Here is a 687,774-nt window from a genome sequence, read left to right as displayed (position 1 = left end):
GTTGGAACTGTTTCTTATTCTTGGACAAACAGCTTGAATGCAGTGGTTGGAACAGCAGCAACGGTTTCAAACCTTCCTGCCGGAGCTTATACTTTAACTGTAACTGATTTCTGTTCTTCTCAATCCAATTCTGTTACAATCGGACAGCCTGCTGCGGCTTTAGCTTTAGGAGCATCTTCTAAAACTGATGCTTCCTGCTTCGGAAAAAGCACTGGTTCTGTAACAGCAGGAACTGTAACAAATGCGGTTGGAACCGTAAACTACTCTTGGAAAAACAACGGAGGAAATGAAGTTGGAACAGCAGCAACTGTTTCAAACCTTCCTGCGGGAACTTATACTTTAACTGTAACTGATTCCTGTTCTTCTCAATCCAATTCTGTTACAATCGGACAGCCAGCGGCAGCTTTAGCTTTAGGAACCTCTTCTAAAACAGATGTTTTCTGTTTTGGAGCAAGCACTGGTTCTGTAACGGCTGGAACCGTGACAAACGCAATTGGAACTGTAAACTATTCTTGGACAAACAGTTCTAATGCAGTGGTTGGAACAGCAGCAACTGTTTCAAACCTTCCTGCAGGAATATACACTTTAACAATCACTGATTCTTGTTCTTCTCAATCCAATTCAATAACTATAGAACAGCCAGCTATAGCTTTAAGTTGCTCAGTTATTCAAAACAAAGCTGTTACTTCAAATGGATTAAGTGATGGAGAAGCAACTGTAACACCAATTGGAGGTAATGTTGGATATACTTATTTATGGGATAATAACGAAACTACTCAAAAAGCACTTGCATTAAACTCTGGATTACATACTGTTACAGTTACCGATTCAAAAGGCTGTACAACAACTTGTACTGTCACTATAACTCAACCAAATGTACTTTCTTGCAGTATTTCTCAAGATAGCGCTGTAAAATGTTTTGGAGGTAATACTGGTAAAGCAACTGTAACTGCTGTAGGTGGTAACGGAGAGTATACATATTTATGGGACAATAGTGAAACAAGTGCGCAAGCAGTTGCTTTAACTGCCGGTTTACACACTGTTACTGTTACCGATAAATTAGGTTATACAACAAATTGTTCTGTAACAATTTCGCAACCTCAAAAAGCATTAAGTGCAATAAAAAGCCAAACAGATGTTACTTGTGGCGGAGGAAATAATGGTTCTGCGACAGTAACTGTTTCAGGTGGAACTGCACAATATAACTATTCTTGGAACTCAGTTCCTGTACAAATAACTGCAACTGCAAGTAATCTTGCTGCTGGAAATTACACTGTGCTTATTACTGATGCAAACGGATGTACACTTTCTGAATCGTTTACTATTTTGGATGGAGATTCAATTAAACCAATTGTAAATCCGCTGCCTGAGGTTACTACTATCAATTGTCCAGCAGTACCTGTTTTTGCACAAGCAACAGCAACTGACAATAATGGAACTATTTCTTCATTAACTTTCGAAGATACTATTATACAAGGGAATTGCGCCGGCTCTTATACTAAAACAAGAACTTGGACCGCAAAAGATGCTTGCGGAAATATTTCTCTTCCTGTAAGTCAAACTATAATAGTTCAAGATAATACTGCTCCAATCTGGGCAACTCAGACAGGATCTTTAGATAAAACTGTTGAGTGTAGCGATACACAAGCTCTAGCATCGGCTCAAGCCTTATTTCCTAGTGCTAGCGATGCCTGCGATACTGATGTAACAAACATCATAAAAGTAAGCGGAAAATTTACAGCTTCTGAAGGATGCGGAAATGCCGGAACTTACACCAATACTTGGACTGTAAAAGACGACTGTGGAAATACTTCTGAAACTTTCACGCAAGTGATTACAATTCAGGATACAGCCGCTCCGACGTGGACAACTGCTGCAGGAACTCTAAACGCAACTTTAGAGTGCAGCGATACTCAAGGACTTGCAGCAGCTCAGGCTCAGTTTCCTATAGCTTCTGACTCATGCGATGCTGATGTCTCTAACATCACTAAAGTAAGCGGACAGTTTGTAGCTTCTGAAAATTGTTCAAATGCAGGAACTTACACCAACACTTGGACTGTAAAAGACGACTGCGGCAATACTTCTGAAACTTTCACGCAAGTGATTACAATTCAGGATACTGCTGCTCCAACTTGGACAACTGCTGCGGGTTCTCTAAACGCAACTTTAGAGTGCAGCGATACTCAAGGACTTGCGACAGCTCAGGCTCAGTTTCCTATAGCTTCTGACTCATGCGATGCTGATGTCTCTAACATCACTAAAGTAAGCGGACAGTTTGTAGCTTCTGAAGGATGCGGAAATGCAGGAACTTACACCAACACTTGGACTGTAAAAGACGACTGCGGCAATACTTCTGAAACTTTCACGCAAGTGATTACAATTCAAGATACTGCTGCTCCGACTTGGACAACTGCTGCGGGTTCTCTAAACGCAACTTTAGAATGCAGCGATACTCAAGGACTTGCGACAGCTCAGACTCAGTTCCCAATAGCTTCTGACTCATGCGATGCTGATGTCTCTAATATCACTAAAGTAAGTGGACAGTTTGTAGCTTCTGAAGGATGCGGAAATGCCGGAACTTACACCAACACTTGGACTGTAAAAGATGATTGTGGAAATACTTCTGAAACTTTCACGCAAGTGATTACAATTCAAGACACTACTGCTCCGACTTGGACAACTGCTGCGGGTTCTCTAAACGCAACTTTAGAGTGCAGCGATACTCAAGGACTTGCGACAGCTCAGGCTCAGTTTCCTATAGCTTCTGACTCATGCGATGCTGATGTCTCTAACATCACTAAAGTAAGCGGACAGTTTGTAGCTTCTGAAGGATGCGGAAATGCAGGAACTTACACCAACACTTGGACTGTAAAAGACGACTGCGGCAATACTTCTGAAACTTTTACGCAAGTGATTACAATTCAAGATACTGCTGCTCCGACTTGGACAACTGCTGCGGGTTCTCTAAACGCAACTTTAGAATGCAGCGATACTCAAGGACTTGCGACAGCTCAGGCTCAGTTCCCAATAGCTTCTGACTCATGCGATGCTGATGTCTCTAATATCACTAAAGTAAGCGGACAGTTTGTAGCTTCTGAAAATTGTTCAAATGCAGGAACTTACACCAACACTTGGACTGTAAAAGACGACTGCGGCAATACTTCTGAAACTTTTACGCAAGTGATTACAATTCAAGATACTGCTGCTCCGACTTGGACAACTGCTGCGGGTTCTCTAAACGCAACTTTAGAATGCAGCGATACTCAAGGACTTGCGACAGCTCAGGCTCAGTTCCCAATAGCTTCTGACTCATGCGATGCTGATGTTTCAAACATCACTAAAGTAAGCGGACAGTTTGTAGCTTCTGAAAATTGTTCAAATGCAGGAACTTACACCAACACTTGGACTGTAAACGATGATTGTGGAAATACTTCTGAAACTTTCACGCAAGTGATTACAATTCAGGATACAGCTGCTCCAACTTGGACAACTGCTGCGGGTTCTCTAAACGCAACTTTAGAGTGCAGCGATACTCAAGGACTTGCAGCAGCTCAGGCTCAGTTTCCTATAGCTTCTGACTCATGCGATGCTGATGTTTCAAACATCACTAAAGTAAGCGGACAGTTTGTAGCTTCTGAAAATTGTTCAAATGCAGGAACTTACACCAACACTTGGACTGTAAAAGACGACTGCGGAAATACTTCTGAAACTTTCACGCAAGTGATTACAATTCAGGACACTACTGCTCCGACTTGGACAACTGCTGCAGGAACTCTAAACGCAACTTTAGAATGCAGCGATACTCAAGGACTTGCGACAGCTCAGGCTCAGTTCCCAATAGCTTCTGACTCATGCGATGCTGATGTCTCTAACATCACTAAAGTAAGCGGACAGTTTGTAACTTCTGAAGGATGCGGAAATGCCGGAACTTACACCAATACTTGGACTGTAAAAGACGACTGCGGAAATACTTCTGAAACTTTCACGCAAGTGATTACAATTCAAGATACTACTGCTCCAATGTTTACTGGCGATCTTCCTTTAGATATTGAAGTATCATGCGATGCAGTTCCTGAACCAGCAGAAATGCATGTTTCAGATAATTGCAATGATAATTTACCAATAGTATTTTCAGAGGTAAAATCTGGTATTGAGAATGAATGTTCATCTAATTATACCTTAACTCGCACTTGGAAAATTAGTGACTGCGGTGGAAATACAAGCACTCACGTTCAAATTATCACAGTAAGAGATAAAACTGCTCCAACTGGAACAGCTCCAGAAAGTATAACAAACTTAGCTAGCATTGATTTAATACCAGCAGGAAATCCGTCAGATATTAAAGACGCGGCTGATAATTGCAGTTCTACTGTAAATATCACTGTTTCGGACACTAACAATGAAGGAAACGGCTGCGACGGAACACCTTATATCTTAACAAGAACTTATACTTTAACAGACTGTGCTGGAAACAAAACCGAATTGGTCCAAACCTTTACAGTTGAAAGCAAAGTTACTGTTAGCGGAGTTGCAACAAACACAAGCTGTTTTGGCGGTAGTGATGGTAAAATCACGGTAACAAGCAGTCCTGGCTCTATTGTAGTAATTACAAATGAGAGAAATGAAATAGTTGGCAATACAAATTTACCAGCTGGAACTTATACTCTTACTGCAACGGCACCAGTCAACGGCGAAAATCAAACTTGTTCTGCTACAGCTACAGTAGTGATTTCTCAACCAGAATATACTGTGAAAGTTTCTGGACAAGTAATAAATGTAGATACCAATACGCCTCTTGCCAATGTACCTGTTACTTTAATTCCGCAAGGAACAACACCTGGAGCAATACAAATGCGTATTACAGGAACTGATGGAATGTACAGTTTCTCTGGAATGCCTGCTGGAAGTTACTTAGTACAAGTACAAGATGCAAACTTAAATAGTGCACATCAATTATATCCTGTAGATTCTAGTTTATTCTTTACAACTCTTGAAGATTGTAAAGTTCAGACTCATAATTTCGAATATGGAAAATCTACTCTTCCTGTACTTGGAGATTATGTTTGGTATGATCTTAATAATAATGGAATTCAAGATGAATGGTACGATGCCAATAATGATGGAGTGGTTACTAAAAATATTCCAGATTCAAATGGCTCTATCGATTATAGCCAATGGGAATGGATAGATCTTAACGGAGACGGAAGCTATACTGGTCCTGAAAATAATGGAGAGCTAAATGCAGCAGGTTTCGGTAATGCTCTTAGTTCTAATATAATTGTTGATGGTCCAAATGGCTACCATGCAGATGTAATTGTCGGAATTGAAGGATTCTGGAGAGAACGTCCAGAAACTGCAAATCCGTATGGAGATTATACAATAAAATTAGTAAGAGATGCTAATTTCGATGCTGTGGCTGCTGCTTTAGGCGCTACTGGTCTGGTAAAAGTTATTCCTTCTTCATCTGCTAAAAACATAAGTGGTAAAACGAGCAAAATGCAAATGCATACCGTTTGTCAAACCACAACAGATGCGGGTTATGTAGTAACTGTAACGCCAGAGGATTTAGTTCACTTAGACATTGACTTCGGCGTAAGCTGCAAAGAATACAAAGATATTGTTGCCAATGATGACAGTGCAGGTCCTATTGCTGGTGTAAATCATACCACAACTAACGTATTAAATGTATTAACAAATGATACTTTAGAAGGAGCAGCGATAACTGCCTCTGATGTAATTATAACGACTGTAACTCTAAACGAGTTTTTACAGCTAAATCCTGATGGTTCTGTTGATGTGTTACCAAATGCTCCAGTAGGAACATTGACAATGGTATATCAAATTTGCGAAGCCGATCAGACAGATAATTGTGACACTGCAACGGTTACAATTACAATTGAAGCACCAGTAATGACTGTTACAGCAACATCAATATGTGTGAACGACGTTCCTTACGTTGATTATGTGGTAACGCCAGTAAACTTCACTCCTGTAAATGGTGTGACAATTGCTTGGGCCGATAGCAACAACAATGTCGTAACAACAATGACCAATTTACCATTGAGCGGTCGTGTATTATGGCCTGGAGCTGTCGTAGATGGGCAAGGAAAAGGAATTGATTGGCCAGGCTGGATTTTTGAAAACAACAAATGGATTGAAGCCGCTGATGGATTTGAGAAATTACGTCCAACTGCTAACCTAACCGTTTCTGTAAATCCTAGTGAAACTATCACACTTAGTTATCCACCAGCAGATCCTTTCTGTACTGCGAGACCAACATTTGCCATTGTCGCAACTGATGATAATCCAGCACCAATAATAGGACCTGCAGGACAAATCAACATAGTGAATGTTTTAACTAATGACACATTAAATGGTTCGTCAGTAAATATAAACGATGTTACCTTAACAACTACTGTTCCTGACCCAACTGGTGCCTTGACATTAAATCCTGACGGATCTGTAAATGTTGCACCAAACACGCCAGGTGGCACTTACACGTTAACTTACCAAATTTGCGAAAAAGCCGATTTTGGAAACTGCGATACTGCAATTGTAACAGTAGTAGTTCTAGATCCGCCAGCGCCACCTACACCAGTAGTTGCAAATGACGATACGTACAGTAATATTGGATGTAACTCTTTCGGACTAGTTGGAAATGTATTGAGCAATGATACGAAAGGAATCACTCGCGCATCATTAGAATTAGTAAACTTTACACTTCTTACTGAAGCAACTGGCACTAAATCAAATCCAAATATCACTTTTGATGGTTCTGGAAATGTAACAGTATCAAGTTTAACACCTGCCGGCACTTATACGTACAGCTACAGAATCTGCGACAAATTAAGTTCTGAAAATTGTGATACTGCAACTGTTACGATTATAGTTGTTCCAAATGGTGTTACTCAAACTAGTGCAACAGCTTGTAACGATGATTCGACATTGGTAAATCTAAGCAGTCTGCTTCCTGAAGGAAGTCCTTCAACAGGAACTTGGATTGATAAAAATAATACTAATGCCCTTCAGGGAACAATTCTTAATCCGTTTGGTTTAGCATTAGGCAATTACGTTTTCGAATATGCAATAGCTGATGAAAAATGTCCAAGAAGCATAGTTTTAAACATGGAAATCAATGATGATTGTAAAGTCTTAGCTTGTGGTGACGTGTTAGTTCATAATGCTTTTTCTCCAAATGGCGATAACAAAAATGATTTCTTCAAAATTGACAATATCGATGACACCACTTGTTATCCAAGCAATTCTGTCGAAATATATAATCGCTGGGGAGTTTTAGTTTTTGAAACTACAAACTACAATAATACAACAAATGCTTTTGATGGTACTTCTAGAGGAAGAACAACTGTTAAGCAATCTGACGGACTACCAACTGGAACTTATTTTTACATTATTAATTATAAATCTCTAGATGGAAACAACAATGTTCAAGATCATAAACTAGACGGGTATTTATACCTATCAAAATAATTCTTTTCAGAATACGCTGTAAAAGCTCTTTTACAGCGTATTTAAAACTGAAAAAATGAATCAATCTTGAATAAGAGCACATTGAATTACAATGATTTAAAAGTCAATAGTATTAAAATAATATAATCTACTATGAGAACAAAGCTATTTTTCTTCGTCATTCTGTTAGTTACATGTTCAGGGTATGCACAGCAAGACGCGCAGTATACACAGTATATGTACAACACAATAAATATAAATCCTGCTTATGCAGGTTCTCGTGGGGTATTTAGTGTTTTTGGTCTTTACCGTACTCAATGGGTTGGTCTTGACGGAGCACCGGAAACAAGCAGTTTTTCAATTAATACACCGCTAAACAATAGCAGACTAGGTATAGGAGCTTCTTTGGTTAACGACAAAATTGGTCCAACAAACGAAAACAATATCTCAGTTGATCTATCGTATACTGTCCAGACATCTGCAGATTTTAAACTTTCGTTTGGTATTAAAGGAACTGCAAATATCTTCAATTTGGATGTAAACAAACTAAATCCAGCAGATCAGGGCGATCCGCAATTTCAGGATTTAAGCAATAAATTTTCTCCTAATGTTGGTGCTGGGGTTTACTGGCATTCAGACAAGGCTTACATTGGTTTATCTGTTCCAAATTTTATTGAAACAAATCGTTACGACGACAATGATGTAGCAATTTACAAAGACAAAATCAATTACTATTTAATGGCAGGTTATGTATTCGATCTAGACAAATATCAATATATTAAATTCAAACCAGCTATTTTAACCAAAATGGTCGAAGGTGCACCGCTACAAGTAGATGTTTCTGCCAATTTTATGTTCTACGACAAATTCATGGCTGGTGTAGCTTACAGATGGAGCGCTTCATTAAGTGCTATGGTCGGATTTCAGATTACAGACGGACTTTATTTAGGTTATGGTTATGACAGAGAAACCACTCATTTAAATAATTACAATTCAGGTTCACACGAAATTTTCCTTCGTTATGAATTCTTCTCCAACAAAGGTAAAATGACAACTCCTCGTTTCTTCTAAAAAATAAGGTATCATGAAAAACTATACACTACTTTTCCTTACAATTCTAGGTGCTTTTTCATTTAGCAGTTATGCACAGCAGTCTAAAATAAATGCTGCAGACAAAAAATATGACGGCTATGCTTATGTCGATGCTATAAAGACCTATGAAAAAGTTGCCGCTAAAGGCTACAAATCTGAAGACATGTTTAAAAAACTGGGAAATGCTTATTATTTCAATTCAGATTTCCAGAATGCGGCAAAATGGTACGGCGAATTATTTGCAATGAACACAAATGTTGAACCAGAATATTATTTTAGATATGCACAATCTCTAAAATCGACTGGAGACATTACCAAAGCAAATAAACTTCTGGATGAATTTAATGCTATCTCAAAAAATGACAGCAGAGGAAAACTTTACAAAGAAGACGTAAATTATCTGGATCAAATTAAAGCAAACTCTGGGAGGTACCAGATAGAAGATGCTGGAATTAACAGCAAATATTCAGATTACGGATCATTTGTGTATAACAATAAAATTTATTTTGCATCAGCGCGAGATACAGGAAATTTTACACAACGTAAACACAAATGGACAGGAGAATATTTTACAAATATTTATAATGCTGATTTGGATCCTGCAACTGGAACCACATCAAAAGTAAATAAATTTAAATCGGCTATTAATACCAAATTCCATGAAGCTTCTCCTGTCTTCACAAAAGATGGAAAAACAGTTTATTTTACCAGAAATAACTACATAGATGGAAAAAAAGGAAAAGACGAAAACAAAGTCACATTAATCAAGCTTTACAAAGCTGAATTGGGGAAAGATGGCAAATGGACCAACATTACAGAGCTTCCATTCAATAGCAATAACTACAGTACAGCTCACCCTGCTTTGAGTCCAGACGAAAAAACACTGTATTTTGCTTCTGACATGCCAGGAACTATTGGCGAGTCAGATTTGTATAAAGTCAGCATCAATTCAAACGGAGGTTATGGCTCTCCAGAAAATCTAGGAAGTAGTATTAATACGGAAGGAAAAGAAACCTATCCATATGTTACCAGCGAAAATGAAATTTATTTTTCATCTGACGGACACCCAGGCTTGGGAGGTTTAGATGTTTTTGTTGGAAATATTGACAATAACGGAAAAGTTAGCAATATTCAGAATGTTGGAGCAGATATCAATTCTCCAAAAGATGATTTTGCCTACATTATTGATCCCGAAACAAGAAGAGGTTTTTTTACTTCCAACAAAGATGGCGGACAGGGTTCTGATGATATTTATAAATTCTTAGAAACTAGAAGGCTTAAATGCATTCAGGTATTATATGGCACAATTACAGATGCAGAAACCGGCGTACCGCTTCCTGGAGCAAAAGTAACGTTGTATGACGCAGGAATGGCACTTAAAAATTCTGCCGTTGCAGATGGCTCTGGGCTATACTCTTTTGATGTAGAATGCGGAAAATCATATTATGTAAGAGCAGAAAAACCAGAATTTGCTACAAAAGAAGTTAGCATAACTGTAGACAAAACAAGCGGTAAAACAAACCTTCCTATTGCACTAGAAAAATCAACTTGCAAAGTTACTGTGGGTGATGATTTAGGAAAATGTTTTGGAATTAAAATGATTTATTTCGACCTCGATAAATCAAATATTAGAACCGAAGCAGCATTAGATTTAGAAAAAATATTGGCTGTTCTGAACGATAATCCTACTATGAAATTAGATATCCGTTCACATACAGACAGTAGGGCTTCTAATCAATACAACGAAGCCTTATCTGACCGAAGAGCAAAATCGACTATACAATGGCTGGTTAAAAACGGAATTTCTCCTAACCGCTTAACTGGAAAAGGCTACGGTGAAACAGAACTCGTAAACAAATGTTCCGATGGCGTACCATGTACTGAGGAAGAACATCAAGCCAATAGAAGAAGCGAATTTATTATAACCGCTTTATAAATTTCGTAATAGATAAAAAAAGCTGCCTACATGGCAGCTTTTTTTAATTTAAAAAGTCGTCACATTTCTAGGAATTGCAACGACTTCTAAAAAACCAACCTGTTCAATAAACTTTTAAATCTTAACAAAAATGTTAGTGTAATATTTTTTTCCTGTAGCTGGATCCGTTGTTACAGATAATCCAAAATGAGTATAATCTCCTTCTATATTTTCTTTGTGCCCTGGGCTATCTAGCCAAGCTCTTAAAGCGGCTTCAGGAGTTTTATAATTGTAGGCAACATTCTCGCCTACTTTTTTTGCTCCCAATACACTAGTAATATTATTAGATCTTGCCACAAAATCGTTATGATTTACCACATTATTTTCAATCATATATTTGTTATGCTCTTCGCATTTAAAAGATATATGATTAACTCTCTCCAAGGCATTCAAACCAATACTCACGCGGTATTCGTTTATTAACCTCATTGTTTCTATTTCGGTGTCATTATAAGTATAATTAGCAACAAGCACTTCTGTTGGAGTGGCAGTATCCGCGCTTGCTTCGGCGGTGTCGGCAGAACATGCGTTCATTGCGACTAAAATCGCAATGAACAACATGGTGCGCATTATCTTTTTCATAATCATCAGCATTTTAGCGGTTTAAAGTAAATGTTGGGGCAAATCCTTTAAATTTATCTTTGAATAAATTCGTTCGTATTATTGTATACCAAACGTATTCAATTTACCGTTAAAGTGCAAAAATAATCGATGAAATGCACTATTTTTTATATTTAATGTGTAAAATTCTTACGTAAAAGCAATTTTAGGAAGATAATCTTTCAATCTTCCAAGAAAAATCTGACTGGCTTGTATAACGAATTCTATCGTGAAGTCTATTTGGTCTTCCCTGCCAAAATTCCACTTGAAGTGGAGTCACTATATAACCACCCCAATTTTCAGGTCGTGGAATTGGCTTTCCTTCAAATTCGGTTTCTAGTTTTTTTAAGTTTTCTTCTAAAAATGTTCTTGACGGAATAACTTCGCTTTGATTAGAAACAATTGCTCCTAGCTTACTTCCATCAGGACGTGAATCAAAATAATTATCAGAAATAATCTCAGATGTTTTCTGCGCAATTCCTTTTATGATTACTTGACGTTCTGCTTCCTGCCAAAAAAAAGACAAACAAATATTTGGATTTGCTTCTATTGCTTTTCCTTTCTCCGAATTGTAATTGGTATAAAATATAAACCCTTCTTCAGAAAATTTCTTCAATAAAACCACACGCGATTTAGGAAAACCATCCAATCCAATTGTTGAAACCGTCATGGCATTCACCTCCCCGCTTCCCCCAAAATCTTCCACCTCATGAAACCATCGGTTAAAAAGATTAATTGGATCTTCTGGAATATTCGTTTCTAATAATTCGCTTTTCTCGTAAGATTTTCTATAATTACTTAAATCATTCATAGTTTTTGATTTTAGTTTATTTTGTTTCAGGTTTCAAGTTTCAGGTTTCAGGTTTGTCAGGCTTAGCGAAGTCGAACGTTCACAAAGCACGTTCTATTCAAAAAAAGCATTTCGACTTCGCTAAGTGTGATAATCATATACTACGATTCCATCAACTTAAACTTAAAATAACTACACCAAAACTTAGTCGCTTAGCAACTTAGCATCTCAGAACCTTAGATTAAAACTCAAAACTAACTCCATCATCTGCCAAAAGCACATTTGGAAAAATTTCTTCTGCTTCTTTTTTAAATGGCTCCAAACCATCATAACGTGTCGAATAATGACCTAAAATAAGCTGTTTTACATTTGCTTTTAAAGCAATGCTTGCTGCTTCTTTTGCAGTCGAATGCAGTGTTTTTTCAGCCAATCTTGCTTCTGATTCTAAAAATGTAGATTCGTGGTATAAAATGTCTGTATTCTGTATAATCGGAATGATCTCTTCATTGTAAACTGTATCAGAACAGAATGCATAACTTTTTGCTGGCGGCGGGTCAAAAGTAAGTTTTTCATTTTCAATTACTGTTCCGTCATCAAGTGTAATATCTCCGCCATTTTTTATTTTCTGATAATACGCTACATGAATATTATAGCGCTGAACAGCTTCTACGTTTAACTTTCTTTCATCTGGTTTTTCCTGAAAAAGATATCCATTTGTATAAACACGATGCTTTAACGGAATTGTTTTCACAATGACCTTTTTATCTTCAAAAACAACTTCACTTTCTTTCGATTCTAATTCATGAAAGAACAAAGAATATGTTGTCCAAGATTCAGTCAGTTTTAATTGAATAAGGATCAATTCTTTAATTCCTTTCGGACCATAAATATGTAAATCTGTGGTTCTTCCTAAAAGGGAAAAAGTTGAAATAGTGCCAATTAATCCAAACAAATGATCTCCATGAAGATGCGAGATAAAAATGTGATTAATTTTTGAGAATTTAATCTTGTTTTTGCGAAGCTGTACCTGAGTCCCTTCACCACAGTCAATTAAAAACAATCTATTTTTAATCTCCAAAACCTGCGCAGTCGGATTGGTAAGCGTTCTAGGAGTTGCGGCATAACAGCCAAGTATAGTTAACTTCATTTCTCAATTAAAAATTGATAATTGACAATTATTAATTTTTAATTATCAATTGTTAATTATTAGAAACCTAGGTCTCTTTCGATTTCTTCCATTTCGATAATATCGTGAGCTTCTAAGAGAGAAGGCACTACCAATAATTTATCTGAAATAGCATTAAAATCAAGATCGGTAGCTACAATTACAAACGATTTTTTTGCTTTTTTCTGAACTTTAGATAGCGGTAAAAAAGCTTTTAAATCATTTTCTGAAATATTAGAATCTGCTGATAAGTCGATTATAATATTTTGTTTCTCAAAGGTTTTAAATTGTTGCGTTACTTTTTCCAAGAAAGCATTTACATCTCCTTGAGTATCTTTAATCGTAACGGTATGTCCTTTTTGATCTACTTTCATTTTATAATTTGAGGGGGCTTATATTTTATGATGCTAATTTACTAAGTTTTTTTGTTGTTTCAAGTTTCAGGTTTCAAGTTTTATGCTTACTGTAACACTCATTTCAACACTGAAAATTGCGACTGTGACTGAAAACTAAAAAACTATTGAATCTTAGAAGCCAACAAATAAATAACCGCCATTCTAATCGCAACTCCATTCTCCACCTGATTCAAGATCACTGAATGATCAGAATCTGCCACTTCAGAAGTAATCTCTACTCCTCTATTGATTGGTCCTGGGTGCATGATTACTATTTCTTTTCCTAGCGAATCCAAAAGCGGTTTGTCTACTCCATATTGCTGTGCGTACTCACGCGTTGATGGGAAAAAATTCACATCCATACGTTCGTTTTGTACACGTAGCATATTCGCAACATCACACCATTCTAATGCTTTGCGTAAATTCGGTTCAACCGTAACACCAAGCGATTCAATATATCTCGGAATCAATGTTTTTGGTCCGCAAACTTTTACTTCAGCGCCTTGCATCTGCAAAGCATATATGTTTGAAAGCGCTACGCGTGAGTGTAGAATATCACCTACAATAACTACTTTTTTTCCAGCAACATCGCCCAGTTTTTCTCTGATCGAATAACTGTCCAATAAAGCCTGAGTTGGGTGTTCGTGCGCGCCGTCTCCAGCGTTTACGATACTTGCTTTTACATTTTTAGATAAAAAATAAGCCGCTCCAGGATTAGAGTGGCGCATTACAACCATATCCACTTTCATCGAAAGGATATTGTTTACAGTATCAATCAAGGTCTCTCCTTTTTTAACCGATGACTGAGCTGCAGAAAAACTGATTACATCAGCAGATAAACGTTTCTGTGCTAATTCAAAAGAGAGTTTGGTTCTGGTACTGTTTTCGAAGAAAATATTGGCAATGGTAATATCTCGTAATGAAGGAACTTTTTTAATCGGTCTATTAATGACTTCTTTAAAATGATCTGCCGTTTCAAAAATCAGGTTAATATCATTCTCATTGATATATTTTATTCCTAATAAATGATTTACGCTTAATTCTTTCATTGTGTGTGTGTATATGTTTAATCGTTGAATTGTTTAATCGTTTTTTTGTCAAATTTGTTAATCGGAATTACTACCGATTAAACAATTAACCGGTTAACCGATTAAACTTAATTCGTCACTAGGTGAACAACATCTTCACCATCATTTTCTTTCCAGCTTACAATTACTTTTTCACCATTAATAGCATCGACTTGACGCCCTCTGTAATCGGGCTGAATTGGTAAATGACGGCTGAAACGTCTGTCAATTAAAACCAATAATTCAATTTCTGAAGGTCTTCCGAAAGATTGAATGGCAGTTAAGGCAGAGCGAATGCTACGTCCAGTAAACAAAACGTCATCGATAAAAATGACTTTTTTGTCTTCGACTATAAAATTGATTTGGGTTTTATTGGCTTCAAGCGGTTTATCAGTACGACGGAAATCATCTCTGAAAAAAGTGATGTCCAGATATCCTAAAGTAATTTCAGGAACCTTGTATTCGTTTTCTAATAGTTGTTTTAAACGTTCAGCTAAAAAAACGCCTCTTGGCTGAATTCCCACCAAAATTGTATTAGAGAAATCAAGATGTTTTTCGATTAACTGACAAGCCAAACGATGGAGTATGATAGTAACTTCTTTCGAATTAAGTAATACTTTTTGACTCATAAGTGATTGTAATGTTTGGTTGCGCAAATATACGGAATCTGATTTTATTTGTTGGGGTGTTGAATAGAGAAATGTTTTTTGAAATACATGAAACTTTTTTTTCAAAATCCACATAAATAAAAAACTTACTTTTACTATTAAATTTTTTAATTAAAAATATTAATTAATGAATCCAGATTTTAATAAAACCACAATTGATACTTTAGCAAAAAGAGCTGGTTATAAATGTTCTAATCCAGATTGCAGAGTAAATACAATCGGTCCAAATTCAGACCCTGAAAAATCAATAAAAATTGGTGAAGCTGCTCATATTTTTGGAGCAAGAACTGGTTCTAAAAGATTTAACAGCAAAATGACTGATTACGCAAGGTCAGAAATTACCAATTCGATTTGGTTATGTAGAAATTGTCATAAACTTATTGATTCTGATGAATTGAGATATTCGGCTAATATTTTATTTGCATGGAGAGAAAAACATGAGGAATTTATTTCTTCCTCATTAGGAAATAATACTGACCAAATTCTACTAAAAGAACAAATTTTCATCCTTAAAGATTTTGACGAATACCCTCCTCTGGTAAAAAGAATTATTATTGACAAACCTTTGGGTTGGGAATACAGATTGACAGCTGAACTTATGAGGTTTTTAAACAAACCTCTTTTTAGAAAACTTGACGATTTAAAAGAAGGATTATATTTAAGGCAATTTGAAAGTATAAAATCAGATCAAGCATCCGAATGGATTGGGGAAAAAATTACAGAATTAAGAAAAATGTCAGCACCAGCTGTTGGCTTGTTAGATCGACTCACAAAAAGTTGGGGAAAACCAGGAGAGCCAGGCGATTTAGATGAAATTCATCATGTCACTAAGTTAATCAAAGACTACTTAGAATATATTGTCAATTTTGAAGAAAGAATCAGATTCGTACATGTTCCTTCAAAATACGAGGGAGCAGTTCATTTACTTCAAGACTTAATTGGTTCACAAATTGCAAAATTATCAAGAATTCCTGTTGACCTCGATGAAATTGTTTCATTTGCTGAAAATCTTCCTAATGAAAATATGAAACAGCACAAAATTACAAAAGTAATTACTTTCGAAGTACCAGAATACTGGGAAAAAGAATTTAGCAGAGAACTTTCTAAAATATATGGATATTAGTAAATATCTTAAAGTCATAGTCCAATGATGCTTAAAAACTTTCTGAAAAATCCTAAAAAAATATTTCTTGTAGATGGTTTTGGAGCTTTGCTTACAACTATTCTACTCTTTTTTGTTCTTAGAAATTTTAATGTTTTTTTCGGTTTATCTAAAGATATATTCGAATACCTTTCAATTATTGCATTCACTCTTTTCGTATATTCAATCACTTGCTACTTTTCAATAAAACAAAATTGGAAATCGTTTTTAAAAATAATTTGCGCTATCAATATGTTTTATTGTCTTTTGACGTTTGCAATAATATTATACCATTACGAAACCATTTCATTTTTTGGTATTATTTATTTCTTAGTCGAAATATTTGTAATTACTTTGATTGTATTCTTAGAAATAAAACTTATAAAACAGGAAAATGTCAAATCAGAAATTAATCAAAATCAAAAAACTAAATAAGGAATTAGAAAAAGGTGAAAAGTCTGGATTTTTAAAAAATTTTAACCGCAATACCTTTCTGCAGGATCTAAATGAGAAATATATAAAATCCAAATCCTAAAACATTTCCCAAAAATTCTATAACACATTTTGCCTATTCCTGAAGTAATTTTAAGTATCAATTTAAAACATCAGAAGTCATGCAAAATAAAATACTAAGATTGTTAATGGTATTTGTAATACTGTTTTCATTTACAAGCTGTGAAGTTATAGGAGACATTTTTAAAGCCGGAATGGGATTTGGGATTTTTATCGTAATTTTTATTATTGCGATTATTATCTGGATTTTCGCTAAAATGTTCGGAAGCAAATAGTAGTAAAATAAACAAATAAAAAAACCCAAATTCCAATTTAAAACTTGGCGTTTGGGATTTTTCTATTATTTATTTAATTGGAACTTTTAATACATAAACACATCTGACTTTTTTACCGTCTATCTTGGCAGGATTCCATTTAGGAGATAGTTTCAAAACCCGAATTGCTTCTGCTCCTGTAGCATATCCAATATCTTTAAAACAGCGAAAGGCAGATAAAGAACCGTCTTTTTCAACAACGAAATCCATATAAATTGTTCCTTGAACCCCTTCTTGATTGGGCTTCACAAAATTTTTGTAGAAAAATTTATAGAATGAATCTATTCCTGATGAATAGCTTGGTTTTACCTCAACTTCTTCTAATTTATATATTTTTTCATTATTAATTTTAGCACTTGCATTGACCGTTTTTGAATTAGATTTCTTTTTACTTTTTATCAAAACGCCAGCTTCTGTATATTCTTTCAATTCTCCTTCAATAGATTGACTGTCTATAAATCTAGAACTTTTCAACTTTCCATTTGGATAATATTTCTTTTCTATTTTATAGCTTGTATTTTTCGGATGAGTTAACTTGGCTTCTGTTATATCTCCATTTGGATTCCAAATCTTATATTCATCAAAAATGATAGTTTCAGAAACAAGTTTCTTATTTTCATAATTTGACGTTTTTATTTCTTTTTTATCCCAATTATAATCGATTTGTTCAACTAACGCCCCCAAAGAATCATACTTTTTTCTATTGAAAAATTGATGCCCACTTTTGGCATCCTTTCCAACATTTAAACTCTCGATAGTTTTTCCATTAGAATCAACCGCAGTCATACTTATCAACTTGCCATTACTTAGTAATGTTTGTATTGCCAAAACTCCATTTGAATTATATTCTTTAAAAGTCCCGTCTACATTTCCTTTTTCGTTAATATAAAACTGCATTTTCCTGCCCTCAAGATTCATTTCATAAAAACCATTTTTGAGTTTCGTTTTATTTACATTTTCTATACTTATAAAATTATCCGACAAGAAGCCATTGTTTACATATGAAATCGACGACGAATTAATTTTATTATACTCCTGCGCTATGCCTACATGGAATGTAGCCATCAACAATAGTACTTTTATACCTTTTTGAATGTTCTTCATGCTCACTTACTTTTTTTAAAATAAATATATTTTTCTTACAAATATAACACTTTATGATTGAATGAAAATTCACACGAAAAATTATTAAGCCAAAAAAAATCTCAAATTAAAAATGGATTCTGAGATTTTTTTACGGGTATGGAACAAAGGTCAATCTTTGTCGAGCTTCTCACGAAGATTTCTCCCTTCGGTCGAAATGACAAACTATGCGTAAAAGATATAGAATAAAAAATCCCAAATTCACAAAAATTGGAATTTGGGATTTTAATATTATTGCAATTTAAAAATTAAAGATTGTACATCTTCTTTCTTTGTTCTTGAATTTTTTCATCATCAAGATATTCGTCAAATGTCATGTAACGATCGATAACTCCGTTTGGTGTCAATTCTACGATTCTGTTACCAACTGTTTGCGCGAACTCGTGGTCATGCGTTGTGAAGATTACAGAACCTTTAAAGTTTTTCAATGAGTTGTTGAAAGCTGTAATAGACTCCAAATCTAAGTGATTCGTTGGCTCGTCTAGCATTAAAACGTTTGCACGCTCCATCATCATTCTAGACAACATACAACGTACTTTTTCTCCTCCAGACAAAACTCTAGAAGTTTTAAGAGCTTCTTCTCCAGAGAAAATCATTTTCCCTAAGAAACCTCTAATGAAAACCTCATCACGCTCTTCTTCTGTTTTAGCGTACTGACGTAACCAGTCAACTAAACTCAAATCGTTTTCGAAATATTTGTGGTTTTCAGCTGGTAAATACGCTTGGTTGGTTGTAATTCCCCAATCGAAAGTTCCAGCGTCTGCTTTTTGTTCGTTGTTTAAGATTTCGTAGAAAGCAGTTGTAGCACGTGAATCTTTAGAGAAAAGAACGATTTTATCGCCTTTTGCCATATTCAGGTTAATATCTTTGAATAAAACTTCTCCGTCTACAGAAGCCGCTAAGTTTTCTACATTTAAAATCTGATCTCCAGCTTCACGATCCTGATCGAAGATAATCGCAGGATAACGACGGCTAGAAGGTTTGATTTCAGAAATATTTAATTTCGAAATCATTTTTTTACGAGAAGTAGCTTGTTTCGATTTCGCAACGTTTGCACTAAAACGACGAATAAATTCTTCCAACTCTTGTTTCTTCTCTTCTGCTTTTTTGTTCTGCTGTGCACGCTGTTTCGCCGCTAATTGGCTAGACTCGTACCAGAACGTATAGTTTCCTGAGTAGTGGTTGATTTTTCCGAAATCAATATCAGAAATATGTGTACAAACCGCATCTAAAAAGTGACGGTCGTGAGATACAACGATTACAGTATTTTCGTAGTTTGCCAAGAAGTTTTCTAACCAAGCGATTGTCTCGAAATCCAAATCGTTGGTAGGCTCATCCATAATCAGCAAGTCAGGATTTCCAAAAAGTGCCTGTGCCAAAAGCACACGTACTTTCATTTTTCCCTCCATATCAGCCATTAACGTATAATGATCTGCTTCTGTGATTCCTAAGTTAGACAACATGGCTGCTGCATCAGAATCGGCGTTCCATCCGTTCATTTCTTCAAACTGAACTTGTAACTCCCCTATTCTGTCTGCATTAGCATCATTATAATCTAAATAAAGTTCATCCATTTCTTTTTTAACAGCATACAGAACTTTATTTCCCATTAAAACGGTTTCCAAAACAGTGTGTTCGTCGAACATGTTGTGGTTCTGGTTTAAAACCGACATACGTTTTCCTGGCTCTAAATGAATGTGCCCTGAAGTTGGATCAATATCGCCCGAAATCACTTTTAAGAAAGTAGATTTTCCTGCACCATTTGCTCCAATAACGCCGTAAATATTTCCGTGAGTAAACGTAGTATTTACTTCGTCGAATAAAATTCTTTTACCAAACTGAACTGATAAATTATTGACTGTTAACATGAATGTCTTTTTAATTAATTTGGTGCAAAAGTAGTGAAAAAGGTTCTAAGTTGCAAAGATGCTAAGGTGCTAAGGTTTTTTATACTTGTGTGGGTTTCTTGCAGTCCCGATAGCTATCGCTCGGGTCTCCTTCGTCGAAATGACAAAAATGGAATTACTTTGGGAGATTAATTAATACATTACAACAGACTTTCTTTAGCCAAAGCTACTTCAAGACTCTCAAAATTAGGAAGCACTTTAGCAATCATTCCTTCTTTGTTTAGAATAAAATGTGTTGGGAACGAATTTAATTGTAACGATTCATTCATATACACTTTCATGTCTGGAATTACAGAATATGAAAGAGGTTTTCTTGCTAAGAATGTTTTTAATTGTTCTGCTGAATCTTCGGCTAGACTCATAAAAACGATGTCTTTTCTGTCTTTATATTCTTCGACTAATTTATTGACTTGCGGAAATTCTCTAATGCATGGCGTGCAGTGAATGTACCAGCATTTAATCACAATAATTTTTCCCTTCATGGATTCGTTGGTTACCAGATTTCCGTTTAGATCTTTGAATGAGAATTGCGGAAAAGCGGTTCCTTCCATTTTATAGTTTTTATAAGCATCAAAACCAATTTGATTGATGGTTGCTTTTATACTTGTATCTGTTTTTGGCAAAATTTTAAAAAGCTTATAAACGAATACACTTTCTTCTGATTTTAATCGAACTGGAATAAAATTTCCGTTTGCCAACTGGTCTAGAAAAACTTCTTTAGTAATTTCTTTTGAATATGCATCTAAAGCGATAAAGTCTCTAGAAAGCATTATTTTTTTATTCTGATAAACGGACCATTCTGGGTAAGTTTTTTGAATTTGAGTGGGGTCTACTTCTGGATTTCCGAATTTGTTTTGAGCTTGGCTAAACGAAAAGATGAAAAAGAATAGTATAAGGGTGAAAAATTTCTGCATGAATTCTGAAAATGTATTTGATTCCAAAAGTAATCAAAATTTAATAAGCCTATTTTTCTTCATCCAATTTTAATTCAAAAAATCGCTATTGTTATTACTTTTTATTGAATAAACTCGAAAACAATAGCGAACTTGATTGCATCGGGAATTAAACTAATATTCCTAATTCTTAAGCCTTGGCAAAAAAGAAATATCCATAGTATATCTAGCTGGATTTTCAGGGTCTATAAAAACCCTTACATCGTTTGTTTTTACAAATTCTGTAGGATCAAACCAAATGTTATCACTTTTGAAAACATATAATTCATTTGTTTTCGGATCTTGCCACTGGCCGTAAATCTGAAAAGGATTTCTTCCATTTACTGCATAACCGGTATTTAATTGCACTTGAGTAAATTTTGCTGAAACTAGTTTTCCTGTTTCGTGTAAATTTTGTATTTTATTATTTTTAAGCCAACGAAATAAAATTCCCAAAGAACCTAACAAAAAGAAAACTACCCCTACAACTCCTAAAATCAATACACCAAGCCATAGCGATGCAAAGCCTTTTATTTCTGCTTTGTTAGGATTCGCCGGATCATAAAAAACTTCAACTTTCTCACCAACATCATAACTTGGTGGGCTGCTGCTTAATGATGAATGATGAGTAATTACTTGACCAGCTTTAGTCGAAAAAGAAACAACCGGACTATAAGTTGTTGATTCTTTAGATCGCTTCGGAACCAATTCTACAACAGTTCCCTGTACGATTTCTGCTTTCGCTAAAAAAGTTTGTTTATCTACATAAAGATAAATAGCTCCAGCGATTAAGCCAGCGCCAATAATGGAGAATACAAAATTAAAAATTGAAAATATTTTCATTAGTTATACAGTTAATTAGTTGTCGTAAAAATAATATTAAAACAATTTTTTCCTAATAATTTGAGTATTTTTTTTTAATAAAAAAAAAAACCTGACAACGAATTGTCAGGTTTAAAATGTCCTAATTCAGGCAAAAACCAAATAACAAATTACCTAAAGTTGGCACATTGTTTTGAAATAAAATTTAGATTAAAAAATAAATAACCAAACTCAATTTTAACCCAGTAAAAAATTTTACCTCACTTAATTTTCATGAACTTTGTTATTAACTCTTGAAAATATATCTGATTCTAGTCATTTATAATATGACCAGAAAAATGTCTTTTGTAAATATCTCTGCCAAAATATTTCAGGCAGAGATAAATCATTTCAAATTAATAAAGGCAATAAAATACTAAACACTAATTCAAAGTAATTTTACAATAGTTTCTTCAAGCTTGTATAAACAGCTAGTTCTACATCGGCATGATCCTTCGTATTACAATCTTCTACTAACTTTTTCAAATCATCAGCTTTTAAAGCCGATTTATTATCCAAAGCCAATAGCAATTCTTGTGAAGCATCATTTAGTTTTTTAGATAATGGTAATATTGGCTGTACCAATGGTGCATTATTGCTTAATTCTGTTAACCCTTTATGAACAGCAATCCATTTGGTAAAAAATGCTGCCACTTTAGTTTTATTATCTTCAGATTTATTGGTTAAATATTGATTTACAGCTGAATCAAATGCAAGGGCATCTTTTGCGTCTGGTCCACAAGCATCTGCAAATAAAGTAAACGGAGAATACATTTGATACTCTGTTCCGCCTTTATTACGAGTATATCCTTTTAACGGTTCGCTTACATTTGAAAACTCTTCCAATGATTTGATATCCTGATTATTTGCGATATTTCTTAAAATCACATCTTTGTTACGAATATGTGTAATGCCTAATTCTTCTAATCTAAAAGAAATTGTTTCTAAGCGTTTGCGCATATTTTCTACGTCAACGATATCTTCTGCAGACCATAATCTTTCTGCAATTGCGGCTGTTCTTGGCCAAATTCTTGAATCTATTGTTGTTGGCGTAGCCAATTCTGTCCACATAGTAGCTTCGCCACCTAGAATTCTTGCTTTTTCATCACTTGTTAAATTAGCTCCTTTTGGCATCGGATCGTTTAAGTAATGACTTGCAATTGGATACATTAGATCGATATAATATCCGTTAGACAAAACGGTTTTGTATCCCTTTTTTACTGCTTCTACCAAAGATTGACCGGCTGGCATACCTTCGTTTGGACCTCTCCAAGAATGTACAATTGCATCTTTTGATAAATCTTTAGTCAAAATTTCTTCCCAACCCATCAATTGTTTTCCGTGTTTCTTTAACATCGGAGCCAACTGCATTGTAAAATACGTTTGTAATTCGTGGTTGTTTTTTAAATTATGCTTCTTTTTAAATTCCTGAATTTTAGGATTCTCGTCCCAGTCTTTTCCTTCGTTTTCATCTCCTCCAATGTGGAAATATGCACCCGGAAACAAGGGACAAACCTCATCAAAAACTTCGCTTAAAAGCTGGTATGTTTTAGGATTTGAAGGATCTAATGTTGGAGAAAAAATTCCAGCATTTCTTTCAATTCCATAGGTAGCAATTGCTGTACCTTGAATATTTTTTTCGGATGTTCCTCCTGTCAGCGTAATCACTTTGCTTCCAATTTCTGGATAAGCTGTTAAGATTGCAGATCCGTGACCTGGAACATCTATTTCTGGAACTATTAAAATACCGCGCTCATCGGCATATTTTACGATATTTTTAATTTCCTCTTGTGTGTAATACATTCCATCTGAAGCTACTTGCGTAAACCTTGGATGTTTTTTCATTTCGATTCTCCAGCCTTGATCGTCAACCAAATGCCAGTGAAAAACATTCATTTTCATTGCAGCCAGTGCATCGATATTTCTTTTAACTACATCGATAGGCTGAAAATGTCTTGAAACATCCATCATTAAACCTCTCCATGTAAATCTTGGAAAATCTGAAATTTTTGAAACTGGAAAATAAAATGTTTTCGAATTGTTTTGAAGCATTTGAAGCAATGTCTCTAAACCATGCAAAGCTCCTAAATCGCTCGAAGCATTTAAAGTGATTTTGTTTGCTGCAATATCCAAATGATAGCTTTCATCTTCGTACAAACCAATTTTACCGCTTTTGGTACAATTAATTTGTAATTCTGCATTTGGAACTTCATTTAATTTGGTAATAAAACCTTGTTCAAAAAATATACCTGTTCTACCATCTAAACGGCGCAAAAAACGAGTTACTCCTCCAAAAATTCTAGCATTTGGATTACCAGTAATATTTACTTTAAAATTTTTACTTAAATTAAAATTACCTTCATTAATTACAACATTCTGAGGCCAAGGCATAAGATTCAGCTGCTCTTTCTGGACTTGAGCACCTGCCGATATACCTGCAAATAATAGTACAAATAAATATTTCATTTTTCTTTTTTTTGGTCGGATAGCTTTTAATGACTATCCTAAATTTATATTAAAAACAAAACTCAGAGTGATTTCAGCTTTACCTCACTTTTGCTATGAGATCATTCTGAATTTTGCTATTTGATTCATTAAAAAACGAATCGGATTTTTTTAGTAATCAAAACGCTTAAAGGCCTCTATTGCTTCATATTCAGCCAAACCTAGTTCGTCATATAAAATTGCTGTGTTTTTGTTTCGATCTTCTGCCCTAACCCAGAATTCACGAGAATCATTTCCTTGAAACATTACTCTATCTTTTTGAGACTGGTGATGTAAAATGGCATGACGTTTTAATAATACTTCTGAAGGACTTAACGGAACAGCCATGTCAATTTCATGAATATCCCATTCGTGCCAAGCTCCTCTGTAAAGCCACAACCAGCAATCATTCATGTACGGTTCTGGTTTAAGCTCTTTTAATGCTGCAAAAATGGCATTTAAACAAACCTCATGCGTTCCGTGCGGATCTGCAAGATCTCCAGCAGCAAAAACTTGATGTGGTTTAATTCTAGCAATAATGTTTTTTACGATAGCAATATCTTCTGGTCCTAACGGATTCTTTTTAACCTGTCCTGTTTCGTAAAAAGGAAGATCCAAAAAGTGTGTATTCTCATCTTTTAATCCGATGTATCTTGTTGCTCCGTAAGATTCTCTTCTTCTAATCAATCCTTTTAATTTTCTAACTTCCAAAGAATCGATTTGATTTTCAGATTTGTTATTTAAAAACTCGATAACCGATTTGAAATTGATATCAGCTTGACCTTCTCCGATAAAATCACTGGCAACTTCTGCAAATTTTAAAGCTTCATCGTCTGAAACTGCAATATTTCCTGAAGTTTGGTACACCACATGAACATCGTGTCCTTGCTTGATTAATTTTGAAAATGTTCCTCCCATAGAAATCACGTCATCGTCTGGGTGCGGACTAAAAAGAATAATTCTCTTTTTTGCCGGATTTGCCCTTTCTGGACGAAATGAATCATCTGTGTTTGGTTTTCCTCCTGGCCAACCAGTAATAGTATGCTGTAGAATATTAAACATATTAATGTTCATATCATAAGCAGAACCTTCCTGAGCCAAAAGATCAGACATTCCGTTATTATTATAATCACGGTCTGTCAGTTTTAAAATAGATTGTTTTGTTTTCTGACACAGCCAAACAATAGCTTTACTTTTTAATTCAGGAGTCCAAAGACATTCGCCAACTAACCAAGGCGTTTTGAAACGGGTTAATTCTGACGCTGCCGACTGATCTAAAACAAAAGTTGCATTTGGATGGTTCTGTAAAAATGTAGCCGGAACTTCTGAACTGATATCTCCTTGAATAGTTCTTTTGATGATATCTGCTTTGTTTTGTCCCCAAGCCATCAAAACAATACGTTTTGATCTCATAATAGTTGAAACTCCCATTGTTATGGCGCGTTTCGGTACATTATCTATACCATTAAAAGCAGATGAAGCATCGACTCTTGTGATATGATCTAAGGTAATAATTCTTGTTCCTGAATTGATGTGCGAACCAGGCTCGTTAAATCCAACGTGTCCTGTTCTACCAATTCCAAGCAATTGAAAATCAAGACCACCGGCATTTTTAATATTCATTTCATAATCAATACAGTATTGATTGATTTCCTCAATTGCTACAGTACCATCAGGAATATTAATATTTTCAGGTTTGATATCAATATGATTAAAAAGATGCTCATGCATGAAATAATGATAGCTTTGATTATTCTCCTTAGTCATTGGATAATATTCATCCAAATTAAAAGTGATTACATTGCTAAAACTAAGTCCTTCTTCTCTGTGCATTCTCACTAGTTCCTCATAAACTTTGATCGGAGAAGAACCTGTTGCCAGACCTAAAACACAAGGTTTATTTTTTTCTTGTTTAGATCTAATTAGCTGCGCAATTTCCTGTGCTACAATTACAGAAGCTTCAATAGAACTTTTAAAGATTTCGTTATGAATTTTCTCAAAACGAGTTTCTTCAAATTTTCCCGCGCTTTTATAACTGATATCAGGTTTTATTTCTAAAGCACTTTTCATTTCTTTTCTTTTTTGTAGTAATTACCATCATGGCTTTAAGATATGGTATAGACAGCTTACGCCATCTATACCACACTACTAACCAAACTTAATATTCTCTTTTTTAGAAATTTGGAGCATTAACATCCCACCAAGTTCTTGTTCCTCCGTTGTCAGGTCCGTTAAGTTTTGCAATACCTGTTTTAAGACCTTCTGGGTTTCCATCTTTTTCAGTAGAAACAAAGTTTATTCTTCTTACACCATATTCAGTAGTGATTGCACCAGCACTTTGGTTGTTAAGAATTGGCAATAATTTAGGATAACCAGTTCTGCGGTGTTCAGCCCAAGCTTCCATACCGTCAGGGAAATTAGCAATCCATTTTTGAGTAATGATTTTTTGCAGTTTCACTTCGTTACTTGCAGCATCATCCCAAGCAACAGTTACTTTATTTACAGCTAAACCACTATTGAATGGAGCAACTGGATCTACATAATCTTTAGCTGTTTTTACATTATTTGCAATATAGTCAGAAGCACCACCTACAGAAAGCTGTTCAAAAGAAGCCGTAATACCAGCTTTGTAGAATGTTGCAGCGTCACCACCCATATTCCAGCCTCTTAAAGCCCCTTCTGCTCTTAAGAAGTAAACCTCAGCTGCATTTAACCAAACAACTTGTTTGTCTTCGTCTATAATCTTACCAAAATTCGAAAAATTAATGTGTTTTGACTTATCACCAAGAATACCGCCAGTACGGATTCCTTTATATTCTCCAGGAAACTGTTCTGAAGTTTTAAAATAAACACTTATTCTAGGATCATTGTAACCTCCCATGATAGACTCCATATCTGCAGACATACGGCTATCATTATATTCGTAAGCAGCAACTCTAAGTGGGTGTTGTGAAACATCTTTATTCACAATAAAGCTGTCTGCATTTACTGTCATTACACCAAATTTTTGGCTAATTGCTTTTTCAGCTTCCGCTTTAGCTAATGTTGGATTAACTTTTACAATACGCATTGCTAATCTTAAACGCAAAGAGTTTGCATATCTAACCCATTTTGTATAGTCTCCTTTATAAGTCGAACGATCGATTTTTGTAAAAGAACTTGCTTCTCCTGCATCAATTCTTTTTGTTAATTCCGTAACAGCAAAATCTAAATCTTTAAACATTAAGCCATAAGCTTCTTCTTGAGAATCATATCCAATTGCTGCATCTGTAGTCCCTAATTTAGAATAAACTATTGGTCCCCATGAATCTGCAGCTTTATGTAAAGTCTGTACTTTTACTATTGTTGCCAAAGCATAAAACTCATCATATTTTCCTTTAGATGCAGCTTCAACTTTCAAGTAATTTGCCATTACTTGCGTGTAAATAGCTTCCCAACCCCAAAGGTTCCAGTTGTCAGCAAGCGCATAAGAAAGATTATTATTACCGTCAAAACCTGGTGCTGTAGTATATCCTCCCCAAGTGTTACCCGATAAATCAATAGCTACCTGATACTTCCACCCTGGCACATTTACCATCACGTTGTCAAACATCGTAGTAAAAGGCCCTTTAATATGATTAAAGTCTTGCGTTAGTTCCTCTTGTGTAAAACCATCAGGATTACTATTAATCTCGTCAAAATTATCTGTACAACCAACTAAAGCCAAAAGACCAAGACAGATTAGTGATTTTTTTATATTATTTGTTTTCATGATGTTTTAATTAGAAAGTTACATTTAAATTAAGACCAATACTTCTTGTTGATGGTAAACCATAAATATCAACTCCTTGTAAGCCCTGACCTGTACTTAAAGCAATGTTTGGATCGAATGGTGCATCTTTATAAAAGAAGAATAAGTTTCTTGCGATTAATGATAAAGTTGCTGTATTAACAAATGGAATTGCTTTTTTGTTGAAAGTATATCCAAGCGAAACCTCTCTTAAACTTACGTTTGTTGCATCATATACATACTCGGCAGTAGCACCGTTAAGACCACCTACAGCTTCATAGTATTTCTGAGGATCCATTTTAGTTACTTTTGTACCATCAGGCATAACTGCATTTACAGCAACACCACCAGCATTTCTAGCATCTCCAGATCTTTTTGACACTCCATAAAAATCATTCATAGATTCTGTAATACTCATTACATCTCCTCCAAAACGTCCATCGATTAAGAAGTTAGCTGTAAAAGCACCAAATTTGAATGTGTTTGACCAGCCTAACATAAAATCAGGGTTTGCATTACCAACTTCATGGAAATCAGCTTCAACTGCTAAGTTTCCTTTGTCGTCTAAAACAATTTCTCCTTTATCATTTCTAACTATACCTTTTCCTTCAATCACACCAAATGGTCTTCCTTCTGTTAAAGAGTATCTGTAATTAATATTATTTACAGGAGTTAATGGAATTTTACCTCCTAATTCTTCTGGAATTTCTTTTACTTTATTTTTATTGTGAGAATAATTTACCATAGTTTCCCATGAGAATTTTTGTCCCTCAATAATTTTACCGCTAACAACAAGCTCAAGTCCTTTATTTTCTATACTACCAGCATTTATCCCGTAGAAAGTATAACCGTAAGGGTTTGTTGCCGGAGCCGGAACTTGAATGTATTGATTTTTAGTTTCTGAGTTGTAGTAAGAAATTTCGAAACCTAATCTATTGTTGAACATTCTCCATTCAGTACCAAATTCAAATTCTGATTTCAATTCAGGTTTCAATCCTTCTCCTGGTCTTGGACCTACTACAGGAGGAATAATATTACCACCTTGAATAGTCGATTTTGGAGAAGTTACAAAAGCAGAAACGTCATTACCCACTTGAGCATAAGTTCCTCTTACTTTTCCGAAGTTAATCCATTCTGGCATTGTTGCCATTTCACTGATAAGAGCAGTAACCCCTACAGATGGATAAAAATAAGATGAAGTATCAGTATTTACTAAAGTAGAAGACCAATCATTACGTCCTGTAACATCTAAATACAACATGTTTTTATAACCAAAAGTTGCAGAAGCAAAAATTGACTGAACCTCTCTTGAAGAACCTGTAGCCTGAAGGCTTAAGTTATCTAAACCACTTGCACTTGCAAAATTCCCTAAAGTAAATAAGTTAGCATTTACAAGACCGCCAACAATACCAGAATCTAACGTAGTCTGTTGATTTGCCAATGTGTTATTGATACTTGCTCCTACGATAGCATTAAAGCTAAAATCTTCGCTGAAATTAGTATTAATTTTAGCAATCAAATCTCCGTAACGTTGTGTGCTTAAATTAGCAACGTTTATATATCTACCATTTATATTAGATAAAGAAGTATTTGTTGTAGCATAAATCTTTTTATCATAATCATTTTCAACTCTATTATAGCTATATCTTGCAGCAATGCTTAACCAATTGTTTGCTTTGTATTCTAAAGCTAAATTTCCGTTGAAGAAATTATCTTTATCAATAGATTTATTTCTGTTGATTAACCAATAAGGATTCTGAACATAGATATCAGCATTTGGTGCGCTGTAGAAGTTTTGACCGTATAGGTTTCTAGAAGGAATAAATGTTTCGAAATTATCTTTGTAATAATTAAAGTCATTTCCTCTTTGGAACAAATAAACTCCAGTTAATGGGTTTGAGTAAAGTCCGTTTACAGGTCTGTTATTAATTGTTTGCGATGTATATTTTGCATCAGCAGAAACAGTTAATTTATTGTTGAAAAATTTACCTGTCTGACGGATTCCAAAGTTGTTTTTCTTTAAGCCGTTACCTTCAATAACTCCTGAAGCTGTAGTATTAGCGTAAGATATACTAGTTGAAGAAACATCAGATCCAGTTGTAAAAGCTGCAGAAGTAATTTGAGTAACTCCTGTACCAAAGAAGTCTTTTACAAAATCATTTGAAGATACTTTTCCTCCCCAAGATTTTTGTGCCCCAGCTGTACCATATTCATACTGAAATTCTGGTAATGAATGAACAGATTCAAAAGTAGTAACAGAAGAAACAGCTAAATTTCCTGTGTTTTCTTTAACTTTTTTAGAAGACAATAAAATAACCCCATTTGCTCCTTGTGATCCGTATAATACAGAAGCCGCAGCACCTTTAAGCACAGTCATTCCTTCGTAATCGTCTGGATTAATCAAAGAAATAACATCTCCTCCGTCACGGTTACCTCCAGCAGTACTACCAAATGAATCATTTGAGGCATTTGTATTACCCTGCTGATTCGAAGTACCATTATACATAGGAATACCATCAATAACGTAAAGTGGCTGGCTATTCATGATAGAAGAGTTACCACGAATTACAACTTTTGTAGATCCACCAGTACCTCCAGCACTTTTTGTTACTGCAACACCGGCAATTTTACCTGCAATAGTATTAATAACGTTGGCATCTTTTACACGTGTTAACTCTTCACCTTTAAGTTCTTGAGCAGCGTATGTTAAAGATTTTCTTGTTTTCTTAACACCTAAAGAAGTTACAACAACCTCGTTCAAAGCATTTGATGCAGCTGCAACCATTTTCACATTAATTGTAGCAGCATCTCCTACAACTATTGTTTGAGTTTCTAGTCCTACATAAGTAAAAACCAAGCTCTGACCTTTTTGAACTTCAATAGTATACAATCCGTCAAAATCGGTAGTTGTTCCTTTTTGACCTCCTTGTACAGAAACAGAAGCTCCTGGTAATGGCATACCGTCAGAATCTGTAATCACACCCTTGACATTTTTTACTTGTGCAAGCGAAACTTGCGCCGTAAAAACAATCATAAAGATTAAGAAAATTTTTTTCATGTTTATTTTATTTTGTTAGTTATGAAGTAAAATTATTCTTAAGGCATTGTTAAAAAAAATAAATTAAACCAACGACAACAAAATTTAAACCAACGACATAAATCATTCAATAATACGCTTTACGAAAACGTTCTACTTGGAAAATTAAGCACTAATATCCTTTTTTTGCGAAATTTTATTCAAAAAAATTGCCTCTTTGCAGTTAATTGTTTAAAGTTGCACAATATTTCAATATTGTTAAGAAAAACTAAATTTATCTAATAAGCCAAACCAGTTGAAAGAAATAAGAAAAGTTAAATTTGATATTAAACTGCAAAATCATGTCTGGTTTTGGGGAGTTTATTTTACTTTAAACTTCTTAAGATGGGGTGCTTACTTTAATGATTACCCATATTCCTTTAAATCCAATTTAATTGAATTTTCTTTGGTGATTCCTTTAGTGTATCTCAATTTATTTGTTCTAGTCCCAAAATATGTATTGAAGCAAAAATATATTATGTATGCATTTTTATTGCTTCTCAGCCTATTTGCGATTTATTTGGCTAAAACTGCCCTCACCTATTATATAATATCCGAAAATATCTGGCCAGAAGCCAATAGAGAATATCATCCTTTTGAAATCAATCATATTGTGGCTGTTTGCATTGGAGAATTGTATGTTCTGGCAATGGCATCATCTGTTTATCTTACCTTGACATGGTTAAGAGAGCGAGAAAGAAATAGATCTTTAAGAGAAAACCAGTTTAAAATAAAACTTAAGTATCTCGAGAATCAGATTCAGCCACACTTTTTCTTTAACACATTAAACAATCTCTACGCTTTATCATTAGAGTCTTCAAAGAAAGTTCCAGATGTAATTATCAAACTTTCTAATTTGATGGAATATGTTCTATACGATGTAAAAGGCACCAAGTTTGTTCCTCTTATTAAAGAAATCGATTATATTCAGAATTATATTGAAATTGAAAAATTGCGTTTTGAAAATGTAGAAGTAACAATAAATCTAGAGTCAAATATTGATGATGTTGTCGTTCCTCCGCTTATTTTTATTTCATTAGTAGAAAATGCCTTCAAACATGGCGGATTAAACAATAAAAACCTAAAAATAAAGATCAATTGCAGAGTTATCGACAATAAAACGCTCGATTTTGAAATCTTAAATAATTTTGTAATTTCACAAAATCATAATCCAAAACGAGGAATCGGTTTAGTTAATACAAAAAAGAGGTTAAAATTAATTTACAGAAACAATTTCAGCCTTAAACATACCACTAAACTAAATTTCTACATAATCCGATTGCAAATACCTACCCAGAATGAAGATTAAATGCGTGTTAATTGATGATGAGCCTTTAGCTATCAAAGTCCTGCAAAATTATTTTACCAATTTTACAGATTTTGAAGTTGTCGCAACATTCAATAACTCTTTAGAGGCGCTCGATTTTATAAACAGTACTCCTGTCGATGCCGTCTTTTTAGATATAAACATGCCTATGATGACTGGCTTTGAACTTATTAGTCTTATCGAAAATAAAACCAAAGTTATTATTACTACTGCTTTTAGAGAATTTGCTGCCGAAAGTTATGATTTGGATGTACTGGATTATCTCGTTAAACCAATTCCGCTTCCAAGATTTATAAAATGTATCAATAAAATTACCACCGAATACAATCTTAAAAACAATATTAAGGTTGAAACCTCAAAAGGTGATTCTCATATTTTTATTAAAGTCGATAAAAAAATGATGAAAATTAATATTGAAGAAATTTTATTTGTTGAAGGAATGAAAGAATATATAAAAGTTGTCACGCCTGATAAAACCTATATTACTCATAAATCTCTTACATCATTATCTGAAGAATTACCAGCAGATCGATTCCTTAGAATCCACAAATCTTATGTAATTGCGCTAAATAAGGTAAAATCTATAGAAGGAAACCGCGTTCAAATTCAATCTTACAACATTCCGATAGGCAGAAACTACAGTAAAGAAGTTAAAAATAAGATATTGGAATAAATATAATTACGAATTACATTTTCTAAGTAGGTTAAAATTAACACTTTGTTGAAAAAACATAGTCGTTGGTTTAAATTTAACATTATTTATACCTTTTTATTTTTTTTTGATAATCCTAACAAATATATTTACGGTCTTCAAAAAACAATAAAATAAAAAATTAACCTTATTATTATGAGTTCAGAAAATGTGCAAACCAAATGGGGGCAATTTATCTCTTTGATAATCGTCTTCTTCTTTTGGGGTTTTGTTGGATCTGCCAATGACATCCTGATTCCAGTATTCAAAAAAGTATTTACGTTATCGCAAGTACAATCTCAATTAGTAGCATGGGCTTTCTATGCAGCTTATTTTGTTGGATCAATCATATTCTTTATCGTTTCGTTAAAAGTAGACGTTTTACAAAAATACGGCTACAAAAGAACCTTATCTGCAGGATTAGTTCTATCTGCTATTGGTTCATTTTTATTCGTTCCAGCAGCTACAACTCAAAGCTTCCCTTTCTTCTTAACAGCTTTATTTACAGTAGGACTAGGATTTTCAATCCAACAAATTGTAGCGAACCCTTTGGCTATTAAAATGGGAAGTCCAGAAACTGGAGCACACCGTTTAACTCTTGCCGGCGGAATCAACTCTTTCGGAACAACAATCGGAGCTATTTTACTAGGAATTGCTTTATTCGGAATGGGAGACAACAAAAAAACGGCTCTTTCATTAGAAGATATTAAATTACCTTTTATCATTTTAGGTCTTGCTTTTATTGCTGTTGCCGTATTTATGAATTTTTCTAAAATCGAAGATCCAGTAAAAGAGGAAGAAGCAATCATAAAAGACAAACACAGTAAATTCAACATTCTTGACTATCCGCAATTATACTTGGGTATGTTAGGAATTTTTATTTATGTTGGAACTGAGGTTACTATCATCAGTAATCTACCTGCATTATTACACACTCACGAATTCGGAAACGTTCTAGAAGATGCTGTTGCACCATTTATTGCGCTTTATTGGGGAAGTTTAATGATCGGTCGTTGGAATGGCGGAGCAAACGTATTTAACACTTCAAACTTAGTAAATACTGCGCTTAAATTTATTGTTCCTGCTGCTGCATTTGGAGTAATTATCGGAGCAAATATCTTTGCTGCACACGACGTTTCTTCATTCTATATCTACCCAATCTGGATTTTATTATTTATCGCCGTAAGTTTTGTTGGTGGTAAAAACGCTGGAAAAACATTAATGCTTTTCGGAATTTCAGGATTAACCATGATGGTATTAGGATTAGCTTGGCCAGATCCTTCAATAGCTAAATTCTTCTTTATTTCTGGTGGATTGTTCTTATCTATTATGTGGCCTTCAATCTTTGATTTAGCCATTGCTGGATTAGGAAAAAACACAGGAAAAGCATCATCTTTCTTAATCATGATGATTCTTGGTGGTGGAGTAATTCCATTATTGCAAGGAAGTATCTGTGATTTAGATGCAACAAATCCAAACGGAATTTTAGGCATCACTTACACACACTTCTCATACATTGTGCCACTTCTAGGCTTTGCTTATTTAGGATTCTATGGTTTCTATTGTCCTAAAATTTTAAAAAGACAAGGAATCAGCCACATCGAAAGTGCTGGTGGAGGACACTAAAAAATAAAAAACATCAATAAAAAAAATCCAAATTCCAATTTTAAAACGGAATTTGGATTTTTTTTTATTTCCAAAGAAGAGAAACCTCAGAACCTCAGTATCTCAGCCCATTAGCTCCTTTACTTCGCATTAATAATATTCTCAAGATTCTTCTTGAAAATTGCCTTATTTTGCGCCGTTAAAGAATAAACAACATCTTTATCAGCATGAACAATTACTTTGTCTATATTGGCATTTAAAAGCGCTTGGGGATCTTTAATTTTCAACGTGCAGGCTCCGTCAAAAAAACCATCATCTTCTATGGTTTTTCTCGCCTCAATAATTGTCCCATCACTTAAAACTGCCGAAATAGTCATTTGACTATTTAATGTTTTCGAATAAAAACCATCCATTACCAGCAAAAGACGATAAGAATTTTTTAATTCTGGCCCTTTAAATTCGTGCCTCGTAATATTATACCGAAGACCTTTTGCGAGAGTTTGAAATTTAACCGAACAATCTAATTCATAAGTAGCAACATCACCCGCTTCATTTACAGAAGTAATTACTTTAGCGGCTTGGGCGTTTATAGAAAAACTCGCTGCAAAAAAAGACAATATAAGCACTATAACTTTCATATCTAATGGTTTAAGATTCAATATAAAAGTAAAAAAAATCGTCTCTTCTCGTTAGAAAAAAGACGATTTTAATTTTATAAGTATCTAAGGACTATTTATTTCCTTTTTCGAAGTCAGCTACAAACTGAGCTAAACCGATATCTGTTAATGGGTGTTTCAATAAACCATAAATTGCAGAAAGTGGCCCTGTCATAACATCTGCACCAATTTTAGCACAGTTTACAATATGCATTGTATGACGTACAGAAGCCGCTAAAATTTGAGTTTCATAACCATAGTTATCATAAACTTCTCTAATTTCCTGAACCAAGTTCAATCCATCAGTAGAAACATCATCTAAACGGCCAACAAACGGAGAAACATATGTAGCTCCAGCTTTAGCAGCCAAAAGCGCCTGTCCTACAGAGAAAACAAGAGTTACGTTAGTTTTAATTCCTTTGTCAGAAAAATATTTAGCTGCCATAACACCTTCCTTAGTCATAGGAAGTTTTACAACGATTTGCTCATGTAATTCAGCAAGCTCCTCACCCTCTTTAACCATACCTTCAAAGTCAAGAGCATTAACTTCAGCACTTACATCACCTTCAACAAGATTGCAAATATCAACATAATGCTTAAGGATATTGTTTTTTCCAGTGATTCCTTCTTTTGCCATTAATGACGGATTAGTTGTTACACCATCCAAAACACCTAAAGCTTGTGCTTCTTTAATTTGAGCTAAATTAGCTGTGTCAATAAAAAATTTCATAATTTATATTATTTAAATTGTGTTGATTTATTCTGGGCGTGCCCCAAGGGTCGGGCTTTCGGCTAAATCTTTTGTTCCGTTTCTCTTCACAAAAGGATACCGCCTCTATCCCTCACGCGAACGCAGCTGCAAAATTACGAAATCAATACCAATAACAATTTCAAAAATCAAATCAATTTGTGATTTAAATCTAAAAACAAGCAATTAATTGCGATTTATAACTTATAATGATTCATAAGCATCTTCTCGTACATTTTATCTGGAAGCGCGCGTTTCAATACAATCGAAAACTTCTGCATAAAAGCACCAACTTTATAGTGCACATTTGGCTTTTTTGTCTGAATGATTTTGTAAACTGCCTCGGCCATTTCGTTCGGATTACTTCCTGCATCAACATGATCATTCATAGTTGCCAGAACATCTCCATACACCTTTTCATAAGCAGAATCTTTAATAACTGGCGCATGGTAACGACCAGCTGCAATATTGGTTGCAAAATCTCCAGGCGCAACATTTGTAATTTCAATTCCAAAAGACTTCACTTCCATTCTCAAAGCTTCAGTAATCAATTCTAAAGCTCCTTTTGAAGCCGAATAAACACTTCTATACGGCAATCCCATATAACCAGCAATAGAGGTAATATTGATGATAAGTCCCGAATTCTGTTTACGCATTTGCGGAAGCGCAGCTTTCATAACTTCAATCGGACCGAAAAAGTTCGTTTCAAAATTATTTCTAATTTCTTCAGTCGGAATTTCTTCTAGAGGTCCTGTAATTCCAACTCCAGCGTTATTAATTACAATATCTAATCTTCCAGAAGTTTCAATAATTTTGTTTACCGCATTTTTAATAGAATCAACATTTCGGACATCTAAAGCTACTAAAGGAAAAACTGAATTTAAAACTTTCTCAGGATTTCTGCTTGTTCCGTATACAACAAAACCTTTTTGATGTAAAAACTCACCAATAGATTTTCCAATTCCTGATGATCCTCCGGTAATTAAAACGACTTTGCTCATTTTGCAGTTAGATGTTAAATGTTATAAGTTAAATGCTATTTATCCCTAAAATAGAACTTTAATGCAATTAGAGAAAAACTTCTAACTTTTCACATATAACTTCTAACTTTGGATAGGGTCAAAAATAAAAAAATCCTCCTGAAAGGAAGATTGCAAACTAATTAAATTCTAAAAAAAGTGGCAAGCGACCTACATCGCACCGCTCAACCACGTACCCTTGCTATGTTCCCATCCTGGGGGAGTCTGCAGGAGCTGGTCGTGTAGGACTTGCCGGTGCAAATATACAATCTTTTTATATTTTTGCAAGAGCTTTGTTGCTATAAAAATAACATCGTATATTGGCTTATTGAAATTTTAAACTATGAAAAAATATAACTTCCTAGCTGTCATTTTATTAGGAATCACATTAATCGGATGTGGAGATACAAAAAAAGGTGAAAATTCTTTGTTTACTATCGATGATTCTGCTTTTCCGGCTCATTTTACGCAAAAAGAAGTGCTTAATATTGGAATTTTAAACCCAAATTCGAAAGAAATCGACAGCGTTGCCTACTTCATAAACGACCAAAGAGTTGGAGGCACAAAAGGCAAAGAAAATTTTAGATTTGAATTAATAGATCAAAAATTAGGTTATCAATACCTAAAAGCTACTGTTTATTTTGGTGGAGATTCTTCTGACGCTACTAAAAGAATTGAAGTGGTTTCTGATATCGAACCAAAATTATTAAAGTATAAAGTTGTAAATACCTATCCGCACGACAAAAAAGCTTTCACGGAAGGCTTTGAATTTTACAATGACACGTTATATGAAAGCACTGGACAAGAAGGCGCTTCGTTTATAAAAAAATATGATTATAAAACAGGTAAGGTTTTTAAACAAATTGATCTTGATACACAATATTTTGGAGAAGGAATTACTTTTATCAATGGCAAATTATTTCAGTTAACATATAAAAACAAAAAAGGATTCATCTACGATGCAAAAACCTTAAAACTGGAAAAGACTTTTGATTACGAAAAAGATATTGAAGGTTGGGGAATGACAAATGACGGAAAATATATCTACCAAACTGATGGAACAGAAAAGATTTGGAAAGTTGATCCAAATACTCAAAAAATGATTGATTACATCAATGTTTATTCTGGAACTTCAAAAATCAAAGCAGTTAACGAACTAGAATGGATTAATGGAAAAATCTATACAAATGTTTGGTTTAAAGATGCTATTGCAGTCGTAAATCCAGAAAATGGAGCTGTTGAAGGAATTTTAAATCTTTCTGATTTAAGAAAAACCATGAACGACATTACGACTGATGATGTCTTAAATGGTATTGCATACAATCCTAAAACTAAAACTATTTTTGTAACGGGGAAAAACTGGAGCAAAATGTTTGAAATAACTGTTTCGGAATAAATCTAAAACAAAACAATTTTACGAATTTCACAAGTTTTCACACATAAATCCGTGAAAATTTGTGAAATTTGTGTTTTATAACAATATCTGCAATGACAACATTAATCACAAACATACAAGAGTTACTGCAAGTTCGCGAAACTTCAATTGCCAAAGTTTCAGGTTCTGAAATGGCCAATCTTCCAACAATTAAAAATGCTTTTTTAGTTTTAAAAGACAATTTAATTGAAGATTTCGGCTCAATGGATAATCTTCCAAAAATAAATGCCGACAAAACAATTGATGCAGCTGGAAAAGTTGTGCTTCCGTCTTGGTGTGACAGCCATACACATATTGTATACGCAGGAAATCGCGAACAAGAATTTGTAGATAGAATCAACGGGCTTTCTTATGAAGAAATTGCTAATCGTGGAGGCGGAATTCTTAATTCGGCTAAAAAGTTAAACGAAACTTCTGAAGAAGAAATTTACGAGCAATCTAAAATTCGTTTAGAAGAAGTAATGCATTTAGGAACTGGTGCCGTAGAAATAAAATCTGGTTACGGATTGACTGTTGACGGGGAATTAAAAATGCTTCGAGTTATAAAAAAACTGGCAGAAAATTATCCAATTGCCATAAAAGCTACCTTTTTAGGCGCACATGCGTTTCCTACTCACTACAAAGACGACAAAGCAGGATATATTGATGAAATAATCGATGAAATGCTTCCTGAAATTTCAAAAAATAATCTTGCCGATTATGTAGATGCTTTTTGCGAAAGTGGCTACTTTTCTGTAGAGGAAACCGAAAAAATAATGAAAGCAGGTTTAGCATTTGGCTTAAAACCAAAAATTCATGTCAATCAATTTAATTCTATTGGAGGAATACAGGCTGGAATTAAATTTAACGCCCTTTCTGTAGATCATTTAGAAATAATGAACCCAGAAGATATTGAAGCACTAAAAGGGACTGAAACAATGCCTGTCGCATTACCTTCCTGTTCTTATTTTCTAAGCATTCCATATACTCCTGCCCGCGAAATGATAAAAGCTGGTTTACCGATAGCATTAGCAACAGATTTCAACCCTGGCTCTACTCCATCAGGAAATATGAATTTTGTAGTTGCGACAGCGTGTATTAAAATGAAAATGACGCCTGAAGAAGCAATTAATGCTGCCACAATAAACGGAGCATACGCAATGGGACTTTCAGAAACTCACGGAAGCATTACAAAAGGCAAAAAAGCCAATTTGATTCTAACAAAACCAATTTCTTCTTACTACCAAATTCCTTATGCTTTTGGAAGCAATCTTATTGAATCTGTTTTTGTAGAAGGAAAAATTTTAGAATAATCATTTCAACGATTTAAGTATAGCCCGTGGTTTCAACCACGGGAAACGTATTGTTTTCCAAACAAAAAACCATTCAATCTCATTCATAAAAAAAGGTCTGTGAAAATCACAGACCTTTAATATCTAAGTGGTATTTTATCCCTTTGGCAAATTATCTTAAACTGAAACTAGTTTTAGAAACTAATTCATCATTATCAAAAACATTAATGAAGTAAGTTCCTTTTGCGAAATCTTTTCCTGGAAGATCTTCACTAACTTGTACAGTTTTGTTTTCATATTTCACTGTAGTTTTGAAGCTGTAAGTTAATGTATTATCTCCAAAGCTTTCTGTTTTCTTTTCGCCTAAAACATTGTTTTTAGCATCGATAACTTGAACATAATACGTTTTGTCTCCAGATTTTGCAATTTGATTTTCAGCAATTGTAAAACTAACTTTCAAAATATCAGCGCGGCTTGCTTTATCTGTTTCGATTTGTTTACCAGAGCTTTTCAATTTGTAAGCTGAAGTTTTTGTATTTAATACAGATAATTTAGAACCTTTTTCTACAGTTTTAGCTAGTTCTTCGTTTTGACCAACTAATACTTCGTTATATTTCTTAGATTCTCCTAAAACTACAATAGTACTATCTCTTTGAGTAGTTAAAACACCATTTTGTTTTTTCAACTCATCGTTTTCAGCAACTAAAGTTTTCATTTTGCTCTGCATTGCCTGAACTTGAGATCTGTATTTAGAAACATCTCCTTTAGACTTGTTCAAATCATCCATTAAAGCCACTACTTTATCTCTTTCTTGGATTAATTCGTCAGACATAGAAGTGTTTTCAGCAATTGCAGCATCATAAGTCGCTTTTAACTCCTGTAAATCTTTCATTACAGATTCTTTCTCAGTCAAAGTTGTTGTAAGCTCTGTTTTAACTACCTCTGTATCAGAAGATAATTTAAAAATATACACTAAACTACCGATTAGTAGGACTGCTAAAACTGCGATTACCGCCTTTAGACTTGAATTGTTGTTCTTTGGGTTTTCCATATTTAAATAATTTTCTTTAATAACAAATTTAAGAATTAATATAAGGTAATAACGTAAGTTTCTACAATTATATTATTTTTGGAAAATAAATTTTTTTCATGGAAAAATTAATCCCTTTCACTATAAATGATTTGGCAAAAGTCACAAATCACAGAAGTGGTGAAATAAAGTTCGGAGAAAAGATGATTGTCATTCCGCCAGGAGTTGACAAAGTTAATTTTCTTAAAGAAAGCGAAGCTAAATATGTGCTTTTAGGAATTCCAGAAGATATTGGAGTACGCGCCAATTACGGAAGACCTGGAGCTGCTTCTGCATGGCAGTGCGCTATAAAAAGTATTGCCAATATTCAGCATAATAGATTTTGCAAAGGCAGCAACATTATTGTCTTAGGTCAAATTAATGTTTCTCAAGAAATGCGTGATGTCGAAAATCTTGATTTTAACGACATTGATGACCGCTCAAAATTAAGCCAGCTGGTTGAAAAAATAGACAAAGAAGTATCTCATATTATTTTTACAATAATTAAAGCGGGAAAAACACCCATAATTATTGGTGGCGGCCATAACAATGCCTACGGAAATATTAAAGGTGCCGCTCTTGCGAAAGGGAAACCTGTAAACGCCGTAAATTTTGACGCACATTCTGATTTCAGGATTTTAGAAGGCCGTCATAGCGGAAATGGCTTTTCTTATGCTTATGAAGAAGGTTTTTTAAAGAAATATTTCATTTTTGGACTTCACGAAAACTACACTTCAAAAAGCGTTTTAGATATTATAAAAAAACTGGAAGACCGTGTTCGCTATAATACATACGACAGCGTTAATATTAGAAAAGAAAAAGATTTTAATCGCGAAATGATTACAGCTTTGGATTTTATTAAAAATGATGCTTTTGGAATCGAAGTTGATCTTGATGCAATTCCGAATATTGCCAGCAGTGCCATGACGATAAGCGGATTTTCGGTTGAAGAGCTAAGACAGTTTGTTTCTTTCTTTGGTGAACATAAAAACGCAGCTTATTTGCATATTTGCGAAGGCGCGCCAGATTTAGACAATTCTCCGAACAATAACTTAATCGGCAAATTAATTGGTTATTTAGTAACCGATTTTGTCAAAGCAAACATCGAAAAAGACTGATTTAAAAAAGCCAATTGCGAGTATAACAAATTGTTTTTTGCCAAATAAAAGCCAATTCAAACAAACGATTGACTGAATAAACCTATCTTTGCACGGCATTTTAGACTTAAAACTAAAATAGTTAATCACCAAGATATGTTATTCGAAGATCTATCACTTTCAAAAAGTATACAAAAAGCCGTATTTGAAGAAGGCTATCTAAATCCGACCCCAATTCAAGAAAAAGCAATTCCGATTGTTTTAGAAGGTCGCGATTTAATTGGCTGTGCGCAAACAGGAACAGGAAAAACGGCAGCATTTGCTATTCCAATCATACACCAATTGCACCGAATTGTTGGCTCGTCAAAAAAAGCCAAAGTTATTCGTGCGCTTGTAGTTACACCTACTCGTGAATTGGCGGTACAAATTGGGCAAAGCTTTGACACTTACGCAAAATATACCAATTTAACACAGCTGACTATTTTTGGAGGAGTTTCTCAGAATCCCCAAGTAGATGCTTTAAAAAACGGAGTCGATGTTTTAATTGCCACTCCGGGACGTTTGCTTGACCTTCACAAACAAGGTTTTCTTGATCTAAACCATCTGCACACTTTAGTGCTTGATGAAGCCGATCAGATGTTGGATATGGGTTTTATAAACGACGTAAAAAAAATCGTAAAGCTTACCCCTAAAAATAGACAAACTTTACTTTTCTCTGCAACAATGCCAATCGCAATTCGCGAACTGGCAGAAATGTTCCTTCAAGATCCAGCGCAAGTAGAAGTTTCTCCCGTTTCATCTACTGCCGAAAATGTAGAGCAGCGTGTTTATTTTGTTGATAAAACAGAAAAAAGAAACTTGCTATATACTTTAATTAAAGAAGAAAATTTATCAAACGTGCTTGTTTTTTCTAGAACAAAACACGGTGCAGACAATGTTGTAAAAGCACTTCGCAAAAAAGATATTCCTGCAGAAGCAATTCACGGAGACAAATCACAAAATGCAAGACAAAGAGTTCTAGACGCTTTTAAAAATAAAGAAGTTGGTGTTCTAGTTGCAACTGATATTGCGGCAAGAGGAATTGACATCGAGCAATTACCTTATGTAATCAATTTTGATTTGCCGAATATTCCAGAAACTTATGTTCACCGCATTGGTCGTACAGGTCGTGCTGGAAACGGCGGAATTGCAATTTCTTTCTGCGGAAAAGACGAACTTCCATATTGGAAAGACATTCAGAAATTAATCAAGGTTGATGTAAAAACAATTGCAGATCATCCGTATCAATGGCATTCTGGAAGTCCGGAAGCTGGAGAAAAGCCTAAAAGCTCAAACAGAAGCGGCGGTGCTCATAAATCTAGAAAATCAACAAACGCTAAGAAAAACAAAAAACGCTGGTATTAAACAGCGTTTTTTTCTTTTATAAGGAAATTGATTATTTTAAATAATTTAACCGGCTCAAAAGGTTTAATAATTATATCATTCATTCCAGATGAAATCGCTTCATCTGTAATTTCATCTTTATCAAAAGCGGTCAAGGCTACAATTGGAGTCTCTATACCTTGAAGACGTATTCGTTTGGTAGTTTCAAATCCATTCATTAAAGGCATATTAATATCCATTAGAATCAGATCAAACGCTTCTTCTTCTAAAATTTTAAGTGCAGCAAAACCGTCATCTACAACCTTGCAAGAATAATTATTCTTTTCAATAATTTTCTTCGTCACAAGCTGATTGATAAGATTATCCTCGACAACTAAAATTTTATAAATTTCGCTTGAAGTCAGATCAACTTCTATTTCATTAATAATACTTTTAGTTTTCGCTAAATCATGTTCAAAAGCAATTGTAAACGAAAACGCAGTTCCTTTTCCGAGATCACTATCCAATGTAATGGTACTTCCAAAAAGCCCTAACAATCTTTTTACAATACTAAGCCCTAAACCTGTCCCTTGATAATCTTCGTCTCTTCTGCCAACTTGAACAAACTTCTCAAAAATTTTATTCTGATCTGCAATCGCAATCCCAATACCGTTATCTTTAATTAAGAAATCTAAATAATACAGCTTCCCTTCTACTTTATTCAGCTTTACATTAATTTCAACTTGTCCATCTTTAGTAAATTTTAATGCATTACTTACCAAGTTCATTAATATTTGGGCAAGACGCAGTTTATCTCCTATTAAATACTCAGGAATATCTGAGTCTATATTGGTAGAAATTCTATTATTATTTTTTTGGGAAAGAAAAGAAAGCGAGTTTTTAATTACTGTAATTTCATCAGAAATATTAAAAGTCAAGTTTTCGAGAACAATTTTATTTTCTTCAATTTTATTAATCTGCAGAATATCATTCACCAAGGATAACAAATATCTAGCAGAAAATTTAAGAGAACTTAAATGCTGACTTCTTGAAATTTCTTTATGCTCTTCGAGCAACATATTAGTTATTCCGACCACACCATAAAGCGGAGTACGCAATTCGTGGCTTATAGTCGATATAAACTGCGTTTTAAGTAAAGAGGCTTCTTCTGCAATTTCTTTCGCTTTAAGAAGCTCTAAATTGTGTTTTTTCTTGTATCGAATGTTCTTTATTAGCGTAATAATCAAAATTAAAAGAATCAGTGAAATCAAAACAAAGAGAATCACAATAATTTTTGATTTCCTTAAACTTTGAGATTGCTCTACTTTTTCTCCCTCAACTTTATCAATCTGTCTTTTATATTCGTCCAATTCTAGACTTAAACCAGCTTGAGATGCCTTTTTTATTTTCTTAACATCGTATAGATTATTTGAAATATCATAATGTTTAACAAGTGCATCATAAGCTTCTTTATGTCTGTTGGTTTTATTTAAAAAATGTGAATATTCTAAATAAGCACGTGACAGATCTATTTTTTCCTGACATTTTTTACCTGATTCAATAGCACTCAAAAAATAAGCATTGGCTTCCTTATTATCATTTTTATAGCTGGCGTAAATACCATTCAACATAGCAACAATAACCTCTGTCGATTCGTCATTGTACTTTATTTTAGTACTATTTACATACTTTAAAAATAGATATCCCTGATTGTAATTTCCAATATCAAAATAAGCCCATGCAATATTTACGTTTGTAAAATAAACCTCTTTTAAATCATTTATTTTCAAAGCGTAAGCTACTGCTTTTTTATAACTCCGAATTCCCTCATCAAATTGTTCTTTTCCAAAACAATACATGTTCCCTAAATTATTATAAAGGTTACATTTTAAAGAATCGTTAGTAGTTTTATTAGCATAATACAAACCTTTTTTATAGAAAAAAATGGCTTTATCATACTCTTCCAATTCGTTATAATTGGCAGCTATAATATTATACGAGCGAGCCGTAAGGCAATAATCTTTTATTGCTGTTGCAGCATTAAGGGCAACTCTGGAATAAATGAGTGATTTTTCGAAATTGGATTCTCTAAAATTTAAAAGCGCTTTCTTTACATTGTTCTCAATTTTAGGATCGAGGTTACAATTAGATTGCGCGATTGCTGAATTGGCAAGGCAATTCAGAACCAATAGAAAAAGTAAAAAAATCCGTTTGTGGGGCATTAATCGGCTAATTTGATCAAATATACACTTTAAAATAAAAAAAAGCTGCATTTCATAAAAAAATACAGCTTTTCAAATATTATTTCAATAACTAAGATAAAAAATTAAAATCTCAGTACTATTTTTATTCTTTACTTTCCTCCCATTGTCCTACAACAGAAGTCGCTAATGCATTTCCTAATACATTAGTAGCACTTCTAAACATATCGCAGAAGTGGTCAATTGGAAGAATTAACGCAATACCCTCAATCGGAATATCAAACATACCACAGGTTGCAGCCACTACAACCAAACTTGCTCTTGGCACGCCTGCAATACCTTTACTAGTAAGCATTAAAACTAAAAGCATTGCCATTTGCGTTCCTAAATCTAAATGTACATTGTAGAATTGAGCAATAAAAATACTCGCAAAAGTCATATACATCATACTTCCGTCAAGGTTAAATGAATATCCAAGTGGCAACATGAAAGAAACGATTTTATCTTTTACTCCAAAAGCTTCTAATTCTTCTGTCAATTTAGGAAATACGGCCTCGCTACTTGTTGTTCCAAAAGCAATAGCCAAAGGTCCAGTAATACGTCTTAACAATTCAGTCATTCTTCCTTTAAGGAAAATATATCCAATGGCAATTAAAATAACCCATAAAGTACTGATACCAATTAAAAACGAACCGAAAAATTTAAAGTAAGTAATTACCAATTCTTCTGCATCTCTTATCGCAAACACACCTGCAATTGCTCCAAAAACTCCAATTGGCGCAAATTTCATTACATAGTTTACCATTTTTAAAACGATGTGCGACAATTTATCGAAAGCACTAATTATTGGCTTTACAGTAGGCCCTAAAGAAGCCGCTGCCAATCCGAAGAAAATCGAGAAAACCACAATTTGCAGAATCTCATTCGTTGCCATTGCTTCAACGATACTTTTTGGTACGATATGTTCAACAAAATTATCAAAAGACAAGTTTTGTGTTTTACCAGTAACTTCAGAAGCTGCTGCCATATCAACGTGATCCAGTTTTAGACCAACACCTGGCTGTAAAACATTTACGTAAAACAATCCTATTAGAAGAGAAATAAATGAAGCTGTAAAAAACCACCCAATAGCTTTCCCTCCAATTCTTCCAACAGTTTTAATATCACCTAATTTCGCGATTCCAACCACTAAAGTTGTAAAAACCAATGGGGAAATAATCATTTGCACCAAACGAATAAAGATGGTGGCCAGCATTTTTATTTTACTGCTAAATGCCTGCGCCGCTTCGGGTGAAATGGTATTATGCAATATAATTCCTAAGATGGCTCCAAGAACCATTGCAATTATAATCTGCCCTGTTAATCCCGAAAAAAATGATTGTTTTTTAGTTTCTGTAACTTCTTGCATTAAATTATTTTTTAATTATTAAAATATAAGACCCTCACTGTCTTACCTTTTATTAATATGTTTTGTTGATTAAATAAAAATCTGCCAAAACAATTGCGGCCATCGCTTCTACGATTGGCACTGCGCGAGGCACTACACACGGATCATGACGTCCTTTTCCTGTCATTGGTGTAATATTTCCTTTATTATCTAAAGAATCTTGAGTCTGCATGATAGTTGCAACAGGTTTAAAAGCAACTCTGAAATAAATATCCATTCCGTTGCTAATACCACCTTGAATTCCGCCAGAAAGATTTGTTTTTGTAGTTCCGTCAGGATTGTATAAATCGTTATGTTCACTTCCTTTCATTTCAGAACCAGAGAAACCGCTTCCGTATTCAAAACCTTTTACTGCATTAATAGAAAGCATTGCTTTTCCTAATTCTGCATGAAGTTTATCAAACACCGGCTCTCCTAAGCCAACTGGAACATTCTGAATTACACAAGTTACAACACCGCCAACAGTATCTCCCTGTTTACGGATGTCACGAATATATTCTTCCATCATCACTGCAGATTTCTCATCTGGACAACGAACTGGATTGCTTTCAATTTTAGAAAAATCTAATTCCTGATAAGGTGTTTCTAAATGAATTGGACCAACTGAAGAAACATAAGCATTGATCTTAATTTCAGGCAGCATTTGCTTTGCAATTGCACCCGCTACTACTCTACTTGCTGTTTCTCTTGCAGAACTTCTTCCGCCACCGCGATAATCACGAAAACCGTATTTCTGATCGTAAACATAATCGGCGTGACTTGGTCTGTAGTTATCTTTTATATGAGAGTAATCGTCTGATTTTTGATTTGTATTTGGAATAATGAAACCAATTGGAGTTCCGGTAGTTTTACCTTCAAATATTCCCGATAAAAACTGAACGCTGTCTGGTTCTTTTCTTTGTGTAACAATTGCCGATTGACCAGGCTTTCTACGAGCCATATCTACTTCAATTGCTTCAAAATCTAATTGTATTCCTGGAGGGCATCCGTCAATAATTCCGCCTAAAGCTTCACCGTGAGATTCTCCAAATGTAGTTACTTTATATAGTGTGCCGAAGCTGTTTCCTGCCATTGTATTTTGTTTTGAGCAAATGTAAGTTTTATGAATTAAATTAAAAAATTTAAAACTGGTATTATTAACGAAACATTAAATGGGATAAAAATCACAATTTGGTAAAATTATCCTCTTTTTAATAACCTTTTAATAAACTCAAATTTCACAAACTTTCTTTCATTTGTAAAACTTCAAATCAAGAAAAATTGAAAAAAAGAAATGTCGAATTGGTCGTTCTTTCTGATGTTCATTTAGGAACTTACGGAAGCCACGCAAAAGAACTAAACAACTATCTTTCAAGCATTAAACCCAAAACTTTAGTTTTAAATGGCGACATAATTGATGCTTGGCAGTTTCGTAAATCTTATTTTCCAAAAGCACATTTACGAGTTATTCAACGTATTATCGGAATGGCTTCTAAAGGAACAAAGGTGTATTATATCACTGGAAATCATGACGAAATACTTCGAAAATTTAGTGATATGAATATGGGAAATTTTGCTCTTGTTGATAAATTGGTTTTAGAATTGGACGATAAAAAAGCTTGGATTTTTCACGGAGACGTTTTTGATGCCTCTGTTCAGCACTCAAAATGGATTGCAAAACTAGGTGGATTAGGTTACGATTATCTAATTCTAACCAATAGATTTGCTAACTGGTGTTTGGCTAAACTAGGACGTGAACCCTATTCTTTTTCTAAAAAAATAAAAGCAAGCGTTAAAAAAGCAGTAAAATTTATTTCTGATTTTGAAACTACTGCAACCGATCTAGCCATAGAAAAAAATTACGATTATGTTATTTGTGGGCACATTCATGAGCCCAAAATCGTCACAAAAGAAAACAAACACGGTTCTACTTTATACCTCAATTCTGGTGACTGGGTAGAAAACTTAACCGCGTTAGAATATCATAAAAAACGCTGGAAACTGTTTTCTTATAAAGCCAGCAATTTTGCCGAAGAAGAAAATCTATTAGAAATGGAAGATCTTCTCACTTCTCAGCTAATTTCTTCGATAATACTAAAATAGGACGCTCAGAAACAGTTTTTTAAGAATTTTAACGCTTCAAATTTCCAAAAATGTAAATTATATAACAATTTTCAAAAATATTATACGTTCTCTATCTGACTGTAATAATACATTTGAAAAAAATTAATTTACCACTTTTATGAAAAAGATACTTTTATCTGCCATTATGCTTCTTGGTTTAGCATTTACGGCTCAATCGCAAGAAATTTCGAAGCACGCTTTAGGATTACGTTTAGGGGACAACAACGGATTTGGAGGAGAAATATCATACCAATTAGGATTAAATCAAAAAAACAGACTTGAATTTGATTTAGGATGGAGAAACAGCAGTGATGTAGACGCAATAAAAGGAGTTGCTCTTTACCAATGGGTTTGGAATATCGACGGAGGTTTTAACTGGTATGCTGGTGTCGGAGGTGGACTAGCTGCTTGGGATCACGATTACTACAATAACAACTACAAATATAACGATAGCGGAACTTATGTTTTTGCAGCTGGAGATATCGGTATAGAATATAGATTTAAAGAAGTGCCACTTACTTTATCATTGGACGCAAGACCAGAAATTGGTTCAGGTTATTATGACGATGATAATTTCGGATTTGATGTTGGTTTAGGTGTCAAATTCAGATTCTAAATAAAAATAAAAAATAATTGTAAGAAGAAGCCTGTCGTTTAAGCGACAGGCTTTTTTTTATTACTTCAAAACACTTTAGCTCTTAATTAATGATAATCGGTTTTTTAGAATGGATTTTCACAACGGTATAAGGATATGAAATAACCTGCATAGTCATCGCGTCTTTTGCAGGGCTATTTTCTTTTACTGTTATAATGATATTTTTATCTGTTTCTTCGACTTTTTCTACATCAATAGTATAACCACTTGTATTTTTTTCGCCCATATTCAAAATTACATAATTATAATCGTGAACATCTGGATTTTTCATCTTATTAGCCAAAAGTGGATCATTTTCAAGCATTTTAATTTCGTTAGGCTCAGTTAAAATCTCGAAAAATTTAATATTTCCTCCACCGTCCGATTGCGTTGTTAAAACTTCGTACAATGCATTTGAATTTTCAACTTTCTTCACTCCGCACGAAACCAAAACAAAAATCGCTAAAACAGAAATTACTTTTTTCATTTTATCTTTTTTAATTAGTGCTTCTCCAATTTGTAATCGTCAACCGCTTTCTGGTATAAAGCTTCATATTTAGGCAATATGTTTTTAATATCAAATTTCCTTGCCACTTCCAGAGCATTTGCTTTAAATTGACTTAAAACTGCATCATCTTTTAGAATCTTTAATGCATTTTGTGCCATTTCCTCAACATTTCCAACATTGCTTAAGTATCCAGAAAAGCCATCAAAATTAACTTCAGGCAATCCACCAGAATTACTTGAAATTACCGGAACACCACATGCCATTGCTTCCAATGCTGCCAAACCAAAACTTTCTGTTTCTGAGGGCAACAAAAACAAATCGGTCATACATAAGATTTTGTCGATCTCGTGGCTATTTCCAAAGAAAATGACTTTATCTAAAATTCCTAATTCCTGACATAAAATTTCTGCTTTTTCTTTTTCAGGTCCGTCTCCTACCATCATCAGTTTAGCTGGAATTTCTTTCTGAACATTATAGAAAATCTTAATGATATCTGGAATTCGTTTTACTTTTCTAAAGTTACTAATATGCGTAATAATACGTTCGTTTTCATTAGCCATTACATAACGGTGACAAGGCGCGTTTGGATCTTTTTTGACTTTGTCCAATTCAATAAAATTCGGAATCACCTTAATTTTATTTTTGATTTTGAACAACTTCAAAGTATCATCTTTCAAACTCTGAGAAACTGACGTCACATAATCTGATTTATTAATGCTAAAAGTCACCGCAGGTTTATAAAACGGATGATTCCCAACAAGCGTAATATCAGTTCCGTGAAGTGTGGTAATCATCGGAAGATTAATTCCTTCGTTTTTAAGCATTTGTTTTGCCATATATCCCGCATAAGCATGAGGAATAGCATAGTGCACATGCAGAAGCTCAATTTTATACAATTTAACCATATCGACCAATTTGCTCGATAGCGCTAATTCGTACGGCTGATAATGAAACAAAGGATACTCCGGAACGTTTACTTCATGGTAATGAACATTCGGATTCAAAAGTGCCAATCTCACTGGCTGGCTATATGTAATAAAATGTATTTCGTGTCCTCTTCTGGCTAATTCGAGACCTAACTCTGTGGCTACTACACCACTACCTCCAAAAGTAGGATAACAAACGATTGCTATTTTCATGGATTAAATTTAATTCTACGAAAATACTCAAAAATAGCGTTTAATTAACTGTTTAAATTGTTAGATTTTTGACAAAATTAGATTAACTCTGGTTGATAAATAATTTTTAGAAGCAGAACAATATCGGTTAAAACAACTTGCAGTCCCGCTGTCCGCTAAATTCCCGATCAACAAAAACTACGGCTGAAAAAGCCTTGTTTTTCTAAATCGGGAGATACCGCTGCCATCGGGGCTAGATTAGACGTTTTTGTTTTTCAGAAAAACCTATCTTACCTACTTTGCCAAAGTTTAAAACCAAGGTTGTAAGAAACATTAGTATTACACAAAATAACCACAATCATTGTCATTTCGACGAAGGAGAAATCTCCTCAAGTAGCTCCACAACGAAGAACAAGTCTTTATCGAGCTTCTAACGGAGATTTCTCCTTCGTCGAAATGACAAAAATGCGCAAATCGACTTTATAATTCATCCCTTTCAAAAGTTCTTTAAGCAACGAAATCCGACACGTTTTAAAAACCTGTTAGGCTTCAAACTTGGAACCTGAAACCTAAAACTTGAAACCATAAAAAAAGCATAAAATCTACATTTTATGCCTTTTAAATATATCTTAAATACTATTAGAAAAATCTGCTGTGCCAGCTATCGGCAGCAGGAACTTCCCAAGATTCGTTGAATTCTTCGATATTGTTTACCAAATTATTAAAAACAATTGTATTCTCAGAAACTGACTTATCTTTTACCATTTTCTTGAAATCAATTAATGGTTTATGAGCAATATGTTCGCCTAGTTTAAAAGTAACATTCATTTTATCTAACAAATCAACATTATACTTTTTCTCTAAACTTTGAATAAATTCAACAGAACTATCAATAGAACATCCAGTTGCTGCTTGTACTTCTTGATTTACTGCCAATATTATAAATCGGTTGTATTTCAATAAAAACGAAGCTTCTAGACTTGTGCCGTGTGCAGCCCATTGTTCTATAAAAGCTTTTAAGTCCGTTTCTATTTCAGAAAACTCTTCCTCAGAAAATTTTCTGTTCGACTGGTAAATCCAGACTCTAGATTCACCTGGTAAATTTTCAAAAGGTATATACATTTTTTCTCTTTTTGTTTGTTTTTGTTTCAGGTTTCAAAACTTAGTAGCTTAGCATCTTAGAACCTTAGCACCTCTTTTACAAATCCTGTGCATTCGCAATTAACTCTGCAATATCCAGAACTTTAACCTGTCCTTCTTTTTCTTGATGTTTAATTCCGTCCGTCAACATCGTATTGCAGAATGGGCATCCCGCTGCAATGATATCTGGTTTCACTTCTAATGCATCTTCTGTACGAAGAACGTTCACCTCTTTATTTCCAGGTTCAGCATCTTTAAACATTTGCGCTCCTCCTGCTCCACAGCATAAACCGTTTGCTTTAGAACGTTTCATTTCGACTAATTCAACGTCTAATTTCTGAATTAAATCTCTAGGCGCTTCATACACTTTATTTGCTCTTCCTAAATAACAAGGGTCATGGAAAGTGATTTTCTTTCCTTTAAACTGTCCGCCTTCAACAGTCAATCTTCCATCATCAATTAATGATTTCAAAAATTCTGTATGATGAATAACTTCGTAGTGACCTCCTAACTCAGGATATTCATTTTTTAAAGTATTAAAACAGTGCGGACAAGCAGTAACGATCTTTTTAGCTTCATAAGCATTCAAAACCTCGATATTCATCATGGCCTGCATTTGAAACAAAAATTCATTTCCAGCTCTTTTTGCAGGATCTCCAGTACAACTCTCTTCTGTACCTAAAACTGCAAAAGAAACATTAGTACGATTTAAAATTCGCACAAACGCTTTAGTAATTTTTTTTGCTCTATCATCAAAACTTCCTGCGCAACCTACCCAAAACAAAACCTCTGGCTGTTTTCCTTCGGCAAGCATTTCTGCCATTGTTGGTACTACTAAATTTTCTGACATTTCTCTCACTTTTGTTTAATCGGTTAGTCGTGAAATTGTTTGATCGCTAAAAGCAAAATGACAATTCTATAAAAACCGAAATATTATTTTAAAATCGATTAAACGGTTAAACAACTAACCGATTAAACAATAAATCTTAATTCTCGTTTTTCCAATTTAAACGGTCTTGCTGGCTATACTGCCATGGAGCACCGTTATTTTCAATATTAGTCATCATCGCGTTTAATGACATTGGAGCGGCACTTTGTTCCATAACCAAATAACGACGCATATCCATAATAATAGATAATGGACTAATATTTACAGGACATTCTTCAACACAAGCATTACAAGACGTACAAGCCCATAACTCTTCTGGCGTGATGTAATCGTTTAATAATGTTTTGTTATCTGGAACAAAAACACCTTTATTGGCATCTATATTTTTACCTACTTCTGTCAAACGATCTCTTGTGTCCATCATAATTTTACGTGGAGACAATTTTTTACCAGTTTGATTTGCTGGACATGAAGAAGTACAGCGTCCGCATTCTGTACAAGTATAAGCATTTAACAACTGAACCCAGTTTAAATCCTGAACATCACTTGCACCAAATTTAGCCGGATGCGCATTTTCATCAGCTGGAGCTGCTGCAAAAGGATCAGCGTTTGGATCCATCATCAATTTTACCTCTTTTGTAACCGAAGCCAAATTATCAAATTGTCCTTCTGGGTTTAAATTGGCAAAATATGTATTTGGAAATGCTAAAAGAATATGTAAATGTTTTGAGAAGTATAAATAGTTCATAAAAACTAAAATGCCCGCAATATGCAACCACCAGAAAACTTCAAATAACAATCCAACAGTTTCATTAGATGTACCATTAAAAATTGGCGCGATAAACTGACTTATTGGGTAACTTCCTGCTTTATGGAAATGAGAATATCCTCCTGGAACATTTTGCAAATGAAAATCGGAAGCATTCATCAATAAAAACAAAATCATTAAAACAGTTTCAAAGTACAAAATGTAATTGGCATCACTTTTTGGAAAACCAGTTAAATCAGAATGTATAAAACGCTTTAATCGAATAAAGTTTCTTCTTAGCCAAAATACCGTAACAGCAAAAATTACAAGTATAGCTAATATTTCAAATGAAGCAATTAGAACATCATAAACTACACCTAAATAAGGCGCAAATATTCTATGAGTACCAAATAAACCATCAATGATGATTTCAAGTAATTCGATGTTAATAATTACGAAACCTACATACACAATGATATGAAGAATTCCTGCAACAGGACGTCTCACCATTTTTGATTGTCCTAGAGCAATCAATGCCATGTTTTTCCAACGAGCTTTAGGATTATCTTTTCGATCTACATCGACTCCCAAATTAATATTTCGGATGATCTTTTTTACGCTCGTTGCAAAAAAACCGAAACCTGCAATAAGAAGTACTGCGAATAAAATATTATCTAAATAACTCATTTATACTTATTTTTTATCAGTTGAGTTTGTTTCTTCTGTTGGTGCTATGTACGGTTTATTTTTCTTTCCAAAAAGAGAAACGTTTACGTAACGAGTTGGGTAAAGGCGAACATCTTGCAATAATAATTCAAGCTCTTTTGAAGTTTTTGCCAAGTTATTATACAATGCATCATCGTTTAACAACTTACCTGCTGTTCCTTTTCCAGAATTCAAATTAGCCATTAAAGCATCTACTTTAGCTAAAGTCTGATTCAAGTTACGAACTGTTTTGCCTAAATCTGCTTTATTTAACGAATCTGAAATTTTATTGAAATTACTAGACATTTTATTGAAGTTTGAAACCGCTCCATTAATCTGTCCTTTATTAGTATCCAAAATATTATTAATACTGCCTGAAGCTTTATGAAACTGCGACATTGTTTGGCTTAATTCAGCAATAGTCTTCTTTAGGTTTTCTTGAGTGTTTTTGTCTAAAGTATTATTTAATCCACTAACTAAAACATCAATATTCAAAAGCATTTTCTCAAGCTTTTGCTGAATTGGCTCAATTTTTCCTCCTAAAGATTCTGTTAATCCTAATTCAACTGTTGAAGTCAATTTCTGCCCGTCTTCAGCTAATTCTTTATCGGCAAAATTTGGAATAATTTTAATTTGTTTCCCACCAATTAAACTTGGAGAATAAATAGAAGCTGTACTGCTTTTAGTAATCGGAAAATCTGTTTTAAGCTGAAGCTCCACTAATAGTTTTCCTGTAACTTCATCAATTGTAATTTTATTTACTTTACCAATCGCAAGTCCGTTAAGTGTTACTGGTGCAGATGGTGATAAATCTTCAACATTATCATATTCAGCATATAATATTGTATAATTAGTAAAAAGGTCTCTTCCCTTTAAAAAACTATATCCCCAAATAAATAGTAGAATGGATCCGATGACTAATATAGCCGTTTTAATTTCTCTTGTTAGTTTCAAAATTCTAAGTGTTTGTACAAAATTAATATAAATATTCGAACTTGCGATTATTATTTAATCGCGTCCTGAATACTGATTTTCTCACCATCTTTAGTTGCTACTAAAAATGCTGCGCCATATCCTTTACTTTTAGCTTCTTGCAGATATTTCTGTGCTGTTTCGTAACTTGTAGTTTCTTCGTAGAAATATTTATAAATATTGTTTTCGTATACCATTGTTACATTTTTAAGTCCTTTAAAGTTTTTAGGTTCTAAAGGTGTTTTTTTGATACTTGCAATAAGCTGCACTTTAAAAAATGTTCCTTTTGGAGCATTCTTCGCAACAGCAACTGGAGTTGTTGCTTTAGATTTTGAAGGAGTAGTATCTCTTATGGGCCGACTATCCTCTGTTTCAGTTCCTGAACCAAAGTATTCTCTTTTATAACTTAAGATAGCTTCTGCAATTGCTTTTGCAATATCATCCTGACCTTCTTCTGAATTCAAGATATTTCCTTCTGTTGGATTCGAAACAAATCCTGTTTCAACCAATACTCTAGGCATATATGCTTTATGAAGTACCATAAAAGGCGCTTGTTTTACACCCCCATGACGAAGTTTTTTTCCTAATTTCTCAAAGTTTTCTTCGATTTTAGTTGCTAAAGTAATACTGTTATCTAAATATTCTTCTTGCATCAAAGTCATACCAATCATTGATTCTGGCGAATTTGGATCGTAACCTTCGTACTTACGTTTGTAGTCTTTCTCTAATGTAATTACTGAGTTCTCTTTTTTGGCAGCTTCAAGGTTTGATGCTACCTTACTTAGACCCATTACATAAGTTTCGGTTCCATCGGCTGCGGTATTTTTATTGGCATTGCAGTGAATTGAGACGAAAATATTCGAATTTGCTCTGTTTGCAATATTTGCTCTTTCGACCAAATCAACAAAAACATCTGTTTTACGAGTGTAAATTACATTAACATTTGGATTAAGCTCTAAAATCTTTCCTACTTTCAAAACAATAGCTAAAGCAATATTCTTTTCAATCCGTCCGCTGTAAACAGCTCCAAAGTCATGATCTCCATGTCCAGCATCAAGTGTCACTTTAAACACATTTGACTGACTATGAGCATAAAAAGACGATATCATTAGAAATAAAGCAAATATTACTTTAAATTTGTTAATTCCATTCATAAATCTAAAAGTTAATTTTAATAAAACGCAGCTGTTATAATTTTTAGAATTGATTATTTTTGCCAAAAAATTATATGTAAGTTTGACGTGTCAAAAAACAAGCCATAATTTTACAAAAATAGCATTTAAACCTTTGCATACAAACTTATTTAATATCGTTTTAATATCATTTTTCCTAACTATAGGTTGTGGTAATTTATATTCGCAAGAAATAAAAAACAAAAAAAAGCCTTTACCTGCTGTAAAACAAACAGATAAAGAAACTGCTGCGATTACAGACACCATAAAACTAGATACTGTTAAACCGAAAAAGACTTTTTTGGACGGAAAAGTTAGATATAAAGCAAAAGATTATGCTAAAATTGACCAGAAAAAAAAGCTGATTACTTTATATAATGAAGCTGAATTATACTACAAAGATGTCGAGCTAAAATCGGGTATCATTGTACTTAATTACGAAAAAGACGAAGTGTATGCGGGAAGAATTAAAGATTCTGCTGGCGTTTTAACTCAATACCCAAACTTCAAACAAGGACCAAGCGAGGTACAGCCAGACTCCATCCGATTTAATTTTAAAACAAAAAAAGCCTTAATCTACAATTCCAGAACAGAACAAGGTGAATTTAAAATTAAAGCCGCAGTTACTAAAAAAGAAAACGATTCTGTTTATTTTTTGAAAGGTGCCCGTTTTACTACTTCAACAGATGTAGACCATCCTGAATACTATTTCCAGACTAGTAAAGTTAAATTTATACCAGGAAAAAAAGTAATTACTGGTTTAACAAACATGGTAATTGCTGATGTACCTACTCCTCTAGCGCTGCCTTTTGCCTATTTCCCAATGAGTCAGGAAAAGAGCGTTTCGGGTATTATTATTCCGAGTTATAACGATTCTAATACTCGAGGTTTTTCATTGCAGAATGGAGGATATTACTTTGCATTAAGCGATAATTACGATTTGACCGTATTAGGAGATTATTATACCAACGGAAGTTACGCCATGCGATTTGAATCGGCATACGCGAAACGATACAAGTATAGAGGAAATGTGAATATTCGTTTTGAGAACTTAATCAATAGTGAACGTGGTTATCCTGATTATTCAAAACAAAGCATTTACAATATTCAGTGGTCGCATTCTAAAGACACAAAATCAAACCCCAACTCTACTTTCTCTGCTTCTGTCAACATGGGTAGTAGTAAGTACTTCAAACAATCTATTAACCAAGCCAATATTGGATCAAACTTAAACAACACTTTAAGTTCATCCATTTCATACAATAAAACATTTAATACCATTCCTGGTTCACGTATTTCGTTATCAGCCACTCATAGCCAGAATACGCAGACAGAAGACATTATTATGACACTTCCGTCTTTACAAGGAAGTATTGACCGTGTATATCCTTTTGTTGGAAAAAATGGCGTAAAGAAAGGATTAATCAAAAACATCAACTTACAATATAATGTAAGCGGTAAAAACTACTTCAAAACGAAAGATTCGCTGTTTTTTAAGCCTCAAATGTTTGACGATGCACAGCTAGGATTACAGCAGACTATTCCATTAAGCACTAACTTTAAGATTTTCAAATACTTTAGCGCTGGAGCTTCTACCACTTATCAAGAAACATGGGTAAATAAAACCATTCAAAAAGTTTACGATCCTACTTCTGCACAAACCATTAATAAAACCGTAAATGGTTTTGATGCTTTTAGAACTTATAATTTCAGCACCAATTTAGGTACCACTATTTACGGAACTTTCAATTTTGGAGCCGATAAAAAAATTCAATCTATTCGACACGTCATGCGTCCGAGTATAACATATGCTTATACGCCAAGTTTTGAAAAATACTACGACACTTATGCTGTTGATGCTTCTGGAAGAATTACTTCTGAGTATACAAGATTCGAAAACGGATTATACGGAGCTCCAGGAAAAGACAACTCTAACATTGTTGGTTTTGCTTTAAGCAATACTTTTGAAGCCAAAGTAAGAGATCGTGACAGCACAAAAACAGAACCTAAAAAAATAATGCTGTTAAACAACTTAAACTTCAGCACAAGCTATAATTTCAATGCTGACGGAAAATCTACATTTGGATGGCAGCCTGTATTAGTTAGCGGTGGAACGCAGTTTTTTGACAACAAAATGAATATGAATTTTGGTGCAACATTAGATCCATATGCGATTGACAATGGAGGTAACAAAATTGACAAATTCAACATTGACAATGGCGGAAGTTTATTTAGAATGACAAGTGCAAACGTAACTTTAAACTATTCATTCTCGAATAAAGGAACTGCAAAAGAAAAAGAAAAAAACACGCAAAGCCAACGGAATGGTGGACGAAGCGATGATTTATTCGGTACAAATACAGACTTAAATGACAGTCGTAATAGCCAGTTTGCCAATGAGTCTGAAAAAGATGATGTCATTACAGAATTCTTTAATTCTAAAGTCCCTTGGGATATGACACTTGCGTATTCGTTAACGTACTCAAACGTAAAGAGGGAAAGCACTATTTCTGGAAACTCAATCATGGTTTCTATTAATACCGATCTTACGCCTAAATGGAAAGCGGGAGTTTCAACAGGTTACGATTTTGTTCAAAAAGGAGTTACCTTTACACAATTCCGTTTTGAAAGAGATCTGTTAAGCTGGAGAATGGCTTTTAACTGGCAGCCTTTAGGAACAAATTCTAACTGGAACTTCTTTATTGGAATTAAATCTGGTATGCTTAGCGATATCAAATGGAACAAGCGTAGCGTTTCAAACAGATAAACTACTTTCGAATCAAAATAATTTCATTATGAAAAAAATCATTTTCACCGAAAAAGCTCCGGCGCCAATCGGACCTTATAATCAAGCTGTTTTATCTGGAAACACACTTTATGCTTCTGGACAAATTGCAATCAATCCTGAGTCAGGAGAATTGGTTACAGACAATATTAATGATGAAACCAATCAAGTTATGAAAAACATTGCTGCTATACTTGAAGCTGCAAACATGACTTTTGAGAACGTTGTAAAGTCAACTATTTTCATCATGGACATGAACAACTTTGGAGCAATAAACACTGTTTACGGTTCTTATTTTAACGAAAAAACCGCTCCAGCTCGTGAAACGGTTCAAGTGGCTTGTTTGCCAAAAAATGTTAACGTTGAGATTTCTATAATTGCAGTGCAATAGCATCTAATAATAATTGTGCCGTTGCTTCATTGGTTGCTAGCGGCACATTATGCACATCGCAAACACGAATTAGCATATTAATATCAGCTTCGTGCGGATGGCTTGATAATGGGTCTTTAAAAAAGAACACCATTTGCGTAATTCCTTCCGCTACTCTTCCTGCAATTTGCGCATCACCTCCAAGAGGACCAGATAGCATTCTTTGGGTTTTAAATCCAGCAGCTTCCGCTTTTCCTCCCGTAGTTCCTGTACCAATTAATCTTATTTTTTCATTGTGCAAAACAGCTTCATTTTTGATTAAGAAATCAATTAAATCCGCTTTTTTTCCATCATGAGCAATAATGGCAATTTCCATAAAACCAGAACTATTGATTAGCGACATGGTAAGCAATTAGTCCATCAATAGGTCTTCTCAAAACATTACCTAATTGAAGTTCATATTTATTAAATGTCTCTTGTAATTCATCTTTCAAATAGAATGCAATAGACCCAACAAAATGTACTGGAACTTCTTTGCAGTTATCAAATTGTTTGATGTAATTCTTAACGAAAGACTTCATTCCTTTGAAGATAATTTTTCTGCAGAACTCTGTATCTTTATGCTTAATCAAGAATTTAGCATAAGTAGCTAAATAAGCATTCGGATTTGGTTCTTTGTATAATTTGTTTTTAATAAAATCAGGATCAACGTCGTACTCTTTTTCAAGTTCAACAGCCAATTCTTTAGGCATTTTATTAAAATAGTATTTTCTAATTAATTCTTTTCCAAAAACATTACCGCTACAATCATCCATTACGATATAACCTAATGATTGAACTTTTTGATGCAATACTTTTCCATCAAAATAACTGCAGTTAGAACCTGTTCCTAAGATAGAAACAATTGCTTCTTCTCCTTTTGGAGTTGTTGCATAAACAGCAGCGTAAGTATCCTCCTGAACGTCTACAATTGCGTTAGAAAAATATTCTTGAAAAATTCTTTTCAGCCACTCTTTCATTCTGTCTGTACCACAACCGGCACCATAAAAGAATAAATGTGTAGCATTTTTTTTATTTTGTAAGATATCAAAACGGTCATTTAATCTTTCGATAATTTCTGGCTCGTCTAGAATTTCAGGATTTAATCCTAAAGTTTGTGTTGTGAATAATACTTTTCCATTATCATCTATCGCAATCCAATCGGCTTTAGTAGATCCACTGTCAACTATTAATTTCATTTGTTTAGTTTTTGGAATTAGGTTTTTCTATTTTTTAATTTAAAAGTGTGATATTTACATTAATCATAGAAGTAACAAAATAAGAAAATCCCGTTATTGTAAAGTAACGGGATTTTGCAAAAATATATATTATTATTTTAAACCTGCAATATGTACAGATAAATCGATTAATTTGCTTGAGTATCCGTACTCATTGTCATACCAAGATACTAATTTGAAGAAAGTAGAGTTTAATCCGATTCCTGCACCAGCATCAACGATAGAAGTTCTTTTGTCTGAGATAAAATCTTGAGATACAACAGCATCTTCAGTATATCCTAAAATACCTTTCATTTCGTTTTCTGAAGCTTTTTTCAATACAGCTAAGATTTCTTCGTAAGTAGTTTCTTTAGTTACTTTTACAGTTAAATCTACAACAGAAACGTCAGCAGTAGGTACACGGAAAGACATTCCAGTTAATTTTCCGTTTAAAGACGGGATTACTTTTCCAACCGCTTTAGCAGCACCTGTTGAAGAAGGAATGATATTGATTGCAGCAGCACGTCCACCTCTCCAGTCTTTTCTAGAAGGTCCGTCAGCTGTCATTTGAGTCGAAGTAGTTGCGTGAACAGTAGTCATTAAACCTTCAACGATTTCAAAATTATCATGGATAACTTTAGCTAAAGGAGCTAAACAGTTTGTAGTACAAGAAGCGTTAGAAACAACTAAATCAGAAGCTTTTGCAGTTTCGTGGTTTACTCCCATTACAAACATTGGAGCATCAGCAGAAGGAGCAGAAATGATAACTTTCTTAGCACCACCTTTTAAGTGCTCACTTGCAGTTTCGATAGTTGTGAAGATACCAGTACATTCAGCTACTACATCTACATCAACTTCGTTCCATTTTAAGTCAGCTGGATTTCTTTCTGCAGTGATACGGATATTTCTTCCGTTTACATATAATTTTCCTTCTTTAACTTCTACAGTTCCGTTGAAACGACCGTGAACTGAATCATATTTTAATAAATAAGCTAAGTGATCTACGTCTAACAAGTCGTTGATTGCAACAACTTCTACATTATCTCTATTGAAAGACTCTCTAAAAACGATTCTTCCGATACGTCCAAATCCGTTTATTCCTAATTTTACTTTTGACATTTTACTAAATTTTTTGCTTTTGTTTTTATTACACTATTTCAAAGTCTAATTTCCTCACAATAAACTTCTCTTCTTTTTAAACTTTTTATATTGATTATGTAGACATGATGTCTGACACTCTTAATAATTCTCTATCAATTTCTGATTTTCCTTTGATAGCCTGCTCCAATGGCGTTAAGATCACTTTATCTTCACGAAGCCCAACCATATAATTTGATTTTCCTTCAATTAAAGATTCAACTGCTTTAACTCCTAGACGGCTTGCCAAAACACGGTCAAAACAAGACGGAGAACCACCACGCTGCATGTGTCCTAAAACAGAAACTCTTACATCGTACTCAGGCAAGTTAGCTTCAACGTAATCTTTTAATTCGAATACATTTTTACCAATTTTATCTCCCTCTGCAATTACAACTATACTAGATGATTTTCCTGATGCTTTACTTTTTTGAAGTGAATCTAAAAGACGATCTAAACCTAAATCTTCTTCAGGAATAAGGATTTCTTCTGCTCCTGCACCAATACCTGCATTAAGAGCTATGTGACCAGCATCTCTACCCATAACCTCTACAAAGAAAAGACGATTATGAGAACTTGCTGTATCTCTAATTTTATCGATACAGTCAACAACAGTATTTAAAGCGGTATCATACCCTAAAGTAAAACTTGTACCAAAAATATCATTATCAATTGTACCTGGAATTCCCATTACAGGGAAACCAAATTCTGCATTAAAAATTAATCCTCCTGTGAAACTTCCGTCACCACCAATAACAACCAAAGCATCCACACCAGCCTTAACAAGATTCTCGTGTGCTTTTTTTCTACCTTCAGGGGTTCTAAACTCAACTGAACGAGCCGATTTTAAGATCGTTCCACCTTTGTTTACAATATTATTTACGCTTCGTGGTCCCATTTCTTTGAAGTCTCCTTCAATCATTCCTTGATACCCTCTATAAATTCCGATGCATTCTATATTATGGTATGCGCAAGTTCGAACAACTGATCGTATTGCAGCATTCATTCCAGGTGAATCTCCTCCTGAGGTAAGAACACCTACTTTTTTTATTGTTTTTGGCATTATTTAAGTATTAAAGTGTAAAATTAGCAAACATTCAGCACTTTTCGGGTTACGATTATCATAAATTAATAAAATCTGTTAAATTCAAACGTTTTCGTTAATAAGTTTTTTCTAGGAAAAAATTTCATTAAAAATAATAAAACGCTATTTTTTTAATTAAATCGTCAAAATTAACAATACCCTAATGAAGTGTTATAAAAATAGAATTTCCCGCTCACATGGAAAATTTTAAAAGAGTGCCTAAATTTAGCACAAAAAAAACCATTATGAGAATAATGGTTTTATAAAAGGCTATTTTTAACAAAGTGTTAATAATCGTTGTCTGGAATTAGTCCTTGATTATTGCTTGGTGTATGTTCCTGTTCTTTTTTCTTTTTTTCTTCTTCTTTTTTCTTTTTCTCCTCCTCTTCTTTGGCTTTCTTCTTGTTTTTATCTGAATCTTTCTTACTAGAGAAATTCATATAATCAGGAAGATAGGAATCCTGAAGTTCATCATGAGAAGAATTTTTTACCGCTTTTTCAATTTTATGGTTTTTAAACAGCTTGTTTACAAGCTCACTAAAGGTATCAAAATCTACTTCGTAAGAAATACCGACACCTTGCGTATAACCAATTCCCTGTCCTATATAATTAATATCATTTTCTTTATTAAACAAACGAAGGTTCATTGTACCATCTTCATTTACACGATATAGAATTTCGATATCTCCAACAATCGCAGATTCGTTAACACCTCCAACAGGAACTCCTAATTTTCCGTTGATCGTGATTCTTTCATTAATCTGAGAAGATATATTAGCCACAAACTGTCCATCTACTTCCTGCCCTGTTCTTCTGTCTGCAGCGATATAATTTAAATCGATATTTACTTTATCGTTATCCGACTTAATAATGCCCCCCAATAAACTCGAAGCTGTTTCTGTCAATGTTCCAGAAAAATCTCCTTGGCTAAATCCGTCGGTACTCATAAACGAACCAGTCGATAATAAATAAAGTGCTTGTGTCTGACGAATATCTTTATCGTCTAACTTATATTGTATCTCAGATTTTAAAACATTACTTACCGATGGGAATTGGATATCAAAATTAGGTTCTGGACTCGCCAAATCTCCTCTTAATCCAATTACAACTTCTACTGGAACTTTTTTATTGAATGAAGACGTATTATCTAAAAGAACAGCCGGATTGGCCTGAGTTTTATAAACTGCTTCTAAATTCAGCTGAGCACGCATCGGGTTTCCTTCCCAAATAATCGAACCTCCTTTTTTAACCGTAAACTTTTTATCGATAAGACCACCGTATTTAAAATTATAAGTTCCTTCGTATGCCTGGAAATCCCCCCACATATTAAATTTACCTAACGTATTGATTTTAAATAAAAGCGATCCATATCCTCTTCCTTTCATACCATGTCCCGAATTTCGATCTAATATAACTTCTACTTCCGCATCTGGCGTAATATCAAAATCAAATTCCAGCTCAAGTCCGTTATAATCTCTTGTTTTTTCGACAATTCCATTCTCTAGATTATATTTTTCTTTTGGCGTTACAAAATGAATCCAGCTGCTTTCACCAACACTTTGTGTATTATTAATTGGAATCTTAACTTCGGTACCTTTTTCAGATTTTGCATCTACCTTAATAAATAATCCCTCTACAGGACCTTTTATGCTGGCCGTTCCGTTTATAAATGCTGTTCCGAAATAAGCAGCATCATCACTATCTTTTGTGTCCAGTGCCACTAAACGTTTAGAAGTAATATTTAAATCTAATTTCCAATCGCCAAAATTATTATGTTCGATACTTCCATTCAACAGACCTTTTGTGCCATATTTAGTATCCGTTAACTGATTATTTCTAAAGAGGAATTTTTCATTAGTCAAATCAATAACTGTTCTATCACTTAATTCATAATCGGTATTAAGATACGGAATCGTCATTCCAGCCTTTTCAACATACAAACGCCCGTTGATTTCTGGTTTTTTCAAATTACCAACAACAGCAGCATTTCCAGAAACAGAACCGCGAACATTAGACAAAACATCGCCTCCTATAGTTCCTAAAGTAGCAAGATTGAAACCTTCTAGTTTTAGGCTCATATCCAAGATGGTTTCTTTATTCTCGACAGCAAAAGTTCCGTTTGCTCTAAAAGATTCTGTAAAACCATTTTGAATCGATGAATTAACGGTGAATTTCTTAAAAGATTCATCACCAGAAATATCAAAATTAAGCGTACCAAGTTCTGTCTTGTTCATCACAAGATGATCAATCTTTATGGATGCTGTGGGCTGATAAATATTTTTATTCTGCTTATAATTGACATTTCCATTCAAATTACCATTAAATACAAACTTAGAATTGACGGGGGTTATTTTATTAATATCAACATCTTCAAAAGTCAGTTCGAGATCTTTATAATCTGCTCCTTTTATAACTCCGTTTAAATCAATTTTCTGATTTTCATGAGATAAAACAATATTATCAAACGTGAAATTTTTAAAGAACTGATCAAAAATAATCTGATTGTCTTTTTCAGCATCTTCGTTTAAATACCAGATATAATCCTTAAACTTCATTTCCGATTTCTTGATTCCGACAATATTATTTTTACTCTTGTCTATCGTATGATATAAATCTAGATTAAAATAATCTTCGCCTTTATCTCCGCCTTTAAACTCAGAACGGACAAAAAGCGTGTCATTTGCTGTAACGTTAATCAAGTTAAAATCACGTATTTTATAATAAGGAGTTTTTATACTGTCTAACTCGACATAAGCATTATAAAGCGGATTCTTATTATCAATATTGATACGAATATTATCAAATGTATTTTTGTCTGCTGTAATTTTTTTCGATCTAAAACGGAACTTAAATTCTTGCAAGTCAGAATCTATTTTCCCTCGTACAACTGTAGATGAATCAATATTTATTTCTGGATAAAGCATTTCGACCACTTTGTCGTAAACGCGGAAATTAAAGGTTAAAAATTGCCCTTTTTTCAACTTATAGGGCTTATAATTGGTATATAAGCTTCCCACAGAATTCATAACCAATTTATCCAATTGGTCAAATCTAAATTTACCCACAATTTTCCCGTCAACAACATCATTCGAGCTAATAGTTATTGTTCTCAAACGATCTGCATCGAAACTGGAGTTCAAATTTACCTGATCAAAAACATAAGTCGCTTTTGGATTCTGATATTCTGCATCATTAATAAAAATGTCTCCTTGAAGATTTTCAATAGAATTCCCAGACAGCTGAACCACAACATCTCCTTTAAAATGTGAAATCGAATCGCCAACGAATTTAAGTTTTCGCAAATCAGAATTTTCCACATTAATATGAAAATCATAACGGTTTTCTCTTTTACTCAAATCAAGCAATCCATCAAAACTCAAATTTAAGTTCGGATCATTTATCGCAATCTGTCCTTTATAATATGGAAGTTTAAAATTTCCGTTGACTACAATATTATTATAAGTGTATTTATTGTAATCCAGTTTTGCAATATCTCCTTTAATAACCGTATTCAAATATTTTTCAGTAAAGCCAACTCCGTCAACATCAAGATTCAACGTTGTTTTACCAATATCTTTTCGATTTAAAACCGCACCTACATCAAAATTATTTAAAATAATATTTCCCGAATAAGAAGCTCGGTCAATAAAATCCATATTATTCATATGAAGATCCACTTGTCCATTTCCTAAATCAGTAGCAATTTTGAAATCAGTTTCCAATGCTGTGGTTGAAACTTTTGCTTTTCCGACAATATTAAACTTACCAATTCGCTTCATTTCTATAGGAAGTCTTTTCCCTAAAACTCCAGGAAGCAAAACCACCAAATCATCATAGCTGGAAAGTAGTTTGCTAAACTTTCCATCCATAGAAAACTTCTGCGTTTTACTACCCAAAAGATTTCTGAAATTGATTGTTCCATTAATTTTTGATCCATTTGTATCGCTTAGCCTCAATCCTGTAAGCGTCATATTGTTTAACGGACCATCTAATTTGGTTTTCAATTTAAAATGCTGATTTTTACCCAGACCATCATAAAAATGACGAATATCGTTGGTTGCAATAGAAGAAGAATCTATCAAAACATCAAATCGAACTTTATCTGTAAAGTCAAGAAAATCTGATGGTTTATAATTTAAGATTGCAACACCATAAATTGAAGATCTTTTGGTTTTAATAGCCAGATTTTCAACTTTAATCTGTTTTTTGGTATAACTAAATTTTCCAGCAAAATTAGAAACATACAAACCACGGTGATCCATGAATGAAAATCTGTGAATGTTTGTATTCACATCTGGTCCGTATAATTTGAACTCACTGATATAAGCATTTAGTTTTGTGAAATCTAGAAATTTAGGAATCGTTTTATTTTCATCAACAACAGAAAATCTACCTTTTTCTATGTACGCGTTTTTAGCCGTTAAAAGAAAATGTTTTGTTGATTTTTTCTTTGGCGTATTTTCTACCTCAAAAGCTTGAATGAACTTATTAATATTATTTTCATCTTCACCTTTGTAGGTTTTCAAATTAAAGATTAAACCTGTAAGGCGTAAATCTCCAAAAATTAAATCTCCGTCCAACAATCTACTGAAACTGGCAATATCAGTCGTAATGATATCCGAATAAATCATCGTTTTTTTATGATGATCTAAAATCGTCACATTCTTCAATTTTACACCGCCAAAAATATTAATCGCCGTTTTTTCAACATTAATATTAACCTTGTAATCTTCGTTTAATGAGTTGGTAACGTAATTAGCAATCTGTGTCTGAACGACAGGAAGAGATAGTATGATAGCGAGCGCTAACAAAAGTAAAATCAACCCCATTAGGATTCTTGATATTATTTTCTTTACTTTTTTGATAGCTTCTTTAATTTTAGTTTTTCTTTAATTTATTTTGAACAGACAAAGAGCGGCTGTTTTTGATAAAAATTCTTTAATTTTGGGGCACTGCTTAAATCAAAGAAATATAATCATTTGATTTGTCAAATATAATTCAAAATTTGTGCCTTTATATGCAAAATCCAGAGGTTTTTATTCTAGCCATCGAAAGTTCATGCGATGATACTGCTGCCGCGGTTTTACATAACGACAAAGTATTGTCAAATGTTGTTGCCAATCAATTAATTCATAATCAATACGGAGGTGTTGTTCCTGAATTGGCTTCCCGAGCACATCAGCAGAATATTGTCCCTGTGATCGATGCTGCACTTCGTAAAGCAAATGTACAAAAAGAACAGTTAAGCGCAATCGCATTTACACAAGGTCCAGGTCTAATGGGGTCATTATTGGTGGGAACTTCTTTCAGCAAATCATTATCATTAGCCTTAAATATTCCGTTAATTGCTGTAAATCACATGCATGCTCATATATTGGCTCATTTTATTGACGAAGAAGGTTATGACAAACCAGAATTTCCTTTTTTAGCTTTAACGATAAGTGGCGGACATACGCAAATTGTAAAAGTGAATAGTTTTTTTGATATGGAAATTATCGGAGAAACGACCGATGATGCTGTTGGTGAAGCTTTTGATAAAAGTGCTAAAATTCTTGGACTTCCTTATCCTGGCGGACCTTTGATTGATAAATATGCGAAAGAAGGAAATCCGAAAGCGTTTCCTTTTACCAAACCGAAAGTTCCAGGATTAGATTTTAGTTTCTCTGGACTAAAAACGGCTATTCTATATTTCATTCAAAAAAACAAACAGCAGAATCCGAATTTTATTGAAGAAAATCTCAATGATATTTGTGCTTCTATTCAGCATACCATTATCGAAATTTTGATGGATAAAATTAAATTGGCTGTAAAAGAAACTGGAATTACACAAATTGCAATTGGCGGAGGGGTTTCTGCAAATTCTGGAATTAGAAATACATTAAAAGAAACCGAAAGCAAATATGGCTGGAAAACTTTTATTCCGAAATTTGAATACACAACCGATAATGCTGCAATGATTGGAATTGTAGGTTACCAAAAATACTTATCTAATCGTTTTGAAACTTCTGCTGTGGTTTCTAAAGCAAGAATCCAATTTTAAATCATGCAGTTATTTTTTAATCCGAATATAGACGAAACAACCGAAAGTTTTTCTTTTGACAAAGAAGAAAGCCGTCATATTATAAAAGTCCTTAGAAAAAAAGATGCCGATATTCTGCATGTTACAAATGGTTCTGGATTATTGTTTGAAACTCAGATTACTTTGGCTTCAGATAATAAATGTATTGTTGAAGTTCTCAACATTACGAACGCTGAAAAACCAAAGTTTCATTTGCATTTGGCCGTTGCGCCAACTAAAATGAATGATCGTTTTGAATGGTTCTTGGAAAAAGCAACCGAAATCGGAATTCAGGAAATCACGCCAATTTTCTGCGATCGTTCTGAACGAAAAGTCATTAATCGTGATCGTTTTGAAAAAATCATTCTTTCGGCAATGAAACAATGCAACGAAACTTTTCTTCCAAAATTAAATGAAGCTATTTCGTTTAAAGAATTCATTAAGCAAAAGCAAAATGGCTTACAATTAATTGCCCATTGCGAAGAAACAGACAAAAAATCGTTAAAAGAAGTTTTAAAACCAAATCAAGATGTAACAATTCTAATCGGTCCAGAAGGCGATTTTTCTGAAAAAGAAATTGCATTGGCATTAGAAAATAATTACAAACCTGTAACTTTAGGAAATACCCGTTTAAGAACAGAAACAGCTGCTGTTGTAGCTTGTCATAGTGTTGTTTTTTTTAATGAATAAATAAATGTAAGGACAATTAAATTTATCATTTCAAGAGAACAAATCAACTCAATATTGTCATTTCGACGAAGGAGAAATCTCTGCGAGAAGCTCCGCAACGAAAAGCCAAACTTTGTAGAATTGCTTGTGGAGATTTCTCCTTCGGCGAAATGACAAATAAAGATCTAAAAGAATGAAAAAAATTTTCTATCTATTTTTACTAATTTCAATCTCTTCTTTTTCTCAAGAAATTGCTTTGTTAAAATACAGCGGTGGTGGCGATTGGTATGCTAATCCAACTTCTTTGCCTAATCTAATTAGTTTTTGTAATGCCAATATAAATACTCGTATTAAAAACAAACCTTCGACTGTAGAACCAAGTAATCCAGATTTGTTTTCGTATCCGTTTGTGCACATGACAGGTCACGGAAATGTTGTTTTTAGCGATGCAGACGTAAGCAACTTAAGAAATTATCTTACTGCTGGCGGTTTTCTGCATATTGATGACAATTACGGAATGGATCAATACATACGAAAAGAAATCAAGAAGATATTTCCAAATAATAATTTAGTAGAGCTTCCAGCGAATCATCCTATTTTTCAGAAACCGTTTCCCTTCCCAAACGGATTGCCAAAAATTCATGAACATGACGGAACGCGTCCGCAGGCATTTGGCATTTTTATAGACAATAAATTGGTTCTACTTTATACTTATGAATGTGATTTGGGCGATGGCTGGGAAGATCTCGAAGTTCATAACGATCCGGCAAACGTAAGAGACAAAGCCCTAAAAATGGGCGCAAACATTATCAATTATATTTTTACCAATTAAATTTTAGAAAGTGCAGCTTACTCACGAAGAAAATCAATTTGAAAGAAAAACATTTCCCATTACTTTGATATGTGATCATATTTATTTTCAGCAGAATATTGGTTCTTTATTCAGAATTTCTGAAGCTTTTGGAGTTGAAAATATTATTTTTTTCGGAAAAGATATTCCGCTTACACCTCGCAAAATCAACAAAACTTCTAGAAGCACACATCTTCATGTTTCGCATTCTGTAATAGAAGACTACAATGAGCTTCACTCCTTTTTAACCGCTAATGACTTTGAAATTATTGCTTTAGAAATAACTTCAAACAGTAAACCTTTGAAAGAAGTTACGATTCCTGAAAACAAAAAAATTGCGCTTTTGATTGGAAGTGAAATTAACGGAATATCCGAAGAACTTCTTAAACTTTCTAATCAAATCGTGCATATCAATATGTTTGGCAAAAACAGCAGTATGAATGTCGTACAGGCTGCGAGTATTGCGCTTTACGAGATTACTTCTTTATAAAAAATCATTCTTCAAGCATTTTGTTTCATTTTTGCATCAATTTAACCGTTTTAAATTATCGATAAAGCACAGATAATCAAGACGAAATACATTCAAAAAATAAAAAAGAAAGAAAAAACTTATTAATATTTTTATTTCGTTTTTTGTAGGAATCAGCACCTGTAAGGCTTTGTAAAATTTCTGACAAAATATTCTTTGTAATATTTTTCCACAATATTTTTTTGTTATAAAATTGCTGCAATGTTTAACTAATCAACATTTTTATAACAAAAACCCAAATTATTATGAAAAAAGTTATTATTACCACATTTGCAGTATTAATGCTGTTTGCATGTCAAAATGAACAATCTGATTCTGCCAACGCAGATGCAAGTGTTCCTGCAAGAAGAGGCTGTGCAACACAAGAAGTTTTAGAAGCTCAATTGAAAGCCGATCCTATGTTGGCAATTAGAATGAACGAAATCGAGACTTTTACCGCACAACACGCAGGTTCAAATTTTACTGGTCGTTTGGTAAATGGAAAAATTGAAATTCCAGTTGTAGTAAACGTTTTATACAAAACTGCTGCACAAAACATTTCAGATGCACAAATTCAATCACAAATCGATGTTTTAAACAAAGATTTTAATGCTTTAAACTCTGACTACAATAATGTACCAGCATTATTCTCAGGAGTTAAAGCTAACATCGGAATTACTTTTGTTTTAGATCAGGTTATCAGAAAATCGACAACTAAAACTTCTTGGGGAACAAATGACGCTATGAAGAAAACAGCTCAGGGCGGAATTGCTCCTACTTCTCCAACTACAAAATTAAACTTATGGTCATGTGTTATTGGGGGCGGAATTTTAGGTTATGCACAATTCCCTGGTGGCGCTTCTGCTACTGACGGAGTGGTAATTGATCCTAAATACTTCGGATTATCTGGTTCTGCAAATGCTCCATATAACTTAGGAAGAACAGCTACACACGAAGTTGGTCACTGGATGAACTTACGTCACATTTGGGGAGATGCAACTTGTGGAAGCGATCTTGTTTCTGATACTCCTACTCATAACACAGCAAACTACGGAGTTCCTGCTTACCCTCATTACAGCACTTGTACAGGTACTCCTGTAGAAATGACAATGAACTACATGGATTATGTTGATGATGCAGCAATGTACATGTTCTCAACAGGACAGAAAAATAGAATTTCGGCTATTTTTACAACTGGAGGAGCAAGAGCCGCTTTTGCACAATAAGCTGAAACTAAAAATATCAATAAAGCGAGATGATTCATCTCGCTTTTTTTGTTTATCCATAAATTTTAGAATGCTTTTTCCTATATTTATAGTCTAAATTTTAAGCATGATCACATCAAAAACTATTTCTAACGGAATATTAAGAGCCTTAGCTACAATTTTAATAATCGGCATCGTCTTATATTTTTTATATGAAATTCAAACTGTAATTGTCTATTTGTGCATTTCGCTAATATTGTGTTTGATTGCCAATCCGATGGTGTTGTTTTTAAAGAACAAATTAAAATTCAGCAATTCGATAGCCGCTACAACGACAATTATCTTTTTTATTTTTCTAATTGTGGGCTTTATTTTATTGTTTGTTCCTTTAATTATTTCTCAAGCAAATAATCTGGCACTTCTTGATACAGCGCATCTGCAGGCTCAATTTATAGAAACAGAAAACAGTCTTGAAAAATACTTTAATATTCCGCATATAGATTTGAATAAAGTTATAAAAGATTCTAAACTTATTTCTTTCTTAGATTTCAGCTATTTTACAGGATTCATCAATACTATAATCAACTTTATGGCCGATATGGGAATGGGATTGGTATCTGTATTTTTTATTACTTTCTTTTTCATAAAAGATCAGGATATCTTTAAAGATCAGGCTAGAAGAATATTGCCAGATTCAAATGAAGATAAAATTTTAAATTCAGTCACAAAAATAAACCATTTGCTAACTCGCTATTTCATTGGTCTATTACTACAATTAATTGTTGTATTCATTCTCTATCTAGTTGTATTGCTAATCTTCGGAAATAAAAATGCTTTTGTAATTGCTTTTTTATGTGCCATTCTAAACATAATTCCATATTTGGGGCCAATTATTGGAACAACTTTAGCTGCAATTCTGACTATGATAAGCATGATTGGAAAGGATTTTCAATCAGAAATTCTGCCAACAACAATCTATGTCGTTATTGGCTTTTTATTGGTACAGGCAATTGACAACAATATTAGCCAGCCAATAATTTCGTCAAAAAGTGTAAATTCGCACCCGTTAGAAATATTCTTGGTTATATTAATCAGCGGTATTACGTTTGGAATTGTCGGAATGATTATCGCAATTCCTGCATTTACAATGATTAAAGTAATTTTAAAAGAGTTTTTTCCTGACAACAAAATCGTCTCCGTATTAACCGAAAGAATTTAGCTTTGAACATTCCTATTTTGCATCCAGATATTCAAGAATTTATAATTCAAAATACTGGTGCAGATATAACAAAATTGGCGCTCCAAAAAAATCCATTCCCCGATGTAGACTGGATTTTAATATTAAATCAAATTGAAGCACGAACAAAAGCAAAGGAAAAACTTCCGACTTGGTTTGCAGCCGAAAACATCATTTATCCGAGTAAAATTTCTGTAGAACAAACCTCTTCAGAAAAAACAGCGGTCTACAAAGCTTCATTAATTTCAGGTGAAACTTTAATTGATTTAACTGGCGGTTTTGGCGTTGACGATTATTATTTTTCGAAGAAATTTAAAGCGATTACGCATTGCGAAATAAATGAAGAATTATCTGGAATTGTAACCCACAATTTTAATCAACTAAAAGTTGAAAATTGTACATTTTATACTGGAGATTCCATTCATTTATTAGAAGAATCAAACCAAAAATACGATTGGATCTACATTGACCCTTCTCGAAGAAATGACAGCAAAGGTAAAGTTTTCATGCTGAAAGACTGTCTACCAAATGTTCCTGAATTACTTGATTTTTATTTCGAAAAATCAAATTCCATTTTAATTAAGACTGCTCCCTTATTAGATATTTCAGCAGGATTATCAGAATTAAAAAATGTAAAGAACATTCACATCATTGCACTAGAAAACGAAGTAAAAGAACTGCTTTTCGAAATTCATAAAGGTTATTCAGGCGAAATAACTTTAAAAACGGCCAATATCTTAAAAGATAAAACTGAGACTTTTGAGTTTGTTTTAGACAGCGAAACTCCATCGCTTTCTTACGGTTTTCCATTACAATATCTTTACGAGCCAAATGTGGCAATCATGAAATCTGGCGGTTTTGATCAAGTAAGCAATGCTTTTCAAATTAATAAATTGCACAAACATTCGCATTTATATACTTCAGAAAATTTAATTGATTTTCCTGGAAGAAAATTTGAGGTTCAAAAAGTCCTTTCATACAATAAAAATGAAATGAAAAACGAACTAACCGGTAAGCAGGCCAATATCACTACACGTAATTTTCCAGAGACTGTAGAAAGCATTAGAAAAAAATGGAAAATAAAAAATGGAGGGAATTTATATTGTTTTTTTACGACAGATGTAAAAGATAACAAAATAGTATTAATTTGCACCAAAATAATCTAACGCAATGAAACAATTAATTACACTAACTCTATTTTTATTAACCTTTACCGCATTTGCCCAAAAACCTTGTGAATACAATGTAAATGTAACCGACTCAATCGGGTCTTATAAAGTAACAAATGAATACTTAGTGAGTGAAAAATATTTTGGAGGAAGCTTTAATTATATTTTCTTCTCTTTGGCTCAAACTGATGGTCTACCTACCTTAAACCTGCAATCTATTCAGAAAAGCAAAGACTTCATTAAAGCAAACTGTTTTGATAAAAACTCAAAAATATTTTTGCAATTAGAAAACGGAAAAATTGTGACGCTAATGCACATCGATCAAGAAAACTGCGGTACACTTATTCGTGATGACAAAGGTTTTGACAACCGTATCAATACAGGGATTTTTATGTTTATGAAAGACAATTATGAAGAACTGAAAAAATCTCCAATTTCTATAATGCGAATAAAATACCTTACCAATATAGAAGATTATATTGTAAAACGAGAACTTACTTCTGAATTAACTGGAAAGGTAACGAATCCAAATACCTATTTTATGGATAATATCAGGTGCGTTGAGTAATTAATCGCACTTCCATTTCTGGTTGGAAACTTTATCTTTTAAACCTGTTTTTAAATTATAATGCCACCATTCAGAATCAAAGGAGTTAAAGCCATTTTTAATCATAGTCTTTTTTAAATAAGCCCTATTAGAAAGAATTTCTTTTGAAAGCTGTTTAAAATTATGACTCGCCATAATTCCAAAAAAATCAAAAGAAGTTCCCATATCCACTTCTTTTCCGGTTATATCCACCAAAGAAATATCTACGGCTCCTCCTCTATTGTGGATGGAGCCTTTTTTTGGATCGGCAACGTAGATCGGATTCGACACAATCTCCCACATTTTCTTCTGAATATCCAAAGGCCTGTAACAATCGTAAATTTTAATTCTATATCCTTTTTTTAAAAAATCTTTATTGGCTTCCACTAGCGCTTTTACAGTTTTTAAACGAAGCATACATTCTGCACAATCGTAAACTTTTGTTTTTAAGAAATTATCCTCGGTCGCATATTTCATATCATAAACAAAATCGTTGCTGTAATCTCGTAGATTCACAAAGGTAGTATCCGAAATTTTCACTTCAGCTGATGGAGTATACGTTTCATTTTGAGCATGTAAACCTCTTATTCCAAAAAGAAAAAAAACTAAAATCTTGAGAGTATATTTCATGGTTAAACGATTTTAAAAATTGAAATTAAACAAAAAATTCTTAAAAACCGATTCTAAGATTTTCCTTTAAAACTAAAAACCTATTTTTTTGAATCCAGAATTCGTCATAAATTACTTTCAAACCAAAGTTTATTTTTAATATCTTTATGATAATTAGACCATTACGTCTTTGTAAATTAAATTATTAATTCTAAAAATCAATTATGTTATGAATTACAGAGCTAAATACATTTCAGCAGCAATCGTAAGCAGTTTAATTTTGTTTTCCTGCAAAAAAGAAATTATAAAAGAAGTTCCTAAAACAGATTCTACTTCTATAAAAACAGAAGCTTTAAAAGAAGACAGCATAGTGTTAAACCCGAATGATTCTTTATATGGTTTAGTAGATAAGAGTGTTATTGGAACGCAATTTCTAACCAAAAGCAGTATAGCCCCGAGATTAAAAAAATTATTAGGAGCAGATTATGATCAAATGGTAAAAAATTGGAACACAGAAACCCCTTTTGAAAAACAAGATAATATACTTCATGCATGGGGATGCAAACAGCATGACTGCAGCAATTATTCTTATGATTTGTACATCGATGTTAAAAACAATAAAATCAATGTCTACAAATTTTCCGAATCTAAACTAACCGTTTTAAAAGAAGATAATTTTGACATTGAAATTAATGGTAACTTTTTAAAAGATCTCGAAATTAAAAAGCAAAATATCCTAAATAAAAAATAACAACATGCCCGTTTGGGGCTTGTTAAAAAACAGAAGTCTGGTTCAATATTGAACCAGACTTCTGTTTTTTATAAAATTACTCTTAATAACTATATCTCTCCTGTAATCAAAATATTTTCCTTTACACCCTTATCTCTCAACATTCTAAAATGAGACCGAACAGCATGATAAAACGGATACGAGGTATATGGCAGATTATATTCTTCTGCGTAACGTTTTATAATTGGCGTAATATAAGGATAGTAAGTATGTCCAACAGCAGGAAAAAGATGATGTGCCACATGATGCGTAAATCCGCCATAAAGGAAATTAGCCAATTTACTTTCAGTACTAAAATCTTTAGTCACAATCATTTGATGCATTACCCAAGTGTCAGAAAGATTTCCATCTTCATCGGCATGCGGAAAATGAGCATTTTCATCAACATGTGTAGAAACTAAAGCTACAACTCCAATCGCGCTGCCACATAAATGCATAGAAAGCCAAGCAAACAAAACCATGTACCAAGGCTGGCTTAACAACATCATAGGAATAAAAAGCAAATAAATAAGATTAATAATCTTTGCCGCAAAAAGTCTATACACTTCTTGTCTCGGTATTTTATCTACCACTCTTTTTACGTAATTATCCTTTGTTCCAAAAAAATCTTTAAAGTCTCTAATATAAAGCCAATTAAGACTGTAAAGAGGATAAATAAACCACATGTAAATATGCTGGTACTTGTGGTAATTAAATAGCGGACTGTTTGGAAATATTCTAATAATATCGCTCTGCTTGATATCAATGTCCCAATCTGGCACATTTGGATAAGCATGATGCAGACTTATATGGCGTCGCATCCAAAGCCAGTGATTACTGCCAAATAATTCTAAAACATATAAAAACCATTCATTATGCTTAGGCTTTTTAAACAAAGCTCCATGTGCAGCATCATGAAAAGCATTTATAAATAAAACGATCATTGTAATGCCAGACAAAATGTAAAAAAGAAATAGTAAGGGCGTCTGGTTCCCGAAAATTAAAATACAGGCGTAGAACAAAAAAAATACTGTCAGAAGCCCTAAAGACTTCACAACGTTTAATACATACAAAGACGAGTTTTTTAAGACCGTTTCATTCACTTCTAAACGCATCTTTTTAAAAAAATCATCTGCTCCTGGTTTAACATAAACCGGTCGTTTTAATTTTTCCATATTGGTTACTGCTAGAAATTGTTAACCAAATTTAGTAAAAAAAAACTTAAATAGTAAGTGTAGAATTAAATAAAAATGGAGTATTTTAAACAAAAAAACCACTCTGTTAGAGTGGTTTAAATTAATTTGACATTTAAAATTGTTAGATATTTTTTGGAAAACTTTTTATTATTCCTCAAACTTTTTATCTGCCAATCGCAATCTAATATTATGAATACGACCTTCAATCTCTTGTAAATCATTCAGAATATTTTGTTTTTCATAAATTGCGCCGACTTCAGTAACCATATCTTGCTCATCAGGAGCAAAAAGATCATTCAAATCCACATCCGGAAAATTTTTACTCAAGCTAATAATAAATTCAGAACCTATACTAGCTGTCCCATGTAAATATCTTCCAATCATTGCAGGGCTAAATCCTAGAATTGCCCCGACTTCCTTCTGCTTTAATCCTTTATCCTTAAAGAATTTACTTAGTTTCTCGTGATACATCATTATTAAAATTCAAAGAAATATAGGTAAAATATATTTTTTAACATTAAAAAGAATAAATAGTATAATATTATTCTTACATTTACTCGTAATAAAATACATACAAATAATTATTAGCAAATATATGTCAAAATTAATCAATAATAGCAATTTTAAAGAAGATAATTCTCACAATAAAAAAGCTTATGAATTTATAGATAAGCATTTACCTGTTACCTATGTTGACCTTACTATTGCTTGTATCATAAAAAAAGGACAGCCAGCTCCAAGTAAAGCATTAATTAGAAATGTTAGAAACAAAACCGTACTTCGAAATGACATCTTACTCGCACTGGTAGAAGTAGCTAATGAAAACAAAGAGGCAATCGAAAAAATTAAACTTCTAACCTCATAATTTCAAAAACAAAGAAAACAATTTACAACCAAAGCTCATTTTATGACAACCCGAAATAATAATAAAAAAGAAAACCCTAAACAAAAGCCTATTCACAATCATTTTGAAATCTTATCTTCAGATAAAAATGATTTCAAAAACATTGCTTATTTGTACGGAATGAGTCCTGAACAATATAAAGAAGGACTTGAAATTCATTTAAAATGTTTTAGCCAAATTGAAAAAGTGAAAAGAATTATCAATTAGGAATATATCATCTATCAATAAAATTCTATCAAATACACATCATCTCTTTTTTTAATCACTTCATAAAACCAATAAAATTAATTCGTATTGTAATTTTGAAATTTTAGCATCAAAACATTATTTCAGCTAAATTTCAACTTTTTTGTAATTTGCCTTCTAACAAATTTGTCTTAGCAAATCTCTGATAAAAAATTTAATAGTATCCATTTTATTTCTTTTAAGCTGTTTCATTCAGCAGGACTGTCTGGCTCAAAAACATAAAAAATCACGTTTTAAAGCTTTGGTTTTATATGAAAATGGTGGACATCATCTCCCATTTACCCAAGCGGCTAAACCATGGTTAAATAAACTTGCCATTGACAACAGCTTTACAATTGATTATATCGAAGGTACTAAAACAATCAACGAGGCACTTTTAAAGCAATATCAAGTTTTTATTCAATTAGATTATCCTCCGTACACTTGGAGTGAAGAATCTATGCAGGCATTTCAGAAATATATGAACAGCGGAAAAGGCGGATGGGTTGGTTTGCATCATGCTACTCTGCTTGGAGAGTTTGATGGATATTCTATGTGGAACTGGTTTTCTGATTTTATGGGCGGAATCAGATTCGTTAATTACATTCCAGATTTTGCGAGCGGAAAAGTAAATATAGAAGATAAATCTCATCCTGTAACCAAAGGAATTCCATCTGATTTCATTATCCAAAAAGAGGAATGGTATATTTATGACAAAAGTCCGAGACCAAATGTGCATGTTTTGGCTTCAGTTGATGAGTCTACCTATCAGCCAGATTCAAAAATAAAAATGGGAGATCATCCAGTAGTGTGGACAAACGATAAATTTCCTTCGCGAAATGTTTACATTTTTATGGGACACGCACCAGAATTATTCCAAAACGAAGCATATACTACCCTACTTCGAAATTCAATTTTCTGGGTGGCAGGCAAAAAATAATTCAGTATTCCACCTAATTGCTATTTTTGCCAGTCATCAAAAAATAAAACAATCAAGACTGTGATTCAAAAAGTAAATAAAACAGAATATCCCGAACTGATTTCGGTTTGGGAATCTTCGGTAAAAGCAACACATGACTTCTTAAAACCTGAAGATTTTATATTTTACAAAGAACTTATTCCAATTTTTTTTGATAATGTTTCTTTACACTGTATAAAAAATGACCAACAACAAATTATTGGTTTTGTTGGAACTCATGATGAAAACTTAGAAATGTTGTTTGTAACAGCAGACCAAATTGGAAAAGGAATCGGAAAAAAGCTATTATTATATGCAATTGAAAAACTTAAAATCTCAAAAGTTGATGTAAATAAAGATAACCAAACAGCCACTGCATTTTACAAGCATTTTGGTTTTGAAATACAATCAACATCCGATTTAGATGGATGCGGCAAACCCTATCCGATTTTGCATTTAGAACTAACAAAAGAGCCACTTCATTAAAGTGGCTCTTTAAATTTTACAACAAACTGCTTTTATTTTTTCCAATATCTTAAAAACAGCTTAAATAATTCTTCCGCATTAATTTCAATTTCTGAAGCGGAGTACATTATATTCAATTTCGAATTTTGTTCATCATAAGCCATTTTCCACAGAAATTTAGAAACGTGAGCCTCATATTTGGCTATACTATCAATTGTGATGGCAACCAAAGTATCACCACCTACTTTCGTTAATTGCAAATCGGTAACATCTTGCCACTCTATTCTTCCAAAAGCTTTAGCCACTGGCGTTGTTCTTCCAGAAAAACCATTTGAATCTATTTGAATTAATGGAGATTTATCTTTTATTCCAGCAAGAACTTTAAATGTTAAAACAAGCATTATTAAAAGAATTGCACCCGAAACTATTGAAAGTTTTATTTTAAATACTCCATCAAAAGTTCCTATACCATATAAAAGCATAATTGCTAATAAAGTACTAATTGCGCCAGCATATAAAAGTAAGTTTCTCGTTTTCTTGGCATTTCGGTAAAATTTTATTTCTTCATTCATGGGGCGTAGTAAAAATTTTTATTTGTTATTAGAATTAAAAATGAAGAAGCAATTTACTGCAAAACATTTTAAGAACGTAAGAAACTCCTATAAACATTGATTTAACTAAAGAGACAAAAACAATTTCAATTAATGCATTTCAAGCAACTAAGCTTACAAAACATTGCAAATCAATTTTCTACCCAACTGGAAATTGTATAACTTCTATATGAAATTAAATACTTTCAAACGCAATCTCCATTTGTACCTTTATTATAAAACTAAATATTCATAATAAAAATACAGGTTATGGCAGAAATTAAAATTGAGAAAAAGAAGCCAATTTGGCCATGGATTGTAGCAATCCTATTAATCTCAGCACTTGTATACTATGTCTTTATAAAAGATGATCAAGTGCAAAATGAAAACAGAATGGAAATCGAAAACAATTCTAGTGTAGACAGCACAGCAAATTATTAAGAAACTATGGAAAATAAAGATAGAAATTTATACAGATTAGATGAGCTTTCCGATTATAAAGTTGCTTCAAACTATTCTGATGTAAGAGGTTGGAAAATTGTAGACTCAGACAACCGCACAATAGGAAAAATTGATAACCTATGGGTTAATAAAGACATGCAACGTGTTGTTTATCTAGACGTTAATCTTGATAAAGGATTAATAGAAGACAGTCGTAATGAAGTACATGATGCAATTGCGAATGAAAATGGAAAGGAATTTATCTATAAAGATGGAGACAGCCACATTATTATACCAATCGGCTCTGTGAGTATAAATAAAGACACTAAAATTGTCATGGCCAACAATATTGGATATGATACATTTAGAAAAACAAGCAGATATAACTGGCAAAATGATTTTGATCGGGAGTACGAAAGAAGAGTATTAAATTCTTATTATCCTACTGAGGAATCGCGCCTTGCTTCTGAAAGTAATGACGATACTTTTTACAAACGAAGAGAATTTGACAATTATTGATAAATGTAATTTGCATTAAAAACAAATGTTACAAACGAATAAAGACCAAGCGTTCAAGAATGTTTGGTCTTTGTTTATTTTATCTCTTTAATGTTCTATTTTATTTTGAATTTGATTTAATCTTTCAGATAAACTTCCTTTTACTTCAATTACTTCCAAATCAAAATCATCAATTAATTCTCTGATAATATCATTTACTTCATACCTCAGTTCGGGCAAATCAGAAGCTGAGCACAAAATTCGATCTGGCTTTTCAATAGGAACAAACACAAAAACGTCAATTTCTTTAATTGCATTTTGAATTTTATTAAATATTGACGAAAAATTTAATTTATCATCGACCGCTAAAGCATATGCTAAAAGATCAATTGGACAGCGATCAAAAATGGCGTTTTTGTTACTTCTTACAATTTGCTTTAAAGAATGTTCTAACTGAATCATATAATCATCTGCAGTAGGAATTTCAGAAAAATCAAAACCCATTTCTTGCAGTTCAAAATACGGTTCCGAATAAAACTCATAATCAGGAAGAGCTTCATGCAGTTTTTCTGCAAATGTGGTTTTACCAACCTTATGAGCTCCAAGTATTACTATTCTCATACCATACCTATTTTTTAACTATAAACAACTAAAAATAAACAAAATAGGCCCAAAACAAAAAAGGATGATCAAAAATGATCATCCTAATAAAGTGATCCCAGAAGGATTCGAACCTTCGACCTACGCATTAGAAGTGCGTTGCTCTATCCAGCTGAGCTATGGAACCAGTATTTCAAAATTTCTAAAAATAGAAATCAAAACTATATACATAAGAACAAAAAAGCCATTCAATTTGAATGGCTTTTTGTGAACGCAGAAGGATTCGAACCTTCGACCGCCTGCTTAGAAGGCAGGTGCTCTATCCAGCTGAGCTATGCGTCCATTATTTCAATTGTAGTCGGGGTGGCAGGATTCGAACCTGCGGCCTCCTGCTCCCAAAGCAGGCGCGATAACCGGGCTACGCTACACCCCGAGGCAAAATTTAAGCGGAGAGACAGGGACTCGAACCCTGGCGACGGTTACCCGTCGACAGATTAGCAATCTGCTCCATTACCGCTCTGGCACCTCTCCTTGCTTGCGGAATTGCTTCCGTTTTGCGAGTGCAAATGTATAACAACATTCCTTTTCTCACAAGCTTTTTTTTGAGTTTTTTTAGTTTTTTTTCATCTTTTTTCAAAACCACTTCACAATCAAACAAATAGAATTAACAAAAATTTCACCTTAAATTTAAAATTCGTCTATTCAATACAAAATTTGAATTTATTCAAATAAACATTAAATTTGCTTACTAACTATTATTAAACAGAAAATGAACAAAAGAGTTGTTATCGTTTCTGCCGTTAGAACACCTATCGGAAGTTTCATGGGCGGGTTATCTAGTGTACCTGCACCAAAATTAGGCGCTGCTGCCATAAAAGGAGCGCTTTCAAAAATTAATCTTGACCCAAAATTAGTCGATGAAGTTTTCATGGGAAATGTAATTCAGGCAGGCGTCGGACAAGCTCCAGCACGCCAAGCAGCACTTTTTGCTGGTCTGTCTGAAGAGGTTGCCGCTACAACAGTAAACAAAGTATGTGCTTCTGGAATGAAAGCTGTAATGTTTGCTACTCAAGCAATCGCATGCGGTGACGCTGAAATTGTGGTAGCGGGCGGAATGGAAAGCATGAGCTTAATTCCACATTATGTGCAAATGCGTGCTGGAAACAAATTTGGCCCTGCAACTATGTTGGACGGAATGCAGAAAGACGGTTTAACTGATGCTTACGACAATAACGCAATGGGAGTTTGCGCTGATTTATGTGCATCTGAATACAAAATAAGCCGTGAAGAACAAGATGCATTTGCAATTCAGTCTTACGAAAGAAGTGCAAAAGCTTGGGATGCTGGAAAATTCGACAATGAAGTTGTTCCTGTTGAAGTACCTCAGAGACGTGGCGAACCCATTATATTTTCAAAAGATGAAGAATATACTAACGTGAAATTAGATAAAATTCCATCTTTAGCACCAGTTTTCACAAAGGACGGAACTGTAACTGCTGCAAATGCTTCAACAATAAATGATGGAGCTGCTGCTTTGGTTTTAATGTCTGAAGAAAAAGCAAATGCATTAGGTTTAAAACCTTTAGCTTACATAAAAGGCTACGCAGATGCTGCACAAGAACCAAAATGGTTTACAACAAGTCCAGCAAAAGCATTACCAAAAGCTTTAGACAAAGCAGGAATCTCAATTTCAGATGTTGATTATTTCGAATTCAACGAAGCTTTCTCTGTAGTGGGATTAGCCAATTCAAAAATATTAAATCTAGACAATGATAAAGTAAACGTAAATGGTGGCGCTGTTTCTTTAGGACACCCTCTTGGAGCTTCTGGAGCACGAATTATCGTAACTTTACTTAATGTTTTAGAACAAAACAATGCAAAAACTGGAGCTGCTGCAATTTGCAACGGTGGAGGTGGCGCATCGGCAATTGTTATCGAAAGAGCTTAAAACAATATCTCAAAAAATCAGGAGTTATTAATATAACTCCTGATTTTCAACTTATAAATTTCCTTAAATGTTTGGAATTTGCAATTTAGCCATAGTACCTGTTCGAGCTGAAGCCAGCGACAGAAGTGAAATTGTTACACAGCTCTTGTTTGGCGAGCATATCGAAATTTTAGAACGCTATAATCAGTGGGCTAAAATAAGAATTCAGTATGACGATTATGTTGGTTGGGTAGATTCTAAACAATATCAGGAAATTACTAAAGAGCAATTTAATCAGTTAAGCAAAGAGGCAATCATCTTAAATGCTGATTTGATTGATTATATCACAGCTCCTAACAACCTACTGCTTCCTATTCCGCTTGGAGCTTCGTTATCTTTTTTAAACAACAGCGAAATCAATACATCAAATTTTGATTTTGAAGGAACAAAAACCAGCGGCATCAAACCAAAAAGTGCCTTAATAAATACTGCTTTCATGTATTTGAATGCACCTTATTTGTGGGGAGGAAAAACACCTTTCGGCATTGATTGTTCAGGCTTTACGCAAATGGTTTATAAACTAAACGGATATAAAATTCACCGCGACGCTTCACAACAAGCACTTGAAGGCGAGCCTTTAAGTTTTATTGAGGAAAGCGAAGTTGGCGATTTAGCCTTTTTTGACAATGATGAAGGAAACATCATCCATGTTGGAATCATTATGGAAAACAACTACATCATCCACGCAAGTGGAAAAGTACGTATTGACCGTTTAGACCACAGCGGAATTTATAATCCAGAAATAAACAAACACACTCATAAACTTCGTGTGATTAAAAAAATCATCTAACTTTTATTTCGTATCGAAAAATAGAATTAAAGTACGCGGATAAAACAGATTCGCTTTGCGAAAACGCGGATTTACACAGATTTTTTCTTTTCTCTCACAGATTGAGCAGATTTATTTAAAAAATCTATTTTAAATCTGCCTAAATCATTTAAAATCTGCGTGAAATAAAAAATCCTTTTAATCATTATAATCTGTGGCTAAAAAAATTAGCGCAAATTCAGGAAATTTGTAGCAAACAAAACCTTAAGCACTCAATCGAATCGTCTTTCTAAACTCAGACGGACTATACCCCTTTTGCTTTCTAAAAAACTTATTAAAATGGCTTTCATCTGTAAAACCAAATTCATAGGCTATTTCGTTAATACGTTTCTCGCTAAATTGCAAACGATGTTCAATCAGTTTCGTTTTATAATTACTGATATACTGTTGCATCGTTTCGCTCGCATGTTTTTTAAAATAACGTCCCAAATAAGTATTCGAAATTCCGAAATAATCACTAATTGATTCCGCTTTGATTTTTTCAGGATAGTAGATATTATTCTGAATATATTGCAGGATATCCATTGCTTTAGCCTCAGTATTTATGGTTACTTGTTCAGGCAAGTATTTCGCGATATTTCTCGCCACAATAATAATCAGCGTATTCACCAACTGCTGAATCAATTCCTGATTGTAAACATCTTTATCCTGATGTTCGCGACAAATAGCTTCAATCATCACTTTCACCAAACATTTATCAGGATCATTTTTTAGAATGCAACCCGGCTGATGATTGGCATTTTGAAGTATATATTCTAATCGCTGAATATTTTCATTCTGTAAACTCGAATTTTTCAAATAAATATCATTAAACCTTAAAAAGAAAAACTTCGTTTCGGTTTCAATTGTAAAATTATGGCAATCCTCAGGGGTTAATAAAAACAAATGCCCTGGATCATATTCAAAAATATTCTTATTGATACACTGCCTTCCGGTTCCTTCTAAAATATAAACCAATTCGAAAAAATTATGACGATCTCCAACATCTGGATATTCATTCAGCGTTTCAAAAGAAACCGTAAAAGGTTCATATAAGTTTTCTTTTTTCATAATTCCATTTTATTTGAAGATGCAAATATACCTAAAAAAGACAAATATATACCAAATAAGAATCATAAAAACAGTATAATTTTGCCTCATCAATTTTAAACATAAAAAATCACAATCATGGAATATAGAAAACTAGGCAACTCAGAACTTGAATTATCAGCAATTACATACGGTGCATTTGCTATTGGCGGAACGATGTGGGGAGGAACAGAAAAGAAAGATTCAATAGCATCTGTTCAGGCTTCAATTGACCACGGCGTTACTACAATCGATACTGCTCCTTTTTACGGATTTGGTTTAAGTGAAGAAATGATCGGCGAAGCTATAAAATCTTACGATCGTTCTAAAATTCAATTACTTACTAAATTTGGTTTAGTTTGGGACGGAAGTAATAATGGAAAAGGCGATTACTTCTTTGATGCTGACGACAATGGCAAAAATGTTCCGATTTACAAATATTCATCAAAAGCAAACATCATTAAAGAAGTTGAAGAAAGCTTAAAACGTCTTCAAACCGATTATATCGATTTATTGCAAATTCACTGGCCAGACTCAACAACACCAATTTCTGAAACTATGGAAGCTGTTGAAACTTTAATTCAGCAAGGAAAAATTAGAGCATTCGGAGTAAGTAATTATAATATTGCACAAATTCAGGAAGCACAAAAAACAGTTCAAATAGCTTCAAACCAAGTAGCTTACAGTATGCTGAATCGCGGAATCGAAGCAGATTTAATTCCGTTTACAGTGGCAGAAAACATCGGAATCATTGCTTATAGCCCAATGGAAAGAGGTTTATTGACTGGAAAATATTTCACAGACAGCAAATTAAAAGAAAACGACCACAGAAACGGCTATTTCGGAAAATTCGATTTACAGCAGGTAAAAACTTTAATAGAAGAATTAAGTTCCTTAGCGCATTCAAAACACATTTCAATTTCGCAATTGGTTTTACGCTGGACGACTTTGCAAAAAGGAATTTCAATTGTTTTAGCTGGAGCAAGAAACGCAGAACAAGCCATTTCAAACGCCAAAACAATGGATTTCGATTTATCAGCTTCAGAATTGGAATTTATCAATCAGGCAATTGCTAAAATAAAATAATTCTCTTTTTAAACACATAGAAACATAGTTTTTACTTTGTCTATAAAAGCGTTTCACTTACATACACACACATACCTATGTGTTAGAAACTAGTTTCTTTCCATTCTCTTTTTCAAGAAAGAAAAACCTATATTTCTATGTGTTTAAAAAAATCTCAAAACTTAAATAATTTAGAATTTGGGCGTGTCCCAATCCCGATAACTATCGGGAGGGCTATCCGCTAAATCTTTTACTTTTTAAAGAAAAAAGTAAAAGGATATCGCTACTATCCCTCACGCATCACGTATCCATAACAACATAAAGTAAAATGAAAAAGATATTTATAATTAACGGTGGACAAAAATTTGCTCATTCAGGCGGAAAATTCAACAAAACAGTGCAAGACTGGACAATTGATTTTCTTTCCAAAAACAACGAATACGAAATCAAAACAACCCACGTAGAGGACAATATTGATCTTGACCAAGAAGTAAAAAAATTTGTTTGGGCAGATGTAATTATTTATCATACACCAGTTTGGTGGTTTCAACTTCCAAACCTTTTCAAAAAATACATCGATGATGTTTTTACAGCTGGCCATAATAAAGGAATTTACAAAAGCGACGGAAGAAGCCGTGTAAATCCAGACATCAATTACGGAACTGGCGGACTTCTACACGGACGCAAATACATGCTTACCACAAGCTGGAATGCGCCTGCAACCGCTTTTACACTTCCAGGAGAATTCTTCGATCAAACTTCGGTTGATGATGGCGCTATGTTTGGTTTTCATAAAATGAACAAATTTACCGGAATGGAAAAAATAAACAGCTTCCATTTTCACGATGTCGAAAAAGGTGCAACACCAGAAAATATTGCTATCTTTAAAGAGAATTACACGAAACATTTAGAGCAAACTTTTAAAAACTTATAATTATGATTTCGATTACAGCAATTTTAAAAAGTAAACCAGAGCATTTAAATGAAGTTCAAAACCTGCTGACACATCTAGTAACCGAAACTAGAAAAGAAGTTGCATGTATTCGTTACGATTTACACACTTCCGAAAATGTTTTTATCCTTTGGGAAGAATGGAAAGACCAACCAGGATTAGACCTGCATAACAATCAATCCTACTTGCAAGAATTCATCAAAAAAACGGAAACGCTGGTTTCAAGCCCAATTCAGGTTTACAAAACCGTAAAGACTTTATAAGTTTTTTTTCAATAGCCACAAATTCACGAATTAATATAAAATCTATGCGTATAGATTTTAAAAAATAAATTCGTGACTTCGTGGCTATTAAATTATTCCGAAAAAAGCTAAATTGCCTAAAATTCAGAAATCTATATTTTATGAGCAATTATCATCTTGCCGAAATCAATATTGCAAAAATGAAAGGAGTCGACATCAATGACCCTATCATGAAAGAATTTGTAGACAATTTAGATCTTGTAAACACCTTAGCCGAAAACAGCGACGGATTTGTCTGGCGACTTAAAGACGACAGCTATAATGCGACAAACTTAAATCCGTATAACGACGAACAGATCATTGTAAACGTTTCGGTTTGGGAAAGCATTGAAACGCTGGAACATTATATGTACAAAACCTTTCACAGCGATTTTTTAAAACGTCGAAAAGAATGGTTTCAGAAATTCGGAAAAGCGCACACAGCAATGTGGTGGATTCCAAAAGGCCATATTCCTAATCTTGAAGAAGCTGTCGAAAAATTAGATTACCTTCAGCGAAACGGTCCATCCGACTTAGTTTTCGATCTTCGAAACAAATATCCAATGCCGGTTAATACATAGTTGTATAGCCACAAATTCACGAATTTATTTTTTAAAATCTATGCGCAAACATTTTTAAATTAATTCGTGAATTCGTGGCTAAAAAAAAACTACTTTATCCCTCCAAAAGCCCCAAAACACATATTTTTATGTAAAATTTCGACTTTTGAGAATCCTACTTTTTTCATTAAATCCAATTGGTAATTCATTGATCTTGGCGTATCTTCTTTGGCAATATAATCGAATACATTTTGTCGATATTCTGCCCCTCCTATTCCTTCTAAATACTCTCCGTAACGCTGCCAAGTGTATTCGTTTAATAATTCCGTGTCTTGTGTAATCAAATCCGAAATCATAAAACAACCGCCGGGTCTTAATAATTTGAATATTTTCTCGAAAGTTGTTTCCCAATCTTGGTCATCTCTCAAGTGGTGCAAAACCGCTCCAGCCAAAATAATATCAAACTGATTTTCTTGCAATTCAACTTCACGAATATCACCTTGTTTGATTTCAACTTTTCCGTTTGTTTCTGCTGAAACTCTTTCAAAAGCTTTATTCAACATCGGCAAACTCAAATCGACCAAAGTGCAGTTTAAATTTGGTAATTTCGAAAGCATCATCAAAGTATAATTTCCTGCGCCACAGCCAATATCCAAAACATGAGTGGCATTTGGAACAATTCGTTTTGAAGCTTCTGTAATTAATTCTAAAGAAATTTTAGCGTCAATAGTAGACAACTGTCCTGTTTCTAAATTCGAAAATCGTTCGACATCATTGTCAAATCGTTCTTTGATTTCTTCAATAGTTGATTTTTTCATAGTTCTTGTTTTTTATACTCTCACAGATCTAGCAGATTTAGGGGATCTTTTTGCTATTATTGATCGGAATATTGGTGATTAAGAATAAAATAATTTTAATTAATCTGTAATCTGCCCTATCTGCATAATCTGCGAGAGACTTGTTTTTATTTTAAGAATTAAAAGTTTTTGTTATCAATTATTCGTTACAATTCTCACTTTTAACGTTTCACTTCTAACATTTAACTCAAAATCAAAACTACATCTTTCATAAATACCTTAAAAATACTATTTTTATCAATTAATAATACTTTAAAAGTATCATGGAATTACGTCACTTAAAATATTTTTTGACTGTAGCCGAAGAACTGAACTTTACCAAAGCCTCAGAAAAACTATTTATTTCGCAACCACCCTTAAGTCGGCAAATTGCAGAACTAGAAGAAGAACTTCAGGCAAAGCTTTTTATCAGAAATAATAAAAAAGTAGAGCTAACAGAAGCTGGAAAATATTTTGAAAGAGAAGTCAAATCGCTTTTTCAAGATTTGGAACGCATTTCGCTAAAAACAAAAAAGATCGCAGAGAATGTGTCGGGAGAATTTAGGATTGCTTACATCAGTTCTATACATTCTGCAACAATTTCAGAATTGATAAAACATTTAAAATTACAATTTCCTTATGTCAATTTCAAACTTTTTGAGATTTCAACCACCAAACAAATTGACGCTTTAGAACAAGGAAAAATCGAAATGGGAATTATACGTTCACCCATAAAATCTCCCAAAATACAATCGCATTTATGGTTTCAGGACGGATTTTCAATTGTTTTTAATAAAACGAATATTCAGCTAAAATCTGAAAAAGAGATATTGAATTTAAAAGATGAAACTTTTGTATTTTTCAACAAAGATTATGCACCGCATTATCACGAAGTTTTACTGGAACTTTGTGCTTTTTATGGCTTTACGCCAAAGATTATTCACGAAGCCAACAACATCAATTCCATTGTACAATTAGTCAAAAACGGATTAGGAATTTCGATTGTTCCGTCAAATATTGCGAAAAACAATCAAGATTCTGAGATTAGTTTTATCGAATTGAAAAAAGTGAATTTACGCACGGATGTTTCGATTATAACTTCAAAAGAAGATGATTCTGAGATTATAAAATCTGCTGTTAATTTTTTATTGAATAAAAGTGGTTCCCGCTAAGTTTTGTGGTGAAATTAATCTCGCAAAGACGCGAAGTCGCAAAGTTTTTATTTAAAAGTTGCGTCCAGCATTAGCTGGATGGGGAAATAGTTAAGTTTAAAAGGCTTTAGCCAAACAACTACGAATTTGGCTAAAGCCTTTTCCAATTCAACTTTTATACCTCCAGCTAAAGCTGGAGGCAATTCAATAAATCCTTTTAATCCTTTAATCTGTGACAAAAAAACTTTTGCGTCTTAGCGTCTTTGTGGCCATAACAAAAATTCGTTACAATTTAGTACAGAAATCCACATCATAAAAAGAGAACTTTTAAATACCTTAGCAAATCATAATTCTACAAAATAAAACTACTATAAAAATGGCTGAACAATCTTCAATTCAGTGTCCAAACTGCGGAACTCCAATCGATGTCAATGATGTTTTGAAACATCAATTGGAGGACAGCATCCGTAAAGAATTTCAACAAAAAGCCACTATTCAAAATAAAGAATTGGAGCTTAAAAACGAACAATTGGACAAAGCCAAAGCCGAATTTGAAGCCAAAAAGAAACAAGAAAACGAACTTTTTGCAGAGCGTTTGGAACGAGAAAGAAAAATTGCGGAAAAAGAAATTTCTGAAAAACTGAAAACCAAACTCGAAGAAGAAAACAAAGACCGTTTGCTTTTAATGGAAAAAGAACTCTCTGAAAAATCGGAAAAAATCAGGGAATTAAATAAAATGGAAGGTGAAATCGCCAAATTACAGCGCGAAAAACTGGAAATGAAAGAAGCGATTCAAGCCGAAGCCGAAAAACAATTGAACGCACAATTGACCTTGGAACGTGAAAAAATCAGAAAACAGGAAGACGATAAAAACGAGTTAAAATTTAAAGAACTTCAAAAGCAATTAGAAGAACAGAAAAAATTAACCGAAGAAATGAAACGCAAGCAAGAACAAGGTTCAATGCAATTGCAAGGCGAAGTAATGGAATTGGCAATTGAAGAATGGTTAGCCAATAATTTCCCTCTTGACAGTATCGATGAAGTCAAAAAAGGTGCGAATGGTGCTGACTGTCTTCAAATCGTAAATACTCGCGAGCATCAAAATTGCGGTTCTATTTATTATGAAAGCAAGAGAACAAAAGCTTTTCAACCATCGTGGATTGAAAAATTCAAAAATGATATCAGAATCAAAAGAGCCAATATTGGTGTTTTGGTTACCGAAGTAATGCCAAACGGAATGGAACGAATGGGCATGCGCGACGGAATCTGGATTTGTACCTATGAAGAATTTAAAGGTTTAAGCGCCGTTTTACGTCAATCTTTAATTCAGATTAATCAAGCCGTTCAAGCGCAGGAAAACAAAGGCGATAAAATGTCGATGTTGTACGATTTCTTAACCAGCAATGAATTCCGTTTGCAGATTGAAGGAATTGTAGAAGGTTTTACGCAAATGCAAAGCGACTTAGATTCTGAAAAAAGAGCGATGCAGAGAATCTGGAAACAACGCGAAAAACAAATCGAAAAAGTGGTTCATAATACTTTAGGAATGTACGGTTCGATTCGCGGTATTGCCGGAAATGCGGTTCAAAGTGTAAAAGCTTTGGAATTAGATTTTATTGAAGGTGATGATACTGAAGAGGAAGAAACTAAAGAACTAGAATAAATCCTTCGACTTCGCTCAGGAAGACAAACGAAATGTCAAGCTGAGCGAAGTCGAAGCCCTTATAAAACCTAATCCAACTTCTTAAAAACCAAAAGTTTCCCAGAAGGATTCGAAAGCGTTAACCTATTATTTTCAATAGAATACGTAGTTGTACTTTGCAGTGCTTTTGTAAATTCACCTTCTTTATTTCCTTGTGGGCAAGCCATTAAAGTTGAAATTACCTTTGTAAATCGCAATACATCTTTTTCATAAAAAATTTGTCCGCTGATTCCGTTACAACCTCCGTAACCAGAAAATCTGTTTTCTGAAGAATTGATTTCGATTCGAGGAAATTCCTTTTGAAAATCGGTTGCAAAAACTTTATAGCCGTTCAGTTCTTCCAAAACCCAAATATCATGCAAGCGATAATCTGTATTATATTTACCGCAGCCTTCGAGTTTTTTCGTCTCTAAATCTACATTATTTTTGATTTCTACTTTCGCACTATATGGTGAAATTACGCCAGACATCGAATCCTGACAATCCAATTGCTGAATCGTAATTGTTGCCGACGAAGTTTCATTGCTTACTTTATACATTTTCACGTTCGCATCCATCGCTTTTATAGCTTCTACAGCAGGAAAAACAAGTTTTTCTTTCCCTGGAATTAAAGATGTAAAAACGATATTTTCCTTTCCCATTCTTACTGCCCAAAACGGCTCGTTTCCAGTTGCTTTAAAATAGTATTTCATCTCATCTTCTTGGGCCCCATATTCTGAAGTATTATGTGTATTCGAAGTCTTATCGGCTGAAGATTTACAGCCTATTACCAAAAAAAGTAAAAGCAAAAATGACAATATATTTTTCATAACGTTTTATTTTGAAGATCATTTTAACAAAATACAAGTAAAATTCTTATGAATTTACGACTTTTTTCTGAATTACTTATTTAGAATCTTTTCAAATTTATTTTTTTTTATCACATATAAAATCTCGTAAAAACCTTTACTACGTAACAGTTTACGAAGAAATACGTAACAAAATTCAATTACAAGATTTAAAAAATCTAAATACATACGTATTTTTATAAGTATAAATACTTATATTTGCGTAGTAATACTTAATTAAAGAAATCATGATTAAAGTAATAGTAGTTGGAAACGGGATGGTTGGTTATAAATTTTGCGAAAAATTCATTGCAAAATCAGGACAAGAAAAGTATCAGATTACGGTATTTGGCGAAGAGCCAAGACGAGCTTATGATCGCGTACATTTAAGCGAGTACTTTGGAGGAAAAACAGCTGATGATTTATCATTATCGACAACCGACTGGTACGCAGAAAACAATATTATTTTAAATACATCTGAATTAATTACAGATATTAATCGTGATGCAAAAACGATTCACACTCACTTAAACAAAACACATACGTACGACTACTTAGTTTTGGCAACAGGTTCTTCCGCTTTTGTGCCACCAATTGAAGGTGTCGAAAAAGAAGGTGTTTTTGTTTATAGAACCATCGAAGATCTGGACGCTATTATGGCCTACGCCAAAAAAATAAAAATAAAAGGTGCGACTGAAGCTGCCGTTTTAGGAGGCGGATTATTAGGTCTCGAAGCAGCAAAAGCAGTTAGAGATTTAGGCTTGAATCCGCATGTGGTGGAGTTTGCGCCACGCTTGATGCCTAGACAATTAGATCAAGGCGCAAGCGATATGTTGCAAGCTAAAATCGAAGAACTAAATATTGGAATTCATCTAAACAAAGCAACGCAATATATTGACGGAAAGGAAAGTATAACGGGAATGATGTTTGCTAATGAGGAATTGTTAAAAGTTGATATGTTGGTTATATCGGCCGGAATCAAACCTCGCGACGAACTGGCAAGAGTTTCAGGACTTGAAGTGGGCGTAAGAGGCGGTATTGTGGTAAACAATCAAATGCAGACATCAGATCCTTCAATTTATGCAATTGGCGAAGCGGCACTTTACAACCAAAACATTTACGGACTTGTTGCTCCAGGCTACGAAATGGCCGATGTTGCGGCCGAGCAAATCTTAAATGGCGATAAAACCATGAGAGAAACCATTGATATGTCGACACAATTAAAATTAATTGGTGTTGAAGTCGCGAGTTTTGGTGATCCTTTTATCGAAAATGAAAACGTAACTGCCATTATTTATGAGAATAAACTAAGCGGGATCTACAAAAGAATTAATGTTACCAAAGATTCTAAAACCCTTTTAGGCGGAATTTTAGTCGGCGATTCTAGCGATTACAATTCGCTTTTCCAGATTTACAATAACGGAATGGCTTTGCCAAAAAATCCAGAAGATTTGATTTTGGGTTCTCGTGATGGCTCTGAAGGTTCAAGTTTAGGAAGTGTAATGGATTTGCCAGACACAGCCGTAATTTGTTCTTGCGAAAATGTGACAAAAGGAGCGATCTGCTGTAAAATTTTAGACGAAAGCTGTTCTTCATTATCAGATATTGTGAAAGCAACTAAAGCAACTTCTGGCTGCGGAGGCTGCAAACCAATGGTTTCTGATTTGGTAAAAGCCACTCAAAAATCTTTAGGAAAAGAAGTAAAAGAAGTAATCTGCGAGCATTTCAACTACAATCGTCAGGAATTATTTGATTTGGTAAAAATCAATAAATACGAGAATTTCTACGATGTTCTAGATCATCACGGAAAAGGCGATGGCTGCGAAATCTGCAAACCGGTTGTTGCTTCTATTTTCTCTAGTATTTATAACGATACCGCAAATAAACACGTTACAACTCAAGATACAAACGATAGATTTTTGGCCAATATTCAGAGAAACGGAACCTATTCTGTTGTTCCAAGAGTTGCCGGAGGCGAAATCACTGCTGAAAAATTAATTGTAATAGGCGAAGTAGCAAAACAATTCGATTTGTACACTAAAATTACTGGAGCTCAGAGAGTTGATTTATTTGGAGCGCATTTAAGTGATTTGCCAAAAATTTGGAAAATCTTAATCGATAATGGTTTTGAAAGCGGTCATGCGTACGGAAAATCGCTTCGTGCTGTAAAAAGCTGTGTCGGAAATGCTTGGTGTCGTTACGGAATGGACGACAGCGCCGGATTTGCCATCGAACTGGAAAATAGATACAAAGGAATTCGTTCTCCGCATAAATTGAAAGGTGGTGTTTCGGCTTGCATTCGCGAATGCGCTGAAGCCCGCGGAAAAGATTTCGGATTAATCGCCGTTGAAGGCGGATGGAATTTATACATCGCAGGAAATGGCGGCGCAAATCCAAAACACGCTGTTTTATTAGCCGAAAAAATCGACAAAGAAACGGTAATTAAATACATGGACCGATTCTTAATGTATTACATCCGAACTGCTGGTCCGCTGATTCGAACTTCAACTTGGCTGGAAAAACTAGATGGAGGTTTAGAATATTTAAAAGAAGTCATCATTGAAGACAGTTTAGGGATCTGCGAAACCTTAGAAGCCGAAATGCAGACTCTAGTTAACACTTTTGAATGCGAATGGAAACAAGTTCTTGAAAAACCAAGATTATTAAAACGCTTCAATCACTTTATAAACTCAGACGAAAAAGACGATAACGCTGTTTTTGTTCCGCTAAGAGATCAAAAAATGCCAAAAGCTTGGTCGTAAATTTATTTAAACACATAGAAACATAGAATTACTAAACTTAAAAAGGCGTTTCACTTGCATTAACAAACATAGATAGCTATGTGTTAGAAACTAGTTTCTTTTAATTTTCTATTTCTCAAACAAAAAACAAAAAAAGCTATGTTTCTATGTGTTTAAAATTAAAGCCACAGATTATAAGGATTATAAGGATTAAAAAGATTAAAAAAATCAACTAAATCTGCAATCCCGATAACTATCGGGAGCGGGAGAAAAAAATAGCTCCAAAAAAAAAGAAAAAAAATCATTAAACGTTTGCTGTCCTCTTACCCTCTTTTTTACTGCGCCATCAAATCTCTCTTGATTGTAAAAAGAGGGCTAAGAAACAGGAAATCAAAACTTAATCAAAATGGAAGAAATCTTAAATCAATACGAAACGGTTCACGCAAGCGATGCAACAATTTGGTTCAAAGCAGGTAAAGTTGAAGATTTCCCAACCAACCGAGGTGGATGCATCAAATACAAAAACAAACAAATCGCTATTTTCAACTTCACTCGTCGCAACGAATGGTATGCTTGCCAAAACGCCTGCCCACATAAAATGGAAATGGTTTTATCCAGAGGAATGACAGGCTCTGCCGATGATATTCCGAAAATTGCCTGCCCGATGCATAAAAAAACTTTTTCACTTGTTGATGGTTCGAACTTAAACGGTGAAGACTATAACATTGCAACCTACCCGATTAAGATTGTTGATAACGAAGTTTTTGTTGGATTTGCAGATTAGACTTTTAAAGAGCCAAGAAGCAAGAGGTAAGATTTGAAAAACTTTTATCATCTTGCTTCTTGCTTCTTTCATCTCACTTTCGACTTTTGACTTTCGACTTTCAACTTTTCTACTTAATTCCGTATCTTTGAAATTCTATTATCAAACCAAAAAATGACTACACCTTTTCAAAAAGCAAGCGAATGGATTGATGCTGAAAATGCTCAAGACCCAAATATTGAAATCGACCAAAACCAAGAATATCCAAAAGAATTATTGTATTCAAACAGGATGTACGAAAGGCTGATGCAATTTGAACCAAACGCATCCGAGGAAATCCAGATCGCATCAAAAGCCCAACACATTTGCCGATGGAAAGTTGCCCGCGAATCCTACCCAATGGATCGTGTTGGTTATTTGAGATGGAGAGAAGAATTGAAAAAATTCCACGCAAAAACTACCGCCGAAATTCTGGAAAAAGCTGACTATGATCAGACTTTTATTGATCGAGTTTCATTTTTAATTGAAAAAAAACTGCTTAAAAAAGATCACGAAACACAATTATTGGAAGACGTAATTTGTTTAGTGTTTTTAGAATATTATTTAGACCCTTTCGTACATAAACACGATGAAGAAAAACTAAAAAACATCATCAAAAAAACTTGGGATAAAATGTCGGACAAAGGGCATCAAGAAGCTTTAAAAATCAATTATTCGCAAGAAAATCTTAATCTTATAAAAGCTTCTCTAGGACTGTAAAATAGTATGAAAAAAAGCAATCAGGAAGAAGACAAAATTACTTTCAAAAATTTACGCCGTCTGTATTTTTTTGCGCTTCTTACTATTGCGTTAACTATAATTATCAGTCAGTTTTTAGTACAATACAATCTTAATCAGCAGTTAAGCGATTCTAAAATCATCAATTTTTCGGGTAAACAAAGAATGTTGAGCCAGAAAATCGTCAAAGAAGTTCTGATCCTGCACTACGTTTCTGATACAGTTTCTGCAAAACAAATTTCACATTTAAATGAAGTTTTATCACTTTGGAAGAAAAACCAAAATGCGCTTGAAAACGGCAACGACAGTCTAGCTTTTCCAAAAGAAAAATCAGAAACGCTTTCGAAATTATATCTGGAAATCAATCCAATTTTCAATAAAATTGCACAAACAACCAATTCCTTTTTACTGAATTTAAAGCAGAAAAAAACAACTGCCGAAAACCAAAAATTCGTAAACATTATTTTAGAAAACGAAGGCATTTTCCTTTCTAAAATGAATCAGATTGTAACCCAATATGATCTCGAAGCACACGAAAAAGTAACCGAACAACGCCGAATAGAATACTGGATTTTCGGTTTCACACTTTTAATTCTGGTTTTAGAATTCTTCTTCATTTTCAGACCTACAAATAAGAAAATCGAGCGATTAATTACACGACTTTTATCTTCCGAAAAGAAAGCTTTAAAGCTCGCATACGACACTGAAATCCTTAGCGAAATCAAAGAAAATTCGGTTAAAGAATTAAAATCGCTCAATTACGCAATGGAAAATACACTACTCTATTGCCGAATTACGCCTGATGGTTCGATCATTCATATTGGCGAAAAATTTGCCAAATTGTTGAATTATACCAAGTTTTCATCCAATAAAAAATTCTCCGAAGTTTTAACTGTTGATGAAAAAGAACAGATCAATTTTGACCGCTTGATATTTGAAAAACAAAGAAGTGGCTGGCAAGGTGAAATCAGTATTTTAAACAAAGAAAACGAAACCATTTGGCTAGATTTATCAATGGTTCCGGTTATGATCAAAAAAGACGAACTAGAACTCTTAATTGTCTGCTTCAACATTACTGAACGCAAAAAAGCACAACGAGAAGTCGAACGTTTAAACCTTGAAAACACAACGGAAAAAATCAATCAGCAAAAGATTATTTCAAGTAAAATTGTTGAAAATCAAGAAAATGAGCAAAACCGAATCGCCAAAGAAATTCACGACGGAATTGGCCAGATGCTTACCGGTTTAAAATTCAGTTTAGAAAGCATCAATTTAGATGACAGAGAAAAATCAGAGCAAAAAATTGAATATTTAAAGAAGCTTTCTTTAGACATTATAAAAGGGGTTCGCACGGCAACTTTCAACCTAATGCCACCAGAATTAAGCGATCACGGCATCGTTTCTTCTTTAGCAAAACTAACACAAGAACTTTCAAAACTTACTGGAAAAGAAATCCTTTTTTATAACAAAACCGATTTTGATCAACGTCTTGATTCCTTAATCGAAATCAATATTTATCGATTAACTCAAGAAGCAATCAACAACGCCATAAAATACGCCGAATCGTCGCATATTATTGTACAACTTTCGCACAGTGAAACTTTACTAAGTATTATTGTTGACGATAACGGAAAAGGTTTCGACGTAAATTCAGTCGACAAAAAGCGCAACAGCGAATCTGGAATGGGACTTTTGTTTATGAAAGAAAGAATCCAATACATTAACGGACGCGTTTTCATGAACTCAATCCCAGGCGAAGGAACGAGAATTACTTTTAATATTCCGATTCTTAAATGAGAAAATTAGTCAATTAGATAATTTGATAATTACTTAAAGTAGCGTAAAAAATTATCTAATTCTTAAATTGACACATTCCCTAATTTTCTAATTGCCACATTAACTAATTATCTAATTAATTTGGGCGAGCCAGTATTAGAAAAAGTGGGCAATTTAACTTTGTCTATATACGCCCACTCTTCCTAATACTGTCGGGCTATCCGCGCTACTTCGGTAGCTTGCTCCTATCCCTCTCGCGGGCAATCGTTTTCAGAAGAACATTTCAGTACTGTTTGTCATCTCGACAAAGGAGAGATCACACAAGAAACTCCGCAATCTAAATCGCCAATCTTTGTCGAATCCCGCGTGTGATTCTTCGTTCCTCGGAATGACAAACTTTGCGCGTAGAAAACCTTGACAAAGTTGACCGCAATCTTGTCATTTCGACGGAGGAGAAATGACAAATTAGATGCAAAGACTTCATCAAAAAACCACACAAAAAAATAACCGATTAACAACCTTATTTTCACATTCCTCCATTATCTAATTGACAAATTTTCTAATTATCTAATTTTTCTATTGCCACATTTTCTAATTATCTAATTAAAAAATTCAAAAATTACGTATATTAGCATCTTCTTTTTAGATGAATATACGTAAAAGTCGAGAATCAAAATTAAGTAAACTATGAGCAATATCATTCGAGTAGTACTGGCAGATGACCATGTTTTTGTTAGGGACGGAATCAAATCCTTACTGGAAAATGAAGCAAACATCGAGGTTGTAGGCGAAGCAATCGATGGTGCAGACGCTCTGGAAGTAGTTGCAAAAACGCAGCCAGACTTACTTATAGTAGATATTCGTATGCCCAACTTAACTGGTATCGAGGTAGTAGAAAAACTTAGAAGCGAGAATAACAACGTAAAAATCATCATGCTTTCGATGCATGAATCAGAAGAATATGTATTGAAATCGATTAAAGCAGGCGCCGACGGTTATTTATTAAAAGGCTCAAGCAAAGAAGAATTCTTAAAGGCATTGCACAGTGTCGCTGCTGGCGGAAAATATTTCAGTGGAGATATTTCTTCTATATTAATTGGACAATTGACTAATTCTTCGGTATCATTAGAACCAAAACAAACCTTGGGAGAAGAAATGATGATTACGAAAAGAGAAAAAGAAATCCTAACACTTCTTTTGTCCGGAAAAGGAAATAAAGAAATCGCCGAAGCTCTTGATATTAGTAAAAGAACTGCCGAAGTGCATCGTTTTAACCTAATGAAAAAACTGAAAGTAAAAAACCTAATGGAACTTTCAAACAAAGCAGCTGAGTATTCTTTAATTTAAAAAAAATACGTATAAATACGTAATTATTTTTCAAAAACTGCGTTTTGGCAGGTTTTAACTAAGTTATAGTACTTATTTTTACATAAAAATATAAGTGCTATGAAAAATACAAACTCACTATCGCAATCACACAAAATTTTATTTTTGAACACATTGGCATTTACAGTGTGTTTTGCCTGCTGGACATTAAATGGGGTTCTGGTAACCTTTTTAGTCGATAACGGAATTTTCCATTGGGATGTTATTCAAGTTGGATGGCTTTTGGGTATTCCAATTTTAACTGGATCTATAATGCGTCTGCCAATTGGAATCTTGACAGATAAATTTGGAGGAAAATATGTTTTTTCACTTTTGCTGCTTCTAAGTTCGATTCCGCTGTTCCTTCTTCCCTACGCCGACAGTTTTTTTATGTTTGCCGTACTTAGTTTCTTCTTCGGAATGGTCGGAACCAGTTTTGCAGTCGGAATTGGATATACCTCAATTTGGTATCCAAAAGAATGGCAAGGACGCGCACTCGGAATCTTCGGAATGGGAAATGCTGGTGCAGCCATTACAACATTCTTAGCACCATCGTTATTAAACCATTTTTCAATTGATGATCCACAAAACGGTTGGAAAATTCTGCCTGTTATTTACGCTATTTCATTGGTTGCAATTGGTGTTGCGTTTTTAATTTTCGCTCAAAACAAAAAAATAGAAAGCAACGGTAAATCTATTTCGCAAATGCTTACGCCTTTAAAATCACAAAGAGTTTGGCGTTTCGGAGCCTATTATTTCTTGGTTTTCGGATGTTTTGTAGCTTATTCACAATGGTTATTGCCAAATTTTATGAACGTGTATCAAACAAGTTTGGTAATGGGAGGTTTATTTGCCACTATGTTTAGTTTGCCATCTGGAGTAATTAGAGCTTTTGGAGGTTATTTGTCCGATAAATTTGGAGCTCGAAAAGTGATGTATTGGGTTCTGGGTTCCTCGGTAATCTTAAGTGCTTTGCTATCAATTCCTAAAATGGAAATTACCACTTCTGGCCCAGGAATATTAGCGGCTAAAAAAGGCGTTGTAAACGAAATTAATGATAAAACCGTAAAAGTTGGTGATAAAGAATATCCTATTGCACAAAAGAAAGCTACGACAAATGAAAGCACTATTTTTCCAACCACTTCAAGCTGGCAAGATGTTGTAGTCGCACACAATCAAAGCGTGGCTAAAAAAGAGCTAATTGCAAAAGGTGTAACTGTGATTAAGTTTGACGCTAATATGTGGGTGTTTTTGATTCTAGTAATTCTAATCGGGATTTCTTGGGGAATTGGAAAAGCGGCAGTTTACAAACATATTCCAGAATATTTCCCAAAAGAAGTTGGCGTTGTTGGCGGAATGGTCGGAATGATTGGCGGTTTAGGCGGTTTCTTTGGCCCCATTATCTTCGGATATTTACTAACAGCAACCGGAATCTGGTCTAGTTCATGGATCTTTATTCTAATCTTTTCAACTGTCTGCCTGATTTGGATGCATTATACTATAACACAATTATCTAAAGAGAAACAAATTAAAGTAAGTAAAGCAAAATTAGAACCAGCATATTAGACTTAGATTAAAAAAAAATTAGAAATATGATTCCAGTCATAGCAAAACATGGCTTTTTCTTATAAATTTACCTTCGATAAAAACCTAACAATTTTATGAAAAAACTTAAACTAATTTTAATACTTATCGTCGGATTAAGTTTTGAAATCCAAGCTCAAGAATTAGATGTAAATCTGCAAATTAGGCCACGTTTTGAATATCGTAACGGTTACAAAACCCTTCTTCCTGAAGGACAAAAAGGAACCTCTCAAATTTCACAGCGTTCTCGTTTAGGAATCAATTTCAAACAAGACGATTTAATTCTAAAATTAACTTTCCAAAATACAAGAACATGGGGAGATGTCCCTCCTGCTACGGTTGCCGATAAAAATGGAGTGGCGGTCTTCGAAGCTTGGGCACAATATAATTTCACTGAAAAATGGAGTGCCAGAATAGGACGTCAAGTTCTTTCTTATGATAATCAGCGTATTTTGGGTGAAATGGATTGGGCACAGCAAGGCCAAAGCCACGATGCGTTAACGGTTTCTTTTCATGATGAAACTCAAAAATTAGATTTTGGAGGCGCTTACAATTCAACAGCAGAAAATGTTGTTCAAACTCCATATACCGTTGCCAATTATAAAGCAATGCAATATGCTTGGTACCATAACCAATTTAACGAAAAATTAGGCGCGAGCTTTTTACTGCTTAATACTGGCTACGAATATGCTCCCGATCCAGCTCCTTCTACAAAACTATTAGTAGATTACATGCAAACTTTTGGTCCCTATTTAACTTATAAAAAAGATAAAATTGATACCAGTTTTTGGCTGTATGGACAAACTGGAAAAAACACCGATCAGCAAGTTAGTGCCTGGAATGCTGCTGCCAACGTTACTTATAGCATAACTGATTCCTTTAAAGCTGGCTTAGGTTACGAATTTTTATCTGGAAAAGATTCAAATGACGGAAGCACGGTAATTAAGTCTTTTAACCCAATTTTTGGAACCAACCACGGATTTAACGGTTACATGGATTATTTTTATGTTGGAAATCATTTAAAAAACGTTGGTTTACAAGACGCTTTCTTAAAATTGAATTACAATGTAAACAAATGGCAATTTGCTTTGATTCCACACGTATTTTTATCTGCAGCCGATGTAGTGAATGTTAACGAAAAAATGGATTCTTACTTAGGAACTGAGATTGATGCCACTTTTGGATATAATTTCAAAAAAGATATTACTGTTACAGGAGGTTATTCTCAAATGTTCGGATCTAAAACTATGGAGTTTATCAAAAACGGAGACGCAAATCACACCAACAATTGGGCTTGGTTAATGGTTTCTGTGAACCCAAGAATTTTTAGCTGGAAAAAATAGTTTTTCTTTAAAATTAACTCAAATATTTTACCCTTTTCCTATTTCGGAAAAGGGTAATTTTTTTTTAACATTCTAAAGTACAATTATATATTTTAATACTTATATTTGAGGCGATTATGAACCCCCAATTCTATCCTAATGAAACCATTTCTAAAATTATCTTTGGTGACTTTTATTGTCACGCAAACAGGCATCGCGCAAAAGTACAATGACGCCTTAATTTCTAAAAACTCTGAAATAAATTTTGCTAAAACGCAAAAAAGAGGAATCAAGAAAAACAACATTGTTTATTATGTCGAGAATGACTTACAAACCATTTCTGCCTACAAGAGAAGCAAATTGAAATGGCAGACCAATGTAATTTCTGTTTGCGGAAAACCAAAAAAAGGTGAACCTGAAATTAGATATGTTGGTTATAATTCAGACAAACTCCTTATCGTTATCGGAAAACATAATTTTGCTGAAATCGACATTAACAGCGGTGAAACAAAATTTGTTGGTTAAGATTAAAGAAATCTAAATATATAAATTGCCCTTTCTCTATTTTGAGAAAGGGTATTTTTTTATTAATCGCATAAACATCTTTTTTTAATATATTTGATTGATCAAAATGATAATTTGAATCAATTATTTGAATTCCGGATATTGAAAAGAGATACAGAAATAATAACAATAAACTCAATTGATCAAATTCCTTCATTAGAAGCAATAAAACGCATACCTAGAAATATAACTTTGAAAATTATTTTCGGGAATTCTGTTCAAAATCAACGTGAAACTATTGGTCAAAATTTTAAAAAGGAACTACAAGGATTTCAAGTTGGAATTCATCTTTTAAATCCAGAAATTAACATTGCTAAACTAATTACAAATCAAGAAATTGAAGAACATCAAGATTTCTTCGAAAACTGTGCAAAGGATTATAGAGAATTAGGTAGGAAACTAATCTTTGAGTTAGCAAAACAATTTAAAATTACAATGTTTGAAAACTATCCCATATTAGCTTTTAATAAATTGAAAGGTGATAAAAGAGGACGTGGAAAAATGGGTGATTGGAAATATTTTTTTCACGGATTTCATTGTTGGTTTGAAAATCAAAAAACAGGACAAACAATTGAAGTTCCATTAACTTTTGGTCTTGAGTTTGGTGATTTAGATCCTTATTTTTTTTCAATTTTTATTAAATCCACACCAAATTATCAGCCGTTACCTGTTGAAATTTACGAAGATTATGCAGATGGTGTTAGAATAAATGAAAAGATGCTTTCTCTGGGAAAATTTGAACACATCAATTCAAATTTTAAAAATCATTTCGGAATTGTAGTTACAGATCGGGAAAAAATAGAAATCAAAGAATATATACCTGAAGAAAATATCACAAAAAGAAAATTTAGCTTTTGGAATATTATTAGACTCAAATTTTAAATTCTTACCAAATGAACCTAATCGCTTGGAACTGCAATATGGCATTCAGAAAAAAAGCTCAATATATTCAAGCTTTGAATCCTGATATTGCTGTAATTTCTGAGTGTGAAAGTCCTGAAAAACTCAAATTTCCAGATGGCATAAAATTACCTTCGGATATTCTTTGGTACGGCGAAAATCCTAATAAAGGAATTGGCGTTTTTTCGTTCGGAGATTATAAATTTGAATTGTTAGAATGTCATAATCCAACTTTCAAAAACATCCTTCCAATTGCCGTAACAGGCGAAAAAATTGACTTTACTTTATTTGCTATTTGGGCCAATAATCCTGCGGATAAAGATGGCGCTTATGTAACTCAGATCTGGAAAGCAATCAATTATTACGAAGATTTGATCAAAGAAACCAAAACCATTTTAATTGGCGATTTCAACAGCAATACGATTTGGGACAGACCACGTCGCGAAGGAAATCATACAACGGTTGTAAACACATTAGCCGAAAAGAATATTTTCAGTATATATCATAAATACTTCAATCAAATTCAAGGTAAAGAAGAACATCCAACTTTATACCTTCATAAAAAAGAAAACAAGCCTTATCATATTGATTATTGCTTTGCTTCAAATGATTTTATGGAAGTTTTAGAAAGCGTCGAAGTTGGCGCTTACAAAGATTGGACGTTGTATAGCGACCACAAACCCTTAATCATTAAATTCAATATATAAACCATGAACAACTGGACTCAACGTTGGGACGACCGTTACAAAAGCGAAGAATTTGCATACGGCGAAGAACCTAACAATTATTTAAAAGAAGAACTTGAAAAACTAAATCCCGAAACAATACTTTTTCCTGCCGAAGGCGAAGGACGAAATGCTGTTTTTGCAGCAAAATTGGGTTGGACTGTTTCAGCTTTTGATATCAGCGAAGAAGGAAGAAACAAAGCTTTAAAACTTGCTGAAGCTAATAACGTTTCAATTGACTATCAAGTTGGAGAATTAGAAACTTTAGATTTCGAGGAAAACCAATTTGATGCAATTGCCTTGATTTATGCGCATTTTCCTGCCGAAATCAAATCGGATATTCACAAACAGCTGAATAAATTATTGCGCAAAAACGGAATCATAATTTTTGAAGCTTTCAGTAAAAAGCATTTAGAATATGTAACCAAAAACGAAAAAGTTGGCGGACCAAAAGACATTGAATCTCTTTTTTCAATCGAAGAAATTAAAGCCGATTTTCCAAATTATGAAATCATCGAATTGGAAGAAAAAGAAATCGAATTAAACGAAGGTTTATTTCACAATGGAACTGGTTCTGTAATTCGATTTATTGGCAAAAAAAAATAAATCACACTCGACGTAGAGACGCGAAGAAGTGCGTCTCTACGATAAAGAAACCTTTGCAACTTTGAACCTTTGTAGCTTTGCCCCTTATTTAAAAATACTTATGCTCCATAATTTCAAAGCGTAATTCCTCAACATTCAAAATCCCAATTCGCTTGCCCTCCGTTTTAATCAAAGATTCTTTTTTGAGGCTTGATAGAATACGAATAGCCTGTTCTTCAGTCGTTCCTGCAAAATCGGCAATTTCTTTTCGCGAAAGTTCAATATCAATCAAGCCATTCGTTTGTCCGAATTTGCGATGAATATAAAGCAATAGATCAATGACACGTTCCCGAACATTCATGTGCGCAATCTTACGAATGTTATTTTCGCTTTTATTCAATTCTTCAGCATAAAACAACATTAAAGCATAGGTAAATTCAGGAACATGCTGTAAAATTTCCTGCATGGTTTCATTGCTGAAATTACACAAAACTGTATCTTCAAGCGCATAAGCGCCAATTAAGTATTTTTTTCCAGTTCCAAATCCGCGAAAGCCAATTATATCTCCGTTTTTGGTCAATCGAACAATTTGTTCACGGCCGTTAATTCCGGTTTTTACCGTTTTTGCCTTTCCTTTACAAATAAAATAAAGACCTTGCAACGGCGCACCTTCTGTAATAAATTGATCAGATTTTTTGCAGAGCGTATTTTGTTTTTTAGAAATATAACCTGCCATCTGTTCTAAATGCAGATGTTTCTTGATAAAACAATTTTCATTGACGCAGGAATAACAAACGGTTTGTTCTTCTTTCATGAGTCCTAAATTTTAGCAGATTAAAAACTAATTTGTTGTCCCTCATTTATTTTCATCAAAATTAAAAAAATAAATTCAAAAAATACGTATTAATACGTAAAAATACTTATTTTTGCGTAAGTACTTTTCTAAAGTCAGACCAATCACTATAAAGTAGTATCTCTAAATAGAACTCTAATGCAAACTACGAAGATCAAAACTACGTGTTCCTATTGCGGCGTTGGCTGTGGTATAATCGTGACCAATGATGCTAAAAACGGCGTGATGGTAGAAGGTGACAAAGATCATCCTGTAAACAAAGGAATGTTATGTTCAAAAGGAATGAATTTGCATTACGTAGTCAACGATACTTCTGACCGAATTTTATATCCCGAAATGCGCGGGAGCAAATCCTATCCGCTGGAACGCGTAAGTTGGGATACCGCTCTAGACCGTGCTGCTGCTGTTTTTTCCTCTATTATAAAAAAACACGGACCAGATAGTGTTGGATTTTATATTTCAGGACAATGTTTAACCGAGGAATATTACCTAGTCAATAAATTGGTAAAAGGATTTCTGAAAACGAATAATATTGATACCAATTCCAGACTTTGCATGAGTTCGGCAGTTGTGGGTTACAAAAAGACTTTTGGAGAAGATTCTGTTCCCATTGCCTATGATGATATTGAGTTGGCGGACACTTTTTTAATTACAGGCGCAAATCCGGCTTGGTGTCACCCTATTCTTTTCAGAAGATTGGAAAAACACAAAGAGAAAAATCCGAAAACTAAAATAATTTGTATCGATCCCAGAAGAACCGATACGGCCGCTTTTGCCGATTTACATTTGCAGATTATTCCTGGTTCAGATATTATTTTATATCATGCCATTGCGCGAAGAATTATCGAAAAAGGATATGTAGATCATGATTTCGTTAAAAATCACGCAGAAAATTTCAAACAATACAAAGATTTAGTTTTAGGAACTTCTCTTGAAAAAGCCTCTAAACTTTGCGGAATTTCGGCAAACGATATTAAACTTGCCGCCGATATTATTGGGAAAGCAAAAGGTTTTATTTCGCTTTGGGCAATGGGTTTAAACCAAAGTGCAGTTGGAGTAGATAAAAATACAGCATTGCTGAATTTATCTTTATTAACAGGGCAAGTCGGAAAACCAGGTTCTGGACCATTTTCATTAACAGGTCAGCCCAACGCAATGGGCGGACGCGAAGTTGGCGGAATGGCAACACTTTTAGCCGCGCACAAAGACATTGCGAATCCAACACATCGCAAAGAAGTGGCTGATTTTTGGGGTGTTGACGAGATTTCGGACAAACCAGGTTTAACAGCGACGGAAATGTTTGAAGCTTTAGAATCAGGAAAAATGAAAGCGGTTTGGATAATCTGCACAAATCCGCTAGTGAGTTTACCCGATTCTAGAAGAGCCGAAAAAGCACTTCAAAATGCTAAATTCGTAGTCGTTCAGGATATTTCTCACAATGCCGATACAGCCAAATTTGCTGATTTATTATTGCCTGCTGCGGGCTGGTTAGAAAAAGAAGGAACAATGACCAATTCGGAGCGTCGTATTTCCTATCTGCCTAAAGGGATCAATGCACCTGGAGAAGCACTTCCTGATATTGAAATCTTGATTCGTTTTGCTAAAAAAATGAATTTCAACGGATTCAATTTCAATAGCGCCGAAGAAGTCTACAAAGAACATTGTGCGCTTACTAAAAACACTAATATTGATATTTCATTCTTAAATTATAATCGTTTAAAAACTGAAGGCACTTTTCAATGGCCAGTTCCAGATTATAATCATCCCGGAACTCCAAGATTATTTACAGATAAAAAATTCTATACGCCTTCTGGAAAAGCAATTTTTAATCTGCCTGTTTCTATAGAAAATACATCGGTTCAGCCAAATGATGAATTCCCTTTTATTTTAACAACAGGAAGAATTCGTGATCAATGGCATACGATGACCAAAACTGGAAAAGTTTCTCGTTTGTTGACGCATATTCCAAGTCCAGTTTTAGAAATAAATCCGATTGATGCTTTTAAAAACGATATTAAAAATGGTGATATTGTTGTAGTTTCAAGCAAAAACGGAGAAGTTCGTGTAAAAGCAAAAGTTACCGATTCAATCAAAGAAAAAGTAGTTTTTCTACCGATGCATTGGGGAAAACAGCTCGAAAACGATTTGAATAGAACGAATAATTTAACGAATACGGTTGTCGATCCAATTTCAAAAGAACCTGATTTTAAGTTCACAACCGTTTCGATTAAAAAATATGTAAAACCATTCCAGAAAATTGCGATTGTTGGCGCTGGAGCGGCTTCTTTTCGATTTATTCAAAACTATCGTGAATTCAATTCTACCGATGAAATTATTGTTTTTTCCAATGAAATAAATCCGTTTTACAATCGTGTTTTGCTTCCTGAATATATGACGGGAGAATTCAGTTGGGAACAGCTTTTAAAGGTAAAAGATGGGGAAGCTTTCAGTAAGTTGAAAATCACAATGAAAGCTGGAGTGGCAATTGAAAAATTAGATCCAAAACAAAAAACAATTATAGATAGTCAAGGTGAAACTCACACTTTCGATTCTTTGATTATAGCAACTGGAAGCCGTCCTTTCGTTCCCGAAAATGCACAGCTTCATCTTCCTGGACGTTTTACCGTTAGAAGAAAAGAAGATGCTGATCGCTTGAAAAAACATTTAGACAGCACCAATCTTCCGCCAGAAGAACAGCACGTTGTCATTATCGGCGGCGGATTACTAGGATTAGAATTGGCCGCAGCTTTAAAACATAAAAAAGTAAAAACAACTATAATTCAAAGGGCTTCACGTTTGATGGAGCGTCAATTAGACCGAATTTCAAGCAAATTATTAGCCGAAGAAGTTCAGCTTCGTGACATTCAAATTTATTTTGATAATGAAGTCAGCACGGTTTTCGAAACAGATAATCCGAATGAGATTGAAATTGCTTTAAAAAGTGGCAAAATCATAACGGCAAATGCAATTGTATACACGATTGGAACAATTCCGAATATTGAAATTGCTCGTGAAAGCGGTTTAGCCTGCGGACGCGGTGTGAAGGTAAATCAGTATTTGCAGACTTCAAATCCAGATATTTTTGCAATTGGAGAAATAGCAGAATTTGATAATAAGTTATTCGGAATTACTTCTGCAGCTGAAGAACAAGCTGATATTCTAGCGAATTTCCTTGCTGGCGATATTAGCAGTTATTACAAAGGTTCGATTTTAATGAATATTTTAAAACTAGAAGACATCAACCTTTGCAGTATTGGCGATTTAACAATTCCTGAAAATGACGATTCGTACGAAGAAATTGTTTTTGCCGATTTAAAGAAACGTTATTACAAAAAGTGCATCGTAAAAGACGATCTTTTGGTTGGTGCGATTTTGATGGGCGATAAAAACGAGTTTGCTGAATTTAAAACCATGATTGAAAGCAAAATCGAATTATCAGATAAACGAAATACGCTTTTAAGAGGGAGCTCAAATGCAAAACCGGTTCTAGGAAAATTGGTTTGTTCGTGTAGTCAAGTTGGAGCTGGAAACATTGAAGAAACCATTAAAAGCGGTGTTAATGATTTCACTGAATTATGCAAAAATACAGGTGCAGGTTTAGGATGTGGAAGCTGTAAAACAGAAGTTAAGGAGATTCTCGCTAAATGTAAATAGTTTAATATATGTTTCAAGTTTTATTTGTTTCAGTTTCAAGTTGCGCATCATTTGTCATTTTGAGGAACGAGAAATCTTCGCAAGAAACTCCATAAAGTAATTAGTCAATCTTTGTCGAGCTACGTACGAAGATTTCTCGTTCCTCAAAATGACAAGATTGCGGTAAAACCTGAAACTTGAAACCTGAAACCTGAAACAAAAACTAAAAAAATGGAACTAACAAGATTAATAGTAAAAGGAGGCGTTATTTCGCCAGGAGAACTTAAAGAAGTTGTAAACATCGCTTTGAAAGAAGGTCTGGATTCGATTTCGTTTGGTTCTAGACAGGATATTATTTTCCCAAAAGGCTTTAAATCTTTAGATAAAACCACTTTAGGAAAACATCATTTTGTTTATCCGGATCAAAAAAGCGGCAACAATATTGTTTCATCTTATGTTTCGACAGATATTTTCAGAAATACCAATTGGCTTACTGGAAATAGATTTTTATATATTTTGGAAGAATTTAAAGAACAGCCAAAACTTAAAGTCAACATAACCGATCCGAAACAGCAATTAGTTCCTTTGTTTACAGGACATTTGAACTTTATCGCTTCGGAGCATGAAGATTATTGGTACTTATATATTCGTCTCCCAAAATGGGAGAAAATAGAAGTCTATCCTGTTTTGATTTACAGCTGGGATTTGGCTAAGATTTATTATGAAATCGAAAAGATTTCTGAAGAAGAAATAACGGATATCGAACTGCTTTTTACTTTGGTAAGCGAAGCTTTAGATACCAACAACCGAACAATCGACAAACCGTTGAATATTCCTTTTTATCCATTTCCGTATTATGAAGGAATGAATAGAATGGGAATTGATCAATATTGGTTGGGTTTGTATTGGAGAAATAATTTATACGATTTGGATTTCTTAAAAGAAATGTGCGATTTATGTTTTGAATGCAAAATCGGCAAAATCTGTATCACGCCTTGGAAATCTTTCATTATAAAAGGAATTCCGAAAGATCGAAAACTAGAATGGGAAAAATTCTTAGGGAAACGAGGCATCAACGTACGCCATTCTTTATTAGAATTGAATTGGCATTTACCCGTTGCGATGGAATGGGCTTTGAATCTTAAAACTTTTCTGGTTCGAACTTTAGATCAATTCGACATCAGCACCTATGGATTGAACTTTGGAATTTCAGAATACAATCGCGACGGACATTATTTTACTTCGATTGTCATCGAAAAAAATGAGCTCCCAAAAGACTTGGAATCTATTAAGATCAGAGATACCTATAATGTTTTGTTTGCGAAGAATTTCGACCCAAATACACGTGAATACATTGTACACTCTCAAGATATCGACAAACTGGAACTGCCAACCATTTTAATCGAGTTAAGCCGAAAATATTTTGACGAACTTGGAAACACAGCTGCAGAAACAACAGAAAATCTTCAGAAAAAAGAAAAACCACAGTTGGATATATACCAATGTCAGGAATGCTTAACTCTTTACAATTCTCAATACGGAGACGAAACCCAAGGAATTCCAAAAGGTCTTTTGTTTGAAAATCTACCAGAATCTTATTGCTGTTCTCTTTGTGAAGCACCAAAAAGTAATTTTAGAATTTTGGAAGCAGTTGAAAATTAGCGAGTTCTATTATTTCTGTATTCAAAAATTGCGTATATTTAACTTAACTAAGAGTTTATATTAAATAAATATACTTCAAAGGCTTTAAAATCACTTGGTTAAAATCTATTCATTCAATAAAAAATACAGTTATGATAAAAAGAACAACACAATCTTCTGCTGACAAAGCTACTGATGTTCCAGCGGAAACAGCTGTAGAAAGTACTACAGAAATACAACCAGAAACTAAGACAACAATTAAAAGAACTACTAGAACTGCAGTAAAACCAACAACTGCAAAAACAGCCACTACTAGAACGGCTGCTGCAAAAGCACCTGCTGCAACTGTCAAAACTGCAGCAAAAACTCCCATAAGAGCGGCTTCTAAAACAGCACCAGGAGCCACGGTGAAAAAACCTGCAACAACAGCTGCAAAAACAGAACCTATCGTTTCTGAAATTGTAGAAATTAAAACCAATGACGTTGCAGAAAACAAACCTGTTGTAACTGTTGAGAAAATTGGTAAAGAGAAAAACGACATAAAATCAAAGCTTAAAGCTAAACTTAAAGCCAAAAAAGACAAAGAAAAGAAAAGAGAAAAAGCGATTAAAGCTGTTATCAAAAAATTAGAAAAAGCAAAAAAAGCAAAACTAAAAGCAGCTGAAAAGAAAAAAGAAAAGGCTAAAAAAGCGAAAGAAAAAGCTAAAGCTAAGAAACTTGAAAAGAAAGCGAAAGCTCAGAAAAAGGCAAAAGCGAAAAAGAAAAAATAGCTTTGAGAAAGGTTTGACTTTGAAAAAAGTTAAACCTTTTTTTATCTTTTGAAAATACAGTTTTGCCATTTCGATGAAGGAGAAATCTCCGCGAAAAGTTCCGCATGCAAAATCGATAATCTGTGTAGAGTTACTTGCGAAGATTTCTCCTCCGTCGAAATGACAATATTGTGTAAATTCTAAAGAAACCTAACCCCCAATCGCAATCATGCTGCGATTATCAAAATGTTTTGTAGGATCGTCCATTTCATCCATCGTAACCATTCCTGCACGGACTTTCTTTTTGTTTTGAATCGATTCTGAAATCAAATTTTCAATAGATTCGCCATTTCTATAAGCCGTCAACAAATCGGTTTCGGAATTAGAGAAAAGGCAGTTTTTTATTTTCCCGTCTGCTGTCAAGCGGATGCGGTTGCAACTGTCACAAAACGGATTTGTTATGGAACTGATAATTCCGAAATCGCCTTGAAAACCTTTTATTTTATAATTTCTTGAAGTGAAGTTTTTTTCTTCTTCTAGTTTTTGAATTTCTTCCGAAGAAAATTGCGTTTCAACTAACGATAAAATTTCGTTCTGTGATACCATTTTGCTTCTGTCCCACTCGTTTCCAGCAAATGGCATGAATTCTATAAATCGAACCGAAATAGGCAGAAACTGAGTCAGTTTTACAAAATCTACAATTTCATTATCATTAAACCCTTTTATCAAAACCACATTTACTTTTACCTGAAAATCGTTATTCAAAAGTAAATGCAGATTATCAATCACTTTCTCAAACTGATTTCTAAGCGTTATTGAAGCGAATTTAGAAGAAACCAAAGTATCTAAGCTGAGATTGATTTTTTTGACATTAAACTGCTTTAAAACCTCAATTTGACGATCAATTAAAATTCCGTTTGTAGTCAAAGAAAGTGAAATATTTAAATGCGATAATTTAGAAACAATTTCTGGAAAATCTTTTCTTAACAAAGGTTCACCACCAGTTAACCTGATTTTGTCAACACCATTTTTTACGAAAGTCTGAGCAATTGCAAAAATCTCATCGGCCGTCATTAAACTAGCTTTTGGAGACAATGCGATTCCATCCGCTGGCATACAATATGTACAACGCAGGTTGCATTTTTCCAGCAGCGAAATGCGCAGATAATTATGCTTGCGCCCAAAACCATCCGTCAAAATAGTATTAGAGGCTGTCATGATTTTTTCCTTTTAAAATATGAAAAACATGCATTACATGCGGAAAAACAGCATCCATAGATTCTCTTACTCCGTTTGTTGAACCTGGCAAAGCCAAAACCAGACTTTTTCCTAAAGTTCCTGCAACACTTCTAGAAAGCATTGCATACGGCATTCTTTGCTGACCGTAACTGCGAATGGCTTCTTCAATTCCTGGAATTCTGCTTTCCAATAATGGTTCTAAAGCTTCTGGTGTAACATCTCTCGGAGATAAACCTGTTCCGCCTGTAAAAATGACCAACTGATTTTCTTTAGCGAAAGCTTTGGTTTTTTCCTGAATAATATCCAATTCATCTGGAATGATTTCGTAATGAGAAGTTTCAACTCCGTACGAATCTAGTTTTTCTACAATCGTTTTTCCTGAGCGATCTTCTTTATCGCCTGCAAAAATCGAATCGGAACAAACAAAAACTGCCGCTTTAATTACATTCGGAAACTTATTTTTGAAAGATGATTTTCCGCCTTCTTTATTGATTAATTTGATAGTCGAAATTTCGATTTCCTTGTCAATTGGTTTCAGCATATCGTACATCGTCAAGGCTACAATCGAAGCTCCATGCATGGCTTCAACCTCAACTCCGGTTTTATAAACGGTTTTTACACTGAAAATAATATGAATATCTAATCCTTCTATATTGTATTCAACAGCAGTATATTCAATTGGAAGCGGATGACAGTCTGGAATAGATAAATGGGTATTTTTTACTGCAAATAATCCGGCAGTTTTTGCCATTTCCAGTACATTTCCTTTTGGCACTAAATTATTCACAACAGCATCAATAGTTTCCTGTCTGCTGACTTTTACAATTGCTGTTGCTGTTGCTTTTCTTAATGTGCTTATTTTATGCGTAATATCTACCATTAACTATTTTGTTTCCAAGTGAATGTATCGTTTTCAAACATTTCTTTACCAAAAATTGGCACATCTGTTTTTATCCAATTTACTATGGCTTCTGTGGCTTCATAAACTTGTTTTCTGCGTGTTGCTGAAACAAAAACGAACAAACAGATTTCGCCCGCTTTTACAACGCCTAAGCTGTGATAAATATGCATGCAGGTTAAGTCAAACTTAGCGAAGGCCTTTTCGCGAATGGCATACAAAGCTTCATTTGCCATGTCTTTATAGGCCGAATAATCAATCGCTACGACTGTGTTATCATGAATAACATCGGCACGAACTTGTCCTAGAAAAATATTGTGTGCTCCAATTGTATGTTTCGACTGGTGTTTAGCGATCGATTCGGCTATAAATTCAGGAGCAATTGGTCCTTCTACAAATACATTTTTACTCATTTTTTATTTTTTTTTGCCACAGATTATATGGATTAAAATGATTTTTCTTTTGCCACGACTCGAGCGATAGCAAACAGGCGAAGCAATTACACGAATTTTCACAAATTAACACTCAATATTGTCATTTCGACGGAGGAGAAATCTTCGCAAGGAACTCCTCACAGTAATTCGCCAATCTTTGTCGAGTTTCTCGTGGAGATTTCTCCTCCGTCGAAATGACAAACTATAATGAATGACAAACTAAACAAAGTATTTCAAAATCATTTTAATCTGTGGCTATAATTTTATCTCAGTTGCTAATAATTGTTTCATTGCCAAAGCGCCTCCTGCAATGCTTTTTATATTTTTAAATTGATGTTTTTGAAGCAATTCAGCCGCAATTTTACTTCTGATTCCGGATTGACAGAAAACATAGATTTTTTGACTTTTATCCAGTTTTTCTATTTCCTTTTCTAAATGCATTAACGGAATCTGAATTTGATTCTGTAAACTGATTTTTGGCGATTCATCGATATTTCTAACATCAAGAAAAAGAACCTCATCATTGTTTATTTCGTCTAAAACGGATTCAAAATTTATTTCTTTAATTTCCGTTTTATTATATTTTTCTTCGAATGTTTCTCTGCTAATAGACTGAACATCACTTTTTTCAAAATCATACTTCTGCTGTTCATTATTCAAAATAGTATAAACCAAAATTTTTCCGCTCAAAACTTCTCCAACTCCAAGAATCATTTTTATGACTTCATTGGCTTGAAACATTCCGATAATTCCAACTGAAATGCCAATTACACCAGCGTCTTCACAATTTGCAGCATTCGAATTTTCATCTGGATACAAGCATCTGTATGTTGGTCCGTTTTGATAATTGAAAACTGAAACTTGCCCCTGAAATCTAAAAATAGACCCGTAAACCATTGGTTTATTCGTCACGATACAAGCATCATTAATCAGATATTTAATCGAAATATTGTCTGTTGCATCGACAATAATATCATATTTTTCAAATAACGAAATGGCATTTCTTCCAGATAATTTTTCAGAGAAAGCATTCACTTTTATTTCTGGATTTAATTCAGAAATCATCATTTTAGCTTCTTCCGCTTTGGATTTTCCAACAGCCGAAGTTTTATAAATAACCTGACGGTGAAGATTCGAAACATCGATTACATCATCATCAACAATTCCGATTTCACCAACTCCTGCACCAGCCAAATAAGGTAAAACCGCAGCACCTAAACCGCCCGCACCAATCACCAAGACTTTCGCTTTTGATAATTTATACTGTCCTTCTACTCCTATTTCGGGAAGAATTGCCTGTCGGTTATATCTTGTTGATTCTTTCATTATTTTTCAATTAACCGCCAGCAAATGGCGGCAACAAAGCTACGATATCGCTAGTCTGTAAAGTATAATCTGAAGTTTTAGAAACTATCTTCTGATTTACCGCAACGCTAAAAGTCAGTGATTTGAATTCATATTTCTCGTTCAAATCCTGCAACAATTTTTGCAATGACAATTCTTCAGAAAAAGATAACTTTTCGAATTCACATTTTGTCTTTTCAGCAACAGCTCCAAAATATTTAACCTCGATCATTTTTATAAATTTAAATTCTGGAAAATGAATTCGTCTTCAAAGTGTTCTTGAAAATACGAAATCCAGCTCGATGTATTTCTGACTACTTCGCCAATCACGATAATGGCTGGCGATGATATATTTTTTTCAACCACCAATTTAGTAATTGTATTGATAGTTCCTATTACTTTTTGCTCCGAATTTTTCGTTCCGTTTTGTATAATGGCAATTGGCAGATCATCATTTCTGTTTTGCTGATAGATTGAAATAATTTCATCCAGTTTATGCATCCCCATTAAAATCACAACAGTTGCTGCCGATTTTGAAGCCAAATGAACGTCTTTTGACAATTCATGAGATGAAGTTGTTCCTGTAATAACCCAAAAACTTTCGGCTACTTTGCGCTGTGTCAAACTGATTCCGACTGAAGCAGGAACTCCTAATGCTGACGAAATTCCAGGCACAATAGCCGTTTCGATTCCAAAATCTTCAGCAAATTCAATTTCTTCACTTCCTCTTCCAAAAACAAACGGATCACCGCCTTTTAAACGAACCACATGTCCGTGAGTTTTTGCCATGGAAACAATCAATTCGTTAATCTGATCTTGTGTGTAAGCATGACAGCCCAAACGTTTTCCGACAAAAACAATTTCTGCATTCGATGCATATTCTAGTAATTCTTCGTTTACCAAAGCATCATACAAAACCACATCGGCACTTTTTAAAGCTTTAATTGCTTTTAGCGTAATCAATTCAACATCGCCTGGACCTGCGCCGACAATGGTTAATTTTGGTGTTTTTAAAGTTTTCATAGTGCTTTAAATTGAATTGATATTTATTAAATCATCTAATTCGTCTGCCGAATTAATATTGCTTAAATGATAATTTTCACTTTCTTCTATATTGATAATCTGATGTGGCAATTTTGCTAGCAGATCCATCATTTTTAATTCATTAGAATCAATTGCTTCTTTTATTATCGGAACAATATTTTTTGAATAAATTCCGATTAAAGGGTGTGTCTTACTTTCTGATGCAAAAACTGTAATTCCTGCTTCTTGCGTATGTTTTGAAATTAATTCTTGTAATAATTCGGTTGAAATTAACGGAATATCACAGCTTAAAATCAGATTGAATTCGGTTTCAGAATATGACAGTGCGGTGTAAATTCCTCCCAACGGACCTTTGTCTACTATTAAATCTGGTATTTTTTGATAGGGCAAATAATCATATTCTTTTGATCCTGTAATCAGCTTAATCTGATCTGTTATGGGTAAAATAGCCTGAATAATATGTTCTATGAATGGCTTATCCTGAAACAAAACCAAACCTTTTTCTGATTGCATTCTAGTGCTTTTTCCTCCGCAAAGAATAAATACTGTTAGTGTTTCCATGGTCTTTTTTGTTTCAGGTTTTCTTTGTTTTAAGTTTCAAGTTTTAGATTCATTATCTAATTATCTAAATAGCTAATTATCTCATTTTTCTATTTTCAAGGAAAGATCAATTTAACGCTTGCCATTAAAATCACTGTCCCTAATACCATTTTTAATGTTCTGTTAGAGAAAGAGCCGCTTCCGTAAAAACCTCCTAACATTCCTCCTACTACAGCAATTGGAACGAGATAAAAACTTTCCATCGGTATCGTTTTTCCGCCTAAAAAGAATCCTAACATTCCCGCAAATGAATTCACAAAAATAAATAAACTTGAGATTGCCGCCGATTCTTTTACAGATGCCCATCCTAAAAACAATAGAATCGGACTTAATATAATTCCGCCGCCAATTCCTAGCATTCCAGACAATAATCCGATGGCAAAACCAATTGCCAAAGCAAACGGAAGATTTATTTTTACTTCCTCTTTTTCTCTAAAATTAAAGACTCCAAACAACCTCAACGCTGCAAAAACCAATACAAGTCCTAAAACAATTTTATAAATCGCATTATCTAAGGTTATAAAACCACCAATAAACGCTGCTGGAATCGATGCAATGGCAAACGGATAAAAGAGCTTTGGTTTGAAATAATTATTTTTATAATAAAACAAAAACGAAATACTAGAAACAAACAAATTCAACAGCAAAGCCGATGGTTTCATTACCGAAACTGGAAAAGCAAAAATGCTCATCAATGCTAAATATCCTGATGCTCCGCCGTGCCCGACACTTGAATATAAAAACGCTATTATAATTAAGGCGAAACTAAATAATAGTATATTTTCGGAAGTTAAGAGGCTCATGTTTTTTGTTTAATCGTTTATTTGGTTAACTGTTTAATCGTTTTTTATTTGCTATATGTTTTTATTTATACAGCGCTTTCCGTTTTTTATCTAAATATCTCTTTTCTATTTAATCTTTGTTCTTTGCTCTTTCTTCTTCCTTTCTAAAAACCTTTAATCAATGGGCAAGATTGTTACTGAAGCTCCTTTTTTAATGTTTTCAATATCATGAGGCACAATTACCAAACCATTTGCAATAGCAAAAGAATTTAGCATTGAAGAGGCTTGCCCTTCTAAAATCGTAACAATTGTTTCATTGTACAATGCCTTTAAAAAAAGTGTTTTCCCTGTGGTATTTACGACCTCGCTATCTAATTTTCGAACAATCTTTGGCAAATGTGTATTAGAAAATCCCATTTTATTTTTGACTGCTGGATATACATAAATGTAAAAATTAGTCAAAGATGAAGCAGGATTTCCAGGCAACGCAAATACCAAAGTATCTTTTTTAGAACCAAAAAACATAGGCTTTCCAGGTTTCTGATTGATCTTGTAAAAAAGTTCTTCTACTCCGTTTTTCAATAATGCTTCTTTTACAAAATCATAGTCTCCAACAGAAATTCCGCCAGATATAAGCACAATATCATTCTTTTTAAGAATGGATTCCAAGGCTTTTTTTGTTGCTTTTAAATTGTCTTTAACAGTATGAACTTTAATTTTATTAACGCCTATAGTCTGCAATGCAGCTTGAAGCATTATAGAGTTGCTTTCGTAGATTTTTCCTTTTGAAAGTTTTTTTCCAGGTTTTACCAATTCATTACCTGTAACTAAAATAGCCACTTTTGGCTTTTTATAAACCGTTATTTCTGTAATTCCTAAACACGCTAGAAAACCAATTGCAGCTGGTGTAATCAGGGTATTGGCATCAAAAACAACATCTTCTGCATTAATCTGTTCACCTTTACTTCTAACATTGGCAAAAGGTTCTGGCATTTTTGCAATCAGAATAGAATCTCCGTTTACCATTACATGTTCCTGCATAACAACGGTATCTGCATCATTAGGAACATAAGCACCAGTAAAAATACGAACGGCTTCAGTCTCTTTTAGTTTTATATTGGCATGATCTCCAGCTTGAGAAATTCCTACTACATCAAACTGATGTCTTCGTGAATGAATAAAAGCATAACCATCCATTGCTGACTGGCGAAAAGGAGGCATTGAAATTGGCGAATAAACTGTTTCTGCTAAAATATATCCCAACGCCTTATCCACAGAGATTTTCTGAGTGGTCAAAACAGAACTATTTGCTGCAACAATTTCTAAAGCTTCTTTTACTTCTATCATTTCTTCGGATTATAAAACTAAGTAAAAATACTTAATACAAATATAAGTATTTATCGTTAGGTTGATTAAAAAATTTGAATTTTCTTTTTGATACGTATAAAATTACTCTAATTTATTCAAAATCAACTTTAAATTCAAGTTTAGATTTTACAAAATAAAAAGCAAAATAGTTTTTTTCGTCATTTTTTTTCTTTTTTTATTACTCCTAAATCTTTCCAAAGTTGTTTTTTACTTGAAAATAAAGTGTAAAATACTACAATTTTACTTAGTTTATAAGATTTCTTTTAACATTTGCTTGAAACTTAAAAAACCTGTCAATACCTTTAAAATAAGACAATAACAGAAATAATTCTGTCAACAATGTCTCTGTAAATGTATATTTTTCAAAAAAAACTCAACAAATTTTTGGTTTTTATTATATAAAATTTAACTTTGTCTATAGGATTAGTAGAGTTTAAAATAATATTTCAAACCATAAAAACTATTATTGTGAAAACAACAGAAAGCATATCGCGTTACATTCTTCCTAAAAAATACACTTATAGCACTTTTTGTTATATGTGTTTCTGTTGTTAATAATCTCCTTTTATTTTGTTTGCCTCTAGATTCTATATCGAGGCAAATCAAAAAAAACACTACCAAAAATATTTACTAAATTTTATCCAAAAGTCTCTCTGATGCATTCACTTGTGTTGGGTAGATTCTTGAAACCATATCTATTATTCAACAAATTAAATGAACTAACAACTAAAAAGACTAAAATGAAAACAATGCAAACCTGTTGCTGTAAATAAAAAAAGCCATTTCTGCGGCAACAGAAATGGCAAGGCTTAAAGAACATTTATCACTAAATCAAGAACACCATTAGAGTGCTGTATAAACAGTGCTCAGGGCGTCTTGTTAATTACTTAAAACCAACACAAAGAAATGAAAAAAAAGTTAAACATACACATACTGCTGTTTCTACTCTTGATAACGGCAGGAATACAAGCCCAAAATACCACACCGCTTATTCAATCAAAACTAGACGGAACTGTTGTTGATGACATTACAAATCAGCCTATTATAGGTGCTTCCGTTACCATCAAAGGAACAACTCATGGTGTGGTGACCGATGCAGAAGGAAAGTTTTATTTTCAGACAGGACAGAAATTTCCGTACACTTTAATCGTAAGCTACATCGGATATAAAAAATTAGAAATAGTAGTTGAGAAAAATCCAGTAATCATAAACCTTAAAGAAGAACGCCAAGAACTAGACGAATTGGTAGTTGTGGGTTACGGAACTCAAAAACGAAAAGACATTACAGGTTCTGTAGCTTCCGTTCCAAAAGCCAATTTATCTCAGGTAACTTCATCGGCAGATAATCTTTTAAGAGGCGCTGTAGCTGGAGTTGTAGTCACACAAAGTTCTGGCCGTCCAGGTGCTTCTTCAAGTGTTCGCATTCGCGGAGGAAACTCAATTACTGCCGGTAACGAACCTCTATATGTTGTGGATGGAATTTTAATTTACAATGACAACAACAATAGTGGCGCGGGAGTAACTTATGCCGGAGCAAGTGTAAACGTTTTATCTACTATAAATCCTGCCGATATAGAATCGATAGAAGTGCTAAAAGATGCATCGGCAACAGCAATTTACGGTTCTCGTGGTGCAAATGGAGTTGTAATTATTACGACTAAAAAAGGAACAAAAGGACAAGATAATATTTCGTATCAAGGTTATTTCGGATTTCAGAATATTTCAAAAAAACTGAGATTAATGAATGCCAGCGAATGGGCAAGTTTACGAAATGACGTTCAGGCAAGTATTGGTCAGGCGCCTTCTTTCTCTCCTGAACAAATCGAGGCTTTAAAAACTTCAGGAAATTACGATTGGCAGTCTGCGGCATTTATTACTGCTGCCCCTGTTCAAAGTCATAATCTATCTTTTTCTGGTGGAGATGAAAAATCGAGATATGCCGTTTCTGCAGGTTACTTCGATCAAGATGGTATTGTTTTGGGTTCTGATTTTAAGCGTATTTCGCTTCGAGCAAATTATGAAAGAAATTATTCTCCGAAGTTTAAGTTTGGTGTAAATGCTAATTATACCAACTCAATTGCAAATGGTGTTGGTACAAATGGAGGTGCGGCGGCTGGAAGAAATCCGAACCCACTTGTTAGTGTGCTTTTAACAGCTCCTGTTGTACCTATTAAAAATGCAGACGGAAGCTATAATGTTACCAATAATCCTTATGCAACTTCTGTAAATGGTTATGTTCCAAATCCAATAAATGATCTCGATAATACAACTAACGAAACCAAATTAAACAGGATTCTAACCAGTTTATTTGGCGAGTATAAATTCAATAAAGAATTGACTGCAAAAGTCGCTGTAAGCGGTGATGTTTTAAATACCAAACAAAACTATTACGCGCCATCAAACACCACAACAGGAGCTGGAACAAAAGGTTTAGCTTCTATTGGAGAAAGATCAGTAGGTTCTGTTTTAAATGAAAACACACTGAATTATAATACCCATTTTGGCGAAAATCATAAATTTTCTGCTTTGGGAGGTTATACACTTCAATATACTAAAGGCGAAGTTGTGAATGCTGGCGCTCAGACTTTCGTTAATGATGCCAATACTTACAATGCCCTTCAAGATGGTGTGGCGGTAAAACCATACAGCGAAGCATACGAGAGTGTTTTAAAATCTTGGTTGGCAAGGGTTAATTATTCTTATAAAGGAAAATACAACTTTACGCTTTCAGGTCGCGCGGATGGTTCTTCTAGATTTGGTTCAGAATCACTTTGGGGCTATTTCCCTTCTGCTGGATTTTCTTGGAATATTACTGACGAAGAATTTGCCAACAACATTAAAGGTGTAACCGAAGCCAAACTGAGAATTACAGCAGGAACAACAGGAAACCAAGAAATTGGAAACTACCTGCCTCTGGCTTCAATGGGATCTGTTAACTATTCTTTTGGAGGAACATTATACACAGGTCTGGCTCCTACCCGATTGGCAAATCCAGATTTGAAATGGGAAAAAACAAATCAGTATAACGTTGGATTGGATTTATCATTATTAGACAGAAAAATCAATTTTGTTTTTGATGTGTATTATAAAAAAACAAAAGACCTTTTAATTAACGTTCCAGTGCCGTTGAGCTCTGGTTATGCAACAGTGCTTCAAAATATTGGTGGAGTTGAGAATAAAGGTTTTGAAGTCGGTTTAACAACTGAAAACATAAAAACCGAAAACTTTGCTTGGAACTCCAACATCGTGTTTTCTTTAAACAGAAATAAAGTTACTGAGATCGGAAATGGTGTAAACGAATTTTTTCCAGTTGTTCCAAATGGTTCTTTACTACAGCAGCAGCCAGTTATTGTAAAAGTAGGTTTGCCTTTGGGAACTTTCTGGGGATACAAAACCAACGGAATTTTTCAAACTCAAGAAGAAGTTAATACACAGCCAAAAATCAACAGTTTAGCAAACACCAAAGTAGGTGACAGAAAATATGTGGATACCAACGGAGATGGCGTAATTACAGCTCTTGACAAAGGAAACTTAGGAACTTCTCAGCCAAAATTTGTTGGAAGTTTCAGTAATACTATTTCATACAATGATTTTGATTTGAATTTCTCTTTTCAAGGAGCATACGGCGGAAAGATATTCAATGCTTTAAATCAGCAGTTAGAAATTTCAACTCTTGGAACCAATGCAGCAGCAACTTTAAATGATCGCTGGACACCAACAAATCCGAGTAACGAAATTCCGAGAGCTTCTAGTTCTCCGTTAGGAATTGTTTCTGAGCGCTATGTTGAAGACGCTTCTTTCTTACGATTAAAACTAATCACATTAGGATACACTTTACCAAAAAGCATTTCTAAAAAAATAGGAACAAAAAGCGTAAAAATTTACATCTCAGCAGAAAACCTAATCACATGGACCAAATACACTGGCTATGATCCAGAGGTAAGTTCATACGAACAAAACAACTTATATCCGGGAATTGATTTTGGCTCTTATCCAAACTCCAAAACATTCATCTCGGGCTTGAACGTAACTTTCTAAGTAAAAAGATATTAAAATGAAAAAGATAATTATAACATTCCTTTTAAGTGCCGGTCTATTGGTATCGTGCGCAGATCTTGAGGTAACACCTACCTCATTTGTAACCGAAGACAATTATTTTGTCACTCAAGATGATGCTACTGCAAGCGTAACCGCAGTTTATGCTTCTTTAAGCCTTGATCCAGGCGAGCAGAGTTTGTTTGGAAGAAACCTTTATTTCTTAACCGATATGGCTTCAGATTATGCGGCGGCGGGAGTTTCCGCAACCAATCCGCAAGTAAGGGCTTTAAGTAGTTTAACGCATGATGCTACTTCAGATCGTGTTCAAGTGGCTTGGAGACAAATTTATAACGGAATCAACAGAGCCAATGTTTCTATTGACAATATTCCGAAAGTTTCTGGTTCAGAGATTATCAAAACCAGATTGATTAATGAAGCTAAATTTATTAGAGGGCTCTTGTATTTTCAAGCAGTTCGTCTTTGGGGCGGCGTTCCAATTGTTTTGCATGAAGCGACTTCTATCAATTTGGGAGATTTAAAAACCAATCGCTCTACGGTTGATGAAGTTTATAATCAAATCATTAAAGATTTAACAGATGCAGAAGCTCTTCCAAAAACGTATACTGCTGCAGATGCTGGACGCGCTACATCGGGAGCTGCAAAAGCGATTTTAGCCAAAGTATATCTGACTAGAAGAGACTGGCCAAATGCTATAGCAAAATCTAGAGAAGTTATTAATGGAGGTTACGGATATGCTTTGTTTGAAGATTTTCAAGACATTTTCACTAAAACAAAAAAGAACGGAAAAGAGCATATTTTTTCAGTTCAATTTGAGCCAAATCAAGCAGGAAATGGTTCTAGCGGAAGTACTTTTCAAGCCACTTCTTTTACGGGATTCACCGCAACAGAACCAGCAGATATTATCTCAGACGTTGCTTTGTTTTATGATATTTATGCCCCTGGTGACAAAAGAAGAGACGTAAGTTATGCCAAACAATTGCTTAATCCGTCAACGGGAACTCTTTACACTTTTCCGAAACCAATCTTCAAAAAATACTTGGATTTGTCTAATCTGGCAACACCTTCAAACGTAGCGATCAACTTTCCTGTTATTCGTTATGCGGACATTCTTTTGTCTTTAGCGGAAGCGATAAATGAACAAGGCGGACCAACGGCAGAAGCATACGAATTAATCAATCAAGTTCGCAGAAGAGCTTTTGGAAAACCTATTACAACTCCGGATGCTTCTGTAGATTTAGTCGGATTAAATCAGACCTCTTTTAGAGCAGCAATTCAGGAAGAACGCAAAAAAGAATTTGTTCAGGAAGGACAACGCTGGTACGATTTGGTAAGATGGGGAACTCTGGTTACCGAAGTAAAAAAAGTAACGGCTAAAAATTCGGTTGCAGAACGAAATAATCTGTATCCGATTCCACAAAGCGAAAGAAACATCAACCCTGATGGTTTGCCTCAGAATCCTGGATATTAGAAATTTAAACACATAGAAATATAGCTTTTTTTTTAATAAAAGAATTAAAAGAGAAACATGTTTCTCACAGATAGTTGATATGCGCATTTAAACAAGTGAAACGCCTTTTTAGGACAAAGCAAATCTATACTTCTATATGTTTAAAAAACAAGACCATTATTTAAAACCATATAACTAAAAAACTATAAAAAATGAAAAATTTAAAAAATAGCATTTCAATCAAAGGCTCTAAGAAAGGGCTTTTGATTACTGCTGTCCTAATTGCACAATTAGGATTTGCACAGGAAAAACAAGAATTTAAGGGTACAATTGGAAAAACGCTGGCTGATTCCAAAGAATATTGGCCAGATCCTGTAACTGCACCAAAAGGCGCTCCAAATATTGTTTGGATTCTTTTGGATGATGTTGGTTTTGGAGCTTCAAGCACCTTTGGAGGTTTAATCAACACTCCTACTTTTGATAATCTGGCAAATAATGGGCTTCGTTATACAAACTTCCACACCACAGCAATTTGTGCTCCTACTCGCGCCGCCTTACTAACGGGAAGAAATTCTGGAAGAGTTCACGTAAGCGGATTTTCGCACACCATTCTATCAGCAGGTTTCCCAGGTTGGGACGGAAGAATTCCTTCTGATAAAGGAACTATTGCAGAGATTTTACGTGACAACGGATACAACACTTTTGCGGTTGGAAAATATGGCGTTACACCAGACGAAGAAGCTTCAGATGCTGGTCCGTTTGACAGATGGCCAACTGGAAAAGGTTTCGATCATTTCTACGGATTCTTAGGTTCGCAAACCGATCAATACAATCCTGATTTGGTGGAAGATCAAACTCATATTAAACCTGATGGACGCCACTTAAACGAATTGATTACAGACAAAGCCATTAGTTATATTCAAAAACAGCAAAAAGCGGCACCAGGAAAACCTTTCTTCTTGTACTATGCTCCAGGAGCGGTTCATGCACCTCATCAGGTTGCCGAAAAATGGGTTGAACCTTATAAAGGAAAATTTGACGAAGGTTGGGATGTTTACCGCGAAAAAGTACTGGCAAACCAAAAGAAATTGGGAATATTTCCTCAAAATGCAGGACTGCCAGATCGTAACGCTTTAATTACGGAATGGAAAAAATTAACTCCAGACCAAAAGAAAGTATATGCAAGATTCATGGAAGTTTATGCAGGATTCCTGACGTATACCGATTATGAAATCGGACGAGTTGTGGATTATTTAAAACAAAGCGGACAATTGGATAACACTTTAATTTTTGTTGCCATTGGTGATAACGGAGCTAGTAAAGAAGGAACTTTGCAAGGAACAATCAATCAGAGTTTGTTTGCTCAAGGAAAAACAGATGAAGAGAATTTCCAAAGCAATTTGAATAATATTGGAGAAATCGGAACAGCAAAAGGTTTAAATACCAATTATCCTTTAGGATGGGCACAAGCAACCAATGCTCCTTTCAAAAACTGGAAACAAGATGCACATTCAGAAGGAGGAACTCGTAATCCGTTGATTGTTTTTTATCCAAACGGAATTAAAGATAAAGGCGGTATCAGAAATCAATATAGCCACGTAACCGATTTGCTTCCTACAACTTTGGCTATAGCAGGAATTAAGGCTCCAGAATATATTAAAGGAATCAAACAAGATATTATTCAAGGTTCTTCGTTTCAAGCTTCTTTAGATAATCCGAAAGCCGAATCATTGCACAAAGTTCAATATTACTACATATTCGGAAATAGAGCCATTTACAAAGACGGATGGAAAGCTTCGGCTGCACATCTACCAGATTCTTTTGCAGTAAAAAAATCTTTGGGAAGCAACGAAAAACCTGCTCCAAGTAACTTCGATACCGATGTTTGGGAATTGTATAACCTAAACGAAGATTTCAACGAACGTAATAATCTGGCGAAAAAATATCCTGAAAAACTGGCTGAACTTCAAAAATTATTTGATGAACAAGCCAAAGAAAACAACGTCTACCCTTTGATCGATTGGCAAGATGTGTACAACAGAAGAATTCACAATACAGGTGCTGATAAAGGAAAAACAGTTTCTGACTTAATCAAACAGGCCACTAAACCTGGAGGAACCAATAACTAATTACCAAACCTGCAAGGTTTCTAAAACCTTGTAGGTTTAAATTAAAAGCTTAAAAAAACATACCTACAAGGTTTGAAAAACCTTGCAGGACATAAAAAAGAGTAATTATGAAACGAGTAGATTATGAAATTATAGGAAAAAAGATTGTCGTGGGGATAATCTTGTTTTTAGTTCCACTGGCGATTCTGGCTGGCGGATTAGCAGTAGTAAATCAATTTTTAAAATAAGAAATCATGGCTATAGTTCAAGAAGAAAAATTAACGAGAGACTTAACAATAAGTTTCTTCATTTATTCATTGCCGGTAGTGGCAATTTATCTGTATTTCAAATTAACAGGCGGAGCCATAAATGAATCGCACATTACACTGCCTTCATTTTTAGAATTTGCACAACCTGTTTTTGCTAATATCAGAACTTGGGGATTAACGGTATTTATGATCGTTTTAGGAATTATAGAATTTGCAGCTGGACTGTACGATGACGAATGGACAGGCGAAGAACGAAAAATTGACATAGTTTGTTTCTTAGCGCCAAAATTGCTTTTACCACCTGTAATTGCTTTTTTTAGTTTAACAGCTTTGCCTTATTTATTGCCAAATTTGGCAAATTCATTATCATGGGTTCCATTTTGGGGAGGCTTTTTCTTAATTGCCATTGCAGACGATTTAACGCAGTATTGGTACCATAGATTGCATCATCAGGTTCCGTTTTTATGGCGTTTTCATAGAACACATCACTCTGCTCCATATATGGGAATGGCGATGGCTTCTAGACAAAACTTTATTTACACGGTTTTCTTCTCTCAAATTTATTTGACAGCAACATTAACCTATTTAGGTTTAGGACTTCCTGCTTTATTTGTTTTAGTAATCAAAAGTTTTATCACTTTAGGTGCGCACTCCAGTATTCCTTGGGATAAACCTTTTTACAAATACAAAGTGCTGCATCCAATTGCATGGGTTTTAGAAAGACTGATTTCTACTCCTGCAACACATCAAGCGCATCATGCAGACACAAGCGGAGACGGCGTTGGTCACTTTAAAGGAAACTTTGGAAATATGTTTTTTATCTGGGATATCATTTTCGGAACAGGATTGATTACGCGTCAATATCCAAAATCATTTGGAACAAAATCGTACAAACAAGAAGAATGGTACGCTCAGTTTCTTTGGCCAATTTTTAAATCTAAAAAAGAAGGAAGTTCTCTTGCCGAAGGAGTATTATCATTTCCATTAAAACCAAAGGCAGTTAGTACTGAAGAAGCTCCTGAACCTGTTTTAGAACGAGTATAATCTTTCCAGCTATGAAAAATAAATTTTTTAAAACTAGTATAACAGCAATTGTCTTTTTATGGGCAATTGCTGCTTTTTCGCAAAATGAAATTCATAATTCATTATCTTTAGATTCATTTTATTCGAAAATAAAAAGTCAAAAAAATCCGCAGATTGTTGATGCGAGAACGCCCGAAGAATTTGCTTTGAACCCTATTGAAGGCGCTGTAAACTTTAATCTTCAATCTGAAAATTACGCGCAATCTGTTGCTAAACTAGATAAATCTAAACCTGTTTTTATTTATTCTATCGGAGCTGGCAGAAGTGTAGCCTTAGAAAAAGAATTATTAAAAAATGGTTTCTCAGAAGCCTATAGTTTAGAAGGCGGAATTGCAAATTGGATTGGAAACGGAAAACCTTTTTATTCCAATCTAAAAAGTAAATTGTCATTGGCTGAGTTCAATAAAATAATTGCCGATAACAAAACTGTTCTAGTGGATATTGGTTCCAAATACTGCGCGCCTTGTAAAAAAGTAAAACCCATTTTAGAATCCATCCGATCAGAATACGGAACCCATTTGAAAATCGTAGAAATTGAGCTGGAAGACAGTCCACAGGTTATTGCCGATTTAAAAACAGTGAAAGTTTTCCCGACTTTGATTTTATACGAAAATGGAAAAATTATTTTTAAGAAAGAAGGGATAAATGATTTGAAGAGTGAAGTTGATGTTGCTTTGGCTTCGAAATAATCTCGAAACTTTTTACACTTACGTAACCATAATATTGTCATTTCGACGAAGGAGAAACCTTCGCAAGAAGCTCTACAAAGATTGGATATTCGTTGCGGAGTTACTCGTGAAGATTTGCTTCGCCTGTTCGCTATCGCTCGAGTCTCCTTCGTCGAAATGACAAAAAAACGTAAAAACTTTTTCAAAGCTCTAGCATTCCAATCAATACAAACCAAAAACCATACTATGGCAACCTATAAAAAAATAACCAAAATTGCTATCCCCATTTTGATCGTGCTTCTGCTTATAGCAGTATTTTTATTCTGGCCGATTAATACAGATGGAACATTAGTCAAAGAAGATCTAAAATTGGCAGAAGGGAAAAAAGAATTTTTAGCTTCAAAAGCTCCGTCAGATTCAACAGTAAAAAAGCCAAATATCATTATTCTCCTTGCCGATGATTTAGGCAAATATGATATTTCGCTTTATGGAGGAAAGTCGACTCCTACTCCACAGATTGATTCTTTGGCTGCTTCTGGAGTTACTTTTACCGATGGTTATGCATCTGCAGCAATCTGTTCGCCTTCGCGTGCTGGATTAATCACAGGAAGATATCAGGAACGTTTTGGGCACGAATATCAGCCGGGAGATCGTTATCCGAAGAATAATTTAGAATATTATGGTTTTAAATATTTAATCAAGACAGACGGTTGGAGATTAAATGATAAAATCGAATACCCTAATGAAGCTGCAATTGCAACGCAAGGGCTTCCTAAATCTGAAATCACATTTGCCGATTTAGCAAAAAGACAAGGTTACAGCACAGGAATTATTGGTAAATGGCATTTAGGCCACAACAAAGGATTTTTTCCTTTAGACAGAGGTTTTGATTATCATTACGGATTTTATCAGGCATTTTCGCTTTATGCCCCTGAGGATAATAATCCAGACATTATCAATCATCATCATAAAGATTTTACAGACAAAACGATTTGGGGAAATGGTCGCGTTGGAATTGGACAAATTCGCCGAGATACTACCATTATTGACGAAAAAGCCTATTTAACCGAAAAGTTTGCTGATGAAGCAGAAGCTTTTATTGATAAAAATAAGAACAAACCTTTCTTGCTTTATATTCCGTTTAATGCGCCTCATACTCCGTTTCAGGTTCGCAAAAAATATTATAATCGTTTTCCGAACGTAAAAGATGAAAACAAACGTGTTTATTTTGCTATGATTAGCGCTTTAGACGATGCGATTGGAAGAATACGCGAAAAAATCAAAAAAGAAGGCCTTGAAGAAAATACTTTAATCTTTTTTGCCAGCGATAATGGCGGTGCCGATTATACATTTGCTACGACAAATGCACCTTTAAAAGGCGGTAAATTTTCTCATTTTGAGGGCGGAATCAATGTTCCTTTTGCACTTTCGTGGAAAGGAAAAATCAAACCGCACACCGTTTATAAAAATCCGGTAAGCACTCTAGATATTTTCACAACCATTGCATCAGCGATTGATTCTGATTTGCCAAAAGACAGAATTTATGACGGAGTTGATTTAGTAAAAACAGTAAATGAAAATAAAATTGCCCACAAAGATTTATACTGGCGTTCGGGCGATGCAAAAGCGATTAGAAGTGGCGACTGGAAACTAGTTATTAGTGGAAAAACATATGAAAAATGGCTGTACAATCTTGCTTCTGATAAATTTGAAAAAACAGACCTCTCACAAAAAAATCCTGAAAAGGTAAAAGAATTGCAAACTGCGCTGCAAAATTGGGAAAAGGGTTTAATAAAACCACTTTGGCCTAATCTAACTTATTACGAATTTGACTTTGGCAAACAGAAATACTTTGTCGATTTGTAATCTTTAGAGAAATCCATAAATCAATTACCTCTAGCTTTAGCTGGAGGTCTAAAATTCAAAATATAGAAGGCTTTAGCCAAACTTTTTATTAGGCTAAAGCCTATTACTTACTCACAAAACTTTTACCTCCAGCTAAAGCTGGAGGCAATTCAAATAATATTCTTAAAGAATTTAATTCAAGCCTTAATGTCAACCTCAACAAAACAATTTACTATCCACGAAGACTGGACCGTCGTTATTCTCGGCTTTCTAATTATCGGAATTTCTCTTTTTCTTTTTCTGCCAGAAGTTCCCGTTTTTAAATGGACAAATGGAACAGATTTAATAAATAATGTTTTCGAAATAAAAAACATTCAAACCATTGGTGTTCAATTTCTTTATTTTATTTCTATTGGGATAATCGGCACTTTCTTAGTTGGGAAATCAGTTAAAAATTTCGTTTTAGGATTTCCAATCATTTATCTGCTGACAGTAATTGCCTTGATACTTGCTGGAAATTCTGAGGTAAAAGCGCTAAATCTAGAAGCAGTCATTTTCAGTTTGGCCATCGGATTAATTATTGGAAATTTCTTCCGTCTTCCAGAGTGGTTTCGTTCGGCCTTATCAACCGAACTTTTTGTCAAAATCGGATTAGTATTATTAGGAACGAGTGTTATTTTTTCTGATATTTTAAAAGCGGGTTCATTAGGTTTAATACAGGCTTTGGTTGTGGTTTTATCGGTTTGGTATTTTGCTTTTTGGTTATGCAAAAAACTAAAAGTCGATGACGAATTAACCATGATGATTTCGAGTGCGGTTTCAATCTGCGGAGTATCAGCGGCGATTGCAACTTCTGGAGCGATAAAAGGAGATTCAAAAAAATTGTCCTATGTCATTTCGATGGTTTTGGTTACCGCAATTCCGATGATGATTTTTATGCCGATCATTGCCAGTCATTTTAATTTTCCCGAAGAAGTAACAGGTGCTTGGCTCGGCGGAAGTATTGATACCTCTGGAGCTGTTGTGGCGTCTGGAACTTTGGTTGGCGAAACGGCTTTAAAAATAAGTACAATTGTCAAATTCTCTCAAAACGTTTTATTGGGTATAGCCGCTTTTGCCATTTCTATTTATTGGACATATACTCACAATCAATCTTCTGAGATTCAAAAATCGAAACCAACTCTAGGCGTAATCTGGGAACGTTTTCCAAAATTTGTCATTGGTTTTATAGCAGCTTCTATTATTTTTTCTTTTTTCGTTGCACCAGAAACTCGCGATGAAGTAAAAGAAAGCTTAAAAAATCTGCAAGGACTTTGGTTTGCCTTAGCTTTTACAAGTATTGGTTTGGAAACCAATTTTAAAGATTTGCTTCAAAACAACAGCAGAAAACCTTTAGTTGCTTTTCTCGCTGCGCAATTCTTTAATATCATTATTACATTGATTATCGCTTTTTTGCTTTTCAAACCTTGAAATATTCCGTAGGAATATCTCGTTGGTAGAAAAAATCGTATTGTTTAGAATTGTGTCCTGTAAGAACACCTGATTTTACAGAAATAATATATAGCTCCATTAATTAAACGTTCCTACGGAACGTTTAAATGTATTTCTAATTTAATTCTACCAACGAAACATTCGTACGGAATGAATTATTTTTTAATTTTCAATTGCCTCCAGCTTTAGCTGGAGTTTTTTGATTTAACATTCCAGAGGCTTTAGCCAAAATTAAAAGTTTGGCTAAAGCCTTTTTTCTACTATACAACATAAACCTCCAGCTAAAGCTGGGGGCAATTCATTTAATTCATATCAAATTAAAAAATAGTCCAGTCAAAAGAAGAAAAGGTTTAAAACCATTCAGTTAATAATTAAAAAGCAAGTAAAAACTGTATAAACAAAATAGTTTAAATCAACTTTTGTTTTTTAAAACAAAAACATTAAACAATTAATTTACAGTCATTTAAAAACGCTTAAAATATATTTCGCAGTCTTTAAATATACTTTTCCTTAAAAAAATTAAATAATCTTTTGGTTTTCATTATAATAAAATTAACTTTGTCTATAGGATTAGTAGAGTTTAAACAATTAAAGAACTACATTTTGAAAACAACGGCTTACACATCGCATTACATTCTTCCTGAAAAATTCACTTATAACACTTTTAGTTATATGTGCATGTGCTGTTAAAAATCCAATCTAAATTTTCGTTTCTTATCGGAAATAAAATCACAAACTAAATTAGATCCTGACAATGCCCGATTAATACCTAAAGTATTGAACGATTAACTATGTCAAAACCATATTAACTAAAAAAAATAATAACTAAACAAGATTACAAAATGAAAATAATGCACTGCCCTTTCCTTTCAAAGTAAAAACCATTTCTGCGGCAACAGAAATGGCAGGACTCAAAGAACATTTATCACTAAAGAAAGCCTTCGGAAATTGAAAACCAATTTTTCCGTACCGCTTTATTATTTAAATCCAAAAAAGTAATGAACAAACAATTACATGCCTTTTTGTGGCTTTTTGTATTCTTAATTTCAACCGAAATTAAAGCGCAAAATACACAGCCCTTAATTAATTCGACCTTAAATGGTACCGTTGTAGATCAAGTTACCAATCAGCCAATTCCTGGCGTAACAATTCAAATCAAAGGAACAACTCATAGTTCTGTAACTGATTTAGACGGAAAATTCTATTTTCAAACGGGACAAAAATTTCCTTATACTTTAATCGTAAGCTATTTAGGCTACGTTACCGCAGAACATATTGCAACCAAAGATTTCATTCAGATCTCGCTAAAAGAAGATGTAAAAGAATTGAACGAAATAGTAATCATTGGTTATGGAAGTACTTCTAAAAAAGATTACACTGGAGCAGCCGAAACTGTAGCTCAAATGTCCTTAAAAGCAACTCAGAAAACATTAGAAAGTTCGCTTCAAGGTTCTGTTGCGGGTGTTAACGTAACACAAACTTCAGGTCAGCCAGGAGCAGGAATGAGCATTCGTATTCGTGGAGGAAGTTCGATTCAGGGCGGAAATGAGCCTTTATACGTAATCGACGGCTTTCCGTTATACAATTCAGAAGTCACTTCTGGTGTTTTAAGCGGTACGCCGACCAATCCGCTTTCAACAATAAATCCGTCAGACATAGAATCGATTACGGTTTTAAAAGATGCTTCTTCAACAGCCATTTACGGTTCTAGAGGAGCAAACGGAGTTGTTATTATCACGACCAAAAAAGGTTCAAACAATGCTACAACCGTAAGTTATGATTTTACAATCGGTCAGCAGTCGGTTCGTAAAAAAGTTGATGTGTTAGACGCACAAGGATTTTCTAGATTGAGAAATGCCGCTTTATACGATTCTAATCCGTCGGGAGGAACAAACCAATATTTGAGCGATTCGCAAATTGCCCAATTAGGAAAAGGAACCGATTGGCAAGATGCAGCTTTCCAAAAAGGATTGACACAAAATCATCAATTGAGTGTTTCTGGCGGAAATAATCAGACCAAATATGCGGTTTCTGGAAACTACTACAATCAGGAAGGAATTATAAAAAATACAGGTTTTGAACGTTTCAGCGGACGCGTTAATTTAAATTCAAAAATAAGCAGTAAAGCAAGATTTGGTTTGAATTTAACTATTGCCGAAACCAAATCTAAAGTGGCTCCGAGCGGTTTGGTTACCGCTTTATTGAGCATGCCTCCTACTGCAACGATTTATGAACCAGACGGAAGTTATACTTTGAGAAATCCGTTTGAGAATATTTTTGCCAACCCGATTGCGACTTTAAACGAGCGTAAAAATCAATCTATTACCGATCGTATTTTAGGAACTATTTATGGCGAATATGATATTTTAAAGAATCTGGTTTTGAAAATTTCTTTTGGAACTGATATGATTTTCAATAAAGAAAAAAGCTATTTGCCTTCTAGCATTTATGAAGGTTCTATTACCAACGGAGAAGGAAAAATTGGAACTGCCGATTCTAGAAGCTGGTTAAACGAAAACACCTTAACTTATACAACAGTATTTGGCGAAAAACACCATCTGAATGCGTTGGCGGGTTATACACAGCAAAGTTCAACAAGAGAGTTTAACACTTCTGGATCACAGCAATATGTAAACGATATTACAGGGTACTACAGTTTACAAAGTGGAAATGTGGCTTTAATGCCAACTTCTGGCGAAAGTACTTGGGCGTTAAATTCATTCTTATCAAGGGTAAATTACAATTACGATTCTAAATATTTCTTAACAGGAAGTATTAGAGCCGACGGTTCTTCGCGATTTGGAAAAGACAATAAATGGGGTTATTTCCCTTCTGTTGCCGCAGCTTGGCAGATTAGTAACGAATCGTTTTTTAATCCTGTAAAAGACGTTATCAATAGTTTAAAAATCAGAACAAGCTGGGGTGCTACAGGAAATCAGGAAATTGGAGAATATCAGTCTTTATCTACTTTAACAAGTGTAAAATATCTTTTTGGAGATCAAATTTATACTGGTTTTACGCCTACGCGAATTGCAAACAATAATTTAGGATGGGAATTAACCAATCAGTTTGATGCTGGAATTGATGTTGGTTTCTTTAATGACAAATTGAATTTAACGGTTGATGTGTATCGCAAAACAACCAAAGATTTATTGTTAGATGTTCAGCTTCCATATACGACAGGATTTACCTCTTCACTTCAAAATTTTGGATCTGTAAGAAATCAGGGAATTGAATTTGGCTTGAATGCTTCTCTTGGAAATACTGCTTTTTCTTGGACATCGAACTTTAATATTGCTTTTAACCAAAACAAAATTATTGCTTTAGGAAATGGTGCTGAATTTTACACTTTTGGAAACTATATTTTAAAAGTGGGCCAGTCTTTAGGAACTTTCTACGGAGCAGTAACTGACGGAATTTTACAGACAAATGAAGTAGCTACAAAAGGAGTTTACACTGGAAATGCAACGCCAAAAGCAGGAGATCGTCTGTATAAAGATATTAACGGAGACGGAGCATTTACAACCGCAGCAGACAGAACTAGTATTGGCGATGCACAGCCCGATTTTGTTTTCGGATTTTCTAATAATTTCACTTATAGAGGTTTTGAATTAGCCATTTTAGTAAACGGTTCTGTTGGAAATAAAATTCTTAACGGAAACCTACAAGCTCTGGAATTGTACAACGGACAGCAAAATGCATCGACATCTGCTTTAGACGCTTGGACACCAACCAATCCGAGTAATACAACGCCAAGAGCAAAATTAGATCCTGCACCAGTTTTCTCTAATCGTTTTGTAGAAGATGGTTCTTTCGTGAGATTAAAAAACATTGCTTTAAGTTATAATCTTCCTAAGAAATTATCAGAGAAATTAAGTTTGACCTCAGTAAAATTCCGCGTTATCGGAGAGAACTTATTAACGTGGACAAAATATACTGGCTACGATCCTGAAGTAACAAACGGAACGACAATTTCTCCTGGAACAGATACTGGAATTTATCCTGCTTCTAAAACAATCTCAGGAGGTTTAATCGTAACATTCTAAAACACTTATCATGAAAAAAAATATAATATTCAGTTTAGCGGTACTCTTTTTAGTGAGTGCCTGCAATACTTTAGACGAAGATCCAAAAGCTTTTATTTCGTCTACCAATTTTTATAAAACCACCGAAGATGCAGATGCAGCCGTAATTGCGATTCATAATGCTATAAACAGTTCAACACATACGTTGTACAATCGTTTAATTCAGATTGCAACCGAAATGGCAACAGACGACTACGAAGCGGGACCAAGAGCAAGAAATGCGCATGTTAGAGCTTTATCCAATTTAACGCACGATGCTTCAAACGACCGTATGATCGAATTATGGCGACAAAGTTATGACGGAATTAATAGAGCAAATGTAGCGATTGATAATATCGCGAAGAATCCTAATCTTAATTCTCAGAAAGACAAAGATTTAATTAATGAAGCAAAGTTTTTACGAGCGCTTTTATATTTTAATTTAGTACGATGGTTTGGAGATGTTCCGTTAGTTTTACACGAAACGACTGTTTTAACTCCAGAAGCCATCAATGTTAGCAATACACCAGAAGCAGATGTTTATACTCAAATTGAAAACGATTTAATTGATGCTGAAGCACTTCCGGTTGTACAGCAAAACAAAGGACGCGTCACGGCTGGTGCGGCAAAAAGCATTTTAGCAAAAGTATATTTAACTGAAAAAAAATGGCAGAAAGCAGCAGAAAAAAGCAAAGAAATCATTGACAGTAAAGTTTATGATTTGTTCGAAAATTATGCTGACGTTTTTAATGTGGCAACTAAAAACGGAAAAGAACATATTTTTTCTGCTCAATTTAAAGGATTAACCAACTGGAACGGAAACATGCTAGCTTCTACAGCTGCACCAACTTCGGTTCCTGGAATTGCAGGAGATCAAGCCGATGCTTTGCATAAAGAAGGCGGTCTTTTTGAAGCTTTCGCCGAAACAGACAAAAGAAAGTACATCACTTTTGCAGTCGAATTTGTAAGTCCGACCGATGGAAAAACGTATAAAGTTACGCCACATTTTAACAAATATTTTGATCCCGCGACACCGACTTCGCCAGGACAATCTTCTAAAAATACGCCAATTATACGTTTTGCAGAAGTATTGCTGATTTATGCAGAAGCTTTAAACGAACAAAATGGAGGTCCAACTCCAGAAGCGTATGCTGCAGTTGACCGAGTGAGAACTAGAGCAGGCGTTGAATTATTAGCAACAACATCTCCATTAAGTCAAGACGCGTTTAGAGAAGCGGTTTTTGAAGAAAGAAGAAAAGAATTGGTTTACGAATATCAGCGCTGGTTTGACTTGGCGAGAAGAGGCCCAGATTATTTTGTGGCAAAATTAAAAGCAGCAGGAAAAACCAACGCACAGCCAAAACATGTTCACTTTCCTATTCCGCAAAGAGAACTGGATTTGAATCCAAATTTGAAACAAGTTCCAGCTTGGAGATAAAAAATATACTAACAGTAAATTATAAATAAGATGAATAGAAGAATAAACATTTTATTTTCTGTTTTATTGACAGGAATAATAGGTTCTTATGAAGCCGAAGCCCAAACCGCATCCTCTAAACCCAATGTAATTTTAATTATGGTGGATGATATGGGATATTCTGATTTAGGGAATTATGGTTCAGAAATCAAAACGCCAAATCTAGACCGTTTAGCGAAAGAAGGAACACGTCTCCGCGAATTTTACAACAACTCAATCTGTGCGCCTACGAGAGCTTCCTTATTAACAGGACAATATCAGCACAAAGCGGGTGTTGGTTATTTTGATGTCAATCTTGGTTTGCCAGCTTATCAGGGTTATTTAAACAAAGAATCTTTGACTTTAGGTGAAGTTTTCCGATCTGGAGGTTATAGCACTTTAATGTCAGGAAAATGGCACGTAGGTTCTGAAGATCAAGCGCAATGGCCAAACCAGAGAGGTTTTGATAAGTTTTACGGAATCTTAAAAGGGGCTGCGAATTACTTTGATACAAAACCGCTTCCTTTCGGAAAAACGGCTTATCCTGTAAAAATGATCCGCAATAATGAAGAACTGCATCCAAAAGATGACTCGTACTATTTCACAGACGAAATCGGAAATAATGCGGTTACTTTCTTAGACGAACAAAACAAAGAAAATAAGCCTTTCTTTTTGTACTTAGCTTTTACAGCGCCTCACTGGCCATTGCAGGCAAAACCTGTTGATATTGCCAAATATCGAGGGAAATTTGATGAAGGCTGGGATGTTTTGAGAGAAAAAAGAATTCAAAAATTAAGAGAAAACGGCATTTTGCTTCCTAACCAAACTATTGCTCCTCGTGACCCAGAAGTTCCAGAATGGGACAAATTGACGTATGACGAAAAACAATTCTGGAAAGCTAAAATGGAAGTTTATGCCGCAATGGTCGACAACATGGATCAAAATGTTGGAAAGGTTTTAGATAAATTGAAAGCTTTGAAAAAAGACAAAAACACTTTAATCATTTTCATTGCCGATAATGGCGCTCAAGGCGGATTCAATACGTATAATCCTTTAAAAAGAGGTTTAGTTCGTAATGACGGGCCAATCGGAACTTCGGGTTCTTTTGATTATCAGGAACAAAACTGGGCATATTTATCTAATACACCTTTGCAGGATTACAAAAACAATATGCATGAAGGCGGATTCAGTTCTCCGTTCATCGCTTGGTATCCGTCAAAAATTAAAGCAGGAAGAATCGATAAAGGAACAGGACACATTATTGACCTTGCTCCTACTTTCTACGAATTGGCTGGAATTGAATATCCTAAAAATCTGAATGGTGTAAATTCTAATCCGCTTCCAGGAAAAAGTTTACTTCCGGTTTTATTTGACAACGCTTCTGAAGTAAACCGTGGCGCTCCCTTATTCTGGGAAAGAGCTGGAAACAGAGCCGTTAGAGAAGGAAAATGGAAATTGGTTTCAATTTATCCGTCTTACCAATGGGAACTTTATGATCTTGAAGCAGACCGTGGCGAAACAACAAACATTGCTTCACAAAATCCGGGCATTGTAAACGATCTTTCGGCAAAATATTTTGATTGGGCAGACAAAACAGGAGTTGTAGAATACAGCAAATTCAAACAAAAAGGAGAATTGATTCCAGGTGCAGCTCCAAAGAAATAATTACTTTTTTTGATATTTTTAGTAATTATGACAAAAAGCGATTGTGGTTACAACAGTCGCTTTTTAAAACAAAAAAAATGGTGTACAAAAAAAGCTGTCTCGTTATGAGACAGCTTTTTTATTTTATTTTAAAAAGAAATCAGATTAGTTTTTAAAATCATTCAAAGATTTCTCGATAATCTCAAGACACTCTTTAATTTGCTCTTCGGTCATTACCAAAGGCGGAGCCAATCTAATTTTGTTTCCGTGTGTTGGTTTTGCCAATAATCCGTTGTCTCTGAATTTAAGGCAGATTTCCCAAGCCAAATCAGATTCTTCATCAGTATTGATAACAATTGCGTTCAAAAGTCCTTTTCCGCGAACCAACGTAATCAAGTTATTTTTTTCAGCGATTTTATTTAATCCGTCTCTTAGAATAACTCCTAAACGTTCTGCATTTTCAGCTAGTTTTTCGTCTTTGATCACTTCCAAAGCTGCAATTGCTACGGCCGCTGCAACAGGATTTCCTCCAAAAGTAGATCCGTGCTGTCCTGGTTTAATCACATTCATGATTTCGTCATTACATAAAACTGCCGAAACTGGATAAACTCCGCCAGAAATTGCTTTCCCTAAAATTAAAACATCAGGCTGTACATTTTCGTGGTGAACGGCTAATAGTTTTCCTGTACGAGCAATTCCTGTCTGAACCTCATCTGCAATAAAAAGTACATTATGTTTTTCGCAAAGCGCTTTCGCTTTCGCTAAATATCCTTCAGAAGGAACATAAACTCCTGCTTCACCTTGAATTGGTTCAACCAAGAATCCTGCAATATTTTTAGATGAATTTAACGCGTTTTCAAGTGCTTCAAGATTATCATATTCAATTTTAATGAAACCATCTGTAAAAGGCCCAAAGTTTTTACGTGCTGTTTCATCATTCGAAAATGAAATGATAGTTGTAGTTCTTCCGTGAAAGTTATTCTCACACACAATAATCTGTGCTTGATTTTCTGCAATTCCTTTTACTTCATACGCCCATTTTCTTGAAATTTTCAAGGCTGTTTCAACTGCTTCAGCACCTGTATTCATTGGAAGAACTTTATCAAAACCAAAATAGTTTGTTACATATTCTTCATAGTTTCCTAATTTATCATTGTAAAAAGCACGCGAAGTCAAAGTCAGTTTTTGCGCCTGCTCTACCATTGCATTCACAATTTTAGGATGGCAATGCCCCTGATTTACCGCAGAATAAGCAGATAAAAAATCATAATATTTCTTTCCGTCAACGTCCCATACATATACACCTTCTCCTCGTTCTAAAACTACAGGAAGCGGGTGGTAATTATGAGCACCATATTTGTTTTCTTTTTCAATCAAAACCTCTGATTTTGACGAAAGTGTTTTTTCTGTACTTATCATAATATGCTTTTTATTTCCACAAAAATATTAAATTTAAACAAATAACAATCAAAAAAACAACATTTTGACTTAAATATAACAAAATTAAAGTCAAAACTTAAAATTTACTATCTCTAAAAAAGCATATTTATTTTTTCGAGAATAGGATTAGATGACCGTTTATTAAAAAAAAGAATTACTTTTATAAATCGCAAAAGACTCAATTTTAAAACGATTTTTACTGAATGGAATTATTAGACGAATTTGATATTAGTATTCTCAAAGAATTAGAAAAAGACGGAAGAATGGCCTTCTCTGCTATCGCCACCAATCTTAAAATATCAAATACAATGGTGCATCAGCGTATTAACAGAATGATTGAACAAGGTGTAATTGGCGGGATTAAACCCATTATTCAGGAAAAGAAAATTGGTTACGACTGGGCTTCTTTTACTGGACTTACATTAAACAAAGATTCAGATTCTGAACGAATTATTGAAGCGCTTAAAGAAATCCCTGAGATTACCGAATGTTATTATGTAACAGGTTCTTTTACGCTTTATATAAAAATCATTGCGAAAAATCACGAACACATGCGCCGTATTCTTTACGAAAAAATCGACGGAATTTCAGGTATTGATAAGACTGATTCTATTGTAGAATTGGGCTGTGCTTTTAAACGAAACATATCACTATAAGAGAAAAAACATTCTTTTAAAATATAGGTTACAAACCTCACAAGAATTTACTTGTGAGGTTTTTTTGTAACATAATATTTCTGATATTTGTTAAAAATTGAAGAAATCATGAAAAACACCATAATTATTTTATTCAGTGCAATCTTATTCTCAAATCTTATGAATGCGCAATTAAAACCCGTAAAATATACAGAAGGAAGCCAACAGCTAAACGGCTTATTTATAAAATCTGCTAAAAAAAGCAGTAACAATCCAGGAATCTTACTTTTACCAGCGTGGCTTGGAATTGATAATGCTTCAAAAGGAATCGCAGAAGAATTATCTAAATTAGGCTATCACGTTTTTATCGCTGACATCTATGGCGAAGGAAATTATCCAAAAAACACAGGTGAAGCAGGAAAACAGGCTGGTTTTTATAAAACAAATTTCGAAGCGTATCAAAAACGTATTGATGCTGCCTTAAAAGAATTAATCAAATCTGGCGCTAATGCGGACAATATTGTGGCTATTGGATATTGCTTTGGAGGAAGCGGTGTTCTTGAAGCTGCCCGCGGACATTTGAATGTAAAAGGTATTGCTTCTTTTCATGGCGGTTTAGGAAAAGATGCGAGCAGAAAAAACGAACCAATTTCTACAAAAGTTCTTATTTGCCATGGAGCTGATGATCCGTTTGTTTCTAAAGACGAAATTGCTGCTTTCCAACAAGAAATGCGTGATGGCAAAGCAGACTGGCAAATGATTTATTATGCAAATGCGGTTCACTCTTTTACTAATCCTGAAGCAGGAAGCGATAACTCTAAAGGCGCTGCATATAATGCTGTTGCTGCCAAAAGATCTTTTGAACATTTACAGCTTTTCTTAAACGAAGTCCTGAAAAAATAATATTAAAAACTACCAGAACAAATCAATTAACACAAACCAATGTCACATAATAAAATTAGAGAAGACAAAACTTGTCTAAACTGCAGGCATGTTGTTGAGCAAAAATACTGCCCAAACTGCGGACAAGAAAACAGTGATAGCCGAAAAACTTTTCATCATTTATTTATTCATTTTTTTGAAGATCTAACGCACTACGAAAATGCATTTTGGAAAACAATAAAAAATCTGCTGTTCAAGCCTTCAACGCTGACTAAAGAATATCTTTCAGGAAAACGCTTGTCTTATCTTGCTCCAGTTCGATTATACATTTTTATCAGTTTTATTACTTTTTTATTGATTGCAATGTTTCCGAATAATGTTGGTGAAAAAATTGATAAAAGTGAAGAAGCGCTTAACAAAGAACTCTCTAAAGCTACTGACAGCCTAAATATAAGCAGGAAAGACGACAAAAGATACTTTCATTTTAAAACAATGAAAGAACTTGATTCGATTCAAAAATATGGAAAACCAAATGAGAAGCTGAATGCTTCTTCGTATTGGTTTTCAGAAAAAGCAATACACGTTACGGAAAAATATACCAAAAAAGAGATTTATGAAAAATTCGTTGAATCGTTTTTTCATAACCTGCCTAAAATTCTCTTCATAATCATGCCGTTTTTTGCTTTTTTCTTGTGGCTTTTTCACAACAAAAAAAGATGGTATTATTTTGATCACGGAATTTTTACACTGCACTATTTCTCTTTCCTATTACTGATTTTTCTCATCATGTTTATCATCGACAGATTGATTGGTCTTTTTGGAGAAGATAGTCCGCTGTCTTTTATATCATCAATCACAACATTTGCAGGAACCGTTTGGATGTGCTATTATTTTTATCCTGCGCACCATCGCTTTTATGGCGAGTCTAGAATAGTCTCTTTTATAAAAAGCTTCTTCTTGTTTATAATAAATTCTCTTTTTATCCTATTTTTACTCACTTTATACGTTCTTTACACATTTATTAATTTACACTAACTACTAGAATGAAAAAAATACTCATTTTATTCTTAATTGTCTCTGCGTATTCTTGTAAAACTGCGCAGTCAACTACAGCTAAAGACAATTCGGATCCAACAAAATACGTAAAAGCGATCAGCGAAAAAGATCTTAAAAAAATGCTTTATACTGTTGCTTCTGACGAAATGGAAGGCCGCGAAACTGGTTCTAAAGGACAGAAAAAAGCAGGTCTATATATGATCGAGCAATACAAAAAAAGCGGAATTTCTTTTCCAAAAGGAGCTAAAGATTTCTACCAGCCTGTTCCTGCTGCATTTATGAACGCAAGACGTAATCAAAATCTTCCAGACTCTGAAAATATCTGGGCTTATATTGAAGGTTCAGAAAAACCAAATGAAGTTTTGGTAATTTCTGCACACTATGATCACGTGGGAATTAAAGATGGTGAAGTTTATAACGGTGCTGACGACGATGGTTCTGGAACTGTAGCTGTGATCGAAATGGCTAAAGCTTTTGCTAAAGCTAAAAAACAAGGCCATGGTCCAAAACGTTCTATCTTGTTTCTTCACGTAACTGGCGAAGAACACGGTTTACATGGATCTCGTTATTATTCTGAAAATCCATTATTTCCAATCGAAAACACCATTGCAGATATCAACATTGACATGATCGGACGCCGTGATGTTGAGCATTCAAATACAAATAACTACGTTTATGTTATTGGTGCCGACAGATTATCTTCTGATTTACACAATGCCGTTGTAGCTCAAAACGAAAAATACATCAAAATGGACTTAGATTTTAAATTTAATGATCCAAAAGATCCAAACCATTTCTATGAGCGTTCTGACCACTATAACTTTGCCAAACATGGTATTCCAGCTGTTTTCTTCTTCAACGGAGTTCACGAAGATTACCACGGAAAAGGTGATGAACCTCAAAAAATTGAGTACGATGCTTTAACCAAAAGAACTAAACTGGCTTTTGTTGTTGCATGGGATTTAGCTAATAGAGAGAATAGACCGGTAGTTGATAAAAAATAGTTCTTTTTAAGATTCTAAGGTTCTAAGTTGCTGAGATTCTAAGGTTTCTTTTAGGAACGGTCATAAAAAAAGGATGAGTTTAACTCATCCTTTTTTTTTGTTATTTATTATTGATTTACTTTTTCTTAATGCTAAAAACCTTAGAATCTTAGCAACTTAGAACCTTAGCAACTTTCCTAGTCATTCATCGAAATCAAAAACTCTTCGTTGTTTTTTGTTTTCTTGAAACGATCGTTTACAAAGTCCATAGATTCTACTGGGTTCATATCTGATAGATATTTACGCATAATCCACATTCTTTGCAATGTTTTCTCGTCTAATAATAAGTCATCACGACGTGTACTAGACGATGTAAGATCGATTGCAGGGAAAATACGTTTATTGGCTATCTTACGGTCTAATTGAAGCTCCATGTTACCAGTTCCTTTAAATTCTTCGAAGATAACTTCGTCCATTTTAGAACCCGTTTCAGTTAATGCAGTTGCGATGATACTTAAAGATCCTCCATTTTCTACATTTCTCGCTGCTCCAAAGAAACGTTTTGGTTTTTGCAAAGCATTGGCATCAACACCCCCACTTAATACTTTTCCAGATGCTGGCTGAACCGTGTTATAAGCTCTTGCAAGACGAGTGATTGAGTCTAATAAAATCACCACATCGTGTCCGCATTCCACTAAACGTTTAGATTTCTCTAATACAATATTAGCAATTTTCACGTGTTCTTGTGGCTCTCTATCGAAAGTTGAAGCAATAACTTCACCACGAACACTTCTTTGCATATCTGTAACCTCTTCAGGACGCTCGTCAATCAAAAGAACTATTAAATAAACTTCAGGATGGTTTGCTGCAATTGCATTTGCAATATCTTTAAGAAGCATTGTTTTACCAGTTTTGGGCTGCGCAACGATCATACCACGCTGACCTTTACCAATTGGTGAAAACAAATCTATAATTCTGGTTGAAATAGAACTGCCTTTTTCGGCTAGTTTAAATTTTTCTGAAGGAAAAACGGGTGTCAAGTGTTCGAAAGAAACTCTATCGCGAACTACTTGCGGATCGTGACCGTTAATTTTTAATACACGAACCAAAGGAAAAAACTTCTCACCTTCTTTAGGCGGGCGAACCACTCCTTTTACAGTATCTCCGGTTTTTAAACCAAATAATCTGATTTGTGAAGTTGATAAATAAATATCGTCTGGAGAAGCTAAATAATTATAATCTGATGAACGTAAGAATCCGTAACCGTCAGGCATCATTTCTAGAACACCTTCACTTTCAATAATTCCGTCAAATTCAAAATCAGAATCTCTAAAATTATTGTTATTCTTTTTATTCTTATGATTAGGATTTTGATTATTGTGATTTCCGTTTCCATTGCCATTCCCGTTCTGATTTTGGTTCTGATTCGGGTTTTGATTTTGGTTCTGGTTTTTATTCTGATTCGGATTGATCTTTTTTGCAGGAGCAATTTGTGGAGTTTTCTCGGCTGTTTCGGCTGTTGGCTCAGAAGCAATTGGTTCTGATGGAGCTGATTCTGATGAAACTGTTTCTACAGTCTCTTCTGCAGCAACTTCTTTTACAGCCTCTTTTTCTTTTTTAAGGGCAACTTTTTTCTCGTATGCCGATTTGCTGAATTTTACAACTTTAGACTCTTTTTTTGCTGCTGGTGTTTTATTTTCCTGTGCTTCTACTGCCGCCGTTTCTGCAATTGGCTCAGCTGTATCCGCAGTATCGTTTTTTTGAACAGTTTCCTCTACTTTATCAAATTCTAAAACGGGAGTATTTTTGGTATTTGCTGCTTTTGTTTTTGCTGGAGCAATTCTGGCGCGCTTTGGCTTATCGTCTTTTGCATCAGAAACTACTTCTGTTTGAGGAGCTTGAGCAGGCGCATTAGCACTCTCTTGGTGTGCTAAAATCTGACTAATTAAAGTCTCTTTTTTGACACCAGTAATCTTTATTGTTTTAGCTAACTTAGCTATTTCTTGAAGCTCAGAAAGCTTCATTTCTTTTAATGCAGAAATATCAAACATGAATGTTCTATGAATTTAATTATTTTAAGGAATACTGTAAAAAGAATAGGTAGATAATTAATTTGAATTGACCGCAGTATGAAGTGCTTACGGTATTATGATGCAATAATACGAATAAAATTTTATCATACAATAGTATTTTAAAAAAAGAAAATATATTTTTGTAAAACATTTTTAGACCATGATACAAAGAATTCAGACTGTATATTTATTTCTAGCTTTTGCTGCAACTGGCATTTTAATGCTTTTTGTTCCGCTTTGGACAACTAGTGCAGGAAAACCATTCTTTTTTATGCAGGATCAGCTTTATACTGTTTTATTAGGCTTAACAACTATGCTTAGTATTATCAGTATTATTTCATTTAAAAAGAGACAAAATCAGTTTGTATTAAACAGACTTAATATAATATTAAATTTAATTTTATTAGGATTATTTGTATATCGATCACTAAATTTATCTGGAGGGACTGAGGTCTCTGAGAAAGGTATTGGGATGTTCATGCCGATTGTTGCTATCGTGTTATTAGTTTTAGCTAATAAGGCCATCAAAAAGGACGAAGATCTTGTAAAATCTGTTGATCGTTTGAGGTAAACCTATAAACTTAGTTTATTTTGTGCGAAGAAGAACCCGAATTTTTATTCGGGTTTTTTTTTGCCCTATTATGGTATAAATCAAACCTAAAGAGCATCTTAAAAACGTGTTTTACATGATAAATTTGCATTTTCAAATTCAAATTATCATGATCCCAAAAATAAGGATTCATCTTGCAGACGATCACCAAGTCTTAATTGATGGACTATCCAACTTACTTCAAACCGTTTCAAACTTTGAAGTGGCAGGAACTTCACTAGACGGCACCACTGTCTATGATGATGTTGTGGAAGACAATGCCAATGTCTTGATTCTAGATATAAGCATGCCAAAAAAAGACGGAATTGAAACACTGAAAGAGTTTAATGAAAAACAGCTTCCTTGCAAAGTCATCATTTTATCTAGTTATGATGATTTAAAAATCATTAAAGAAGTCATGAAACTAGGCGCAAAAGGTTATCTCACAAAAAATTGCGCTGGCGAAAATATTATTGAAGCTGTTGAAGCTGTTTATCAAGGACAGGAATATTTTAGTGATGCTGTTAGAGAAAAAATCTTCAACTCTTTTATGGACAGCCCCAAACTAAATCACAATGCGATTACAGAAAACCCGATTTTAAGTCCGCGAGAGATTGAAATCATCATCTTGATTGCTTTAGAATACAGCGGAAAAGAAATAAGCGAAAAGCTTTTTATCAGTTCGCATACCGTCGAAACACATCGTAAGAACATTATGAAAAAACTGAATATTAAAAGTACAATTGGTTTAGTTAAATATGCTCTTAAAAACAATCTGATCAATCCTTAAAATTGCTTTTATGTTTGCTTTTCGTTTTTTTATCTCTTTAGTTTTATTCTTGGCTGTTCAAGGAACTAGCATTGCAATTCCAAAAGATACCGCAAATGTAAAGACGCCACAAACCCAAGTTGATAACAAAACCGCATTTAAGCCTACAAGCAAATCCGAACAATTACGAAATAAAAAAATTGTCAGCTTATCTATTATCCTCACTGTCATTATTTTTCTTTTGCTGTACTTTTTATACCAAAACAATAAACTAAAGCAAAAAATAAAACGAAAAGACACCAAACAGAAAATTCTGCTCAACATTATTAATTCTGGAATTGATTCGCAAGAAGCAGAACGCAAAAAAATCGCTTCTTTTCTGCATGATAATATCAATTCGCTATTATCTTCTGCAGGATTGCATTTAAATACATTCACTGCACAGCAGAATATAAAATCAGACGAAATACAGAAAGCAAAAAGTATTTTATCAGAAGCTCATGAACTTTTAAGAGATATGTCGCATGACCTTGTTCCCGCACTCTTGGTTCGTTTTGGATTAATTTATGCTTTGGAAGATTTATGTGAAAAAAACTCCAATTCTGCTATGGAGTTTGATTTTTCAAGTTCTATTCCGACCAGTAAAAGATATGCCGAGAAATTTGAAATGAAAATCTATTTCATTGTTAGTGAATTATGCAGCAATATCACTAAACATAGCAATGCCAAAAAAGCCATACTTTCTTTGTCCGAAAAAGAAAATCAATTAGTCCTGCGTATTCACGATGACGGAATTGGTTTTAAAACCCAAAAACTAAAAGATGTAGAAGGTTTTGGATTAAACAGAATTAGGGCTAGAATTAAAAAATACAAAGGCTCTTTGTCTATTATTTCAAAAGAAAATAAAGGAACTAAAATCAAAATCGAGATTCCGTTGCCACATTAATTACTTCGCTCCTATTTCGACAATTTCCAAATCTTTGATTTTATCATCGTCAATTACAAATCGTAACATGGTTCTTACTTTATGAAAACCACTTTTTCCAGCCGCACCTGGATTCATGTGCAATAAATTATTCTTTTTATCAAACATGACTTTCAAAATATGCGAATGCCCACAAATAAATAATTTCGGGGGATTCAAAGCCAATTCTTCTCTAACGTTTGGATTGTATTTTCCAGGATAACCACCAATATGCGTAATCCAAACCGAAACATTTTCGCATGAAAAACGATTATTTAACGGAAATTCCAATCTTGCCTTTGCATCGTCAATATTTCCGTAAACTGCTCTTAAAGGTTTTAGTTTTTTAATAGCATCTGTCACGCTCAAATCTCCAATATCACCAGCGTGCCATACTTCATCTGCCTGAGCAACATATTTTAAAATAGTATCATCTATGTGACTGTGAGTATCGGAAAGTAGCAGGATTTTGGTCATTTTCTAAAGTTCTAAGATTCTGAGGCGCTAAGGTACTAAGGTTTTTTCTTTTTTTAGTCCTGAGATATTAAGGTTCTTAAGATCCTAGTATTTGTTTTGCTAAGTAAGTTTTTAATGAAAAAATCCGATTCACTTTCGCAAATCGGATTCTTGAAATTATTTAAGATGTAGAACTTATTGTTTTTTAGGATTTTTTCCTTCTTTTAATTCTTTTGTGTCCATCATTTCCATCAATTTCAATCCTAATAAGCCACTAATTGAACCATCAGAACCTCCGTTTCCTGAAATTAATACATCTGGAATTACTTTGATATTTCCTTTACCAATTTCTTCAGTTACTTTGTAACGTGTAAAGTTATCTCCGCCCATAGCACTAACTTGCAATTGATATGCTTCTGCAGTAGATTTACCAATCGCCATAATTTTCTCCGCTTCAGCCAAACCAGTTTTCGAGATTTTTTCAGCTTCTGCGCTTGCGTTCAGTCTAGTTGCTTCTGCTTGTGCTCCTGCTCTTGCTTTTGTTGCTTCTGCTTCTGCACTTGCACGCATTTTTGTAGCTTCTGCTTCAGCATTTACATTGAGCTTTAAACTTGTTGCATCTCCTTCAGCTTTCTTAACAGTGGCATCTGCGGTACGTTGTGCAATTTCAACACTTTGTGAAGCTCGCACAATCTCTTTCTGCATATCTGCAATTGCTGTTTCCTTTTCCATTCCCTGACGTTGTTCTTGCGCCAATTTTTGGGTCTGATATGTTTTCTGCTCTTCTTCGGCCAGTTTTCTGTCTGTCAACGTTTTCATTAACGAATCTGGCGGAACAATATCTCCAATTAAGGTATCAACAGCATTCACGTTATATTCATCAAGAACTAACTTAATATGATTTTTAGCCGATTCTTGACGTTCTTTTCTTGTTGTCAAGAACGAAATCACGTCGCTGTCCTGCGCTGAGTTTCTAAAATAGTTACCAATTGTAGGTTCTAAAACCTGAGAAACTAAGTTGTTCATACTACCAAAACGTGCAATTACTTTTGGCGCTTCGGCTGCCGGAACGTGAATAATTTGTGCAACGTCAAGATTGAATGGGAAACCATCTTTTGAACGAACTGTAATTGTAGATAGGTTTTTATCCAAATCATGCGATTCACTTCTTGCATTGGCCCAGTTTAAAACCAAATTTGTTGTTGGTACAGGTTCTAACTTAGTTGTATATTTATTCAAGGCATATTTTCCTGGTCCGAAAGGCTCCATCCAAACACCACGCTGTCCTTTTGAAACGATATTTCCGTGTTTAAAAGTGTCGCCTGTTACATCTTGCCCATCTTCTCCAATATAAGAAATGACAACGCCAACGTAACCAATTGGCACATCTGTCATTGGATTTTGTTCAATTAAAATTCCCCAAGTATTGATGTAGTAAGAACCCGCTAACATAACCTGAGGCTGCAAACCACGGTTACCGCCATGTTCAAGGAATTTATCAAAATCCTGAAAATTGTTGTGACTATCTACAAATTTACCCGCAATCTGTCCTTGCGGAATTGGTTCACCATCAAGAGCTGTAACAATACCAATCATGTTTTCGTAAATCTTGATTTGATCTGTAATTACAATCTCAAACAAAAACGTATTGATACGATACGATCCTGTTGTAATAAAAGCAGTCTGACGTCCTTTTTGTCCGCCGTTGTCTAAAAATGCTGTTGCATCTTGAAAGTTATCACTTTCTACTCTTCTGGCTAAGATTCTTCCTGTCGGAATTTCTTTTCCATCTTTACTAAGAACTAGTCCAATTTTTCCTTCTGGAATTAATGTAAAACTAGTCATATCAATTGAATACTGCCAAATCCACATTCCCCAATATAATCCCGGAGCAAGTGTTTTGGCTTGATAGCCCGCTTCGCCTTTTGTTGCGATAATTCGACCGTCGGGTAATGATTTGTCTGCGCCAAACAAAACAAACTTTTTGGTTACTAAACCAATTTTATCCTCAGGAACGATCACCATTCCGAAGAAAACGCGCAAAATAAATTTGTAAAAAAGAATGGCAAATACAATTAAAAGTATCCACCAATAAGAGGTAATTTCATTCATAATTTTTGTTTTTTAGTGATACAAACATAGGAGAAATATGAAATGTTAAAATGAAAAATTTTAAAATTTAACATTTAGAATTTTCTGACTAAAAATGTTAAAAAATAATTTCAATTATATCGTTGGAATTGTCAATTTCTGACACGATTTTTAGCTGAACAAACTGTGATTTGCATTTTGGCTTTTAATGCATTTTAACAAAGCTCCTAAGATTCTGAGGCACTAAGTCAGTAAGTTTTTGTTTTTGGATTTTCCTGAAATGGATATTTATTAGTTAAAAAAGATATCGAAAATATTATACCTATATATAAGTGCAATTTTTCCAATCTGACGTTAGACGCACTACGTTGCGTCTCTACAGATATACACAAAGAAAAAACCTTAGAACCTTAGCATCTCCGAACCTTTGTTTCTAAAAAGCAATCTGACATGAGACGCACTGCAGTGCGTCTCTACAGATATACACAAAGAAAAAAACTTAGTCCCGATAGTTATCGGGATAGCATCTTAGAACCTTAGCAACTTTTTTTCATACCTTTGCACTTCAGAACCTCTGTCCCTTAAAATGAGATATTTTATTCAATTCGCTTACAACGGAACACATTATCATGGCTGGCAGATACAGCCAAACGCTTCTTCTGTTCAAGAAACTTTAAATAAGGCTTTTTCGGTTTTATTAAACGAAACGATCAGCATTATGGGTGCTGGGCGAACAGATACTGGTGTTCATGCAAGTGAGATGTACGGACATTTTGATACTGAAAAGGTTTTGGATATTCCGGTTTTGGTTTATAAACTGAATTCTTATTTGCCAAAAGATATTGCGATTTTTGATATTATTCCGGTTCGTGATGACGCTCATTGCCGATTTGACGCAACAAAACGAACTTACGAATATCATATCAATACAGTTAAAAATCCATTTTTACAGGAATTAAGCTGGTATGTTACGCAACAACTTGATGTAGATTTAATGAATGAAGCCGCTCAGATATTATTAAAGCATACCGATTTTCAGTGTTTCTCAAAAGTTAATACTGATGTCAACACATTTGATTGCACGATTTTTGAGGCATACTGGAAACAAGAAAACGGGAAACTGATTTTTACGATTTCGGCAAATCGTTTTTTGAGAAATATGGTTCGTGCAATTGTGGGCACTTTGATTAATATTGGTTTAAAGAAAATTACTTTAACCGATTTTGAAAATATCATTGCCAGCAAAAGCAGAGAAAAAGCTGGGTTTTCGGTTCCGGCGCATGGTTTATATTTGACCAATATTTATTACGATTACATTTAATAGCCCTGATTGAAGTGAAAAGCTTTTTTGAAAAAAATATAGTTTTTGTAATTTTTATGGAGCGACCAACGGAAGCTTTATAAAAATTAAACAAAAACATATTTTTGAGAAAAACTTGTAACGGAAAGCAGGAAACAGCTCCTAAAAATAAATGAAAGCAAAAGCATTCGACACAGGATTATTCAAACGAATTTTAAAATATACAAAGCCTTATAAATGGCGTTATTACGGCGTAATTATTTTTGCCGTTTCGCTATCTATTTTTGCTGCGCTCCGTCCTTATTTACTTAAAGAAACGGTTGACGGGTACATTAAAACTCATGATAAAATGGGTTTACTAATGTATATCGTTTTAATGGGCGTAGTTTTACTAATGGAGGTTTTTTCGCAGTTTTACTTTGTGTATTGGGCAAACTGGCTCGGTCAGGACATTGTAAAAGATATTAGAACGAAACTTTTTCAGCATATTCTTAGTTTTAGAATGAAGTATTTCGATTTGGTTCCGGTTGGACAGCTGGTTACACGTGCCGTTTCGGATATTGAATCGATTGCCCGTATTTTCAGTCAGGGTTTATTTATGATTATAAGTGACTTGATGAAAATGGTCGTGGTTCTTATTTTTATGTTTTACATGAACTGGAAACTAACTTGGATTGTGGTAATTGCCATGCCTATTCTGGTTTATATTACGAGAATTTTTCAGCGCAAAATGCAGGTTGCTTTTGAGGAAGTACGAACGCAGATTGCCAATATGAACTCTTTTGTTCAGGAACGCGTTACGGGAATGAAAATCGTACAGCTTTTTAACCGTGAAAAAATTGAAGCCGAAAACTTTAAAGAAATCAACAACAAACATAGAGTAGCTTGGATCAAGACGATTCTATACAACTCGATCTTCTTCCCGATTGCCGATATTATTTCGTCTATTACTTTAGGTTTGGTTGTGGTTTACGGTGGTTTCAGAATCTTGAACGGAGATCATTTTACAACTTTCGGAGATTTATTCTCGTATACTATGTTTATCGGAATGCTTTTTAATCCGTTGAGACAAATTGCAGATAAGTTTAATGAGATGCAATTAGGAATGATTGCTGCCAATCGTGTTTTTGATATTATCGATACACAAGATCATATTCAGGATACTGGAAAAATTGAAGCGCCAGTTTTTGATGGAAGTATAGAATTTAAAAATGTTCGTTTTAGTTATATTACGGAAGAAGAAGTAATAAAAGGTATAGATCTTTCAGTTTCTGCTGGACAGACTGTTGCAATTGTAGGTTCTACAGGCGCAGGAAAATCTACGATCATTAATTTATTGAATCGTTTTTACGAAATCAACAGCGGAACAATTTGTATTGATGGCGAAAACATAGAAAACTACACTTTGGCTTCTTTAAGAAAACAAATTGCTGTGGTTTTGCAAGATGTATTTTTGTTTGCCGATACGATTTATAATAATATTACACTGCACAATCCAGAAATTACAAGAGATAAAGTAATTGATGCAGCAAAGAAAATCGGTGTTCATGATTTTATTATGAACTTACCGGATAATTATGATTTTGACGTAAAAGAGCGAGGCGTTATGCTTTCGTCTGGACAAAGACAGCTTATTGCTTTTTTACGTTCTTATGTGAGTAATCCTAGTATTTTAATTTTGGATGAAGCAACTTCTTCAATCGATACGTATTCTGAAGAAATGATTCAGCGTGCAACAGAAACGATTACAAAAGGAAGAACTTCTATTATTATTGCGCATAGATTAGCAACAATTGTAAATGCAGATAAGATTGTGGTGATGGATAAGGGATTGATTGTTGAACAAGGTACACATCAGGAGTTATTGCAAAAGACTGATGGGTATTATAAAAATTTATATGACTCGCAATTTGCTGTGGCAAACTAAGTCATGATGTTACTTTTTGAAATTTAGATTAAAAAATATTACCTCTAGACGCGCATTTCTAATATATGTTATTGTTTCGATCCTGATTACGGTTTCGGCAGTCTATATTCTGAGCAATCTGATTACTGATTTAACTGAAAAATCGAATGACGATATAGCTACGCGCAATTTTTTTAAAAAGCAGGAATTCATGTCCGAAGAGCTTTCGAAGTTTTTGGAGCAGGAAAAAAAAATTGAGCATGTTTTAAAAATAAGCAATTCGCAAAACCTAGGTAATAATCTTCAGCTTTTATCTTCGCTTCAAACATATAATAAACTGATTGTAAACAATTGGTTTCAGATTAACGAAAATGCAATTCAATACGGGAATCCTTCTATTTCTAATGAAGTTAAAAATGACGTAAAAGCATTTCTTCTTCAAAATAAAAACAGTGATCATCTAAGCGTAATTCTTCCGCAAGGAAACGAATGGGTTTGGCGTATTTATTTCAAATTAACTTCAGAAAACAAAACCATTGTAAAATATGGCTATGATATCAATTTAAGATTGCTTCATAGTTATATTTCTAAAATAGACAAAACCAAAACGGCTACTAATTACGCTTTTGTTTTTGATAAAAACGGAACTTGCATTTACCATCCGGAAATTGCTTTTCTTGGAAAAAATATTTTTAAGATTTCATCTTTCAAACCGTCTGACACTATTTATAGCAAAAAACAAGATTTCGCCAAAAGCACAACTTTGTCTGAGTTCTTGCAATTGGATGTGATTCGTTTTACCAAAAAACTGGACATTAAAAACTCAAACTGGTTCATCTGTGTTAATGTTCCAAAAATGGTTGCAGACGAAAATGTAGCTTTAGTTAAAAAGTACTCAACTTCAATTTATTTGATTACAACTGTAATGTTGCTACTGATTTTCTCTCTTTTCTCTTATGCCAGCAGACGTGCCTATAAAGAAAAAGAAATTGTTACAGAAGAGAAAAACAGACTCTTAGTCGAAAACGAAAAAATCATCAAAGAAAAAGCTTTGATTCAGTTGCAACAATTAAAAGAGCAGATTAATCCGCACTTTTTATTCAATTCGCTTAATTCGCTTTATATGCTGATTGGAAGTGATATTAAAGTTGCGCAGAAATTTACTTTAAACCTATCTCGTATTTATCGTTATTTAATTGATCCGCCAGAAAAGAACATTGTTCGCTTGAAGGACGAATTATTATTTATCGAAAAATATATCTTTTTGCAGCAAACTCGTTTTAAGGAAGAATTATTCTTTTCTATCGAAATTGAAAGCGAAACTGCATTAAACAAACACATCCCCTATCTTGCTTTTCAGATTGTGGTCGAAAATGCTATTAAGCATAATAGAGCCACTCAGGAAAGTCCACTTACTACAAAAATCCTGATTAAAGAAGATCAGGTTATCATCAGCAATAATCTTCAAAAGAAATTGACTGCAGAATTGAGTACTAAATTTGGGCTAAATTACCTAAAGAGTATTTACAATTATTATTCAAAAACAGAATTTAAGACATCAGAAAAAGATGGCTATTTTGTTTGTATTCTTCCATTAATATCCATTCACTCCTAAAAAAAAGCCACTCACTCCTTTTTGTTTTTTTCATGAACTAAAATAAAATAGTTTCGGACCTAAAATTAACCTAAACTTAACATCTGATGAAGGAAAAATCATTCCTGCATAATTTGATAACAATTTGCATACTCCTATTATTATTATCGCCGCTTACCGTTCATTCTCAAAAGAAAAAGAAAGACAAAAAAGAGGACAAAACTGAAATTAAAAAAGATTCTACCGATTCTAAAAAAGGCAAAAAATACGACGACCTTGTAAAAAAAGGTTCTATAAAAAAGGGAATCTTCAATGTCATTCAAGTAAAAACCGATGTTTATTTTGAAATTCAGGACAGTTTATTCCAAAGAGAATTTTTAGTGGTAAACAAATTATCTCAAGTTCCTTTTCAAGTAAACGAAGCTGGCTTAAATAAAGGAATGAATTATGAAAACAAAGTCATTAGTTTTTATAAAGACACAATAGCAAAGAAAGTCTGGGTAAAATCTTATGTTCCTAAGGTTTCTTCACCAAAAGAAGATGCGATTACACAATCGGTTCAAAATAATTTTGCAGAATCTATTATTGAAGTTTTTGATATTGAAACCAAAAACAACGATTCGACTTCTGTCGTTATTAAAGTAAACAAGATTTTTGACGGAAAACAAAAAAGCTTCAATGATGTTTTGAGCAACATTGGTTTTGGAGGATCTGTAAAATCTGAGCTTTCTTATATTGAAGGTGTAAAATCGTTCCCTAAGAACATTGTCGTAAAATCACAACTGACGACTTCTGTAAGCGAAGGCGGACCGGCATTATCGGTAACGCTTGGCGTAACAAGTAATATTATTTTATTGGATAAAACTCCAATGAAACCACGTTTTTCTGATAACCGAATTGGTTTCTTTTCTGAAAAACATTGGTATTTTACCGATGCACAGCAGGCAATGGTTGAAAAAGAACTCATTACACGCTGGAGATTAGAACCTAAAAAAGAAGATGAAGAAAAATATTTGAAAGGTGAATTAGTAGAGCCGAAAAAACCAATCGTTTATTACATCGATCCGTCGACTCCAAAACAATGGAGAAAATATATTATTGATGGAGTACACGATTGGCAGGCAGCTTTTGAAAAAGCGGGTTTCAAAAACGCTATTATCGCAAAAGAACCTACTGATAAAGATTTAGATTTTGATATTGATGACGTTCGCTATTCGGTAATTACATACGCTGCGTCTCCAAAATCAAATGCTATGGGGCCATCTGTCGTTGACCCACGAAGCGGTGAAATTATTGAAGCCGATATTATCTGGTGGCATAATGTAATGACTTCGCTTCAAAGCTGGATGCGCATTCAGACAGGACCAATTGATCCTAAAGCTAGAGGAAATAAATTTAGTGATGAACATATGGGAGAAGCAATCCGTTTTGTTTCATCTCACGAAGTTGGACATACTTTTGGTCTAAAACATAATATGGGTTCTTCTTTTGCTTACGATGTAGAATCGTTGCGGTCTAAAGAATTCACAGCAAAAATGGGCGGAACTGCTCCATCAATTATGGATTATGCCCGTTACAATTATATAGCTCAGCCAGAAGACAACGTAACAGTTATTACTCCGAAAATTGGAGAATACGATAAATATGCTATTGAATGGGGTTACAGATGGTACTCGCCTAACGACAACGAAACAACAAAACTAAACGCCTTAATTACAAAACATCAAGATGACCCCATTTATTTTTATGGTGAGCAGCAAGGAAATGTAATTGATCCTCGTTCTCAGTCTGAAGATTTAGGAAATGATGCCATGAAAGCAAGCGAATACGGTTTGAAAAACTTAAAGCGTGTTGTAGATAATATTTTAAGCTGGACTTACGAAAAAGATCAGTCTTACTACGAAACAGGCAAACTGTATATTGGAGCTATTGGCCAGTGGCAAACATACAATGAGCATGTATTAGCTAATATTGGTGGTGTTTATTTAAATACAACGGTTCATGGCGATAACAAACAAAGTTATGTTCCAGTTCCTGCTGCAATGCAGAAAAGAGCTGCAGATTATTTAGTTAAAAATGTCCTTACAATTCCGCAGTGGTTGTTTTTCAATGATATTTTAGAAAAAACAAATCCGTTGAAAGATTCTCCTTTTGGACCTTACGAGTATACACCATACACAATGGCACGAGGATTACAATACGATGCTATGTACAGCTTGTTCAGAGACGACCGTTTACTTCGAATGACAGAGAATGAATTATATCAGCGAAATAAAACTAAAGACCCTGTTTTTACCGTAAATGATTTGTTTAAAAAAATGCATCAAAACGTTTTTGCTGGAACAATTGCGAATAAATCACTATCAATTCTGGAGCGTATGACTCAAAAGAATTATGTTGATGTTTTAATTATTTCGACAAATAAATTATTTGAAAAAACCGAAGCGAAGAAATCAATCGAAATTCAGCAGACTTTAAGCATGCCACATTTATGCAATTATTTAGATGATGCACATACAGCAAGAAATATTAATAATGCTTTTTTAAGTAGAGTTGCAGAAGTAACATCAGATAAAAAAGGCGAATTATTAAAAGTGCTTCAGTTATTAAAAACCAAAAAGAACACTGGAGACCAATCAACCCAAAACCATTACCGCGATTTAATACAGCGAATTGAAAAAAGTCTAAACACAACCTTTTAATACACAACCCAAAAACATGAAAAAAATTTTACAAGCCTTACTGCTGTTCCTGGCCATCGCAGGATACTCGCAGGAAACCCGAACCATTTCGGGGATCATTCAAGATGCAGCAGATTCATCGCCAATTCCAGGTGCATCAATCTTTGTTGAGAATAATTCGATATCAAATAAAACTGCTATGGCAGGTATTATTCATAGTGAAGCAATTGGAACTACATCAGATTTCGATGGTAAATTCACTTTGAAAATCGCAAAAAATGTTACCACTTTGAGAGTTACCTTCATGGGATACAAATCGTATACTATTGAATTAACGGCTCAAAAAGATTATACTATTGCATTAACTTCTGAAACCGCAAAACTTCAGGAAGTTGTAATAACAGGTTATCAGAAAATTGAAAAAAGAAAACTAACCTCTGCCATTACAAAGGTAGATATGGCTTCAATTCAGCAGACAGGTGTTGCTAGTATTGACCAATTATTGATTGGACAAGTTGCCGGAGTTGCTGTTACTACTCCGTCAGGAGCGCCAGGTGCAGCGGCAAAAATTAGAATTAGAGGTACAGCTTCTCTAAACGGAACACAAGATCCTTTATGGGTATTAGACGGACTTCCGTTAGAGAACAATGATGTTCCAAAAAATTACGATAAAGAGAATATCGATTTATTAAGCAACTACTCTATTGCTGGTTTAAATCCAGACGACATTAAAGATATTACCATTTTAAAAGATGCTGCCGCGACAGCTATTTACGGCGCACGTGCTGCAAACGGAGTAATCGTTGTTACAACTAAAAAAGGGAGAAGCGGTAAAATGACCGTTAGCTTCAACACCAATACTTTTATTACGCAAAGGCCAGAATTTTCAAAATTAAACTTAATGAACTCTAATCAGAAAGTTGATCTTGAACTTAATATGGCGAGCCGTGCAGATTTGACTTACAGAGACACCGGTGGTGATGTTGCTCGTATCCTAAATGGAGCGAATGAATTAGACGCATACAGAGCCGGTGGATTCTCTTCTTTGAGTCCGCAAACACAACAGTCAATCAATAATTTAAGAGGCATCAATACAAATTGGGGCAATTTATTATACCAAAATGCTATTAATACGCAACACGGATTAAGTTTGTCTGGAGGTAGCGAAAGATCTGACTACTATTTCTCTTTAGGATATTATGATGAAAAAGGAACAACTATTGGAACTGGTCTTAAACGTTATAATTTAACTTTAAAAAACAGCTACGACATTACTGATAAATTTAAAGTGGGTGTAGGTATTTTTGGTTCAGATACTAAAACTACTTCTTACGTAACAGATACTGATGGCTTTACAAATCCTGCAAACTATTCAAGAAACGTAAATCCGTACCTTACTCCTTACAATGAAGATGGAAGTTATAAATACGACCCAGACATTGCTTCTTATTCTGATATTAAATTGCCTTTTAATTTCTTAGAAGAAAGAAACAATACTTCTTACGATTTAAAAACAAGAGCTATAAAAGCGTTGCTTGACGCTGAGTATAAAATCACAAAAGATTTGAAAGTATCAAGTCAATTAGGTTTACAGTTGGATAATTCTTCTAGCGAAAAATTTGCTGGCAAGGAAACTTTTTACACTAGAAAACAAAAAGAAAAAACAAGCTATTATTCTGGCGGAGTTCAAAAGTATTTCCTTCCTGAAGGTGGAATTATTCAAAATACAAACACAGACTTTTTTCAGTACAACTTAAAAACAATGGTGAACTATTCTAAAACTTTAGGAGAAAAACACGAAATTGAAGTAATGGTTGGTAATGAATTAAGAAGAAATAAAAACACTTCTATCTTGACAAGAGGTTTTGGTTATGATGAAAAGAATTTGACAACACAGCAAATTATTTTCCCTAACTCGAATTCTGTTAATGATGCTATTTACAAAACATTCATAAAAACAGAAAAAGAAAATGCCTTTGCATCATTCTTTGCAACAGCTGCATATACTTACAACAGAAAATATAGTTTCTACGGAAGTGTTCGTTATGATGGATCAGATTTATTTGGTGTAGACCCTAAATACAAATACTTGCCACTTTGGTCAACATCTGGATCTTGGTTAGTATCTCAAGAAAATTTCTTAAAAGATAGTAAAACGATTTCTAACTTAAGACTTCGTGCTTCTTACGGTTTACAAGGTAATATTGATAAAAATACTTCACCTTATGTAGTTGGAGAAAATAAAACTACTACGATTTTACCAGGACAGACAGAACCTATAATTGAAGTAATGACTCCTCCAAACAGCAAATTGCGTTGGGAAAAAACAGAAAACACCAACTTAGGTTTTGATCTTGGCGTATTTAATAACCGTATTAGCATTGTAACTGATTTCTACGGAAGAAAAAGCACCGATTTAATTGGAATGAAAGCGCTTCCTTTAGAAAATGGTTTTGAATTTACCAATATGAACTGGGCGCAAGTAAGCAACAAAGGTTATGAAATCGCTTTGGCTACAAAAAACATAGATCATCCTAATTTTAAATGGAATACCACAATTAATTTTGCTCATAACAAAAGTAACATTGACCGTTTAGAAATAAGAGACAACAGTTATTTGCCAAACCAAGAAGGTCATGCTGTAAATGCTGTTTTCGGGTTTAAAACAAACGGAATCGACGAAAATGGCTATCCATTATTTGTAAACAAAAAAGGAGAAACTGTAAATGCACAGACTTTCTTTGGTTTATTTGACCCTTATGCTGAATTCTTGCCTGGAGAAATTACACAGTCAAGTTTAACGCCAGCAGAATTTAGAGATCTATTTGTTTACCTAGGAGACAAAGATCCTAAATTTACAGGAGGTCTTACAAACACATTTAAGATTCGTAATTTTGATCTTACGATTGCTGCATCATTCAATATCAAACAAACTGTTACCAAAACACCTCCTTACAACGGAACAATAGTAGACAGAGGACAGAATTATACAACTGATATTTTAAACGCTTGGTCACCAACCAATACTTCATCTAATTTACCTGGTATTACGAGTAAAGATTCTGGTACGGGCGATTCATGGATGGCATATAGCTGGTTTTCTGGTGCAAATCAAATCAATACTTATAACTACCTAGATACTTGGGTTAGCGAAATGAGTTATATGAGATTAAGCAGTGTTCGTTTTGGTTATACATTCCCAAAAACATTCACAGATCACATCAATATTCAAAGTATTCGTTTAAATCTTGAAGCAAGAAACTTATTTGTAATAAGTTCAGATTACAAAGGTTATTTTGATCCTGAAACTTACGGAAACATTTATGCACAGCCAGTTCCTAGATCATTTACTTTAGGACTTAATGTTACTTTCTAAAAATTAAAAAAGATGAAAAAATTCTCAAAATATATAACACTATTCGTTGCTGCTATTGCCCTTAGCAGCTGCGATGACTATCTGGACATTACTCCAGTAGGAAAAGTAATTCCAGAATCGCTAGAAGAATTTCGTGCAGTTCTAACCAAAGGATATGCTTCATATCCAGAGCACAAATCGTTGTCTACAGTTCGTACAGACGAATTAGTAATGAACGAGGACAACAGTGAAGTTTCTATCTACAAAGATATCTATTTATGGAAAGATGCAAATCCTGATAAAAGTACATTAGAGTTTCACTATCAAGATTTATACAATGTCATTTTTTACACCAATGTTGTTATAAATGAAGCTTCAAAAAAAGTAGAAGCATCTGAGGAAAAAGATCAATTATTAGGAGAAGCTTATGCTTTGAGAGCAATGGCAAACTTTGATTTGGTTAACCTTTTCGGAAAACCTTACAATCCTTCAACTGCAGCTACAGACAAAGGAGTTCCGTTAGCTTTAGAAATTGACTTAGAACAAGTTTTTGTGCCACACAGTGTTGAAGCAGTTTACAATCAAATTATTTCTGACACTAAAGAAGCAGAGAAATTAATTAACATAAACAAGCAGGCGACAGGATTAAACTATCGTTTCTCAAAAGTTGCTTTATTCAGTTTAGAAAGCCGTGTGTATTTGTATCAGCAGCAATGGCAAAAATCATTAGATGCTGCAAACAAAGCTTTAGAAATCAACAATACTTTAATTGACCTAAAAGCAACTCCAGTTCTGGCTACAAAATTTGACGGAAAAGAATCGATTTTAGCATTAGAAGATGGATATATAGTGGGTATTCAAAGAGCTTCATTTGCTTCTCCAGATTTAATTGCAGCGTATAACAAAACAACAGATTTACGTTTCTCGCTTTATTTTTCAGCAAGCGGAAGCCGTTTCAAAATTCTAAAAGGAGGAAATGATAATCAAAAATCATCTTTCAGAACTTCAGAATTGTTTTTAACAAAAGCCGAGACTTTATTGAAATTAAACAATATTAACGATGCAAAAGCAACAGTTTTAAATTTCATTAAAAACAGATATTCGGCAACTGGATATACGCAGCTAGAAGGTGAAGTTAACGCAATGAATACTGCAGATTTGACGAACTTCATTTACGAAGAAAGACATAGAGAATTTGCTGTAGAAGGTCACCGTTGGTTTGACTTAAGAAGAACAACTCAAAAACAAATCGTTCATAAATTCTTGAGCACCGAAAGCACTTTAATACAAAATGATCCGCGTTATACTATTATCTATCCAGCAAACGCAAGATTGAACAATCCCAATCTATAATTTTACCTAATTGTTTTTTTTAAAAGGTCTAGTTTTTACAGCTAGGCCTTTTTTTATAAAAAACTACCAACAAAAGAGCCTGTTTATTACGAATGGATTTATCTTTGCAAAAGATACTGATTATTTAAAGTCCGTAAAATGAAAATTGCTATTGTTGAAGACGAACATCTTGCTTCCAGCTATCTAAAATCTATTTTAGAACAGCAGGACGTTTTATCGATTGATGCAATCAACGTTTTAAAATCGGTTAAAGAAGCTGTAGCATTTTTTAGCGAAAACAAAGTAGATCTCGCTTTTATGGACATCCATTTGGGCGACGGAAAAAGTCTTGAAATTTTCGAAAAAGCAGATATCTCCTGCCCTGTTATTTTTGTAACCGCCTACGATTCTTATGCCATTTCTGTTTTCAAACATTTTACAATCGATTATCTTTTAAAGCCGTTTGAAGAAGAAGAATTACTAGAAGCGCTTCAAAAATTCAAAAAAATAAAAGATAGCTTTAACAGCAATGCTACACTTCAATCTTTAGTTGCAATTGAAAATCCTGAAAGCAGTAAAATTCAGCGTCATTTCCTAGTAAATCACGGTTATAAAATGATTTCTATTAATGAAAACGAAATCTCATATTTTCTAGCGACTGGAAAACATCTTTTTATTCATATAAAATCTGGAAACAGCTATTTGTACAATAGTACTTTGACTGATATTATAAATAGTCTCGACCCTTTCAATTTCTTCAAAATAAACCGAAAATATATCGTTAGCCGAGACACTATTAAAGAAGTGATAAAACATTCCAACCAGAAGGTCGAATTGATTTTGACGGTTCCTGCAGCTGAATCTGACGCGATTTTTATTAGTAAAAAGGAAATTAATAACTTCAAAAACTGGCTGGATCAATAATTTAATAATTCTTTAGCTATAAATTAATTCGAAATCAAAAAACAGGAAAACTGCATTTTTGATAATTTGTGATTTAAAATCCGATTAAAAACTATCAAAAACACTTTAAAACGTTAAATTAGCGTTATAGAAATCATAAAATTGCCCTTTCACAATCAATGAGATAGCTGAAATTTTTGGTTTATTTTTTATCTTTGAGAGTATAGAAATCAAATGTAAAAGACAATGCCACAAAATAGATTTTATCCTGATGAAAAATTCAAAGAAATAGAAATAAATGCCTCATTACAATTAAGATATGCCATTTCAAACAGGGGAAGATTAATAAGCTTTACCGACGATATTGAAAACGGACGCATCTTAAAAGGCGGTTTAAGCGACGGATATCCAACTTTCCGTTTTAAGGTTAAAAAAGATGATAAAATCGTAAATAAATATCTCTTCTTATACAAACTAGTTGCGCAATATTTTATTCCGAAAGAATCGGAAGAACAGACGTATGTACTGCATCTAGATTATAATAGAGCCAACGATGATGTAAGAAACTTGCGTTGGGCAACCAAACAAGAAATGATGGCGCACAGCCGTAAAAGTCCGCGCGTGATTCAGGCAAAGAAGAACTTAATAGAACACAACTTAAAAGCTGATGGGCGAAAATTAACTACTACAAAAGTGATGTTAATTAAAAAAATCCTCGCAAGACCAGAACAAAAAACACGTCTTAAAATGATTGCCAAACAATTCGGTGTAAGCGAAATGCAAATTAGAAGAATTGCCAGCGGAGAAAACTGGGGACACGTGAAAATTTAATGATGAATTGTTAATTGTGAATGGTAAATTATTAATTCAAAATTCATAACTCATAATTATATAAGCCACAGATTACACAGATTAACACAGATTTTTTGAAAATCATTTTAATCCTAATAATCTGTGGCTTAATTTTTTTTCGCCATCAACCACAAACCATCAACCATCAACAATTACTCACCAAATCACAAAAATCACTTCATAATTCACAATTTACAATTCACAATTACTTCGGTTTCTGTGAAAAGACCAAAATCTATGTCTTTAAAAACAAAATTTCAAGTGTTCATATAAAATAAATCCTTAAATTCGCAATCACAAATAACAAAAGAAGAAATCGAAAGATGAGTTTCGGAAATATAAACTTCACATTCGATTGTTAATACTAAAAGCAAAAAAAATGAAATACGACGTTATTGTTTTAGGAAGTGGTCCTGGAGGATATGTAACAGCGATTAGAGCTTCACAATTAGGCTTTAAAACTGCTGTAGTAGAAAAAGAAAATCTAGGTGGAGTTTGCCTTAACTGGGGATGTATCCCAACAAAAGCGCTTTTAAAATCTGCTCAGGTTTTTGATTACCTTAAACACGCTTCTGACTACGGATTGAAAGTTTCTGAATTTGATAAAGATTTCCCTGCTGTTATTCAACGCAGCCGTGGTGTTGCTGAAGGAATGAGCAAAGGTGTTCAATTCTTAATGAAAAAAAACAAAATTGACGTTATTGAAGGTTTTGGAAAACTAAAACCAGGAAAAAAACTTGACGTTACTGATAAAGACAATAAAGTTACAGAATATAGCGCTGATCATATTATCATCGCAACTGGTGCTCGTTCTCGTGAGTTGCCAAACTTACCTCAAGATGGTGTAAAAGTAATTGGATACCGTCAAGCAATGACATTGCCAACTCAGCCAAAATCTATGATCATTGTTGGTTCTGGAGCAATTGGAGTGGAGTTCGCTCACTTCTACAACTCAATGGGAACAGATGTTACTATCGTAGAATTTATGCCAAACGTAGTTCCTGTAGAAGACGAAGATATCTCAAAACAATTTGAGCGTTCTTTGAAAAAATCAGGAATTAAAGTAATGACTAACTCTTCTGTTGAGCGTATCGACACAACTGGAGCAGGAGTTAAAGCTTTCGTTAAAACTGCAAAAGGAGAAGAAGTTTTAGAAGCTGACATCGTACTTTCGGCAGTTGGAATTAAAACAAACATTGAAAACATCGGATTAGAAGAAGTTGGAATCGCTGTTGACAGAGATAAAATCTTAGTAAACGCTTACAACGAAACTAATATTCCAGGATACTACGCAATTGGAGATGTTACTCCAGGTCAAGCTTTAGCTCACGTAGCTTCTGCTGAAGGAATTAACTGTGTTGAGAAAATTAAAGGTTTACACGTAGACCCAATCGATTACGGAAACGTTCCTGGCTGTACTTACGCAACTCCAGAAATTGCTTCTGTAGGTTTAACAGAAAAACAAGCTAAAGAAAAAGGTTACGAATTAAAAATTGGTAAATTCCCATTCTCAGCTTCTGGAAAAGCAAAAGCTGCTGGAAATGCTGACGGATTCGTAAAAGTAATTTTCGATGCTAAATACGGAGAATGGTTAGGATGCCACATGATTGGTGCTGGTGTTACAGATATGATTGCTGAAGCAGTTGTAGCTCGTAAACTAGAAACTACAGGTCATGAAATCCTTAAATCTATCCACCCTCACCCAACAATGAGCGAGGCTGTTATGGAAGCTGTAGCTGATGCTTATGGCGAAGTAATTCACTTGTAAAAATATACAAAGTAGAGACTAAATGTCTTTACGGAGTTATATATAATTTTCAATTTATAAAATCCGATTTGCTTTTAGTAAATCGGATTTTTTTTGCTTTCTCCCATTCCAATCCTAGAAGTACAAATTTTACCATTTTAGAAATTAGCTTTGTAATATTTTAATACTATTTTCGTGCAAAAAAACTAACCTAACCCATTAAAAAAATTAGAAAATAGTATGAAAAAAATTTTCCTTTTTATTATTCTAGGAATATCAATTACTTTAAAAGCCCAAGATGCCAGCGTCGAAAAATCAATCTTCTCAGTTCAAACCGGATTTGCAGGATTATGGCTCAATAACGAATTAAAACTTTCAAATTCAATTGCGTTACGAAGCGAAATTGGTATAGAATATGATTTTGCTGTTGGAGACCATTATGATGAAGCTGGTTTTATCCTACAGCCTGTTATAGCTCTTGAACCAAGATTTTACTACAACTTGAAGAAAAGAAATGCAAATGGAAGAAAAATTTCTAACAATAGCGGAAACTATCTTTCTTTAAAAACAAGTTACCACCCAGATTGGTTTGTAATTAATCTAGACGACAATATCACTAAAACAGCAGATTTATCTATTATTCCAACTTGGGGAATAAAGCGTTCAATTGGCAATCATTTTACTTATGAAGCCGCGGTTGGATTAGGCTACAGACTTGTATTCCTAAAAGCAAATTCATACAATGGACACGCACAAAATGTAGATGGCTTTAATTCAACTGAAAGCCAATACACTCCTTATTTACATTTGAGAGTTGGATATGTTTTTTAAGAGAGTTTAAAAATTATTTTATAAAATCCGACTTGTGAAAACAGATCGGATTTTTTTATGCCTATAGCTTTGTCTTTTCGACCGAACAGAGAAATGACAATACTATGATTTCAAAAAAAAGGATTCAAACAAATCTCAAAATTCATTATGCAACACCGCTCTTAAAGTAATAAAAAGATTACTTTTACAGATCAATATAAATAAGCATTGTTATGGAAGAAACAAAAATATTCTACGCCGACGGAGAAAACCCTAAAATGATTGAAGCTTACAAAAGAGCTCAGGAAACCTTTAAATATTTCTGGAGAGAATTATCTTGGGAATACAGAAGAATAGTTCCAGGATTGGATGTTGCTTGTGTAAAACTAGCTTTTACTCAAGAAATAGACAACGAAACAATTGTAGAGCATATGTGGATTAACGACGTCAACTTTGATGGCGAAAATATATACGGAATTTTAGTAAATGATCCCGATGAGCTGACCAATGTAAATAATGGAGACGAAATTGCAATTCCAGTTAATCAAATAAGTGATTGGTTATTTGCTATTGGCGGCAAAACTTATGGAGCATTTACAATTCAGGCAATGCGTTCTGAAATGAGCGATGAAGAAAGAGAATCGCATGACGAAGCATGGGGATTGGATTTTGGCGATTTTAATGACATTCTGGTTGTAAATGAGCAAAAAGAAAAACCCGAAAATCTAATAGAACATCCAATGAGCAAAAACATGGGAGAAAGTCTTATTGAATTTGTAAAAAACAATCCTGAGGAAGTAACCAATCAAGACGAGTTAGGCTATACTTTTCTGCATCGAGAGGCCATTGCAGGAAATCAGACTTCTGTAGAGGTCTTACTGGAATCTGGAGCAGACAAAAATATAAAAACAGAAACTGGCAAAACTCCTTTAGATTTTGCCAAAGAATTAAAATGGGATCATTTACTTCCCCTATTACAATAAAAACTTCAAAATCCGATTTGCTTCTGTAAATCGGATTTTATTTTTATCTAAAGTCTTATATATTTTTTCAACTCAAGTCCAAAACTATTCTATTTTTCATCTGTTAAAATTAAAGAATGTACTACTTTTGCTGCTCCAAATCTAAAATGCCACAGAATGAAAAAAGTAATCTTTACGCTCGTACTGTTAACCTCAGTTCTTATATCTGCCCAGACAAAAAACGACACCGATTTTGCCTCTCAACTGAAAAACTCATTTTCAGGATCTACAGATTGTGTAAACGACTTCGAAAAAATACTGAAACCAGCCGAACTTCAATCATTGAATACCACACTAAACGGTTTTGAAAAAAAATATCTTTATAAAATTGTTGTGATCACGACTCCTTCTTATGCGCCATTTAAGTCATTGGAAGAATATACATTAGAACTCGATAAATTTCTATCAAAAGACCCTAGACTGGACCCTACTCTTTTAATAATAGTAAGCAAAACGTTAAGACAAATTCAGGTAATAAGTGTCGATTTTATAAGATACAAATTAAGTAATGAAGACACCCAAAACATAATTGCTACTTATTCTGTTCCAGAACTTAAAAAAGGAAACTATTATAAGGCTTTAGAGCTGGCATCAAATGAATTCATGAAAAAGCTTCAACTCTAATAAAAAATCAAAATCCGATTTGTGTAAACCAATCGGATTTTTTATTTATCTTGTTTACGCTTAATAAACAATAAATGTAAATTCGAAATGATAGTTGTAGAAGAATCTAGAAAGGTCGATTTACCACGTTTAAGAACCATTTTCTTAAATGAAAGACAGCGAACATTTACGGAGCAAGACACATCAGAATTTAAACTAGAAGATTTCGATAAGCAGACTCAAGGAGAATATATCCTAACTGCTCTCATAGATAATGTTCCTGTCGGATTTATTTCGATCTGGATGCCTAACAATTTTATTCATCATCTCTACGTTGATACTATATATCAAGGAAAAAACATTGGCACCCAATTATTACAAGCCGCCATACAAAAAACAGCATTTCCAATTACGTTAAAATGTCTTGTGAGCAACACAAAAGCAATTGAATTTTATCTTAAAAAAGGATTCAGAGAAAAATCTAAAGGACAGTCAAGCAACGGAACTTATATTTTATTTGAGCTGATAAAAGATGTAAAATAACCTAAATGTTTTAGCTATGAATCAGGTTCAAGAATACAACAATTCTCAGACAGCAGAAAACAAAGAAATCTGTAATCTACTTTATTCTATTATAAATAAAAACTTGATCGAAGCCGAAAACAAAATATGGCACGCTCATCCTGTTTGGTTTCTAGACGGAAATCCGATTGTGGGCTACAGCAAATTAAAAGATTCGGTTAGATTACTATTTTGGAGCGGACAATCTTTTGATGAAGAAAAACTGCAAAACGAAGGTTCGTTTAAAGCAGCTGAAATGCGTTACATAAACTCCAGTCAAATAAACGAAGAAGATTTAAAACGCTGGCTCAAAAAAAGCAGAGAAATTCAATGGGACTATAAAAACATTGTGAAACGAAAAGGCGAATTGCTTCGGTTAAAATAATCGTAAAAGAAAAGGCAAATGAATAACAGATGAAGTATGATGTGGGCGTGCCCCTCCGGGTCAGGCTGTCCGCTAAATTCCCGATTAACAAAAACTACGGCTAAAAAGCCTTGTTTTTCTAAATCGGGAGATACCGCTCCCATCCTTCACGCATCACGACTTTACAGCAGCATTTTGCTTTAAAATAATTTGTATTTTAGTAAGATTAGAATCCTAACCTAAAATCATCTAAATTATGCTAAAACATTTTTTTGTTGCCTTATTTTTTTGTTTCGGAATTCAGTTAAACGCTCAGGATCTCGGTTTTACCCAACCAGATTACAAAGCAATCGAAAAAGAAATCAGTGATAAAAACTCCAAATTCTTTTATCCGAAATTGATGGAAAGGCTAGTGAAAAATGATACGCTTTTAACCCACGACGAATACCTCCATTTATATCTAGGTTACTTTTTTCAGCCTAAATACAACGCCTTTTGGACTTCTCCCGATGACGAAAAACTTCGTACTTTTTATGCTAAAGAAAAACTGGAAGCTTCAGATTATGACGAAATTATAAAACTGGCCAATAATTCTTTAAAAGACTTTCCATTTGATTTACGACAGCTTAATTACCTAGCCTATATTTATCACTTAAAAGGCGACGAAACTGCCGCAAAAATTACTTCTTTCAAATTTCACAGCATCATGAATGTGATTCTTTCTTCTGGCGACGGCAAAAAATGCGAAACTGGTTTTCATGTTTTAATGGTCGATCACGAATACATATTGCTCAATCTTTTTGAAATTGAATCGAAAGGTCAATCACTCGTTGAAAATTGTGATTACCTAAGTTTCGAAAAGGGCGTTTATAATGTAGACGGAATTTATTTTAACATTGAAAAAATGCTCGAAAACGAAAAGAAAATGCTTCGATAAACAAAATCTCTAAACCTACAAAAATAGCTTCATCATTAAATTGATGAAGCTATTTTTTTTTGATAAAAACTATTTATTTATCGTTTATCAATAAATTTTTATTATTTTAGCAGCATAACTTCTAATCTTAAATAGCATGGAAATTAAAATCGGAACACCGCAGATTCTAAAAATCCTAAATATTTTATCATGGATTATTTTTATTGGCTTATGCGTAGAAGCTGGTATGTATCTTTTTAATGGAGTTTACACGATGACGATAAATTCCTACAATACCCGTTTTCTAAACTTACTTGCTCTATACCATTACAGTCCCAGCTTTTATATTCAAGAAATATGTTTTATCAGTATTGTGGCAATCTTAAAAGCGATTATGTTTTATCTGATTGTAAAAATGCTGCACGAGAAAAAATTAAATATAGAACAGCCTTTTACTGCTGAAATGGGGCGTTTTATATCCTATCTCTCCTATTTGGCTTTTGGGATCGGATTGTTTTCTTTTTGGGCTTTCAAATTCAACAATTGGCTAATTATTAAAGGAGTCCAACTTCCTTCTTTAGAATCACTTAATCTTGAAGGGCACAGCATTTGGATTTTTATGGCAATTGTAATGTTTGTTGTCGGGCAGATTTTTAAAAGAGGAATCGAAATCCAATCTGAAATTGACCTAACCATTTAAACGAAAAATTATGCCCATTATAGTAAATTTAGATGTCATGATGGCAAAAAGAAAAATGTCATTAAATGAACTTTCAGAAAAAGTAGATTTAACATTATCCAATCTTTCCATTCTAAAAACGGGCAAAGCAAAAGCAATCCGTTTCAGTACACTTGAAGCCATCTGCAAAGTTCTGGATTGTCAGCCTGGAGATATTTTAGAATTTTCTGAAGATTAATTTTGTTTTGCTTTAATTTGTATTTTCGTACAAAATCAAAGTAGTTTTTAAGAGCATTTCTAATCTAAAAAATCTAACAATGAACATTCTAATTGTTTACTCACATCCAAGCAAAAAATCATATACTTTTCAGGTTTTAGAAAGATTAAAATCAGTTTTAGGCAATGAAAATTGGAATATTGAAGTCTCCGATTTGTATGCTTCTAATTTTGTTAGTGATATGTCTGAAGCAGAATATGAGCGTGAAGGTTTTGCTAAGACACAGCTCCCAATTTCTCAAGATGTTTTAGCAGAACAGGAAAAAATAGAAAAAGCAGATTGTATTATTTTCCTGTATCCTGTTTGGTGGAGTGATTGTCCAGCAAAATTAAAAGGCTGGTTTGATCGTGTGTATTCAGTTGGATATGCCTACGGGCAAAATGAATCTTCAAGAAAGATGAAAACCATTCCATACGGACTTGTAATTTGCACTGCAGGGCATCCGAATGAATTTTTGCTTGAAATTGAAATGGCTCAAAGCATGGAAAAAATTATGCTCGAAGACCGTTTAGGAAAACGTTTTACACACAAAGAAATGATTATTCTAGGCGGAACATTAGAACTTGAAAATGTAATAGCAAAACATTTTGAACTGATAAATAAAATTCCAGAAAAAATTAAAACAATACAATAGATCACAAAATCTTACTTTATAAAAAATGCTAGAAGAAAATAATTTAGAAAAATCAGTTTTTGAAGAAATTCCAACCGAAAAAATATATTCAGAAAAAGCGATACGAATAGGAACATTTTTTGCTGGTCCGCTGGTTGCGGGGTATTGCATTGCAGAAAATTTTAAAGCGTTTAATGATTTTGAAAAAGCAAAAAACACATGGATTATTACCACACTATCAATGATAGCAATTATTGGGCTTATTTTTATCATTCCCGATAACTTCCCGAGCGTTCTTTTCCCTGTTCTTTATTCAGCTGTGGCTTCTTATTTCTTGAAAAAATTCCAGGAACAGAACATTCAAAAACATATTCAAAATGGCGGTGAAACTTTCGGCGGATGGCGAGTTACTTTGATTGGTTTATTGAGCATTCTTATATTTTTAGGAATTATTATGAGTGTAGTTCTCTTAACTGAAAACGCCTCATAATTTTTCTGTCCGAAACACCCCTTAAATTTGTCTCTAAAACACCTTAACCAATTGATTTTTAGATTGTAATTTTACTTTACTAATTTAAAAAATCAATTGATTATGAATACTCACGATTTTACCACAACAATACTTTTCAATCAATCACCAGAAGAAGTTTTTAAAGCCATACAAAACGTTAAAGGCTGGTGGTCAGAAGAAATTGAAGGCAAAACAGCAAACGAAGGTGATGAATTTAAATACCATTATGAAGATGTTCATCGCTGTAAAATAAAATTGATCGAAGTCATTCCGAATCAGAAAATCGTCTGGCTGATTGAAGAAAATTACTTCAGTTTTACCAAAGACGATAAGGAATGGACCAACACAACAGCCGTTTTTGATATTTCGAAAGAAGGCGATAAAACAAAACTTGTTTTCACCCATGTTGGACTTGTTCCAGAATACGAATGTTTTGAGGTCTGCAAAGCTGGTTGGAGCAACTATATCGAGAACAGTTTGAAAAAGCTAATAGAGACAGGAAAAGGACAGCCAAATGCAACTGGAAAACCTCAAATAGAAACCGAAAGAGCATTATCATCAAAAGAATAAATTTCATAAATTCGTTACAATAAAGAAACGAAAATTATGAATCCTATTTTAAGAAATACTTTGGCCGTAATTGCAGGTCTTGTTATCGGAAGTATTGTCAACATGAGTATCATTTTAATAAGCGGTTCTATAATTCCGCCTCCAAATGGTGCCGATGTTACCACTACAGAAGGTTTACAGGCATCCATGCACTTATTCGAGCCAAAGCATTTTTTATTTCCTTTTTTAGCCCACGCAATCGGAACTTTCGCTGGAGCATTTACAACTGCATTGGCAGCGGCCTCACACAAAACGAAACTAGCTTTTATTATTGGTGCTTTCTTTCTATTTGGTGGAATAACAATGGTATTTACACTCCCATCTCCACTCTGGTTCAGCATTGTCGATTTGGTTTTTGCTTATCTTCCAATGGCTTATCTCGCTTCTAAAATCGCTTCAAAAAAGAAAATCTAAAGAAAAATGGAAACCAAAAACGTTCTAAAACCAGCTAAAAAATGCTACAGCCACATTGGCGGTAAACTCGGCGAACTTCTTTTGGAAACATTTGCCAACAAAAAATGGATTGCAAAAAACGAGGCTTCAGATAAGCATTTTTACATCACCGAATTGGGCGAAAAAGAATTTGCCAAATTGGGTATCGATCTTACCAAAATCAAATCGGAAGCCATTTAATTTTATAAATTCACTGCTATTTTCTACAAAATTTATAGCGCTTAATTTCATAACTTAGTTTACTTTAAAAACCTGAATTATGACTAAGAAAGAAATCGCTATAAACTTCCTGAAACTAGCAGCAAAAGGACATCCTCACGAAGGTTTTCGATTATATGTCGGAAAGAATTTCAAACACCATAATGCTTACTTCAAAGGCGATGCAGACACTTTAATGCTTGCCATGGAAGAATCTGCCAGAACAAATCCAAATAAAGTTTTTAAAATTCATCATATTCTAGAAGACGATAACTTAGTTGCTGTTCATTCTCATCTCAAACAAACGCCATCAGATATAGGTTTTGCAGTAGTGCATATTCTAAAATTCAAAGACGATAAAATTGTAGAGCTTTGGGATTTAGGACAGCCTGTCCCTAAAGATTCTATTAACGAAAACGGAATGTTTTAATTTAATTATGAATTGTTAATGGTGCATTATTAATTATAAAATACTATAAAAAATCATTAACCATATTCAATCTAACAAGCATTAAATATTAACAATTAACAATTAACAATTTACAATTTACAATTTACAATTCACAATTATAAATGAACTTCATCACCAAAATCTCTTTATTATTAGTTTTAATCTTTGTTCCTTGCAATTCATCTGCACAAAAAAAAGAGGATTATAAAAAAAGTATTGATAGTATACTTCAAAACTCAAATCCGAAATTCAATGGTGTGGTTTTAATTTCAAAAAACAGAAAAACATTGTATTCTAAAACAGAAGGTTTTTCGAATTTCGAAACCAGAACACCTATGAAAATGGACACCCAATTTGAAATCATGTCCAATAGTAAATTAATTGCTGCCGTTTTACTGTTGTTGGAAGTAGAAAAAGGAAAAGTAGATTTGAATGATCCAATCAAAAAATACCTGCCAGAACTTACACAAACTTGGGCCGATTCAGTAACTGTTCATCAGCTTCTAAATCACTCACACGGAATTATCGATTTAGAAAAACCATTGGCTTTTAAACCAGGAACCGATTTTAAATACGGAAATCTAAGTTTTAATCTGGTTGCAAAAATTGTCGAATTCAGCTCTAAAAAAAGCTACACAGAAGTTGCTGAATCACTTTTTAAGAAATTAAAGATGGATCATACTTTTTGTTATTCGAAAAATAAAGAACAAAATCTGGCAAAAGGCTATTATAACATAAAAAATCAACTGGAAGCTGATACTTCAAGACAAATCACAGATGAAACTTTAGGTGCAGACGGCATTATTTCAACCGCTTCTGATCTTGCTATTTGGAACAATAATCTTCATAAAGGAAAAATATTAAAACCAGAATCGTATCAGTTATTAACTAAAAACACCATTTTATCTCAGCATAATTTCTTCGGAAAAAAAAAGCAACCTTATGGATACGGAATTCGAATTGTAGAAGAAGAGTCCGTTAAATATCTTGGACATACAGGTTTGGGAGACGGGTTTTCTGGCGTAAATTTGTATTTCCCACAAAGTGATGTAAGCTTAATTGTTTTAGAAAATCAGATGCCCGAAGATGCCGGTTTGTTTTATGCGACTGAGTTTAAAATCAAAAACATTCTTTTAAAAAGTAATTTATTAAAGAAAAAGTAAGCTAAAATGGCAAAAAATAAAACCACAGAAACTCAAAATAGCGTTACTGATTTTATTGACGCTGTCGAAAATGAAGTTAAAAGAAACGACGCTTTTGAACTTCTAAAAATAATTCAAGAAGCAACTGGTTTTGAACCCAAAATGTGGGGACCAAGCATTATTGGTTTTGGAAGCTATCATTACAAATACGACAGCGGTCACGAAGGCGATGCGCCGTTGGCTGGTTTTTCGCCAAGAAAAACAGCCATGACCGTTTATTTTTATCTGCCAGAAGAAAAAAGAGAAGAACTTTTATCTAAACTTGGAAAACATACTTCGTCTAAGGCATGCATTTACATTAAAAAACTCGAAGATATTGATATTGAAATCTTAAAAAAGATAATTTTACTTTCAATTGAATATACCCAAAATTTATATCCTCAAAATAAATGACAACATTCGTAATTCTATTATTTCTGATTGGTTTTGCAATTTATATGTTTCTGCAGCACCCAAAATTCGGAAAAGCGCCTTCGGGGGCGAGACTAGTTCAAATTCAAAATTCGCCACAATATAAAAACGGAAAATTCGAAAACCAGAGCTTTACGCCCGATCTCGCCGAAGGAGCAACTATGGCTGGAGTTTTGTTTGAATTTTTCTTCAAGAAAGTAGATCGAAAAATTCCAACCGATCTTATTCCGTCTGTAAAAACCAATTTATTGGAGCTTCCTCTAGATCAAGATATTTTGGTTTGGTTTGGGCATTCGTCTTATTTTATTCAGCTTGAAGGAAAACGCTTTTTAATTGATCCCGTTTTTAGCGGTAACGCCTCTCCTATTCCTGGCACAACAAAATCGTTTAAAGGAACAGATATTTACACGGTTGACGATCTTCCAGAAATTGATTATTTATTGATTACACATGATCATTATGATCATTTGGATTACGATACATTTCTAAAATTAAAACCTAAAACTAAAAAAATAATTACGGCGCTCGGTGTGGGTTCGCACTTAGAATTCTGGGGATTTCCTTCTGAAAATATCATTGAAAAAGATTGGTACAGCACTATCAAATTAGATGAAAATCTGACGATTCATACTGCACCATCAAGACATTTTTCGGGCAGAGGTTTTAAAAGATGCAATACGCTCTGGACTTCTTTTATTCTAGAAACTAAAGATTTTAAAATGTATTTGGGCGGAGATAGTGGCTATGATTCGCATTTTGCTGCAATTGGCGAAAAATACGGTCCTTTTGATATTGCTTTAATTGACAACGGCCAGTACAATGAAAAATGGAAATACATTCACAATATGCCTGAAGATGTTATAAAAGCCATGAAAGATCTAAAAGCAAAAAGAGTGTTTCCTGTACATTCTTCAAAATTTGCTTTATCACTACATTCTTGGGATGAACCTTTAAATAAAGTGACTGAATTGAATCGTTTATCTGAAAATCCGATTTCATTAATTACACCAATGATTGGCGAAGCTGTCGAACTAAAAAATGATAAACAAGAATTTAAACAATGGTGGAAAGGGGTTAATTAATTATGAATTGTTAATTGTTAATTCTAGACTTAATTTTAAATCAATGCAATGTCATTCAGAGCGAAATCGAAGGGCGCTCCAATTGGCACTAGGACTTCGACTTCACTCAGTCTGACAAAAGTGAACAAAACATGAAACCTGAATCTTGAAACTCTAAAACCAAAAACAAACTAAAAACCGTGAAACAAAAAATAATATTTCTATCCTTTTTCTTCCTTTTAATAACCAATGCCTTTTCTCAAAACACTTATGTCTTTTTAGGCTCATATAATCGTGATAAATCGGCAGAGGCTATTCAGGTTTATCAATTGGATACTTTGAGTGGGAAGCTAACCAAATTTACGTCGGTTAAAAATATTGTGAATCCGTCGTATTTGACGGTTTCTCCAAATGGGAAATATGTTTATGCGTGTACAGATACCAAAACACCTAATGCAGGAAGTGTAAGCAGTTTTGAATTTAACGCAACAGCAAAAACTTTGACTTTTTTAAACAGTCAAAGAAGCGGTGGCGAAAATCCTGTGTATGTCAGCGTTCATAAAAGCGGAAAATGGCTGGCAAATGCAAATTACACAGAAGGAAGCGTATCGGTTTATCCGCTTCTAGAAAATGGTAAAATTGATTCTATTGCGCAGAATTTTCAATATACAGATGGAAGCGTCAATAAAGAAAGACAAACCAAATCTCATGTGCATTCTGCCGTATTTTCTCCACAGTGCGATTATTTGTTTTTACCCGATTTAGGCGCCGACAAAATACGCTGTTATGCATTTGATGAAAATCAGAAAAAACCTTTAATAGAAACTCAAAATCCATTTACCAAAACCGATTTGGAAGCTGGACCAAGACATTTTACCTTTCACCCAAATCAAAAATGGGGATATTGCATAGAAGAAATGGCTGGACAAGTAAGTGTTTACAATTATGAAAATGGCATTTTAAACAAAATACAGCGCATTGCCACACATCCCGACAAAATTAAAGAAGGTTTTGAAAGCTCTGATATTCATATTTCTCCCGACGGAAAGTTTCTTTACGCCACAAACCGAGGCAAAGAAAACAATATCGCAATTTTCTCTATTGATGAAAACGGACTTTTGAAAAACATTGGCTATCAATCTACTTTAGGAAAACATCCTCGTATTTTTGCTATTGACGAAAGCGGAAAATTTCTAGTTGCTTCGAATGTTTTAACGGGTAATATTATAGTTTTTAAAAGAAATCTGAAAACGGGATTATTAAAGAAAGTAGGTAAAGAAGTAAAAATGGAGAGTGTTTCCTGTGCGCAGATTAAACAGATTTAATTTTCTTATAAGTATATTATAAATAATCTTGTCATTTCTCATTACTTGAAATGACAAACTTTGCGTTAAAAATTATTAAATAATTAAAAAAATATGACAATGAATAACTTCAATTTACAGCCAGATTTTTTAGAAAACGAAATTTCAAAATTAATTCCGCTAGAAGAAAAACATTTTGAAGCATTGTTTGAAGCAGCTTCCGATCCTTTAATTTGGGAACAGAATCCTGTAAAAGACCGATATACAAGAGAAGGTTTTAAAACTTATTTTGACATTATAATTACAAAAAGTTCATTCTTAATTCTCGATAAACAAACCAATGAAGTTATGGGAACAACAAGTTTTTATGACTACAATCCAGAAAAATCGAATGTTGGAATTGGTTATACTTTCATTACAAGAAAATATTGGGGCGGACCATATAATAGTTCAAATAAGAAATTAATGATGGATTATGCTTTCCAGCATGTTAATTCGGTACTTTTTCATATCGGAGCTGAAAATTACCGTTCTCAAAAAGCCGTTTTAAAGCTAGGAGCGGAAAAAATTAACGAACTGACATTTATTATTAACGGCACTGATTTTCCTTATTTCGAATATGAATTGAAAAAAAAGTAAAATGTTTCTAATTTACCATTTCACATCTAACATTTCACATCTAACATTTTACAAAAAAGAATGAAAAGAATAACTGTTTTCTGCGCCTCTAGTTTCGGCACTGAAAAAATTTTCGAAGAACAAGCCTTAGCTTTAGGGAAAACTTTGGCCGAACAAAATATAGAATTAGTTTATGGCGGTGCAAATGTAGGCTTGATGGGCGCAGTTGCAGATGGAGCTTTAAATGCAGGCGGAAAAGTAATTGGTGTGCTACCTAACTTTTTAAGATCTAAAGAAATTGCGCATTTAGGATTAACCGAATTAATTTTGGTAGAAAGCATGCATGAAAGAAAAACCAAAATGAATGATTTATGCGATGGCGTAATTGCTCTTCCTGGAGGTTTTGGAACACTTGAAGAGCTTTTCGAAATGCTAACTTGGGCACAATTAGGATTACATAAAAAACCAATCGCCATTTTAAACGTAAACGGTTTCTACGATTCGCTAATAAATTTATTGCAAACCATGACAGAAAAAGGATTACTCAAAGAAGTCAATCAAGAAATGCTTTTAGTTAGTGAAAATATTGACGATTTGCTGGAGCAAATGAAGAATTATGTTGCGCCAACTGTTGGAAAATGGATTGACAAGAAAAAGTTATAAATTGTGAATTATGAGTTAAGAGTTGCCTGTTCAGAATAAAAACTACAAAATTTAGAGTTATATTTACAAATCCATCTCGCTTCTAACAAACAACATCTAACTTCAAAAGAAATGAAAACAGAAAATAACAAATTCGCAAGAGCCGAAATGCTGATTCGAAAACCTGTTTCAGAAGTTTTTCAGGCTTTTATTGATCCGCAGATTACGAGTAAATTTTGGTTTACAAAAGGATCCGGAAAATTAGAAGAAAATCAAAAAACCGAATGGACTTGGGAAATGTATGGTTTTTCGCTTTCGGTTACCACACTTGTTTTACAGGAAAATAAAAAGATTGTCATTGAATGGGGAAATCCAGATGAAATCACTTTGGTAGAATGGGTTTTTAGTCCTTTAAACGAAAATGAAACTTTTGTGAGTATTACCAATTCTGGTTTTCATGGAGATTCAGACAAAATAATTGATCAGGTTCGTAATTCAACTGAAGGTTTTACTTTGGTTTTAGCGGGTGCAAAAGCTTATTTAGAGCATAGTTTACAATTGAATTTGGTTTTGGATCGTTTTCCGAAAGGTCTTGCTTAATGGTATAATTTAACGGCAAAGGGCGCAAAGTTTTTTGAGAGTCATTAAAATGAAAAGTTCACAAAGCATTTTCTACACAAAGCTTTGCGAACTTAAAATATAGATTTTGCTTAGTCTTCGTATTAAAAAAAACTTAGCGCACTTTGCGGTAAAAATTTAACTGTAAAGAAGGGGAACTTGAAACAATTAAAAAACAAAAGAAAATGGAAGTTAAAAAGCCAGAAAACATAGACGAATACATTGGCGGATTTCCTAATGACGTTCAGGAAGTTTTAGAAAATGTCAGAGCAACGATTCAGCAAGCAGCGCCCGATGCAAAGGAAAAAATTAGCTATTCCATGCCTGCTTTTGAGCAAAATGGTATTGTCGTTTATTTTGCTGCTTTCAAAAACCATATCGGACTTTACGCTTTGCCAAGCGGACATGAAGCTTTTGCCGCAAAACTTTCTAAATATAAATCAGGAAAAGGTTCTGTTCAATTTCCATTAAAAGATCCAATGCCTTATGATTTGATTACTGAAATTGTAAAGTTTAGAGTCAAAGAAAATCTTGAAAAAGCCAAAAAGAAATAATTCTAAAATCTATTTTCTTATCATTTACAAAGTCTTATTTAATGAAAAAAATAAATCTTCTTTTTTTACTTTTTACCTTTTTTGTAAGCTATTCTAGTTTTGCTCAAGACGAAACTACAATTGAAAAAGAAATTTTAGAACTTCATAAACCCACAAAAAAAGTTCGCGACTCAATTATAAAGTTGCAAAAAGAAGTTTATTTAAAAATTGAATTTGAAAAAGACTCCATAATTAAAAATCAATTAAAGCTTCGATTAGATGAATTAGAAAACGCAAAAGATCAAAATGATATTGAAGAATTAAAACTTGATTTTGTTTTTGCTAAAAACCATCCTAATTCATACCGTGCTTTACAACTAATACGAGTTCCTGTTAATCGTTTTATTGGAATGAATTTTTATGACACTTTTGTGGAAGTTTTTGAAAATTTTACGCCAGAAATAAAGAATTCAGAAAAAGGACAGGAAATGTCCGAGAAACTAAAATATTTCAAACAAAGTAAAATTGGAAGTCAAGCTCCCGATTTTAATCTGAAAGATATTAATAACAATGCCATTTCGCTTGCTGATTTTAAAAACAAACAATATATTTTAATAGATTTCTGGGCTAGCTGGTGTGCTCCTTGCCGCGAAGAATTACCTTATATTAAGGAGTTATACAAAAATTATAAATCACTTGGCTTTGAAATTATAAGCATTACTAGAGATGAAAACTTAGATGCTTGGAAAAAGGCTATTATTAAAGATAAAATCGGGTCTTGGAAACATATTTCAATTTTAGAGAATAATAGTTCTATTGATAAAGATTATTTTGTTAACGGAATTCCTCATAAAGTTCTTATCGATAAAAACGGCATTATTATTGGGAAATGGAAAGGCAGCGGAGAAAGCAACAAACATGATTTACAAAAGCTTTTAAAATCGATTTTTGAAGCAGAATAATATACATCAATGAATTTAACCGAACATTACAATCAGCTTTACAAAACATCTTCTGAAATCATTTCGGCAGGAAAATATTCAATCGATTCTGAACTTAAAAATGAATCAGATTCCCGTTTTGGAATAACACTGCTTATTCGCCCAAATGAGGAAACTAAAGCTAATATTCAGCAATTTATCAATGCACTAAAAAAAGCAGAACCTCAGCAGTATTTTTATCCCGATTCAGATATTCATATTACAGTAATGTCAATTATTTCTTGTTCGGATAAATTTACTTTAAATCAGATTTCACCAAACGAATATATTGAGGTAATTTGCAGAAGTCTTGTTGATGTTGAAAAAATTAAAATTCATTATAAAGGTATAACTGCTTCTCCATCGGCAATTATGATTCAGGGTTTTCCAAGTGATGAGACACTGCATAATTTACGAAACAGACTTCGTGAAAATTTCAAGAATTCAGGATTACAGCAATCTATAGACAGCCGATATGAAATTTCTACCGCACACTCTACCATAATGCGCTTTCAGGAAAAACTTCATGACCCTAAAAAACTGATGGAAATTGCAGAAAAATTTCGTGATTATGATTTCGGAGAATTTGAGGTTAAAAACTTAGAATTGGTTTATAACGACTGGTATCAGCGAAAAAGTACAACACGTGTGTTAGGCGATTTCGGATTGAGGTGATTTTTTGCTTGCCACTAATTTTATTGAAGTGAATAAAAAAATAATTCGTGAAAATTCGTGGCGAAAACCAGAATCCCAACTTTATTTAAATTTTCCAAAATGCCATAAAACTCCCGAAGGATCATGCAGGAAACATTCGCTTCCCCAATCTAAATGGCGAGTTGGGGTTAGTTTTACACCGTATTTTTCAGTTAAATTGAGTGCTTCTAATTCACTATAATAACGATCCACATCATCAACTTCTAGAAAAATCATAGTATTTTCGTTCCAGCTTTTATCGTAATAATCTTGAAGATAAAAAGCGATTTCTCCCGTTTTAAAAACTGAGAAATTAGATTCTAAAACTGTTTCCTCGAATCCTAAATCGCGATAAAAGCTTCTTGAGATTTCAAAATTTTTAGAACCAATAAAAGGACGTATTGACTTAGCATTGTGATTCATCTCAGTATTTATTTAAGATTTATGTTTTCAGTAAGTTAACAAAGAAATAAAACTCTTTATTTAACTTTCACAATATTATATTTTAAACCATCTCTCGTTTCTCTATCATTTACGACACCAAATTGATAAACAAAATCATTGTACTTTAATATTTTGTCTTTTCTATCATAAATCAGAATAGAGATAAAAGAATCATATTTTGACGAATTGTCCGTTTTCTTTTCATTGTAAAATTCGTTAAAAATTATGCCTTTAACTTTAAGCAAATTTTGATCATACTTTACGTCAAATTGTGTTTCTTGTGTAACTTGATTTCCATAATGCACAACTGCTTTGTAAGTACCTTCCACAAAATCGTCATACATTTCTTTTCTCACCAATGAATTATCTCTACAATCGACAGAAACAATTTTAGATTTATTATTAAATTTGACATCCTTTATTGCTTCATTTTCAACAAATCCAACAAAACAGTTTTTATCTTTAAACACAGAAATTTTCGAGTATTTACTTCCTTTAGATAGCAACTCGATTCGCTTTCCTGCAGGAATAACAAAATCAATATTTTTATAGTTATTGGTATCGAGAGTATCGCTCAGCAAATAATTTTGCCTCGTAGTTAAATTATCAATATCATTTTTATCAAACAAAATCTCCAGCACAACTTCCTTATCAAATGATCTAACTTGTGTTACTGAGAAAGATTCATCTTTATATTTCTTAAGCTTAATAATATTAAAATCACATCCTTTTTTACATTTCCCAATTAATTCTACACTATCATTTTTAGTAAGTGTAGCTATTTTACCATCTTTTAAGCTGGAAGGTGTTGTAAAGTCTGATGGCAAACGAACTTTATGAGTAAAGTTTCTTTGTGCAAAAGCACAACCTGACAAAAACAACAATGCAATTAATACTATTTTTTCTCTCATTTATTTTTTCTGATATACTATTGAAAAACTTATTCGCTTCTGAAAGATTACAAATTTATGTCGTTATAATAAATTAAAAACCATTTATTTTTGATCAGTTTAAATTGTCTTTCGACTTCAAAACCGCTGTTATCAATCCAAAATTTCTCCGTAATTAATGTATCCGTTTTTATTATTGAATGTTGATACTCTCCTATTTCAGTTTTTTCAGCAACCGGAATTACTTGAAACTGCCAGTTTTTTCGCGTCCAATTGCTCTGCTCAAAACCAGTGATATGCTTTCCTTCAATAGGGAAATCAACTCTAGAAACCTGAAAAATTGAATCTGAGTGGAATTTTTTATTGAACTCATCAAAATTCTCAGGAAGTTCTCTTTTTGCAAATCTTGCAACGCTATCAATATCAGGTATTTTAGAATTTAAATCTGATTCCTGTTTTGCTTTGTTAGTACAATTCAAAGAAAAGAGTGCAAAAGCAAAAATTAATAAAACGCTCGAGATTTTCATTAAAATGAAATTTAATTCTTTTTCAAAATACTTCCAATACCTCGACCAATCTGTTCTATTGCCTCAATTCCTTTTGCGAGAGGTGATGCCGTAAAATCTTCATAAGCATCCATTGCGCTTTCTTTGCGATCGTCTTGCGGGTACACAAGTATTACGTTGTTACTATCGAAGTATTTTTCGAATTTCTGTGGCAACTTATCAAAGATAGATTGATACGAAACCGAACCTTTTCTAGAAAGATTAAAGACTACCAAATCTGTTGGTTTTATTTCGTCTGAAATGCTTTCAAAATCTTCCCAGTCAGAAACATTTTTAAATCCTAATTTGGCGTTTAATTTCAAATTATTGGCAATCTGCTGAATGGATTCATGCGTTTTGTATTCAGCATAAACCACAATTGGAATACTCAATTCTTGTGATAAACGACATATTTTCTGAAGCAGTAAATGAAAACCAACGCCTCTTTCAGTAAATGGCGGGCAGACAAAAACCAATCTTTTTTCTTCTATAAAATTCTTTTGGAATCTACAGATAAACAAACTTTTATCAACATTATTAATTATTGAATCGACATTTTCTCCAAATATTTTATCAATAAAACCAGTTTTTCTTGGCCAGCCTACAATCACAATATCAGACATGATTTCTTTAGAAGTTCTCGCAATTCCACTTGCCGGATTGTGATCAATTCTGGCAATAGTATTGATCTTAACTTCTGAAGCTGAGCCTTGAATAACAAATTTATCGGCCGCTTTTCTGTATTTTAAAATGTTCTTTTCTGCCTGATTATTATTGGGAACAATGGTCAATAACGTAATCGGGTTAGATGATTTTTTATCTTTTATCAAAAGGGCAAAATCCAGTAAACTTGCCGCTGCAGAAGTTTTGGCCAGCGGAATCAGAATGTGTTCGTCTAAAATCTGATCTCTTCCAGTATCTTCATGCGAAAACTCTTCTTCGCAGATTGCAATTTTCTTAGCCGCTTTTTCAGTTGCAAATGAGGCCACAATACATGTAATCAGAATCAGGATAATGGTTCCGTTTAAGATATTTTCATCTAAAATTTTGGCTTTAAAACCTACCAAAATAACAGCTAAAGTAGCAGCAGCGTGTGCACTGCTCAATCCGAAAATAAGCTGTCTTTCGGTTTTGGTGTATTTAAAAACAATTTGAGTAAAAAATGCAGCGATCCATTTTCCAAATATCGCCACAACACTTAAAGTTCCTGCCACAATCAAAGCTGTAGGTCCGCTCAAAATAACGCTGACATCTACTAGCATTCCAACAGAAATCAAGAAAAACGGGATAAACAACGAATTTCCCATAAATTCAATTCTATTCATCAGAGCAGAAGAATGCGGAATTAACGGATTTAAAGCCAGACCCGCTACGAAAGCTCCAATAATTGGCTCTACTCCTGCCACTTCGGCCAAAAAGGCTGCGAAGAAAACAACTGAAAGCACAAATATATAATGGGCATGTTTCTCACTTTCTAATTTTTTAAAAAACCATTTTGCAATACGCGGAATAACCACAAACATAATAGCAGAGAAAATCGCTAAGGAAATTGTTAGTTTAATCCAAAATGCCTGATTTAGATTCCCCTGAGCGCTTCCCATAATGACGGCCAGAATAATCAAAACTGCTGTATCGGTCAGAATAGTACCGCCAACTGTTATGGCAACCGCCTGATTTTTGGCAATTCCCAATTTACTCACAATCGGATAAGCAACCAATGTGTGGGTTGCAAACATACTTGCTGTTAAGAAACTGGCATTAAAATCATATTGAAGCAAATAAAAACAAACTGGAAATCCGATGGAAAGTGGTAGAATAAACGTAAAAAAACCAAAGAGCAAACTCTTATTTCGATTGGCTTTAAACTCATTCATATCCAATTCTAGTCCAGCAATAAACATAATGTATAAAAGTCCAATAGTCGAAAAGAGATCAACCGCAGAGTTTTTTGCCAAGATATTTAAACCATGCGGACCGATAATAACCCCTGAGATAATAAGTCCGATAATTCCGGGAATGTTAATCTTTTTAAGTAAAATTGGACAAAGCAGAATTATAAAAAGTATTAACGAAAAAATCAATACAGGGTTGCTTAAAGGTAATTCGAATTCTTGTAATAGATGTCTGAAAAATTCTATCATATGGTAACTTTATCTTCTTGTGGTATTCATATTTGTAAAAAGACATTTTCAGAATTCAAACAAAATCCATGAAGTATTAATAATTAAAAGAGCGAAGCATAAATACAACTCGTTCTTTTACAAAAATACCGAAAAAACACTAACTTTTAACGGAAACCGCATATTAAGGTTTTAAATTTATTTCGTTGCCGAATTATTAAATTTTAATATAATTTTTAACAAATACGCAATATTAACATTAAAAAATAAATTATCGTTGCATTATTCGATTATCTTTGTCTTAACAAAAACTAAACAATGGAAGAATGTATCTCTGTTTTTGATATGCTTAAAATTGGCGTTGGCCCTTCAAGCTCACATACTTTAGGTCCTTGGCGTGCTGCCGAACGTTTTTTGGAAGAGCTCAAAGACGAAGCAATTTTAGACGATATTACAAGAGTAAAAGTCGACTTATATGGCTCACTTTCTTTAACTGGAAAAGGCCACGCAACAGATCTTGCCGTTATGCTCGGATTGAGCGGACAAGATCCTGAATATATTCCTGTTGAAGATATCGCAGGAATTATTAAAAAAATCGAAACCACAAACGAAATCAATTTGGGCAACCAAAAAGTGATTCCGTTCTTTTTTCTTCAAGACATTGTTTTCAACAAGGACTTTCTTCCGTTTCATGCAAACGGCTTAAAATTTACGGCTTACAAGTCTGATGATTCAGAATACGAATCTACTTTTTATTCTATTGGTGGCGGATTTGTCGTAAAAGAAGAACGTACAAATGCTAAAGAAAAAAAAGCAATAAAATGCACCTTTCCTTACCCAATTCAAAATGCAGCTGAATTATTGAATTATACGATTACGGAAAACAAATCGATTTCTGAAATTGTATATCAAAATGAAATTTCGATGCGTCCAGAAGCCGAAGTGCATTCAGAATTAATGCGTGTCTGGAACACCATGCTGGAGTGTATGTACATTGGCTGTCACTCTGAAGGTATTCTTCCTGGCGGACTTCATGTACGCAGAAGGGCTTTTGACATGCACCAAAATCTAATCGGATTATCCAATTATACTGACCCGCAAAGTTGGCTGGAAGAAATTAGAAAAACTGAAGTTAAATTTCGTCAGATTTTAAAATGGGTAAGCTGTTTTGCACTTGCCGTGAATGAAGTAAATGCGTCTTTAGGACGTGTAGTTACTGCTCCAACCAACGGAAGTTCTGGTGTAATTCCAGCCGTTTTAATGTATTATATGGTGATCGAAAACCATAATGCAGGCGAAAAAGAAATCAAACAATTTTTGATGGTGGCGGGCGAAATTGGAAGTATCTTCAAAAAAGGATCCACTATTTCTGCTGCAATGGGCGGATGTCAGGCCGAAATTGGCGTTTCATCTTCTATGGCGGCGGCGGCACTTTGCGAATTAATGGGTGGAACTCCTGCTCAGGTTTTAATGGCTGCTGAAATCGCAATGGAACATCATTTAGGTTTAACATGCGATCCAATTGGCGGTTTGGTGCAGATTCCTTGTATCGAAAGAAATACAATGGGTGCAATTAAAGCGATAAATGCTGCTGAATTAGCTTTAGAAACTGATTCTAAAAATGCTAAAGTTCCTTTAGACAAAGTGATCAACACAATGTGGGAAACGGCAAAAGATATGAATTCAAAATACAAAGAAACTTCTGAAGGAGGTCTTGCAATCGCTGTAAATATGGCTGATTGCTAAAATTTAAAGTTTGCCACGAATTCCTCGAATTAGCACTAATTTAAATACAAAAGTAATTCGTGAAAATTGGAGAAATTCGTGGCAAAAAATATTAAAATCACTACACAATTACTCTATTGTAATAGGAAACAGTCCATTTCTATTAGGATTTAAAGACCGAAAACCATTTTCTCTCGAAATATTCTATAATTGCTAATTCCCTTTTTACAATTATTCAATACTTTTACATTATCAAAAAAACAATAAAATGTCAGTAGCAAAAAAAGATTATAAAAGAATCACAACAAAGTCATTAATTGAAATGAAAAGCAATGGAGAAAAAATCTCTATGCTTACTGCGTACGATTATACAATGGCTAAAATTGTTGATACCGCTGGTGTCGATGTAATTTTAGTTGGTGATTCGGCATCAAACGTAATGGCTGGTCACGAAACAACCCTGCCAATTACTTTAGATCAAATGATTTATCATGCTTCTTCTGTAGTTCGTGCTGTCGAAAGAGGTTTGGTTGTAGTTGACTTGCCTTTTGGAAGTTATCAGTCAGATTCAAAAGAAGCTTTACGTTCTTCTATCAGGATCATGAAAGAAAGTGGTGCTCATGCTGTGAAACTTGAAGGTGGAAAAGAAATTAAAGAATCTATCAAAAAAATATTAAATGCTGGAATTCCAGTTATGGGACATTTAGGTCTAACTCCTCAATCTATCTATAAATTCGGTACCTATACTGTTCGTGCCAAAGAAGAAGAAGAAGCAGACAAGTTAATTGAAGATGCTCAAATGCTTGAAAAAGTAGGCTGTTTTGCTGTTGTTTTGGAAAAAATTCCAGCTGCTCTTGCTAAAAAAGTAGCAGAAAGCATTTCTATTCCTGTTATCGGAATTGGTGCCGGAGGCGGTGTTGACGGTCAAGTTTTAGTGATCCACGATATGTTAGGAATGAATAATGAGTTTAGTCCGCGTTTCTTACGCCGCTATTTAAATTTATACGAGCAAATGACACAAGCAATTGGTCAATATGCTGCAGATGTTAAGTCTAGCGATTTTCCGAACGCAAATGAACAATATTAATTTTTTTTTAAAGATACTAAGGTTCTGAGTTGCTATCCCGATATCTATCGGGACTAAGTTTTTAGGTTCAAAGAGGCAAAGGAACAAAGGTTCAAAGATTTTTGAATTGCCTCCAGCTTTAGCTGGAGGTTTATTTTTAACACATATAAAAGGCTTTAGCCAAACTTTTCAATTTAAAATTTCACTTCAAAATGAAAATTGTTTCAGATAAAAATAATCTCCAAGTTTTACACGAAGACAATCACATAATTGTGGTCAACAAACGCGTTGGCGATATTGTACAAGGCGATAAAACTGGTGACAAACCTTTGTCTGATGTTGTAAAAGAATACATTAAAGCCAAATACAATAAACCTGGAGATGTTTTTTTAGGTGTTATTCATCGTTTGGATCGACCAACAACTGGAATTGTAGTTTTTGCGAGAACCAGTAAGGCTTTATCGCGAATGAATGAATTGTTTAGTAATCGCGAAACAAAAAAAACATATTGGGCTGTTGTAAAGAATAAACCAATTGAAGCGTCTTCTAAACTGGTTCATTATTTAAAACGAAATGAAAAAAATAATACTTCAAAAGCACATTTAAAAGAAGTTCCTGATAGCAAACTAGCAAGTTTAGATTATACCATAATTAAAGAACTTCAAAATTATACTGCGCTCGAAATCAATTTACATACAGGGCGTCATCATCAAATTCGTGCACAGTTATCTGCAATTGGTTCGCCAATTAAAGGAGATCTTAAATATGGCGCAGATCGAAGCAATCCGGATGGAGGAATTCATCTTCACGCCAGAAAACTCACTTTTGTGCATCCTGTTTCTAAAGAAAACGTTACGATTATTGCTCCTACACCAGATGATCCAATTTGGAATGCTGTATGATTTTTATGATTTAATTGTTAAATTTTTAAATTTTATCGATTAACTTGCATGGAGTAAAAAACAAGCTAATCGGAAAATGGATTATAAAAGTAACATCGGATATCGAAAGGAAACTCTAAAAAAGTTATTGTACAATATTCAGAAAAGTGAAGATTTAATTGTAAAAGCTTTGTACGATGACTTTAAAAAACCAGAGTTCGAAGCTGTTTTGACCGAAACCAATTATGTCATTTCAGAGCTTAAAGATGTTATAAAAAACATCAATAAATGGGCAAGACCCAAACGTGTCTTTCCATCCATTCTCAATTTCCCTTCTAGCGATTATATTTACAAAGAACCTTACGGAGATGTATTGATTATTGCGCCTTGGAATTATCCTTTTCAGCTGGCTTTATGCCCTTTAGTTGCCGCAGTTGCCGCAGGAAACAGAGTTGTTCTGAAACCTTCTGAACTTACACCTCACACATCTGCAGTAATTGCAAAAATTATAGAAAAAACTTTTCATGTTAATCATGTAGAAGTTTTTGAAGGCGGAATTGAAGTTTCTAATAAACTGCTTGCACAGCGCTGGGATTATATCTTTTTTACTGGAAGCGTCGCTGTCGGTAAAATTGTTGCAAAAGCCGCAGCAGAAAATTTAACTCCAGTTACACTCGAATTAGGAGGGAAAAATCCATGTATAATTGACGAAACTGCCAATTTAAAGCTCGCCGCAAAACGAATTGTCTGGGGAAAATTTATCAATGCTGGCCAAACTTGCATTGCTCCTGATTATATTCTGATTCAGAAAAACATGAAGGTTAATTTCATTTCTTATCTAATTGAGGAAATCATAAAAGCGTATGGTAAAAAAATTGACAAATCTCCCGATTTCGCTAGAATTATAAATACAAAAAATTGGTACCGACTAACCAATATGATTCAGAATGAACATGTTTTATTTGGAGGAGAAAGCGATGCCAACAAACTTTATATTGCCCCAACACTTCTTGAAGAGCCAGATTTGGACAGTCCGGTTATGAAAGAAGAAATCTTCGGTCCGATTCTTCCAATTCTAGTTTACGAAAATGAAAATGACATCGAAAAGATTGTCAGCCGATATGAGAAACCTCTTTCATTTTATATTTTTAGCGAAAATAATTCATTCGTTCAACAATTACTTTCAAAATATTCCTTTGGAGGTGGTTGTATCAACGACACTGTGATTCATTTCTCTAATAACAGATTGCCTTTTGGCGGTGTTGGCCATAGCGGAATTGGCGCTTATCATGGCAAACGAAGCTTCGACACTTTTTCTCATCATAAAGCAATTGTAAAAAAAGGAAACTGGTTGGATTTACCTATGCGTTATGCGCCTTACAAAGACAAACTGGTTTCAATAAAACGAATTTTAGACTGGTTATAAATCAGTTAAAAACATTTCGGAATGTTTTATAGATTTTTATACTGAATTGATTAAAAATATTATATTTACGTCAAGATACCTTTCAAATAGTACAAGTCTATAAAACAATTTTACATACAAATGAAATCTACACTTAACCAAATTGAGGACATTAAAAAAAATGGCTATTCCCTTGATTTTGCTACAGTTTTTAATCACGCTTTCGAAAACTATAAAAAAATAGCACTGTATTCCGGGCTAATCATTTTAGTATTTTCAATTATTGCCGCTGTGGCTTTTATGGGAATTATGATTGCCTATTTTGGGGCTGAAGCCATGACAAAAGATTTCATTCAAAACATAGAAAACCAACAATTCACTGCTGTTCAGCTTGTAATACAAACCGTTGCTGTTTCCCTGCTTGCTGGAATTACAGCTCCATTTGGCGCAGGTTTTCTTAAAATGGCAGATTCTGCAGATAAAGATGTAGAATTTAATGTTTCAACTATTTTCAGTTATTACAAAGCGCCCTATTTTGGACAAATTTTTGTTGCTGCTTTTATTCCTGCTTTACTAGGAACAGCTCTTGCTACTTTAGTAGAAAGTTCAGGTATTTTATTTGTCGGAAATCTGATTTCATTTACTGTTTCTTTCTTTATGTATCTATCAATTCCATTAATTGTTTTTGGAAATCTTAATGCAATTGATGCCATAAAATCAAGCTTAATTGTCGTTACTAAAAATCCGCTTAACATATTTGCTTTTTTTATAATAGGTTTTCTTGGTTCGATGGTTGGTTTTATAGGCTGTTGTGTCGGAATCATTTTTACAGTTGTTTTTAACAGCTCTATGATTTATGCCACCTATTTTGCCATTTTTGGAACACCATCTGAAGAAGAAGATTCAATTGATTCAATCGGAAAATACAATGTAGATTAAAATAGAGATTTCTTAATTAAAGAGAACCTAACCACTTCTTTTAAGAATTTTCAAAACGCTATTTACTTAACCAACATACCCCAAATTCTATGGCCGCAAACTGTAGTTTTTTCAATTCGGTTATCTCAGGAATTTCCGCTATAGGGAGTGCCTTTGAATCAATTATGACCGGATGGTATGTGTTTAATTCTGACATCATCTATTACAATAACCATAAACTTATTGTTTTAGGGTTATCGCTTATTGCTTTTCTTTCGCTTTTAGTTTACCAGTTTTTTAGGATCAAAGCTAAAATTGGATATTTCATCGAAAAGAAGAAAGAACAAGACACTACAGGCAAAGAATACCAGCTTTACATTTTATTTTTTGGTATAGCCGTCATTGTCATTGAAATCATTAATGAAATTTTCAAGATTAGACCCAAAAGTCTATTAATTGTAAATGTTCTAATTGGTGTTTTTGTGCTTGTTATTTATATGATAACAAACAAAATCAGATGGGTTAGAGAACAAATTCAGCAGATTTTTATATCTTGTTTTTTCATTTACATAAGCTACGTAGCGTATAACATTATCACTTTAAAAAGTGATGTTGTACCAATCATTGTCTTTCTGATTTCTTTTTTCTTTTCGTACAGCATCCTTAAACCCATAAAAATTTACTGGGCTTTTGTTGCTTTAACTTTCACCTTTCTAATTGCTGCGTTAGCATTTCATCTCATACCGATAAAATCATCCATTTTACTGCTCAATTTCTGCATTCTTATTTTCATCATCAATCAAGTAAAATATGCCGTTTTATTAAACAATCGCGATAATTTTAGATTTGCTAACGAAATTGTTCATAAAGGAAATTCACTCACAATAGCATCCAATCAGAAAGGCGAAATACTATTTTGCAGCGAAACTATAACTTCTATTCTAGGACATCAGCCAGAAGAATTTATGGGATTAAAATTCTGGGAGCTACCTCACGATTCAGAGCCAGAGGAAAAATTAAACCTTGCTAATAATCCAGAAAACAGACTTTACATCAGGAAATTAAAAACTAAAAACGGCGAATACAAATACATTCAATGGAAAGATAAAAAGTTCTCAGATGATTTAATCATCAGTATTGGACAAGATGTTACGGAACAGGTTATCGTTCAAGATCAATACAAAAATTTAATCCAGACTGCAACCGATATTATTTTCGAAATTGATGCCGAAGGTCATTTTACTTTTATAAATGAATTTGGAATTTCAGTACTGGGCTACACTGAAAATGAGATTATAAACAAACACTATTCTAACTTTATTCACGAAAATTATATCAGCAGTGCAGTAGATTTTTATGAAAATTTAGTACTAAATGAAAGTAATTATCCGATTATTGAAATCCCTATTTTAAAGAAAAATGGCGAAGAAATATGGATTTCACAAAAAATCATTGTCCGCAAAAATGATTTAGGATTAACAACTGGTTTTTCTGGAATTGCAAGAGATATTACGGAGAAAAAAAATATTGAGAACGAGAAAAAAAAGCGTCTTAAAAAAATTGAAGCCTATAATAATTCGACCAAAAAATTATCTACTACAGACTTTAGCAAATACGACGAATTAAACACGATTATCGATTTAATATTAAAGGAAGCCGCTTCGATAAGTCATGCCAACCGCGTAAGCTTCTGGAAATACGATAGTGACTTAATTAGCTGCAAAAATCTTTTCAGCCTTGATAACCAAAGTTTAAGCGACAAAAACATTTTAAACAAAGAGTCCTATCCTATTTACTTTGAAACACTAAACAATAAAGCCATTATTAATGCTCCAGATGTTTTTAATAAATTGGAAACATCTGAATTTGAAAAACTTTACTTTACAAAAAACAATATAAAATCAATGCTGGACGTCCCGATTTTCTTAACAGGACAACTAGCAGGAGTTGTTTGTTTTGAAAATACGGAACAAAAACGAGAATGGGACAATGAAGACATTAATTATGCGAGAACTATTTCAGATGTAATTTCGCTTGCCATTTCTTCTCAAATGCGTTTAGAAGCAGAAAGAAAACTAGAACTTAAGAGCCAGCTTTTGTCTGCACTTTCTTTATGTACCGAAAAATTCCTGCTTAGCAAAACTACTCACCTGATGTTTCAGGAGACATACGATATCATTGGAAAAGCTGCCAAAGTAGATCATATGTATTACTATGAAAAAGATGCAATCTATAATACTGTCAGTCAAAAATATAAATGGTCACGCGAAGGAGTCATTCATCAGATCACACCACTTCGTCATATGACTGAAGAAAATCTAAAGGAAATTTACGAGGCTGCATCGCAGAGAAAAATCTTAAACACCTTAACTCAAAATCTTAATGAAGGATTTTTTAAAAAACTTCTCATCGATAATGAAATTAAATCGATTTTAATTTTACCGCTTTACATTAACGATATTTTCACTGGTTTTATTGGTTTCGACGATTGTACAATAGAAAAACAATGGTCTGAAGACGAAATCAACATCTTCCAAGTATTGGCAAACAATATTTCGTCTGCATTAGAAAGAAACCGAAATGAAACTAAAATTATCGAAAGTGAAGAAAAATTCAAACTGATTGCTAACAATATACCTGGAACGGTTTATTTATCCAAATTCGATGCTTTTTCGACCAAAATATTCCTAAACGATGAAGTCACAAGCCTAACCGGATATTCAAAATCCGAGTTTATTGAAAATAACTTATCCTTTCTTTCGTTAATACATCCAGATGATAAAGAAGAAGTAATTAACAATCAAATTGATAATTTACAAAACGGAATGCCTCTGCATAATGTATACCGCATTAAGCGCAAAAGTGGCGAGTTTATTTGGATAGAAGAGTTTGGAGACGTAATTAAACGAGATGACGAAATTGAATTTGTCGGCGGAATTTATTTTGACATTACAAGCAAAAAAGAAATCGAAGATGCTATAAAAGCCAAACAGCTGGCAGAAGCTGCTAGCAAATCAAAATCTGACTTTTTAGCCAATATGTCTCACGAAATCAGAACTCCACTAAACGGAATTATTGGTTTTACACACTTATTGATGAAAACAGATTTGGAGGAAATTCAAGAAAAATACATGACCACGATTAACCAATCTGCTCATTCGCTTCTTGAAATTATAAATGACATCTTAGATTTCTCTAAAATTGAAGCTGGGAAATTAGAATTGTTTATTGATTTATATGACATTAAAAAGGTTCTAGGACAAGTCTTTGATTTAATTGTTTTTGAATCCAACAAAAAAAATCTAGAACTTGAATTGAATATTGATCCAGACGTTCCAAAATACATCTGGACAGATATTGTTCGTATTAAACAGATTTTGATTAACCTGCTTTCTAACGCCGTCAAATTTACGATTGAAGGTTCGATCAAATTAAATGTTTCTGTTTTAGAAAAAAAGCAAACCAACAACTGTATTATCCGTTTTGCTGTAATAGATACTGGAATTGGTATTTTAGAAAAGAATCAAAAGAAAATTTTCAAAGCTTTTTCTCAGGAAGATAGTTCTACAACAAGAAAATTTGGAGGAACTGGCTTAGGTTTAACTATATCCAATCAGCTGCTTGCTTTAATGGAAAGCCGTTTGCAACTGGAAAGTAAAATTGATGAAGGAAGCACTTTTTTCTTCGACTTAAATTTAAAAACGAGCAACCAAAGTATCACTGATAAATACAACGTCGAACTTAAAAATCTAAATATTGATTTAGATTCTTATAAGACACAAACAAATGGCAATCATATTACTTTTCTAATTGTTGAAGATAATAAGGTAAATATGCTTCTTCTTAAAACAATTATAAAAAATTTATACAAGAACGCTTTTATCGTCGAGTGTGAAAACGGTTACGAAGCCATTCAGCAATTTGAAAAAATAGATCCAACCCTTATTTTCATGGATATTCAGATGCCAATTATGAATGGTTACGAAACCGCAAAAGCCATTAGAAATACTCCCAAAGGACGTGATGTTCCAATAATTGCAGTTACCGCCGGCGCAGAAAAAGATGAACGAAACAAATGTCTTTCTGCAGGAATGGATGATTATATCTCTAAACCAATTATGAAAGGAATTGTCGAAGAAGCTTTAATTAAATGGCTGGGATGATTTTTAGTTTTAAGTCGTGGCTCACTTTTAGCTGAGACTGAAAACTGCAACTAAAAACTAAACATAAACGATTCAATTTCAAAATTTATCATAAAAAATCTATAAATTCGTACAACCTTTCAATTAACAAATTAAAAAACAATTCAATATGAAATGGCAAGGCAGAAGACAAAGTGATAATGTCGAAGACAGAAGATCTATTTCCGGCGGAGGAAAAGCGATAATTGGCGGAGGAGTTATTGGGATCATTGTTTTGCTTCTGAATGTTTTTGGTGGTGAAACTGGCCAGCAAATAGCACCAATTCTTGAACAGATGCAAGGCGGACAAGGTCAGCAGACAGAAGCTGCAGCTCCATTAAGTAAAGAAGACGAAGAAATGGGAAATTTTGTGAGAGTTGTTTTGGCTGATAATGAGGATATCTGGAGTAAAATTTTTGCCGAAAATGGCATGACATACGAAAAACCAAAATTAGTGCTTTTTAAAGGCGCTGTACAAACAGCCTGCGGAGGCGCATCATCTGCTTCTGGGCCGTTTTACTGTCCTGGCGATCGAAAAGTGTATATGGATTTGGATTTCTTTGAAGAACTGAAAACTAAATTTGGCGCAAAAGGAGGCGATTTTGCCATTGCTTATGTAATTGCGCATGAAATTGGACATCACATTCAGACTTTGTTAGGAACCTCTTCTAAAATGCGTCAAATGCAACAAGGAAAAAGTGAAGCCGAAGCCAATAAACTATCAGTAGCATTAGAATTGCAAGCCGATTTTTATGCTGGTGTTTGGGCACACTATAATCAAGCCAATCTAGATACTGGAGATATTGAAGAAGCCTTAAGTGCCGCAAATGCTGTTGGAGATGATGCTATTCAAAGTAAAATGCAAGGACATGTTGTTCCCGATTCTTTTACACACGGAACTTCAGAACAAAGAATGTATTGGTTCAACAAAGGTTTTAAAAGTGGCGATATTAAACAAGGAACTACATTTGAAGAAATTCGATAATACATAAACCAAATATAATAACCACCAGAAAGCATGATTTAAACGTCATGCTTTTTTTATTTTTAAACCATATAAGTGATATAAGGTCATTTTAGACTTTGGTTATATTTCAATAAAAAATCAATTAGAGGTCATATTAGAAAACATAGCCAGCGGTTTCAACCGCTGGAGCGGAACACATATCACGATTTATTTCTATATCTATTTTATTAGCATCCCGTGGCTGAAACCACGGGCTATAGTTTGAATATTAGTTTCTTTATTTAAATCTTCTGTTTAAACCTTATTATTCAGCCTTAATCTAAACTGAACTTATATAACTTATATGGTTCAAAAAAATTAAACGTACAAAAAAAGCCTTGAATTTCTTCAAGGCTTTAAATCTGGGTGGCTGACCGGGTTCGAACCGGCGACCCGCGGCACCACAAACCGCTACTCTAACCAGCTGAGCTACAACCACCATTTTTCTGCTTAGCGAGTGCAAATATAGAACAAAGGTTGAGTTCTACAAAGAAAAAAATGAAAAATTTTCATAAAAATTACATCAAATTTTCTAAGCTATTGACTGCCAAACATCTTTCAACTGTAAAACCTTCTGCAAAATCTTTCCCAACTAGTCTTCCTAAGTCCTGCGCACGGTAATTTAGACTTTCAAAAAAGTTTTTACTTGTAATTGGCGTTGCAGGTTCACTTGAATTCGGATCGTAAAATTGTGTTTTATATGCCATAATTGCTTCTACTTTCTTTTCTTCGAATCCTGTAATATCTACAACAAAGTCTGGTTCTAGATTTTTCCACTGAATATAATGATACACCACTTTTGGTCTCCACGCTTCTTGTTGCACTCCGTCTATTGAAGTTTCTATTTTCATCAAACCAGATAAAAAGCAAGCATCAGAAACCAGTTTACTTCCTTTTCCGTGATCGATATGACGATCGTCAATTGCATTACATAAAACAATTTCAGGTTTGTATTTACGAATCATTTTTATGACTTCTAACTGATGTTTTTCGTCATTAACGAAAAAACCATCACGCATGGCTAAATTTTCTCTAACAAGAACTCCCAAAATCTTCGCAGCATCTTTTGCTTCTTGATCTCTCGTTTCAGCTGTTCCGCGCGTTCCTAATTCACCGCGAGTTAAATCAACAATACCTACTTTTTTACCGAGTGATACTTCTTTTAAAATGGTTCCCGCGCAACCCAATTCTACATCGTCTGGATGTGCACCAAAGGCTAATATGTCTAATTTCATTATTTTTTGTTTCAAGTTTCAAGTTTCAGGTTTCAAGTTGTCAACAGAACGTGAAACTTGAAACCTGAAACTTGAAACAATTTTATAAACTATTTTCTCAAAACTCTTTTCATCGTCATCGATTTATTGACGCTTTCTTCCCATTCTTTTTCAGGAATACTTTCTTTTGTGATTCCGCAACCCATGTATAAAATTGCTTTATCTTCCTGAATCTGCATGCAACGTAAATTTACAAATAAATCAGAACTTGCGTTGTTTCCTGCGAAAGTGCTGTTTAATTCACCCAGAAAACCTGTATAGAAAGTTCTATTGTACTTTTCATTTTCCAAAATAAAAGCTTTTGATTTCTTTTTTGGAAGTCCACAAACCGCCGGCGTTGGATGTAAAGTATCAATCACTTCTTCCAGCGTTGAATTCTCTTTTAAAACTCCCGAAATATCTGTTTTAATATGCCAGATCGATCCTGCTTTTAAACTATAAGGTTCAGAAACTACAACCGAAGCCGTAAATTCTCTCAGTCTTTTTACAATAAAATCGGTTACAAATTGCTGTTCGTCTTTTTCTTTTTGCTGCCAGACAATATCCGTTTCTTGATTGTCTTTTTGCGTTCCTGCCAAAGCCATGGTTTCGAAAACATTTCCGTTTGCCTTCAAAAGTTTTTCAGGAGTTGCTCCCATCCAAAGTCCTATTTTTGGATGAAAAAAACAATAACAAAAAGTAGCAGGATATAATTGAACCAAGTGCTGAAAAGTTTCGATAAAATCAAATTCTGCTAAAAGTACCTCTTCACTTCTTGACAAAACTACTTTTTTGAATTCTTCATTTTGAATCGCCTGAATTCCCTGCGCGACTAAATATTCATATTGAAATTTAGCTTCGGGATCAAAATTTAAATCGTCAATTTCGCTTGGTTCAAATGAAGTAGTTTCTTTTTCAGAAATAATAATTTCAGATTCGTTTTCTGGAATCAGAATCAATTGTTTTTCATCAAAAGAAGCAAAAACAAATCCTTTTTCGCTATAATCTGAAACGGTGAATAAAGTATTATTTTGTTGTAAAATCCCTACAAGATTTGGAGTATTGGGTTTTGAATAAAGAACAAAAGGCAAGTTCTGCTCTTTATGACTTTTAATTTTTAAGAAAAATGGATTCATAATTTATTCACTTTTCTTTCTGTCCAAAACCATGTTCGTCAATTTGCAAAGCGAAATCAAATTTCCAGCTTCATCAGTAATTTTGATTTCCCACAAATGAACTGTTCTTCCTTTGTGAATAATTCTGGCTGTTCCAAAAACATAGCCTTCGCGAATGCTTTTCAAGTGATTTGCAGAGATTTCAATTCCTCTTACTTCCTGCTCTTTCGGATTGATAAAAAAGAATGAAGCCGCACTTCCTACACTTTCTGCCAAAGCTACAGAAGCACCGCCATGAAGTAATCCCATTGGTTGGTGAACACTAGGATTTACTGGCATTTTTGCAGTTAAAAAGTCTTCTCCTGCATCGATATATTCAATTTTCAGCGTTTCCATCAATGTGTTTTTAGAAAACTCATTACAGCGCGCTAAAATCTGCTCTTTTGTATAATTCATTCAAATAAACTTTAAAATCGTAAAATTAAAGAAAGATAAGACATAAATCTAAAATCCGATTCTAAAATTAAAAATCATTTATGAACTTGTCAGTTTTTTGCTATTTTTACAAAAACAATCACATATTAATCTTTGGTTATTTTTTTGCCACAGATTACACAGATTAAAAGGATTTAAAAAAATATGTTGCCACGAATTACACAAATTTCCACGAATTTTATTTCAATTTAATTCGTGGAAATTTGTGTAATTACTTCGTCAGTCCCCTCGGTAGAGTCATGGCGGAAAAAAAATCATTTTAATCCTCTTAATCTGTGGCTAAAAAAAACTTCTTAAATGCGTCAATACTTTACAATCTTTGTTCTAGGTTTAATTTTAGCATTCAGTTCTTGCCGAACTGACTTTGATACTGTTGCCAGCACTGGAGATTTGAAGTTTTCAAAAGACACCGTTTATTTGGATACTGTTTTTAAAAATATCGGTTCAAGCACGTATCAATTGAAAGTTTACAACCGAAGCAAAAATGATATTTCGATTCCGATTGTGCAGTTCAAAAAAGGCCTGAATTCAAAATACCGCATGACAGTTGACGGAATGAGCGGCAACAACGGAAAAATCTTCAAAGATGTTACGCTTTTAGCAAAAGATAGTTTATACATCTTTATCGAAACTACGGCAGATATTACAGACGCAAATCCGAATGATTTTCTTTATACGGATGAAATCCAATTTGACAGTGGCGCGAATCTGCAAGAAGTCGCTTTAGTAACTTTGATTCAGGATGCCGTTTTTCTTTATCCAAATCAAAATCCTGACGGTACAAAGGAAAAAATAAAAATTGACGGCAAAGATGTTGACGGTTTTTATTTAAGCGAAAATGATTCACAAAACGGAAACGAATTGATATTTACCAAACAAAAACCATACGTAATTTACGGTTACGCGGGAGTTCCAGAAAATAAAACAGTAACTTTTGAAGCAGGTTCTAGAATACATTTTCACAATAATTCTGGATTGTATGTTGGCAAAAATGCTTCTTTACAAATTAATGGCGCAAAATCGACAACCGAAAAACTCGAAAATGAGGTGATTTTTGAAGGCGATCGTCTAGAATCTCTTTATTCTGATATTCCAGGACAATGGAAATCTGTTATTATTGAAAACGGAAGCAATAACCATTCGGTCAAAAATTTAACGCTGAAAAATGCTGTTGCGGGATTAGATATCAGAAATACAGCAAACACAATTCAAATTAAAAACACCCAAATTTACAATTGTTCCGAATATGGGATTTTGGCTCAAAACGCCTTAATAAACGGAGAAAACCTAGTTATTAATTATTGTGGATTATCCAGTTTATCTTGCGTTTATGGAGGGAATTATAGTTTTGCACATTGTACTTTCAATAACAATTGGCAAAGCAGTTCGCATTTTGCAATCAATTTGAGCAATAGTTTGGCCGGAAAAACACCTGAAACGAATCCGCTTACGCAGGCAACTTTTAATAACTGCATCATTTATGGTTCAAACACAAACGAATTTAATTTAAGCAAAAACGCAAATGCGCCGTTCGTTTACCAATTGAATAATTGCCTTTTAAAATTCAGCAGCTCTACAACAAATCCAGATTATCAGTTCAAAACTGACACGCAACATTATAACAACATTATTCTAAATGAAAATCCGAAGTTTTATAATGTCAATCAGAATAAATTGAATATTGACAAAACTTCTGCCGCTTTCGCGAAAGGGAATCAGGCCTATATAATTCCGTTGGATATTTTAGGAATTACAAGAACTTCTCCACCGGATTTGGGCGCTTATCAGAGTCAGGATTTCCCTAAATAATTTTTTAACATTTAAGTGATTTAAGAGAATTTAAGTTCTTTGCGAATTTTGCTCGCAAAGTCGCAAAGTCGCAAAGTTTTAGTCCGAAAACTTAAAAAAATCTTCGCGCCTTTGCGTCTTTGCGTGATTAAATTCCCACCATATTGCAAATTTCTCGGATTAAATTTAGAAAAATTTGTAAATAAATTTTAAGAATCTCACATTATTGGCAAAGTACTTTTTTGATTCAAAACCGAAAAATGATACACGTTTACAAGGAAAAATTAGGGATCAAAAAATGTTAAATCGTGGAAGCTAAAATCAGCAAAAAAATTGCATTTTCAGGGCAAAAAAGTGGAAAAATAAATAATTAAAAAGGCTCAGATTCTTGCTTTTTTTTTCGGTTTAGATTGACTAAATTTGCACCTCAATACAACAAACTACACAAATGATCCATTTCTTTGAAAACCAAAGCAAAACTGTTTTTGCAGTACAAACGCAAAACGAAATTTCAGCTCAAGACATTTCAAAATTAAACTGGCTTTTTGCCGACGCGAATAAGATCGAAAAATCTGCATTGACAGGTTTCTTTGTTGGTCCTCGCGCAACTATGATTACACCTTGGAGTACAAATGCTGTAGAAATTACTCAAAACATGGGAATTTCTGGCATTATCAGAATTGAAGAATTTCATCCTGCAACGGAAGATTTTACTGATTTTGACCCAATGCTTTCTCAAAAATTCAACGAATTAGATCAAGAAATCTTCACAATCAACATTCAGCCAGAACCAATTTTGGAGATTGATGATATTGCAACTTACAACAAAGTAGAAGGTTTAGCTTTAAGCGAAGAAGAAGTTGATTACTTAAACAATCTTTCGACTAAATTAGGAAGAAAATTAACTGATTCTGAAATTTTCGCTTTCTCTCAAGCGAATTCAGAGCACTGTCGACACAAAATTTTCAACGGAACATTTGTGATTGACGGAGAAGAAAAAGAAACTTCTCTTTTCAAATTAATCAAAAAAACATCTCAGGAAAACCCTAACGATATTGTATCTGCTTACAAAGACAACGTTGCTTTTGTAAAAGGACCAAAAGTGCAGCAATTTGCGCCAAAATCGGCAGACAAACCTGATTTTTACGAAATAAAAGAATTTGATTCGGTTATCTCATTAAAAGCCGAAACACACAATTTCCCAACAACAGTTGAGCCTTTCAACGGAGCTGCAACAGGTTCTGGAGGAGAGATTCGTGACCGTTTAGCAGGTGGACAAGGTTCTTTGCCATTAGCTGGAACTGCGGTTTACATGACTTCATATTCTCGTTTGAAAGAAGACAGAAAATGGGAAAATGCGGTTGAAGAAAGAAAATGGTTGTACCAAACTCCAATGGATATTTTGATCAAAGCTTCAAACGGAGCTTCTGATTTCGGAAATAAATTTGGTCAGCCGTTAATTACAGGTTCAGTTTTAACTTTCGAACATTCAGAAAACGACCGCAAAATTGGTTACGATAAAGTGATCATGCAGGCGGGAGGAATTGGATATGGAAAACTAGATCAATCCATTAAAAAGAAACCACAAGAAGGCGATAAAATCGTTATTCTTGGAGGAGAAAATTATAGAATTGGAATGGGTGGTGCTGCGGTTTCTTCTGCAGATACTGGAGCTTTCGGTTCAGGAATCGAATTAAATGCAATTCAGCGTTCAAACCCAGAAATGCAAAAACGTGCTGCAAACGCGATTCGTGGTTTAGTAGAAAGTGACAACAATCCAATTGTTTCTATTCACGATCACGGAGCTGGTGGACACTTAAACTGCCTTTCTGAATTGGTTGAAGAAACTGGAGGTTTGATCGATTTGGATAAATTACCAGTTGGAGATCCAACACTTTCTGCAAAAGAAATTATCGGTAACGAATCTCAGGAAAGAATGGGATTGGTTATTGGTCAAAAAGACATTGATACGTTGCAAAGAATTGCCGACAGAGAGCGTTCGCCAATGTATGAGGTTGGAGATGTAACGGGAGATCACCGTTTTACATTCGAATCAAAATCAAATGGTTCAAAACCGATGGATTATGCTTTAGAAGATTTCTTCGGAAGTTCTCCAAAAACGGTGATGACAGATAAAACTGTTGACAGAAAATATGCTGATGTTGCTTATTCAGCAAATGACTTCGAATCATATTTAAAAGACGTTTTACGTTTAGAGGCGGTTGCTTCAAAAGACTGGTTGACGAACAAAGTTGACCGTTGCGTTGGAGGAAAAGTGGCAAAACAACAAAATGCAGGTCCGTTACAATTGCCGTTGAATAATGTTGGAGTTATGGCTCTAGATTATTTAGGTAAAGAAGGAATTGCAACTTCTATTGGGCACGCTCCAATTGCTGCTTTGATTGATCCAGTTGCAGGAAGTAGAAATGCTATTGCTGAATCGTTATCAAACATTATCTGGGCTCCAATTAAAGATCAATTAAAAGGTATTTCATTATCTGCAAACTGGATGTGGGCTTGTAAAAACGAGGGCGAAGACGCTCGTTTATATGATGCTGTACAAGGTTGTTCAGATTTTGCAATTGAATTGGGTATCAATATTCCAACAGGAAAAGATTCACTTTCGATGAAACAAAAATATCCAAATGACGAAGTAATTGCACCGGGAACGGTTATTATTTCTGCTGCTGGAAACTGTACAGATATTAGAAAAGTTGTTGAACCTGTTTTACAGAAAAACGGAGATTCAATTTATTATATCAATTTGTCTCAAGATGATTTCAAATTAGGAGGTTCATCTTTTGCACAAATCAGAAACACAATCGGAAATGAAACTTCTACAATTAAAGACGCTTCTTTCTTCAAAAATGCTTTTAATACAATCCAGGATTTAATTGTAGAAAACCAAATTTTAGCGGGTCACGATATCGGAAGCGGTGGTTTAATTACTACTTTATTAGAATTGTGTTTTGCTGATGTGAATCTTGGAGCTAAAATTGATTTCTCTGCTTTCGCGGAAAAAGACTTATTGAAAATCCTTTTCGCAGAAAACATCGGAATTGTTTTCCAAGCTAAATCTGATGCAGCTGTTGAAGCTAAATTGAAAGCTAATAATATTGAATTCTTCAAAATTGGTTCTGTAACTTCTACAGCATCTTTAGAAGTTGGAAACTGGAAATTAGATATACCAACTTACAGAGATGTGTGGTTCGAAACTTCTTATTTATTAGATCAAAAACAATCTAAAAACGGAAGAGCTCAAGCGCGTTTTGAAAACTATAAAAATCAGGTTTTAAACTATACTTTCCCTGCACATTTTACAGGAAAGAAACCGGAAATCGACAATTCTAAACCAAGACCAAAAGCGGCTATTATTCGTGAAAAAGGAAGTAATTCTGAGCGTGAAATGGCAAATGCAATGTATTTAGCAGGTTTTGATGTAAAAGACGTTCACATGACAGATTTAATTTCGGGTCGTGAAACGCTAGAAGATATTCAGTTTATTGGAGCAGTTGGAGGATTCTCTAATTCTGACGTTTTAGGTTCTGCTAAAGGTTGGGCTGGGGCTTTCTTATACAATGAAAAAGCAAAAACAGCTTTAGATAAATTCTTCAAAAGAGAAGATACTTTATCTGTCGGAATCTGTAATGGCTGCCAGTTGTTTATGGAATTGGAAGTTATTAATCCAGAGCACGAAGTTCACGGAAAAATGCACCATAACGAGAGCCAGAAACACGAAAGTATCTTTACTTCTGTAACGGTTCAGGAAAACAACTCTGTTATGTTGTCAACATTAGCTGGAAGCACTTTAGGAGTTTGGGTTTCTCACGGAGAAGGTAAATTCAAATTGCCTTATGCAGAAGACCAATACAACATTGTTTCTAAATATGCGTACGAAGACTATCCTGCAAACCCTAACGGTTCTGATTACAACACCGCGATGATGTGTGACAAAACTGGAAGACATTTGGTTATGATGCCTCACATTGAGCGTTCGACTTTCCAATGGAACTGGGCACATTATCCAAAAGATAGAAATGACGAGGTTTCTCCTTGGCATGAAGCTTTTGTTAATGCCAGAAAATGGATTGAGAAAAACTAAGAAATATATTTTTACTAAAAGCGCCCGAATTTTATCGGGCGTTTTTTTTTGCCACTAATTACACAAATCTTCACTAATAAAATAGCCACAGATTAAATGGATTAAAATGATTCTTACACAGTAAAAATAATCTGTGGGAATCTGTGAAATCTGTGGCAAAAAAAATAATTCGTGAAAATTCGTGTAATTCGTGCCTATCAAAAACTATTTAAAACTATTCTAAGATTAATTTAATGGTATCTTAAGACAGCTTAAGCGAGCGTAAACCTTCGGATAAATATCTTTGTCTCATGAAAAATATGATCCAAAAAATATACCTTCCGATTTTCTTATTCATTATAAGCCAATTTTCATTTGCGCAAAAGACAACAGCCATAAAAGGAAATGTCACCGACGGGAAACTTCCTGTAGAGTTTGTTGATGTAGTTTTAAAAAATACCAGCGATTCTACTAAAGTAGCCAGTTATGCCGTAACCGATGTTATGGGAAATTTTGCTTTAGAAAATATTTCTTCAGGAGATTACCAGCTTCAATTTAAATTAATAGGTTTTAAAACTATTTCTCAAAAAGTAAAAGTTGCTGAAAGTCCAATTTCTATTGGAACTATCGTTTTACAAACTGACGCCAATTTACTCAATGACGTTGTTGTAAAATCTCAGAAAAAACAAATTCAGAAAACAAACGAAGGCTTTATTTTTAATGCCGTTTCGAATATTTCACAAACAGGCGGAACCGCCACTGATATGCTGAAAAGTATTCCGACAGTTGCTGTAGATGCTGAAGGTGGTATTACCTTAAGAGGAAAATCTCCAATGATTTTGATAAACGGTAAAAATTCTGCTATTACCAATATGGATCAGATTGCAGCGAGCAGTATTGAAAGTATCGAAGTAATTAGCAATCCGACGGCGAAATACGATGCTAATGCTGAAAGTGGTATCATTAATATTAAACTGAAAAAGAACAATCTTAGCGGTACAAATGGCGCTGTAGCTTTGGGTGCGGGTTTTGGCGCAAAAGGAAGAGTGAATAGTTCGGTACTTTTAAACCATAAAACTGAAAAATGGAACTTTGGTTTAGGATACGACAATCGTTTTGCCGGAAGAACAAAAAAAATAAATGCCGATAGAACCAATTATTTCATTGATGACGAACATTATATTCATCAAAATAGAAACGACGAACGAACTGAAGGTCTGCAGAATTTAAAATTAAATATTGACTTTTCTCCAAATGAAAAAAACAGCTTTTCTTTTGAGGCACTAGGAAATATTGAAACTCAAGACAACGATGAAACTTTATACACGCAGGTAAATACAAGTTCTAATGCATTTTTCTCTAGCAATAAAAGACATTCTTTGGAATTGGAACGTTCAAAAGTTGGCGAACTAGCCTTTACTTATGATCGTAAATTTGATGATGACCGAAAAAGTTTAAATACTTCAATTACTTCTTCTTTCGGAAAACACAGAGAAAATACCGATATTGACACTTATAATTACGATGAATATCAGCAGCAGATTGGTGACGCTTTGTTACAGAGAACACATAATTACGAAAATCAAAATATTTCGAATGCCATTGTTAATTATGCTTTTCCAATTTCTGAAAAATCAATTATAGAAACAGGCTACAAAGGAACCTTCAGATTTTTCAATTCAGATTTTGAAAGTGCCGATATGATTAATGGCGATTATGTTGTTAATCCGTTAGCTAGTAATAGTTTTGAATTCAATGAACAGATAAACGCTGTTTATGGTTTGATGAATTCTTACATTGGCGATAGCGAAAATCCAAAATGGAAATACAATTTAGGTTTGCGTGCCGAAAATGTTTCCAACACTGGAGCAACGCAAAATAATAGCGATCGATTCAGTAATAATTACTTGAAACTCTTTCCGTCAGCTTCCATACAATTGAATTTAAAACCTGATGAATTCATAAAGCTAGGATATAGCAAACGAATTAACCGTCCAGATCTAGATGATTTGAATCCGTTTATTGACATTACAGATGCACTGAATCCGCATGGTGGAAATCCGTACTTAAAGCCAGAGATCATTCATATTGCCGAAATGAGTTATAATAAAAACTGGAAAAATTATTCTTTCTCGACCAATGCTTTTTACAGAAATGCAACCGATGCCATTAGGCAATATGCGCAGCTTTTGGACAATGGTGTAATTTTACTTCAGCCACAAAACATTGGAAGTACTGTTACGTACGGTTTAGAAACAATTTTCAGTCTTAAACCATTTTCTTTTTATGATGCCAATATTAGTTTAACTGCTTTTCAGCAAAACATTAATGCAGACAATTTGCCACAGGCCGAAGATGTTGTAAGCAGTGCTTTTAGCTGGTACGGAAAAATCATTAATAATTTTGTTCCTTGGAAAGGCGGAAAACTTCAAATTATTGGCAACTATAATTCGGCTGTTGCAACTCCGCAAGGAAAAAGAATTCCGATTTACAATGTTGATATGGGATTTCAGCAAAAATTAGGAAAAGGAAATGCTCGACTAGGTTTGGTTGTTACAGATATGTTTAATACACTCGAAAGCGGTTATAAAAATAATACACTTTTGTTTAGCAATCATCGAACCAATAAATCTGATACACGTGCTTTAATGGTAACTTTTGCTTATACTTTCAGATCTGATTTTAAAGAAAAACTACTCGAAAACCAGTTTTCTACGGAATAAAAACTCATCTAAAATAAATAAAACATAAAAATTTCATTCTTGTATTTTTAAGCTTCCATTCTATAAAAAAAATGGATTATATTCGCCCAACAAAAAATCAGCCACTAGATTTTTTCGGCCCAAAAACACTTAAACCTACATAGAATGAAATTTTTAAAATTACTTTTTATTTTCAGCATCTTCTTTGCTGTTACACCATCACATTCACAAGTTCACGTAGATCAGATTATTCACAATTCTAAAGAACGCTATATCACCACAACTATCGGTTATCCAGTTCCTGGAACTTACGCACCTTTAAATCAAAAACAGCCTATAACGGTATTAAATCCAGACGGAACAGGTTTTATTCAGGCCGAAGATTTAAGCAAACAAAAAATCAATTGGGGAATAGAATGCAATGAAGAAGGTGTTCCTGTATTTAAAGAAGGATTCAATAGTGCCTCCTATACGTTTTGGTACAGACCAAACGATAGTGAAGAATGGTACTACTCTCAATTTTCTATTCATTTTGTCAAGAAAAAAATGTTTTTGATGGGCGAAAGAGTAAAAGAATATGTAGATTACAACGTACAATAAGCATTAAAAAAAGAATCCAAATTAAACTTTTCTTGATTTTTAGGAAATTTCACCGCAAAAAAGAAAACGTTTTCGTTGATTTTTAATAGTCTCTATAAATTTTCCCATAAAATTTCATTAAATAAAAAATCATACCTAAATTTTATTTAATTTGCGATAAAATTCAATATATTAAACATGGTTTCAATCACACGCCTTTTTGATTTTCCCTATTATCAACAAGAAACTTACAACCTTCCAGTTGCTCTTGCAACCAAAAAAAATGGAGTCTGGGAAAAAACATCCAGTGAAGAATATATTGCAAAAGCAAATGCTATTTCGAGAGCATTATTGCGTATGGGCGTTCAGAAAGATGATAAAATTGCTTTAATAAGCTCAAATAACCGTACCGAATGGAATATAATGGATATTGGTATTTTGCAGACTGGTGCTCAGAATGTTCCAATTTATCCAACTATTGCAGAAGAAGATTACGAATATATTTTAAACCACAGTGGCAGTATCTATTGCTTTGTTTCTGATGAAGAAGTTTTAGAGAAAGTAAATGCAATTAAGGCCAATGTACCTTCATTAAAAGAAGTTTATTCTTTTAATGAAATTGATGGCTGTAAACACTGGTCAGATTTATTGATTTTAGGCGAAGATGACAGCAATCAAAGCGAAGTTGAAGCTAGAAAAGACAGCATCCACACAGACGATTTAGCTACAATTATTTATACTTCTGGAACAACAGGAAGACCAAAAGGCGTTATGCTTTCGCACAAAAATATTGTGTCAAATGTTTTAGACAGTTCGCCAAGAATTCCGTTTGATCCAGGAAAAAGTACAGCATTAAGCTTCTTGCCTATCTGCCATATTTTTGAAAGAATGATTTTGTACATCTATCAATATTATGGCGTTTCAGTTTACTTTGGAGAATCTATTGATAAAATCAGTGATAACTTAAAAGAAGTACGTCCAACTGTAATTACTGCTGTACCAAGGCTTTTAGAAAAAGTATACGATAAAATTTATGCTAAAGGTGCAGAATTAACAGGAATTAAGAAAAAACTGTTTTTCTGGGCTATCGATTTAGGTTTAAAATATGAACCATACGGAGCAAATGGTGCTTGGTATGAATTTCAGTTAAAAATTGCCCGCAAGCTTATTTTCAGTAAATGGAAAGAAGGTTTGGGCGGAAATTTAGATTTAATGGTTTCTGGAAGTGCCGCTTTACAGCCACGTTTAACAAGAGTTTTTGCTGCTGCAGAAATTCCGGTTATGGAAGGTTACGGTTTAACTGAAACTTCTCCAGTAATTGCCGTAAACGATCAAAGAAACAAAGGATTTAAAATTGGAACTGTCGGAAAACCAATCCGTAATGTGGAAGTGAAAATTGCCGAAGACGGAGAGATTTTATTAAAAGGTCCGAACGTAATGTTAGGCTACTATAAAGACCCAGAAAAAACTGCTGAAGCTGTAATTGATGGTTATTTCCATACCGGAGATATTGGAGAAATTGACAGCGAAGGTTTCTTAAAAATTACAGATCGTAAAAAAGAAATGTTTAAAACTTCTGGCGGTAAATATATTGCTCCGCAAATGATCGAAAATGCAATGAAACAATCTCGTTTTATTGAGCAGATTATGGTTATTGGTGAAGGTGAAAAAATGCCAGGCGCTTTTATTCAGCCAAACTTCGAATTTGTAAAAGAATGGGCTAAAATCCATAAAATTACTTTAGGAAGTTCTGATGCAGAAATTAGTGCTAATCCAGATGTTATTAAACGTATTGACGAAGAAGTTGAAAGCATCAACAAAAAATTCGGACACTGGGAACAAGTAAAACGTTTTGAGCTTACACCAGATGTCTGGTCTATAGATGGCGGACAGCTTACTCCTACTCTAAAATTGAAACGTAAAATTATTAAAGAAATTTATAAAGATCTTTACGGAAAAATCTACGGAAACAATTAATAAATCAGAATAATATAACCAAACGAAAACGGCTGTCAATTGACAGCCGTTTTTAATTTATGAGTATATCCCTCAATGACTAATGTCATTATAATTATCAAAATACTTTCTATTTTTCTAGAAGAAAAAGTTTTTAAAATCTAGGAAGAAACTTCTTTTCTTAGCTTTCTTTTCAAGCTTTTCTTTTTTTTCGGTTCTTTTCTTTTTAAGAACCTCTTTAGCTTTCTCCATCCGTTTAACCGGCTTTATTTCCTCTGTTTTAGAATTTTCGTAAAACTTTTTGAAAGGACGCGGTTCAAAATCAACCAAAATTGCAGCCATATTTATAGCGTCAATGTTTGACGGATCCGTTTCACCTTTAAAGAAAGTCTCGATAGGTCTAAACTTATCTTTCTTCTCCTTAAATTTATTCTTTTTGCTGTGATCGAAATCTAAACCCAAAAGATTACTGAAGACATTCAAATCATCTTTGGTTGGGTTGTTTTCGAAAATCAACCAGCACAAATCACGAAGTTTACCACGAGAAGGCTGGTACAAATAATCAAAGTATTTACCTTCCTTTTCTATCTCATATTTTTTTCTAATTGCTTTTTTATATTGTTGTAATGTATTGTTTTGCATGGTATTTTGATTTTGTAGTTCTTGGGAATCTCAGGAAATCGAAGGTTTTTCTAAGAAATCCAATATCACACAAGTTCAAAAGCACCATTGCTTTACCAGAGAAATTTCTCTAAATGATATATATAATTTTCCTAAAATTCACCTTTCCTTTCCATAGGTTAATAAGTTCTAAATCCATCTCTCTACTCGAGGCAAATGGCAACTCACTAAATTCCACTTTATCTGTTTGACCACTATAGTCTGACCTAAGTCCTATTTTTTGATTCATCCTTAAATTTTTATTGTTTTTAATTAAGCTTCTGAGGTACTGAGATGCTGAGATACTAAGTTTTTTTTCCTTTGTCCCTCTGCCCCTTTGAACCTTTGTCCCTAGGACAAAAAAAAGCACCCAATTAAAGGTGCTTCTATAACAAATACGATATAACTATCCTATTGCCTATATTGATGCACCGACATGTAAAAGCATTCACGAAACGAAGTCGCGGCTACTAATCCTGGGTTGTGTATGTATAATTTAAAACTCATTTTATTTATTTTTTATAATTGTTGTTGTTGTTTTCTGAAACGCTTTGTTTCAATTTTGTTTGGCAAAGATATGATAGAAAAATTCATATTTCCAAATATTTTTTAAGCTTAATTTTCTGACTATCAATTAGTTATGTTAAAAATTTAGACAAAGAAATTCCTGTCCGCAAACTGGTGCAGATCTCATTTTTGTATCAAATGACTGTTACTCATTAGATTACTTTCCAAGACTATATCTTTCTATTTTTATTAATCATTAAACATTTTGGTCAATTATTTTTTTTAGTTTTTTTAGTTCTGGTTTGTTTTCTCTATCATTTTGTTGTCATGTTGAGCGAAGTCGAAACATCTTTTTTGTCACACTGAGCAAAGTCGAATTGCTTTTTAAGCGAAATCGAAAGGCTTTAAAACAAAAAAAGCGTCCTACAATGAGGACGCTTTTCTATTCTATGATGAGTTTGACTCTAAATACTAAATCATAATTTCATAAAAATACATACGCATCCTGAGCTATTAGCTGGAAAATCTCCTGCTAAAGGTTCAAAAAATTGGCTTGATGAATATTTCATATGTATTTTTTCTATTATTAATTACAGATACAAATGTACTATATTTTAGATTAATTTAACAAAATATAGTCAAAATATATTTTTTTGTAACAAAAAAATCCCGACAATTGGTTATTGTCGGGATTTGAGTTTTTATTGAAATAATTTACGGTTGCTACTACAAGCCTTATAAATCTGCTTCTCTGAAAATGGCGATAAGGTTTCTGCCAGATTTCGGCTGGTTCTTAAACAGCTCAGTATTTTTTGCCTTAAATTGATATCGTCGCCAAACTCTGTATGCATTAAGAGCTCGAAGATTTCCTGCAAATACAGGGGCTGTTCTTTGTAATCTCCCTCAAACAATTCGTCTGAAAGGAAATTAATTACGGATGGCACTACATCACGATGTGTTGGTTTTTGATTTTCTTTTTGCATAGTTCTGAAAATATTAAACACACGAAACCCACGATCGGTTGTGCAAAAACATTCCAAGGAATGAGATTAGGGCTATCACTAGCACCCTCAACGTAACGTGGGTTCGCTTATATTAAACTTAAAAATAATTTTTTAAGGATTTCTCCTTGGTGTAATGTTTTTGCTCTGCAAAGATATACCTTTATCTTAAAAAGAAAGTAAAAACTTACAATAATTACAGATTAATTTTTTTGATTTCAAATCCTTTAAAAAATTCTAACAATTGTTGCTCTTCTTCGTTATCTGCGACTAATCTAACACAGACTAAATTTTTAATTGCTCTCGAACAGGCTACATAGAAAAGCTTTTGATTTTTAGACTTTTTATTTAAATCTTCTTCATTTTTATCATAGATTGATTTAAAATTATATTTATTCCAAAAGTATTCATCCATTACGACCATTACATTTTCAATTCCTGAACCTTTAGTTTTATGCATCGTAATATAATTTGATTCAATGTTGCCTTCAATATAATTGTAATAATTCAATATTTCCACAAATTTCAATTCATTTGAAAACAATTTGATATAGAAATTTTTCTTTTTTCTATTTTTATCAAACTCTTCAAATTCTTCTTCCGATATACTCGAATCTATTTTTGCAATTTTTGCAAAAGTATTTTCTCCATTTTCAAATAAAGCTTCTAATTCTAAAAATCTATTATCTAATTCGATATTCTTTAGAAAAGAATCCTTACTTGAAATATAATTCAAATATGAATCTGATTTTTTTATCAGCTTATTATTAAATGCAAAACGTAAAACTCTATCTAAAGAACTTTTAGAATTTAATAATGAATCAAAAATTCTTTTTATTTTAATTTTATCTTTAACAGATTTTAATTCAAAACCACATTTCTTCAGTTTAGTAAGAACAAAATTATAGTTTTTATTTTTATAAGCTGAACAAAGATCATATAACTCAATCAATTGAATCCTTGCTAAAGTTTTTTCTATTTCTTCTTTAACTTCTGAATATCTGTCATTAAAAATTTGATAAAGGAAACTAAAACCCAATTCACTTGAAATGGACTTATTTGTCAACATTAGCTTTTTAATTTCTGGATTATCAATTGAACATTTAGCAATTAATTTGTTTAGAACGTCAAAGTAATTGTTTTTATCTTCAACATTACTATGAGTTGTTGGTTTCTTACCATAAATAGAGTAATAAATTGTAACTTCTCCTTTCCTATTATCAGAAACCTCTCCTTGCTTTAAAGCTAATTGTTGTTTTAAACCATCATTTCTAATTTTGTTTACAAAATCTATTACTTTATCAGAACATCTAAAATTATCTTCTTTTTCAATTTTAATTAATTTCAGTTCTGTTATTTCTTTTTCAACGTCGCCAATCCCGTCATCGTAAATTCCTTGCATTGAATCACCGAAAAATCCAATTGTTGTCTTATTATTTTTAGGTAATGTGCTTAAAAAAACGTCTACTATTTTTTCATTTGTATCCTGATATTCATCAATTAATATAAAGTCAAATTTATCACTAACAATTTTTCCTAGTAAATTATGTTTTTTAAAAAGTAAAGAAGCTACATATAATAATTCATCATGTCCAAAAGATAGTTCTTTAAAATTATTGTAACGTGTTTCATTATATCTTACTTTATTATAATCTATTGATCTGATCTCTGATAATATAATTTGATTTAATTTTTCTATTTCTTCATTTAGTGTATTATTAAAAACTATTGGAGTTTTATCATATTCCCTTTTACCGATAACTTTAGGTGTTTTATCTCCCGTAGTAGTAAATAGCATTCTAGAATATTTGCCATATGCTTTCTTAAACTTTTCATGCTCATTTAGATTATATCCTTTTTCATCTTCTTCAGGGACTAGAATTTCTCTATTCATTTGCTCAATTTTAAAAACTTCAAAAATTGTCTCATGAATATTTTTTTTGTAATTTTTAATTAAATCATTTAAAAAAGAATGTATTGTAGAAACTACAAAGTTGCTTCTTTCTCCAATCCTCGCTTTTATTTCTTCTACGGCAACGTTTGTAAGAGTAATACATACGCCTTTTTTATCAGGATAATTTTCAGTAATATATTCAAGAATTTGTTTTAAGGATTCTGTTTTTCCACTACCTGCACCGCCCTGCAAAACAAAATTTTGAAATTTCTCTTGAGGTTTTTGATTATTATCAATAACTTCTTTTATTTTTTCAATTGCTGTCATTTAGGCTATCCATTTTAATCCTTCAACAATATATAACGGTGTTTTCCATTCCACTTTACCAGTTAGTGCTAAATATAGAATTGAAGATGCAAAATCTGATTTCCCATCCGTTTTTAAAATTTTTTGAGTCAAATCATAAAAATCTGTTCTTAAATCGGTCAGTTCCGATTTATTTTGAATTCCTTTTATATCATCTTTAAATTTTACAATTTCTTTTAAATTCAAACTAATAAATGCATCTTCAAAACTTCTACCGTGATAACCGGAATCGTCTATCTGATGCGCAATCTTAATAAAATGTGATCCATCTTGCAATGAATTAGACTTAAGTTTTTTAAACCATTCTTCTATTTCTTCTTTTTTACCATTAGCTGGAATATTTAAAAATTCTTTAATAGAATAATTACTAGTATTATCTCCGTCAATTACTGCACAAGCTATATTACTTGAACTTTCCTTTTTATCCTCCGTTGCAGGAACAATAACTAATTTAGTAGTATCTATATCGGTAATTATTAAAGTTTTTATTTCTAAAAACTCTAAAAAATGCTTGAATGCCTTTGAATTAGCTCCGACTTCAATTATTGAAATATTCTGAGAAGATATTTTATTTCCTGAAGTAGTAATTAATTTATCATATTGACTAATAAAATACGGTAACAACATTTTTTCTGTAGTTCCTTCAATAAAAATAATTTTTTCAGCAAAGAACAACTCCGATGAATATAGAGTTAAATACTGTTTTAAAAATTTAAAATATTCTTCTTGCCCCTTATATTTAACTTCTAAATCTGAATAAAAGTTTTTAATTACGATGTTTCCATTTTGAAGTCTAAAATACCGCAAATCAGAAAAATTACATTGAGAAACAATATGTGACGAATGTGTCGTTATAAAAGTCTGTAAATTAACATCTTTATTAATCTCTTTTATTATTTCTTGAATTTTTTGACTAAATATATATTGCATTTGAGGATGCGTATGTGCCTCTGGTTCTTCAATAAATAAAAGATTTATATCTTTTTTCTCATCCACAAAATACTTTCTCTTTACTTCAATTTGAAGCAATAAATAAAGAATATTTAAATACCCCAAACCGTTTAAATGTTCTGGCAAATTGTTTGAACCATCACCATATACAATTTTAGAATAATTTGTAAAAATTTGTTTTGATTCCAAATCTGAAATAACTTTTAAATCCTTTATACCAAGAAATCCTTTAGCATTTTCTAAAAATGGACTAAAATGTTTTTCGTACTTTTCATCCAAAGTATTATCCATTTTAGATATTGCATCATTAATCTCAAAAAAATCTGAAGACGATTCCTTATGTTCTTTGTTAAAATATTGAGTAGTTAATTCCGATAGAGACCTTTTACCATTTCCAGTTGTTTCCGAACTTGAAACATTTCTTTTCGCATGAATGACTTGAAAATTGATTAAGTTTCTAATAGAAGAAATATCTTTCTTAACCATATTACCTCTATTAGCTATTTCTAAGTCAGTATCATTTTCGAAAACATAAATGTTTTTATTTATTAAATAATCCGATAAATTCTTTTCAATAAATTTTTCCCTATTAGTTGTTACTTTGGACAAATCTTTCACAAGCTTGTCTTTATCAATTGAACATTCAAATAAGATTTTCACAACATTTAAGGAAGGATCTAAATCTAAAATAAAATCAGAAATGTTTTCTAAAGAGTCTTTCGAATCATACTTTATTTCAAGAATCATTTGAATAGATAAATTCTCAACAATAGTAGAATCATTTATATTATAAATTTCATCTCGTAATGACGTAGAAAAATCATGAAAATTAAATTTAAAACTTTCGTTTCTATAAAACTTGTCAAATAGCATTATGAATGAAGTCTTACCGCTATTATTTCTTCCGATCAAAAGAGACAATTCTTGTTTTATATTTTCACTAAGTAAAAGTGTCGTTTCTTTTAATAATCTGAAATTTTTGATTTTAATTTTACTTATATACATATTTTCATTTTGTTTTTTATCAAATCTAACTACAAAAGAATTCTAAGCATTACGGTAATCCGTAATGCTTGGAATTTTATTACTCTTTACAATTGCTCTCAAATATATACAAACAAAAAGCCTTCAAACCAAGTACAAACCCCTGATTTAAAAGCCAACAAATAATCTTTATATTATAATCTAAATCCCAAAAAAGCTTTTAGAATTCCTCGTCGTTTCCTCCGCTACTTTAGCCAAAGTAATACCTTTAAACTGTGCAATTGTTCCAGCAACATACGGCAGAAAAGCAGGTTCGCAACGGCGTTCATGGTATTTCTTCAGGAGACTGTTCGGGACATTTTTAGGAAGCATAAACGGCGCATCGGTTTCAATCATCATTCGGTCGAGCGGTACGTACTGAATGACTTCTTTTAAATGGCTGAAACGTTTGGCATCTGAAATCGCTCCCGTAAAACCCAGATAAAATCCGTTATCGAGATAGGTTTTGGCTTCCTGCAACGTTCCCGTAAAACAATGTACAACGGCTTTTGGCAATTGCGGTAAATAGTCTTTGGTAATATTCATAAACGAATTAAAAGCGCTTCTTTCGTGCAAAAACAAAGGTTTCTGCACTTCGATCGCCAATTCGAGTTGGGCTTTATAACATTCTTCCTGTTTGTTTCGGGGCGAAAAGTCACGATCAAAATCGAGTCCGCATTCGCCAACGGAAACGACTTGTTTCTGCTTTAATAAATTCCGCAGTTTCGAAATGCTTTGTGCATCGAAACTCTTCGCATCATGCGGGTGAATTCCGGCTGTCGAATATAATATTCCCGTATATTGTTTTGCGATTTCTAATGACGCTTCGCTGTTTCGTACGCTTGTTCCCGTTAGGATCATTTGCGATACATCGGCGTCGAGCGCGTCTTGTACGACATCGTCTATGTCGTTTTGGAATTGTTTGTTGGTTAGGTTGATTCCTATGTCTATATAATTCATTTTTTTAAAGTTGCTAAGGTTCTGAGAGGCTAAGATTCTAAGTTTTTTTCCTCTCTGAACCTTTAATTATTTTTTATTTTTTAAACGTAATATTTGTCATTTCGACGAAGGAGAAATCTTCGCGAGAAACTCTACAAAGATTGGACTCACGTTGCGGAGCTACTTGTGGAGATTTCTCCTCCGTCGAAATGACATAAAATGAGGAAAAACCTTTGCGAACCTTGCGTAGATCTTAGCGAACTTTGCGGTTAAAATCACCACAAAGCGTTAGACGAACTGCAGTGCGTCTCTACACTGAAAACTGTGACCGAGACTGAACACTAAAAAACTGATCACTGACCACTAGTCTTCTCGGCTTCCATCATCAGCCATTCTAACCAATTTAGGTGTAAACTTCGCTACAACATCTACTAAATCCTGTTGCGCTTCCATCACCTGATTGATATCTTTATAAGCCATTGGGGCTTCGTCAAGACCTGCTCCAATAAGCGTAACACCATGATCTCTCAGGATCGATTTCATTTCGGTTTGTGTGATGTTTTTAATGGCTTGCGTTCTGCTCATTTGTCTTCCTGCTCCATGCGAAGCCGAATTGATGGCATTCTCCTCGCCTTTTCCTCTCACCAAAAATCCCGGTGCGGTCATACTTCCCGGAATGATTCCCATAACGCCTTTTCCGGCTGGAGTTGCTCCTTTTCTATGTACGATCACTTCTTCGCCGTTCCAGATTTCTTTCCAGGCAAAATTATGGTGGTTTTCGACTTTGGCTAAAATCGTCGCACCCAAAGCGCGTTCCATTTTGTTATGGATAATCTCGTGACAAGCCGAAGCGTAATCTCCCGCCAAATTCATCGCCAACCAATATTCCTGACCTAATTGCGAATTCATATCTAAATACGCCAAGTTTTTTGCCACTTCTGGAAGTTTACATTCGTCTTTGGCGATTTTAGTATAATGTCCGGCAATTGTGGCTCCCATTCCGCGTGAACCCGAATGTGTTAACAAAGCGACGTATTTTCCCTTTGGGATATTCAAAACCGCATCGTCTTGCGCAAATTCCATGATTCCGAATTCCACAAAGTGATTTCCACCACCCGAAGATCCTAATTGCGACCAGGCTTTATCTTTCAAGTTCTTCACAAACGGATTCATATTGAAAGTCTCGTTCTCCAAAACCGCATGATCTGATTTGTACTGACCGTGAAATCCGTGACCTGCTCCAAAAATAGAATTGGCAATTAATTCTTTTTTGAATTTGGCTTCGTTTTCAAAGTAAAAATCTTCTGGAATATCATAAACCGACAACGCCATTCTACATCCAATATCAACTCCAACACCATACGGAATAATGGCATTTTTTGTGGCTAGAACTCCGCCAATTGGTAATCCGTAACCTTGGTGCGCGTCTGGCATTAAAGCTCCGGCAACCGTAACAGGCAATTTCATAGCAATTTCCATTTGCTTTCTAGCTCCGTCTTCGATATGATCCAATCCGTAAGCCGAATACGCATTCGGATTCTGATTTAAAGCAATGAAATCTTCTGGTTTTTCATTCGATTTTTCGATTAAAGCCACAGCCAGTCTGCTGAAGATTTTATCGTCTATATAATTTTCCGGAGTTTCTAAGACGTTTTTGAAATTTGTGATCATTTCGTCTTTTGTGAACCCGTTTCTTTTGCTATCTATTTTTAAAGCAATCCCGATTATTTTTCCTTCTGGGAATCCTAATTCTAATATATCTGTACCGTTTATTTGTGTTTTCATTTTTTTGTTTTTTTAAGGGACAAAGGTTCAAAGTGACAATGGCGCAAAGGTTTTTTGCCAAGCGAAGGCATATTTCTCGCAAAGTCGCTAAGACGCAAAGTTTTTATTTAAAGTGATTAACACGCTGTTTGTCATTTCGACGTAAGGAGAAATCTTCGCAAGAAGCTCTACAAAGATTGGCTTTTCGTTGCGGAGTAACTTGCGAAGATTTCTCCTTACGTCGAAATGACAAATAATGCGTTTTTTTCTATTTTCTTTTTTAATTCATAATTTTTAAAAGAGGTAACACTTAGGAATGGTCTAATTTTCTTGGAACGAAGTAACCATTTCCTGACGACACTCTTTTTTTAAGAGCAATATTCTATAAGCGACTTTAGGATTCGAACCTAATATTATCAACCAACGAAGTAGCGCTTTATAGACGGCATCTTATTTTTTGAAAAAGTAATAATTTATAAGAGTTAATATTCAACCTAAACGAAGTAGCTCTCATATACGACATTTTTCAGTTTTAAAAAGAAGTAAAAAGCAATAAGAGAAACGGGGCTTGTCTTGCCAGAGTCGAACTGGATAACCTTGCTGATTTTACAACTTCGCTATTCCTCCCCAAATTTGAGACGAAGTAACTCTTATTTACGACATTCTTTTTTATTTTTAAAACAAGGCAACAAACGATAAGTGACATATCCTGCTCTAACCACTGAGCTACATTTCTGTCATTAAACAGAATTGGTGGGATTCGAACCCACGTCCCGGGCGTTATCAATGCGAAGTAACACTTATCTACGACACTTGTTTTTTATTCTTATTTTCAATGAACTTATTTCTTTTACAAATATTCAAATCATACTGCGCAATTATTTTGCGCAGTAGATTGAAAATTTACAATTCTATTCGATTAATGTAATTCAAAGCGCTGTTTTTATCCTCTAAAGCATTCAAAACATCAAACACTTTATCTGACCAACCGGCTATTAAATATACATCGTTTTTTTCCATGTTTATTGGCGACTGACCGTAACCAGCCAAATCAAACAAATATAATTTTGCATTTGGTGCGATACTTTTGTATCGATTCCATGAATTTGCAAATGAGTCTTTTGTGTACGCGTTATTCCACATTTGAACGTCTGTAAACAACATTACTTTATCTACAATTTCTTTTCGGGCGATTAAATCTTCCAAAACCAAATGACCATTTGTAGCGTAACCTACTTCACCTTCGCGTTTGTAATATTCGTTGACGTTGGCCAATATGCTTCGTTTTGGCATATTGATTATTTTCCATCGATCACCAAACATACCGCTTACCACATTTTTACAACGACTTTGCATTAACATACCCAACATCAATCCGATATCATAAAGCAATACTTTACTTTTTGGTGAAATTGGCTGTTGCATTGAACCCGAAACGTCACAAGCGATTACAATTGATGTGCTAACATCAAAACCTTTTATGTTTTGTGAACTGATTGTAACGGCATCTTCCAAAGCATCTAAAACCATTGAAGTGAATTTAAAATTCAAATCTTTCAGTTCACGATAAGCAGATAAAAATCGGAATGGCAATTGTTTTGAGTTTACGACTGCTTTTTCGTTAGAAAGATAATCGCATACTTTCAACATATGAAAACCAGAAACATTCGCTTCTAAGATATTTCGTAAGTTACGCAACAAAGCCATGTAACCTATTTTACCGCTATCAATCAATTCTTCCCATTTTTGAGTAAATGCTTTTTGTTTTTCAAATTCGTTATAAAACTTTATTTGACCTAATTGCGACAACTCAGTTTCCCAGGTATATGGCGTTTGCAAAGTGTTACTCGCAACTTTATTAAAGATCGCTTGCTGTGCTTCATCTTTTGCTTTTGGATGAACCAAAAACAATGCGTCTTTTAATTTCACCGCATCATCACGATTGTATTTTGCCAATTGGTATTCATCAAATTTATTGAATGAAACTGCCAAACCTTTTTGGATTTGTTTTGATAAACGGTTTAATTTCTTAACGCCATTTCGTTCATTTGCCATTTGGTAAAATGCTAATAATTCTGTTATCTCGTCTGCACGCTGAATCACGTGAGTTATCATTTTACTGATTAATGAATCGCCAGAATAAATCTTAGCCAATTCTACAACCAAAACTAATGGCACTGAACGCATGTGCATTTCGTTACGTGCATAAACTGCCAATTTTGCAACAAATACTGGATTACATTTTTTAATCAAGTTTTTGATTCTTTCTAAACGAGTTGTATCTTTTTCATAAAATGAAGCACTTAAGCTTGTTGTTACAACTGCTGCGTATAATTCGTCTTCTGATGTTAAAGAAAAAGGCGTTGCATTTTCGTGATTAACTATATTGTTTTTCTCTTTTGCTAAAAAATTGAATTTCATAATTTCTGGTTTTTAAAATTAGACAATGGTTATTGTTTTATTTCTTGAGCAAAGATTTCAAAACTACTACGCAATTATTTTGCGCAGTAAAAAAAGAATTTTAAATTTGAGTAAAAAACAAGATGATTTTAGAGAAAATCTATTCTGAATTACTTTCAAAAATTGGCTTTTCAGCAATTGAAGTTCAGGAAAACTGGCTGGATTTAAAAAAGGCATATTCCAAAAAATCAAGGCATTACCATAATCTCACGCATTTAGAAGAAATGATTGAAAGTTTTGAAGTCTATCGCGATAAACTTCAAAATCCAAACGAAATATTATTTTCAATCTTCTATCATGATTTTGTGTATTCGGCTTCAAAAAAAGATAATGAACTTAAAAGTGCTGAGTTTGCTGTATCTATTTTTACCAATATTAAACCCGACAGGTTTTTAAAACCTGTCGGGTTTGCGGAATTTGATCGTCAATTAGTTTTTGATACTATTTGCGCCACACAGCAACATCAGCAAAATGAAATTGAAGACATTAACTGGTTAATCGATTTTGATTTGAAAATCCTTGCTAAAGATTGGGAAGATTATAAAATCTACTTCGAACAAATCAGAAAAGAATATCGCATTTATCCTGATTTTCTCTACAAACCCGGACGTGCAAAAGCGTTGAAGCATTTTCTGGAAAATGAGTTTATTTTTCAGACTGATGAATTTAGGAGTTTGTATGAGGGAAAAGCTCGGGCTAATATTGAAAGAGAAATAAAGTTATTAAGCTAAAAAATTGAATCTCGCAATCCCGATAGCTATCGGGATTGCGAGCAAAAAACACAAAAAGCAATGTCACAAAACAAAAACGCCTTAATTCGCTACAAAACCATCGATAAATGTCTGCAAAATAAATACAGGCAATGGACACTCGAAGATTTAATCGAAGAATGTTCTGAAGCTTTATCTGAATATGAAGGACGACAAAACCCAATTAGCAAGCGAACGATCCAAATGGATATTCAATTGATGCGGAGCGAGAAATTGGGTTATAATGCGCCGATCGTCGTTTATGATAAAAAGTATTATAAATATGAAGACGAAGATTTTTCGATAACCGATATTCCACTGACGGAAACCGACATGAATGTTTTGACGGAAACGGTTTCAATGTTGAAACAGTTTAAAGATTTCTCATTATTTAATGATGTATCGGATATTTTGCAGCGATTGGAAGATAAAATCTATGCTGAGAAATCGCATACCAAACCTGTTATTTATTTGGATAAAAATGAGAAACTAAAAGGACTGCATTATCTGGACGAAATATATCAAGCGATTATCAAGAAAATGGTTCTGATTATTACTTATAAATCTTTTAAATCCAGAGAAGAAACAAAATTCCATTTTCATCCTTTTGTATTGAAGGAATTTAATAATCGTTGGTTTTTGATTGGAAAGAAAAAAGCCTCACAGCCGATTACCAATTTAGCATTGGATAGAATCATTTCGATTGATTACGATTTTAATCATCCTTATTTAGAAGAAGATTTTGATGCCGACATTTATTATAAAGATGTAATTGGTGTTACAGTAAATTCAGGATTAAACGCAAGGCGTATCGAATTATGGGTTGATGCTTCGAACGCGCCTTATGTACTTACAAAACCTTTGCACGAATCTCAGCGTTTAATTAAAGAAAACGAAGATGGGAGCGTCATTATACACATATATGTAATCCCAAATTACGAGATGGAGAGGCTTCTACTAGGTTTTGGAAGCTGTTTGGAGATTTTAAGACCAGAAGGTCTGAGAAATCGTATGAAAAAGATACTTCTAGAGGCCATTTCGCATTACGATTCTGAAAAACCAACTGAATTAAATGCATAATTTTTTACAGAATACAAAAATAAATGCGTTTTAAAAATTAAAAAAAGATTTTTACCGCATTAAAAATGTTAAAATCTAAAAAAAGAATAGTATATTTCACTTAAAATAAACCACCAAAACCCTCTAAATCAGGGATATTTTATAACTAACCAAAAAATTATTAAAAAATTATATGCATGCATAGTATTTTTTAATTATATTTGAAATCGATATAGTTACCTATGAAAGACAAAACGATAGATTATATTTTAAGAGCGACATGGCAAGCTGTTTCAAGAATGTATAATGAAGAAGCTGCTAAATACGATGCCACAATGGCGACAGGATTTGCTCTTTTAAGTATGGACAAAGAAGAAGGAACTCCATCAACGGCTCTTGGCCCAAGAATGGGAATGGAAGCCACCAGCTTAACAAGAACCTTAAAATCTATGGAAGAAAAAGGTTTGATTGTTCGCAAAAAAAACCCAAGCGATGGCCGAGGTGTTTTGATTTACCTGACCGATTTTGGAAAAGAAAAAAGAGATTTATCTAAAAATACAGTTCTAAAGTTTAATGAAACCGTTAGAAAACATGTCTCAGAAGAAAAGCTGAATCATTTTATCGAAGTTTCTGAAATCATCAATGAACTGATTCACGATAAAAACATATTTAATCAAACAGAAAACACAGAAGAAAAGTAATCAATTTTGATTGTCCTGATTCTGTAAAAAAACAAATAATAACAAATATGAAACGCACAATTAAAAAAGTTGCTGTAATTGGATCCGGAATTATGGGTTCAGGTATAGCTTGTCATTTTGCTAACATTGGTGTCGAAGTTTTACTTCTGGACATTGTACCGCGTGAACTGACCGAAGCTGAAGCTAAAAAAGGGTTAACACTTGAAAGTAAAGCCGTTCGTAACCGTGTGGTAAACGAACATTTGGCGAATTCATTAAAATCGAAACCATCTCCTATTTACAGTCAGAAATTCGCAAACAGAATTACGACTGGAAATACAACAGATGATATGGCAAAAATTGCTAATGTTGATTGGATTATTGAGGTTGTTGTAGAGCGTTTGGATATCAAAAAATTAGTTTTTGAACAAATCGAGAAATTCCGCAAGCCGGGAACTTTAGTTACTTCAAACACTTCTGGTATTCCAATTCACTTTATGAGTGAAGGAAGAAGCGAAGATTTCCAACAGCACTTCTGTGGTACTCACTTTTTTAACCCTGCGCGTTACTTAAAATTATTTGAAATTATTCCTGGTCCAAAAACTTCAACTGAAGTTTTGGATTTCTTAAACGAATACGGATCTAAATTCTTAGGAAAAACTTCGGTTGTTGCTAAAGACACTCCGGCGTTTATTGGAAACAGAATTGGGATTTACGGAATCCAGAGTTTATTCCACTTAGTGAAAGAAATGGGATTAACAATTGAAGAAGTTGATAAATTGACTGGCCCAGTAATTGGTCGTCCAAAATCGGCTACTTTCCGTACAGTTGACGTTGTTGGATTGGATACTTTGGTACACGTTGCCAATGGTATTTACGAAAACTGCCCGAACGACGAACAACACGAATTGTTCAAACTTCCAGATTTCATCAACAAAATGATGGAAAATAATTGGTTAGGAAGCAAAACAGGACAAGGTTTTTATAAAAAAGTAGATAAAGATATTCTTTCTTTAGACTTAAATACATTAGAATACCGCGCTGCAAAAAAAGCAAATTTTGCTACACTTGAACTAACAAAAACTATTGACAAACCAATCAATCGTTTTAAAGTTTTAGTAAAAGGAACAGATAAAGCGGGAGAATTCTACCGTAAGAGTTTCGCCGGAATGTTTGCTTATGTGTCAAACAGAGTTCCTGAAATCTCAGACGAATTATACAAAATTGATGATGCTATGAAAGCTGGTTTTGGATGGGAAAATGGCCCATTCGAAATCTGGGATGCTATTGGTGTTGCCAAAGGAATTGAAATCATGAAAGCGGAAGGTTTAGCGCCTGCTCCATGGGTTACTGAAATGTTGGCTTCTGGAAGTGACAGTTTCTATACTGTTAAAGAAGGGGCTACTTATTTCTACAATATTCCAACAAAATCACAAGAAAAAGTTCCTGGACAAGATTCATTCATTATTCTGAACAACATTCGCGAAAGCAAAAAAGTTTGGAGCAACAGTGGTGCAATCATTCAGGATTTAGGAGACGGAATTTTGAACTTAGAATTCCAATCTAAAATGAATACAATTGGTGGCGATGTTCTACAAGCTATCAATAAAGCAATCGACTTATCTGAAAAAGAATATCAAGGTTTAGTTATTGGAAACCAAGCAGCGAATTTCTCTGTTGGAGCTAATATCGGAATGATTTTCATGATGGCAGTTGAGCAAGAATACGACGAATTGAACATGGCAATCAAATTGTTCCAAGATACAATGATGCGTGTTCGTTACTCTTCTATTCCAGTTGTAGTAGCGCCTCACGGAATGACTTTTGGCGGTGGATGCGAAATGAGCTTACATGCTGATAAAGTGGTAGCTGCTGCAGAAACTTATATGGGATTAGTTGAATTTGGTGTTGGAGTTATCCCTGGTGGTGGTGGTTCTAAAGAAATGACTTTAAGAGCATCTGATTTATTCCGCAAAAACGATGTGGAGTTGAATGTTCTTCAAGAGTATTTCTTGACAATCGCAATGGCTAAAGTTTCGACTTCTGGTTATGAGGCCTTTGATACTGGACTTCTTCAACATGGAAAAGATATTATCGTAGTAAACAAAGATCGTCAGATTGCTGAAGCTAAAAAACATGCTTTGTTAATGGCAGAAGCGGGTTATACACAACCAATCAGAAGAAATGATATTAAAGTTCTAGGAAAACAAGCTTTAGGTATGTTCTTAGTTGGAACTGACCAAATGCAGGCTGGAAAATACATTTCTGAGCACGATAAGAAAATCGCTAACAAACTGGCTTATGTAATGGCTGGTGGTGATTTATCTGAAGCAACTTTAGTATCTGAACAATATTTATTAGATATCGAACGTGAAGCTTTCTTGAGTTTATGTACTGAGCGTAAGACTTTAGAGAGAATCCAATATATGTTAACTAAAGGAAAACCGCTTCGTAACTAGATAATAAGATGCAAGAAACAAGAAGCAAGACTTTAGAAATATCTTGCCCCTTGCCTCTTTCTTCTAATAAATCTTAAAAAAACAAAAACAAATGAAAACAGCATATATAGTAAAAGCATATAGAACAGCAGTTGGAAAAGCTCCAAAAGGTGTTTTTAGATTTAAAAGACCTGATGAATTAGCTGCAGAAACCATTCAGTTTATGATGGACGAACTGCCTAATTTCGACAAAAAACGTATCGACGACGTTATGGTAGGAAATGCCATGCCGGAGGCGGAACAAGGTCTTAACGTTGGGCGTTTGATCTCTTTAATGGGACTAAAAGTAGAAGACGTTCCTGGAGTTACGGTAAACCGTTACTGCGCATCTGGATTAGAAACTATCGGAATGGCTACTGCAAAAATCCAATCAGGAATGGCAGATTGTATCATTGCAGGTGGTGCAGAAAGTATGAGTTATATTCCGATGGGAGGTTACAAACCAACTCCAGATTATAAAGTTGCTGCTGCAGGTCACGAAGATTACTATTGGGGAATGGGTTTAACTGCTGAAGCGGTTGCCAATCAATATAAAATCTCAAGAGAAGACCAAGATGAGTTTGCTTACAACTCTCACATGAAAGCTTTGAAAGCTCAGGCTGAAGGAAAATTCGACAAACAAATCGTTCCGATTACTGTTGAGCAGACTTTCATTAACGAAAATGGTAAAAAAGAAACTAAATCATACGTTGTAAATAAAGACGAAGGACCAAGGGCAGGAACTTCTAAAGAAGCTTTAGCTGGTTTAAGACCAGTTTTTGCTGCTGACGGAAGTGTAACGGCTGGTAACTCTTCTCAAATGAGCGACGGTGCAGCATTCGTTTTAATCATGAGTGAGGACATGGTTAAAGAATTAAATCTTGAGCCAATTGCCAGATTAGTAAATTTTGCTTCTTCTGGTGTTGAGCCAAGAATTATGGGTATTGGTCCTGTAAAAGCAATTCCGAAAGCGTTGAAACAAGCGGGATTAACATTAAACGATATTGAGTTAATTGAATTAAACGAGGCTTTTGCTTCACAAGCTTTAGCAGTAACTCGCGAATTAAACATTAACCCAGAAATCGTAAACGTAAACGGTGGAGCAATCGCTTTAGGTCATCCTCTAGGATGTACAGGAGCTAAACTTTCTGTTCAGTTATTCGACGAGATGAAACGCAGAGGTAATAAATACGGAATCGTTTCGATGTGTGTGGGTACTGGACAAGGTTCTGCAGGGATTTACGAGGTGTTGTAGTTTTTTTTTTGAGAAGAAAGAAGCAAGAAGCAAGACTTACATTTGGAATGTAGAAATTCTAAAAGCGTATTTGTAAAAGTAGTAAAAAACTTACTTTTAAATTTTCTTCTTATCTTGCCTCAAAAAAACATGAGACACAATTTTAAGAATTTGAAAATTTGGATTTTAGCTATGGAAATTACAAATGATATCTATAAACTAACTTCCTCTTTTCCAAAGTCAGAAACATATAGTTTGACAAGTCAAATGAATCGATGTTCTGTTTCAATGCCTTCAAATATTGCTGAGGGCTCTAACAGAGGAAATAAACACTTTCAGCATTATTTGAATATTAGTTTAGGTTCGTCATTTGAATTGCAAACACAATTGTTAATAGCTTGTCAAAACGACTATCTAACAAAAGAAAAAACAGAAAAATTAGAAAACAAAATAATTGAATTTCAAAAGATGACTACAGGCTTCATCAATAAGTTAGGTTAAAATCTTTCTTCTTGCTTCTTGCCTCTTTTTCATCCTATCAATCTAAAAAACAAAAAGTCATGAGCGACAAAACAAGAGGAGGTCAATTCCTAGTTAAAGAAACAAAATGCGAGGATATCTTCACACCAGAAGATTTCTCTGAAGAGCAATTAATGATGCGTGACTCTGTAAAAGAGTTCGTTGACAAAGAATTATGGGCGCATAAAGATCGTTTTGAGAAAAAAGATTACGCTTATACAGAAGCTTCTATGCGTAAAGCTGGTGAACTAGGACTTTTAGGAGTTGCAGTTCCAGAAGAATACGGCGGATTAGGAATGGGATTTGTTTCTACAATGTTGGTTTGTGACTACATTTCTGGAGCAACAGGTTCGTTCTCAACTGCTTTTGGTGCGCATACAGGAATTGGAACTATGCCAATTACCCTTTACGGTACTGAAGAACAAAAGAAAAAATACGTTCCATTATTAGCTTCTGGAGAATGGTTTGGAGCTTATTGCTTAACTGAACCAGGCGCAGGATCTGATGCTAACTCAGGAAAAACGAAAGCAGTTTTATCTGAAGATGGAAAATACTACTCAATCACTGGTCAAAAAATGTGGATTTCGAATGCAGGTTTCTGTAGTGTTTTCATCGTTTTTGCTCGTATTGGAGATGATAAAAACATTACAGGTTTCATCGTAGAAAATGATCCGTCTAACGGAATTTCTATGAATGAAGAAGAACATAAATTAGGAATCCGTGCTTCTTCTACTCGTCAGGTTTTCTTCAACGAAACAAAAGTTCCGGTTGAAAACATGTTATCTGAAAGAGGAAACGGTTTCAAAATTGCTATGAACGCATTGAACGTTGGTCGTATTAAACTAGCAGCTGCTTGTCTTGATGCACAAAGAAGAGTTACTTCTGGAGCTGTAAAATATGCTAACGAAAGAATTCAGTTCAATACTTCTATTTCATCTTTTGGAGCTATCCGTTCTAAATTAGCTGAAATGGCAACTAACGCTTACGCTGGAGAAAGTGCTTCTTACCGTGCTGCAAAAGATATCGAAGACAGAATCGCTGCTCGTGAAGCAGAAGGAACTTCTCATCAAGAAGCTGAATTGAAAGGTGTTGAAGAATATGCTATCGAGTGTTCTATCTTGAAAGTAGCGGTTTCTGAGGACGTTCAATCTTGTTCTGATGAAGGAATTCAGATTTTTGGTGGAATGGGATTCTCTGAAGATACTCCAATGGAAAGTGCTTGGAGAGATGCTCGTATCGCTCGTATCTACGAAGGAACAAACGAAATCAACAGAATGCTTTCTGTTGGTATGTTGATCAAAAAAGCAATGAAAGGTCACGTTGATTTACTTGGACCAGCAATGAAAGTTCAAGAAGAATTAATGGGAATTCCATCTTTTGATACTCCAGATTTCTCTGAATTATTCTCTGAAGAAAAAGGAATTATTGCTAACCTTAAGAAAGTTTTCTTAATGGTTGCTGGAAGTGCTGTTCAAAAATATGGTCCAGAATTAGATGCTCACCAACAATTATTAATGGCAGCTTCTGATATCTTAATTGAAATCTATATGGCTGAAAGTACAATTTTGAGAACTGAAAAATTAGCAAAAGCTCAAGGCGAAGATAAAGTTCAAGAGCAAATTGCTATGGCAAAATTATACTTATACAAAGCGGTTGATATCGTAAACTTAAGAGGAAAAGAAGGAATTGCTTCTTTCGCTGAAGGTGACGAACAACGTATGATGTTAATGGGATTAAAACGTTTCACTAAATATACTAACCTGCCAAATGTTGTGGCACTTAGAGAAAAAATTGCAGCAAAATTAGTCGCAGAAGATACTTACTGCTTCTAATACAAAGATAGTTTTTAGCTTTTAATTTGTTATAAACCCGCACAAGTCCGAAACTGTGCGGGTTTATTTTTTTGATATTTTCAACGAAAGATATTTCTTATACGGCGCAATATTTTTGCAGCCATTTGCAAAATATTTGTTAAAATTAGCTTTCGAGCTCACATAGAATAGTTAAACATCAAATGTATTACAGTATATTTAACGTTCTAAAAACTATAAAAAACAAAATAATGAAACAAATTAACCTAATTGCATCATTTTTATTGTGCTTTTGCTTCACCGCTGCTTTTGCACAGAAAAATAAAAAAATGGACATTATTGCCTATTACACTGGCGATTCTCAAATTATTGATCAATACGAAGTTGGAAAATTGAACCAGATTATTTTTAGTTTTTGTCATTTAAAAGAAGGCAAACTAAGTGTCGATTCTGCAAAAGATTCTCTTACAATCAAACATTTAGTTTCGCTTAAAGCGAAAAATCCGCAACTTAAGATTGTTTTATCACTTGGTGGCTGGGGAGGCTGTGAACCTTGTTCTGAAGCATTCTCAACTGCAGAAGGGCGCTTAAAATTTGCAAAATCTGTTAAAGAAGTAAGTGACTATTTTAAAGTTGATGGTTTAGATTTAGATTGGGAATATCCATCAATTGAAGGACTTCCAGGTCATTTATATCAAGCTGCTGATAAACCTAATTTTACAGAACTTCTTAAAATTTTACGTTCAACATTAGGAAAAAAATATGAACTAAGTTTTGCCGCTGGAGGTTTTCAAAAATGTTTAGATGAGTCTATCGACTGGAAAGCTGTTGCTCCTTATGTAAACCGCATTAATATCATGAGTTACGATTTAGTAAACGGATATTCAAAAGTTACGGGACATCATACACCATTATATAGCACAAATCCGAAAGAAGAATCTACTGATAGAGCTGTTGAATTTTTATTAAAAGCTGGTGTTCCTGCTGAAAAACTAGTAATTGGAGGCGCATTTTATACTAGACAATGGAAAAACGTAGAAAACATCAATAACGGATTATATCAAGCTGGAGAACACTTTCAAGGTGTTGACTTTAAAAACTACGCTACAACATATACAGAAGCAAACGGCTGGAAATATTTTTATGATGAAAAAGCTCAAGCACCATATTGGTACAACGCTTCAACGAAAACTTTTGCAACGTCAGATGATTTAAAATCGATCAAAGCAAAAGCCGAATACGCAAAAGCAAAAAAATTAGGGGGAATTATGTTTTGGGAACTTACTTTAGATAGTTTCCGCGACGGAATGGTAAATGAAATTTACAAAGTTAAAACTGAAAAATAAAAAAAGCGGGAATCAAATTGATTCCCGCTTTTTTTATAGATGAATATTTTACATCGTTTTAGTCTTATTTTTATCCATTTCACCAATAAATGGAATAGCTTCTAAAATTTCGCTTCTAATTATAGTTTGAAGATAAACCTCAAGCTGAATAAACTTTGCTGCATTTATTGAACCAATTGCTTTTTTTGCCTGATTATAAGTTTTAGAGTAAAGCTTTTCATAATCAACATGGTTTTTCAAAGTAGCTTTTGCCAATTCATCAGCTTTAGCATCGGTTAAAGTTTCGTAATTAGCCGCATAATCATTTATCAATTGAAACTTTGTCTGCCCTAAAGCCTTTCGCGACGTTTCATAATTATCGTAAACTTTTGCAAAGGCTGCCGCTTGTGCGTCAGATAAATTCATGTACTGTTTTACCAGGTCAGCTTTAGATTTTCCATAAACACTTTGTACTACTTCTAAATCTTCTTTGTAAGAAGACTGCGCATAAGATGAAAATGAGGCTACTGCCATGATAAGAATAAGACTTAATTTTTTCATAGTTTCAATTTTAAATTTGTTTTTAAAAATATATGCATACTCAAATATACTGATTTTAAACACATTAAATCATAATCAATATTTTAAAAGAAAGAATATTGATAAACTGCTGATAAGGCATAATAATTTAGTCCGTTATTGGTATAAGCTCCAATATGATATTGAAATCTGACCGACTGTCCTTTCGCAATTGGAGTAGAAAAAGTTCCTCCTACTCTCCAGTTATCAATCTGGCTATCATCTGAAACTCCATCAGTAATAGTTCGACCTCCAAAGAACCAAGTCGTATTGAAGCCAACCCACATTTGGTTTTTAAAATAATAGCTTGCATGCGCCTGAACACTATAGGTTGGTTTTTGCTCTAATTTTTTTCCTAAATAATCATTATTATCTGTATAAAACCACATCCCACCATAGGCCTCGGCATAAACATGAGCAAATCGTTTCGACACCCCTATTTCGGGCTTAAAGGCCCAGCGGTTTGTTCCAATGTTTACTTGTTTATCGCCATAATATCTTCCGGTTGGAATTGAAGTAACCAAACTGACTCCAAGAATTGTTTTTTGCTCAAAACTTCTGAATTCAGATTTATCAAGTGCAGGAGAACCTAGCAAATTAATTCCGAAACGCACTTTCATATCTGCAAAACCAGTTCTTGAGCCAGTAATCAGCTGGTCACTAATTACAGCAGATCCATCCATAAACGTAAAAGGTAGCGCTACCTGTATACGAGCCAATTTATCAGCCATACCAAAAGTTCTGATATAATTTACAGCCATATTGTGGCTTTGAAGCGTAAAATCTTTTATAGGTAGAGAAGGATCTGTCAGCACATTTCCGTTCATAAAAACATAGCCTGCAGCAATTACATTTAAACCTTTAGGAACATTTGCATACACTCTGGGTTCCAAATCCTGACCAAATACGCTGAACACACCAAAAAAGAAAAATAAAATCGAAAACTGCCACTTTAATAACCAAAGAAAGATTCTTACCATATATTCAGACGAATTTGTGACAAGTTTAGTATTGAATTAAATCATTGTTTCTCTGCTGTTTTTGGAGCATATATCACTCCATCATAACTAATTGGACCTCTATTATTGCTACTCACAGAAAGTGTTGTACTACCATTATAGAATATAGAAAAGGTTAAATCGTAGACATCACTTTTACCTCTTACTGTTGCCTTTAGAATGGTATTATTCTTTTTACTTTCGACTCTAATATTCTCCGGCTTCCCTTCAAATTTTATACCACCATCGGTATTATAACCAACATTATAACCACGTCCAAAAAAGGGAAGATCGCAAGTTGTGCTATCAACTTTAAATTTTAAAAAATAAGTATTATAGTCTAGCTGAATTAATCTCCCGCCTTGAGGCGTTGTTTTTTGAGCTTCAAAAACAAAATTCCGATTATCTATAAGCGCTTTAATTTCATTTTGTTTCTTGAGTTCCCTTTCTTGCTTAAGTTCTTTTTTTGTTTTTTCCTGTCCAGAAACCGAAAAGTTAATTACAATCAAAAACAGTAAAACAGACATCGTAGTTTTCATAACACTATTTTTTAGTAAAACGCATCATGGCAATATCTCCAGAAATAAAATTCAAGGTCTTACCATCATCAGTTACATCGTAAGAAGTTATTTTTTGAAGCGTACTCAAATAAGTTTGTTCTCCTTGCAATCCATCCAAACACATCATTTTGGTTACTGCCATTGGCTGAGTAAAATCAATTTTGTTGCCATCAACAACCAATTTCCCTGTGTATGAATTACAGCTTGCGTTACCAGAAACCTGATTTGTTTTAGTATCAAATTGTATGGTTGGTTTTTTATTTGGGTATAATCCATCAAAAGCAATTCGTGGTCCAGAAATGTAATTCAATTCCCAAGTTCCATCAAGCTTAGAAACTGCATCCGTTTTTGCGCATTTGCAGGAAATTAAAAACGAACTAAAAAAAACGAGGGTAAAAATCTTTTTCATCATAACATTAAGGATTAAATGTGAGCGAATTAGACAAATGGTTTTCAGAAATTATTCGTTAAAAACCTATACGAATTTAAACAATATTTTCGGTTTTTAACTCAATCAATATCAAATTATAACGTATAGTTTGACTTTTTTTTAACTTTTAGAGTTAATCAATTCCGTTATTTTATGTTAAATTTACTTAATCTTTAACTAAAAATGCCCGTAGATATGAAAAAACTAATTGTTTCTTTCGCTATAATTACAGCCTTAATCATTGGTTGTAAAACAAATAACAAATCAAATGACGCTAAAACTCTGACTGTTGCATTAGAACCAAAAAGCAACAGCAAAGTAGCTGGAACTGCCACTTTTGTTGAGAAAAATGGCAAAGTAACTTTTACAGCAAAAATCACTGGATTAGAACCTGGAGTTCACGCAATTCACATTCATGAAAAAGCAGATTGTAGTTCTGCAGATGGAAGTTCTGCTGGAGGACACTGGAATCCAACTTTCAAAAAACATGGAAAATGGGGAGTTGGAGAATATCATAAAGGTGATATTGGAAACTTTACCGCTGATGCAAAAGGTAACGGATCTATCACTTTAACTACTGACGAATGGTGCGTTGGATGTGGAGATTCTAACAAAGATGTTCTTGGCAAAGGTTTAATTGTACACGCCGGAACAGACGATTTTACAACCCAGCCAACTGGAAATGCTGGAGGAAGAGTTGCCTGCGCAGGAATCATCAAATAAGAAAAATCATAATAACCGCTATTTTTAACAAAATCTAGCGGTTATTTCATTTTAAAATGAATCCTAAAACAAGAAAAAGGCATAGCTTTGCATCAGCAAAATAAAGTCCATGATTAACCCATCAGCACCAGGCTGGATCGATAAATTTTTTAGTGAACAGAAGTTTTCAGAAGCAATTCCTTTTGAAACTGTAGATTCGTTTTACTATAAAGTAAGAGAAACGGGATTTATTTACGGACATATTATTGCTATAGATTCGCAAGTTCCAATTCCGATAAAAGGTTGGTTTAAAACCGAAATTTCAAAAGTAGCCTTACTTAATACGCTCTATCATGTTTTTTGCTTAGAGAAAAGAAATTCGGAACCTAAAAATTTTATTTCTGAAGCTTTAAAGTTCTACAAGCAAATGAATCCAGAAGGATTTAATTTATTTAAAATTTTATTGCCAAAAGATACTCCTTCTCTATCTCTAGAAAATATTATTGACCAGAGAGTTCAGACTAATGATAGCATTATCAGCAAAAACTTCTCGCATTTGGTAACCAATGCGTTATTGTTTATTGATGTTTTGGCTTTCAGACAATATTTGGAACATGGCGAAATTCCTGAAAAATATTTAAAAAGAATTGAAGAAACGGTTCTCGGAATTGTAGGTTTGGCTTTAAAAACTAAAACTGTAAAATCACAGCATGATGATTTATTGATCAAACTTTTTGAAGCTTCTATACGCTATTCCAAATTTTCAAAAGTTACTGTTGAAACTTTAGAGACTTTACAGCTTGATTATTTTAAAAATGAATTAGAGCATTATTATCTAATTGACATGGCTGGAATGGCTTTATGGAGTGATGGTGTTGTAGAAAATGAAGAATCGTATTTTTTATATGCATTAGGGTCAACAATGGGGGTTTCTGATGATTTTGTAACGAAAAGCATGGATACAACCAATACTTTTATTACAACTCACAAAAAGAAGATTCCGTACTTTAATTATTCGAATCCTGTTAAACATTTTTATGATCAAATGACACATAGTGTAGTCAAACTAATCATACGAAACAAAAATCGATTGATTAAAGAAATCGTTCAGAGTAAAGAATTAATGGTGCTACTCGCCTATTCTACAACGAGAGATTTAGATGCAAAAGAAAAGAAAAAGGTGAAAAAACAGCTTTTGGATATTTGTAAAACCATTCCGTCACTGACAATATTCTTGCTTCCTGGAGGAAGTTTACTTTTGCCAATATTGATAAAGTTTATTCCAACAATGCTGCCATCGGCATTTAATGAGAATTTAGACGAAAACGAATAAAAAAAATCGCCCTTTTAAGGGCGATTTCTATTTCTATCTATTAAAGATCTAATTGGTACACTTCATCAAGCTCATCATTCGAAGCGATATTTACATCTAAATCGGTTACAAAACCTGAATTTAATCCATAAACCCATCCGTGAAGCATTAAATCTTGGCCATTTTTCCAAGCGTTCTGCACAATAGATGTTTTTGCTAAGTTGTAAACCTGTTCTTTCGTATTGATTTCAACAAAAGCATTAAAACGCTCTTCCTCGTTTTCAATAGAATTCAAGTATTTATCGTGCAAACGGTATTCATCTTTAATATGACGTAACCAGTTATCGATAATTCCAACAGACTGATGTCCCATCGCAGCTTTTACACCACCGCATCCATAATGTCCGCACACAATAATATGCTTAATTTTCAAAACATTTACAGCATAATCTAATACACTTAGCATGTTCATGTCAGAGTGCACAACCATATTGGCAATGTTACGGTGAACGAAAACTTCTCCTGGTTTTGCACCGACAATTTCGTTTGCAGGAACACGGCTATCAGAACATCCAATCCATAATAAAGGCGGTGATTGTCCTTTTGCTAAATCGGCAAAATAATTAGGATCTTTTGCTAATGAAGTTTCAACCCACTTTTTATTATTTTCTAATAACTGCTCATAAAATTTTCTCATTTTTTTTATTTTTTGTGTGGTGATTTCTAATTTATAATAGTCTCAAAAAAAGAACTTAAATGTAAAGTTACCTAAAATTTGAGATTTCTTCTGCCTTAAAAACACCTTATTTTAATTATTCGCTTTTAACAACCTCTCTTTGAACCAGTTCTCTTTTTGCCACATCATAATAATGTTCAATCGTAACATGATTACTATTTTCTGGCGTATTTTCCAATTCGTAAGCTTCTTTGAAACCTTTAAGCTTCACTTTAATATTTTCATCAACCGCTCTCGTCTCTTTAAATTCACGAATTAAATCTAAAACATCATGCGCAATGTACTCCGTATCATGAGCATTGATAATCACTTTAGAATTTTCAGGAATGTGATTCAATGTTTGTTTAATCGCCGCTTTATTTAAAAACGAAACTTCTTGCGCTAAATCGATATGAATAATATCACCATCTTCATATTCTTCTTTCTTGAAAACATAAGCTCTTTTCAAGTTTCCTCTCAGAACAAAAATGATACTGATGATAATTCCCAACGCAACACCTTTTAGCAAATCTGTCGCAACAACAAAGACCAAAGTTGCAATGAAAGGTACAAACTGGTATTTCCCCTTTTCCCAGAAATGCATAAAGGTTGCTGGTTTAGCTAATTTATATCCGACCAAAATTAAAACTGTTGCCAATGTTGCCAATGGTATCTTGTTTAGAATTGCTGGTATAGACAATACACTTATTAATAAAAGCACACCATGAATAATGGCAGACATTTTAGACTTTGCACCTGCATTATTGTTTGCAGACGATCTTACCACTACAGAAGTCATAGGCAAACCGCCCAATAAAGAACTTATCATATTACCAACACCTTGTGCTCTCAGCTCAACATTGGTATTGGTATAACGTTTTTGCACATCCATTCTATCAGAAGCCTCTATACACAAAAGAGTTTCAATAGAAGCAACAATGGCAATTGTAATAGCAACTACCCAAACTTGCGGATTTGTAACAGCGGTGAAGTCTGGGGTAATTATAATTGATTTAAAGTCTTCAAAAGATTTTGGAACTGGCAAAGAAACCAAATGTTCTTTTGCAATTGCCAAAGTGCTTCCTGTAGATACAAATATTTCGTTTAAAACAACTCCAGCAATTACTGCAACCAAAGCTCCTGGAACTAGTTTTATTCTTTTTAAGAAAGGAACTTTTTCCCAAGCCAGCAAGATTACCAATGAAACTGCAGAAACCACTACAGCCCCTAAGTGAATATGATTTAAGACCTCAAACAAAAATGAAAATGAATTACTCCCATCATTTTGAACAAAAGCCTGATCTCCTTCGAAATCTGCATCATAACCAAAAGCGTGCGGTATTTGTTTTAAAATGATAATAATTCCGATACCCGCTAACATTCCCTCGATTACGTTTGTCGGAAAATAGTTTGATATACTTCCTGCCTTTAAAAATCCTAATGCCAATTGAATTAATCCAGCAATAAAAACAGACATTAAAAATACATCGAAAGCTCCTAAATCGGTAATTGCGGTTAAAATGATAGCTGTTAACCCAGCAGCTGGACCTGATACACTAATATGCGACTGGCTTAAATATCCAACAACGATACCACCCACAACACCAGCAATAATTCCAGAAAATAATGGTGCTCCAGAAGCCATTGCAATACCTAAACACAACGGAAGAGCCACCAAGAAAACCACTAAACCTGAAGCAAAATCAGATTTAAGGTTGGCAAAAAGATTGATTTTTTTTGTCATAATATAATACTAAAAAAATTATTCATTAAAGATTTACCCCATCTCGATAGAAATGCGGCTAAAGTTCGAAATAATCGGAAGTATTATGCTACGTTAGGTGGTGGAGCAAAAATGCTCGGAGAGATGTTGTCTAATTTGACAATGTTTTCAGAAATGATTGTTTTTTTCTCGATGTAAACCGGAATCAAAACTTCATGCTCAAGAATAGTAGGGTGAACTACATTTTTAAGTTCTTTATGTACTTCTTCTTCAGTGATACTAAAAGATATAGCAGTATTATTTCCTTTCTTAATCGCCTGAACAATTGTCGGGGTCGATAAGAAGGCAATAAATATGAATAATAATATGCGAGCTATAAATTTCATTGAAGCAAAAATAGCGTTAAACAAATAAAATCAAAGAAATTTTTATAGAAATTTAACATAAACAAAAAAGCAGAATGCAATTTTCATTCCATTCTGCTTCTATTTTATTAAAAACCAATATTTTACAATGATTCTTCTAACCAAGCATTCATCATCCAAATTGTTTTTTCCTGCTCTGCAATGAAGTCACTCATCATAGAATTGGTTCCTTCGTCATTAATTTCGTCAGATTTGTTCAAGATTTCTCTTTCAATTTTTAATAAATCTGATAACGAGTGAACAATTAGCTGAACTGCCTTTTCATCGTTAGAAATATTTTTTCCAACCGTCAATTTATTGTTTTTAATATAATCTTCAAAAGTATGCAGAGGCGTTCCGCCAATTGTCAAAACTCTTTCTGCGATCATATCTATTTTCAATTGTGCATCAGTGTATAATTCTTCGAATTTCACATGTAAATCAAAAAAACGCTTTCCACGAATATTCCAGTGAATTCCTCTCAAGTTTTGATAATAGACTTGAAAATTTGATAATAACACATTCAGTTCTTTTACTAATAATTCTGACTCTTTTACTGGTAATCCTAAAATATTTGTCTTCATAATCTAATTTTTTACACTAATTTACTACAAATTTAGAGTAACTTTACTAAAATAAACATAAATAAAAATTATATTTTCTTATTTTTGCATCAAAAATTACTATCAACATGACTATAACTCAATTGCAATATGTGTTAGCGGTTGCTGAGCATAAAAATTTTACCCTTGCTGCAGAAAAATGCTTTGTTACTCAGCCAACTCTAAGTATGCAAATACAAAAAATTGAAGAAGAACTTAATATTTTAATTTTTGACCGAAGTAAAAAACCGATTCAGCTTACCGATATAGGACAAAAAATCGTAAATCAGGCAAAAAACATTGTAAACGAAGCTGATCGTATAAAAGATATAGTAGAGCAACAGAAAGGTTTTATTGGCGGAGAATTTCGTTTAGGAATTATTCCAACTATTATGCCTACGCTTCTGCCTATGTTTTTGAATAATTTCATTAAAAAATATCCAAAAGTAAAACTCTTAATCGAAGAGCTTAATACAGAAGAAATTATCCTGAAACTAAAAAACGGACATCTCGATGCGGCAATTGCGGCAACTCCGCTTGAAGACGAAAAAATAAAGGAAATTGTTTTATACTTTGAGCCATTTGTAGCTTATATTCCGGAACATCATGCTAGTTTCCAGAAAGAAGAGATTGAAGTTGCCGACTTAAACCTGAATGAAATCCTGCTTTTGCAAGACGGACATTGTTTTAGAGACGGTATTTTGAATTTGTGCAAAAATGTTTCAGACGCCGATCAAAGTAATTTCCAGATTCAAAGCGGAAGTTTTGAAACCTTAATTAAATTAGCAGACGAAGGCCTTGGCACAACGTTACTTCCGTACTTGCACACCTTAGACTTAAAAGAATCCGACAAACTGAAGCTCCGAAACTTTAAGGAGCCAAAACCAGCTCGAGAGGTAAGTTTGATTTACCCAAAGAGCGAATTAAAGATGCAAATCATCGATGCACTCAGATCTACAATTGCAGGCGTCGTAAAAGGTGCAATTGTTTTTCAGAATGTTCAAATCATTAGTCCATTACAAAAGAAAGCGTAATAAAAAAGGAGCCAATTTGGCTCCTTTCTTTTTATACTTTAATTAGTTGTAGACTTTGTTTTAATTCTGGTTTTCCGACAACGAAATTCAGTAACCACTCTTGCAATTGTTCCATTTCGTAAGGTAACAGTGTTTTGATAGCTTTTTCTAACTCTTTGCAGAAAAGTATCGGATCGAAACTAACTCTTTCAAGTATTGATTTCGTGTAATCAAACATCATTTTTGACATAATAAAATAAGATTTTCGGGGGTTATCTATTTTTTTAAACTCGAACCAAATTTAAACAAATAACTAACATAAACACTACATTTAACTTATTTTTTTAAAAAATTTAGCAACGAATACGTTTTCTTAAAACATATAAATCAATGTAGAATTATTCTAAATAACTCATTTAAACCTTCTTAAAAGCTCGAAACATTTCTCTTTTCCCTGGAGGTCCTGTTAATTTTTCTACGCTAAAACCAACTTCAATCATACTTCTTTTAACAACTCCTCGAGCAGCGTATGTAACCAAAACGCCATTTGGTTTTAAACTATTGTACATTTTCTGAAAAATCTCAGTACTCCAAAGCTCCGGCTGCACTCTATATCCAAAGGCATCAAAGTAAATCAAATCAAAAATTTCAAAATCGTTTATTTCGTGAAAAAATTGTTTCCTTTTGGTTAACGAGAACCGGTCGCAAATTTCTGTCTTTTCATTCCATTGCGATTTATGCATTTTTTCAAAAATGTTATAAAATTCAGATGCATCCAACTCATCAGCATAATTCATTTCCAAGATTTCGTCTGCATCAACCGGATAGCCTTCTACTCCAATATAATCTATTTTCTGATTTTTTCTAATGGCTTCCAAATAGGTGATAAAAGCATTTAACCCAGTCCCAAAACCTATTTCTAAAATACTTATCGGATTTTCAAATAAAGAAAGTCCGTTTTTAATAAAAACATGTTTTGCTTCCTGAATCGCTCCATGTTTAGAATGATAACATTCGTCCCATTCAGGCAAACGAATTGTAGTTGAACCATCTAGCGTTTTAATTATTTCTCTTTTCACTTTTTTCAGAATTTTACAATGGCTTTTTATTGGTTTTGAAGCCATTTTAATAATCAAATTTAATCAAAACTAATGCGTAAAGCCTCAAAAAACCATACTTTTTTCATAAAATCTTTATAAAAACCAATCAAATATTTGAGTTTATTATAGGATAAATAAATCTCAGTCAAAAGCTATAAATAATGAATTTTCACTAAGCATTTTACAGATTTTTACTTAATTTTGCATTCAATAAATTCTATTTTACATGATATCATCACTTTAGTTTTTTCGACAGTGAAAAATATCTCACAAAAAAACTTACATAACTATGAGTACAACTCAAACAAGCAAAATTGAAATCATCAAAGCTGCTTCTACAAAAATCAATGAAGTAGATTTTGACAACTTAAGTTTTGGTGCTGTATTTACAGACCATTTATTCGAATGCGATTTTAAAAACGGGCAATGGCAAAATCCTGTCATTAAGCCTTATGCTCCTATTTTAATGGATCCATCTTCAAAAGTCTTCCATTACGGACAAGCAATTTTTGAAGGAATGAAAGCTTATAAAGATGACAATAATGATGTTTGGTTGTTTAGACCAGATGAGAACTTTAACCGTTTCAACAAATCGGCTGTAAGAATGGCAATGCCAGAAGTTCCTGAAGCTATTTTTATGGATGGTTTAAATGAATTATTGAAATTAGACAAAGATTGGATTCAAAGAGGAAACGGAGCTAGTATGTACATTCGTCCATTTATGATTGCTACAGGTCCTGGAGTTATTGCAAATCCTTCTGATGAATATAAATTTATGATTTTACTTTCTCCTGCAAAAGCTTATTACGGAGGTGAAGTAAAAGTGATCATTGCTGAACATTTCAGTAGAGCTGCAAATGGTGGAATCGGTGCTGCAAAAGCTGCCGGAAACTACGCTGCTCAGTTTTACCCAACTAACTTGGCAAACAAAGATGGTTTCCAACAAGTTATCTGGACAGATGATGCAACACATACAAAACTAGAAGAGGCTGGAACAATGAATGTTTTCTTCAGAATTAACGATACTTTATTAACTGCTCCAACAAGCGAAAGGATTTTAGATGGTGTTACCAGAAAAAGTTTAATTGCAATGGCAGAAAAAGAAGGATTAAAAGTTGAAGTTCGTCCTGTAATTGTTTCAGAATTAGTTGAAGCTGCTAAAAACGGGTCTCTAAAAGAAATCTTTGGAGCAGGAACTGCTGCAGTTATTAGCGTTATCAAAGGATTCTCTTATAAAGATGAATACTTCGAAATGGCTCCAATCGAGAATTCTTATGCTTCTTTCTTAAAAGAAAAATTAACAAATCTTCAAAACAAACTTTCTGAAGACACTTACGGATGGACAGTTAAAGTTCAATAATCCAAAACCATTATAAAAAGAAACCCGATAAATTTAGTTTTATCGGGTTTTTCATTTTATTACTATTTGACAAAGTTTGTTTTAAACACATAGAATTATAGATTTTTATAGGAAGGCAAAGAGAATAATCAAAAGAAACATGTTTCTTAACACATAGCTATGTGTTTTAATGTAAGTGCAACGCCTTTATAGATTTCTAAAAGCTATAATTCTATGTGTTTAAAAATATTCTTTTACAACAATTTCGAAAAATCAGGTTTAAAATAATTTGGACCTTTCATTACTTTTCCATCTTCACGATAAATTGGTTTTCCATCTTCTCCTAATTTACTCATATTACTGCGCTGGATTTCATCAAAAACTGCTTCAATTTTATCTTGAAGTCCGTGTTCAATAATTGTTCCGCACAAAATATACATCATATCTCCAAGAGCGTCTGCAATTTCAACTAAATCATTATTCTGAACCGCTTCATAATATTCCTCATTTTCTTCCTTCATTAAATTATAACGAAGTAATTTCTTTTCTGCTCCTACATCAGCCTTTGGTGTTGTGCTGTGGCCAATTCTAAAAGCAGTGTGGAATTCTGTTACGGCATCAAGTTGTTTTTTCATATAGTAGTTTTCTTTTTTTTGCTAATTTAAGTCACTTTCTTATAAATCTGAAAATTTATTGAATGAAATGAAAAGGCAATTTAGCAGCAAATCGTTTACAAATCTCTAAATTTGCTAAAAATTTTTATAACTATGTTCAGTCAAGGTCAAATACTATTTGGAGTATGTTTTTTTATCGCTTTTGTAATCATCATGATATTTGCTTATCGAAAAGATTTGAAATTACATAAAGTCTTTTATAAAGGGAATTACAAAGTACTCCTAGCCTTTCTGCTTTTTATTGTCCTTTTGTTCGTAATTAAAATATTTTTAAAAAGATAAATTATTCTGGTTACCATAAAATAAACCTAATCATTATGGGTTATTAGTAAGACTCATGATAAATTTATAACTTTACCGAAACCAAACAATCTACCATGAAAATTCTAAAGTATTTATTTCTTTTTGCACTTTTAAGCTTTGTTGCTCTTACTGTTTTTGTTGCTACTCAGAAAGGAGATTTTTCTGTAGAAAGAAGTAAAGTTATCAATTCGCCTCGTGCAACGGTTTATAACTACTTAAACGACTTTAGAAATTACGAAGATTTTGAATCATGGTCAGTTGAAGACCCTTCTATCAAAATGACGTATGCTAATAAAACAAGCGGAAATGGCGCTACATTTTATTGGGATGGTGTTGATGGAAAAGGAAATTCTATTATCCTTAAAACAAAAGACGGCGAAAGCATTGACCAAAAAATGCAATTTGATGGTACAGAAGCTAATGTAAACTGGACCTTAAAAGATACTTTGAACGGAAAAACAAAAGTTACTTGGAAAGGAAAAGGAACAATGAGCTTTTTGTTTAAAATATATACCGCTTTACATGGAGGTTCAGATAGAGTTATTGGAACTATCTACGAAAAAAGTTTAGCTAATATTGACAAGAATTTAGACTACGAAACCAAAACTTTTGCTGTTACAGTAGACGGAGTGGTAAAGAAAACAGAAACTCCTTATATCAAGCAGACTTTTACTAGTGAAATTGCCAAAATAAGCAAAAATGCTAGAATTGTAATTCCGAAGCTTATCCACTTTAGTGAAACAAATGGTTTGTCTGCGGTAGGAAAGCCTTTTATCATTTATCATACGTACGACATCAAAACTGGTTTAGCAAAGATTTCAATCTGTCTGCCTATTAACAAAGAAATTTCAACTAGCTCGGGAAGCGATATTTTAGCTGGAAAATTAAATGGTTTTGACGCTGTAAAAACAACTCTTACTGGAGATTACTCTCATAGAAATGAAGCAATAGCTAAAACAACTGCTTACATTAACAACCAAAAAATTATTCCAGATTTAAGCTGGTCGCATCTTGAAATCTTGACTTTAAGTAAATTGGATGTAAAAGCTTCTTCAAAATTGGTAACTGAGATTTATTTCCCTATAAAACCTAAAGTAGTTCCTGCTGCAACTGTTACTGAGCCTGTTTATGCTCCAGAGAGTACTGGCGAGACTACAAGCGAGCCACGTACAGAACAGCCACGCACAGAACCTGTAAAACGCAAACCAGCCGCACCAGCTCCTGCTCCTGCTCAAACACCTGCACAAGAAGAAGACTCAGAATTTTAAATAATTTCAAAGGCTTATTAAACCTTTTGCTTTAAATTCTGTCTAACTTCTATTAAAAAAGTTTACAAAACAAAAAGTTTGATAGACGAGAAAGAATTTATAAAACAATTATTAACCCCTGAAACGCAAAATGTTGCGTTTCAAAAACTCCTGTCTGATTATCAGCGTCCTCTGTATTCTCATATTCGAAACATTGTTTTGAATCATGATGATGCTGATGATGTTTTACAGAACACTTTCGTAAAAGTCTTTCAAAATCTTAAAAACTTTAAAGGAGAAAGTAAACTTTTTTCCTGGATGTATCGCATTGCTACCAATGAAGCTTTGACTTTTTTATCTCAAAAAGCAAAATTAAGTGGCATTTCGTCTGAAGATCTGCAAAACAAAACTATTGATGGTTTAAAAGCCGATCTTTATTTTGATGGAGATGAAATTCAAATCAAACTTCAAAAAGCAATTGTAACACTTCCAGAAAAACAGCAATTAGTTTTCAAAATGAAATATTTTGAAGAATTAAAATATGAAGAAATCGCAGAAATCTTAGGAACATCTGTTGGAGCTTTAAAAGCATCTTATCATCACGCAGTAAAAAAAATTGAATTATATGTTACATCAAATTAAACCTTTTGTAACAAAAACTATCTTATAAGTATCATGAAAACATTTAAATTAGAAAACGAACCCAAAATAAAATCTGGTTTTAAAACCCCAGACAATTATTTTGATAATTTTCCAGAAAAGGTTTTACAACAATTAGACGAAAAAGAAGTTAAAGTAATTCCTTTTTACAAACGTAGCAAAACCATTTCGCTAGTGGCCGCAGCAGTAATTGGTTTCGCATTATTAATACCAATCGTAAATAATTATAAAGCCAGTTCAAACGAACTTGATGAGGCTACTTTAGAAACTTATTTATCTTATCACTCCAATATAAGCCAATACGATTTAATTCAAACCTTAGATGACAGTGATATTGAAAAATTAGGCAACGATGTTACTTTGGAAGACGAAACATTAGAAGATATCTTGGCAACAAGTCCAAACTTAGAACACTTAATTTCAGAACAAAATTAAATCAAACTTAACTCAACAACTTAGCTTAACAATGAAAATAAAAAACATTTTACCACTCCTGCTATTTCTGACAAATCTTTCAATTTTTGCCCAAAGCGGAAAAATTGATGAAAAGCGAGAAAAAATCAAAGCTTTTAAAGTGTCATTTTTGACAACAGAATTAGAATTAACTTCAACCGAAGCAGAAAAATTCTGGCCAATTTATAATGCTTACGACGATAAGCAATATGAATTAAAGTATTTAAAAATGAAAACGTATCTTAAAAAGCTTAAAGATGACAATCTAGCAAATCTTTCAGATAAAGATGCTGCAACATTATTATCTCAGATTGAAAGTACAGATAAGGAAATATATCAGCTTCGAGAAAAATACACGAATAGTCTAAAAAAAATACTTCCGGCAAAAAAAATATTACTGCTTAAAAAATCAGAAGACGACTTTAATAGAAAATTATTGCAACAATATCGAGACAAAGGCAATAAAGACTAAGCATAACAAAACAACAGCGATAAGAACCCTATATAATAATACTTACTTTATTATTTAGGGTTCTTATTTTTTTATTTAAAATTCAGTCGAACTACTTTATTATGTCCAGCTGCGATGGCAGTATTTCTGTTTACAAAACGAATGGTAAAAAATCTGTTATCTGTAGAAAGCTGCATCCAGTTTTCGCCACCATTTTGAGAATATTGTATTCCTTCTGAGCCTACGCAAACAATTTCTCTTCCATTACCTCCAGGAACATATTGGATACATGATGCATAACCAAATCCCATATTCTGACCAATTAATTGCCAAGTCTTACCACCATCTTTTGTAAAAGCTTTATTATTAGCTTTATTATTAGGAAGATCGTAATCTCCTCCTGCAATGAAACCTTGTTTAGAATCATAAAAATCGGCAGTAAAAATTCCTGTCATTTGCTTTCCTTGCACAATAGGAGTTTCTACAACTTTCCATGTTTTTGCTTTATCAGGAGAATAAAAAACACGTGCTTTTTTTCCACCTGAAACTAACCATGTATCATTTCCTTTTATAACAATGTTAGTGTTACTTGCAGCAAAAGCCGCTTCTCCAGTACTATTTGTTGGTAATTTATCCGATAGTAACTTTGTCCACGTTTCTCCACCGTCACGTGTTACAATAATCGAGAATGTATCTTCTGTCGGATCGCCAATTGCAATTCCTTCCTTATCGTTCCAAAACTGCATACTATCGTAAAAAACTTTCGGATTAACTTCTTTGTAAACCAATTTAACTTTGCGGTCTTTCTTTGAAACTGAATAAAGAAGTGCTGGATTTGCAACACTCAGCAAAAAAATATCTTTTGAAGTTTGCGCTATGCTTCTAAATTCCAATTTAAGCGTATCGCGGTAAATATGTTCTTCAAACTTTTCTTTTTTATCCAAGTCATAATAACCAAAACGAGAATTATCTGCTCCGTACCAAACTTTATTTTTATCAATTAAAATCGCTCTAATACTAATTCTGTCTTTAAACAATGTATCAATTGTCATTGATGTGAAGCCATTATTGTAAACAACGTCAGTTTTATAGTTAAATGTCTTAAAAGACATCAGCAAAATAAAAATAACACAAAATAAAGCGAGTTTTTTCATAGGAAATTTAAAATTTGGTTAACGCTAAAATACAATTAATTCCCACATAGAAAATTAATTTTCCCATTTTTTTTGGCGAGGCTATTTATTGTTTCATTTACAGAACTTTATGCAAAAAAACTCTTTACAAACATTTATTCAAAATTAAAAAGCTAACAATCAACCACTTATACACGCAACAATTACCTTCAAATTTTATGGCACAGTAATTGGATATCTCCTATCACAAATAATTTAATACAAATTAGCCATGAAAGCGAATTTACTTTTAATAGCGATATCAGCCTTAGTTTTTAGTTCTTGTGCTGTACAAGGCCAGACTACTGTATATGCAAAAAATTCAGATATAAGCGATAACTTAGATTTAAGAGCTGTTGCTTCGATGTTTGGAGAATCAGCTAACCTTCAAGATTTTGAAAGACGTTTAAATGATCCAAAATATCAAATATCAAATTTAGACCTTAACGCAGATGACGAAGTAGATTACTTGCGTGTAATCGAAAGCGTTGAAAACAGAACTCACGTCGTTATTATCCAAGCAGTTTTAGATCGTGATGTTTACCAAGACGTTGCTACTATTGATGTAGAAAGAGACAATTACAATAAAGTAAGCGTTCAAATTGTTGGTAACACGTATTTGTATGGAGCAAATTATATTTATGAACCAGTTTACAGTGTAGCTCCTGTTATTTACACCTCATTTTGGGTAACAAATTACAGACCTTATTATTCAACTTGGTATTGGGGCTATTACCCAACATACTATGCGGCATGGAGACCATATCCTGTTTATAGATACAGAAACAATATTAACGTTTGCATCAATGTACACAATACATACAACTATGTAAATGTAAGAAGAAGTTACAGAGCTCCAGCAATCTATGAAACAAGACGTACTTATGGTTATGAAAGAATGCGTCCGAACAACAGTTTTGCAGAAAGACATTCAAACACATCAAACAGATACGAATTAGACCAAAGACGTGTAGCAAGTAGAGAAGCTAACCGAAATACTTATAACACTAATAGAAACACTACAGGAAGAACAACATCTGATAATGGAATTTCCAATAGAACGTATGCTGAAAATAGAAGCGCAACTAATAGATCTTCTATTGATAGAAATAGCAATAATAACAGAGGTTACAACACTACAGGCAGAAGTTCTGAAAGCGTAAATACTGAGAGAAGCACAAATCGTGATTATTCAACTAGAGTAAATAACTCACAAAGAGCTGAGACTACTCCAAGAACACAAAATACCCAAAGAGTAGATTACGGAAGCAGTAATACCTCTAGCTCATCAAGAGGGTATTCTAATCGTGAGACATCTGCCCCAAGAGTTGAAAGAAGTTCAAGAAGTTACTCAGAAAACCAATCTAGCGGCAACAATAGAGATTATTCTGCTAGACCACAGCAAAGTCAGCGTTCAGAATCTCCAAGAATGAGCCAGGAATCTTCTAGAGTAAGCCAAGAATCAAGAGGAGGACAGAGCCAAAGAGATAACGGTTCTAGTTCTAGAGGGAACGGCAGAAGAGGTTAATTTTAGAATAAATAATATTTAAAAAGAGAAGCACAATTTTACGATTGTGCTTTTTTTTATCTTTTTAATTTTAAATGCCTCTAATTTGTTTTAAAACAGTAAATTTGCAACCGTCTTTTTATAAAATTAACATGAGCGCATCGCATAAAAACTTACATAGTAAGTTGTCTATTGGGGGTTTATTAATTACTTTAGGGATTATTTATGGAGATATTGGAACCTCTCCATTGTATGTAATGAAGGCTATATTAGGCGATCACACGATAAATGCTGATATTGTTTTAGGAGGTATCTCTTGTGTTTTCTGGACCTTAACATTACAAACTACAATTAAATATGTACTTATTACTTTAAGTGCAGACAACCACGGTGAAGGAGGAATTTTTGCCCTATATGCATTAGTCAAAAAAACAAAAATTCAATGGCTCATAGTACCCGCCATTATTGGAGGTAGTGCCCTTCTCGCTGACGGAATTATAACTCCGCCAATTTCGATTTCATCTGCTGTAGAAGGAATTAGAGCATTCTACCCTACGATGGAAACACAAACTATTGTGTATATTGTTATTACAATTCTATTTGTTTTATTCACCATTCAGCAGTTCGGAACTAAATTGGTTGGTAAATTCTTTGCTCCAATGATGTTAATCTGGTTTGCCATGCTGGGGACTTTAGGAGCAATTCAAGTATCGAATTATCCTGAAGTAATTAAAGCAATCAATCCATATTATGCTTATCATTTATTATCGATACACCCTGATGGTTTCTTCGTTCTAGGTTTCGTATTCTTATGTACAACTGGAGCAGAAGCATTGTATTCTGACATGGGACACTGTGGTAGAAAAAATATCAGAATTAGCTGGATGTTTGTAAAAACGACTTTAGTTTTAAACTATTTCGGACAAGCAGCTTATCTAATTCACCATGAAGGAAGCACATTACAGCAATTAGGTGGTGAAAACGGAAACCCGTTTTACTTAATTATGCCACATTGGTTTTTACCATTCGGAATTGTAGTTGCAACTCTTGCAGCTGTAATTGCATCTCAAGCGCTTATTTCTGGTTCGTTTACTTTGATCAACGAAGCAATGCGTCTGAACTTCTGGCCAAAAGTAAAAATCAAATACCCTACTGAAGTAAAAGGTCAATTATATATTCCGTCAATCAACTGGTTATTGTTTTTTGGTTGTGTTGGAATCGTTTTACATTTCGAGAAATCAGGAAACATGGAACACGCATATGGTCTTGCCATCATTTTGTGTATGATCATGACTACCATATTATTAAATTACTACTTAATCATGAAACGTGTAAAACTGTACTTCATGGTACCGTTGATTACTATTTATTTATTGATTGAGTTCAGTTTCCTTTTCGCTAATATTACCAAATTTGCAGAAGGCGGTTATGTAACATTAATCATTGCTAGTTTATTGATTTCTGTAATGACTATCTGGTATTTAGCTAAGAAAATCAACAAAAACTATACGAAAGTGGTTAAGGTTGACGACTACAAACAAGTTCTTGTTGAGCTAAGTCAAGATTTATCTATTCCGAAATACGCTACGCATTTGGTTTATATGACTAATGCCAATCGTGTTGACGAATTAGAGGAAAAAATCATCTATTCTATTCTTCAAAAACGACCAAAGAGAGCTGATATCTATTGGTTCGTTCACGTGAATATTTTAACTGAACCTTATAAAACGCAATATAAAGTGACAGAAATTGCGAAAGATGATATTTATAGAATTGACTTTAATTTAGGTTTTAGAGAACCAACCAAAATCAATTTGATGTTTAGAGAAGTTATCAAAGACATGGTAAAACGTGGCGAGGTAGATATTACGAGCCGTTACGAATCTTTAAACAAAAACAATATTATTGGAGACTTTAAATTTGTATTGTCTGAGAAATTCTTATCAAATGACAACGACTTAAGATGGCATGAAAACATTATCATGAATTCTTATTTCTTCATCAAAAAACTGAGTTTGTCTGAAGAAAGAGCTTTCGGTTTGGACAGTAGCTCTGTTAAGATAGAAAAATTCCCAATGGTGCTTCATGCTCCAGAAAATATTGGATTAACGCGAATTATTTCAAAAGAATAAAAAGCTTAACAATAATTTCAAAAAACACTCTAAATTAGAGTGTTTTTTTCATTTAGTGAAAGTCTAAAGCAAGATTCAGTATTAAAAATTTAACTTTCAATCAATTAATAGTACCTTTGCAACTCAAAATATAGAAATGAGATTACACAGAAATTTAGTTTATACTACCATTGACTCTTTAAATGCAATTTTCAACGAAGGAGAATATGCCGATAAAGTGGTAGCTAGAGCATTAAAAAAAGACAAACGTTGGGGAAGTTCTGACAGGAAGTTTGTTGCTGAAACCATATACGAAATTGTTCGCTGGAAACGATTATACGCAGAAATTGCCGAAGTAAAAGAACCTTATGACAGAGACAATCTATGGAGAATGTTTGCGGTTTGGGCTGTTTTACGCGGTTATCCAATTCCAGATTGGAGACAATTGGAAGGAACTCCTGAAAGAAAAATAAAAGGACGTTTTGATGAATTATCTAAGACTAGAGCTATCAAAGAATCTATTCCAGATTGGATGGATGAATTGGGAGTGAAAGAACTTGGAGAAAAAGTTTGGGCAAAAGAAATTGCGGCTCAAAATCAGCCAGCAAAAGTTATTCTTAGAACTAATACTTTAAAAGGTACCAAAGAAAGTCTTCGCAATACTTTAATGGACTTAAATATTGAAACTGAATATTTAAAAGACCAGCCAGAAGCTCTTGTTTTAAAAGAAAGAGCCAATGTATTTTTGACAGATGCATTTAAACAAGGTCTTTTTGAAGTTCAAGATGCCAACTCTCAATTAGTTGCAGGATTCTTGGATGTAAAACCAGGAATGCGTGTTGTAGATACTTGTGCTGGTGCAGGTGGAAAAACATTGCATATGGCTTCTTTAATGGAAAATAAAGGGCAGCTAATTGCAATGGACTTGTACGAAAGCAAATTGAAACAATTGAAATTAAGAGCAAAAAGAAATGGTGCTTTTAATATCGAATACAGAATTATCGACAGCACAAAAGTGATCAAAAAATTACACGAAAAAGCAGACCGTGTTTTAATTGATGCACCTTGTAGCGGATTAGGAGTTTTAAAAAGAAACCCTGATTCTAAGTGGAAATTACAGCCTGAATTTATTGATAATATTCGTAAAGTTCAGAGTGAAGTTTTGGAAAGCTATTCTAAAATTGTAAAACCAGGCGGAAAATTAGTTTATGCAACTTGTTCTGTTCTTCCATCAGAAAACCAAGAGCAAGTGGAGAAATTCTTAAAAACAGAAATCGGACAGCAATTTACTTTTATTGAAGACCGTAAAATGTTAGCTTCAGAATCTGGTTTTGATGGTTTCTATATGGCTTTGCTGGAACGCAAAAAATAAATTCCAAATTATTTCGGAATACTTAAAATAAAAAAATCCAAATTCCAATCTTAAAACTTGGAGTTTGATTTTTTTTTATTCCATATAGCTTTGTTATTTCTACATAAGGAGAAATCTTCGTTAGAAACTCCAAAAAGATTTGTCTATTGGAGCGGAGTTACTTGCAAAGATTTCTCCTTATGTCGAAATGACAAGATTACGAAAACTTGGGATTTAAAAGATTGGAATTTAATCTTGTAAAGTAGGCTTTCGCAACAACTTTCCGTTTTCGTTTTCTTTGAATTTTGAAACAAAAACTATTTCTTTTGGTTTTTCATATTTTCCTAAAACATCAAAAAAATCAGGAGCAAATTCTTGTTTTTCTCCTTCTACAACCAAAACTAATTTTTCTCCTAAAGTAGTATCTGGAAGTCCTGTAACAAAAAACCTGTTGTTTATTTTTCCGATCAATTTCGCTTCAATCTGCTCTGGAATCAACTTTACCCCTCCACTATTGATTACGTTGTCAATTCTGCCTAAAAACTTAAATTGCTGTTCGTTTAGCAATTCGACTAAATCATTAGTCACAATTGGCTCATCAGAAATAGAGGCAACATTAATCACCAAACATTGACGCTCGTCTTGAGATATTTTCACATTTGGAAGAATCGAAAAAACTGAATCGCCTAAACGTTTTGCAGCGATATGTGTGATCGTTTCGGTCATTCCATACGTTTCGTAGATTTCTGTTTTAAGTGGCAATAATTTTTCTTCGAGAGCCGAATCTAATTTTGCTCCTCCAATAATAAGTTTTCGCACTTTAGAAAGCCCTTCAATAGAATTCTGAACTTGAAGCGGCACCATTGCTACAAAATCGTATGTCGTTGTATTGAATTGCAATGGATGCAGACTTGGCGAAACCACATCTAATTCTAATCCTAAAATCAAACTGCGAACCAGCATCATTTTTCCAGCGATAAATTGGGTTGGAAGACACAATAAAGCCTTGTCTCCTGGTTTTAAATCAAAAAAATCGCCCGTAGCCAACGCTGACTGAATCATGGCTTGTTTTTGTAATCTAACCAACTTTGGAAGACCTGTTGTTCCAGAAGTCGTCATTTCGATATAATCCTTTTTATCAAACCAATCTAAAAAGAACTCTCCAATAGATTGTTCGTAGCTATCTCCTTCTTTGATAAAACTATAAGCGACACGGCACAAATCTTTTGCATTTAAATGATATCCATTTAATTTAAAATAATTGTGAACGTTATTATGAGTTAAGTTTTGCATATTCTTAAGCATTTATTTCGACATTATTAATTTTTCCTGTTAATCTTTCTTTCCAATTGGTCCAACCATATTTTTTACTGAAAATAAAAAGCAGAATTGGATAAATAACTACGACTGGCAAAAGTACGTCTATTCCCGCCGAAGGTTCTGAAAGATCTTTAAATATAGAATTGGTTTGAAAAACAGTCCAATCTGAAGTGACCAATAATGCTCCTACGAGATTGTTTGCGGCATGAAACCCTAGTGCCAGTTCCATCCCTTCATCCATTAAGGTAATAACACCTAGAAACAAACCAGTTCCTATATAATAAATCATGATAATATTTCCCATTTTTTCTACTTCAGGATTAGCCCAATGCATAGAGCCAAATATAATAGAAGTCATAAGAAGCGGAAACCATTTGTTTTGAGCTAAATTGGCAAACCCCTGCATTAAATACCCCCTAAAAACATATTCTTCAGTAGAAGTTTGAATGGGAATTAAAACGCATCCTAAAACCGCCAATATTAGAAAAGGAACTAATTTAAACTGCAATACAAACTGTTCTGGAGATTTTAAATACACTAACAAAAAACTAAGCAGCGAGAAAAAAGCCCATAAAAAGAAAGAAAACCAGATTCTCTTCCAATCTACTTTAGTTCGCGAAGTTGTTACCGACAATAAAGTTTGATGGTGAATATATTTTACAACAAAATAAATTCCTGCAAAAGCAAAAACAAAAGAAACCATTACCAGAAAAAGAGTTGTATTAGATTCAAACATTTTCATAATACCTTCATTTGTCGTCGGAAAAACTTTGTGTTCGGTAAATGTTTTATAAAATACAGCCGCAGTAATTGGAATTTGTCCTACAAAAGATGCTGAAATAATAAAGACAGATCCTAAAAGATATTTCCAAAATTTATTTTCGGGTTTAATCCCTTGCTCTAAAAACATAAATTTAAAATTTTAAAAAAATGAGAATTCAAATTCGATAAGTTAATCTTACTTTTGGTATTGCTAAAATACCCCTTTTTTATTGTAAGAATATTTGAAACGATTAAATATAACAAAATGATACAAATTTACCATAATCCGAGATGCGGAAAATCGAGAAACTGCCTTGCTTTTATCGAACAATCGAAGCAAGATTTTGAAATTATACCTTACTTAACCGAAACTCCAACTTTTGAACAGCTAAAAACATTGCTAGGACAATTAAATCTTGAACCAATTCAGTTAATCAGAACCAAAGAAAAAATCTGGATCGAAAATTTCAAAGGCAAGACCTTAAGCAATGATGAGATTATCAATGCAATGGTAGAAAACCCTATTTTAATTGAGCGCCCTATTGTTGTAAAAGATGGAAAAGCTATCATTGGTCGAGATCCAGAACTTGTTGTTTCTTTTTTAGATTGATTCTAAAATACCCTCTTAACATTTTTTTGTGATTTCTCTCTTTAAACCAAAAACTACATTTGCCGTCTAAAGAGAAAAAGAAAACCAGAAAATGAAAAAAATCAAATTTGCTGTATTACTTGTATTCTTGTTTACAAGTTTTTACAATTACTCTCAACAAGGTCCGGGCGGCAGACCCAAAGTAAAAGTCACTGGAAAAGTTTTCGAGAAAGTAAGCAAACAACCATTAGAATACGCTACAATTTCGCTTACCAAACCAAATGACACAAAAGTTGTTGCTGGCGGTATTACAAACCCGAAAGGAGAATTTGAAGTTGCAGTCGCGCCGGGAACTTACGATATAAAAGTGGAATTTATTTCATTCAAATCGACTGAAATTAAGCAAAAAAGCATTCAAGATGACACTAATTTAGGTGTCGTAAACCTATCTGAAGATGCTGCACAATTGAACGAAGTTGTAGTTCGTGCCGAAAAATCGACTGTCGAGATCAAACTGGACAAAAAAGTATACAACGTTGGTCAAGATATGATTGTAAAAGGCGGAAGCGTTAGTGACGTTTTAGACAACGTTCCATCTGTTTCGGTTGACACAGAAGGAAATGTAAGTTTAAGAGGAAGCGATAATATTCGTATTTTAATTGACGGAAGACCATCGCAAGCTATAAATATAGCAGAAGCTTTAAGACAGCTTCCTGCAGATGCTATTGATAAAGTAGAAGTAATTACAAATCCATCGGCACGTTATGATGCAGAAGGTGGATCTGGAATTATCAACATCATTCTTAAAAAAGGTAAAAACCAAGGTTTTAACGGAACTTTTATTGCCTCAACCGGTTTACCAGAAACGTATGGCGCAAGTGCCAACTTAAACTATAAAACTGAAAAGTTAAACTATTTTACTACTGCTGGTTACAACTATAGAACTACAGAAGGAGCTGGTAAAACAAATTCAGAATATTTTGATCAAAACAAAGTAACAAAAAGTTATTTAGACGAAGACCGTGATACAAAACGTGTCAGAAACGGATTTAATGGAAGAGCTGGTATTGAATGGACACTGACTCCTTCTACATTTTGGACAAATGCAATCAATTACCAAAAAAACACTGGTGACGATAGAGATTTGATCAATTATTACAACTACGATGCTGCACATAATTATACAGGAACATCGTATCGTTTAAATGACGCAGATACTGGAAGTGAAAACTTTGAGTATACTTCGAACTTTATTAAAAATTTCAATGATAAAGGACATAAACTTACTGCAGATCTTTCTATTTCGAGAAATACAGATGACAGTTATAGCACCATAACAGCTTCACCAAATTTCAATAATACACTAAACGATCAAATACAAAAACAAGTATTATTTCAAGCCGATTATGTTCTTCCATTGGGTAAAGGAGGGCAATTTGAAGCAGGTTACAAAGGAAGTTTTGGAGATTTGAATAATGAATATTATGTAACTACCATCGAAAATAATGTTCCAGTAAAGGATCCTAATTTATCAAACACATTAGAATACAAAGAAAACATCAATGCGCTTTACACTCAATATGGCTTTAAAGTAAATAAATTCTCTTATTTATTTGGCCTAAGATGGGAAGACACAGATATTCATGTTAACTTATTAGACAACAGCAATTTCAATACTAAAAAATACAACAACTTGTTTCCAAGTGCTTTTATTAGTTATGAAATCTCAGATCAAAGCAACTTTTCTGCAAGTTATAGCAAACGTTTGTCTAGACCAAGAGGGCGTTTCATGAACCCTGCTGTAAATTATGCGAGCAACATTAATATCTTTCAAGGAAATCCAGACTTAGACCCATCTTTAACAGATAAATATGATATTGGTTATATTAAAAAATGGGATAAAGTAACCTTCAATACATCTGCCTATTTTGAAGATACAAAAGACGTTTTCAGCTTTGTAAGATCTCCTACTGGTGATTATGTAACTGCTGATGGTGAAGTGGTAACTCCTGCGCCAGGTGAAGTAGTTGATGGTACTCCAGTAATCAAAAGTCAGCCTATTAACTTAGGAAAAGAACAAAAATTTGGTTTCGAATTCACATTCAATTACACTCCATACAAATGGTGGAAATTAAACAGTAACTTCAATTTCTTTAATGTAAAAACTACAGGAGAACACAGTTACGTAGATACACAAGGAAATACTATAGTTCAAAATTTAGACAATCAGGCTACATCTTGGTTTGCAAGAGTAAACTCAAAAGTTACTTTACCATATAAAATTGACTGGCAATTGACAGCAATGTACAACGGAGAGCAAAAAACAGCTCAAGGTAAAAACTTAGGGCAATTCGGAATGAATACTGCTTTAAGTAAAGATGTTATGAAAGATAAAGCTACTATTGCTTTCAACATTAGCGACGTTTTCAATTCCAGAAAAATGAGATCATACACTTATTTAGATGGAGTGACTTCGTATAGTGAATTCCAATTCCGTAAACGTCAATTCAATTTATCCTTCACTTACCGTTTCAATAAACCAAAAAGTGAAAGAGATAAAAATGCGCAGCCAAGAAATGACGGCGGTGGAGACGGCGGTGGAGATTTTCCAGGATAAAGCTTTTTAAATTTCAATATCAAAAATTCCAAATTCCAATTTTTACAATTGGGATTTGGAATTTTTCTTTTTAAGCCTATTTACTTAATTATCCAACTTTGTCAAAGTTTAAAACTTTAACAAAGTTCTAAACACAAAGGATTGGAATTTGGAATTTCAGTATTGGAATTTCTTTTTTTTAGCACAAAAAAAAGAACCCTAGTGGGTTCTTTTCTTATGACATCAATCTAAAATTAAATAGATTGTTCTTCTTGTCTTTTTCTGGCTCTTTTTTCTTTAATCATTTCCCAGCTAGCACCCGTAACCCAGTAAGATACGAAACCAACTAAGAAAAACATTAACCAAAACCCTATAGTTAGTATGGTTAAGAAAAGTAAAAAGCCTAAGTACTGTGAAAATTCAAACATGTTTTCCGGAATTTTTGAATGTTACGACAAATGTAGGGTATATATTTTTTCTCAGCAATAAAATCTAAATCAATTTTCGTTAAATAACATTTATCCGTATATTTATACTCATTTTAAATAAGGCCTTTTTTCCGAATATTATTCAACTGTCTAAATTAGAAGAATATGAGTATTTTAAGGAGCTATTTCCCGCTATCCGCTACAATCTTTTATGTTTTTAAAGAAAAAACATAAAAGGATTTCCACTCCTATCGGGGCTAGAACTCATATTCAAAAGAAATTTGAAAAAACACCAATATAAAAAATCCGTTTTAATCCGCGTTTTTACGAAGTAAATCAGCATTATCCGTGTTCCTTTTAATCTCAAAGATTACAAGCTAAATCCAACAACTCACATTTTACAGATAACATTTTACAAACAACATAATGAAATACAGAATAGAAAAAGACACCATGGGCGAAGTTCAAGTCCCAGCCGATAAATATTGGGGTGCACAAACAGAACGTTCGAGAAATAATTTCAAAATCGGACCAGCGGCATCTATGCCGAAAGAAATCATAGAAGGTTTTGCTTATCTAAAAAAAGCTGCCGCTTATGCCAATTATGATTTAGGCGTTCTGCCAATCGAAAAAAGAGATGCAATTGCAGCAGTTTGCGACGAAATACTTGAAGGGAAGCTAGACGATCAGTTTCCGCTTGTAATCTGGCAGACAGGTTCTGGAACACAAAGCAATATGAATGTAAATGAAGTAATTGCCAACCGAGCTCAAGTTCTTAAAGGTTTTGAAATCGGCGAAGGTGAACAATTCATAAAAGCCAATGACGATGTGAACAAATCGCAATCATCAAACGATACTTTCCCAACCGGAATGCATATTGCAGCTTATAAAATGGTGGTTGAAACTACAATTCCAGGTGTAGAAAAACTTCACGCGACATTAGCAAAAAAAGCCACTGAATTTAAAGACGTTGTCAAAATCGGAAGAACACATTTAATGGATGCTACACCATTAACACTTGGACAAGAAATTTCTGGTTACGCCGCTCAATTAGCCTTCGGATTAAAAGCTTTGAAAAATACTCTAACTCATTTATCTGAAATCGCTCTTGGAGGAACCGCTGTCGGAACTGGATTAAACACCCCAAAAGGATACGATGTAAAAGTTGCTGAATACATTGCAAAATTCACCAAACATCCTTTTGTAACAGCAGAAAACAAGTTTGAAGCACTCGCAGCACACGATGCCATTGTAGAAACACACGGAGCTTTAAAACAATTAGCGGTTTCTTTAAACAAAATCGCTAATGATGTAAGAATGTTGGCTTCTGGTCCGAGATCTGGAATTGGCGAAATCCATATCCCTGAAAATGAACCAGGATCTTCTATTATGCCCGGAAAAGTAAATCCGACACAATGTGAAGCTTTAACCATGGTTTGTGCTCAAGTTATCGGAAACGATATGGCAATTGCCGTTGGAGGTATGCAAGGACATTATGAACTAAATGTTTTCAAACCTGTAATGGCAGCTAACTTTTTACAATCGGCACAATTACTAGGCGATGCTTGTGTTTCTTTTGACGAACATTGCGCTCAAGGGATCGAACCAAATCACAAACGCATCAAAGAATTAGTAAGCAATTCGTTAATGCTCGTTACGGCTTTAAACACAAAAATTGGCTATTACAAAGCAGCAGAAATTGCTCAAACGGCTCATAAAAACGGAACTACTTTAAAAGAAGAAGCCGTTCGTCTAGGTTATGTAACATCAGAAGATTTTGATGCTTGGGTAAAACCTGAAAATATGGTTTGACTTAATTGTGAATTGTGAATTGTTAATTATCATCATTCAGAAAAAAAAAAAGAAGCCTGAAATATCAATTTCAGGCTTTTTAATTTATAATTCACAATTTACAATTCACCATTATCAACATAGTCTTGCAAATAGCTAAATCTTTCTGTCAGTTTTCCGTTTTCTGTGATTTTGGCGCGTTTTAGAATTCCGTCTTTATCTCCGTTAAAGAAAGCAGGAATTACGTGCTCCATAAATTGTTCACCAAAACCTTCGCTCGCGTCTTTTGGAATTTCGCAAGGTAGATTATCTACTGCCATGACCGCAACTGCTGCGGGGTGAAAGAAATCAACTTCACGATCTTCTAATGGAAAATATCCATACAACGGTTCTTCAATTGTTGAAGAACGAACTGTACAAGCAATTGGCCCATTTACATCGCAAGAAATATCGGCTACAACTTTCAATTTACAATCGCTTGCGTTCAGCATTTCTTTAGTTAAAATCATCGGAGCATTGCTCGCATAAAAATGTCCTGCAAAATAGATATCAGAAACTTTAGTGAATCTTTCAAAATCAGATTCATATTCTTCAGGATGATTCACAAAATCTGTAAAATCCAAAACCTGACCGTCTTTTCTTTTATTGTATTCCAAAACATCCAACTGTACATAAACAGCCTGAGCATATTTTTTTGTCAAGTAATTATCGATCGTAATTTCTTTTACTTTTATCGCATCCAAAATTTCTTTTGCTCCGCTCCCAACCTTTCCGGTTCCAGTAACTACAAATTTTAGAGCTGGCATTGTAATACGTTTTAAATGCTTTATTAAATCCTCTTTTCCTGAAAGAGATTCTGCTTTTGGAAGTTTAAACAATTCAAATTTAATTCCGAACGCACGAATTCCGTTGTACACACCAACCATTCCAGCATACTTTCCGAAACCAATTAAACGGTGGTCATGCTCGTTTACAATCGTTTCATGATCGTATAAATCGATATTTTTTTCTAAAATCGCCTGAAGCAGTTTTCTATTATGAGGCTGTTTTTTAATGGTATGAGAAAAAAAGAAATAAGCTTTATTTGGAATCAAATCGTCTACAGGAACTTCTTTTACACCAAACAAAACATCGCAGTCAGATACATCATCAGTAACGGTAATTCCCATATTTTTATAATCGTCATCAGAAAATATTCTGATATCTGAACTTTCAACTTTTACAGAAGCATCATGATAAAGCTGCTTTAGTCTTGTCAATTCATTTGGAGAAAAAACTACTCTCCTATCTGGTGGATTTTTTCTCTCTTTTATGATTCCAAATTTCATTTAATGTGTTTTTTTTAGTATTTAATAATATAACTTTTTTCAATGTATTTGTTTCAAATATAACAAATTTAGTTAAAATTTTGTTTCAAAAATTCTATTTAGAATGTTTTAAAACCGTTAAAAGCTGAAAAACAACCGACTAAAATTTACTTTTCTTAAAAAAAAGTTAAAAAACACAAATTAAAGCCCCAGAACCAAGAATACAACAAAATGGAATTCGATATATTTGTTTTTAAAGAACGATGCAAATGATTTTCCTTAAAAAGACAAAGATACCACAATTACTTTTTTCAATGCTTGTTTTAAGTTCATGTGGTCAAAACAAAACAACAGCAATAGATACTACTCAGACAGTCGAAGATACTTTACCTAAAATGAAACCGTTAGGTGCAGAACCGAAAGTTTCACAGGCTTATAAAAACTCTGTTGTTGGCAGAATAAATCACTTTTACAATAAAAACTGGCCTAATAATACCATGAACGGAAGCTTCTTGGTTGCCAAAAATGGACAGATTTTATTTGAAAGATATAATGGTTTTGCCAATAAAAATGAAGGAACCAAAATAACTCCTGAAACACCTGTACAAATTGCTTCAGTAAGTAAAGTACTAACTGCCACGGCGGTTTTAAAATTGGTCAATGCAGGCAAAATTGACTTAGACCAAAAGGTAAATACTATTCTAAAAACCTTTCCATACGAAGATTGTACCATTAGAATGTTATTAGATCATCGTACAGGAATGCGCAATTATGCTTATTTCACAGATCGTGACAAATCAATCTGGGATAGACACAATCAATTAACAAACAAGGATATCTTAAATATTCTGGCTACAAAAGATATTGGATTAGAATCAAGAACTGGAACACGTTTTAGCTATTGCAATACCAACTACGCAATGCTGGCACTTATTATTGAAAAAATTACAGGTTTGACTTATAAAGAGGCAATGTCTCAAATGATTTTCAAACCACTTGGAATGACCAATACGTATGTTTTTGATGATGATAAAGACAGAAAGAAAATCGTTCCTTCTTATAAAGGAAATGGTGTAGAAATTGGTTTTGATTATCTAGACAACGTTTACGGCGATAAAAATGTTTTTTCTACAGCAAGAGATCTTTTAAAATTTGATCGTGCGAGACAATCGCCAGATTTCTTAAAACCCGAATTATTGAAACAAGTTTATACGGGTTACAGCAACGAACGCAAAGGAACTAAAAATTATGGTCTTGGAATTAGAATGATTAATTGGGAAACAGGACAGAATTTTTATTTCCATAACGGCTGGTGGCACGGAAATACCTCATCTTATATTACTTTGATGAATGAAGGTGTAACCATTATCGCGTTATCTAATAAGATGACCAGAAATACTTATGCGGTTCGTAAACTAGCTCCAGTCTTTGGAGATTATCCTTTTAATTTTAAAGACGAAGAGTAAAATTATAGTCGTAAAGCCGAAAGTCAAAAGTCGTAAAGCCTTAAAAACATTTGCCAATGCTGACTTTGGACTTGGGACTTTCGACTTTAAGACATTTTTTTAAATTTTTAGTAGAAAGTAATTTCAAATACTCTAAATTTGCAGACTTATTTTTTGGGGTCGACTGGTTTTGACAGCAAGTCGAATTGAACAGTAAGCACGTCGAGCATTGAGACCTTGCTCGTAAATATAAGATCTCGAACTTTTACACGGCGAAAATAATTACGCTTTAGCTGCATAATCCGAATCATAGTACGATTGCGCCACGTCTCTACAAGGTAGAGAAGCTGGATTCTCCTGGAAAGCCTTGGTTTGTGGCGTTCCGTTCAGGGGAACCGTAAAAATAAACCTAGATTTCCATGAGCTTCGGGTGGATTTCGAAAATTAAGAAGATAAGTGTTGGGTGGTTGTTTCTGGCCTAGCTCAACATCGAAAATTCAATCAGGAAATAAACGTGTAGAAAGCTCTTTAGTTGCTTGTTTGGACCCGGGTTCGATTCCCGGCGACTCCACAAAAAAGCCTGTAAACTCTTTGTTTACAGGCTTTTTGTTTTTTGGTTGACAATTATCTGCATTATAAATAATTTAACGATGCTTAGCAAACTACCAGACAAAGCTCTAATCAAAATTGATTTCAATACCTAATTTGATTTTCAATTCATTAAAAGATTTCTCATCCAATGGTCCAAAAATTCTACCGCTAAATTTATCAATTATAAAATATCTTAGCACTTTCTCATTTTTAGGCAACTGCATTGCAATGATATAATTATCATCTGATTTAGCATTTTTGACAGTTTCTTTTATGATAATTTCGTCAAATTCGTTTTTAGCACTACTTTTATAAATGATAGCCCCATCGGGATAGCCAATATCTACTGCATCATATTCAGATAAATAATAATAGCCATAGCCAAGATCTGCTTGATCTGCACATCCAACTGTGACTAATAATACTAATAAGTACACAAATTTTCTCATTTTATTTTATGCAACAATTGCTTTTTTTGCATTCATTTTAAAATTCCTTATCGCTTTTGGGCTCTTTAAGATTGAAAATGTATTTTATTCAGTTGACAATAATTTTATAATTAATGATTAAAACTCATTATTAACAAATATAATAATTAGAGTAAAACATGGCGTTTTTATTGAAAAATCACTTATCAACAGTCAAAAAAATAAGAGCCATTAATTTAATACTAAACGCTAGTTATTTTTTATTTAAATTTGCTAATTCCTTTGTTAAGCCATTTTAGATACTCCTCCACATCTGGCGTATAGGCAACTGGATCTACGAGATTATTTTCTTTAGTGTCCATCAATACATAAAATGGTTGCGAATTAGTATTGTATCTAATGGTCTGCATCTCGCTCCATTTCTGCCCAATATATTTTAATTTTTTATCTGGTCGCAATATAGATTCTACCACTTCATTAGAACTAAGTTCACGTTTATCATCTACATAAAGGGAAATTAGAACGACCTTGTTTTTCAAAATCTCCAAAACTTCAGGTTTAGGCCAAACATTTTGTTCCATTTTTCTACAATTCACACATGCCCATCCTGTAAAATCAATCATTATCGGTTTGCCTTCTTTTTTTGCATAAGCCAATCCTTTATCATAATCATCAAACGCCATGATATTGTAAGGAGCAAGAAGATGTGCGCCATCAGGTAAATTCGAAGATGTTTCAGAATTCTCGACTTGCTTTGATCCCCCTACTCCGTAAGGAGATTCACTATACTGCTGCGGAGGAGGAAAAGCACTAATTAAATTTAAAGGAGCTCCCCATAACCCTGGTATCATATAAACTGTAAAAACCAGTACTGCCATTCCCAAAGACAATCTTCCTACAGAAATATTCGACATTAGACTATCATGCGGTAATGTAATTTTTCCAAATAAATATAAAGCCAGCGTAAAGAAGATTACAATCCAAATGGCTAAAAACACTTCTCTTTCCAATAAATGCATTTGGGACACAAGATCTGCCTGCGATAAGAATTTAAAAGCCAGAGCTAATTCTAAAAAACCTAAAACTACTTTCACAGTATTGAGCCATCCGCCTGATTTTGGCAATGAATTCAACCAACCCGGAAATGCTGCAAATAATGTAAAAGGAAGTGCAATAGCAAGCGAAAAACCAAGCATCCCTATTAAAGGTGCAATACCACCTTTAGAAGCTGCATCGACCAATAAAGTTCCGACAATAGGGCCAGTACAAGAAAATGATACAATTGCTAAGGCCAAAGCCATAAAGAAAATCCCAACTAATCCTCCTTTATCTGCCTGTGAGTCAACTTTATTTGCCCATGAACTTGGAAGAACAATTTCAAAAGCTCCCAAAAATGACATTGCAAAAAATACCAGAATCAGAAAGAAAATAATATTGAACCATACATTGGTTGCCAGTGCATTCAAGGCATCTGCTCCAAAAATTCCAGTAACTACTGTTCCAAGAGCGAGATAAATTACGATAATAGAAATTCCATAAATAACTGCATTCCGAATTCCTTGTGATTTGCTTTTACTTCGTTTGGTAAAAAAACTTACTGTCATTGGTATCATTGGAAAAACGCACGGTGTTAATAATGCAGCAAAACCAGAAAGGAAAGCAATAAAAAATACTGCCCATAAATCCTTAGTATCTTTTTGGCTTTTAGACCCGCCTTTTGCAAATTCTGATAACTTTACTACATCCTTTTTATCAGCACTAACCGCCTTAACTGAATCTTTATACGAGGTTTGAGCTGCTTCGGCTATTAGAGTATTTGATTCTTGCTTACCTTCTATTTCCGCCACAGCTTTTTTTTCTGCAGTAGCTGCTACTGGAATTTTAAAAACAAGTTCGGCTTCAGAAGGAGGCAAACAACGTGTATCATCACAAGCCATAAATTCTACAGTAGCTGTGATTGTTCCTATTCTTTGTTTTACTTCTACTTTTTGCTGAAAAACCGCCGTTTTTTCAAAGAATTTAATCGTCATTCCGAAAATTGGATCATTAATAGTCTTTCCGTTTCCTTCAATAACGTTTCCTAATGTTTTTATTTGGTTAAAAATAAAACTTGTTGCAATTGGTCCTCCATCGGGAACCGATTGTGAGTATAGATGCCAACCTGTATCAATAGTTGCGGTGGCAATTAAATTGTACTGATATTCTGACAACTTTTCTACTCTTGTTTTCCATTTTACAGGTTCCACAATTTGTGCTTGAATAATGCAACAGGTAAAAAATAGAAATGCAAATATTATTTTTTTCATTTTTTATTAGATTAAAAGGGCTGCCTGTCACATCAGCCCAATCGTCTTGTATTTTTGCTTACTAATTCAAAACATAAAAGACTATAATACCGTTAAATTTTTTCAATAGTTATGCTGTATTAAATCTATTCAATTTAATACGGACGCTAAAAAATGTAAAGAGGGATTAAATTGTTTAAATTGTTTTTCTTTCAAAGTGCCAGCCTTGATGAGAACCAGTTTATCTAAATCGCCATATTTTTGATAGGCTCATTAAGGTTTACTGCTTCAATATCAGTTACTGGAGTTGCTTCCAATTTTGCCATAAAAAGATAAAAAACTAAGACGATTTTGAAAAATAAGTTAATGCCTCATTGAAATGAATTGTGTTTATCGATTTTTATATCAATTTAAACTTTAGTTAACTCCCATTTCTTTAAGCCATTTACTTATCCCTTCGTCAGATGGTCGTGGCGCATCTGGATCGACAATACAGCCATTCGGATCAAGCAAAATGAATCTCGGAATACCGCTTACCTCATACGCTTTCTCAAAAGAGCTATCGCCATTGCTAAATAACTGCACACCTGTCAATTGAAGATCTGCTACCATTTTTTTCCATTTATCATGATCTTTCACACGATCGGTAGAAATACTTACGAAGCTTATATTTTTATCGTGAAACTCTTTCTCCAAAACTTTAAGAAAAGGTATTTCTTTTTTACAAGGTCCGCACCAAGTAGCCCATAAATCGATATAAACAAACTTCCCTTTTAGATCATCCAAGGATGTTGTGCCTCCATTGAAGTTTTCAAAATTGACAAATTTTGGAGAAACCATTCCTTTTGGCAGAATTTTATCCTGATGCTTTTTCAGTCCAGTAGTCCTATTATATCTATGTACACAGCTTTTTTTAAAATCTTCAAAATCCTTTTCTTCAAGAGCAATAAAAGATGCGTCTAGCCCCTTAGTTTCTTTAAGTATTTTTTGGTAACCAGCAACAATCTCATCTATTTTTTTGACAAATTCATCGTTTTCTAATTTAAATATAGATTTATCTGCAGTTGCTTTTTCAGAATATAAGGCTTTCCTAAACAGATATTTATTTGGTATTTCGCCCTTACCTTTAAAATCCATTGTTTCATCCCATTGTTTGGTATCAAAAGTAATTTTTAAATTGTAACCATTTTTGAGATAAAAAAATCCTTGTTCTTTACCATCAAACATTCCATAAAAACCTTCCTTTACTTTCAATGTGTCAGCAAATGAACCATCTTTATTAACATTGATTCTTTTTATTTTAGTTCTTCCTTTGAATACTAGCAGAGAATCAGAGTTTTTCTCAGTTATTTTTCCAAAAAGACGTACATAATCATTTGAAGCTTTTTGCGCAAAAGTATATAGATTAAAGACAAGGGTTACGATCCCTAAACAATACCATTTTTTCATTATATGTTATAATTTATTTCGTTAATAAGTTTTAGAACTATTTACTTTTTTTCAGTGTAAATAATCCCAGATTTAATGGTCATAAAACCATCTTGCAAGTTTTCGATCTGCTTTACAGGATCTGAATTTGTGATATAAAGATCTGCTCGTTTTCCAATAGCTATAACACCTCTATCCGCCACACCAATACTTTCTGCCCCTATTATTGTGGCACTTATTAGAGCATCTTTATTGGTAAAACCACAGTCGTCTGTGAGAATCTTTATTTCTTTGAATAATGGAACAACATGATCTTTTTCAAATAAATAAGGCCAATCTGTTCCAGCAGATACTTTAACTCCAAGTTCATGAGCTCTTTTGGTTACTGTTACACCCGCATAGAGTTTATTATTGTTTCCAATATAATTGGTAGCATCCAATATAACGTTGTTGTTTTTCATTAGCAGTAAGAGCTTATCGAGTTTTTTTTCATCAATAACTGGTCTTTTAGATCGATTCATTTCTTCAACAGCAGAATCATAAGGAATATCAAACGCATGAGACATGCTGTTTACTTTTGCGTTGGCAATATCAGTAGGCGTTGCAGGAAAAACTGCAGCATGGCTCCAACTTTGCAATCCCTGAAGTCTTGCCTCTTTTACAATTTTTCTAACAAGATCTGAGGTCAAGTCCGAATATATTTTAATTCCGGTAACCCCTGCTCCTTTCGCTTCTGCAACGGCAATTTTAATATCGGTTTTCTCCGTAATAGTTTGTTCCCAAGGGCTATCGTTTTTATCCTTATTATATTTTCTCACTACATCAAAATAGCCAGATCCTCCAAACTGAGCTGCATAAAAAATGGACGGAGCTGGGAGTTGATTAAGGCTGCTGGCACGTTTATAGTCTGCAAGAATAATTGCATTTCCAGTCATGTCTCTTACAGAGGTAATTCCCGCATAAATCATTTTAGAAAGCTGATCCTCCATATATTTACAATTTTTTGCCCTGTCTGGATCTGGTGCTGTAGCTAGATGAACGTGTGAATCAATTAGGCCAGGCATCACATATTTTCCACTAATATCAATTAGAGTAGCCTCTGGATATTTGGCAAGATCATCAGTGTATAAAATGTCTTTGATCTTATCCCCTTCTATTATAATATTCCCTTTCTTGTTATCAAATTTATTATCATAGATAAATCCGTTTTTAAGAATAGTAATTTTTAGGTTTACTTTAGTTTGCGAATACCCCATAAGTATTGTACAGACTAAACACCAACAAATAAGCAGTTGTTTTTTCTTCATTTTTTAAGATGTATATTTTTATGTAATTAAGAGCCCACTTTATTTAAATAGAAATGTGGGCTCTAAAATGTGTTTTAGTATCCAGGGTTTTGTGGAATTCCCGAACGATCAATTTCTGTTTGTGGAATTGGTAAAGCAAATCGATCTGCTTTTGGCGCTAAACCGCCGCCACCAACTCTAGTGAAACCTAAACCAAGTCTTTTTAAATCTGTGAATCTGAATCCTTCAAATGCCAGTTCCCTTCTGCGTTCGTTTAGGATTTCTTTATTTAAATCTGCTCCTGAAAAATCCCCCAAACCTCTGGCGCTTCTAAGTTTGTTCAGATTCGCCAATGCTGCAGCACTGTTATTTTCCTGCAAATAAGATTCTGCCAATATGAGGTACATTTCTGGTACTCTTATTAATTTAAGATCGATGTTTCCCGGATCAAATGTTGCTGCGTTTGTTGTTCTCGTTCCAGCCTGTTTCTTTGGAAAATAGCTTCCTTTGACTGTAGGATGTGTTTTAAAATATACTGAGAATCGGAGATCTTTATTCTGATCGTACAGACTTATCAAATCATTTGATACTGAATAAGGATAACTTGACATTACTGGAATAGCAAAAATTCCTGCAGTATATTGTACCTCATTATTTTCAAATCGAATTCTAAACATAATCTCGCCAGAATCATCCTTATCCCATTCTTTTTGAAGTGCAGCAAGAGTAGTATCTAATTTGTATCTGGTATCTGTCAGGGCTAAATTAGCATATACAATAGCATTTTTGTAATCGCCTGTTTCGTGATACACACGTGCCAGCAATGCATAAATAGCTGTTTTGGATATTCTATAAGAGTTAACCACATTGGTAGTAAGAGGTACGGCTTCATTTAAATCGGCCAGAATGTAGTTGATAACTTCAGCCGAAGTATTGCGGGGTTTAATATCTAAAAGCGCATCCGTTTCAAATCGGTACGGTACCGCCAATGCAGTTTTATTGATGTTGTAAGCCGGAGCATAAAAGCGATATAAATTATAATATAAAAGTGCTCTTATGCCTAATGCTTCGCCTAAAAAAGCATTTTTATTGGCAAGTGTACTTTTTCTGGCTTGTCTAATTATAGTATTTACATTGTTGAGAGCTTGATATGATATCTTCCAAAATCCTTCGATATTCCCTGTCGTACTGGTATAAGCGAGCGGATAAATATTTTCTAAACTGCCATCAAAAGAATAGTCCTTTGAATTGGATGATCCTACCACATCATCGCTGATGGCTTCCGGAATACTATAAATTCCGTGAGAATAACCGAAAAAATCTTGTTTCATCACCCCGTAAACGCCATCTAGAGCACTTCTAAAACCTCCATCTGTCTGAAAAAGGGTTTCAGGCGACAATTCATCTAAGGGTTCTTTATTTATAATATCATCAGTACAAGCACTTAAAAAAGTAACTAGTACTGTGGCAAAGAATAATTTTATATTTGTTTTCATCTATACTATTGTTTTTATCTGTCCTGTAGAATTTGATTTTCCACTTGTTTTATATGCCTTTTTATATAAATGTGCATGTAGACCTTTCGCTTTCTTAGAAATTAACATTCATCCCAAATGAATATCCTCTGACGATAGAAGAAGAAAGTCCAATACCGCCTGCTGCAGTAGCATATTCAGGATCAATATAACTGACAGCTGATTTAGTGAAAAGATTTTGTCCCTGAAGAAAAAATCGAAGACGCTCTACTCCAATTTTTTTTGCAACTTCTTTGTCAATAGAATATCCAATCATAATATTTTTCAATTTTATATAACTGGCATTTTCAAGAAATTGAGACGATGCTTTATAATCAGATACCATTGATGCTGTTGGTCTTACTAAGTACACTTGTCTTATTGCTAAATCGGACTGGTCGCCCGGATTTTTCCATGCGTTAGCTGCATTAACATGTTGATTGAATGCGGGATTATTGTATAAATTATACACTCCTTCATTTAACACATAATGTCCTGCGGCATACGAAATCAAAAAGGACATATCTAGATTTTTATACTTAAAAGTGTTCGTTACCCCCCCATAATACTTAGGAATCGAAGTTTTATTAATAATTTGTCTAAGATTATTAATTTCCGTAGTGTTCGAATTGGTTCTGTTAGTATTAAAATCTACCAATTTTCCATCTGCTGCTCGGTATTGATTGAAGCCTGTTGCTGGATTTACTCCTGCCCAATCCACAATATAAAAAGACCTTATAGCACTTCCTGCCTTAAAAACAGTAGATCCCGAGTTTGATAAAATATCTTTGTCGTCTGATAAGGATAAAACCGTTCCTTTATTATTAGCAAAATTAAAATCCGTAGTCCATGTAAAATTCTGATTTTTAACATTTACACTGTGCAGGCTAATTTCTATACCTTCATTTCTGAAATCACCAATATTAGAAACAAGTTCTGAGAAACCTGAAGCTAGCGATATTGGCTTATTGTTCAACAGGTCTTTTGTAGTTCTAACATAATAATCAACTGCTCCACTGATTCGATTATTAAAGAAACCGTAATCGATACCAACATTCACATTAAAATTTTTCTCCCAAGTTAAATCTTCATTTTCACCTCTGGTTAGATATGGAGCCGTACTTCCTGCATAGGTAACTTGACTTCTATAACCATACAATGATTGAGAAGCAAAATCGCCAATAAAGTCGTTGCCAGAAGTTCCAACACTAGCTCTCAATTTTAAGGAACTTACTGTTTTATTTCCATTAAGTAAATCTTTATGCACATCCCATGAAGACCCTACAGACCAGAAATTGGCATATTTATTATTGTTTCCAAAACGAGAAGAACCATCTCTCCTGAATGAAAGTGAAAAGTTGTAACTATTATTGAAGGTATAATTTAGTCGGGAAAAATAAGAGAGAGAACCAGCTTGAGATTTTCGCTCTGTGATTGTACCAACGGTTTTCGCAGCACTTATTGTCTGGACAGCATCAGAACTAAAATCCTTTGCTGTAACAGAAAAACTGTTGGTCTCACTCTCGTTTACTTCATACCCCATAACCATATCGAATGCATGTTTTTGAAATGTATGTGCTAAAGTAGCGGTCAGTGTTCCAGTGTAGTTGTTACTGTCACCCGTATTGTAAGTAAGTGCACCTCCATTAACGATTACATTTTCATAACTATTGCCTTTAGAAGTATTGAAATTAGCTCCCAAAATACCATTTAAAGTTAACCATTTTACTGGTAAATAGGTAAGATTTGCACTTCCGCCGATATTTTTTCGGTTGTTATTCGCATTCGTATTATCTCTTACAAATATTGGATTGTAAGGAACTCCAGTAGAATTACCAACATCCAATAATCGCAATGAATTTCCAGCATCATCTTTAATTGCCAACCAAGGATTTAAAAGAAATGCATTTGAAAAAGGTGATCCCACTATACGCTTATCTTCCTCATTTACGTTTCCAAAATTTCCTGAAAATCCCACTTTTAGTTTTCTATTTAAATCATAATCTACACGCATTGACACCGTATACCTTTTATAATGCCCACCAAAAATATTATCGACGTTGTTGTAGGTAAGCGAAGTGTAATAATTTGCCTTGTCTGAACCGCCTGAAAAAGAAATATCATTTTCACGGTTTATTTCGTTAGTCAGTAATAAACCTGCCCAATTTAAATCCTGACCAGAAGCTCTTCTTTTTTGAAGTAAAGCAGGGTTCGTTTTATAGAAGCCCAATGACTCTTCAAAATCAAGCTTTTGAGATGCATTCATTAAGTCATTGGTAAAAGACTGATCTGCATATTTGACTCCTAAACGGCTGTTAAAAGCAACCCTTAGTTTCGTGTTTCTGGTACCTCTTTTTGTAGTCACAATAAGAACTCCATTTGTTCCTTTAGATCCATAAATAGAAGTCGCAGCAGCATCTTTCAGAATACTAATATCCTGTATATCGGCTGCATTTAACATAAATGCATCTAAACCAGTTCTTGGCATCTGAACACCGTCTACCACAATCAATGGCTCTGTACTGGCACTTATTGAGCCCACACCTCGCAACAACATGGTTGGCGGTGAATCTGGAGAAGAAAAACTTTCTTGAACAAACAAACCAGGAACTACACCAATCAAAGCATCGGCAAATGATACATTTTGGGTATTCTGCAATACTTTCGTATCCAGTTTTGTTACAGCACCTGTAATTTTATCACGGGTCATTTTTCCATATCCTACTAAAACGAGCTCATTTAACTCATTTGCAGTTGGCTCAAGAGTAACGTTAAGTACTATCTGATCTTTAATTTTGATTTTTTTTACAGCAAATCCTAAAAAACTAAAACTCACCACATCGCCTTCATTTGCCATTATTTGATATTTTCCCTCAAAATCCGTGACTGTACCCAGCTTGTTATCGTTTACCAGAATTGTTGCTCCAATTATTGGCAGCCCCATATTATCTGTAACTATTCCAGAGATTTTTCTTTGGTTAATTACCTGACTGCTTCCATTAACAGATGAAGCAGGAGCCTTTTGATTTAATGCAATAACAATCAATTTGTTATTTACAAATTCTGCTTTGTAGTTATCACCAATCAACTCTTTTATAACTGCCATTACATCAGCATTATTTACTGCGATATTCACCAATCTTCGTGAATCAAAAACGTCATCACTATAAAAAAATTCTATATTGGTCTTTTTGGTAATTGTCTTTAAAACAGATGCTATTGGCTTATTTTTTACGTTTATAGTTATCTTTTGTGCAGAAGCGAAAGCAACTATATTGAAAAGAAATATTGATAATATTATGGATTTCCTCATAATGCTAAGAAAATTATCCCAAAGCGCGGATTTTACCCCACAATCTTTTGCGGATAGGTTTTTTTTCATACTTTTAAAATGTTTTGGTTGGTTAATTGATTTCGAACTCTTTTTTTCGACTGAACAAATACTAGCCGGGAAATGGTGCAAACATTTTCCGGTGTTTTTTACTTACTAATGGTTACTTCATACGTTTGGTTGATTTTGGTTATTTTATATTTCACATTCGATGTTTTTCTAATTATATCCAAAAATTGATCGATTGGTTGGTCTTTTAAAACAATTCCTGTGAATTTTATCTGCTCTAATGATTTTTGTTCGAACCTCACATTAAAATTGTACCATCTTTCCATTTTGTCCAAAATATTTTTCAGGTTCTCATTTTCGAAATAAAACTTACCGTCTTTCCATGCACTATAACCATAAGGATCAACTTCTACCACCTTTATAGTTTCGTTACGAACACTAGCCTGCTGTCCAGGTTTTAAAATAACAGATTCGTTTTTTTCGGTTTTACTTATTTGAGAAATTTTCACTTTTCCCTCCGCAAGTGTCGTTTCAAATTTTTTGTCATCCTGATAAGCACTTACATTAAAATGTGTTCCTAAAACGGTAACATTTCCAGATTTGGTTTTGACTATAAAAGGACTATGAGGATTTTTTTCCACTTCAAAATAGGCTTCACCTTCTAATGTTACAGCCCTAATATTTCCCCTAAATTTCACAGGATATTTTAAAGATGATTTTGAGTTAAGCCAGATTTTGGTTCCGTCTGAAAGCTTAACGGCATAAATGCCGCCAATAGGAACAATCAAAGTATTTTCTCCATCTGAAGCCATTCCTTGAACATCTTTTGCATCATAAACCAAAACCTGATTTAGATTTGAAATCACGCCATTTTTAGAAACGATTTTTTCTTTTTTTGGTTCTAAGGAAATAACTGTTCCATCTGCGAGAACAAGCGTTGGATTATTATACTTCGGTTGTATATTTTTTACAACCACTTCCAGATTTTGTTCCTTACTATCATTGTTCAGATAATAGAAAACAGAAGAAATTGCAGCTAAAAAAACTAAAACTGCTGCATATTTTAACACCCTTTTATAACCAAAAAGTGAAATTATAGGAGCTTCTCCAAAATCAATTTTTTCTCTAATTCTTTCAAAAGCTAAATCTGTATTAACAGTTTTATAAAATCTTTCCTTAGATTTGATAGTTTCTATTTCAATAACTTTTTGATAATATTCTTGATTTTTGGGTATAGAAAGCCATTCCTGCAAAAGAGCATTTTCTTCAATCGATAATTCTCCCGTAAGAAGTTCCTTTCTTATAAGAGATGCGATTACAAATTCTTTCTTTCCTTGAGACATATTTTTTTTGATATTAAGTATCGGTTATTAACACTTTAGGTAGTGTTATATAACTAAGAGTTTAAAATATCAAAAATGGGTGGAAAGATTTTTTATTTTTTTATAAAAATAATAAAAGGAATAAAAGTTCTGAGTGATTCTTGAGTTTAACCTTTAATAACTCTATCGCGCGGGCACGCTGAGATTTAACAGTATTTATCGAAATATTAAGCTGTTCAGCAACGTCCTTGTATTTCAATCCTTCTATGCAGGAAAGTTCAAAAACTTCTTTGCATTTTTCTGGTAACGAATTCAGGGCTTGAATCAAAGTCGCATATAATTCTTCTTCCAGTATAGTAAAATCAAAATCTAAAGTTTCGTGAGATAATTCATTATTCAATTCTGTTCCTTTCTGTTCTTTTTTTAAGATCAAAAATGAACCATTTCGAACCATAGTGTAGAGATAAGACTTAACATCAATTATCTTTTCAAATTTTACACGGTTTTCCCAAAGCTGCAACATAACATTTCCGACTACTTCCTCTGCAAGAAAACTGTCTTTGACAAAACCATAACTGTAACTCACAAGTCTTGGATACAAAGAATAAAACAGCTCTTTGTAATACGTTTCATCAATTTTAATATTTCCCTTTTCTGAGCTAATTTTTTGTCATTGTTTGTTTGCACAAATATAATTTTAATATCAACAAATCAACATTTTTGCAACATAATTATCATTCGATTCCTTAAAGAGATGCAAAAAAGTAAGAATAAAACGCTTTTTTATGTTTTTTACAAATCTGATTTCAAATCAAATCCTTTTAAGTTGATCAGGCCTTTTTTTGATTTACATAAAATATCTTGTAATCCCGCCAAGTCAACAAAAGGAGTATAAACAATATATTTTCCGTCTTTTCTTTTAATTCCTATGAAAAAAGATAATTTCTGCCAAGCAAAAAATTCACCTGACAAAAATTATCAAAACATAAACACAATATTTTTAAAGCTTCTTTTTTCCTTGTACGGTATAAATAATCAGCGAAGAAAGCAGACAGATTAAAGCAATTATTGCAAACAGAAATTTAGTTTCTCCTGTTCTTTCAATTATAAATCCGAGGAGCGGTTCGCCTAAAGCGGCAAATAAATAACCGCACATATTCATTATTCCGATAGAAGTTCCAGTTCTTTCTGTTCCCATAATTTCTGGACATAGCGCCCAAAAGTTTGCTTGAGGTCCGTATACAAAAAATCCGCAGGTGATAAGTAACAGACTTACTACAAGTAAATTTGCATTATGGGTAAAAAACAATAAAAAGGAAAGACACGAACAAATGAGCATTCCGAAAAAAATGGAGCGATAATTACTTTTAAAATAATGCGTCGAAAGCTGTCCAAAAGAAAAGGCGCCCAATGCCATGCCAAGTGGCAACAAGAATGTTACCCAAATTAAGGAAGGATCTTTCTGCCAATCGTTTCCTAAAAAGTGTACCGGAATCCAAAATATTAATCCGTAGCGCGCCATGCTTTCTAAACCAAATGCAAGACAAACAATTCGGAACTTTTTGTTTCCTAAAACATCGCTATAGTTTTTCTTGATTTCAGAGAAATTAAATCCTCCAGACTTTTTCTCTATTGCAACTGGCGAAGGTTTTATGAATATCAGGAAAACAGTAGCTGAAACTAAAAGCAATAAAACGGGAATTCTAAAAAGCATTCTCCATTCTAAATGCAGCGAAGTAATGTAAATGGAAATCGCAAAAGTTACAGCAGACGAAAATCCTGCCGCCATGGTGTACATTCCGAATGCTTTGTTTCTTTCTTCGCTAGAAAACCAATTGGCAATAATTCTGCCGCCTGGCGCCCATGCCATCGATTGAAAATAGCCATTTAAAAACCATAAAATCAAAATCATGTATGGTGAATGCGTAAAGCTTATACCTAAATTACAGGCAATTGAAAGATAAGCTCCAAGAGGCACTAAATATTTTGGACTGAAACGATCGGCCAGATTTCCGTTGATAAACTGTCCAATTGAATAGCCAATCAGCATGGCAAAACTAATCCAGCCGATAAAAGTATACGAAATTCCGAGATCTTCTCTCATTGCTTTTGTTGCCCACCCAAAGTTGTGTCTGCCTGTATAAAAAAACAGGTAGCAAAACATGGTTAAAAAAAGCATTTGGTATTTTTTTGAGATTGTTCTCATTTTTAAATATTGATTAAAACCCTGAAAGGCTTATGTTTTATAGCATATTCAAATGCTTCTTTGGTTTCTTTAAGTTCAAATTCTTTTTCGATGAAAGTTTGAAAAGGATAATCTTCAAAATGATCTTCAAAAAAAGAAACGGCATTTACAAAGTCTTCAAAATTGTAATTGTGCATTCCTTTTATGCTCAATAATTTTCTGATCATCGTTTCAGGATTTATCGCAATATCTTCTGTTGGCGTTACAGCTCCAATCCAAATGTGCTGCGCTCCTATTGCGCTAAATTTCAGTCCTGTTTTTATAGCTTCAACAGAACCACTCATATCGATTATAACATCAAAACCTTTTTTATAAAACTGGGAAGTAATATTTTCAAGTTCAGCAATTGGAGATTGTGCATTATAAATATATTTTGCACCAAAATCTTTACTTTTTATGAGTCTTTCATCATCAATATCCAAAACCGTAATCGAAGCCGCTTTTTTCTGATCTACGATTGAAGCTGCAATTAAACCTAAAACTCCAGCACCAAGAATCAATACATTTTTATTTTCAATTGTATCGATTAATCGAAAAGCAGCCATTGCAGTTGCCCCGGCACAATTGATTATTGGAGCAAATTTTTGGTTTATAGATGATGGCAGTTTCAAAATTCCCGTACCTTTTTTAAGCACGCAATGCGTTCCTAAACCACCGTTGAATTTTTCCTCTTCGGTAAATTTCACATGTCCGTATTTAAATAAACTAGCCGATTTTTGTGGCATTTTATCTTTTACAAATTCATCTTCATTTGGCGCTGCAAAAATCGTCCAAGTAATAATGTCTCCTAACTTTAAGACATTTCCATTCAAATCATAAAAAGGTTCATTGGGAGCCATTTCTATAATTTCGCCCACAATTTCATGACCCAAAACTATTGGCGATGGTTCTTTTCGTCTTCCTGTAAAAGTGTGCAAATCACTTCCGCATAAAGTTGCGTATTTGTTTTTTACTAAAATTTCTCCCTTTTTAAGTTCAGGAAGTGCTGTAAATTCAGGAAGAATACTTCTTTCTCTGTCATCAAACAGCATTACGCATGAATTACACATTTTTTGTTAAGTTGTTTAAATTATCAATTTTAAATTGAGGTCCGTTTCTTTCTCCACTATTTGGCAGCAGAATATCTTTGTTGAATTTGTAATCTATTTTTATTTCTTTCTGAGCTACATTCAAAATAAAATAGCCGTGAGCTGCGATGTTATTGTACAGCATATGCGGATTTAATTTATAAAGCATTTCACTTTTCTTGATGATCTTTTCTTCCGAAAGGCGATCATCATTTTTTGAAGTTATCGAAGGCGTTAAAAACTCCCATCCTGCAAAATTCTCTTTTGAAAACTCATCTTTCGCATACAATTCCAAAACATGACTTTGATGATGATCTCCAGTTAAAATAATTGGCGGATTTTTTAATCCCTGAAAAACTTCAATCAATCTATTTCGCTGATATGGATAACCTGTCCACCAATCTTCTTCTTTAACCGATTCTTCTTTTTTGCTTTTATAACCCGTAAACATAACCTGATTGACTAGAAAATTCCAACGGGCATTGCTATTTTTTAATTCGTCAGATAAATATTTAAACTGTTTGTACGAAATCATTTTCCGGTCTGGACTTTGTTTGCCAAGATCATTGCTCAAAAGCTGTTTGTCTCTTCCATCTAATCTTTCTTCCAGAAAAATGAAATTAGCGTCGTTTCCGATTTTTATGGAGCGAATCATTTCTTCAGCCGATTTTGCTCTTACGGGCATCCACTCAAAATAAGCTTGCATCGCTGCCGCACTTCTATCTGTCCATTTTCCTTCATCGCTCTGATGATTTTTGGCGCCGTCTTTATACGCATTGTTCGCCAATTCGTGATCGTCCCAAATACAGATGAAAGGTTTATGCTGATGCGCTTTTTGAAGCTCTTTATCTTTACGATAAAGAGCATATCTTTTTCTGTAATCTGGCAACGTAACGAGTTCATGAAGCGGATCATTTATTCTGTTGCTTTGTTCTAAAAAAACTTTGTTGCAATATTCTCCTGTTCCGTATTCGTAGATATAATCACCTAAATGAAAAACATAATCGATATCTGGATTCTCTGCAATATGACGGAAAGAAGTAAAATAACCATCCTCATAATTATTACAGCTTATTACCGCAATCTGCAAAGGTTTTGCAACAGAATCTGGAAGTGTTTTACAAACTCCTGTTTCTGAAATAACATTTTCATAAATAAACCTGTAATAGTAAACCTGATTTTTTTTAAGACCAGAAACATCTACTTTAACTGTAAAATCTTTTGCTTGAGAAGTAGTAACAAAACCTTTTTTAATGTCTTTACTAAAATTCTTATCGGTCGAAATTTGCCATTCTACGGTACAATCTCCAATAGAATTAGTATTGATATGCGTCCAGATTATTACGGCATTTTCTGTTGGATCTCCTGAAGCGATTCCGTGAATAAAATATTTTTTTTCACCTGAATTCAGTAGCGATAAAAATGGCGAAGGGAACAGCAGCGGCATCATCCCCAGCATGGATTGTTTTACAAAACGTCTTCTGTTCATCTTAATATAAAATAGGCAATATTACTGCTTGAATGTTATCTGTATGTTACTGAATATTAAAATCTATAACTTGCTCCTACTCGGCCTCTTAACCCGTAATACTCCACTTGTTCCGGCCTTGAAACCACACCATGATAGTATCGTAATTCTTGATTGTTAAGGTTATTCAAGTCAATGAAAAAAGTAATGTTCTTTGGCGTCGTGTACGAAAGATTCATATCTAAATGAAAATCTTTATCCTGATATCTGTCGGCTCCTGGATTATCGCGAATCTCTACTAAAAATGCTTCACGATAATTGGCTGCTAGTCGTGCTGCAAATCCTTTATATTCATAAATAAGCGATGCGTTGAAAATATTTGGCGACTGATTCATTAATCCTATTTTTTCATTTCCTCTTCCTTCCAATGTCGTTTCAGATTTGGTAAAAGTATAATTTCCTTTTAAACTAAAATTGCTTAAAAATCCAGGCAATTCAGAAAACTTTTTATTAAAACCAACTTCAAATCCGTATAAAAAGGCATTATCAGAGTTTAACGGTTTTGAAACCTTGTATAAGAACGTTTCACCGCCAACAGTTCTAATTTCATCATGCGATTGTGTATAAATCAGATCTGACAAATCTTTATAAAATGCGCTTCCTGTTATGTAATCGCTTTTGTTTAAATAATAACTTCCTATTACATCGTAGTTCCAAGAAAAAGTAGGTTTTAAATCCACATTTCCTTCTACCACAGTATGATTATCTGGATTTACTCTGGTGCTCGGACTTAATTCGTTAAAAGCCGGACGTGCAAATGTTCTGGTTACGGCCGCTCTCAAATCTAGCTTTTTAGACGGTTTGTAAATTAAATGTGCCATTGGCAAAAAGGCTCCGTAATTTTTAGTTCCGTAAACTGGTGTAACGACTTTTGTAATATCATTAAACTCATAACTTTTGGCATCTACCGCTGTATTTTCGTAACGAATACCGCCAACCAAACGGAAATCTTCGTTTATATCCCATTCTCCAGACGCATAACCTGCCCAAACTTTTTCGGTTGCATCATAATTACCTGTTGCATAACTTGAGTTTGTGGCATCCTGATAATTATATTTTAAGTTTTTTGCAATCGCAGGATTTCCCATTGGATCAATAAAAGAACGTTCTGTTGGATAATTAAACTTCAGATTATCGTAAGTATTGTTGAGCTCAGGAAACCAATTATTCGTCGGAAAAGGTTCTCTTTCCCACTGGTTTAAATACGCTTTTGGTGCTTTTGTGTCGTAAATCCAAGTAATGTAACGATAGTCGTAAGTGCTTCTTTTGTCTCTAAATTTTCCTCCAAATTTGATTTTTAAGTCTTCATTGGCATCATAATCAAAATCTAAAGCGGCAACTTTATCTTTTTCTTCCACATTACGAATCGAAGTCACATATCTGTCCAAATAGTATTTTTCTGGATCGTAGGCCGTAGCAAAATGCGGCTGAATGTTGTTTGCTGGATCACCAACATAACCCGCTGGTCCGTCGCCTTGAAGAAATTTATAATCTTTGCCATCAACTTTAACCAAATTGTCATATTTAACGGTTTGAATCCAGTTCCCGTAATAATAACCACGATCGTTTTTAGTTGCAGACGAAGGTCCGTTGTACCCAGCCCACGAGGTATATGCGGCTACTTTTGCATTCATTTTCAATTTGTTGGTCAATTTGCTTTCGTATCCAAATTCACCTCCATAATTCTTAAATAGATAATCTACTGTACTCCATCTTAAAACCGCATTACTTGTTGTTTTATTAAAATAATGCATCGTTTTTCTGTTGTCTTCCTCATCCAAAAATTGACTATAATATCCTCTTGCGTAGATTTTATTTCTTTTGTTGAAACGAAAATCTGTCGCAGCATTGAATCCCGTATTGGTTCTCACACCCTGATAATTTCGCACATCAAGCGTGTTTACGTTATGGAGTTCATTTCCATAAACTACTTCATAATCATCTGTAGAATAAGTACGGCGATTGTAATTGGACATTACTAAAAAACCAAACTTTTTATTAAACAATCGGTTACCGTACAAAACCGTACTGTTGAAACCTACTTTATCATCGGCACGCAAGTTCACCGGAATACTTCCTGTAATACGAAGCGTTTCTTTTTTAGGAGAAAATTTCGGAATATAATTAATTGTTCCTCCAATTGCATCACCTTCATATTCTGGAGTTATAGCTTTAATTACCTGGATATATTCCAGAAATTCTGTTGGCAATAAATCCATTGGAACGGTACGATTTCCTAATAAATCTCCCGAAGTTTTTGCTGCTGGCATACGATCACCGTTTATAGTTGCCGAACTCCATTGAGACGGCGTACCTCTTACGGTAACATATCTTCCTTCTCCCTGATCTCGATCTATACTCACACCTGGAATTCGCTGAACTGCTTCTGCGGCGCTTATATCTGGCATCTTGCCCATCGCATCTGCGCTTACAACATCCATAATCGCATTAGATTTTTGGCGCATTTCTATTGCCTTTTTCTCTCCGCTGGTGTAATATTCTAAAACTACCTCATCTAACTTTTCTTCCTGTCCTATTATTACATTTCCTAAATCAACATTTTTATTAGAAACCGTTACCGAAATATGTTTTGCAACATAATTTTCGCTCGAGATTTCTAAATGGTACACTCCAGGTTCTAATTTTATAAAGAAATTACCATTACGGTCATTGGTTATTGTTTTTGATTTTTCTACAATCAAAATGGAAGCCGGATATAATGGTCCAGATTCAGTACTAATTTTACCTTTAACTTCTTGTGCGTACGAAGAACCAAAGATCAATGCAATAACAACATACAGGAATGTTTTCATGATTTATTAAAAAATTAAAGATTGTTTTTTAACTCTGAGAGGTTATCAATAATATAATTGTGATAGTGGTTTTGAAGTTCTTCTCTGCTATAAGCTCCAGTTGTAACTCCAACCACAAGTCCGCATTTTGCGTTTTCTCCTTGCTGAAGATCAGACATGGTATCGCCTACTTTTCCAACCAAAGAAGCATCAGAAATATTAAAATGTTCCATCGCTTTGAAAATCATATCTGGATAAGGGCGTCCGTGTTCTACTTCGTCTGAAGTAATGCTGAAATCAAAATCAACACCTTGTTTCCAATTTAATTTTTCGAAAATCGCATCGGCAATTGGTCTAGAAAATCCGGTATCAAAAGCTACTTTGATTCCGTTGTTTCTTAAATACTGAATGGTTTCATAAGCATTTGGCGTAGCCTGAACTTCGTTGCTTTGCTTGTAGTAAGCAATCATTTTCTCTACAAACGATTGATGAATTTTATTTATTAAAGAAGCATCTACATTTTCGTCATCTATTAAAATCGAAATGGCAACTGGTTTTTCATATCCCATTACAACATTGATTTCTTCGATAGAAAATTCATAACCAAATTCTTTTAAAGCAGTCTGTAATGTTAAGCCAACTTTATTTTCGTCTTGGACTGTAGTACCAGCCATGTCAAATACAATTAATTCCATATTTTTTGTTTATTTTTACAGTGCAATATTACTATACCTTTGTTTACTATATGTAAACAAAAGGTAAAATAATGTTTAATTAAAATAAACTTTGTATAATTATACTAAACATGGAAGGAGTTGTAATTTTAGAGATTAGCAAACGCATCAAACAATATAGAACCGAGAAAGGCTTTACTTTACAAGAACTTGCCGATTTAAGCGGGGTCACAAAAGGAATGATTTCGCAGATTGAGAACGGAAGAAGTATTCCGTCACTAACCGTTCTTTTAAGTATAGTAACGGCTTTACAGATTAACCTCAGCGAATTCTTTAAAGATATCAGCCAAGATGAAGAATTGGTTATTATAAAAAGAAAAGACGATTATGATCAGTTTCAAAAAGAAGGTTCAAGCGGATTTTTATACGAACGTTTTTTAACGCGCACCATAAAAAATTCAACGGTTGATATTGTATTTCTGACTTTGGAACCTAACAGCTACAGAGATCAAGTTACAACTGATGCCTATGAATACAAGTATATTTTATCTGGAGAAGTAGATTATCTTATAGCAAACGAAACCTATACTTTAAAAGAAGGAGATTCTCTGTTTTTTGATGGAAGATTAAAACACGTGCCTTTAAACAAAAGCTCTAAGCCATGCAAAATGTTGATTGTTTATTTCTTTGATAATTAAACCTTGAAAACGAATTCAATTATTACTTTATAAAAGACAGGAAATTTTAGTTCCTGTCTTTTTTTTTATAACTTAATATCATGTTAGATGAAAATTTGACAATATTGTAAGAAAATTATATAAACCAACTAGCAGTCTAAGCTGTAATTTTAGAATAATCTAATTGAAGCATTAGATATGATTATTCATCTATTAAAAAGTTATTTATATGAGATCAGAAAATTACATGTCAGAAGAATTTGGATTTGAAATGAATTCTTATGAGGAACAGCTATTATTAAATTATGATGATTATCTAGACGGCGATTATACCAATAGGCTGACCGCTTCTAACCATTACAATCTAGAACTTGGAGAATTGGAAGATAATCTTGAATATGACTTTCATTCAGAGTATGATGAAAATGACTGGGAAGAAGAAGATTCAAATGAAAATCTTGCAGGAGAATACGATAAGAACGAAGAAAAACCTGGAAGTTTTGAAATGTTAAGCTAAAAATACTGTTATGAAAAATTTGTCAGTACTTCTAATTTCCATTTTCTTTTTTTCATGTCAGCAGAAGGAAAACAAAGAAGCTTCTGCTGCATCACCAGCACCCGTTATTCAAAAAGAAAAAAAGCAGGAGAACAAACAAATAGGCGACACTATTGCTATGAATTTTAAAAATGAAGCAAATGCATTTTTGGCAGAAGGCCACATAGATTTTCTAAATTCAAAAGTATACATTCAATTTAAAAATGAAGATTTGGGCGAATTAAACGCTCAAATAATTCCAGATGCAGGAAAAGGAAACATTCGTTTTAATCAAATTCTTTTTCCTGATAAAACCTCAGATGGGCCTTTTGGAATGGACTTAAAAATACCTCTTAAACAGAAAGGAACTCACATTTTAATCATCGGACATTCTTTAATGGCCGATAATCCTTATTATGGAAAATTTAAAGTGCAGTTAAATATTCAAAAAGAATAAAGCGCCATAAAATCACGCTTTAATTCTCCTTTTATTTCTAGCCCAATAGGTAAGATATACAATCCCAAGCACTAGCACCAAGATATCAAATCTGATAATTTGCGGTATACGGTTGATTTGATCGTTATAATAAGTTCCTCCTAAAAGAGCGCCAGAACCAATTCCGAGTTCCATTGAGATATACATGGTTGCAACCGCTTTTCCTCTATGTTCTGGATTGCTCATATCAATCGTCCATGCGCTGATGGCTGGTGACAAAATACCCGTGCCTACGCCGTAAATTCCGGCTCCGACTAATAACATATTGATATCTCTTCCCGCGCTTATCACAAAAAGAGCAATCGAAGTTATAATTAAACCTGCCATGATTACTTTTGGGCGTCCATGCCTATCGGAAACTTTTCCTGCGCCAAAACGAACCATAACCGAAGCTACTGTAAAAGCTGTAAAAAACAATCCTTTATTCGTTGCGCCTAAATGTTCGCTCCAATCTGGAATTAAAGTTAGAATAAGACCGAATGCGGTGTAGGAAAGAAAAGTGATAATTCCAGCAGGAAATACATTTTTATCTACAATATCGTTTCTGCCTATAATGAACATAGATTTGTTGAGTTTCTCTTTTGTCGCCAACGTTTCTTTCATATTAAAAACAATAATAATCGATAAAAAAGCTAAAAAAGACGAACTGTAAAACATTGCATTCATTCCATAAGCATTCACAATCATACTGCCTAATGCCGGTCCCATTGCTCCGCCAATACTAAAACATAATCCGTGCATCCCGAGTGCTTCACCCCATCTGTGTTGCGGAATAATATCTGCCACATAAGCTGATGTTGATGTTGGTTTAAACCCCGTTGAAAAACCATGAACCAATCGCAGTAACAAAAATCCTGAAACAGAACTCAAAATTGGATACAAAAATCCGCATACAACACAAACCGAAGAACCTATTGCCATAACAGGAACACGTCCCCATTTATCGGTAAGCTTACCGCTAAACGGACGGGAAATTGCAGCTGTTAATGTAAATAATGAGATAATAAGTCCTTTGTATTCTGCTCCGCCAAGACTGCTTAAGTAATTTGGAAGCTCGGGTATCATCATATTAAAACTTGATGAAAACAGTAAAGAACTCAAACAAAGCAAAATGAATTGTAAGGTATAAATTGATTTTTCGTTTTGTGACATTATTGATTTTTTATATAACTTAAGGCAGATAGAAAATTATGATTCTTTAAAATAATTCCAACTGATTGTTTGGATTTATAGGTTTCTTTTTAGGGGGTTTTGCATCGCCAAAAACAGTTCTTCCTCCATATTTATGCGATTCTTCTCTTTCTCTCTGAATTAAAGCATCAAAATTAGAATTTGGAGTAAAACTTTCTTCTGCTTTTCTTGAAATTTCAGATAGTTTTTGAATAGCGCTCAACTTGTCGCTATTCCCGATTTTGGCACGATTAATCGCTCTTTGCAGCGTATCGATTGTTTCGTCATAAATTTTAACGGGAACAGGAAACGGATGTCCGTCTTTTCCACCATGAGCAAATGAAAAACGGGCTGGATCTTCAAATCGTGTTGGAGTTCCATAAATGATTTCGCTTACCAAAGCCAAAGACTGCAAAGCTCTTGGTCCCATTCCTTTTAAGAGCAGCAACTCTTCAAAATCTTCCGGTTTGTTTTCGTGAGTAGCCCAAAGCATGGCACCCAATCTTTTCATATTCACATCTTCCATTCTCACATCGTGATGTGCGGGCATAGAAAGGTGCTGCATTTCTTTTATGATTTTGACTGGTGATTCTTTTACCAATTCTAAAATACCCTCGCGAGATTTTGTGGCAGCATTTGCTGTAAGATTTAAAATGGCGCCTTGATTTTCGCCATAAATAAAAGTATGCGGTTCGTTTATAAAAGACTTTAAATCTTGCGAATGCCAATGATATCTTCTGGCAGTTCTAGAATTCGGATTCATTCCCTGCTGAATTACAGCCCACTGTCCTTTATTGTCGACGATAAAATTATGCTGATACAATTGAAATCCGTCTTGAATGGCTGTATTATCCACCTTGGCGGTAAGTCTGCTACAGCTGGCCAGATTAATTCCGTCAAGGCCCGTTTTTTCACCAACAAATAACAGTTCTTGCGGCGTTGCCATAGAGTATTTCCCTTTGCCTCCGCAGATATAAATTCCGAGTTCTTTTGAATGCGGATTAACCGATTTTTTTAGTGCTCCAAGTACCGAGGTTGTAATTCCAGACGAATGCCAATCCATTCCCATAACCGCACCAAAACTCTGAAACCAGAAAGGATTGCTCAATTTACTTATAACTTCGGCAGTCGAAAATTCCATTGCAATTGTTTCTACAATGGCAAGACCCAATTTAGACATTCGTTCAGCAAGCCATAATGGAACATGTCCATAATGTAAAGGAAGATCTGCTGTACCGGAACGTTTCATCTGCTAGAATTATAATCCTGCAAAAATACTCTATTTAATTGTGAAATGTGAAATGTAAAATGTGAAATGTAAGACGGAAGTATCATTTCACATTTTACACTTCACAATAAACAATTTAAACAATCTCAATATCTTCTTCGGGTTCGGCAACAGGTTCTGGATTATCATCCAGCCATGCTACGAACAATTTATATCCTATTGAAAACACAATTGGCCCAACAAACAATCCTATGAAACCCGACATAATAAAACCACCAATTACACCTAGGAAAATAACGAGCATGGGCACAAGAGCGCCTTTTCCTAATAGTAATGGTTTTAGAACATTATCTGACAATCCGCTGATGATAAAAAACACAGTCCAGAAAATAGCATAACCAGAATCTCCTGTTGAAAAAAGATAAATAATAACTCCGATGTTAATTATAATTGGCCCAATCTGTAAAATAGAAAATATCAAACAGATCAAAGTCAAAATTCCCGCATACGGAATATCTGCCATAAACAACCCAATTGCCTGAATAATAGTCTGAATAACCGCAACTCCCAATATACCTTTAACCACTTGGTAAATAGTCGAAACCGAAATAGTCATAATTCCTTCTGCTTCACTGCCTGCAATTTTCTTAAGGAATTTCATAAAGAAAGTTTTACCACCTGGCGATACCAATAAAACGCCTGCAATTATAACTGATAAAATAAACTGAAGAAATGCTGCACCAGAGCTCAAAATACTTGCCATAATTTTAGAAGACAATTCTTTTATCTGATCTTGATATTTAATAACACTCTGCTCTAAATCTGTAGATAAGGAAAGTAAAAATTCATAAAGTGGTTTGCCAATTATTGGCCATTCTTTTATCGAAGCTCCCGGCGGCGTAATTTTTAGGGTTCCTGCTTCAAAACTGCTTTTCAATTCTAAAAAATTCCCCGTTGCCGCTTTCAAAAAATAAATTAAAGGCAACACCATAATAGCAATAATCAAAACAGTGATAACAACCGATGCCAATGCTTTACGTCCTTTTAATATTCGCTGCAGCGAATTAAACAAGGGATAAAACACAACAGATAATATAATAGCCCAAACTATAGGCATAAAAAAAGGCAACAGCAATTTAAGACAAAATCCTACAAGGAGAAAAATGAAAAATAACTGCAAAATAGTATCAAAGAGTTCTTTCTTTTTAGTCGAATTGGTTGTTTTCATGGTTATTATTTTTAATGGTGAATGGTAATTGTGAGTTGTGAGTTGTCAATTGTGAATTGTGAATTGTTAATGAATTCTCTCTATAAATTTCTACTCTAATTTCTTTACTTTTTACTTTTTACTTTTTACTTTTTACTCTTTCTTCTCTAATCTTGATTCTTGCCTCTTTCTTCTCTAATCTTGATTCTTCCCAGTCTTATTAGTAGCAAAATTGGCATCAGAAACCAGTCTTCCGATTAAGATTACAGGATATAAAACGCCCGTTAGCACTTCGATTTGGACTAAAGATCGAGCCAAAGGATGAAGAGGCACAATCTCGCCAAAACCCGTAGAAGTAATACAGACATAACTGAAATACATAAAACTAGCCTGATCGCTATTACTCGAAAAATTTGATTCTGCTATTTGAAAAGCACCTTCTATATGCTGGAAAAGAAACAAATAAAGCGTAGACCAAAAGTGAACCAAAAGCATGTACACTACAATTGACCCCACAATGCGATAAGTGGTTACAGGACCAGGTTCTAAAACTTTTATTAAAACCAAAGTGATCAAAAGCAGCATGATCGCAACTGAGAGAATTAAATCGGCAAATAGAATAAAAATATTATGTTCAAAATAATTAATCCATTGTGTTATAATAAATAGAAAGGGAATTATAGAAATGAGAAAAGCCTGTTTTTTATGTTTTGATAAAGCTATAATTCCTGCAAAAAGAAATAGCATCCAAAATATATTAACCGCAACCATAAAACGCGTATAACCGCCAAAAAACGGAATCACAATAAAATGCATTATACACAACAGAATCAGCATACCACTGAGTCCTTTCTCTTGCGTCCAAAAACGATATAAAAAACGGTCTTTTTGTGCTATCATAATATAATTCAAATCGTTAACTTGTTTCTTTCTTCTCCAATATTTCTAAACTCTTTTCTCTCAAATCTCCAATCTTGCTTCTTTACTCTTACTTCTTTACTCTTGCTTCTTTACTCTTGCTTCTTTACTCTTCACCCTCAAATCGGTATCGGCTCTACTTCTACCCTTCCAATTGGTCTTCTCCAAAGTTTGAAAAGCAGAATAATAAAAATGGGCAAAAAACAAACTGCCGACATGACGAGATAAATATCTTTGTAAGCCAATAACATCGAAGCTTGAGAAGTCTGATTCGAAAGTTTTTTTTCAGCTTTTTTCTGGGCTTCAGCATCTGATAATCCCATGAACAAAAATTGTCTTTTTGAGTTTTCTAACTGCTGTTCGGCTTGTTTATTTATCGGACTCAATTGCTGACTTAAACCTGTTTTATGCTGTAGATTCATGTTCGAAATAAAAGTTCCTAAAACAGCGCCTCCAAGTAAAGATGCAAAAACAGCCTGAGCAATAATTCCAGTCATCATGCGCGATGTGCTCAAAAACGGCGGAATTCCTTCTGAAATGTAAAGCAGCGAAACAGGAAAAAGAAACCCCATTCCTAAACCTTTAAAAATTAAAGGCAGATAAAAATCAGACGCATCGATTCCTGGATAAAATCTAAAAAAAAGTATAATATGATACATTCCGTAGCAAGCGAAACCAATTACCCAAATCGTAGCCAGATAAATGCGTTTGTATAAAAGATAAGTCGAAAGCGGAATCGAGATGCATAATCCAATCAAAAGCGAAAGATGCGTTACTGCTCCCAAAACAGGATCAAAACCTAAAATATTAGTCATATATCCTGTTACAACACTTCCAGTTCCATTTATTAATCCGATATAAAACATTAAAAAGGCGCCTGGAATTACATTTTTAAATTTGTAAACATCTGGATTAATTAAAGGTTCTTCGGTAAAACGAACATGAAGCAGATAAATTCCTGCTACAATCAATAAAACTGCAAAAGCCAACGTTATTTTAGGATCGCTAAACCAATTTCTGGTCTGTCCTTCAGCACATAAAAAAAGAATAATCGCAAAAAATAAAATCAAGATAATCCAGCCTCTCCAATCAAATTGGAATTTAGTTTTCATAGGAGCCACATCGGCTTTGTAAAAATACCAAGCTAGAAGAATACAGATTAAAAAGTTGACATTCAAGAAATAAATTCCAAACGTCCAGTTATGAAAACTTACAAAATGAGCACCTAAATATTGATACAAATGCTGGCTCCCTTTCTGGATAAACTGAAAAATTCCATACATCAAAGCCATATTGAGAGCAGGATTGTATTTTAATAAAATTGGCACCATCGAAGCAAATATTCCGATGACCGAAACCATTGCCAAAAGAGATCGGCATACAACAAACCAAGCAATTGTTGGCGCAAACAATGAAGCTGTATTGAAAAGCAAAGACAAAAATGAAACGGATAAAATCATGGTGCGAACCTTGATTTGTTTCCCTAATTTCAATCCTAAAGGCAAAAAAGCCAACATGACAAAAATCGGTACATAAACCGCATAACTAAAAGCAGTTGTTGAAGGTCCGAAATGTCCTAATATCTGCGAATTATCATAAGTCGTCACATTGAGTCCGTTAAAAAAAGGAATCGTCAGGATATACAATCCTGTCAGTGTAAAAACGCTTCCTTTTTTTCCTGCAAACATCTCTTATTTTTTTACATCAACTGTTACATTCATTCCAGGTCTAACTTCCTGAAGCTCTTTTGTGGGAGTTTCAAATTCAATTTTAACCGGAATTCGCTGGGTGATTTTGACAAAATTTCCAGTTGAATTATCTGGTTCTACCATTGAAAATTTAGCTCCCGTAGCAGGAGAAAAACCAGCAACTTTCCCCTTAAATTCCTTTCCATCCAAGGCATCAATTGTAATGGTTACTTCTTGTCCCTGTTTTATTTTCTCTATCTGAGTTTCCTTAAAATTGGCCGTAATCCATAATTTTTCATTCAGCACAATAGTCGCAATGGTTTGGTTGGCATTGATTAATTCGCCAATAGACAAATTTCGTTCTCCCACAAAACCACTCGTTGGAGCCATAATAACGGTATATGACAATTGAAGTTTTGCAGCATCAAGATCTGCTTTCTTTCTAGCGACGGTTGCTGTGGCCGCTTCAAGATTAATTGAACTTTGCTTGGTAATCGAGCTACTGGCATCCAAACCTTTTTTACCGGCTTTCACATAAGCTTCTTCCGATTTTAATTTGGAAATAACCTGATCGTACTGATTCCGTGTTACGGCCGAATCGGCATACATATTCTTAAAACGCTGATAATCTTTTTGCGCTTTTTCTAAACTTGCCAAATCTCCAGCCAATTTCTCTTTTCCCGAAGCTTGATTGGAAATCGAAGTCGTAATATTTTGCTGCAGCGAATGCAGATTTCCTTCGGCTATAGCCAAATCCGCTTCTGCTTGTTTGACTTTAATAATATATTCTTCGTCGTCTAAAACAACCAACGTATCTCCTTTATGAACCATCTGATTGGCTTCAAATCGTATTTCTTTAATATGTCCTGTAGCACGCGCCACAACATTATTGATGTAAGCTTCGACCTGAGCATTATTGGTGGTTTCATAAGAACTAAAATCGAAGAACAGACTTAAAATCCACAAGCCTCCTGCAATTAAAAAAACAAAAGACAATATCGTGAGAATTGTATTTCTTCTTTTTTCATTTTTCTGAACCGCTCCATTTTGTGTATCTGCTTCGCTCATAACAAAAAATTTTAAAGTTTGCCCATTGCATATTGAAGTGAGTAATATTGAATGATTAAATCTAAATTGGCGTTTACAAGTGAAATTCTAGAGTTATTTAATTGCAATTCTGCATCTACAATCTCGCTGATTAAGGCAAAATCGTTGTCATAACGGCTTTTCACAATTTTATAATTGCTCATTGACAGCTCCACATCTTTTTTGTAGGTTTTGATATTTTCTTTACTTTCTGCATATCTGACATATGCATTTTTAACTTCTGTCGAAATCTGGTCTTTTGTCACTTCTAGAGCGATATTACTTTTATCAATTTCCAGTTTATCACCGCTTATACGATGTTTCAAATTATAAAAACTCGAAATATCCCAGTTTAAAGAAAGTCCTGCCGCCCAGTAATTGAGAATGTTTACATAATTGGGCCATTGCGCTGGATATTCTGTATTCAAAATCAGGTTTGCATTTAAGTTCGGTTTAAATCCGCTTTTGGTCAAACTCAGTGATGATTCCGATAATTTGATTCTTATTCCTGCCCGTTTTATTTCTTCTCTGTTCTGAAATGCTTCTTCTAAACTTTCCTGCAGATTCATATTTTCTGTCGGAATCATACTTTCTGCTACTTCAGGTTTCAAAATCGTATTGGTCGGAAAACCGATTAATATATCCAAATAATTGCTGATCAGCTGAATGGTATTAGTACTTCTAAAAACTGAAACCTTAAAATTAGATTGCTGCAACTCGGTTCTTAAAAGATCACTTGTTAGGTTCTGACCATTTTTTACACGCGATTTTAGCTGATTTATTCGAATATCGGTATTGATAATATTCTGTTTCGTAACCTCAATCTGTCGGTATAATTTTTCGAGTGTAAAGTATTGTTCTGTAATGGCATTTTTGACATCGGCTTCTGTCATTTTTACGGCAGATTCCTGCATTTCACTAATTAATTCCTGCTGACTAATTCTCGTATTAATGGCATTCCCAGCGTAAATTGGAAGTGAAGAAACAATATTGGCAAAGGCCTGATGATCGTAATAATCTACGGTTACATTTCTAGCATAAAATCCTTCATAAAGTTTAGGATCTCCAATATAATTGTATCCACCATTTAAACTGATTCTTGGCGCTTTTGCAATTTTTGCCTGACTGACATTTTCGTTAGCAATAGCCAAATCGGCATTGGCCAGTTTTAATTGCCGATTATTTTTAATGCCCAATAAAATGGCTTCATCGAGTCTTATTTTTTTTGCAGATGCAAGACTGCTGGTATCCTGCTGCGCAAAACTTACATGGAGACAGCAGCTCAATAGAAAAAGAGCTAAATGCTTTAAACGAAAAACTTTAAACCGCCAATAGCTCATAAGATTATATTGATTTAATTTTGCACTTTTTGGAAATTTGCAATCAACATTCTTTAATATTTAGCAGAACTTTCGAGAGAATTAAATTTTAGCTAGGCGGAAAAATTACGATAGTTATTTTGGATTCTGCTATTCCAGCATTATGATTTTCGTATAAATTTAAACAATTATTATTCAACACTTTATAATACAAACACTTAAAATTGTTTCATTTTATAAGATGAAACAATTTTAAGGGATCATAAGAAAAAAACAATTAGTAGGGAACTAAAAATCTTAGCTCATTTTAAAATCAAAAAAAGTACGTTTAAGAACTATCTTCTTTTTAAATTTTATTTTTTTGAGGAGATTAAAACAATGTTGGGTTTTGGAGCTGGGTTCATTCCAAACCCCATATAAAAACTCGTATGCGGCGGCTGATTATATCCTACGTTCTGCCAAGCAATACTCAAACGATACTGTGGATCGTGCATTAAAGTATATTGGCGAACATTGGTTGGAATTGTTGTAGAATAAATTCTAAGCTCTTTATTATCTTCAGATCTCAAGATTAATTCTTCGCGCCAGTCTCCCAAAATATCCGCAGAAAGTCCTGGAGTCGACTTTGTGCCGTTGTTAGAAACCGCGCCTTCAGCCGTGAACAATCTTCCTACATTGTATTTATCAATATAATTCGAATTTAAAAGTTCTCTGGAAGTGTCGCCGTCCCAATAAATTAAAAAATTAGTAGAACTTGGCGCTTTTCCAATAGCATTTCCTTTCATATCATGCAAATACGGAGAGCCCGACCACCAGCATTGTGCGCCTTTTCTAGTTGGGTCAATATTGTCAGCAACTCCTCTGCCGACATCGCCGTCAAGAGAATCTGTAAATAAAACTTTTCCATCTTTTGCAGAAAAAAACGTTACGCCTGGACCCGTTGTTTTGTTTTCGATTTCATGAATATTGAAAACCTCTAAACCTGGAACATCCAAATCAAGATCAGAAACATGTATGGCATCACCATGCCTGAAGCCTGTTGTGTACAAACCTTGTCCATTATCGTCAACACACATCGATCCGTAGATAATTTCATCTTTTCCATCATTATCGACATCAGTAACAGTAAGATTATGATTTCCCATTCCAGAATATGGATTTTCAGCATTTTTACTATCGAAAACCCATTTAGAAGTCAGCTTTTTATTTTTAAAATCCCAGGCAGCTAAAACCGTTCTTCCATAATAACCACGGCACATGACCACACTTGGATGAACGCCGTCTAAATAAGCCACGCAAGCCAAAAAACGATCCATTCGGTTTCCTTTAGTATCATTACCTCCACTTCCGCCATTTCCGCCCCAGCCTGCTAAATCGCCACGTTCCGGAATATAATCTACAGTTGTAATCAGTTTTCCAGTTTTTCCTTCAAAAACCGACAGATATTCTAGCCCTTTTAAAATTTTACCATAGGTTTTCGAATTCGAATCTCGGTCAACCCAATCTTTTGAAGCATCGCCAACAACAGTCCCTTCGCTGTCTTCACTTCCATCCGCCGTTTTGCAAACCAATTCTGCAACTCCGTCGCCATCTAAATCATACACCATAAACTGCGTATAATGTGCGCCTTCGCGAATGTTTTTTCCTAAATTAATTTGCCATAAAAATGTTCCATCGAGCTTATAAGCCTGAAAAATAGGCGGATCTGTAATGCCCACCTGTGAATTATCATGCGATTTTCCCGTCATATGAACAACCAAATCATATTGTCCATCGCCATCCAAATCACCAACCGAAAGATCGTTAGCAATATATCCTTCAATTTCTTTCAGTTTAATCGAGAGATATTGTTTGTCTGAAGCATTGGCAGAAAGCGTAAAACTTCCTGGCGCATCTGATTCTTTTCCGTTTAAAACCGTTTTTATAAACCAGATATTCTCAACATTCAAATCGGCTTTTGAATCAATAAAATTTGTTGCTCCTGTAATCGGTTTATCGTTTAATAATACTGCTTTTTTACTGCCATTTTTTCGATATAAATTAAAAGCCAGATCATCAGAATCTGTTCCTAAAAACCTCCAGCTGATAAAAACCTGACCTTTGTTTTTTATCGCAATTATACCGCGATCAAGATTTTCCATTTGTCTCTGGCTGAATATATTCAGACTTACAAAAAGGAATAGTATTAAAAAGGCTTTATTCTTCATAATTTACTGCTTATAAAATTTAACCGCAAAGGGCGCAAGGGTTTACGCTAAGCGCAAGGTTTAGTTCTCGCAAAGACGCAAAGTTTAAGTTTAAGAGTTAAACTATATAAGTTCAATTAAGAGAAAACTTAAAATCTCTTATATAATTTATATAGTAAAAAAACTTTGCATCTTGGCGACTTTGCGAGATTTTTTTCACGCCACCATAAAAACCTTTGTCTCTTTGCAACTCTGTCTCTTAATTAAAACATCTTTTTAAATCCTTCGCTCTTCACTTTCCAAGTGCCATCTTTTGGGAAACCTGGATTTTGCTCTGTCGATCCATCCCAACCGGCACACATCATGGCAACTGCTGTTAAAATACCTCCATTACCCGGAAGATAAAGCGTTAATCTTTCTGCTTGATAATTATGTCCGTTTTTCAAATAAGTATTAGTAGTTACATTCATAAAAAGTGCATCTACAGCTTTTTCTGGCATGTTTAATCTTGCGGCCGACATGGCTGTCATCGGAAAATCCCAGCCCCAAGTTTTATCCCAAGACCAAGTATTCCAAACCAGATCAAAAGTGTTTTTCATGATTTTTTTGTCTAAAAGAGACGTTTCAGGAAGCATTCCAAAAGTTCCTAGTACAGAGGGATGATCGGTTTTAAATTCTGGATTAGTATAAGAATCTGTAGCGCTTTCTGTTGCCAGATACACATTATCTGCCACAGGAAGTTTAGATAACTTAGCCAAAACCGTTTCCCATTTTTCAGGCACATTCTGATTGAGCTTTTTCTTCCATGCAATAGCAGTTTTCAAAGCCCAGTTCCAATACGCCAATTCGTAAGTTGGGTTAAACGTTTCCATTGCTTTAAAACGTTCTTGCGCCGGAATTACGCCCGGACCTAATACATAACGATCCTTTTTATCATCGTAATGAGCAAACGAAGCCATGAAATCAGCCGTCGCAAAAACACGTTCGCTGTATAAATTCAACGTTGAATTTGTTGGATTGGCCCTGTACATTAATTCTGCATAGGTTATAAAATGCGGTTGCTGCCAAATTAAAAATGACCCTACAGATGATGGGCTTTCGTTTCCGTCTGCATCCACCATTTTTTGCCATCTTGCACCTTCAAAACCTTGTCTTTTGGCAATATTTTTGGCCTTATCAAAAACCTTTTGATACCAAGGGAGACTTCTCTCCAGCAGTTCTGGTCGGCCCCAAAGTGCAAAATGTACACCATGCCACCAATGCATTTCCAAGTGCGGTTTTCCGTACCAGCTGTTATAGGTTAAACCTGTTTCTTGTGGCGGAACTTTTCCCGTACATTGTGCTTTTGTCAAATACTGCGATAAAATTATTCTTCGTTCTAATTCATTGGCACGCTTATCTGTACTGCCCGAAAAATCTACGGCAGCACCGCTTTTCCAGAATTTCTCCCAGCCTTTTATACTGCTGTTCTGAATGTCGGTAAACGAAGAATTCTGAACCGATTTATTTCCCGCCAAAGCAAAAAGCGCGCTTAATTCCAATGTATTAGAATCTGAAGCTTCAACCACAAAATAATGATCAGAAGCTTTTTTGATTTTAGCATTTCCTTTCCATCTGAAATTCACATTATACGAAATGCTGTCCATTTTATGTGTAACAATGGCTTCGGTTTTAGATTTTTCTATAAGTTCGCTTTTATAATCCTGCTTTCCTTCATATTTCGTTCCCATATCTGCCCATTCGCCAGTTGGAAACGGAATTCGCAAACTGATTTTCAAACGCTTTTCTTTCAATAAATCTGATTTTACTTTTACGCCAATTTCATCTTTTTCCTGATGCGAAGCTGTTAAAACTGTTACAGGAGTTCCTTCAATTTCAAAATAACTTTCAATTTCTCCCGTCCATACATTCAGCTTTTGCGAAATTGCTTTTACATCAGTCGATTGAGCCAAACTGCCATCTTTTTTAGTAATTTCAAAACCCAAATTCCCTAACTGCAGTAAATGCGGATTCTGTCTAAACCAGTTCACAGCATCCACTTTTCTTTTGGGCTCTTTAATTTGAACCGTATACGAAATATCTCTTCCGTATTGTTTGTAATCTCTTAAGGTTTCAGAAAACTTATAATTCTCTATATTTTTATAACTATCCCACCCCCATTCAGATTGCGTTCCCAGCGGAATTCCGTTTTGATAGGTTTTCGGAAAAGTCTGCAGTCCGGTGGCATCTACGGTAAAAGCAAAAGCTCCATTTCCGACCGTTAAAGACGCCAAAGTATCAATAGCCGAAATTTGAACATTGTGCCTTGCTACCAAAGCCTTTCGATCAATTTTCTGCGCCAATGCCGAAATCGAAAATAAGAATATGGTTATGAGCTGATAGTTTTTCATGTGGTTAGTTTAGGTTAGTTTTTTTTTGTTTCAAGTTTCAAGTTGGCTTCGACTTAGCTCAGCCTAACAGATAAGGCATTTTTACTTTGTTTCTTTGTTTCTTTGTTTCTCTACGTGTCAGGCTGAGCGAAGTTGAAGCCCCATTCTATAAATTATCTCATTATCTAATTGACACATTACCTAATTAAAGTAACACCCATCAAACCAATCACCACATCATTGGCAATTGTTTTCAAAGTGAGGCTTTTTAAAGTTTTGTTTTTATTTAAAGGCAAATCTAGAATTGTTCCTGCACCGCCTTCCACTCCATAATTACTGAATCCTTTTATAGCTTTAAAATCTTTAAAATCTCTTGAAATCTCACCAGTTTTAAAATAAACTCTCGGCGGTCTTGGCGCACCGGTTGTAAAAGCTTTTCCGTCAATAAAATAATCTTGTTCGATCGGCCACCAGTTTTCTGGGTTTTTTAATTGCAGAATTTCCGACGTCCCGTCCGTATAATTTACTGTAATTTCACCATTTACAATTCGGCTCTGCATTGGATTTGTTGTTCCAGCTAGCATAAAATAAGCATGTGAAGCTTTTCCGTTTAATGGAATGTTGATTCTTTCTGGAAAATTATCCCACATCGATGTGAAAACAATATTCTTCTGATTTTCATCTGATGGTGTTTGAAACGTAATCCCATTTGGCATTTTTATTTCGCCATTTTGTTTCGCTTTTTCTCGAAGGCCAGAATCATCTATTTTTACGGTCACATTTGGATAACACCAGTTTCCAATTCCTTGTTTTGGGAGCTGTAATGTTACTGTTTTAGGTCTTGGCGACAAATATTCGTAATTAAAAATATCGGTGACTTTTGCATTAAAAAATGAAGAAAGTAAAACTGTTTCTGTTTTCGCTGTCTTATCCAGAGGCATATCCCAATTGATATTGTTTTCTTCTGATTGTTTTTCAGCTTTTACATTCAGGTGAACAGGATTCCACCAAGTCATTTCTCCTTGTTTTAATTTCACAAAAAATACTTTATCGCCAGCCGAATTTACTTTCGCTTTAAGCGAATAATTTTCCTTCAAAACTTCCTTTAAAAGCTCCTGCGGATCGTAAACAGAAATTATCTCCGACTTTGATGTTTTAAATTCTAAAGTTTCATTAATTGCATAAAAATCTTTTGTTTTAATATCTTCCAAAACATCTCCTTTCCATTTAATGTGAATCTCATAATTCGGATTATAAGGAACTTCAATACTGATTTTTACTTTTCCGATACTTTCAGCAACTAATTTCCATGCAACTGATTTTCCGTTGACTGAGATACTTTCTACACTTTCAAAAGACGAATTCAAAATCAATTTCAAATTCATTTTTGCCGCGAACTGATTTTTAATTGAATATCTCTCTTCTTTATTTTCTCTTTTAAAATCAATTGAAATATCTGGAATCTCCAATGAGGCAGTATTCCATTTTTCAGGAAAACCCGGCTGGATAGTCACAACCTCGTTTATAGCATCAGGCTGGATACCAAAAAGTCCTTCAACCAAAGTTCTCGACGCCATACCAATTGGATCGGCAAAATCGCGGTACAATTCTCCTCGCATGGCATCCTGAAACAAAAGCTGTTCAAAACCTCCAGGCGAAGCACCCAAATACATACTTTCTATTAACGCGCTTTCCCAAATCGTATAAGCTTTTTCAGATTGCCCACCCTGCCAGAAAGCCAGCGAAGTATGCAATTGTTCTGCCAAAGCCACATTATTGGTTGACCAAGTATAAGGCTGCCAATTTGTGGTAGAGATTACATAGAGATCTTTTTTATCCAATCCATCTGCCGAAATCGGAATATGCGGAATCTGATTGTTCACATAATCCAGCATTTGATAACTCTCAAAAGGATTTGACAATTCGGAATCGATTGTATGATAAATACTCCAAACGCCAGGCGAATCGTGCAATAACCGATTTCCTAAAGCATCTTTATATTCGGCGAAAATTCCCTTTTTCGAAATCCAAAGCTGCTGGTTTACCGCTTTTAAGATTTTATCTGCTTCTTTTAAATAAGGTGTATCATCTTTTCCTATTTTTTTTGCCAGTTCTGCCACCATTTTATTGGCATAATAATTATATGCAGAAGAATGAATAACGCCACCACCGCTATACTGCAAAGCATCACTCGCCCATATCGACGCATAAGCATCATAAAGTCCGTCATTGTCTGGGTCAAAATTTCTTTTTTCCCAATTTAAATGTCGCTCAATTGTCGGCCACATTTCTTTTAAAAAAGCAGTATCACCAGTCCATTTAAAATGACGAAACATTTGATCAAAAAAAACCAGATTCATATCATAATGATGCGCAACATTATTTTTATTCGGACTTCGGCTGATGTATCCGCTGCTAAACATCGATGTGCCAATTTCTTCTTTTTGTCTTGCCAGATTTTTTTCTTCATCAAAAACTACGGGTCCGCTTTCTGGAGAAATTACTTGAGAATTGCTGTAACTTGTAAAATGCGTTTTCGCTCTGTCATGCCAACCCAAAGGATCTGCCGTATAAGCTCCACGCCACGCATTTAAATACATCCTCCACGCAATGGCTCCATGAAGATACGCAGGACTTTCCCAAATTCCGTCTGAAGCAATTGCCAACGCAGAACCTAATGTATTAATATAATCGCCTGGTGTTTTTACTTTAATTCTGTTGGCTAAAAAATGTGTTTCATCAACTGCTTTATTATAAAGTTCAGCAATAGATTTTTGGCTATAATTTATTTTTGACACTTCTGGAACAAAAAGCCAATAATCACCTTTTGCTGAAACAGAATTCACTTTTCCAGTTATTAAAGACAATCTCTCAGCTTTAGAATCAAACAATTCCAGCGGGTTTTTCTGCAAATCGGCATTAGCCAAATGAACTTCTGAGCCGGGAAAAAAACCGTTTAAAGTTCTGTTATTTCCTGTTTTTTGTCGGTTGCTTTCTGAACCATATTCTAAAACGAAAGATTCTTTTTTAAGAGTATACTTATTGCCAAGACAATATTGTGGCTGTAAATAAAAAACTGATTCAGGATCTGCACCAATATCACCGTCACGGCTAAATTTCTTTCCTGTCGCACCGCCAAAAGCCCACACTAAATTGATTTTCTTAGGCAGTTTTTCACCATATATTTTTACTATAAAACCTTCACTTTCTTTTAACGCAGCAACGTCTACAAATAGTTTTCCGTTTTCTAAAATAGGATCTTCAATAGTATAATGCATCGTTCCTAAAACATATCTCGTATCAATTTTAGAAGCTTCAGTTATCCATTTGCTTTCTTTTCCGTTTACGAGAGCTAATTTAAAATTGCCCCCCATACCAGGCATGTACATCGCAAATTCAGGAAGGTCTCCGGTTTCAACTCTAAAAGCGGTATTAGAACCATAAAGCGCTCTGTTGAATTTTCGAGTTCCGTTTTTCAAAACAAAACTATTGCCTTCGGGTACATAATGTATTTTACGAAGTGGAGCATTTTCCTGTCCAAAAATGAAAAGAGTCGATGACAGAAACAAGACAGCTAAAGTGCAAATAGTTTGTTTTTTAATTCTCATAAAAATTGAACATATTGATAATTATTGAAATCTGAATAATAAAATTTTTCCTTTATTATTTTATCAATTAAATAATGTAGTTGCAATTTCTTTGTTTTTTTATCGGATAGTATCCTGTACCTACCTGATTTTGGAAATTTAAAGAAAACGCCAATTTTTAGAACAATCTTACAATTTTTAACATCATAGTACAGGATACAATATCTAAAACGAACAATTAGATTTGATATAATAATTTCTTCCAGCCACACAAAAGGTAAAAGAAAACGACCCACAAACCAACCCAAATTTGTATGAACAGCAGGCTTTCAAAAAACATTCTCGCATTTCTTATTTTTAGTGCTTTTCTTTTTAATGCCAACGCCCAGAAGACGGATAAAATTTTTCTTTCTGGACTAGATTTTGAACATCCTGTACAGTGGGATTTTTATTGTACCGATGGTAATAACAGCAAAATATGGACAAAAATAAATGTGCCATCGCAATGGGAATTGGAAGGTTTTGGCGAATACACTTACGGACGCTGGTACAAAGAACTTAATCAGAAAGAGCCCAGCAAAGAAGAAGGTTTTTATAAATATGAATTTGATGTTCCATCCCATTACAAAGATAAAACGATTCTAATCGCTTTTGGCGGTGCTATGACCGACACTGAGGTAAAAATCAACGGGAAAATTGCAGGACCGATTCATCAAGGCGGATTTTATGAATTCAAATACGATATTTCGTCTCTTTTAAAGTTAGGTTCTAAAAATATTTTAGAAGTTCATGTTTGGAAACATTCTGCTAATAAATCTGTAAATAATGCTGAAAGAAGAGCCGATTGGTGGCTTTTTGGCGGAATTTATCGTCCAGTTTGGCTGGAAGTTTCACCTAAAACTCAAATTCAGAATATTGCGGTAAATCCAAAAATGGACGGTTCACTTACGGTTGATTTGAATCTGAAGAACATTTCAAAAAATACAATCGTAGAAGCATCCATATCAAGTGATCAAGAAACTTTTCCTGTTTTTAATTTTCCGCTTAAAGCGAAAACTATACAAGAAACTATTTCGGTAAAATGGGAAAACGTTAAACCTTGGAATCCCGAAAATCCGAATTTATACGACTTAAAACTGGTTTTAAAACAAAATGGAAACGCTATCCATGAATATCATAAAAAGATAGGTTTTAGAACTTTAGAATTCAAAAAACAGGACGGAATTTACGTAAACGGCACTAAAATTATCATGAAAGGAATTAACCGTCATTCTTTTTGGCCTGAAGGCGGACGCAGTACAAGCAAACGCATAAGCGAGCTTGATGTAAAACTGATTAAAGATATGAATATGAATGCTGTTCGTGGGCATTATCCGCCAGATGATCATTTTTTGGATGTTTGCGATTCTCTTGGGCTTTTTGTCTTGAATGAATTGGCAGGCTGGCAAAACTCTTATGACACCCAAACAGGAACCAAACTCGCCAAAGAAATGATTACAAGAGATGTAAATCATCCGTCAGTCATAATTTGGGATAACGGAAATGAAGGCGGATGGAATTATGAAGTCGACAGAGTTTTTGATGAAAATGATCCGCAGAAAAGAATTGTGATCCATCCGTGGGCCGATTTTAATGGTTGGGACACGCATCATTATCCAACGTATTTAACGGGAATGCATCGCTTTAATTCGGGTGAAAATGTATTTTTTCCAACTGAATTTATGCACGGAACTTATGATAACGGACATGGCGCTGCGCTTGAAGATTTTTGGAATCGATACAAAGAAAGCCCCTTGTTTGCGGGCGGTTTTATGTGGGCAATGCTCGACGAAGCGGTAAAACGTTCTGACTGGAAAGGCGAACAAAAATTTGATTCTAAAGGTTCTCTGGCAGCCGATGGAATTCTGGGACCTCATCGTGAAAAAGAAGGAAGTTATTTTGCTGTAAAAGAAATTTGGGCACCAATTCAGTTTCAGCCCAAACAGATAACAGATACTTTTGACGGTTCTTTTTTAATTACAAATGATTATTTATTCAGTAATTTGAGTTCCTGCAAAATGGAATTTAAAGTTTTAAAAGCAGACACAACTATTTTATATACGGATAAAACAGCTCAAGAAATAAGCTCTGGTAAAATCGAAATTCCGAGTATTAATCCAGGTGAAAGCAGAAAAATTAAATTTGCTGTTCCTCAAAATTTCTTTGAAGGCGATATTTTATCTATTACAGCTTTCAATCAGTTCAACAAGGAAATCTACACTTGGACCTGGCCTATTCATAAGGCTAAATTTTATGCTTCTAAATTCTTAGCAACTCAGAATTCAAAAACAAAAGCTTCGGTAACCAAAACCAATTCTGAAATTACATTAAAAGGAAATGAGGTAACGGTTGTTATTGATGCCTCAACTGGCGAAATTCAGAAAATCAGCAATAAATCTGAAGTGATTCCGCTTACAAATGGTCCGCGTCCGATTGGTATGAAAGCCAAATTAAAAGACATTCAAATATCGCACGAAAACGAAAAAGCAATCTGTCAGGTTAATTATTCTGGTGGTTTGTCATCCATAAAATGGATTATGGAAGCCGATGGGAGATTAAAAATGGAATTGCTGGCTTTAAAAAATGCATCAGGCGGAGATGGTTTTGATGGTGCTTTTTTTGAAGATAAAATCAATGCTTTTGGTATTACTTTCAGCTTTCCTGAAAAAGAAGTTACCGGAATTAAGTGGTTTGGAAGAGGTCCGTATCGTGTTTGGAAAAACCGTATAAAAGGCACAACTTACGGCTTTTGGCAAAAGGATTACAATAATACAATTACAGGAGAAAGTTTTGAAAACCTCATCTACCCAGAATTTAAAGGTTATCACGCCAATTTATTGGGAGCCAATTTAAAAGCAGGTAATTCATCTTTTAAAGTTTTCAGCGAATCTGATAATTTATTTTTGAGACTATTTACGCCAGATCTTCCTAAAAATGGTTTTCCAGGAAGTTATCCTCAACCTGATTTTCCTGAAGGTGATATCTCTTTTATGTATGAAATTCCAGCTATGAGAGATTTTAAACCTTTAGAACAGCAAGGTCCGCAAAGTCAGCCTACAAATATTAGAATCAAAAAAGGCGACGATGGAATTAGAATGGATTTGTGGTTTGATTTTAGATTTTAGATTTTGCCATAAAGGCTTCGACTCCGCTCAGCCTGACAAATGAAAACGATTGTCAGCCTGAGCGGAGTCGAAGGCCCATTTTACAACTCACATTTCACAACTCACAATTAAAAAAAAATATGAAATCATTTAAAATACTTTTCACTTTATTACTGGCTGTGTTATTTTTTAATTTCACTCCAAAACAAGATTCTAAACCTACACTTTATACAGTGGGCGATTCGACTGTAAAAAATGGAAAAGGCAAAGGCGATGGCGGACTGTGGGGTTGGGGAGATTTTATTGGTCAGTTTTTGGACACTACCAAAATTCATGTAGAAAATCATGCGCTTGGTGGTACGAGTAGCCGAACTTTTCAGGATAAAGATTTATGGACCGTAGTTTTAAGTAAACTTAAAAAAGGTGATTATGTATTGATTCAGTTTGGACATAATGACGACGGGCCAATAAACGATAGTCTACGCGCCCGCGGAACGATTAAAGGAATTGGAAATGAAACGCAGGAAATCGATAATATCCTGACGAAAAAACATGAAATCGTACATAGTTATGGTTGGTATATTCAGAAAATAATTCGCGAAGCAAAATCAAAAGGCGCTATTCCGATTGTGTGTTCGCCAATTCCGAGAAACGACTGGAAAGACGGAAAAGTTCCTAGAAATGATCATTCGTATGGACTTTGGGCAAAACAAGTTGCCCAAAAAGAGCAAGTGACTTTCATTAATTTAAATGAAAAGATGGCTCTTGAAATGGAAAAATTGGGCGAATCCAAAATAACCGATACTTATTTTTACAAAAGAGACCATACGCATACTTCGGCAAAAGGCGCTGTCATGTCGGCTTCGGTAATTATTAATGAGTTGAAAGAGAGTAAAAACACTTTAAAAAATTACATTTTAAAAAATCCTAAAATTGTTTTTCCCTCCAAAAATAAAGTCTTTTTAATTGGAGATTCGACCATGGCCGATAACGGAAGTCCAGATGCTGTGGGCTGGGGTGTTGTTTTTCCTAAATATTGCGACACTGCAAGAGTCGAAGTTATCAATAAAGCTCGAGGCGGTCGAAGCTCCAGAACTTTTATTACAGAAGGACTTTGGGAAGAAGTTAAAAATCAGTTACAGCCCGGAAATTTCGTCCTGATTCAGTTTGGACATAATGATGCGGGTGCAATTGACAAGGAAAAGTTTAGAGGTTCTTTAAAAGGAATTGGCAATGAATCTCAAGAAATAACGCGTCCTGACGGTTCCAAGGAAACAGTTTACACATTTGACTGGTATATCTCAAAAATGATTCGTGAGGCTAAAGAAAAAGGCGCAATTCCGATTGTCTTGAGTTTAACTCCAAGAAACGAATGGCCGAATGACAAAGTAGAACAACGATTTGATACGTATGTTAAGTGGTCCAGAGAAATTGCTACAAAAGAAAATGTTACTTACATTGATTTAAGTGATGAAATTGCTAAAAAATATGAAGCTCTTGGAAAGGAACAAGTAAAAGCTTTTTTCCCTAAAGATCACACGCATACCGGTATGAAAGGTGCCGACTTCAATGCATTAACCGCAGCAGAATGTATTAAAAAAATAAAAAATTGCGACTGGATAAAATAGACTAAAATAGTTTGATGTAGCAAAATAAAAATCCAAGCTGGTGAAGAAATTAAAAAAAAATGGCTTCGTTTAAAACCGAAGCCATTTTGATTGTTATACTTATAATATATTCGAAACTATTCCACTAATTTCTTATTTACATACACATTTTTAAAAGTTACACCGTTAATCAGACTTTTATCTACAGCTGTTTTTGCTGCTTCGATATTCATGTTTTCAAAAGTAAAATTGGACAAACGAACATTTGGATCATTTTCTACTCCGTAAAAAGTCTCGCATTTCAAATCTATATTTTTTAAAGTCACATGATCTCCGTAAGATAGCGGAATATCAGGACGCCCTTTTAAATCGAAAAATTGTTTCCAAGCAAAAATCGCAAGACAATTTTTGGCACTTCCTTTTATATCTTCTACTCTTATATATTCGTATCGTTGCGGCGTATCAGGTCGCATTTTAAGCCAAAGCATTCGCGAAGCGCCATCAATTTTACAATTTCTCATAATGACATTTTTATTATGAATCGATTCGCTCCCATTTGTTAATGCCGAATGGCAGAATCCGAAATTGCAATCTTCAATTATAATATTGTTATTCGGACCGTTATTTTTATCTTGATCTGCGTAAGGCCCTTTTCCGCCTTTTAAAGCAATCGCATCGTCATTAACAGACATGTAACAGCCTTTTACCAAAAAATTAGTGCAGATATCAATATCTATGGCATCTGTGCTTGGCGCTTTAATCTCAATATGAGGCGAGAAAATATACAAATCCAGTAGTTTTACATTATTGCATTTATAAAAATGATTTGTCCAAAAACCAGAGTTAATCAATTTTACGTCTTGAAGCTGCACGTTGTTTGAATTCCACACAAAAACCAATCTTGGTCTAGACACTTCAAGATTAGTGCATTTTGGATTTTCTTTACGTCGCTCCCAGAACGCCTCCCAATATTTTCTACCGTTTCCGTTTATCGTTCCTTTTCCAGAAATCGAAAAATTATCTACTCCATAAGCATTAACCAATGCTGGAAAATAATCTAGATTCTGCCCTTCCATTCGCGAAGGCATAATCGGGAAATCGGCAATATTATCTGATCCTTTCAACACCCCGCCTTCCGAAACATACAAAGCCGTTTTGGGTTTAAAAAACAAAGCGCCGCTCAAATAAACTCCTTTCGGAATCACAATTACTCCTCCGCCACTTGCGGCTGCTTTGTCTATTACTTTCTGAATCTGAATGGTCTGAATTTTAGTGCTGTCTTTACCCACACCAAAATCAGTAATGATGTATTGTTTCCCTAAATTTTTCAATTGAATTTTAGTATAATCTTTAAACCAATTGGTAATCGGGCTTCCATCTGGAAATGTATCGTTGGCATAATTTTGCGAAAATGAAATTTGAAAAAAGCCAATGATGAAAACTAAAACCTTTAAAATATTTTTCATTAGTATTTAATTAATAGTTTTTTGGTTGAATGAATTTTTACAAGTTAATCCAAATGAAAAACTTCTGTGAGCGTATTTGCTTTTGGCGAATTATCTGGATTTGTATCCATTATATCGGCCATATAATTCCACCATTTTCTCATTAAAGGATGGCTGGAAAGTTTAGAACGGTCAAATGCTGCGTTTAATTTTTGAACACCAAAAAGAATACCGCTTTCTTCGTCTAGAAATATAGAATAATCCTGTATGCCACTTTCTGAAAGCAATTGTAAAAGTTCTGGCCATATAGTATCATGCCGCAATTTGTATTCTGTCTCAAAGCCAGATTTCAATCGCATTGTAAAAGCATTTCTAATTGTATTATTTTCCATTTTTTTACTTTAATTGTTTAACATTTTGTGCTTCATTCTATCTTAAAAATAAAAGCTGACGAGGTTTCATATTTTCCTCCTTGCGAAGCCGTAAACAAATAGGTTGCTTTTCCTTTTTGAAACAAAAGCTGCGGACGCTCGGCACGACCATAACGGTTTAAATGTTTGGGCGCTTCGGGCTGCTTGATATATTTATTTAAGGGCTGATAGGAAATCAAAGGCGCATTCCAATGCATTCCGTCATCAGAATCCATATAGAGACCGTAATCCATTCCGAAAACGCCCATATCTCGGGCCAGCATTTTAAATTTTTTATTTTCATACCAGACAAAAGCATCTTCGCATTGTTTATTGTCTCCGAGTTTAGAAAAATCGATAATCGGGTTGTTTGGATATTTTATATAAGGTCCCATTAACGACTTTGATATTGCCAACCCGTATTTCCTATTTCCTTTTATTGGAAATTTCGGATGCTCGTAATTTTCTGTATCTAATGATTTATAATACAGCCAATATTCTCCGTTTGGATGTTTTAAAAAAGACGGATTTGTAGTCAGCAGATCGTCCCATTCTCCTTTTTCACCAGGAAGCAATAAAGGTTCGTCTGGTCGCTCCCACGGACCGTAAAGCGAATCTGAAAGTGCTAAACCGATACGTTTAGTATTCATTTTTCCGTTAGAATTTCCCATAAAAAAAAGCGCGTATTTGCCATCTACAAAATGAATGCTTGGATTATGGCAAGTCGTAGCATCCCAAAAACCTTCGCCTCTTGGCGCCAAAACGGTGCTCACATATTCATAAGGGCCTTCTGGTTTGTCTGCAACAGCGTGCGCTATTTCAGAACCGTTGATCCAGCCACTCATCGATTTTGATTTTTTCCATCTTGAAAAAAACACATGAATTTTTCCGTCAGGACCTTCAATCGGACTGTTGCACCAAACGTAATAATCTTCAAACTCTAAAGCACGTCCGACAGGTTTTAGTTTTTTTTCGAAATCTGAAAGTTTAGGATTTTCTAAAAAATTAAAGGCTTTCGCCGAATACGGAAGACATAATGCCATAACAGCTAGAGAATTCCCGATTATAAATTGCCTTCTATTCATTTTATTTTTTATTTAAATTCTCTCGCAGATCTAACAGATTGAGCAGATTACTTATTCTTAATTCTTAATTTTCTCAACTTCTACCCAATCGTCTGTTCTAAAAGGAGAAGCTGGCAGATTGTCATTATTGAATAAATTGGGTTCTGGAACGGCTTTCCATGCAAAACGCACTGCTACCGGTTCTTTTACTTTTGCAGCAGAAACGATTATTGTTTTTCCATCAATTTTAGCATCAGCTGGATAAAAGATTTGATCTTCTCCTGCGATCTCAAATTCTTTTAAGACATCACCCGTCTTTTTTAGTCCCGATTCTGCGTAATCAAAAAACAATTGTGCTTTCTGTTTTTTTATTTTCATGTGATTATAAATTGGTCCAGAATAAACCAATTTGTTTTCGCCGTAGGTTTTTGCACGCGCAATTAAAGCCAATCTGTAGCCAACAGTCTGTTTGTCTATTGGATGAATGTTTTGCGCGTCGCCAACATCGGTGGTAACTACCATTCCGCTATTTGGAATTACTTTTAGCGACAGTAATTGTGCTTCTCTAATGGCTGCATTTTGTCCTTTATGAGGGGTAATCTGAACGTAATAGAAAGGAAAATCGCCTTGCTTCCACTCGTCTCTCCAGCTTTTTACCATCGCAGGAAATAAAGTTCTGTACAAATAGGCTTTTCCCGAATTGCTTTCGCCTTGATACCAAATCGCGCCTTTAATGGTAAAGTTTACCAACGGATGCAGCATCGCATTATACAGAACATAAGACGTTTTATTGGGTTCTTTTTTTGGCCTTTTTAATGGTGTTTTTGACACATTTGCGGCAGAAATTCGCTCATTGGTTAAAGCCAAATAGTATGATTCGAGTTTTTCCTGATAGATTTTTTCATTTTTGGCATCTTCCTGAAGTATTGGCAAAAAGGCCGTTTCTTCTTCTAAAATATTTTGAGCCGTCCAAGCTTCTGCCTTTGTACCGCCCCAAGAAGTAGAAATTAATCCGATTGGCACATTTAATTTTTGATATAAATCTCTTCCGAAAAAATAGGCTACAGCCGAGAAAGTTTTACTATTTTCAGCATTACATACTTTCCAGCTTCCAACAACATCTTCTAAAGGTTTTTGAGAAGCATTTAGCGCCACGGTAAAAAGACGAATATCTGGAAATGCAGCATTTTTTACTTCTTCTTCATAATTCTTAACTCCGGTTTTCCAAGTCCCTTCTTCCCTTCCCACAGGAAAAAACATATTAGATTGTCCCGAACACAACCAAACTTCTCCAATTAGTACATTTTTTAAAGTGATTGTATTAGAAGCATTAAGTGTAATCTCGTATGTTTTCTGACTTCCACTAGGCGTTGAAACTGTTGTTTTCCAATTTCCATCGGCATCGGCAACAACATCAACAGGAAGATCAGACCAGCCCATTTTAATACTGATTTTTTCGTTTGGAGCGGCCCATCCCCACAAATTGACTTTTGTTTGCTGCTGCAAAACCATATTGTCGGCAACCAAAGAAGGAAGTTTTATTTGCGCCGCTGCCGAAAATTTTGCAAGTAAAACAAAGGAGAATAATAAAAGTTTTTTTAACCCAGTCATTGGCATTGATTTTAAGTTACATTTAAATTTAAAAATAATTGAACGATCTACATCATTTGCAACTTTTCATTATAAGTCTAAAAAATGAAAAAAAAGCTGCCTGAATAGACAGCTTAATTTCAAAAACAAAAACATTATTCTAAAGCTTATTATTAATCGTAACCAAGATTCTGATCGTAAAGTCCAGGAACAGCCAAAAGCTCTTGCAATGGAATTGGATATAGCAATGAGTTATTGTCAATCGTTCTGATTTTATTTTCCGTATCTTCAGCAAGTCTCCAGGCATTCATTATAGTTACGGCTTTTCCAGATCTGATTAAATCAAACCATCTTGTTCCTTCTGAGAAGAATTCTTTTCGTCTTTCGTCAAACAATTGGTCTAAAGTAATATTTGAAGCATTTGCCGCAACTCCTGCTCTTGTTCTTACTTTATTTACAATATCGTCAACTTCTGCCTGAGTTCCGCCGCCGCCATGAAGCGTACATTCTGCCATTAACATTAAGACATCAGTATAACGAGTTACCATAAAATCTACTCCCCAGTCTTCACGGCCGTTTCCGTATCTTGTAGGATCAATGTATTTTTTAAAGACTGGTTGTGTATAACTTCCTTTGTACGTTCCAGATGCTACAGTATAACTTGTTGCAATACCGAATATTTTACGTTTATCTGTTGCTGCAAACATATCCATCAAACCTTTTGAAATTGGTCTTGCTTCTAGAGCTCCTTGTGCCGATAAATTTACAGATGCAAAATAGGGCTCATAACCCACTTCTACCATAAAGTTACCTCCTACTGGAGTCGAAATATTTTGTGTGTACGGAATTGTCAATACATTCTCTTTGTTGGCAAGTCCTTCTAATTTAAAAATTGGATCATATTCTGTACTAAAAGTATACAGACCGCTCAATTTAATATCATTTAATTCTTTATAAGCTTTATCCCATTCATTTAGACCAAGCATTGCACCATCTATTCCGTACGTCGGACTTGAGCGTGTCATGTATACCAAACCTAGTAATGCTTTTGCTCCATATTTGGTAACACGTCCAAAGTTGGCAGCATCATAAGATGGACTCAAATCTGGAATTGCAAGCTGTAAATCTGAAATGATCAAATCGTATACTTTTGTCACTTCAGTTCTAGGTATTTGTGACGCTTCTGTAGCGGTTACTGTTTTATCGATTAAAGGCACGCGACCGAACCATCTTAACAAATCGAAATAACAAAATGCTCTTAAAAATCGTGCTTCAGCTGCCATTGATGCCTTATCAGCTGGAGAGGTAAAGATTTCATCTCCTTTTTCTGCAATTTTTTCTAGTAACTGATTGGCTTTATAAATGGCATTGTAATTGGCCATATAAGCTTCTTTTACATAAGTGTTAGAACTTATAGAAGTATAAAAGCTGTTAATTCCTTCCCAATCACGTGACGCTTGAGTTGTTGCCATCAAATTGTCGGAACGCGTTTCACTCAAATTCAAGACCCTGTTTGCGTAACCGTATGCCGAAAGTCCGTGAAAAGCTACTGAATAGGTTGCATTTCTTGCCTGAACAAAATCGCCTGGCGTTGCATAAAAATTCTCGATTGTACCTTGTGACAAAGGCAGCTGATCCAGTTGATCTGTACAAGATGATTGTGCAAATAATAGTAAAGCACCTGCTGCTATGAAGATATATTTTTTCATTTTGTTTTAATTAAAATTAACGTTTAGTCCGATAACCAATGATTTTGCTAAAGGTGCCCCACCATAATCTACAGGCACTGCGAAATCACTATTTGAACTTGCTGAAGTATTTACTGCTTCAGGATTGAAACCAACTCTGTACTTGTTCCAATAGAACCAGTTTTCGCCTGTTACATACAATCTTGCGTTATTGATTCTAGAAATTCCTTTTAAGGCTTGTCTTAAATTATATCCTATAGAAATACTTCTCACACTCACATAATCAGATTTATACAACCAGTCTGAGTTTGCTTGATATCCAAAAGAAGTTCTCCAGTTTCCTCTTACTGCTGGGTCAACACTTAGAGAATTTTCTACAGACCCCATTCCTGTACGGTCAATAGCACGTCCTGTTAATCCGTAAACTGTTCCGCCATTTTGTCCTTGAACCAAAACACTTAAATCTAAATCTTTGTATTTGAAGGTATTTGTAATTCCCCAAGTATATTTTGGAGTTGGATTTCCTAAATCAACACGGTCTTCAGAGTTGATTTTTTTATCTCCGTTCTGATCTACATATCTCGGATCTCCAAGAACCAGTTTATTTCCTCCAATTGTAGTTCCGCCAGCATCGATATCCGCTTGAGTTACAACTCCATTTTGTTTCAATCCGAAAATCGTGTACATTGGTTTACCGACTTCTAATTTGATAAATGGCACACCTCCGTCAAATGAATTGCTAATTTCAATTTTACTTTGATCTGGACCTAAAGCCAGAACTTTATTTTCGTTATGGCTTATATTTGCGGAAGTTCTCCACTCAAAATTGCCCGTTTTTACGTTTAATGAATTCAACTCAAATTCCCATCCTTGATTTTGCACTTCTCCAATATTGGTTTGATATGTTGGAAAACCAGAATCACTAGGAATTGGAACTCTTAACAGCAGTTCATTGTTTGTTTTTCTATACAATTCGAAGGTCCCAGAAAGTCTGTTTTTGATAAAACCAAAATCCAATCCGAAGTCAACACTTTTTGATTCCTCCCAATGCAAGCTTGGATTCGGAATAGAAGATGCCCCTTGTCCAGCTGCAGCTGCTCCACCAATAGAATAATTGAAAGTTCCAAGAGTGGCATATTGTGCATAACTTCCGATGTTATTACTTCCGTTAACACCTGTGCTTGCTCTTAATTTCAATTCAGTCAGCCAATCTACATCTTGCAAAAATGCTTCCTGCTTTATTCTCCATCCAAGCGAAAGAGAAGAGAAAGTTCCCCATCTTCTGTCTGCACCAAACTTAGAAGAACCATCACGTCTAATACTTCCTGCTATAATATATTTTTCTTTGAAATTGTACTGAATACGAGAGAAAAATGAAAGCAAAGTATTTTTTTCTGCATTAGTAGAACCAATAGATCCTGCAGGCAATGTCTCAATTGTTGAACTATTGTAAAGTGCTCCAGAAGACATTGTAGATCTTGTGATATCGTACGAGTTGAAAGATTGTCCCAAAAGAACATTCACACTGTGGCTTCCGAAAGTTCTGTCGTATGTCAAAGTATTTTCGTTAACTAGATTTTGTCTTCTATATGTATTATAAGCTCCTCTAATACTAGCAATTACATCATTTGGCGTATAACTTTCGTTAACGTTATCTGAGTTATCAAAGTTGATCGTACTTTTTAAATTAAAACTTTTAGCAAATTGATAACTAGCATATGCAGAAATTAAATTTCGATACATCGAATTTCTTCCTGTTCTTGCCAAAGCATTCAGCATATTTGTCGTACTGCTTCCCCACATATATCGCGTTGTATACTTTTCACCCTTAGCATTTTCTGTGCTTTCAAAAACTGGAGTTGCAGTAAGCGCTTTAAAAAGTGTATTATCTTTCCCTTCAACACCTGGATCATTTTTTATAGAATAAGAAGGCGCTAAGTTGATTCCCATTTTAAAATTTTCTGACAATTTAATGTCAATATTTGCTCTTGCAGAAAAAAGAGAATAATCTGTTCCGACAATATATCCCGTATTTTTTTGATAGTTGGCAGAAACATAGTAGTTTACAGCATCTGTAGCTCCAGAAGCAGTTAGCTGATAATTGCTGAATTCTCCTGTACGAAACACTTTATCCTGCCAGTCAATATAGTCCAGACCAGGATGTCCAGGCATATCCCATCTGTCATCATGCAAATATGTATAATATCTTGAGTTGCTTGGTATTAATGGAGCAGTAGGATTTACTGCATTGTAAGCTGCAATTCTTTCTGCCGTTGTTTGACTTGCAGAAGCTCCTGCAATTCCAGACCCAACCCATTGCGAATCAATCATCACTTTTGCTCTGTCAATCCATCCTTGAGCAGAAAGCATATCTACTCTATTTGCTTCTTTATTTACACCGCCATAGGTATTAAAAGTAAATTGCGGTTTTCCTTTTTTACCCTTTTTTGTTGTAATAATAACCACCCCATTTGATGCACGCGAACCATAAATTGCAGCCGCCGACGCATCTTTTAAAACCTCGATAGAAGCCACATCGTTAGGATTCATATTATCTAGCGGACTTCCGTTAGAGAAAGTTCCGTTGCTATTTGATCCTTCTGTATAAATCGGAAATCCATCAATAACGTACAATGGCTCGTTTCCTGCTGTAATCGATCCGGCTCCACGAATTTCTATGCTAAAAGGCTGTCCTGGCAAACCCGTAGTCTGTTTTACACGAACCCCAGCTACCTGACCAATTAGACCTTGGTCAATTCTTGAAATTGGACGCTCTGTAAAATTCTCTGTTTTGATTCCAGAAATAGCTCCCGTTGTGAGCTTTTTCTTTTGAGTACCATAACCGATGACAACAACTTCATTTAAGTTGGCACTTTCTGCTTCAAGAGAAATCGTATAATTTGTAGCAGCGCCAATTTTCACTTCTTGTTTTACAAATCCAATAAACGAAAAAAGTAAAGTTTCTCCAGGTGCAGCAGCAATGCTAAACTTTCCATCCATGTCTGTGCTCGTTGATCGACTTGTTCCTTTCACAATTACGTTGGCTCCCGGAATTGATAATTTAGCTGCATCGGTAACGGTTCCTGTAACCGTTTTTTCTTGCGCATAGCCCGATGAGTACAACAGTACCAATAAGGCTATAGTCAGCAAAAGATTAAGCTTGTTTTTCATAAAATTTAGTTTTGGTTAGTTAATTAGTCTAACTCAAATTTATCCAGAAGCCTTTTCCACAGTATCCTGTAGTATCCTGTTAACTTTCAATATCTTATATTTTATTTTAAGTTTTGATTAACAGAAAATACGCACAACTACCTGATTTACAAGCTTTAATTCATTGCGAAATCAAAAATTACAGGATCAAAAATTTTATTAAATTATTTTTAAAGTATTAATATTTAATTGCATAAAAAAATATTAATTACACAACAAATAAGTGTAAATTTTACACATTTAATTTTAAGTGATTTTTAAATAAAAACAGGATGCTACAGGATAGCTTTTAAAATCGCTCCCTCTACTTTTACTTTAATACCAAGACAATCTATCGTAATTTTTAAACCTAAAAAGTAGGAAAGAAACTATTTTTACAAAAGTCAAATACGGCATAAATAATGAAAAGATTCTGCTTAATAACACTATTGCTTTTCTCTTTTTTTCAGGCTAATTCGCAAGAAAAAAATAAATCCCCATGGCCAAACTCTACCAACCTGAATCAGCCTTGGGCGCGTTGGTGGTGGATGGGAAGTGCAGTAGATAAACCTAACTTAAAAAGAAGCCTTATTGATTTTCATCACGCTGGAATTGGCGGAGTTGAAATCACTCCAATCTATGGCGTAAAAGGAGAAGAAAATAACTTTATCGATTATTTATCTCCAAAATGGCTGGACATGTTAGATTACACCATACGCGTTTCAGATAGTTTAAAAATGCAGGTCGATATGGTTTTAGGAACTGGATGGCCTTATGGAGGATCGCACGTAACATTGAATCATGCTGCAACTAAACTTATAGTCGAAAAATATCAGGTTAAAAAAAATGAAACATTCAATCGAAACATTATAGTTAATGCCAAAGAGAAAAATCCAGCAGAATTATTGTATGTGGTAGCCTACGGAAATGACGGATCTATTATTGATTTGACAAATGATCTTAAAAACAAAAAGACAAATATAAACGATAAAGGTCTTGAAGGTTCAAGTATTAAATTACCCAGTAATCTACAACCAAATCTACTAAACTGGAAAGCAAAAAAGACAGATTATACCATCTATGCCGTATTTAGCGGAAAAACAGGACAGCAGGTAAAAAGAGCGGCTTCCGGCGGAAACGGATATACGCTAGATCATTATTCCACAGAAGCTTTAAAAGCTTATGTTGCTCCGTTTAATGATGCTTTCAAAGGTAGAGAGGGAAAAATAAGAGCCATTTTTAATGACAGTTTTGAAGTCTACGGAACCGATTTCACTCCCAACTTTTTTGATGAGTTTAAAAACTTGCGTGGTTACGATTTAAAGAAAGAACTTTCTGTTTTATTGAATGAAACCGACAATGAAGAAAGTAACAGAGTCAGAAGCGATTATCGTCAGACTATTTCTGATTTGCTGCTTAATAAATTTGATAAATCTTGGACTAACTGGGCACATTCTAAAAACTTCAAAACAAAACTTCAGGCTCATGGTTCTCCAGGAAATTTAATCGATTTGTATGCTTCTGCAGATATTCCAGAATGCGAAACATTTGGCTCTATGCCGTTTGATATTCCGGGTTTGAGACGTGACAAAGAGGACATTCGCGAAGGAGATGCTGACCCTGTTATGCTGAAATTTTCTTCGTCTGCAGCTCATATTTCTGGTAAAAACCTAGTATCGTCGGAAACGTTTACTTGGCTGAGAGAACATTTTAAAACGGCATTATCACAATGCAAACCTGAAGCTGAAGATTTAATGCTAAATGGTGTCAATCATATTTTTCTGCATGGATCGACTTATTCTCCAGACCGTGCCGTTTGGCCAGGATGGCAATTTTATGCATCGGTAAATTTTAATTCGAATAATACAATTTGGGAAGATGCCCCCGCTCTGTTCTCTTATATTTCAAATTGCCAATCTCTTTTACAACAAGGAAAAGCAGATAACGAAATTTTATTGTACTGGCCGATTTTTGATGCCTGGGATAAATACCATAATGGAACTTTATTTTTCCAATTCAAAATTCATTCGCTATCAGAATGGCTTCATGGAACTTCTTTTTATGACACCACAAAAAACCTGATCAAGAAAGGATATAGCACCGATTTTATTTCGGACAATTTTATAGCTCAAGCTAAAGTGGTAAATGGAAACATCATTTTATCTGGCGGAAGTTATAAATCCTTGATTGTTCCAGTATGTAAAAAAATGCCATTAGAAACACTTCAAAAATTAATTGAATTGAAAAAAGCAGGCGCGAGCGTTATATTTGAAGGTTTACCTGAGTCTGTTCCTGGATTATATGATTACAAAAATCGAGAACAAAAGCTCAAAAAAATACTATTAGACAATCAATCTCTAGTTTCGTCTGAAGACATTTTCAAAGCTTTAGAAAACAAAAATATTAAACCCGAAAGTCTTGTAAATACAGGATTAAAATTCATTAGAAGAGATATTGACGGAGAAAAAATATATTATATCGTCAATCACACCAAAGAAACAATAGATGATTTTATTCCGATTGAGATTGCAGATAAGGAAGTCCTTATTTTAGATCCGTTAACTAAGGAATACGGAAATGCCATTGTCCATAAAAAAGACCACAACACATTTGTAAAACTAAAAATTGAGCCTGGCCAATCTTTCTTTTTAAAGACAGAAAAAATCGCATCTCAAAAAAAATGGCCTTACTATGAATCTGATTCTAAAACATTTCCATTGCAAGGAGATTGGAAAATTACTTTTGATAAAGGCGGACCAAAATTACCTCAAAGTACTGTTGTTTCTAATTTAGAATCGTGGACAAAATTAAATCCAGATGCTGAAGCTTTTTCTGGCTCTGCAACTTATACGCTTCAGTTTGAAAATCCCAACCCTTCAGTACAAAACTGGAGTTTAAATCTGGGGGACGTTCGCGAAAGCGCAAAAATTTGGATCAACGATGAATTTGTCGGCACACTTTGGTCAATTCCATATAAACTGCAGATTAAAAATCTAAAATCAGGAAAGAACACCTTGAAAATTCAAGTGACCAATCTTCCTGCCAACAGAATTAGAGATATGGAGCTGAAAGGTAAGGAATGGAAAATTTTCTACGAAATAAATATGGTGGATAAAGATTATAAAAAATTTGATGCCACAAAATGGAATCCGATGCTATCAGGACTTTTAGGCCCTGTAACGCTAACTCCTCTGAAAGAACAAAACTAACAGCCAAAAATAAAAAATGAAGAAATTACTATTACTCTCCGCACTTTCTATTTTTTCTATAAAAAGTCTGCCCGCACAAGATTTAACGGATAAGAAGCAAATTCTAAAGCAGATGATTCTTGCCAATGATTATTTTATGCAGAAATGGCCAGACACTGGAAAAACGATTATAACCAATAAGGAAAGATCAAGCAATATCTGGACTCGCGCTGTTTATTATGAAGGTTTAATGGCGCTTCATGAGATTTTTCCAAAAGATACGTATTATGATTATGCTTACGCTTGGGCTGAATTTCACAATTGGGGATTCAACAGTGGCAACACAACTCGAAATGCCGACAATTACTGCGCCGCGCAAACATATATTGATTTGTATAATTTGGAGCCTGAATCGAAAAAACTGAAAAATACAAAAATAAATATCAATATGCTGCTCAACACCCCTCAAATCAATGATTGGTCGTGGATCGATGCTATACAAATGGGAATGCCGGTTTTTGCGAAATTGGGTGTTTTAGAAAAAGATAATCGCTATTTTGAGAAAATGTATGATATGTATATGTATTCAAGAAATAAACACGGAGACAATGGACTTTACAACGCGAAAGAAGGTTTATGGTGGCGTGATGCCGATTTTGATCCTCCGTATAAAGAACCGAATGGTAAAAATTGTTATTGGAGTCGCGGAAATGGTTGGGTAATTGCCGCTTTAGCAAAAGTACTGACTATAATTCCAGAAAATGCGCCTCACAGAGAACAATATGTAAAAGATTTAAAAGCAATGGCGACAGCGCTGGTGCCGATTCAGAGAGCTGATGGTTTTTGGAATGTCAGTCTTCATGATCCGACCAATTTTGGAGGAAAAGAAACTTCTGGAACTGCACTATTTGTATATGGAATGGCATATGGCGTAAATAACGGAATTCTAAAAAAAGAAACGTATTTACCTGTAATTGAAAAAGCTTGGAAGGCGATAACAACAGAAAGTCTTCACGAAAATGGCTTTTTAGGTTATCTGCAGTCAACAGGAAAAGAACCTAAAGACGGACAACCGCTTTCTTACGATAAAATACCCGATTTTGAAGATTATGGTTTAGGATGTTTTCTGCTTGCCGGTTCTGAAATTTATAAAATGAAGAATTAAAATAGTTTTAAAAACCCGACAGTCCAGAAACTTGGAGATAAAACCTGTCGGGTTTAATACTTAACTAACTATACTTAAACTAACTTAAACCATTCATTTACTTCTCTTGCGATGGTATCTTTAATTTCCGGATTCTCAAATTCATTTGAAACCGGATTATATTTATAATCTTTTTTCCATTTTTTATAATTTACGGCTACTTTTTCAATCGCATCGCAGATATAAAAAAGCTCTTCATTGGTTGTAATTGGATGCAGTGATAAACGAACCCAACCTGGTTTATTGGTCTGATTTCGCTGTAATAATTCATTTGTAATTTTTGCCGATTTCTTTTCGTTGATATTAAACAAATAATGCGCATAAGTACTTGCACACGACCAGCCTCCACGTACCTGAATTCCGAAACGGTCATTTAAAAGTCTAACGATTAAATTGTAATGGATATCTTCAATCACAAATGAAACACAGCCAATTCGCTCTGTGGTTAAATCTCCCAAAATAGATAATCCTTGTACTTTTTGAAGTCTTGAAAAACAAAGATCAAGCAGTTCTTTTTCTCGTTCTCTGATTTTCTCCACACCCATTTGCTCTTTTAATTCTAAAGCCAACGCCGTTCTAATGACTTGAAGAAATCCGGGAGTTCCACCATCTTCCCTCACTTCTATCACATCACTGTAACAATATTTCCCTAACGGATTGGTCCATTTTACATTTCCTCCGCCTGGATTATCTGGAAAATCAGATTGGTATAATTTTTCATTAAAAACCAAAATACCACAGGTTCCGGGTCCGCCTAAAAATTTATGTGGCGAAAAGAAAATTGCATCCAATTGTTCATCTGGATCATTTGGATGCATATCGATTTTGACATACGGCGCCGAAGCTGCAAAATCTACAAAGCAAAGTCCGTCATTTTGGTGCATGATTTTGGCTAATTCGTGATAAGGCGTAATAATTCCGGTAACATTCGAACAAGCTGTAAATGAACCAATTTTCAAACTTCTATCTGCATATTTTTTAATTGCTGACGAAAGCACTTTTGGGTCGACTAAATTATTCTCATCAGGTGGCAAAATCACAACTTCGGCATTGGTTTCATACCACGAAACCTGATTGGAATGATGCTCCATGTGAGTGATAAAAACCACAGGTCTGTCTTCTTCAGCTTTTGTTCGAAGCGCCATAATACGCTGCAGTTTCGATAAAGCTGCCGTCATACCACTTCCTGTAGTTACTAAAACATCAGATTCATTTGCATTGACTGATTTCTTAATAATATCTCTAGCATGCTGATAGGCATAAGTAGAGGTTTTTCCTGTCTGACTTGAAAGTGAATGCGTATTGGCAATCATTGGACCAATTTTATTGAGCATTATATCTTCGATCGGAGTGTATAATCTTCCGCTGGCAACCCAGTCTGCATAAACTAAATTTTGTTCTCCGTAAACCGATTCGAAAGTATGATCAATTCCTACTGTATTTTCTCTAAACTTAGAGAAGTAACACTCAGGTTCTGTTGGTTTTGTTGTTGGCTCAATAGCATTCATATCCTATATCATTTTAATTAACTAAATCTATTATTGATTGAATCTTTTTAAACACATAGAAACATAGATTATATTCTAAACAATAGATATTTGAAAAAATCTAGATTTTCACACATAGCTATGTTTGTTATAACAAGTGAAACGCCTCTCTAGATAAAGAAAAACTATGTTTCTATGTGTTTAAATAAATTAATTTGCCTGCCCTAAAAGCGTTTTTAGTGTAGCTTGCAATTCTTCTCCGTGCAAGTTTTTGGCAACGATTATTCCTTTAGAATCTACTAAATAATTCCCCGGAATAGCTCTAACTCCATATAATTTGGCAAAGGCACTGTTCCAGAAAAGCAAGTCAGAAACATGTGTCCAGGTTAAATTATCATCCTTAATTCCCTTAATCCAGTTTTCTTTCTTTTTATCTAGAGAAATCCCTACGATGTTGAATCCTTTATCATGAAATTCTTTGTATGCCGCTACAATATTTGGGTTTTCTCTTCGGCATGGACCGCACCATGAAGCCCAAAAATCTACTAGAGTATAACCTCCTTTTAAATTGTCATAAAGTCGAACTGGTTTTCCTTCAGGATCATTGGCTGTAAAATCAGGGGCTTTTTTGCCTACTGCTAATCCGTCTAAAACAATAGCCAATTCTTTTAATTCTTTCACGTAAGTGGTATTCTGAAGACTTTTATCCAGCAAAGCAATATTTTGTGTAATCTGTTCTGGCGTTAATCTGTAAGACCAATTTCTATATAATACATAAGCCGAAACAATAGATTTTGGATTTTCTGTTATGAATTTGCTGATTTCTACATCTTTGCTCTTTTTATAGCTTTCGAATAAATCTTGAGAAACCGAACCTTCGACCACAGAGGCAGTATAATATTTCTTTGGACTCAGTTTTACCGAAATTGGATCTTTTTCTAGAAAAATATATAAAGGCGAGCTTTCTGTATTGACGCTTAACCCGTATAAATCTGGTGTTTTTACTTTTGTTTTAAAACTAAAATTTCCGTCTTTTACCTTTGCCGAATCTATCGTGGTAAACATTTTATTGTGAAACTTCTGCAAGTAAACATATTGTGCCACTGTATCGACAACAGTTCCTTTTAATTGTAAATTACTTTCCTGCGCCTGAGTTTGAACGGCTCCAAGAAACAAAGCAAAGCCTAATAGTATTTTTTTCATTTTATTTTTAGTTTTTAAGATTAGACAAAAGAATTTCAGGCCAATGCCAAAAGACATTAGCAGATTTTTAATTATTTAAAGAATAGAGTCTGGTAGAACTAGTCTTTTTCCGCTAGAAAAAGGCAAAGCTGTTTTCTTCGAAAATGGAATTCAAAAGCTCATAACCTGCGTACAAAATTGTTTCTGCTTTCATTTAAAAAAATAAAGATTTAACGTTGATGAACTTAAACAGATTTACGGATGAAATCTTTTCTTATCTGCCCGCATAAAGCGGAAGGATTTAGCACCTTGTTCGGCAACAGGTTGCTAAGACGTCAATGGGCCTATTCCCTCAGTCTTTCTGGATAAGTATCATTTTTTAATTTTTCTGATACAAATATATATTAATTCTACCGAATTAGTCAAGTTTAATTTGTGTTTTTTATTTTTTATTGAAAAAAGAAGTATTCAAAAAAAACACAACGTTATAAAAATCAATAGATTAAAATAAATTTATTTCTATTTACAAACTCCTTTTTATAAAAGAAATTCATACTTTTTTTGCATGGAAAAGCAAAGTATTTTACTTATTCAGCAGTAAACACATGCAGAAATTTATTTTTTTCTAGATCGAAAAGTGATTTTTTTAATCCCTTATCAAGGTTTGAAGTAATCGATCCAAGAACCTTTTTTAGATCCTTAAAATCAGTTGGTTTCACAAAATAGCATACAGCACCAAGATTTGCTGCCGCTTCTAAATCGTTTTTATGTGAAGAAGTAGAAATCATAACGACTGGAATTCCTTTATAATTCTCATTCAATTTCAGCCTTTTCAAACATTCCCACCCGTTCATTATAGGCATATTCAAATCCAGAAAGACAATCCCTGGAATTTCTTCTTGTTTTTCGAGTAATTTTAACGCTTCGCTTCCATTTTCGGCACAATGACAAATAATACTTTTATCTATATCTGCCAGCGCTTCACAAAACATTTCTGCATCATCCTGATCATCATCTGCCAATAAAATTATCTTTTTCCCCATAGTTTTAATTAAATATCTTTTTCTTTTTGTTCAAATGGCAGTGTTATGCTAAAAACTGCTCCTTTATCAGCAATTCCTGTTGCGCTAATACTTCCTCCATGCCGTTCGGCAATTTTTTTACAGAGAGACAAACCTAAGCCCGTTCCTTCGTAACGATCTTTGGAATTTAAGCGGGTAAAAGTTTCAAAAATACGTCCAGTTTGATTGTCTTCAAAGCCAATTCCGTTATCTTCTACCGTAATTACCGCCACTCTTCTTCCGTCTTCAATTTGTTCATTTGCTTTAATTGTGATTTGGGGCGACACTTCTTCTCTAGCAAATTTAATAGAATTGTTAATCAGGTTATAAAACAATTGATAAAGCAATACAGAAGCTCCTTCAACCAGAGGGAGCTCTTCATAGTAAATTTTACCTCCTGTTTTTTGAAGCGCGATTTCAAGGTCGCTTTCTATATTTTTAATCACTTCATTTAAATCGACAACCGTTGCTTTTTGCAAATCGGCATTGATTTTAGAATAGGCCAACACACCGTCAATCATAGTAAACATACGGTCTGCCGCAACATGAATTCGTTCAATATATTTTGAAGATGATTCGTCTAACTGTTCGCTAAGATGATCTTCGAGACGGCTTAAAAATGTTTTGATTTTTCTAACGGGCTCTTTTAAATCGTGAGATGCAACATGGGCAAACTGCTGTAAATCGTCGTTGGAACGCTGTAATTCTTTGGTACGCTCTGCCACCAAAATCTCCAATTTTTCGGTAATCGATTTTTGCTCATGAATATCAGTGCAAGTACCAAACCAATTGGTAATTACGCCTTCTTTATCTCTTATTGGAAGCGCTTTACTCAAAAACCAACGGTATTCTCCCGTATTGGCATTTTTTAAACGAAACTCAATCTGATACGAAGTTCCTGCATGAACACTTTGATACCAAGTTTTTGAGACTAAAGAAACATCGTCTGGGTGAAGTACGGGCATCCAACTTGAATCTCCAAATTCATGTTCATTGAAACCAGTATATTCGTACCAGCGGCTGTTATAATAATCTATAAATCCTTCTGGATTAGATGTCCAGATAATTTGTGGCACAAGATCTGCAAGCTGCCTAAATTTTTCTTCGCTTTCTGCAATTACATTTTGAAGTTCTTTCTGCGAAGTAATATCGCTTGAAGCACCAAACCATTCTACAATTTTTTCTTTATCGTTTAATATCGGAACCACTCTAGAAAACACCCATTTCACAGTATCATCTTCATTTATAATTCTGTGTTCCATTTCGAAAATACTTTTCTCCACTATCGATTTGGAAATAAGATGCACAGCACGCTCCAAATCACTCGGGTGAATAAATTTATCGAGCCAATTGATGCCTTTTTTTCCTGAACTAGACAACTCTCCGTCGCCCTCTAGATTATGCATGATCATCCAATCGGCATCCATGCGATAAACCAGATCAGATGAAGCGTTGATTAAGGCTCTAAAACGGTTTTCACTTTCTTCCATTTTCTGGCGTGCCACCACTTGCTCAGTAACTTCTACTGCTACTTGTATCATACCAGTTATCTCTCCTTCTTCTATTAGAGGTCGATAAGCCAGATTATAATAGTAGTTCTTCAATTCTCCTGTCCGATTATGAGGCACTAGAACTTCGCTTTGATCAAACGGAATTCCTTCGTTATAAACCTTTAGAACTTGTTCCCACACATATTGCCCTTCTAGTTCTGGCAATACATCTATCAGACGCATGCCTATAATTTCTTCTCCTCGCCCTATCATTAGGAGCATATGTCTGTTTATCTGCTCAATAACAAGATCATCTCCTCGAAGTACCAAAGTGGGAGCTGGAGTCTGATGAATCATTTTACGGAAACGACTCTCATTTTGCTGCAGTTTCTCTTCAGCCAGTTTGCTTTCGGTTATATCTCTTGTTGTTCCAGCTACACATTCTACTTCTCCTTTTTCGTTAAAAACGGGAACAAAAATATAATCGTAAATTCTTCTTCCCAATTCGGCATGCGGAAAAGAAACTGTTCCTCTAATTGGCTTTTTATTGGCCACAACAGCATCAATTTCGCTTTCATGCATTTCGGCATGCCAGTCTTCGTAACCATTTTCTCTTAATCCGCGGCCAATAGAATCTTGTTCTGTTTTGCCCCACATGGTTAATAAAGCTTTGTTTGTATAAATGAACTTATAATCAAGATCAAATACATAAACCAAATCGGGAGTGCTGTTTATTATAGAATTGTAAAGTCTTTTTTGTTTTTCTGCATCAATCAATGCTTCATTCAATGCAGTTTCGGCCTGTTTTTTTTCGGTGATGTCTTCCATCGTTACCACCAACAATTGATCTTGAGCTACGGCAGTAAAACGGAACCATTGTTTTTTGGTTTCAGTACCAAACCATTGTTCAAAATTAGCTGGAATACTGGTTTCTAAAGTTTCAATAAACTTTTCAAGAACGTCTGTTCCGTTTACATTAGAAAAAACTTCACTGTATCTTTTATTTTTATAATCCGAATTCCCGATCCAGTTTACTAAATAGGCATTACATAATAATATCGTAAAGTCTCCAGCTTTACCCTTTTTACCATACAAAGGTTTCAAGACTGCAATACCATTTGGCGCAGAATTAAAAACAGTTTGAAAAAGGTCTAGATTATGTATTAGCTCCATTAAGATATTTGATGAAAAAATTTCTAATGCTGTTTTTTGCTACTAATGAAACGTAAATTTGTTAAATTCTTTCTCAAATATAAATAAAAACACGATTGCCTGTTTAAAAAATAAAAAAAGCCAAATCGTTTAAAATTTGGCTTTTTTTCGGTTTGACAAGAATAACATCAGTTACTGTCTAATATGCAAAAGAGCGGAGTATTTTTCCGCTCTTTTTAAAATTAATCTGTTTTTGTTTCTTCATTTCCAAAAGTACGAATATTCATATTGGAATTGTCTTTATGTCTCAGTTCTTCATAATCGCTATCATCTCCCCAATCTCCTGTATTGGTGTGCTGAATAGGGTTGTCACTTTCATTTACATATTCTTCTTTATTTTCGCCATTCGGAAAATACATATGGTATCCTAAAATAGGATCCCAGTTTGATTCCTGAGTACGATCAATACCATCTTGGAATAAATCGTTTTGTTCATTTCTTGTTTCCATTTTCTACAATTTTACACCCTCAAAAATTGAAAGCCCGATTATTATTTCATTCGTAAGTTAGTAAAATTCAACAAATTAAATCACAACCTATTATATCATTTAACGAAAATTTTACATGATTCTGTATTGTTAAATAAATTTTTTAATGCGTTTTAATTCAGTTTTTAGAATTATACTGAAACTAAAAAAGCCTCTAAACACAAGGTTCACAGGCTTTTAAAAAATATCTGAATTCTTGAAAATTTACTTCTTAAAAAGTAACCAGTTTTACTCCTAAAGTAAACCAGCGTGATGGCAACGGTACTGCCCCTACTTCGTAATAAGTTGCATTGAATATATTTTGTCCGTCTAAAAAGATTGTAAATTTATTAATTGACTGACTTACTCTAAAGTCATTTACCCAATAAGATGGTCCTGTAATTCTTTCATTAAAACGAGTTGCAAACATAACCGATAGATTTTTAAACTGATAATCTATAGTATTGGTAATTTGATGTTTTAATGACGAAATTGCATATTTTGAATACGTTTCTGTACGTGCACTTTTGAATTCTGAATCTAAATAGGTGTAAGCCAAAAGAATATTTAATCGAGAATCTTTAGAGAAATCGAATCTATAAGTTCCGCGTAAATTAATTCCGTTTGTGTTTAAATCTCCAGTGTTTTGACTCTGCCAAGGCTGCGTTGTAAGATTACGCATCCAGTCGATATAATTATCAATTTTTCTATAGAAATAATTTGCATTCAAGCTTAAAGCTCTTTTGTTGTACTTGAATCCAATTTCGCTTTGAAAAGCATTTTCTGAATCCAAATCTGGGTTTCCAACATTTCCTGTCTGTTTCAAATACAAATCTGTAAACGACGGAATTCTTTGGCTTGTTCCGACATTTCCAATAATTTTAAATGCATCGGTAATCGCATAACTAGCATCAATTCCAGGATAAATCTGCCATTTGTAATCTGAATTGTAATTTAAATATGTTCCGATATTTACATCCAGTTTTTCAGTAAAACTTCTTCTATATTCTGCATAAAGTCCCACATTTTCGCGATCGTGATCTCCAATGTTTGATGAATGGATGTTTTCATTTCTAAATTCAGCTCCAAAACCAATTTCTCCTTTAGATAATTTTACTGTAGAGTTTAATTCTCCTGCAATAGAATTGGTATAATGCTGACTTCTTCCAACAGCCAGATTTGAATTTCCTAAATAACGGTAATCATCATAATTGTAACGATATGTTATTCTCGGCATAATTTTCCAGCTATCCGTAATTTGATGATTAGACTGAAGATTAGCAAACGTAGTCTGAACAATTTCCGTTGAGTTTTTATCTCCCGGCGCAGCATAAAATCCGTTTGCTCCAAATCCGTTTTTGATATACCCTGCAGAACCCTGAATTTCATTTTTATCATTGATCTGCACATTTCCCTGATAGAAAATTTTGTTGTTTTCGAATGCTGTGTTGTAACGGTATCCGTTGCTTTTATCATGCGAAGCAAAAAGCAAATGCTGCTGTTTTTCTTTACCTAAAACAGCTCCAGCCTGAACTCCTGTTCCGTAAAAAGTATCTCCTGTATCTTGAGTGTCTTTTTCAAAATTAGATCCTGCATAAGTGCTTACCATAAAACCAGAATCGGTTGGTTTTTTGGTAATAATATTAATTGCTCCTGTTAAACTGTTAATTCCGTAAATTCTCGCTGCTGGTCCGCGAACGACTTCGATTCTTTCAATTGCTTCAACCGGAAGAGGCAGGTTTAGCATATTATGAGCAGTTTGCGAATCGATTACTTTTGCTCCGTTTAATAAAACAACAGTCTGCTCAAAACTTCCTCCATCAACACTAATGTCGGCTTGAGTTCCAAAAGGCCCTCTTTGTCTGATATCTACTCCGTTGGCATACTGCAATACTTCTTGCAAGGTTCTTCCTGGCAGTTTTTTAATAGTTTCGCTCGAAATAACATATACATTTCTATTTTGTTTAGAAATTGGTGTATTAAAACGGCCTTCATTAATAATAACTTCATCCATTTGGTTGATGGAATCTTTCTTTGTCTGTGCGTAAAAATTGGTACAAATTACTGCAAAGGCAGCAAAATAGATTTTTTTCATTTTGGTTTACTATTTTTTTGGCAAAAGTAAACCCTTACCGTACCAATAAAGTATACCAGTTTTGTAATTACAACTAGACCGGATGATATTATGATCTATTTTTCTAAAATCTAAGCAAAACTGAGAGATATTACTTATAAATCAAATATTTGGCGCGCATTTTTTTAAATGCAATTAAACCTTCTTTCCAACTGTTTCTGATTTCTTCTTCAGAAACTCCAGCTTCAATTTGCTGCTGCAGTTTTTCATTTCCTGCGCGAATAGCAAACTTTCTTTTATCAAAAAATTTAGATTTATCTGCTGTTGTCTGATAGGCTTTAATCAACCATTTAATTTCTAATCTGCTTATCCTCGGAATAGAAGACAAATCTTCTCCATTGCATTCTATACCTTTGTATAAAGGATCTTTATCTCCAAAATTAGGCTGTGGAGTAAAAGATAAATCGCTTTTTGGCAGATATGGCGAACCGTAAATCTGAAACTGCTTTTCTGTTCCGCGTCCCATACTTACATTTGTTCCTTCAAAAAGACATAAACTCACGTACAAATTAATTGCCTGATCGTTTGGCAAATTTGGTGAAGGTCTTACTGGCAAACTATAAGAGCTTTTTCTGGTATAATTCAAACATGGAATCACAGTCAATTTGCATTGAATTCCATCTTTTAGCCATTTTTGTCCATTGATCATTTTGGCTTCTTCGCCTAAAGTCATTCCATGCAATAAGGGCGTTGGGTGCATTCCAATACCGCTTTTAAAAGCGATATCCAAAACCGGCCCGTCAACGATCGCAATATTTGGATTGGGACGATCCAGCACAATTAATGGAACATTGTTCTCAGCGCAGGCTTCCATAATGCGGTGCATTGTAGAAACGTAAGTATATAATCGCGTTCCAACATCCTGCAAATCAAAAACCATAACATCGATTCCTTTTAATTTCTCTGGGGTTGGTTTATTGTTTTTTCCGTAAAGCGAAACAATCTGCAAACCAGTTTTAGAATCTATTTCGTCAGATACATTTTCTCCAGCATCAGCCGTTCCTCTAAAACCGTGTTCTGGTGCAAAAATGCTTTTTATTTGTACTTTTTGTTCTACTAAAAAATCGACTAAATGTTTTTCTTTAGTGATAATTCCCGTTTGGTTAGTTACAATTCCTACGGTTTTGCCTTTTAATAAAGGCAGGTATTTTTCAGAATTCTCAGCACCCGTTTTTATTTGCTGCGCAAAAGAAACCGCTGAAATTAGCAGGCAAATTATAATTAGTTTTTTCATAGCTCTTATTTTTTTTTGCCACAGATTAAAGGATTAAAAAAGGATTTTTTTGTTTGTCACTAATTACACAAATTTTCGCTAATTCTTTTTTTACATACTTTACATAAAATAAAAATCACTTTAATCCTCTTAATCTGTGGCAAAACTTTTTCAAACAGATTAAGAAAATTAATTCGTGTAAATTCGTGCAATTCGTGGCAAACTTTATTTATTAATCTGTCTCCAGATTTTAGCGCTAAAATCGTCTTTGTACATTAATCTGTTTGTTCTCGTTGGGTTAACTCGATTGGTTAGAATGATTAAAAATCGGTTTGTATTTCTATTCATAAAGAAAAAAGTTCCTGTAAAACCCGTATGTCCAAAATCGTCTTTTGTAAAAAATTCGTCTGGTTTTCTTTTATCAAAACCTAAACCGCGATAAATTCCCTCTTTTGCAAGTGGCGAATCTGTAAACTCTTTTACGACATTGGCTTTTAGAATCCGTTTTCCGTTGTAATTTCCGTTGTTCATTAACATTTTACAGATTACAGCAATCGATTCTGCGTTGGCAAACAAACCTGCATTTCCAGAAACGCCTCCAAAAATTGCTGCCGCTTCATCGTGCACATAACCTTTTACAGTATCTTTTCTGAAGAAATTATCTACTTCAGTTGGCATTACATTATCTATAGAAGTCCATTTTAACGGATTATAGCCAATTTTCGAAATGCCTAATTCGGTATAAATTTCATTTGTGAACTCATCGAGTTTTTTTCCTGTTTTGGTTTCAATCATTTGCTTCACCAAAAGCAAGTTTAAATCGCTATACAAATATTTCCCTCTCGGATTTGTATTTGCTTTCGCAATCCTTTCATAAACCGACGGATAAAATTCTGGATTGAGCCACATGTTTTTATAAATCTGAACCCAATTTTCTTTTGGCTCAAAAACCAAATATTTTGAATCGTAAACGATGTTTTTATTCACGTACATATTATCAAAAGGCTCAACATATTGCTCTGATTTTTGATTGCTCAAAAAAGGCGAATTGTCTGGCGTAGAAAGCAGTGCTTGATAAAAAGTGATACTTGGCGTTAGTCCTGAAGTATGCGTTAGCAATTCAAAAAGCGTTAAATCGGAAATCGCTGTGTTTTTGTACATCGGAACAATTTCGCCCACTTGATCTGTCAATTTAATTTTTCCATCTCCAACCAAACGCATTGTTACAAGAGTCGCTCCTAAAACTTTAGACATTGAAGCCAAATCAAAAACGTCATCTGGTTTTACTAATTGCTTTTTCGCATAATCATGATAACCATAATTTTTAGATATCAGATTAGAATCTCCTGTACCCACGATAATTTGCGCTCCTGGAAAAAAGCCTTTTCCCAGAGCATTTGTCATCATTGAATCAATGTAAACTTCATTTCTTTTTACATCAAAAGATTGCTTTGCCTTTTTCTGCGAATAACCTTTTACTCCCAAGAAAATCAAGGAAACCAATATAATTTTAATACCAATATTTTTCATCGTACTATGGATTAATTTTTAAGTCCTGTCCTGCCATCAAAGGCTCATTATTGGTTCCTGTAATTTGTATTCTAACTGCTTTTACAGGCTGTTTCGGATAAATGGATACGTTTCCGTAATCGAAATTATCGCCTTTTATGAAATCAATTCCATTGTATGAAAACTCCACAAAACCATTGTTAATGATAAATCTCGGGTGATGCGGAATTCCAGTTAAAACATCTATTTTAGAAGTGGTTACAGGATTAGTAAAGGTATACAAAATCCAATCGCCATCTTTGCAGGCAACATCGGTACGCAAATACGATTCTTCATTATAATCCTGCAGATTCGAAATTGGAAACTTCGGATTTTCTGCCATCGACGAAGTTACTTTCACTTCTGGTTCCTGATAAGGCGTACAATTGAATTTTACATTTGCTGCAGATTTTTTCTCTTCTTTATTTTCAATTGTAAAATCTATTCTATAGGTGTTTTTTTCGTTGTAATTATCAATTAAAAATCTCAAGCGAGGTTTTGATTTTAATGCTTTTTCGTCTGCATAAGTCTGCACTAATTTATCATTTTCGAAAAGCGAAACATTTTTGATTGTTCCATTTGCTCCATCATCTGTTGGATTAAAACTTAAATACCAAATACCTTTTTTATCTACATGATCTGAAATATTTTCAGAAATCGTCAAAACTTCTGCTTTTGAAGTATTCCAATTGGCTACAGGCAATTTTTCAGCTTTCACCGCAGGACTTGCCGAATATTCATTAAAAAATACTCTGAACATATAGCGTTCATAATCCTTAGTTTGAATTGGTCCTGTATACAAAGGCGATTGTCTTGTTGGTTCATTTCCATCTTTATCAAATCGCACAACAGCACCTTCATAAGGTGGCGTTACAGTAATTGTTCCGTTTTTATAAATCGCTGTTGGAGGAAAATCCCTGAAAGCAATTCCCATATCAGCCAATCTTTTTAAATGGCTATTGGTTAATCTTCCATAAAAATCATCCCAGTTTTTATCTTCTTTTTTAGACCATCCAATTTCAGACAACGCACTGATTCTCGGATAACTTTGGTATTCCATAATTCTTGCAGGACGATCCAGATATTCGCTCCATAAAGCACCTTGAACGCCAATGATGTTTTTCTGTTCTTCTGGAGTTAAATCGGTATCTGGAATTGGTTCAAACGAATAGGCTCTTTTGGTATCTGTGATTGCTGCCCAACGATGGCCACGTTCTGTTTCAGATTGTGCCATATCGTAATATGTAAATTGCCCTGGCATCATGATGGTTTTATATCCTTTTTTTGCCGATTCAATTCCGTAACTAATTCCTTGCCAAGCAGAAATTAGCGTATTTGGATCAATTTCTCCGCCTTTCAGGATTTCATTCCATCCGTCTGTTTTTTTATGGTATTTGTCTACAATTTTCTGAACTCTTTTAAAGAAATAATTTTGAAGCTGGAAACTATCTGTAAATCCTTCTTTTGCCATTAAAGCTTGACATTTTGGACAATGTTCCCAATTGGCACGGTTGACTTCGTCTCCCGCAACATGAATGTATTCAAAAGGAAATAATCCAGATACTTCTCTAATGATTGAATCTAGAAGATCATAATTTTCTTCACGGCCTACACACCAAACATTTTTCACTTCTCCCTGAACACTTTTAAGTTCCTGCGTTATTGTACAGCCCACTTCTGGATACGAAGCCGTTACCGCACGTGAATGCCCTGGAATTTCGATTTCTGGCATTACAGAAATACCACGATCTGCGGCATAAGCCACGACTTCTTTAATATCTTCTTGTGTGTAAAAACCTCCGTAACGCTTGTCTCCAGAACCATAAGATGGAAGCAAAACTTCGCCAGGTCCTCTCCAAGCGCCTTTTAAAGTTAAATCTGGCAGTGATTTAATTTCGATTCTCCAGCCGTTATCGTCTGTTAAATGCCAATGAAAAACATTCATTTTATGAGCAGCCAGCCAATCGATATATTTTTTTACGGTTTGTTTGTCGAAGAATTGTCGCGAACAATCCAACATCATTCCACGCCAATCAAAACGAGGATAATCTTCTATTTTCACAAACGGAACAGTTCCTTTTTTAACCTCTTTTGCAGAGCAAATTTGCAGTAAAGTCTGAAATCCGTTTAAAACGCCTTTATCTGTTTTTCCTTTTACGAAAATTCCGTTTTGGTTTATTTCTAATTGATAACCTTCATTTGGAAGATCCAATTTCTTATCTACCAGAAATGAAATATTATTTTTTCCGAATTTTTTCCCAATCGAAACAATTGGGGTAATTCCAGTATTTTTGGAAAAACCTGTCGTAATATATTCGGCACTATTTTTTAGTTTTTTGTCTACAACAATTTTTAATGGCGAAGGCAAAACAAACTGTCCTGCGCTTTGCTGAACGGATACAGGTTTTGGAATTAGGTCTAATTTTTGGGCTTGTACAAAACTAAGCGAACTTAGAAATAGGGCTAATAGAAGAATACTTTTTCTCATTTCTTTTATATTTTATTTTATTGAAAATTCAATCGGACTGCTTTCTGTCTGGGTCTGACTCAAAGCGGTGAGCGCATAAACGTAGTTTTCCAAATCGGCGTTTGGCACTTCAAGTTTTAGAGCCGTTGTCACATAATAAATATTCTGAGGATTTGAGAAATCGGTTATTCTTCCTTTTGGGAATTTGTAGATTACATATTTTTTGTCATTCAATGCCGCTTTCCAAGTCAAAACTGCTCTATCGCCTTTTTTAGCAATCATCGCATTTGTTGGCGGTTCTGGTTTTAATCTTGTAATTCTATTGGCTTCGGGAGTTAGAGCGATGTATTTGTATTCTTTTTGAAGAAGAGGTTTTCTAAGCGTATCTCCTTTTTTCAAGAAAGTCGAAGCGGTAAAATGCATAGAACCATCAATTTGAGGCATTTTACGAATCATTTCAATCTGTTTTACAATTTGATCAGGACTTCTCCACTCTGGCTCTTTAGTCGTAGTTGAAATTTTGTAATCACCGTGACCCACGTAAACATTTGCTCCATATTTGTGTTCTGCCCACCATTTTGCCAGAACTTCAAAATTGGCTCTATCAAAACCAATGTGCCAATAGATTTGAGGCGTTACATAATCGATCCAGTTTTCTTTTTGCCATTTTAAGATATTCGCATACAAATCATCATAATTGGTTGCTCCTGCTCTTGTATTAGAACCTTGCGAATCTTTGGCAATATTTCTCCAAACTCCAAATGGCGAAATTCCGAACTCGACTTCTGGTTTATTGGCAATAATGGTATCTCTGATTTGCTTGATGATTAAATCGACATTGTCTCTTCTCCAATCGTCTTTATCTGTAAACTGACGCGGTTCTTTGGCGAATGCCTTATCATCTGGAAACTCCTGCCCTTCAATTTTATACGGATAAAAATAATCATCCATATGCACCGCCTGAATATCGTATTTACGAACAATTTCGCCTACAACAGAAGCAACAAAATTTCTGGTTTCCTGCAAACCTGGATTAAAATATCTCGTTTTTCCGTACGTCAGAAAAAGGTCTGGTCTTTTAAAATATAAATGATTTTTTGAAAGCACATCTCTAACAGTATCTTTCTGAACACGATACGGATTAAGCCACACATGAACGTTCATTCCGCGTTTTCCTGCTTCGTCAATCATCATCTGCAACGGATCGAAACCTGGTGCAACGCCTTGAGTTCCGCTTATCCAATGCGATGCTGGTTCTTTTGTTGATTTATAAAATGCATCTGCAGTTGGACGAATTTGAAAAATTACGGTATTCAGATTATAAGAACGTAGATTATCCAAAATGGCAATCATTTCGTTCTTCATTTCTTTATCTGATAATCCTGGCTTAGAAGGCCAGTCGATATTTTCTACGGTAGAAATCCAAGCGGCTCGCATTTCTCTCTTTGGAGATTGCTGACTAAAAATTTTAGTCTGAATCAGCAATATTAGGATTAAGAATTTTAGACTTTTCATGAGGTTATATTTTTGGTTAGCTAACTGTTGTTAAATAATTTAAGCGCAATTCCGATAGCTATCGGGAGCTAAGATTTACGCAAGGTTCGCAAAGTTTTATTTTCCTTTTTTTAAATCTCGCAAAGGCACAAAGTTTTTATTATTTGATGGTTATTTTCTCTCGCAGATTTAGCAGATTCAAAGAATTTCATTTGTTGCGAAAAAATCTTTTATAATCCTTTAATCTGTGGCTATTTTTACTCTCGCAAATTCAGCAAATTTAATTCGTGAAAATTTGTGAAATTAGTGGCGAAAAAAAACTTTTTAATCCTTTAATACCGACAGGTATCGGGAGTGGCTAAAAACTATTCCAATAAATAAATTCCACCTTCAATAAGTGATGCCCAAACTTGACCTTTATCATCAACAGTAAATCCATTTATACTTGAACTTCCCAGATAAATTTGTTTGATGATTTCAAATTTTGTGGCATCAACAATTACAACTTCGCCTTTTCGGCTTCCTAAATATATTTTATTATTTTTTTCTAATATCGCCGCAGGATTGTGTTCATATCCCCATTTTAAATCCAAAACTTTGCTTTGGCTTACAACATTTTCTTCAGTCAATTCAATAGTATCATTAAGCGGTACCCTTACCAATTCACCGTCCATTGTTTTGCCATAAAACCATTTTCCGTCTTGGCTTTTACCCATTGATTCTCTAATTTTCCACTTCGAAGTTCTTAAAAGCGTTTTACCCGTTTCAATATCTAAAATGGTTAAGAAACGCTGAGGCGTAACAAAATAAAGTCTGTTTTTTGTTGCAACCATATTGACATTTCCAGCAGAATATAAAATTTGTTTATCGTTGCCATTATTCCATTTCCAGATCAGTTTTCCTGTATTTTTATCCAAACAATACACATACGAATCCCAAACCCCAAAAATTATTTTATCGTCTTGTATTAGCGGAGTTCCCTGTGAATAAGAAGCTGGTAAATTGCTCTGCCAAATGACTTTGCCTGTCACAGCATCTGCACAAATAAATGCCGTAGAACTCGCCGTATAAATTTTATTGTTTTCAGCAATTGGCGAACCTACTAAAACACCACCAACAGGAATTGTCCATTTTTGTTTTCCTGATTGAGTATCAAAACCTAATAGATTTCCTTCAATAGTTCCTATAACCAAATTGTTTTTTACAATTATTGGTGAAAAATAAATTGAATTTCCTGTTTCCGTTTTCCAGTTTACACTTTTACTTTTCAGGTTAACTGATTTTATTTCGCCAATTGAGTTAGTGAAATAAAGGTTCTTTTTATCGAATGCAGGAAGGCTGTAAATAGAAGCAATATCTTTTATAAAAGGAGTTTGCATCGTTACACTATCTTTCGGAATTTCAATTTTGGAAGGTTTTGATGGCACCGAAAATTTAAAAACTCCCGGTTTATCAATTTCCTTTTGATAGATACTGATACTGTCTTTGCTGATAATTACCTGATTATAACTTTTTGTTTTTCCGTCAAGCGAAGTTATCGAAGTTCCCATTATGCCGCTCAAACCTGAGAAATTATATTTTCTTAAAGTATGTCCATGACCGCAAAAAGTGGCAACCGTTGGGTATTTTTCTAAAACTGAAAGCACTTCTTTATAATTGCTCACACTATTATCTAACGGATAATGAGCAAAATTCAGCACTTTTTTATTGTTGTTTTTAAGATTTTCTTTTAAAGTTTTATCAAGCCAAAGCACATCTTCGTGTTTTACAAAACCATCTCCCATTTTCATGTAAGGTCCGCACGGAAAGCCTATAAAGACATAATCACCTTTTGAAAATACGAATCTATCCTCGCCAAAGATTTTTTTATACGTCAAACCGGCGCTTTCACTCCAGTTCGTTTCATGATTTCCAGAAATTACATAATATGGAATTTTCAATTGAGAAAGGATAGAATGAACTTGTTTTAGCTCATCATCAGCACCGCGATTGGTTAAATCTCCAGTTACAACCGCAAATTCAAAATCTGAATTGTTGATTTCTTTTACAATATTCTGCAATAAAAAGTCATTGTCATTTCCTACTGAAACGTGCAAATCTGTTAGCTGTACAAATTTGATATTTTCTGATTTTCCTGAATTTTGAGAGAACCCAGAAACTATTACAAAAAGCAATAATATTCTTAAAAATAGATTTTTCATTGGTGTTTTTTTTATTTATTGTGCCTTACTTAAATTATATCAAGATTGTATTATGTCAGGTGAGTTACAATGTCCCTCTATCCTATATTTATGTTTTTTCTCATGTAGATTTAGCAAATACTACAGATTTTATTTGCGGAAATTTTTATTATGCGTGGCGAAAAAATCTTTTTAATCCTTTAATCTGTGGCTCTTATTTTCTCTCGCAGATCTAGCAGATGCAGAAGATTTTCTTCGTGAAATTTGTCTTATTCGTGGCAAAAAAATCTTTTTTAATCCTTTTAATCTGTGGCTCTTATTTTCTCTCGCAGATCTAGCAGGTTTTCTTCGCGAAAATTTGTGCAATTGCTTCGCCTATTCGCTATCGCTCGGGTCGTGGCGAAAAAAATACCTAACAGGCTTAGAAAACCTGTTAGGATAACCAACCAAAATTTATGTATTGCCATAAATCAACAAAATGGCAATGCACTTAACGTTTACTGCATTTTTTCAGCATCATTAAAATAATTGTAAAAAAACAGCAGCTGATATTTTAAGGAATTCTCCCAGTATTTTAAATTATGTTCGCCTGGACGTTCTATATAATCGTGATTTATCTTTAGGTCTAACATTTTTGCGTGAAGTTCTCTGTTTACTTTCATAAAGAAATCATCAACCCCACAGTCAATAATCAGTTTTAATTTATTGTCTTTTACCAACTCTAACATATTGGTAACAGTGTTCTTATTCCAATTTTCAGGAAATTCTGTAATTGGGCCTAATCGTTTTTTGATATCCCAATTTTCAGGAAACGGACGAAAATCTACTCCTCCGCTCATACTTCCTGCCGCACCAAATACATCTTGATGTTTGAATGAGAGATACAAAGCACCATGTCCGCCCATGCTCAAACCTGAAATGGCTCTTCCTTTAAGGTCTGCAATTGTTCTGTATTGTTTATCAATAAACGGAACTAGTTCTTTTACCACATAAGTTTCATATTTAAAACTCGGATCTATAGGACTATCAAAATACCAGCTTGAATAATTCCCGTCTACACCAACCACTATAAAACCATACTGATCAACTTGCTTTCCGAGTTCTTTAAAATCTTTTGCCCAAGATCTATAATTTCCGCTATAGCCATGAAGCAGATAAACAACCGGAAATGCCTTCTTGCTCTTTTTATAATTGTCTGGAACTACCACACAAGTTTTAATATTCTTTTGCATCGAAGCACTAAAAACCTGTAAAGTATCAACCTTAGCCGCTTTGGCTGTAAAAATGAAAAGCAGCAGTACGATTGAATAAATTGTTTTTTTCATAATTGATGTTTTTATAAAATATTATTTTCGAAAAGCATTGGAAAAATACAAAAAACTATTTCAGACAATCTTTTAAAATAGTCACAGGATGCAAAGCTTTTCTGCTGGTTCCGTCAAAAATCTGGTGGCGACAGCTGGTTCCTGCGGCTGCAATTTCTGTTGATGACTCTGTTGCCCTGATTTTCGGAAACAAAGTATCTTCTCCCATCTTCATACTGATTTCGTAATGTTCTTTTTCGTAACCAAATGAACCTGCCATTCCGCAACAACCAGAATTATAAATTGTAACCGTATTATTTTTTGGGACATTCAGCATCGCAAAAGAAGCTTCAACTGAGCTCAATGATTTTTGATGACAATGCCCATGAATTTTGATGTTTTTTTCTTTTTCAGAAAATTGATCTGCGTGAATTTTTCCGTTTGAAATTTCTCTTTTGAAAAACTCTTCGACTGTAAAGGTGTTTTTAGCTAATTTTTCAGCACTTTCCTTATCAGCAGCCAATCGAATATATTCATCTCTGAAAGTCAATATCGCCGAAGGTTCAAGACCTATTAAAGGTGTATTTTCAGAAATTATATTTTTAAAAGTATTGACATTTTTATTGGCAATTTCCTGCGCTTCTTCCAAAAAGCCTTTTGAGATAAAAGCTCTTCCGCTTTCCTCATGATCAATTACAATTACTCTATAGCCTAATTCTGTTAAGAGTTCGTAGGCATCGATTCCGACTGAAACATCATAATAATTAGTAAATTCATCACAAAAAAGATAAACACTTCCATTCTCAAAAGAACTGTTTATGTTACTTTTTTTGTTCTTTTCATACCATTTTCTAAATGTTTTTGGAGCCAATAAAGGCACTTGTCTTTCAGGCGCAATTCCCATGCGTTTTTTAACGAATGAAAGATTAGAAGCCCAATTGGTAATAGATGGCGCAATACTTCCCAATTCATTCAATTTCGAATTGAAAGCAAATATTTTATTTCGGAAAGAAAATCCGTTTACTTTTTGATATTGGTATAAAAATTCAGCTTTTAAAGTCGCTACATCAACATTACTCGGACATTCGCTCGCACAAGCTTTACAGCTTACACACAATTCAAAAACCTTGTATAATTCTTCGTGATCGAATTTATTTTCTTTTTCCGAATTTGTTAGATATTCGCGTAAAGCATTGGCACGTGCTCGCGTAGTATCTTTTTCATTTCTCGTAGCACGATAACTCGGACATAAAGTTCCACCAGCAGAAGGCATTTTTCGGCAGTCGCCCGAACCATTGCATTTTTCGGCAGCACGTAAAACCCCTAAACTATCCGAGAAATCCTGAATCGTTTTTATTTCAGGCTCTACTCGTCCCGCTTCAAAACGAAGATTTTCATCCATTTTCGAAGCGTTTACAATTTTCCCAACATTCAAAATCGTGTTCGGATCAAACGCTTTTTTTACTCGTTTTAGCAATTCGTAGTTTTTATCGCCAATCATAAAAGGTAAAAACTCTCCACGTAGAATTCCGTCTCCATGTTCACCGCTTAATGAACCTCTGTATTTTTTCACCAAATGAGCTACTTCAGTAGATAAATTTCTAAACTGATGTAATCCCTCTTTTGTTTTCAAATTTATCTTCGGACGCAAATGCAGCTCTCCCGCTCCTGCATGTGCATAATAAATCGCACTTTGTCCGTGCCTTTCCATCATCGCTGCAAAATCGGCAATATAATTGGGAAGATCACTTAATTCAACCGCTGTATCTTCAATAGAATCGGCTGCTTTATCGTCTCCCACAATACTTCCTAAAAGTCCAAGACCTGCTTTTCTTACTTCATTTACTTTGTCTATATCTTTTCCGTAAATTTTTGGTAAAGCATATCCGAAACCATTATTTTCTAAATCTTTAATTAACGCATCGGCTTGCAGTTCGGTATCTTCCATGCTAATGTGCGATCCAACTTCAAGCATAATAACTGCTTTCGGTTCGCCTACAATAAAAAATCGGTTTTTAGCCTGTTCCCTATTGGTTTTCGTACAATCTAATATTGTATCATCCATCATTTCGCAAGTGTACAAATGATGCTTCATTGCGGTAACTACAGCTTCCAAACTTTCCTGAATCGTATGAAAATGCGCCACAACCATAATATTGTTTACTGGTGGCAAATCATCTACTTTTAAAGTAATTTCTGTGGTAAACGCCAAAGTCCCTTCACTTCCGCAAAGGAGTTTTCCTAAATTGATGGTGTCTTCTGTTCCCGAAAAAAGTTTCGATTTTAGTAGAACATCAATCGCATAACCGGTATTTCGTCTATGAATTTCTGGTTTTGGAAATTCTCTTAAGATTTCTTCTTGGTTTTCTTTGTTCGAAAGTTCTTCGTAAATCGTTTTGTAAATTTTATTTTCTAAAGAATCTCCTTTTGTTTTCTCGATAAACTCTTCAGAAGTTAAATCTTTAAATACTGCGGTAGTTCCGTCGCTCAAAACGGCTTTTATTTCTACAATTTTATCTCGGGTAACACCGTAGCGAATCGAAGTTGTTCCTGACGAATTATTTCCGACCATTCCGCCAATCATACATCTATTGGTTGTTGATGTAGTAGGGGCAAAAAACAGTCCATGTGGCTTTAGATATAAATTCAGTTCATCACGAATTACTCCAGGCTGAACCGTTATGGTTTTCTTTTTAGGATCAAAAGAAACAATTTTATTAAAATGTTTAGAAACATCGACAATGATTCCGCTTCCAACAGTTTGACCTGCAAGTGAAGTTCCTGCTGTTCTTGGCGTTATAGAAATTTTATTTTTTGAAGCAAACCGAATAATATGTATAATATCATTTTCTGATTTTGGAATAGCCACAGCAAGAGGCATAATTCTATAAGCAGAGGCATCTGTGGCATATATTTTTTTATGAAGGTCATCATAAAAAAGAGTTCCTTCTAGTGAAGTTTCTAATTCTTGTAGTTGGAGAGAATCGGACATTTAATTGGTTCTGTTGCTTTTGGTTCTTTAATAAATGTTTTATTTCTGCACTTCGCTAAAAAGCTGTTTGGCAAAAACAATACATCCTAAATTTTATTAGAATTCAATATTTATTAAAGTTCTTCTTAAAAGCTTCGAACTTCTGCAAATGCTTCACAAAAATGGTAAGCAAACGAAAGGATGATTTTCATAAATATATCTTACTAATAAAATTAGTTTTAACAAATATAGATACAAAAAGCATACAAATACATTATTTTGCGTTTTTTAACATAATAAAATTAAAATAACGCAACAAAACGCAAAAACTACATTGTATAAGTTTAAAGTTATAAGATAAACACTCCAGATTTTCTATATTCGTCTAGTTTTTCATCTTCTGGATCTAACTCAGTTACAATCGTATCCAATTGCGTAAGATCGCAAACGCCGTGAGGCATTTTGGTGTTTAATTTATTTGAAGCAAACATGGAAACCACTCTGTCAGAAGCCTCTATCATTGCTTTTTTGACAATTGAAATCTCGTAACCAACTTCTGTAAGACCTTGTTTGATATTAATGCTGCTGGCGCCAATGAAACAAATGTCGGCTTTAATTTTAGAAACCACCTGAATTACATCCATACCTATTGTTACCATTGCGTTTTTCTGCATTTTTCCACCAATAAATATCAAATCGATATTAGGGTGCTGAGACAATTGCATGGCTATCGGTAAGCTATACGTATATATTGTAGCCTTTAAATCGGCCGGAATTAACTTTGCAAAAACTAAATTGGTGCTTCCTCCGCTCATTATAATTACCTGATCATCATGAAGTAGAGACAATGCTTTTGTCACGATTTGTTTTTTCTGTTCTTCTGCGGCTATTGCTATATCAAACACATTGGCAGACTTCTCTTTAACCTGAACCGCACCGCCATATACTTTCTCTAACAGCTTTTTACTGTCTAACTCGTTCAAATCTCTTCTTATTGTATCTTCAGACAAATCGAGAACCAAAGCTAAATCTGTTGTAACAACTTTTTGGTCTTCAATAAGTTTAGTCATTATATATTTATGTCTTTCGGCCTTCAGCATTTTTTTATAAAAGTTAAAATTCATCACAAATATATCAAATATTTCATTCTATATCAGAAAATAGCCTAAAAACTGCAAAATCATGCACTGATAAGATTCTTAAAATAAACTCAATAATTATTTTCTCTTAAAAACTTGCGTTATTTTGCGTTTTTCAAATTATTTTTCGAAAAAAAATTCAAAATAATGCATTTATATGCAATAATTAAATATATTTGCTCAACAACAACCATAAAAAACCAGATTAATCATGAAAAAATTACTCTTTATTTCAGTGTTGTTTTTGTGCATTCAAGCAGCATTTGGACAAGCAAAAACAGTTACTGGAACAGTAAAAAGCAAAGCAGACGGAATTCCAATTCCTGGAGTCAGCGTAGTTATTCAGGGAACAAATAACGGTACTACAACTGACTTTGATGGGCACTACAGTATTTCTGTAGCACCGGGACGAACTCTAAACTTTAGTTACATGGGTTACGAAACCCAATCAATTAAAGTGGAAAGCCAACAGAAAATAGATGTTGGCCTTTCAGAAAGCACTTCGAAACTAGACGAAGTTGTTGTTGTAGGTTTTGCCTCTCAGAAAAAAGCTAATCTTACGGGAGCGGTTGCAAAAGTAGATGTTAAAAAAGCCCTAGGAAGTGTGCCTATTACTGATATCACAAGAGGTCTGCAAGGAACAACTCCTGGACTTAATATTACTTTTAATTCTGGTAATATCAGTAAGGGATCAAACGTTAACATTCGTGGAGCTGGAACTATTATAAATGGAGAAGCTAAAGGATCACCACTTATTTTAGTCGATGGTGTTCCAGGCGAATTGTCGATGCTAAATGCAGAAGACGTAGAATCTATGTCTGTGCTTAAAGATGCTGCTTCTGCTTCTATTTACGGTGCACGTGCTGCATTTGGAGTTATTTTAATTACTACTAAGAGTGGTAAAAATTCAAAAGGAAAAGTAAGATTCGCTTATAGCAATAATACAGGTTGGAGCAACCCAATTTCTTTGGTTCAGTTTAATGATCCAACTGTAGAGCTTCCAGCAATGATTGATGCGCAGGCTAGAGCTGGAAATGCGAATCCAGAATCTTTCGGTATGAACTACAAAACATTATTGCCTGGTATCATTAACTGGAAAGAAAAATATGCTGCAACTAGAAATCCAAATGACAAAAACATGATCTTAGGAGAAGATTTTGATGTTATTGGAGGAAAAGAATATTTCTACAGAATTTGGAATCCGCATGATGAAATGTTAAAAAAGAATGCGGTACAAACACTTCATAATTTATCAGCTCAAGGTTCTTTGAGTGACAAAAGTTCATTTATTGTTTCGTTAGGACTTTCTAATCAAGATGGTGTAATGAAAATCAATAATGAAACCAACCAAAGATTCAATCTTAATCTTGGTATGACAACGGAGTTAGCAAGCTGGCTTACTGGAGATTTTAAAGTATTGGGAACTTTCCAAGAATATGATTCTCCTTTTAACTACTACAACAATGGTATAGATACTGCTGGTAATGGATATTTCGGCTACTATATGCGTTGGGGTTCTTATTTCCCTTATGGAACTTACAATGGTACTTACTTTAGACATGCACCTGGTTATATGGCAAATGCATCTCAAAACGAAAGTAAATCAAATGATATGAGGATAAGCGGAAGACTTACTGCTCAAATTACAAAAGACTTTAATATCGTTGGAGAATATAGCTTTAATACCAATTTTTCAAGTCTAAAAATGAATGGTGGTCAGGTACCGCTTTGGGACTGGTGGACAAGTGCAGCTGACTTAGTTGCTGGAAAACCTACTTCAATGGAAACTGCCAACGATTTTGTTGCGCAAGCCAAAACATCTTACACTAGAAACGTAGCCAATATCTTTGGAAATTACACCAAGACATTAGGAGAGAACCACAACTTTAAAGTATTAGGTGGTTTGAATACAGAATGGTACGATCAAGAAAGAACTTATGCTCGTAGAAATACACTTTTGGACAAAACCAAACCAGAATTTAACTTAGCTATTGGCGACCAATTTACTTCGCCTCTTGTTGCTAATGACATTCTAAATCCTGGTTTATCAAGATATGCAATTGCAGGATTTTTTGCACGTGTAAATTACGATTACAAAGGCAAATATCTATTGGAGGTAAACGGACGTTATGATGGTTCGTCAAAATTCCCTACTAATGAGCAATGGGGATTCTTCCCTTCTGCTTCTGTTGGATATAGAATTTCAGAAGAGAGCTTTATGGAAGGAACAAAAAGCTGGTTAAATGATTTGAAAATTCGTGGATCTATTGGTTCAATCGGAAATCAAAACATTGCTAACAATGCCTTTTTACCAGTTATGACTAACGTTACAACTAATCCTAACCCTTATTGGATTGGTAGTGGTACAACTATTCCTCCTACTGTTAATCAGCCAACAAATGTTGACCCGAATTTAACTTGGGAAAAGGTAACTACTCAAGATATTGGAATTGATATTAGAATATTTAGCATGTTAGGTTTAACATTTGATTACTACCAACGTGACACTAAAGGAATGTTAGCTCCAGGTAAAACACTTCCAGGTTCATTTGGTCAGGCTGCTGCCAACACAAACTCTGGAAATTTAAGAACAACTGGTTGGGAACTTGCTCTTAACTTTAATAAACAAATCAACAAAGATATTAGTGTTTATGCAGATCTTACGCTTTCAGACAATACTACAGAAGTAACTGAATGGAACAACTCTGCTAAGTTAATCAGTACTTCATCTTTTTACTCAGGTCAAAAATTGGGTGAAATCTGGGGATTGGAAACAGACCGATTAATTCAAACAACAGATCAAATTGATGCGACAGGATTAATAGTAAACGGTATTGATTATAAAAATATAAGAAGTGGAGCGTTTAAATTTGGCCCTGGAGATGTAATGTATAAAGATTTAGATGGAGACGGGGTAATCTCAAGAGGAGATGGAACTGCTCTTAAACCTGGAGATTTAAAAGTTATTGGTAACACTACACCTCGCTACCAATATGGAGTTCGTTTAGGTGGTGCTTTATACGGATTTGATATTGATGCTTTCTTCCAAGGAGTTGGAAAACGTGACTACTGGACAACTTCAGACTTAGTATTGCCATTCTACAACAGAACAGATGCTATGTATCAGAACCAAAATGATTACTGGACACCAGAAAATACAGATGCCTATTTCCCTAATCCATACCCTGGACATGCAACTAATGCTTTTGGAACTTATGCGCCTGGATCAAACAATTTTGTGGCACAAACTCGTTATTTATTAGATATGTCTTATTTACGTTTAAAATCGATGACTCTTGGATATACTTTCCCAAAAAGCATTTCTCAAAAAGCTGGATTTGACAAAATTAGACCATACGTTTCAGGTTTCAACTTAGCTACTTGGAAAAGCAGTAAATTACCAGTTGACCCAGAAATTAATGAAAGTGAATCAATGTGGGGAAGAACTTTCCCTTATTCTAAAACATGGTCGGTTGGTATACAACTTGCGTTTTAATAAAGGTATTTAAAAATCAAAAATTAATTAAGATGAGAAAATTAATCATAAACTCTAAGATAAAACTATCAGTTGCCTTGCTAACTTTTGCAAGTCTAACTGTTAGCTGTTCAGATTTTTTGGATACACCTCCGGAAGATGTATTCACTGACAACAATTTTTGGACTTCAGAAAATAACGTAAAAACATTTTCTTGGTTGAACTATAATACCTTTAATGGATACGGAAATAATGCTGGTACTACCGCTGATTTTTACTTTCATGCTTCGGCTACAGGTTTAATAGATGACAACTTGGCGATGAACGTTTTCACGAACTTCCTAACAGCTCCAAATGCAACTAACTCAAACTGGAACGAATATTACACTTTGATTCGTCGTTGCAATCTTATGTTAGAAAGAGTTCCAAATGTTCCTATGGATCAGACAAAGAAAAATCACTACATAGGTGTTGCTAAGTTCTTTAGAGCTCACACTTATTTTCGTTTAGCACAGCAGTTTGGCGATGTACCATACACAGACCAATATTTAGCTCAAAGCGATGCAAATGTCTACAAACCTGCTTTATCTAGAGCAGAAGTAATAGACAATGTAATTAAAGACTTAGAAGAAGCGATTCCGTTATTATTAAATGTTGATGATAGCAATGTAACGGTAAACAAATATACTGCTTATGCATTATTAAGCAGAGTATGTTTGGGTGAAGGTACATACAGAAAATACAATTTGGCTCAGAATGGAAATACGTATCTTCAAAAAGCTAAAGATGCTTCTTTAGCCGTAATGAATAACAACGCTTACAAATTAAACGCAGATTGGAAATCACTTTACAATTCTGTTGAATTATTAGGAAATACTGAAGTAATCTTAACAAAAAGATATATAAAAGGTGTTTTAGGAAACGGAATCCAAGCCTACACTAATACATCTACTGTTCAAAACGGATTGACAAAATTTGCTGCAGAAAGTTATGTAACTACTAACGGATTGCCTATTAAACAAACTGGCAATGCTCAATATCTAGGAGATAACACTATTGCCAATACTTTTGCTAACAGAGATCCAAGATTTGCTAAAGCTTTCAGTACAGCAGATTATGCTTACTCTGACAAACCTTACAACGGTTTAACCTCTATAACAGGTTATGTTTTCCAATTGTATAATAATCCTGCTACTACAGGTACAGAGGTTACAACAATTGGACAAAATCAAATTGACGCTCCTGTTTTCACACTAAGCGAAGTTTATTTAAATTATGCTGAGGCATGTGCAGAATTAGGTACAATTACTACGGCTGATTTAAATTTATCACTTAACAAAGTTCGTACACGTGCTGGAATTGCAACTTTGACTACAGATGGTGCAAGCGCAAGTGCAAACGGCGTTCAGATAGATGATCCGCAAAGAACAACTGCATTAGAACAAATTTCAGGAATTGTAAATCCAATTATATGGGAGATTCGTCGCGAGCGTAGAATTGAGTTTATGGCTTGGACAACAATGAGAAAAGAAGATCTTATGCGTTGGAAAAAAGGAGATTATTTGGATACTAATTCTAATCCAGATGTTATTTTAGGAGCTAGAATAATGGCTTTAATAGGAACTAACTCTAAAACAAAAGTAAACGCACAAGGATATGTAATTCCTTATGCAGCTGGTGTATCAAGATTATTTATATCACCAAAAAATTACTTGAGTGCTATTCCAACAAATGATATCAATTTATACGCTGCAGAAGGTGTAGAATTAAAACAAAACCCAGGCTGGTAATTCGGTAAAAACTAAAATACCACATCTAATACAACTGCCTCCGACGTGAGACTTTTCGGAGGCAGTATTTTAAAATACTCTTTTTAGACGCATTGTGACCAATAAAAAGACCAAATAAAAAATTAATCCTGATTCATGCAGGTTATATCTTGTTAGTTTTTAGATTTCCCCAAATCTGCCTTAAACATTCATATACTCCGATAAAATATTAATTTTATTAGTCCAATTCGTCTTTAACTAATAACTGTATTTAAAATGATAAAATTTATAGCAAAAAGTGCTTTTGTTACAGCATTTCTGTTTCATGCTACGTCATATTCGGCAACCATTCAGCCCAATAAAATCGATATTTTAGCAGAAATCAATAACACTGTTATAAAAACTGGAGCTGACAATTACGAAAAATATCTTCCGCTATTAAAAGATAAAAAAGTCGGAATTGTTACCAATCAGACTGGAATTTTATCCAACAAGACCCATGTCGTTGATTTTTTATTGGAGAAAAAAATTGCTGTTCAGACTATTTTTGCTCCCGAGCATGGATTTAGAGGAACAGCCGATGCCGGCGAACATGTTGTTGATGGAAAAGATCAGAAAACAGGCTGGCCGATTATTTCGCTTTATGGCGACAATAAAAAGCCAAAACCAGCGCAGTTGGCTGGAATTGATGTCATAATTTTTGATCTGCAAGATGTAGGCGCGCGATTCTATACCTACATTTCTTCTTTACATTATGTTATGGAAGCATGCGCAGAAAATAACGTTCCGCTTATTGTTTTGGATCGTCCAAATCCAAATGGCTCTATCGTTGACGGACCACTTTTAGAAAAAGAATTTACAAGTTTTGTTGGCATGCACCCTATTCCGCTTTTGCACGGAATGACAATCGGTGAATATGCTCAAATGGTAAATGGAGAAAAATGGCTAAAAGATGGCGCTCAATGCAAATTAACCGTTATTCCTTGTGTAGATTACAGCAGAACAATGCCATACAGTTTATTGGCAAAACCATCTCCGAATTTACCAAATGACCAGTCTATAAATTTATACGCAAGTTTATGTCTTTTTGAAGGAACAAATGTGAGTATGGGACGCGGAACTGAAAAACAATTTCAAATCTATGGTTCTCCCTATTTAACCAAAACCAATTTCAGTTTTACTCCAAAACCCAATTTTGGTGCAAAAGATCCTTTATACAACGGAAAAGAATGTTTTGGTGAAGATTTGACAGCTTATCCAAAATTGAAACAATTAGAACTGAAATGGCTTATTAAGGCGTATCAGAATACGAGCGATAAAACCAAATTCTTCAATGCGTTTTTTACCAAACTGGCTGGAACAAAAAAATTACAGCAGCAAATTGAAAGCGGCGTTTCTGAAAAAGAAATAAGAAAAACTTGGCAGAAGGATCTTGAAGCTTTCAAAAAAATGCGAACAAAATATCTGATTTATAAATAATATTTCTAATTCAGTTCCCTTAGACTTAATTTTTCAAACAATAGAAACATAGACTTTGATAGACTTACAAAAAAGCGTTTCATTAGCATAAACACACACACATATATATTGCTATCTGCAGAAATGTATTTCTCTTTGGTTTGTTTTTTTAAAGATTGGTTACCTTTTTAAACAAAAATCAAAACCTGTGTTTCTATGTTTTAAAAATTAAATTCTATTATAATAAAAATATCAACCTATTAATGTAAAATAGAGATCCTTAAATTGAAAAATTTTAGTTTCAAAAATCAAAAAAAAAGAAAAATGAAAAATAAAAATCCTGAAACTGAACAAGAATCTTTGTACAAAGACTTGGATCAAATGAGCGTGAAAGAACTTCTTACAAACATTAATACAGAAGACAAAAAAGTTCCGCATATTATTGAAGAGCAAATTCCTAAAATAGAAAAACTAGTTAAAGCTATTGTAAAAAAAATGCAATTGGGCGGAAGATTATTTTATATTGGAGCTGGAACTTCTGGAAGAATAGGAATTTTAGATGCATCTGAATGCCCACCTACTTTTGGCGTTCCTCATGATATGATTATCGGAATTATTGCCGGCGGAGACACAGCCATTAGAAAAGCAGTAGAAAATGCAGAGGACGATACCGAACAAGCATGGAAAGATTTAGCTAAGTACGAAATTTCAAGCTTAGATATGATTATCGGAATCGCTGCTTCTGGCAATACTCCATACGTTTTAGGAGCATTAAAAAAAGCTAAAGAACACAACATTAAAACAGGAAGTATCTCTTGTATCAGCAACGGACTTATCGCACAAGAAGCTGATTATCCGATTGAATTGATCGTAGGTCCTGAATTCTTAACAGGAAGTACGAGAATGAAAGCAGGAACAGCTCAAAAATTAACTTTGAATATGATTTCTACATCGGTAATGATCAAATTAGGAAAAGTAAAAGGCAACAAAATGGTTGACATGCAGCTTTCTAACGAAAAACTGGTAAAACGCGCTATCAAAATGATCATGGAAGAACTTGATTTAGAATATGAGGCAGCCGACGAATTATTGCAAAAACATAAAAGTGTACGAGCTGTTCTATTAGCGCACACCAAAAATCAGGAAAACTAATAAACACACTATCAAAATCTTTTTATAGATTTATACAAATTCAAAAACTGGATAAATTCATTTTTTGGAGTTTTTAACACCGACCTGACAGAATAAAATCTGTTAGGTCAATTAAAAAATCTTCCTGATTTGAATTATTTTAAAAAACCAAAAATCACCAAAACTATAAAATGACACCAAGTACCATTCTTCTCCTTATTATCATTTATTTCGGAACATTGTTCTATATATCGCACAGAGTCAGCAGAAAAGACAGCGGAAACGAAGCTTTTTTTACTGCCAATAAAAATTCAAAATGGTATTTAGTGGCTTTCGGAATGATCGGAACTGCTCTTTCTGGAGTAACTTTTATCTCTGTTCCTGGAGAAGTTGGCGCGCCAAGCGGTGAGCAATTTAAATATTTTCAGTTTGTTTTAGGAAATGCACTTGGATTTATTGTCATTACAAAACTTTTATTGCCTTTATACTATAGAATGAATCTAACATCGATTTATGGATATATTGAGCAAAGAATGGGCTTTTTCAGCTACAAAACAGCAGCTTCTATTTTCTTAATCAGCCGAACGATAAGTTCTGCTTTCAGATTGTATTTGGTCGTGATCGTTTTACAGCGTTTTGTGTTCGATTTTTATCATATTCCTTTTGCTTTTACTGTTTTAATTTCATTGTTGTTAATCTTCTCTTATACTTACAGAGGCGGACTAAAAACAATTATTATTACAGATACGTTACAGACTTTCTTTTTGGTAACTTCTGTTTTTCTTACGATCTATTTCATTTGTGATCGTATGGATTTAACTGCCATCAGCGCATTTGAGGAAGTAAAAAACAGCAATTATTCTAAGATTTTTTTCTTTGATGATTTTATGGGAAGTAAATTCCATTTTGTAAAACAAATTTTGGGTGGAATGTTCGTAACTATTGCTATGACTGGTCTAGATCAAGATTTAATGCAAAAAAACTTAAGCTGTAAAAACATTGGCGAAGCACAAAAAAACATGTTCACTTTTACAGGAATCTTTGTTATCATCAATATTTTCTTTTTAAGTGTTGGAGCGTTGTTATACATCTATGCCAACAAAAACGGAATCGCTGTTCCAACCGATTTAGTTACAGGAAAACCAAGAACCGATTTATTATTTCCTGAAATTGCCTTAAATCACTTAGCACTTGTTCCTGCAATCGTGTTTTTACTGGGAATTATTGCTGCCACTTTTGCTACTACTGATTCTGCTCTAACAGCCTTAACGACTTCTTTTTGCGTTGACTTTTTAGGCATGGACAAAGCAGAAAACAGCCATAAGAAAAACACGGTAAGAATTAGACATTTAGTGCATATTAGTTTTTCTGTTTTAGTCTTTTTTATCATCCTGATTTTTAACTCAATCAATGACAGTTCTGTAGTCGGAATGATTTTTAAAGTTGCCTCTTATACTTACGGTCCATTATTAGGATTATACGCTTTTGGTTTATTCCAAAAATCGAGACATGTAAACGATAAACTGGTTCCGTTTATCTGTTTGCTTTCTCCATTATTCACTTATTTCATCAATGAATATTCTAAAGTTTTATTTGCAGGATATGTTTTTGATAATGAATTAATTATACTAAACGGATTAATTACTTATTTAGGATTATTTATTACCAGTTCACGTAGTGAAAAAGAAATAAGTTTCTAATTCAGCTTAATACTATTGATGAATCAATTTGAATTTAAATACATTAAACTCAAATTGATTCTTAAAAAAATGATATGAAAAATCCATTTATAAAAATCAGTTTATACGCCGCTTTTATATTTTTAATTACCAATTGCGCATCCAAAAAAAATAATGGTGCAGCAGATGATAAAAAGGATATTCCTTTAAAAGACACTGTTGTTTACGTACAAAAAAATACTTCAAACAAAAAAACTTTCTTTAAAGATTCTGATCAAGAAACGGCTTGGGTTGACAGCATTTACAATAAAATGACTGTACAGGAAAAAATCGGACAATTGTTTATGGTTTCTGCCTATTCAAACAAAGATTCTGTACACGTTAATCAGATTAGTAAACTGATTGAAGATTATAAAATAGGAAACGTTATTTTCTTTCAAGGCGGGCCAGTTCGTCAAGCAAAATTAACCAACTTATATCAGTCAAAAGCAAAAGTGCCTTTGATGATCGGAATCGATGCTGAATGGGGATTAGCCATGCGATTAGATTCAACTTACCGTTATCCTTGGAACATGACTTTGGGCGCTATTCAAGATTTAAGTTTAATTGAAAATGTGGGAAGAAATATGGCAGCCGAAAACAAACGAATCGGCGTTCATTTCAATTTTGCACCAGTTTTGGATATTAACACCAATCCGAAAAATCCAATTATCGGAAACCGTTCTTTTGGTGAAGATAAAGTTAATGTAACCGAAAAAGCACTTGCTTTAATGAAAGGAATACAAGGAAATGGCGTTTTCTGCACCGGAAAACACTTTCCTGGACACGGCGATACTTCAACCGATTCGCATCATGCTTTACCGACCGTTAATTTCTCTAAAGAACGTATGGAATTAGTCGAACTATATCCATACAAAAAATTATTCGACGAAGGTTTAGCTTCTGTAATGGTAGCGCATCTTAATATTCCAAGCTTAGAATCACAGCCGAATTGTCCTTCTTCTGCATCCTATAATGTGGTGACCAATCTGCTTCAAAAAGAGTTACGTTTTAATGGCTTAATTTTTACAGACGGTTTGGCGATGAAAGGTGCAGCTAATTTTAAAGGTCCTGGAGATCTAGAAATCGCTGTTATTTTAGCAGGAAACGATATTTTGCTTTGTCCAGAAAATGTACCCGTTGCTTTTCAGAAATTGGAAGAGGCTTACAATACGCAAGTAATTAAGGAAGAACGATTGGCTCATTCGGTTAAAAAAATTCTTCATTTTAAATACAAAGCAGGATTAAATAAATACAAACCGATTGATTTAAATAATTTGTACAATGATTTGAATCCGTCGCAAAATGATGCTTTACATTATAAACTGTATGAAAATGCGATTACAGTTTTAAAAAACGAAAAAGAAATTCTTCCGATAAAAGATTTAAGCGAAAAAATCGCCTATATAAAATTGGGGGAAGACACCAATAGCGCTTTCGTTTCGACCTTAAAAAAATATACCAATATTACAGAAGTCAAAGACACCAATCTTGACAGTCTGAATAAAGAATTGAAAAAATTTGACAAGGTTATTATCAGTTATCATAAAGTAAATAAAGCTTGGGAAAAACAAGAATTCACCTTACAAGAAATGCTTTGGCTAAAAGAAATTGCAAAACACAATAAAGTAATTCTAGACATTTTTGCAAAGCCTTATTCACTATTGTCTATTAATAATTTTGATGATATTGAAGGATTGGTAGTTTCCTATCAAAACTCAGATATTAGTCAGGTTGTTTCGGCAGGATTGCTTTTTGGTGCCATTGAAGCCAAAGGAAAATTGCCTGTTTCTATAAATGATTCTTTCCATGTAAATGATGGTTTGACTACCGAAAAACTAAATCGTCTGGCTTTTACAGCTCCAGAAAATGTAAATATGAATCCGGCAATTCTGTCCAAAATCGATGCTGTGGCACAAAAAGCAATTGATGGTAAAATGGCACCAGGAATGCAGGTTTTAGTGGCCAGAAAAGGAAATGTTATTTTTCAGAAATCGTATGGAGCGCAAACTTATGATAACGGAAAAAAAGTAACCGATTCTGATTTATACGATGTAGCTTCAATTTCAAAAATGATTTCGACATTGCCAAATGTGATGCAATTGTACGATAAAAATAAAGTAGAGCTGGATACCAAACTGAAAGACATGCTTCCATTCTTTGCTAAAACAAACAAAGAAAATATCACTTTCAAAGATCTGTTAAATCATTACGCAGGACTTCAGGCATGGATTCCGTTTTACAAAGCAACTTTAGACAGCAACAACCAACCTTCTGAAAAATATTATCGTAAAGTAGCTGAAACTGGTTTTACAACAAAAGTTGCAGACAATCTTTACATTCGAAATGATTATCATGATACGATTATGAAAATTATTGCTAAAAGTCCTGTAGCTCTAAAAAAAGAATACAAATACAGCGATTTTACTTTTATCATTTTAAAAGAATATTTAGAAAGAAAAACACAGAAAAAATTAGAAAAGCTGAGTCAAGAAAATTTCTACAGCACTTTAGGAATGACTAATACGCTTTACAATCCGTTAGATAAATTCGACAAAAGCAATATTGCTCCAACTGAAATTGATAACTATTTCAGACATCAGGTTATTCAGGGTTATGTACACGATATGGCGGCCGCAATGGAAGGCGGAGTTGCAGGTCATGCAGGAATTTTTTCTAATGCGATGGATGTTGCCAAAATGATGCAGCTTTATCTTCAAAAAGGAAATTATGGCGGAATTCAATATTTTTCTCCACAAACTTTTGATGCTTTTAATACTTGCTATTACAAAAATCAAAACATTTTGAGAGGTTTAGGATTTGATAAAAGAGTACACAAAGGCGGACCAACTTGCGACTGTGTTTCTGAAGCCAGTTTTGGCCACACAGGTTTTACAGGCAACATGGCTTGGGCAGATCCAGAAACCGAAATTGTGTATGTATTTCTATCCAACAGAACGTATCCAGAAGTAGTAAATGACGAAAATAAATTAGCCAAAGGAAAAATCAGAGAAGAAATCCAACAGATCATTCAAGATGCAATAATAAAATAAATTCCAAATTTTAAATTCCAAATTCCAAACCCAAAGAGCATAAAAAATCTTTCCTCTTGCTTCTTTCTTCTTTAAAAAAAATCTAACCATCTAAAATATCAAACCCAATGACAAAAGAACGTTTAACCTCACTCGATGTCTTTAGAGGATTTACCATTCTCTTAATGACGATTGTCAATAATCCGGGAAGCTGGTCATCTATTTACCCGCCTTTAGAACATGCTGAATGGCATGGCTGTACGCCTACTGACTTAGTTTTTCCGTTTTTTGTTTTTATAATGGGAACTGCAATTCCGTTTGCAATGCCCGTAAAACATTTTGACGGAAGTGTTTTCAATAAAATTTTAGTTCGTTCTTTGCGAATCTTCTGTTTAGGATTATTTTTAAGTGTTTTCAGCAGAATCCATTTATTTGGTTTAGAAGGAATTCCGTTATTAGGACTAAGATTGGTAATTGCTTTTGCGGTTGCTTATGCCCTTTTAGGAAACTTTTCAATGAAAGTCAAAACCATTCTTGCCGTTGGAGTATTTCTAATTCTCATCTCATTATCATTTAGTGGTTTGGAGCATTTTGAAGACACCAGAATCCCTGGCGTTTTACAACGAATTGCAATTGTGTATTTTTTTACTTCTATTTTGTATTTAAAGACTAATTTAAAAACACAGCTTTTAGTTTTAGCAACGCTTTTAATTGGATATTGGCTTGTAATGGCTTTTGTTCCCGTTCCTGGATTTGGTCCTGCCAATTTCGACAAAGGAACCAACCTTGCCGCTTGGATAGACGATACACTTCTAAACGGACATTTATGGGCTTCATCTAAAACTTGGGATCCAGAAGGAATCTTAAGCACTTTGCCAGCCATTGGAACTGGAATTTTAGGAATGTACATTGGTCAGCTACTAAATTTATCTGTTGATAAAATGGAAATCGTAAAAAAGACCGCCATTGCAGGAACTGCTTTAGTAATTGGAGGTTTAATTTGGAACATCTTCTTCCCTATTAACAAATCACTTTGGACAAGTTCTTATGTTTTATATACAGCTGGAATTGCAACGCTGTGTTTAACGATTTTGTATTATATAATTGACATTAAAGGACATAAAAAATGGACGAAATTATTCCTGATCTGGGGCGTGAACCCGATGATCGTATTTTTCTTTTCTGGAATAATTCCGAGAGTTTTAAGTGGCATAAAAGTAGCCGATCCCGAAAAAGCTGGAGAAGAAATTGGACTTCAAGCGTATATTTATAATCATGGAATTGTTCCTTGTTTTGAGAACCCATTAAATGCGTCACTTGCTTATGCTTTGTCTTATGCTGTTTTCTGGTCGTTCATTTTATGGATTTTCTACAAAAAGAAACTGATTTTTAAAGTGTAATTAAGATTATAATAAATTACCACAACGAGTTACAATTTAATATTCCGTAGGAATATCTGGTCGGTAGAAAAAGAATATGTCATTTTGCATTGTGTTCCAGAGGAACACCTGATTTTATATAACAGCGTTCTGTTTTACCAACCAAACGTTCCTACGGAACGTATAACCGCAATACAAATTTTTAATTCTACCAATGAGACATTCCTACGGAATGAATTAAATAATTTCAGCCGGACTTAATAGTTTGATTTGGTCATCGTTCTAACACTTATGTAAAGATCATTTTTCTTTTTTTCTAAAAATTCTAAGAAAAGCAGTATCTTGCCGTACCAACAAAAGTGTCAGTTTATAAATTATGGATAGTCCGGTTGAAATTCCTTTTAAAAGCTTTATTCAGCTTAAACCCGAAGAAAGCACTGCTATTTATCTGCAGCTTGTTTTTGAATTTATCAAAGCCATACAAACGGGGTTTCTTCCCGAAGGTACTAAACTTCCTGGCACTAGAATTTTATGTAAAGTACTTTCTGTTAACCGAAACACTTTAATCAAAGCCTTTCAGGATTTAGAATCACAAGGCTGGATTGAAACACTTCCGAACAAAGGAACTTTTATTTTATCACAGCAAAAACAAAAAAACAAAGCTGAATTTGCTTTTTCGAAAGAACAAAATACCACTCCAGACAATACTGGCTTTAGTTTTCAGCGATCTACTATTCTTGAAAGTCCGATTGAAATTAGCAATTTGCCGTATCAATTTAATGACGGAATGCCCGATTTACGATTGGTACAAACCGATGTTTTGGCTAGATTATATGTTTCAAAATTAAAAAGAAGAAAAACATCTAAAACCTACGAACAGATAGAATTGCGTTCACATTCGAATTTTAAAACTCATTTTTCTAATTATCTGAATCTTACCCGAGGCATTCGCATTTCAACTTCAAATCTTCTTACGGCAAGCAGTCACGAAATCGCTTTGTATCTGGTTACAAAAGTGCTTATTACTCCAGGCGATAAAGTCATCGTAGCCTCGCCGGGATATTATATGTCGAATATGACATTGACAAATACTGGCGCTCAAATTATTTCTATTCCGGTAAATGAAGATGGAATTGATACGAAACGTTTAAAAGAAATTTGTGAAACAAACAAAATCAGGGTTTTGTATTTAACATCCAATTATCATTATCCAACCACTATTTCGCTTAGCGCTAAAAAAAGAATAGAAGTTTTGGATTTGGCCAATCAATACGGCTTTGTGATTTTGGAAGACGATTACGATTTTGAATTTCATTATGATAATAATCCTGTTCTCCCTTTAGCTGCTTTCGATTCCAATCAGAAAGTGGTTTATATTGGTTCTTTCGGAAAATCATTACCATCAGGATTCAGTTACGGTTTTGTCGCCGCACCAGCGGAATTTATTAAAGAACTCGAAAAGCATCAAAACATTCTTGAACCTAGAATTGATGTCATAAAGGAACAAGTTCTTACCGAATGGATTACCGAAGGCGAAGTGCATCGTCTTTCAAAGAAAAATAAAAAAATCTACAAAGAACGTCGCGATTATTTTGTTTCGATTCTTAATGAAAAACTAAAAGGCAAAATCAAGTTTAAAATTCCGCCAAGAGGATTGGCTATTTGGGTTGAATGGCTGGATCATTTTAATCTGATTCAGTTTCAAAAAGAATGTTCTAAACAGGGTTTATTTCTGCCAAAGATCATTTTATATCAAACCAAAAACCTCACAGCGACACGCTTAGGATTTGGGCATTTGGAAAAGGAAGAAATGGAAAAAGCAGTTTCTATTTTGGGCGAATGTCTTGAAAATATTATTAATTGAACGAAACAATTTTTCATAAAAAAACCATTCCGTAAAGAATGGTTTTTTTATTTTTATCAAAGACTTTTTTCTCTTTCCCAAAAACGATGTCTTCCCAAAGCTTTTATAAATGAAGTAGCTAGTAATTTGTCTGCGCCATTTTCGCTTGTCAAAACTCCAGGATCTTTTGCTTTTATATCACTGTTGTTTTTTAAGACTTGTACTCCTTCAGCTTCAGCTGCAATAAATTTACAGTGATGGTACGAATCGTTTAAAAACTCTTTTACTTCTTTTAATTTTGAAAGATCTGCAATTCCTTTTCCACTTGGAATAAAGACACCATCAAAAAGTACTGACGCCGCAATTTTATAAGTTTGCTCTACAGGAATTTCTGTCCCCTCTTGAGAAACAATTGTCCCTAAATGTGGCGCTATAATAACGGCTTTTGCTCCTGCATTTTGCAAGGCTGTTTTCATAACTTTTATTGAATCTGCACTTACGCCATCAGCACACAAAAAAGCAATTTGTCTCGTTGCAATCGTATTCGAAATGGTTAGATTTTTAAGCATACTTAAAGCGTCTGAACTTCCTACGTTCGGTTTTACTTTTGACGGTTCTTGATTTCCTTCATCATCTGCTCCTACTCCATGATTAATTGGTTTTTCGATATTTTTTGGAACGGGAATTCCTAAATTTTTAGCAACCATTGCCGCTAAATCAGTACTTACCTGATTTAAAAGTCCGAGCATTCTTTCTCTAATCGAAACCGTTTCCACTTTTCCCAATTCAAAAGACAAAGCACTGGCAATATGATCTTGTTCTATAGGCGTTTGGCTGTTGTAAAAAAGCGCTGCTTGACTAAAATGATCCGAAAAACTATTACTTCTTGCTCTAACTTTATGAGCATCTACGCGTTCATTAAAACTTACAAATCCGCCCTGATCCATTTTGGCTTGAAATGGGCATCCGCCACCTAAAGAATTGGGATGATAGCTCACTTTGCCTTTAGCAATTTCCTGCCGCATGTGCCCATCACGCTGATTGTTGTGCATTGGAGCAATGGTTCTGTTAATTGGAATTTCATGAAAATTCGGGCTTCCTAATCTTGATAATTGCGTATCGGTATACGAAAATAATCTTCCTTGTAATAAAGGATCATTTGAAAAATCAATACCAGGAACAATGTGTCCTGGGTGAAAAGCCACCTGTTCAGTTTCTGCAAAAAAGTTATCTGGATTTTTATTCAAAACCATTTTACCTATAATGGTTACTGGAACCAATTCTTCGGGAACTAATTTCGTTGGATCAAGCAAATCGAAATCAAATTTATGTTCGTCGCTTTCAGGAATTATCTGCACGCCCAATTCCCATTCTGGAAAATTTCCTGCTTCTATGGCTTCCCATAAATCCTGCTTATGAAAATCTGAATTTTTTCCTGATATTTTCTGCGCTTCATCCCAAGCAACTGCATGTGTTCCTAATTTTGGTTTCCAATGAAATTTTACAAAATGAGATTCATTTTTATCATTAACAAGTCTAAAAGTATGAACTCCAAAACCTTCCATCATTCTTAAACTTCTCGGAATCGCTCTATCGCTCATAACCCACATTATCATGTGCATGGATTCTGGCATTAATGAAATAAAATCCCAAAAAGTGTCATGCGCTGAAGCTGCTTGTGGAATTTCGTTATGTGGTTCTGCTTTAACGGCATGAATTAAGTCTGGAAATTTCATGGCATCCTGAATAAAAAATACAGGCATATTATTTCCAACCAAATCAAAAACGCCTTCCTGAGTATAGAATTTGACTGCAAAACCTCGAACATCTCGAGCTAAATCGGTAGATCCTCTAGAACCGGCAACAGTCGAAAATCGAACAAAAACGGGTGTTTTAATACTAGTATTGTTTAAAAAGCCTGCTTTGGTATATTTCCCCATGGTTTTGTACAATTCAAAATAACCATGAGCTCCCGAACCTCGTGCATGAACAATACGCTCTGGAATTCGTTCATGATCAAAATGGGTGATTTTTTCTCGTAATATGAAATCTTCTAAAAGAGAAGGACCTCTTTCTCCAGACTTTAAAGAATTGTTGTTATCATTTATTTTAACGCCTTGGTTGGTGGTTAAAAATTCATTTTCAGCATTTGATTTGTTATATTCTAAATCATTCTGTTTTCCTTCAGAATTGTCTTGATTTGTTTTTTTCGAATTTTTCATTTTCTGTTGATTTTACAGTTTATCATTCAATGAACTACTATTTCAATTGAGGGTTTCTCATGAGGGGTTTCTCAAAAATAGGTTAACAAAGTTATACTGCTTTTTAGCTCAAAAATTATACAATTAAATTTCAGGATTATAATATTTTAACTAAAACACAAATTGATAATCAGTACTTTACTTATAATTATATAATTCCATTTTTTAATATTATAACAGAAAAAGTCATTTTAAAAGTAACTTTGAAATAGAGTTTTAGTTCAAAAAAAGAGCTTTATGATTTATATTATTATACAATTAATTTTAGTTTCCATTGGAGCGACATCGGCCATGACTTGGTTTAGTTATGTGATGTCTAAAAACTTTCAAGAATTGTATAAAGAACCTGTTTTATTGAGTTTTGCTCTAAAGAAAACAAACATCAGCCTTTCTGAAAAATCTCAGAAAACTTGGGGATGGCTGATACATTACGTTATAGGTTTTCTATTTGTTATGGGATATCAAATAGTATGGGTAAAGAACATAGTACCAGTTTCTCCACTCAATGCTCTCCTACTAGGAGTTATCAGTGGTGTAATTGGCATATTCAGCTGGATTATCATATTTAAAATGACCAATCATCAACCCCCAATTGATTTTAAAGGTTATTATATTCAGCTGTTCTTTGCCCATATTATTTTTGCTGTCACTGCAACGGCACTTTACTCTCTTTCATTAACCCTTTTAATTCTTTTGAAAGCTTATGTCACTGTCTAAATACCATCAAAAAAGAGATTTTAAACAAACCCGTGAACCTAAAGGAAAAGTTGAAAAATCGGCTAACGAATTGATTTTTGTAGTGCAGAAGCATGCCGCATCTCATCTTCATTATGATTTTAGGTTAGAAATGGATGGCGTTTTAAAAAGCTGGGCAGTGCCAAAAGGTCCGTCAATGGATCCTGAAATAAAACGTCTCGCCATGATGGTTGAAGATCATCCGTACAGTTACAAGGATTTTGAAGGCACAATTCCAGAAGGAAATTATGGCGCAGGAAATGTAATTGTGTGGGATAACGGAACCTATACTTCTGATGAAAAAACAGCTTCTGACGAAAAACAATTATTAAGCGATTTAGAAAAAGGACGTTTGAGTTTTGTTTTAAAAGGCAAAAAACTAAAAGGCGAATTTTCGTTGGTTAAACTTCACGGCAAACAAGAAAATGCCTGGCTTTTAATCAAAAAAAATGATAAATATGCTTCTAGTGAAGACATTTTAGAAAAAAACAAATCGATTATTTCTAAAAGAACTTTGGAACAGCTGATAGACAAATCTGAAAAACTGGCTTCAAAAACAGAAGAAAAAACAGTCGAGAAAAAAGCTGTAAAAAAAAAGTCTAGTCCGAAAGTTGAAATAGCTGAATTTATAAAGCCAATGCTTGCCAGCGTACGTGAAGAACCTTTTAATGATGATGAATGGGTTTTCGAAAATAAATATGACGGCTATAGAACCATTGCTGTCATTAATGCGCAGCAAGTCGATTTATTCAGTAGAAATAAAATTTCTTTTAATGCAAGTTTTAAGCCCATTGCAGACGAATTAAAACAAATAGATCATACAGTTGTTTTGGATGGCGAAATTGTGATTGAAAATAATTCTAGCAAAACCGATTTTCAACTGCTTCAAAATTACATGAAAACCGCAATCGGAAATCTTAAATATTATGTTTTTGATTTATTGAATTTGGATGGAAATCTGATTACCGAATTATCACTTCTGGAACGAAAAGAACTGCTGAAAATTCTCTTCAATAAATATTCTTTTTCAAATGTTTTTTATTCTGAACATACCGTTGGCGACGGAATACAACAATTTGAAAAAGCGGTTAAAAACAAAACAGAAGGAATCATTGCCAAAAAATCTGATAGCACTTATACCGTAAATAGAAGAAGTTCCAACTGGCTTAAAATAAAAACCGCCAATGAAGAAGAAGCAATTATTATTGGAATCACAGAACCTAAAAATTCGAGAAAGTATTTTGGAGCTCTTTTACTTGGTCAATATGATGGCAAAAAGCTGCATTATATTGGCAAATGCGGAACGGGTTTTACAGAAGCAATCCTTAAAGAATTATACACTAAACTAAAACCGCATTTTATTGAAAAATCGCCGCTTGATGAAAAAGTTCCTTTGCGCGACCTAATTCAATGGGTAAAACCAAAAGTCGTCTGTCAGGTGAAATTTTCGGAGTGGACCCAAGATCAACATTTAAGACATCCTGTTTTTCTTGGATTAAGGATTGATAAAAATGCTGCGGAAGTTAATTTTAATGGCAATGAGAATGGAAATAACAATAGTAATAAAGATTCTAATTTAATTGAAATGGGACATTTAAATAAACACAAGGCCGAAAATGATTACGATCTAAAAATTGGTAAAACGACTTTACATCTCACTAATCAGAATAAAATTTATTTTCCAAAAGATAAGATTACAAAAGGCGATATTGTGCAATATTATAATGAAGTTTCAGAACTGATTCTGCCCTATTTAAAAGATCGTCCAGAGTCGATGAACCGTTTCCCGAACGGAATTGATTCTCCAAGTTTTTATCAAAAAGATGTTGATGTCGATAAAATTCCGAAATGGCTTAAAACCAAAAAAATCTTCTCAGAATCCAACAATGCCGACATTGATTATCTAATCTGCAATAATAAAGAAACATTGCTGTATATGGCCAATTTAGGCTGTATTGAAATGAATCCGTGGAACTCGACCATCAAACATATTCAGAATCCAGATTGGCTCGTAATTGATTTAGATCCTGCAAAAGATGATTTCACGCAAGTTGTGCAAACTGCTTTGGTTGTAAAAGAAGTTTTAGACGAATTAGAAACCGAATGCCTCTGCAAAACTTCTGGAGCTTCTGGGCTTCATATTTACATTCCGCTTGGAGCACAATACGATTATGATTCTATAAAAATTCTAGGCGAATTGATTGCCAAAGAAGTGCATTCCAGACTTCCTGATAGTACTACAGTAGATCGAAGCATTAAAAAGAGAAATAATAAATTGTACATTGATTTTTTGCAAAACCGACGCGGACAAACTTTGGCGGCACCTTATTCTGTTCGTCCAAAACCTGGCGCTACAGTTTCTACGCCTTTGGAATGGGGTGAAGTGAATGACAAACTGCATCCTTCGCAATTTACGATCAAAAATGTATTAAGTCGTTTTGAGAAAAAAGGCGATCTGTGGAAACCTGTTTTATCTAAAGGGGCTAATATTAAAAAGATTATTCACAAACTGGAAAATAACCAAAACAGTTAAGACGATTTTTTCTTTTTATTTTCGAGACTGGCTTTCAGCATTTCCATTAAATCGTCGCTTTGTTTGTGTACGACTTTTAATTTTGGAGTCGCTTTCTGTGGTTTTCCTTTTGCTTTCTTTTTAATGATATCCAAAAGTTTGGCAGTATATTCGTCTTTAAACCCAGAAATATCAAACTTCTCTGTCAGCTGATCGATTAGTTTTTCGGCCATGTCCATTTCTTTTGTCGATTTTTTAGACATTGGCGGAAGCTTTAATTCACTCGTGCTTCTAATTTCCTGTTCGAATCGGATTCGGTTTAAAACAATAACATTTTTATACGGTTTTAAAATTGCCAGACTTTCTTTGTTTCTTAAAACAAATCTAGTAACACCCACTTTCCCTGAAGCCTCAAGCGCATCACGAAGCAATCCGTAAGCATTCATTGCGCCTTTGTCGGGCTCCAAATAATACGGCTGTTCGTAATAAATACTTTGGATTTCTTTTTCGAAAGCAAAACTTTCAATATCAATTGTTTTGGTTTTAATGGCATCCGCGGCTTCAAAATCAGAATCTTCCAGAATAATATATTTGCCTTCCAGATTATATCCTTTTACGATATTGGCGTAATCTACTTCTTTGCCCGTATTTTCATTAACCCGTTTAAATTTGATATTAGCATGATCTTTTGCATCCAGCATATCCATATCTAGACTGCTTTCCTGCACTGCCGAAAACATTTTTATTGGAATATTAATCAACCCAAAACTTACCGAACCTGTCCAAATCGCTCTCATGACATTTGTTTTAAAAATTGAACTCCAATTTAGTTCATCTAAAAAAGGTAAGCCTTACAAAATCAACAGATTGTTTTATATAATTGTGAATTGTAAAATGTAAAATGTAAAATGTGAGATGTAAAATGTCTTAATTAATAACATTTCAGATCTCACATTTTACATCTCACATTCTTTTACCAGCCTTTAACTGCGCCACCTTTAAATTCTTGTTCGGCTGCTTTTTCTACTTCTGGAGATTGAAAAGCTTGTAAAAACTGTTTTACTTTTTCTTCATTTTTATTGTCTTCACGGCTTACTACCAAATTCACATAAGGCGATTCTTTATCTTCAACAAACAAAGCATCACGAGAAGGAACCAATCCTGCTGCAGAAGCAAAAGTATTGTTGATGATCGCAATAGAAACATTTTCGTCGTCTAATGCACGAGGCAATTGAGGCGCTTCTAGTTCTAATATTTTTAAATTTTTAGGATTGCTCACAATGTCAGTTACCTTTGGCAATAAACCAACGCCATCTTTCAATTTCAATAATCCGTTTTTCTGTAAAAGCAATAACGAACGTCCTCCGTTTGTTGGATCATTTGGAATAATAATCGTGCTTTCGTTTTTCAATTCAGAAAGGCTTTTTATTTTTTTAGAATAAGCTGCAATCGGATACACAAATGTTTTTCCGATAATAGCCAATTTGTAACCGCGCTGTTTTGATTGTTCGTCTAAATACGGTTTATGCTGAAAAGCATTTGCATCGATATCACCCTGACTCAAAGCTTCGTTTGGAATTACATAATCGTTGAAAGAAACTAATTCTACTTCCAATCCGTATTTTTCTTTTGCTACTTTTTTAGCCGCTTCTGCCACTTTCAATTCAGGTCCCGAAGCTACCCCTACTTTTATAAAATGAGGATCGTTGTTTTTACTTTTTCCGCAGTTTGATAAAACAAGCGCCAAAGCCAAAACTCCAGCTATTTTTAAAATATTTCTTTTCATGATAATTGTATATTTCTTAAATTTTAAACTTCTAACATTTCACTTTTGACTTTCGACTTTCGACTTTCGACTAAAATTTTATCTATGATCAAATCGCTTTGATAATCTATCTCCCGCAAACTGAATTACGAATACCAAAATGACCAATAAAGCCAAAACTGAATTCATTGTTACGGCATCATAACCAATATATCCGTACTGATATCCAACTTGTCCTAAACCGCCTGCTCCAACAGCTCCGCCCATTGCAGAATATCCAACAAGAGTGATTAAAGTAATTGAAGCTGCATTAATTAAAGAAGGCAAAGCTTCTGGCAATAATACTTTGTACACAATTTGCAAAGGAGTTGCTCCCAAAGCTCTTGCTGCTTCGATTAATCCTGACGGAAGACTTAATAAACTATTTTCTACCAATCGAGCAATAAATGGCGCCGCACCAATGCTCAACGGAACCAAAGCGGCACTCACACCAATTGAAGTTCCGACAATGGCACGTGTAAACGGAATCATCCAAACGATTAAAATAATGAATGGTATAGAACGAAAAATATTCACCACTACCGATAATGTTCTGTTTAAAACTGGCTGTTCCAGAATTTGATTTTTACGCGTTAAGAACAATAAAATTCCTGTTGGAAGTCCTAGCAAAAAACCGAAAAAGCCCGATACAAAAGTCATAACAATGGTTTCCCATGTTCCTTTTAACAATAAATCTATAAGAGAATCAGACATAACCTATTATTTCTGTTTTAATGTGTTTTGAATTAAAATATTGAATAGCAGCATCGTAATTTTCGCGTTTTCCTGAAAGTTCAATCAGCATTACGCCAAAATTCACTTCGCCTGCCTGATCCATTTGTGCGCTAACGATTTTAAAATCGGTATCAAAAAGTCTTGAAACTTCTGAGATAACAGGCTCGTTAACCGACTTTCCTGTCATTTCTAATTTTAATAACGGATTCAGATTTCCGTTATCTTCTTTTTGCAATTTATCTTGATACACAGACGGAACTTCGATATGAAGAGAAGAAGAAATAAATTCCCTTGTCAATTCATGTTTCGGGTCGGCGAAAATTTCTCCAACACTTCCCTGCTCGATTAATTTTCCGTGACTGATCACTGCAACTTCATCACAAATAGATTTTACAACTTCCATTTGGTGCGTAATTAGTAAAACGGTAATATTAAGACGTTTATTAATGTCTTTCAGTAAATTTAAAATCGATCTAGTTGTTGCAGGATCTAGCGCACTTGTTGCTTCATCGCACAATAAAACTTTCGGATTATTGGCTAAAGTTCTTGCAATAGCAACACGCTGCTTCTGCCCTCCTGAAAGACTTGCTGGATAATCGTTGGCTTTTTCTGCCAATCCAACCAATTGCAATAATTCTAAAACACGAGTTTTGATTTCGCTTTTTGAAGTTCCAGCCAATTCTAAAGGAAAAGCCACATTTTCAAAAACCGTTCTTGAAGAAAGCAGATTAAAATGCTGAAAAATCATTCCGATTTGTCTTCTTTCAATCGCCAGTTCTGCGTTTGATAACTGCATTAAAGCTTTTCCGTCAACGATAATTTCGCCAGAAGTTGGCCTTTCCAACAAATTCACGCAGCGAATCAGCGTACTTTTTCCTGCTCCGGAAGTTCCAATTACACCAAAAATTTTCCCTTCAGGAACCTTTAAAGAGACATCAGACAAAGCAGCGACAATTCTGTCTTTCTGATGAAAAGTTTTGGTTACATTTTTTAATTCAATCATTCTTTACAGTTTAAAAACAAAAAAGCCTTCCATTAATTAGTTGAAAGGCTTTCTTGAAATAAATTTTATCATTTTATATATTAAGCCAGATCAATAAATACCATTACAATAGCACAGCACATCATGCTGTAACGATAATAATTATTCATTTTCTGGTTATCTTTCTTCATAGCGAGTGCAAATTTAAACAGTTATTTTTAATTTTTAGCTATAAATTGTTAAAACTTTTAATACCCTATCAATGTAGTAGGTTATTTTAAATAAAAAAATCCAAATTCCAATTTAGCTTGGAATTTGGATTTTAAAATATTGGCATTTAGAACTTAATTGTTCTGTTCTGCAATTGCCGATTTGTTCAGTTTTACCACTCTAATTTTCTTATTGGTATTATCTGATAAGAAAATACGATCATCAAGCTGTGCAGTTCCTACAATAGTTCCGAACTTATTCTCGCCAAAAATATCTGAAGCATTCAAAACCGCTTTATAATTTTTTCTGATAAATTCTTCTTTTGGATACAATCTTAAATAAGATGTGCTTCCTTCATTTTCTGTAGTTACCGCCCATTCTTTACTAAAAGAAACTGCAATTGGTTTTATGTCTACAAACTGCACTTTATCTGGTTCAATAGGAGTTGTTAGCGAATTCTTAGCATTTGCTTTAATGTTTGCGATATCATAGTACAGATAACTTTTTGCATCTCTTCCTGCAACCACAAGATTTCCGCCATACACATCCATAGAATATACTTCCGTGTAGCCATTTAAGGTGTTTAATTTAGCGATTGGCTCTAAATTCCAATTGCTTGTCTCGGTAATCTGAGAAGTTTCAAATACTTTAATGCTTTTTTCTTTTTCTTTTACGAATATCAATCCGTCTTTTACTACAACGCCAAAAACGTGCACAAAAGTCTGCCACCATTGTCCGTTTCCTACCGTACTGATTCCAGCATTTGTAGTTTCATCAAAAACAAATAATCTAGATTCTGTACTTCCAACATAAATACGTCCGTTGTCAACCGAAACCGAAGTAAGACTTGTAAGCGGAATTGTCGTTGTTCCTTTTGTATATTCTTTAATTGTTTTAATGTGGGCTAATGTCAGAGCATTAAATACTTCTAAAACATTTCCGTTGATAACGTATAGTTTTTCGTTTGCAACTGCGATTCCTTTCGGATCAAATGCTTCAGCACTCCCTGGAATGTTTTCCGCTGTAATCGAAGCTTCATCTGTTGGGTAATAATAACTATAATCTTTGGTCTCATTGTCGTCTTTACTGCAATTGGTAAAAAAGCAAAGAGCAAATATCAGAGGCAAAATATTTTTCATCGTTGTTTTATATTTTAATTCCATTTTCCTTCGCCTTTGTATTTGACTAAAAATGGGTTTTTCGGATTGATTTTAAACACTGGTTTTTTATAATTTCCGCTTACGTAATTTGTTTTCTCATACGTTTTCAAAACGTCTGGATCTGTAAAAGGAAGATCATTCAGATAAATTAAATATTTATAGAAATCTGTCAGCATTTCCTGTTGGCCACCACCTTCACCGCTATTTGCTAAATTACTGCTGTGGCTAAAACCGATGTGATGCGAATATTCGTGCGACCAAACCGACATTTCTCCAACCCAATGTCCCGTTACGTAACCCGATTCCCATTGCGATGCTAGATTTCCTCCGCCCCAAGCAGAATCTCCTCCAACCATTGCCATCCAAACGGTTCTTTTATCTAAATAATTCCAGTATATTTTTTCGATTTCTTCTTTAGAATAATAATCATAAACACCGTCTTTATCTTCTGCATTTCCGTGCCAGTTTAACGCACCGTTTATGCCTGTTCCAGCTGCAGCGGCTTGTTCTTGTTTGTATTTATCAAAATTGGTGAATGTGCTGTAATACAACGGATGACTCAAGGCATAAGAATAATTAATAATCATGGTAATGGCTTCTTTTGCCAAAGCTGGATTCATAGGAAGAAATTTACCCATTTCATTAATGTGGTATCCATCGTGAAACTGAACCAAATGATTTGATTTTATTTTTTTGAATTTTAGAAATAAAGGATCATCCGATTCTACTGAAAATTGAATTGCTCCAGAAGAAAATCCTTCAATTTTCTCGATCGTTACTGTATTTCCAGTTTCTAATAAATAATCGTTTGCTTTTTCTGTTAAAGGAAGTTTATGAAACGAACGATGAAAAGCTGGTATTTTAGAAAAAGTGTAAAGCACAAATTTTTTATCATAATTTGGCAGTTTCGCATAGATTTTCACATTTGTAAGTCCGACTGGAGAATACAACGAAATCTGTACAGAATCTTTTCCTTTTTGGATAACCTGAAGCGGTTCGTTTACTCGAAACCATCGGTCTGTTTTATCGTACATTTTTGAAGGACTTTCACCATCTTCAAACATGGTCATTGGCTTATTTTCTGCTGGTAAAGCTGTAGCGTCTATGCTTGGCAGATAATTTGGTTTGTACGAATCTCCATCGTCACTACAACCAAAAATAATACTTGCCAATAGGGCAAATACAAAAAAGTGAGTGTTTTTTCTCATCAGTATGTCAGTAGGTTTGGGGTTAAAAATATGGTGCAAAACTATAAATATGATTTTTAAAAACAAGTGTATTGCAAGAAAAATATGAACTATAAGTTTACTAATTGTAAATTTTGTATACTTACACTATACTTTTAAATTACTTAATACTTTGATTTTCAAACATCTTATGTTATCTTTTTATCTTCTGTTTTTTTGAATAAAGATTGATATACAATCCTAATATAACGAAGATAACACCGACTAAAGTATATAAAGTCAAAGGTTCATTGACAACAAAATAGGCGATTAAAAATCCGAATATAGGACATAGGAAAAGCCAATACGAAGCTTTTACTGGATCTATCTTTAAAAGATACAGCCAAAACTGAATGGCTCCAATAGAGACAGCAATTTCTAACCATGCTGTCGAAAACCAAAAATCGGCATTAAAAGTGTTTTTATCCGATTCGTAAGTCAATCCTAAAGCTGGAAGCAGAAATAGAGCTCCAATTATGGTCTGCCAGCCGTTAATGGTTAGAATGTGTAATCCGTTCCATTCTTGTTTTGAGTAATATATAGTTCCTAATGAGTAAGCAATCATGCTGACAATTAAAATGAGTATTCCGCCGGGAGTTGCAAAGCTGCTTTGTAATAAGGGATAGGCCGCAAAAAAAACACCCGCAAAACAAAGCACTAAACTGATTACACTTTTAAAATTGATTTTATGAGATAACCAAACTGCAGAAATCAAAACAATAAAAACCGGATTAGTTGCTACTGCTAAACTCCCTAAACCTGCGGATACTTTTTGCATAGCAATAACATACAGCCCCAAATAAAAAGTAATGTTCAGCAAACCATAAATACTGATTTGAATCCACTCTTTTTTTTGAGGCAGTCGTTTTGCCATTATAACATGTGAAATTACAAGCATGATGCTTCCTGCAATTAAAAATCTAAAAATGGAAATCACAAAAGGCTGTGCAAAATGGAATCCGATTTTTGTGGCTGTCGAGGCAGACGCCCACAAAAAAGCGAAAATAATTCCAATAAAAATTACTTTCCATTCTTTTAACTGACTTAAAATTGGAAGCTTTTTTTCTTTAATCATTGTAAAATAAATGAGTCTGTTTAAGAGAAATTAAGTGTTTCTATTTCGCTTAAATCAGCATTGAATTTGACAAAACTGGCAGGAAATCCAGATTTAATTTTTCCAACTCTATCTTGCATACCAATAGCAGAAGCTACTCTTGTAGAAGCCATTTTTATTGCTTCATCTGCAGAAACTTGCAGATGGTTATAAGCATTTTGTACTGCTTCTGCCATTGAAATTGTTGCTCCCGCCAGATTGCCATCTTCATTTCTATAAAAGCCATTTTCTAAATGCGCATCAAAATTATCCCACTTAAAATTGGCTACTTTTCGGCCTAAAAACGTTGCATCGCTTATTAGAAAGAATTTATCTTTTTTTAATTTATATGCCACTCTTGCCGCGGCATAATCACAATGTGCGCCGTCTAGAATAACTGGGGCATAAACTTCATCGTTTTCAAAAACGGCTCCAACCAAACCTGGCTCACGATGTCCAAACTGTGTCATGGCATTAAACAAATGTGTTACGAGATTTATTCCTTTTGCAAAGTAAGGTTGTGCTTCTTTGTGCGAAATAGTCGAATGCCCGATTGAAATGGTAATGCCACTTTCAATCAGCTTATTTAATTGCTGTTCTGTAAAACATTCTGGAGCGATTGTAATTACTTTGATGACATCTTTTCCTTTTTCGATAATTTCATCCAATTCTTCATCAGTCGGTTTTCTAACCTGATCAATGCTGTGCGCGCCGCGTCGTAACGGATTTAAAAATGGTCCTTCTAAATGCATTCCGATAACGCCATTATTGTGCTTTTTCATGTAAGCCCGAACTGCTTCAATTCCTTCTAAAATGGTTTCTTTTGAAGAAGATATCAAACAAGGTAAAACATGCGTTGTGCCATATTTTAAACTGGCGTCATAAATATCCTGAATCGTTTCTTCGTTTGGAGTCTGACTGAAATACAGTCTTTCTCCTCCATTGATCTGAATATCTATAAATCCTGCCGAAAGATGATTTCCTCCCAAATCAATTTTTTCCAAATCATTTGGGATTTCTTTTTGCACCGAAATAACTTTTCCGTTTTCAATAATTACCACTCCATTTTCAATTATTTCATCGCCTGTATGCACAACAGCATTTACAATCGCTTGTTTCATGTTTTAATTTATTTCTTTATAATTTTACTGCTAATTGAAGTCTTTGCATCATTTACATTTAAGAGATAAATGCCCTGCGGCTGATCTGCTAATGAAAATGAAATTTCTTTTTCGTTCAAATTTACAGAGGTAGATCGGATTAATTTTCCAGATAAATCAAATAATTTAATGTTTGCAATTCCGTCTGCATTATTAAATTTAATTTTTACCAAATCACTAACTGGATTTGGACTTATTTCAATTCCAAAATTCTGATTTTCAATTGCAGCTTCTCCTACTTTTTTCGCTGATAAATTTGATGGAGGCAAAAAAGTATCAGTTCCATTTGTCAGCCAGTTTAAACTAAAACGCACAAAATACATTTGATAGGTTGAACTTTCTCCATTTTCATAATAAATACCAATTGTTCCGTCTGGCAAAATTGTTAAGCTCGAATAAGCCGATGCTCCTGCAAAAATAGTTTTTGGTGTTCCCCAAGTTGTTCCTTCATCAGTACTCATTTGCACACTCACATTTTTACGGCTGCTGGCAAACGGAATAGAATGCAATAATCGATTTTTATCATAACCATCAAGTGTAGAAGTATAACGTATAAAATCGCCATCGCAATTTGGGTCTGTAATACTCGTTTGATTATAAGCTGTTCCCCAACTCACGCCTTTGTCAGTTGAAATATTAAAACGGCGTGTTCCTGAATTTCGGATACTCATCATAATATTTCCGTTATTTAACTCTACCACTTTGGCTTCATCACCATCCAATTCTGCTCTTCCTGTAGAAGCTGTCCAAGTAACGCCGTGATCGGCACTCGTGATCATATAATTATTAATATGCTCGACTCCTGAAACATTTTCTCTAACGGCAATTGCAGCAACAATTTTTCCGTCACGCAATTGATGTGCTCTTCCTGAAGCCACAAATAATCCTTTCCAATTTGGGTTTGGTCCGTAAATCTGACTGGTAATATCTACAGGCGTTCCCCAAGTTACTCCGTTATCGGTACTATGAATAACCAAAACTTTTGCCGGTGCTGCATTTGTCGAAGCAAAAAAACCTTTTTCAGCAGAAACCAAACATAATAATTCGCCCGTTGTTTTGTCTAAAACTAATGCCGCATCGCCTGCTCCTGTTGCCGCTCCAAAATTGGCAATTGTTAGTGGCGACGACCAAGTTTTTCCGTTATCTGTACTTCTGCGGACAACTGGATCTATTTTGGCTGCTAAATCGCCTGCTCCATTCCATCTTTTGTCTGTTACCGTTACCAGCGAACCATCGGCAGCAGTGATGATTGCTGGAATACGATAACTTGCAGAACCTGCATCGCCAGGAGTAAACAAAAGTGTATTGGCTAGCAAAATCACTCTATTTCCTGATACTGTATTTATTGTTGTAGTATACGTTACAGCATTTGCCACAATCGATTCGCAGGTTGCATCTAATAAATTTCCTTCTGTTGCGCTAGCCGAAACATCATAAATAATCCAAAAATAATTATCTCCAGAAACTAATGCTTTTGAGCCATTAGCTGTAAGATTTCCGCTTGACGGAGAAACTGTCGCAAACAAAGTCGCCGTTGTCGGATTGAAAATCGATGTACTGCCACTTGAATATATTTTGATATTGGTTACATCTGAAATATTAGTCGTCCCTGTCATCGTAAACTTTAAAGCACTTACAGTCAATGGATTTAAATTGCCTGAAACAGAAGCTTTTACCGCTATAATTCGCTGATCTGTATCACCTAAACCTGTTGGCAATTCAGTTTGTATTAATGAAATAGAATTAATCTGCATTTCGTTTGTCTGTGCAATTACTGATGCTCCATTCATTAAAGTCCCAGGATGATTATTTCCTGTAATGTCTGGTACTATTGTGCCACTTATATTTTCAAAATCCCAGGCTGCGAGTAAACTAGTTTCTGATCCTGTAATTACGGCTGTTTTATCTGTTACAACTTCGGCTGCAGTCATGGCTTTACTCCAAAAACGAATATCGTCGATTTGTGCATTCATATATGAGGCAAAATTGCTTAGAGTTCCAAAAAACAAATCCCCAGTATTGGAAACCGTATTAGTTCCTCCAATATTTGTGGATGTTTTGGTTTGCTGTAAGACTCCGTCCACATAAATTTTACAACTTGTTGTAGCAACATCTACAACCATTGCCAAATGATGCCATACATTATTTGCAATATTCGAAGTTCCGTATGGAGGTCCTGCCGCTCCCGCACTTGTGGTCAGGTTTACTCCAAATTGTCCTCCTCCTCCCGAAGTGTTATTAATAAATTCATATCCAATTCCCGAACCATTTGGGCGTTTGCTTATAATGCGTTTTCCAAAATCTGAAGTTTTGATTTTACAGGTTATGGTTAAATTTTGTCCCGCTGCTAAGTTAAAATCGCTATGATTTGAAACCAGCATATAATCATTTACACCATCTAAATTTAAAACCATCGGAAAAGCATTTGAAAATGTAAATGTTCCAACCAGAGTTCCTGGATGGTTATTTCCTGAAACATCTGGAACTGAAGTTCCCGTTACGTTTTCAAAATTCCACGCGGCCAAAAGATCTGTTGCGGGAGCATTTACAACTGCGATCATATCTGCCTGTAATTCCGTTGCGGTCATGGCTTTGTTCCAAATTCGGACATTATCGATTTGTCCTGCCCATTTGAAACTGTTGGAAGCATCGGAAGTTGCACCAATTACAAAGTTTACGGCATTAGAAAAATCTGATGTGACTGAAGTAAATGCTTTTCCTGTATTGACCAAAACACCATCTAGATAACCATAAATCGTTCGATTACTCGAAGCATCAATAACCAAAGCAATATGATGCCAGGTTCCGTCAGCAATTGAATTAGCAGAATATCCTGCAGTACTAATATTTGCTGGAGTTCCTGTTCCGCTTGCATTCATGGCAAATTTTCCGGCATTGGTTCCGTTTCCTGTCCAAAACTCATAGCCATTTCCAGACGTGCCATTTCTTTTGGCAAAAATTCTTGGAGTTCCAGTATTCGTTGTGGTTTTTATCCAACAGGTTACGGTTTTATTTTGACCCGAACCAAAGTCTAAATCTGGATGATCTGTCACTGTCATGTAAGCCGAAGTGCCATCAAGGTTTAAAACCTTACCGCTTTGCCCTTTTGTATTTATAGTGTAGAAACACATTAAACACAAACAAAAATAGAGTAATACATTTTTCATAGTTTTTAATATTTGGTTATAAATTGGTTAATAAGCAAAAAAATAAAATCGAAAAACTTGATGGACTGGCGAATAATCAGGATAAAAAGGCTTTAGTTATTTTCAAGATATTCGTTTAATATTTGTGTACAATACCACTCTTGTCTTGGCAAGTGAAACGGTCCTTTATAAAGATTTCCTTTTGCGGTTTGCGCTACGCTGCCATCTCTGTGCAAGTAGCCAAACCATTCGCCATTTTCTTTATCATGAAATTTACTGTACGAGTAATCGTGAATCATTTTGTGCCATTTTGCATATTTCTCATTTCCTGTCATGGTGTAAGCCAGTAAGGTTGCAATAATCACCTCATTATGTGGCCACCAGAATTTCATATCCTGCCAATATTCCTGAACAGGATTTCCGTAAACATCAAGGAAATATAGAATTCCTCCGTGTTCCTTGTCCCAGCCACGTTCCCACATATAATCGAGCATTTTACAGCCTAATTCAATTAAATGCGGATCATTATTTCTATATTTCGCTTCATGCAGAATAAACCACGCGCCTTCTATAGCATGTCCCGGATTTAATGTTCTTCCGTCAATGTGATCAATTATAGAACCGTCTGGAGCGACTTGTTCCATTACACATTTTATATCATGCTTTACGAAGTCATTTTCGATTTCGGCTATCCATTTCATAATCCATTCATCACAACGCGGATCGCCAATATTTTCTCTTAATTGTTGTGCGGTATTGATCATAATCATTGGAGAACCAATTCCTTTTGAAGGTCTTACATTGGTATATTTTGGTTCTAATAAACCTGGAGTTGTGGTGTATTTGATACATTCTCCAAAAAGATGACGTGCTTGTTCTGCTGCCGCTTCATCTCCGCTGGCTTTTGCGAAAGCACTCAAAGCAATTACGGCAAAAGTTTCAGAAAAATAATAACGGCGTTTACGTATCGGGCTTCCATCTTGCGTGACATGAAAAAACATACGTCCATCTGTATCAAAACAATGTTTGTTTATAAAATCGATTCCGGATTTTGCGCCTTCAAGCCATTCTTGTTTGGGTTCTATTGTGTTGTAAAGTGTAGATAACAACCATGAAGTACGCCCTTGAAACCAAACTGATTTATCGGTATCTATTAAATCTCCAGTTTGGTTCCGCATCAGTAAGTAACCACCATGCTTAGTATCTATTGAACGCGGAAACCAAAATGGAACTGTATTATTTAATAATTGGTTCTGATAAAACTCTTTTAATTCTATTAAATCAGTTTTTGAATAGCTCATTTTAATATATGTTTTTACACCTGAAATTCGATTCAGGTTTTGTTATGTTGATAGGTGAAATCGCTTTAGATGTAAATTCAGTTCATCTAAAGAAAAAATATAGTGTAAGAGACGTTTTCTAGTTTTGGTGCACAGAATCCAGTTCTAGCCTAAAAGTGGAACATGGAAGACTGGCTTCGTTTACCAGATTTGCTGTTGTATAAGGCATGTATGCGTATAAAATTTCTTTTATTTTCTGGTCTTTCGGAATGCTAATCTGCACTTGATCTTTTATAATTATTGCTTTACTTTCAATCCGAATTCCTTTATCGGTAACTAATTCAAATCCGATTACCTCTTTTTTATCTGCTGTAAATAGCTGTTTTGCATTTGAAAAAGAAACCAGAATAACATCTCCTTTCTCAATGGCTTTTATTGGCACTGGTCCCTCGGCAGTTATTTTTTTTCCGTAGGTATATTTTAAAGCCAATAATGCCAATCGATCTCCTATGGGTTCTTTTTTTATCGGATGCACATTGGTTTCGTCGCCAAAATCCATACTAACTGCCATCGCACTATTTGGAATCTTTTTCTGAACTCTATTTTGTGCATCTCTAAACAATGCCCAAGACGGACGATTTATGCTTGATAGCTGCACAAAATAAAACGGTAATGAAATTCCCCATGCTTCCCGCCAGCTTTTAACCAATTCTGGCAATAAATGTTCGTACAACTCGATATTATGCGCATTGCTTTCGCCTTGATACCATAAAATTCCTTTGATTGGAAGTTCAGTAAACTGAGAAACTCCAGCTTCATAATTGTAACAAGGATCGTAAGGATGACGCTGTTTTGGATTTACAGCATTTTTTAAATTTTCGTCAGCACGAGATCGAACCCAAGGCATTAAAAAATCAGATTTTCGCCAGTTGGTCAATACATCCACTTCTTTATCATCATGTTCTAAAGTATATCGATCGATCCAAGATTCGATTGGAGAACCGCCAACCGCAACCTGAATTAAACCAATTGGCACATTTTCTTCCTGAACAATATTTTGTCCAAAATAATACGCCACTGCCGAAAAGTCTTTGGCACTTAAAGAATCACAAATTTTCCAGTTTCCTGAAAAGTATTTTAATTGATTTGTTTTCTCTAAAGTGATCGAATCCCACGCTTTTTCATCGGTTTCCTGAATGACTTCAAAATTGAATAATCTAAGTTTTGTATTTGCTGCCGCTTTTTTTAATTCGGAAATTCCGTTTTCTGCTTTTTTCAAAGGAAAAGCCATATTTGATTGTCCTGAACAAAACCAGACGTCTCCAATTAAAATATTTTTTAAAGTAAGATTTTGATTGGAAGTTGAAATCGAAATCTGCTGTATTTCTCCCGATTTCATAGCAGGAAAAACAGCTTTCCATTTTCCGTATTCATTTGCAGAAACTGTTACTTTTTGCTTATCAAAACTCACTTCCACTTTTTCTCCTCCGTTTGCATTTCCATAAATTACAATCGGCAGATTTCGCTGTAACACCATATTATCTGTAAAAACAGCAGGCAAATTTAATCCGCCAAAATCTTGCGTAACATTCTCGTAAACGGTTTGTGCTAGTATCTTTGCTCCGTCTTTTGTTGGATGTAAGGCATCTGGAAAAAGATCTGGACGTGAATATAATTTTTCGTGAAGGTCAATTAAATGGACTTTATTTGCTTTAGCAATTTCATTAATATGTTCCTGAATCTGCCAAAACCAATCTCGTGTTCCCGATTTAAAACGAGGATGTTCATTAAAAATCGGAGTCATTCTGCAGATGTAAATTTTCACCTTCGGATTCTCTTTTCTTAATGCATCAATCAGCCAAGAATAATCGGCATTAAAATCGTCTTTGTAATTCGGCCAGTTTCTCGGATCGGTATCATTTAGTCCCAAATGGATAATCGCAATATCCGGCTGATAGGCAATGGCATCAGAGCATTCTTTAGTTTTATAATAAGGCTTACTTCCTTTTTTTAAAAGAGTTGCACCGCTGTAACCAAAATTTTTCACTTCATATTGACTTCCCATCAAAACCTGCAATTGCGAAGGATACGATTCTGATTTCGGATTGGCCAAAAGATAGCCAGCTGTAACAGAATCTCCAATACAAGCTACTTTTATAGCAGTCTGCTGCGCATTCATCCCCAAATTAAATAGGAAAATGAATGCTGTTATGAGCAGTAGTAAATTTCGTTTTTGTGTTCTCATTCTTCTTTACATTGTACTAAAATTGAGGTGTTATGAGCCGAGCGAAACGGCATAGCTCCGCCCGGGCTTATAAAACCAAAAAAGCAACTAACAATCTAATTTTAAAAAAAGGTGACTTTGACTTAAGCTCCTTCGAAATCATTTACTTTAGGACGCAAAAAGCTAATTTGCGTGATAAGGGCAATCAGGACGATACCGGCCATCAAAGAAAAACCATAACCCAAATTACCAGCATCGGCTGATTTCCCTAATAAGGAGGTGACCAATGCGCCACAGCCAACCCCCGTCATATTTAAAATACCATAAGCCGTCGCCCGATATTTTGAAGAAACAAATTGACAGATTATGGGCATATTATTTGCATCAAACATTCCGTATCCTATACCAAAACACAGAACTGCGCCAACCACGTGAAACAACGAATGCCCAAATCCGATCAATAATAGTGCGGGAATGGTCAAGCTTAAACCAATCGCGCTGGTATAAATTCTTCCTTTTATATTTTTTTGAACCCATTTATCCGATAAAATTCCGCCAAATACAACTCCAAGCAAGGAAGAAAATGAAATTGTAATGGTTGCCAAAGGTCCAGCCTGATCCATAGAAATTCCTAAATTATCCGAGAATAGCGTTGGAAGCCAGTTTTTAGTTGCCCATCCCGGTAAACTTATTATCGCAAAATAGAACAGAATTACCCAAAAAGAAATATTGGTAAATAGTAACGCCAGACCTTTTAGCAAAGGAGCTTTTTCATGGGTTTTGTTAAACTCTGGATCAAAAATCTTTGTCTTTTTCTCGTACAAAAAGAAAACCAAAATAACCGAATAAACTACTCCAATAATTCCGAAATGATGAAAAGTCGAATGCCAAGAATAGCGTGCTGCAATTGTAGCCCCAAAACCTCCCAAAGCAGAACCTACATAAAGTCCTGTCATGTGAATACCAATGGCAAGTGATCTTGTTTTCTGCTGATGATAATCGGCAATTAAAGACAATCCTGCTGGAATGTATAACGCTTCGCTCACGCCCATAATGGCTCTTAACCAATAAATCTCATCATAAGTTTTAGCGTATCCCATTGCATACGTTACGGCAGACCAAACGAATAAACTCCCGATGATTAGCCATTTTCTATTTAATTTATCAGCGATAATTCCAGACACTGGGCTCATCAAAGCATAAATCCAAAGAAAAACAGCCATTAGACGTCCAAAATTTTCACCAGAAACTAATTCCGGAATGTCACTTTCCATGGATGGTCTCATGGTTGCGAGCATCTGCCTGTCCATGTAGTTTAATAAAGCTACAATCCAAAGTAACGCGACTACGAGCCAAGGATAATATTTAGAGTTTTTCATTTTGGTTTTGGTTGATTTTTGGTTTTTTATTAGCAATCTTTAATTAAACCTGACAGGTTTTAAAAACCTATCAGGTTTCTAAGCAACTTAACTTAATTAACTTAGATTTTTATTTTTATTCTACAGTTCCAATCATAACATCTGGTGTGCGAATACCAGGTTTTATTTCTCCATTTGATAAAACAATTTTATCGTTCCAAAGTACTGCTGTTGTCGTGACATGAGCCAGAAATGGCAATTCGCCAATTTTTGTCCATTTATTTTTTAAAGTATCGTACAATAAAACGGCATTATAAAATCCTTGATGTGTTGTATTTAAGATATTTTTTTCGGCAATTAATTTTGCCTTTTCTTCTTCTGAAGCTGTCTTTGAAATTTGAGATAAATAGGTTTCTATTTTATGAAATGTTTCTCCGTTATCTCCTCCTGTAATAATGATATAGTGTTTCCCAAAAGCGACTCCTGCTCCTGCTGAAAAATTAGTAGTTTTCTTTCCGTCCGTTATAACGGCTTTAGTTTCCCAAATTTGTTTTTTCAGGTCGAAAGCCAATGTTGTGTTGTGCAAATCACTTATTCCAGAAGCTGTTTTGGTTCTTCCTCCAACAACATAAATAATTTCATTCTGAAGTACTGCTACTGAATTTGCCAATGCAAAAGGTAATTTTGGTTCTGATTTCCATTCTGGCTTGGCTTTATTCAAATCAATACTAAAAACCAAATCAGAACTTTTTGTGGCTTCATCTCCACCAATCGCATATACTACATTGCTTGCATTTACAAGAGCGATATTGGTTATTTGGATTGGAAAATCGGGTAATGCTTTTATTTCAATTTCGTTTTTTTCAAAATTCCAATTTAAAACATGTGCTTTGTTGGATAAACCTTTTTCGTTTTCTCCTCCAACGTACACGATTCCTAAACTGGTTGAAACATTGCCACAATATGCAATTGGTTCTGGTAATTCTGCTATTGATTTTTTATTCCAATGAAAGGTTTTATCGCTTTTTTCTAAAACATGAATTTCTTTTGAATAATGCTTCTTCCCTCCTTCCCAAGGCATTTTATCTTGAAAATTGGCTCCTCCAGCGACAATCAAAACATCATTTGTCACACCATTAATTGGTCCTGCAAAACCTAGAGAAAGACTTCCATCGGCATTTTGAAGCTGCGCTGCTTTTTGCCATTCTATTTTTGAAATATTTTTTTGCTGCGAAAGACCAACTGTTGCTGACATAATTGAAATAGTAAGGATTGAGAAAGAAAAAAATCGATTCATAGTTGTTTGTTTTAACCGAAAACGAAACGTATTATTTTGATTTAAACTCGTCGAAATTTAAACCTTCAACATCTTTTTTGAACAATTCAAATTGTGCAGCACTCATATTTTTGACTGGCAATCTGAATTCGCCTAAATTATGTCCAACCAATTTCATGTAGGCTTTCCCAACTGAAATTCCGCCATACTTTCCTAAGAAACGAATCATATCAATTGACTTCTGCTGTAACTTTCTGGCTTTCACTAAATCATTATTATTAAAAGCATCAATTAGATCGTAGTATAAAGGAGCTGCATAATTAAAAGTACTTCCAACTGCACCTTTTGCCCCTAAAACCAATGCCGATAGCATATTTTCGTCACGTCCCCAAAGCATATCAAATTTTCCATCAGCATAACTCATACAGCTTTGGAAATCCATAAAATCCTCATGCGTATATTTAACTCCAGCAAAATTTGGCAGTTTTCCATCCAAAGCTCTTACTAAGTCAAACATCGGAATATTAACTCCTGTTAAAACAGGAATATGATAATAATACAATGGCATATTTGGAACACTTTCTCCCACTTTGATACAGGTTTCTGCAAGCGTATCAACGTTTCCAGGTTTAAAGTAAAACGGAGCTGTAATTGAAACTGCATATAAACCAATTTCATACGAATACTTTGCCAGTTCGATACAATCTGTTAAGCAAGTTCCGCCCAAGAAAACCATTACTTTAAAGTCAGCATCATGATTAGAGCAGTCTGCCCATGCTTTTGCAACCGTTTTTTTCTCTTCTAATGACATCGAAACCCCTTCGCCAGTAGAACCAATTATAAATGCTCCTGCTACGCCATTTCTTTTTAGAAAAGTATAATAAGCTGGAATCAGGCTCACATCCAATTTTCCACTCTCATCAAATGGAGTAAATGGAGCTGAAATAAGACCTTGTAAATGTTCGATTTTCATGACTTTTATTTTTAATTTTTTCGTTTTATCAAACTGGAAAAGCTTTCATTTCCAGTTTGATTTTAAACTTTAGTTTTTTTTATTCTTTGTTTCGTTTAATTGGTATATCCCGGATTCTGAACAATTTTAGGATTGAAATTGATTGTGTTTTGAGAAATTGGAAACAATACTTGTTTTCCTGCCATTGACGGAACTATACTTGTTTTATTAAAACGAACAATATCCCACCATGATTTTCCTTCAAAGGCCATTTCTTTTAAACGCTCTCTTAAAATCACATCGTCATTTGCTGCTGGAGTATCATTTGTAAATGAAGCCGATGCGTCAGCTCTTTTCATTACCAAATTCATTTCTGTGGTTGGATCCTGACCTAAAGCATTTTTAATCTCTGCTTTCATTAATAAAATATCTGCCCAACGGTAAATAATGATATCACTCACAAATCTTCTGATTGTTCCGTCTACAGTTCCGTTGTATTTTACCAAACCTGTAACTACTGGAGTTGTACCGTTATATAAAGTTAGATATGTTGCATCTTTTCTGGTATCTGTAGCTGCAAAATTGAATCTTGTAATGTCTGGCTGTACTCTCGAAATACCAGCATTTCCTGACCCTGTTCCTAGTGTACCGAAAACGGCTGTTGCCTGTGCTGATGTTAATGGTGCAAAATCACTTGGTCCAACAAACATAAACTGGTTCCAGTTATCTAGTAGTGATGACGTTAAATCGGCTAATGAATAACGGACTGCAAAAAGCACTTCGGCATTTCCTTTTTTGTCAAAAGCAAAAACATCTTTGAAACTTGGCATTAAAGTCGGTGTTCCCGGAATTGCATTTATTGCCGCTAAAGCATTATTTAAATCTGCTGTTCCTCCGTTTAATTGTTTTGCTGTCCATAAATTCACCTCTGCTTTTAAAGCATAAACTGATGGAAGAGCCAATTGTGTTTTGTTATTGTTTGCATCTGGAAAATTAGCAATGGCCTGATCAATATCTGATTTAATAAAGGCAAATGTTTCTTCAATCGTATTTCGCGGAATAATGTATTGCGACTGATTGGAATTTTCTGTTGGTTCTGTTACAATTGGCACTCCTCCCCAAGAACGCGCCATAATGAAATAACATAGTGCGCGCATTGTATAGGCTTGAGCAATATATCTTTTTTGCTCTTTTACTGTTGATGGACTAAATGTAATTTTTGGCACATATTTTAAAACCAAGTTTGCCGAATGAATTACAGTATACAGACCAGCCCAATCTACATCTATATTTTGTGGTGTAAGATTGTTGTTATAGTAATTTGCCAATGTTAAAGGAGACTGAACTCCGCCAGTAATTTCGGCACTTCTTGCCCCTCCTAACAAATAATAATTTTGCTGTGTTTGGATTCTAAAATTTACATACATTCCGTTTACGCCTGCTTTGGCATCATCTTCTGTTTTCCAGAAACTATCAGATGTAATAACACTATCAGATGTTAATTCTAAATCATCTTGACAAGAATTAAAAAGAGAAAGACTTGAAAAAAGTATTGTGTATAAAAGAAATTTCTTTTTCATGATTTTTTAATTAAAAATTTACAAACTGATATTTAAACCAAGAATAATGTTTCTAGGCACTGGGTAAGTTCCTGTAGAACCAGCTGCGTTTAATCCTAAACTAGATCCTCCATCAATACCTTGTACCTCTGGGCTTAATCCTTTGTATTTTGTAAAGTAGTATAAATTACTTCCTGTAACATACAGACGAAGTGATGTTAAACTTGCTTTTTCGATAAGCGTTTTTGGAAAACTATAACTGAACGTAATTTCTCTTATGCATAAATAATCTCCACTTTCGTAGTAACGGCTGTTACCTTGGAACATGTTGGTATTGTAAGCTGCTCCACTCGCTTCAGATCTGAATAAGTTGTTCTGATTGGTTTGATCTGCCCAACGGTAACGAGGAACATCTGTAATATCTCCTTCTTTCTGCCATGCTTGTGCGCTTTCTGCCAATAATCCGTAATTACCTTGAAACTGACCTAAGAAACGTGCTCTTGCTTCGTTGTAAATTGTTGCTCCTAATGAATAATCTGTTCTAACTGTTAGAGAGAAACCTTTGTATGAAGTATCAAAATTGAAACCACCTACGAATGTTGGGAACATATTACCCATGTATTGTCTATCTCGGCTATCAATGATTCCGTTATTATCTGTATCTTCAAAAACCGCGTCTCCAGCAAATTTTCTTCCATCAGGATTACCACCATTTGCAGCCGTTTTCGTTACATAAGTATCGTGAACTTTTGCGTTGTATGCATCTGCTTCTGCTTGAGTTGAAAGAATATACAATTGTTTATGAGCGTAGAAATTTCCAATTTTTTGTCCTTCCTGTAAACCTCCTACATATACATATTTACCACTTTTTGCATCCCAGATCTCAGTTCCTCCAATTCTATTATTTCCATTTCCATTAAATGGAAGTTTTTCGACTGTATTGGTATTGTGCGAAACGTTTGCTCCAACATTTACTTTCCAATCATTTTTATTGTAAACATTTGCCTGAACTTCTAGCTCAAAACCTTTACTTCTTAATCCTCCTAAATTGGTTAAAACAGTTGAGAAACCACTATTTGAAGGCAATGTCAGATTCGTCAATAAGTCTGATGTCAATTTGTTGTAGAAATCTCCAATGATTCTAATTTTATCTTCGTTTAATCCGATATCAAAACCACCATTTATCGTTTCAGATTGTTCCCATTTCAATCCTGGATTTGCAATTTGAGAGTTGATAATCGCCGATTGCCCATTGTAGCTATTTGGAAGTCCGTTTGTAGTTCCAGCATATAATCCTCCAGCTTGGAAATCTCCTAAAGTTCCTAAGTTTCCATTTACACCATAACTTCCACGAAGTTTAAGAGAAGAAAAGAATTTTGGCATTGTGTTGGCCCAGAATTTCTCTTCCTGCATATTCCATCCTGCAGAAATTCCAGGAAAGAAACCATATCTATTATCTGGCCCTAAACTTGAAGAACCGTCATAACGAAATGAAGCCGTTGCAAAATATCTGTTTTTATAATCGTAATTCACACGTCCGAAAACACTATTTAAAACCAATTTGGTATTGTTGCTGTAAACCGAAACCGGAATTGGAGATGAATCTAAAGTCTGCGCTAAATCTGAAGGGCTTCCTTTTCCTGCTGCATTAAAATATTTAATGGTTCTATCGTATTTTGAAACTCCAAGTTTAGCATCAAAGTTTCCAATATTTTCCCAATCTTTTTTATAAGCAAAAACTCCTTCGTATTGCACTTGATAGGTTTGATTGCTTAATCTTGTCGCTGTTCTTGTATTATCAACCAAACCACTGCTTCCGCTTAAAAATGCCTGTTGAAAAGTATTGTCATTTTCATTCTCACTGTATAATGAAATGGCTGGTGTGAAAGTAAAATCTTTCGCAAGTCTTAATTCACCATCTACACTCATTTGAAGCTTATCGTTTTCATTTTTTCCTTTAACTTTCCCCATCTGGTACAATGGATTTCCGTTAATGTTGTTTTGTCCTGGAGCTAAAGTTCCGTCTTCTAAATATAATTTTGTAGTTGGCGAGTTTCCTAAATATCTATTGAAAACTACATTGTTGGCCACAACTTGATTATTGCTTGCTTTAGAAAACAACACGCGGCCGTTAATTGTAAAATTGTCTGCAACTTTTAAAGAAGCGTTTAATTTACTGGTAAACCTTTGGTATCCTGTGAATATCGTAATACCATCACCTTTTAAATATCCTAAACTCAAATCGAATACGCCTGTGTCTGTTCCACCGCTAAAACCAAGTGTATGACTTTGTGTAATAGCATCCTGAAACAAAATATCATTCCAATCGGTACTCTTATACATAATTGTACTGCTCGGATTTAAAGGATCTGCAAGTTCCTGCCAACCCTTTGCCTGAAGTGTACTTATGGTTTCTGCAGATAAATTCGATTTTAATAAAGTAGCAAACGGAGTATTATTTTCTAGATTATTTCCGGTACCCGCAGGCGTTGCACCAGTTAATTGTCCTAAACGCGCGATACCAGTAGTGGTTGAAAGTCCAGCAAGTTCGGCTGCATTATACAATCCTTCACGCTGCATTTTAATGTAATCGCCTCCATCCATAAAATTGTATTTTTTGCCAATTCTACTGTTTTGAGTTGAAACATTATAAGTAACTTTTAGTTTACCTGCTTTACCTGTATTTGTAGTGACAATGATTACACCATTTGAAGCTCGTGCACCATAAATAGAAGTTGCAGCAGCATCTTTAAGCACCTGAAGTGAAGCAATATCTAAAGAGTTAATATCATCAATCTGATTTCTGATAACACCGTCAACAATATATAAAGGAGTTGCCCCAGACGGATTATCAATCGAAGTACCACCTCGAACAATTACATTGGAAGCTTTTCCTGGCTGTCCTGAAGAAGTTTTTACCACCAAACCCGTAACGCTTCCTTGTAAAGATTGTGTAACGTTTGAATAAGGTACATTTTCAAGAACTTTTTTATCCAGTTTAGAAACTGCAGTACTTAAAGTTCTTCTGTTTTGAGCTCCATATCCTACTACAATCACCTCGTTCATTTGCTGTCCTATTTCTTTTAAGACAATATTTAATGGACTTCCGGTAATAGCAACTTCTTGATCTTGTAATCCGATATAAGTTACAATTAAAGTAGTGGCATTATCTGGAACTTCAAAAGCAAAATTTCCGTCAAAATCGGTTTGAGTACTTACACTTGTTCCTTTAGCAACAATATTTACACCTGGAAGAGATTCTCCTTTTTCGTTAGTCACTTTTCCAGTAACTTTCTTCTGAACAGGATTGTTCTTTTTTACATTTTTATCCGTAAACACAACGCTTTTTTCTGTTTTAGCTGATGCTAATTGCATAGTAAAAGCTAAAAGTAACGTAGACGTAAGTTTAATAACTTTTACGTGTTTAGGAGTAAACCTAAAATTTTTAGGCTTACTTTTAGGCAATAATTTCATACTTTTGTAATGGTTTGGTTAATAAAACTTTGTTAAGGTCAATTTATTTATTCCTAAATCACCGTTCTCAAGAAGAACAAGCCAGCAATGTTCACAGCATTGGCTGGCTTTTTTTATGATCTAAAAACAATATATTTTTCCAAATGGTTAGTTTGGTTTTGAACATCAAATCTTAATTCTAAAGTTTTCTTTTTAACAGCTAATCGCTAAAAATTAAATGTAAACTTTCTTTAAACAATTTATTATTATTTTGTAAAGATATAAATTATTTTAAAATAATAACATTAGTTATTAAAATAATTTAATAATTGTGTTTTAGTTTATTAATTTAATTATTAATTAAAGGAAACAACAGCTTCTCTTTAATGACGCAACAAGCACCGATAACTCCCGCGCGACGCCCTAATGTTGACTTTTTAAGCTTCATATCGCGGTTTACTAAACCAAGCGAATACTTTTTTAAAGCTGATTGTATTGGCAGAAGTGCATAATCGCCAAGTTGTGCGAAATCTCCTCCAATGACCAAAAGATCGGGATTGAAAATGTTGAGCAAAATAGAAAGATAACGCCCCATTTTTTCACTTTGCTGCGTTACAAGATCTACGCAAAGAGTATCTTCTAAATTTACTGCTCCAGAAATAATAGCATGATGCTGTAATACAGGTGAGTTCTCATCCAATACCACTTTAGACTGCTTGCCATCTTTTATGGCTTCTTTGAACTGATTGATTAAAGACCAACCTGAAATTTCGGTTTCTAAACAGCCTAGTTTTCCACATTGGCACATAATCTCATTATTAAAAATCGTGCTGTGCCCAAACTCTCCCGAGTAACCTGATTTCCCGTAATAAAGTTTTCCGTCTGTAATCATTCCAATTGCAACTCCCCAGCTATAATTGACAAAGATGATATTTTGCTCGTCGTCTACAACACCTTCACAATATTCGCCAAAAGCCATTGCACGCGTATCATTTTCCAAATGAACAGGAAGATTTAATTGTTCTGAAATAATCTCAGTCAATGGCCTATTCTCACTAAAAAAATAATTATAGCTAAAGCCTTCCATCGAATTAATGCGGCCAGAGAAATTGATACAAACTCCAACTATCATTTTCTTTTCGACAGAGCTATCTTCAATAAAAGAGTTGATTAAACTGCAGAATTTGAGAAGTGATTCTTGCGTGTTTTCTAAAGCGAAGGAAGTTCCTAGCTCAATGCTTACTAATTCGTTCTTTATGTTCTGGAGACCAATAGACATAGTTGTAAGTCCAACTTCAACACCTAAAAAATAGGCACAGGTCGGATTTATACTAAACAACGAAGGTCTACGTCCGCCACTATTGGTTATTTTCCCTAGATCGACCACATAACCTTCAGCCAATAATTCATTGACTGCTTTTGTAACTGTAGGAACACTGGATTGCAGTTCTGTACTCAATTCTGCAATAGTCGAATTTCCGCCTGACAACAATCTTTTTACAATTGACTGTCTAAGCAAATGCCACTTTTGTTCGGATAAACTTTTGTCTTTGCTATTATCCAATAAATCTTTTAAACTCATTGCTTTCCTAATTTGGTTCACAACAAATTTAAATTATTTTTTAAATCAGCATAAAAATACAGTCTTTAATATTAAATTATTTTAAAATATTAAGAACTATTTTAAAAAAGCAGTGCAAAAAAGATTTCAAAATAAAATTGAAGAAAAATAATGAAGTAAAAAAATTAATCTGCGCCACCATCGACGCTATCAAATGTTTCGCGTTCTTTTGGTCTTACGCTATATTTTAATGAAACCATAGGTCCATAGTAAACATCAAATTGAGTTCCGTTTGTACGTAACTGCATCTGACCGATTACGCCTGCCAAGAAATGAATATTCGGCGTAATTCCGGCAGTATAATAAACCGATAATCTGAAAATATCGAAATGTTCGTCGGCATAATCTTTAGAGGCAAATTTCAGCATCAATTCGGTATAATAGCCAATATTTGGCGCCAGAAAGATTGGTTTTTCTTTGCTTTGTCTCAAATAATGATTGACTCCAAAACGTGCTCTTAATCTAGGAATCGTTTGATGATTGCCATTTCTGTCATCAAAAAACTTGGTTTCGAATCGCACTTGTTCGAAAAGAGATCCTTTGGGCATTTCCTGCGTATAGGTTCCCATAACAATAAGTCTATTTTCTAAAGTTTTGTAATTTCCCGCTTCTTCTATCGCATATTTCTGATTGTGTGCATATCCTAACCAAAGCTTCATATTTTTAAAACCAGAATAAATAATCCAAGGTCGTATTACTTTTCTCTGTGTATATTCAAAAGGATTTCCGTTTGTGTAAGCACCTTGTGTAACGAGCTGCATGTCTGCCTGACCGCTCAAATTCCATTTTTCTATTAACGGAAAAGCAACGTCAACTTCGCTTATAGAGGCCGGAATAAATCCCATTGTGTAAGGAGCGTCTTGGGCTTTTAAAACTTGAGAAAGAATGATGCAGCAGAATAAAAGGAAACTCTTTTTTAATAAACTCATAATTCGTCAATATTAAATTATACGGCTTCGAAATAAGAAAGTCTATCAAATTTAAATAAAGATGTTTTTTACTTTAAAAAAAAGCGGTTTCATGTTATAATATGAAACCGCTTTTTAAACATTTCTTCAAAACAAAAAAGCTTTAGACAAACATCTAAAGCTTTTTTAAACTCAAATTCTGAAAATTAATATAATACAGACAGGTACAAAGCTGACTGTTATTTTTGTGTACATATGATATTTCGTCCCGCTGGGACTAACGATATATAATCCTGCTGTGACTTTTTAAAGCTCTGGAAGAGCGATATATTTATAGCTAAAAATCTATGCTCCTTAATTCAGAAGCTCCAGAGGAGCGGCATTTTAGATTCCAATAAATTTCAACTATCCAATTATACATCGAAATTTGTTAATCTGGATTTGCCAATATCTTGTACAATTCGGCATTCGACAGATAAAACTGATTCTCTAAACTTATTTGCGACAATTTTGCACTAACCAAATTGTTTTCTCTTGAATTGATCAAAAAAATCGAACTTTCTCCGAATGAAAATAATTTTTCTTCTGAGTTCAGCATTGTCATATAATCTTTTACTAGATTGTCAATTACGACTTTCTGCTTTCTTAATGACGCAATTTCGGTCTGCTGCGCTTTTACTTTATTTTTAAGTTCTAAGCGCTGCTGGTCAATATCGAACTGCATGTCCTGAATCTTCAGTTTTGCCATTTTTAAACTTCCGCGTTCTTTTCTTAAGAAAATAGGAAAGCTGAAATCGACATTAAACTTATAATCATCGGCATTAAAATTATTCCAGTAATTGGGTTCTGAAATGTAGTTATAACCCACATTGATTTTCGGAAGCAACGAATTGGCTTTCAACTGGCGATTGACTTCCAAAATATCCATTTTGGTTTCTAAAGACTGAATTTTTGGATGTGCATCTAATGATTCAACATCGACCATCATGGCATCTGTCTTCAACGTTTCTTCTATAGTCTGAATTAAATTTTGCTCTGGTTTCACCAACTCTCCCAATTCAACCGGAACATTCTCAATCCATAAAAAATTAGCCAATTTCAATTTTGCTTTCGCTAATTTTAGGTTTCCGTTTTCAACATTCAGTTCTCTGTTTCGTACTGTAATTTTAGCTTCAACGCTATCAATTGCGGGTGCATCACCTGCTGCAATCAGCTTTTTAACGCCTTCAAAACGAGTGCTGGCAAAACCTAAATAATTTTTATAAAGCTCAGCTTCGTTGTAGCTTTTTCTCCATTCAAAATAAGCTTCACTCGCTTGATATAAAATTTCAATAGCTCTTAGTTTTCGCTGTGCGTCACTTAGTTTTACCTGAAGTTTTCCTTCACGCACATCGGCCATTCTCTGATTGATAAACATTCCTTGCCCCAAAGCAACATTAATTCCTAGCGAAGTCAAACCTGCTTCTGGAGTTTTATTTTGCGGGTTAAGATATTGCCCTTCTGCATCGTCAAAACCAGCTTTTACTTCAATTCCATACCAAGTCGGAATTTTGAAACTGCTGTTTAGTACCGAATAATATTCTGTGCCTTTAAATTCTTTCTTATTGTAATCTACTTCAATTTTTGGATCAAATCCGCCTCGAGCCAGCATCAATTTTGCCTGAGCATTGGTTACTTCAAGATTGGCTTGTTTTACCAGCGGATGGTATTTTTTTACGTATCCCAAATACTCGATAAAAGTAAGTTCCTCTTGATTAAAATTCTGGCTCTGCAGTGTAGAAAAACTCAATAGAAATAAGAAAGAAAACAATTTTACAAGATTTCTCATTTTACTTTTTCTCCTTTCCTTTTTCTTCTTTTTCTCCTGAATTATAATAGTTTGGCGGAAAACCATTTAAGTTTCGCCAAATCTCATACCACACCGAAACGGTTTCTAACAATGCAATACTTTGTGCTCCAGCACCAATACTCAATTCTTTTGGCCAATGGCGATCTTCTCCGTCTGGAGAAACCAAAATTCTATATTTACCGTTTGGACTAATGAAGTTTTCTATCGCTACGACTTTACCTCCGTAAGTTCCGTAAGACAAACCAGGCCATCCAGAGAATACAATTCTAGGCCATCCGTCAAACCAAACACGAACTTTTGCTCCTTTATGCACCAACGGTAAATCGATTGGGTCTACATAAGTTTCTACTGCAATATCATACTTAGACGGCATAATGCTTACTACTGGAGTTCCTTCTTTTATTGTTTCTCCTATACCAGCCAATAATGCACGGTTTACATAACCACTTTGTGGCGCTGTAATATAATACAAACCGTTTCTAAGTCTGTAGTTGGTATATTGGTTTTCTAGTTTATTAACCTGAGCTTCTGTATCGTATTGTGTGCTTAAAGCTGTAAACTTATCGCTTCTAGATTTTGATATTTTCTCAGCATATTCGGCCGTAATTCTATTGATTTCTACTTTTGCATTGATCAATTCGTTTTTACTGCTCAACAGTTTATTTTCTTGCGTAATTACATACGCTTCCGATTCTTGCAGTTTTAATCTCTTCTGCTCGACATCTGTCATTGGTTTTAGACCTTCTTTGTTTAATGCTGTCGAACGGTCAAATTGTGTTTTTGCAATTCTAAGCTGTGTCTTTACCGCAACAAGATCCATACTGTCGCTTTTTATTTTAAGCTGTGCCTGACGAATTTTGTTTTGCGCCTGCTGCAATTTCAATTGTCTTTCTGTATTCAAAGACTGCGCTTGAACATCTAGCGAATTTACTTTATCGCCATACGACTCTACGGCCATTTTTTTGGCGTCTACCTGCTGTTTGGTATTGTTAACCAAATTAGGATCCAGGTAATCTTCTTTGATCTCAGAAATGTAAAGAATCGTATCTCCTTTTTTTACATAATCTCCTTCTTTTACAAACCATTTTTCGATACGTCCTGCAATGGCATTATGAACCGTTTGCGGTCTTTGATCTGGTTTTAAAGTGGTAACAGAACCTGTTCCCGAAATATTCTGCGTCCAAGGCAGAAAAAGACAGGCAACACCAAAAATCAAAAATCCGATTATGACTTTATTTAAAATCTCGTAATGAGGTCTTCGGGCAACGCTTGTAATCGATTTGTATTTGCCCGGCGTTATAAGTACGTTGTTATCTTTAGATAGGTTGAGCATGATTAAAGCTTTATGTCGTTAATAATTTTTCCGTCATCAATCGTAATCATACGACTGCATTTGCTTTTCCAAATATCATTTTTAGAAGTTACAATAACAGTCCAGTCGTTTTCTTCAGAAAGTAAAAAATCAATAATTTTACTCGACGTTATTTCGTCCATTTTATCAACCGGATCTTCCAAGAATAAGATATTTGGTTTACCCACAATACTTCTGGCCAAAAGAATTTTTTGAACATCAGAAGCAGAAAGTTCACGACCTCCGGGATGGATTTGATTCTCCAATCCGTTTTCGAAAGTTTTAATGTATGGTGTCAGTCCAACATTATCTAAAGCCCATTTTAAATCATCACTATTTAGTTCTTCATTTCCAAAAACAATATTCTCGCGAATTGTTCCTGCAAAAAGTGTGTCGCCCTGCAAAAAAGTTCCTGCCTGAGCTCTGTATGTGTCTTCGTTAAGGCGATTCATATAATTATCGGTAACATACATGGCACCGCTTACTGGCTCCAAAACCCCCGAAAGAAGTCGAAGCAAAGTACTTTTTCCTGCACCATTTGTTCCGGTAAGAATAATTTTTTCGCCTTGAGAAATTTTCAAATTAATATTCTTAAGCGATTTTTTATTGTGTTCTGGATAATGGTAATTGATGCTTTCGGTTTCAATATTGATTCCGTTTTCTGTTTTGCCTGAAGTCTGAGGAATACATGAAGTTTCCATATCGGTCACTTGACCAATTTTTTCAACAGAAGTTAGTACATCATAAAAAGATTCCAATCCGAAGATAATTTTTTCTACCGAGTTGATCAATAGTACAATTACAATTTCAGCTGCTACGAACTGCCCTATGTTCATTTGGTGGTGAATTACCAGAAAACCACCGATCGATAATAAGGCAGCAGTAACAATTACTTTAAAAATAGTCAGCTGAATATATTGTTTCTTCATTACCTGAAAGTGTTTTTCGCGGTAATTTACATAGCTGGTTACATAGCCGTCATTTCTGTCCAAAGCATATTCAAAAGCTCCTTTTCTACGGAAGCTTTCTCTATTTCGCGCAATTTCCTGAAGCCATGCTGCAACTTTATATTTAAATTTCGATTCGTTTAAACTGGTTTCTAAACCGTCTTTGTACGAAAATTTAAAAATGACATATAAAATGACAATAAAAAGAAGTCCGATCACCATAAAGAAAGAATGGTAAAGAACCAAAAGAATAATTCCCAAACCTACCTGCAGGAATGCGGTACAGAAATCCAGCAGCAGTTTTGCCGTTCCTTTCTGGACCATCAAAGTATCAAAAAAGCGATTTGCTTTTTCTGGAGCGTACTCTGAGTACATTTCTTTAAATTTAATTAAGGGCAATCTGTAGGCAAATTCAAACGAGGAACGAACAAAAATTCGCTGCTGCAGATTTTCTACAATACGCAGCTGTAAAATGTTCAGCACTCCTCCAAAACCAACACCAATCGTAACCAGAATCACGAGAACGATCCATGAAACGCTTAGCTGTCCGCTTTGAATAAAATTAATAATGGCCTGAATTCCCAAAGGCAGAGAAAGATTTACTATCCCTGCAAACGCAGCATAGAAGATAATTTGATAAACATCGCGCTTATCTAGCTGCAATAAGTTGTAAAATCGTTTGAGTGGTGTCATGAATTTAAGTATAAATACAAGATTATTACATAGAATAAATATACGGCAAAAACCGCAGTAATGGATTAAGATTTTTATCGTAACCCCTAAAAAACAAGTATTTATGAATTAAATCGAGGAGGCGGTATATCTATTTTACCATGAAAACCAAACGAGAAGATTGTATTATCAATATATTTTTTACCTTCAACTTCTATTAAAAAATAAAAATTAGGCATCAGCGATTCTGCTGAAACCAGATATTCCATTAAAGGAATTCCTTTTGCTAATTTGGCTGTTTTAGTATCTTTTGTTTTGTAATCGTCCAATTCTTCTGGAATTCCGTCGCATTTAAAGATCTTTTTTAAGAAGTTGCAAGTAATCCCTTTTACAGTATAAGTTTCAGCATTATCGCTTAAGATTCTTCCAACGCTATTAGAAATGTTTAAACTGCTAATTAGAAAATAGCCGACAAGTAACGCCTGAAGGCATTTACATAAAAAGCTATTTTTAATTTTGTTCAACATAATTCTAAAAGGCCGAAAGTTTAATTAAATCACATCGTTTTTGAATCAAAATATCAATGATTTAAGGCGTTTACTGTAATTTTTATGAGGGCGCAAGTTAGAGCCTATTTTTTTTTAGAACATTAAAATAACATTAGAATTTAAAACGCTTCAAAACTTTAAAATTATATTAACAAGGCATTCTTACACCGCTATCGGAATTATGTAACGACCAACTACAATTCTATAACTTCTACTAAAATGGGTGTTTTACCTTTGATGTTCGAAATTTTGACAAAGAATATTAAAGCAGTACAACCGTGTTACCTATTAAAGAAACTCCATATATAAACGATTTAATACAGAATCAAAACATGATCTACGCTAAGAATGATTTGACGCGATTTTTAGACGCACAAAACAAATTGTATTTGACTGCTCTTTCTGAAATTAAAAAAGGCAAAAAAGAAACGCACTGGATGTGGTTTATTTTTCCTCAAATTAAAGGTTTAGGAAAAAGCACTATTTCTGATTATTATGCTGTTGCCGATTTAAAAGAAGCTACAGAATTCTTAAATCATCCGATTTTGTCGAAACATTTAATTGAGATTTCGAAGCTTTTACTGACTTTAAACAAAAAATCGGCAGAGGGAATTTTAGGAGATTTAGGCGCCAAAAAACTGCATTCTTCTATGAGCTTATTTGTTCAGGTAGAAAACGCGCATCCTGTATTCCAGCAGGTTTTAGATACTTTTTTCTTTGGGCATTTGGATCAGCTGACTTTAAATTTTACACAAAAAGTTAATGTTCTGCCAGACACAGTGCTTTCTTAATATTTTTTTGCCACGAATCTCACGAATTGCCACGAATTAAAAAATTATATACAAAGCGATTGATTTTATTCGCCACAGATTTTAAGGATTAAAATGATTATTTTTTTGTCAGGAAACTCAAAAGAATCTGTGAAAATCAATTTATCCCGATAGCTATCGGGAGTGCAAAAAACTTGTGTTCTGCTAGACACAGTAATTTCTTAATATTCTTAGGACAAAAAAGGGAATAGCTAAAAAACTATTCCCTTTTTGATTAACAACATAATTATAAATAAAGTACTAACCCTGAACTTTAGCTTTTCTCAAAATTAGAAACGCCTTTTTTAAGCCAGTTCAAATATTCTTCAATATCCGGATTATAAGCAGAGGTTTCGTTGAGCGTTTCTCCGTTATGATCTACTAAAACATAAAATGGCTGTGCGTTAGTTTTGTACGTCAGCGTTTGGAATTCGCTCCATTTCTGACCAATATATTTTAATTTTTTTCCCGTTAATTTTGAAGTAATCTGCTCATGCGCATTCAGTTCTCTTTTGTCATCTACATAAAGTGAAATTAAAACCAAATCGCCTTTTAAGATTTTCTGAACCTTTTCGTCAGACCAAACATTATCTTCCATTTTTCGACAGTTTACACATGCGTGACCTGTAAAGTCTATCATAACCGGTTTTCCTATTTTTTTGGCATATTTCATACCTAAATCATAATCGGTAAAAGCCATAATATTATGCGGTCCAAGCTCTGCTCCTTCTGGAAGATTTTGCGTTATTTCGCCCGAAGAAGCATTATTCAAACCATTCGGAATTTCGCTGTAATGCATTGGAGGCGGAAAACCACTAATCATTTTAAGTGGCGCTCCCCAAATACCTGGAATTAGATAAATGGTGAAAGCTAAAACCAAAACCCCCAATCCAAGTCTTCCAACGCTTATATTTGAAACTGGACTATCATGTGGCAACTGAATTTTTCCGAATAAATAAAAAGCCAGTGTTCCGAAAATGGCAATCCAAATTGCTAGAAAAGTTTCTCTTTCCAGCCAATGCAATTGCAAAACCAAATCGGCATTAGAAAGGAATTTGAAGGCTAAAGCCATTTCTAAAAATCCTAAAAATACTTTTACAGAATTTAACCAACCTCCCGACTTTGGAAGCGAATTCAGCCAGCCCGGAAAAGCGGCAAATAAAGTAAATGGCAAAGCCAAAGCTAGAGAGAAACCAAACATTCCGACAAAAGGTGCGATTCCTCCGCGAGAAGCGGCTTCGACCAATAAAGTGCCTACAATTGGTCCTGTACAAGAAAAAGACACAATTGCAAGAGCCAAAGCCATAAATAATATTCCGACAATTCCACCTCTATCGGCTTGCGAATCGACTTTGTTTGCCCATGCATTTGGAAGCATGATTTCGAAAGCACCCAAAAATGAAAACGCAAAAATCATTAAAAGCACAAAGAAGATCAGATTAAACCAAACGTTTGTAGAAAGTGCATTAAGCGAATCTGCTCCAAAAATCCAAGTTACAACAGCACCCAAAAAGATATAAATGGCAATAATGGCGATCCCGTAAAAAACGGCTTTTCTTATTCCTTGCGATTTGGTTTTACTTTGTTTGGTAAAGAAACTCACCGTCATCGGAATCATCGGAAAAACACAAGGCGTTAGCAATGCTGCAAATCCAGAGAAAAATGACAATAGAAAAATCGTCCATAAACTTCTAAATTCGGTTTTAGGTTCTCTTTTTTGGATTTCTTTTTGAGGCGTTTTTACAATTTCTAAAGGAACAATTTCTTCTGTTTTTTCTTTTATTTCGGTAACCGAAGAATCTATTACTGCTGTTTTTGTTTCTTCCTTGACAGCAGCTTCTATTAAAGTTTTCGCTTTCGCGGAAGGGCTAACGGCAAACTCCAATTCGTCTGAACTTGGTGGCAAACAATTTTCGTCATTACAAACCATAAATTCAACTTCAGTCTTGATCTTGAAAGGTTTTGATGAAAGTATTTTAACGCGTTGTCTAAAAGTCGTTTCTTTTTCAAAAAACTTAATCTGCATTTTAAAGACAGGATCGTTAACCGTTTTTCCTTTTTCTTCTTTTACAGCGTCCGTTAACTGAAAATCTGCGCTTTTTATAAAATTAAAATGAGTTGGAATCGGTCCTCCGTCTGCAACTTCCTGACTGTACAAATGCCAGCCCGATTCTATAATGGCTTTTGCCTGCAATTCGTATTCAGTATCAGAAATTTTCTCGACACTGGTTTTCCATTTTATGGGATTGTATATCTGAGCCTTTACGAATATGGAAAACAGCAGGAAAAAGCCCAGTAAAAAAATATTCTTTTTCATGGGTAAAAATCTTTAGAAAGAGGGTTGAATAGCAAAAAACAACCCTCTAAGTAATCCGCTATACAAACTAAATTGCTTACTAATTCAAAATAACTATTTGATAGGGAAATACAAATTAAACTCTAATAAATAAAGGGGTCAGATTATTTTAATGGTTTGAAAACTACTTCATAAGAATCTGCTTTGTTCAAAAATGAATTAGCAAATTCCTGAATGTCTTTTGCTGTGATGCTTTTTACAATATCAACATAAGTTGCAGGATCATTCATATTGTAATCGTTCTCAAAATAATTATAAATCAAGTTCATGCTATAACTGTTGAAGTTTTTGCTGTCTTCTCTCGATTTCAAATAGTTTGTTCTTGTTTTCTCAATGTCTTCAGCAGCGATTTCTCCCTTCTTGATTTTATCAATTTCCTGATACACAATTGGTAGTAAATGTTCTACTTTGTCGGCATCGCAATCAAAATTAATCTGAAGATTTGCTTTTGAAATCGGAAGTTTATCCATAGTTCCTCTTACTTGTGCACCATAAGTTCCGCCTTCTTTTTCGCGAAGACTTTCAGTATAACGTAAAGTCAGCACATCACTTAAATACGAAACCAAGATTCTGTTTTTTTGAGAAAAAGCAAGATCTTTTAAAAAGGAAATTCGAACAGAACTTTTTGGTGTTTCCATTTTGATGAAAACATCTCTATCAATTTTATTTGATGTCCATTTCGGAATGTCTGTTTTAAACTTTTCTTTGCGTTTAATTCCGTTTATACTCGCAATATATTTTTCTAACAAAGGTTTTAAAACTTCTGGAGTAACATCTCCAACAATATAAAATTCAAAATTTGAAACATCTGCAAAACGATCCAAATAGAAAGCTTTCATTTTATCAAAAGATAAATCGTCGATAAATTTTTGATTCAATGGCAGAATTCTTGGATTGTTTTTCCCGTAAACCACATCCATTAAACTGTCTCCCATTTTTGCATTGATATCATTTGCCCTGTTTTTAAGCGAATTTTCTAATCTTTGCTTCATAAGCGCATACATCTGATTATCAAATCTTGGCTGCACAAAACGCAAATGAACCAATTGCATCATTGTTTCGATATCTTTTACATTTGCCCATGCCGTAACGGTCTCTTTCAAAGAGCCTACATCTACAGAAGAACCCGCAATTTTTCCCTTTAAAACTTTTGTCAAATCAACATTTGACAGCTCACCAACTCCAGACATTAGAGCTAATTCGCTTGCGCGACTAACTGATGGTAAATCTTGAGATTCATACAAAGAAGATCCTCCTAAACTTTCACCTTTCAGATCTACTTGCTTCTTGTTTTTATCGGCAAATTTATAATGCACTTTTACGCCATTGCTCAATACAAAAGTAGTAGCATCAATTGCCGCTTCTTTTTTCTCTGAAACAATTTTTCCTGAATTGATTTTCAGATTTCCTAAAAGTGTTTTTCCTTCAAAAGTATCCACATAAGGTTGTAACGAAGCATCGTTTTCGGCTTTCTGAATAATATCAAAAGCTTTTTCCTGAGTTAAGTTATTCTCGTTTTCTACACCTGTAACCGCTACAACACGATTTTGTGCCGTATACAATGTACTGATTTGCTCTTGAAGAATTTTAGTGTCCACATTTTTCAAAATGCTTTTTACCATTTCAAATTCAGCTTTAGGATCGGCAATAACTTCGTGATTTAGATAATCATCTTTCACCATTCCAATAACATCTTTATGCGAAATCTCATTTAGCTTTTCTAAATAATTTTCGTAACCCGAAATGTTTTCTGTAACCGCTCTATCAATTTCTCCTTTAGAAAAACCAAATTTGTACGCACGAACCCATTCATTCATGACCATTGCAAAAGCTTCGGCTTGTTTTTCTGGTTTTGGAGAAACATTCAAAATCCAGATATCATTTAAACGAGTATAGTTTTGGTATCCAATTGAAGCACTTTTAAACGGGCATTCTTGTTTCTGCGCCATTTCTGTCAAACGATTATTTAGAATAGAAAAAGCAAGACTTCTTTGAGTAGATTTTTCTAATTCGGCATAGGTATTTGTTGATTTTTCAGCTGTATGACGAATCATATAACTAATGTTTGAAGCCGAAATTTCTTTATCTAAAGCCAGTTTAAAAGTTGGTTCTGTTCTTTCTGGAATCGCGATTTCAAAACGCTTTTTAGGATTTACTGGAGTTGGAATATCTGCAAAAAGTTTCTTGATTTTTGCTTCGATTTCGTCTGCGTTAATATCTCCTACAATTGCGATTGCCTGCAAATCTGGACGATACCAATCTTTATAAAAATCTTTTAAAACTTGATATTTAAAATTCTTTACAATATCCATATCACCAATTGGCATGCGGTCTGCATAAAGCGAATTGTTATAATAATACGGCGCCAACTGATTGTAAATTCTTGCTCTTGCGTTTTGTCTTGTACGCCATTCTTCGGTAATTACACCACGTTCGGCATCGATTTCTTCGTTCGTAAGCGATAAGAAATTAGACCAGTCGTGCAAAACCAGCAAACAAGTATCAATTACTCCACCATCTTTTGACGGGATATTGTCTAGGTTGTAAACGGTTTCATCTGTACTTGTGTACGCGTTGATATTTCTTCCGAAAACAGCACCTTGTTTTTGAAGCGTATTCAGGATTCCTTTTCCTTCAAAATTTTTCGTTCCGTTAAACGCCATGTGTTCCAGGAAATGCGCCAGACCTTTCTGCTGATCGTTTTCTAAAATCGAACCAACGTTTTGAATGATATAATAACTCGCCGTATTTTTATTGACATCTGTCGGATAAATATAATACGTCATTCCGTTTGACAGCAATCCCTTTTTTATTTTTTGGTTGACTGCAATCGGATCTGTTGCTTTAAAGTTTTGCGCTTGCGACAAGTTTATAAAACCTGTCATAAGCAGAAGAACTATAGATATTTTTTTCATTTGTTTTTTGTTTGATGTTTTAAATATTTTTAAACACATAGAAACATTCCCGATAGCTATCGCGATAGTAACCTATAAAAGGTGTTTCACTTAATCTTAAAAAACATAGTGACTATGTGGAAAATCTTGATTATAAAAATATCTTTCTCCATTTTTTTGATCTATGATTCTATGTGTTAAAATATTATTAGGTGCTTATTTAGCTCTTCAATAATTTATCCAGCTGCTCTCTCAACTCTGGATTTGACGGACGAAGTGCATCTGCATTGATAATGTTTCCTTTTGGATCAAACAATAAAAATCTCGGAATTGCATTTACATCATAATTCTTAGCTACATCAGAACTAAAATCTTTATCAGCCATTAGCTGAATTCCTTTTAACTGTTCTTTGGTAACATAATCTTTCCATTTTTGTGCATCCTTTGGTTTATCTAACGAAAGGCTTACAAAAACAATATTTTTTCCGTGATAGTCTTCTTCGATTTTTTTCATGTGAGGAATCTCAGCTTTACAAGGTCCGCACCAAGTTGCCCATAAATCGATGTACACAAATTTACCTTTAAAATCTGAAAACGATACTGGTTTATTGTTAATGTCATTGTATGTAAAATCTAAACCTTTCTGCCCGACATTCTTATGCAATACTTTTTCATATTCTACTAAAAATGCTTTGCTCGCATCAGAAACCATGAAAGGTTTAATGCTTGGCGCAATTTTTTCGTATTCTTCAATTTTCATTCTTGAAGTGGCAACTTCTTCACGAAGGTAAACATCTTTTAAAGCTGGATCTGTAATATGAGTAATTGATTCTGTTAAATCTAAACGTTTTGGTTTCTCACCACCATTAATGGTTACATAGAAAAAATAATTGGTCATTAAAGAAACTCCGTTTGCTAATTTTAACAAATCTGGATCTGTAAACTTCTTATCTATCATCCAAGTTTTGATCACTGCTGGACGATCGTCTTTGTCTGGAAATGCAGTTCTTGGCATTCTGAAAAAAGTATAAGTCAACTCTTCAACATCTGTTGCAACAGCCAATTTTAATAATTTATTGAAACTGGCATCTTTTGTTTTAATCGATTTTGAAAATTCATCTGCTTTGGCAATTCCTTTATCAATGAAAGGGTAAAATTCTACATAAGTTACATTGCCTCCTAATCTAGCGAAAGGCGCAAAATCGTTGTAAATTTCATTTGCTTTTTGCACCAAAGCATTTTGTCCGATGTTCTTTCCGCTTAAAACATAATTTTCTTTATTGACAACCAGATTAAGATCTAATTTAGGTTCTAGATATAAACGAATTAATTGGTTTCTGCTTTTAAATTGACCGTAATCTACATAATAAAAGCCAGCAGCTGAAACTGGTGTCATAAAGCCGAATTCCCCCAGCGAATTGACTTTTGCGGTAGCCGCAACGGCTGGCTTTCCATCTTCAACATTGTAAAGTGTAACTTCTTTTGCTTTGAAATCTGGAATTGAAATTGTTCCTCTAATTACTGCATATTCTGAAAGATTTGCAGCAAAACTCATTTGAACCATGATGAAGGTTAAAATGAAATAAAAAATGTGTTTTTTCATTGTTTCTTTGTTTTTTGGTTGATAGTTTTAAATTGAAATTCTCATGGATTGATCTCCTTGTTCGATAATTAAATCTTTGCTTTCTTTAGTTTCTTTCAGCTTTTTAAGATTTTCAGCATTCAATAAATCTTTGGCTTCAAAATCATTGATTTGTGTGACTTTTGCGCCAATTTTGACTTTCTTCAAATCTTCATTTTCCTGATCGATAATTCTTTTTACAATAAGATTTTGGTTTTCGTCAAAATCTAAAATAAGTCCGCTCAAATAGATAGAAGACGCTTTTTTGAAACTTTTATTCGGTTCGAGATAAACGGTTTTATCCAATAAATTGATTGTAAAATTGAATCGTCTGATTAAGTCAATTCCGAGAGATCCATCGGCAAAAGCCCAGTTTTTATTGGCTTCGTCATATTCCTGCAAGGCAATTGTTACGTTCGGAAAATTGTTTCCGTTTATGGCAATATTTGGAATGGCTCCTCCTACAATTTTGGTCTGTTTTCCTAAACTATAATTCACAGACGTATATTCGGTTTTTAAACTTGCTTCGAGATTATTTTTATGGTTGAAAGGTCCATAAGCAATTAAATCGTAACCTGCTCCGGTATCAAAAGTGAAACTGCCTTCTACTGTTTTTTTATCTTCAAAAGTCAAATTCATTTTTACTACCGGAAGTCCCGATTTATAATCGAAAACTAATGGTTTTACTTTTCCCCAATACGTAAAATTTCCGAAATTGTACAAGTCAATCGTCATCGTATCAAAATTGACAGAAGTGATAAAATTGCGAAGCAGGTTTGCACCAAACAATCCGTCGTAAACACCATGTTTCGGAAAAATAACCAAACCTTGATTTTTCAGAACCTGATCACCAATATAAATGGTATTGTCTGCCGAATACTGCACTTGCTGACTTCCGCCAACTACAGAAGCCGATTTGCTTTTGGTAACGACAACGCCAGCTTTGTAAGCGCTGTCTGGATTGAGCGCCATTCCGTCGGCACCCGTATCAAAGAGCATTAAAAACTCACGATCAGCTTTGTTCAGTTTTATTTTAATGGCGATTCCGTTTTCAATAATTTCAAACGGAATGCTTGCTACTTCTTTTACTTGCGCGTGTCTGTCAACTCTGTATAAAGAATCAAAAAAAGTCACGTACAGCATTTTATTTTCTGAGTTGAAAACAATTTGAGACGGCTTTTTTTCTTTTCCATTAAAACAGAAATCTACCAAAACAAAAGTTTCATTTTTAATCGCCACAGATTTTCCAATCTGAATAGAATCTAAAGCTGGAAATGCTTTAAAAATACCATTCAGATAAAATTCGTTTGAAGAAGAATCTCCAACGCCAACAGTAAACTGAGGCGCCAGAAGATCTTTAATTTCATTATAATTTTTGTTCTGAAAAGCTTTTTCGAAAGTTTTAATAGATTTCTGAATGTTATTTTGAGCATGAATTGTACAGCCAAAAATCAGCATTAAAAAGAATAGTATCTTTTTCATTTCGAATTACTTTTGTGCTGCATTTGGTTTCACTACAACTTTTTCTGCTCCAAAATCCTTCAATAAAATACCTTCATATTTGGTGTATTCTTCTGCAGTATAAAAAGGTTTCATTTCTTCTATAAGTTTTTTGAAAGAAGCTAAATCATTCGTTTTTTCAAACTCTTTTTTCTTGCGCTGTAAAATTGTAAATACGTGATTTGAAACACTTGCAGAACCATAATCTTTAAAAAGCTGCTTTGCATTTTTTAAATAAAAATCATCATATTGGCGCCCAATTCTTAAACCGCTTATCATCACAAAAGGAACTTCTGCAGTTAATGAAGGTTGTGCTTTTAAATATGCATCGGCAGTTTCAAAAGAAACATTTCTTTTCCCGTTCAAATAAGCTACTTTGTAAAAATCAGGATAATCTTTTTCCTGAATTTCTGTACTATACTTTTTGAAAATTCCTTTTTTAGCTAAGTCTTTCGCGCTTTGAAGCAAAGCGGTAAACTCTTCTACATTTTTAAATCCTGATTCAATGTCAATTATTTTTCCGTCAGAATTCATCAATAAAAAAGTCGGAAACCCAGTAACGCCATATTTCATGCATAGCTTTTTACCGATCTCTTCTTTTAAAATATCTGATTTGAAAGTGACAAAATCAGCATTTAAAACTGAAGCAACTTTTGGATCTGGAAATACTTCTTTGTCCATTTGTGCGCATGGCATACAGCCTGTAAAATACAAATCGACAAAGATTAATTTTTTCTCTGTTTGCGCTTGTTTTTTGGCTTGTTCCCAACTTTCTTGAGTGGATTGCGCTTGTGCTTTTAAGGCAATAGATGGACAGGCAAGCAGCAAAACTGCGCTTGCGATTTTAATAAATCGATTCATAAAATGTGGTTTTTAGAAACCGAATGAAGAATGAGATTTATTCTTCATTCGGTTTTATTTTTAGGTTTTATAATTATCTCACGCGATATGCAACATCAACAATTTTGCATAATCCTGAATAACTGTTTTCCAAAATTAAATTTCCGTTTACAGGCGGCACGGTGTACAATTCTAATTTTCCTGTTGTGCTGTAAGAACCTAAAATTAATTTACTAGTTACTTTTACCCCTCTCTTGCTAAAACCTAGATAGGTAATTTCTTCATTGCCTTTATCTAACATTAATTTTGCAGATTGTGTGCCGCTGTCGTACTCATACACTTTGTTTCCAACAGTATAAAATAAATATCCAGCATCTGGACTTACTGCAAATTTTGTAGCTTTATCTAAATCGGGCGCATTCAGCATCTCTTTATAATACGTTTGTACAGTACTTGAACTAAAACGAAGCAAATAGAATTTACCTGTTGACATATTCTTTAATACCGCAAAACTTTCGTTCAAATTGAAATTTGATGTGGTCATATAAATCAGTTCACAGTTCGTATTATTCCAATCTAAAACTGTTGCAGAAGGGGTAACCGGAGGCATTGCCGAACAAATTCCTTTCGAAGTACTATAACGCAGAAAACGATGTTTTTCGACATCAAAAAAGACAGGAGTTCCTGCTGACGAACCTTCTGCGATAAAAGGAGCTGCATAGAAAGTTTTAGTTTCGAGATCTACTTTATTTTGCGGCAATCCATATCTAATTTGCAGTGCTCTATTATAATAATAAATATCGCCATCTTTATACAGTAAATTTTCTGATCCAATAGGGCATTTCATAAAATCTACTGCAAAATTTGTTGGAAAATTTCCTCCAACAGTTTCGTATGCAATATTCATGGTCTGATTCCATTCAAAAGAATCGGGTTCTAATCTTGCTGTTCCAGATTCTGACGCTGTTACATAGATTCCATAAATAATACTTCCTGGTAAAGGCCCGCTAAAAGTTTCTACATCTACAGCTTTTCCTTTTAATTTCAATGCAGACCCAGCGGCATCTAACACATCATTAATTATACGCGGCTCCGGAATTCCTGGAATTATAGAAACCATATCTAGTCGAGCTTTTCCGTCTGCATCTCCTACAACCAGCCATCCTTCATAAATAGAAGAAACAACATTTAAAGTAATTACAGGTTGCTGCCAATTGATTCCGGTTACTTTATCCTTAATAAAATAATATAACTCATATTTAGCTGGCGGTAATTTTAAAATACCATCCAAGTTTTTAGTTGTAGCAATAGTCGTTCTAGCTTCGATGGCCAATTTTCCAGGATTTAATGCAACCCATTTATATTCATAACGATCAGAATCTGCTCCATCATCTAGAGTCGGATTTAGTTCTGGAGTAATCTTAAAATAATCTCCCGTGTAAACGGTATATTCTTTTTCAATTCCTGTTACGTTAAACTCATTTATCTTGTTATAATCGTAATTTCCTTCATCGCTTACACAACCATAAGTTAATAAGAGAAGTGCTAGTACAGCTACCTGCATTTTTATATTTTTAAACATCACTTTATATTTTTAAATTAAAGAATGGTTTTTATGGAAATAACATTTCTTTTCCGTCTTCCTCATAAATAGTATTGCCATTGGCTTTCTGATCGGCGAGATAACGTTTCATAAAACTTGCATAATAGAGCGTTTCAGGAATTGAGAGCCCTGGTGAGCCAGGAGTCTGATTGAACATTTCTGGTTCAAGATTCATAAGCTCGCACATTAAAAAGAATTTTTTTGCGGTAAATACACCAAATACAGCCTGCCATCCAATTGGTGTTGATAATTTGTCATTAAATGACAATTTAAAACGAATATAGCTTCTAGTTTTCCCAGTAAGAACATTCGTTACCTTAGATTGCATGTTGGTGGTGAAAAATTCATTTTCTTCCAGATTTAATACCATTGTCAGATCTTTATCTTTCATATCAGGGGTTCTAAGCACTTTGATAAAAACAGTGTCTAATTCTTTCCCTGCGTGCATTACAATATTTTCTGGCAATATAAAATGAGTTCCTAAAACGGCTGTACTTGTTGGGTCGACTGTAAGTTTAACAGCACGATCTACATTGCTTACTTTTCCTTGCACACGTATCGCAAGAGGATAAATTCTTTCTGTAATGGTTATTTTATCCAAACCAAAACTAAACCCAGTACTGTCTATAAGAGGTCCGTTATTATATTCTGGAAATATAGCACGCGAGAAATAAATGTTATCTGTATCTGAGTAAACTTCAATTTCTTCTTTATCACATGATGTCAATCCTAACAGCGATAGAAAAGTGATACTTAAAATCAATATTTTTTTCATGATTACTTTTTTAGTTTTGAAAATTAACTTCACTATCTGGCAACGGCACCACGTATTTAACTGCATTCATGCTTACATTTCCTGAAGATGCAGAACCATTTGGAATTGCAGTAGAATTGATTCTTTTGTAGTAAAAAAATAATTGTCCTTCGCCAATAAATTCTTTTCTATACTCTTTTGTAATTTCTGTAGCTAACACTGCAGTAGCTGCTAAATTGGTCAGACCTCGATTAAATCGAAGTGTATTTAAAAAAGCAATACCATCTGCTGGAACTGGTGCTGTTTCTGCCGCAATAAGATACAGTTCTGAAAGTTTAAACATTGGAATCTGAAAACGGAAAAGTTTCGTTTTGTCTGTTACATCTTCATATTTAAAAAATGTCTTCTGGGTTTTTCCCCCCGAAATTGGGATTTTCCAGCTTGGCAAACTTCTATAATCATTATCATTAGATTCAAAAACAGCATTTATTCTGCTCAACATTGGAGCATAAATATTAAAATCATCTAAACTTGAATCAAAAAGTGCTTTTTGTTTTAAGTATAAAGTCTGATCGCTAAGAGCAAAGAAGTTTTCTGAAGAAAAAATACGATCTGGATTAGAAGTATTAGTAGCTTCTAAGAATGGTGTCCAAGTAATAACAGGCTGTCCTTTTACGAAATTTATAACTTCAGTTGCCACAGCGTAAGCTCCAGTTTTATCTCCAGCATATAAAAGGACTCTGGCTTTTAAACATTTTACAGCCAAAATATTCATTCTTTGTCCGCGATTTACAGAATAATACGGATTAGAATCAAATTCTGTAGAACCCGTATATTTTCCTGTAGTCAATATGGGATCTTTTGCTAAAAGTACAATGGCAGCATCTAAATCGGCTATGATTTTGGCAATAACCTCTTGAGCTGGCAAAAGCGGTTTATTTACAGTTACGGCAGCATCATAATAAGGTATTGATGGATTTGCTGGCGCTACTTTGTAAATTGGCCCGTACATTCTTAACATGTCAAAATGTATCATTGCACGAATAGCGATTGCTTCTCCTTTTAAAATAGCTTTTTTTTCGGCTGAAATAACTTCAGGATGTTCCTCAATACTCTCTAAAAACTTATTTGCAGACAAAACAGTTGTAAAAGCGCTTTGCCAAATTCCAGCAAAAGTATTTTTAGAAAGTGTTTCTTCATACGAATACGTCGATATTTTGTTTTTAACATGCGATCCAGACATATTATACTGCTGGCCTAAAATCTCCACTGCATCCATAGTTAGCTGTCTGCCGTAAAGGTTGTTTACAGACAATTGAAGATAAAGTCCGTTATGTATATTCTGCACACCAGCTTCTGAGCTGTAAGCCTGATCTTCTAAAATTTTATCTTGTGGCACAACATCCAAAAAATCACTGCAGCTTACCACAATAAAAGATGCAAGCAAAAGAAAGGCAATTTTATATAAATACTTGTTCATAATCTCTTTATTAAAATGATAAATTAAGACTCAAAGAATATATTCTTGAGAAAGGATAATCAATACCACGTTCTGCTTTAATTGTTGAAACTCGGAAGAATTCGTTTGCCAAAGCATTAAATCCTAATGCGGTTAAACCTGCTCTTTTTAACCAAGCTCTATCTGTAACACGGTAGCCTAAACGAATAGATTCTCCAGAGATATAATCGTCTTTTTGAATAAAACGCGATGAAATTGGCGTATTATTGGTTAAACCAATTGCTTTAAATTGTGCCATTTGACCTGGAGTTGTCCAACGGTCTGTGAAAGCTCGCACATCTTGATTATCAAAAATATTGTCTCGCGAAATATTCTCTACTTTGTTATACAAGGCAGAGTTAAATCTTTCTGCACCAAAACTGTAGCGTACAAATAATCCAAAACTAAATCCTTTATAGTTTAAGTTTGTAGAAACTACTCCCGTAGCCGTTTCTCTAGAATTCCCCATTACAACTTCATCTTTTTTATCTAAATCAAAAGTAGTCTGGCCATTTTTCTTTAAGAAAACTTCTTTACCCGTTGCAGGATCAATTCCTAATGAAGGTACAGCCCAAAGATCGTTGCTACTTGCTCCGTCATAATATCTCGTTAAGCTGGTTGTTTTTTGCGCTTCAGAGTTTAGAGAAGATAATGCGTTACCGAAACCTCCTAATTCATTGTCTCCAGTAGTTCCCATTAAGCCAATTCCCCAAACAAAATTTCGACTCAAATCGTAGATGAAATTGTAGTTCATTTTTAGTTCTAATCCTTGAGTAGTTAAATACCCAACATTTAAAGGATAACCGTTAAGTCCTGTAGAAGCCGCAAGGTCGATAGCAACAATCTGTGGAGACGTTTTACGCTTGTAAGCTCCCAGAGTCATCGTAAATTTGTTTCTAAACATAGCCAGATCTAATCCTAAAGACAAATCTTTTGTTCTTTGTGCTTCCAAATTTGGATTTGCAATTTGAGAAACTGCTAATCCTGCACCAAAAACGTTTGTATTTGGGTTATAAGCATATACATCATAGGAAGCAAAACCTACTAAGTTTTGATTTCCAGTCTGACCAATATTGGCACGTATTTTAAAAATATTGACAATATCTTGGTTCATTTTAAACTCATTGTTCAAGTTCCACCCAAAACCAACTCCCCAATAAGGCGAATATTTTTTATTTGTTCCGAAGTTTGTCGCTCCAGAAATGGTCTGAGTAAAATCGAATAAAAATCTGCGGTCGTAGGCATAGTTAATCTGATTGGTTAAATCGACGCTTCTTATCAATTCGGTAAAAACAACTGGTTTTCCATTTGGTTCATATCCAAAAGCAAATGCTGGATTTCCACCAACACCAAGAGGAAATCCTCTTAAAGATGTTTTATACGAATTGTTTTTTGTCTCTAAAGCCTGAGCTCTTATGGTATAGTTGAAAGAGTGAACACTTTTGAAAACATTAGAATAAGTTGCGCCAAGATTTGCATTCCACTTATCTGTAATAGCTTCGTAACTGCTATACGATCCTTTTTCTGTTGCAATATTATTTACAAAACGTGTATCGTCTGGAGAAACAAAAACTGTATTGTGGTTATCCAATCTAGAAACAGACAAAGCTCCTGTTGCTTTAATATGCGGGTTTATATCGTAATTGATCGCAAAATTATTGGTAAAATTAAAATCTTTTCCTTTATCAAAACTTCCTAAAAATACATTGTAAAGCGGATTTGCAGGATGGTTTACAATAGTTTGCAAACTCGTTAAAGGCAATGAACTTCCATCCATATAACGTGTAATAACTCCGTTTTCGTTATATTTTGGATAATACGGACTTGCTTTTGCCCAAATTTCAAATGAACCATATGGAGATTCCTGATTAGTTCCTCCAGAAACAAAAAACTGGTTGTTAAGACTTAATTTATTTTTTCTGTAAGTTAAAGTCGTGTTGTAGCCCCAAGTATCGTGCTCAGAACCTTTCATTGTACCGGTAAGCGTTTTGTAATTTCCAGCAATATTAAATCTAAACTCATCAGAGCCTCCACCAAAATTTAAACTGTGACCAGAAGTAATTCCCATCTGAATCGGCTCGTTTAACCAATATGTATTTACACCGCTACGCACTGCTGCAAGACGTCTATTATATTCTTTATCCCAAGTTAATGGTGTTGTTTCAGCACTTCCATCCTTAACAATAAATGCTCCTGAAAGCCTTTCGAATTCTAATTTTTGCGCGGCATTCATTAAATGATAAACACTCAAATCGGCCAATTCATACGACGAATTGTACACATAATTAAACTGCAGTTTTCCTGGAAGAGGTTTATTGGTTTCGATAACTACAACACCATTTGCAGATCGAGAACCGTACAACGCAGTCGAAGCCGCATCTTTTAATAAAGTGATGCTGGCAATTCTATTAATATCTAAATCGACAACCTGTTGTAAAGTAGTTGGAAATCCATCCAAAATAAACAAAGGCTGATTTGGATCATCTCTAAATTGGCTGTCAACCTGATTGGCTGTTAAACTTGTCTGCCCTCTCACCTCTATTGTTGGCAGAATATTTGGGTTTGAACCTGCAATATTATTATTAACAACAATGAAAGACGGATCTAATGATTTTAAAGCTTGTACCGCATTTTGCGTAGAAATCTGTCTTAATTCTTCTCCCTTAAAAATAGTTACTGCGCCAGTTATCAATTCTTTTTTTCGAACTGTAACTCCCGTATTTACAACAACTCCTTCAAGTTCTTTTCGCTCTTCCTGAAGTTTTACATTAATTACTTTTCTGTTATTAACATCAACAATTTGCGCGCGATGTCCTATATAAGTAAATAAAATCTGCCCGTCGTTTGGAGCCATGATGGTATATTTACCATCAAAATCGGTTTGAGCAGCAGCTCCTGTACCTTTTACCTTGATATTAACCCCAGGAATAGGCTCTCCTTTATCGTTCGTAACCGTTCCTTTAATTTCTATTAATTTAGACTGAACAACTACTTTCTCAGCTTTTCGTTCTTTTACAATAATCGTATTTCCAGCAGAAAAACTAAAGTCAAAATCTTTATCAGAGAAACTGGCTTCCAATAAATCATTTACTTTAATTTTTCCCTTTTTTAAATGTACTTTAGGTAAATTTTTAAATAAATCTTCCTGATAAATAAAAGTATAGTTGGTCTGTTTTTTAATGATGTCAAAAACTTCGTCAACAGATACTGTTTTATCAGCTGTAATTACAACTTTCGTGTTTTGTGAAAATAGATTTACGGGAGAAAAACCAAAAATTGTAGTACAAAACAAGAAGATAAAAGTTCTCATAATGTTAATAATTAGCCGCTTTCTAAAATAGAAATAGGCACTGGTTAATTTAAATTTCATAAATTTACATGTTAATTGGTTGGTTGGTTAATAAAACTGACTTACTGGTTGATACACAGAAAGGGATAAAGCGCAGTACGGTGAGAGGTCTAAACTTTAATCCCTTTTCTTTTTTATTTGATTATAATCTTATTGTCTTTTTTCTCATAGGCATTAATAAAATTAATATTCTTGATCGTGGTTAATATGTCTTCTAATTTCTGATTCTTGTTTAAAACTCCATTAAACTTAACGTTGCCAAGTGCTGGATCTGCAAATACAATATCAACATCATACCATCTTGACAATACTCTCGCAATATCTTTTAAAGGCATTCCTTTGAATACAAATAAGCCTTTTCTCCAAGAAATTTCATTATAAACATCGACTTCAGAAACACTGATATTTCCGTTATACTCCGTTATTTTAGACTGCTGGCTAGGAGTCAGAATTTGCTTTTTAGCAGCATTGCTTACAGCAACAACTCCTTCTACCAAAGTGGTATAAATTGCTGGTTCGTCTCTGTACGCCTTAATATTAAATTCGGTTCCAATAACCTCAACATTCTGTTCTTGGGTTTTAACTTTAAATCTTGAACCTTTATGTTTGGTACTTGGCGATACTTCAAAATAAGCCTCTCCATAAACCAATTCTACTTGTCTGGTTTGTCCATCAACAAAAGCAACAGGATATCTTAATTGCGATTCAGAATTCAGCCACACTTTGGTGCTATCCGCCAGCTGCACAAAAAACTGCCCACCTCTTGGAATTGTTAAAAGGTTATTGGCAATTGCCACAGATTTTCCATTCGAATTGTAAACCAATTTTTCTCCATTACTAGAAGCATTTCCTTTGGTATATGATTTTCCTTTTTCTAAAGCAATTACAGAACCGTCTTCAAGAGTCAGAGTGGCTTTATCGCTTCCGATTAAGATTTCTTTGTGTGCCACTTGCGGAGTTTCAATTTTAAGCGGATTTGTTTTGCTTACTATTAGTGAAATTGAAATCAGCAACAACAATGACGCCGCCATTGCAGTTAGTTTAAAAGCTGTTTTGGTATAGAATGGTTGAATTGGTATTACTTTAGATTCTTCAGATTGAATGGCGTTTTGAAGACGAGTTCTCATTCTAAACTCTAGCTCTTCTTTAGAACCTAAAGTTTCATCCCAATCTTTATCGGTTTGGAAACTTTCGTAATAATTCAATAATTTATTATTCTCCTCGAGATTGGTATCACCGGAAAGATATCTATTTAGTAACAGTAAGAAATCCTCTTTTTTCATTTTTTATTGTATTATTTCGGGAGTATATGAGATAAGTAACCAAAAAGGAATATACCCCCTAGTCCAAATTGCATTTTTTTTGATTTTTTTTGAAAAAGAATTAAAAAAGAAGAAAAACCATACATCATCAACCCAACCACTTCATTTTTAATTTTGCTAAAAGATATTTTTTGAAAGCCATAAAATCATCGCCATACTCATGCTTTCGCCCATAGAAGATCGAATCGTATTCAATGCTTTTGTAATATGGTTTTCGACTGTTTTTGTAGAAATATTAAGTCGTTCGGCAATTTCTTTATGACTCAGCTGTTCTTCACGACTCAGCTTATAAACAGCTTGGCATTTTTCTGGAAGCGATTCGATAATTAAATTCAGCTGTTGCACCAATTCGTTGTGCATTAATTGTGTTTCTGGAGTTGTAGATAAGAAACGTTTTTCTAAATCATCAAAAAGTTCGACATGAACTTTGTCTTTATTTTTTCTCAAATGATTAAAAACCTGATATCTCGCGCAAGCATACATATACCCTTTTAGCGAAATATGAATTTCGATTTTCTCGCGATTGTGCCAGATATTCATAAAAATATCCTGAATGATATCTTCGCACAATTCTTTGTCTTTAATTACATTGTAAGCCGACATAAAAAGTGCCTGCCAAAATTTATTGTACAATTCTGTCAATGCCGATTCATCGCCGTCGCGAAGACGATCGATTAAAATCTGATCCTGATTTAAGATGGAATTTGGCAATGATGGCAGTTTATGAAGATTGAATAATTCGCAACAAACTTAATAAATTCCGTTAATAATCCTAATTTGTTCTCGACAACACCTTTTTATCTTTGCATTAAACCTTAATTACATAGTCGACATAACTTTGTATATTTTTCAATTCTAACTACCAAACTGCTTTATTTTTTAAGCTTAAGCAATATTCGTGATTAAAATAAAATGAATTTTTTAAAATATCAGATTTAAATCGCTGTTACGTTAAAATTGTATTTTTATTAAATTTCAAAAAAATGACGTAGCCAATTTCTTTAAATCTAAAATTGTTTTTTTTACACTTTCTTTTTTAACTCAAAATTTCCTAAATAAAAAAGAAACACAAAATTAGACACGGATAAAAACAGATTCGCTATCGCGAAGACGCGGAAAAAAAAACTGATTTAAAAAAATCTGTGTTAACCTACGTTTTCGCGATAGCGAATCTGCTTTATCTGCGTTCAAATCTAGTTTCCCTCAAAAAATAATTCTTTCTAATTAATAATAAATATTCAAGAGAATATTTGACTTCGAAGTATCAATTATTTTTTCAAGTCTTTTAAAAAATGTTTCACTTACCATGGGACAGCCGTGGCTAAGAGCAATATAATGATCCTGCTCACCTTCTGGAACCGCTGAATACGAATGCAATACAATCATTCTTTTAATAGCATTATTATTCGTTGGATCCAATCCTTTTAAAACATATGCTTTACCAAAGATACCTCTATACGATTTTCCAACAATGTAGCGTCCAAGTGATGTGCAATTCGAATTGGGTTCATTGCTAAATTTCAGTTCTCCTTTTATACAGGTTTCAGAACCAGAACCGTTTGCAACTAAACCTTCGTCAATTACTGTATTGTTTACTAGATCATAAACAAAGAATCTATTTTTACCCGATTTAATTTTCATATCGATAAAAAATGCAATTTTAGAATTATAAGCACCAGAAGCGCTCATTTTTTTGACATTTTCAATCTGCTGATTAAAACGTTCTTCTTCAGAATCGTCTATAAAATTTCTTTCACTTGGTTTGGAATTTCCCCAGAAACACATGGTAAACAGGAACAATAAGTTTGCTATTTTCATTAATCTATCTTTTCAATTTTAAAGCATTAATAATCATTTGTTTAATGCTGCAAAACTAAAACTCTAACTTTCAGCAAAGTGGTCCTAAAAGACTAAAAAACAACAAAATAAGATTTTTTTCAATGTAAATAATAGTCCACATCCATCAAAAAAATTATATTTGGACTATTTTATAAAACAAATTCATTAAAAACAAACAGTCCAGATGCTTCGACCTTGGCCATTAGAAATTCAGCTCGATAAAAAATCAGAGAAGACAATTTACCTTCAAATTGCCGATGCTATTATTGAGGCCATAAAAACTGGAAAATTAGTAAGTGGGAATGCACTTCCTGGAAGCAGACAGCTTGCCCAATTATTAAAAGTGAATCGAAATACGGTTGTGGAAGCCTTGGATGTTTTGATTGCCGAAGGTTGGCTTATTACGATTGATAGAAAGGGTACATTTGTAACCGATTCACTTCCCAGCATCAATCATTCATCAGAAAATAAAAAAGATTCCGAGATTAAAACTGAAGAACCTAAAAGCTTTCTAGTTTTTGATGACGGCCTCCCAGACAGCCGATTGGCTCCCATGAATGATCTAGCAAGAGCATACCGCGAACTCTTCAGTCGAAAATCGCGCTGGCAGATTATGGGTTACAGCAGTGAATTGGGGAATTTGGAATTTAGAAAATCGATTGCTCAAATGCTGAATTTTAAACGAGGCATGAGTATTTCGCAGGATCAAATCTGTATCACGCGCGGAAGTCAGATGGCTATGTATCTCGCTTCGCATTGTATTTTAAAATCTGGTGATTTTGTTTTGGTTGAAAATCCAGGTTATAAACCCGCATGGGAAACTTTTGAAAATGCTGGCGCAATATTACTTCCTGTAAATGTAGATTCGGACGGATTGGATATTGATCAGGTTGAAAAATATCTGCAGCATAAAAATATAAAAGCCATTTATGTAACACCTCATCATCAATTTCCGACCACGGTAACTTTGTCTTTAAAAAAGAGATTAAAACTGATTGAACTTTCTAATCAATACAATTTTACAATTATTGAAGATGATTACGATAATGAGTTTCATTTTGGCCAGCGCCCGATACTTCCAATTTCCAGTTATGCAGCTTTGAAAAACTATATTTATATTGGCACTTTCAGCAAAATTGTTGCTCCTGCACTTCGTATTGGATACTTAGCCAGTTCTAGGGAAAACATTCAGAAAATTGGAAACCATAGAAAAATCATCGATGTACAAGGCGACAATATTATGGAAGAAGCAATTTTAAACCTCATCAATGAAGGCAAAATAAAACGTCATCTTAAAAAAGCCAATTTGGTTTACAAAAGCAAAAGGGATTATTTTGAAAGTTTGCTAAATCAATATCTTCAAGATAAAATCACTTTTACAAAACCCGAAGGCGGACTTGCTTTTTGGATTGTTCCAAAAGAAGATATTAATGTTCTTGAAATTTTTGAAAAGCTAAAAATACAAGGCATCCAAATTATGAGCCCAGATCGATTTAGTTTTGATGAAACCATTAAGGGTTTTCGTTTGGGTTATGCTTCTCTTTCAGAAAAACAAATGGAGGAAGGAATTAAAGCACTTGCTAAATTACTATAAGTAACTAAAATTAGACGCAGATTTTACGGATTTGCTATCGCAAAGACGCGGAAAAAAACTGATTTTAAAAACCTGCGCGAATCTGCGTTTTCGCGATAGCGAATCTGTTTTATCCGCGTTCAATTAACTTACAACAAGCTAATTACAGTTTTCCATTTCAATAATAGAAAACCCATTTTCCCGAATCTGATTTTCTACTTCAATCGGCGCTTTATCAATGTGGCAAAAACGGCATTCTTTTGCTGACAAAGCCTGTCCTTCTTGTGCTACACTTTTCAAGTACTTTTTACCATATTCATATACTTGTTCAGCATCATTAATATTTTCATCAACCAAAATATCAAAGTGCATAATTTTTCCGTCTTTGCGGGTTACATAAGTATCCCAAACTGCTATTTTCATTTCTTTTTAGTTTCTAAGTTACTAAGCCGCTAAGGGACTAAGTTTTATTGTTTAATGATGCAAATTTATATTGGCTTTAAAAGTTTAAAATCATCCAGTTTTTTCATTTTTTGAAATATACTGGTCCAGTACAATTTTATGTTTTAGACATAGCTTTGCAATATGAAAAACGACATTATTTTTAATTTGATTAAAGTACATCAGCGCATCGAAAACGCTTGTAGAATTGCTGGCAGAAATCCTGATGAAGTTCAGCTTTTATTGGCAACCAAAACGGTTCCAGCAGAGAAAATCCGAATTGCTATTGAAGCTGGAGAAACTTTAATGGGAGAAAATAAAATGCAGGAGTTGCGGGATAAAAATGATATTTTGCAAAATCTTCCCGTAGAACGCCATTTTATTGGACATCTTCAAACCAATAAGTTAAAAGATGTACTAAAATATGCGACTTGCATTCAATCTTTGGATCGAATAAATCTGGCTGACGAACTTCATAAACAGCTTCAAAACCAAAACAGAAAATTAGATGTTTTTGTACAAGTGAATACATCTTATGAAGAAAGTAAATTCGGATTACCGCCAGAAGACGTTTTATCTTTCATCAAAAAAATAAAAACTTACGAAACCTTCAATATTAAAGGTTTAATGACAATTGGCTTATTGGATGTGGAGAAAGAAAAAATGATTCCCTCCTTAAGACTCTTAAAAACTATTCGGGATGAAATTTATTCGGAAGGAATTGAAGGTTTATCCGATTTAAAACTTTCTATGGGAATGTCACAGGATTTGGAACTTGCTATTGCCGAAGGTTCAAATATGGTTCGTATTGGTACTTCGATATTCGGAAACCGCTTTTTAGGCAAAGAAATCTGGAACGAAAACATTGCAGAATAAAACTTAATTTTGCAGCAAATAATAAGCAGATGAACCTGAATGATCTTACCGTAATTGATACTGAAAAAATTGCTTTAGACGATTTATTTTTTAGTGATGAAAATAAAGCCGCTTTACTGCAGATTATCAAAGAGCATCAATATATCGAGGAATTAAAAAAGTACAATCTTAAAGTCGACAATAAAATTTTATTGCATGGAAGTTCTGGCTGCGGTAAAACGACAACGGCAAAAGCAATTGCCAATGCATTAGACAAAAAGATTATTATAGTAAATCTTAGCACCGTTGTAGATTCTAGAATTGGTGAAACTTCTAAGAATTTAAAAGCAATTTTTGATAAAGCCATCAGAGAAAGAGCGGTTTTGTTTTTGGATGAGTTTGACCAGATTGGAAAAAGCCGTGATAGCGATGATAAAGATGTGGGCGAAATGAGGCGTTTGGTAAACACGATAATTCAGCTTTTTGATTATTTCCCTTCTGATAGTTTATTGATTTGTGCCACGAATCATTACGAAATAATTGACAGCGCTTTATTAAGAAGATTTCAGCTTCGTTTGAAATATGAAATGCCTTCAGAAAAACAGCTGGATATTTATTATGATAAAATCTTAGGCAGTTTTCCAGAGCATTTTCAAAATATAGAAAGACGTTATGCTATTTCTTATGCTGAAGCTTTAGATTATATCAACACTACAATGAAAAAGCAGATTATTGCTGCTTTGGATTTAAAGAAAAACGCATAAAAATCCTCCGAATGTAATTGCTTCGCAAGACCGTAATTATATTGGTCTCCATTTTTTACCAACGAATTTTTTACCAACAAAACATTCCTACGGAACGAAATTGGATTGGACACCATTCTTTTTCTACCGATGAAACGTTCCTACGGAACGTATAATTACTACGTGAATGTTCAATTTTTGCTACCAGACATTCCTACGGAATGAATGGCATTTAATTAAAAAACCCGCTGCAAAAGTTTGCAACGGGTAATTCTTGGGTGGAGTTTTATATATAGAATGAATAGTGTACTTGTTTACAATCCTCTTGTCAACCAGCCTTTTTTGTTGGCTGTTGCAATAGCATAAGGCGCAATCCAGAATAAACTGAAAGTGTAAAAAACACTATAAGAATAAGCCCAGAATGATTCTGAAAGCGTGTATCTTTTTGCGTAAAATACCATTGAAAAAGTAGAGAAGATTAAAATTGCCATTAATGTTGAACTTAAAAATAATACTGGATGAACAGCAATAAAGTAAAACATAAATAATATAATCGGATATGTCATTGCAATTTTAAAGAACTGGTTTAAGAATAACATTCTTGCTCCAAATTTTGATTCTTTTCTAAAATCTGTAAAAACATATTTTGCCATCATAAGATTTTCACGAACATTACTTCTCGCCCATCTTATGAACATTTTGTATAATCCTTTATATTCTTCAGGAACGTTTGTCAATACCACTGCATTTCTTTGAAATTTAACTTCAAAACCTTGTTTCAAAATCATATTAGTCAAAGCGCGGTCTTCTCCAATATCTGATGGTTCACCCATAAAAGTTTGGTTGATCCACTCTGGAAGACAGTTAAAAACGGCATCTCTTTTGTAAGCTGCCAAAGCTCCTGGTGTACATAATACAGAACCTAATTCGCTTTCTGCAGAACGCTGGAATTCAAAACTCATTACGAAACTTACATTCAGCATTTTTGGCAATATTGCTTTTTTATTGTTCAAAACCTGAACGTTTCCTGCAACGGCACCACATTTTTTGTTTACTACAAACGGACTTACCAAGTTTCTCAATGTATCTTTTTTCACAATAGAATCGCTATCTACCGTTACAAAAATTTCGCCAGTTCCTAATTTAAATCCTCTGTATAATGCTTGACGTTTTCCTTGGTTTTTTGGCTGCTGAAAAATCGTTACACGATCTCCCAATTTTGCTTTTGCTTCCTGCATCCAGTACCAAGTATCATCTTTACTTCCATCGTCAATAGCCAAAAGCTGTAGTTTTTCTGCTGGATAATCGCTATCTGCAAGGCTTAATAAAGTATCCCAAACCAATTTTCCTTCATTGTATGCTGGAACAATAATCGTACAAGTTGGCAATAAATCGTCTGATACTGATGGAATCGCTTTATATCTTAAATACAAATAAGAGCTATACAAGAAAACTCCTGCTTGGTAAAAGAATAAGATTGTTGTGATAATTAAAAATGGCAATCCCCAAGTTGAAGCAATTCTTTCAAAATGAAATTTTTCAAAATCATCCTGCAATAGAAATACTACTCCAACACCTGCTAATAGTAATAAAAAAGTCCCAATAAGAACCGCCAATCCAAACGGACTTGTTGGTCTTTCTACATGCACTTTGTTTGATTTTTGTTTAGTTCCGAAAAAAGAACCATTTATTGTTTTTTCGCTGATCGCTGAACTAGTGTTCGCGTAAAATTGTTCTGAGATAATTGTTTCGCTTTCCATGCTTATACTCCTTTTTAATTTGCTTAATGTGGCTTTTAGTAAAATCTTTTCTTTTCTAATTATTTGCTGCTCTTACTTCGAGAAACAATAAAAAAACAAACACATCAAAGATTTTGACATAACACATTTTGCAAGCGGCGTGCCAATACGATTCTAAACTGGTATAGAGCCATTTAGAAAAAACAGCACAAAAAAGAGTGTGTAATTATTTTACACTTTCTGGATACGGTATACACTAAAAGGGAAGAAATTTGTAACTGCGAATTGAGATTTGATAAGGCTTTTGGCTTGTTTTTATTTTCTATTCTAATAAAAAACCCGAATCTCAAAGTATGCTTTTTGAGCACAAAATGGCAAGAATTATTAAAACGCAATTCTCTACATAAAATTGTATAAGCAAAATAAAATAGATAAAATTTATTGCTTTTTTCGTTTTTAAAGAAACATTCTTCCTAAAAAAACAAGAAATCTTGCTGAAAAAAGTTAAATTTATCGAAACAAACTTAACTCTAAAATTTAGGAGATTACAAAATGAGTAAAGAGCATTATTATCTTTTGCTGGCTGATGATGACGAAGACGACTGCCTTTTCTTTAAAGAAGCCCTCGATGAAATAACGGTCAGTGCTGATTTATCTACCGTTCACGACGGCGTACAATTAATTAATTATCTACAAAACAACATCTTAAACCTTCCAGATGTTCTTTTTTTGGATTTAAATATGCCTAGAAAAAATGGCTTAGAATGTCTAGACGAGATTAAAAAAGACGAAAAATTAAAAAATCTGCCCATCATCATTTTTTCTACTTCGCTGGACAGCGAAATAGTTAACAATTTATACCTAAAAGGCGCCTCTTATTATATTCGGAAACCTGGGGAATTTTCAAAACTCAAAAACGTAATTGAAAAAGCATTAACAATTGCGTCAGAAAATAATTTCAAGCAGCCCGAAAGAGCTAGTTTCATTCTGCAACCTTAATTCTTTGGAAATGAACCGCAAAAAAAAGGAACATTATTTTCTTTCCGAAGGAGGAGAAATGGGAGAATTAATTCGTTCTGCAGATTGGAACCAAACTCCGTTGGGAGATCCTGAAAAATGGCCACAAAGTTTAAAAACAATGACCGCAATGATGCTCGGCAATCCGTTTGGAATGTACATTGCATGGGGGAAAAATTATACTCAAATATACAATGATGCCTTTCGTCCTATTTTGGGCGCTTCTAAGCACCCAGAAGCTTTGGGCGGAAGTTCTAAAAATACATTTGCTGAAATCTGGGATACCATCGGACCAATGTTTGCAGATGTGATGCAGGGAAAAGCGGTAAGTTTTCCTGATTTTAAAGTGCCTCTTAATCGAAACGGTTATACAGAAGATTGTTTTTTTGACTTTTCGTATAGTCCTATAAAAATAGAAGACGGCTCTATTGGCGGCATCTTGGTGACAGTTATCGAAACCACCGAAAAGAAAATTGTTGCAGACGCTTTACAAGAAAGTAATGCACGATTTGTCAATAATATTATGCAGGCTCCGGTTGCCATGTGTATTTTTAAAGGCGAAAACAATATTGTAGAAATCGCCAATGAACAAATGTTACAGCTTTGGGGCGCAAAAGCTGAAAACATCATCAATAAACCTATTTTTAAAGTTCTTCCCGAATTGAAAAAACAAGGTCTTGATGAAATTCTGCAAAACGTATTTATCTCAGGAAAAAAGGTAGTTACTGACGAACTTTTTGTTCCACTAAACCGAAATGGACAAACTGAAAACACTTATATCAATTTTGTTTATGAAGCTTTACGAGAAATCAACGGCACTATTTCTGGAGTTGTAGCTATCGCCACAGAAGTTACAGCCCAAGTTTTGGCTCGTACAAAAGTAGAAGAAAGCGAACAAAAAATAAGACAGCTGGTTGAAAATGCCCCTTTCCCGATTGGTGTTTATGTCGGAAAAGAAATGCGTATTGAGCTCGCTAATGAATCTATTATAAAAATATGGGGAAAAGGCCCAGATGTAATTGGTAAAACATATCGTGAAATTCTACCCGAACTGCAAAATCAATCTGTATTTGAGCAAGTTGAATCGGTTTTTGAAACTGGACAATCGTTTCATTCCAGAAATTCCCGTATTGATATTGTGATCGATAATGAATTGCAATCGTTTTATTTCAACTACAGCTTTACGCCTTTGTACGATCTGACTGGAAAAATTTACGGTGTAATGAATACTGCTGTAGAAATTACCGACTTATTCTTAGCCAAACAAAAAATTGAAGAAAGCGACAAACGATTCCGTGATACGGTAAGGCAAGCTCCCGTTGGAATCACAATTCTTCGTGGACCAGAATATATAGTAGAAATGGCCAACGAGGCTTATCTTAAATTGGTAGATCGAGATGAAAAAACTTTTGTTGGCAAACCTTTGTATCATTCATTGCCAGAAGTTAAAGAAAGCGTTAGTGCTTTACTAGATGGTGTTTTAAATTCAGGAATTCCTTTTCATGGAATTGAAGTTCCTATTCCTCTAAAACGATATGGAAAAATAGAAACTTCTTATTTTGATTTCCTTTATCATCCTTTAAAAGAAGAAAACGGAACTATTTCGGGAATCTTGGTAACCGTTACCGAGGTAAGCGAAAAAGTCGAAGCGAGAAAAAGGGTCGAACTGAACGAAGATCGCCTTAAAATTGTCGTGGAAGCCAGCGAATTGGGAACTTGGGAACTGAATGTAAAAACCCGTATTCCAACTTATTCTAAAAGATATCTTGAGATTATTGGCGGTTATACCGAAGATATAATGCTTACTCACGAAGAATTATTGGCACATCTTCATCCAGATGATTTACATATTCGAAATAAAGGTTTCAAAGAAGCTTTAAGTTCAGGTTTTTTAAATTATGAAGTTCGCGTAATCTGGAAAGACCAATCTATACATTGGATTGAAGGAAAAGGAAAAGTTTTTTATGATGAAAACCATCAGCCACAAAAATTAATTGGAACTATTCGAGATATCACTGAAGAAAAAAAATATCAGCAGAAAATTGAAGAAAGCGAAAAGAAACTGCGAAATCTTATTATGCAGTCGCCTGTTCCGAAAGCTATTTTGCGCGGAACCGATTTTGTAATCGAAATGGCCAATTTTGCACTTCTAAATAATATCTGGAAAAAAGAAGAAACTGAAGTTGAAGGAAAAAAAATACTAGAATTATTTCCTGAGCTTAATAAACAGAAATATGATCAATTATTAAATAAAGTCTACGAATCTGGAGAAGTGTATTCAGAATCTGAGTCTTTGCTTTTTATTGACAATGAAAACGGTGGCAATCAATTTTATGTAGACTTTGAATTTGCACCGCTCCGCGAAAGCGATAATTCTATTTCTGGAATTAGAATAACACTTATTGATGTTACCGAAAAAGTTGAAGCGAGAAAGAAAATCGAAGAAAGCGAGAAAAGATTTCGTCTGCTTACAGAAAGTATTCCGCAGTTAATTTGGGAAACCGATGCCAATGGAAATGCCCTTTTTACTTCGGGAAGATGGCTTGAATATACTGGTATTGAACCCGGAATAGAGGGTTCTTGGCAAAAAATGATTCATCCAGACGATTTTGACGAAAATGTCAAAATTTGGCAGCATGCACTAGCAACTGGAGAAATGTATCGCTGTGACGTGCGAATGCGCAGAAAAGATGGTTCATACAGATGGCACACCGTTATTGGCGAACCCGTTTTTGGACTCGATAACAAAATAATAAAATGGGTTGGCGCTTTTACCGATATTCATACCGAAAAGGCCTTTACACATGAACTTGAGCAACAGGTTACAGCCAGAACCAGAGAATTAATCCAAATTAACGAATCACTTCAAAAAAGCGAAGAACGCTATCATTTGATGGTAGAAGAAGTTCAGGAATATGCGATTTTATATTTGAATAGCGATGGTATTATTGAAAACTGGAATGCTGGTGCAGAAAAAATAAAAGGCTATAAAGCAGAAGAAATCATCGGAAAATATTTTGCTGTATTTTATACCGAAAAAGACCAGAAAAACAATCTTCCACAAAAACTGCTGCAGATTGCCAGAGAAAAAGGAAAAGTAATACATGAAGGCTGGCGCAGACGTAAAGACGGAAGTCTATTTTGGGCAAGTGTGGTAATAACGGCCGTTCATAACAAACAAAAAGAAGTTATTGGTTTCTCTAAAGTAACACACGATTTAACCGAAAAAAAGAAAGACGAAGACAAGCTCAGAATGAATGCATTAGAGCTGGCTCAGAAAAACAATGAGTTAGAAGAAATGAATAAAGAACTACAATCCTTTGCTTACATTTCGAGTCATGATTTGCAGGAACCGCTTCGAAAAATACAGACTTTTGCTTCTCAGATTATAGAGAAAGAGGCGAAAAATTTATCGGAAAACGGAAAAGATAAATTTAAAAGAATGCAGAATGCCGCACAGCGAATGCAGACTTTGATTAATGATTTATTAGCGTATTCTAGAACAAATATCCAAGAACGTATTTTTATAAAAACAGATCTTGCTCAGATTGTAAAAGAAGTAAAAGAAGATTTAACCGAAGAACTAGATCAGAAAAGTGCTGTAATTGAAATTGAACAAAGCGTTGAAGTTGATATTATTCCGTTTCAATTCAAACAATTGCTGTATAACCTCATCAGCAATTCATTAAAGTTCTCAAATCCCGATATTCCAATTGTAATTAAAATAAAAAGTAAAATTGCATTAGGAAAAGATTTAGAAAATGAAAAACTAATTCCTGCAAAAAAATACTGTCACATAGAAGTTTCAGACAACGGAATTGGCTTTGAAGCGCAGTATAATAAAAAAATATTCGAAGTTTTTCAGCGTCTCCACGGACGCGATCGCTATAATGGAACCGGAATCGGATTGGCGATTGTGAAAAAAATTATCGATAACCACAATGGAATCATCACCGCTTCGGGAATTCAGAATCAAGGAGCTTCTTTTGATATTTACATTCCTGTAAAATAAAAATTATCAAATTCTAAACTCCAAATTCCATAAAAAAAACGGAAACTGCAAGTAAGCGGTTTCCGTTTTTCCATTTCAAACGAATTGAAATTATCTCAAAACAAATTTTATCTAGTATAAACAGTAATTATACCTGTTGTTTTGTCTTTAATTTTTAGCTCTTTGTTGGTTAGATTCATAATATCGCTAGTTGAGCTGATATTTCCAACAGTAAGCGTTAAATCGTTGTGAGATCTTACATAAGTACCTGTAGTTTCTGTTAAGGCACAATCACTTCCGTTATAATCACCAATAACCGCTGCATTACTTAATCTTAAATCTAAATAATCTCTGTTGCATCCCGCTTGATTCTGCGGAGCATCAACTAACACTTCCTGTCCATTAACAATTGTTCCTGTTTGGCTTAGATTATATTTCCCTTGAATTGGAACTATTGTTTCTCCTTCATTATCGTCGTTACTACAAGAGGTTACGAACATTCCCGCGCTTAAGGCTAATACGAATAAAAAGTTTCTATTTTTCATGATTTCTTTGTTTTTTATTTAATTAATTCAATAATACTAAATTAAAAGTATATACTTACAAAAAATTTCATGATTTAATGAATATCTTACATAAATCGCATTTTAGGCAAAATTTAAATATTTAATTACTCGCATGGTTTCCCTTTTAAATACTTAGTAAACATGTAGTCTGTCATCGGGCGAAGCGCTCTTTTATTTTCTGGATGTCTTCCAGCTCCATTGTCATTAAAAAAATCAATTCCATGCGCAGTTTTTCCATACCAAATAATAGCTTGACCATTTGTTAGAAAACATTTTGTAGTGTCGCAAGCATTTACCTTTTTAAAATTTAATAAGCTTTTATCCAATGGAATTATTTCATTTAAATTATTGTCCTCATTATCTGAAGTACAATTTACAACTTCATAATGGTCTCCTGACCATTGCATGCAATGCTTTTTAAAAAAAGCAAAATACACCACTCCTCCAATTGAGCAAAAAATTAAAACAGTAACCATTGCTGTTTTTCTTAATCTTTTTAAGAAATTTTCAAATAGGAATTGCTTAATTCTCTCTAAAAACTTTTTTCTTTTTGTTTCGGATTTCTGTGACTCAGGATCATTCCATTTAGGCTGATCTATTTTAGCGTAATCAATCTCCTTAGAATTTGCTTCAAATTTAGTAGTATCTGTTTTTTTTCGTTCTACTGTATTAGAGGCATAACTATCGTTGGTAATAAATCGTAGAGGTATATATCTTTTATTTTTTTCTGCTTCTTCATTTTTCGAATTAGGAAAATTTTCCACTTCGACCTCATCACTAAAGCCAGCAGGAGAAATTTCAGGTTTGTAATGTTTGGTGTTTCTTAACTCTTCTATCAATTTCAAATTCTCTGGATCAATTTCTTTTCTAAACTTATTAAAAGGTCTAGGTTGAAAATCTACCAAAATCGCAGCTAATTCAACCGTACTTATCTTAGCTGTTTCTCTTTCTGCTTTAAAAAAAGCACCTACCTTTTTAAACTTATCTGTGTATTGTTGCGAAGTATCAACTTCTTTTGGAACAAAATCAGCCTTAAAAAAGTTTCGATATACCGCAATGTCATCGACTTTAGGTTCTGAATTGAAAATTTCCCAGCATAAATCTCTTAAAACTGCTTGCGAAGGATTGCTTAAATAATTAGAATATTTTCCTTCATTTTTTTCAACTCTATATTTCTCTCGAATCGCTTCTTTATAGTCACTTTGAATATCATTTTGAGTAATTTTTCTCATAAGCTATTAGGATTTTCAGGATTTATTATCGGTTTTTTCAAGTTTTTATCGGACATCATCGGAGAATCAGGAAATCCCGGAAATCCGTATCAATACAGGCTCAAAACCGTTGTTACTTTGCCTCAACAAAATTAGTTATCGTTTTGATCTGCAGGTCAAAAGCAAATGTACAAAACTAGTTCATGTACCAAGTGCGGAAAACCGTAAGACGGATTTTATTCTGGGAAGTATAGATGAAAATCTTACTGTTCTACGCACTTCACTTCCCAAACAAAATTTGGTATTGCCATTTAAAAACCAACCTGAAAAAAGATTTCAGGCAGCAATACCCATGTTCAACTTTTAAATTTTAAAAAAAATGAAAACTTTATATTTATTGGGAGCGTGCGCGCTGTTGTCAACTACATTATTTTCTTGTACTGCTGATGAATTCGAAACAGAATCAAAAAAAACTGAGGTAAAAAAAGATGCTGTCCCGTCAGAAGGACAAGCAGATGCACCAGACGACGGGCCTGGTGATGAACCTATCAATGTTCCACCGCCACCAAAAAAATGATAATCATCAGTAGTTAGTAAGTTATTAATTACTATTTTCGGGGAAAGTAAGTTTTATGCTGCGTTCCCCTTTTTTTTATTTGCTTTTTATGACTTTGTTTCTTTCTTGCCGAAAAGAAACCAATGATCACTTATCAAAAAATAACACAAAAAGTGACGATGCTATAGCCATACGAGATAAAGCACTTTTAAACTTCCAAAATAAAGATTACAACAGCGCCTTCTATAATTTTAACAAATCAAAAATAGCATTTGAAAATCTTAAAGACAGCTCCAACATTGTCTACAATCTTATCCAAATGGCGGCTATACAACAAATTAATGGCGACTATTATGGAAGCAAAGAGACACTCACAGAAGCTCTGCCTTATATTAAACAAAAAGACATTTATAGTGCAGCTATAAATAATTATTTCGGCATAGCAGATAAAGAACTCTTCATTTATGAAGATGCTGTTTATTACTATAAAGAAGCTTTAAAAGAATGCAAAGATTCTATTTGCAAAAAAGCTCCTTTAAACAATATTGCTGTTATATATCTATTGCAAAATAAATACGATAAAGCAATTCCAATTTTAGAATCAATTCTATTTAAAGGTCAAATAACGGATAAAACATTTTTAAAAACCCAAGCTAGAATTCTAGACAATTTAGGATTTGTTTATTTCAAACAAGGCATGTCTGAAAAAGGGTTTTCTCTCATGAAAGAAAGTCTTCAAATAAGAAATAGTTTAAATGATCGCTACGGAAGCATTGAGAGCAATTTACATCTGGCTGAGTTTTATGCCAAAACTAATTCTCAAAATTCGAATCAATTTGCGCTAACTGCCTATAAAACTGCAACAGAATCTAATAGTATTGATGAACGTTTAAAAGCTTTATCTTACCTTATTTCTAATGACTCCAATTTAAAAAGCTCTTATTATGCAAAAAAATTCGTGTCTTTAAATGACAGCATAATCAAAGTCAGAAATAATTTTAAAAACAAGTTTGCCAAAATCAAATACGATTCTAAAAAGGAAAAAGACGAAAACCAAAAACTTCGATTAGAAAAAGCAGAAGATTTGGTTGCTATTAAAGAAGGTGAAAAAGACAAAATAATTTTATTTTCTACTTTAATTGCTGTAGTCTTTTTGGGTGTTTATTTAAGAAACCGCTATAAACACAAGACTCGTCTTGTTAAGATAAAAACTGCATACGATACAGAAACCCGAATAGCCAAAGATATTCATGACGGATTGGCGAATGATGTTTTTCATGCTATTACGTATACGCAAACTCAGTCCTTAACAAACGAAAGCAATAAAGAAAACTTACTCCAGAAACTCGATGATATTTACTCACGCGTTCGAGGAATTTCTAGAGAAAATAATGATATAGACACGGGTCCAAGTTTCTCTAATAATTTAAAAGAAATGCTTTCTACCTATAACAGTGGTCAAACAAATGTTATTATAAATGGTGTTGAAAAAATAAATTGGGATTCCGTCGACGATTTAAAGAAGATTGCCATTCAACGTGTATTGCATGAATTAATGGTCAATATGAAAAAACATAGTGAAGCTCCAGTCGTATCCATAAAATTTGATACTAACTCAAATTCCTTACTTATTGACTATAGTGATAATGGAAAAGGTTGCGAAAAATCAAAAATTATAAAAAATGGTCTGCAAAATATGGAAATCCGTATTCTGGCTGTAAAAGGAACTATTACTTTTGAAACTGAACCTGATAAAGGTTTTAAAGTAAAAATAACAATGCCTAAATAAAAGCCTATGTTTAAAAAAGTAATTATAGCCGAGGATTTTGAAGAATTCAATTTAGCCATAAAGCAAACTTTGAATGATTTCAATATTGTCAATTTTCAACATGCAAAATATTGTGATGATGCTTTTCTTAAAATTAGAAAGGCCATTCAGGATAATGAGCCATACGATTTATTAATTAGTGATCTTTCGTTTAAAAAAGACCATCGCGAAGTAAAAATTGGCAGTGGAGATGAATTGATTCAAAAAGTTCGTGAACTGCAACCTGACATTAAAATCATCGCCTACTCTATTGAAGATAAAAATGCTCGCATAAAATCGCTTTTTGAAGATTCTGAAATTAATGCTTTTGTTCTAAAAGGCAGAAACAGTATTGAAGAACTTAAAAAAGCGCTAACCTTAATTTCGGCTTCTGATCAAAAATTTATCTCTCCCGAAGTTTCTTCTGCGCTTCAAGAAAAAGGCAATTACGAAATTGACGATGTCGATATTAAAATCCTAAAATATTTGTCTGATGGAACATCTCAGGATGAAATTATAGAAATCTTTAAAAACAGCGATGTAAAACCAAATAGCAAAAGCGCCATGGAAAAAAGATTGGCAAAGCTAAAAGATTTTTTCAAAGCCAATAATACTGTTCATTTGGTTTCGATTACAAAAGATATGGGGATAATTTAATTTCCACTTTACTTCTTATTTAAAGCTCCTTCGGGAGCTTTTTTTATTCTCAGAATTTAAAAAATTCAGATTATGGATTTCCGTAAAATACTGGTTTTGATTGGTTTTACTTTTGGATTATAAATCAATTTAATATTAATTAAACCCAAAAATTATGGAATACAAAGTAGTGCCATTCGTGGCTTCAATCGATCCCAAAAAAGGAACTTCTAATCATGTTGCTGAACAACTTGAAAGTTTGATAAAAAATTTCACTAATCAAGGTTGGGAATATGTGCGTTTGGAAAGCGTGTCAACATTTGTTCATCCTGATAGTGGATGTTTTGGATTAGGTGCTAAACCAGGTTACACAACAAATAGCCAAATGGTTGTTTTTCAGAAAAAATGAAATATATCATATTATTAATTATTCGAATGTATTGGATTTTAATTCCTCAGTCTAAAAGAAGAAAATGCATTTTTAAAAAATCCTGTTCAAATTATGTTTTTGAAACAACTCAAAAAGAAGGTTTGATAAGTGGCCTAAAAGCATTTCGATTTCGATATAATAATTGCCGAAATGGCTTTCAAATTTTTAAAAATCCTGTTACTAATAAAATCCAAATAATTCTTCCTTCTCTTATTATAGTTGAGAAGGAAGAAATTTCGGAAAGATTAATTACTTAAATCTAAAACAAAATCAGGTATTTGTACTCTTTCTGAAGGACTCAATTCTAATTAGTTTTATTTAATATCATATATCTTAAAGTCTTTAAATTTTGATTTCACAACATCTAAAATATTTATTCAAACAGATAGCCTTTACTAAAACAGTATTGATCAGATTCCTAATCATTCTTTTTAAGAGAAATAAAAATATTGAGATATTAAAATTAAACTACCAAACAAATTATTTGTTCAAAAACAGTTTTATAATAATTGAATATGAGTCTAAAAATGCTTTATGGTATTCATTTAACAATAAAAAAACTTTAGAAAGGAGCATCAAAATTTTCAATCTAGAAAATATACCTCCAAGCATGAATATAGTAATTCATGGTTTTTTTAGAAAAAAGAAATATTCGCTAAAATTTGAGCCAACGCTAAAAATAGAAAACCAAAGTTTCAAAACAAGTTTTTCAAATCTTTCCTTAAATCTGAAAGAGAATCTAATTCCTCGATTAACTCATCCTCTAACCGAGATTTCTATTTCAAAACCAGAAATAGAAACAGCAAAAGTTAATATAAAATATCAAGCAATTAATTTTAAACATAATACTTATAACCAAAATGAATTTATATGACACGAGAATATTACAAACTACCGGAATCTAGTGCATTAATGCGCTTTTTATGGAAATGTGCGGGTGGCGATCGCTATTTACTTGAAAGAGCTACCTATTCTGATCAAATAAAATATATGTGTTTAGGAGGAATTGTTTTTGCGACTGGCGCTTTAGCTGGTATTGCGGGAGGCTACGCTTTCTATACTATATTCGAGCCTCGCGGATCAGCAATTGATAATCCTATAGATTTTCAAACTATTTGTATCGCTATCTTTTTTGGACTTGTTTGGGGATTAATGATATTCAACATAGACAGATTTATTGTAACAAGTACTGGAAAAGGAGATGGAACCGAAGCCATAACTATAGGAGAATTAAAAAGTGCTCTGCCCAGAATTTTAATGGGAATGATTATAGCTATGACGATTTCAAAACCCGTAGAAATCCGAATGTTTAAAACTGAGATTGATATAAAGCTTCGAGAGAAACAACTGGAACAGCAAGCAGAATATCAGAAAAAAGTCGATAAAACATACGCCGATCGAGAGAAACTACTAACAGCTGAATTTGGAACTATTGCACAAGAAAGAAATGCATTAAACGAACGAATTAAATTAGCAGAACAAGCTTATACTGATAATTTAATGGGAAAAGCCAAAGGAATTGTTGGCGGGAATGGACCATTATCAAAAGCATTAAAATCACAATTAGACGATTTAACAAATCAATTAGCAACTTTTGATAGACAAAATGGAAAAGATTTAGCCGAACTAAATAAAAGAAAAGATTTCTTAAGAATAGAAAAAGATAAAGCCAGAGCAGATAATACTAAAATAGCTAATGGCCTTGATGGTTTACTTGAGCGTATAAAAATTGCTCATGAAGTAGCTGGTTTTTGGATTTCTCTTTTTATCACTTTACTATTTATGGCAATAGAACTTACTCCTATTTTTTTCAAATTAATGCTAACCAAAACTACCTATGACTATTTAGCAGAAAACCGTGATGAATTAATTAAGGCAGAGTACGGGATTGAAGTAAAATACGATTACTACAAAGACAAGCAGGGAGTTGAAAAACATTTGGTTGTTAATCATGAGGCCGAAAAGTTAATTTTTGAAAAGATAAAAGTTACTGAAATTCAAAAAGAACTTACAGAATATGCTATAAAAAAATACAAAGAAAGAGAAATGAGTAAAATAGATAATAATCTTGATGCTTATATAAATTCAATCGAAAAAAATGAACAAAGCAGTTAACGAAATTCGGCTTTTTTTATTTACCTGTTCTGGAGAAGATAATTACATTTTAAAAAGATGTAATAAACGAATCCAGAAAAGATTTGCTTTACTTGGCTTTTTTGTACTTCTAATATTTGTTGGATGCTTCTTCAGTGCAACATTTTTCATTATTTCATTATTTAATGGAGCTCACTTTTTCGGCATCATCATTGGTCTTATTTGGGGAGCGGTAGTTGTAAATATGTATTTATTATTACTTCATACTATCTCACCAGCAATAATCCCTTTATCATCAAAACGAAAAAAGAATAAAAGTTCAAGTAACAATCTCGAAGGAATAAATCCGAGCCAAAACAGTTCTTTAAATCTTTCTATGATTTTGAGAATTGGCTTTATGACTTTACTGGCTGTTATTATTGCTCAGCCTTTAAATGTATCTTTTCTTTCTTTCTCCGTACAAAGTGACATTGAAAAACATAAGATTTCGGAAAGAATTAAACTATATACATTAACAAATAAGCAATTAATTAAAGAAGAATTTCTAAATCAAAAAGACTTCAATTCTAAAATTATCAGTCAGGTAGGTTATAAAGAAGTAAACTCTTTAAAAAAACAAATTGGTATAATCGATTTAAAAATTAAAACAGATAGTTTGTTTATCATTAATGCATCAAAGCAATTAGCTAAATTTAATAAAATTGATAAGCAATTTAGTTTAAGTAATAAAGAAGAATTACAGAAAGCGAAAATATTAAACAGCCTTGAAATTTTATTAGACAATGAATTAACATCAGATCAGAATTTTCTAATAAATATTAATTCCATAGCTGTAGAAGGTTCACTAAAAACAGATTTTGATAGTTTCAAAGAAAAATTAAACGCTTTAGTCACAAATAAAATTGACAACTATAATTCTTTAAATATTCTTTTAGATAAAAGTAATTTTTATGTAAAAACAATTCAGTTATTATTTACTGGAAATCCATTTTCATGGATTATTACAATAATGGTTTGCTTAATATTTCTATTACCAATCTATTTTAAATATAAAACTCGTGATTTATGTTCGAGAATATTCAATACTAAAGAAAGTAACGAACCCGATATTATCAAATTAAGGCAAGAACTTATAAACACAACTAATTTTAATTGGTTAGAAAATAAAATAAAATCAGTAAACATAAATAGTATTAATACATCAGATTATTATTTCCAAAGAATGTTAATTGAACATCGAATTATTTTAGAAGAATACGACCATTCTAAAAAACTTTTTACAAAAAAATTGTCTCATAATATATCCTATTTCAACAGAGAATCATTAAATAGATTAACTCCTCTATTAGAAAAACTAAAAAAGTTTAATATTCAAAAATATAATGAGATTGTAAGATCGATTAATAAAGAATATACGGACGAAGAAATGTTTAAATATGAATATTGGTTAGATTCTCCTTTTAGAACTAAAATGAGGTTAATTACAAAGACTTCAAATGATGAAAAAGGACTACTAGAATTTCTCTATGATCAAAAACCTGAAAACGATTAGAAAATGCTAGATAAAGCAGTAAATATCATCAATGAAGAAACTTTTGTAGGAGAAGACAATCTAACCTATAAAAAAATTACATATGAAATTCTTACACCAAGAAAGATATATTTAAAAGGAATTATTTCTGGAAAATATAGAGGTATCAAAATCGAAGACGATTATGAAAAAGCTGATTTGTTTGATTTTGAAATTTATGAAGCAAATGTAACAACTGAAAGTCGTGATGACTTTAGAGCTAACGAACCATTTATTTTTCCCAGAGATTTTGAAAATGTTATTAAAAGAAAAAGAATAAAAGGAAATAAATTTCCAAAAGAAAAATTACCTAAAGATCTTCCCGTTACAATAACTGCAAATGAAAAATTATTTGGAGTAAATGTATTAGAACCAAAATTATTTGAATTTGAAATAATAAGAAAACTTCACCAAACAGAAGGTGATGAAATTTTCGGATCTTTTAATGCTTACATTACAGGATATATTATTGATAAAACAAGAGAAATCGAAGAAAAAGTCATTTTGGTTCAAGATGAAATAACTTCTATTCCAGAAACTCCTTCAATTTGTGTATGTAGCAATATTGAAACAGGTAAAACAGAAATTAAAAACAATTATATCCGAAGAGAATATAAATGCAAAAATCATAATGATAATGTTTGGGGTAATTGGGAATATTTAAAAAATAGTCAGCCATTAAATTTTAGATCTCGTAATAATATTGGCAATAATTCAGGGTGCGCAAGTCAAGGTATTGGAATTCTTGGCATTTTATTCGGATTAGCGTTTATCATATTTATGCTTCCAAGCATTTTATATGTTATTGCTCTTTTCGCAATTATTTTAATTTTAGGTAATCTTGGATCATTTTTCAAACCATTATTTAGAATAATTGGAATATTATTTTTAATAGGATTTATTGCTTCTCTAATTCATTCTTTTAGTACACAATCACATACATATAACCCAAAACCCCTAATTGTTGATTCACCAAGAGAAGTAGCTCCCTATATTCCTATTGACGAAACTAAACATGAAGACCAAAGTATTGAAAATGATAGTATCATAACAAGATATAGATCATGGAAAGATTATTATGGAAATAAATATGAAGGTGAATATAAAATTAAGTTAAGTGATTATAAAAAAGCTCACCTATTCAAAGAAAGCCTTCCTTTAAGCACAAATACCATGAATGCTTATGATAAGGTTATTTTTGATTTAAAAGAATTTGATAAAAATAATTTTAACAGTCTATTTCAACTTTTTGATAGTATTGGTAAAGCAAAAAAATTAAGCAAAATACAATTTGCAGAAATGATTGTAACATTTGTTCAAGATATACCATATGCCTTAGTACTTGATAAAGACTGCAATTCTAATTTATATAGTGATCGTTTTACAAGAAATTATCTTTTAAGCAATAAAGGAGATTGCAATGGAAACCAACGATTTGGAATCAATACTCCTGTAGAATTTTTAGTAAATCTAAAAGGCGACTGTGACACACGCACATTATTATTGTACAGTATTCTAACTCATTACAATTATGATATTGCACTTATGAGTAGTGAATTGTATGGACACTCAATAATTGGAATTAATTTACCAATTAACGGCACTGCTTTTAGTTATAACAACCAAAAATATATTCTATGGGAAACGACAGCTCCAAATGCTAAGCCTGGAAATATACCAAACGAAATTTCAAATTTAAATAACTGGAGAATCTCTTTAAAATCAAAATAATTATGGACAAACAAAGCTTATTTTTTACCTGTATTGTGGCAATAGTTTCAACTTTATTAATGCTAATGTCAATTCAATTTTTAGCAAAAAAATTAAACATCAAATCTGAACAACAAGAAAAAATAAACCTTTCATATACAATATGGCATGTTTCAATTCTCGTCACTTATTTCTTATTCTTAAAGGTTGCTTTAGAATTAATAGAAAATTCAATTGAAATAATCATCTATTCTAAAACTATAGAAAATACATTTTTAATATCAATACAAAAAATTACAATTTTTATTGGCTTTACTTTTTTCTTCACTTTCATATCCTATTTTACTGTTGAAAAAATACTGCAATTATCATTTGGTAAAAGATTAGACAATATTGAAATTGAAAAAGAGAACATCGGTTACTATCTTATAAAAGGAATTTTATTAGTCTCTTTTACTTTTTCTTTAATAACCATATTTGAACATTTCTTACAATGGTTTATCCCAACAGTTGATACCCCATTTTATCATTAATTCACCCGTTACGGATTCCCGTAACACACTGATTTTAATTGGTTTTACTTTTGAACAAAATAAATATTTTTAAAACTAAAATTTTAAAATCATGAAAAATTATTATGTAAATCAAAACGCACAATCAAACGGTGATCATGAAGTCCACACTGGAGATTGTATTTATTTACCATTATCTCAAAATCGAAAATATTTAGGAATCTTTTCAAACTGTAAGGATGCCGTTATTGAGGCAAAAAAAACTTACACGAAATCAAATGGATGTAAAACTTGTTGTAAAGAATGTCATACTAGTTAATCCCTACTAAACTTTATTCTTCCCTCTAAAATCATATTTAAAAGAGGGAAGATTTTTTTGGAAATAACAATTTCATTTATTTTTTCATATTAAAATCACATCGCCTATGCGAAAAAACTACCTCATCTTATTTGCATTATTCTCGTTTTATTGTTGCCAAAAGACTGCTTCTCCTCCTCCGCTGCCACAAGTAAATTCATTTTACAGATCGGTAATTACACCAGATGACCGAAAGACGATTACGCCGGAAGAAGCTAGAACGTATCATGTAAATAAAACGTATCAATATGAATATCGAACGGGAAATCCTGAAAATTACGAATACAATTATGATGTAAAAGGAGTTAATAACATTGGCGATTCGGTTTGCGGAAATATTAATGTTCAGGGAAAATACGGCGCAGGAATTTTAACCAGCGATACAATTGCAGAAATCGAAATTAGCACCGAATGGATTTCCCACGGAAAATTAAAAGCAACCGATAAAAGCGGAAACGAATATCAATTAATTGTCAAATAGAAACTAATGAAATATACTGTACTCTTGCTTTTTGTTTTTGCTACTTCTTTTCGACCACCAGAAACAAAAGTTTTTATTTGTGGTTCTACAGGCGCAAAAAAATACCACTATAATGAAAATTGTCGTGGCTTGAGTTCTTGTAGTCATGGAACAGTAAAAACATCACTTAAACAAGCTCAAGGTTTAGGATTGACACTTTGTGGATGGGAAGATTAATCGTCTTCCCATTTTCCATATTTAATCATTTGATAATAATCACTTTACAATAATTTCACATTAGTTTTCTTAATTTGATATAAAACTAATCGTTATGAAACTTTTTAATCTAAAATTTCTGGTATCATTCAAAGAATGGCTTTTTTTAAGAGCAATGCAATCTTCTTTCCTGCATTAATAAACTATTTAAAAATAAAGGAAAGTACTATTGAATGAATAAAATTGAAAGCTCATTTTTGAACAAAAACCAATTTGGTAACGACTTCTTGTGGGGTATTTCTACCGCCGCTTTCCAAATTGAAGGAGCACATGACGCCGACGGAAAAGGTTCTTCTATCTGGGATGTTTTTACTTCTCAAAAAGGAAAAATCAAAAACGGACATCATGCTATAACTGCTTGTGATTTCTACAACTCCTATCAGAATGATATTAATTTAATTAAAGAATTAAATATTCCGAATTTTAGGTTTTCTATCAGTTGGCCTAGAATTATGCCGACTGGCGTTCATCCTGTAAATCAGGCGGGAATTGATTATTACAACAAAATTATAGATTCGCTTCTGGCTTCTGGAATAGAACCTTGGATAACACTTTACCATTGGGATTTACCGCACGAGCTGGAAGTAAAAGGAGGCTGGACCAATCGCGAATCGGTTTCTTGGTTTAAAGAATATGTCGAAGTCTGCGTACAGTATTTTGGCGATCGTGTCAAAAACTGGATGGTAATTAATGAACCTTCAGTATTTACTGGAGCGGGTTATTTTTTAGGCATACATGCGCCTGGGAAAAAAGGAATTACCAATTATCTAAAAGCCATGCATCATGTTACACTGGCAACAGCTGCAGGCGGTAAAATAATACGCGAAAAAGTTCCCGATGCACATATTGGAACTACATTCTCCTGCACGCATATTGAACCTGCGACCGAAAATGCAAAAGACATTGAAGCCGCAAAACGTGTGGATACTCTTTTGAACAGAACTTTTATAGAACCAATTTTAGGACTAGGCTATCCGCAAAAGGATCTTCCGGTTCTTAAAAAACTGAACAATTATATTTTAGAAGATGATTTAAATAATCTCGCTTTCGATTTTGATTTTATCGGATTGCAATGTTATACGCGAGAAGTTGTAAAACATTCTATCTTGACTCCATACATTGGCGCCGAATTAATAAGTGCTGAAAAACGAAATGTGATTTCGACCGATATGGGCTGGGAAGTTTATCCGCCTGCTATGTACCATATTCTTAAAAAGTTTAACAAATATGACGGAATCAAAAAAATAATTATCACCGAAAATGGAGCTGCTTTTCCAGATACTGTCCAAAACGGAAAGGTTCACGATATAAAACGAACTCATTTTATTCAAGACAATTTAGAGCAAATTTTGAAAGCTAAAAATGAAGGTCTAAATGTTGACGGGTATTTTGTGTGGACTTTAACTGATAATTTTGAATGGGCCGAAGGTTACAATGCCCGATTCGGATTAATTCACGTTGATTTTGAAACCCAAAAAAGAACTATTAAAAACTCTGGATTGTGGTTTAAGGATTTCTTATCTTAACTGTTTTATTTTAACGAAAAGTGCGTAACCGTTAAAACAAAGTTCGCAAAACGATATAAATTGCTTTGCGAACTTTGCGTATCCCGATAGCTATCGGGATTGTGCCATTTGCGGTTAGAAAACTAACCCAAATATCATTACGACTTATATTTATAATTCTGTTTTAAGATTCCAACATGAATTTTTCCATTAGGTTTTAAATTCGTTATAATCCTGATATATTTCTCCTCAGGATATTTTACCTCAAAACTAAAGGTTGTATCTTTTGCTTTAACCTGAAGTATGTGTTTTCCTTCACCAGAAGTTGATAATCCAACTGTTTCGTAAGTAGGCAGCGCTTCTGTTGCTTTTAGGGTAATTTCTTGAACTTTTTCTTTATCCAGAAATACTTCTAGTTTTATATTGTCCAATTTCATATCTGTTGGCTGTTCAAACGAAACAACATATTTTTTACAGCCTACAGCACATAAAATAATTACTAATAATAAGAGTTTTTTCATAGAAGATATTTTTTAAACTGATCCTTAATAGAAATTCAAAATCTATTTTTTGTTTATAAATATAGATAATTTTATGGCAATTCTGCTAATGCAAAATTCAAGTTTTACTGTTTCTAAAACGAGCAATTTCGGTTAAAAAAAACTTCAAAAAAAAGGCTTAAAAATCACTTATTTTATTGAATTTCATTAGGTTTAACGGGATTTTTTTTTTATCTTTATAGTGTAAATAACAGTAAATATATGCCGAAAAACAAACTTTTTAAATGCCTCAATTACCCTTCAAAAAATTATTCTTTTTATTTCTTCAAGCATTTTATTTTTCAAAATGCGATCCAATTTCATTTCGAAATTAATCTTACCAATCTTTTTTCTGGACAAGGTGTAAACAGACAGAAAACAGTAGCACAAAAATTTCAGCCATAATCGTATTTATTTTGCGAAGATCTATTTTCTGAACTCCGTTTTTAGAAAATAAAACTTCCAAATTCATGAAAAGACTTCCTTTTTTAGGAATCTCTTTCGACTCTTCATGTTCATTTTTCACCAAAAACTTTTTTTATATGCCATTATTTTTGACTTCGACAATTAAATTGTCACAAGTGCTTTTGATCTTTACTTCAATCCTATATTATTTCTGCATCTTTTAACCGTTCGCAGCCAACTTTTGACGGGCTTATTGCATCTATAATAAAGAGATCTCTTTCAACTTAAATAATTCAAACTAGCCTTTTGCATACTTTTTTCTGGGAATTCTCGGGAATCTCAGGAAAACGCAGGAATTCCGGGAATCCCTTGCTAGTTAAGGCTTAGAAGCGCCTTTACTTTGCACCAAGAAATTAGTTCAAGTTTTGTCTGCAGACTAAAACAATCGTAAAAACTAGTTCTAATTAGGAGTGTAAAAACCGTAAGACCGAGTTTATTCGGGAAGTATAAATAACGTCTTACTGTTTTACTCTCTTCACTTCCCAAAACCAATGTTGGTATTGCCACAGAAAGCCTCTGGATCATTCCGGACAGCAATACCTATGTCTAATTTCTTAAAAATAAACAAAATGAAAAACCTAATACTATTTATCGCTTTTGCGCTATTGTTCACGATATTTTCTTGCACTCCTGATGAGTATGAGACACAACCAGTTATGAAAACTGAAAAAACTACTCAGCCTTCATACGCTGGAGATGCTACTCCAAATGGTCCTGGTGATGCAAAACCACCTGTTAAACCATAAACTAAAATTATAATTTTAGTATCTAATTAATTACTATTTTCGGGGAAAGTAAATTTATATGTTACGGTCCCCGTTTTTTTATTTTATTCTACTTCTCTCTCTTTTTTCATGCAAGAAAGAAAGTCCTACTACTCCTAACACTGAATTGATTCGAAAAGAAGCGCTTAGTCTACGAGATAAGGCTGCTAAAAATTATGAAAAAGCAAACTTTAACACCGCTTTTTATGAATTTAACAAATCAAAAGCCCTTTTTGAAACCTTAAAAGACAGCGCCAAAATTCCTTATATACTTATTCAAATGGCGTCTATCCAACTGGTAAATGGTGATTATTACGGGAGCAAGGAAACTGTAACGGAAGGACTCATTTATGCTAAGGATAAGGATCATATAGCCTCTATAAATAATATATTAGGCATAGCAGACAAAGAACTTTCTCTTTATGATGATGCCATTTATTACTATAAAAAGGCAGCAGATCAGTATACCGATTCTACTTACAAACAATATCCAATACAAAATATTGCAGCTGTTTATATTCAGCAAAAAAAATATGATAAAGCAATTACTCTTCTTGAATCTATTTTAAGAATGAATTTTTCAAACGATGTTTCCAATACTCAATTTAAAGCTACAATAAAAGACAATTTAGGTTATGCTTATTTAAAAAAGGGAGCGGAAGATAAAGGATTTCATTTAATGCACGAAGCACTCCAGATCAAAATTGACACTAAAGATATCTATGGAAGCATTGAAAGCTATTTACACCTTGCTGATTATTATTCAGAAAAAGACATAAAGAAATCAGATGAAAACGCTCTTGCAGCGTATACCATTTCCACAAAAATGAATAGCGTTGATGAAAGATTAGAAGCGCTGCAAATATTAATCTCAAATGACAACAGTCCTAATACAGCAAAATATACACAAAAGTACTTTACATTAAATGACAGCATTATTAAGGTTCGAAATAATTTTAAAAACAAGTCTGCCAAAATTAAATATGATGCCCAAAAAGAAAAAGACGAAAACGAAAAACTTCGTTTAGAAAAGGCCGAGAATCAATTATCGCTCCAAAGAGCGCAATACCTAAAAATCGTATCAGTAATTGTTTTTGCTTTTTTAGTTATTCTAATATTCATTTTAATACGCTATTATAAAAATAAAAATAAAGCCATCGAATTTAAAACTTCGTACAACACCGAAACCCGAATTGCTAAAAAGATTCATGATGAATTGGCAAACGACGTCTTTCAAGTTATCGCTTTTGCAGAATCTCAGCCATTGTCTGTAGAAAACACCAAGGAAAATTTACTCCAAAAACTAGATGATATTTATAGTCGCGTAAGGGGAATTTCTAGAGAAAATAATAGTATTGATACAGGAGCAAATTTTACCCGCAGTATAAAAGAAATGCTTTCTGCTTATAATACACGAGAGAGAAATATTATGATTACCAATTTAGAAAATATAAATTGGGAGCATATTGACGATATAAAAAAGATCACCATCAGCCGAATTTTACAGGAATTAATGGTGAATATGAAAAAACACAGCGAGGCCAGTATTGTTGTAATACGATTTGAAAGTGACCAAAAATCGATTTCAATAAATTATAGAGATAATGGCAAAGGCTGCGAAAAAAGTATGATTGTAAAAAATGGTCTTCAAAACATGTCAAATCGCATTATAGCCGTCAACGGAACATTTGATATCGATACAGAACCTAGCAAAGGATTTAAAGTAAAAATATCAATGCCAGAACAAACTCAGATTAAAGTAAAAGAAAAATTCGCGTATTAAATAAAAAGCCTTTCAGAATTAATCTGAAAGGCTTTTCTCTTCAAAAAACAATCCTATTATAACCTTATTTAGCTTATAATGTTTCGTTTAAAACCGCCACCGCTTCTTTCCAGTTATTTACCCGCAAATGGTGCGTCTTGTTTATATTATGAAAGGCAGTAAACATAATAGGCTTGCCCATGCAGTAATCTAAATTTTTACAATGGTCATCAATTAAATAATCGGTATTTATAATTCTTTTACTGCCACATAAAACAATATTTTCCCATTTTATAAAAGGAAAATGCTCTGCGAGCCAAGCTACTTTTTCGGCTAGGGAAACAGGAAATTCTGTTGCTGCGGAAACAATAAAAATTTCAAAATTCTTTTGGAGTTCTTGCAAACTCTCGACTGCATCTGGCATTACAGGCAGGTTTCTAAAAAAATTCCCTTTATTTAAAATTCCGTGCAAAAGTGCTCTTTCCTTAAAAGCTTCTTCTTCACTTAATCCTTGAATGCTTTCTTTTGAAAGTTTCATTCCGTATTCTTTATTATATTCTTCAATCAATTGGGTTTCTATATCCGCTAGTACCCCATCCATATCGACTGCAATGGTTTTTTTTCTCATGATAATTTTATTTTGCGGTAAAATTATGCAAAAATTGCAAAACATTGCAATTTTTAACTTATTTTTGCAATATAAAACCGCAAATAAAATGAAAAAGGAAGAACGTCAAAAAGCAATTTTAGAATATCTATCTAAAGAACATCGAGTTAGCTCTGTAGAATTAAGCGAATATCTGAGCGTTTCAGAAGATACGATCCGACGTGATTTAAAAGAGCTTTCAGATCAAGGACTTTTAAAAGCAGTTCGTGGCGGTGCGGTCGCTCCTTCTCCGATTCCACTTCATTATAGAAAAAGAGAAAAACACGATATCGAAAACAAAAAAATTATCGCTCAAAAAGCTATTTCGTATTTAAAAGACGGACAAGTTGTTTTTATTGACGGCGGAACCACTTCTCTAGCTTTAGTTGCAAGCTTTCCTTACGATTTAAAATTGACGGTTATTACCAATAGTTTTCCCATAGCTTCGTTGGTGGAAGATTTACCCAATATTGATTTAATTTTTGCAGGCGGTAAAATGTGCAAGACTTCTTTTGCGACATCGAGTATTGAAACAATTGATTTCTTTAGAAATTTTAGAGCAGACATCTTCATTTTAGGAATCTGCAGTATTCATCATGAACGTGGTATTACGGGAATTTTATACGACGATTCTGTGCTGAAAAAAAATATGATTAAAAATTCCAATTTTGTCATCGCTTTAAGTTCTATCGAAAAAGTGGAAACTGCCGAATCTTATTTTGTCTGTCCAATAAAAGATATCGATGTTTTGGTAACCAATGTTTCTCCGGACGAGGAAATTTTAAAGCCGTATAAAAATACTGGTTTGACAATTTTATAAACACAAAAAAGCCTTTCAGAATTTTAGTTCCGAAAGGCTTTTTCTCTACAAATTAATTGGGAATATTATTTCCATCGGCCGCCCAAGTTCCAGCAAACCTAAATTTTACAATCAAAGTTAGGGCGCAATTCAATCACAAATAATAATTTCTATCTTTGTTTTAAACTTAAATTAAGAGTTAAAATCCAGTAAAAACAAAAGTAGGTTTTTTCTTTCTTTTTAAAATAAAAGCATATCTTTGTAAAGTCAAAATACTATACAAGGAGAAATCCGAAACTTAAATTTTAAGTTAACATAACGAGCCCTCATCCACGTTGAAGGAGCTAGTGATAGCCCTAATTCCACTCCTTGTAGTGTTTTGACACAACCGAAGATGAGGGCTTCGTGCGTTTAAATATTTTCGAAAATGTCAAAAGAAAATCAAAAACCAACACATCGTGATGTAATGCCATCCGTAATTAATTTCCTTTCAGACGAATTGTTTGAGGGAGATTACAAAGAACAGCCTATGTATTTGCAAGAAATCTTCGAGCTTTTAATGCATACAGAGTTTGGAGACGATATCAATTTAAGGCAAAAAATACTGAGCTGCTTAAGAACCAGCCGAAATCTCGCCGAAGCCTTATCGTCATTTTCAGAGAAGCAGATCTATAAGGCTTGCGCTAGTAATAGATAAATTATTTCAATAAAATTAAAAACCCTGCAAATTGATATTTGCAGGGTTTTGTTTTTACTTAAAATAGAAAACCAATCTTTGCGGGCACGGATTGCAAATCTGCGCTATCGGGGCTTTTTTAAATCAACTTTTTTAACCCTTATATTTCCAAATATTCTCAAAATCTATTTTTTTGATTGGGGTTTCCTTTTCGCATTGTTTAAAAATTAATTTCCTATTACTTAAATCTGCATCCATGCGCAAAATAATTTCTATAGGTATATTTGGGTCTGCTTGTTGGAATAGACTCATGATTTCGTCTTCGTCAAAAGGCTTGACTTCAAAAACAGTTTGAAGTTTTTTACTGTCTTGAAAAATGAAATTTAGCTGTTTAGGGACAGCTCTTGGCTTAAAAGGGTTTTCTTTAATGGGTTCAATAATTTTTTCATTAAAAATTGTTTCTTCTTCGCCATTAAACATCTTAAATCCTATGTTCATTAATTGATGTCCTTCTATTTCGGTTTTTGCACGCCAAGTGTATTTTTTTCTGTAGATATCATAAATATCATATTGAATGCCTTTCTTTTTAAACTCTTCTTCAAACTCAGGTTTTAACTTGCCCATTACTTCAAAATAACCTTTTTGGGTTACTTCTGGATTATTAGATAATTTTTTAATATCAAATTGTGTCTCTTTTGCCTGAAAACGAGCCACTTCTATTTGCTGGTCATTGCCATATACCCAAACCACCACTATGCCCCCAGGTGCACAGTTTACTATTATTTCGTTATAATTTGAAATTCTACCGGTTCGCCAATCTATCGTCCCTTTTTCAAAAAGTTTTTTCAGGGTATCAATAGGCATGTCCCAATTGCCTGTATAGAACTTGTTTTCTTTAAAAGATGCCCAGGTAATTTCCATTCTTACAGGCAGTGCTTTTAAATCTTCGCCTTGTGTATGGGTAGAGCCAGAATTGCCCCAACCATTACAATTTGGGACTGATGTTGGAATATAAACACTACCACCATCTTCTAAATAAAAATGAGAGTCAAAATCAAAAATTTCTGTTGGATAAATTTCTGGAGCATTAGATGTGGGCAACCATTCGTATTTTTTCATTTCGGGTTTACAGGATATTATAGTTATTAATAACAAAGAGGTTAAAATTCTCATGAGTGGGGTTCTATTTTACGAAATCTAACAATGGTTTTGCCTTCTATTTTGTAATTGGGTAAATAAGCTCCTACGGTATCTCCAAATTAAGAGTTCCAGTGTATGTATTTGTGTCTTAAATCTTTGAGCATATTATGGTCACGCACTTTTATATTAAAACTCTTTACATCATTCGGGTTCTTCAAATCCAGTTTTTTTCGCAATTGTTCAATCTCCTTGCTGGTGTAATATTTCATTTGAGTCTGTTTGCCATTGATATATTCAGCTAGGCGTTCTTTTACTTTAAGCAAATCTAATTCATCCACTTTTGAAGGTTTGGGAATACTAAATTTCTCATTCAGTCTATCCATATCAATTGTTTTAGAATATTCATTGTTGAGTTTTTCAACCATCAAGTGTAGAGTAACAAAACTATAGGTATTGCGTATGCCTTTGCGGTTTATGAAGGTTTGATGCCAGCTATCAGGACGTTCTACTTCATTTTCGTTAACCCAACCTTGCTGTATAAGATTGTTTAGATCATTATTTAATATTTCGTCATATTCATCGTCGTCATAACCATCACCCCAAGTGTTATCTAAATCCATTATTTGTTTAGACTCATTCATTTTATCGGTGTAGCATCCACCAACATCAGAATGCACGCCAGGCAAATAAAAATCTTGCCCACCTGCTCGTGCAGTAGGCGTAAGCATAAAGTTTTTGCGATGTTCATCGCTGGCGCAAAAATGAATTATTTTTTTTGCTTTATACAAATTATTGATTTCCACATTAAGGTTGTTTAAATGAAGCTCACTCACATCATTGTCATAATTTGGATCTGTCGTGGTGTTTGTAGCATTGGGGTCATAAGAAGAAACTGTATCGTACAATCCTACAAACCGTACTTGCAAACGTGCATATTGCACCTTATGTTTTACCAGTTTTGAACCCCAAATGTCGTCCTTTCTTTTTTTACTCAGTTCATAAATAAAGTTTCGGGCTGCCGCGGCACCCCTACTAAAACCAAACACATCAACGATTAATGTATTTATGTCGTCTTTTCCTTTTAATTTGCTTACTCTTTCAGCCAATATATCGCATCCCTTTGTAACTTTGGCAACAATACCTTGTCTCCCTGCGCCAAATGCAACCCCTAAATGCCCTTCTCCAAACGCAGTTGTTGTATCGTCTGTATCAGCACCTAAATCATCAGTCCCAATACCTTCTATATAAATACTATCTGCATATTTTTCTTTTGCATAATGCAGTTCCTTGCGGGCTACATTAGAAAGATCGTTCATGTAACTGTCTGTTTCTTCATCAGACATTTTACGATAGGCGTTGTTAGCGTCGCTTCCTTTTTTTGCTAATCTAGCATTAGTGTTAGTTCTGTTATTTTGCGTACCGTCGAAGAAAACACCAATTCGTATATCAATTGTTCCTTTGGGTGGCGGCAGTGGCGTGTAATCTCCAAATACTATACTCATCTTAGTTTAGTTTACCAGAATCTTGGCAATTTTGATTTAAATTATATTTTTTCCCTTCTTGTTCTATATAAAAATCTACTACCCACTTATCATCCTCTTGTTTTGTAGGATCAATTTTTATTACCATTTCTGCAGATTTATTTTTGTCAAGATGTTTTTTAAATAATTTTCGAATCTCAATTTTATCAAAATCTACAGGAATTTCATCCTTACCCATAGGTTTAAGATATTTTTCCCAATATTCTTTATCGTTAGTAAAAGCAATTCTAGACACAAACCGTCGTTCTTTTTTGCCATTAGCAACTGACCAGTAAATTTGAAAAGCGTAAGGAATGGCTCTATATTTCGTATCTATTGGCTTATCATAAGGATCTTCCTTTTCTCCATTACACATTTTAATGTACATTGAAGTAAGCTTAGCACCTTCCGGCAAGATTACTCGTGGTTTCCATAAATATTTTTCTCTATACTCCTCATAAACTTCTGATTGAGGATAACCGTATTGTTTGATTTGTTCCCGAATGTCTTCAGATATAACAAAATTGTTTTCTAATCTATGTTGACTATAACCTTTTCGAAACATATACATTTCGCTTTCGATAATAAGTTTAGGATCTATTACCGTTTCATGAGCCTGAAATCGAGCCACTTCCACCTGACTACCAGCCCCCGCTACCCATACTATAACCATTCCTTTTGGTCCGAGACCAATATTTATATAATCATAAGATTCCTTTACATTTTCTAAACCTGGTTTAGCAGGAAATCCTTCATCAAAAAGCTTTTTTATTTTTTCTGTAGGTAGTTTCCAGTCACCTTTATAGAATTTATTATCTACATATGATAACCATGTCATATCAAGTCTGTCTGGCACTGGTGCTTTTATATAATCGATACTACCCAATCCTCCCCAGCCAGAATTGCTAAATCCGCCCATTTGGCTAAAAAAATAGCCTCCTGCTGCTCCTGTATAAACTTCTACAGGATACTCTCTTGGTGCACAAATATCTGCTGCCCACTCATATTTTTTTTCTATATATGAACTCATTCTTATTGTTACTACAGTTATCACTATTATTATGATGAAACATAATAAGATGTTGTATTTCTTGATACTATTTTTTCTCACCGTTTATTATTATTTTTTTACCACAAATCAAATTTAAATCGTCTTTTGTAGCTTCATAATTCAATTTATTGGCATTTTTTTCAAGTTTTCTGCCAACAGTTAATTGATAAGAATCACTCACTTTTATTTGAATAATCTTCGCTTGTTTTGCAATCGCCATAAAAATTAAATTAAAAAAGATTAGATTTTTCTGTGCTATTAATACGCACTTGCTTTCCGCTTTGTATGGTCATATCTTCTTCATGACTATAAAGACTTGCTTCCGAAGCTATTTCATTTGAAATGTCTGAAGTACGACTAAAATCCTTATCAACCAATTCAGTCCTATTATCTGATTTTTCCATAATATTCCCATTTGCATTTACATAAATATCATTTTGAGCTTCTTGAGAGATATTATAACCTGCATCAACCTCAATATCCTCTTTAGCTTCAATTTTTACATTTTTACCAGCTTTCATAACAATATCCTCACCTGCCTCAAATTCTATATTTTTTGGAGCTTTAAACCTAATGTTTCCATCACCATGAATCACGGCTATTGTTTTGCCTTTTTGGCTTTCAATTGTTATGTCACCCGTAGCATCGTCATTAATAATTCGGTTTCCGCTTCGGCTATGCATTACTGCTTTTATATCATTATTCGGCGTACTATAACCGCTTTTTTCTTTTTTGCTGGTCATCGTTCCTATTACAATAGGCAGTTCTGCATTATTGCCCTGAAAATCTACAAAAACGGTGTCGCCAATTTCAGGTATGATATGAGCGCCTCTGGCATCGCCTCCGTAATTCTGCACTAAAGGAATGTAAGGCGTGGTTTGGCCTTTGGCTGCCTGCCACGGCATCTGTACCTGTACGCCGCTAAATCCATCAGGATCTGCGTTGGCGGTTACAATCGCGGTCTGGCTCTTGCAGTAAGGCACTAAATCTGGATCTGTCTCTGGAGAAAATACAGAACCGTTGAAATTTACGGCTGTAAAGTGGTTTTCGTAACCGCCGCCGTCATCGCAGACGTGCGTAATTTGGGTTACGCGGTACGAGCTCTCCAACTGCATGTCGACACCCAATACGCGCACTTCGTTTCCTACAGTAATGCCTGGAACTTCACTCGATGCTTTCATTTCTACCAAACCGCTTAAAACTGCGCGCATTTTATTTTTGGCATATTCCTCAGAAGACCGTCTTCCAGATCCGCCAACAGGAGTTTGGTTAAGCTGTATTACGGTTTCTATATTAAAAACTTCATTAGACCTGTTTAAAAAGTTTTGATGAAATCCGTCAGCTTCTTTTCTGTATCTTAAAGTTTCGTCGGTTTTATACTGGCCGTCATAATTGTCATTCTCCATTATTTTAAACTGGGCAGGCAAAAGTTTAATGGTATAATCAAAATCCTGCATGTTTATTCCGAAGATTAATTTTGGCTGTCCGCCAACGCCGCCAGGACTTCCAAAAATGGTTGTCCGTCCATTATAATATAGCCAGTGTCCGTTTCTTTTTGCCAAACGGTTCAGAAAAGCGAAATTGCTTTCGTTATACTGCACGGTATAAGGCAGATTTTCCAAATAAAATGGCCTGACATCCATATCGATATCACAGCCTGATTTTACTTTGCTTACAATATCGCTCAAAGACATATTGGTAAAAGAGTTGCATTCTGGCCCATTTTCCAGCACTATTGTGGAGCTTTTTCCTTTTATCACAATGGTTCCTTCGATGTCTTTGATACGTGATTTTTGCAGTTTGACTTCGGTCACTATACCATAAAACTGCATAATATAATCTTTAGGATCCGCCCCAATAATAAGATCTTCCAGTCCGTCTATAGGTTTTATCTCTATGCTTATTTTTTCTCCATATAATTTCTGAGAAAAAGGCATAACGCTTTTAAATTCTTCTACCAATAAATCCTGTCTAACTTCAAATGAAAAAGTGTGATGGTCGTGAATGGTCTGAAAAACTTCTAATTTGTTGAAATTAGTAATTCGAATTTCGCCAATTCTAATATTTGTGATCGTTTGTAATGCCATATTAATTAGTCATTTAGAAGGTCTATGAATTTTTCCAGTTATTTTCAAAAAGTGTGTTTCCGATTTTTACTTCATTTGATGAAATTAAAATCTCGGTGACCATAGGAACAGATCCTTCACTTCTAAAACTTTTATGAAACGATATGCAATAGCCTTTTTTGAAGGTTACATTTTTCATGGTGCTCATTGCGTCTCTACGATAAAAAATGATTTTTCCGTCTTTTACACTCGTTTGGGATACCATCCAATCTGAAAACAGGTCTGTCTGTGTCGTTTCTACCACCAGTTTTATCTGTCCACCTTTTGTCTTGTTGGCAGGTTTTCCGTTGTTATCAACATTCTGGCTAAAGTGAACATCAAATTCTAAAACATTAAACACTGCATTGTCTAATTCTAATTTTGCTAAAAAACTCATATATAAAGGGTATTGATTATTTTACAGGTTTGTGTAGATTTTATAACCTTAATCAATAAATGAGAAGTGGTATTTAAGTAAATAAAATATTACATAATTTATATTGTAAATATAATAAATAGTTTAAAATAAGTAAGAAAAATAGTAACAATAAAAAAGAAAAACAAAAAGCATAAAAATAACCCTGAAAACTAATTGTAGCTCCCAAGGTTTAAGGTTCCTTTTTTCAGAACAGTGAATTGCAAATACAAAATATTTTTTTACAAAAAAGCCTTTCAGAATTTTACTTCCGAAAGGCTTTCCCTCTACAAATTAATTGGCAATATTATTTCCATCCGCCGCCCAAGTCTCTATAAACATGAACTGCAGCATTTAATTGTTCTTTTTTAGTATCGATTAATTCTAGTTTTGCTTCTAATGCATCTCTCTGCGTCATCAAAACTTCAAAATAATCCACTCTAGCCGATTTAAACAAATCGTTAGAAACGTCAATCGAAGTATTTAAAGCGTCAACTTGTTTCGATTTAAGATCGTAACCTTTTTGAAGATTTTCGATCTTAGACATTTGGTTTGAAACTTCTAAATAAGCATTTAAAACCGTACGATCGTAATTGTATAATGCCTGAATCTGTCTTGCGTTGGCACTTGCAAACTCCGCTTTGATTGCATTTCTGTTAATCAAAGGCGCTACAAGATCTCCTGCCAATGAATATAAAAGCGATTCTGGCATGGTGAACAAATAAGAAGGTTTAAAAGCATTTACTCCGATTGCTGCAGTAATATCCAAAGAAGGATAAAACTCAGCACGGGCAACTTTTACATCTAGTTTTGCTGCAACCAACTCTAATTCTGCTTGTTTAACATCTGGACGATTCTGTAACAGTTGAGATGGAATTCCAGAACTTACTTGTGCTGGCAATAGACTCAAGAAGTTAGTGCTGCTTGTTCTTTTGATTTCCTGCGGATATCTTCCTAGCAAAAAGTTGATTTTGTTTTCGTTTTCTTTTATCTGCTGTAAAATATCAAATTCCAAACTTTGTGAAGTTAAAACCTCTGCTTCAAATTTCTTAACTCCCAATTCTGTTGCTCTTGCCGCTTGCTTTTGAACTTTTACGATTTCTAAAGCGTTAGTTTGCAATTTGATAGTCTGTTTTACAATATCCAATTGATTGTCTAAGGCCAATAATTCATAATAAGAATCGGCAACTTCGGCGATGAGGTTTGTAATTACAAAGTTTTTGCCTTCTACTGTAGCTAAATATCTGTTTAAAGCTGCTTTTTTAGAATTGCGCAGTTTTTTCCAGATATCAACTTCCCAGTTAGCATAAGCGGCGATAGTAAAATCTCCTAGCGGATCTGGCATTTCTTTACCAGGCTTAATCTCTGTTGTAGCATCACCCGCACCCTGGCTGGTATATCTACCCACTTTTTCGACTCCAGCTCCAGCACGTAAACCCGCTGTTGGCAATAAAAGTCCTTTTTTTACACGGATATCATTCTTGGCAATTTCGATTTCTTGCAGAGTGATATTTAGTTCCTGATTATTTTTTAGTGCAACATCGATTAAATCTACTAGATTCTGATCTTTAAAATAATCTTTCCAGTTTAATGCTGCCGTATTATTATTTGCATCCTGCGTTTGAGCTGTTGCACCAAACGACTCAGGAACTGGTGTACTTGTAGTAACTGCTGCCTCAGGTGCAGGGGTTTTACACCCTGCAACTGCTAGACAAACAGCTAACGCAATACTATATTGATATGATTTAACTTTATACATGATTGTTATCAATTTCTTCTGTTAATGGATTTTCTAATTCATGTTTTACCAATTTGTATTTTTCAGCAATTTTGGCAAAAATGAAATACAAGCCCGGAATTACAAAAACACCGCAAATGGTTCCGATAAGCATACCTCCCGCGGCTGCAGTACCAATTGTTCGGTTACCAATTTTACCTGGTCCTGTTGCAAATGCAAGTGGCAATAAACCTGCAATAAAGGCAAATGAGGTCATCAAAATTGGACGGAACCTTGCTTTTGCTCCTTCCATTGCTGACTGTAAAACTGATAATCCTGCAGCGTGCCTTTGTATGGCAAACTCTACAATCAGTACAGCATTTTTACCTAATAAACCAATCAACATTACCATGGCAACCTGTGCATAAATGTTGTTTTCTAATCCTGTTAATTTCAATAAAAGGAAAGCTCCAAAAATACCCGCTGGCAACGAAAGAATTACTGATAATGGCAGAATGAAACTTTCATATTGTGCCGCTAATACCAAGTAAACGAATCCTAAACAGATGAGGAATACCCAAATTGCTTGATTACCTTGAGCCACCTCATCGGCAGAAATACCTGCCCAGTCAATATCATATCCTCTTGGTAATTTTTCAGCAGCTACTCTCTGAATTACCTTAATCGCTGTACCAGAACTATAACCAGCAGCTGGAGAACCACTAATTTGTGTTGAGGTATACATGTTATGACGTGTAATTTCTGAAAGTCCGTACACTTTTTCTAATTTCATAAAAGCAGAAAAAGGAACCATTTCATCACGATCGTTTTTCACATATAATTTCAAGATATCATCTGGCTGTGCACGATATTCTGGTGAAGCCTGAACAATAACTTTATAGTTGATACCGAATTTAATAAAACTGATTTCGTAGTTACTTCCTACAAGAGTTGACAAAGTATTCATCGCATTTTCGATAGAAACCCCTTTTTGCTGAGCTAAGTCATTATCAACTTTCATCATGTATTGAGGGAAACTAGAACTATAGAAACTAAATACGTTTGATAATTCTGGCTGTTTGTTCAATTCGGCAACAAAGTCATTGTTTACCTGCTCCATTCTCTTATAATCTACAGAACCTGTTTTATCTAGCAAACGAAGCTCAAATCCTCCGGCAGCACCATATCCTGGTACAGCAGGCGGTTGGAAAAACTCGATATTAGCACCTGTAATATCTTTACATTTTTCTTCCATTTCATGCATAATCTCCAACACAGATTCTTTTCTGTCGCTCCAGTCTTTCAAGTTAACCAAACACGTTCCTGAGTTGGCTCCTGTACCTTCAGACAGAATCTCATAACCTGCCAATGAAGAAACTGATTTTACTCCATCAATATCTTCCGCAATTTTCTGAACTCTCTCAGCAATATTATTCGTTCTCTCTAAAGATGAACCTGGAGGTGTCTGAATTACGGCATAAAACATTCCCTGATCCTCATTCGGAATAAACCCTGAAGGAACTGAACTGCTTATTAAAAATGTTCCAATACAAAAAACTACAAGCGCCAAAATAGTAACAACTCTTCTGTCAACAATTTTACCTAATAAATGCTGGTATTTTCCTTGTGCTAAATTGAATTTTTCGTTGAAAGCATCAATAAATCTATTTGCAGGAGTTGGTTTTTTAGGCTGTCCGTGATTGTTTTTTAACATCATTGCACAAAGCGCAGGCGTCAATGTCAAAGCCACGATACCAGAAAGAATAATCGCCGTTGCCATAGTTACAGAGAACTGTCTGTAGAAAACTCCAACCGGACCAGACATGAATGCAACCGGAATAAATACTGCCGCCATTAAGAATGTAATTGCGACAATTGCACCCGCAATCTCATGCATGGCTTGTTTAGTCGCTTTAAATGGCGAGAGATGTTCTTCTTCCATCTTGGCGTGAACGGCCTCGATAACTACAATCGCATCATCGACGACGACTCCAATTGCTAATACTAAAGCGAATAACGTAATCAAGTTCAATGATATATCAAAGAATGTCATGAACACAAAAGTTCCTACCAACGATACAGGTACCGCAATTGCCGGAATAACCGTAGATCGCCAGTCTCCTAAGAAAAGGAAAACTACTAAACCTACCAGAATAAAGGCTTCAACCAAAGTATGAATTACTTTTTCGATAGAAGCATCTAGGAATTTAGAAACGTCATACGAAATCTCATAATCCATTCCTTTTGGAAATCTTTGTTTGATTTTTTCCAGTTTCGCTTTAACCTCTTCAATAACTTGATTCGCATTACTTCCAAAAGACTGTTTCAATACGATTGCTGCAGATGGTCTTCCATTCAAATTAGAATAGATATCATACATCGAGCTTCCAAATTCCACTTTAGCAACATCTTTCAATCTTAAAAGCTCACCATTCGGATTTGCTTTTACTACAATGTTCTCGTACTGTTCTTTTGTTGTAAAACGTCCAGAATATTTCAACACATATTCAAATGCTTGAGAACGTTTACCAGAACTTTCTCCCGTTTTACCTGGAGAAGCCTCCAAACTTTGACTTGATAATGCCTCCATTACCTCATCAGCAGAAATTTTATAAGCTAGCATACGGTCTGGTTTCAGCCAGATACGCATTGCATATTCACGTGTTCCTAAGATATCTCCAGAACCAATACCGTTTACCCTTTTCAATTCAGAAAGTACGTTGATATCGGCATAGTTGTATAAGAACTTCATGTCGGTATTTTTGTCTGTACTGTAAAGGTTCACGTACATCAACATACTCGGCACTTCTCGAGTAATTTTGATACCCTCTCTAATTACCAAAGGTGGAAGTTTATTGGTAACGGAAGCCACACGATTCTGAACGTTAATAGCAGCTTGATTAGGATCTGTACCTAAATTAAACACTACTTTAATTGTAGCTTCACCGTCGTTTCCGGCATCAGAAGCCATATATTTCATTCCTGGAACACCATTTAAGGCTCTTTCCAAAGGAATAACCACCGCCTTAACCATAAGCTCACCGTTAGATCCAGGATAATCTGCGGTAACATTCACCATTGGAGGTGAAATGGTAGGGAATTGTGTAATTGGTAAATTTAAAACCGACAACACCCCTAAAAAGACAATAATCAACGATATTACTATCGAAAGAACAGGTCTTTGAATAAATTTATTAAACATTTTTATATTTTTTAAATGATTAAACTTATTGAAGTTTAAAATGTTTCAAGTTTCTGGTTTCAAGTTTTTTGGTTCAGTACGTAACTTGAAACTATTAAAACAAAAAACTATTCTGCTTTTAAGCGTAAATGATTGATTACTTCTTTAGGAGATTCGTAATCGAATTTAATCTTGTCGTTTTCTTTTACTTTTTGAACACCTTCAAGTAGGATTCTGTCATTCTCTGTAATACCGCTTTTGATTACGTACAAATCAGGAATTTCACCTGTGATGGTGATTTCTCTAGAACTAACTTTGTTGTCCTTACCAACCACAAAAACATATTTTTTATCTTGAATTTCGTAAGTCGCTTTTTGCGGAATTACAATAGCATTTTTAAGAGGAACATTCATTTGAACTTGTCCTGTTTCTCCATTTCTAAGTAATTTTCCTGAATTTGGGAATCTTGCTCTGAAAGCGATATTTCCTGTTTCGTTGTTGAATTCACTTTCGATAACCTCAACATTTCCTTTATCTTTAAAAAGTTCTCCGTTTGCTAAAACTAAATTCACTTTGTTATCTGCACGATCTTTAATATGCGTTTCATAACTGATGTATTCTGGCTCAGAAACATTAAAATAAGCAAACATCTGACTGTTATCTGAAAGGCTTGTCAACAATTCGCCTTCATCGATTAAACTTCCTAATTTTAAAGGAATACGGTCGATTGTTCCGTCAAACGGAGCTCTGATTTCTGTGAATGATAAGTGAAGTTTTGCCAGTGCAACTTCAGCTTTTGCAGATTGCAATTTTGCTTGAGCTACACTTAATTCGTTTTTTGAAACGATATTTTTATCAGCCAGTAATTTTGAATTTTGTAATTCAATTTCTACTGATTTTTGTTCTGACTGCGCTTTTAACAATTCTGCCTGATACATGTTTGGCATAATTTTAAACAACAGCTGTCCTTTTTTTACAAACTGTCCTTCGTCAACATATATATTTTGTAAAAACCCTTTTTCTTGGGCGCGAAGTTCGATATTACGAACCGATCTAATTTGTGAAACGTATTCTTTGGTAAACGAAGTATCAATTCTAACCGGATTAGTAACGGTAAATTTTTCAACTTCTTCTTTTTCTTCTTTTTTAGATGTGCAGCTCGTTAAGCACACCAAGGCCATTAAGCCTGTGAAAACAATGATTTTTTTCATGATTTAGTTTGGAAATTAAGCGATTGAATGCTTTGGAATAAAAATTCCTTTTGGATGTTAAAATGCATCAGTCAGCCTTAGTCCAGACCATAACTTTCATATAAGCGGAAGTAGAAAAAATATACAACAGCAAGATACGCAGAGATCAAAACTCAGGTAACCGATGTATACTTTAGAATCAAATTCTTAATACTCGTTGAGTAATATAGATAGGATTTGAATGCCCAAATATAGGCGTAGAAAATTTTAAACGATTAGAATCATTCGCTGCAGACTGATCTGAAAGTGCCAGATACAAAGTGTCTACCAAACTGTACGAAGCAGTAAAATATTTGTTCGTAAGTAAATCAACATCTTCGCCTCCAACAAGATCTTCTTCTAAATCAATATCTGTAGCTTCTTCAATTGTTGAAGTCCCACGATCTTGATTAGTAAATTTAACTCTGTGTTTTTGTAGATGATGGTGATTATGAGGACCAAAAGTATTTGCATTCAAATATTGGCCTCCGCCAAACAGAAGCATATTCATGAATACTAAAAATACTATTAACTTTCTCATTTCGGTGCGAAAGTAATAAAAGAATTAAAACAAAAAAAGATTTTTTAACAAGCTTTAACAGTTACATAAAATGAAAACGTTTTCGGTAACTTTTTATATGAAGATTAGATGAAGAAAAGCATCATCCTATTCAAAAAATGCAATATAAACAACTACAAAACAAATATTTATGCAAACAAAAAAATTACTTTTCTATAGCTTAATTTCCATTATTGTAAATTCCTGTCCAGCTTTGACGAATGTTTTATGAGTATCTATAAGTCCCAATTTTTCATAAAAAGACTTTTTGTTGCTTCTGGCATTACACCAAACTTTTTGCAAATCTTTACTTTTTGCAAATTCCAAAATATATTTTAAGAGATAAGACGCAATTCCTCTTCCCTGATATTCTTCTAAAGTAGCCAATTTTCTAAACTGCATTTCTTTCCCTTCAATAAAACAAGAAACTATAGAAACTAATTGATCATCTTCAAAAACGCCAAAATGAGACCCAGCATCGTCTTCGTCTAACTTTACAAATTCGAAAGGCTGTTCTGGCCACATTACTTCATGACGGATCTGCCAAGTATCTGATGCTTTTATTGCTTTAATTTCCATAAGTATCTATTAAATCTTTCCAAAAATAATTCATTTTAATCTGAATAGAAAAAGTAAAACAAAAATCAGACATAGCTAACTATCAAAACTTTACATAAAAATAAATCAGACAAATCATTCAATTCTAATCTATTATGTTTATTTTTATAGAACCAAAATCAAACAGATTCCGTTATGAAAAAATTCTTTTTAGCAGCATTTTTATGTATTTGTGCCAATGGATTTGCGCAATTAATACAAATAGGACCGCAATTTTCGACTAATATTACTTCTGTCGATGCAAAAAACTTCAGCTCCGATCATACGAATACAGGAATTGGCTTTGCCGCTTTTGCTAGAGTAAATCTTACCGTTTTTTATGCGCAAGGCGAATTTGGTTATGCCCAAAGTAATTTCAGCGTTTTTCAAGACGGAAGAGGAGAAACCGAATTTAAACTCTCTGGAACTGATGCCACTTTAATTGCCGGTTTTAAAATTATTCCGCTGGGAAAAATAGGTAATGTAAGAGTTTTTGCGGGATACAATTGGAAGAATTATTCAGACATAAGCAGCAATAACAATCTGAATTCTATTGCTTTTGAAAGAAACAATCACAGTATACTTGGAGGTGTTGGAGTTGATGTTTGGAGACTGACTTTTGACATAAGGTATCTTGCAGGACTTACCGATATAGATGCTTCTAATGGAGAAATTAAAACCGGGGTAACAAACTTTTCACTAGGATTTAAATTTTTATAAAACATAAAGCCATAAAAAAGGGAATCAGTTGATTCCCTTTTTTTATTATATTTTAACGTAATAACTTTCCTCGTTATCATCTTTTATCTTTTCGACTCCATTTTCAGTCTTAACCGCTACATTAATAACATGTAATATGTTTGCTTTTTCATTAATACTGCAGTTCCAAACTGTTCCATCTGAAAGAATAATCTCTGAGAATACTGATACTGTAGTGCTATTATCATTGTAAACTAAATTTTCTGTTTTTAGAAGTTTCTTTACTTTCGTCTTTTTATCTACTTCATAAAACAATATTTCGTTTTCTTTAATTTCGATCAATTCATCAAAACTAGATTGACTACTGTCTGGCGATGCTGTTGTTGACCAAACTGGTTGACTTCCTGTTCTTTTCCAAGTTCCTAGAACGTTGCTTAAAATTTCTTTTCTCAACAGTCCGCGCAAAGTATCTACTTTACTAACAGCATCTTTTCCAATCTCATTGTCTGGTTTAATTTTAGCTGCTAAAGAGAATAAATCTATTGCCTTTACGAAATCAGCTTTTTTGTAGTAGGAAACTGCCAATTCGTATTTACTTTTTTGAAATGCAGTTTTTTGATCATTTTGTCCAAAGAACGGAAATGTATTTAACAATACAATAAACACAAAAATATTTTTCATTAGGGGGCGGGGTATTTTCTTAGTATTCTGCAAACCTAGTCTATTTTAGAGAAATATTCCTATATTTTTCTATATTTTAGACATTTTTAATGTTTTTCAAAAAAATAAAGCTGCTTTATTAAATAAAGCAGCCTTATTTTTTATTTTATTAAAATTTAAATAATTATTTAACATTTAAAATATTATTTTCGGGAGTCGCATCCATAAAAATACCTCCATCTAACTGAATTTGGGCTATTTTCTTTGCACTTTTCAGAATTATTTTGGCTGTTTTTTGATTTTTCTCCCAAATTGCAGGTGTTTGATGAAGTGTGACTTTCGATTTGTCAGCATAAGTAATAATAACGTCAAACGGAATTGCAAAACCTCCAATATTATCTATTGTTATAGTTTTTTTATCAACAGAAATACCTTTTACAGCGATATCTAAATAGTTGTTGGTAAAAAACCAATTATTAAAAAACCAATTTAAATTCTTGCCTGTTGCAGTATTAAACGAATTAAAATAATCCCATGGAATTGGATGCTTTCCATTCCAATTATCCATATAAGTATGTAAAGCCTTCTTAAACAAATCTTCTCCTAACAGGTCTTTCAAAGCCAAATAAGAAAGAGAAGCCTTACCGTAAGAATTGTTTCCATAACCTGCTCCAGAAACCTGTGTAGACATTGTTATAATCGGCTGATCTTGTTCTGAAGATCGATCGTTTATATAGTGTTTTACTCTGAATTCTTTATAAAAATTATCAGCAGCTTCTTTGCCATGTTCGGCAATTCCGATTAAATATTCAAAAGTTGTCGCCCATCCTTCGTCCATAAATGCATAACGCGTTTCATTGATTCCCATATAAAAAGGGAAATAAGTATGTGCTACTTCATGATCTTGCACTAACTGTGCAAAATTAGGATCCCCCATTTGCGAATCGTTGCACATCATTGGATATTCCATATCGGCAAAACCTTGAAAAGCTGTCATTTTAGAAAACGGATATGGAACTCCTGGCCAGTTGTTAGAAAACCAATCTAAAGCATATTGATTATTCTTTACAGAATTCACAAAATCTGTTCCTTTAACATCGTAAGCCGCCTGAACGCTAGCACGACGATTTGTTTTCTTGTCGACAACAACACTGCTAGCATCCCATAAATAATGGTCGCTTAAACCAAAACATACATCGGTAATGTTTTTAGCTTCAAACTTCCAGACATTCCAATCATATTGTTTCGTTACGATACCGCTTTTCATTTCCTGCTCGTTTGCAATGTGTAAAATTTCATCTGTTGTGTATGATTTTTTCAAACGTGAAGCAAACTCAGGCTGTAAAACCTCATCTGGATTCAATAAATCTCCTGTTGCATAAACAACATAATTTTTGGGTGCTTTTACAGAAAAAACATAATCATTAAAATCATTATAAAACTCTTGTCGATCTGTATGCGGCAATCTATCCCAACCGTTGTAATCATCAAGAACTGAAACTCGTGGATAACTGTATGCCACAAAAAAAGTAGTTTGGTCAATCTGCCCTTCTCGCCCACTCTCTTTAGACAAAGGATAATTCCACTGAATATTTATAGTAGTTTTCGAATGCGGTAAAATCGGTTTCTGCAATTTCACATTCCCAACCGTTCCCCATTTTCTAGCGTCTTCTTTGTATACTTCATTTTCAACTTTTAATGAAGTAATTGTTAATCCGTCGCTTAAAAAATCTTCACTCACATCGTTTCCACGAGACGAAGTAGGTTTATGAAGATTATTTACAAAACGAATAACTAAGTTTCTTAAAGTATCTTTACTATTGTTTTCGTAAATAATGGTTTCTGTTCCCGAGACCAATCTTGTTTTAGGATCAACAGAAATTTCCATATTATATTTTCCGCGGTTCTGCCAATAGTTTACACCAGGTTTTCCATCTTTAGAACGTGTTCCGTTCTCGTAGGCTTTTTTTATATTTCGAGGCATGTAAAGCTCTTGAGCAATAGTATCTTGGGCAAAAAGAACGAATGTTATTAATGCAAATTGTAAAAATCTCTTTTTCATAAATGATTTTTATGTCTTTAAATTGTTTGGTATATAATAAGACTGTTTTTTTTAAACAATGTTACAAATTTAATTATTAATTGTTAATGGTGAATTGTGAAATGCGAGTCGTGAAATGTGAAATGCGAAAAACATTCATTTCACATTTTACATTTCACATTTTACATTTCACATTTTACATTTTACTTCAAACATTTCACAAAAAAGAAAAACCGTCTATCACCAAAAGCAACAGACGGCATCTATAATTAATATATAACTTGATGGCTACAAAATATAATCTGTATTAATAAAATTCGATTCTTTGCTGTTAAGCAATTCCTGCAGAATCTCATTATTATAATCAATATCTTTTGAAGCTACAAACGTACGGATTGAGAATGAACGCAAAGCATCTGGAATACTCAAAGTTCCTACAGCAGAATCTTTTCTTCCTGTGAAAGGGAAAGCATCTGGCCCTCTTTGGCAAGAACTGTTGAGGTTTACTCTACAAACTAAATTAACCAAAGCATCAATTAGTGGTGCAAGCGTTTTAATATCTTTACCAAACAAACTTACTTGCTGCCCGTAATTTGATTCTGCCATATCTTTCAATGGTTCTTTAATATCTTTAAAAGAAAGTACAGGAACTACTGGACCAAACTGTTCTTCGTGGTAAACACGCATTTCTTTGTTTACTGGATATAAAACTGCTGGAAAAATATAATTATCAGTATGTTTTCCTCCTTTTTCATTAATCACTTTTGCTCCTTTGTGAAGAGCGTCATCAATTAAACCTTGAATATATTTTGGTTTATCTGTTTCTGGAAGCGGCGTTAATGAAACTCCTTTTTCCCACGGATTTCCGAAAAGTAAACTATCTACTTTTTCAGCAAAACGTTTGTTGAATTCTTCCGAAATTGATTCGTGAACATACAACACTTTTAGAGCCGTACAACGCTGTCCGTTAAAAGACAAACTTCCTGTGATACATTCTTGAATAGCCAAATCCAAATCGGCATCTGGAAGAATAATTGCTGGATTTTTAGCTTCTAAACCTAAGATTAAACGCAATCTATTTTTGTTCGGATGCTGATCTTGTAAAGCAATCGCCGATTTACTGTTTCCAATTAATGCCAAAACATCAATTTTTCCAGATTTCATTATTGGAGAAGCCACTTCACGTCCTCTACCATAAACAATATTAATTACACCTTTTGGGAAACTGCTTCTGAAAGCTTCCAACAATGGAGAAATACATAAAACACCATGTTTCGCAGGTTTGAAGATTACAGTATTTCCCATAATCAAAGCTGGAATCAACAATGAGAATGTTTCATTTAAAGGATAATTATACGGTCCAAGACATAAAACCACTCCAAGAGGTCCACGGCGAATCATGGCGTTTACACCTTGCACTTTTTCAAAATGCGAGCTGCGTCCGTTTAATTCTTTGTAGCTTGCAATGGTATCGTAAATATATTCTACCGTTCTGTCGAATTCTTTTTGCGAATCTCCAAGGTTTTTTCCAATTTCCCACATCAAAAGTTTTACTACTTCTTCGCGGGTTTCTTTCATTTGCTTCACAAATTTTTCCATGCATTTAATACGATCCACTACTTTCATAGTTGGCCATAAACCTTGGCCCATATCGTATGCATTGGTAGCAGCTTCGACAACTTCTGCTGCTTCTTTTTCTCCCATAAAAGGGATAGATCCTAATAAAGTAGGCGAATACTTTTCAGTTGAAGAAATAGTAGAAAACACAGGTGTGGTTTGCCCTGTCCATTGTTTCAATTCTCCATTTACAAGATAAGTATCTTGATTTATCAAACTTTTAATCTGATATTCTTCTGGTATAAAACTCATAATTTGGTTTGTTTAATGGTCTGGTAATTCTATTTTCAAAAGAAAAAAGAGGCTTTTTTAATGCCTCTTCTTCTTTTATGGTTGTACTGTTTCGCCTTCCCAATCCAGGATACCTCCAAGCAGATTGTAAGCGTTTTCGATACCCAATTCGTTCATGATCTGACACGCTTTTGCGCTTCTAGCACCAGAACGACAGTATACATAATAATTTTTATTTTTGTCTAATTCTTCGATTTCATAGATAAATGCCTGCCCTTTATTGATATCAATGTTTAGAGCATTCTCAATGTAGCCGTCATTAAATTCGTCTTCAGTTCTTACATCAAGTATAACTGCATTTTCGTCAGCCTCTAACTGAGCAACCCAATCTTCTTGTGATAAATTCATAATAAAATGTGTTTTTGTAAAATTACGACGTTTCTCCATATGAAAAACGTACCAAATGCGATTTCGATTATTATTCTCAGAAAACGTTTTAGAGAAAGTATTATAATCAGTGAATTACAAATTTACTTACTATTTTCAAAAATTCAGCCTACAAAATCGATAGAAAATAGGATTTTTTCATTTATATAAAATTAATCTTAAATCTAGTTTTCTGATAATTATTCCCATCTCAAACCCTTATCTTTGCAATCAATCATATATTTTTATTCGATTTTGATAAAAATATTCGCCACGAATTCTCACGAATTAATGCAATTGGCGGCAAAAAAATCTACAATATGCAGCATTCATTAAAAACCATTTTTCCTAATTTCTCTAACGAGCTTATCGCTACAATAGAAGAAAACGGAAGTCTTCAAGATTTTGAAACCGGAACCATTTTAATGCGTACCGGACAGTATATTAAAAATACAGTTTTGATTATTAAAGGAAAAATTAAAATCTATCGCGAAGGCGAAGATGGCGGAGAGTTTTTAATGTATTATCTACAACCTGGACAAGCTTGTGCCATCTCGATGATCTGTACTGCCAAAAGCGAAAAAAGTCAAATTATGGCAAAAGTGGTCGAAGATGTTACCGTAATGATGATTCCGTTACAATTGATGGACAAATGGATGATGGAACACCGTTCTTGGTACGAATTTGTAATTGAAACTTATCGAAGCCGTTTTGAAGAAGTTCTCGAAGTGGTTGATAATATCGCTTTCCGTTCTATGGATGAAAGACTAGAATTTTACCTAAAACGCCACTCTGATGCTTGTGGCTGCTCTGAAGTGAATCTCTCACACCAAGAAATCGCAACCGAATTAAATACCTCGCGCGAAGTAGTTTCCAGATTACTCAAAAAAATGGAACAGCGAGGTTTAGTCAAACTCAACAGAAACCAGATTGAATTATTGAAATAGTTTTTTTTTAGCCACAGATTAAAAGGATTATTAGGATTTCTTTTTATTAAGAATAGAAAAATCCATCTAATCCTTTTAATCTGTGGCAAAAATATTTCCTGTTGTCAGGCTGACCGAAGTCGAAGCCTCGCAAAGCATTTCGACTTCGCTCAATTTGACAAAATAATTCGTGAAAATTCGTGAATTCGTGGCGAAAAAAAATCTTCTGTGATAAATGTTACTGTAGGATTCTAATTTCCGAGGCAACTTTGCATTAAAACAAATGCAATGGAATATTTAGGATTTTTTGCCTCAATCATAATCGGAATCTCGCTTGGCTTAATTGGTGGTGGCGGTTCTATTTTGACTATTCCAATTTTAGTTTATTTATTTGAAGTAAATCCTGATCAGGCCACTTCTTATTCTTTATTTATTGTCGGATTAACAGCATTGTTTGGAAGTTACAGCCATTACAAAATGGGAAATCTGAAGCTGAAATCGGCTTTGTATTTTGCAATTCCTTCTGTTATTTCTATTTTAATCATTCGTGAAGTAATTTTTCCGCAAATTGCATCAACTCTGTTTTCAGTTGCATCTTATACCATTTCAAAAGATTTTCTTATTATGATTGTCTTTTCTATATTGATGATTACAGCTGCTATTTCTATGATTAAAAAAAATCAGCCCGAAATAACAGCAGCAGAAACCAATTATCCGCAACTTAGCTTAATTGGCTTTTTGGTCGGAATCGTAACTGGATTTCTAGGCGCTGGCGGCGGATTCTTAATTATTCCTGCCTTGCTTTTTTTCGCTAAACTGCCCATGAAACAAGCTGTTGGAACTTCTCTGTTAATTATCACCATAAATTCCTCAATAGGTTTTGCCGGAGATTTATACATTGGAACACCTATAAATTATACTTTTCTTTTAAGCGTTTCTGCAATGGCCTTAATCGGAATGATGATTGGAAGCCAGCTTTCTAAAAAAATAGATGGCACAAAATTAAAACCTCTTTTTGGATGGTTTGTCCTCGTAATGGGATTTTATATCATTGCCAAAGAAGTTTTATTCTAACCGTAATTTCAAAACTTTTATTTAGTTTCACTTGTAGAGTAATCTTTGTCAAAGTTTATAACTTTGACAAAGATGAAACTAAAACCTTCAAATTTCTCCAAACTTATCTTTATAACGTTCCAGCTCAATTTCGGTTCTCGAAAGCAGTTTTTCTAATAACTGGATTTTGTCTTCATAAAGCTCTTTAAGTACCGAAGAATTATCGGCATTAATCAAAATACTGCCGTTATTGTTTCCTGTTATTTTGTTGTAATTATTAAAATATTTATCGTAATCAAAACTAATTATATCCTCAACGCTGACATCTAAAATCCTTCCTATTTCAACCAATTTTTCGTAACTCAAAGAAGTCTTTCCTTTTTCAATTTTACTGTAACCTGCCTGAGTTACACCTAATCTTTCTGCCATATATTCTTGAGTATAATTTTTTAACTCTCTAATGTTTCTAATCTTGTTTTTAATTGTTGTGGCCATAATTTTTTAATCTGATTTGGGGTCATGTATAGTTAAAACAGCCAGCCGTTAAATTACAACGGCTTAACTACACTTCTTTTTGGGTATTATTATTGAAGCTTCATCAATAAAGAAATATGATAAGCATTTTTGTTAATTCTTTCTTTTGGTAATAAAATAACCGTACATCAAAGCTGCCATTATGAAAATAAAGTCATATTGGGAAATAGTAAATTCAAACATTTCTGATTTTTTTTTGTTAGGCAGTTCTTTTTACACTTCTTTCAAACTGAAGATCTAAATAGTAATCGATCTGTTTTCCAACCAATATACGGTCCTCTGGTGCTATTTTGGTTTTAATTTCTTTTTGGTAAATATCTTTAACAAAAAGAAAATATACAAACTCAGTTTTATCATTAAACCTCGCAGCTATAATAAAAGCATAGCATAAAATTGAAGGAATAATATAATAGAGATCCATTATATTAGAAAATAGCATACAATAATATGCAGCAGCAGTTACGGCAATAAAAGCACCATTTTCAAGAAAATACTTTTTCTTTTTTTTGAGCAGTCCAAGTTCTTTAATTTCGTCAAATTGATACTGCCAGTTTTTAGATTTATAACGAAATCTAACCTCATCGGAAAAAATTGTTAAAGGCATAATTAAGTAGGTAAAATAGCTTTACGCTTTTAGTAAAAATGAATTGCTAAAAATTTTTTAGGGGGAAAAAATTCTTAGATACGCAATATTAAGCATTAACTGCTTTTTTTTCTTACAGTACAGCTTATAGAATATAACTATCAGTTGTAATTAAATCTTTCGTAAAAATTATCATACACTTTTAACTGCCAAAATATATTTATTCTTAGAAGACAATAATTTGGGCGTTTCCTTCGGCCGGGCTATCCGCTTTATTCCCGATTAACAAAAACTACGGCTAAAAAGCCTTGTTTTTCTAAATCGGGAGATACCGCTCCTATCCCTAACGCAGACTCAGGTAAAATGACGTTTAAGTCTTTAAAATTTTCAATCAATTGCCTCCAGCTTTAGCTGGAGGTAAAAAACATTTTTAAAAAAGGCTTTAGCCAAAACCGCAAAGTTTGGCTAAAGCCTTAATTCAAATTCAAACAAAAAACCTCCAGTTAAAACTGGAGGCAATTCATTTTTATCTTTTGGTTTTCTATTATTTTTTTAGCAGTTTTTCTAAATATTCTACTTTTTCTTTTTCAGCCTGAACTAATCGCTCGTAAAGTTCAACCACTTTATCTAAAGGATTAAAAGTTGCATACATTCCTTGATTAAAACTATTTCCTTGACTTGAACTATTATCATAAAAATTATTAAAGAAATTGAAAACAGATTCTTCCGAAAAATTTTCAATTGCTTCAATAGTAACACCAAGTGCTTTTGCTATTTCAGTCAATTTTTCTTTATCAATTGTTTCGCTAGCTTCAATATTCGAAATAGTCTGCTGGCTTAAACCAATTGCAATTGCCAAAGCTTCTTGTTTCATTCCTTTAAGCTCTCTAATTCGGCTTATGTTTCGTCCTATATGTTTTGGTTTTGCTGTTGTGCTCATAATTCAAAGATATTTAAAATTCTTGAAAAATTATCTGATTGGTAAAAATACATATTTTTCTCACTATAAAATTAAATTGCCTCCAGCTTTAGCCAGAGGTAAACAAATGTATATGAAAAGGCTTTAGCCAAAATCGCAAAATTTGGCTAAAGCCCAATTCAAATTAAAATAAAAAACCTCCAGTTAAAACTGGAGGCATTTGATTATATTTTCAAAATATTAATTCGTGAAAATTCGTGCAATTAGTGGCTACAAAAAAAATCAATGTTCCCCATACCCAATATCATCCATTTTCCCACTGAAAACACGATATTGAATAACAAAATAAATAATCACGAGAAACAAAGCGATAAAAAACCAACTCATACCTACATTTAATCCGTATTCATGAGCTGCTGTGTTGTAAATCGTTAAAGACGGATTCACTTTATTGGTTGAAGGCAAAACATTCGGAAAAATAGAAACCGCTGTCGAGGCAAATCCTCCAACTAAAAACAAAGTCGAAAACAGAAATCCGTGACCGTCTTTTTTAAAGGAACGAACTTTAAATAATCCCGCAATTCCGACAAAAGTCATTAAAGGAAAAAACCAAAGAATCGGATTTTCAACAAAATTATGAAACGGTTTCGGCTCGATAAAATGCCAAATTCCCAAAGAAATAAAAACCAAAATCAGCAGAACAAAGTTCAGTCTAAAAACTACATTTTTCAATTTCGGATTCAGCGCCGAATTTGTTTTATAAATAATCCAGTTCGCACCATGAATCGTCAAAGCTACAACACTCACAATTCCTAAGAAAAGCGTAAACCAGTCAATAATTCCCAATTCATCTGCTTGCGGACTAAATGTAGGATTCCATAAAGGCAGAAAGAAAAAATGTGCTTCTTGCGTAGAAACTCCGTTTTGAACCATTCCAAGATTGACACCACGAACTATATTTCCTAAAGCAATTCCGAAGAAAAGAGCCAAAAGCAAACTCGCGATTCCGAAAGCTTTATCCCAAATGCTTTCCCACATATGATTGTGAATTTGTCCGCGCATTTCCAATCCAATGGCACGGAAAATCAAAAGCCATAAAATCATAATCAAAGGCAGATAAAATCCGCTGAAAGATGATGCATATAAAGTCGGAAAAGCAAAAAACAAAACTCCTCCCGCTGCAATCAGCCATACTTCATTGGCATCCCAAAACGGACCAATGGCATTGGTAATTGCTTTTTTATCTTTTTCTGTATCAGCAAAAAATAAATGAATAATTCCTGCACCAAAATCGTAACCGTCTAAAACCAGATAAACGGCCAGAATTCCCATTAAAACTACGTACCAAAAAAATTCCATACTTATATTTTTTCTGTTGAAAGTTCCACATGACGCGGACCTTTATTGATAATTTTTCCAATTAAAAGCAAAAACAACATTCCCAGTAAAAGGTATAAACCGATAAAACCAAGCAATGTAAACAAGGTATTTCCTGATGAAACCGTCGGTGAAGCTCCGGCTGCCGTTCTCAGTAAATTATAAACCAACCAAGGCTGTCTCCCTAATTCTGCCGTATACCAGCCTGTTGTGTTAGCAATGTATGGAAATGGCATCATGAACATTAAAGACCATAAAATCCATTTGGTTTCAAACAATTTTCCTCTAATTAATTGAAAAAGCGAAAGCACCATCAATCCTATAAAAACTGTTCCGAGTCCAACCATAATATGATAGGCATAATACAATCCAGAAATATTGGTTGGGTGCAAGTCTTCTTCAAACTGATCTAAACCTTTTATTTCCTGATCCCAGTTTCCATAAGTCAGGAAACTTAGAATGTTTGGAACAGCGATTTTATTATCCAATTTTTTATCTTTTACATCGGGCTGACCGATTAAAACAATTTCTGAACCTTTCTTTTCGGTATGAAAGATTCCTTCCATAGCAGCAAAAGTTACAGGCTGGTATTTCACAACATTTTTAGCCAATAAATCTCCTGTTGGAACAGCCACAATAACACTTGAAATCAATCCAAAAATAACGCCTGTCTTCAAGAACAATTTCCCGAAAGAAACATTTTTATTGCTTAAAATATAGAAAGCTCCAATTCCAGCCACAACAAAAGAACTCGTTACCAAAGAAGCAGCTTGATTGTGCAAATAAGAAGGCCAAAGCCAAGGATTTAAGAATAAAGCTTGAAAATTATTTAGAACAAATTTTCCATTTTCGAGTATTTCATAACCAACTGGATTCTGCATCCAAGAATGTGTGGCAATAATTAAGTAACCACTCGCCCACGAACCAATCATGATTAATAATCCAGTTACAAAATGCCATTTATGTCCGAGTAGTTTTTCTCCAAACAGAAATAATCCGAGAAAAGAAGATTCGAGAAAGAAAGAAAACATTCCTTCCATCGCCAATGTCTGACCAATGATTCCGCCTGTTAATTCGGAGAATTTTGCCCAGTTGGTTCCAAACTGAAACTCCATCGGAATTCCGGTTACAACGCCCATTGCAAAATTGAGGGCAAAGATTTTCATCCAGAAATGGGTGGCGTGATTGTATTGTTCATCTTTAGTTTTGAGATATTTCCACTTGAAGTACACAATGATCAACGAAAGACCCATTGTAAGTTGCGGAAAAAGATAATGAAAAGTGATCGTGAAGGCAAATTGCATTCGATCATAAAAGAGCATTTCTTCCATAATGGTAATTTGTTTATGAAGTTCCACAAATTTAACCATTAGAACCCGAATTAACCTCCTTTAAAAAAAGTTTATCGCCCGATATTTGTTAAACTTTTCAACAATTTAAAGGGTGAAAATGACACTTGTCATTTTTTGCGTTAGGTACAGTTTGTCATTTCGAACGAAGAGAGAAATCTCCACAAGAAGCTCGACAAAGAATGGCTTCTCGTTGCGGAGTTACTTGTGAAGATTTGCTTCGCCTGTTCGCTATCGCTCGAGTCTCCTTCGTCGAAATTACAGGATTGCATGTAGATTTACGTGATCAAATATAGCCCGTGGTTTCAACCACGGGAACAAAATGCATATCCGATACGTTTCCTGCGGTTGAAACCGCAGGTTATGTTTGATTTTGATTATGTGAGTTATGTTTTGTTATTTTTCTAAAATACCTTTTTGAACACTTTCATTAATCAAACCTTCAGCATAATTCCATATCGATTCTGAACCATTTTTAATAACGCTTTTCTTTTCATAGACTTTATCATATTTCACTCCAAACTCCTTCCAAGTTCCACCGTTGTTTGATGTGTTTTGCAGCAAAGGCTCTAATCTGTCCATTGATCTTGCAAATTTGGCTTCGTTGGTTTCTCCTGCTTCAAATTCTTCCCAAATAGCAATTAATTCTTCGGCTTGTTTTTCTGGAAGCAAACCAAAAATTCTCTTGGCGGCTAAACGTTCTTCATCTGTATTGTCATGACTTTTAACAGTATCATAAATGAAAACGTCGCCAGCGTCAATTTCGACAATATCATGAATTAAAACCATTTTTACGACTTTCAAAACATCAATGGGTTCATTGGAGTGTTCTGCTAAAACGATTGCCATCAAGGCCAAATGCCAGCTGTGTTCTGCATCATTTTCGCATCTATCGCTGTTGAATAATTTTGTCTTGCGCTGAATGTATTTTACTTTATCAATTTCTTTTATAAAAGCAATTTGATCTAATAAGTCCTGTGTATTCATTTTCTTTTTTGTTTTAAAATGACATTCGTCATACGCAAAATTAAAGCTTAAAGCGTAATTGCTCAACTTAAAATTAAGTTATCTCAATCGAATATGGCAAACTGCGCTTTTTTTACACAAAAACCTAATTTCTGTAACATTAGTCACCTATTTTTTTAAAAAACAAAGTTACCTTTGTATCCCATCATTTTTACAATACCTATCATGAAAATAGAACAAATTTACACCGGATGCCTCGCTCAAGGTGCATATTATATCACTTCAAATGGCGAAGCGGCCATTATTGATCCGCTTAGAGAAATTCAGCCTTATCTGGATCGTTTAGAGCGTGATGGCGTTAAACTAAAATATATTTTTGAAACGCATTTTCACGCCGATTTCGTTTCGGGTCACGTTGATTTAAGCAAAGAAACAGGAGCTCCAATTGTTTACGGACCAAATGCTGCCTGCGAATTTGACTGCATTTCTGCAAAAGACGGACAGGAATTTAAAATCGGAAAAATAACTATTAAAGTATTGCATACTCCAGGACATACTATGGAAAGCACGACTTTTTTACTGATTGATGAAAACGGAAAAGATCATGCCATTTTCTCTGGAGACACTTTATTTATTGGTGATGTTGGACGTCCCGATTTAGCGCAAAAAGCGGCTGGAATGACGCAAGATCAATTGGCTGGAATTTTATATCATTCGTTAAGAGATAAAATCATGACTTTGGCAGATGACGTAATCGTTTATCCTGCGCACGGTGCAGGAAGCGCCTGCGGAAAAAACATGAGCAAAGAAACTGTTTCTACTATCGGGAATCAAAAAGCGACAAATTATGCTTTGCGAGCTAATATGACCGAAGAAGAATTCATCAAAGAAGTAACTGACGGTTTATTGCCTCCTCCTGCCTATTTCAGCATGAACGTTGCAATGAACAAAGGTGGTTACGAAAGCTTTGAAACTGTTTTAAACAACGGAATGAAAGCTATAAACGTAAAAGATTTTGAAGCTGTAGCTGAAGAAACTGGTGCTTTAATTCTGGACACAAGAAGTGCAGCTGATTTCAGTAAAGGATTTATTCCGCAGTCTATTAATATCGGAATCAATGGTGATTTTGCGCCGTGGGTTGGAACTCTAATTGCCGATGTAAAACAGCCAATTATATTGGTTACCGCCGCTGGCATGGAAGAAGAAACGGTAACTCGTTTAAGCCGTGTAGGTTTTGATACGATTATTGGACATTTGGAAGGCGGTTTTGAAGCTTGGCAAAATGCAGGTTTCGAAATAGACACTGTTAACCGAATTACAGCGGAGCAATTTGCCAATGAATTTAAACTTGGCGAAGACAAAGTAATAGATATTCGTAAAGAAACAGAATATGAAGCAGAACATATTGACGATGCTTACAGCAAACCTCTGGCTTATATTAATGACTGGGTAAAAGACATTAATCCAAATGAGCATTTTTATCTGCATTGCGCAGGAGGTTACAGAAGTATGATTGCTGCCTCTATCCTTCAAGCAAGAGGTTTCAGAAATTTCTCTGAAGTTGAAGGCGGTTTTGGTGCAATTTCTAAAACCAATGTTCCTAAATCGGATTTTGTTTGTCAAAGCAAAACATTAAAATAATTAAAGGTTCTGAGTTGCTAAGGTTCTAAGATTTTTGACCTTTGGGACTTAACAACTCAGAATCTAAAGAACCTTAGAATCTTAGTACCTTAGAACCTAAAAAAATATGTTAGAAATCATAAAAGAACCATGGCCTTGGTACGTAGCAGGCCCTTTGATTGGATTAACTGTTCCAATTTTATTAATTATCGGAAACAAATCTTTCGGGATTAGTTCTTCTCTTCGTCATATTTGTGCGGCTTGTATTCCTGCAAATATTTCATTTTTTAAATACGACTGGAAAAAAGAAAGCTGGAATTTATTCTTTGTTTTAGGAATATTTCTAGGCGGTTTTATCACTGCTCATTTTTTATCGAATCCAAATCCTATAGAGATTGCTCCTGAATTATCAGAGAAATTAGCAACTTACGGAATCACAGATCATAGTGGTTTGGTTCCTGCACAATTATTTTCTTGGGAAAGTTTATTAACGCTTCGCGGATTTATCATGATTGTTGTTGGTGGATTTTTAGTTGGCTTCGGAACTCGTTACGCTGGCGGATGCACAAGCGGACACGCGATTATGGGATTATCAAACTTACAATGGCCATCATTGGTAGCTACAATTTGTTTTATGATTGGTGGTTTTGTAATGGCACTTTTGATTTTACCTTATATTCTTTCACTTTAAAATTTAGAAAATGAATTTAGAAAATAAAAATATAGACGGCGAAGGAATCAACGCAAGCCAGAAAAAAGAAACTGCATTAGGAAATCTTAAGTATTTAGTTGTTGGTATCTTTTTCGGAATTGTATTCGTAAAAGCAGAAATCATCAGCTGGTTTCGTATTCAGGAAATGTTCAATCTAGAGTCATTTCACATGTATGGCGTAATTGGATGCGCTGTCGTAGTTGGATTAATATCAGTACAATTGATTAAAAAATTCAATATCAAAACTCTTGATGGCGAAAAAATCGAAATCCAACCAAAGACTTTCAGCAAAGGACAAATTTACGGTGGCTTATTATTCGGTTTCGGATGGGCAATTACTGGAGCTTGTCCAGGTCCGCTTTTTGCTCAAATTGGTACAGGAGCTACAGTAATTGTAGTGACTTTGGTTAGCGCCATTGCTGGAACTTGGGTTTATGGTTTGATTAAAGATAAATTGCCTCATTAAAAAATGAATACAACAGAAAAGCTATCTCTAAGAAAAGCAAATCTTTCAGAAATACCTCAAATCTGGGAAATACTGCAAGATGCAATTGAACAAAGACGATTAGACGGAAGCACGCAGTGGCAAGATGGCTATCCGAACGAGCTTTCTATTAAAAGCGATATCGAAAATGGTTATGGATATGTTTTTACAGAAGACGAATCCATTCTGGCTTATGCAGCTATTATTTTTGACAAAGAGCCTGCTTACGAAAATATCGAAGGCAAATGGCTTACTGATGGCAATTATACTGTTGTGCATCGTGTAGCCGTTTCGAAATTGGCAAAAGGAAAAGGGATTGCAACCAAATTATTTGAGAGCATCGAAGGTTTATCTGTCGAAAATAAAATTTACAGTATAAAAGTAGACACAAACTTCGATAATACTCCGATGTTGAAAATTTTAGACAGATTAAAATATACGTATTGCGGAGAAGTCTATTTTAGAGGCTCTGCAAGAAAAGCATTTGAAAAACGATTGAGCTAAATAAACAATATATACAATTGATAACCCGACATGTTCTATGAATCTGTCGGGTTTGTTTTTGTTTAACGTTGCCTACCGAAAACCTGAAACTTGAAACTTGAAACCTGAAGCCTGAAACTTTTTTCTTCATCAATTTTTAATTTCATTTCGTTAAGTTTGCTTTAAACAAAAAGTCCCGTAAAAAATATGAATCGCTCAGAGCAGTTATTAAAACTACAAAATACAGAAAATTGGGACGTAATAATTATTGGCGGAGGTGCAAGCGGACTAGGAACTGCAATTGATGCGGCAAGTCGCGGGTATAAAACCATTTTATTTGAAGCGGTAGATTTTGCAAAAGGAACTTCAAGCCGAAGCACTAAACTGGTTCATGGCGGAGTACGCTATTTGGCGCAAGGAGACGTACATTTAGTTAGAGAAGCATTAAAAGAACGAGGACTACTGGCACAAAACGCAAGTCATTTGGTAAAAAACCAATCTTTCATTATTCCGAATTATCATTGGTTAAGTGGTTACTTTTATACTATCGGACTAAAAATCTATGATCTTTTATCTGGCGGTCTGAGTTTGGGAAGTTCAAAATATCTTTCAAAAAAGAAAACTATTGAAATGCTTCCTAATGTAGAAGAAAATGGTTTAGTAAATGGCGTAATTTATCACGATGGGCAATTTGATGATTCTCGTCTTGCTGTCAATCTGGCTCAAACTGCGGTAGAAAACGGAGCTTGTGTTTTAAATTATACTAAGGTTGTTAATTTATTAAAGGATAATAACAATCAAGTAATTGGAGTTCAGGTTCAGGATCAAGAAAGCGGAATTAAATATGATTTAAAAGGTTCTGCTATTATAAATGCTACAGGAGTTTTTACAAATGCTATTATGAAACTCAATGATAATGTTTATAAAAAATATATTGTTCCGAGTCAGGGAATTCATTTGGTTTTTGATAAATCATTTCTGCCTGGAGATCATTCCTTAATGATTCCGAAAACAAAAGATGGAAGAGTTTTATTTGCAGTTCCTTGGCATAATCGAGTTGTAGTTGGTACGACTGATACTTTAATAAAGAAACAAAGTTTAGAACCAATTGCTTTAGAAAGCGAAATTCAATTTGTACTTGAAACTGCACAGCGATTCTTGGCAAAAAAACCAGAAAGAAAAGATGTATTAGCTGTTTTTGCAGGTTTGCGTCCATTGGCAGCTCCAAAAGAAGAAGGAAAAAGCACTAAAGAAGTTTCCAGAAGCCATAAAATTATAGTTTCAGAAACTGGTCTTATTACTATTACAGGAGGAAAATGGACCACTTACCGAAAAATTGCTCAAGATATAATTGACAAAGCCATCAAAACAGGCAAATTACCAAAGAGAACCTGTACAACAGAACATCTTTCAATTCACGGCAGCCAACCTACAACTTCTGTCGACAGAGAAAATCACCTCTATATATATGGTACAGATATTTCGAAAATAATCGAGTTGCAAGAAAGCGAAGCGGCATTAAAAGAAAAACTGCATCCTAATCACGAATTTACGATGGCAGAAGTTGTTTGGGCAATTCGTTACGAAATGGCAAGAACTGTTGATGATATACTGGCAAGAAGAGTTCGTTTATTATTCTTAGATGCCAGAGCTGCAATTGAAGTTTCGGAGAAAACAGCCAGAGTAATTGCCAAAGAATTAAGTCACGATGAAGCTTGGATAAACAATGAAATTGCCAATTTCAAGCAAATTGCAAAAGGTTTTCTGCTGTCTGAGTTTCAATAAATCGTGAAATGAGCTGATTTTGAATGTTTTTCAGTTTAAAATTATCTTACAAAAAAGTTGTTCTCTAATTTTTCAGTTTAAAATTATTTTTAGACTTTAAAAAATCATTAAATAACAATATATCAATACATTACAACAAAAAATTAGCTTACTTTTATCCCTTAAAAGACCTCTATTCAGTTCTTTACAAAAGTGCATTTAAACAGATTAACAAAAAATTAACACAACACTTGTATATACAACTATTAAAAGTTATACATTTGTATATACAAATTATACACTTACGACTATGACAATTGAAGAGGTTATTAAGAGTACGGTTAAGATGGATAATGCGAAAAAAGTTATTCTGAATATCATGTACACGCAAAATGTGGTTCAGGATCATTTCAACGAGTTGCTTAAACCGTATGACTTATCTGGAGAACAATATAATGTGTTACGTATATTAAGAGGGCAAAAAGGAAAACCTGCTAATATGTGCGTGATACAAGAGCGAATGCTTGCTAAAACGAGCAATACAACACGATTAGTTGACAAATTATTATTAAAAGATTTTGTTACTAGAAATGTCTGTCCAGATAATCGAAGAAAAATTGAAGTTCTGATTACCCAAAAAGGACTAGACGTTTTAAAAGAATTAGATCCAAAAGTAGATGAGCATGAGCGCACATTTGCTGACAATTTAAAACCAGAAGAATTAGTTTTCTTAAATCAATTATTAGAAAAATTTAGAACCAACAAATAAAATAATAAAAACTATGAGCAATTTCTTAGAAAATCAAAATTGGAGATACGCAACCAAACAATTTGATGCTACAAAAAAGATATCAGACGCTGATTTAAATACACTAAAAGAAGCCGTTAGATTAAGTGCTTCTTCATACGGATTACAACCATACAAAGTAATTATTGTTGAAAATCAAGAATTGAGAGAAAAATTAAAAGGCGCAGCTTGGGGACAAACTCAAATTACTGATGCTTCTCACCTATTCATTTTTGCAAATGATTTAAGCCTTGATGCAGGTTCTGTTGACAAATACATTAGCAACATTAGCGAAGTAAGAGGTGTTCCAGCAGAAGCTTTAGGAGGTTTCAGCGATATGATGAAAAATGTAATTTCAAATTTATCTGAAGATGCAAAACACATCTGGACTGCAAAACAAACGTATTTAGCTTTAGGAAACTTATTAAACGCTGCTGCTGAATTAAAAATTGATGCAACTCCTATGGAAGGTTTCAATGCGGCTCAATTTAATGAAATCTTAGGTTTTGATAAATTAGGCCTAAACGCTTCAGTTATTGCAACTGTAGGTTACAGACATGATGACGACAAATCTCAGCACCAGAAAAAAGTTAGAAAATCACACGAGGAATTATTTATCACACTATAATTATTTATTAATCAAATTCAAATTTAATTTTAAAAACATGAAAAATTTAAAAACTATTGCAATAGCATTATTCGTAGCAGCTGCTGGAATTTCAGTAAACGCTCAAACTAAAAAAATCGACGTAAAAGCATCTACTATTAAATGGGTAGGTAAAAAAGTAACTGGAGAGCACTCTGGAACTGTAAACTTCAAAGATGGTGCTGTTATTTTCAAAGGAAAAAAATTAGCTGGTGGTAACTTTACAGTTGACATGACTTCATTAACTTCTACAGACTTAACTGGAGAATACCAAGGAAAATTAAACGGTCACTTAAAAGCTGACGATTTCTTCGGAACTGACAAATTCCCAACTTCAAAATTAGTTTTCAAAACTATCGGTGCAAAATCTGCTGACGTTTACACTGTAACTGCAGATTTAACTATCAAAGGAATTACTAAACCAGTAACTTTTGATATCACTGTAAAAGGAAACACTGCTACAACAGCTTTCAAAGTTGACAGAACTAAATACGATATTAAATACAACTCTGGTAACTTCTTCGAAAACTTAGGAGACAAAACCATCAATGACGATTTCGAATTGACAGTAGCTTTAAAATTCTAATATTTAGGCCTTACTAATTCAGAAATACAGTAGACCCCGACAGTTTTAAACTGTCGGGGTTTATTTTTAAAAAAACTTTTCAAAACCTTAACCTTCTTAATAATATAATAACTCTTTCGTAATAAGTATCAGGACTTTGATTAACATACGGCTTCTATTTTTGGGGCAATTAAAAAAAATCAAAAACTAGAAATCAAAGTCATAGTTATGAAAACAAAACTACATATTGCATGCATACTCTTCATTATCAGCTTTTTCGCACAAGCTCAGCAACAGCCAAAAGGAATAACTGGTACTACAAACTGGATGACCAACTGGACAAGCTTTAGACCGGCTGCTAATGACTATGGCGAAGCAACCAATATAATTGCTGGAACAATTGATAAAGACACGCGATTAGTAAAGCGTAATATCTATCATTTAGTTGGTGTTGTGTATGTTACAAACAATGCAACTTTGACTATTGAGCCTGGAACTGTTATTCGCGGCGATGATAAAACCTGCGGAACTTTAGTAATTACAAATGGTGCAAAAATTATGGCCGAAGGACTAGAAACTGACCCAATTGTTTTTACATCTGAAAATGAAATAAATAACAGAAAACCTGGTGACTGGGGCGGAATCATTGTTTTAGGAAAAGCTCCTATAAATTCTTTAGGAGGCATTCATACTTTGCCTTTCGATTTAGATCCAACTTTAAATCATTATGGAGGTCAAGATCCAGAAGATAATTCTGGAGTTATGAAATATGTGAGAATCGAATATGCTGGTAGAAAATTAAGCGCATCAAAAGAATTAAACGGTCTTTCTCTTGCTGGCGTTGGAAGAAAAACAACAGTTAGCCATGTTCAAATTAGTTATTCAAATGATGATTCTTTTGAATGTTACGGCGGAGATTTGAATCTAAGTAATTTAGTTTCATACCGAACAACAGACGACGATTTTGATTTTACGCAAGGTGCCCAAATTAATATCTCAAACAGTATTGCCATTCGTCACCCATTTTCTTCAGATATTTCGGGATCAAGATGTTTTGAGGTAGATTCATACGAGAAAGTTGCTACTACAGATATGACTAAAAAAATGACCAAAATTAATGCAAGCAACATCACTTTGGTTAATTTAGAAGAAAACAATCAAGGTTTGGTTAGAGAATCTGCTTACATTAGAGAAAATACTTTTTTCAACTTAACTAATAGTGTCGTTTCTGGGTTTGCTCCTTTCATTTTATTGGAAGGAAATATCGGAAATGGTGAAGCCAATCTATCAAAAATCACTTTTAAAAACGTTGTGGCAAATAATTGCCAAGGTGAAATTGAAAGTGAATCTGGAAGCAATATTCCGGGTATAAAAAACTATTATGGAAACCCAGCTTACGGAATAGAATATACAAAAATGAAACTTAACGAGTTATTTGCGCTTCCAAACATCAAAGGAAATCCAGATTTCAGATTAAATGTAAACAACACGATAGCAATTGGAAACTAAGGAGTTATAGAAGCGTTTCAAATCAAAATTTAACAAATTTTACAGATTCGAAAAGTTTTTTTTCAAATTTTATGTACTCTAATTAAAATTACATTTATATCTTTGTCACATCAAAATAAAGAAATGAGAACAATTTTAAACAATACTTGGTGGTGGAGCAATTTACGTCAGACGTCGTGAACGAAGCTTCCTATGGTATTGTAAGAAATATAAAAATATAAAGGGCTTGTCATCACGACAAGCCCTTTTTTTTTGATCCAATTGAAAACAAATTAACGAACAACATAAAACTATATATTTTGAAACCTTTTATTCTTAATACACATTACAAACAAATTCTGGCAGATACAGTAACGCCGGTAAGCATTTATTTCAAAATCAGAGATAAATTCCCAAATAGTTTATTACTAGAAAGTAGTGATTATCACGGAAATGACAACAGTTTCTCTTATATCTGCTGCAATCCTATCGCTACAATTAAAATCGAAAATGAAACAATCTCAAAAACATTTCCTGACGGAACTTCTGAGAAAACGTTGATCGATGCTTCAACAAATATTCCTCAGGTAATTCAGGAATTTTCAAGTCAGTTTCAATCAGAAAAAAATGATTTTAAATTCATTAATAACGGTTTGTTTGGTTACATTTCTTATGATGCTGTTCGTTATTTTGAGAAAGTTTCTATTGCTAAAAAGGATAATGCCACGTCAATTCCAGACGTTTTTTATGCAGTATATCAAAACATTATTGCCATTAACCACTTCAAAAACGAAGCTTATATTTTCTGCCATAGTGTAGATAATAAAAACAATATTGCCGAGATCGAGCAATTGTTACAATCTAGAAATATTGCTTCTTATAAATTTTCTAAAGAAGGTGAAGGTTTCTCTAATTTAACCGATGAAGAATTTAAAGCAAATGTGGCTTTAGCGAAAAAACACTGCTACCGCGGAGATGTTTTCCAATTAGTTCTTTCTCGTCGATTTACTCAAGGTTTCAAAGGTGACGAGTTCAATGTTTACAGAGCTTTAAGAAGCATCAACCCTTCTCCATATTTATTCTTTTTTGATTATGGAGATTTCAAAATATTCGGTTCTTCTCCTGAAGCACAAATTATTGTAAAAAATAGAAAAGCTGAAATTCACCCAATTGCTGGAACTTTCAAAAGAACTGGAAATGATGAACGTGACGCACTTTTAGCTAAAGAACTTTCTGAAGATAAAAAAGAAAACAGCGAACATGTTATGCTGGTTGATTTAGCTAGAAACGATTTAAGCAGAAACGGACATGATGTAAATGTAGAAAAATACAGAGAAGTTCAGTTTTTCTCTCACGTAATTCACTTAGTTTCTAAAGTTACAGGACATTTACACGATAAAGCAACTACAATGCAAGTTGTAGCAGATACTTTTCCAGCAGGAACTTTAAGCGGCGCACCAAAACACAGAGCCATGCAATTAATAGAAGAATGCGAAAAAACAAACCGTAACTTCTACGGAGGCGCAATCGGAGTTATGGACTTTGAAGGAAACTTTAATCATGCGATTATGATTCGAACTTTCCTTTCTAAAAATCACCAATTGCATTGTCAAGCAGGAGCTGGAATTGTAGCAAGCTCTGACGAAGAAAGCGAAATGCAGGAAGTTTACAACAAATTAAGAGCTTTAAACACAGCGCTAGAAATGGCAGAACAAATTTAGTTTCAAGTTATTGGAACGTAAAACTTGAAACCTGAAACGTGAAACCTTAAACAATTAAAAACAAACCATAAAACCACAAACTATGAAAAAAGCAGTATCAATTTTAGTTTTAATCATTACCCTTAGTTCTTGCAATTCAGAAAAAAAACAAAATCCGATTGAAGGAACCTGGCGTCTTATATCAGCTGAAACAACTGAGAAAGATTCAACATTCTCGACTTTCAATTCAAAAACAAAAATGATTAAAATTATTAACGATACACATTTTGCCTTTTTTAATCATGATTTAAAACACGGAAAAGATACAACAGCAGCATTATTCTTTGGCGGAGGCGGAAAATATACTTTAAAGGACAGTATTTATACAGAACATTTAGAATTTTTCAATAACCGCGATTGGGAAGACAACAAATTTGAATTTGTAGTAAAAGTTCAAAACGACACTTTAATTCAAAAGGGAATAGAAAAAGTAGAAAAATTAGGCGTAGATCGTGTTATAGTAGAAAAATACGTTCGAGAGAAATAAAATTTAGTTTCAAGTTTTACTTGTTTCAAGTTCCAAGTTCACCGTAGCTTTTAACTTGAAACTTGAAACCTGAAACTTTGAAACAAAAAACAACACAATGAAAAAGATTTTAGTTATAGACAATTACGATAGTTTCACTTACAATTTAGTGCACTATTTAGAAGATTTAGATTGCGAAGTTACTGTTTACAGAAACGACGAATTTGATATTGAGGAAATTGCTGGTTTCGAGAAAATATTACTTTCTCCAGGACCTGGAATTCCAGATGAAGCTGGTTTGCTAAAAGCAGTAATCGAAAAATACAGTCCAACAAAAAGTATTCTTGGCGTTTGTTTGGGACAACAGGCAATCGGAGAAGTTTTTGGCGGAACGCTTTCCAACCTTGACAAAGTATATCACGGCGTTGCAACAAATGTAAAGACTTTAGTCGACGACGAAATTTTGTTTGAAGGTTTAGGAAACGAATTTGAAGTAGGAAGATACCATTCTTGGGTTGTTGACAGCAATTTACCCGAAGATTTAGAAGCAACTTCGGTAGACGAAAACGGACAAATTATGTCTTTACGCCACAAAAATTATGATGTAAGAGGCGTTCAATTTCACCCAGAAAGCGTTTTAACACCAAACGGAAAAAGGATTTTAGAGAATTGGATTAAGAGTTAGTTTACAGTATTCAGTCTCAGTTTACAGTCTCAGTAAAAAACTTAGAATCTTAGCATCTCAGAACCTTAGCAACTTAAAAGAAAAAATGAAAACTATATTAAATAAATTAATCAACCACGAAGTTCTTACTAAAGAAGAAGCAAAACAAGTATTGATTAATATTTCAAGCGGTCACTACAATCCAAGTCAGATTTCGGCATTTTTGACTGTTTTTATGATGCGTAGCATTACAATTGACGAACTTTCGGGCTTTCGCGAAGCTTTATTAGATTTATGTATTCGTGTCGATTTATCAGCCTATAACACCATCGATTTATGCGGAACGGGCGGTGACGGAAAAGACACTTTCAATATCTCCACTTTAGCTTCTTTTGTATCTGCGGGAGCAGGAATAAAAGTAGCAAAACATGGAAATTACGGAGTTTCATCTATTTCTGGATCAAGCAACGTAATGGAAAAAATGGGAATTAAATTCAGCAACGATCCTTCATTTTTAGAAAAATGTATTGATCAGGCTGGAATCTGTGTTTTGCACGCTCCCCTATTTCACCCAGCAATGAAAAATGTTGGCCCAATTAGAAAAGAATTGGCAGTAAAGACATTCTTTAATATGTTAGGGCCAATGGTAAATCCGTCATTCCCACAAAATCAATTGGTTGGAGTTTTCAACTTAGAATTGGCTAGAATGTATGCTTATTTGTATCAAAATACCGATGTGAATTTTACCATCCTACATTCGCTTGACGGATATGATGAAATTTCATTAACTGGTCCGACAAAAACAATTTCCAACCATATGGAAGGAATGTTGAATCCAGAAGATTTTGGCATTCATCTTTTATCTCAAACAGAAATCGAAGGCGGAAAGACCATCGAAGAATCAGCAGAAATTTTCACGAATATCATTTCTGGAAAAGGAAACGAAGCTCAAAATAATGTGGTTTGTGCAAATGCAGCAATGGCAATTTCAACCGTTACCAAATGTTCTCCAAAGGAAGGATTTGAATTAGCAAAAGAAAGTCTATTGTCTGGAAAAGGATTAAAAGCTTTACAGAAATTACAAGAATTAAGTAAATAAAATTTTGTTTCCCGTTTCAGGTTTCAAGTTATTTTGAACGTTCTACATCTTGAAACATGAAACATGAAACATGAAACAACACAACAATGAACATTTTAGATAAAATAATAATAGACAAAAAACGAGAAGTTGTTCTAAAGAAATCAATCATTCCGGTTTCTCAATTAGAAGCTTCGGTCTTTTTTGGAAAACAAACTGTTTCTCTTAGTCAAAATTTGAGAGAAAGCAATTCTGGAATTATTGCTGAACACAAACGCCGTTCGCCTTCAAAATCAATTATCAATAATAATTTTACGGTTGAAGAAGTAGTAAAAGGTTATGAAAATGCAGGCGCTTGCGGAATTTCAGTTTTAACTGATGGAAAATATTTCGGTGGTTCTCTTGACGATTTACTTTTAGCAAGAGCTTCAGTAAATATTCCGCTTTTGCGAAAAGAATTTATTGTAGACGAATATCAAATCCTTGAAGCAAAAGCACATGGCGCGGATTTGATTTTATTAATCGCAGCCGTTTTAACGCGTGAAGAAATCAAATCATTATCTGAATTTGCAAAAAGCTTAGGTTTAGAAGTTCTTTTAGAAGTCCATAATCAAGAAGAATTAGAAAAATCAATTATGCCAAGTTTAGATATGATTGGCGTAAATAACAGAAATCTAAAAACGTTTGAAGTAAGTTTAGATTTCAGCAAAGAATTAGCTTCTCAAATTCCGAATGATTTTGTAAAAGTATCAGAAAGCGGTATTTCATCAGTAGAAGCCATTCAAGAACTAAAACCATACGGCTACAAAGGTTTCCTAATTGGAGAAAACTTCATGAAAACCGATAACGCAGGTCTGGCCGCAACAGAATTCATTAATCAGCTATAGGCTTTAAGCTCTAAGCAATAAGCCTTCTCAACATTACTAATTTAGCCTAAAGCCTAAAGCTTAAAGCTTAAAGCATTTAAAAAAATGAAACTCAAAATATGCGGCATGAAATATCCCGAAAACATACTCGAAGTAGGTGCACTCCTACCCGATTATATGGGATTTATTTTCTGGGAAAAATCCGCACGATATTTTAACGGAACTATTCCTGAACTTATTGAAACAATCAAAAAAGTAGGTGTTTTTGTCAATCAAACTCAGCAAGAAATTCTGGAAAAAGTAACAAAATACAATTTACAAGCCGTTCAATTACACGGAAATGAATCAGTTGAATTTTTAACGGAATTAAAAGAAAAACTGCCAAAGAAAATCGAAATCATAAAAGTATTTTCAGCCGATGAGAATTTTGATTTCGCAACAATTACACCTTTTGAAAATGTCTGTGATTATTTTCTATTTGACACAAAAGGAAAATTACCTGGCGGAAATGGAACAACTTTCGACTGGACCATATTAAAAAAATACAATTCGAAAAAACCTTTCTTCTTGAGTGGCGGAATCGGAATGAATGAATTAAAAGCCATAGAAGAAATTTCAAAAACAAAATTACCTATTTATGCAGTCGATGTAAATAGTAAATTTGAAATCGAACCAGGGCTGAAAAATAAAAATCTATTTAGCAACTTCAAACGCAAATTTGATGTTGCCAACTTTTAAAATTTAAATAAAATGAGTTTTAACGTTAACGAAAAAGGATATTACGGAGAATTTGGAGGAGCTTATATTCCAGAAATGCTGTATCCAAATGTAGAAGAATTACGTCAGAAGTATCTAAGCATAATGGATGAACCTGATTTTAAAGCAGAGTTCAATCAATTGTTGAAAGATTATGTTGGGCGCCCTAGTCCGTTGTATTTTGCAAAACGTTTGTCTGAAAAATATAACACCAAAGTTTATTTAAAAAGAGAAGACTTAAACCATACCGGAGCGCACAAAGTAAACAATACTATCGGGCAAATTTTACTTGCAAAACGTCTAGGCAAAAAAAGAATTATTGCCGAAACTGGAGCTGGCCAACATGGTGTAGCAACAGCAACCGTTTGTGCTTTGATGGGAATTGAGTGTATTGTTTATATGGGAGAAATTGACATTGCACGTCAGGCTCCAAACGTAGCGCGTATGAAAATGTTAGGCGCAGAAGTTCGTCCAGCGCTTTCAGGTTCGAGAACTTTAAAAGATGCAACAAACGAAGCAATTCGCGATTGGATCAATAATCCTGTTGATACACATTATATTATTGGATCAGCAATTGGACCACATCCTTATCCAGACATGGTAACGCGTTTTCAAAGTATCATTTCAGAAGAAATCAAATGGCAATTAAAAGAAAAAGAAGGTCGTGAAAACCCTGATTATGTAGTAGCTTGTATTGGTGGAGGAAGTAATGCTGCAGGAACTTATTACCACTTTTTACACGAACCAGAAGTTGGAATCATTGCAGTTGAAGCAGCCGGAAAAGGTGTTGACAGCGGTCATAGCGCAGCAACAAGCAAACTAGGAAAAGTAGGTGTTATTCACGGCTGTAAAACGCTTTTAATGCAAACTCCTGATGGACAAATTACAGAACCATATTCTATTTCAGCAGGATTAGATTATCCTGGAGTTGGCCCATTACACGCTCATTTGGCACAAACGGGGCGCGGAGAATTTTTCTCTGTAACCGATGACGATGCTATGAATGCTGGTTTACAGCTTACGAAATTAGAAGGAATTATACCAGCTATAGAAAGTGCTCACGCATTTGCGGTTCTAGATCAAAAGAAATTCAAACCTGAAGATGTTGTCGTAATCAGTCTTTCTGGACGCGGCGATAAAGATTTAGATAATTACATTGATTACTTTAAATTGTAATAAAAGTATTAATTTGCACCTCTCTAATCGCAACTATTAACGAGAAAAATATAATTATGGAAAAGTTATTCTCATACGGAACATTAAGATCTAAACAAGTTCAAATGCAGATTTTTAAAAAAGTATTAGTAGGAACTCCAGATCAGCTCTTGGGTTATAAACTAAAAAGTTTACAAATCGAAGAAGAATTTGGAATGGCAGATTATGTGGTAGCAATTGCAAGTGAAAACGCCGAAGAAAATATACATGGCGTAGTTTTTAATGTTTCTAATGCAGATTTAGCAAAAGTTGATTTATTTGAATCTAATTCGTACCGAAGAGTTCAGGTTAAATTGAAATCTGGAACAGTTGCCTGGGTTTATACCGAAAATAAATAATTTACAAAAATGATTTTAGCAGCGGCGCAGACAAAACCAAAACGCGAAAATATTGCTTCAAATTTATTAAATCATTATCAGCTTATTGAATCGGCTGCACAAAACGGAGCTCAATTAATCGTTTTCCCAGAAATGTCTATTACAGGATATGAAAGAGAAAATGCTTTAGAATTGGCTTTTGCCGAAGATGATTATAGAATAGATCATTTGAAAGATTTGGCAACCGATAATAATATTGTCATTATTGCTGGTGCTCCAATTTTAATTAAAAATCAGTTGTTTATTGGGCAATACATTATTGCTCCCAACGATTCGGTTTCTATTTACACAAAGCAGTTTTTGCATGAAGGCGAAGATGAATTTTTCCAATCTTCTTTTGATAATAATCCGATGATTACAATTGAAGATCAAAATATTGCATTTGCAATTTGTGCTGATATTGATAATCCAAAGCATCCTGAAAATGCTGCAAAAAATAACGCAGACATTTATATTGCGAGCATTTTCTTTTCGCCAAACGGAATTTCAAATGCGTACAGAGATTTACAAAATTACGCCGAAAAGCATCAAATGAATGTTTTGATGTCCAATTTCAGTGGAGAATCTTGGGGATCTCCTTCGGCAGGACAAAGTGCTTTTTGGAATAATAAAGGCGAATTAGTTGCCCAAATGAATGACTCTGACTCTGGATTATTGTTGGTTGAAAAACAAAATGATAATTGGATAAATAAAGTCATAACAGTTTAAGTTCCTGCAAGGTTTTCAAAACCTTGTAGGTATAATTAAATTACATAAAACAAGAAACCTACATGGTTTTAAAAACCTTGCAGGAGAAAAACATACTAAAAATGAACAGAATAACTCAAAAATTACAAGAAGATAAAAAGATCCTTTCGATCTACTTTTCTGCGGGATATCCGAACTTAAACGATACTGTGCAGATTATTCAGGATTTAGAAAAAAACGGAGTTGATTTAATCGAAATCGGACTTCCTTTTAGCGATCCTTTGGCAGATGGTCCAACTATACAGGCGAGTTCTACACAGGCGCTTCATAACGGAATGACAACTCAAATTCTTTTTGATCAGCTGAAAAACATTCGCGAAAGCGTAAAAATTCCGTTGATTATCATGGGATATTTTAATCCAATGCTGCAATACGGAGTTGAAGCTTTTTGCCAGAAATGCGCCGAAATTGGAATTGACGGTTTAATTATTCCTGACCTTCCGGTTGATGTTTATGCTGACGAATACAAAGCGATTTTTGAAAAATATGGTTTGATCAATGTTTTCTTAATTACCCCTCAAACTTCAGACGAACGTATTCGTTTTATTGACAGCGTTTCAAACGGATTTATCTATATGGTAAGTTCTGCAAGTGTTACAGGATCTCAATCTGGTTTTGGAGATGTTCAAGAAAGCTATTTTGAAAGAATTTCTAATCTGAATTTGAAAAATCCTCAAATAGTTGGTTTCGGAATTTCGAATAAAGAAACTTTTAATCAGGCAACTAAATATGCTAAAGGTGCTATTATTGGAAGTGCTTTTATCAAACATTTGAGTGAAAAAGGAAGTGGAAAAATTGAGGAATTTGTTGGAGAAATTCGATAAATAATCGGATTAAAATATAATATCCGTTTAATTTGTCATTTCGACGAAGGAGAAATCTTCGTTGCAAAATCGACAAAGATTGGATTTCACTTTACGGAACTACTTGTGGAGATTTCTCCTTCGTCGAAATGACAAGATTGCGAAAAAAGCCTGAAAAAATAGAGTTTTCAGGCTTTTTTATTTTAACTAATTAATGCACGATTTAACATAAATTATCGAAAACGCTTTATGTTAATATTATGTTAAAATAAAATTAAACAAGCGTTTAAATTAAACAAGTGTTTAATTTTGCATCCGATTAGAAACAATACCATGTCACACATCGAATTGAACGATAAAAAAATTCAGATTCTTAATGTTGCAGAAACGCTATTTTCTGAGAAAGGATTTGAGGGTACATCGATACGGGATATCTCCAAAGAGGCCAAAATTAACATCGCAATGGTCTCTTATTATTTTGGTTCAAAAGAGAGGCTACTGGAAGCTCTTATTTTTCACAAAACCGTTGATTTAAAACTACAACTCGAAAATTTATTACAAGAAGACATTGAACCTCTTGAAAAAGTCAATAAATTAATCGAAATTTACATCAACAGAATTTGCCTTAACAAAGGGATTTACAGGGTTTTACATTTTGAACTTTATAATAAGAAGAGAGAAAAAAGCCTTCAAGCTTTTACTGAACTTAAAAAAGGAAATTTAAAATCGGTTGAAAGTATTATCAAACAAGGCCAAGCTCAGGGGGTATTTAGAAAAGATGTTAATATCCAACTCATTACACCCACGATTATTGGAACCTTTTTTCACTTTCACATGAATCGCTCTTTTTTCGAAGAAATATTTGATTTGAAAACCGACGAAATGTTTAACAATTACATTAAAAACGATCTTACAAAGCACATTCAACAAACTATAAAAGCGCTACTTGTTTATGAAAATTAGTCAATTAATGCTCTTTGGAGTTTTCTTTATCGGAATATCTTCAATGGAAGCACAAGAGAAAACAAGTTTAACCTTGGGCGAGGCCGTACAAATGGCTTGGGAAAAGAGTAACGAAGTTACACTTGCCAATACTAAGGTAAACACAAAAAAATACGAATTAAAAACCGTAAAAAACAATCAATACCCAGATATTAAAGTTTCGGGACAATATCAGCGTCTTACAAAAGCATCGATTGATATGCCTAATCAAGGTGAAAGTGCTTCATTAGCTTCTCCAGATAGAGCAATGCTTGGAATGGCAAACTTAAGTCTTCCTATTTTTGCTGGATTTAAAATTCAAAACAGCATTGATGCATATGAAGGAATGTACGAAGCAGAAACTGCTAATGCTGAAAAAACTAAAGAAGATGTTGCTTTAAAAGCAATCACTTATTACACAGCATTATACAAGGCTCAAAAAACTTTAGATGTTTTAAACGAAAATCAAAAAAGTGCAAAACAGCGTGTTACTGATTTTACAGAGTTGGAGAAAAACGGAATTATCCCGAGAAACGATTTGTTGAAAGCGCAATTATTAGTTTCTAAAACGCAATTATCTATTGACGAAGCTAATAATAACATCAATAATATCAACTTCTATTTGACTACTTTATTAAAATTAGATCCTAATGTAAAAATTCAGGTAAATGAAGAGGATTTCTTTAATCTTAAAACAAGCAATTCTATAACATCTGATGCTGTTGCACTTGAAAGCAGAAAAGATTTAGAAGCAATAAGATTACAAGGCAAAGCTTCTGAAGCTAATGTAAAAATTGCAAAGGCTGGATATTATCCTTCAATTTCACTTTTAGGTGGTTATACTGCATTTGACTTAAAAGACATTGTAACTGTAAAATATGCGATGAACTTTGGAATCGGATTGTCTTATGACTTATCAGGAATTCTAAAAAATAATGTTCACGTAAAAGAAGCAGAAAGCAGAGCTTTGGAAGTAAAAAATACCGAAGCAATTATGACAGACCGCATTAAAGTAGAGGTTCAAAAATCTATTGAAGATTACGACCTAGCAATTAATCAAAGTGTGGTATATGAAGAAGCATTACAGCAAGCAGCCGAAAACTACAGATTAGTAAAAGATAAATTTGACAATGGTTTATCTGACACTAATGATTTAGTAGAAGCAGATGTAGAGCATTTAAATGCCAAAATTCAAACTGCTTTATCTAAAGCAACCATTATTCAAAAATATTACGAATTACTTTCAGTATCAGGACAATTATCACAATCATTCAATCTTTCTAAAATATAATCGATAGCTCTCATGGAAAAGAAAAAAACAAATAAAAAATTCATCATCATACTTGCAGTTCTGATTTTAGGAGGCGGAACTTACGGAATATCTAAATACCTACACGGCCAAGCTCACGAAGAAACAGATGATGCTCAGATTGAGAAAAAAATGAATCCGATTATCCCAAGAGTTTCAGGATATATCAGCAAAGTTTATGTGAAAGATAATGATTATGTAAAAAAAGGAGATACTTTATTTACTATCGATAAGAGAGATTATCAATTAAAAATTGATGAAGCTAACGCTGCATTATTGGGAGCTGAAGGGCAATTTGAAGCTGCAAAAGCAGATATTGGAAGTGCTTATGCAAGCATCTCTGTTTCTGATGCTCAAATGAGATCTGCAAGCGGTTCTATAGAAAGTGCAAAAATTAGATTGAGACAGCTTACAAATGATTATAACCGTTATAACAACTTGTATAAAACACATACGATTACAAAACAGCAATATGAGCAGGCCTTAACTGCAAAAGAAGAAGCTGAAAATCAAGTACGTGTTTTAGAACAACAGCAAAAAGCTACTTCTTACCAAAAATCGGTTATTCAGTCAAAATCTAAAGTTTCTGACAAACAGACAGAAGTTGCTGCTGCAAACATCAAAAAAGCAAAAACAATGCTTGATGTGGCTCACTTAAACCTATCTTATACTGTAGTTACAGCTGCAATTGATGGTCAAGTATCTAAAGTTGATATTCAGCCAGGACAATTAGTTCAGCCAGGACAATCTTTATTCTACATTATCAACAATAATGAAGCTTGGGTTGTAGCTAACTTTAAAGAAACACAATTGAACAAAATGGTTGTGGGACAAAAAGTAAGCTTAAAAGTAGATGCATATCCAAACTATGAGTTTAAAGGAACTGTATCTTCTTTCTCTCCTGCAACAGGATCTCGTTTTTCATTATTGCCTCCTGATAACGCAACAGGAAACTTCGTAAAAACAATTCAGAGATTACCAGTAAAAATTACCATAGACGAATCTAACGATCCTGAAAAAGTAAAACTTTTAAGACCAGGTATGAACGTTGACGTAGATGTACATTTGAAATAAAATAAATGGCTACAGCAGTACAAGACGACGATTTAGTAGAATACGGTTTCAGACGTGTTATCATTACGATTACAGCAGTGCTTTGTGCACTGTTGGAAATTGTCGATACTACGATTGTAAACGTAGCGCTGACAGACATGCGCGGAAGTCTTGGTGCTACCTTGACCGATGTGGCATGGGTTATTACAGCATACGCAATTGCGAATGTTATTGTAATTCCGATGACGAGCTGGCTATCGCAGCAATTTGGAAGACGTAATTATTTTGTGGCTTCCATTATAATATTTACAGTCTGTTCTTTTTTGTGTGGTAATGCCACTAATATTTGGGAACTAGTAGCTTTCCGTTTCGTACAAGGTATGGGTGGTGGAGCATTACTAGTAACAGCCCAAACGATTATTACAGAAAGTTATCCCGTAGCAAAACGTGGAATGGCGCAGGCTATTTACGGAATGGGTGTAATTGTTGGTCCAACATTAGGTCCGCCTTTGGGAGGATATTTAGTAGATAACTATTCTTGGCCATATATTTTCTATATCAATATTCCGTTGGGAATTATTGCTACTATTTTGGCTTTAACCTTTGTTAGAAGTCCGAAATATGGAGAAAAATTAAAAGCCAATCAGGTTGACTGGTGGGGAATTATATTGTTGACAGCATTTATCGGTTCTTTACAGTTCGTATTAGAACACGGACAGCAGGACGACTGGTTTAATGACTCTACAATTGTAACCCTAAGTGTTGTAACTGTTCTTGGATTGGTTCTCTTTATTTGGAGAGAGCTTACCTACGAATATCCAATTGTAAACCTAAGCGTTCTAAAAGACGGAAATCTTAGAATTGGAACCGTAATGTGTTTTATTCTTGGTTTCGGATTATATGGTTCAACATTAATCATCCCAATTTATACGCAGTCAATTTTAGGATGGACCGCAACTGATGCCGGTTTATTATTGATTCCAGGATCGATTACAACAGCATTTATGATGCCATTTGTTGGAAATATGATTCAGAAAGGTGTGCCTCAAGCTTATATGGTTGGAGTAGGATTTTTAATTTTCTTCTTCTTTACCTTTATGATGTACAGCCGCATGACACCTGACACAGGAGTTGAACACATGTACTGGCCTTTAATTTTGAGAGGAATTGGTTTAGGATTGCTTTTCGTTCCTATTACAACACTTTCGCTTTCCACATTAAAAGGGAAACAAATTGGTGAAGGAGCGGCATTTACTGGAATGATGCGTCAATTAGGCGGATCTTTTGGTATTGCAATTATTACCACTTTCATCACACGTTTTAGTCAATCTCATAGAGTAGATTTAATTAATAACCTAGACCCGGCCAAATTTGATGTGCAGCAGCGTATCGCAGGAATGCAGCACGCCTTTATGGCAAAAGGATATAGTGCAGATGTTGCTTTGAAAAAAGCATATCAGGCGATAGAATATTCCATAATGAAACAAAGCACTGTAATGGCTTATATGGATATTTTCCTTTATCTAGGAATTATGTTTTTATGTTGCATACCGATTATTCTCTTTATCAAAAAAGGGAAGAACAAAATTAGTGCAGCCGACGCAATGCATTAATGATAATAGATTTATAATACGCAGAAACGCCGAATTCATCATTTAGAATTCGGCGTTTATTTTTTCTGTTTAACCGAAAAGTTCGCAAAGCTTTGCCATAAAAACTTTGCGAACTTTGCTTAAAACTTTGCGCCTTTGCGGTTAAAAAAACTCAGAACCTCAGCACCTTACAAAGTTATCTTGTAAAAACTAAATGATTTCCTTTAGAAAGATTCGCATCAAACTGATATCCTTCGTAATTAAAACCTTTTAGATCATCTATAGTTTCAGCATTGGTATCAATAATATAACGCACCATCATTCCCCTAGCCTTTTTGGCAAAGAAACTGATCATTTTTAGTTTTCCGTCTTTATAATCTTTAAAGTCTGGAGTAATAACAGGAACTTTTAGGGCTTTTACATCAACAGCAGAAAAATATTCATTACTTGCTAAATTCACGAATAACTCATCTTTTTTCAATTCTTTATTTAGAGCTTTAGTTACAACTGGCTTCCAGAATTCATGCAGATTTTTATATTCACCAACAGGCATTTTTGTTCCCATTTCCAAACGATATGCCTGCATTAAATCAAGCGGCTTTAAAAGTCCATAAAGTCCAGATAAAATTCTCAATTTATCTTGAAGAACATCTAATTTTTCTAACGGAATAGTATATGCATCTAATCCTGTATATACATCTCCATCAAAAGTATAAACTGCTGGACGAGCATTCTCGGGTGTGAAAGGTGTTTTCCAATCCTGATTACGTTTCCAATTTAAATCGGCTAATTTGTCTGATATTGACATTAGTTCTGATAATTCAGAAGGCTTTTTTGCTTTTACTACTTTATGAACCACTCTTGCTTCTTTTAAGAATGAAGGTTCTGTATATTGAGATGTTGGTAATTCTTTTTCGAAATTCAATGATTTCGCTGGAGATATAACAATTTTCATGTGTGCTTTTTTCTATGATTCAAAAATACAAATTGAATTTCTAAAAATTATCGTTTGCAATTGATTTGTTCTATCGTTGTATTTTTTTCTCGCCACAAATTCACGAATTTCCACAAATTATTCTTTTGCGCAAATTGTTATATTTTTTTTGCCACAGATTAAAATGATTTACACAGATTTTCTTAATCTATTACTATTTTTTTTCTGCCACGAATTGCACAAATTTTTACTAATTAAAAATCTTTTTTAATCCTTTTAATCTGTGGCAGAAAAATAAATTCGTGGAAATTCGTGCAATTCGTGGCAACCATTCTCATTTTAATAAAATTCTGCACGACAAAATGTGAAATTGTTCAAAAAAGTAAGCTCTAGATTATAATAGGCATTTTCTATGTTGTAAATTTGCATGCATTTCATTTCTTAGAAATTTGAAATTGCATTTTTACTCAATAATTAGTGAATTCGTGGCGATACAAACAAACTATAAAACTGCTTTACAAAACAAAATCTTCGATGTTATTTCGAAAGCTTCTCAGGAATTAAAAGTCGACTCTTATGTGATCGGCGGATTTGTTCGTGATTTGCTTTTAAACCGAGGTTCTAAAAAAGACATTGATGTTGTTGCAGTTGGAAGCGGCATCGAATTGGCTCTTAAAGTTTCAGAGTTACTTCCGAACAAACCAAAAGTTCAGGTTTTTAAAACTTACGGAACCGCAATGCTTCGCTTTGAAGATACCGATATCGAATTTGTTGGCGCTCGAAAAGAATCTTATACTCGAGACAGTCGAAATCCGATTGTAGAAAATGGAACTTTGCAAGACGACCAAAATCGTCGTGATTTTACCATCAATGCATTGGCTTTATCATTAAATTTAACTAATTTCGGAGATCTTCTAGATCCGTTTGACGGATTAACCGATTTAGAAAATAAAACAATTAAAACGCCTTTGGATCCAGACATTACCTATTCTGATGATCCTTTGCGAATGTTGCGTGCCATTCGTTTTGCAAATCAATTGAATTTTGAAATTGAAGAAAATTCATTAAACGCCATCACCAAAAATGCTGATCGCATCAAAATAATTTCTGGGGAGAGAATCGTTGATGAGTTAAACAAAATTCTCATGACCGATAAACCTTCAACAGGATTTTTACTTTTATACAAAACCGGACTTTTAGATATTATTTTACCTGAATTGACCGCTTTGAATCAGGTGGAAGAAATTGAAGGTCATACTCATAAAAACAATTTCTATCATACGTTGGAAGTTGTTGACAATATTTGCCCAAATACAGACGATGTTTGGCTTCGCTGGTCGGCATTACTTCATGATATTGGAAAAGCACCAACCAAACGTTTCACTAAAAAACAAGGTTGGACTTTTCACGGACATGAGTTTCTGGGCGGAAAAATGGCAAAAAAAATCTTCGAACGTTTGCATATGCCTTTAAACCATAAAATGAAATTCGTTCAGAAAATGGTTATTATGAGTTCACGTCCGATTGTTTTGGCGCAGGATATCGTGACTGACAGCGCGGTTCGCCGTTTGGTTTTTGATGCTGGTGAAGATGTAGAAAACTTAATGACTTTGTGCGAAGCAGATATCACAACCAAAAATCCGTCAAAATTCAAGAAATATCATAAAAATTTTGAACTCGTACGCAAAAAGATCGTTGAAGTAGAAGAACGCGATCATGTACGTAATTTTCAACCACCAATTACGGGAGAAGAAATTATGGAAATGTTCGACTTAAAACCTTCACGAGAAATCGGAATTTTAAAAGAAGCTGTCAAAGAAGCCATTTTGGAAGGCGATATTCCGAATGAATATCAGGCCGCTTATGATTTCGTAATTAAGAGAGCTGAAAAATTAGGCTTAAAAAAAGTTGAGAAATAAGTATTATTTAATAAAATGAAAAAAGAGAATAAATCAGTAATCATTTGGTTACTATCAGGCTGTGTTTTATTGTTTTTAATGGTTGTCGTGGGAGGAATTACACGTTTGACCAATTCAGGTTTATCTATGACTGATTGGCATTTGGTAACCGATACATTTCCACCATTAACAGAAGCCAAATGGCAAGCCGCTTTTGACGAATACAAAAAATTTCCTGAGTATCAGAAAATCAATATTCACAACGATTTTCAATTAACTGATTATAAATTCATTTATTTCTGGGAATGGTTTCACCGATTTATCGGCCGTATTATTGGTTTGGTTTTCTTTGTTCCTTTTGTTTACTTTTTAGCCAAAAAGAAATTAGATACTCCAACCATTAAAAAATGTATCGTTCTTTTGGCAATGGGAGCTTTCCAAGGTTTCTTAGGTTGGTTTATGGTAAGAAGCGGGTTAATTGACAATCCAGATGTAAGCCATTTTAGACTTTCATTACACTTAACTTTTGCTTTTATTACATTTGCGTATACGCTTTGGGTTGCACTAGATTTGATTTATCCTGAAAGAAATATCAACAAGATTTTACCTCTAAGAAATATTGCACGCTATGCTTTGGCAGCTCTTCTTATCCAGATTATTTATGGCGGATTTGTTGCTGGACTAAATGCTGGATTAATTCACAATCACTGGCCCTTAATGAGCGATGGAGAATTTATTCACGAATCGGTTTTTATTGAACAATCTTCTTTAATAAAAAATTTAATTGAAGGAAAAAGTGGTGTACAGTTTGTACACAGAACTTTTGCTTATGTAGTTGTAGCGATTATTCTTTTTCTTTTCTTCAAAAGCAAAAAATACACACTTACTCATACTCAATCAAACGGAATCAAAACTTTAGTTGTTTTTGTTTTCATTCAGTTTTTATTGGGCGTTTTCACTTTATTATACAGCGTGCCTTTAGCTTTAGGATTAATTCACCAAATTATGGCATTTTTCCTTTTAAGTGCTATGACATATACATTGCATAGATTGAGTAAATAAACTAACTTTCATAAAAAAATATTTATGAAAACAGTCTTTTTTTTATTTACTATTCTTTTTACTTGCCTTGTTTCTGGGCAAACCAAAGATAATCCGTTAGTTATTTTGGATTCTAAAAGTATTGGATATATGAATCAGGCAGAAAGTACCTTGAAAAATATAAACCAAAGCGATCTGCTGATATTTATTTATAAAGGGAGTGCTGAAGAAGTGGAGCAAAAGTTCGGTTCTAAATCGGGAGTTATAATCTTTGCTACCAAAAAATATATTCTTAATACGTTTTATCAAAACAATATTGAAAACTCCCCATTAAAAAAAGACATTCCAACAACGAATTATTTATCTAAAGTTGGTATTATAGGAAGTATTGCTGGTAATATAAATCAGCCTTATGATGAGCTTGTAAATTATATCAGCATTACTCCAAACAATGAAACAGCAAAAAAAATTGCGTCAATAACTTTTACAAAGCCTACTGACGCTCAAATAATAAATCCTGATTGGAAATTTGGAGCTATAGAAATTATGTCAACAATTGACAACTAATTATCCTAACCAAGCCTTAAAATCCTGCACTTTTTCTCTGCTTACAATGACCTCATCTTCTTTATAAGTTGGAAGAATCACTTTAAGTCGAGAATTAGTATACACCTGAATTTCTTTGATTGCCTTTAACGGAACAATAAATTTTCTGCTTACGCGAAAGAAATCCTTTTTATCGAGTTCTTGCTCTAAAATCTCTAATGTCGAATCGATCAAATAATCTCGATTGTCGTAGGTATGAATATAAGTTCCTTTATTTTCGCTAAAAAAACATTCAATTTCTTCTGTAGTAATTACTTTTAAATGTTGTCCTATTTTAACTGTAAATCTCTTTTTATACGTTTTCTCAAAAGGATTTGACAACATTTGACGAATTTGCTCGAAGTCTAATTGCAGATTTGAAGTTTCTGCTGTTTTTGGAAGACGCGATTTGAATTTTGAAACCGCAATTTCCAAATCATCTTCATCAATTGGTTTAAGAAGATAATCTATACTGTTTAGTTTGAAAGCTTTTAACGCATATTCATCGTACGCAGTAGTAAAAATGATAGCGCTTTTGATATCTATTTTTTCAAAAATCTCAAATGATAAACCATCAGACAACTGGATATCCAGAAAAATCAAATCTGGATGCGGATTATTTTCAAACCAATGAACCGATTCTTCAACTGAATGAAGCATGATTTCTACGGTTACATCTAACTTTTCAAGTTTTCTTTGTAGCAATCTTGCTGCTGGTTTTTCGTCTTCTATAATTAATGTGATCATTTACTATAATGTGAAATTTGAAAAAATTATGAAGTCAAAGTTACTCCCATTTATTTTTATTTGCAGTATCTTTTTCCATGTATTTTTGGATTTTTCTTTTCTCCCAATCTGCTCCAAAAAACCAATCAGCACCGAAAACAGATAATGCATGAGCTAAGAGACCAATTCCCCAAAAAAACACCGTAGAGTACGTTTGCCACTCTGTTAAACCACTTAAATCCATCACCATTAAACCAGCAGACCTGTCTCGAGTCAAACTTGATACAATTATGATAATATTTACAATGATGAAAATTTTCAAATGCGAGTAAAATCTTTTAAGTCTTTTTACTCTTCTATAAGCTGCATTGTAATTTGGATCGTCTGCATACTCCCCAAAATGCTGTTTTGCGTAATCTTCATACATTTCTCTTCTAAAACGTCCCATAACTATATTTTAATTATTTCCACTTATTTTTATTCTGTTTTTCCTTCTCCATAAATTCTTTGATTTTTCTTTCTTCCCATTCTTTACCCATTCCTGGAAAAACTTCAAATACTTTTAATCCGTGAAAAACTACTCCTACTCCCCACCATAATAATGGCCAGAAAAACCATAAATAACTTGGTGATGTATATAAATTTATAAAAATCAAAATCGCATTTACTAATACAAAAGCCAAAAGATTTCCATAAAAACCTTTAATATTTTCTACTTTCTTTTTGGCCTGAATATATTTTTCCTCTTCGCTTAAATTCCTTTCCATAATTATTCCCATTTTTGTTTTTTATACTTTTTCTCTAAAATGCTTCTTAGTTTACGCTCTTCCCATTGCTGTCCGAAAATTCTATACGAAGCAAACAAATCGATTGCAGATCCTACCATTACAGCAGTCCAAATTATTACAATCACCCAATTAATATATTTTATGGGGAAAAATTGCAATGGCAGATTGGTATATTCTTTTAAAAGAAAAACAATCAATACAATGGTGTAAATGAACAAATGTTTGTAAAAAGATTTCAGCTGAATTACTTTTTTACTTGCCAATTCTTGCAGTATTATTTGTTCCTGATCATTACTCAAATTTGTTTCCATAATTACTTTCAAGTCGTTTTTGATTTTCTTTTTCTAAAATTTCCTGAATCTTTTTTTCTTCCCATTTCTTATTAAAGAAAGGTGGAAGACTAAAAACTTTCAGTCCGTGCAATATTATTGCCATTCCCCAACCCATTACAGACCAAATCCACCATAGATATTCAGGAGAAGTCATATAATTTACAACAATCACAATTGGATTACATAAAACGTAGACTGTCAAATGCTCGTAAAATCCTCTTATCTCTTTTACTTTTTTCTGAGCATCATAATAACGAACTGTTTCTGTGAAATTATTTTCCATTACTTCCACGTTTTTTGTTTGTTGTCTTTCTCTAAAATTTCGCGAATTTTTCTTTCTTCCCAATCTGAACTATATCCAAACACTTTAAAGGCATGCATGGCAACTCCAAATCCCCAGCCTAAAGCCGAAAACCAAAACCATTGAAATCCTGGTGAAAATTTTAGATTGATAAATATTAAGAACGGAATTACACAACAATATGAAATTATATTTCCATAAAATCCTTTAAGTTCTTCGACTCTTTTTTTGGCTCTATAATAAGCTTTTGCTTCATCTGTATATTCTGCACTCATTTCCATAACCGCAATTTGTTTCGTTAAAATTGGAATTCTAACTGTGAAATTCTTTTCGTCCTCCTCAATCTTCACTTTTCTGTCTGTTACAATTCCGTATCTGTTTACAATATTCTGCAATCCGACACCTTGTCTATCCTGCAAAACTTCTTTTTTCTGAAGATCATTCTGGATGGCCAGATAATCTTTATCAATAAAAATTCTAATATGAAGCGGTTTTTGCTCGCTCACCACATTGTGCTTTACAGTATTCTCTAGCAAGAGCTGTAAAGAAAGCGGCACCACTTTGGCTTCTGGATTGATGTTTTCTGTTGGCAATTCGTAAAATAAACTATTTTCGAAACGCATTTTCAGAAGATTCATATAGGTTTTTGCAAACGACAACTCGTCTTCAACCGAAACCAATTCTTTATCTTTCTGTTCTAAAACATATCGGTAAATTTTAGATAATGAAGTAGTAAAACGCTGTGCATTATCTGGATTTTCTTCTATTAAAGAACTAAGAACATTTAAGCTATTAAAAAGAAAATGCGGATCAATCTGGTTTTTTAAACTTTCAAATTTGGCATTTGCTGTTCCCGCAATAATCTTTTGTTGTGTAACCTTATTTTCCTGATAGAGTTTATAAAAATTAAGTCCGTGAAAAAACAGTAGAACAATAAAAGTCATTACTGCAGATTCTATGTAATTTTCAGCCTTTTCATTGGCAAGAAAACCAATAATTGTCTTATTCTCGATTATTACACTTGTAAACAAACGTAATATTAAAATTACGATCATCGATATTAAAAAAGAACTTGCAAAACCAATTAAAATTCTCTTTACTGAATATGGATTTTCTCGGAAGACCCTATCTAAAAAATCAAAAAGAACGACATTTACGATATACAAAACCACACTGTAAAGCATGCAATACAAGAAATAAATATAAAGATTCTTGGTAAAGACTGCTGTTCCTAAAGAAGCGAACCGAATTAGAAAAGAGAACAAAAATACTATTCCTCCAACTAAGCATGCTTTTAACAAATTAGGTTTTAATATCATCATATTTATAATACTGAATTATTTACAAGTTTTTTGAATTTCTAAAGCTCTTTCTAATCCCCATTTTGGAGAATAAGGTGTTGCTGGTTTAAAAGTATTAAAAAGTTCAATAGATTTATCAACTTGCGCGCATAAAGGTTTTGTATCTACTCCTGTCCATTTTGCTCCCCCTATCTGATAATCTGCTTCGCCAAAAACTGCTCTCGGATTATTTGGATCTAATGCTTTGGCTTTTGCGTAAGCTTCCATCACTTTAGCAGAATATTTCATTCCGTTTGTCATCGGGTCTGCTACAACATATCCTGTATAAATTAAGGCTTGCATTACATACAATTCTGAGTTGGCTTGGTCTTTTATCAACTCTATATCTAATGCATCTTGTGCTTTGGTCAATAACAAATCGATTTTTGTTTTGTCTTTTTCTGTAAAAACAGCTGTCGCGTTGATCATAGCAACATAATAATTAGGCAGATAGCTATTTTTTTCTGCAGCAGCAATTCTTTCAAATAAAGCCGAAGCTTCAGCATTTTTTCCTTCTTTCCAAAGTCCGAATGCTTTATTCATTCCTTGTTCAAATTGTGTTTGAGCCGAACTTACTACTGCTACAAATAGTGCAATTAAAGTGATGATTTTTTTCATTTTATAAGTTATTTAATGGTTTGTTTAATGGATTAGTTATTTGTTTTTTAGAATACAATTTCAATTTTTGAATCTTTGCTGACGTTAAATTTAGCATCACTATACAAAGGAGGTCCCATAAATCCTTTAGCATTATTTGAAGCTGCATATTCTTCTAGTGGCATCCCCATTGAGTTTCTGTCAAGCTGTCCGTTGCTATTTTCATCATGATACGTTGAGATTGCATATTCTCCCGCTGGAAGATCATCAAAAGTTACAACCGCTTTATTGTCTTTAATTTCCGAAGCCAAACTTTTGTAAGTTGTTTTAAGGAAAGTTCCGTCTGAATTATATAATCCTACTTTCACGATTCCTGTGTCATTTTTCAAACCTGAAACGGCAACAGTTAATTTCACATTTTGAGCAGACATTAAGCTGCAGATAAATAAGATAGTTATTGTAATAATTTTGGTCATGATTTCTATTTTTTTTAAGGTTCTAAGTTACTAAGGTTCTGAGGTTCTAAGTTTTTTTGTTGATGATTAAAACTCGGTTTGTTAATTTACACTTCAAAAGTATATCGGTTTTTAGTCTTTTAAAATTAAATGCTGCTGAGTTGTTGATTTTTGATGATGAATTGTTTTTTTAAGTTGCTAAGGTTCTGAATCGCTAAGATTCTAAGTTTTTTTATGGCAAAACCTTAGTAACTTAGAACCTTAGCAGCTTAGCATCTTTACCACGAACTACAAGTTTTTCAACTGATTCTCATTCTTATTCTGGCTGATCGTCCAAAAGAAACCTACGAAAAAGAATCTGTCTGCTGTTGGCACTACCGCTTGTCTTTGATACACTCCGCTTGCGTCTGGTGTTTTGGCGTAATCATATCCAAAAATATTCTGAGTTCCTAAAACATTTGAAACTGAGAAAAAAAGGATTTTTTGTGTCGTTAATAAATACGCCCAGCTGAAACTTAAACTATTGTACGATTTCGTTTTCCCGTTCATAAACTGTGTCTGGTTCGGATCGTTGTACGGACGTCCTGAACTAAAACTGTTTGTTAAACTAACCTGAGATTTCCAGTCTGTAATAAAATATTTTGCTACAACAGATAAGTTATGATTGGCAATAAAACTTGGAGTTGCCATATTTGGAAAGTTTTTATATTGTCTTTCTGAATCGATATAAGAGTACGAAATCCAATATTCTAGGTTTTTGTGCAAATTGCTGTCTCTCCAAAATAAATCGAATCCTTTTGCGTAACCAGATCCATTATTATTAAAAACCGAATTGTACTGAATATCTCTTGTATCATATTGCACTAAATTGCTGTAATCTTTATAATAAGCCTCTGCTCTAAGTGTTTGACCTATTCTTGTAAACGTATAATTGAAAATATAATGTCTTGCTTTTTCACTTTCAAACTGATGATATTTAGAAAATTTAATATAATCTACAACTGGTGTTTGAGAATAATCTCCATAAGCAAACGAGAACTGACTGTTTTTTGAAGCTTTATAACCTAATGAAGCTCTTGGTGCGATATTATTTTCGTTTAACAAACTGTTGTTTGAATATCTTAAACCAACTTTTAAGGCTAGTCTTTTAGAAAATAAAATATCACCTTCTGTATAAGCTGCAAAAATGTTTGAATCGTAACCATTTGTAACATTAAGTGAAATATTATCGGCTACGTTTTCATCGTATTTTGTAATGAAATAATCACTTCCGAAAGACAATTTAAAAAAGTTCGAAAATTTCTTGCTTAATTTCAGTTTCAGCTGAGCTGCATTTTCTTGGTTTTCAATTCCTGTAATATCATATTTCAGTTTGTTTTTGCTGTAACCGTAGCTCACTCCAGAAGTAATCTGCCATCCAGTTCCAAAACTTCCTTTGTAAGATGAATTCAAATAAAAGTTATTATTGTTCATATCAGTTCGAATCGGGTTCTCGAAATTGACATTTTTCTGATTCAAATCAAACTTCTCAGAATCAAAAGAAGCATACAGTTTAAAAATTCCGTTTGTGAAGTTATATCTATAAACTGTCTCTCCCCCAAGCGATTGATACGGATTATTCCACTCTACGTTTTGCGGAATAACAGCTTGATAAGGCGCTAAATTCACATACATCATATTTACACTAAGTGAACTTTTTTTGAATTTCTGTGTATTTCCTAAACTCAAACCAACCGTCATTAATCCGATATCTGTTTTATCATGATCCTCTTCGTCTTGTGTATTTAGAAGCAAAACACTCGACAAGGCTTCACCATATTCTGCAGAATAACCACCTGTAGAAAAAGCGATTCCGCTAAACAAAAAAGGAGAAAAACGGCTTCTTGTAGGTAAGTTATTTGTAGTTGCACCATAAGGTTGCGCTACACGAATTCCGTCAACAAAAGTCTGTGTTTCGCTAGCTTCTCCTCCGCGCACAAACAAACGTCCGTCTTCACCAACCGTTTGAGTACCTGGCAAAGTCTGCAAAGCCGCCACTATATTTCCTGCAGAACCTGCCGTAGTTACAATATCTAAAGGTTTCAAAACAGAAACTCTCGATTTCTCTCCAGATTCCATAGTTCCAGCTGTAATAATAACGGCATCCAAATTATTAATATTCTCTGTTAATTTTACCGTTTGATTTTTATAATTAGCAACATCAATTTCTTGCTTGTAAGTTTCGAAAAGCAAAAAACTTACCACTAAAAATTTATTTCCAGTTTCTGTAGTTTCAAAAGAAAATTCTCCTGTTTCAGAACTTGTCGCTCCGTCGTAAGTTCCGTCAATATAAATATTAGCGCCAGCAACAGGTTTTCCTTTTGGATCAAGTACTTTTCCAGAAATCGTATTTTGAGCAAAAATTAAAGCTGTAAAAAATAAAAAGCTTATTGTAAAAAATAATTTGGTTTTCATGTCATCTTTGGTTTTTGATGAAGCAAATGTATTTTAACAATTCATGTTAAAAAATATATAATAACCCAATTGTAGATTTTCGAGGATGAGTTGTAAAATACTAATTTGTATCTTAGCTAACGTGTTTCTAAAAACTATTAACTATGTCAGAAAGTAAAAGAGTTTCGAATTTGTATCAATCCATTTATAATGGAAATCCATGGCTTGAAGTGACATTAGCAGATACTTTAAAAGATGTAACTGCAGCTCAGGCTTATAAAAAAATCAATCCTAACTTAAACACGATTTGGGAAATTGTCAATCACCTAATACAATGGAGAAGAAACATATTAAAACGTGTTCAAGGAGAAATAATTACAACTCCCGATCATAATTATTTTGTGCCAATTTTAGATTCATCTGAGCCCGCTTGGGAACAATCACTGCAAAGTCTGGCAAAATCTCAAGAATTATGGAGTGCTTGTCTCAGTGATTTTAATGATGAGGATTTCGAGAAAATAGATCTAAACAATAATCATAATTTTTATGAAGATATTCACGGAATCATTTCAGCATGACGTGTACCATTTAGGACAGATTGTTATTTTGAAGAAATTGCTTTAATTTTAGTTCTAACACATAGAAACATAGGTTTTGTAACTCAAAAAGAATATTTAGAAATCTAGATTTCACACATAGCTCTATGTGATTTTCTAAAAATAAAATGCCTTTACTACGTTTTAAAATCTATGTTTCTATGTGTTAAAATAAAAAATCATCGACTATGAAGAATATACTTTTTATGCTCGCATTATTATTGTTCAGTAGCATCGGCTTTTCACAAGAAACCGAAGTGAAATACGATGAAGCTCTAGCCAAATCACTTCATGCCGACGAATACGGAATGAAGAAATATGTTTTTTGTCTTCTAAAATCCGGAAGTAATACAACAGCTTCTAAAGAAGAAAGTAAAAAACTTTTTGAAGGACACATGGAAAACATTGGCAAACTAGCCAAAGAAGGAAAATTGGTTGTTGCAGGACCTTTCATGAAAAATGATAGAAATTATCGTGGCATTTATATTTTTAATGTAGAAACCGTAGAAGAAGCCAAAGCTCTTGTTGCCACCGATCCGGCAATAAAAGCCAATTTACTCGAAGCCGAATTAACGCCTTGGTACTGCACCGCAGCTTTGCAGGAAATTCCGAAAATGCATGAAAAAATTGCCAAGACGAAAATGTAAAATATGAAAACAGAAAAAGAAAAAATGATCTCTGGCGAATATTACAACGCCTTTGATCCCGAATTAGTAAAAGGACGCCGTGCGGCAAAAAACCTTTTACACAGCTTAAATGTAAAAGAATATAGAGTTACCAAAAAAGCAAAAGAAATACTAAAAGAGCTGATTCCAAATGCTGGGGCTGGTCTTTATATTGAACCACCTTTTCATTGTGATTACGGTTACAATATTTTTGCTGGCGAAAATGTTTATTTTAATGTGAATTGTGTCGTTTTAGACTGCGCGCCAGTAAATATTGGCTCAAATGTATTTATTGCACCAAATGTTCAGATTTATACTGCATCACATCCGCTTGACGCTAAACTACGAAAAACATTAGAAAATGCGTATCCCGTTACAATTGGAGACGATTGCTGGATTGGCGGAAATTCGGTTATCTGCCCAGGTGTAACCATCGGAAAAGGCTGTGTGATTGGCGCTGGATCTGTCGTTACAAAAGATATTCCTGACAACTCGCTTGCTGTTGGAAATCCAGCAAAAGTTATTCGAAAATTAAATCAAGAACCTGAATCAAAAAAATAATGCTTACCCTTAATAAAGTTCACCATATTGCCATTTTATGTTCCGATTACGAAAAATCGAAATATTTCTATACTCAGATTTTAGGTTTAACCATTATTCGTGAAATTTACCGCGAAGAACGCCAATCTTATAAATTGGATTTGGCTTTGAATGGTTCGTATGTTGTCGAATTATTTTCATTTCCAAATCCGCCGCAAAGACCTTCAAGACCAGAAGCGGTTGGTTTAAGACATTTGGCATTTGAAGTCATTAATCTAGAAGAAACGATTGCTTTTTTAACTTCAAAAAATATAGAATCGGAACCGATAAGAATTGATGAAACCACAGAAAAGCGTTTCACTTTTATTGCAGATCCAGATTTGTTGCCGATTGAGTTTTATGAGAGATAAGCTTTTTGCCACAAAGGCGCTAAGACGGAAAGTTTTTTTTTAAGTATTTAAGATTGAATTGCGTCCAGCTTTAGCTGGATGTCAAATAGAAACATTTAAAAAAGGCTTTAGCCAAATCTGCGAAGTTTGGCTAAAGCCTTTCATTGTTTAAAACTTACTCCCCTAGCTGAAGCTAGGGGCTATTTAAATATCTTTGCGTCTTAGTGCCTTTGTGGCAAAAATAACGTCGAAAGAATTTTCCTGTTTATATCCATTTTAACACACTAAAATAAAGATTTCCTAGAAAAAACCGAATTTGATGCTTAATTTTGTAATCCGCAGAAAAAAAATGCGATTCTCAAACTTATAATGATGAACAAAACGGCGCAAATCAAAAAAAATCATCAATTAATTAAACTCCGAAAATTAGTTATTGTTTCTATCTTAATTGGCTTCCTTTCTGCCTTTCTCGGAATTTCACTAAAAAAAATAACCGAATATTACGAAGAAATTTTCTTTCACGAAGTTTCGGTTCATCCAATATTTTATATTGTTTTCCCTGTTTTTGGATTATCAGTAATTTATTTTCTTAGACAATATCTTTTTAAGAAAAAAGAAAACAAAGGAATCAAAGAAGTTTTTGAAAGCACTGCATCAAAATCTAAAAATCTGCCTTCTTATAAAATTCCATCTCACTTCATAAACGGCTTATTGACCGTTATTTTTGGAGGTTCTACAGGAATTGAAGTTTCTACCGTTGTAGCCACAGCAACTATTGGTTCTGTAGCGCATGAAAAAGAAAATGTTTTCCGTCAATATAAAACAGAACTTATCTGCGCGGGAGTTGCGGCGGGAGTCACAGCACTTTTCAGCAGTCCGATTGCAGGAGTTTTATTTGCTTTCGAAGTAATTTCTAGAAAAGTAACGCGAGCATTTATCATTTCAAATTTAATTGCCGTTTCTATCGCTTTTGGTTTACTAACGATTTTAAAAGAAGAACCATTATTTGCAGTTTCCATCACAACATGGAACTTAAAAGCAATTCCGTACTTCATTCTTTTAGGAATCTTAGCGGGAATGAATTCTGTTTATCTAACACGTTGTGTTTTATTCTTCAAATCTCAATTTGGAAAAATCGATACGCATTATTACAAAATCATTTTAGGATCTGCGGTTTTAAGTATTTCATTATTCTTTTTTCCTCAATTATACGGAGAAGGTTATCATGCCATTAAAGGAATTTTTGGGCCTTCATCTCAGCTTCCGCTAACCATTACATTGGCCGTAACATTTATCGGAATATTGATTCTAAAACCTATTGTAACTTCAATTACTCTAGCTTCTGGCGGTGACGGCGGTGTTTTTGCACCAAGTTTATTCATCGGTGCATTTTTAGGATTATTGTTGGCTTCTATCTTAAACAGCTTTTTTCATGTAAATGTAATTCCGGTTAACTTTATGATTATCGGAATGGCTGCGGTTCTTAGTGCAAGTATTCATGCACCATTTACAGCTATTTTCTTAGTTTGCGGTTTAACAAACGATTATACTTTGTTTTTTCCGATTCTTGCAGTTTGCTTGATTTCAAAATATACAGCCAAAACAATTTATCCTTACACTGTTTATAGCTATTCTCCAAGTTTAGTTAAATAATTTCAGGCTATTACAATCTGAAGATTTAAAAGATATAGCAAAGTATATTTAAAAGCATAACGAGTAAAATATAAAACCACAATAATGCCAACAGAAAAAATAAAAAGAAGCTATCGCAAAACACGTTACATTCTTTATAAAGAAACTTTAATTGATTATAAAGAGCATTTTTGGTCATTTCTAGGTTCGTTTGTTGGAATTGGGATTCTTGCCTATCTTGAATCTTCACAATTTACAGGAAGCGATGTCGTTTATTTGATTGGATCTTTTGGCGCCTCGAGTGTTTTGATTTACGGAATTATACAAAGTCCGTTTTCACAACCAAGAAATTTAATTGGAGGACATCTTATTTCAGCCTTTATAGGAGTTACCGTAAATAAACTAGTACCTGATATTGTATGGATTTCGGCTCCTCTTGCTGTCTCTCTTTCGGTTATTTTCATGCAGATTACAAAAACCTTACATCCACCTGGAGGTGCAACAGCTTTAATTGCAGTTACCGGTTCAGCACAAATAAAGGGCTTAGGATATATGTATGTGATTTCTCCTGTTCTTGTTGGTGTTTTAATTTTATTTGTGACTGCCTTGTTTTTTAATAATATTACTTCAAGCAGAAGTTATCCAAGCCATAGCACTTATCATAAACATTATCATAAAATTAGAAAAAGACTGGCGAGAAAATAATTCTGGCCCTTCTCCTGCAAGGTTTTCAAAACTTTGTAAGCATAAACTTCAGCATTAATAAGACCTACGAGGTTTTGAAAACCTCGCAGGATCATAAAAAAATTAAAACACAGAAAAACAAGAGACTAAAATCTTTTCAACAAATCGTAATTCGTGATTCGTATTTCGTTTTTTATATTTTACCTTTGACCTCTCAATAAAAACAAAGATTATGGTTTATAAATTTAGAGTTATTCTAGACGCCGAAGAAGATATTTTTAGAGACATTGCTATTCTTGAGGAAGATACACTTGAAGATTTACACAATGCAATCTTCAATGCTTTTGGCTTTGACGGATCAGAAGTGGCTTCATTTTATACTTGTGATGACACTTGGAATCAGGAAGATGAAATTCCGCTTTTTGATACAGGAGATGTTCCTGGCGAAATGAGAACCATGAACGATTATCCGTTATCTAGTATTTTAGACAAAGAAAATACAAAGATTATCTACGTTTACGATTTCATAAGTATGTGGACTTTCTTAGTTGAATTGGCTGCAATCGAAGACGAAGCTGTAGGAGCAACGTATCCAGAAACTTTATTCTCTCACGGTGAAATGCCAGACGAAGCTCACGAAAAAAACTTCGAAGCCGATGACATGCACGACGATATCTACGGAGAATTTGAAGACGACTTAGACGAAGACGATCTTGACATGTTCGAAGGTGATGACAGCTTCGAAGATTATGGATTTGAGGAGAATTGGAATTAATTTGAGGTTCTAAGGTTCTGAGACGCTAAGGTTCTAAGGTTTTATTTTTGAAAGTTTTTTCTTATTTTTAATTCTTCGAATTAAAAATATTAAGCATGAGCAATTTTAGAACTTTATTGGTTTGGCAGAAATCTATGACCTTGATTACCAAAATTTATTCCTTAACAAACAAATTTCCAAAAGAAGAAGTCTTCGGATTAACTTCTCAAATTAAACGAAGCTCGATTTCAATTCCCAGTAATATTGCCGAAGGATATGGAAGAGAAAGCAATAAAGAACTTTTGCGTTTTTTAAGCATTTCTATTGGTTCTCTATTCGAAATGCAAACGCAATTAGAAATCGCAAAAAATATATCTTATTTAAAAGAAGACGATTTTAACAATTTATATGAGGATACCCGAGAGATAGAAAGAATGTTAGTTTCTTTTATAAAAAAAATAAAAGCAGAACCAAACCTTAGTACCTTAGCATCTCAGAACCTCAGTACCTAAAAAAATATGATAAATTTATTCAACACCCACATCGACACGCTGTCAATACACCGCGTAGGAAACAAAAGCCGTAACGAAGCAATTTTTTTATCGGAGCAGCCATTTAATTTAAATGACGAGATCGTTCCTTTGATAAAAGAATTCTTTTTTAAGCCTTTTAGAGAAAAAGAAGAAAACTATTATCAGTTTGCACACGAAGTGGACTTGGATTACAACGACATGTTTAAATATGCAACTGAGATTTTTGCTAATCCGTCAAATGTTCATGAGGTTTCTAAGAACATCACAAAGCATTTATTTGAGCAGTCAAATCACCCGCACATTAAAAACGGAGAGGTTTACGTAACTTACTTAACAAACTTAAGCATTGATAATAATGTAGTTGATGCCATCGGTATTTTTAAAAGCGAGTTACAAGCCGACTTTTTACAGTTTGAAGAAAACGGAAGTAACCTTGAAATGATTTTACAGCAAGGAATCAACTTGAGTAAATTGGATAAAGGGTGTTTGATTTTCAACTATAAAAAAGAAGAAGGATACAAAATTTTAACTGTAGACAGCAACCGCTATGACGCACGCTACTGGTTAGAACACTTTTTATCTGTTGATGCTTTTGAAGATGAAAATTTCATCACAAAAAAATATTTAAAGTTCTGTCAAAACTTCGCAAAAGACGTGGTTTTGCCAGCAGAAGACAAGAAAGAGGAAGTAATGTTTATGAACCGATCTGTGAATTATTTCGCTAAAAATGATCAGTTTGAAGAGCAGAATTTCTTGAATGAAGTACTAGACAATCCTGATTTGATTCCTGAATTTAAAAACTATAAAGTTGATAAAGGAGAAAAATACAGCATCGAAGATGTAACCTCATTCCCTATCGCCAACGCAGCAGTTTCTGACGCTAGAAAATCGATTAAAAACGTAATTAATTTGGATACTCATATTCAGATTAAAATGGATTTCATCAACCCTGAAAGTGCAGAAAAATTTGTTGAAAAAGGCTGGGATGAAGAAAAACAAATGTATTACTACTTAGTTTACTTCAATAAAGAAGAGAAAAGCTAAGAAGTTTTCATTTTCTATTACTTACTTAAAACAGAAAACGGCAATTACAAAAGTAACTGCCGTTTTTTTATTATCTTAAATTTCAATGTTATAAAACCGAGAATACGGCTTTTACAATATCATCGTACACTTGTTTGTTTCTTTCTCCAGTGCGAGCTAAAACTCGAATTCCTGAGTAATTATTAAAGATAAATCGAGCCAAAACTTTTGCATCCAGCTGTTTGGAAATATGTCCTGCCTCCTGCCCTTTTTTAACAGCATTTGTAAAAACTTCTTCCATAGTTTGGCTATTGTCTTTTACAATTTTGGCAATTTCTTCATCGTGCATCGCTAACTCTACAGAAGAATTAACCATAAAACAGCCTTTTGTAATTCGATCTTCTAAACTTTCGATCACTGCTTGCTTAAAAATAGCCTGCAAAGTTTCTTTGACATTCTCAGATTTTTCTAAAAGTTCTTTGACTGCATCTTGAGCTTGCTTCTGATAACGCTGCAAAGATTTTGTAAACAATTGCTGCTTATCTCCAAAAGTATCATATAAACTAGAACGGCTTAAACCTAAATGCGTCACCAAATCCTGAGCAGAAGTGCCGTTATAACCTTTGTGCCAAAAAATTTCGATTGCTTTATCTAAAGCCTGATCTTCATCAAATTCTTTCGTTCTAGCCATGACATTCAAATTAAATTCATTTACAAAGATATAAAAATACGGAACAATCGTTCCTGAATAAGTCAAAAAAATTATAGCACTGTATTTACGATAAGTCCACCATCAACAACAATTTCAGATCCAGTGATAAATGAAGCATCATCTGAAGCTAAGAAACTAACTGTTTTTGCAACTTCAGCAGCTTGTCCAAAACGTTTTAATAAAATTTTCTCTCCCAAAGCAGATCCTAAACCTTCTACTTCTTCTTTTTCTAAACCAACTTTTCCGTACAATGGTGTTTCGATTGGACCAGGAGAAACCGCATTTACCCTAATTTTTCTTGAAGCCAATTCTACAGCAAAAACTTTATTTAAAGATAATACAGCTGCTTTACTCGCTGCATATACACTTGAATTTGGCATTCCAACATGAGCGTTTACAGAAGTATTAAAGATAATTGAACCGCCGTCATTTAAAATTGGAAGCACTTTTTGGACTGTAAAATAAACTCCTTTTACATTGACATTCATAATACTGTCATAATGATCTTCTGAAGCTGAATCTAGTGGCGCAAAAGCTGCAATTCCAGCGTTCAAGAATAAAATATCAACTTTACCAAATTTTGCTTTTACTTCTTCAACTAAATTGTCGCTTGATTTTAAATCAGATTGATCAGCTACAATTCCTGTAACATTCAATTCTTTTTCCGCTTTTGCCAAAGCTTCTTTGTTTCTTCCTGTTACAATTACTTTTGCTCCTTTTGCTGCTAAATCTGCTGCGGCTGCATATCCAATTCCGCTGTTTCCACTTGTCACGATTGCTACTTTGTTTTCTAAATTTTTCATTTTATTTATCATTTAAGTTATTGATTATTCAATTATTACAATACAAAGATATAATAACGGAACGATCGTTCCGTTATTATTAAAGTTAAATTTATGTTAAAATATTTAATTTAGAAGAGAAACGCCCGTCAAATAAGGAATTATCTATAGAATGATAAACGAAAGAAATCGCAAAATGAGGCTGATTCTTAATTTATGCTTAATTTTGCATTAAAAAATAACTCAGATGGATATTCAATTTTTTAAAGAAAGTCCTTTTACCACTATAATTTCATTTCACAAGCTAATCGAATCTTTTGAAGAGATTGCGCAGTCAGACGTTGATTACAGATCAAATTATGCCAAAGCAATTTTAGAACAAATTGAATTAATTCCGGAATTAAGGACTGGAATCCAGGATTATTCGGTTATCAAAAACAATGAAGCTTTAATTAAAAATATATTAGCCGATTTATTTCCGACTGCATTGACGCACAACGAAATAAAAGCGGTAACGATTCCATTTCAAAACATCTCCTTTAATTATACAGAGCGTTTCAAAAAAATCCTCAAAAATGCGGGAGACGAATTTTATATGGAAATTCGTGACTTTAGTGACCATCAATTCTATATCAATAACTGTTGTTTAATTTTGAGCAGTTATTACAAACAGCATATCGATTTCAATCAGCCGTTTTTCTATGACATTCCGAATGAAAATGGAATTGAAAAACATTATCGCATTTTGTATAATGCTGATTTCATGGAAATTACTCCAACCGAAAACGCTGTTCCGCTAACTCAAGAAGATATTGATCAATTACTTGATAATTATAACGATATCAATTTATGGAAATCTAAATTCCCAAAAGGAAGCTGGATATTAAGAGGTTTCGGTATTGTTTCTTTATTTGATGCCACAACCGAAAGTGCTATTTCTATATTGAAAAGCAGTTTACTAAAACCTGGCCCAAAAACAGTTGCCACGGATCAGGAAGTTTCTAATATTTTTCAGTCGATTTTTAATCTTCCGAATTTAAAAGTCGGGTTTATTATCTATAATCCTGAAGAAGAGAAATTTATGAGGCCTGCAAAATACGAAAATCAGATGAAGAGCTTTTTGCTTTCAGCTGATCAGGAAGTAGATTGCAAAAATGCTTTTTTTGGCTGTTCTTTCGAAAATTTATTGGACAAAAGAGAACCTTTTGTTATTTCTAATGTCAGCAAGTTTACCGAAGAATCAACAAATAAAAGACTTGGCGAACATTTACTTACGCAAGGTATTCAAAGCTGCATTTTTGCTCCGGTAATTAAAAGCGGACAATTATTGGGCGTTGTTGAACTGGTTTCTGAAAACCCGAGAGATTTAAACAGTGTCAATGCCACAAAACTAGATTTGGTTCTACCGTATTTAACTGATACTATTGATCGTTATAATACCGATATGCAGCATCAGATTGAAGCGATTATTCAGCGCGAATATACTACGATTCACCCAAGCGTATATTGGAAATTCAAAAGAGAATCTCAGAACTATTTTCAAAATATGAATCATACTAAAGATTATATTTTTAAAGAAATTGTCTTTAAAAATGTATATCCGCTGTACGGACAAATTGATATTAAAGGTTCTTCTGAACATCGTAATGAAACGGTAAAAATTGATTTGAAAAGTCAATTGACTGCTCTTATGGAAATTTTTGATAATCAAGAAGAAAATTCAAATCTAGTTCTTCTAGAGCAAAGAAAATTTGAATTGGAATCGCTTCGAAGCGAATTGGATTATCCACTAAAAGCAGATACTGAACAGCATATTCAGCGTTATATAGAAGAAGAAATTCATCCGATACTGAAAAACACTAAAAGCAATCCTAAATCTGAAAAATTAGAGCAATTATACTTTGACAGTCTGGATGAAAAAACAGGAATGTTTTATCAGGAAAGAAAGAAGTTTGATAATGCCATGTCGATTATCAATAAAAGACTAGCAACGGTTTTGGATAAAAAACAAGTTGAAGCGCAGCAGATTTATCCGCATTATTACGAACGTTTTAAAACGGATGGTGTTGAACACAACTTATATATCGGAGCTTCAATTTCTCCAACAAAACCTTTCGATATTATGTATTTACACAATCTTCGTTTGTGGCAGCTGCAAACTTTATGCGAAATGGAACTGGAACACCATGAACTTAAGGAATCTCTTCCATACGAACTGGATGTTACTTCTTTAATTCTCGTTTTTAGTTCTGCACTTTCTATCCGTTTTAGAATGGACGAAAAACGTTTTGATGTAGATGGAACTTACAATGCAAGATATGAAGTTGTTAAAAAACGAATTGACAAATCGCATATTAAAGGAACAAACGAAAGAATTACCGAGAAAGAGAAAATTACAATTGTATATTCTCAAAATAGCGAAGAGGCAGAATATTTAAAGTATATTAAATATTTACAGCACAAGAAAATACTTGAACCGTCAATAGAGCAATTTGAAGTTGAAGATCTTCAGGGAGTTTCTGGTTTAAGAGCAATTCGTGTCAAAGTAATAAACAATAGTTCAAACCCAGGAATTAAAAAAATAACTTATCAGGATTTATTAGATGAGCTCAACTAAATAGTTGAGCTTTTTTTATTGACCAAATAATTGAACACGGATAAAACGGATTCGCTATCGCGAAAACGCGGAAAAAAAAGGATTTTTTCAATCTATAATAAATCAAAAAAAGAATCTGTATTCATCCGCGTTTTCGCGATAGCGAATCCGTAAAATCAGCGTCTAAATTTTATATAGACTTAAAAGCAATCACAAACGCGATCACTGTTATGATGATTCCGAACATAAAAAAGTTATAAGCAATTCGGAGTAAATTATATTTTCGCTGTAAAACCAATCCTAGATAATACAAATCTTTGATCATCGTCGAGTACAAATAATCACGATCTTTCATCATTTCGTTCATTGCCCAATCATAATCTTCTAAAGGCATTTTGTAGAAATTTCCAAAAAACATCAGATTCACTTTTTTAGCCTCGACATCGTCTCTCGTAAAAAAACCAGAAGTTACTTTTGGACGTGTAGAAAGAATCGCAAAAATAATCGTAATCACGCTCGACATTAGCATAATAAATGTCGGAACAACCAAATGCGCATTTTTAGGACTATCTAATTTCGGAATAATAGACGATAATGCGATCGAAATGATAATCGCATTAACAGACAATAAAATATTGGCTTTGCTATCTGCAATACCGCTTAAACGGGTGTGGTTCCCGAGAGTGACACGAAATAAAGTATCGATCCCGCGGTCTGGTTTTTCTGTTTTATCTTTCTTTTTGGATTCTTCTTCTAACGCTTCAGCTGCCTTCAATTCCTGTTTATTTATTTTTTTCTGAATTAATAATAGATTTTTTTCTTTCAAAGGCTGCCATTTTCTCAAAGCATAATCGGTATAAAATCTATGTTTGTTTAATAAGAAATTGAGGTTTTCTCTTGTCCATTCTGCATTGGAAAAGCTAACTATCCCTGCATTTTTCAATTCCAAACGCAATAATTCGCAAGTTGTAGCATATTCAGCTCCCATTAAGTGAGCATAATCTGCGTCTCTTATAATTTTTTCAAGATGTGTCTTTGGTTCATATTCTTTAACTGTCGCCAAAATTAAACTCGAAACGAGAGCTATAAATTCTTCCGATTTTCCTTTTTCGCGTAAAAAGTTGGCGGCAATTTCGGTACTTTTCTTTTCATGATTTTCATACCCTTCAATATATCCGGTATCGTGAAACCATGCCGCCACCAAAAGCGCTTCCTTATCCTCACCGCTTACATCTTCTTTTTTGCAAAGTTCTTTTACTGCTGTAACAACTGTAAAAGTATGATTAAAATTATGGTAAGAATATAAATTAGAAAGTTTATCTTTGAGTAAATTCCCGACAAAATCCTCGGATTGTTCTATTAGATTCATAAAGAATATTTTTATACCACTAAATTATGAAATTGTTTTTGGATAATCATTTTATTGCCAAGATTAAAAACTTTTTAATAGCAATAGTGTCACTCTTCATTGTTTATTCCTGCGCGACCCGCAAACCGCAATATGGAAAAAGTGTAAGTGCCAACGAAACAGAAAACGCGACAGATACTATAAAAATTGCACACACCTTTTTTCTTGTTGGAGATGCTGGAAATGCCGATGAAGAACAGGCGCAGCAAACACTGGAGCTTTTACATCAAAAACTTAAAAAAGCGAGCAAAAAATCGACACTGCTATTCTTGGGTGATAATATTTATCCAAAAGGCTTTCCTAGTGATAAACATCCTGAAGACAAAGCTTTGGCAGAAACTAAACTCACCAATCAATTAAAATTAACTAAAGGTTTTAAAGGAAAAACAGTTGTAATTCCTGGAAATCATGATTGGTATAACGGCATTAAAGGCTTGGAACGTCAGGCCGATTTTGTAACGAAATATTTAAACGATAAAAAAGCATTTCTTCCGAGAAAATCCTGTCCTATTGAAAATGTAAAAATTGATAGCGTTACAACTTTGATAGCTGTTGATAGTGAGTGGTTTCTAGAAGATTGGAACGATCACCCGACAATAAATGACAATTGCGAAATCAAAACTAGAGAAGCTTTTTTTAAAGAATTAGAAGGACTTTTAAATAAAAACCAAGAAAAGACCGTTGTCTTGGCGATTCATCATCCGCTATTAAGCAACGGAACACATGGTGGACAATTTTCATTAGAAAAACAGTTATTTCCTTTGGAGCAAAAAATTCCGCTTCCGGTAATTGGTTCATTTATTAATTTATTGCGAAAAACTTCTGGTGTAAGTCCGCAGGACATTCAAAACAAACAATATACAATTTACGCAAAAAGAATTAAGACCCTTTTGCAGAAGCAGAAAAATGTAATTGTAGTTTCGGGTCATGATCATAACCTTCAATATATCAGTAAAGAAAATATTCAGCAGATTATTAGTGGCGCAGGGTCAAAATCGGAAGCTGCAAGAGCTATTAGTCCATATGATTTTTCGTATGGCGGAAATGGTTATGCAACACTAACGATGTTTAAAAGCGGAGATGCAAAAGTTTCTTTTTATGGAAATGAAAATAGCAAAGAAAAACTGCTTTTTGAACGCGAAATAATAAAAGCCAAAGAAATCAACTGGGCTTCAGATATCCCGAACAAGTTTCCTACAACTGTGACCACTTCGATTTATTCTCCAAAAATGACTCAAAAAGGTGCATTTCACAGATTTTTATTCGGTCAGCATTATAGAAAATATTACAGCATGCCAATTGAAGCTACAACAGCAACAGTCGACACTTTAAAAGGCGGATTGAAACCAATTCGCGAAGGCGGAGGACATCAATCTGTTTCCTTAAGAATGTCTGATCCTCAAGGACGTGAATACATCATGCGTGCAATGAAAAAAAGTGCAACCGTATTTTTACAGTCAGTAGCTTTTAAAGATCAATATGTGGTAAATGAATTTGAAAAAACATACGCCGAAGATTTCTTATTTGATTTTTATACCACTTCTCATCCTTATTCTTCTTTTGCTATCGGAAGCATGTCTGATCAAATTGGACTTAGACATACGAATCCTATTTTATATTATATTCCGAAACAAAATGGTTTAGGCGAATTTAATGCAAGTTTTGGTGACCAATTATATATGGTTGAAGAAAGACCAGCCGACAATCATCTTGATGGCAAGAATTTTGGAAAACCAAGCAATATTATCGGAACTGATGATATGATGCTGAACCTTCATAAAGATGAAAAATATACTGTTGACGAAAAAGAATATATTAAAGCGCGTTTATTTGATATTCTTTTAGGTGATTGGGACCGTCACAGCGATCAATGGCGTTGGGCTGAATATAAAGAAGATGGAAGGGTGATTTACAGACCGATTCCGAGAGATCGCGATCAGGCTTTTGTAAAATACGATGGCGCTTTGCTTTCACTTTTAATGAATATGCCACCTCTTCGTCACATGCGAACTTTTAAAGGAGACAGAATCAATGTTAAATGGCTTGGAAGAGAACCGTACCCAATGGATTTGGCATTTCTAAAAACTGCTGGAGAAAAAGACTGGGTTGAACAAGCCAAATACATTCAAGAAAACTTGACTGATGCAGATATCGATCTAGCTTTCAAAAATATGCCTAAAGAAGTTCAGGACGAAACGGTAGATGAAATTAAAACAAAACTAAAAAGCAGAAAAAAAGATCTTCAGAAATATGCTCGTGAATATTCTGATGTGTTAGATAAAACTGTTATGATTGCGGGAACTGACAAAAAAGATAAGTTTGTTTTAAATCATAATGTAAAGAAAGGCATTGAAATACAGGTTTTCAGAATCAAAAAAGAAGGTGATGAATTGCTTTATACCAAAAACGTAACCGACGACAAAACCAAAAATCTTTGGATTTACGGACTAGACGATAATGATGTTTTTGAGGTAAAAGGAGATCAAAAATCTAGTATCAAAATTCGTTTGATTGGAGGCCAAAATAATGATACTTATAACATTGAAAACGGAAAAAAGGTTATTGTTTATGATTTCAAATCAAAAGAAAACACGTATAATCTCGATTCTAAAACTCAAACACAACTTACAGACGACTACGAAGTTAATGCCTACAATTATGAAAGACCAAAGTATAATGTAGTTTCTGGTCTTCCAAACATTGGATACAATCCAGATGATGGAGTAAAAATGGGAGTTAATGTAAATTATACCGTTAATAATTTCAAGCAAAATCCGTATACGCAAAGACATATTTTTAATGCTTTCTACTACTTTGCTACTGGCGGTTTAGAGTTTAATTATGCTGCACATTTCCCTGGATTATTAGGCAAATGGGTTATTGATGTGGAATCATTATATACGACTCCAAACTTTGCCATGAATTATTTTGGTTATGGAAATGAATCGCAATATGACGACAATTTAGGAATGGACTACAATCGTGTCCGCATTAGAAAATTTAATGCTTCGGGAGCCATTCGTCATGTTGGAAGATATGGAAGTGAGTTTAGCGTTCAGCCAATTTTCCAGAGAATGACAGTTGAAGATACCGAAAACAGATACATAAATATTCCTGGAATTGTAAATCCAGATGTATTTGACAGTCAGAATTACGGAAGTTTAAAAGTAAAATATCAGTTTAAAAATTCAGATTTTGCCGCAAAACCAACTTTAGGAATGGCATTTATGATTGCAGCAACTTGGACAACTAATTTAGATGACACAAAGAAAAACTTTCCTACTCTGGAAAGCTTCTTAGGTTTCACTCATAAAATTGATCATAACGGAAAATTGATATTAGCCACTTACGTAAAAGGAAAAGCTATTTTCAACAATAATTATGAGTTTTATCAAGGTGCTTCTCTTGGTGGTGACACCGATTTACGCGGTTATAGAAATGAGCGTTTCTTAGGAAGTTCGTATTTCTCTCAAAGCTCTGATTTGCGTTTAAGTATTGGGAAAATACGTAAAACGATTGTTCCTTTTACATACGGAGTTTTAGGCGGTTTCGACTACGGAAGAGTTTGGCTTGATGGCGAAGAATCAAGAAAATGGCACCAAGATTATGGTGGCGGACTCTGGCTGAATGCCATAAATGTTATTACAGCTAGAATCTCATACTTTAAATCTCCTGACGAAATTGGAAGAGTGATTTTTGGGGCAGCATATAGTTTTTAAAAAAGGTGCTAAGGTACTGAGATGCTAAGGTTTTCTACTCTGAGTTAAAAAAACAGCCACGAATTCACGAATAATTTAATTAAAATTCGCGAATTCGTGGCTAATCTTTTCTTAGCACCTCAGTACCTTAAAACCTTAGCGACTTAGAAGAAACTCATAAACCTTTCCTCCTATTTTGTTTGTTTTTTCGTCGGCTATAAGTAAGGTGTTGTTATCTTTAAAAACTATAGCTTCTTTTTGTGAGAAGTGATTCAGGTTTATTTCGGTTTGAGTTCCTTTATGGAATAAATCTCCTTTAAAACCCTTAAATAAAAGCACTTTGTCATGACTTAATAAAGCAACTTTTTTTCCGTCAGGGCTGATGGTTGCACTTGTAAGAACGCAATGATTATAATTGTTGCAGGTTTTAAATTCTCCAACTTTAACAGCTTTTTGAGTTCCAGCAGCATTTTTTATTTTGTAAATAAAAGCTGTGCCGTCAAAACCTTTGCTTCTGTTTTTTGTAAATAGATAGAAATAGCCGTTCAGTTCAAAGAAACCTTCAACATCATAGAACATTTCTTTTTTCTTTGGAGGAAATTCTGTTTGCTCTGGGTATGAATATGAAATTTTATATTCGGCTTTAGCCACATCATTATTCAATTGATTTTTTGCGACTTTATAAATACACAAATCTCTTCTTTCGTTATCATTATTTCCAAAATCACCAATGTAAATATTTCCACTTTTATCTTTAGTAATATCTTCCCAATCTACATTTGTGGCATTTGAAATCGTAATGGTTTTGGCTAATTTCCCTTTAGAATCGATAGCATAAAGAGCATTTTTATTTCCACTATCTTCTAAGGTATAAAGAATGTTGGTTTCAGGAAAATAGGTAATTCCAGAAACTTCCTTTAATTTCTTTGGAAGGGAATAAAGCTCTTTTAAATCAGAACCTGATTGCTTCTGGCAAGCTAGTAAGACTATAGAAACAACTACTAAAAAAGATTTTTTCATAATATTTTTTTTATTTTGCCACAGATTAAAAGGATTATAATGATTCCAAAATCTTTTTAATCTGTGAATCCCGATAACTATCGGGAGTGGCTAAAACTTTAAACTAAGTTAGTATTTTTAAAATTACGTGTAATAAATTCAAATGCAGCATGCATGATATGTCCCATCGATTTTGCGTTTTTGAATTTCATATCGTTTGTATAACGGTATAATTCCATTTTTAATTGCAGTAAATGCTCCTGCGTTGAAATGGTATCGTGACACATAATATTCAGCAGTTTTTTGATTCTCGTTTCAGCAGAATGAATACGTTTTGCTAAAATCGCTCTTTCTTCATCTTTATATTGAATAATCGAACGTTCTTCTAATTTCTCTTTAATCAATTGAATCATTGGAAAATTTTCCTTGAAAAACTGCGGACGATATACTTTAAAATTTCCCTCGTAACATTGCTGATCAAAATCGATCGGACGAATTTTATAAACCACTTGATCAAAATCGTGAATTGGGACAATTACATAATTATAGGCACGCATATCACCTAAAAGACGAATCATACAGCGTTCGTTAAACTTGACGAATTCTTTGGCAATTTGAGCCTTTTCCATTTCACTGCATTTATCCAGCAACATATCCATAAAAACATCGCCTGGAATTCCTATAATATGTTCCTCTATCAGAGTATCTTTATAAACTAGAAAGTTGATTTTATCTGGCGATAGAATATCTTCCAATTCTAATCCATAAATACGGGAAGCATCTGCTTTTTTGATATAAAAATGAACATAGTTGTCATTTAGAATATTTCGAACCTTAATTCTAAAAGGTTTCGAATTCCCGAAAGTACAATAATCAATTGCATCGACATTTAGATATTGAATAATTTCACTATTTCCATCAGAATGGAGAAGCGAATATATTTTCTTTAGATTTAAATCAATTTCATTACGCTCAAATTCTCCATAATAAACTCTGATCCAAAGTGTATCTGTATCGTGTTTGTCGTAAACATTTATAGAACCTGAAAAACGAAGCAAGTCATCATAAAACACAGAAACTTTAGAAATACGTTCGTATCGCTCTAAATAACTTAAAAGTGGCTGTGTTAAAGGGTAAGACGGTTTTTTTAAAACCATTAAAGGCTCGCTCATTTTGAATATCTTTATTACAAATTTACGTGAATACGATTTAAAGTCAGAATTTAAAGTAACAAAAATCAACTTGGCTCGTCATACTAAAAACTAAAACCAGAAAAATTTGGAAACCATATTAACCATCGAGAATTTAAGTAAAAGATACGGCCGAATTCAGGCTTTGAAAAATGTATCTTTTCAAATACAAAAAGGTCGTGTTTATGGCATTCTAGGGCCAAACGGCAGCGGAAAATCGACTACATTAGGAATTGTATTGAATGTTGTTAATAAATCGTCTGGCAGTTATCGCTGGTTTGATGGTAATGTGGAAACTCATGACGCATTGAAAAAAGTGGGCGCTATTATAGAAAGGCCAAATTTTTATCCATACATGACAGCCGAGCAAAACCTGAAATTGGTTTGCAAAATCAAAAACATCAACTATTCTAAAGTCAATGAAAAATTGGAATTAGTAGGTTTGATTGAAAGAAAAGATAGTAAGTTCAGTACATTTTCATTAGGAATGAAACAGCGTCTGGCAATTGCATCAGCACTTTTAAACGATCCGGAAATTTTAATTTTAGATGAACCAACCAACGGATTAGATCCGCAAGGAATTCATCAAATTCGTGATATTATAAAAAAAATTGCTTCGCAAGGAACTACTATTCTACTTGCTTCACATTTATTGGATGAAGTAGAAAAAGTATGCTCGCAGGTCATTGTTTTAAGAAAAGGCGAAGTTTTATACTCAGGTTCAGTTGATGGAATGTCTTCAAATGAAGGTTTCTTTGAAGTGCAGTCAAATGATAATTTTGTTTTAAAATCGGCTTTGCAAGAACATCCTGCCGTAGATAGAATTTCTGAAGAAGACGGGAGAGTTTTAGTTTACCTAAAATCTGATTTATCGGCTTCAGATTTAAATCAATTTTTGTTTTCTAAAAATATTGTTTTAAGTCATTTAGTAAAACGCAAAAACAGTTTAGAAGCACAATTTTTAGAATTAACCAAAAACGCGATCGCCCAAAAAAACTAAACCATGAAAAGACTTCTCTCTATAGAATTACAAAAAATCTGGATGAACAAAGCCAGCCGTATATTAACTTTAACTTATTTTATATTACTTTCTTTTATAGCCTTAATCGCAGTAATTAAGTTTGATATAGGGCCTTTCAAATTTCATTTAGCCGAAATGGGAATCTTTAATTTTCCGTTTATCTGGCATTTTAACACTTATGTTGCAGCATGGCTAAAATTCTTTCTTGCCATTGTAATTGTTTCAATGATGGCGAATGAATATAGCTACGGAACTTTAAAACAAAACTTGATTGACGGTCTAAGCAAAAAAGAATTTATTTTATCAAAATTCTTAACTGTAGTTTTATTTGCTTTTGCGTCTACCGTTTTTGTCTTTGTAATGAGTTTGGCTTTAGGATTATGCTTTTCTTCTTACACAGAGTTTAGTATTATTTTTAGCGACTTAGATTACCTTTTGGCCTTTTTTGTAAAATTGACTGGTTTCTTTTCGTTCTGCTTATTTTTAGGAATTTTAGTAAAACGTTCTGCTTTTGCATTGGGCTTTCTTTTGGTTTGGAACATAATTGAGGCAATTGTGAGAGGCACTTTAGCTTTTAAAATTTTTCCAGATAGTGATACTGATAAAAAAATCACGCAGTTTTTCCCTTTGGAATCAATGTCGAATTTAATTGCTAATCCAGGTCCAAGATTGTCTGTCGTAAAAAACATTGGCACACAAATGGGAATTGAAACAGATGCTGATTTTAGTGTTGATTATTTTGCAGTATTAATCGTTTTAGCTTGGACTTTTACATTTATATATTTTTCTTACAAATTATTAAAAAATAGAGATTTGTAGTATATTTGTTACTATGAGTCTTCCAAGAATTTTAATACCACTTTTCATTTTGTGCTGCTTTTATAATAAGATCAGCGCACAGAGTATTACTGTAGATTCTAACGTAACAGCAGCAGATTTAATTCAGAATGTTTTAATTAAGAGTTCTTGCATTGATACTGAAAGTGTAAATTCATTAGGAAATCCAACCCCAAATCAGCAGAGTTATGGCTCTTTTATGGCAGGTGCAAATTTTCCTTTTTCAAGTGGAATAGTTTTAAGCACTTCACCAAGCAAAAAAGCAGAAGGTCCTTATAATCAGCAAGAATCAAAGGGCACCCAAGTGCCAGGCTGGAATGGTGACCCTGATCTTAATCAAGCTTTAGGAATTAATAACAGCACACAAGCAACATTTATAGAATTTGATTTTATAGCATTAACTAATTCGATTAGCTTTAATTATATTTTTGCCTCGAATGAATATCAACTTAATTTTCCTTGCATCTATTCCGATGGATTTGCCTTCTTAATTAAAGACGCAGACAATCCCAGTGAAGCTTACAAAAATCTCGCAGTTTTACCTAATTCTACAACTGCAGTTTCTGCAACAACGGTTCATCCAAAAATTAATACTGTAAATAACAGTAACGGAATACCTTTAATTGGCTGTGCAGCCGTTAATGAAAACTACTTTAATGGCTATAATACAGCCGCAAGCCCTATTAATTATGCTGGTCAAACAGTAGTAATGAATGCTTATACAGATGTCATTCCAAATAAAAAATACCATTTAAAACTGGTTATTGCAGATGATGCCACAAGACAATACAACTCTGCCGTTTTTATAGAAGCAGGCAGTTTTGTAACGAAAATAAATTTTGGCGAAGATAGAACCGTGGCTAATAACAATCCTGTTTGCTTTGGAGAAAATTATGTTTTAGATACCAATTTAAGTTCAACAACTCATACGTTTGAATGGTTCAAAAAAGACGCTTCAAACAATTATGTCCTAATTCCAGGTGCTACATCTCCATCTTATGCCGTTTCCGCAACAGGAACATATAAAGTACAAGCAACTTTGGGCAGTACAACATGTACATCAATTGGAGAAATTACAGTTGAATTTTCACCTCAAATTCAATCAACCAATACTTCTTTATTGCAATGTGATGATAATACAGACGGTATCACCATTTTTGATCTGACTAAAGTTGCCAATATTGTAAAAAATAATAATACGCAGATTACCAATCAAGGATATTATGAAATTTTGGACGATGCACAGGCCAAAACAAATCCAATTTTAAATCCGCAGCGTTATACCAATAAAGCTCCAAATCAAATTGTTTTTGCAAGGATTGAGAATACTTTTGGTTGTAGTGCAATAGCTCAAGTTACTCTAAATGTTTCTAATACTGTAATTCCAGATCAATCGCCAATTGCTAAGTGTGACGAAGATGAAATACAAGATGGACTCTATCAATTTAATTTAGAACAAGAAGTAACTCCTCAAATTTTAACAGGTTTGCCACCTGGACTGATAGTTAATTACTTTCTGACTTCTTCTGATGCTATTACAGAGACAAATCAGCTACCGAATATTTTTAAAAATACTACGCCAAATAGCCAGACTATTTATGCGCGTGCCGCAAACGGTTCAGATTGTTATGATATAACTCCAATCGAATTAATTATACACACTTTTGATCCACCAAATTTTGAAGATGAGACGCAATATCTTTGTAAAGGAAGCGAAATAACATTATCTGTAGCAGCTGGTTTTAACAGTTATACTTGGTCTAATAACTTAGGCACAACAAATTCAATCCAAGTTAGCGCCTCTGGCGATTACTCGGTAACCGTAACAGACGCTAATGGATGTCCAAAAACTAAAAATTTCAAAGTAATTCTATCTGAACCAGCAACAATTACAGGAGCAGATGTAAAGGATTTTTCTGGAATAGACAATTCTGTAAAAATTCTGTATACTGGAGTTGGAAATTATGAGTTTTCTCTTGACGGTACCGCTTTTCAAGATGACCCAACTTTTACACAAGTAACTCCAGGAGTTTATACTGCAATTGCTAAAGATAAAAATGGTTGTGGAATATCTAATTCTTTTACCGTATATGTTTTAGACTATCCGCGTTTCTTTACTCCAAACGGAGACGGGTTCAATGATTTATGGGTAATCAAAAACATTGATCAAATGCCCGATTATACAATCTCAATTTTTGATCGTTACGGAAAATTATTAAAACAAATGAATCAGAATGGCTCAGGCTGGAACGGAATGTTCAACGGAAGAGAAATGCCTTCAGACGATTATTGGTTTACGCTTCTTTTTGTTAATGGTAAAAATGTTAAAGGACACTTTTCTTTAAAAAGATAACTTTTAAACATTTCAAACTCTGAAATTCCAAATTCCAATACTTGATCAAAAATTCAGTTCTTTAAACAATCTTAATTTAACATAAAAAAGAATCCCAAACTCCTTAATTGGAATTTGGGATTTTTTATATTAAAAGTTAAACCGAATTAGATTTTGTATCTTTTTCTATCCGTTTCACTTAAGTAAATCTTTCTTAAACGTAAAGATTTTGGAGTAACTTCAACATACTCATCTTTTTGGATATACTCTAAAGCTTCCTCTAAAGAGAATTTGATAGCTGGAATAATTCTAGCTTTATCATCAGCTCCAGAAGAACGTACGTTAGAAAGTTTTTTCGTTTTAGTAACGTTAACAGTCATATCGTCGCTACGAGTGTTTTCTCCAATTACCTGACCTTCATAGATGTCCTCGTTTGGATCAACGAAGAATTTACCACGATCTTGTAATTTATCGATAGAGTAAGGAATTGCTTTTCCGTTTTCCATAGAGATTAATGAACCGTTGTTACGTCCAGGAATTTCTCCTTTGTATGGTTCGTATCCAATGAAACGGTGCGCCATAATAGCTTCACCAGCAGTAGCAGTAAGCAATTGATTTCTTAAACCGATAATTCCACGAGATGGAATGTTGAATTTAATGATCATACGCTCACCTTTACCTTCCATAGAAAGCATTTCACCTTTACGGATAGTAACGAATTCAACCGCTCTACCTGAAAGGTTTTCTGGTAAATCGATAGTTAATTCCTCAATTGGCTCACATTTCACACCATCAACTTCTTTGATGATAACTTGTGGCTGACCAATTTGAAGCTCATATCCTTCTCTTCTCATTGTTTCGATAAGAACAGATAAGTGAAGTACACCACGACCAAAAACCATGAATTTATCAGCAGAATCAGTTTCTCCAACTTTCATCGCTAAGTTTTTCTCAAGCTCTTTTGTTAATCTTTCACGAATATGTCTAGAAGTGACAAATTTACCTTCTTTACCAAAGAAAGGAGAATCGTTAATTGTAAACAACATACTCATTGTTGGCTCGTCGATAGCAATTGTCTGTAAAGCTTCTGGATTTTCAAAATCAGCGATAGTATCACCAATTTCAAAACCTTCGATACCTACAACAGCACAAATATCACCAGCAACAACTTCTTCTACTTTTCTACGGCCTAAACCTTCAAAAGTGTGTAATTCTTTAATTCTAGATTTGATGATTTTTCCATCTCTTTTTACCAAAGAAATTGGCATACCTTCTTTTAAAGTACCTCTTTCAAGACGTCCGATAGCGATACGACCTGTAAATGAAGAGAAATCTAAAGATGTGATTAACATTTGTGGAGTTCCTTCAGAAACTTTAGGAGCTGGAACATTAGCAATAACCATGTCTAATAATGGTTCAATGTTTTCTGTTTGATTTTTCCAATCATCAGACATCCAGTTGTTTTTAGCAGAACCGTAAACAGCTGGGAAATCTAACTGCTCTTCAGTAGCACCTAATTCAAACATTAGATCAAAAACTTTTTCATGAACTTCTTCAGGAGTACAGTTTTCTTTATCTACTTTGTTGATAACCACGCATGGTTTTAATCCTAAATCGATCGCTTTTTGTAAAACGAAACGAGTTTGAGGCATTGGACCTTCGAAAGCATCAACTAGCAAACATACACCATCGGCCATGTTCAATACACGTTCTACTTCACCTCCAAAATCGGCGTGGCCAGGAGTGTCGATAATATTGATTTTTGTTCCTTTATATTGAACCGATACGTTTTTAGAAGTAATTGTAATACCTCTCTCACGCTCTAAATCATTATTATCTAAGATTAAATCACCTGTGTTTTCGTTCTCACGAAATAACTGACAGTGATACATAATTTTATCAACCAAAGTTGTTTTACCGTGATCGACGTGGGCAATAATTGCAATGTTTCTAATAGATTCCATCTGTGATTTTTAATGGGCGCAAAGGTACACTTTATTTTTTAAAAAAAAATGTTTCTACCATAGTTTGCGTATATACAATCAATTAGTTAATATAAATCATGAAAATATCGACCTCAAAATGATATTAACATACGTTTAGTTATGGTTAAATTAACTATATTTGAGGTGATGAAAAGTAAAACTCTCCAAATTACTCTTATTTATACAATCATCTCGATAATTATGGCGGTCATATGTCATAAATTACTCATAACCTACTTTTCTTCTTCAGAATATCCATATTTATCTTTAATAAAAGACATTGTATTTATTCTAATCACAGTATTGGTTTTCAGTTTTATACTTTCAAAAAACGAAAAAAGAAATATAACCATCTTTGAAAAGTTAAACAAAACCAATGAAGAAATAAAAGAATCAAATGAGAAATATGACATTGTAGCAAAAGCAACAAGCGATACGATTTGGGACTGGAAAATTCAAGAGGACAGTATTAATTGGAACAAAGGAATTGAAGGTGTTTTTGGCTACGATCCAAAAGAAGTAGGCAAAACTTCTAAATGGTGGTTCGACAAAATTCACCCAGAAGACAGTATCCGAATGTCAATAAAATTATATTCTTTTATAGAACAAAAAACCGAAAAATGGCAGGATCAATATCGTTTTAGATGTGCAGACGGATCTTACAAATATGTCTTGGACAGAGGTTTTTTATTAAAGGACGAAAATGGCAGAGCCATAAGAATGATTGGAGCCATTCAAGATATTACCAAACAAAAAGAAGAAGAACAGCGATTAAAACTTTTAGAAACCGTAATTACACAATCTAAAGATTCTATATTAATTACTGAGGCTAATTCTTCTGAAAGAAAAATACCTAAAATAGTTTACGTAAATCCTGCATTTTCCCAAATGTCTGGCTACCAGTCAGATGAAATAATCGGGAAATCGCCAAACATTTTTAAAGGACCAAAATCAGATTCTGATGAATTAAAAAAACTCTTAAGTGCCATAAAAAATGAAGAAGAATGCCTGATTGAAACTATTAGTTATACGAAAAGCAAAGAAGAATATTGGGTACGCTTTTCTATGATTCCAATTTTCAGTAACGAAGGACTAATTTCGCACTGGATTTCAATACAGAGAGATATTACAGATGAGAAAAAACTTGAAACAGAAAAAGAACATCTTATTCGAGAGTTAACTCAAAACAATAAGGACTTAAAACAGTTCTCTTATATTACATCGCATAATCTTAGAGCACCACTTTCAAACTTAATTGGGTTATTAAATTTAATGGAAGACATTCCGATAGAAAATGAAGAACTTCAAGAAATAGTAGCTGGATTTACAAAATCAACACATTTACTTAACGAAACCATCAACGATTTAGTAAAGGTTATTATCATTAAGGACAATCCTTCGATGCAAAAAGAAGAAGTTTCCTTAAAAGAAGTTTTTGAGAATGTATTCAGCCAACTTTCATTTCAAATTGAATTACACAAGCCTATAATTAAACTTAAGTTTGACAAAGTCCCAGAACTTATTACAAACAAAGCTTACATAGAAAGCATTTTATTAAACTTGCTTACCAATTCTATAAAATACAAATCGGAAAACAGAAAGTTAAAGATTTCCATAACGGCAGAACAAATAGAACAAAGAACAATCTTGACTTTTAAAGACAACGGAATCGGAATTGATTTAGAGAGAAATCGCGACAAAATATTTGGATTATATCAAAGATTTCATAATTACCCTGACAGCAAAGGTCTAGGATTATATCTTGTAAAATCACAGGTAGAAACAATGGGAGGAACAATCTCGATTGATAGCGAAGTCAATAAAGGAACCACATTTACAATAACATTTAAAAATTAATTATTATGCTTGAGCAGATTTTATGCATCGATGATGACCCAATCACATTGATGTTATGCAAAAAAGTAATTTCAAAATCTTCATTTTCACATGAAGTTATTACGGCTCAAAACGGCGAAGAGGCTCTTCATCATTTCAATGTCTTAAAATACACAAACGACAAAGCAAAGAAAAGACCCGAATTAATTTTTTTAGATTTGAACATGCCTATTATGGGAGGATGGGAATTTTTAGACCATTTCACCTCTCCGGATTACACAGAATTTAATACCGTTCCTGTAATTGTACTCTCTTCAACAATTGACCCCGAAGATCTTGCTAAAGCAAAAAAATACCCTATAATAATAGATTTTCTTTCTAAGCCTATTACACAACCAATGCTGGAATACCTTAAAAAGAAAATTGATTTGTAAAATTTCAAAATTCTACACAAATTAAAATTCCAAATTCTAATATATATAAAGATTGGAATTTGGATTTTTTTTTATTGGAATTTCACACTAGTGTTAAAACAAAAAAAGTCCTCTAAAAGAGGACTTTTTATATTTTTAGCAAATTGTTTTAATTACAATTTAGCAACGTGTTTTGTTAATTTAGACTTCAAGTTAGAAGCTTTATTATCATGAATGATGTTCTTTTTAGCTAATTTATCAATCATAGAGATTACAGTAGATAATTTAGCAGCAGCATCAGATTTATCAGTAGCTAATCTTAATGCTTTAATAGCGTTACGAGTAGTTTTGTGCTGATATCTGTTAAGAACTCTTCTTTTTTCGTTACTTCTGATTCTTTTTAATGCTGACTTATGATTTGCCATTTTCTTTTAATTTTAGATGTAATAATTATTATAAATACTAGTTAAAAAAGAAAAACCTCCCACAATCGTATAACAATCACTTTGGTTTTAACTAATAAAACAAAAACCGAGACACCAATTTTTGTTTTACAAAACTTATTTACAACTAATTTGTAGTCCGTAGGGGAATCGAACCCCTGTTACCAGGATGAAAACCTGGCGTCCTAACCCCTAGACGAACGGACCAATATTCTCCTAAGTTGGAAACTTTTCAATATGTAATATAACTTGTAGTCCGTGGGGGAATCGAACCCCCCTTACCAGGATGAAAACCTGGCGTCCTAACCGATAGACGAACGGACCGCGCTTCTGTATTGCGGATGCAAAGATACATCTATTTTTTAGTTGCGCAATACCTAATGCAAAAAAATATATAATTTTTTAATATGCCTTAGCAAAAAGCACTCTTTTAGAGGATGGCTTCCCAGTAAATACGCAGGTTCCCGCCTCTTCAATAGCATCCAAAGGGATGCATCGAATCGTCGCTTTTGTCAATTCTTTTATCTTTTCTTCTGTCTCTGCAGTTCCATCCCAATGAGCAGATAAAAAGCCTCCTTTTCCTTCTAAAACTTCTTTAAATTCCTCAAAATTATTTACTTCCGTAATATGAGTATTTCGATAATCTAATGCTCTTGTAAATAAGTCGGTTTGAATCTGTTCTAAAAGATCGTTTACATGTTCAACGATTTTTTCGCTAGAAACCACTTCTTTTGTCAAATTATCACGTCTTGCAACCTCAAAAGTTCCGTTTTCCAAATCTTTCGGACCAACTGCAATTCGAACAGGAACTCCTTTTAATTCCCATTCTGCAAATTTAAATCCTGGTTTTTGCGTTGTTCTGTCATCAAACTTAACAGTGATTTTCAATTTTCTCAGTTTAGCCGTCAAATCCTTAACCGCTTCAGTAATTTGAGCCAATTGCTCATCAGTCTTATATATAGGAACAATAACCACTTGAATTGGAGCCAAATTTGGAGGCAATACCAATCCTTGATCATCAGAATGCGTCATAATCAACGCTCCCATCAAACGAGTAGACACTCCCCAAGAAGTTCCCCAAACATGTTCTTGTTTCCCTTCAGCGTTTGCAAACTTAACATCAAATGCTTTTGCAAAGTTCTGTCCTAAAAAGTGAGATGTACCAGCTTGCAATGCTTTTCCGTCTTGCATTAACGCTTCAATACAATAAGTCTCATCTGCTCCAGCAAAACGTTCTGTTTCGGTTTTAAAACCTTTCACCACTGGAATTGCCATAAAACTTTCAGCGAAATCAGCATAAACGTTCATCATTTTTTCTGATTCCTCAATTGCTTCGGCTTTTGTAGCGTGAGCCGTATGCCCTTCTTGCCATAAAAACTCTGCAGTTCTCAAGAACAAACGCGTACGCATTTCCCATCGAACCACATTAGCCCATTGATTAATTAACAAAGGTAAATCTCTATAAGATTGCACCCATCCTTTATATGTAGACCAAATAATAGCTTCACTTGTTGGACGAACAATAAGCTCCTCCTCTAATCTTGCGTTCGGATCAACCATTAATTTTCCAGGTCTATCCTCGTCATTTTTTAATCTATAATGCGTTACAACCGCACATTCTTTTGCAAATCCCTCAGCATTTTTTTCTTCAGCCTCAAACATGCTTTTCGGCACAAACAAAGGAAAATAAGCATTTTGATGTCCAGTTTCTTTGAACATACGATCTAACTCAGCCTGCATTTTTTCCCAAATAGCATATCCGTATGGTTTTATTACCATACATCCTCTAACTCCTGAATTTTCAGCTAGATCTGCTTTTACAACCAGTTCGTTATACCATTTCGAATAATCTTCTGATCTTGTAGTAAGGTTCTTACTCATATTATATTTTTTGGCACAAATTTTGTTTTAAACAATTTTAACTAAATAGTTTGACAAAACTAACTAATTTTGTAATGTGCAACAATAAAAAACACCACAGATATGAAAACTTACCTTTCACTCCGCCAAAACTCTAATCATTTTTACTTAATTGGATTATTGAGTTTATTGCTAGCATCGTGTGGTTCTTACCAAAATTCCTCTTATTATGATAACGATGGAGTTTATGGTGGTTCATCTGTTAAATATGTAGCAAATGAAACAAACAATCAATACAAGGAATATTTCAGATCACTGCAAGATGACAATCAACCAACTGAAATTTTCACTGACGTTGACAATTATACTAATTACTCAGACAGCACTCAAACAGCATCTGTAGCTTATCCTGCATGGGGAAGCAGCAGTTCTGATGTTTCTGTAAACTTCTATACTACTCCAACATGGTCATTTGGTTTTGGATGGGGTTATCCTTATTATGGATACGGCTATTATGGATGGGGCTACCCTTATTACGGATGGGGATATCCAGGATGGGGCTACCCAGGATGGGGTTATCCAGGCTATCCATACTATGGCTACGGATATAACTACTCTTACAATTATGGAAGAAGAGGCTCTGCAGCTTATTATGGAGACAGAAACTATGCTTACAACAGAAATTATAGCACCAATAGAGGATATACAACCAATCGAAACTATATCACTAATAGAGGTGACTATACTACCAATAGAGGAAACTACACAACAAATAGAAATTATACCACAAATAGATCTAACAGCTATACTGACTTTAGAAGAACCTCTACTTTAAACAGAGGAACTACTAGCCCTACTTTCACCAATAGAGGAAATTACAACAACGGTTCTAATTACGACTATAGCAACAGAAGATCTTACAACAACGGAAATACCACAACAAACAGAACCTACACACCTAGCAACAACGGTGGTTCATCAAGAAGCTACACTCCTAGTAATAGTGGCTCTTCAAGAAGCTACTCTCCTAGTAATGGCGGAGGTGGCGGCTCAAGATCGTACAGCGGCGGTGGCGGCGGTGGCGGAATGAGATCTGGCGGCGGCGGCGGAGGAAGAAGATAATTTTTTTTCTCAGCACACTTAATTCGAACTAAAACTCATCAAAATGAAAAAAATACTTTTCCTATTTATAACAGGACTAACTGTCAGCGCTTCATATTCACAAGAAGTTTCAGATGCTCTACGTTATTCCCAAGAAAACCTCACTGGAACTGCACGTTTTAGAGCCATGAGTGGTGCTTTTGGAGCGGTTGGAGGAGACATATCTTCTTTAAGCGTTAACCCTGCTGGATCTGCAATTTTCAACAGTAATCAAGTTGGAGTTTCCTTTAGCAATCAGAACATTAAAAACAATTCCAATTACAACGGAACTCAAACATCAGATAAAGAAAACTCTTTTATCCTAAACCAAGCAGGAGGTGTTTTTGTTTTTAAAAACCACGATCCAAGAGTTGGCTGGAGTAAAATTGCAATTGGCGCAACTTACGAAAACACAAATAATTTCAATAACGAAGTTTTTTCTGCTGGAAACAACTCTACTCATTCGGTTGACTCTTATTTCCTAGATTATGCAAATTATAGTAACGGAGGCGCACCTGTTCCTCATGAATTTGTTAACACACAAGACAACGAAACAGTTTCTGATTTATATCATTATTTAGGGTCTAATTTTCCAAATGGCCAATATCCTAATCTAAGTGGATTTTCTGCACAACAAGCCTTGTTAGGATATCAGGGGTATATTATAAACATTGATGATGTAAATAATCCTAACAGCCCTTATTCAACAAACGTTCCAAAAGGCAACAACACCAACTATTACCAAACTAACGACATTTACTCAAGAGGATATAATAGTAAATTAAGCTTCAATATCGCAACCTCTTATAAAGATCGACTATATTTAGGAGCAAATTTAAATGTTCATATCACAGACTATAGAAGATCAACAAGTTTTTACGAAACCAATAATGGTGTGCTTACACCAAACGAAACAATATCAAGTATAAGATTCAATAATGATTTATATACTTATGGAAATGGCTTTTCTTTCCAACTTGGAGCAATAGGAAAAGTAACTGACAATTTTAGACTTGGTGTAGCATACGAATCTAACACTTGGTATGAATTGTACGACGAGCTTTCACAAAGTTTATACACTACAAGACAAGCTGCAGGCGGACCAATTATCAATGCCAATGTAGCTCCTAATGTTGTAAACGTATACGAATCTTATACTTTACAAACACCTGACAGATGGACTTTTAGTGCCGCATACATATTTGGAAAATCCGGTTTATTAAGCATTGATTATGGCATAAGAAATTACGGAAACACAAAATTCAAACCAAGCAGTGCAGGCTTTGGTGGCATTAACAACGAGATAGACAATAGTCTAGCGAGTACTGGAGAACTTCGTATAGGTGCTGAATACAAAATCAAGCAATTAAGCTTAAGAGGTGGATACCGTTATGAGGGAAGCCCTTATAAAAATGGAATTACAGTTGGAGAACTAAACAGTTATTCTGCTGGTTTAGGTTATAATTTCGGATCCACAAAACTAGACTTAGCTTACTCTTATTTAGAAAGAGATTCAAACCAAGGCTTTTTTTCAAGAGGATTCATTGATGGAGCCAACATTACCTCTAAATTAAACAATGTCACTATGACTTTATTATTTGAATTGTAATTAGAAATCAAAATAGATGATTGAAATTTCCGTCAGGTTTTTATCTGACGGATTTTTTTTATCCTTTCAAAAGTCCTTTATTTTAAATTCAAATCAAGAAATACTAGCAACAAGAAGGCTCAACTTCATAAAAAACAGCTAAAACAAACGGCAAACTATCGTTGTTTGAATAAAAAAAGTGTAATTTTGCACTCCAATTTATAAAAGTATGAGAACCAAGTCTTTAAAAAAGAACAAAATTAACGTAATCACTCTTGGGTGTTCAAAAAATGTTTATGATAGTGAAGTCCTAATGGGACAGCTACGTGCGAATGGAAAAGAAGTTGAACATGAAGCTCCTGCAGAAAAAGAAGGAAACATTATTGTAATTAACACTTGCGGATTTATTGATAATGCAAAAGCAGAATCGGTAAATATGATTTTGGAATATGCAGATAAAAAAGACAAAGGACTTGTTGACAAAGTTTTCGTAACAGGATGTTTGTCTGAACGTTACAGACCAGATTTAGAAAAAGAAATTCCGAATGTTGACCAATATTTTGGAACTACAGAATTACCTCAACTATTAAAAGCTCTTGGAGCCGACTATAAACACGAATTACTTGGAGAACGTTTGACGACAACTCCAAAAAATTATGCTTATTTAAAAATCGCAGAAGGATGCGACAGACCTTGCAGTTTCTGTGCAATTCCGTTAATGAGAGGTTCACACGTTTCTCAGCCAATTGAAAAATTGGTTAAAGAGGCAGAAGGATTAGCTAAAAACGGAGTTAAAGAATTAATCTTAATTGCTCAAGACTTAACTTATTATGGTCTTGATCTTTATAAAAAGAGAAATCTTGCTGAATTATTGGAAGCTTTGGTGAAAGTAGAAGGAATTGAATGGATTCGTTTACATTACGCCTTCCCTACTGGTTTCCCTATGGATGTTTTGGAAGTAATGAAGCGCGAACCTAAAATCTGTAACTACATTGATATTCCGTTACAGCACATTTCAGATTCAATTTTGAAATCAATGCGTCGTGGTACAACGCAAGCAAAAACGACTCAGTTATTAAAGGATTTCCGTGCAGCAGTTCCTGGAATGGCAATTAGAACTACATTAATTGTTGGTTACCCAGGTGAAACTCAGGAAGATTTTGAAATTTTGAAAGATTTTGTTCAGGAAATGAAATTTGACAGAATGGGATGTTTTGCTTATTCTCATGAAGAAAATACTCATGCTTATTTGTTGGAAGATGATGTTCCAGATGATGTAAAACAAGCAAGAGCTAACGAAATTATGGAACTGCAATCTCAAATTTCTTGGGATCTGAATCAAGAAAAGGTAGGTAAAGTATACAAATGCATCATTGACAGAAAAGAAGGCGCTCATTTTGTTGGACGTACAGAATTTGACAGTCCAGATGTTGACAATGAAGTTCTAATCGATGCTTCTAAACATTATGTAAAAACAGGAGAATTTGTTAATATCAAGATAATTGAAGCAACAGAATTTGATTTATACGGGGAACCTGCTTAAATTTACGCTGAACAATTGTTAATCACAGATAAAAATACTTTTATGAAACCTTTTCAAACTTTATTTATTTTAGTTTTTGGCTTATTTACTTTTACTGTTTCTGCTCAATACGGTGGAGGATACAATAATGGTTATGGTGGCGGTTATGGCAATGGTTACGGAAGAGGTAGCGGAATGGGTATGGATAGAAGCATGATGGCTGGACCACAGCAGGGTTCTCAAAGCAAACCTAAAGAAACTCCTCCTGAAGAAACTGCAGGTATTATTGTAGAACAAATGAAACCGCAAGTAAATCTAGATGAATTACAGGCGATTGCTATTACAAATGTTTTAGCAGATAGTATACGTGAACAAGGTATTTTATTAAAAAACGAAAGCAGCAATCAAGATCAAAAAATTGAACAGATAAAAGCTTTACGCGAAAGTACCGATAAAAAGATTACTGCTTTTTTAAATCCAGACCAAGTTGAAAAGTACAAAACCTTCATGAATACTTTAAAAGAAGTAAAAAAGACCAAATCAAAAAAGAAAAAAGATAAAGATTCTAAAGAAGATTCAAAAGAAGTAAAAGATACCCCAGATACGAAAATATCAGAATAATCGTTATTAATCTATAAAACAACGAATTATGACAAAAAAACATTTTTGTTATCTGATTTTAGCAGTTATTGTCAGCGCCTGTTCTACAAATCCGTACAAGAATACTGAAAAGGCTTATGATCAACAGCTAAAAAATTTGGAAAACCAAATCACAAGTAAAGAAGCCAAACCAATTCCAGCAGTTTCACCTGTTGTTATTGACACTTCTTATGCGCAGCAACTGAGAATTGTAAAAGACACTTTGTCTAAGACAAATTCTACTTATTTACAAAACGGAATTAATACAGAATGGATTGGTACTGTAAATTTCAATTTAAGAAAACCAAGCTTCGTTATTATTCACCATACAGCTCAAGATTCGCTACAGCAAACCATTAACACTTTTACCAAAACCAAAACTCAAGTAAGTGCACACTATATTATTTCTGAAAACGGAAAAGTAGTGCAAATGCTGAATGATTATTTAAGAGCTTGGCATGCTGGAAATTCAACATGGGGAAAAACAACAGATCTAAACTCTTGCTCTATAGGCATTGAGTTAGACAATAACGGTTTTAAACCTTTTACAGAAGCTCAAATAAGCAGTTTGGTAGCTTTGTTGACCAAACTAAAAAAGGATTACAATATTCCGACACAAAACTTTTTAGGTCACGCGGATATTGCCCCAGGAAGAAAACAAGATCCAAGCGCCTTATTTCCATGGAAAACTTTAGCAGAAAAAGGATTTGGAATCTGGCCAGATGAAGTCTTAGAACCAGCTCCATTTGATTTTAAGATTGAACCTGCATTAAGAATAATAGGTTACAACACCAAAAATCTAACCGCAGCAATTCAGGCATTTAAATTGCATTATATACAAACTGATGCAACATCGGTTTTAGACAGAAAAACAATAGATACTATTTATTCGATTTACAAAAAACAGGTTCAGTAAAACCTCATCATAAAAATAAAAAAAGCGTTTCTGTTAATTCAGAAACGCTTTTTTTTCATAATAACTCATCATAACGAAGAGACATACTGTAAAGAGGGATAAGAAGAAAGAAAGAAAGAAAGAAAGAAAGAAAGAAAGAAAAATAAAGAGCAAAGATACCTAAAACCTAAAATCTCAAACTTGAAACCTTAAACTTGAAACTTGAAACCACAACAAATAAAAAAGCTGCCAAAACATGAGTATGTTTCGACAGCTCCAAAAAAAAAAAAAAATATCAATCTTTATCTCTAGAAAGAGTATGTTGTTGCAATTAAGGCGTAGAAGCTTCCGCCTGTTGGTAATGCATCTTTATCTAAGAAAATATCTTCAGACGCTGCATCGTATCTTAGCTCAGGAATTATAGTCAATTTTCCAACTTTATAATTTAAAGAAACAGTATTAGCAAATACATTTGATCCTGCTAAAGTTCCTAAACTTGGTGCTGCATCTTTAGCATCAAAATATTCCATTCTGTAAGCCAAAAGCAATGCTGGATTGAACGAATAAGTAGCATATCCTACTAAAGAAAACCAATCTCCGTCTAAATTACTATCAAAATCATTTGTAGTTTTAGCATAAGTCGCATTTAACCCAAGCGAGAAACTATCTGAAATTGTTTTAGAAGCTGTTAAATCAAACTGCGTTTTGTTTTCGTCTGAAACCGGAATTAAACTTCCTGGTATTGGGTTAGTACTTCCTGTTGTAAAATTCAAATATGCGCTTCCTGTATCTCCAATATACCCTACTTGTCCAATGAACGTTTTTTGATACGAACCTGCATCCATAGCTGATTTAAAGTCTGTTGGGTTGGTTAAACCTAACATAGCTGTAAATTTACCAGAAGTATATTGCGCTTTAACCCCAGTATTAAAAAATGGTCCGTAAGAAAACGCATAAGACATACTGTAGTTTTTATTATCTACTGCATCTAATACTTCATAACCGATATGAGTTCCGAAACTACCTGCTACTACTTTAAATTCATCAGTCAAATTGTATGTGAAAAATAATTGTTTAATCATAAATTTTGCACTTGCATCTTTATCTGGTGTCTCATTATATGAAAATTCTGCTGCTCTTTTTCCGAAACCTAAGTCTACAAAAACTGAAGCTTTTCCAAAAGTATGGCCCGCTTCGATCGATGCCATTCCTAATTCGAATGAATTCTGTGAGTTGGTAAAGCTCGTTAATCCATTCATTTGTTTTGAAAAATCATATTTATAGTACGCATCTGCAGAACCTCCCCATGTGGTTGCTGGAGCGGCTGCTTCCTCTTCTTGGGCAAAGGCAAAAGAACTTGTTAACATCGCGGCTAAAATGTGAAATGCTTTTTTCATGTTTTAATTTGGTTTTTAGTTATTAATTGATTCTGGTTAGTTAATCTTTTATATATCTATTTAATAGTATAAGTCATTTCTAAAACCTTTCATGCGCCTTCAAATCATCATCATTTTCATTAGCGAATTTATTAACTTTTGTATGAGTAGAATAATTCAAAACTGCTTTTTTGACGTTTTAGACAAAGAATTATGGATTACAAAAATTAAGTCGACAATAATCGTTATTTGACATTTATAGATAATTGTTTTTGAAAATTCAATAACACATTTTTTATAAATTTTCAAGTTTTACAATGGGTATAAGTAAAATTTACTACAAAAAACAAATACAAAACACCATAAAAAGAACTAAAAAACAAAACACCCCATAAAAAATTAGGGGTGATCATAAAATAACTAAAAATAAAAACCTAGAACATTTTCAAAAAACAACAGTTTACCAGCCATTTTCAAACAAAAACAATTCTTACAAATAACACCCTTACAAAACACCTCTTACTTAAGACCCGAAAAGCACTTTTACGATATAGAAAAACAAAAAAAAGTCCATTCATTTAAATGAACGGACTTTTGTATAGACGACTCGAATGATCTATTCTTCTATATTATATTTTCTTAAATACTCGCGAACTTTAATTCCTGACTCTTTCAAATCCTCATCTTTCCATTTCCCATCCGATTTGGCAGATTTTTTCAAAATAGAGCAAGTTTCATCTTTATCAGACACGGACCATGTGATCCAACTTAATTTTCTAGCTTCCATCCAATCGATATATTCCTGCCAAGCTTTATAGTTTAAAGGTCCGTCTCCGGAAGCTTCCATTCCAGCAGATTCTGAAATAAAAACTGGCAACCCTCTCTTAATGGCCATATCTGTTCTATCTCTCAATTCTTTACCATGAGTTGCCGCATAAAAATGCATAGTATACATTATATTAGTATAATCTCTTATCGGATCTTCGGCTGGAAGATCAATATCCTGGTCCCAATGCGGACAGCCGACCAAAATAATGTTATTAGGATCGTTTTCACGAATTACTCGAATTATCTCTTCGGCGTAATTTTTAACCTCCCACCAAGTTTCATAATCTGGTTCATTAAATACCTCATATATAATATTAGGATACTTAGCATACTTTTTGGATATTTCTGAAAAAAAGGCTGTAGCTTCTTTCAGATTTATATTATGACTATGCCAGTCTATAATTACGTAGATATCAGATTTTATAGCACCATTTACAACAGCTTCTATCTTCTCTTTAGAAAATTGCGGATTATTGATATAGGAGAAATCTCCAAGTTCGACACCCATTGCGGCACGAACCACATTACAATTAAAATCCTTTTTTAGCCAACTCACTGCTTTTTCATTATAAAATCTCGGCCACATGCTATGCCAACCAAAACTTAATCCGCGAAGCACAACCTGATTATTATCTTTATCAACAAGCTGAGTTCCAAGAACACTTAATTGACCATGTTTTTTCACAAATTGTGCTTTTGAAATATTTATAAACATCAAAAGTAAAATAGCAGCATAACAGAACTTTGATTTCATACTACATTAGTTTTAAGGAATTAGTTTTAGAGTAACAACATCATGTGAAACTATTTCTGCACTAAAAGGCTTCTTCGTATTTCCTACTTCTTTATTTTTCCAAAGATCTTTTATTTTAAATGTCGTTTTTACGAAATCAGCTTCATAACCAAAATCTGCGTCTTTAAAGCTATTTTTATTCCAATCGAAAGCGATCTTTTTTGAAGTTTCTGTTCTATTTACAAAGCTAACTGCCCAATCTCCATGTGAAAGTGGTTTTACCCATACTTCTACTCCATCTAATATAGCATATTTAAAGCCTTGAATCCCTAATTTATCTTGATTGACAGCCAGTAATTCTTTATTCGTTAAAATAGCCAGAGTTTCTTTAGACATTTTTCGATAATCATTTCCTGTAAACAAAGGCGATGAAAGCATACACCACATTGTAAAATGCGTTTTATCTTCTGTATCCTTCATTTCATTTCCAACTTCCATCATATCAAAATCATTCCAATGATCTGGACCTGAATATTTTCGAATATCTTTTCTCATATCGGCAATTTTCATGAATCCCCAAGACGACCAATTTTCTGGATGTTTGAATTCGCAGTCAAAACATGGATAAATATCTCCCGATATTCTCCAAAGATTCCCAATTGGTTTTCCCCATTCCCACGGCTGATTGTCTCCCCATTCACAAAGGCTGAAAACAATTGGTCTTCCAGCTGTTTTAATTGCATTGCTCATTGTGGTGTAAGCTTCTTTTGCTGTAATTCCTTCTGTATTACACCAATCGTATTTTAAAAAATCGATTCCGAGTTTTGCATAAAATCTAGCATCTTGATATTCGTAACCTCTTGTTCCTGGATAACCTGCACAGGTTTTTGTTCCTGCGCAATTGTACAAACCAAATTTCAGACCTTTACTATGCACATAATCAATAAGCGCTTTCATTCCGTTTGGAAATTTTTCAGGATCGGGCACCAAATCACCGTTTACATCACGTTCGTGCGTCATCCAGCCATCATCTAAAACAATATAATTATAACCCGAAGCCGCCAAACCCGAAGAAACCATGATGTCTGCAGTTTCTTTCACTAATTTCTCATTTATATTGGTTCCAAAAGTATTCCAAGAATTCCAGCCCATTGGCGGTGTCATTGCTAATCCTTCAAATTTACCGCCTTGCTGTTTATGTGTATTGCCTTGGCTAAAAGCAAAACTCGAAATACCCAGAATAAGCCCTAAAATTATTTTTTTCATTCTTTATTCATTTAAAAAAGACATATAAAAAGATATTCCCTAATTTCTCAATTAGGGAATACCTCAAACTAACTCATAACCTATTATTTCTTTTTTTATAAAAATCCGATATCATCTATATAAAGAATACTAGACGGAGTAATTGTTCCTCCAGAAAACTCCTGAATAAACACACTATCAAAATTTCCATCAGTTAAAAGTTCAGGATGCAAAGCCGAAATAGGAATTGAAATATTATTCCATTGCCCCGGCACTAAAGTAACCGTAGTACCTTTGGCAGAATCGCCCGTATCACTATTTATGGTAACCATAATTTTCGTGCTTTCTGTTGGGAAAATAGACATTTTAACAAATTGGTAATCTGATGCTTTTAGAAGAAGATCAGAGTGCATGAAAAGTCCGCTCCAAGCTTCAGCAACTTTTTTGATTGCATTTGTTCCTCTGCTAACTTTTTCAGTGCTTTCCCAGGTTATGTCTCCTCCCCAGCCCCAGCCCCATCCTTTCAATGAGTCTTCGTATAATAAATATTTAAGTCCGATTCCGCTTGGAGCAGACACTCCAAACTCCGTTTCAATAACAATAAGCGCATACGAATCAAAATCAGCTGGAACAGTTGCTTTTATTTCTGTTTTAGAAACCGTAGTAAATGTCGCTTCAGTAGATCCGAACTTAACGCTTTTAACTTTTACAAAATTTTGTCCTGTAATAGTTATAACATCTCCCGGAGAAGCCAGAACTTGCGACAAGCTGCTAATTACTGGAGCCGGAGGAGTCAATTCAATCACATTACTTAAAACATTGACAAAACCATTTGTTCCGTAATAATCCAATCCTGGCGCTTCTTTATCTGATCCGTTTACCTTTAAAGTGTTATTGGTTACATTAATACTTAACAAATATAAATCTGCATTTACTGCATTTGCCATTGTCGCATAATCTCCTGTTTCCAGATAGTCTGCTTGAACCCCTTCCAATTTAGCCACTCTTTTCTTAACACCTTTAATAACGTGACTTAAAACAAGCTGTTTCAAATCTGCTACAGGAACTAAGTTTACATCTGGATATCCTAAATCATTTACATAACCATTAGCTACCAAATATGCATCAAAAGCAGTATTGTTAGGCACGAAATAAGTGTAATTATCAGCTGTATCTAATGTCGATTCTAAACCAGCCAGTTTTATCGCTTTTGTAAACGTAGTTAAATTACTATTTGCCTGAAGCAAGCCGTATGCCGTATTATAATTTTGCTGTGCTCCTCCAATATCTTCAATTTCGTTATCGCAGGAAGAAGCTGCGACAACCAAAAAGGCGCATATAGCAATATGTTTTACTTTATTATATATATTTTTCATAAATTCTTTTTTAGTTTTTAATTATGGATCTTACTAAACAAACTCAGTTTAAGAATCGAAATTTATTTTCGAATCCCACCCAATTATTTCAATACCAAACCGATATCATCTAGATAGATTACATTTCCTCCAAAACCGCCAAATTCTTGATATCCAATTTGGGTTAATTCAGTTGGATTACCAAGTGAACTATATGGCACTTCAATATAAGTCCAAGATGTTCTAACATCAACAACCACAATGTTTTTCTCAGCATCTCCATTAGCAAAAAACTTCACTTTTCCTGCCTTTTCACCTTTAGCCCAAAATCTTACTGCTTTAAATTTATCCGTATCGTGATAAGACCAGTTGTTAATACCAATTACATACCCATCCCATTCACCAGCTTTCCATTGAATACATTTAGTTCCCTGATAAACATCTTTAGCATAGGCCGCATCAAATTCATTAGTTCCGTCCCAAAGAGATTGCCAGCCCCAAATATTAGTGAAAGCATCATCATAAATTTCAGAACCTATTACTTGTGGAGCTACTGTTGTTCCAGATACATTTGTTACAGATAAACTTTTCAAGTAACTTCCTTCAGGAACTTTAACCTGAATCTCTGTCAATGTAGAAGATATTGGCTCAACTTGGATGTCCCCAAAATTAACTACAGGACGCAAGAAATATTCACCTGTAATGGTAATGATATCTCCTGGATTTGGATTAACAGGAAATCCCGTAATATTAGGACTTGGAGGTCTAATCGCTACTTTATAGCTCAAGCTGCCATTTCCGGTTACGATCTTCATTTCGTCCATCTCATTATAGTATGGCGTTTTTGAATCTACTAAAACCACAATTGCGTTGTCTGTTACGAATGCCGGATTAAAATAAGACTCTAATCCGTTGAACGAAATTGATTTTAATGTCGAAAAACCAGATCCTCTAATGATATAGTAGTTTCCTGCATTAATAACATCTGTAGGAACATCTACTTTTCTGTCTCCTTCAACCAAAGGGTCGTCAACAACAGATCTGCTGATACCTGTTACTTCGAGTTTTCCAGATGAACTTGCCGAATCATCATTTGAACAGGAAGCGAAGAGGAAAATTGAAATCGAAGCCAAAAAATACAACTTCAATAACATGCTATTTTTTATATTTTTCATAGTGATTTACTTTTAAAAAATTATTTGAAAGTGTAAGGAACTGGTGCCTCTTTCAATTTTGGATTTTTTCTAACTTCGACATCTGGTTTTGGATAAATAAAATCAGTTGGCGTTGGCGTATAATGTATTACACCTTGAGAATCGAAACCTCTATCTTGCTTAGAAATTATATTGATTGCTTCCTGACGTGGCAGTCTTCCTAAATCGAACCAAAATTCTCCTTCAAAAGCAAATTCAACTCTACGTTCATGAAATAAAGCTGCTTTTGTTAAAGGCACATTAGTCCCTAAAATGCCAAGACCTGCTCTAAGTCTCACTTTGTTATATGACTCTTTCGCTGCAGCGTTTGTAGTTTCATCAGCTCCAGCCATAGTTGCTTCGGCATGTATTAATAAAAGATCAGCATAACGCATAATATAATTACAGTTATTCATTCCGCCCCATCCATCAGCTGGTCCTGTCTCGCTAGTCACTTGCCCAACAACATATTTTTTAACCGCTGCTCCTGTATTGGCTAATGCATCTGGATATTTTGTTTTATCCATAACAAAACCTACAACACCATCTCCTTTAATGTTAGGATAAGAATCTCCATAAATCATAAAAGACTCTTTTCTTCTTAAATCTCCGATTTCAAAAGCATCCTGAACATCATTACTCGGCACATAAGTAGCACCGTATGAAGCGTTATCATTCAAAATATCTAAACCATATTGAATATTAGAGAAATTTCCTCCTCCATAAGTATTAATAGCTCCTGACCACTGCCATGAATAAATAGACTCTTGGTTATTATTTCTACTTGTCAGAAACAAATCTCCGAAGTTTGGCATCAAATCGAACTCACCAGAATTGATTACTTTTTCAGCCATTGATTTAGAATCTGCATATTTCTTTTCATATAAATATACTTTGGCTAAAAATGCTTCAGCAGAACCTTGAGTTACAAAAATATTGTCTCCGCTAGGAGTTCTAGATCTAATTTTTGATTTTAGATTTGCTGCGGCAAATTTTAAATCGTTTTCAATGAAGGTATATACGTCTTCAATTCTATTTGTATTCACCATTGGATTTTTTGCCAAAGCCAAATTATCTTCTATAATAGGCACTGGCCCATACAAACGAACCAAATAAAAATACGCGATCGATCTAAAAAAATGTGCTTCTGCAATTGTGTTTTTAATAACTGCCCTATTCACATCTGCTGTGGCATTTTTTTCAATATTATTAATTAAGTTATTGGCTTGCGCTATAATTGCAAAACAAGCTCTCCAAGGATCTAACAATATTGGACTATCAGAAGTCAATTTAAACTGAATCAATTCTGGCCCATCAGCATAAGCCAAACAATTCCCTGATGACAGTTCTGACAATGCGTAAAAGTTTTTAGTATAATAAGGAGCCCACATTGCACCATACATTCCGTAAGTAGTTCTTGCAACCTGCTCATCAGTATTATAAAACTGGTCACTGCTGTAACTATCTTCAGATGGGCGATCCAAAAAATCTTCGCTGCAAGAAGTAGTTGCCAAACCTAGCGTTAAGAATAAAACTAAGGTCTTTATATTGATATATTTTTTCATAAGAGTAGTAATTAAAATTCTAAATTCATTCCAAAAGTGAAACTACGATTGGTTGGGTAACGCCCTGAATCGATTCCAGTTAATAATGGATCTTGGTTATATGATCCAATTTCAGGATCATAGCCTGTATATTTGGTAAATGTGTAAAGATTTTGAATACCAAAGTAAAATCTTAATTTACTAATGCTCGCTTTTGAAATCACATCTGAAGGCATATTATACCCTAAAGTAACTTGCTGGATTCTTAAATAAGAAGCATCTTCTATATAACGATCAGAGATTGCAATATTTGGATGTCCGTCTCCTCCATCAGGTCTTGGGTATTTTGCATCGGTATTTTCTGGTGTCCAAAAATCTGCAGCTTCTGCCAACTGATTTTCATACAAACGTTGGTTTTTTGTACCAGCACGTCTTGTTAGGTTCATTGCTTTATTGCCATAAGATCCTTGTAAGAAGACACCTAAATCAACATTTTTATATTTAAAAGTATTGTTGAAGCCATAAGTAAATTTCGGTGCTGGGTTACCAATATAGGTTAAGTCCTTATCATCAATCAAACCATCTTTGTTCTGATCTACATACTCAACATCTCCCAACTGGCTTTTTACCGCTTTATTTCCCGTAAAAGGAATTGGTGCATTGGCCAATTGCTCGTTCGTTCTGATAATACCAACTGCTTGATATCCGTAAAACTGTCCAACTGGCTGACCAACTACAGTTTTGGTTACTGCTTTAGTAGTATAATCATTAAGCATTACATCTTTTGTCAAATCAAAATTGTCTTGAAGACTCAACAATTTATTTTTATTTGTAGAGAAAATTACTTTTGAATTCCAAGAAAAGTCTTTTCCGAACTTTTCATTATAATCTAAAGTCATTTCAAAACCTTGATTTCTTAAACTTCCTAAATTTACGCTTGGCGCTCCTAAACCACCTTGATAAGCATCTGTACCTGTAACGTAGTACGGCAATGGCAATACAAATAAAAATCCTTCAGATTCTTTTTTATATACATCAAATGTTGCTTGAAGTTTTGATTTGAAAAGTGTAAAATCTAAACCAAAGTTGGTTTGTTTAGAAGTTTCCCAAGTTAGATCTGGATTTGCAATATTATTAACCGTAAAGAAGTTACCCATTGCCGATTTTATTGCACGAACAGTACTCATGTAACCGCCACCGCCAATATTTTGGTTTCCAGTTTCTCCATATCCACCTCTGAACTTGATATTATCAATGTATTCTCTCGTTCCTTCCATAAACTTTTCGTTCGAAAGTTTCCAATAACCTGAAACCGAAGGGAAGTAACCCCATTTTTGACCTGGCCCGAAATTTGAACTTCCATCTGCTCTCATAGTTGCCTGCAAACCATATCGATTATCATAATCGTAATTAAAAGATCCGAAGAAAGAATACAAAGCAGAGCTCCCTTTATATTCTGAAGCAACAACTGAATCAGGATCTCCTAAACTAATAGAATGAATATCATTACTCAATAACCCAGAAACAGATTGCGAATTTCCAAACCAATGACTATCATTTGCCTCTTGACCAGCTAAGACGTTAAAATGATGATTCCCTACATCAGCTTTATAAGTCAAAAGGTTTTTAACATTAAGCTGATACCAATTGCTTGCTCTTTCTGTCAGCATATTGGTTTCTCTAACCGCTGAGCCCCACTTATAAGTAGGCTGAAAACCTTCAAAATTATCAACATTTGTAGAGCCTCCAAAATCAAAACGATATTCCAATCCTTTTGCAATTCTAAAGCTCGCATAAAAATTCCCCAAGAAATTCTTTTTGATTAATTTATTGGTATTCATCAAAGCCGAAGCAACAGGATTGATCCAAACTCCAATTGATCCGTCTGCTGGCGGACCAGAATAATTACCATTCGTATCTTTTACCGCAACATCTGGAGTAGATAAAATAGAAGTACTGATAATACCATTACTCGCTCCATTTATAGTAATATCTTCATTTGTTATACCAGCACCAACAGACACTCCAACTGTTAGCCAATCTTTTATTTTGCTATCAACATTTGTTTTAAAATTATATCTTTTAAAAGCAGAACCTATAACAATACCTTCCTGATTGGTATAACCTCCAGAAATATAATAGTTTGTACCATCTTTTGCACCAGAAAACGAAACCTGATAATTATTCATTATAGCCGTTTTATAAATCTCATCTTGCCAATTTGTTCCTTTACCAAGAACAGACGGAACAGCAAATTCGTCTCTCGGCGTTACGCCATAAACAGCAGCCAAAGCATTCTGCTGTGCAGCATATTGACTCAAAGTCATTGTATCTAACAAGTTAGTTACATTTTGAATAGAGAAATAAGAATCAAAAGTGATTTTTCCTGTTCCTTTCTTACCTCTTTTTGTAGTAATAATAACAACTCCATTCGACGCTCTAGAACCATATATAGCAGTTGCAGAAGCATCTTTCAAAATATCCATCGTTTCAATGTCATTCGGATTTAAAAAAGAGATTGGGCTCGAAGTTACGTTTCCTGTATTTGTTCCCAAATAACCTGTAACTATAGAACCTCCAGTTGCAGTATTCGCTGCATCTCCAGAAATAGGAATACCGTCTACAATATACAATGGCTCATTGGTTCCAGAAATAGAAGTAGTTCCACGTATTTTAACTGACACACTACTTCCTGGCTGTCCAGAGTTGTTCGTAACTGTTACCCCAGCAGCACGTCCTTGCAACAATTGATCTACAGATACTTGTGGAGAGTCTGCAATATCTTTAGAAGTAACAGTAGAAATAGCGCCTGTCAGATCCTTTTTCTTTACACTTCTATATCCTACATTTACCAATACTTCACGCAAATCTTCAGCGCTTAGTTTTAAAATCACGTTGAATGTTCCTCCATTTTTTATGTTGACTGTCTGTGTAACGTAGCCAATAAATGAAATAGAAAGAGTAGAATTTGCAGGTGCTTCTATAGAAAATTTCCCATCAAAATCTGTCGAGGCTACTTTTTTTGTACCTGTAACCATGATGTTGGCACCAGGAATAGACAACCCCTTCTCGTCAGATACTGTTCCAGAAACCTTTACCTGTGCTGTAATAAAATTACTGGTCAGTAACAAAAATAATATCAAAGGAACGGCTCTGTGGTCAGCCCTCCAATGAATGAAGCTAGTAATTAGTTTTTTCATAATAAGTGTTTGGTTAGTTAAATTTGTTTATTGCATAATCTTAAAGTAAATGCCAGGGAAAAGTTACTCTTAAATTATTTAACAAATCTATAACAGAGACTATTATCAAATCAATAATATTATATCATTTAATGATAATATTTTTACTATAATCGTTTTAAAAAACACATATCAAAATAAATACGAATAAAAATTGAATTATTCGCAAAGACAATACTCTAAAACAACTCAACCATGAATAAAAGCTAATGAAATCTAGAAAAGAAAACGATTTCGCTAAAAATAATATTTATAAGTGATAAAAAAGTATCACTACAAAATACGCTTCAAACCAGAAAATTCTTCACGATACTGACTTGGAGTGCAATTTTTAGTCGCTTTAAAACTGCGGTTAAAATTGGCTATATTATTAAAACCAGATTTAAAAGCAACCTCAGAAACACTCATATCTTTCTCAACCAGCCAACGTGCTGCATAACCAATTCGAATGTCATTTATGTAATTGACGAAAGTTTTTCCTGTACGTTTTTTTATAAATCGGTTAAAAGAAATGATTGACATGCTCGCCACATTTGCCACGTCTTCTAAAGTGATTTTCTCAGCAAAATGTTTTTGCACATACTCATAAACTAATTTCATTTTATCATAATCATCAAACGTATCATAATCGACGGTATAAGTCGAAAGCAGACGCTGATTTCTAGAATTGGCAAGATCATATAATAAAGACGTTATTTCAAGAAAATAATCCATCCCGTCCAGTTTTGAAAGCCTCACAAGCCTTGGCGTCAGCTCTTCGGCAGTTTTTTTTGAAAACAGAATTCCATGTATCGATCGGTTAAACATGTCCCGAATCGGATTCATAATACGTCTTGCCAGTAAAGATTCATGAAATAAATCGTTATGAAACTGAATCGTAATTTCGTGTATTTTTTTATTTGTGCATTTATTCAATTCCCACCCGTGATATAAATTCGGACCAATCAAAACCAATTCGACATTATCAATTTCTTCAATATTATCACCCACAACCCGCTTAACACCTTTTCCGTTCAGGATAAAATTAATCTCAAATTCCGGATGATAATGCACCGGAAAATCAAAACTATCTTTTACACGATCAAAAACCAAAAAGCTGTCACCCGCAGCAAGCGGTGCAATTTCTCTATAAAAATTTTTCGTAGTACCCATCTTAAAACTATTTTCAGGAAAGTAATGTGTATTTTTTGACTGCAATAATATGATATATAATTGATAAAATAATATTAATTACACTATTATCATCCGTTTATCTTTGAAAAAATTAATTATCATTTCTTTAAAAAGAATATTAATAATAAACATTAATCATTTTTAATCGAATATCTTTTTTTAGTTTTAATAATTTTAAAGAGTAATCGCTAAAGAATTTTCGAGTAATATAAACAGTAGATTTTCAAATTATAAATCATTGTATATTTATCGTTTAGCGCCATTAACAACCAATAATCCGACAATGAAAAAACATTTTATTATGCTCCTAACTGCTGTTTTGATAAGCACTTCGTGTGAATCTCAAAAAAACAACAGTAATACAATTTTGTCACTTTCAGATAAAAAAGCCACTCCAGAAACACAATCGCTTTATAAGAACCTAAATACATTAACAAAAAAAGGTTTTCTGTTTGGACACCAAGACGATTTGGCTTACGGTGTAAAATGGAAATATGAAGACGGACGAAGCGATGTAAAAGATGTCGTTGGCGACTATCCTGCTGTTTATGGATGGGATATTGCAGGTTTAGAAAATAATAAACCTAATAATATTGACGGCGTTCCTTTTGCTAAAATGAAACAATATATTATTGATGCCAATGCCAGAGGCGGAATTTCTACCATAAGCTGGCACTTTGATAATCCTGCAACTGGAAAAAATGCTTGGGATAACGTTCCTAATTCTTTAAAAACAATTTTGCCTGGTGCCGAAAATCATAAAAAATTTACTTCTTGGCTAGATAAAGCTGCGGCTTTCTTTTTGTCTTTAAAAGATAAAAACGGAAAGAGCATTCCGATACTTTTTAGACCTTTTCATGAACTTACTGGCGGATGGTTTTGGTGGGGGAAAGGAAATTGCACTCCAGAGGAATTTAAAACGGCTTGGAAATTTACAGTTGATTATTTGCAGAAAAAAGGCGTTCATAACTTGATATATGTATACAATACTGGGAGTTTTAATAGCGAAGCAGACTTTTTAGCCAATTATCCTGGAGATGATTATGCCGATATTTTAAGTTTTGATACTTATCAAAACAATGATGACCCGAATGGTGAAAAATTTATAAGTGAAGTTCAAAAACAATTTAAGATTTTAAATGAAATTTCTATTCAAAAAAACAAACCAATGGCACTGGCCGAAGCTGGTTATGAGGCCATTCCAGATCCAAAATGGTGGACGGGAACTTTACTAAAAGCAATTGGAGATTATAAAATTTCTTATGTCTTGATGTGGAGAAATCACGGCTGGCAAGAAAAAGAGCAAAAAATGCATTATTATGCGCCATTTTCTGGACAAGTAAGCGAAAAAGATTTTGTTGATTTTTACAATCTCGATCAGACTATCTTTGAAAAAGACATTCAGAAAAAATTAAAATGATCAATTAGGCGAAATATTCCAACACATAGAAACATAGATTTTATTGCTTCTCCTTTAAGTTTAAGATTAAAGAAAAAGCAAGCTTTAAAACATAGTTCTATGTGTATTATTCTAAGTGAAACGCCTTTAGTAAATTCCTAAAAGCTATGTTTCTATGTGTTAAAAATAATTTTATCAAACAAGTTAAAATAATTGCCCCAAAATAAATTACAACCTTAAAAAATAACCAATGCACGACAAAATTAGTTTAAAAGAAAAAATCGGTTACGGACTTGGAGACGCTGCTTCATCTATGTTCTGGAAAATTTTCAGTATGTATTTACTGTTTTTCTACACCGACGTTTTCGGATTGGCACCTGCCGTAGTCGGAACCATGTTTTTAATTACCCGTATCTGGGATTCTTGTTTTGACCCAATTGTTGGAATTCTGGCTGACAGAACCAAAAGCAAATGGGGAAAATTTAGACCATACTTACTTTGGGTAGCGATACCTTTTGCCGTAATTGGGGTTTTAACTTTTTACACTCCTGATTTTGACGAAAAAGGAAAAATCATTTATGCATACGTGACTTATTCATTAATGATGATGATTTATTCTTTGATCAACGTTCCTTATGCCTCACTTTTGGGCGTAATGTCATCTGATAGAAAAGAAAGAAATACACTTTCGTCTTATCGAATGGTTTTTGCTTTTGGAGGAAGTTTATTGGCACTTTGGCTAATTGAACCTTTGGTGAATTATTTTGGAGGAAATTTAAATTCTAAAACGGGCTGGCTGGCAACAATTGCCGTTTTCGGTTTAATTACCACCGCATTTTTCTGGGCTTGTTTTGCCTTTACAAAAGAAAGAATCAAACCTATTGCAGACGAACAAAACAACTTAAAAGAAGATTTAAAAGATCTTTGGAAAAACAAACCTTGGTGGATTTTATTGGGAGCAGGAATTGGAGCTTTGGTATTCAATTCAATTCGTGATGGCGCTGCGGTTTATTACTTCAAATATTATGTAAGCAATGCTGTGAATTTCGATTTTTCACTTTTCGGAACCGATTTTCATATGACACCAACTTCTATTTATCTGGTTCTAGGACAAGCAGCAAATATTATCGGAGTTATCATTGCAACGCCAATTGCCAATAAAATTGGTAAAAAGAAAACCTTTTTTGGAGCAATGGCTTTGGCAGCAATTTTAAGTCTTGTTTTCTATTTATTCGGAAAAGAAGATGTTTTCTTAATCATGAGTTTCCAAATTTTAATTAGTGTTTGTGCGGGCTGTATTTTCCCATTAATCTGGTCAATGTATGCCGACAGCGCTGACTATTCAGAATGGAAACAAGGACGCAGAGCAACAGGATTGGTATTTTCAGCATCCTCAATGTCACAAAAATTCGGATGGACAATAGGTGGAGCTGGAGCAGGATGGCTTTTAGGTTATTTTGGTTTTCAGGCCAATGTCGAGCAAACTGCAACAGCTCAAAACGGAATTCAATTAATGTTAAGCATACTGCCTGCAATAGCCGCCGCAATCTCAGTCGCTTTTATAGCATTTTACCCTTTATCAGAAGAAAAATTACAGATTATAGAACAAGATTTAAACGAAAAGAGAGATCAAAATCAATAAAAAATAAAGACATAGAAATCAATTATATGGCAACAATAACATCTTCAGTCCATTTTCAAGAAAGAAAATCGGCATTAGAAAAAGAACATAAAACGCTGATTGAGCAAAAAAATGAACCGCAAAAAATTGCAGGAAACGGTATTTACGAACGCTATAAAAACCCTGTTGTTACTGCTGCTCATGTTCCTTTAAACTGGCGTTTTGATTTTAACGAAAACACAAATCCGTTTTTACAGGAAAGAATTGGCGTAAATGCCGCTTTCAACGCTGGAGCAATGAAATGGAATGGCAAATATTTACTTGCTGTTCGTGTAGAAGGAATTGACAGAAAATCGTTTTTTGCCATTGCAGAAAGTCCAAACGGAATTGATAATTTCAAATTTTGGGATAAACCTTGCGTAATTCCGCAAACAGAAGAACCTGACACCAACGTATACGACATGCGCCTAATCAATCACGAAGACGGATTTGTTTATGGAATTTTCTGTACCGAAAGAAAAGATCCAAAAGCTCCAAAAGGCGATACAAGTTCGGCTGTTGCCAATGCTGGAATTGTTCGTTCTAAAGATTTAGTAAACTGGGAAAGACTTCCTGATTTAATTTCGAATACTGGACAGCAGCGAAATGTAGTGTTGCATCCTGAATTTGTAAACGGAAAATATGCTTTATACACACGTCCGCAAGATGGTTTTATTGATGTTGGTTCAGGCGGCGGAATTGGTTTAGGTTATGTTGAAGACATGAAAAATCCAGTTGTAAAAGACGAAAAAATTATTTTTGGAAAACAATATCATACCATTTATGAATTGAAAAATGGTTTGGGTCCAGCTCCAATTAAAACCTCAAAAGGCTGGTTACATTTAGCCCACGGAGTTCGTAATACGGCTGCAGGATTACGCTACACTTTATACATGTTCATGACCGATTTGAATGATATTTCGAAAGTAACACATGTTCCTGCAGGACATTTTATGGGACCTGAAGGAATTGAAAGAGTTGGCGATGTTTCGAATGTTTTGTTTTCTAACGGATGGATTGAAGGCGAAAACGGAACAGTTTACATATATTATGCTTCGTCTGACACAAGAATGCATGTGGCAGTTTCTACAGTTGATAAATTGGTTGATTATGTGATTAATACGCCAGCAGATACTTTTATTTCTGCAGGTTCAGTTCAAACGATTATTAATCAAATCGAAAAAAATAACGCAATCTAAAAATACCGTGTCATTACAAATAAAGCTTTTAAAATCGGAACTAACTGCAGAACTGGATTCCATTCTAAATTATTGGTCGCAACGAACTATTGATGAGAAAAATGGTGGTTTTGTTGGTCAAATCGATTTTAACGATCATCTGATTGCCCATGCCGAAAAAGGTTCGGTTTTAAACGCCCGAATTCTTTGGACATTCTCTGCCAGCTACAAAACCACAAAAAACAAAAACCACAAAAAACTGGCAGAAAGGGCATTTGAGTTTCTTGTAGCTTACTTTTATGACACCCAATTTGGAGGTCTTTTTTGGAGTATTAATGAGGATAAAACTCCAAAAGACACCAAAAACCAGATTTATGCTTTAGCCTTTGCGATTTATGGATTGTCTGAATATTATTCGATTTCAAAAGAAGAAAAAGCTTTAGAAATTGCTAAGAAACTGTATCTAAAAATTGAGGAACACAGTTACGATCCTATAAACAAAGGATATTTTGAAGCTTTCACAAGAGATTGGCAACCCATTGAAGATTTGCGATTGAGTGCAAAAGATGCCAATGAAAAGAAAACCATGAATACACATCTTCACATTATTGAAGGTTATGTGAATTTATATAAAGTTTGGAAAGATGAAAAACTGCTTGCTACTATTATCGAATTACTAGAAACCATCGAAAAATATTTTATCAATACTGAAACGGGACATTTGCGTTTGTTTTTTGATGAAAATTGGAAAGAAAAACCAGATGTTATTTCATACGGGCATGATATTGAAGCAGCTTGGCTTTTACAGCAATGCGCCGAAATTTCAGAAAATGAAACTTTGATTGCCAATTATAAAAAACATGCCATTCAAATTGCAGAGGCAACCAAAGAAGGTTTAGATGCTGATGGTGGTTTATGGTACGAATTTGATCCTAAAAAAAATGAGTTAATTGCCGAAAAGCATTGGTGGCCACAGGCTGAGGCCTTAATTGGTTTTTATAATGCTTATCAATTAACAGGAAAAGAGGAATATCTGGATATTGTTTACAAAAACTGGAAATTCATAAAAAAACACATGATCGACCGGCAAAACGGAGAATGGTATTGGGGAATTTATGGCGATTATAGTATAATGAAAAAAGACAAAGCTGGATTCTGGAAATGTCCCTATCACAATGGCCGTGCTTGCCTAGAACTTATTCATCGAATTGAGAATTAAGGTTTCAAATAAAAATCAAAACGTCTTACAGAACGTAAAGCCCTAGCCCCGATAGAAGCGGCATCCTTTTATGGTGGGGTTCACCATAAAAGATATAGCGTATAGCGGGATTAGCTCCTTAAAATATAAATTATGAAAAATAGATTCTTTAAAACCCTTTCATTGGCCTTAATTTTTACTGCAATTGCTTGTCAGGCGCAGGAGAGAATAACCGTAAAAGGAAATGAATTTTACAAAGGTGATAAACCGTACGCTTATATTGGTACCAATTATTGGTATGGAAGTATGTTGGCTTCTAAAAAAATAGGCGATCGTAAAAGACTTTTGCGCGAATTGGATTTAATGAAGAAAAACGGAATCGATAATTTACGGGTTTTAGTTGGTGCTGATGGAGGAAAATATGATTTTACAGTTCGTCCAGCACTGCAATATGAACAAGGAAAATACGACGAAGATTTATTGGATGGATTGGATTTTCTGATTAACGAAATGAGCAAACGCGGTATGTACGCCGTTTTATACTTGACCAATAACTGGGAATGGTCAGGCGGAATGTCGCAATATTTGGAATGGAATGGTAAAGGTCCAGTTCCTGTTCCGAATATTCCGCCGAATACTTGGCCACAGTTTATGTCGTACACAGAACAATTTCATAGCTGTGAACCTTGTATAGAAGCCTTAAATAATCATGTGAAGTTTATTATTGGAAGAACAAATGCTTATTCTAAAAAGAAATATAACGAAGACAACACGATTATGTCTTGGCAAGTTGGAAACGAACCTAGACTTTTTACAGTAGAAAATGAAGCTAAATTCACAAAATGGCTCAATAACATTGTGGATTTGATTGATAGTTTAGACAAAAACCATTTGGTTTCTACAGGTTCTGAAGGAAAAAATAGTTCGAACGACAGCATGGAAATCTTCGAAAGAACACATCAAAATCAGAACATTGATTATTTGACAATGCATATCTGGCCAAAAAACTGGAATTGGTTTAAAGCTGATAATGCCGAAGCGACAATGCCAAAAACTATTGAAAACGCTGGTAAATACATTGACGATCATATAAAAGTGGCAAACAATCTGAAAAGACCTATTATCATTGAAGAATTTGGACTTCCGAGAGAAAATGAAAATCTGAATGCGGGAGCATCTTCTGTTTACAGAAATCAATTTTACAGCTACATTTTTGGAAGAGTCGCTGAAAGCGTTAAAAATAATGGTCCGTTAAGAGCTGCCAATTTCTGGGGTTATGGCGGTGAAGGAAAAGCAATTCACCCAGACGGAAAATGGAATCCCGGAGAGCCTTTTACAACAGATCCTCCACAAGAACCACAAGGGTTAAATTCTGTTTTTAACGGAGATAAATCAACATTGAAAATTGTAAAAGATTATAATTTGGAATTGAAAAAATAAAATAAGAAACATCCCAACTTTCTGTAGAGACGCACCGCAGTGCGTCTTATACACAAAGAATATCCTGAACGTAAACTGGACGTAGACGCACTGCAGTGCGCCTCTACAGAATAACAAAATCGAAATTTGATAAAAAAGCACAGCATGAAAAATATATTTATTCTTTTTTGTTTTTTATTTCTGAACATCTCTTTTTCACAAAAGAAACAAGACTTTATTCTGAAATCTCCCGACGGAAAAATCGAAGTTAAAATTGCTGTACATGATAAAATCTCTTGGTCAATTTCTCATGAAAAAGATTTGATTTTGGCTACGTCTGAAATATCGATGACTTTATATCAAAATGAGGTTTTAGGAAAAAATCCAGTTGTTTTAAATTCAAAAAAAGAAAGTGTAAATACTTCTTTTGAAACACCTTTTTACAAAAAGAAAACCGTAAAAGATCAATACAACAAACTGATTCTAAATTTTAAAAATGATTTCGCTCTCGAATTTCGTGTTTTTGATGATGGGGCAGCGTATCGATTCATCACAAAAAAGAAAAAAGAGATTACGGTTAAAGACGAAGAAGTGGTGCTGAATTTCGACAAAGATTATAATACTTTAATGCCGTATGTACGTGATTTAAGAAATCCGAAAGATCAGTTTATATCTTCGTTTGAATCGCATTATGAAAACAAAAAAGTAAGTGAATTTTCTAAAAACACACTGGCTTTTCTTCCATTTCTAATTGATTATAAAAACCATAAAAAAGCCGTTTTCTTAGAAGCTGATCTAGAAGATTATGCGGGACTTTTTGTAACCAATAATAAAAATAAAACTGGCTTTGAATCTCGTTTTTCTAAATACCCGACTCAAGAAACCAACGGCGGTTTTAATTACCTCAACAAACTGATTACAGAAAGAGCCGATTATTTAATAAAAACAAAAGGAACGAGAACTTTTCCGTGGAGAGCGATTGTCATTTCTGAAAATGATGCGGCTTTGGCCAATAATGATATGGTTCAGAAATTAGCAGAACCTTCTAGAATAAAGGATATTTCATGGATAAAACCAGGAAAAGTAGCTTGGGATTGGTGGAACGACTGGAATATTTACAACGTAGATTTTAAAGCTGGAATTAATACGCAGACGTATAAATATTATATTGATTTTGCTTCTAAAAACAAAGTCGAATACGTGGTTTTGGATGAAGGCTGGAGTATCGAAACCGACATTATGAAACACAATCCAAATGTCGATTTGGAAGCTTTAATCGCTTACGCGAAAGAACGAAACGTTGGCATTATTTTGTGGGCTTCGTGGATGGCTTTGCATGAAAATATTGATGGTGTTTTTGACAATTATGCAAAACTAGGCATAAAAGGCTTTAAAGTAGATTTTATTGACCGTGATGATGCCAAAATGGTAAATTCAGTTTATGATATTGCACAAAAAGCAGCCAATCATAAATTGATAATCGATTTTCACGGAATGTACAAACCAACTGGAATTCAGAGAACATATCCAAATATTTTAAACTTTGAAGGTGTAAAAGGCTTAGAAAACAATAAATGGACACCAAATGATGATGTTCCGTTATACGATACCACAATTCCGTTTATTAGAATGATGGCGGGTCCAATGGATTATACGCCAGGCGCTATGCGAAATGCTACAAAAAGCGAATTCAAGCCAAGTCATTCAACTCCAATGAGTCAAGGAACAAGATGTCATCAATTGGCATTGTACACTATTTTTGAAGCACCTTTACAAATGATGGCAGATAGCCCTACTGCATATATGAAGGAACAAGAAAGCACTGATTATATCGCTAAAGTTCCAACTACTTTTGATGAAACGGCCGTTCTTGATGGTGAAGTTGGAAAATACGTTTCTATTGCTAGAAGAAAAGGAAACACTTGGTACTTAGGCGCAATAACAAATTGGGATTCTAGAGAAGTAACAATTGATTTTTCTTTCCTTGAAAAAGGCAAAAAATTCCAAGCCGAAATCTTCTCAGATGGATTAAACGCAGATAAAGCTGCAACTGATTATAAAAAAGAAGTCCTTACCGTTGACTCTACTACTAAACTAAAATATCGTTTAGCAAACGGTGGAGGATTGGCGATGATTATTAAATATTGAGAAAATGTTTTTTGTAAGATGTAAAATGTAGAAATGTCAATTGCACATAAAAAAAACGACAGGTTTAAAAAACCTGTCGGTTTTAATATTCGTGATGTTAACCAGACGTAGACACAGTAAGGCCTCTACAATTATGCGTGTCCACCATTTCACAATTCACATTTCACAATTTCACAATTTACAATTAAGATAATATCTTCTCAATCGCATTCAATTCATCTTGCGAAAATTCAGTATTCTGCAAACAGTCAATATTATTGCACAATTGCTTTACAGAACTCGCTCCAATTAAAACAGACGTAATTCGCTTATCTTTTTGCAACCAAGCCAAAGCCATTTGCGCCAAAGACTGATTTCTATTCTGAGCAATTTCATTCAGCTGAATTAATTTCTGAATTCTTTCCTGCGTCACCTCATCTTCTTTCAAATGCCCATTTGGATTATGAGCTCGTGAGTTTTCAGGAATTCCTTTTAAATATTTATCCGTTAAAAGTCCTTGTGCTAAAGGTGAAAAAGCAATACAGCCTACTCCTTTTTCTTCTAAAACATCTAACAAGCCGTTTTCTACCCAACGTTCCAACATGGAGTATTTTGCTTGATGGATCAAACAAGGCGTTCCCAATTGCTTTAAAACATCGACCGCAACTCTGGTTTGTTCAGCAGAATAATTACTGATTCCAACGTACAAAGCTTTTCCACTTCTAACAGCGTGATCCAAAGCCATCATGGTTTCTTCAATCGGTGTTTCTGGATCTGGGCGATGTGAATAAAAAATATCGACATAATCAATGCTCATTCTTTTCAAACTCTGATCTAAACTTGACAATAGATATTTTCTCGAACCCCAATCTCCATAAGGACCTTTCCACATGGTATAACCTGCTTTCGTAGAAATCACGATTTCATCACGAAGATTTCCCTGAAAATTATGCCATAAGATTTTACCAAAGTTTTCCTCAGCAGAACCTGGAACTGGTCCGTAATTATTCGCCAAATCAAAATGAGTAATTCCTTTATCAAAAGCTTCAATGGCAATACTTTCGGCATTTTCAAAATTATCAACCGAACCGAAGTTGTGCCATAATCCTAAAGAAATTTCAGGAAGCAGCAAACCGCTTTTTCCACATCTGTTATATTTCATTGTTTTAATTTAAAAGTTGAAGTTTTAATAGATTTTAAAAATACAAAAAACTCCCGCAGATTTAGCAGATTTTGGAGATTAAAAAAATCTACTTGATCTGCTAAATCTGCGGGAGAAAATTAAAAACATCATTCATTTTAATTTTTGTAAATTTGTTTAAATAATAAAAACTATGGAAAATAACTGGCAAAATTTAATTTCGATAAACCAAGATATTAGGTTTGGGAAACCTATAATTAATGGAACCAGAATCTGTGTTTCTGATATTCTCTCATGGTTATCTACAGGAATGTCTTTTGAAGAAATCATTGAAGATTTTCCTGAATTAAAAAAAGAGCACATTCTTGCTGCGTTAAGTTTTGCTGCTAACAGAGAAAATATTACGAAAATAATAGCAGCGTAATGAAGTTACTTCTGGATGCAAATATCTCATGGAGAATAATTAAATTAGTTGAAAATACTTTTTTCAATTGTTTACATGCTAATGATATTCCAGTAAATCAACCAGCAAAAGATATTGAGATTTGGCAATTTGCGAAAGTAAATAATTTAACTATTTTGACTCATGATGATGATTTTGAAAAGTTATTACTTTTAAAAGGAGCCCCTCCAAAAGTTATAATTCTAAAAACTTTCAATAAAAACACTAAACAAATAGCTGAAATTTTGTTCTCAAAAAAGCATATAATCGAATCGTTTATAACTAATACTGAACTAATGATTCTAGAAATTTACTAAGTGCTTATTAATTCATATAAACAATAAATCCGACCAATTTCAAAAAACGGTCGGATTTATTGTTTATATAAAAGCTAAACCAAACTATATTGTTTATTCTAAATCATGAATTCTTTTCAGTTTGAAAGAAAAATAAATGTAAAAAATACCGCTTGCGATGAAAGCAAAAGCAGTCCAATATACTATTGAAAGTCCTGCAAAAATAGGATTCCATAATAATAAAAAGGAGAACAACACTCCCAAAATCCCTAATCCTAAAAGATTTTTCCAATCCGGAACAGAATAACTTTTTAAATTAAAAGCCATAAAAATAGCCATTATAGAACGAAACAAAATAGCTAATCCAACATAAAGCGGCAAAAGGGTTACCGAAACTAACGGATTAGCAATTAATACTATTCCAACACCCAAACCTATAATTCCTGATACCAGTGTCCAACCCCAATTGTCTATTTTTTTTCTGTTTGAAAGTGCAAAAATAATTTCAAAAATTCCGCTGACCAGAAACGACACACTAAATAAAAATGCCAATGTTAAATATGCTTTTACAGGTGTGGCAAAAGACCAAAATCCGATGATTACAAAAAGTATTCCCACTAATAACGGAATGTACCAATAATCAATTGCTGCTTTCACTTTTTTAAATAAAGAATGTTCCATAATACTATTTTAAAATCTTGCCTACTCTATAAAGTTTTCAGCTTACCTTTAATTACCAAAAAATATTTTTAATTGGCTGTCTATCAAAGATAAGACAAAAGCGTAAACCAAAACACTTTTTCCATAATAAAATACTGACATATAAACACTTAACAAATCAATAGCCTCCAGCTTTAGCTGGATGAAAACATAATCACAATGAAAAGGGCTTTAGCCAAACTTTACAGGTTTGACTCAAGCCCTCTCTAACTTCAGATCTTATTTCCCTAGCTAAAACTAGCGACTATTCAAAAAACTTTGCGACTCTGCTCCCGATAGCTATCAGGATTGCGAGATTAAAAAACGCTGAACCTTTGTCACTTTGCTTCTTTGTCCCTCAAAAAAGCTACTCTTTAATTTCAAAAGCACTCTGCAAACCTTTATCAGAGCTTCCTCCAACCATGATTTTAAACGTTCCAGGTTCTACCAAATAATTTCCTTCATTATCATAAAACCCAAGTTCCTTATCGGTTAAAGTAAAGCTTATCGTTTTAGTTTCACCTTTTTTCAAATTAACCAATTCAAAACCCTTCAATTCTTTTATTGGCCGAACGATACTTGCAAATTCATCATGAATGTATAATTGCACCACTTCTTTTCCATCATAATTTCCTGAATTTGTAACCTCAACGCTTACCTGAACTTTTTCACCTTTTGCGAAAGCCGTTTTATTCAACTTCAAGTTTTTATAATCGAAAGTCGTGTAGCTTAAACCAAAACCAAACGGAAACTGAGGCGTTTTCTCCACATCCATATAATGCGACCAGAAAACATTTTTATCACTGTCAGTTGGTCTTCCTGTGCTGTATTTGTTGTAATAAATTGGAACTTGCCCAACATTTCTAGGAAACGACATTGGCAATTTACCACTCGGATTATAATCTCCGTATAAAACCTGCGCAATTGCATTTCCAGCCTGCGTACCTAAATGCCAAGCTTCTACAATTGATGGAACATTTTCTGCAGCCCATGGAATACTCAACGGACGGCCATTATTTAAAACCAAAACCACATTTGGATTTGCTTTATAGATTTCTTCTAATAATTCCTGCTGTAAACCTGGCAGATTCAAATCAGTTCTGCTTCTTCCCTCACCACTTTGAAAACCGTATTCACCTAAAACCATCACCACAACATCGGCATTTTTTGCTGCTGCTTTTGCAGCTTCAAATCCGCTTTTATCTGTTGCATTGAAAACGGTTTCAGTTAAGAAAGTCGCTTTTTGTTTTAATAAATCAGCTCCTTTTTCAAAAGTTAGCTGATTGCCTTTATATTGCTGCATTCCTTCTAAAACCGAAACGGCAGTATCATCAGAAGCCGCAATTCTCCAGCTTCCCAACGGACTGTTTTTATCATTTGCCAATGCTCCAATCAAAGCAATTTTCTGTCCAGATTTCTTTAGCGGAAGCAGATTTTTTTCATTTTTTAACAAGACAATAGATTTTTTCGCCATATCCAAAACGCCTTCGTTGTTCGCTTTGCTTCCAACAACTTCTTTTTCGCGTTTTTCATCACAATATCTGTACGGATCATCAAATAAACCCAATTCAAATTTGACGCGTAAAATTCTGCGAACCGCATCATCTACCAAAGATTCTTTTACTTTTCCAGATTTTACCAGATCAACCAATTTTGCAACATATAAATACGATTCCATATCCATATCAGAACCTGCAATCACTGCTTTTGCTGTTGCATCGGCTTCGTCTTTTGCATAACCGTGAGCGATCATTTCGCGAATCGAAGCATAATCAGAAATCACAAATCCGTCAAACTTCCATTTTCCTTTTAAAATATCTCTCTGCAAAAAGGCGCTTCCAGTCGCAGGAACACCGTTCAAAGTATTAAACGAATTCATAAACGTACGAACTCCAGCGTCGACCGTTGCTTCAAAAGGAGGCAAAACCGAATTGTACAATTTCGAATTGCTAATATCAACTATATTATATTCCAATCCTGCTTCAACATAACCGTAAGCCGCAAAATGTTTCGCACAAGCCGCGATCGTATTTACTTTAGCCAAATCAGCAATGGTTTCTCCTTGAAAACCTTTAACTCGTGCATATCCAATTTTACTTCCTAAGTATGGATCTTCTCCCGAGCCTTCCATCACACGTCCCCAACGCGCGTCGTTCGCAACGTCAACATTTGGTCCAAAAGTCCAATTGATTCCAGATGCCGAAGCTTCATCTGCTGCAATCGCCGCCGATTTTTTAATTGCTTCTAAATCCCAACTTGCCGCTTCTGCCAGCGGAATCGGACTTAACGTTTTATAGCCATGTATTACGTCAAAACCAATAATTAACGGAATTCCCAAACGGGTTTCTTCCACCGCAATTTTCTGCACCGCACGAACTTCTTTCACACCACGAACCGTCAACATCGACCCAACCAATCCTTTTCTTAAATGTTCGTATTTTAACTCAGCTGTTCCGCCTTTTGGCGCAGGTCCTGTAACATCCCAAAAGCCATTATATTGGTTCATCTGCCCTACTTTTTCCTCCAATGTCATTAACGGTAAGAGCAAATCAATACGCTGCTCAACAGTTTTATTCTTATCCAGATACGGCTTTTTTTGTGCATTCATATTTCCAACAGTAAACAGGGAAAATACCCCAATAATTAGTATTTGTTTATTTTTCATTGTGGTTTAGTTAGTTTTTTTTCTAAGGTTCTATCCCGATAGCTATCGGGACTGAGACGCTAAGATTCTAAGTTTTTATATTTTGGCGTGCCCCGCTGAAAAAAGCGGGTCGGGCTATCCGTTTCAAGTCCTCGCCTGTTCGTTCCTCACGGCTGTGGGCTTTCCACTTCTATCCCTCACGCAAACGGTCTCAAAAGAACGTTTTGGTCATCTTGTCATCCTGAAGAACGAAGGATAACACTAGAAGATCCGCATAGAACTCCGCTAATCTTTGTAGAGTTACATGTATGATCCTTCGTTCCTCAGGATGACAAACTTTGTGTCTCACTTTGCAGGCTTCGACTTCGCTCAGCCTGACAAAGCAAATCAAAATCTAAAATCTTGCTTCTTTCTTCTTTATAGACTCACTCAGAAACAAAACAAGAAGCAGGCAAATTCGCTTTATTAAACAAATCTGACTGAATCGTATTTCCCCATGCAAATCTCACTTTTGCTGGAGAAGCTACTTTTTTACTTGTCACAATCACTTCGTTATTTTTAATCGAAGCTTCGGTTGGATAGAAGATTCCATCTATTCCCGCAACCTCAAATTGATTCGATTTTTTGTCTTTAAAGTATAATCCGGCTCCGTAGTCAAAAGAAACGGTTACTGTATTTTTATCCACTTTAATCCCTTTAAAAAGTGGTCCATTAACCAAATTAGAATTGGTTTTGTAAGTTTCTGCCAAAGCCAGATTCGCTAAACGAATTCCAACCGATTTTTTATTTTTTGGATGAATATCAATCGTATCCGAAATATCACTGATTACCACCATTCCTGTTTTCGAAACTTCTTTCAATAATTTTCTCTGCGAGTCTCTAACTGTTACATTTGAAAAATTGTTCTTTCCTGTCTTAAATGGTGCAATCTGAACATAATAAAAAGGGAAATCGTCTTTCCATTCTTTTCTCCATGAAGTAATTAAAGCCCCCAAAGTTTTATCATAAACCAAAGAACCTACATTCGACTCTCCTTGATACCAAAGCGTTCCTGCAATTTTAAATCCTATGATTGGATAAATCATGGCGTTGTAAGCTCTTCCAGGCTGTCTTGGTCCATATTCTTGCTCGTTCAATTTTTTGGCATTTTCCAATAAAATCGGATCGTTATTTACGACTTCTGCAGGCATCCAAATTTCTGCGGGAGTTCCGCCCCAATTTGAAGAAATTAATCCGATTGGGACATTTTTCAAATCTTCGCGCAAGCGTTTTGCAAAAAAGTAACCAACAGCGCTAAAATATTTCATGGTTTCAGGAGTCGATTCTGTCCAATTTCCCAGCAAATTATTCTGCGGATTTTCAGCTGTCAATTTTGGAACTGTGAAAAAACGAATATTAGGATTTGTAGCATTTTTCATTTCTTCTTCGCCATCGTCAATTCCCCAGCTCACCGACATTTCCATATTCGATTGTCCAGAACAAAGCCAGACTTCGCCAATTAAAATATTTTTTAAAACCACTTCATTGTAGCCTTTTATCGAAATTGTAAACGGTCCGCCCGCTTCTGGAGTTTTAATGGTAATTTCCCATTTTGCCTGATTATTCGCAACAGTTTTATATTCCTGATTATTCCAGCTAGAAATTAGTTTGATTTCTTCTTTTGGATTCGCCCAACCCCAAATTTTCACTTGAGAGTTGCGCTGTAAAACCATATTATCACCAAAAATATTCGGAAGCGACACATTTGCCTTCATAGTACTGGAAATCAATAGAAAGAAAACAAACTTAAAAATATTATTTTTCATTTAGCAACTTCTTTAAAAATGGGCCATATTCCTCTGCCAAAACCTTATGATCTGCCACATCTGGATGACCTGAACATCCATTTGGTATCATTGGCTTGAACTTGAAAATCTGAATTGATTTGTGTGATTTATCATCCGCAAAAGCGTTCTTAACTTTATTCAGACAATCTTCAAAAACAACTGCTCTTTCTCCGCCAACCATTGGACTATTTGTAATTACAATCTGTGTATTCGGATTGTGTTTGTAAAGCATTTTGATGAAGTCGATATAATTCGAAACATACTTTTCTGGATTAAATGGCAAGCGTTCTTTTTTACCATCTCCACCAGAAAAATCATTTGTTCCTAAGGCAATGCTGATAATGTCGGGTTGAAACGCAAAATCATATTTCGGTTTTGAAACCTCTTTTGTTAAATATAAATTTGGATAAACATCTGGCATTATGGCTTCGTCTTTATGCTCATCGTTCCAATTTCTGTACATTCCGATTCCCGAAACACAGCTCATCAAATAATCGACGCCAATTGTTCTCGAAAGTGTTGGCCCATAAGCATAATACCCATTATGATGATCCATATATTCTCCTTTATCACAAGGAACATCAGACGGATCGCTCGCAGCACCACAAGTAATAGAATCACCTATGAACTCAATTTTCTTTTTCTTTTGAAATGAAATTGTAGTCAGTTTTGCAGTTGTTCCAGCAAACAAAATATTGCCACTTTGCGCTTCTGTATTTTTGTAGATTTCAAGTCGATGTTCTTTTTGCTTAGAAGCGACATCGATTGGAAATGATTGAATTGGCCCTTTTTCAATTCTTATCTTTCCCAGATATTTTCCATCTAGAACTAGTTGAACATAGTTATGATGTTCGTATGAATCAACGCTTTGAAGAGATATTACGCATTCTTTTCCAGTAAAATTAAAAGCAACCGAAGAAGCCGTTCCAATTAAAATAACCTGATCGTTTTGAAGTTTATCAATTCGACCTTGGTATAAAAAAGTTTTATTAGAATTTTGAGTTTGTGAATTCGAAATCAGAGAAATCAGCAAAAACGAAATTAAAACAGCTATTTTTTTGGGAAACATAGTTTATTTGTTAAAATATAAATACGATTCACAAATATATTGGAAAGAGATTATCCAAAAAGATACTAAAATGTCAAAAAGTAATAAAAAAACACCACATAAACACATCATTCCAACCGTTATAGATGTCAATTCTTACATCTATCATAAAAACCAACAATTTAGAACTATCTTTAGCGTTTAATACTTTTACAATCTGCAAAAATGAAAGTCTTAGTCGTAATTTTTTTATTGTTTTTTGTCACTCTTTCTTCCTTCAATTTAAAAAAGGAAAAAGATCAAATTCAAAACAATATATCTCAAACCGAAATCAATCGCGATTCAATAATTGTTTACGCAAAAAAATATTTAGGCACGCCTTATGTTTATGCCAGCAGTAATCCGAAAAAAGGTTTTGACTGTTCGGGTTTTGTGAGTTATGTTTTTAAAAATTTTGGAATGACTCTCCCTAGAAGTTCAAGCGGTTATAAAAACATAGGCAAGACTTTAAAACCAGAAGAATTTAAAGTGGGAGATATTTTAGTTTTCTATGGATATAAAAATAGGAATATTGTTGGTCACATCGGGATAATTTGTGAGGCCAACGGAATGCAGTCAAAATTTATTCATGCCTCATCAGGAAAAGCACAACAGGTCACTATAACAGCACTAGATACAGAACATTACACCAAACGTTTTTATAAATGTGTTGATGTTTTATCGAAGTAGTTTTTTTAGCCACGAATTACACAAATTTATCTTTTGCCACTCCCGATCGCTATCGGGATAAAAAGATTAGCACAGATTTTTTATAATCATTTTAATCCTTTAATCTGTGGCTTTATTTTTTTTGATTGCAATACTTATAAAAATTTAATTCGTGAAAATTTGTGTAATTAGTGGCGAACTTAAATTATTCTTCAGTTAAGAGTTTAATCAAACTTTCATCTCTTCCGTAAATATCTTTATAGAAATTTAGATTGCCTTCGCGATCAACCCACGCAGTAAAATAACCAATATAAACTGGAACTTTTTTCTTCAACGTATACCAGCTTTCCTTTCCTGCGTGCATGGCTTTATCAATTCTTTCTGGATTCCATGCTGGATCAGGTTTTAGTAATTCAATTGCTAATTCTCTAGGTTTTGCAACACGAACACAACCGTGGCTAAACGCTCTGCTTTCTCTTTCAAACAAACTTTTTGAAGGCGTATCGTGCAGATAAATATTGCTTGAATTTGGAAATAAAAACTTCACCAGACCAAGTGAATTATTTTTACCTGGAAGCTGACGAACAGCGCCATTATTCCACTCTAAGTTTTTCTTTTGCAAATAATTTTTATCCCTAGCCATTCCGGGTTTAATTTCAGCTTTGATAATACTTGGCGGAACATTCCAATACGGACTGAAAACAATATTGCTCATCATTCCGCTAAAAATTACGGTTTTTGTCAATGCCCTTCCCACTACAACTGCAGATGTAAATGCGATTTTTCCATCTTCAATTATATACAATTTAAATTCAGGAATATTAACCTCTATGTACTTCTGCCCTTTTTCTAACTCAGGATCAATCCATCGACAGCGTTCCATATTGGCAATAATAGTTTTAATTCGGTCTGAAACTGGAATGTTCAAGTCATTTATATGCTCCAATAAAATGGTGTTTTTGGGTACATAACCATGACGTAATTCATAGTTTTTTAAGGCTTTCATTAAAACCGTATCGCAAACTGCGCTTTTGGTATCTTCCTTAAGATCTTTGGTTATAAAAAGTCGTTCTCTAATCTGTGTAATAACAGCAGACGAATCGCCTAATTTTAAACTTTTATAATCTTCTCCCGCCTCAATAGTTTTCCAGCCTCCATTTTTCTCTATTTCTCTATATTCTTTAAGAGCATCGCGAAGCTTATAATATTGGCTAAACATCTTTCTTTTCTTATCATCCAAAATCGTTGATTTCTTAAAGATCGAATCTGAAAGCACTTGGTAATTCAGTTTTTTACGAGGTAAAAGCCATTCCAAAGAGACTACTGTTTTTTCGTCAAAACCACCTACTTTTTCACCATAATAGTAATATAAATTAGAAAGAAGCAGATCGGTATCTTCTTTTGAAAGTTTGGTATTTACGTTATTATCAAAAACAGAACTTAATTGCTCATTATAAGGATAATTGGCTTTTAAGCCTTCTTGATCCAAATTTTTATATTGATTGAACAATGTATTGGCAAATTCGACAATTCCTTTGTTGTCCTGCCACAATTGAGTCGATTTGTTTTTTTGATATAAAGCGGTTACATCATTTTTAAACTTATCCAATTTCGGATAACTTTCATAAAACTTAGCAATGCGAACGCTATCGATTGTAAGTTTTAATTCAGGGATTTTTTCAACCGTTTTTATCGAATTTTCCTCTTTTTTATCAGCTTTCGAATTACACGAAAAAACAGCAAAAAAAACAATAGCAATAACAGGCGTATACCAGATTTTCATAACTCAAAATTTTTGATTAAAAGTAGAAAAAATTCTATTAAAACAAAGAACTCAATGTTAAATCTTAAGCCTTATTTTTTTGAAGTTTAAGCGGTTAATAAAAATAAAAAGCTCCAAACAATTTACATGTCTGGAGCTTTCGCCATATAACCAACCTATTAAAATTCTAATTAAATAACAGTACCTTTTAAAGTAAGTACTTTTGGCGCTGTTTCGGCACTAGTTGTTACAGTAACTGTTTTTGTAAAAGCACCTTTGTTTGCAGCATTGTAAGTCGCAGTAACTTTTCCAGATTTACCAGCCTGAATTGGTTCTTTTGTGTAATCTGTTGCTGTACATCCGCAAGATCCTTGCACATTTGTAATCACTACAGCCGTTTTTCCAGTATTTTTAAATTCATAAACAATTGCTTTTGGAGTTCCTTGGGGAATTTGCCCAACATCAATTGTTTCTGCTTTCCAAGCAATTGTAGAAGCTGCAGTTCCAGAAACTTCAGTTTCTGAAACTAAAGATTGTACTGGAGCAATTGCTGAAAAAGACATTAGGCCTAAAGCCAAAGCTAACATCGAAATTTTGATCATTTTCATAACGGATATATTTAAAATGGTTTATAGTTCATTTTGATATTACAAAGGTAATTCAGACAAATTCATATCGCTGTTAACTGGTTTCAAACGTTTGTTAATGACTTGTTAACCGCCCGTTTTTAAGCCAAAATTGATTAATATTACAGTCTCAAAATTCTTTATTCTTGAAAATTAATAAACTTAACAGCATCATTATCTTAGGATTGGTAGCTATCATCAGTATTTTGGTGGCACAATTGCTTTGGACAAAAGAGGCTTTTACAATCGAACAAAAAAAACTGAGCCAAAAAGCGCATATTGCTTTGCTAGAAGTAGCTAAAAAATTATACGAAGGAACCAACCACGAACTTCCTGTTCAAAATCCAGTTCAAAAAATTGCAAACGATTATTATATTGTAAATGTGGATAATGAATTTGAACCCGATATTTTAGAGTTTTATCTGAAAACGGAATTCAAAAAAATGAATATCACCACCGATTTCGAATACGCGATGTACAACTGCCAAAGTGACGAAATGATTTATGGTGATTATATTTCGCTTTATAAGAAAAAAGCAGAATGTAAAAAAACTGTTTACTTCCCAAAACATAAAAATTTGGTTTATTATTTTGCTGTACGTTTTCCTAATGAGACAACTTATCTTTTTAGTTCAATGCGCTTTTGGTTTATTCTTTCAACTGCATTGATTCTGATTTTATTGATTTACGTTTATTCAATTTTTAAACTTTTACAGCATAAAAAATATTCAGAATTGCAGCGTGATTTCATTAATAATATGACGCATGAATTTAAAACACCTTTGGCTTCCATTCTGATTGCGTCAAAATATCTGATTGAACAAAAACCAATAAAAGAAGATAAAAAACTGTATACTTATACCGACATTATTATCAATCAAGGAAATAAGTTAAATAGTCATATCGAAAAGATTCTAAATATTGCAAAGTCTGATTATGCTCCTTTAGAACTTAAAAAAGAAAATATTTTAATGGTTCCGCTTATTGAAGAAGCAATAGAAAACATTAAATTAAAATATCCTGAAGCCTCTATTGTAATTGAAACAGTTTCAAAAGAATATTTAATTGAAACAGATACTTTTCATTTTGCTAATTTAATTTACAATTTGCTGGATAATGCAATTAAATACTGTAATGAAAAGCCAGAGGTTACAATAAAAATCATCGAAAACAATACCTGTTTAAAATTGGAGTTTACTGATAATGGAATTGGAATTAATCCTAAAAAAATATCTTTTATCTTTGATAAGTTTTACCGCGTTCAGAACGAAAAAAGTAACGAAGTGAACGGATTTGGACTTGGTTTATATTATGTAAAAGAAATCTGTAATCTTCAAAACTGGAAAATAAAAGCCGAAAATAATCCAGAAAAAGGTATCACTATAACTTTATCAATTCCTTATAAAAAATGAGAAATTTCAAAATACTATATGCCGAAGATGATGAAACCCTAGCGTTTTTAACCAAAGATAATTTGGAGCAAAACAATTACGAGGTAATACATTGTTCAGACGGAAAATCAGCTTTGAAAATTTTTGAGGAAGAAGAATTCGATATTTGCATTTTTGATATTATGATGCCAAAAATGGACGGTTTTGAACTTGCCGAAGCGGTTCGAAAAATTGATCTTGATGTTCCAATTATTTTTCTTTCTGCCAAAACTTTAAAAGAAGATCGCATTAAAGGCTTGCGTTTAGGAGCTGATGATTATCTGGTAAAGCCTTTCAGTATTGAAGAATTACTTTTAAAAATTGAAATTTTCTTAAAACGTTCACAGAAAAATATTCCGACTGCAAAAACGATTTACGAAGTTGGTAAATATCAGTTTGACACCAAAAATTTCATTCTTTTCAATGATGAAGAAAAAGTTGGTTTAACACAGCGTGAAGCCGAATTATTGAAACTTTTTCTAGACCATAAAAATTCCGTTTTGAAAAGAGAACAGATTTTAACTTCGTTATGGGGAACAGATGACTACTTTATGGGAAGAAGCCTGGACGTTTTTATTTCGCGTTTGCGTAAAATCTTAGCAAATGAACAAGGAATTTCTATAGAAAACCTGCATGGAATTGGGTTTAGGTTTTCTATTGGGTAAATCACAATTCTGTTAAAAATAAAGAAAAATCTGTAAGCAGTTTTTAGAAAAACTTTGTATTTTTAATATCTAATTTTCTTGGATATGAAATTACATCATTTGCGAAATGCAACTTTGGTAATTGAAACAGAGAAGCATGTCATTTTAGTTGACCCAATGTTAGGTAAAAGAAAAACAATTCCGCCTTTTACTATTTTCAGATATAAACCAAAACGAAATCCGCTGGTGGCTTTGCCAAAAAACAGCCGTGACATCTTAAGTCGTGTGACACATTGTTTGATTACGCATTTGCATCCAGATCATATTGACAAAGCAGGTGAAGTTTTTTTGAGAAGAAAAAGCATTCCCGTTATCTGCAGTTCAAAAGACGAAAAAGCACTTGTACAACGAGGACTTAGTGTCATTCAAACTTTGGAATATTGGGAACCTCAAAAATTTTTGGATGGAAAAATCACCGGAATTCCAGCAATTCACGGCTACGGATTTGTTGCTAAATTAATGGGAAATGTAATGGGGTTTCTTATCGAATTGGCAGATCAAAAATCTATTTATATTAGTTCTGATACCATTTTTACAGAACATGTAGAAAAAGTTCTAACGCAATTTAAACCCGATATTTCAATTGTGGCCTGTGGAACTGCAAGATTAGATTTCGGTCAGCCTTTGTTAATGCGAATGAATGATATTCTAAAATTCATCACACTAGCTCCTGGAAAAGTTCTTGCCAATCATTTAGAAGCTTTAAACCATTGTCCAACAACACGGTTACAGTTAAGAACAGCTCTTTCAGATCATGGACTTCTAAGCAAAACTTCTATTCCGAATGATGGAGAATGTATTGAATATTAAAGTACCAATAATCCAAACTCACGTAAAGTGTTTACAGGTTTAGAATACCAAAACAATTCGAAATCTTCTAATTCGGTTTCAAAATCATTTTTAACCTCCTGAAAAGTATAACTTTTAGAACCAGAAACGGCTATTTTTAATAAAATTGAAGTCAGCCACTCACCTTCTTCTTTGCTAGTTTGGATATCGAAACTTTCTTTTTTATCATGAAAAGTTAGCGACATCATTTCCCAACTTCTTCCTTTTTTTGATTTTGTAAAGATTTCTGCAGTGGGTTTTCCTCCAAGCCAGACCACTTTTGCATTTGGTTTTGTATTGAAATCGTTTTGTTCTTCTAATGCATTAAAAATAAAATCGGGATGGATTTTGGTTTTCGGAATCTTAAAATCAAACCAATCCTGAAGTTCGTAATCAAAACAAATTCCGTGCATGAAATTAAAAAGAGATTTCTTTAATCCGAAACTGAACTTGTCGTGATTGATTCCTGTTGCATCGGTGTATTCAATATCATTGTTTGCGAAAGTTCCAATCGCTTCGGTTTTCTTAGTCAACCCAAATTGTTCCGGATACAACCCAACTGGACTATGTGCCGTTAAAGCAAATTGATGCCAAAATCCAGACTGCAAAACTCCAGCTTCAAATAATTGACGAACCATCTCAAGACTATCCACCGTTTCTTGAATGGTTTGTGTTGGATATCCATACATCAAATAAGCATGAACCATAATTCCAGCTTCGGTAAAATTACGAGTTACTTTTGCAACTTGTTCGACGGTAACACCTTTATCAATTAATTTCAATAATCGATCTGAAGCGACTTCCAAGCCTCCTGAAACGGCAATACAGCCAGAAGCTTTTAGCAATAGACATAAATCTTTTGAGAAGCTTTTTTCAAAACGAATATTTGTCCACCAGGTTACAGCAAGTTTTCTTTTTAAAATTTCAAGAGCCAAAGCACGCATTAAAGCGGGCGGTGCAGCTTCATCTACAAAATGGAATCCATTTTGACCTGTCTGCGCAATTAATTCCTCCATTCGATCACAAAGCAAACTTGCCGCAACAGGCTCGTAAACTTTTATGTAATCTAAAGAAATATCACAAAACGTACATTTCCCCCAATAACATCCATGAGCCATTGTGAGTTTATTCCAACGGCCATCGCTCCACATTCTATGCATTGGATTTACAATTTCGATAACCGAAATATATTTATCCAAAGGCAAATCGGAGTAATCTGGAGTTCCAACCTGTGATTGTTTATAATCGTGTTTTAAAGAATTGTTTTTATAGACAACTTTTCCATTTTCTAACAAAAATGTCCTTTTGAAAGAATCAGAATCAGGATTTTCTAAATGAAAAATCAGTTCTTCAATTGGAACTTCACCATCATCTAAAGTGATAAAATCGAAAAACTCAAAAACACGTTTATCTGATAGCGAGCGCAATTCAGTATTCGGGAAACCACCTCCCATTGAAATTTTAATTTCAGGATGATTTTGTTTTACCCATTGCGCACAACGAAACGCGCTGTATAAATTTCCCGGAAAAGGAACAGAAATTAAAAACAAAGTTGGTTTTACGGCTTCAATTTTAGCTTTCAAAAGCGAAATTAAAATTGAATCAATATAAGTTGGCTTTTGCTGCAAAGCTTCATATAATTCGTCAAACGAATTGGCACTTCTTCCTAAACGTTCGGCATATCGGCTGAAACCGAAGTTCTCATCAACACATTCGACAATAAAATCTGAAATATCTTCGAGATATAAAGTCGCCAAATGTTTGGCTTTGTCTTGAGTTCCCATTGAACCAAAAGCCCAGTCGAGTTCTTCCAATTGCGCAAAACGAGAAGCTTCGGGCAGGAAATCTTCCTGACAAATCTGCAAAGCCAAAGTTGGATTTTTTCCTTGCAGAAACTGAATGACAGGATCGATTGTTTTGATGTATTCGTCTTGAAGAGCAAAAATGCGTTTTGAATTATCTGAGATTTCATTTCCAACAACTTCAAACTTTGAACCTGAAACTTGAAACAAATCAATCAATCCTTTCTTAGAAAACAATTCCAAAATCACATCAATACCCAAATCTGCTTGAACCGATTCTATATTTTTGGTATTCAGAAAACCTTTTATATAAGCCGTTGCCGGATACGGTGTATTCAGTTGGGTAAAAGGAGGCGTAATTACAAAAAGTTTCGTTTTCAAAAGAGATTGTTTTTTTTTGCAAAAATACGGGTTATTTTGAGACTTTTCAGCGTTTCAATTTTTGATTTGAGTTTGTAAACATTTGATTACATTTGTTTCAACCAAAAACAACCAATTTTGAGACATTTAAAAAACACATCTCTCTTTTTATTGCTATTTTTAATTTTTCTAGTTCCATATTCTACAAAAGCGCAAAACTTTAAATGGGCGGGACAAATAAAAGGTATACGTGATGATTATGCCGATTATGCAAATAAAATGGAACTTGATGCAGATGGGAACTCTTATATTTTCGGAGAAACAGAATCTTATTTATTCGATATAGACCCAACTATAAATGGAGTTGAAATTATAAACAACTCCAATATTCAAAATTTTCGTGGGCTATATTTAATCAAGATGGATAAAGACGGAAATTATGTCTGGGGTAAAACTTTTGGCAATTACAAAAGGGGTGGTGAATATACTTATGGAATAAAATTAGATAAGGATGGAAATATAAACCTTCTAGCCACTACATCTGAATTAAACAATGCCCAAAATATGGTGGATAGTTACATTAGCATAATAAAACTAAAACCAAATGGTGATTTAATCTCGACAAAAAAAATAATTAGAAATTTTCCGAATGGAGGCTCTATAAATCCAAACTCTTTTGATATAGATAATCAAAACAATATTTTTATAACAGGGTACTTTATTGGTACTATTTCTTTAGACCCTCTTAATCCATCATTAAACTTAACAGCAACAGGAATAGACAATTACATCCTTAAAATAAATAATTCAGGAAATATTGAGTGGATTAAAACATTTGATAATGATAATGGAACTATTGCAAATTCAAAAGTTATAATTGGTAAGGATGAAAATATCCATTTGCTTAATGGGCAAAGTTTATATAAAATAAATTCAATAGATAAATCAATAATCTGGGAGAGAAAATTTTCAAACCAAAGTACAGACGTTTTTCACATTACTGAAAACAATATTATTTTAATAAACCACAAAAATGATTACAATGCTACCGTTGATGTAGATCCTTCTCCTTCCTCAATTGTAAATGTGTTTTCAAATAATTATATAATTTTTCTAAATTTAAATGGGAATTTTATTGATGTAAAAAAATTTGAAAAACCTTATAATGGCAATATTGACTTTTATTCAGTCGCAGAAGATTATAATGGTAATTTAATGTTTGTTGGAAGCTTTAAAGATACGGTAGATTTTGATCCTTCTGAATCTGTTTTCAATTTGACCTCGGTTAGTGATTATGGAGAAGGATTCTATTTAAAACTTGATTCTAACCGAAATTTTGTAAGTACTTTTAAAATTGGACACGAAGTACCTCAATTAAGCCCCTACAATAATTGTTCACTGTTTCAAATAAAAAATATAAAAGTTCGAAATAATGAAACGTATTTATCTGGAGATTTTATGTGGACATGTGATTTAGATCCATCACTAACAAAACAGTATACATTACGAACCATAAATAGTTCAACTATAAATCGAGATGGTTTTGTTTTAAAACTGGCAGAATGCGAAACTGGTAAACCAAATGGAGAATCCGATCAATCTTTTTGCTCATTGGATAATAAAATTTCTGATCTAAATCCTAAATCTAATGATATAAAATGGTACGACTCAACAACTTCGACAAATCCACTTTTAAAAACTACTCTCCTTATTGATGGAAAAACTTATTTTGCTTCTCAACAAAATGATAATTGCCCGGAAAGCACCGAAAGATTAGCTGTAACGGCACATCTAAATGTTATTCCGAACACACCTTCTATAATAAATTCTGTTTTTTGTAAAAATGATAATGCATCTCTAGAAAAGATAGAGATGTCAGGACAAAATATAAGATGGTATGATACTGTTTTTTCGGCTGCACCGTTGTCAAATACTACCTTATTAGAAAATAATAGAACCTACTACGCTTCACAAACCATTAATTGCGAAAGTGACAGAATTCCTGTTTTAGTTAAAATTTATAACTCGCCCTTACCAACAGGAAATAATAATCAGCAGTTTTGCATTGATGAAATAGCGACAATTGAAAATCTAAATATAGCAGGAACTGCACTCAAATGGTATGATGCTCCTATAAATGGAAATATTTTACAAGAAACAGATTTATTACAAAATGGAAAGTACTATGTGACACAAACTCTAAACAACTGCGAAAGCGAAAGATTAGCAATTACCGTAAAAATACAAGACACACCAATTCCATCTGCCAGTTCTCCACAACAGTTTTGCATTCAAAAAAATGCAAAAATTAGTGATATTGCAATAAATGGCCAAAGCATTAAATGGTATGAAAGTTCTTCCTCTACAAGTCATTTATCAGAATCAACTCCATTAGAAAATGGAATTACCTATTATGCTTCTCAAACAATAAGCACTTGCGAAAGTGATAGAATTCCCGTAACAATAAGCATCCTAGAAGCATCAGCTGGAGATTGTATTCATTTGGTTAATGAACTTCCGTATCCAAAATTCTTTACTCCAAATGGAGATAGTTTTAATGATACTTGGACAATTGATCCTGATTATTTAGCTCCTAATTCAACTATTAGAATATTTGATCGTTACGGAAAACTTATTAAAGAACTAAGATTAAATACTTCTTGGAATGGAACTTACCTAGGAAATCCAGAACCTGCTTCAGACTATTGGTTCACCGCAACTAGTATAAATGGAAAAGAATTCAGAGGTCATTTTTCTTTAAAGAGATAAAGTAAAAATCGCAAAAATTTATGTCCAAAAGCAAACTCTTTGCAATTGCATAAATCTTTGCGATTCCATAATTTTATTTCGTCTGCAACACAACCCAGCTCGAAATCTCTTCTAATGCTGTCGGAGATATTGTTTGCTCAATTGATGCATACTCTTCAGGTAATCCCGTTTTACATTCTTGAAATAAGTGATTTAAATTTGGTAATTCTTTAATCGTCACTTTTTTATTACCTGCTTTTGCTAAAGCCTTATTAATATTTTGAAGATTTGCTTCGGCAGGAACTTGTAAATCTTTGCTTCCATTAATTGCCAAAACTGGGCATTTTACTTTTTCTAAATAGGCAGCTGGATCAAGTTTTAAAAAATTATAAATCCAAGGACCTGTAATTTGATCTGTAACAGTTTTAGCTTGATCATCACTTAGTAATTTTGATTTAAAATAAGCGGTAACACTTGCTTTCAAATTATCATCATTTACAGCACTTTGCACAATAATATCATAAGCGCCTTTAAGAATTTCTTTGTTCTGCTCTATCATTGCTTCTGAAATTCCCTTTTGTTTTTCTATTAATTCCTTTTGCAAGAGAAGCAATTTATCACCTCGAATTCCTGTTCCTGCCATTAAAACAATAAATGAGATATCTTTAGAATTTCCAGCAACAATTGGTGCAATTACTCCTCCTTCACTATGCCCAATTAAACCAATTTTATTTTTATTGATTTCTTTGCGAGTTTTCAAATAGTCAAACCCAGCCTGTACATCTTTTACAAAATCTGTAGTAGTTGCACTTTTAAAATCACCAGTAGACTCACCAAAACCGCGGTCGTCGAAACGCAAAACAGCGATTCCTTTTCTGGTAAGATAATCTGCTAGAACTAAAAATGGTTTATGTTGTAATGCTTCTTCATCTCGATTTTGCGCACCGCTTCCGGAAATTAAAATAACTACTGGAAAATTACCTTCTTTTTTAGGTAACGATAAAGTTCCTGCCAGAGTCACTTGATCTTTTTTATTTTCGAATTTTACATCTTCTGTATAGTACGGAAATGGCTGTTTTGGTTCCTGAGGCCTAACAATTTCAATATTTCCTTTTGATAAATTAAGATCTAATGTGTGTCCGTTTTGAGTTATTTTTCCAACAAAAACATTATCAGCATTCAATTTTCCTTCGTACGAACCACCTACTGCAGGAATATCTAATTTCAATACCGAATTTTCGAAAGTAGTAGATTTAACTGGAATTCCTTTTGCATTTTGGTCTGGACTATCTGTGGTAGAAGTGTAACCGTTTTGTGTTTTTGTAAGATTAAAAACAACTCTTAATTCATTGTTTGGAAGTTTTAAAACACCATTCCAGTGCCCTGAAATATCTTGTGCGAACGATTTTGAAGAACTAAAAATTAGGAATATAAAAAGTATTATTTTTTTCATTTCGATGCTTAATTACTTAAAGATTGTTTTCTTTTTTTTCTAAACTTTTAAACTTAAAATAGGAATAAATTATAGGAACAAAAGCAATGGTAAGACCAATACCTACAAAAATTTTAGAAAAATTAAATCCCGAAAACAACAAGCCTCCCAAGATGAAAATAAAGCCAGCCACAAGCCATAATTTTCCTGCAAAAGAATGAGTAGCTTTCCATACCTGCTGATTCTCTAGTGTCCACGGCGTGCGAATTCCAATAAAATAATTCGGTTGAATAACTTTAAAATAATTTCCAAAAATCATTAGTAAAATTCCAACTGCAACATACATTAAGCCCGGACTAGAAAAAGATTGATTTTTCGTTATATAAACAATAAATGTAGCCAGCAAAGACATGAATAAAACCAAGAAGAATTTGAGCTGATAAAACTTCCTTCCCATTAATGAAATTCTATTTTTGGGATCAATTTTAGATGCCGCAGTCATTAAGCCATACATCAAAACTGGAAGCATAAAAAGCAAAAATATTAAGCTAAACTTATCACCCCAATTGTCAATTTCTCCTTTGTAATTCCAATGCACAGGGACTCTTTCAGGAAGTTTGTTCCAAATTGCTGCTAAATAAATAAAAGGAATCAAAACAATTCCAATTAGAGGAAGCTCTTTTTTTAATTCTAAATTCATTTTTTATTGTTTAAAGGTTAGTATCCATTGCAAAACATCTTCCATTATGGTAGTATTGATGGAGTAAATGATGAATTGCCCGTTTTTTTCAGATGTAATTAAATCAGCTCTTTTTAAAATATCTAAATGATGCGAAATACTAGGTTTAGAAATATTAAAGGCATCGGCAATCTCTCCCGCCGACATATCTTTTTGCTTTAAAAGATCCAGAATCTCTCTTCTAGTTGCGTCATTTAGTGCTTTAAAAATATCATTCATCTCATTTATATATTTAGACAAATATCTAAATACTTTTTAAACTACCAAAAAAAAAGCAGTAATTTTTTACATTACTGCTTTTAAATATTTTTATGAAAAACCTAAAACTTATGTTCGTCTTTACTAATTACTAAAAAGGCAATTAAAGAGATTAAGGCTGCGGTAACTAAATAATATCCTACATAACTAACATCATAAGTCTTAGCCAGCCAAATTGCAATCATAGGCGCAAATGCAGCTCCAAGAATTCCAGCCATATTAAAAGTCAAAGATGCTCCGGAATAACGAACGTTTGTTGGAAACAATTCTGACAGAAATGTTCCTAAAGGCCCGTAAGTAAAACCCATTAAAGACATTCCTATACAAGCAAAAACAGTTACCAAAGTTATATTTCCTGCACTTAAGAAATAAGAAAAGAAAAAACCAAAAACAGCAATCGCAGCTGTAGCCACAATAAGCATTTTACGTCGGCCTATTTTATCTGCAACTACTGCAGAAACTGGAATAAACAACGCAAAAAACAATACAGAGAACAATTGTATTAGCAATCCATCACGTTTAACAATTCCTAAATCTGAAGTTGCCCAGCTCAATGTAAATACCGTCATTAAATAAAAAACTAAGAATGTTGTAATAGCGGCAAGAGTTCCAAAAATCAACTGATTTTTATAAGATTTCACCAATTCTAAAAAAGGAACCTTTACTTCTTCTTTTTCCTTTTTCGAATTTTCAAAAGAAGGCGTTTCAGTAATTTTTGTTCGAATATAAAACCCAACGATTACCAAAAGTGCACTGGCAATAAACGGAATTCTCCATCCATAATTCATAAAATCCTCATTGCTCATTGAATCAGTAAGCAATAGAAAAGTTCCTCCTGAAAGCAATAAACCGATTGGAGCTCCTAATTGCGGAAACATTCCGTACCATGCGCGTTTATTTGGTGGCGCATTCTCGATCGCAAGCAAGACTGCTCCTCCCCATTCTCCGCCTAAACCAACTCCTTGTCCGAATCTACAAAGCATCAACAATAATGGAGCTGCAACACCAATACTTTCATAACTTGGCAGGAAACCAATTGTTACGGTAGAAATTCCCATTGTCAATAAAGCTGCTACAAGGGTAAATTTACGTCCAATTTTATCTCCGTAATGTCCAAAAAATGCAGAACCTAAAGGGCGCGATAAAAAGGCGATAGAAAATGTTGCTAAAGATTCTAGAGTCGCCATTGTCGAATCTGAACTTGGAAAAAATAATTGTGGAAAAACCAATACGGCCGCATTGGCATAAATATAAAAATCAAAAAATTCGATTGTGGTACCTATAAGGCTTCCAAAAAGAACATGTTTTAAAGAGTTCTTTTTACTTGGGTTATTTTTCATGAAAACTGATATCTTTTTTATTTGCAAAAATAGAGTTTCATTATTAAAAATTCACAGTTACACTAATTACTTTTATAACTAATTTACATTTTTAACAAATTATGTAAATTTTCAATTTTCAACAACCTTACAAAATAAAAATTTAAAAACTTGATTTCAACGCTTTTAAAAACATCAGAAAAAAAATCAAATCTTAAGCAATTGTTAATAGCGTTTTTAACTGTATATTTTCATTAAATTTACAGCTATCAAAAATAAATTTAAAATTATGCCTACCGACTGTATCAGCTTTCAATCTTCTGGATATTTCTCTAAACTAATGCAGGATTATTTAGATCAAAAACCAGAATTAAAACCGCTGTACAATAATTTTCCAACCTTAGAGAATTTCGAAAAACAAATAGCCGAAAAAGCAGCTAATTTTGATCAGAACAACCGAACAGTATTGGTTGACGCTCTGCATAAACAATATCAAAATATTGAAATTTCAGATTTAACGAGACAAAACATTTCGCTTTTAGCACTCGAAAATACTTTTACCATCACCACTGGCCATCAGCTAAATTTGTTTAGCGGGCCATTGTATTTTTTATATAAAATTATTTCGACAATTAATTTGACCAAAGAATTAAAATCGAAATACCCTTCGTACAATTTTGTTCCAGTTTACTGGATGGCAACAGAAGATCACGATTTTGAAGAAATTAATTATTTTAATTTTAAAGGAAAAAAAATCCGTTGGAATGCAGAAAGCACTGGTCCTGTTGGAAGACTTTCAACCGATGGTTTAGAAGATTTATTTGAAGTTTATTCTAAAGAACTAGGTTCGAGTTCTAATGCAAATACCCTAAAAAAGCTGTTTGAAGACGCTTATTTAAAACATGAAAATCTAGCAGATGCAACTCGCTACTTAGCAAACGCGCTTTTTGCCAATTACGGTTTAGTAATTATAGATGCAGATACTGCCGATTTAAAACGTGCTTTTATTCCGTTTGCAAAAGAAGAATTAGCAAATCAGACTTCATTTAAAGCAGTTCAAAAATCAATTGAAGAACTTGCAGATTATATCGTTCAGGTAAATCCGCGTGAAATTAATTTGTTTTATATTGAAGATAAACTGCGCGAAAGAATCATTTTTGAAAATGATAAATATTGGGCAAATAATACCAAAATTTCATTTTCAAAGGATGAAATTTTCAAATTACTAGAAAACAATCCTGAAAAATTCAGCCCAAATGTAATTATGCGTCCGTTGTATCAGGAAATAATTCTTCCTAATCTTTGCTACATTGGCGGAGGTGGAGAAATTGCTTATTGGTTAGAATTAAAAGCTTTTTTTGATGCCGTAAATATTACTTTCCCAATAGTATTAGTTCGAAATTCAGTTCTTTTAGCAACCGAAAAACAAGTTAAAAAAGCTGATAATTTGAATTTAACTTGGAAAGATTTATTCAATAAGTCGGAGAATTTAATAAATGAGATTACTCATAAACTTTCGCCATTTCCAATAGATTTAACTCCCCAAAAAGAAGCGCTTGAAAAACAGTTTAATTATCTTTTTGAATTAGCTGAAAAAACAGACAAATCTTTCACCGGAGCCGTAAAAGCACAGGAAGTGAAACAAAAGAAAGGCCTTGAAAATCTAGAAAAACGTTTGCTAAAAGCGCAAAAAAGAAAACTTCACGATCAATTGCAACGTGTAACCGATTTACAATGCGAGCTATTTCCAAACAATAGCCTTCAGGAGCGCCAAGCTAATTTTTCTGAATTTTATTTAGAAAAAGGAGAACAGCTGATTCCGCTTTTGATTCAAAAATTAAAACCTTTAGAACATAATTTTGACATCATAATAATCTAAAATAATTATCTTTAGAAATTCAAAAGCGATAATTGTAGGAACAAATAACCAGCACATCTCCTAAATTATTGCTCTCTCAAACCAAATAGAATTATATTTTTATAACCTATTAACGAACTAACCTGATGGTAAGAGAACGCCTAATTTCGCTTGATGTCTTTCGCGGACTGACTATTCTATTGATGACTATTGTAAACAACCCTGGTGATTGGGGAAATGTCTATCCTCCGCTTTTGCACGCACAATGGAATGGCTGTACACCAACAGATCTTGTATTTCCATTTTTCATCTTTATAATGGGAGTTGCCGTACCGCTAGCAATGCCAGAGAAAATGTATGACGAAACAACATTCAATAAAATCTTGATTCGTTCTTTAAGAATGTTCTGTTTAGGAATCTTCTTTAACTTCTTTGGAAAAATTCAGTTGTTTGGTTTAGACGGAATTCCACTTTTAATTGGCAGATTGATTATTACTTTTGCCGTTGGTTATGCGCTGATGGGAAATTTTAGCAACAGACTAAAAAACATTTTTGCCTTTAGCATTTTAGCCATATATCTCATTTTAGCTTACGGAGGATTTGAAAATTATGCCGATGTAAGACTTCCTGGAGTGCTACAACGTATTGCTGTTGTCTATTTTGTAGTTTCGCTTTTATACTTAAAAACAACACGAAAAACTCAGCTTATTAGCGGAATTGTTTTGCTTTTGGGCTATTGGGCCGTTATGACTTTAATTCCTGTTCCTGGACTTGGAGAAGCTAATTTAGAAAAAGGAACCAATTTAGCTGCTTGGGTTGACAGCGCCTTTCTAAAAGGGCATATGTATCACGAAACCAAAACTTGGGATCCAGAAGGAATTTTAAGTACAATTCCATCAATTGTAAACGGGATTATTGGCTTATTTATTGGTCAAATCTTACTTTTAAGTGTAACTAAAATCCAGAAAGCCCAAAGAATGGGAATGATCGGGACTGCATTAATTTTTTTCGGTTTAATCTGGGATTTGGTTTTCCCGATAAACAAATCGATCTGGACAAGCAGTTATGTTTTATACACAACAGGATTAGCAACAATTTGTCTTACAGTATTATATTATATAATTGATATAAAAGAATTCAAAAAAGGCTTTAAGCTATTTGTAATTTGGGGAGTAAACCCAATGATTGTTTTCTTTGCCTCACAAATTATCCCGCAGGCTTTGGTCATGATTCATTTTCAAAATCCGTCACTTCCAAACGAACAGATCAATCTATTAGATTACTTGTATCGATTTGGCATCGCACCATTTTTCAGCAATCCTATGACAGCATCTTTAGCTGGCGCATTAACTTATGTAGCAATCTGGACATTCATTTTATGGATTTTTTATAGAAACAAATTAATCTTTAAAGTATAATTTTTTAAACCATATATGTAGAGGCGCACAACAGTGCGTCTTATTTATTGTCAACATTTGTTCATATTAGATGCACTGCAGTGCATCTCACCATATATACCAATCAATATAAAAACACATTTTTGTCCAAAACATCATTCTAAAGCGTTTTATTTATGATTTTATTAAAATCAATTCATAAAAAAAGTATACTTTTGCACAAAATTTAATAAAATACAAAATGGCAACAAATAGAACTTTTACAATGATTAAACCAGATGCTGTTGCAAACGGACACATCGGGAATATCTTAGCAATGATTACTAATGGTGGTTTCAAAATCGTTTCATTAAAATTAACTCAATTAACTGTAGCAGATGCTAAAGCATTTTACGCAGTTCACGCAGAAAGACCTTTCTACGGAGAATTAGTTGAATTTATGTCTCGCGGACCAATTGTTGCTGCTATTTTAGAAAAAGACAACGCAGTAGAAGATTTCAGAACTTTAATTGGAGCTACAAACCCAGCTGAAGCTGCTGAAGGAACTATTCGTAAAGCATACGCTACTTCAATTGGAGAAAACGCAGTTCACGGATCTGACAGTGACGAAAATGCTGCTATCGAAAGCGCATTCCACTTTGCAGGAAGAGAGCAATTCTAATAATTGTAGATTGTAGATTTCAGATTGCTGAATTAAACAATCACAAATAAAAAAATCCATTCGCTAAGCGAATGGATTTTTTTTATACTATAAAATCTAAAATCTAAAATTCTAAGAAGTCTATCGTAAAACAACATCTTTCACAACTTCACGCCCCAATTCCTCATTGATCATTTTTACGATTTTATATTTTCCATGAGTCAATTCTTCACGCAGAACAGAAGAACCTAATTCTACATAAAGTGTACTGCCTTTCAAAACAACATTTCGGGTATATGTGTTTACACCATTCCCCATAAGCTGCCTCCAAGCCTCACGAACATCAATTTCATCCATTCCAGGTTGCAATTTATTCACCTGAATAATTTGCTGTAAAACAGCACCGATTGTTGTTTCGCTATTTAGTCTTTTCGCCATCGTTCAGAAGATTTACGGGTCCAGTTTTTTTATAATGATATTCTATTTTTTGTGGGTTTTTAACCACTAATTTGTCATTTGAAAGCGAAATAATTTCTTCGCTCCATTTTGCATATTTCGTTTTATAATCTAGAAAAACTTGTTCTCCTGCAAAACGAACTGAAACGTTCTCAAAAGTGTCTGTTGTCAAAAACGTTCCGTCAAACTGAGGCATCACTTTCGTTCGAACTCCTTTATTATTTTTAATTTGAAAAAAATCAAAAGTCTCGTTCATCTTATATTCCTTCTCTTCTCCTTTATCAAAAACCACTTTTTCAATCTCCCAATAGCCATTTAGTTTAGCAATATCTGCAGGTTTTATTTCTTGTTTACAGCCTGCAAACAAAAGCGAAAAAACCATAATCACAAAAATGTTTTTCATACTTAAAAATATTAAAATTTATTCTTTTTTTATTTAAATGTAGTCGAAAATTAAGGAGCTGATTCTAGTTGTCTACTGTGTCTTTTTTATCACTCGACAGCTATCGAGAACAACAAAAGGATGCCTCTACACTCAAGACTAGGCTTCCCATTTTCAAAAGAAATCTTATCGAATTACAAAGATAATTTTATAATCATCAAAAGAAATATTTTTCTACTGAATTATTCCACTAAAACAAGAACTTTTTATACGAAAAAAGTCTTACTCCAATATTTTAAAAACTTATAAGGGATCAAAATCCCAATAAAATTTAAAAAACTTAAGCATCAAAAATAAAGCATCAAATTAACTCAAAAAAAAATCTTAGTCTCAAAACCTAAATTCCAGATTTAAAAATGAAAAACATACCGATATTACTTTTTACTGCTTCTCTTTTATTTTTAAAATGCAACAAACCAATGCCATCCAAAAATAACCAAGAACATTTTAAATCAAACAAAAACTTTCCAAATAGCGCAACAAGTGCAAAACCGAAGGATACATTTGCTATAAAAAGCAATCAGATATCACCAATAAAAATCACAAAAGCAACATTACTTAACAATGATTACTCCCAACATAAAGACATTAGTATAACTTTTAAAAACCTAGGTAAAAAAAATATAAAAGCAATTAAATTTGAATGGTTCTGCATCAATTCATTTGACGAACCAGCAAACGGAAAATATTTTTATGGGGAAGGAAGATTTACAGAAAACTCCACGTATTTATTAAAGGCAAATCAATCGAGAACTGAATTTTGGGAGGACTTTTCTACAGATGCAAATAAAATTATAAAAATAAGAGCTTATTATATCGTTTTTACCGATGGCACTAAATGGAAACTTAATGAAGATTTCAGCCACCCGTTATTAAAAGGACTTAAAAAAAAATAAATCCCATAAAAATTAAACTTTTTCAGATACTCAAATTAGAAACTTTAATCAAACAGAAAAGAGTCTTGAAAAACTTAAAAGCAGTCTAAGCTTTAGTTTTTCAAAACTCTTTTCTGTTTCAATACTACTAATTATCGATTAGTCTTTATCCTCTTAAGAACACCCAAAAAAAACAAAACAATACCTAGAACCAATAAAATATAGTATATCGAAAGATTTTTATCCTTTAAAACATTTGCCAGAACAAAAGATAGTACACTAGCGAAATAGAAGGTTAAAGCTGATATATTTTTCATTATAAATTATTTAAAAAAGCTATCGACGAACTCATATTTATTAAAAACTTGCAAATCTTCAATTCCTTCGCCAACACCAATGTATTTAACTGGAATTTGAAACTGGTCTGAAATACCAATTACAACTCCGCCTTTTGCAGTTCCGTCCAATTTTGTAACTGCCAATGAGGTTACTTCTGTTGCTGCTGTAAATTGTTTAGCTTGTTCAAAAGCGTTTTGACCAGTTGAACCATCTAAAACCAAAAGTACATCGTGAGGAGCATCAGCAACTACTTTCTGCATGACACGTTTTACTTTCGAAAGTTCGTTCATCAAATTCACTTTATTATGAAGACGCCCAGCTGTATCAATAATAACAACATCTGCATTTTGAGCCACAGCTGATTGCAAAGTATCAAAAGCGACAGAAGCTGGATCACTTCCCATATTTTGTCTTACAATTGATACACCCACACGGTCAGCCCAAACTTGTAGCTGATCTATCGCTGCAGCCCGAAAAGTATCTGCTGCACCTAAAACCACTTTATGCCCTGCTTTTTTAAATTGATACGCCAACTTACCAATAGTAGTTGTTTTTCCAACACCATTTACTCCAACAACCATTAAAACGTAAGGCTTTTTATCTTTTGGAACTTCAAATTCTGTTGCTTCACCTGTATTTGTTTCAGACAGTAAAGCACCTATTTCATCTCTTAGAATCTGATTTAATTCATCTGTTCCTAAATATTTATCTTCAGCAACACGTTTTTCAATTCTTTCAATGATTTTTAATGTAGTATTTACTCCAACATCAGAACCTACAAGAACTTCTTCCAGATTATCTAAAACATCATCATCAACTTTAGATTTACCTGCAACGGCTTTGCTTAACTTCGAGAAAAAAGTAGTTTTTGTTTTTTCAAGACCTTTGTCTAAAGTCTCTTTTTTTTCGCTAGAGAATAATTTTTTAAAAAAACTCATTTTTTGTAGATTATTAGATTTACTAGATTTCTCGATTTTCAAGTAAGAAATCCAAATCTTTAAAGAAAGTGCAATTGTTTTTTAAAAAACGTCCAATTGTTACGATTCTTTAAATTTTTAGACAAATATAGGTAATAAAAAAGCTACTTCCGAATGAAAGTAGCTTTTCTATATAATGTAATTGTAATTATTTCTTTTTCAAGAATTCATCAACTTCTTCAGGAGCCATAATAGATTCTACGAATGTATATGCACCAGTTTTAGGAGATTTTACCATTTTGATGGCTTTTGATAATCTCTTAGAAGATGTTTGTAACGATGCTACGGTTTTCTTTGCCATGATTCAAATGTTATTTGAAGTTTTTCATAAAACTCGAAATGGCTAAACCATTTGAGATTTATAAAAATCTCTAATTATTACTTAATTTCTTTGTGAACAGTTACTCTTTTTAAAACTGGATTAAATTTTTTAATCTCTAATCTGTCTGGAGTATTTTTTTTGTTCTTAGTTGTAATATATCTAGAAGTTCCTGCAACACCAGAAGCTTTGTGTTCAGTACATTCTAAAATTACTTGGATTCTATTACCTTTCTTTGCCATCTTGCTATATATTTATTTAGGAAAAGATTATTTGATAAATCCTTCTGACTGCGCTTTTTTCAAAACTGCAGTGATTCCATTTTTATTAATTGTTTTTATCGTAGATGCTGCTACTCTAAGAGTAATCCATCTATCTTCTTCTGGAAGATAAAAACGCTTTTTAACTAAGTTTACAGAAAACTTTCTCTTAGTTTTGTTCATAGCGTGAGAAACGTTATTTCCTACCATCGCTCTTTTACCTGTAAGGTCACAAACTCTTGACATTATACTTATCTTTTATCGTTATTCAAAATCAGGGTGCAAAGAAAAGAAAAATAAACCATTGTAGCAAAAAATTATTGCACAAATTTTAAAATTTCTTTCTGTAAAATTTCTAAACTCTTAACTGATGCCCTATCTATCACTTTTTCACGCGGTTGTCCGAAGTTAAATTCTTCCACAATTACTCCGTTTGGAGTTGCCAAAGCAATAAAAACAGCACCTATTTCGGCATCAGAATCTCCTTTTGAAGGCCCCGCATTACCTGTCGTTGCTAGAGCATAGTCAGTTTTCAGCAAATCTTTCACACTCAGCGCCATAGCCGAAGCAACCTCAGCACTTACAACCGAGAACTGATCAATTAAATTTTGCGGAATTCCCAAAACATTCACTTTTGCTTCTGTTGCGTAAGAAACCACACTTCCTTTAAAATAGCTTGACGAACCCGGAACAGACGAGAGCAACGAAGCGATTCTTCCTCCTGTACAACTTTCTGCCGTTGAGATTGTTTTACTTTGTTTAGAAAGCAATTTACCAATTACTGTTTCGATTGTCTCGTTTTCTTCGTAGCCTACAATTATATCATGAATTATAGCATCTAAAGACTGAACATTAGATTCTATTGCTTCTTCTAATTCTTCTTTATTAGTCCCTCTGGCGGTCAAACGCAAACGAACTCGTCCCGGATTTGGCAAATAAGCCAATTTTATAAATTCCGGAAGATTATTCTCCCATTGCTCAATACGTTCTGCCACTAAACTTTCACCTTGACCGTAAGTTAATATGGTTTTGTGAATAATATATGGACGTTTGTATTCGCGGACAATTTTCGGAATTATCTCTTCCTCTACCAAATATTTCATTTCATACGGAACCCCTGGAAGCGAAATAAAAACGGTATTTTCTTTCTTCATCCACATTCCTGGCGCGGTTCCCACTTTGTTATGCAAAACAGTACAAGTTGACGGAACTAGAGCCTGATCTTTGTTCAATTGAGAAATCGGTCTTTTATAAAAACCTTCTATCAATTCGGTCACATGCACCAAAACTTTTTGATCTACAACTAACTCATCATTAAAGTATTCACAAAACGTTTTCTTTGTAACATCATCTTTTGTCGGTCCTAATCCGCCAGTCACAATAACAACATCTACTTTGTTTTGCAATTGAGCAAAAGTATCTAAAATATGTTTTTTGTCATCGCTTATTGACAGCATTTCTGCTACCTCAACTCCAATTCTATCGAGTGATTTAGCAATAAAAGCCGAATTTGTATCTACGATTTGACCAATTAAGATTTCATCTCCAATAGTAATAATTGCTGCTTTCATAATCAGTGAAATATTTTTGTTGCTTAAATAAATAAGCCAATAATTTATAAGTAGAAAATTTAAATTTTGTCTTGGAAGGAGGTATTAACGGCTTTTACAAACTATAAGCCTGTTTACAAAATTTAAAAAATGTTTTGACTTATTCCTTTAAAACAGGAATAAGTCAAATTTTATATTAAAGATCAAAATCTTTTTTAATTTCTTTAATCGCCTCTTTTACTTGTACCTTAATACTTTTAAAAGTTTCGATAATATCTTTTTTCTTGCCTTCAGCTTTTGTCCAAGCCTCAACTTGCAAGATTTCTTCAAAAGCCACATTTAATCCCATCAGATCCAATGTAGGCTTTATTTTATGAGCATAGGAATAGGCGTATTTATGATCCTTCTTTTTAATTCCTTCTTTGATTTGTTTCAAATCTTCCGGAACTTCTGTAACAAATAAAGTTAAAATCTGATTTACAAATTCAGGATCGTTATCTGAAAGCGCATATACTTTCGAAAGGTTGTACTTTAAAGCCATTATTTTACTTGTATTCTGAATAATTTTTTATCTTCTAAAAAGCCTTCTAAAACATCATTTGGTTTTACAGCCGCAACACCTGCTGGCGTTCCTGTAAAAATAATATCTCCAATTTTTAAAGTAAAAAACTGAGATACATGTGCGATTAATTCATCAATCTTCCAAAGCATCATGCTCGAGTTTCCTTTTTGAACTGTTTCTGAATTGCTTCTTAATTCAAAATTAAGATTTTCCATAGAAACAAAATCAGTTTTTGGTAAAAAATCACCAATAACCGCAGAACCGTCAAAAGCCTTGGCTTTTTCCCACGGAAGCCCTTTTTCTTTCAATTTACTTTGCAAGTCTCGTGCTGTAAAATCGATTCCCACACTTATTTCATCATAATATTTATGAGCAAATTTTGGTTCAATATATTTCCCAACTTTATTAATCTTTACGATTATTTCAACTTCATGATGAACATCTTCAGAAAACTCTGGAATTACAAACGGATGCTGTTTCAGCAAAACCGCAGAATCAGGCTTCATAAAAACAACAGGCTCACTCGGACGCTCGTTTTTCAACTCTTCTATATGATTGGCATAATTCCTGCCGACACAGATAATCTTCATTCTATTTTAAGTTTCTAAGCTTCTAAGACACTAAGTTTCTAAGGCAAAAACTCAGAACCTTAGAAACTTAGCGCCTTAGAAGCTTACTTCGTATTTAATTTTCTTAATTTAATTGCTGTCAAAACTTTTTTGGTATATAAAGGAAAATCAGCATTTTGGATCCAGCTGAAATATCCTGGCTCTGTTTCTAGAACCTTCTCCACTTTTGCACCTTTATGTTTTCCAAAAGTAAAAATTTCTTCGTCATCTTTATCAAAAGCAATCATTCCGGCAAAATCTGCTATTTTTTTACGAGTTGTAAATTCAGATAAAGATTTCATGTCGTTTTCTAATTCTGGATAACGATCTAATTGCGCTTTCAAGATTTCGTAAGTCGCCATTGTATCAGCTTCTGCCGAATGTGCATTATCCAAATTTTTTCCACAATAAAATTTCAAAGCAGCACTTAAGGTACGCTCTTCCATTTTATGAAAAATCGTCTGCACATCTACAGAAACTTTATTTTTCATATCAAAATCAACTCCTGCACGAAGCAGTTCTTCCGCTAAAAGGGGAATATCAAAACGATCTGAATTAAATCCGCCAAGATCACTGTCTTTTATCATATTATGAATATGCGGAGCAAGTTCTGCAAAAGTTGGTTCATTGGCTACTTTTTCGTCTGTTATACCATGAACTGCAGTTGTTTGTGGAGGAATTGGAATTGTTGGATTAACCAGCCAGGTTTTACTTTCTTTGTTTCCGTTAGGAAAAACTTTGAATATTGAAATTTCTACGATTCTATCTTTACCGATGTCAATTCCCGTTGTTTCGAGATCAAAAAAGCAAATTGGCTTGTTAAGTTTTAATTCCATTTCTAATTTTTATAAGTTTACAAATGTAATTTTTAAAGCGGAATATCTCTCTTTATTCTCGTTTTTTTTGTCGAAAAAAGCTTTCAATTATGCAATTTTAACTTTTAAAAAACAAGCCCTTAATAAGTCCACGTATTACTGCTTAATTCTTTTCTTACAAAAGAAAAAATCCGACAAGTTTAAAACCAGTCGGATTTGAATTTATTTTTAAAATGAATTTTAGAAATCTCTATCTACATCAAAAGCCTCTAAATATTCTGCTACTCTTTTCACAAAACTTCCTCCTAAAGCTCCGTCAACAACTCTATGATCATAAGAGTGCGACAAGAACATTTTTTGACGAATTCCGATAAAATCACCTTCTGGAGTTTCAATAACCGCAGGCACTTTACGAATTGCTCCAAGAGCTAGAATACCAACTTGTGGCTGATTGATAATCGGCGTTCCGAAAACACTGCCAAAAGTACCAACGTTTGTAACGGTGTAAGTTCCACCTTGCGTATCGTCTGGCTTTAGTTTTCCAGCTTTTGCACGGTTTCCTAAATCGTTAACCGCTTTTGCCATTCCAACCAAATTCAACTGATCTGCATTTTTAATTACAGGAACAATTAAATTTCCGTTTGGCAATGCTGCCGCCATTCCTAAATTGATATTTTTCTTTTTAATGATATAATCTCCGTCAACAGAAATGTTCATTCCTGGAAAATCTTTTAAAGCTTTTGCAACTGCTTCCATCATAATTGGAGTAAAAGTCAATTTCTCGCCTTCTCTTTTTTCGAAAGCTGTTTTTACTTTATCTCTCCATTTTACAATGTTCGTTACATCAACCTCAATAAAAGATTGTACGTGAGCAGAAGTTTGAACCGAAGCCGTCATATAGCCAGAAATCAGTTTGCGCATTCTGTCCATTTCAACAATCTCGTCAGCACCGTTTACAGAAACTGGAACCGCTTGCTGGCTTTTTTGAGCTACTGGCTCAACCGTTTTTGGCTCTTCAGCTTTTGGAGTTTCAACAGCCACTTTTTGAACTGCTTCAATTGTTTGAGAAACTTGAACAGCACCCGATTTACGAGCTTCTACATATTTTAGAATATCTTCTTTAGTCACACGTCCGTCTTTTCCAGAACCTGCAATATTTTCAAGTTCGTTTAAAGAAAGACCTTCTTCTTTTGCAATATTTTTTACTAATGGAGAAAAGAATTTATCTGATCCTGAAAAATCTTGAGAAGTTACCGTTTCTTTAACCGATTCGATTGTTTTTTCAATTTCAGCGACTTCTGCAGGAGCAGCAGTTTCTTGCACTGCATTTACAGCTTCTGGAGTTGCTGTTTCTCCGCCTTCAGTTTCAATAATGGCAATAGTCTGCCCTACTTGCACTAAATCATCTTTACCAAACAATTGCTCAACTAAAATTCCTGATACTTCACTAGGCACTTCGCTGTCAACTTTATCTGTTGCAATTTCGAGTACGGCTTCATCAGCCTCAATTTTGTCTCCAACCTCTTTCAACCAGTTTGTTATGGTTGCTTCAGCGACACTTTCTCCCATTTTAGGAAGCTTTAATTCAAATCTTGCCATATTGTTAATCTAAAAGATGTTTTTGATTTTCAGATTGCGAAATTAATGAAAATTTTAAACATAAATTACACTTAATATAATTTTTTACTCAATTTTCACGATTTGCCCTCTGTCATTCCTTGAATTACTTCCAATAATAAAACCCGTGTTTTTGGGAAAAATTTTAAAAGTAACCTGCTTATCTTTAAGAGTTTCTATGATTTCGATACATTTTTTGAATGAAATATAGTGATTATCCAAAATGATCTCTGCCTTTTTACCCTTTAAAATCAGGCACGAATTTACCATTTTTTCTCCTTTGAAATCTAAAAAAGCAACTTTATTTTCCAAAATCGAAGTCAGTTTTTTAGCGAAATTCTCATTTTCGGAGCATAAAAAATAACTTTCCGGCAATGGGTTTTCTTTTGGTTTTCCCTGAAACATTTTAGCTGTTGAAAACAAAAATGCACCTATTTTAATAAAGATACTAAAGAACTGCGATTTCTTAAAATGTTTCTGATAAAAGAAATTCATGGCTTCTTGAAAACGCATCATATATTTTTCGTCTTTTATCGTACTTTCTCCTTTATAATGCAAAACAGTGGTTTCATGAAAGTAGAGATTTGTTTTTCCCATTTGTAAAGCCCGATACGACAAATCAATATCATCTGCATACATAAAACAATTTTCGTCAAAACCATTTAAATCTTCATAGAGCTTTCTTTCTAAAAACATAAAAGCACCAACGAGAATATCTACTTTTCCTGTTTCGTTTTCGTTTAAATGCTGTGCGTAATATTGATTAAAAAGTCTGGTTTTAGGAAAGATTTTATACAATCCGAAGATTTTTGTGAAAGCCACCCATGGCGTTGGAATACCGCGTTTGCTTTCTGGAAGAAATTCTCCTATTCCATCAATTAATTTACAGCCAATAATCCCTAGATTGCTTTGCCTTTCGGCGAAAGCCAAAATCTTTATGAAAGTATCTTCTGCAACGACAGTATCAGGATTTAAAATACAAACGTACTTTCCTTTCGCTTGACGAACACCAATATTATTTCCTTTTGGGAAACCAAAATTTTCTTTGTTTTCAATCAGTTTTACGTCGGGAAATTTTTCTTTTATCATCAAAACACTTTCGTCTGATGAATCATTATCGACTACAATAATTTCAGCATCGATTGACACAATTGCTTCCTGAACACTTAAAAGGCATTGTTCGAGAAAGTAACGCACATTGTAATTTAAAATAACAACCGATAATTGCATGAATAATTAAGTCTGTAGATTTTGGCCGAAGTTAGAAATTTTCTGATAACCCTAAGCGAAGCGACCAGTCGTTTTTACTGATTCCATAATCTAGAGCCAAATTACTGCCGTTGCGTTTATTCCATTTAATGCGAATTCCGGTTCCAACTGCCGGATTCCATTTTTTAAATTCGTACGTATCAAGTTTAGAAACCGAAGAAACATTGGTAAAAAAAACAGCACCCAAAAAACCGTTACGGGTTATATCAGTTCTATACTCAGTTTCAAAATAAATTAAGGCATTACTTCGGTATCTGTTTTTGGTAAATCCTCGTCCCGTTTTTCCTTCACGATCCCAGCCAATACTTGGGAGATCCAAATAATGCGGTTTCCCTCCAAAAGTAGACCAAAAGAAAGCTCTTGATGCCCAAACCCGATGTTTGGTTTTACTAAAAGAATGGTATTTTCTAGCATCAAAATACAAAGATTGCCATTTGTCTCCTTCTACTCCGCTGGTATTGATTCGCAGATCTGCTTCGACGTACAGACCTTGCTCGGGATTGATAATATTTTCTCTAGAATCGTATAAACCCTGAATTGCAAATCCGAAAGAAGTCTCATCAGAATAATTGCCATTCATATATTTATAATAATCTGTTTCTCCTTCTATATAAGATTCTTCAGAAATATTTTTATAATTGTCAAAAAGAAAGCCAACTCCTAAACGATAATTACCGACAATCTGCCTTGTTATAAACTGATAAAAACGCCACTGCTGATAATCGAGCGTAGAGATTTCCTTTTTTGTATTATCTTCTCCCAAGCCATAGGTATCCTGAGGATAAATCATATACCGATAATCTCCCATAAGATTCCATTTATTGTCACTTGTATAAATATAAGACTGAATTGGAAATACAAATTGATTGCTGAAACTAAAATAAGGAGAAAAGGTAATCTGAGACATTTTGGTTTTTTCTGCATCTCCCAAGTAAAAAGTAGTCAGAAAAGAGACAACCAAACCATTACTAGAATTAACACCGACCGGAACAGGCAATAAAGAAAAAGCCAGTTTTCGTTTTCTATCTGGACGAATAGTATCCTGTTTATCAAAAATTTTATGAATGACGTCTAAGATATCCCGAGTTTCCACGGCAGTACTATCGTTTTGAGCCTGACAAAACGATCCTATTAAAAATAAAATCAAAATGTATTTAATTCTTAAACCATTCACTCACAATATTTTAAAAACCGTCTCTTACAAATTTAAAATTTTATTCAGAATATTAAGGTCGATTTTGAGGAAAGTTTTCAGTCGCGGCTTTCAGTCTCAGTTTACAAACTGAAAACTCTAAACTGAGACCGAGACTAAAACTCTAAAGATGCAGCTGAATTTTATATCTATTCAAAATCTTCATTACGAAAAGCATAATTATCGAAAACACTAGAGACCATAAAATTCCTGGAACGCCTTCTCTGAAATATCCTGGTATTATATGAAAGTTAAAAGCTTTACAGAAATAATAAATTACGCCTGGCAAAATATAAATTAATAACGGGTTTGCAGCTGCAGGCATGAAGAATTCGCTCCATCTCGTCTGTTTCTTAACTTCCATCAGCCAATACAGAAAATAGAAAAGGACGGTGCAAATTGCTGCCGAGAACATTGTCCAAGAAGGAGTCCCTTTGATTTTCGATATTCCAAAATACGGGCGAAGCAAGATTGCTGTTACTGTAAATAAAGCAATAAAGCCAATTACTGGCCAATTTATTTTTGAACTAATTTTTCGATCAAAAAATAATAATGAAATTATAATTCCAGCAGAAGTCAAAGAAACATGTGTAAGATGCCCTGCTATAAAGCTTAACCAAGAAGTGCTGTGAACAAAAGAGTTTTCGGTTAAATTAAGGGAATTCATTATTACAGAAAAAACTAAAAGTCCAATCATTGCCCATAAATTTCCTGAAACCAACCAATAATAAATTACTGTAAAAAGATACGCCCAACCTATTAATCCTAGAATTCCCCACCACTTTGGCGTCATTCCGCGATCTCCTGTATCTTGCACATAAATGAAATAAAGTGCGATGAGAACTAAAATCCCTCCATATTGAAACACATTTTTTAACCAAGCAGGAAAATCTTTTGGGTATTTATTCCAAATTGGAATTGGCATGCTATACGCCAAAAGTCCCCAAAATGCAGGTGTGATAATCATTTTTGCTGCGTTATATCCATATTCGGCATTGACCATAAAAACACCAATTACAATAAGCGCAATCGCTCTTTTTAAAGTATGTGTCCAGATTGTTTTCGGAGTATCACCTTTTATAAGTCTAGCATTAAAAGCAAACGGAACAGACATTCCGACAATAAATAAAAAAGCAGGAAAAACCAAATCTACAAAAGTCATCGCATCGGCATCTGCGGGCATGTGTTTCATCCATTGTGGCACATTTTGAATACTCGCAAGTTCGTTTACAAAAATCATTACAAAAATGGTAATTCCACGCAAAGCATCAATAGAAATAATACGCTGATTAAACAGATTCTCTTTTATTTTCATAATTTTTTACTTTTTTACTAAAAATCAAATATAGTATAATTCTAAAATGTCTTGTTACAAATTCTCTACTAATTTTGCGCATTATAAAACTGATTTATACATTTTTGCCACATGTTATCATTCCTCAAATCAAAACCCGCATTAAAAGAACTGCTTGATGGCAATTTTGTCGATATTCATTCTCATATTTTACCGGGAATTGATGACGGGGCAAAAAACATAACAAAATCAATTGAGTTGGTTTCCTCTTTGAAAGCGCTTGGAGTTTCCCAAATTATAACTTCTCCGCATATCAATCATCATGTTTGGAATAATTCAGCAGAGATTATTCAATCTAAACTTCAAGAAACCCAAAAGGCATTACAGGAAAGTAAAATCAAAATACCTCTTCAGGCTGCTGCCGAATATTTTATAGACAGCTGGTTCGAAAATCATTTTAAAAAAGAAAAACTGCTGACTTTAAAAGACAATTATGTTTTGGTAGAAATGTCTTATTTAAATGCGCCGCTAAATATTTACAAAACCATTTTCGAGATACAAGTCGCGGGTTACATTCCTGTTTTGGCACATCCGGAACGATATGTTTTTTATCACAACAAGTTTTCGGAATATGAAAAATTAAAAAATGCAGGCTGTCTTTTTCAGCTAAATCTGCTTTCAACTGTAGAATATTATGGTTCGCAGATTGCTAAAATGGCCGATGCTCTTTTAGCGAAAGGAATGTATAATTTTTGCGGAACCGATGTTCATCATAAAAAACATATTGCAGCTTTTGACGATAAGATTAAAACCAAAAACATTGTTCCTTTAAAAGAAGTGATTGCTAATAATCAGTTTTTTAAGTTCTAATAAAGTGCTTAGTAAGCGTTTTCTTCTCCTTTAAAAATATTGATAACAGTCTTTACAATAATCTTAATATCTAGCAGAAAACTCCAGTTTTCGATATACCAAATATCGTATTCCACTCTGTTTTCCATATCACTTAAGACTTTAGTTTCTCCTCTAAAACCATTTACCTGCGCCCAGCCAGTAATTCCAGGTTTAGCGTATTGGCGCACCAAATAATTATTAATAAGATCGCTGTACTCTTTTGCAAGATTTACCATGTGTGGTCTTGGTCCTACAACAGACATATCTCCAAGAAATACATTAAAAAACTGTGGCAGTTCGTCTATACTTGTTTTACGGATAAAAGCACCAAATTTGGTTATTCGGCTATCTCCTTTTTCTGCTTGTTTATTATGCGCCAGACCATTTACATACATGCTTCTAAACTTTATACACATAAACGATCTATTGTCTCTTCCCGATCTTTCTTGCTTAAAAAAGATGGGACCTGGTGATTCGAGTTTGATAATAATCATGATAATCGGAAACAGCCAAGGAAAGATCAGTAGAATTACAAGACCCGAAAAACAAATATCAAAAGTCTTTTTCAAAAGTCTGTTGGATGCAAATTCTAACGGTTCTGGACGAAACATTAAGACTGGCGTATTTTCATAAAAAGCAACTTCTACTTTACTTGCTTTGGTATAAAGCTGAAAATCGGGAATGAATTTGATACGAATCATATTTTGCTCGCAAATTCTAGTCAGCTCATTAATAATTTCGATATTGTCAATATGCAATGCAACATATATCTCGTCAATCTTTTTATCGATAACAAATTTTTCAACATCGTCAAATTTCCCAATAATTAAAGCCGGATCAACAATTTGATTATCATTTATTTCGTCAAAAAAACCTAAAAAACGGTAGCCAAACGTAAGATCTTTTGCAAGAACTTTACGAATTTTTTCACCAGATTTATTGGCACCTACGATTATAAAAGTCTTAAAATTAAAGCCTTTCGCTCGAACATATTTTAAAAGCTTCATTGACAAATAACGAGAAATCATCAGCAATCCAAAAAATATCAGGTAAAAATAAACCAAGCGAAGTCTTGAAATATCAACGTATTTTAAGTAAACAACGAATATCGAGACCAAGGCGGCATGAATAGAAATCTTTTTGATTGTTCTCCACAATATCGATTCTATCGGCTCGACTCTCACGCTTCTATTAGAATCTTTTTGGAGTAATAAAGCAACCCATATTAAAATGGCTAAAAGCGAAACTGTTCTTTCATCTTTAGATAATAATTTATCTAAATTGCCAAACCTTGCCAAGGCCGAAAGAATAGTCGCAAGATTCAATAATACAATATCAACTACTACAAACAAAAGTTTATAATAACGTGAAATTCGGTAGTGTGATAATTTTTGTAAAATTTTCATTGCGGGGCGTAGTTTTATCCAAAAAGAATAAAAAAGACTTTTACATTTAATGTGATGCAAAATAACATTTAAATTATATTTTTTAAATACTTATTTCGTTCTATTATTTAAAACTTTACTTTTATCTTATGCAGACTTAACATTGCACTTATGCTAAAAATTGTATTTTTCTTTCTAACCATCACCGCTTCGATTTATGCCCAAAACCCTGGCTGTACAGATCCGCAAGCAGAAAATTACAATTCGAAATTTAGACAGAATGATGGAAACTGCCTCTATAAGAACTTAAAAATAAAACCTGAATACTCTATTCGTTTAAGCGATTCAATTAAAGAAACTTCTGGACTGATTGCGTTTGAAAACCTTCTTTGGACTCACAATGACGATCATGACACAACGCTTTACGGATTAGATTCTCTCGGAAAAATTAAAAAGAAAATTATTCTCCCAGCAGTTATCAATCATGATTGGGAAGAAATATCGCAAGATGATACTCATATTTATGTTGGAGATTTTGGAAATAATTATGCCGGAAATCGATCGGATTTAAAAATCCTTAAAATCGAAAAAAAATCTTTTCTAGAGACTAATCCAAAAATTGAAACCATTACCTTTTCTTATTCCGACCAAACCAATTTTACTGCTTCAAAACCTAATAAAACTAATTTTGACTGCGAAGCTTTTATTGTTTCTAAAGACAGTATTTATTTGTTTACCAAACAATGGAAATCATCTAAAACCAATATCTACGTTTTATCTAAGCAAGAAGGAACGCAAATTGCAAAACTCAAAGCCACACTCGACACCAAAGGTTTGGTCACTGGCGCAACTTATTTAGAAGATAAAAAATTAATTACTTTGTGTGGCTATACCAAAGTAGGAAAACCGTTTTTGTATCTGCTTTACGATTTTAAAAATCACGATTTTATGTCTGGAAATAAAAGACGAATCGATATAAAACTTCCTTTTCATCAAATAGAAGGAATTGCAACAAAAGACGGACTTCATTATTTTATAACAAATGAATCTCTAGTTCGAAAACCAATTTTAAACAATCCGCAGCAAATTCATTATTTTGATTTGGGTTCAATTTTAAGTCAATATATCAAGATGCAGAAATAGTTTTATTTTTTGCCCCCATTATTAAAAGCCATAAACACGTCCCGATTTCTCCAAGACTTGCAGGAAGTCGGACATAAGATGATATTCCGAGTTCAGAATAATTAGGAAACAATGTATTGGCAAAGAAATTTATCAAATAGCCTAGACAGCCAAGCATTAATAATATTCCGAAAAGTTTGGGAATTATTCCAGATTTAAGAATTAAATATCCGAGCGGAAACAGCCAAAGTCCCCAAAATATCTGAACAATTAGATTTCCGTAATCATATTGATTTAGATAAAACATAACCTGTTCTGCATCTTTCTGATGAGAACTGATAATAGAAAGCACTGCAAATTTATTCTGCATGTTTATAAATGAAATCGGTACGCTTACAATTGCCAAAACAACCATATATATTGCATATGTTTCATTAACTGGTTTTAATAGTTTATACAAAACCAAAGGCAGAAATAGAAAAAAAGTGTAGCAAATTAAACTGCTTACAATACCTAGCCTAAAAAGAAATTCAAAATTTACTATATTACTAAAAGTTATGTCAGCGTGATTCCAAACTATTAATCGTGATGGAACATACGCCAGACTAAAAATCCCAGTTAGCACCACTACTAAATATAATAAACCGGCAATTCGCCCAGTATTTCTAAACGACAGATTTGATTCTTGATTCATGCTTTTATCTTTTTAAAAATTTAAAACTGTTTTGGCCATTTCAATGCAGTCCAAAATATTATTGATGTTAAAACACTTTCTATTAATGCGAAAAAAACGTAAAAACTCCACCAAGGCGCAATTGTCGTAAAAGCGATTAAAAGCATTATTAACGTATAAATAATTCCAAAAATCATATTAAGAAGACGGTTAAAATTTGGTTTTAAAACAACCGACACAACAACCATTAATGCTGGAATTGCCATTAAAATTGCCGCAAGAAATAATTTCACTGGAGAATCAAGAAGTGTATCTCCGCTTATGAAATCCTCAACTTTTTTAGGAACATAAAGAGAAAAATAATCCCCATATACATAACAAAACATTACAGAAGTCCACAATGCCGCAAGCTTGATTTTGGTATTGATTTTAAAATCTTCGAAAACACTGGTATTAATTTGTTTCTCGCTCATGTTTAAGGAATTAAATTTTTAAATATGACGATTGTAGTTTTAAAATGTTACAATCCATTTTTAGAATCAAGTTCCTTTACAATTTTATAAAAGCATAGAAACCCGTTTTAAAACCCGTTTTTTTTCTCTAGTTCAAAAACCTATCTTTGCGCATTATTAGAATTTTAATTAATAAAGACTGATATTTCAGTTAAAAAATCTTCATGAATTACTTATCTGTAGAAAATATATCGAAGTCATTTGGCGAAAGAGTCCTTTTTGACAACATTTCTTTTGGAATTAACAAAGATCAAAAAATCGCTTTTATCGCAAAAAATGGTTCTGGAAAAACCACCATAATGAGCATTATTAACGGATTGGAAGAACCAGATACTGGACAAGTTGTTTTACGAAAAGGAATCAGAATGGCATTTCTTTCTCAAGACAATAATCTTCAAGACGAACTTACAATTGAAGAAAGTATTTTCGCATCAGACAATGAAACTCTTAAAGTGATTGAGGCTTATGAAAAAGCTTTAGAAAATCCTTCTGACGAAGAAGCATATCAAAAAGCCTTCGACGCAATGGATCAACATAATGCATGGGATTTTGAAACGCAATACAAGCAGATTCTATTCAAATTAAAACTGGAAGATTTTAAACTAAAAGTAAAAAATCTTTCTGGTGGACAGAAAAAACGTCTTTCTTTGGCTATAATCCTAATCAACCGTCCAGATTTATTGATTCTAGATGAGCCTACCAACCACTTAGATCTTGAAATGATCGAATGGCTGGAAAGTTATTTTGCCAAAGAAAACATTACGCTATTTATGGTAACGCACGACCGTTTCTTTTTGGAACGTGTCTGTAACGAAATTATCGAATTAGACAACGGAAAACTATACCAATACAAAGGAAATTATTCTTACTATCTACAGAAAAAAGAAGAAAGAATTACATCTGAAAATGCTAGTATTGACAAAGCTAAAAACTTATTTGTAAAAGAGTTAGAATGGATGCGTCGCCAGCCAAAAGCGAGAACGACTAAATCGAAATCGCGTCAGGATGACTTTTACATTATTAAAGAAAAAGCACAAAGTCGACGAAAAGAAAACAAAGTTGAGCTTGAAATTAACATGGAAAGAATGGGAAGCAAAATTATAGAGCTTCACAAACTATCTAAAAAATTCAAAGACCGTGTTATTCTAGATAACTTTAGTTTTGATTTTCAGCGTGGCGAAAGAATTGGAATTATTGGGAAAAACGGAACTGGAAAATCGACTTTCTTAAATCTGCTTACAGGAACAATTCCACCAGACAGCGGGCGTGTTGTGAAAGGAGATACCATTAAAATTGGATATTATACACAGTCTGGAATTAATCCAAAACCTGGGCAACGTGTTATTGATATTATAAAAGAATACGGAGAATATATTCCACTTACTAAAGGAAAAATTATTTCGGCTTCGCAACTATTGGAACGTTTTCTTTTTGATGCAAAAAAACAATACGATTATGTTGAGAAATTGAGCGGTGGAGAATTAAAACGTTTGTATTTATGTACGGTTTTAATTCAGAATCCGAACTTCCTGATTCTAGATGAGCCAACAAACGATTTGGATATCGTAACGCTTAACGTTCTAGAAAGTTTCCTTTTAGATTATCCGGGATGTTTATTGGTTGTTTCGCACGACCGTTACTTTATGGATAAAATCGTTGATCACTTATTTGTCTTTAGAGGACAAGGAGAAATCGAGAATTTCCCAGGAAACTACTCTGATTTCCGCGCTTATGAAGATAGTGCCGACGTCGCCCAAAAAGAAGAAAACAAAGCTGAAAAGAAAGATTGGAAGCAAAATAATCCAACTGGAAATTTAAGCTTCAATGAGCAAAAAGAATATCAGAAAATCGAACGAGAAATTAAAGATTTAGAAATCGAAAAGGCTAAAATCGAAAAATTATTCTCTGATGGAAAAGTCGCCGATGCTGATATTGAGAAAAAAGCCAATGAACTTCAAAATATCATAAACAAAATAGACGCAAAAGAAGAACGCTGGTTTGAACTTTCTGCTAAACTTGAAGGGTAATTTTTAGTTTTAAGTGGCAGTTTTCAGTTTTCAGTTTTAAAAAATGAGAGAAAAATCTTAGTTTAGCAAAAAAAACTAAATTATGGATTTTAAAGAGTTATTAGCTTATAAGAAGTCATTTGAGCTTGCAATGGAAATTTTTGAATTGTCAAAAACGTTTCCCAAAGAAGAGCAATTTTCTTTAACAGATCAAATACGTCGATCATCGAGAAGTGTTAGCGCTAATATTGCTGAATCTTATAGAAAAAGAAGATACATAAATCATTTCATAAGTAAATTAACCGATAGTGATGCTGAAAACTCAGAAACAAATACATGGCTTGAATTTTCATTAGAATGCCAATATATTACAAAAGATACGTATGAAAAACTAAATATTAAAAGTCTTGAAATAGGAAGATTGATAAATTATATGATCAATAATCCAAATAAGTTTGGTTGTGGATAAAAATTAAGAGAGGTACAACTGAAAACTGAGACCGAGACTGAGACTAAAAATTAATTCTTTATATTTACGACCTTAAAAAACAAATACCATATGAAAAAATTATTAACGGCATTTTCAATCCTTACGTTTTTTATTTCTTGTACTAGTGATTCAGGACTTGAGAGAATTCCTGAAAAGATCGATTATAGTGCTGAAAACGAAAAAGAAATTACTGAGTATTTAGCGAAAAATAATTTAACAGCTCAAAAGACAAACACAGGTCTGCACTATATTATCAAAGAAGCAGGAACAGGTAAACAGCCAACTCTACAATCAAACGTAACGGTGACCTACAAAGGTACTCTAACGAATGGAACTGTTTTTGATCAGACTACTACCGATGCAGGAGTAACATTTCCGTTAAACAAACTAATATTAGGATGGCAGGAAGGCTTACCACTTTTAAAAGAAGGAGGAAGCGCCTCTTTGTTTATTCCGGCACACTTAGGTTACGGCAGTAATAAGGTTCAAAACATTCCTGCTGGCTCTGTTTTAATTTTTGAAATAAAACTTATTTCTGTAAATTAATCAATCTGAAGAACAAAACATTCTAAGAGTGCTGTTTCAAATACAATCTTACCTAAAATTTTTATGGAATTCTAAAAACGAACACGCGGTTCATTCGCCGTTCGTTTTTAGTTTACTGACAAAATGTTTCTACGATAAGAAAGCAAAGCCTGAATATACTATTCTAAAGAACTATAGGAAATCGCTTTTAGGAAATAAAAATTTCATCGAAGTAACTGATTTCGGCGTTGGATCAAAAGTCTTTAAATCCAACCGAAGACAGATTTCTAAAATTGCGCAAACAGCAGGAATTTCTCCAAAACGGGCAGAATTATTATTTAGAGTTACCAATTATTTTCAGCCTTCAATTATTCTCGAAATAGGAACATCTTTAGGTTTAGCAACTTCTGCGTTGGCTTTAGGAAATCCGAAAGCAAAAGTAGTTACAATTGAGGGCTGTCCAAACACGGCAAATGTTGCCCAAAATCAATTGGCAGAATTTGATTGCAATAATGTAGAAAATGTAATTTCTGAGTTTGAATCTTTTTTAATTTCTGAAAACATTCAAGCAACAAATTACAATCTGATATATTTTGACGGAAATCATTCTAAAAAAGCAACTTTAGCTTATTTTGATCTTTTACTGCCAACTATCGACAATGATTCTGTTTGGATTTTCGACGATATTCATTGGTCTCCTGAAATGGAAGAAGCGTGGGAGATTATAAAAAACCACCCAAAAGTAAAAGTCACAATTGATACTTTTCAATGGGGATTTGTATTCTTTAGAAGAGAACAGCCAAAAGAGCATTTTATAATTAGAGCATAAAAAAAGACGATCATTTCTGATCGTCTTTTTTTATGCTCTAATTCAAAATATTAAAATCTTATTTTTTTGCATCTTTGTTTTCTTCAGATTTAGCTCCCATTCTGTTTACAGTATACATTGGTGCAAATTTGATTTTCAAACCAGCAATTTTTCTGTTATCCTCAGCAGTAAGACCCTCTTTTTCAACTGTATTTTTACGGCTGTCAAGAGCTTCATACATTAATTTGATTTCATCCCAGTCTTCTCTAGAATATTTGTCTTTATTGTTTTCTACAGTATGAACAAACTGCTGATAAACGCTATGAATATTTTGGGCATTAACCCAGCTAAAACTCATATCATCACCAATTTTTCCTGCACCAAACAAAGCATCTCTTAATTGTTGTTTCGGACTAGGAGCTGGAGGGGCAAATTGGGCGGTCATTTCATCTTTAAATTCCTCGTACTTAATTTTACTTGCATTTACTTTTTCGGTCGCGGCGGCATTGTCTTTAATATCGGCCAAAGCAGCTTGTGCTTCCTGAGATCTTCTATCATATTCTGCTTCTACACTTTTCCAATTCTCTTTTAAGTCAGCAGCTGCCACATTTTTAACAGAGTCAACATAGATTACATAGTTCTCTACTGTTTTTTGAGCTTTTTCTTGTTTTTCATCTTTACACGATGTTAACCCTAATACTAATAATGCAATTCCTGTAGCTATTTTGATATTTTTCATAATCTTGATTATTTAATTAATTGATTAATCAAATTTACCAAACGCTTTTCTTAATAAATTACATTATTATCATGTTTTCAAAATTAAAAACATCTTAAAACTATAAAATATTCAAAATAATGACAATTTTGCAAAATATCTTAAAAAAGATATAACATTTTCTTTTAAAAAAAATATATTTTAAAAAGGTCTGCTATATGAATGAGCTTTTGTAACAAAAACCAATTCTATACTACTTATCCTTTTTATTGAAAAGTGTTTTGTACTTTTAAATCCAAAATTGTAAAACGAAATGGCTGAACCATTAATTAAAATAACCGACATTAAACGAAATTTTACTTTAGGAAATGAAATTGTTTATGTTTTAAAAGGAATAGATTTAGAAATTCAAAAAGGAGAATACGTTGCTTTAATGGGACCTTCAGGATCAGGAAAATCCACCTTAATGAATTTATTGGGCTGTTTAGATACACCAACTTCTGGCCGTTATATTTTAAATGGAAAAGATGTCAGCAAAATGAAAGATGATGAATTGGCCGAAATCAGAAACAAAGAAATTGGTTTCGTTTTTCAGACCTTCAATCTTTTGCCAAGAACAACTGCGTTAGACAATGTTGCACTTCCTATGATTTATGCTGGTTACGGAAAATCTGAAAGAATAACCCGCGCAACCGAAGTTTTAAAACAGGTTAATCTAGCAGACAGAATGGATCATCAGCCGAATCAGCTTTCTGGAGGACAGCGCCAGCGTGTTGCCGTAGCAAGAGCTTTGGTCAATAAACCTTCAATCATTCTAGCCGATGAGCCAACAGGAAACTTAGACAGTAAGACTTCTGTAGAAATAATGAAACTTTTTGGAGATATTCATGCACAAGGAAATACGGTAATTCTTGTAACTCACGAAGAAGATATCGCAGCTTACGCGCATAGAATTATCCGTTTACGAGACGGTTTAATTGAAAGCGACACGAGAAAAACTGTTTAGCCGTTTATTTGATTAATTGTTTAATCGGAAAAGGAAAAACTAGATTTTAGATTAATTCAAAAGGAGAGAAACCTTAGAATCTTAGCACCTCAGAACCTTAGCATCTTAAAAAAAATGAAAGTATATACCAAAACAGGCGATAAAGGCACAACGGCACTTTTTGGAGGAACCCGAGTACCAAAAGACCATATTAGAATTGACAGTTATGGAACTGTTGACGAACTGAATTCTTATATCGGATTAATCCGTGATCAGGAAATGGATTCGCATTATAAAACGATTTTAATCGAAATTCAGGATCGTCTTTTTACAGTTGGTGCCATTTTGGCAACTCCACAGGAAAAAGAGGTTTTAAAAAATGGAAAACTTCGCTTAGAAAATCTAGGCATAATCGATTCGGATATTGAATTACTCGAAAACGAAATTGATAAAATGGACGAAAGTCTACCGCCAATGACACATTTTGTTTTACCTGGTGGCCACCCAACCGTGTCACATTGTCATATAGCGCGCTGTATTTGCCGTCGAGCAGAGCGTTTATCAGTCCATTTAAGTCATAATGAACACGTTCCAGAAATAGCAATCACATACTTAAACCGACTTTCTGACTACCTTTTTGTCTTGGCACGAAAGTTGTCCTCAGACTTAAAAGCAGATGAAGTGAAATGGATCCCAAGAAAGTAAAAAACTTTCTTAAAATTTCAATATTTTAAAATCCCAAATTCCAAGAAAAATTAAAAATTCTTTGAATTTAAATTTTACATAAAAGCTTTAAAACAGGAGGATTTAAGCTCCTTTTTTGGAATTTGAAATTTAAAAATTGGGATTTAAAAAGAGACGTTCTTAAATTTTATTAAAATAAATCAAAATTTACTTGTCTTTTTCAGTAAAAAATTTATTTTTGCACAAACTAAACAGATAACAGATGTATTGGACATTAGAATTAGCATCTTATTTAAGTGATGCGCCATGGCCTGCTAACAAAGATGAACTTATTGACTACGCCATTAGAGCAGGTGCTCCATTAGAGGTAGTAGAAAACCTTCAATCAATCGAAGATGAAGGCGAGATATATGAATCAATGGAAGAAATTTGGCCTGATTATCCAACAGACGAAGATTATCTTTGGAATGAGGATGAATATTAAAAAATAAACCAAAGAAAAAAGTCTCATCATAGAGACTTTTTTTTTGGTTCAAATACATATTATATAATAAAGAAATACAATAAATCATGAGTTTCATAAACAGTATTATTAAAGTCTTTGTCGGCGATAAGTCGCAAAAAGATGTCAAAGCTTTACAACCTTACTTAAACAAAATCAAAACGTTCGAAGCTCCTTTAATGAGTCTTTCAAATGACGAATTAAGAGCTAGAACCGTTTATTTTAAAGATAGAATAAAAGAAGCTAGAGCTGACAAAGATGCTAAAATTGCTTCGCTTAAAGCAGAAGTAGAAAACATCGAAGACATCGATAAAAGAGAAGACATTTACGATGCTATAGATGCTCTTGAAAAAGAGGCTTATGAAATCTCTGAAAAAACTTTATTGGAAATTCTTCCAGAAGCTTTTTCTGTAGTAAAAGAAACGGCTCGTCGTTTTAAAGAAAACTCACATATCGAGGTAACTGCAACTGCAAAAGACCGCGAATTCTCAGCAACAAAATCATATATTACTATTGATGGCGAAAAAGCGATCTGGGCAAACAAATGGAATGCTGCTGGAAAAGATATCACTTGGGACATGATTCACTACGATGTTCAGTTAATTGGTGGTATGGTATTGCACGAAGGTAAAGTTGCCGAAATGCAAACGGGAGAAGGTAAAACTTTGGTTGCTACTCTTCCTCTTTACTTAAACGCTTTGACAGGAAACGGAGTTCACTTAGTAACAGTGAATGACTACTTGGCAAAACGTGATAGCACATGGAAAGCTCCTTTATTCGAATTCCACGGTTTATCTGTTGACTGTATCGATAATCACCAGCCAAGTACAGAACAAAGAAAGAAAGCATACGACGCTGATATCACTTACGGAACTAACAACGAGTTTGGTTTCGATTATTTAAGAGACAACATGGCACATTCTCCAAGCGATTTAGTGCAGAGAAAACACAATTTTGCAATTGTCGACGAGGTTGACTCTGTATTAATTGATGATGCTAGAACTCCGCTTATCATTTCTGGACCAGTTCCTCAGGGAGATCGTCACGAATTCAACGAATTGAAACCAAAAATTGAAAACTTAGTTGCTCAACAACGTCAGTTAGCAAATGGTTTCTTAGCTGAAGCTAAAAAATTAATCAAAGAAGGAAATACTAAAGACGGAGGTTTCTTATTATTAAGAGCTTACAGATCTTTACCTAAAAATAAAGCATTAATTAAATTTTTAAGTGAAGAAGGAATTAAACAATTGCTTCAAAAAACTGAAAATCAATACATGCAAGATAACAATCGTGAAATGCACAAAGTTGACGAAGCTTTGTATTTTGTGATTGAAGAGAAAAACAATCAAGTAGAATTAACAGATAATGGTATTAAATACCTTTCTGGAGATACAGATGCAGATTTCTTCGTTTTACCAGACATTGGAACAGAAATCGCTGCGATTGAAAAACAAAAATTAGATAAAGACGCCGAAGCTGAAGCTAAAGAAAGATTATTCCAAGATTTCGGAGTAAAAAGCGAGCGTATCCACACTCTTACTCAACTTTTAAAAGCTTACGCTTTATTCGAAAAAGACGTAGAGTACGTTATCATGGACAACAAAATTATGATTGTCGATGAACAAACTGGTCGTATCATGGATGGTCGTCGTTATTCTGACGGTCTTCACCAAGCGATTGAAGCTAAAGAAAATGTAAAAATCGAAGCTGCTACTCAAACTTTCGCAACTGTAACATTACAGAATTACTTCAGAATGTACAACAAGTTGGCAGGTATGACGGGTACAGCAGTTACAGAAGCTGGCGAGTTATGGCAAATCTATAAATTGGATGTTGTTGAAATTCCGACAAATCGTGGAATTGCAAGAATTGACAAAGAAGATTATATCTACAAAACAACACGTGAGAAATTCAACGCTGTAATCGAAGATGTTACTGAATTATCTCAAGCTGGAAGACCAGTATTAATTGGAACAACTTCTGTAGAGATTTCAGAATTATTAAGCCGTATGCTTAAAATGAGAGGAATCACACACAATGTATTGAATGCTAAAATGCACAAGCAAGAAGCACAAATCGTTGAAGAAGCTGGTAAAGCTGGAGTTGTAACAATTGCAACAAACATGGCTGGACGTGGTACCGATATTAAATTATCTCCAGAAGTAAAAGCAGCAGGAGGTTTAGCAATCGTGGGGACAGAGCGTCATGATTCTCGTCGTGTAGACAGACAGTTACGTGGTCGTTCTGGTCGTCAGGGAGATCCAGGAAGTTCTCAATTCTATGTTTCTCTTGAAGATAACTTAATGCGTTTATTCGGTTCTGAAAGAGTTGCGAAAGTGATGGACAGAATGGGATTAAAAGAAGGTGAAGTTATTCAGCATTCTATGATGACTAAATCTATCGAACGTGCTCAGAAAAAAGTAGAAGAAAACAACTTTGGTGTTCGTAAACGTTTATTAGAATATGATGACGTAATGAACTCTCAGCGTGAAGTAGTTTACAAACGTCGTCGTCACGCATTGTTCGGAGAGCGTTTGAAACTGGATATTGCGAATATGCTTTATGATACTTGCGAATTAATTGTAAGCAACAGTAAAGTAACAAATGATTTTAAAGGATTTGAGTTTGATTTAATTCGTTATTTCGGAATCACATCTCCAATTTCTGAAGCAGATTTCTTAAAATTATCTGATATTGAAGTTACTGGAAAAGTATACAAAGAGGCTTTAGCATTCTATACCGAAAAAACAGAAAGAAGCGCTAGAGAAGCTTTCCCAATTATTAAAGGAGTTTACGAAGAGCCAAACAATCATTTCGAAAGAATTGTAGTTCCGTTTACTGATGGAATCAAAACTTTGAATGTTGTAACTGACTTGAAAAAAGCTTACGAAAGCGAAGGTGCTCAATTAATCGCTGATTTCGAGAAAAACATCACTCTTTCTATTGTTGATGAAGCTTGGAAAAAACACTTACGCAAAATGGACGAATTGAAACAATCTGTTCAATTGGCTGTTCACGAGCAAAAAGATCCATTGCTAATCTACAAATTAGAAGCTTTCAATTTGTTCAGAGGAATGTTGGATAACGTTAACAAAGAAGTAATTTCATTCTTATTCAAAGGTGATTTACCAGCTCAAAATGTTCCTGAAATTCACGAAGCAAGAGAAGTGGCACGTCCAAAAGAAAATTTACAATTAAGTAAAGACGAAATTCCAAATAGCGAAAGCTTGAACCGTGAAGCTGGAGAAACTCAACAACGTCAGGTTACTGAAACTATCGTTAGAGATATGCCAAAAATCAACAGAAACGATACTGTTGTTGTTCAAGAAATTGCTACTGGTAAAACAGAAACAATGAAGTATAAAAAAGCTGAAGCTTTAATCGCAGCTGGAACTTGGGTTTTAATTAACTAATAAGAATCCAATCTAAATATAAAATCCCCGATTACTAAAGTAGTCGGGGATTTTTTGTTTTTTTTTTATTTTGCCACAAATTACACAAATTCTCACTAATTTTTCTGCAAAAAATTAAAAAGCAATTCGTGTAATTCGTGGCGAACAAATTATCTCGGATTATCTTGATAATAACGTTCTTCAATTCGTTTTATATCTTTTATAGAGTTTTTCGCCCAAAGCAAACGTTTTACTAAAATTTCTTCATCGGTCAATTTCCAATCAATATTAGATCTTCTAAGTCTGTTTGTTAAGCTTTGAATAATAATCGCTGCCGAAACCGAAATATTTAAACTTTCTGTAAAACCAACCATCGGTATTTTTAAGAAACCATCTGCGTTGTCCATAATTTCTTTTGACAAACCTTCTTTTTCTGTTCCGAAGAATAATGCGCTTGGTTTTGTAATATCAAAATCTTCCAACATACAATCTTTTTCGTGTGGAGTTGTGGCAATAATTTGATATCCTTTGCTTTTAAGATCAGAAAGGCATCCAGAAACCGAATCAAATCGGTTGATGTCTACCCATTTTTGTGCACCAAGTGCAATTTCTTTGTCGATTCTTTTTCCAAAACGCTGCTCAATTACATTTAATTCCTGAATTCCAAAAACTTCACAACTTCGCATTACCGCGCTTGTATTGTGCATCTGATAAACATCTTCTACTGCAACAGTAAAGTGTTTGGTGCGGTTTCCTAATACTTCTAAAAATCTTTCTTTGCGGTTATCTGTTAATATATTTTCGAGAAAAGCTAAGTAATCTAAATCAATCATTTTAATACTATTTTATCGCAAAAATACATTTTAAAGAAATCTTTTTGTTGCTTTACCTTCATTTTTATTCAAAAATAGAACTTAAAACGGTTTCAAAAATAGCATCTCTAAGTGATTTATTATTATCCTCATCTGGGAAAATTGGCTGGGGTTTAATGGAGCTCATTTCCATCTTGAGCAATTTATTGGTATTGGCAAGAGAATAATAATGTTGTGATTTTGTATTAGTTGGCAAAAATCCAGGTTTTGGATTATAAATCGAATATGCTTTTAAGGAATACAAAAAGTTTTTATATTCCATAAAAGATAATGGTTGCACTTTCACAAACGAAAAAGAAGTTATTGCACTATCCACATAAAATAATTTTCTATTTTTGGTTTGAGCACAAACAATTGCGGTTGTTAAGAATAGAAATAATAAAAACAGCTTTTTCATTTTATAAAAGTAAGAAAAAACTACCTTTCCAATTTAATATATTGATGAATTTTGCAATAAGCCACTAAAGAATAAATTTTAAAAAATGAAAAAGAAACTTGTTGTTTTAACAGGAGCAGGAATTAGCGCCGAAAGCGGCATAAAAACATTTCGGGACAGTGATGGATTATGGGAAGGACATGATGTAATGGAAGTTGCCACTCCTGAAGGCTGGCATAAAAATCAGGAATTGGTTCTCGATTTTTACAACAAAAGACGCCAACAGCTGAAAGAAGTAAATCCGAATTTGGGTCATATTATTTTGGCTGAATTGGAAAAAGATTTCGACGTTTACATTATTACCCAAAATGTTGATGATTTGCATGAACGTGCCGGAAGTACAAATGTTTTGCATTTGCATGGCGAATTATTAAAAGTACGAAGTACACAAAATAAAAATCTAATTCTAGATTGGACTGAAGATTTGCAAAGTGGAGATTTAGATACAAACGGGCATCAATTACGCCCGCATATTGTTTGGTTTGGCGAAGAAGTTCCTGCACTCGAAGAAGCTATTGACATTACCGAAACCGCAGATTATTTTGCTGTAATCGGGACTTCTCTGCAAGTTTATCCAGCGGCAGGATTAATTGCTTATACGCCAAGTACAACTCCTGTTTTTTATATTGATCCAAAACCAATTTCAATTCCGAATCTTAGAAATAAAGTAGAAACTATTGCCAAATTTGCTTCTGAAGGAGTTGCCGATTTAAGAGAAAAATTACTGAACTTAGAAAAAACAACATGATTTTTGAAAGCTGGTTACAACAGTTAAGTCAATTTAACACAATCTACCTCTTTGTTTTCTTTTTGATAGAAAATTTAGTGTTAGTTGGTTTATCTGTTTTAATTGGAAAAATAATCGAATCTGAAAATACCTTTTTACAGACTAAAGATCAGAAATGGGTACTTTCTACGCTTTTTTGTAACACAGTTATAACTTTAATTGGTTTCAAATTGTATCAATACGGAATTCTGAGAGTAGATTTTTCAGCGTCTATTAAACTTATCATTTTCGATACACTTTTGTTGATTCTCTTAATGGATCTTTTTATGTTTATTTTTCATTTTTTGGTTCATCATTTAAAATGGATGTATCCGATTCATAAACTGCATCATACACATGTAGAGACCAATGTTTATAGCTTATATGTTCTTCATCCAATTGAAACTTTAGGTTTTGGATTTATCTGGCTGTTTTTAATTACGACTTTGAAGTTTAATTATTTGAGTATCATTATTTATTTGATTCTAAATCTTTCTTATGGAATATTTGGGCATTTAAAAAAGGACATATTTCCTTTTTTTTGGTATAGCAATTACTTCACAAAATGGATTTCAACCACTAAATTTCATAATGATCATCATAAAAATGAGTCTAAAAATTATGGTTTTTACTTTACAATCTGGGATAAAATTTTCAAAACCATAATTTAAGCATCAATATAACTTTCAGAAGTTTTAACAATACCTTATATTTGCACCTTTCGAAAAAACAACATCACAATGACTACTCTAAACGAATTGAATGCTATATCGCCAATTGATGGAAGATATAGAAATAAAACTCAAAATTTAGCACCTTTTTTCTCTGAAGAAGCTTTAATAAAATACCGCGTTTTGGTTGAAGTGGAATACTTCATTGCTTTATGCCAAATTCCGTTGCCTCAGTTGCAAGGTATTGACGCTAGTTTATTTGAAAGCTTGAGAAATATCTACAAAAACTTTTCTACTGAAGACGCTCTTTGGATTAAAGAAACAGAAAAAGTAACTAACCACGACGTAAAAGCGGTTGAATACTTTATTAAAGATGCTTTTGAAAAATTAGGTTTATCTCAGTACAAAGAGTTCATTCATTTCGGATTAACATCTCAAGATATTAATAACACTGCTATTCCGCTTTCTACAAAAGAAGCGTTTGAGCAAGTTTATATGCCAACTTTAATTGCTGTAATTGCAAAATTAAAAGAATTAAGCGTTGAATGGAAAGACATTCCGATGCTGGCACGTACACACGGACAACCAGCTTCTCCTTCTCGTTTAGGAAAAGAAATTTTGGTTTTCGTAGAGCGTTTAGAAGAGCAAATGCGTTTGTTATTCAATATTCCGTTTGCTGCTAAATTTGGAGGAGCAACAGGAAATTTCAATGCACACCATGTTGCATACCCACAAATTGACTGGAAACAATTCGGAAATAAATTTGTTGAAACAGATCTTGGCTTAAAACATTCTTTCCCAACCACTCAAATTGAGCATTACGATCATTTTGCTGCTTTCTTTGATGCTTTAAAAAGAATTAATACTATTATCATCGATTTAGATCGTGATATCTGGACTTATGTTTCAATGGATTATTTCAAACAGAAAATCAAAGCTGGAGAAATTGGCTCATCTGCAATGCCGCATAAAGTAAATCCAATTGATTTTGAAAACTCTGAAGGAAACTTAGGAATTGCAAATGCTATTTTTGAGCATTTAGCTGCGAAATTGCCAATCTCAAGATTACAGCGTGATTTAACTGACAGTACTGTTTTACGTAATGTTGGTGTTCCTTTTGGACATACTATTATTGCCTTTGAAGCAACTTTGAAAGGTTTAAACAAATTACTTTTAAACGAAGGTAAATTTGCTGAAGATTTAGAGAAAAACTGGGCAGTTGTGGCAGAAGCTATTCAGACTATTTTACGTCGTGAAGCTTATCCAAATCCGTACGAAGCTCTAAAAGGTTTAACGAGAACAAACGAAGCTATCGACAAAAATGCGATTCATAATTTCATTGCAACTTTAGAAGTTTCAGATTCAGTTAGAGCCGAATTGTTAGCTATAACTCCTAGTAATTACACAGGAATTTAATTTGATGCAATATCGTTTTTTACTCCTTGTATTATTTGTTTTCAGCATATCTATTTATGCACAAAAAAAAAGTAGTTAACGGAATTGAAATAGAAATTCTAAAGGCAAAAGAACCTTCCGAATTTTCTACTCTAATGTTGAGAGGCATAAAATTTGACCAATCGCAGTATAAGTACATTATGGTCAAGTGTAAAGTCAAGTCAATAGAAGAAAATCATGCCCGAATAAGTGCTTTTGCATTACTAGATACTGTTAACAAAATAAGATATCGTCTCGGAGATTATTTAGGTTATGCAGCTATTGTAGGAAATCCTGAAAGAAATTATTTTAGAAAAACGAAATCTGAAAATAAAGATTACAGCAGCAATTTGCCTCAATACAAAAGCACTGAAATAGATCAATTTGACAAATTTAATATAGCAGGTTATACTAACTCTGAAATTGCAGTTGAGTTTGGAACTAAAAAAAAATCCTGATTCCAGTATTGTATATTTTGGACAAACTGCTTATAAAAACTTTAAAGCTGAGTTATTTTTTATTATTCCGCTAACATTAAAAGTTTCTACATTTAATCTATATTACAGAGATGTTAATGTAGGCACAGTCAAAATAGAATAAGGGACATAATCCAAAAAAAACCGAGCAATCACGCAAGGAATTTAAGAAAAATACCAAATATTTTACCAGAAAAAGCTATCTTTATCGAGATAGCTTTTTTTATTAAATCCAGAGGCAAATCCAGATTACACTCCTTTTATATTAATTGGAGCTAATGAATTTCATTTGAAACAAAAAGCTGGATCAACTCTTTAAAAAAAATACCACCTTTTTATATGATTGCACTAAATGCCGCTGCAGAAACTACACACCATTTACAACCTTTAATTAGTGATTTAGGATTAATCCTGATGACTGCCGGAATTGCCGTTCTATTATTTAGAAAAATGAAACAGCCTTTGGTTTTAGGCTACCTGATTGCAGGATTTCTAGCTGGAAACCATTTTGATTTTTTCCCTTCTATAACCGACATGAAAAGTGTTGAAGTTTGGGCAGAAATTGGGGTTATATTTTTGCTTTTCAGTTTAGGACTCGAATTCAGCTTTAAGAAACTAATGAAGGTTGGAGGGACTTCGTCTGTCACCGCCATAACCCAGATTCTATTTATGACCGTAATTGGTTATTGTGTCGGGCAATGGATGGGCTGGGGAAAAATGGACAGTATTTTCCTGGGAGCTACACTTTCTATTTCTTCGACAACTATTATCATTAGAGCTTTTGATGAGCTGGGTGTAAAAGGAAAAAAGTTCGTCGGGATTGTTTTCGGCGCTCTAATTGTAGAAGATATTGTTGCCATCTTAATGCTGGTTTTATTGTCAACAATTGCCGTAAGCGATCAGGTTTCGGGCGCAGCACTACTTCAATCTGTTTTAAAACTAATTTTCTTTTTAATTATCTGGTTCTTAGGAGGAATTTTTATTATTCCAACTATTTTTAAAAAAGCAAAACATCTCTTAACCGACGAAATGCTCCTGATTATATCATTGGCATTATGTTTAATGATGGTTATTTTTGCCTCAAATGTAGGTTTCTCTCCAGCTTTAGGTGCTTTTATCATGGGATCTATTATTGCTGAAACTACGATGGCAGAAAAAATCGAACACTTAATTCAGCCTGTAAAAGATTTTTTTGGCGCTGTTTTCTTTGTATCGGTGGGAATGTTAATCAATCCGGTTACTTTGGTAAATTACGCACTTCCAGTAGCTATAATTACTTTATTGACCATATTTGGAAAAGCATTTAGTTCTTCTATTGGAGCTTTAATTTCTGGCCAGCCATTAAAACAATCTGTTCAAACCGGAATGAGTTTAGCTCAAATTGGTGAGTTCTCATTCATTATTGCAACTCTCGGAATGTCTCTAAAAGTTACAAGTGATTTCCTATATCCAATTATCGTAGCTGTATCTGCAATTACCACATTTACGACACCATTCTTAATTAAATATTCGGAAAGATTTGCGTTGGTATTGGAATCTAAAATGCCAAAAAGATGGGTAAAAAATATTAACCGATATAGTGTAAATGCGCAAGCAATTAAATCTGTCAGCACTTGGCAGATTGTACTTCGCTCTTCTATTACACAAATTATACTTCACACAATCATTATTACCGCTATTATATTACTATCGTCTAAATTTGTAGCGCCTTTGGTTGCCGATACACGATTTGGAAATACTTTGGCTGCTTTATTAACTTTGGTTGTAATTGCGCCTTTTTTATGGGCTCTTTCACTTCGTAGAGTTAAAGTAGACGAAGTTGAAGCGTTATGGGAAGAACGTAAATATCGTGGAGCTCTCTTAATGCTGATTCTGATTAGAATGAGTCTCGGTTTATTCTTTGTCGGATTCTTATTGAATATTTTCTTCTCTCCTTTGGTTGCATTTGTAGCCTTAATTATTGCAATTGGTGCATATCAAATTTTCCCTAAAAAACTAAATGAGCAATATCACAAAATCGAAAATCACTTTTTGAAAAACCTCAACGATCGCGAAAACAAAAAGATCGACAGACGATATGCCAATTTAATGCCATGGGACGGACACATGTCTTTCTTTGAAATTAAAAAAGAATCTAATTTGGTTGGACAAACTTTACAAGAACTCCGAATTCGTGAACAGCTCGGAATTAATATCGCTTATATTAAACGAGGAGAAGTAACCATTCCGATTCCTACCAAAACAGAACGTTTATTTCCTGGCGATGAAATTTGTGTAATTGGAACTGATGCTCAAATTGCAGAATTCACAAAATTCTTAACTCAAAACGAAACTGAACCACCTACTAAAGTAGAAGAAACCGATATTGTTTTACGCCAGCTAGAGGTTTCTCAAGACGAATTCATTCAAAAAAGTATTGGACAATTTAGAGCCAAAACAGACGGAATGGTAGTAGGAATTGAACGAAATGGAAACCGTATTCTAAATCCAGAATCTAGTTTAATCTTAGAGAAAAACGACATACTATGGGTTGTGGGAGACAAGAAAAAAATGAATGCTTTGTTGGCGGCTAAGTAAGGTTCTGAGATGCTAAGGTGCTAAGGTTCTAAGTTTTTATATATAAAGCGTTGAAATTTTCATAAATTGAAAGTCTCAACGCTTTTTAATTTTCTTTGCTTTTCATAAAAACAAAAATGCTAAAATTCTAAGAAAAAAACTTAGAACCTTAGCACCTTAATATCTTAGAACCTCAAAAAAGCTATTTATTCGGCTGCGGTGTCAAACGCAAATAAGGTTTAATTGGTGTATGTCCTTTTGGGAATTTTGCTGGAATATCACTGTCTGGAATTGCTGGTGCAATTACTACGTCTTCTCCATCTTTCCAGTTTGCCGGAGTAGCAACACTGTAATTTGCAGTTAATTGCAAACTGTCAATTACACGAAGCAACTCATCAAAATTTCTTCCTGTAGAAGCTGGATAAGTCAGCGTTAATTTGATTTTTTTATCTGGTCCGATAACAAAAACAGAACGCACAGTAAATTTATCACTAGCATTTGGATGAAGCATATCGTATAAATTAGCTACTTTTTTATCCTCATCAGCAATGATAGGAAAATTTACTTCTGTATTTTGAGTTTCGTTGATATCTTTAATCCATTCTTTATGAGACTCTAGGCCATCTACACTCAAAGCAATAACCTTAGTATTTCTTTTTTTGAATTCTGGCACATAGTTCGCCACAGTTCCTAATTCAGTAGTACAAACCGGCGTAAAATCTGCTGGATGCGAAAATAAAACACCCCACGAATCTCCTAGCCATTCGTGAAAATTAATTGGTCCCTGTGTGGTTTCTGCGTGAAAGTCAGGAGCTATATCGCCTAATCTTAATGTTGACATAATTTCATTTTTTTAGTTCATCTAAAATTAACCAAAAAAAGGATATAGAAAACATTGATTTTCTTAAAAAAAGTTAAAATTCTACTTTGTCGATATAATTACTATTTTGAACTAAATAAAACTTAGAACAAAATACCAGAAAGCAAGCGTTACAAAGGAAATCGGAATTCCGAAACCGATCATCATACTGCTTAATTTAGGTTTTAATCCGTAAGTTGAAGCAAGGATTGCACCTGTTATCATTGGCGCCATAGCAGTTTCCATTATCGTAATTTTTATAACTTCAGAATGCTGGTTAAAAATAAATACATACAGCACAAAAATTATAAAAGGAATCAAAAGGAGTTTAAAGAAAAGTCCAAGACGTAAAAATTTCCAATGCTGGCTTTTTCGATCAAAAGTCAATTGAAGTCCAACAGAAAGCAACGCTAAAGGTGTTACCAAACTTCCAATTTTCAGTAATATAAATTGAAAATTTTCATTTAAATTATAATCAAAAACATTCATGAAACAAGCCAATACAAACATTAGAAAGGGCGGAAATAGAATAATCTTTTTAAAAATCCCCAAAGCATTCGGACTTCCTTTAGAATAAAAAGCCGCAGTAAAAACGCCAAGAGTAGAAACCACAACAAAAGTTCCTGGCTGATCTACTAAAACTGCAGTTTCTAAACCTTTCTTTCCAAATAAAGCTTCAATAATCGGATAACCTAGAAAAGAACTGTTGCTCAAACCAGCTGTCAAAATCAGACAGCCAATCAATTTATTTGACCAACCATTTCTTCTTCCCAAAAAATGAAAAAAGATAAAAGCCAGAATATAAGTAATCCACCCCGCTCCTATTGGAAATAGCAATTCACTACTCCATTTTATTTTCGGAATATGGTATAGAGTAATCGCTGGAAGACAGAAATAAATAACAATTTTATTGAGCGTCTTATAAATATGAGTGGGAAACTGTTTTACATGCTGCAAAACTAAGCCCAGCGAAAGAAAGAGAAATATTAGTATAAAGTTGTTCATATAGTAAGATCAAGACAAAAATAAGTATTTCAAATTTAGTGATTAGCGAAAAGTAAATAGTAATTCGCTTTTTGAATAAATCATAACTACTGATTTTCTTTTGTTAAACATGTAACATTTCAATAAAAATCAATCGCTTCTTACTGAATACCAGTCACTTTTAATCAATCACTCATCACACATTTCAAAAAAAATAGTTAAATTAGTACTTTGTGTTACAAAAAGATGTAAATTTGTAACATATTTTATTACAGTATGATTTCAGGTAAATTTGCCATAACGATTCACATTCTTACTTTACTCCATAAATTCCCAAATGATTATTTGTCATCGGAGTTTATTGCGGGAAGCATTAATTTAAATCCTGTTTTGGTTCGAAAAGAAATTGCCAATCTAAAAGCACATCATATTGTAGAAAGTAAAGAAGGAAAAAATGGTGGGACAAAATTGGCGGTTAATCCTGTTGACCTGACTTTAAAACAAATATTCGAAATGACTTTTGAAACCATTGGTTTAGGTTTCGCAAAGAATCAACCAAATCCTGATTGTCCTGTTGGAAAAAACATCAATCAGAATCTGGAAGCTTTGTATAAAGAAATGAATGATAAAGTAAGTGCTCAACTTGAGAACATCTCTCTAGAGGATTTTTCGAATCAATTTTAAAAACTATTTTTTTATCCAAAACTGTAACATTTTTTATTACTAAATAAATTTTTATACCATGAAAATCGCACTTATCGGAGCTACAGGATTTGTTGGCTCAGCAATTTTAAACGAATTAGCAGATAGAAAACATGAAATCACTGCTATTGCAAGAACTCCAAAAGATACAGCAAACGCTAAATGGGTTGCCGCAGATATTTTTAATGTAGATGCCTTGGCAGAAATCTTAAAAGGTCACGATGCTGTGGTTAACGCTTATAACCCAGGATGGACAAACCCAAATATTTACGATGACTTTTTAGCAGGTTCTAAAGCAATTCAGGAAGCGGTTAAAAAATCGGGAGTTAAACGTTTTATTACAATTGGTGGAGCTGGAAGTTTATATGTAGCTCCAGATTTACAAGCGGTTGATACTCCAGATTTTCCAAAAGAGATCTTCCCTGGTGCAAATGCTGCGAGACATTATTTAAACATTATTAAAGAAGAAAAAGACTTGGATTGGGCATTCTTTAGTCCTGCTTTCGAAATGCATGCTGGAACTAAAACAGGAAGAACTGGAAAATACCGTCTAGGCTTAGAAAATCCTGTTTTCAATGACGAGCAAAGAAGCATTTTATCTGTAGAAGATTTAGCAGTTGTTATTGCTGACGAAGTAGAAACGCCAAAACATCATCAGGTTAGATTTACTGCAGGTTACTAAAAAGATCCTAAGTTTTTTTGCCACGAATTCACGAATTTTCTTTTTAAAGTCTTTATCTAAATGTTATTCGAATTAATTCGAAAAAATAATCTCAAAGATTTAAAAAAAAAATTCGTGAATTCGTGACAACTTATTTTTACTCATTGCGAGAATAACAAATTAGCGGAAATTCGTGTAATTAGAGGCAAACTAACTTTTTGAAACTGTCTTTGTTTTCTGTACTTTTACATTTCTAAAAAGTGCGTTTTGTCAAATTCTAATAAACAAACTGGTAGCATCTCTGAAAAAGCTGGAATTTCACCTCCCGAAATCACCAATATTTCGGCTATCAATCAAATTAAAAGCAAACGCAGACAACAACCTACTTCTCAAGAATTAATTAATGGAATTTTAGAAGGAAATAGAACTTCTTTAAGTCGTGCCATTACTTTAATTGAAAGCACCAATCCTGACCATTTTGATAAAGCAAGCGAAGTCATTCAAGGTTGTTTAGCTCATGCTAATAAATCAGTTCGAATTGGAATTACAGGTGTTCCTGGAGTTGGAAAAAGCACTTTTATTGAAGCTTTTGGAAAACATCTGACACAATTAGGAAAAAAAGTAGCTGTTTTGGCAGTCGATCCAAGCAGTTCGCTTTCGCACGGAAGTATTTTGGGAGATAAAACCCGAATGGAAGAATTGGTAAAAGACGAAAATGCTTTTATTCGCCCTAGTGCTTCTGGTGAAACTCTGGGAGGTGTGGCGCGAAAAACCCGCGAAACCATTATTCTTTGTGAAGCCGCAGGTTTTGATACTATTATTATCGAAACAGTTGGTGTTGGCCAAAGCGAAACTGCAGTTCACAGTATGGTCGATTTCTTTTTGCTTTTGAAAATTTCTGGTGCAGGCGACGAACTTCAAGGTATTAAACGTGGTATTATGGAAATGGCAGATGCAATTGTCATTAATAAAGCTGACGGCGATAATATAAAAAAGACAAATCAGGCGAAATTGGAGTTTAATCGCGCTTTGCATTTATTCCCTCCAAAAAAATCAAACTGGCAACCCAAAGTAACTACTTGCAGTTCAATCACAAAAGACGGAATCGCTGAAGTTTGGAATACGATTTCTGATTATTTTGAAATGACGAAAGAATCAGGATTTTTCCAAGACAAAAGAAACGAACAAAACCATTTCTGGATGATGGAAACCATCAACGAACAATTGAAACAGAATTTCTATAATCAGCCTGAAATCATTTCACTTTTAGAAAAAAGCAAAAAAGCAGTGCAAAACAATGAGATTTCATCTTTTGCAGCTGCTTCTGAGTTGTTAAAATTATATTTTAAAAAAAGGTTCTAAGATACTAAGGTTTCCTGTCTGTTCGAGTGGAGTCAAGAACTATATAGCATTTCAACTTCGCTCAATGTGACAAAACTTAGAAGCTTAGCAACTTAGTACCTTAGCATCTTTATTTCTTAGCTCTAAGCTTATATTTACTTTCTTTATATAAATTTCCTGCTGTAATTACATGCGCCAAAGCATCTTTTGCTAATTCTTCATTTAATTTAACTGGAACTAAAGTTGTATCATTTTTGATTTCAAACTGCAATGGCTTCAAATTTGGCTGCATGATCACAACCTGATTTTCAACTCTAAATGCATTGATATCATTAAACTGCATAATAGATCTTCCTTGCACTTTCGGATCCAATTTACTTAGGTTTCTACCTACCATTGGAGTTTCAAATGGAAGTCCTAAAAAACTTAACAATGTTGGTGGAATATCAATCTGACTTGCCAATCTATCATAAACAGCTCCTTTTGGAACTCCTGGTCCCATAATAAATGCTGGGATATGGAATTTGTTTATTGGCACTAAATTTTTTCCGTAAGTTCTTGTGTTATGGTCAGCAATTACAATGAAAATCGTGTTTTTAAAGTACGGTTCTTTCTTTGCCATTTCAAAGAATTTCCCAATAGAGAAATCGGCATACTTCATCGCATTGTTTACCGTATTAGGCTTTTTATCGTAAGGCTTAATTCTTCCGGCTGGATATTCAAATGGCTCGTGATTTGAAGTCGAGAACATTAAAGAGAAAAATGGTTTATCTCCTTTTGATTTAAAATACTGATTGGCTTTGGTCACCAAATCTTCATCAGAATAACCCCAAGTTCCTTTGAAAGCATATTTATTTCCATCTGATTCAAAATCAGTTTGGTCTACGATGTCTGTAAAACCATTTCCGTTAAAGAACGAAGCCATATTATCAAAATTGGCCATTCCGCCATAAATGAAGCTTGTATCGTAACCTTTTTGTTTTAACGCATCTGCCAATGTAAAAAATCCTTGTTGTGAGTTTCCAAGCTTCACTACACTTTCTGATGGAGAAGGCAAAAATCCAGTTACAACTGCTTCAATTCCGCGAACACTTCTGGTTCCTGTGCAATACAAATTGGTGAACAATAATCCTTCTTTAGATAATTTATCAAATTCAGGTGTTAAAGGCTTTCCTCCCAAAATTCCAACATATTCTGCACCTAAACTTTCCTGTAAAAATATCACCAAGTTATAGGGCTTTTTCATAACAGAATCTGGCTGCTGTACATGCAAAAACGGAATGTCTTTATCGCTAAAATCGTTTGGTCCTGCTATCATGTATTTCTTTACACGAGCAATAGCTTCGGCTTCATCCATTTTACCATACATTTTAGTATTTCCTTCATTTTTGATTGAATACGCGGCAAAAGCAACGGTATAAAATGAATTTAATCCCAAAGTATTTGTAAGCTGATCTGTTGAGAAAACAGCATTACTAGCATTAATAGGACGTTTTGAAGTAAGGCTTGAACGTGCTCCGAAAAACAATAAAAAAGCAACTAATGGAAACACCATTAATTTGAATTTATATTCTGTACTTGTGGTATAAAATAATTGTTTCCCCTTTTTAAAAGCCAAATACAGTACAACGCCAAGAATTAGAAAAGTCACAATAATTGAAGTCAGATAACTTTTTAAAAGCATTCCAACCACTTCTTTTGGATAAATAAGATAATCTAAGAAAATCTTATTCGGACGTGTATCATATTGCTTTACAAAATCTGGAGAAGCTAATTCTACAAAAAGAATTAAAAACAGAAATAGAAAACTATAAATTACCAGAAATTTGTTGGTGAATTTTATCCATTTATTTGGCAGAAAAGTAATTAGAACTGCTGGCAAAAATGACAAATAACACAATAATATTAAATCCATTCGTAATCCGATTGGAAAAATATACCAGAAATCTGGCGTCTGCACTACTCTTTCTTTAAAAAGAAAAAACAAAAAGATTCGGCTTAAAGTGGTAATCAATAATCCGATTAAAATAAAACTGAAAATAGGTTTTAAAAAACGTAAATTTTTCATTAAAAATAGTATAAGAACGTAAGATTAGAAAAACAAATTACTCTTCGTAACGATTAATTTCTCTGTCGTAAAACTCATTTGCTTTTTCAATTAAACTTTCCATTTCGGCGTTTAATTCAGCTTCGTCAAGATCTTCTGGTTCTTCTAAAAACTCAACCTCATCATCTTTCAAATTGATAATAAATCTTGGGTAATCTAGGTGAATGATAAAAATATCGTCTGGAAAATCGGTATTATCTCCAAGTAAAAATTTAGGTAATTCCATATCTATTATTTTTTTTAATGGTTATTTTTTTGTCTCAGATTATACAGATTAAAAGAATTTCTCTTGACTTTAAGCTTTACAATCTTCGACTTATTTTTTATTCAAATTTAGTTATTTAGATCTGAATCAATAATTAATCTCTTTGTTAGGTAATGAAAACGAATATACAAACAAATTGCCGCTGCGGTTAAACCTGCCAAAAGTCCGATCCAAACTCCCTGTGCTTTCAATTCGGTGTGTTCTCCTAAATAGTACGAAATAGGAAAACCAATGACCCAATAAGCTACAAAAGTAATATACATTGGTACTTTTACATCCTGCAATCCACGTAATGCTCCGAGAACCACAACCTGAATTCCGTCAGAAATCTGGAAAATTGCAGCAATTAAAAGTAATTTTGAAGCAATTCCTATTACTTCTTCGTTATCTAAAATCTGTCCTGTGTTTTCCATATTCAAGAAAATATAAGGCAGATAATCGTGGAAAATAATAAAGAAAATTGCAAAAATTGTTTCTAAGATTATAGCAAGCAGGAAAATAGAACGCGCTACAACAATTAGCTTTTTATAATCCATCAAACCTCTTTGATTGCTGACACGAACCATCGAAGTTACGCTCAATCCCATGGCAAACATAAAAGTCATTGACGCTAAACTTAATGCAATTTGATTTGCTGCCTGACTTGTTTTTCCAATATTTCCGCAAAGCCAGATTGAAGCGGTAAATAGCACAACTTCAAAAAGCATCTGCATTGCAGAAGGAAATCCTATGCTGATAATCTTTTCTATTGTTGCTTTTTTTATTTCATTAAAACTGAAACCTTTAAAAAAGCGTTTTAAATCGTCTCTTCTTGAAAGCATGATATGCATGAACATGACCAAAAATATTCTCGAAATTACAGTTCCCAAAGCGGCTCCAATAATTCCCATTTTTGGAAAAATCCAGATTCCATAAATCAAAACATAATTAATTCCGACGTGAAGCACATTTGCCATAACCATAGCATACATCGAATATTTGGTTAATGACATTCCGTCAGCAAACTGCTTATAACCCTGGTACATTACCAAAGGAATCAGCGAGAAAGCCACCCATCCTAAATAAGGCTTTGCAAGTACGATAACATCTGCAGGCTGTTTTAGCAATTCCATGATTGGTTTGGCAAACATAATTACCGTAAAAAGAATTAATCCTAAAATAGTGCACAGAAATAAACCATGATGAAAAGCAGAGCGAATTTTAGTATCATTTTTCTCTGCATCACCTTCTGCAACGATTGGAGTTATTGCTGTAGAAAATCCAATTCCTAAAGACATTGCAATAAAAATCATACTGTTACCTAGCGAAACTGCCGCTAGTTCTGTACTTCCTATTTTTCCCACCATTATGTTATCGACAATACCAATTAAAGTATGTCCGACCATTCCTAAAATAACAGGATAAGCCAGTCTTAAATTATACGAAAACTCTTTGGTGTACTGCTTTAAATTCACTTGTATTCTTTTTTAGTCGGCAAAGATAGTCAGAAGCTTGGAATTCTATCCAATTAATAAAAATATATGCCAATTTTAAGACAAAAATAAGCTCACCTCAATATTATGTAACGAAACCTGAAAATTGTATAACAAACTCCAAACGCCTCCAATATAATTTTACATTATAGAAATTTCAAAAATATAAGCCATGAAAAAATTACAGATGTTATGCCTAGCTGCTTTCACATTTTTATTTGCCAACACCACATTTGCTCAAGAGACAGAAGCAACAAATTACGACCAAGGTTTTAGATTAGGTTTTGGTTTAAATGGAGGATTGCCAACCGACAATGATTACGACTGGTCTCTTGGGGGAGATGTTCGTTTACAGTATGATCTTTCCAAAAAAACATCTTTGACCCTAACAACAGGATTTACGAATCTATTTATGGGAAAAGACGATCTTGGAAATAACGTAAAAGATCTTGGATTTATTCCAGCCAAAGCAGGTTTTAAAGCTTTTGTTTTAAAAGATCAATTTTATGTATTAGGTGAAGTTGGTGCCGGTTTTGCTGTAACAAACGGTTATGACAAAACAACTTTTTTATGGGCTCCAGGAATTGGGTATGCTAACAAATTTATCGACTTAAGTGTTCGTTATGAAGATTATCATGATTTTAGAACCAATCAGGTAGCATTGCGTGTTGCTTATGGTTTTAAACTATAAAAAATAGGTTTAATTTATTATTTTGTTTTTGGTAAAAACCCGATAGTCTCCAAGTCTGTCGGGTTTTTTATTTTTGACCAATGGAATATAAAATAACCCCGACAGTTTTTTAAAACTTATCGGGGTCAAAAAATTATCTAATTGACCAATTATCTCAATTATCTCAATTATCCAATTACTTCTCTCCTAATTCTTTCTTATACAATTCAATATTTATTGCTGTTTTCTCGTCCAGCTCTGGTTCTTTAATATCAGTATGTTTTTTCATTTCTTCCCAGATAATTTTGGCTACAATATAACGTGACATTTCTTTGTCATCGGCAGGAATAATATACCATGGCGCATGAGGTGTAGAAGTTTTATTGATAGCTTCTTCATAATACTTCATATATTCGTCCCAATAGCCACGTTCTTTCAAATCACCTGGCGAAAATTTCCAATTGTGTTTTTCTTCTTCCAAACGGCGCAACAAACGCTGACGCTGTTCTTCTTTGCTCAAGTGAAGATAGAATTTCATTACTATTGTTCCGTTTTGGCAAATATGTTTTTCAAAATTGTTAATCTGTTCGATTCTGTTTTTCCAAAATTCAGGTGTAATATCATCAACAGAATTAATGTCTGGAAGATTTTCAGCCAGAACATATTCAGGATGTACTCGTGTGACCAAAACATTTTCGTAATGTGTTCTATTAAAAATGGCAAACTTTCCTTTTTCTGGCAGGGCAATATAATGACGCCACAAATAATCATGTTCCAGCTCTGCCGAGGTTGGAGTTTTGAAACTATGCACCACTACTCCACGCGGATTAAACTCTTTAAAAACTTCTCGAATCAAACTGTCTTTTCCCGAAGTATCCATTCCTTGAAGACAAATCAAAACGCTGTATTTATTGTGCGCATACATTACGTCTTGCAAATCGCTCAATTTGGCTTGAACCTTATCTAGTTTTTCTTCTTTTTCATCGTCATCGGCTTTGATATTCAAAACAGTCGGAATTTCTTTGAGCTTTATTTTATCTACAACTTTAAAATCTTTCGGGTCTATTGATTTCATATCTTTTTCATTTTTTGTCTTATAAATATAGTAATTTTACGAATTCCGATAGCTATCGGAACAGCTATTCATTGCAATAAAAAACAACATTTAATGGAAAAATTCACATTAGAAATATTATTTCAAATTATCGGAATCGGTTCGGCATCGGGATTATTTTACAATAATGACGCACTTTATGTAATTGGCGACAACAGCGGATTCTTATACGAATACAATATGCAGAATCAGCAATTGAATCAGCATGCTTTAGTTGATAATCCTACACAAAATATTCCGAAAAACTTAAAACCCGATTTTGAATCGCTTACACATCATAATGATACGCTTTATGTTTTTGGTTCTGGTTCTACCGAAAACCGAAACAAAATGATTGAGTTTGATATGAAATCAAAAACCGTTTTACAAAAGAACAATTTAGTCGATTTGTATGCCGTAATGCAGAATTTCGGGGAAATAAAACCAGAAGATTTTAATCTGGAAGGCGCTATTTTCGACGGAGAAAACTGGTATTTATTCAATCGAGGAAATGGCATTTCTAACAAAAACACGATTTTTACCATTCACGCTAAAAATCTTGGAGAAGAATTTGCCTTGATTTCTGTCAATTACAAATTGCCAAAAATAAAAGGCGTTCGTTCCAGTTTTACCGATGCTATTTTAGTTGATGATAAAATCTATTTCCTTTCAACTGCCGAAGATACCAAATCGACTTATGACGATGGCGTAATTTTAGGAAGTTTCATTGGAAGAATCGATGTTAAAACGATGAAAATAGATTTCACTCAAAAAATTACGGCAACCAATAAATTTGAAGGTTTAACTTTTTATAAAAAAGAAAACAATAAAATCGAATTTTTGCTTTGCGAGGATAATGATACGGATCTTTTAGAAACGAAGATTTATAAACTGACCTTGCCGATTAAATAAACTTTGTGACTCTCCGTGTAGCTTTGTGAATCTTTGCGAAAGAATTATTACACAGAGATTCTCAAAGGTTTTTCGCAGAGAAACACAAAGTATTTTAATTACGTTTCAACAATAAAACCTTTGCAACTCTGAATCTTTGCAACTCTGAACCTTAAAAATTTTTTTTTTCACCCCTTCCCAACCTTTTTATCTTTTTAACTCTCTATGTAAGAAAGACAACAATTGTGATAAACGAAACTCAAATAGCAAATTGTAAAAAAATGCATCGCGATGCCCAGCGTCAGGTGTACGAATACATGGCGCCAAAGTTGTACCGCCTTTGCAAAAGATATTTAAAAAAGGAGGAAGAGATAGAAGAAGCTTTGGCAGATTCTTTCTTTACTATTTTTACCAAACTTGATCAGTTAAAAGAAGCGTATGCTTTTGAAGCTTGGGCTAGAAGAATAACTGTAAATCATTGTCTGGCCACCATCAGAAAAGCAACCAACTTTAATATGTATCTCGACGACGTAAAGCTGATTTCTCAGCCTTCTGTTGACGAACTAAATACTTTAGAAGAAGAAGATTTACTTAATTTATTAAACCACATTCCAGACGGCTGCAAAACAGTGTTTAACCTTTTTGTTATTGAAGGTTTCTCCCATAAAGAAATAGCCGAAATGCTGAAGATTTCTGAAGGCACCTCAAAATCACAATTGAACGCCGCTAAGACCAAACTGAAAGAACTGGTTAATAAACTGTATTATCAAAAAGCAAAATAGTCATGGACAATCAAGATAAATTATTCGATAAAATAAAAGAAGCTTCGCAAAAAGCCGAGTTTCAAGACTTTCCAGGAATGGAAAAAGTCTGGTCGCGCGTAGAAGAAAAACTGGACAAAAAAGAAGATAAAAAAACAATTGCATTATGGAAAAAAATAGCGGTTGCGGCTTCTCTTCTATTATTACTTTCTTTAGGTTTTCAATTTTTACATTCTGATAAAGAAGCAGTGAAAGAAGCACCAAAAGTAGTTTTGGAAGAAAAAGAAATAGAACAAACTCAAAAACCTGTTTTAATTCAAAAATATGCAACTCCATCTTCAGATTCTGGGATAGTTTCAAACGAAGAAGCGGTTAAAATTTTAGAAAATCAAACTAAAAACAAGCAACGAGTTGCTGTTCAAGAAATAGCAGTTCCACATGCAGAAGCTTTTCATTCTGCTTCGACATCAAAAATTGCGGAAGAAACAACGATGCCTGCTCCAATATTATTAAATGAAACTTTTGATGAAGAAGATAATGTTTCTTCAAAAAAAGAAGCAACTCCAGATATGGGCTATTCAGGTTATTCCCAAAGAGAGTCTGCAAGAGTTGCTTACTCTGCGGCGCCAGCACAAAAAGCAAAAAAAAGCAGTCCTCTTGTAGTTTTAAACGGAAATGCATTGGCACACAGTAATGATACCAAAAAAGACAAAATGATTCAGAATGAGCTTCCGAATCTACAGCCAGAAAATTTAGATTCGCTTGTAGTTCTTGACGAACCTTTGTATATCATTGACGGAATTTACTATTCAGAAAATGATTTATTTGGTAAAAATCCAACAAGTCCGTATGCGCCTTTAGACAAACAAGACATTAAAACCATAACAATTTTACAAGACCTTGAAGCGACCGAAAAATATGGCGAAAAAGGTAAAAAAGGAGTTGTTATAATTACTACTAAAAACGGAAAACCAGCTCCGAAAAAATAATCAGGTCACAACAGAACTTTGTCAAAGTTTGAAACTTTGACAAAGTTAAATTTCAACATTAATTCTTAAAACTTATTATCATGAAAAGTCTAAAACTTATTTCATCAGCCATTGCTATGCTTATATGTTTCGTAAGTATGGCACAAGAAAGGACGATTTCTGGAATCGTTTCAGACGAAAATAAACAACCGCTTCCAGGTGTAACTATTTTCAATCAGAGCACAAAAGCTAGTGTTTATACAAATTTTAATGGACAATACAGCATTCAAGCAAAAATAGGCGATATGCTGGTTTTCAGCTTTATTGGATACAAAAACCAAAGCCAAAAAGTTCAAAATTCAAATATTATCAATATCAAACTTCTACCAGATAATCAGACCTTAAATGAAGTTGTAGTTGTTGGTTATGGAACTTCTGACTCTGAATATGAAGACCGAAATTATGCTCGTGTCGAAAAAAGAAGAGAAAAAAAAGATGCCGACAAAGCACTTAAAGGAAAACTTGTAGCAGTTCAAGTTGCGAGCAATGCTCTTTATATGCCAAGCCCAACTGTTTCTATACGTGCAAATGAATCTGTTTCTCCAAAAAATGAACCTATGTATATTATTGACGGAGTTCCTGCAAAAGCAAATCAAATGGCAAAAATTAATCCGAATGATATTGATAATGTTTCGGTTTTAAAAGATCAAGCAGCAACTTCAATTTATGGAAATAAAGCGTCAAATGGCGTTGTAGTAATTTCAACCAAAAATGAAATCTACAAAAACCTAACAGAAAAAGAATTGGACAAAAGATTAAATATCATTCCAATTCCAACTGAACCAACTCAGGAAGATTATGACACTTTTGTAGAAAATGCTTTCGAAAGTCCAAAAACAGCGCCACTTTCTACCTTTTCTATAGATGTTGACAATGCTTCGTATACGAATATCAGACGTTTTTTAAACAACGGACAACAAGTTCCAAAAGATGCAGTTCGTGTAGAAGAAATGGTGAATTTCTTTAAATATACTTATCCACAGCCAAAAAATGAACATCCGTTTTCTATCAACACAGAAGTGAGCGATTCGCCTTGGAATAAAAACAATAAAATCTTAAAAATTGGTTTACAAGGAAAAAATATTCCAACCAATGATTTACCTGCTTCAAACCTTGTTTTCTTGATCGATGTTTCGGGTTCAATGAGCGACATGAACAAATTGCCTTTATTGAAACAATCTTTAAAAATATTGGTGAACGAATTACGCGCGAAAGACAAAGTTGCCATTGTAGTTTATGCGGGCGCTGCAGGAATGGTTTTACCGCCAACTTCTGGAGATGAGAAAAAAACGATTATCGACGCTTTGGATAAATTACAATCTGGAGGAAGTACAGCTGGAGGAGCAGGAATTGAACTGGCGTATAAAACGGCAACTGAAAATTTCATTAAAGGTGGAAACAATCGTGTAATTCTAGCTACAGACGGAGATTTTAACGTTGGAAGTTCTTCTAATTCTGATATGGAGAAACTAATCGAAGAAAAAAGAAAAACAGGCGTTTTCTTAACTTGTTTGGGTTACGGAATGGGAAATTATAAAGATAGTAAAATGGAAATCTTGGCCGATAAAGGAAACGGGAACTATGCTTATATCGACAACATTCAGGAAGCAAATCGTTTTTTAGGAAAAGAGTTTAAGGGTTCGATGTTTGCTATCGCGAAAGATGTGAAGATTCAGATTGAATTCAATCCAAAACAAGTTCAAGCGTATCGTTTAATTGGTTATGAAAACAGAAAACTGCGTCCAGAAGATTTTAAAAATGATGCAATTGATGCTGGCGAATTAGGAAGCAATCATACCGTAACAGCGTTGTATGAAATTATTCCTGCGGGTGTAAAAAGCGATTATTTAGCAGAACAGCCAGATCCTTTAAAATACACTAAAACCGAAACAAATTCTACAAATTACAGCAATGAATTGGCGACAATCAAATTTCGCTATAAAAAACCTGATGGAGAAAAAAGCATCGAAATGGTTCAGGTAATAGAAAATAAATCGGTGGCTTTGGATAAAGCGAGTGACGATATGAAATTTAGTTCTGCCGTAGCTTGGTTTGGCTTGAAATTGAGAGATTCAAAATTAATTGCCAATAAATCTACTGAAGAAATTGTAAAACTGGCTAAACAAGGAAATTCAAACGACGGCGAAGGCTACAAAGCTGAGTTTATTCGTTTAGTTGAAACTTCCAAACAGTATAATTAATAAATATTGTATTACATTTGCGGCTTTATTTTTAAAACTTTTTTACACACGTATGAATCCTATTTTAAGCCAAAATCTATTTTTAGTAAAAGAACATATTGGAATGTTCAAAGCTGCAAACAATTACGATATCTATCATCCAGAAAATAATCAAATCATCATGAACTGCCGAGAAAACAATCTTGGTTTCTTTACAAAAGTATTTCGTTTTACAGATTACAAAAGAGCAACTCCATTTAATGTTGAAATTACAACTGCTTCTGGCGACAAATTAATTACCGTAAGAAGAGGTGTTGCCATCTTTAGATCGACTGTTGAAGTTTTGGACGAAAAAGATCGTTTGATTGGAACTTTCAAACAAAAATTCTTCTCAATTGGAGGAAAGTTTGACATTTTGGACAAAAACGAAAAACCAGTCGCAACGCTTCAAGGAAAATGGACTGGCTGGGATTTTAAATTCTCTCATGAAAACAAACAATTGGCTCAAGTAAGTAAAAAATGGGCAGGATTAGGAAAAGAGTTTTTTACAAGTGCCGATAATTATGTTCTTCAGATTGAAGATACAATTGCTGCTGATAGTCCGTTGAGACAGTTAATTTTAGGAGCCGTAATGTGTATTGACATGGTTCTGAAAGAATAGCAAAAAGTTGTTAAACTTAGATTAAGAATACCTTTTAAAGCATCATTTTAGTTTTCAAAACCTTATTTTTGTAAGACTTAAAATGATGCTTTCTGCATTTCTAAAAACACAATCATGACCGACTTAAAAAATAAAAACGCCTTTATTACAGGCGCAGGAAAAGGAATAGGAAAAGCTGTGGCAATTGCTTTAGCAAAAGAAGGTGTAAACCTGATTTTGGTTTCAAGAACTCAAAAAGATATTGATGAGCTGGCTGCAGAAACTGCTAACCTTGGCGTAAAAACTTTGGCTTTGTCTGCAGATGTTTCTGATATCAATTCTATAAATGCTGCTGCTGAAAAAGCAATCGCAGAATTTAAAAGTATCGACATTTTGATTAATAGCGCTGGAATTGCTTCTTTTGGAAAATTCTTAGAATTGGAACCTGAAGCTTGGGAAAGAATTATTCAGGTAAATTTAATGGGAACATATTACACAACTCGTGCGATAATTCCAAACATGATCGAAGGACAAACTGGCGATATTATTAATATTTCATCTACTGCTGGATTAAACGGAAATGCTTTGACAAGTGCTTACAGTGCTTCAAAATTTGCTGTTTTAGGTTTAACTGATTCTCTAATGCAGGAAATGAGAAAACACAACATTCGCGTTACTGCTTTAACTCCAAGCACAGTTGCCACTGACATGGCAAAAGATCTAAATTTAACTGACGGAAACCCGGAAAAAGTAATGCAATCTGAAGATATGGCAGATTTAATTATTGCTCAGTTAAAACTAAACCGAAGAGTCTTCATTAAGAATAGCAGTATTTGGTCTACTAATCCATAATGAATAAATTCCAAATTTTTGAAATTCCAAATTTTTGAAATTCCAAATTCCAATCTTAAAGCAATTGGAATATGGAATTTAAATATTGGTATTTAAAATATTAAAGCCTTCAAAAAAATCTGACCAACTTTGTCAAAGTTTTAAACTTTGACAAAGTTCTAACCAATCCTAAACTTAAAATTTAAATTTCAACTGCAATTGGAATTTGGAATTTAAGTATTGGATTTTTAAAAAAATACAATGGAACAATATTTAAGACAATTGGTCGAAATAGAATTTCAGGATAAAAAAGAAATTTTCAGCGGATTTTTAATTGATTATTCTGATGATTGGATTTTGCTTCGAAATAATCCAGTAGATTTTGTTTTGGATGGTTTTGTTATTTTGAGAAATAAAAACATTGAAGCTGTAAATAGAGATCATGATCTGGCCTTTACAGAAAAAGTAATTCGTTTGAAAGGCTTAAAAATCAATTCTGATGATATTATCCCAATCAAAGATTTAGCTTCAATTATTAATTATGTTTCAAAGAAATATGGCATTTTTCAAATCGCCAAAAAATCATCTAAATCTGCTTATTTAGGAAAACTAATAAAATTGAATGACGAAGAGTTGACAATTGATTTTCTAGACACAAAAGGTCAGTTTGGAGGAGAATTAGATTTTAATCCCGAAAAAATTCGAGTTATAGAATTTGATACCGATTACATTAATTCTTTGAAATTGGTTATTGGTGATAATTGATTTTATTACCGCAGAGATACACCAAGATTTCGCAGAGATTCGCGAAGAAGTATAATAAAAAAAGCTCTTTTATGAATTAAAAGAGCTTTCTTGTTTTTTTATGTTTGTGCACACACTACAGCGCGTCTCTTCGACATCGCAATTTTAAATCAACTTTGTGTATCTCTGCGAAATCTTGGTGTATCTCTGTGAAATCTTGGTGTATCTCTGTGAAATAATTAAGCTTCCGCCAGTTTATTCAAAAACTCCAAACGCACACTTCCATCTTCATCAATTTTAGTTAAGTTGATTTCTTGCAAAGTGTTTACCAATTCTGGATTCCAAGGTGTTTTTACTTTTACGTAGTTCTCTGTAAATCCATGAATGTATCCTTCTTTATTTTCACTTTCAAAAAGTACCGTTCTATTTGTTCCTAACTGGCTTTCATAAAAAGCTCGACGCTTTTTAACCGATAAGCCACGAAGCATTTTACTGCGTTTTGCTCTCACATTTGAAGGAACAACTCCTTCCATATCTATCGCTTCTGTATTATCTCTTTCTGAATACGTAAATACGTGTAAATACGAAATATCTAAATCATTTAAGAAATGATAGGTTTCTAAGAAATGCTCATCTGTTTCTCCAGGAAAACCAACAATAACATCAACACCTATACAAGCGTGAGGCATTACCTCGCGAATTTTGTTTACACGATCAATATAAACTTCGCGCAAATAGCGACGTTTCATTAACTTTAAAATATCATTGCTTCCTGATTGTAATGGGATATGGAAATGCGGTACAAAAGTTCGGCTTTTAGAAACAAATTCGATTGTCTCATTTTTCAACAAGTTTGGTTCAATTGACGAAATTCTCAAACGCTCAATTCCTTCTACTTTATCTAAAGCTTGTACTAGATCTAGAAAAGTATGTTCGTGTTTTTTGTTTCCGAACTCCCCTTTTCCGTAATCTCCAATATTTACACCTGTTAAAACAATTTCGCGGATGTTTTGAGCCGAAATTTCTTTGGCATTTTTCAATACATTTTCTAAAGCATCACTTCTAGAAATTCCACGAGCTAACGGAATCGTACAATACGTGCATTTATAATCGCAACCGTCTTGAACTTTTAAAAATGCTCTTGTACGATCTCCAATAGAATAACTTCCTACGTAGAAATCGGCTTCGGCAATTTCACATGAGTGAACTTCACCCATATCGTTTTTACTCAAATCATGAATATAGTCGGTGATTTTGAATTTTTCTGTAGCTCCCAAAACCAAATCAACCCCATCAACCGCGGCTAATTCTTCTGGTTTTAATTGAGCATAACAGCCAACAGCAGCAACAAAAGCTTTATCATTTAGCTTCATTGCTTTCTTAACTACCTGCTTAAATTGCTTATCTGCATTTTCTGTTACAGAGCAAGTATTAATGACATAAATATCTGCTATTTCTTCAAAATCAACGCGGTCAAAACCTTCGTCATTAAAATTTCTGGCAATTGTAGAAGTCTCTGAAAAATTCAGTTTACAACCCAGCGTATAAAAGGCAACTTTTTTTCTATTTTCCATAATCTGTCTTAAATTAATGAAATCGTTGTCAAAAAATTTAAGGCTGCAAATTTACAAACAATATTCATCAAAAGAAAGCAATTAATGGACTTCCAATCAATAATTTGCGCTAACGTTAATTTAGAAACATTAAAAAACTTAATTTTTTTATTTTATTTTTAAAAAAGTAAAAGCCTGCATTTTTTCAGATTTTGGCTTTCAAATAAGAATAAAATGACAAAATAATCGACCAAACGCAAATTTTATCGATTAAATACATTTTTTTCTGTTTTAAATTCAAAATTTCTTACATTTACCATTGTTATGAATCGAGTTGCCAATAAATTCATATTAAAGAATTTTAGTACCCTTTAATTAATTTAATAATAATTCAGTCATAACAATTTTGAATTTTACTCGTTATGTTGTTGTTTTGTGTTACAAAATGAAATGGGAAAGCCGAAAACCAAAGAGAGTAGGCAACAATTATAATAACAAATACCACTTTATGAAAGCATTTTTACCCACAATCTGCTTGATGTTCTTAACCATTTTTAGTTCGCAAGCGCAAACTAATGCTCCAGCTGCAAATGCAAATCCATTTCCTTCTATTAGCACATTAACATCTTGGGCAAGCTTAAACTCTCAGCAGCAATTTGACGTTGCTATTCGTGCTGTTGGTTTTAAATTTGAAGTAAAAGAACCAGGTGAAGGATCTACAGCTTATACCTACATTCGTAAAGTAACTGTTAACGAAGTAAATTATACCGATAGAATTGTATACAGAATTACAAATAACAATTCTGCAAGTATTATTTCGTTAGTAACTGCTTCTACTGATTTGGTTAGCTTATACACACCACAATTGGCAAGTTTTAAAAACAACAACTGTAAAACAGAAATGTCTAAAGACAAAAATACAACTTGCAGCTGTTACGAAAGTGCAAATTTTGCAATCGATCTTTGCGACGAGCGTGTAAAATTAACTATGGGTGACGGAAATAAATATTTTGTTTCTGTAGCTAAAAAATAATTATAACTCTGATTTGTTTCCAAATCTTTACTGACTTTTAAGTATGTAAAGGTTTGGAATGCATTTCTTAGTTTGAGTTTGGATTTTTAAGTTCGTACCAAACTTCTAATTCTTCTTGATATTCGAAAGAGTTCACAAAATGGAAACCTAGTTTTTCTAAAATCTTTCTAGAATTTTCGTTTCCAGCATCTGCAAAAGCATAAAGCACTTCTACTTTCATTTCATTAAAAGCATGATCAATAAAAGCTTTTCCTGCTTCAGTTGCATAACCTTTTCCCCAATGCTTTTCGATAAAACGATATCCTAGCTCATAAAAGTTTTTGTGATTATTGATTTCATCTGTAATAAATTTAATTCCAGACCAGCCAATAAATTCGTTTGTTTCTTTCAAAACAACAGCCCAACGTCCTGTTCCTAGATCTTTGTATTGTTTCTGAACAAATTTGATATATTCAATACTTTCATCAATATGTTTTACAGGTCTATTTCCAACAAATAAATGTACATTCGGATTAGAATCCAATTCGAACATTCCATCAGCATCAGAAAATTCTAATTCCCGTAAAAGCAAACGTTCCGTTTCAATTGTTTTTTTCATTTTAGTTTAGTTTAAAATATAACGTGTTATTACCTCAGCAACACCATCATCATTATTTGAAGCTACAATTAAATCGGCTTTATCACGCAATTCGGGGGTTACATTATCAACCCAAACTCCTAAACCTGCATATTCTATCATTGTCAAGTCATTTCCTGCGTTTCCAACTGCAATAATCTCACTTTGATGAATTCCTAGCTTTTCAGCTAAAAGTTTCAAGCTCGCTGCTTTATCAATGCCTTGCTGAGCCGCTTCTAAGAAAAATGGTTTAGACATCGAAACACTTAAATGTGGCATTGCCTCCATTAAATCTTTTTCTAAGGTTTTTAAATAAGTTGGATCTTGCAATAAAATACATTTAACTGCTGGTCTGTCTACATAATCTTTAAAGCTTGAAACTTTATGATGCGCCATTCCAGTAATTTCTTTTTCGACTTCTATAAACTCAGAATCTGTTTCGCTAATTATCTCATCATCCAAGTATGTGATAATATGTGCATTATTCTTTACACTATAATCATAAAGGGCATGAATTTGCTCTACAGTCAGCTTTTGTTCAAACAAAACCAAATCGTCTTTGACACGGCTAATTATTGCTCCATTAAACGAAATCATATACGAATCGTTTTTATCCAATTCCAACTCCTTTGCATAAGCTGTCATTGCTGTAGTTGGTCTTCCAGAAGCCAAAACAACATAAACGCCTTTTGCTTGTGCTTCTAATATTACTTTTTTATTTAAATCTGAAATTCTATGATCGTCTGTCAACAAGGTGTCATCCATGTCGAGCACTAACATTTTGTATTGCATTTTTTTTAGTTTGCAGTTTGCTGTCGCAGTTTCCAGTCACAGTTCCACACTGAAAACTGAAGACTGCGACTGAATACTTTTTAAAGGCTCATTCTAAATTCTTCAATAACCGGATTTGCTTTTGCAAAATCGGTTTCTTGAATAAAAACCTCAACTGCCAAATCTGTCTGGCCAAAACCACCTAAACGAGCTGATTGAATATTGTCTTTTTTTACTGTTTCTACTCCAGCTTCTTCTAATCTTTCCTGCAAAGCAATTGCTAATACTTCACTTCCAGAAAATACTTTCATTAATCCCATAGCGTTTTATTTTTTTTATTCTATTAATTTCTAAATCAAAAAATCCCGCTTTTCAGTTACTGAGACTGAAAACCGGGACTGAAAACTTTATTGTAAATTATTCTTCTTCAATATCGTCTTCGTCTTCATCAAGCTCTTCTTCCCCTTCTTCATCCATATCAAACAAATATGGTTCTACCAACATTTTATCTGCCAATATTTCGACACGTTCTGTTAAAGTTTCGGCAAAAATCAAGCGTTGTGTTTTGGCAATACTATTTGAGATACGCATAATTTTAGGTTCATGACGTAACTTCAAAATCGGATCTGCATCATCTAGAATAAACATTTTTAGACGATTTACGTTATATCCTGCCGTACTAAACATATCGTTTAATTTGGTCGGTGTTCCAATCAAAACATCAATCCCAGTAGAAACATAATTTTTATCGTAATCCATGTCGCCTTTTTCGTTTACGCCATAAACTTCCAAATTGGTATATTTTCCATATTTCTCAAAAAGCTCAACCATTTCTAAAACCTTTGCTTTGTCTTCAACAATGATTAAAGCGCGAGGAGATTCTTCCGTTTTACCAGCCAATTGCTGAATAACATTTAAAACAATTGTTGTTGTTTTTCCACTTCCTTTTGGAGAAATAATCACACAATCTGCACCGCTTTTTATCGTTGAAAAAGTTTCCAGCTGCAAAGCATTAGCTTCTGTTAAACCATTTTCAATTAAGGCGTCTTGTAATTTCTCGTTTATTTTTTTTAGTTTCATTTTTTTTTGAGCTTTAAGCTTTAAGCTATACGCTGTAAGCAAAAATTATTTAGTTTCTATAAAAGCTTAAAGCCTAAAGCTTATAGCCTAAAGCGCGAAGCATTTATTTGCTTGCGAACATTTTCACATCTGTTTCAGATATTTCGTTTCCACCTAAAATGATTAATCTCTCGACCACATTTCGCAGTTCACGGATATTTCCTGTCCAATCGTATTCCTGTAATAAATTTATAGCTTGCGCAGAAAATGATTTTACCGCATTTCCTTGCTCTGAAGCAATTTTTTCGGCAAAATGCGAAATCAAAGCAGGAATATCGTCACGTCTTTCATTCAATGGCGGAACTTTTATCAAAATTACAGCTAGACGATGATATAAATCTTCACGGAAACGACCTTCGGCAATTTCTGTTTTTAAATCTTTATTGGTTGCGGCAACGACACGAACATCGACTTTTATATCTTTATCGGCACCAACTCTGGTAATCATATTCTCTTGAAGCGCGCGCAAAACTTTGGCTTGCGCCGAAAGACTCATGTCTCCAATTTCATCCAAGAAAATAGTTCCTTTGTCAGCAGCTTCAAATTTCCCGGCACGATCTTTCACTGCCGATGTAAAGGCACCTTTTACGTGTCCGAATAATTCGCTTTCGATCAACTCACTTGGAATCGCCGCGCAATTTACTTCGATTAAAGGAAAACCAGCACGCTCACTTTTTTCATGTAGCTGATGCGCTACTAATTCTTTTCCCGTTCCGTTTGGTCCAGTAATCAAAACTCTGGCTTCCGTTGGAGCCACTTTATCGATCATTATTTTGATATGATTGATTGATTCGCTATCACCAATCATTTCGTAATTTTTACTGACTTTTTTCTTTAGGATTTTATTTTCAACTACTAATTGTTTTTTATCTAAAGCATTACGAACTGTATTTAGCAAACGATTCAAATCTGGCGGTTTCGAAATATAATCAAAAGCCCCCAAACGCATAGTCTGAATTGCAGTTTCCATGTCGCCATGCCCCGAAATCATTACCATCGGGATTTCTGGTTTTATCTTTTTTACTTCTTCTAAAACCTCAACACCATCCATTTTTGGCATTTTGATATCACACAAAACCAAATCGTAATCGTTGTTTTTTATTTTTTCAAGTCCAGCAACTCCATCTTCGGCTTCATCAACCTGATAGGTATCATTTTCTTCTGATAATATCTTTACCAAAACTCTTCTGATCGCTGCTTCGTCTTCGACAATTAGTATTTTACTCATTTTTTTTGAGGTTCTAAGGTTCTAAGATACTAAGGTACTGAGGTTTTTCTACAAGAAACTAAAAAACTTAGCATCTTAGAACCTTAGTAGCTTAGCATCTCTAAATTAATATTTTAGCCACTTATACAATTCCTTCCAAGTCGGTTTTTTGCCGTACATTAAAATACCTATTCGGTAAATTTTGGCTGCGAACCAGACAACAAGGAAGAATGAAGCAAACAATAATGATACCGAAATTGCAATTTGCCACCACGGCACACCAAACGGAATACGCATTAACATAACTATTGGCGATGTAAGCGGAATCATCGAAAATACAACGGCAACAGTTCCGTGAGGATCATTTACTACAGTAAAAAATCCGATATAAACACTCAAAATCAGAGGCATTAAAATTGGCAATAAAAACTGCTGAGAATCGGTCTGATTGTCAACCGCTGCTCCAATTGCCGCATAAAATGAGCTATATAAAAAATATCCTCCAATAAAATAAATTACAAAACCAATTATAATGCTTGCAATTGGCAGATTCCATAATTCTGCAATATACATTTGCGCAGAACCTGAAAATTGATGTTGAGCCGTTTGCATCATCTCTGGTGAAATTCTTGCTGTCGGTCCAACATTTACTCCAAAAAATGCCGAAGCTGCAAACATTAATCCTAAACCAATTATAGCCCAAATTATAAATTGCAGGATTCCAGCTAGTGAAGTTCCAACAATTTTTCCAATCATAAGCTGAAACGGCTTTACAGATGAAATAATAATCTCTATAATTCGATTTGTTTTCTCTTCGATTACGCTTCGCATTACCATGTTTCCATAGATGATAATGAACATCATAATTAAATAGCCAAAGGCACCGCCAATTCCGATTTTAATTTCGTTTAAACCTTTTAAGCTTTCCTCTCCAGAAGCCTTAACCAAATGAATATTGACATTTGACTGTGCTTTCTGAATCGCCACAGTATCCAATTTTTCTTCTTCCAGATTTAGTTTCGTGATTTTACTAGCAATAATATCCTGCGTGTTTTCAATAAAAGAAATACTCGGACTATTATTAGAAATAAATTCGATTTTACTTTCTAAATCTTTTCTGTTTTTTGTTTTCGGAATAACAATTAATCCATTGAAATTCTCCTTTGTAATACTGTCTTTTAAAGCGTTCACTTCAATTTCGGACAGATTTACATATTTAAATTCGGCTCCTTTTTTATTTTCTTTTAAAAAATCTGAAACAAAAATTCCAGTTTCGTCATGAATGGCAATTCTTTTTGTCTCTGCTTTCATAGAACTTAAATAGCCAATAAAAACAGCTATAGCCACAAATAAAAGCGGACTCAAAAATGTCATGACAACAAAAGATTTATTGCGGACTTTAGCAATAAATTCTCTTTTTATAATCAACGAGATGATGCTCATAAATAATTAATTTTCAAATTTTAAATTCCAATTTACAAGCTTGGAATTTGGAATTTTTATATTGGAATTTTTAAATTTTGTTTTCAGTAACCGTTTGGATAAAAATATCGTTTATGCTCGGAATTTTTTCAACGAAATGTGTTACTTGTCCACGCTGTGTTAAAACATTCAATAATTCGTTTGGACTTGCGTTTCCAATCTGAATATTTAATTTTAAATCATCATTTAAAGATTTAAAACTAGCAGGCGAAACCGTAAATTTTTGAGTGATATCATACATCAAACCTTCAACATTATTAGTCAAAATTCCGACTTCAAAACTGTTTGTTCTAAATTGGCGTTTTACATCGACAACTTTTCCTTCTATCAGTTTATTTGATTTATGAATTAAAGCAATATTCTCGCATAATTCTTCTACACTTTCCATTCGGTGTGTCGAAAAAATAATGGTAGAACCTTGTTCTTTTAATGCCAGAATTTCGTCTTTAATTATGTTAGCATTTACAGGATCAAATCCAGAAAACGGTTCATCTAGAATCAAAAGTTTTGGTTTATGCAAAACACAAACCACAAACTGAATTTTCTGCGCCATTCCTTTAGAAAGCTCTTGGATTTTTTTATTCCACCATCCTTGAATGCCCAAACGATCAAACCAATAGTCTAACTGTTTTTTGGCTTCGGCTTTAGAAAGACCTTTCATCTGAGCCAGATAAAGACATTGCTCACCTACTTTCATTGAGCTGTACAAACCACGTTCTTCTGGCAGATAGCCAATTGTCTGCACATGTTTTGGCTGTAATTTTTCTCCATCCAAAATTACTTCACCGCTGTCAGGCATTGTAATTTGGTTTATGATTCTGATAAGGGAAGTTTTTCCTGCTCCATTCGGACCTAAAAGTCCATATATACTGCCTTTAGGCACATTTAATGAAACTTCGTTAAGTGCTACATAGTCGCCATATTTTTTTATGACTTTATGTACTTCAAGTAAGTTACTCATGTTATTTTTAAGGATTTACTGCGTCACTTTACCCATTACGGTTCAGCGACTGTAAAAGTAAATAATTAGTAGCGAATCTGTGTCATATTACGCAAAAAACCCATTCTATTTTATGATAGAATGGGTTTTTATTATTTATAACATTTAAAAAAAGTTCAGATTAAGAGAACATGTCTTTTACTTTTTCAAAAAATGATTTTTCAGACTTTTCTGGACTTGGAGTAAAATGCTCGTTATTTAAAGCATTTTCAAAGAATTGTTTTTGTTCTTTGTTTAATGTTTTTGGAGTCCAAACATTTACGTGAACCAATAAATCTCCACTTCCGTAACCATTTAAACTTGGAATACCTTTCCCTTTTAATCTTAAAATTTTTCCAGATTGGATTCCTTCTTCCAGTTTAATACGAACTTTTCCGTTGATTGCTTCAATATCTTTAGAAGCTCCTAAAACTGCTTCAGGGAAACTGATGTATAAATCGTAGTGAACATTCTCTCCTTCACGCTTCAAGAATTCGTGCTCGACTTCTTCAATCGCAACAATTAAATCTCCTGGAATACTGTTTCCTGGCGCATCGTTACCTTTGTTGGCAACTTTTAACTGCATTCCGTCAACAACTCCAGCAGGAATTTTGATTGATACTGTTTCGTCTTCCTGAACCATTCCTTGAGCATCTGCCTCAGAAGGTTTTTTATCTAAAATCTGGCCAGAACCTCCACAAGTAGGACAAGTAGATGCAGATTGCATTCTTCCTAAAATGGTATTGGTTACTCGCATTACCTGACCTTGTCCGTTACAAGTGGTACAAGTTTTATAAGTAACGCCTTTTGCCTGAACTTTACGTTTTACTTTTACTTTTTTCTCAACTCCATTTGCAATTTCTTCTAAAGTCAGTTTAACTTTAATTCGAAGATTGCTTCCTTTCGCACGGCGAGGACCTCCGCCTCCGAAACCTCCAAATCCGCCACCAAAAATATCACCAAATTGGCTGAAAATGTCATCCATGTTCATACCTCCGTGACCGCCAAATCCGCCAGAACCATCAAATGCTTGATGACCGTATTGATCGTATTTCGCTTTTTTCTGCGGATCACTTAAAACTTCATAAGCTTCTGCCGCTAATTTGAAGTTTTCTTCTGCCTCTTTGTCGCCTGGGTTTTTATCAGGGTGGTATTTAAGCGCACTTTTTCTGTAAGCTTTTTTAATTTCAGCAGCATCAGCATTTTTTGAAATGCCTAGTATTTCGTAAAAATCTTTTTTCATAATTTAGGTTAAATTCTAAATCTAAAACTCCAATCTCCAATCTTTAAAAATTGAATTTCAGAATCTTAATTGCTTTTAGTTTCCAACTACAACTTTAGGGTAACGAATAATTTTCTCTCCTAATTTGTATCCTTTTTCAATTACATCTACAACTTTCCCTTTTAATTTATCAGATGGTGCTGGAATTTGGGTAATTGCTTCAGCAATATCAGCGTTGAAAGCATCTCCTGCCTGAATTTCAACTTGCTCTAAGCCTTTAGAAACTAAAGTACTTTTCAGTTTTTCATGAATTAGCTCAACGCCTTTTTTCAAGTTTTCATCTTCAGATTTGTTGATCTCTATAGCGGCTCTATCAAAATCATCTAAAACTGGAAGCATAGCCAATAAAACTTCTTGGTTTGCCGTTTTAAATAATTCAAGACGCTCTTTTGAAGTTCTTTTTTTGTAATTTTCAAATTCAGCAAATAATCTCAAAAACTTATCTTTTTCGTGAGCCAAGTCTTTAGCTAATTGCTCCTCAACACTTAATTCTTCAACAATTAACTGCTCTCCGTTGGCATTGTTCTCTAACGTTACATCGTCTAATTCCTGATCGAATTCTGTATTTTCCGTAGTCATATTACTTTTATTTTTAAAAATATTCTTAAACTTCATTTTTTATTTCTTTCTGTTGGATTGCAAAAGTACTGCCAAATCTTATAAAATGTCAAATTGTCACTTTATTAATTTTGAGGCGTTTAAAAAACGTTCGCAAGCTAGAAAAATTTATTATAATTTTAAGACTATTACGTTTTAGTTTATCTTATCTTTGAGTCCAATAAAACACAAATTATTACCACCAAAAATTGAATTTAAGGTTTGGCTTAGGCCTCTAAATAATTATTAATTCAAGTTTACCTTATATTAAAAAAAAGCTTCGTCTTACAGAGACGAAGCTTTTTTTATACTTTCTTCATCTTTAATGTATTAATGACAAAAGCTGAAAACGAAAAAATTTACCGCAAAGAACGCTAAGTTTTTTACTCTTAAGTTTTATAAAAAAAAAGTTCGCAAAGCTTTGCATTAATATAGCTTTGCGAACTTTTTTTTTATTCTTGGATAAAAATCTTTGCGTTCTTTTCGATAAAAAACTTTTTTTTGCACGGGCGGAGGGATTCGAACCCCCATCAACGGTTTTGGAGACCGCTATTCTACCCTTGAACTACGCCCGTAACTTAAGGTTGGCAAATTAAGAGTTTTTTTTCTTCACCAGCAACTATTTCAAGAAGAGATTTTAAAAGAAAACCCTTTAAATCTGAGGAATCTGAAGCAAAAACTTTTGTTTCAGACAGTTAACTCTGTAAAATATTTTTCAATATTTCACGCAGATTTAAAAAGATTTAGACAGATTTTATCTGTAAAAAATCAAACTAAATCTGCCCAAATCTACAATCCTTATAACTATAGGGGGCGTGAACCAAAATCTTTTAAATCTGATTCTTAGATTAATGCATTTTTCAAACCTTCGAAATCTACAGAAACCTGCTCTCCTGTCACTAAATTTTTAAGCGTATATGAATACGAATTAATTTCCTGATCTCCAACCAATACTGCAAAAGGAATTAAACGTTTATCTGCATATTGAAATTGTTTACCAACTTTTACATTATCTGGATACAGCTCTACTTTTATGTTTTCTATTCTTAATTTCTGAATTGCTTTTGAAGCATACAAAGCTTCTTTGTCTCCAAAATTCAAGAATATTGCTTTCGAAGTAGCCGCAACAGTTTCTGGGAATAATTGTAATTCTTCAAGAACTAGATAAATTCTATCCAATCCAAAAGAGATTCCAACACCACTCATGTTTTTCAAGCCGAAAATACCCGTCAAATCGTCGTATCTTCCGCCACCGCCGATAGAACCCATAGCTACCGTTTTTGGTGCTGCAACTTCAAAAATAGCTCCAGTATAATAATTTAAACCACGAGCTAATGTCACGTCTAAATCTAAGGTTGCGGTTGACAAACCTAAATCAGCCACATTGTCGCAAATAAACTTTAATTCTTCAACTCCTTTCATTCCTTCTTCAGAAGAAGACAATAAGTCCGAAAGCTGCGCAATTTTGTCCGCAAAAGTTCCTGAAAAACCGAAAAGTGGCTGTACTTTTACCAACGCTTCTTCAGAAATTCCTTTTTCGATCATTTCTTTTTTAACGCCGTCTTCTCCGATTTTGTCTAATTTGTCAAGAGCAACTGTAAAATCGATCAATTTATCTGAAGCTCCAATTACCTCAGCAATTCCAGATAAGATTTTTCTATTATTGATTTTAATTGTAACACCTTCTAAACCTAGAGAAGTAAAAACAGTATCATATAATTGAACCAATTCAACTTCTTGCCAAAGCGATTTTGAACCAACAACATCGGCGTCACATTGAAAGAATTCTCTAAAACGTCCTTTTTGCGGATTATCAGCTCTCCAAACTGGCTGAATTTGGTATCTCTTAAAAGGAAACTCAATTTCACTTTGGTGCTGCACAACATATCTTGCAAACGGAACAGTCAAATCGTAACGCAATGCTTTCTCAGAAATTTTTCCTGTGAATTTATTCAACTCAATTCTTTGTTCTAAAGTTATTTTTTCAGCAGAATTCAGCTGTAATTCTTCGATTGATTCAGGCAACTCAATTTTACTTTTATTGTAGAAAAAATTACCTGAATTTAAAATTTTAAAAATCAAACGATCTCCTTCTTCTCCATATTTCCCCATTAAGGTATCTGAATTTTCAAACGAAGGCGTTTCGATTGGCTGAAAACCAAATTTTTCGAAATTTGCTTTTATAGTCTGAATAATATATTGACGTTTTGACACCTCAGCTGGTGAAAAATCTCTTGTTCCTTTTGGTATACTTGGTTTTGAAGCCATCTTTTTTATTTTAGATTATTGATTTTAGATTTTAGATTTCTTTTGAAACTTAAATTCAAAAACCTTTAAAATTAATTTATATACGTTTTTTTGATTGCTGGCGCTTTAGACTTTCGCCATTATGACTTTCCAACTTTCGACTTAATTTAAGTCTGCAAATATCTTACTTTTTAAAATAAATAATAACACTTCGAAAACAAACTTGTAACAAAAACCGTATTTTCGTGACAAATTGGTCATGATGCTAAAATTATTTAAAGAAAATATCCGAATTGCTTTTGGTTCTATCAAAACACAAATTCTGCGTACTATTCTTACCGTTTTAATTATCGCTATTGGTATTACCGCTTTGGTTGGCATCTTGACCGTAGTTTCTGCTTTAGAAAACACAATTTCGACCAATTTTGCTTCGATGGGAGCTAATACTTTCAACATTAATCAATATGAAAATAAGGTCCGAAATCGTGGCGGAAATGAGCGCGAAGTAATCAATCCAATTATTTCATACCCTGAAGCTGTTGCTTTTAAAAACAAATACAAATATCCTTTTACGGAAACATCACTTTCTTTTACCGCAACCTCAAAAGCTGAAGTAAAATATTTAGACACTAAAACAGATCCAGAAATTACAGTTGTTGGCGTTGACGAACATTTCATCAACAATTCTGGCTTAGAAACCACTTTGGGCCGTTCTTTTAACCAGTTTGACATTGACAACAACACATATTCGTGCGTTGTCGGTTCAGATTTTGAAAAAGGACTTTTAAAAGATGTAAATCCGATAGATAAAATCATTTCGATTCGCGGAGCAAGATTTAAGGTCATTGGTGTTCTAAAAGAAAAAGGCTCTACTTTTGGAAACAGTCAAGACTTGCGTGTTTTGATTCCGATTCAGGTTGCAAGATCTTTGTTTTCTGCACCAGATATCAACTATACCATCAGCGTGATGGTTTCTAAAAAAGAACTTTTAGACGAAGCTGTCGACAATGCCACAAGCACCATGAGAAGAGTTCGCAAACTGAGTCCTGTTCGTGACAATAATTTCGGAATTGGACGCAGTGACGATTTAATAAACCGAATTTTAGGCATTACAAAATATTTAGGCTGGGCTGCTTGGATTATATCTGTTATTACCATTTTAGGATCTTCAATCGCTTTAATGAATATTATGATTGTTTCGGTTACAGAACGCACCCGCGAAATTGGTGTCCGTAAAGCTTTAGGAGCAAAAAGATCAACCGTAGCTTTTCAGTTTTTTATCGAAACTTTATTGATCGGACAAATTGGAGGTTTGATTGGAATCGTTTTAGGAATCTTACTTGGTTTTGCTATTGCAACAGCTATGAGTTTCGTATTTGTAATTCCTTGGATGGCGATTTTTGCTGCTTTTGCAACTAGTTTTTGCGTAGCATTGGTTTCCGGACTATACCCTGCTATTAAAGCATCAAAATTAGATCCTATTGAGGCTTTACGTTACGAATAGTTTTTAGTATTCAGTCTCAGTCTCAGTTTTCATTTGCTAATGTGAGCGAAAACTGTGACTGAGACTGTAAACTCAAACATTTCCTTTTATCATTCGGTCATTATCGTAAATATCTTTTCGCAATTCAATATTATTATAATTCATATTTTCTAATAAATCAATCATTTCTTTTCCGAGATACTGATTGATTTCGAAATATAATTTTCCTTTTTCAAGAAGTGCCTTTTTTGCCAATGAAGCAATTTTTCTGTAGAAAATCAAAGCGTCGTTATCTTCAACAAAAAGAGCCAAATGAGGTTCGTAGTCCAAAACATTTTTCTTGATTTCTTTTTTTTCCAAATTTCGAACATAAGGCGGATTAGAAACAATGATATCAAACTGGCATCTTAATTCTTCTTCTTTTAAAATATCCAGCATTACAAAAGTCACATCAACATTATTCTTTACCGCATTTCTTTTGGCCGTTTCGATTGCTTTTTTAGAAACATCAATAGCAACAACTTCCGCATTTGGAAGGTTTTTTGCCAAAGAAATAGCTATACAGCCACTACCCGTTCCGATATCTAGTATCTTTATTTTTTTTGACTTTTCTGAATTCGCATTTTCGTTAATAATCCATTCGACCAATTCTTCTGTTTCTGGTCTAGGAATTAAAACATTCTCATTTACTTCAAAATCCAAACCATAAAAATTGGTCTTTCCAAGCAAATACTGGATCGGAACTTCTTGCTTCAATTGCTTTAACAATTCATCCCAAATTATAAAATCGTTTCCTTCAAAAGTCAATTCGTGATTTAGTGCCAGATCAATCTGGCGAAGTTTGTGTTTCTCTTCGAGAATTAAATAAAAAAAACTCTCCGCTTCGTACGCATCGTAAAAAGGTGATAATTCTTTGATAAATTGAGTGCGGTACTGTTTAATTTTCATTTTATTTTTTGAACATTATGTCACCAGCCAAAACTGATCTTTTAAATAAGTCTCCTTGAACCAAATTTGTTACAACAATTACAATACTTTTAGCATCCAAACCGGACAAGAATTGTGTCCAGTACAACCTAATGGCTCATCTAAATATTCAAAACCAGATTTTCTGTACAGCTTTTGTGCAGCATGCATAAAAGGCATTGTTTCGATGTAACATTTTTCAAAACCAAAAGTTTTTGCTTGCTCTAAACATTTTTCCATCAATTTGGCTCCAATTCCTAAACCACGAGTTTTTGGCAAAAAATACATTTTCTGCAATTCACAGATTCTTGGATCTCCATTTTCTAAAGGCGCTATTCCAGCACATCCTACAACTTCGCCATCACTTTCCACCACAAAATACATTGATTTTACTTTGCTATATTCTTCAAACATTAAATCCAAATATGGATCTTCGTAAGCCGTTCCGACTTTTGGTATTTCCATTTCGTCGAAAACTGATCTAATTAAACTTGCAACTGACTGATTGTCTTCTTTTTCAATTGCTCGTATAAGCCAATTTACCATTTTTTTTATTCTAAATCATTATAAACACAAAAGTAAATATACTTTTTCTATAGTTTCTTAACTTAGTCATAAACTCAAAAATAATTACTTTTGCACTGTGAATATACATGAAAAATATATAAAACGCTGTATTGAACTGGCACAAAATGGGCTTGGATCAACTTATCCGAATCCAATGGTCGGAAGCGTGATCGTTTACGAAAACAAAATTATCGGTGAAGGCTGGCATAAAAAGGCTGGAGAGCCACATGCAGAGGTAAATGCAGTGCGATCTGTAAAAGATAAATCGCTGCTGAAAAAAGCTACAATTTATGTAAGCTTGGAGCCTTGCAGTCATTTTGGAAAAACACCTCCTTGTTGTGATCTGATTATCGCAAATCAAATTCCGAATGTGGTTGTCGGCACAGTTGACCCAAATGAAAAAGTGGCTGGAAAAGGTATTCTGAAATTAATTGAAGCTGGTGCCAATGTCACGGTTGGAGTTTTAGAAGATGAATGCAACGAACTGAATAAGCGCTTTTTTACTTTTCATCAAAAAAAGAGGCCTTACATTATTCTAAAATGGGCAGAAAGTCAAGATGGATTTCTGGCTCCTGAAAAAGTCAGCAACCAAGATCGAAAACCTATCTGGATTACCAATCAATATTCTAGACAGTTAGTACACAAATGGCGAACAGAAGAACAAGCTATTTTAGTTGGAACACAAACCGTTGTTAATGACAATCCAAAATTAAATGCTAGAGATTGGGCTGGAAACAATCCGGTTCGAATAGTCATAGATCAAAACAATAGAATTGATGAAAACAGTTTTATTTTTGATGATTCTGTAAAAACTTTTATTTTTTCTAAAGAATCAAAACCATCAAAAGAAAACACTCAATTTGAAGTAATTGATTTTAGCAAAAATATCATTTCTCAGCTATTGGATGTTTTATATCAAAATCAAATTCAATCTATAATAATTGAAGGCGGAAGACAAACCCTCCAATCTTTTATTGATGAAAACCTTTGGGATGAAGCTAGAATTTTTGTTGGAAAAACGAATTTTCTAAATGGAACAAAAGCGCCAATTATTACAAGAAAAAACACCACAAAGACTAACATATTAAGCGACGAACTAATACAAATTAGAAATTATGATTGATGCTATAATTTTTGACTTTGGAGACATTTTTATCAATTTAGATAAACCTGCCACAATTTCTGGTTTACAAAAATTAGGAATGAAGGAATGGAATAACGAACTGGATCAGTTAAATCTCTCTTTTGAAACAGGATCTATTTCGCCAGAAGATTTTATTGATGGGTTTCAAAAACAATTACCCAATGCTTCAAAAGAAGAAATCTTAAAAGCATGGAATGCTGTTTTGGCAGATTTTCCTTTTTATCGTTTGGAATTTCTTCAGGAGTTATCAAAAAAATATCGCTTGTTTTTGTTAAGCAATACCGATTCTATACATATTAACACATTTGAAGAAAAGAGCGGTGTTTCTTTCTACCAAGATTTTTACAATTGTTTTGAAAAAGTTTACTTTTCTTTTGATATCGGAATGAGAAAACCTGACCCCAAAATTTATCAGTTTGTTTTGGATCAAAATAATCTCATTGCAGAAAACACTTTGTTTGTTGACGATAAAACAGAAAATACCGATAGCGCTGCGACTTTAGGAATTAAAGTCTGGAATCTTCAAGTTGGCAAAGAAGATGTTGTTGATCTATTTACCAAAGGATTATTGTAACACACATTCTAGTAAAAAATATTTAGCCACAGATTAAAAGGATTAAAAAGATTTCTTTTTTGCTTTTTTAAAAGAAAATCTGTGAGAATCTTTTTAATCTGTGGCTAAAAAAAACTTAAAACCTTACAATTGGAAATTAACGATACTTATCAAACTATTGCAACTGCATCTGAAGAAATACTGTTTAAAGAAAAAGGCAGCAAGTTCTTTGGTTATGCTTTTCCGATAGATCACGAAGAGGAAGTAAAACCCATAATAGAAGACCTTAAAAAACAACATCCGCATGCGGTGCATTATTGCTATGCCTACCAATTAGGCGTTGGAAATAAAATTTCGTATCGCGCCAATGATGATGGCGAACCTAGCAATACCGCCGGAGCACCAATTTATGGCCAGATACAATCTTTTGGAGTCACAAACGTTCTTGTTGTAGTAGTTCGAATTTTTGGAGGAGTAAAATTAGGCGTTGGCGGTTTAATAGCTGCATATCGAACAACGGCACAACAGACTTTGGAAATTTGCGAAATAGTGGAAAAGACAATCGATGTCGAATTCTTAATTTCTTTTGATTACAAAAACATGAATAAAGTGATGCGCGTTATCAAAGAAAAGAAACTGGAAATCGTGTCTCAAGAAATGGAAATGGATGAAATTTCTGGATTGCCAATTGGCAAAATTGTAACAAAAACGCGAAAAAAAAATGCCGAAACAGTGTTCAGCATTTTTGATTTAATGTTCGAAATCAATATTAAATTAGTATAATTTAACATCAAAATCCTATTCGTTTTAACAATTATTCAAGTGATTTAAATATTTCTAAAATGTACTCTGGAGGAGCTGTTGGACGACCCGTTTTTAACGCAACAAATACTAAAATAAACGTAGCTGTTGTTAATAACTCATTTGCCTCATTGTAGATTGCGCAGTCAAATTCGATCTTTACAGAAGAGTGACCTTTAAAAGTCGTGTGAATTGTCAAAAGTTCGTCGTATCTCGCCGATTTTTTGTAATTGATATTCATGTTGACAATTGGAAGACCAATTCCGCTTTCTTCCATGCTTTTATACGAAACCCCTTTATTTCTAAGCCATTCCACGCGTCCAATCTCAAAATAAGGCACATAATTTCCGTGATAAACAACTCCCATTTGGTCAGTTTCTGAGTAACGAACTCGTACTTGAGTCTGATGATTTTTCATTTATAAAATATTAAAAAATTTCGAATTTAAAAAGCCACATTACAACTTTTTTTTATAAAATTAGATACCAAAATATTTTTTTTTACAGAAATTTGTTCACATATTTGTTATCCCGAAATACGGAATAAAATTGCTCCTTTTTTATTAGGAGAATCTTTATAACAATAATAAAAATTTATCTGAATCTATGACTAAAACTGCTCAATCGGTATGGGAAAACTGTTTGTCCTTTATAAAGGATAATATTCAAGACCAAGCATATAAAACTTGGTTCGAACCAATCAAATCAGTTGAGCTAACCGATAACGCATTATACATTCAGGTTCCAAGTAAATTTTTCTACGAATGGCTCGAAGAGCATTACGTAAAATTATTGAAAGTTGCGCTTACCAAAGAACTGGGAAAAAACGCAAAGTTACTCTATAAAATTAAAATGGAGAACACTTATGGCAATAAACAGCCGTTTACCGAGCAGCTACCAAGTGCCAACAGAGTGCCAATGAAACCGCAAGAGGTTGACGCTCCGTTTAAAAACTTAAATCCTGAACTTAAAAATCCGTTTGTAATTCCTGGAATTAGAAATTTAAAAATTGAGTCTCAGTTAAATCCGAACTACAGTTTTGATAATTTTTTAGAAGGAGATTCAAACCGTTTAGCTCGTTCTGCAGGTATGGCTGTTGCCAACAAACCTGGAGGAACTTCATTTAATCCGTTATTGATTTTTGGAGGAGTTGGTTTAGGAAAAACACACTTAGCGCATGCTATAGGCGTAGAAGTAAAAGATAAGTACCCGGAAAAGACCGTTTTATATATTTCTGCCGAGATTTTCACACAACAATATATTGACTCCGTAAAAAAGAACAATCGTAATGATTTCATTCACTTTTATCAGTTAATCGATGTTTTGATTATTGATGATGTTCAGTTCTTATCAGGAAAATCAGGAACACAAGATGTATTTTTCCATATTTTCAACTATTTACACCAAAACGGAAAACAAGTAATCTTAACTTCAGATAAAGCTCCTGTTGACATGCAGGACATCGAACAAAGATTATTGTCTCGTTTTAAATGGGGATTATCTGCAGAATTGCATCAGCCTGACTACGAAACTCGTATCTCAATCTTAAAAAACATTTTATACCGTGATGGTGTAGAAATGCCAGAAGATATTCTAGAATATGTTGCTCGAAACATTAAATCAAATGTTAGAGAACTTGAAGGCGCTATTATTTCGTTAATCGCTCAATCTTCTTTCAATAAAAAAGAAGTTACGATTGAATTGGCTAAAAGCGTTGTAGAGAAATTTGTTAAAAACGTAAAGAGAGAAATCTCAATCGATTATATTCAAAAAATCGTTTCAGATTATTTCCAATTAGATATTGAAACACTTCAATCTAAAACCAGAAAGAGGCACGTTGTACAAGCAAGACAACTAGCGATGTTCTTTGCTAAAAAATTCACTAAAGCTTCTCTTGCTAATATTGGTTCACAAATTGGAGACCGCGACCACGCAACTGTTCTTCACGCTTGTAAAACAGTCGACAATTTAGTTTCTACAGACAAACAATTTAAAAAGTTTGTCGAAGACATCAATAAAAAACTAACGCTTTAAGACTTACCATGCCTGTAAAAATCTTAATGGTTTGTTTAGGGAACATCTGCAGATCTCCTTTAGCAGAAGGGATTTTAGCCTCTAAATTACCTCAAGATAAATTTTTAGTTGATTCTGCAGGAACAGGCTCATGGCATGTTGGCCATTGTCCAGACAAACGTTCTATTGAAGTGGCTAAAAAAAACGGAATCAACATTAGCGCGCAAAAAGGGAGACAAATTCAAGTTTCTGATTTTGATAAATTTGATTATATCTATGTAATGGACAATTCGAATTTTCGCGATGTCATTCATTTAGCTAAAACTCCTGAGCATAAAAATAAAGTTCGTTTAATTTTAAACGATTTATTCCCAGACGAAAACGTCGATGTTCCAGATCCATATTACGGCTCCGCAAACGGTTTTGACGACGTTTACCAAATGCTGGACGAAGTAACTGATTTAATTGCTGATCAGCTTCTAAAAAAACACTCCTAATTCAATTGTTTCTAAAAAAGAGATAATTGAATTTTTTAATTTTAAACAAAAGCACATGAAATCTTTCGGAAAATTATATCTAATTCCAACAACAATGGGCGAAAGCGATCCAATGGATGTTTTACCTCAAACTGTTAGAAGAACGATAGAAGTTATCGACCATTATATTGTTGAAAACGACAAAACTGCCAGAAAATCTATAAAAGCAGTTTATCCAGAAAAAAAACAGTCTGAATTGGTTCTTTTTACTTTAAACAAAAGAACAGAAACTAGCGAACACCATGACTTCATCAAGCCTTTGTTAGAAGGAAAAAACATGGGATTAATGAGTGAAGCTGGCTGTCCAGGAGTTGCTGATCCTGGAGCCGCAATTGTAAAGTTGGCTCACGAAAAAGGGATTCAGGTTGTACCTTTGGTTGGGCCTTCTTCTATCCTATTGGCAATGATGGCTTCTGGAATGAATGGACAAAGTTTTACTTTTAACGGATATTTACCAATTGATAAAGACGAGAAAAAATCGGCAATTCGTCATTTTGAGAAATTATCTTACGATAAAAATCAATCGCAACTATTTATTGAAACTCCTTATAGAAACAACAAACTGATTGAAGATCTTTTGCAAATTTTAAGTCCTGCAACTCATCTTTGCATTGCAGCGGATATAACACTTCCAACAGAATTCATCAAAACAATGAAAATTTCTGATTGGAAAAAGTTAAAAGTTGACTTAGACAAACGTCCAGCGATTTTTATTATTCATAAAATGTAGGCCAACATTTAAATCTCGTTATCATGAAAAAGTTTTTATTTCTGATTTTATTCTGTTTTGCACAAAATATATTTTCTCAACACAAAGAACTTAAGAAATCCGCAGATGATTTACGAGACAATCTAAAAAATTACAAAGAGGAAGAAATAATTCTTGATGAAAATCATATTTATAATACTGCTGGATTAGAAATTCTTCCAAGCTTTCCTGGAGGCAGAGTAAAATTTAATCATTTTATAGATGACAATTATAAAAAGTCAAACAAAAGACCAACTCTTCAAGGAAAAGTCTTTGCAACTTTTGTAATTGAAAAAGATGGCTCACTAAGCGATATAAAAATAATGAGAGATATTGGATCTTGGTCAGGAGATGAACTTATACGTGTTCTAAAATTATCTCCTAAATGGAAAGCCGGAAAACAAAATGGAAAAGAAGTCAGAACTTTATATTCAATTGTGGTACCAGTACAAATTTAAAGCGTACTATTATTCAAAGTTCTCCCTTAATCAAACTTCACACTATGAGCAAACTTCCAAACGTAACCACAAGCATATTTACGGTAATGTCAAAAATGGCAGCCGAATATAATGCAATCAATCTTTCTCAAGGATTTCCAAATTTTCCTGTTGATGAAAGATTAACGGATATTGTTTCCCGATTAGCAAAGGAAAACGTTCACCAATATACACCAATGGCAGGTTATCCTCCCTTGATGAACAAAATTGCAAAATTAACTCAGGATTCTTATAGCAGAACAATAAATCCAGATGCAGAACTTTTGGTTACAGCTGGTGCAACTCAGGGAATTTTCACTACAATTTTAGCTTTAGTAAAAGAAAATGACGAAGTAATTATTCTCGATCCAAGTTACGATTCTTATGAATCTCCTGTTTTACTCTGCAAAGCAAAACCTATTCGAGTAGCGCTGAATGACGATTACATACCAAATTGGGAAAGGATTGAAAAAGCATGTTCTGCTAAAACCAGAATGATGATTATCAATAATCCGCATAATCCAACGGGGAAAATTTTAACCGAAAATGATTTTGTTCACTTAAAAAATCTTCTTGAAAAATATCCAGACATTATCATTTTGTCCGACGAAGTCTACGAATACATTACTTTCGAAGAAAAACATATTTCGGCGCATACAAAAGATTTTCTTTTAGATCGCTGTGTTATGGTTTCTTCTTTTGGAAAATCTTTTCATATAACAGGCTGGAAAATTGGGTATACTATTGCTCCTGAACATTTAATGAAAGAAATTAAAAAGGTTCACCAGTTTTTGGTTTTCAGCGTAAACAGTATTTCTCAGTTTGCAATTAGCGAATATTTAGATGTTGTCGATGTGAATCTTCTTGGAAAATTCTATCAGGAAAAAAGAGATTATTTCCAGAAACTGCTTCAAAATAGCCGTTTTGAATTAAAACCTTGCGAGGGAACTTATTTTCAGGTTGCTTCTTATGCTAATATTTCAAATGATGACGATGTTACTTTCTGCAAAAATTTAATTATCGAACATGGTGTTGCTGCAATTCCAATTTCAACTTTCTACTCAGATCATAAAGACCAGAAACTGATACGTTTTTGTTTTGCCAAAGATGACTTCACGCTTGAATCTGCAGCAAAAAAATTATGTGATATATAAAATTTATTGAAATTTTATAACATTATTATGCGTGCATCCTATTTTATTTAACTAATATTGTAAAAAAAAGAAAAGTATGAGCTACACAGATAAAATGTTACGTGATGATGCTTTAAAAGGCAAAGTCATTGTCGTTACAGGCGGCGGAAGCGGTTTAGGCAAAGCTATGACCAAATATTTTCTCGAATTAGGAGCTCAAGTAGCGATAACTTCTAGAGACTTAGAAAAGTTAAAAACTACAGCTGCCGAACTGGAAAGCCAAACTGGAGGTAAATGTCTTCCTCTTCAATGTGATGTTCGTCATTACGAGGAAGTAGAAAATATGCTTCAAGAAACTTTAAAAGTTTTCGGAAAAGTAGATGTTCTTTTAAATAATGCTGCAGGAAATTTTATTTCGCCAACAGAAAGATTATCTGCAAATGCATTTGACACTGTTATAGATATTGTACTTAAAGGTTCTAAAAACTGTACGCTTGCTTTTGGAAAACACTGGATTGACACGAAACAAACTTCGGCTACGATTTTAAATATAGTAACTACTTACGCTTGGACAGGATCTGCTTATGTTGTTCCTAGTGCTACGGCAAAAGCTGGAGTTTTGGCAATGACAAGAAGTCTTGCTGTAGAATGGGCAAAATATGGAATTCGTTCTAACGCGATTGCACCGGGACCATTTCCAACAAAAGGAGCTTGGGACAGATTATTGCCTGGAGATCTTTCAGAAAAGTTTGACATGGCTAAAAAAGTGCCATTAAAAAGAGTTGGAGACCACCAAGAATTAGCAAATTTAGCTGCTTATTTAGTTTCCGATTTCTCTTCATACATTAACGGAGATGTAATCACAATTGATGGAGGCGAATGGTTAAAAGGCGCTGGACAGTTCAATTTATTAGAAGCAATTCCAGAAGAACTTTGGGATCAGCTTGAAATGATGATTAAAGCAAAAAAGAATAAATAATTACAAGTGCTTACTAAATTCAGAATATTTTTTTTAAACTATACTGATTGCACGAAATCCCGAAGGTTTACTTTCGGGATTTTTTTTTATTTTTCACCATATAAGTTCATATAAGAGATTATAAGTCTAGTGGGGATTTTTTAAAGTTCTTTAAGTCAAAAAAGAACTATTTATATTTACTTATATTGCTTAAATGATTTAAAACAAATAATTCGGTCTTTTATCAATATAACGGCAATAATTTCAGTTAAGTAACATTTTGCTTAAACATTTTCTAAGTAAATTTTACTTACGTTACTTATGTGTTTAAAATCATAATATTTTAATACAATTCAGTTAAATTATTATTTTTGCCAAACAAATATCAAACAAAAATTTTATGCTCATTATCGGACTTGCAGGAGGAACAGGAAGTGGAAAAACTACAGTAGTGCACCAAATTATGAATGAATTACCAGACACAGAAGTTGGGGTAATTTCTCAGGATTCATACTACAAACAAACCGATAATTTATCGTTTGACGAAAGAGCATTGATCAATTTTGATCACCCGCGTGCAATTGATTTCGAATTATTGGTAAAACATTTAAAAGCTCTTAAAGCTGGAGAAACAATCGATCAGCCAGTGTATTCTTTTATTCAGCACAACAGAACAGACGATACCGTTTCTACTCATCCAAGAAAAGTGATGATTGTGGAAGGAATCTTAATTTTGACTAATCCAGAATTACGTGATATGTTTGATATTAAAATCTTCGTTCATGCAGATTCTGACGAAAGATTAATTCGTCGTCTAAAAAGAGATATTTCAGAACGCGGACGTGATATTGACGAAGTTTTAAACCGTTACCAAACGACTTTAAAACCTATGCACGAGCAATTTATAGAACCATCTAAGGCTTTTGCAGACATTATTATTCCGAATGATAAATACAACACGGTAGCAATAGATGTAGTTCGCGCTGTAATTAATCAGAGAATTTCATAATTTTTATCGTAAATTTAAACCATAATAATTAGGAGCTTATTACCGCCTTTATCTTTTTATGGCCTCATTAAAGAAACGAGACCATAAAAAGAATACCGGCTCAAACGGAGTTCACTGAACACAAATAAAAAACAATGTCTCGGCGAAGTAATCGGGGCTAGAAATAACAAATTCAAAAGAAATATTCGTTTAAAATGAAATTTAAAAATCCATACAAAGACAAAAGATGGTTCAAGTACCTAGGCAACAAATATGTTTGGGTTTTGCTGTTTTTTATTGTTTGGATGTTATTTTTAGACAATTACTCTTATTTTGACCATCGTTTTTTAGATGAGCAAATTCATGAACTTGAGGATAATAAAAAATATTATCAGGAAGAAATCAGAAAAGATCAGGAGCAGATTAAACTGCTCAAAAATCCAGAACAAATTGAGAAATATGCACGCGAAAAGTATTTTATGAAAAAAGACAGCGAGGATATTTACATCATTCAATTTGAAGGAGACACGATTCAAGACAAAGAATAATCAAACAAAACAAAATGGCCACTACCCTATTCGACGATTTTAATCCGATTTCATCCAAACAATGGAAACAAAAAATTCAGTTTGAATTAGATGGAGCCGATTACAATCAAACTGTTATTTGGAATTCACCAGAAGATATTCAGGTAAAACCTTTTTATCATATAGATGAATTTACAAAAGCAGCCAATGTAAATACTCAAGCCTCAAATTTTAAAATCTGCCAAAATATCTTTGTTTTCGATGTAGAGAAATCTATCGAACGTGCTCTAAACACTTTAGAAAGAGGTGCAGAAAGTTTACGATTTACGATCCAGAATGAAAAAACTGATGTTCAGAAATTACTAGAGAATCTTCCTTTAGAAAACAAAATCGTTTACTTTAATTTCAATTTCATCTCAATCGATTTCGTTAAAAAATTAGACACGATTTCGATACAGAAAAAAGCCATTTTCTATTGTAATTTTGATCCGATTGGAGAATTAGCACGCGAAGGAAATTGGTTTATAACTCCAGAGAAAAATAATTTTGAGACATTGTCTTTATTATTCAAAAACACGACCAATCTAAATTTGTTAAGTGTTGATCTAGGATTATATCAAAATTCAGGAGCCAATATTACACAGCAAATTGCTTACAGCTTAGCGCACGCAAATGAATATTTAAACCGCTTTTCTGCCGAAACAAAATCAGTTGTTTTTCAGATTTCAGTTGGAACGAATTATTTCTTCGAAATTGCCAAACTTAGAGCACTTCGAATGCTTTTTGATTTAATTGCTAAAGAATATAATCCAGAAATAAAATGTCATTTCTTGGTAACTCCCACTAAACGAAACAAAACAATTTACGATTACAACGTAAATATGCTTCGCACCACAACCGAGTGCATGTCGGCAATTCTGGGTGGTGCAGATGCAATTGCCAATTTGCCTTATGATGCTTTATACCACAAAGACAACGAATTTGGAAATCGAATCTCTAGAAACCAGCTTTTGATCTTAAAGCACGAAAGTTATTTTGACAAAGTAAACAATCCAGCTGACGGAAGTTATTATATTGAAAGTTTAACGATGCAACTGGCTGAGAAAAGTTTAGCCTTATTTAAAGAAATTGAAGCCAACGGAGGTTTCTTGAAACTTTTAAACGATGGTACAATCAAAAAGAAGATTCAAGAAAGCGCCAATAAAGAACAGGAATTATTCGATTCTAAGAAAGAAATTCTTTTAGGAACAAATAAATATCCAAATAAAGAAGACAGAATGAAACAGGATTTAGAATTATTTCCTTTTGTAAAAATCAAACCAAGAAAAACATTAATTACACCAATTATCGAAAAAAGATTGGCAGAGAAAATGGAGCAAGAAAGACTGGAATTGGAATAATCTCAGAAAAAGTAATTAATTACAAATTCAAACAAAGCGTCTCAATGACAAGAAAAGACCTTAAACATATAAAGCTAGAAGTTAAAAGTCAGGAACCAGAAGTTAATTCTAATTCTGACAACTTCATTACAGCCGAAGGAATCGAAATCAAAAAAAACTATTCGGAGAAAGATATAGAAGATTTAGAATTTCTTGAGTTCGGAGCTGGTTTTGCACCCAATTTGCGCGGACCATACGCTACAATGTATGTAAGACGTCCGTGGACGATTCGCCAATATGCGGGATTTTCTACCGCAGAAGAAAGTAATGCTTTTTATAGAAAAAATTTAGCCGCAGGTCAAAAAGGACTTTCTATTGCGTTTGATTTACCAACGCATCGCGGTTACGATTCTGATCACGAAAGAGTTGTTGGTGATGTTGGAAAAGCTGGAGTTGCGATTGATTCTGTTGAAGACATGAAAGTGCTTTTCGATCAGATTCCGTTAGATGAAATGTCGGTTTCGATGACCATGAATGGAGCCGTTTTACCAATTATGGCTTTTTATATTGTTGCTGCCGAAGAACAAGGCGTTAGTCCAGAAAAATTAGCAGGAACAATTCAAAACGATATTTTAAAGGAGTTTATGGTTAGAAATACTTATATCTACCCTCCAACTCCTTCGATGAAAATTATTGCTGATATTTTTGAGTTTACGAGCAAGAAAATGCCAAAATTCAATTCTATTTCTATTTCTGGTTATCACATGCAAGAAGCTGGAGCAACTGCAGATATTGAATTGGCTTATACTTTGGCAGATGGTTTAGAATACATCAGAACTGGATTATCTACAGGAATGACCATTGACGATTTTGCTCCAAGATTATCTTTCTTTTGGGCAATTGGCATGAATCATTTTATGGAAATTGCCAAAATGAGAGCTGGACGTATGATTTGGGCAAAACTATTACAACAGTTTAATCCGAAAAGCGAAAAATCTTTAGCTTTAAGAACACATTGCCAAACTAGCGGATGGAGTTTAACAGAACAAGATCCATTTAACAATGTTGCCAGAACTTGTATAGAAGCTTCTGCAGCGGTTTTTGGAGGAACACAATCTCTTCATACCAATGCTTTAGATGAGGCAATTGCACTTCCAACAGATTTCTCTGCTAGAATTGCACGTAATACCCAAATTTTTCTTCAAGAAGAAACTAAAATAACCAAAACAGTAGATCCTTGGGCTGGTAGTTATTATGTTGAAAGTCTAACAAATGACATTGTTGAAAAAACGTGGAAGCTAATCGAAGAAGTTGAAGAACTTGGCGGAATGACCAAAGCCATTGAAGCTGGAATTCCGAAACTTCGAATTGAAGAGGCTGCGGCAAGAAAGCAAGCAAGAATTGACAGCGGACAAGATATTATTGTTGGTGTAAATAAATACCGTTTAGAAAAAGAAGATCCGTTGGATATTTTGGATGTAGACAATCAATTGGTTCGGAAACAGCAAATTGAACGTCTCGAAGAAATAAAACAAACGAGAGATTCTGAAAAAGTAAATAAGTCACTAGAAAAATTAATCCTTTGTGCACAAACCGGGCAAGGCAACTTACTAGAAATTGCAATTGAAGCTGCAAGAAACAGAGCAACATTAGGCGAAATCAGTAATGCATTGGAAACTGTTTTTGGCCGTTTTAAAGCACAAATTAAATCTTTTAGCGGAGTGTATAGTGCAGCAATAAAAAATGACGAGAATTTTGAGCGAGCAAAACAACTTGCAGATGTTTTTGCTAAACAAGAAGGTAGACGTCCTAGAATTATGATTGCAAAAATGGGACAAGATGGTCACGACCGAGGCGCAAAAGTGGTTGCAACAGGTTATGCCGATGTTGGTTTTGATGTTGATATTGGCCCTTTGTTTCAAACTCCCGCAGAAGCAGCAAAACAAGCCGTGGAGAATGACGTTCACATCTTAGGTGTTTCATCGCTTGCTGCTGGACACAAAACTTTGGTTCCGCAAGTAATAGAAGAACTAAAAAAACACGGACGTGAAGATATAATGGTAATTGTAGGTGGTGTTATTCCGTCTCAGGACTATCAATTCTTATTTGATGCTGGCGCATCGGCTGTTTTTGGTCCTGGAACTAAAATAAGTGAAGCAGCTATAAAAATCTTAGAAGCTTTAATAGATTAAAAAAGAAAATCCCTTTTTACAAGGGATTTTTCTTTTTTTCATTTAGTCGTTTACTGTTGCGTTACTATCTGCTTCTATAAAAGAAAGATCGTAACCTGCAAAATCTCTCATATAGCTTTTCAAAGAAGTTCCAAAAGCATCTCTAAAATGTCTGCTTCCTTTGTTTTTGAAAAAGTTCTTTACAGAACCTGCACCACCTAAATGCGCTGCAGCTAAAATTCCAGATTCGGTAATTTCAATACCACTGATGATTTTACCTTGATACTTTTCGATTTCGTAACGTAAAATCCATTTGTTTTTGGCTAACAAAGCCATAAAAGCTTTTTCTTGTAGCGCAGGATCTTTTAAAAAGGCTTTATTATCATTAATTCCGATTGCTCTTAAAGCTTTAGAACCAAATTGATATTTGCCCATATAACCAAGAGAATTTACTAGTCTGTATTGCCCTTGTGATTCTTTAAAAGCTACTGCTTCTTTAAATCCTATTAGATGATTTCCTGTGTATGGGACGTTGGTGTTTGGATAATCATCTTTTTCTTTTGATGGAAAAATGTATTCTGATCCATCTGTTTTTTCAATTAAAAACCAAGGTTTGGTTTCTTTTTCTGAGGGAATAAATCCCAAACTTAAAAATGTAATAATAACGACTAAACTCGCATAAAAATACCATTTCTTTATCATAAATTGTTTTTCTTCAAGACGCTGTCACCCTCTTGAAATTTCTACGGTGCAAAGATAAGTCTTTTCAAAATATACTATAAATCAACACTTTAACATTTACCACTTAAAAACGCAATTCGCTTTCATCCCAGATATACTAATGGATTCCGAAAGATTTGAAGTGACTTATTTCATCTCTAAAAATTGAAATTTTGGGTCAAAAAAAATCGCATTTTATAGAAATTTTAAGCTTTTTCTATAAAAAAGAAAGAATTAACCTACATAAAAAATGTAGTTTTTATGCAGATTTTGAAAAGGTGGTTTTCGAATTTTATAAAATTCATTATTAAAAAATGGTTATTTTTTTATTATGCCAAATCGAAAAATACACAAAATAGCAATTTCATAATTTTTCAATTTCAAAGACTTTTTTACATCAGAAAAAAACAAAAAAACCGAAGCAAAATTGACTTCGGTTTTCTAATATTATTTAAACAAATCAGATTATCTTGTTACTCCTTGACTTGCAATCCAGTCTGAATATTTTTTTGCATTTACATTATGTTCTGCTAGTGTTGCAGCAAATTCATGATATCCGAAACGATCAACACTTGCACAGAAATAGATATAATCGTTCTTTTCTGGGTTTAAAACTGCTTCTAAAGCTGTAATATCAGGCATTGCAATTGGTCCTGGAGGAAGTCCTTTATTTACATAAGTATTATATGGAGATCTCATTACCAAATCATTATAAAAAACTCGTTTAATAACTTGATCAAAATCGTTGTCTCTTAATTTTAAAGCATAAATAACTGTTGGATCTGCTTGTAATGGCATTTCTAAACGCAAACGGTTTAAATAAACACCAGCAATACGAGGTCTTTCGTCTTTCTTAACGGATTCTTTATGGACAATTGAAGCTAAAATAGTAGCTTGAACTGGGGTTAAACCTTGTGCTTTTGCTTTAGCGATTCTATCTGCTGTCCAGAAATTATGATATTCTTTAATCATCTTATCACGAAACTTTTCTGCCGATGTATTCCAATAAATCTCATAAGTATTAGGAATAAACATTGCAAAGACGTTTTCTTCATTAAATCCGTTTGCAGCTAAGAAAGTAGAATCTTTTATAGCTTTCATTAATGATAAGCTGTCTGCTTCGATTTCTTTTCCGATTCTTCCAGCAAAATTCTCTAAACGCTCCTGATTATTAAAAACTAACTTAACCGGAATATTAGAACGCATGGCACGAACTAGATCAATGTTGTTCATATCTTTCTTTAGAAGAAAACGACCCGATTTTACATTTTGTGGATAATCTCTTTTTTCGGCAACCATTTCAAAGTTGTCAAAATTCTTTATATAAGGTTCCAAAATTTTCTTTACATCGGCATAATTAGCGTCTGTAGGCACGTAAACATATACTTCTTTCTCTTCAAACTTAGTATTAGAACTAAAAATTTTACTAACTAGAATAAAACCATATATCAATAAAACTGAAATTATGGCTACGGCACTTATTGTGATTATTTTCTTTAGACTCAAAGTTTAAAATTTAAATGTGTTTATTAATTAATTGATAAATTGCTTCATCTTGATAATGATTATGATACAAAATCCAATCTTTTTTGATTCCGATTTTCTTAAAACCAAATTTAGTAAAAAGTGCAAGACTAGCGACATTTTGCACACCAATATTTGCATACAATTGATGGAGATTTAAATTATAGAAAGAATACTTTATTAAAAGCTCTAAAGCCTCAGAACCAATATTTTTCCCTTGATTTTCGTCTTTCTGAATAACAATGCCAATTCCTGCTCTATTATTTCTAGGATCAAAATCAAACAAATCAATCAATCCTATAGCTGGAAAATCTTCGTCCTGACAAATTGCCAAACGAAGCTGTTTTGCTTCATAAATATCCTGATGGGCATTTTCTAAATATTGTTTAATCAAAAAACGGCTGTAGGGAGTTTGCGTATTGCTAACTTCCCAGATATTCTCATCATTTTCTATAGAATAAATGAACTCTAAATCTTGAGGTTCGAGTGCACGCAAATAAATCGAATCGCCTTTTAATGTTATCATTTAGATATTTCAGATTTTAGATTGTAGATTTTAAATTTTAAAATCTCTTCTGGATTTTGGTATTTAAAAATTGGTGTTTTTAAATTAAATTTCAATTATTCCTTTAAATACGAATTTTGCAGGTCCAGTTAAGAAAACATTCGTATAGCCATTATTATCTTTATCAAAAGAAACAACAAGTTTTCCGCCTTCAACATTTAAGTTTATTGATGTTTTATCTGTTTCTCCAATGGCATTCATTGCAATTGCCACTGCTGTAGCACCTGTTCCGCACGCAAGAGTTTCGTCTTCAACACCTCTTTCATACGTTCTTAAGGAAAAAGTATCGTTATCTACTTTTTTTACAAAATTGACATTGCTGCCTTTTTCGCCATACAATTCACCATAACGAATTGCAGCTCCTTTTTCTTTTACATTATAATGTTCCAAATCATCTACAATCTGAACATGATGAGGCGAACCAGTATTTAGGAAAGTATAAGAATCTTTTTTCTGAATTTCGTTTACATCAATCATTTGCAACGAAACAATTGAATCGGCATTTACTGAAGCATGATGCAATCCGTCAGTAGCAATAAAAGTTGTTTTATCATCAATTACTCCTAATTGATTGGCAAAAGCAACAAGACAGCGACCGCCATTGCCGCACATCGAACTTTGGTTTCCGTCAGAGTTGTAATACACCATTCTAAAATCGGTTTCGGTATCATTTTCTAAAAGAATTAATCCATCAGCTCCAATTCCGAAACGTCTGTCGCACAGACGTTCAATAAGTTTTACATCGTCTTTTGGGAAAAAATTTGAACGGTTATCAATCATTACAAAATCATTTCCTGTACCTTGATATTTATAAAATTCTACTTGCATTTTTTAGTTGTTAGAAATACAAAAGTACGAACTATTAATTAATGAAATGTTAATCATTGTTAAAGAGCGTTAAACCGTTTTTCCAAATAATTTTTTGAAGTAATTTTACGTTAAATAAAACATGAAACTTAAATTCTAATAACTTAATTACAAATTCTAATATGAAAAGATTTTCAGCCTTATTTTTAGTATCATTGTTAAGTGGTGCTATTACTCTTGGTGCTTACAAGTTATTATTTGAAAGCAACAATTCTTTTTTTGGCAAAGGAAATTCTGTTGTAACCCTTGCCCCTAACTCTTATGGAAAAAATGTTGGTCTAGGAGCTGAAACACTCGATTTTACCGAAGCCGCAGACAAGACTGTTCATACTGTTGTTCACGTAAAAAATGTTTCGAGAAGAACTGTAAGCAACCCAATGCTCGAATTTTTCTACGGATACGGCGGGCAACAACAGCAAGAACAAGTAGGAACTGGTTCTGGTGTAATTATCTCTGAAGACGGATACATTGTGACCAACAATCACGTAATCAAAGACGCGACAGAAATTGAAATTACTTTAAACAATAAAAAATCATACAAAGCGAAGTTAATTGGTACAGATTCTAAAATGGACATCGCTCTTTTAAAAATCAATGCCGATGAGAAACTTCCTTACACTGCTTTTGCCAATTCTGATAATGTAAAAGTTGGAGAATGGGTGTTGGCAGTTGGAAACCCGTATAATTTAACTTCAACAGTAACTGCAGGAATTGTTTCGGCGAAAGCCAGAAATTTAGACCAAAGCGGAATCCAATCTTTCATTCAAACTGATGCCGCGGTAAACCCAGGTAATAGTGGTGGAGCGTTAGTAAATGCGAGAGGTGAATTAATTGGAATTAATACCATGATTTCTTCAATGACAGGTTCTTATGTTGGATATTCTTTTGCCGTTCCTTCTAATATTGCTCGAAAAATTATCGAGGATATTATGGAATATGGAAATGTTCAAAGAGGTATTCTTGGTGTTGAAGGAGGCGAATTGAATGCCACAGCTTCTAAAGAATTAGGAGTAACAGAAACGCAAGGATTCTATATTAATAGAGTTTCTAAAAATTCAGGAGCAGAAAAAGCTGGTCTGACAAAAGGAGATATTATCGTAAAACTGGATGATCAAAATATTGCAACTTATGCTGATTTATCGGGTTATATCAATACAAAACGTCCAAACGATGTTGTAAAAGTAACTTATATTAAAGAAGGGAAAACAAAAACGGTTCCTGTAACTTTAAGTAAAAACGAGTTTTACAGCGCTGAATTTAAAGGAATCGAATTAGAAAACATTGATGCTACTGACAAGAAAAAATTTAGAATTGATTACGGTGTTAAAATTAAAAACATAAGCAATGAGAATTTAATGCAATATCAAAACGAATTACTAGGAAATATTATTCTTAGCATTGATAATGTAAAAGCGACAAATGTTGAAACTGTTTCTAAACTTTTAAGCAAAAAAGACGAAGGACAAAGCGTAAGAATTGAAATGATCAACAGAAATGGAGAGATTTTCAGAATAATTATTTAAGTCGCAGTTTTCAGTCACAGTTTTCAGTTACTAAAAACTGTAAACTGTGACTGCGACTGAAAACTTCAAAAAAGCCATCTTAAGAAAATTAAGGTGGCTTTTTTATTTTCAAAAATAAATGCTAAAATAGTTTACGAAATCGATTGAAATAGATACTTTTGCGCAAAATTTTAAAATAGTGAGCATTTTATTTTTTCAATTATGAGTAACAAATCATTGTACCAAAAAGAGGTATCCTTACAAGTCGACCGAAGAAAAGCCGGCGTCGAATTAATTAAAATCATAAGCGATTTATGGTATGACAAATCAATCGAAATGGTTTTATTCAAAAATCAATTATTGGATAAAAACGTTAGCGATATTATCAATCTTCATCAATATGCTGGAGAATTTGTAGGCAAACCAATCACCATTTTTGATTCGGTTGAAATCGCAAGAGTTGTCTTATCATTAGATCTTCCGCCAGCAAAAATAGATTTAGGAAAACTTACTTATGAATATCGCCTAGAGGACGAAAAATATCCAGATGCAAGATATTTTGTTATTGATAAGCTGAAAAAAGCAAAATCTTCAAAAGAAATTCAACCAAAAGACGTTGTTTTATATGGTTTTGGAAGAATCGGACGTTTATTAGCAAGAGAGCTAATGTCGAAAACTGGAAAAGGAAATCAATTGCGCCTTAGAGCAATTGTAACACGCGATAAGAACGATGCAACGAGCTTAGAGAAACGAGCTTCTCTATTACGATATGACTCCATTCATGGCGATTTTCAAGGATCTGTAATAGCCGATACTAAAAACAATGCTTTAATTATAAACGGAACAACTGTTCATATCATTACAGCCAATTCACCAGAAGAAATCGATTATACAGCATACGGAATAAATGATGCTTTAGTGATTGATAATACTGGAGCATTTACAACCGAAGAAGCATTAAAAAGACATTTAACTTCAAACGGAGCTAGTAAAGTTTTACTGACTGCTCCTGGAAAAGGCATTCCAAATATTGTACATGGTGTAAATCATAACGATTTCAATCCCGACGAAGTAAATATTTTTTCAGCTGCATCTTGCACAACAAATGCTATAACTCCAATTCTAAAAGTTGTTGAAGAAACTCTTGGGGTTGTAAAAGGGCATTTAGAAACGATTCATGCCTATACAAACGACCAAAATTTGGTTGATAACATGCATAAAAAATACCGTCGCGGGAGAGCAGCTGCTTTAAACATGGTTATTACCGAAACTGGCGCAGGAAGTGCTGTAGCAAAAGCTTTACCATCATTAGAAGGCAAACTAACTTCAAATGCGATTCGCGTCCCAGTTCCAAATGGGTCTCTGGTCGTTTTAAATTTAGAAGTTAAAAAGCCAACATCTATTACAGCAATCAACAAAATTATGAAGAAATATGCTCTAGAAGGAGAACTTGTGGAGCAGATAAAATATTCTTTAAATAACGAACTCGTTTCATCTGATATTGTCGGCACTTCTGCCCCGTCTATTTATGACAGCAATGCAACGATTGTTTCAAAGGACGGTAAAAATATAGTACTTTATATTTGGTACGATAACGAATATGGTTACAGCCATCAAGTTATTCGTTTGGCAAAATATATTGCCAAAGTAAGACGTTATACTTATTATTAATTCAACCAAACTAACTTTTTTTCTTAAAACCATCAGGATCTTCTTGATGGTTTTTTGTTTTATTTTAAATAGGAAGAACAGTTGTACTTTTCACCTCCGAAATCACAAAAACGGTATTTATTAGAGAAACCTCAGGAAGAATAGATAATTTTTTTTGATGAAAATGATGATAACTTTCCATGTCTGGAATTATGATTTTCAGCATATAATCAAAGTTTCCTGAAACGTAATTACATTCGACAACCTCCGGTAAATTCAAAATCGACTGATTAAATCCTTCCGAAGTATCATAAGTCTGCTTTGTCAATGTAACTTGGCAATAAACTGTCAAATTATTTCCAAGTTTTTTCTTGTCAAGAAGCGTCACATATTTTTCGATAATTCCATCTTTTTCAAGACGTTTCACGCGGTCATGGACGGGAGTTAAAGACAAATTAATTTTGTTTGCAATGTCTTTTAATGTGTAATGTGCGTCTTCTTGTAAAAGACGTAGTATTTTTTTGTCAATTTCGTCTAAAGCCATAACGAAAACGTTTTATTAAAATTAGTAAGGATTAGTCATTTTTTCTTTTTGAGGAATGAATTTCACTTCAAAACAGAATATTTTTCTGTAAAAGTAAAAAATAAAATAATATTTTCTTATTTATAAGCCATTAAACCATAATTTATTCTCTATCTGTAGATTTGTAAAACAATTTCAATAAAAACAAAAAAATATAACAAAATGATAATAGGTGTTCCTAAAGAAATAAAAAATAACGAAAATAGAGTTGCGTTAACTCCTGCAGGTGTTTCTGAAATGAAAAAACACGGACATACAGTATATGTTCAATCTACTGCTGGTTTAGGAAGTGGTTTTGCCGATGCAGAATATGCTGAAGCTGGTGCAGTTGTTTTACCAACTATTGAAGAAGTTTATGCTATCGCTGAAATGATCATCAAAGTAAAAGAGCCAATTGCATCTGAATATCCATTAATCAAGAAAGATCAATTATTATTCACGTATTTCCACTTTGCTTCTTCAGAAGAATTAACGCATGCAATGTTAGAAAAAGGAGCTGTTTGTTTAGCTTATGAAACTGTAGAAAAAACAGACAGAAGCTTACCATTATTAGTTCCAATGTCTGAAGTTGCGGGTCGTATGGCAATTCAACAAGGAGCAAAATACCTTGAAAAACCATTAAAAGGAAGAGGAATTCTTTTAGGAGGTGTTCCAGGGGTTCCACCAGCAAAAGTATTAGTTTTAGGTGGAGGAATCGTAGGAACTCAAGCTGCTAAAATGGCTGCTGGATTAGGTGCTCAAGTTACAATTATGGACTTAAGCTTACCGCGTTTACGTCAATTGGATGATATCATGCCTGCAAATGTAAATACAGAAATGTCTAACCACTACAATATCACAAGAGCAATTAAAGATGCTGACTTAATTGTTGGAGCTGTTTTAATTCCCGGAGCAAAAGCGCCCCACTTAATTACTCGTGACATGCTAAAATTAATGCGTCCAGGAACTGTTGTTGTTGACGTAGCTGTAGACCAAGGAGGATGTATCGAAACTTGCACTCCAACAACTCACGAAAACCCAACCTTTATTATTGACGATATCGTTCATTATTGTGTAGCTAATATGCCAGGAGCTGTTCCTTACACTTCTACTTTAGCTTTAACAAACGCAACTTTACCATATGCTGTGCAATTAGCAAACAAAGGATGGGAAAAAGCATGTGCAGAAAATGAAGAATTGAAAAAAGGATTAAACGTAGCTAATGGAAAAATCCTTTACAAAGGAGTTGCAGAAGCTTGGAATCTTCCTTTTAACGAAGAAATAGTATTAGCAAACGCATAGTGTTAATACTTATATAAGTGCTTACTAAGTCACTATTACAAAAGGCTTTTCTTAATTGAAAAGCCTTTTTTTATGGCATAAAAAAACCTGTCACGAAGACAGGTTTTCAAAGCTTTATATTTTATTATTTTTTACTATCCAGAACTTCAGTCATAACTTTAGCTTCTGTGCCATTTGGAAACGTTACTTTGATTTTCTGCGCTATTGTTGGAGCAATCTCTGTTATAGCTTTCTTATCGTAAGATTCTCCTTTTTTAATATGCCAACCGTAAAAAATAGCAGGTACATGTGTATCATAGCTATAAATTGTACCATGCGATGTTCCTGTTGGAGTGTATTCAATCATTCCCGGTTTATCTACAATAACTAAATCACCATTTTGTGTAACATCATATCCTTTTGCTACAAAATTAAGAGCATAATCATTTCCAGCATTAGCTAAAATTTCTTCTTCCGTATAAACCTTCTTAACTTGTGGCTGAGTAATTAAAAACTTTTTAAAAGCTTCTTTTACTTTATCAAGATCTAACTTCTTATCCTTAATAATCTGCTTATTAAAGAAAACATTAAAGTTTGAATAATTTTGAACCAAATCTACACCGAAAGTCTTAACTGAAAAATCTTGTAAACTTTTCTTAACCTCTTTCGATGGATAATTGTCTACATTATATTTACGGTCTTTTAAATAAATAACATTTTCAGCACCAGCATGGTCAGCTGTTAAGAAAAGCAAATAATTTCCTTTCCCAACAGTTTTGTCAAGATATGCTAAAAAATCAGCAATTGTTTGATCCAATCTCAAGTAAGTATCTTGAAGCTCCATAGATCTAGGCCCAAGTAAATGCCCAACGTAGTCTGTAGAAGAAAAACTAACAGTTAAAAAATCTGTAACATTATCTTTTCCTAACTCTTCTTTCTCAATAGCTCTTTTTGCAAACTCAGCTAATAAATCATTTCCGAAAGGAGTTGCTCTAATAATCCCAGCATCATTTTTCTCATACATTGATTTTAAATCGTATGGAAAAACTGGTGCAGCACTTCCGTATAATTTCCCTTCATAAGGATTATTATCAGGAAGACTTTCATTATAAACAGAAGCTGGTTTGTATAAATCCCAACCTTTATTGATATACTTTAAGTAGTTTTTCTCATTATTAAATTCGGTAACCCAATCAGGTAATTTCTCCCCATAAAAAGTACTAGAAATAAAAGAACCTGTTTTACTATACCAAAATGCCCAGTTCGCAAAATGTCCTGCTGGCAATATAGCCCCACGGTCTTTCAAACTTAATCCAATTACTTTACCAGTAAAATTAGTAGCCATTCTAACTTCATCAGTAATTGTAGTACTCTGAAGGTTTTTTGGAGACATTGCACCTTCTTCTGCTGTACCGTCTCCTACTGTTTTAACACCTGCATCATCAGTACAGTACATCTCTTTACCAAGTGTTCTGCTAAACCATTCGTTACCTACAATTCCGTGAGTAGCTGGAGTTGTACCTGTGTAGATTGAAGCATGACCAGGAGCGGTATAAGTTGGCATATAATTGTAATGCATATTCTGGAAAGTAAATCCGTCATTCATTAATCTTTTAAAGCCATTTGGAGAAAAATCATCTGAAAAACGATATAAATATTCCATTTTCATTTGATCCACAACTATACCCACAACTAACTTTGGACGTTGTTGCGCACTTAAACCTGTTACAGCAAGAAGCGCTAACAATAAAATATTTTTCTTCATATTTAAAAAGTAATTTAAACACAAAAATACTCATTCAAATCCAAAAAGTCTAAAGTATCAATATTTAACCGCCAACAATTGACTATAATTTAACACTTATGGACTTTACAATTCAAATGCTTATGGCGTTTCCCCGCGGGCCGCGCTGTCCGCTATATCTTTTGCGGGGGAAGGATAATGGCGAAAGAGGCTTTTAGGTGTCCCGCAAAAGTATGCCGCTTCCATCGCTAACGCGGCATACCGCCTATGAGCGGCTATTGTCTTCTGCCGGGGCAGGCTTCTTTTCCAAAACCAATATAAACAGAAAAACCCTATCCGATCCGGATAGGGTTTTTCAAAAGAAAGGCGACGACATACTCTCCCACAATGATGCAGTACCATCTGCGCAGGCGGGCTTAACTTCTCTGTTCGGGATGGGAAGAGGTGAGCCCCGCCGCAATAACCAC

566 protein-coding genes, 8 tRNA genes, 1 rRNA gene, 2 other RNA genes and 1 riboswitch are annotated in these 687,774 nt (G+C 33.8%); of the genes, 292 read left to right on the top strand and 285 right to left on the bottom strand.

Translation table 11 applies throughout. From position 1 onward, the window contains the following. The first annotated feature begins 42 nt into the window (after window positions 1–42). The 3 genes from AAYQ05_RS06315 (at window position 43) to AAYQ05_RS06305 (ending at window position 10,495) form a co-directional block, all read left to right on the top strand. Window positions 43–7,488, top strand: a complete 7,446-nt coding sequence (locus AAYQ05_RS06315; protein WP_343541977.1) for an HYR-like domain-containing protein — start codon at window positions 43–45, stop codon at window positions 7,486–7,488. Between the two features lie 132 nt (window positions 7,489–7,620). Next, window positions 7,621–8,538, top strand: a complete 918-nt coding sequence (locus tag AAYQ05_RS06310) for a PorP/SprF family type IX secretion system membrane protein (protein WP_281633197.1) — start codon at window positions 7,621–7,623, stop codon at window positions 8,536–8,538. 13 nt (window positions 8,539–8,551) lie between these two features. Next, the gene (locus tag AAYQ05_RS06305; protein ID WP_343541972.1) at window positions 8,552–10,495 is read left to right on the top strand and encodes an OmpA family protein; all 1,944 of its coding nucleotides are present in this window, start codon (window positions 8,552–8,554) and stop codon (window positions 10,493–10,495) included. Between the two features lie 114 nt (window positions 10,496–10,609). On the opposite strand, the gene AAYQ05_RS06300 is transcribed toward AAYQ05_RS06305, so the two are convergent. From AAYQ05_RS06300 to pyrR, 6 genes are all read right to left on the bottom strand, one after another. Next, the gene (locus tag AAYQ05_RS06300) at window positions 10,610–11,116 is read right to left on the bottom strand and encodes a CAP domain-containing protein (RefSeq protein ID WP_343541969.1); all 507 of its coding nucleotides are present in this window, start codon (window positions 11,114–11,116) and stop codon (window positions 10,610–10,612) included. A gap of 184 nt (window positions 11,117–11,300) precedes the next feature. Next, complete coding sequence (pdxH, locus tag AAYQ05_RS06295) at window positions 11,301–11,945, bottom strand: pyridoxamine 5'-phosphate oxidase (RefSeq protein WP_343541968.1); 645 nt, start codon at window positions 11,943–11,945, stop codon at window positions 11,301–11,303. 220 nt (window positions 11,946–12,165) lie between these two features. After that, window positions 12,166–13,071 (bottom strand): ribonuclease Z, encoded by a 906-nt coding sequence (locus tag AAYQ05_RS06290; RefSeq protein WP_343541967.1) that lies wholly within the window; start codon window positions 13,069–13,071, stop codon window positions 12,166–12,168. Between the two features lie 59 nt (window positions 13,072–13,130). After that, window positions 13,131–13,463, bottom strand: a complete 333-nt coding sequence (locus tag AAYQ05_RS06285; RefSeq protein ID WP_343541966.1) for a ribonuclease Z — start codon at window positions 13,461–13,463, stop codon at window positions 13,131–13,133. 143 nt (window positions 13,464–13,606) lie between these two features. Beyond that, window positions 13,607–14,533, bottom strand: a complete 927-nt coding sequence (locus tag AAYQ05_RS06280) for an aspartate carbamoyltransferase catalytic subunit (protein ID WP_029273654.1) — start codon at window positions 14,531–14,533, stop codon at window positions 13,607–13,609. 107 nt (window positions 14,534–14,640) lie between these two features. Then, window positions 14,641–15,180, bottom strand: coding sequence for a bifunctional pyr operon transcriptional regulator/uracil phosphoribosyltransferase PyrR (pyrR, locus tag AAYQ05_RS06275; RefSeq protein WP_184162258.1), 540 nt, complete (start codon window positions 15,178–15,180; stop codon window positions 14,641–14,643). 166 nt (window positions 15,181–15,346) lie between these two features. Between pyrR and AAYQ05_RS06270 the strand changes: the two genes are divergently transcribed. From AAYQ05_RS06270 to AAYQ05_RS06260, 3 genes are all read left to right on the top strand, one after another. Continuing rightward, window positions 15,347–16,342: a hypothetical protein gene (locus AAYQ05_RS06270; protein ID WP_343541947.1), complete on the top strand. Its 996-nt coding sequence runs from the start codon at window positions 15,347–15,349 to the stop codon at window positions 16,340–16,342. Between the two features lie 24 nt (window positions 16,343–16,366). Further along, entirely contained in the window at window positions 16,367–16,795 is a 429-nt protein-coding gene (locus tag AAYQ05_RS06265; protein ID WP_343541946.1) for a hypothetical protein, read from the top strand. Window positions 16,796–16,974: 179 nt separating this feature from the next. Continuing rightward, on the top strand, window positions 16,975–17,148 hold the full coding sequence (locus tag AAYQ05_RS06260; protein ID WP_008468862.1) for a hypothetical protein: 174 nt from the start codon (window positions 16,975–16,977) through the stop codon (window positions 17,146–17,148). A gap of 69 nt (window positions 17,149–17,217) precedes the next feature. Here AAYQ05_RS06260 and AAYQ05_RS06255 read toward each other — a convergent pair whose 3' ends face one another. The 8 genes from AAYQ05_RS06255 to AAYQ05_RS06220 form a co-directional block, all read right to left on the bottom strand. After that, complete coding sequence (locus AAYQ05_RS06255; protein WP_343541945.1) at window positions 17,218–18,291, bottom strand: energy transducer TonB; 1,074 nt, start codon at window positions 18,289–18,291, stop codon at window positions 17,218–17,220. Between the two features lie 287 nt (window positions 18,292–18,578). Then, on the bottom strand, window positions 18,579–20,198 hold the full coding sequence (locus tag AAYQ05_RS06250) for an ABC-F family ATP-binding cassette domain-containing protein (RefSeq protein ID WP_308854569.1): 1,620 nt from the start codon (window positions 20,196–20,198) through the stop codon (window positions 18,579–18,581). 179 nt (window positions 20,199–20,377) lie between these two features. Further along, the gene (locus AAYQ05_RS06245) at window positions 20,378–21,151 is read right to left on the bottom strand and encodes a TlpA family protein disulfide reductase (RefSeq protein WP_343541942.1); all 774 of its coding nucleotides are present in this window, start codon (window positions 21,149–21,151) and stop codon (window positions 20,378–20,380) included. Window positions 21,152–21,313: 162 nt separating this feature from the next. After that, a complete protein-coding gene (locus AAYQ05_RS06240) occupies window positions 21,314–22,012 on the bottom strand; it encodes a DUF3592 domain-containing protein (protein WP_281633206.1) in 699 nt (232 codons plus the stop codon). A 417-nt stretch (window positions 22,013–22,429) separates the two neighbouring features. Further along, window positions 22,430–24,496, bottom strand: coding sequence for a beta-N-acetylhexosaminidase (locus AAYQ05_RS06235; protein WP_343541938.1), 2,067 nt, complete (start codon window positions 24,494–24,496; stop codon window positions 22,430–22,432). Window positions 24,497–24,646: 150 nt separating this feature from the next. Next, window positions 24,647–26,584: a glucosamine-6-phosphate deaminase gene (nagB, locus tag AAYQ05_RS06230; protein ID WP_343541936.1), complete on the bottom strand. Its 1,938-nt coding sequence runs from the start codon at window positions 26,582–26,584 to the stop codon at window positions 24,647–24,649. A gap of 103 nt (window positions 26,585–26,687) precedes the next feature. Next, window positions 26,688–28,265, bottom strand: a complete 1,578-nt coding sequence (locus tag AAYQ05_RS06225) for a RagB/SusD family nutrient uptake outer membrane protein (protein WP_343541934.1) — start codon at window positions 28,263–28,265, stop codon at window positions 26,688–26,690. A gap of 10 nt (window positions 28,266–28,275) precedes the next feature. Next, entirely contained in the window at window positions 28,276–31,341 is a 3,066-nt protein-coding gene (locus AAYQ05_RS06220; protein WP_343541932.1) for a SusC/RagA family TonB-linked outer membrane protein, read from the bottom strand. A 274-nt stretch (window positions 31,342–31,615) separates the two neighbouring features. Between AAYQ05_RS06220 and AAYQ05_RS06215 the strand changes: the two genes are divergently transcribed. The 3 genes from AAYQ05_RS06215 to AAYQ05_RS06205 all read left to right on the top strand — a co-directional run bounded on the left by AAYQ05_RS06215 (window position 31,616) and on the right by AAYQ05_RS06205 (window position 35,003). Further along, entirely contained in the window at window positions 31,616–32,668 is a 1,053-nt protein-coding gene (locus AAYQ05_RS06215; RefSeq protein WP_343541931.1) for a sensor histidine kinase, read from the top strand. Further along, on the top strand, window positions 32,658–33,359 hold the full coding sequence (locus AAYQ05_RS06210) for a LytR/AlgR family response regulator transcription factor (RefSeq protein ID WP_125722852.1): 702 nt from the start codon (window positions 32,658–32,660) through the stop codon (window positions 33,357–33,359). The genes AAYQ05_RS06215 and AAYQ05_RS06210 overlap by 11 nt, the downstream gene beginning before the upstream one ends. Window positions 33,360–33,533: 174 nt before the next feature. After that, the gene (locus AAYQ05_RS06205) at window positions 33,534–35,003 is read left to right on the top strand and encodes an MFS transporter (RefSeq protein ID WP_343541926.1); all 1,470 of its coding nucleotides are present in this window, start codon (window positions 33,534–33,536) and stop codon (window positions 35,001–35,003) included. Window positions 35,004–35,122: 119 nt separating this feature from the next. Here the strand turns inward: AAYQ05_RS06205 and AAYQ05_RS06200 are convergent, their stop codons facing one another. The 4 genes from AAYQ05_RS06200 to ffs all read right to left on the bottom strand — a co-directional run bounded on the left by AAYQ05_RS06200 (window position 35,123) and on the right by ffs (window position 37,660). Continuing rightward, window positions 35,123–35,620: a hypothetical protein gene (locus tag AAYQ05_RS06200; protein ID WP_281633213.1), complete on the bottom strand. Its 498-nt coding sequence runs from the start codon at window positions 35,618–35,620 to the stop codon at window positions 35,123–35,125. Window positions 35,621–35,711: 91 nt separating this feature from the next. Beyond that, entirely contained in the window at window positions 35,712–36,368 is a 657-nt protein-coding gene (gene fsa, locus AAYQ05_RS06195; RefSeq protein ID WP_111426268.1) for a fructose-6-phosphate aldolase, read from the bottom strand. 215 nt (window positions 36,369–36,583) lie between these two features. Beyond that, a complete protein-coding gene (locus tag AAYQ05_RS06190; protein WP_343541920.1) occupies window positions 36,584–37,387 on the bottom strand; it encodes an SDR family oxidoreductase in 804 nt (267 codons plus the stop codon). Between the two features lie 175 nt (window positions 37,388–37,562). Continuing rightward, window positions 37,563–37,660, bottom strand: an RNA gene (gene ffs / locus AAYQ05_RS06185) — signal recognition particle sRNA small type. A gap of 88 nt (window positions 37,661–37,748) precedes the next feature. Here ffs and AAYQ05_RS06180 point away from each other — a divergent pair. Continuing rightward, window positions 37,749–38,801, top strand: coding sequence for a glutaminyl-peptide cyclotransferase (locus AAYQ05_RS06180; RefSeq protein ID WP_343541917.1), 1,053 nt, complete (start codon window positions 37,749–37,751; stop codon window positions 38,799–38,801). Window positions 38,802–38,893: 92 nt separating this feature from the next. Continuing rightward, complete coding sequence (gene hutI, locus AAYQ05_RS06175) at window positions 38,894–40,132, top strand: imidazolonepropionase (RefSeq protein ID WP_343541915.1); 1,239 nt, start codon at window positions 38,894–38,896, stop codon at window positions 40,130–40,132. A gap of 151 nt (window positions 40,133–40,283) precedes the next feature. On the opposite strand, the gene AAYQ05_RS06170 is transcribed toward hutI, so the two are convergent. Next, complete coding sequence (locus AAYQ05_RS06170) at window positions 40,284–41,162, bottom strand: DUF8428 domain-containing protein (protein ID WP_343541914.1); 879 nt, start codon at window positions 41,160–41,162, stop codon at window positions 40,284–40,286. Between the two features lie 98 nt (window positions 41,163–41,260). Between AAYQ05_RS06170 and AAYQ05_RS06165 the strand changes: the two genes are divergently transcribed. Both AAYQ05_RS06165 and AAYQ05_RS06160 read left to right on the top strand, forming a co-directional pair. Beyond that, window positions 41,261–42,298, top strand: a complete 1,038-nt coding sequence (locus AAYQ05_RS06165; protein WP_343541911.1) for a formimidoylglutamase — start codon at window positions 41,261–41,263, stop codon at window positions 42,296–42,298. A gap of 135 nt (window positions 42,299–42,433) precedes the next feature. Continuing rightward, on the top strand, window positions 42,434–43,681 hold the full coding sequence (locus AAYQ05_RS06160) for a DEAD/DEAH box helicase (RefSeq protein ID WP_343541908.1): 1,248 nt from the start codon (window positions 42,434–42,436) through the stop codon (window positions 43,679–43,681). Here AAYQ05_RS06160 and AAYQ05_RS06155 read toward each other — a convergent pair. The 3 genes from AAYQ05_RS06155 to aroC all read right to left on the bottom strand — a co-directional run bounded on the left by AAYQ05_RS06155 (window position 43,678) and on the right by aroC (window position 48,359). Then, window positions 43,678–45,861, bottom strand: coding sequence for a response regulator (locus AAYQ05_RS06155; RefSeq protein WP_343541905.1), 2,184 nt, complete (start codon window positions 45,859–45,861; stop codon window positions 43,678–43,680). The two genes, AAYQ05_RS06160 and AAYQ05_RS06155, sit on opposite strands and share 4 nt — an antisense overlap. A 124-nt stretch (window positions 45,862–45,985) precedes the next feature. Beyond that, window positions 45,986–47,248, bottom strand: coding sequence for a dicarboxylate/amino acid:cation symporter (locus AAYQ05_RS06150; RefSeq protein ID WP_343541902.1), 1,263 nt, complete (start codon window positions 47,246–47,248; stop codon window positions 45,986–45,988). 52 nt (window positions 47,249–47,300) lie between these two features. Then, on the bottom strand, window positions 47,301–48,359 hold the full coding sequence (gene aroC, locus AAYQ05_RS06145) for a chorismate synthase (RefSeq protein WP_343541899.1): 1,059 nt from the start codon (window positions 48,357–48,359) through the stop codon (window positions 47,301–47,303). Between the two features lie 188 nt (window positions 48,360–48,547). Here aroC and AAYQ05_RS06140 point away from each other — a divergent pair, with 188 nt between their 5' ends. Beyond that, entirely contained in the window at window positions 48,548–49,369 is an 822-nt protein-coding gene (locus tag AAYQ05_RS06140) for a UDP-2,3-diacylglucosamine diphosphatase (RefSeq protein ID WP_202003969.1), read from the top strand. 139 nt (window positions 49,370–49,508) lie between these two features. Next, window positions 49,509–50,006, top strand: a complete 498-nt coding sequence (locus AAYQ05_RS06135) for a hypothetical protein (RefSeq protein WP_281633224.1) — start codon at window positions 49,509–49,511, stop codon at window positions 50,004–50,006. Window positions 50,007–50,088: 82 nt separating this feature from the next. Here AAYQ05_RS06135 and AAYQ05_RS06130 read toward each other — a convergent pair whose 3' ends face one another. The 7 genes from AAYQ05_RS06130 to AAYQ05_RS06100 all read right to left on the bottom strand — a co-directional run bounded on the left by AAYQ05_RS06130 (window position 50,089) and on the right by AAYQ05_RS06100 (window position 57,258). Further along, the gene (locus tag AAYQ05_RS06130) at window positions 50,089–50,511 is read right to left on the bottom strand and encodes a protease complex subunit PrcB family protein (RefSeq protein ID WP_343541893.1); all 423 of its coding nucleotides are present in this window, start codon (window positions 50,509–50,511) and stop codon (window positions 50,089–50,091) included. A 14-nt stretch (window positions 50,512–50,525) separates the two neighbouring features. Beyond that, window positions 50,526–51,671, bottom strand: coding sequence for an N-acetyl-alpha-D-glucosaminyl L-malate synthase BshA (gene bshA, locus AAYQ05_RS06125; RefSeq protein WP_095930507.1), 1,146 nt, complete (start codon window positions 51,669–51,671; stop codon window positions 50,526–50,528). A gap of 618 nt (window positions 51,672–52,289) precedes the next feature. Next, window positions 52,290–52,772: an ABC transporter ATPase gene (locus tag AAYQ05_RS06120; protein ID WP_343541890.1), complete on the bottom strand. Its 483-nt coding sequence runs from the start codon at window positions 52,770–52,772 to the stop codon at window positions 52,290–52,292. Between the two features lie 76 nt (window positions 52,773–52,848). After that, complete coding sequence (locus tag AAYQ05_RS06115; RefSeq protein ID WP_281633226.1) at window positions 52,849–53,640, bottom strand: (Fe-S)-binding protein; 792 nt, start codon at window positions 53,638–53,640, stop codon at window positions 52,849–52,851. A gap of 136 nt (window positions 53,641–53,776) precedes the next feature. Further along, window positions 53,777–55,114, bottom strand: a complete 1,338-nt coding sequence (locus tag AAYQ05_RS06110) for a 4Fe-4S dicluster domain-containing protein (RefSeq protein WP_343541887.1) — start codon at window positions 55,112–55,114, stop codon at window positions 53,777–53,779. Window positions 55,115–55,120: 6 nt separating this feature from the next. After that, the gene (locus tag AAYQ05_RS06105; protein WP_343541885.1) at window positions 55,121–56,086 is read right to left on the bottom strand and encodes an MlaD family protein; all 966 of its coding nucleotides are present in this window, start codon (window positions 56,084–56,086) and stop codon (window positions 55,121–55,123) included. 50 nt (window positions 56,087–56,136) lie between these two features. Then, window positions 56,137–57,258 (bottom strand): N-acetylmuramoyl-L-alanine amidase family protein, encoded by a 1,122-nt coding sequence (locus AAYQ05_RS06100; RefSeq protein ID WP_343541883.1) that lies wholly within the window; start codon window positions 57,256–57,258, stop codon window positions 56,137–56,139. Between the two features lie 82 nt (window positions 57,259–57,340). Here AAYQ05_RS06100 and AAYQ05_RS06095 point away from each other — a divergent pair, with 82 nt between their 5' ends. Together AAYQ05_RS06095 and AAYQ05_RS06090 are read left to right on the top strand one after the other, a co-directional pair. Continuing rightward, the gene (locus tag AAYQ05_RS06095) at window positions 57,341–60,043 is read left to right on the top strand and encodes a putative LPS assembly protein LptD (protein ID WP_343541882.1); all 2,703 of its coding nucleotides are present in this window, start codon (window positions 57,341–57,343) and stop codon (window positions 60,041–60,043) included. 28 nt (window positions 60,044–60,071) lie between these two features. Then, window positions 60,072–60,452, top strand: a complete 381-nt coding sequence (locus AAYQ05_RS06090; RefSeq protein WP_343541881.1) for a RidA family protein — start codon at window positions 60,072–60,074, stop codon at window positions 60,450–60,452. On the opposite strand, the gene AAYQ05_RS06085 is transcribed toward AAYQ05_RS06090, so the two are convergent. From AAYQ05_RS06085 to AAYQ05_RS06065, 5 genes are all read right to left on the bottom strand, one after another. Continuing rightward, window positions 60,433–60,807, bottom strand: coding sequence for a methylglyoxal synthase (locus AAYQ05_RS06085; RefSeq protein ID WP_053470300.1), 375 nt, complete (start codon window positions 60,805–60,807; stop codon window positions 60,433–60,435). The genes AAYQ05_RS06090 and AAYQ05_RS06085 overlap by 20 nt on opposite strands. Before the next feature lie 10 nt (window positions 60,808–60,817). Continuing rightward, complete coding sequence (locus AAYQ05_RS06080; protein WP_095930500.1) at window positions 60,818–61,669, bottom strand: N-acetylglucosamine kinase; 852 nt, start codon at window positions 61,667–61,669, stop codon at window positions 60,818–60,820. A 132-nt stretch (window positions 61,670–61,801) separates the two neighbouring features. Continuing rightward, window positions 61,802–62,806 carry a type I glyceraldehyde-3-phosphate dehydrogenase gene (gene gap / locus AAYQ05_RS06075; protein WP_343541879.1) on the bottom strand — a complete coding sequence of 335 codons (1,005 nt, stop codon included), beginning with the start codon at window positions 62,804–62,806 and terminating at the stop codon, window positions 61,802–61,804. Between the two features lie 94 nt (window positions 62,807–62,900). Continuing rightward, window positions 62,901–63,887, bottom strand: a complete 987-nt coding sequence (pfkA, locus tag AAYQ05_RS06070) for a 6-phosphofructokinase (protein WP_281633232.1) — start codon at window positions 63,885–63,887, stop codon at window positions 62,901–62,903. A 308-nt stretch (window positions 63,888–64,195) separates the two neighbouring features. Continuing rightward, window positions 64,196–68,737: a translocation/assembly module TamB domain-containing protein gene (locus AAYQ05_RS06065; RefSeq protein WP_343541877.1), complete on the bottom strand. Its 4,542-nt coding sequence runs from the start codon at window positions 68,735–68,737 to the stop codon at window positions 64,196–64,198. Window positions 68,738–68,925: 188 nt separating this feature from the next. On the opposite strand from AAYQ05_RS06065, the gene tsaD reads away from it, so the two are divergent. The 8 genes from tsaD to AAYQ05_RS06025 all read left to right on the top strand — a co-directional run bounded on the left by tsaD (window position 68,926) and on the right by AAYQ05_RS06025 (window position 76,172). Further along, window positions 68,926–69,948, top strand: coding sequence for a tRNA (adenosine(37)-N6)-threonylcarbamoyltransferase complex transferase subunit TsaD (gene tsaD, locus AAYQ05_RS06060; RefSeq protein ID WP_343541875.1), 1,023 nt, complete (start codon window positions 68,926–68,928; stop codon window positions 69,946–69,948). Window positions 69,949–69,951: 3 nt separating this feature from the next. Further along, window positions 69,952–70,656: a 16S rRNA (uracil(1498)-N(3))-methyltransferase gene (locus AAYQ05_RS06055; RefSeq protein ID WP_343541874.1), complete on the top strand. Its 705-nt coding sequence runs from the start codon at window positions 69,952–69,954 to the stop codon at window positions 70,654–70,656. A gap of 172 nt (window positions 70,657–70,828) precedes the next feature. After that, window positions 70,829–71,467: a DUF4159 domain-containing protein gene (locus AAYQ05_RS06050; protein WP_343541873.1), complete on the top strand. Its 639-nt coding sequence runs from the start codon at window positions 70,829–70,831 to the stop codon at window positions 71,465–71,467. A 10-nt stretch (window positions 71,468–71,477) separates the two neighbouring features. Next, window positions 71,478–71,975 carry a TrmH family RNA methyltransferase gene (locus AAYQ05_RS06045; protein ID WP_281633236.1) on the top strand — a complete coding sequence of 166 codons (498 nt, stop codon included), beginning with the start codon at window positions 71,478–71,480 and terminating at the stop codon, window positions 71,973–71,975. Between the two features lie 284 nt (window positions 71,976–72,259). After that, the gene (locus tag AAYQ05_RS06040) at window positions 72,260–73,219 is read left to right on the top strand and encodes a zinc metalloprotease (RefSeq protein ID WP_343541869.1); all 960 of its coding nucleotides are present in this window, start codon (window positions 72,260–72,262) and stop codon (window positions 73,217–73,219) included. Window positions 73,220–73,325: 106 nt separating this feature from the next. Continuing rightward, entirely contained in the window at window positions 73,326–74,417 is a 1,092-nt protein-coding gene (locus AAYQ05_RS06035; RefSeq protein ID WP_281633238.1) for an AI-2E family transporter, read from the top strand. Between the two features lie 2 nt (window positions 74,418–74,419). Next, window positions 74,420–75,601 (top strand): class I SAM-dependent methyltransferase, encoded by a 1,182-nt coding sequence (locus tag AAYQ05_RS06030; protein ID WP_343541867.1) that lies wholly within the window; start codon window positions 74,420–74,422, stop codon window positions 75,599–75,601. Window positions 75,602–75,605: 4 nt separating this feature from the next. Further along, window positions 75,606–76,172, top strand: coding sequence for a hypothetical protein (locus tag AAYQ05_RS06025; protein ID WP_343541865.1), 567 nt, complete (start codon window positions 75,606–75,608; stop codon window positions 76,170–76,172). Here AAYQ05_RS06025 and AAYQ05_RS06020 read toward each other — a convergent pair whose 3' ends face one another. After that, window positions 76,173–76,820, bottom strand: a complete 648-nt coding sequence (locus AAYQ05_RS06020) for a M15 family metallopeptidase (protein WP_343541864.1) — start codon at window positions 76,818–76,820, stop codon at window positions 76,173–76,175. Between the two features lie 208 nt (window positions 76,821–77,028). Between AAYQ05_RS06020 and AAYQ05_RS06015 the strand changes: the two genes are divergently transcribed. Beyond that, entirely contained in the window at window positions 77,029–77,550 is a 522-nt protein-coding gene (locus AAYQ05_RS06015; RefSeq protein ID WP_343541863.1) for an Ivy family c-type lysozyme inhibitor, read from the top strand. Between the two features lie 89 nt (window positions 77,551–77,639). Here the strand turns inward: AAYQ05_RS06015 and AAYQ05_RS06010 are convergent, their stop codons facing one another. Beyond that, window positions 77,640–78,743 carry a fatty acid desaturase family protein gene (locus AAYQ05_RS06010; protein ID WP_343541861.1) on the bottom strand — a complete coding sequence of 368 codons (1,104 nt, stop codon included), beginning with the start codon at window positions 78,741–78,743 and terminating at the stop codon, window positions 77,640–77,642. 168 nt (window positions 78,744–78,911) lie between these two features. After that, window positions 78,912–79,238: a helix-turn-helix domain-containing protein gene (locus AAYQ05_RS06005; RefSeq protein WP_343541859.1), complete on the bottom strand. Its 327-nt coding sequence runs from the start codon at window positions 79,236–79,238 to the stop codon at window positions 78,912–78,914. Window positions 79,239–79,359: 121 nt separating this feature from the next. On the opposite strand from AAYQ05_RS06005, the gene AAYQ05_RS06000 reads away from it, so the two are divergent. The 4 genes from AAYQ05_RS06000 to AAYQ05_RS05985 all read left to right on the top strand — a co-directional run bounded on the left by AAYQ05_RS06000 (window position 79,360) and on the right by AAYQ05_RS05985 (window position 81,337). Next, window positions 79,360–79,629: a hypothetical protein gene (locus tag AAYQ05_RS06000; RefSeq protein WP_343541858.1), complete on the top strand. Its 270-nt coding sequence runs from the start codon at window positions 79,360–79,362 to the stop codon at window positions 79,627–79,629. Between the two features lie 42 nt (window positions 79,630–79,671). Then, window positions 79,672–79,875 carry a hypothetical protein gene (locus tag AAYQ05_RS05995; protein WP_343541857.1) on the top strand — a complete coding sequence of 68 codons (204 nt, stop codon included), beginning with the start codon at window positions 79,672–79,674 and terminating at the stop codon, window positions 79,873–79,875. A 280-nt stretch (window positions 79,876–80,155) separates the two neighbouring features. Then, window positions 80,156–80,833 carry a ThuA domain-containing protein gene (locus AAYQ05_RS05990; protein ID WP_343541855.1) on the top strand — a complete coding sequence of 226 codons (678 nt, stop codon included), beginning with the start codon at window positions 80,156–80,158 and terminating at the stop codon, window positions 80,831–80,833. Between the two features lie 60 nt (window positions 80,834–80,893). Continuing rightward, a complete protein-coding gene (locus AAYQ05_RS05985; RefSeq protein ID WP_343541853.1) occupies window positions 80,894–81,337 on the top strand; it encodes a GNAT family N-acetyltransferase in 444 nt (147 codons plus the stop codon). Window positions 81,338–81,369: 32 nt separating this feature from the next. Here the strand turns inward: AAYQ05_RS05985 and AAYQ05_RS05980 are convergent, their stop codons facing one another. After that, complete coding sequence (locus AAYQ05_RS05980) at window positions 81,370–81,888, bottom strand: STM3941 family protein (protein WP_343541851.1); 519 nt, start codon at window positions 81,886–81,888, stop codon at window positions 81,370–81,372. Between the two features lie 288 nt (window positions 81,889–82,176). On the opposite strand from AAYQ05_RS05980, the gene AAYQ05_RS05975 reads away from it, so the two are divergent. Then, window positions 82,177–82,347, top strand: coding sequence for a hypothetical protein (locus AAYQ05_RS05975; RefSeq protein WP_281633249.1), 171 nt, complete (start codon window positions 82,177–82,179; stop codon window positions 82,345–82,347). A 6-nt stretch (window positions 82,348–82,353) separates the two neighbouring features. After that, window positions 82,354–82,866, top strand: a complete 513-nt coding sequence (locus AAYQ05_RS05970; protein ID WP_281633250.1) for a PRC-barrel domain-containing protein — start codon at window positions 82,354–82,356, stop codon at window positions 82,864–82,866. Window positions 82,867–82,953: 87 nt separating this feature from the next. Here the strand turns inward: AAYQ05_RS05970 and AAYQ05_RS05965 are convergent, their stop codons facing one another. The 5 genes from AAYQ05_RS05965 to AAYQ05_RS05945 all read right to left on the bottom strand — a co-directional run bounded on the left by AAYQ05_RS05965 (window position 82,954) and on the right by AAYQ05_RS05945 (window position 83,976). Beyond that, window positions 82,954–83,466 carry an AAA family ATPase gene (locus AAYQ05_RS05965; protein ID WP_343541848.1) on the bottom strand — a complete coding sequence of 171 codons (513 nt, stop codon included), beginning with the start codon at window positions 83,464–83,466 and terminating at the stop codon, window positions 82,954–82,956. A gap of 92 nt (window positions 83,467–83,558) precedes the next feature. Then, a tRNA-Arg gene (locus AAYQ05_RS05960) sits at window positions 83,559–83,632 on the bottom strand. Between the two features lie 81 nt (window positions 83,633–83,713). Next, window positions 83,714–83,787: transfer RNA gene (locus tag AAYQ05_RS05955), tRNA-Arg, on the bottom strand. 16 nt (window positions 83,788–83,803) lie between these two features. Continuing rightward, a tRNA-Pro gene (locus tag AAYQ05_RS05950) sits at window positions 83,804–83,878 on the bottom strand. 14 nt (window positions 83,879–83,892) lie between these two features. Further along, window positions 83,893–83,976: transfer RNA gene (locus AAYQ05_RS05945), tRNA-Ser, on the bottom strand. A 238-nt stretch (window positions 83,977–84,214) separates the two neighbouring features. Between AAYQ05_RS05945 and AAYQ05_RS05940 the strand changes: the two genes are divergently transcribed. Both AAYQ05_RS05940 and AAYQ05_RS05935 read left to right on the top strand, forming a co-directional pair. Further along, window positions 84,215–85,393: an acetyl-CoA C-acyltransferase gene (locus tag AAYQ05_RS05940; RefSeq protein ID WP_343541847.1), complete on the top strand. Its 1,179-nt coding sequence runs from the start codon at window positions 84,215–84,217 to the stop codon at window positions 85,391–85,393. 67 nt (window positions 85,394–85,460) lie between these two features. Then, the gene (locus tag AAYQ05_RS05935; RefSeq protein ID WP_343541846.1) at window positions 85,461–86,222 is read left to right on the top strand and encodes a C40 family peptidase; all 762 of its coding nucleotides are present in this window, start codon (window positions 85,461–85,463) and stop codon (window positions 86,220–86,222) included. 243 nt (window positions 86,223–86,465) lie between these two features. Here the strand turns inward: AAYQ05_RS05935 and AAYQ05_RS05930 are convergent, their stop codons facing one another. Beyond that, a complete protein-coding gene (locus tag AAYQ05_RS05930) occupies window positions 86,466–87,311 on the bottom strand; it encodes an AraC family transcriptional regulator (protein WP_281633254.1) in 846 nt (281 codons plus the stop codon). Between the two features lie 117 nt (window positions 87,312–87,428). Between AAYQ05_RS05930 and AAYQ05_RS05925 the strand changes: the two genes are divergently transcribed. The 4 genes from AAYQ05_RS05925 (at window position 87,429) to AAYQ05_RS05910 (ending at window position 90,208) form a co-directional block, all read left to right on the top strand. Further along, window positions 87,429–88,415: an aldo/keto reductase gene (locus tag AAYQ05_RS05925; RefSeq protein ID WP_343541844.1), complete on the top strand. Its 987-nt coding sequence runs from the start codon at window positions 87,429–87,431 to the stop codon at window positions 88,413–88,415. 307 nt (window positions 88,416–88,722) lie between these two features. Further along, a complete protein-coding gene (locus AAYQ05_RS05920) occupies window positions 88,723–89,328 on the top strand; it encodes an NAD(P)H-dependent oxidoreductase (RefSeq protein WP_343541843.1) in 606 nt (201 codons plus the stop codon). 2 nt (window positions 89,329–89,330) lie between these two features. Beyond that, the gene (locus AAYQ05_RS05915) at window positions 89,331–89,609 is read left to right on the top strand and encodes a putative quinol monooxygenase (protein WP_343541842.1); all 279 of its coding nucleotides are present in this window, start codon (window positions 89,331–89,333) and stop codon (window positions 89,607–89,609) included. A gap of 140 nt (window positions 89,610–89,749) precedes the next feature. Continuing rightward, window positions 89,750–90,208: a DUF3291 domain-containing protein gene (locus tag AAYQ05_RS05910; protein WP_343541841.1), complete on the top strand. Its 459-nt coding sequence runs from the start codon at window positions 89,750–89,752 to the stop codon at window positions 90,206–90,208. An 89-nt stretch (window positions 90,209–90,297) separates the two neighbouring features. Here AAYQ05_RS05910 and AAYQ05_RS05905 read toward each other — a convergent pair whose 3' ends face one another. Next, window positions 90,298–91,005, bottom strand: coding sequence for a class I SAM-dependent methyltransferase (locus AAYQ05_RS05905; RefSeq protein ID WP_343541840.1), 708 nt, complete (start codon window positions 91,003–91,005; stop codon window positions 90,298–90,300). Between the two features lie 302 nt (window positions 91,006–91,307). Here AAYQ05_RS05905 and AAYQ05_RS05900 point away from each other — a divergent pair, with 302 nt between their 5' ends. Continuing rightward, window positions 91,308–92,195, top strand: coding sequence for a LysR family transcriptional regulator (locus tag AAYQ05_RS05900; protein ID WP_343541839.1), 888 nt, complete (start codon window positions 91,308–91,310; stop codon window positions 92,193–92,195). Between the two features lie 47 nt (window positions 92,196–92,242). Here AAYQ05_RS05900 and AAYQ05_RS05895 read toward each other — a convergent pair whose 3' ends face one another. Then, window positions 92,243–92,413: a hypothetical protein gene (locus tag AAYQ05_RS05895; protein ID WP_343541838.1), complete on the bottom strand. Its 171-nt coding sequence runs from the start codon at window positions 92,411–92,413 to the stop codon at window positions 92,243–92,245. Between the two features lie 137 nt (window positions 92,414–92,550). On the opposite strand from AAYQ05_RS05895, the gene AAYQ05_RS05890 reads away from it, so the two are divergent. Further along, entirely contained in the window at window positions 92,551–93,837 is a 1,287-nt protein-coding gene (locus AAYQ05_RS05890) for a DUF2130 domain-containing protein (protein WP_343541837.1), read from the top strand. Between the two features lie 68 nt (window positions 93,838–93,905). Here AAYQ05_RS05890 and AAYQ05_RS05885 read toward each other — a convergent pair whose 3' ends face one another. Beyond that, the gene (locus AAYQ05_RS05885; protein ID WP_343541835.1) at window positions 93,906–94,685 is read right to left on the bottom strand and encodes an META domain-containing protein; all 780 of its coding nucleotides are present in this window, start codon (window positions 94,683–94,685) and stop codon (window positions 93,906–93,908) included. Window positions 94,686–94,951: 266 nt separating this feature from the next. Between AAYQ05_RS05885 and nirB the strand changes: the two genes are divergently transcribed. The 11 genes from nirB to AAYQ05_RS05830 all read left to right on the top strand — a co-directional run bounded on the left by nirB (window position 94,952) and on the right by AAYQ05_RS05830 (window position 107,826). Then, entirely contained in the window at window positions 94,952–97,465 is a 2,514-nt protein-coding gene (nirB, locus tag AAYQ05_RS05880; protein WP_343541833.1) for a nitrite reductase large subunit NirB, read from the top strand. Window positions 97,466–97,850: 385 nt separating this feature from the next. Next, window positions 97,851–98,228: a nitrite reductase small subunit NirD gene (nirD, locus tag AAYQ05_RS05875; RefSeq protein ID WP_343541830.1), complete on the top strand. Its 378-nt coding sequence runs from the start codon at window positions 97,851–97,853 to the stop codon at window positions 98,226–98,228. 153 nt (window positions 98,229–98,381) lie between these two features. Beyond that, on the top strand, window positions 98,382–98,966 hold the full coding sequence (locus AAYQ05_RS05870) for a DUF4202 domain-containing protein (protein ID WP_343541829.1): 585 nt from the start codon (window positions 98,382–98,384) through the stop codon (window positions 98,964–98,966). A gap of 6 nt (window positions 98,967–98,972) precedes the next feature. Further along, window positions 98,973–100,781, top strand: a complete 1,809-nt coding sequence (locus AAYQ05_RS05865; RefSeq protein WP_343541827.1) for a PAS domain-containing sensor histidine kinase — start codon at window positions 98,973–98,975, stop codon at window positions 100,779–100,781. Window positions 100,782–101,447: 666 nt separating this feature from the next. Then, window positions 101,448–102,107 (top strand): response regulator transcription factor, encoded by a 660-nt coding sequence (locus AAYQ05_RS05860; RefSeq protein ID WP_281633268.1) that lies wholly within the window; start codon window positions 101,448–101,450, stop codon window positions 102,105–102,107. A 99-nt stretch (window positions 102,108–102,206) separates the two neighbouring features. Further along, window positions 102,207–103,691 (top strand): MFS transporter, encoded by a 1,485-nt coding sequence (locus AAYQ05_RS05855; protein WP_343541825.1) that lies wholly within the window; start codon window positions 102,207–102,209, stop codon window positions 103,689–103,691. A 95-nt stretch (window positions 103,692–103,786) separates the two neighbouring features. Next, window positions 103,787–105,052, top strand: a complete 1,266-nt coding sequence (locus tag AAYQ05_RS05850; protein WP_343541822.1) for an alginate export family protein — start codon at window positions 103,787–103,789, stop codon at window positions 105,050–105,052. Window positions 105,053–105,190: 138 nt separating this feature from the next. Then, window positions 105,191–105,556 (top strand): hypothetical protein, encoded by a 366-nt coding sequence (locus AAYQ05_RS05845; RefSeq protein ID WP_281633271.1) that lies wholly within the window; start codon window positions 105,191–105,193, stop codon window positions 105,554–105,556. Window positions 105,557–105,697: 141 nt separating this feature from the next. Further along, entirely contained in the window at window positions 105,698–106,477 is a 780-nt protein-coding gene (locus AAYQ05_RS05840; RefSeq protein ID WP_281633272.1) for a DUF6896 domain-containing protein, read from the top strand. 11 nt (window positions 106,478–106,488) lie between these two features. Next, window positions 106,489–107,202, top strand: coding sequence for an exonuclease/endonuclease/phosphatase family protein (locus tag AAYQ05_RS05835; RefSeq protein ID WP_343541819.1), 714 nt, complete (start codon window positions 106,489–106,491; stop codon window positions 107,200–107,202). Between the two features lie 3 nt (window positions 107,203–107,205). Continuing rightward, a complete protein-coding gene (locus AAYQ05_RS05830; protein ID WP_343541817.1) occupies window positions 107,206–107,826 on the top strand; it encodes a class I SAM-dependent methyltransferase in 621 nt (206 codons plus the stop codon). Window positions 107,827–107,914: 88 nt separating this feature from the next. On the opposite strand, the gene AAYQ05_RS05825 is transcribed toward AAYQ05_RS05830, so the two are convergent. Then, a complete protein-coding gene (locus AAYQ05_RS05825; RefSeq protein ID WP_343541816.1) occupies window positions 107,915–108,619 on the bottom strand; it encodes a Crp/Fnr family transcriptional regulator in 705 nt (234 codons plus the stop codon). Window positions 108,620–108,796: 177 nt separating this feature from the next. Here AAYQ05_RS05825 and AAYQ05_RS05820 point away from each other — a divergent pair, with 177 nt between their 5' ends. The 3 genes from AAYQ05_RS05820 to AAYQ05_RS05810 all read left to right on the top strand — a co-directional run bounded on the left by AAYQ05_RS05820 (window position 108,797) and on the right by AAYQ05_RS05810 (window position 114,702). Continuing rightward, on the top strand, window positions 108,797–112,312 hold the full coding sequence (locus AAYQ05_RS05820) for a molybdopterin-dependent oxidoreductase (RefSeq protein ID WP_343541815.1): 3,516 nt from the start codon (window positions 108,797–108,799) through the stop codon (window positions 112,310–112,312). A 210-nt stretch (window positions 112,313–112,522) separates the two neighbouring features. Then, window positions 112,523–113,953, top strand: coding sequence for a rubredoxin (locus AAYQ05_RS05815; protein ID WP_281633277.1), 1,431 nt, complete (start codon window positions 112,523–112,525; stop codon window positions 113,951–113,953). Between the two features lie 131 nt (window positions 113,954–114,084). Next, window positions 114,085–114,702 (top strand): hypothetical protein, encoded by a 618-nt coding sequence (locus AAYQ05_RS05810; RefSeq protein WP_343541810.1) that lies wholly within the window; start codon window positions 114,085–114,087, stop codon window positions 114,700–114,702. 189 nt (window positions 114,703–114,891) lie between these two features. Here AAYQ05_RS05810 and moaA read toward each other — a convergent pair whose 3' ends face one another. The 9 genes from moaA to AAYQ05_RS05765 form a co-directional block, all read right to left on the bottom strand. Beyond that, window positions 114,892–115,899, bottom strand: a complete 1,008-nt coding sequence (moaA, locus tag AAYQ05_RS05805) for a GTP 3',8-cyclase MoaA (protein ID WP_343541808.1) — start codon at window positions 115,897–115,899, stop codon at window positions 114,892–114,894. Next, on the bottom strand, window positions 115,886–116,800 hold the full coding sequence (gene moaCB / locus AAYQ05_RS05800) for a bifunctional molybdenum cofactor biosynthesis protein MoaC/MoaB (protein ID WP_343541806.1): 915 nt from the start codon (window positions 116,798–116,800) through the stop codon (window positions 115,886–115,888). Before moaCB ends, moaA begins: the two co-directional genes overlap by 14 nt. Further along, a complete protein-coding gene (locus AAYQ05_RS05795) occupies window positions 116,800–117,231 on the bottom strand; it encodes a molybdenum cofactor biosynthesis protein MoaE (protein ID WP_281633281.1) in 432 nt (143 codons plus the stop codon). Before AAYQ05_RS05795 ends, moaCB begins: the two co-directional genes overlap by 1 nt. Before the next feature lie 276 nt (window positions 117,232–117,507). Continuing rightward, window positions 117,508–118,578, bottom strand: a complete 1,071-nt coding sequence (gene moeB, locus AAYQ05_RS05790) for a molybdopterin-synthase adenylyltransferase MoeB (RefSeq protein ID WP_343541805.1) — start codon at window positions 118,576–118,578, stop codon at window positions 117,508–117,510. Window positions 118,579–118,588: 10 nt separating this feature from the next. Further along, the gene (locus tag AAYQ05_RS05785) at window positions 118,589–118,828 is read right to left on the bottom strand and encodes a MoaD/ThiS family protein (protein ID WP_281633283.1); all 240 of its coding nucleotides are present in this window, start codon (window positions 118,826–118,828) and stop codon (window positions 118,589–118,591) included. A 2-nt stretch (window positions 118,829–118,830) separates the two neighbouring features. Further along, window positions 118,831–119,619, bottom strand: a complete 789-nt coding sequence (gene cobA / locus AAYQ05_RS05780) for a uroporphyrinogen-III C-methyltransferase (protein WP_343541804.1) — start codon at window positions 119,617–119,619, stop codon at window positions 118,831–118,833. 6 nt (window positions 119,620–119,625) lie between these two features. After that, entirely contained in the window at window positions 119,626–120,201 is a 576-nt protein-coding gene (locus AAYQ05_RS05775; RefSeq protein WP_343541802.1) for a molybdenum cofactor guanylyltransferase, read from the bottom strand. 95 nt (window positions 120,202–120,296) lie between these two features. Then, the gene (locus AAYQ05_RS05770; RefSeq protein WP_343541801.1) at window positions 120,297–121,043 is read right to left on the bottom strand and encodes a sulfite exporter TauE/SafE family protein; all 747 of its coding nucleotides are present in this window, start codon (window positions 121,041–121,043) and stop codon (window positions 120,297–120,299) included. A gap of 153 nt (window positions 121,044–121,196) precedes the next feature. Next, the gene (locus AAYQ05_RS05765) at window positions 121,197–122,369 is read right to left on the bottom strand and encodes a molybdopterin molybdotransferase MoeA (RefSeq protein ID WP_343541800.1); all 1,173 of its coding nucleotides are present in this window, start codon (window positions 122,367–122,369) and stop codon (window positions 121,197–121,199) included. A gap of 927 nt (window positions 122,370–123,296) precedes the next feature. Here AAYQ05_RS05765 and AAYQ05_RS05760 point away from each other — a divergent pair. The 10 genes from AAYQ05_RS05760 to AAYQ05_RS05715 all read left to right on the top strand — a co-directional run bounded on the left by AAYQ05_RS05760 (window position 123,297) and on the right by AAYQ05_RS05715 (window position 142,545). After that, window positions 123,297–126,428, top strand: coding sequence for a SusC/RagA family TonB-linked outer membrane protein (locus tag AAYQ05_RS05760; RefSeq protein WP_343541798.1), 3,132 nt, complete (start codon window positions 123,297–123,299; stop codon window positions 126,426–126,428). Between the two features lie 16 nt (window positions 126,429–126,444). Continuing rightward, window positions 126,445–127,917: a RagB/SusD family nutrient uptake outer membrane protein gene (locus AAYQ05_RS05755; protein ID WP_343541797.1), complete on the top strand. Its 1,473-nt coding sequence runs from the start codon at window positions 126,445–126,447 to the stop codon at window positions 127,915–127,917. Between the two features lie 191 nt (window positions 127,918–128,108). Further along, a complete protein-coding gene (locus AAYQ05_RS05750) occupies window positions 128,109–130,025 on the top strand; it encodes an arylsulfatase (protein WP_343541795.1) in 1,917 nt (638 codons plus the stop codon). A 233-nt stretch (window positions 130,026–130,258) separates the two neighbouring features. Further along, window positions 130,259–131,317, top strand: a complete 1,059-nt coding sequence (locus tag AAYQ05_RS05745; protein WP_343541794.1) for a sterol desaturase family protein — start codon at window positions 130,259–130,261, stop codon at window positions 131,315–131,317. A gap of 11 nt (window positions 131,318–131,328) precedes the next feature. After that, entirely contained in the window at window positions 131,329–132,045 is a 717-nt protein-coding gene (locus tag AAYQ05_RS05740; RefSeq protein WP_343541792.1) for a thioredoxin domain-containing protein, read from the top strand. Window positions 132,046–132,270: 225 nt separating this feature from the next. Further along, entirely contained in the window at window positions 132,271–133,890 is a 1,620-nt protein-coding gene (locus AAYQ05_RS05735) for a sulfatase-like hydrolase/transferase (RefSeq protein ID WP_343541791.1), read from the top strand. Between the two features lie 186 nt (window positions 133,891–134,076). Beyond that, entirely contained in the window at window positions 134,077–135,339 is a 1,263-nt protein-coding gene (locus tag AAYQ05_RS05730; protein ID WP_343541789.1) for a YeiH family protein, read from the top strand. Between the two features lie 1,019 nt (window positions 135,340–136,358). Then, window positions 136,359–139,406, top strand: coding sequence for a SusC/RagA family TonB-linked outer membrane protein (locus AAYQ05_RS05725; protein WP_343541788.1), 3,048 nt, complete (start codon window positions 136,359–136,361; stop codon window positions 139,404–139,406). Window positions 139,407–139,416: 10 nt separating this feature from the next. Beyond that, entirely contained in the window at window positions 139,417–140,862 is a 1,446-nt protein-coding gene (locus AAYQ05_RS05720) for a RagB/SusD family nutrient uptake outer membrane protein (RefSeq protein ID WP_343541787.1), read from the top strand. A gap of 30 nt (window positions 140,863–140,892) precedes the next feature. Then, on the top strand, window positions 140,893–142,545 hold the full coding sequence (locus AAYQ05_RS05715) for an arylsulfatase (protein WP_343541784.1): 1,653 nt from the start codon (window positions 140,893–140,895) through the stop codon (window positions 142,543–142,545). A gap of 144 nt (window positions 142,546–142,689) precedes the next feature. On the opposite strand, the gene rocD is transcribed toward AAYQ05_RS05715, so the two are convergent. Then, entirely contained in the window at window positions 142,690–143,943 is a 1,254-nt protein-coding gene (gene rocD / locus AAYQ05_RS05710; RefSeq protein WP_343541782.1) for an ornithine--oxo-acid transaminase, read from the bottom strand. A 224-nt stretch (window positions 143,944–144,167) separates the two neighbouring features. Between rocD and AAYQ05_RS05705 the strand changes: the two genes are divergently transcribed. From AAYQ05_RS05705 to AAYQ05_RS05690, 4 genes are all read left to right on the top strand, one after another. Next, on the top strand, window positions 144,168–144,620 hold the full coding sequence (locus tag AAYQ05_RS05705) for an Lrp/AsnC family transcriptional regulator (RefSeq protein ID WP_343541779.1): 453 nt from the start codon (window positions 144,168–144,170) through the stop codon (window positions 144,618–144,620). A 108-nt stretch (window positions 144,621–144,728) separates the two neighbouring features. Further along, window positions 144,729–145,502, top strand: coding sequence for a dienelactone hydrolase family protein (locus AAYQ05_RS05700; RefSeq protein ID WP_343541777.1), 774 nt, complete (start codon window positions 144,729–144,731; stop codon window positions 145,500–145,502). A 39-nt stretch (window positions 145,503–145,541) separates the two neighbouring features. Next, window positions 145,542–146,516 carry a DUF3667 domain-containing protein gene (locus AAYQ05_RS05695; protein WP_343541776.1) on the top strand — a complete coding sequence of 325 codons (975 nt, stop codon included), beginning with the start codon at window positions 145,542–145,544 and terminating at the stop codon, window positions 146,514–146,516. An 8-nt stretch (window positions 146,517–146,524) separates the two neighbouring features. Beyond that, the gene (locus tag AAYQ05_RS05690) at window positions 146,525–147,541 is read left to right on the top strand and encodes a M28 family peptidase (RefSeq protein WP_281633304.1); all 1,017 of its coding nucleotides are present in this window, start codon (window positions 146,525–146,527) and stop codon (window positions 147,539–147,541) included. 176 nt (window positions 147,542–147,717) lie between these two features. Here the strand turns inward: AAYQ05_RS05690 and rho are convergent, their stop codons facing one another. Next, on the bottom strand, window positions 147,718–149,571 hold the full coding sequence (gene rho, locus AAYQ05_RS05685) for a transcription termination factor Rho (protein WP_343541774.1): 1,854 nt from the start codon (window positions 149,569–149,571) through the stop codon (window positions 147,718–147,720). 181 nt (window positions 149,572–149,752) lie between these two features. Here rho and AAYQ05_RS05680 point away from each other — a divergent pair, with 181 nt between their 5' ends. The 3 genes from AAYQ05_RS05680 (at window position 149,753) to AAYQ05_RS05670 (ending at window position 151,896) form a co-directional block, all read left to right on the top strand. Then, the gene (locus AAYQ05_RS05680) at window positions 149,753–150,163 is read left to right on the top strand and encodes a DUF4293 domain-containing protein (RefSeq protein ID WP_008468670.1); all 411 of its coding nucleotides are present in this window, start codon (window positions 149,753–149,755) and stop codon (window positions 150,161–150,163) included. Between the two features lie 148 nt (window positions 150,164–150,311). Continuing rightward, complete coding sequence (locus tag AAYQ05_RS05675) at window positions 150,312–150,971, top strand: response regulator transcription factor (protein ID WP_281633306.1); 660 nt, start codon at window positions 150,312–150,314, stop codon at window positions 150,969–150,971. A gap of 10 nt (window positions 150,972–150,981) precedes the next feature. Continuing rightward, on the top strand, window positions 150,982–151,896 hold the full coding sequence (locus AAYQ05_RS05670; RefSeq protein WP_281633307.1) for a sensor histidine kinase: 915 nt from the start codon (window positions 150,982–150,984) through the stop codon (window positions 151,894–151,896). Here AAYQ05_RS05670 and AAYQ05_RS05665 read toward each other — a convergent pair whose 3' ends face one another. Together AAYQ05_RS05665 and AAYQ05_RS05660 are read right to left on the bottom strand one after the other, a co-directional pair. Further along, window positions 151,897–152,391, bottom strand: a complete 495-nt coding sequence (locus AAYQ05_RS05665; protein ID WP_281633308.1) for a metallophosphoesterase family protein — start codon at window positions 152,389–152,391, stop codon at window positions 151,897–151,899. Window positions 152,392–152,565: 174 nt separating this feature from the next. After that, window positions 152,566–154,482: an SPFH domain-containing protein gene (locus AAYQ05_RS05660; RefSeq protein WP_281633309.1), complete on the bottom strand. Its 1,917-nt coding sequence runs from the start codon at window positions 154,480–154,482 to the stop codon at window positions 152,566–152,568. Between the two features lie 565 nt (window positions 154,483–155,047). On the opposite strand from AAYQ05_RS05660, the gene truA reads away from it, so the two are divergent. From truA to AAYQ05_RS05495, 33 genes are all read left to right on the top strand, one after another. Further along, entirely contained in the window at window positions 155,048–155,782 is a 735-nt protein-coding gene (gene truA / locus AAYQ05_RS05655) for a tRNA pseudouridine(38-40) synthase TruA (protein WP_343541766.1), read from the top strand. Between the two features lie 151 nt (window positions 155,783–155,933). Beyond that, window positions 155,934–157,688 (top strand): ABC transporter ATP-binding protein, encoded by a 1,755-nt coding sequence (locus tag AAYQ05_RS05650; protein ID WP_343541764.1) that lies wholly within the window; start codon window positions 155,934–155,936, stop codon window positions 157,686–157,688. 190 nt (window positions 157,689–157,878) lie between these two features. Next, a complete protein-coding gene (locus tag AAYQ05_RS05645; RefSeq protein WP_343541762.1) occupies window positions 157,879–159,282 on the top strand; it encodes a sensor histidine kinase in 1,404 nt (467 codons plus the stop codon). 86 nt (window positions 159,283–159,368) lie between these two features. Further along, entirely contained in the window at window positions 159,369–161,963 is a 2,595-nt protein-coding gene (locus AAYQ05_RS05640) for a zinc-dependent metalloprotease (RefSeq protein WP_343541760.1), read from the top strand. A gap of 16 nt (window positions 161,964–161,979) precedes the next feature. Continuing rightward, window positions 161,980–165,318, top strand: coding sequence for a SusC/RagA family TonB-linked outer membrane protein (locus tag AAYQ05_RS05635; protein ID WP_343541758.1), 3,339 nt, complete (start codon window positions 161,980–161,982; stop codon window positions 165,316–165,318). A gap of 12 nt (window positions 165,319–165,330) precedes the next feature. Beyond that, complete coding sequence (locus AAYQ05_RS05630; protein ID WP_343541756.1) at window positions 165,331–166,650, top strand: RagB/SusD family nutrient uptake outer membrane protein; 1,320 nt, start codon at window positions 165,331–165,333, stop codon at window positions 166,648–166,650. A gap of 138 nt (window positions 166,651–166,788) precedes the next feature. Beyond that, a complete protein-coding gene (locus AAYQ05_RS05625) occupies window positions 166,789–167,553 on the top strand; it encodes a LytR/AlgR family response regulator transcription factor (RefSeq protein ID WP_343541755.1) in 765 nt (254 codons plus the stop codon). Between the two features lie 225 nt (window positions 167,554–167,778). Beyond that, a complete protein-coding gene (locus tag AAYQ05_RS05620; protein ID WP_111379090.1) occupies window positions 167,779–168,363 on the top strand; it encodes an NUMOD4 domain-containing protein in 585 nt (194 codons plus the stop codon). A 400-nt stretch (window positions 168,364–168,763) separates the two neighbouring features. Further along, window positions 168,764–170,152, top strand: a complete 1,389-nt coding sequence (gene lpdA / locus AAYQ05_RS05615; RefSeq protein WP_073416603.1) for a dihydrolipoyl dehydrogenase — start codon at window positions 168,764–168,766, stop codon at window positions 170,150–170,152. Between the two features lie 219 nt (window positions 170,153–170,371). Further along, window positions 170,372–170,962 (top strand): hypothetical protein, encoded by a 591-nt coding sequence (locus AAYQ05_RS05610; RefSeq protein ID WP_343541753.1) that lies wholly within the window; start codon window positions 170,372–170,374, stop codon window positions 170,960–170,962. 212 nt (window positions 170,963–171,174) lie between these two features. Next, entirely contained in the window at window positions 171,175–171,924 is a 750-nt protein-coding gene (locus AAYQ05_RS05605; protein ID WP_343541751.1) for a DUF2314 domain-containing protein, read from the top strand. 156 nt (window positions 171,925–172,080) lie between these two features. Next, window positions 172,081–172,587, top strand: coding sequence for a TPM domain-containing protein (locus AAYQ05_RS05600; protein WP_343541749.1), 507 nt, complete (start codon window positions 172,081–172,083; stop codon window positions 172,585–172,587). An 87-nt stretch (window positions 172,588–172,674) separates the two neighbouring features. Then, window positions 172,675–173,109, top strand: a complete 435-nt coding sequence (locus AAYQ05_RS05595; RefSeq protein WP_343541746.1) for a GNAT family N-acetyltransferase — start codon at window positions 172,675–172,677, stop codon at window positions 173,107–173,109. A 16-nt stretch (window positions 173,110–173,125) separates the two neighbouring features. After that, the gene (locus tag AAYQ05_RS05590; protein WP_343541744.1) at window positions 173,126–173,512 is read left to right on the top strand and encodes a DUF1801 domain-containing protein; all 387 of its coding nucleotides are present in this window, start codon (window positions 173,126–173,128) and stop codon (window positions 173,510–173,512) included. Between the two features lie 235 nt (window positions 173,513–173,747). Then, a complete protein-coding gene (locus AAYQ05_RS05585; protein ID WP_343541742.1) occupies window positions 173,748–174,428 on the top strand; it encodes a DUF4919 domain-containing protein in 681 nt (226 codons plus the stop codon). A gap of 136 nt (window positions 174,429–174,564) precedes the next feature. Then, window positions 174,565–175,107: a DUF2975 domain-containing protein gene (locus AAYQ05_RS05580; protein WP_343541741.1), complete on the top strand. Its 543-nt coding sequence runs from the start codon at window positions 174,565–174,567 to the stop codon at window positions 175,105–175,107. Between the two features lie 10 nt (window positions 175,108–175,117). After that, entirely contained in the window at window positions 175,118–175,324 is a 207-nt protein-coding gene (locus AAYQ05_RS05575; protein WP_008468622.1) for a helix-turn-helix domain-containing protein, read from the top strand. 79 nt (window positions 175,325–175,403) lie between these two features. Continuing rightward, complete coding sequence (locus AAYQ05_RS05570) at window positions 175,404–175,997, top strand: NAD(P)H-dependent oxidoreductase (RefSeq protein ID WP_343541739.1); 594 nt, start codon at window positions 175,404–175,406, stop codon at window positions 175,995–175,997. A gap of 25 nt (window positions 175,998–176,022) precedes the next feature. After that, window positions 176,023–176,466, top strand: a complete 444-nt coding sequence (locus AAYQ05_RS05565) for a hypothetical protein (protein ID WP_343541738.1) — start codon at window positions 176,023–176,025, stop codon at window positions 176,464–176,466. A 102-nt stretch (window positions 176,467–176,568) separates the two neighbouring features. Beyond that, window positions 176,569–177,057 carry an SRPBCC family protein gene (locus AAYQ05_RS05560; RefSeq protein ID WP_343541736.1) on the top strand — a complete coding sequence of 163 codons (489 nt, stop codon included), beginning with the start codon at window positions 176,569–176,571 and terminating at the stop codon, window positions 177,055–177,057. A gap of 36 nt (window positions 177,058–177,093) precedes the next feature. Then, on the top strand, window positions 177,094–177,510 hold the full coding sequence (locus AAYQ05_RS05555) for a hypothetical protein (protein ID WP_343541735.1): 417 nt from the start codon (window positions 177,094–177,096) through the stop codon (window positions 177,508–177,510). 6 nt (window positions 177,511–177,516) lie between these two features. After that, the gene (locus tag AAYQ05_RS05550; protein WP_343541733.1) at window positions 177,517–177,729 is read left to right on the top strand and encodes an ArsR family transcriptional regulator; all 213 of its coding nucleotides are present in this window, start codon (window positions 177,517–177,519) and stop codon (window positions 177,727–177,729) included. A gap of 79 nt (window positions 177,730–177,808) precedes the next feature. After that, window positions 177,809–178,177, top strand: coding sequence for a nuclear transport factor 2 family protein (locus AAYQ05_RS05545; RefSeq protein ID WP_343541731.1), 369 nt, complete (start codon window positions 177,809–177,811; stop codon window positions 178,175–178,177). A 143-nt stretch (window positions 178,178–178,320) separates the two neighbouring features. Next, a complete protein-coding gene (locus AAYQ05_RS05540; protein ID WP_343541729.1) occupies window positions 178,321–179,361 on the top strand; it encodes a serine hydrolase domain-containing protein in 1,041 nt (346 codons plus the stop codon). A gap of 6 nt (window positions 179,362–179,367) precedes the next feature. Then, on the top strand, window positions 179,368–179,793 hold the full coding sequence (locus AAYQ05_RS05535; RefSeq protein WP_343541728.1) for a DUF1801 domain-containing protein: 426 nt from the start codon (window positions 179,368–179,370) through the stop codon (window positions 179,791–179,793). Then, entirely contained in the window at window positions 179,790–180,893 is a 1,104-nt protein-coding gene (locus tag AAYQ05_RS05530) for an MBL fold metallo-hydrolase (RefSeq protein WP_343541727.1), read from the top strand. Before AAYQ05_RS05535 ends, AAYQ05_RS05530 begins: the two co-directional genes overlap by 4 nt. Window positions 180,894–181,072: 179 nt before the next feature. Further along, complete coding sequence (locus AAYQ05_RS05525; RefSeq protein WP_343541725.1) at window positions 181,073–182,197, top strand: lactonase family protein; 1,125 nt, start codon at window positions 181,073–181,075, stop codon at window positions 182,195–182,197. Window positions 182,198–182,296: 99 nt separating this feature from the next. Beyond that, window positions 182,297–182,815, top strand: a complete 519-nt coding sequence (locus AAYQ05_RS05520; protein WP_343541724.1) for a GNAT family N-acetyltransferase — start codon at window positions 182,297–182,299, stop codon at window positions 182,813–182,815. Between the two features lie 60 nt (window positions 182,816–182,875). Next, the gene (locus AAYQ05_RS05515; protein ID WP_343541723.1) at window positions 182,876–183,457 is read left to right on the top strand and encodes an LOG family protein; all 582 of its coding nucleotides are present in this window, start codon (window positions 182,876–182,878) and stop codon (window positions 183,455–183,457) included. 111 nt (window positions 183,458–183,568) lie between these two features. Next, window positions 183,569–184,036, top strand: a complete 468-nt coding sequence (locus AAYQ05_RS05510) for an SRPBCC family protein (RefSeq protein WP_343541722.1) — start codon at window positions 183,569–183,571, stop codon at window positions 184,034–184,036. A 203-nt stretch (window positions 184,037–184,239) separates the two neighbouring features. Then, window positions 184,240–184,608: an iron chaperone gene (locus AAYQ05_RS05505; RefSeq protein WP_343541721.1), complete on the top strand. Its 369-nt coding sequence runs from the start codon at window positions 184,240–184,242 to the stop codon at window positions 184,606–184,608. A gap of 41 nt (window positions 184,609–184,649) precedes the next feature. Then, window positions 184,650–185,549, top strand: coding sequence for a TlpA family protein disulfide reductase (locus tag AAYQ05_RS05500; protein WP_343541720.1), 900 nt, complete (start codon window positions 184,650–184,652; stop codon window positions 185,547–185,549). 9 nt (window positions 185,550–185,558) lie between these two features. After that, window positions 185,559–186,242, top strand: coding sequence for a 2'-5' RNA ligase family protein (locus AAYQ05_RS05495; RefSeq protein WP_343541719.1), 684 nt, complete (start codon window positions 185,559–185,561; stop codon window positions 186,240–186,242). An 81-nt stretch (window positions 186,243–186,323) separates the two neighbouring features. On the opposite strand, the gene AAYQ05_RS05490 is transcribed toward AAYQ05_RS05495, so the two are convergent. Genes AAYQ05_RS05490 through AAYQ05_RS05475 form a run of 4 tightly spaced genes read right to left on the bottom strand, consistent with a single transcriptional unit; the run spans window position 186,324 to window position 190,280 of the window. Next, window positions 186,324–186,683 carry a VOC family protein gene (locus tag AAYQ05_RS05490; protein ID WP_343541718.1) on the bottom strand — a complete coding sequence of 120 codons (360 nt, stop codon included), beginning with the start codon at window positions 186,681–186,683 and terminating at the stop codon, window positions 186,324–186,326. Between the two features lie 56 nt (window positions 186,684–186,739). Further along, window positions 186,740–187,615: a hypothetical protein gene (locus AAYQ05_RS05485; protein ID WP_343541716.1), complete on the bottom strand. Its 876-nt coding sequence runs from the start codon at window positions 187,613–187,615 to the stop codon at window positions 186,740–186,742. Window positions 187,616–187,662: 47 nt separating this feature from the next. Then, window positions 187,663–188,121, bottom strand: coding sequence for a hypothetical protein (locus AAYQ05_RS05480; protein WP_343541715.1), 459 nt, complete (start codon window positions 188,119–188,121; stop codon window positions 187,663–187,665). Window positions 188,122–188,132: 11 nt separating this feature from the next. After that, entirely contained in the window at window positions 188,133–190,280 is a 2,148-nt protein-coding gene (locus AAYQ05_RS05475) for a cation:proton antiporter (protein WP_281633343.1), read from the bottom strand. A gap of 297 nt (window positions 190,281–190,577) precedes the next feature. Here AAYQ05_RS05475 and AAYQ05_RS05470 point away from each other — a divergent pair, with 297 nt between their 5' ends. The 7 genes from AAYQ05_RS05470 to ypfJ all read left to right on the top strand — a co-directional run bounded on the left by AAYQ05_RS05470 (window position 190,578) and on the right by ypfJ (window position 201,420). After that, window positions 190,578–192,005 carry an L-serine ammonia-lyase gene (locus AAYQ05_RS05470; protein WP_343541714.1) on the top strand — a complete coding sequence of 476 codons (1,428 nt, stop codon included), beginning with the start codon at window positions 190,578–190,580 and terminating at the stop codon, window positions 192,003–192,005. 247 nt (window positions 192,006–192,252) lie between these two features. Beyond that, window positions 192,253–193,071 carry a 3-methyl-2-oxobutanoate hydroxymethyltransferase gene (panB, locus tag AAYQ05_RS05465; RefSeq protein WP_343541713.1) on the top strand — a complete coding sequence of 273 codons (819 nt, stop codon included), beginning with the start codon at window positions 192,253–192,255 and terminating at the stop codon, window positions 193,069–193,071. A 191-nt stretch (window positions 193,072–193,262) separates the two neighbouring features. After that, the gene (locus AAYQ05_RS05460) at window positions 193,263–193,952 is read left to right on the top strand and encodes an RluA family pseudouridine synthase (RefSeq protein ID WP_343541712.1); all 690 of its coding nucleotides are present in this window, start codon (window positions 193,263–193,265) and stop codon (window positions 193,950–193,952) included. Window positions 193,953–194,028: 76 nt separating this feature from the next. Next, window positions 194,029–195,357, top strand: coding sequence for an aldehyde dehydrogenase (locus AAYQ05_RS05455; RefSeq protein WP_343541710.1), 1,329 nt, complete (start codon window positions 194,029–194,031; stop codon window positions 195,355–195,357). 120 nt (window positions 195,358–195,477) lie between these two features. Then, entirely contained in the window at window positions 195,478–196,275 is a 798-nt protein-coding gene (locus tag AAYQ05_RS05450; protein ID WP_343541709.1) for a DUF2189 domain-containing protein, read from the top strand. 89 nt (window positions 196,276–196,364) lie between these two features. Then, window positions 196,365–200,417 (top strand): PAS domain S-box protein, encoded by a 4,053-nt coding sequence (locus AAYQ05_RS05445; RefSeq protein ID WP_343541707.1) that lies wholly within the window; start codon window positions 196,365–196,367, stop codon window positions 200,415–200,417. Between the two features lie 148 nt (window positions 200,418–200,565). Continuing rightward, entirely contained in the window at window positions 200,566–201,420 is an 855-nt protein-coding gene (gene ypfJ / locus AAYQ05_RS05440) for a KPN_02809 family neutral zinc metallopeptidase (RefSeq protein ID WP_343541705.1), read from the top strand. Window positions 201,421–201,806: 386 nt separating this feature from the next. Here the strand turns inward: ypfJ and AAYQ05_RS05435 are convergent. The 4 genes from AAYQ05_RS05435 to AAYQ05_RS05420 all read right to left on the bottom strand — a co-directional run bounded on the left by AAYQ05_RS05435 (window position 201,807) and on the right by AAYQ05_RS05420 (window position 204,265). Beyond that, window positions 201,807–201,880, bottom strand: a tRNA-His gene (locus AAYQ05_RS05435). Between the two features lie 79 nt (window positions 201,881–201,959). Continuing rightward, on the bottom strand, window positions 201,960–202,676 hold the full coding sequence (gene bshB1, locus AAYQ05_RS05430; protein ID WP_343541703.1) for a bacillithiol biosynthesis deacetylase BshB1: 717 nt from the start codon (window positions 202,674–202,676) through the stop codon (window positions 201,960–201,962). A gap of 89 nt (window positions 202,677–202,765) precedes the next feature. Beyond that, window positions 202,766–203,830: a chorismate-binding protein gene (locus tag AAYQ05_RS05425; protein ID WP_343541701.1), complete on the bottom strand. Its 1,065-nt coding sequence runs from the start codon at window positions 203,828–203,830 to the stop codon at window positions 202,766–202,768. A gap of 3 nt (window positions 203,831–203,833) precedes the next feature. After that, the gene (locus tag AAYQ05_RS05420) at window positions 203,834–204,265 is read right to left on the bottom strand and encodes a PaaI family thioesterase (RefSeq protein WP_343541699.1); all 432 of its coding nucleotides are present in this window, start codon (window positions 204,263–204,265) and stop codon (window positions 203,834–203,836) included. A 336-nt stretch (window positions 204,266–204,601) separates the two neighbouring features. On the opposite strand from AAYQ05_RS05420, the gene AAYQ05_RS05415 reads away from it, so the two are divergent. The 5 genes from AAYQ05_RS05415 (at window position 204,602) to AAYQ05_RS05395 (ending at window position 215,431) form a co-directional block, all read left to right on the top strand. Further along, a complete protein-coding gene (locus tag AAYQ05_RS05415) occupies window positions 204,602–206,113 on the top strand; it encodes a hypothetical protein (RefSeq protein WP_343541696.1) in 1,512 nt (503 codons plus the stop codon). A 427-nt stretch (window positions 206,114–206,540) separates the two neighbouring features. Next, window positions 206,541–210,194: a phosphoribosylformylglycinamidine synthase gene (purL, locus tag AAYQ05_RS05410; protein WP_343541694.1), complete on the top strand. Its 3,654-nt coding sequence runs from the start codon at window positions 206,541–206,543 to the stop codon at window positions 210,192–210,194. Between the two features lie 290 nt (window positions 210,195–210,484). Continuing rightward, entirely contained in the window at window positions 210,485–212,896 is a 2,412-nt protein-coding gene (locus AAYQ05_RS05405) for a TonB-dependent receptor domain-containing protein (protein ID WP_343541692.1), read from the top strand. A 144-nt stretch (window positions 212,897–213,040) separates the two neighbouring features. Then, window positions 213,041–213,475 (top strand): hypothetical protein, encoded by a 435-nt coding sequence (locus AAYQ05_RS05400; protein ID WP_281633357.1) that lies wholly within the window; start codon window positions 213,041–213,043, stop codon window positions 213,473–213,475. Between the two features lie 177 nt (window positions 213,476–213,652). Further along, window positions 213,653–215,431, top strand: a complete 1,779-nt coding sequence (locus tag AAYQ05_RS05395) for an AMP-dependent synthetase/ligase (RefSeq protein ID WP_343541689.1) — start codon at window positions 213,653–213,655, stop codon at window positions 215,429–215,431. A 117-nt stretch (window positions 215,432–215,548) separates the two neighbouring features. Here the strand turns inward: AAYQ05_RS05395 and AAYQ05_RS05390 are convergent, their stop codons facing one another. The 7 genes from AAYQ05_RS05390 to AAYQ05_RS05360 all read right to left on the bottom strand — a co-directional run bounded on the left by AAYQ05_RS05390 (window position 215,549) and on the right by AAYQ05_RS05360 (window position 226,936). After that, a complete protein-coding gene (locus AAYQ05_RS05390) occupies window positions 215,549–216,052 on the bottom strand; it encodes a hypothetical protein (RefSeq protein WP_343541687.1) in 504 nt (167 codons plus the stop codon). 1,226 nt (window positions 216,053–217,278) lie between these two features. After that, entirely contained in the window at window positions 217,279–217,560 is a 282-nt protein-coding gene (locus AAYQ05_RS05385) for a hypothetical protein (protein WP_343541686.1), read from the bottom strand. Window positions 217,561–217,774: 214 nt separating this feature from the next. Continuing rightward, window positions 217,775–219,799: a UvrD-helicase domain-containing protein gene (locus AAYQ05_RS05380; protein WP_343541683.1), complete on the bottom strand. Its 2,025-nt coding sequence runs from the start codon at window positions 219,797–219,799 to the stop codon at window positions 217,775–217,777. Further along, a complete protein-coding gene (locus tag AAYQ05_RS05375) occupies window positions 219,800–221,794 on the bottom strand; it encodes an ATP-dependent nuclease (RefSeq protein WP_343541681.1) in 1,995 nt (664 codons plus the stop codon). Window positions 221,795–221,974: 180 nt separating this feature from the next. Further along, on the bottom strand, window positions 221,975–222,772 hold the full coding sequence (locus AAYQ05_RS05370) for a TatD family hydrolase (RefSeq protein ID WP_343541680.1): 798 nt from the start codon (window positions 222,770–222,772) through the stop codon (window positions 221,975–221,977). 342 nt (window positions 222,773–223,114) lie between these two features. Beyond that, a complete protein-coding gene (locus AAYQ05_RS05365; RefSeq protein WP_343541679.1) occupies window positions 223,115–224,536 on the bottom strand; it encodes an RtcB family protein in 1,422 nt (473 codons plus the stop codon). Between the two features lie 882 nt (window positions 224,537–225,418). Next, window positions 225,419–226,936: a TROVE domain-containing protein gene (locus AAYQ05_RS05360; protein WP_343541676.1), complete on the bottom strand. Its 1,518-nt coding sequence runs from the start codon at window positions 226,934–226,936 to the stop codon at window positions 225,419–225,421. 122 nt (window positions 226,937–227,058) lie between these two features. Here AAYQ05_RS05360 and AAYQ05_RS05355 point away from each other — a divergent pair, with 122 nt between their 5' ends. The 8 genes from AAYQ05_RS05355 (at window position 227,059) to AAYQ05_RS05320 (ending at window position 236,850) form a co-directional block, all read left to right on the top strand. Beyond that, complete coding sequence (locus tag AAYQ05_RS05355; RefSeq protein ID WP_343541675.1) at window positions 227,059–227,706, top strand: HD domain-containing protein; 648 nt, start codon at window positions 227,059–227,061, stop codon at window positions 227,704–227,706. Between the two features lie 60 nt (window positions 227,707–227,766). Next, window positions 227,767–228,804, top strand: coding sequence for a helix-turn-helix transcriptional regulator (locus AAYQ05_RS05350; RefSeq protein WP_343541674.1), 1,038 nt, complete (start codon window positions 227,767–227,769; stop codon window positions 228,802–228,804). A gap of 221 nt (window positions 228,805–229,025) precedes the next feature. Then, the gene (locus AAYQ05_RS05345) at window positions 229,026–229,484 is read left to right on the top strand and encodes a MarR family winged helix-turn-helix transcriptional regulator (protein ID WP_274253820.1); all 459 of its coding nucleotides are present in this window, start codon (window positions 229,026–229,028) and stop codon (window positions 229,482–229,484) included. 47 nt (window positions 229,485–229,531) lie between these two features. Further along, window positions 229,532–231,922 (top strand): 3-hydroxyacyl-CoA dehydrogenase/enoyl-CoA hydratase family protein, encoded by a 2,391-nt coding sequence (locus AAYQ05_RS05340; protein ID WP_343541671.1) that lies wholly within the window; start codon window positions 229,532–229,534, stop codon window positions 231,920–231,922. A 91-nt stretch (window positions 231,923–232,013) separates the two neighbouring features. Next, a complete protein-coding gene (locus AAYQ05_RS05335) occupies window positions 232,014–233,195 on the top strand; it encodes a thiolase family protein (protein ID WP_343541668.1) in 1,182 nt (393 codons plus the stop codon). A gap of 129 nt (window positions 233,196–233,324) precedes the next feature. After that, the gene (locus tag AAYQ05_RS05330; RefSeq protein WP_343541667.1) at window positions 233,325–233,675 is read left to right on the top strand and encodes a four helix bundle protein; all 351 of its coding nucleotides are present in this window, start codon (window positions 233,325–233,327) and stop codon (window positions 233,673–233,675) included. A gap of 59 nt (window positions 233,676–233,734) precedes the next feature. Then, the gene (locus AAYQ05_RS05325) at window positions 233,735–235,525 is read left to right on the top strand and encodes an acyl-CoA dehydrogenase FadE (protein ID WP_343541665.1); all 1,791 of its coding nucleotides are present in this window, start codon (window positions 233,735–233,737) and stop codon (window positions 235,523–235,525) included. Window positions 235,526–235,755: 230 nt separating this feature from the next. Then, window positions 235,756–236,850 carry a glycoside hydrolase family 18 protein gene (locus tag AAYQ05_RS05320; protein WP_343541663.1) on the top strand — a complete coding sequence of 365 codons (1,095 nt, stop codon included), beginning with the start codon at window positions 235,756–235,758 and terminating at the stop codon, window positions 236,848–236,850. Between the two features lie 48 nt (window positions 236,851–236,898). On the opposite strand, the gene AAYQ05_RS05315 is transcribed toward AAYQ05_RS05320, so the two are convergent. The 4 genes from AAYQ05_RS05315 to AAYQ05_RS05300 all read right to left on the bottom strand — a co-directional run bounded on the left by AAYQ05_RS05315 (window position 236,899) and on the right by AAYQ05_RS05300 (window position 239,378). Further along, window positions 236,899–237,390, bottom strand: a complete 492-nt coding sequence (locus AAYQ05_RS05315) for a hypothetical protein (protein ID WP_198856478.1) — start codon at window positions 237,388–237,390, stop codon at window positions 236,899–236,901. A gap of 83 nt (window positions 237,391–237,473) precedes the next feature. Then, window positions 237,474–238,388 (bottom strand): transporter, encoded by a 915-nt coding sequence (locus tag AAYQ05_RS05310; protein ID WP_343541660.1) that lies wholly within the window; start codon window positions 238,386–238,388, stop codon window positions 237,474–237,476. A 41-nt stretch (window positions 238,389–238,429) separates the two neighbouring features. Then, entirely contained in the window at window positions 238,430–238,945 is a 516-nt protein-coding gene (locus AAYQ05_RS05305) for a DUF4251 domain-containing protein (RefSeq protein WP_343541658.1), read from the bottom strand. A 4-nt stretch (window positions 238,946–238,949) separates the two neighbouring features. Next, window positions 238,950–239,378, bottom strand: coding sequence for an META domain-containing protein (locus AAYQ05_RS05300; RefSeq protein ID WP_343541656.1), 429 nt, complete (start codon window positions 239,376–239,378; stop codon window positions 238,950–238,952). 213 nt (window positions 239,379–239,591) lie between these two features. Between AAYQ05_RS05300 and AAYQ05_RS05295 the strand changes: the two genes are divergently transcribed. After that, window positions 239,592–240,119, top strand: coding sequence for a superoxide dismutase family protein (locus AAYQ05_RS05295; RefSeq protein WP_008468500.1), 528 nt, complete (start codon window positions 239,592–239,594; stop codon window positions 240,117–240,119). A gap of 109 nt (window positions 240,120–240,228) precedes the next feature. Beyond that, window positions 240,229–241,431 carry an LETM1-related biofilm-associated protein gene (locus AAYQ05_RS05290; RefSeq protein ID WP_111379027.1) on the top strand — a complete coding sequence of 401 codons (1,203 nt, stop codon included), beginning with the start codon at window positions 240,229–240,231 and terminating at the stop codon, window positions 241,429–241,431. Between the two features lie 40 nt (window positions 241,432–241,471). Here AAYQ05_RS05290 and can read toward each other — a convergent pair whose 3' ends face one another. The 4 genes from can to AAYQ05_RS05270 form a co-directional block, all read right to left on the bottom strand. Continuing rightward, entirely contained in the window at window positions 241,472–242,107 is a 636-nt protein-coding gene (gene can, locus AAYQ05_RS05285) for a carbonate dehydratase (protein WP_111288601.1), read from the bottom strand. Window positions 242,108–242,222: 115 nt separating this feature from the next. Beyond that, window positions 242,223–243,869, bottom strand: a complete 1,647-nt coding sequence (locus AAYQ05_RS05280; protein ID WP_343541649.1) for a SulP family inorganic anion transporter — start codon at window positions 243,867–243,869, stop codon at window positions 242,223–242,225. A gap of 83 nt (window positions 243,870–243,952) precedes the next feature. Next, window positions 243,953–244,234: a hypothetical protein gene (locus AAYQ05_RS05275; RefSeq protein ID WP_343541647.1), complete on the bottom strand. Its 282-nt coding sequence runs from the start codon at window positions 244,232–244,234 to the stop codon at window positions 243,953–243,955. A 122-nt stretch (window positions 244,235–244,356) separates the two neighbouring features. After that, complete coding sequence (locus AAYQ05_RS05270) at window positions 244,357–244,836, bottom strand: Dps family protein (protein ID WP_111379024.1); 480 nt, start codon at window positions 244,834–244,836, stop codon at window positions 244,357–244,359. A gap of 107 nt (window positions 244,837–244,943) precedes the next feature. Between AAYQ05_RS05270 and AAYQ05_RS05265 the strand changes: the two genes are divergently transcribed. Then, window positions 244,944–245,888 carry a LysR substrate-binding domain-containing protein gene (locus tag AAYQ05_RS05265; RefSeq protein WP_343541645.1) on the top strand — a complete coding sequence of 315 codons (945 nt, stop codon included), beginning with the start codon at window positions 244,944–244,946 and terminating at the stop codon, window positions 245,886–245,888. Window positions 245,889–245,919: 31 nt separating this feature from the next. Here AAYQ05_RS05265 and AAYQ05_RS05260 read toward each other — a convergent pair whose 3' ends face one another. Beyond that, entirely contained in the window at window positions 245,920–246,117 is a 198-nt protein-coding gene (locus AAYQ05_RS05260) for a hypothetical protein (RefSeq protein WP_095928926.1), read from the bottom strand. A gap of 166 nt (window positions 246,118–246,283) precedes the next feature. Further along, window positions 246,284–246,946: a tRNA (5-methylaminomethyl-2-thiouridine)(34)-methyltransferase MnmC2 gene (mnmC2, locus tag AAYQ05_RS05255; protein ID WP_343541642.1), complete on the bottom strand. Its 663-nt coding sequence runs from the start codon at window positions 246,944–246,946 to the stop codon at window positions 246,284–246,286. Window positions 246,947–247,256: 310 nt separating this feature from the next. Between mnmC2 and AAYQ05_RS05250 the strand changes: the two genes are divergently transcribed. Then, window positions 247,257–248,327 carry a branched-chain amino acid aminotransferase gene (locus AAYQ05_RS05250; RefSeq protein ID WP_343541641.1) on the top strand — a complete coding sequence of 357 codons (1,071 nt, stop codon included), beginning with the start codon at window positions 247,257–247,259 and terminating at the stop codon, window positions 248,325–248,327. 233 nt (window positions 248,328–248,560) lie between these two features. Here AAYQ05_RS05250 and AAYQ05_RS05245 read toward each other — a convergent pair whose 3' ends face one another. Next, entirely contained in the window at window positions 248,561–248,941 is a 381-nt protein-coding gene (locus tag AAYQ05_RS05245; protein WP_343541639.1) for a pyrophosphohydrolase domain-containing protein, read from the bottom strand. A gap of 416 nt (window positions 248,942–249,357) precedes the next feature. Here AAYQ05_RS05245 and AAYQ05_RS05235 point away from each other — a divergent pair, with 416 nt between their 5' ends. From AAYQ05_RS05235 to AAYQ05_RS05220, 4 genes are all read left to right on the top strand, one after another. Then, window positions 249,358–250,551 (top strand): SRPBCC family protein, encoded by a 1,194-nt coding sequence (locus AAYQ05_RS05235; protein WP_343541632.1) that lies wholly within the window; start codon window positions 249,358–249,360, stop codon window positions 250,549–250,551. A 78-nt stretch (window positions 250,552–250,629) separates the two neighbouring features. Then, window positions 250,630–251,172 (top strand): RNA polymerase sigma factor, encoded by a 543-nt coding sequence (locus tag AAYQ05_RS05230; RefSeq protein ID WP_343541630.1) that lies wholly within the window; start codon window positions 250,630–250,632, stop codon window positions 251,170–251,172. 33 nt (window positions 251,173–251,205) lie between these two features. Then, window positions 251,206–251,625 (top strand): hypothetical protein, encoded by a 420-nt coding sequence (locus tag AAYQ05_RS05225; RefSeq protein ID WP_343541628.1) that lies wholly within the window; start codon window positions 251,206–251,208, stop codon window positions 251,623–251,625. A gap of 31 nt (window positions 251,626–251,656) precedes the next feature. Continuing rightward, window positions 251,657–252,115, top strand: coding sequence for a sensor of ECF-type sigma factor (locus AAYQ05_RS05220; RefSeq protein WP_343541627.1), 459 nt, complete (start codon window positions 251,657–251,659; stop codon window positions 252,113–252,115). 71 nt (window positions 252,116–252,186) lie between these two features. Here AAYQ05_RS05220 and AAYQ05_RS05215 read toward each other — a convergent pair whose 3' ends face one another. Beyond that, entirely contained in the window at window positions 252,187–253,248 is a 1,062-nt protein-coding gene (locus AAYQ05_RS05215) for a beta propeller repeat protein (RefSeq protein WP_343541626.1), read from the bottom strand. A 250-nt stretch (window positions 253,249–253,498) separates the two neighbouring features. Here AAYQ05_RS05215 and AAYQ05_RS05210 point away from each other — a divergent pair, with 250 nt between their 5' ends. The 3 genes from AAYQ05_RS05210 (at window position 253,499) to AAYQ05_RS05200 (ending at window position 258,256) form a co-directional block, all read left to right on the top strand. Continuing rightward, on the top strand, window positions 253,499–254,794 hold the full coding sequence (locus tag AAYQ05_RS05210; protein ID WP_343541624.1) for a hypothetical protein: 1,296 nt from the start codon (window positions 253,499–253,501) through the stop codon (window positions 254,792–254,794). Between the two features lie 131 nt (window positions 254,795–254,925). Then, entirely contained in the window at window positions 254,926–256,905 is a 1,980-nt protein-coding gene (locus AAYQ05_RS05205; protein ID WP_343541622.1) for a KUP/HAK/KT family potassium transporter, read from the top strand. 136 nt (window positions 256,906–257,041) lie between these two features. Beyond that, entirely contained in the window at window positions 257,042–258,256 is a 1,215-nt protein-coding gene (locus AAYQ05_RS05200; RefSeq protein ID WP_111379012.1) for an RsmB/NOP family class I SAM-dependent RNA methyltransferase, read from the top strand. 228 nt (window positions 258,257–258,484) lie between these two features. On the opposite strand, the gene AAYQ05_RS05195 is transcribed toward AAYQ05_RS05200, so the two are convergent. After that, window positions 258,485–259,528, bottom strand: coding sequence for an AMP-binding protein (locus tag AAYQ05_RS05195; RefSeq protein WP_343541618.1), 1,044 nt, complete (start codon window positions 259,526–259,528; stop codon window positions 258,485–258,487). Window positions 259,529–259,532: 4 nt separating this feature from the next. Next, on the bottom strand, window positions 259,533–260,465 hold the full coding sequence (locus tag AAYQ05_RS05190; RefSeq protein WP_343541616.1) for a CPBP family intramembrane glutamic endopeptidase: 933 nt from the start codon (window positions 260,463–260,465) through the stop codon (window positions 259,533–259,535). Window positions 260,466–260,582: 117 nt separating this feature from the next. Between AAYQ05_RS05190 and arsC the strand changes: the two genes are divergently transcribed. From arsC to fumC, 3 genes are all read left to right on the top strand, one after another. Continuing rightward, window positions 260,583–260,927: an arsenate reductase (glutaredoxin) gene (arsC, locus tag AAYQ05_RS05185; RefSeq protein ID WP_343541615.1), complete on the top strand. Its 345-nt coding sequence runs from the start codon at window positions 260,583–260,585 to the stop codon at window positions 260,925–260,927. 91 nt (window positions 260,928–261,018) lie between these two features. Further along, window positions 261,019–263,523 (top strand): TonB-dependent receptor, encoded by a 2,505-nt coding sequence (locus tag AAYQ05_RS05180; RefSeq protein ID WP_343541614.1) that lies wholly within the window; start codon window positions 261,019–261,021, stop codon window positions 263,521–263,523. An 833-nt stretch (window positions 263,524–264,356) separates the two neighbouring features. After that, a complete protein-coding gene (gene fumC, locus AAYQ05_RS05175) occupies window positions 264,357–265,742 on the top strand; it encodes a class II fumarate hydratase (RefSeq protein WP_343541612.1) in 1,386 nt (461 codons plus the stop codon). Between the two features lie 98 nt (window positions 265,743–265,840). Here fumC and AAYQ05_RS05170 read toward each other — a convergent pair whose 3' ends face one another. Then, complete coding sequence (locus AAYQ05_RS05170) at window positions 265,841–267,049, bottom strand: NAD(P)-dependent oxidoreductase (RefSeq protein WP_343541610.1); 1,209 nt, start codon at window positions 267,047–267,049, stop codon at window positions 265,841–265,843. Between the two features lie 242 nt (window positions 267,050–267,291). On the opposite strand from AAYQ05_RS05170, the gene AAYQ05_RS05165 reads away from it, so the two are divergent. Continuing rightward, window positions 267,292–268,494, top strand: coding sequence for a serine hydrolase domain-containing protein (locus tag AAYQ05_RS05165; protein WP_343541609.1), 1,203 nt, complete (start codon window positions 267,292–267,294; stop codon window positions 268,492–268,494). A gap of 155 nt (window positions 268,495–268,649) precedes the next feature. Beyond that, window positions 268,650–269,047: a transfer-messenger RNA gene (gene ssrA, locus AAYQ05_RS05160) on the top strand. A gap of 103 nt (window positions 269,048–269,150) precedes the next feature. Here ssrA and AAYQ05_RS05155 read toward each other — a convergent pair. The 13 genes from AAYQ05_RS05155 to AAYQ05_RS05095 form a co-directional block, all read right to left on the bottom strand. Next, a complete protein-coding gene (locus tag AAYQ05_RS05155) occupies window positions 269,151–269,513 on the bottom strand; it encodes a DUF3997 domain-containing protein (RefSeq protein ID WP_343541608.1) in 363 nt (120 codons plus the stop codon). A gap of 239 nt (window positions 269,514–269,752) precedes the next feature. Further along, window positions 269,753–271,798 (bottom strand): protein-disulfide reductase DsbD family protein, encoded by a 2,046-nt coding sequence (locus AAYQ05_RS05150; RefSeq protein ID WP_343541607.1) that lies wholly within the window; start codon window positions 271,796–271,798, stop codon window positions 269,753–269,755. Between the two features lie 396 nt (window positions 271,799–272,194). Next, a complete protein-coding gene (locus tag AAYQ05_RS05145; RefSeq protein ID WP_343541605.1) occupies window positions 272,195–273,226 on the bottom strand; it encodes a TlpA family protein disulfide reductase in 1,032 nt (343 codons plus the stop codon). 41 nt (window positions 273,227–273,267) lie between these two features. Beyond that, window positions 273,268–274,461, bottom strand: a complete 1,194-nt coding sequence (locus AAYQ05_RS05140) for an amidohydrolase family protein (protein ID WP_343541603.1) — start codon at window positions 274,459–274,461, stop codon at window positions 273,268–273,270. 125 nt (window positions 274,462–274,586) lie between these two features. Next, the gene (locus AAYQ05_RS05135; protein WP_343541602.1) at window positions 274,587–275,987 is read right to left on the bottom strand and encodes a RagB/SusD family nutrient uptake outer membrane protein; all 1,401 of its coding nucleotides are present in this window, start codon (window positions 275,985–275,987) and stop codon (window positions 274,587–274,589) included. A gap of 94 nt (window positions 275,988–276,081) precedes the next feature. After that, on the bottom strand, window positions 276,082–279,387 hold the full coding sequence (locus AAYQ05_RS05130) for a SusC/RagA family TonB-linked outer membrane protein (RefSeq protein WP_343541600.1): 3,306 nt from the start codon (window positions 279,385–279,387) through the stop codon (window positions 276,082–276,084). Between the two features lie 98 nt (window positions 279,388–279,485). After that, window positions 279,486–280,688, bottom strand: a complete 1,203-nt coding sequence (locus AAYQ05_RS05125) for a FecR family protein (protein ID WP_343541599.1) — start codon at window positions 280,686–280,688, stop codon at window positions 279,486–279,488. A gap of 100 nt (window positions 280,689–280,788) precedes the next feature. Next, window positions 280,789–281,280: an RNA polymerase sigma-70 factor gene (locus AAYQ05_RS05120; RefSeq protein ID WP_343541976.1), complete on the bottom strand. Its 492-nt coding sequence runs from the start codon at window positions 281,278–281,280 to the stop codon at window positions 280,789–280,791. A gap of 387 nt (window positions 281,281–281,667) precedes the next feature. Beyond that, the gene (locus AAYQ05_RS05115; RefSeq protein ID WP_343541597.1) at window positions 281,668–282,873 is read right to left on the bottom strand and encodes an MFS transporter; all 1,206 of its coding nucleotides are present in this window, start codon (window positions 282,871–282,873) and stop codon (window positions 281,668–281,670) included. Between the two features lie 2 nt (window positions 282,874–282,875). Then, entirely contained in the window at window positions 282,876–283,961 is a 1,086-nt protein-coding gene (locus tag AAYQ05_RS05110; protein WP_343541596.1) for a zinc-binding dehydrogenase, read from the bottom strand. Beyond that, window positions 283,954–285,468, bottom strand: a complete 1,515-nt coding sequence (locus AAYQ05_RS05105) for an alkaline phosphatase D family protein (protein WP_343541594.1) — start codon at window positions 285,466–285,468, stop codon at window positions 283,954–283,956. The genes AAYQ05_RS05110 and AAYQ05_RS05105 overlap by 8 nt, the downstream gene beginning before the upstream one ends. A 56-nt stretch (window positions 285,469–285,524) precedes the next feature. Further along, window positions 285,525–288,320, bottom strand: a complete 2,796-nt coding sequence (locus tag AAYQ05_RS05100) for a TonB-dependent receptor (RefSeq protein WP_343541591.1) — start codon at window positions 288,318–288,320, stop codon at window positions 285,525–285,527. Between the two features lie 14 nt (window positions 288,321–288,334). Then, the gene (locus AAYQ05_RS05095) at window positions 288,335–288,994 is read right to left on the bottom strand and encodes an HAD hydrolase-like protein (protein ID WP_343541589.1); all 660 of its coding nucleotides are present in this window, start codon (window positions 288,992–288,994) and stop codon (window positions 288,335–288,337) included. Between the two features lie 110 nt (window positions 288,995–289,104). Here AAYQ05_RS05095 and AAYQ05_RS05090 point away from each other — a divergent pair, with 110 nt between their 5' ends. The 3 genes from AAYQ05_RS05090 to AAYQ05_RS05080 all read left to right on the top strand — a co-directional run bounded on the left by AAYQ05_RS05090 (window position 289,105) and on the right by AAYQ05_RS05080 (window position 290,642). Then, window positions 289,105–289,671 carry a helix-turn-helix domain-containing protein gene (locus AAYQ05_RS05090; protein WP_343541587.1) on the top strand — a complete coding sequence of 189 codons (567 nt, stop codon included), beginning with the start codon at window positions 289,105–289,107 and terminating at the stop codon, window positions 289,669–289,671. Window positions 289,672–289,879: 208 nt separating this feature from the next. Beyond that, on the top strand, window positions 289,880–290,167 hold the full coding sequence (locus tag AAYQ05_RS05085) for a hypothetical protein (RefSeq protein WP_281633406.1): 288 nt from the start codon (window positions 289,880–289,882) through the stop codon (window positions 290,165–290,167). Window positions 290,168–290,177: 10 nt separating this feature from the next. Beyond that, complete coding sequence (locus tag AAYQ05_RS05080; RefSeq protein WP_343541586.1) at window positions 290,178–290,642, top strand: hypothetical protein; 465 nt, start codon at window positions 290,178–290,180, stop codon at window positions 290,640–290,642. A 12-nt stretch (window positions 290,643–290,654) separates the two neighbouring features. Here AAYQ05_RS05080 and AAYQ05_RS05075 read toward each other — a convergent pair whose 3' ends face one another. From AAYQ05_RS05075 to AAYQ05_RS05030, 10 genes are all read right to left on the bottom strand, one after another. Next, window positions 290,655–291,833, bottom strand: coding sequence for an MFS transporter (locus tag AAYQ05_RS05075; protein WP_343541584.1), 1,179 nt, complete (start codon window positions 291,831–291,833; stop codon window positions 290,655–290,657). Window positions 291,834–291,879: 46 nt separating this feature from the next. Continuing rightward, complete coding sequence (locus AAYQ05_RS05070) at window positions 291,880–293,100, bottom strand: DUF763 domain-containing protein (protein ID WP_343541583.1); 1,221 nt, start codon at window positions 293,098–293,100, stop codon at window positions 291,880–291,882. A 115-nt stretch (window positions 293,101–293,215) separates the two neighbouring features. Next, a complete protein-coding gene (locus AAYQ05_RS05065) occupies window positions 293,216–294,307 on the bottom strand; it encodes an AI-2E family transporter (RefSeq protein WP_343541582.1) in 1,092 nt (363 codons plus the stop codon). 174 nt (window positions 294,308–294,481) lie between these two features. Continuing rightward, window positions 294,482–295,186 carry an ion channel gene (locus tag AAYQ05_RS05060; RefSeq protein WP_343541581.1) on the bottom strand — a complete coding sequence of 235 codons (705 nt, stop codon included), beginning with the start codon at window positions 295,184–295,186 and terminating at the stop codon, window positions 294,482–294,484. A gap of 137 nt (window positions 295,187–295,323) precedes the next feature. Beyond that, entirely contained in the window at window positions 295,324–296,892 is a 1,569-nt protein-coding gene (locus AAYQ05_RS05055) for an efflux MFS transporter permease (protein WP_343541580.1), read from the bottom strand. A gap of 3 nt (window positions 296,893–296,895) precedes the next feature. Further along, the gene (locus tag AAYQ05_RS05050; RefSeq protein WP_343541578.1) at window positions 296,896–297,960 is read right to left on the bottom strand and encodes an HlyD family secretion protein; all 1,065 of its coding nucleotides are present in this window, start codon (window positions 297,958–297,960) and stop codon (window positions 296,896–296,898) included. A gap of 11 nt (window positions 297,961–297,971) precedes the next feature. Beyond that, window positions 297,972–299,318: a TolC family protein gene (locus AAYQ05_RS05045; protein ID WP_343541576.1), complete on the bottom strand. Its 1,347-nt coding sequence runs from the start codon at window positions 299,316–299,318 to the stop codon at window positions 297,972–297,974. 332 nt (window positions 299,319–299,650) lie between these two features. Then, on the bottom strand, window positions 299,651–301,504 hold the full coding sequence (locus tag AAYQ05_RS05040; RefSeq protein ID WP_343541574.1) for a rhamnogalacturonan lyase: 1,854 nt from the start codon (window positions 301,502–301,504) through the stop codon (window positions 299,651–299,653). Between the two features lie 242 nt (window positions 301,505–301,746). After that, complete coding sequence (locus tag AAYQ05_RS05035) at window positions 301,747–303,873, bottom strand: hypothetical protein (RefSeq protein WP_343541573.1); 2,127 nt, start codon at window positions 303,871–303,873, stop codon at window positions 301,747–301,749. Between the two features lie 176 nt (window positions 303,874–304,049). Beyond that, on the bottom strand, window positions 304,050–307,460 hold the full coding sequence (locus AAYQ05_RS05030) for a DUF4450 domain-containing protein (protein ID WP_343541571.1): 3,411 nt from the start codon (window positions 307,458–307,460) through the stop codon (window positions 304,050–304,052). Between the two features lie 293 nt (window positions 307,461–307,753). Between AAYQ05_RS05030 and AAYQ05_RS05025 the strand changes: the two genes are divergently transcribed. Continuing rightward, entirely contained in the window at window positions 307,754–310,603 is a 2,850-nt protein-coding gene (locus AAYQ05_RS05025) for a glycoside hydrolase family 2 protein (protein ID WP_343541569.1), read from the top strand. 119 nt (window positions 310,604–310,722) lie between these two features. Then, on the top strand, window positions 310,723–312,210 hold the full coding sequence (locus AAYQ05_RS05020) for a rhamnogalacturonan acetylesterase (RefSeq protein ID WP_343541568.1): 1,488 nt from the start codon (window positions 310,723–310,725) through the stop codon (window positions 312,208–312,210). A gap of 116 nt (window positions 312,211–312,326) precedes the next feature. Here AAYQ05_RS05020 and AAYQ05_RS05015 read toward each other — a convergent pair whose 3' ends face one another. The 6 genes from AAYQ05_RS05015 to AAYQ05_RS04990 all read right to left on the bottom strand — a co-directional run bounded on the left by AAYQ05_RS05015 (window position 312,327) and on the right by AAYQ05_RS04990 (window position 321,557). Next, window positions 312,327–313,655, bottom strand: coding sequence for a rhamnogalacturonidase (locus AAYQ05_RS05015; RefSeq protein ID WP_343541566.1), 1,329 nt, complete (start codon window positions 313,653–313,655; stop codon window positions 312,327–312,329). Window positions 313,656–313,699: 44 nt separating this feature from the next. Further along, window positions 313,700–314,026 (bottom strand): L-rhamnose mutarotase, encoded by a 327-nt coding sequence (rhaM, locus tag AAYQ05_RS05010; protein WP_281633421.1) that lies wholly within the window; start codon window positions 314,024–314,026, stop codon window positions 313,700–313,702. Between the two features lie 32 nt (window positions 314,027–314,058). Beyond that, window positions 314,059–315,129 carry a glycoside hydrolase family protein gene (locus AAYQ05_RS05005; RefSeq protein WP_343541564.1) on the bottom strand — a complete coding sequence of 357 codons (1,071 nt, stop codon included), beginning with the start codon at window positions 315,127–315,129 and terminating at the stop codon, window positions 314,059–314,061. Window positions 315,130–315,186: 57 nt separating this feature from the next. Beyond that, window positions 315,187–316,719, bottom strand: coding sequence for a sialate O-acetylesterase (locus AAYQ05_RS05000; RefSeq protein WP_343541563.1), 1,533 nt, complete (start codon window positions 316,717–316,719; stop codon window positions 315,187–315,189). Window positions 316,720–316,871: 152 nt separating this feature from the next. Further along, a complete protein-coding gene (locus tag AAYQ05_RS04995; protein ID WP_343541561.1) occupies window positions 316,872–318,407 on the bottom strand; it encodes a RagB/SusD family nutrient uptake outer membrane protein in 1,536 nt (511 codons plus the stop codon). A 6-nt stretch (window positions 318,408–318,413) separates the two neighbouring features. Next, the gene (locus AAYQ05_RS04990; protein ID WP_343541559.1) at window positions 318,414–321,557 is read right to left on the bottom strand and encodes a SusC/RagA family TonB-linked outer membrane protein; all 3,144 of its coding nucleotides are present in this window, start codon (window positions 321,555–321,557) and stop codon (window positions 318,414–318,416) included. 440 nt (window positions 321,558–321,997) lie between these two features. Between AAYQ05_RS04990 and AAYQ05_RS04985 the strand changes: the two genes are divergently transcribed. Next, on the top strand, window positions 321,998–324,784 hold the full coding sequence (locus tag AAYQ05_RS04985; RefSeq protein ID WP_343541558.1) for a glycosyl hydrolase: 2,787 nt from the start codon (window positions 321,998–322,000) through the stop codon (window positions 324,782–324,784). Between the two features lie 16 nt (window positions 324,785–324,800). Continuing rightward, the gene (locus tag AAYQ05_RS04980; RefSeq protein WP_343541556.1) at window positions 324,801–325,928 is read left to right on the top strand and encodes a glycoside hydrolase family 88/105 protein; all 1,128 of its coding nucleotides are present in this window, start codon (window positions 324,801–324,803) and stop codon (window positions 325,926–325,928) included. Between the two features lie 74 nt (window positions 325,929–326,002). Here AAYQ05_RS04980 and AAYQ05_RS04975 read toward each other — a convergent pair whose 3' ends face one another. The 14 genes from AAYQ05_RS04975 to AAYQ05_RS04910 form a co-directional block, all read right to left on the bottom strand. Beyond that, complete coding sequence (locus AAYQ05_RS04975; RefSeq protein ID WP_343541553.1) at window positions 326,003–327,475, bottom strand: aminotransferase class V-fold PLP-dependent enzyme; 1,473 nt, start codon at window positions 327,473–327,475, stop codon at window positions 326,003–326,005. A gap of 189 nt (window positions 327,476–327,664) precedes the next feature. Next, complete coding sequence (locus AAYQ05_RS04970; RefSeq protein WP_343541550.1) at window positions 327,665–328,657, bottom strand: redoxin domain-containing protein; 993 nt, start codon at window positions 328,655–328,657, stop codon at window positions 327,665–327,667. A gap of 250 nt (window positions 328,658–328,907) precedes the next feature. Then, window positions 328,908–329,008: riboswitch (SAM riboswitch) on the bottom strand. A 215-nt stretch (window positions 329,009–329,223) separates the two neighbouring features. After that, window positions 329,224–329,679, bottom strand: coding sequence for a response regulator (locus tag AAYQ05_RS04965; RefSeq protein WP_281633430.1), 456 nt, complete (start codon window positions 329,677–329,679; stop codon window positions 329,224–329,226). Between the two features lie 8 nt (window positions 329,680–329,687). Then, the gene (locus AAYQ05_RS04960) at window positions 329,688–332,360 is read right to left on the bottom strand and encodes a PAS domain-containing sensor histidine kinase (protein ID WP_343541548.1); all 2,673 of its coding nucleotides are present in this window, start codon (window positions 332,358–332,360) and stop codon (window positions 329,688–329,690) included. Between the two features lie 221 nt (window positions 332,361–332,581). Beyond that, on the bottom strand, window positions 332,582–332,848 hold the full coding sequence (locus tag AAYQ05_RS04955) for a hypothetical protein (protein ID WP_343541546.1): 267 nt from the start codon (window positions 332,846–332,848) through the stop codon (window positions 332,582–332,584). A gap of 250 nt (window positions 332,849–333,098) precedes the next feature. Then, window positions 333,099–334,961: a TonB-dependent receptor plug domain-containing protein gene (locus AAYQ05_RS04950; protein WP_281633433.1), complete on the bottom strand. Its 1,863-nt coding sequence runs from the start codon at window positions 334,959–334,961 to the stop codon at window positions 333,099–333,101. 130 nt (window positions 334,962–335,091) lie between these two features. Then, complete coding sequence (locus tag AAYQ05_RS04945; RefSeq protein ID WP_343541545.1) at window positions 335,092–336,234, bottom strand: exo-beta-N-acetylmuramidase NamZ family protein; 1,143 nt, start codon at window positions 336,232–336,234, stop codon at window positions 335,092–335,094. A 204-nt stretch (window positions 336,235–336,438) separates the two neighbouring features. After that, window positions 336,439–337,743 (bottom strand): serine hydrolase domain-containing protein, encoded by a 1,305-nt coding sequence (locus AAYQ05_RS04940; RefSeq protein ID WP_343541544.1) that lies wholly within the window; start codon window positions 337,741–337,743, stop codon window positions 336,439–336,441. Window positions 337,744–337,747: 4 nt separating this feature from the next. Beyond that, window positions 337,748–340,249, bottom strand: a complete 2,502-nt coding sequence (locus tag AAYQ05_RS04935; RefSeq protein ID WP_343541542.1) for a beta-N-acetylhexosaminidase — start codon at window positions 340,247–340,249, stop codon at window positions 337,748–337,750. A 12-nt stretch (window positions 340,250–340,261) separates the two neighbouring features. Then, window positions 340,262–341,743 (bottom strand): glycoside hydrolase family 10-like protein, encoded by a 1,482-nt coding sequence (locus AAYQ05_RS04930; RefSeq protein WP_343541540.1) that lies wholly within the window; start codon window positions 341,741–341,743, stop codon window positions 340,262–340,264. A 344-nt stretch (window positions 341,744–342,087) separates the two neighbouring features. Continuing rightward, a complete protein-coding gene (locus AAYQ05_RS04925) occupies window positions 342,088–343,923 on the bottom strand; it encodes an outer membrane protein assembly factor BamB family protein (protein ID WP_343541539.1) in 1,836 nt (611 codons plus the stop codon). Between the two features lie 476 nt (window positions 343,924–344,399). Continuing rightward, window positions 344,400–345,227, bottom strand: coding sequence for an alpha/beta hydrolase (locus AAYQ05_RS04920; protein WP_343541537.1), 828 nt, complete (start codon window positions 345,225–345,227; stop codon window positions 344,400–344,402). Between the two features lie 55 nt (window positions 345,228–345,282). After that, window positions 345,283–348,198, bottom strand: coding sequence for an FAD-binding and (Fe-S)-binding domain-containing protein (locus AAYQ05_RS04915; protein WP_343541535.1), 2,916 nt, complete (start codon window positions 348,196–348,198; stop codon window positions 345,283–345,285). Window positions 348,199–348,527: 329 nt separating this feature from the next. Further along, a complete protein-coding gene (locus tag AAYQ05_RS04910; RefSeq protein ID WP_343541534.1) occupies window positions 348,528–349,277 on the bottom strand; it encodes a DeoR/GlpR family DNA-binding transcription regulator in 750 nt (249 codons plus the stop codon). Window positions 349,278–349,527: 250 nt separating this feature from the next. On the opposite strand from AAYQ05_RS04910, the gene AAYQ05_RS04905 reads away from it, so the two are divergent. From AAYQ05_RS04905 to AAYQ05_RS04870, 8 genes are all read left to right on the top strand, one after another. Beyond that, window positions 349,528–352,812 (top strand): SusC/RagA family TonB-linked outer membrane protein, encoded by a 3,285-nt coding sequence (locus AAYQ05_RS04905; protein WP_343541532.1) that lies wholly within the window; start codon window positions 349,528–349,530, stop codon window positions 352,810–352,812. A 32-nt stretch (window positions 352,813–352,844) separates the two neighbouring features. Continuing rightward, window positions 352,845–354,581: a RagB/SusD family nutrient uptake outer membrane protein gene (locus AAYQ05_RS04900; protein ID WP_343541531.1), complete on the top strand. Its 1,737-nt coding sequence runs from the start codon at window positions 352,845–352,847 to the stop codon at window positions 354,579–354,581. Between the two features lie 255 nt (window positions 354,582–354,836). Beyond that, the gene (locus tag AAYQ05_RS04895) at window positions 354,837–356,039 is read left to right on the top strand and encodes an exo-beta-N-acetylmuramidase NamZ family protein (RefSeq protein ID WP_343541529.1); all 1,203 of its coding nucleotides are present in this window, start codon (window positions 354,837–354,839) and stop codon (window positions 356,037–356,039) included. A 303-nt stretch (window positions 356,040–356,342) separates the two neighbouring features. After that, window positions 356,343–357,170, top strand: a complete 828-nt coding sequence (gene murQ / locus AAYQ05_RS04890; RefSeq protein ID WP_202003294.1) for an N-acetylmuramic acid 6-phosphate etherase — start codon at window positions 356,343–356,345, stop codon at window positions 357,168–357,170. Window positions 357,171–357,340: 170 nt separating this feature from the next. Beyond that, a complete protein-coding gene (locus tag AAYQ05_RS04885) occupies window positions 357,341–358,849 on the top strand; it encodes a sodium:solute symporter (RefSeq protein WP_281633446.1) in 1,509 nt (502 codons plus the stop codon). Window positions 358,850–358,923: 74 nt separating this feature from the next. Further along, window positions 358,924–361,920, top strand: a complete 2,997-nt coding sequence (locus AAYQ05_RS04880; protein WP_343541527.1) for a serine hydrolase domain-containing protein — start codon at window positions 358,924–358,926, stop codon at window positions 361,918–361,920. A 107-nt stretch (window positions 361,921–362,027) separates the two neighbouring features. Then, window positions 362,028–363,299 carry an acyltransferase family protein gene (locus AAYQ05_RS04875; RefSeq protein WP_343541526.1) on the top strand — a complete coding sequence of 424 codons (1,272 nt, stop codon included), beginning with the start codon at window positions 362,028–362,030 and terminating at the stop codon, window positions 363,297–363,299. A gap of 355 nt (window positions 363,300–363,654) precedes the next feature. Next, window positions 363,655–365,142: an aminotransferase-like domain-containing protein gene (locus AAYQ05_RS04870; RefSeq protein WP_343541525.1), complete on the top strand. Its 1,488-nt coding sequence runs from the start codon at window positions 363,655–363,657 to the stop codon at window positions 365,140–365,142. 56 nt (window positions 365,143–365,198) lie between these two features. On the opposite strand, the gene AAYQ05_RS04865 is transcribed toward AAYQ05_RS04870, so the two are convergent. Beyond that, window positions 365,199–367,343: a catalase gene (locus tag AAYQ05_RS04865; protein ID WP_343541523.1), complete on the bottom strand. Its 2,145-nt coding sequence runs from the start codon at window positions 367,341–367,343 to the stop codon at window positions 365,199–365,201. Window positions 367,344–367,619: 276 nt separating this feature from the next. On the opposite strand from AAYQ05_RS04865, the gene AAYQ05_RS04860 reads away from it, so the two are divergent. After that, on the top strand, window positions 367,620–368,099 hold the full coding sequence (locus AAYQ05_RS04860; protein WP_343541522.1) for a hypothetical protein: 480 nt from the start codon (window positions 367,620–367,622) through the stop codon (window positions 368,097–368,099). Then, the gene (gene ligD / locus AAYQ05_RS04855; protein WP_343541520.1) at window positions 368,086–370,650 is read left to right on the top strand and encodes a DNA ligase D; all 2,565 of its coding nucleotides are present in this window, start codon (window positions 368,086–368,088) and stop codon (window positions 370,648–370,650) included. Before AAYQ05_RS04860 ends, ligD begins: the two co-directional genes overlap by 14 nt. On the opposite strand, the gene ku is transcribed toward ligD, so the two are convergent. The 22 genes from ku to AAYQ05_RS04745 form a co-directional block, all read right to left on the bottom strand. Next, entirely contained in the window at window positions 370,647–371,426 is a 780-nt protein-coding gene (gene ku / locus AAYQ05_RS04850; RefSeq protein WP_343541519.1) for a non-homologous end joining protein Ku, read from the bottom strand. The two genes, ligD and ku, sit on opposite strands and share 4 nt — an antisense overlap. 176 nt (window positions 371,427–371,602) lie before the next feature. Beyond that, on the bottom strand, window positions 371,603–372,415 hold the full coding sequence (gene metQ, locus AAYQ05_RS04845; RefSeq protein ID WP_111426486.1) for a methionine ABC transporter substrate-binding lipoprotein MetQ: 813 nt from the start codon (window positions 372,413–372,415) through the stop codon (window positions 371,603–371,605). Window positions 372,416–372,493: 78 nt separating this feature from the next. Then, window positions 372,494–373,147 (bottom strand): methionine ABC transporter permease MetI, encoded by a 654-nt coding sequence (locus tag AAYQ05_RS04840; RefSeq protein ID WP_202003265.1) that lies wholly within the window; start codon window positions 373,145–373,147, stop codon window positions 372,494–372,496. Continuing rightward, on the bottom strand, window positions 373,140–374,171 hold the full coding sequence (gene metN, locus AAYQ05_RS04835; protein WP_111375784.1) for a methionine ABC transporter ATP-binding protein MetN: 1,032 nt from the start codon (window positions 374,169–374,171) through the stop codon (window positions 373,140–373,142). The genes AAYQ05_RS04840 and metN overlap by 8 nt, the downstream gene beginning before the upstream one ends. A 323-nt stretch (window positions 374,172–374,494) precedes the next feature. Continuing rightward, complete coding sequence (locus AAYQ05_RS04830) at window positions 374,495–375,499, bottom strand: NHL repeat-containing protein (protein ID WP_343541511.1); 1,005 nt, start codon at window positions 375,497–375,499, stop codon at window positions 374,495–374,497. Window positions 375,500–375,513: 14 nt separating this feature from the next. Next, window positions 375,514–376,728 (bottom strand): hypothetical protein, encoded by a 1,215-nt coding sequence (locus AAYQ05_RS04825; RefSeq protein WP_343541509.1) that lies wholly within the window; start codon window positions 376,726–376,728, stop codon window positions 375,514–375,516. 172 nt (window positions 376,729–376,900) lie between these two features. Further along, a complete protein-coding gene (locus tag AAYQ05_RS04820) occupies window positions 376,901–377,821 on the bottom strand; it encodes a DMT family transporter (protein WP_343541508.1) in 921 nt (306 codons plus the stop codon). Window positions 377,822–377,841: 20 nt separating this feature from the next. Beyond that, complete coding sequence (nagA, locus tag AAYQ05_RS04815; RefSeq protein WP_343541507.1) at window positions 377,842–378,960, bottom strand: N-acetylglucosamine-6-phosphate deacetylase; 1,119 nt, start codon at window positions 378,958–378,960, stop codon at window positions 377,842–377,844. 8 nt (window positions 378,961–378,968) lie between these two features. Next, window positions 378,969–382,166 (bottom strand): LamG-like jellyroll fold domain-containing protein, encoded by a 3,198-nt coding sequence (locus tag AAYQ05_RS04810; RefSeq protein ID WP_343541505.1) that lies wholly within the window; start codon window positions 382,164–382,166, stop codon window positions 378,969–378,971. 92 nt (window positions 382,167–382,258) lie between these two features. Further along, complete coding sequence (locus AAYQ05_RS04805; RefSeq protein WP_343541504.1) at window positions 382,259–383,446, bottom strand: AGE family epimerase/isomerase; 1,188 nt, start codon at window positions 383,444–383,446, stop codon at window positions 382,259–382,261. 118 nt (window positions 383,447–383,564) lie between these two features. Further along, window positions 383,565–385,670 carry a GDSL-type esterase/lipase family protein gene (locus AAYQ05_RS04800; RefSeq protein WP_343541503.1) on the bottom strand — a complete coding sequence of 702 codons (2,106 nt, stop codon included), beginning with the start codon at window positions 385,668–385,670 and terminating at the stop codon, window positions 383,565–383,567. 122 nt (window positions 385,671–385,792) lie between these two features. After that, window positions 385,793–387,028 carry an MFS transporter gene (locus tag AAYQ05_RS04795; protein ID WP_281633463.1) on the bottom strand — a complete coding sequence of 412 codons (1,236 nt, stop codon included), beginning with the start codon at window positions 387,026–387,028 and terminating at the stop codon, window positions 385,793–385,795. A 115-nt stretch (window positions 387,029–387,143) separates the two neighbouring features. Next, window positions 387,144–388,304, bottom strand: a complete 1,161-nt coding sequence (locus AAYQ05_RS04790; RefSeq protein ID WP_343541502.1) for a galactose oxidase — start codon at window positions 388,302–388,304, stop codon at window positions 387,144–387,146. Between the two features lie 31 nt (window positions 388,305–388,335). After that, window positions 388,336–389,256, bottom strand: a complete 921-nt coding sequence (locus AAYQ05_RS04785; protein WP_343541501.1) for a dihydrodipicolinate synthase family protein — start codon at window positions 389,254–389,256, stop codon at window positions 388,336–388,338. Between the two features lie 95 nt (window positions 389,257–389,351). Next, window positions 389,352–390,815: a RagB/SusD family nutrient uptake outer membrane protein gene (locus tag AAYQ05_RS04780; RefSeq protein ID WP_198856571.1), complete on the bottom strand. Its 1,464-nt coding sequence runs from the start codon at window positions 390,813–390,815 to the stop codon at window positions 389,352–389,354. 18 nt (window positions 390,816–390,833) lie between these two features. Beyond that, window positions 390,834–394,268 (bottom strand): SusC/RagA family TonB-linked outer membrane protein, encoded by a 3,435-nt coding sequence (locus AAYQ05_RS04775; protein WP_343541499.1) that lies wholly within the window; start codon window positions 394,266–394,268, stop codon window positions 390,834–390,836. A gap of 328 nt (window positions 394,269–394,596) precedes the next feature. Then, complete coding sequence (locus tag AAYQ05_RS04770; protein ID WP_343541498.1) at window positions 394,597–395,829, bottom strand: ROK family transcriptional regulator; 1,233 nt, start codon at window positions 395,827–395,829, stop codon at window positions 394,597–394,599. Between the two features lie 164 nt (window positions 395,830–395,993). Beyond that, the gene (locus AAYQ05_RS04765; RefSeq protein WP_343541496.1) at window positions 395,994–396,797 is read right to left on the bottom strand and encodes a DUF2490 domain-containing protein; all 804 of its coding nucleotides are present in this window, start codon (window positions 396,795–396,797) and stop codon (window positions 395,994–395,996) included. Window positions 396,798–397,206: 409 nt separating this feature from the next. Beyond that, on the bottom strand, window positions 397,207–398,604 hold the full coding sequence (locus tag AAYQ05_RS04760; RefSeq protein ID WP_343541493.1) for a TolC family protein: 1,398 nt from the start codon (window positions 398,602–398,604) through the stop codon (window positions 397,207–397,209). A gap of 1 nt (window position 398,605) precedes the next feature. After that, a complete protein-coding gene (locus AAYQ05_RS04755) occupies window positions 398,606–399,958 on the bottom strand; it encodes an HlyD family secretion protein (protein ID WP_343541490.1) in 1,353 nt (450 codons plus the stop codon). A 2-nt stretch (window positions 399,959–399,960) separates the two neighbouring features. Next, window positions 399,961–401,616 (bottom strand): peptidase domain-containing ABC transporter, encoded by a 1,656-nt coding sequence (locus AAYQ05_RS04750; protein WP_343541488.1) that lies wholly within the window; start codon window positions 401,614–401,616, stop codon window positions 399,961–399,963. A gap of 101 nt (window positions 401,617–401,717) precedes the next feature. Further along, a complete protein-coding gene (locus AAYQ05_RS04745; protein WP_343541487.1) occupies window positions 401,718–402,122 on the bottom strand; it encodes a hypothetical protein in 405 nt (134 codons plus the stop codon). Between the two features lie 353 nt (window positions 402,123–402,475). On the opposite strand from AAYQ05_RS04745, the gene AAYQ05_RS04740 reads away from it, so the two are divergent. Next, window positions 402,476–402,934 (top strand): DUF1810 domain-containing protein, encoded by a 459-nt coding sequence (locus tag AAYQ05_RS04740; RefSeq protein ID WP_343541485.1) that lies wholly within the window; start codon window positions 402,476–402,478, stop codon window positions 402,932–402,934. Between the two features lie 292 nt (window positions 402,935–403,226). On the opposite strand, the gene AAYQ05_RS04735 is transcribed toward AAYQ05_RS04740, so the two are convergent. The 12 genes from AAYQ05_RS04735 to AAYQ05_RS04680 form a co-directional block, all read right to left on the bottom strand. After that, on the bottom strand, window positions 403,227–405,269 hold the full coding sequence (locus AAYQ05_RS04735) for a protein-disulfide reductase DsbD family protein (RefSeq protein ID WP_343541483.1): 2,043 nt from the start codon (window positions 405,267–405,269) through the stop codon (window positions 403,227–403,229). Window positions 405,270–405,412: 143 nt separating this feature from the next. Further along, window positions 405,413–408,223 (bottom strand): M16 family metallopeptidase, encoded by a 2,811-nt coding sequence (locus tag AAYQ05_RS04730; protein ID WP_343541482.1) that lies wholly within the window; start codon window positions 408,221–408,223, stop codon window positions 405,413–405,415. Window positions 408,224–408,422: 199 nt separating this feature from the next. Beyond that, on the bottom strand, window positions 408,423–409,805 hold the full coding sequence (locus AAYQ05_RS04725; protein WP_343541481.1) for a TlpA family protein disulfide reductase: 1,383 nt from the start codon (window positions 409,803–409,805) through the stop codon (window positions 408,423–408,425). Window positions 409,806–409,832: 27 nt separating this feature from the next. Then, on the bottom strand, window positions 409,833–411,305 hold the full coding sequence (locus AAYQ05_RS04720; protein WP_343541480.1) for a retropepsin-like aspartic protease: 1,473 nt from the start codon (window positions 411,303–411,305) through the stop codon (window positions 409,833–409,835). Between the two features lie 6 nt (window positions 411,306–411,311). Continuing rightward, window positions 411,312–412,184 carry a thioredoxin family protein gene (locus AAYQ05_RS04715; RefSeq protein WP_343541479.1) on the bottom strand — a complete coding sequence of 291 codons (873 nt, stop codon included), beginning with the start codon at window positions 412,182–412,184 and terminating at the stop codon, window positions 411,312–411,314. 73 nt (window positions 412,185–412,257) lie between these two features. Beyond that, window positions 412,258–413,727, bottom strand: coding sequence for a PKD-like family lipoprotein (locus AAYQ05_RS04710; protein ID WP_343541478.1), 1,470 nt, complete (start codon window positions 413,725–413,727; stop codon window positions 412,258–412,260). A gap of 49 nt (window positions 413,728–413,776) precedes the next feature. After that, a complete protein-coding gene (locus AAYQ05_RS04705) occupies window positions 413,777–414,541 on the bottom strand; it encodes a DUF4843 domain-containing protein (protein ID WP_343541477.1) in 765 nt (254 codons plus the stop codon). A gap of 10 nt (window positions 414,542–414,551) precedes the next feature. Next, window positions 414,552–416,000, bottom strand: coding sequence for a RagB/SusD family nutrient uptake outer membrane protein (locus AAYQ05_RS04700; protein ID WP_343541476.1), 1,449 nt, complete (start codon window positions 415,998–416,000; stop codon window positions 414,552–414,554). 10 nt (window positions 416,001–416,010) lie between these two features. Continuing rightward, a complete protein-coding gene (locus AAYQ05_RS04695) occupies window positions 416,011–419,328 on the bottom strand; it encodes a SusC/RagA family TonB-linked outer membrane protein (RefSeq protein ID WP_343541474.1) in 3,318 nt (1,105 codons plus the stop codon). Window positions 419,329–419,501: 173 nt separating this feature from the next. Next, the gene (locus AAYQ05_RS04690; protein WP_343541472.1) at window positions 419,502–420,650 is read right to left on the bottom strand and encodes a FecR family protein; all 1,149 of its coding nucleotides are present in this window, start codon (window positions 420,648–420,650) and stop codon (window positions 419,502–419,504) included. Between the two features lie 156 nt (window positions 420,651–420,806). Further along, complete coding sequence (locus tag AAYQ05_RS04685; RefSeq protein ID WP_343541470.1) at window positions 420,807–421,400, bottom strand: RNA polymerase sigma factor; 594 nt, start codon at window positions 421,398–421,400, stop codon at window positions 420,807–420,809. A 513-nt stretch (window positions 421,401–421,913) separates the two neighbouring features. After that, a complete protein-coding gene (locus AAYQ05_RS04680; protein WP_343541468.1) occupies window positions 421,914–422,507 on the bottom strand; it encodes a murein L,D-transpeptidase catalytic domain-containing protein in 594 nt (197 codons plus the stop codon). A gap of 205 nt (window positions 422,508–422,712) precedes the next feature. Here AAYQ05_RS04680 and pdxR point away from each other — a divergent pair, with 205 nt between their 5' ends. After that, window positions 422,713–424,122: a MocR-like pyridoxine biosynthesis transcription factor PdxR gene (gene pdxR, locus AAYQ05_RS04675; protein ID WP_343541467.1), complete on the top strand. Its 1,410-nt coding sequence runs from the start codon at window positions 422,713–422,715 to the stop codon at window positions 424,120–424,122. Window positions 424,123–424,260: 138 nt separating this feature from the next. Here pdxR and AAYQ05_RS04670 read toward each other — a convergent pair whose 3' ends face one another. Then, complete coding sequence (locus AAYQ05_RS04670) at window positions 424,261–424,524, bottom strand: DUF2024 family protein (RefSeq protein ID WP_343541466.1); 264 nt, start codon at window positions 424,522–424,524, stop codon at window positions 424,261–424,263. Window positions 424,525–424,686: 162 nt separating this feature from the next. On the opposite strand from AAYQ05_RS04670, the gene AAYQ05_RS04665 reads away from it, so the two are divergent. Beyond that, entirely contained in the window at window positions 424,687–425,418 is a 732-nt protein-coding gene (locus tag AAYQ05_RS04665; protein WP_343541465.1) for a YggS family pyridoxal phosphate-dependent enzyme, read from the top strand. 29 nt (window positions 425,419–425,447) lie between these two features. Further along, window positions 425,448–426,161, top strand: a complete 714-nt coding sequence (locus AAYQ05_RS04660) for an AAA family ATPase (protein WP_343541463.1) — start codon at window positions 425,448–425,450, stop codon at window positions 426,159–426,161. Between the two features lie 293 nt (window positions 426,162–426,454). Here AAYQ05_RS04660 and AAYQ05_RS04655 read toward each other — a convergent pair whose 3' ends face one another. Next, window positions 426,455–427,900, bottom strand: a complete 1,446-nt coding sequence (locus AAYQ05_RS04655; RefSeq protein ID WP_343541461.1) for a glycosyltransferase — start codon at window positions 427,898–427,900, stop codon at window positions 426,455–426,457. Window positions 427,901–428,431: 531 nt separating this feature from the next. Here AAYQ05_RS04655 and AAYQ05_RS04650 point away from each other — a divergent pair. Together AAYQ05_RS04650 and AAYQ05_RS04645 are read left to right on the top strand one after the other, a co-directional pair. Continuing rightward, complete coding sequence (locus AAYQ05_RS04650; RefSeq protein ID WP_343541459.1) at window positions 428,432–428,878, top strand: response regulator; 447 nt, start codon at window positions 428,432–428,434, stop codon at window positions 428,876–428,878. A 10-nt stretch (window positions 428,879–428,888) separates the two neighbouring features. Next, window positions 428,889–432,908 carry a PAS domain-containing sensor histidine kinase gene (locus AAYQ05_RS04645; protein ID WP_343541457.1) on the top strand — a complete coding sequence of 1,340 codons (4,020 nt, stop codon included), beginning with the start codon at window positions 428,889–428,891 and terminating at the stop codon, window positions 432,906–432,908. A 107-nt stretch (window positions 432,909–433,015) separates the two neighbouring features. Here AAYQ05_RS04645 and AAYQ05_RS04640 read toward each other — a convergent pair whose 3' ends face one another. Both AAYQ05_RS04640 and AAYQ05_RS04635 read right to left on the bottom strand, forming a co-directional pair. Continuing rightward, a complete protein-coding gene (locus tag AAYQ05_RS04640; protein WP_281633493.1) occupies window positions 433,016–433,432 on the bottom strand; it encodes a lipocalin family protein in 417 nt (138 codons plus the stop codon). Between the two features lie 125 nt (window positions 433,433–433,557). Beyond that, complete coding sequence (locus tag AAYQ05_RS04635; RefSeq protein WP_343541454.1) at window positions 433,558–434,685, bottom strand: hypothetical protein; 1,128 nt, start codon at window positions 434,683–434,685, stop codon at window positions 433,558–433,560. A gap of 358 nt (window positions 434,686–435,043) precedes the next feature. Here AAYQ05_RS04635 and AAYQ05_RS04630 point away from each other — a divergent pair, with 358 nt between their 5' ends. From AAYQ05_RS04630 to AAYQ05_RS04565, 14 genes are all read left to right on the top strand, one after another. Continuing rightward, complete coding sequence (locus AAYQ05_RS04630; RefSeq protein ID WP_343541452.1) at window positions 435,044–435,241, top strand: hypothetical protein; 198 nt, start codon at window positions 435,044–435,046, stop codon at window positions 435,239–435,241. A gap of 55 nt (window positions 435,242–435,296) precedes the next feature. After that, window positions 435,297–437,009: a tetratricopeptide repeat-containing sensor histidine kinase gene (locus tag AAYQ05_RS04625; RefSeq protein WP_445709709.1), complete on the top strand. Its 1,713-nt coding sequence runs from the start codon at window positions 435,297–435,299 to the stop codon at window positions 437,007–437,009. 6 nt (window positions 437,010–437,015) lie between these two features. Continuing rightward, the gene (locus AAYQ05_RS04620; protein WP_343541448.1) at window positions 437,016–437,684 is read left to right on the top strand and encodes a response regulator transcription factor; all 669 of its coding nucleotides are present in this window, start codon (window positions 437,016–437,018) and stop codon (window positions 437,682–437,684) included. Between the two features lie 154 nt (window positions 437,685–437,838). After that, window positions 437,839–438,072: a hypothetical protein gene (locus AAYQ05_RS04615; RefSeq protein WP_343541447.1), complete on the top strand. Its 234-nt coding sequence runs from the start codon at window positions 437,839–437,841 to the stop codon at window positions 438,070–438,072. Continuing rightward, entirely contained in the window at window positions 438,069–438,350 is a 282-nt protein-coding gene (gene yidD, locus AAYQ05_RS04610; RefSeq protein WP_343541446.1) for a membrane protein insertion efficiency factor YidD, read from the top strand. Before AAYQ05_RS04615 ends, yidD begins: the two co-directional genes overlap by 4 nt. A 92-nt stretch (window positions 438,351–438,442) precedes the next feature. After that, complete coding sequence (locus AAYQ05_RS04605) at window positions 438,443–438,967, top strand: hypothetical protein (RefSeq protein WP_343541444.1); 525 nt, start codon at window positions 438,443–438,445, stop codon at window positions 438,965–438,967. Next, window positions 438,964–440,208 (top strand): DUF4407 domain-containing protein, encoded by a 1,245-nt coding sequence (locus tag AAYQ05_RS04600; RefSeq protein WP_343541443.1) that lies wholly within the window; start codon window positions 438,964–438,966, stop codon window positions 440,206–440,208. Before AAYQ05_RS04605 ends, AAYQ05_RS04600 begins: the two co-directional genes overlap by 4 nt. Further along, a complete protein-coding gene (locus AAYQ05_RS04595; RefSeq protein WP_343541442.1) occupies window positions 440,192–441,739 on the top strand; it encodes a DUF4407 domain-containing protein in 1,548 nt (515 codons plus the stop codon). Before AAYQ05_RS04600 ends, AAYQ05_RS04595 begins: the two co-directional genes overlap by 17 nt. 3 nt (window positions 441,740–441,742) lie before the next feature. Continuing rightward, window positions 441,743–443,488: a hypothetical protein gene (locus AAYQ05_RS04590; protein ID WP_343541441.1), complete on the top strand. Its 1,746-nt coding sequence runs from the start codon at window positions 441,743–441,745 to the stop codon at window positions 443,486–443,488. A gap of 2 nt (window positions 443,489–443,490) precedes the next feature. Then, complete coding sequence (locus tag AAYQ05_RS04585; RefSeq protein ID WP_343541440.1) at window positions 443,491–444,000, top strand: hypothetical protein; 510 nt, start codon at window positions 443,491–443,493, stop codon at window positions 443,998–444,000. Between the two features lie 91 nt (window positions 444,001–444,091). After that, the gene (locus AAYQ05_RS04580; RefSeq protein WP_343541439.1) at window positions 444,092–444,298 is read left to right on the top strand and encodes a hypothetical protein; all 207 of its coding nucleotides are present in this window, start codon (window positions 444,092–444,094) and stop codon (window positions 444,296–444,298) included. A 106-nt stretch (window positions 444,299–444,404) separates the two neighbouring features. Next, complete coding sequence (locus AAYQ05_RS04575; RefSeq protein WP_343541437.1) at window positions 444,405–444,818, top strand: hypothetical protein; 414 nt, start codon at window positions 444,405–444,407, stop codon at window positions 444,816–444,818. Window positions 444,819–444,824: 6 nt separating this feature from the next. Next, on the top strand, window positions 444,825–445,034 hold the full coding sequence (locus AAYQ05_RS04570) for a hypothetical protein (RefSeq protein ID WP_343541436.1): 210 nt from the start codon (window positions 444,825–444,827) through the stop codon (window positions 445,032–445,034). Window positions 445,035–445,246: 212 nt separating this feature from the next. Further along, complete coding sequence (locus tag AAYQ05_RS04565) at window positions 445,247–446,599, top strand: GH1 family beta-glucosidase (RefSeq protein WP_343541434.1); 1,353 nt, start codon at window positions 445,247–445,249, stop codon at window positions 446,597–446,599. 137 nt (window positions 446,600–446,736) lie between these two features. On the opposite strand, the gene AAYQ05_RS04560 is transcribed toward AAYQ05_RS04565, so the two are convergent. After that, window positions 446,737–447,099, bottom strand: coding sequence for a hypothetical protein (locus AAYQ05_RS04560; RefSeq protein ID WP_343541433.1), 363 nt, complete (start codon window positions 447,097–447,099; stop codon window positions 446,737–446,739). A 355-nt stretch (window positions 447,100–447,454) separates the two neighbouring features. Next, window positions 447,455–447,643: a hypothetical protein gene (locus tag AAYQ05_RS04555; RefSeq protein ID WP_343541431.1), complete on the bottom strand. Its 189-nt coding sequence runs from the start codon at window positions 447,641–447,643 to the stop codon at window positions 447,455–447,457. A gap of 508 nt (window positions 447,644–448,151) precedes the next feature. On the opposite strand from AAYQ05_RS04555, the gene AAYQ05_RS04550 reads away from it, so the two are divergent. Together AAYQ05_RS04550 and AAYQ05_RS04545 are read left to right on the top strand one after the other, a co-directional pair. Continuing rightward, window positions 448,152–448,328 carry a hypothetical protein gene (locus AAYQ05_RS04550; RefSeq protein ID WP_343541429.1) on the top strand — a complete coding sequence of 59 codons (177 nt, stop codon included), beginning with the start codon at window positions 448,152–448,154 and terminating at the stop codon, window positions 448,326–448,328. Window positions 448,329–448,473: 145 nt separating this feature from the next. Next, the gene (locus AAYQ05_RS04545; protein ID WP_343541427.1) at window positions 448,474–450,129 is read left to right on the top strand and encodes a tetratricopeptide repeat-containing sensor histidine kinase; all 1,656 of its coding nucleotides are present in this window, start codon (window positions 448,474–448,476) and stop codon (window positions 450,127–450,129) included. 73 nt (window positions 450,130–450,202) lie between these two features. Here AAYQ05_RS04545 and AAYQ05_RS04540 read toward each other — a convergent pair whose 3' ends face one another. After that, on the bottom strand, window positions 450,203–450,736 hold the full coding sequence (locus tag AAYQ05_RS04540; RefSeq protein ID WP_343541425.1) for a 5' nucleotidase, NT5C type: 534 nt from the start codon (window positions 450,734–450,736) through the stop codon (window positions 450,203–450,205). An 88-nt stretch (window positions 450,737–450,824) separates the two neighbouring features. Between AAYQ05_RS04540 and AAYQ05_RS04535 the strand changes: the two genes are divergently transcribed. Both AAYQ05_RS04535 and AAYQ05_RS04530 read left to right on the top strand, forming a co-directional pair. After that, entirely contained in the window at window positions 450,825–451,574 is a 750-nt protein-coding gene (locus AAYQ05_RS04535; protein ID WP_281633507.1) for a DeoR/GlpR family DNA-binding transcription regulator, read from the top strand. A 406-nt stretch (window positions 451,575–451,980) separates the two neighbouring features. Next, complete coding sequence (locus tag AAYQ05_RS04530; RefSeq protein ID WP_111426535.1) at window positions 451,981–452,250, top strand: hypothetical protein; 270 nt, start codon at window positions 451,981–451,983, stop codon at window positions 452,248–452,250. A gap of 132 nt (window positions 452,251–452,382) precedes the next feature. Here AAYQ05_RS04530 and AAYQ05_RS04525 read toward each other — a convergent pair whose 3' ends face one another. The 11 genes from AAYQ05_RS04525 to AAYQ05_RS04475 form a co-directional block, all read right to left on the bottom strand. After that, window positions 452,383–453,348: a DUF2931 family protein gene (locus tag AAYQ05_RS04525; RefSeq protein WP_343541424.1), complete on the bottom strand. Its 966-nt coding sequence runs from the start codon at window positions 453,346–453,348 to the stop codon at window positions 452,383–452,385. Window positions 453,349–453,488: 140 nt separating this feature from the next. Then, window positions 453,489–454,871: a T6SS phospholipase effector Tle1-like catalytic domain-containing protein gene (locus AAYQ05_RS04520; protein WP_343541423.1), complete on the bottom strand. Its 1,383-nt coding sequence runs from the start codon at window positions 454,869–454,871 to the stop codon at window positions 453,489–453,491. A gap of 1 nt (window position 454,872) precedes the next feature. Beyond that, entirely contained in the window at window positions 454,873–455,919 is a 1,047-nt protein-coding gene (locus tag AAYQ05_RS04515) for a DUF2931 family protein (protein ID WP_343541421.1), read from the bottom strand. Window positions 455,920–455,986: 67 nt separating this feature from the next. Beyond that, on the bottom strand, window positions 455,987–456,160 hold the full coding sequence (locus AAYQ05_RS04510) for a hypothetical protein (RefSeq protein ID WP_250837012.1): 174 nt from the start codon (window positions 456,158–456,160) through the stop codon (window positions 455,987–455,989). Between the two features lie 10 nt (window positions 456,161–456,170). Continuing rightward, on the bottom strand, window positions 456,171–458,027 hold the full coding sequence (locus AAYQ05_RS04505) for a phage baseplate assembly protein V (protein ID WP_343541417.1): 1,857 nt from the start codon (window positions 458,025–458,027) through the stop codon (window positions 456,171–456,173). A 22-nt stretch (window positions 458,028–458,049) separates the two neighbouring features. Next, complete coding sequence (gene tssD / locus AAYQ05_RS04500; RefSeq protein ID WP_343541416.1) at window positions 458,050–458,442, bottom strand: type VI secretion system tube protein TssD; 393 nt, start codon at window positions 458,440–458,442, stop codon at window positions 458,050–458,052. A 325-nt stretch (window positions 458,443–458,767) separates the two neighbouring features. Continuing rightward, entirely contained in the window at window positions 458,768–460,219 is a 1,452-nt protein-coding gene (locus AAYQ05_RS04495; protein WP_343541414.1) for a TolC family protein, read from the bottom strand. Then, window positions 460,212–463,379, bottom strand: coding sequence for an efflux RND transporter permease subunit (locus AAYQ05_RS04490; RefSeq protein WP_343541412.1), 3,168 nt, complete (start codon window positions 463,377–463,379; stop codon window positions 460,212–460,214). Before AAYQ05_RS04490 ends, AAYQ05_RS04495 begins: the two co-directional genes overlap by 8 nt. Window positions 463,380–463,486: 107 nt before the next feature. Continuing rightward, window positions 463,487–464,569 carry an efflux RND transporter periplasmic adaptor subunit gene (locus tag AAYQ05_RS04485; protein ID WP_343541410.1) on the bottom strand — a complete coding sequence of 361 codons (1,083 nt, stop codon included), beginning with the start codon at window positions 464,567–464,569 and terminating at the stop codon, window positions 463,487–463,489. 178 nt (window positions 464,570–464,747) lie between these two features. Then, window positions 464,748–465,128 carry a hypothetical protein gene (locus AAYQ05_RS04480; protein WP_343541408.1) on the bottom strand — a complete coding sequence of 127 codons (381 nt, stop codon included), beginning with the start codon at window positions 465,126–465,128 and terminating at the stop codon, window positions 464,748–464,750. Window positions 465,129–465,320: 192 nt separating this feature from the next. Continuing rightward, the gene (locus tag AAYQ05_RS04475; RefSeq protein ID WP_343541407.1) at window positions 465,321–465,725 is read right to left on the bottom strand and encodes a GNAT family N-acetyltransferase; all 405 of its coding nucleotides are present in this window, start codon (window positions 465,723–465,725) and stop codon (window positions 465,321–465,323) included. A 174-nt stretch (window positions 465,726–465,899) separates the two neighbouring features. Here AAYQ05_RS04475 and AAYQ05_RS04470 point away from each other — a divergent pair, with 174 nt between their 5' ends. Beyond that, the gene (locus tag AAYQ05_RS04470) at window positions 465,900–466,463 is read left to right on the top strand and encodes an outer membrane beta-barrel protein (protein WP_343541404.1); all 564 of its coding nucleotides are present in this window, start codon (window positions 465,900–465,902) and stop codon (window positions 466,461–466,463) included. Window positions 466,464–466,508: 45 nt separating this feature from the next. On the opposite strand, the gene AAYQ05_RS04465 is transcribed toward AAYQ05_RS04470, so the two are convergent. The 4 genes from AAYQ05_RS04465 to AAYQ05_RS04450 form a co-directional block, all read right to left on the bottom strand. Continuing rightward, a complete protein-coding gene (locus AAYQ05_RS04465) occupies window positions 466,509–467,123 on the bottom strand; it encodes a tetratricopeptide repeat protein (protein WP_343541403.1) in 615 nt (204 codons plus the stop codon). 163 nt (window positions 467,124–467,286) lie between these two features. Then, window positions 467,287–469,164 carry a M1 family metallopeptidase gene (locus AAYQ05_RS04460; protein WP_343541402.1) on the bottom strand — a complete coding sequence of 626 codons (1,878 nt, stop codon included), beginning with the start codon at window positions 469,162–469,164 and terminating at the stop codon, window positions 467,287–467,289. Window positions 469,165–469,431: 267 nt separating this feature from the next. After that, window positions 469,432–471,012, bottom strand: a complete 1,581-nt coding sequence (locus AAYQ05_RS04455) for an NADP-dependent glyceraldehyde-3-phosphate dehydrogenase (protein WP_198856617.1) — start codon at window positions 471,010–471,012, stop codon at window positions 469,432–469,434. A 75-nt stretch (window positions 471,013–471,087) separates the two neighbouring features. After that, a complete protein-coding gene (locus AAYQ05_RS04450; protein ID WP_095929060.1) occupies window positions 471,088–471,399 on the bottom strand; it encodes a rhodanese-like domain-containing protein in 312 nt (103 codons plus the stop codon). Window positions 471,400–471,737: 338 nt separating this feature from the next. On the opposite strand from AAYQ05_RS04450, the gene AAYQ05_RS04445 reads away from it, so the two are divergent. Both AAYQ05_RS04445 and AAYQ05_RS04440 read left to right on the top strand, forming a co-directional pair. Further along, entirely contained in the window at window positions 471,738–472,364 is a 627-nt protein-coding gene (locus AAYQ05_RS04445) for a Crp/Fnr family transcriptional regulator (protein ID WP_281633523.1), read from the top strand. A 267-nt stretch (window positions 472,365–472,631) separates the two neighbouring features. After that, the gene (locus AAYQ05_RS04440; protein ID WP_343541395.1) at window positions 472,632–473,417 is read left to right on the top strand and encodes a sulfite exporter TauE/SafE family protein; all 786 of its coding nucleotides are present in this window, start codon (window positions 472,632–472,634) and stop codon (window positions 473,415–473,417) included. 87 nt (window positions 473,418–473,504) lie between these two features. Here AAYQ05_RS04440 and AAYQ05_RS04435 read toward each other — a convergent pair whose 3' ends face one another. The 6 genes from AAYQ05_RS04435 to AAYQ05_RS04410 form a co-directional block, all read right to left on the bottom strand. After that, window positions 473,505–473,891 (bottom strand): helix-turn-helix transcriptional regulator, encoded by a 387-nt coding sequence (locus AAYQ05_RS04435; protein WP_281633525.1) that lies wholly within the window; start codon window positions 473,889–473,891, stop codon window positions 473,505–473,507. A gap of 238 nt (window positions 473,892–474,129) precedes the next feature. Continuing rightward, window positions 474,130–474,534: a hypothetical protein gene (locus tag AAYQ05_RS04430; protein WP_343541393.1), complete on the bottom strand. Its 405-nt coding sequence runs from the start codon at window positions 474,532–474,534 to the stop codon at window positions 474,130–474,132. 523 nt (window positions 474,535–475,057) lie between these two features. Further along, on the bottom strand, window positions 475,058–475,453 hold the full coding sequence (locus AAYQ05_RS04425) for a helix-turn-helix domain-containing protein (RefSeq protein ID WP_343541391.1): 396 nt from the start codon (window positions 475,451–475,453) through the stop codon (window positions 475,058–475,060). Between the two features lie 261 nt (window positions 475,454–475,714). Next, the gene (gene cydB / locus AAYQ05_RS04420; RefSeq protein ID WP_343541389.1) at window positions 475,715–476,791 is read right to left on the bottom strand and encodes a cytochrome d ubiquinol oxidase subunit II; all 1,077 of its coding nucleotides are present in this window, start codon (window positions 476,789–476,791) and stop codon (window positions 475,715–475,717) included. Window positions 476,792–476,793: 2 nt separating this feature from the next. Beyond that, window positions 476,794–478,140 (bottom strand): cytochrome ubiquinol oxidase subunit I, encoded by a 1,347-nt coding sequence (locus AAYQ05_RS04415; RefSeq protein WP_343541975.1) that lies wholly within the window; start codon window positions 478,138–478,140, stop codon window positions 476,794–476,796. A gap of 414 nt (window positions 478,141–478,554) precedes the next feature. Beyond that, a complete protein-coding gene (locus tag AAYQ05_RS04410; protein ID WP_343541388.1) occupies window positions 478,555–479,145 on the bottom strand; it encodes an HD domain-containing protein in 591 nt (196 codons plus the stop codon). 204 nt (window positions 479,146–479,349) lie between these two features. Between AAYQ05_RS04410 and AAYQ05_RS04405 the strand changes: the two genes are divergently transcribed. The 23 genes from AAYQ05_RS04405 to AAYQ05_RS04295 all read left to right on the top strand — a co-directional run bounded on the left by AAYQ05_RS04405 (window position 479,350) and on the right by AAYQ05_RS04295 (window position 501,361). Continuing rightward, window positions 479,350–480,765: an MBL fold metallo-hydrolase gene (locus AAYQ05_RS04405; RefSeq protein WP_343541387.1), complete on the top strand. Its 1,416-nt coding sequence runs from the start codon at window positions 479,350–479,352 to the stop codon at window positions 480,763–480,765. A 106-nt stretch (window positions 480,766–480,871) separates the two neighbouring features. Then, entirely contained in the window at window positions 480,872–481,435 is a 564-nt protein-coding gene (locus AAYQ05_RS04400) for a YeeE/YedE family protein (RefSeq protein ID WP_343541385.1), read from the top strand. A 10-nt stretch (window positions 481,436–481,445) separates the two neighbouring features. Then, complete coding sequence (locus AAYQ05_RS04395; RefSeq protein WP_343541382.1) at window positions 481,446–481,922, top strand: DUF6691 family protein; 477 nt, start codon at window positions 481,446–481,448, stop codon at window positions 481,920–481,922. A gap of 3 nt (window positions 481,923–481,925) precedes the next feature. After that, window positions 481,926–482,444 carry a GNAT family N-acetyltransferase gene (locus AAYQ05_RS04390; protein WP_343541380.1) on the top strand — a complete coding sequence of 173 codons (519 nt, stop codon included), beginning with the start codon at window positions 481,926–481,928 and terminating at the stop codon, window positions 482,442–482,444. Window positions 482,445–482,630: 186 nt separating this feature from the next. After that, on the top strand, window positions 482,631–484,208 hold the full coding sequence (locus AAYQ05_RS04385) for a glycerol-3-phosphate dehydrogenase/oxidase (protein ID WP_343541378.1): 1,578 nt from the start codon (window positions 482,631–482,633) through the stop codon (window positions 484,206–484,208). A gap of 289 nt (window positions 484,209–484,497) precedes the next feature. Next, window positions 484,498–484,956 (top strand): MarR family winged helix-turn-helix transcriptional regulator, encoded by a 459-nt coding sequence (locus AAYQ05_RS04380; protein WP_343541377.1) that lies wholly within the window; start codon window positions 484,498–484,500, stop codon window positions 484,954–484,956. Window positions 484,957–484,969: 13 nt separating this feature from the next. Continuing rightward, on the top strand, window positions 484,970–485,602 hold the full coding sequence (locus AAYQ05_RS04375) for an NAD(P)H-dependent oxidoreductase (RefSeq protein ID WP_343541375.1): 633 nt from the start codon (window positions 484,970–484,972) through the stop codon (window positions 485,600–485,602). Between the two features lie 37 nt (window positions 485,603–485,639). Beyond that, entirely contained in the window at window positions 485,640–486,206 is a 567-nt protein-coding gene (locus AAYQ05_RS04370) for a YceI family protein (RefSeq protein WP_281633535.1), read from the top strand. Window positions 486,207–486,413: 207 nt separating this feature from the next. Further along, entirely contained in the window at window positions 486,414–487,694 is a 1,281-nt protein-coding gene (locus tag AAYQ05_RS04365) for a beta-helix domain-containing protein (RefSeq protein ID WP_343541373.1), read from the top strand. Window positions 487,695–487,993: 299 nt separating this feature from the next. Continuing rightward, window positions 487,994–489,394: an anthranilate synthase component I family protein gene (locus AAYQ05_RS04360; protein WP_281633537.1), complete on the top strand. Its 1,401-nt coding sequence runs from the start codon at window positions 487,994–487,996 to the stop codon at window positions 489,392–489,394. A gap of 82 nt (window positions 489,395–489,476) precedes the next feature. Beyond that, on the top strand, window positions 489,477–489,920 hold the full coding sequence (locus AAYQ05_RS04355) for a hypothetical protein (RefSeq protein ID WP_343541370.1): 444 nt from the start codon (window positions 489,477–489,479) through the stop codon (window positions 489,918–489,920). Between the two features lie 97 nt (window positions 489,921–490,017). After that, the gene (locus AAYQ05_RS04350) at window positions 490,018–490,584 is read left to right on the top strand and encodes an anthranilate synthase component II (protein WP_274253953.1); all 567 of its coding nucleotides are present in this window, start codon (window positions 490,018–490,020) and stop codon (window positions 490,582–490,584) included. A gap of 85 nt (window positions 490,585–490,669) precedes the next feature. Continuing rightward, window positions 490,670–491,662, top strand: coding sequence for an anthranilate phosphoribosyltransferase (gene trpD / locus AAYQ05_RS04345; protein WP_343541367.1), 993 nt, complete (start codon window positions 490,670–490,672; stop codon window positions 491,660–491,662). Window positions 491,663–491,748: 86 nt separating this feature from the next. Continuing rightward, window positions 491,749–492,528, top strand: coding sequence for an indole-3-glycerol phosphate synthase TrpC (gene trpC / locus AAYQ05_RS04340; RefSeq protein ID WP_343541366.1), 780 nt, complete (start codon window positions 491,749–491,751; stop codon window positions 492,526–492,528). An 84-nt stretch (window positions 492,529–492,612) separates the two neighbouring features. After that, window positions 492,613–493,245 (top strand): phosphoribosylanthranilate isomerase, encoded by a 633-nt coding sequence (locus AAYQ05_RS04335; protein WP_343541364.1) that lies wholly within the window; start codon window positions 492,613–492,615, stop codon window positions 493,243–493,245. 12 nt (window positions 493,246–493,257) lie between these two features. Further along, a complete protein-coding gene (trpB, locus tag AAYQ05_RS04330) occupies window positions 493,258–494,439 on the top strand; it encodes a tryptophan synthase subunit beta (RefSeq protein WP_281633543.1) in 1,182 nt (393 codons plus the stop codon). 56 nt (window positions 494,440–494,495) lie between these two features. After that, entirely contained in the window at window positions 494,496–494,816 is a 321-nt protein-coding gene (locus AAYQ05_RS04325) for a gamma-glutamylcyclotransferase family protein (protein ID WP_111426573.1), read from the top strand. Between the two features lie 9 nt (window positions 494,817–494,825). Beyond that, a complete protein-coding gene (locus tag AAYQ05_RS04320) occupies window positions 494,826–495,563 on the top strand; it encodes a carbon-nitrogen hydrolase family protein (protein WP_343541361.1) in 738 nt (245 codons plus the stop codon). 101 nt (window positions 495,564–495,664) lie between these two features. Beyond that, window positions 495,665–496,426, top strand: a complete 762-nt coding sequence (gene trpA, locus AAYQ05_RS04315) for a tryptophan synthase subunit alpha (protein ID WP_111426575.1) — start codon at window positions 495,665–495,667, stop codon at window positions 496,424–496,426. Between the two features lie 312 nt (window positions 496,427–496,738). Further along, a complete protein-coding gene (locus tag AAYQ05_RS04310; protein ID WP_281633546.1) occupies window positions 496,739–497,368 on the top strand; it encodes a TetR/AcrR family transcriptional regulator in 630 nt (209 codons plus the stop codon). After that, window positions 497,358–498,677, top strand: coding sequence for a TolC family protein (locus AAYQ05_RS04305; RefSeq protein WP_343541358.1), 1,320 nt, complete (start codon window positions 497,358–497,360; stop codon window positions 498,675–498,677). Before AAYQ05_RS04310 ends, AAYQ05_RS04305 begins: the two co-directional genes overlap by 11 nt. A 12-nt stretch (window positions 498,678–498,689) precedes the next feature. Continuing rightward, a complete protein-coding gene (locus AAYQ05_RS04300; RefSeq protein WP_281633548.1) occupies window positions 498,690–499,769 on the top strand; it encodes an HlyD family secretion protein in 1,080 nt (359 codons plus the stop codon). Between the two features lie 5 nt (window positions 499,770–499,774). After that, entirely contained in the window at window positions 499,775–501,361 is a 1,587-nt protein-coding gene (locus AAYQ05_RS04295; protein ID WP_343541356.1) for an MDR family MFS transporter, read from the top strand. A gap of 175 nt (window positions 501,362–501,536) precedes the next feature. On the opposite strand, the gene yaaA is transcribed toward AAYQ05_RS04295, so the two are convergent. After that, complete coding sequence (gene yaaA, locus AAYQ05_RS04290; protein ID WP_343541355.1) at window positions 501,537–502,295, bottom strand: peroxide stress protein YaaA; 759 nt, start codon at window positions 502,293–502,295, stop codon at window positions 501,537–501,539. A 464-nt stretch (window positions 502,296–502,759) separates the two neighbouring features. Between yaaA and AAYQ05_RS04285 the strand changes: the two genes are divergently transcribed. From AAYQ05_RS04285 to AAYQ05_RS04275, 3 genes are read left to right on the top strand one after another with little or no spacing between them, the layout of a single operon-like run. Continuing rightward, window positions 502,760–504,193, top strand: a complete 1,434-nt coding sequence (locus tag AAYQ05_RS04285) for a CCA tRNA nucleotidyltransferase (RefSeq protein WP_343541354.1) — start codon at window positions 502,760–502,762, stop codon at window positions 504,191–504,193. A 15-nt stretch (window positions 504,194–504,208) separates the two neighbouring features. Next, window positions 504,209–505,234 carry a COX15/CtaA family protein gene (locus tag AAYQ05_RS04280; RefSeq protein ID WP_343541353.1) on the top strand — a complete coding sequence of 342 codons (1,026 nt, stop codon included), beginning with the start codon at window positions 504,209–504,211 and terminating at the stop codon, window positions 505,232–505,234. A gap of 24 nt (window positions 505,235–505,258) precedes the next feature. Then, window positions 505,259–505,780: a hypothetical protein gene (locus tag AAYQ05_RS04275; protein ID WP_343541351.1), complete on the top strand. Its 522-nt coding sequence runs from the start codon at window positions 505,259–505,261 to the stop codon at window positions 505,778–505,780. Here AAYQ05_RS04275 and AAYQ05_RS04270 read toward each other — a convergent pair whose 3' ends face one another. The 9 genes from AAYQ05_RS04270 to AAYQ05_RS04230 all read right to left on the bottom strand — a co-directional run bounded on the left by AAYQ05_RS04270 (window position 505,781) and on the right by AAYQ05_RS04230 (window position 512,791). Further along, entirely contained in the window at window positions 505,781–506,545 is a 765-nt protein-coding gene (locus AAYQ05_RS04270; RefSeq protein WP_343541349.1) for a LytR/AlgR family response regulator transcription factor, read from the bottom strand. It abuts the gene before it with no gap. A gap of 40 nt (window positions 506,546–506,585) precedes the next feature. After that, the gene (locus AAYQ05_RS04265) at window positions 506,586–506,972 is read right to left on the bottom strand and encodes a 2TM domain-containing protein (RefSeq protein WP_343541348.1); all 387 of its coding nucleotides are present in this window, start codon (window positions 506,970–506,972) and stop codon (window positions 506,586–506,588) included. Between the two features lie 13 nt (window positions 506,973–506,985). Further along, entirely contained in the window at window positions 506,986–507,291 is a 306-nt protein-coding gene (locus AAYQ05_RS04260; RefSeq protein WP_260671006.1) for a 2TM domain-containing protein, read from the bottom strand. A 2-nt stretch (window positions 507,292–507,293) separates the two neighbouring features. Then, on the bottom strand, window positions 507,294–507,623 hold the full coding sequence (locus AAYQ05_RS04255) for a 2TM domain-containing protein (protein ID WP_343541346.1): 330 nt from the start codon (window positions 507,621–507,623) through the stop codon (window positions 507,294–507,296). Beyond that, window positions 507,604–507,927 carry a 2TM domain-containing protein gene (locus AAYQ05_RS04250; RefSeq protein ID WP_343541345.1) on the bottom strand — a complete coding sequence of 108 codons (324 nt, stop codon included), beginning with the start codon at window positions 507,925–507,927 and terminating at the stop codon, window positions 507,604–507,606. The genes AAYQ05_RS04255 and AAYQ05_RS04250 overlap by 20 nt, the downstream gene beginning before the upstream one ends. Beyond that, window positions 507,927–509,264 (bottom strand): 2TM domain-containing protein, encoded by a 1,338-nt coding sequence (locus AAYQ05_RS04245; protein ID WP_343541974.1) that lies wholly within the window; start codon window positions 509,262–509,264, stop codon window positions 507,927–507,929. The genes AAYQ05_RS04250 and AAYQ05_RS04245 overlap by 1 nt, the downstream gene beginning before the upstream one ends. Before the next feature lie 18 nt (window positions 509,265–509,282). After that, window positions 509,283–509,903 (bottom strand): hypothetical protein, encoded by a 621-nt coding sequence (locus AAYQ05_RS04240; protein ID WP_343541344.1) that lies wholly within the window; start codon window positions 509,901–509,903, stop codon window positions 509,283–509,285. Between the two features lie 47 nt (window positions 509,904–509,950). Beyond that, a complete protein-coding gene (locus AAYQ05_RS04235) occupies window positions 509,951–510,358 on the bottom strand; it encodes a DUF2141 domain-containing protein (RefSeq protein ID WP_343541342.1) in 408 nt (135 codons plus the stop codon). A gap of 267 nt (window positions 510,359–510,625) precedes the next feature. Continuing rightward, window positions 510,626–512,791 (bottom strand): TonB-dependent receptor, encoded by a 2,166-nt coding sequence (locus AAYQ05_RS04230; RefSeq protein ID WP_343541341.1) that lies wholly within the window; start codon window positions 512,789–512,791, stop codon window positions 510,626–510,628. A gap of 143 nt (window positions 512,792–512,934) precedes the next feature. Between AAYQ05_RS04230 and AAYQ05_RS04225 the strand changes: the two genes are divergently transcribed. The 9 genes from AAYQ05_RS04225 to AAYQ05_RS04185 all read left to right on the top strand — a co-directional run bounded on the left by AAYQ05_RS04225 (window position 512,935) and on the right by AAYQ05_RS04185 (window position 519,607). After that, complete coding sequence (locus AAYQ05_RS04225) at window positions 512,935–513,348, top strand: DinB family protein (protein ID WP_343541340.1); 414 nt, start codon at window positions 512,935–512,937, stop codon at window positions 513,346–513,348. A gap of 206 nt (window positions 513,349–513,554) precedes the next feature. After that, the gene (locus tag AAYQ05_RS04220) at window positions 513,555–514,013 is read left to right on the top strand and encodes a YciI family protein (protein ID WP_343541339.1); all 459 of its coding nucleotides are present in this window, start codon (window positions 513,555–513,557) and stop codon (window positions 514,011–514,013) included. 3 nt (window positions 514,014–514,016) lie between these two features. After that, window positions 514,017–514,592, top strand: a complete 576-nt coding sequence (locus AAYQ05_RS04215) for a sugar O-acetyltransferase (protein WP_343541338.1) — start codon at window positions 514,017–514,019, stop codon at window positions 514,590–514,592. After that, window positions 514,592–514,981, top strand: a complete 390-nt coding sequence (gene gloA2, locus AAYQ05_RS04210) for an SMU1112c/YaeR family gloxylase I-like metalloprotein (RefSeq protein ID WP_111363319.1) — start codon at window positions 514,592–514,594, stop codon at window positions 514,979–514,981. The genes AAYQ05_RS04215 and gloA2 overlap by 1 nt, the downstream gene beginning before the upstream one ends. Window positions 514,982–515,329: 348 nt before the next feature. After that, complete coding sequence (locus AAYQ05_RS04205; RefSeq protein WP_343541335.1) at window positions 515,330–516,613, top strand: chloride channel protein; 1,284 nt, start codon at window positions 515,330–515,332, stop codon at window positions 516,611–516,613. Between the two features lie 84 nt (window positions 516,614–516,697). Next, the gene (locus AAYQ05_RS04200; protein ID WP_343541333.1) at window positions 516,698–517,297 is read left to right on the top strand and encodes an HPP family protein; all 600 of its coding nucleotides are present in this window, start codon (window positions 516,698–516,700) and stop codon (window positions 517,295–517,297) included. 211 nt (window positions 517,298–517,508) lie between these two features. After that, complete coding sequence (locus AAYQ05_RS04195; protein WP_111378299.1) at window positions 517,509–518,051, top strand: IS1096 element passenger TnpR family protein; 543 nt, start codon at window positions 517,509–517,511, stop codon at window positions 518,049–518,051. 95 nt (window positions 518,052–518,146) lie between these two features. Further along, window positions 518,147–518,542 (top strand): four helix bundle protein, encoded by a 396-nt coding sequence (locus AAYQ05_RS04190; RefSeq protein ID WP_343541330.1) that lies wholly within the window; start codon window positions 518,147–518,149, stop codon window positions 518,540–518,542. Window positions 518,543–518,548: 6 nt separating this feature from the next. Next, on the top strand, window positions 518,549–519,607 hold the full coding sequence (locus tag AAYQ05_RS04185) for a nucleoid-associated protein (RefSeq protein WP_035647713.1): 1,059 nt from the start codon (window positions 518,549–518,551) through the stop codon (window positions 519,605–519,607). 88 nt (window positions 519,608–519,695) lie between these two features. On the opposite strand, the gene AAYQ05_RS04180 is transcribed toward AAYQ05_RS04185, so the two are convergent. Both AAYQ05_RS04180 and AAYQ05_RS04175 read right to left on the bottom strand, forming a co-directional pair. Further along, the gene (locus AAYQ05_RS04180) at window positions 519,696–520,277 is read right to left on the bottom strand and encodes a TetR/AcrR family transcriptional regulator (RefSeq protein WP_343541328.1); all 582 of its coding nucleotides are present in this window, start codon (window positions 520,275–520,277) and stop codon (window positions 519,696–519,698) included. A gap of 71 nt (window positions 520,278–520,348) precedes the next feature. Continuing rightward, window positions 520,349–521,101 carry an SDR family oxidoreductase gene (locus AAYQ05_RS04175; protein WP_343541327.1) on the bottom strand — a complete coding sequence of 251 codons (753 nt, stop codon included), beginning with the start codon at window positions 521,099–521,101 and terminating at the stop codon, window positions 520,349–520,351. A 226-nt stretch (window positions 521,102–521,327) separates the two neighbouring features. Here AAYQ05_RS04175 and AAYQ05_RS04170 point away from each other — a divergent pair, with 226 nt between their 5' ends. Then, window positions 521,328–523,697 carry a GAF domain-containing protein gene (locus AAYQ05_RS04170; protein ID WP_343541326.1) on the top strand — a complete coding sequence of 790 codons (2,370 nt, stop codon included), beginning with the start codon at window positions 521,328–521,330 and terminating at the stop codon, window positions 523,695–523,697. A gap of 169 nt (window positions 523,698–523,866) precedes the next feature. Here the strand turns inward: AAYQ05_RS04170 and AAYQ05_RS04165 are convergent, their stop codons facing one another. Next, entirely contained in the window at window positions 523,867–525,045 is a 1,179-nt protein-coding gene (locus tag AAYQ05_RS04165; protein WP_343541325.1) for a Pycsar system effector family protein, read from the bottom strand. Window positions 525,046–525,071: 26 nt separating this feature from the next. Between AAYQ05_RS04165 and AAYQ05_RS04160 the strand changes: the two genes are divergently transcribed. Further along, window positions 525,072–528,803, top strand: coding sequence for a metallophosphoesterase (locus AAYQ05_RS04160; RefSeq protein ID WP_343541323.1), 3,732 nt, complete (start codon window positions 525,072–525,074; stop codon window positions 528,801–528,803). Between the two features lie 135 nt (window positions 528,804–528,938). On the opposite strand, the gene AAYQ05_RS04155 is transcribed toward AAYQ05_RS04160, so the two are convergent. Together AAYQ05_RS04155 and AAYQ05_RS04150 are read right to left on the bottom strand one after the other, a co-directional pair. Next, window positions 528,939–529,802 (bottom strand): YjiK family protein, encoded by an 864-nt coding sequence (locus AAYQ05_RS04155; protein ID WP_343541321.1) that lies wholly within the window; start codon window positions 529,800–529,802, stop codon window positions 528,939–528,941. Between the two features lie 98 nt (window positions 529,803–529,900). Then, complete coding sequence (locus AAYQ05_RS04150; protein ID WP_343541320.1) at window positions 529,901–530,953, bottom strand: hypothetical protein; 1,053 nt, start codon at window positions 530,951–530,953, stop codon at window positions 529,901–529,903. A 106-nt stretch (window positions 530,954–531,059) separates the two neighbouring features. Between AAYQ05_RS04150 and AAYQ05_RS04145 the strand changes: the two genes are divergently transcribed. From AAYQ05_RS04145 to AAYQ05_RS04135, 3 genes are read left to right on the top strand one after another with little or no spacing between them, the layout of a single operon-like run. Next, complete coding sequence (locus AAYQ05_RS04145) at window positions 531,060–531,971, top strand: ABC transporter ATP-binding protein (RefSeq protein WP_343541318.1); 912 nt, start codon at window positions 531,060–531,062, stop codon at window positions 531,969–531,971. A gap of 3 nt (window positions 531,972–531,974) precedes the next feature. Beyond that, on the top strand, window positions 531,975–532,811 hold the full coding sequence (locus AAYQ05_RS04140; RefSeq protein WP_343541316.1) for an ABC transporter permease: 837 nt from the start codon (window positions 531,975–531,977) through the stop codon (window positions 532,809–532,811). A 13-nt stretch (window positions 532,812–532,824) separates the two neighbouring features. Continuing rightward, on the top strand, window positions 532,825–535,182 hold the full coding sequence (locus tag AAYQ05_RS04135) for a T9SS type B sorting domain-containing protein (protein ID WP_343541314.1): 2,358 nt from the start codon (window positions 532,825–532,827) through the stop codon (window positions 535,180–535,182). A 146-nt stretch (window positions 535,183–535,328) separates the two neighbouring features. Here the strand turns inward: AAYQ05_RS04135 and typA are convergent, their stop codons facing one another. Continuing rightward, window positions 535,329–537,125: a translational GTPase TypA gene (gene typA, locus AAYQ05_RS04130; RefSeq protein WP_111378311.1), complete on the bottom strand. Its 1,797-nt coding sequence runs from the start codon at window positions 537,123–537,125 to the stop codon at window positions 535,329–535,331. Window positions 537,126–537,347: 222 nt separating this feature from the next. Here typA and AAYQ05_RS04125 point away from each other — a divergent pair, with 222 nt between their 5' ends. Beyond that, window positions 537,348–539,003, top strand: a complete 1,656-nt coding sequence (locus AAYQ05_RS04125) for a PAS domain-containing sensor histidine kinase (protein WP_343541311.1) — start codon at window positions 537,348–537,350, stop codon at window positions 539,001–539,003. A gap of 5 nt (window positions 539,004–539,008) precedes the next feature. Continuing rightward, the gene (locus AAYQ05_RS04120; protein WP_281633575.1) at window positions 539,009–539,416 is read left to right on the top strand and encodes a response regulator; all 408 of its coding nucleotides are present in this window, start codon (window positions 539,009–539,011) and stop codon (window positions 539,414–539,416) included. A 152-nt stretch (window positions 539,417–539,568) separates the two neighbouring features. Here AAYQ05_RS04120 and rpsT read toward each other — a convergent pair whose 3' ends face one another. The 4 genes from rpsT to proS form a co-directional block, all read right to left on the bottom strand. Then, window positions 539,569–539,820 (bottom strand): 30S ribosomal protein S20, encoded by a 252-nt coding sequence (gene rpsT, locus AAYQ05_RS04115; protein ID WP_012026903.1) that lies wholly within the window; start codon window positions 539,818–539,820, stop codon window positions 539,569–539,571. Between the two features lie 153 nt (window positions 539,821–539,973). Then, window positions 539,974–540,045 (bottom strand) — tRNA-Glu (locus AAYQ05_RS04110). Between the two features lie 45 nt (window positions 540,046–540,090). Next, window positions 540,091–540,162 (bottom strand) — tRNA-Glu (locus tag AAYQ05_RS04105). Window positions 540,163–540,240: 78 nt separating this feature from the next. Beyond that, window positions 540,241–541,719, bottom strand: a complete 1,479-nt coding sequence (gene proS / locus AAYQ05_RS04100; RefSeq protein ID WP_343541309.1) for a proline--tRNA ligase — start codon at window positions 541,717–541,719, stop codon at window positions 540,241–540,243. 102 nt (window positions 541,720–541,821) lie between these two features. Between proS and AAYQ05_RS04095 the strand changes: the two genes are divergently transcribed. The 5 genes from AAYQ05_RS04095 to AAYQ05_RS04075 all read left to right on the top strand — a co-directional run bounded on the left by AAYQ05_RS04095 (window position 541,822) and on the right by AAYQ05_RS04075 (window position 547,503). Then, window positions 541,822–542,820 carry a hypothetical protein gene (locus AAYQ05_RS04095; protein WP_343541307.1) on the top strand — a complete coding sequence of 333 codons (999 nt, stop codon included), beginning with the start codon at window positions 541,822–541,824 and terminating at the stop codon, window positions 542,818–542,820. A 43-nt stretch (window positions 542,821–542,863) separates the two neighbouring features. Then, window positions 542,864–544,447, top strand: coding sequence for an OmpP1/FadL family transporter (locus AAYQ05_RS04090; RefSeq protein ID WP_343541305.1), 1,584 nt, complete (start codon window positions 542,864–542,866; stop codon window positions 544,445–544,447). A gap of 208 nt (window positions 544,448–544,655) precedes the next feature. Beyond that, the gene (gene rimO / locus AAYQ05_RS04085; RefSeq protein ID WP_111378318.1) at window positions 544,656–545,969 is read left to right on the top strand and encodes a 30S ribosomal protein S12 methylthiotransferase RimO; all 1,314 of its coding nucleotides are present in this window, start codon (window positions 544,656–544,658) and stop codon (window positions 545,967–545,969) included. 42 nt (window positions 545,970–546,011) lie between these two features. After that, window positions 546,012–546,569 (top strand): hypothetical protein, encoded by a 558-nt coding sequence (locus AAYQ05_RS04080; protein ID WP_343541303.1) that lies wholly within the window; start codon window positions 546,012–546,014, stop codon window positions 546,567–546,569. A 28-nt stretch (window positions 546,570–546,597) separates the two neighbouring features. Beyond that, a complete protein-coding gene (locus tag AAYQ05_RS04075) occupies window positions 546,598–547,503 on the top strand; it encodes an N-acetylmuramoyl-L-alanine amidase (RefSeq protein ID WP_177212440.1) in 906 nt (301 codons plus the stop codon). 287 nt (window positions 547,504–547,790) lie between these two features. On the opposite strand, the gene AAYQ05_RS04070 is transcribed toward AAYQ05_RS04075, so the two are convergent. From AAYQ05_RS04070 to AAYQ05_RS04035, 8 genes are all read right to left on the bottom strand, one after another. Then, window positions 547,791–548,879, bottom strand: a complete 1,089-nt coding sequence (locus tag AAYQ05_RS04070; RefSeq protein WP_343541302.1) for an outer membrane beta-barrel protein — start codon at window positions 548,877–548,879, stop codon at window positions 547,791–547,793. A 595-nt stretch (window positions 548,880–549,474) separates the two neighbouring features. Further along, window positions 549,475–550,440 (bottom strand): glycoside hydrolase family 5 protein, encoded by a 966-nt coding sequence (locus AAYQ05_RS04065; RefSeq protein ID WP_343541301.1) that lies wholly within the window; start codon window positions 550,438–550,440, stop codon window positions 549,475–549,477. Between the two features lie 12 nt (window positions 550,441–550,452). Continuing rightward, on the bottom strand, window positions 550,453–551,685 hold the full coding sequence (locus tag AAYQ05_RS04060) for a glycoside hydrolase family 27 protein (RefSeq protein ID WP_343541300.1): 1,233 nt from the start codon (window positions 551,683–551,685) through the stop codon (window positions 550,453–550,455). 95 nt (window positions 551,686–551,780) lie between these two features. Then, window positions 551,781–553,040, bottom strand: a complete 1,260-nt coding sequence (locus tag AAYQ05_RS04055; RefSeq protein WP_343541299.1) for a fasciclin domain-containing protein — start codon at window positions 553,038–553,040, stop codon at window positions 551,781–551,783. Window positions 553,041–553,123: 83 nt separating this feature from the next. Beyond that, complete coding sequence (locus AAYQ05_RS04050) at window positions 553,124–554,194, bottom strand: IPT/TIG domain-containing protein (RefSeq protein ID WP_343541298.1); 1,071 nt, start codon at window positions 554,192–554,194, stop codon at window positions 553,124–553,126. A gap of 20 nt (window positions 554,195–554,214) precedes the next feature. Next, a complete protein-coding gene (locus AAYQ05_RS04045; RefSeq protein ID WP_343541297.1) occupies window positions 554,215–555,777 on the bottom strand; it encodes a RagB/SusD family nutrient uptake outer membrane protein in 1,563 nt (520 codons plus the stop codon). An 11-nt stretch (window positions 555,778–555,788) separates the two neighbouring features. Continuing rightward, window positions 555,789–558,956 carry a SusC/RagA family TonB-linked outer membrane protein gene (locus AAYQ05_RS04040; protein ID WP_343541296.1) on the bottom strand — a complete coding sequence of 1,056 codons (3,168 nt, stop codon included), beginning with the start codon at window positions 558,954–558,956 and terminating at the stop codon, window positions 555,789–555,791. Window positions 558,957–559,268: 312 nt separating this feature from the next. Continuing rightward, on the bottom strand, window positions 559,269–560,147 hold the full coding sequence (locus AAYQ05_RS04035) for an AraC family transcriptional regulator (protein ID WP_177212433.1): 879 nt from the start codon (window positions 560,145–560,147) through the stop codon (window positions 559,269–559,271). A gap of 304 nt (window positions 560,148–560,451) precedes the next feature. Between AAYQ05_RS04035 and AAYQ05_RS04030 the strand changes: the two genes are divergently transcribed. The 6 genes from AAYQ05_RS04030 to AAYQ05_RS04005 all read left to right on the top strand — a co-directional run bounded on the left by AAYQ05_RS04030 (window position 560,452) and on the right by AAYQ05_RS04005 (window position 569,170). Beyond that, a complete protein-coding gene (locus AAYQ05_RS04030) occupies window positions 560,452–561,588 on the top strand; it encodes a glycoside hydrolase family 26 protein (RefSeq protein ID WP_343541295.1) in 1,137 nt (378 codons plus the stop codon). A gap of 229 nt (window positions 561,589–561,817) precedes the next feature. Further along, a complete protein-coding gene (locus AAYQ05_RS04025) occupies window positions 561,818–563,209 on the top strand; it encodes an MFS transporter (protein ID WP_343541294.1) in 1,392 nt (463 codons plus the stop codon). Window positions 563,210–563,235: 26 nt separating this feature from the next. Continuing rightward, window positions 563,236–564,426 (top strand): glycoside hydrolase family 130 protein, encoded by a 1,191-nt coding sequence (locus AAYQ05_RS04020; protein WP_343541292.1) that lies wholly within the window; start codon window positions 563,236–563,238, stop codon window positions 564,424–564,426. Between the two features lie 7 nt (window positions 564,427–564,433). Then, a complete protein-coding gene (locus tag AAYQ05_RS04015; protein ID WP_343541291.1) occupies window positions 564,434–565,624 on the top strand; it encodes an AGE family epimerase/isomerase in 1,191 nt (396 codons plus the stop codon). A 132-nt stretch (window positions 565,625–565,756) separates the two neighbouring features. Further along, window positions 565,757–567,043: a glycoside hydrolase 5 family protein gene (locus tag AAYQ05_RS04010; protein WP_343541290.1), complete on the top strand. Its 1,287-nt coding sequence runs from the start codon at window positions 565,757–565,759 to the stop codon at window positions 567,041–567,043. Between the two features lie 144 nt (window positions 567,044–567,187). Further along, window positions 567,188–569,170, top strand: a complete 1,983-nt coding sequence (locus AAYQ05_RS04005; RefSeq protein ID WP_343541288.1) for a retaining alpha-galactosidase — start codon at window positions 567,188–567,190, stop codon at window positions 569,168–569,170. Between the two features lie 184 nt (window positions 569,171–569,354). Here the strand turns inward: AAYQ05_RS04005 and mgrA are convergent, their stop codons facing one another. Next, the gene (mgrA, locus tag AAYQ05_RS04000) at window positions 569,355–570,311 is read right to left on the bottom strand and encodes an L-glyceraldehyde 3-phosphate reductase (RefSeq protein WP_343541286.1); all 957 of its coding nucleotides are present in this window, start codon (window positions 570,309–570,311) and stop codon (window positions 569,355–569,357) included. Window positions 570,312–570,483: 172 nt separating this feature from the next. Here mgrA and AAYQ05_RS03995 point away from each other — a divergent pair, with 172 nt between their 5' ends. Together AAYQ05_RS03995 and AAYQ05_RS03990 are read left to right on the top strand one after the other, a co-directional pair. Then, on the top strand, window positions 570,484–570,714 hold the full coding sequence (locus AAYQ05_RS03995) for a DUF433 domain-containing protein (protein WP_343541284.1): 231 nt from the start codon (window positions 570,484–570,486) through the stop codon (window positions 570,712–570,714). Continuing rightward, a complete protein-coding gene (locus AAYQ05_RS03990) occupies window positions 570,714–571,049 on the top strand; it encodes a DUF5615 family PIN-like protein (protein ID WP_343541282.1) in 336 nt (111 codons plus the stop codon). Before AAYQ05_RS03995 ends, AAYQ05_RS03990 begins: the two co-directional genes overlap by 1 nt. A gap of 93 nt (window positions 571,050–571,142) precedes the next feature. Here AAYQ05_RS03990 and AAYQ05_RS03985 read toward each other — a convergent pair whose 3' ends face one another. The 4 genes from AAYQ05_RS03985 to AAYQ05_RS03970 all read right to left on the bottom strand — a co-directional run bounded on the left by AAYQ05_RS03985 (window position 571,143) and on the right by AAYQ05_RS03970 (window position 577,266). Continuing rightward, the gene (locus tag AAYQ05_RS03985; RefSeq protein ID WP_343541281.1) at window positions 571,143–571,709 is read right to left on the bottom strand and encodes an HdeD family acid-resistance protein; all 567 of its coding nucleotides are present in this window, start codon (window positions 571,707–571,709) and stop codon (window positions 571,143–571,145) included. A 385-nt stretch (window positions 571,710–572,094) separates the two neighbouring features. Continuing rightward, entirely contained in the window at window positions 572,095–574,392 is a 2,298-nt protein-coding gene (bglX, locus tag AAYQ05_RS03980; RefSeq protein ID WP_343541279.1) for a beta-glucosidase BglX, read from the bottom strand. A gap of 404 nt (window positions 574,393–574,796) precedes the next feature. After that, window positions 574,797–576,176, bottom strand: coding sequence for a sialate O-acetylesterase (locus AAYQ05_RS03975; protein WP_343541278.1), 1,380 nt, complete (start codon window positions 576,174–576,176; stop codon window positions 574,797–574,799). Then, a complete protein-coding gene (locus AAYQ05_RS03970) occupies window positions 576,166–577,266 on the bottom strand; it encodes an SGNH/GDSL hydrolase family protein (protein WP_343541277.1) in 1,101 nt (366 codons plus the stop codon). The genes AAYQ05_RS03975 and AAYQ05_RS03970 overlap by 11 nt, the downstream gene beginning before the upstream one ends. Window positions 577,267–577,470: 204 nt before the next feature. On the opposite strand from AAYQ05_RS03970, the gene AAYQ05_RS03965 reads away from it, so the two are divergent. Next, window positions 577,471–577,974 (top strand): C40 family peptidase, encoded by a 504-nt coding sequence (locus tag AAYQ05_RS03965; protein ID WP_343541276.1) that lies wholly within the window; start codon window positions 577,471–577,473, stop codon window positions 577,972–577,974. Window positions 577,975–578,158: 184 nt separating this feature from the next. On the opposite strand, the gene AAYQ05_RS03960 is transcribed toward AAYQ05_RS03965, so the two are convergent. Continuing rightward, window positions 578,159–579,736, bottom strand: a complete 1,578-nt coding sequence (locus AAYQ05_RS03960) for a L,D-transpeptidase family protein (protein ID WP_343541274.1) — start codon at window positions 579,734–579,736, stop codon at window positions 578,159–578,161. A gap of 170 nt (window positions 579,737–579,906) precedes the next feature. Then, window positions 579,907–580,323, bottom strand: a complete 417-nt coding sequence (locus AAYQ05_RS03955; RefSeq protein WP_343541272.1) for a DUF1573 domain-containing protein — start codon at window positions 580,321–580,323, stop codon at window positions 579,907–579,909. A gap of 164 nt (window positions 580,324–580,487) precedes the next feature. Between AAYQ05_RS03955 and AAYQ05_RS03950 the strand changes: the two genes are divergently transcribed. From AAYQ05_RS03950 to AAYQ05_RS03940, 3 genes are all read left to right on the top strand, one after another. Then, window positions 580,488–581,753 carry a sensor histidine kinase gene (locus tag AAYQ05_RS03950; protein ID WP_343541270.1) on the top strand — a complete coding sequence of 422 codons (1,266 nt, stop codon included), beginning with the start codon at window positions 580,488–580,490 and terminating at the stop codon, window positions 581,751–581,753. After that, the gene (locus AAYQ05_RS03945) at window positions 581,750–582,436 is read left to right on the top strand and encodes a response regulator transcription factor (RefSeq protein ID WP_177212419.1); all 687 of its coding nucleotides are present in this window, start codon (window positions 581,750–581,752) and stop codon (window positions 582,434–582,436) included. Before AAYQ05_RS03950 ends, AAYQ05_RS03945 begins: the two co-directional genes overlap by 4 nt. An 84-nt stretch (window positions 582,437–582,520) precedes the next feature. Continuing rightward, window positions 582,521–583,285: an MBL fold metallo-hydrolase gene (locus AAYQ05_RS03940; RefSeq protein ID WP_343541267.1), complete on the top strand. Its 765-nt coding sequence runs from the start codon at window positions 582,521–582,523 to the stop codon at window positions 583,283–583,285. On the opposite strand, the gene AAYQ05_RS03935 is transcribed toward AAYQ05_RS03940, so the two are convergent. Next, the gene (locus AAYQ05_RS03935; RefSeq protein ID WP_343541266.1) at window positions 583,282–585,486 is read right to left on the bottom strand and encodes a B12-binding domain-containing radical SAM protein; all 2,205 of its coding nucleotides are present in this window, start codon (window positions 585,484–585,486) and stop codon (window positions 583,282–583,284) included. The genes AAYQ05_RS03940 and AAYQ05_RS03935 overlap by 4 nt on opposite strands. A gap of 117 nt (window positions 585,487–585,603) precedes the next feature. Between AAYQ05_RS03935 and AAYQ05_RS03930 the strand changes: the two genes are divergently transcribed. Then, window positions 585,604–588,234 carry an Ig-like domain-containing protein gene (locus tag AAYQ05_RS03930; RefSeq protein ID WP_343541265.1) on the top strand — a complete coding sequence of 877 codons (2,631 nt, stop codon included), beginning with the start codon at window positions 585,604–585,606 and terminating at the stop codon, window positions 588,232–588,234. 73 nt (window positions 588,235–588,307) lie between these two features. Here AAYQ05_RS03930 and AAYQ05_RS03925 read toward each other — a convergent pair whose 3' ends face one another. The 4 genes from AAYQ05_RS03925 to AAYQ05_RS03910 form a co-directional block, all read right to left on the bottom strand. Next, on the bottom strand, window positions 588,308–589,666 hold the full coding sequence (locus AAYQ05_RS03925) for an alpha/beta hydrolase family protein (protein WP_343541264.1): 1,359 nt from the start codon (window positions 589,664–589,666) through the stop codon (window positions 588,308–588,310). 16 nt (window positions 589,667–589,682) lie between these two features. Further along, the gene (locus AAYQ05_RS03920; protein WP_177212414.1) at window positions 589,683–590,345 is read right to left on the bottom strand and encodes an SdpI family protein; all 663 of its coding nucleotides are present in this window, start codon (window positions 590,343–590,345) and stop codon (window positions 589,683–589,685) included. 3 nt (window positions 590,346–590,348) lie between these two features. Beyond that, window positions 590,349–590,603, bottom strand: a complete 255-nt coding sequence (locus AAYQ05_RS03915) for an autorepressor SdpR family transcription factor (RefSeq protein WP_111378348.1) — start codon at window positions 590,601–590,603, stop codon at window positions 590,349–590,351. Window positions 590,604–590,704: 101 nt separating this feature from the next. Next, window positions 590,705–591,982, bottom strand: a complete 1,278-nt coding sequence (locus AAYQ05_RS03910) for an MFS transporter (RefSeq protein WP_343541260.1) — start codon at window positions 591,980–591,982, stop codon at window positions 590,705–590,707. Window positions 591,983–592,250: 268 nt separating this feature from the next. Here AAYQ05_RS03910 and bshC point away from each other — a divergent pair, with 268 nt between their 5' ends. From bshC to AAYQ05_RS03895, 3 genes are all read left to right on the top strand, one after another. After that, window positions 592,251–593,840 carry a bacillithiol biosynthesis cysteine-adding enzyme BshC gene (bshC, locus tag AAYQ05_RS03905; protein ID WP_343541259.1) on the top strand — a complete coding sequence of 530 codons (1,590 nt, stop codon included), beginning with the start codon at window positions 592,251–592,253 and terminating at the stop codon, window positions 593,838–593,840. 125 nt (window positions 593,841–593,965) lie between these two features. After that, window positions 593,966–595,237 carry an acyltransferase family protein gene (locus AAYQ05_RS03900; RefSeq protein WP_343541258.1) on the top strand — a complete coding sequence of 424 codons (1,272 nt, stop codon included), beginning with the start codon at window positions 593,966–593,968 and terminating at the stop codon, window positions 595,235–595,237. Window positions 595,238–595,457: 220 nt separating this feature from the next. Next, a complete protein-coding gene (locus AAYQ05_RS03895; protein ID WP_012026941.1) occupies window positions 595,458–595,877 on the top strand; it encodes a nucleoside-diphosphate kinase in 420 nt (139 codons plus the stop codon). A 120-nt stretch (window positions 595,878–595,997) separates the two neighbouring features. Here AAYQ05_RS03895 and AAYQ05_RS03890 read toward each other — a convergent pair whose 3' ends face one another. Together AAYQ05_RS03890 and AAYQ05_RS03885 are read right to left on the bottom strand one after the other, a co-directional pair. Beyond that, window positions 595,998–596,294 carry a DciA family protein gene (locus AAYQ05_RS03890; protein WP_281633617.1) on the bottom strand — a complete coding sequence of 99 codons (297 nt, stop codon included), beginning with the start codon at window positions 596,292–596,294 and terminating at the stop codon, window positions 595,998–596,000. Further along, complete coding sequence (locus AAYQ05_RS03885) at window positions 596,275–596,715, bottom strand: lipocalin-like domain-containing protein (protein ID WP_343541256.1); 441 nt, start codon at window positions 596,713–596,715, stop codon at window positions 596,275–596,277. The genes AAYQ05_RS03890 and AAYQ05_RS03885 overlap by 20 nt, the downstream gene beginning before the upstream one ends. A 395-nt stretch (window positions 596,716–597,110) precedes the next feature. Here AAYQ05_RS03885 and AAYQ05_RS03880 point away from each other — a divergent pair, with 395 nt between their 5' ends. Further along, window positions 597,111–597,650, top strand: coding sequence for a hypothetical protein (locus tag AAYQ05_RS03880; RefSeq protein WP_343541255.1), 540 nt, complete (start codon window positions 597,111–597,113; stop codon window positions 597,648–597,650). A gap of 302 nt (window positions 597,651–597,952) precedes the next feature. Here the strand turns inward: AAYQ05_RS03880 and ftsY are convergent, their stop codons facing one another. The 12 genes from ftsY to AAYQ05_RS03820 all read right to left on the bottom strand — a co-directional run bounded on the left by ftsY (window position 597,953) and on the right by AAYQ05_RS03820 (window position 608,452). Then, the gene (gene ftsY, locus AAYQ05_RS03875; protein ID WP_177212408.1) at window positions 597,953–598,906 is read right to left on the bottom strand and encodes a signal recognition particle-docking protein FtsY; all 954 of its coding nucleotides are present in this window, start codon (window positions 598,904–598,906) and stop codon (window positions 597,953–597,955) included. A gap of 187 nt (window positions 598,907–599,093) precedes the next feature. Next, on the bottom strand, window positions 599,094–599,246 hold the full coding sequence (locus tag AAYQ05_RS03870; protein WP_008468081.1) for a DUF4295 domain-containing protein: 153 nt from the start codon (window positions 599,244–599,246) through the stop codon (window positions 599,094–599,096). Window positions 599,247–599,323: 77 nt separating this feature from the next. Next, window positions 599,324–599,506: a 50S ribosomal protein L33 gene (gene rpmG / locus AAYQ05_RS03865; protein ID WP_011963553.1), complete on the bottom strand. Its 183-nt coding sequence runs from the start codon at window positions 599,504–599,506 to the stop codon at window positions 599,324–599,326. Window positions 599,507–599,533: 27 nt separating this feature from the next. After that, window positions 599,534–599,770, bottom strand: a complete 237-nt coding sequence (gene rpmB / locus AAYQ05_RS03860; protein ID WP_008468080.1) for a 50S ribosomal protein L28 — start codon at window positions 599,768–599,770, stop codon at window positions 599,534–599,536. A gap of 71 nt (window positions 599,771–599,841) precedes the next feature. Continuing rightward, window positions 599,842–601,095 (bottom strand): CinA family nicotinamide mononucleotide deamidase-related protein, encoded by a 1,254-nt coding sequence (locus AAYQ05_RS03855; protein WP_343541254.1) that lies wholly within the window; start codon window positions 601,093–601,095, stop codon window positions 599,842–599,844. A gap of 175 nt (window positions 601,096–601,270) precedes the next feature. Further along, window positions 601,271–601,615 (bottom strand): Hpt domain-containing protein, encoded by a 345-nt coding sequence (locus tag AAYQ05_RS03850; RefSeq protein ID WP_008468078.1) that lies wholly within the window; start codon window positions 601,613–601,615, stop codon window positions 601,271–601,273. Further along, window positions 601,615–602,226, bottom strand: coding sequence for a fumarylacetoacetate hydrolase family protein (locus tag AAYQ05_RS03845; protein WP_289057565.1), 612 nt, complete (start codon window positions 602,224–602,226; stop codon window positions 601,615–601,617). The genes AAYQ05_RS03850 and AAYQ05_RS03845 overlap by 1 nt, the downstream gene beginning before the upstream one ends. Window positions 602,227–602,309: 83 nt before the next feature. Next, entirely contained in the window at window positions 602,310–603,080 is a 771-nt protein-coding gene (locus tag AAYQ05_RS03840) for a 3'-5' exonuclease (RefSeq protein ID WP_281633620.1), read from the bottom strand. Window positions 603,081–603,299: 219 nt separating this feature from the next. Beyond that, window positions 603,300–604,658: a dihydrolipoamide acetyltransferase family protein gene (locus AAYQ05_RS03835; protein ID WP_343541251.1), complete on the bottom strand. Its 1,359-nt coding sequence runs from the start codon at window positions 604,656–604,658 to the stop codon at window positions 603,300–603,302. 84 nt (window positions 604,659–604,742) lie between these two features. Then, window positions 604,743–605,906 (bottom strand): glycosyltransferase family 2 protein, encoded by a 1,164-nt coding sequence (locus AAYQ05_RS03830; RefSeq protein WP_343541250.1) that lies wholly within the window; start codon window positions 605,904–605,906, stop codon window positions 604,743–604,745. A 31-nt stretch (window positions 605,907–605,937) separates the two neighbouring features. Next, window positions 605,938–607,119 (bottom strand): BamA/TamA family outer membrane protein, encoded by a 1,182-nt coding sequence (locus tag AAYQ05_RS03825; protein ID WP_343541247.1) that lies wholly within the window; start codon window positions 607,117–607,119, stop codon window positions 605,938–605,940. Between the two features lie 142 nt (window positions 607,120–607,261). Further along, window positions 607,262–608,452 carry a DUF5009 domain-containing protein gene (locus AAYQ05_RS03820; protein ID WP_343541246.1) on the bottom strand — a complete coding sequence of 397 codons (1,191 nt, stop codon included), beginning with the start codon at window positions 608,450–608,452 and terminating at the stop codon, window positions 607,262–607,264. 111 nt (window positions 608,453–608,563) lie between these two features. Between AAYQ05_RS03820 and AAYQ05_RS03815 the strand changes: the two genes are divergently transcribed. Then, window positions 608,564–609,301 (top strand): tyrosine-protein phosphatase, encoded by a 738-nt coding sequence (locus AAYQ05_RS03815; protein ID WP_343541245.1) that lies wholly within the window; start codon window positions 608,564–608,566, stop codon window positions 609,299–609,301. 8 nt (window positions 609,302–609,309) lie between these two features. Here AAYQ05_RS03815 and AAYQ05_RS03810 read toward each other — a convergent pair whose 3' ends face one another. Next, on the bottom strand, window positions 609,310–610,728 hold the full coding sequence (locus tag AAYQ05_RS03810; RefSeq protein WP_343541244.1) for an undecaprenyl-phosphate glucose phosphotransferase: 1,419 nt from the start codon (window positions 610,726–610,728) through the stop codon (window positions 609,310–609,312). Window positions 610,729–610,878: 150 nt separating this feature from the next. Here AAYQ05_RS03810 and AAYQ05_RS03805 point away from each other — a divergent pair, with 150 nt between their 5' ends. Beyond that, the gene (locus AAYQ05_RS03805; protein WP_343541243.1) at window positions 610,879–611,850 is read left to right on the top strand and encodes a T9SS C-terminal target domain-containing protein; all 972 of its coding nucleotides are present in this window, start codon (window positions 610,879–610,881) and stop codon (window positions 611,848–611,850) included. Here the strand turns inward: AAYQ05_RS03805 and AAYQ05_RS03800 are convergent. Beyond that, complete coding sequence (locus AAYQ05_RS03800) at window positions 611,834–612,523, bottom strand: DUF4386 domain-containing protein (protein ID WP_343541242.1); 690 nt, start codon at window positions 612,521–612,523, stop codon at window positions 611,834–611,836. The genes AAYQ05_RS03805 and AAYQ05_RS03800 overlap by 17 nt on opposite strands. A gap of 20 nt (window positions 612,524–612,543) precedes the next feature. Then, window positions 612,544–612,975, bottom strand: a complete 432-nt coding sequence (locus AAYQ05_RS03795) for a DUF6326 family protein (protein WP_343541241.1) — start codon at window positions 612,973–612,975, stop codon at window positions 612,544–612,546. Window positions 612,976–613,178: 203 nt separating this feature from the next. On the opposite strand from AAYQ05_RS03795, the gene AAYQ05_RS03790 reads away from it, so the two are divergent. The 4 genes from AAYQ05_RS03790 (at window position 613,179) to AAYQ05_RS03775 (ending at window position 616,864) form a co-directional block, all read left to right on the top strand. Further along, window positions 613,179–615,041, top strand: coding sequence for an ABC-F family ATP-binding cassette domain-containing protein (locus AAYQ05_RS03790; RefSeq protein WP_343541239.1), 1,863 nt, complete (start codon window positions 613,179–613,181; stop codon window positions 615,039–615,041). Window positions 615,042–615,123: 82 nt separating this feature from the next. After that, window positions 615,124–615,489 (top strand): four helix bundle protein, encoded by a 366-nt coding sequence (locus tag AAYQ05_RS03785; RefSeq protein WP_343541238.1) that lies wholly within the window; start codon window positions 615,124–615,126, stop codon window positions 615,487–615,489. 90 nt (window positions 615,490–615,579) lie between these two features. Then, window positions 615,580–616,056 carry an FKBP-type peptidyl-prolyl cis-trans isomerase gene (locus AAYQ05_RS03780; RefSeq protein WP_343541237.1) on the top strand — a complete coding sequence of 159 codons (477 nt, stop codon included), beginning with the start codon at window positions 615,580–615,582 and terminating at the stop codon, window positions 616,054–616,056. A gap of 28 nt (window positions 616,057–616,084) precedes the next feature. Beyond that, window positions 616,085–616,864, top strand: coding sequence for an O-methyltransferase (locus AAYQ05_RS03775; RefSeq protein WP_343541236.1), 780 nt, complete (start codon window positions 616,085–616,087; stop codon window positions 616,862–616,864). Window positions 616,865–616,922: 58 nt separating this feature from the next. Here AAYQ05_RS03775 and AAYQ05_RS03770 read toward each other — a convergent pair whose 3' ends face one another. Next, window positions 616,923–617,582 (bottom strand): DUF6565 domain-containing protein, encoded by a 660-nt coding sequence (locus AAYQ05_RS03770; RefSeq protein WP_343541234.1) that lies wholly within the window; start codon window positions 617,580–617,582, stop codon window positions 616,923–616,925. A 292-nt stretch (window positions 617,583–617,874) separates the two neighbouring features. Between AAYQ05_RS03770 and AAYQ05_RS03765 the strand changes: the two genes are divergently transcribed. The 4 genes from AAYQ05_RS03765 (at window position 617,875) to secA (ending at window position 623,145) form a co-directional block, all read left to right on the top strand. Beyond that, window positions 617,875–618,567, top strand: coding sequence for an ABC transporter ATP-binding protein (locus tag AAYQ05_RS03765; RefSeq protein WP_343541233.1), 693 nt, complete (start codon window positions 617,875–617,877; stop codon window positions 618,565–618,567). 114 nt (window positions 618,568–618,681) lie between these two features. Beyond that, entirely contained in the window at window positions 618,682–619,251 is a 570-nt protein-coding gene (locus tag AAYQ05_RS03760; RefSeq protein ID WP_281633631.1) for a cob(I)yrinic acid a,c-diamide adenosyltransferase, read from the top strand. Between the two features lie 241 nt (window positions 619,252–619,492). Then, window positions 619,493–619,714 carry a DUF2795 domain-containing protein gene (locus AAYQ05_RS03755; RefSeq protein ID WP_007138072.1) on the top strand — a complete coding sequence of 74 codons (222 nt, stop codon included), beginning with the start codon at window positions 619,493–619,495 and terminating at the stop codon, window positions 619,712–619,714. Between the two features lie 86 nt (window positions 619,715–619,800). Beyond that, window positions 619,801–623,145, top strand: a complete 3,345-nt coding sequence (gene secA, locus AAYQ05_RS03750; protein ID WP_343541232.1) for a preprotein translocase subunit SecA — start codon at window positions 619,801–619,803, stop codon at window positions 623,143–623,145. 149 nt (window positions 623,146–623,294) lie between these two features. On the opposite strand, the gene AAYQ05_RS03745 is transcribed toward secA, so the two are convergent. Both AAYQ05_RS03745 and AAYQ05_RS03740 read right to left on the bottom strand, forming a co-directional pair. Next, window positions 623,295–623,957: a TrmH family RNA methyltransferase gene (locus AAYQ05_RS03745; RefSeq protein ID WP_343541231.1), complete on the bottom strand. Its 663-nt coding sequence runs from the start codon at window positions 623,955–623,957 to the stop codon at window positions 623,295–623,297. A 64-nt stretch (window positions 623,958–624,021) separates the two neighbouring features. Beyond that, window positions 624,022–624,393 carry a hypothetical protein gene (locus tag AAYQ05_RS03740; protein ID WP_343541230.1) on the bottom strand — a complete coding sequence of 124 codons (372 nt, stop codon included), beginning with the start codon at window positions 624,391–624,393 and terminating at the stop codon, window positions 624,022–624,024. Window positions 624,394–624,478: 85 nt separating this feature from the next. Here AAYQ05_RS03740 and AAYQ05_RS03735 point away from each other — a divergent pair, with 85 nt between their 5' ends. The 5 genes from AAYQ05_RS03735 to AAYQ05_RS03715 all read left to right on the top strand — a co-directional run bounded on the left by AAYQ05_RS03735 (window position 624,479) and on the right by AAYQ05_RS03715 (window position 630,356). Continuing rightward, the gene (locus AAYQ05_RS03735; RefSeq protein WP_343541228.1) at window positions 624,479–625,180 is read left to right on the top strand and encodes an SIR2 family NAD-dependent protein deacylase; all 702 of its coding nucleotides are present in this window, start codon (window positions 624,479–624,481) and stop codon (window positions 625,178–625,180) included. Beyond that, the gene (locus AAYQ05_RS03730; RefSeq protein ID WP_343541227.1) at window positions 625,177–625,869 is read left to right on the top strand and encodes a sterol desaturase family protein; all 693 of its coding nucleotides are present in this window, start codon (window positions 625,177–625,179) and stop codon (window positions 625,867–625,869) included. The genes AAYQ05_RS03735 and AAYQ05_RS03730 overlap by 4 nt, the downstream gene beginning before the upstream one ends. Window positions 625,870–625,938: 69 nt before the next feature. Continuing rightward, complete coding sequence (gene purB, locus AAYQ05_RS03725) at window positions 625,939–627,285, top strand: adenylosuccinate lyase (protein WP_343541225.1); 1,347 nt, start codon at window positions 625,939–625,941, stop codon at window positions 627,283–627,285. A 56-nt stretch (window positions 627,286–627,341) separates the two neighbouring features. Then, window positions 627,342–627,761, top strand: coding sequence for a hypothetical protein (locus tag AAYQ05_RS03720; protein WP_343541223.1), 420 nt, complete (start codon window positions 627,342–627,344; stop codon window positions 627,759–627,761). 357 nt (window positions 627,762–628,118) lie between these two features. After that, window positions 628,119–630,356: a cation:proton antiporter domain-containing protein gene (locus AAYQ05_RS03715; RefSeq protein WP_343541221.1), complete on the top strand. Its 2,238-nt coding sequence runs from the start codon at window positions 628,119–628,121 to the stop codon at window positions 630,354–630,356. 181 nt (window positions 630,357–630,537) lie between these two features. Here the strand turns inward: AAYQ05_RS03715 and AAYQ05_RS03710 are convergent, their stop codons facing one another. Further along, window positions 630,538–631,176 carry a peroxiredoxin gene (locus AAYQ05_RS03710; protein WP_198858320.1) on the bottom strand — a complete coding sequence of 213 codons (639 nt, stop codon included), beginning with the start codon at window positions 631,174–631,176 and terminating at the stop codon, window positions 630,538–630,540. A gap of 111 nt (window positions 631,177–631,287) precedes the next feature. Further along, entirely contained in the window at window positions 631,288–632,199 is a 912-nt protein-coding gene (locus AAYQ05_RS03705; protein WP_343541220.1) for an AEC family transporter, read from the bottom strand. 255 nt (window positions 632,200–632,454) lie between these two features. On the opposite strand from AAYQ05_RS03705, the gene AAYQ05_RS03700 reads away from it, so the two are divergent. The 3 genes from AAYQ05_RS03700 to meaB all read left to right on the top strand — a co-directional run bounded on the left by AAYQ05_RS03700 (window position 632,455) and on the right by meaB (window position 634,903). Beyond that, window positions 632,455–632,862 carry an RrF2 family transcriptional regulator gene (locus AAYQ05_RS03700; RefSeq protein WP_343541219.1) on the top strand — a complete coding sequence of 136 codons (408 nt, stop codon included), beginning with the start codon at window positions 632,455–632,457 and terminating at the stop codon, window positions 632,860–632,862. A gap of 58 nt (window positions 632,863–632,920) precedes the next feature. Next, window positions 632,921–633,562 (top strand): NAD(P)-dependent oxidoreductase, encoded by a 642-nt coding sequence (locus tag AAYQ05_RS03695; protein ID WP_343541218.1) that lies wholly within the window; start codon window positions 632,921–632,923, stop codon window positions 633,560–633,562. 246 nt (window positions 633,563–633,808) lie between these two features. After that, entirely contained in the window at window positions 633,809–634,903 is a 1,095-nt protein-coding gene (gene meaB / locus AAYQ05_RS03690) for a methylmalonyl Co-A mutase-associated GTPase MeaB (protein WP_343541217.1), read from the top strand. Between the two features lie 109 nt (window positions 634,904–635,012). Here meaB and AAYQ05_RS03685 read toward each other — a convergent pair whose 3' ends face one another. The 3 genes from AAYQ05_RS03685 to AAYQ05_RS03675 form a co-directional block, all read right to left on the bottom strand. Next, the gene (locus AAYQ05_RS03685) at window positions 635,013–636,950 is read right to left on the bottom strand and encodes an LTA synthase family protein (protein ID WP_343541216.1); all 1,938 of its coding nucleotides are present in this window, start codon (window positions 636,948–636,950) and stop codon (window positions 635,013–635,015) included. Window positions 636,951–636,987: 37 nt separating this feature from the next. After that, window positions 636,988–637,215 carry a DUF8828 family protein gene (locus tag AAYQ05_RS03680; RefSeq protein WP_008468034.1) on the bottom strand — a complete coding sequence of 76 codons (228 nt, stop codon included), beginning with the start codon at window positions 637,213–637,215 and terminating at the stop codon, window positions 636,988–636,990. Window positions 637,216–637,322: 107 nt separating this feature from the next. Next, complete coding sequence (locus AAYQ05_RS03675) at window positions 637,323–638,708, bottom strand: MATE family efflux transporter (protein ID WP_343541215.1); 1,386 nt, start codon at window positions 638,706–638,708, stop codon at window positions 637,323–637,325. 190 nt (window positions 638,709–638,898) lie between these two features. Between AAYQ05_RS03675 and AAYQ05_RS03670 the strand changes: the two genes are divergently transcribed. Next, window positions 638,899–639,417, top strand: coding sequence for a hypothetical protein (locus tag AAYQ05_RS03670; RefSeq protein WP_343541214.1), 519 nt, complete (start codon window positions 638,899–638,901; stop codon window positions 639,415–639,417). A 175-nt stretch (window positions 639,418–639,592) separates the two neighbouring features. Here the strand turns inward: AAYQ05_RS03670 and AAYQ05_RS03665 are convergent, their stop codons facing one another. Next, entirely contained in the window at window positions 639,593–640,471 is an 879-nt protein-coding gene (locus AAYQ05_RS03665) for a PPK2 family polyphosphate kinase (RefSeq protein WP_343541212.1), read from the bottom strand. 93 nt (window positions 640,472–640,564) lie between these two features. On the opposite strand from AAYQ05_RS03665, the gene AAYQ05_RS03660 reads away from it, so the two are divergent. The 7 genes from AAYQ05_RS03660 (at window position 640,565) to AAYQ05_RS03630 (ending at window position 647,585) form a co-directional block, all read left to right on the top strand. Then, window positions 640,565–641,401 (top strand): DUF6929 family protein, encoded by an 837-nt coding sequence (locus AAYQ05_RS03660; RefSeq protein ID WP_343541210.1) that lies wholly within the window; start codon window positions 640,565–640,567, stop codon window positions 641,399–641,401. Between the two features lie 260 nt (window positions 641,402–641,661). Beyond that, the gene (locus AAYQ05_RS03655) at window positions 641,662–642,162 is read left to right on the top strand and encodes an RNA polymerase sigma factor (RefSeq protein ID WP_111289274.1); all 501 of its coding nucleotides are present in this window, start codon (window positions 641,662–641,664) and stop codon (window positions 642,160–642,162) included. Between the two features lie 2 nt (window positions 642,163–642,164). After that, a complete protein-coding gene (locus AAYQ05_RS03650; protein WP_343541207.1) occupies window positions 642,165–643,130 on the top strand; it encodes a hypothetical protein in 966 nt (321 codons plus the stop codon). An 80-nt stretch (window positions 643,131–643,210) separates the two neighbouring features. Beyond that, window positions 643,211–645,370: a vWA domain-containing protein gene (locus AAYQ05_RS03645; protein ID WP_343541206.1), complete on the top strand. Its 2,160-nt coding sequence runs from the start codon at window positions 643,211–643,213 to the stop codon at window positions 645,368–645,370. A gap of 52 nt (window positions 645,371–645,422) precedes the next feature. Then, complete coding sequence (locus tag AAYQ05_RS03640) at window positions 645,423–646,010, top strand: LURP-one-related family protein (protein WP_343541205.1); 588 nt, start codon at window positions 645,423–645,425, stop codon at window positions 646,008–646,010. A 114-nt stretch (window positions 646,011–646,124) separates the two neighbouring features. Then, window positions 646,125–646,841, top strand: a complete 717-nt coding sequence (locus AAYQ05_RS03635; protein WP_343541204.1) for a 3-ketoacyl-ACP reductase — start codon at window positions 646,125–646,127, stop codon at window positions 646,839–646,841. Between the two features lie 240 nt (window positions 646,842–647,081). Further along, window positions 647,082–647,585, top strand: a complete 504-nt coding sequence (locus tag AAYQ05_RS03630; RefSeq protein WP_343541203.1) for a hypothetical protein — start codon at window positions 647,082–647,084, stop codon at window positions 647,583–647,585. Window positions 647,586–647,803: 218 nt separating this feature from the next. Here the strand turns inward: AAYQ05_RS03630 and mtaB are convergent, their stop codons facing one another. Further along, window positions 647,804–649,138 carry a tRNA (N(6)-L-threonylcarbamoyladenosine(37)-C(2))-methylthiotransferase MtaB gene (gene mtaB / locus AAYQ05_RS03625; RefSeq protein WP_343541202.1) on the bottom strand — a complete coding sequence of 445 codons (1,335 nt, stop codon included), beginning with the start codon at window positions 649,136–649,138 and terminating at the stop codon, window positions 647,804–647,806. Between the two features lie 487 nt (window positions 649,139–649,625). Here mtaB and AAYQ05_RS03620 point away from each other — a divergent pair, with 487 nt between their 5' ends. Then, entirely contained in the window at window positions 649,626–650,150 is a 525-nt protein-coding gene (locus AAYQ05_RS03620) for a hypothetical protein (RefSeq protein ID WP_281633656.1), read from the top strand. 67 nt (window positions 650,151–650,217) lie between these two features. Here the strand turns inward: AAYQ05_RS03620 and AAYQ05_RS03615 are convergent, their stop codons facing one another. The 11 genes from AAYQ05_RS03615 to hisS all read right to left on the bottom strand — a co-directional run bounded on the left by AAYQ05_RS03615 (window position 650,218) and on the right by hisS (window position 660,471). Then, window positions 650,218–650,748 carry a GNAT family N-acetyltransferase gene (locus AAYQ05_RS03615; RefSeq protein ID WP_343541201.1) on the bottom strand — a complete coding sequence of 177 codons (531 nt, stop codon included), beginning with the start codon at window positions 650,746–650,748 and terminating at the stop codon, window positions 650,218–650,220. 6 nt (window positions 650,749–650,754) lie between these two features. Continuing rightward, window positions 650,755–651,558 carry a Cof-type HAD-IIB family hydrolase gene (locus AAYQ05_RS03610; protein WP_343541200.1) on the bottom strand — a complete coding sequence of 268 codons (804 nt, stop codon included), beginning with the start codon at window positions 651,556–651,558 and terminating at the stop codon, window positions 650,755–650,757. An 80-nt stretch (window positions 651,559–651,638) separates the two neighbouring features. Then, entirely contained in the window at window positions 651,639–651,857 is a 219-nt protein-coding gene (locus AAYQ05_RS03605) for a putative signal transducing protein (protein WP_091133675.1), read from the bottom strand. A gap of 97 nt (window positions 651,858–651,954) precedes the next feature. Further along, entirely contained in the window at window positions 651,955–652,617 is a 663-nt protein-coding gene (locus AAYQ05_RS03600; RefSeq protein WP_343541199.1) for a DEAD/DEAH box helicase, read from the bottom strand. Between the two features lie 103 nt (window positions 652,618–652,720). Next, window positions 652,721–653,884, bottom strand: coding sequence for a sigma-54-dependent transcriptional regulator (locus tag AAYQ05_RS03595; RefSeq protein WP_343541198.1), 1,164 nt, complete (start codon window positions 653,882–653,884; stop codon window positions 652,721–652,723). Between the two features lie 105 nt (window positions 653,885–653,989). Next, window positions 653,990–655,306: an ABC transporter permease gene (locus AAYQ05_RS03590; RefSeq protein ID WP_343541197.1), complete on the bottom strand. Its 1,317-nt coding sequence runs from the start codon at window positions 655,304–655,306 to the stop codon at window positions 653,990–653,992. A gap of 70 nt (window positions 655,307–655,376) precedes the next feature. Continuing rightward, a complete protein-coding gene (locus AAYQ05_RS03585) occupies window positions 655,377–656,306 on the bottom strand; it encodes an ABC transporter ATP-binding protein (protein ID WP_091133682.1) in 930 nt (309 codons plus the stop codon). A gap of 160 nt (window positions 656,307–656,466) precedes the next feature. Continuing rightward, window positions 656,467–657,567: a molecular chaperone DnaJ gene (gene dnaJ, locus AAYQ05_RS03580; RefSeq protein WP_343541194.1), complete on the bottom strand. Its 1,101-nt coding sequence runs from the start codon at window positions 657,565–657,567 to the stop codon at window positions 656,467–656,469. Between the two features lie 75 nt (window positions 657,568–657,642). Then, window positions 657,643–658,221 carry a nucleotide exchange factor GrpE gene (locus AAYQ05_RS03575; RefSeq protein ID WP_177212351.1) on the bottom strand — a complete coding sequence of 193 codons (579 nt, stop codon included), beginning with the start codon at window positions 658,219–658,221 and terminating at the stop codon, window positions 657,643–657,645. Between the two features lie 486 nt (window positions 658,222–658,707). Next, window positions 658,708–658,778 (bottom strand) — tRNA-Trp (locus tag AAYQ05_RS03570). A gap of 268 nt (window positions 658,779–659,046) precedes the next feature. After that, window positions 659,047–660,471, bottom strand: coding sequence for a histidine--tRNA ligase (hisS, locus tag AAYQ05_RS03565; protein WP_343541193.1), 1,425 nt, complete (start codon window positions 660,469–660,471; stop codon window positions 659,047–659,049). 238 nt (window positions 660,472–660,709) lie between these two features. Between hisS and AAYQ05_RS03560 the strand changes: the two genes are divergently transcribed. Beyond that, window positions 660,710–661,954 (top strand): ABC transporter permease, encoded by a 1,245-nt coding sequence (locus tag AAYQ05_RS03560; protein WP_343541192.1) that lies wholly within the window; start codon window positions 660,710–660,712, stop codon window positions 661,952–661,954. A gap of 72 nt (window positions 661,955–662,026) precedes the next feature. Here AAYQ05_RS03560 and prmC read toward each other — a convergent pair whose 3' ends face one another. Further along, a complete protein-coding gene (gene prmC, locus AAYQ05_RS03555; RefSeq protein ID WP_343541191.1) occupies window positions 662,027–662,881 on the bottom strand; it encodes a peptide chain release factor N(5)-glutamine methyltransferase in 855 nt (284 codons plus the stop codon). Window positions 662,882–662,959: 78 nt separating this feature from the next. Continuing rightward, window positions 662,960–663,445, bottom strand: a complete 486-nt coding sequence (locus tag AAYQ05_RS03550) for a GNAT family N-acetyltransferase (RefSeq protein WP_343541190.1) — start codon at window positions 663,443–663,445, stop codon at window positions 662,960–662,962. A 97-nt stretch (window positions 663,446–663,542) separates the two neighbouring features. On the opposite strand from AAYQ05_RS03550, the gene ribD reads away from it, so the two are divergent. The 3 genes from ribD (at window position 663,543) to AAYQ05_RS03535 (ending at window position 665,946) form a co-directional block, all read left to right on the top strand. Next, window positions 663,543–664,589: a bifunctional diaminohydroxyphosphoribosylaminopyrimidine deaminase/5-amino-6-(5-phosphoribosylamino)uracil reductase RibD gene (gene ribD / locus AAYQ05_RS03545; protein ID WP_343541189.1), complete on the top strand. Its 1,047-nt coding sequence runs from the start codon at window positions 663,543–663,545 to the stop codon at window positions 664,587–664,589. After that, entirely contained in the window at window positions 664,582–665,184 is a 603-nt protein-coding gene (locus AAYQ05_RS03540; protein ID WP_343541188.1) for an HAD family hydrolase, read from the top strand. The genes ribD and AAYQ05_RS03540 overlap by 8 nt, the downstream gene beginning before the upstream one ends. Window positions 665,185–665,313: 129 nt before the next feature. Continuing rightward, window positions 665,314–665,946, top strand: a complete 633-nt coding sequence (locus AAYQ05_RS03535) for an IMPACT family protein (protein ID WP_343541187.1) — start codon at window positions 665,314–665,316, stop codon at window positions 665,944–665,946. A 31-nt stretch (window positions 665,947–665,977) separates the two neighbouring features. Here the strand turns inward: AAYQ05_RS03535 and AAYQ05_RS03530 are convergent, their stop codons facing one another. Further along, window positions 665,978–666,382: an acyl-CoA thioesterase gene (locus AAYQ05_RS03530; protein WP_343541186.1), complete on the bottom strand. Its 405-nt coding sequence runs from the start codon at window positions 666,380–666,382 to the stop codon at window positions 665,978–665,980. 187 nt (window positions 666,383–666,569) lie between these two features. On the opposite strand from AAYQ05_RS03530, the gene dnaA reads away from it, so the two are divergent. The 10 genes from dnaA (at window position 666,570) to scpA (ending at window position 676,913) form a co-directional block, all read left to right on the top strand. Beyond that, window positions 666,570–667,997 carry a chromosomal replication initiator protein DnaA gene (gene dnaA, locus AAYQ05_RS03525; protein ID WP_095931847.1) on the top strand — a complete coding sequence of 476 codons (1,428 nt, stop codon included), beginning with the start codon at window positions 666,570–666,572 and terminating at the stop codon, window positions 667,995–667,997. A gap of 8 nt (window positions 667,998–668,005) precedes the next feature. Beyond that, a complete protein-coding gene (locus AAYQ05_RS03520; RefSeq protein WP_343541181.1) occupies window positions 668,006–668,473 on the top strand; it encodes a low molecular weight protein-tyrosine-phosphatase in 468 nt (155 codons plus the stop codon). 55 nt (window positions 668,474–668,528) lie between these two features. Beyond that, on the top strand, window positions 668,529–669,242 hold the full coding sequence (locus tag AAYQ05_RS03515) for an SAM-dependent methyltransferase (RefSeq protein WP_281633671.1): 714 nt from the start codon (window positions 668,529–668,531) through the stop codon (window positions 669,240–669,242). 23 nt (window positions 669,243–669,265) lie between these two features. Beyond that, window positions 669,266–669,718 carry an energy transducer TonB gene (locus AAYQ05_RS03510; protein WP_343541178.1) on the top strand — a complete coding sequence of 151 codons (453 nt, stop codon included), beginning with the start codon at window positions 669,266–669,268 and terminating at the stop codon, window positions 669,716–669,718. 44 nt (window positions 669,719–669,762) lie between these two features. Continuing rightward, window positions 669,763–670,890 (top strand): methionine aminotransferase, encoded by a 1,128-nt coding sequence (locus tag AAYQ05_RS03505; RefSeq protein ID WP_343541177.1) that lies wholly within the window; start codon window positions 669,763–669,765, stop codon window positions 670,888–670,890. Between the two features lie 76 nt (window positions 670,891–670,966). After that, window positions 670,967–671,848 (top strand): SDR family oxidoreductase, encoded by an 882-nt coding sequence (locus AAYQ05_RS03500; RefSeq protein WP_008467969.1) that lies wholly within the window; start codon window positions 670,967–670,969, stop codon window positions 671,846–671,848. A 379-nt stretch (window positions 671,849–672,227) separates the two neighbouring features. Continuing rightward, a complete protein-coding gene (udk, locus tag AAYQ05_RS03495) occupies window positions 672,228–672,836 on the top strand; it encodes a uridine kinase (RefSeq protein WP_008467967.1) in 609 nt (202 codons plus the stop codon). 194 nt (window positions 672,837–673,030) lie between these two features. After that, the gene (locus AAYQ05_RS03490) at window positions 673,031–673,363 is read left to right on the top strand and encodes an FtsB family cell division protein (RefSeq protein WP_343541175.1); all 333 of its coding nucleotides are present in this window, start codon (window positions 673,031–673,033) and stop codon (window positions 673,361–673,363) included. Window positions 673,364–673,377: 14 nt separating this feature from the next. Further along, window positions 673,378–674,742 (top strand): methylmalonyl-CoA mutase subunit beta, encoded by a 1,365-nt coding sequence (locus AAYQ05_RS03485; protein WP_343541173.1) that lies wholly within the window; start codon window positions 673,378–673,380, stop codon window positions 674,740–674,742. 44 nt (window positions 674,743–674,786) lie between these two features. Further along, the gene (gene scpA / locus AAYQ05_RS03480) at window positions 674,787–676,913 is read left to right on the top strand and encodes a methylmalonyl-CoA mutase (protein ID WP_343541171.1); all 2,127 of its coding nucleotides are present in this window, start codon (window positions 674,787–674,789) and stop codon (window positions 676,911–676,913) included. A gap of 42 nt (window positions 676,914–676,955) precedes the next feature. Here the strand turns inward: scpA and AAYQ05_RS03475 are convergent, their stop codons facing one another. The 4 genes from AAYQ05_RS03475 to dapF form a co-directional block, all read right to left on the bottom strand. After that, window positions 676,956–677,594 (bottom strand): peptidoglycan-binding protein LysM, encoded by a 639-nt coding sequence (locus tag AAYQ05_RS03475; RefSeq protein ID WP_286966798.1) that lies wholly within the window; start codon window positions 677,592–677,594, stop codon window positions 676,956–676,958. Window positions 677,595–678,077: 483 nt separating this feature from the next. After that, window positions 678,078–679,118, bottom strand: coding sequence for an endolytic transglycosylase MltG (gene mltG / locus AAYQ05_RS03470; RefSeq protein ID WP_343541168.1), 1,041 nt, complete (start codon window positions 679,116–679,118; stop codon window positions 678,078–678,080). Window positions 679,119–679,128: 10 nt separating this feature from the next. After that, window positions 679,129–679,662, bottom strand: a complete 534-nt coding sequence (locus AAYQ05_RS03465; RefSeq protein ID WP_343541167.1) for a GNAT family N-acetyltransferase — start codon at window positions 679,660–679,662, stop codon at window positions 679,129–679,131. An 84-nt stretch (window positions 679,663–679,746) separates the two neighbouring features. Then, window positions 679,747–680,529 (bottom strand): diaminopimelate epimerase, encoded by a 783-nt coding sequence (gene dapF, locus AAYQ05_RS03460; protein ID WP_343541165.1) that lies wholly within the window; start codon window positions 680,527–680,529, stop codon window positions 679,747–679,749. A gap of 161 nt (window positions 680,530–680,690) precedes the next feature. Here dapF and AAYQ05_RS03455 point away from each other — a divergent pair, with 161 nt between their 5' ends. After that, complete coding sequence (locus tag AAYQ05_RS03455; protein ID WP_198858271.1) at window positions 680,691–682,091, top strand: trypsin-like peptidase domain-containing protein; 1,401 nt, start codon at window positions 680,691–680,693, stop codon at window positions 682,089–682,091. Between the two features lie 201 nt (window positions 682,092–682,292). Continuing rightward, window positions 682,293–683,741 (top strand): glyceraldehyde-3-phosphate dehydrogenase, encoded by a 1,449-nt coding sequence (locus tag AAYQ05_RS03450; RefSeq protein ID WP_343541162.1) that lies wholly within the window; start codon window positions 682,293–682,295, stop codon window positions 683,739–683,741. A gap of 64 nt (window positions 683,742–683,805) precedes the next feature. Here the strand turns inward: AAYQ05_RS03450 and AAYQ05_RS03445 are convergent, their stop codons facing one another. Continuing rightward, window positions 683,806–684,264 carry an Lrp/AsnC family transcriptional regulator gene (locus AAYQ05_RS03445; RefSeq protein ID WP_073416996.1) on the bottom strand — a complete coding sequence of 153 codons (459 nt, stop codon included), beginning with the start codon at window positions 684,262–684,264 and terminating at the stop codon, window positions 683,806–683,808. Between the two features lie 201 nt (window positions 684,265–684,465). Here AAYQ05_RS03445 and ald point away from each other — a divergent pair, with 201 nt between their 5' ends. Beyond that, window positions 684,466–685,584, top strand: coding sequence for an alanine dehydrogenase (ald, locus tag AAYQ05_RS03440; protein WP_177212328.1), 1,119 nt, complete (start codon window positions 684,466–684,468; stop codon window positions 685,582–685,584). 124 nt (window positions 685,585–685,708) lie between these two features. On the opposite strand, the gene pafA is transcribed toward ald, so the two are convergent. After that, the gene (pafA, locus tag AAYQ05_RS03435; RefSeq protein ID WP_343541158.1) at window positions 685,709–687,328 is read right to left on the bottom strand and encodes an alkaline phosphatase PafA; all 1,620 of its coding nucleotides are present in this window, start codon (window positions 687,326–687,328) and stop codon (window positions 685,709–685,711) included. A 340-nt stretch (window positions 687,329–687,668) separates the two neighbouring features. Further along, window positions 687,669–687,774 (bottom strand): 5S ribosomal RNA (rrf, locus tag AAYQ05_RS03430); the annotation flags it as partial.

Source organism: Flavobacterium movens, assembly GCF_039581425.1.
GTDB classification, from domain to species: Bacteria; Bacteroidota; Bacteroidia; order Flavobacteriales; family Flavobacteriaceae; genus Flavobacterium; species Flavobacterium luteolum.
This window is presented reverse-complemented; position numbering and strand designations above follow the sequence as displayed.

Excerpts from the sequence above, each read along its gene's own strand:
- AAYQ05_RS06310 (WP_281633197.1), top strand. The coding sequence starts at position 7,621 with ATGAGAACAAAGCTATTTTTCTTCGTCATTCTGTTAGTTACATGTTCA.
- AAYQ05_RS06305 (WP_343541972.1), top strand. The coding sequence starts at position 8,552 with ATGAAAAACTATACACTACTTTTCCTTACAATTCTAGGTGCTTTTTCA.
- AAYQ05_RS06300 (WP_343541969.1), bottom strand. The coding sequence starts at position 11,116 with ATGAAAAAGATAATGCGCACCATGTTGTTCATTGCGATTTTAGTCGCA.
- pdxH (WP_343541968.1), bottom strand. The coding sequence starts at position 11,945 with ATGAATGATTTAAGTAATTATAGAAAATCTTACGAGAAAAGCGAATTA.
- AAYQ05_RS06290 (WP_343541967.1), bottom strand. The coding sequence starts at position 13,071 with ATGAAGTTAACTATACTTGGCTGTTATGCCGCAACTCCTAGAACGCTT.
- AAYQ05_RS06285 (WP_343541966.1), bottom strand. The coding sequence starts at position 13,463 with ATGAAAGTAGATCAAAAAGGACATACCGTTACGATTAAAGATACTCAA.
- AAYQ05_RS06280 (WP_029273654.1), bottom strand. The coding sequence starts at position 14,533 with ATGAAAGAATTAAGCGTAAATCATTTATTAGGAATAAAATATATCAAT.
- pyrR (WP_184162258.1), bottom strand. The coding sequence starts at position 15,180 with ATGAGTCAAAAAGTATTACTTAATTCGAAAGAAGTTACTATCATACTC.
- AAYQ05_RS06270 (WP_343541947.1), top strand. The coding sequence starts at position 15,347 with ATGAATCCAGATTTTAATAAAACCACAATTGATACTTTAGCAAAAAGA.
- AAYQ05_RS06265 (WP_343541946.1), top strand. The coding sequence starts at position 16,367 with ATGATGCTTAAAAACTTTCTGAAAAATCCTAAAAAAATATTTCTTGTA.
- AAYQ05_RS06260 (WP_008468862.1), top strand. The coding sequence starts at position 16,975 with ATGCAAAATAAAATACTAAGATTGTTAATGGTATTTGTAATACTGTTT.
- AAYQ05_RS06255 (WP_343541945.1), bottom strand. The coding sequence starts at position 18,291 with ATGAAGAACATTCAAAAAGGTATAAAAGTACTATTGTTGATGGCTACA.
- AAYQ05_RS06250 (WP_308854569.1), bottom strand. The coding sequence starts at position 20,198 with ATGTTAACAGTCAATAATTTATCAGTTCAGTTTGGTAAAAGAATTTTA.
- AAYQ05_RS06245 (WP_343541942.1), bottom strand. The coding sequence starts at position 21,151 with ATGCAGAAATTTTTCACCCTTATACTATTCTTTTTCATCTTTTCGTTT.
- AAYQ05_RS06240 (WP_281633206.1), bottom strand. The coding sequence starts at position 22,012 with ATGAAAATATTTTCAATTTTTAATTTTGTATTCTCCATTATTGGCGCT.
- AAYQ05_RS06235 (WP_343541938.1), bottom strand. The coding sequence starts at position 24,496 with ATGAAATATTTATTTGTACTATTATTTGCAGGTATATCGGCAGGTGCT.
- nagB (WP_343541936.1), bottom strand. The coding sequence starts at position 26,584 with ATGAAAAGTGCTTTAGAAATAAAACCTGATATCAGTTATAAAAGCGCG.
- AAYQ05_RS06225 (WP_343541934.1), bottom strand. The coding sequence starts at position 28,265 with ATGAAAACAAATAATATAAAAAAATCACTAATCTGTCTTGGTCTTTTG.
- AAYQ05_RS06220 (WP_343541932.1), bottom strand. The coding sequence starts at position 31,341 with ATGAAAAAAATTTTCTTAATCTTTATGATTGTTTTTACGGCGCAAGTT.
- AAYQ05_RS06210 (WP_125722852.1), top strand. The coding sequence starts at position 32,658 with ATGAAGATTAAATGCGTGTTAATTGATGATGAGCCTTTAGCTATCAAA.
- AAYQ05_RS06205 (WP_343541926.1), top strand. The coding sequence starts at position 33,534 with ATGAGTTCAGAAAATGTGCAAACCAAATGGGGGCAATTTATCTCTTTG.
- AAYQ05_RS06200 (WP_281633213.1), bottom strand. The coding sequence starts at position 35,620 with ATGAAAGTTATAGTGCTTATATTGTCTTTTTTTGCAGCGAGTTTTTCT.
- fsa (WP_111426268.1), bottom strand. The coding sequence starts at position 36,368 with ATGAAATTTTTTATTGACACAGCTAATTTAGCTCAAATTAAAGAAGCA.
- AAYQ05_RS06190 (WP_343541920.1), bottom strand. The coding sequence starts at position 37,387 with ATGAGCAAAGTCGTTTTAATTACCGGAGGATCATCAGGAATTGGAAAA.
- AAYQ05_RS06180 (WP_343541917.1), top strand. The coding sequence starts at position 37,749 with ATGAAAAAATATAACTTCCTAGCTGTCATTTTATTAGGAATCACATTA.
- hutI (WP_343541915.1), top strand. The coding sequence starts at position 38,894 with ATGACAACATTAATCACAAACATACAAGAGTTACTGCAAGTTCGCGAA.
- AAYQ05_RS06170 (WP_343541914.1), bottom strand. The coding sequence starts at position 41,162 with ATGGAAAACCCAAAGAACAACAATTCAAGTCTAAAGGCGGTAATCGCA.
- AAYQ05_RS06165 (WP_343541911.1), top strand. The coding sequence starts at position 41,261 with ATGGAAAAATTAATCCCTTTCACTATAAATGATTTGGCAAAAGTCACA.
- AAYQ05_RS06160 (WP_343541908.1), top strand. The coding sequence starts at position 42,434 with ATGTTATTCGAAGATCTATCACTTTCAAAAAGTATACAAAAAGCCGTA.
- AAYQ05_RS06155 (WP_343541905.1), bottom strand. The coding sequence starts at position 45,861 with ATGCCCCACAAACGGATTTTTTTACTTTTTCTATTGGTTCTGAATTGC.
- AAYQ05_RS06150 (WP_343541902.1), bottom strand. The coding sequence starts at position 47,248 with ATGCAAGAAGTTACAGAAACTAAAAAACAATCATTTTTTTCGGGATTA.
- aroC (WP_343541899.1), bottom strand. The coding sequence starts at position 48,359 with ATGGCAGGAAACAGCTTCGGCACACTATATAAAGTAACTACATTTGGA.
- AAYQ05_RS06135 (WP_281633224.1), top strand. The coding sequence starts at position 49,509 with ATGAAAAAGATACTTTTATCTGCCATTATGCTTCTTGGTTTAGCATTT.
- AAYQ05_RS06130 (WP_343541893.1), bottom strand. The coding sequence starts at position 50,511 with ATGAAAAAAGTAATTTCTGTTTTAGCGATTTTTGTTTTGGTTTCGTGC.
- bshA (WP_095930507.1), bottom strand. The coding sequence starts at position 51,671 with ATGAAAATAGCAATCGTTTGTTATCCTACTTTTGGAGGTAGTGGTGTA.
- AAYQ05_RS06120 (WP_343541890.1), bottom strand. The coding sequence starts at position 52,772 with ATGTATATACCTTTTGAAAATTTACCAGGTGAATCTAGAGTCTGGATT.
- AAYQ05_RS06115 (WP_281633226.1), bottom strand. The coding sequence starts at position 53,640 with ATGTCAGAAAATTTAGTAGTACCAACAATGGCAGAAATGCTTGCCGAA.
- AAYQ05_RS06110 (WP_343541887.1), bottom strand. The coding sequence starts at position 55,114 with ATGAGTTATTTAGATAATATTTTATTCGCAGTACTTCTTATTGCAGGT.
- AAYQ05_RS06100 (WP_343541883.1), bottom strand. The coding sequence starts at position 57,258 with ATGAATGGAATTAACAAATTTAAAGTAATATTTGCTTTATTTCTAATG.
- AAYQ05_RS06090 (WP_343541881.1), top strand. The coding sequence starts at position 60,072 with ATGAAAAAAATCATTTTCACCGAAAAAGCTCCGGCGCCAATCGGACCT.
- AAYQ05_RS06085 (WP_053470300.1), bottom strand. The coding sequence starts at position 60,807 with ATGGAAATTGCCATTATTGCTCATGATGGAAAAAAAGCGGATTTAATT.
- AAYQ05_RS06080 (WP_095930500.1), bottom strand. The coding sequence starts at position 61,669 with ATGAAATTAATAGTTGACAGTGGATCTACTAAAGCCGATTGGATTGCG.
- gap (WP_343541879.1), bottom strand. The coding sequence starts at position 62,806 with ATGTCAAAAGTAAAATTAGGAATAAACGGATTTGGACGTATCGGAAGA.
- pfkA (WP_281633232.1), bottom strand. The coding sequence starts at position 63,887 with ATGCCAAAAACAATAAAAAAAGTAGGTGTTCTTACCTCAGGAGGAGAT.
- AAYQ05_RS06065 (WP_343541877.1), bottom strand. The coding sequence starts at position 68,737 with ATGGGGTTGATTTTACTTTTGTTAGCGCTCGCTATCATACTATCTCTT.
- tsaD (WP_343541875.1), top strand. The coding sequence starts at position 68,926 with ATGCAAAATCCAGAGGTTTTTATTCTAGCCATCGAAAGTTCATGCGAT.
- AAYQ05_RS06055 (WP_343541874.1), top strand. The coding sequence starts at position 69,952 with ATGCAGTTATTTTTTAATCCGAATATAGACGAAACAACCGAAAGTTTT.
- AAYQ05_RS06050 (WP_343541873.1), top strand. The coding sequence starts at position 70,829 with ATGAAAAAAATTTTCTATCTATTTTTACTAATTTCAATCTCTTCTTTT.
- AAYQ05_RS06040 (WP_343541869.1), top strand. The coding sequence starts at position 72,260 with ATGAAAAAAGTTATTATTACCACATTTGCAGTATTAATGCTGTTTGCA.
- AAYQ05_RS06035 (WP_281633238.1), top strand. The coding sequence starts at position 73,326 with ATGATCACATCAAAAACTATTTCTAACGGAATATTAAGAGCCTTAGCT.
- AAYQ05_RS06025 (WP_343541865.1), top strand. The coding sequence starts at position 75,606 with ATGAAACAATTAATTACACTAACTCTATTTTTATTAACCTTTACCGCA.
- AAYQ05_RS06020 (WP_343541864.1), bottom strand. The coding sequence starts at position 76,820 with ATGAAATATACTCTCAAGATTTTAGTTTTTTTTCTTTTTGGAATAAGA.
- AAYQ05_RS06015 (WP_343541863.1), top strand. The coding sequence starts at position 77,029 with ATGAATTACAGAGCTAAATACATTTCAGCAGCAATCGTAAGCAGTTTA.
- AAYQ05_RS06010 (WP_343541861.1), bottom strand. The coding sequence starts at position 78,743 with ATGGAAAAATTAAAACGACCGGTTTATGTTAAACCAGGAGCAGATGAT.
- AAYQ05_RS06005 (WP_343541859.1), bottom strand. The coding sequence starts at position 79,238 with ATGATGTATCACGAGAAACTAAGTAAATTCTTTAAGGATAAAGGATTA.
- AAYQ05_RS06000 (WP_343541858.1), top strand. The coding sequence starts at position 79,360 with ATGTCAAAATTAATCAATAATAGCAATTTTAAAGAAGATAATTCTCAC.
- AAYQ05_RS05995 (WP_343541857.1), top strand. The coding sequence starts at position 79,672 with ATGACAACCCGAAATAATAATAAAAAAGAAAACCCTAAACAAAAGCCT.
- AAYQ05_RS05980 (WP_343541851.1), bottom strand. The coding sequence starts at position 81,888 with ATGAATGAAGAAATAAAATTTTACCGAAATGCCAAGAAAACGAGAAAC.
- AAYQ05_RS05975 (WP_281633249.1), top strand. The coding sequence starts at position 82,177 with ATGGCAGAAATTAAAATTGAGAAAAAGAAGCCAATTTGGCCATGGATT.
- AAYQ05_RS05970 (WP_281633250.1), top strand. The coding sequence starts at position 82,354 with ATGGAAAATAAAGATAGAAATTTATACAGATTAGATGAGCTTTCCGAT.
- AAYQ05_RS05965 (WP_343541848.1), bottom strand. The coding sequence starts at position 83,466 with ATGAGAATAGTAATACTTGGAGCTCATAAGGTTGGTAAAACCACATTT.
- AAYQ05_RS05940 (WP_343541847.1), top strand. The coding sequence starts at position 84,215 with ATGAACAAAAGAGTTGTTATCGTTTCTGCCGTTAGAACACCTATCGGA.
- AAYQ05_RS05935 (WP_343541846.1), top strand. The coding sequence starts at position 85,461 with ATGTTTGGAATTTGCAATTTAGCCATAGTACCTGTTCGAGCTGAAGCC.
- AAYQ05_RS05930 (WP_281633254.1), bottom strand. The coding sequence starts at position 87,311 with ATGAAAAAAGAAAACTTATATGAACCTTTTACGGTTTCTTTTGAAACG.
- AAYQ05_RS05925 (WP_343541844.1), top strand. The coding sequence starts at position 87,429 with ATGGAATATAGAAAACTAGGCAACTCAGAACTTGAATTATCAGCAATT.
- AAYQ05_RS05920 (WP_343541843.1), top strand. The coding sequence starts at position 88,723 with ATGAAAAAGATATTTATAATTAACGGTGGACAAAAATTTGCTCATTCA.
- AAYQ05_RS05915 (WP_343541842.1), top strand. The coding sequence starts at position 89,331 with ATGATTTCGATTACAGCAATTTTAAAAAGTAAACCAGAGCATTTAAAT.
- AAYQ05_RS05910 (WP_343541841.1), top strand. The coding sequence starts at position 89,750 with ATGAGCAATTATCATCTTGCCGAAATCAATATTGCAAAAATGAAAGGA.
- AAYQ05_RS05905 (WP_343541840.1), bottom strand. The coding sequence starts at position 91,005 with ATGAAAAAATCAACTATTGAAGAAATCAAAGAACGATTTGACAATGAT.
- AAYQ05_RS05900 (WP_343541839.1), top strand. The coding sequence starts at position 91,308 with ATGGAATTACGTCACTTAAAATATTTTTTGACTGTAGCCGAAGAACTG.
- AAYQ05_RS05890 (WP_343541837.1), top strand. The coding sequence starts at position 92,551 with ATGGCTGAACAATCTTCAATTCAGTGTCCAAACTGCGGAACTCCAATC.
- AAYQ05_RS05885 (WP_343541835.1), bottom strand. The coding sequence starts at position 94,685 with ATGAAAAATATATTGTCATTTTTGCTTTTACTTTTTTTGGTAATAGGC.
- nirB (WP_343541833.1), top strand. The coding sequence starts at position 94,952 with ATGATTAAAGTAATAGTAGTTGGAAACGGGATGGTTGGTTATAAATTT.
- nirD (WP_343541830.1), top strand. The coding sequence starts at position 97,851 with ATGGAAGAAATCTTAAATCAATACGAAACGGTTCACGCAAGCGATGCA.
- AAYQ05_RS05870 (WP_343541829.1), top strand. The coding sequence starts at position 98,382 with ATGACTACACCTTTTCAAAAAGCAAGCGAATGGATTGATGCTGAAAAT.
- AAYQ05_RS05865 (WP_343541827.1), top strand. The coding sequence starts at position 98,973 with ATGAAAAAAAGCAATCAGGAAGAAGACAAAATTACTTTCAAAAATTTA.
- AAYQ05_RS05860 (WP_281633268.1), top strand. The coding sequence starts at position 101,448 with ATGAGCAATATCATTCGAGTAGTACTGGCAGATGACCATGTTTTTGTT.
- AAYQ05_RS05855 (WP_343541825.1), top strand. The coding sequence starts at position 102,207 with ATGAAAAATACAAACTCACTATCGCAATCACACAAAATTTTATTTTTG.
- AAYQ05_RS05850 (WP_343541822.1), top strand. The coding sequence starts at position 103,787 with ATGAAAAAACTTAAACTAATTTTAATACTTATCGTCGGATTAAGTTTT.
- AAYQ05_RS05845 (WP_281633271.1), top strand. The coding sequence starts at position 105,191 with ATGAAACCATTTCTAAAATTATCTTTGGTGACTTTTATTGTCACGCAA.
- AAYQ05_RS05835 (WP_343541819.1), top strand. The coding sequence starts at position 106,489 with ATGAACCTAATCGCTTGGAACTGCAATATGGCATTCAGAAAAAAAGCT.
- AAYQ05_RS05830 (WP_343541817.1), top strand. The coding sequence starts at position 107,206 with ATGAACAACTGGACTCAACGTTGGGACGACCGTTACAAAAGCGAAGAA.
- AAYQ05_RS05825 (WP_343541816.1), bottom strand. The coding sequence starts at position 108,619 with ATGAAAGAAGAACAAACCGTTTGTTATTCCTGCGTCAATGAAAATTGT.
- AAYQ05_RS05820 (WP_343541815.1), top strand. The coding sequence starts at position 108,797 with ATGCAAACTACGAAGATCAAAACTACGTGTTCCTATTGCGGCGTTGGC.
- AAYQ05_RS05815 (WP_281633277.1), top strand. The coding sequence starts at position 112,523 with ATGGAACTAACAAGATTAATAGTAAAAGGAGGCGTTATTTCGCCAGGA.
- AAYQ05_RS05810 (WP_343541810.1), top strand. The coding sequence starts at position 114,085 with ATGATAAAAAGAACAACACAATCTTCTGCTGACAAAGCTACTGATGTT.
- moaA (WP_343541808.1), bottom strand. The coding sequence starts at position 115,899 with ATGACAGCCTCTAATACTATTTTGACGGATGGTTTTGGGCGCAAGCAT.
- moaCB (WP_343541806.1), bottom strand. The coding sequence starts at position 116,800 with ATGGTAGATATTACGCATAAAATAAGCACATTAAGAAAAGCAACAGCA.
- AAYQ05_RS05795 (WP_281633281.1), bottom strand. The coding sequence starts at position 117,231 with ATGAGTAAAAATGTATTTGTAGAAGGACCAATTGCTCCTGAATTTATA.
- moeB (WP_343541805.1), bottom strand. The coding sequence starts at position 118,578 with ATGAAAGAATCAACAAGATATAACCGACAGGCAATTCTTCCCGAAATA.
- AAYQ05_RS05785 (WP_281633283.1), bottom strand. The coding sequence starts at position 118,828 with ATGATCGAGGTTAAATATTTTGGAGCTGTTGCTGAAAAGACAAAATGT.
- cobA (WP_343541804.1), bottom strand. The coding sequence starts at position 119,619 with ATGAAAACTTTAAAAACACCAAAATTAACCATTGTCGGCGCAGGTCCA.
- AAYQ05_RS05775 (WP_343541802.1), bottom strand. The coding sequence starts at position 120,201 with ATGGAAACACTAACAGTATTTATTCTTTGCGGAGGAAAAAGCACTAGA.
- AAYQ05_RS05770 (WP_343541801.1), bottom strand. The coding sequence starts at position 121,043 with ATGAGCCTCTTAACTTCCGAAAATATACTATTATTTAGTTTCGCCTTA.
- AAYQ05_RS05765 (WP_343541800.1), bottom strand. The coding sequence starts at position 122,369 with ATGATAGAAGTAAAAGAAGCTTTAGAAATTGTTGCAGCAAATAGTTCT.
- AAYQ05_RS05760 (WP_343541798.1), top strand. The coding sequence starts at position 123,297 with ATGAAAAAAAAGTTAAACATACACATACTGCTGTTTCTACTCTTGATA.
- AAYQ05_RS05755 (WP_343541797.1), top strand. The coding sequence starts at position 126,445 with ATGAAAAAGATAATTATAACATTCCTTTTAAGTGCCGGTCTATTGGTA.
- AAYQ05_RS05750 (WP_343541795.1), top strand. The coding sequence starts at position 128,109 with ATGAAAAATTTAAAAAATAGCATTTCAATCAAAGGCTCTAAGAAAGGG.
- AAYQ05_RS05745 (WP_343541794.1), top strand. The coding sequence starts at position 130,259 with ATGGCTATAGTTCAAGAAGAAAAATTAACGAGAGACTTAACAATAAGT.
- AAYQ05_RS05740 (WP_343541792.1), top strand. The coding sequence starts at position 131,329 with ATGAAAAATAAATTTTTTAAAACTAGTATAACAGCAATTGTCTTTTTA.
- AAYQ05_RS05735 (WP_343541791.1), top strand. The coding sequence starts at position 132,271 with ATGGCAACCTATAAAAAAATAACCAAAATTGCTATCCCCATTTTGATC.
- AAYQ05_RS05730 (WP_343541789.1), top strand. The coding sequence starts at position 134,077 with ATGTCAACCTCAACAAAACAATTTACTATCCACGAAGACTGGACCGTC.
- AAYQ05_RS05725 (WP_343541788.1), top strand. The coding sequence starts at position 136,359 with ATGAACAAACAATTACATGCCTTTTTGTGGCTTTTTGTATTCTTAATT.
- AAYQ05_RS05720 (WP_343541787.1), top strand. The coding sequence starts at position 139,417 with ATGAAAAAAAATATAATATTCAGTTTAGCGGTACTCTTTTTAGTGAGT.
- AAYQ05_RS05715 (WP_343541784.1), top strand. The coding sequence starts at position 140,893 with ATGAATAGAAGAATAAACATTTTATTTTCTGTTTTATTGACAGGAATA.
- rocD (WP_343541782.1), bottom strand. The coding sequence starts at position 143,943 with ATGATAAGTACAGAAAAAACACTTTCGTCAAAATCAGAGGTTTTGATT.
- AAYQ05_RS05705 (WP_343541779.1), top strand. The coding sequence starts at position 144,168 with ATGGAATTATTAGACGAATTTGATATTAGTATTCTCAAAGAATTAGAA.
- AAYQ05_RS05700 (WP_343541777.1), top strand. The coding sequence starts at position 144,729 with ATGAAAAACACCATAATTATTTTATTCAGTGCAATCTTATTCTCAAAT.
- AAYQ05_RS05695 (WP_343541776.1), top strand. The coding sequence starts at position 145,542 with ATGTCACATAATAAAATTAGAGAAGACAAAACTTGTCTAAACTGCAGG.
- AAYQ05_RS05690 (WP_281633304.1), top strand. The coding sequence starts at position 146,525 with ATGAAAAAAATACTCATTTTATTCTTAATTGTCTCTGCGTATTCTTGT.
- rho (WP_343541774.1), bottom strand. The coding sequence starts at position 149,571 with ATGTTTGATATTTCTGCATTAAAAGAAATGAAGCTTTCTGAGCTTCAA.
- AAYQ05_RS05680 (WP_008468670.1), top strand. The coding sequence starts at position 149,753 with ATGATACAAAGAATTCAGACTGTATATTTATTTCTAGCTTTTGCTGCA.
- AAYQ05_RS05675 (WP_281633306.1), top strand. The coding sequence starts at position 150,312 with ATGATCCCAAAAATAAGGATTCATCTTGCAGACGATCACCAAGTCTTA.
- AAYQ05_RS05670 (WP_281633307.1), top strand. The coding sequence starts at position 150,982 with ATGTTTGCTTTTCGTTTTTTTATCTCTTTAGTTTTATTCTTGGCTGTT.
- AAYQ05_RS05665 (WP_281633308.1), bottom strand. The coding sequence starts at position 152,391 with ATGACCAAAATCCTGCTACTTTCCGATACTCACAGTCACATAGATGAT.
- AAYQ05_RS05660 (WP_281633309.1), bottom strand. The coding sequence starts at position 154,482 with ATGAATGAAATTACCTCTTATTGGTGGATACTTTTAATTGTATTTGCC.
- truA (WP_343541766.1), top strand. The coding sequence starts at position 155,048 with ATGAGATATTTTATTCAATTCGCTTACAACGGAACACATTATCATGGC.
- AAYQ05_RS05650 (WP_343541764.1), top strand. The coding sequence starts at position 155,934 with ATGAAAGCAAAAGCATTCGACACAGGATTATTCAAACGAATTTTAAAA.
- AAYQ05_RS05645 (WP_343541762.1), top strand. The coding sequence starts at position 157,879 with ATGTCCGAAGAGCTTTCGAAGTTTTTGGAGCAGGAAAAAAAAATTGAG.
- AAYQ05_RS05640 (WP_343541760.1), top strand. The coding sequence starts at position 159,369 with ATGAAGGAAAAATCATTCCTGCATAATTTGATAACAATTTGCATACTC.
- AAYQ05_RS05635 (WP_343541758.1), top strand. The coding sequence starts at position 161,980 with ATGAAAAAAATTTTACAAGCCTTACTGCTGTTCCTGGCCATCGCAGGA.
- AAYQ05_RS05630 (WP_343541756.1), top strand. The coding sequence starts at position 165,331 with ATGAAAAAATTCTCAAAATATATAACACTATTCGTTGCTGCTATTGCC.
- AAYQ05_RS05625 (WP_343541755.1), top strand. The coding sequence starts at position 166,789 with ATGAAAATTGCTATTGTTGAAGACGAACATCTTGCTTCCAGCTATCTA.
- AAYQ05_RS05620 (WP_111379090.1), top strand. The coding sequence starts at position 167,779 with ATGCCACAAAATAGATTTTATCCTGATGAAAAATTCAAAGAAATAGAA.
- lpdA (WP_073416603.1), top strand. The coding sequence starts at position 168,764 with ATGAAATACGACGTTATTGTTTTAGGAAGTGGTCCTGGAGGATATGTA.
- AAYQ05_RS05610 (WP_343541753.1), top strand. The coding sequence starts at position 170,372 with ATGAAAAAAATTTTCCTTTTTATTATTCTAGGAATATCAATTACTTTA.
- AAYQ05_RS05605 (WP_343541751.1), top strand. The coding sequence starts at position 171,175 with ATGGAAGAAACAAAAATATTCTACGCCGACGGAGAAAACCCTAAAATG.
- AAYQ05_RS05600 (WP_343541749.1), top strand. The coding sequence starts at position 172,081 with ATGAAAAAAGTAATCTTTACGCTCGTACTGTTAACCTCAGTTCTTATA.
- AAYQ05_RS05595 (WP_343541746.1), top strand. The coding sequence starts at position 172,675 with ATGATAGTTGTAGAAGAATCTAGAAAGGTCGATTTACCACGTTTAAGA.
- AAYQ05_RS05590 (WP_343541744.1), top strand. The coding sequence starts at position 173,126 with ATGAATCAGGTTCAAGAATACAACAATTCTCAGACAGCAGAAAACAAA.
- AAYQ05_RS05585 (WP_343541742.1), top strand. The coding sequence starts at position 173,748 with ATGCTAAAACATTTTTTTGTTGCCTTATTTTTTTGTTTCGGAATTCAG.
- AAYQ05_RS05580 (WP_343541741.1), top strand. The coding sequence starts at position 174,565 with ATGGAAATTAAAATCGGAACACCGCAGATTCTAAAAATCCTAAATATT.
- AAYQ05_RS05575 (WP_008468622.1), top strand. The coding sequence starts at position 175,118 with ATGCCCATTATAGTAAATTTAGATGTCATGATGGCAAAAAGAAAAATG.
- AAYQ05_RS05570 (WP_343541739.1), top strand. The coding sequence starts at position 175,404 with ATGAACATTCTAATTGTTTACTCACATCCAAGCAAAAAATCATATACT.
- AAYQ05_RS05565 (WP_343541738.1), top strand. The coding sequence starts at position 176,023 with ATGCTAGAAGAAAATAATTTAGAAAAATCAGTTTTTGAAGAAATTCCA.
- AAYQ05_RS05560 (WP_343541736.1), top strand. The coding sequence starts at position 176,569 with ATGAATACTCACGATTTTACCACAACAATACTTTTCAATCAATCACCA.
- AAYQ05_RS05555 (WP_343541735.1), top strand. The coding sequence starts at position 177,094 with ATGAATCCTATTTTAAGAAATACTTTGGCCGTAATTGCAGGTCTTGTT.
- AAYQ05_RS05550 (WP_343541733.1), top strand. The coding sequence starts at position 177,517 with ATGGAAACCAAAAACGTTCTAAAACCAGCTAAAAAATGCTACAGCCAC.
- AAYQ05_RS05545 (WP_343541731.1), top strand. The coding sequence starts at position 177,809 with ATGACTAAGAAAGAAATCGCTATAAACTTCCTGAAACTAGCAGCAAAA.
- AAYQ05_RS05540 (WP_343541729.1), top strand. The coding sequence starts at position 178,321 with ATGAACTTCATCACCAAAATCTCTTTATTATTAGTTTTAATCTTTGTT.
- AAYQ05_RS05535 (WP_343541728.1), top strand. The coding sequence starts at position 179,368 with ATGGCAAAAAATAAAACCACAGAAACTCAAAATAGCGTTACTGATTTT.
- AAYQ05_RS05530 (WP_343541727.1), top strand. The coding sequence starts at position 179,790 with ATGACAACATTCGTAATTCTATTATTTCTGATTGGTTTTGCAATTTAT.
- AAYQ05_RS05520 (WP_343541724.1), top strand. The coding sequence starts at position 182,297 with ATGAATAACTTCAATTTACAGCCAGATTTTTTAGAAAACGAAATTTCA.
- AAYQ05_RS05515 (WP_343541723.1), top strand. The coding sequence starts at position 182,876 with ATGAAAAGAATAACTGTTTTCTGCGCCTCTAGTTTCGGCACTGAAAAA.
- AAYQ05_RS05510 (WP_343541722.1), top strand. The coding sequence starts at position 183,569 with ATGAAAACAGAAAATAACAAATTCGCAAGAGCCGAAATGCTGATTCGA.
- AAYQ05_RS05505 (WP_343541721.1), top strand. The coding sequence starts at position 184,240 with ATGGAAGTTAAAAAGCCAGAAAACATAGACGAATACATTGGCGGATTT.
- AAYQ05_RS05500 (WP_343541720.1), top strand. The coding sequence starts at position 184,650 with ATGAAAAAAATAAATCTTCTTTTTTTACTTTTTACCTTTTTTGTAAGC.
- AAYQ05_RS05495 (WP_343541719.1), top strand. The coding sequence starts at position 185,559 with ATGAATTTAACCGAACATTACAATCAGCTTTACAAAACATCTTCTGAA.
- AAYQ05_RS05490 (WP_343541718.1), bottom strand. The coding sequence starts at position 186,683 with ATGAATCACAATGCTAAGTCAATACGTCCTTTTATTGGTTCTAAAAAT.
- AAYQ05_RS05485 (WP_343541716.1), bottom strand. The coding sequence starts at position 187,615 with ATGAGAGAAAAAATAGTATTAATTGCATTGTTGTTTTTGTCAGGTTGT.
- AAYQ05_RS05480 (WP_343541715.1), bottom strand. The coding sequence starts at position 188,121 with ATGAAAATCTCGAGCGTTTTATTAATTTTTGCTTTTGCACTCTTTTCT.
- AAYQ05_RS05475 (WP_281633343.1), bottom strand. The coding sequence starts at position 190,280 with ATGATAGAATTTTTCAGACATCTATTACAAGAATTCGAATTACCTTTA.
- AAYQ05_RS05470 (WP_343541714.1), top strand. The coding sequence starts at position 190,578 with ATGGAAGAATGTATCTCTGTTTTTGATATGCTTAAAATTGGCGTTGGC.
- panB (WP_343541713.1), top strand. The coding sequence starts at position 192,253 with ATGTCAGTAGCAAAAAAAGATTATAAAAGAATCACAACAAAGTCATTA.
- AAYQ05_RS05460 (WP_343541712.1), top strand. The coding sequence starts at position 193,263 with ATGAAAATTGTTTCAGATAAAAATAATCTCCAAGTTTTACACGAAGAC.
- AAYQ05_RS05455 (WP_343541710.1), top strand. The coding sequence starts at position 194,029 with ATGGATTATAAAAGTAACATCGGATATCGAAAGGAAACTCTAAAAAAG.
- AAYQ05_RS05450 (WP_343541709.1), top strand. The coding sequence starts at position 195,478 with ATGAAATCTACACTTAACCAAATTGAGGACATTAAAAAAAATGGCTAT.
- AAYQ05_RS05445 (WP_343541707.1), top strand. The coding sequence starts at position 196,365 with ATGGCCGCAAACTGTAGTTTTTTCAATTCGGTTATCTCAGGAATTTCC.
- ypfJ (WP_343541705.1), top strand. The coding sequence starts at position 200,566 with ATGAAATGGCAAGGCAGAAGACAAAGTGATAATGTCGAAGACAGAAGA.
- bshB1 (WP_343541703.1), bottom strand. The coding sequence starts at position 202,676 with ATGAAATTAGACATATTAGCCTTTGGTGCACATCCAGACGATGTAGAA.
- AAYQ05_RS05425 (WP_343541701.1), bottom strand. The coding sequence starts at position 203,830 with ATGAATCCATTTTTCTTAAAAATTAAAAGTCATAAAGAGCAGAACTTG.
- AAYQ05_RS05420 (WP_343541699.1), bottom strand. The coding sequence starts at position 204,265 with ATGAATTATACAAAAGAGCAGATTTTAGCGCGCTGTAATGAGTTTTCT.
- AAYQ05_RS05415 (WP_343541696.1), top strand. The coding sequence starts at position 204,602 with ATGCGTCAATACTTTACAATCTTTGTTCTAGGTTTAATTTTAGCATTC.
- purL (WP_343541694.1), top strand. The coding sequence starts at position 206,541 with ATGATCCATTTCTTTGAAAACCAAAGCAAAACTGTTTTTGCAGTACAA.
- AAYQ05_RS05405 (WP_343541692.1), top strand. The coding sequence starts at position 210,485 with ATGAAAAATATGATCCAAAAAATATACCTTCCGATTTTCTTATTCATT.
- AAYQ05_RS05400 (WP_281633357.1), top strand. The coding sequence starts at position 213,041 with ATGAAATTTTTAAAATTACTTTTTATTTTCAGCATCTTCTTTGCTGTT.
- AAYQ05_RS05395 (WP_343541689.1), top strand. The coding sequence starts at position 213,653 with ATGGTTTCAATCACACGCCTTTTTGATTTTCCCTATTATCAACAAGAA.
- AAYQ05_RS05390 (WP_343541687.1), bottom strand. The coding sequence starts at position 216,052 with ATGCAAAACAATACATTACAACAATATAAAAAAGCAATTAGAAAAAAA.
- AAYQ05_RS05385 (WP_343541686.1), bottom strand. The coding sequence starts at position 217,560 with ATGCAAAAAGAAAATCAAAAACCAACACATCGTGATGTAGTGCCATCC.
- AAYQ05_RS05380 (WP_343541683.1), bottom strand. The coding sequence starts at position 219,799 with ATGACAGCAATTGAAAAAATAAAAGAAGTTATTGATAATAATCAAAAA.
- AAYQ05_RS05375 (WP_343541681.1), bottom strand. The coding sequence starts at position 221,794 with ATGTATATAAGTAAAATTAAAATCAAAAATTTCAGATTATTAAAAGAA.
- AAYQ05_RS05370 (WP_343541680.1), bottom strand. The coding sequence starts at position 222,772 with ATGAATTATATAGACATAGGAATCAACCTAACCAACAAACAATTCCAA.
- AAYQ05_RS05365 (WP_343541679.1), bottom strand. The coding sequence starts at position 224,536 with ATGAAAACACAAATAAACGGTACAGATATATTAGAATTAGGATTCCCA.
- AAYQ05_RS05360 (WP_343541676.1), bottom strand. The coding sequence starts at position 226,936 with ATGAAATTCAATTTTTTAGCAAAAGAGAAAAACAATATAGTTAATCAC.
- AAYQ05_RS05355 (WP_343541675.1), top strand. The coding sequence starts at position 227,059 with ATGATTTTAGAGAAAATCTATTCTGAATTACTTTCAAAAATTGGCTTT.
- AAYQ05_RS05350 (WP_343541674.1), top strand. The coding sequence starts at position 227,767 with ATGTCACAAAACAAAAACGCCTTAATTCGCTACAAAACCATCGATAAA.
- AAYQ05_RS05345 (WP_274253820.1), top strand. The coding sequence starts at position 229,026 with ATGAAAGACAAAACGATAGATTATATTTTAAGAGCGACATGGCAAGCT.
- AAYQ05_RS05340 (WP_343541671.1), top strand. The coding sequence starts at position 229,532 with ATGAAACGCACAATTAAAAAAGTTGCTGTAATTGGATCCGGAATTATG.
- AAYQ05_RS05335 (WP_343541668.1), top strand. The coding sequence starts at position 232,014 with ATGAAAACAGCATATATAGTAAAAGCATATAGAACAGCAGTTGGAAAA.
- AAYQ05_RS05330 (WP_343541667.1), top strand. The coding sequence starts at position 233,325 with ATGAGACACAATTTTAAGAATTTGAAAATTTGGATTTTAGCTATGGAA.
- AAYQ05_RS05325 (WP_343541665.1), top strand. The coding sequence starts at position 233,735 with ATGAGCGACAAAACAAGAGGAGGTCAATTCCTAGTTAAAGAAACAAAA.
- AAYQ05_RS05320 (WP_343541663.1), top strand. The coding sequence starts at position 235,756 with ATGAAACAAATTAACCTAATTGCATCATTTTTATTGTGCTTTTGCTTC.
- AAYQ05_RS05315 (WP_198856478.1), bottom strand. The coding sequence starts at position 237,390 with ATGAAAAAATTAAGTCTTATTCTTATCATGGCAGTAGCCTCATTTTCA.
- AAYQ05_RS05310 (WP_343541660.1), bottom strand. The coding sequence starts at position 238,388 with ATGGTAAGAATCTTTCTTTGGTTATTAAAGTGGCAGTTTTCGATTTTA.
- AAYQ05_RS05305 (WP_343541658.1), bottom strand. The coding sequence starts at position 238,945 with ATGAAAACTACGATGTCTGTTTTACTGTTTTTGATTGTAATTAACTTT.
- AAYQ05_RS05300 (WP_343541656.1), bottom strand. The coding sequence starts at position 239,378 with ATGATGAAAAAGATTTTTACCCTCGTTTTTTTTAGTTCGTTTTTAATT.
- AAYQ05_RS05295 (WP_008468500.1), top strand. The coding sequence starts at position 239,592 with ATGAAAAAACTAATTGTTTCTTTCGCTATAATTACAGCCTTAATCATT.
- AAYQ05_RS05290 (WP_111379027.1), top strand. The coding sequence starts at position 240,229 with ATGATTAACCCATCAGCACCAGGCTGGATCGATAAATTTTTTAGTGAA.
- can (WP_111288601.1), bottom strand. The coding sequence starts at position 242,107 with ATGAGAAAATTTTATGAGCAGTTATTAGAAAATAATAAAAAGTGGGTT.
- AAYQ05_RS05280 (WP_343541649.1), bottom strand. The coding sequence starts at position 243,869 with ATGACAAAAAAAATCAATCTTTTTGCCAACCTTAAATCTGATTTTGCT.
- AAYQ05_RS05275 (WP_343541647.1), bottom strand. The coding sequence starts at position 244,234 with ATGAAATTTATAGCTCGCATATTATTATTCATATTTATTGCCTTCTTA.
- AAYQ05_RS05270 (WP_111379024.1), bottom strand. The coding sequence starts at position 244,836 with ATGAAGACAAATATTTTAGGATTACCAGTAAAAGAGTCAGAATTATTA.
- AAYQ05_RS05265 (WP_343541645.1), top strand. The coding sequence starts at position 244,944 with ATGACTATAACTCAATTGCAATATGTGTTAGCGGTTGCTGAGCATAAA.
- AAYQ05_RS05260 (WP_095928926.1), bottom strand. The coding sequence starts at position 246,117 with ATGTCAAAAATGATGTTTGATTACACGAAATCAATACTTGAAAGAGTT.
- AAYQ05_RS05250 (WP_343541641.1), top strand. The coding sequence starts at position 247,257 with ATGAGTACAACTCAAACAAGCAAAATTGAAATCATCAAAGCTGCTTCT.
- AAYQ05_RS05245 (WP_343541639.1), bottom strand. The coding sequence starts at position 248,941 with ATGAAAAAACAACTTGATGCCGTAACAGAATTCCACACTGCTTTTAGA.
- AAYQ05_RS05235 (WP_343541632.1), top strand. The coding sequence starts at position 249,358 with ATGAAAATTCTAAAGTATTTATTTCTTTTTGCACTTTTAAGCTTTGTT.
- AAYQ05_RS05225 (WP_343541628.1), top strand. The coding sequence starts at position 251,206 with ATGAAAACATTTAAATTAGAAAACGAACCCAAAATAAAATCTGGTTTT.
- AAYQ05_RS05220 (WP_343541627.1), top strand. The coding sequence starts at position 251,657 with ATGAAAATAAAAAACATTTTACCACTCCTGCTATTTCTGACAAATCTT.
- AAYQ05_RS05215 (WP_343541626.1), bottom strand. The coding sequence starts at position 253,248 with ATGAAAAAACTCGCTTTATTTTGTGTTATTTTTATTTTGCTGATGTCT.
- AAYQ05_RS05210 (WP_343541624.1), top strand. The coding sequence starts at position 253,499 with ATGAAAGCGAATTTACTTTTAATAGCGATATCAGCCTTAGTTTTTAGT.
- AAYQ05_RS05205 (WP_343541622.1), top strand. The coding sequence starts at position 254,926 with ATGAGCGCATCGCATAAAAACTTACATAGTAAGTTGTCTATTGGGGGT.
- AAYQ05_RS05200 (WP_111379012.1), top strand. The coding sequence starts at position 257,042 with ATGAGATTACACAGAAATTTAGTTTATACTACCATTGACTCTTTAAAT.
- AAYQ05_RS05195 (WP_343541618.1), bottom strand. The coding sequence starts at position 259,528 with ATGCAAAACTTAACTCATAATAACGTTCACAATTATTTTAAATTAAAT.
- AAYQ05_RS05190 (WP_343541616.1), bottom strand. The coding sequence starts at position 260,465 with ATGTTTTTAGAGCAAGGGATTAAACCCGAAAATAAATTTTGGAAATAT.
- arsC (WP_343541615.1), top strand. The coding sequence starts at position 260,583 with ATGATACAAATTTACCATAATCCGAGATGCGGAAAATCGAGAAACTGC.
- AAYQ05_RS05180 (WP_343541614.1), top strand. The coding sequence starts at position 261,019 with ATGAAAAAAATCAAATTTGCTGTATTACTTGTATTCTTGTTTACAAGT.
- fumC (WP_343541612.1), top strand. The coding sequence starts at position 264,357 with ATGAAATACAGAATAGAAAAAGACACCATGGGCGAAGTTCAAGTCCCA.
- AAYQ05_RS05170 (WP_343541610.1), bottom strand. The coding sequence starts at position 267,049 with ATGAAATTTGGAATCATAAAAGAGAGAAAAAATCCACCAGATAGGAGA.
- AAYQ05_RS05165 (WP_343541609.1), top strand. The coding sequence starts at position 267,292 with ATGCAAATGATTTTCCTTAAAAAGACAAAGATACCACAATTACTTTTT.
- AAYQ05_RS05155 (WP_343541608.1), bottom strand. The coding sequence starts at position 269,513 with ATGAGAAAATTTGTGTACTTATTAGTATTATTAGTCACAGTTGGATGT.
- AAYQ05_RS05150 (WP_343541607.1), bottom strand. The coding sequence starts at position 271,798 with ATGAAAAAAATAATATTTGCATTTCTATTTTTTACCTGTTGCATTATT.
- AAYQ05_RS05145 (WP_343541605.1), bottom strand. The coding sequence starts at position 273,226 with ATGAAAAAATGGTATTGTTTAGGGATCGTAACCCTTGTCTTTAATCTA.
- AAYQ05_RS05140 (WP_343541603.1), bottom strand. The coding sequence starts at position 274,461 with ATGGGGTATTCGCAAACTAAAGTAAACCTAAAAATTACTATTCTTAAA.
- AAYQ05_RS05135 (WP_343541602.1), bottom strand. The coding sequence starts at position 275,987 with ATGAAAACAAATATAAAATTATTCTTTGCCACAGTACTAGTTACTTTT.
- AAYQ05_RS05130 (WP_343541600.1), bottom strand. The coding sequence starts at position 279,387 with ATGAAAAAAAACCTATCCGCAAAAGATTGTGGGGTAAAATCCGCGCTT.
- AAYQ05_RS05125 (WP_343541599.1), bottom strand. The coding sequence starts at position 280,688 with ATGTCTCAAGGAAAGAAAGAATTTGTAATCGCATCTCTTATAAGAAAG.
- AAYQ05_RS05115 (WP_343541597.1), bottom strand. The coding sequence starts at position 282,873 with ATGAGAACAATCTCAAAAAAATACCAAATGCTTTTTTTAACCATGTTT.
- AAYQ05_RS05110 (WP_343541596.1), bottom strand. The coding sequence starts at position 283,961 with ATGTGTAATTCATGCGTAATGCTGTTTGATGACAGAGAAAGAAGTATT.
- AAYQ05_RS05105 (WP_343541594.1), bottom strand. The coding sequence starts at position 285,468 with ATGAACAGAAGACGTTTTGTAAAACAATCCATGCTGGGGATGATGCCG.
- AAYQ05_RS05100 (WP_343541591.1), bottom strand. The coding sequence starts at position 288,320 with ATGAAAACATTCCTGTATGTTGTTATTGCATTGATCTTTGGTTCTTCG.
- AAYQ05_RS05095 (WP_343541589.1), bottom strand. The coding sequence starts at position 288,994 with ATGGAATTAATTGTATTTGACATGGCTGGTACTACAGTCCAAGACGAA.
- AAYQ05_RS05090 (WP_343541587.1), top strand. The coding sequence starts at position 289,105 with ATGGAAGGAGTTGTAATTTTAGAGATTAGCAAACGCATCAAACAATAT.
- AAYQ05_RS05085 (WP_281633406.1), top strand. The coding sequence starts at position 289,880 with ATGAGATCAGAAAATTACATGTCAGAAGAATTTGGATTTGAAATGAAT.
- AAYQ05_RS05080 (WP_343541586.1), top strand. The coding sequence starts at position 290,178 with ATGAAAAATTTGTCAGTACTTCTAATTTCCATTTTCTTTTTTTCATGT.
- AAYQ05_RS05075 (WP_343541584.1), bottom strand. The coding sequence starts at position 291,833 with ATGTCACAAAACGAAAAATCAATTTATACCTTACAATTCATTTTGCTT.
- AAYQ05_RS05070 (WP_343541583.1), bottom strand. The coding sequence starts at position 293,100 with ATGAAACGTTCCGGTACAGCAGATCTTCCTTTACATTATGGACATGTT.
- AAYQ05_RS05065 (WP_343541582.1), bottom strand. The coding sequence starts at position 294,307 with ATGAAAACAACCAATTCGACTAAAAAGAAAGAACTCTTTGATACTATT.
- AAYQ05_RS05060 (WP_343541581.1), bottom strand. The coding sequence starts at position 295,186 with ATGATAGCACAAAAAGACCGTTTTTTATATCGTTTTTGGACGCAAGAG.
- AAYQ05_RS05055 (WP_343541580.1), bottom strand. The coding sequence starts at position 296,892 with ATGTTTGCAGGAAAAAAAGGAAGCGTTTTTACACTGACAGGATTGTAT.
- AAYQ05_RS05050 (WP_343541578.1), bottom strand. The coding sequence starts at position 297,960 with ATGAGCGAAGCAGATACACAAAATGGAGCGGTTCAGAAAAATGAAAAA.
- AAYQ05_RS05045 (WP_343541576.1), bottom strand. The coding sequence starts at position 299,318 with ATGAGCTATTGGCGGTTTAAAGTTTTTCGTTTAAAGCATTTAGCTCTT.
- AAYQ05_RS05040 (WP_343541574.1), bottom strand. The coding sequence starts at position 301,504 with ATGAAGAATAAAGCCTTTTTAATACTATTCCTTTTTGTAAGTCTGAAT.
- AAYQ05_RS05035 (WP_343541573.1), bottom strand. The coding sequence starts at position 303,873 with ATGAAAAACTATCAGCTCATAACCATATTCTTATTTTCGATTTCGGCA.
- AAYQ05_RS05030 (WP_343541571.1), bottom strand. The coding sequence starts at position 307,460 with ATGAGAATTAAAAAACAAACTATTTGCACTTTAGCTGTCTTGTTTCTG.
- AAYQ05_RS05025 (WP_343541569.1), top strand. The coding sequence starts at position 307,754 with ATGAACAGCAGGCTTTCAAAAAACATTCTCGCATTTCTTATTTTTAGT.
- AAYQ05_RS05020 (WP_343541568.1), top strand. The coding sequence starts at position 310,723 with ATGAAATCATTTAAAATACTTTTCACTTTATTACTGGCTGTGTTATTT.
- AAYQ05_RS05015 (WP_343541566.1), bottom strand. The coding sequence starts at position 313,655 with ATGAAAAATATTTTAAAGGTTTTAGTTTTCATCATTGGCTTTTTTCAA.
- rhaM (WP_281633421.1), bottom strand. The coding sequence starts at position 314,026 with ATGGAAAATAATACAATTAGAAATGCTTTTACAATGCGATTGAAATCT.
- AAYQ05_RS05005 (WP_343541564.1), bottom strand. The coding sequence starts at position 315,129 with ATGAATAGAAGGCAATTTATAATCGGGAATTCTCTAGCTGTTATGGCA.
- AAYQ05_RS05000 (WP_343541563.1), bottom strand. The coding sequence starts at position 316,719 with ATGACTGGGTTAAAAAAACTTTTATTATTCTCCTTTGTTTTACTTGCA.
- AAYQ05_RS04995 (WP_343541561.1), bottom strand. The coding sequence starts at position 318,407 with ATGAAAAAATATATCTTCATAGCAGCAGGTGCTTTACTATTATTTGCA.
- AAYQ05_RS04990 (WP_343541559.1), bottom strand. The coding sequence starts at position 321,557 with ATGAAAAACAAGCTTAATCTTTTGCTGACTATAGCCTTATTGGTACTG.
- AAYQ05_RS04985 (WP_343541558.1), top strand. The coding sequence starts at position 321,998 with ATGAAAAGATTCTGCTTAATAACACTATTGCTTTTCTCTTTTTTTCAG.
- AAYQ05_RS04980 (WP_343541556.1), top strand. The coding sequence starts at position 324,801 with ATGAAGAAATTACTATTACTCTCCGCACTTTCTATTTTTTCTATAAAA.
- AAYQ05_RS04975 (WP_343541553.1), bottom strand. The coding sequence starts at position 327,475 with ATGAATGCTATTGAGCCAACAACAAAACCAACAGAACCTGAGTGTTAC.
- AAYQ05_RS04970 (WP_343541550.1), bottom strand. The coding sequence starts at position 328,657 with ATGAAAAAAATACTATTAGGCTTTGCTTTGTTTCTTGGAGCCGTTCAA.
- AAYQ05_RS04965 (WP_281633430.1), bottom strand. The coding sequence starts at position 329,679 with ATGGGGAAAAAGATAATTTTATTGGCAGATGATGATCAGGATGATGCA.
- AAYQ05_RS04960 (WP_343541548.1), bottom strand. The coding sequence starts at position 332,360 with ATGGAGCTAATACATAATCTAGACCTTTTTCAAACTGTTTTTAATTCT.
- AAYQ05_RS04955 (WP_343541546.1), bottom strand. The coding sequence starts at position 332,848 with ATGGAAACAAGAAATGAACAAAACGATTTATTCCAAGATGGTATTGAT.
- AAYQ05_RS04950 (WP_281633433.1), bottom strand. The coding sequence starts at position 334,961 with ATGAAAAAAATCTATTTTGCTGCCTTTGCAGTAATTTGTACCAATTTT.
- AAYQ05_RS04945 (WP_343541545.1), bottom strand. The coding sequence starts at position 336,234 with ATGAAAAAACTAATTATAATTTGCCTGCTAATTTCAGCGGTTTCTTTT.
- AAYQ05_RS04940 (WP_343541544.1), bottom strand. The coding sequence starts at position 337,743 with ATGAAAAATATTGGTATTAAAATTATATTGGTTTCCTTGATTTTCTTG.
- AAYQ05_RS04935 (WP_343541542.1), bottom strand. The coding sequence starts at position 340,249 with ATGAGAAAAAGTATTCTTCTATTAGCCCTATTTCTAAGTTCGCTTAGT.
- AAYQ05_RS04930 (WP_343541540.1), bottom strand. The coding sequence starts at position 341,743 with ATGAAAAGTCTAAAATTCTTAATCCTAATATTGCTGATTCAGACTAAA.
- AAYQ05_RS04925 (WP_343541539.1), bottom strand. The coding sequence starts at position 343,923 with ATGAAAAATCTATTTTTAAGAATATTATTGCTTTTTGTAATAGTTTCT.
- AAYQ05_RS04920 (WP_343541537.1), bottom strand. The coding sequence starts at position 345,227 with ATGAAAAAAACAATTTATTCAATCGTACTGCTGCTTTTCATTTTTACA.
- AAYQ05_RS04915 (WP_343541535.1), bottom strand. The coding sequence starts at position 348,198 with ATGTCCGATTCTCTCCAACTACAAGAATTAGAAACTTCACTAGAAGGA.
- AAYQ05_RS04910 (WP_343541534.1), bottom strand. The coding sequence starts at position 349,277 with ATGCTGAAGGCCGAAAGACATAAATATATAATGACTAAACTTATTGAA.
- AAYQ05_RS04905 (WP_343541532.1), top strand. The coding sequence starts at position 349,528 with ATGAAAAAATTACTCTTTATTTCAGTGTTGTTTTTGTGCATTCAAGCA.
- AAYQ05_RS04900 (WP_343541531.1), top strand. The coding sequence starts at position 352,845 with ATGAGAAAATTAATCATAAACTCTAAGATAAAACTATCAGTTGCCTTG.
- AAYQ05_RS04895 (WP_343541529.1), top strand. The coding sequence starts at position 354,837 with ATGATAAAATTTATAGCAAAAAGTGCTTTTGTTACAGCATTTCTGTTT.
- murQ (WP_202003294.1), top strand. The coding sequence starts at position 356,343 with ATGAAAAATAAAAATCCTGAAACTGAACAAGAATCTTTGTACAAAGAC.
- AAYQ05_RS04885 (WP_281633446.1), top strand. The coding sequence starts at position 357,341 with ATGACACCAAGTACCATTCTTCTCCTTATTATCATTTATTTCGGAACA.
- AAYQ05_RS04880 (WP_343541527.1), top strand. The coding sequence starts at position 358,924 with ATGAAAAATCCATTTATAAAAATCAGTTTATACGCCGCTTTTATATTT.
- AAYQ05_RS04875 (WP_343541526.1), top strand. The coding sequence starts at position 362,028 with ATGACAAAAGAACGTTTAACCTCACTCGATGTCTTTAGAGGATTTACC.
- AAYQ05_RS04870 (WP_343541525.1), top strand. The coding sequence starts at position 363,655 with ATGGATAGTCCGGTTGAAATTCCTTTTAAAAGCTTTATTCAGCTTAAA.
- AAYQ05_RS04865 (WP_343541523.1), bottom strand. The coding sequence starts at position 367,343 with ATGAAAAATTCGAAAAAAACAAATCAAGACAATTCTGAAGGAAAACAG.
- AAYQ05_RS04860 (WP_343541522.1), top strand. The coding sequence starts at position 367,620 with ATGATTTATATTATTATACAATTAATTTTAGTTTCCATTGGAGCGACA.
- ligD (WP_343541520.1), top strand. The coding sequence starts at position 368,086 with ATGTCACTGTCTAAATACCATCAAAAAAGAGATTTTAAACAAACCCGT.
- ku (WP_343541519.1), bottom strand. The coding sequence starts at position 371,426 with ATGAGAGCGATTTGGACAGGTTCGGTAAGTTTTGGGTTGATTAATATT.
- metQ (WP_111426486.1), bottom strand. The coding sequence starts at position 372,415 with ATGAAAAGAAATATTTTAAAAATAGCTGGAGTTTTGGCTTTGGCGCTT.
- AAYQ05_RS04840 (WP_202003265.1), bottom strand. The coding sequence starts at position 373,147 with ATGTCTGATTCTCTTATAGATTTATTGTTAAAAGGAACATGGGAAACC.
- metN (WP_111375784.1), bottom strand. The coding sequence starts at position 374,171 with ATGATTGAATTAAAAAATGTAACCAAAACTTTTCATCAGAAAGACAGA.
- AAYQ05_RS04830 (WP_343541511.1), bottom strand. The coding sequence starts at position 375,499 with ATGAAAAATATTTTGCCTCTGATATTTGCTCTTTGCTTTTTTACCAAT.
- AAYQ05_RS04825 (WP_343541509.1), bottom strand. The coding sequence starts at position 376,728 with ATGAGAAAAAACACTCACTTTTTTGTATTTGCCCTATTGGCAAGTATT.
- AAYQ05_RS04820 (WP_343541508.1), bottom strand. The coding sequence starts at position 377,821 with ATGATTAAAGAAAAAAAGCTTCCAATTTTAAGTCAGTTAAAAGAATGG.
- nagA (WP_343541507.1), bottom strand. The coding sequence starts at position 378,960 with ATGAAACAAGCGATTGTAAATGCTGTTGTGCATACAGGCGATGAAATA.
- AAYQ05_RS04810 (WP_343541505.1), bottom strand. The coding sequence starts at position 382,166 with ATGAAAAATGTATTACTCTATTTTTGTTTGTGTTTAATGTGTTTCTAC.
- AAYQ05_RS04805 (WP_343541504.1), bottom strand. The coding sequence starts at position 383,446 with ATGAGCTATTCAAAAACTGATTTAATAGAATTAAAAGAGTTTTATCAG.
- AAYQ05_RS04800 (WP_343541503.1), bottom strand. The coding sequence starts at position 385,670 with ATGAGAACACAAAAACGAAATTTACTACTGCTCATAACAGCATTCATT.
- AAYQ05_RS04795 (WP_281633463.1), bottom strand. The coding sequence starts at position 387,028 with ATGAAAAACTCTAAATATTATCCTTGGCTCGTAGTCGCGTTACTTTGG.
- AAYQ05_RS04790 (WP_343541502.1), bottom strand. The coding sequence starts at position 388,304 with ATGAATCGATTTTTTTCTTTCTCAATCCTTACTATTTCAATTATGTCA.
- AAYQ05_RS04785 (WP_343541501.1), bottom strand. The coding sequence starts at position 389,256 with ATGAAAATCGAACATTTACAAGGTCTTATTTCAGCTCCATTTACTCCA.
- AAYQ05_RS04780 (WP_198856571.1), bottom strand. The coding sequence starts at position 390,815 with ATGAAAAAGAAATTTCTTTTATACACAATACTTTTTTCAAGTCTTTCT.
- AAYQ05_RS04775 (WP_343541499.1), bottom strand. The coding sequence starts at position 394,268 with ATGAAATTATTGCCTAAAAGTAAGCCTAAAAATTTTAGGTTTACTCCT.
- AAYQ05_RS04770 (WP_343541498.1), bottom strand. The coding sequence starts at position 395,829 with ATGAGTTTAAAAGATTTATTGGATAATAGCAAAGACAAAAGTTTATCC.
- AAYQ05_RS04765 (WP_343541496.1), bottom strand. The coding sequence starts at position 396,797 with ATGAGTTTATTAAAAAAGAGTTTCCTTTTATTCTGCTGCATCATTCTT.
- AAYQ05_RS04760 (WP_343541493.1), bottom strand. The coding sequence starts at position 398,604 with ATGAGAAATCTTGTAAAATTGTTTTCTTTCTTATTTCTATTGAGTTTT.
- AAYQ05_RS04755 (WP_343541490.1), bottom strand. The coding sequence starts at position 399,958 with ATGCTCAACCTATCTAAAGATAACAACGTACTTATAACGCCGGGCAAA.
- AAYQ05_RS04750 (WP_343541488.1), bottom strand. The coding sequence starts at position 401,616 with ATGACACCACTCAAACGATTTTACAACTTATTGCAGCTAGATAAGCGC.
- AAYQ05_RS04745 (WP_343541487.1), bottom strand. The coding sequence starts at position 402,122 with ATGTTGAACAAAATTAAAAATAGCTTTTTATGTAAATGCCTTCAGGCG.
- AAYQ05_RS04740 (WP_343541485.1), top strand. The coding sequence starts at position 402,476 with ATGATCTACGCTAAGAATGATTTGACGCGATTTTTAGACGCACAAAAC.
- AAYQ05_RS04735 (WP_343541483.1), bottom strand. The coding sequence starts at position 405,269 with ATGAAAAAGAATATTTTTTTACTGGGCTTTTTCCTGCTGTTTTCCATA.
- AAYQ05_RS04730 (WP_343541482.1), bottom strand. The coding sequence starts at position 408,223 with ATGAAAAAAATATCTATAGTTCTTCTGCTTATGACAGGTTTTATAAAC.
- AAYQ05_RS04725 (WP_343541481.1), bottom strand. The coding sequence starts at position 409,805 with ATGAAAAAACACATTTTTTATTTCATTTTAACCTTCATCATGGTTCAA.
- AAYQ05_RS04720 (WP_343541480.1), bottom strand. The coding sequence starts at position 411,305 with ATGAAAAAGATACTATTCTTTTTAATGCTGATTTTTGGCTGTACAATT.
- AAYQ05_RS04715 (WP_343541479.1), bottom strand. The coding sequence starts at position 412,184 with ATGAATCGATTTATTAAAATCGCAAGCGCAGTTTTGCTGCTTGCCTGT.
- AAYQ05_RS04710 (WP_343541478.1), bottom strand. The coding sequence starts at position 413,727 with ATGCAGGTAGCTGTACTAGCACTTCTCTTATTAACTTATGGTTGTGTA.
- AAYQ05_RS04705 (WP_343541477.1), bottom strand. The coding sequence starts at position 414,541 with ATGAAAAAAATATTGATTTTAAGTATCACTTTTCTATCGCTGTTAGGA.
- AAYQ05_RS04700 (WP_343541476.1), bottom strand. The coding sequence starts at position 416,000 with ATGAACAAGTATTTATATAAAATTGCCTTTCTTTTGCTTGCATCTTTT.
- AAYQ05_RS04695 (WP_343541474.1), bottom strand. The coding sequence starts at position 419,328 with ATGAGAACTTTTATCTTCTTGTTTTGTACTACAATTTTTGGTTTTTCT.
- AAYQ05_RS04690 (WP_343541472.1), bottom strand. The coding sequence starts at position 420,650 with ATGAAAAAAGAGGATTTCTTACTGTTACTAAATAGATATCTTTCCGGT.
- AAYQ05_RS04680 (WP_343541468.1), bottom strand. The coding sequence starts at position 422,507 with ATGAAAATAGCAAACTTATTGTTCCTGTTTACCATGTGTTTCTGGGGA.
- pdxR (WP_343541467.1), top strand. The coding sequence starts at position 422,713 with ATGCTTCGACCTTGGCCATTAGAAATTCAGCTCGATAAAAAATCAGAG.
- AAYQ05_RS04670 (WP_343541466.1), bottom strand. The coding sequence starts at position 424,524 with ATGAAAATAGCAGTTTGGGATACTTATGTAACCCGCAAAGACGGAAAA.
- AAYQ05_RS04665 (WP_343541465.1), top strand. The coding sequence starts at position 424,687 with ATGAAAAACGACATTATTTTTAATTTGATTAAAGTACATCAGCGCATC.
- AAYQ05_RS04660 (WP_343541463.1), top strand. The coding sequence starts at position 425,448 with ATGAACCTGAATGATCTTACCGTAATTGATACTGAAAAAATTGCTTTA.
- AAYQ05_RS04655 (WP_343541461.1), bottom strand. The coding sequence starts at position 427,900 with ATGGAAAGCGAAACAATTATCTCAGAACAATTTTACGCGAACACTAGT.
- AAYQ05_RS04650 (WP_343541459.1), top strand. The coding sequence starts at position 428,432 with ATGAGTAAAGAGCATTATTATCTTTTGCTGGCTGATGATGACGAAGAC.
- AAYQ05_RS04645 (WP_343541457.1), top strand. The coding sequence starts at position 428,889 with ATGAACCGCAAAAAAAAGGAACATTATTTTCTTTCCGAAGGAGGAGAA.
- AAYQ05_RS04640 (WP_281633493.1), bottom strand. The coding sequence starts at position 433,432 with ATGAAAAATAGAAACTTTTTATTCGTATTAGCCTTAAGCGCGGGAATG.
- AAYQ05_RS04635 (WP_343541454.1), bottom strand. The coding sequence starts at position 434,685 with ATGAGAAAAATTACTCAAAATGATATTCAAAGTGACTATAAAGAAGCG.
- AAYQ05_RS04630 (WP_343541452.1), top strand. The coding sequence starts at position 435,044 with ATGAAAACTTTATATTTATTGGGAGCGTGCGCGCTGTTGTCAACTACA.
- AAYQ05_RS04625 (WP_445709709.1), top strand. The coding sequence starts at position 435,297 with ATGCTGCGTTCCCCTTTTTTTTATTTGCTTTTTATGACTTTGTTTCTT.
- AAYQ05_RS04620 (WP_343541448.1), top strand. The coding sequence starts at position 437,016 with ATGTTTAAAAAAGTAATTATAGCCGAGGATTTTGAAGAATTCAATTTA.
- AAYQ05_RS04615 (WP_343541447.1), top strand. The coding sequence starts at position 437,839 with ATGGAATACAAAGTAGTGCCATTCGTGGCTTCAATCGATCCCAAAAAA.
- yidD (WP_343541446.1), top strand. The coding sequence starts at position 438,069 with ATGAAATATATCATATTATTAATTATTCGAATGTATTGGATTTTAATT.
- AAYQ05_RS04600 (WP_343541443.1), top strand. The coding sequence starts at position 438,964 with ATGACACGAGAATATTACAAACTACCGGAATCTAGTGCATTAATGCGC.
- AAYQ05_RS04595 (WP_343541442.1), top strand. The coding sequence starts at position 440,192 with ATGAACAAAGCAGTTAACGAAATTCGGCTTTTTTTATTTACCTGTTCT.
- AAYQ05_RS04590 (WP_343541441.1), top strand. The coding sequence starts at position 441,743 with ATGCTAGATAAAGCAGTAAATATCATCAATGAAGAAACTTTTGTAGGA.
- AAYQ05_RS04585 (WP_343541440.1), top strand. The coding sequence starts at position 443,491 with ATGGACAAACAAAGCTTATTTTTTACCTGTATTGTGGCAATAGTTTCA.
- AAYQ05_RS04580 (WP_343541439.1), top strand. The coding sequence starts at position 444,092 with ATGAAAAATTATTATGTAAATCAAAACGCACAATCAAACGGTGATCAT.
- AAYQ05_RS04575 (WP_343541437.1), top strand. The coding sequence starts at position 444,405 with ATGCGAAAAAACTACCTCATCTTATTTGCATTATTCTCGTTTTATTGT.
- AAYQ05_RS04570 (WP_343541436.1), top strand. The coding sequence starts at position 444,825 with ATGAAATATACTGTACTCTTGCTTTTTGTTTTTGCTACTTCTTTTCGA.
- AAYQ05_RS04565 (WP_343541434.1), top strand. The coding sequence starts at position 445,247 with ATGAATAAAATTGAAAGCTCATTTTTGAACAAAAACCAATTTGGTAAC.
- AAYQ05_RS04560 (WP_343541433.1), bottom strand. The coding sequence starts at position 447,099 with ATGAAAAAACTCTTATTATTAGTAATTATTTTATGTGCTGTAGGCTGT.
- AAYQ05_RS04550 (WP_343541429.1), top strand. The coding sequence starts at position 448,152 with ATGAAAAACCTAATACTATTTATCGCTTTTGCGCTATTGTTCACGATA.
- AAYQ05_RS04540 (WP_343541425.1), bottom strand. The coding sequence starts at position 450,736 with ATGAGAAAAAAAACCATTGCAGTCGATATGGATGGGGTACTAGCGGAT.
- AAYQ05_RS04535 (WP_281633507.1), top strand. The coding sequence starts at position 450,825 with ATGAAAAAGGAAGAACGTCAAAAAGCAATTTTAGAATATCTATCTAAA.
- AAYQ05_RS04530 (WP_111426535.1), top strand. The coding sequence starts at position 451,981 with ATGTCAAAAGAAAATCAAAAACCAACACATCGTGATGTAATGCCATCC.
- AAYQ05_RS04525 (WP_343541424.1), bottom strand. The coding sequence starts at position 453,348 with ATGAAAAAATACGAATGGTTGCCCACATCTAATGCTCCAGAAATTTAT.
- AAYQ05_RS04520 (WP_343541423.1), bottom strand. The coding sequence starts at position 454,871 with ATGAGTATAGTATTTGGAGATTACACGCCACTGCCGCCACCCAAAGGA.
- AAYQ05_RS04515 (WP_343541421.1), bottom strand. The coding sequence starts at position 455,919 with ATGAGTTCATATATAGAAAAAAAATATGAGTGGGCAGCAGATATTTGT.
- AAYQ05_RS04510 (WP_250837012.1), bottom strand. The coding sequence starts at position 456,160 with ATGGCGATTGCAAAACAAGCGAAGATTATTCAAATAAAAGTGAGTGAT.
- AAYQ05_RS04505 (WP_343541417.1), bottom strand. The coding sequence starts at position 458,027 with ATGGCATTACAAACGATCACAAATATTAGAATTGGCGAAATTCGAATT.
- tssD (WP_343541416.1), bottom strand. The coding sequence starts at position 458,442 with ATGAGTTTTTTAGCAAAATTAGAATTAGACAATGCAGTGTTTAATGTT.
- AAYQ05_RS04495 (WP_343541414.1), bottom strand. The coding sequence starts at position 460,219 with ATGTATAAAGTTAAATCATATCAATATAGTATTGCGTTAGCTGTTTGT.
- AAYQ05_RS04490 (WP_343541412.1), bottom strand. The coding sequence starts at position 463,379 with ATGTTTAATAAATTTATTCAAAGACCTGTTCTTTCGATAGTAATATCG.
- AAYQ05_RS04485 (WP_343541410.1), bottom strand. The coding sequence starts at position 464,569 with ATGAAAAAAATCATTGTTTTCACAGGCTTAATGGCCTTGGTGTGCTTA.
- AAYQ05_RS04480 (WP_343541408.1), bottom strand. The coding sequence starts at position 465,128 with ATGAGAAAGTTAATAGTATTTTTAGTATTCATGAATATGCTTCTGTTT.
- AAYQ05_RS04475 (WP_343541407.1), bottom strand. The coding sequence starts at position 465,725 with ATGGAAATTAAAGCAATAAAAGCATCAGATACTTGGCAGATCCGTCAT.
- AAYQ05_RS04470 (WP_343541404.1), top strand. The coding sequence starts at position 465,900 with ATGAAAAAATTCTTTTTAGCAGCATTTTTATGTATTTGTGCCAATGGA.
- AAYQ05_RS04465 (WP_343541403.1), bottom strand. The coding sequence starts at position 467,123 with ATGAAAAATATTTTTGTGTTTATTGTATTGTTAAATACATTTCCGTTC.
- AAYQ05_RS04460 (WP_343541402.1), bottom strand. The coding sequence starts at position 469,164 with ATGAAAAAGAGATTTTTACAATTTGCATTAATAACATTCGTTCTTTTT.
- AAYQ05_RS04455 (WP_198856617.1), bottom strand. The coding sequence starts at position 471,012 with ATGAGTTTTATACCAGAAGAATATCAGATTAAAAGTTTGATAAATCAA.
- AAYQ05_RS04450 (WP_095929060.1), bottom strand. The coding sequence starts at position 471,399 with ATGAATTTATCACAAGAAGATTGGGTTGCTCAGTTAGAGGCTGACGAA.
- AAYQ05_RS04445 (WP_281633523.1), top strand. The coding sequence starts at position 471,738 with ATGCAGCATTCATTAAAAACCATTTTTCCTAATTTCTCTAACGAGCTT.
- AAYQ05_RS04440 (WP_343541395.1), top strand. The coding sequence starts at position 472,632 with ATGGAATATTTAGGATTTTTTGCCTCAATCATAATCGGAATCTCGCTT.
- AAYQ05_RS04435 (WP_281633525.1), bottom strand. The coding sequence starts at position 473,891 with ATGGCCACAACAATTAAAAACAAGATTAGAAACATTAGAGAGTTAAAA.
- AAYQ05_RS04430 (WP_343541393.1), bottom strand. The coding sequence starts at position 474,534 with ATGCCTTTAACAATTTTTTCCGATGAGGTTAGATTTCGTTATAAATCT.
- AAYQ05_RS04425 (WP_343541391.1), bottom strand. The coding sequence starts at position 475,453 with ATGAGCACAACAGCAAAACCAAAACATATAGGACGAAACATAAGCCGA.
- cydB (WP_343541389.1), bottom strand. The coding sequence starts at position 476,791 with ATGGAATTTTTTTGGTACGTAGTTTTAATGGGAATTCTGGCCGTTTAT.
- AAYQ05_RS04415 (WP_343541975.1), bottom strand. The coding sequence starts at position 478,140 with ATGGAAGAAATGCTCTTTTATGATCGAATGCAATTTGCCTTCACGATC.
- AAYQ05_RS04410 (WP_343541388.1), bottom strand. The coding sequence starts at position 479,145 with ATGAATACACAGGACTTATTAGATCAAATTGCTTTTATAAAAGAAATT.
- AAYQ05_RS04405 (WP_343541387.1), top strand. The coding sequence starts at position 479,350 with ATGAAAATAGAACAAATTTACACCGGATGCCTCGCTCAAGGTGCATAT.
- AAYQ05_RS04400 (WP_343541385.1), top strand. The coding sequence starts at position 480,872 with ATGTTAGAAATCATAAAAGAACCATGGCCTTGGTACGTAGCAGGCCCT.
- AAYQ05_RS04395 (WP_343541382.1), top strand. The coding sequence starts at position 481,446 with ATGAATTTAGAAAATAAAAATATAGACGGCGAAGGAATCAACGCAAGC.
- AAYQ05_RS04390 (WP_343541380.1), top strand. The coding sequence starts at position 481,926 with ATGAATACAACAGAAAAGCTATCTCTAAGAAAAGCAAATCTTTCAGAA.
- AAYQ05_RS04385 (WP_343541378.1), top strand. The coding sequence starts at position 482,631 with ATGAATCGCTCAGAGCAGTTATTAAAACTACAAAATACAGAAAATTGG.
- AAYQ05_RS04380 (WP_343541377.1), top strand. The coding sequence starts at position 484,498 with ATGACAATTGAAGAGGTTATTAAGAGTACGGTTAAGATGGATAATGCG.
- AAYQ05_RS04375 (WP_343541375.1), top strand. The coding sequence starts at position 484,970 with ATGAGCAATTTCTTAGAAAATCAAAATTGGAGATACGCAACCAAACAA.
- AAYQ05_RS04370 (WP_281633535.1), top strand. The coding sequence starts at position 485,640 with ATGAAAAATTTAAAAACTATTGCAATAGCATTATTCGTAGCAGCTGCT.
- AAYQ05_RS04365 (WP_343541373.1), top strand. The coding sequence starts at position 486,414 with ATGAAAACAAAACTACATATTGCATGCATACTCTTCATTATCAGCTTT.
- AAYQ05_RS04355 (WP_343541370.1), top strand. The coding sequence starts at position 489,477 with ATGAAAAAAGCAGTATCAATTTTAGTTTTAATCATTACCCTTAGTTCT.
- AAYQ05_RS04350 (WP_274253953.1), top strand. The coding sequence starts at position 490,018 with ATGAAAAAGATTTTAGTTATAGACAATTACGATAGTTTCACTTACAAT.
- trpD (WP_343541367.1), top strand. The coding sequence starts at position 490,670 with ATGAAAACTATATTAAATAAATTAATCAACCACGAAGTTCTTACTAAA.
- trpC (WP_343541366.1), top strand. The coding sequence starts at position 491,749 with ATGAACATTTTAGATAAAATAATAATAGACAAAAAACGAGAAGTTGTT.
- AAYQ05_RS04335 (WP_343541364.1), top strand. The coding sequence starts at position 492,613 with ATGAAACTCAAAATATGCGGCATGAAATATCCCGAAAACATACTCGAA.
- trpB (WP_281633543.1), top strand. The coding sequence starts at position 493,258 with ATGAGTTTTAACGTTAACGAAAAAGGATATTACGGAGAATTTGGAGGA.
- AAYQ05_RS04325 (WP_111426573.1), top strand. The coding sequence starts at position 494,496 with ATGGAAAAGTTATTCTCATACGGAACATTAAGATCTAAACAAGTTCAA.
- AAYQ05_RS04320 (WP_343541361.1), top strand. The coding sequence starts at position 494,826 with ATGATTTTAGCAGCGGCGCAGACAAAACCAAAACGCGAAAATATTGCT.
- trpA (WP_111426575.1), top strand. The coding sequence starts at position 495,665 with ATGAACAGAATAACTCAAAAATTACAAGAAGATAAAAAGATCCTTTCG.
- AAYQ05_RS04310 (WP_281633546.1), top strand. The coding sequence starts at position 496,739 with ATGTCACACATCGAATTGAACGATAAAAAAATTCAGATTCTTAATGTT.
- AAYQ05_RS04305 (WP_343541358.1), top strand. The coding sequence starts at position 497,358 with ATGAAAATTAGTCAATTAATGCTCTTTGGAGTTTTCTTTATCGGAATA.
- AAYQ05_RS04300 (WP_281633548.1), top strand. The coding sequence starts at position 498,690 with ATGGAAAAGAAAAAAACAAATAAAAAATTCATCATCATACTTGCAGTT.
- AAYQ05_RS04295 (WP_343541356.1), top strand. The coding sequence starts at position 499,775 with ATGGCTACAGCAGTACAAGACGACGATTTAGTAGAATACGGTTTCAGA.
- yaaA (WP_343541355.1), bottom strand. The coding sequence starts at position 502,295 with ATGAAAATTGTTATATCTCCAGCGAAATCATTGAATTTCGAAAAAGAA.
- AAYQ05_RS04280 (WP_343541353.1), top strand. The coding sequence starts at position 504,209 with ATGAAAAAAGAGAATAAATCAGTAATCATTTGGTTACTATCAGGCTGT.
- AAYQ05_RS04275 (WP_343541351.1), top strand. The coding sequence starts at position 505,259 with ATGAAAACAGTCTTTTTTTTATTTACTATTCTTTTTACTTGCCTTGTT.
- AAYQ05_RS04270 (WP_343541349.1), bottom strand. The coding sequence starts at position 506,545 with ATGATCACATTAATTATAGAAGACGAAAAACCAGCAGCAAGATTGCTA.
- AAYQ05_RS04265 (WP_343541348.1), bottom strand. The coding sequence starts at position 506,972 with ATGGGACGTTTTAGAAGAGAAATGTATGAAGATTACGCAAAACAGCAT.
- AAYQ05_RS04260 (WP_260671006.1), bottom strand. The coding sequence starts at position 507,291 with ATGGAAAGGAATTTAAGCGAAGAGGAAAAATATATTCAGGCCAAAAAG.
- AAYQ05_RS04255 (WP_343541346.1), bottom strand. The coding sequence starts at position 507,623 with ATGGAAACAAATTTGAGTAATGATCAGGAACAAATAATACTGCAAGAA.
- AAYQ05_RS04250 (WP_343541345.1), bottom strand. The coding sequence starts at position 507,927 with ATGGAAAATAATTTCACAGAAACAGTTCGTTATTATGATGCTCAGAAA.
- AAYQ05_RS04245 (WP_343541974.1), bottom strand. The coding sequence starts at position 509,264 with ATGATATTAAAACCTAATTTGTTAAAAGCATGCTTAGTTGGAGGAATA.
- AAYQ05_RS04240 (WP_343541344.1), bottom strand. The coding sequence starts at position 509,903 with ATGAAAAAAATCATCACTTTAATTGCACTATTTGTAGCAGTAGTAAGT.
- AAYQ05_RS04235 (WP_343541342.1), bottom strand. The coding sequence starts at position 510,358 with ATGACCAAAATTATTACAATAACTATCTTATTTATCTGCAGCTTAATG.
- AAYQ05_RS04230 (WP_343541341.1), bottom strand. The coding sequence starts at position 512,791 with ATGAAAACCAAATTATTTTTTACAATAAGCTTTTTATTTTTTACAGCT.
- AAYQ05_RS04225 (WP_343541340.1), top strand. The coding sequence starts at position 512,935 with ATGTCAGAAAGTAAAAGAGTTTCGAATTTGTATCAATCCATTTATAAT.
- AAYQ05_RS04220 (WP_343541339.1), top strand. The coding sequence starts at position 513,555 with ATGAAGAATATACTTTTTATGCTCGCATTATTATTGTTCAGTAGCATC.
- AAYQ05_RS04215 (WP_343541338.1), top strand. The coding sequence starts at position 514,017 with ATGAAAACAGAAAAAGAAAAAATGATCTCTGGCGAATATTACAACGCC.
- gloA2 (WP_111363319.1), top strand. The coding sequence starts at position 514,592 with ATGCTTACCCTTAATAAAGTTCACCATATTGCCATTTTATGTTCCGAT.
- AAYQ05_RS04205 (WP_343541335.1), top strand. The coding sequence starts at position 515,330 with ATGATGAACAAAACGGCGCAAATCAAAAAAAATCATCAATTAATTAAA.
- AAYQ05_RS04200 (WP_343541333.1), top strand. The coding sequence starts at position 516,698 with ATGCCAACAGAAAAAATAAAAAGAAGCTATCGCAAAACACGTTACATT.
- AAYQ05_RS04195 (WP_111378299.1), top strand. The coding sequence starts at position 517,509 with ATGGTTTATAAATTTAGAGTTATTCTAGACGCCGAAGAAGATATTTTT.
- AAYQ05_RS04190 (WP_343541330.1), top strand. The coding sequence starts at position 518,147 with ATGAGCAATTTTAGAACTTTATTGGTTTGGCAGAAATCTATGACCTTG.
- AAYQ05_RS04185 (WP_035647713.1), top strand. The coding sequence starts at position 518,549 with ATGATAAATTTATTCAACACCCACATCGACACGCTGTCAATACACCGC.
- AAYQ05_RS04180 (WP_343541328.1), bottom strand. The coding sequence starts at position 520,277 with ATGGCTAGAACGAAAGAATTTGATGAAGATCAGGCTTTAGATAAAGCA.
- AAYQ05_RS04175 (WP_343541327.1), bottom strand. The coding sequence starts at position 521,101 with ATGAAAAATTTAGAAAACAAAGTAGCAATCGTGACAAGTGGAAACAGC.
- AAYQ05_RS04170 (WP_343541326.1), top strand. The coding sequence starts at position 521,328 with ATGGATATTCAATTTTTTAAAGAAAGTCCTTTTACCACTATAATTTCA.
- AAYQ05_RS04165 (WP_343541325.1), bottom strand. The coding sequence starts at position 525,045 with ATGAATCTAATAGAACAATCCGAGGATTTTGTCGGGAATTTACTCAAA.
- AAYQ05_RS04160 (WP_343541323.1), top strand. The coding sequence starts at position 525,072 with ATGAAATTGTTTTTGGATAATCATTTTATTGCCAAGATTAAAAACTTT.
- AAYQ05_RS04155 (WP_343541321.1), bottom strand. The coding sequence starts at position 529,802 with ATGAAAAAATCTTTTTTAGTAGTTGTTTCTATAGTCTTACTAGCTTGC.
- AAYQ05_RS04150 (WP_343541320.1), bottom strand. The coding sequence starts at position 530,953 with ATGAGCGAGCCTTTAATGGTTTTAAAAAAACCGTCTTACCCTTTAACA.
- AAYQ05_RS04140 (WP_343541316.1), top strand. The coding sequence starts at position 531,975 with ATGAAAAGACTTCTCTCTATAGAATTACAAAAAATCTGGATGAACAAA.
- AAYQ05_RS04135 (WP_343541314.1), top strand. The coding sequence starts at position 532,825 with ATGAGTCTTCCAAGAATTTTAATACCACTTTTCATTTTGTGCTGCTTT.
- typA (WP_111378311.1), bottom strand. The coding sequence starts at position 537,125 with ATGGAATCTATTAGAAACATTGCAATTATTGCCCACGTCGATCACGGT.
- AAYQ05_RS04125 (WP_343541311.1), top strand. The coding sequence starts at position 537,348 with ATGGCGGTCATATGTCATAAATTACTCATAACCTACTTTTCTTCTTCA.
- AAYQ05_RS04120 (WP_281633575.1), top strand. The coding sequence starts at position 539,009 with ATGCTTGAGCAGATTTTATGCATCGATGATGACCCAATCACATTGATG.
- rpsT (WP_012026903.1), bottom strand. The coding sequence starts at position 539,820 with ATGGCAAATCATAAGTCAGCATTAAAAAGAATCAGAAGTAACGAAAAA.
- proS (WP_343541309.1), bottom strand. The coding sequence starts at position 541,719 with ATGAGTAAGAACCTTACTACAAGATCAGAAGATTATTCGAAATGGTAT.
- AAYQ05_RS04095 (WP_343541307.1), top strand. The coding sequence starts at position 541,822 with ATGAAAACTTACCTTTCACTCCGCCAAAACTCTAATCATTTTTACTTA.
- AAYQ05_RS04090 (WP_343541305.1), top strand. The coding sequence starts at position 542,864 with ATGAAAAAAATACTTTTCCTATTTATAACAGGACTAACTGTCAGCGCT.
- rimO (WP_111378318.1), top strand. The coding sequence starts at position 544,656 with ATGAGAACCAAGTCTTTAAAAAAGAACAAAATTAACGTAATCACTCTT.
- AAYQ05_RS04080 (WP_343541303.1), top strand. The coding sequence starts at position 546,012 with ATGAAACCTTTTCAAACTTTATTTATTTTAGTTTTTGGCTTATTTACT.
- AAYQ05_RS04075 (WP_177212440.1), top strand. The coding sequence starts at position 546,598 with ATGACAAAAAAACATTTTTGTTATCTGATTTTAGCAGTTATTGTCAGC.
- AAYQ05_RS04070 (WP_343541302.1), bottom strand. The coding sequence starts at position 548,879 with ATGAAAAAAGCATTTCACATTTTAGCCGCGATGTTAACAAGTTCTTTT.
- AAYQ05_RS04065 (WP_343541301.1), bottom strand. The coding sequence starts at position 550,440 with ATGAAATCAAAGTTCTGTTATGCTGCTATTTTACTTTTGATGTTTATA.
- AAYQ05_RS04060 (WP_343541300.1), bottom strand. The coding sequence starts at position 551,685 with ATGAAAAAAATAATTTTAGGGCTTATTCTGGGTATTTCGAGTTTTGCT.
- AAYQ05_RS04055 (WP_343541299.1), bottom strand. The coding sequence starts at position 553,040 with ATGAAAAATATATATAATAAAGTAAAACATATTGCTATATGCGCCTTT.
- AAYQ05_RS04050 (WP_343541298.1), bottom strand. The coding sequence starts at position 554,194 with ATGAAAAATATAAAAAATAGCATGTTATTGAAGTTGTATTTTTTGGCT.
- AAYQ05_RS04045 (WP_343541297.1), bottom strand. The coding sequence starts at position 555,777 with ATGAAAAAATATATCAATATAAAGACCTTAGTTTTATTCTTAACGCTA.
- AAYQ05_RS04040 (WP_343541296.1), bottom strand. The coding sequence starts at position 558,956 with ATGAAAAAACTAATTACTAGCTTCATTCATTGGAGGGCTGACCACAGA.
- AAYQ05_RS04035 (WP_177212433.1), bottom strand. The coding sequence starts at position 560,147 with ATGGGTACTACGAAAAATTTTTATAGAGAAATTGCACCGCTTGCTGCG.
- AAYQ05_RS04030 (WP_343541295.1), top strand. The coding sequence starts at position 560,452 with ATGAAAAAACATTTTATTATGCTCCTAACTGCTGTTTTGATAAGCACT.
- AAYQ05_RS04025 (WP_343541294.1), top strand. The coding sequence starts at position 561,818 with ATGCACGACAAAATTAGTTTAAAAGAAAAAATCGGTTACGGACTTGGA.
- AAYQ05_RS04020 (WP_343541292.1), top strand. The coding sequence starts at position 563,236 with ATGGCAACAATAACATCTTCAGTCCATTTTCAAGAAAGAAAATCGGCA.
- AAYQ05_RS04010 (WP_343541290.1), top strand. The coding sequence starts at position 565,757 with ATGAAAAATAGATTCTTTAAAACCCTTTCATTGGCCTTAATTTTTACT.
- AAYQ05_RS04005 (WP_343541288.1), top strand. The coding sequence starts at position 567,188 with ATGAAAAATATATTTATTCTTTTTTGTTTTTTATTTCTGAACATCTCT.
- mgrA (WP_343541286.1), bottom strand. The coding sequence starts at position 570,311 with ATGAAATATAACAGATGTGGAAAAAGCGGTTTGCTGCTTCCTGAAATT.
- AAYQ05_RS03995 (WP_343541284.1), top strand. The coding sequence starts at position 570,484 with ATGGAAAATAACTGGCAAAATTTAATTTCGATAAACCAAGATATTAGG.
- AAYQ05_RS03990 (WP_343541282.1), top strand. The coding sequence starts at position 570,714 with ATGAAGTTACTTCTGGATGCAAATATCTCATGGAGAATAATTAAATTA.
- AAYQ05_RS03985 (WP_343541281.1), bottom strand. The coding sequence starts at position 571,709 with ATGGAACATTCTTTATTTAAAAAAGTGAAAGCAGCAATTGATTATTGG.
- bglX (WP_343541279.1), bottom strand. The coding sequence starts at position 574,392 with ATGAAAAATAAACAAATACTAATTATTGGGGTATTTTCCCTGTTTACT.
- AAYQ05_RS03975 (WP_343541278.1), bottom strand. The coding sequence starts at position 576,176 with ATGAAAAATAATATTTTTAAGTTTGTTTTCTTTCTATTGATTTCCAGT.
- AAYQ05_RS03970 (WP_343541277.1), bottom strand. The coding sequence starts at position 577,266 with ATGTTTCCCAAAAAAATAGCTGTTTTAATTTCGTTTTTGCTGATTTCT.
- AAYQ05_RS03965 (WP_343541276.1), top strand. The coding sequence starts at position 577,471 with ATGAAAGTCTTAGTCGTAATTTTTTTATTGTTTTTTGTCACTCTTTCT.
- AAYQ05_RS03960 (WP_343541274.1), bottom strand. The coding sequence starts at position 579,736 with ATGAAAATCTGGTATACGCCTGTTATTGCTATTGTTTTTTTTGCTGTT.
- AAYQ05_RS03955 (WP_343541272.1), bottom strand. The coding sequence starts at position 580,323 with ATGAAAATGATCAAAATTTCGATGTTAGCTTTGGCTTTAGGCCTAATG.
- AAYQ05_RS03945 (WP_177212419.1), top strand. The coding sequence starts at position 581,750 with ATGAGAAATTTCAAAATACTATATGCCGAAGATGATGAAACCCTAGCG.
- AAYQ05_RS03940 (WP_343541267.1), top strand. The coding sequence starts at position 582,521 with ATGAAATTACATCATTTGCGAAATGCAACTTTGGTAATTGAAACAGAG.
- AAYQ05_RS03925 (WP_343541264.1), bottom strand. The coding sequence starts at position 589,666 with ATGAAAAAAATAATACTTTTTATATTCCTAATTTTTAGTTCTTCAAAA.
- AAYQ05_RS03920 (WP_177212414.1), bottom strand. The coding sequence starts at position 590,345 with ATGAATTTAGAATTAAAAAAAGAGCTTCCTCTAATTGGAATTGTTTTG.
- AAYQ05_RS03915 (WP_111378348.1), bottom strand. The coding sequence starts at position 590,603 with ATGAATGATATTTTTAAAGCACTAAATGACGCAACTAGAAGAGAGATT.
- AAYQ05_RS03910 (WP_343541260.1), bottom strand. The coding sequence starts at position 591,982 with ATGAAAAATAACCCAAGTAAAAAGAACTCTTTAAAACATGTTCTTTTT.
- bshC (WP_343541259.1), top strand. The coding sequence starts at position 592,251 with ATGCCTACCGACTGTATCAGCTTTCAATCTTCTGGATATTTCTCTAAA.
- AAYQ05_RS03900 (WP_343541258.1), top strand. The coding sequence starts at position 593,966 with ATGGTAAGAGAACGCCTAATTTCGCTTGATGTCTTTCGCGGACTGACT.
- AAYQ05_RS03895 (WP_012026941.1), top strand. The coding sequence starts at position 595,458 with ATGGCAACAAATAGAACTTTTACAATGATTAAACCAGATGCTGTTGCA.
- AAYQ05_RS03890 (WP_281633617.1), bottom strand. The coding sequence starts at position 596,294 with ATGGCGAAAAGACTAAATAGCGAAACAACAATCGGTGCTGTTTTACAG.
- AAYQ05_RS03885 (WP_343541256.1), bottom strand. The coding sequence starts at position 596,715 with ATGAAAAACATTTTTGTGATTATGGTTTTTTCGCTTTTGTTTGCAGGC.
- AAYQ05_RS03880 (WP_343541255.1), top strand. The coding sequence starts at position 597,111 with ATGAAAAACATACCGATATTACTTTTTACTGCTTCTCTTTTATTTTTA.
- ftsY (WP_177212408.1), bottom strand. The coding sequence starts at position 598,906 with ATGAGTTTTTTTAAAAAATTATTCTCTAGCGAAAAAAAAGAGACTTTA.
- AAYQ05_RS03870 (WP_008468081.1), bottom strand. The coding sequence starts at position 599,246 with ATGGCAAAGAAAACCGTAGCATCGTTACAAACATCTTCTAAGAGATTA.
- rpmG (WP_011963553.1), bottom strand. The coding sequence starts at position 599,506 with ATGGCAAAGAAAGGTAATAGAATCCAAGTAATTTTAGAATGTACTGAA.
- rpmB (WP_008468080.1), bottom strand. The coding sequence starts at position 599,770 with ATGTCAAGAGTTTGTGACCTTACAGGTAAAAGAGCGATGGTAGGAAAT.
- AAYQ05_RS03855 (WP_343541254.1), bottom strand. The coding sequence starts at position 601,095 with ATGAAAGCAGCAATTATTACTATTGGAGATGAAATCTTAATTGGTCAA.
- AAYQ05_RS03850 (WP_008468078.1), bottom strand. The coding sequence starts at position 601,615 with ATGGCTTTAAAGTACAACCTTTCGAAAGTATATGCGCTTTCAGATAAC.
- AAYQ05_RS03845 (WP_289057565.1), bottom strand. The coding sequence starts at position 602,226 with ATGAAGATTATCTGTGTCGGCAGGAATTATGCCAATCATATAGAAGAG.
- AAYQ05_RS03840 (WP_281633620.1), bottom strand. The coding sequence starts at position 603,080 with ATGGAATTAAAACTTAACAAGCCAATTTGCTTTTTTGATCTCGAAACA.
- AAYQ05_RS03835 (WP_343541251.1), bottom strand. The coding sequence starts at position 604,658 with ATGGCAAGATTTGAATTAAAGCTTCCTAAAATGGGAGAAAGTGTCGCT.
- AAYQ05_RS03830 (WP_343541250.1), bottom strand. The coding sequence starts at position 605,906 with ATGCAATTATCGGTTGTTATTTTAAATTACAATGTGCGTTACTTTCTC.
- AAYQ05_RS03820 (WP_343541246.1), bottom strand. The coding sequence starts at position 608,452 with ATGAAAATAAAAGAGAATCTGTTTAATCAGCGTATTATTTCTATTGAT.
- AAYQ05_RS03815 (WP_343541245.1), top strand. The coding sequence starts at position 608,564 with ATGTTATCATTCCTCAAATCAAAACCCGCATTAAAAGAACTGCTTGAT.
- AAYQ05_RS03810 (WP_343541244.1), bottom strand. The coding sequence starts at position 610,728 with ATGAAAATTTTACAAAAATTATCACACTACCGAATTTCACGTTATTAT.
- AAYQ05_RS03805 (WP_343541243.1), top strand. The coding sequence starts at position 610,879 with ATGCTAAAAATTGTATTTTTCTTTCTAACCATCACCGCTTCGATTTAT.
- AAYQ05_RS03800 (WP_343541242.1), bottom strand. The coding sequence starts at position 612,523 with ATGAATCAAGAATCAAATCTGTCGTTTAGAAATACTGGGCGAATTGCC.
- AAYQ05_RS03795 (WP_343541241.1), bottom strand. The coding sequence starts at position 612,975 with ATGAGCGAGAAACAAATTAATACCAGTGTTTTCGAAGATTTTAAAATC.
- AAYQ05_RS03790 (WP_343541239.1), top strand. The coding sequence starts at position 613,179 with ATGAATTACTTATCTGTAGAAAATATATCGAAGTCATTTGGCGAAAGA.
- AAYQ05_RS03785 (WP_343541238.1), top strand. The coding sequence starts at position 615,124 with ATGGATTTTAAAGAGTTATTAGCTTATAAGAAGTCATTTGAGCTTGCA.
- AAYQ05_RS03780 (WP_343541237.1), top strand. The coding sequence starts at position 615,580 with ATGAAAAAATTATTAACGGCATTTTCAATCCTTACGTTTTTTATTTCT.
- AAYQ05_RS03770 (WP_343541234.1), bottom strand. The coding sequence starts at position 617,582 with ATGAAAAATATCAAAATAGCTACAGGAATTGCATTATTAGTATTAGGG.
- AAYQ05_RS03765 (WP_343541233.1), top strand. The coding sequence starts at position 617,875 with ATGGCTGAACCATTAATTAAAATAACCGACATTAAACGAAATTTTACT.
- AAYQ05_RS03760 (WP_281633631.1), top strand. The coding sequence starts at position 618,682 with ATGAAAGTATATACCAAAACAGGCGATAAAGGCACAACGGCACTTTTT.
- AAYQ05_RS03755 (WP_007138072.1), top strand. The coding sequence starts at position 619,493 with ATGTATTGGACATTAGAATTAGCATCTTATTTAAGTGATGCGCCATGG.
- secA (WP_343541232.1), top strand. The coding sequence starts at position 619,801 with ATGAGTTTCATAAACAGTATTATTAAAGTCTTTGTCGGCGATAAGTCG.
- AAYQ05_RS03745 (WP_343541231.1), bottom strand. The coding sequence starts at position 623,957 with ATGATTGATTTAGATTACTTAGCTTTTCTCGAAAATATATTAACAGAT.
- AAYQ05_RS03740 (WP_343541230.1), bottom strand. The coding sequence starts at position 624,393 with ATGAAAAAGCTGTTTTTATTATTTCTATTCTTAACAACCGCAATTGTT.
- AAYQ05_RS03735 (WP_343541228.1), top strand. The coding sequence starts at position 624,479 with ATGAAAAAGAAACTTGTTGTTTTAACAGGAGCAGGAATTAGCGCCGAA.
- AAYQ05_RS03730 (WP_343541227.1), top strand. The coding sequence starts at position 625,177 with ATGATTTTTGAAAGCTGGTTACAACAGTTAAGTCAATTTAACACAATC.
- purB (WP_343541225.1), top strand. The coding sequence starts at position 625,939 with ATGACTACTCTAAACGAATTGAATGCTATATCGCCAATTGATGGAAGA.
- AAYQ05_RS03720 (WP_343541223.1), top strand. The coding sequence starts at position 627,342 with ATGCACAAAAAAAAAGTAGTTAACGGAATTGAAATAGAAATTCTAAAG.
- AAYQ05_RS03715 (WP_343541221.1), top strand. The coding sequence starts at position 628,119 with ATGATTGCACTAAATGCCGCTGCAGAAACTACACACCATTTACAACCT.
- AAYQ05_RS03710 (WP_198858320.1), bottom strand. The coding sequence starts at position 631,176 with ATGTCAACATTAAGATTAGGCGATATAGCTCCTGACTTTCACGCAGAA.
- AAYQ05_RS03705 (WP_343541220.1), bottom strand. The coding sequence starts at position 632,199 with ATGAACAACTTTATACTAATATTTCTCTTTCTTTCGCTGGGCTTAGTT.
- AAYQ05_RS03700 (WP_343541219.1), top strand. The coding sequence starts at position 632,455 with ATGATTTCAGGTAAATTTGCCATAACGATTCACATTCTTACTTTACTC.
- AAYQ05_RS03695 (WP_343541218.1), top strand. The coding sequence starts at position 632,921 with ATGAAAATCGCACTTATCGGAGCTACAGGATTTGTTGGCTCAGCAATT.
- AAYQ05_RS03685 (WP_343541216.1), bottom strand. The coding sequence starts at position 636,950 with ATGAAAAATTTACGTTTTTTAAAACCTATTTTCAGTTTTATTTTAATC.
- AAYQ05_RS03680 (WP_008468034.1), bottom strand. The coding sequence starts at position 637,215 with ATGGAATTACCTAAATTTTTACTTGGAGATAATACCGATTTTCCAGAC.
- AAYQ05_RS03670 (WP_343541214.1), top strand. The coding sequence starts at position 638,899 with ATGAAAAAATTACAGATGTTATGCCTAGCTGCTTTCACATTTTTATTT.
- AAYQ05_RS03665 (WP_343541212.1), bottom strand. The coding sequence starts at position 640,471 with ATGAAATCAATAGACCCGAAAGATTTTAAAGTTGTAGATAAAATAAAG.
- AAYQ05_RS03660 (WP_343541210.1), top strand. The coding sequence starts at position 640,565 with ATGGAAAAATTCACATTAGAAATATTATTTCAAATTATCGGAATCGGT.
- AAYQ05_RS03655 (WP_111289274.1), top strand. The coding sequence starts at position 641,662 with ATGCATCGCGATGCCCAGCGTCAGGTGTACGAATACATGGCGCCAAAG.
- AAYQ05_RS03650 (WP_343541207.1), top strand. The coding sequence starts at position 642,165 with ATGGACAATCAAGATAAATTATTCGATAAAATAAAAGAAGCTTCGCAA.
- AAYQ05_RS03645 (WP_343541206.1), top strand. The coding sequence starts at position 643,211 with ATGAAAAGTCTAAAACTTATTTCATCAGCCATTGCTATGCTTATATGT.
- AAYQ05_RS03640 (WP_343541205.1), top strand. The coding sequence starts at position 645,423 with ATGAATCCTATTTTAAGCCAAAATCTATTTTTAGTAAAAGAACATATT.
- AAYQ05_RS03635 (WP_343541204.1), top strand. The coding sequence starts at position 646,125 with ATGACCGACTTAAAAAATAAAAACGCCTTTATTACAGGCGCAGGAAAA.
- AAYQ05_RS03630 (WP_343541203.1), top strand. The coding sequence starts at position 647,082 with ATGGAACAATATTTAAGACAATTGGTCGAAATAGAATTTCAGGATAAA.
- mtaB (WP_343541202.1), bottom strand. The coding sequence starts at position 649,138 with ATGGAAAATAGAAAAAAAGTTGCCTTTTATACGCTGGGTTGTAAACTG.
- AAYQ05_RS03620 (WP_281633656.1), top strand. The coding sequence starts at position 649,626 with ATGAAAGCATTTTTACCCACAATCTGCTTGATGTTCTTAACCATTTTT.
- AAYQ05_RS03615 (WP_343541201.1), bottom strand. The coding sequence starts at position 650,748 with ATGAAAAAAACAATTGAAACGGAACGTTTGCTTTTACGGGAATTAGAA.
- AAYQ05_RS03610 (WP_343541200.1), bottom strand. The coding sequence starts at position 651,558 with ATGCAATACAAAATGTTAGTGCTCGACATGGATGACACCTTGTTGACA.
- AAYQ05_RS03605 (WP_091133675.1), bottom strand. The coding sequence starts at position 651,857 with ATGGGATTAATGAAAGTATTTTCTGGAAGTGAAGTATTAGCAATTGCT.
- AAYQ05_RS03600 (WP_343541199.1), bottom strand. The coding sequence starts at position 652,617 with ATGAAACTAAAAAAAATAAACGAGAAATTACAAGACGCCTTAATTGAA.
- AAYQ05_RS03595 (WP_343541198.1), bottom strand. The coding sequence starts at position 653,884 with ATGAGTAAAATACTAATTGTCGAAGACGAAGCAGCGATCAGAAGAGTT.
- AAYQ05_RS03590 (WP_343541197.1), bottom strand. The coding sequence starts at position 655,306 with ATGAGCATCATCTCGTTGATTATAAAAAGAGAATTTATTGCTAAAGTC.
- AAYQ05_RS03585 (WP_091133682.1), bottom strand. The coding sequence starts at position 656,306 with ATGAGTAACTTACTTGAAGTACATAAAGTCATAAAAAAATATGGCGAC.
- dnaJ (WP_343541194.1), bottom strand. The coding sequence starts at position 657,567 with ATGAAAAAAGATTTTTACGAAATACTAGGCATTTCAAAAAATGCTGAT.
- AAYQ05_RS03575 (WP_177212351.1), bottom strand. The coding sequence starts at position 658,221 with ATGAAGTTTAAGAATATTTTTAAAAATAAAAGTAATATGACTACGGAA.
- hisS (WP_343541193.1), bottom strand. The coding sequence starts at position 660,471 with ATGGCTTCAAAACCAAGTATACCAAAAGGAACAAGAGATTTTTCACCA.
- AAYQ05_RS03560 (WP_343541192.1), top strand. The coding sequence starts at position 660,710 with ATGATGCTAAAATTATTTAAAGAAAATATCCGAATTGCTTTTGGTTCT.
- prmC (WP_343541191.1), bottom strand. The coding sequence starts at position 662,881 with ATGAAAATTAAACAGTACCGCACTCAATTTATCAAAGAATTATCACCT.
- AAYQ05_RS03550 (WP_343541190.1), bottom strand. The coding sequence starts at position 663,445 with ATGGTAAATTGGCTTATACGAGCAATTGAAAAAGAAGACAATCAGTCA.
- AAYQ05_RS03540 (WP_343541188.1), top strand. The coding sequence starts at position 664,582 with ATGATTGATGCTATAATTTTTGACTTTGGAGACATTTTTATCAATTTA.
- AAYQ05_RS03530 (WP_343541186.1), bottom strand. The coding sequence starts at position 666,382 with ATGAAAAATCATCAGACTCAAGTACGAGTTCGTTACTCAGAAACTGAC.
- dnaA (WP_095931847.1), top strand. The coding sequence starts at position 666,570 with ATGACTAAAACTGCTCAATCGGTATGGGAAAACTGTTTGTCCTTTATA.
- AAYQ05_RS03520 (WP_343541181.1), top strand. The coding sequence starts at position 668,006 with ATGCCTGTAAAAATCTTAATGGTTTGTTTAGGGAACATCTGCAGATCT.
- AAYQ05_RS03515 (WP_281633671.1), top strand. The coding sequence starts at position 668,529 with ATGAAATCTTTCGGAAAATTATATCTAATTCCAACAACAATGGGCGAA.
- AAYQ05_RS03510 (WP_343541178.1), top strand. The coding sequence starts at position 669,266 with ATGAAAAAGTTTTTATTTCTGATTTTATTCTGTTTTGCACAAAATATA.
- AAYQ05_RS03505 (WP_343541177.1), top strand. The coding sequence starts at position 669,763 with ATGAGCAAACTTCCAAACGTAACCACAAGCATATTTACGGTAATGTCA.
- AAYQ05_RS03500 (WP_008467969.1), top strand. The coding sequence starts at position 670,967 with ATGAGCTACACAGATAAAATGTTACGTGATGATGCTTTAAAAGGCAAA.
- udk (WP_008467967.1), top strand. The coding sequence starts at position 672,228 with ATGCTCATTATCGGACTTGCAGGAGGAACAGGAAGTGGAAAAACTACA.
- AAYQ05_RS03490 (WP_343541175.1), top strand. The coding sequence starts at position 673,031 with ATGAAATTTAAAAATCCATACAAAGACAAAAGATGGTTCAAGTACCTA.
- AAYQ05_RS03485 (WP_343541173.1), top strand. The coding sequence starts at position 673,378 with ATGGCCACTACCCTATTCGACGATTTTAATCCGATTTCATCCAAACAA.
- scpA (WP_343541171.1), top strand. The coding sequence starts at position 674,787 with ATGACAAGAAAAGACCTTAAACATATAAAGCTAGAAGTTAAAAGTCAG.
- AAYQ05_RS03475 (WP_286966798.1), bottom strand. The coding sequence starts at position 677,594 with ATGATAAAGAAATGGTATTTTTATGCGAGTTTAGTCGTTATTATTACA.
- AAYQ05_RS03465 (WP_343541167.1), bottom strand. The coding sequence starts at position 679,662 with ATGATAACATTAAAAGGCGATTCGATTTATTTGCGTGCACTCGAACCT.
- dapF (WP_343541165.1), bottom strand. The coding sequence starts at position 680,529 with ATGCAAGTAGAATTTTATAAATATCAAGGTACAGGAAATGATTTTGTA.
- AAYQ05_RS03455 (WP_198858271.1), top strand. The coding sequence starts at position 680,691 with ATGAAAAGATTTTCAGCCTTATTTTTAGTATCATTGTTAAGTGGTGCT.
- AAYQ05_RS03450 (WP_343541162.1), top strand. The coding sequence starts at position 682,293 with ATGAGTAACAAATCATTGTACCAAAAAGAGGTATCCTTACAAGTCGAC.
- AAYQ05_RS03445 (WP_073416996.1), bottom strand. The coding sequence starts at position 684,264 with ATGGCTTTAGACGAAATTGACAAAAAAATACTACGTCTTTTACAAGAA.
- ald (WP_177212328.1), top strand. The coding sequence starts at position 684,466 with ATGATAATAGGTGTTCCTAAAGAAATAAAAAATAACGAAAATAGAGTT.
- pafA (WP_343541158.1), bottom strand. The coding sequence starts at position 687,328 with ATGAAGAAAAATATTTTATTGTTAGCGCTTCTTGCTGTAACAGGTTTA.